Raw genomic sequence first — 922,746 nt, forward strand, 5'->3', positions numbered from 1 at the left:
GAGGCGGTACGGGCCGCCGTGCACGACGCGCTCGCGGCGGTCCAGGAGTGGCTGCCCGGCGACCGCTCCCCGCTGGTGTTCGTGTCCCGGGGCGCGACCGACGGCACGAACCCGGCGGGGGCGGCGGTCTGGGGCCTGGTCCGCTCCGCGCAGACCGAGCACCCCGACCGCTTCGTCCTCGTCGACACCGACGACCCGGCCCTCGTCGGCGCGGCCGTCGCGACCGGGGAGCCGCAGGTGGCCGTCCGGGACGGGGTGTCGACCGTGCCGAGGCTCGCGACGTTCGCGGCCGCCTCGGACCGCCGCCTGTTCGACCCGGCGGGCACCGTGCTCGTCACCGGCGGCACCGGAGCACTGGGCGCCGCGCTGGCCCGCCACCTGGTCACCGCGCACGGTGCGCGGCACCTCGTGCTGACCTCCCGCCGGGGGCCGGCCGCGCCGGGCGCCGCGGAGCTGGCGGCCGAGCTGGAGTCGCTGGGCGCCAGGATCACGGTCGCCGCCTGCGACGCCGCGGACCGGGCCGCGCTGTCGGAACTCCTGACGTCCCTGCCCGACCTGGTCGGCGTCGTGCACGCCGCGGGCGTGCTCGACGACGGGACGATCGAGTCGCTCACGCCGGAACGGGTGGACACGGTGCTGCGGGCCAAGGTCGACGCCGCGCTCAACCTGCACGAGCTGGCCGGCGACGTCGAGCTGTTCGTGCTCTTCTCCTCGGCGACCGGGGTGCTGGGCACGGCCGGCCAGGCGAACTACGCGGCGGCGAACGCCTACCTGGACGCGCTCGCCGCGCACCGCCGGGCCGCCGGCCTCACGGCGACGTCGCTGGCCTGGGGCCTGTGGCGCAGCGGTGGCGCGATGACCGGTGGGCTGACCGAGACCGACCTCGCCCGTATCGGGCGCACCGGCGTGCTGGCGCACACCGTCGAGGAGGGGCTCGCGCTGTTCGACGCGGCCTGCCGGACCGACGAGCCGTGCCTGGTCCCGATCAGGCTGGACGTGGGCGCCCTGCGCACGAGCACGACGGCGCCGCCACCGCTGCGCTCCTTCACCCGCCCCCGGCGCACCACCCCGGCCGGCAGCGCGGTGCCGCTGTCCCGCCGGCTGGCCGGGCTCACCGAGCCGGAACAGCGCGAGGTGCTGCTGACCCTGGTACGCACGAACGTGGCCGCGGTGCTGGCCCACGAGTCGGTGGAGACCATCGCGGCGGACCAGGCGTTCAAGCAGCTGGGCTTCGACTCGCTGACGGCGGTGGAGCTGCGCAACCGGCTCAACCAGGCCACCGGCCTGCGGATGCCGGCGACGCTGACGTTCGACCACCCCACGCCCACGGCGCTCGTCGAGCACCTGATCGAGGAGTTGGGCGGCAACCAGGAGAAGCTGCGGTTGCGCACCCTGGTCGACGGCATCGCCAGGCTGGAGGCGACGCTGGACGAGCTGGAGACGGCGGACGCGGCGGAGACGGACATCGCCACCGCCCTGCAACGGCTCCTGACGAAGTGGCGCGACAAGTCCAACCCGGCGCCGGTCGAGAGCGCCGACCTCGCCTCCGTCACCGCGGACGACCTGTTCGACATCCTCGACAACGAACTGGACAAGATCTGAACCGACGGGGCGGCGCCTGCCGGCGCCGCCCCGTCCGTCAGCGCAGCTCGCCGGGTCGCGTCGAGTTGGCCCGGGGCCGCCCGGTGACCCGCCCGGAAACGAAAAAGGCCGCCCACGGCGGCCTGGAGGTGGGCGTCGGCCCGCCGGGCGTGGTCACACCCGGCGGGCCCCCGCCGTCATCGCTTCGGGGCGATCAGCGTCCCGTCCTGCGCGTCGAGCACCGAAATGGCCTCCACCGGGCAGAACTCGGCGGCCTCGACCACCAGATCGGACGGCGCCACCACGTCGGCCAGCGGCCGGGAGACGGGGTCCATCGCGAAGTGGTCCGGCGCGCTGCCCACGCAGAAACCCGAGCTGATGCAGCGTTTCGATTCCACCACCAACCGCCACCCGGCCTGGTCGCCGGCCTCGTTCGCGCTCACCACTGCCCCTCTCGTCGTACGTCCACCGTGCCGGGTCGCGGGACCGCGCGTGGCGGCCCGCCCGGTTGCGGCGCGAGCTGACCCACGTCAGCTCACCACCGAGTACTTCTGCCAGCCGGTCGCGACGACCTCCGGTGCGGACAGCGTCGCGAACGGCCGGTCCGGGTCGAACTTGCCGTTGTGCAGGTGGACGACGAGCGTGCCGTCGGCGCGCAGACCCAGCAGGTCCGGGCGGCCGTCCAGGTCGATGTCGGTCACCGTGATGATCTCGTACTCCTGCCAGCCGCGGCCGAGCGTGAACCACCGGCCCTCGCCCCGCCACCACGGACCCTCGCCGGAGGTGTTGTGCGCGAACTCGTACAGGTCCAGGTCGCCGTTCGCCCGCCGGACCAGCAGGTCGGGCCGGCCGGTGCCGGTGACGTCGGCCATCGCCAGCGGGAAGTCCTCGACATCGACCGTCACCAGGCGGTGCGCGGTGCGGTCGTACGTCTCGTTCTGCTTGACCTGGCGCTGGTTGAAGAACGCGTCGACGTGGCCGGCGTTCTGCTCGCGGCCGAACATGTCGTCGCAGCCGTCCAGGTCCACGTCCGCGATGCCCAGGGTCTCCCACTTCTTGTCGTCCCGGGCGCCGGAGATGCGGATCGGTTCACCGAGGGTGTCGAGACCGTTCAGCCCACCCTTGTTCGGGTAGAGGAAGATCCCGTGCGTCTCGTTCATGTGCGTCATGCTCACGCCGATGACGTCGGCGTAGCCGTTGCCGTTGACGTCGATGGGACGGACCAGCCCGTGGTTGCGCTCCGGGTGGAAACCGGTGCTGATCAGCACCGGCTCGCCGAAGGTCTCGCCACCACGGAAGCTGCCGCTGTGCGGGAAGACCAGCAGTTCGCCCGTGACGTCGTCACGGACCATGATGTCCATCCTCCCGTCCCCGTTGAACGAACGGCAGTGACCATTCCCGCCCATGCGTGCCACAGATAACCTCCACGTACGCCCCGAAATACGACAGTCCGATCATTACGAAGGGCTCCGGGAGGGGGTAACCCCTACCGACACCCCTCACCACCCGTGAAGAGACCACCACGAACGGCCACCATCCGCCCTTCGCGACGGTCCATCCGGGAACCGAGGAACCGCGGGAGTCAGCGAAACCTGACGTGCGAGCGGTTCAGCTCGCCCACCGAGGAGACCCCGAGCAGCTTCATGGTGACCTCGATCTCCCGGCTCAGAATCTCCATGGCCCGTACGACGCCCCGCCGGCCGCCGGCCATCAGCCCGTACTGGTAGGCCCGGCCGACCACGGCGGCGGTGGCGCCCAGCGCGATCGCGGCCACGATGTCCGCGCCCGAGGTGATGCCGGTGTCGACGAGCACCTCGACCCGGTCGCCGACCTCGTCGACCACGTGCGGCAGCAGCTCGACGGGCACCGGGGCCCGGTCGAGCTTGCGACCGCCGTGCGTGGAGAGCCACACCCCGTCGACCCCGACGGCCGCGACCCGCTTGGCGTCGGCGACGCTCTGCACGCCCTTGGCGACGAGCTTGCCCGACCAGGCGCCGCGCAGCCACTCGACGTCCTCGATGGACAACCGGGGGTTGAACACCCGCTTGATCATGTCGGACGCGGACCCGCCGGTCGCCTTGAGCACCTGCGGCGACGGGGTGCCGGCCCGCCACTGCCGCATCCACCAGCCCGGGTGCAGGAACGCCTCGGCGATGGTGCCGATGCTCATCGACGGCGGGATGGTGAGCCCGTTGCGGATGTCGCGGCGGCGCGGCACGGAGATCGGCGTGTCCAGCGTCAGCAGGATGGTGTCGAACTTCGCCTCCTCGGCGAGCGCGATCAGCTCCTTGACCATCGCCCGGTCCTCGGCGAAGTACAGCTGGAACCAGTGCCGGCCCTGCGGCGCGGCGGCGGCGACGTCCGCCAGCGACGTGGTGGCGAGCGTGGAGACCGAGTACGGAATGCCGAACTGCTGCGCCACCGAGGCGACCGCCGGCTCGCCCTCGGCGTGCATCACCCGGTTGAACCCGACGGGCGCCAGGGCGAACGGCAGCTTCTGCCGCTTGCCGAGCACCGTCCGGCTGGTGTCGAGGGCGGACACGTCGCGCAGCACCGACGGCTGGAACTCGATGTTGGCGAACGTCTCCCGGGCGCGGCTGAGGCTGCGCTCGCTGTCGGCCGCCCCGTCGCAGTAGTCGAACACCATCCGGGGCACGGCCCGCCGGGCCACGGCACGCAGGTCGGTGATGCCCGCCGCACGCAGCAGCCGGCGTTCCGTCGGGTTCCACGCCACCTTGGGCGGCTTGATGAGGCTGCTCATCCGGGCGGACTTGCTCATGAGGGCTTCCTTCCGTGAGGGGTGGCGAAGGGCCGCTCCTCGGCGTGGGGGTCTGTTATGCGACGAGGGCCCGCTGGGCCAGCAGCTCCTCGACCACCTCGGCAGGCGTCGGGTGGTCGTAGACGAGCGCGGCGGTCAGCTCCAGCCCGGTGAGAGCCTCCAGCCGGCGTCGCAGCTCCACGGCGGTGAGCGAGGAGAAACCGATGTCGAGGAACTCCTGGTTCTCGTCGACCGTGGCGGCCGACGGCAGACCGAGCGTGTACGCGGTCTGGGCCCGCACCACGTGGGACAGCACCGCGCGGGTCTCGGCCTCGTCGGCCCCGTCGAGCAGCCGGCGCAACGCCTCGGGGCTGTCGGCGTCGAGCGTGTCCTCGGCGGTCTCGGTGATGTGGCGCATCGCGTCCGGCAGGTCCCGCAGCAGCGGGCTCGGCCGGTACCGGGTGTAGTCGGGCGCGAACGAGGCCCAGTCCACGGCGGCGGCGACCCGGCCGACCGCGCCCGCGCCCACCGCCGCGCCGAGCTGCTCCACGGTGAGATCCGGACCGACCGCGACCGACACCACCCCGTCGCGCTGCTGGGCGATCGCGTCGAACACGGCCGCCGTCTCGGCGGCGCCGGCGACGCCGAACATCTCGTCGGCCGTGTGCACGAGCACGAGCCGCTCCGCCCGGGCGGCGAGGGCCGTCTCGACCGCGTCGTCGGCGTCGCTGGTGACGACCACGGTGTCGGCGGCTTCCGTGGTGACCGTCGCGCCCGCCGCCTCCAGCAGGGCCGCGATCCTGTCCGCCAGCGGCCCGCCGTGCAGCGCCACCGTGCCCGCCGGCCGCCACGGCTCACCGGTCGGCGCGGGGGCCGCGACGAGCCGGCGGGCGAAGACGCCCGCCGAGCGCAGCGCCACCTGGTCCTCGCCGGCACCCCGGGTGAGCACCCGGCAGAGGGCGGTCAGCGTCCGGTCGTCGAGCGTCTCCGGCAGGTCGACGACCCCGCCCCAGGCCCGGGGCGTGGCGAGGGCGGTGGAGCGGCCGAAGCCGTACACCGCCGCCCCGTCCAGGTCGGTGATCCGCTCGGCGGGGGTGACCGCGGCCGCGCCCCGGGTCAGGCACCACACCGGGGTGTCGATGCGCGCCTCGTCGAGGGCCCGGACCAGCGCGGCCGGGGTGGGGCCGGCGGGCGTCGTCAGGACCCCCGCGGCCACGTGCTCCGGCGTCAGGTCGAGCAGCTCGTCCACCGTGCCGTCGCGGTACACGCGCACGTCGGCGCCGTGCCGGGTCATCGCCTCGGCGATCCGTTCGGCGCCCGCCGGCACCAGCCACACGCCCCGCAGCGCGGCCACCGGCAGCTCCGTGACCGGGGACCAGCGCAGCTGGTAGCCGGGCGCGGGCCCGCGTCGCCACGACGCCAGCGCCACCGCGACGTCCTTCAGGGTCGCGGAGTCGTCCAGGCCCAGCAGCGCGCCCAGGTCGTCGCGGTCGACCGCGGCCCAGAAGTCGTCGCCCGGCGCGGCGACGGCCGGCGCGTCCGGCCACAGGCGGGTGCGCTGGAAGGCGTACGTGGGCAGGTCGACGGGGCGCGCGCCGGCGAAGAAGGCCGGCCAGTCGACGGGTACGCCGCGGTTGTGCAGGCGGCCGAGCGCCTCGGTCGCCACCAGTTGCCCGTCCCGGTCGGCGCGCTGCGCGGGCACGAACTCGGCGTCCGCCACGCACTCCCGGCCGAGGGCGGTGAGCACCGCGTCCGGGCCCAGTTCGAGGAAGGTGCGTACGCCGCGTGCCGCCAGCGCCTCGACCGCCGCGGCGAACCGCACGGTCGCCCGCACCTGACGCACCCAGTATTCCGGGGTAAGTTCGGCGGGCTCGCCGGTGACCGTGGAGAGCACGGGGATCGTCGGTGGGTGGTGGGTGACGGACCCGGCCACCGCGCGGAACTCGTCGAGCATGGGTTCCATCAGCGGCGAGTGGAACGCGTGCGACACGGTGAGCCGTCTGGTCTTGCGACCGCCGCCGGCCAGCTCCTCGGCGACCGCCAGGGTGGCGGTCTCCTCGCCGGAGAGCACGACCGAGGTGGGGCCGTTGACGGCGGCGACCGCCACGGCGTCGGAGAGCAGCGGCGCGACCTCGTCCTCCGTGGCGCGTACGGCCACCATCGCGCCGCCGGTGGGCAGCGCCTGCATCAGCCGGCCGCGGGCGGCCACCAGCCGGGCGGCGTCCGGCAGGGTGAGGACCCCCGCCACGTGCGCCGCCGCCAGCTCACCGATCGAGTGCCCCGCCACGAAGTCCGGCCGCACACCCCACGACTCGAACAACCGGAACAGCGCCACCTCCACCGCGAACAACGCCGGCTGCGCCCACCCCGTCTGGTGCACCTCCTCCGTGCCCAGCACCTCCCGCAACGGCCGCTCCAGGTGCTCGTCCAACGCACCGCACACCTCGTCGAACGCCGCCGCGAACACCGGGAAGCCCATCAGCGCCCCCGCCATCCCGACCCGCTGCGCCCCCTGACCGGTGAAGAGCACGGCGGTCGCACCGGCGGTGTCGGCGACCCCGCCGACCACCCCGGGGGCGTTCTCGCCACGGGCCAGCGCGGACAGTCCGGCGCGCAGTTCGGCCAGGTCCCGGCCGAGCACGGCCGCCCGGTGCCGCAGGGCGGTACGGGTGGTGGCGAGCGAGAATCCGGCGTCCACGGCGGACGCCTCGTCGGTGAGGTGGGCGGCGAGCCGGGCCGCCTGGTCCCGCAGCGCGGCCTGGTCCCGGCCGGACACCACGAGGGGCACCACCGGCACCTGGGCCGTCGAGTCCACCACCACCGGCTCGGGCGCCTGTTCGATGATCGCGTGCGCGTTGGTGCCGGAGATGCCGAACGAGGAGACGCCGGCGCGGCGCGGGCGTCCCGTCTCCGGCCAGGGCACCGCCCCGGTCAGCAGCCGGACCGCCCCGTCCGCCCAGTCCACGTGCGGCGACGGGGCGTCGACGTGCAGCGTCGGCGGCAGCACGCCGTGCCGGATCGCCTCCACCATCTTGATCACCCCGGCGACGCCGGCGGCGGCCTGGGTGTGCCCGATGTTCGACTTGATCGAGCCGACCCAGAGCGGGTGCTCGCCCCGGTCGCGGCCGTACGTCGCGATGAGCGACCGGGCCTCGATCGGGTCACCCAGGGTGGTGCCGGTGCCGTGCGCCTCGACGGCGTCCACGTCGGCCGGTCGCAGCCCCGCGTCGGCGAGCGCCTGGTTGACCAGGCGCTGCTGCGACGGCCCGTTCGGCGCGGTCATGCCGTTGCTCGCGCCGTCCTGGTTGACCGCGGTGCTGCGCACGACGGCGAGCACCGGGTGGCCGTTGCGGCGCGCGTCGGAGAGCTTCTCGAGCACCAGCACCCCGACGCCCTCACCCCAGCCGGTGCCGTCGGCGCCGGCGGCGAAGGACTTGCACCGGCCGTCCGGGGCGAGGGCCCGCTGGCGGCTGAAGTCGATGAACGCGTTGGGCGTCGCGAGCACGGTCACGCCACCGGCGAGGGCGAGCGCGCACTCGCCCCGGCGCAGCGACTGGGCGGCCAGGTGCAGGGTGACCAGCGACGACGAGCACGCCGTGTCGACGGTGACCGCCGGCCCCTCCAGCCCCAGCGCGTAGGACACCCGGCCGGAGACCACGCCGCCGGCGACGCCGGTGCCGATGAAGCCGTCGAGCTCGGGGGGCAGGTGCTGAAGGTGCGCGCTGTAGTCGTGGTACATCAGGCCGGCGAACACCCCGGTACGGCTGCCGCGCAGGCTGCTGGGATCGATGCCGGCCCGCTCGACGGCCTCCCACGAGGTCTCCAGGAACAGCCGCTGCTGCGGGTCCATGGCCAGGGCCTCGCGGCGGGAGATGCCGAAGAACTCGGCGTCGAACCAGGCCGCGTCGTACAGGAAGGCGCCCTCCCCGCAGTAGGTGCGGCCGGGCTTGTCCGGGTCCGGGTCGACGAGGTTGTCGATGTCCCAGCCGCGGTCGGTCGGGAAGCCGGCCACCGCGTCGACGCCCCCCGCCACCAGGTCCCACAGCTTCTCCGGCGAGCTGGCGCCGCCGGGGAACCGGCAGCCCATGCCGACGATCGCGATGGGGTCGTCGGTGCCGTCGGACGTGGCCACGACCACGGCGGCGGCCGACCCTCCGGCGAAGAGTTCCGCGTCCAGGTGCTCGGCCAGCACCGTCGGGTTCGGGTAGTCGAAGACCAGCGTGACGGGCAGCCGCAGGCCGACGACCGCGTTGAGGCGGTTGCGGAACTCGACGGCGGTGAGCGAGTCGAAGCCCAGCTCCTTGAACGCCTTCGTCGCGCCGACCGCCTCGGCGCCCCCGTGCCCGAGCACGACCGCGACCTGCGCACGGACGATGTCGACCAGCTCCTTGCGGCGCTCGGCCGGGCCGCGACCGGCGAGGGCCGCGACCAGGTCGGAGGCCGCCGCGGCGTCGGCGGAGACCTGGCGTCGCGCCGGGGTGCGGACCAGGCCGCGCAGCACCGGGGGCAGCACGCCGCCGGTCGCCTGCTCCCGCAGGGCGGCGAGGTCCAGGTGGATCGGCACGAGGGCCGGTTCGGGCGCGGAGAGCGCCTCGTCGAGAAGCGCGAGCCCGTCCTCGGTCGAGAGCGGCCGCACGCCGGAGCGCCGCATCCGGGCGAGGTCGGCGTCGTCGAGGGCGCCGGTGAGGCCGGTGCGCTGCTCCCACATGCCCCACGCCAGCGACACCGCGGGCAGGCCCCGGGCGCGCCGGTGGGCGGCGAACGCGTCGACGAACGCGTTGGCCGCCGCGTAGTTGCCCTGCCCGGGGCCGCCGAGGACGCCCGCGGCCGAGGAGAACACGACGAAGGCGCTCAGGTCGCCGGCCAGCTCGTGCAGGTTGACGAGCGCGTCGACCTTGGGGCGCAGCGCGGTCGCGACCCGCTCCGGAGTGAGCGACGGGATCATCCCGTCGTCCAGGACGCCGGCCGTGTGCACGACCGCCGTGGGCGGATGCTCCGCGACGAGCGCGGCCAGCGCCTCGCGGTCGGCGGCGTCGCAGGCGGCGACCGTCACGTCGACGCCCTGGGCGGTCAGCTCCTCGTGCAGCGTCGCCAGGTCCTCGGTCATGCCACGGCGGCCGGCGAGCACGAGCCGACGTACGCCGTGCCGCGCGACGAGGTGCCGGGCGACGAGGCGGCCGAGCGTGCCCGACGCCCCCGTGACAAGGACGGTGCCGGTGATCTCCGGCGGCGTGCCCGGCTGCCCGGACGCCTTCGCGAGGCGGGGCACGAGGACCTCGGTGCCGCGCAGGGCGAGCTGCGGCTCGCCCGAGCGCAGCGCGGGCACGAGGTTCGGCGCCCACTGCCCGCCGGCGACGTCGACGAGCACGATCCGGCCGGGGTTCTCGGACTGGGCCGAGCGCAGCAGGCCCCAGACGGCGGCGAGCGCCGGCTCGGTCGCGTCGGTGGCCCCTTCGGTCAGGACGACCAGACGGGCGGCGGCGAACCGGTCGTCGGCGAGCCACTCCTGGGTGGCGGCGAGGGTGCGCTCCACCGCCCGGTACGTGGCCCCGATGAGGTCGTCGCCGTCCCGGGTGACCGGGAGGACCACGTAGTCGGGGACCTCGGCGATCGCGGCGAGGCTGTCGTACGCGGTGGCGCCGGGCAGCTCGCCGCCCACGACCGCGACCGTGACCGCGCCGTCGGCCACCGGGACGGGCACCCAGTCGAGCACGTGCATCGCCTGGTGGCGCGGGTTCGTCAGGTCGGCGAGCGCGCCCGCCGGCAGGCGGCGGACGGCCAGCGTGTCGATCGTGGCGACCGGCGCGCCGGCCTGGTCGGCGACGGTCACCGCGACGGCGTTCGGGCCGGCCGGCCGAATGGTGACCCGGAGCCGGGCGGCGCCGGTGGCATGCAGGGTCACCCCGTGCCAGGCGAACGGCAGCCAGGGCCCGCCCTCGCCGTCGTCCGAGGTGAACACGCCCAGGCCGAGCGGGTGCAGCGCCGCGTCGAGCACCGCGGGGTGCAGGCCGAAGCCGGCGACCTTCGCCCCCTCGGGGGCGGTGACCTCGGCGAACACCTCGTCGCCCCGGCGCCACACCGAGCCGAGGCCGCCGAAGGCGGGGCCGTACGTCACGTCGAGCGCGGCGAACCGGTCGTACAGCTCGGCGGTGTCCAGTGCCTCCGCGCCCTCGGGCGGCCAGACGCCCGCCGGGGCCGCGGCGCGGTCGCCGGCGCCGGGCGCGCCGGCGCCCAGGGTGCCGGTGGCGTGCCGGGTCCACGGGCCGTCGCCGTCGGGCCGCGAGTGCACGGTCAGCCGCCGGGCGCCGTCCGGGCCGGGCTCGCCGACGCGGAGCTGGACCTGCACCGCGCCCCGCTCCGGCACCACCAGGGGCGCTTCGAGCGTCAGCTCCTCGACCTCGGTGGCGCCCACCTCGTCGCCCGCCCGGATCGCCAGCTCGACGAAGGCCGTGCCGGGCAGGAAGATCCGGCCCGCCACCCGGTGGTCGGCGAGCCACGGGTGCGCCGAGGTCGACAGCCGGCCGGTGAGCAGCACACCGTCCGCGCCGGCGAGCGACACGGTCGCGCCGAGCAACGGGTGTCCGGTGGAGCCCAGGCCGAGGCCGGTGGCGTCGACCGGCCCGCCCGCGCCGCTGGGCCAGTAGGTCCGGCGCTGGAAGGCGTACGTCGGCAGGGCGACCGGTCGGGCCGGGGCGGTGACCAGCGTGGCCCAGTCCGGCTGCACGCCACGGGTGTGCGCCTGACCCAGCGACAGCAGGAACCGGCGCAGGCCGCCCTCGTCGCGGCGCAGCGTGCCGACAACCGAGCCGCCGCCCGCCTCGTCGAGCAGGTCCTGCACGGCGGGTACGAGCACCGGGTGCGAGCTGACCTCGACGAAGGAGTCGATGCCGTCGGCGATGACGCCCCGTACGGTCTGCTCGAACTCGACGGTCTGCCGCAGGTTGCGGTACCAGTACTCGGCGACCAACTCGGCGGTGTCGAGCAGCTCACCGGTGACGGTCGAGTAGAGCGGGACGTCGCTGGTGCGGGGCCGCACGGGGGCGAGGACCCGGAGCAGCTCCTCGCGCATCGACTCGACGTGCGCCGAGTGCGACGCGTAGTCGACGTCGATCCGCCGCGCGCGGACCCCGTCGCGCTCGCACTCGGCGAGCAGCTCGTCGAGCGCCTCGGGCGCGCCGGAGACGACCACGGTGGACGGCCCGTTCACGGCGGCGACCGACAGCCCGGGCCGCAGCCGCCGGGCGACCTTGGCGACCGGCTCGGAGACGGACACCATGCCGCCCCGCCCGGCGAGGTCCACGGCGATCAGCTGGCTGCGCCGGGTCACCACCAGGGCGGCGTCGTCCAGGGAGAGCGCGCCGGCCACGCAGGCGGCGGCGATCTCGCCCTGGGAGTGTCCGACGACGGCGGCGGGCTCGACGCCGTGCGAACGCCACACCGCCGCCAGCGAGACCATCATCGCGAACAGCGCGGGTTGGACGACGTCGACCCGGTCCAGGGAGGCGGCGCCCGGGACGCCGCGCAGCACGTCGAGCAGCGACCAGTCGGTGTGCCGGTCCACGGCGGTGGCGCACTCCGCCATCCGGGCGGCGAAGACAGGTGAGGTCTCCAGCAGCTCGGCGGCCATGCCCAGCCACTGCGAGCCCTGGCCGGGGAAGAGGAACGCGGTGCGGTCGCCGGCGTCGGCGAGCCCGGTGACGAGGTTGCGGGCCGCGCCGCCGTCCGCGAGCGCGTCGAGCGCGGTGGACAGCTCGTCGCGGTCCCCGACGAGGACGGCGCGGTGCGGGAGGCGGGCGCGGGTGCTGGCGAGCGCGTACGCGACATCGTGCGCGTCGAGGTCGTCGGTCAGGCGCTCGCGCAGCCGCACCGCCTGGTCGCGCAGCGCCGCCTCGGTCCGGGCCGACAGCACCCACGTGGTGGGGCCCTCGGCCGGCGGGGCGCTCTCCGGGGTCTCGGCGGCCGGTGGCTCCTCGATCAGCACGTGGGCGTTGGTGCCCGAGATGCCGAACGACGAGACGCCCGCGCGCCGCGGGTTCTCGCCCCGTGGCCACCGCACCGGCTCGCTGAGCAGCTGAACCGCGCCCTCGGCCCAGTCCACGTGGTGCGACGGCTTGTCGACGTGCAGGGTGCGGGGCAGCTCCTCGTGCCGCAGCGCCATGACCATCTTGATCACGCCGGCGACGCCTGCGGCGGCCTGGGTGTGCCCGAGGTTCGACTTGACCGAGCCGAGCCAGAGCGGCCGGTCCCGTTCCTGGCCGTAGGTGGCGATGAGCGACTGGGCCTCGATCGGGTCGCCCAGCGTGGTGCCCGTGCCGTGCGCCTCCACCGCGTCCACGTCGGCCGTGGTGAGCCCGGCGTTCGCCAGCGCGGCCCGGATGACCCGCTGCTGCGACGGCCCGTTCGGCGCGGTGAGGCCGTTCGACGCGCCGTCCTGGTTGACGGCCGAGCCGCGCACCACCGCCAGGACGCGGTGCCCGTTGCGGCGCGCGTCCGACAGCTTCTCGAGCACGAGTACGCCGACACCCTCGCCGAACGCCGTGCCGTCCGCCGCCGAGGCGAAGGCCTTCACCCGACCGTCCGGGGCGAGCCCCTTCTGGCTGGAGAACTCCACGAACGTGCCGGGGGTGGAGATGACGCAGGTGCCGCCGGCCAGCGCGAGGTCGCAGTCGCCGCTGCGCAGCGCGTGCGCGGCCACGTGCATCGCCACCAGCGACGACGAGCAGGCCGTGTCCACGGTGACGGCGGGGCCCTCCAGCCCCAGCACGTACGACACCCGGCCGGACACGACGCTGCCCGCGACCCCGGTCATCGTGTAGCCGATGAGCGCGTCGACGTCGCGCTGCATGGCGTTCAGGTACTCGACGCTGTTCGCGCCGACGAAGACGCCGGTCCGGCTGCCCCGCAGCGAGTGCGGGTCGATCCCGGCGTGCTCGAACGCCTCCCACGACGTCTCCAGCATCAGCCGCTGCTGCGGGTCCATGGCGAGCGCCTCGCGCGGGCTGATGCCGAAGAAGCCCGCGTCGAAGTCGGTGGCGTCCGGGATGAAGCCGCCCCGCCGCACGTAGCTGGTGCCGGTGCCGCCGTCCGGGTCGAACAGCTCGTCCAGGTCCCAGCCCCGGTTGGTGGGGAAGTCGGTGATGCCGTCGCCGCCGGACGACACCAGCTCCCACAGGTCGTCGGCGGAGCGTACGCCGCCGGGGAAGCGGCAGCCGATGCCGACGATGGCGATCGGCTCCCGCTCCGTGGCGGTACGCAGCTTCCGCCGCGTCTCGTGCAGGTCGGCCGTCACGCGCCGGAGGTACTCGACAAGCTGCTCTTCGTTCGCCATCAGTAAGCCCTCCTCAGCGCGTGCGGTTCAGGCGGCGCCGAGTTCGTCGTCGATGAACCGCAACAGCTCGTCGGCGGAGGCGGTCTTCAGCACCAGGCCCACGTCCGGTCCGTCGGGTTCGGCGTCCACGTCGGACCTGCCACGCCAATTCGACATCACCGCGTGCAACCGTTCGGTAATCCGTGCCTTGACCGCGTCCTCCAGGCCAGCCGCGCCGGCCTGGGCGAACGAGCGTTCCAGCCGGTCCAGCTCGGCCAACAGCCCCGCGGCCGGGTCCACCTCGGCCGGGGCCAGCCCGGCCAGCAGATGGTCCGTGAGCGCCGCGGCGGTCGGATGGTCGAACACCATGGTGGCGGAGAGCTTCAGGCCGGTGGCCGCCTTCAGCCGGTTGCGGAACTCGACCGCGGTCAGCGAGTCGAAGCCCAGCTCGGTGAACGGCCGGTCGGGGTCCACCGCGCCCGCCCCGGCGTGCCCGAGCACGGCGGCGGCCTGCGCCTTGACGAACTCCAGCGCGGTGTGCCGCCGCTGCGGGCCGCTCTGGCTCGCCAGGAGATCCCGCAGGGCGCCGGGCGACTGCGTCGACTGCTCCACCGCCCGTCGGGACGGGCCCCGCACCAGGCCACGCAGCAGCGCGGGCAGCACGCCCGCCCGGCCCAGCTCGCGCAGCGCCGCCGGGTCCACCGGCATGGGCACCAGCAGCGGCTCGTCGATCAGCTCCGCCGCGTCGTAGAGCGCCATGCCCTGTTCCACGGACAGCTCCAGCAGCCCGACGCGGGCCATCCGGGCGCGGTCGTTGGCGTCGAGGTGCGCGGTCATCCCGCTCGCCTCGCTCCACAGGCCCCAGGCGAGCGAACGGGCGGGCAGCCCGGCCGCCCGGCGCCGCGCCACGAGCGCGTCCAGGAAGGTGTTCGCCGCCGCGTAGTTGCCCTGCCCGGGGCCGCCCATCGTGCCGGCCGCCGCGGAGAACACGACGAACTCGGCCAGCTCGGCGCCCAGGGTCAGCTCGTGCAGGTTGACCGCCGCGTCGACCTTGGGCCGCAGCACCGCCTCGACCTGCTCCGGGGTCAGCGCGGCCACCAGGCCGTCGTCGAGGACGCCCGCCGTGTGCACCACGGCGGTCAGCGGGTGCGCGGCGGGCACCCGGGCCAGGGTCCCGGCCAGCGCCGCGCGGTCCGCCGCGTCGCACGCCGCGACGGTGACCTGCGCGCCGTACGAGGTCAGCTCGGCCACCAGCTCGGCGGCCCCCGGCGCGTCCGGGCCACGACGGCTGGTCAGCAGGAGGTGCCGCACCCCCCGCCGGGTCACCAGGTGCCGCGCCAGCAGACCGCCGAGGGTGCCGGTGCCGCCCGTGACGAGCACCGTGCCGTCGGGGTCCCGCCGGGGCGGCGCGGTGAGCACGAGCTTGCCGACGTGCCGGGCCTTGGACATGAACCGGAACGCCTCCGGGGCGCGACGGATGTCGTACGGCCGCACCGGCAGCGGCGTGAGGTCGCCCGTCCCGAACAGGGCGACCACGTCGCGCAGGATCGCGCCGACCCGGTCCGGGTCGATGGCGAGCAGGTCGAACGCCTGGTAGGCGACGCCCGAGTGGTCGGCGGCGACCCGGTCCGGGTCCCGCACGTCGGTCTTGCCCATCTCGACGAACCGGCCGCCCGCGCCGAGCAGGCGCAGCGAGGCGTCGACGAACTCCTTCGCCAGCGAGTCGATCACCACGTCGATGCCGGCCGCGCCGAAGCGCTCCTCGAACTCCAGCGTGCGGGAGTTGCCGATGTGCGTGTCCGGCAGCCCCATCCCGCGCAGCGCGTCCCACTTGCCGGTGCTGGCGGTGCCGTACACCTCCGCGCCGAGGTGCCGGGCGAGCCGGACCGCCGCCATGCCGACGCCACCGGCGGCGGCGTGCACCAGCACCCGCTCCCCCGGCTTCACCTGCGCCAGGTCGACGAGCGCGTAGTAGGCGGTGCAGAACGCGATCGGCGTCGACGCCGCCGTGGCGAACGACCAGCCCGACGGCACCGGCACGACCATCCGCGCGTCGGTGACCACCTCGGTGCCGAAGGCGCCGTAGAACAGGCCCATGACCCGGTCGCCGACCGCGACGCCGGTCACGTCCGGCGCGGTCTCGACGACCACGCCCGCCCCCTCGCCGCCCATCACGCCGCCCCCGGGGTACATGTCGAGGGCGATCAGCACGTCCCGGAAGTTCAGGCCGGCGGCCCGCATCGCGATGCGCACCTGGCCCGCACCCAGCGGGCGCGGCTCCTCCGTCTCGGGCAGCAGCGCGAGGTTGTCCAGCGTGCCGCGTTCGGTGACGTCCAGCCGCCAGCGCCCGGCCGGCGGCGCCGCCAGCGCGGAGCCGCCCGCGGCGCGGGCGAGCCGTGGTGCCAGCAGGACGCCGTCGCGGACGGCGAGCTGCGGCTCGTCGGCCGCGGCCGCCGCCGCGAGCGCCCGGTGCGGCTCCCGGTCGTCGACGTCGAGCAGGACGAAGCGGTCCGGGTGCTCGCTCTGGGCCGACCGGAGCAGGCCCCACACCGGCGAGCTGGCCAGGTCGGGGGCCGCCTCCCGCACGCTCACCGCGTCCCGGGTGACGACGACCAGCCGGGCGTCGGCGAACCGCTCGTCGGCGAGCCACTCGCGCAGCACCGCGAGGGTGTCGTGCACGACCCGGTGGGCCGCCCCGGCGGGGTCGTCGGCCGCGCCGGCCGCGCAGGGCAGCACGACCAGGGCGGGCGTCGGCGCGCCGTCGGCCACCCGGGCCCGCAGCGTCGCCAGGTCCGGGTAGGTGTCGGTGACGAGGCCGGCGTTCTGCGGCAGGGTGCACCCGCCGAGGGCCGCCCAGCGGACGTCCGGCGCGGCCGTCGGCGCGGCGACCGGGGTCCACTCCAGGCGGAACAGGGCGTCGTGGTGCGTGCTCGGCTGCGCGGGGGCGGTGGCCTCCCGCAGCACCAGCGACTCGACCTCGGCGACCACGGTGTTGCTCTGGTCGGCGACGGTCACCGCGACGGTGTTCCGGCCGCGCGGACGCAGCCGGACGCGCAACTCCGTCGCGCCGACGGCGTGCACGGTCACGCCGCTCCACTCGAACGGCAGCAGCGCCTCGGTGCCGCTGGTGACGAGCGCGAGCGGGTGCAGGGCGGCGTCGAGCAGCGCCGGGTGCAGGCCGAACCCGGCCGCCGTCCGGGCGGCCTCCGCCGGCAGGGCCACCTCGGCGAAGATCTCCTCGCCCTGCCGCCACACCCGGCGTACGCCCTGGAACGTCGGGCCGTACGTGAGACCGGCCGCGGCCAGGGTGGCGTACAGCTCGTCGGACGCGACGGGCTCGGCCGCCGGCGGCCACGCGGTGTCGAAACCGCCCGCCGGCTCCGCGGGGGCGAGCAGGCCCACGCCGTTGCGCACCCACGGCGCCGCGTCGGTGGCGACCCCGTCCGGCCGGGAGTGGACGGTCAGCTGCCGCTGCCCGTTCCCGTCGGGCGCGCCGACGCGCATCTGCACCTGGACCCCGCCCTTGTCGGGCAGGACCAGGGGCGCGGTCAGGGTCAGCTCCTCGACCCGCCCGCAGTCCACCTCGTCGCCCGCGCGGGCCGCGAGGTCCACGAGCGCGGTCCCGGGCACGAACACCTGCCCGCCGACGCGGTGGTCGGCCAGCCACGGGTGCGCGGCCACCGAGATGCGGCCGGTGAACAGCAGGCCGTCGGTGTCGGCCAGCGCGACCGCCGCGCCGAGCAGCGGATGCTCGGTGGCGGCGAGCCCCAGCCCGGCCGCGTCGGCGGTGGCCGTGCCGACGGCCGGCCAGTACCGCTCGTGCTGGAACGGGTAGCCGGGCAGCCGGACCCGCCGCGCGCCCTCGACCCCCCACGTGGGGTGCACGCCGTGCACGTGCGCCTCGCCCAGGGAGAGCAGGAAGCGGGCCAGGCCCCCCTCGTCGCGGCGCAGCGAGCCGACCACGGTGGCGGCGGCCTCCGCGTCGTCGATGACGTCCTGCACGCCGATGGTCAGCACCGGGTGCGGGCTGACCTCGACGATCGTGGTGACGCCCGCGTCGAGCAGGGCCCGGATGGCGGGCTCGTACCACACGGTCTGGCGCAGGTTGCGGTACCAGTACTCGGCGTCCATCGCGATGTCGTCCAGCCAGCGGTCGTCCACCGTCGAGTAGAGCGGCACCTCGGGCCGGCGGGGCTCCAGCCCGGCCAGCACGTCGCGCAGCTCCTCGTGCAGCTCCTCCACGTACGCCGAGTGCGACGCGTAGTCCACGTCGATGCGCTTGGCGCGCACGCCGTCGCGCTGGCACTCGGCCAGCAGCTCGTCGAGGGCGTCCAGCTCGCCGGCCGCCACCGTCGAGCGCGGCCCGTTGACGGTCGCCACGGTCACCCGGCCGGCGAAGCGCTCCAGCCGCTCCCGCACCTCGGCCACCGGCAGCGGCACGGAGACCATGCCGCCCTTGCCGGACAGGCGCAGCAGCGCCCGGCTGCGCAGGGCGACGACCCTGGCCGCGTCCGCCACGGAGAGCGCGCCCGCCACGCAGGCGGCGGCGATCTCGCCCTGGGAGTGCCCCACCACGGCGGCGGGCTCGACCCCGTGGGAGCGCCACAGCGCCGCGAGCGACACCATGACGGCGAACAGGACGGGCTGGACGACGTCCACCCGGTCCAGCTCCTCCCCCCGCCGCAGGACGGCCTCCAGGGACCAGTCGACGTGCGGCGCCAGCGCCGCCTCGCACTCGGCCATCCGCGCGGCGAACACCGGGGAGGCGTCGAGCAGCTCCACGGCCATGCCGATCCACTGCGAGCCCTGCCCGGGGAAGGAGAAGGCCACCTTCCCCGGCGTGCCGGCGGCGACCCCGGTGGCCAGGTTCGGCGCGGGTTCCCCCGCCGCGAGCGCGGCGAGGCCGGCGCGCAGCTCGTCGGGCCCGCCCACCACGACTGCCCGGCGCGGGTGGGTGGCCCGCAGGGAGAGCGAGTACGCCAGGTCGCGGGGCGCCACCTCGGCCAGGAGCGGCTCGAGGTCGGTGGCCTGCCGGCGCAGCGCGCCGTCCGAGCGGGCGGAGAGCACGAGCGCGACCGGCCCGTCGTCGTACGACCGCTCGGCCTCGGGCGCCTCCGGGGCCTCCTCGATGACGAGGTGGGCGTTGGTGCCGCTGAACCCGAACGACGAGACGCCGCCGCGACGCGGGTGGCCGTTGCGCCGCCACGGCTGCGGTTCGGCCAGCAGCCGCACCCCGCCCGACCAGTCGACGTGCGCCGTCGGCTCGTCCACGTGCAGGGTCCGGGGCAGCTCGCCGTGCCGCAACGCGAGCACCATCTTGATCACCCCGGCGACGCCGGCGGCGGCCTGGGTGTGCCCGATGTTCGACTTCACCGAGCCCAGCCAGAGCGGCCGGTCCCCGGCGCGGTCCCGGCCGTACGTGGCGAACAGCGCGTCGACCTCGATGGGGTCGCCCAGCGTCGTGCCGGTACCGTGCGCCTCCACCACGTCCACGTCGGCGGTGGAGAGTCCGGCGTCGGCGAGCGCCTGCCGGATGACCCGCTGCTGCGCCGGTCCGTTGGGCGCGGTCAGCCCGTTGGACGCGCCGTCCTGGTTGACGGCGGTCCCGCGTACCACGGCGAGCACCTCGTGGCCGGCGGCGAGGGCGTCGGAGAGCCGCTCCAGCACGACCACGCCGATGCCCTCGCCCCAGTTGGTGCCGTCCGCGCCGGCCGCGAACGCCTTGCAGCGCCCGTCCGGGGCGAGCCCGCGCATCCGGCTGAACTCCAGGAACGCGCCCGGCGTCGACATGGCGGTCACGCCGCCCGCGACCGCCATCGCGCACTCGCCCGAGCGCAGCGCCCGCACCGCCAGGTGCATCGCCACCAGCGACGACGAGCAGGCGGTGTCCACCGTCACGGCCGGGCCCTCCAGCCCCAGCACGTACGAGAGGCGACCGGACATGATGCTCGCGGCGTTGCCGGTGGCCATGAAGCCTTCCGCGCTCGCCCCGGCCGCGCCGGTGATCCGGGCGTAGTCGATGTTGTTGGCGCCGACGTACACCCCGGTCGCGCTGCCGCGCAGCGTGGTCGGGTCGATGCCGGCGTCCTCGAAGGCCGCCCAGGACGCCTCCAGCACCAGCCGCTGCTGCGGGTCCATGGCCTCGGCCTCGCGGGGGCTGATGCCGAAGAAGGCCGCGTCGAAGCCCGGCAGGTCGGCGAGGAAACCGCCCTCGCGGACGTAGCTGGTCCCGGAGTGCTCCGGGTCGGGGTGGAAGAGGCCGTCGAGGTCCCAGCCGCGGTCGGTGGGGAACGGGCCGATGCCGTCGCGACCCTCGCGCAGCAGCGTCCACAGCTCCTCCGGCGAGCTGACACCACCGGGGAAGCGGCAGCTCATGCCGACGATGGCGATCGGCTCGTCGGCGGCGACGGTGCCGACGACCACCTCGGTGCGACCGGTCTCCAGCAGGTGCTCGGCCAGCGCGACCGGGGTCGGGTAGTCGAAGGCGACGGCCGCGGAGAGCCGTACGCCGGTGGCCTCGACCATCCGGTTGCGGAACTCCACGGCGGTGACCGAGTCGAAGCCCAGTTCCTTGAACGCCGAGGCCGGTTCGACCGCCTCCGGGCCCGCGTAGCCGAGCGTGAGCGCGACCTGGGTGCGGACCAGCCCGACGACGTGGTCGAGGCGCTCCGCCTCCGGCAGGTCGGCGAGGCGGCGGGCGAAGTCCGACGAGGTGGACGCGTCGGTCGGCTCCTCGTCGGCGACCGCCTCGGGAATCGTGTCGAACAGCCGGCTCGGCCGCAGCGCGGTGAACGACGGCACGAAGGTGGCCCAGTCCACGTCGGCGAGCAGCACGTCCGTGTCGCCGGCCGCCAGGGCGGTACGCATGGCCGCGACGGCGCGCTCCGGCGCCATCGGCGCCAGGCCCCGCTTGCGCAGCGAGGCCGAGATCTCGTCGTCCACAAGCGTGCTCTCGGCCCACGGGCCCCAGGCGAGGGCGGTGGCCGGCTGTCCCCGGCCACGCCGGGCCTCGGCGAGGGCGCACAGGTGGGCGTTGCCGGCGGCGTAGGCGGCCTGGCCGCCGCTGCCCCAGACGCCGGCCACGGAGGAGAAGAGCACGAACTCGTCGAGGTCCCGCTCGGCGAAGATCGCGTCGAGGTTGGCGGCGCCGGCGACCTTCGCGGAGACGACGTTGGTGAACTCGGCGAGGTCCATGTCCACGATGCCGGTGAGCTGGGCCAGCCCCGCCACGTGCACCACGGCGCGCACGTCGGGGTAGCGGTCGACCACCGCCTCCAGGGCCGCCCGGTCGGCCACGTCGCAGGCCACGACGTCGACCTCCGGGCCCAGCCCGCGCAGCTCGTCGAGCGCCTCGGCGGGGGCGGTGCCGCGCCGGCTCAGCAGGACGAGCCGCTCGGCGCCGTGCCGCGCGTACAGCCGGGCGACCTCGATGCCGAGGGTGCCGGTGCCGCCGGTGACCAGCACGGTGCCGGACGCGCCGCGCCAGCGCGGGTTGCCGGTGACCGGCGCGCGGTGCAGCCGGCGGACGAACACCCCGTCCGGGCGCACCGCGACCTGGTCCTCCCCGATGCCGGCGAGCACGCCGGCCAGCGCGGCGGCGCAGCGCCCGTCCAGCTCGGCGGGCAGGTCGACCAGGCCGCCCCAGGTGTCGGGCAGCTCCAGCGCGGCGACCCGGCCGAGGCCCCACACCTGCGACTGCGCGACGCCGGTCACCGGGTCGGCCGGGGAGGTGGTGACGGCCCCACGGGTGAGGCACCACAGCGCGACGCCCCGCCCGGCGAGCGTACGGATCAGGTCGAGGGTGGCCGCGGCGCCCGCCGGGACGCCGGGGTGCCCGGGCAGGAACGCCTCGTCGAGCGCGAGGAGGGAGACCACGCCGGCCGGACCTGCGTCGAGGTGGCCGGCCAGGTCCGCCGGGCCGGTGGTGACGACCGTGGCGCCGTGCGCGGCGAGCGCGTCGGCCACCGCTGCGTCCGCGTCGCCCGGCGCCGCCGGGTCGGCGACCACCAGCAGCCAGGTGCCGGTCAGCGCCGCCGGCGTGCCGCCGGGGCGGCGCTCCCACCGCGCCTGGTAACGCCAGCCGTCCAGCGCGGACCGCTCCTGCCGGCCCCGGCGCCACGCGGAGAGCGCGGGCAGCACCGACGCCAGGGGCGCCTGCGGGTCCACGTCGAGCGTGGTGACCACCGTGTCGAGGTCACCGCTGTCCACCGCCGCCCACAGGCCGTCGTCGTCGCCGGTCCCGCCCGCGGTGGCCGGCTCGACGCTGTCCTGCCAGAAGCGCTCGTGCTGGAAGGCGTACGTCGGCAGGTCGACCCAGGACGGCCCGGACCGGTGGTAGAACGCCTCCGGGTCGATCCTGACGCCCCCGGTCTCCAGCCGCGCCAGCGCCTCCACCAGGGCAGGCGGCTCGTCGCGGTCCCGGCGCAGCACCGGCGTGGCCAGCACGTCGCCGTCCAGGCAGTCGGCCGCCATGGTGGCGAGCACCGAGTCCGGGCCCAGTTCGAGGAACGTCGTGACGCCGGTCGCGGCGGCGGCGCGTACCGCGTCCGCGAAGCGCACGGTCGCGCGGACCTGCCCGACCCAGTACTCCGGCGTCGCCAGTTCGTCGCCCGCCGGCGCGCCGGTGACCGTGGAGACCAGCGGGACGCTCGGCGGCGCGTACGAGATCGTCTCGGCCACCGCCCGGAACTCCGCGAGCATCGGGTCCATCAGGGGCGAGTGGAATGCGTGCGACACGGTCAGCCGCCGGGTGCGCCGGTCGGCGAACCGCGCGGCCACCGCCGCCACCGCCTCCTCGGTGCCCGAGACGACCACCGAGTCCGGGCCGTTGACGGCGGCGATGTCGGCGTCCGCGCCGAGCAGCGGCGCGACCTCGTCCTCGGTGGCCTGCACGGCCAGCATCGCCCCGCCCGCCGGCAGGGCCTGCATCAGCCGGCCCCGGGCCGCGACCAGGCGGGCCGCGTCGGCGAGCGGGAACACCCCCGCGACGTGCGCGGCGGCCAGTTCGCCGATCGAGTGCCCGGCCAGGACCGAGGGGGTGACGCCCCAGGACCGGACGAGCCGGTACAGGGCCACCTCGACGGCGAACAGGGCGGGCTGGGTCCAGCCGGTGCGGTGCAGGTCCTCGGTGTCGAGGACCTCGCGCAGCGGCCGGTCCAGGTGCGGGTCCAGGGCGGCGCACACCTCGTCGAACGCCGCCGCGAACTCCGGGTACGCCGCGTACAGCCCGCGCCCCATCCCGAGACGCTGCGCGCCCTGCCCGGAGAAGAGCATCCCGACCCGGCCGTCCGTCGCCCGGCCGCGGACCAGGTTGGCGGCCTGCTCGTCGCGGGCCAGCGCGGCCAGGCCGGCGGCCAGTTCCTCGGCGGTGCCGCCGAGCACCGCGGCCCGGTGCGGGAAGCGGGACCGGGTGGTGGCCAGGGCGTAGCCCAGCTCGGCCGGCTCCACCTGCGACACCACGGCGGAGAGCCGCCGTGCCTGGTCCCGCAGCGCGTTGGCGTCGCGGGCGGTGAGCAGCAGCGACGTCACCGGCGCGGCGGCCGGCTCGGGCGCGGCGGCGGCCGGCGCCTGCTCCACGATCACGTGGGCGTTGGTGCCGCTGAACCCGAACGACGAGACGGCGGCCCGGCGCGGCTGCCCGGTACGCGGCCACGGCGTGGCGGCGGTCAGCAGCCGGACGTTGCCGGCCGTCCAGTCCACCTGGTCCGACGGCTGCTCGGCGTGCAGCGTCGCGGGCAGGACGCCGCGCCGGATCGCCTCCACCATCTTGATGACCCCGGCGACCCCGGCGGCGGCCTGGGTGTGGCCGATGTTCGACTTCACCGAGCCGAGCCAGAGCGGGTCCTCCCGGTCCTGGCCGTACGTGGCGAGCAGCGCCTGCGCCTCGATCGGGTCGCCGAGGGTCGTACCGGTGCCGTGCCCCTCGACCACGTCGACCTGGCGCGTCGACAGGCCCGCGTCGACCAGGGCGGCCTCGATGACCCGCTGCTGCGACGGCCCGTTCGGCGCGGTCAGCCCGTTCGACGCGCCGTCCTGGTTGACCGCGGAGCCCCGTACGACCGCCAGGACGCGGTGACCGTGCTCGAGCGCGTCCGACAGCCGCTCCACGAGCAGCACGCCGACGCCCTCGGCGAACCCGGTGCCGTCGGCGTCCGCCGAGTACGAGCGGCACCGCCCGTCCGGCGACAGGCCGCGCTGGCGGGAGAACTCGACGAAGGTCAGCGGCGTCGCCATGACCGAGACGCCGCCGACGAGCGCGAGCGTGCAGTCGCCCCGACGCAGCGCCTGGATCGCCAGGTGCAGCGCCACGAGCGACGACGAGCAGGCGGTGTCGACGGTGACCGCCGGCCCCTCCAGCCCCAGGGTGTAGGCGACCCGGCCGGAGACCACGCTGCCGGAGCTGTTGCTGCCCAGGTAGTCGTGGTACATCAGGCCGGTGAACACGCCGGTCGGGCTGCCGGCAAGCGAGGTCGGGTCGATGCCGGCGCGCTCCAGGGTCTCCCACGCGACCTCCAGCAGCAGCCGCTGCTGGGGGTCCAGGCCGACCGCCTCGCGGGGGCTGATGCCGAAGAACGTCGGGTCGAAGTCGGCCGCGTCGTACAGGAAGCCGCCGCGCGAGGTGTAGGAGGTGCCCTCCCGCAGCGACTGGGGGTCGTACAGCGACTCCAGGTCCCAGCCGCGGTCGGTCGGGAACGCGCCGGTGGCGTCGGTCCCGGACTCCACCAGCCGCCACAGGTCCTCGGGACTCGCCACGCCTCCGGGGTAGCGGCAGGCCATGCCGACGATCGCGACCGGCTCGTGCGCGGACGCCTCCACCTCGTGCAGGCGCTGCCGGGTCTTCTGCAGGTCGACCGTGACCCGCTTCAGGTAGTCCCGGAGCTTGTCCTCGTTGGCCACTAGGGTCGCCCTCCTCGCACTGTCATGAGATCCCGAGTTCGCTGTCGATGAGAGCGAAGACCTCGTCGTCGGTCGCGGATTCGATGTCGTTGCCGGTGGACGCGGGCTCGCCGCCCAGCTTCGAGAGCACGTCGCGCAGCCGCAGCGACAGCCGTGTACGGGACTGCTCGTCGACGTCCGACAGGACCGCCTCGAGGCGGTCGAGTTCGGCGAACGCGGCCAGCACCGCGTTGGTGTCGCCCGCCTCGCCGGAGAGTTCGGCCCGCAGGTACGCGGCCAGGGCCTTCGACGTCGGGTGGTCGAACACCAGCGTCGCGGGCAGCCGCAGCCCGGTCGCCGCGTTCACCCGGTTGCGCAGCTCGACCGCGGTGAGCGAGTCGAAGCCGAGCTCGTTGAACGGCCGGTCGGCGGCGACCGCGCCCGGGTCCGGGTAGGCCAGCACACCCGCCACCTGGGTACGCACCAGGTCGAGCAGGACGGCCTCGACCTCCTCGGCGTCCCGGCCCGCGAGCCGCTGCCGCAGCGCGTCGGCCGCTCCCGCGTCGGTGTCGGCCGCCCGCCTGGCGGGCACCCGGACCAGGCCGCGCAGCACCGGCGGCACCATGCCCGCGACGGCGCGTTCCCGCAGGGCCCGGTGGTCGAGCTTGATGGGCGCCACCATGCCCCCGGTGTGCAGCGCCGCGTCGAACAGGGCCAGCGCCTCCTCGACGGCGAGCGCGCCGACGCCGGAGCGCGACATGCGCCGCAGGTCGGCCTCGGTCAGCTGCTCCGCCATGCCCGCCTGCTCCCAGCGGCCCCAGGCCAGCGACACGGCCGGCAGGCCGTTCGCCCGCCGGTGCTGGGCGAGCGCGTCCAGGTAGGCGTTGCCGGCGGCGTAGTTGCCCTGGCCCGGCCCGCCGAGCACCCCGGAGGCCGACGAGAACAGCACGAACGCGGTCAGGTCCCGGGTCAGCTCGTGCAGGTTCGTCGCGGCGTCGACCTTGGGCCGCAGCACCGGGTCGATCCGGTCCGGGGTGAGCGAGGTGATGACGGCGTCGTCGACGACGCCGGCCGTGTGCACCACCCCGCGCACCGGGTGCGCCGCGAGCAGCGCGGCGAGCGCGTGCCGGTCGGCGACGTCGCACGCGGCGACGGTGACCTCGGCCCCCAGGGCGACGAGTTCGTCGCGCAGCTCGGCCGCGCCCTCGGCGGCGGGGCCGGTGCGGCTGACCAGCACCAGCTCGCGGACCCCGTGCCGGGTGACCAGGTGCCGGGCGACGAGCCCACCGAGCGCGCCGGTGGCGCCGGTGACCAGGACGGTCCCCTCGAAGGCGATCGCGGCGGTCTCGTCGGTGGCGCCGGCCCGCGCCAGGCGGGGCACCAGCACCTCGGCGCCGCGGACGGCGAGCTGCGGCTCGTCGGAGCCGAGCGCGGCCGACAGGCCGGCCCCGGTGCCCCGGTCGTCGACGTCGACCAGGACGAACCGGTCGCCGTGTTCGGACTGCGCGGACCGCACCAGGCCCCAGGCAGCCGCCCCGGCGAGGTCGGTGATGTCGCCGTCGGGACGGGTGGCCACCGCGCCACCGGTCAGGACGGCGAGGCGGGCGGCGGCGAACCGCTCGTCGGCGAGCCACTGCTGCGCCAGGGCGAGGACCTGGTGGGTGGCCGCGCGGGCCCGCGCGTCCTCCGCGACGCCCCGGTCCGGGGCGCACCGCGCCACCACCACGTCGGGCACCGCGGCGCCGGCGTCGACGGCGGCGGCGAGGGCCGCCAGGTCCGGGTACGCGGTCGCATCGAGGCCGTCGATCCGCTCCCCGAGCACCGCGACGGTGCGCGGCCGGGGCGAGGCGGTCAGCGGCGTCCAGTCCAGGCGCAGCAGCGACTCGTGCCGGTCGCGGCGCAGCGCCGCCAGCTGTTCGGGCGACACCGGCCGTACCGCCAGCGCCTCGACCGAGGCCACCGGGGCGCCGGTCGCGTCGGCCAGGGTGATGGCCGCCGTGCCGTCGCCCGGCACGATCCGGGCCCGCAGCCGGTTGGCGCCCGCCGCGTGCACGGTGAAGCCGCGCCACGAGAACGGCAGCACCGGGTCGCCGTCGCCGGTCGACGCCACCGCGTGCAGGACGGCGTCCAGCAGCGCCGGGTGCAGGCCGAAGCGGCCGGCGTCGTCGTGGGCCTGCTCGGGCAGGGTGATCTCCGCGAACACCTCGTCGCCGCGCCGCCACGCCGCGGTCAGGCCCTGGAAGACCGGGCCGTAGCGCAGGCCGCGCGCGAACAGGTCGTCGTACGCCGTGGCGACGTCGACCGGCTCCGCGTCCGGCGGCCAGGCCCGCAGGTCGGCGCCGGCGGCCCCGGCAGGGGTCAGCCGGCCCACCGCGTGGGTGGTCCACCCGTCTCCGTCCTCGATCCGCGAGTGGACGCCCACCTCCCGGCCGCCGTCCGGCGCCGGTTCGCCCACCGTCACGCGCACCTGCACGCCGCCGGAGTCCGGCAGCACCAGCGGCGCCTCCAACGTCAGCTCCTCGACGCGCGGGCAGCCGACCTCGCGGCCGGTGTGGGCCGCCAGCTCGACCAGCGCCGTACCGGGCAGCAGCACCAGGTCCGCCACCGCGTGGTCGGCCAACCACGGGTGGGTGGTCAGCGCGAGCCGGCCGGTGAACACCGCGCCGCCGTCGGGCAGCTCGACCGCCGCGCCCAGCAGCGGGTGGTTCGCCCGCGTCTGGCCCAGCCCGCTCGCGTCGCCGGTGCCGGCGCCCGCCCGCGGCCAGTACGGCTGGTGCTGGAACACGGACGTGGGCAGCTCCACGGTCCGCCCCGGCACCACCGAGGGCCAGTCGATGGTGGTGCCGCGCACCGCGAGCCGGGCCAACGCGGTGGCCACGGTCTCCGGCTCGGCGCGGCCCTTGCGGCACACCGGGATCCACTCGCCCTCGGCCACGTTCCGGCCGAGCGCGGTCAGCACCGCGTCGGGCCCGATCTCGAGGAAGGTGGTGGCCCCGGACGCGGCCAGCGTGGCGACCGCGTCGGCGAACCGGACAGGCTCGCGCACCTGCCGCACCCAGTGGTCGGTGTCGAGGATGGTGGGCTCGCCGGTCACCGTCGAGACCAGCGCGACGGCCGGCTCCCGGCAGTCCACCTGGGCCACGACCGCGCGGTACTCGTCGAGCATGGGGTCCATCAGCGGCGAGTGGAACGCGTGCGACACGGTCAGCCGCCGCGCCCTGCGGCCCTTGCCCGACAGCTGTTCGGCCACGGCGAGGGTGGCGGTCTCGTCGCCGGAGAGCACCACCGACTCCGGCCCGTTCACCGCGGCGACGGCGACCGTGGGCGGCAGCAGCGGCACGACCTCGTCCTCGGTGGCGCGTACGGCCACCATCGCGCCGCCGGTGGGCAGCGCCTGCATCAGCCGGCCCCGCGCCGCGACGACCCGCGCCGCGTCGGCGAGCGACCAGACGCCCGCCACGTGCGCCGCCGCCAGCTCACCGATCGAGTGCCCCGCCACGAAGTCCGGCCGCACACCCCACGACTCGAACAACCGGAACAGCGCCACCTCCACCGCGAACAACGCCGGCTGCGCCCACCCCGTCTGGTGCACCTCTTCCGTGCCCAGCACCTCCCGCAACGGCCGCTCCAGGTGCTCGTCCAACGCACCGCACACCTCGTCGAACGCCGCCGCGAACACCGGGAAGCCCATCAGCTCCCCCGCCATCCCGACCCGCTGCGCCCCCTGACCGGTGAAGAGCACCGCGAGCTTTCCGCCGTCGACCGTGCCGGTCACCACCTGGTCGTCGAGCAGCACCGCGCGGTGCGGGAACCCGGCCCGCCCGGTGGCGAGCGTGTACGCGACGTCGACCGGGCGCAGCGTCGGGTCGGCGGCGACGTGGGCGCGCAGCCGCGGGATCTGCTCCCGCAGCCCCTCCTCGGTCCGCGCGGAGAGCAGCCACGGCGTGAACGGCACGTCCGGCTCGTCGGCCGGCGGCGCCGGGTCGGCCTGCTCCAGTACGACGTGGGCGTTGGTGCCGCTGATGCCGAAGGACGACACGGCGGCGCGCACCGGACGGTCGGCGGCGGTGAGCGGCGTGGCGGCCGAGGCGACGCGTACCGCGCCGGCGGACCAGTCCACGTGCGGCGAGGGCTCGTCCACGTGCAGGGTCGGCGGGAGCACGCCGTGCCGCAGCGCCAGCACCACCTTCATGATGCCGGCGACGCCGGCGGCGGCCTGCGTGTGCCCGAGGTTCGACTTGACCGAACCCAGCAGCACCGGCGCGGCCCGTTCCTGCCCGTACGTGGCGAGGACGGCCTGCGCCTCGATCGGGTCGCCCAGGGTGGTGCCGGTGCCGTGCGCCTCGACCACGTCGACGTCGGACGGGGACAGCCGCGCGTCCGCCAGGGCGGCCCGGATCACCCGCTGCTGCGACGGCCCGTTGGGCGCGGTGAGCCCGTTGGAGGCGCCGTCGGAGTTCACCGCCGAGCCGCGCACCACGGCCAGTACGGGGTGCCCGTGGCGCCGGGCGTCGGAGAGCCGCTCGACCACCAGCACGCCGACGCCCTCGGAGAGCGACGTGCCGTCGGCCGCGCCCGCGAACGACTTGCACCGCCCGTCGGGGGCCAGGTTGCGCTGCCGGGAGAACTCCAGGAAGGTGCCCGGCGTCGACATCACCGACACGCCGCCGGCGAGCGCGAGGGAGCACTCCCCGTTGCGCAGCGCGGAGACGGCGAGGTGCAGGGCGACCAGCGACGACGAGCAGGCGGTGTCGACGGTCATCGCCGGGCCCTCCAGCCCGAACGTGTACGAGATCCGGCCCGAGATCACGCCGCCGGAGTTGCCGGTGGAGAGGAACCCGTCGACGGACTCGGCGGAGGCGCTCAGCACGGTGCCGTAGTCGTTGTACATGACGCCCGCGTACACGCCGGTCCGGCTGCCGCGCAGCGTGGTCGGGTCGATGCCGGCCCGCTCCAGCGCCTCCCACGAGGTCTCCAGCAGCAGCCGCTGCTGCGGGTCCATCGCCAGCGCCTCGCGCGGGGAGATGCCGAAGAAGCCGGGGTCGAAGTGGGCCACGTCGTGGAGGAAGCCGCCCTGGTCGACGTAGCTGGTGCCCGACGTGTCCGGGTCGGGGTCGAAGAGCGCGTCGAGGTTCCATCCCCGGTTGGTGGGGAACGGCCCGATGGCGTCGCCGCCGCCGACCAGCAGCCGCCACAGGTCCTCGGGGGTGCGCACGTCGCCGGGGAAGCGGCAGGCCATGCCGACGATCGCGACCGGCTCGTGGTCGTGCCGGGCCACGGCGACGTCCGCCGTCGCGGTCCGCCCGCCGGCCAGCTGCTCCACCAGGTGCCCGGCCAGCGCCTCGGGCGTCGGGTAGTCGAAGACCAGGGTCGCCGGCAGCCGCAGCCCGGTCGCCACGCCGAGCTGGTTGCGCAGGTCGAGCGCGGTGAGCGAGTCGAAGCCGAGTTCCTTGAAGGGGCGACCCGCCGGCAGCCGGTCCGCCCGGGCGTAGCCGAGGACGGACGCGACCCGGGTGAGCACCGCCTCCAGCACGACCTCGGTCCAGCGCTCGGCGGGCACCTCGGCCAGCCGCTGGGCGAGCGAGGAGCCGCCCACCGCCCGGCGGGCCGGGGCGCGGACCAGGCCGCGCAGCAGCTCCGGCGGTTCCCGGTCGTCCCGGCCGAACGCGGCGAGGTCCACCGGCACCGGCGCCAGCAGCGCGTCGGCCGTCCGGATCGCGGCGTCGAACAGCGCCAGGCCGTCCTTGCTGGACAGCTCGCTCATGCCGCTGCGGGCCATCCGGCTCAGCTGCGCGCCGCCCACCTCGGCGGTCATCTCGCTGCGCTCGGCCCACAGCCCCCAGGCGAGCGAGTGGGCGGGCAGTCCCGCGGCCCGCCGTCGCGCCGCGAGCGCGTCGAGGAGCGCGTTCGCCGCCGCGTAGGCGCCCTGGCCGGGGCTGCCGAAGATGCCCGCCGCCGAGGAGAACAGCACGAAGGCGGTGACGTCGCCGGCCAGCTCGTGCAGGTGCCAGGCCGCGTCCACCTTGGGGCGCAGCGCCTCGGCGAGCCGCTCCGGCGTGAGCGTGGCGATGGTGGCGTCGGCCATCACGCCCGCGGTGTGCACGACGCCGGTGACCGGGTGCGCCGCCAGCAGGGCCGCGACCTGGTCGCGGTCCGCGACGTCGCACGCCAGCACCGTCACGGTCGCGCCCAGCTCCGTGAGTTCGTCGCGCAGTTCCTCCGCGCCGGCGGCGGCGAGGCCGCGGCGGCTGGTCAGCACGAGGTCGCGTACGCCGTGCGCGGTGACCAGGTGGCGGGCGACCAGCCCGCCCAGGGTGCCGGTGCCACCGGTGACGAGCACCCGGCTGTCCGGGCCGAACACCGCCGGCCCGGCGACGTCCTGCTCGGGCACGCGGGCCAGGCGGGGCGCGCGCACCACGCCGTCGCGGACGGTGAGCACCGGCTCGCCCGTCGCCAGCGCCGCCGCCACCAGCTCGTCGGCGGTGTCGTCGGCCTCCAGCAGGACGATCCGCCCCGGGTTCTCCGCCTGCGCGGAGCGGACCAGGCCGTGCACCGCCGCGCCGGCGAGGTCGTCCGGGCGGGTCACCACGACGAGCCGGGTCTCGGCCTGCCGGGCATCGGCGAGCCACCGCTGGATCGTGCCCAGCGCGTACGCCGTCAGGTCGGACACCCCGGAGATGCCAGGCGCGTCGGAGAAGCACGGCAGGAACAGCGTGTCGGCGGCCACGTCAGCCAGCGCCACCGGCGGCGCGTCGAAGACCGCCGTGCCGCCCAGCGTCTGCCAGGTGCCGCGCTCGCCCCGGCCGGCGGTCAGCGGCGCCTGCTCCAGCCGGAACAGCGACTCGACGAAGCCGCTGCGTCCCTTGAGGGCCTGCGGGGCCACCGTGCGTACGGTGAGCGCCGCCACGGTGGCCACCGGGGCACCCGTGTGGTCCGCGAGGAGCAGGGTCGCGCTGTCCGCCCCCGTCCTGGTGAGCCGGACGCGCAGGCTCGTCGCGCCGGCCCCGTGCAGCGTCACGCCGTTCCACGAGAACGGCAGCTTCGCCGCGCCGTCCCCGACGTCCGCGGCGAGGGCGTGCAGGGCGACGTCGAACAGCGCCGGATGCAGGCCGAACCCGTCGACGTCGATCCCCTGCGGCAGGGCCACCTCGGCGAACGTCTCGTCGCCCCGCCGCCACGCCGCCCGCAGGCCCTGGAACACCGGGCCGTACTGAAGGCCGAGCCCGGCGAGCCGGTCGTACAGGTCACCGAGGTCGACGGCCGACGCGTCGGCGGGCGGCCACTCGGTGAGGCGCTCCCCCGCTCCCGTGGCGGCGGCGAGGACACCGGTGGCGTGCCGGGTCCACATGCCGATCTTCGCCTCGGTGTCGGTCTGCCCGTAGACGCCGAGCGCGCGGCGGCCGTGCTCGTCCGGTGCCTCCACGGTGAGCCGCAGGGCCACCCCGCCGTGTGCCGGGACGACGAGCGGGGAGGTGATGACGAGTTCCTCGACGGCCGGGCAGCCGACCTCGTCGCCGGCCCGCACGGCGAGCTCGACCAGCGCCGTGCCGGGCAGCAGGACGGTGTCCAGGACGGCGTGGTCGGCCAGCCACGGGTGCGTCTCCAGGCTGATCCGGCCCGCGAGCACGACGAGGTCCCGCTCCGGGACGGTGAGCGCGGCACCGAGCAGCGGGTGGCCGACGACGTCGATGCCGAGGCCGCGGGCGTCCACGGCGGACGCCGCCGCGAGTTGCCAGTACCGCTGGTGCTGGAACGCGTACGTCGGCAGCGGGGCCGGGACGCCGCGGGTGTGCCGGGAGAAGTCGACGGCGACCCCGCGGACGTACGCCTCGGCCAGGGAGAGCAGGAAGCGCGACAGGCCGCCCTCGTCGCGCCGCAGCGAGGCGACGAGCGCGGCCGGGGCGTCGGCACGGTCCAGGATCTCGCGTACGCCCATGCCGAGCACGGGGTGGGGGCTGATCTCCACGAGGACGTCGTGCCCGTCGGCGAGCAGGCGGTCGATCGCCTCCTCGAACCGGACCGTGCCGCGCAGGTTCGCGTACCAGTACCCGGCGTCGAGGGTGGCGGTGTCGACGACCTCGCCGGTGAGCGTGGAGTACAGCGGCACGTCGGCGCTGCGCGGCCGGACGTCGGCGAGGACGTGCAGCAGCTCGTCCCGGATGGCCTCGACCTGCGCGGAGTGCGAGGCGTAGTCCACCGGGATCATCCGCATCCGCACGCCGTCGGCCTCGCACGCGGCCAGCAGCTCGGCGAGGGCGTCGGGCTCGCCGGAGACGACGGTGGCGGCGGGACCGTTGACCGCCGCGACGGAGATCCGCTCGCCCCACCGGGCGAGGCGCTCCTGCACGTCGGCCCGGGGCGCCGCCACGGAGGCCATGCCGCCGCGCCCGGCCAGCCCGGCGGCGATCGCCCGGCTGCGCAGCGCGACCACGCGGGCGCCGTCGTCGAGGCTGAGCGCGCCGGCGACGACGGCGGCGGCGATCTCGCCCTGCGAGTGCCCCACCACCGCGGCGGGCCGCACGCCGTAAGACCGCCACAGCTCCGCGAGCGACACCATCACGGCGAACAGCACGGGTTGCACCACGTCCACCCGGTCGAGCGACGGCGCGCCGGGCACGCCCCGGACGACGTCCAGCAGCGACCAGTCGGTGAACGCGTCGACGGCCCGCGCGCACTCGTCCATCCGCTCCGCGAACACCTCGGCGGTGTCCATCAGCTCGACGGCCATCCCCGCCCACTGCGAGCCCTGGCCGGGGAACATGAAGACGACCCGGGGCTCGTCGCCCGGCGCGGCGCCGGTGGCGACGGTCGGCGCGGGTTCGTCCGCCGCGACGGCGGCCAGGCCGGCCCGCAGCTCGGCGGGGTCCGCGCCGACCACGACCGCCCGGTGCTCGAACCGGGCGCGCGTCGCCAGGGCGGCGGCGACGTCGGCCGGGGCGGCGGGGTGCAGGTCGAGGTGGGCCGCCAGCCGGGCCGCCTGGTCGCGGCGGGCCTCGGGCGTACGACCGGAGAGCACCCAGGGCACGGGCCCGGTCGCCGCCTCGGCGGGCGGCACGGGCTCCTGCGCGGGCGGCTCCTCGATGATCACGTGGGAGTTGGTGCCGCTCACGCCGAACGACGAGACGCCGGCGCGGGACGGCTCGGCGCCCCTGGGCCAGGCGACGGCCTCGGTCAGCAGCTCGACCGAGCCCTCGGTCCAGTCGACCTGGTCGCTCGGGGCGTCCACGTGCAGCGTCTTCGGCAGCAGCCGGTGCCGCATGGCGAGCACCATCTTGATGATGCCGCCGACGCCGGCGGCGGCCTGGGTGTGACCGATGTTGGACTTGACCGAGCCGAGCCACAGCGGCCGGTCCCGGTCCTGGCCGTAGGTGGCGAGGATGGCCTGGGCCTCGATCGGGTCGCCCAGGGTGGTGCCGGTGCCGTGCGCCTCGACCACGTCGATCTGGTTGGCCGACAGCCGCGCGTTGGCCAGCGCCGCCTGGATGACGCGCTGCTGCGCCGGGCCGTTCGGGGCGGTCAGGCCGTTGGAGGCGCCGTCCTGGTTGACCGCCGTCCCGCGGACGACGGCGAGCACCGGGTGCCCGTTGCGCCGGGCGTCGGAGAGCCGCTCCACGATCAGCATGCCGACGCCCTCGGCGAAGCCGGTGCCGTCGGCGGCGGCGGCGAAGGACTTGCACCGGCCGTCCGGCGACAGCCCGCGCTGCTTGGAGAACGCGACGTAGGTCTCCGGGGTCGCCATCACGGTGACCCCGCCGGCCAGCGCGAGCGAGCACTCGCCGTTGCGCAGGGCCTGCACGGCCAGGTGCAGGGCGACCAGCGACGACGAGCACGCGGTGTCGACGGTGACGGCGGGCCCTTCCAGGCCGAAGGTGTACGCCACCCGGCCGGAGGCGATGGCGCCGGTCGCGTTGTTCTCCGCGTAGTCGTGGTACATCATCCCGGCGAAGACGCCCGTGTCGCTGCCGCGCAGCCCGGTCGGGTCGATGCCCGCGTTCTCGAAGGCCTCCCACGAGGTCTCCAGCAGCAGCCGCTGCTGCGGATCCATGGTCAGCGCCTCGCGCGGGCTGATCCCGAAGAACTCCGGGTCGAACTGGGCCGCGTCGTGCAGGAAGCCGCCCTCGCGGGTGTACGACCGCCCCGGCGTGCCGGGCGTGGGGTCGTAGAGTTCCGCGACGTTCCAGCCGCGGTCGGTGGGGAAGCCGGTGATCCCGTCCCCGCCGGCGGCGACGAGGTCCCACAGGTCGTCGGGGGTCCGCACCCCGCCGGGGTAGCGGCAGGCCATGCCCACGATGGCGATCGGCTCGCGCAGCGTCGAGTTCAGCTTGCGGTTCTGCTCCCGCAGCCACTCGTTCTCCTTGAGCGAGGCCCGCAGCGCGGTGACGAGCTTCTCCTCCGAGTTGGCCATGTGGTCAGCTCCCCGCTTCCGTCGTCGCTTCACCGAGGTCGGCGAGCGCCATGCTGATCAGTGCGTCGGCGTCCATGTCGTCGATGGATCCGCTGGGTGCGGCGTCCGGCTCGGCGGCGGCGACCCGCACGCCGCCCAGTTCGAGCAGGCTGTCCATCAGGCCGGCGTCCCGCAGCCGGCTGAGGGGGATGGCGAGCAGGATGCGGCGGACCTCGTCCTCGGGCAGCCCACCGTCGCCGCCGGTGTCGGGGACGAGCCGCTCGTACAGCAGCTCCGCGACCGCGCGGGTGTTGGGGCGGTCGAAGGTCAGGGTGGCCGGCAGCCGCAGGCCGGTCGCGGCGTTGAGCTGGTTGCGCAGTTCCAGCGCGGCGAGCGAGTCGAAGCCCAGCTCGGTGAAGGCGCGACCGGGGTCGACGGCGTCGGGGTCGCGGTGCCCGAGCACCGTCGCGACGTTCGTGCGGACCAGGTCCAGCAGCAGGTCCGCGCACTCCGGGCCGGACCTGCCGGCCAGGCGCGCGGCGAGGCCGCTGCCGGTGGACGCCGCCCGCCGGGTCCGGGGACGCACCAGGCCGCGGTAGAGCGGACCGTCGACCACACCGAGGTCGAGCCCGATGGGTACGAGGACCGGCGCGGCGCAGGTCAACGCGGCGTCGAAGAGCCGCAGGCCCTCGTCGACCGGCAGGGCGCGTACGCCCGCCTGGGCCAGCCGCTGCCGCTCCGCGCCGGTCAGCTCGCCCGCCATCCCGCCGTCCCACATGCCCCACGCCAGGGACTGCCCGGTCAGGCCGGCCGCCCGGCGGCGCACGACCAGCGCGTCCAGGAACGCGTTCGCGGCGGAGTACGCCGCCTGGCCCGCGTTGCCGAACACGCCCGCCGCCGACGAGAACACCACGAACGCCGACAGCCCCGTCCCGGCCGTCGCCTCGTGCAGGTGCCACGCCGCGTCCACCTTGGGCGCCAGCACCCGGTCCAGGCGCTCCGGCGACAACGACGCCAGCAGACCGTCGTCCAGCACGCCGGCGACGTGCACGACCGCCGACAGCGCACGGCCGGCGACCAGCGCCGCCACCGCGTCCCGGTCGGCCACGTCGCAGGCCGCCCACCGCACCGACGCGCCCGACGCGGTCAGCTCCGCCGCCAGCTCCGCGGCGCCCGGCGCGGTCGCGCCCCGACGGGACACCAGCAGCAGGTCACGCACCCCGTGCACCGCCACCAGGTGCCGGGCCACCACCGCACCCAGCGCGCCGGACGCACCGGACACCAGCACCGTCCCGGAGCCGAAGTCCGTCTCGACCGGGTCGGCGGTGGTTGCCCGGGCCAGCCGGGCGGCGTGCGGAACGCCGTCGCGGACCACGAGCTGCGGCTCGTCGTCGGCCAGCACCACGTCGCCGTCGACCAGGACGACGCGGTCGGGGTGCTCGGCCTGGACCGAGCGGACGAACCCCCACACGGCGGCGCCCGCGAGGTCGGTGACGTCCTCGCCGGGCAGGGCCACCGCGCCCCGGGTACGCACGACGATGCGCGGGCCGGTGGGCTCGGCCAGCCACGACGTGAGCTCGTCGAGGACGCGGTGCAGCACGGTGCGGACGCCGGCCGGGGTGTCCGTCGGGGCGGGGCCGGGCGGGAACGTGGTCGTGTCGAGCACCCGCACGTCCCTGTCCTGCTCCCCGGCGGCCGGCACGGGGGTCCAGGTCAGCTCGTACAGCGAGTCGTGGTGGCCCGGGCGGGCGTCGAGCGCGCCGACCGGCCGGGTCTCCAGCCTGCCCACCGACACCACGGGGGCGCCCGTGCCGTCAGTCGCGGTGATCGCCCAGCCGGACTCGACCGGCACGATGCGGACCCGCAGGGCGGCGGCGTTCGTGGCGTGCAGCACCACCTGCTGCCACGAGAACGGCAGCACGGCGCTCCCCGTACCGGCCTGGTCGGCCAGCAGCGGGGCGTGCAGGGCCGCGTCCAGCAGGGCGGGGTGCAGCGCGAAGCGCTCGTCCGCCTCGGGGAGTGCGACGTCGGCGAACAGTTCGTCGCCGCGTTCCCACACGGCCGTGACGCCACGGAACGCCCGCCCGTACTCGTAACCGGAGTCGGCGAGCCGGTCGTAGGCGTCGGTCAGGTCGACCGGCCGGGCGTCGGCGGGGGGCCACTCGGTCACGGTGTCCGGCGCGGTGACCGCCTCCGCGGTGACGAGTCCGGTGGCGTGCGCCGTCCAGCTCTCGGTGTGCTCGCCGCGCGAGTGGATCTCGACGGTGCGGCGGCCCTGCTCGTCCGGCTCGCCGACGCGCAGCCGCAGCTGCACCGCGCCGTCGGCGGGCAGGACCAGCGGGGCGACGGTGGTCAACTCCTCCACCACCGGGCAGCCGACCGCGTCCGCGGCGTGCACCGCGAGTTCGACGAGCGCCGCACCCGGGACGAGCACGGCGCCGGCGACGACGTGGTCGGCGAGCCACGGGTGGGTGCCGGTCGACAGCCGGCCGGTGTAGACGACGCCGTCGAAGTCGGGCAGCGCGACGGCCGCGCCGAGCAGGGGGTGCTCGGTGTCGGCGAGCCCGAGCCGGCTCGCCGCCCCGGTCGCGGCCGCGTTCTCCACCCAGTACCGCTGGCGCTCGAAGGGATACGTCGGCAGCTCGGTGGCCCGGGCGCCGGCGAAGAAGGTGGGCCAGTCGACGGGGACGCCGTGGGTGTGGAGGGCGGCGACGGCCCTGACGAGGGTCGCGGGTTCGGGTTGTCCGCGGCGCATGGTGGCGATGGCGGTGGTGTCGCCGGTGGCGGCGGCGGTGGCGAGGACGGTGTCGGGGCCGATTTCGAGGAAGGTGTCGACGTTGCAGGTGGTGGTGAGGGTGGTGATGGCGTCGTGGAAGCGGACGGTGTGGCGGACCTGCTCGACCCAGTGGTCGGGGGTGGGGGTGAGGGGTCGGCCGGTGAGGGTGGAGGTGACGGGGATGGTGGGTTGCCGGTGGATGACGGACGCGGCGACGGCGCGGTAGTCGTCGAGCATGGGGTCCATCAGGTGGGAGTGGAAGGCGTGGGAGACGGTGAGGCGTTTCGTGCGGTGGCCCTGTGCGGCGAGTGCTTCGGCGGTGCTGAGGGTGGCGGTCTCGTCGCCGGAGAGGACGAGGTCGGTGGCGGTGTTGACGGCGGCGATGCCGACGGTGTCGGTGAGGTGGTCGGTGACCTGGTCCTCGGTGGCCTGTACGGCGATCATGGCGCCGCCGGTGGGGAGGTTCTGCATGAGGCGGGCGCGGGCGGTGACGAGGGTGGCGGCGTCGGTGAGGTCGAGGATGCCGGCGATGTGGGCGGCGGTGAGTTCGCCGATGGAGTGTCCGGCGAGGTGGTCGGGGCGGATGCCCCAGGATTCGACGAGTCGGTAGAGGGCGACTTCGAAGGCGAACAGGGCGGGTTGGGTGTAGCCGGTCTGGTGCAGCTCGTCGGTGTCGATGACCTCGCGTAGGGGCCGGTCGAGATGCTTGTCCAGGGCGGCGCACACGTCGTCGAACGCGGCGGCGAAGACGGGGTAGGCGGCGGCGAGTTCGGCGCCCATGCCCAACCGCTGCGCCCCCTGCCCCGTGAACAGGAACGCCAACCGGCCGCCCGTGCCCGCGGGGGTCGGCTGCACGCCGGCCTCCAGCGCGCGTACCAGCTCCTCGGTGTCGCGGCCCACCACCGCGGCGCGGTGCTCGAACGCGGTGCGCCCCACGGCCAGCGTGAACCCGACGGCCAGGGCGAACCCGGCGTCCCGGGGGTCGCGGCCCGCCACCGCGCCGGCCAGGCGCGCGGCCTGTGCCCGTACCGCCTCCGGCGTCCGTCCGGAGAGGACCCACGGGATCACCGGCGGTTCGGCCGCGGCGACCGGCTCGGGGGACTCCGCCGGCTCCGGCTCCTCCAGCACCACGTGGGCGTTGGTGCCGCTGATGCCGAACGACGACACGGCGGCACGACGCGGACGGTCGCCGGCGGGCCACGCCACCGGCTCGGTCAGCAGCGACACCGCCCCCGCCGACCAGTCGACCTTCGGGGACGGCTCGTCGACGTGCAGCGTGCGCGGCAGCAGCCCGTGCCGCAGCGCGCCCACCATCTTGATCAGGCCGGCGACGCCGGCCGCGGCCTGGGTGTGACCGATGTTCGACTTGATCGAGCCCAGCCACAGCGGCCGGTCCCGGTCGCGCCCGTAGGTGGCCAGGATCGCCTGCGCCTCGATCGGGTCGCCCAGGACGGTGCCCGTGCCGTGCGCCTCGACCACGTCGACCTGGCTCGCCGACAGCCGCGCGTTGGCCAGCGCGGCCCGGATCACCCGCTGCTGCGCCGGCCCGTTCGGGGCGGTCAGGCCGTTCGAGGCCCCGTCGGAGTTGACCGCCGTGCCCCGGACCACCGCCAGCACCCGGTGGCCGTTGCGCCGCGCGTCCGACAGCCGCTCCACCACGAGCACGCCGACGCCCTCGGACCAGCCGGTCCCGTCGGCGGCGGCGGCGAAGGACTTGCAGCGGCCGTCCGGCGACAGCCCGCGCTGCCGGGAGAACTCGATGAAGGTCTCCGGGGTCGCCATCACCGTCACGCCGCCGGCCAGCGCCAGCGTGCACTCGCCGTTGCGCAGCGCCTGCCCGGCCAGGTGCAGGGCCACCAGCGACGACGAGCACGCCGTGTCGACGGTGACCGCCGGCCCCTCCAGCCCGAACGTGTACGCCACCCGGCCCGAGGCGATCGAGCCCGTGGAGCTGTTGCCCGCGTAGTCGTGGTACATCATCCCGGCGAACACGCCGGTGGCACTGCCCCGCAGCCCCGCCGGGTCGATGCCGGCGTTCTCCAACGCCTCCCACGAGGTCTCCAGCAGCAGCCGCTGCTGCGGGTCCGTGGTCAACGCCTCGCGTGGGCTGATCCCGAAGAACTCGGCGTCGAAGTCCGCGGCGTCGGGCAGGAAGCCGCCCTCCCGGGTGTACGACCGGCCCGGGGCGCCCGGGTTCGGGTCGTACAACTCCCCCACGTTCCAGCCCCGGTCGGTGGGGAAGCCGCCGATCCCGTCGCGTCCGGCGGCGACCAGCTCCCACAGGTCCTCCGGCGTACGCACGCCCCCCGGATACCGGCACGCCATGCCGACGATCGCGATGGGCTCGTGCGCGGCCTCCTCCGCGTCGCGCAGCTTCCGCCGCGTCTCGCGCAGCTCCGCTGTCGTCCGCCTGAGGTAGTCGAGCAGCTTTTCCTCGTTGTCGGGCATCGACGTCACTCCAAGAGCGGACCGGTAGGGGATCGTGTGTCAGAGCGGGACGTGCCCGTGCGCGCCGCGTCGCCGGACGGGGCCGGCGGCGAGCGAGGGCACGGGACGGGCCCGGGTTTCCTCCGGGCGGACGACCTCGTCGACCACGCCGAGGTCGAGTGCGCGGTCGGGGCCGCCCACGACGCGCACGTGAGCTACGACGCCTCGCGCCACGAGTTCGCGGCGTCCGGTCTCTCCGGGCGCCGCGATCGTCGTGCGGTGGATGGCGGCGACCTCGGCGAGGGCGTCGAGCGGCGTGCCGCCGCGCCACCGCGCCGGCCCGGGCAGCCGGTACAGCGGGGCACGGGTGTCGCGCCCGATGGTCGCCGCGGTCATCGCGCTCAGCTCACCCTGCGCTCGTGACCCTGCCAGAATCGCTCACGCAGCTCACGGCGCAGGATCTTGCCGCTGGGGTTGCGGGGCACCCGGTCGATGAACTCGTAGTGCAGGGGCTGCTTGAAGGCGGCGAGCTTGCCGCGCAGGTGCAGGGCGAGGTCGCTCTCGGTGAGCTGCTGGCCCTCGACCGGCACCACGAACGCGTGCACGGCCTCGCCCCAGCGCTCGTCGGGCACGCCCACGACCGCCGACTCGGCGACCAGCGGGTGGCGGCCGATGACGTGCTCGACCTCCGCGGGGTAGACGTTCTCCCCCGCCACGATGATCATGTCCTTGATCCGGTCCCGGATGAACAGGTAGCCGTCCTCGTCCAGCACGCCGGCGTCACCGGTCACGACCCAGCCGTCGACAAGCGTCTTCGCCGTGGCCTCGGGCATGTTCCAGTACTCGACCATCGCCGCCGGGGTCCGCAGCCAGACCTCGCCGATCTCGCCGGGCGGCAGCGGCTGGCCCTTGTCGTCGGCGACCTTGACCTCGAAACCCGGGTAGGGACGCCCCGCCGCCTGCATCCTGCCGCTGTCCGGCGTGTGGTCGGCCGGGGGCAGGCAGATGGCCGTGTTGCCGGTCTCGGTCAGGCCGTAGATCTGGGCGAACTCGCAGCCGAAGCCCTCGACGCAGCGGGCCAGCAGCGCCGCCGAGATGGGCGCGCCGCCGTAGACCACCTTGCGGAGCGAGGTGAAGTCCTCCCTCGACACGCCGGGCTCCGCCAGCAGCAGCCGCAGCATCGCGGGCACCAGGCAGGCGGTGGTGACCCGCAGCGTCCTGATCAGCTCGACCGCGCCCGCCGTGGTGAACTCGCGCATCACCACGTTCGTCACGCCCGACACGAAGCCCTGCGTCGCCCACCACAGGCCGCCGATGTGGAAACCGGCCATGCCGACGAGGCTGACGTCGCCCTCGCGCCAGTCGATCCAGTCCAGCTCCGCCGAGGCGAGCGCCTGGCGGACCGCGAAGAAGCTGCGGTGCGCGAGGACGACGCCCTTCGGCAGCCCGGTCGTGCCACTGGTGTACATCTGCACCAGCGGCGTGTCGGGGGTGACCCTGGCCAGCACGTTCGCGTCCGGCTGCGCCGAGACCCAGGCGGTGAAGCCGGCGCCGGCGGCACCCGGCTCGTCGAGCCCGACCACCCCGGTCAGCGTCGGCAGTTCCGCCGCCAGCTTCTCGGCGGTGGCGGCCGAGTCGGCGTCGACGAAGAGCAGGGCGGCGCCGGAGTCGCGCAGGATGTGCTCGACCTCGCCGGCGGCCAACCGCCAGTTGATCGGCACCAGCACCACGCCCGTCTTGGCGGCGCCGAAGAGCAGCTCGTAGTAGTGCTCGGACTCCCTGCCCAGGTAGGCGATGCGGTCGCCGGGGCGCAGGCCCGCCGCCTGGAGGCCGCGCGCGACCTGGTTGCTGACGCGGTGCAGGGTGGCGTAGTCGACGCGCCGGCCCTCGCAGACCATGGCGACGACGTCCGGCTGCTGGACGGCGTGCCTGCGCACCACGTCGACGAGGGTGCGCAACTGAACAGTCACCGGGTCCTCCTCAGGGGACGTGCGGGTGGGGGCGGCTCAGGCCGCGTCGGCCTGGAAACGCATGCCGGGCGGGTTGACCAGCGCCATCCGCACCTCGCCGTCGGCGACGCCGCCCTGGGCGTCCCAGAAGCGCCAGGGCATGTCGATGATCTGGACCGGCTTGCTGCGGTTGCGCTCGCTGAACTCGGCGAAGGACACCTCGCCGCGGAACGACGACGAGTCGATCGGCCGGCGGAACCTGCTGGTGAAGTTCGCGATGAGCATGTCCGGCAGCTGCTTGGCCCAGTAGTCGTCCATCGTCCACGCGGCCAGCGCGGGAACCGTCCGGTCCTGGACGCACTTGGCGATCAGGTAGTACATGAGCTGGTTGAAGCAGATGTTCACCTCGACCGAGTTGAGGTGACCGGTGTCGTCGATGTAGCACGGGTACGGGATGGCGAACTCGCCCTCCGCGCTCGCCAGCCCGTTGGCGACGGTGACCGTCGCGGACTTCAGGTACTGGGTCTTCGGCCTCGCGTACGGGCGCAGCACGTCCGAAAGCAGTCCCGGGTCGTTGGCAAATGTCGCACGCCCGATAGGCGCACTGTTCTTCACCGGCGATGTGGTCATTGCTATTCCTCCTTTGCGCACGAGTGCGAAATTGAAGGTAATCGCGGCCGGTCCATCACCCGGTAACAGCGGAAGAACTGAGCCGGCGCCCCTGGCGGGCCCGACCGACGAGCCGGTCCAGCAGCATGTCGGAGGTGAGCGACAGATCGGCCAGGAGCGGGTCGGTCGACAGCAGCGCCAGGTGCAGCGCCTGGATCCGCTCCGAGGGCTCGATGCCGAGTTCGCCCATCATCCGCCGGCGGAACCGCAGGTAGACCTCCAGCGCCGCCGGCGTGCGGCCCGACCGGTGCAGCGCGAGCATCAGCATCGTGTGCGCCGACTCGTGCAGCGGGTGCTCCACGACCAGCGACGCGAGCTCGGAGGTCGCCTCCCGGTGCCGGCCCAGGCACAGGTCGGCGTCGATCCTGGTGGTGTACGCGTAGAACCGGCGCTCCTCGAGCCGCGCGGCCTGGGCGCGCAACTGCGGGCCCCACTGGCCCTGGTGCACGACGTTGCCACGCCAGAGCGCCAGCGCCCGGCGCAGATGCGCGCCCGCCTGCTCGTAGTCGCCCGCGTGCATCGCCGCGGTGCCCGCCGTGACCAGCTCGTCGAACTCGACGATGTCGAGCTGCTTCGGGTCCACCCGCAGCGTGTAGCCCCCGGAGCAGGTGAGCAGGACGTCGCGCGCGATGTCCTCGACGGAGCCGCCGAGCACGCCGCGGAAGAGCTTGCGCACCTTGAACATGTACGTCTGAAGGGTGGCGTGGGCGGTGCGGGGCGCCCCCGTGCTCCACAGCTCCCGTACGAGCACCGACGCGCCGACCGGCTGGTTCGCGTTGAACAGCAACGCGGACAGGACCAGCCGCAGCTTCGGTGCGCTCGGTGCGATGTCGACCCCGTCGTGCCGGATGACGAGCGGTCCGAGCAGTTCGAACCGCAGTCCGGCGAGCGGGTTTCCCGCCGGGTGCCGCGGCGGCGCGACCGGCGGCGGCTCGGGGCGCCGGATCTCCGTTGCGGGGTCGGCCGCCGACTCCAGCAACGCGGCGAGGAGCGTCAGTTTCTCCTCGTGCGACATCGATCCCAGTTCCGCAAACTTGGTAATCATTTCGCCGACCTCGCTATCAGTCGGATCCACCGCACTTTCCACCGCCGACGAGTGGTGTCGGCGTACTGGTTCCGTGACGGGAGCGACGATTCCGACCAGGGGGAGTCAGGACAGGCTTCCACGCTATTCCAAGTCAAGGTCGAGCCGATAGTGACCGCGTCATGGACGGGCGTGACCAAACGAGGGGGGAGCATGTGACCGCGGCACTTGCCCGCAGCCTGCGCTGCCGCGAGGCTGGCTGGAGGCACGCTGGAGTGTCGCTGGAGCGGCACTGGTCGAGCAGGGAGCAGCCATGTCGGGTGGGGATGCGCAACTGCGCGTCGGGTTCAAGCGGCACCTGCGGGCCCACGTGGTACGCGGTGACGCGGTCTACCTGCTCTCCGAGCGCGGGGCGACCTCGGTCAGCGGGGCGCACGTCGAGGCGCTGGCCCCGCTGCTCGACGGCAGCCGGGACCTGGCGGAACTCGTCCGGGACAGTCCTGCCGGGATGTCGCCCGCCGAGATCGGCACGGTCGTCCGGCGCCTCGTCGACGCCGGCCTGGTGACGCTGCGGCCCGCGCAGGAGGCGGAGGCCGACGGGCCCGCGCTCGCGTACTGGGAGTCGGCGGGTCTGGACCCCACCGCCGCCGTACGGGCCACCACCGCCGCCCGCGTCGACCTCGTCCGCGTCGGCGGTCGTGCGGAGGATGCCGTCGCGGCGGAGGACGCGCTGCGCGCGGCCGGTTTGACGGTGACGCGGGTGTCCGGGAACTTATCGGCCCCGCCGACCGACTTATCGATTGTGCTCTGTGAGGACTACCTCGACGAGGGGTTGGCTGCCGTCGACGCCGCGCATCGCGCCGCACGCCGGCCCTGGCTCCTCGCGAAGCCCGGCGGCGCACAGGTGTGGGTGGGGCCCGTGTTCGACCCCGCCGCCGCGACGGGGTGCTGGCACTGCCTGGGGCACCGGCTGCGCGGCCACCGCCAGGCCGAGACGCGCCTGCGCGCCGTCGTCGGCTCCGACGCGGAGATCAGCACGCCGCCGGTGTCGCTGCCCCCGCTCGGCGCCGCCGCCCTGCACCTGGTGGCGTTGGAGGCCGCGAAGTGGACGGCCGGACTCCGGCACGACGGGCAGCGCGCGGTGTGGACGCTGGACAGCGTCACCCTGCGCGGCGCCCACCACGAGGTGCGCGCCCGGCCGCAGTGCCCGGAGTGCGGCGACCCCGGCATCGAGCGTGACCGGGCGTTCCGCCCGGTGCCGCTGCGCAGTCGGCCGAAGGCGTCCCGCTCCGGGGGCAGCCACCGGGCCCTGCCGCCGGAGCGGGTGCTGCGCGACTACGGGCACCTGGTGAGCCCGGTCAGCGGCGTGGTCAAGGAGATCACCCGCGACGGGCGGGGCCCGGCCTTCTTCAACTCGTTCCGCTCCGGCCCGAACCTCGCGATGACCACGCGCAGGAACGCCGAGCAGATGCGTTTCGCGCTGCGGGCCGAGAACGGCGGCAAGGGCGTGACCCCCGTGCACGCCGAGGTGAGCGCGCTGTGCGAGGCCATCGAGCGGCACAGCGCCTACTTCCACGGCGACGAGGCCCGGGTGACCGGCAGCTACACCGAGCTGGCCGGCACCGCCATCCATCCCGACGCCTGCCTGCTGTTCGACGAGCGGCAGTACGCCGACCGCGCCCGCTGGAACGCCACCTGCTCGCCGTTCCAGTACGTGTGCGCGCCGTTCGACGACGCGGCCGTGACGAGCTGGACCCCGGTGTGGTCGCTCACCGAGCAGCGGCACCGCCTGCTGCCCACGTCGATGCTCTACTTCAACGTGCCGGAGCAGCACGGCGGCATGTCGCTGTGCGCGGACTCCAACGGCAACGCCGCCGGCAGCAGTCTGGAGGACGCGCTGCTCCAGGGCCTGCTGGAGGTGGTGGAACGCGACGCGGTGGCCCTCTGGTGGTACAACCGCACCCAGGCTCCCGCCGTGGACCTGGACAGCTTCCGCGACCGCTGGATCGACGAGCTGCGGGAGGTCTACGCGGGCCTGCACCGCGAGGTGTGGGTCCTGGACGTGTCGTCGGACGTCGGGATCCCCACCATGGCCGCGCTGTCCCGGCGCACCGACAAGCGGTGCGAGGACATCATGTTCGGCTTCGGCGCCCACCCCGACCCGCGGGCGGCGCTGGTCCGCGCGCTCACCGAGATGAACCAGTTGATGCCGACCGTGGCCGAGGTCGGCGGTGACGACGACGACGGGTACGGCTGGTCCGATCCCGACGCCGTACGGTGGTGGCGCACCGCCACCTGGGCCGGGGACGCCTACCTGCGGCCCGATCCGGCGGTGCCGGCACGCCGGCTCACGGACTACCGCCACACCCCGACGGATGATCTGCTGTCCGATGTCCACTCGGTTCAGCACAGGTTGGAGGCACTGGGACTCGACGTGCTCGTGCTCGACCAGACCCGCCCGGACGTCGGGCTCCCCGTGGTGAAGGCCATCGTGCCGGGGATGCGCGGCTTCTGGGCGAGGTTCGCGCCGGGCAGACTGTTCGACGTCCCGGTGCAGCTCGGCAGGCTCGACCGCCCCACGGAGTACGAGAACCTCAACCCGATACCACTTTTCGTGTAGAGCGGGCGCACGTGGCCCGGCCACGCCCGTCGAGGAGCCAGGTTGCCATCCGACGCCGACACGTCCCGCCCCGGACCGAGCCTGTCGCTGTGGTCCTTCCGGGACGACGTGACCATCGAGACGGCTGAGGACGGCAGTCTGACCATCCTCACCCGCTGGGGCGACGTCCCGGTGGGCCGCCCCGCGCCCGCCGTCGAGGAGGTCCTGCACCGCATGACCTACGGGCCGGTCGCGCTCGGCAACGTCGCCGGGCTGGACGGGCGCGTCCTGCGGGCGGTCTTCGACCGGCTGCCCGGCCGGATAGTCCGCTCGCTCGGCTCGCGGGACTCGCCGGTGCCGCTGCTGTCCGTCCAGCCGGTGTCCCCGCTGGGGGTGTTCGAGCTGCCGGAGGTGGCCGAGGACCAACCGGTCAGGCTGTCCCGTTTCGCGTTCGCGCACCAGCGGGACGGCGAGCTGGTGCTCGAGTCCCCGCTGTCGCACCACCGGGTGGTGCTGCACCGGCCGCAGGTGTCGCTGGTGCTCGGCGCGCTTCCCCGCGCGACCACCGTCGTCGAGGTGGCGCGGCGGGTCGACCTGGCGCTCCCGGGGGTGGCCGACATCGTCGCCTACCTGGTCGGCGCGGGCATGGTCGTCGTCGGTGAGGCCGGCACGTCGCGGTTCCACGAGGACTCCGACCCCACGCTGGCGATGTGGTCGCCGTACGACCTGCTGTTCCACTCGCGCAGCAGGCTCGGCACGCACGACGACCCCGCCGGCGCGACGTTCCGTCACGTCGCGACCCTGCCGCCACCGCCCGCCGTCAAGCCGGCGCCCGCCGGGCCGCGGATCCCGATGTACCGGCCGCCCGTCACGGTTCCGCACGGAATGACGCTCACCGAGGCCGTCGACCGGCGCCGGTCCACCCGCACGTTCGCCGAGGCGGCGCCGTCGACCCGGGAACTCGGTGAGCTGCTGTTCCATGCGGCGAGGGTCCGGATGCAGACGGTGGCCACGGCTCCCGACAACGTGCGGTACACGGTGACGCGCCGGCCGTATCCCAGCGCGGGTTCGCTGTACGAGCTGGAGCTGTACCTGACGGTGGACCGCTGCCCGGACCTGCGGCGGGGGATCTACCACTACAGCCCGGTCGAGCACGCGCTGACCCTCGTCAACGCCAGCCCGGCGGACGTCGACGAGCTGCTCGACAACGCCCGCGTCTCCGTCGGGGGCCGGCGGCCCCCGCCGGTGCTGATCACCATGACCGCGCGGGTGGGCCGGCTCTCCTGGGTGTACGACAGCATCTCCTACGCCAGCACCCTGAAGCACGTCGGCATGCTCCAGCAGACGCTCTGCCTCGTCGCCACGATGCTCGGGCTCGCCACGTGCGCGCTCACCATGGGCGACGCCAGGGTTTCCGCGTCGGCGTTCGGGCTCGACTGGCCGGCGGAGGTCGGTGTCGGCGAATTTGCCGTCGGACTACCCGAAAACGACATTTCCTGTAACGAGGAGTACCTGGGCGTACACGGAATGTGAATGGGCCGACGACCGTCGGAAATGGCTTTGCGACACCTCGCCCGCGGGCGCGAAAAGAGCATTCATGATGCGTGCTGGCGCGTGATAGAACGGGGTTAATTGCGCCGGCCCGACAGGGGATGCCAAGTTGATCAAGGTGTTGTTGGCCGAGGACATGCACATGGTCCGAGATGCGCTGGTCGCGTTGCTCAACCTGGAGCCGGACATCGAGGTCGTCGCCGCGGTCGCCTCGGGCACGGAGATCCTGCCCATGGCGCAGCGGTTCCGGCCCGACGTCGCCGTGATCGACATCGACCTGCCGGGCAAGGACGGGCTCTCCGCCATCGCCGACATCCAGGCCCACCTGCCGGAGATCCGCACCCTGGTCCTGACCGCGCTCGGCCGACCGGGCACCCTGCGCCGGGCGTTGTCCGCGAAGGCGACCGGCTTCCTGCTCAAGGACGCCCCGACCGAGCAGCTGGTCGACGCCATCCGCAGCGTCGCCGCCGGCCGTCGGGTCGTCGACAGCCAGCTCGCCATGTCCGCCTGGGACAGCGCCGAGTGCCCGCTCACGGCGCGCGAGACCGAAGTCCTCCGCCTCACGGCGGAGGGACTCCAGGCCGTCGACATCGCGGCGCAGATGTTCCTGTCAGTCGGCACCGTCCGCAACTACCTGACCACGATCGTCAACAAGCTCTCCGCGCGCAACCGCGTCGACGCCATCCGGGTCGCCCGGGAGGCCGGCTGGTTGTGACCGGGTCGCCCCGTGGCGCTCCAGCCGCAGTGGCACCTTGGCGCAGAGCCGGAACTGGTCCGGCTGCTGGTCGACCGTCAGCGAGCCGCCGATCTCCTCGGCCCGTACGGACAGGTTGCGCAGCCCGTTGCGACCGCTGCCCGGGTCCCGCGGCGGGCCGACGGCCAGGTCGTCGTTCACGATCTCGATCCAGGCGTCGTCCTGCGTCTGCCGGATGGTGATGTCGCAGCGCTTGGCCTTGCTGTGCCGCAGGATGTTGGTCACCCCCTCCCGCAGCACCGTGGCGAGCACCGTGCTCACCTGGACCGGCAGGTCCAGGTGGTCGCTGTCCAGCCCCACCTGGATGTCCGCCGCGGACAGCACGGACACGGCGGAGCGGCACTCCTCCTCCAGCGACAGCTCGCGGTAGCCGCTGGCGACGGTCCGCGCGTCGGAGAGGGCGACCCGCGATATCTCCAGGATCTCCAGCAGCTGGTCGCTCGCCTCCTGCGGTGACTTCTCCATCAGGCGGTGCACCAGCTCGATCTTGAGCGAGATGGCGGACAGGCTGTAGCCGAGCAGGTCGTGCAGGTCGCGGGCGAACCGCAGCCGCTCCCGCAGCACCGCCATGCGCGCGATCTCCGCGCGGCTCTCCTGCACCTCGACGACGAGGGCGGTCAGCCGGGACAGCCCGTACACCACGAGCCCCGTCGTGACGGTGGAGATCGCGGTGTAGAGCATGTCGATCGGCGCCTGGGTGAAGAGCCACTGGGCGACGGCCATCGAGGCGACGATGAGGGCGAAGGCCACCCACGCCGTGACCGCCCGCAGCACGAGCAGCACGCTGCCGGCCAGGAAGCCCGGCATGCCGACCCACGCCTGGCCGAAGGCCAGGATCGGCAGGTAGACCAGCGCGGCCTGGGTGGCGAGGACGCCGTAGCCCAGCGGCGTGCGCAGGCGCCCGTTGTCCCGGCCGTACCACAGCAACTGCATCGCCATCAGTACGGCGATGCAGGTGAACGACAGCGCGATGGCGACCGGACCGACCGGCAGGAACATGACGTGGAGAAAGCCGATGAGACTGATGCTTGCGAAGACGGCGGTGACGACGCCCATCGCGAGCCGGGGCGCCGGTAGCGGCGCGACCCCTCGCGATGATGAGCGCCCTGGTGTGACGGAGAGGTTCACGGCAGCAGCGCTCTCGTTAGCTCTAGCGCAGCCGGCGTACGCCCAGAGGCCAACTCGCCCCGCACCCGGTGTGGCCGGCCCCCCGGCGGCCACGATGCCCACTGACGGGCGACGATCCAACAACCACGACACACTCTCCCCAGCGATCGACCCGACGACGGGAATGGCCACGTCGACCCGCGTAGGAACCCGGTGCGGCCGATCGGACGCCGACAGGCGCCGCAGCCCACAGAGTTGTTACGCAACGCAAACGTCTTTGACGGATTCCCGGCCCCGAATTGCGATGTGCCCCTACGGACACCTTCCCCCTTGAGGGTCGACCTTTCCACAAAAAAATGACGGCCGTCAAGCCGTCCGCCCCTGGCCACCGCAGCGCGAAAGGGTCCTAATCGATGCTAGGGAACATTTGCCACCGTCACGTCATATCCTCTAGTAGGGACATTTGACGCGGGGGCCGCCGCGCGGCGGCGAGGGCCTACCGGGGCAGCGCCGGAAGCCGCCGCGGGGCCGGCGCCAGGGCCGACACGAGGTCGCGGCGGGCCCGCGCGACGCGGGAGCGGATCGTGCCGACGGGACAGCCGCACAACTCGGCCGCCTCCGCGTAGCCGAGGCCGACGACCTGGGTGAGCACGAACGCGGCGCGGCGGGCCGCGGGCAGCGTGCGTACCGCCAGGTTGAGCGCGACCGTGTCGTCCACGCCGGGCACGTGGTGGGCCCCCGAGCGCTCCGCGGTGGCCCGCCAGTCCTGGTCGGACACGATCCGGGGCCGACTCGCGGCGGCGCGGAAATGGTCGGCGGCCACGTGCCGCGCGATGGCCAGCAGCCAGGACCGCGCGTGGTGGCGACCGGTGAACAGGTGCGCGCTGCCCAGCGCGCGGACGAACGTCTCCTGCGTCAGGTCCTCGGCCTCGGCGTGCCCCACCAGGTAGACCAGGAACCGCCAGACGTCCCGCTGCGTGCTGCGGACGAGAGGATCCGCCGCGGAACGGTCGCCGCGCCCGACGGCCAGGACCAGAGCCGTGACCGCGCTTTCTCCCAGTGACTCCGACATGAATTCACGGTAAACGTGCGGAATGCCGAGAAGAACGGACTCCAGTGGCGGTCCAGCCGGCCTCATCGCCGGGAACCAGAATTCGATGGAACCGTTCGGCCAGCGTGTCGGGCGCCCGGGGACGGCGCGGCGCGGGCGCGGGCGCGGGGAACCCGCCGACGGACGCGCGCCCGACGAGGGCCGCGCGCTCAGGGCGCGCCGGCCGCCCGGCGAGGCGCCGCCCGGCCGGGCCCGGCCGGGCGGCGGGCACGTCCGCCGCACCCCGACTCAGCCGCCGGTCCTGGCCAGCGGCCGGGCGCCGTACGTGACGCGGACGACCCCGTCGTCGTGCCGTTCCGTCTCGGCGGTGACCCCGAAGACCTCGGACAGCACCTGGGGCGTGAGCGCCTCCAGCACCGGCCCCGACGCGACCACCTCCCCGCGGTCCAGCACGACGAGGCGGTCGCAGCTGCGCACCGCGAGGTCCAGGTCGTGCAGCACCGCCAGCGTGGTGACGGCCAGCGTGTGCACCAGTTCCAACAGCTCGAACCGGGCCCGGATGTCCAGGTGGTTGGTCGGCTCGTCGAGCACCAGGAGCTGCGGCTGCTGCGCCAGCGCCCGGGCGAGCAGCACCCGCTGCCGCTCACCGCCGGACAGCGAGCCGTAGATCCGTTCCGCGTGCCCCAGCATGCCGGTGCGCTCCAGCGCGTCGACGACGATGTCGTGGTCGTCGGCCGTCTCGCGGTCGAACACCCCCTTGTGCGGCGTCCGGCCCAGCGCGGCGACCTCCCGCACGGTCAGGCCCGGCGGGGTGGGGCTGTTCTGCAACACGGCGGCGGTCCGCCGCGCGGCCGCCCGCGCCGACAGCGACCAGACGTCCTCGTCGCCGAGCAGCACCTGCCCGCTGGCGGGCCGGACCGACCGGTAGATGGTCCGCAGGAGCGTGGACTTGCCGCTGCCGTTGGGGCCGATCAGGCCGACGACCTCGCCGGGCGCCACCTCCATGCTGACGTCGCGGAGGATCGGCGTGCCGCCGATGGAGACGCACACCTGCTGCACCTGAAGCTTCATGAGTGGGACAGGCTCCTATCCCGGCGCATCAGCCAGATGAAGAACGGTGCGCCGAAGAGGGCGGTCAGGATGTTGAGGGGCAACTCGTTCGGCGGGTCGACCGTCCGGCACAGCAGGTCGACGATCACGAGGTAGACCGCGCCGACGAGGGCCGCGAGGGGCAGCACCCGGCGGTGGTCCACGCCGAACGCGAGCCGCACCAGGTGGGGCACCATCAGCCCGACGAAGCCGATGCCGCCGGCCACGGCGATGAGCACGCCCGCGAGCAGCGACGTCAGGACGATCGAGACGATCCGCAGTCGCTTGACGTCGATCCCGAGGGCGGTCGCCGACTCGTCGCCCGTGACCAGCGCGTTGAACTGCCGGGCGTACAGGGTCAGCAGCACGGTCACCGCGAGGACGACCACGCCCGCGACCTGGAGTTGCTCCCAGCGGGCGCCCGCGACGCTGCCGAGCAGCCAGAACATGATCTGGCGCATGTTGTTGGGCGTCGTCTGCAACTGGAGCAGGCTCGTGATCGAGGTGAACACGTAGCTGATCGCGACCCCGGCGAGCACGAGCCGGACCGGGTTGAGCCGGCCGTGCTGCTGCCCGAGGGTGAAGACCAGCGCCACCGCCAGCATCGCGCCGACGAACGCCGCGCCCGACACCCCGAGTCCGCCGGCCGCGCCCGCGCCCAGCGCCATCACGGTGACGGCGCCGACCGAGCCGCCCGCCGACACCCCGAGGATGAAGGGGTCGGCGAGCGGGTTGGCCACGAGGGCCTGTAGCACGACGCCCGCGACCGCGAGCCCGGCGCCGCACAGCGCGGCCAGCAGCACCCGTGGGATCCGGAAGGTCCAGACGATCTGGTCGTGGGCCGGATCGACGGCGGGGGTCGCCCCGGTCAGGTGCGCCCAGACGATCCGGCCGGTGTCCCCGATGGAGACCGGCACCGAGCCGACGGCCGCCGCGACGAGGATCAGCACGACCAGCAGTACGCCGAGCACGAGCAGGCACAGCGGGAGGGGCGCGCCGTGCAGTGGGGCCGGCCGGGTGGTGCTGCGCTGCGGCGCGGCCGACACCCGGCCGTTCGTGGAACGCGACAAGGTGGTCATGGCGCTCAGAACGCCTCGGGGTGCGCGGCCTGCGCGATCTTGGAGACCGCGAGGTGGTTGCTGGGGCCGAGGTAGATCGAGTCGGACAACACGACGTAGCGGTTGTTCTTCGCCGCGTCCCACTGCGGGAACTGGGCGAGCAGCTTCTTCGCGTCCGCGTCCGGATCCTTCGACATGTAGTTGACGACGAGCAGGACGTCCACGTCGGCCTTGGCGACCTGCTCGCGGGAGAGGTTGGCGAACATCTGGTCGGTGGCGCCCTCGAAGGCGTTCACCGCACCCGCCTTGGCCATGATGTCGTTCCAGATCCCGTTGCCGCCGACGGAGCTGAACTCCCCGCCCATCGCCATGCCGGGGATGATCAGCATGACCTTCTGCTTCGGCAGGCTCGCGGTCTTCGCCCCCACGGCGGCGATCTGCGCCTTCGAGTCGGCGATGATCTTCTCGGCGCGCTCGGACACCCCGAAGATGGCGCCGAGGTCGCGCAGCAGGGCGTAGCTGTCCTCGACGGTCGGCGTGCCGGAGACCGTGCCGACCTCGCCGCACGAGCTCTTCGGGGCGTACGTGTTGGCCCCGACGGCCGCGAGGTCGTCGCGGGTGGCGAAGCCCGCCTCGGCGCGGAAGCCCCCGTCGTAGGTGGAGATCACGAAGTCGGGCGTGAGCCCGATCATGGCCTCGCGCGGGATATCCGACATGTCGTTGAGCTTGATGTTCCCCGTCGGCAGCTTCTTGATCGCGTCGACCCGGCCGTCGACCTCGGAGGCGCCGTAGGACTGCGCGTTGGCGACGATCCGGTCGGCGACGCCGAGTTCCAGCAGCGCGGAGACCTCCGCGACCGACCCGCCGTTCATCACGACCACGCGGCTCGGCGCTTGCTTGTAGGTGTACTCCTTGCCGCAGTTGGTGATCGTCACCGGGTAGCCCGCCTTCGGCGGGTCGTTCGACTGTTCGGCCTCGCTCCTGGCCGCCGTGCAGGCCGTCGTGAAAAGCAGGGCGGCGACGGCCGCCGCGAGAGGGAAACGCTTGAGATTCATCCGGTCCTCCGAACGGTTGACGTGGCGACGGGCGACGGCGCCGCCGCCCCTTCCGGTTCCGCTGCCGCGGCAGTCGGCTTGGGCAGGTGGTGCAGACGGACACTGACCAGGCCGGCGCAGGTCGCGGAGGCCGCGAGCAGGAGCGCGGTGGCCGCGAAGGCCGTCGCGTGGTCGGCGAAGGGCACACCGGGGTCGCCGGGCGTCGCGCCGAGCACGGTGCGGTACCAGACCCCCGCGACCGCGACCCCGAGCGCGAGACCGAACTGCGTCACGGTGGTCGCCATGCCGGACGCCGCGCCGGCCTCGGCCGGCCTGACCCGGCCGAGGATCCCGGCCACCAGGGGCGAGACGACCAGGCCCTGCCCGAAGCCGGCCAGCGTGACCACCGCGACGAGCATGGGCGCCTGCGCGGACTCCGGCGCTTGGACGACGGCCGCGCTCGCCAGCAGCACGGCGGCGAGCAGGCCGCAGCCCACGGCCGGGGTCGGCGCCGAGATCAGGCGTCCCACCCGGCGGCTCGCCGCGGAGCCCAGCGAGAAGCCGATCCCCAGCGGCACGAACATCAGCGCCGCGGTGAGCGGCGTGAAGCGCAGCCCGGTCTGCAGGTAGTAGGTGAACACGAGGAAGAGCCCCGAGTTCGTGGCGAACAGCGCCAGCACGGTCAGCAGGGACAGCCGCATCCCGGGGGCGGTGACGACCCGCGGCGGGAACAGCGGCTCGCCGCCCTCGCGGTGCAGGCGCCGCTGCTGGTTCACGAGCACGACGGCCACGGCGAGCGCGATAGGCACCCCGAGCCACAGCCACGCCGGGCCGCCCGGCCCGAAGACCAGGGGCACGAGCAGGGCGGGCGCCGCCACGATGGTGAGCGCCGCGCCCGCGAGGTCGAGCCGGTGCGGCGCCTTCGGCACGGTACGCGGCAGGATCCCGCCCAGCGCCAGGATGACGATCCCGACCGGCACGTTGACGAGCAGCGCCGGCCGCCAGCCGAGGCCGAAGATGTCGGCCTCGACGATGAGACCACCGCCCGCGATGCCGCTGATCACGCCCAGGCCGATGACGACGCCGTAGACGCTGATGGCCCGCGCGAGCCGGTCCGGGTCCTGCATCGTGGCCCGGATGATCGCGAGCACCTGGGGCGCCATGAACGCCGCCGTGGCGCCCTGCAGGAACCGGGCCACGATGAGCAGGTCGGCGTCCGGTGCGATGCCGCACAGGAGCGAGGTGAGCGTGAAGCCGGCGACACCCCAGAGGAACACGGTGCGGTGCCCCATCCGGTCGCCGAGCCGCGCGCCGGTGACCATCAGGGCCCCGAACGCGATCACGTACGCCGCGCCGACGAACTGGATCTGGTCGAAGCCCGCGTCGAGGTCGCGCTGGATGGACGGACTGGCCACGTTGACGACGAAGCCGTCCACCTGGGTCATGAACGTCGCGGCCAGGACCGCGCCGAGTCCGAGCCACTCACGTCGTTCGCTCATGCTGCCCTCCGAAGGTCGCCGACAGGTGGGAGTACGGCGCCGACCCGCGCCAGGGGACCGGCGGCGAGCATGCCGTCGTGGGTGCAGTCGAGCCGGTGCACGTCGATGCGCCCGTCGACGTGTGGTTCCCAGCTCTGCGGGCCGGGCCAGTCCGGTGTCTTGCCGTCGGTCGCCTCGATCACCAGCACGTCGCCGCGCAGGCGCCGGGGCGTCCAGCCGGCGGCCAGCCGCGAGTTGCGCGCGAAGGCGTCGTACGCGAGGCGACGCTGCGCCTCGTCGAGGCCGCCGAGCACGGCCTGGCCGAGCACCGCGGCGGCGGCGTGGTGCTCGCCGGGCGGCGGCAGCTCCCGCCAGGCGGCCGGGACCGGGAACGAGTCGAGCAGCGCGAGCAGGGCCACCGACTCGCCGGACTCCGCGAGCTGCGTGGCCATCTCGTGGGCCACCAGGCCGCCGAACGAGGCGCCGAGCAGGTGGTAGGGCCCGGCGGGCTGGATCTCGCGGATGCGGCGCACGTGGTCGGCGGCCAGGTCGGCGACGCTGGCACAGTCCGTGGCGGCGACCGACTGGAGCCCGTACACCGGGCGGTCGGGCAGGCTCGCCAGCAGCGCGGCGTACGACCACGCCAGCCCGGTCGCCGGCGCGACGCAGAACAGCGGCGGCCCGCTCCCCCGCGTCCGCAACGGGAGCAGCACCTCGGTGGAGCCACCGCCGGTGTCCGTGGCGAGCGCGGGCGCGAGCTTCGCGACGGTCGGCGCCTCGAACACCGTCCGGATGCTGATCTCCACGCCGAACTCCGCGCGTACCCGGCCCATCAGCCGGGCGACGAGCAGGGAGTGCCCGCCGAGCGAGAAGAAGTCGTCGTCGATGCCGACCTCGGGCAGGCCGAGCAGGTCGGCGAAGAGACCGCACAGGACCGCCTCGCGGTGGTCGCGCGGCGCGCGACCACCGACCGTCGCGGTCAGGTCCGGCGCAGGCAGCGCCGCGCGGTCGAGCTTGCCGTTCGTGGTACGCGGGATCGCCTCCAGCGCGACGAACGCGGGCGGCACCATGTAGTCGGGCAGCCGCTCCGCCACGAACTGCCGCAGCGCGGCGGGCTCCGGCGCGGTGTCGCCCGCCGGCACGACGTAGCCGACGAGCCGCACCTGACCCGGCGCGTCCTCGCGGGGCACCACCGCCGCCTGGGCGACCAAGGGGTGGGCGAGCAGGACCGCCTCGATCTCCCCCGGTTCGATGCGGAAGCCACGGATCTTGACCTGGTCGTCCGCGCGGCCGAGGAACTCCAGGGTGCCGTCGCGCCGCCAACGGGCCAGGTCTCCGGTGCGGTACATCCGGCCGCCCGGGGGCCCGAAGGGATCCTCCACGAACCGCTCCGCGGTCTGCTCGGGGCGGTCGTGGTAGCCGCGGGCGACCGGCGCCCCGGCGAAGTACAGCTCGCCCACCGTGCCGGGCGGCACGAGCCTGCGCGCCGGGTCCAGCACGTACGCCCTGGTGTTGGTGAGCGGCCGGCCCACGATCGGCTCGGCGCTCTCCGCGAGCCGGCACCAGAGGGTGTCGACCGTGCACTCGGTGGGGCCGTACAGGTTGTAGACGGTCATGCCGGCGTCGCGCAGGGCCGTCCAGAGCGCGGGGCCGGTGGCCTCGCCGCCGAGCGCGAGCACGGCGGGCCGGTGCCGGCCGGCATCGAGGAACCCGTTCGCCACCAGTTCCTCGGCGTACGTGGGCGTGATGTCCATGAAGTCGATCCCGTGCCGGTCGACGTAGTCGAGCATCGCGGCCGGGTCCCGACGCCGGTCGTCGTCGACGAAGTGCAGCTCGTGGCCGTCGAGCAGCCACAGCAGCCCCTCCCACGACGTGTCGAACGACAGCGACGCGGACAGCGCGGCCCGGCACACCCGACCGCCGGCCGCCGGCCGGATCATCGTGTCGCGGTGGTGGTGGAAGAGGTTGACCAGCCCACGGTGCTCGACCACGACGCCCTTCGGCACGCCCGTGGAGCCGGACGTGTAGATGAGGCAGGCCGCGTGCTCCGGCGCGAGGCCGGCGTCCGGTACGGGTGCGTCGGGCGCCTCGGCCAGCTCCGCGACGGTCGCGGGGGCGTCCACGAGCAGGACCGGGACCTCCGACTGTCGGTGGCCGGTCCACAGCGCCTCGGTGGCGAGCAGCACGACGGGTGCGCTGTCGGCGAGCATCGCCGCGACCCGCCGGGCGGGCAGGTCCGGGTCGACGGGCACGTACGCGGCGCCGGCCTTGAGCACGGCGAGCAGCGCCACGATCGCCTCCGAGGTGCGGGGCAGCAGGAGCCCCACGTGCCGGTCGGGGCCCGCCCCCCGGGCGACGAGCAGGTGGGCGAGGCGGTCGGCGCGGCGGTCGAGTTCGGCGAACGTCAGCGTGGCGTCGCCGGCCACCAGCGCCGTACGGTCCGGCGTCGCGGCGGCCTGCGCCGCGAACAGCGCGGGCACGGTGACCGCCGGCAGGGGCCGGGCCGTGTCGTTCCACTCCTGGAGCAGCAGCCGGCGCTCGCCGTCGAGGAGCAGGTCGACGTCGGCGACCGGAGTGTCGGCGGCGGCGGTCACGCGGCGCAGGAAGGCCAGGAACCGGGCCAGGTGACCGGTGAGTTCCTCGTCGTCGTAGCAGTTCGGGTTGGCGTCGAGGACGATCCGCAGCCCGCTGCCGTCGGCCCGGTCGTACACGTGGACCACCAGGTCCTCGACGAGCCCGGCGCTGACGTTGTGCACGACGCCCCGGTGCCCGGCGAAGCTCAGGCCGTAGTCGAACGGCATGATGTTGACCGACGGGCCGAACAGCTTGCGCTCGCTGGCGACCATCCTCAGGTCGCGGCGCAGCTGCTCGTAGCGGTAGCGCAGGTGCGGGCGCCCGGCCCGCAGCTCCGCAGCGACCTGCGCGGTGAGGCCTGCCAGCGTGGCGGTGGGCTCGACACGGACCCACAGCGGCACGACGTTGGTGACCATGCACGGCACCCGCAGCGACACCGAACCGAGCCGCGACATGACCGGCAGCGCGAGCGTCAGCTCGTCCGCGCCGGTCATCCGGTGCAGGTACGCCGCGAAGGCCGCGATGACGGTCTCGCTCCACGTGGTTGCGGTGGCCTTGGCGACCGCCTTCAGCGCGTCGATGCCGGCGGCGTCGAGGTCGGCGGTGGCGCGGAGCACCGTCCGCGCCAGCTTTCCCGTGCGGCGGGCGAGCACCACCGGTGCCGGCCTGCCCTGCGCCCGGGAGGTCCAGTGCTCGCGCGCGGCGGCGTACCTGTCCGAGTCGGCGTAGGCCCGGTCCTCGTCGACCACGGCGGACAGCGACCCGAACGTGCGGGGCGGTGGTTCCCGCCCCTCGACGAGGGCGGTGTAGAGCTCGGCCACCCGGCGGGCGACCAGCGACAGCCCGTACCCGTCCAGGGCGATGTGGTGCACGCGCTGGTACCACAGGAGGTGGTCCGGGCCGAGCCGGAGGAACGCCTGCCGGAACAGCGGGTCCTTGCGCAGGTCGACGGGGTTGTCGAGGTCCGCGCGCATCCAGGCCGTCGCGGCGGCGAGCGGATCCGCCTCGGCGCTGGTGTCGACCAGGTGCAGCGGCCACAATCCGTGGTTCTCGCGGGGACGCTGCCACGGGCGGCCGTCGGCGTCCTCCTCGAACACGACGTTGAGCGCCTCGGCCTCGCCGACCGCCCCGCGCACCGCCGCCTCCAGCAGCCGCACGTCGACCGGGCCGCGGATCTCCACGTACTCGGCGGTGTTGAAGGCGGGACTGTCCGGGTCGAACTGCTGACCGGTCCAGATCCCCTCCTGGGCGGCGCCCAACGGCAGCGGCTCAGTCATCCCGGCCCACCAGCAGCTTCACCCAGTGCTCCACCGTCGGCCGCTCGGCCAGGTCGACGAAGCTGACCCGGGCCCCGGCGTCGCGCCACCGTTCGATGAGCGTCATCAACCGCACCGAGTCCAGGCCGCAGTCGAACAGGTCCTCCGTGTCGAAGCTCTCGTCCGGGCGACGGTGGAGCATCTCGGCGACGTCCGCCCGGATCGTCGCCGCCGTCAACTGGTCTGCCACGTCATGCCTCTCGACCTCGTGCGATGTGGACACCGGTGGGATCCGACGGTCGACACCGCCGGATCCCACCGCGGATCGAACGTCCGTGAGGGACTAAGCGGCGTCCACGTCGTCGTAGACGGTGACGCGGTAGGACACGGCCGGCTCCGGCGTCGCGGTGTGCAGCGCCCGGTGGACCAGGCTCTGGTTGTCCCAGAGGAGCATGTCGCCCTTCTCGAACGTCTGGAGGTGGATGTTCTCGTGCTGGTAGGTGCGGTCGAGCTGGCCGGTGGCCGTGAGCAGCTCGGTCAGCAGCTCCGGCCGGTCGTTGCCGTCCGCGTCCTGCACCGACAGCGTGAAGCCCTCGCTGAGGTACAGCAGGGTCTCGTCCGTGTGCGGGTGCGGGAACGCGAGCGGGCTCGTCACCGGCGGGGTCTTCGCGTTGACCTCGTCGATGATCTCCGAGATCGGCCGGTAGACGTCGGTCGGCCGGATCTTGAAGTACCGCAGCACGCTGTGCGTCGCCGTGGTGTCCTTGACGGCCAGCTTCAGCTCCTCGGAGAGCTGCTCGTAGGCCGTCGCCAGGTTGATGAAGTAGGTGCCACGGTTCTTCGTCGGCACGACCTGCGGGTAGATCATGGTGATGTCGAACGGACGCGGCATGAACTGGTAGTCCGAGTGCCAGAACTTGCCGGTCTTCGGCACCCCGATCTGGCGGCCGTCCTCCTCCTTGACGTTGGAGGAGACGAACACCTCCTTCACCTCGGGGTGGTGGTAGACCGGCTCGTAGTACTCCGCGACCCGGCCCAGCCGCTGGCCGAGCGCCAGGAACTGCCGCGGCGACAGGTCCTGGTTCTTCAGTACGACGATCTTGTTCGAGTAGATGGCCTTCTTCAGCTCGACGATGTCCTGCGCCGAGGCGGTTTCCGCGTCGAAACCCTCCACGATCACGCCGAACTTCTTTCCAGCCTGCGGGGTGATTTTCATTCGCACTCCTCTGAGCGGTGGTCCCGGGATCCGAGTACCTCAGTAGTCGCGTCCGGTCGGTCAACAGTTCCCGCCCCGACAGGTGTGCGGGGCCAAATTGCCAGCTCAATTACCGCGCTGTGGGTTCACATTTCCGCGGGCTCCTCTGCGATTCTCGGCCTGCCTCTCCCGCAACACCTGGATGTGGCAGGCGTGGATGACGGCAGCGGCGCCGTGCGGGTCGTCGCGTACGACGAAGTGACCGCTGCCGGGGATGACGAAGTGCTGCGCCCTCGGGAGCACCCGCCGGGCCCGGAGCGCGTCACGCAACGGGACCACGCGGTCCTGGTCGGCCCACACGAGGTTCACCGGCGTCGTGTCGGTGGCGTCGGCGCGGAACGAGTAGAGCCCCGCGTACCGGCTCAGGGCGGACAGGTCACTGGTGATCATCGAGGTCACGTCGGCGGCGGCCACGTCCGGCCGGAGGGCGGCGGGCCGGGCCGACACGCTGCCCATGACCATCCTGCGGACCACCCCCCTGTTGAGCAGCCGCCCCCGCGTCCTCGGCCCCACCGCGCCGGTCATCCGCAGGATCGCGTGGGTCCGCACCACGCACATCGAGGCGTGGCAGGCCGCCCGGAACCCGATGCTGCACAGGGCGGTCACCGCCGCGACGGGCACCCGACGCGCCAGTTCGAGCGCGATCACCCCGCCGAGCGAGTGCCCGACCACGTGCGGCCTGCGCAATCCCAGCGCGGCGATCCGCTCCGCGACGTACTCCGCGAGCCTCGGCACGACGTCACGGTCGTACGCGAGCCCCGGCACGCTGCCATGACCGGGCAGGTCGATCGCGAGGGTCCGGGCGAAGCCCGGGATGCGTTCGACGACGGCGTCCCAGCTCGCCCGGCCTAGACCGGCCGCGTGCAGCAGCAGGAGCTGAGGATCCTCCGCGAGCCGGCTCGGCTCGGCCATGGTGCGGCTCCGTTTCTTTCCGTGCGGACGTGCCCGTTCGACGCGTCAGGAGGCGGTGACCATCGGGGCGCGCGACGCCTCGGTCGTGTCGGCCCGGTCCGGGAGTTCGTTGCCCGCGAGCGCCTTGAACCGCCGCAGCCGCAGGCTGTTCGACACCACGAACACCGAACTGCCGGCCATGATCAGACCCGCCAGCATCGGATTGAGCAGTCCGCTCGCCGCGAGCGGGATGGCCGCGACGTTGTACGCGAAGGCCCAGAACAGGTTGCCCTTGATCGTGCCGAGGGTGCGGCGCGACAGCCGGATGGCGTCCGCGACCACCCGCAGGTCGCCGCGTACCACCGTCAGGTCGCCCGACTCGATCGCCACGTCGCTGCCGGTGCCCATCGCGATGCCCAGGTCGGCCTGCGCGAGCGCGGCGGCGTCGTTGACGCCGTCGCCGACCATCGCGACGACCTTGCCGTCGGCCTGGAGCCGCTTGACCAGCTCGACCTTCCCGGCGGGGAGGACCTCGGAGACCACGTCGTCGATCCCCACCTCCGCCGCGATCGCCCCCGCGACCGCGGCGTTGTCGCCGGTCAGCAGGATCGGGTGCAGGCCCAGCCGCTTGAACTGCGCCACCGCCGCCCTGCTGGTGGGCTTCACCCGGTCGGACACGACGAGCATCCCCCGCAGGGCGCCGTCCCAGCCGACCATGACCGACGTACGGCCCGCCGCGTCGGCCTTCGCCTTGGCGGCGGTCAGCTCCGCGGGCAGTTCGGTCGCCCACGCACCCAGCAGCGACGCCCGGCCGACGATGACCTCGTGCCCGTCGACGGTGCCGCGCACGCCGACGCCGGTCTCGCTGGAGAAGTCCGCGACCGGGGGCAGTTCGCCGCACCGGTCCCTGGCCCCCGCGACGACGGCCCGGGCGATGGGGTGCTCCGACGCGCTCTCCAGGGCGCCGGCGAGCCGCAGCAGCTGGACGTCGCTCTCCCCGTCGACGGGCACGACCTCCACGACGGACATCTCGCCCGTGGTCACCGTGCCGGTCTTGTCGAGCACGACGGTGTCGACGGTCCGCGTGGACTCCAACACCTGCGGTCCCTTGATGAGGATGCCGAGCTGGGCGCCCCGACCGGTGCCGACCAGCAGCGCGGTCGGCGTCGCCAGCCCCAGCGCGCACGGGCAGGCGATGATCAGCACAGCCACCGCCGCCGTGAACGCGGCCGCCGCCGGCTGGCCGGAGCCGAGCCAGTAGCCCAGCGTGGCGAGCGACAGCGCGATCACCCCGGGCACGAACACCGCCGACACCTGGTCCGCGAGCCGCTGGACGTCGGCCTTGCCGGTCTGCGCCTCCTCGACGAGCTTGGCCATCTGCGCGAGCTGCGTCTCGCCGCCCACCCGGGTGGCGCGGACGACGAGCCGCCCGCCGGCGTTCACCGTGGCCCCGACGACCTCGTCGCCGGGCCCCACCTCGACGGGCACGGACTCGCCGGTCAGCATGCTCGCGTCGACCGCCGAGGAGCCCTCCTCCACGACGCCGTCGGTCGCCACCTTCTCGCCCGGCCGCACCAGGAACCGGTCGCCGACCGCGAGCGCCGAGATCGGCACGATCGCCTCGGCGCCGTCGCGCAGCACCGTCACGTCCTTGGCGCCCAGCGACAGCAGCGCGCGCAGCGCGGCGCCGGAGCGGCGCTTCGCGCGGGCCTCGAAGTACCGGCCACAGAGGATGAACAGGGTCACACCCGCGGCGACCTCCAGGTACATGTTGCCCTCGCCGGGCGTCCGCTCCAGGGTGATCCGGAACGGGTGCCGCATGCCGGGCTCGCCGGCGGTGCCGAGGAACAGCGTGTACAGCGACCACGCGAACGCGGCGAGCGTGCCCACCGAGACCAGCGTGTCCATCGAGGCGGCGGCGTGCCGCAGGTTGGCGAAGGCGGCCCGGTGGAACGGCCACGCCCCCCACACCACGACCGGCGCGCTCAGCGTCAGGCAGGCCCACTGCCAGTACTCGAACTGGAGCTGGGAGAACATCGACATCGCGATGACCGGCACCGCCAGCACGGCGACGACCCAGAGTCGGTGGCGCGCCGCCCGCAGCTCACGGTCGTGCTCGGCCTCCTCCTCGGCAGCCGGATCCGCAGCGTCCGCCGTCGTCGCCGCGGGCGGTTGCACCGGCCGGGCCGTGAAGCCGATCTCCTCGACGGCGGCGATCACCGTCTCCCGCGAGACCTGGGGCGAGAGGAGCACCTTCGCCTTCTCGGTGGCGTAGTTGACGGTCGCCTCCACCCCGTCGATGTCGTTGAGGCGCTTCTCGATGCGCGCCGCGCAGGCCGCGCACGTCATGCCGCCGATCAGCAGTTCCAGGTGGTTCTCGGCCCTGGCCGTACGCGGCTTCACCGGCCGGGCCGTGAAGCCGATCTCCTCGACGGCGGCGATCACCCGCGCCTGCGTGATCCCGGGCGCGACCAGCACCTTCGCCTTCTCGGTGGCGTAGTTGACGGTCGCCTCCACCCCGTCGATCGAGTTGAGCTGCTTCTCGATGCGCGCCGCGCAGGCCGCGCACGTCATGCCGCCGATCATCAGTTCCAGGTGGTTCTCAGCCGTGGCCATGCTCGGTGCCCCCCTCCGTGCCGCCGCCGGTCGTGTCGGCGGGGACAGCGGCTCCGCCGTTGCGTACGGCCTCCTCGTTGCGGGCCTTGGCCGCCGCGAAGGCCTCCTCGGTCAGGCCGTGCGGCGGCGGGTTGGGGCCGTTCACGCGCAGGGTGAACGACGCCGTGCGCACGACGCCCTGGTGCTGGAAGTCCAGGAACAGCCGGTAGTCGCCGAAGCTGGGCGCGGTGGCGTGGAACAGGACGTCCGGACCGGGCGCGGTCTGCCCGTCGCCCGGCGTGCCGTCGGGGTGGACGTGCAGGTACGCCATGTCGCCGTCGCGGAGCGCGACCAGGTGCCCGAACGCGCCGAGGTACGGCTCCAGGTCGGTGACCGGCTTGCCGTCCTTCGCGACGCTGAGCGTCAGCTTGCCGCTCTTGCCGGGCTTGAGCTCGCCGCCGAGGGTCACCGTGTACCCGTCGACCGTCGAGGTGGTCGACGGCGCGGGCAGCGCCTCCGGCCGGTAGTCGCCCGAGACCGACACGTCCGCCCCGAGCGTCTCGCCGTGGATGCCCCACAGCGGCATGTAGTCGGCGAAGACCCGGTACTCGCCCGCCGCCGCGAAGGTCAGCGGCACCCGCCACACGCCGTCCGCGCCGAGGTTCGGGTGGACGTGCTGGAAGTTCGTCAGGTCGCGCCGCGCCACGATCAGGTGCATCAGCTTCTCGTGCTGCGGCTTGTACTTCACCAGCGGCGTGCCGTCGTGCTGCAGGATCTGGAAGGCGAAGGTCTGCTTCGTACCCGCCCGGACGTTGTCCGTGATCACCTTCAGGTTCATGCTCTCGTGGTTGAGGGTCAGCCCGTAGGAGGACTCCTCGGCCACGGCGGCCGGCTTGGCGGCGGGTGCGGCTGCGGGTGCGGCGGTCGGCGGGGGCCCGACCACGCGGCCGACGGTGTAGGCGCTCCCGAGCACCAGCACCAGGGCGAGCGCGAACGCGCCGAGTTTCGTCAAGGTCTTCATGAATAACCGTCCTGTTTCGACAGGGTTGGCGTGGAAGCGGGCAGGGTGTGCGGGGTTCGGTGGCCGGCCGGCGGGCTCACCGGTCACCACCGGGGTCCGGGCCGGGCGCCCGGCCCCACCGCAGCAGGCACGCCCCGAACGACATCCCCCCGCCGAACCCCAGCAGGAGGACGAGGTCGCCGTCGTGGAGCAGCCCGGCCCGGTTGGCGTGGTCGAGGGTGAGCGGCACCGAGGCGCTGCCGACGTTCGCGTACTCCTCCACCGTGCGGTGCGTGTGCGCGGCGGTCAGCCCGCACGCGCGTACCAGCTCGTCGAGGAGCAGGCCGTTGGGCTGGTGCGGCACCACGTGCGCGACGTCCGCCGCGCCGACACCCGCCCTGGCCAGCAGCTTGTCCACGAACGGCGGGACCTCCTGGAGGACGAGCTCGGTGACGTCGCGGCCGTGCATGCGGAAGAAGTGGCCGCCGTCCGCCACGGTCGTCGCGGACGCCGGCAGCCTGCTGCCGCCCGCCGCCACCCCGATCAGGTCGCTGGCGTCGCCCCGGCTGGCCAGCTCGTACTCGACGACACCACGCCCCGGTGACGTCGTCCCCACGACGGCCGCGCCGGCGCCGTCGCCGAACAGCACGGCGGTGCGCCGGTCGTCGAAGTCCAGGATGCGCGAGTACACGTCGGCGCCGACCACGAGCGCGTGGGTGCCCGGCCGGTCCGCCACCAGCGACTGCGCCAGCACCAGGGCGTGCACGAATCCCGCGCACACCGCGTTGACGTCGAAGCACGCCGCCCCGTACGCGCCGAGACGGTCCTGCACCAGGCAGGCCGTCGGCGGCTGCGGGTGGTCCGGGGTCGACGTCGACACGATGAGGTAGTCGACGCGGTCCACGCCGAGGCCCGCGTCCCGCAGCGCGCGGGCCGCGGCCCGCACGGCGAGGTCCGACGTGGCCTCCTCCGCCGCCGCGAAACGGCGCGAACGAATGGCGGTCTTGCGTACGATCCATTCCGGGCTGGCTCCCGGTACGCGACGCGCGATTTCCTCGTTCGACAATGCTCGCGCGGGCACCCAGGATCCGGTGCCCAGAATTCCGACGGATGAGGACACAGCAGCCTCCAGAGAGGAGAGGCATTTCGTGTCTGCAAATTAGCCGAGTGGAACCATCGACCGCAATCACGTGCGCCAGCTGTCGACACAGCCCGCGGTGCAAATTACCGGACGATGGCGGAAACAATTTCGAGGCGATGGAACGCGCAATTTCCGGGCCGCCCGGGAACCCGCCGTCGACCCATCGACGCACGGTTCACCCGTGCAGTTCTCCCGGAACGGACGTGACACCCGGGGATGGGATCCGACGCGTCGTCGCCGCCATGCTGACGGCACGACCGACCGCGTGGCGACGGCCCGCGGCACGGCCGGCGACCCGCGGGGCGGACCGGCGCCCGCCGGCGCCCACGCGACCAGGACCGGACGGAGGCCCTCCGATGACAGCGCAGCTCCTCGAGACCACCACCCACCCCACGGGCGAGCCCGACGGGTGGCGGCCCCGGGACGCGACGGCGAGGACGGGTCCACGTCGACACGAACCGATCGTGACCGATACAATGCACTCCGTGGCGATCGGGATCCGGCAGGCGACGATACCGGGCGCGTCGCCGCCCGAGGCGGCGCGTCCGGGCGTGCCGGCGCCGCCCGGCACGCGCCACGTCCGCCGGGAGCCGTGGCGTTGATGGTCACCGGGATCCGGCCCGCCGGGCCGGCTGAAGCCCTGTCGACCCCGGGCATGCGGCGGGCGAGTCTGTGCATCCTGGCGGGCGCCGCGAGCGGGGTGGCGGCGTGCGTGCTGCTCGCCGCCCTGGAGCTGCGTCGCGAGCCCGACCCGCGCGGGATCGTGCTCGGCGCGGCGGGTTCGCTGTTCCTGGTCGTGGCGCTGGCCGGGGCGCTGTACCGGTCGGTCATGCCGTGGCCGGCGACGACCGGCCGGTGGCTGATCGCCGGCTGCGCCACTGCCGCCGTGCTGTCCGTCCCGCTCGTCGGGCCGGTCGGCGGCACCCCGGGCCGGGCCTGGGCGTTCGTGGGGGCCGCGCTCGTGGGTGCCGCGCCACTGCTGCTGCCGGTCCGGTACGCGGTGACCCTGATGGCCGGGACGGTGCTGGTGGCCGCGGCGACGGCCTGGTGGCTCGGCGGTCCCGTGCGGGACGCGGTGACCGTCACGGTGGTGCTCGGGCTGACGGTGGCGACGTGGAACGTGCTGCACCTGTGGTTCTGGACGTTCCGGGCGCAGGCCCGGGAGGGGCGCGACGCCCTGGCCCGCCTGGCGGCGGCCGAGGAGCGACTGCGGTGCGCCCGGGACGTGTACGCCCTGCTCGCGAACGAGCTGTCGGCACTCGTCCTCAAGGCGGAGCTGGCGTCGCGGCTGGCTTTGGTCGACGGGGAGCGGACCAGGAAGGAGACCGCCGAGATGCGGGCGCTCGCGGCGGCCGCGTCGGCCCGGATGCGCGAGGCCGTGCACGGCTACCGCAGCGTCGGCCTGCGCGAGCAGGCGCAGACGGTGGCCCGGGTGCTGCGCAACGCCGGCGTGCGGTGCTCCGTGACGCAGCCGGAGCGCGACCTGCCGCCCGCGCTCACCGGGCCGCTGGTGTCCGTGCTGCGGGAGGCGGGCGCCCACGTGCTGCGGCACGACGAGGCGCGGTGGTGCACGATCGAGATCGTCCGCGAGGGGTCCGGGGCGCGGCTGACGGTGGTCAACGACGGGGCCGGCGACGGTGCTCCGGAGCTCGGCGGCAGCGGGCTGCCGGGGCTGGCCGACCGGCTGCGGGACGCGGGCGGCACCCTGCGCACCTGGCGGGAGGACGGCACGTTCACCGTGGAGGCCAGCGTCCGGGCCGGCGGGCGCGACAGCACCACCGCGGCATGACGGCGGACCGTGCCCACCCGCCGGTGGGCACGGTCCGCCGCACGCCGCTCAGCCGGTGGCCGTCAGCGCTCCGCCGGGCAGGAGGCACTCGTCGGCCGTGGGCCACCGCGTTGGATCGTCGCCCAGGGCGATGAGTTCGGCGACCTGGAGGCGGCACCACGGCGACACGGAGATGTCGCCGGTGCCCACCGCGTACACGAAGTCCGCCCAGGCGACCCACTCGAAGTCGCCGATGGCGGCCGGGTCGGGGGTCGGACGCTCGTCGGTCACCACCCGGAACACCGGGGACACGGCGTTCTCCGCCACGCCGTTGTCCATCGTGGCGCGGTAGCGGAAGGAGGGCAGGACCAGCTCCGGCGCGGGCGCGGCCAGGCCGAGCTCGGCGCGTACCGTGCGGGTCACCGCCGCGGGGACCGGTTCCCCCGGCGCGGGGTGCCCGTAGCACGAGTTCGTCCAGATCCCCGGCCAGGTGCGCGTCCGGTCGCTGCGCATGGTGAGCAGCAGCTTCGCGTCGCTGTTGAAGACGTAACAGGAGAACGCCAGGTGCAACGGCGTACGCAGGTGGTGCACCGTCGCGCCCTCGGTGGCACCCACCGGCCGTCCCTCTTCGTCGAGCAGCACGACCTGCGCCATGGTGTCCCTCCCCACCGGGATTCAGCTCGCCTGTGCGAAGGCGGCGGCGATCACGGTTCCCCACCCGGTGCTCGCCACCTGCAACGGCACCAGCTTCGCCCGGGGCCGCAGGAACGCCAGCGCGTCCGCGAGGGGCTTGCCGCGCACGCCGCGCCAGGTTCCCGACACGTGCACCAGCGCGAACGCGATGGCCGCGATCATCGGGACGGCGCCCCACGTGAAGCCGCCGATGGCGAGCACCGACACGCACACCGTGGAGCCGCCGACCGCGATCAGCCCGCTCGCGACCGCCATCGCGCGGGACAGGCCCAGCGCGCGGACGCAGGTACGGATGTTGAACGCGGCGTCCTCCGGCCAGTCCTCGGCGGTGTTGACCATGACGATGCCGACCTGGTTCGCGCCGAACCCGATGATCACGGCCAGCAGCGGCCACGACAGCTCACCGGGCACGGACCGGACGACGACGAGCATCGGCAGCCAGATCAGCACGGCGGCGAGGCCGGGGATCTGCCCCACGCCGGAGCTCTTCAGGTGGACCGGCGGGATGGAGTACTGGGCGCCGATCCAGAGGGTGAACGCGACCAGGGGCAGGATGTCCCAGTGCCCGGTGCGGAAGGTGAAGTAGGTCGCGAGGGCCAGCACACCCGCGCCCGTGGCCGCGATCTGCCACCGCACGTTGCGCAGCCCCAGCCCGTACACCGCCTGGGACAGCCACGTCTTGTACACGGCGTCGACGTCGCGGTCGGCGTACGCGTTGGTCATGTCGATGAAGTGCATGATGGACAGCGCCATCACGATCACCAGTGCGAAGTGGACCGAGGCCAGGGTGCTCAGGTCGTCGACCGACAGCAGCGACGGGATCGCGTAGATGGCCAGCATCACGGGCAGGAACTCGACCCGGCGGATGCGGATGGAGTGGTAGATCGGGCGCCGCGCGGATGTCGGCCCCGGTGTGGGCGCGCCCGCGCGCGCCTCTTCGACGGTCATGGTGTCTTCCTTCGGGGTTGAGGACCTTCGATGGCGCCCGCGAGCGGCCCTGACCGCGGTCAGAGGATCTGGATCCGCTGGAGGTGCCGGGAGGAGTTGCCGCGGAAGGCGTTGCGGCCGTGCAGCAGCGCCTGGTTGTCGACGACGACGATGTCGCCGTCGACCCACTCGTGGTGATAGCAGACGTCCGGGTGGTGCAGCCGGTCGCGCAGGTCGGCCATGAACGGCTCGGCCTCCTCCGCCGACCTGCCGCCGATGGACACCCACACCGGGTTCCGGTAGCGCTCCGGGTCGAGCGGCTCGCCGTACCGCATGATCGTCTCGCCGGTCTCCGAGTGCGTGGTGAGCAGGGGCGACACGGTCTCGCCGCCGTAGTAGCCGAGCTTCTCCGTGCGGTAGCTGACCTCCGTCGCCGCCCACTCGCGCACCAGCTCCGGCGAGGCGCGCCGGATCACGTCGGTGCTGTCGGAGAACACCGTCTCGCCACCGCCGCCGGGCACCGGCGCCTCGAGGCACTGAAAGAGGAAGTACCGCGGCGCGGCCCGCGCGAACGCGCCGTCCCAGTGGAAGGGCACGTCCGTACGGCTGAACAGGTAGTTCTTCGGGTCCTCCTGGACCACCAGGTCCAGGACGGCGCCGAAGTCCCAGGTCAGCACCTCGCCCCAGGTCTCGCAGTAGGCGATCAGGTCCTCCCTGCTCAGCAGGGGGAAGCCGCGCAGCACGACCACCTTGGACTCGATCGTCCAGCGCTCCAGCGTCGCGGGCGCGATGTCCCGCAGGTCGGCGCCGTCGTGCTCCGCCGTCACCAGCGTGCCGAACGGCGCCAGCGCCGTCCGCGCCACCCGCAGCTCGTCTGCCGTGGTCATGAGGCGATCTCCTCCTGCCGGAAGTGGGGGTTGACGTAGTGGCTCGGCCGGCCGTTGCGCCAGACGAGCGAGGCCCGGTCCCGCTCGGCCTGGCTGCGCTTGACCAGCGTCAGGTTCACGCCGTCGTCGAGGACGACGCCGTGCCACGGCGTCAGCCAGCTGTCCCTGGTGCGGATGAGGTGCAGCCCGATCTTCTCGGCGTGCCGGGGCTGCGGGTGGATCGACAGCCGCAGCGAGTGGGGGAACTTCGTGCCGACCAGGTCTCCCCAGGCGCGGCTGCGCCGGATCATCTGGTACGCGAACTCCTTGCAGTGCTCGCGCAGCTTGGACCGGCTCAGGTCGGGGTGCAGCGGACCCTGGTCCTCGAGCATGAACCGGTGCATGCCGTTGAACAGCGACCGGGCGCCCAGGTCGGTCAGCACCTCGGCCCGGATGTCCTCCAGCGGCGTGGCGTACTCGGCGAGGAGCCGCCCGCGCATCTCGTCGTAGGACATCGCCCCGAACGCGTCGTCGAGCGAGTACATCGAGACCGACGACGCGCCGGTCTGGTCGATGATGCGTTGCAGCTCCGTGCGGTACGCGGTCACGTCCTCGTCGGGGATGCCGAGCAGGTCGGAGAAGACGTGGCCGTCGGAGCAGATGAGGATCCGCGCGCCCGTCGGGTGGTAGTGGCTGACCTGCTCGCAGAAGGACTGGAGGAACTCCACGGAGATCCGCTCACCGAGGTCGGGCAGCGAGCCGACCACCTTCTCCGGGTTGCGGGACTTCGCGGGGAACGCCGGCAGCACGAAGTGCAGCGGTTCGCCGCTGCGCACGTACCGGCCCACCCGTTCCTCGTGGGTCGCGAAACAGTCGTCGCACGGCTGCGCTGCGCACGGGTCGTCGGCGTGTTCGAGACGGCGGAAGCGGAAGACCAGTTCGAGTATCTGCCGGGCGAGCGTACGCTCGCGGCTGCCGACCTGTTCGTCCTCGGCAACGGTCATGTCGTGTCCGATCGCATCGTGGTTTCCTTGTCGCCGGAGGGCGAACCGACCGGGGCGACGCGCCGGCGCCGCGCGCCGCGCGCGCCCTTCGGCGGGTCGATGTGCACCAGCTCCGTACGGGTGCTGATCTTCAATTTCCGGTAGGCCCGCGTCAGGTGCTGCTCGACGGTGCTGACGGTGATGAACAGCCTGTCGCCGATCTCCCGGTTGGTGTGTCCGCGGGCGGCCAGGTTCACGACGCGACGCTCGGCGTCGGTCAGCGTGGCGAGCCCGTCCTTCGCGCCGGCCACGGCGGGGTCGAGGGTGTCGTCGGACGGCTTGAGCTTGCGCCGCAGCAGCTCGGCGTGGCAGCCCTCGGCGAGCTGGAGGGCGTGCGCGCCCATCATCTTGGCGCGCCCGAACTCGCCGAGCGCGTGCCCGGTCTGGCTCAGGTCCGCGAAGACGTGCGCCAGCTCGTGCCGGTCCCCGCTGGCGTGCAGCAGGTCCATCGCCTCGCGCAGCATCACCTGACGTTGCTTCGGCGCGTACGCCGCCGCCAGCGCCCGCAGCCCCATGCCCTTGGCGCGCGGGGCGTCGCCACCCGGCAGCGCCAGGTGTTCGGTGACCAGCTTCCGGGCCTGGTCGGGCCGGCCCATCCGCACGTACAGCCGGGCGAGGTCGACCCGCCACGGCAGCGCGGACGGATCGTCGGCGCCCCAGGTCACGGCGAGCTGGCCGGTGGTCTGGAAGTCGGCGAGCGCGGCGTGCCGCCGGTCCACGGCGTCGTAGTAGACGCCCCGGGCCCGCAGGTACTGCGGCCAGAACAGGCTCTGACGCATGGCGGCCGGCGTCGGCTCCCGTAGGGCGGCCTCGGCCCGGTCGAGCTGCCCGGTCATCGTGCAGGCCAGCACCAGGTGCGCGAGCGGCGAGCCGACGGCGACGCCCCAGGCGGCGAGCGGCATCGTGGCCAGCGCGTCGCGCGCGTGCCGCTCGGCGGCGGCGAGGTCGCCGCGGCACAGGGCGACGGCGGCCCGTACGTCGGTCAGGACGGCCCGCCAGCTCGTGATCCCGTGCGACTCGGCCTCCTCGGCCAGCTTCTCGCACCAGTCGGCGGCGCGGTCGAGCTGGTCGGCGCCGATCAGCACCCGCAGCGCGTGCCACACCGACACCAGGAGGGAGTCACCGGGGCGGGCGCGTTGCAGCACCTCCTCGGCGCGGTCGACCGCCGCGCCCGGCCCGGGGTCGCCCGGGTCGTCGCCGCCGTGCGGGCGGCAGTGCCGCAGCCACTCGCGGGTGGCGAGGTGGTCGGCGCCCAGGTCCGGATCCGGGTGCGTGGTGAGGTCGCCCACCGCGCCCAGCGCCTCCATCGCCTCGTCGTGCCTGCCCTGCCAGGCGAGCGACCGGGCGAGCAGCAGCGTGTCGGCCTCGTCGAGGTGGCCGGCGCGCGCCGCCGCCGCCAGCGACGACAGGTGACGCGGAACCGCCTCGGGGTCGCTGCGCCAGTGCACCCGGACGAGGGCCGCCTCCACGGCGGCCCGCTCGCGGGCGTCCTCGGTGGATCGCAGCGCCAGTTCCAGGCAGTCCACGGCGTGCCGTGCGGCGCCCCCGGCGACGGCCTCCCCGGCCGCCGCGACGAGCACCGGCGCGGCCCAGGACCCGGCCGGCTCACCGACGCCCACCAGGTGCGCGGCCACCTCGGCGGCGGACGCGCCGTCCTCGTGGAGCAGGCGTGCGGCCCGCGACCGCAGTGCCGACTGCGTCTGCGGCGGGCAGTCGTCGAGCACCGCCGCACGTACCGCCGGATGGTGGTAGGAGTGCCCCTCGGTGAGGCCCGCCTCGGCGAGCGCGCCGAGCACCTGCCGGGTGGTCGCCGCGCAGAGGCCCACCAGCCCGGTGACGAGCCCGGCGGACGCGGCCGGGCCGACGACCGCGAGCGCGCGGGCGACGTCGAGCAGCCGGGGGTCGCTGCGGTGCAGGCAGGCGAGCGCGGCCTGGACGAACGACGCACCCACCGTCGGCGCGACCTCCCCGTCGGCGCCGGTGAGGGCGTCGTCGAGCAGCGCGTGCACGAGCATCGGGTTGCCGCCGCTGACGGCGTGCGCGGACGCGGCGAGCCGCCGGGCGGCCTCCGGCCGGATCCGCTCGGCGAGCAGCCGCCCGACGCCGTCGGGCGACAGCGGGAGCAGCCGCAGGTGACGGCAGTGCGGCTGGCGCGTGAGTTCCGCACGGAACGCCGCCGCCTCGGGCCGCGCGCCCACGCATCCGCTGAGCACGAGCAGCACCCGCGCGAAACGGATGCGCCGTTGCAGGTACAGCAGCGCCTGCAACGACAGGGAATCCGCGAACTGGACGTCGTCGACGACCACCACCAGGGGCCGGTCGGCGGCGACGTCGAGGAGGACCTGGCAGACGTCCTCCAGCAGTTGCGCGTCACCGTGCCGCAGGGTGGGGGCGTCCGGGTCTCCCGCCGGCCCGGTGTCGCGCCGCAGCAGTGGCAGGTGGTCCGTCGAGGTGGTCTGGGCCCGGAGGCTGTGGAACAGCTGTCCCACCACCCCCAGGGGGATCATGCTCTCCGCGACCGAACAGGCGGCGGTCAGCACCAGCGCGCCCTCGCCGGCGGCCACCTCGGTCACGGCGTTCACCAGCCGGGTCTTCCCGCTGGCGACGCCGCCGTCGACCAGCGCGACCCGGCCCTGTCCCGCGGCAGCCGTCGCGTACGCCTCGGCGAGGTCGGACAGCAGGTGTTCTCTCTCGATCAGTGCCATGTGGGTCACCTCCGGACACTCCTGAGGCTCGGGTCGACCGGCGACTCACCCCGGTGGTTCGGCGTTGGCGACCGTGGCGGCGCCGCGCGAGGCCGAGCTGAGCGACCGGGTGTGCGCCCTGATGCTGCGCAGCACCGCGGACATGTTGTCGTTGAGATAGAAGTGACCGCCGGGGTGGACGACGAACTCGAACCCCGCGTCGGTGTGTTCCCGCCACGCCTTCGCCTCGTCGACCGTCACCCGCGGGTCGCTGTCGCCGATGTGCGCGACGATCGGGCAGTCCAGGCGCGGCCCGGGCCGGTACTCGTAGGTCTCGGCAGCGGTGTAGTCGGAGCGGATGGCCGGCAGGACCATCTGCAGCACGTCCTCGTCCTCCAGCAGCGCGCTGTCGGTGCCCGCCAGGGCGCGTACCTCGGCGATCAGGCCGGCGTCGTCCCGCAGGTGGGTCCGCTCCTCCCTGCGGAGGTGCGGCGCCCGCCTGCCGGAGACGAACAGCGCGGTCGGGCCGACGCCCGCCCGCCACAGCCGCAGCGCGACCTCGAAGCCGATGGTCGCGCCGAGGCTGTGGCCGAAGACGGTGATCGGCCGGTCGACCAGCGGCAGCAGCGCCGCCACCAGTCGGTCCGCGATCTCGTGGGCCGAGGTGAGGCCGGGCTCCCGCAACCGGTCCTGCCGACCGGGGTACTGGACGGCGAGCACGTCGATCTCGGGTGCGAGCGTCCTGGCCACCCGGGCGAAGTAGCTCGCCGAGCCGCCGGCGTGCGGCAGGCACAGCAGCCTGGTCGCCGCGTCGTCCGCCGGGTGGAACCGTCGCACCCACAGGTCGGTGTCCGTCATCTCGTCCCCCGCGAATCGGATGGTGGCTGCCGGTGGCGGTCGCCCCCGGATTCCGTCAGCGGCCCGCGTCCGCCCGGGCCTCGCTCCAGCTGATGGTGGTGGGCCGGACGGCCGCCAAGTCACTGGTGGTCCAGCTGTCCACGACGTCGATCCGGACGTCGCTCTCCGCCGGAGCGTCGGCGCCGTCGAAGAAGAAGGCATTGAGAATCTCGGTCGCATTGACAGACATGGGAGTCCCCTCTCGCACAGCTTGGCCCAGTGGTGCGGAACGCCACCTAAACCTGCTGTACGGGTACGTGTTTCAACAAGGTCTGCGTTCATCGTCTACGCGAAGGTTCATCACAGCGCATTCGTGAATCGCTCATACCCGTCACGCGCGGCAGGCCCGGTGACTTTTGTCAATACCCTAGCGGGCCGCCCAGGCGCCGGAAGCGCGGCCTCCAGGCCGGATCCGCGACCAGGGAAACCCTTGCGCGACAGGGGGTCGGGTGCGGTGCGGCGGCCGGCGGAGCGGGCCGGGGGAATTGCTCCCCACCGGCCGTGGGAGCAACCTTCGGCAGCTCACCGGCACCGTTCCCCGTCCGGCCGTGCGCCGTTCACCCGGCCCGGGTGACGGTCTCATGCCCCACCACCACCCGACAATGCCTGACCAGCAACTCCACACTGCCAACCCAATGACACCCGCCATGCACCCCCACCTCCTGCGGGGTGCCCTAGGGGTGCCTCGCCAATGACCGCCGATGGGAAACTCGGACCCCGCCGGAAACACACCACCCCGGCCACATCCCACCCCCCGGAGCAAACCCATGCGCTTCTCCGTACTCGGCAGCACCGAAGTCACCAACAACGGCCACCACCTCGAACTCGGCGGAATCAGACAACGCGCAATCCTCGGCTACCTCCTCCTCAACGCCAACAAAGTCGTCGCCACCAGCCAGATCCTGCACGCCATGTGGGACGGCAACCCACCCCCCACCGCCCGCAAAATGGTCCAGAACGCCGTCTCCGGCATCCGCCGCATGCTCACCCACAACACCGACCCCACCACCAACCCCACCCTGCGCACCCACCCACCCGGCTACCAACTGCGCATCGACACCGAAACCATCGACCTCTACCGCTTCCGCCGACTCGTCCGCGAAGGCCGCAACGCCACCACCAACGGCAACCCCCACCGCGCCGCCCAACTCCTCACCGAAGGACTCACCCTCTGGCGCGGACGCGCCCTCGCCGACCTCGTCGAAACCGGCACCTGCTGGTCAGAACTCGCCGCCATCGAAGACGAACGACTCTCCGCACTCGAAGACCGCCTCGACGCCGAACTCGCCTGCGGCCGACACCGCGAAATCACCCCCGAACTCGAAATCCTCACCGCCACCGAACCCATGCGCGAACGCCTCTGCCACCAATTCATGCTCGCCCTCTACCGCAGCGGCCGCCAAGTCGACGCCCTCCGCGTCTACCGACGCACCCGCGAAGCCCTCGTCGACGGCCTCGGCCTCGAACCCGGCCGCAGCCTCCAAGAACTCCAACAACGCATCCTCGAACACGACGCCAAAATCCAGATCCCCGCACTGACCCACTAACCCACCCCACACCAGCCACGGCCGCCTGCCGGCACCGCCCCGGCGCCCTCGGACACGATCAGGCGCAGCGGCTTCCGACGGTCTCGCCGACCGTGGGGAGCCACTGCGCCTGATGCGGTCCGCACCGCCGTCCGATCGCCGAGCCGGCCGGACGGCGCGGTGTCCGCCTACCGGTGGTTCAGCAGCACCGGCAGCGACGCGACGTCGTTGGCCATGAACGAGCGCAACGGCTGGATCTCGTCCGGCGGCACGGCGAGCGCGAGGCGCGGGAAGCGTGCGAACAGCGCCGGCACCGCGACGGCCGCCTCCAGTCGTGCCAGGCGGGCGCCGGGGCAGAAGTGCGGGCCCGCCCCGAACGCGAGGTGCTCCTTGTTCTCCCGGTCGATGTCGAACACGCCCGGGTTGTCGTGAACGGCCGGGTCGCGGCCGTGCGCCAGGTAGCTGATGAGGATGGCGTCGCCCGCCCGGATGACGACCCCCTCGCCGAGGTCGATGTCCTCCTTCGCCCAGCGCATCGGCAGCGCTGCCACCGGGCAGTGCGCCCGCAGCGCCTCCTCGATCGCGTCCGGCCAGCGGGCCGGGTCGGCCAGCAGGGTCGCCAGCTGGTCCGGGTTGGCGAGCAGCTCGCGGACGGTGTGGTCGATCAGCGTCACGGTCGTCTGGCTGCCGCCGCCGATGAGCAGCAGCAGCATGTCGACCAGCTCCTGCTCGCTGAGCGGCTCCTCGCCCTCCACCCGGGCCGCCATCAGGAAGCTCGTCAGGTCGTCGGAGGGCTCGCGGCGCTTGAGGTCGATCAGCGTACGCATGGCGACGTTCATGTCGACGTAGACCGCCGCCGACTCCTCCTCCGGCACGTTGTCGGTGTTCAGCACCACCCGCAGGATGCGCAGCACCTCGGGCCGCAGGTCGTCCGGCACCCCGAAGAGGTCGCAGATCATCCTGGTCGGCAACTGCTGGGAGTAGGTGGTGTGCAGGTCGACCGGCTCGTCCGACGGGCGCGTGGCCAGGTCGTCGAGCAGCCGCCCGGCGATGAGTTCCAGGTGCGGGCGCATCGCGTCGATCCGCTTCGGGGTCAGCGCGGGCGCCACGAGCTGCCGCAGGCGCTGGTGCTCGCGGCCCTCCGCCGTGGACATCGACTCGACGTCCACCCACGGCGACAGCCACTTGATCTCGCCGGGGGTGTAGCTGGGCACGTTCTTCTTGACGTTGCGGGAGACCCCGGGGTGGGTCAGCAGGCGCCGGACCACGTCACCGCGGGTGATCGACCATGCCAACATGCCTTCCGGCAGCTCGACGGCCACCGCGGGGCCGGCCGCGCGCAACTCGTCGATCTGCGCGTACAGGCACTTGCCGCCGCGACTGTCGATCTGGGTGGTGGGGGCAGCGCTGAAGTCGACCATAGTGCGCCTCCTACGATGGTGAGTTAACGCAGAAAAAGGTAACTGTCGATCGGGAACTGCCGGGTAACCGCTTTCTCGCACCCGCCACGAATTCGACTGGACAAAGGCGCAGATCATTGCGTCGGGACCTCGGGCCAACCTATCGTCCTTTCACGACACGTGTCAGGGAGCGGCGATCCCGCCCTACTCACCGAATTCCGCGGCAACCCCATTTGTTAACGCGTGTGCGGAGGCAGAAACATGGACAGGATTCGCCGGGTCGGCGTCGTCGGGTGCGGGGTCATGGGCGCCGGGATCGCCGAGACGTGCGCGAGGGCCGGGTTGGACGTGCTCGTCGCGGTGTCGCGGCCGGCCTCCGTCGTACCGGGCCGGGCGCGGCTGACCGCGTCGCTGGACCGCGCGGTGGGCCGGGGCAAGCTGAGCGAGGCGGACCGGGACGCGACGCTGGGCCGGGTGTCCTTCACCGCCGACCTGACGGACTTCGCCGACCGGCAGCTGGTCATCGAGGCCGCGTCGGAGCAGGAGTCGATCAAGCTCGACGTGTTCGCCACCCTCGACAAGGTCGTCGAGGACGAGGACGCCATCCTCGGCTCGAACACGTCCTCCCTGCCGATCGTGAAGCTCGGCGGCGTCACCGCCAGGCCCGAGCAGGTGGTGGGCATCCACTTCTTCAACCCCGCGCCGGTGCTCCCCCTCGTGGAGGTCGTCGGCTCGGTGCGTACGGACGTGCGGACCGTCGAGACCGTCGACGCGTTCGTCACGGAGGTGCTTGGCAAGCAGGTCGTCCGCGCCAAGGACCGCGCGGGCTTCGTGGTGAACGCGCTGCTGATCCCGTACCTGCTCTCCGCCGTCCGGATGGTGGAGTCCGGGATGGCGTCGGTGGCCGACATCGACAAGGCGATGACGCTCGGCTGCGCGCACCCGATGGGTCCGCTGCGCCTCGTCGACCTGATCGGGCTCGACATCGTGGCCGCCATCAGCGAGTCGCTGTACCGGGAGTTCCGGGAGCCGCACTACTCGCCGCCGCCGCTGCTCGCCCGCATGGTGGCCGGCGGGATGCTCGGCAAGAAGTGCGGCCGGGGTTTCTACGAGTACGGGCGATGAGCACGTACGAGAGGCTGACCAGGCTGCTGGAGTCGCAGGGCGCGCGATTCCGCCTCATCCCGCACGAACCGCAGGGGGTCACCTCCCCGGCCAGCCGGTTGCGCGGCCACCCGCTGTCCCAGGCGGCCAAGTGCATCGTCGCGCGGGTCAAGCTCGGCAAGAAGGTGAACCGCTTCGTGCTGGCCGTCGTGCCCGGCGACCGACTGGTCGCGCTCGACGCGTTGCGGCAGATGTGGGACGGCACCTACGTGTCGTTCGCGACCAGGGAGACGGCCGAGGAGCTGTCCGGCTGCGTCAGCGGCACGATCGTCCCGTTCAGCTTCCGCGACGACCTGGAACTGGTGGTGGACCCTCGGCTGCTCGACGAGCCGGAGATCTACTTCAACGCCGCCCGGCTCGACGTGTCGATCGCCCTGGACACGCGCGACTACGTACGCCTGGCCGGGCCGAGGATCGCGTACATCGCCGGAGCGTCCCTCGCGGAGGTGGGCTGAACCATGGAACTCGTCGACCGGCTGCACCGCGTCCTCGCCGACGCGAAGTACCTGTCCCTGTCCACGGTTTCCCCCGACCGCCGGCCGTGGACGGCGGTGCTGCAGTACGCGTGGCTGCCCGACCCGCTGCGCTTCCTGTTCGGCTCCGCGACCCAGTCCCGGCACAGCCGGCACGTGGCGGCCCGCCCGACGGTGAGCGGGGCGCTCTTCGTCACCGGCGACGGCGGGCTCACCGAGGTCGACGGCGCCCAGTTCACCGGCACCTGCCGGGAGCTGACCGCCGACGAGGTACGCGCCCACCACGGCACGTTCTACGACGCCCTGCTGCCGGACGAGACCAGCAGGGCGGAGTACACCCTGCCCGTGTCGGCGCTGCTGCCGCCGGCGGAGCACCGCATCTACCAGATCTCGGTGGACCGCGTGTGGCTCGTCGACACCAGCACCTGGATCGAGGACCGGATCGACCGCCGGATCGAGGTGGACCTGCCCTGAGCGGGGCGGGTCCACCCCGGTCCCGGGGTCACTCTGCCATCGTCGCCCAGAACACCGCCTCGTAGGCGTGCACCATCCGCGCCGCGCGCAGGGCCTCCACCGGGTCGTCGCCCGCCGAGAGGCCGGCCGACACCACCCCGGCCGCCTGCTCCAGCACCTCGTCCGGCGTCTCGGCGAAGTAGCGGAAGTGCGCGACCGCCTCGTCGGGGAACCCGTACCGCGCCTGGAGGGCGTCGGCCACCCGGGCGTAGAAGCCGCCCGACTCCTCGACGTTGACCAGCAGGGCCAGCGGGATCGCCGACCGCGGCCCGAACACGGCGGTCCGGACGATGAAGGCGGGGTACGCCTGGGCCAGCGGTCGCGGCTCGTGCGCCCGCAGCTCCTTCTCCCCCAGGCCCACCGCGGCGGCGAAGGCCGGCAGCAGGCCCAGCGCCTCCTCCTCGGCGCCCGCCATCGCCAGGAACAACGGCTCGGGGAAGCGGGCCGCCAGGAACGCGAAGCTGCTCCGGTCGCTGGACACCAGGTGGTACAGCTCGCCGGCCAGGGCGCGCAGCCGGTCGACCGGCACCTCACCGCGCTCCAGCAGCTCCAGGAACCGGTTGGGCGCCAGCTCCAGCGACCGCCGGCCCTGTGCCACCAGCTCTGCCACGTGCTCGTCCACTAGTCACCTCCGAATCGTGCGGTGCAGGTTCGGGCCGCTCGCCGGTCCCGGTTCGGGCTCGGCGATCCACGGCCCCTCGATGGACGCGTCGAGCACGCCCTCTTCCAACCAGGTGAAGCTGCCGCCCAGCACCCGCCGGGCGACCGCGACGTCGTCGCCGTCGGTGTTGTCCCCCAGCCGCCGGCGGAGCTCCGCCACCCGCTGGCGGGACTGTCGGCAGAAGGCGTCGGCCAGCTCGACCGCCGTGCCGCCGAGCGCCTTGGCGTACACGCAGGCGGCGGTCATCGCGTACAGCTCGGCGGCGACGTCCACGACGCGGCCGAGGAAGAGCTGCCGCTGGGCGACCGCCTCGCCCCACCGCTCCCGGCCGTCGGCGAGGTGCCGGGCCAGCTCGGCGCTCGTCGCGTCGACGAACGACAGGTGCCCGGCCAGGTCGCCGAAGCCCGGCGGCGGCGTGAACGGCGTCGACCGGTCGGCCGGTCCCCGTTCGTCCGCCAGCGCGTCGGTCCCGACGAACACCCGCAGCGCCTCGCTGGAGCCGTCGAAGATCCGACCGATGCGCAGGTCCCGGAACAGCTGCTCGACGGGGACGCCGCGCTCACCGCGCGCGGCGGCCGACTCCGCGGTCTCGTACCCGCGACCGCCCCGGATCTGCATGAGCTCGTCGACGATCCGCCACGCCTGCTCCGACGCGAACAGCTTCGCCAGCTCGGCCTCCGTGTGCGTGTCCAGCACGCCGGCGTCGGCGTGCCGGCCGGACACCTCGACCATGGCCTCCAGGGCGAAGGCGGTCGCCGCGATGTAGGCGATCTTGCCCGCCACCGCCTCGTGCTCGCCGATCGGACGGTCCCACTGCACACGGACGCCCGACCACTCGCGGGCGATCCTGAGGCTCCACTTGGCGGCGGCGGCGCAGACGGCGGGCATGGAGAGCCGGCCGGTGTCCTGCGCGGCGAGCGCCACCTGGAGCCCCTCCCCCTCCGGCCCGATCCGGCGGCTCGCGGGCACCACGACGTCGTGCAGCCGGACGACCCCGTTCTCCAAACCGCGCAGCCCCAGGAAGGAGCTGCGGTGCTCCACGGTGACCCCGGGCGCGTCGGCCTCCACGACGAACGCGGACATGCCTCCCGGGCCGCTGCCGGAGGGCGGGACCACGGCCATCACCACGATCAGGTGGGCGATGGTGCCGTTGGTCGTCCACAGCTTCACCCCGTCGAGCCGGTAGCCGCCGTCGTCGGTGGGCGTGGCGGTGGTCCGCATCCGGAAGGGATCGTTGCCGATGTCCGGCTCGGTGAGGGCGAAGGCGGAGATCTCGCGTACGCACCTCGGCAGCAGCTCACGCCGCTGCGCGTCGGTGCCGAACAGCCGCAGCGGCTGGATGAGGCCGATCGCCTGGTGCGCGCCGAGCAGCTCACCGAGCGAGGAGTGCGCGGTACTGACGATCATCAGCGCCCGGTGGTAGCAGACCCCCGACAGGCCGAGCCCGCCGTACTCCCGGGGGAGCTTGACGGCGAACGCGCCGAGGTCGCGCAGGCCGTCGACCACCTCGTCGGGGATCCGGTCCTCGCGCTCGATGAGCCGGCCGTCCACCTTGTCGGCGCAGAACGCGCGCAGCCGCGCGAGGAACGCCTCGGCGTCGGCGTCGATCCCGGCGTCGGGCAGTGGGTCGAGCAGGTCGACCCGCAGCCTGCCGCGCAGGAGTTCGCTGCCGAAACTCGGTCTGGACATCGTTGCCTCCCCGGTCGACGGGTGCTCTGGATCGGGACACGGACGGGCCACGCCCACCCCGCCCGGGGCGGTGTGGACATGGCCCGTACTCGACGTGCTCAGCTCGCCGGAACGGCCTTGATCAGGGAGAGCGGCCCGGCGGCGCCGTGTCCGCACCACTCGACGGTGAAGCCGGTGTCGGCGAGCAGGGCCCGGAACTCGCTCTCGGTGCGCTCCCGACCGCCCGCGGTCACCAGCATGTTGATGTCCGTGTAGAACATCACCGGGTTGTCGGTGTTCGCGGTGTCCGGCAGCACCGAGCCGACGATCAGCAGCGTCGCGTCGGCGGGCATGTGCGCGCGCACCGTGCTCAGCAGCTTCCGGGCGTTCTCGTCGTTCCAGTCCTGGAAGACGCTCTTGATGATGTACAGCTCGCCGCCCCCGGGGACCGACGAGAAGAAGTCGCCCGCCACGATCTCGCAGCGGTCGGACACCCCGGCCGCGGCGAGCACGCCGGCGGCCTCGGCGACGCCCGCGGCGCTGTCGAAGCACACCCCGGTCAGGTGCTCGTGGGTGCCGAGGATCGCGGCGAGCAGCGTGCCGTCGCCGCCGCCGACGTCCACGACGGTACGGACGCCGGAGAAGTCGTACCCGTTCGCGACGAGTTGGGCGGACACCCTCGACTCCTGCCCCATCGCCACGTTGAACAGCGCGGACAGCTCGGGGTGCTCGGCGAGGTGCTCGTAGGCGTTCCGGCCGTGCACGTGGTCGAAGGCGCACTCACCGGTCTCGATGGTGTGCCGCACCTGCTGCCAGGACGAGAACAGCGTGGGGTTGGTGAAGAACCGGGTGAACGCCCACAGCGAGTTCGGCGAGTCGGTGCGCAGCTGCTCGCCCACCTCCGTCAGCCGGAACTCGCCCGGCGTCGGCTCGGCCAGCAGGCCGACGGCCACGAGGGTCCGCAGCAGCCGGTGCAGCGACGGCGCGTGGGTGCCCGTCGCCTCGGCGAGCTGCGCGCTCGTGACGCGGCCGTCGTGGATGTGGTCGGCGAGCTTCAGCTCGGCGGCGAGCGCGAGCGACTGCGAGGCCATGTACCCGCCGATGATCTCGATCAGCGCGGCGCGGTTGCGGATCTTGGAGGCCAGGGTGGTCGGGACGGTGCTGGTCATGAGGCATGCCTTTCCGCGAGGGAGTGTCGGACCCACACGTTGGGTTCGACGTAGACGGCGTGGTCGTGGTCGACGTTCACCTCGACCGGGGTCAGGGCACCCGGCACGACGACCGGTCCGCTGGTGTCGAAGGGCAGCCCGGTCCAGGCGCGCCACTGCGCGAGGCTGCCGGAGATCGTCATGGAGGCCGGGCAGACGTCGAGGACCTGACCGCCCGCCCGGACGTGGACGCGCAGCCACGGGTCGGCCGGCAGCCCGTCGTCGCGGGTCCGGGCGGCGTACCCGGTCATCGGCTCGTGCGGCTCGGCGTGCTTGCCGCTGGGCCGGACCGGCCCGACGACGTCGCGGTAGCCGTGCCGGCGGGCGTTGTCCTTGACCGCCGCCAGGACGCGCCCCGACATGTTCCGGGCCTGCATGCCGGGCACCACGGCTATCTCCAGCGCGCACAGCGCGGTGAGCTCGCGGCCGGCGGAGGTGTCGAGCATGCTCATCCCCAGCACCGCGTCCCAGCCGGTGTCGGGCAGGCTCGCCGGGTCGCCGTCCCACGCGAACGGCACGGCGGCCGCGCGGGCCACCACCGTGTCGTCGGATTCGACGACGACAAGCTGGTGCTCCGGGTACCGGTCGAAGGCCCAGCCGATCACCATCGGCTCGGGCGGGATGTACTCGGGCCACGAGGCCTCCATGTGGAGCATCGCGTCCCGCAGGTCCGGTCGCTCGGCGAGCGTCAACACGCGCACGGGGTCACCTCCGTCGGTCAGGCGGCCAGGCTGCGCGCGGGCAGCGGGTCCGCGGGCATGGCGCAGTGGTCGTCGGCGTGCCTGCGCAGCAGCGCCAGGTATTCGGCGCGGGGCACCGCGACCGCGCCGATGAGCTTCGCGTGGTCGCCGTCGTGCTGGACGTCGACCGCCACGCCGCCGCTCTCCGCGACGCGCCGCACCAGGCACGCGACCGCGACCTTCGCGGCGCCGCTGCGCAGGGCGAACTGGGAGTCGGCGCTGAACACGCCGCCGACCCGTACGCCGAACGTGCCGCCGACCAGCTCGTCGCCCTCCCACACCTCGACGCTGTGGGCGTGCCCCGCCGCGTGCAGCTCGCGCAGCGCCGACACGAGCCGGTCGGTCAGCCACCGGGGCTCGCGGCCCACGCGGCAGTGCTGCACCACCCGGTCGAAGCAGACGTCGAGCGTCGTCGTCCACTCGACCTTGTTGCGCAGCTGCCGCCGCAGGCTGCGCTGGATGCGGGCCCGGTCGACGTGGATCACCGGGCGCGGGTCGGGCGAGCACCAGGCGACGGCGTACGGGTCGGCGCTCCCGGCGAGCACCGCGATCCGACCGGCGGCGACGTCCGCCTCGTAGGTGAACTCGCTGACGATCTTCCGCTCCTCGGTGTCGGCCGGGAACGGGAACAGCCCGTGCCGGTAGGCGCCGAGAAGCGTCGTCGCGGACAGGTCGTCGCCGAACGCGACCGGACCCTCGGTGGGGGCGTGGGTGAGGTCGAGCGTCTCCCAGGCCATCACGCGGCCCGCAGGAACTCGGTGCGGGTCAGGTAGCCGATGTAGCGGTCGAGCATCTCCGCGTCCACCGTGGGGATCTCGATGCCGCTGCCGCGCAACGCGTGCTCCACGTTGGTGCGGGAGAAGACCGGGAACGTCGTCTCCAGGTACATCTCCGCGACGCTCATCTGGCCCGTCGCGCAGCGGTCGATGAACAGCGGCGCGAAGGGGGTCATCGGATGGTCGGGCTGTTCGACCGCGACCCGCACCATCTCGTCGAGCCACTCGGCCCAGGACACCTCGCGGATGTCGTGCCCGTGCGCCCGCAGGCGCTCGACCAGCACCGAGATGTTGACCTTCCCGGGGTTGGTGAGGTGGTAGACCTCGCCGGCGGGCCGGGACGACCGGGCGATGTGCGCGACCGCGGCGGCGAACACGTCGACCGGCGTGTAGTCCAGCGGCAGCTCCGCGACCGGGGCGGTGCCGGTGTCCACCACGAACTTCTTCATCGCGCACATCTCCGTGGCGATGTTCCACGCGCCGTTGACCCGGTCGCCGGAGATGTCGGCGGCCCGGTAGATCGCCACCGGCAGCCCCTGCTCGGCCGCCCGGTGCAGCAGCGCCTCGGCCACCCACTTGCTCTCCACGTACCCGACGGAGAGGTGGTCGGCGTACGCCAGGGGGGTGTCCTCGTCGACGTGCCGGACGCCGGCGGTGCCGAAGCCCGCGACCACGGCCATGGTCGAGGTGTAGTGGATCGGGACGTTGCGGTGCCGCGCGGCCATCCGGATGATCTCGCGGGTGCCGTCGACGTTCGCCGGCCGCATGTGCGAGTACGGGTAGATGAAGTTGACCGCCCCGCCGGGGTGGTGGATGACGTCGACCGTGCGCGCCAGCTCGTCGAAGGCGGCCTCGGACAGGCCGAGCCCGGGTGCCGCGAGATCGCCGGGGACGGCGACGATCCGGCCCGCCGCCTGGTGGCCGGCGAGGTCCTCGCCGAAGTAGTGCCGCGCATTGGCCTGGATGCGAGCCAGGCCCTGCTCCGGCCCGTCGGCGCGCACGAGGCAGTGCACCACCGCGTCCGTGCTGGTCAGCAGCTCCCGCAGCAGGTAGATGCCCAGGAAGCCCGTGGCGCCGGTGAGGAACACGTGGCGGGGGTCCCGCCAGCGCGGCTCGCCGGGCACGTCGCGCCGGATCTCCACGTCCAGCTCCGTCTCGGCGGCGAAGTCCACCCGCCTGCGGGTGTCGTCGCCGGCGAGCGTGCCTTCCCGGGCCTCGCGCACCGCCCGCGCCAGGCCGCGCGGCGTCGCGTCCTCCAGCAGCAGCCGGATCAGCGGACGTACCTGGGTGATGAGCACGCCGAAGGAGCCGCGGATCTTCGCGAGCAGCTCGGCGGCGAGGATCGAGTTGCCGCCCTGCGCGAAGAAGTTGTCGTCCGGCAGCACCCGGGGCACGCCGAGCACCTGCGCCCACAGCCGGGTCACGCCGCGCTCCACCAGGTCGACGGGCGTGTCGTCGCCGCTGTCCGACGCGACCGCCGTGACCCGCGGCGCGGGCAGCGCGGCCAGGTCGACCTTGCCGTTGGTCTTCAGCGGCAGCTCGTCGAGGGCGACGAACGTCGTCGGCACCATGTAGTCGGGCAGGTGGCGGCCGACGAACTCGCGCAGCTCCGCGACGTCCAGGGGCCGCGGGCCGGTGTGGTACGCGACCAGGCGCCGCTGGCCGTCGTGCTCGTACGTGGTGACGGCGACCGTGTCGACGCCGTCGTGCGCCGCCAGCGCCGCCTCGATCTCGCCGGGCTCCACCCGGAAGCCACGGATCTTTACCTGCCGGTCGATGCGCCCGACCACCTCGAGGTTGCCCTCGGCGGTCCAGGCGCCCAGGTCACCGGTCCGGTACATCCGCGCGCCCGGCTCGGACGCGAACGGGTCCGCACGGAAGCGGCCGGCGTCGTCCTCGGTCAGGTAGCCGCGCGCCACGCCGCGACCGCCGATGTGGATCTCGCCGCGCTCGCCGGGGCCGACCGGCCGGTCGTGCTCGTCGAGGACGTACACGACGGTGCCGGGCAGTGGCCGGCCGACCGGGGCCGCGCCGCGGGCGGGCAGCACGTCGGCGGTCAGGTCCATCAGACAGGAGGTGATCGTGGTCTCGGTGAGCCCGTAGGCGTTGACCAGCCGCACCCCGGGCATCAGGTCCAGCGCCGTGCGGCAGTCTTCCGCGTTGACCGCCTCGCCGCCCACGATGACCATCCGGACCGGCAGGTCGCGGGCCCCCGCGCCGGCCTCGGCGAGGAAGCGGCGCCAGTACGCGGGGGTCAGGTCCATGACGGTGACCCCGTGGTGGCGCAGCCGCTCCGGCAGCTCGCTGGGCGCCCAGCTCAGCTCGGGCAGCACCAGCGTCGCCCCGCCGAGCAGCGCGACCGTGATCTGCTCGATGGAGGTGTCGAAGGAGAGCGCGCCGAACTGCAACACCCGGTCGTCGGGGGTGACGCCGTAGCGGCCGGTCAGTTCCCCGCACAGGTAGCTCAGCGAGTCGTGGTTGACCACGACGCCCTTCGGCGTGCCCGTGGAGCCCGACGTGTAGATGATGTAGGCGGCGTCCCCGCCGCCCACCGCCACGGCCGGGGCGGTCGCGGCGCCGTCCGCGGCGCTCGCGGTGAGCGCCCTGACCGGCAGGTCGGCGAACCGCGCCACGTCACGCCCGTGGGTGATGACGGTGGTGCAGTCGGTCTCCTTCACGAACGCCTCGACCCGGCTGTCCGGCAGCCCCGGATCCACGGGCAGGTAGGCCGCGCCCGCCTTCCAGATGGCGAGCAGGCCGACGATGGCGTCGATGGAGCGTTCCAGGTGGACCATGACCACGGAGTCCGCGCCGACGCCCTCGTCGACGAGGTGGCGGGCCAGGCCGTTGGCCCGGCGCTCAAGGTCCGCGTAGCTGAGGTGCGCGTCGCCCTGCACGACCGCGGTCCGGTCGGGCTGCGACGCCGCGCGGACGGCGATGAGTTCGTGGACACGCGGTTGCGTACGGATGTTCATGTTTTCCCTCGGGTGTGAGCACGGTCGTACCCGTGGATTTACCTGCCGCTGACCCAACGAAATTCGATACGGGCGACACTACTGCCTGACGGCGGTTCCCCCGACTACCAGAATGAGCACGGGACCCGAATTGACACTACTCATCAGGGTAGTCCTTTGGACGCGGTCGACCCTTCGTCGAATTGAGCGTGAACGGCGCCGGAAAACGTAATGTGGCAGTGGTGTCCGGAAGGTCCGGACCGCCCCTACGCCGCGGAGGAGACCGGCACGTGGCGGACGAGTTCCGCCCGCGAGGAGATGCCCAGCCGGCGGAACAGGCCGCGCAGGTGGTAGTTGACCGTGTGCGGCGACAGTCGCACCCGGGTCGCGATCTGCCGGTTGGTCATGCCCTCGGCGACGAGTCGCGCGATGGCCCGCTCGACGCCGCTGAACGACTCCCACGCGCCGCCAGCGTCCGGACGGTGCTCCCGGGCGGCCGGCGCGGAGCGCAGCCCGATCCTGCGCCGCAGGTCGGCGGGGACCACTGGCTCGGCCGACGGGTCGGCGGCGCGGGACGCACCGGCCACGGCCCGGCGCAGGCGCAGGCGGTCGCGGTCGGCGCGAAGCGCCTGCCGCACGGCGGGCGGCAGGGCGTCGAGCACCGCCCACCACACCAGTTCGTGCCGGAAGGCGAGGTCGTCGCCCACCCAGTCGAGCAGTCCGGCGTCGAGCAGCGCGTCCAGGTCCGGCAGCATCTGGGCGGTGTTCCGCCCGGTCATCCCCGCCAGCTCCGCCAGCTGGCAGGAGCGGCCGAGCACGGCGGCCACCCGCAACAGCTGCCAGGATCCGGTGGGCGCGCCGCGCAGCGTGGCGCGGACCAGCTCCTGGACCCGCCTCGGCGTCCGCGCCCGGCCGGGCCCGTCGGTGACGCCCTCGACACGGATCCCCTCGCGCAGGGCGGCCAGCAGCAGCGGGTCCCCCTGCGCGGCGGCGACGAGCAGACGCACGGCGGGCTCCGCCACGACACCCGACGGGTCGGCGACGAGCCGACCCACGGCCTCCCCGGAGAGCGGGCGGCCCGCGTCGGCGAGCGTCCCGACCATCTGCGACAACTGCTCGTCCTCGTACGCCACAACACAATCGTGCACGTGAATGTCTGCCGGTCTCAACATTGCCTTACCGCCAGGTACGCCGAGCAATTACCCGCACGTGGGGGAAGCGGGGCCGCAGCGGCTTCCCGGGGGATGACTCGGGATTGCTTCGATCAATGTAATGACGTCGCGAGAGAGGCGGGCAGTTGTGGAACCCGTTGTGGTCCAGGATTTCGTACCGGCGATCGACCTGTCGGGCCGCACCACCGCCGAGGGGCGCGCGGCCATCGCGGCAGCCATCGGCAAGGCGTGCGAGGGTTCGGGGTTCTTCACCGTCGTGGGGCACGGCGTGCCCCGGGACCTGGTGAACCGCATGTACACCACCACCAAGACCTTCTTCACCCGACCGGAGGAGGAGAAGGACCGGAGCGCGAACCGCGGTTCCGGAGTGTCGGGTCTGCGCCGCCCGGGCGGCCCGTACGAGGCGTTCGCCGCGCACGTGACGGGCGACCTGAGCGACGAGGAGCGCGCGCGGCTCGGCACGCACCCGGCCACCTGGAAGGCGGCGAACATCTGGCCGGACGACGACTTCAAGGCCGTCTGGTACGAGTACATCGCCGCCATGACCGAACTGTCGGCGGACATCATGCGGCTGTTCGCGCTCGCGCTCGGGCTGCCGGAGGGCTTCTTCGACAGCAAGTTCGACGAGCACGTGTCCCTGATCATCGCCAACTACTACTACCCGACGCCCGACGACGGTGTGCTGCGGCGGGAGATGCACACCGACTGGGGCAGCCTGACGGTGCTCTACGTGGAGGACGAGCTCGGCGGGCTCCAGGTGCGGCGCGGCGACGACGACTGGCTGGACGTGCCCGCCATCCCCGGCAGCTTCGTGGTGAACATCGGCGACCTGATGGCGTTCTGGACCGGCGGCCGGTGGGCGTCGACCGTGCACCGGGTGGTCAACCCGGAGGGGACGGACGCGCCCTCGCGCGTCTCCATCCCCTTCTTCTACCTGCCCAACCACGACACCACGATCGAGCCCATGCGCCCGCTGGCCCAGGAGAGCGCCGAGGCCGGGCTCGACCGGGTGACCGTCGGGGAGTGGTTCTCGCACAAGATGCAGTCGACGTACCAGGCTTCCGCGTAGCCGGGCCGCCCCGCCGGACCGCCCCGTACGCGCGGTCCGGTGGGGCGGCGGGGCGGCGTCGTGCAACCCGACAGGCTGCGGTCCGGGGTCAGAGGGAACGCACCGCGCCCGGCATGGTGAACTCGATGGTCTCGCGGGCGACCTCGCGCTCCACCACGGTCACCGGGCCGCGCGCCCGCAGCGCCTCGACCACCCCCTCGACCAGGCGCGGCGGGGCGGACGCGCCCGCGGTGACCCCGACAATGGTGACACCCGCCAGCCACTCCGGCAGGATCTCCGCCGCGTCCTCGATGAGGTGGGCCGGTCGGCCCGCGCGGCGGGCCAGCTCGACGAGTCGTTGCGTGTTCGCCGAGTTGGTCGAGCCGACCACGAGCACGAGGTCGGACTCCTCGGCGACCGTACGCAACGCCGTCTGCCGGTTGGTCGAGGCGTAGCAGATGTCGGCCGAGGACGGCCCGCGCAGCGCCGGGAACCGTTGGCGCAGCACGTCGAGCACCTCGGCGGTCTCGTCCACGGCCAGCGTGGTCTGGGTCAGGTACGACACCCGGTCCGGGTCGGGCACCTCGACCGTGCGCGCGTCCTCCAGCGACTGCACGAGGAGCGTCCGGTCCGGCGCCTCGCCCAGGGTGCCCTCGGTCTCCTCGTGCCCCGCGTGCCCGACGAGGAGGACGGTGTCCCCCCGGTCGGCGTACCGGCGCGCCTCCGTGTGCACCTTCGCCACCAGCGGACACGTCGCGTCGAACACCTCCAGGCCGAGCCGGGCGGCCTCGGCGCGCACCACGGGCGACACCCCGTGCGCCGAGAACACCACCGTCGCGCCGGCGGGCACCTCGTCGAGTTCCTCGACGAACACGGCGCCGCGCGACTCCAGGTCGGCGACGACGTGCGCGTTGTGGACGATCTGTTTGCGGACGTACACCGGGCTGCCCCGGCTGGCGAGCGCACGCTCGACGATCTCGATCGCACGCTCGACACCGGCGCAGAACGCACGCGGTGCCGCGAGCAGTACCGTTACGGACTCGGCTACGGACATCGCGCACTCCTTCCCACGCATCTCCGCAGTATCGAGCCGCGTCCTCGCAATCCGGTGGGGTTCCGGTGGAGCACCAGGGACGACGCCCCGCGCCGACCGCGCCGGGGCCCGGTGGTGGCGGGCCCGCGCCGTCGGACCGCGACGATACGACGGGTGCCGCCGGTGGCGCCAGCGCCCGTCGGCCGTGCCTACGTGTCCGCTATCCGTCGACCCGGTAGGCGGCGAGAACCGTCTCGGAGATGAGGCGGGGGGCGTCCGCCCGGTCCACCTGCCCGCTGGCCACGTCGACGGCGGCGCCCTTCATGATGTGGTGCAGGACGCTGGTCAGCCAGCTGGCCGGCAGGTCGGCCCGGAACACCCCTTCGTCCTGACCCCGGCGGATCAACTGGTCGACGCGCCGCGCCGGCTCGGCGTGCAGCTCGTGCACGCGTTCGGGCGGCAGCGCCGCCTGCGCCGCCTCCAGGACGGCACTCGACTGGGCGATCAGCAGCCAGCTCGACCGGATCAGCACGCGCAGCGCGTCGCGCGGGTCGCCGGTCAGGTCGAGGCCCGCCAGGAGCTCCTCCCCCTCGGCCAGCACCCGGGTCAGCGCGGCCTCGACCAGGGCGTCGCGGGACGGGAAGTGACCGTAGAGGGTCACCCGACCCACCCGCGCGGCCTGTGCGATCTCGCTGACGCTCGCGTCGGGGTCACGGCTCAGGCAGGTCACCGCCGCCTCCAGGATCCTCTCCACGTTCTGCTGGGCGTCGGCCCGGCGGGTCGGCTTGGCAAGTGGGCGAGTCATGGAACTTCCCCTAAGTCGAACAGTCTTGCATGAGTTAACGTGTCTCCGTAACTTGAACACTACCGTTCAACTTGGCGGAGGAGCCTGGCAGCCATGGCGGAACCTGTGACCGCAACCGAAACTTCCACACCCGCAAGTCCGCACCCGCAGCGCTGGCGGATCCTGGGCCTCGTCGGCATCGCCCAGCTGATGCTGATCCTGGACGTCACCGTCGTCGCGATCGCCCTGCCGCACATGGGGGCGGACCTGGGCATGGAGCGGGAAGCCCTCACGTGGGTGGTGAGTGGATACACCCTCACGTTCGGCGGCCTGCTGCTGCTCGGCGGTCGCGCCGCGGACCTGTTCGGCGCCCGACGCCTCGTCCTCGCCGGGCTCCTGCTGTTCAGCGCCGCGTCCCTGACGGCGGGCCTGGCGACCAGCGGCCCCATGCTGCTGGGCGGTCGCATCGGGCAGGGCCTCGCGGCGGCGATCCTCTCCCCCGCCGCCCTGTCCCTCGTCGTCACGATCTTCGACGGCGACGAGCGCAACAAGGCGCTCGGCATCTGGTCGGCGCTCGGCGGCGGTGGCGCCGCCCTGGGCGTCCTCCTCGGCGGCCTGCTCACCGCCGGGCCGGGCTGGCCCTGGGTGTTCTTCGTCAACGTGCCGGTCGGGATCATCCTGCTGCTGGCCCTCCGGATGCAGCTTCCGCCCCAGGCGCCCACCGGCGCGACGGCCCGGCTCGACGTACCCGGCGCGGTGCTGGTGACGGCGGCCACCGGATCGCTGATCTACGCGCTGATCCGCGCCGGCGACATCGGCTGGGGCAACCCGACGATCCTGCTGCTGCTGGTGGCCGCCGTGCTCCTCTACGCCGCGTTCGTCGTCCGCCAGCGCCGCGCCGCGAGCCCGCTGATGGACGTACGGCTCCTGCTCCGTCGGCCGGTGGCGACCGGGGCGCTGCTGATCCTCGTCGCGACCGCGCTGATGATCACCGTCTTCTTCCTGGGCACGTTCTACCTCCAGAACCACCAGGGCTACGGCGCCCTGCGCACCGGGCTGCTCTTCCTGCCCGTGGCGATCACGACCATGCTCGGCGCGAACGCCGCCGGCCGCGTCATCGGCCGGATCGGGGCACGGACCCTCGGCGTCCTGGGCCTGCTCGTCTCGGCCGCCGGCATGGCGGTCCCCGCCGCCGTCGACGGGACCGCGGCCCTCGTCGTCGGGGTGAGCGTCGCCGCCGCCGGCACGGGCGTCCTCTTCGTCGTGGCGTCCGCCGTCGCGCTCGGTCAGGTCGCGCCGCAGGAGGCCGGTCTCGCGTCCGGCATCGTCAGCACCTTCCACGAGTTCGGCGCCTCGCTCGGCGCCGCCGTCGTGTCGAGCATGGCCGCGGCCAGCATCGCGGGCACCAGCACGGCCGGCTTCTCCCGCGGCTTCACCACGGGCGCCGTCATCGCCGCCGCCGCCGCGGTCCTGGCCTTCTTCCTCACCCCCCGGCCGACCCACTGAGCCCCGGCCCGGTGGTCGGTCGGGGGCCCGCCCGCCGACCACCGGGTCGGACACCGACGCGGCGGTGGGGGACGCGCGGGCGCGCCGTCCCCCACCGCCGCGTCGACGAGCCGGCGATGATGGCGGCGGGGTTCCTGCGCATGCGGACCGTCGTCGAGCCCAACGTCGTCGGGCTCGCGGTGAACGCCTTCATCACCCTCAGCGTCAACCCCACGCAGCTCGGGCAGGCCGGCGAACTGCTCGCCGCACCCCGCCGTGCTCATGATCGCCGCGACGACCGGAGACCGGAACCTGTGCGGCGAGATCGCACTGGAGAGCGACGCCGCGCTCTACGAGTTCCTGTCCGGCACCATCGGCCAGCTCCCCGGCCTCCAGCACGCCGACGTGGCCGTCGCCCTGCGTTCCGTCAAGCGGGCGGGGATGATCCTGCCGCCTGCGCCTCCCGCAGGCGAAGTGAGCCGTCGCAGCGTGGGCGCGGGTTGAGCTGAGCCACGTATCGGGCGGAGCGGACGCGCCGAACGCCAGAAGCCTCTCTCTCCGATCCCGGCACGGGAGGCGGCCCAACTTGCCCGCCAGGAAAGTACGCGCTACTTTCCTATGAGGAAAGCTACTCGTCCGATCGGGAGAGGGCCCATGAACCCACGCGAAGCAGAACAGACACTGGCACAGGTGGCCGAGCGTCGTCGTCAGAGCATCGAGGCCGGCACCGCCGCCTGGTCCCCACGCGCGCTGTGGACCATCTGCCTCGGCGTCATCGCCCTGGGTCTGCTCACCGACGCGGACATGATCTGGCTGTGGGCGTTGCTGGTGGTCCTCGGCCTGGGGACGGCGTGGAACCGCGGCGTCCAGCTCCGGCCGACCCGCTCGTCCCGGCACTGGAAGGTGGCGCTGGTGGCGACCTTCGTCCTGGCCTTCGCCGCCGACATCGCCGTGCAGTTCGTCGTCCGCGCCCTGCAGTGGCCGATGCCCAACACCCTCGGCGCCCTCGGCGCCGCCGTGACCATCGCCCTGCTCAGCCGGCCGGTGCAGGCGCGCCTGGTCGCCAGCCTGCGCCCGTGAACCGCCCCCGACCGGCGACGCCCACCGCCCCCGGCGCACCGCTGCCCGCAGCCGGCCTGGACGAGTTCCTGCACACCCCCGCCCGGTTGAACATCTGCGCTCTGCTCGCCCCGGCCGAGTGGGTGCTGTTCTCCTTCCTGCGGGACAGCATCGGCACCAGTGACTCCGCGCTGTCCAAACAACTCACGACGCTCGAACAGGCCGGCTTCGTGGAGATCCGCAAGGACCACAACGTCCGGCGTCAGACCTCCGTCCGCCTCACGGACAACGGGCGTGCGAGGTTCGACGCCTACCTGGCCAGCCTTGAGGACCTCGTCGCCCGAGCGCGCGGCGCAGCCGACAGCGCACAGATCCGGAGCGGGCAGGGCTGAACGTCCGGGATCGAACGGCCGCCCCGCCAGGGACGGCCGGCGCCGTCAGCGGCCGCCGACCGTATCGCCGCCCTCGCCGGACTCCCGCTCCTCCGGGCCGTCAGTCGTGGTCGGGGATGCCGGCCACCCGGTGCGACGCGGCGTGCATCACTTCGGTTGCCAGCCGACGCACGTGACCTCCCCTGGCGCGGTACAGCGCGCGTCGGCCGTCGCGCCGCATGGTGACCAGTCCTGCCAGCCGCAGCTTGCCCAGGTGCTGCGACACCGCCGGCCGCGCCACTCCCAGCGCCGCCACCAGCGCGGTCACGTCGTGCTCCCCGTCGACGAGCAGCCACATCAACCGCAGCCGCGTGCCGTCCGCGAGCATCCGCAACATCTCGGTTGCCGCCTCGACCTGGCTGTCGACAGGGAGACGTTGTTGCAGGTCGTTGGCACCTGCAACATTGTCGCGTGCGTACATGAGCACATATTATCGCCACCGTCGGGGATGCCGGTCCGCTATGCCGTCAAGGACGTTGGGAGACGCGGTGAACGACCACGGGCACACCCAGGATCACGACCACCCGCACGAACACGGCCACCACCACGGGGGCCGGCTCGCCGCGTGGCGGCATCGGCTGACCCACGCGGTCGTCCCCCACTCGCACGACTCCCGCGCGAAGATCGACCCGGCGTTGGAGTCCTCCCGTGCGGGGCTACGCGCCCTGTGGATCTCACTCGTGGGCCTCGGGATCACCGCCGTCGCCCAGGCCGTCATCGTCGTGCTGTCCGGCTCGGTCGCCCTGCTCGGCGACACCCTGCACAACGTCGCCGACGCCCTGACCGCCGTACCGCTGGCGATCGCCTTCCTCCTCGGCCGGCGTGCCGCCACCCGCGCCTACACCTACGGCTACGGCCGCGCCGAGGACATCGCCGGGATCATCATCGTCGCGGTCATCGCGGCGTCCGCCGTCGCCGCCGCCTGGACCGCCGTCGCCCGGCTGCTGCACCCGGCCGAAGTGACCCACCTGCCCTGGGTGGCCGCCGCCGGCTTCGTCGGCTTCGTCGGCAACGAGCTGGTCGCCCGCTACCGCATCCGCGTCGGCCGCCGCATCGGCTCCGCCGCCCTGGTCGCCGACGGCCTGCACGCCCGCACCGACGGCTACACCTCCCTCGCCGTGCTCCTCGCCGCCGGTGGGGCCGCCCTCGGCTGGCGCTGGGCCGACCCGGTCGTCGGCCTGGCGATCGCCGTCGCCATCGCCTTCGTCCTCAGGGACGCCGCCCGCGAGGTCTACCGGCGGCTCATGGACGCCGTCGACCCCGCCATCGTCGACCAGGCCGAAACCACGCTGCGCGCCGTCGACGGCGTCCGCGACGTCACCACGGTCCGGCTCCGCTGGATCGGCCACCGCCTGCACGCCGAAGCCGAACTCGTCGTGGACGCCCACCTCAGCCTCGTCGCCGCCCACGAGATCGCCGCCGACGCCGAACACCAACTCACCCACGCCGTACCGCGACTGACCAGCGCCACCGTCCACACCGATCCGGACTGCCACCCCGGCGCCCACCACCACGCCGACCTGTCCCACGAGCGCCGGCAGCCGACCCGCTGACGCTGGCCGGCTCACCGACGGCGGTGGGCACCCCTCGCCGGCGGGCGACCGCTCGTTCGAAAAGCGGTCAACCCGATCGGGACGGAGTCTTCTCCTCGCCGAACTGGTCGGCGAAGTCGAGCCAGCCGCTGGCGCAGGCACGGGCGACCGCGTCCAACGAATGCCGGCAGTGGACGGGTGCCACGCCCTCCATCGAGTCGGACTGCTCGAGGAACGCCAGCGTGGCCGACACCAGTCGGAGCAGCGCCCGGCCCTGGTCCGTGTAGCGCAGCGCCGGCTCCTGGACCAACCACCCCAACTGGGCCCGAATCCTGCGCACGCTGAGCTGTCCGGCGTCCGCCGCGACCCGCTGCGCCGCCACGGGCCGTGCCGCGCCGGCGGTGTGGCTGACCAGCTCGGGCTCACCGCCCAACATCCGCCGCCGTACGTCCAGGGCGGTGCCGACGGACACGCCGGCGCGGCGGGCCACCTCGCGCAGGCTGGCTGACGGTTCCTCGCGCATGATCTGCTCGGCCGTCCGGCGGCCCTCCTCGACGGAGAGCGGGTGGCGTCTGCCGTCGCGGCCGATCCGGGTCCCGAGCCGCTGACCGGTGTCGGCCGAATCCTGTCGCGCCTTGGCGACCGTGCGCGGCGCGACCCCGCACACGGAGGCGATCCAGCGGTCCGACCAGTCGGGATACGTGTCGAGGATGCGCCGTACCGCCGCCGCGCGGTCCTTCACGCGCAGCGCCTTGCCGTGGGTCGCGTTGAGCCGCACCGCGAGGACGAACGCCTCCTCGGAGGTCCCGTCGAAGTACACCACGGGCACCTGCCGCTGGCCGCGCGTGCGCGCCGCGGCCAGCCGGTGCAGCCCGTCCACCACCCGCATCGTCGACCGGTGCACGACCAGTGGCGGCAGCTCGTCCGCCAGCCCGGCCAGGAGGTGCACATGAGAGCCGTCGATGCCGTCGAGCCGGGGTGAGAGCCCGTTCCGCAGCAGTGCGACGTCCACCTGTTCGGCCTTGCCACGGATGCGCTCGAGCGCATCCGCCACGTGCTCTTCCGCCGGAACGGCCTGCGGAAGTGCGACGTCGGTCCTCGCCGTCGGTACAGGACACATCTGCCTTTTCCCATCAGGAAGCAGCGACCCGGACAACCGCGTCGGTCGGGTGGGCAGCTAGAAGCTAGCGCGCCCCGGAGACCGGTGGGTACAACCGCCGTACACGCTGCGTACAAGCCGCTCGCGGGCCCGGCCGACGACCGGCACCGCGTGACCGACCTGGTCGCACCAGGCAGCGGGAAGGGGCCCGGGGGCGGTCAGCCCACGGGCCCCTTCCGGGTCCAGCCTCCGGTCAGTCGACGGGAGGCGGTGGGGGCAGCACGTGCCGGTGGAAGACCGGACGCTCGGTCGATGCGCTGGTCGTACGGGCACGGGCCGCGCCGGCGATCCAGGAGGTCGGCTCCTGGACGGTGTACAACCGCAGCGAGCCGGCGGGGGTACGGGCGAGGTAGGCCACGTTCGCACCGTTGGCGTTGACGAAGCTGAACGCGGTCGGATCGGTGGCGTAGGTCTCGAACGCGTCCTGGGCCGGGATGAAGGCGCCCCAGGTGCCGCTGCCCTGCGCCGTCTCGGCGGCGTAGTGGATGTAGCCGTCGGTGCCACGCACGTAGACGCCGATGCGGCCCGTGACCGGGCTCAGCAACGCGCTCGGCGCGCCCGCCGGAACGACACCGGTGCCGCCGACCGGCGTCCACGTCCCGGTGAAGGTGCCGTCGACACGGCGTTCGGTGGCCGCGATCCGGCCGACGGAGTTGCGGGAGAAGATCCGCAGCCGGTAGCCGGGCATCACCACCACGGCCGGGGTGCCGGTGAAACCGCTGCCGCCGAGGCTGGTCCACGCCCCCAGCGTGCCGCCCGTGTAGAGGGCCGCCTGCAACGTGCCGGCGCTGTCCGCGACGACGACCAGGGCGCTCGCGTTGGCCAGCGGCACCGCCACCGGGGTGCCGGTCAGGCCGCTGCCACCGAGCTTGCGCCAGGCCAGCAGGTCCGCGTGCGCCGGGTCCTGCCGCCGGGCCCACAGGGCGCCGCCCGCGTCCACCGCGAACACGACCTCACGCTGGTCGGAGAGGCGCGCCACGGCGGGGTTGGTGGCCATCCGGCCGCCCAGGTCGGCCCAACCGCCCCAGCCGGGGCTGCCGGCGGCCGACTGGGTACGGGTCCAGACGTCGCTGTTGATGTTGCGAGCCGTGATCCGGGTGAGGTTCTGGGTGTTCTCCGACACCGCCGGCACGCCGCTGAAGCCCTCGCTGCCGGAGACCGCGGTCAGTTGCAGCGAGCTGAAGTTGTCCGGGCTCATCCGGCCGTGCAGCAGCCGGCCGATGTTGTCAGTGTGCGCGAGCTCGATGCTGTTGGAGTTGGCCTGCGTCACGCTCGCCGCCGCGTACTGGGCCACCGGCACCGCCGGCCGGGCCGGGACGTGCGAGGCGGTCAGCGTGCAGGCGTTGGTGATGGCCGCGACGTTGCTGAAGCTCTGCCAGCCGGAGGTGCTGATGGTCCGGCGCAGGACCACCCAGGTGTTGTTGTCCTCGCGGAAGCGGTACTGCGCCATGAGCCCGCTGGCCTCGATGCCGAACAGGGTGTCCCCGCCGGCCGAGACGACGCCCTTGGTGAACACGTTCCAGCCCGTGCCGAGCGACTGGTGGTAGTCGATCCACCGCTGGCTGTCCGCGTCGTACCGGTAGCGGTAGAGCCGGCCGTCGGTGGCGTCCCGGGCGAACAGCACGCCCTGGCCGGCGGCGACGATGAGGTTGAACCGGCCCCACCCCGTGTCGAGCAGGCGATCCGAGAAGGCCCAGGCGCCGGCCGCCTCGTCGTAGCGGTAGGTGCGCAGCCTGCCCAGCCCGTCGACGGCGTAGAAGTCGCCCCGCTCGTCAACGGTGATCTTGTTCCGGGCGCTGGCGCTCGCGAACTGGGTGAAGCCGGTGCTGATCCGCTGGCCTTCGCTGCCGTTGATCTTCTCCCAGCCGCTGCTCGTCCAGCGGTAGCGGTACAGCCCGTTCGCGTTGATGCCGTAGACCCGCCCACCCGGGCCACCGATGACCCGGCCGTAGGTCTGCCAGCCGTTGCCGATCTGGCTGCGGGCCGAGAAGCTCAGGCTCGTGCTGCCGGGCGAATTGACCGGGTAACGCCAGAGCCTGCCGGTGGTGTCGGCGGCGAAGAACGACGTCTGGGCGGCGCAGCTCACCGTGTCGGCGGCGTACGCGGGCGTCGGCGCGACCACCGCCAGCAGCGCCGCGGCCAGCGCCGCGACCTGCGCGGCGGCGAATCTACCGCGCCATCGTGACCGATTCATGACATGCCTTTCCATCGACCTGGCGTCGCGGTCGTCGCCGCTTCCCTTGAGAAGCGACGGTCCGGTGGACGGCCAGCGGATCAATATCGGGAGGAAGGTGCTGGTGTGTCGGTACCGGGCCGGGCGCGGACCGGTGCCGCGCCCGACCCGTGGTGCGTCAGGCCGGTGGGGCGGGGAGGGTGTGCGCGGCGAAGACGCCGCGCGCGACCGCCGTGACAGCGGTGTCCCCGGCCTGCACCGCAGTGGTCGAGCTACGGTCGGCCGCGGCGGCAAGGCCGGCGACCGGTTGCCGTTCGTAGATGCGGCTGGCGTTGTTGGCGTTGCGGAACAGGATCAGCCACGTCTGCCCCGCGCCGTTGGTCACCGGCACGATCGTCGGATCAGTCGCCGCCGACTCGAACAGGTCCGGGATCGCGGCGGACCAGCCGCCGAACACCCCCGAACCCTGCGCCGTCTCCCACGACAGCATGACCGCGCCCGTGGTGCTGCGGGTGACGACCGCCGTGCGGCCCAGCACCGGGTCCAGGACGGCCGCCGGCGCGCCCGCCGACACGTACGACCCCAGCGACGTCCAGGCTGCCGGGAACGTCCCCGCCGCGTCCTGGTACTTCGTCGCGATCCGGCCGTCGAGGTTCTGCACGAAGACGCGCGTCCGGTAGCCGGGGTACACCACCACGGCGGGCGTGCTGGTGCCGGTGCCGCCGAGGTTCGTCCAGGGGGACAGGGTGCCCTCGACGTACTCGGCCGTCGCCACCGTGCCGGAGGCGGTGCGCAGGAACAACCGCACGCCGGTGCGGGTCGGCGCGACGACCGGCGTGCCGGTGAAGTCCTGGTCGCTCAGTGCCCGCCAGGCCGGGATGGTGCCGGTCTGCTGGTAGACCCAGAGCTTTCCGTCGGCGTCGACGGCGAACACCGCCATCGTGCCGGACGGCAGCCGGGTCACCACCGGGGCGGCGGCCATCGAACCGCCGAAGTCCGCCCACGCACCCCACGTCGCCGAACCCACCGCCGTCTGGGTACGCGCCCACACGTCCGAATCCGAGTAGCGGGCCGCCACCTGCACCTTGCCGTCACCCAGCACGCCCAGCGACGGCCGGCCCGAGAACGCCTCGTTGCCCGAAACCACGGTCCACTGCACCGAGCCGAAGTTGTCCACGTCGGTCTGGTGCCCGATCAGCACCCGGCCGATGTTGTCCGTGTACGCGTACTCCACCATGCCCAGCGACGCACCCGCCACCGGACCGGCCTGCACGCCCACCGACGCCGCGAACGACTCCACCGGGGCCGCCGGGATCGGGTCGGCGAAGTAGCCCTGGATGTCCACGATGACGCGGGTGGACGCGGGCAGCGTGTGCCTCAGCCGGATCGCGCCGTCGGTGCCGGGCGGGACGATGACCAGGCCGGTCACGCTGTGTGGCTTGCGCGTGTGCACCTGGGAGACGGCGGGCACGGCGCCGCCGGCCGGCCACACCTGGACGGCGCCGGCGGCGGACGGGGCGACGGCGGTCACGTTGACGACCACGCCGGCAACGCCCCGGGTGGGCATGCCGAGCTTTCCGGTCACCTGCACGTCGACCGTCCCACCGGCCGCGACCGAGCCGTCGTGGAGGCGGGTGGCCGCGAGGTGCCGGAAGCCGGCTCCCTGGCCGGCGTCGCCGCTGATGTAGCCGTACGGCGCGACGATCAGGTCGACGGCGGCACCGCTCTGGTTGGTGAACGTGGCCTGGCCGGCCGCGGAGAGCGGCACCGAGGTGAGGTGCCCACTGTGTCCGGTCTCCTCGAAGCTCACCGCCGAGTGCGGCGGCGCGCCGCCACCGGCCGGCATCACGCCGAGCCAGCCGGGCTTGGTCACGTTGACGGCGATCACGTTGGCCAGCACGGCGGTCGCGGTCGCCGGGATCGCGCCGCCGGTCAGCGTCACCGTGCGGTTGCCCTGCGCGGCGATCTTCGCCTTGGTCGTACCCGTGCCGTCCCGGGTGTCGATCAGCTTGTCCGGCGCGACCGGCACGAATCCGCCGCCGCCACCGACGGTGGAGCGGAAGTATCCCTGCGCGGTGATGATGATGTGCGAGCTGCCGGCGTCCTGCCGTACGGCGATCCGGCCGTTGCTGCCGGGGCGGACCACCGCGGTGTTGGAGACCTGTTCCCCCGGCGAGGTGTTGAGCATCGACACCCCGTTCGGGGTGGTTCCGTCCGGGTAGGCCCGCAGGTAGGTGGTGGCGGTGCCGTCCGTCGTCACCAGCCGGATCAGGACCGCGCTCACTCCGGCGGAGGGGACGCCGCCGACGCCCAGGACCGGAAACGTCACCACGCCGCCGGCCCCGACGGCGCCGGTGCGCCCGCCGATCCCGGTACGGGTGTCGAGCAGCGCGGCGCCTCTCGGCAGCGACACGTAGTCGCCGCCCAGCCCGGCCGCGTCCGCGGCGGCCGGCGACGGGCGCGAGACGGCCACGCCCAACGCCGCCACCAACAGCACCAGCACGGTCAGCAGCCGCACCGGCCGCGATCTGTACGTGCCTTCGGTCAACACGTCACTTCCCTTTGTCGTAATGAGGATGGTCTTCGGGGTCCGTGGTCGACCTTCGGTGACAGAACCGAAGGACGACCGGCGGTCAGCCAACACCGTGCGGGAACCAATCGTCGATCTGTTGGATGAACTCGACCACCTTGTCGAAGGCCTTCGCGTGGGCTTCCCGCTTGCCCCTGAAGCCTTCGAGCTGCCTCCGCAGTTCTTCCATGTCCTCGTTCCGCCGCTGAACGGTGCCGTTGCGCAGTTCGGGGAAGGTGTCGTCCAGCTTCGCGTCGTCGCAGTTGCACCGGCCCGAGGGCTTCCTTCCAGTGGTCGATTCGGGCAGCGCCGAAGGGCCGTGGACCGGGCAGCCGGCGTCGGTGTTGTGCACCAGCAGGTCCAGCCCGCCGGCGAGCACGTAGAACGTGTGCGTCGAGTCGACGGTGAGGTTGTAGACCCGCTCCCGCTCGGTACGTTCCCGGGTCGCCAGCACCGTCCCGGTCCCCCCGCCGGAGGTCCGCAACTCCTCACCGGCGACGAGGTCGCCGGCCTCGACCCAGGCGTTCCGCTCCGGCGACCAGAACGGGTGGCCCTCGGTCGCGGTGACCGTGGCGCTGGCCGAACCGCCCGGGCCGTCGGTGTCCACCTCGACCTCGACCAGTTCCTTGCGTCCCTCGCCGACGATGACGGCGGTGACCGCGAAGGCGCCGGTGCGGCCGGTGGTGGGGTCGGTGGAGAGCACCTTCTCCCCCACCCTGACCTCGCTGATCGGCTTGGTCGAGCCGTCGGCCATCCGGACCAGCGTGTCGCCGGTGAAGCTGTTGCCGGTGGCGCAGGACGCGACGTCGGCCGCGTCGTCCGCCCGCCGGGCGGTGGGCACCCGGGTTCCCCCACGGATGACGTCGGCGATCTCGTCGCCGTTCCTGGCCGCCAGACGCGCCACGCGTGCCGCGCGCACCGCCCCACCACCGACCCCACCGAGGGCGAAGCCGGCCACGGTCGCCACCGTCCAGGCGCACGCCTCGAGGTCGCCCTTGCTCACGCAGTCGACCAGATCGGTGATGCCGACCGCCTCGGCGGCGAAGCTCAGCGCGTCCTTCACGTACGGCGCCGCCGCCTGGGCGAAGTCCACCACCGCCTCGGCCGCCTTGGAGACCTCCTCGACGACCGTCCCGACCGCCTGGACCGCCGCCTGGTAGAGGACCTTGGCGCCCCGGACCGTGTCGGCCACCACGTCGCGGACGCCGGCGACCACCGCGGCCGGGATGTGTGCCGCCGCCGACACCACCGTCTTGATGGTCGACACGACCGGCTTGAGCGCGGCGGCCACGGCCTGGACCGGGTTGTGCCTGACCGCGTACTCGATGGCCCGGCGCGCGGTCTCGGTGACCCGCCGCTTCATCTCGTGGATCACCCGACGCGCCTGTTCGGCCTTCTGCCTCGCCCAGGTCATTCCCGCCGAGACGGCGCCGCTCACCCCCTGGTACGCGCGCGACACCTTGCCGGCGACCCAGGTGGCCGCGGATCTGATCTGGTTGCCGACCCAGCTGACGGCCGTGCGGGCCTTGTCGTAGAGCCATCTGGCGCCGCTGGAGATGGCGCTGGCCGCCTTCCGGATCGCCGAGCCGACCCAGCTGGCCGCCCGCTTCACGCCCGCCCAGGCGTAGCTGGCCCCCGCCCTCAGCCCGGACCAGGCGTGGGAGGCGACCCGCTTCACGCCCGACCAGGCGTTGGCGGCGACCCGCTTCGCGCCCGACCAGGCGCTGGAGGCCGTCTTCTTGACGCTGTTGACCACGGACTTGCACCAGCTGCACGAGGGCCAGTGCCCGTCCGGGTCGATGTGCGCCAGCGGGTCGCCCGCCGCGTAGGTGTACCGGTTGGCCAGGATCGAGTCGCCGGTGCGGTAGTTGACCGTGTCGCGGGAGACGAAGCCGCCGGTGCCGGGCTCGTACCAGCGCGCGCCCATGTCGACCTGGCCGGTGGTCGGGTCGGTCCAGTCGCCCTGGAAGCCCAGGTCGCCCGTGTCGCCCTCGGTGGCGACCACCTTGCCGAAGGGGTCGTACGCCTTCGAGTCGGTGAGCTCGGTCAGCGCGGTGTCCATGGGTTCGATGCCGGCCACCACGTCGCCGTGTCCGTCGGTGAGGGCCAGCAGTTGCTCGTTGCCCTCGCCCACGGCGAGGACCTCACCGGCCGGCCCCCGGGAGAAGCGGCTGGCGCCGTCGGTGACCACGTCGTCGGCCAGGCCCGCGTAACCGAACGAGGAGGTGCCACGGGCCGCCACCCGGTTCAGCGCGTCGTACGTGTACGTCACGCTGCCCGCGTTGGTGAGCCGGTCGAACGCGTCGAAGGTGTACTTCTCGGTCAGCCCGGAGCTGGTTCGCGAGGCGAGCGTGCCCCGCGCGGTGTAGGTGTAGGTGTAGTCCGAGTCGGACAGCAGCCGGTTGCGCTCGTCGTAGCTGGCGGTCTTCGCGCCGGCCCTGATCCGGTTGCCGGAGGCGTCCCAGGCGTACGCGACGGTGCCCTGCGGCCCGGTCCACGAGATCAGGCGCCCGGCCAGGTCGTAGGCGTAGGTGTGCTTGCCCGCCCCGGCCGTTCCGGCCGTGGTCTTGCCGATGAGCTTGTCGTCGGCGTCGTAGGTGTAGTTGACCGAGCTGACCGACTGCCCAGCCGCGTTGCGGGTGACGTCGCTGCTCACCCGCGCAAGGTTGTCGTAGGCGAAGGTGCGGATCCGGCCGGAGCCGTAGTCGATTCTGGTCGGCTGCCCGGCGGCGTCGTAGCTGTAGCTCTGGGTGACGCCGGTGATGCCGTCGCGGGCCGCGGTCAGCCGCCGCTTCGTGTAGGTGTAGGTGGCGGTCCCGGACGCGTCGGTCTGGCTGGTCAGCAGGCCGTCGGCGTCGTACCGGAAGCTGGCGGCGCCGGCCCGGCCGGTGGCGCTGAGCAGGTTGCCCCGGTCGTCGTAGCCGAACGTGTCGGTGCCGACCGGCGCGGCGGCCCGGATCAGCCGGCCGGCCAGGTCGTAGCCGAGGGCACGCTCCGGGGTGCCGGCGCCGCTGCCGGTCTCGCCGGTCAGCCGGCCCGCCGAGTCGTAGCTGCGGATCCGGGTCACCCCGCCGGGCGCGGTGAGCCGGGTCGGCTGCGCGGCGACGTCGTACGCCACCGTCCAGGTGCGGTCGGCCGCATTCGGGTGGGCGGTGGTGACCGGCTCGATCTGCGACTCCAGCAGGCCCCAGCTGTTGTACGTGGAGATGGTGCGGTTGCCCCGGCCGTCGGTGTAGCGGGTGGGGTTGCCGGCCACGTCGTAGCCGAAGCTGGTGGTGATCGAGGAACTGGCGGTGACCGGCTCCACCTGCCGGGCCAGGCGGCCCAGCGTGTCGTACTCGTAGGTGGTGGTCACGCCGCCCGGGCTGACCGCCGAGGTCAGGTTGCCGGCCGCGTCGTAGCCGTAGGTCTGGGTACGCAGGATCGAGCCGTCCGGCGCCACGTCCGACTCGGCGGTGATCAGCCCGAACAGGTCGTAGTCGATCCGCTCGGTGCGGCCCAGCCCGTCGCTGACGCGCACCTGCCGGCCGGCGAAGTCGTAGCCGTAGCTGGTGGCCACCCCGGCGGGATCGACGACCCGGGTGAGCTGGTCGAACACGTCGTACGTGTTGGCGGTGGTGGCACCGCTGGGCGACACGACCGACGTGACGTTGCCACGGTCGTCGTAGCGGTACTGCGTGGTGAGCGTCCGGGCGGTCGGGTACCGCTCCAGCACCGTGGCGGTCACCTGCCGGTCGAGGTCGTCGTAGGTCGCCTCGGTCCGGCTGCCGGTGGGGCTGGTCACCGACAGGAGCTGACCGGTACGTGTGTAGGTGTACCGGGTCACCGCCCGGTCCGCGGTGCCGGCCGGCGCGTCCCGGCTGACCAGCCGGCCCAACTGGTCGTACTGGTAGCGGGTGGCGTTGCCCCGCGCGTCGGCGGTCTCGAGCACGTTGCCCGCCGCGTCGTAGCGGGCCGTCGTGGTCGGCTGCAACGAGCTGATTCCGGCGGGTGGCGCGTACGTCGGGGCGGTGCTGCCGACCTGGCGGCCCAGTCGGTTGTAGGTGAAGCGGCTGACGTTGCCCCGGGCGTCGGCCGTGTGCACCGTCTCGTCGAAGGTGTTGTAGCCGGTGACGGTGGTCGGCGTGACGGTGCTCGGCGCGGTGCCGTTCTCCTCGGCGGCCACCGCCGGGGCGACCACCCGGACCTGGCGGCCCAGCTCGTCGTGCTGGTAGCGGATCGTCCGCCCGAGCGGGTCGGTGGCGGCGGTCAGCAGCCCGCGCTGGTCGTAGACGCTGGTGGTGACCCGGCTGACCGTGCCGGCGACGACCGTCTGGCGGATCGGGTTGCCGCTGTCGTCGTAGGCGAAGTCGACCTGCTCACCGGCGGTGGACAGGGTCCACGGCACGTTGGACGGCCGGCCGGTGCGCGTCATCCGGGTGACATTGCCCATCGTGTCGTACGCGTACGACGTGGTCAGCGCGGCGGCGCCGGGGTTGACCACGACGCTGGCGACGGTGCCGGCCGGGGTGTACGTCTGCTGGGTGACCGAGGTGCCGTTGGCCGAGGCCTGCCGGGTGCGGTTGCCGGCGCCGTCGTACGTGTTCTCCTCCACGACGTAGTCGCGCTTGCTGCCGTCGGCGTTGCGGAAGTTCTTCAGCACGAGGCGGTGCAACTGGTCGTCGCCGTAGTACTGGTACTCCAGCCGACGGCCCATCGCGTCGGTGTCGCTGGCCATCCGGCCGGCGTGGTCGTACGTGTAGGTGTGCAGCACCAGGTAGTCGCCGGTGGTGGGGCCCTCGTCGCCGGCGTACGCCCGCAGCCGGACCTCGGCCAGCGCGTTGCGCGCCGTGTAGGCGTAGTCGTACCGGTTGCCGTTCGCGTCCACGACGGTGGTCTCGTTGCCGAACCGGTCGTAGTTCTTGACGGTCTCGTTGCCCTCCGCGTCCGTGGTCTTGATCGGTCGGTTGGACTGGTCGTATTCCCACGTGCTGACCCGGGTCGGATCGTCGCCGCGCACGTCGTCGACCTCGACGCGGGTCACGTTGCCGTCCACGTCGTAGGAGGTCGTGGAGCGCTTCTGGTGCGCCTGGCCGGTCACCGCGTCGGTGGTGGCCGGCTCGGTGATGCTGACCGGCCGCGACAGCGCGTCGTAGCTGTGGCTGGTGACCACGCCCGCCGGGTAGCTGTCGGAGATCTCCGTGGTGGTGAGCAGCCGGCCCAACGCGTCGTAGGTGTGGGTGGTGGCCAGCCCCGACGGCTGCGTGACCCGGTAGAGGTCGCCGTTCTGGTAGTACGCGTAGCGGGTGATCTTGCCGCGCGCGTCGGTGGTGGTCAGCAGCAGGCCGGCCGGCACGGTGCCGCCGCCGTACGCCGCCTCGCCACCGGTGGTGTAGGTGTGCCGGACGGTGCCGCCGTCCGGGTTGACCTGCGTCGCCAGCTCACCGAACGGCGTGTAGGCGTAGCTGGTCCGGTAGGTGTTGTCGGTGGCGCTGGCCGAACGCCCGTCCCGCGACTCGGTCGGCAGGTCGTTACGCGGGTCGAACGGGTCGGTCACCGTCGCCGGATAGGTCGTGTAGGCGGTGTGGCAGACCCCGTTGGTGCGGCAGGTCCGCTTCGAGGTGACGTTGCCGCGCTGGTCGTGGCCCATCCGCACGGCGTCGCCGTTCTCGTTCGTGACCACGGTCTGGTTGCCGCGGTCGTCGTACTCGAACGTGCGGATCGCCATGCCCTCCAGCGGGTGCCGCACGAACACCGGCCCGCCCGCGTCCCCCGGGATGACGGTGCAGAACGACGGGTCACCCGGGTCGGGCGTGGAGCACACCTCCGTCGGCGGCGGGGGCGGTGGCGGCGTGGGCGAGCCGGGCCGGTCCTCCTCGCGGATCTCCAGGCCGAGCGGCGTGCCCGAGCGCAGCAACTGGCCGCTGAGCGCGTCGTACTCGAACAGGTGCGGCCGGTTGGCCGGGTCCAGCACCTGCACGCTGCGGCGCAGGTCGGTGTCGCCGCCGTAGACCAGCGGCGCGCCGATGGTCCACATGCCGCCGTGCCGGTCGGTGTGCTTCGTGACCCGGTCGGCCGCGGTGTCGTAACTGAACTGCGCCGCGATCTTGCCGCTCGGCAGGGTCACCGTGGTCAGCTGGTCGGTGCCGGCGGCGTACCGGTGGTGCGCGGTGACCGCCGCCTGGCCCAGCGGGTGGGAGTAGACGGCCACCTCGTCGATGACGCCGGCGAAGTGCCGGCGGGCCGTCGTGCCCCACGCCGGCCAGGACGCCGGGCTGGTCGCGTACGCCGCGCCGAGCTGGTTGAAGGTGAGCAGCGAGTGCTCGACCGTCGTGCCGGCGCGCTCGGCCGTCTTGACGCCGTCGAGGTAGAGCGTCTGCACGCCGCCCATCGCCGACAGCACCGCGTGGTGCCAGCGCCCGTCGTTGACGGCGGCGGTCGAGGTCAGCGGCGCGATCGGAGGGCCGCCGAACTGGCCACGGAGCAGGCCGTCGGTGCCCACGTACAGCACCGGCACGCCCGTGGTGGAGGCGGCGCCGAGCGCCTTGTCCTGGTAGCCCAGCAGCGGGCCGCCACCGCCGGTGGTGCTGGCCTTGAACCACAGCTCGACCGCGGTGTCGCGGGCCTTCTTCACCGCGCCCTTGGGCAGGTCGACGACCGAGGAGGTGCCGTTGAAGGTGGCCGCGGTGTTGCCGGTGCCGGTCAGCGCGCCCGCCGTGCCGAGGGTCACGCCCGTGTGGACACCCGCGTCCTTGCCCAGGTTGACGGCGACCTCGCTGCCGGCGGCGGTGCCCTGCGGCTCGCCCAGGCGCCAGTACGACTCGGGCTTCGCGTCGAGCACGCCGGTGCGGTAGTTCGAGCCGGCCGCGTAGCCGTACCGGGTGCAGGCGTTGCCGGGGGCGCAGACCGAGGTGAGCAGGTCGCCGCCGTAGGTGTAGGTCCAGGTCGGCGCCACGCCGTTGACCGCGTCCGCGGCGACGCTCGTCACGTGCGCGCCGGTCCAGGTGAAGGTCAGCGACCGGCCGGCCGTGTTGGTCTGGCTGTTGGAGACCCGGGCCCGGGCCAGCTTGCCGTCGGTGGCGTTGTAGGTGAGCACGATCGACCGCAGGGCCGCGTCGGTGATCTTCGTGAGCCGGCCCGCGGCGGAGAACTGGTAGGTCGTCCTCGCCTTGTCGACCAGCGTCCAGAGAGTGCCGTTCCAGGTCAGCGAGGCGGTGCGGCCGGCCGGGGCGGCGAAGGTGCCGTCGGGGTTGCGGCCGAAGCGCACCTGCTGGCCGTCCGGGTAGGTGACCAGCACGTTGCCGGAGCCGTCCGCGTCGGGGACGACGCGCATGTCGTACCGGGTCGACCAGCCGGCGCCGAACGCGCCGTCGCGGCGCGGGTCGAGGCTGTTGTAGGTGCGGACCAGGTTCAGCTCGGGACCGACAGTGGTGACCGTCGCGTCCATCGCGGTGGTGGACACGTTGCCGGTCTGGGCGTCGAACTCGCGGTCGCGCGCCGCCGTCGTCGCGCCCGCGATCCGCGAGGTGATCTCCGGCTGGGGCACGACGGTGAGCAGCGTCGAGGTCGGCGACGGCACCTCGTTGCCGCCGTCCTTGACGATCACCCGCCACCGGTAGGTCCTGCTCCAGGACAGCCGGCCGGCCGGCACCGTCCAGGCGGTCCTGGCCTGGAAGCCGGAGTCGAAGCACCCGGTGGTGCCGCCGGACGCCGTCTGCTCGCACACCTCGAACTTGTAGGACAGCGACAGTCCCGGGGGCGCGTCAATGTCCAGCGCGCGGGCCCACAGCTGCGGGGCCAGGGTCTGTGCGGAGTAGCCGTTCGGCGGGTACAGCTCCTGCACGACCGGTGGGATGTCGACGACCTCGAGCACCATCCGGGCGGGCGGCACCTGGTGGTCGGTGAAGACCGCGCCACCGGTACGCACCATCGTGAAGTCGAGGAAGTACCGCCCCGGCGGCAGCGCCTTGATGGTCGCGTCGAGGGTCACCGAGGCGCCCCGGGCCACCGGGACGGTCAGGTTGGCCGCGCGCTGCTGGCCGACCGCCGCGCCGGTCCGCGCGTTGTAGGCCCGGTAGGCCAGGTAGTAGTCGGCCACCGCCCACGCGCCGGCGCTGCGGTTGGTCACCGTCACGGCTACCCGGCCGTTCTGGTTCTGCAACACCGGTGGGTTCGGCACCGGCTTGGGAATCTGGTAGGAGGCGTTGTACGGGCTGTGCGTCACGTACAGCCTCGGCGGGTTGGCCGTCTGCGGGCCGGCGAACCGCTTGCCGCTGAGCGGATCGGTGGAGGCGCGCAGCGACAGGCCGTGGTTGGCCTGTTCCCCGTTGACCCACCGCTGCACCAGGTTGCCCCCGGCGCCGCCCAGGTCGAACGCCTCGGCCGCGGTCGGGCAGGCCGACGAGTCCTCGCCGAACGCGACGTAGCCGTGCGCGAACGACCTGGTGGCCAGCGCGGCGCCGACCGCCGGGCCGGGATAGGAGTAGCCGGTGCCGGCCGACCACGCGGCCGTCACCGGGTGCACGGTCACCTCCCGCGCCCGGCAGGAGTCGGCGTCGTAGTTGACCACCTGGAGCTGCGCTCCGTAGATGGTGTGGTGGCGCAGTCGCTCCACCAGGCCACCGAACTTCACGTACGAGGCGGCGTTGGCGCTGTCCACCGTGCCGACCCGCAGCTCGCTCGCGCCCGAGGCGGAGCTGCCGCCGTGCACGTACATGGCCGAGTCGGCGGCGCCGTCGGCGACCGGCAGTTCGACCGTCGGGTCCAGGCGGACCGGGTAGACCCGGGCCGGGTCGCGTAGCCAGCCGTCGTCCACGGACACCCGCAGGTGGGGCTTACCACCGACGGTACGCAGCTGGTAGCTGACGGCCGTCGAGGTCACCGGGACGGGCGCGGCGTCGACCATGTGGCCGGGTGGGAAAACGGCCCGCACCGTGCCGGCCACGTCGGACAGCTCCACGGAGCCGTCGCGCACCGCCGCGGTGAGCCCTTCGAGGCCCAGCGGGAAGTCGTACACCCGGGGGGCCCTCGGGGAGCGCAGGACCAGCGTCTCCTTCAGCGCACCGGGGCGCGACTCCAGCTCCAGGTCCACGCCGGGCAGCACGCCACGGTAGGTGACCAGTGCGCCGTCGGCCTCTCCGGGAACCGACGCGGCGCCGGCCAGCCCGTACGACACGGCCTGACCCCCGGAGAGGGCGAAGCGGGCCACGGCCGGCGCGTCGGCCCGGGGGGCGAGCCGGACCTGGACCGCGTCCGCCGTGTTGCGCCAGCCCGAGGCGGCGTCGCCGGTCAGCCTCGGGTCGATCGGTGCCCAGCCGCCGGTGGCGGTGCGGTAGTTGACCGGCGCCGCGGAGAAGACGGTGGTCTGGGTGCCGTCGGCATTCGCGTAGGCCCGCCGGTACGCGTCGCGCTGCGGCGCGAGCTCCCGACTGGTGGCCGACTGGTAGCCGCGCGCCGGGGTGACCGGTGGCTGCTGCATGGTCGCCGTGTTCGCCGGGACACTCGGTCGCTGCGGCAGCGAGTGCTGCGGGTAGCGCGACCGCTGGGAGGCGGGAACCTTCCGGTTCGTCCGTGACCGCGTCGCCGCGACGGTCTCCGACTCGCCGTCCCACCGCTGTCGCGGCGCCGCGGCCGTGCCCTGCCCACCACCGGTCCCGTCGGCCGGCACGTCAAGGCCCGCCTTCGGGGGGTCGATCGGCGGCGGCAGCTCCCCCACCCCGGTCACCGCGATGACCAGGGCCATCGCCCCCGCCAGCGCCGGGACCAGCCTGCGACGCAGCGGCGGTCGCGCGTGCCACAGGCCGGGGAGCAGGTCGACGGCCCGATCCCCGGACGTGCTCATGTTGCCGTCGCGCATCGCCGACCTCCGTGGCGCACAGAAGTGTTCTTCCGCACCGCGGCTCGCGATGCCGCCAATGGATATCGTGGTGCGGCACCCCGGTTGGACGTCGATACACAACTGTTATCCACAGTGGACGTTCAACCGCTGTCCGGTGGCCGGCTGAACGGATGCGGAAGCGCCGGCACGACGTGAGATGGCTGAGGAGTGACCCGGATCCTGTCGACGTTGCTGTCACTCACCCCGAAACGACATCTGGGCACCCACCCGCGAGGGTGAATGCCCAGATCATTGCTGGTGCGCCGCCAGGGACTCGAACCCCGAACCCGCGAGGTCCAGCAGGGCGGTCGGGCACCGCCCGGCATGCCTGAGGGTTTGGTTGCGGGTCGACCCCACAGGTCGATGCAGGTGGCGTAGGCAGGCCGGCCGGCCGTCGGTCAACAGGGCGATCCGGCACCGACCGGGTCGAGCTCCTCCCGGTCGACCTCGGTCGCCCCGCCGTGTGCCCGGCACACCTGTTCGTGCCAACTGAGGGGATCGGCGCTGACGCGTCCCCACCCGGCATTCTCGTAGGACACGAGCAGCTCCCCGCCCTTCGGGGAGAGCTGCTCGGCGGAACCCGCCACCGGCAGGACGACCTGTGCCGCTCCCTTGCCACGTAGCCTGTCCATGAACGTCGCGGGCTCGGTGCGCTGCACCACGAGGCCCGCCCCGGTGGACAGCGCGATGCGGCCCGGCATCGCCAACCAGTGCGGCTTGGTCCCGTTCACCTCGAAGCGTTGGGCCTCTCGGCCGCCGTCCGTGCTCTGCAGAAGTAGCGGGCCCTCGCTGTAGGTGATCGCCAGGCGGCTCCCGTCCGGGTGCAGGGCCAGGCCGTAGGCCGACCGCCCCCGATCGTCGGCGAGCGGCTGCCAGGCGCCTTCTCGGCGGCCGGTGGCGAGGCTCCAGGTCTCGATGACGTTGTCCGGTCCCGTCAGGACGAACAACACCGGCCGCGTCGGATGGGGCACCGTGAGGACCCGACTGTCCGCGATGCGGAACGGCGCACCGCGTGGCGTCCCGGTGCGGGCATCCCACACCGAGGTCGTTCCATTGCAGACGACCACCAGTGTCGCCCCGGAGTACGCCCAGCTCAGTGAGGGTAGGTGACCGGACAGCGCGGTCCTGGCGGCGCATTGCGGCACGGCGATCGTCGCCAGTCGCCGCATCGTCCGGGTCTCCCACAGCGTGAGCGAGCCAGGTGCGGTCCCTGGGGTGGCCACCAGGGTGCCGTCGCCGTTGAAGGCGAGTGAGTTGTGCAACTCCCAACCGGTGGTCCAGCCCGGCGTCACCCGCTCGGTGCTCGCTGCCCGTCGCCGGCCGGTGCCTCTGTCCCACGCGCTCAGCGACCCGTCCTGTCCCTGCACCACGACGAACGTGTCCGTCGGGTCGTACGCCGCAGCCCGGGCGGCGGCCAGCGCGAAGTCGACAGAGTCGACCGCGGGAAGCTCCAGCACCGCGATCCCGCCGGGACCGTTCACGGTCAACACGCCGCTGCCATCCGGGGTGGCTTGCAGCCGGAGCAGGGAGTCGGGCCCGTCAAAGTAGCTGGAGGGTGCGGGGAACGAGGCGACCTGACGGCGGGCGCGATGATCCCAGATCTCGACAGCCTCGTCCAGTAGGCGCAAGCGGTAGCCGTCCTCCTCGAACGGCCCGTTCTCGAGAAGGGCGGTGAAGCCTCGGGCCAGATCCACCGCGGCGTAGGCGCAGTGGCCCCGGTCCGCCGATCGCGGTACGTCGGCGAGCAAGGGCCGCTCACGGCTCGTCTCGAGGTTCAGCAGCAGATAGTCCACCCGTTGGACCGCGCCACCGAGCCCCTTGCGCGGACGGCACAGCACGAGCTCGGGTCGGTCCGGAAGGGAGCCGACGACCTGGGTGCCGGCTGCCATCGGAACCACCGGCCCTCGGGACGGCCGGAACAGTCCGTGACGGATGCTGTTCTTGTCGTCGTACGTGACGACGCCGAGGCGGCCGTCCGGACCGAGGCGGAGCGACGCACCGTGCCGAGACTGTGGCTTCACCGGCAGGCGGGACCGCTCGCCCCGGTCGGCGCCGGTGGCAGTGTCGATCACCCCGGCGATGTCGCCCACGACGTATCCCAGGCTGGTGCCGGTGTGGTCGAGGGCGAGCTGAACCGGTCGGTCGGTGAAGAAATCCGCCACCGGCCGGGCCAGCGGACGCCGGGCCACCGGCTTCCCGTTGGTCGCGTCCCACAAGGTCAGGACGTCGCCGGTCAGGGTCGCGACGGTGCGCCCGTCGCCGCTGATGGCAGCGGCCTTGGCCCTCGTGGGCAGGACGACGGCCCGGGGCGGATGGCCGGGGGTCAGGGTGTCCAGCCGCCACACCTCGACTCCGCCCCCGCCGCCGTCATAGGCCAGTTGGGCCTCCTGGTTGGCGCTGGTGGTGAGCATCTCGTGGCCGGAACGCCAGCTTCGCGCAGCCGGCGACACCGACCGTACGTACCGGTAGCTGCGGTAGGCCTCCGCCAGAGCTTGCCGGGTCCTGGGTGTGTCCGCCCGGGTGAACGCGTCAGCCGCCACCAGCGCGCCGGTACGCCCGTCCCGGGTGTACGACGCGCGTTCCAGAAGGCCGTGGGCCGCCGCGACGGCAGCCTGCTGCTTGCTCGTCCGGTCCCGCCACCACCACAGGCCGGTGGAGGCGACCACGCCGGACAGCAGCACCAGGACGACCGTGAGAACCGCGGCGGTCACCATCCGGGCGGTGCGGCGTAGGCGGCTGCTCGCCGAGACGAACTCCCGCTCCGGCACGCTCAGGTCGTCCTGATGCACGTTCATCAGCGCCTCGGCCCGGCGTAGCTCACTGCCTTCGAGCAACGCGGGTCGGTCGTCGGCGCCGCCGGCCCAGGCGAGGACCCGGTGGCGCACGTCGCTGCGCCACCGGAGCAGCTCCCGCGATTCGGACAGCCACCCGGCCAGGCGGGGCCACTGGGCCATCAGGGCGTCGTGGGTGAATTCCACTGTCTCGTTGCCGTCCACCGCGACGCGTAACACCAGCATCCGGGTGGTGGCCAGCACCTGGGCCAGCTCCCACTGGGTCGCGTCCAGCTCGTCCCGGTGGGCGATGCGGCGGGCGTGTCCACCGTCCTCGAGCGGCAGGGCCAGGTGCAGAGCGAGACGTCTCGTCTGCTCGCGCTCCTGCGGACCGAGGTCACGGCTCCACACCTCGTCCAGGTGCTGGGCGATCGGGCCAGCGCCCTGCTGACTCTGCTGGTATGCCTCGTGGGTGAGCAGTCCGTCGGCGGTCTGCCGTTCCCACAGGTACGTCAGGGTGGCCTGGAGTACCGGAAGACAGTACGGCTGGTCGCGAAGATCGGCGATGATCCGCTCCCCCAGTGCCGGCTCGTATCGCACCGTCCCGGCGGCGCGCACCGGCTCGGTCACGACCCGGTGCAGTTCCTCGGTGTCCATGGGGGGCACGTCGATGACAGTGGTCGTCACACGGGTGAGCCCTTCCACGGCAGCGGAGCTGTCACCGTCCGAGGACGTGCCGGTGAAGTCGGCCAGCACATCGGTGCGAGAGGCGATGACCAGCCGGACGTCCGGCGGTCGCTGGGACGCGCCGACCTCGGCCAGCCGCACCAGCATGGCGAGAAAGCGCCGGGCGATGGTCGGCTCCGCCGCCGCCAACTCCTCGAACTGGTCGACGATGAGGACCAGGCAGCGGTACTGGAGTCGGTCGAGCAGCCCGTGGACGTAATCCTCGGGCGGCGCGTCCCTGAGGAGCGCGGCGACTTTTCCCTCCGCCTCCAGCGCTTCCGCCGGCTCCCGTTGGGGGGCGACCAGTCGCTCCATCGCCGACGCGAGCGCCAGCCATGGATCGCTGCGGGCCGCCGGGCGAACCACGACCGGAAGATACCCGTCCCGCCTGCGTAGGGAGGGCAGGATGCCCGCGTGCAGCAGTGACGTCTTGCCGGCTCCGGACGCGCCGCTCACTATGCAGACGCGACCGGCCACGATGGCCGCAACGGTCCGGTCGATCAAGCGTTCGCGTCCGTGGAAGTTGCCGGCATCGGATTCATCGAACGGTGTGAGCATCCGGAACGGACAGGCGGCGCGAACCCGGTCGGCCAGAAGTGGCCATGCGGTGAGCACCGTGTCAGCAGGCAGAGCGAATCCCTCGACCGCCACACCCCGATGTCGCCGTACCGCGCGCACCAGGCCCACAACCTGGCCACGGTGGCGGTCCCAGAGCGGCGTGCCGCTGAACCCAGGCTCCACCCGCGGCGCGTCCGCGGTGGCGTCGGGTGCGAGTTGTAGCCAGCCGTGCCGGACGACACCCCGAATCTCGCCGACGACCCAGGTGCCGATGCCTACCGTGTCCCGCGCGGAGCTGCCGTAGGCCACGAATCCGTGGCCAATGACCCCGGCCGAGCGAGCCAACGGTGTGGGATGGGCGCCCTCGGGCAGGGCGCCGTACAGTCGCAGTCCCGCCACGTCGCCTGATTCGTCTTCGGCGATCGGCTGCCAGATCTCGACCCGAGCGGTGAGAATACGGTCCTTGGCAAGGAGCGGGAACTCCAGGAGAACCGGGGCGTCAGGCACCGAGGCCGACGCCTCGGGAAACCGTTCCGGCAGCCCCAATGCTCGAGCTACGACATGAGCGCACGTCACCACCTCGCGGGGACCGACCAGCAGACCGAGTCCTACGCCGTTCCTGTCCGCGTCGAGGATACGGACGATCGACGCACGCAGCGGATACGCGGAAACACCGTCGAGCGTGGGCAGGCGATCTTGCTCTGATGGGGACCGGCTCACTCGTCGTCAGCCGATCCCTTCGGCGTGACCCCGCTACGTTGCCACTCGAAGAGGACCTTCAGCTGTCCCTCGACTCCGGTCTCGGCCAACACCAGCTTGCCCTTGGCAGTCACCTTGACACCCAACTCGATGGCCACCCGCTCGGGCGGGTGGGCCTGGTTCCATGCCTGCCGGGCCACCCCGGCGGCCATCGTGCGGAATCGGGCGAAGGACTCCTCGAATGAATCGGTCACGCGACCTACGACGTCGCTTGCTCGACCTGCTGAAACAACTCCTTCCACCTGCTCGGTCACTTCAGCGAGCACGACCGAGCCGTCGGGCAGGGGTACTTCAACATAGAACGCCACTTGATCAGATCCCTCCGATGACCACCGAGTGTCCGAAGCTAGCATCGTCGACGGACGCAAGAATCCGAGAGGCCGCCCGGATCTTTCCGGGTCGTAGGCCCTGCGGCGGAACTTGCCCACCCCCTCCCAGGTGCGTGGTCGCAATGCGAGAGTCACCGTCCGAAAGCCGGGCAGCTTCTGGAAATGACCGCCGCAAGCCGGAGGTCACAGCCGGGTCAGCTGAGGCCGAGCCCAGACCGCACCGGTAATCGTTCGGTCAGTCGCCAGCGTGTGCCCGGGGCACAGCAGTTGCTACGACGAGGCGTAGGCCTCTGTCGCGACGACAGCCGCCGTACGGCCGCGCGGTCATTCATGTCCTGATTACCCCGCCGGACATCAACCGCTCACAGCCATTCCGATCGCCCATCACCCAACGTGGGTGCCCGTCGCCGCGGACGGCCACCAGGATCATCTACACCGACATCGGATGCCGGATGGACTGCCGAATGGGGCGCCTACGGACCCGTCGAGTGCCCGCGCCCTCCTATCGTGGTCTTGGGCCGGATTCTGGAGATCACTGTTCAGTCATTCAACCGAAGAGACGAGCGCAATAACCCCTGCAAAGCACTTGGCGGGTCTGTAGTTGACCTCACGTCGCAGGCTGACCGAGCGCGACCTCACTGTCGATGAGAGCTGGCGTGGTAGGGCGAACTCCATGCCGTCGCAGTCGCCGTGCTTGAGGGCTGTCTGACCACTCGGGGCCGGCGTTGGCGAACGGTGCGCCGGATCGGCGACACCGGTAGCCGGCTTTGGCTGCTCTACGGGGACGGATGACATCGGTGAAGCAGTTCCAGATCGCCTTCGACTGCGCCGACCCGGAGCGCGTCGCCCGTTTCTGGTGGAGGTCCTGGGGTACGTCGTACCGCCGCCCTCGAAGGGGCTTCCCAGTTCGGAAGAGTTCGCGCGCGCTCCCGACCGATCGTCAGGGCAACGAGTTCTGCCTCGACTGAGCGGCCCAAACGACCACCTCGCCGGTGTCCGGCTCACGCGGTCCGGACCCTGCCGGCCTCGACCGGGTTACGTCCCCGGCTGACCAGGTAGCCGAAGACGGCGGCGGTGAAGAACATGACGATGCCGTAGACGGCGGCCGGGACCGCGATCTCGGTGCTGTTCAGCAACGCCGGGCTGATCGCGATAGTGATGGCCAACGTGCTGTTGTGGATACCGACCTCCATGCCGGCCGCGATCGACTCGCGCCGACCGACCCCGACCAGCCTCGGCACGCCGTACCCGACCAGCAGGCTGATCACGTTGAAGGCCAGCACCACCGCGCCGACCGCGAGGAAGTAGTCGGCGAGATTGGCCCGTTCCTTGAGCACCGCCCCGAGAATCACCGCGACCAGCACCACCACCGAGAGGATCTTCACCGGCCGGCCGAGTCGGTCGGCGAACCGGGGGAAGCGCGACCGCAGGGCCATTCCGAGGGCCACCGGCACCAGCACGATCGCGAAGACCTGGAGCACCTTGCCGAATTGGAGCCCGATCGGCGCCGCGTCGCCCAGGAAGTGATCCGCCGACAAGTTCACCACCACGGGCAGGGTGAAGACGGCGAGTACCGAGTTGACCGCGGTGAGCGTGACGTTGACGGCGACGTGGCCGCCGAAGAGATGGCTGTAGAGGTTGGCGGTGGTCCCGCCGGGCGAGGCGGCGAGCAGCATCATGCCGACGGCCAGCTCGGGCCTGAGCCCGAAGAGTAGGACCAGACCGAAGCAGAGCGCCGGCAGCAGCAGCACCTGGCAGCCGAGGGCGACGAGCATCAGCCTCGGGTACGCCGCCACCCGCCGAAAGTCACCGATGGTGAGGCCCAGCCCGAGGCCGAGCATGACGATGCCGAGCGCGACCGGCAACCCGACCGTCATCAACCAGGAGTCCATTCGCGGATTGTGCTGGTCGAAGCGGCCTGTCGACATCGTCCGTATCGCTGGTTCTCGATAGCACCCCGAGCGGTGCAGCGCGCCCGGCGGTGCGTCGGGGTTCACGGTCTCCGAGCCGAGCCGGTTCCACCGGTCGGCCAGCCGGCGAGCCGGTAGCGGCGCCGGGTGAGGCAACCCTCTCCGCAGCGCCTCGACCGGTACGCCGCCCGACCCGAGTCACGGCCTCCCTGGAGCCGCGACGAGATCAGAGAAGTTGTTTCAGCAGCCCGGAGAACTCGCTCATCACCACGGTCCGGCCCTGCTGCATCGGGTCGATCCACGTCGCGGGCTGACCGGGCGCGACTTCACTGTCATTGAGAGCTGGCTCATGCGGGCGTGGTAGGGCGAGCTCTATGCCGTCGCAGTCGCCGTGCTTGACGGGTTGTCTGACCACTCGGGACCGACGTTGACGAACGGTGCGCCGGAACGGCGACACCGGTAGCCGGCTTGGCTGCTCTACGGGGACGGAACGCTCGGAAGCAGGTCGTCGTCGCGTCCGGTCTGGGGTAGCCCGGCGGCAGCGGCGAGGGCCTCGACGGCGTCGACCAGGGTGGTGGTCTCCGGTAGGACGAGTTCGCCTGGCCAGCCCAGGACGTCATGGGCGGCGTACCAGCCGCTCATGTGCTCGGCGATGAACTCAGTGGCCTGCGGGCGGGTGAGGTGCCGGCGCAGGGTCTCGGCCAGGGACACGTCGAGGTAGCAGAACAGGGACCGCCCTCGGTGGCCGTCCCGCAGTGAGGTCAGCATGCTTCGGTAGCGGCTGCTGTGCATGATGCCCTCCAACACGGCGTGATAGCCGTGGTCCAGCGCGAACCGAACGGTCTGCCCGATCAACGCCGGTGCCGCACCGCCGGGTTTGTCCCGCTCGCGCAGCAGGATGCGGCGCAGGTAGTCCTGCTCGACCAGGGCGCAGCCCCGGCCGTGCCGGCGTCGCAGCTCGCGGGCGATGCTGCTCTTACCCGAGCCGGAGTTGCCCGGATGCAGACGAGGATCGTGTCCGGGCTGCCAGTGGGTTCAGCGAGCACGACGCCTCCTCGGCTTCAGTTGTTGCGGACGGTGAGGTCGAGGGCGGCGACGGTCAGCTGAGTGAGATCAGGAAGTTGGTCCTCGCCGACGGTGGCACCGCGCAGGTTGTCCAGCGGCGTCTTGAGGCCGTGAAGGCGGCTGCCCCGCAGATCGGTGCCGTCGAGGTGGCAGGAGTCCAGTTCCAGGCCGGCGAGGTCACATGACCACAGCGCGATGCGCGGTAGTCGGCATGAAGACCACGCGCCGTTGGTGAGAGTGCAGTCGGTGAAGGCGACCGAGCCGGCGGTGGTGACGCGGTGGAAGGTGGCGTAGTCGAAGCGGCAGCCGTCGAACAGAACGTCGTTGAGGCGTACGTCGGTGAATCTGGTGCCGGTGAACCGGGAACCGGTGATCGCACACCGCTCGATGGTGATGCCGGTCAGGGTCGCACCGGAGAAGTCGGTGCGGGTGATCTCACAGCCGTAGAGGCTGCCGGCTTCCCAAGTGCTCTCGCTCAGGTCCACGCCGGTGATCAGGCTGCTGCGGATGCTGACGTCCTCAAGGTGCGAGCCGTGCCACGCCGCACCCTCGACGAGGGCCTCGGTGAGGCCGCCGTCCAGGTCCGACGTGGTGTCGAGGTCGTCCGGTTCGAGGTCCGGCAGCAGGACCTTCACGTCGCCGATCGTGGTGGTACGCATGTGTCCTCAACCTGTGTGGGCGCGGGGTGGGCACGCCACCCCACGCGTCCCGTCGCGGGGCTATTTCTTCTTGTTCCAGTTGTCCCAGCCGGGTCGACTGTCGAACCGACCCTTGTTGTCCCAGGTAGGACGGTTGTCAAACTTTGCCGCGTCGATCGACGCTACCGACCGCTCCGGGTCCACGCCGAGGCGGGCGAGTTGCAGTTGATCATCAAAAAGCCACGTCGACATCGAAACCGGTAGCCCGCCGGGCACCGCCACCCGCCCGCCATCAGGTCAACACCGAGACATGCCGAACCCGCCCGCCGTCACCCTCCGTCACGCATTGCGAAGATGCCAACGGGGAGCACCGACTCGACGATGGTCGCGGTCCCGACCACCGGCACCTGTTCGTGCATCGTGATCACGTCGCCGGCCGCCAGACGTCGCCACCGTTGTGGACTCAGCGGAGCCAGGCGAATCACTGCCCTCCCGCCGGGCTGAAGATCCGGCTGTGCCTCGACCCACAGCCGCGCGACGTACAGGTCCGAGTCGCCCGCCGCCGTCACATCGCCGATGTCCCACAGCGGACGGAGGCGCCCGTCGCCAGGAATGGGGGGTCCGCCTGCCGCCGGCGACGTCCGGATCCACGAGCTGAAGGTCCGCGCGCATCACCCCGTGAACGACCTCGAAGCGGCGCCAGTGGCACCACCGCTCGGTCCGGGACTGCCACATCATCCTGGCCGCCTCGGCGAGCAGATCCCAGAACGCGGTCTCGGAGCGGTACGCGTCGCCCAGTTCCACGAGAATGCCCAACGCGACCTCCCACTCGTCGTGGTCGAGGTACTCGTCGGCATCGGCCACCGTCGTGCCGGCCGCACCCGTCGCAACCGCGGGCACGTGACGGGCAGCCCGACGAAGAAGCTCGGGAACATCCACGGCATGGATCCTCCCGCAGGATCCATTGGACACCACGCCCCCGGAAGGGGCCAGAGCCAGCTATCGGCCATGGAAACCCCACGGACGGCCCACATCTCGGCCGGCATCCCGGCTGCCGGCAACGCGCACCGCCCCACCGGCTGGATAGCTTGTGTCCACGATCACGGCACCGTGTCCATGGCCTACCGGAACCGTCCAACCGCTCCCGAGCACCCGGCGAGCACCCAGCCATCGCCACGGACACGAAAAAGGCTCCGGCCAGGTGGAAACCACCAGGCCAGAGCCTTTATTGCTGGTGCGCCGCCAGGGACTCGAACCCCGAACCCGCGGATTAAGAGTCCGCTGCTCTGCCAGTTGAGCTAGCGGCGCTCGCTGGCAACGGGGAGAACATTAGCACGCCCCCCGAGGGGGGTTCCAATCCGATCCCCGGCTCCCCCCTTCGGCCGAGCTTACCGGGCATTCAGGGGCAAAATCACCAGGCGGACGACGACAGGGGGCGGACATCAGGCGACCATGCGGCACGATGTGCGCCAGGTACGCGAGAACAGAGGTGGGGATGGGCATGTTCGCGCGGGCCGGGGCGATGGTGGGCGCCCTCGGCCTGGTGGCGTCGCTGGCTCTGACGGGCTGCGACGCGGAGCAGAAGAAGCAGGCGGAGTTCGTCGGCGGCACCGCGCCGGCCACGTCCGCCACACCGGGGGCGGCGGGCACGACGGCCGACCCTGGCACGACGGCCGCGCCGAGCGGTCCGCCGCTGACGGTGAGCCCGGCCGACGGGGGGAAGAACCGGCCGGTCAGCTCCGAGATCAGCGCCGAGGTGCCCGGCGGCGGGAAGGTGTCCAGCGTCACGCTGACCACCGCCAACGGCGGTCAGGTCGAGGGGCGCCTGCGCGCCGACGGCTCGTCCTGGGTGCCCTCGAAGCCGCTCAAGTACGGCACCCGTTACACGGCCACGGTCACCGCCACCGGCCCCGACGGGGTGACCAGCCAGGGCACGAGCACCTTCACGACGATGGCGAAGCCCAAGTCGATGATCAGCTCCGGCCTCTACCTCTTCGACGACAAGACCTACGGCGTGGCGATGCCGGTGGTCACCGAGTTCCACCCGGGGATCCCGAAGAAGGACCGGGCGGCGGTGCAGAAGCGCATGTTCGTGCAGACCGATCCGCCGCAGCCGGGCGCCTGGCACTGGGTGGAGAACGGCACCCAGGCCTACTACCGCGCGCCGGAGTACTGGAAGCCCGGCACCACGCTCACCGTCCGGATCGCGCTGGCCGGCATCCCGCTGAGCAACGGCCGCTACGGCAACGTCGACCGTACGGCGACCGCGAAGATCGGCCGGGCGTTCGAGATGAAGGTGGACAACGCCACCAAGAAGATGACGGTGTACGAGGACGGCCAGGTGGTCCGTACCCTGCCGGTGAGCCTGGGCAAGAAGAAGACCCCCTCCTCCAGCGGCACGATGGTCGTGATGGAGAAGAAGGAGTCCACGGTCTTCGACACCCGCGACGATCCGGACCCGGCGAACCGCTACGTCACGGAGATCGACTTCGCCCAGCGGCTCACCTGGGGCGGCGAGTACATCCACGCGGCGCCCTGGTCGGAGCACGTGCAGGGTCGGCAGAACGTCTCGCACGGCTGCGTCAACGTCTCGATGGCGAACGCCCGGTGGCTGTTCGGGAAGACCAAGGTGGGTGACCCGATCACCATCAAGGGCACCGAGCGCAGGCTGGCGCCGGGCAACGGCTGGACGGCGTGGAGCCAGAGCTGGTCCGACTTCGTCAAGGGCAGCGCCGTGCCGGTGCCGGAGGCGGGCGAGGGGTCGGCCTTCTGAGGCACCCGTACCGACGATCCGGCGACCGGCCCGCACCCCGCGCGGGCCGGTCGCCGTCTTCGTGGCCCGGCCGCGACGCCGTCCGGGCCCGCGATGCCGGCGATGCCCCCAGGAGCCCGCGCCCGCGCCGCCGGGCCCGTGCGGCGGGCAGGGAAAGGCGAGCGGGCCTCGGCAAAGCCCCGGGTCTTATCAACATTCGGACATCTCGCGCTGCGTGTTTCGGTTCACCTTGCGGAACGGGTACCTGTGTCGGTGCGTCAGTGAGGGACGATGGGCAACCGGGGACCACGACTGTGAGGAAATCATGCGAGCTGTCCAGGACCAGCTGATCCGGCGCGGAGGCGACCGGCGGGGTGGCCGACGCCGCGGCTTCGCGGCGGCGGTGCTCGCCGTGACGCTCGCGCTGGCCTCCGCCTGCACCGACGGTGGCGGGGGCAAGCCCTCGGGCTGGCAGAACGGCGACGACCAGCCCGCCGCGCCGAAGGCGGCGGCCACCATCGTCGAGCCCAAGGCCGACGCGAAGGACGTGCCCGCGTCCACCGGCATCACCTTCACGGCGACGGAGGCCGAGGAGACCAGCGTCGAGCTGAAGGACTCCGCCGGCGCGGCCGTCGAGGGCGAGCTGGCGGCCGACGGGAAGAGCTGGCTGCCCGTCGGCGCGCTGAAGTACGGCGAGACGTACACCGCGACGGTGACCGCGACCGGCGACGACGGCCGGCCGGCCACGGCGACCAGCACCTTCACCACCATGGCGAAGCCCGGCAAGCAGGTCCGGATCAGCAGCTTCCTGGGTGACGACCAGGTCGTCGGCGTCGGCATGCCGCTGATCGTGAAGTTCAGCCGGGCCGTCCCGGAGGACTACCGCGACGACGTGCAGAGCCGGATGAAGGTCACCTCCGTACCGGCGCAGGAGGGCATCTGGCACTGGGTCAGCCCGACCGAGATCCGCTACCGCCCGAAGGAGTTCTGGCAGGCGAACAGCACGGTCTCCTACCGGGTCCAGGCTGGCGGCCTGCCGCTGGGCGACGGCTGGTACGGCCGGGCGGACCTCAGCGTCGGCATCAAGGTCGGCCCGGCGGTGGTCATGACGGTGGACAACAAGACCAAGCGGATGACCGTCACGAAGGACGGCTCTGTGATCAAGACCATCCCGGTCAGCCTCGGCAAGAAGAGCACCCCGTCCTCCAGCGGCACCATGGTGGTCATCGAGAAGCTGCGCAAGACGGTCTTCGACACCTTCGAGGAGCTGGGCCCCGAGGAGGGCTACCGCACCAAGATCGACTACGCCCAGCGGCTGACCTGGGGCGGCGAGTTCATCCACGCCGCGCCCTGGTCGGAGGGACAGCAGGGCCGGGTGAACGTCTCGCACGGCTGCGTGAACGTCTCCATGGCCAACGGCGCCTGGCTGTTCGCCAACACCCGCGTCGGCGACCCGATCACCGTCAAGGGCACGGAGCGGAAGCTCCAGAACGGCAACGGCTGGACCGACTGGAACATGAGCTGGGAGCAGTACGTCAAGGGCAGCGCCCTGCCGTACGAGCCGCCGACCGAGGCCGCCCCGGAGGAGACCGGCGAGCCCACGGCCACCCCGACCGCCTGAGCCCGGAACGCCGAAGGCCCCCTCCGCGAGGAGGGGGCCTTCGGTCAACGGGTGACTGATGGGAATTGAACCCACGACAACCGGGACCACAACCCGGTGCTCTGCCAACTGAGCTACAGCCACCATGCCGTTCACACCCGATGGATCCGCGCCCGGTCGATCGCCCCGGGCGGGGTGCGGACCAATAATAGCCCCACCCCCGCCCGCCGCGTCCAGCGGGTTCCGCCGGGCCGGATCAGAGCTCCGCAGCGATCGCCTTGGCGGTCTCCACGTCCGGCCCGGGCAGGGGCACGAAGACGGTCCGCCGGTAGTACTCCAGCTCCCGGATGCTCTCCCGGATGTCGGCCAGGGCCCGGTGCGCGAGCCCCTTCTGGGGCTGGCCGAAGTACACCCTGGGGTACCAGCGGCGGCACAGCTCCTTGATCGACGAGACGTCGATCATCCGGTAGTGCAGGTGCGCGTCCAGGCGGGGCATGTCCCGGGTGATGAAGCCCCGGTCGGTGGCGATCGAGTTGCCGCACAGCGGGGCGGTGCGCGGGTCCTTCACGTGGGCGGCCACGTAGTCCAGGACCATCTCCTCGGCCTCGGCGAGGGTCACCGTCGAGCGCCGGACCTCGTCGGTCAGCCCCGACTTGGCGTGCATCGTCGCCACGATCTCCGGCATCGCCTCCAGCGCCGCCTCGTCGGCGTGGATCACCACGTCGACGCCGTCCCCGAGCACGTTGAGATCGGGATCCGTGACGAGCGCGGCGACCTCGATCAGCTTGTCACTGCCGAGGTCCAACCCGGTCATCTCACAGTCGATCCAGACGAGAAGATCAGCCACCGGGACAGCCTACGCGCAGCCCACCCGGCCGCGCGCCCGCGCACCGGGGCGCGCGGTGACCGCTAGGGTTTCCTCCGTGCCAGCCGAACCCGCCGCACCGCCCGCCGTCACCGACGACGATCCCGGCGGCCGTACGGTCCGTCGGCTCGTCACCCTGCTGGCGCTGGCCGCCGTGCTGCCGGCGCTCTATCTGCCCGGCCTGGTGCACGACTTCTTCGACCTAAAGATCTACATGCGGGCGATGGACTGGTGGGCGGCCGGGCACCCGCTCTACGACTACGTGCAGCCCGACCGGGTGCAGGGCGAGCTCTACTTCACCTACCCGCCGTTCAGCGCGCTGCTGCTGCGCCCGTTCGCGCTGCTGCCGCTGGGCGCCACCGTGGCGATCTTCACGGTCCTGACGGGACTGGCGGTGGTGGTCACCACCCGGTGGCTGCTCGCGCCGGTGATCGCCCGGCACGGGCTGCCCCGTGTGTTCAGCCTCACCGTGGCGGTCCTGCTGGTGCTGGCCGTCGAGAGCACCCGCGAGACGATCACCTTCGGTCAGATCAACATGCTGCTGGTCGTGCTGATCCTGGCGGACCTGCTCTTCGCTGTGCCCCGGGCGAGCCGGTGGGCCGGCGTGGGCGTCGGGCTCGCGACGGCGCTCAAGCTCTTCCCGGGCATCTTCATCGTCTACCTGCTGGTCACCCGCCGGTGGCGGGCGGCGGCGGTGGCGAGCGTGACGGCCGCCGCCGCGACCCTGTTGGCCGCGGCGGTCGCGCCGCGCGACTCGTGGCGGTTCTGGACCCACGAGCTGTGGGCGACCGACCGGGTCGGCCGCACCGACTACACCGGCAACCAGTCGCTGTTCGGCCTGCTCAGCCGCATCACCGCGCCGGAGAAGCCCCACCAGCTGCTCTGGCTGCTGCTGGTGGCGGCCGTCGCCGGTTACGGGCTGTGGCGCGCCGCGCGGGCCGCCCGCGCGGGGGACACGCTGACCGGCCTCGCCCTGACCGGTCTGGTCGGCTCGCTGGTCAGCCCCATCACCTGGACCCACCACATCTACTGGTTCATCCCGGCGGTGGTGGTGCTGACGGACGCGGCGCTGAGCGCCGACCCCACGACCGGCGAGGGCGCCCGTCGGCGACGTCGGCTGGCGGCGCTCGCCGTCGGCACCTCCGCCCTCATCGTGTACGGGGTGGTGACCTTCCACGACTGGGGCATCGCCCCGGTGCGCACGGACTCGCCCGGCGAGTTCCTGGTGCGCAACACGTACGTGCTGCTGAGCCTGCTGCTGCTGGTGACCCTGCCGGTGCGGCGGGAGTGCCGCAAGTCGCGCCAAATGGACAGTCTTCCCAAGTAGCGCCCTTCATCGCTAATCTGGTCGCAACTACTCAGGCGTCTCTCGGGTAGCACCGATCCCCCGGTGAGGGCGGCCCTCCGCGTCGGCAGCGCGGAGGGCCGTTCGCCGTCCGGGCCCGCCAGGGCGATCGTCGCCGTCCCGGCCCGCCACCGGGCGCGGGGCAGGGAGCGGACGCGGGTCAGCGCGAGTCGTCGGGCGGCTGCGGGCAGGCGTCGGGAGCGGCGGGGCGGAGGCGATCCGCCGCGGCGACCGGGTCGGCCGTCTCCTCGGGGGCGGCGGGCGGCCAGGCCAGCGTGAGGTTCACCTCGGGCGGCCGGAGCGCCGGGTCGCCTCCGGCGAGGTCGGCGAGCGTCGCGGGGCGGCGGGCGGGCACCGGCCCGATCGCCGGCCGGGCCCCGGTGGGAGCGGCGCCGACCGAGGCGAGCTGACGCCCGGCGAGGCGGGACCGGTCGCTGTCCCGGGTCGGCTGCGCGCCGAGGCCGCTGAGCGAGGTCACCCCGAGGCGGCCGGCGAGCACCGGCACCTGGTCCGGCTCGACCACGAAGACCACCTCGCGGGGGCGGACCGGGCGCAGCAGGAGCAGGGCCAGCGCCACCGCCAGCACCCCGCCGGCCAGCAGCCCGGCGGTCACCGGGGCGGTCCAGCCGGCGCGCAGCCCCGCGCGCAGTTCCAGGCTCAGCTCGGCCCGCCCGTCGGGACGCATCACCACCAGGCTCAGCCGCCGGTCGGCCAGCTCCGCCGGGGTCCATTCCAGCGCGCCGATCCCCTCGCGCACCCAGAAGGGCTGGCCGATCGGCGCGACGGACGGCGCGGGACCGGCGGACGGCGCGGGACCGGCGGGCTGCAGCCGGACCGGCAGCGGCCCCCGGGCCAGCGCCACCCGGCGCACCTCGGCGTGCGGGACCGGGTCGAGCCAGCGCCGCACCTCGTCGGCGGGGGCCAGCCCGACGAAGGCCGGGCCGTCGGGCGTCCGCGCGTCCAGCCGGAGCCGGGCCTGCCCGGCGCGCGCGAACGGCGCCTCGGCCCGCAGCAGCTCGTCGACGTCCCGGACGACCATCGCGTGCCCCGGGGTCTGCACGGTCTCGAACCGGGCGCTGAAGGCGCCACCCGGGTCGGCCTGCCGGGCGAGCAGCGTGAGCGCCCCGCCGCCGAGCAGCGCCGTGATCCCGACCGTCAGCAGCAGCATGGCGGTGAGCACCCGCACGAACCGCATTCGCCTCGTCCCCCTCCGTAGCCGGATACCCGGCCGACCTTACCGACGCGGGGCGACTCATCAGCGGATATCCACGGCACGGGCCCGGAAAGCAGCCGGCCCGCCGGATGGTCCGACGGGCCGGCGAGCCTACGACCGGGTCACTCCCGCGACGTCGGCGCCCGCCGCGTACGCGCGAACGCGAGCCCGCCGAGCACCAGGCCGCCCACGCCGGCGACCAGGCCGGCGACCGCGAGCCCGGTGGCCACGCCGTCGCTCTCGGCGTCGTCATCGTCGTCGTCTGCCTGCGGCGCGGGGGCGCCGGTGGGGGCGGTCGACGGCGAGGCCGCCGTGAGGGCGAGCACCGGGGCGGGGCTCTCCGGCTCCTCGCCGCCGGGGAGCGGCTCCTCGATCCACCGCTGCACGTTGCCGTCGGAGTAGGTCTGCAGGGCCTTGAAGACCATCGTCTCGACCTGCGGCAGCGGCCCCATCGAGACCGGGAACTCCTGGAACTCGCCCGGCTTGACCCCCGCGTTGCCGCTGGCCGTCCAGGTGAGCTTGGAGACGACCTCGCTGAGCTGGCTGCCGTGGACCTCGACCGGCGGGTCCACCTTGCGCTTCTCCACCGCCACCGTCCAGCCGGGCACCGGCATGGTCGACACGGAGCCGACGGGCGCGTTCTCCGGCAGCACCACCTCCAGCTTCGTGGTGGAGGCCGTGTCGCTCTCGTTCGGCACCCGGAAGGCGAACCGGCCGTAGCCGCCCTGGGTCGCCTCCTGCGGGTTGACCGTGACGTGGGCCGAGGCGGGCGCCGCGAAGCCGAGGACGGCGGTGGCGACGGCGCCGAGCGCCAGGGCTGCGGCGGCGCTTGCGGTACGCCGGTGACGGATCATGGTGCGAGCCTTCCTGTTACCTGATCGGCACGGTGGCGGTCACCGTGGCCTGGTCGATGTCCGACGTGCGGACGGTGATGCGCAACTGCCACTCCCCCGACGCCGGAAAGCTGATCTCGCCGGTGGCGTGGTTGTCGGTCAACGGCAGCAGCGGGACCTGGATCGGCTCGATCCCCGCCGCCGGCAGGGCGACCGTGGCCCGCCACTCCACCACCGGCTGGGGCCGGTTGTCCTTCGTGTACGCGTAGAAGTGCACCGTGTTGTTGCCCCGCTCGGCCGGGTCCAGCTCGACCTGGACCGAGAAGTTCGGGCTGGACAGCGTCGTGGAGAAGAAGCCGCCCCTCGCGCCCGCCACGTCGGCGCCGGCGGTGCGGGCCGGGGTGGTCTGCACCAGGACGGCGGACAGGCCGAGGACCACCGCCGTGATCGCCAGCTCCGCCCAGACCGCCCGCCGCATCGGCGTCGGCCGACCGGCCGCGGTGCGCCGGCGCACCAGGTGCCGGGAGTACGCGGCCACCGCGATCACCAGCACGAAGAGCCCGATCTTGCCCAGCACCAGCCGCCCGTAGAAGGTGTCGACGAGGGCGCGGGGGGTGGCCACCTCGATCAGCGCCTGCACGGTGCCGGCGAGCAGCAGCGCCGAGACGGCCAGCGCCGCCCAGCGCGACCAGATCGGCAGGATCGCGCCCAGCTCCCGCTCGTCGGCCCGGGGCAGCAGGAAGGCGGCGAGCATCACCAGCCCGCCCATCCAGACCGCCATGCCGCCCAGGTGGACGGCGTCGACGACCACGGAGACCGCCGGGGCGGGCGAGGCGGCCGGGTGCCCGGCCAGCGGCCAGGTCACCAGCGCCGCCGCCCCGATCACGCCCAGGATGACCAGGTCGCTCCGCTCGACCGGCCCCGCCATCAGGGGCCGGAGCAGGAACGCCGCCGCGGCCAACAGCCCCAGCCGGACCAGGTGCGCGGCGCCGAAGGAGCTGCCCAGTACGTCGCTCAGCCCCTCGCCGGTGACGTCGAACACGCCGCCGCCGGCGGTGTAGGGCACCTGGAGCAGGAGGTTCGCCACCGTGGAGACCGCCAGCAGGCCGAGTCCCGTCCAGGCCAGGCGGGCCGGACCGCGCCGGGACAGCCGCCGGGGCCAGAGGGCGGCGAGCACCAGCGCCGGGCCCACGAGCAGCAGCAGGCCGGCGTAGCCGGCGTACTTGGCGATCTTGACCGCGTTGCCGACGAACGGGTCGGCCCGGCTGTCGTCCCCGCTGTCGACCGGGGGCGTCGAGGGCGCGCCGACGGAGTAGGTGAACGCGCCCGAGACGGGGTGGCTGTCGGCGGAGATCACCCGGTAGCTGACCAGGTAGGTGCCGCGGGCCCCGGCCGGGTCGACCGGGACGGTGACGACGGTGCCCTCGAAGGTCGGTTCGCCGCGGTCGGCGCGGGAGCCGTCCGGCGCGATCACCCGGATCTTGCCGGGCACCTTGCGCACGGACTCGCTGAACGTGAGCACGACCTCCGCCGGCGCGTTCGACACCACTGCCGAGGCGATCGGGCTGCTGCTCACCAGCACCGCGTGCGCGCTGGCGGGGCTGGCGGGTGCGATCAGCAGGGCGACGACGGTGACCAGCAGGCCGGCGGTGGCGATCAGCCGGGCGATCCGGCGGCGGTTGGCGACACTCATGCCGGCAATGCTCTCGAATCCGACCCGCCCGGCGCGACTCCGACCATGCCCGGCGCAACTCCGACCATGCCCGGCGTCGCCGGGACCCGCCCACTCCGCGTGACTCCGGCCACGCCCGGCGCCGCCGGAACCCGTCCGGCCGGCGCGACGTCAGCCATGGCGGGCCAGGAGTGCGGTCGACGGCCGGCGATCCGGCTCGTCGCTGACCCGTCCCAGCGCCCACAGCAGCGCCGCCTGCACCACGGCGGCCAGGTGCCCGACCTCGTGCACCAGCGCGGTCGTCGAGTTGGCGATGTCCACCGCGCTGGTGCCGGCCAGGCAGACCGCCAGCACCAGCGCCACCGGCACGAACGCCCGCGCGCGCTCGGGCCGCCAGGCGGCCAGCGCGAAGCCGACGGCCAGCGCCACGTCGAAGGAGGCCATCTCGCGACTGGTGTGCGGGTCGACGGTCACGCCCAGCCCGGCCAGCAGCACCGGCAGGGCGATCGCCAGCTGGGCGACCGCAGCCACCGCGACCGCCACCCGCAGCACCTGGCGGCGGGCCGCCCTGGCCGCCGCCCGGGTGCGCCCGGCCGCCAGCGGGTCGGCGGCGACCGCCGCCAGCACCGACGCGGTCAGGTCGGGCACCGCCACCGCCTGCACCCGGACCAGCCGGGTGACCTGCTCGGCACGGGTCAGCCAGGCCCGGCAGCCGGGGCAGCTCTCCGCGTGCGCGTCCAGCACCGCCGGCGCCGCCAGCGGGTCCTCGCCGTCCAGCCGCGCCGACAGCGCCGCACGTACGTCGTCGCATGTCATGTGCGGGTAGTCGCGCGACGCACCGGTTTAGTTCCCGGGGTGGCGCAGGCCATGGAAGGGCCGAAGGACCCTCCCCGGGGCAGCACCGCCGCGTAACCTGGACTGTCGTGATCCCCGCCCCGCGCGAGACCTCCGCCGCCAGTCCGACCGGTGACGCGGGCGTCGCTGCGCCGGAGTCGGCGACCGAGTGGGCGCTGGCCGCCCGCGACGGGGACCCCGTCGCCCAGGCCGCCTTCGTCCGGCTGACCCAGGCCGAGGTGTGGCGCTTCACCGCCGCGCTGGTCGATCCGGACAGCGCCGACGACCTGACCCAGGACACCTACCTGCGGGCGTTCCGGGCGCTGCCGGCGTTCGAGGGCCGCTCCAGCGCGCGCACCTGGCTGCTGGGCATCGCCCGCCGGGCCTGCGCCGACCACCTGCGCACGGTCGTGCGTCGCCGCCGGCTCGGCGATCGGCTCGTCGCCGACGCCTGGACCGACCGGTCGCATCCGGACCCCGCCGGTCAGCTCGGCGCCGCCGACCTGGTCCGCCGACTGCCCGCCGAGCGACGCGCGGCGTTCGTGCTCACCCAGCTGCTCGGCCTGTCGTACGCCGAGGCCGCCGCCGTGGAGGGGGTGCCCGTGGGCACCATCCGCTCCCGGGTGGCCCGGGCCCGCAACGACCTCGTCGAGGCGGTCGGCGACGCCCTCGCCGGATGACCGGGAACTTCCGCCGGGGACGGGACGACCAATGATCGTGACCGCACCGCACACCCGGGTCGCCCGCTGGCCCGCCGTCCGTCCCTGGCTCGGCGTCGCCGTCCGGCTGGGCCTGGCCGCCGTGTGGCTGGTCGCCGGCGGCAGCAAGGTCGGTGACCTCGCCGCCTCCGGCCGCGCCGTCAACGCGTACCAGGTGATGCCGTACGACCTCGCCACGGTGATCGGCGCGGCGCTGCCCTTCGTCGAGCTGGCGCTGGGCGTGCTGCTGCTCCTCGGCCTGGCCACCCGACTCTCCGCCGGGGTCTCCGCGGCGCTGCTGGTGGTCTTCGTCGTCGGCATCGTCTCGGCCTGGAGCCGGGGCCTCGCCATCGACTGCGGCTGCTTCGGCGCCGGCGGGGAGCTCGCCGAGGGCCAGACCCCGAGCTACCTCCCGGAGATCCTCCGGGACCTGGGATTCCTGGCGCTGGCCGGGTTCCTGCTGATCTGGCCCCGCACCCCCGTCTCCGTGGACGGCTGGCTGGCGGGGGACACATCCGTGGAGGACGAGGATGAGTAGTCGCAAGGGGCAGAAGGGCTCCGCCCGGGTGGTCCGCGAGCAGCTGGCCCGGGAGCGGCGACGCAAGCGGACGCTCTGGGTCTCCGTGGCCGCCGTGACCGTCCTGGTCGTCGCCGGCCTGATCGGCTGGAGCGTCTACTCCAGCCAGCGCTCCGACGACTTCACCCCGCCGACCGGCTCGAACGAAGCCGGCACCGGGGTCGTCGCCGGCTCGGGCCCGGTCACCGTGGACATCTACGAGGACTTCCTCTGCCCGGCCTGCAAGCAGTTCGAGCAGGCCAGCGGCCCGACCCTCGACCAGCTGATCAGCGAGGGCAAGATCCGGGTCGTCTACCACCCGGTGGCGTACCTGAACCGCTTCTCCAGCACCCAGTACTCGACCCGGTCCTCGGCCGCCTCCGGCTGCGCGGCGGAGGGCGGCCGGTACCGGGAGTACGCCAAGGCGCTGTTCGACCGGCAGCCGCCGGAGGGCGGCGCGGGGCTCAGCGACGCCGAACTGGTCGACATCGCGGCGGGCACCGGCCTCGACCGGGACGGCTTCGCCTCCTGCCTGCGGGAGGGCACCTTCAAGCCGTGGACCGAGCACGTGACGGAGGAGGCCAGCAAGGCCAACATCACCGGCACCCCGACGATCCTGGTCGACGGCGAGGAGATCGCCGACCGCAGCCCGGAGGGGATCAGGTCGGCGGTGGAGGCGGCCGGCAGGTGATCCGCGACCTGGTGACCCGCGCCGGCCTGGTGCTCGCCGGCACGCTGACCGCGACGGTCGCGTTCGCCGCCCCGGCCGCCGCGCACGGCGCGGACGCCCCCGACGGCACCGACTACCGCACCGAGGTGACCGCCGTCGCCCCGGCCCGCCCCGGGCTGAGCGTACGGGTGGTCGAGGCGGGCGCGCGGCTGGAGCTGACCAACACCGGCGACCGCGCCGTCGAGGTGCTCGGCTACTCCGGCGAGCCCTATCTGCGGGTCGGCCCCGACGGCGTGTACGAGAACGTCCGTTCCCCCGCGACGTACCTGAACCGGACCATCGCCGGGGACACGCGGCTGCCGGCCGAGGCGGACCCCGCCGCCGCACCGGACTGGCGGCGGGTCGACGACTCCGCCACGGTGCGCTGGCACGACCAGCGGGCGCTCTGGCGGGAGTCGGCGCCGCCGCCGCAGGTGCGTGCCGCCCCCGATCGGGAGCACCGGGTGCGGGACTGGACGGTGCCGCTGCGCGCCGGCGCCGAGACGGGGGAGATCCGCGGCACCCTCGACTGGGTGCCGCCGCCGGACGCGTACGTCTGGTGGGTCGTCGCCACGGTCGGGCTGCTGGCCGTGGGGGCGCTCGGGCTGTTGCCGGCCCGTTCCGGACCGGGCGCGCGGGCGCTGGCCGGGCTCGGCGGGCTGCTGGTCCTCGGCGGCGTGGCCGCGGTGGTGTTCACCGTGGGCCGCGAGGTGGACGCCGGCGCGCGGGGCGTGGGCGGGGTGCTGGCCGGCCTGCTCGGCGGGCAGGTCTGGGCGCTGCTGACCGGGCTCGGCGCCGTCGCCGCGGGGGCCTTCGCGGTGGCCCGCCGGCCGGCCGCCGACTTCGCGCTGGCGCTGGCCGGGGCCTGCCTGGCGCTCTTCGCCGGGGTGGCCAACGCCGCCGTCTTCGCCCGCGCCGTCGCCCCCGTGCCCTGGTCGGCGACGACGGCAAGGATCCTGGTCGCCCTGGTCCTCGTCGCCGGCGCCGGCGCCACCGCGGCCGGCGCCCTCCGCCTCCACGCCGCCCGCCCCTCCCCCGCCTCTCCCCCACCCCCCGATCCCTCCCCGCCCCCGTCCCCACCCCCCGCTCCGCGCGTCGATCATGGAGTTGTGGTGAGCGACGAACCAGAGCAGAACAGACCAGATCGGGCACCATAAGTGCATGATCGACGCCTATGGGGGGCGGGCGGGTCAGGAGGTCGGCGTGCCGCCCGGGGGCGGCCGGGGCCGGCGGTAGGGTCGTGCCATGACCGCGCCCGACCGCCTCTCCCCCGGTGACCCCGCGCCGGAGTTCAGCCTGCCCACCGACACCGGCGAGACGCTCTCGCTGACCGACCTGCGCGGCCGCAAGGTCGTGCTGTACGCCTACCCGGCGGCCATGACGCCCGGCTGCACCAAGCAGGCCTGCGACTTCCGCGACTCGCTCGCCTCGCTCCAGGCCGCCGGCTACGAGGTCGCCGGCATCTCGCCCGACAAGCCGGAGAAGCTGGCGAAGTTCCGCGAGCGCGACGCCATCACCTTCCCGCTGGTCGCCGACGCCGACAAGTCCGTGCTGACCGCGTACGGCGCCTACGGCGAGAAGCAGTCGTACGGCAGGACGGTGACCGGCGTGATCCGCTCGACCTTCGTGATCGACCCCGAGGGCAGGATCGAGCGGGCGCTCTACAACGTCAAGGCCACCGGCCACGTCGCCAAGCTGCGCCGGGACCTCGGGCTGGACTGAGGTCGCCGCCGCACCGGGGACGAGGCCACCACCGGTGCGGCGCGACACTCTAGACTCAGCGGGTCGGCGGGAGTGGCGTAACGGCAGCCGCGGTAGGTTTAGGTCCTATTGTCCGAAAGGACGTGGGGGTTCGAGTCCCCCCTCCCGCACCGAGCGTCCTGTCGCGCACGTCACGATCGCGGGTCGGCGCGGGGCGGCGCGGTCAGGATTGCCGGGTGAGCCTGCGCTTCGTCCTCGATCCCGAGTTGACCCCCGAGTTGCGGGACCGGATCGTCGCCCTCTGGGTCGACGTCACCAACGCCGGTGGGGCGGTCGGTTTCGTGCCGCCGGTCATCGCCGCCGACGTCCGGCACACGGCGGATCCCACCTTCGCCGGCATCGCCGAAGGCCCGGACCGCCTCCTCGTGGGGTACGCGGGCGAACGGCCCGTCGCCGCGTTGATCTTCTGCGACAACCGGTTCGACCTGAAGGCGCACTGGTGCGTGCTGAAGCGGGTGATGGTCCACCCGGACACCCAGGGCAACGGGTACGGCGCCGCGCTGATGCGCGAGGCCGAGCGCCTCGGCCGTGGGATGGGTTGGGAGGCGCTGCACGTGACCGTCCGGGACGGCCTGGGGCTGGACCGGTTCTACCGGCGGCTCGGCTACCGGGAGATCGGTCGGCTGCCCGGCGCGCTGCGGGTCGCCCCCGGCGACGACCGCGACGAGATCCTCATGTGGCTGGACCTGACCGCCCCGCCGGCACCCGGGCGCTGAGCCGGGCGCGGCCTCAGCCCCCGCAGGCGCGCGGCGACGGGGACCCGAGGGCGGAAGGCTCGACCGCCGCGCCCACCAGCGGCCGGCCGGAGGACCGCACCGCCGACGGGGTCGCCGGGGCCGTGCCGGTCGGGCCGGGCCGGGCCGAGGGCGACCGCGTGGGCGACGGCGGGCGGGTCGCGGCGGTGCCGCCCCGGCCGTACATCCGGACCGTGCCGCGTTGGACCTGGCCCGGCGCCATCCGGACGCCGGTGGCGGTGACCCGGTGCCCCCGGGTGTCGGTGACCCTGATCTCGTACGGGCCGGGCCCGGCGCCGGACGGGACGAGCCAGTAGTTGTAGTCCTCCCGCGCCGCCGAGCGCCAGCCACCGGCGCCGGCCGGCCGCACCTCGACGGCGCGCAGCGGGTTGCCGTGGCCGGCGACCTGAACGGCGAACCACCACCGCGACGAGCCCTCCTTCATCCGGAAGGTCAGCGGGCCGGGCAGCGGCGGGTCGACCACCGCGCGGTAGCTGACCCGCACGACGCCCTCCACGGGGTCGGCGATCCGGGTGAACGCCTCCCGGGAGAGGTCGAGGTGGCCGTCCGCGCACTCCGGGCACTGGTCCATGACGAGCACCCGCACGGTGCCCTGCGGGCCGGTCACGTCGAGGTATCCGCCGCAGGCCGCGCCGGCCGCGTACCCGCCGGGGCCCAACGCGACGTAGAGCCGGTTCGCGGGCGCGGTCGGGTAGGAGCAGTTCCCGCCGGCGCCCTTCGAGTCGTAGAAGGTGGCCTGCCCCTTGTGGACGACGCCGGCGGCGGGCGGCGCGGCGAGGGCCGGCGGCGCGGCGCAGGCGGGGGTGGGCCCGGAGCGCAGGGCCAGGCTGAGGCCGAGCACCGCGGCGAGCGCCGCGACACCGCCGACGGCGAGCCGGCGGGAGGCCCGGGAGCGTGGCGCGCGGCGGCGTCCGGGGACGCGCACGTCTGCCGTGGGAGCGGTACCGTCGGTCACGCCGGTCGATGCTGCCGTACCGCCACCGCGGCGGACAAGTCCGCCGGGCGGACGCGCCGCGCCGAGGCCCGCCACACACCCGGGTTCGCCGGCCGGCACGCGGAGCGGCCCCGCCGGGTCGCCCGGGCGCCGCTCAGTCCTCCACCACCAGCTCGTCGCCGAGCGCGATGCTGCCCGTGGTGGTGGGGACGAGGTGGAGTCCGAAGAGGAGCTTCTGCCGGACCTTGCGGTACCGGCCGAGGGTGCGCAGCGGTTCCTTCCCGCGTACCCCCGTCTCCTGGTCCGTGGTGGTGACCACGCAGCGGTCGCACGACCCGGCGGCGCGGAAGCGGACGGCGCCGATGCGCAGCGGCCGGCCGGCCCAGTCGTCCTCGGCCCAGGCCGACGCGCCTTCCACCACCAGGTTGGGACGGAACCGCGCCATCGGCACGGGCTCCTCGCCGGCCTCGGCGAGCCACCCGTTGAGCGCGTCGAGGGAGGCGGCGGTGGCCAGCAGCAGCGGGTAGGCGTCGGCGAAGCTGACCTGCTCACCGGTGTCGTGCTCCCGGTCCCCCGGCGGGATGTGCCGGGTCGGTCGGGCGAGCCAGACCAACCGGACGGCGCGGCCCAGCAACGCGCTGATCCAGGCGTCGGCCGCCGACCCGGCGGGAAGCGCGGGGACGGGCAGCTTGCGGTTGCGGAAGGTCCGCACCACCACGGGCTCGCCGCCGGCCGGCTCGGGCACGGCCAGGTCGTCGTGGCCCTCGACACGCAGCAGCAGGCCGCCGTCGTGGGGCGTGGCGTGCAGGCCGACCAGGCGCATGGCCTCCCGCTGGGTGACGCCGACGCCGTCGGCGTCGACGATCATCCAGCGTCGGTCACCGCCGAGGCCCCACGGTTCGACGCCCGCGACGTCGTGGTCGAGCCGGTGACAACCCTTGACGGGGTACGTGTGGATGGCGCTCAACCGCATGCGAACACCCTGTCACGCCCCTCGGGCGACCGTTGCCCCGAGTACGCGCCCGGACTGCTCCCCGCGCGTGGGCGTGCTCCGGTAAAGCCCCGCTCACCGCCGGGAGCCGGTCCGCACGACCGCGATCTCACCAGGCCACGCCGATGCCGTCCCCCGGGTACCAGTGGTTGGCGGGGGTCTCCCGGTAGGCGAGGAAGCGCCGGTCGGTGCGCTCGGCGTGCTCGGCGAGGACGTTGGTGGCGGTGACGTTGTCGGTGAGCAGGATCGCGCCCGGGGCCAGCTTGCCCTCGACGGCCTCGAACTCGCGCTTCTCGTGGGCCCGGCTGTGGTCGCTGTCGTGCAGGAAGAGGTCGACCGGCCGGTCCAACGCGGCGATGGAGGCGATGGAGTCGCCGATGACCAGGTCGACCACCTCGGACCAGGGCGCGGTGCGGGCGAGGTAGCCGGCCTCGGGATTGATGTCCAGCGAGGTGACCCGGCCGGGATGCCCGTCGGCGGCGTTACGCAGCAGCGCGGCGGCGAGCACACAACTGCCGAGCCCCTTGTCGACGCCGGTCTCGACCACGTGCGTCGGCTTCGTGGCGCGCACGATGGCGTACCAGCCGATGCGGCGGGCGTAGCGGACCTGCCGGTCGGCCAGGCCCCGGCGGGCAGCTCCGGCGGTGGCGGACTCGATGTGCCGGCGCAGCACGTCGTCCGACTCGATCTCGGCGAAGTACGCGCGGACCTGCTTGACGGGCACGTCGCAGACCACGCTGACGAACCAGGCGAGGTGGTGCCGGCTCAGTTTGGTCAGCTCGTAGGTGTAGTTGTGGTGCTCCCGCGAGGTGACCAGCCAGCGGGCCGAGGTGCGCAGCACCTTGGCGTCGTGGCGGGCGACGCGGGCCAGGCGCTTGGGAAAGGCCGCGACGGGGGCGAGGCGGGTGCGGGCGATGGCCCGTCGAAGCTTCGTTGCGTCCACGGAAGGGTTCTACCAGCCGAGAGGACAATTCGGGAGGGGAAGTTTCCAGACGATGAGGGAGAGCGTCACAGCGGCTGCCGCAGCGCTCTCCCTCGGGCTGGCTTCGTCAGGAGGCGCCTCCGGTGAGGCGCAGCTCGACGAGGATCGCCTGCGGAAGGTCGTTACCCGTGCCGGGGCTGATCGCGACCGGCTTGTTCGGCTCGATCTGGAAGGTCTTCTGTCCCTCCGGCAGATTCGCGGTCGCCTGCAACGGCTCACTGCCGCCACGCACGCCGAACGTCCCCGGCACCTCCAACGTCAGGTAGCCCTGCGTGCCCTTCGTCTTGAAGCAGTACCACACGCCGTACGGCGCCACGTCGAGCTGCTTCTCGACCTGGATCTGGCCGACGGGGCACTGCTCATCCGACTCGAAGGAGCGGGAGGTGTCGAACCAGATGTGGCCGTCCCCCTTGAACACCTTCAGCCCGTGGTCGAGCAGGATGCGCTCGGCAGCCGGGTGGTTGAAGTCCTCCTCGATGGTTGGCGGCGTGTCGGACGCGAACGAACCGGAGTGCGTTACCGCCACCGTGACCCCGGTCAGCACGACAACCGCACCGATCCCTGCCCAAACCTTCATCTGCTCTCCTGCCTCACGCCGGACGGCTGCCCGCCCGGACCGAACAAGCAGGACGGCTGGGTGCTCAGCCGTCCCCCCGTAGCCGGGTCGGCGACCCGACTCCTGCCGTCATCTGTCCCTGACGGGACCGAGGCATGCCATATCGATCAGCATCCTCGCTCCTCCGGCGCATGCACCGTACCGGAGCTTCGGCCGTCGCACCGCCCCTGTCGACGAGCGGGCACGGAGGCCCTCACTAATCCTTTTCCGAGAAGCTCAACGTCGGTCCGTAATCAGCCGACTCATCGGCAAGGGTCACGTCGAACGTCCGGTCGGGAAACGCCTCTCGCAGAGCACATGCCCACATCGTCCGCATCCGCTCAGCCAGCGATGACAAACCGGCGTACTCGTCCGGAGACCGGGGAGAGAAGAGATCCCAGAGATGGACGTGGTTGATCATGGACTCCGTAGCCGAGACGTCCCCCTTCAGGTTGTCGAACCACGTCTCCACCCCGTCGGCGTCGAACATGAAGGCGAGGAAGACCCTGCCGCGGTACTGCACGAAGCGTGGCCAGAACAGTTCGGCGAGCACAGCCGCGTCGGGCACGCTGGCATTGAGGAGGATGTAGGAACGAAGATCGAAACGGCCCTCCTCATCCACCCACTGCGTCAAGTGTTGGTACTCGGTCAGTTCCATCCCGCCACCTCACTACCGGCGCTCACGATTCCGACGCCGGCCCACGAAGGTCAGCATGCCCCAGCCGGCAGGTCGTCGGGGCCGGCGGGTATGGCAAAGGTCGCCTGCTTCGGGAACTTGCGGCCGTCCGGAGCTTCGTCGTGGGACCACTCCTGGATGTGCGGCGTCGGTACGGGCCTACCGTCCGCTCCGCGGTGGGCCTCCCCCGTGAGATCCACCCGCCGGGTGATCATGCCGTCCGGCCCGTAGACGGCATAGTTCGTGATCTGACCGTCCCGCATCCGGTACAGGATGCCGTTGGGGGGACCACCCGCGTCGATGGCACCACCGACCGGGAACTTGCCGGTGTTCCAAGGGGTGGCGTTGCTCATGTCAATGCCGCCGCCGTCGTTGTGGACGAGCACCGACGTGCCCGCCGTCGCGACGTAGTAGCTGTGGTACTCAGCGACGGCCAGGTTGTAGACCTCGGCCCACTTGGTGCGACTGGTGACGGACCTGATCTGGGTCAGGGCCCCCTCGGAGGTACGGAGCCAGTCACCGGGAGCCAGGTCTTCGGCATCGCGCCAGCTCTTGGTGTTGACCACCCAGAAGGGATGGTTGTGGGTCGCCTTGATCGTCGTGACTCGACGATTCCTGCCGTCGTCGACACCAACGTCGATCAGCCTCTTCGCGCCAACGCCCTGGATGGTGTCGGTCACCGCTCGTCCGGCCGTATGACCGCTCACCGGGTTGGTCGCCAGGACCTGGTCGCCGATCCGGACCTGCTCGATCGGCTTCTGAGATCCGTCCGCGAGTCTCACCAGGGTGCCGGCTTCGAAGCTGTTTCGTTTCTCGCACTTTGCCAGCGCCTCGACGACGATGAGCACCTTGCGGAGTTTGTCGGCGGAGCGCTCGCCCTTCGCCGCGGTCCCGATCCAACCGAAGATCGGGACCATCGCACCGAGAGAGATGAAGCCCCCGGTCCAGTCGCCCCTCGCGAAGGAGATGGCCGCGTCGACTCCGTCGCACGCCTCGCCGACCCCTGGAGCCAGGCCACAGGTCATCAGGACGAGCTGGAGCATGTCCAGCACCAGCTCGGGGTTCTCCTTGACGAAGGCGTGGATGTCGTCGAGCATCTGACATCCCGGAGTGCCACCGTTCGCGGGCGTGTTGCACTTCGCGGGGTTGACCAGGGCCCAGGCGAAGTCGACCTTCACATAGGCGCACTCCTTGGACGTGCCGGCGTTAAGCACCAGGCAACTCCAGGTCCGGTGTGCGTCGGCTGCCGTACCGGCACCTCCGGGCCCGCTGCCCGGGTCGGTGTTCCGCCGCTCCGACTCCATGATGAGGAGCCGGACCGCGTAGATGTTGGCGGCTTCCTTTGCCGCCCTGTCCGCTTCGACCGCGTCCTTGCCCGCCTGCACCGCGGCCTGACGGGCCTCACGTGCCGCTTCGGACGCCTCTGCGGCGTCGGAGGCAGCGCGACGGGACGCGGCGGTGGCGGTCGCGGCCGAATGGGCGGCGCTGTTGGCGCTGGCCTGGGCGCTGTTGGCGGCGTTGCGGGCGACGGCCGCGGACTGTGCCGCCTGGTCGGCGGATGCCTTTGCGTCATTCGCCGCGTTCGCCGCGTTGCTCGCGTGCGTCTGGGCCACGTTGGCTGAGTTCAGGGCGTCCTGGGCGTACCGCTGGGCGTCAGCCGCATTGCCGGCAGCCAGCGCCGCCACCCGCCTGGCCTCAGCCGCGTCGGCCAGGGCCGTGTGGGCGTACTGTTGTGCCTCCGCAATCAGCGTCTGCACCGCCCTGACGTGCGCGGCCTGCTCGTAGTCGCGCTGTGCCGCCTGGTACCGGGACGCGGTCAGGAAGTAGGAGATGTAGGACGCCGGCCCGGCGAGCGCCGCCTGGCCGGCGGCCTTGACCTGCGGACCACCGGCGTCCATCGCCCGGTAGACCTCGAGCCGCTCGTCGGCGGTCCGGGCCGGGTACTGCCCCTCCCGCAGGAACTTGTGCATGTCCGCACCCGTCCCGGCGAGGGCCCTCTCCGCCGCGGCCCGCACCGACGGGCCAGCCGTCTCCAGAATTCTGTAGATCGCCAACCGGTCCGCGGAGTACTTACCCACATGGTTGCGCGTGCGCAGGAATTGCTGAACCGCCGCGTCGTCGCCGGCCAAAGCCTGCTGCGCCGCGGTCTTCTCGTTCCCGTCCGGCAGCGTGTCGACCAGGTGCCATACCCGCGCACGGTCATCCTGGCCCACCGCGAACCGGCGCCTCTCGGTCAGCCAGGAGCGCAGTTCCACCTCACCGCCGGCCAGCGCGTCCCTCGCGGCTTCCTGGGACCATTCGCCGCCTGTCGTCAGCAAGGCCACCGCGGCCCGCCGGCCCTTGTCGAGGACCGTCTGCGTGGCGGCACCGGGCGCGGTGGCCTCGGTGAGCAGTTGCCGGGTGGCGGGATCGACCCGGTCCTCCTCGGCGGTGTCCCACAGCAACTTCCGGTTCCACGCCACGATCGCACCGGCGTCGGCTTTGGCCGCCTGCTCCTGCGCCAGCGCCTCCTGAGCTGCGAGTACGCTCTGTTCTGTTGCCTCGGCAAGGCGCGCGTCATCCTCTTCGCGGGCCAACCGCTCCAGATCGACGGCCTTGTTCGCCGCCTCCACCGCGGTGTTCGCGGCCGTCACCGCCGCCGCCGCGTGCTTCGCCGACTCCGCAGCCGCCACCGCAGCCACACCCGCGGCCGCGGCCGCCTCCTCAGCCGCGGCCGCGGCCGCCTCCGCGTGTTCCGCAGCCCGTACGGCGAACGCGAACGCCTCGTCCGACGCCTTCGCCGCCGACAACGCGAACGCGTACGCCCGATCGGCAGCTCGCGCCGCGGCAGCGGCCAACCGCTGTGCCCGCGCCGCCGCCTCCCGCGCCCGCTGCGCCTGGGCAGCCGACACACCCGAATGCCCGGCCGCCGAGTTCGCCGCCGCCGCCGCCTCGTTCGCGTTCGCGCTCGCGCTCTTGGCCGCCGTCGCCGCCGCCTTCGCCTGCGCCAACGCCCGGTCCCGCTCGGCCTTGACCGCGCTCAGCTCCCTCGCCTTGCGAGCCGCGTCCCGAGCGGCCTGCGCCGCCTGCCGTGCCGCAGCCGCCTTCCCCGCGTCCGTCCGCGCGTCCGCCGCCGCCCGCTGCGCCCGCGACGCCGCCTGCGCCGTCAACGACGCCGCCGTCGTCGCCTTGCGCGCCGCGTCCGCAGCCACCCGCGCCGCCCGCATCGCCGCATTCGACGCACCAACCGCGTCACGCGCCGCCGCCGCCGCGCCATCCGCCGCATCCGCGGCACGGCCCGCCGCCGCCGACGCCTTCGCCGCCGCACCACCGGCCGCGGCCGTCTCCGCCGCCGCCTCCTGCGCCGCCTTCTTCGCCTCCGCGGCTGCGGCCGCCGCGCGATTCGACGCCTCCGTCGCCGCCAACGCCTCCCGCGACGTCGTCTCACCCGCCTCCTTCGCCTGCTCCGTCAGGCTCCGGATCGACGCCAGCTCCTTGTCCCGCGCCCGCGCCACGAACTGTCCCGAGACGATGAACTCCCGCAACTGCTCCCGAGAACCGGCCAACGCCTGCGTCGCCGCGACATCCAGCACCGGGCCACTGTTGTTCACCCCACCGGACAACATCCGCGTCGCCGCCAGGCGGTCATCCGCGTACGCCGCCGCTTCCCGGCCCTCCGCCAGGAACTCCGTCAACTCCTCCGGCGTGCCCTCCAACGCCCGCTGTGCCGCGGCCCGCAGGGTGGGACCACCCGACTCCACCAGCCGGTACGCCCGCACCCGCTCGTCCGAGGCCCACGGTGCCCGCCAACCACCGTTGACGAACGCCCGCAACTCCTCCTCAGAGCCCGCCAACGCCTGCAGGGCCGCTGCCCGCATCGCGGGACCATCCATACCGGCCAGTTCCCGGGCGGCGGTCCGCTCGTCCGCGCGCTGCGCGTTCGCCCGGCCGGACTCCACGAAAGCCCATACGTCGTTGTCCGAACCGATCAGGGCGGCTTCTGCTGCCCGCCGGACGGACGGTCCTCCGGTCATCAGATACGACAGGGCCCAGCCACGATCGACGGGATGATAGGCGGCCTGGGCCGGGGTACCCGGATGCAGGATTGTTCCGACGAGAACGAGTACGACCAGGAGAGCCACTCTTCTGACCCAGGGATGGGCGGAGCGATCCGGACGTAAAAAGGCAGCATGCAGCGACTGACCAGTCATGGCGACCCCCGTGGCAGCAAGACAGTGCTCCAGGACCGTATAGACAGAAGCCGAAGTGCACAAGGACTGCGACCGACAGGTGCCCCAGAGCGCCCGGTGAGCGCGGACAGCCGAGCGACTCGGGCACACACCCGAAGGGACAGCACCCAGGAGGGTGGTCCGGTGGATGCGCACCGACCCGCGCCGTTGCCCGCCGGCGCGGCAGGGGCACCTGCACCCGTCGGCCACGGCTGCGCGGCCAGCCCGAAGTCGGCACGGATGGGGGCCGGCACCAGCCGGACGAGGGTACGCGCACACCCCTGCGGATAAGTAGCATCGCCGCCATGCCAGTTCCACAACAGTTCGTCGAGCCGGACCCGGTCGCCGACCAGACGGGACCCCAGCCGGGGAAGCACGCGAAGCCTCGTCGCCGGTGGCGGCGCATCGCCCTCATCAGCCTGCTGGTGGTGGCGCTGCTGGCCGGCGGCGGCCTGATCGCCGGTGGGCTCTACCTGCGTTCCGTGGAGTCGGACATCGAACGCGTCGACGCATTCGCGGACGTGCCCGAGGCGGGGCGCCCGCAGGCGGTGGCCAAGGGCGCGATGAACATCCTGATCCTGGGCAGCGACACCCGCGACCCGGAGAGCACGTCGGGCTCCCGCACGGACACGATCATCCTCGCCCACCTGCCGAAGGACCGGTCGAGCGCCCAGCTCGTCTCGATTCCCCGGGACACCTGGGTTTCCGTGCCCCGGTCGAAGGACGGCAGCCAGGGCGGCCGGGACGCGAAGATCAACGCCGCGTACGCGTGGGGTGGCGTGCCGCTGATGGTGCAGACCGTCGAGAAGTTCACGAGCGTGCGGATCGACCACGTCATGATGGTCGACTTCGCCGGCTTCAAGGAGATCATCGACGCCCTGGGCGGCATCGACATCGACGCGGAGAAGACCTTCACCTCGATCCACCCCCCGTTCCGCACCTTCCGTCAGGGGGTGCAGCGGATGGACGGTGAGACGGCGCTCGACTACTCACGCCAGCGCAAGCAGTTCCCGGACGGGGACTTCGCCCGCATCCGGCACCAGCAGCAGGTCATCAGGGCGATCCTGGACCGCGCCGTCTCCGGGGGCATCGTCACGAACCCGGGGAAGCTGAACTCCTTCGTCAAGGCGACGTCGAACGCGGTGTCGGTGGACGAGAAGATGTCCCTGTTGGGCATGGCGACCGACCTGCGCGGCCTACGCGGCAACAACCTGCGCTTCATCACCAGCCCGACGAAGGGCACGGGTCGGGTGGGTAGCGAGAGCGTCGTGTTCGCGAACACCGAAAAGGCCCGGTCCTTCTACGACGCGGTCCGCCGCGACGCCGTAGCCGAGATCCTGAACGCCGGAAAGTAGGAGGTCGTACTGCCGTCCCGGCTCTGGTGACGCGCGCGGACCGGTCGTATCCTTCGTTCGCCTCGAAGCTGCCGCGCGCCGCCGGGGCAGTCAACGGGGGAAGGACCGACCATGTCCAGGCAACAGGCGATGGGCCACCACGCCACCACACCGCAGCGCGACGACATGGCGGCGCAGGGCATGAGGGCGGAGGCACGCGGCGGGGCCGACGCCGGAGGCGGTGCCACCGGACCGCTGCCCACCTCCGCGCCGCCGGCAGGCGGTCAGGCGAGCGACGGCGCGCCCCGCCCCGGCCTCGACGTGACGGCGGTGCTGCCGTACGCGAGTTCCCGTGCGTCCACGCGCACCCGGGGGCTGCGGGCCTGGATGATGACGGCGCCCGTCGACGTGGCCGCCCTGCTGGCGCCCCTGCTGATCAGCCTCCAGTACTGGCGCGGGACGCTGGCCATGGCCGGCCTGACGGTGGCCATCTTCGCGGCGGGCGGGCTCTACCGGGCCCGTCGCCACGTGAGCATCCTCGACGAGCTGCCGAGCCTCTGCGGGCGGCTGCTCGCGTCCGCGGCCGTGGTCACCATCCTCGCGGCGCTGCGTCACGACTCCGAGCAGTACGTGGGCGGGTTCGCCCGCGGGGTGCTCATCGCGGCCGGGCTGGTCCTCGTCGGTCGTGTCTTCTCGCGGGAGTTCGCCACCATCGCCCGTAAGCGCCGGTGGGTGGAGCACAACGCCATCATCATCGGCAGCGGGCCGATCGCCGTGGAACTGGCCCGGCTGTTGCGCCGCTACCCCCAGTACGGGCTGCGCTTCGTCGGCTGCGTCGACTCCACTCCCCCGCACGTGCCGGCGGCGCTCCCCCTGATCGGCACCCTGGACCAACTGGAACCGCTCGTCCGGATGGTCGAGTGCGACGTGCTCATCATCGCGGACCCGAGCTGCCCGGAGCTGACCCTGATGGAGGTCCTCCGCCAGCCACGCAGCGCGAGCTGCGACCTGTGGGCCGTGCCACGGCTCTGGGGCTCCCGCTCGCACGGCGACCACATCGGCGCGATCCCGATCGTCAAGGTCGGCGACATCACCCTGTCCGGGCCCCGGTGGGCGCTCAAGCGCGCGTCGGACATCCTCTTCGCCGCCACGGCGTTGCTGCTGCTGAGCCCCGTCCTCCTGCTCTGTGCGATCGCGACGCTCCTCGACGGCGGCCCGGGCATCTTCTTCTACCAGGAGCGGATCGGCCGTCACGGCAAGCCGTTCCACATCATCAAGTTCCGCTCGATGCGTCCCGTCGACGAGCACGAGTCGCAGACGAACTGGTCGATCGCGCACGACCAGCGGGTCGGACCGATCGGCCGCTTCATGCGCCGCACGTCGCTGGACGAGCTGCCGCAGCTCTGGAACATCCTGCGGGGCGACATGAGCGTCGTCGGGCCGCGGCCCGAGCGGCCGTACTTCGTCGAGAAGTTCTCCGCCGAGTACCCCAACTACGCCATGCGCCACCGGGTCGCGGTGGGGCTCACCGGGCTGGCGCAGGTCAGTGGCCTGCGCGGCGACACCCCGATCTCCGACCGGGCGCGGTTCGACAACTACTACATCGAGAACTGGTCGCTGTGGCTCGACGCCAAGGTGCTCATCCGGACGGTGTCCGAGGTCTTCCGCGGTGGGGGTCGCTGACAGGCACGGCCGACGCCAGACGCGACCGGCCGCGTCGCCGCCCCAGGTGAAACCCTCTAGTGGAGGGTGTCCAGCGCCTTGGTGAGGGCCGAGCGCCAGTCCGCCAGCGGCCGCAGGCCTGCCGCCGCCCAGCGGTCGTGGGCCAGAACGCTGTACGCGGGACGGGGAGCCGGGCGCCGGTAGCGGTCGCTGGTGGTCGGTCGGATGCGGTCGGCGTCGAGGCCGCGGAGGGTGAACACGGCGCGGGCGAGGCCGTACCAGGTGGTCTGGCCCGATGCGGTGCCGTGGTAGACGCCGGGGGCCGCGCGGCCGGCGAGCGCAGCGTCGGCCAACGCGACGAGCTGCTCGGCCAGCGCGTACGACCAGGTCGGCTGCCCCCGCTGGTCGTCGACCACGTCGAGGTGCTCTCGATGGGCGGCCAGTCGCAGCATGGTCGCGACGAAGTTCGGCCCGTGTTCGCCGTAGAGCCAGGCGGTGCGCACGATGTAACCGCTGTCGGGGAGAAGCCGGGTGACGGCGAGTTCCCCGGCGAGCTTGCTGCGCCCGTACGCGTTGACCGGGAACGTGGTGGCATCCTCCGCATACGGTTCGGTGGCGTCGCCGGAGAAGACGTAGTCGGTGGACAGGTGGATCATCCGCGCGCCGGTGGCGGCACAGGCTTCGGCGAGGTGGGCGACGGCGTGGCCGTTGACGGCGGTGGCGGCCTCCTCCTGCGCCTCGGCCCCGTCCACGTCGGTCCACCCGGCGGTGTTGATCACCATGTCGTGTCCGGCGACGGCGGCTCGCACCGCCTGCGGGTCGGTGATGTCGAGCTCGGCGCGCGTGGTGGCCCTGACGGAGAGGTCACCTCGGGAGCGCAGGACGGCGACCAGGTCCCTGCCCAGCATGCCGCCGGCGCCGGTGACCAGCAGCCGGCTCACGGGGCGACCAGCGGCTTGGTGCCCGCTTTCAGCGGCTCCCACCAGGCCCGGTTGTCCCGGTACCACTGCACGGTCTGCGCCAGGCCGCGCTCCAGGTCGATGCTCGGGGCGTACCCGAGCTCGGTGCTGATCTTGCTGATGTCCAGGGAGTAGCGGCGGTCGTGGCCTTTGCGGTCGGCGACGGGCACGACCTGGTCCCAGCTGGCGCCGCAGGCCTCGATCAGCCGGCGGGTGAGTTCGACGTTGGCGAGTTCGGTACCGCCGCCGACGTGGTAGACCTCGCCGGCGCGGCCCCTCTCCTGGACGAGTGCGATGCCCCGGCAGTGGTCGTGCACGTGCAGCCAGTCCCGGATGTTGCCGCCGTCGCCGTAGAGCGGCACGGTGCCGCCGTCGAGCAGGTTGGTGACGAACAGCGGGACGACCTTCTCCGGGTACTGGTACGGCCCGTAGTTGTTGGAGCAGCGGGTGACCACGACGTCCATGCCGTGGGTGCGGTGGTAGGCCAGCGCCAGCAGATCGGAGCCGGCCTTGGAGGCCGAGTACGGCGAGTTCGGCGCCAGCGGCCAGTCCTCGGTCCAGGAGCCCTCTGCGATGGACCCGTACACCTCGTCGGTGGAGACGTGCACGAACCGGGAGGTGCCGTGCCGCAGCGCGGCGTCGAGCAGGTTCTGGGTGCCGAGCACGTTCGTGGTGACGAAGGGGGCGGCGCCGTCGATCGACCGGTCGACGTGGGATTCCGCGGCGAAGTGCACGATCACGTCGTGGCCGGCAACGACCTCGTCGACCACGGCGGCGTCGCGGATGTCCCCGTGCACGAACCGCAGCCGGGGATCCTCGGCCACCGGTGCGAGGTTGGCGAGGTTGCCCGAATACGTCAACGCGTCGAGCACGGTCACCGCCGAGGGTTCGACGGCCGGCACCCTCGCGGCGTCACCACCGGGCACGCCCAGCAGCATCCGAACGTACTCCGACCCGATGAAGCCGGCACCGCCGGTGACGAGGATCCTCACGGGTCGGAGAGTGTACGCGAAACCCCAGGACAACCGGTGCAGCGAGCCCGTTCTCAGGCGCCCGCCGGTGCGGGTAGTCTCCCCCGGTGCGCGGAATCCTTCTCGCCGGTGGCACCGGGTCCCGGTTGTGGCCGATCACCCGTGCCGTGTCGAAGCAGCTGATGCCGGTGTTCGACAAGCCGATGGTGTACTACCCGCTCTCCACCCTGATCATGGCAGAGGTGCGAGAGATCCTGATCATCACGACGCCGGAGGACCAGTCCCAGTTCCAGCGGCTGCTCGGTGACGGCAGCCAGTGGGGCCTGCGGTTGGAGTACCGCACGCAGGCCCGCCCGGAGGGCATCGCGCAGGCGTTCCTTCTGGGCGCGGACTTCATCGGCGACGAGTCGGTGGCACTCATCCTCGGCGACAACATCTTCCACGGCGTCGGCCTGGGCCGGCAGCTCCCCGGCCACGGCGACCTGGTCGGTGGGCGGATCTTCGCCTACCCGGTGGCCAACCCCGGAGAGTACGGGGTCGTCGACTTCGATCCGGCCGGGCGCGTGCTGTCGATCGAGGAGAAACCCGCCCGCCCCAGGTCCCGCTACGCCGTGCCCGGCCTCTACTTCTACGACAACCGTGTGGTGGACATCGCCGGCAAGCTGACCCCCAGCGCCCGTGGCGAACTGGAGATCACGGCGGTCAACGAGACCTACCGCGAATGGGGCGAGCTGTCGGTGACGGTGCTGGACCGGGGCACCGCCTGGCTCGACACCGGCACCTTCACCTCGATGATGCAGGCCGCCGAGTTCGTGCGGGTCATCGAAGAACGCCAGGGCCTGAAGATCGGATGCGTCGAGGAGGTCGCCTGGCGGGCCGGCCTGATCGACGACCACCACCTCCGTACGCTCGCCCAGTCCCTGAGCAAGAGCGGATACGGCGACTACCTGCTCGGCCTGCTCGCCGAACACCAGCCCGGGGACACCCACCGATGAAGATCCGACCGCTGAGCATCGACGGGGCCTGGGAGATCAACCCGAAGCAACACGGCGACCCGCGCGGGCTGTTCATGGAGTGGTACCGCTTCGACCAGCTCGCTGCCGCGGTCGGGCATCCACTCCGACTCGCCCAGGGCAACCTGTCGGTCTCCGCGCGCAGCGTGGTCCGCGGCATCCACTTCGCCGACGTGCCACCCGGCCAGGCCAAGTACGTGACCTGCGTACGCGGTGCCGTCATCGACGTGGTCGTGGACATCCGCGTGGGCTCGCCGACCTTCGCGCGGTGGGAGGCGATCCGCCTCGACGACGTCGACCGGCGCGCCGTCTACGTCAGCGAGGGGCTGGGCCACGGCTTCTGCGCCCTCACCGACGACGCGACCCTGAGCTACCTCTGCTCCACCACGTACAACCCCACGGCTGAGCACACCGTGCACCCGCTCGACCCCGAACTGGCGATCGACTGGCCGGCGGAGTCACCGCAGCTGTCGGCCCGGGACGCAGCCGCGCCGAGCCTGGCCGAGGCGCGGGAATCGGGACTGCTGCCGAACTACCAGGCCTGCCGCGCGTTCACCGCCAGCCAGGATGTGGGAGCTGACCCCGCCTGCGGCGGAAGATAGCCGCTTCCGCCGGACGGTGACCAGCGTTCCCGGCGAGTGGGCGGGCCAGTGTGCGGTGTCGCGCCCGCTGCGGGCCTGGTGATCGTCGCCGGGCGCCCGGCAGGGCGCTCACCAGGGCCAGGTTTCAGTCGCGCGGGAGGAACGGCAGCATCTTCGGTTCGTACCCGCCGAGATAGCGTGCCGGGTCCGCATCCAACACCGAGGCCAGCAGCGTACCGAAGACATCCCGGAAGTCCGTCGTCGCCTTGAGGTCGCCGTCGTCCAGGTCGGTCAGGCTCGGCTGCTCCCCGTAGAGTCCGCCCGCGATCTGAGGACCCAGAACGAAGACGGGCCCGGCGGTGCCGTGGTCGGTGCCGTCGGAGGCGTTCGCACGAACCCGCCGACCAAACTCGCTGTACACGACCACGGTCACCCGTTGACCGGCCTCGGTCCGCGCCAGCCTGCCCGCGAAGTCGGCCAACGCCTGGTCGAGCTGGCGCAACAGCAGCTCGTGGCCGGGCCTCTCCGCCGCGTGCGTGTCGAATCCACCGAGGCTCACCGAATACACGCGGGTGGGGACCCCCGCTTCGACGCAGTGGGCCACCCGGGAAAGCTGTTCGGAAAGGAGGTTCGCCCCGCCCGTGCCCGTCGCCGCGATGTCCGGTTCGGCGGGGAGGTCCGCCCTGGCGTCCACCGCTTCGGCGTCCCGGATGAGCTGGTCAATCTTGATGAGATTCGCATAGGCGTCCGCAGCCCGTGCCTGCATCTCGGATTCGTTCGGCTCCCGCCGCCCGAGCACCCCGATCATCTCGGTGGTGACTCCGGCCGGCAACTTGAGCCCACCGATACTCACACAGGCCCCGGTACGGGTCTCTCCCACGAGCAGGGGCGGGAGCATGGGCTCGAAGCTCACCGCGGCCTCTGGCGCGGCCTTGATGCCGTCCAACCATCGGCCGACCCAGCCGGAGGTGGCCGGATCGCTCGGTGAGGCGGTCTGCCAGATGTCCATGGACCGGAAATGACTGCGGTCCGGTTTGGGATATCCGGCCCCGAGGACGACAGCCAGGCGCTGCCCGCTCCACAGTCGACTCAGGCCCTTCATCACCGGATTCAACCCGAGCGAATCGTCGATCCGAAGCACCCGATCAGGCTCGTAGGCCAGCTCAGGTCGGGCCGCGTAGTACGCCGGATCCGCGTAGGGGACTACCGTGTTGAGCCCGTCGTTGCCGCCGTACAGCGTGACGATGACCAACTTGCGTTTCTTCCGGTGGTCTTCCCCGGCAGACGCGTCGCTCGCGGTCCGCAGGAGCTCCGCCAGGCCCAGGCCCCCTACCCCGGCGGCGATGGCGCTGCCGCCGACGACGCCGGAAGCCAGGAGAAACCTGCGCCGGGTCAATGCGTCCATGTCACGTCACCAGATATTCCGGGCTGACCAACCCGAGGGTCAGCAGGCGCTGCGGATCGGTAGTGCCCTTCAGGGCCGAGTACGTCCTGTTGGTCCATGTTTCGACAGCCAGGACGTGCGCCACGTCTTCCGGAGTCAGCCGCTGGGCGGGGACCAGTTGGGCGATCCGGCCGGCAAGGTTCAGGCGGACCTGCGCCGCCCCGACCGTCAGCCACTCCGCTCCTGCGGCCCATCCCTCGACACTCGGGGGCGCGAACGGCAACTGCCCCATTCGCTCCAGGGCGTTGAGGGCGTACGTCAGCATCTCGTCGGACAGCCTCCCCGGCCGCAGACCCAACTGCCGCATCGCGCCGACGAACCACTCCGTGGGCTGCTTGACCAGCTTGCCGGCGCTGGCCTGGAACGCGTCGTCCTCGAAGAGCTTCCGCAGCATGGCCATCGAGTCCGGGAACGCGCGGACCATGTTGTCGCGGGTGGGCATCGGGATCAGGTCGGCCGACGAGGCGTACCGGAACCACAACCGCTCGGCGATGAACCCCGGGCAGGCCTCGTGCTTGAGCAGCAGATCCACCAGCGAGTGGGCGTCGAAGTCCTTCGTGACACCGAGGATGCTCTTCCTGCCGCCATCGTGTGAGGCGGGACTGAAGTACGCGCGCCCGCGGTCGTAGTCGATCTTCCAGCCGGTCAGCGCACGGCCCGCCTCCTTCACGTCCCGTTCGGTGTACCTGCCGATGCCGAGCATGAAGAGTTCCATCAACTCGCGGCCGAGATTCTCGTTCGGCGCGGTCCGCGTGTTCAGTTGCCCGTCGAGCCAGTAGATGAGCGCCGGGTCGGTGATCATCCGATGTGCCATCGTCGCGAAGTCGAGCGAGCTGCGCAGCGTCCTGTGCTGCACGAGCATCAGTTGCGGGCGGATCACCTTCCGGACCGAGGTGGCCCAGTGCCCGTGCCAGAAGAACCACAGCTTCTCGCGGGTCTGGTGGTCTGCGACGGTGAGGCGGTCCAGCCACCACTGGGTGATCCGCTTCGTCTGCTCCCGGCGCTCCTCATCCCCCTTGCTCCGCTGGCTGGGAGTGGGGTTCGACAACCCGGCGAAGGGATCCGGGCCGAGTCCCGGCACGGGAGCCTTCAGGGCCCCCACGTCCGGCGCTGTCGGCGCTGTCAGGGCGGCGACCGTCGCCTCGTACCCTGCCTTCTTCGCAGCAGCCAGCTCGGCGGAAGTGGGACCGAAGCCGGCGCGGCGAAGTAGCAACGAGGCGTCGGCCATGCAGCAAATGTATGCGAAGCCCCTGGTGCGGGCAGACCCCGGGGCCGGCACCAGCCGGTCAGTGTCGCGGTGACGCGGATGGGCCGCCGAGACGCGCATCGCACGTGTCTCGGCGGCCCACTGGATCCGTCACGTCAGGACGGGGCCCTCAGTCGCTGGTGTTCAGCCGACCTTCAGGACCTCGTAGGTGAACATCGTCGACGGGCCCGGATCGGCCACGAACGGATCGAAGCTCGCGATCAGCGGCGAGCTGCCGCTGTTCGGTGCCTGCACCAGGTTGTAGTTGGTCTGCGACTGGAACAGCAGGTTGCCGTCACCCCAGTGGAAGAGCCAGAAGGACTGCTCCGCGCCGATCGTGGTGGCGTTGGCGATGAGCGGCCGGGTACCGCCCGACGGCGCGCTGACGAAGCGCTTGTTGACGTGGGAGCGGAATGCGACGGCGTCGGCGCCCATATCGAGCATGTCGAACTTCTGCCAGTCGCTGGTCGCGGTGGTGGAGTTGGCGATCAGAGCGCTCTTGCCGGCGTCCGCTGCCGTCACGAACTTGCCGTTGACAGTTGCTCGCAGCACGACGACCGCGGCGGGTGAGGCCCAGATGAACTTCTCGGCCACACCGATGGCGGTGGCGTTGTTGACAAGGGGCAGGGTGCCGCCGGACGGGGCGGTGACGTACTTTCCGTTGATCTTGGCAATCAGGCTGGTGGTGCCGTCGCCGTTCATGACGACCTGGAACCGCTGGGCGTCGGTGATGGTGCTGCTGTTGGCGTACAGCGCGGCGGTGCCGCCGGCCGTGGCGGTGACGTGCTTTCCGTTGGCCCAGGACGCGAGCGCGATGTAGCCGCTGCCGGCGTCGATCACGGTGAACTTCTCCGAGTCACCCATCTGGTTCATGGGCTGGGTGGGGGTCAGCGGCTGGGTGCCGCCGGCGCCGACCGAGACGTTCTTGCCGTTGGTCAGGGACCGCAGGCCGGTGACCTGCGGCACGGCGGTGGTGCCGATGCGCAGCATCACGTCGCTGGTGTTGTAGGCGGCGGTGTTCCGCACGACCCGTCGGGTGCCGCCGTAGACGATGACGTTACGCACCTGGGTGGGCGCCCAGGACGGGTTCGCCGACAGCAGCAGCGCGGCGGCGCCAGCGACGTGCGGGCTGGCCATCGAGGTGCCGCTGTACTTGCCGATCGCGGTGTCGCTGGTGATTACCGAGGACGGGATGTGGTGCCCCGGCGCGTGGATGTCCACACACGGCCCGTAGTTGGAGAACGAGGCGCGGAAGTCGACCTCGTCCGTGGCGCCCACCGTGATCGCCGAGGCCGCGCGGGCCGGCGAGTACGAGCAGGCGTCGTCCTGGCTGTTGCCGGCGGCGACAGCGTAGGTGATCCCGGAGGCGATGGACGCCTCCACCGCGGCGTCGATCGCGGTGCTGGCTCCACCGCCGAGGCTCATGTTCGCCACCGCCGGCTTCACCGCGTTCGCCGTGACCCACTCGATGCCGGCGATGACACCGGCCTCCGTGCCGTTGCCCTCGCAGTCGAGCACCCGCACGCCCACCAGCTGCACGGCCTTGGCCACACCGTAGTTGGTGCCGCCGATGGTGCCCGCGACGTGCGTGCCGTGCCCGTCGCAGTCATTCGCGACCGGGTCGTTGTCGATGAAGTCGTAGCCGTTGCTGGCGCGCCCGCCGAACTCCTGGTGCGTGATCCGGATGCCGCTGTCGATGACGTAGGCGTGCACGTTGCTCGCCGTGTTCGGGTACGTGTACCGCTTGTTCATCGGCGCGAAGATCTGGTCCAGCCGGTCCAGCCCCCACGACGGCGTGTCCAACTGGGTGTCGCTCTTGGACACCTTGCGGTTCTGCTTGACGTAGGCCACCTCGGGGCTGGCGGCCAGCCGCTTCGCCTGCGCCTCGTTCATGCGCGCCGCGAAACCCCGGATCGTGCGCGTGTACGTGCGCGACACCGTGCCGCCGTACCGCTTGGTCAACGCGGTGGCGTTCGCACCGACCTCGGCCGGCGTGGCCTTGCCGTCCTTGAACACCACGATGTAACTGTCCTTGATGGCCCCCATGTCGGCGGCACCCAGGATCCCCGCAACCTTCTTGTCGTCCGGCGGAGCCGCGGACGCGGCACCCCCGCCGGACACGGTTGCCGCGGTCGCGACAGCGGCGAGCGCGAGCCCCGCCACGACCGACCGACAAGCTCGACGAACTTGATACACGCCAGACTCCCCGTGGGATGAACGTCCATCGTTGACAATGGACGGCGTTGCCCTTCGGCACAGACGCAGCCCATCTTCGTCGATCAACGTCATCGGCGGCTCAGCCGTTCGGACCATCTGGTGGCGAATGCCAAGGGGTAAGCCCCCGCCGCTATTACCAAGTGGCGGACCGAAGAAGACGGGTGATTACCACCGCGCTCTACTCAGAATGCGAGAGGCTGCCTATTGCTCGCACAACCGGTACCGACGACTCACCGTCGCAGGTCGCCGATCGGTGCCACGGTCGCGGCCGGATGCTGCACGCCGGCGGGTCCGGGCCCGCCGGCGCGCAGCGCCGTCATCCAGCGTCTGCTGGCTCGGCTCACCGACCGGGCGTGCCGTCCATCTGCGCACCGGTGGAAAGCGAGGCGTACGCCGCCTGCAACTGCAGGCGAACCGCCGCCGAGCTGTGGTGTGCCGCCACCCACTCCCGTCCGTTGGCGGCCAGTCGCGCGGCGGTCTCGGGCGCGGACAGCAGCTCACTGACCGCCGCGATCCAGCCAGCCCCGTCGTCGGCGACGCGGACGTGGACACCGTCCGCCACACCCGCGCGGTCGGCCACCATGCTGGTCGTCACGCTCGGAACGCCAGCCGACATCGCCTGGATGAGCTTCAGCTGGACGCCGGTGCCCCGGAAGATCGGCGCGATGGCGACGGCAGCATCCGTGTAGTGGGGCTCGACCGCGGGCGCGTTGGCGTGGAGTTCGATGCCGTTTCCGACCAGTTCCTGCACCGCCTTGGGCGGGTCCGTGCCGACGATCCGGAGCCGGGCGTCCGGGACGGCGTCCCGAATGCCCTGCCAGCACTCACGCACGAACCACATCAGGCCGTTGACGTTCGCCTCGTAGCTGAGCCGGCCGACGAACAGGACCGTCGGTGCGATCGGGCCCGCCTGCCGCTGCACGGAGAAGTCGCAGGGGCTTCTGACGAGGAACGTGTTGGGCCGCTCCTGGCCGGGCAGGGACGGGGCGGAGAGCATCAGGGGAACCCCCATGCCGACCAACTTGTCCTCCCGGGCCCGCATCCGGGGTGCCTCCACGCGGCCCAACGCCCGCCAGGCGGGGCTGGGTCCGTGCGAGGCGAGTTGCTCGTAGTACTCGCTGCGGAACTCGTCCAGGTCGACGATGACCGGCGTCGAGCCACAGGCCTCGACCAGGTGGACGGTACGGAAGACGTTGAGGTGCACGACGTCCGGCTGGAAGCCGTCCAACTCCCGCCGCAGCGCGTCGGTGAGCGCCTTCGGGCTCGCGTACCCCGTCTGCAACGAGACCCCGGTGCCGAGTGCCCGCGCGGAGCGCAGCATGGAACCGACGCGTGGGTTGGGGACGAGGGTGCGCTCCTTGACCGGCAGGAGCTCCGCCAGCCGCGCCTCCTCCTCGTCGTGCACCAGCCCCAGGAAGCGGACATCGTGCTCGGCGGCGAGCATCTCCAGGATCACGAGGCTGCGTGGGCGGACCGATGCCGGGATCCACGGCGCCACAAACAGAATCTTCAAATCGGCAGCCTCCTCAGGGCTGACGCGAGGAGTCGCTGACCCCGCGTGCCATGCTTCGCGAAATAGACATACATGCCGGACCGGTACAGGGGGTTCTTCCCAACCGCACCGGTGCTGGTGCTCTCCTTGTGCTCGGCGACACTCGTCCCGACCGACGCGACACCCCAGCCACCGGCGCGCAACTGCGTGCACAGGTCGACGTCCTCGAAGTAGAGGAAGAAGCGGGGGTCGAACCCACCGATGGACCTGAACGCCTCACCCCGTACGAGCATGCAGAACCCCGACACCCAGGCGGTTTCGCGCACCTGGCCGGTCGGTTCGACATCGAGATACTCGAGCATCTTGAACTTCTTGCGCAAGGGCGTCGCCCGAGCCAGGTGCTGCTTCAGTCGCCTCGGCACGAGATGGTCGACCTTCAGCGCCGCCAGCCATTCCTTCGCGATGCTCGGCTCGGGCCCCGCCGAGATTCCGAAGCGCCCGTCCGGGTATCGCATCAGCGGCGCGACCACGCCCAGCTTCGAGTCGGCCCGCAGTGCCTCCACGAGGTGCGCGAACGACTCGGGGTCGATGTGGCAGTCGGGATTGAGGAGGAAGTAGGCGTCAGCGTCGGGGAGGGTCTCCGCCGCGGCGTTGATCGCCTTGCCGAAGCCCACGTTGGGCAGCGAGACGACCGGATACCCGAAGGACTTCGCGACCTCGACGCTGTCGTCCGTGGAGGAGTTGTCCACGACCACGACATCGTCCACCGGCAGGGCGCCCAGGCAGCCCAGACTCAGGGGAAGCTCCCGGGCCGAGTTGTAGGAGACGATGATGGCTGCGATTTTCACTGTCGACTCGCAATCCCGTAGGCGTCGAGGTACGAGCGGACCGTGTCGTCCCAACGGAACGTCCGCTCGATGTGTGCACGGGCACGCCGCCCGCGCTGCGCGGCGTCGTCGGGTGACTCGACCGCGGCCCGGACCGCCGCCGCGATCTCGTCGGCCGTCGACGCGGTGTACAACATCGAGGCGTCACCGCGTACGGACGCGGCCGGTCCACTCGACGTGATGACGGGACAGCCGAGGGCCATGGCGTGTGCCACCTTCATCAGCACTCCGCCGCCCACGATCGACGGCACGACGACGGCGTGGGCGTCGAGCATCTCCGACCGGAGGTCGGGCACCGCACCCGTCACCACCACCCTGCCGTCGCTCTCGCCGAGGCCGACCACGTCGGCGGACGGCTCCGCCCCGACGATTCTGAGTTCCGCCTGCGGCAGGCCCTGCCACACCAGCGGCATCACCTCGCGCGCGAGGAACTGGGCGACGAGCGCGTTCGCGCGTCGCCACATCGCCCCGGCGAACACCAGTCGCGGTCGCTCCGTCGCTGGCGGCGGCGACCAGGACCGGTCGCCGACGTGGATTCCCGGCCGGGCGAGCACGGTGTTCGGATTGCGTGCGGCGGCGACCGCGAAGTCGGCGTCGGACAGGGTGATGACGGCGTCCGCCTGGCGGATCGCGGCGCGTTCGAACCGTCGCGTCCGAAGCAGCTCGATGAGACGGTACGGCCGTTCCAGGCCGGATGACGCCCGGTAGGACTCCAGCATCACCTTCTCGGTGATGTCGTGCAGGCCCAGCACCGACGCGGGGCTGATCCCGACGACCTCGGCGGACTGCAGGTACTCCGAGTGCACGACGTCAGGCCGGATCCGGCGGATGAGCTCGGCGGCCTCCCGGGTCGCTTCTCGCGGCCACGCCTGGCGGAGCCATGCCGGTTCCAGGCGGAGACGGTCCCGGTGGCTCGGACGAGCGGTGACCGTGGCGGGCAACAACGTGTACTTCAGATCGTCCGGCTCCGCCGGCGCCGTGTGCTCCGGCGAGTAGACGAAGAGGTCGACCTGCTCAGCCAACCGCGGGGTGAGCTGCACGATCGTGTCGGCCGCAGCATGGTAGTGGTGCGCGTTGGGCGCGAACGGGGTGAGCAGGAGGACGCGCATCAGCCCAGCCGCTTCACGAGCGTCGTGACGAACCCTTGCGCGATCCGTCCCTGGGCCGCGACCCGCTGGGCGGCCTCCCGGAACTGCTCGGCGGACGCGGCAGCCGCGGTCGCCGTGCGGTAGAGCGTGTCGGCGTCGACGTCCGGTGGCACCAGGTACTCGCGGAGCCCCAGGTCGACGAAGGCGTCATGGACCTTCCGCTCGTACGCGATGGCCACCGTCGGAACACCGATCGCCACGGCGAGGAGTGCGGCATGCAGGCGGGTGCCGAGGACGAGCTGGTTCGTGGCGAGCGACTGCAACCAGTCGCGGAGCGCTCCGACGAGAGGCCGGCTGCCGTCCAACGGGGTGGAGTCCAGGTCCAGAAGGTCGCGGAAGGCGCGCTCGTAGATGACGCGGTCGTCCTCGCCGTGTGCTCCCCGGCCGAAGGCCATCGGAAGGAAGGTGCCCGACCATCCCTCCTGGCGGAGCCGACCGGCACATCCGGTGAGCGCCGCCAGCAGCGAGCCCTCGAGGTCGGGCGCGAGCGGTCGCATCGACAGCGCGAAGCGGCGGCCGGAGTCGACCCGATCCAGCTCGGGCAGCGGCAGGGTGTACGCCATGTCGCCGATGACCTCTGCGCCGGAGCCGAAGTGCGACGCGGTTCGCTCGTCGCGCACACCCACCGCGACGCAGGACGCGCCCATGAGACGCAGCATCTGACGACCGACCGGCGTTCCCCCCTCGCGCACGCCGACGCCGACGGTGGCGACGGGCGTTCCCGCCAGCTTGGCCATCGCGATGATCCGGGCGAACATCGGCAGGGTGCCGGGCCAGGACAGGTTGGGGGAACGCTCCTGGAAGACCGTTCCGGGGCCGAGCAGAAGCAGTTGACACGACTTGATCGCGCGCTGCACCGCGACCTGACGCTCGGAGGCACCACGAGCCCGCAGTACGGGCATGTGCTCCGTCTGCACGCCATGGAGTTCGGCGACCCGGTCCGGGTTGGGGCAGAAGACCACGAAGGACGCGTTCTCCTTGACCTCGCGGACGCAGGTGATGAGCGAGTGGAGGAGGATCTCGTCTCCGAGATTGTCCGATCCGAACCACCCGACTATTCCGACCCTCACATGTCCTCCGTCGTTGCAGCCCGCAGTCTGCCTGCGGCCCTCCGTTGTCTGAGAAATCTGACGGTAGTCAGAGCAAGGATGACGCCCCCGAGAGTGGCGGACGCCGGAGCGGATCCCATCACGGTCAACAGTCCGGCGAGCGCCCATGCCGCCGCCGCGACAGCTCCGAACGAGATGAGGACCGGCCACACCAGTTCCTTGATCCGCAGGAACCACAGCAGCGACCCGGCCACGACAAGCTCGTTCAGCACCATCGCGCAGGCGGCTCCGTAGGCGCCGTACCTGCCGTCGAGCGCGAGGTTGAATCCGACGCTGCCGCAGATGCTCAGCACGAGCACCATCAACCGGCTGGCGGCACGGCCCCGGGCGAGCAGGATGGCGGACAGACCGAAGTTGGCGAATCGCAGTGCGAGGAACAGGGTGAGCACCATCGCGAGCTCCGGGATGTTCCCCGCCTGGTCACCGAAGAGCACCACGGTCGCGATCGGAAGGCCGATGAACATGACGCCGGCGGCGCCCTGGCCCGCGAGCCCGAAGAACTGGAAGATCGTGAGCGGGTCGTTCGCCTGGGCGGTCCCGGAAGTTCCCTTCGGCGCGGCATAGGCGAGGGCGCCGAGGCCCATGGACGCCGCGACCTGGACCGCCGGCCCGATGATGGCCGCGGCCGAAACGTACTCTCCGACTTCCACGGCGGTGACGAAGAACGCGAGGATGAAGACGTCGCCGCGGAAGTAGAAGAGACCGAGCAGGTCGGAGGCGAAGTACGGCAGCGCCAGCCTGATGTGCTGGGCCGAGCGGGCACCTCGGGAGGCGCGCAGCGACGGCAGGATCCGCACGACGAGAACCGCGGCCGTCGACCGGAGGACCGACGTCACCAGGAAGTAGACGGCAGCGTCACCGAGGGTGAGCCCGTCCGTCAGCCACACGTCGACCGCGCACGCGCCGATGAGCAGGAGGCCGGTGGAGGTGTTCGTGAGCGGTTCGGCCCAGGCCGAACGGGTGCCTCGGATGAGGACCCACGCCGTCTCGTTCCACTGTTCGAAGAGGCTGGCGACGAAGACCAGGAAGAAGGCGAGCTGCGCTTCCGGGGGAAGAAGCACGCCGATCACCACGTACGCGACGGCGGCGGCCGACATCAGCACGACGAGACGGCCGCCATGGATCCGGGCGACCACAGGTGGCGAGACCGTCCCCGCGGCGGCCTCCCTGGTCAGGTAGGTCGGCAGACCGAGGGAGAGCGCGGCGGCGGTGAAGGACGCGGAAAGCGTGGCCATCCCGTAGAAGCCGACGGCCTCGACGCCGGCGCCCCTGGTCAGCAACGCCATGACCACCAGGGTGGTGAACCGCGTGGCCAGGGTGGAGAGCCCCAGCAGGCCCGACACGACCGTCAGAGACGTGCGCCGCCCCGCCGGCGCCCTGGCCTCAGTCGCGACCATTGCCGGTCGCAACCGCCGAGAACCGCGTCCGGGCATGGAAATAGCCCGCTACGAGCGCCAACATCAGAAAATAGGGTCCCTGCATCAGTCCCCAGCCCGTCATACCGATGAGGACGAGAGCCGGCAGAGCGCTGACCAGAACCCTGGGTGCCAGCTCCGAGGTCCGCGTACGAAAGACGGAGCGAATGGCCGCCGTCGCGGTCCGCACGAACGGCAGCCAGAGGAGCAGCGCGCCGACGATGCCCACCTCGGCGGCGCTCAGCAGCAACACGTTGTGTACGGGCACGCCGCTCGCGGTCAGCGGATCCGAGGCACCGACGACGGCGACGTAGCTGTTGGGTCCCACCCCGGCCCACGGATGCGCGCGGATCGCATCCGCCGCGACCACGAGCAGGTGTTGTCGGGAGCCCCCACCGGGGTCCGCCAGGAATCGCTCGATCAGCCACGGTAGCGACGCCCCGCCGAGCACCCCGGTAAGGCCGACGACCACGAAGTACTTCTTCTGCCACCGCCCGGTCATCAGCTCGAGCAACATGAAGATGAGGATCATGGAGACCACGGCTGCGAGAACCGTGCGACTCTGGGTGAGGGACACGCCGATGAGGACGACACCGAGCGTCGTCCAGGCCACCCATCGTTCCCGCACCGTCCGCTGCGGCAGGGTCAGTGCGCACAGGCCGCAGAAGAACAAGACCTTCGCCAGCTCGCCCGGATGGCTCGTCAGGCCCGTGGCACGCCCGAGCACGTCGAGCGCCTGTTGGCCGGAGACGCGTCGCAGCGGAAAACCGAGCACCGCCGCGCTGATCGCGAAGAGTTGCAGCCACGCCACGGCCGCGAAGGCCCAGAGCAGGATCGAGTGCCGGCGGTCCGCGCGCTCGGCCGTGGCGCCGATGGCGAACACGATCGCCGCCAGACCGAAGTGCAGCAGGCCACTCACGGTACGCGGGGACGCGTCCCAGTGGAACGCGGCGAACAGGGCCAGCCACCCGAGAAACGGCGCCCACAGGAGGAGGGCGCGAACGAGTCGACGACGCGTGTGCATCGTGACCAGCACGAACGCCACAGCGATCGCGATGGTGTACGAGTAGAGCGTCGGCGTTCCGGTCGACACACCGGCGTAGATGACGACATCGGCGGGAGCAAGGGCGATCGGCACCAGTCCGAGTGTCGCCACCAGGAGCGCCAGTGCGGCGACGATGCGCTGATCCGGGTCGGACCGCAGCCCTGCGGCGATCGACCGGCCGGCCCGGGTCAGCTGGACGACCAGGCTCGGGCCCCGATGGCGGCCCGGCCCGCGGACTCCGCGGTTCTCGCCGCCCGGGCCGGCGGCCGGGTCGACGTATGTCCGAACTGGCTGCTGACCACCGCTGCGCCATGTCGCCGGGGCATGGCGTGGATCACCCTGGGGATGACCACTGGCCGTACCGGTGAACATGACATCTCCGTATCAGCCTTGGTCGGCCAGTCGCTGCCACGGCAGCGCCGGTCGTGCCGCCGTGCGGGGGTTTCGCTCACGCCTCCAGGGCGGGATCCAGAGCCGATGACGGATCGGCCCGGGGCCGAAGCGGGACTTCGCGCGCTCATCATAGAGGTGGGTGTCGGCGGCGAACCATAGGTCCCGGGCCCGCGCGCGGGACCTTCCGACCTGCATGCCGGCTGTACCGGACATGACACTGACCGTGTGTCCGGTGATCGCGCGGGGGTTCCGCACATACCTGACTGGAACGGCCGAATCCACTTCTTGTGGCTTCGACTTGGCGCCGGCACCGCAGAACCTGGGGCCAGCAGGCAGGAGGCGATCCGTATCCTACGACTCGCCAATCACCAATCTCGCCAAGCCGCCAACATGAACCTCATCCAGACAGACGGCTCGACGTCCGCGGGCTCTCTCTCCGGCCGGTCCGGACGCAGATCAGAACTCGGCGTTGTCACGGATGGAGTTGACCACGCGCCGAATGACGTCGATCCAGTCCTCCGGGGCGGTCATGCGCAGCACGAGCTGACGGTCGATCGCACCGTCCGGCTCCGAGCGCCAGAAGGCGACCACGACGATGCCGTACTTGTTGGCGCCGTTCAGCTTCACGGTCTCGGCCAGGACGACGTACGGCCCGCCGCTGCGCCACTGCAGTCCCCACGCCTCCTCCGCCTTGCGCAGGGCGTCGCGTTGCTCCTCGCCGCATTCAGGACAGTTGCGGACGATCAGCTCGCCGCCAACCTCCGCGTTGTCCCCGATCGAGGCACCGCAGTTGTACTTGACCTGCCCCTCGGTGCTGCCGCCAGGAGTGCACGTCCAGTCAGCCGGTGCCACGAACTCGAAGCCCAGGCCGTCCGGGTTCAGTGTCCGTACGGCATCGCTCCTGCTGAAGACCTGCCATTTGGGCCAGTCCCCCGGCCGTGGCGGCTCGATGCCCGGCTGCTGCGGACGCGCGGAAGGTGACCAGCTTGAGACGCCGGACGGGACCACGGCGGTGGGTGAGGGGTTCGCCGTCGGCTCGGTCGTGTCCCCGCGCCCGATCCAGGCGAAGGCACCCGCACCGCCGACGAGGACCAGCACCAGTGCGACGATCCCGACCCAGAGCCCGGTACGACGCCGCCGCGTCTCGGAGGGCGCTATCCGGCGAGCAGGTGCGGCGAGCGGATCGTACGGCGGGATGCCGGCCGGCGCGGGGGCTTGGGCGGCGGGTGACTGGGGCTTCTCGGCGACCGGCTGCGCCGGCATCGCGGTGGTCGGCGCGTCCCAGCCTGGCGCCGGCGGGCCCGAGGCCGGGTGCGGGGCCGACGACACCGGCTGGGTGGGGTTCGGACCTGCGTGCATCGCCCACGGCAGATGCGGAACACCGGAGACCGACTGCGGTACACCGGAGACGGGAGGGGTCACCCCGCTGACCGGCTGAGGCATGCCGCTGACCGGCTGAGGCACCCCGGAGACCGGCCGTGCTGCCGTCGGATCCGGCGTGTACTCCACGCCGAGTGCACGGAGCAGCTTCTCCGCCCCCGGTCCGACCTCCGCCGAGTACGCCACCCAGGGCGCGGCGGCCGAGAAGTCGGCGTAGGCGTAGGGCAGGGGGTCCGCCGCCTGCGCCAGCGAGTTCGTCATCCCGACGAACGCCTCCCGCCAGCCGGGGGCCGCGGCGACGGCGGCGTCCAGGACGGCCACGGTGACGAGGCGCCCCTGCTCGTCGATCGCCGCCCACGCCTTACCCACCGGAGACCCGCCCAGCACGTGGGTGAACCTGTAGGGACCTGCCGGCTGCATGCGCCAACTCCTCTGCTCAACCGCCGTGCGGATCCTACAGAGGCGGCGCCAGCGCCTCCGCCCGCCCGTCGCAGGCCCGACAGCCTCCCGCCCGCCCGTCGCAGGCCCGACTCCCTGCTGGGACGCGCGGCGGGCCCATTGCGCGTCCCCGGGCCACTCGCTGGCCCGCACCACGGGCGTTCCGCGAGCGGGCTTGCCCTGTGAAAGTTTTCATGCATACAGTCACCTGATGAATGAGGGAGCTGTCATGGCACCCACCGAGCGGGTGCTGGACCTGTTCCAGGGGGTCCGGCTCACCCCCACCCAGCGCCGCATCGCGCACTGCCTCGTGCAGAACGCGCCGGCCGCGGCGTACCTGTCGGCGGCCGAGGTCGCCGAGCTGGCGGGGGTCAGCCAGCCGTCGGTCACCCGGTTCGCGGTCGCGCTCGGCCACGACGGCTACCCCGCGCTGCGCCGCCGGCTCCGCGAGCTGACCGCCGGCGCCCCGGGCGACGCCACCGACGCGGGCAACGAGCTCCAGCAGGCGGTACGCGCCGAGATCGGCAACCTCGACCGCCTGGCCGGGCAGCTCGCCGACCGGGACCGGATCGCCGAGACCGGGAGGCTGCTGGCCGCCAGCCGCCCCCTGCCGGTGCTCGGCCTGCGCGCCGCCGCCCCGCTGGCCGCCTACTTCGCGTACTTCGCCGCCAAGGTGCACCCCGACGTGCGGGTGCTCGACGACGGCGGCAGCCTGCTCACCGACCGCCTCGAACAGGCCGCCGAGGCCGGGGCGGGCGCCCTGCTCGCCTTCGTGCTGCCCCGCTATCCCCGGGAGACGCTGGACGCGCTGCGCGAGGCCCGGGCCGCCGGCCTCACCGTGGTGGCCATCACCGACTCGCCGGTCAGCCCGGCCGCCGAGCACGCCGACGTGGTGCTGCCCGCCGCGGTCGGCGCGCAGCTCGTCTTCGACCTGCACACCGCGCCGATGACCCTGGCCATGGTGCTGCTCCAGGCCATCTGCGACGCCGCCCCGACCGACACCCAGCGCCGGCTGGAGGCCTTCGAAGCCTCCGCCGCCCGCCGCCAGTTGTTCCTCGGATGACCCGGAGGAGAGCCGAGATGACCCAGCCCGTCCGCGCCGCACGCGGCACCGAACGCACCGCCCGTGGGTGGCCCCAGGAGGCCGCGCTGCGGATGCTGATGAACAACCTCGACCCGGAGGTGGCCGAGCGTCCCGACGACCTGGTGGTCTACGGCGGCACCGGGAAGGCGGCGCGGGACTGGCCGTCGTACCACGCGCTGGTGCGCACCCTGACCGACCTGCGCGACGACGAGACCATGCTGGTGCAGTCGGGCCGGCCGGTGGGCGTCATGCGTACCCACGAGTGGGCGCCCCGGGTGCTGCTGGCCAACTCCAACCTGGTGGGCGACTGGGCCACCTGGCCGGAGTTCCGCCGCCTCGAACAGCTCGGCCTGACCATGTACGGGCAGATGACCGCCGGCTCGTGGATCTACATCGGCACCCAGGGCATCCTCCAGGGCACCTACGAGACGTTCGCCGCCGTCGCCGCCAAGCGGTTCGGCGGCACCCTGGCGGGCACGCTGACGCTCACCGCCGGCTGCGGCGGGATGGGCGGGGCGCAGCCCCTCGCGGTCACCATGAACGGCGGCGTCTGCCTGGTCGTCGACGTGGACCGCAGCCGGCTGGACCGGCGGGTGCACGACCGCTACCTCGACGAGGTCGCCGACTCCCTGGACGACGCCGTCGAGCGGGCGCTGGCCGCGAAGCGGGACCGGCGGGCGCTGAGCGTCGGCGTGGTCGGCAACGCGGCCACGGTCTTCCCGGAGCTGCTGCGCCGGGGCGTCGACATCGACGTCGTCACCGACCAGACCAGCGCGCACGACCCGCTGTCGTACCTGCCGGAGGGGGTGGAGCCGGCCGACGCCCGGGACTACGCGGCGGCGAAGCCGGCCGAGTTCACCGACCGGGCGCGGGCGTCGATGGCGAAGCACGTCGAGGCGATGGTCGGGTTCCTCGACGCCGGCGCGGAGGTCTTCGACTACGGCAACTCGATCCGGGGCGAGGCGAAGCTCGGCGGGTTCGAGCGGGCCTTCGACTTCCCCGGCTTCGTGCCCGCGTACATCCGGCCGTTGTTCTGCGAGGGCAAGGGCCCGTTCCGGTGGGCGGCGCTCTCCGGCGACCCGGCCGACATCGCGGCCACCGACCGGGCGATCCTGGAGCTGTTCCCGGAGAACGAGTCGCTGGCCCGGTGGATCCGGATGGCCGGCGAGCGCGTCGCCTTCCAGGGCCTGCCGGCGCGGATCTGCTGGCTCGGCTACGGCGAGCGGGACAAGGCGGGGGTGCGGTTCAACGAGATGGTCGCCTCCGGCGAGCTGTCGGCGCCCGTGGTGATCGGCCGCGACCACCTGGACTGCGGCAGCGTGGCCAGCCCGTACCGGGAGACCGAGTCGATGGCCGACGGCTCCGACGCCGTGGCCGACTGGCCGTTGCTCAACGCGCTGGTCAACACCGCCAGCGGGGCGTCCTGGGTGTCGATCCACCACGGCGGCGGGGTCGGCATCGGCCGGTCCATCCACGCCGGGCAGGTCTGTGTGGCCGACGGCACGGCGCTGGCCGGGCAGAAGATCGAGCGGGTGCTCACCAACGACCCGGCGATGGGCGTCATCCGGCACGTGGACGCCGGCTACGACGCCGCCCGCGAGGTCGCGGAGGCCACCGGCGTGCGGGTGCCGATGGCGGAGACCCCGTGAGCGCGAGGAGTGCAGCGCAGCGGAGCCCCGCAGTCGCGAACATCGGAGGTACCGCGTGAGCGACCTCGCCGGGCGGTTCCGGGCGCTGTGGGACGAGATCGCGCCGGTCGGGCGGGACGAGGGCAGCGGCGGCTACCTGCGCTACGCGCTGACCGCGCCGGAGCTGCGGCTGCGGGAGTGGTTCCGCGAGCAGGCCGACCGCCGGGGCATGCCGGTCACCGACGACGGCAACGGCAACCTCTTCGCCCGGTGGGGCGACCCGGAGGCCGGCGACGCGGTGCTGACGGGCAGCCACTTCGACTCGGTGCCGCACGGCGGGGCCTACGACGGGCCGCTCGGCATCGTCAGCGCGTTCCTCGCCGTCGACGAGCTGCGCGCGGCCGGCGTCGCGCCGGCCCGCCCCGTGGTGGTCGGCGCGTTCGTCGAGGAGGAGGGCGCGCGGTTCGGCGTACCGTGCCTGGGGTCGCGGCTGCTCGCCGGGGAGATCGCGGTGGACCGCGCGGCCGGGTTGCGCGACGCCGGCGGGGTGAGCTTCGCCGAGGCGCTGGGCGCCCGGCCGGCGGGCGCCCGACCCGAGCTGCTCGGCGGCTTCGCCGCCTTCGTCGAGCTGCACGTCGAGCAGGGCCGAGCGATGGTCGACGCCGACGCGCCGGTCGGGGTGGCCAGCGCGATCTGGCCGCACGGCCGCTGGCGCTTCGAGTTCACCGGCGAGGGCAACCACGCCGGTACGACCCGGATGGCCGACCGCCGCGACCCCATGCTGACGTACGCCTTCACGGTGCTGGCGGCCAACAAGGAGGCGCGGCTGCGCGGTGCCCACGCCACCGTCGGCCGGGTGGCGGTGGAGCCGAATGCCACCAACGCCATCCCGTCGAAGGTGACCGGCTGGCTGGACGCCCGGGCCGCCGAGCCGGAGACGCTGACGGGGCTGGTCGACGCGGTGCGCGCGAAGGCCGCCGAGCGGGCCCGCCGCGACGGTACGGAGGTGGCGCTGACGGAGGAGTCGGCCACCCCGCTGGTCGCCTTCGACGGTGGCCTGGCCAACCGGCTCGCGACCCTGCTCGACGCGCCGGTGCTGCCGACCGGGGCCGGGCACGACGCCGGGGTGCTCGCCGCGCACCTGCCCACGGCGATGCTCTTCGTGCGCAACCCGACGGGGGTGTCGCACTCGCCGGCGGAGTCGGCCAGCGACGCCGACTGCGCGGCCGGGGTCACCGCCCTGGCCCGGGTGGTGGAGGAGCTGGCATGCCGGTGAACGCGGCCCGGGGAGGTCGGCGGCGGCCTGTCGGGCTGATGTCGCAGACGATTCGCCCCCGCGGTGATCGACTGATGTCGCAGACGATCCAGTTCGACAGGGGGCGTACGAGATGACCGTGACCCGCTGGCTCGCCGAGTACGCCTGGCTGCCCGACCACGCCGAGCCCACGGCCGACGTGCTGATCGAGACGACCGACGGACGGATCACCGGTGTTACCCCGCTGACGGCCGGGAGCACGCCGCCCGCCGGGGTCGAGGTCATGGCCGATGCCGAGCGGCTGCCCGGGCTGACGCTGCCCGGGCTCGCCAACGCCCACTCGCACGCGTTCCACCGGGCGTTGCGGGGGCGCACCCACGGCGGGCGCGGCGACTTCTGGACCTGGCGCGACCGGATGTACGCGGTGGCGCAGCGGCTCGACCCGGACTCGTACCTGGCCCTGGCCCGGGCGGTCTACGCCGAGATGGCGCTGGCCGGCGTCACCTGCGTCGGCGAGTTCCACTACGTGCACCACGGCCCGGACGGCACCCCGTACGCGGACCCGAACGCGATGGGTGCGGCGCTGGTCGAGGCCGCCGCCCACGCCGGGATCCGGATCACCCTGCTGGACACCTGCTACCTGACCGCCACCGTCGACGGGGAGCCGCTCGCCGGGCCGCAGCGACGCTTCGGCGACGGCGACGCGCTGCGCTGGGCGGAGCGGGTCGACGCGTTCCGGCCCGCCGACGACCACGCCCGGGTCGGCGCGGCGATCCACTCGGTGCGCGCGGTGCCCGCCGGGCAGCTCGCCACCGTGGCCGGATGGGCGGACCGGCGCGGCGCACCCCTGCACGTGCACCTCTCCGAGCAGCCCGCCGAGAACGACGCCTGCCGGGCCGCGCACGGCTGCACCCCGGCCCGGCTGCTCGCCGACCGGGGGGCGCTCGGCCCGAACACCACGGCCGTGCACGCCACCCACCTGACCGGCGGCGACCTCACGCTGCTCGGGGACGCCGGCACGGGCGTCTGCCTCTGCCCGACCACCGAGCGGGACCTGGCCGACGGGATCGGCCCGGCCCGGCGGATGGCCGACGTCGGCCTGCCGCTCAGCCTGGGCAGCGACAGCCATGCCGTGATCGACCTCTTCGAGGAGGCCCGCGCGGTGGAACTGGACGAGCGGCTGCGCACCCGCCGGCGCGGGCACTTCGGCCCCGCCGAGCTGCGCGACGCGGCCACCGTCGGCGGTCACGCCGCGCTGGGCTGGCGCGACGCCGGGCGGATCGCCGTGGGGGCGCGGGCCGACCTGGTGACCGTGCGGCTGGACAGCCCGCGCACGGCCGGCGTACCGCCGGTGGGGGTCTGGTTCGCGGCGGGCGCCGCCGACGTCGCGCAGGTCGTGGTGGACGGCCGGACGGTGGTGCGCGACGGCCGGCACCTGACCGTCGACGTGCCGGCCGAACTGGTTGCGGCGATCGAGGAGGTGACCTCGTGAGCAGTCTGCTGGTCGACGACATCGGCGAGCTGGTGACCAACGACGTCGGAGGCGAGGGCGGGCCGCTGGGCATCCGGCGCGACGTCGCCCTCCTGGTCGAGGAGGGGCGGGTGGCCTGGATCGGGCCGTCCCGCGACGCGCCGGCCGCCGACCGGCGCATCGACGCCGGGGGCGCCGCCGTGCTCCCCGGCTTCGTGGACAGCCACGCCCACCTGGTCTTCGCCGGGGACCGGGCCGCCGAGTTCGCCGCCCGGATGGCCGGGCAGCCGTACACCGGCGGCGGCATCCGGACCACCGTCGGCGCGACCCGGGCGGCCACCGACGACGACCTGCGGGCCACCGTGCGCCGGCTGCGCGGCGAGGCGATGCGGCAGGGCACCACCACCATGGAGATCAAGAGCGGGTACGGCCTCACCGTCGCCGACGAGGCCCGCTCGCTGGCGATCGCCGCCGAGGTCAGCGAGGAGACCACCTTCCTCGGCGCCCACGTGGTCCCCGCCGAGTACGCCGACCGCCCCGACGACTACGTGGGCCTGGTCTGCGGGCCGATGCTGGCCGCCGCCGCGCCGTACGCCCGCTGGATCGACGTCTTCTGCGAGCGGGGCGCGTTCGACGTCGACCACGCCCGCGCCATCCTCGCCTGCGGGCAGGCCGTCGGGCTGGGCGTGCGGGTGCACGCCAACCAGCTCGGCCCCGGGCCGGGCGTCCAGCTCGGCGTCGAGCTGGGCGCGGCGAGCGTCGACCACTGCACCCACCTGACCGACGCCGACGTCGACGCGCTGGCCTCGGCCGGCGAGACGTGGGTCTCCGGATTCGAGCCGACCACGGTCGCGACCCTGCTGCCCGGCGCCGAGTTCTCCACCCGCTCGCCCTACCCGGACGCCCGCCGGCTGCTCGACGCCGGCGTGATCGTGGCGCTGGCGACCGACTGCAACCCCGGTTCGTCGTACACCTCGTCGATGCCGTTCTGCGTCGCGCTCGCCGTACGCGAGATGCGGATGACCCCGGCGGAGGCCGTCTGGGCCGCGACCGCCGGCGGCGCCCGGGCGCTGCGCCGCGACGACGTCGGGGTGCTCCGGCCCGGGGCCCGGGCCGACCTGATGATCCTCGACGCCCCGTCCCACCTGCACCTGGCCTACCGGCCCGGTGTACCACTGATCCGCCAGGTTCTGCGCAACGGAGTGCCCCAATGACCGTCACCGTACTGCCCACCGGGATCTCCCCCGCCGACGTGCTCGCCGTGGCGCGCGGCACCGCCAAGGTCGTCCTCGACCCGGCCACCGTCGACGCCATGACCGTCAGCCGGTCCATCGTCGACGGCATCGAGGCCGCCGGCCGGCCGGTCTACGGCGTCTCCACCGGCTTCGGCGCGCTGGCGAACACCTTCGTCGCGCCCGAGCGGCGGGCCGAGCTCCAGCACGCGCTGATCCGCTCGCACGCCGCCGGGGTGGGCGCGCCGATGCCGCGCGAGGTGGTCCGGGCCATGATGCTGCTGCGGGTCCGCTCGCTGGCGCTCGGCCGTTCCGGGGTCCGGCCCCTGGTCGCCGAGGCGCTGGTCGACCTGCTCAACCACGACGTGACGCCGTGGGTGCCGGAGCACGGCTCGCTGGGCGCCTCCGGCGACCTGGCGCCGCTGGCGCACTGCGCGCTGGTGCTGCTCGGCGAGGGCTGGGTGCTCGGCCCGGCCGGCGAACGGCTGCCCGCCGCCGACGTGCTGCGCCGGGCGGGGCTGGCGCCGATCGGGCTGGCCGCCAAGGAGGGGCTGGCGCTGATCAACGGCACCGACGGCATGCTCGGCATGCTGCTGCTGGCGATCCACGACGCCGCGCACCTGTTCACGATGGCCGACGTCACCGCCGCCCTCGCCATCGAGGCGATGCTCGGCTCGGAGCGGCCGTTCCTGCCGGAGCTGCACGCCATCCGGCCGCATCCCGGGCAGTCGGCCTCGGCGGCGAACATCCACCGGCTGCTCCAGGACTCCCGGGTGATGGACTCGCACCGCGACGACCTCGCGCACGCGGTGCAGGACGCGTACTCGATGCGGTGCGCCCCGCAGGTCGCCGGGGCGGCCCGGGACACGCTGGACTTCGTCCGCACGGTGGCCGGCCGGGAGCTGGTCTCGGTGGTGGACAACCCGGTGGTGCTGCCCGACGGCCGCGTCGAGTCGACCGGGAACTTCCACGGCGCACCGCTGGGCTTCGCCGCCGACTTCCTGGCCATCGCCGCCGCCGAGGTGGGCGCGATCGCCGAGCGCCGGGTCGACCGGCTGCTCGACGTCACCCGGTCCCGGGAGCTGCCGGCGTTCCTCTCCCCCGACGCCGGGGTCAACTCCGGGCTGATGATCGCCCAGTACACGGCGGCCGGGATCGTCGCGGAGAACCGCCGGCTCGCCGCGCCGGCGTCGGTGGACTCGCTGCCCACCAGCGGCATGCAGGAGGACCACGTCTCGATGGGCTGGGCAGCGGCCAAGAAGCTGCGCACCGTGCTGGACAACCTGACCAGCCTGCTCGCCGTCGAGCTGCTCGCCGGCGTACGCGGGCTCCAGCTGCGCGCCCCGCTCGACCCGTCGCCGGCCGGCCGGGCGGCCGTCGCGGCGCTCGGCGGGATCGCCGGGGAACCCGGTCCGGACGTCTTCCTGGCCCCGCTGATGGAGGCCGCCCGGGACGTGCTGGCCGGGCCCGAGCTGCGCGCCGCCATCGAGGGCGAGATCGGGCCCCTCGACTGACGGCCACCCCGGGCCACCGTTGCGCCGCGGTGGCCCGGGGTGCCGCGCGGGCGGCCGGATCGCGTCGCCACGTCGGGGCTCAGCCCGCCAGCACCGCCACGCCGACCAGCACGGGCACGGCGGCCACCGTCGACAGCAGGATCGAGTCGCGCGCCAGGACCGCGCCCCGGCCGTAGCGGATCGCGTAGACGAAGACGTTCTGCGCCGTCGGCAGGGCGGCGGTGACCGTGCAGGCCAGCACGAGGTTGGGCGGCAGCCCCATCGCGAAGCGGGCGACGAGGTAGGCGACGGTGGGCTGGACCACCGTCTTGAGGACGACCGCGAGCCGTACGTCCCGCCCGGTGTCGCCGGAGCCGGGCCGCGGCGCGCCGTGCAGGGAGAGGCCGTACGCGATCAGTGTGGCGGGAACCGCCATCGCCGCGACGAGTTCGATCGGCCGCAGGACCGGCTCCGGCGGCAGCCAGCCGGTCAGGCTGGCCCCGACGCCCAGCGCGCACGCGATGGTGACCGGGTTGGTGAGCGGCTGGAGCACCACCGTGCCGAGCGACGGTCTGCTTCCCGCCGTGGCCGCCTCGAGGAAGGCGAACGCGACCGGCGTCATGACGACCAGTTGGAACATCAGGACGGGCGCGACGAACGAGGCGTCCCCGAGGACGTAGACCGCGACCGGGATGCCGATGTTCGCCGCGTTGACGTACGACGAGGCCAGGGCGCCGACCGTCGCGTCCGCGACGGAGCGGCGCCAGCAGAGCCTCGCGACGGCGACGAACACCGACGCCACGGCGGTGGTGCTCACCACCGTGACGACGAGGGCGGACGAGACGACCGCGGGCACGTCGGCCCGGGCCACCGTCTCGAACAGCAGCGCCGGAGTCGCCACGAAGAACGCCACGCGGGAGAGGACGGTGGCCGCCTCCGGCCCCAGCACCCCGCCACGGCCGAGCGCGTAGCCGACGGCGATGACGGCGACGATGACGGCGAAACCCGTCAGCACCCCTGGCACCGGGGCGGGTCCGTCAGCTCGCGGGCGGCAGCACCTTGGCGACCAGCTTGGCCAGCTCCCGCAACGCCTTGCCCCGGTGGCTGACCGCGTCCTTCTCCTGCGGCGTCAGCTCGGCGTTGGTGCGGTCCTGGCCGTCGCCGAGGAAGATCGGGTCGTAGCCGAACCCGCCGTCGCCGCGCGGCGACCGGAGCAGCCGGCCGGTCTGCCGGCCGTCGACCAGGTGCTCCTTGCCGCCGGGCAGCACCAGGGCCACCGTGCAGACGAACGACGCGCCCCGGTGCTCGTCGGGCAGGTCCGCGATCTGGTCCAGCACCAGCTGGAGGTTGGCCTCGTCGTTGCCGTGCCGGCCGGCCCAGCGGGCGCTGAACACCCCCGGCATGCCGTTGAGCGCCTCGACGGCGAGCCCGGAGTCGTCGGCGATCGTCGGCAGGCCGGTGCGCCGGCAGCCCTCCCGCGCCTTGATCAGCGCGTTCTCGCCGAAGGTCAGGCCGCTCTCGGGCAGCTCCGGGTACTCCTCGACGTCGTCGAGCCCGATCAGGGCGACACGGTGCGCGCCGAGCGCGCCGTCGAGGATCCGCTGGAGCTCGACGAGCTTCTTGCGGTTACGGGTGGCGAGCAGCACCTTGTTCATGAGAAGAGCGCCTTCCGCTGGGCTTCGGCCAGTTCCACGCAGCCGGCGACGGCCAGGTCGAGCAGGGCGTCGAGCTGCGCGCGGGCGAACACGCCCGCCTCCCCGGTGCCCTGCACCTCGACGAACTCGCCCGTGCCGGTGCACACCACGTTCATGTCGACCTCGGCGGCCACGTCCTCGGTGTAGTCGAGGTCCAGCCGGGGCTCGCCGTCGATGATCCCGACGCTGATCGCGGCCACCGAGCGGTGCATCACCTTCTCCGGCTTGCCGGCCAGCGACTTGCGCCCGGCCAGCCAGGTCACCGCGTCGTGCAGCGCCACGTACGCGCCGGTGATCGCGGCGGTGCGGGTGCCGCCGTCGGCCTGGAGCACGTCGCAGTCGAGCACGATCGAGTTCTCACCGAGGGCCTTCAGGTCGATCGACGCCCGCAGGCTCCGGCCGATCAGCCGGGAGATCTCGTGCGTACGCCCGCCGACGCGGCCCTTCACGCTCTCCCGGTCGGAGCGGGTGTTGGTGGCCCGGGGCAGCATCGCGTACTCGGCGGTGACCCAGCCGAGCCCGGAGCCCTTGCGCCAGCGGGGCACGCCCTCGGTGACGCTGGCGGTGCAGAGCACCCGGGTGCCGCCGAACTCCACGAGCACCGAGCCCTCCGGATGGGTGCTCCAGCCCCGGGTCAACGTCACAGGTCGGAGTTCGTCGGGTCGCCGCCCGTCAGGTCGTGCCATCCCTGCACCCTATGCGGTGCCCCGATCGGTGTGCCCCGGGGTGTCCCGTCCCGGGTGCCGGCCGGTCAGATCTCGTAGCTGGCGCCGGGCCGGACGACTTCCAGCGGCCCGTCGAAGGCGGCCCCGGCCGACTCCACGGTGTGCGCCTCGCTGCCCCAGGCGGCCACCAGGTGGGTGAGCAGCAGCCGGCCCACCCCGGCCTTGGTCGCCGCCTCGCCGGCCTCCCGGCCGGTCAGGTGCAGGTCCGGCGGGTTCTCCACGCCGTCGAGGTAGCTCGCCTCGCAGAGGAACGTGTCGGCGTCCTGGGCCAGTCGCAGCAGCGCGTCGCAGGGCGCGGTGTCCGAGGAGTAGCAGAGGACCCGGCCGCCGTGCTCCAGCCGGACGCCGTACGTCTCGACGGGGTGGTTCACCCGGTCGACGGTGACCGCGAACGGGCCGATCGGGAAGGTGCCGGGTTCGAGGGCGTAGAACTGGTAGACGTCCTCGACCGTGCTGTCCTCCTGCCCGTACGCGGCGGCCAACCGGTCCGGCGCGCCGGCGGGGGCGTAGACGGGCAGCGACGGGTAGGGGCCGTCCGGGGCGTAGCGGCGGACCACCACGTACGACGCCGCGTCGAGGATGTGGTCGCAGTGCAGGTGGGTGAGGATGATGGCGTCCGGGGCGTGCAGCCCCGCGTAGCGCTGGAGGTTGGACAGCGACCCGGAGCCGAAGTCGACCAGCAGCCGGAAGCCGTCGGCCTCGACGAGGTAGGCCGAGCAGGGGGACTCGGGACCGGGGAAACTGCCCGCGCAGCCCAGGACGGTCAGTCGCATCGAGTCGTCTCACTGTAACTATGCGTAGTTTCCGCGCCGACGGTCCCACTGTGGATGATCTCTACCGACGCGTACGCCACGCAGGGCAGCCTACGCGCGCCCGCGCGACGACAAGAGTCATCCACAGGAAGTTGTCACCAACGTGACACCCGCCCGGGCCGCCCGCCCGGATCCCGTGACGAGACGGCGTGCGCCGGTAGCGCTGGGTGAGTGGCCCGGCGGCGTCGCGGGAGCCGTGACGGGCGGCCGGGCCACCGACGCGTGTCGGCGGCCCGGCCACGGGACGTCACGCCCAGAGCTGCCCCTCCAGGGCTTCCTCCGCGTCGGCGAGGGTGCCGCCGTACGCCCCGGTGGAGAGGTACTTCCAACCGCCGTCGGCGACCACGAAGGCCACGTCGGCCCGCTGGCCGGCGCGGACGGCCTCGTGCGCCACCGCGAGGGCGGCGTGCAGGATCGCGCCCGTGGAGAAGCCGGCGAAGATGCCCTCCACCTCGACGAGCTGCCGGGTCCGCAGCACCGCGTCGCGCGTGCCGACGGAGAAGCGCCGGGACAGCACCGACGCGTCGTAGAGCTCGGGCACGTAGCCCTCGTCGATGTTGCGCAGCCCGTAGACCAGCTCGCCGTAGCGCGGCTCGGCCGCGACGACCTGGATGCCGTCGACCTTCTCGCGCAGGTAGCGCCCGGTGCCCATCAGCGTCCCGGTGGTGCCGAGGCCCGCCACGAAGTGCGTGATCGTGGGCAGGTCGTGCAGCAGCTCCGGACCGGTGGTCTCGTAGTGCGCCCGGGCGTTGGCGTCGTTGCCGTACTGGTAGAGCATGACCCAGTCGGGGTGCTCGGCCGAGATCTGCTTGGCGGTGGCCACCGCCTGGTTGGAGCCGCCCGCCGCCGGCGAGAAGATGATCTCCGCGCCGTACATCCGGAGCAGCTGCACCCGCTCGGTCGAGACGTTCTCCGGCATCACGCAGACCAACCGGTAGCCGCGCAGTTTGGCCACCATCGCCAGCGAGATGCCGGTGTTGCCGCTGGTCGGTTCGAGGATGGTGTCGCCCGGCCGGAGCCGGCCGGCCTCCTCGGCCGCCCGGACCATGAACAGGGCCGCCCGGTCCTTGATGCTGCCGGTGGGGTTCCGGTCCTCCAGCTTCGCCCAGAGCCGCACCGGCGGCGCCCCGGCGGGCACCGTCGGGGAGAGCCGGGGCAGCCCGACCAGGGGCGTTCCCCCGCAGGCGTCGAGGAGGCTGTCGTACCGCGCCATGGTGACCGCCGCCGTCAGCGGGCGGCGGCGGCCGACCGCGCGGCGACCGCGGCGCCGTGCTGGGCGATCGCGGCGGCCGCGGCGAAGCCGAACGCTCCCCCGGCGACGGCCGGCAGGATGGTCACGCTGTCGCCGTCGTTGAGCTTGGCGTCCAGCGCGCCGAGGAAGCGGACGTCCTCGTCGTTGACGTAGACGTTGACGAAGCGGTGCAGCGCGCCGGCGTCGGTGACCAGCCGGGCCTTCAGGCCGGCGTGCCGGGAGTCCAGGTCGGCGAGCAGGTCGGCGAGCGTGTCGCCGGCGCCCTCGACGACCTTCGCGCCGCCGGTGTAGCTGCGCAGGATGGTGGGGATGCGAACCTCGATGGCCATGATGTCGTGCTCCTCGAAGATGATCGGGCGTGCCGGAAGGTGACGGGACGTGGACGGGTGTGACGGCGCTGGATCAGCGGCCGGAACACTCGTAGTCGACCGTCGCCGGGCTCTGCCCGAACATGTAGGACTGCACGGCGTGCGGGTCCACCCCCGCGTCCACGATCCGGACCGGCTCCTCGGTCACCACGCCGTCGACGATCCGGAAGGAGCGGATCTCCTCCGTGTCGGGGTCGCGGGTGGAGACCAGCAGGTAGTGCGCGCCGGGCTCACCGGCGAAGGAGATGTCCGTGCGGGACGGGTACGCCTCCGTGGCGGTGTGCGAGTGGTAGATGACGACGGGCTCCTCGTCCCGGTCGTCCATCTCGCGCCACACCCGCAGCTGCTCCATCGAGTCGAACTCGTAGAACGTCATGGAACGGGCGGCGTTGTCCATCGGGATGTGCCGGGTGGGGGTGTCGCTGCCGGCGGGACCGGCGACCACGCCGCACGCCTCGTCGGGGTGGTCCCGACGGGCGTGGGCGACGATCGCGTCGACGATCGACCGGTCGATGCTCAGCACGTGGTCCAGCCTAACGCGTACCCGCCGCGACCTTAAGGTGGCGGCGGTCACGCCTAGTCGATCAAGGCGTTGAGCAGGGATTCCTGGAGGTAGCCGAGGTACGCGTAGACCGACAGTTGGAACACCCGGCTGGAGGTCGGGTCCTCGGCGACCGCGTCGTCGAGCTCCTCGCCGAGGTCGGTGCCGTCCTTGATCTCCAGCCGGACGCCCATCGCCAGCCGGGCGTCGTTGAGCGCCCGCAGCCACGCCTCGGCCGCCTCCGCGTCGAGGCGCACCTCGCCGCCGGCCTCGTCGGGCAGCGAGGCGAGGATCGCGCCGGCCTGGTCGATCTTGGCGGTCTTGAGGTCGCCCTCGGTGTAGCGGCGGAACTCGGCCGTGCCGGACGGGTCCTCCGGGTAGACCTCGGGGAAGAGCCGGCCCACCACCGGGTCGGTGTGGTCGAAGCCGTCGGTGAGCAGCCCGACCACCTCGGATGCCACCTTCCGCAGCACCCGCACCTCGTCGACGGCGAAGGTGACGACGTAGCGGTCACCCTGGCGACGGAACATGCTCACGACCGGTCCACCGTCGCCCACAGCCCGTACGCGTGCAACTGCGACGCGTCGTGCTCCATCCGCTCCCGGGCGCCGCTGGAGACCACGGCGCGACCCTTGTGGTGCACGTCGAGCATGAGCTGTTCCGCCTTCTCCCGGCTGTAGCCGAAGAGCTTCTGAAAGACCCAGGTCACGTACGTCATGAGGTTGACCGGGTCGTCCCACACGATCGTCACCCACGGCCGGTCGGACGCCGGCACCTCATCGGTGTCCGGCGTCTCGACAGGTGCAACCTGCGGAGCCGCCATGCCCCCCATCGTGCCACCGGATCCGCCGAACCGAGGAACCGGAACGCCGGCCCGGCGCGGATCGCCGCGTCCGGCCTGGTCAAGGGCATCGGCGGTGGCGAGCGGCGGCCTCGGCGCGGTGCCGACGCCGCGGGCGACCGGATCGCCCTCAGGCGAGCAGGATGCCGTGGTCGACAGCATCGGAGAGCACCCCGTCCAGCGAGAGGCGGACCACCTCGAACCGCCGGGACACCTCCCGGGACAGTTCCAGTTCGACCTCGCGCAGCGCGCGCTGCGCCCAGGCGCGGGCGGCGTTGGCATCGTGGTTGCCGGGGCTGCGCCAGTGCTGCCAACAGCCGCCCGAGAGGGCCACGGCCACCGGCGGGAGCACCTCCACGCGCGCCACGCCCGGGTAGCTCGCCAGTGCGTCGGTCGCGCCGGCCCCCGTCAGCCCCGCCACGCCGCCGGTGCTGGTGACGAGCAGCACGCGGTCCAGCTCGTGCTCGCCCCGGTGCTCCGTCAGGCCCCAGCGCACGGGGGCGTAGAGGCGCCGCCGGACGCCCGCCGGCAGCGGCGCGCCGAAGACCCGCCCGGCGGCCTCCTCCAGCAGCCCGCGCACCGCCTCGTCGCACTGGGCGGTGGCCAGCAGCGACAGCGCCTCCATCTCCCGGTCGAGCAGCTGCGGCAGGCCGGCGCAGCCGACCCCGAAGACGATCTCCTGCACCACCCGGAGGTGGATGTTCGCCACCTCCAGGGCGAGGTGCTGGCGGATGCGCCGGGAGGAGGACCGGGCCTGCCGGTCGAGCTGCTCCGACCAGCCGCCCGGGTCGGCCACCACCGGCACCCGGCCGTGCGCCCCGGGCAGCACCGGCGGTTCGGCGCTCGCCCGTCGCAGCCCCTCGTCGGCGGCCCAGCCGACCAGGGCCCGGCGCAGGTCCGCCCCGTCACCGGCGGCGTCGAGCGGGAACCAGCGGGCGTCGGCGAGCCCGGGAACGGCGGCCAGCAGGGCCGCCCGGTGCGCCTCGACGGTGACCGCGACCGGATCCACCGGTGCGGGAGCCGACCCGACGGACACCCCCGTGCCCTCCGTCGTCGCCGCGCCCTCCGGCACCGGGGCCCAGCCGCCCGCGCCCGGGGTGACCGCGAAGACGACCTTGACGCCGGCGCGGGCCAGGTCGGCGAGCAGATGGAGCTCGACCGCGGTGAAGGCCTGGTCGGCGGCGATCACGAAGAGCACCGCCCCGGACCGGCCCGCCGCGTCGAGCAGCAGCTGACCGCCGGCCACCCCGAGGGCACCGGTGTCCGGCGTGTCGACGAGATTGAAGTGCCGCAGCAGGGGCTCGGGCAGGCTCAGCTCGACCCGGCGCGGCGGGCGCGCGAGCGCCGGCCCGGCGGCCAGCCGGTCGGCACCGTAGGAGTGGGGCTGGCGGTAGCCGGGCACGTAGGCGGCCCGCGTCGGCACCCGGGAGTGGCGCACCACGAGCCAGCTGTCGGCGGGCACGGCGAGCATGGCCGGATCGAGCTGGAGCAGGCGGGCGAGCACCTCGCGCCGCCCCGCGCCGGCCGGGCCGACGCCGATCACGGCCAGCGGCTCCTCCGGGCGGGGCTCGGTCACCCCGAGCCGGACGGGCAGCCGGTCCCGACGGGGCAGCTCTGCGGCTCCGGCCATGTCGTCGGGCCTGTCGACGGCAGGGAGAGGACCAGGCTTCATCGAAAGCGGCCTCCCGTGGCAGGCGACCGGCAGCGGCCGGCCGCATGGAATCGTCCGGTGACGGCACCCGGATGCCGGAAGAGTACGGGCGACCAGGCCCCCGAACCGAACACTTCGAATACTCAGGGGTAACTGCGAGATTACTCAACTTCGGTGTGTGACGGTGTGCACGCGGACGGATTCCGGTCGATATGCTGCCCCGATGAGTCGGTGGGGGTTCGTCGGCCGAACGGATGAGCTCAACCGTCTGCTGTCGGCGGTGACCGGCACGGAGGGGCGGGGCATCTTCTTCAGCGGCAACGCGGGCATCGGCAAGAGCCGCCTGCTGCGCGAGGGGATGGCGGCCCTCCCCCGCGACGGGTACGCCGTCTGGTCGATCGCGGCCAGCGCCACCACCGCCGCGCTCCCCTTCGGCGGCCTCGTCCAGGTGCTCCCGACCGAGCAGCCGCAGGGCCTCTCCCCCGCCGGCATCCTGCGCTGGGCGGTGGACGTGCTGCAACAGCAGGCGGCCGGCCGCCGGATCGTGCTCGCGGTCGACGACGCGCACCTGCTCGACCCGCCGTCGGCGGCGCTGGTGCACCTGGTGGCCCGGTCCGACAACGCCACGGTCGTCGGCACGTCGCGCGACGGCGAGCAGCTCCCGCTGCCGATCCGGGCCCTGTGGACCGACGGCCTGGTCGAGCACGTCGAGCTGAAGCCGCTGCCGCCGGCCGAGACCACGCGGCTGCTCTCCGAGATCCTGGAGGGACCGGTCGACGCCACCTCCGCCGACCGGCTCGGCCGGCTCTCCGAGGGCAACCCGCTGCTGCTGCGCGAGCTGGTGTTCGCCGCCGACCGCGGGGAGCTGACCCGCACGTACGGGATCTGGAAGTGGACCGGCCGGCTGGAACTGGCGCCCAACCTGGCCGACCTGATCGACGTCCGGATCGGCCAGCTCACCCCGGGCGTACGCGGGGTGGTGGAGCTGGTCGCCTTCGGCGAACCGCTCGGCCTGCACCTGCTCAACCAGGCCGCCGACCCGGTGGACGTGGAGACCGCCGAGGAACGCGGGCTGATCGCCGTGGAGCACGACGACCGCCGGGCGAACGTGCGGCTGGCCCACCCGCTCTACGGCGAGGTGATGCGCCGCCGCTGCCCCGTCAGCCGGACGCGACGGTTGCAGGCCCGCCTCGCCGAGCTGCTGGAGCTGGTCGGCAAGCGACGCCGCGACGACCTGCTCCGGGTGGCCGTCTGGCGGCTCGACTCGGGCACCGCGCAGGATCCGGCCCTGCTGCTCGACGCGGCCCGGCAGGCGTTCGCCCGCTACGACGTACCGCTGGCGACCCGGCTGGCCCGCGCGGCGCTCGACGCGGGCGGCGGCTTCGACGCGGCGGAGCTGCTGGCCACCATCCTGATGTTCGCCGACCGGCCGGAGGAGGCGATCGGGGTGCTCGACGCGGTCTCCGGCGACATCGAGGGCGACCGGCGGCTGAGCCGCTGGCTGACGGTGCGGGGCATGGTCAGCTACTGGGGCCTGAGCCGGGAGTCCACCGTGGAGGAGATCGCCGCCCGCAGGTCGACCCTCACGGACTCCGCCGACCAGGCCCGGGTGCTGGCCTTCGAGGCCATCATGCGACTGCACCGGCTGGACACCGGCATCGCGTTGCGGCTGGGGCAGACGGTGCTGGACCGGCCGGCCGCGAGCGTCGCCGCCCGGGAGCTGGCCCGCAGCACGATCGCCCACCTGCAGGCCGCACAGGGGCAGCTGCACCGCAGCGCCACCGCGATCAACCAGGTCCAGGCCGAGGTGGGCCGGTGGCGGGCGGACATGCCTTACCTGCAACTGGCCCTGGAGCTGGCCCGGGGCACCCGGCTGGCGCTCGCCGGCGACCTGGCCGGCATCGACGCGATCGTGGCCGACGAGTTCGCCGACCTGGCCGGGGCTGGCGACTTCCGGCTCGGCACCGGCTACCTGGCCGTCCTCCAGGCGTACGCGGCCCGGCTGCGCGGCCAGAGCGACGCGGCGCTGCGGACCAGCCTCGGCGCCTGCGCGGTGCTCGCCACCAGCCGGGTCTACGCGGGACTGGCCCAGGCCGAGCGGGCCCAGGCGGCGGCGCTGCGGGGCGACGCCGCGCAGGCGGCCGAGGCGATGGCGGAGGCCGACCGCACCCATGCCCCGGGCATGGTCGTGCTGTACCCGTGGCTGGAGCAGGCCCGGGGCGCGGTGCTCGCCGCCGGTGGCGACGTGTCCGGCGCCGTCAAGCACCTGACCGGGCTGGCCGACCGGCTGCGCGCGGACGGCTTCGCCGGCCACGAGGTGCACGTGCTGCACGACCTGGTCCGGCTGGACCAGGCGACGGCGCCCCTCGGCCCGACCTGCTCCGACGGCAGCCGGCGCACCGTCGCGCAGCGGCTCGCCGAGCTGTCCGAACGGGTCGACGGGCTGCTGCCCCCGCTGCTCGCCCGGCACGCCCGGGCCGCCGCGGGCGGATCCGCCGACGAACTGCTGGCGGTCGCCGACAGCTTCGACGCCCTCGGCCTGGCCGTCTACGCGGCGGAGGCCACCGCCACCGCCCTGGACCGGCTGCGCCGGCGGCGGTCCCCGGCGGCGGCCACGGCCCGGGAACGCCTCGCCGCGCTGCTCGGCCGCTGCGACCTGATCCGTACCCCGGCGTTGCAGGCCGGCTCCCCGGCGCTGAGCGAACGCGAGTGGCAGGTGGCGCGCCTCGCCGCCGACGGGGTGACCAGCCGGGTCATCGCCGAGCGGCTCTACCTCTCCGCCCGCACGGTGGAGAACCACCTCCAGCGGATCTACGGCAAGCTCGGCGTCGCCGGGCGGGCGGAGCTACGGGCCGCCCTGCGGGCGATCCCGGGCCACGAGGGCGGCGAGAGCGGGTGAACCCTAGGCTGGGGAGGTGAGCACCCTTCGCCCCGCGCTGCTGACCGACCACTACGAGCTGACCATGGTCAGTGCCGCCCTGCGCGACGGCACCGCCGACCGCCGCTGCGTCTTCGAGGTGTTCAGCCGCCGGCTGCCCGCCGGCCGGCGCTACGGCGTGGTCGCCGGCACCGGCCGGCTGATCGAGCTGATCCGCGACTTCCGCTTCGACGCCGACGAGGTCGACTTCCTGCGGCGTACCGGGGTGGTCGACGAGCAGGCCGCCGCCTGGCTGCGCGGCTACCGCTTCACCGGCGACGTCGAGGGCTACGCCGAGGGTGAGCTGTTCTTCCCCAGCTCGCCGATCCTCACCGTCTCCGGCGGCTTCGCCGAGTGCGTGGTGCTGGAGACGCTCATCCTCTCCGTGCTCAACCACGACAGCGCCGTCGCCGCCGCCGCCGCGCGGATGGTCACCGCCGCCCGCGGGCGGACCCTGATCGAGATGGGCTCCCGGCGCGCGCACGAGGAGGCGGCGGTGGCCGCGGCGCGGGCCGCGTACCTGGCCGGCTTCCGGTTCACCTCCAACCTCGCCGCCGGGCGGCGCTACGGCATCCCGACCGCCGGCACGGCCGCGCACGCGTTCACCCTGCTGCATGAGGACGAGCGGGCCGCGTTCGCCTCGCAGGTCGCCACGCTGGGCAAGGACACCACGCTGCTGGTCGACACGTACGACATCAGCCAGGGCATCCGCAACGCGATCGCGGTGGCCGGGCCCGACCTGCGGGCGGTACGGATCGACTCGGGCGACCTGGCGGTGATCGCGCAGCAGTCCCGCGAGCTGCTCGACTCGCTGGGCGCCACCGAGACCAAGATCATCGTCTCCGGCGACCTCGACGAGCACGCCATCGCCTCGCTCGCCGCCGAACCGGTCGACATGTACGGCGCGGGCACCGCCGTGGTCACCGGTTCCGGCGCGCCCACCGCCGGGCTGGTCTACAAGCTCGTCGAGGTCGAGGGCCGGCCGGTGGTCAAGCGCTCCGAGCACAAGGCCACCATCGGCGGCCGGAAGGTGGCCGTACGCCGGCACAAGCCGACCGGCACCGCCACCGAGGAGATCGTCGTGCCGCAGGGCGTGCCCGACCCCCGGCCCAACGACCGGCTGCTCCAGCACTCGTTCCTGGCCGGCGGCGAGCCGGTCGACCGGCCGAGCCTGGACGAGTCGCGGGAGCACCTGCGGCAGTGCCTGATCTCCATCCCCTGGGAGGGGCTGAAGCTCTCCGCCGGCGACCCGGCCATCCCGGTCACGGTCGTCCCGGCCGACTGAAAGGAGCACCAGTGAGCAACGCGCTGATCATCGTGGACGTGCAGAACGACTTCTGCGAGGGCGGCTCGCTGGCCGTGGGCGGCGGGGCCGGCGTGGCGACCGGGATCACCCGGCTGCTCGCCGCCGAGCCGGACCGCTGGGCCCACGTGGTCGCGACGAAGGACTACCACGTCGACCCGGGCGCCCACTTCGGCGACCCGCCGGACTACGTGGACTCCTGGCCGCGGCACTGCGTGGTGGGCACCCCCGGCTCGGAGTTCCACCCCGACCTGGCCACCGACCGGATCGAGGCGATCTTCCACAAGGGCGAGCACGCCGCCGCGTACTCCGGCTTCGAGGGGCACGCCGACGACGGCGAGTGCCTGGCCGACTGGCTGCGCCGGCACGGGGTGGACCGGGTCGACGTGGTGGGGATCGCCACCGACCACTGCGTCCGGGCGACCGCCCTGGACGCCGCCCGGGAGGGCTTCGCCACCACCGTCCTGCTGGACCTCACCGCCGGGGTCGCCCCGGACACCACCGACGTGGCGCTGCGCGCCCTCGAGGGCGCCGGGGTCACCATGCGCGGGGAGCCTGTGATCAGGGCCGCATGAGGCGGTAATTCGCTGGCGGGTGTCGTACCTCCGGCCGAGGATGTCCGGCGGAGGTATGCACCGACATGAACATGAAGCCTTACCGGGAGGCCCTCGCCCTGCCCGGTCTCCGGTCGTTGCTGCTGGTGTCGGTGCTCGCGCGCGTCCCGCTCACCGCCACCGGGGTGACCCTGACGTTCTACGTCGTGCTCGACCTCGGGCGCGGCTACGGAGCGGCCGGGCTCGTCGGCGCGGCGGTCACCGTGGGCGCCGCGATCGGCGGCCCGCTGCTCGGCCGCCTGGTCGATCGTCGCGGCCTGCGGCCGGTGCTCGTGCTGACCGGGATCGCCGAGGCCGTCTTCTGGTCCACCGCGCCGATACTGCCGTACCCGGTGCTGCTGCCCGCCGCGTTCCTGGCCGGCTCGCTCGCCCTGCCGATCTTCTCGGTGATCCGGCAGTCCATCGCCGCGATGGTGCCGCCGGAGCGGCGCCGCCCCGCCTACGCGCTGGACTCGATGGCGGTGGAACTGTCGTTCATGGTCGGCCCCGCGCTGGCCGTGGCGGCGGTCACCGCCATCTCCGCGCGGACCACGCTCTACCTCGTGGGCGCCGGCATCGTCGCCGCCGGCGTCGCGTTCTGGGTGCTCGACCCGCCCACCCGGGGCGGCGGCGAGCCGACCGGGCCGCAGGCGAGAGTGCCCCGCCGGTCGTGGCTCACCCCGCGCCTGCTCGCCGTGCTGGCGGTCAGCGCCGCCGGCACGCTGGTGCTCGGCGGCACCGACGTGGCCGTGGTCGCCGTGCTGCGGGAGAGCGGCGACGTCGGGTGGACGGGCGCCGTCCTCGCCGTCTGGGCGGTCGCGTCGCTGGTCGGCGGCTTCGCGTACGGGGCGGTCACCCGCTCCTTCTCGCCGCTGGTCCTGATGGCCGCGCTCAGCCTCTGCACCATCCCGGTCGGGTTGGGCGGGGCGCACTGGTGGCTGCTCTGCCTGGCGCTGCTCCCCGCCGGGGCGCTCTGCGCGCCGACCATCGCGGCCACCTCGGACGCGGTCAGCCGGCTGGTCCCCGCCTCCGTACGCGGCGAGGCGATGGGCCTGCACGGCTCGGCGGTCACCGTCGGCATCGCGGTCGGCGCGCCCCTCGCGGGCGCCGTCATCGACGCCTCCGCGCCGGCCTGGGGATTCGCGGTCACCGGGGCGGTCGGGGCTCTGGTGGCGCTGGCCGTGCTCCCGATCGAGCTGCGCCGCCGTCGCACCGCCGCCACCCTCCCGCCCACCCCCGAACTCGTCCCGGCCCCCGCCACCTGACCGACCGCCCCGGCCCGGCGCGCCCCTGGCTGGGCGGTCCTGACCCGGGTCCCCGGCTCGGCGGTTCGGGCTCGGCGGTTCCTGGCTTCGCGTCCCCCACTTCCGGCACCCTCCTTGGGCCTACGCCGGTCCTGCGGGGGCCGTCGGGCAGGCATGCGAGATCGGTTGGTGCCCAGCCGGTGTCCAAGCGCCGCGTGGCCCGGTTCTCCGTCAGCCGGTCATGAGGTCCGCGCTCAGGCTACGGGCGGGATCACGCCGCCCGGAGCGTCGGCGCCCGGGTTCCGCTGCGGCGGGGCGTACCTCTCGTAACGCCGACGGGCGCCGCCCCGGGGTGGGGTGGCGCCCGTCGTACGTGGTGTGGAGCGTCAGCGTCGGTCGGCGTCGCTCGCGGTGTCCTCGCGGTAGCTGGCGCCGCCGTCGGACTCGCTGGTCAGCGGCTTGGCGCCGCCCTCCGGCGGGCCGGCCAGGCTCTGGCCGCCGGCCGCCAGCTCGGGGAACTTGAGGTCGAACGCCGGCCGCTCGGAGCGGATCCGCGGCATCCGGTCGAAGTTCCGCAGCGGGGGCGGGGAGCTGGTCGCCCACTCCAGCGAGTTGCCGTGACCCCACGGGTCGTCGACCTCGACCACCGGGCCGGCCTTGTACGACTTCCAGCAGTTCCAGATGAACGGCAGGGTCGAGATGCCGGTGATGAACGCGCCGATGGTGGAGACCATGTTCAGCGTCGTGAAGCCGTCGCCGGGCAGGTAGTCGGCGTACCGGCGCGGCATGCCCTCGTTGCCCAGCCAGTGCTGCACCAGGAACGTGGTGTGGAAGCCGATCATGGTCAGCCAGAAGTGCACCTTGCCCAGCCGCTCGTCGAGCATCCGGCCGAACATCTTCGGGAACCAGAAGTAGATGCCGGCGAAGACGGCGAACACGATCGTGCCGAAGAGCACGTAGTGGAAGTGGGCCACCACGAAGTACGAGTCGTGCAGGTGGAAGTCGATCGGCGGGCTGGCCAGCAGCACGCCGGTGAGACCACCGAAGAGGAAGGTGACCAGGAAGCCGATCGAGAAGAGCATCGGCGTCTCGAAGCTGATCTGGCCGCGCCACATGGTGCCGATCCAGTTGAAGAACTTCATACCGGTCGGCACGGCGATCAGGTAGCTCAGGAAGCTGAAGAACGGCAGCAGCACCTGGCCGGTGGAGAACATGTGGTGCGCCCAGACGCTCATCGACAGGCCGGCGATGGCGATGGTCGCGGCGACCAGGCCCTTGTAGCCGAAGATCGGCTTACGGGAGAAGACCGGGATGATCTCGGAGATGATGCCGAAGAACGGCAGCGCGATGATGTACACCTCGGGGTGGCCGAAGAACCAGAAGAGGTGCTGGTAGAGCATCGGCCCGCCGGTCGCGGGGTCGTAGACGTGGGCGCCCAGGAGCCGGTCGGCGGCCAGCGCCATCAGCGCGGCGGCCAGCAGCGGGAAGACCAGGATCACCAGGAGACCGGTGACCAGGATGTTCCAGGTGAAGATCGGCATCCGGAACATCGTCATGCCGGGCGCGCGCAGGGTCAGGATCGTGGTGATCACGTTGACCGCGCCCAGGATCGAGCCCAGACCCGAGATGACCAGGCCGACGACCCACAGGTTCGCGCCCACGCCGGGCGAGTGCTCGACGGAGCTCAGCGGCGCGTAGGCGGTCCACCCGAAGTCGGCCGCGCCACCCGGGGTGAGGAAGCCGACCATGGTCATCGAGCCGCCGAAGAGGAACAGCCAGTAGGCGAAGCTGTTCAGCCGGGGGAACGCCACGTCGGGCGCGCCGATCTGCAGCGGCACCACGTAGTTCGCGAAGGCGAACACGATCGGCGTCGCGAAGAACAGCAGCATGATCGTGCCGTGCATGGTGAACAGCTGGTTGTACTGCTCGGGCGACAGGAACTGCAGCCCGGGCCGGGCCAACTCGGCCCGCATGATCAGGGCCATCAGGCCACCGATCATGAAGAACGCGAACGCGGTGACCATGTACATGATCCCGATCTGCTTCGCGTCCGTGGTACGCAGCAGCCGCGCGATGGCCGACCCCTTGACCGGCGCTCGGACCGGCCAGGGCCGGGTCACGACCGGCTTGGGTGCGACGGTGGTCACGAGTGGCCTCCGGTTCTGGGTTGTCCCGCTCGGCACGCGCTGGTTATCTGCGGGCCGTCATCCGCAAGGAGGATAGTCCCCGGCAGGTGGCTGCGCCGCGTGGGGTGGTCGGGTAGCCTGCCCCACCCCGGCCCACGGGGCCCTCGACCGCCGGCCGCTACAGCGGGCCGAGCAGCAGCCGGTAGTGCTCGCCGAAGATCCGGTCGCCGCGCCCGCGCAGCAGCGGGTCGCGCAGCGCCGGCGGCACGTCCCGGGTCCGGTTGCGGTCCCGGGTCCGGTCCCGCACCCATCGCGTACGCGGGCGACGACGACTCTCGTACGCCGCCAGTGCCGCCTCGACGTCGCCGCCGGCCGCGTGGAGGGACTCGGCGAGCACCACGGCGTCCTCCAGCGCCATCGCCGCGCCCTGGGACAGCGTCGGCGCGGTGGCGTGCGCGGCGTCCCCGACGAGCAGCACCCGCCCCCGGGACCAGCAGCCCAGCTCCACCTCCTCGGTGACCCCGACGTGCACCCGGTCCAGCGCCTCCAGCACGGCCGGCACCGGTCCGCCGTAGTCGCCGAAGAGCTCGCGCAGCCGGGCCGCCGGGTCGGCCGGGGCAGCGGTACCGGCCTCGTCGGCGTAGCAGTGCAGCCGCCCGGCGCCGATCGGCACGACCAGGAAGCCGGCGCGCTGGCCGAGCAGGGCGGTCCACTCGGTGACCGGGGGTCCGTCGCGCACCACCGCGCGGTAGACGACCTGGCCGGCGGGTCGGGGCGGGCCGCCGAGCGCGGCCAGGGCCCGGATCGAGGAGCGCGGCCCGTCGGCGCCGACGACGAGGTCGTACTCGGCGGCGGTGCCGTCGACGAAGGTGACGCCGACGGAGTGCGGCAGCAGGTCGACGCCGCGTACCTCGGTGCCGTGGCGGACGGCGCCGCCCGCGCCGGTGAGCAGCACCCGGTGCAGTTCCGTCCGGGGCAGCGCCCGGCACTCGCCGACCCCGGACCAGAGCGCGTCGAGGTCCACCTCGCAGAGCGGCGCCCCGGTCGCGTCGAGGAACCGCTGCCGGTGGATGACGTGCCCGAGCGGGCGTACCGGCCCGTGGAGGTCGAGCCGGCACAGCGCCCGGGCCGCGTTGCCGGGCAGGAAGAGACCAGTCTCGGCGTTCTCGCCCGGGGGCAGCCTCTCGGTGACGTCGGGGCGGTAGCCCGCCATCCGCAGCGCCCGGGCCACGGCCAGGCCGGCGATGCCCGCGCCGACGACGAGGATGCGCAGGGGAGAGCCACCCATGGTGGTGTACGCCTCCGGAGGGGTTCGGCACGCGTTGGAGGCAAGACACTACTCGGCGCAATCGGCACACACCAGAGTCAATCGTCCCAGACGAAACATTCCTCGGCGGCCGTCGCCGCTGCTTCGGTGGATCACCTGCCCGCCGACCGGTCCGTGCGTGACAAACCTCACTTACCTCTCTAATACCCCAGCCCCGTTGCGCTGCGGTTTCAGAGATGTAAATGTGTCGAAGAAGCTGTGGGAGCGCTCCCGAGCCCCTGCCCGACTCCGTCCGGCGTTCCGCGCCGAAGCCGAAGGAGCATCATGAAACGTCCACTCCGGGCCCTCGCGGCAGCCGCGCTGCTCGCCACCGGCTCGATCGTCGCCGTGGCCCTCGGCGGCACCGCCAGCGCCGACACGCAGATCTGCGAGCAGTACGGCTCCACCACCATCCAGGGCCGCTACGTGGTGCAGAACAACCGCTGGGGCACCACCGCCCAGCAGTGCATCAACGTCACCGACAGCGGCTTCGAGATCACCACCCAGAACGGCAGCAACCCCACCAACGGCGCGCCGACCGCGTACCCGTCGGTCTTCCTCGGCTGCCACTACACCAACTGCTCCCCCGGCACCAACCTGCCGATCCAGGTCAGCCAGATCAGCAGCGCCACGAGCAACATCGCCTACCGGTACGTCAGCAACGCCATCTACAACGCCTCGTACGACATCTGGCTGGACCCCTCGCCGAAGCGCGACGGGGTGAACCAGATGGAGATCATGATCTGGCTCAACCGGCAGGGGCCGATCCAGCCCATCGGCTCGCCGGTCGGCACCGCCACCATCGACGGGCGCAGCTGGGAGGTGTGGCGGGGCAGCAACGGCTCGAACAACGTCATCTCGTACCTGGCGCCGTCGGCGATCAGCAGCGCGAACCTGAACCTGCTGGCGTTCATCAACGACACGCGCAACCGGGGCGCGATCACCAACTCCTGGTACCTGACCAGCATCCAGGCCGGCTTCGAGCCGTGGCAGGGCGGCGCCGGGCTGGCCGTGACCTCGTTCAGCGCCGCCGTCAACGGTGGCGGCAACCCGACCACCCCGCCGCCCACCACCCCGCCGCCGACGACTCCCCCGCCGACCACCCCGCCGCCGGGCGGCTCGGGCTGCGCGGTGAAGTACACGCCGAACTCCTGGAGCAACGGCTTCACCGCCGACGTGCAGATCACCAACACCGGGTCGAGTACGGTCAACGGCTGGACGCTGGCCTACGACCTGCCCGCCGGGCAGCAGGTGACCAGCGCGTGGAACGCCACGGTCAGCCAGAGCGGGTCGGCGGTGACCGCACGGAACATCAGCTGGAACGGCTCGCTCGCCCCGGGCGGCACAGCCAGCTTCGGCTACCAGGGCACGCTGAGCGGCGCGTACTCGTCGCCGACGAGCTTCGCCCTCAACGGAGTGGCCTGTACGCGCTCCTGAAACGCCGGACGCGACGTCCGCCGGGCCACCCCGGTGCCCGGCGGACGTCGCGCGTGAGAGGGCCGGCCGGGTCAGATCCGGGTGAGCCGGACGGCGTCGGCGATGACCAGGCCGGGGGCCGAGCTCCACCGGCTGACCGCGACCCGGTTGGCGTCCCCGGCCGGCAACGTGAAGGTGCCGAGGGTGCGCCACTGTCCACCGGTGATCCGCTGGTCGACGATGATCGTCCGGTTTCCGGTGGTGGTGGACACGATGTACGGCGTGGCGGAGTTGTAGCCGCTGACGGCCGGCCACCACGCGTCGACCCGGTAGTTCGCGGTCGCCGGGACGTTGAACTTGTACCAGGCGGCGTCGCTGGCGGCGACCGGGTCCGCGAAGCGGTAGTCGGTCCCGTAGCGCTGGGCCGAGTACGACGAGGTGCCCCAGTTGGCGCTGGCGGTGAAGCGTCCGGCGGTGGAGTTGTCCACCACGGCACTCCAGGTGCTGCCGCCCGCCATCTTCGCGGCCACGTCCGCGCGCATCGAGTTCAGGTCGATGAAGGACGGGTCGATCTTGCCCGTGGTGCTCGTCTCGCGGTGGCCCCGGGCGTAGCTGGCGTCCTTGCCCAGCCGCTTGAGCACGGCGGCCGTGGCGGCGACCGACGCGTTGTACTGCGCCGCCGTCATCTCCTGGTTCACGCCGTTGTAGTCGATCTCCCAGCCGATCATCAGCGTGTTGCCGTCGCCGGCGGGGATCGGCCCGCTGCCCCGGCTGACGCCCGCGTGGTTGCAGCGCCCGGCGGAGATGACGTGGAAGACGCCGTGGTAGTCGACCAGGGCCTGGCAGAGCGGGCCGGGCAGGTCGGACCGGCCGTTGATGCAGATGTTCAGAGCGGGGTGCGGGTTGCTGGCGCTGGAGGTGGCGGCGGTGTGGTGCCAGAGCACACCGATCGGGTCGAACGAGCCGGGACGCATCCGGTTGACCCAGTCGCCGTGGGTGACGACCTGGACGCCCGCCCCCCGCAGGACGTCCACCAGCCAGGGAATGGTGGCCATCAGGACTCCCCGAGCAGGTCGGCGAGGCACTCGGCCTTCGGCGCGGCGAGCGGCGCGGCGCTCGCCGTGGCGGGCTTGGCGGCTACGGCCACCGCGGTGGCCACCAGGGCCGACATGCCCAGCACCCCGCGTCGGGGGAGGCGGGCGGGTCGTGACGCGTTCATGGCGCTCCTTCAGACAAGGGCGGAGGGGTTCCGACTCATCGATGAACTGGTGACGCGCACGGTATATCGTCACGAGCATCTATGTCGATACCCTTCATCGCCCCTATTCAGGCTGAAGGAATTTGGCAACGACGGACCCCGGACCGGGGCTCGGTCCGGGGTCCTTGAAGGGTCTGTCAGGGGTTGCCGAGGGCGTCGATGTCGCGCATCTCCTCGGCGGTCAGCGAGAAGCGGAAGATGTCGGCGTTGACGCGGATCCGCTCCGGGGTCACCGACTTGGGGATGACCACGATCTCGTGGTCGACATGCCAGCGGAGCACCACCTGGGCCGGGGAGACGTCGTGCGCGGCGGCGATGCGGGTCAGCACGGGATTTGCCAGGTCGCTGGTCTTGAACGGGCTGTAACCCTCCAGCACCACTCCCCGGTCCCGGTGCTCCCTGTGCCGCTGCCGGTCGTACAACGAAGGGCTCCACCGGATCTGGTTGACGGCCGGGTTCTCCTCGGTCGCCTGGATCAGCTCGTCGATCTGGCCGGTGCTGTAGTTGCTCACCCCCACCGCGCGCGCGAGCCCCTCGTCCCGGGCGGCGAGCATCTCGCGCCAGACGGGGATGTTGTCCCCGGGGTTCGTTGGCGGCCAGTGGATCAGCCACAGGTCGACGTGGCCGGTGCCGAGCGCGGTCAGGCTGGCCTCGATGGTCTCCCGCTCCCGCCCGACCCGGTCCGGCGGCAGCTTGGTGGTGACGAAGACGTCCTCGCGGCGCAGCCCGCTCTCCCGGACCGCCCGGCCGACCTCCTCCTCGTTGCCGTACATCGTGGCGGTGTCGACGTGCCGGTAGCCGGCGTCGAGCGCGGCGAGCACCGCGTCGTATCCGGCCTGGCCGGTGGCCTGCCAGGTGCCGAAGCCGAGCAGGGGCATCCGGACCTCGCCGGGGAGCGTAACGGTGGGCTGCTCGTCATGGTCCATGCCACGGGTCTTACCCCTGCTGACCTACCCCATGCCCGCCGAACCGGACACGCGGGCGGCCGGCGGGCCGGCGCGGATTGCCGGAGAATGCGGATGTGGCTGACCCGCTGGAGGAGTATCGGCGCAGACGGGACGCGGCGCGCACCCCCGAGCCGGTGCCGAAGCGTCCCCCGGGGAGGAAGCGGCCCGCCGACGGCACGGCCCGGTTCGTCATCCAGCAGCACCACGCCCGCAGCCTGCACTGGGACCTGCGCCTGGAGCACGAGGGGGTGCTGGCCTCCTGGGCGGTGCCGCGCGGGCTGCCCCGCGACACCGGTCGCAACCACCTCGCCGTGCACACCGAGGACCACCCGATGGAATACCTCGACTTCCACGGCGAGATCCCGGCCGGCGAGTACGGCGGCGGGCGGATGACCGTCCACGACCGGGGCACCTACCGGTGCGAGAAGTGGCGCGACGACGAGGTGGTCGTGGTGCTCGACGGCGAGCGCACCTCGGGGCGGTACGTCCTCTTCGCCACCGGCGGCAGGAGCGGGCGGGACTGGATGGTCCGGCGCACCGACCCGCCTCCGGAGGGCTGGACGAGCATGCCGGAGCTGGTCCGCCCGATGCACCCCACCCGCGCGGCGAAGCTGCCCGGGGACGAGGCTCAGTGGGGCTACGAGCTGCGCTGGGACGGGGTGCGCGCGGTCGCGTACGTCTCGGGTGGTCGGCTGCGGCTGCTCGCGGAGGACGACGAGGACGTCTCCGGGACGTACCCCTGGCTGCGGGAGCTGGCCGAGGAGCTGGCGCCCACGGAGGCCGTGCTGGACGGCGTCCTGGTCCGCATCGACCGCGCCGGCCGGGTCCGCCCGGCGCGCGGCGGACGCCGGACCCCCGACGCCCAGTACCTGATCTTCGATCTGCTCTGGATGGAGGGCGTGACCAGCCTCGACCTGCCGTACGCGCAGCGCCGGGAGCTGCTCGACGGTCTGGCGCTCGCCGGCCCGCACTGGCAGACTCCGCCGTGGTTCCCCGGTGCCGGCCGGGAGGCGCTGCGGACCGGCCGGGAGCAGGGGCTGCCCGGAGTGGTGGCGAAGCGCCTGGACTCGGTCTACGAGCCGGGCGGGCGCAGCCGGCGCTGGCTGAGCATCGACGCCGGCCGAGACACGAGCTGAGACGGCGAGGAGCATCGTGTACCTGACGCACCTTGAGTGCCCGCGCTGCGGGCGGGAGCACGACGCCGGCAAGCTGGCCAACCTCTGCGACTGCGGATCCCCGCTGCTGGCCCGCTACGACCTGGCGGCGGTGGCGAAGGTGCTCACCCCGGAACGGTTCCCCCTGCGCCCGGCCGACCTGTGGCGCTACCGCGAGCTGCTGCCGGTGGCCGACCCCCGGCACGAGACCACGCTGGGCGAGGGCTGGACGCCGCTGCTGCGCACCCCGACCTACGGCGCGGAGATCGGCATCGCGGACCTGATGGTCAAGGACGAGGGGTTGACCCCCACCGGCTCGTTCAAGGCGCGCGGCGCGGCGGTGGGCGTCAGCCGGGCCCGCGAGCTGGGCGTGACGCGCATCGCCATGCCCACCAACGGCAACGCGGGCGCGGCCTGGGCCACCTACGCCGCGCGGGCCGGGCTGGGCGCGACAATCGTCATGCCGCTGGACGCGCCGGCCATCTGCCGGCGCGAGTGCGTGGCCGCCGGGGCCGACCTGCGCCTGGTCGACGGGCTGATCAGCGACGCCGGGCGGCACGTCGCGGGGCTGGTCGCCGGCTCTGGCGGCGCGATCTTCGACGCCGGCACGCTGCGCGAGCCGTACCGGCTCGAGGGCAAGAAGACGATGGGGTACGAGATCGTCGAGCAGCTCGGCTGGCAGGTGCCGGACGTGATCATCTATCCCACCGGCGGCGGGGTCGGCCTGATCGGCATCCACAAGGCGCTGCACGAGCTGCGCGAGCTGGGCTGGATCGAGGACAAGCTGCCCCGCCTGGTCGCGGTGCAGTCGACGGGCTGCGCGCCGATCGTCCGCGCCTTCGCCGCCGGAGAGCAGCGGGCGCGGCCCTGGGCCGACGCGCACACCGTGGCGTTCGGCATCACCGTGCCGGCCCCGCTCGGCGACGAGCTGATCCTCGACGCGCTGCGCGCCAGCGCCGGCACCGCGATCGCCGTCGACGACGCCGAGATCCTGGCCGACCTGCGGGACTTCGCCGCCCGCGAGGGGCTGCTGCTCTGCCCGGAGGGGGCCGCCTGCCTGACCGCCGCCCGGCACCTGCGCGCCGGCGGCTGGATCCGGGCCGGCGAACGCGTGGTGGTGCTCAACACCGGCGCCGGCGTGAAGTACCCGGAGACGGTGGACGTCACCGACGTGCCGGTGCTGCCCGCCTGACCCGACAGCCCCTCCCCCGCGCCGCCGTCAGTCCGTGCCGGGGTCGGTCAGCCGCCAGGCGGCGCTGACCAGGCCGATGTGCGACAGCGCCTGCGGGGTGTTGCCGAGCTGCGCGCCGGAGCGCGGGTCGATCTGCTCGCTGAACAGGCCGATGTCGTTGGCGTGCCCGAGCAGCCGCTCGAAGAGCGCCTCGGCCCGGCCCAGCTCACCGGCCATGACCAGGCACTCCACCAGCCAGAACGAGCAGGGCAGGAAGCCCGCCGGGTCGGTGTCCCAGCGACGGACGAGTCCGTCGCCGGCACCCAGCCCGCGCTCGACCGCCTCGATGGTGGCGCGCATCCGCGGGTCGGTCGCCGGCAGGAACCCCACCCGCGGCAGCAGCAGCACGGAGGCGTCCAGCTCCGGCGAGCCGAACGCGCCGCCGAACGCGCCAATCCGCTCGTGCCAGCCGTCGCGCAGCACGGCGGCCCGGATCTCGTCGCGGATCGTCGCCCACCGCCGGGGGTCGGCCCGGTCGCCGAGCCGGGGCGCGAGCCGCACCGCCCGGTCCAGCGCCACCCAGCAGAGCACCTTCGACGTGAGGTAGTGCCGGTCGGTGTCCCGGGTCTCCCAGATCCCCCGGTCGGGCAGGTGCCAGGTGGCGGCCACCTGCTCGGCCAGGCCGAGCACCATCTCGCGCAGTTCCGTGTCGAACGCCTCCCCCAGGTGGTCGCGCAACTGCCAGACCGCCGAGAGCACCTCGCCCGGCACGTCGAGCTGCCGCTGCCGCCAGGCGTCGTTGCCGACCCGCACCGGCAGGCTGCCGCCGTAGCCGCGCAGGTGGGCGCACTCGTGCTCGGAGACGTCCCGCTCCCCCTCCAGGCCGAAGAGCACCGGCACGGGGTCGGGGCCGACCCGGCCGATCGAGCGGGCCGCCCAGGCGAAGAGCCGGGACGCCTCGGACGGGCAGGCGGCCACCCAGAGGGCGCGCAGCGTCATGGCGAAGTCGCGCAGCCACGAGTAGCGGTAGTCGTAGTTGCGGTCGCCGCCGATCCGCTCCGGCAGCGACGTGGTCAGGGCCGCGGCCACCGCGCCGCTGCGGGCGTACGTGAGGCCGGTGAGCACGGTCGCGCTGTGCCGGACCTGATCCGGGTAGCGGCCGTCGTAGTGGTGCGACTCGCGGTAGGCCTGCCAGGCCTGCACCGTCTCGGCGAGCGCGGCGACCGGCTCCAGCCGGGCCGGCGCCGTCCCGTACGCCGGCCCGTACGCCACGTCGAAGCCGACCACCTGCCCGGCGGAGACCTCGAACTCCTGCCGGACCCGGTCGGAGTCGACGTGCGGCGGGATCCCGCCGGCGTGCAGGGTCAGCACCACCGGGCCGGCCGCGGCCAGCACCCCGCCGTCGGGCTGCTCGTGCAGGTACGGGGTGAGCAGGCCGTACTCCGGGCGGGGGCGGAAGTCGAGCGACATCCGCACCCGCCCGGCCAGTCCCTCCACGACCCGTAGCAGCACCGCCGGGGAGTTCATCCCCAGCTGGTGGCCACGGGCGCCGTACTCGGCGGCGAGCGCGTCGGTGACCGCGACGCTCCCCTCCGGCGTGTGGTGCACGGTGCGCAGCACCAGCGTGTCGGCCACGTACGACCGCTCGACCCGGTGCCCGGGAAGCCCGGCGGCGGTGGGCGCCAGCCGCCAGTGGCCGGCCTCCGTGTCGAGGAGGCGGCCGAAGACCGACGGGGAGTCGAACCGGTCCGGGCACCACCAGTCGATCGAGCCGTCCCGACCGACCAGGGCGCCCGAACGGCAGTCGGAGAGGAACCCGTAGTCGGAGATCGCCAGTTGGTCCACCCGCTGCGGGTACCCCCTTCCGGCCGCCTCAGGCGGCACCGAGGGTCAGGAGGTGGGCGGCTCGTCCTCGCCGGCGGCCTCGGCGGCGTCGGCCTCCTCCTTGGTCCGGTGCACCGCCTGGTCGGCGTGCTCGGGCGGGCCGTAGACCGTGTAGAGCACCAGCGGGTTGGGGCCGGTGTTGACGAAGTTGTGCTTCGTGCCGGCCGGCACCACCACCAGGTCGCCCTGCACGACCTCGCGCTTCTCCCCCGCCACCTGGGCCTCGCCCGTACCGCTGACGAAGGTCAGGATCTGGTCGATGTCCTCGTGGACCTCCTCGCCGATCTCGCCACCCGGCGGAATCGTCATGATCACCAGCTGGGTGTGCTCACCGGTCCACAGCACCCGCCGGAAATCCGGGCTCTTCTCGGCGACGGTCGCGATAGTGAAATGCTCCATGCCGACGCACATACCCGCTGCGGCCCGACGGCACGCCGGGACTCGCAGATGGTGGAATTCGCCACTCGTGCGGGGTTTCGATCCCCGGTGGACGGGGATCGAGTGAGTAGCCGGCGCACGGTGGCCGGTCGAGCCAGGTCCCCGCCGGCGTACCGCCGTACGGCTGCGGTGGTGGGAGACGGCCAGAGCGCGGCGACGTTCCGATCCCCGGGATCCGAACGGCGCCGCGCGCTCGTTCCCCGGCTCAGTCGTCGTCCTCGACCGCCACCGGCTCCAGGCCCACGCAACGCAGCTTCAGCTCGAACTCCCCGGACGGGCCGGCGAAGGCGACCTCCACGTCGTCGTCCGGCCCCCGCTCCGCGTCCGCGACCCGGTAGCCCTGGGCGGGCGTCCAGGAGACCAGCCGCACCCCGTCCGGCCCGCACTCGGCCACCGCGCTGCCACCGGTCGTGGCGAAGGCCCGACGTGCTCCCGCCGGGGCCGAGCCGGTCGCTCCCGGCGACGACGGCCCGCCGGTCCCGCTCGCCGACGGCGACGACGGCGCGCCGACCCCGGGGGTGGTGGGCCCGGGCGAGGCCAGGGCACGCTCGATCTCCTCCTGGCTGAGCACTCCGCCCGGGGTGCCGGCGATGCTCTCCCCCACCCACCGGATCGCGGCCACCCCGATCAGGGTGGCGACGACGGCGGTGGCCAGCCACCCGACGACGGCGAGGAACGAACGGCGGCGCATGCCCCGAGTCTCCCCGATCCGAGGTTGGGACGAGCCCCGCACAGGGCTAAGGGAGGGTTAACGTCCGGGCCGGCGCGTCGGGTGGCGGCTAGCCTGCCACCTGTGGCCCGCCTGCTGCTCATCGAGGACGACCTGACGATCCGTACGCCGCTGCTGCGGGCACTGCGCGAACGGGGGCACGCGGTGGCCGCCGCCTCGACGGCGATGACCGGCCTGCGCGACGCGCTCGACGACCGGCCCGACCTGGTGGTGCTGGACCTGGGACTGCCCGACCTGGACGGCCGCGAGCTGCTGCGGATGCTCCGCGCGGTCAGCGCCGTGCCGGTCATCGTCGCCACCGCCCGCGACGACGAGACCGAGATCGTCCGGGTGCTCGACGCCGGGGCGGACGACTACGTGGTGAAGCCGTTCACGGCCGCGCAGCTCGACGCGCGGATCCGGGCGGTGCTCCGCCGCGGGACCGGGTCCGCCCCGGAGGAGGACCCGGCGCTGGTGGTGGGCGGGCTGCGGGTCGACCCGCGGTCGCGGCAGGTCACCCTGGACGGTGCGCCCGTCGAGCTGACCCCGCGCGAGTTCGACCTGCTGCACCACCTCGCGGGCCGGCCCGGCCAGGTGGTCACCAAGCGGGAGCTGCTCGCCGAGGTGTGGCGGGTGCCGTACGGCGGCGCCGACAAGACCGTGGACGTGCACCTGTCCTGGCTGCGACGCAAGCTCGGGGAGAGCGCGCAGGCGCCCCGCTACCTGCACACCGTGCGGGGCGTCGGGGTCCGGCTCGAAGCGCCGGGGAGCGCCGGATGAGGGCCCGGCTGGCGCTGCTGGTCGCCGCGGTCAGCGTGCTCACCCTGGTCGCCTTCCTGGTGCCGCTGGCGCTGCTGGTGCGTACCGTCGCGGCCGACCGGGCCACCGTGCGGGCCACGGCCGACGCGCAGAGCCTCGTCACCGTCGTCGGTACCGCCGACACCGCGACGATCCGGCTGACCGTCGACCAGCTGGCCACGGAGTCCGCGCGGCCGGTCACGGTGTTCCTGCCCGACGACACGGTCCTCGGCGCCCCCGCCCCGCGTACGGCCGCCGTGGCGCTGGCCGCCCGGGGGCAGAGCCTCACCGCCGAGTCCGGGCGGGGGCGGGAGGTGGTGATCGCCGTGCAGGGCCGGCCGGACGGCACCGCCGTGATCCGGACGGTGGTCCCGCCCGCCGAGCTGACCGCCGGGGTGACCCGGTCCTGGCTGGCCCTGGCCCTGCTCGGCGTGCTGCTGGTGCTGATCGGGCTGGCCGTCGCCGACCGGCTGGCCCGCACCCTCGTCCGGCCGATCGGTGAGCTCTCCGCGGTGTCGCACCGGCTGGCGAACGCGGAGCTGGCCGCGCGCGTCACGCCCGCCGGGCCGCGCGAGCTGCGTGAGGTGGCCGGTGCCCTCAACCACCTCGCCGGCCGGATCCAGGTGCTGCTGGTGCAGGAGCGGGAGGAGGTCGCCGACCTCTCGCACCGCCTGCGCACCCCGCTGACGGCGCTGCGCCTGGAGGCCGAGTCGCTGCGCGACCCGGAGGACGCGGCCCGGGTGACCGCGGCCGTGGACGGGCTGGAGCGGGCGGTGACCGGCCTGATCCGACAGGCCCGGTGGCGGGTGCCGACGGCCGGGGCGGCAAGCGCCGACGCGGCGGCCGTGGTGGCCGAGCGGGTGGCGTTCTGGTCGGTGCTGGCCGAGGACACCGGGCGGGCCGTGACGCTCGACCTGGCGCCGGGACCGCTGCCGGTGGGCGTGCCCGCCGACGAGCTGGCGGCGGCGGTGGACGCCCTGCTCGGCAACGTCTTCGCGCACACTCCGGACGGCACCGCGTTCGCCGTCCGGCTGGTGGCGGCGGAGGCGGGCCGGGCGGCGCTGACCGTGTCCGACGAGGGGCCGGGGATGCCGCCCAACACGATCGACCGGGGCGCGAGCACCGCCGGCTCGACCGGCCTGGGCCTGGACATCGCCCGCCGCGCCGCCCAGTCCAGCGGTGGCCGCCTGACCCTGCACACCGCGCCCTCCGGCGGCGCCGAGGTACGCCTCGAACTCGGCCCGCCCTCGTCCTGACCCGTCCTCCGGCCGCGCCCGGACAGGCTTAACCCGGCCTTAGCGTTCGGGCAGCGTGGCGCTATCCGGGCCGGCGCGATCCTGGGAACCAGCAACCGAGGAAGGGTGAACGAGATGAAGCGCAAGTCCCTGATGCTGGCGTCGCTCGGCGGCGCGGCCGTGCTGGCCGTGACCGGCGCGACCTTCGGCGTCGCGGCGGCCGACAACGGCGCGGCCCGGGCGACCACCCTGGCCGCCGCCACCACCGCCCCGACGACCCCGGCCACGCCGGGCACCCCGAGCGGCACCGGGAGCAGCGCCCCGGCGACGAGCGGCGCGCCGACCACCGGCGGCACCCCGGCCCCGTCGGGCAGTGGTGCGCCGGCCACCGGCGACGACGCGGTGACCGAGCAGCGGGCCGGCGAGATCGCGCTGGCCCGGGCGGGCGGCGGCAAGATCGTCGAGGTCGAGCGCGAGGACGAGGACGGCCGGGCCGTGTGGAGCGTCGAGATCGTGGCCGGGCAGACCGAGCACGAGATCGACGTCGACCGGGGCGACGGCACGGTGGTCAAGGCCGAGCAGGAGCCGGTCGACGACGATGACGACGACGACCGGGACGACGACGATGACGACGACGACGACGACTCGGACGACGGCGACGACTGATCCGTTGCCGGTACCGCCGCCGTCCCGCCCAGTGCGGGGCGGCGGCGTCGTCGTTGCGGGCACGCGGGACGGCGGCGACGCCGTTGCGGCAGGCGGCGAGCGGGCCCGGCCCGGGGCTGGCGGCAGGGGCGCGAGCGACTGGCACCGTCCCGGCGAGCTGCCGTCGCCGACGGGTGCCGCACGCCCCGGCAGGCGGGACGGGCCGGTCGGCCCTGTGACCGACACCGATGTCTGGCTACATTGGGGTATGGTGCCCGCCCACCGGGGCCGGGCGGCGGAACCGGTCTACCGCCCCATCCTCGCCAACCGGCGGGGTGAGCTGGAGGCGCTCGGTCATCTCGACGACGTCGTCGCCCCCCTGCTCGCCCCGGTCCTCCAGGTGTCCGTCCTCGACCGGTTCACGCTGGACGTGCTGCGTCGGCTGCCCGCCGGGCTGCTCACGGCCGTCGACGTCACCGGCCTGCCCGACGCCCCGGAGGCCGAACTGGTCCGCTGGGGCGTACCGCTGGTGCCGGTGATCGGGCTCGCGGACAGTGACCGGCGCCTGGTGGCGCACGGTGCCGCGGCCCGGGCCCACGCCCAGCGGGCGGTCGTCCGGCTGCGGGTCGGCCACGACCGGGCCGGCCCGGACGCGGCCACGGCGGCGGCGGAGCGGGTCTGGCGGTTCACCGGCCTGGTGCCCGAGCAGTGCGACCTGCTCCTCGACGCGGGCGACGTGTGCTGCCGGGCCGACGTGCGGGTGGCCGAGCCCCGGGTCCGCCGGCTGCTGGAGTGGGCCCGCCGGCACGCCTGGTGCTCCGTGAGCGTGGCGGCGGGCGGGATGCCCCCGGCGGTGTCCGCCCTGCCCACCGACGAACCGGTGCGCCTCGACCGCTGGGACTGGCAGCTCTGGCAGCGGCTGGCCGACCTCGGCGTCGGGTACGGCGACTACGGCGTCGGCACCGCGGTGCCCGGTGCCGACCGGTCGGGCGACCGGCTGCCCACCGTCCGCTACACCACCGACGGCGCCTGGTGGGTGTACCGCTGGTCGCGGCGGGGCGGACGCGGCGACGACCGGTTCGCGGACCTGTGCCGCACCGTGGTCTCGGCGCCGCACTGGCCGGCCACGGGCGCGGCCTTCTCCTGGGGTGACCACGAGATCCTGCGGCGCGCCCGCCGGGGTGCCGGCGCCGGGTCCGCCAGCAACTGGGCGGCGTGGAGCACCTCGCACCACCTGGCGCACGTGCTGGCCTCGCTGCCCCAGCCGGGGCGGGAGTCCCGGCCGGGGCCGTGGCGCTCCGATCAGGCGCCGCCGGAGCGGGGCCGACCCGCCCGAGGGCACCGCAACGGGGAGACCCGCCGGGCCGGCTGAGCGCCTCCCCGCCGGGCACCGGCGGGGAGGCGGCGCCCCGCCGTCACTGCTTCTCGGTGAACCCGAACTGCACGATGCCCTCGTCGTCGACGCTCGCGTCCACCGACGCGTCGCCGAGCAGCTCGGCGGCGTCGGAGTCCAGGAAGATGCGGGCGCCCTGGTTGTCGACCACGTGGTCGCCGTCGGCCGGTTCGGCGACCAGTTCGACGGTGAGCGAGCCCGCGTCGGTGTCGGCGGCGATCCGCACTCCGCCGTCCTCGGCGACGTCCTGCTGGTTGGCGAGATCTCGGATGACCAGCACGGCGTTGTCGGTCATGGTGAGCATGGCGGAACTCCTCGTGGATTCTCGGATTCGCGGTGCGGGACCGGGGTTCGGCCCGCGGGCGAGCACACGTGGGAGGCGATGGAAGGGCGACACGCACATCGCCGTCGCGCTTCGGGGCAGCTCAGGGCCCCTCCACGGCCTACGGTGCCCCCTGTCGGGGGATCCGTCAAATAGAGCGGGGTCAGTGCGCGGCGCCGGCCGGGGCGAGTCGGGCGCGGATGTCGCGTACCGCCGCGCGGCCCGCCCGGTTGGCGCCGATCGTGCTCGCCGACGGGCCGTACCCGATCAGGTGAATGCGCTCGTCGGCGACCACGCGGGTGCCGTCCATCGTGATACCGCCGCCCGGCGCGCGCAGGCGCAACGGCGCGAGATGGTCCAGCGCGGCCCGGAAGCCGGTGCACCACAGGATCACGTCCGCGGGCACGAACCGCCCGTCGTCCCAGGCCACCCCGTCGGGCGTGATCCGGTCGAAGACGGGTAACCGGTCGAGCACGCCGCGCTCGCGCAGCCGGCGCAGTTCCGGCGTGAGCGGCAGCCCGGTCACCCCGACCACGCTGGCCGGCGGCCGGCCCGCGCGTACCGCCGCGTCGACCAGGGCCACCGCCGCGCGCCCCCGCTCGGGGGTGAACTCCTCGTCGCGGAAGTCGGGTGGGCGCCGGGTCACCCAGGTGGTGCCGGCGGCCACGGTCGAGACCTCGGCGAGCAGTTGGACGGCCGACGTCCCGCCGCCCACCACCACGACCCGCCGGCCGGCGAACTCCGCCGGTCCCCGGTAGTCGGCCGTGTGCAGTTGCCGGCCCCGGAAGGTCGACCGGCCGGGGTAGTGCGGCCAGAACGGCCGCGTCCAGGTGCCGGTGGCGTTGACCAGGGCACGGGTGGTCCAGGAACCGTGGTCGGTGTGCACGGCCAGCCGGCCGTCGGGCCGGTCGCGCACCTCCCGGACCCGCACCGGGCGCCGCACCGGCAGGTCGAACTCATGCTCGTACGCGGCGAAGTAGGCGCTGACCACCTCGGCCGCCGGCCGGTCGGGCCCGGCCACCGGGAAGGGCAGACCGGGCAGGTCGTGGAAGCCGTGCACCCGGTCGAGTCGCAGCGTGGGCCAGCGGTGCCGCCACGCCCCGCCCGGCCCGTCGCCCCCGTCGAGGACCACGAAGCCGTCCCCGGGGGCGAACCCGGCGCGGCCCAGGTGGTGGCCGGCGGAGAGCCCGGCCTGCCCGGCCCCGATCACCAGCACGTCGACGGAGCGCTCGTCCATGCCGGGTACAACACCGGCGGGCCCGCCCGGCTGCCCGCCGGAAGCGTCTCGCCGGTCACAGCCCGCCGGGCCCACGGAAAATTTCTTTCCATCGACGGTCTTTCCTGGCAGATACCTGCATGGCAGCATCACCCCATGCATCGTCGTCTCTTCCCCCGGACGCTCGCGCTGGTGGCGCTGGTCGCCGCCGCGGCCACGGCGGGCGCGCCCACCGCCACCGCCGAGTCCCCGACCCCCGCGGCGACCCGGCTGAACGCCACCATCGACGCGATCCTCGCCGACAGCCGGCTGGCCGGAGCGCAGACCTCGGTGGTGGTGAAGGACGCGACGACCGGGGAGACGGTCTACCACCGCAACGGCGACCGGCGCCTGGTGCCCGCCTCCAACACCAAGCTGCTGACCTCGGCGGCGGCGCTGGAACTGCTCGGGCCGGGCCACCGCTTCAGCACCGAGGTGCGCACCAGCGGCGCCCGCCGGGCGGGCCTGGTCTCCGGCAATCTCTACCTGCGCGGCGGCGGCGACCCGACCATGCTGGCCGCCGACTACGATGCGCTGGCCGCGCAGGTCGCCGCCGCGGGCGTCCGGGTGGTCACCGGCAACCTGGTGGCCGACGACACCCGCTACGACAGCACCCGCCTCGGCCCCGACTGGACCTGGGACGACGAGCCGTACTACTACGCCGCGCAGGTCTCCGCCCTGACCGTGGCACCGGACACCGACTACGACGCGGGCACCGTCATCGTCCACGCCGCCCCCGGCGCGAGCGCCGGCGCGCGTCCGGTCGTCACCACCACCCCGGCCACCCGGTACCTGAAGATCGACAACCGGGCCGAGACGGTCGCCGGCGGGGAGACGTCGGTCTCCTTCGAGCGCGCGCACGGCAGCAACACGGTCGTGGTGACCGGGCAGATCGCGCTCGGCGCCGCGCCGGCGAGCGACTGGGTCAGCGTCTGGGAGCCCACCGGCTACGCCGCCGACGTCTTCCGGTCGGCGCTGCGCCGGCACGGCGTACGGGTGCTCGGCCGGACGGTGCCCGGCCAGGCCACCCCGGAGGGCGCGGCCGAGGTGGCGCGGCACCACTCGATGCCCCTGGCCGAGCTGATGGTGCCGTTCCTCAAGCTGTCCAACAACGGGCACGCCGAGGTGCTGACCAAGGAGATCGGCCGGGTGCTCTCCGGCTCCGGCACCTGGTCGGCCGGGTTGGCCGCGATCAGCGAGTACGTCGCCGACGTCGGGATGGACACCGGCACGCTGCGCCAGCGGGACGGCTCGGGGCTCTCCCGGCGCAACCTCATCCCCGCCGACGAGTTCGTGGACCTGCTCACCGCCGTGCGCGACGAGCCCTGGTTCGACACCTGGTACGCGGCCCTGCCGGTCGCCGGCGAGGCGGACCGGTTCGTCGGCGGGACGCTGCGCAGCCGGATGCGGGGCACGGCGGCGGCGGGCAACGTGCACGCCAAGACCGGCAGCCTGACCGGCGTCTCCGGCCTCTCCGGCTACGTCACCGACGCCGACGGGCGGGTGCTGGCGTTCTCGATCCTGCTCAACAACTACCTGGCCTCCTCGGTGAAGACGCTGGAGGACCAGATCGCGATCGCCCTGGCCTCGTACACGGCCAAGGGCGTGAGCGGCGCGCGGGTCGCGGCCCCGACGGCGCCCGACGCCCCCCGGGTCCCGGAGGGCCTGGAGTGCGCCTGGGTCAAGCCGAACGCCTGCTGACGGGCCGGCGGGGCCCGGTGCGGGGGCCCCGCCGGCGCTCAGGCGCCGGGGCGGTGCGGAATCTCGGCCGCCGGGTCGCCGCGCTCGATCAGCGCGGCGATCTCGGCGGGACGCAGGCCGCGCTGCGCCAGCACCCGGGTGCCCCAGCGGTGCAGCCGGCACGGGTGCGGGCTGGCGTCGTTGCGGCAGACCGTCCCGCCGGACCAGAGCCTGGGCGCGTGCACCACGACCGCCCGCACGGCGAACTGGGCGTCCTCGACGGTCACGTACGGCGGCAGCGGAATGTCCCGGAGCACCTCCCCGGACGACTCCCCGGCGCCCCGGGAGGCGGCCGGGCGGACGGTGCGGGTGGTGACGCTGCTCATCGGTCAAGCCTCCACAGGGGATTGTCGGAGATGGACAGCAGAAAGTTACGACAGGCTTGACGCAACGCGACGGACAAACTGTCCCGCGAGGTGGACACGGAGCCCGCGGCGGGACCGTCCTCGGGGCGGAGCCGCCGGTCAGCCGGCCGCCCGCGCCCGCAGCCGGGCGGCCGTCCGGCGGGGGTCGTAGTCGGACCCGACGCCGTCGACGATCAGCGCCGCGCCCGGGATGTGCCGGGTGCGCAGCGGCAGGATCTCCTGGTACGCCGGCGAGTCGTACCAGGCGCGGGCCCGGTCCAGGTCGGGGAACTCGATGACGACCACGGTGCCCGGCCAGTCGCCCTCCCTGACCTCCACCTCGGCGCCGTGCACCCGGAACCGGCCGCCGAACGGGTCCAGCGTGGCCTGGATGCGCTCGATGTAGGTGAGGATGTCCTCGTTGACCGGGGTGTCGTGCAGGTGGGCGAGCGCGAACGCGGGCATGGTGCCTCCCGGGAGCCGGTCCGCCCGGCCGGACGACCGGGGCGGTACGCCGAGTCTTCCGCCGGCACGCCCCCGGCGTCGATTACCCGTCAGGTAACGACGGCGGGGTGCTCCCGCTCAGGCGCGTTCGAGCACGACGACGGGGATCTCCCGGTCGGTCTTCGCCTGGTACTCGTCGTACGCCGGCCAGATGGCGGCCATCGTGGACCACATGCGCGGCTTCTCCTCCGCCGTCGCGGTCCGCGCCCGCGCGGTGAACCGCTCGGCGCCCACCTGCACCTCGACCAGCGGCTCGTCGAGCAGGTTGAGGTACCAGGCCGGGTGCCTGGGGTCGCCGCCCTGCGAGGCGACGACCAGGTAGGCGTCGCCGTCGCGGCCGTAGATCAGCGCGGTGCGCCGCAGCTTTGCGCTGCGCCGGCCCCGGGTGGTCAGCAGCAGGGTGAAGACGCCGGGCCGCCACTCGTGCCCCTCGGCGCCGTCGGTCTCGACGTACCGCCGGATGTGGTCGGCCACCCAGCCCTGCGGACTGTCCAGCACCTGCTCGCCCATCGGCCCTCCCGTTCGCCCTCGCGCACCCGGTCGTCGCGACCACGCTACTCCGGGCAGCGGCCGGTCGCCGGGCGAACGAGGCCGCCCGGAGACCCGCGTCAGCGCAGGGCGACCGCCTGGACGCCGACGTTGCCGCAGTCGTCGCTGAACGCCTGCTCCACCGTCCAGGTCAGCACCAGCCGGCTGCCCTTCGGCGCCTGGAACCGGATCGTGAACTCGGTGGACCGGCTGGTGTGCCGGTCCTCGATCCGCAGGGTCCGGCTCGGGCCGCCGACGGAGAGGCGGGCGTCCAGCCGTCCCCGCGCCATCCACACCCCGCCGTACAGCCGGACGGTGCGCGCCCTGCCGTCGGCGGCGACCGCGAGCGTGAAGCGGCTGCCGGCGCCGCACCGGTAGACCCCGTGGGGCGAGCCGCTCACCGACGCCACCGGGCTGCCGTCGCGCCAGCTGAAGCTCTCCTGGTTGTCGTCCCAGCCGCCCCGCCGGCCGGTGCCGCCCTCGTCGCGGATCTCGCCGGAGCCGCCGCGCTTGCGGACCGCCGACTCCGCGCCGCGCAGGCCCCAGTGGACCCAGTCGCGGCGGCCCACCGTGGTCAGGTCCACCTCGCCCGGCGCCTCGGTCATGCTGGCGGCGAGCACCGCCCGCACCGGCGGCGCGGACGTCGACGGCGTCGGTGGCGCCGGGGACGGGCTCGGCGGACGCTGCCGGGGCCGCAGCCCGGGCGAGACCAGGCCGGCGTCGAGGTCGCGCCCCTCCAGCCCGGGGAAGCCGCTCGGCCGGCCGGCGCCCGCCGGTACGCCGCCGGCGTTCTCGCCGTCCGGCTCGGGGTCGCCGGCGGTCAGGTACGACACGAGGGCGACCAGGCAGGCGACCACGGCGATCCCCTCGACGGCCCACCGGCGGCGCCGCCGCGCCCGGGCCAGCCGCCGCAGGTCGGTGCGGGTGTGCCCGGCCTGCGGCGGGGGCGGGTGCGGCGTCCCGGGCGGGGCTGCCGGCTCGCCGTCCCGGCGGCCGTACCTCGACGACCGGATGTGCTGTCGGGTGAGGTCTTCCTCCGCCACCGACCCTCCACTCCCCACCGGCCCCGGCCGGACGCGGGCGTCCGTTGTGGGCGGCGGCCCGCGCCCGCACCGCCTCGTCCGTCGCGCCGGACGGACGGGCGTGTCCAGTTCGTCACCGGACCGTAGCGGACATCGATCAGGACCACGGTCGCGGGTCCTGCGGCGGTCGGCTCAGTCCCGCCGGCGGCGGCGCAGACCCCGGCCGGGATGCCAGCTCTCGATCACCAGGTGGTCCGGCGGGTCGCCCACCCGGGTCAGCACCACCTCGGTCAACTCGATCCGGAACCGGTGCGAGCCGTCCTCGCCCGGAGGCTCCTCGTGCGCCCGCCCGGCGATCTTCGCGTCGCCGCCCCAGGCTCCCGGGGCGTCGGCCGGAGTGTCCTCCGTCGGGCAGTGCAGCGCCACCCGTGGGTCGCGGCGCAGGTCGAGCGCCTTGACCGCGCCGGGCAGGCTGCCCAGTCGCAGGTGCCCGCCGTCGAAGTCGAACTCGGTGCCGCTGATCCGGGGCGAGCCGTCCCGGCGCAGCGTCGCCATCGTGCCGTGTTTGCGTACCGCGAAGCGCGCCCGGACGCGCTCGGCGAAGCCGGGCTCGTCCCGGACGAGATCTGACCACCATGCCATGGGGCCCAGCCTGGCAGGCAATCCGGACAACCCGCGTCGGCTTTTCTCAGCGGATCTCGAAGCCGAGCGCCTGCGCGATCACCACGGTCTGCCCGGGGTCGACGATCGCCCCGGCCCGCTCCACCACCGTCGGGTCGAGCGCGGTCAGGTCGCTGCCGCGCAGGTCGGCCCCGGACAGCCGGGAGCTGTGCAGCTGCGCGGCGGAGAGGTCGACGCCGGTGACCGTGGCCCCGGTGAGGTTGGCCCTGGTCAGATCCACCTCCCGCATCCGGACGTCGGTGATGCGGACCCCGCGCAGGTCGGCGCCGGGCAGCGCGACGAACGACCAGTCGCCGCCGGCGACCGTCAGCGGCCGCAGGTCGCACTGGGCGAAGGTGCTGCCCACGAGCTTGCAGCCGGTGAACTCCGCCTCGAAGAAGTTGCACCGCTGGAAGATGCAGCGGGTGAACGCCGAGTCGGTGTGCCGGGAGGCGTTGAACTTCACGTTGCCGAAGGTGCAGCCGTCGAAGACCGCGCCCCGGCTCACCGCCTCGGTCAGGTCGACGTGGAAGAACTCGCACCGGACGAAGCGCCGGTCCACCAGTTCCTCGCCGTACCAGTCCTCGTTGCGGAAGCTCTCGTCCTCGGTCAGCTCGGGCATCGGACCAGGCTACCGAGGGGGTGGGACAACGGCCGGCGGCCCTTCCACCGAGGCGTACCGGCTAGTAGTTTCGGCGGCGTGAGTGTGGCACGCAGCATCGACCCGGACCAGATCGGCTTCGACCCGGCGCGGTTGGCGCGCATCGACGAGCACTTCGGCAGGTACGTCGACGACGGTCGCCTCGCCGGCTGGCAGGTGCTGGTCACCCGCCGTGGCGAGATCGCCCACTCCTCGACGTACGGGCTGCGCGACGCGGAGGCGGGCAGGCCCGTCGAGGCGGACACGCTCTGGCGCATCTACTCGATGACCAAGCCCGTCACCTCCGTCGCCGCGATGATCCTGTGGGAGGAGGGCCGCTTCCAGCTGACTGACGAGATCAGCCGGTGGCTGCCCGAGTTCGCCGACATGCGGGTCTACTCCAAGGGCTCGGCCCTCAAGCCGTACACGGTGCCGGCGGTCGAACCGATCCGGGTCTGGCACCTGCTCACCCACACCGCCGGCCTGACGTACGGCTTCATGCAGACCTCGGTGGTCGACACCATCTACCGGGCCGCCGGCTACGACCTGTACCCGCCGGCGGACGTCGACCTGGCGACGGCCTGCCAGGCCTTCGGCGAGCTGCCGCTGCTGTTCCAGCCCGGCACCGCCTGGGGCTACTCGGTCGCCACCGACGTGCTCGGCCGGCTGGTCGAGGTGGTCTCCGGGCAGAGCCTGGACGCCTTCTTCGCCGACCGGATCTTCCGCCCGCTGGGCATGACCGACACGCACTGGTGGGCCGGGGGCGACGCCGCCGACCGGCTCGCCGCCCTCTACGCGCCCGACCCGCGCACCGGTCGCGCGTTCCGCTACGACAAGCTGGGCGCCCTGGCGTACGAGAAGCCGCTGCTGCTCTCCGGCGGCGGCGGCCTGATCTCCAGCGCCGCCGACTACCACCGGTTCACCCAGATGCTGCTGCGCGGCGGCGAGCTGGACGGGGCACGCCTGCTGGGGCCGCGCACGGTGCGCTTCATGACCCGCAACCACCTGCCCGGCGGGCGGGACCTGGAGACCCTCTCCGCCGGTGGCTTCGCCGAGACCACCCTCGAAGGGATCGGCTTCGGGCTGGGCTTCGCCGTGGTCGACGACCCCGTGCCGAGCCGGGTGCCGAGCAGCCCCGGCGAGTACTACTGGGGCGGCGTGGCGAGCACGGCGTTCTGGGTCGACCCGGCCGAGGAGGTCACGGCCCTGTTCTTCACCCAGCTCATGCCGTCGAGCACCTACCCGATCCGGCCGCAGCTGCGCCAGCTCGTCTACTCCGCCCTGGTCGACTGAGCCCGGGCACCGGGCGCTCCCGACGGCCGGGATCGCGGTAACGGCACCGGCCGGCCGGGCAGGTCAATAGCCTGGAGGCGGACCACGTCGGGCGGGACGGGAGGCGGTCGGCCATGAGCAACATCGTCGTGTTCGGCGCGGGTGGCACCGCGGGGTCGCGGATCACCGCCGAGGCGGTCGGCCGGGGGCACCGGGTCACCGCGGCGGTACGCCGGCCGGAGGCCACCTCGTACCTGCCGCCGGCGGTCACGGTGGTCACCGGGGACGCCACCAGCGAGCGGAGCGTACGGGAGTTGGCGCCCGACACGGACGCCATGGTGGTGGCGATCGGCGGCGGCGGACACGATCTGTGGCTCGACGCGGCGCGGAACCTGGTCGGCGTGCTGCGCGGGATGCCGGCCGCGCCGCGGATCATCCACGTGGGCGGCGGGTCGACGCTGCTCACCCCGAAGGGCACCCGCTACCTCGACGAGCCGGACTTCCCCGAGGAGTACCGCGACGCGGCCATGGGGCAGGCCGACGCCCTCGACTTCTACCGCGCCTCGGCCGACGGGGTGAGCTGGACGTACGTCTCCCCGCCGCCGCTGGAGTTCCATCCGGGCGAGCGCACGGGGCACTACCGCACCGGCGGCGACCAGCCGGTGACCGACCACGAGGGCCGCTCGGTGCTCAGCTACGAGGACCTGGCGGTGGCGATCGTGGACGAGATCGAACAGCCACGCCACGAGAACGCCCGCTTCACCGCCGCGTACTGAGGGCGGCCCGGGCGGCGGCGGCCCGGGCACTCGCGGTGACCCACGGCGGCGCGGGACAGCGGGTCGGCGGGCGGGTCGTCAGTCGGCGAGGCGGGCGGGGAAGCCGCCGGTGGCGATCGGGCCCCACGACTCGATGGTGACCCGGATCAGCGACTTGCCCTGCCGGAGCATCGCCGCCCGGTACTCGTCCCAGTCCGGGTGCTCGCCGGAGATGCAGCGGAAGTAGTCCACCAGCGGCTCCAGCGCCTCCGGCAGGTCCAGCACCTCGGCGGTGCCGTCGACCTGCACCCACGGGCCGTTCCAGTCGTCGGAGAGCACGCAGGCCGACACCCGTGGGTCGCTGCGGACGTTGGCGACCTTGGCCCGCTCGGGATAGGTGGAGATCACCAACCGCCCGTCGCCGTCCACCCCGGCGGAGACCGGGGACGACTGCGGCCGACCGTCGGCGCGGGTGGTGATCAGCACCACCCGGTGCCGTGGCCGGAGGAACTCGGTCAGCTCGGCCCGGTCGACCCGGGTGTTCGTCGCGATGCTGCGTGCCATCGTTCGTTCCTACCAGGGCGACCGCCGCCCGGCGACCGCACCGGGCGGGACGGGGCGCCGCGCCTCCGGTCGCGCGTGCCCGGCGGCCTCAGTGGGGGCGCGGGGCGGCGCGGCCGGCGGCGGGCTGGGCCGGCACCCGGGGGCGGACCGAGGGCCGCCAGGCGCGGCCGTTGGCGTAGATCACCCGGAATCCGAGGTACGAGGCGAGCGGCGCCCAGTGCGCGGAGCCCATCCGCAGCTCGGCGGCGTTGTGGCGCTGCCCGTTGGCCAGCACGTCGAGCAGGACGGTTTCGAAGGCGGCCGACTCGACCCAGTCCACCTCGCGGGTGTATCCGCAGATCAGGGCCGCTCCGGTGGCGTCGAGGAAGTCCCGCAGCACCGCGTCGGAGGCCCGCAGCACCGAACAGCTGCCGAAATAGAGCCGTCGGCCCTCGCAGCGGCCCGCCATCAGCTCGGCGACGTCGGCGAGCGCCACCGATTCCCAGTCGGTGAGGCAGAGCCGGCTCGGCTCGCCGTGCATGGCGAAGAAGCCGACGCGGTGGTCGGCGTACTGCTTGAGCAGCCAGCGGTCGAGGAAGTAGAACAGCTCGTCGCGGGTGGCCGCGTCCTTGTGGATGAAGCGGATCTTTCCGAGCCGTTCGAGCAGTTCCAGGGTGGGCAGGACGGAGCCGCGCTCGTTGAGGTCGCGGTGCCACTGACCCTCGATGCAGAAGACGCCACCACGTGCCATGTCGCCCCCTCCCCCGGTCCCGCCGGCGCTGACGTTACCGGGTCGGACCGGCGGGAGAACATCACCCGGCGTGTGCCGTACTGCGCCTTTGCGTGCCGTTCGCGCTCTGCTGTGGCCCGTTGCCGATCAATGGGCGTTTGGCAATTCGCGTAATGCCCAGGCACACCCAGGAACGGCGAATCGTGAGGACAATTCTTGTTAATTGCCGCGAACCGCCCGTCGGCCTGCCACTGTGGAAATGCGGGACGGCCAGGCCGATGTCCCGGATGCCACCCCATTCCCACTCCTATCGGGAGGACTTCTGTGCGCGTTAACACCCTGAAACGGGCGGCTGTCGCATTCGCCCTGGCGTTGCCGGCTGCCGCTGTCGCCACGGTGGTCGCCGCGCCAGCGGCCCATGCCGACGGCTGCTACACGTGGCAGCGCAACCTCTACCAGGGGCGCTCCGGCGACGACGTCCGCCAGTTGCAGATCCGGGTGGCCGGGTGGGCCGGCAACCGGGACATCGTGGAGAACGACGGCCGCTACGGACCGAAGACCGCCGCCGCCGTCAAGCGCTTCCAGGCCGCGTACGGGCTGCGCGCCGACGGCGTCGCCGGACCGCAGACGTACGGCAAGCTCTACGCCCTCCAGGACGACGACTGCACGCCGCGGCACTTCAGCTACAGCGAGATGGACGACGGCTGCGGTCGCGGCGGCTGGACCGGCGGCCCGCTCTCCGCCGCGCAGACCCGGCAGAACGCGCTGCGCACGATGTGGAAGCTGGAGGCGATGCGGCGCAGCCTCGGCGACAAGCCGCTGCGCGTCAGCAGCGGCTTCCGCAGCCGCGCCTGCAACGACCAGGTCGGCGGGGCGTCCGACAGCCAGCACCTCTACGGCAACGCCGCCGACGTGGTGTCGCGCACCAGCTCGCTGTGCCAGATCGCCCGCGACGCCCGCAACCGGGGCTTCAGCGGGATCTACGGTCCCGGCTACCCGGACCACGACGACCACGTGCACGTGGACTCGCGGCGGGAGAACAACAGCGACAACACCCCGAACACCACCAGTTGGTCCGCGCCGGACTGCGGGATCGGCGCCGGCAACGACTGAGCCGGCCGGACGACGACGCCGGCCCGGGCGCGGGTGGGAACCCCGCGCACCGGGCCGGCGTCGTCTCCCCCGGTCGCGTCGGCGGGCGTACCTCCGCTCGGCGTGCCCGGGGCCGGCGGTCGTGCCGGCGTACCCCCGCTCAGCTCGCCCGGGGCCAGCGCGGCGCGGTGGCGGGGGGAGCCACCGGCCGGCCGGGGCCGGCGGGACGGGCGCCGGGCGCGACCGCGCGCGGGCCGCCCGGGTGCCCGGCGGTGGTACGTGGTGCGCGGGTGGTCGGCGCGGGGCCGGTCACCGTGAACGGGAACGGCACGTGCACGAAGGGATTGCCGTGCCGCACCAGGGCGTCGATCTGCCGCTCGTTGAGCCCGTGCCGCTCCAGCACCCGCCGACCCCAGCGGTGCAGCCGGCACGGGTACGTCGCGCCGTCGTTGCGGCACAGCGGGCCGGCCGGCCACTCCTCGGCGGCGTGCACCACCACCGCCCGGACCGCGAGCCGGACGTCCTCGGGGGTCAGCGGCGCCGGCACCGGCACCTCGCCCAGGATCTGGTCGATGGGATCCGTCGACTGCTCACCAACCCGCACGGCAGGCCTCCCGCGGCTCCGGCAGCGGCACGGCTGACCCGCCGCACCGCATCCTCGGCGACTGGTACGGCCCCCGGCCCCGAAAGGTTCAATCCCGCCTCAGACGAGGCCGGCGTCGTGCACCAGCAGGGCGACCTGGACCCGGTTGTTCAGGCCGAGCTTCACCAGCAGCCGTGACACGTACGCCTTGACGGTCGCGACGCTCATGAACAGCTCGGCGGCGATCTCCGCGTTCGTCCGGCCGCGCCCGAGCGCGACCGCGACCTCGTGCTCCCGCTCGCTGAGCCCGGCGAGCTGCCGCAGCGCCCGCTCCCGGCGCGGGTCGGGGCCACCCGCCGCGCCCGGCGCGGTCACGTGGTCGATCAGCCGGCGGGTCACCGCCGGGGAGAGCGTCGCCTCGCCCGCCGCCACCCGGTGCACCGCCCGCACGATCTCGGCCGGCGGGGTGTCCTTGAGCAGGAAGCCGCCGGCCCCGGCCCGCAGCGCCCGGAGCACCTGCTCGTCGGCGTCGAAGGTGGTCAGCACCAGCACCTCCGGCGGGTCGGGCGACGCGCGCAGCGCCTCGGTGGCCGCGAGACCGTCGAGCCGGGGCATGCGGATGTCCATCAGCACCACGTCCGGCGCGCAGGCGGCCACGGCGGCGGGCACCTCGCTGCCGTCGGCGGCCTCCCCGACCACGAGCAGGTCCGGCACCCCGCCGAGGATCATCGACAGGCCGGCCCGGACCAGCGCGTCGTCGTCGACGATCAGCACCCGCACCGGCCGGTCGGGGTCGGGCCCCGGCCCGCCGGTCACGCCGGCCACGGCAGCCAGGCGGCCAGCCGGAAGTCGCCCGCGTCGTCCCGCCCGTACTCCAGCCGGCCGCCGGCCAGGCTGACCCGCTCCGCGATGCCGACCAGCCCGGTGCCGGCCCCGGGGATCTCCGGGCCGGCGATGCCGCCGACCGGCCACCGGTTGCGGATCTCCACGGTCAGCCCGTCGCCGGGGGCACCGGCCACGTCGACGGTGACCGCCGCGCCGGCCGCGTGCTTGCGGGCGTTGGTGAGCCCCTCCTGCACGATCCGGTAGACGCTGCGCCCCACCGCCGCGGGCACCCGTTCCGCCGAGGTGACCACCTCGCGGACGCCGATCCGCGCCCCGGCCGACCGGGACTCCTCGACGAGCGCGGGCAGGTCGCCCAGGGTGGGCTGCGGGCGCTCGGGATCCGCCTCGGCGGTGGTCTCCGCGCGGAGCACCCCGATCACCTCGCGCAGATCCTGCAACGCGGCGTGGGCGCTGCCCCGGATCACCCCGGCCGCCCGCGCCACCTCCTCCGGCGGCGCGTCCGGCCGGAACTCCAGGGCGCCGGCGTGCAGGCTGAGCAGCGAGATCCGGTGTGCCAGCACGTCGTGCATCTCGCGGGCGATCCGGGTGCGCTCCAGGTGCCGGGCCCGCGCCACCCGCAACTGCTGCTCCGCCTCGGCCCGCTCGGCGCGCTCGCGCAGCGACACGACGAGCTGCCGCCGGGCCCGGACGAACATGCCCCACGCCAGCACGGAGAGGCTGAGCACCACCCCCCAGGCGGTCGTGACCCAGTACGGCATGTGGGGATCCGGGCGCAGGTAGCTGAAGGCGAAGTTGGTGACCAGGCCGGCGGCGGTCACCGCCAGCGCGACGGCCGTGCGGCGGTGCACCACGACGGTGAAGTAGATGATCAGCAGCGGGACCGCCGCCGCCATCGAGAACAGGGTGAGCGGCGTGGTCGCGACGGCGAGCCCCAGCGGCCACCGGCGCCGCACCCAGAGCAGCGCGCAGCAGACGAGCCCGAGCAGGGCGTCGACCGGGACCATCCAGCGCTGCGGGAGCGGGGTGGCGAACTCGGGGTCGGGCGCGGCCGCGTCTGCCGTGGCGAGCAGGACCCAGCCGAGGGAGAGCAGGAAGCAGAGGCCGTCCACCACCCAGTCGCGGGTGGTGCGGCGGGGTGCCCGCCCCGCCCGGGCCGCCGGGTCGACGCTCAGCGCCCCCGGCAGCAGCCAGGGATGCTCCGGGACGGCGGCACTGGTCACGCGACCCATGCTAGGCAGCCGCCCGGCGGGCCGACCAGCTACCAAAGTCGAGACCCTGGCGTCGACCAAGGTAGCCGCCGGACGAGACCGTCGGCCGCAGCGGGTGACCGGGTGGCTCCGGCAGCGTGACCGGCATGATCAGCGTGGAACACCTCACCAAACGGTACGGGCGGCACACCGCCGTCGACGACGTGTCGTTCCGCTGCGAGCCGGGCACCGTCACCGGCTTCCTGGGGCCGAACGGCGCCGGCAAGTCCACCACCATGCGAATGATCTGCGGGCTCACGCCGCCCAGCGGCGGCGGTGCGACGGTCGGCGGCCGGCCGTACCGGGAACTGCCCAACCCCGGGCGGGAGGTGGGCGTGCTGCTGGACGCCTCGGCCCAGCACGCCGGACGCACCGGGCGGGAGGCGCTCACCGTGGCCGCGGCGACCATGGGCGTGGACCGCCGGCAGGTCGCCACCAAGCTCGACCTGGTCGGGCTGAACGAGGTTGCGGCGAAGCGCCGCCTCCGGGCGTACTCGCTGGGGATGCGGCAGCGGCTCGGCCTGGCGCACGCCCTGCTGGGCGACCCCCGGGTGCTGATCCTCGACGAGCCGGCCAACGGCCTGGACCCGGAGGGGATCTTCTGGATGCGCGGCCTGCTGCGCGACTTCGCCGACCGGGGCGGCACCGTGCTGCTCTCCTCCCACCTGCTGCGCGAGGTGGAGGCGGTCGCGGACCGGCTGGTGGTCATCGGGGGCGGCCGGATCGTGGCCCAGGGCGACAAGACCGAGTTGCTGGCCGGCGGCGGGACGCTGGTGCGGGCCCGGGACGCCGGCGCGCTGCGCGGCGCGCTGGAGCGGGCCGGGCTGGCCGTCACCGAGGGCACCGAGGGGCTGCTGGTCCACGCCGACGCCGAGGCGGTCGGGCAGGCCGCCGCCGACGCCGGCGTCGCCCTCACCGAACTGCGGTCGGCCGGCAGCGGCGGCCTGGAACAGCTCTTCCTCACCCTGACCGCCGGCGCGTCGACCCAGGAGGCCGTCCGATGACCACCGCCACCACCGCCAGCCCGCCCACCGCCGCCGCACCTGCGCGCCATTCCGACGTACGCCGGCCGTCGCTGCTCCGGCTCACCGGCGTGGAGCTGCGCAAGCTCGTCGACACCCGGGCCGGGCTCTGGCTGCTGATCACCATCGGGCTGCTCGCCGCCGCCCTCGTGGTGGTCCAGTTGATCTGGACGGACGACGCCGCGCAGACCTTCGCCAACTTCTTCCTCTCCTCGCTGCTGCCGATCGGGCTGCTGCTGCCCGTGCTGGGCATCCTGTCGATCACCGGGGAGTGGTCGCAGCGCACGGCGCTCACCACGTTCGCCCTGGTGCCCCGGCGGGGCCGGGTGATCGTCGCGAAGCTGGCCGCGATGGTGCTGGCGGCCCTGGCGTCGGTGCTGGTGAGCCTCGGCGTGGCCGCCGCCGGCACGCTGGTCGCCGGGGCCACCGGCGGCGCCGGCACCTGGCGCATGGAGTGGGCCCTGGTGCTGCACGCCGTGGTGCTCCAGGTGGCCAACGTGCTGATGGGGGCCGGCTTCGGCCTGCTGCTGCTCAACACCCCGGTGGCGATCGTCGGCTTCCTGCTGCTGCCGACCCTCTGGTCGATCCTCGGCGAGATGATCCGGCCGCTGCGCGGCCCGGCGGGCTGGCTCGACACGGGCCGGACCATGGAGCCGCTGCTCACGCCGGACGTGACCGCCGGGCAGTGGGGACGCTTCGCCGTGTCGCTGCTGGTCTGGCTGGCCGTGCCGCTGGTCGCGGGGCTGGTCCGCACGCTGCGGCGCGAGGTGTCCTGACGGTGGACGGCTACGGCGCCCCCACCGTCGTCGACGGCGGCGCGGCGGAACTGGCGGTCCTCTGGGGCGGCATCCCGGCGCTCGGCGCGGGCGCCGGGTGGCTGCTCGTCGCGGGCGCGGAGTGGGTCGCCGGGCTGCCCTGGGCCCCCGCGCGGGACCTGTTCGAGCTGGTGGCCCGGCTGCCGGACCCGCAGGCCGGCATCGGCGGGCTGGCTCTCGGCACGCTGGGCGGCCTGCTGGTCGCCGCCGTCGGCACCGCCGAGCGGCTCGCCGTCACCGTCGACACCGCACGGGTCCGGCTGCGCCGCGACCGCACGGACCGGCAGGTCGACCGGCGACCGGTGCGCGCCGTCTTCGTCGACGGCAAGGACCTGGTGCTGCTCGGCGCGGACGACGAGGAGCTGGTCCGGGAGCGGTCGGACCTGGCCGTCGACCGGCTGCGCGACGCCTTCCGCGCGCACGGCTGGCCGTGGACCGACGGCGACCCGCACCGGGACGCGTACCGGCGTTGGGTGCCGGGCCTGCCCGGGCTGCCGACCGGCGCGGACGCGCTGCTGCGGGCCCGGCAGCGGGCCCTCGACGCCGACCGGGGCGGCGAGGCCCGGGAGCTGCGCGGCGAGCTCGGCCGCACCGGGGTGGTGGTCCGCGACGACGGCCGGCGGCAGTACTGGCGGCTGACCCGGGCCGCCCCGCACCCCCGGCCGCAGGACGCGACTTCGGCTGAGCCGGAGGTCGAGGGCCGGTAGCGTTGCTCCCGACGGGGCCCGGGGCACGGGGAGCGCGCGATGACCGAGCAGCAGCCGTACCGGGTGGTGGCCCGGCACCCCGGCTTCGAGCTGCGCCGCTACCCGGCCCACCTGGTCGCCGAGGTGCGGGCGGAGGGCGCGTTCGAGCAGGCCGCCCGGGACGCCTTCGCGCCGCTCGGCGCGTACCTGCGCGGCGCCAACCGCACCCGGCGGGCGACCGCCCGGGGGACGGGCCCGGAGCCGGTCGCCCTGACGGTCCCGTTCGTGCAGGAGGAGGGGGACCGACCGGGCCACTGGCTGGTGTGGCTCGTGATGCCGGCGGGCCTCACCCCCGACACGCTGCCCGAGCCGACGGACCCCCGGGTGCGCACCCGGATGGTGCCGGAACAGCTCGCCGCCGCGACGCGCTTCGCGGGCCGCTGGACGGCCCGCGCGTTCGACCGGCGGGCGACGGCGCTGGGCCGCGCGGTCACCGCGGCCGGGCTGCGCCCCACCGGCGCGGTCCGGTACGCGCGCTTCGATCCGCCGTGGAAGCCGTGGTTCCTGCGCCACAACGAGGTCGTGCTGCCGATCGCCGAGTGAGCCCGCTGCCGCATCCCGGCCCCGGTGTCCTCGTTGGAGATTTACCGGCGTCGTTCGCGGGTACCCGCACGGGCATCGCAGCCGGCGGGTCGGGCACGTCGGGCGGGTCGGGAAGGGGGACGGCGATGACCTCCACGGGACGGACGGCGGGCGGCGGCACGGGCATCTTCCGCCGCAAGCCGGTCGAGGAGATCGCCGACGAGACCGGGGACGGGCTCGCGCGTTCCCTCGGGCTCTGGCAGCTCACCGCCATCGGGGTGGGCGGCATCATCGGCGCGGGCATCTTCGCCCTGGCCGGTGCCGTGGCGAGCGAGACCGCCGGCCCGGCCGTGCTGGTCTCGTTCCTGATCGCGGGGCTCGCCAGCGCGGCGGCGGCCCTGTCGTACGCCGAGTTCGCCGGCATGATCCCAAAGGCCGGCTCGGCCTACACCTACGGGTACGCGGTGCTCGGCGAGGCGGTGGGCTGGTTCATCGGCTGGGACCTGCTGCTGGAGTACACCGCGATCGTGGCCGTGGTGGCGATCGGCATCTCCGGCTACTTCTCGTTCCTGGTGGGCGAGCTGGGGGTGGACCTGCCGGCCTGGATGCTCGGCGCCCCGGGCACCGGCGAGGGACGGGTGGTCGACCTGTTCGCGGTGGTTCTCTGCCTGTTCATCGCGTTCCTGCTGAACCTCGGGATCAAGTCCGCCGCCCGCTTCGAGACGATCGTCGTCGGGTTGAAGATCGCCGTGGTGCTGCTGGTCGTCGTGGTCGGCTTCTTCCACATCCGCACCGAGAACTACTCGCCGTTCTTCCCCTTCGGGCTGGGCGGGGCGTTCACCGGCGCGGCCACGGTCTTCTTCGCCGTGTTCGGCTACGACGCGATGAGCACGGCCGCCGAGGAGTCGAAGGACGCCCGCCGGCACATGCCCAAGGCGATCATCTACTCGCTGGCGATCTCGATGGTCCTCTACGTGCTGGCCACCCTGGTGCTGACCGGTATGCAGAACTACCGGGACATCGACCCGGAGAGCGGCTTCTCCTCCGCGTTCGCCTCCGTGGGGCTCTCCGGCCTGGCCAGCGTGATCGCGGTCGGCGCGATCATCGGCATCCTGACCGTGATGTTCACCTTCATGCTCGGCGTCACGCGGGTGTGGTTCTCGATGAGCCGGGACGGGCTGCTGCCGGGATGGTTCGCCAAGCTGCACCCGGTCCGCCGGGTGCCGAGCCGGGTCACCTGGATCGTCGGCGTGGGCTCGGCCCTGATCGCCGGCTTCCTGCCGATCCGGGAGGCGGCCGAGCTGACCAACATCGGCATCCTGCTGGCCTTCGTGGTGGTCTGCGTCGCGGTGATCGTGCTGCGCTACCGCCGCCCCGACGCGCCGCGCACCTTCCGGCTGCCGGGCATGCCCGTGGTGCCGGCGCTGGGCGCGGCCTTCTCCCTCTGGCTGATCACCTACCTGGCCCCGGAGACGTGGCTGCGCTTCGCCGTCTGGTTCCTGATCGGCGCGGTCATCTACGCCCTCTACGGCTACCGGCGCTCGGCGCTGGCCCGCCGGGACTGAGGGCGGCACCCGCGCCCTCGGGACCGGGGGCGGTCACCCGCGCCCGGAGCTGCCCGCCCGCCGGGGCTGCGGCCGGTCACCGACGCCAGCAGCTCGTCGAGGGCGTCGACCTCGGCCCAGCCGTTCACCGCGATCCGGCCGGCGGCGTCGACTGTCACCTCGACCCGGTCCGGGCTGCGCGACACCTCGTCGAGCAGGCCCGGGAAGCGGTCGCTGAGCAGCACGAACTCCTGGTTGGTGGAACCCACCCAGGGTCGCCGGGTGTCGATCCGGTCGGCCAGGAACGGCCCGGCGACGAGGAGGTCGGTCGCCGCCAGCAGCGCCGCGACGTCGTCCCGGCCGGCGTCGACCGCCCGGTGCAGCTGCGCCCCGGTGTAGCCGGTGAAGGTCATCACCGAACGCCCGGCGGCGCGTACCCCGGCGGCGACGGCGGCCAGCGGGGCGGCCTGGTCGAAGGGCTCGCCGCCCAGCAGCGTCAGCCCCTCGGTGCCGGCGTCCAGCACCCGGCGCACCAGGTCGGCGGGGGCGACACGTTCCCCGCCCCGGAAGGTCCACAGGTGCGGGTTGAAGCAGCCGGGGCAGCGGATGGCGCAGCCCTGCACCCAGACGGCCGTCCGCTCACCCGGCCCCTCCGCACGGGTGGCGGACAGGAACCGGGCCACCGACACCGCCTCCGCCCCGACCGCAGGGCGGGGCCCGGGACCGTCGTCAGACATCGAGGACCCGGCCGGGCGGCGGCTGCCCGGGCGCCGGCCCGACGGGCGGGAGGCAGGCCACGGCGTCGCGCAGGCGCGCGTACTCGTGGGGGGCCAGGTCGGCGGCGGCGGCGAACTCGGCCAGGCTGCCGAAGGACCCGCGCCGCTCCCGCTCGGCCAGCACCTGGCGGGCGCGCTGCGGGTCGAAGCCGGGCAGCGACGCGAGGGCCTCCGGCCCGGCCGTGTTGACGTCGAGCGGCCCCGGGGCCGGCTGCCCGGCGGCCGGCCGGTCCGGCTGCGACACGGGCGTGGCGACCGGCCCGGTCCCGAAGGGGTCGACGGGCTGGTACGGCACCATCGTCGGGTCGGCCGCCGGCGGCGCATATCCCGCCGGCGCGGGCGGATACCCCACCGGCGACCCCGGCGGATAGGCCGGCGATCCGGGCGGGTACGCCGGCGACGCGGGCGGATGTCCCGGCGACGCGGCCGGGTAGGACGGCGACGCGGGCGGGAACCCCGGTGGGGGTGCGGGCGGGTACGCCGGGGACGGGTACCCCGCCGGCGGCCCGGGCGGATACGCCAGGGACATGCCCGGGTAGGGAGCGGGAATCGGGCCGGCGGGAGCCGTTCCGGGCAGCGGAGCCAGCGGGTACGCGCCGCCGGGCCACGCCCCCGCCGCCGCGGACCTGGCCCGGCGGTCGGTGAGCCAGCGCAGCCACGCCGGGTTGATCAGCGCGGCGTGCAGGATGCTGCCGACCCACACGGCCAGGAGCGCGCCGACCGCCCAGTCGCTGAGGGCGCTCTTATCGTCCGACTCGCCGACGAGGATGAACGCCGCCCAGCCCACCACGGCGTAGACGATGCCGGGGATCCACCAGGCCGCGCGCCGGGCCCGCAGGCCCACGTAGATGAACCCGAAGCCGCCGAGGCAGCTGCACCCGAGGACAGGCAGCAGCAGCCACCAGCTCTGCAACACCTGCCACATCGCGCTCGGCCGGGACACGGCCGGGGGCGGCCAGCCGGGGTTAGGCGCGTTCGACATCACGTTGCTCCTGCCGCGCGACCACGGCCGCCCGATCGTGGTCGGCGGTGTACGCGCTGCGTACCGTGCGGGCCGCCAGCAGGTCCTCCAGCACGGCGATGTAGTCGAGGCAGCCGTCGCCGAGCACGTCCCTGGTCTCGGCGCTCACGACGCCCTCGCTGGTCACGGTGACCACGATCCGCGGCTGCCCGCCCATCACGACCTGCCCTCGACGGCGAACACCAGACGGACGCTCGCGTCCTCGGTGACCTGTTCGGACTCCAGCCGCAGCCCGGCGGCGGGGGCCTGCTCGCGCAGCCGCTCCAGCACCGCCCGCTGGACCTGCCGCCCGTACGCGGCGTCGATGGCCCGGACCGCCTCGACGGCCCGCTGCTCGTCGACCTCGCCCGTGAAGTGCGCCGACCAGATGCCGTCCTCGCCGCGCCGGAAGCCGGCCCGCACCTCGGCCCAGTCCGCGATGATCGCATCCGGCTCGGTGGTGACCACCGCGCCGGTGTCGCCCAACGCGGCGACGAGCAGCGTCTCGTCCCGCATCCGGGTCTGCACCTCGCAGACGACGCGGCCCTCCCCGTCCCGCCCGGCGGTGGCGGCGTGGGTCGCGGCGACGGCGGCGACGGCCAGCGGCAGGAGTATCAGTGAGACGCTCATCGGGGCCCTTCCCTCGGTGTCGACCCACAGACTAGAACTCGACCGCTCGCCCGCCCTGTCCCCGTTGCTGCCCCGGACCGCCGGGCCGGGAGCCGCTCGGGCCGGCGGGGCGACCGCCGAGGTCCCAGTCCTCGGCGGCGGTGGCGGCGACGGCGCGGGCGTCGGCCCAGGAGCGTACGGCGTCGATGCGTTCGGCCTGGGTGACGCTGAGCGGCACCATGCTGACCAGGGCCCGGACCAGGTCGTCGCGGCGCAGCGGACGCCGTTCGGCGAAGGCGTCGAAGAGCCCGCCGACGACGGCCTGTTCGATCTCGGCCCCCGAGTAGCCCTCGCTGAGCCCGGCGAGTTCGCCGAGCAGGGCGTCGTCGAGCGTCAGGGCGCCGGCGACGGCCGGGTTGCGCAGCCGCCGGGCGAGGTGGACTCGCCAGATCGACGCCCGCTCCGCGCGGGTCGGCAGGTCGACGAAGAAGATCTCGTCGAAGCGTCCCTTGCGGAGCAGTTCCGGGGGCAGCCGCTCGAAGTCGTTGGCGGTCGCGATGACGAAGACGGGCTGGGCCTTCTCCTGCATCCAGGTCAGGAAGGAGCCGAAGACCCGGGCGGAGGTGCCGGAGTCGCCGGCCCCGCCGACGAAGCCCTTCTCGATCTCGTCGATCCACAGCACGCAGGGCGCGGTCGCCTCGGCGGTCCGGATGGCGGTGCGCATGTTCTGCTCGCTCGACCCGACGAGCCCGGCGAAGACCCGGCCGACGTCCAGCCGCAGCAGCGGCAGACCCCAGGCCGAGGCGATCGCCTTCGCGGTCAGCGACTTGCCGCAGCCGGGCACCCCGGTGATCAGGACGCCCCGGGGCGCGGGCAGCCCGTACGCCGCCGCCTCGGCCAGCCAGGAACCGTCCCGCTTGGCCAGCCACCGCTTCAGGTTCTCCAGCCCGCCGACGTCGGCGAGGTCGACCGGGGCGTCGACGAACTCCAGCAGCCCCGACTTGCGTACGGTCTGCCGCTTCTCCTCGTGCACCACGGCGAGGTCGCTGCCGTCGAGCACGCCGTCGTTGACCATGGCGCGGGCGAACGCGTTCTCCGCCTCGTGCAGGGTGAGCCCGAGGGCCGCCTTGGCGAGCCGTTCCCGGCCGAGGTCGTCCAACGCGATCCGGATCCGGCCGCCGGCGGAGTTGGCGGCGATCATGCCGTCGAGCACCCGCCGGATCTCCGTCTCGGTGGGCAGCGGGAAGTCGACGATCGTCACGTCCTTCTCCAGCTCCACCGGGATGTGCAGCACCGGCGAGACCAGGACGAGGGTGCGCGGCACCGGGCCGGCCTTGAACGCCGCCACCACGTCCCGCAGCCGGCGGACCACGCCGGGGGTGCCCGGCCGGTCGCTGCCGCCGTGCGCAGGGTGCAGGTCCTTGAAGATCAGCACGCTGGGGTGGTCGAGGCGCAGCGCGGCGGCCAGCGCGTCGTCCGGGTCGGTGGTGCCCTTGCGGGCGACGCCGTCGGGCTGCACGAGCCCCGTCGTCAGCGACCAGGTCCACACCGCCCGGGGCGTGCGGACGAGGGTGGCGTCCTGGGCGACGGCGCAGACCTCGGCGACCACCCGCTGTTCCTCGGACGACTCGACGTAGAGGACCGGGAAGCGCGCCTTGAGCATCTGCGACAGCGCGTCACGAAACGGCACCACCATCCTCACTCCCCCTCCCACCCACCCGACCCACGAGCAGCGGAACTCTAACAGCCCTCACCCACCCCCGACCCCGGCGTCGATCATGAGGATGGCGGCGCGGATTCCGGCATTTCCCCCCGCCAACCTCATGATCACCGGGGTGGGGTGGGGGGAGGGGGTGGGGGTGGGGGTGGGGGAGGGGGTGGGGGAGGGGGTGGGGGTGGGGTCAGGGGGTGAGGATCGCTAGGGCGAGGGCTGCCAGGAGGGCGGAGAACGTCGCCGACGTCAGTCGCCGCCAGGGCGGGGCGCCGGCCAGCGGGGGCAGCCCCCGCCAGCGGTACGCGGCCAGGACGATCCCGGCCGCCGAGAGGCCGGCGCCGACCGGCCAGAACCAGCCGGGCACCACCGACCAGTCGCCCAGCCGGTGGCCCAGGGCGAGGTAGAGCACCGCCCAGGCGACGGCGGGCGCCAGGGTCAGCCGGTCGGGGGCCCGGCGGGTGGCGCCGAGCAGGCTCAGCCCGCCGAGGAAGGTGAGGACCACCGCGAGCCCGGCGCCGATCCAGACGGGCAGCGGCGGGCCGTCGCCGTCGGCGTCCCGCGCCGGCAGGCCGAGCAGCCGCAGCCCGATCGACTCGACGCCCTTGTCGGTGTTGCCGAGCACCACCACGCCGCGCCCGGTGGCCCGCTCGAAGCCCAGGTAGGCGTGGAAGCCGCCGGTGGCGCCGTTGTGCCAGACGATCTCGCGGTCGCCGTACCGGGTGGTGAACCAGCCGTAGCCGACCCGGTTGCGGTCGTCCTCGGTGAAGCGCGGGGTGGCCGCGTCGGCGCCGGGGGCGGTGCCGGCGAGCGTCGCGCCGAGCAGCCGGGCCAGATCCTCGGCGGTCGACCAGGGACCGACTCCGGCCGGCGCGTAGCCGCCGCCGACCCAGGCGTCGACTGCGCGGCCGCCGGCCGTGGAGCCCTCGGCACGCCCGGGCGGCAGGGCGCCGGCGTCGGTCGCCACCACGGTCGCCGTCATGCCGAGCGGTCGCAGCAGCTCACGGTCGAGCAGTTCCGGGTACGACGTGCCGGCCCGGGTGGCGAGCGCCTGCCCGAGCAGCGCCACGCCGAGGTTCGAGTAGTGGACCTGCCCGCGCCCGTCGCCGGGCTCCTCCCCGCCGGCGGCGTCGAGCAGCCACCGGGCGTCCCGACCGGCGTAGGGGTTGCCGCCGGTGACGTTCGCCCACCAGGTGCCGACCAGGTCCCCGGCCGAGGTGACCGCGAGGCGGGGCAGGCCGGAGCGGTGGCTGGCCAGCTCGGCGAGGGTGGCCTCGCGGGCGGGCCCCGTGAGCGCGGGCAGCACGGTGCCGACCGGCTCGTCGGGGCGTACCGCGCCGGTCGCGGCCTGCCGGGCGAGGAGCATCCCGGTCATCGCCTTGGTGATCGAGCCGATCTCGAAGGGGGTGCCCGGTTCCACCGGTCGGCCCGCCGCGTCGCGCTCGCCCAGGCCGGCGGTCCGGACCTGGCCGTTCTCGAGCACGGCGACGGCGAGGCCGCGGTGCCCCTCGGGGTCGGGCACCGCCGCGCGGACGTCGGCGGCCAGCGCGGTGTCGCCGGTGCTCTGCCCGGTCAGCCGGGGTGCGCGCGGCATGATCCCGACGGCCGCGACCGCGGCGACGAGACCGACGACCAGGGTGAGGACGGTTGGCTTGCGCATGGTGCTCCCTCCGTCGGGGTGGGTCAGCGGCGGGCGGCGGTGAGGATGGCCAGCAGCGGCACGACCCGTTCGGCCGGGACGGCGTAGTGACCCCGGCCGGCGCTGCGCAGCCAGCCGGCGGCGGTGAGCTGGCGCAGGTGGTGGTGCAGTTGGCCGGTGGTGCCCAGGCCCTCGATCTCGGCCAGCTCGCCGGTGCCGTGCCGGCCGCCGAGGATCTCGCGCAGCAGGCGCAGCCGCACCGGATGCGCCAGGGCGGTCAGCACGCCGGCCAGCTCCGTCCAGTCGCCCGCGAGCACGTCGTCGACCGTGCGGCCGTACTGCCAGTCGTAGTGCTGGTCGTCGAGGCGGACGGTGCCGGTGTAGAGCACCGCGCCGCCGCCGTCGGACGGGATCCGCTGCTTCAGCCCGTCGAGGGCCCAGAAGACGTCGCCGGTCGCCGGGGGTGCCTCGGCCGGGGGCGGTCCCGCTCCGAGGCGCTCCGTCAGCGCGGCGACCTGCGCCTCCAGCGTGCTCAGCCGTTCCTCGATCTCCGTCATTGCTCGATAATACGAACTTACGTAGTTACGTGCAAAGGCGGACCGCCGGAGCGGGTGCCGCGCCGGTCCGCCGGCCCGCTACCGTTCCCGGTCTGGGGAGGTGCCGGTGTACGTCGTGTCGGTGATCAACTACAAGGGCGGGGTCGGCAAGACCACCGTCACCGCCAACCTCGGTGCCGAGCTGGCCAACCGCGGGATGAAGGTGCTGCTCATCGACCTCGATCCGCAGGCCAGCCTCACCTTCGGCTTCTACGACCCGGACGACTGGCGGGACCGGCTGCGCGACGGCCGGACGGTGAAGCGCTGGTACGACGGCCTGCGCGGGGACACCCCCGCGACGACGCTGGGCGAGCTGGTCGTCTCCCCCGGCCCGGCGAACGCGCGACTCAGCGGCACGGGCCGGCTCGACCTGATCGCGTCCCACCTCCAGCTCGTCGACATCGACCTGGCGCTGGCCCGGGCCGTGGCCGACGGCGACGAGTACGACGCCGAGCTGTTCCGGGTGCGCGGCTCCCTGGCCGAGGGGCTGCACGACGACGCGCTCGGCGGCTACGACATGGTGCTGATCGACTGCCCGCCGAACTTCAACGTGGTCACCCAGTCGGCCATCATCGCCAGCGACCACCTGCTCATCCCGGCGAAGGCCGACTACCTGTCCACGTTGGGCATCGACTACCTGCACGGCAACGTCCGGGAGCTGGTCGACCAGTACAACGCCGACGCCCGCCGGTTCGCCACCACCCGCCGGCACCACAAGGTCGCCCCCGACGTCGCCGGCGTGGTGTTCACGATGATCCAGCTCATGGCGCAGCGGCCGATCGCCGCACACCAGGGCTACATGGACCAGGTGCGGGCGCTCGGCCTGCCGGTCTTCCCCACCCCCCTGCGGGAGAACGTCACCGCGTTCGCCACGAACACCCCGCGCGGCGTGCCCGTGGTGCTCCGCGACCGGATCGCCACCCCGGCGGTCCGCGACGAGCTGCGTCAGCTCGCCACCGAGTTCCTCGACCACCTCCAGCCCGAGCGGGTCGGGGCGTGACCGACCCGACCCGCGACGTCGCCGACCTGGTGACCGCGCTGCTCCGAGGGCTGAACGCCGCCGACCTCGCCGCCCTGGCGGAGGGGCGGGCCCGGCTCGCGGTGGTGCCGGTCGACCCGGCCCCACCCGACCCACCGGCCGACCGGACCACCTCCGCCGGGCGCCCGGCCACCGCACCCGCCGACCGGCTCGCCCCCGTCGGGCGCCCGGCCACCGCACCCGCCGACCTGGTCCTCCCGGCCACCGCACCCGCCGGCCGGGGCGTCGTCCCCGCGCGCCCGGCAGCCCGGCGGGCGGCGCCCGCGCCGGACCCGGTGGCGGCCCGGGCCGCGCTGGCGACCATGTCCCGGCGCGACGACGGTACGGCGTACCTCTCCGGCTGGACCGCCCGCGACCTGCGGGTGCTCGCCGCGAGCCTGGAGCTGCGCGGCGTCGCCGGGCTGCGGAAGGCGGACCTGGTCGCCCGCATCGTCGACCGCACCATCGGCTTCCGCCTCGCCTCCGCCGCCATCCGCCGGCTCTGATGCCGGAGCAGAGCGGACGCCCGTCCCGGCGAGGAGGCTCGCCTCGGTGCCGACGAGCGCCGGCGTCCTCGGCACCCGCAGGGTCCCGGCCCGGCTCCGCCGCGATGGCCGGGCACCGGAGACGGCGATGGCCGGGCCTGCCCGGCCCGGCCATCCCGGTGGGTCAGCCGGTCGTGCAGGCCAGCCCGTCGAGGGTGAAGCCGACCGGGCGGCTGTTGCTCGTGGACCAGCTGCCGAGGAAGCCGAACTCGACCGTCCCGCCGGCGGGCAGGGCGGAGTTCCAGGACGTGGGGGTGATCGTCACGTCCGGGCCGTTTTGCCGGACCGTGCCGTTCCAGAGCTGGCTGATCAGCTGCCCGTCCGGGAACCGCCAGCGCACCGTCCAGCCGTCGCGCGCCCGCACCCCGGTGTTGGTGACCTTGAGGCTCGCCTGGAAGCCGCCCGGCCACTGGTTGGTGACGGTGTACGCCGCCCGGCAGGAGTCCGTCCCCGCGGTCGGCGTGACCGTCGGGGAAACCGTCGGGCTGGCCGTCGGGGAGACGGTCGGCGTCGGGGTCGGGTTGATCCGGGTCGGGTCGACGATCCCCCAGTACGCCGACTTGGCCTGGAGTTCCGTGTCGAACAGCAGCGGCGCGTCCTTGCGGGCCACCGGGAAGGTGTCCAGCCAGGTGTCGTCGTCCGCCAGCCCCCACAGGGTCACCGAGGTCAGCTCGTCGGCGTAGCGGCGGTACAGGGCGAACAGGTCCCGGTACCGGTACGCCTGGGTCAGCAGCCGGTCGGCCGGCGGGGTGGGGAAGGACTCGCCGTTGTCGACGTAGATGCTGACGTCCATCTCGGTGACCTGCTGCTCCACGCCGAGCGGGATGAACGCCCGGAGCATCGCCTCGGTCTCGGCGATCGACGGCCACTGGACGTTGACGTGCATCTGGTGCCCGACGCCGTCGATCGGCACCCCTTCGGCGCGCAGTCGACTCACCAGGTCACGCAGCTTGTCGCGCTTGGCCGGCACGTTGGTGTTGTAGTCGTTGATGTAGAGCTCGGCCGTCGGCGCGACCTCCCGGGCCACCCGGAACGCGGTCCGCAGGTAGTCCAGCCCGCTGATCTCGTACCAGCGGCTGCGCCGCAGCCCGTCGGACTGGTTCTCGTCGATCACCTCGTTGGCGACGTCCCACACCCCGATCGCGTCGCCGTAGCGGCCGACGACCGCGCGGATGTGCGCCTCCAGCCGGGACAGCAGCAGGGCCTTGTCCGCCGGGTCCGAGGTCAGCGGGGTGCCGTCGGTGTCGGTGAAGACCCAGGCCGGGGTCTGCTGGTGCCAGACGAGCGTGTGTCCGCGTACCGCCAGGCCGTTGTCGGTGGCGAAACCGACCTGCGTGTCGGCGTCGGCCCACCGGAAGGCGCCCTCGGTCGGCTGGGTGGCGTCCCACTTGAGCGCGTTGCCGGGGGTCACCGTGTCGAAGTGCCGGCGCAGCAGGACCGCCTGGTCGCCGATGATCTGCCGGTTGCCGATCGCCGCCCCGATCGGAAAGTCGGCGGCCAGCACCTCGCGCAGGGCCGGGATGTCGGTCTGCACCGGCCTGGTCGGCTGGTACGCCATGGTGAAGTCGTCGATGTGCAGGTCGGCGGTGCCGCTGGCGGTCTCCACGTACGCCGACAGCCCGTCCACGTCGTGCGCGAGCACGTACGTGCCGCTGAGGCGGACCCAGGCGTCGGCGGTGACCGCGGTGTCACCCACCACCTGGTCGTAGGCGGAGGTGCCGCCGGAGTCGCGTTGCACGCTGAGCCGGACCTGGCCGGGCGACTGGCCGGCGGCGAGCCGCACCCACACCGTCAGCGTGTAGCGGGTTCCCTTGACCATCTCGTCGAGCAGGTCGAGGGCGGGGCCCTGCCAGCTCGCGGTACGGCCGGAGGCGAGCAGGCTGTGGGTACCGCCGTGGGCGACGGCGGTGCTGACCGCGACGGTCTCACCGGCCCGGGACCGGAAGCCCTGGGTGGTGCCGTCCTCGAAGGTGGCGTCGAGCACCAGGACGGGGTCGGCGGCGCGGGCGGGCGGGGTGGTCAGCGGAACGGCGGCGGCCACGGCGACGGTGGCGAGGCAAGCCAGGGCCAACAGCCCCGGCAGGAGGCGGTGACGGCGCGTCCATGCAGCGCGCATAGCGGTGTCCTTCCGGTACGGATGGATGCGCGCGGACCGCTGGGCGAGGTTCTCGCGGAGACGGTCGCACGCCGGTCGACCGGCATGAGCCCGCATGCCGGTGGTCGGTGGTCCCGCTCCGCTCGCGGCACCCGTGGCGGGCGCCGCTGTCGAGCACTGATGGTACGGATCACGGACGCGTCGCTCCAGCACGGCGTCGTGGGCGGCCCGTCCCGCCCCGGCGTCGATGGCCGCGAGCGACGCGACCGACCCCTAGGCTGACCCGTACCGCGGGTCGAGGAGGTCGGGTGGACAGGTGGGTCGCGCTGCTGCGCGGGGTCAACGTCGGCGGCGCGAAGGTCGCCATGGCCGACCTGCGCCGGCTGGTCACCGGCCTCGGCCACGACGACGTGAGGACGTACCTGCAGAGCGGGAACGTGGTCTTCGGGAGCACGGTGCGCGACGCCGACGCGCTGGCGCGGGGCATCGAGCGGGCCATCGCCGACGAACTGGGGCTGACGGTGCCGGTGCTGGTGCGCAGCGGCCGGGAACTCGCGGCGGTGGCCGGCGGCAACCCGTACGCCGACCGGGAGGACGACCCGACGCGGCTGCTGGTGGTCTTCCTCGCGACCGCGCCCGGCCGGTCCGCCGTGGACGCCCTGGCCGTGCCCGGCGGCGAGAACCTGGCGTTCACGGTCGCCGGTCGCGAGGTCTACCTGCACTATCCCGACGGCGGCTACGGCCGGTCGAAGTTCACCAACAACCACCTGGAGAAGAAGCTCGGCGTGGTGGCGACCACCCGCAACTGGCGCTCGGTGCGGGCCCTCGCCGAGATGTCGACGAGCTGAGCCCCCGGCGTCCGGTCCCGCCTCGGCAGCGGACCGGAACGCGACGACGGGCCGCGGGCTTCTGCCCGCGGCCCGTCGTGCCGTCGCTCAGAAGTGGTACGCGGTGTGGTACTCGGGCACGATGACCCGGCTGCGCGGGGAGACCCGGCGGACGGCGGCGAGGAGCGCGTCCAGCCGCTCCCGGTCCGTCGGCGCGACGGGCACGGGGTTGCGCAGCTCGGTCTCGAAGTTGTCGAAGTGCACCGGCACCACGATCTTCGGCCGGTCCAGCGCGTCGAGCAGCCGCTCGGCGTAGTCGGCGGTGGCGGTGCTGCTCGGCAGCGCCACCATGGCCACGTCGGGGGCCAGCCCGGTCAGGTTCCGCTGGTCGAAGTCGCTGGCGCCCATGAAGAAGACCGACGGGCCGCCGGCCACCCGCAGCTGGTAGGCGAGGGTGTCGCCCTCGGGCAGGTCGGCGATGGTCCCCGGCTTCGCCGGCGGGCTGACCCGGACGCCGGGGAAGGCCATCGAGTACGACCTGTTGCGGCTGTGCAGGGAGCCGACCACCTCCACGGTGTAGGCGCCGAAGTCCAGCACCTCCCCGCCCCGCACCGGGCTGAGCTGCCCCGACGGCAGCCCGTACGCCAGCCCGAGGTGGTAGGCGGTCAGCGTGCCGACGACCCGGGCGCCGGTGCGGCCGGCGATGTGCGGCACGTCCATGTAGTGGTCCCAGTGGGTGTGCGTGACGAGCACCGTCTCGGCCCGGTCCACCAGGGAGTCCACGACGTCGGTGCGGACCTCCAGCTTCTTGGCCTGGTCGAAGGCGCCCCTGAACAGCCCCGTGTCGATCCGGCTGAGGAAGGGGTCGACCAGGACGGTCCGGTCGCCGACGTCGACGCGCCAGGCCGACGTACCCCACCAGCGGAAGCTGACCGGGCCGCTGCTGCGGCCGGCCGGGGCGGCGGCGACCGGCGCGGCGTGCGCCGGCGCGGTGAGTGCGGTGCCGGCGAGCCCGCCGGTGGTGACCAGCGCGGTGCTGGCGGCGGCGTCGCGCAGGAAGCGGCGGCGGTCGAGGTTGGGCATGCGGAACTCTCCCCGTCGTGGTGCTGATCGGTCGGCACCGAGCCAATCAGCACGACCCCCGTCAGGTCCAAGATCCATGCCCGACACGGTCGATATCCCGGCGCATATCGGACCAGCTCAGCGGGGCTGTCGACGCCGCGCGCGGCCGGAAGACTCAGCCGGCGCGCAGCACCTCGACGGCGGCTCGGGCGGCCTGGCCCATCGCCAGGTCCACGTCGATGCGGCGGGTGGCGAGCTGCGTGGCGCGGACGAAGACGGCGATGGCGTACCGCCCGCCGTCGGGGTACTCGGCCACGCCGGCCTCCAGGTGCAGACCCGGCAGGCTGCCGGTCTTGCCGGCCACCCGCACGCCGGGCGGGAAGCCGGCGGCCAGCCGGGTCCAGAAGATTTGCCGGGCCATCCAGCCCCGGACCATCGCGCACGCCTCGGGCGGGCCGGCCTCGTCGCGCCAGATCAGGCCGAGCAGCCGGGTGATCTCCCGGGCGGTGCTCGACGTGGTGTGCGCGGGGTCGAACATCCGCATCGCGCGGACCCGCTCGGGCGGCAGGGTGGGGAAGATCCGGGCGAAGTCCGCCTCGGTACGCGCGCCGACGTCGGCGAGCATCGTCTCGACCAGGTGCCGGGGGCCGCCGACGATCCGGGTCCGCGGCAGCCCCAGCTCGGCGGCGAGCATCGGCAGCACGTCCGCCCCGACCCGGCGCAGCAGCAGGTCGGCGGCGGTGTTGTCGCTGACCGACATGGCGAAGTAGGCCAGGTCCCGCAGCGACACCTCGGCGTCGTCGGCGCAGCCGGCGATCCCCCATCCGCCGAGCCGGTCGTCGGCGGTGACGAGGACCCGTTCCCGGGGATCGAGCTGGCCGGCGACGACCTGCCGGGCGAACTCCAGCACCAGCAGCACCTTGAAGATCGAGGCGATCACCACCTGCTCGTCCGCCCGTACCGCCACCTCCCGCCAGCCTGATTCCAATCCGCCCGGCCCCGCGCCGTCGGGCCGCCCGGCTCCCGCGCCCTCGGGCCCGCCGTCGTCGACCGCGTCGAGGTCGACCACGTGCAGGCAGCCGGTGACCCCGATCCGTTCGAAGATCTCGCCGATGTGCTCCGTCGCCACCTGGGCACGGTAGCCGCCGCCCCCGGCCGGCGTCGGGGCACTGGCGTAGGGTCCGGCCGTGGACCTGCTCCGGCACCTGCGGCACTTCGTGGTGGTCGCCGACGAGCTGCACTTCGGGCGGGCCGCCGAGCTGCTCGGCATGGCCCAGCCGCCGCTGAGCCAGTCGGTGCAACGCCTGGAGCGGGAGCTGGCGGTCGAGTTGTTCGACCGCTCCCGGCGGCAGGTGCGGCTGACCGCCGCCGGCCAGTTGCTCCTCGGCGAGGCCGAGGAACTGCTCGCCGGGGAGGGTCGGCTGCGCAACCTGATGCGGCAGGTGCGCGACGGGGTGTCGGGAGTGCTCCGGGCGGGGGTGCCGCCGGAGACCCCCGCGGTCACCCTGCGCGAGCTGCTCGACCGGCTGGCCGGGCGCGCCCCCGGGCTCGACGTGGACCTGCACGAGCTGACCAGCGGCGAGCAGGAGCGGATGCTCGGCGAGGGACGGCTGGACGTCGGCCTGCTCCACCACCCCGTCACCGACGACGGGCTGCGCCTCGGCGCCGCCGTCGACGTACCGCTGGGGGTGCTGCTGCCGCGCGCCTCGGCGCTGGCCCGGGCCCGGGAGGTCGAGCTGGCGGCGCTGGCCGGACTGGACCTGGTGACCGCGCCCCGGGCCACCGCGCCCGGCTGGCACGACCACCTGCTGGAGGTCTGCCGCCGGCACGGGTTCACGCCGGGGCGGGTCCGCCCGGCGCGGAACCCGGAGTTCCTCTTCGGGTTGGTGCTGGCGGGCGGCGGCGTCGCCGTCGAGCCGGCGGCGACGGCGCGCCGGGAGCCCCGGATCGCCTGGCGGCCGATCGCCGGGTCGCCGCTGGTCCGGCGCACCTCGGCGGCGTGGCCGCGCCGGGCCGCGCACCCGGCCGCGCCGATGTTCGGGCAGCTCGCGGCGGAGGTGCTCGCCGACGGCTCGGCGCCCCCGGCACCGCCGCCCGGGCCGGCGCCTCGCCCCTGGCCGGTGCTCTTCGACGAGCCGGCCTGAGCCGGGGAGCACCGGTGGGAAGGCGGTCAGGGGTACGCCACGGCCCGGCCCCCGGGGATGAGCCGGGCTCCGGTCAGGCCGCCAGGTCGAGGCGCCAGTCGTTGGCGCGCATGAGGCGACCGGGCGGGTATTCGAACTCGGTCTCGCCGAGCAGGGTGAAGCCGGCCTTGCGGCAGACCGCGTTCGACGGCGCGTTGTCGACCGACGGGTAGGCGTGCGCCCAGCGATGGTTGCGCCGGGCGCGCACGACGGCCACCGCGGCCCGGACGGCGGCGGTGGCCAGCCCCCTGCCCTGGTGCCCCGGCAGCACGGCCCAGCCCAGCTCGTAGACCCGCTGGTCGTGCCACTCGCGTTCCCAGTAGCCGACGCTGCCCACCCTGCTGCCGTCGGGCAGCACGACGGAGTACATGCACCCCTGCCCGGTGCCGCCGAACCGCACGTAGCGCTCGTGCCGGGCGACGACCTGCGCGTCGGTCTCCGGGCCGCCCGTGTGCTCCCGGATCTCGGGCGCGTTGAGCCGCCGCAGCAGGTCGAGGTCGTCCCCGCACCACGGCTCGATCCGCACGTCGGTCATGAGCCACCCCTTCCTCCGACGCCCATGGAAGCACCCGCCGCCGACATCGCGCCCCGCCAGTTCCGATCTGGCGGGGCGCTGGCCGCCGTCTCGCGCCTGACGGGTGGAACCGGAGCCGGGAGGGGGAGCCATGACGCCGCTGGGCCTCGCCGTGATCATCGGCAGCACCCGGGAGGGACGGGCGGGCGACCGGATCGGCCGCTGGTTCGTCGACCGGGCACGGCGGCGCGACGAGCTGGCGGTGACGGTCGTCGACCTCGCCGAGCACGACCTCCCCGCGGGCTGTCCGGCCGAGCCGACTCCCGCCGTCCGGTCGTTCGTCGCGCAGGTCGCGCGGGCGGAGGCGTTCGTCGTGGTCACCCCCGAGTACAACCACAGCTTCCCGGGCTCGTTGAAACAGGCGATCGACCACGCGTACGACGAGTGGCAGGCCAAACCGGTCGGCTTCGTGTCGTACGGGTGCGGTTCCATTGGCCTGCACGCTGTCGACCAGCTCCGGACGGTCTTCACCGCACTGCACGCGGTCACGATGCGCGATGTCGTCGGCGTCGACCTGCTCGACGGCGCGCCGTCACCCCCGACGGCCGACCGGTGCGAACGCGCCGCCGACGTCCTGCTCGACCAGCTCCACTGGTGGGGCCTGGCCCTGCGCGACGGTCGCGCCGCGCGCCCGTACGTCTCCTGAACGTGTGACACATGAGGAAGGTAGGGAGCATGACACGCACCACCGGCCTGGCCATCGAGGCCGAGGGCCTGACCCGATCGTTCGGGGCCACCCGGGCGCTCGCCGGCATTGATCTCCAGGTCCCCGCCGGCACCGTCTACGGGCTGCTCGGGCCCAACGGCGCCGGCAAGACCACGGCGGTACGGGTGCTGGCGACGCTGCTGCGCCCCGACGGCGGACGGGCCCGCGTCTTCGGGCACGACGTCGTCACCGAGGCCGACGCCGTACGCGCACGGATGAGCCTGACCGGCCAGTACGCCTCCGTGGACGAGGACCTGACCGGGTTGGAGAACCTGATGCTCCTCGCCCGCCTGCTCGGGCACGGAAAGCCGGCCGCCCGGGCGCGCGCGGAGGGCATGCTCGCCGCGTTCGGCCTGACCGAGGCGGGCGACCGGCAGGTCAAGAAGTACTCGGGCGGCATGCGGCGGCGCATCGACATCGCGGCGAGCATCCTCAACACCCCCGACCTGCTGTTCCTCGACGAGCCGACGACGGGCCTGGACCCGCGCAGCCGCAACCAGGTGTGGGAGATCGTCCGGGCCGTCGTGGCGCACGGCACGACGGTGCTGCTGACCACGCAGTACCTGGACGAGGCCGACCAGCTCGCCGGCCGCATCGCGGTGGTGGACCACGGCCGGGTGATCGCGGAGGGCACCCCGGGCGAGTTGAAGTCCTCGGTCGGCTCCGGCACCGTCCACCTGCGGTTGCGCGACCCGGGCCAGCGGCCGGAGGCGGAGAGGCTGCTCCGGGCGGCCCTCGGCGTGCCGGTGCAGCTCGCACCCGATCCGGTCGCGCTGACCGCGCGGGTCGGCGGCGACGGCAGCGACCTCGACGCCAGCGAGCAGGCGGCCCGCGCGCTCGGGGACCTGGCCCGCGCCGGCATCCTCGTCGACGACTTCTCCCTCGGTCAGCCGAGCCTGGACGAGGTCTTCCTGGCCCTGACCGACCACCCCGCCGTCGCGGCCGACGAGCGGGACGACCAGCTGGAGGCAGCCCGATGACCAACGCCACCACGACCGGGCGCGCCCCGTCCGTCTACGTACCGTCGGCGGAGGCGCTGGCCACCGTCCTCGCGCCGGGCGCGCGACCGCCCCGACCCCACGCGCTGTCGGCGTCGCTGACGTTCGGCTGGCGCGCGCTGCTGAAGATCAAGCACGTGCCGGAGCAGCTGTTCGACGTGACGGCGTTCCCGATCATCATGGTGCTGATGTTCACGTACCTGTTCGGCGGTGCCCTCGCCGACAGCCCGCGCGACTACCTCCAGTTCTTCCTGCCCGGCATCATGGTGACGAGCGTCGTGATGATCACCATGTACACCGGCGTCGGGCTGAACACCGACATCGAGAAGGGCGTCTTCGACCGGTTCCGGACGCTGTCGGTCTGGCGGCCCGCCCCGCTGGTCGGCATGATCTTCGGTGACGTGCTGCGGTACGTGCTGGCGGCCGTGGTCATCCTCGGCGTCGGGCTGGTGCTGGGCTTCCGGCCCGACGGCGGGCTGCCCGGCGTGCTGGCCGGGATCGGCCTGCTGGTGATCTTCTCGTTCGCGTTCTCCTGGGTCTGGACGTTCTTCGGCCTCGTCCTGCGCAGCGAGAAGTCCGTGATGGGCGTGAGCATGATGGTGCTCTTCCCGCTGACGTTCCTCAGCAACGTGTTCGTCGACCCTGGCACGATGCCCGGCTGGCTCCAGGCATTCGTCAAGGTCAACCCGATCTCGCAGCTGGTGGCCTCGGTGCGCGCGGTGATGTCGGGCGGCTGGGACGCGTCGGCCACGATGTGGACGCTGGTGTGGAGCGCCGGCTTCCTGGTCGTATTCGGCACGCTCACGATGCACCGCTACAACCGCCGCTGATCCTGCCGACGACGGGCACCGCCACTCAGGTGGCGGTGCCCGTCGTCGTTCGGTGGCCGGTTAGGAGTCGACCCGGACGTTGGTCACCGTGCCGCCGGCGGCGGTGACGCGTACCTCGGTGGCGTCGGCGGGAAGCAGCGCCGCGCCACGCCCGGCGTCGTGCCACCGCCCGGCGCCGATCCGGTAGCTCAGCGCCGCGCCCTCGGTGGCGACGAGGACGCCCTGCCCGTCCGGCAGCCGCAGCCGCACCGGCAGCGGCGTGGTCCAGTCGATGAACCCACTGGCCACCGGATGGAAGGGCGCCCCGCTGTGGGCGAGCAGTGCGATCGCGCGGGCGGGGTCGTCGTTGTACTGGACGGTCTGGAGCAGCAGCTGCCGGCCGTCGGGGGTCGCTCCGTAGACGGTCAGGCGGGGAGACTCCCCCTCCCGGTGGGTGCCGCCGGGATCGACGTGGGCGGCGAGCGCCTCCGTCTCGAAAGGGTCCCTGCCGACCTGCGCGGCGGGGGCGTCGCCCCACACCCGGTCCGCGCCGGGCAACGTGTAGGTGAGCTGTCGCGGCGACGTACTGTCCTTCCCGTTGAAGAGGATTTCCGCCGCATTGGTGATGTGGACGACGTTCGCCATGCTGACTGGCGTCCGGGAAAGGGCGACGGTCACCCTGTCGCGCTGCGGCGGCACCGACAGCACGGCGGCCCCGTCCCGGAAGGCCACCGGCTGGAAGGTGCGCTCGATCCGGCCGTCGGCGGCGTACCGGAGTGTCGGTGAGAACTCCACCGGGTGTCCGGCGTCGAGCACGACCAGCACGTCGCGGCGCGGCCCGAGCAGCACGGCCTGTGAGTTGCCGTCCGTGCCGGAGTCCACGAGTGTCTCGGTCGTCATGACCCGCGGTCCGGCGGCGGTGGGCTCGACGAACGCGGCCAGGCCGATCTGGCGGGCGCCGTCCGGGCTGGACACCACCGGGTTGCTTTCGGTCCGGTGCGCGACGTAGGCGGCGGGCCCGGCCGGCGTGTCTCCCGCCCAGACCACGTGCGGATCGCCCCGGAGGCCGCTCCCGAGTTGCCTCGCCCGATGCCGCCACGCCTCGCGAACCTGTCGCAGATACGCCTCGTCGCCGGCCAGGTCGCCGCGGGCGGGTTCGTCGAGCAGCGGCGAGGCGACCTCCACCGCCGCCCCGTCGTCGGCGAGGTGGAGCGCACCGCCGACGGGTACCGCCACCACGGCCGCGCACAGCGCGGCCAGGACGGCTCGACGCCGCAGCAACCGGCGACGCCCACCCCGTCGCACGTCGTCGAGCAGGGTCGGCGGGCCGACGAGGTCGTCGGTCACCCGACGCAGGACGCCCCGCACGTCGGTCTCTTCGATGGTCATCGCGCACTCCTGGTGTCGGTCGGGACGGACAGGACGAGATGTGACCCGGCCACCGCCTCCCGGAGGTGGGCGAGGCCCCGGGAGGCGTGGCTCTTCACGGTGCCCTCGGAGCAGCGCAGCGCCCCGGCCACGTCGGCGACCGACAGGTCCTCCAGGTAGCGGAGCACGACGGCGGCGCGCTGCCGGGGCGGCAGGGTACGCAGCGCCGCGACGACCGCCTGGCGCAGCGCGATGTCGTCGGCGTGGTCCCGGGCGACCCCGTCGTTGTCGCCCAACGCCTGCTCCGGCCGCCGGGCCCGCCGCCGCCACCGGTTGATCGACCGGTTGACCAGGGCCCGCCGGGCGTACGCCTCCGGGGAGGTGCGCACCCGGCGCCAGCGCACGTACACCTGCTCCAGTACCTCCTGAAGCAGGTCCTCCGCCGCGTGTCGATCGCCGGTCAGCAGGTAGGCCACCCGCAACATCGCCACGGACCGGGTACGGACGAAGTCGTCGAACTCCGCGCCATGCGCATCTCGCATCTGGCCCCTCCCGCTCTCTCAGTCAGCAAGACACCGCGGGGGGCTGCGGGGTTTACCGGCTCTCGATGCCGGCGGTCGACCGGTGCCCGGGGGTTAGAGGCGCCAGGGCAGTGGCCCGGGCGGGAGGTAGCGGCAGGTGCTGCCCGTGGAGACGGTGTCGCGCAGGTGGGCGGCGAGGCCCGGGTGGCGCTGGTCGAGCTTGCGCAGCGCGTCCCGGATGCGGGCGGTGACCGTCTTGCGGGCCCGCTCGGCCTCGTCGCCGAGGCGTCGGCTGCGGCCGGCCAGTCCGGCGGCGGCGCGCAGCTCGGCGAGCAGGGCGCCGCGCTCGGCGTCGAGGTCGGCCAACCTCCGCCCGTCGCCGCGCTCGGCGGCCCGGTCGATCTCGTCGTCGAGCCGTTCGAGGTGCCGCCGGTAGCGGGCCTTGGCCTCGTCGTCGAGGACCGGGTCGCCGCCCATCCGGCGGGCCGCGACCAGTTCCGGCCCGGCGGCCGGGTCGAGCAACTCGACCGCCGGGACGTCGACGCCCGGCCGGCTCAGCAGCACGTGCAGGTCGCGCAGCCCTTTCACGTCGGGCAGGTGCACCACCACGCCGGCGTAGGTGAGCTGCCAGACCGGCCCGTCGCGGCGGAACCCGTACGCCTGGTCCGGCTGCTCCCCCACGGCGGACGGGTGCGGCCCGGCGGCGACCGCCCGCGCGGCGTGCGACCCGGTCACCGCCGCCTGCGGACCGGCCGACCCGGCGGCGACGGCCCGTGCCGGGCCGGCGACCGGAGCGCCGGCCGACGCCGGCTGCGGACCGGCGGGCGCGGCGACGGCCCCCGGCCGGCCGGCGGCCGACGCCTCGGCCCCCGTCGGCGGCCCGCCGGCCAGGCGACGGGCCGTCCGGTCCATGCCGAGGTCGGTGGCGTCGCGGGCGGTGGTGACGCGCAGCGCGGCGGCGGCCGCCGCGTCGCCCGGACGGTCCCGACCGGTCAGCGCGTCGGCCAGCGCGGCGCGGGCCAGGACCGACCACGGGCGGGCGCCCAGCCGGTCGGCGGCGTCGCGGGCGGCCGAGAACCCGGCCACCGCGTCGTCCCAGCGTTCCTGCGCGGCGTCGACGAGGGCCAGCCAGTGGTCGACGGGGCCGCTGAGGTCGCAGCCGAACATCGCCGACATCCACTGCCCGCGGTGCGGTCGCAGCGCGTCCCGGGCCTCGGCGCAGCGCCGGGGGTCGCGGCTCGCGGCGGCGACCCCCGCGCGCAGCCGCAGCCACAGCGGCGACACCGATCCCGGGTACGTCGTGCCGGCGGCCTCGATGCCGGTGGCCACCCGAAGAGCCGCCTCGACGTCGCCGCGCTCGGCCGCGGTGACGCCACGGAGGAGTTCCGGGTGGGGGTAGCCGGTCGAGGACAGCTCGTCGAGGAGGGCGTCGACCTCGTCGGGCCGCCCCTGCAGGTGCAGCCGGGACCAGCGCAGGTGGTGGCCCATGAAGGCGAAGTCGGAGTGGTCCCACTCGCTGAGGCCGGTCAGCTCGTCAACCAGTTCGTCGGCCCGGGCGAAGTCGCCACGGAAGGCCGCGATGATGGCGTCGTCCATCGTGGCGGCCGCCCGGTGCCGGGCGTCGCCCTGGCGGGCCCCGGCGGCGAAGGTGGTGAACTCGTCGTGGTAGCGGGGGTCGCCCAGCTCCAGCAGGGCGACCCAGCGCAGCGCGGTCGCCCAGAGCACGGTCTCCCGGTCGCCACCGCGGCGCGCCACGTCGCGGATCTCGGCGGTGATCGCGGCCCGGTCGCGGGCCGAGCCGAGCCCCCAGGTGGTGTCGTGGCGGGCCCACAGGCTGAAGGTGAGCGCCTCGTCGTCGTGCCCGCGCCGGGCCAGGGATTCCGTGGCGGCGATCAGGTCGGTGACGATCGTGCTGACCGGGACGGCGCCCGCGGACTCGCCGATCAACCGCTGGTGCGCCTCCCGCAGCACGCCCTCCGGGTCGGCGAGCCGCCCGGGGCCGTCGGCGTGGCGGCGGTGCACGACGAGGGCGACCCGGGCCAGCACCACCGGGTCGTCGGCCGCCACGGCCAGCGTGGCGGCCTCGGCTAGCAGCCGCCGGGCCTCGTCGCCCGCGCCCGTGTGGTGCAGCAGTTCACCCAGCTCGATCATGATCTTCACGCGTCGGGTCGGGTCGTCGGCGACCTCGAGCGCCCGGCGGAAGTGGACCACCGACTCGTCCACGGCCAGCCGACCGGCCGCGGCGCGGGCCGCGGCGACCAGCAGCTCGGCGGCGCGAGCCGGGTCGAGGTGGGCGCCGGCGAGGTGGGCGTGCCGGGCCAGGTCGGCAGGGATCAGCCGCTCGGCGAGCGCCGGTGCGCCGTCGACGGCCCGGACGACCGCCGCGTGCCGGGAGCGCCGGTCGTCGTCGGGCAGCGCGTCGTAGAGGGTCTCCCGCACGAGGTCGTGGACGAAGGCGAACCGGCCGCCGCCACGGGACACCACGAGCCGGGCGGTCACCGCCCGGTCGAGCAGCCGGTCGACCTGCGCCGCCGGCGTGCCCGCGCAGGCGGCGAGGACGGGACGGTGGAACTCCCGGCCCAGCACGGCGGCGGCGGTGAGCGCCTCGACGACCGCCGCCGGCAACTGGGCGAGACGGCCCCGCACCGCCTCCCGTACGCCCGGGGGGATCGTGCCGATCCGGCCGTCGGCACGCCAGATCCGGGCGGTCTGCTCCACGAAGAACGGGTTGCCACCGGTGCGCCGGTGCGCCTCGTCGAGGAGACCGGCGTCCGGCGCCCGGCCGGCCGCGCGGGTCATCAGCGCGGCCACCTCGTCGCGGGACAGGCCGGTGAGGGTGAGCGTGGTCGCCTTCGCCACCAGCGGCATCAGCAGCCCGCGCAGCGGGTGGTCGGGGGACTCGACCTCGGCGTCGCGGTAGGTGCCGATCAGCAGCAGCCGCTCGAACCAGGTGTGCTGGGCGGCGAAGCGCAGCAGCCGCATCGAGGCGGGGTCGGCCCAGTGCAGGTCGTCGAGCACGACCACGACCGGCCGGCGCTGGGACACCGCGACCAGCGCGGTGGTCACCGCGTCGTGCAGCGCGAACTCCTCCTGGTCGACGCCGTCGTCACCGGTCGGCCGGCCGGCCGGCTCGCCGGTGGCGCCGTCGACCGCCCCGGCATCGCCGTCGACCGCCCCGGCGTCGCCGTTCGCCGGCTCCCCGGCGGTGCCACCCGTCGCCTCGCCGAGCAGCGCCGCCAGGGCCGGCTCGGCCGACTCCCGGGCCAGCGCCCAGTCGTCGGCCGAGCGGCGCAGGCCGCGCAGCACCTGCACCCAGGGCCAGTAGCCGGGCGCGCTGTCGGAGTGCCAGCAGGCGGCGCCGAGCACCAGCGCGCCCCGCCGTCGGGCCTCGCCGGCCGCCGCCGTGACCAGCGTCGTCTTGCCGATGCCGGGTTCCCCGGCGACGAGGACCAGACCGCCGTGGCTGGTGGTGACCCGGTCGATCTCGGCGCGCAGCAGACCCGCGGGATGCTCCCGCCCGATGACGTCCTCGTCGTACCGCGGATCCATGACGCACAGACCGTAGCGGAACGGTGGGACATCGCGAGCCCTTTACCCGGCGGGCGGCGCGATCCTCCGGAGAGGGAACGACGCCGTCAGGCCGGGGTTCAGCGGGCGTCGGTGACCACGTGGGAACAGGCGGCGCAGGCGGCACGGCCCTGCTCGGCGTACCACCGGCAGGTCCGGCGGATCGCGCAGCGGGGCAGGTCTTCCTCCGCCGGACCGGCGGCCTCCTGGAAGGACGCCGCCACCCGCTCGCCCAGGCCGCAGTGCTCGCCCGTCCAGAAGCCGCACTTCGCGGTCACGCACGGGCCGGCCAGCCGGTAGCGCGACTCGACCGGAGTGTCCGTGCCGGCCTGGGCGAGGGCGACCTCGGCCGGCAGCGGGGGCGTCACGTAGGCGACCCGCCCCGCCGGAGTGATCATGCCGAGGAACACCGTGGCGTTGGCCGCGGGGGTGCTCGGGCACATCCGCTCCGGCGGGTCCGGCCGGTGGGCGGCGTCCGTCACCGCTGCATCCAGAAGCCGATGTCGTTGATCTTCTGGCCGAGTTCCTGGGCGAACGGGCCGTCGATGACCCACATGCCGTACCACTCGGGGCGGAGCTTGAGGTTGGCGTGCCCGACGGCGAGCGGGGTGGTCAGTCTGCTGCCGGAGACGGAGAGGGCGTTGAGGCCCGCCTTCTGGATCTCGCTCGCGATCAGGCTCTGCTGTTCGGTGGTCAGGTCGACGCCGTCGACGACGAAACGGAATTCGCTGCGTGCCATGTCCTACCTCCGGTGGTCAGTACGATTCGGTCCGCAGCCCGCGCCGCAGACTCGCTCTGGTGAACGCCGCCCAGCCGGAGCGGGAGGCGGGGTCGATCGCGTGCCCGGCCCGGCTGACGTGCTCCCGCCAGTTCGTCGGGTCGGCCGTGCGCAGCCCCCACAGCTCGCGGCAGGCGGTGACCGCGAACGCCACCTGCTCGCCCGAGCCGCTCCAGCCGGCGGGGCCGTCGGCCACCCGCAGTGCGCCGTCGGCCTCGACGCGCACCGCCGGGAAGTGATGGTGCAGGCTGGCGAGGGTGGCCAGGTGGGCGGCGTCGGACCGCCCGGCGGCGAAGGCGTCCCGCGTCTCGTCGTCGCGGGTGACCCGGATGGCGTGCAGGGTGAACGTGTCGCCGCCGGCGCCGACCCGGCCCTCGACCTCCACGGGTGTGCTCCAGACCCGGGGCGAGTTGGCCGACCAGAAGGCCAGCCAGGCGTCGAGGCGTTCGTGGAGGTCCGCCTGGAAGCGGGCCGGGCCGCCGGCGAGCCGGGCGCCCGCTATCCGGTCCCGGACGACGAGATGCCGGGCCCCCCGCGCCGGGGGCGCCTCCCCGGCGGGTGCTGCGGTGGATGGCGCGGCGTGGGCGGCGGCCGCCCCGGTGACGGTGACCGCCGAGGCCGCGGCGGCGCCGAGCAGGATCCGGCGCCGGGACAGTGAGGTGTGGGAATTGTTCATGGTCCGCCTTTCATGGACGGCCTGTATCACGACACGCTATCGACAGACGTAGATCAGGAGGGGCGCTCCGCTATCGGTGAACCGACACCGCCGCCGGTGATCGACGGCGGCGGAATCCCGGTCGATGTGCTGTCGGCCGCCGCCGCGCCCGCCGGGTCGGATGCGCGCCTAACGATTGATAAGCGTCCATCAATGCTCGTAGCATCCCCGTCATGCGTGCCCGTCGCGTCACCATCGCCGCCGTCCTCGCCGCGCTGCTGAGCTCCTTCGCCGTCGGCGCCGCACGGGCGGACGACACCCCGGCGCTCACCACGCCCGGCAGCCCCGTCGTCGTGGTCGACGAGCCCCACCACCTCACCCTCTCCTGGACGCCCTCGACCTGGGTGGGCGAGCCGGCCGGCGAGGAACCGATCACGTACGAGGTGCGGGCGCAGCTGGGCCCGTACGTCTACCGAAGCCTCGGCAGCACGACCGGCACCACCCTGACGCTGACCAACCTGGCGCCGGGCAGCGAGTACCGGCTCGTCGTCAGCGCCTACACCCTCGGCGGCTACTCCGAACCCTCCCCCGTCACCGGTGTCCGCACGGCGTACGGACGGGCGAAGGTCAGCTACCTCAACCTCGACTGGTCACCGACGGACAACCAGATCCAGCACGTCCTCCAGGTCACCAACACCGGCACCGCGCCGCTCGACCTGGCCACCGTGCGGGTGCGCTACCACCTGGTGTTCGAGGGCGGCAACACCTCCCTCGTGCTGAACTGCGACTGGGCGGCGCTGGGCTGCGACAGGATCCGCCGCAGCATGACGTACTTCCCGCCGCCCCTGCCGCCCGGCGGTCCGCCGACGCCCACCCCGACGCCGACCCGGTACCCGCTGCCGGGCACGCCGGTCCCCGGCTGGGTGGAGCTGACCTTCATCGAGGGCGTCCTGGCCCCGGGCGCGTCGTCCGGGCCGATCCAGCTGCGCCACCACCGGCACGGCTGGACCGACATCGACGAACGCGACGACCCGAGCTGGCGCGCCGCCACCGGCCGGTGGACCGACAACAGCCGGATCACCCTCGACGTGGACGGCGTACGCGAGTTCGGCGACACGTTCGCCTGAGGCGCGCCGACCGTGCAGGGCCGGCCGGTGGCACCGCCCCCGGGTCGGGGCGGCACCACCGGCCGGTGCGTGGTGACTACGCCGTCGCGCAGATGGCGTACGCGGTGTTGGTCCAGTTGCCGGTGAAGGTGTCCTCCTCGTACGCGCCGGAGGTGACGGTGGCCGGCGCGGCGGCCGGGCCGCCGTTGGGGCGGAAGTCGTCGACGACGCCCTCCCCCATGATGCCGTTGAGCTCGTAGCCGGATCCGGTCAGCACCTTCCCGAACGGGCAGGCCGCGGCGACGCTGTGGAAGTCGTTCGAGTCACTGGGGCTCACCGCGGAGGCGCGGACCAGGCCGGCGAGGGGGTTGGCGCAGATCGCGTACGCCGTCGCGGACCAGTTGCCGGCGAAGGCGTCGGCCTCGTACGCGCCCACGAAGACCGAGGTCGGCGCGGCGGCCGGGCCGCCGTTGGGCCGGAAGTCGTCGACGACGCCCTCGCCCATGACGCCGTTGAGCTCGTAGCCCGTCCCGGTCAGCACCTTGCCCACCGGGCAGGCGGCCGTGACGCTGCGGAAGTCGTTCGAGTCGCTGGCGGTGGTCGCCAGGACCCGCACCAGGCCCGCGAGCGGGTTGGCGCAGATGGCGTACGCGGTGAGGGACCAGTTGCCCGCGAACGCCTCCGCCTCGTACGCCCCGACGGTGACGGCGGTCGGCGCGGCGGCCGGGCCGCCGTTGGGGCGCAGGTCGTCGACCACCGCCTCGCCGGTCGCTCCGTTGAGTTCGTAGCCCGTCCCGGTCAGCACCTTGCCCACCGGGCAGGTCGCCGTGACGCTGCGGAAGTCGGTCGAGTCGCTGGCGCTCGTCACGGCGATGCGCACGAGGCCGGGGACGGCGGCCGAGGCGGGAGTGGCGGGGACGACCACTACCACCGCCACGGCGAGGCCGACGGCGATCCTAAGCGCGCGGGGGCCGAGCCGGCGGGCTGTTGCCTGAGCTGACATCTGACTCTCCTGTCTGTCGCCCCGGCCGGCGAAGGCCCGCGTCACGACGGGCGGTGCACGCGCCACCGAGGCACTCCGAATGACGCGCTCACGCTACGTAGTCAGCTGACCAGGCATTATCTCCAAACCGACTACGTCCGGTAACCGACTCGGTGCACGCTCCTCGTCAGGTGACACGACGACGGTTCACGGTCCGGCGCGCCTCCCGGGCAGCGGCAGGTCCTCGACGTGACCCCACTCCAGCTCCCGATTTCCGATGAGCGCCGCCTCGCCCCAGGACACCCGGAGCAGGCCCGCGTCGGAGTTGCACGCGAAGCCGACCAGCAGCACGCTCGGCCGGGGAGCCAGCTTCTCGATGGCCTCCCGAAGGGCCGAGCGGTCCCGCTCCTCCTCGGGCGTCAGCGGCATCAGCGGCAACGGCACCTCCCGGTGGCTCGGCTCGGGACCGAAGAGGATCAACCGGCTGAGGTCGTTGCCCGGCCGGACGTCCCTCATGTCGACGTCGCCGCGCTTCGCGTACCGCCAGGGCAGCAGGAGATGGTCGCGGCAGATGGTGACGCGCACTTGGGCGCGGGGAGGATGGACGTCCGTCACGCCGGGGAGTTCCATCAGGTGCTCGTGCAGCACCTCGTACTGCTGTTTCCAGCGCACCGGCCCGAACGCGTGGTCGGTGTCGAGTGCCGACGCCTCGCGCGCGCCTCGTGCCAGCTCGACGGCGCGATGGAGGGCGGCCGGAATCTCCTGGCGCAGGGCAGCCGCCAGCGGGTGGCCGAACCTCTCGACCGACCACCGGGATGGACCGCCGGAAGCATCCACACCATCACCTCATGTGCTCGCCCACACACCCTGGGTAGCACCCTCTCACGGTGATCGATGGGTCCGAAAGCCCTTCGACCGCGCTTCCGACGGCGGGCTGACCCGCCAGAGGCGAGTCAGCCGGGATGCCGGATACCGTCGGCCGGCACGCCGGCACCGGCGAGCAGGGCGAGGATCGTCTGGTTCGCCTCCCAGCCGTCCGGGAACTTGACCGGCACGTCGAGGTGCACGGTCTCCGTCGACGGGTGGGCGTCCAGCAGCTCGCCGATCCCCGCGCGCGCCACGACGACGCACGCCTGGCGGTGCCGCGACGCCAGCACGCAGAGCCGCCCCGACTCCAGGTGGAACGCGGTCGCGTCGCGCCGCCCCGACAGGGGGTGCAGCACGATCGTCACGTCGTATTCCCGGCCCTGGAGCCGGTTGGCGGTGTCGACGGTGATGCCGGCCCCCGCCGGCCCCAGGCGCGCGCGGATGGCCGCGGCCTGGTCGCGGTGGGCGGCCCCGACGGCGATCCGGTCGGCGGTGACCGGCGCGCCCGCCGGCGCGTGCTCGGAGACGGCGACCGCGCCGCGTTCGAGCACCCGCAGCGCCAGCGCCGCGCAGGCCGAGGCGGCTTCGGCATCGGTACGCAGGGTCTGCCGCGCCGGCAGCTCGTACAGCGCCCAGCCGGTGGCCGCTGCCAGGTCCACCGCCCGGTCCAGGGCGTCCCCCGCCCCGGGCTCGCCGAGGCGCAACGCCCGGTCGGCGGGGCCGGTGCCGGCCCGGAACCCGGTGAACGGGTAGAACGCCGCGGCCACCACCGGCGCCGCCGAGGCGGGCAGCCGCCACGACACCGGCAGCCGGTGCACCGGCAGCTCCGGGTTGTGCCGCAGCAGCACGGCCACCGCCGACTGCATAGGGTCCCAGGTCAGGCCCGTCCAGCGCCCCGTCTCCACCGTCGAGAACGGGTCGAGCTGGCCGGGGTCGCCGACGAACAGCGCCCGCTCGAACCGCCCGGCCACGCGCAGCAGGGCGTCCGAGCGCATCTGGTACGCCTCGTCGACGATCGCCCACGGCCAGGAGCCCTCGGCGACCGTGGCCCACTTGGCGGCCGTACCGATGATGACGGCCGGACCGCCGAGGTCGGCGACCTTCGCGGCGACCCTGACCGTCTCGTGGCCCCTGACCCGCTCGGACGGCCGGTAGTCGGCGGCGGAGAGCCGCCCGATGCGCAGCTCAGGCGCCTTGCGCGCCAGGCGGTCGATGAGGTCGTCGACCTGCTCGTTGGTCTGCGCGATGATGATCAACGGCTCGCCGGCGGCGGCCAGCTCGACGGCGGCGCGCACCACCAGGGTCGACTTGCCGGCCCCCGGCGGCGAGTCGACCACCACGCCGCGATGGTCGCCGGAGCGCAGGTCGGCCAGTACGGCGGCGATGACCCGCTCCGCCTCGACCGCCGGCGGCACCTCCAGCCCGGAGCGCATCGATTCCCCCTCCCCGCGAGGTCTACGGGACACTACGCCCTGGTCAGGCCGCGCAGGAACGCCAGCCCCTCCGTGGCGAGGGTGTCGGGGTCGGCGGCGAGGGGCCGCCACACGGACATCGGCACGGCCAGGGCCTCGGCGGTGAACGACTCGATGTTCACCTGGCCGGCGTAGCCGATGCCGGCCAGGGCGTCGAACATCCCCGACCAGTCGAGGTGGTCGCCGCCGGGCACCCCGCGGTCGTTGCCGCACACCTGCACGTGGGCGAGGTGGTCGCCGGCCAGCCGGATGGCGCCCGGCAGGTCGCGCTCCTCGATGTTGAGATGGAAGGTGTCCAGCGCCAGGCCCAGGCCCGGGACGCCGGCCACCACCTCCAGCGCCTGGTCGACGGTGTTGAGCAGGCTCGTCTCGAACCGGTTGAGCGGTTCGATGGCGATCGTCACGCCCTGCCCGGCGGCCTCGTCGGCGAGCGGCCGGAGCCGCTGCACGAGGCGGGCGGTGGCGGCCCGCCGGGCGTCCGCGTCGAGCAGCCAGCGACGGCCGGCCGGCGCGTAGAGCGGGCCCGCCACCACGTCGGCGCCCACCCGGCTCGCGGCCCGCACGCAGTGCCGCACGAACTCCTCCGTACGCCGCACGACCTCCTCGTCGTCGGCGAGCAGGTCGTGCTCGGGCAGCAGGCCGGCGCAGACGGCGGGGGCCAGGCCCAGCCCGGCGAGCAGGTCGGCGGCCCGCGCCGGGTCCCAGTCCCCCGGCGCCTGGACGGTCAGCTCGATGGCGTCGAAGCCCCACGCCCTGATCCGTGGGGCCAGTCGGGCGAGCGCCTCGTCGGTCAGCGGCGCCGCCCATGCCCACGTGTTGATGCCGATCCGCACTTGTGCCCTCTCGCCGTCCCGATCGTCAAGATCCGTCGACTGTAGAGGGTGCGTCGCCGTGAGCGCGGTCCCGGGCGCGGCCGGCCGCGCGGGAATGTCGGAACCGTGCCCCCACCTGCGGGAACCGGCACTAACGTGAACGCGGAGGGGGAGGCGGAGAGGCCCCGTCCGATGACCGGAGGTGACGCCCGGATGGCGAAGTTCATGCTCACGTCGACCTACACGGTCGAGGGGATCAACGGGTTGATGAAGGACGGCGGGACTAAACGCGCCGAGGTCATCCGAGCTTTGATCGACAACTCCGGTGGCCGGATGGAGGCGCTGTACTTCGGGTTCGGCCAGTACGACACGTACGTGGTGTGCGACCTTCCGGACCACCGGACCGCAATCGCCCTGGCCACCACCATCCGGGCGGCCGGCGGCCTGGACACCCGGGTCAGCCCGCTGCTGACCCCCGAGGACGTGGACGAGGCGCTCCGGATGCAGGTGGCATACCAACCTCCGGGTGCCTGACCCGTCGACCCGTTCGCCGCCGGGGTCGACGTATCGCCGAGGTGTCACCGGGCCGGCCGGTGTGCCGAGTCATCACGGTCTCCTGATGACGGGGCGGGCATGACCCGTTCGGTCATGCCCGCCCTGCCGTCATCGTCGATCTTGATCGGGGCCGGTGCGCCGGCCGTCAACCGTGCCGGAAACCGCGCATTAGTCAGCCGACGCGCTGGCGGGGGCGGGTCAGGGCGAAGCCGACCACACCCGCGACGGCGGCCAGGATGCCGCCCCCGACGGTCCAGTACCAGCGGGACGACAGGCTCGGCCACCGGACCCAGTCGAACCAGCCGTCCTCCTCGTCACCGGCCGCCCCCGGGGCCGGAGTGCTGGCGGTCGGGTCGCCGGCGAGCACCTTGCCCGGGTTCACCGCCGGGACCAGGGGCGCCTTCAGGTCGCCGCCCTCCGGCTTGGTGTCGCCGTCGGACTCCACCCCGACCAGCAGGCTCACCTCGATCGGCAGGCCCAGCTCCTGCTCCGGCAACTCGGTGCCGGAGAGCCGGACGTAGTAGGTGCCCGGCAACGGGTCACCCGACCACGGCTCGGCCCACGAGCGCACCTGGCGCAGCTCGCAGTCGAGTTCGACGGTGGCGGCACTCTTCGAGGCCACCGGAGTCTGCGCCCCCGCGACACACGCCTGCCGGCGGCGCAGCCCGTCGAAGACCTCGACCGTCCAGGTGGAGTCGCCCTTCCGGCTCGCCGCGGCGGGCAGCGACACGGTGGCCGCCACGTGATGGGTGTCCCCCGCCGCAGCCGTGAACGACCAGTACAGGTAGTCGCCCACGGAGGCACCGACCCGTACCGGCTGGCCGGGGCTGATCCCGGCGGCGGTGAGGAACGAGGTGCCGGCCTTGTTGATGGTGGCGGCCCCCGGCGACGGGGTGGGCGTGTCCGCGCCGGCAGCGGCCGGCAGCGCGACGGCGATGCCGGTGGCGGCGAGCAGCACCGCCGCCCGGCGGGCTGAGATCAGGGCCGGAGCCTTCCACATCGTCATCGGGTCCTCCAGACCGCTACCCACCAACGGGTCAGCCAACCGACGATCAACCCACTGAGCAGGCCCGCGAGCATGAGTACGCCCAACAGCACCCAGCCCCGGCCGAGACCCGGGCTGTTCGGGGCAGGCGACGCGTCGACCAGGTCGATGGTCAGTTCGAGCGGCATGCCCGGAGCCTGACCGGCACCCGCCTTCGCGGAGAAGGAGTTGCTGACCACCAGGCACACGACGGTGGGCTCGGGAGCCTTCTCCGTCGGCTCCGTGAAGACGCCGCCCTTGTCGTCGTCCTCCGACTCCTCCTCGTCCTCGTCGTCCGCCGCCGACCAGCGCACCCCGGTCGACAACACGTCGGTACGACCGCTGCCGGCGTCGTTGCCCCGGACCAGTTCCCGCCCGTCGGTGGCGGTGGCCCGCAGCAGCACGCCGTAGTCCCGGTTCAACGGCCGGTCCAGGCCGATGCTCACCGAGGCCCGCAGCTCCTGCCCCGACTGGACCGGGATCCGGTACCACCGGTGCTCCTCGAAACGCTCGCGGTCGGTGTAGACACCGGGGGTGAGCACGGGCGCCTTGGCGCAGACGTCGGTGCCGGTCACCTTCGCCGGCGTCTTCGTGTGCGTGTCCTTGGCCCGTTCCACGATCTGCTTGATCCGCCGGGTCAGGTCGTCCTTGCTCTGCGCGGAGGTATACGTCCCGCCGGTCGCCGAGGCGATGCAGACGAGCTGCCTGCGTACCTTCTCGTCGGGGATGAGGCCGAGCGTGTCGACCACCAGGTGGGTGCCCTGGGCGGCCAGCTCGCGGGCCACCTCGCAGGGGTCCGGCGGCGCGCAGGTGTCCTCGCCATCGGTGATGAGCACGATGCGCCGGGTGGTCTCGCCGGTGCCGAGGTCCTTGGCCGCCTCGCGCAGGGCCAACCCGACGGGGGTGAAGCCGGTCGGGCGCAGGGTGGCGATGGCGTTCTTGGCCTTCACCCGGTCGACCGGGCCGACCGGTACGAGCTGCTGGGTGTCCTGGCAGCCGACCTTCTTGTCGTCCCCGCCGTAGGTGGCGCCGAGGACGCGGATGCCGAGATCCGTCGTCTCGGGCAGCGCGTCCACGACGTCGTTGAACGCCTCCTGGGCCACGGCGATACGGGAACGCCCGCCGATGTCCTTGGCGCGCATCGAGCCGCTGACGTCGAGCACCAGCTCCACCTTGGGTGGCTCGACGGGTTCGGTTTCGTGCTCGTCGGCGTAGGCGGGCGGCACGCCCAGTGTCGGGAAGGCCACCAACAGTCCTAAGAGGACCGCTGGAAGCCGTCGTTTGATCATCACGGCGCCGATCCTAGTGATCACCAAGCCCTCGGCCGACCGGGCGGCATCGCCATCGTCCATTCAGGATCGGTCGGACTCATCGACGACGGCTCGCTCTCCGGTGGTCGCCGCGACGCCGACGCAACGGCGTCGGAGGGTCGCGCAGGAGCTCGACGGTCAGGGCACCAGCTCCGCCGGCAGGTGGATGCGGTCGGCGGGCACCCCGGCGGCGGGCAGCCGCAGCCGCGCGCCGGCGAGCATCGGGGGCGGGCCGCAGACGTACACGTCGTGGTCTGGGTGGTGGTGGTCGAGGGCGATCGTGAGGGCGTCGCCCTGCTCGGCGGGCTCGGCGCCGGGGTCGTGGCTGAAGGCGGGCACGACGGTCAGCCAGTCGTGGGCAGACTGGAGCTTGTCGAGGGCGGTCGCGTCGTACAGGTCCGCGAAGGTGCGCGCGCCGACGACCAGGGTCACCCGCCGGCCGTCGGGCGCGGCGGCAACCTGCTCGACCAAGGCGCGCAGCGGCGCCAGCCCGGTGCCGCCGGCCACGAACAGCAGGTCCCGCCGCGCGGACGGGTCCAGGCGCAGGCCGGCGTCGCGCGGTGGGCCGAGGTGGAGCAGCTCGCCGGGGCGTACGTCGTGGACGAGGCTGTGGGCGACGGCCCCGGCGGCGACGGCGCGGAGGTGCAGCTCGACTGCGCCGTCGGGGCGCGGGGCGTTGGCCGGGGAGAGCCAGCGCCAGCGGCCGGGCCGGCGCGGCGTGCAGACCGGGACCGCCTGGCCGGGCTGGAAGGGCAGGCGCTGCCAGGGGCGTACGGTCAGGATCGCGATCGTGTCGCACGGCCGGTCGTGGCCGATCACCTCGGCGGGGCACCAGGCCGGCCCGTCATCGGCACGGGCGGCGGCGCGGCGCAGGGCCTCCGCGGCGCGGCGGCCGGCGCGCTCCCAGGCGTCGACGAGCTGCGGCGTCAACCGCGGGTGGGCGTGCCGGGCGACGGCGGCGAGCAGCGCGCCGCCGACGGTGGCGGCGTGCGGCAGCAGGCCAAGCTGGCGGTACGCGCGGCCGAGCACCGCCAGCAGCGCCGCCCGCCCGGCCGGGTCGTCGCCGCCGACCGTGAGGCGGCCGAGCGCGGCGAAGAGCAGCGGCGCGTCCCGCTCGGGCAGCAGGCCGGGGCGGCGGTCCTCCAGCGTGCACCAGAAGTCGTTGGCGCCCCCGTCGACGGCCTTGTCGACGGCTGCCTCCCAGGCGGCGGCGATGCTCACGCGCCCACCTCGCCGGCGAAGGCCCGGCGGGCGCGGGCGATCCGGTCGTCCGGCACGTCGAGCGCCCAGAGTACCCCCGCCAGGTAGTCGACGATCCGCCGATGCTGCTCCTCCGACAGGCCGAACCCGCGCCACGGGTCCGTCGCCGGCTGGCCGTCGACGGCCGCGGCGAGGCCCGCCGCCAGGTGCGCGCCGAGCCGCTCCAGGTCGACCCCGATGAGGTACGGCGACAGCTCCGCGTCCGCCACCACGAGCCGCAGCCACTGGCCGACCGCCTCCTGCGCGGTCACGCCCAGCCACCCTGCTCGACCCGGGCTTCGGCTTCCTCTGCGGTGGCGATGGTCAGAAGCGGGATGGCGTCGGTCAGGGTGGTCACGTTCTTCTGCCCCTCGTGCGCGGCTGATGGAGTGGCGCCGGGGCGGGCGGGAGCGGAGCTGCGTCGTTCGGGGACCGCCGCAGTTCCGGAGCCAGCACCCGCCCCGGGCCATGCGTTTCAGCTTCCTGGCCCGGGTGATCGGTAACTACAGCGTTCGAGGGGCCGAAATGGCGCAGAAATGAGGCACGCGAGTACCCACGTCACCAACGGGCTGTTACTACAGTGACGACATACGGAGGGGAGTAGCTTCGTGGCGCTGAAGCGACACCGGCTGTGCCAGCGGCGTAAGGCGCTCGGTTTCAGTCAGGAGCGACTGGCCGAGACACTCGGGGTGGAGCGGTCAACGGTGGTTCGTTGGGAAAGCGCCGAAACCGACCCGCAGCCGTGGCATCGGAGCCGGATCGCTTCGGCGCTTTGGATCACTCTCGAACAGCTCGACGAGATGCTCATAGACGTGTCAGTGGCGAAGCGTCGAGGAAAGACCATGGGCAAGGACATCCACAGTCCCGCACCGGTAACGACCCGCGCAGAACTTCTTACTGGCCTGCGCGCCTTCCTCGCTAGTTACATACCTGGCCAATCTGCTGAACCGGCGCGCTCCCTCGCTGAAGTACGTAGAGGCGTGGGCCGAGTCCACAACCTCTACCAGCGCGCGAGCTACCGATCCACGGCTCGCCTGCTGCCGGAAGTACTCGGCCAGGCCACCGATTTAGCAGGGCAGGCATCAACTGCCGAACGCACCAGCGCGTTCCGGCTGCTCGCCGCCGCCTACCTGGCGGCTTCGAAGCTCGCGGCCAAGGTGGGAGACGGGGACACGGCCTTGTTGGCGGCAGATCGGGCGTCGATATCGGCAGGACTCGCTGGCGATCGTGCTTTGGCGGGTATCGCGGCCTACCAGGCAGCATGCGGGCTCCTGCGACTGCCCGGGAAAGGGGGCGCTGCTGAGCAGGTCACCCAAACCAGCATCGCGCGGCTGGCCTCAGGGACGCAGACGGTCACCCCTGACCTTCTCTCGGCACGAGGCGCTTTGTTGCTCCTGGCTGCGGTCATCGCCGCTGGCCGGGGCAGCCCGAAAGAAGCCGATCGAAATCTCGCCGATGCCGGCACGCTGGCCAGGAAGCTCGGATCGGACCGCAACTGCCTCTGGACCGGCTTCGGTCCTACCAATGTCGCCATCCACACCGTTTCGGCGGCGATTCGCGCCGGAAACGCTAGCCGCGCCGTCGAAGTTGGGAGCCGGCTTGACACCTCACGTCTACCAACGGTCCTTGTCGGCCGGCGCGCCCAGGTGCATGTCGACCTTGCTGCGGCAGCGATGATGGGATCGCTGAACCAGGCCGCCGCGGTGCTCCACCTGATCGAGGCCGAGCGAGTCGCCGCAGAGGTGGTACACACCAGCATCCAGGCGCGCGAGTTGCTGCGTGAGCTGCTGTCAAAGGAGCGGCGTCCTACCATGCCAGGGCTTCGACCGCTGGCTGAGCGGGCGGGGCTGCTGGTGTGAGCAGGCGGCCGGTGATAGCGCTCGTTGTCTGCGCCGCTCCGCCAGCGCTGCGCATCAGGGAACTCATCGACCTGCTGATGGGGGAAGGTTGGAGCGTCTGCGTCACCGCTACGCCAACCGCAGCCAGTTGGATCGATCTGGATGCCCTCGCCTATCAGACGGGGCACCCAATTCGGGTGAATTGGCGGCTACCCGGTGAATCGGAGCCTCACCCCACCGCTGACGTGGCCGTCGTCGCGCCAGCCACCTTCAACGTCATGAACAAGTGGGCACACGGCATCAACGACACTCCCGCCCTTGGCGTCCTCAACCAGTCGCTGGGCGCAGGACTGCCCGTCTACGCCTTTCCAAACGTCAAAGCAGAACTCGCGGGCCATCCGGCCTATGCCACGAGCATCGAAAGGTTGAGTCACGCGGGAACCATCATCGTCGATCTCGATGCCGACTTGGACTGGCGAGTCGTGACGCGGACGGTCGCGTTTGCATGAGCCTGTCGTAGACCCGACACCAGCCGCGCGCGGCGTGGCAGAGGGCAGCGTCGTACGGCGAGGACAGTTACCTTGCCCGGGTGACGGATCTTGAGCGGGGCATCTACGAGCACCTCATCACCCGTGCGCTAGCCGACCGGCTCCAGCACGTCGACCCCGCTCTCGTCCAGCACCACAAGCTCGACCCCGCCGACGCACCAGACACCCTCGCCCGTCACATCGCCGCCCTGGCCCACCGAGCCCTGCACGCCGTCCCTAGCGGCGACGACAAGCTCCACCGCCAGATCGATCTCGCCAACCGCATCGCGGACGCCATCGCCGCCGAAAGCCCGCAGGCGTCGACGGCACAGGACCAGGTGACCGATGCCAAGCACCTCCTGCACGCCATCGCCGCCCCACCCACCCCACCGGCGCAACCAGCCTTCCCCCAACGCCCCACCACCCCCCTCTCCACCGGTGCCCTACTGGTCAACGGCCGCCACCAGCCCCGCATCGGCCACGAGGTCACCCACGAGATGGCGTCGGCAGAGCAGGTCGACCTCCTCTGCGCGTTCATCAAGTGGTACGGCCTGCGCATCGTCGAGCCCGCCATCCGCGAGCTGATCGCTAGGGGCGGCAAGCTGCGCGTCATCACCACGACCTACCTGGGCGCGACCGATCAGCGGGCCCTCGACCGGCTCGCCGAGCTGGGCGCCGAGATCAAGGTGTCCTACGAGACCAGGACCACCCGGCTGCACGCCAAGGCGTGGCTGTTCCGCCGCAACAACGGCATGACCACCGCGTACGTCGGCTCGTCGAACCTGTCGAAGTCCGCGCTAATCGACGGCGTGGAGTGGAACGTGCGTGTCTCCAACGTCGAGCAGCCGCACGTCATCGACACGTTCACCGCCACGTTCGAGGACTACTGGAACGACCCGGCGTTCGAGGACTACGACGCCAGCAGGGATGCGGAGCGGCTGCGGAACGCCCTCAGCGGGGAGCGGCGCGAGGACTCGCCGACGCAGATCGCCAATCTGGACGTGCGGCCGTACCCGTACCAGGCGGAGATCCTCGCCGACCTGGACGCCGAGCGGCAGGTGCACGGCCGGCACCGGAACCTGGTGGTGATGGCGACCGGCACCGGCAAGACGGTCGTCGCCGCGCTGGACTTCCGGCGCCTGCACCGCAAGAACCAGGTCGACTCGCTGCTCTTCGTCGCCCACCAGGAGCAGATCCTCACCCAGAGCCTGGCGACGTTCCGGCAGGTGATGCTCGACGGCAGCTTCGGCGAGACGCTGGTCGGGGGCAAAACCCCGACCAGGTGGCGGCACGTCTTCGCCTCCATCCAGTCGCTGCATCGGCGGGAGATCGACCCCGAGGCGTACGACATGGTGATCGTCGACGAGTTCCACCACGCGGAGGCACCGACGTACGCCCGGCTGTTGGAGCGGCTTCAGCCGCGCGTACTGCTGGGGCTGACGGCGACCCCCGACCGCGCCGACGGTCGGGATGTGCGGCGGTGGTTCGACGGCCGCGTGGCGGTGGAGCTGCACCTCTGGGAGGCGTTGGAGCGGCAGTTGCTCGCGCCGTTCCAGTACTTCGGGCTGCACGACGACGTAGACCTGTCGCGCCTGCGCTGGAAGCGCGGCCAGGGGTACGACGTCGGCGAACTTGACGGCCTCTACACCGGCAACGACGCGCGGGCGCGGCTGGTGTTGAAGGCGGTGCGCGACACGGTCGACGTGGACCGGATGCGGGCGCTCGGGTTCTGCGTGAGCATCGCCCACGCCCGGTTCATGGCGGAGTGGTTCACCCGGTACGGCGTGCCGTCGGCGGCGGTGACCTCTCACGTGGATCGACTCGCCCAGCATGATCTGCTGCGGGAGTTCAAGGCCGGCAAGCTGCGGGTGCTCTTCACCGTGGACCTGTTCAACGAGGGCGTCGACCTGCCGATGGTCGACACGATCCTGATGCTGCGGCCCACCGAGAGCGCCACGATCTTCCTCCAGCAACTCGGCCGAGGGCTGCGCCTGGACGACGACAAGCCCTGCCTGACGGTGCTCGACTTCATCGGCGGGCAGCACGCCAACTTCCGCTTCGACCTGCGCTGGCGCGCCCTGACCGGGGTCAGCCGCCGGGAGATCAGGGACGCCGTCGAGCAGGACTTCCCGTCGCTACCCAGCGGCTGCCACATCCAGTTGGACCCGGTCGCCCGCAAGGTCGTGCTCGACAACCTGCGTACCGTCATGCCGACGTCGAAGAACGGCCTGCTGGCGGAACTGCGGCACCTCGGGGACGTCAGCCTCGCCGGGTTCCTGCGGGAGACCGACGTGGAGGTCGAGGACGTGTACCGGTCGGCGACCATCGGCGGGTGGACCGGGCTGCGGCGGCTCGCCGGGCTGGAGTCGTCGACGCCGGGGCCGGACGACCGGGAGTTGGGCCGGGCCATCGGGCGGATGCTGCACCTCGACGACCCAGACCGCCTCGACCTGCTGACCCGGGTGGCGGCGGGCCAGCGGCCGGCGTCCGGGCGGCTCTGGGACATGCTGCACTTCGACCTGTGGGGGCCGAACGCGCCGCTGACCTCGCGGAACGAGCGGCTAGCGCGGCTCTGGGCGGAGCCGGCCCGCTGCGCCGAGCTGCGGCAGGTGGCCGAGGTGCTGCGCGAACGGATCCACCGGGTCACGCCACAGCCGCTGTCGGCTGAGGTGCCGCTGCGGGTGCACGCCCGCTACAGCCGCAACGAGGCGTGCGCCGCCTTCGGCATGCCGAACCCGGGATCGCTGCGGGAGGGCGTGAAGTGGCTGCCCGACGCCCAGGCGGACCTCTTCTTCGTCACCCTGGTCAAGTCGGAGGCGCACTACTCCCCCACCACCATGTACGCCGACCGGGCCATCACCGACAGCCTGTTCCAGTGGGAGTCGCAGAGCACCACGTCGTCGGCCTCGGCGACCGGCCAACGCTACGTCCACCACGCCTCGCGCGGCTCGACCGTGCACCTCTTCGTACGGGAGACCCGGAACGCAGACCGGGACCTGGGCGCGCCGGCCTACCTCTACGCCGGCCCGATGACCTACCAGGAGCACACCGGCGACCGGCCCATGCGCATCATCTGGCGGCTGGCACACGCCCTCCCCGCCGACGTGTACGCCACCGCCCGAGCGATCGCCGCATGACGGCGGGCCGGGAGATTTTGGATCGGCTCACCTCGCTACGGCTTCATCAGCCGATAGGCCCGTTTCGCCACCATCGACCGGCCCGAATGGTTCTCGATCAACCTCGATGGGGCATTCCGCGCACGCTTTTATTCAACCAGGATGGCCGACATGACGAGGGCACCGATCGATGCGATGGCCGGATCCGCCGGCTCACGATCGCTAGTCGAGGGGCCGGCCTGGTGTGACCCGGGTCTGCTTGCCCGCGCCGGCCGGTACCCGCTTGCCGTGGAAGCCCCGGTGATGGCCGCCGTCGACATGCTCGTCCCCGGCGTTTCCACGGTGACCCGCTACGCCCGCTACTACAGCCTCTACTGGGCCTTCGCTGCCCACGCCGAGGAAGCCGGCTTGGACCGCGACGCCTGCCGACGACTGGTCCGCCGGGCCGAGGTTGGCATGGCGCGAATCTCCCAGGCGTACGACGAACACGACCACCCGCTCGGCCTGGCGCACGGGGTGGATGCGGTAGCGCGGCTCGGCCCCGACGAGGGCACCGAGTTCTCAGTGGCCGACGCTACCGGTTCCCGCTCCTACTCGCCGCGTGCCTGGGGATTCTGGTCGCAGTACAACGGACCTAGCGGGGCACTCGGCACGGTCGCGATGGACGGCGGCGCGCTGCGCCCTGGGCGGCACCCCTGCCCACCTCAGATCACCGAGATGTACGCCCCGCTGATCGCCGCCGCCGACCGTGGCCCCGGCCTCTCTCTCCCATCGGTGGCGCTCGGCCGGCTGAGCCTCCAGCAGGACGACGACACGCCTGACCTCGAACCGCTCGGCGGCGTGCTCAGCGCGACCATCGAGGGCCGCCACGACCCGGAGGCGTGGACCGGCGACGACCGGACCAGACGCGCAACGCTACGCATTTTGGCCCGGTCCTGGCAGCTCAATCCCGACGCGGAGACCTGGCTAGCGGCGTTCGCGGCCGGCGTCGCCTACGGGTCGGCGGCCCGCGAGGACCCGCTACTCGCTGGCGAGGAACGCACCGCCGCGTGGCGGGGCGTGGTGCTTCGGCACCACTCCGTCGGCGCATGGCGGCACCTCTGGGCAGCGCTAGTCAACGAGGTCCGCAATGCGGAGAATGCCTCCCGGGGCTACCTGCACGATTGGATCGCCGGGCAGCTGCCTGGCGGCACCGTCGCCGATTTCGAGGCCGGCCTACCCTCCGTCGTCGATGGACATGGCGACCCGACGCCGGCCGAGGACGCGCTAGTCGCTGACGACGCTGGCGTCGTCACCGACGTGGCATTGCTGCTATTGGGAGCCCGCCGACTCGACTCGTTGACCGGCCTTACCCTGCGGACCTTCAAGGGGCGCAGACCCACCTATCTCGATCCCACCTGGGTGGCCCAGCTACGGCGGGAGTTCGCGCAGCGCCCAGTCGCCGATCTGGGACGACGGCTCGTCGATGACATGCTCGCCCAGTCGCGGCGGGTAGCGCTGCGGAAGGTGGCGTTCAATTCGGACGGCACCATCTCACTGTTCAGCCGGCTACACGAACGCAATGGGGTGTACTTCGCTGATTCGTCGGAGGGCAGCGGCAACATCGGCCTGCGTGTCCACCAGCTCGCCGAGATCGCGGTACAGGTCGGTCTACTCAGCGCAGAGCCCGAGGATCCGGTGACCCCGTGGGGGCGGCAACTTTTGGACGTGCCCGCATGAGCGAGGTGACCCGATCCTTCCGCTCACCCCTGACGCTGTTGGAGCAGTGGCGCGACCGGGCCGACGGGGCCCGGCTGCGCGAGGTCGTCATCACCGGCTACACGGTCGACCTCGGGTTCCTGGAGAAGTTCGCCATTCCGACGGCGCGGGCGCTCGGCGCGCGAATCACCGTACTCGGCGATGCCGGGCACGCCGTGCACGACCCGGTTGACGTGCGGCGAGCCGGGGTGGCCTACCAACATGGCCACGCGGTCTGCCCCCGCGCTTTCCACCCGAAGCTGGTCGTGCTACTCGGCGACGACGACGTCTGGCTAACGGTCGGATCGGGCAATCCGACGTTGTCAGGCTGGGGCTACAACCGTGAGCTGTGGGTGACCGCACACGGCACCCGGCAGTACGGGCCCCAGCTCGTCGTAGACGTGGCGGAATGGCTGCACGACCTGCCTGACGTGGTCGGGATGGCGAGTTGGATCGCGGCGACGCTGCGGCAGGTAGCGGATCGGATGCGACCTGGCGCGGTCGATGAGCGCTGGTTGCCGGTACGCGCTTACGGCAATCTGCGGCGACCGCTGCTGGAACGGCTGCCCACCGATCCCATTGACGAGTTGCGCCTGGCCGCCCCGTTCTACGACCCGCCCGCCCGCGCGGTGAGCGCCCTGGTTAACCGGACCAAACCACGCTCGGTGCGCGTGGCCGTGCAGCCCTCGATCGCCATGTTCGACGGCGCCGCACTGGTTCGGGCCACCGAGTCGACTATTGACCAGGAGTTCCGGCTGCTGGGTCCGGGACCGGCCCAACACGGCAAGCTCATCGAGTGGGACACCACTGACGGCACGACCGCCGGGATGACCGGCAGCGCGAACGTCACCACGTCGGCGCTGCTGCTCAGCACCGTGCAGGGTGGCAACTGCGAGCTGGCCGTTATCGCGCCACACAGCAACTCGCTGTTCCCGGAAGGCGACCCGCAGCCCTGTACGACGTTCCGGCATCTGGCGTCTACCCCGCCGACGGCGACCGATCCCGTGGGTGCCGCGCCAGTGCTACTCGGCTGCGCGCTGAGCGACGGCACGCTCGTCGTCGAGCTGGCCACTCCGGCGGGGCAGCGGGTAGTCGTAGAGACCTCGCCGTCGGCGGTACCCGGCAGCTGGCTAGCTGTGGGCGCCGTGCCCGTCGGGCAGCAGACCGCGCGCTTCTTGGTTCCGGAGCTCACCGGGGGCGCGGTCCGCGCGGTCATTGAGCTCGACGGCGTGCGCCGGGAGTCGGCTGCCGTCTTCATCACCGACCCGTCCCGCTGCCGCCCCCGCCGGGACGTCTCCGACGAACCACGGCTATCGCGGGCGTACGAGCCGGACGAACTTTTCACCGATCCGCTAATCGCCCAGCGCTTTACCGCGGACCTGGCTCGACTGGTGGAGCTGACCGGCGCGACTGGCCGGTCCGTGCCCGCATCCTCGACCGCGCCGGTAGATACCGGAGTGGCACCGGGTGACCGATGGGCGGACTACCTCGAAGACTGCGACCGGCTGCTGGGGCGAGGGCTGGCTGGGCTCATCTTCCCGCGCACGTCGGCCACGAATCAGGCCACAGTAGCCGGCTGGTCCATCGACGACACCGATGAGAGCGAGCTCGCAGAGGATGAGGACGAGGGTGTGCTCGACGGCCTCACAGAAGAGCCGGATACCCCCTCGGCCAGGTCCGTGCCCGATATTCCCCCCAACGAACGCATCCGGTACCGCCGGTTCGCGGCCCGCTGGGTTGCCTCAGTGACCGAGCCGGCGGTCGAGGACAATTGGTCGACCTTGCCGCCGGTACACCTGCGGATGACGGTCACCGCGCTGTACCTGACGCTGCTTGCGGCCGGGGTGTGGCAGGAGGACGAGGACTGGCGTGCCGAACTCCGGTGGCTGGTGTGGGCGCTGGTCCCCGACGACGCCATCCTCGACGAGTTGCCGGCCGAGGCCTTCGAACACCTCTACTCCCTGCTGGCGGTCGCCATGGCGATGCTCCGCCAGGGCTCGCACCTTCAGGGCGGCCGGGAGGCGGACGTGCTCGCGAGCGACGCCTGGCGGGACGCATCCGAGTGGGTCGCGGAGGCCGACGCTGAGCTGGCCGAACAGCAACTCCTCCCTGCCAGCCAGCCCTTCGCCCGCGTCGTGAGTGCCCGGGAGCTCTGGGACACTATCGTGCTAGCTAAGGAGACCAGGCAGGATCCTTACGCCGAGGCCCGGGCGACGCTCAAGGAAGCCGGTTTAGCCGTCCGTCTCGACCAGGGCGTCTGGTGGGCAGAGGGTGAGTTCGGTAACGCGTACCGGACGGCAGCTCGGGTAGCGACGGAACTCGGGCGGGCAACTGGTTGCGTCGTCGCGGTGGCCCGTAACCCGCGATGCACCGTGCTCATTGCGCGCGTCGATCGGACGATGGTGCTGGTCGACTCACGAATGGCCGTCTGGCGGCTCTATCAGCTGTCCGGCACCAGGACGCCGCTGTCGATGACTGCCGAGTATCCCGGACCGCCACCAGGCGCTCGCATCACCCCACTCACATCGCCCCCAACAGAGGTGCGGAACCTGAGCGATCAGTTGGGCGTCGATCTAACCGAGATTTCGAGGCGGATCAGGATTCCTGGGTGAGCTTCCGCGCGATCGGGCGAAAAATGGTGTCCGGCACCCGCCACCACAAGGGAGTCAGGGGGCAACGGACGCGAGTGCGTGCGCGAGGTAGGTGTCGACGTCCGTGGCGTGGTAGACCCGCTCGCTCTCCTCGATCCCGTCGAGGAACATCGCGTACACGGCCGCCATCCGCAGCGCCGCGACCGGCCGCAGCAGTTCCACGGCCCGCTCCGGCTCGCACCCCGGCACCTCGGCCCGCCACCGCGCGCACCACTCGGCGAGCACCGGGGCGGCGACATCGTCGGCGAGCCCCTCCGTAAGCCGCAGCGCGTCGAACGCCGGGTGTCCCACGAACGCGTCGCCCCAGTCGATGACCACGTGCCGCCCGGCGTCGGCGCGCACGTTGCCGGGGTGCAGGTCCCCGTGCACGAGGGTGTCCGGCAGCCCGCACCGGCGCACCTCGTCGAGCCTCGCCTCCAGCCCCGCCAGCAGGGACCGCACCGGCGAGGTGTCCCAGCCGACCAGCCGGTCGCGGATCCAGGCCGGCAGGGCGTCGGCGCGCAGGTCGGGCACGCCCGCCGCGACCAGTTCCGCCACGTCGGGGACGGAGCGCACCTGCACCGGGTGGAAGTCGGCGGCCATCGCCAGCCGCTCCTCGACGGGTGCGCCGTAGCGGTCCTCGCCGGGCACGTGCTCGATCAGCATCCGGCCGTCGCCGTCGTCGGCGAGCAGCGTCGAGGTCCTCCCGGGCGCGGCCCGGCCGAGCCAGCGCAACACGGCGGCCTCGTGCCGGAAGAACGCCGGCACCTGCTTCAGCCAGGCCGTGCCGTCCGGGCCGTCGAGCCGCCAGACCGCCGAGAGGTTCCAGGTGCGCTGCTGGGTGACGGTCTCCGCCGGGCGGCCGAGCCGCCGCAACTGCGCCGTCGCCCAGGCGAGGCTGCGCGCCGGTCCGCCGGGCTCGGCGTACGGGGCGCGCAGCGGGTCCGCCGACAGGTCTACTTTCGCCGGTACGAGCGGCGTGGCGGGCGGCCCGTCGACCTGGGCGAGGTACGTGACCGTGCCGCCCATCGGCTGCGGCGCGTCGCCGGTCAGCAGGCGGAGCACGGCCACCTCGACGCCGTACCGCCGGCGGGCCTCGGCCACGACCGGGGCGACCTCCTGCCACCACGGCGACGGGACGTCGAACGGCGGCAGCGCGCCCAGCGGGGCGCCCGCGGCATCGACCAGGACGAGGGTCACGGTTCGGGACACGCCGGCACGCTACCGCCGGCCCGCGAACCTCGGCGACCGGTTAAGCCGCTGGCCGGCCGCACCGGGTCAGCGCGACTGGCCGCCGGGAGCACCGCCGGTCAACGGGAGAGGATGGCGACGATCTCGGCGTAGCCGCGCCGGCGGGCTTGCTCGAGCGCGTCGACGCCGTCGCGGTCGGGCTGCTGGACGCGTGCGCCGGCGGCCACGAGGATCTCCGCGATCTCCTGGTACGGCCTGCTGCCGTCGCCGAGGATCACGCACTCCAGCAGGGCGGTCCAGCCGAGGTTGTTGACGTGGTTGACGTCGATGCCGGTGCGGACGACCCGCCGGACGTAGTCGACGTGGCCGCGTTCGCTGGCCGGGATGACGGAGATCCCGCCGTAGCGGTTCACGATCGTCAGGTCCGGCCTGGCGGGCAGCAGCACCTCCAGCATCGCGACGCTGCCGGTCACGCCGGTCACCAGCCACGGGGTGTCGTGCTGGTCGTCGAGGGCGTCCGGGTCCGCGCCCGCCTCGACCAGCATCCGGGCCACCTCGACGTGGTCGTTGGCGGCGGCCAGCAGCAGGGGCGTACGCCGTCGTTCGTCGCGGGCCTCGGTGTCGGCGCCGGCGGCCAGCGCGGCGCGTACCGTCGTCGGGTCGCCGGCGCTCGCGGCGGCGAGCAGGCCCTGGTTCGCTGGTGCGGTCATGGTGTCCTCCGGGGCGGGTGTGGTATCGGGCGGCGTGCAGCCGGCCGGCGCGAGGGCGGCGAGGGTGAGGGCGAGCAGGGCGCGGCGTCTCACAGTCGGATCAGCTTCCGTTCGACGGCGGCGTGCACCGCCGCGGTACGCGAGTCGACGCCGAGTTTGGCGTAGATGCGGACCAGGTGGGTCTTGACGGTCGCCTCGCTGATGAACAGCCGTCGGCTGATCTCCCTGTTGGCGTGACCGCGGGCGAGCAGCGTGAGGATCTCCACCTCCCGGGCGCTGAGGTTCTCCTGCGGGCCGCGCATCCGGTCCATGAGCCGGGCGGCGACCGGCGGGGACAGGACGGTCTGCCCGGCGGCGGCGGCGTGCACGGCGCGGAAGAGGTCGTCGGGCGGGCAATCCTTGAGCAGGTAGCCGGTGGCGCCGGCCTCGACCGCGCGCACGATGTCCTCCTGGGTGTCGTACGTGGTGAGCACCAGCACGCGCGGCGGGTCGGGCAGAGCGAGGAGGTGGGTGGTGGCGGCGACGCCGTCGACCCCGTCGCCGAGTTGCAGGTCCATCAGCACCACGCGGGGCGCAGCGCGGCGGCCTGCCGGACAGCGTCGCCGGCCGTGGCGGCCTCGGCGACCACGGTCATGTCGGGCCGGCCGCCCAGCAGCGCGCGCAGCCCGGCGCGGACGACCGGGTGGTCGTCGACCAGGATCAGCCGCAGCGGGGGCGTCACCGGGTGTCCCGCAGAGGCAGGCTGACGGCGAGCGCGGTGCCCTCCCCGGGTGCGCTCTCGACGGCGAGGGTGCCGCCGAGGTGCGCGATCCGCTCCTGGATGCCGGTCAGCCCGAACCCGCTGGTCAGGGCTGGGTCGAAGCCCGTGCCGTCGTCGTACACGTCGAGCATCACCTCCTGGTCGCCGTAGGTCAGGGTGACGGCGGCCGAACGCGCCCGCGCGTGGCTGCGGACGTTGGCCAGGGCGCTCTGCGCCACCCGCAGCAGGGCGACCTCGTTGTAGACGCCCAGGGGCGCGACCGGGCCGGCGACGGTGAACCGGACGGGGGTCCCGGTGTCGCGCTCGGTCGCCGCGCAGAGCCGCCGCAGGGCGTCGGTCAGGGAGGCGCCGTCGAGCGCCGGCGAGGCCAGGCCACGCACGAAGCGGCGCGCCTCGGCCAGGTTCTCCCGGGCCGTGGCGGCGGCCTGCCGTACGTGCCCGCGCGCCTGCGCCGGCTCGGCGTCCCAGTCCCGGTCGGCGGCCTGGAGCAGCAGGTTCATGCTGGACAGGCCCTGGGCGAGGGTGTCGTGGATCTCCCGGGAGAGCCGGGCCCGCTCCGCCAGCGCCCCGGCCTCGTGCTGGCTGCGGTCGAGTTCGTCGCGGGCGGCCAGCAGGTCGTCGAGGGCGCGCTGCCGGGCCCGGTTCTGCCGGTCGAGTTCGAGGAAGACGACGGTGGTGATGGCGGCCACGCCCACGGGCCCGAGGATCAGGCTGGGGTCGAACCGGTCGGCGAGCCGCACCTGCGCGACGATGACCGCGCCGGTGAGCAGCCCGGCCAGCGGCCAGACCGCGCGGCGCGGGAGCTGGCGCAGGCCCACGAAGAACAGCGGGATCGACACGAGGGCGAAGCTGGGCGCGACGAGCACCAACGCGAGGAACGCGACGAGCATCGCCGCGAAGCGCGTGCCGGGCGCGGCCCGCCCCAGCTCGTTGACGGCGTACGCGGCCAGCAGCGCCCCGGTCAGCGTCAGCACCACGACGGTGCGGTCGTCCCAGTCGTGGCGTACGACGTAGCGGGAGGCCGCGGCGGCCAGCAGGAGCAGGAACCCCCACCGCATCGCCGGGCGCAGCCGGTCCCGCCGCATCGTGTCCACCTCCCGCCGAACGATCAGATGATCTTGACAAAGTCCAGCGTACGGCAGTTTCGGGACGGGTGAATCAACCATCCGATGTATCGGGATTGCATCGGGCGCGCCATGTGCGGGCCCCGTGTCGCGGCGAGGGTGGGAGCTGCCAGTTCGACCCGACGCCTCGACCTGAGGAGCACCACATGATCAAGAACATTCGCCGCCGGGCGGCACTCGGCCTGGGCGCCGGCGCCCTGGGCCTGTGCGCCGTCGCCGGCGTCGCCGTCAACGCCTCCGCCGCCGGCCCGCTGACGGAGGCGAAGCCGAGCGCCGCCGGGACGGCGGCGCAGGCGAAGCCCACCGCCGGGCCGGGAACGGCAGCGAAGCCCGCCACCGGAGGCGACGTCGTCGCCAACCCGTCGCTCGACATCGACGCGGCGCTGCGCGCGGCCCAGGCGACCCTGAAGGCGGCCGAGAAGGACGGCCACCGGGTCACCGTCGTCGTCCTCGACCGTTCCGGCACCGTCCAGGTGCAGCTCAAGGGCGACGGGGCGGGCCCGCAGACCGCCGAGTCCGCCACCCGCAAGGCGTTCACCGCCGTCTCGTTCGGCCAGCCGACCTCCGCGCTCGGCGGCCGGGTCACCGGGCCGGGCGCCACCCTGCGCGACATGCCTGGAACGCTCTTCCTCGCCGGCGGCGTGCCGGTCTCCGTCGACCGGCAGGTCGTCGGCGCCATCGGGGTCGGTGGCGCGCCCTCGGGCGACCTCGACGAGCGGTACGCGGACGCCGGAGCCGCCACGCTCCGCTGAGCCCGGTACGACGGGGCGAGGACTCCCGGAGCCCTCGCCCCGTCGTACGACTGGTCAGTGGTGCCGGCGTCAGGGACGGCGGGTGCGGGCCAGGGTGCCGACGACGGCGAGGGAGGCCACCGCCGCCCCCGCGACCACCACGGCCATCGGGACGGCGCTGCCTTCGCCGCCGAGCCCGACCAGCGGCGCGGCCATCGCTCCCACCAGCGACTGGATGGTGCCGAGCAGCGCGGCGGCCGTCCCGGCGTGGGCGGGGTGCCGGTCCAGGGCGAGCGCGGTGCCGTTCGGCATCACCATGCCGAGCGAGCCGACGAAGACGAAGAGCGCCACCGCCACCAGCGGCAGGCTGCCGAGCACCGCGCCCACGAGCAGGACGGCGGCGGCCACCAGCCCCACGCCCAGGGGGCGCACCAGCAGCGTGCGGGGCTCGAAGCGGTCCAACAGGCGGGCGTTGAGCTGGCCGGCGGCGACCAGGGCGAGCGCGTTGACGCCGAAGATGAGGCTGAACGCGCCGGCCGAGACGCCGAAGACGTCCTGGAAGACGAAGGACGACCCGGAGATGTAGGCGAAGAGCGCGGCGAAGGCGAGGCCCTGCGCCAGCGCGTACCCGAGGAAGATCCGGTCGGTGAAGAGCGAGCGGCCGGCGGCGGCCGTGGCGGCGAGGCCGCCGGTGCTGCGCCGCGCGGCGGGCAGCGTCTCCGGCAGCCGCCACGCGACGGCGGCGGCGAGCAGCGCGCCGATCACCGCGAGGGCGACGAAGACGGTACGCCAGTCGCCGAAGCGCAGCACCAGGCTGCCGAAGGCGGGCGCGGCCATCGGGGCGATGCCGAAGACCAGGGTGAGGCGGGAGAAGTACCTCGCGGCCTCGCGGCCGGAGTAGAGGTCGCGGACGACGGCGCGGGCGACGACCACGCCCATGCCGCCGGCGAAGCCCTGCGCGAGCCGCGCGGCGGCCAGCGTCTCGGCCGACGGCACGGCCGCGCAGACCAGCGACAGCAGGGTGTACGCGGCGACGCCCACCAGCACGGGTCGGCGACGCCCGAAGCGGTCGCTGAGCGGGCCGGTGACGAGCTGGCCGAGGGCCATGCCGATGAGGCAGGTGGTGAGCGAGAGCTGGATCTGCGCCTGGCTGGCGGACAGGTCGCGGGTCATCTCCGGGAACGCCGGCAGGTAGGTGTCCAGGGAGAGCGGCCCGAACGCGGTGAGCGTGCCGAGCAGCGCCAGCAGCACGACGGCGGCCCGCCCGGTGGGCGCGGCGACGCGCTCGTCCGGGCGGACGGGCGGTGCGGTGGCGTGCGGCATGACGGTCCCCTCACTGACGGCTCGGCCCGGTTAAGGTAGCTCTGACTACAGAGCTATTGCACCGACGGAGGGCCCGACTGTGACGGACGAGACGGTCGACCAGTTCGCCGGCGCGCTCGGCGACCTGCACCGGGTGCTGCGCCGGGCGGCCACCCAGCGGGCCGGCCGCACCGCCCTGCCGGACGCCCAGGTGGAGGTGCTGCGGCTGGTGCAGCGGTGGCCGGGAATCGGCGTCCGCGAGGCCGCCGAGCGGCTGGGCACCGCCCCCAACACGATCAGCACCCTCGTCGGCGAGCTGACCGCCGCCGGCCTGCTGCGCCGGGAGCGGGACCCGGCCGACCGGCGCACCGCCCGGCTCGAGCTGACCGACGCGGCCCGGGAGCGGATGGCCGCGTACGGGCGGCACCGGCGCGACCTGCTCGGCGCCGCGCTGGCCGAGCTGGACGGCCCGGACCGCGAGGCGCTGCTCGCCGCCGCCCCGGCGCTGCGCCGCCTCGCCGACCGGATGACGGGACGGAGCTGAGCCACCGGAGCCGGGCCGGCCCGAGGCGTCGACGCTACGGTGACGGTGGACGGTGCGGGTCGCGCGTGGAGGTCGTCGGGTGATGGAGCAGCGGATCAGCCTCGTGACGCTCGGCGTCGCCGACGTGACCCGGGCGCGCGCCTTCTACGAGCGGCTCGGCTGGCGCGGCCAGGAGGTCGAGGAGACCGTCTTCTTCCAGGCCGGCGGCCTGGCGCTGGTGCTGTGGGGCCGGGAGAAGCTGGCCGCCGACGCGGGCGTGCCCGACCGGGGCGCGGGCGGGTTCGGCGGGATGACGCTGGCACAGAACGTCCGCTCCCGGGGCGAGGTCGACGACCTGCTGACGGCGGCGGCCGACGCCGGGGCGCAGGTGACCGTGCCGGCACGGGAGACCTTCTACGGCGGCTACGCCGGCTGCTTCGCCGACCCCGACGGGCACGTCTGGGAGATCGCCTGGAACCCGGGCTTCCCGCTCGACCCGGGCGGCGCGCTCACCGTCCCCGACTTCGACCGGCGCGCGGCGCACGTGGAAGGTGACAGGGACACGGAGTGACACGGGGTCGTCGCCCCGCAACTCGACCGCCTTCGGATCGGAGGGCATCGCCCGCATGCCGCACGTAGATAGGATCAACGGCGAACTACGCGCGCTGTCGGCAGGCGTCGAGCGAGCGCGAGGGCTGGCATCTGCCGCCGACAGGAGGGCGCAGGAAGTCGGCCTGCGGGCCGCAGGGAGCGGCTTCACCGCCGTGGCGGCAGGCACCGCCCGCGTACGCGACAGGATCGCGGAACTCCACGGGGCCCTGGCAGATTTCGTCGACTCGCTCACTGCGGCGGCGGGAGCCACCGCAGCCCTGCCCCACGGGGCCACGCCCGAGGAAGCGGCTGCCGTACTGCAAACCGTGATGAGCGCGGTTGACCGGGCTCGTGACGCGGCGAGCGAGGCCATCGCCCGCATCGGAGGGGCGCAGCAGACCGTCGCCGTGATCCTGCACGGCGGGCAGCCCGGGCCACTGATACACGCTCTGGAGAGTGTCAGGCAGGTCCTGCTACCAGTGGCGCAGCGCACCAACACCGCCCGGCAGATCGTCGAGTCGGCGATCGCCGAGGTACGACAACTCGGGGCAGCCGGGAAAGTGATCGCCGTTGGTGGACCCACACCGGCAAGCCCCGTGTCTGCCGTCATCGATCCCCCGTCGTCAGCGGCTACCGGTGAAGCCGCCTGCACTGGCCTCGGTGCAACTCTGTTCTGGGACAGAAGACCCAGCGGCGCCGTCGGGGGATCGCCGACGGGAGCACCGACCAGGATTCCGCCCAAGTCGGATGACGAGGTGCGACGTGCACTGGAACTGGAGAACGAGTGCGCCGACACGATCGCCGACAGGGGCTATCGGATCCACCAGAACCCCACCAAGTTGGAGATCGCAGCAGGCAGGCTCAGCGCCGGCGACACGGGAGACCCGCAGAAGACTCCGGATTACCTGATCGAAGGCCACGTGTTCGACTGTTACTCTCCGACTCCCCCCAAGACGGTGCGTGGCGTCTGGGCCGCGGTCTCCGAGAAGGTCGAGAAGGGGCAGACTCAACGCGTGGTGCTGAACCTGGAGGACTGGACCGGGGACCTCGCCGCCCTTCAGAAGCAGTTCGACGACTGGCCCGTGCCCGGGCTGAAGGAACTCGTGGCGGTGCAGCGGAGCGGTGTGATCGCGCAGATCGTGCGGCGGAACTGAGGGAGTGACTGCGAGATGGCTGTTGAGTTCCAGTTGATGCTGGCAGGCGAGATCACCCTCGATGAGGTGGCCTTCCTCGCCGCACCGAATGCCGTCGAGACACGCACCGCGTCCGGCAACCGCATGCTCACCTCGGCGCTCAACGAGGAATGCGGATTCGTCGTCGACATCACCGGGGGCACCCACGGCTACTACGAGGCCGAGGACGACGACGGTTCGCTGTGGGTGTGGGAGCCGGAGACGTACGTCGACATCGGCTTCTACATGCGCAAGGACGTGCTGGCCGACAAGGGGATCCCCAACGTGCTGGCGACCACCGCCCGGGTCCTGAGCGAACGGACCGAAGACGCGGCCCTGATGTTCAATTACGACCTGCTGCTGCTGACCCGCGTCGCGGGGAGTCTACGCAAACACCGCCCCACATGGTGGAGCCACCATGACGCGGACGGCACGATCGTCCGGCCGTAGCCGCGGCACACCGGACGACGGAGGGGCTTTCACACCGCTTGCCCGTGCGGCACGGTTCACGCCCGATCGGCGGCCGTCAGGGAGCGACCCGGCGGGGGTACGCGTCGGCCTCGCGCGCCCACTGCTCGGCGGCCACGGAGAGGGCGTCGGCGGAGACGGTGAGCGTCAGCGGGTAGACCGCGCCCGGCGGCTGCCGCCGCATCCAGGGCGGCAGCGACTCGCACGAGAACTCGACCGTCAGCGCCAGCCGGCGACGCCGCAGCACCCGGGTGCGGAAGGCCAGGTTCGGCTCGGTGAAGCGGGCCACCGCCGAGGGCTCCGCCGGATCGCCGGTCGTCTCGGCCTGCTGCCGCAGCCAGCCCGCCAGCACGTACGCCTCGGCCACCGTCAGGCAGGGTTCGAGGTGCGACCAGGCCTGCCCGTCGGCGGTGCGGGCGTCCGTCTCGACGAGCAGCCAGTCGTCCCAGTCCGCCGCCTCGTCCGGGTCGTCCGGCGGCCCGACCCCGGGCTGGTAGCCCACGGGCCGGATCCTGACCCGGGCGCCGTCGTCGGAGCGGATCTCCATGCTGCCATCATGACCGATCCAGGGGGCGTTGTTGAGGCATCCACGCAGGTCAGGGCACCCGGCGGGCAGCGCACCGGGAGGCGGGTGCCGGTCAGCGCACCGGGTCGTGGGTGCCCCTCGGCACGTCGGGCCGGCAGCGGCGCAGCCGATCGGCGGCCATCCGCCCGCCGACGGCCAGCCCGTAACGCTCCACGGCGGCCAGCCCGTACGCGCTGCACGTCGGGGTGAAGCGGCACTGCCCGGGCCAGCGGTGCGACAGCCAGCGCCGGTAGCCCAAAATCGCGGCCCGCCCGGCCCGGTCCACCAACGGCACCCGCCCGGCGGCAGCGGTCGGCGTCGTCGACGCCCGGCCGGGCGCCACGAGCCGGGCGAGCAGCGCCCCGAGGGTGAGCAGGAACGAGAAGAGCCCCAGATCGCAACAGGGCACGTCGCAGCTGGGCATGTTGCAGTTGCACGCGTCGCAGTTGTCGAACCAGTCCTTCTTCTTCTTGCGACGCCGGTCGCCCCTCAGGTTGATCACAGGGAACATGATGCGCCGGCCGCGCCACCCGCGATCCCTCGGCCTGCGCTCGGGGTGCTCAGGTCGGGGGCCGGTACGGGAAGTCCCGGATGGAGCACGGTCCGTCACGCGACGATGCTGGACGGATGACCGACACCGATGCGCGGACGTCAGCGAGACTCGTGCCGGCGGCCGCCGTCGGCGGCCCGGCGCTCCTGCTGCTCTACGGCCTGCTCCGCCTGGTCGACGGCCTCGACGGCGACCGGGGCGACGGCTGGGCCTGGAACGTCGGCCACACCTTCTTCCTCGTCGGGATCCTGCTCTTCGGCGCGCTGGTCGTCGGCCTGCGCCGACGGTTGCTCGCCGCCGCGCCGCGGCGACGGGTGCTCACCGAGGCCGCGACCGTGCTGGGCCTGGTCGGGGTGGCCGCCTTCGTCTGGGTGATCCTCGGCGACCTCTTCCCCGGCCTGGCCGACGCCGCGCCGCTGCCCGACCCGGCCATGGCGCTGGGGCCGCTGCTGTTCCAGGTCGGCATCCTCGTCCTGCTGGCGCAGGCGGGAACCACTCGGCCCCGGCTGCTGCCGCCGTGGGTGCCCGTGCCGGTCCTGCTCGGCTTCCTGGGGATCGCCGTGAACCTGGACCTGCTGCCACTGGCCGCCGCGCTGATCCTCGCCGGCCTGCTCCCCCTGCAACGCCTCCGCTGAGCACCCGCCCGCACCGGCGCCCGGCGGGGCGGCACATCCGGAACGGGGCAGGGCGGACGGTCAGCGCCAGACCGTGCGGCGCACCCCGTCGTGCGCGGCGCAGGCGTCGCGTCGCCCGCCGGTGAGGCTGACCGAACCGTCGCGGCACTGCACCAGGTATCCCCGACCGGCCCAGAACTCGGGCGCGCAGTCGAACCAGTCGCAGATCTCGATCGCCGGCCGGCGGATGCGGTCGCCGCCACAGAAGTCGTACCCCATCGGATTGGCGGGGGCGCCGCAGAGCCGCTCGCGGGCGGGTGTCGGCGAGGGCGAGGCGGTGCGTCGCGGCTTCGACGCGGCCGGCGGCGCCTTCGCCGGAGCGGTCGGCAGGGCGACCGGCGGGACGGCGGCGTCCGGCGCGGGGGTGGCGGCGACGGCGACCTCGGAGCCGGTCGGATCGGCGGGGTCGGTGTCCAGCAGCGCGGCCGGCACCAGCAGGGCGATGCCGGCGGCGACGGCCACGGTGCGCCGGCCGCCGGGCACGAACGCGAAGGGCTGGGCCTGCGCCGGGGTGGCGATCAGCGGCCGGAACGGCTTGAGCTGCGCGTGCTCGGCGATCGCCTCGTCGAGCTGGTCGAGCACCGCGCCGCGCTGCTCGATGGCGTCGGCGAAGGCCAGGGTCAGCTTGAACCGGAAGTCGGCGGCGACGTCGGCCGGGAGCATCAGGCCGGAGGTTCGCCGCCGGTCCAGCACCTGCATGAGCGTGACCGGCGCATGCGGGTCGTGGGCGAGGCCGGTCATCTTCCCGTACGCCCAGTCGCGCCGGCCGCGACCGCCAAGCAGCACCAGCCGGCGGTTGGTGATCACCGCCATGCCGGCGTCGGCGACCCGGACGCCGTCCGGCCTACGGGGGCGCGGCGGCGCGGCCGCCGGAGCGACCGTCAGGTCGGGCGCGGGCAGCACCGTGGTGTGCCGCACCTCCACCAACTGCGCGGCCGGCAGCACCCAGAACACCACCTCGTCGGGCGCGAGCTCCAGGGCCAGGCCGGCGCCCGCCGCGGCCGAGCCCTGGAACTCCTCGGCGAGGGTACGCAGGCGGCGCAGTTCGTCGTCGCGTCGTCGCCATGCCTTGTCGGCGCTGCGGAACTCCCGCCGCCGCCGTTCGTTCTGCCGGTGCACCCACCGGTACCGCCACGTGGAACCCGTCGAATCAGTCCTTGCCACGCCGACTCCTTCGCCGCGCAGGCCACCAACCGGGGTGTCACAGCTGTCAACTGTGACAACGGCCGGCGGGGACACGCCGCAACGGGCGAAATGCCCGAACGACGGGCGAAAACGGGCGATAGGTGGATTTCGTCGAGTCGTTTCGCATCAGTCGGGCGTGTCCGACGGCGCGCCCACCGCACCGGACAGCCGCCAACAGGCGGTCGGTGTCCGCCGGCGGAAATCTTGGTACCGGAGGGCCCCTGGAGGGGCGGTTTCTCGCCAAGATCTGAAAGGTGGCCGGCGCGCGGACGCGAGAGTGGGCACCGACGGGGTGTGGCCCGCCGTGCCCGGCGCAGGGATCAAGCCTGACCGCCCGGAGCCGGGTACGGCGGGCCACACCCCCACCACGACGAACCGCAATCACCCCGACGCAGCCCAGCCACCCAACGCGCCGCAGGCACCCACCCTCCCGCAACCACCCCAGGCCCCGCACCCCGAAGCGCACCACCCGGACCGCGCACCCGTGAAAGCGGTCGCGCCCGCCCGGTCGCGGTGACCGGACGGGCGCGACGGACAGGCGCGACGGAACGGCGGGTCAGTGGCGGCGGCCCTCTCCCACCCAGTAGGTGCGCAGGTTCGGGTCGGCCTTGATCTGCGCCTCCGTGTACTTGATGGTGTCCCAGCCCTTGCCCGAGTAGAGCCGGGTCTGGTCGCCGTACCAGGGTGAGTTCGGGTTGGCCGACTGGGAGTAGGTGAGGATCTGCCGCCCCGAGGGGCCGTCGCGGCCCAGCTCGACGGCCATCACGAAGGACGAGCCGTGCACCACCTTCGGGTAGCCGACGCCGGGCACCAACGGACTGACGATCATGTTGAACACGCCGGCCTCGGCGCGTCCGCCGTGGATCGGGATGCGCCGGTCGCCGCGCGGCTCGGTCTGGATGTCGCCCAGTCGCGCGTCGAGCGGGATGCCGGCGAGCTTGCGGACCGCGTCGGCGAGCGCGGTGAGCACGCGCGGGTCGGCGGTGTTCAGCCGGCTCGGGGTGCGCACCGGGTCGGCGGCGTCGAACGCGTCGGCGAACCGGATGCCGCCCGACAGGGCGAACTCCGTGAACAGGTGCGCGCCCCGGCTGTCCAGGTCGACGCGCAGGTCCCAGCCCTTCAGGGCCGCGCACGCCCCGCGCAGGTCGACCGTGGTGCCGTCCGAGGCGGTCGCGGTGGGATGCGCGGCGCACAGCGCCACCAGGTCGTCGCGGAGCAGTTCGCCGCCGTACGCGCGGTTGCCGAAGACCGTCTGCCAGAGCCGGGACGTGGTGTAGCCGCGCCCGGGCAGCCCGTCGGTGCCGGCGAGGCGCTCCCGCACCTGCTCCACGCCCAGCCGGGTACGCAGGCTGCGCTCGGTGCGCTCGTTGCCGATGATGCGCGGGTAGCCCTCCAGCGGCGCCTCCGGGTTGGCCAGCCAGTGGCTGTCGTTGGAGTTGGTCACGTAGTCGGCGCGGAACCGGATCGGCAGGTTGGCCGGGCCGAGGATGCCGGGCACCGCCGCGTCGCGATCGCGGCCCAGCGCGCAGGCCGACCGGGAGCCGTCGAGGACGGCCTGGCCGCTGGAGGCGTAGAGCGGCTGGAACGGCGCGGGGGTGCAGGCGGCGGCCAGCTCGTCGGTGACCCGGGGCACCACCGAGTGGTCGGCGTAGAGCGCCTCGCCACGGGCGTCGGCGGCGATCACGTTCACCCAGGGCAGGAACTGGTGCCGGTCGAGGACCTGCTTCAGCTCGCGGACCGTCTTCGCCCGGCCCATCTGGAGCCAGCCGTCGAAGGCCCGGTTGTTTGTCGCGTTGACGTCGGTGATCGCGTACGCGGCGGTGGTGGTCCAGTCGAAGGTGCCGGGGACGACGACCACCGGACCGAAGTGGGTGTCGTGGAAGGTGCGGCTGACGGGCACGGTGCCGCCACCCGGGGCGGGCGCCTGGACGGTGACCGTGCGGGTGGTCATCTTGCGGGCCCGGCCGTCCACGTAGTACGAGGTGGGGTCGCCGGGGACCAGCGCGAGCCGGTGCCAGACGAAGCGCCGGGCGGTGGAGACGGTGTGGCTCCAGGCGAGCGTGCGGTTGTGCCCGATCTCGATGATCGGGTCGCCGACCAGCGCCGCGCCCTCCACGTCGTAGCGGCCCGGGACCTTCAGGTGCATCCGGTAGAAGCGCTCCGCGCCCTCCCACGGGAAGTGCGGGTTGGCCAGCACCATCCCGCCGCCGTGCGTGGTGGCCCGCGCGCCCAGCCCGTACGCGTTGCTGCCGACGCCGGCGGGCGCGCCGTCGCGGGCGGCGAGGACCGCCGCGGCGCCCGGCGCGTCGAGGGCGGCGGCCGGGCCGGTGGCCGTGGGCGGGGCGGCGGCGACGATCCCGTCGAGCACCGCCCGCGAGCCGGCCCGGACCATGCTGGCCCAGCTCGCGCGCCACATGTCCAGTTCGGTCAGCGGACGCACCCACGGCTTGCCCCGGCAGGCCGGGTCGGTGAGGTTCGCCGCGCCGGTGCGGCGCAGATAGCTGTTGTAGCCGGCGACGAAGCCGCGGATCTGGTCCCGGACCTCGTCGGACGGGGAGTGCACGCCGTCGCGGGGCCCGTGCAGCAGCCGCTCCGCCGTGCCGTCGTCGATCGCCTTGCGGTGGAACAGGTCGCTGCGGACGTTCGCGTCCGTGGGGCTCGCCGCTCCGAAGTAACGGGACCGCTCGGCGTTGACCGTGACGACCTTCTCCGCGATGACGCAGATGTTGTCCTCGGCCTGGACGTGGCCGACGCCGAAGCCCAGGCTGGCGAAGGTGCGGGCGGTGATGTGCGGGACGCCGTACGACGCCCGGCGGATCTCCGCCGAGTAGCCGCCGTCACGGTGCCGTGCGGCGGCCGGCGGAACGCCGGCGACCGCGGTGGTGGCGACCGTGGCGAGGGCGGTGACCAGTGCGCAGAGCGGCCTTGGCCTCATCGGGACTTCCTCCCGTCCGGTGGACGTGTGAGAAGTTCACACGACCGGCATTCTCGCCGGGCGCGGGCGTGCCGAGGAAGACCCGACCGGGAAACCGGGTTGTTCCCCCTACGGACCACCCGGACGCTGGGTAACGTCGGCGGCACCCGGGGTCGACGAGGGGGTGGGACCGGTGGGCGAGCCGCTCCGCCCCGTGGTGATCGGCGTCGACATCGGCACCACCAGCGCCAAGGCGGTCGCGTACGACGTGGCCGGTGCCCAGCTCGCCCACCACTCGGTCGGCTACCCGCTCGACGAGCCGCACCCCGGCTACGCGGAGCAGGACCCGCGGCACATCCACGCGGCGGTGCTGGAGTCGGTGCGCACGGTCGTGGCGGAGCTGGACCGGCCGGTCGCCGGGCTCTCCTTCGGCACGGCGATGCACAGCCTGATCGGCCTGGACGCGGACGGTCACCCGCTCACCCCGTCGGTCACCTGGGCCGACTCGCGGGCCAGCCGGCAGGCCGAGCGGCTGCGCGCGGTCCCGTCCGGGCTGGCGCTGCACCGCCGCACCGGCACCCCGGTCCATCCGATGGCGCCGCTGCCCAAGCTGCTCTGGTTCGCCGAGCAGGAGCCGGTGCTGTTCGGGCGGGTGGCGTACTGGGTGGGCATCAAGGACTGGGTGCTGCTGCGGCTGTGCGACGCGCTGGTGACCGACCACTCGGTCGCCTCCGCCACCGGGCTGATGGACCTGCACCAGCTCTCCTGGGACGAGGAGGCGCTCGGGATCGCCGGAATCACCGCCGAGCAGTTGCCGGAGCTGGTCCCCACCACCACCGTGCTGCCCGGCCTCACCGCCGAGACCGCCGAGGCCACCGGGCTGCCCCGGGACACAAGGGTGGTCGTCGGCGCCGGGGACGGCCCGCTGGCCAACCTCGGGCTCGGCGCGGTCGCCCCGGGCGTGATGGCCTGCACGATCGGCACCAGCGGCGCGATGCGCGTGATGGTGGAACGTCCCGGCGTCGACCCGCTCGGCGGGGTGTTCTGCTACGCGCTGACCGAGCACCGCTGGGTGGTCGGCGGGGCGATCAACAACGGCGGCGTCGTGCTGGAATGGACCGGCGAGGCGCTCGCCCCGGAGCTGGGCGAGGACGCCGAGGAGGAGTTGCTGGCGCAGGCCGCCCGGGCGCCGGTCGGCTCCGGCGGTCTGATCATGCTGCCGTACCTGCTCAGCGAGCGCGCCCCGCACTGGAGCGCGCTGCCGCGCGGCGCGTACGTGGGGCTGACCAACGGGCACCGCCGGGCGCACCTGGTGCGGGCCGCGCTGGAGGGCGTCTGCCAGCAGTTGGCGCTGGTGCTGGCCTCGGTGCGGGCCGCCGGCAACGAGGTCCGGGAGATCCGCGCCAGCGGCGGCTTCGCGCGCAGCCCACTGTGGCGGCAGATGCTGGCCGACGTGCTCGGCGTGCCGGTGCACTTCCCCGCCACGCGTGAGGGCTCCGGCTTCGGCGCGGCGCTGCTCGGCATGGAGGCGCTGGGGCTGATCCCCTCCATCGAGGTCGCCGCCCACCTGGTGCGCATCGAGGAGACGGCACGCCCGGATCCGGCCGCCGCCGCCACGTACGCCGCCCTGCTGCCGCTCTTCGCCGGGCTCTACGACGCGCTGATCCCCACGTTCACCTCGCTGCGCCGCCTCGCCCCGGGCCTGCCGCCGACACCGGCACCGGCACCACCGACGCGGTAGGGTGCCGCCCGGACGGGTGACGCCGCCGGGGGCGCCGACACCGGCCCGGCGTCGCCGGCACCGGTGACCCGGGGCCCGCCGGCCGGCGCGCCGCCCGGCGGGGCCCGTCAGGGGGCCTCGACCCCGGAGATGAGGTAGCGGTGCACCTCCGCGCCGCGGATCGCCACCGCCTGCTCCTCGGCGGGGCCGGAGCCCCGGAAGTCGAGCAGTTGCTCCTCGGACTCCCAACGCTCGTAGACGTTGATCCGGCCGGGCTCGACGAGGTCCGCGCCGATCGCGAAGTCGACGCAACCCGGCGCGGACCGCGCCTGCCGGACGACCTCCACGCAGTCGGCCAGGTAGGCGTCCCGCTGGTCCGGGTCGACGTAGAGACTGCCGGCGACGATGAGCACTGCTGACCTCCGGGGGCGGCGCGCCTCAGGCGCGGGTGATGGCGTTGGCGTGGATGGCCTCGCCCAGGTACGCGGCCATCCCCGGCCTGATCCTCTCGAAGTACGCGGTGAACCGCTCGTCCGCCACGTACATGTCGGCCAGTCCGGTGTGGATCTCGTACGAGCACTCGTAGAACCAGCGGCTGATCAGCTGCCGGTGCTCCTCGGCCAGGTCCATCGCCGCCGGGCTGTCGGCCGGCGCGCCGGAGGACATCACCTCGGCGAACCGCTGCCCCCAGTCCTCGTTCTCCGCCCTGTTCCGTAGCCAGTCGTCCTTCGTGTAGCGCGACACGCGCCGGTTCGACTCCCGGTACGCCTCGCTGCCGCCCCAGCGCCGCTCGGCCTCCTCGGCGTGCGCGTCCGGGTCGAAGTCGCCGAAGACCTCGAACCGCTCCTGCGGGGTGAGTCCGATGTTCAACCTGCTCGCCTCCATCGCGAACTCGATCGCCGTGACCATCTCCTGGAGCCGCCTGATCCGTACGGTCAGCAGCTCGTGCTGGCGGCGCAGGTGCGCCGCCGGGTCACTCGCCGGGTCGTCGAGGATCGCGGCGATCTCCTCCAGCGGGAACCCCAGCTCCCGGTAGTAGCGGATGTGCTGCAACCGCTCCAGGTCGGCGTCGCCGTAGCGCCGGTAGCCCGCGCCGCTGCGCCCTCCGGGCGAGAGCAGTCCGATCTCGTCGTAGTGGTGCAGCGTCCGCACGGTCACGCCGGCCGCCTTCGCCACCTGTCCCACCGTGTATGCCATGGTTCCCTCCCTTCCGCCACCGAGGCTCCCGCCTGCCGTTACGTGAGGGTCAAGCCCGATTCTGCGACCCACGCCACGCGGTTGGCCGGCGATCGGTCGGTACCGCCCGAACGCGTGTGGGCCGCCCGGTCTCCGGGCGGCCCACACGGTCATTACGTCAGATCGTCAGCGCCTCACCAACGGCGGGTGCTGTCCGGCCACGCATCGTAGGGCACGGCCGACAGGATCGGGTCCCACCCGGTGCTGGCGGGGCCCGTCGGCGCGTAGGCGGTCACGTCGGTGCCGCTGCCGTTGAACGGGCTGGCGTCCAGGTAGCCGGTGACCACGCCGTTGGCGTCCCGCCGGTAGTAGTGGCCTCCGCCGGGGGAGAAGAGCGAGGTCATGTTGCTCCAGCCGGTGGTTACCAGGTCCTGCCGGTGCCACACGTCGTTGGCGTCGACGTCGTACGCCACCAGGATGCTGCCGGCCGTGGCGACGAGCCGGTTCTTGCCGGTGGCGCCCAGCGTGGGCAGGCTGAACCCGGTGGCCGGATCGCCGTTGTTGTCGTACACCGGCCAGCTGGGGAAGTCGCCCGGCCCCGGCTTGGCCTTGGTCACCTTGTAGCGGCGCAGGAAGCCGTTGGCCGTGCCGAAGAGGCCGCCGTTGCCGTCGTGGACCAGCCGGTCGTGGGTCCACCCGCTGGTGGCGATCGGCGCCGACACGGTGAAGGCCAGCGGCTCGTGGCTGGTGACGTCCACCCGGTAGAGGTGTGCGTTGGTGCCGGTCATCACGATGGTGTCCGAATTGAGGGTGGCCATCGCCTTCGGGGTGAAGCCGAGGGTCTGCGCCGAGACGGTGCTGACCTTCTTCGCCCCGGTCACCGGATCGAGCGCGGTGTACGACAGGCGGCCGTCGGGCTTGGCGCCGAAGACCGAGACGAGCCCGGCCCAGGGACGGGCGGAGAGCAGCACCTGGTTCCAGCCGGAGGCACTGACCGGGTCGGTGGGGAAGCTCTGGATATCGGTGCCGCTGCCGTCGACGGGGTTCGCGTCGCGGTAGCGGTCCAGCCGGCCGGCGGAGTTGCGGGCGTAGTAGAAGCCGCCGCCGGGCGAGACGAGGTGCGTCGGGGCAGCCCAGCCCGTGGTGGCCAGCGTGCTGACGGTCCACCCACCCGGGCCGTCTCCGTAGACGCGGTAGGAGAGCAGCCGGCCGTCGGAGACCGTGCCGAGGATCCGTCCGGGGGCCGGCGAGGTGATGGTCTTCTGACCGAAGCCGGTGGAGACCGCCGTCGCCCGGGTGAGATCCGCGCCGGTCGGCTTGGCGCTGGTGATCGTGCGCCGGTAGAGGTGGTTGGTGCTCCCGTTGATGTAGTAGAGGGAGCCGTAGCCGTCGTAGGCCAGCCGGTCGTACGGCGACCACCCGGCGGCGATGCTCGTCGTGGTGAAGGTCAGCGGGTCGTGTCCGGTGACGTCCACCCGGTACAGGGTGCCGCCGGTGTCGCTGATCAGGATCGTGTTCTCGTTCAGCGTCGCCATCGCCTTGGGCGTGAAGCCGAGGGTCGCGGTCGACTGCCGGTTGGCCCGCAGGTCGCCGGTGGCGGAGTCGATGACGCTGTAGGTGAGCTGACCGCTGGCGAGGACACCGAAGATCTGCACGTCGGCGAGCTGCTCACGGACCCAGGGGCCGAGGTCGTCCACGCGGGTGGCGGTGGCGCCGTCGCGGGTCTCGGTCTCGCCCAGGCACCCCTTCTGCCAGGACGTGGCAGCGATGGCGGCCAACTCGACGGTGCCGGCGTCCTCGCGGAACGCCGGGCCGCCGGCGTCGCCCTTGCAGAGGGTGGCGCCGGCCGACGCGCCGACCAGCCCGACGGATCCGCCGGTCACGTCCTGGACGGTGAAAAATCCCTGGTGCAGCCGGTTGGGCACCCACTCCGTGGCGGTGCGGCCGTAGCCGGTGACCCGTAGGGTCTCGGCGGCGGTCGGCGCGGTGGTGGCGAGCGCGACCGTGGGCACGCCGGTGGCCGGGGCGGAGAGCCGCGCCAGTGCGAGGTTGCGGCCCGGGTGGGGCACGACGTGGGTGACGCGGCGGTGCACTCCGGACGTGGCCGTGAGGTCCGTGCGGCCGACGAGCGCGGTGGTCGCCCGGGCGGGCGCGCCGGCGACGGTCGGATCGGTGCCGTCGGCGAAGCAGGACTTCGCCGTCACGATCCAGTTCGGGTCGATGAGCGCGCCGGAGCAGGCCCGGACCTCACCGAAGGTGATCTTGGCGTTGAAGAGGTAGCTGCCGTCCGGGACCGGATCGGCGGCGGCGATGGCCGAGGCGGAGCCCCCGCCCAACAGTCCGGCCGCGAGGGTGGCGCCCAGCAGGGCGGCGATCCACCGGCGTACGCGACGAGATGACAAAGTGGTCCCCCGTGTCTCTAGGTGTCATCCGGGCCGATCAGGCGGCTCGGATCGCGCGCATGCTATCGAGCCGCGTGCATGGCCCGGGGGCCCCACTCGCAAAGCCTCCACCAGAGACATATGGCATTGAATCGGCCAGTACCCGGGGCGGTGCGTCAGCGTTGACGGGCCTTCAGGACCACTCCTCCATCGGGTCGCCGTCCCGCCCCGGGCCAACCGGTCCAGCGTCGTCCGCCGGGGCGGCGACGACCGGCGGTCCGCCGTGCGTCCAGGGCGTCTCATCCACCGCCGGGAACGCCCCCGCCGGCATGAACGCGTCCGACAGGGTGGTGTAGCAGAGCCGCTCCCCCACCTCGGGCACGCTGCCCGGCGGCGCGGTCAGGCCCCGGCCCATCCCCCCGGAGAGCTCCAGCACGACCTCGGTCTTGCCGTCCGCCGCCGGGGTGACGAAGACCAGCCGGGCCTTCTGCGCCGGCCGGGCCGGCGAGTACAGCGTCGCGCCGACCGGCACGAGCACCGGCTCGGTGGTGACCAGCTGGATCCGGGGGCGCAGCACCGGTCGCTTGCCGGTGTCGTCGACCCGCTTCGGGTCCGCCAGGGTCACCTCGCCGACGAACGCCTCACCGGTCAGCCGGTGCTCCGCCATCACCAGCGGGTCGTCGTAGGCGCGCTGCACCGCGTACGAGGTCAGGGCCCGTTCCAGCCGGTGCAGCCGCTGGGCGGCGGCGACCGCCCCGTCGCGGCGGGGCTGCGGCGCGCCGCCCGCGTCGACGTGTTCGGCGTAGCCGGTGAAGGCGTCCTTGTCGCCGTCCCACCGGCCGGCCACCCGGGCGCCCGGGGGCAGGCCGCGCAGCAGCCCCACGCCGCGCCACATCAGCTCCCAGGTGGGCGCGAGCTGATCGCGCAGCAGCCGTTCCAGCTCCGCGTACGCCCCGGCGCGCGCGACCGGGTCGTCCTCGGCGTCGGTGTACGCGGCGATGGCCGGGGCGAGCCACCGGTTGTCGAAGTCCGGGTCGGTGGCCGGGCCGGCGGGCGGGCAGGTCGCCGGGTCCTCGGCCCGGGCCGCCGCCTCGGCGCCGGTGAGCCCGGCCGGCGGGTCGATCCAGCCGAGCAGCGCCGGCAGGTGCAGGTCCTCCACCACGCTCTGCCCGGTGGCCCAGTGCAGGGCCAGCGCGTCGGTCATCGCCAGCAGCGCCGACGAGCCGGGATGCTCGGCCCGCTCGGCGAAGAAGGTCAGCCAGCGCCCGAGCACCGGCACCGACGGGTGCACCGGATACTCCCCGTCGGGGCGGCGGAAGCGGGTGGAGCGGCCGAGCAGCCGCAGGAAGGTGATCCCGGCGGGGTTCGGCACCAGCAGCTGCGGGGCGTCGACGTGGCGGTAGCGCACGTCCCGGCCCCGGTCGACCGGCACCGCCTCGGAGACGCCCCGGAACCCGTCCAGGTAGGGCAGCACGATCCCGGCCAGCTCGGCGGCGAACGCGAACCGCTGGTCGCGGTTGCGGGGCTGCGGCACGACCAGCAGCCGCGCCGCGTCCGGGGCGTCGCCGACCAGCGCCGCCAGCGGCGCGTTCGCCTCGCCGGCCATCGCCAGGGGCACCAGCACCAACGGTCGCTCGGCCAGGTGCAGGTGCCGGACGGTGGCCACCGGCTGGGCCACCCCGGCGGCGAGCGCCTGGGCCCGGGCCAACGCGCGCAACGTGCTCACGCCGACCTGCCCGCACGGCCGGCGGCGGCTGGTGGCCGCGCCGCCCGCCCCGGCCCCGCGAGTGAACCGGCGCGGGGCGGCGAGGGATCGGCCGGGTGGTGGCGACGGGCGGCCGGCGTACTCATGCGGGGGTCCCGGTGAGGGCGTCGGCGCGCAGCCGGGCGGCGGCCCGCAGCAGCGCGGCGGCCTCCTCCTGCCCCGGCTCCGGCGTGCGTTCGCCGGCCGCCAGCGCCAGCACCTCGTCGACCTCCGCGACCCCGCCGAGCGCCTCCCGGACCGGCCGGCCCAGCGCCCCGGTGTGGCCGCGCGCCTCGGTGCGGCAGAAGTACGCCAGCTCGCAGGCCGCCAGGCACTCGGGCGCGTAGCGGGCCGCCACCCCCGACAGCGCGGCGAGCAGCGCCGCGGGCTCGGCCGTCACGTCGGCGGTGAAGTCCTCGGGCACGGTGGCCAGCAGCGCGTCGACCCGGGCCATCCGGTCGAGCTGGCGGCGCAGCACCAGCAGTTGCTTGCGCACGTCGACCAGGCTGGCCACCGGCTGGTTGGCGAAGTCGCGCGGGCAGACCAGCACCGCGTCGTGCGACACCAGCTCCGGGTCGTGGCCGGCGGCGGCGAGCAGCTCGCGCAGGGCCAGCACGTAGACGGCGGCCTGGATCGCGGCGGCGGACACCTTGGCCGGGTCGGCCTGGCCGTCGACCACCGGGAACGACTTGATCTCGACGACGTGGAACCGGCCGGCGAGCCGGGCGGCGACCAGGTCCGGCTCCAGGTGCACCCGGCGGCCGGCGACGTCCAGACCCAGCAGCGGGTGGTCGAACAGCGCGGCGCCGTCGTCCGTCCCGCCGGGAGTCGCGCCGGTCAGCAGCGCGGCGGAGCGGCGGTGCCGGGCGGCCGTGTCGTCCTCGACGCCGTCGCCGAGGTCCGTCCAGCTCGCCGCCGCCGGCACCGGTACGCCCAGCCGCTCGGCGACCAGCCGCAGCAGCTCGGCCCCGCCGTCGGCCTTGACCTGCGCCTCGAACGCGTTGCCCCGGGTGATGGCGAACCGGGACTGCCCGAACCGGGCGGGAAAGCCGATCCGCTCGGCCAGCTTCGGCTTGTCCACCCCCGCGCCGTCCAGCACGGCCCGCCGGGTGCAGCCCGGGTTGCTGGTCAGGGCGGCGATGGTGCGCGCGTTGTGCCGCCTCGGTGGCACGCCGCCGCGGATCGCGGCCAGTCGTTCCTCGGTGCTCGTCACGATCCGCCACGATAGGCGGTCACCGCCGCCCGCGCCGGGCGCCGCCCCGGCCGGTGGCACCCGACGCGACCGCGGCCCGGGGCCGGGCCGGGCGGAACCGGCTCAGAGCAGGGCCGCGTACGGCCCCAGGACACCGCAGCAGATCAGTCCGATGACGCCGAACGTGACCAGCATGATGCTGTAGTTCGACCAGAGCCCGAACTTCGTCACGTCGGTGCCGTACCCGTCGTAGGCGCGGTTGCGCCAGCCACCGAAACGGAACGCCAGGTGGTAGGCCGCGCCGGGCTGGGCGACCAGCGCGGTGGTGATCAGCGGCAGGCCCATGAAGTCGGTGTACCGGACGTCGTGCGACCCGGGAGGGATCACCACGTACCAGGTGCCCTCGCCGGGGATCGGCACCGTCTGGCCGCTGACCTTGAACTTGCTCGTGGTGGGGGCGGGCACGATGTACGGGCCACGGTTCACCGAGACGGCGAGCACCGCGTAGCCGGGCGGGGGCGCGATCGGGTGGGGGTACACCATCGGCGTGACGGGGCCGGGCATGTGCGGGTACGACGCATGAGGGGGGTACGACACCGCCACATCCTGGCACGGCCCCACCAGTCCGCCGAGGCTCTGCGGATCACGGACCGGTCAGCGCCCGGCGGAGCGGTTCCAGGGTGAACGGGGCAGGGCGGTGCCGGCCAGCGGCCGGCGGTCGCGGCGACGGCGGCGACGTCCGGGAGTGCACGGCGGCCGGGAGACGGTGTGCACCGGGGCCGGGGCGGGCACGGCGGGCTGCCGGCCGATCAGCCAGCAGAGGAAACGGGCCATCGGTGGGGCTCAGCCGACGGGGAGGCGCTCGGCCTCGGACCGGGAGATCTCGTACTGGGCGCCGCAGAAGGTGCACTGCTGCACGTAGCGGGTGCGGATCGGGATGATCGGCACGAAGAACAGGCTGAACTTCGTCGATCGGCGCGTGATCACCTGCGCGGCGTGGTTGTGGCAGTTGCGGCAGACCTGCTGCACCACGCCGGACTGGCTGACCTTGGTCCGGAGCCCGAAGATGAAGAACATCGCCCCCCAGTACCCACCAGTCGCCCGTCTATCACCTGCGACTTTCGACGGCCCCGGGCGCGCTCCGGCGGGAGCGCGCCCGAGGCGTACGTCAGCTCGTCGCCTTCGCGGGCGCGGGTTCCAGGCCCGGCACCTCCGCGGGGAGCCAGATCGGCTGCCAGTCCGCCATCTCGTGGAAGCGGCGCAGCTCGAACAGCCCCGAGAGCGACCCGGCCCAGGCCCCGTACGGGGGGTTCTGCTCGTCGAAGCCGGACTGCACGAAGGTCAGCTTCGTCTTCCCCTGCGACTCGGCCAGCTCCCAGGTGCTGACGCCGGTCGGCCCCCAGTCCACCGACAGCTTCCGGCCGGGCTCCAGGTCGACGACCTTGGCCGCGTAGCCGTGCTCGAAGCCGCCCATGGCGTAGCGGCCACCGACCCACGGCTCGATGCCGACCGGGTAGCCGAACCAGGCGCTGGCCTGCTCGGAGTCGGTCAGCGACTCGAACACCTTCGCCGTCGGCGCGTCGATCAGCAGCTCGCCGCGCAGCTCGGCGGAGGTGAAGTCGACCTTCGGCAGCAGCGGTTGCCCTTCCAGGTGGGCGGCCAGGTTGGCGATCGACAGGCTCCAGAAGGTCTGGAGCACGCCCCGGATGGTGCTGCCGCTCATCGCCTCGGCGAAGTCGAAGTGGCTCTGGGTCAGGGTCAGCACGGTGGTGTCGGGGCCCTCCGCGCGCAGGGCGAACTCGGCGGTGGTCTCGACGCCGTCGAGCAGCCAGGTGAAGCGCAGCGTGTCGTCGTCGGCGTGCAACAACCGCTGGTGCGGCGCGTCGCCCTCCGGGGTGTACCGGCCCCAGAACTCGTACCGTCGCGGCAGCTCGACCTCGGCGTGCTCGGCGAGCCAGAGGCGCAGCTCGGCCGGGTCGGTCAGGGCGCGGCGGACGGTCGCGACGGGCGCGGCGAGGCGGACGGGCAGCTTCATCGGTTCACTCACGTTCTTTCCCCTTCGGATAGCAGGCCACGGCGAGCTTGAAGGCGTCGCCCTCGGCGCCCCCGTAGCGCGTGAACAGGTCCTGCAGAGCGGTCTGCAGGTCGTGCAGGAACTGCTGGCGTTGTTCCACCGGCACCCGGATCTCGCCGGCGACCCCGATCGAGGGGAGCTCGGGAGCGGCGCGGTCCAGCCCGGCGATGTCCTCCTGGACCTCCTCCATCAGGTCCAGCAGGTAGCCGAGGCTCAGCTCGTCGCGGGCGCGGCGCAGGCCGATCCGCCCGACCAGTCGGGGGGACAGCCAGTAGGAGCGGGCGGCGGCCTGGTAGATGCCCTCCGTGATGCCCCGGACCTTGCGTTCGTTGACCAGCTCGACCAGGCCGGCGGCGACGAGCTGCTTGACGTGGTAGTAGACGCGCTGCGGCGTCTGCTCCAGCCGGGTGGCGACCTCGGTGCAGGTGCGGGGCTCGGCCAGTTGCCGCAGCACCTCGACGCGCTGCGGCTTGAGCAGGACCTCGGCCTGCTCGATCTGTTCCAGGTACAGGACGTCTCTCATGGCAAAATCAGTTTGTACGTACAAAATTTGTTTGTCAATGGCTTCGCCGGAAGCCGCGCCGACGGGCGGCGCGGCTGTCGGACGCGGGTCAGGGCAGCCAGTCGGGGCGCAGTGGGTAGCCGCTCGCCCCCTCCGGGCCGTTTCGGGTGGCCAGCACCTGGTGCAGCTGGATGCCGTTGCGCTCGAACGCCAACCGGGACCCGGCCATGTAGAGACCCCACACCCGGGCCGTGCCCGGCCCCACCTCCGAGACGCAGAAGTCCCAGTGCGTCACGAGGTTGCGGCACCAGGCGGCCAGGGTCAGCGCGTAGTGCAGCCGCAGGTTCTCCTCGTGCTGCACCTCCAGCCCGACGTCGTGGATCTCGCCGACCACGCGCCCCGGGCCGGCCAGCTCCCCGTCGGGGAAGACGTAGCGGTCGATGAACGCGCCCGAGCGGTGCGGCGCGCGGTTGTCGGCCCGCGTGATGCAGTGGTTGAGCAGCCGACCGTCCGGCCGCAGCCGGTCCGACAGGGCGCCGAAATAAGCCGGGTAGTTGCGCACCCCGATGTGCTCGGTCAGGCCGATCGAGGAGACCGCGTCGAACTGCTCGCGCGGCGCGTCCCGGTAGTCGAGGTGGCGCACCTCGGCCAGGCCGGTCAGCCCCTCCCGCTCGATCGCCGCCCGGGCCCACTCGGCCTGCGCCCGGGACAGGGTCACCCCCAGCGCCTTCACGCCGTACTCGCGGGCCGCGTGCCGGACCATGCCGCCCCACCCGCAGCCCACGTCGAGCAGCCGCATCCCCGCCTTGAGCGCCAGCTTCTGCGCCACCAGGTCGTACTTGGCCGCCTGCGCCTGCTCCAGCGTGTCGTCGGGCGAGCGGAAGACCGCGCAGGTGTACGTCATCGACGGGCCGAGCACCTTCTCGTAGAAGGCGTTCGAGACGTCGTAGTGGTGGGAGATCGCGGTGCTGTCCCGGGTGCGGGAGTGCCGCAGCCCGTTCACCAGGCGCTTCCAGCGCGGCAGCGCCTCCTGCGGCGGGGGCGGCGGCGGCATCAGCCGCTCCCAGCCCAGCCCGCGCACGAGGGCCAGCCCCTCGGCCAGCGACGGCGTACGCAGCCGCAGCTCGTCCTTGAGCACCCGCAACGCCTCGTACGGGTCGCCGGGGTGCACCCCCTGCAACGCCAGGTCGCCGCCGACGTACGCCCGGGCCATGCCCAGGTCGCCCGGGGCGGTGAGCAGGTACGTCAGGCCTCGCTCGGAACGGATCGACAGGGTGATCCCGGCGTCGGCCGGGCCCACCGCGCTGCCGTCGTACCCGGTGACCCGCACCGGCAGGGCACCGGTGGTCAACGCGCGGACGACGTCCGCCACGGTCGGACCCGGGCGCCGGCTCCCCGCCGGCGGGCTGGCGGGAGCGCTCGCCGCCCCCTGGTCTCGATCGGTCAGGCTCATGCTCGTGCTACCGCCTTCTCGTACAGTCCGGTGAGCCGGTGGTCCGGGTCGTAGCGGTCCCTGACCGCGCGCCACGTCGCGCCGCCGTAGAGCCGGTCGAACGATTCCCGGTCGTAGTACGCGTCGGAGTAGAGCGACTTGTGGCCGCCCGACTCCGACACCATGCGCTCGATCGCGCGGTTGACGTCGCCGTCGGCGGCGCCCGCCGCGATCGGCACGCTGCCCCAGAAGCCGACGTTGACGTAGTTCTGCCCGGCCCGGAGCGGATAGAGCGGCCAGGCCCGGGCCGATCCCGGACCGGAGGGCTCACGCAGCCGCAGCGGGCAGAGCCAGACCGGGGTCATCCCGACGGTGCGGGCGAACCAGCGCAGGAACTCCGCCATCCGCTCCAGCGGGATCTCCACGTCCTGCACCACCCGCTCGCGCGCCGGCTGGCCGCGCAGGCGGTCGATCCGGGCGGCCACGCCGTGGCGGTGCTCCAACCGGACCAGCCGGTGGTAGACGTCGCTGCGCCGCCACCGCGCCGGCCAGACCCGCCGGAGCACCGGGTGCTGCACGCCGAACGCCGCCGAGCACCAGAACCAGTCGGTGTCCCAGCGCCAGAGATAGTCGTACGTGGTCAGTGCGTCGTGCGTGCGCCGGCGCAGCGAGCGGTAGTAGATGTCCTGGCCCGTGTAGTCGCTGGCCGGCGGCGCGTCGTCGGTGAAGGTGCCGAGCACCAGGTACGCCTCGCCGGGGCTGAACATCACCCCGTCCATCGCGTCCACCGCCTCCCCCGCCCAGGACCGGGTCGCGCTCACCTCGGCGAGCGCGTCGGCGAGCGCCTCCAGCCGGGTGAACCGGACGTTGCGCAGGGCCACGAAGCGGCGTACCGGCTGGAGCTCGATGCGCAGCCGGGTGGCGTAGCCCAGGCTGCCCAGCGAGTTGGGGAACGCCGCGAAGAGGTCGGCGTGCTCCCCCTCCGGACGGGCGGTGACGATCCCGCCGGACCCGGTGAGCACGTCCATCTCGACCACCGACTCGTGCGGCAGTCCGTTGCGGAACGACGTCGACTCGATGCCGAGCCCGGTCACGGCCCCACCGAGGGTGATGGTGCGCAACTGCGGCACCACCAGCGGCATCAGCCCGTGCGGCAGGGTCGCGTCGACCAGGTCCTCGTAGGTGCACATGCCCTGCACGTCGGCCGTGCGGGCGACCGGGTCCACGGCGAGCACGCCCGTGAGCCCGCTGACGTCCAGGCCCGGTGCGCGCGGGGCGGACCGCGGGCGGAACAGGTTGGAGGTGCGCTTGGCCAGCCGCACCGGTTCGCCCGCGGGCACCGCCGCGTACGACTGTCGCAACCGGACCACCGCACCGTCGTGGTCGACCGGATGATGATCCACACGGACCGCACACATGCGATCACTGTACGCGCCAGCGCGCCCGCCGTGGGGGACGTCCACCGGCGCGCTCGCGGCCGTGTCGACCACTGGCCGTCGCCGATCCGCCGGCATAGCGTGGGAGCCATGCCGAGAGCCGTCTGGAACGACCTGGTCGTGGCCGAGAGCGACGACACCGTGCTGGTCGAGGGGAACCACTACTTCCCGCGCGCCGCCCTGCGCGCCGACCTGATCCGCGAGTCCGACACGCACACCGTCTGCCCGTGGAAGGGCACCGCGTCCTACTACACCCTGGAACACGACGGCCGGACCAGCGCCGACGCGGTCTGGTACTACCCGGAGCCGAAGCCGGAGGCGGAGATGGTCCGCGACCGGGTCGCCTTCTGGAAGGACGTCCGGGTCGTCGACTGACGCGCCCCTCAGCCGGCGCGCAGCATGCGCAGCTGGGCCAGGTGCTTCGGCAGGTGGACGCGGGCGTGCAGGTCGAGGGTGCGGCCCCAGGGCAACGGCTCGTCGACGACGAGGTCGAAGCCCTCCCGCAGGTGGGTGTCGACCGGGGTCTGCGCCGCCGCGCCGAGCCGCTCGGTCAGCGCGCAGAGCTTCTGGCTGGTGGCCCGCAGCAGGGTGGCCAGCCCGGCCAGCCCGCCGCACTCGACGACCAGCGCGTCCACCTGCGGGCGGTGAATGGTCTCCAGGTCGTAGTACGCGAACGGCGCGCCGGCGATGACCGCCTCGGTCGCCTCGGTCATCAGCTCGTCGTTGGCGGCGAGGTGCGCGACGATCTGCTCGGCGCTCAGCTGCCCGGCCGGCGGTGGCCCGAACCCGCCCGCGTCGACCTCCGCGAGCACCTCCGCGTACGCCCCCCGCAAAGCCCCGCTGTCCATGCCCCCAGTCAATCCCGGCCCGCGCCGTCCGACCCGGCGTTCCCGCGGACGGTTCACCCGGAAGGGACCGGCCGGAAACGCCGGGTCAGCGCCGGCGCGGCTGCCGGGTACGCAGGTAGTCGGAGACCACGTACTCGCCGAGGTCCTCCAGGTCCGGGGTGAACATGCGGCCCTTCGAGCGGCGGGCCACGGCGTCGACGAAGCGGCGCAGGCCGGGATCGTCGCCGAGCATGAACAGGTTGAGCGTGGCGCCGTAGCGGGCGAGCCGGTCCACCTCGCGTACGGTCGCCTCGATCGTCTCCGGCAGCGACGGCCAGTGGAACAGCGCCTCCCCGTCGTCCGGGTCCAGGTGGGCGGTCGGCTCCCCGTCGGTGACCACCAGCACCACCGGCTCGGCGTCCGGGTGCCGCCGCAGGTGCCGGGCGGCCAGCCGCAGCGCGTGCTGGAGGTTCGTGCCCTGCCGCAGGTCGGGCTCGACGGCGGCCAGCTCCTGCTGGGTCAGCGGCAGCGCCTCCAGGCCGAAGCCGACGATCTGCAACGCGTCCTGGGGGAACCGGGTGGCCATCAGGTGCGCCAGCGCCAGCGCGGTCTGCTTCATCGGGCCCCACCGGCCCTGGGAGATCATCGAGTAGGAGAGGTCGACGCAGAGCACCACCGCCGCCGAGGCCCGCAGCTCGGTCTCCACCACCTCGAAGTCCTCGACGGCCAACCGCACCGGCACGCCGGAGCCGGCGCGGCGGACCGCCCGGGTCAGCGTCCGCACCACGTCGAGGGGCTGCTCGTCGCCGTACTCCCACGGCCGGGAGCCGCCGCTGACCTCGCCGGCGGCGCCCGCCGAGCGCAGGTCGTGCTGGCCGCGCGGCCCGGCCGTCAGGTCCGCGAAGACGCGCCGCAGCGCCGTGCCGCCGAGCCGGCGCAGCGCCTTCGGGCTCAGGGTCAGCCCGTCGGCGTCCCGGCTCACCCACCCCTGCCGGCGCAGCTCCCGCTCCAGCTCCCGCAGCCGGCGTACGTCGTCGGCGGCGTCGCGGCCCAGCGTCCGGGCCACCGCGTCGACGTCGACGTCGTCCAGGGTCGCGCCCGGATGCTCCTGGTCGAGCTGGTCCAGCAGCCCGTCCAGCTCGGCGATCTCGCCGAGCGCCCCGGCGGCCTCGCCGTAGCCGAGCGGCCGCTCGCCGCGCACCCGCTCGCCCGGGCCCCCGTGCAGGTCGGGGCGGAGCGCGCGGAGGTTGGCGTCCAGCGCGGACAGCTCCCCGGCGAGCCGGTCGCCGAGCGACTGCCGCATCAGGCCGGCCAGTTCCTCGCGCTGGCGGTCGGACAGCGAGCGCATCAGCCGCTCGCCGGCGGCGGACCGCCGGGCCAGCACGTCGACCAGTTCGTCGACGTCGGCCGGCTGCTCGGGGAAGAACGCCCCGTGCCGGCGCATGAACTCGGCGAAGGCGTCGGTGGTGTCCTCCGACCGGGCGTGCCGGGCCAGCAGGTCGTTGAGGTCGCGCATCATCTCGGCCAGCCGCTGCTGCGCGGCCGGGTCCGCCGAGGCGCGCACCGCGTCGCGCAGCCCGGCGAAGCGCTGGCCGAGCACGTCGTCGCGCAGCCCGTCGAGGATCCGCTGGTACGTCCGGCGGGCCTCGTCGCTGGTCCACCGGTAACCGGTCAGCTCCGCCACGGCGCGGGCCGTCGAGCGGGGCAGGTTGTCCAGCACCGCCTCGGCGAACCGCGCGTCGTCGTCGTCGCGCCCGCGCAGCTCGTCCCGCTCGGCGGCGAGCGCCTGGTCGAGCAGGGCCCGGGCCCGGGTGACCGCCCCGTCCAGGTCGCCCCGGCGCAACGCCTCCCGGCGCAGCCGCCTGGCCCGGGCGGCAAGGTCGTCGAGGCCCCCGCGCCCCTGGGGCCCCTGCCGCAGCAGGCCCCGCAGCGCCTCCCGGAGGCTGCCGCCGGCGAGCACCTCGGCACCGACGGCGTCCACCGCCCCCCGCACGTCGTACGGGGGCGCGAGCGGGTCGGGGCCGCCCCGCCACTGCCCGTACCGGAACCGGTCGCCGGCCATGCTCAGGCCCGGCCGCCGTAGCGGGTCCGGCCGGAGTCGGTGACGTCCTTGCCGAGCCGGCGGGTCAGGTGCAGCCCCTCCAGGACGAACTCCACGCCGGCCGCGACCTGCTCCGGGGTGGGCGCGTCGCCCAGCCCGAGCCGGTCCAGCGCCTTGGCCAGGCCGGGAACAGTGCCCACCTGGCGCAGCAACTCGGCGGAGCCGACCAGCTCCCCGGTCTCGATCACCGCGTCGTCGTCGACCAGCGCGGTGAAGCCGGAGAGGTCCAGCCCGGCCAGCCGGGACCGGAACGTGTCGGCGGTCGCGGTCCGCAGCAGGTGGCCGAGGATCTCGACCTCCCGGCCCTCCTCGCCGCTCTCGAACTCGACCTTGCCGCGCAGGGTCGACGTCACCGACACCGCGTCGCCGACCCGGGCGACCGGCGCCTCCGGGCGCACCCCCTCGGCGGGCTCCGCCGCGGCGAGCAGGCCGGCGCGGCGCAACGCGGCGGCGGCGACCGTCTCGGCGGCGGCGATGGCGAACCGGGCGGAGACCCCGGAGCGCGGGTCCACCGACGGCGACTCGCGCACCGCGCGGGCGAACCGCGCGAGGACCTCCAGCACGTGCTCCGGCACCTCGGCGACCAGGTCGGCCTCCTGCCGGATCAGGGCCAGTTCCAGATCGAGGTCGACCGGGTAGTGGGTGCGGACCTCGGCGCCGAAGCGGTCCTTCAGCGGAGTGATGATCCGGCCCCGGTTGGTGTAGTCCTCCGGGTTGGCGCTGGCCACCAGGAACAGGTCCAGCGGCAGCCGCAGCTGGTAGCCGCGGACCTGGATGTCCCGCTCCTCCAGCACGTTGAGCAGCGCCACCTGGATCCGCTCGGCCAGGTCGGGCAGCTCGTTGACGGCGAAGATGCCCCGGTTGGTGCGCGGGACCAGGCCGAAGTGGATGGTCTCCGGGTCGCCGAGGGTGCGCCCCTGGGCGATGCGGATCGGGTCGACGTCGCCGATCAGGTCGCCGACGCTGGTGTCCGGGGTGGCCAGCTTCTCGCCGTAGCGCATCGAGCGGTGCAGCCACGCCACCGGCAGGTCGTCGCCGGCCTCGGCGACCAGCGCCCGCGTGCCCGGCGTGAGCGGGTGCAGCGGGTGCTCGTTGAGCACCGAGCCGGCGATCACCGGGGTCCACTCGTCGAGCAGGCCGACGAGGGAGCGGATGAGCCGGGTCTTGCCCTGGCCCCGCTCGCCCAGCAGCACCATGTCGTGCCCGGCGAGCAGGGCCCGCTCGACCTCGGGCAGCACCGTGTCGTCGTAGCCGACGATGCCGGGGAAGCGGTCGGCGCCGGCACGCATCCGGGCCAGGAGGTTGTCGCGGAGTTCCTGCTTGACCGTGCGGTACGCGTGGCCGGCCGCCCGCAGCTCGCCGAGCGTGCCGGGCAGTTTGGCCGGTGGGGCCTGGGTAACCGGGGAAGGCGCAGTCACCCGACCAACGCTAGCTCACGAAAGCGGGGGCGCCCGGTCCGTCGACCGGGCACCCCCGCCGGGGGTACGGCTCAGCCGCGCCCGCAGCGCCGGCAGGCGCCCCGGCGGCGCAGGTGGTACGCGTACGTGGCGGCGCCCAGCGCGACGCCCCAGACCGGCCAGAGCAGCATCGGCGCGGTGGCCAGGCTGAGCCCGTCGGAGAAGTCCCAGAAGTCGGGGGCGGCGAGCAGGCCGAGGCTCGCCGCGGTGACCGCCACCGCGACCAGCGTCGCCGGGACGACGGCCAGCCCGACCGGCACCGGCCGCCCGGCCAGGCCCACCATCCAGCGCGGGAACCGTTCCCCCCACCGCTGCACCAGCCCGAGGGTGAGGACGGCGCCCACCAGGGCGAAGCCGCCCAGCCCGGCGCCCGCCCAGACCAGCCCGGACTCGCGCATCTCGTCGAGGAACGACCGTTCGATGCCGAGCGGGACGCCGACCGCCCAGGCGAGCCGGGTGACCGCGTACAGGGCGGGGATGGTGGCCGCGGTCCAGGCCGCCACCCGCCCCCAGCGGGCCGCCGAGGCGGGCGTGGTCCGGCCGTGGTCGGTGCCGTCGCGCCCGCACGCCGGGCAGGCGTCGGCGGTGCGCCGCTGCCAGCGCAGCACCGCCCCGGCCAGCAGCACCCCGCCGACCACGGCCGCGAACCGGGCGAACAGCGCCCAGGTGAACACGTCGGCGTAGTCCACCGGCGGCCAGCCGAACGGCGCGCCGATGATCAGGATCGGGGTGTAGCCGAGGATGGTCAGCACCCCCACGTCCGGCACGACGACGGCGAGCAGGAAGGCGACCGTCCAGGCGTACGCCAGCAGCAGGGTGCGCAGCGGCCGGGCCGGGCGGTGGGCCGGCCCGGTCATGGCGAGCGCGGCCACCGCGGCGCCGAGCAGCAGCACGGCGAACAGGGGTGGCCCGACGTCGGTCGGGACCAGCCGGAGCAGGTTGGCCTCGCCGCCGCGCGGATCGTTCGCCCCGAACGGGTAGCCGGCGCCGGTGACGGCGCAGAGCAGGGCGAGCAGGCCCCAGAGGCCGAGCCAGCCGGCGGCCAGCGGGGCGAGCCGGTCCGGCCGGCCCGGGGCCGGGCGGTGGGTGGGAGCGGTGGTCGTCGTCATGCTTCCCAGCCTCGGCCGACGGGCCGCGTACGCCCTCCCGTGCGGCGGTGAACCGGCTCCCCCGAAAGAGGGAACGTTCAGCCCGACGGGGTGACGAACCCCGACTCGTACGCCGCGATCACCGCCTGGGTGCGGTCGCGGACGCCGAGCTTGGCCAGCACGTTGCCGACGTGGGTCTTCACGGTCTCCACCCCGACCACCAGGTGCGCGGCGATCTCCGGGTTGGACAGTCCGGTGGTCATCAGCCGGAGCACCTCGGCCTCCCGGTCGGTGAGCCGGGCGGCGGCCAGCCGGTCGGCGCCCCGCCCCCCGTACGCCCCGGCGAGGCGGCGGATGGCGGCGGGGAAGAGCAGCGACTCGCCCCGCGCGACCACCCGGACCGCCTCCACCACCTCGGCGGGCCGGGCCCGCTTGAGCAGGAACCCGCTGGCCCCGGCGCGGAGCGCGTCGTAGACGTACTCGTCGTTCTCGAAGGTGGTGACCACCAGCACCCGCGGCGGGTCGGCGGAGGTGGCGAGCAGCCGCCGGGTGGCCTGGATGCCGTCGATGCCGGGCATCCGCACGTCCATCAGCACCACCCGGGGGCGCAGCCGGGCGACCAGCGGCGGCACCTCCGCGCCGTCGGTGGCCTCGCCGAGCACCCGCAGGTCGGGCTGGGCGTCGAGGATGGCCCGCAGCCCGACCCGGATCAGTTCGTCGTCGTCGACGATCAGCACGCCCGTGGCCGTCGCGGTTCCGGTCGTCATGGGGTCCTCTCGAACGGCAGTCGCACCCGGATGCGCCAGCGGTCGCCGTCCGGCCCGACGGTCAGCCGGCCGCCGAGCAGCAGCACCCGCTCCCGCATCCCGTCCAGGCCCCGGCCGCCCCGCCCCGGGTCGTCGCGGCGGCGCCGGCCCACCGCGTTCTCCAGTTCCAGCTCCAGCGCGTCGGCGTGCACGTCGAGGCGCAGCGTGACCGGTCCCCGACCGTACCGGGCCGCGTTGGTCAGCCCTTCCTGGACAATCCGGTAGCCCTCCCGGGAGACCGCCGCCGGCAGGTCGGCCGGGTCGCCGGTGCGCCGGGCGTCGACCGGCAGGCCGGCCGCGCGGGTGTCGGCCACCAGCCGGTCCAGGTCGGCGAGCGTACGCTGCGGCGCCGGCGCGGCCCGCCGGCCGTCGGGCTCGCGGAGCAGGCCCAGCACGTGGTCCAGGTCGTCCATGGCGGTCCGCCCGGCCTCCTCGATCGCGCCCAGCGCGCGCCGGACGAACTCCGGGTCCTGGTCGAGCAGCTCGCGGGCGGCCCCGGCCTGGAGGGTGGCGACGGTGAGGGCGTGGCCCACCGAGTCGTGCAGCTCCCGGGCCAGCCGGTTGCGTTCGGCGAGCCGGGTGGTGCGCGCCTCCAGGGCCGCGATCCGTTCCGCCTGGGCCGGGCCGAGCAGCACCGGGGCCATCGACACCGCCAGCGCGCCCAGCCCGGCCACGGCGTAGCCGAGCGCCACCAGCACGACGACGCCGGCGAGGGTCAGCCAGCCGGTGTCCCGCCCGTCGAGCGGCCCGAGCCGGTCGCCGCCGGCCATTCCGGTGTCGAGCCCGAACTGCTGCCCGATGAAGGCCAGCGCCATCGGCACGGCGCTGAACAGGGCGGCCACCACCAGTCCGCCGCTGACCAGGTGCAGCCCGATCCAGAGCGCCGAGCGCAGCCGGGTCTCCCGGTCGACGGCGTGCCCGGGCGCCGGGTCCGGCAGGTCGACGCCGAGCAGGGCCCGCGCGGCGGCGATCTCCAACGCGCGGGGGCCGTCGAGGAAGACCGGCACCGCCGCGATGGTCGCCGCGACGCCGAGCAGGGCCAGCACCAGCGGCCGGGGCACGTCCGACCGGGTCAGCATCTGGGCGAAGGCCACCGCCAGCAGCACGTACGGCAACACGAGCACCCCGCCGAGCAGCAGGAACACGCCGCGCCGCCAGGTGCTGCCGGCCGTCAGCGGGGCGAGGACCGTGCGGGGCTTCACCCGCCCATTCTGTCCCGGTCACGCCCCGCGCCGACTCCCCCGCGTCGGGGAGATCGGCGACGTCCGGTCAGCGGCGGTGTTCGTCGACGTAGCGCTGCGGGTCCTTGTCGGCGAAGGCCAGGTCGCGGCCCAACTTGTGCTCGCCGTGGAAGGTCAGCCAGCGACGGCCCAGCTCGGCCCTCAGCTCGTCGCTCGCGTGCCGGCGGAAGTCGGGCAGCGCCTCGTCCTCCTCCTCGGCGAGGTGCTCGCTGTTCTCCCGGCGGGCGGTACGCACCGCCGCCCACCACTCGTCGGAGCCCACCGGGTGCAGCTTCGACTCGGCGACGGCGTCGCGGATCTTGTTGTGGTCGCCGATCGCGTCGACGGTCTCGGCCTCGCCGTCATCGCCGTGGCGGACCAGGTGCGGGTAGAGGATCGCCTCCTCCGCCTCGGCGTGCACGTCCAGGTGCAGGGCGAGCGCGTCCCAGATCGCCAGCAGCTCGTGCTCGTCGCGGGCGTCGTCGAGGCGGGCGAAGCCCCGTCGGAAGGCCGCGTGGTCGTCGAGGATCAGTGCGGTGATGTCGTCCATCGGCTCACTTTCCGGTGCGGGCCCGGAGCAGGCGGGGCGCCGCCGCGAGTCCGGTGATCGGGCGGAACTCCCTGGCCGCCCGGGCGAGCGCGGCGTGCTCGTCGTCGGCCAGGTCGATGTCGGCGGCCGCCGCGTTGCGCTCCACCTGCTCCACGCCGGAGGCGCCGGGGATGGCCAGCACGTTCGGGTGGCGCAGCAGGTAGGCGAGGGCGATCTGGCTGGGGGTGGCGTCGTGCGCGTCGGCCACCTGCCGCAGGGTCTCGATCAGCGTCGCGCCGCGCTCCAGGTTCACCGGCAGGAAGTACGGGTTGGCCCGGCGCACCGCCCCGCTCGGCGGGTTCTTCGCGTCGTACCGGCCGGACAGGAAGCCCTGGGCCAGCGGGCTGTACGCGATGACCAAGCGGCCGGCCTGCTTCGCGTACGGCAGCAGGTCGTGCTCGGGCCCGCGGTCGACCATGCTGTAGCGGACCTGGTTGCTCAGCACCCGCCGGCCGAGCGCCGCCTCGGCGACCTGCCAGCGGCGCAGGCCGTAGTTGCTGACGCCGACCTCGCCGACCAGCCCGACGTCCTGCAACGCGCGCATGCCGCGCATGGTGGTGTGGTCGGCGACCAGCGGGTTGGCCTGGTGCACCTGGTAGAGGTCGAGGTGGGTGACGCCGAGCCGGGCGGCCGAGGCGACCGCCCGCTGCTGCACCACCGGGGCGACCGGCAGGATCGGGAAGATCTTGGTGGCGAGCACGACCTTCGTCCGGTCGTCGCCGAGCGCCTCGCCGAGGATCCGCTCGCTGCGGCCGAAGCCGTACAGCTCGGCGGTGTCGAAGACGGTGATGCCGAGGTCGACGGCGCGCCGGACGATGTCGGCGGCCCGGCGCTCGTACTCGGGGCCGTAGCCCCACTCCCGGGACCCGAACTGCCAGGTGCCGAGGCCGATCTTGGACAGGGGCTTGGGGGTGTCGAGCGGGACGAAACGCATGGTCCCGAAACTACCCCGGCGTCCGTTGTCGCAGGCCCGTTCGCCGCGGACACCCGCGATCGGCGGGGATAGGCTCGGTCACCGTGACCTACCTCGCCGCGGATGAGCGCTACGACCAGATGACCTACCGGCGCAGCGGGCGCAGCGGACTGCGGCTGCCCGCCATCTCGCTCGGGCTGTGGCACAACTTCGGCCCGGACCGGCCGTACGAGCGGCAGCGGGACGTCGTCCGTCGCGCCTTCGACCTCGGCGTGACCCACTTCGACCTGGCCAACAACTACGGGCCGCCGCCGGGCGCCGCCGAGGAGAACTTCGGCCGGATGCTCGCCACCGACCTGAGGCCGTACCGGGACGAACTCGTCGTCTCCACCAAGGCCGGTCACCTGATGTGGCCCGGCCCGTACGGCGAGTGGGGCTCCCGCAAGTACCTGATCTCCTCGCTGGACCAGTCGCTGCGCCGCCTCGGGCTGGACCACGTCGACATCTTCTACTCGCACCGCTTCGACCCGGACACCCCGCTGGAGGAGACGATGGGCGCCCTCGACGCCGTCGTCCGGGCCGGCAAGGCGCTCTACGTCGGCGTCTCCAACTACGACTCCGCGCAGACCGAGCGGGCCGCCGCGATCCTGCGCGACCTGGGTACGCCGCTGCTGATCAACCAGCCGTCGTACTCGATGCTCAACCGCTGGACGGAGGACGACGGCCTGCTGGACACGCTGGAGCGCGTCGGCGCGGGCTGCATCGCGTACAGCCCGCTCGCCCAGGGCCTGCTCACGGACCGCTACCTGGGTGGCATCCCGGCGGACTCCCGGGTGCGCACCAGCGTCTTCCTCAGCGAGAGCGACCTCGGCGAGGAGAAGATGGCCACCATCCGGGCGCTCGGCGCGGTCGCCGAGCGGCGCGGCCAGTCGCTGGCCCAGCTCGCGCTCGTCTGGGCGCTGCGCGACCCGCGGATGACCAGCCTGATCATCGGGGCGAGCAGCGTGCCGCAGCTGGAGGCGAACGTCGCCGCGCTGGAGAACCTCGACCTCGGCGCCGAGGAGCTGACCGAGATCGAGCGCCACCTCGGCTGAGCCGCGGCGTCCTCAGTAGATGTCGGCGTACGGCGACGCCCGGGAGAACGCCCTGAGCGCGTCGAGGTCGTAGCCCTCCTCGAAGTTCGTCAGCTCCGTCAGCAGGTCCTCCGGCTCGTACCGGTACCGGCCGGCCCACGTCTCGAACGACTCGACCTGCGCCGGGTCGGCACCGCTGAAGCAGCGGTAGCCGCGCGGCGAGTTACGGATCACCTCGTCGACCGCGGGGGCGAACCGGATGTCGATGTTCCACCGGATGCGGTCCGACACGTTGGGCGTCGAGCGGTGCAGCGTGGTGTCCGTGAAGATCACCGCGTCGCCGGGCTCCATCCGGGCGGTGCTCACCGGGCCGTCCCCGACGGCCGCGTCCGACGTGCCGTACTCGCCGTTCGGCAGGCGGTCGCGGGGAATCCAGCCCCGGGTGTGCGAGCCGGTGACGAACTGGAGGCAGGCCGTGTCCTCGTCGACGGGCACCAGCGGGATCCACACCGACAGCAGCGGCCCGACCGAGGCGTCCCAACCCTTGTAGTAGTAGGCGTCCTGGTGCCAGGCGACCTGTTGGGTGCGCCCGTGGGGGTCGCGCGGCCGGGCGTTCCAGACGCCGTGCGCGTAGACCTCGTCACCGATCAGGCTGCGCACCGGGCCGAGCAGTTCGGGGGTGCGCCACAGGTCGTACACCGGCCGTCCCACCAGGATCCGCCGCCAGGCGGCCGGCACGCGGACCTGACTGGACTCGATCAGGCGCAGGTAGCGCTGGTCGTACGGCAGGTCGGCGAAGGTCTCGGTGATCATTCCCCGCTGCTGCCACTGCCGGGCGAGGTGGTCGACGACGCGGCTGAACGAGCCGTGCAGCGCGTCCAGCGTCGCGGTGGGGAGCACGCCCCGCAGGATCAGGTGCCCGTCGCGCCGGAACTGCTCCGACTGCTCGGCTGTCAACGCGTGGGGGTGGTCCACCATCGGCTCCTTCGCTGGCCGCACGGGATTGAGCCCCACCACCGGACGGGGAGGAGCCTCCAGTGCGGCGATCGTGGCAGAAGGCCCGGTGTGCGACAACGCCTCATTTGTGCGACAGGCCCCCTATTTCCGGGAGGCCGTCGCCGACCGGCGGCAGGGGGCACTCGGCAAACCTGCGCGAATCGGATGCGTTGTCACCCCAACTGGCGCAGGTCATCGGTCAACTCTGCCACCTGCTCCGCCGGTGGGTGGCCAGCCATCCGGCGCCCAGACCGATTCGGGCCGCCCGACGGGTGATCTGCGCCCGTGGTGGTTAGAGGCTGCGGGCGGGCCGGTCCGTGCCGATCAGGCTGACCGTTCGGCTCCGGCAGAACGACAGGCAGAAGCGCCTGCGGAAGGCGCGCTCCCCGGGATGGTGAATGTCACAGGCGACTCTCGGCCACATCGAGTTGACCTGCGGATACGTCGACGCGCCCGGCAACAGCCGCCACTGGCGAAACCATTGCGGCACGCTGCCGCCGCCGCTACGAAACGTGCGGGTGGCGTCATTCCGATTGCCCCCCGTACCCGATCGAGCAACCGTGCCGATCAATACCCCGAAGTGGAGACGACCCACCCATGCGACAACGCCGTTTCCTGGCGTACGGCGCGCTCGGCGCCACGCTGGCGACTCTGCTGGTCGGAGTTGCACCGGCCGCTGCCCAACCCGCAGCGGCACCACCGGCTCCGGCAGCCCCCTCGGCTGGCGGCCCGGAACCCACGCGGAGCCTGACCCTGCTGACCGGGGACCAGGTCACCGTGCGCGGCAAGCAGGTGACGGTGACCCAACGCAAGGGCGTCCACTTCGTGCGCCTCCAGCGGAACAAGGCCGACTACGTCATCCCGTCCGACGCCATCCCCCTACTCAAGGCCGACCGGCTGGACGAGCGGCTGTTCAACGTCACCGCGCTGCTCGAATTCGGCTTCGACGAGCTGTCGTACCTGCCGTTGGTGGTCTCCGACGCCACCGCCGTGCGGGGCCTGGCCACCGGCCGCGAGCTGGAGGCGGTCGACGGCTTCGCCACCAAGGTGCCTCGCGCCGACCTGGCGAAGACCTGGCAGACCACCCGGACGTCGCTGACCAGCGGCAAGATCTGGGCCGACGGCGTTCGCGAGTCCAAGCTGGACACGAGCGTGCCGATGATCGGCGCCCCGGCCGTCTGGGGCGCCGGGTACGACGGCACCGGCGTGAAGGTCGCGGTGCTCGACAGCGGCATCGACGACAGCCACCCCGACCTCACCGGCAAGGTGGTCGGGCGGCGCAACTTCGTCCCCGAGCGGGAGACCGGCGTCGACCTCAACGGGCACGGCACCCACGTGTCGTCGACGATCGCCGGCAGTGGCGCCGCCTCGGGTGGCAGGTACAAGGGCGTGGCTCCCGGCGCGACCCTGCTGGACGGCAAGGTGTGCTGGAATGTCGGGGGCCAGGGCAGCTGCTCCGACTCGGCGATCCTCGCCGGCATGCAGTGGGCGGCCGAGTCCGGCGCGACCATCGTCAACATGAGCCTGGGCGGCCAGGACGCCGCCGGTGTCGACCCGCTGGAGCAGGCGGTCAACGACCTGACCGCCGAGTACGGCACCCTCTTCGTCGTCGCCGCGGGCAACTACAACGGTTGGCAGATGCAGGTCGGGTCGCCGTCCACGGCGGACGCGGCGCTGTCGGTGGCGAACTTCGACAAGGCCGGCGAGCTGAACTGGTCGTCGCTGCGCGGTCCCCGGCTCGGTGACTTCGGCATCAAGCCGGACATCGGCGGGCCTGGTACCGAGATCACCGCCGCCCGGTCGCCGAGCGCGCTCGGCCACCTGCCCGTGGGGCCGTACTTCGCCGCCACCGGCACCTCGATGGCCACCCCGCACGTGGCCGGCGCCGCCGCGCTGCTGACCCAGGCCAACCCGGGCTGGAAGGCGGCGCAGCTCAAGGAGGCCCTGATGGCCTCGGCCCTGCCGAACCCGGCGTACGACGTCTTCGCCCAGGGCGCCGGTCTCGTCAACGTGGGCAGGGCGTTGACCCAGCCGCTGACCGTCACCCCGCCGTCGCTCAGCCTCGGCATCCTCGAATGGCCGCACACCGAGGCGCCGACCGCGCGGACCATGACCTATCACAACCGCGGCGACCAGCCGCTGACGATCGACCTGGCGCTGGCCGGCGACGCTCCGGCGGGCCTGTTGGCGCTGAGCGCCCGCACCCTGACCGTGCCCGCCGGCGGTGACGCGACCGTGCAGGTCACCGTGGACGAGCGGGCGAGCACCTCGTACGGCCTGTTCAAGGGGCACCTGGTGGCCACCGCCGGTGACCTCAAGCTCCAGACCCCGTTCAGCGTCTACCACGAGGAGCCGGCGGCGGGCCTGAAGATCAACGCCATCGGCCGGGACGGCGCCGCCGCCGACACGGTGCTGATCGAGCTGTTCAACCCCGATCCGAAGAACTACGCCAACTACACCTTCTACACGTCGAGCACGTCGCTGCGGGTGCCGCTGAACAGCTCCTGGCGGCTGTCCGCGTACATCGAGGAGGACGACGGCACGGTCTCCCTGCTGACCAACAACCGGATCATCGCCGACAGCAACCAGGAGGTGGTGCTCGACGCGCGCCGGGCGCGACCGCTCGACATCACCGTTCCGGACGACCGGGCGCAGGCGCGGGACGCCGGGGTCATGGTGCTGCGCAGCGGCGACCCGCTGCGGACCTACGCCGGTGTCAGCGGCGAGCTGGACAAGATCCACACCGCCGACGTCGGCCCGACCGACCTGCCCGGCGTGACCACCCAGGTGCACGCGGTCTTCGAGGGGCCGGCCCGCCGGGACCAGGCGCCGGACGTCTACCAGCTCGGTTGGCGGATCCGGGGATCCTTCATCAACGGCTTCGTCAAGCACGTCTCGCGGCGTGACCTGGCGACCGTCGAGGCACAGTACGCGCAGAACGCGACCGGTGTGGCGGTGGACCGCACCAACGGCAGCCCCGACCCCGAACTCCCGGGCGGCGGGATCGTGCTGACCAGCGTCCTGCCGGCGGTGCCGACGCCGGGACGCCGCACCGAGTACTACGGCGGCGACGGGCCCTGGCAGGCCGACGTCCAGGAGAAGACCGTCGACGGCGGCCTGTTGATCCTCAACCTGGCGCAGCAGGATCCGGTCACCTACCGGCCCGGCAGCCGCTACGTCGAACGCTGGGGCGGCACGGCGCTCAACACCACCCTGATCCCGGTGTACGCCGACTCGCCGGCCGTCTCGCGGGAGGGCAACACGGTACGGGCCACCTTCAGCGGTTACACCGACGGCGCCGGCCACGTGGGTCTGCCGTACGCGATGCACAACCACCAGCTCACCCTGCATCAGGGCGACACGCTGCTCAAGGAGTTCGACTACCTGTACGGATCGTGGGAGGTGGCCGCCGAGCCAACCTCATACCGGATGCGGTACGCGTTCGACCTGCCCGATCCGTACCGGCTGTCGCGGCGCCTGGAGACGGAGTGGACCTTCACCACCTCCGCGGACAAGGCCGGGGCGCTGCCGCTGACCTCGATCGGGTTCCAGCCGGCGCTGGCGCTGGACAACAGCGTCCGGGCCGGCAGCTCGCTGACCGTCCCGCTGACGTTCGCCCAGCAGGCGACCGCGGGCCGGGTGACGTCGGCGAAGGTGTCGGTGTCGTTCGACGACGGCCGGACCTGGACGGCGGCCCGGACGGCTGAGAAGCACGGGAAGTACACGGCCACCGTGCGGAACCCGAAGGCGTCGGGCTTCGCGTCGTTGCGCGCCACCGCCGTCGACAGCGACGGGAACACCGTCACCACCACCGTCTACCGGGCCTACCAGGTCAGGTAACCGGTGTGGGACCCGCGGGGCCGGGCATGATCTGCCCGGCCCCGCGGTCTCAGGAGACCCGGCGACCGGCGGGCGGCCCGAGCTCGGCGAGCCGGCTGAGGGCCTGGTCCACCAGATCCGCCGGGCCGACGTGCCGGGCGATGCGGACCGCCCGCCGCAGCTCGCCGCGCGCCTCGTCCACCCGGCCCAGCCGGACGAGCGCGCTGCCCAGCCCGTACCGGCAGCGGGCCTCGCTCTGCCGCACCCCGGCCCGCTGCAGCAGCGGCAAGGCCACCCGGAAGCTGGCTGCGGCGGCCGCCCACCGGCGCAGCGCCAGCAGGCTCAGGCCGACGTTCAGGTGCAGGTGACCGGCGGTCAGGTCACCGATCTGCGGGGACGGCGCCCGGCTCGGGTCGGCCAGCAGGGCTTCCAGCCGCCGGTACTGCTCGATGGCCTCGCGGTGCCGGCCACCCTGGGCGAGGCTGCCGGCCAGCAGGGACAGCCCCTGCGCGTAACCGTCCCAGTCCGCGGCGGCCTCGAACAACGGCAGCGACCGTCCGGCCGCCGCCTGCGCCCCGGTGGCGTCGCCACGACGCCGGGCCGCGGACCCGAGGTAGGTCCACGCCCACGCCTGCTGGCGGGGGTCGCCCGCGGCCACGGCCAGCCGCAACGCCTCCCGGGCCGGCACCTCCGCCAGGTCGGGACGCATGGCACACATCGTGTACGCCCACGAGACGTAGTTCAGGTGGACGGCCCGCCCGCGCGGGTCGCCGAGCGCCTCGGCGGAGGCCGCCGAGAGCTGGTACACCTCCAGCCAGTGTTCCCAGTGCGTCCACCGGTCGGAGAACCAGTGCATGGCGTCGGCGACGGCCATCACCTCCGTGTGCCGGCCCGTGGCGAAGGCCGTCCGCAGCGCGCCGAGCCAGTTCAGGCTCTCCTGCTCGATCCAGCGGCTGGCCTCCGCAGCCGAGGCCGGCCCGCCGCCGGCCCCGCCGGCGTACTCCGGCTCGAACCACCGCCCGGCGGCGACCGCGGCGTCGAGCAACCAGGTCACCATCCGGTTCTCGGCCTGTCGCCGCGCCTGGGAGGTCTCCTCGGCGGACAGGCGTGCCCGGGCGAACAACCTCATCAGGTCGTGGAACCGGTAGCGGCCGTCGCTGGCCGGCTGGAGCAGCCCCAGCTCGGCCAGCTCCTCCAGGGCCGCCTCGGTCTCCCGGCCGCCCAGGCCGGCCGCCTGCGCGGCCAGCTTCAGGCCGACGTCCGGGCCGGGGATCAGGGACAGCCGCCGGAACGTGCGGGCGGCGGCAGGGGACAGTTGCCGGTAGGAGAGCATGAACGGCGCCGCGATCTGGAGGTCGCCGGCTACCAGGAGGTCGAGCCGGTCGTCCTGGTCGGCCAGCCGGCGCAACAGGAACTCGATGCTCCAGTCCGGGCGGCTGAGCAGGCGGTTACCGGCGATCCGCAGCGCCAGCGGCAGGTCTCCGCAGGCCTGCGCGAGGCCGAGCAGCATGCCGTCCGGCTCGGCGGCGGCGCGGTCCGGCCCGATGATCTGTTGCAGCAGCGTGACCGCCTCGCCCCTGGCCAGCGCCGGCAGGGGAAGCCGGTCGACCGCCTCCAGGCCGACCAGCCCGCGCCTGCTGGTGACGATCGTCATCGTGCTCCCGGCGCCCGGCAACAGCGGGCGGACCTGCGCCTCGTCGGCGGCGTTGTCGAGCAGCAGCAGGCTGCGCCGCTCGGCCAGCAGGGCCCGGTACTGGGCGCTGCGGGCGTGCGCGTCGCCCGGCACCTGGGTCTCCGCCACGCCCAGCGCGGTCAGCAGGCGTAGCAGCAGATCCTCCGGGCGGGGCGGGTCGGCGTCCAGGCCGCGTAGGTCGACGAAGAGCACACCGTCCGGGAACGACTCGGCGTACCGGGTCGCGGCCTGCAAGATGAGCGCCGTCTTGCCCAGGCCGGGGGGCCCGGACACGACCGCGACCACGGGAGCACCCTGCCGGTCGGGTGGTTCGGCGCTGCGGGCGACGAGGTCGCCCAACCAGCGCAGTTCGCCGTGCCGACCGGTGAAGTCGGCGACGGTCCGCGGCGGCGCCAACGCCGGCGCGGACCGCGCGACGCGACGGCCGGCGCGGGCGGTCTCCCGTAACGCGGTGGCCGCGCTGGCCGACAGACCCAGCGCCCGAATGAGCGCCTCGACGGTACGCCGCTGCGGCACCCGGCTCCGCCCGCGTTCCATGTCGCTGATCGCCCGCACGCTGACCTGCGACGCTGCCGACAACTCCTCGATCGTCAGGCCGGCGTCGCTGCGATGCCGGCGCAGTCGCAGACCGAAGCGGTTCGGCTCGGTCGGGTCGAGGCGGTCTGCTGGGGCCGAGCGATGCGATGCCGCCTGCCCGCCGACTCCCCGCGGTGGCCAGCCACCGGGGGAAGCCATCAGGTCGGCGGCAGGGTCGCCTCGTGGCCACGGGTCACCTGGTCCGTGGGGGACGAGTCGATCACCTGCGGCATGTGCCCGATCATGCCAGCAGTCCGTGCCGGGTGTAACCCCCGATGAGCAGGCGTTCGCCGCCATCGGGGGGCGTGTGCCGGGGGCATCACGCCGGGCCCGCCGGCAACCACGCCGGCGGCGGGCGCCCGGCCGCTGGGTGGCGCACGAAGCGGTGGGATGGACGAGCCGGAAACACATCAGCGGCCTGGTCGAATCGCTCTCGACCAGGCCGCTGACCTACAAAAACAAGGGTGGAGCCGAGGGGACTCGAACCCCTGACCCCCACACTGCCAGTGTGGTGCGCTACCAGCTGCGCCACGGCCCCTTGCCTCGTCCCGGTCACCCGGGCACGAGAGAACTATACACAGCGCCCGCCGCATGGTCATCTCGCGGGGGGGCCCGCCCGTGCGCGGCTCAGTTGAGCGCCACGTCCGGCGGGAAGTGCGCGACCGCCGCCATCATGCCGCCCTGGCGGCGCAGCACCATCGGCCACAGGTCGTCCGGCCGGTCGACGAAGGCGTCGCCGGGCAGCGCGTCCAGCACGAACCAGGAGCCGTCCTCGATCTCCTGCTCCAACTGCCCCGTGCCCCAGCCGGAGTAGCCGGCGAAGACCCGGATGCCGGTGATGCCCTCCCGCAGCGGCCCCGGGTCGACGGAGAGGTCGAGCGTGCCGACCGCCCCGGAGACCTGGTGGAATCCCCTGAGCCGCTGCACCGGGTGGCGCATCCGGGCCAGGCAGATCGCCGAGTCGGGCTGCACTGGGCCGCCCTCGAAGAGCACCGCCGGGTCGCGGGCCAGGTCGCTCCAGTCGCCGAGCACGTCGGCGACCGGCACCTCGGTGGCCCGGTTGAGCACCACGCCGAGGGCGCCGCCGGGCTCGTGCGCCACCAGCAGCACCACCGTACGGTCGAAGTTCGGGTCCTTCAGCGCCGGCGTCGCGACCAGCAGCCGCCCGGTCATCGACCCCGTCCGCCCGCCGATCGCCTGCCCCTCTCCCTGCATGCCGGACACCCGTCAGACCGACCGGACCAGGACGCCCGGGGGCACCGGTGTCATCCGCGCTGTGAACGCCATGTCTGGCACCATAGCCTGCCCCCGGGGCGGTGGCTAAGGTCTGACGTGCGGTAGATCGACGGACACGAGGGAGGACCTGTGGACCCCACGGCGGAACTCGCGGTGATCGGCGGTTCGGGGCTCTACGCGTTGCTCGACGGCGCGACCGAGCACGTGCTGGAGACGCCGTACGGGCCGCCGTCCGACGCCGTCACCATCGCCGAGGTGGGCGGCCGGCGGGTGGCGTTCCTGCCCCGCCACGGCCGGGACCACCGCCACCCGCCGCACCTGATCCCCTACCGGGCCAACCTCTGGGCGCTGCGCTCCCTCGGGGTACGCCAGGTGCTCGCCCCCTGTGCCGTGGGCGGCCTGCGGCCGGAGCTCGGCCCGGGCACGTTCGTGGTGCCGGACCAGCTGATCGACCGCACCAGCGGGCGGGCGCAGACCTACTACGACCGGGGCGCGGTGCACGTCTCCTTCGCCGACCCGTACTGCCCCGCCGGCCGGCGTACGCTGCTCGCCGCCGCGGCCCGCCGGGACGTTCCCGCGGTGGACGGCGGGACGGTGGTGGTGGTCGAGGGCCCGCGCTTCTCCACCCGCGCCGAGTCGCGGTGGTACGCCTCGATCGGCGGCACGGTGGTCAACATGACGGGCCACCCGGAGGCGGTGCTGGCCCGCGAGCTGGCCCTCTGCTACTCCTCGATCGCCCTGGTCACCGACCTCGACGCGGGCGTGGAGGGCGGCGAGGCGGTGACGCACGAGGAGGTGTTCCGCGTCTTCGGGGAGAACACCGACCGGCTGCGGGGCCTGCTGCTGGCGGCCGTCGCCGCGCTGCCCGCCGAGCGGGACTGCGCCTGCGGACGCGCGCTGGACGGCATCACCCTGCCCTTCGCGCTCCCCTGAGGCGAGGAGCGCGAAAGGCCCGGATCGCCCGGGTCGCCCCGATAGCCTGGGGGCGATGGCAACGGTCCGCGACACCACGTACGACCTGCTCCGCGCCCTCGGCCTGACCACCGTCTTCGGCAACCCGGGCTCCACCGAGGAGCCGTTCCTGCGGGACTTCCCGGACGACTTCCACTACGTGCTCGCCCTGCACGAGGCGTCGGCCGTCGGCATGGCGGACGGCTACGCGCAGGCCACCGGCGGGCCGGCGCACGTCAACCTGCACACCGCCCCCGGCACGGGCAACGGCATGGGCAACCTGGTCACCGCGTGGCACAACCGCACGCCGCTGATCGTCACCGCCGGCCAGCAGACCCGGGAGATGCTGCTGATCGAGCCCCGGCTGACCAGCCGGCGGGCCACCGAGCTGCCCCAGCCGTACGTGAAGTGGAGCCACGAGCCGGTCCGCGCACAGGACGTCCCGGCGGCCCTGATGCGGGCGTACGCGACGGCGGTGCAGCCGCCCGCCGGGCCGGTCTTCCTCTCGCTGCCCCTCGACGACTGGGCGCAGCCGGCCGACCCGCCACCGCCGGTGCGGACGGTGGCCACCCGGTTCGCGCCCGACCCGCGCCGGCTGCGCGAGTTCGCCGCCGTGCTGGCCGCCAGCCGGGCACCCGCGCTGGTGCTCGGCGCGGCCGTGGACCGGGCCGACGGCTGGCCCGCCGCCGTGGCCCTGGCGGAGCGGCTCGCCGCGCCGGTCTGGTCGGCCCCCGCGCCGGAGCGGGCCGCCTTCCCCGAGCACCACCCGCACTTCCGGGGGGTGCTCCCGTTCGCGATGGGGCCGCTCTCGGAGGCGCTGGACGGGCACGACACCGTGCTGGTGGTCGGGGCGCCGGTGTTCCGCTACTACCCGCACGTGCCGGGCGACCACCTGCCCGCCGGGGCCCGCCTGCTGCACGTCACCGACGACCCGGACGAGGCGGCCCGCGCGCCGGTGGGCGACAGCCTGCTCGCCGACGCCGGGCTGGCCCTGGCGGCCCTGGTCGACCTGCTCCCGGCCGCGGACCGGCCGGCGCCGCCGGCGCGCCCCGACCCGCCCCCGCCTGCGGACGGGCTGCCGCTGGCCCCGGACGCCCTCTTCGCGGCCCTGGCCCGGCACTGGCCCGCCGACGGGATCCTGGTCCAGGAGTCGCCGTCCAACCTGCCGGCGCTGCGCCGCCGGCTGCGCAGCACCCGCCCCGGGTCGTACTTCACGATGGCCAGCGGCGGCCTCGGGTACGGGCTGCCGGCGGCGGTCGGCATCGCGCTCGCACAGCGCGACACCGGGCGGGGACGGCCGGTGGTCGCGGTCATCGGGGACGGTTCGTTCCACTACTCGGTGCAGGCGCTCTGGACCGCCGCGCGGCTGCGCCTGCCGCTGGTCGTGGTGGTGCCGGTCAACCAGCAGTACGCCATCCTGAAGGCCTTCGCCGACTTCAAGGACACCCCGGGGGTGCCCGGCCTGGACCTGCCCGGGCTGGACATCACCGCGATCGCCCGGGGCTACGGCTGCGCGGCCACCGTCGTGGAGACCCCGGAGCAGCTCGGCGACGCCCTGGCCGCCGGGCTGCGCGCGGACGGCCCGACGGTGCTGCCGGTGCCGGTCAGCACCGAGGTGCCCCGGCTCCTGTGAGCCGCCGCCCGGTCGCTCGCGTCAGCTCGCCGCGAGCCGCAGCGGCGTGCCGGTGAGCACGTCGAGGATCGGCCGGTCGCCCAGCGGCGCCTTCAGCGTGGCGGTGACCGGTTCCATCTTCAGCATCGCGTTGCACACGCCGGTGGCGGTGATCACGCTGCCGCCCACCACCACGACGTCGTCGCGCTCCTGCACCAGCGGGGTGATCCCGGTGTCGCAGCTGCCCACGCCGAGCCGCCAGGTCAGCTCGGTGCCGTCCACGGACTGGACGTCCTGTGCGCCGACCAGGCCCGCCGGGGGCGGGCTGGCCGGCGGGGCGGGCTCGGGCGGGGCGGTGACGGCCTCCGGTGCCACGGCGAGCCGGGCCACCGGCGCGGTGAGTTCCTCGACGGTGAACAGCCACGCCGGCACCTGCGCCTCGCCCCGGCTGGTGCGCACGGGCGCGGTGCCCAGCTTCACGGCCGTGACCGTCAGCGGGACGCAGGCGGTCTGCGGGGCGCTGCTCACCGGACCGTCGGGCCCCGGCTCGATGGTGGGGCCGCCACCGGGGAGCTTCGGTCCGGGGTCCTTGGGGCGGCCGCCGCACGGCGGCGGGTCGCCCTGGTCGAGCTGCCCGTACGCGGTGGCGGCGCTGACCAGCGGGACGGTCAGCGTGCCGTCCGGGAACCGGATGGTGCCGTCGGCGGGCTTCGCGGCGGGCAGGTCGACCTGGTCGCGGTACCAGCCGCCGAGGAAGGCGATCTTGGTCTCCCCGGTGAAGCCCGGGTCGCCGATGAGCACCGTCGGGTCCTGCATCGGCACGTAACCGGACTTCCACGCCGGAAGCGGTCGCCACGCGTCGGCCACCTCGGTGGCCCGCTGGACGAAGGCGTCCCGACGCGGGTCGGAGTCGACCGGGTCGACGGCCGGGTCGGAGCCGGCCGGCGCGCACCCGGCGACGATCATCAACAGCGGAAGGCCCAGCAGGGCGGCGGTACGGCGCATGTGGGTTGGACGCCGGCACGCCCACGCCGGTTCCCCCGGTCAGGTCTCTCCGCCCAGATCCGTCTCGTACGCCTCCCAGAGCAGGTCCGCGCCGCGCTGCCGGTGCCGGGCGAGGGCCCGTAGCAGGTGGGCGGCCCGGCCGAGGATCTCGTCGAGCGAGGCGTCCGGCAGCTCCGCCGCCCGTTGGAGGGCGCCCAGCGCGGCAGCGATGGCGACGTGCTCCCGGGCCAGCAGCCGCACCCCGCGTTCCAGCCGGGGCGCCTGGCCGAGCAGTTCGGCGTAGAGGCCGGCGGGCCCCTCGGTGACCCGGACGTGCTCCGTGAAGCCCCGTCGCACGGGGCCGAGCCCCACGAGGAAGCGTTCCCGCCAGCGTGGTCCGGCCGGCGCGACGGCCAGCGCCCGGGCGAGCGGGTGCAGGTCCCCGGGCGGGGTGTCGGGGAGCCGGCGCGCGGCGGGCGGCCGGAGCCGTCCGGGCGGGGTGGGCGGCTGCTGGATCGGACCGGTGACCATGGGCACCTCCCGCGTCGCGTCTGACCGCGTACAGCGATGGTGGACCCGCGTGTCCGCCCTGTCCAGAGGCGGGGCGGACCTCATCGTTCCCATCCGTCGCGCCCGTCCCGTGGGACCCGGGCGCCCCAGGGACGACCGGCCCCGGAGACGCCGATGCGCCCCGGTCCGGTGGACCGGGGCGCATCGTCTGGTTGGTGGAGGTGCCGGGAATCGAACCCGGGTCCTTCGCCGGTTTGTCAGGGCTTCTCCGAGCGCAGCTCGCTATGCCTCTACTCGGCCCCACCGCTCACGCGAGCAAGTTGGTGTGACGGGCCCAGTCGCTGATTGATCTCGCCGCACGGACCCCGCGACCGGGTCCGATTGGCCAGCCTTCTAGCTGATGCCGGCTAACTGGGTCGAAGGCGCTCCCAGGCCGACAGACTCACTACTCGCCTCAGGCGGCGAGAGCGAAGTCAGCGCGATTGTTCTTGGCGCTTATTGGTTTCCGACGACCGATTCTCGAGACGACGTCGGCTTCCTCGGCTCGCTTCCCCTGTCGCTGCGTACGAAGTCGAAACCAGTCACCCCCTCGACGGGCCGCCCTTGTGGCGGCACTGACAAGCGTAACGCCTGCCGCAACGGGTTTCATCCCGAGCCCCCGGCGGGCGCGCCGAACCGGACAGGACGGACACCTCAGTCATCCATGCCCTTGCCGCGCCGGCCGGCGACCCGGGCGATCTCCCGGTCCGCGTCCCGCTTGGCGAGGTCCTGCCGCTTGTCGTACGACTTCTTGCCCTTCGCCAGGGCGATCTCCACCTTGGCCCAGCCGTCGGAGAAGTAGACCTGCAACGGCACCATGGTCAGGCCGCCCTCGCGGGTCTTGCCGATCAGCCGGTCGATCTCCAGCCGCTTGAGCAGCAGCTTGCGGGTCCGCCGGGGCTCGTGGTTGGTCCACGTGCCCTGCGTGTACTCGGGAATGTGCATTGCGTGCAGGTAGAGCTCGCCGTTGCGCTCCTGCGCGAACGCGTCGACCAGCGACGCGCGCCCGGCCCGCAGCGACTTGACCTCCGTGCCGGTCAACGCCATGCCCGCCTCGTAGGTGTCGAGGATCGCGTAGTCGTGCCGGGCCTTCTTGTTGGAGGCGACAACCTTGCGTCCCTTTTCCCGTGGCATCGGCGCCACCCCCTTTCCGGTGATCCGCCGCCGGACGTGACCGGCCGCGGGGCGGGGATCATGCTACCCGAACGACAAGGACCCTCCCGCGCCGTTTATTCCTGGCGCGGGAGGGTCCCGTCGAGCCGTACGGCGTCAGACCCGCAGGTAGAAGCGGAGCGTGACCCAGGCGGTCACCGCGCTGACCAGGCCACCGACGCCGGCCATCAGCGGGAACATGAACAGGATGTCGCCCCAGCTGATCGGCGAGAGCAGGCCCTGCAGCGCCTGGAGCGACCCGTCGAAGAGCAGGTACTTGGCCGCGATGAGGGCCACCAGGCCGAGCAGCGAGCCGATCAGGCCGGCGACCACGGCCTCCAGCACGAACGGCGCCTGGATGAACCAGTTCGACGCGCCGACCAGTTTCATGACCGCGACCTCACGCCGCTTGCTGTACGCCGCCACCTGGATCGTGTTGGCGACCAGGAGCAGCGCGGCGACGGCCATCACGATCGCGGCGGCCAGGGCGATGTTCTGGATCGCGGTGAGGATGTCGAAGATCTTGTCCAGCAGCCGGCTCTGGTCGACGATCTCGTCGACGCCCTCAGCGTCCTTGTACTGGTCGTAGATGTTCTTGTACTGCTCGGGATTGTTCAGCGTGAGCCGGAACGACTCGGGCAGGCTGTCCGCCTTGACCGCGCTGAGCAGGTCGGGAGCGTCCTGGAACATCTCCTGGAAGCGCTTGTACGCCTCCTCCTTGTTGACGTAGATGACCTCCTTGACCAGCGAGTCGCCCTCCAGCTTCGCCTTCAGGGTGTCGCGCTGCTCGGGAGTCACCTCCTGCGTGAGGAAGATCGAGACCTGGATGTTCTTGTAGTAGAGGTCCTTCATGTCGTCGACCTGGCGGTACATGAGACCGCTGGCGCCGAGCATGGTCAGCGAGACCGCCATCGTGATGATCATCGCAATGGTCATGGTCACGTTGCGCCACAGTCCGACCAGTACCTCGGACAGGACGTATTTCACGCGCATCGGGATTTCCTCCGGGTCTCCGGCATGAGGTGTTCGTCGTCAGGCTGCGCAGGGGTGGCGTCGGCTCAGCCGTAGACGCCGCGGGCCTGGTCGCGCACGATGCGGCCACTCTCGATCTCGATGACCCGGCGGCGCATCTGGTTCACGATGTTGGAGTCGTGCGTGACCATCACGACGGTCGTGCCGGTGCGGTTGATCCGGTCCAGCAGGCGCATGATCTCGATCGAGGTGTCCGGGTCCAGGTTTCCGGTCGGCTCGTCCGCGAGCAGGATCAGCGGACGGTTCACGAACGCCCGGGCGACGGCGACCCGCTGCTGCTCACCACCGGAGAGCTCGTGCGGGTAGCGGTGCTCCTTACCACCGAGCCCGACCAGCTCCAGAACCTCCGGCACGACCCGGCGGGCGACCGCCTTGGTCTTGCCGATCACCTCGAGGGCGAACGCCACGTTCTCGTACGCGGTGCGGTTCGGCAGCAGCCGGAAGTCCTGGAACACGCAGCCGATGGAGCGCCGGAAGTGGGGTCGCTTCCAGGAACGCATCGACGTGACGTCCTTGCTGTTGACGACGACCCGGCCCTTGTTGGGCGAGACCTCGTGCAGCAGCAACTTGATGATGGTGGACTTGCCGGAGCCGGATGGACCGATGAAGAAGACGAACTCGCCCTTCTCGATCGAGACGGACACGTTGTCGAGCGAAGGCCGGGACGCCTTCGGGTACGTCTTCGTCACTTGCTCAAGCTGAATCACGGGTGGTGAGTCTACGCGGTGTAACCGGGGAGCCAAGCCCCACGCCCCGCCGTTGCGGGTCGCGTCATCCAATTCGGGCGTACCGGAGAGATCGACGACGCGCTCCGCCCATGGTTGATCACGCAGTGTCGCCAGCGAGCTGCTGCTGCTTGCGCCATCGGATGCCCGCCTCGAGGAACTTGTCCAGATCGCCGTCGAAGACCGCGGTCGGGTTGCCCGTCTCCTGCTCGGTCCGGAGATCCTTCACCATCTGGTACGGGTGCAGGACGTACGAGCGCATCTGGTCGCCCCACGAGCCGGCGGCGTCCGTCTTCAGGCCCTGCATCTTGGCCTGTTCCTCCTGGCGCTTGCGCTCCAGCAGCCGGGCCTGGAGCACCCGCAGCGCGGACGCCTTGTTCTGCAGCTGGGACTTCTCGTTCTGGCAGGTGACCACGATGCCGGTCGGGATGTGGGTGATCCGCACCGCCGAGTCGGTGGTGTTGACGCTCTGCCCGCCCGGCCCGGAGGAGCGGTAGACGTCGACCCGCATCTCGTTCTCGGGGATCTCGATGCTGTCGGTCTGCTCGACGACCGGCAGCACCTCCACGCCGGCGAAACTGGTCTGCCGGCGCCCCTGATTGTCGAAGGGGCTGATCCGCACCAGCCGGTGGGTGCCGGACTCGACGCTGAGCGTGCCGTACGCGTAGGGCACCTTGACCGTGAAGGTGGCCGACTTCAGGCCCGCCTCCTCGGCGTAGGAGGTCTCGTAGACCTCCGTCGGGTAGCCGTGCCGCTCCGCCCAGCGCAGGTACATGCGCAGCAGCATCTCGGCGAAGTCCGCCGCGTCCACGCCGCCGGCGCCGGCTCGGATGGCGACCAGCGCCTCCCGGGAGTCGTACTCGCCGGAGAGCAGGGTGCGGACCTCCATCTCCTCGATGGCCTTGCCCAGCGAGGCGATCTCCGCCTCGACCTCGGTGAGCACCCCCGGGTCGGACTCCGCCTCGGCCAGTTCCAGCAGCACCTTGGCGTCGTCGAGCCCGGAGCGGAGGCTGCCGAGCTTGCTGATCTCGCCGTTGACGTACGACAACTGCGAGGTCACCTGCTGGGCCTTCGCCTGGTCGTCCCACAGGTCGGGCGCGGAGGCCTCCTGCTCCAGGCGGTCCTTGTCCGCGCGCAGCCGGTCGATGTCGAGCACCGCCTCGATGTTGCGCAGGGTGGCGTCGAGGTCCTTGAGCTGTTCGGCGTAATCGGCAGCGGTCACGACAGACAAGGGTACTGCTCGTGCGAGGAACGGGCCTGCCAGCCCCGCAGTCACGAGCCAAGAAGGTTGAGCTCGTGCGAGAAACGAGTCTGGGGAGCGGCGGCGGTCAGCCGACCGGGGCGCTCTTCAGCCAGGACAGGGCGGCCTTGTGGTAGGCGACGGCGAACTCCAGCGCGCTGGCGTCGTACGCGTCGCCCTCCTTCTTGGCGTTCTTGACCTGCTCCCGGACCTTGGCCAGGGCCTCGGTGTGGTAGTCGTTGGCCGCGGCCTGGAGGTTCTTGAGCTGGCTGGCCGAGTGCAGCTCGCCGAAGGCGATCCGCAGGGCGATCGGGTTGCGGATGGTGTCCCGCCCCGGCTCCTCGGCCAACCAGCGGGAAAATGTCCGTTTTCCTGCCGCCGTGATCGCGTACGGCTGGCTGGAGCGCGGGCCGGGCTTGCCCATCCGGACCAGGCCCCGCTCGGCCAGCACCGGCAGCTCCCGGTAGACCTGACTACGCGTCATCGACCAGTACGGCGCCAATCGGCGCTCGGCGGCGGCCATCAACTGGCCACCTGTCATGGGGCCCTCGTGGAGCAGCCCGAGCAGGGCCGCCGCCGTGGGGTTGACTCCGGAATCCGCCATGCCCCTCACGCTGCCACTTTGCCGACGCGGCGTCCAGGATTTGGCATTTTCGCCACCCGGTCGGGTTCCTATGTGCACTGTCGGCGCGAGACAGTCCGCCGGGGAGGCGCGCGACGCGCCGCCGGACGGTCACAGTCGGCTACGCAGCTCCCACAGTTCCGGGTAGAAGCGGGTCTCCACGCGGGAGCGCAGGTACGCCCCACCGGCCGAGCCCCCGGTGCCGGGCTTCGTGCCGATCTGCCGCTCGGCCATCAGCACGTGCCGGGCCCGCCACAGCGAGAACGCCTGGTCGTGGGCGACCAGCGCCTCCGCGAGGTCCCACAGCGGCCCGAACCGCTCCCGGTCCCCGGCGATCGTGGCGTACGCGGCGAAGCGCGACTCCTCCTCGGCGACGTCGAAGCCGGCCCGGCCGAGCACGGCCAGGAAGCCGTCCCAGAGGCTCGGCTCGGCCAGCCGCCGCTCCAACCGCTGCCGCTCCACGTCGGGCAGCCCCCGGAAGCGGCGCAGGTAGTCCGGGTCCTTGAGGCCGGAGAGGAACTCGATCTCCCGGAACTGGGCGGACTGGAAGCCCGAGGCCGGGGCGAGCTTGGTGCGGAAGGCCAGGAAGTCCTGCGGGGTCATCGTGTCGATCACGTCGACCTGACCGATCAGGACCCGTTCCACCACGTGGCAGCGCTCCAGCCGCACCCGGGGCAGGTAGGTCTCGCCGGCCAGCAGCCGGTCCCGGGCGTCGGTCAGCTCCGCGAGCAGCAGCTTGAACCACAGCTCGTAGACCTGGTGGATGGTGATGAAGAGCAGCTCGTCGTGGGAGGCCGGGTCGGACTCCGGGACCTGGGCGGCCAGCAGGTCGGCCAGCCGCAGATAGTCCGTGTAGGTGAGCAGGCCACCCTGCTCGCCGAAGTGGGGATCCTGCGCGGGGGTGGGGTGGGTCACAGCGGCCACCGTACCGCCGCCCGGCCGCCCCCGCCTCTCGCGGTGCGGGCACGCAAAGGGGCCCTCTCCCCTACGTCGGGAGAGGGCCCCTTGCGCACGCCTCAGCCCATGTGGGGGTACGTGTGGTCGGTCGGCGCGACGAAGGTCTCCTTGATCGTCCGGGGCGACATCCACCGGACGAGGTTGTGCCAGGAGCCAGCCTTGTCGTTGGTGCCGCTGGCCCGGGCGCCGCCGAAGGGCTGCTGCCCGACCACCGCGCCGGTCGGCTTGTCGTTGATGTAGAAGTTGCCGGCGGCGTACCGCATCTTCTCGGCGACCGCGTCGACCACCCGGCGGTCCGTCGCGAAGATCGACCCGGTCAGGGCGTACGGCGCGATCGACTCGGCCTGGCCGACCACCTCGTCGAAGCGGCCGTCGTCGAAGACGTGCACGCCGAGGATCGGCCCGAAGTACTCGGTGGTGAACGTCTCGTGCGCCGCGTCGGTGCACTCGAAGAGCGTCGGGCGGACGAACCAGCCGACGGAGTCGTCGGCGGTGCCGCCGGCGAGGACCCGGCAGGCGTCGTCGCCGGAGATCAGCTCCAGCGCGGCCGTGTGCCGTTCGAACGCCTTGGCGTCGATCACCGCGCCGCCGAAGTTGCCGAAGTCGGTGACGTCGCCGTAGGTGAGGGACTCCGCGGTGGCGGCCAGCCGGTCGCGCAGCCCGCCCTCCCACAGCGACCGCGGGACGTACGCCCGGGACGCCGCCGAGCACTTCTGGCCCTGGTACTCGAAGGCGCCGCGGATCAGGGCGGTGTGCAGGGCGTCGACGTCGGCGCTGGTGTGCGCGACGACGAAGTCCTTGCCGCCGGTCTCGCCGACCAGCCGCGGGTAGCCCCGGTAGCGGGAGATGTTCTCGCCGACGGTCCGCCACAGGTGCTGGAAGACCTTGGTGGAGCCGGTGAAGTGGATGCCGGCCAGGTCCGGGTCGGCGAGGACGACGTCGGAGGCCTCCTCGCCGCGCCCGGTGACCATGTTGATCACGCCGGGGGGCAGGCCGGCCGCCTCGAACAGCCGCATGGTGAAGTGCGCGGCGAACTGCTGGGTCGGGCCCGGCTTCCAGACCACGGTGTTGCCCAGCAGGGCCGGCGCCGAGGGCAGGTTGCCGGCGATGGCCGTGAAGTTGAACGGGGTGACCGCGTAGACGAAGCCCTCCAGCGGGCGGTGGTCGAAGCGGTTCCACACCCCCGGCGACGACATCGGCTGCGCCTCGAGCAGTTCCCGTGCGAAGTGCACGTTGAACCGGAGGAAGTCGATGAACTCGCAGGCCGCGTCGATCTCGGCCTGGATCACGGTCTTCGACTGGCCGAGCATGGTGGCCGCGTTCAGCGTGTCCCGCCACGGGCCGGCGAGCAGCTCGGCGGCGCGCAGGAAGATCGCGGCCCGCTCCTCGAACGGCAGGGCCCGCCACATCGGGGCGGCGTCCTTCGCGGCCTTCACGGCGGCGCGGGCGTCGTCGTGGGTGGCGTGCGCGGTGACGCCGAGCACGTGCGCGTGCTTGTGCGGCTGCACCACGTCGATCGACTCGCCGCCGGCCATCCGCTGCTCACCGGCGATGGTCATCGGCAGGTCGATCCGCTCGGCGGCCAGCTCGGTCAGCCGCCGCTGGAGCCGTTCCCGGTCGGTGCTGCCCGGCTCGTAGTTGCGCACCGGCTCGTTGCGCGGCTCAGGTACGGAGAACACGGCGTCCATCAAGGCTCCTGGCGATCTCGACAGCGGTGGCGAAACCGGACCCGCGGGCACCGGCCGGGTGACCGGCGCCGACGCCGCGCCGGGTTGACCGGTCACGGCAGCGGGACCTTCCCCGATTCTTCCACGCCCCGGCCCCTCGGCCTTCCCACCCTGCGCGGGGCGGGCCACGGGTGGTGGGGGTGGTGGACGCGTACGCTGGGTGGCCGGTGAACTGCCGGCCCACCGGGGCCGGCGTCCGTCGGAGGGAAGACGATGACCAAGCAGCCCGGCAGCTCCGCAGCTGCGGAGTCGGACCGGTCGGCGCCGGCCGCCGACGCGGTTCCCGAGACGACGGACGCCATCGGAGCCACCGGAGCGCAGGACGCCACCGCCCGACCGGTGGACGCCGCCGACGGAACAGAGGCCGGCCCCCCGGCCGACCCGCGGGGCGGGACGGCGCTGCCGCTCGCGCCCGGTGCGCCGGTGCTCGCGCTCCTGGCGCTCGGGTGGCTGGCCGCGATGCTCTGGTCGACCCGCGAGGTGATCAGCTCCGCGGCCGCCGGGCTCACCGCCATCAGCCTCTCCGCGTTCGCCCTGCCGGGGGTGATCTCGGCCGCGCTGGTCGCCGGCGCCGGCTTCGCCCTCTTCGGCGTCGACCTGCTCGCCCGCCGGGGCAGCGACCGGGTCACCCTGCGCTTCGTGGCGGCGATCGGCACCGGCCTGCTCGTCGGGCTCGCCGCCGCGTTCGCGATCAACCTGACGTACGCCGACAACGCGACCACCAACGTGATCGCCGCGACCACCGCCGCCGCCGCGACCGTCGGCGGGGCCATCGCCGGCGCCCGCAGCGGGTCCGTGGTCGGGGCCGTGGTGGCCGCCGCCCTCGGCACGCTGATCTTCGTGGTGGCCTTCAGCCGGGCCCGCGACCCGCTCTTCGACCTGTTCGGCGGCGGCGACACCCAGGAGTCGCTGCTCAGCGCCGCCAAGTGGGTGTCCCGCACCGAGTCGCTGCTCGCCGGCCTGCTGGCCGGGCTGCTGGCCTTCGGATACCTGACCCTGGCCCGCCGCCGGGCCGCCCGGCACGACGCGGCGGCGCCCGCGCCCCGCTGGCCCGCCTACCTGCTGGCCGGCGCCGGCCCCGGCCTGCTCCTGATCGTCGCCGAGGTGATCATCCGGGTCGGCGGGCGGTCCCTGCTCGACCTGGCCGGCGCGCTGAGCGAGGCGGACGCGGTGGCCCAGACCTCGCTGGGCACCTCCCGCATCGACAACGCCATCTGGGTGCTCTTCGTCGGCGCCCTGACCGCGATGATCGCCTTCGGCCGCACCCTGGGGCCGGCCCACGCCGACGACGACGAGCCGGCCGAGGCCGCCCCCACCCGCTGACCCCGGCACCCGCCGCGCCGTCGGGCGCCGCCCGTTGGTGCCGCCGCGTCGGTCGACACCCCGACGGCGGGCGCCGCAGGTGGCGCGCGGGGGTCAGGAGGTCGCGCGGAGCAGCAGGTCCAGCTCGGTGACGTCGTACCACTCCAGCTCGTGGTCCTCGGCACCGTCGACCGTGAACTGCGCGTCCTCGTCGCCGGCCAGGGCCTCGGTGACCACCTCCGCCGCGGCGGACACGTCGTCGACCGCGTCGGCCCCGTCCACGTGGACGGCCGCGACGGCGCCGACCGGCACGGGGGCGCTCAGCTCGACCACGCTGGAGCCCAGCTCCCCGTCGCCCCGGCCCACGGCCGTGGCGGGCAGGTCGACCGAGACGACGACCCGTCGGCGGGGCGCGTCGGGGTCGGCCCGGAGCAGCTGCAACGCGTCCTGGGCGGCCCGGGTGAAGGCGACGTACTCCAGCTCCTCCTCGTCGCCCTCGGCGTACCACTCCCGCAGGGTGGGGGTCACCGCGTGCGCGGCGGCCACCGGCAGGCCCGCGCCGCGCAGCAGGGTCAGCATCGGGACGGTCGCCGGCACGTACACCCGGACAAGCTCCTCGGTCACCGGTCGTCTCCCCCGCTCAGGTCCTGCGCCGGCCTCCGCCGGTCCCGGCCGATCATGCCCTATGCCGTGACCGTCATACACCGCGCACCTTCCCGGTGGAAGCGTCCCGCCGGTGTGTCCCGGGCGTGTCGCCGCAGGTCGCGTCCCGGCGGCTGGGCCCTGTCGGCCGTCGGTGGCAAACTGAACCAAACGACGCCAACCCCGGGGGTTTTCGTGGAGCCGAGGTTCCTGCTGCTCTCCGACGTGGCCACCGAGCTGAACGTGTCGGACTCGCAGGTCTACCACATGGTGCGCAGCGGCGAACTGCCCGCCATCAAGATCGGCGGGCGTGGCCAGTGGCGGGTGGAACGCGCCCGGCTGGAGGAGTACATCGAGCGCAAGTACGCCGAGACGGCCGACTGGGTGCGGAGCAACCCGTTGGCCGACCGCGACCCGGAGTAACCGGACCGATCCGCACTGGCATTGACCGTGGGCTCTGCCATGCCCGAGAATGGAGCCTGTCGAAGGCAAACGAAGGCAAACGCAAGATTATGGAGGTATCCGGATGACCGACCCCCGCCGCCCCGGGCCGGCTAGACCTCCCGTCCGGCTGCGCCCCGCCCCCTCGTTCGAGCCGCCGTTCACCGACGACGACGCCGCACACTGGCCGGCTGCGGGCCACGCCCAGCTCGTCCTCGACCTGTTCGAGCCGTCCCGGCGCGAGGCCGACCGGCCGCCCGGCCGACGGCAGCGGCCGGTGCCGAGCGGCCCCGGCCGGCGGCCCGCCGCCCCGGTGCCGCTGGACGCGCTGGTGACCGCCACCCCCGAGGCGACCCGGGCCGCGCACCGCTTCGTCCGCACCTGCCTGGAGGTGCTCAACGGCTACCGCCCGCCCGGGCAGCTCAGGCCGCTGCTCGACCCGGCGCGAGCGGCCGGGCTGCTGCCCGAGCTGGCCCGCGCCACCGCCCGCTCCGGTCCGGTCCGCCGCCGGTCGACCCGACCGGCCGTACGCCTGCTCCGGCTGCGGGTCTGCGAGCCGCGCGCCGCCGCCGTCGAGGTGGCCGCCGTGCTCGCCAGCACGGGCGGGCGCACCTGGGCGATGGCGCTGCGCCTGGAGCACCGCCGGGGCAGCTGGCTCTGCACGGCCCTCCAGGTGCTCTGAAACGCAGGAGCCGCGGTCCCGAAGGACCGCGGCTTCACACTGCTCGGGCGGGCGCGGGCCCGCTCAACTGCTGATCACGCCCCGCCGTTGGGGGCGCCGTGGCAGCGCTTGTACTTCCGGCCGGACCCGCACGGGCACGGCGCGTTGCGGGACGGGCCGTTGCCGGCCTCCGCCTGCCCCGACACCGCCCGCCGGTTGTTGCCGGCCGGGACGCCCGGGCCGCGCAGGCCGGACGCCGGACGCTGCGGCGCCGCCGGGGCGGTCGTCCCCGGCGCGGCCGGGGCGGCCGGGACCGGACGACCGACACCCAGCGCGGGAGCCTGCTGTTCGTCACGCTCGACGGCCACCGCGCCGGCACCGGCCTCGCCGTCGATGGTCGGCGCGGAGTACTGCAGGCCCTGCTGCTGCGGGGCCCGGCCCAGGCCCTTCGCCCGGATCTCGACCGGCTTGTCGAGCAGCTGGACCTCCTCGGCCTCGGGCTCCGGCTCGTTGACCTGGACCTCGAGGTTGTAGAGGAAGCCGACCGTCTCCTCCTTGATGCCGTCCATCATGGTGGCGAACATGTCGAAGCCCTCGCGCTGGTATTCCACCACCGGGTCGCGCTGGGCGTACGCCCGCAGGCTGATGCCCTCCTGGAGGTAGTCCATCTCGTAGAGGTGCTCGCGCCACTTGCGGTCGATGACCTGGAGCAGGACCATCCGCTCCAGCTGGCGGGTGCCCTCCTCGCCGAGCTGCTCCTCGCGCCGGTCGTACGCGGCGTGCGCGTCCTCCTTGAGGCGGGCGAGCAGGAAGTCCGCGTCCATGCCGGCCCGGGAGCCGCCGGCCTCCTCCTCCAGCTCCTCGATGGTCACGCCCACCGGGTAGAGCTGCTTGAGGCTGGCCCAGAGCTGCTCCAGGTCCCAGTCCTCGCCGTAGCCGTCGGCGGTGGCCCCCTGCACGTACGCGCCGACGACGTCGTCGATCATGTTGCGGACCTGGTCGGAGAGGTCCTCGCCGTTGAGCACCCGCAGCCGCTCGGCGTAGATCACCTGGCGCTGCTTGTTCATGACCTCGTCGTACTTGAGGACGTTCTTGCGGATCTCGGCGTTCTGGCCCTCGATCTGGGCCTGCGCGCTCTTGATCTGCTTGGTGACCATCTTCGACTCGATGGGCACGTCCTCCGGGATGTTGAAGCGCTCCATGACCGCCTCGACGGCGCCGGAGCGGAAGCGCTTCATCAGCTCGTCCTGGAGCGAGAGGTAGAAGCGGGACTCGCCGGGGTCACCCTGGCGGCCCGACCGACCGCGCAGCTGGTTGTCGATGCGGCGGGACTCGTGCCGCTCGGTGCCCAGCACGTAGAGCCCACCGGCGGCGGCGACCTCCTCCGCCTCGGCGTCGCAGGCCTGCTTCCACTGGGGCAGGACCTCCTCCAGCGCCTTGGCGTACTCCTCCTCCTGCTCGACCGGGTCGAGGCCGCGCTGGCGCAGCTCGTTGGCGGCGAGGAACTCGGGGTTGCCGCCGAGCAGGATGTCGGTGCCGCGGCCGGCCATGTTGGTGGCGACGGTGACGGCGCCCTTGCGGCCCGCCTGGGCGACGATCTCGGCCTCGCGGGCGTGGAACTTGGCGTTCAGCACGGAGTGCGGGATGCCACGCCGGCGCAGCAGCTGGGAGATGATCTCGGAATTCTCCACCGAGACCGTGCCGACGAGCACCGGCTGACCCATCGCGTGCCGCTCGGCGATGTCCTCCACCACGGCGTTGAACTTGGCCTTCTCGGTCTTGTAGATCACGTCCGGCCGGTCCTGCCGGACCATCGGCCGGTGGGTCGGGATCGTCACCACGCCGACCTTGTAGACCTTGTTGAACTCGCCCGCCTCGGTCTGGGCGGTACCGGTCATGCCGGAGAGCTTCTCGTAGAGGCGGAAGTAGTTCTGGAGGGTGATGGTGGCCAGGGTCTGGTTCTCCTGCTTGATCTCCACCCCCTCCTTGGCCTCGATCGCCTGGTGCATGCCCTCGTTGTAGCGGCGGCCGTGCAGGATGCGCCCGGTGAACTCGTCGACGATCAGGACCTCGCCGTCGCTGACGATGTAGTCCTTGTCGCGCTTGTAGAGCTCCTTGGCCTTGATGGCGTTGTTGAGGTAGCCCACCAGCGGGGTGTTGACCGACTCGTAGAGGTTGTCGATGCCCAGCCGGTCCTCGACCTTGGCCACGCCGCGCTCGGTGACCGCGATGGTGCGCTTGGAGTGGTCGACCTCGTAGTCGCCCTCGCCGTCCTTGCCGGGCTGGAGCCGGGCCACGACGCCCGCGAACTCGCCGTACCAGCGGGCGGAGTGCTCGGCCGGGCCGGAGATGATCAGCGGGGTGCGGGCCTCGTCGATGAGGATCGAGTCGACCTCGTCGACCACCGCGAAGTTGTGGCCGCGCTGGACCAGCTCCTCCTTCGACCACGCCATGTTGTCGCGCAGGTAGTCGAAGCCGAACTCGTTGTTGGTGCCGTAGGTGATGTCGCACTCGTAGGCGGCCCGGTGCTCGGTGGCCGGCCGGTTGGGCAGCACCACGCCCACGGTGAGGCCGAGGAACTCGTGCACCCGGCCCATCCAGGCGGCGTCGCGCTGGGCCAGGTAGTCGTTGACCGTGATGACGTGCACGCCCTTGCCGGAGAGCGCGTTGAGGTAGACCGGCATGACCGAGGTCAGCGTCTTGCCCTCACCGGTCTTCATCTCGGCGATGTTGCCGAAGTGCAGCGCCGCGCCGCCCATGACCTGGACGTCGTAGGGCCGCTGGCCGAGCACCCGGGCGGCCGCCTCACGGCAGACCGCGAACGCCTCCGGCAGCAGGTCGTCGAGGGTCTCGCCGTCGGCGAGCCGCTCCTTGAACTGGTCGGTCATGCCGCGCAACTCGTCGTCGGTGAGGTTGACGTAGTCGTCCTCGATCGAGTTGACGGCGGCGGCGATGGCCTTGAGCCGGCGCACCATACGGCCCTCGCCCGCGCGGAGGACCTTTTCCAGAATCGACACGGATCAACGCTCCCCTAGACAGTCTCGAACCATCGTAGGCGCTTCATCGGCGCGATGGTCACTGGTGGCGGCCCTCCGAGCCGGCGAAACCGACATAACACGCTCGACTCGCGCCGGCCCGCCGAAATCCGGTTACGCCGTCCGCGAACGGTCCGGCACGATGGCTCGGGTGGAACCTGTGGAGATCACCGAGGACGGCCTGTTGCTGCGACCCTGGCGGGCGACCGACGCCGACGCGGTGCACCGGGCGTGCCAGGACCCGGACATCCAGCGCTGGACCACCGTACCGCGCCCGTACCGGGCCGAACACGCCCTCGGGTTCGTCACCGAAGTGACCCCGGCGGACTGGGCGGCGGGCACCGGGGCGCCGTTCGCGGTCTGCGAGGCCGCCACCGGCGAGCTGCTCGGCTCCTGCGGGCTGGTCTCGATCGACGCCGGCCTGCGCTCCGGCGAGATCGGCTACTGGACCGCGCCCTGGGCCCGGGGCGCGGGCGTCAGCGTCCGGGCCGCCCGGGCCGTCGCCCGCTGGGCCTTCGACTCGCTGGCGCTGCGCCGGCTGATCTGGCAGGCCGAGGTGGGCAACCACGCCTCCCGCCTGGTCGCGCTCCGGACGGGCTTCCGCGTCGAGGGCCGGCTGCGGCTCGCCGATCCCGCCCCCGGCGGCAGTGCGCAGGGCTGGATCGGCTCGCTGCTCCCCGGCGAGGTGCCCGCCCCCGGCGAGACCGGTCCGGCCGGCCCGGGCACCCTGGAGGCCCGCCGCGCCGCCGTCTTCGGCGCGCCCCCGCCCGTCCTCTTCGCCACCGCCGGCGCCACCGAGCTGCGGCTGCGCCCGATGGAGGAACGCGACCTGGACGCGATCGTCGACACCTGCCGGGACCGGGAGACCCTCCGCTGGACCAGCGTGCCCGACCCGTACGAGCGGGCGGACGCCGAGTCGTACCTGGAGTTCGGCCGGGGCACCTGGGCCGGCGGCACCAGCGCCTGCTTCGTGGTCGCCGACGCCGAGGACCGGTACGTCGGCACGATCGACCTGCGGCTCTCCGCCGCCGACCCGCTGCTGGCCGACGTCGGCTTCATGGCCGCCCCCGCGGCCCGGGGCCGGGGCTACCTGTCGGCCGCGCTGACCGCCCTGAGCGCCTGGGGCTTCACCACGCTGGGCCTGGCCCGCATCGAGTGGCGGGCCAACGTCGGCAACACCGCCTCCCGTCGGGTCGCCGAGAAGGCCGGCTTCACGGTCGAGGGCATCGCCCGGAGCGGGCTCACCCACCGCGGCGAGCGGGTGGACGTCTGGGTCGGCGCGCTGCTCGCCGGGGACCTGACGTGACGCCCGAGGTGATCGAGGCCGACGGGGTGCGGCTGCGGCAGTTCCGCCCCGCCGACGCCGCCGACCTGACCGCCGGCTGCGGCGACCCGGTCAACCTGCGCTTCAACCCCGGCATGCCGCAGCCGTACACCGAGGCCGACGCCCGCTGGTGGATCGCCGAGGGCGCCCCGACGGCCTGGGCCACCGGCGGGGCCGCGTACGCCATCGCCGACCCGACCACCGACCGGCTGGTCGGCGGCGCGGGCATCGGCCAGGTCGTGGCGCCGCGCCGGCAGGCGGAGGTGGGCTACTGGGTCGCGCCGTGGGCGCGGCGGCGCGGGATCGCCACCGCCGCGACGCGGGCCCTGGCCGACTCGGCGCTCCGGCACGGTATCGACCGGCTGGAGCTGATGACCCACGCCGAGAACCCGGCCAGCCAGCGGGTGGCGCTCGCCGCCGGCTTCACCCACGAGGGGGTACGCCGGGCGGCCGGCCAGCTGCGCGGCGGCGGCCGGACGGACCTGCTCGCATGGGTACGGCTCGCCGACGACCCGCCCGGTCCCGCACCCCGGCTCCTGCCGGACCTGCCCGACGGCCGGCTCACCGACGGCGTGGTGACCCTGCGCCGGCTCGGCCCGGACGACGTCGACGTGATGTACCGCCTGCACACTCGGCCGGAGGTGGTGGCGAACCAGGCCCCGCCGGTGCCCCCGACCCGGGCGGCCATCGAGCGGCGTTGCCTGCTGGCCGAGAGCGCGTGGCTCACCGGCACCATCGCCCGCCTGCTGATCGTCGACGCGGTCACCGGCGAGCCGGCGGGCAGTTGCGGGCTCAGCCTCTCCGACCCGGAGGCCGGTGAGGGTTCGATCGGCTACGCGCTCCTGCCCGACCAGCGGGGACGCGGGCTGGCCACCAGGGCGGTGCGGCTCCTGGCCGGCTGGGCGTTCGGCCCGGCCGGCATCGCCCGGCTGGTCGCCGGCACCGTGCCCGATAACACCGCCTCGCACGGGGTGCTGGAGCGGGTCGGATTCCGCCGGGAGGGCCTGCTGCGCGGGCGGCTGCCGGGGCTCGCCGGCACCCGGCTCGACGACCTGGTCTTCGGGCTGCTCCCCGACGAACTCCGCTGACCGCCCGTCCGCCCGGCTCGGCTGCCGGGGCGCCCCGGGGCGTCGTCGGCCCCGGGTGCCCGGCGGACTTCCCGCCCCTGGCGGGCCGTGGTGGCGGGGTGGGCCGCCACCACGGCGCCGGAGGGTCAGACGGCGAGGGAGATGATTCCGTAGTCGTAGGCGTGCCGCCGGTACACGACGCTCGGGCGGCCGGACTCCTTGTCCTGGAACAGGTAGAAGTCGTGGCCGACGAGTTCCATCTGGAACAGGGCGTCGTCGACGGTCATCGGCTCGGCGGGGTGCACCTTCTCCCGCGCGATGTGCCAGGGCTGGTCGCGTTCCTCCTCCTCGACCCGTTCGGCGACGGCGGTGGCCGTCCCGGCGCCGTCGGGGGACGCGCCCAGCGGCGCGTCGAGGCCGGCTACCGGCAGGCCGGCGGTGGCCGCGGCGACGGAGAGCGGCGCGTGCCGGCCCCGGTGGACGCGGCGGCGGTCGGCCGCCCGCCGCAACCGGGTGTCCAGCTTGGCGATGGCCGCGTCGAGCGCGCTGTAGAAGTCGTTCGTGCAGGCCTCCGCCCGGATCACCGGGCCACGGGAAACGCAGGTGATTTCGACGCGCTGGCAGTGGTCCGCCTGGCGTGGATTGCGCTCGTGAAACAGCTCTACATCGACACGGATAAGTTTGTGGTCGTAGCGTTCGATCTTCGCGAGTTTCTCCGCCACGTGCACCCGGTAATGATCCGGCACTTCGACGTTACGGCCCTTGACCACGATGTCCATGTGACCTCCCTAGTTCGGACGGTCGTTCGTTCCGGCATCCGGTCGCGCGCCCCTGGGGGAGGTCCCACTCGGCGTCGACCGGTCAGTGCGGCTACGCCTCCTTTCACCGCCGGGGGCGGGTGGAAAGACCTCCTACCCCCGACACGAAAACGCTAACTCCTGTTCGCCCGACAGTCACCCCCCGTCGCCACGACACCCAACAATTTTTCACAGCTCATACACCAACGGGTGAAACGGAAACACGCACCGTCACAACTTGCGCCGTTTCTCGGTCGCGGCGAGCACCGCGGCGACCGTCGGTGACAGCCCGCTCGCCGTCAGCGCCCGCCCCACCGCGGCGAGGGTGGCCCCGGTGGTCAGGATGTCGTCGAGCACCACCACCGCCGCCCCGTCGGGCGCGGACGGGACCCGCGGGCGCACCCGGAAGGCCGCCTCGGCCGCCGCCGCCCGACCGGCGCTGTCCAGCGTCACCGAGTCGGGGCGGGGCAGGGCCCGCAGCGGTCGCCGCACCCGCACCGGCCAGCCCGCCCGGCGCAGCCGGGCCGCGCAGTGCCGGGTCAGCCGGCCGAGGTGGTCGCCGTAGCGGGCGCGGGCCGCCGCCGCGGTGTCCGGCACCGGGACCAGCGTCACCGGGCGGACCCCGCCGACCGCCGCCGCCACGACCTCGGCGAGCAGCGCGCCCAGGGGCCGGGCCAGCCCGTGCCGGCCGTGGTCCTTGTACGCCAGCAGCGCCTCCCGCAGCGGGCCGGCGTACGGGCCGAGGGCGACGCAGGGCGGCAGGTCGGGCGGGGCGGGAGTGGGGCGTACGGCCCGGGGGCGCAGCGCGCCGAGCGCCGCCACGCACTCCGGGCAGACGCCCTGCCGCAGCCCCGGCCGGCGCTCGCGGCAGCCGGCGCACTCCACGGGCAGCACCAGGTCGGTGAGATCCGCCCAGAGCCCGCCGAGATCCCGCACGGAGATCAGTAGAGGAAGAAGGGGGCGGTCGGGTTGCCGGCGCGCGCCCCCGCCGACGGCGCGACCTCCTGCACCTGCTCGGGCTGGATCCGCTCGAACGGGCCGCTGCGGTACGCCACCCCGTTCGCCTCGTACATCGCGGCGCCGACGCGCCCCACGGCGTTCGCCGGGTACGCGGCCAGGTGCGTCACCCGGGCGCCGATCTTGTCCTCCAGCCGGCTCTCCCGGGCGCCGTCCACGCTGACCTCGTAGACCGCCGGGCGGCCGACCGCACCCGCGAGGACCAGGGCATTATCGCCGTACCAGTCGACGGCCGACAGGCTGGTCAGCCGGGTGGGCAGCCGACGGGCCGGGCCGGGCGTGACCCCCGCACCGTCGGGGCTGAGGGCGGCGACGTAGAGCGCACCCCCGGCGATGGCGGCGATCCGGTGGCCGTCCAGCGAGGCCGCCACCGCGGTCACCGGGCCGGGTACGCCCAGCGACACGGCGGTGAGCTGCGCCTGGGCGTCGAAGCGGTACAGGCTTCCGTCGGCGACCACCAGCCCCGCCGGCTGCCCCCGGTACGTCGAGCGCAGCCAGACGGGCCGGCTCATGGCCGCGTAGCCCTTGGCGCTGCGGCTGAACACGGCCACCGGGTCGGTGCCGGTGCCGACGGAGAGCCACTGTCGGCCGGCGTCGGTGACCACCAGCGCCGCCAGGATCTGGTTGTCGGCGCGGCTGAGCCCGGCGGACACGACGTTCCGGTTGGCCTTGGCGTCCACGGGCACCGGGCCGCTGGGCTCGCCAGCGTAGGCCAGCGGGTGGACGGCTCCCTCGTAGACGCAGAACCGCTGGAAGCTCTCCGGGAGCTGGTGCACCGGGCGGTCCAGACGCCGCCGTTCCAGGTCCGGGATGAACTCCTGGGACTGGTTGCGGATCTTGATGTCGAGCGGCCCGTCGAAGTCCGGCAGCGACCAGGCGAGCTGCGTGCCGAGCTGCTCCAGCCGGGCCTTGTTCTCCGGCATCTCCAGGTCGACCTCCCAGCGGCCGTCCGTCCGGGTGGCGTTGTTGATCAGGCGGGTGCCGTCCGGCAGCCTGCTCACGGCCGTGCCGAGCCAGGCGGAGGGGCCGGCGGTCAGCCACTTGACCACCTCGCTCACCCGCCGCTCGTCCGGCACGGCGAGGGGCAGGTAGCGCTGGTCGGGGACGAGGCGGCTGCGGTCGTTGTTCCAGAAGTAGATCGTCCGGCTCTGGTAGTACGTCTCCAGCGCCTCGACGCTGAGCAGCAGCGCGGTCGGCGGGTTCGCCACGTACAGGCCCCCGTCCGCCAGGCCCTCCTGCCCGGGCTGGCTGCGCAGCTCGAACGTGTACGTCGTGGTGCTCGTCTCCGGCGGGCCCAGCGTGCCGTCGTTACGCAACTGCCCGACCTGCTGCACCTTGAGGGTGACCTCGGTCCGGTCCGGGGCGGGCGCGATCACCGGCTCCTCGGTGAGCCGGACGACGGCCAGCGCGACCTCGCTGCCCTGCTTCACCTGGAGGCGGTCGCGGTCGGCCGGCGCGATGAACTGCCGGACCCGTTGGTAGGCCCGGTCCGGCTCGCCGGCCGCGGCGGAGAGGAAGTTCTCGACGAACAGCTCCGCGTCGGCGCCGGCCGCGCTCCGGCTCGGGGGCTCGCCCCGGCTGCCGCTGGTCGAGCCGCCCTCCGCCGCCGGCCCCGGCCCGTCCACCCTGACCTCGGTGTTCTCCGGGATGCCACAGGCGACCGCGCCGCCCAGCAGCAGCGCGCCGCCGAGCAGGCCGGCGAGCAGCCGACGCCTCACGACCCCACCTCCGCGTGCCCGCCGTTGCCCGGCCGGCGCGGACCGCCGGCCAGCGCGCCGTCGGTGCCCGGCCCGATCGTGAGCGCGCCCCCGGTGCCGGGGCCGATGGCCAGCAGCCCGCCCGCCCGGGGCCCGCCGAAGGGCAGCGTGGCGTCGGCCGGGACCAGCCGCAGCGGCGAGGTGGTCAACCGGTCGCCGGCCCGCGACGGCAGGGTGAGCCGGAACTGGGCGCCCTGCCCGGGCGCGCCCCACGCCTCCAGCCAGCCGCCGTGCAGCCGGGCGTCCTCCAGGCTGATCGACAGGCCGAGCCCGGTGCCGCCGGTCTGCCGGGCCCGGGACGGGTCGGCCCGCCAGAAGCGGTTGAACACCAGCTTCTCCTCGCCCGGCTTGAGCCCCACCCCGTGGTCGCGGACGGTTATCGCCACCGCCGTGTCGTCCACCCCGAGCGTGATCAGCACCGGCTTGGCCTCGCCGTGCTCGACGGCGTTGCCGACCAGGTTGCGCAGCACCCGCTCCACCCGCCGGGGGTCGACCTCGGCGATCACCGGGGTGCCGGGGACGTCCAGCTCGATGGCCACCCCGACGCGCTCGGCGAGGCCGGCCAGGCGGTCGGCCACCCGGTGCACGACCGGCACCAGGTCGGTCGGCTCGGAGTCCAGCATGGCGAAGCCGGCGTCGAAGCGGCTGATCTCCAGCAGGTCGGTGAGCAGCTCCTCGAACCGGTCCAGCTCGGCCTGGAGCAGCTCGGCGCTGCGGGCCACCGCCGGGTCGAACTCGTCGCGCTCGGCGAAGATCAGGTCGGCGGCCATCCGGACCGTGGTCAGCGGCGTACGCAGCTCGTGCGAGACGTCGGAGGTGAAGCGGCGTTGCAGCCGGGACATCTCCTCCAGCCGCAGGATCTGCCGTTGCAGGTTGGTCGCCATCTGGTTGAACGACGCGGCGAGCAGCGCGAGGTCGTCCTCGCCGTTGACCACCATCCGCTGGTCGAGCAGGCCGGCGGAGAGCCGCTGGGCGGTGCGGGCGGCCACCCGTACCGGGGTCACCACCAGCCGGGTGACCAGGCCGGCGAGCAGGGCGAGCAGGAGCACCAGGGCCGCCCCGGTGGCGGCCACGGTGCCCCGTACGTCGGCGGCCGTGGCGTCCTGCCGGGCCAGCGGCACGAGGTAGTAGAGCTCCACCTGGCCGAACCGGGTGGGCACCGGCGAGCCGTAGACCAGGTACTTCGTGCGCTTCTCGCCCAGTCGGCCGGTGCGGATCTGGCTGGCGACCTTGCCCCCGGCCACGGTCTCGCGCAGCTCGCGGCTGATCAGCGGGCGGACGTTGACCGCGGGCGAGGACCGGGGCTGGATGGCCCCGGTGTGGTTGTCGGCGGTGAGCGCCACGATCACGCCGGTGGTCTGCTGCGGGTCACCGCCGGCCAGGTAGTTGACCGTGCCGTCGATGGTCTCCTGGAGCTGACCCTCCTGCGGCTGGTTGTAGAGGCCGAACTGCTTCGCCGCGTAGTCCACGCCGCTGCCCAGCCGTATCCGCACGTCCGTCTCGACGTTCTCCACGAGGATGCCGGTGATCTTGTCGGCGATCAGGTAGGCGAAACCGCCCACCAGCAGGCTGGACGCGACCAGTGTGATGGTCACCACCCGCAGCTGGAGCGACCGCCGCCAGCTTTGGTGCAACCCGGCGAGCAGGCGCGCGGCCCGGCCGCTCACGCCGCGCCACAGCTCGCGCGCGGCGACACGCCGGCGCGGAGCTGCCGTCGGGGGGTCCGGAATCGGGGAGGTGGCCACAGTGTGACCAGGCTATCCGGTGCCCGCCTTGTAGCCCACGCCCCGCACGGTGAGGATGATTTCCGGCCGCTCGGGATCAGGTTCGATCTTGGCCCGCAGCCGCTGCACGTGCACGTTGACCAGCCGGGTGTCCGCCGCGTGCCGGTAGCCCCAGACCTGCTCGAGCAGCACCTCGCGGGTGAAGACCTGGCGCGGCTTGCGGGCAAGCGCGACCAGCAGGTCGAACTCCAGCGGCGTCAGCTTCACCTCCTCGCCGTTGCGGCTGACGGTGTGCGCCGGCACGTCGATGGTGATCTGGTTGCCGGGCGGCCCGATGGTCAGCATCTCCGGGGCGACGTCCTCGCCCCGGCGCAGCCGCGCCCGCATCCGGGCGACCAGCTCCTTGGGCTTGAACGGCTTGACCACGTAGTCGTCGGCCCCCGACTCCAGGCCGAGCACCACGTCGACGGTGTCGCTCTTGGCGGTCAGCATGACGATCGGCACGCCCGACTCGGCCCGGATCGACCGCGCCACGTCGATGCCGCTCATGCCGGGGAGCATGAGGTCGAGCAGGACGATGTCGGGGCGGTTCTCGCGGAACGCGGCCAGTGCCCGCTCGCCGTCGGCGACGAACGAGGGCAGGAACCCCTCGCTGCGCAGGACGATGCCGAGCATCTCGGCGAGCGCGGGGTCGTCGTCGACCACCAGTACCCGGGCTCTCATGGGGTTAATGTTTCCATCCCCTTCAGTTCGGTGGGATCCCCGTCACCCGGCACGGTACTGCCGTGGGACGTCGCCGCCCAGCAGCAGGTGCCCGGCGTCGCCGCCCCGACGTGCGGGTCCACCCGATCGGAACGGGCGTGTCACCATGATCCCCGCGTGCGCCGTCACGCGCCACCGCCGTCCCTCCCCAGGAGTACGCGTGCCCGACGCCGGCCCGACCGCCGTGCTCCCGCGCCGCCCCCTCACGGTCGGCGAGCTGCTGGACTCCGCGGTCCTGCTGCTGCGCGGCCAGGCCCGGGTGCTGGTGCCGGTCGCCCTCGTGCTGGCCGTGGCCGAGCAGCTCCTGCTGCACCCGCTGCGGCTCGCCGCCGGCACGGCGCCACCCGCCTGGCTGCCGGAGTTCGGGCGGTTCGGCGCGTACTGGCTGCTGCTGGCGGTGGGCGCGGCGACCGAGGCGGTGATCGTCCTGCTGCTCGGCAACCCGGCCGCCCGGGCCGCCGGGGCCGCGCTGTTCGGTCGCGCCGCGGGCCCCCGGGAACTGCTCCGCCCGGCCGGCGCGCGCTGGGGCGCCACCGCGCTGCTCGCCGTCGGAGTCGGCGTGCTGATGTGCGGGGTCGCGCTGTTCGGGCCGGCGTGGATCGTCGGGTTCGCCCTGCTCGGCGCCGTGGCGCCGGCACTGGTCGTCGACCGGGTGCACCCGCTGCGCGCCCCGCTGCGCGCCGCCGCCCTGGCCGTCCGCGCCGCCGGCCGGGCCGGCTGGATCCGGCTGCTCGGCTACCTGGTGTGGTGGATCGTCCGCGTCGGCCTCGGCGTCGGCGTCTACCTCGGGCTGGACTCGTTCGACCTCGTCAACCGCCCCTGGGCCGGGTGGCTGTCGCTGGCCGTCTGGGCGGGCGTGAACAGCGTCGCCTACCCGGCCCTGGCCTGCCTGGACGCGGTGCTGCACCTGGAGACCCGGATGCGTACCGAGGGGCTGGACATCCGGCTCTCCCGGGCCCGGGCGGGCACGCCGGAGACCGTCCTGCTGGCGGCCGGGCGATGAGCTTCAGCCGGTGGTGGACCGAGACCACGGCGGCGCTCGGCGACCGGGTGCCGCTGTCCCTGGTGGCGCTGCTGCTGGTGCTCGCCGCGGTACTGGTCGCGGCCGGCTGGTACACGTTCCCGGCCTGGGTTCCCCGACGGTTGCCCCGGCTGCGCCGACGCCGCCGGAAGACCTCGCCGCCGGACGCCCCGCCGCCGGTCGTCCCCGCTCCCCGCGAGCCCGAGTTGCCGGCCGCCGCGTACGTCTCCCTCGCGGACCGGCTCGCCGCCGAGGGCCGGTACGCCGAAGCCGTCCGGGAGCGGCTGCGCGCGATGGTCCGGGAACTGGCCGCCCGGGGCGTTGTGCAGCCGCAGCCCGGCATGACCGTCGCCGAGCTGGTGGGGGCCGCGACGGACACCCGGCCCCAGGTGGGCCCACCGCTGAGCGCCGCCGGCGGGATCTTCTCCGAGCTCTGGTACGGCCAGCGCCCCGCCTCCGCCGAGCACGACCACCGGATGCGGGAGCACGCCGCCGACCTGGACCGGGTGCTGACCGGCCGAGCCGAGGACGGGCCACGACCATGAGCGCACAGGCCACCGCCGTCCCACCGGCGCCACGCGCGGACGCCGCCCCCCGGCGACGACGCCGCCGGCACCGGCTGCTGATCCCGCTGGGCCTGGCCGCGGCGCTCCTGGCCACCACCCTGATCACCCACTCGGTCGACCAGCCCGACCCCGGCGACCGGGGTTTCCTCTCCCCGGCCGCGACCGGGGGCGACGGCGGCAGCCGGCTCGCCGACGCGCTGCGCGAACAGGGCGTCACCGTGCAGCGGGAGACGGACACGCTGCGCGCCCTGCTGGCCGCCCGAAGCGGCGCGGCCACGCTCTTCGTGCCCGCGCCGGAGCTGCTGCACCCGGACACGATCGGCGCGTTGGACTCGCTGCCCTCGACCACCAGGCTGGTGCTGGTGGACCCGCCGCGGCGGGTGCTGGAGGCGGTCAGGCTGCTGCCGGTGGAACCGGCCGGCCGCCGGTGGGCCGCGCAGGCGGTGGGGCCGGACGCGCGCGGCCTGCCCTGCCCGTTGCCCGAGCTGCGCCAGCTCGGACGCGTGGCGGTCGGGCTGCAACGCTACGCGCTCGCCCCGGGCGCGTCGGCGCCCGTCCGGTTCTGCTTCGCCGACGGGCTCGCCCTGCTGTCCCGGGTCCCCGAGAGCACCGTGGCGGTGGGCGCCAGCGACCCGTTCCGCAACGACCGGATCGACGAGTGGGACAACCGGGCGTTCGCCACCGCGCTGCTCGGCGGGCCGGGCCGGGTGGTGTGGCTCGACCTGGACGGCCCCGAGCCGCCGCCGGTCTTCGGCGACGGCGACACCGGCAGCCCGGCCTGGTCGCCGACGCCGGGCGGCTCCACCGGGAACGGCGGCCCCGGCCGCGGCACCGGCACCGGGGACGGCACCGGCGACGGGCGCCCCGGCGACCCGGCGGACCCGGGCGGGGAGCCCGACGACGACAGCGACAGCGAGGGCCGCGACGACTCCCGGGCCGACAGGCCCGACCCGCCGAACCCGCTCTGGTCCGCCTTCCCCGCGTGGCTGTGGGCGTTGCTGGCCCAGCTCGCCGTGGCCGCCCTGCTGGCCGCGCTCTGGCGGGCCCGCCGGCTCGGCCCGCCGGCGGTGGAGCCGCTGCCGGTCACGGTCCGCTCGGCGGAGACGGTGCTCGGCCGGGCGCGGCTCTACGAGAAGGCGGGCGCCCGGGACGCGGCCGCGCGGACCCTGCGGACCGCCGCCCTGGACCGCCTGACGCCCCGGCTGCACCTGCCGCCGACCGCGCCGCCGGCCGACGTGGCCGCGGCGGTCGCCGCCCGCACCGGCGACGACCCCCGGTGGACCTACGAGGTGCTGCACGGCGCCGGGCCCGAGACCGACCAGGACCTGCTGGACCTGGCCCGGGCGCTGGACCGACTGACCCGCGTCGCCGCCCCGCACGCCTCCGACGGCCCGCACCCGCCCGCCGAGGCACCGCCGCCGGCAGCCGCCGGGCCGCACCCGCCAGCCGCACCGCACCCGCACCGAGCCGAAGGAGACCCCCGGTGACCCGACCCGCCGGCACCGCCGAGCCGCCGACCACCGACCCCGTCGACCCCCGCGCCGCCCTGCACCGGCTGCGCGCCGAGGTCGCCAAGGCGGTCGTCGGGCAGGACGCGGTCGTCACCGGCCTGGTGATCGCCCTGCTCTGCCGCGGGCACGTGCTGCTGGAGGGCGTGCCGGGCGTGGCCAAGACCCTGCTGATCCGCACCGTGGCCACCGCCCTCGACCTGGGGTCCAAGCGGGTGCAGTTCACCCCGGACCTGATGCCGGGCGACGTCACCGGCTCGCTGATCTTCGACCCGCGCACCGCCGCCTTCACCTTCCGCGAGGGGCCGGTCTTCACCAACCTGCTGCTCGCCGACGAGATCAACCGGACGCCGCCGAAGACCCAGTCGGCGCTGCTGGAGGTGATGGAGGAGCGGCAGGTCTCGGTGGAGGGCGAACGGCGGGCGCTGCCCGACCCGTTCATCGTCGCCGCCACCCAGAACCCGATCGAGTACGAGGGCACCTACCCGCTGCCGGAGGCGCAGCTCGACCGGTTCCTGCTCAAGCTCACCGTGCCGCTGCCCAACCGGGACGAGGAGCTGGGCGTGCTCCGCGCGCACCACGCCGGCTTCGACCCCCGCGACCTGGGCGCCGCCGGCGTACGGCCGGTGGCCGACGCGGCCGACCTGGCGGCGGCCCGGGCGGCGGTCGGCCGGGTGCACGTGGCGGAGCCGCTCTTCGGCTACATCGTGGACCTCTGCCGGGCCACCCGTAACACCCCGGCGCTGGAGCTGGGCGCCTCGCCCCGGGGCGCCACCGCGCTGCTCAACACGGCCAAGGCGTGGGCCTGGCTGGCCGGCCGCGACCACGTCGTACCGGACGACGTGAAGGCGGTCGCCCGGCCGACGCTGCGGCACCGGCTGCGGCTGCGCCCCGAGGTGGAGCTGGAGGGCGTCGGCGTGGACGCGGTGCTGGACACGGTGCTCGCCACCGTGCCGACGCCGCGATGACCTGGCGGGCGGCGCTCCTGCTGGCGGTCGGCGCGCTGACCCTGCCGGCCTGGCCGTCGCCGTTCGTCGGGCTGCTGGTGATGACCGGGGCGGTGCTGCTGCTGGTGCTGCTCGACCGGGCGCTGGCCGCGCCCCCGGGCGCGCTCACCGCCGCCCGCGAGGGGGACCGCGCGGTCCGCCTCGGCGGCACCGCCACCGTCACGCTGCTGCTGCACAACCCCTCCGGCCGTACGCTGCGGGCCAAGGTCCGCGACGCCTGGGTGCCCTCCGCCGGCGCCCGCCCCGACGTGCCCCCGGCGCGGCTGGTACGCGTCGAACCGGGCACGACCGTGGCGCTGCCCAGCCGGCTCACCCCCGTGCGGCGGGGCGACCGGCCGGCGGTGGCGCTGACGGTGCGCTCGTTCGGGCCGCTGGGGCTCGGGTTCCGGCAGCGCTCCGGCCGGCCGGCCACCCCACCGTGGACGGTGCGCGTGCTGCCCCGCTTCGACTCCCGCCGGCACCTGCCGGAGAAGCTGTCCCGGCTGCGGGTCATCGACGGCACCCAGGTGAGCCGAGGGCGGGGTCAGGGCACCGAGTTCGACACCCTCCGCGAGTACGTGGTCGGCGACGACGTGCGGTCGATCGACTGGCGGGCGAGCGCGCGCCGGGCCGACGTCCTGGTGCGCACGTGGCGGCCGGAGCGGGACCGCCGGCTGCTCTGCGTGCTGGACACCGGGCGGACGTCTGCGGTGCGGGTCGGCGACGAGCCCCGGCTGGACACCGCGATCGACGCCGCGCTGCTGCTCACCGCCCTCGCCGCCCGCGCCGGCGACCGGGTCGACCTGCTCGCCGCCGACACGGCGGTGCGGGCCACCGTCACCGGCACCGGCGGGCCGGCCCTGCTCTCCCGGGTGGTGCACGCCCTCGCCCCGCTCCAGCCGACGCTGGCGGAGACGGACTTCGACCTGATCGCGGGCGAGCTGCTGCGCCGGCAGCGCCAACGCAGCCTCGTGGTGCTCTTCACCGCGTTGGAGGCCGGCGCCCTCGGCGAGGGGCTGCTGCCGGTGCTCCCCCGGCTGGCCGCCCGGCACAAGGTGGTGATCGCGGCGACGCACGACCCGGTGCTGACCGCCCTCACCACGGGCGTCCCGCAGCGCCCGGGGGACGTTTACGCCGCGGCGGCGGCCTGGCGGGCGCTCGCCGAACGCGACCGGGTCCGCGCCGCCCTGGGCCGGCACGGCGTGACCGTGGTCGACGCCCCGGCGGGCCGGCTGGCCCCCGCGCTGGCCGACACCTACCTGCGCCTGAAGGCCCTCGGTCAGCTCTGATCAGGCTCGGCGGCGACGGCACGGCGACCGAGGACCACCACGTACGCCAGGAAGGCGAGCCAGACGGCGGCGCCCGCGGCGACGCGGAGCGGAACCGGCACGGGCGCGGGGGTCACGAACGCCTCGATGACGGCGGAGACCGCGAAGAGCCCCACCAGCCCGACGGCGACCAGGACGCCCTCGCGTCCCGCCCGGGCCACCGCCTGCCCCCGGGTGAGCTGCGTCGACGGTGCGATCCACGCCCACCCGATGCGCAGGCCCACCCCGGCGGCCACGAAGACGCCGGTGAGTTCCAGCAGCCCGTGCGGGGTGATCAGGCCGAAGAAGACGTCCGCGCGGCCGTAGGCGACCATCACCCCGCCGACCACGCCGATGTTGAGCGCGTTCTGCCAGAGCAGGTAGAGCACCGGGACGATCAGCACCCCGGCGGCGAGGCACTGGGCGGCGAGCCAGGCGTTGTGCGTCCACAGGTGGAAGGCGAACGTCGGCGCGGAGAACTCGGTGTAGTAGCCGGCGAAGCCGGACTCGACCAGGTCGGCGGCCGCCGCGTCGCCGATGAAGGCCGCCGCCGTCTGCGGGTTGCCGGCGACGAACCAGATGAGGAAGAGGCTGAGCAGGCTGAACCCGGTCGCGACCCCGCACCACCAGGGCCAGGCGCGGTAGACCGCAGCGGGGAAGCCGGCCACGAGGAACCGCCCGACCGCCGCCCACGACGGGCGCGGGCGCCCGGTGAGCCGGGCCCGCGCGCGCAGCACCACCTGGGAGAGCTGGCTGACCAGCGCCGGGTCGGGTGAGCGGCTGCGCAGCACCGACAGCTGGGTGGTCGCCCGCTGGTAGAGGGCGACCAGCTCGTCGACCTCGGCGGCGTCGAGCCGGCCGCGCCCGGAGAGTTCCTCCAGCCGTCGCCACTCCCCGCCGTGCTCCGCGACGTACGCGTCGAGATCCACCGTCACCCCCGTCCGGCGATCATAGTGTTCACTGTCGGGGTGAGAGCACAACCGCGACCGCCGGCCCGACCCGCCCCGTGGGGCGACGCCGGGCTGGTCAGCGGGGAGGCCGTGGAGCTGGACGTCCGGGCCGCCCGCATCGGTTCCCGGGTGCTCGCGCTGCTGCTCGACGTCCTGGCGCAGGCGGCCCTCATGCTGGTGCTCTCCATGAGCGTCGGCGTCGCGCTGCTCAACCTGCCGGAGGGGCTGGTCGACGGCGCCCTGGCCGGCGGGCTCGCGACGGTGGGCCTGATCGTGGTGCTGGTCGGCTACCCGGTGCTGTGCGAGCGGTTCAACCACGGCCGCACGCTGGGCAAGATGGCGGTCGGTCTGCGCGTGGTCAGCGCCGACGGCGCTCCGGTCGCGGCGCGGCAGTCCCTGATCCGGGCGCTGGTCGGCGTGGCCGTGGAGTGGCCCGGTCTGGTGCTGCCGCTGCTGAGCTGGGTGGCCGGGGTGACGGTGATGGTGACCGACCGGCGCGGGCGTCGACTGGGCGACCTGGTGGCGGGCACGCTGGTCGTGCACACCCGGACGGCGACCGCCTGGCGGCCCGTCCCCACGGCGGTCCCCGCGCTGGCCGGCTGGGCGGGCACGGTGGACCTGAGCCGGCTCGACGACGGCCTGGCGTTGGCCGCCCGCCAGTACCTGGCCCGGGTGCACCAGCTGGCGGAGCCGGCGCGCGGGCAGCTGGGGCGCGGGCTGTGGACCGAGGTCTCGGCGGTGATCGCGCCGCCCCCGCCACCGGGCATGCCCGAGTCGGTCTACCTGGCCGCGGTCCTCGGCGAGCGGCACCGGCGGGCGCGCTACCGGCTGGGGCTCGGCCGGTCGGCCGCCGCGACGCTCTGGCCCGAGCTGGTGTCCGGACCGCCCGGCGCCACCTCCCGGCCCGGCCCGGTCCGGCCGGCGGCGCCGGACCTCGCCCTGGTGGCCGCGCCCGCCGTGCCGGCGCAGGCCGCCCCGGCGCTACGACCGGCGGTCGTACCGGCGATGCGGGACGACGCCCCGTCCACGGTCGACTCCCACACCTGAGCCGCGGCGCGGAAGCGGGCCGGGCGCCGGCTGTGGCAGGATCCGGCTCGCCCCTACGAGACAGGATGACCGTGGCTGACGACCTGTTCACCCCCACGATCGCGCCGCCGACGTACGAGGTGCGACGCCCGCCGTGGCGGCCCCAGTCGCTGATCTTCCCCGCCGTGTTCGGCGGTCCGACGGCCGTCACCGTGCTGGCCCTGGTCAACGGGCACCGGCTGGGCGTGTCCCGCCCGGCACGCCTGGCGGTGCTCGGCGCCGGGCTGGCCGCGCTGTTCGCCCGGCTGACGATCACGCTCGCGATCTTCGACGACGGCGGCAACCGCCCCGTACGACTGGTCGGGGCGCTGGCCGGCGGGCTGGTCTGGCTCGTCGCCGCCACCACCCAGAAGCGACAGTTCCGGGCGTACGAGCTGCGTGGCGGCCAGCCCGCCTCGCTGTGGCTGCCCGGTCTCGGGGCGGTGCTCCTGCTCGGCTTCACCGAGGCCGTGCTGGTCTTCCTGGTGGCCGCCGCGTGACCGCCCCGGAGATGCAGCTCGCCCGGGTGGCCCAGCTGCTGGAGGTGAACCGCCCGGAGCAGGCCCTGGCGGAGGTCGACCGGCTGCCCGCCCCGCTGGCCACCAGCCTGCTCGCGTTCCGGCTGCGGGCGGGCGCACTGACCGTGCTCGACCGCTGGGACGACGTGGTCGCCGTGGCCCGGCAGGGGCTCGCCGAGCACGGCCCGGACGCCGAGCTGCTCGGCCGGCTCGGCCTCGCGCTGCGGCACCGCCGCGAGCACCACCTCGCCGAGCGGGCGCTGCTGGACGCGCTCGCCATCGAGCCGGAGAACCCGTGGCTGCTCTGCCAGTACGCCGACCTCTGCTGCGCCGTCGGCCAGACCGACAAGGCGGAACGCCTGGTGGCCCGCGCCGCGGCGATCGTCCCGGACGCGCCGGCCGTCTTCGCCTCCCGCTTCCAGCTCGCGTACGCCCGGGGCGACGACCGGGCGGCCGAGCGGGTCGCCGGGGAGTTCCTGGGGGCGTGGCCGGGCAATCCGGTGGCGCTCGCCCTGCACGGCGTCGCCGCCGCCCGGCGCGGCCGGGTGGGCGACGCCCACCGCGCCTTCGGCCAGGCGGCGGCGCACGACCCGACCGACGCCGACTACGCGGACGCCGCCTGGGAGACCCGGGTGTACGCGCACCCGCTGCTGCTGCCGTTGCGCCCGCTCTACCGGCTGGGGATCTTCCGGACCTGGCTGCTCGCGGTCGGCACGATCGTGCTGCTCAGCGCCGCCGGCCTGAACGTGCTCGGCGGCCTGTTCGCCCTGGCCTGGATGCTCTTCTGCGTCTGGTCGTGGATCGCTCCGCCGCTGGTCCGCCGGATGGTGCTCGGCCGGTGGCGGTCGTGAGGGCGTTCGGGCCGTGGCTGGCCGTCCTCGCCGTGGTGCTGCTGCTCGACGCGCTGCGCCTGCGCACGCTGGCGGCCGTGGTCTCGGTGGCCTGGCTCGTCTGGTGCGTGTGGAGCTGGATCCGCCCCGCCCGTCGCCGCTCCCCCCGGGACTGACCGCCCGGCGGCGCGCGCCCGCCCCGGAACGCCGACCGGGCCGGGCCGCTGGAAAAGAAGCGGCCGGCCCGGTCGGTGCGGTGCGTGTCAGTACCGGTAGTGCTCCGGCTTGAACGGGCCCTCCACGGAGATGCCGAGGTAGGCCGCCTGCTCCTTGGTCAGGGTGCTCAGCTTGGCGCCGAGCGCCTCCAGGTGCAGCCGGGCGACCTTCTCGTCGAGGTGCTTCGGCAGCACGTAGACGCCGATCGGGTATTCCTCGGTCTTGGTGTACAGCTCGATCTGGGCGATCGTCTGGTTGGCGAACGAGTTCGACATCACGAAGCTCGGGTGGCCGGTGGCGTTGCCCAGGTTCAGCAGGCGGCCCTCCGACAGCACGATGATGGCGTGCCCGTCGGCGAACTTCCAGAGGTCGACCTGCGGCTTGATGTTGACCCGCTCGACGTCGGAACGCTTCGCCAGGCCGGCCATGTCGATCTCGTTGTCGAAGTGGCCGATGTTGCCGACGATGGCCTGGTGCTTCATCCGGGCCATGTGCTCGTTGGTGATGACGTCGAAGCAGCCGGTGGCGGTGATGAAGATGTCGGCCTTGTCGACCACGTCGTCCAGGGTGGCGACCTGGTAGCCGTCCATCGCCGCCTGGAGGGCGCAGATCGGGTCGACCTCGGTCACCACGACCCGGGCGCCCTGGCCGCGCAGCGACTCGGCGCAGCCCTTGCCGACGTCGCCGTAGCCGAGCACGACCGCCATCTTGCCGCCGATCAGCACGTCGGTGGCCCGGTTGATGCCGTCGATCAGCGAGTGGCGGCAGCCGTACTTGTTGTCGAACTTGCTCTTCGTCACCGAGTCGTTGACGTTGATGGCGGGGAAGAGCAGGGTGCCGGCGCGGTGCATCTCGTAGAGCCGGTGCACGCCGGTGGTGGTCTCCTCGGTCACGCCCTTGATGCCGGCGGCGATCCGGGTCCACCGCTGGCCGTCCTCGGCGAGCGAGCGGTGCAGCACACCGAGGATGACCGCGTACTCCTCGGAGTCGGCGGACTCGACCGGCGGCACGGCGCCGGCCTTCTCGAACTCGGCGCCCTTGTGCACCAGCAGGGTGGCGTCGCCGCCGTCGTCGAGGATCATGTTCGGGCCCTGCCCGTCGGGCCAGGCGAGCACCTGCTCGGTGCACCACCAGTACTCCTCCAGGCTCTCGCCCTTCCAGGCGTAGACCGGGACGCCGGCCGGGGCCTCGGGGGTGCCCTCCGGGCCGACCACGATCGCGGCGGCGGCGTGGTCCTGGGTGGAGAAGATGTTGCAGGACGCCCAGCGGACCTGCGCGCCGAGCGCGACCAGGGTCTCGATGAGGACGGCGGTCTGGATGGTCATGTGCAGCGACCCGGTGATCCGGGCACCGGCGAGCGGCTGGGCGTCGGCGAACTCACGACGGATCGCCATCAGGCCGGGCATCTCGTGCTCGGCGAGCTGGATCTCCTTACGCCCGAACTCGGCGAGCGACAGATCCGCCACCTTGTAGTCGCCCTCGGCGAGAGTGCTCGGCCGGGCCTCGGACGGCGTGCCGCTGGCGGACGCCGGGAGGGTGCTGGTCATGAAATCTCCTGTCGGACGATGTGCTGCGCGACCATTCACCTTACGCTCGCGGACCGCTGCCGCGAGGACCGGCCGGTGAAGAGAGCACGAAGACATCAGCGGACAGCGCACGGGGCGGTCGGTCGTGAACGGTGTCCCGTTCACCAGCCGACCGCCCCGTGCATCCCCCCGGTTTGGTTCCCCCGCGCGTTGTCGGACCTTCGTCGCGATAACGCTGCGTACTCATAGAGTCACACTCGGCCAGAGCCGAGTCAAGCTATTCCGGGAAAGTCGGACTTGCGCCGCCGCCCGACGCCCCAGCTCCACCGTCCGACGCTTCGCGCCTCAGCGCAGGCCGCAGCTCGCGACGTACGCCTCCCCCGCGCCGCCCAGGCGCAGCGGTCCGGCGGCGGCGCTCCCGACGGCCGCCCGTCCGGGCGCCAGCGTCACCGCGCCGGCCCCGTCGTCGACGGAGACCTCGCCGGAGCGGCAGAGCACCACCCGGGGCCCGGGCACCTCGACCGTCACCTCCGGCAACCCCGCGCCCACCGTCACCCGGTGCAGCGCGAAGTCCTCCACCGGCACCGGCCAGGTGACCACGCCCGGGGCGAGGACCAGCGGCGGCACCACCGGGTCGCGCAGCACCTCGAAGCGCAGCACCCGCAGCAACTCCTCGACGTCCACCCGCTTCGGCGTCAGCCCGCCGCGCAGCACGTTGTCGCTGGCCGCCATGATCTCCACGCCGGTGCCGCGCAGGTAGGCGTGCAGGTTGCCCGCCGGCATCCAGATCGCCTCGCCCGGGGCCAGGCGCACCCGGTTGAGCAGCATCGCCACCAGCACCCCGGGGTCGCCCGGGTAGGCGGCGGCCAGGTCCCGGGCCAGTTCCGCGTCCGGCCCCGCGACCGGCGCCGACGCCACGGCTGCCACCAGCGCGTCGCGCCGGTCGGCGGGCCAGGTCAGCAGCAGTCGTACGGCGTCGCGCAGGCCCGCCGGCCCGGTCCGCAGCGCCGCCAGCACCGGCTCCAGCGCGGGTACGCCGAAGCCGGCCAACGCCGCCGCCGAGACCGCCGGGTCCCGGAACCCGCAGAGCGCCTCCATCGGCGAGAGCGCGACCAGCAGCTCCGGCTTGTGGTACGGATCGACGTAGTTGCGCTGCCCGTCGGGGCGGGCGGCGTCGGCGGCGTGCCCGGCGCGGGCCTGCTCGGCGTCCGGGTGCGCCTGGAGGCTCAGCGGGGCGTCCGCGGCGAGCACCTTGAGCAGGAACGGCAGCCGGGTGCCGAACCGGCCGACCAGCCGCTCGCCGAGCCAGTGGTGCGGCTCGGCGAGCAGCAGGTCGGTCAGGCTCACCCGGTCACCGTCGCGGTCGACCAGGGCCGGGCCGCCCGGATGGGCGCCCAGCCACAACTCGGCCTCCGGGCCGTCGCTCGGCGCCGGGCGCCCCTGCAACTCGGCGATCGCCGAGCGGGACCCCCAGGCGTAGTCGCGGATCGGTCCGTGCAGCAGTTCCACCGGTCAGCTCCCGGGCCGCCCGGCGACCTCACCCGGCTCGGCGGGCGACGCGCTGCCGGCACCTGCCCGCTCGGCGGTGGCGCGGTAGATGTCCGGCTCCAGGTAGATCACCCGGGCGCTCGGCACGGCGGCGCGGATCCGACCCTCGACGGTGTCGATGCTCTGCGCCAACACCTCTGCGGTGACGCCGGCCGGCACGGCGACCTTGGCGGCCACCATCAGCTCCTCGGGGCCGAGGTAGAGCGTCTTCATGTGGATGATCCGCTCGAACTCGGGGCCGTCGGTGACCGACTTCTCCAGCGCGGCGACGTCGTGCGCCTCGGCGCCCTCACCGAGCAGCAGGCTCTTGGTCTCGATGGCCAGGATGATCGCGATGACCACGAGCAGCACACCGATCATCGCGGTGCCCGCCGCGTCCCACCGGCCGTTGCCGGTGATCAGCGTCATGCCGACGCCGAAGAGCGCGAAGACCAGACCGACCAGCGCGCCCAGGTCCTCCAGGAGCACCACCGGCAGCTCGGGGGCCTTGGCGCGCCGGACGAACTTCACCCAGGACTGGTTGCCCCGGACGAGGTTGGACTCGACGATGGCGGTGCGGAAGGAGAAGATCTCCATGATGATCGCGGCCACCAGTACGGCGACCGGCACCCAGTGCCACGAGGTGATGCCCTCGGCGTGCGACCACTTGTGGTACGCCTCGTAGAGGGCGAACAGGCCACCGACGCTGAACAGCACGATGGAGACGATGAACGCGTAGATGTAGCGCTCCCGGCCGTAGCCGAAGGGGTGCTGAGGGGTGGCCGCGCGCCTGGCCCGCCGCCCGCCGAGCAGCAGCAGCCCCTGGTTGCCGGCGTCGGCGACCGAGTGGACCGACTCGGCCAGCATCGACGACGACCCGGTCAGCAGGAACGCGACGAACTTGGTGACGGCGATGCCGGAGTTGGCCAACAGGGCGGCGACGATCGCCTTCGTACCACCGTTGGCGCTCACGCCGTCGCTCCGTTGTGTCGCGCGGCACCGCCGGGCATCGGCGCGGCGCGCCGCTCGACCCGTTCCCTGCTATCGCTCACTGGTTTGCCAGCTCCTTCATTTCGGTGATGGCCGGCACGGCCATCGGGTCCAGTCCGTGTGCCAGGGCGAGGTAGATCGAGGCGAAGTCCGGCACGGCGACCAGCGAGGCGAGCCGCTCCAGCGCGGAGCCACCCTCGGCGGTCACCACGTCGCAGCGCACACCCCGCCGCTCGGCGAGGGTCTGCACGGCGTCCGCGCGGCGCTCCTCGACGTCGAGGGGCTCGTCGGCGTCGTCCTCCGGGTTCAGCCCACCGTCACGCAGCAGCACCAACCGCAGCCGGGTGCCCGACGGCGCCTCCGCGTCGGGATCGGCGAAGATGTCGCGCTCCCCCTCGGCCAGGCCGCCGAAGACGCCGTCGAGCAGGCCGACCCGACCGCGCCCCGCCTCGCCGAGCGCCCCGCTGACCACGGGGTAGCGGGCGTTGGCGGACAGGGTGTCGCCGAACCGGCGGGCCGCGACCGTCGCCAGCGGCGACGATCCCCAGACGATCGGCACCGAGCCGGCGAGGCCCAGGGCCAGCGACTTCGCCGGGTTGACGAAGGACTCGGCCGTCGGACGGCAGCGGTCGGCCTCCGCGTCCAACCGGGCCGCGGTCTCCGCCAGGTCCGCCTCGTTGACCTTCACGAGCCCGAGCGTACGGGCGGCGAGCAGGACCGGCACGGTGAGCGCCCAGAGGCTGGCCCGGGCCGGGGCGCGCCGGGGCACCGGGATGAACGGCGCCCGGGCCCGCTCGGCCACGGACTGCAACTGCGAGTCGGGCGCGCCGACGGCGACCAGCCGGGCGCCCCGCCGGTGCGCGGCCTCGGCGGCACCCAGCGCCTCGGGGCTGCGACCGGACGCGCTGACGGCGATGACCACGTCGGCGGCGCCCACCCAGCCGGGCACGCCGGCGCTGCGGTGCGGGATGACCGGCACCGGGCAGCGCGGCCCGGCGACGGTGGCCAGCACGTCGCCCGTACGCCCGGCGGTGCCGATGCCGGCGATGACGACCGCCCGGGGGCGGCCCTCGTCGGCGAGCACCTGGAGGTTGGCCTCGGCGGCCAGGGCGGCCGTCTCGCGGACCTGCGCCCCGGCGGAGGCGGTGTGCCGCAGCATCCCGCCCGGGTCGTGCTCGGCCAGCGCGGCCGGGTCGTCGAGAAGTGCCTCGTCGGGCTCGCGACGGCCGCTGACCCCGGCCGCACCGTCGATCATGACTGCTCCGAAGGGCCGCGCGCCTCGTCCAGCAGCAGCACCGGCACGTCGTCGCGGACTTCGAAGATCCGGCCGCACTCGGTGCAGGTCAGCGTCTGCGCCTGCGCGTCGTAGTCGAGCGGGGCGTGATGCGTGTCCGGACAGGCGAGGATTTCCAGCAACTGCGGGTCCAGGGCCACGGCGCGGCTCCTTCCACGTATGCGGTCTCACCGATCGACGGTGCCGACCGGCGCAGGCGATCTTATCGGCGAACCCGGTCGAGCACCTCGTCACGGAGGGCGGCCATCCGCTCCCGCGTCGGGGCCTCGACGTTGAGCCGCAGCAGCGGCTCGGTGTTGGAGGCGCGCAGATTGAACCACGCGCCGTCCGGGAAGCGCAGGGTCAGCCCGTCCATCTCGTCGGCGTCGGCCTGCGGGTACGCGGCCCGCACCTCGGCCACCTTGGCGGCCTGGTCTGCCACCGTCGAGTTGATCTCGCCCGAGGCCACGTACCGCTCGTACTCGCTCGCCAGCACGGACAGCGGCAGCGACTGCTCGCCCAGGGCCGCCAGCGTGTGCAGCGCGGCGAGCATGCCGGTGTCGGCGAACCAGAAGTCCCGGAAGTAGTAGTGGGCGGAGTGCTCGCCGCCGAAGATCGCGTTCGTCCGGGCCATCTCCGCCTTGACGAAGGAGTGCCCGACCCGGGAGACGACCGGCTCGCCGCCGTGCTCGCGGATGATCTCCGGCACCGCCCGGGAGGTGATCAGGCCGTGGATCACCGTCGAGCCGGGGTGCTTGGCCAGCTCGCGGGCCGCCACCAGGGCGGTGATCGCCGACGGCGAGACCGGCTCGCCGCGCTCGTCGACCACGAAGCAGCGGTCGGCGTCGCCGTCGAACGCCAGGCCGATCTCGGCGCCGTGCTCGATCACCGCGCGCTGGAGGTCGACCAGGTTGGCCGGGTCCAGCGGGTTGGCCTCGTGGTTGGGGAAGGTGCCGTCGAGTTCGAAGTAGAGCGGCACGATCTCCAGCGGCAGCGCCGGCAGGACGGTGTCGCCGAGCACGGCCGGGACGGTGTAGCCGCCCATCCCGTTGCCGGCGTCGACGACCACCTTCAGCGGACGGATGCCGGAGAGGTCGACCAGCTGCCGCAGGTACGCCGCGTAGTCGGCCAGCAGGTCGCGGCGCTCGGCCGGCGCGACCGGCGTCCCGGTCGGACGCTCGCCCTTGTCCAGCAGGGCCTGCGCCCGCTCGCGGATCTCGGCCAGCCCGCTGTCCTGCCCGATCGGGCGGGCCCCGGACCGGCACATCTTGATGCCGTTGTACTGCGCCGGGTTGTGGCTGGCGGTGAACATCGCGCCGGGCAGCCCCAGCGCCCCGGAGGCGTAGTAGAGCATGTCGGTCGAGGCGAGGCCCAGCTCGACGACCGCACGCCCCTCGGCGCGCACGCCGGCGGCGAAGGCGGCGGCCAGACCAGGCCCGGTGGCGCGCATGTCGTGCGCGACGAGCACCGCCTCGTCGGGCTCGCCGAAGCCGTTCAGCACCTGCGCGAAGGCCGCGCCGAGGGCCTCGGCGGCCTGCTCGTCCCACTGGTCCGGCACCGTCCCACGGACGTCGTAGGCCTTCACGATCTGGGACAGATCAGACACCGGTCTCGCTCCTTGCGCCGCAGGTCCTCAACGGCCTGAGCGTATCGGAGGGGCGCCGCGCGGCCCGGCTCAGCCGGGGAGCCGGGGCATGAACACCGTGTGGTCGCCACCGCCGGTCTCCGGCGGCGGGTCACCGGGCTTGCCCTGGGCGGGCGGCACGGGCGGCGGCGCCCCGTACTGCCCCGGCACCGGGGGCGCCGGCCTCGGGCTGGCGGGCGGGGCCGACACGGGCGGGGAGGTGGGCGCGCCGGGCACCACCTGCGTGGCCTCCGGGGCGGGTGCCGGGCGGCTGCCGTACACGCCGCCGGCGGGGCGCGGCGCGGGCGTGCCGCCGTACAGGCCGGGGGCGGGAGGCTGCTGCCCGTACACCTGGCCGGGTGGGCCGGGGGCGGCGGCCGGGCCCTGCCCGGAGCGGTAGGTGGTGCCGCCGGGGTTGCGGGGCAGCGGGACGTGGCCCGGGTCGGCCGGCTCCTTGTCCGCCCGCGAGCGGCGGAACAGCAGGACGATGAGCAGGATCCCGACGGCGACCATGGCGATGCCGAAGAACATGACCACCGAGCCGCCGGAGGACTCCTCCTCGGCGGCGGCGTTGCTGACGGCGCCGGCGCCCTGGCCGGCGGCCAGGCTCGGGTCCGCCGCGCCGGCCCGCACCTCGGTGGCGACCGCGCTCGGGGTCGGCGACGGCTTCTTCGAGGGCTTCGGCGTGGGCGAGGGCGTGGCCGGGTCGCCGACCACCCGGGACGCCACCGCGCCCCGGCCCAGGGCCCGCCCGAGCGCGTCGCTGGCCGCGCCGCTCACGGTCAGCCGGCCGCCCGACACCTCGGCGGCGAACGCCACCCGGTAGCGCACCGTGATGCTCTTGCCCTTGCACAGCCTCGGGTTCAGCGGCGAGGTGGCCGACGTGGCCGCGCTGCCCCGGCCCCCGGAGAGCGGCACCGGGAACCAGCGTCCGCCCACGTTGACCTGCGCGCTGACCTGGTCGGCGCGCAGGCCGGCCAGGCGCAGTCCCAGTGCGGTACGCAGCAGCACGCAGCCGTCGCTGCGCTTGCGCACCTCGATCGAGACGCCTCCGGCGGAACCGCCGGCGGTGAAGCTGCCGGCCGAACGCACCCGGACCGAGTCGCCTGCGGCGAGCGCCGGCGTCGCGCCGAGCGCCACCAGGCCGCCCAGCAACGCGCAGACCGTCGCGAGCCGCGCCGCGTGCCGACGTACCGCCATGATCACCTCGCCGTTCCTCCCCCGACGGGGGTCCGCCGGTCAGGCTACTACCGGGCCCGGTAGGAGCCCGGTCATTGAGCGCCCCGGATGTGCGCCGTATTACCCCGCGACCCGGTCCGCGTACCTGGCCGGCGGCGGGACGCCTCGCGCGCCGGTCGGGCCGGGGCCGCCGGAACCGGTGGCGGCTTCAGGCGGCGCGGGCGGTCGTTCCGTCGGCGGCTTCATGCGGCGCGGGCGGTCCCTCCGGCGGCGGCCCCCGGATGGCGGGAGCGGCCCCTCCGGGGCGGTTTCAGGTGGCGCGGGCGGTCGTTCCGGCGGCGGCTTCAGCTGGCACGGGCGGTCGCTTCGGCGGCGGCCAGGGCGTCGCGGCAGAGCCGGTCGGCGGTCCGGGTGGTCTCCGGCAGCCGGTAGCGCGGCGTCAACGCCAGCACCCGCACGGTCGCGTCGTCGAGGCTCATCCGGTAGCCGACGCTGACGAAGACCGGCTTCACGCCGTCCCGGGTACGCAGCACCCGACCCACGATCTCGTCCCCGTCGCGCAACGGCGCCCACGAGCCCCGGCGGTCGGCCGGCGGCGTCCACTCCCCCAGCAGGGGCGTCTTGCCCACACCGATGGCCGGCAGGCCGGTCACCACGCCCAGGTGGCAGGCGAGCCCGAACCGGCGCGGATGGGCCAGCCCGTGCCCGTCGCAGACCAGCAGCTCGGGCCGCACGGTCAGCCGGTCGAGCGCGTCGAGCAGCGCGGGCAGCTCACGGAAGGCGAAGAGCCCCGGGACGTACGCGAACGCGGGCCGGCCCACGCTCACCGCCGAGTCGACCACCGCGAGGGTCCGGGCGTCCAGCACGGTCACGGCCGCCGCGAGCCGGTCGCCGCTCTCGGCGTATGCCACGTCCAGGCCGGCCACCGTCGCGGGCTCGGCCGGACCGGGTCCGACCAGGTCCACCAGCGGCCGCAACCGCTCCTGTACGGCCAGCGCCTCCGCCACGCTGCCCGGCGCGACCGCCCGAGGGTCCGGCGCCCCGGTCGTCCCCACCCGCACGGCCCGGGGTTCGCCCGACGTCACGACGCCCCGTCGGTACGCGGCCTGTCGGCGTCCTGCCCGTCGGTACCCGGCTTCCCGGCACCCTCCGGGCCGACTCGCTGCCGCTCGGCGCCCTGCCCGTGAGCATTCCGCCCGTCGTCGTCCTCGCTGCCGGGATCGCTGACCGCGTCCTTACTGTCGTCGTCCTTACTGTCGTCGTCCTTACTGTCGTCGTCCTGGGTGCTGCCGGCTCCCAGAGCGACGGCGAAGGCCACCCCCATCGCGATGCCGACGCCCACACCGGCGGCCCCGTCCAGTGCGGCCAGGCCGATGGTCAGACCGAGCAGGAGGCCGACCGGCCAGGTCCAGGTGTTGGAACGCCACCTACTAGCGCCGGACGACTTCTGCCCATTGTCTGATTCAGCCATTTCGCCATGGTATTCCGGCCCGGCAAGCCAACCTGCATCTGCGCCTCTTTGCGACGGCGGGTTACCAGCCGGCTGGGAGCAGGAGACGCACCTCGGTTCATAGGTGACCGCTGGTCCAGCAGCACTCGAAGAGCAGGCCCCCCATCCACCGTGTCGCCGCCCGAGCAGGGATCTCCGTCGATGGAGGAACGAGTTCGACCAGCCGAAGCGCCGGGTAGAGGCATCCCTGGAGAGGGCGGCGGCTCGGTCGACGGAGAGTCAGCCATACCAGCGTCCCGAGTCAGGGCTCGACGAGCCGCAACAGGTCTCCGCAGCGCGCCAAGCTCAGGAAGAACTGCTCCCGTCAATCCCCAAGGAAGGATCAGCTGCGGGGTCACCCGCCTGTTGAAGTTGCTCTTCGAACATTACGAAGGTCTTTCTTCGGATACCTGCTACCAACGCCGACTCGTGCGGCGTGAGCGGCCGCCGCTCGAGGTCCGCCTGCTCCACGATCGCGTTTACTGTCTCGTAAAGCGCGAAGATCGGGCCGGCGCCGCGAAGGTACCTCCCTCGGTCATGTTCGGTGTACTCGATGAATTCCTTGCGCGACAACTCCTCGATCTCATCGCCGCCGACAAGGAGAATCTTCCTGACGAGATCGTCGGCTCGTTCCCAGCCGCCATCAGCTTTCGAAAGCTTCCATCCGATCACATGGCCCACTTCATCAGCCACCAGCTTGACCGGAGTCTCGTAGTAGCTGAAGAAGGCCGGGAGACTGCCCGGAGGTCGGTGGCTCACCGCTCCCCCCCTCCTTCCTGGTGGCGCTCTAGGGCGAGCCGAAACGCCTCCTGCCCCTTCAGAGCGAGTCCGTCCCTGATTGCCAACTCTCTTGTCGTCAAGGGACGACCTTGCGATTCTGCCATGACATCAAGGTCCCTGCGCACCTCGTAAAGCGCGTGCTCCCACTCTGCCACCTCATCCAACGCAAGGAGTTGCAGGCGAAGTTCCGCGATGTGACCATTTGACAGCCGCAAACTTAACAGCACATCTCGGTACCCGCTCAACTGGGGTCCGAGGAAACGATCCTTTTTAGCTATCACCTCGACGTCGGGATCCTGACCGATTCGCGAGAGGGTCTGATACAGGTCGCTCAGGCTGTCGAACTGGATCCTGGCTCCGGCGAGATCTTTTAGAGACGAAACATCGTTCCCATATTCACCTATCTTGTCGAGTACGCGCTGATGGTCCTTGGGCTTCTCGCGCCAGCTTGCCAGACCACGCTCGCCGGCCATTCGTACCGCCAGTTCGTTGAGTTCCAGTTGAGCCGCCGAGGCTTCTCTGTAGAGATTGCTGAGGTAGTCCAACCGATAGTTCTCGTCTTCCTTTCGGGAAGGGTCGAAGCCGGGCTGGTGGACCTTTCGCTTCCGAGGACTGACCGAGTCGCTGAGCGCCTTCAGCTCGTCACTCAAAGATCCCTCAGGCGGCCGCACCTCTACGGCGGGCACCGCTTCGAGACCGGACTTCTCGATGTGATCCAAGACCGACCCGAGGACGTTGACCGCCTGTTGCTGACTGGCGAGATGATGCAGCGTCACGGGACGAGCCGTCAGGGAAGTGGCCAACTCAGGCGTAGCGAGGACCATCCGCGCCAGGTCAGGTCGCTGCGCCAACTGTCGGACGAGGTTCTCGGCCAACATCGGCTCGTCCTTGGGCGGCTGCCGCCACGTCTCGTCCAGCATCCGCTGCACGCGTGGATCCGCGAACAGCCGTGCCACGTCTTCGGCGCCCGCGTCGTCAAGTCGCGGTACGAGTCGCCGGAGTGTCGGGGGGTCTACGCCGGCCGCCACCTCGGCCGGCGTCACGCCGGCGGCGAAGACCCGTTCCAGGTCGGACTCTGCGGCCAGGATCGCGCCGACGGCAACCGGGTTCCCCGCCCGGTCCGCCTGCGCGCGTTCCCGCGCCGCCCGAAGGTCCTCGGACGGTGTGTCGCTGCGTTCGGGAGCCGGTTCTGCCTCGTCGGACTGTCGTGGGAGCCCTGGTGGCATCGACCCGTCGGACGGAGCTGAGCCCGGCCCGTCCAGCAGGTGCATGCGGTTGAGGAACAGTTCGCCGTAACCCTGGTCGGTTTCGACGGGTGGGTACTCCGGCAGGTCCGGTCGCTGGCTGAACCGCCCCCGCCGCAGTCCACCCAGCGGCATCGGTCTGCCGTCCGAGCCGATCACCAGGACCTCGGTGTCGACGGCGTTGTGCGGATGCGGGAGGCCGTGGTGCCGGTACAGGGGTGTCGTCGACACGGTGCCGGTCTGCGGGTCGAGGTAGAGGATGGTGCCGTTCTGGTTGAGGGCGACCCAGATGTGGGAACCGCCCTGCTCCCAGTTGTTGATGACGAAGGCGAAGCTGCCGTGGCCGCCGAGGCGAAGCTGGTCGTGCAGGTTGCGGTATCCCGTGTCGATGGCCCGCTGCCGCTCAACACCCTGGATGTCCTCGGTCGGCTGGCAGAGGCGCTGGAAACGGCCTCCGGTGATGTCCTCCACCCGCCCGATGCCGTCGCGTTCGCCGTTGATGGGGCACGTGATGTCGCCGGCCAGGTAGGCGTCGAAGGTGCGGGGAGCGGCCACCCGGGGGCGACCGTGCATCCAGGTGTCGAACATCGACAGGGTGCAGTCGATGCAGTTGATGCCGCGGGTCGGGTCGGCCTGCGGTCCGCCGTCGTTGACCAACCCGAACCAGCCGCCCACTCGCGGGTCGGCGTTGCGCCGGACGCTCCCGTCGGGTTCTCGGGGCAACTGCCGTTCGATGTCGGTCTGGTGCAGGGCCAGCGGCGGACGCAGACCGCCGGGCCGGCCGTAGTTCCGGGACCGGTCGATCGGCGGCGGGTAGTCGTCGCCTGTCAAGGCCGAGCGGTCGCCGGTCTCCACGGCACCGTATGCCAGGTCGCCGACGTCGTCGTTGATCCGGCGGAAGTCCGCACCATCGACGGCGACGACGCCTGGGGCGGCTGCTCCGGCGAGGACCGCTTCTGCCAGATCCCTCTGCTGGTGACACCAGCGCTCCCGGTCACGGGCCCCCAGAAAGTAGCGCTCGGCGGCAGCGCGATGCCCGGCCTGCGCCAGGCGACGGCCCTCGCTGACCAGCCACCGGGCTTCGTCGTAGCTCCGATCTGCGGCCTGACGCAGTCGCGCCGCGCTGTCCAGACGGCGGTTCTCCTCATGAGTCCTGCGCTGGAACTCGAAGTGCCCCCGGTAGCGGCGCCGCTCGAACGCGTCCTGGTCCGCGGCCCATCTGGCGGCGTACCACTCCGGCGTGCGCGGACGCGGAGGTGGCTGCCCTGTGGCTCTTGACGGGTGTGGCACCGCCTCGGGCGTCCGGTCTGTCGGTGACGGGACCACAGGCGTCCCCGGCCCCACGTCTGGGACGCGCGATGAGCCCACCTTCGGCCCTGCGGTTCTCGTCGTCGTCTCACCGGACGCTGCCGGCCCCGTAGCGGTGACCGGGGACGCCTGCGCCGAGATCCCGGCGAGCGGTGGGTTCGCTGCTGAACCGTGGGGCGCTGGTCCCCCGGTCGTCGGCGGGTTGGTTGCCGCGACGCCGGTGTTCTGCGCGGCCAGCCCGGAACCGGGCACCGATTCGTTGACGGGACCAGGGACCACCGACGGGGCATGAGCAACTGTCGAAGGTGCGGCAGGCGCGACTGAGGAGAGCGTCGGGTCGAGCGGAGCCCTGGGCGCCTCGGCTTGCGACGCCGGGAATACGGACCGATTCCCGGGGTCGACGCCGGGTGGGGGCGGTGGAGCGGTTCGTGCTTCCGCGGGCACACCCTCAACCGCCGGGCTGACCGCATGGGCGGCGGAGACCGAGTCGGAAACCTGAGACGGCGTACTGGACGAGGCCACGCGCTGCTCGGGAATCCGGCTGTCGGACTCGGGTGCACCAGCGTCCGAAGACGTTGGCGTCGCGGTCGCCGCCCTCGCCTCGACTGGCGTGTCGACCCCGACGGCAGGCACCGATCGGGGCGTCTCCGCGTCGAGCGTCGAGAGCGCGTGGCGGGACGCCTCCACACCCGGCATCGAACCTGCGATTGGGGTCGAGGGTTGCGTGGGAGCCCCACTGTCCACCGAGATGGAGGGCATCCCGGCCAGGGCGCTCATCTGGCCGTTGAGCCGTGCCTGCAACGCCGCGTCGGCCTGCGCGGTGGCGGAACCCCGGACGCCGGAGGCGGCCGCGCGGGCCGCGTCCTCCACGGAGGTCAGCCCTTGGCCGGTGGCGAGGCTCGCGGCCTGATCGGCCATCACCTCGCCGGCCATCTCGCGGCCGAAGTGCTCCCCGATCCGGGCGCCCCGGCCGGTGGCGTGCCGCCCGAGGCCGGCCAGCGGCGCGACCGCCCCGCCGGCCATACCGCCGAGCGCCGTGGTGCCCAGCTCCGTCACGTCCAGCCCGTGCCGGCGGCCGGTCGAGTTCTGGTACGCCTGGGTGGCGAGGTTGATGCCGCTCTCCTCGGCCGCCTCGGACACCCCGCTCAGCGCCGCGCGGCGGCTGAACCCCCGCACACCGCCCTTCGTGACCTCCTTCGCCGCCCGCTCGCCGGCCTCCTTCAGCCCCTGCCTGAGCGACTTGCGGGCCAGTTGCGCCATCAGCCGCTTGAAGATCTGCTGCACGATCAGCCTGGTGGCGGTGATCGCCGCCCCGGCGGCGGGCGAGGCCGCGCCCGCGGTGAGCACGGTCGCGACGGCCAGTGACAGCAGTTCGATCACCAGGATGCCCAGCTCGATCCAGACCTCGAGCTTGGCGCCCTCGATGTCGCAGCCACACTCCTCCACCAGCCGACCCAGCTCGGTGCTGACGGCGAGCAGCACGGGCAACGGCGCCTCGTCGCCCTCCGCCACCCGACGCCAGGCGGTGTCGAAAGCGGCAGCGACCGCCCCGACGCCGCCGTACCCGCTGCGCACCTCGCCGGCGGCGGCAACGGCGTCGACACGCGGCCCGGCCAGCGCGGCGGCGACCGCGTACCACTGGTCCGCGAGTTCCCAGACCGCGCGTTCGTTGCCCTCCGGCCACTCGACACCGATGACCCAGTCCAGGGCCTCGTAGACCCAGCCGGGCAACTGCCAGGGCGAGTAGTCGAGCGGGTGCGGGACGGGGCTCGGCAACACACTCATCCGGGTCTCCTCAGCGGATCAGCGCTGCTGGTGCCGGTCGCCGACGCGGCCGAGCCGACCCGCACCCGCCGCGTCCGCCCGCAGGTTGGCGTCCACCGACCGGACCACGTCCGCGCCGAGGCCCTCCAGGTGCCGACCCACGCCCTCCCACGTGCGCAGGACCAGCTCCTCAAAGCCGCGGTACTTCTGCTCGAACGCGGCCCCGATGTCGTCCTTGCCCCAGGGCGACCGGTCGCTCACCGCCGCGATGGCGCCGCCCACCTGGCGGCGACGTGCCGTGATCGCCTCACCGGAGAGCGAAAGGTCGACGCCCCCGCGCCGGGCCCGCTGCGGGTCGAGCCAGAGCTGACCGTCCATCACTCGCCCCGGCGCAGCACGGCGTCGGCCCGGCCCAGCAACGAACCGAAGTCACCCGTACGCAGGAAGTCAGTCGCCCCGGAGCCGGCGGGTAGGTAGCCGGCCACGAGTTCCTGGGTGGCCGCGACCGCCGCAGCGCCGGCCCGGTGGACGGTGGTGGTGATCTTCCGGCTCAACGCCTTGGCGTCCCGGTCCTGAAAGACGGAGGGGTGCAGCTCGACCGAGATCACCTCGCCCCGGGCACCGGCGGTGGCGGTCACCTGACCGTCCTCGGAGCGCTCGGTCACCCGTAGCTCGGCGAGCCGACCCTGCAGCTCATCCAGACCGGACCTCAGTCGCTGGTAGTCCCCGTACACCTCGTCGAACCGCGCCCGCAGCGCGCGGTTGGCGTCGCGGTCCACACTCTCGGCCAACGCCACCCTCCCCCGGTTACCGTCGGTAGGGCGAACCATACCGGGCGCCACGAATCCGTGGGGTCCGGTACTTTCAAGCCGTGATCGATCGCCAGCAGGCCGAGCAGCTCGCCGCCGTGTGGGCCCGCCGCGAGTCACAGCGCCTGGGACACGAGTGCCGCCCCAGCGTCGACGAGTTCGAACTCGGCTACGTCATCACGTCCACCGTGCCCATCGAGGCGAGGACGATGCCCGGCGACCTGCCGACCACGGTGGTGGACAAGCTGACCGGCGAGGTGACCACCTGGCCGCGTGTGCCGGTCGACGTGGTCGCGCAGATGTACCGCCGGAGTCGGCCGGAGGGCCCCGCGGTGCCCCGTACGGTCGATCCGGCGAGCCAACTGCTCCGCGAGATCCGCCGGCTGCCGACGCCCGGCACGGCGGCGCACCTGACGGTCGAGGGACGGCTGTTCCGCGCGCAGGGCGCCAAGGGCGACGTCACGTTGAACCACCACCCGCTGGTGCGGTCCTACCTGGACGGATTGCCCCCCGGACACCTGGTGCGCGGCGGCGACCGGCACGCCGAGCTGATCGTCGTCTCCGACGTCCTGCACGACTACGACCACCGCCGTGCCGCCGAGGGCATCGCGCCGCTCGGCATGGCCGACGCGGAGATGCTGCTGGGCGGCGCCCGCTTCGAGGTCTTCCGGGTGCGGGAGGCGGGTGACCCCTATGGCGGCAGGGCGGAAAGAGCCTGCGACTCGTGCGTCAACTTCCTGGTCCACTTCAACGCGCTGTCCTGGGCGGACCTGGCCTTCACCTCGGAGTGGCACCCGCAGCCGCAGCACCCGCATCATCCGGGGCGCTTCCCGCCCCCGGTGGGCGACGCACTGATGGATGCCGGCTGGGAGGACAGCGAGTTCAACCCCGCTTTGGCCGCCGGGGCGATCCGGGAGACGTGCGAGGTCGCCGGCCAGCGACACCGCCACGAGCCCTTCCCTGCGGCCGAGCGGGCGCTGACCGCCTTCCCCGCGATCGTGAGCAGCCGCCGGGGCCCCGGCGAGCAGGTCTGGATCAGTCGATTCACGACCAACCCACTCCGGAGCGCGTACTCGGCCGACACACTCGCCGACTTCGCTGCCGTACTCGGGACGAGGCTCTTTCCCGTCGGCTCCGAGCACGGCGACAGCATCTTCGCCGTCGACGAGCGGGGGCGGGTCTTCACGCTGGACCAGGCCGGTGAGTGGTTCCTCGGCGAGGAGATCGACGCCGCGCTGACCACCCTGCTGCTCGGCCGGGCACCGGCCCGCGTCCGCGACGACGGCACCTGGTGAGCGGGCGACGGTTGGTGAGCGGGCGGCACCCGGTGAGGGCTACAACGACAGGCCGGTCAGCACCATGACCCGGGGTTCCGTGTAGTCGTCCATGGCGCTGCGCAGGCCCTCGCGCCCGACGCCGCTGCCCTTCACCCCGCCGTACGGCATCTGGTCGGCCCGGTACGACGGCACGTCGCCGACGATCACCCCGCCCACCTCCAGCGTGCGGTGCGCGGCGAAGGCCGTGTCGAGGCGGTGGGTGAAGACGCCTGCCTGCAACCCGTACGCCGAGTCGTTGACGGCGGCGAACGCGGCCTGGTCGTGCGCGACGCGGGCGACCACCAGCACGGGCCCGAAGACCTCCTCGGCGCAGACCTTGGCGTCCGCCGGCACGCCGGAGAGCACCGTCGGCGGATAGGTGGCGCCGTCGCGCCGGCCGCCCAGCTCGATGGTGGCGCCGGCGGTGACGGCCTCGTCCACCCACGCCTCGACGCGGCGGGCGGCGTCAACGGAGATCAGCGGCCCGACGTCGGTGAGGGGGTCGGACGGGTCGCCGACGCGCAGCTCCTGCACCGCCGCGACGAGGCGGGGCAGGAACGCGTCGTAGAGCCATTCGTGCACGTAGACCCGCTGCACGGCGATGCACGACTGCCCGGCCTGGTAGTTGGCGAACGTGGCGATGCGGTGCGCGGCGAAGGTCAGGTCCTCGTCGGTGTTCCAGTCCTCGCAGATCACGGCGGCGGCGTTGCCGCCCAGCTCCAGGGTGACGTGCTTCTCGGGCACGCGGCGACGGATCGCCGCGCCGACCGGCCCGGAGCCGGTGAACGAGACCACCGGCAGCCGGGGGTCGACGACCAGTTCGACGGCGCGCTCGTTCGGCAGCGGCAGGACCGAGAACATCCCCTCCGGCAGGTCGGTCTCGGCGAGCAGCTCGCCCAGCAGCAGCGCCGACAGCGGGGTGGCGGGGGCGGGCTTGACGATGATCGGGGCGCCGACCGCGATGGCCGGGGCGACCTTGTGCGCGACGAGGTTCAGCGGGAAGTTGAACGGCGCGATGCCGAGCACCGGCCCCTTGGGCGCCCGCCGGACCAGGGCGATGCGCCCGGTGGCGGCGGGGTCGGTGTCGAGGCGTTGCAGCTCGCCGGAGAAGCGCCGGGCCTCCTCGGCGGCCCAGCGGAAGGTGGAGACGGCCCTCGCGACCTCGGCGCGGGCCCACTTCAGCGGCTTGCCGTTCTCGGCGGTGATCAGCCGCGCGGACTCCTCGGCCCGCTCGGCGAGCCGGCGGGACACGTGGTCCAGGGCCGCCGCGCGGGCGTGCGCGGGCAGGGCCGCGGCCGTCGCGGCCACCCCGGCGGCTGCCGCGACGGCCGCTTCGACCTGGTCGGCGGTGGCGAGGGTGGTACGACCGACGGCGCGCCCGTCGTACGGGTGGTGGACGGTCAGCTCGCCCTCGCCGTGGGCGGGGCGGGAGGCGACATGAAAGGCGACCGGATCCACACGCAGCAGCGTAGACCTCCACACGGCAGTGAGCCCGGCTGATCCCTTACCGCAGTCCGGCCCCCTAATACAAGGTCCCCTCACGTCTCCACATTTTGCGTTGGAGGCCCTACGCTCTTGCTCACTTTGATCAATTGCGATCGATGGCACATCCGCCATCGTGTAGCGAGAGGAACACCCGAGGGATGACACTCCCCTACCCCGCCGCGCGCCGCTGGCGCGTCGGTGTGTTGACCGCCGCCGTCGCCACCGCCGTGGCGTTCGGCGCCCCCGCGACGGCCGCCCCCGCCGAGGGACAGATTCTCATGGCGGGCGGCGCCACCGCCGTCGACGACTCGTACATCGTGGTGTTCAAGGACGCCTCGGTGGGCCGGGCCGACGTCACGAAGAAGGCGCGTGACCTCGCCGGCCGGCACCGGGGCGCGGTCAACCGGACGTACCAGAACGCGCTGCGCGGGTTCGAGGCCCGGATGTCCGAGGCGGAGGCCAAGCGGCTCGCCGCCGACCCCTCGGTGCGCTACGTCCAGCAGAACCACACCATGCGGATCAGCGGTACGCAGAGCCCCACCCCCTCCTGGGGCCTGGACCGGCTCGACCAGCGCGCCCTGCCGCTGAACAACTCGTACACCTACCCGAACACCGGCTCGGGCGTGAAGGCGTACATCATCGACACCGGCATCCGGTTCGGCCACAGCGACTTCGGCGGCCGGGCCGTCTCCGGCTTCGACTCCATCGACGGCGGCAGCGCGGACGACTGCAACGGGCATGGCACGCACGTGGCCGGCACGGTCGGCGGCACCGCCTACGGCGTCGCCAAGGGCGTCACGCTGGTCGGTGTCCGGGTGCTCGACTGCGAGGGCAGCGGCACCGACGCCGGCGTCATCCAGGGCGTCGACTGGGTGACCGGCGACCACGCCGCCGGCCAGCTCGCGGTGGCCAACATGAGCCTCGGCGGCGGGTTCAGCCAGGCCCTCAACGACGCGGTGGCGCGGTCCATCGCCGACGGCGTCACCTACGGCCTGGCCGCCGGCAACGACTACGGCGCGAACGCCTGCAACAGCTCGCCGGCCAGCCTCCTCGCCGGCATCACCGTCGGCTCGACCACCAACACCGATGCCCGCTCGTCGTTCTCCAACGTCGGCACCTGCCTGGACATCTTCGCCCCCGGCAGCTCGATCACCTCGGCCTGGCACACCGGCGACACGGCCACCAACAGCATCAGCGGCACCTCGATGGCGACCCCGCACGTGGTCGGCGCCGCCGCGCTCGTGCTCGCCGCCAACCCGACGTTCACCCCGCAGCAGGTGCGCGACAAGCTCGTTGCCGACGCCACCAGCAACGCGGTGACCAGCCCCGGCACCGGCTCGCCCAACAAGCTGCTGTACGTCGGCGACGGCGGCACCACGCCCCCGCCGCCCCCGCCGCCCACCGGCTGCACCCAGACCAACGGCACCGACGTGGCCATCCGCGACAACGCCACGGTGGAGAGCACCATCACCATCGCGGGCTGCACCGGCACCGCCGGCTCCGCCAGCACCGTCGCCGTGCAGATCGTGCACACCTACATCGGTGACCTCGCCGTCAGCCTCGTCGCTCCCGACGGCAGCGCCTACACCCTGCACAACCGCACCGGCGGCTCCGCTGACAACATCAACCAGACCTACACGGTCAACCTCTCCTCCGAGGTCGCCAACGGCACCTGGAAGCTGCGGGTCCAGGACGCGGGCGCCGGCGACACCGGCTACGTGAACAGTTGGACGCTCAACCTGGGCGGCTCCGGCACGACGAACTGCACCGGCACCAACGCCAACAACGTCACCGTCAACGACAACGCGACGGTCACCAGCAGCATCGCGATCGCCGGCTGCACCGGTACCGCCTCGTCCACCAGCAAGGTCGCCGTGCAGATCGTGCACACCTACATCGGTGACCTCGTGGTCAGCCTGGTCGCCCCCGACGGCAGCGCCTACACCCTGCACAACCGCACCGGCGGCTCCGCCGACAACATCAACCAGACCTACACGGTCAACCTCTCCACGGAGACCCGTAACGGCACCTGGAACCTGCGTGTCCAGGACGCCGCCTCCGGCGACACCGGCTACATCGACGGCTGGACCCTGACCCTCTAGCCCGAACCGCCCCGGGCTGACCCCGGGTCCAGGGGCCCTTCGCCACGCTCCCGCCTGGCGAGGGGCCCCTCCTCTTCTCCCGCCCGTGCGGGGTGGGGTTACCTGGGTTGGTTCTTGCGGCGGGTGTGCAGGGTGGTGGTCAGGGTCAGTAGGAGCGCGAGCACGAACATCGCGGTGCCGATGACGTTGACCTGGGGCGGGATGCCCCGCTGGGCGGCACCCCAGACGTACATGGGGAACGTGACGGTGGTCCCGGCGTTGAAGTTCGTGACGATGAAGTCGTCGAAGGAGAGCGAGAACGCGAGCAGCGCGGCGGCCACGATGCCGGGCAGCGCCAGCGGCAGGGTGATCCGCCGGAAGGTCTGCCACTCGCTCGCGTAGAGGTCCATGGCGGCCTCCTCCAGCCGGGAGTCCATCCCGGCCAGCCGCGCCCTGACGGTGACCACCACGAACGACAGGCAGAACATGACGTGGGCGACGACGACGGTCCAGAAGCCCTGCGGCACCCCGGCGGAGACGAAGAGGGCCAGCAGCGAGGTGCCCATCACCAGTTCGGGGGTGGCCATCGGCAGGAAGATCAGCACGTTGATCCCGGAGCGGCCACGGAACCGGTGCCGCGCCAGCGCGAACGCCATCAGGGTGCCGAGCACCGTGGCGACGACGGTCGAGACGAAGCCGATCTGGACGCTGCGCACCACCGCGTCGCACATGTCGGAGGTGGCGCACGGGTTGCGCCAGTTGTCGAGGGTGAACTCGTTGAAGTCGTACGACAGGCGGCTGGAGGGGCGGTTGAAGGAGAGCGCGGCAACGACGGCGACCGGCAGGAGGAGGTAGCCGAGCACCAGCAGCGCCACGCCGGCCAGCCAGCGGTCGGCCAGCCAGCGGGAGATCCGCGTCGTCACAGGACCTCCTCCGGGCCGGTCCGGCGCAGGTAGCCGAAGACCACCGCGAGGATGGCCGCCATCAGCAGGAACGACAGCGCCGCGCCCTGCGGGTAGTCCAGCCGGACCAGGAACGCCGAGTCGATGACGTTGCCGATCATGTACTCGTTGGGGGTGCCGAGCAGTTCGGCGTTGATGTAGTCGCCGCTGGCCGGGATGAAGAACAGCAGCGTGCCGGCGACCAGGCCGGGCATGGACAGCGGCAGCGTGACCCGGCGGAAGGTCCACCACGGGCCGGCGTAGAGGTCGCCGGCCGCTTCCAGCAGCCGGGGGTCCAGCCGCTCCAGGCTCGCGTAGAGCGGCAGCACCAGGAAGGGCAGGAAGTTGTACGTCAGGCCGAGCACCACCGCGACGGGGGTGGCCAGCAGCCGGCCGTCGGGGGCGAGCAGGTGCACGTCGCGCAGCAGCCCGACGAGCCAGCCGTTGTCCGACAGGATGGTCTTCCACGCCAGCGTACGCACCAGGAAGCTGGTGAACATCGGCGCGACGACGCAGACCAGCAGCAGGTTCTTCCACCGGCCGGCCTTCTGCGCGATGGCGTACGCCAGCGGGTAGCCGGCCAGCAGCGCCAGCACCAGCGCGGCCCCGGCGTAGCCGAAGGACCGCCCGAACTGCGGCCAGTAGGCGGCGAGCGCGTCGGGGTAGTTGCCGAACGCCCACGTCATCGCGTACCCGGTGGCGAGCGAGCCGGCGGGGTCGTAGAGGCTGGCGGCGGCGAGCTGCACCAGCGGCACCGCGAAGAAGAGCACCAGCCATGCCGCCGCGGGCAGCAGCAGCAGGTACGGCAGGAGCCCGGGCCGGCGGGGCGGCGCAGGCGGCACCGGCTCCCCGGGTCCGGTGGGCAGCCGGGCCGGGGCGCTCACGAGGGTGCGCCGACCGGCTCGTCCCGCGCCGGCGCGCTCCGGTCCTGTCCGCCGGCTTCCCGGGGCAGCAGGAAGGCGTGCCGCGGGTCCCAGTACGCCACCGCCTCCGCGCCCAGCGGCAGCGGACGGGCCGTGCCGCTGTTGGCCACGAAGGCCGTCAGCTCGCCGCCCCAGCCGGTGCGCAGCAGGTACTGCGTGCTCACCCCCACGTAGGAGGCGTCGGTGACGATGCCGGTGACGTGCTGGCACCCGGCGGGGACCTGGTCGACGGAGTCGGCCAGGTGCAGCTTCTCCGGGCGTACGCCGAGGTGGACCGGCCCTCGGTCGACCCGGGCCCGGCCGGCGGGCACCGAGAAGCGACGGCCGTGAGCCGACACGGCGACCTCGTCCCCGCCGGCGCCGGACGCCTCGCCGGCGAGCAGGTTGGACTGGCCGAGGAAGTTCGCCACAAACGCCGTGGCGGGGTACTCGTAGAGGTCGGCGGGGGTGCCGAGCTGCTCGATCCGCCCGGCGTTCAGCACCGCGACGGTGTCGGCCATCGTCATGGCCTCCTCCTGGTCGTGGGTGACGTGCACGAACGTGATGCCGACCTCGGTCTGGATCCGCTTGAGCTCGATCTGCATCCGCCGGCGCAGCGTCAGGTCCAGCGCGCCGAGCGGCTCGTCGAGCAGCAGCACCTGCGGGCGGTTGACCAGGGCACGGGCCAGCGCGACCCGCTGCTGCTGCCCGCCGGAGAGCTGGGCGGGACGGCGGTGGCCGTGGTCGTCGAGCTGCACCAGCGCGAGCATGCCCATGACCTCGTCGTCGACGGAACGGATGCCCCGCCGGCGCAGGCCGAACGCCACGTTCTCGAACACGTCCAAATGTGGGAAGAGCGCGTAGCTCTGGAAGACGGTGTTCACCGGCCGCTTGTGCGGGCGCAGCCGGGTCACGTCCCGTTCGCCCAGCAGCACCTGCCCGCCGGTCGGCTCCTCCAGGCCGGCGATCATCCGCAGCGTGGTGGTCTTGCCGCAGCCGGACGGGCCGAGCAGGGCGAAGAACGAGCCCTGCGGGACGGTCAGGCTGAGGTCGTCCACCGCGGTGACGACGCCGAACCGCTTGGTGAGGTTCGCCAGCCGCAGGTCGCCGGCCGGGGTCTCGCGTCCCGCAGTCGTCGTACCCATCCCGCTCATGCTCCGATGACCTGCTGGAACTTGCTCTCGTACTCGCGTTCCTGCTTCTCGTCCAGCGCCATGAAGACCTTCGACCTGGCGAGCATGGCGTCGTCGGGGAAGATCAGCGGATTGGCGGCCAGCGCCGGGTCGATCTTCTCCATCTCGGCCTGGGCGCCCCGGACGGGGCAGATGTAGTTGACGAACGCGGCGAGCCGGGCGGCGACCGCCGGCTGGTAGTAGTGGTCGATGAGCCGCTCGGCGTTGCCCTTGTGGGTGGCCTTGTTCGGCACCACCACGTTGTCCGACCAGATCATCACCCCGGACTCGGGCACCACGAACCTGATCCTGTCGTCGTCGAAGCCGAGCTGGATGGCGTCGCCGGACCAGCAGATGCAGGCGGCGATGTCGCCCTTGGCGAGGTCCGGCGCGTAGTCGTTGCCGGTGAACCTGCGGATCTGGCCGGAGTCGACGGCCCTCTTCAGCTTGGCGAGCGCGTCGTCGAACTGGGCGCCGGTGAAGTTCGCCGGGTCGTGGCCGTTCGACTGGAGCAGCAGACCCATGGTGTCCCGCATCTCGGCCAGCGCGGTCACCTTGCCCTTGAGGTCGGGGCGGGTGAGCAGCTCGTCGACCGTCCGGATCTCCCTGGTCACCCTGCCGTTGTAGGCGAGGCCGGCCAGGCCGGACTGCCACGGGATGGCGAGCTGGTCCTCAGCGTCGAAGGACCGGCCGCGCAGCGAGGGCAGCAGGTTGGCCTCGACGTTGGGCAGCTTCGACTTGTCCAGCTTCTGGATCCAGCCGAGCCGGATCATCCGGGCCGCCATCCAGTCGGTGAGGACCATGATGTCCCGCCCGGTCGGCTGGCACCCCGCGAGCTGGTTCTGCACCTTGCCGAAGAACTCGTTGTTGTCGTTGACGTCCTCGGTGTAGGCGACCTGGATGCCGCTCTCGGCGACGAAGGCGTCGAGGGTCGGTCGCTTGGCGGAGTCGGCGTCGTCCACGTCCATGTACTGCGGCCAGTTGGAGAACGTCAGCGTCTTCTCGGTGCCGGACAGGTCCTCGCTGACGCAGCCGGCCTCCGTCTGGGCGGCGCCCGTGGTGCCGCAGCCGGCCAGCGAGCCGCCCGCCGCCAGCACTGCCGCCGAGCCGAAGGCGCCGGTCAGCAGCCCACGCCGGGTGAGGGGCCGGAGGGGAGTTCGCATGTGACGACTCCTCGAGGTCATCGTCGGCGGCCAGGCGGGAGTGGCGCGCCGACGGGACGTCAGGTGCGGTGAACGACAGATCTTGGCATGGGCCGATGGCGTCGACGGACGGCGGGTCGGCGTGCGCGAAGGGCGAAGGCGCGACCACATTCCGCTCGCCGCCGGGAGTGGTGCGGATCGTCGCGGGAGTGATGCTGATCGTCGCGGGAGCGATGCGGATCGTCGCGGCGACCGGCCGGTCTCGCCACCGCGGCGTCCGTCCGCCTCACGCGACGTGGGCAGGCGTACGCCTGAGGCGCCGGTGCCGACCCCGTGGGCCGCGCCGACCGCCCCGCCCGATCAGCCGGCGCGCCCGTGACTGCCGGCCGACGCGACGAACGCCCGCCAGGCGTCCGGCGCGAAGGTGAGCATGCCCCCCGCGCGGTCCTTGCTGTCGCGCACGAGCACCCGACCGGGCAGGTTGTCGGCCACCTCGACGCAGTCGCCGCCGTTGTTGCTGCTGCGGGTCGCGGTGCGCCAGCGGGCGTCGGTCATGTCCATGTCGTCGCCACTTCCCCGATCAGCTCGATCGACTGGCGTCGCGGCAGCGCCTCGCCGGCGACGCTCTCCCATCTCGCGCCCAGGCTAGCAATGTCGGCACTCTCGGTCACGACCTGACCGCGCAGCTGGTTGTCCAGATAGGCCGTCTCGGCGCCGTCGGGCAGCCGGATCAGCACGAACGGCCCGGCGAGGCCGGTGTGCCACGGCGCCTCGGCGGGAATCACCCGGACCTGCACGTGCTCCTGCGCGGCGACCGCCAGCAGGTGGGCCAACTGCCCGGCCATCACCGCCTCGTCCCCCACCCGCCGGCGCAGCACCACCTCGTCGATCACGGCGACAAGCTGGGGCGGGGCGTCCCGGGCCAGGATCGCCTGCCGGGCCAGCCGGCCGCCCACGATCTCGTCCACCTCGGCCACCGGCAGCAGGCCGCCGGTCGCCAGCACCGCGCGGGCGTACCCCTCAGTCTGGAGCAGGCCCGGCACGAGCAGCGGCTGGTACGACCTGATCGTGACGGCGTCCTGCTCCAGCTCGGCCCACGGCCGGAACCACGGCAGGTCGCGGCGGCGGAACGGCTCGGGCCACAGCTCGGCGGCGTCGCGCCCGAGGACCTCGGCGACGGCGAGCCGGGTCCTGGGGTGCGGGATCCGGCCCGCCGCGAGCCACCGTCCCGCCGTCTTCGGGTCGACACCCACCTTCTCCGCCAGCGACTCGGCGGTCTCCCCCTTCTCGGCCATCGCCACCCGCAGTGCCTCGTTCACCATCCGACCTCCCGCGCCCGCGATCACACTGGGGCGCACGGTAGCCACGCTGAGTGCCCTTGTCGTCACGCTGCCGGCGTGTCGCGGTGGGATCTGTTTCGCGCGCCCGAGGTGGCCGACGACCGCCCGGAAAAGGCCCTGGACATGCCTCCGCCGCAGCGTCGGGCCCGGCACCGGAACGAGCGGGTCGCACCTCCGAAGGGCCGCGCGCCGGCCGTGCCCGACCCACCTCGCCCGCGCTGTCGAACTGATGTCGCAGACGACTCGGTCCCCGGCACAGCCCGACACCGCCTCGATCACCAACCCCACCGTGCGACGGTGCCGTGATGTCGTAGGCGATTCAGCTCGACAGTGCCCGGCGTGACCATCGGGCCCGCACCTCGGCCCGGCAAGCTGCCGAGTCCGTGCGGACTTCTGCGAGATCGGGCCGGTCCAGGACAGGAGGACCCGGGCGGCCTCCGGCGAGGCCGAGGCTGGTCAAGGCCGAGCGGCTGCCGCGCCGACTTCTCTCCCCGGCGCCGTGACTCCCGCCGCGACCTCCGCCGGAGCGGCGGGTCAGTGGTTCGGGGGGATGACGCGCAGGTGGCCCCGGCGGCCCGTCTGGGGAGTCGAGTTGGTGGTGTGGTCGTCCTCGGGCGGGCGCGGGGCCACCGGGCGGGCGGCCTCGCGGACGGCCTCGGCCAGGGCGACCAGATCGTCGGTGGTGGGCGGCGGGGGCTCGAACTCGCCCTCGTGCCGGACGACGTCCCAACCACGCGGTGCCGTCAGGCTCCGGGCGTGCGGTTCACAGAGGTCGTACGTGTGCGGCTCGGCGAATGCCGCCAGGGGGCCGACCACCGCTGTCGACTCGTTGTAGACATAGGTCAGCGTGGCGACCGCTTGCCGGGGGCAGCCGTTACGGGAGCAGCGCCGTGGTGACCTCACGGCGGCAGGGTATCTCCATTACCGGGTCCGGCGCACTGCTTCGCGTTGCGACACGCCCGTCACAGTGATCACAATTCGGCCGGTTGCTCACCGGCCGGCTGCCCTGGCGGGCGAGCACCTCGCGCAGATGCCGACCGCGCCGCGCCGCGTCAATGGCGCTGCCGCAGGCCAGGTCGGTGCGGGCGCTAATCTTTCCTCATGACGAGCCCGGAACACCGCCGCCCCGGCCCCGGCCGGCGCGCCCACCGCGACCGGCACGGGCGCGGCCTGCGCGGGCGGCTGGTGCCGGCGACGGTGCCGTTGGCGCGCACGAAGGCGGAGATCTTCGACGACCTGGTGCTGGACACGGTCGAGACCCTCGAACGGCGGTTCGCCAAGGAGCTGGCCGGGGTCGAGTTCGCGGTGGAGGACGTTCCGCCGGACCTCAACGTCTACGACTCCGACGTGCTGGAGGACGGCGAGGTGCCGCTCGCCCGGCTGCTGCCGGGTCGCCCCGGCCGGCAGGAGGTGGCCCCGCGGATCGTGCTCTACCGCCGGCCGTTGGAGTTCCGTGCGATGGACCGCGAGGACCTCGCGGATCTCGTGCACGACGTGATCATCGAACAGGTGGCCAATCTGCTCGGGGTGGACCCCGACGAGTTGGCCTGAGCCGGGCGGCCCCCACCGCCCCGGCCCGGCAACGCTCAGGCGACCCGCCGCTTGAGCTTGCGCCGCTCCCGCTCCGAGAGCCCACCCCAGATCCCGAATCGCTCGTCGTGGCCGAGAGCGTATTCGAGGCATTCCGTCTTCACCTCGCAGCGCGAGCAGATCCGCTTCGCCTCGCGGGTCGAGCCGCCCTTCTCGGGAAAGAACGCCTCCGGATCGGTCTGGGAGCAAAGCGCCCGCTCCTGCCACTCCGGCGCGTTTCCGAGCAGGTCGGCCACCTCAAGCTGGCCGTCCATCAGATGCCTCCTTGTCGCGCACCGGCGTCATCGCCGCTGCAACCCCCCACACGGAAGGCGTGCTTGTCCGTACGGTCCCGATTTGTTGCGTTCCGCGCGAACAACCCCATTCAAATTACACGCGTGTAATGCGTGCGCCGTCAAGCCGAACTTGATAATGGAGTCGCCCTCCCGACAACACTCCGGACGGCCACCCGACCACCCGGCCTCGCAACCTGCCCTATCGATTCAGACCCCGGCCGAGTAACGCCCTCTCCGGCGAGTTGCCCGAGTTTTCTCCCGTGGCGCCTCCCCGCCGACCCGACGGGGAAGGCCGATGAGGACCCTCGGAAGTCACCCACCACGATCCGTTGATCTTGGTGGGGCACAGGTTAACCCGAGTTGGCGCGGACCGCCCGTCGAGCCGGAAGCGCCGGCCGCGCTCCGCCCACGATGTGGACGGAGCGCGGCGGTGCGACCGCGTCCCCCGGATCGTGACGGGCCGCCGACACGCTGCTGAGCCGGACGAATCCGGTCGTCCCTCCACTTGCGACAGAAATCCTGAGGACCGGCCGCTGCTCGTCCCACCAGGCGGTACGGACGCGGCCGACGCGCCCGGCCCGGCCGGCGGCGTGCAGCACGGCGTCTGTTGTGGACGGTCAGGTCACCCGTCGATGCTAGGGACGAGGGCTGCCGTACGCGGTCGTGCGTTTGCGGGCCGGTCGTCCGGCGGCCGTCGCGATCGCGATCAACTGCTCCTCCGTGCGCGCCGAGCCGTTGCCGGAACCGGCCATCCGGGAGATCGTCTCCTCCATCAGCGTGCCGCCCAGGTCGTTGCAGCCGCCCCGGAGCATCGCCGCCGTGCCCTCGTCACCGAGCTTCACCCACGAGCACTGGATGTTGTCGATCCGGCCGTGCAGCAGCAGCCGGGCCATCGCGTGCACCACCCGGTTCTCCCGCCACGTCGGCCCGGGGCGGGCGATGCCGGCCAGGTAGATCGGCGCGTTCGTGTGCACGAACGGCAGCGCCACGAACTCGGTGAACCCGCCCGTACGGTCCTGCAACCCGGCCAGCACCCGGAAGTGCGCGAGCCACTGCGCCGGGTGGTCCACGTGGCCGTACATCATGGTGGAGCTGGACCGGATGCCCAGCTCGTGGGCCGTGCCGACCACGTCGACCCAGGCGGCGGCCGGCAGTTTGCCCTTGGTGAGCACCCAGCGCACGTCGTCGTCGAGGATCTCCGCGGCGGTGCCCGGGATGGTGTCCAGCCCGGCCTCGCGGAGCCCGGTCAGCCACTCCCGCACCGACACGCCCGCCTTGGCGGCGGCGGTGACGATCTCCATCGGCGAGAACGCGTGCACGTGCATCCCCGGCACCCGCGCCTTGATCGCCCGCACCAGGTCGGCGTAGACGGTCACCGGCAGCTTCGGGTCGATCCCGCCCTGGAGGCAGACCTCGCTGGCGCCGGCCGCCCACGCCTCCTCGGCCCGGTCGGCGACCTGGTCCACCGAGAGCCGGTACGCGTCGGCGTCGCGCTCCCGCTGCGCGAAGGCGCAGAACCGGCAGCCGACGTAGCAGACGTTACTGAAGTTGATGTTGCGGTTGACCACGTACGTCACGTCGTCGCCGACCGCCGCCCGGCGGACGTCGTCGGCCAGCCGGCACAGCTCGTCCAGCGCCGGCCCGTCGGCGGCGAACAGCGCCAGCGCCGCGTCGGCGTGCCGCGGCTCCAGCAGCGCGGCCGGGTCGTCGGCCGCCAGCCCCAGCCCCGCCCGCAGGTCGCGGTCGGTCCCCGCCCCGCCCCCGGCGGTGACCTTGCCGGCCACCTCCGACCAGTCGCCGTAGACGTGGTCGAAGTCGCCGCGCCGGTCGCCGGTCCGCCCGGTGGTGTCGATGGTGGCGTGCAGGTCGGTCCGGCCGCCGTACGTCTCGTCGGGCTCCTGCCAGGGGCGGCCCACCGGTCGGGCCTCCTCGACGGCCAGCCCCGTCGCCGGGTCGGCCAGCGCGCCGACGTGCGGCAGCAGGCGCGGGTCGAGCCACGGGTCGCCGGCCCGCACGTACTCGGGGTAGATCGTCAGCCGCTCGCGCAGGGTGAAGCCGGCCTTCTCCGTGTGCCGGGCCAGCTCGTCGATCTGCGGCCAGGGGCGCTCCGGGTTGACGTGGTCCGGGGTCAGCGGGGAGACCCCGCCCCAGTCGTCGATGCCGGCGCGCAGCAGCAGGGCGTACTCGCCCGCGATGAGGTTCGGCGGGGCCTGGATCCGGGCCTTCGGCCCGAGCAGCACCCGGGCCACCGCCACCGTGGCGGCCAGGTCGTGCAGCTCCGCGTCCGGCATGCCACGCATCGCCGTGTCCGGCTTCGCGCGGAAGTTCTGCACGATCACCTCCTGGAGGTGGCCGTACTCGCGGTGCGCCCGGCGGATCGCGAAGATCGCGTCGACCCGCTCGGCAGGGGTCTCGCCGATGCCGATCAGGATGCCGGTGGTGAACGGCACGCCGACCCGGCCCGCGTCGTCGAGCACCCGCAGCCGGACCGCCGGCTCCTTGTCCGGCGAGCCGAAGTGCGGGCCGCCCGGCTCCGACCACAGCCGCGTCGCCGTGGTCTCCAGCATCATCCCCATGCTGGGCGCGACGGGCTTGAGCCGCTGCAACTCCGACCAGGAGAGCACGCCCGGGTTGAGGTGCGGCAGCAGCCCGGTCTCCTCCAGCACCGCCACCGCGCAGGCGCGCAGGTAGTCGAGCGTGGAGTCGTAGCCGCGCTCGTCCAGCCACTGCCGGGCCGCCGGCCAGCGTTCCTCCGGCCGGTCACCGAGCGTGAACAGGGCCTCCTTGCAGCCCTGGGCCGCGCCCGCCCGGGCGATGGCGAGGACCTCGTCCCGGTCGAGGAAGGCCGCCGGCAGCCGGTGCGGCACGGTCGCGAAGGTGCAGTAGTGGCACCGGTCGCGGCACAGCCGGGTGAGGGGGATGAAGACCTTCTTCGAGTACGTGACCACGCCCGGCCGCCCGGCCTCGCGCAGGCCGGCGTCGCGGACGGCGCCCGCCACGTCGAGCAGCTCGTCCAGCGCCCCGCCCCGGGCGGCCAGCAGCGCGGCGGCCTCGTCGACGTCGAGCGCCCGCCCGCTCGCGGCCCGGTGCAGTGCCCGCCGCACGCTCGCGTCGGTCGGGCCGGGCACGGTGCGATCAACCATCCGCCCAGCCTAAGCGCTCATCCGCCCCGTCCCGCGAACCTGACCGGCGTGAAGAAGCGCACCCCGCCGGTCGTCGCGGTGATCAAGAGGTTTTCGTCCTGCGGAGCACCTTCTGTGCCCCAGGACCTCTTGATCCCCCGCGACGACGGGCGCGACGAGGGGACGGGGGTGGGACGGGGAGCGCCCCGCACGGGTGCCGTGCGGGGCGCTCGGGTGGGGCAGGGTCGCGATCAGCGCGGGGCGTCGGGGCTGTCGCCGGGGTTGATGTGCTGGGTGCGGTCGGTCTCGTCGGCGGCGGGACGCGGAATCGCCTGGGTGGGCTCCGCCGGCTCGGCGGACTGGCGCGGGATCGCCTGGGTGGGGTCGGCCGAGGGCGGCTGACCGAACGGCGGGGCGCCCTGCGGCTGGCCGAACGGGGGCGCGGAGTGCGGGGCGGGAGCCGCCGGGGGCGCCGACTGCGGCGCCGGGGCGAACGGCGAGCCCGGCTGCGGGCCGCCGGCGTACGGCGCGGGCTGCTGACCGTACGGGGCGCCGTAGGGGCCCGGCGCCTGCCAGCCGCCCTGCTGGCCGGGACCCTGCTGACCCGGAACCTGCTGGCCGGGGACCTGCTGGCCCGGGACGGGGTAGCCGCCCTGCTGCTGGGGCCAGCCGGGCTGCGGCTGACCGTACACGCCGGGCTGCGGCTTCGGCTTCGGCACGTGGTAGAGGGTGCGCCAGACCTTGAACACGACGTACGCGGCGACGGCGAACAGCGCCAGCCACGCCACGCGGCTCAGCAGGCCCAGGAAGGCGTCGAGGATCTCGCCCTCGGCCAGCCGGTTGACCGTCCAGAAGAGGAAGGTCAGCCCGCCGAAGAGCGCGCTGACGGCGTACTCACCCAGGGCGACCTGGGTGATCAGCTTCGCCTTCGGCACCGGGGGCTTCACGTGCGTGGCGAGCAGCACGGCCAGCAGCGGCAGGAACACCGACTCCACGCCGACGAAGGCGAAGAAGGCGCTGCCCGCCCGACCGCCGAACGTGGTGTAGTCGGTCGGCGTCACCAGCCGGATCAGGCCGACGAAGAGGAACACGGCGTTCGCGCCGAGGAGCACGAACGCGGCGAGTTCACGCAGCGGCTTGGTCAGTTGGCTGGCCTGCGTCGCGTCGGTGGACGCGGGCTCGGCGGGGCTGGTCACGGGATCCCCCTCGGGGCGAATGCGGACAGTTGCCGACGTGAGCCTAGTCTCCCGGCCCACGGGCGGACCGGAGGCGGCCCGTACGCGAGGATGGGCGGCATGCGCATCGTGGTTCTGACGGGTGGCATCGGGGGCGCTCGTTTCCTGGTCGGCGTACGGGCGTACGCCCGCGAGGTCGGCGCCGAGGTGACCGCCGTGGTCAACGTCGGTGACGATCTACTCCTGCACGGGCTCAAGGTCTGCCCCGACCTGGACAGCGTGATGTACACGCTGGGTGGCGGCGCCGACCCCGAGCGGGGCTGGGGGCGCGTCGGCGAGAGCTGGACGGTCAAGCAGGAACTGGCCGCGTACGGCGCCGAGCCGACCTGGTTCGGGCTCGGCGACAAGGACATCGCCACCCACCTGGTGCGGACCACGATGGTCAACGCCGGCTATCCGCTGCACGCGGTCACCGAGGCGCTCGCCGCCCGCTGGCAGCCCGGCGTACGCGTGCTGCCGGCGACCGACGACCGGCTGGAGACGCACGTGGTGGTGGAGCTCGACGGCGGCCAGCGGGCGATCCACTTCCAGGAGTGGTGGGTGCGCCACCGCGGCGACGTCCCCACCCACCGGTTCGTCTTCGTCGGCGCGGAGGCCGCCAGGCCGGCGCCCGGCGTGGTGGAGGCGATCGCCGGGGCCGACGTGGTGCTGATCGCGCCGAGCAACCCGGTGGTGAGCGTCGCCCCGGTCCTGGCCGTGCCCGGGCTGCGCGAGGCGGTCGCCGACGGTCCCGCACCGGTGGTCGGCGTGTCGCCGATCATCGGCGGCGCGCCGGTGCGCGGCATGGCCGACCGCTGCCTGGCGGTGCTGGGGGTGGAGTGCAGCGCGGCCGGCGTGGGCCGGCTCTACGGCGGCCGGTCGGCCGGCGGGCTGCTCGACGGCTGGCTGGTCGCCGAGGAGGACGCCGGCACGGTGGTGCCGGAGGTGACGGTCCGCGCGGCACCGCTGCGGATGACCGACGAGGCGGCGACGGCGGCCATGGTCCGCGCCGCGCTGGAGCTGACGTGAGGCTTGAGATCCTGCCGGTGCCGGGCATCGGCCACGTGTCCGAGGGCGACGACCTGGCGGCCCTGATCGCCACCGCCGCGCCCTGGCTGCGCGACGGCGACGTGCTGGTGGTCACCAGCAAGATCGTCTCGAAGGCGGAGGGGCGCCTCGTCGACGTCCCGGCGGACGGGCCCGAGCGGCTCGCCGCGCGGGACGAGGTGCTGGACGCCGAGACGGCGCGGGTGGTGGCCACCCGGGGCGCGACCCGGATCGTGCAGACCCACCACGGCTTCGTGATGGCGTCGGCCGGCATCGACGCCTCGAACGTCGACAAGACCCGGCTGGTGCTGCTCCCCGAGGACCCGGACGCCTCGGCCCGGGCGCTGCGGGCCGCACTGCGCGAACGCCACGGCGTGGACGTCGCGGTGATCGTCAGCGACACGATGGGCCGGCCCTGGCGCAACGGGCTCACCGACGTGGCGCTCGGCGTCGCCGGGATGGACGCGATCCGCGACCACCGGGGAGAGGTCGACCCGTACGGCAACGAGCTCCAGCTCACCCAGATGGCGGTGGTGGACGAGCTGGCCGGCGCGGGCGAGCTGATCAAGGGCAAGTGCGACCAGATGCCGGTCGCGGTGGTGCGCGGCTACCCCACCACGCTCCGGCCGGACGACGGCGACGGCGCGTCGGCGCTGATCCGGGACGCGTCGATGGACCTCTTCTCGCTGGGCACCGCCGAGGCGAAGGCCGCCGGGCTGGCCGCCGCCGCCACCCTGCCGGACGGCCCCAACCCGACCCCGCCCGACCCGGCGGCCGTACGCCGGGCGATCGGCACCGTCGCGGGCGTGGTCGCGCCCGGCACGGTCTTCAGCCTGGTCGCCGACGAGGAGGCCCGCGCCGGGCTGACCTCCCGGGTGCCCGGCTGGCCGGCGGAGGCGACGACGCTGGTGCTCGGTTCCGCGGCCACCCCGGCCGACCCGGCCGACCTGGTCCGCTTCGGCGCCGACCTGCAACGCCTCCGCACCGCCCTGGCGGCCGAGGGCGTCACCTCCCTGCTGCTCCCCCCGCCCCCGGGCACCACCGCCAGCGCCGCACTGGCCCTCTGACGCCACCCGGCAGGCAGCCGGTGCCGCCACCCGGGCTGTCGCGCCGCGCGGTCCCACCACCAGCCGTCGGCGCGCGACCCGGCTGTGACGCCACCCGGGCGGGCGCTGGCGCGCTCAGGAGTTGAGCATCGCCCGCCCCAACGGGGTCAGGGTGTGCAGGACGGTGTTGCGGTCGCGCTGGCTGACCAGGAGGCCGGCGTTGCGCAGCACGGTGGTGTGCTGGCTCGCGGCGGCGGCCGAGATGTTCAGCCGGCGGGCCACCTCGCCGGTGGTGCAGCCGTCGTCGCTGGCCGCCAGCACGGCCGCCCGGGTACGACCGAGCAGCGCGGCCAGGGCCTCCCGCCCGGGATCCGACGCGCCGGGGCCGCCGCCCTCGCCGGGGGCCGGCAGCAGGCCGCCGAGCCGGTCCACCGGGTAGACAAGGACCGGGGGCAGCGCCGGATCGAGCAGGGCGACCGGCGTGGCCGCGCAGAAGAACGACGGCACCAGCAGCAGCCCGCGCCCGCCCAGATGCAGCTCCCGGCTGTGTGGGTAGTCGCGGATCTCCAGCACCCCCGACTCCCAGCGCATGGCGGGCCGGAGGCTGGCCAGCAGCCCTTCCACCCCGCCGTCGAGCAGCGCCCGGGCCCGCCGGGTGCGGTCGGCCTCCACCGCCGCCTGGATCCGCGGCCAGTACGGGTCGATGGCCAGGCCGCGGTACCGCTCCATCGCGCCCGTCAGGCCGAGCAGCGTGTCCGGCTCCCCCCGGGCCAGCGCCCCGGCGCCGGCCGACGGGGCGCCACCGGCGGCGAGCAGCGCCAGGTCGCGTTGCAGCACCGCCACGGGGGTGCTGCGGACCGCCTCCATGCCGGCGTCGAACCCCGACACGCTGTCGTACGGGGTGAGAAAGTCTGGGAAGTAGCCGCGGGGCGGGTTGAGTGACAGCAGGAGCCGCAGCCCCGCCGAGCCGCTGTCCTCACGCAGCCCGCGGGTCACACTGTGTCGCCAGCCCGACAGCAGCGGTTCCCGGCCACGGCCGGGCAGCAGGTGCAGGCTGAGAACCAGCTCCCACACCGGATCCGCCGCCGGAGCCACCCGGGTCCGGAGGATGTCCTCGGCGGAAAAGTAGATCTTCAGCATGGACGGCTCCCGCGTCGCCCGGCAGAGGGGATGCCTGGCAACCGTTTGCACTGTACCTGGCCGGCAGTTATCTCCGTCTTTAAGCGTGGGCTGAAAGACCTCGACGCCTCCGGGGACCGTTCGGCATGCTCTCACTGCCCGCACACGGGGGCGGGCACGTCACCCGACGCGCCCGGAACCGGGCACCCGGGGGACGGGGAGAGACCGGCGACCGGGCGGCACCACGAGGGTCTGCGGCCATGTTCCGCGGAGGTGTCGTCCGGCCGCCGGTCCACCGCAGGTCAGTCGACCCAGAGCGCCACCCGATGGTCCTCGTCGGTGACGTAGAAGCTCTGCCCGCCCCACTCGGCCACTCCCTCCACGTGGTGGAACGGCGCCAGGTCGGCCACCAGCTCGCCGGGGACCAGGTGCCCGTCGCCGGGCGGGGGAAACCGGACGTGCCGGGAGGTGACGTCGCCGCCGGTGGGGTGGTCGTCGAGCAGCACCGAGCCCTTGCCCAGCGCGTCGATCGACCCGACGATCGCCGCGTAGCCGCCGTCGTCCGTGGGCGTGATCGCCCGGAAGCCGGCCAGCGCGCCGGGCGGCGTCACCCCGGTCAGGACGTACGCCCCCGCCGCCTGCGGCCAGCTCGGCGCGGGGTCGAACATGCCCGGCACACCGGTCAGCTCGACCAGGATCGGCTCACCGTCGGAGGTGACCGGGAACCGCAGTCCGAGCAGGACACCGCCGGCCGGCGTGAAGGCCGCCGCCTCGACGTTGAGCGGCAGGTCGTCGGGGACGAGCCGGCTGACCCAGCCCTTCGACCGGGCGGTGCCCCGGGCGACGGTCTCCCCGATGAACCGCGCCCGCACCCGCTCGCCCGGCGGCAGCGGGGTGAACGCCGCCTTCAGCAGGGCGTCGTTGACCGCCCGGTGCAGCCGGAACCGGTTGCGGACCACCTGCACCGGCAGGGGACCTGCCGCCGCGTCGTCCTCGCGGAACCGGGCCACGAAGGCGCGTCGCGGGCGCAGCGGCCCCGCCTTCGAGCCGAAGTGGGAGCCGAAGACGTACACCCAGCCGTCGTGGTGGGCGAGCGCCTCGCCGTCCTCCGTGCGGCCGTTCTCCGCCCCGGCGTCGGCGGCCACGTGGTGGGCGACCCAGCGGCCGTCGTCCAGCTCCAGCAGCAGGGCCAGGCAGTGCTCCACCGGCCCCTCGTCCAGCACCGTCCAGAAGCCGCGCCGGGCACCGTGCGCCCGCAGCAGCGGCACGGAGCGCACCGGCAGCAGGTCGCTTGCCTCGTTGCCGGCCACGACGAACTCCAACAGTCGCAGGGTCACCGGGTCAGGGTACGAAGCGTCGGCTCGTACAGTGTCGACATGGCCGACTCCCCCACCGCCGCCTCCCGGACGCCGTCGGACGTCGAGGTGTACGCGGCCCTGCACGCCGACGCCGTCGCGACGCTGAGCAGGTGGGAGCCGACCGGGCCGGCCGCCGCCGAGGCCCGCGAACGCACGGTGGCGCTGCTGGCCGCCGGGCCGGTGGCGATGAGCCGGGCGCACCGGCCCGGGCACGTCACTGCGAGCGCGCTGGTGCTCGACGCCACCGGGTCACGGGTGCTGCTCTGCCTGCACGGCAAGTTCCGGCGGTGGGTGCAGCTCGGCGGGCACTGCGAGCCCGCCGACCGGACCCTCGCCGCTGCCGCCCTGCGCGAGGCCGGCGAGGAGTCCGGCATCGCCGGCCTGCGGATCGACCCCGTCCCGATCGACGTCGACATCCACCCGGTGAGCTGCCAGGGCGGCTCGCTGCACCACGACGTACGCTTCGCCGTGCTCGCCCCGCCCGGCGCGGTGGAGCGGGTCAGCGAGGAGTCCGAGGCGCTGGGCTGGTTCCCGCCGGACCGGCTGCCGGAGCCGCTGGCCGGCGGGACGGCGCACCTGGTCGCCCCGGCCCTGGCGACGCTCAGACGAGCCCCTCTTCGCCCCGTTCCTTGAGCTCGTCGACGACCTTCTTGACGTCCTGCGCCCGGTCGCGGGGACAGACCAGCAGCGCGTCCGGGGTGTCGACGACGACCAGGTCGTGCACGCCGACGGCGGCCACCAGCCGCCCGGAGTAGGGCACCACCACCAGTCCGGAGCTGTCGCGCAGCAGCACCCCCGGCTTGGCGTCGGCGCCGAGCACCACGTTGCCGTCCGCGTCGGCGGGCAGCACCTCGCCCAGGGTGTGGAAGTCACCGACGTCGTTCCAGCCGAAGTCGCCGGGCACGGTCGCCACCCGGCCGGCCGTCGCCGCGCCCTCCATCACCGCGTAGTCGACGGAGATCTTCGGCAGCGTCGGCCAGACCGTGCCGAGCACGTCGTCCTGCTCCTCGGTGCCCCACGCCTCGGCGATCGCGGCGATCCCGGCGTGCAGGGCGGGCTGCTGGCGGGCCAACTCGGCGAGGAACACGTCGACCCGCCAGACGAACATGCTGGCGTTCCAGAGGTGCCGCCCGGAACGCAGGTACGCCTCGGCCACCTCGGCGCTCGGCTTCTCCTTGAACTCCGCCACCGGCCGCAGCGGGCCCCCGTCGACCGGGTCACCGGTCTGGAGGTAGCCGTAGCCGGTCTCGGCCCGGGTCGGGGTGATGCCGACTGTCATCAGCAGGCCCTGCTCGGCGCCGCGTACCGCCTCCCGGACGACCTCCCGCCAGCGCTCCGGGTCACCGATCAAATGGTCCGCGGCGAAAGAGCCCATCACCGCCTCCGGGTCGCGCCGCGCGATGACCGCGGCGGCCAGGGCGATCGCCGCGCACGAGTCCCGGGGCGACGGCTCGACCAGGATGTTCTCCTCCGGCAGCCCGGCGAGCTGACGCGCGACCGCCGCCACGTGCGCGGTCCCGGTGACCACCAGGGTGCGTTCGGCGGTGGTCAGCGGGCCCAGCCGGTCCACCGTCGCCTGGAGCAGCGAGGCGGCGGAGCCGGTCAGCGGGTGGAGGAACTTGGGGTGGCCGGCGCGGGACAGCGGCCACAACCTCGTGCCACTGCCACCCGCCGGAATGACGGCGTAGATCACCCGCACATCATGCCCGATTCGCCTGACCGGGGACGCATTCTCGCGCCGCCGGCCGCGGCGGTCAGGACCGGGCCCGGCTCCAGGCGGCGATGTGCACCTCGGCGCTGGACTCCCAGGTGAACTCCTTGGCCCGGTCGAAACCGGCCTTGGCCAGGGACAACCGCCGTTGCTCGTCGTCGAGCAGCGCGGCCAGGTCCGTGGCGATCTGGTCGGGCGCCTCGCTGGTGTACGCGACCGCGTCGCCGCCCACCTCCGGCAGCGACAGCCGGGGCGTGGTGAGCACCGGGGCGGCGCACGCCATCGCCTCCAGGATCGGCAGGCCGAAACCCTCCCCGTAGGACGGGTAGGCGGCCACCAGTGCCCCGCCGAGGAAGCCGGGCAGGTCCGCGTAGCGGAGGTAGCCGGGACGGAGCAGCCGCAGGTGCGACGGGACCTCCGCCACCGCGCGGTCGATGTCGTCGTCGTGCCCCTGGCCGCCGGCGATCACCAGGGCCGGCGGATCCACCCGGTCGGCCACCGCGCGGGCCCAGCCACGGATCAGGTTCGGCACGTTCTTGCGCGGCTCCTTGGCCCCGAGGAAGGCCACGTAGTTGGTGCCGCCGAGCCCCAGCCGGGCCCGGACCCGGGCCTTCTCCTCGTCGCTGGGCGCGTGGAAGGCCGCGTGGTCGACGCCGTGGTAGGCCACGTCGATCCGGGTGGGGTCGGCGTCGAGCAGCCGGATCAGCTCGTCGCGGGTGGCCTTGCTCGGCACGATCACCCGGTTGGCGCGGCGCAGCGACGTCTTGATCGCGCTGCGGAAGAAGGTGCGCCGCGACTTGTCGTAGTGCTCCGGCTCGGTGAAGAACGTCGCGTCGTGCACGGTCACCGTGACGGGGCAGCCGGCGCGCAGCGGGCAGGTGTAGAAGGGCGAGTGCAGCACCTGCGCGCCCACCTGCTGGGCGAGCAGCGGCAGGCCGGTCTGCTCCCAGGCGAGCCGGGCGGGGCGGTGCGCGACGGCCGCCGGGGCCGGGATGATCTCCGCACCGGGCAGCATCCGGCTGTAGCGCTCCAGGTCGGTGCGGAGGCAGACGACGGCCAGCTCCACCCCCAACCCGCACACCTTGCCGAGGGCGCCGAGCAGGCCGTCGACGTATCGACCGACACCACCACGGTCGACGGGGACACTCGTGGCGTCGATGAGCACGCGGGGCGGGCGACCGGCGGTCACGGGGCGACTCCTTGAACTGACGGGCCTGTGGGGAACAACACTCCGGCAAGCCTACGCCGGAGCCTGGCGCCGACGCTGACTGCGACCCGACCGTACGCCGACTTGTCGTTGTCATCGAGTACGGCGACCGGGGGCGTATCGTTCGCGCCGATGGCCGACAACATTGCCCGGGTCTTCGCCGACGCGATCGCGACCGACCCGACCCGACCGCTGCTGACCTGGTACGACGACGCCACGGGCGAACGGACCGAGCTGTCCGGCGCCACGCTGGCGAACTGGGTGGCCAAGACGGCCAACCTGCTCGTCGACGAGGTGGCCGTGGGCCCCGGCGACGTCGCCGCGGTGCTGCTCCCCCCGCACTGGCAGACCGCCGCGGTGCTGCTCGGCTGCTGGTCGGCCGGGCTGACCGTCGCCGACACGCCGGGCGACGTGGACGTGCTCTTCGCCGCCGCCACGCGGATGGCCGAGGCGGACGCCTGGTCGGCGGGCGAGCGCTACGTCCTCGCCCTCGACCCGTTCGCCCTGCCGATGCGCCAGGTGCCGCCCGGCTTCGCCGACTACGTGTCGGAGGTACGCGCGCACGGCGACCACTTCAGCCCGTACGCCAAGGGTGGCCCGGTCGAGGCGGAGCTGCTGGCCCGCGCGACCGCCCGCGCGGCGCAGTGGGGCATCGGCCGCGGCGACCGGGTCCTGATCGACACGGGGGCGTATCCGGACCCGGTCGACTGGCTGCTCGCCCCGCTGACGGCCAACGCCACCACGGTCCTCTGCGCCAACGCCGACCCCTCCACCCTCCCCACCCGCGCCACCACGGAACGAGTGACCCACCCCCTCCCCTGACCACCCGGCCCGGCCCTTGCGCGCCGATCATGCCCTCGCGCGTCGATCATGCAGTTGCGGTGCCCCACAGAACGGGCAGGACAGCACACTCCGCCCACCACAACTCCATGATCGACGCGCAGGGCGGGGCAGTGCCGGGGCGGGGCAGGGCGGGGACGGGGCGCGAGGGGGCGGGTGGTTACGGGCGGGGGGTGCGGTTCTGGGCGAGGGTGGCGAAGGCCGTGAGGGACTCCGGGTTGGCCAGGGCGCCCCTGGCCGCCGCCGAGTCCACCGGGGTGCCCGTGAGGATCTTCTTCACCGGCACCTCCAGCTTCTTCGCCGACAGGGTGCGCGGGACGGCCCGCACCTGGTGGATCTCGTCCGGGACGTGCCGGGGCGACAGGGCGGTACGCAGCTCGCGGCAGATCTTCTTCCGCATCGCGTCGTCCAGCTCCAACCCCTCGGCGAGCACCACGAACAGCAGCAGCTCGCCGGCGCCGCCCTCGTCGTCCTCCAGGTGCACGACCACCGAGTCGACGACCTCGTCGAGCCCCTCGACGACCGAGTAGAACTCGGCGGTGCCGAGCCGCACGCCGCCCCGGTTGAGGGTGGCGTCGGAACGGCCCGTGATCACGCAGCCGCCCCGCTCGTTGATGGTGATCCAGTCGCCGTGCCGCCAGACGCCCGGGTAGAGGTCGAAGTACGCCTCCCGGTAGCGGGTGCCGTCCGCGTCGTTCCAGAAGCCGACCGGCATGCTCGGCATCGGCTCGGTGATCACCAGCTCGCCCAGCTCGCCGACGACCGGGGTGCCGTCGGCCGAACGGGCCTCCACCTTGGCGCCGAGCGCCCGGCAGGTGATCTCACCGGCGTGCACCGCCAGCAGCGGCACGCCGCCGACGAATCCGGTGCAGACGTCCGTGCCGCCGGAGAGCGACTGGAGCTGGAGGTCGTCGCCGACCGTCTCGTACACCCAGGTGAAGCCCTCGGCGGGCAGCGGCGCGCCGGTCGAGCCGACCCCGCGCAGCGCGGAGAGGTCGGCGGTCTCCTTCGGCACCAGCCCGGCCTTGCGGCAGGCCAGCAGGAACGGCGCGGACGTGCCGAAGTACGTGGTGCCGGTCTCCCCGGCCAGCCGCCACAGGCCGCCCAGGTCGGGGTGGCCGGGGTTGCCGTCGAAGAGCACGATCGCCGCGCCCACCGCCGGCCCGGAGACCAGGAAGTTCCACATCATCCAGCCGGTGGTGGTGAACCAGAAGAACCGGTCCGCCGGGCCCAGGTCGTGGTGCAGGGCGAGCATCTTCAGGTGCTCCAGCAGGATGCCGCCGTGCCCGTGCACGATCGGCTTCGGCAGCCCCGTGGTGCCGGAGGAGTAGAGCACGTAGAGCGGGTGGTCGAAGGCGACCGGGGTGAAGGTCAGCGGCTCGTCGGTGTCGGCGGCCAGCTCGGACCAGGCCAGCGCACCCTCGGGTGGCGGTCCGGCCGGGTCGAGGTAGGCGATGCTGACGGTGTGCTCCACCGACGGCAGGGCGACCCGGATCGCGGCCACCTCGCCGCGCCGGTCGACCGGCTTCTCGCCGTAGCGGTAGCCGTCCACGGCGACGAGGACCTTCGGCTCGATCTGCTGCCACCGGTCGGTGACGCTGCGGGTGCCGAACTCCGGGGCGCAGGAGGAGAAGATCGCGCCCAGGCTGCTGGTGGCGAGCAGCAGCACGTACGTCTCGGGGATGTTGGGCGCGTAGGCGGCGACCCGGTCGCCGGCGGTGACGCCGAGCCGGCGCAGCCCGGCGGCCACCCGGCGGACCTGCTCGCGCAGCTCGGCGGCGGTGAGGGTGACCGGCGCCCGGGTCTGGCCGTGCGCGATGACCACCGGGTCGTCGTCGGCCTGGCCCGGCATCCGCAGCACGTTCTCGGCGTAGTTGAGGGTGGCGCCGGGGAACCACCTGGTCCCGGGCATCCCCCGGCCGCTCAGCGTGGCGGTCGGCGGGGTGTGCGCGATCACCTCGAAGTGGTCCCAGACCGACCGCCAGAACGCGTCCAGGTCCGTGACCGACCAGCGCCACAGCTCGTCGTAGTCGGCGAAGTCCAGCCCCCGGTGCTCACGCAGCCAGCGCAGGTAGCTTCCGATCCGGGACCGCTCGCGTACGTCCGCCGGCGGCGTCCACAGCACGTCACCCACTGCTCCACCCTCCCCTGGCCCCGCACGACACTGTGAAATGGGCCGTGGCGCCATCTTGCCCTACCTCAGAGCGCCATTCTCCGCACCCGACCTCTGTCGGCGCACGTGCGGAACCCACATGCCCCACCATGCCCCTGTGTGGGCCGGGCGGGGAAGTGGCCCCGTCCTGACGCCCGAGGCCGGCGCGGCGGCCCTGACGCGCCGGCCGGAGCGAGGCCTGGCACGTCCGCCGGCGCGGTCCCGACGGGCCCGCCAGCGCGGGACCCGACGTGTCCGCCGGCGCGGGGCCGCTGGCGTGTCAGCCGGCGCGGTGGGCCTGGATGGCGCGTCGCCGGGCCAGCCGGTGCGCACGACGGATCTCCGCCTCCCGGAACCGGCGCTCGTCCTCCGGGCTCTCCGGCAGCACCGGCCGGACCGCCCGCGGCGCGCCGCCGAGGTCGACGCCCACGAAGACCAGGTACGCCGTGGCCACCCGCACCGGCTCGTCCTCGGCCGAGTCCCACCGCTCGGCCACCACCCGGACCCCGACCTCCATCGAGGTCTGCCCCGTCCAGTTCACCTGGGCGTGCGCGTGCAGCAGGTCCCCGACCCGGACCGCCTCGGTGAAGACGATCTCGTCGATGGCCGCGGTGACCGCCGTGCCGCCGCTGTGCCGCGCCGCGGCGGCCCCCGCCACGTCGTCGATGAACTTCATCAGCACCCCGCCGTGCACGGTGCCGTAGAGGTTGACGTCGACCGCGGTCATGATCCGGCTCAGGGTGACCCGGGAGTAGGAGGTCGGCTTGCCGGCCGGCGCGGTGGAGGGGTGCTCGGTCATGTCGAAAACGGTACGGTGCGCGGATGCGACATCTCTGGAGCTTCCTCGCGGGGTTGGTGGTGGCGCCCGTCACGTGGGTGCTGGTCACCCTCGGGCAGGACGGGTCGGCGGGCACCGTCGACCGTTGGGTCGAGATCGGCACGTCGAACTCGGCCAATCTCATCGAGCCCGCCGTCTACCTCGCCGTCGGCGGGGTGCTGCTCGGCCTGCTCGGCACGCTGCGTACGTCACCGCTCGGCCCGCTCGTGGCCGGGCTGCTGCTCGCCGCCCCGTACGTGGGGATGTTCGTCGCGCCCTTCGAGGTGCGGGACCGCATCCCGGCCGGCTGGAAGGTCTTCGGCGACCCCCTGCCGCTGCACCTGCCGGTGGAGAACGGCACGCTCTTCCTCATCGGCATGCTGCTGGTCGTGGCCACCTTCAGCGGGCAGCGCTGGCGGCGGTGGCCTCGACCGGTGGTCGAGCCGACGCCGGCGCCCGCCGAGGGGCCGGAGCGCAACGACTTCACGCTGACCGACTGGCCCCCGGCCGAGCCGGCCGACCGGGACACCGCCCCGCCGAGCCTCGGATACCCGGACGAGACGCCGACGGAGCCGCTGCCGCGCCGCACCGGCGGGGGTTCGCCCTGGTCGGCGCCGCCGCGCGCCGGCAACCGCCCGGAAGACGAGACGACGACCGAGATCCGGTGACGCTCCGGCCGCACGCGCGTCGGCCGGCGGGCGGCGGGGGGAGCGGGATCCGGTGAGGACACGGGCGGGCCGGACGACCGGCCCGCCCGCCGACCCGCTCAGCCCTTCAGGAGCTGACGGGCCATCACGATGCGCTGCACCTGGTTGGTGCCCTCGTAGATCTGCGTGATCTTGGCGTCCCGCATCATCCGCTCGACCGGGTAGTCGCGGGTGTAGCCGTAGCCGCCGAGCAGCTGCACGGCGTCGGTGGTGATCTCCATGGCCGCGTCCGAGGCGAAGCACTTGGCCGCCGCGCCGAAGTAGGTCAGGTCGGCGTCGCCCCGCTCGGACTTGCCGGCCGCCGCGTACGTCAGCTGCCGGGCCGCCTCCAGCTTCATGCCCATGTCGGCGAGCATGAACTGGACGCCCTGGAACTCGGCGACCGCCTTGCCGAACTGCTTGCGCTCCTGGACGTACCCCTTGGCGTAGTCGAGCGCGCCCTGGGCGATGCCGACGGCCTGCGCGGCGATGGTGACCCGGGTGTGGTCCAGGGTCTTCATCGCGGTGCCGAAGCCGGTGCCCTCGGCGCCGATCATGCGGTCCGCGGGGATCCGGACGTTGTCCAGGTAGACCTCGCGGGTCGGCGAGCCCTTGACGCCGAGCTTCTTCTCCGGGGCGCCGAAGCTGACCCCGGCGTCGGACTTCTCGACCACGAAGGCGGAGATGCCCCGGGACCGGGCCGACGCGTCGGTCACCGCGAAGACGGTGTAGAACTCCGACACCCCCGCGTTGGTGATCCAGCGCTTCACGCCGTTGAGCACCCAGTGATCGCCGTCACGCACCGCGCGGGTGGTCATCGACGCCGCGTCGCTGCCGGCCTCCGGCTCGGAGAGGCAGTACGAGAACATCGCCTCGCCCGCCGCCACCGGGGTCAGGTAGCGCCGCTTGAGCTCCTCGGAGCCGGCCAGCAGCAGCGGCATGGTGCCGAGCTTGTTGACCGCCGGGATCAGCGAGGACGAGGCGCAGGCCCGCGCCACCTCCTCGATCACGATGGCTGTGGCCAGCGCGTCCGCGCCCGCGCCGCCGTACTCGACGGGGACGTGCGGGGCGTGGAAGTCGGCGGCCCGCAGCGCGTCGTACGACGCCTTCGGAAACTCGCCGGTCTCGTCCGCCTCGGCGGCGTGCGGCGCCACCTTGGCCGCACAGACCTCACGGACCGCCTCCCGGATCGCCTCGTGCTCCTCGGGCAACCGGTAGACGTCGAACGACTGCTCTGCGGCCATGTCGGCCCCTCCCCTTCACCGCTATCATGCGCAGTCTGTAGCGTCTCCTGACCGCCGACGGCGCAGACTGAAGGATAGCGACAGAGTTCAGCTCATGTTACCGCCGCGTAGCCTTGGACGTGGCGGAGCGCCGACGCCGCCCGGCGACGATGGAACAGGCAGACGTTAGAGTCCCTCCGGTGCCCGCCCAGGCGCCGCAGCAGAACGCGACGCGACGATGCGACGCCAGCGCGAGCGGAGAAGACAGGCGTGACGATCCCGTACCCGAACACCCAGCCGATGCCCGCCATCGCCGCGGTGACGCCCCCCTCCGGCGCGCAACGGCCGCGGGTGACCTTCCTGGGCACCGGCTATCTCGGTGCGACCTACGCCATCTGCTACGCGGAACTCGGCTACGAGGTCCTCGGCTTCGACGTCGACACCGACAAGATCGCCATGCTCAACGCCGGCGAGGTGCCGATCCACGAGCCCGGCCTCGACGAGCTGCTCAAGCGCAACCTGGCGGCCGGGCGGCTGCGGTTCAGCACGGACATCGCCGAGGTCGCCGAGTTCGGTGACGTGCACTTCATCTGCGTCGGCACGCCGCAGCGCGCCGACGGGATGGGCGCCGACCTGTCGTACGTCGAGGCGTCGGTCACCAGCCTGGCCCAGCACCTGACCCGCAAGGCGCTGATCGTCGGCAAGTCGACCGTGCCGGTCGGCACCGCCGAGTGGGTGGAGCAGCTGGTCAGCAAGCACACCCCGGCCGACCTGGGCGTCGAGGTGGCGTGGAGCCCGGAGTTCCTCCAGGAGGGCTTCGCCGTCGACGACGTGCTGCGGCCCAACCGGATCGTCGTCGGCGTCAAGAGCGAGTGGGCCAACGGCATGCTCTACGCCGCCCACAAGGGCGTCTTCGACCTGGCCGCCACGGAGGACCGCGAGGTGCCCCTGGTGGTCACTGACTTCGCCACCGCCGAGCTGGTCAAGGTCGCCGCGAACGCCTTCCTCGCCACCAAGATCTCCTTCATCAACGCGATGGCCGAGGTCTGCGAGGCCTCCGGCGGCGACGTCACCCACCTCGCCCGGGCCATCGGCTTCGACCCGCGCATCGGCAACCGGTTCCTCCAGGCCGGGCTCGGCTTCGGCGGCGCCTGCCTGCCCAAGGACATCCGCGCGTTCCAGGCCCGCGCCCAGGAGCTGGGCGCCGGGGAGGCGCTGCGCTTCCTGCACGAGGTCGACCTGATCAACCTGCGCCGCCGGACCCGGGTGGTCCAGCTCGCCGCCGAGCTGCTCGGCCGCCGCTCCGGGCCCGCCGGACCGGACCTCTCCGGCACGCGCGTGGCCGTGCTCGGCGCGACCTTCAAGCCCAACACCGACGACGTACGCGACGCGCCGGCGCTCTCCGTCGCCTCACTGCTGCGCAAGGCCGGCGCCGACGTGCACGTCTACGACCCGCAGGGCATGGAGCGGGCGCGCGCCGTGGCGCCCGAGCTGGTCTACGAGCCCGGCATCAACGAGGCCGTGACCGGGGCGGACCTGGTCTGCGTACTCACCGAGTGGGCCGACTTCCGCAACGCCGACCCGGTGGCCCTCGGCGAGCTGGCCGCCGGCCGCAAGGTGGTCGACGGCCGCAACTGCCTCGATTCGGCACTGTGGACGCAGGCCGGCTGGGAGTACCGCGGCATGGGCCGCCCCTGACGATCGACGACCGACGGCCGGTCGCGGAGCACGCTCCGCGACCGGCCGTTCGCCGTCCGCGTGGACGATCTTTGCCCCGGACCCGCCGACAACTGTCGAAATCCGCGCCCACATTGGGCATGCTGCCAAGGTGGGAGTCCACAGTGCGGGTGGAGGGGTGTCGTGGCGAGCTTTCAGTGCTCCTCGTGCGGCCGGGAGATCAAACCGGCCGCCAGCTGCCCGCACTGTGGTGCGCACCAGCCACAGTGGGTCGAGCACCTGGCGGAGATCGAGCGGTCCATCGCGGAGATGAAGGCCCGCGAGGCCGCCATCGCCAGCGAGCAGCGGCAGATCGCCGCCAAGATGCAGGCCGCGCTCTTCCAGCGGGACATCCTCGCCCACGCGGGTGAGGAACGTCTCAAGCAGGCCACCCGCCCCCGTCGGGTGCTGCGCCGCAGGCCGGGCCGCCGGCCACCCACGGCCGCCACCGGCGCCCCGCCCCGGGTCCCCCGGCAGGGCACCCCGGCCGGCCCGGAGGACCCGCCCCCGCCGTCGACCGCCACCTGGCTCGACGCCGACGATCCGGAGCACCCCCCGGAGGCGTCCTCCCGCGAGGTGCAGAACATCCCCCTCGGGCTCGGCGCGCTGCTGCTCGGGGTCGCCGCCGTGGTCTTCGCCGCGGTGGCCACCAGCTCGATGGACGCGCTGGCCCGGCTGGGCATCCTGCTGCTCGCGACCGTGCTGATGCTGCTCGCCCCGCCGGTGCTGGCCCGGCGCGGGCTGACCTCGACCGCCGAGACCATCTCCGCGGTCGGCCTGCTCCTGGTGCCGCTCGCCGGCTACGCGCTGTGGGCGGTGGACCGGATCGGCAACGGCGGCGCCTCGGGCGCGATCTTCGCCGGCATCATCTTCGCCGTCACCGCCGGCGTCTCCTTCGGCTACGCGGGCTGGACGGGGCTGCGCGCGCCCCGGTTCGCCACGGTGCTGGCCGCCCAGCCGGTGCTGCCGCTGCTGGCGGCCGACCGGATCACCGGCCCGGGCGGCTGGGCGCTCGTGCTGACCGCGGTGGCCCTGCTCGACCTCTGGCTGGCGCGGTCGACGGTCACCGTGGAGCGGCCGGTCCGCCGGGACCTGCCCGGGCCCTCGGCGACCCCCGCCGGGTCCCCGGCCGCACCCCGGCAGCGCCGCGCCGACGGCCGCCCGGAGGGGGCGCCCGAGGAGGCCGGCGAGGTGCTCGACGGCGGGCTACCGGCGCAGGACCGGGTGCCCGCCGCCCGCCCGGTGCCGTGGCTGCGCGAGCTGACCTGGGCGCTGCACGGGGTGGCGGTCGCCCTCGCCCTCGCGTACGCCGTCTCCGCCCTGCTCCGCGCGGGCACCGTGCCGGCCGCGACCGGGGCCGGCACGGTGCTGCTGCTGGCCGCCGCGGTGGGGCTGGCCGGGACGCTGGTGCTGCGCCGGCCGCCGCTGCCCGACCTCGGCGCCGGGATCTTCACCCTCGCCGTGATCGGCGCGCTGAGCCGGATCGCCTCGGTGGCGTTCCCCGGGCGGGCGCTGCTGCTGATCGCGGCGGTCATCACGCTGACCGGGCTGGCCGTCCGGGCGGTGCCGGAGGCGGCCCGACGTGGGCCGCAGCTCGCCTCGGCGGTGGCGCTCACGGTCAGCGGGGTGGTGGTCGCCGGGGGTGCCCTGCGCGCCGGGGTCGCCCCCGTCCGGGCCGCGCTGCCGGCCTGGGCCGCCGACCTGGACCGCTACCCGGCCGAGCTGGCGGCGGCCGTGGGACCGGCCGCCTGGCAGCTCGCCGTGAGCGCCTTCCTGCTGACCGTCGCCGCGGTGCTGGCCCTGCCTCCCGAGATCCGCCGGGAGTTCGCGGTGGTCGGCGCGGCGCTGACCGCGCTCGCCGTACCGGCGTCGTTCGGTCTCGGTTGGGCGGTGGCGCCCTGGCCGATGGTGCTGACGGCGGTCGGCATCGGGGTGGTCGGGCTCTCCGCCCGCACCGAACGCGCGGCGCTGGCGCACGCGGCGACCGCCGCCGGAGTCGGCCTGTTCGGCGCGGGTGCGGGACTGGCCCGGCCGGCGTTGACCACCGCGGTCCTGCTCACCCTGTTCGCCGCCGGGGTCCTGGTCGCCGTGGCGCCCCGGATGCGGCTCGCCCCGGCGGCGGCCGACACCGTCTCGGCCTGGGCCGCCGGGGGCGCGGCGTTCGCGCTGCCGGGCGCGGTGGCCGCCTTCGTCGCCGCGACCGTGCCGGCCGACCCGACGCCCACCCCGGCGAGCCTGCGCGAGGTCACCGTCCCGGTGCTCGCGGCCAGCTTCCTGGCGGTCTGCGTCACCCTCGGACACGCCGCCGTCGTGCAGGTCTCCCAGCGCCGCATCCCGACGCCGCTGGCGGTGGGTACCGCCCTCGGCGCGGTCACGGTCACCGCCGCCGCGTTCGGTGCCCCGGGCGCCACCGCCGCCGACGCCTGGGTCGGCGGCCTGCTGCTCGTCGCCGCCGCGATGGTGGTGTTCGCCGGCCCCATCGACGCCGGCCGGCGCTCCGACCTCACGCTGGACGGCTCCGACCTGGCCGCCGCGGCGGTGACCGCCGCCCTGATCGCCACCCTGGCCCGGATCGCGGCCGTCCTCGCCCCCGGCGGGCAGCTCGCCGTCGCCGCCGCGCTGGTGCTGGTGGTGGCCGTGGCCGCCCGGGCCATGCCGGAGGAGTGGCGACGCGGGCCGATCGTCGGCCTCGCCGTCGGCGGCGTGCTGATCGGGCTGCTGGCCGGCTGGAGCGCGCTGCGGGGCGGGCTGGGGGTGCTCGCGACCCCGGGGCCGATCTGGGCCGGCGACCTGACCGGTTGGCCGGCCGGGCCGACCGGTGGGTCGACGTGGCAGGCCCCGGTCGCGCTGGCCCTGCTCGGCGTCGCCGCCGCCGTCCTGCTGCCGCCACCGTGGAAGTACGACGTGTCGGGCGCGGCGGCCGTGCTCGCCACGATCGGCGCGCCGGCCGCGTTCGACCTGCCGTGGTGGTCGCCCGTCCTGGTCGGCGGCATGGTCGCCACCGTCTTCGGGGCTGCCGCCGTGGCCGCGGTCGACCCCCGCGCCGGCCTGTCCCGGGCGGTCGTGGCCGGTGCCGTCGCCCTGCACGCCGCCGGGGCGGGCCTGGTCCGGCCGTGGACCACCGCGCTCGCGCTGGGCAGCATCGCGCTGATCGGCATCGTGGTGGCGGCGCTGGCCCGGTCGCTGGCCGTGCCGCTGGTGGACGACATCGAGACCGAGGGGATGCCGCCGCACCTCGCCCAGATCGGGGGCGCCGCGGCCGGCGCCGCCCTGCTCGCGTTCCCCGGCGCCGTCGCGGCGCTGGCGGCCGAGTTCGGGCGTACGCCGGAGGTGGTGCTCACCGCCGCGTTGGCCGCGTCGAGCCTGGGCCTGGCGGCGGTGGCCGCCGTCCGGCGACGGATCCCGCAGTACCTGCCCTGGGCCAGCGCGGCGGTGGTCGGCGGCGCCACGGTGAGCGCCCTGGCCGCCGTCCCCGCCGGCATGCCCGTCGGCGTCTACGCCGCCGCGGCGGCCCTGCTCGGGGTGCTCGCGGAGCTGGTCCGGGGCGCGACCGAGCCGCCGGTCGGCGCGGCTCAGCCGGTCCGGCGCTGGTCGGTGCTGCTCGACGGTGCGCTGCGGCGGCTGCCGGACGACGGCACGCAGCGCCGCTGGCGGGTCAGCCCCGCCGCCGGTGCGCTCGCCGCCGCCGCGCTGCCCACCGCCCTGGCGCTGGTGTCGATCGCGCCGTCCCTGGTCGTCGCCCTGGTCGACCCGCACCGCAGTCTCGGCCGGGTCTGGCAGGGGCCACCGCCGGAGCTGCTCACCCCGCCGCCCGACGCGGTCGACGCGACCCACGTGCTGACCGCGCTGCTGCTCACCGCGACCGCCGCGCTCGCCGCCACCGGCTTCAGCGGCGGGCGACGTTCCCGGGCCGTGCCGGTGGTGCTGCCCGGCGCCGCCGTCACCCTGCTGATCACCCCGGTGTCGCTCGGCAACGGCTGGCCGGCGAGCACCCTGGCGGCGCTGTCCGTGTTCACCATCTCGATGCTGGGCCTGGCGCTCACCCCGCCCCCGCCGCTGGCCGAGCGGGCCCGCTCGCTGCGGCTGGCCCGGGTGCTCGTCTTCGCCATCGGCCTGGCCGCCGGGAGCGCGGGCCTGATCGGCGGCCTGGCGACGCGGGAGCTGACCCTGTTCACCCTGGGCGGCGCGGTCGGCGTCGGCACGGTGGCCGCGATCTTCGGCACCACCCAGCGGGCGCGCATCCTCGGCTGGCTGTTCGCCTCGCTGACGGCGCAGCTCTTCGTGCTCACCGCCGGCCTGGTGGCCGGCCTCGCGGCCGTCTGGTCCGCGTTCGGCGTACTGGCGGTCGGCGCGGCCCTTCAGGTGTTCGCCGCGACCCTGCCCCGGCTGCGTCGCCCCGAGGCCCAGCGGGAGGCGGCCACCGTCGAGTGGAGCGGGTACGCCGCCGCCCTGATCGCCCTGGCGCTGGCCTTCGACTCGCCCCGGCACATCGCGGCGCTGCTGGCCGCCTGGGGTGCGGTGCTGGGCGTGGCGGCGACCCGACCGGGCCGCCGGCCGGTGGAGCGGCGCATCCTGTTCTGGGCGGTGGTGGTCTGCGAGATCGCCGCCTGGTGGATCCTGCTGCGGGTCGCCGACGTGGCGCTGCCGGAGGCATACACGCTGCCCTTCGCGGCGCTCGCTTTGCTCGTGGGCGTGCTGGAGTTGCGGCACCGGCCCGACCTGAGCAGCTGGGTCGCGTACGGGCCCGCACTGGTCGCCGCGTTCGTGCCGACCCTGGCGATCGTGCTGGCCACCGACTCCAGCACGCTGCGCCAGGTGCTGCTGCTGCTCGGCGCCGTGGCCGTCCTCGTCTTCGGCTCGATGAGCCAGCAGCAGGCGCCGGTGATCGTCGGCGCCGCCGTGACGGCGATCGCGGCGGTGCACGCCCTGTTCAGCCTGGGGCCGTGGCTGGCCCTGATCCCCGTCGGCATCCTGCTGCTGGCGCTCGGCGCGAGCAACGAGCGCCGGCGCCGCGCCCAGGAACGCCTCCAGACGGCCCTACGCGGCATGCGATGAGATCAGCGGCCCGTCCCCCGGCTACCGGCGCGGACGGGCCCGCTGAGCCCTGTGGCAGCCGGCGGTCAGGCGCTCCGGTGTGGGCGGGGCGTCCGCCGCTCCGGAGTGGGCGGCAGGTCCGCCGTTTCGGCGCTGCGCGGCAGCTCACCCACCGCCGCGGCGCTGCGCGGCAGGCCGCCCGACCCGGGCCTGCGCGCCTAGGACCGGCGTCCGACGCCCTCGGTGATCGCTGGTCGTCGGGTCGCCGGCCTTCCGGAGAACACGCGGTGTGACTTCTCGGCTCGACCAGCCACTTGCCCCGTCTCCCCTTTGCTCTGCAGCCATCGACGCAACAGTCACTCTTCGTGACGGATGCTTGAAGTTTCAACCACCGCGGCGTTGGGAAAATCCCAGCTCAGCTCGCTGGTGCGTGGATGGCTGCAGAGCAAAGGGGCGGAAGGGATGCCCACGCCCCGAGCCATCACCGTAACCCTGAGCAACGCACGCATCCGTCACGGACAGCGACTACCTCGCATGCGCCGACGGCACCTACCATCTCGGCCCCGCCGCCGACCAGTGCCAGGTCGACGTCCGGCCCTCAAAGTCCTTCCGGCGCCGAGCGCCGAGGATCTCAGGCGAGGGAGGCGCGCAGGGCCGCGTCCTTCTCGGCGACCAGCTGCTCCAGGTCGGCCTGGTAGGCCGACATGCGGTCGAGCAGGGCGCGGTCGGCGGCCGCCAGGATGCGGACGGCGAGCAGCCCGGCGTTGCGGGCGTTGCCGATCGACACGGTGGCCACCGGCACGCCGGCCGGCATCTGCACGATGGAGAGCAGCGAGTCCATCCCGTCGAGGTGCTTCAACGGCACCGGGACACCGATCACGGGCAGCGGGGTCACCGAGGCGACCATCCCGGGCAGGGCGGCAGCGCCACCCGCCCCGGCGATGATGACCTTCAGGCCCCGGTCGGCCGCGGCGCGCCCGTAGTCGATCATCTTGATCGGGGTACGGTGCGCCGAGACGACCTCGACCTCGTACGACACCTCGAACTCGTCCAGCACCTCGGCGGCGGCCTTCATCGTCGGCCAGTCCGAGTCGCTGCCCATGATCAACCCAACGACGCTCACGCCCGCCCCTCCCGCAACCAGCGGGCGGCTCGCGCGGCCCGCGTCCGTACGTCGTCCAGGTCGTCACCGAGCACCGTGACGTGCCCGATCTTGCGGCCGGGCCGCACCTGCTTGCCGTAGAGGTGCACCTTCGCGCCCGGCTCGGCCGCGAAGAGGTGGTGCAGCCGCTCGTCGATGGAGATCCCGCCCGGCTCGCCACCGAGCACATTCGCCATCACCACCACGGGAGCGGTCAGCGAGGTGTCGCCCATCGGGTAGTCGAGCACCGCCCGCAGGTGCTGCTCGAACTGCGACGTGCGGGCGCCCTCGATGGTCCAGTGCCCCGAGTTGTGCGGCCGCATCGCCAGCTCGTTCACCACGATCCGGCTGCCCCCCGGCGCGGCCGGGTCGGCGACCTCGAACAGCTCCACGGCGAGCAGGCCGACCACGCCGAGCGCGGTGGCCAGGTCGATGGCGAGCTGCTGGGCGGCGACCGCCAGCTCCTCCGGCAGGCCCGGCGCGGGGGCGAGCACCTCGACGCAGATGCCGTCGCGCTGCACCGTCTCCACCACCGGGTAGGCGGCGACCTGCCCGAACGGCGAGCGCGCCACCTGCACGGCGAGTTCCCGGCGCAGCGGCACCCGCTCCTCGACGATCAGCCGGGTGCCGCCGGCCAGCAGGGTCGTGGCCAGCTCCTCGGCCTGCGTCGCGTCGTCGACCAGCCAGACGCCCCGGCCGTCGTACCCGCCGCGGGCCGCCTTGAGCACCACCGGCCAGCCGATCTCGTCGCCGAACGCCACCAGGTCGGCGGGCTCGGCGACGGGTCGCCACGCCGGGTTCGGTGCGCCCAGCTCGCCGAGCCGCTCCCGCATGGCCCGCTTGTCCTGGGCGTGCAGCAGCGCGTCGGCCGGCGGGAAGAGCTTCACGCCCTCGGCGGCCAGCGTGCGGATGTGCTCGGTGGGGACGTGCTCGTGGTCGAAGGTGACCACGTCGCAGGCCTTGGCGAAGGTGCGCAGCGCGGCGAGGTCGGTGTGGTCGCCGTACTGGACGTCGGCGGCGACCAGCGCGGCGCCGTCGTCGGGGGCCAGCGCGAGCACGCGCAGTGACTGGCCGAGGGCGATCGCGGACTGGTGGGTCATCCGGGCCAGCTGGCCGCCGCCCACCATGCCGACAACAGGCAGACCGGTACGGGAATCCATAGCGGCGCCAGCCTATCGGGGCAGCCCGCCGGCCGCGCCGCCGGATGGCCGATCGCACCCGGCGGCAGCCGTGCGCCTCAGCGCCGGGCGAGCTGGCCGACCAGGTCGTCCACCGTCGTCACCGGGCGTTCGCAGACGAAACCCCGGCAGGCGTACGCGGTGGGCCGCCCCTCGACCATCGGCCGGTCGGCGAGCAGGGGCACCCCGGGCTGGCCGGACCGGCCCGCCACGATCACCGCGCCGGGCGGGGCGTGCCGGTGTGCCGCCGCCACCAGCGGGTCCCCGGCCGGCTCGTCGGTGACCACCGCGATCTCGTACGGCCCGGAGAGCAGCGCCTCCCCGACGGCCGCCGCGTAGCCGGTGAACCGGGCGTGCCGGCCGACGATCGGCGCCACGGTCGACAGCGCGGCCTCGGCGGCCTCGCGGTAGCGGGTCTCGCCGGTCAGGGCCGCGTACGCGACCAGCGCCGCGACGATCGCCGAACGCCCGGACGGGGTGGCGTTGTCGGTCGGGTCGGCCGGCCGGCTCACCAGCCGCTCGGCGTCGTCGGCGGTGTCGTAGAAGGCGCCGCCCGGCGCGGCGAACCGCTCCAGCGCCACGTCGAGCAGTCCACCGGCCAGGGTCAGCCAGCGGCCCTCCCCGGTGAGCTGGTGCAGGGCGCAGAACGCCTCGGCCACGCAGCCGTGGTCCTCCAGCACGCCGGCCGGCTCGCCGACGAGCCCACCACGCGAGACGCGGCGCAGCCGCCCGGCCACGATGTGCCGGTCGGCCAGTACCTCGCCGATCCGGACCGCCGCGGCGGCGGTGACGGGGTCCCCGGTGAGCGCGGCGTGCTCGACCAGCGCGGTGACCGCGAGCCCGTTCCAGGAGGCGACCACCTTGTCGTCGCGGGCCGGTTGGGGCCGGGTGTCGCGGACCTCGCGCAGCCGGGCCCGGATCCGCTCCCATCGGGCGGCCACCTCCCCGGCGGCGTCGTCCACGTCCCGGGCCAGCCGCAGGACGCTCGTGCCGTGCTCGAACGTGCCCTCGGCGGTCACCGCGAACAGGTCGGCGGCGAAGCGGCCGTCGTCCTCCCCCAGCGCCTCGACGAGCTGGGCCGGCGTCCAGGAGTAGGTGAGCCCCTCGACGCCCTCGGTGTCGGCGTCGAGGGCGGAGGCCAGGCCGCCCTCGGGGGTGCCCAGGTCGTCGATCATGAAGGCGGCGGTCTCGGCGGCGACGCGGGCGGCCAGCGGGTCGCCGGTCAGGCGCCAGAGCTGGGTGTACGTCCGCAGCAGCAGCGCGTTGTCGTAGAGCATCTTCTCGAAGTGCGGCACGGTCCAGTGCCCGTCGACCGAGTAGCGGGCGAAGCCGCCGGCGAGCTGGTCGTAGATGCCGCCCCGGGCCATCGCCTCGCAGGTGTGCCGGGCGATCTCCAGGCTGCGCGGCGAGCCGGTGCGCTGGTGGTGCCGGAGCAGGAAGAGCAGGTTCATGTGCGGCGGGAACTTCGGCGCGCCGCCGAACCCGCCGTTCGTGGCGTCGTACTCCTTGGCGAGATGGTCGGCCGCGGCGTCGAGCAGCGCGGCGTCCAGCGGCGCGGTGGGCCCGCCCACGGCCTGCGCGCCGCCGATCGCCTCGACCACGGCGGCGCCCTGCTGGATGACGGCGTCGCGCTGGTCCCGCCAGGCGGCGGCGACCGACTGGAGCAGCTGGACGAAGTTGGGCCGGGGGAAGTAGGTGCCGCAGAAGAACGGGGTGCCGTCCGGGGTGGCGAAGACGGTCATCGGCCACCCGCCCTGCCCGGTCATCGCCTGGGTGGCGGTCATGTAGACGGCGTCGACGTCGGGGCGTTCCTCGCGGTCCACCTTGACGCAGACGAAGTCGTCGTTCATCAGGGCGCCGACCTGCTCGTTCTCGAACGACTCGTGGGCCATCACGTGGCACCAGTGGCAGGCGGCGTAGCCGACCGAGATGAGCACCGGCACGTCCCGGCGCCTCGCCTCGGCGAACGCCTCGTCGCACCACGGCCACCAGTCGACCGGGTTGTCGGCGTGCTGGAGCAGGTACGGGCTCGTGGCGTCAGCGAGTCGGTTCACCCGACGACCATAACCACCCGGCGACGCGCCCGCCCGCGCTCCGACCTCCCTTCGGCGGGGTGGGTTCAGGAGGCGCCGTCGGCGCGCAGCGGGAAGACGTTGGGGCGGGCCTCGTCGAGGAGGGTGCCCAGGACCGCGCCGATCTTGTCGGCCGGCATCGGCTTGAAGAAGTGGTAACCCTGGGCGGCCGTGCAGCCCAGCTCGGCCAGGGCGGCGCGCTGCTCGGCGGTCTCCACGCCCTCGGCGACCACCCGCAGCCCCAGCTCGTGGGCGAGGCCGACGGTGGTCCGCACGATCGCCGCCGCCTCCGGGGAGTCGGCCATCCGGATCACGAAGGAGCGGTCCACCTTGAGCTCGTCCACCGCGATCCGGGTGAGGAACGTCAGCGAGGAGAAGCCCGTGCCGAAGTCGTCGACCGCGAGCTGCACGCCCATCGACCGCAGGGTGGCGAGCACCTCGTCGATGACCTCCAGCTCGCTCATCACCACCGTCTCGGTGATCTCCAGGACCAGCCGGTCCGGCGGCACCTGGTGCCGGCGCAGGGCGTCGGCGATCTCGGTGGGCAGGCGGGGGTCGAGCAGGCTGCGCGCCGACAGGTTGACCGAGATCGGCACGTCGAGCCCGTCCCGGGCCCAGCCGGCGGCGACGGCGAGCGCCTTGTCCAGCACGTAGCGGGTGAAGGTGCCGAGCTGCTCGCTGTTCTCCACCGGACGGATGAAGTCGTGCGGCCCGAGCCAGCCCCGGCGCGGGTGCCGCCAGCGGATCAGCGCCTCCACCCCCGTCGGGGCGCCGGTGGTCAGGTCGACCGCCGGCTGCAACGCCAGCACGAGCTGGTCGTCGGTCTTCAGCGCCTCGCGCAGCTCGGCCAGCAGGGCCAGCTGGTCGGTGCTCGCGGCGTCCCGGGCGGCGTCGTAGGCGGCGACGCTGCCGCCGCCCTCCTTGGCCTGGTACATGGCGATGTCGGCCCGGCGCAGCAGCTCGGTCAGGTCGGCGGTGCCGGCGTCGGCGACCACCACCCCGACGGAGACCTCGACGGACATCCGCACCCCGGCCACCTCGGTCGGCGCCGCGAGCCGCTCGGCGATCTCGCGGGCCTGCCGCAGCGCGTACGCCATCGGGGCGGCCCGGTCGCCGATCACCGGGACCGACGTCAGCAGCAGCGCGAACTCGTCGCCGCCGAGCCGGGCGAGCAGGTCCCCGGGGCGGGCGAGGGTGCCCAGCCGGTTGGCGGTCAGCCGCAGCAGCTGGTCGCCGGCGGCGTGCCCGAGGGTGTCGTTGACCTCCTTGAACTGGTCGATGTCGAGCAGCAGCAGCGCGACCGGGTGGTCGTGGGCGAGCTGGCGCAGCGCCTGGTCGCCCTTGCTGAGCATGGCCGACCGGTTCACCAGCCCGGTGAGCTGGTCGTGCACCGCCTCGTACGACGAGCGGGCGGTGACCAGGCGCAGCTCGCGGTGGGTCGCGGCGTCGTGCAGCGCGGCGGCGAGCGCGTCGCCGAACGCGGCCACGGCGTCGCGTTCCCGGGCGTTGGGCGGCGCGCAGCGCGGGAACCGGACCCGCAGCTCGCCCACCCGGGCGGCACCCACGGAGAGGGTACGCACCAGCTCGTGGTCCTCCGGCTCGGTCCGGCCGGGCGGTGCGACCTCCCGGTCGACCAGCTGGCCGCCCGGGTCGCCCCGGTAGCGCCGCCACCGGCCGTCGCCCCGGGCGACGTCGACGTCGACGAGTTCGGCGTTGAACAGGGTCAGCGCGCCGGTCACCGCGGCCGTGGCGACGCCCCGCTCGTCGAGCTGGTTGAGCGCGGCGGTGGCCTCGGCGAAGGCCCGCCAGGTGCGGCGCTCCTGGTCGGCGCGGAGCCGGTGCCGGTAGGTCTGCTGGAGCAGCCAGAGCGGCGGCGGGAGCAGCAGCAGCCAGCGCGCGTCGAGTTCCAGCAGCGCCACCACGACCAGGCCGACGGCCACGTTCCCGACGAACATCAGCAGCTTGCCCCGCAGCGCGGCGAGCAGCGGCGGCGCGACGGGGATGCCGTGCCGCAGCGCCAGGGTGGCGCCGCCGAGCCAGGCGGTGGCGAGGAGGTAGGTGACCGAACCCGCGAGCACGGCCAGGGCGAGCGCCGGGGTCGGCGTCGCCAGCAGCGGCTCGCCGAGCACGGTGGTGACCGAGACGGCCAGGGCGGTGGCGGCGGTCAGCGAAGTCGTGATCCGGACGACCTCCAGCACCGGTCGCCGGTCGCCGAGCAACGACATGGCCGACCAGGCGAGCGCGGCGCCGAGGAGCGCGGCGGAGGGGAGCCAGCCGGCGGGCGTCAGGTAGAGGCAGATGATCAGCGCGGCCTCGCCCCAGGTGATGCTCACCATCCCGGCGGCGGTGCGGAACCGCAGCCGGGCAAGTTGGGCGACGGCGAACACGGCGACGGCGAGGCCGAAGCGGGCCGGCCCGCCGAGCGGGTCGTCGGCGGGAAGCCGGGTCGGGACGGTCCACCCCAGGCCGGCGGCGACCAGCGCGGTCAGCGCGACGGCGGCGGTGAGCAGGAGCAGCCGCGCGGGGGTGCCGCGGACTCCGATCCGGTCGGTCGACTCGCCGGCCCTGCCGGAGGTCACCGGGCCGCTCCGCCCGCGGGCCGCTCGCCGGTACGACGGGCGGCCGCTGGTGTGGTGGTCATCGGCGCCCCCTCCCGCGCACGGCTCGGGAACTCTTGGTCCCCCCGGCGAGAGGCTAAGGCAAACCCGGTGGCCGCAACAGGGGGCGACGACCGGGTTCGACGTGAATCATGGGCGGACTAGCCGTTGCGACGCTGCTGACGCCCGGTGGGAGCGGCGGAGGATGAATCCTGCCTCAGCGCACCTTCTGTCGGATCGACGACTGCCGCATCCGCCCGGTCGGGGGTCGCCGCCGGGCCCTGCTGGGGGAACCGGTCGGGCAGCCGACGCAGCCGGGAGTTCATGTTGCGGATCAGCAGGACGGTGGCGGCGGCCAGAACGAGGATGAGGAAGAGGCCCATCGGCCCGGCCAGGCCACCCGTGCGGGTGTCCCCGAAGTTGTTCTGGGCGAGCACCTGTGCGGCGGTCAGCATGGCGTTCCTCCGGTGTGCGGTTGGTGACCAGGGTAGCCCCGTCCCGGATCAGCGGGCATGGGCCGTCTCGCGTACCCCGGCGAAGAGGTCCGACTCGGGCAGCGGGCTGTCGACGAGCGAGCGCACCAGCTCGAAGTCCTCCGTCGGCCACGCGCGCCGCTGCATCTCCATCGGCACCTGGAACCAGAAGCCGTCCGGGTCGATCTGGGTGGCGTGGGCGCGCAGCGCGTCGTCGCGGACCGGGAAGTAGTCGGCGCACTCGACCCGGGTCGTGATCCGGGGACCCTTGTCGGGGCGGTCCTCCCAGCGCTTGATCCACTCCTCGTAGGGCGACGTCAGACCGGCGGCGAGCAGCGTCTCGTGCAGCGCCATGATCTTGCCCTTGGAGAAGCCGATGTCGTAGTAGAGCTTGAGCGGCTGCCACGGCTCGCCCAGCTCCGGATAGCGCTCCGGGTCGCCGGCGGCCTCGAACGCGGCCACGCTGACCTTGTGGGTCATGATGTGGTCGGGGTGCGGGTAGCCGCCCTCCTCGTCGTAGGTGGTGACGACGTGCGGACGGAACTGGCGCATCAGCCGCACCAGCGGGCCGGCCGCCACCTCGACGTCCTGGAGGGCGAAGCAGCCCTCGGGCAGCGGCGGCAGCGGGTCGCCCTCGGGCAGGCCCGAGTCGACGAAGCCGAGCCACGCCTGCTCGACGCCGAGGATCGCCCGCGCGGCGTCCATCTCCGCCCGGCGGACGTCGGCGATGTTGGCCCAGACGTCCGGCCGGTCCATCTTCGGGTTCAGCACACTGCCGCGCTCGCCGCCGGTGCACGTGACCACCAGGACGTCCACGCCCTCGGCGACGTATTTCGCCATGGTCGCGGCACCCTTGCTCGACTCGTCGTCGGGGTGTGCGTGGACGGCCATCAGTCGCAGTTGCTCTGCCAACGTCGGCGCTCCTCGTCTCTGGCCCCGGCGGACCCCCCGCGGGACCGCCCGGCTGACCTGCCGGAATCTTCCCCCCGCGCCGGGACCTGCCGGTGCCGACCTGTCATATTTGACGACGGGACGGGCTGGGAAGATGGAACCCTGCCATTCTTGCCGATGCCCCCGACAACGACGCCAGGAGATACCCGCCGGTGACCGAGACGCACGCCACACTTCCACCGGGCGCGCCGGCCTTCCCGCCGGGCCGGTACGGCCGCCGCCGGGAGCCCGGGCGCCGCCGGCCGCTGCTGGTGGCGCTGCTGGTGGTCGCCCTGGTGGCCGTCATGACCCTGGTCGCGGTGCGGCTCTACCGGCAGTACGGCGACCCGAACTACGACGCCGAGGTGATCACCTACACGGGGATCACCGACAGCCAGGTGGTGGTCGACTTCCGGGTCACCGTGCCAAAGGGCGGCTCGGCGGTCTGCCTGCTGCGCGCCCGGGACCGCGACGGCGCCGAGGTGGGCCGGGAAGAGGTGACGGTCACCGCCCGGCCCGACCAGCGGCAGGTGACCGCGCAGCACCGGGTGGCCACCACCGCCCGGCCCTTCGTCGGCGAGGTGCTGCGCTGCCGGCCCGTGGGCTGAGCGGCCACGACGCGGGCCGGACGCGCGTGGGACACCCTCGGCGGCCCGGATGCCGGCGGCACCGCCGGTGTTCGAGCGCACCCTGTGTCGTACGGCACTGGTAACTTGGAAGTTCACCTGTCAGCCAGCACGCACGAACGAGGAGACCGCCTGTGTCCACTGGCAACGAGGCGCCCGCCACCTGGCTGTCCCAGGACGCATTCGACCGGCTCCAGGCCGAGCTCGACGAGTTGATCGCCAACCGGCCGGTCATCGCCGCCGAGATCAACGCCCGCCGCGAGGAGGGCGACCTGCGGGAGAACGGTGGCTACCACGCCGCCCGCGAGGAGCAGGGCAAGGCCGAGGGGCGCATCCTCTACCTCAAGGAGCTGCTCCGCACCGCCAAGGTGGGCGGGGCGCAGGCCGCCGACGTGGTGTCGCCCGGCATGGTCGTGACGATCTTCTTCGACGACGACAAGGACGACACCGAGACCTTCCTGCTCGGTTCCCGGGAGATCGCGTCGACCACCGAGCTGACGGTCTACAGCCCGGAGTCGGCGCTGGGCCAGGCGATCCTGGGCGGCCGGGCCGGCCAGACCTGCACCTACACCGCCCCGAGCGGGGCCGACATCAAGGTGACCGTGGTCAGCTTCGAGCCGTTCGCCGGCTGAGCCCCCGCCGCCCGGCCGGGGCGGGCCGGGCGGGCGACACGGCCGCCCGGGCACCGGTCCGGCCAGGCGGCAACGACATGCGACCGCGCTGCTCGGCGCGACGGGGCGGACACCCTGCCGCCAGAGACGAGGCGTGACACCGGCCCCGGTGTCACGCCTCGCCGGCGAAGACCACCTGGTAGCCGCTGGCCCGCAACGCGCTGATCAGCGTGTCGGAGTGTTCGACCCCCCGGGTCTCCACCGACAGGGCCACCTCCACCTCGCCCAGGCGCAGGTGCGGATTGGCCCGTTGGTGCTCCACGTCCACCACGTTCGCCCGGTGCTCGGCGATCTGGCCGAGCAGCGACGCGAGCTGGCCGGGGCGGTCCGAGCAGCGCACCGTCACCCGCAGGTAGCGCCCGGCGGCGGCGAGGCCGTGCTCGATCACCCGCAGCATCAGCAGCGGGTCGATGTTGCCGCCGGAGAGCACCGCCACCACCGGCGCCTGCACCTCGACGACGCCCGCCAGCAGCGCGGCCACGCCCACCGCGCCGGCCGGCTCGACCACCTGCTTGCCCCGCTCCAGCAGCATCAGCAGCGCCCGGGAGATGTCCTCCTCGGAGACCGTGACGATCTCGTCCACCAGCTTGCGGACGTGGGTGAAGGTGAGTTCCCCCGGCCGGCCGACGGCGATGCCGTCCGCGATGGTGCCGAACGACGGGAGGCGTACCGGCTCGCCGGCCACCAGGGAGGGCGGGAAGGCGGCGGCGCCGGCGGCCTGCACCCCGATGATCCGCACGTCGGGCCGCAGCGCCTTGGCCGCCACCGCCATGCCGGAGACCAGCCCGCCGCCGCCCACCCCCGTGATGATCGTCCTGACCTCGGGGCACTGTTCGAGGATCTCCAGGGCCACCGTGCCCTGGCCGGCGATCACGTCCCGGTGGTCGAACGGGTGGATCAGCGTCGCGCCGGTCCGCTCGGCGTAGGTCTGCGCCGCGACCAGGGACTCGTCGACGGTGTTGCCGACCAGCTCGACCTGGGCGCCGTAGCCCTTGGTGGCGGCCACCTTCGGCAGGGGCGCGTTCACCGGCATGAAGACCGTGGCGTGCGTACCGACGAGGCCGGCGGCGAGCGCGACCCCCTGGGCGTGGTTGCCGGCGCTCGCCGCGACCACCCCGTGGGCCCGCTCCGCCTCCGACAGCCGGGAGATCCGCACGTACGCGCCGCGGACCTTGTACGAGCCGGCGCGTTGCAGGTTCTCGCACTTGAGCCACGTCGGCCCGCCCAGCGCCGCGCTGAGCGGCCGGGAGGGCTCCAGCGGGGTGGTGCGGACGACGCCGGCGAGAAGTTCCCGCGCGGCCCGTACGTCGGCGAGACCGACCAGTTCCGTCATGCCCTGATCGTGCCACCCGCCACCCGCGCCAGCGCGCGCACGCCACCCCTCAGACGGGAGCCGGGATCCGGGGGTAGCCGGGGGCGTGGCGGGACCAGGGAGCCTGCATCTCGAACTGGCCGGCGACGCCGAGGAGCAGCAGCTCGCTGCCGGGCGGGCCGATCAGCTGCACCGCGACCGGCAGCCCGTCCGGGCGGCGGCCGACCGGCACCACGAGCGCGGGCAGTCCGGCGATGTTCCACGGGGCGGCGAACGGGGCATACCTGACGCTGGCCAGCATGTTCGCCCGCCAGGACCGGCCGGACCAGCCCGTGGCCTCCGGCGGCGCGGTCGCCAGGGCGGGCGTGAGCAGCAGGTCGACCGAGTGGTCGGCGAAGAAGCCGATCGAGCGCTCGCGCCAGGCGGCCCGGTCGGCCTCCCGGACGTACCCCCGCCGCTGCGCCCACTCGCCGAGGGCGACGTGCCGGCGGCTGCGCCGCTGGAGGCCCCGCCGGTCCAACCCGGCGGCGCGGACGTCGGCGGCCGCCGCGGCGAACCAGGTGGCGATGCCCTGCAGGCCCAACGCCGTCGGGTAGACCGGGTCGGCCGGCACGGTGTCGTGGCCCGCGCCCGCGAGCAGCCGGCCGGCGGCGGCGACCGCGTCCCGGTTGGGCGCGTCGGCGTGCACGCCGCGCACGGGCGAGCGGAGCGAGACGCCCACCCGCAGCCGCTGCGGCGGCACCAGCTTGTCCGGGCGGCGGCCGGCCAGCACCGAGAAGCCGACGGCCGCGTCGGCGACCGTGCTGGTCAGCATGCCGTGCTCGGTGAGCCCGAACCAGTCGTCCGCGCCGAGCTGGCACGGGACCACCCCCCGGCCCGGCTTGAGCCCGACCAGGCCGCAGCAGGCGGCCGGGATGCGGATCGAGCCGAGGCCGTCGTTGCCGTGGGCGATCGGCACCAGGCCGGCGGCGACGGCGGCGGCCGCGCCGCCGGACGAGCCGCCGGGGGTACGCCGGGTGTCCCAGGGGTTGCGGGTCACGGCCGTCTCGTCGTCGGTGATGCCCCAGAGGCCGAGCTCCGGCATCCGGGTCACCCCGAGGATCACCGCGCCGGCGCCGCGCAGCCGCCGGACCACCTCGTGGTCGGCCTCGGCCACCGGCGTACGCACCGCGGCCGACCCGTTCCAGGTGGGCAGCCCGGCCACGGCGGTGTTCTCCTTGACCGCCACCGGCACCCCGGCCAGCGGCAGGTTGGCCAGGTCCTCCTGCTCGTCGACCTTCTCCGCCTCGGTGATCGCCTCCCCGCCGCGTACCGCACGGAACGCGGCGAGGTCGGCGTCGACCCGGGCGATGTGGTCCAGGTGGTCGGCGACGACCTGGGTGGCCGTGACGTCGCCCCGGCGTACGCCCCGGGCGATCTGCTTTGCGGTCGCCCCCACCCAGGTCGGCATGATGTCCTGCACGGCCACCCTCCCAGCCAGCGGTCAGCCCAGCGCCTGCTCCAGATCGGCGAGCAGGTCGTCGACCGTCTCGATGCCGACAGACAGTCGCACGAGATCGCCGGGAACTTCAAGCGGCGAGCCGGCAGCACTTGCGTGTGTCATCCGGCCCGGGTGCTCGATCAGGGATTCCACGCCGCCGAGCGACTCGGCGAGGATGAAGAGCTTCGTCCGGTTGCAGATCTCGACGGCGTGCTCCTCGCCGCCGGCGGCCCGGAACGAGATCATGCCGCCGAAGCGGCGCATCTGCTTCGCGGCCACCTCGTGGCCCGGGTGCGCGGGCAGCCCCGGGTAGATGACCTGACCGACCTTGGCGTGCCCGTCCAGGTAGGCCGCGATCCGCTCGGCGTTGTCGCAGTGCCGGTCCATGCGTACGCCCAGGGTCTTGATGCCGCGCAGGGTGAGCCACGCGTCGAAGGGGCCGTTGATCGCGCCCATCGCGTTCTGGTGGTAGCGCAGTTCCTCGCCGAGCCCGGCGTCGGCCGCGACCAGCGCGCCACCGACCACGTCGGAGTGGCCGCCGATGTACTTGGTGGTCGAGTGCACCACCACGTCCGCGCCGTGCGCGATCGGCTGCTGGAGGTACGGCGAGGCGAACGTGTTGTCGACGACCAGCAGGGCGCCCGCGTCGTGCGCGACACCGGCCAGCGCGGCGATGTCGGCGATGCCGAGCAGCGGGTTGGTGGGCGTCTCCACCCAGACGATCCGGGTCCGGCCCGGCTCGACGGCGGCCCGGATCGCGTCGGGGTCGGAGACCTTCGCCGGGGTGAAGTCCAGCCCCCAGCGCTCGGCCACCCGGGCGAAGAGCCGGTACGTGCCGCCGTACGCGTCGTCGGGGATCACCACGTGGTCGCCCGGCTTGCAGACGGTACGCAGCAGGGTGTCCTCGGCGGCCAGGCCGCTGGCGAAGGCGAGCCCGACCGGGCCGCCCTCCAGCGCGGCGAGGCACTCCTGGAGGGCGTCGCGGGTCGGGTTGCCGGAGCGGCTGTACTCGTAGCCCAGCCGGGGCGCGCCGACGGCGTCCTGGGCGTAGGTGCTGGTCTGGTAGATCGGTGGGATCACCGCGCCGGTGCGGGCCTCGGGGTCCTGGCCGGCGTGGATGGCGAGCGTGTCGAAGCCGTGACTCATCCCGTGAGGCTAATCCCCCGTCCCGAGGGCTGGAACGGAACGGTGCTGTCGGGTCCGGCCCGACGACCCGACGGCCCGGCGCGGCAGGCGTCTCCCGCGCCGGACCTGCGGCATAGCCTGGACGGATGAGCGGGTGCGTGTTCTGCGGGATCGTGGCGGGCGAGGTCCCCGCCTTCCGGGTCGCCGACGAGCCCGACGGGATGGCGTTCCTGGACACCCGGCCGGTCTTCAAGGGGCACGTGTTGGTGGTGCCGCGCACGCACCTGGTCACGCTGGCCGACCTGCCCGCCGAGGCGCTGGCAGGCTACTTCGGCCTGGTGCGGCGGCTCGCGGTCGCCGTGGAGACCGGCACGGACGCCGGTGGGACGTTCGTGGCGATGAACAACAAGGTGTCCCAGTCCGTCCCGCACCTGCACACCCACGTGGTGCCGCGTACCAAGGGCGACGGCCTGCGGGGCTTCTTCTGGCCGCGCACCCGCTACGCGGACGACGCCGAGGCCGGGACCTACGCCGCCCGCATCACCGCAGCCCTCCGCCCCGCCACCTGACGACGCGAGGCGACGCGGGCCGCGGGGCGACGTGGGCCGACGCGGGGCCCGGCGCGACGTGGGGTGGCGCGGGACGCGGCGCGACGTGGGGTGGCGCGGGACGCGGCGCGACGTGGGGCGCGACCCGGGGCGCGAGACCGTCCGGGGCGCTCCCGATCCTGGACGCGGGCACGGCCCTACCAGGCGCCGGAACCAACCATGACCTCGTGGGTCACCGCGCGTAGCGGGCGATCCAGAGGTGGGGAAGGACTTCCTCGGCCCCCGTGGAGGCGAAACCGAGCGACTCGTAGAGCTGTCGGGCCGGGCGGTTGTCCCGGCCGGTGGCGACGACGACGCGGCGGGCGCCGGCACGGGCCAGCACAGCGCCCACCAACGCCCGCCCGACGCCGCGCCGGTGCGCGGCCGGGTCGACCACCAGACGATCGATGTCGACGGTCGTGTCGTCCTCGGTCCAGCCGACCGCCCCGATCAACCGCGAACCGGAGCGGGCCCCGAGCCAGTGCAGGGGCATCGCCCGGACGTCGGCGAGGGTCTCGTGCAGCGGCGGGATGCGGTCATCGCCGATCAGCGCGGCCTCGACGGCGTACGCCGCGTGCTGCACCGCAAGCAGTGACCGGGCCAACCCCTCGTCGGCCTCGGGCCAGATCCGGACGACCGAAACCCCGCCGGCCCCGCCGCCTCGACCTTGACGGGACCGCTCCGCTCCGCCCGGCCGCATTCCTCGCATGCTTCTCCCTCGACCCCAAGGCACCCGACCCTCGACGCCCATCCCATGCCCGATGTCCCGCCCATGCCCCAAACCTCAACCGCCAGACGCCCAGTCCCCCCGCGCCGAGCGCCTGCCGCCCGAAAACGCAAGCATCAAGGTGATCAGGACGCCATGGACGTTACGCGGCCGTTATGGCGTCCATGGGGTCCTGATCACCTCTGACTGGACCGGCGTTCGTGGATCGCGTCGGTGACTAGGAAGACAATTCGGGTGGCTGTCTGGTACGTCGCCCGTGTGAGACGCGGCATCAGACGGCCCGCCGGGTACCGCCTCGGGTCGAGCGACATCGGGCGCGGGACGGTAGTGGCAGCAGCGCCGTATCTCACGCTCCGTCCGCCGGATCCGTCTGAGTGCGGGTGGAGCGGGTAAGGAAGGCGGGTCCGGCGGTGTTGCACGCTGGGAGAGGTACGAGAGGAGTCCCACCGTGTTCCTGCGCCGCATGAAGGCCGAACTGCCCACCTCCGACCAGGCCCTGCCGGGTCGCCTGATCGCGATGCCGATCGCGGACCGGCACGAGGTGCTGGGCGCCCCGCTCAAGGGTCCCTTCCCGGAGGGCTCGCAGGTGGCCGTGTTCGGCATGGGCTGTTTCTGGGGCGCCGAGCGGCTGTTCTGGACCCTGCCGGGCGTGATCACCACGTCCGCCGGCTACGCGGGCGGCATCACGCCGAACCCGACGTACGAGGAGGTGTGCTCGGGCATGACGGGGCACGCCGAGGTGGTCCAGGTGGTCTACGACCCCGCCACGATCAGCTACGAGGACCTGCTGAAGGTCTTCTGGGAGAACCACGACCCGACCCAGGGCATGCGCCAGGGCAACGACGTGGGCACCCAGTACCGGTCGACGATCTACGTGACCACGGACGAGCAGCTCGCCACCGCCCAGGCGTCCCGGGACGCGTTCGCGCCGATCGTGGCGCGGGCCGGCAAGGGCGAGATCACCACGGAGATCGACCGGCTCGGCGAGTACTACTTCGCCGAGGATCTCCACCAGCAGTATCTGGCCCCCACGAAGAACCCGAACGGGTACTGCAACCACGGCCCGAACGGGCTGAGCTGCCCGGTCGGTATCGCCCGCACCTCGGGCTGAACCCTCCGGGGGCGGACCACCGGCACGATCACCGGGACCACCGGCACGATCACGCGGGCCGGCGCGGCGTCAGTCGCGCCGGCCTCCGCGCTTCCCGGAACTGAGCAATCGATCACACCTGCCCCGGCGCGGAAACCGCCCCACCCGGCACTCCTGACGCGGTCCGCCACGGCGGTCGACACGCGCCGTGACGGAATCGCGCAGTGTAGCAAAACTTCAAGAAACTGTTATCAGCCCAACGGGCAATCCTCGCTGCCCTCTGGCAGCATTGCCTGGCATGTGCGGACTTGCGGGAGAGTTCCGCCGTGACGGTTCACGCGCCGACGTGGCGGCGGTGGAGCGCATGGCGGCCACGATGAGCGACCGGGGGCCCGACGACAGCGGCGTCTGGGCCCAGGGCCCGACGGCCCTCGGACACCGACGCCTGAAGATCATCGACCTCTCCGCCGCGAGCGGGCAACCGCTGGTCGACCCCGGTGCGGGGCTGACCGGCGTCTTCAACGGGTGCATCTACAACTACCGCGAGCTGCGCGAGGAACTCCAGGCCAAGGGCCACCGGTTCTTCTCCTCCGGCGACAGCGAGGTCGTGCTCAAGGCGTACGCCGAGTGGGGGCTCGACTTCGTCGACCACCTGATCGGCATGTTCGCCGTGGCGATCAGCGAACGGGACACGGGCCGGTTGGTGCTGGCCCGGGACCGGCTCGGCATCAAGCCGCTCTACCTGGCCGAGACGCCCGGCGCGGTGCGCTTCGCCAGCACCCTGCCCGCGCTACTGGCCGGGGGCGGGATCGACACGGGCATCGACCCGGTCGCGCTCGCGCACTACCTGAGCTTCCACAGCATCGTGCCGCCGCCGCGCACCATCCTGCGCGGCGTCACCAAGCTGCCCCCGGCGACCGTACGGGTCTACGAGGCGGACGGCCGCACGTCCGAGCGGGTCTACTGGGATCCGGCCTTCACCCGCTGCGCCGAGCGGGCCGGCTGGTCCGAGAAGGACTGGCAGGACGCCCTGCTGGAGTCGCTGACCACCGCCGTCCGCCGGCGGATGGTCGCCGACGTGCCGGTCGGCGTGCTGCTCTCCGGCGGCCTGGACTCCAGCCTGGTGGTCGCCCTGCTCGCCGGTGAGGGCCAGCGCGGGCTCTCCACCTTCTCCATCGGCTTCGACGCGGTCGGCGGCCGGGAGGGCGACGAGTTCCGCTACTCCGACCTCGTCGCGAAGACGTTCGACACCGACCACCATCAGATCCGGGTGGCCGCCGCCGACCTGGTGCCGCCGCTGGAGGCGGCCGTCGCCGCCATGTCCGAGCCGATGGTCAGCCACGACTGCGTGGCGTTCTACCTGCTCAGCGAGGTGGTGTCGCAGCACGTCAAGGTCGTCCAGTCCGGCCAGGGCGCGGACGAGATCCTCGGCGGCTACCACTGGTACCCGCCGCTCGCCCGGGTCGGCCGGGACGGGGCGCTCGACACGTACGCCGGGGCCTTCTTCGACCGGGACGCGGCCGGGCTGGCCCGGGTGCTGAACCCGGCCTGGCTGACCGAGGGCGACCCGGCGCGGGAGTTCGTGGCCGCGCACCTGGGCCGGGCCGGGGCCGAGACCGCCGTCGACGCCGGCCTGCGCATCGACACCCAGGTCATGCTGACCGACGACCCGGTCAAGCGGGTGGACAACATGACGATGGCGCACGGGCTGGAGGCCCGGGTGCCGTTCCTCGACCACGAGTTCGTCGAGCTGGCCGCGAGCTGCCCGCCGGAGCTGAAGCTGGCGCAGGGCGGCAAGGGGGTGCTCAAGGAGATCGGCCGCCGGGTGCTGCCGCACGAGGTCATCGACCGGCCGAAGGGCTACTTCCCCGTGCCCGGCCTCACCCACCTGGAGGGCAAGCTCCTCGACCGGGTACGCGACGCGCTCTCCGCGCCCGAGGCCCGCCGCCGCGACCTGTTCCGCGCCGACTACGTCGACGCCCTGCTCGCCGATCCGAACGCCGAACTGACCCCGTTGAACGGAAACAAGCTGTGGCAACTCGGACTCCTGGAAATGTGGCTCCAGAGCCACGGAATCGACTGACCGTGACCGACACCCTGGCGACAGGAGCGGCCCGGACCGACCGGTCGCGCAACGGCCGGCGACGGGAGCGGGTGGGCCCCGGCGGCGATCCGATGGCACCGGAGCCGGCGGAGCCGCCGACCCGGGAGGGCGACACCGACGTGGTGCTGGACTGCGGCTGGGGGCGGCTCGTCTTCGGGCAGACCTTCGCCGATCAGGCCGCCGTCGCCGCCGTGCTGCGCTCCGAGGCCGCCGGTTCGCGGGACATCTGCATCTACCTGCGCGACCCGCACGTGCTGGTGTCCCGGCTGCCCGACGAGCTGTTCATCGATCCGTCGCTGACCTACCGGCTGCCGCTCGGCGGCGACCGGCCGACCGGTGACGGCGACGTGCCGGGGCTGACCATCCGCCCGCTGGCCGACGCCGCCGACGCGGACGCGGTGAACCGGATCTACGCCCGCAACGGCATGGTCACCGCCGGAGTGGACGTGCTCGTCGACAACGCGCGCACCGACCGCTTCCTGCACCTGCTCGCCGAGGACGCCACCGGCGAGATCGTCGGCACCATCACCGGCGTCGACCACGTCGCGGTCTTCGACGACCCGGAGAACGGCGCCAGCCTGTGGTGCCTCACCGTCGACTTCAACACCGCGCCGCCGGGCACCGGCCAGGCGCTGATCACCGCGCTGGCCGCCCGGCTGGTCGAGCGGGGCCGGGCGTACGTGGACCTGTCCGTGCTCGCCGAGAACGCCGGGGCGATCCGCCTCTACGAGCGGCTCGGCTTCTACCGGACGTCGACGCTCTGCGTGAAGCGGAAGAACCCGATCAACGAGCGGCTCTTCCTGCCCGCCACGCCGCAGGGGTACGACCAGCTCAACCCGTACGCGAGGATCGTCGCCGACGAGGCGATGCGGCGCGGCATCCGGGTGGAGGTCACCGACCCGGCCTGGGGTGAGCTGCGGCTGAGCAGCGGCGGGCGGACCGTGCTGACCCGCGAGTCGCTGTCGGAGCTGACCTCGGCGGTGGCGATGAGCCGCTGCGACGACAAGCGGGTGACCCGCCGCATCCTCACCGAGGCGGGGCTGTCGGTGCCGCGCGGCCGGACCGCCACCGGCGACGACAGCGACACCGCCTTCCTCGCCGAGGTCGGCCGGGTGGTGGTGAAGCCGGCGCGCGGCGAGCAGGGCAACGGCATCACGGTGGGCGTACGGACTCCCGAGGCGCTGGCCGCCGCCGTCGAGCTGGCCGCCCGGTTCTGCCCGGACGTGCTGATCGAGGAGATGCGCGCCGGCGAGGACCTGCGCGTCGTCGTCATCGACCACGAGGTGGTGGCCGCCGCGGTCCGGCGGCCCGCCTCGATCACCGGCGACGGCGTGCACGACATCGCCGAGCTGATCGAGCGGCAGAGCCGTCGCCGGGCCGCCGCCACCGGTGGCGAGTCCCGGATCCCGCTCGACGACATGACCCGCGACGTGCTCGCCGAGGCCGGCCACGAGCTGCACGACGTGCTGCCCGAGGGGCAGGTGCTGGCCGTACGCCGGACCGCGAACCTGCACACCGGCGGCACCATCCACGACGTCACCGCCGAGCTGCACCCGGCGATCGCCGAGGCGTGCGTGGCGGCCAGCCGGGCGCTGGACATCCCGGTCACCGGGCTGGACCTGCTGGTCGGCGCCCCGCACCGGCCGGAGCACGTGTTCATCGAGGCCAACGAGCGGCCCGGCCTGGCCAACCACGAGCCGCAGCCGACCGCCGAGCGCTTCGTGGACCTGCTCTTCCCCGGCACCCGGGCGCCGCAGCGGCTCTGGACCCCGGCCGGCCCGGGAGGTGCCGCGTGAGCCCGAGGCCCCTGGAGATCGACCTGGACTACCTGCGCCAGGTGCTGGTGGAGCTGCTGGAGATCCCGAGCCCGTCGGGGCGTACGGACCACGTGCAGCAGTACGTCGGCGAGCGGCTCTCCGCGCTCGGCATCCCCTCCACGCTGACCCGGCGCGGCGCGCTGAGCGCCTGCCTGCCCGGCCCCCGCTCGACGGGCGCGGACCGGGCGATCGTGGTGCACACCGACACCATCGGCGGCATGGTGAAGCGGCTGAAGGAGAACGGCCGGCTGGAGCTGAAGACGATCGGTACGCACAGCGCCCGGTTCGCCGAGGGCGCGCACGTGCGGATCTTCACCGACGACCTGGAGCGGGTGATCACCGGCCAGGTGCTGCCGTTGAAGGCCAGCGGCCACCGCTACAACGACGACGTGGACCTCCAGGGCGTCGGCTGGCAGCACGTCGAGGTCCGGGTGGACGAGCCGGTCGAGGACATCGCCGGGCTGCGTGCCCTCGGCATCGACGCGGGCGACTTCGTGGCGTTCCTGCCGAACCCGACGATCACCCCCAGCGGGTACGTCAAGTCCCGCCACCTGGACGACAAGGCCGGCGTGGCGGCGGTCCTCACCGCGCTCAAGGCGATGGTCGACGCCGGCGTACGCCCGGCGGTGACCGCGCACCTGCTGGTCACCGTGACCGAGGAGATCGGGCACGGGGCGTCGCACGGGCTCGACCCCGACGTGGCGGAGATCGTCTCCGTGGACGCGGCGGTCGTCGCGCCCGGCCAGCAGTCCCGCGAGGACGCGGCCACGCTGGCGATGGGCGACGGGGTCGGGCCGTTCGACTACCACCTGACCCGCAACCTGGCCTCGATCGCCGCCGAGCACGGGGTGGACCTGGTCCGCGACGTCTTCGAGTACTACCGCTCGGACGTGGCGGCGGCCGTGGAGGCCGGCGCGCACGCCCGGGTGGCGCTGCTCGGCTTCGGCGTGGACGCCACCCACGGGCACGAGCGCACCCACCTGGAGGGCCTGCGCCAGCTCACCCAGCTGCTCTGCCTCTACCTCCAGAGCGACCTGGTCTTCCCCGAGTGGGACGCCGAGCCGGAGGGCGACCTGGCCGACTTCCCATCCCTGGCTGTTCAGCCGGCGAGCGAGGAGGGCCCGCGCGAGGGGCCGATCGGCATCGCCGAGAACCCCTGACCGCCGGCCCGCTGTTCCCGGACGCCGTGTGATCGAAATCCGTTGCCCGGAACGCGAGGGCTGGATAGCGTGGCGGTACACGGGAAAGGAGGTGGTCCAGACTTGTATAGCAATCGGACTCGTGAGGTGGCTGTCCGCTAGCCGCTGTCCTCGACAGTAAACTCGTCCGCCGCGAGGCGGGCACAGCACCATCGTCGAGACCGTGTGGCAGCGGTGCGGCGAAACCACGACAGCCACCCGACCCCCGGGGTGCCGGCCCAGTCCAGCCGGCCCGTGCGCGAGCACGGAAGCCCCGGGGGTCGACCCTTTCCGCAGGCCGGGTGGTCGACGCAGCCGGAGGTCACCGTGTCGATGCGCGAGCTGGTGGTGCTCGGGACGGCCAGCCAGGCCCCCACCCGGCAGCGCAACCACAACGGGTACGTGCTGCGCTGGGACGACGAGGTGATCCTCTTCGACCCGGGCGAGGGCAGCCAGCGGCAGCTCCTGCACACCACGGTCACCGCCACCGACCTGACCCGGATCTGCGTCACCCACTTCCACGGCGACCACTGCCTCGGCCTGCCCGGCACCATCCAGCGGCTCTCGCTGGACCGGGTGCCGCATCCGGTGGCGGTGCACTTCCCGGCCGGCGGCGCGGAGTACTTCGCGCGCCTGCGGCACGCCTCCAGCTTCCACGAGACCGCCGAGCTGCGCGTCGAGCCGATCGACGCCGACGGGCAGCGGATCGCGCTGGGCGTCGGCACGCTGGAGGCCCGCCGGCTGCGGCACCCGATCGAGACGTACGGCTACCGGCTCGTCGAGCCGGACGGCTGCCGGATGCTGCCGGAGCGGCTGGCCGCGTACGGCATCGCCGGGCCGGCGGTCGGGGAGCTGATCCGCGTCGGCCACCTCGACGTCGGCGGGCGCCGCGTCACCCGCGAGGAGGTGAGCGTGCCCCGGCCCGGGCAGTGCTTCGCCTTCGTCATGGACACCGGCCTCTGCGACGGGGTGTACGCCCTCGCCGAGCACGCCGACCTGCTGGTCATCGAGTCGACGTTCCTCGACTCGGAGGCCGCGCTGGCCGCCGAGGTCGGCCACCTCACGGCGGGCCAGGCCGCGCGGGTGGCGGCCGAGTCGGGCGTACGCCGGCTCGTGCTCACCCACTTCTCCCAGCGGTACGCCGACCCGCGCCGCTTCGCCGACGAGGCCCGCGCGCACTTCGACGGCGACCTGGTGATCGCCGAGGACCTGACGACCGTGCAGGTCCCGCCCCGGCGGGTAGCCTCGGCCGGGTGACGGTCACCCTGCGCGCCGCCACCGTCGACGACCTGATGGCGGTGGGCGCGCTGCACCAGCGTTCCCGGGTCGCCGCCTACGCGGCCTTCCTGCCGGCGCAGGCGCTGGCCGACCCGACGCCGGAGGCGATGGGCGCGTACTGGACCGAGCGGTGGACGTGGGAGCGGGACGAGCACCGGATGACCGTGGTCGAGCGCGACGGCCGGCTGGTCGGCTTCAGCTACCTCGGCCCGGACGACGAGGGCGACCCGGCGACCGGCCTGCTCAACGCCATCCACCTCGAACCCGCCGAACGCGGGCGGGGCACCGGCCGCGCCCTGATGGTCGACGCGCTGGACGCCATGCGCGCCCGTGGCTGGTCCCGCGCGGTGCTCTGGGTGCTGCGGGACAACGCGCACGCCCGGGGCTTCTACGAGCGCGGCGGCTGGACCTTCACGGGCACCGAACGCGACGAACACATCGGCCCGGCGGTCGTGCCCCAGCTCCGGTACGCCCGCCGGCTCTGAGCGCCGCCGTGCCCGCCGTCCGGCGCGGGCGCGGCGGCGCCACAGGCCGGTGCGCATCGGTGAGCCGGGCACGGGCGAGGGCCCTCCCCCCGCCGGGAGAGGGCCCTCGTGCGAACGTCGTCCGGGTCAGCGGGCGCCGAGGTGGGCCAGCAGGTCCTGCCGGGTGAGGACGCCCTTCGGCTTGCCGTCGACCAGCACCAGGGCGGCGTCGGACTTCTCCAGCAGGCCGACCGCCTCGCTCACCGGCTGCCCGCCGCCGATCATCGGCAGCGGCTCGGCCATGTGCCGCTCGATGGTGTCGTGCAGGTGCGCCTGGCCGGTGAAGAGCGCGTCGAGCAGGTCCTTCTCGGCGATCGAGCCGGCCACCTCGCCGGTCACCACCGGAGGCTCCGCCTTGAGCACCGGAAGCTGCGAGACGCCGTACTCGCGCATGTAGTCGATCGCGTCGCGGACCGTCTCCGTCGGGTGCACGTGCACCAGCTCGGGCAGGCCGCCCGGCTTGCCCGAGAGCGCGTCGGCGACCGTCGGCTCCGTGCCCGAGTTGTCCAGGAAGCCGTACCGGGCCATCCAGGTGTCGTTGAAGATCTTGGACAGGTAGCCCTTGCCGCTGTCCGGCAGCAGCACCACGACCACGTCGTCCGGGCCGGCCTCGCGGGCCACCTCCAGGGCGGCCACCACGGCCATCCCGCAGGAGCCGCCGACCAGCAGCCCCTCCTCGCGGGCCAGCCGCCGGGTCATCTCGAAGGACGCCTTGTCGGAGACCTCGATGATCTCGTCGGCGACACCCTGGTCGTACGTCTCCGGCCAGAAGTCCTCACCGACGCCCTCGACCAGGTACGGCCGGCCGGTGCCGCCGGAGTAGACGGAGCCCTCCGGGTCGGCGCCGACGACCTTGACCCGGCCCTCCGACGCCTCCTTCAGGTAGCGCCCGATGCCGGAGATGGTGCCGCCGGTGCCGACGCCCGCCACGAAGTGGGTGATTTCGCCCCCGGTCTGCTCCCACAGCTCGGGGCCGGTCGTCTCGTAGTGCGAGCGCGGGTTGGCCGGGTTGCTGTACTGGTTGGGCTTCCACGCCCCGGGGATCTCCCGGGCCAGCCGGTCGGAGACGTTGTAGTAGGAGCGCGGGTCCTCGGGGGCCACGGCGGTCGGGCAGACCACCACCTCCGCCCCGTACGCGCGCAGCACGTCCTGCTTGTCCTGGCTGACCTTGTCGGGGCAGACGAAGACGCACTTGTAGCCCCGCAGCTGCGCCACCAGCGCCAGCCCGACGCCGGTGTTGCCGCTGGTCGGCTCGACGATCGTGCCGCCCGGCTGGAGGATGCCCGCCTTCTCCGCGTCCTCCACCATCCGCAGCGCGATCCGGTCCTTCACCGAGCCGCCCGGGTTGAGGTACTCCACCTTCGCCAGCACGGTGGCCTGGATCCCGGCCGTGACGTTGCGCAGCCGTACCAGCGGGGTGTTGCCGATCATCTCGACGACGTTGTCGTAGTACCGCACCTCGTTGTGCCCTTCTCCTCCGGCGCCGCCGGCGGCGGCCGGGCAGACGTCTTCTCGACGCCCCAGGGTACGTGGGTTCAGGACGCCACGTGCCCGGGGATCACCGAGCTGCGCCGGGCCTCCCACTCCAGGAACCGCTCGGTCTCGGCCAGCACGCTGCCGGCCAGCCAGGTCACCATGACCGCGTCGTCGGCCAGCCCGAAGATCGCCAGCGGGATCTCGGGAATCAGGTCGACCGGCGAGACGATGTACGCCGTCGCCGCGGTCATCAGGGCCAGCCGCAGGCCGCCGTCGTACTCCCCCCGGGCGGTGGCCCGGATCATCCGGGGCAGCGCGCCCAGCCGTGCCCCGATCGACGGCCCGCCCCGCGACCCGGCCGCGAGCGCCCGGGCCAGCGCGCTGAACGCCGCGCTTCGCTTCAATGTCTTCCCCATGTTCGGCCCCTCTCCACGTGCCAGGGTGACGCGCCCGCGCAACCGTCCCCCGGTCACCCGTACTGGTACCCAGGACCGTCGCCTTCCAGGCACCCGCGAGCCGACACGACGACAGCGGCGTGTCGTGCCGGCGCGATAATCTCGCTGTATGGGGGTCGCTGGTTCCGTCGTCCCGGTTGGTCCGCGCTGGCAGCGCGCCCGGCAGTTCGCCCGCCTCGCGGCGATCGGCACGGGCGCCACCGCCGCGGCCGTGGTGGCGACCGGCGGCGTGCTTCTCGGGCAGGCCCGGCAGGCCCGCCGCACGATCCCGATGGCCGAGGCCCCGCCGCCGCGCTGCGACGGCGTCTACGGCGCGAAGCTGCCGGGCCCGCCGGTCACCCTGGTGGTGCTCGGCGACTCGTCGGCCGCCGGCTACGGCGTGCACCGCCGCCGGGAGACGCCCGGCGCCCTGCTCGCCACCGGCCTGTCCCGCCGCCTGCAACGCCCCGTCCGGCTGCACCGCTTCGCCGTGGTCGGCGCCATCTCGGCGGTGCTGCGGCACCAGGTGGAGGCGGCGCTGGAGTGCCGGCCCGACGTCGCGGTGATCCTGATCGGCGGCAACGACGTGACCAACCGCGCGCCGTTCGCACTGGCGGTGCGCTACCTGGTCGACGCGGTCCGCACGCTGCGCGCGGCCGGCTGCGAGGTGGTCGTCGGCACCTGCCCCGACCTGGGCGCGATCCGGCCGATCCAGCCGCCGCTGCGGTGGCTGGCCCGGCACTGGAGCCGGCAGCTCGCCGCCGCCCAGACGGTGGCCGTGGTCGAGGCCGGTGGCTGGACGGTCTCCCTCGGCGACCTGCTCGGTCCCCGGTTCACGGCGGAGCCGACCCGGATGTTCGCCTGGGACCGTTTCCACCCCTCGGCGGAGGGCTACGCGATGGCCGCCGCCGCCCTGCTGCCGACCGTGCTGTCCGCGCTCGGCGCGGGGCAGGAACGCCGCCCGACCCTCGACCGGGGCGAGGGCGTGCGCTCGCTGCCGCAGGCCGCCCAGGAGGCGGCCCGCCACGCGGGCACCGAGGTCAGCGGCACCCGGGTCAGGGGGCGCGAACGCGGCCCCGCCGGCCGGTGGGCGCAGCTGCGCCGACGGGCCTTCTTCGGTGTCGGCGCGGCGCCGCAGCCCAGCCCCGCCGCCGACTCACCCACACTGGAGGGACTGGCATGAGCGAGCGCTTCATCCCCTCGGGGCTCGCCAATCGACTGGGCCGGGCGGCGACGCTCAGCCTCATCGCCGGCACGGTCGGCGGCGCCGCCGTCCTCGCCGGTCAGGCCTTCGCCGCCCGGCACCGCCGGTACGCCCAGCCGGAGCTGGCGCTCGCCCTGCGCGCCACGGTCGGGCGTGCCGACGCGCCGCCGCTGCGACTGGTGCTGCTCGGTGACTCGTCCGCCCTCGGCGTCGGGGTCGGCCGCCTCGACGAGACCATCGGCGGGCAGCTGGCCAACCTGCTCGCCGAGGGCCCGGCCGGCCGCCGGGTGCACCTGTCCAGCGTCGGCGTCTCCGGCTCACGCTCGACCGACCTGGCCACCCAGGTGGCCCGGGCGCTGCTCGGCGAGCGTCCCGACGTGGCGGTGATCCTGATCGGGGCCAACGACGCCACCACCCTGCGTCGCCCGATGGAGGCCGCCGCCTACCTCGGGGCGGCCGTGCACCGGCTTCGCGAATCCCGGGTGGAGGTGGTCGTCGGCACGTGCCCCGACCTCGGCGCCGTACGCGCCATCGCGCCGCCGCTGCGCAACGTGGTCGGCTGGTCGGGGCGGCGGGTGGCCCGCGCCCAGGCGGCGGCGGTGCTCGACGCCGGCGGCACGGTGGTCGACCTGGCCACCGAGACCGGCGCGGTGTTCCGGGCCGACGCCGGCACGCTGTGCCACGACGGCTACCACCCCTCCGCCGACGGCTACCGGGTCTGGGCGCACGCCCTGCTGCCGGCCGTCGCCGCCGCCGCGGCGGTCGCCTCGCGGCGGTGAACCGCCCGCCAGTGGCGGGCGGGTCCTCCTGGCGGGAGGCGAAGCGGGCGAAGAGCGACGCGGTCCCGCCCCGGGTGGGCGAGCGGTCCGTCGACGCCGGGACGGCGACGGCGCGGCGTGACATTTCCCGGCCGGCGGGCAGCTTCCGCCCGAAGTTACCGACGGGTTAACGTTGGTTCATGCCGACTGAGTCGTCCCGCGACGCCGTCATCGTCGCCACCGCCCGCTCCCCCATCGGCCGGGCGCACAAGGGGTCCCTGCGCGACGTCCGCCCGGACGACCTCGCCGCGACCATCGTGCGGGCCGCCCTGGACAAGGTCCCCCAGCTCGACCCGGCCGAGATCGACGACCTCTACCTGGGGTGCGGTCTGCCCGGCGGCGAGCAGGGCTTCAACATGGCCCGGGTGGTCGCCACCCTGATGGGCCTCGACACCCTGCCCGGCGCGACGCTCACCCGCTACTGCGCGTCGTCGCTGCAGACCACCCGGATGGCGATGCACGCGATCCGGGCCGGCGAGGGCGACGTGTTCGTCTCCGCCGGCGTGGAGATGGTCTCCCGGTACGCCCGCGGCAACTCCGACGGCCTGCCGAAGGAGGCGCAGGCGCTGGTCGGCGGCGGCTGGGAGAACCCGCGCTTCGCCGCCGCGGCCGAGCGTTCCAAGGCCCGCGCCCAGGGCGGGGCCCCGGTGTGGACCGACCCGCGCGAGGCCGGCGAGCTGCCGGACATCTACCTGACCATGGGGCAGACCGCCGAGAACCTGGCCCAGGTGTACGACGTGACCCGCGCCGACATGGACGAGTTCGGCGTACGCAGCCAGAACCTCGCCGAGAAGGCGATCGCCGACGGCTTCTGGGCCCGGGAGATCACCCCGGTCACCACGCCGGACGGCACGGTGGTCGGCACCGACGACGGCCCGCGCGCCGGGGTCACCCTGGAGGGCGTCTCCGGGCTGAAGCCGGTGTTCCGTCCGGACGGCCGCATCACCGCCGGCAACTGCTGCCCGCTCAACGACGGCGCCGCCGCCGTGGTGATCATGAGCGCCCAGCGGGCCAGGGACCTCGGAATCACGCCGCTGGCCCGGATCGTCTCCACCGGCGTGACCGCCCTCTCGCCGGAGATCATGGGCCTCGGCCCGGTCGAGGCCACCCGGCAGGCGCTCAACCGGGCCGGGATGACCATCGACGACGTCGACCTCGTGGAGATCAACGAGGCGTTCGCCGCCCAGGTGATCCCCTCGTACCGCCAGCTCGGCATCCCGCTGGAGAAGCTGAACGTCATGGGTGGCGCGATCGCCGTCGGGCACCCGTTCGGCATGACCGGCGCCCGGATCACGGGCACCCTGCTCAACGCCCTGGACTGGCACGACAAGACGATCGGCCTGGAGACCATGTGCGTGGGCGGCGGCCAGGGCATGGCCATGGTCGTCGAGCGCCTGAGCTGAGCGGCCCGGCCATGCGCGGATCGGGCTAGAGGGTCTCGCGGGTCGCCGTCACCTCGGCGGCGGCCCGCGCCAGCACCTCCGGCGGCGGGGCGGCGGCGACCAGGTCGGCGGCCACCACCCGGAGCTGGTCGGGCAGCGCCAGGTCGTTGTCGAGCCGGGGCACCGTCCGCCGGGGCCCACCCTCCGCGTCGGCGGCCCAGTTGGCGATCTCCTGCACCAGCCGGTGCACGAGATCGGCGCGGGACACGTTGCCACCGGCGGCCGTAGCCGCCCAGCGGGGCTGCTGCCAGTGCCCGACCTGCCGGACCAGCAACTCCACCGCCCGCCCCAACTCCCCCACGCTCACCCCGCCGAGTCTACGGACCACCCACCCACCCCCACCCCCGCCGTCCCACCCCGCCCACCCGGCCCCGGGCCCCGGGCCCGGCCGGCGATCATGAGGTTTGCGGCGGGAATCGCGATCAACTTCGCCGCTAACCTCATGATCAACGCTGCGGAGAGGCGGGCTGCGGAGAGGCGGGACGCGGGACCGGGGCGGGACGCGACGGCGCCCGCCCTCGCGGGTGCGAGGGCGGGCGCCGGTCAGTCGTGGACGACGGTCAGTCGTCGCCTTGGAAGTAGCTCAGCAGGCGCAGGATCTCGATGTAGAGCCAGACCAGGCTGACCAGGATGCCGAAGGCGGCGACCCAGGAGTAGCGCTGGGGCAGGCCCATCCGGACGCCGTCCTCGACCTCCTTGAAGCTGAGCACGAAGCTCAGCGAGGCGACGACGATGCAGACCAGGCTGAACCCGATCGCCAGCGGGCTGCCGTCGCGCAGGCCGGTGTTCACGCCGAAGAGCGCGAACACGAGGTTGATCAGCATGACGGCGAAGAGACCCGCCATCACGGCGATCATGCCCTTGACGAACTTCGGGGTCGCCCGGATGACCTTCGCCTTGTAGAGCATGGCCATCACGAAGAAGACACCGAACGTGGCGGTCACCGCCTGGACCACGATGCCGTCGTAGAGCGAGTTGAAGAACTTGCTGACCATGCCGACGAAGACGCCCTCGACGACGGCGTACGCGACGACCAGCGCCGGGTTCGCCATCCGGGAGAACGAGATGATCAGGCCGAGGACCAGGCCGACGACCGCCGCGCCGATCCAGGCCGCGCCGAGCAGCGCGTCGGGCACCAGCACCCAGGCGGCCGCGGCGGAGACGCCGAGGATGCCGAGGAGCGTGACGGTCTTGACCACCACGTCGTCGATCGACATGGTGTTGACGGTCGGCGGGGCCGCCGGGTAGCCGGCCTCCGTCGGGTACTGCTGGGGATAACCGGGCTGTCCGTACGGCCCGGTCGGGGCGTACCCGGCGGAGCGCTCCCGCTCGGCCGCCTGGCCGAGCCGGGCGAGCACCGGGTTCGAAGTCTTCACTGTCAGGCCTCCCTCAGGGGGTCGTTGCACGTGAACGTGCACTCCCAAGAGTAAACGCCCAGGGCAGTCCCGTGGAGATCGCCAAGCTGAGCGGAAGCTGAGAGTGCGGCGTGCCCGGGGCGGGGGTCGAACCCGCACGCCTTGCGGCAGCCGCTTTTAAGGCGGCCGTGTCTGCCGTTCCACCACCCGGGCGGGTGACACCGCGCGGGTCGACACGCGCGGTGCAGTGTCACGGTAGCGGGTCGGCGGCGACCCGGCGTACCCCGGCGGGCGGGTCACACTAGGGTCGAGACCGTGAGCAGCACAGCCCCCACGGCCCCCGACGCCGTCCCTGACCAGGCTGTCCTCGTCGCCGACCGGCCGTCCCGCCGGCTCCGGCCGGCGCGCCTGCTGACCGCCGTCCACCGTCGCCGGGCCGACGTCACCGTCGCGCTGCTCTTCGTGGCGCTGGCCGGCTGGCTCACCCACGGGCTCTGGCCCGACCCGGCGGCCCGGGTCCTGGCGCTCAACCCGGAGGACCAGGCCCTCTACGAGTGGTTCCTCGCCGTCGACTCCCGGGCGCTGCTCGGCGACTTCGACCTGCTCACCGGGCGGCTCAACGCGCCGGACGGGGTCAACCTGATGACCAACACCACGGTCATCGCGCTCGGGGTGCTCCTCGCCCCGGTGACCCTGCTGTTCGGCGCGCCGGTGACCTTCGCCCTGCTGGCCATGGCGAACCTGGCCGGCACCGCGATCGCCTGGTACCTGCTCTTCACCCGGATGCTGCGCACCCGCCGGATCGCCGCCGCGCTCGGGGCGGCGCTCTGCGGCTTCGGCCCGGGGATGGTCTCGCAGACCAACAGCCACCTGCACATGACCGCGCAGTGGCTGGTTCCGGTGATCGTCTGGCTCGTGGTCCGCATGCTGCGGGCCGCCGACCCGGCGGGCACCGCCGACGGGCCGGACCGCCGGCGGGTGGTCAGCTCGGCCGTCGGCCTGGCGGCGGCGGTCACGGCGCAGGTCTTCGTCGGCGAGGAGGTGCTCTTCCTCTGCGCGGTCACGCTGCTGGTGATGGCGGTCGCCTACGCGGTGGCGGACCGGAACCTGGCCCGCCGCGCCCTGCCCGGCTTCGCCGCCGGGATGACGCTCGCCGCCGGGCTGGCCCTGCTCGTACTGGCCTGGCCGCTCTGGTTCCAGTTCGCCGGCCCGCAGGGCGTCTCGGACGGCATGTTCAGCCCGCACTACTTCTCGGCGGACCTGCGCAGCTGGTGGACCGTCTCGCCGCTGTCGGTCGCGGGCGGCGACGGGGCCGCCCGGCTGACCACCGGGCCGGCCGAGTACAACACCTTCCTCGGGCTGCCCCTGCTGTTGGTCGCCGCCGCCTGCGCGCTCTGGCTGGGCCGTCGCCCACTGGTCGTCGCGTGCGTGGTCGGCACGCTCGTGACAGGTGCGCTGTCGCTCGGGCCCCGGGTGGTCGTCGACGGCGAACGCACCGCCGTTCCGGGCCCGTACGCCCTGCTCTCGGGACTGCCCGTGGTGGACGGTGCGCTGCCGATGCGGTTCGCCCTCGCGGTGCTCCCGCTGATCGCCACGCTGCTGGTGCTGGCGGTCGACCGGGCCTTGCGCGGCACCGGCCTGGCCCGCCGCCTGGTGCCGGCGGCGGTCGGCGTGGCGCTGCTGCCGCTGCTGCCGACCCCGCTGCCCACCGCCGGGCGCCCGCCGCTGCCCGAGTTCGTCACCGGCGGGCACTGGCGCCAGTGTGTCGAGCCGGGCGGGGTGCTGGTGCCGGTGCCGCTCGCCACGCCCAAGCAGCCCTGGCCGATGCGCTGGGCGACCGCCGCCGACGCGGCGTTCGGCATGCCGGAGGGCTTCTTCATCGGCCCGTACGGTCGCGGCGGCACGGCGGCGATGGGCACCTACTCGCGGCCCACGTCGGCCCTGCTCGCCGAGGTCGGCCGGCGCGGCGGTCAACCCGTCATCGGGGACGAACAGCGCCGGCAGGCCGTGGAGGACGCGGAGTTCTGGGGGGCCTCCTGCGTGGCGCTGGCCGACGGCACCCCGCACGCCGACAGCCTGCGCGGCACGCTGGAGCAGCTCTACGGCCCCGCCACCCGGATCGCCGACGCCTGGACCTGGCGCGTCTGACCCCACACCGGTACGCGCGGGCCGCAGCCCCGCGCGCCGACGGCCGGACGCGCGAAAGCCCCCTCCGCCCGGAGGCGGAGAGGGCTTCGCGTGCTTCGTCAGGCGGCGCGGGCGGCGCCGACCGGCTGGGACGCCTCGGCGAACTCCTCGCGCGGATCGTGCAGCTGGCCGAGGGCGACCACCTCGCGCTTGAGGAAGAACGCCAACGTCCAGTCGACCACGACCCGGACCTTGCGGTTGAACGACGGGATCCGGCTCATGTGGTACGTCCGGTGCATGAACCACGCCGGCCAGCCGGTCATCTTGATCCCGTACACCTGGGCCACGCCCTTGTGCAGGCCGAGGCTGGCGACGCTGCCGGCGTGCTTGTGCTTGTACTCCACCGGCTCCCGGCCACGGACGACGTTGACGATGTTGTCGGCCATCCGGGCGGCCTGACGCACCGCGTGCTGGGCGCTCGGCGAGCAGTAGTTGCCCGGCTCCTTGGTCAGGTCCGGCACGGCCGCGCAGTCACCGGCGCTCCAGGCGCCGTCGACCACCCGGTCGCCGTCGACCACCTGGAGGGTCGGCAGGCAGGTGACCCGCCGCCGCTCGTCGCGGGGGAAGTCCGTCGCGTCCAGCATCGGCGACGGCTTCACGCCGGCCGTCCAGACGATGGTGTCGGAGCGGAAGCTGTCGCCGTCGGAGAGCTTCACGACCCCGTCGAGGCAGGACTCCAGGCGGGTGTCCAGCCGGATGTCCATGTTCCGCTTGAGCAGCTGCTGCACCGTGTAGGCGCCCATGTCCCGGTCGACCTCCGGCAGCACCCGCTGGGTCGCCTCGACCAGCACCCAGCGCATGTCCTCCGGCTTGAGCTCCGGGTAGTACTTCAGGGCGTCCCGGGCCATGTCCTCCATCTCGGCGAGCGCCTCGATGCCGGCGTACCCGCCGCCGACGAAGGTGAAGGTCAGCGCCGAGCGACGGACGGCTGGGTCCGGCGTGGCGGCGGCCACGTCGAGCCGATCCAGCACGTGGTTGCGCAGGTAGATGGCCTCGCCGATGGTCTTGAAGCCGATGCCGTGCTCGTGCAGGCCGGGGATCGGCAGCGTCCGGGACACCGAACCCGGGGCGACCACCACGTGGTCGTACGGAATCTCCCGGGTGGGACCGCTGATGGGCTGCACCACGGCGGTCTTGCGGTGGTGGTCGATCCGGGTCACCGTGCCCGCCACCACCTTGCACCGCCGCAACTCCCGCCGCAACGGCACCACGGAGTGCCGGGGCGAGATGTTCCCGGCAGCCGCCTCGGGCAGGAACGGCTGGTAGGTCATGTGGGGCTGAGGGTCCACCACGACGACCTCAGCCTCACGGGAGCTGAGCTTCTTCGACAGGCGCAGGGCCGCGTAGAGACCGACGTGCCCGGCACCCACCACAAGGATCCGCTTCGGGTTCACGTCATCTATCTTTCCCCGCGCAGCCCGGCTAATCCCGCCCGCGCCCCTTCTCTGTGACGGAGCACAACCCCTGTGACCTGCACGACTTCCCCCGAAAGGGGCTGTCACCTGCGGCGCAGCAGCCACCCCAGCAACGCCACCACCGCCACCGCCACGAGCAGACCGACCACCGTCGCCGCCTGGTGTCCGGCGTCACCACCGAGCCCGCCGACCTCGACCAACAGCACACCGAGGACGAAGGTGGCCAGCAACACCCCGCCGGCCCGGGCCAACCACCGCACGATCAGGTCCGGATCGACCACCGCGTCGTACGGCAGCACGGCGGCCAGCGCGCAGAGGGTGTGGGTGAGGTAGAGCGCCGCCGCCACGGCGAGCAGCCGCCAGAGGGCGATCGGTCGGCCGTACCCGTCGGTGGCCACCAGCCAGCCGCCGACCGTGACCAGCGCCGCGAAGGTCGGCCAGACCCGGCGCGGCCCGACCGCCGGCAGCACCGCCACCGCCACGAGGGCGAGCAGCGGCCGCCCGAGGAGCACCTGTGACGGGTACGCCAGCACGAGGCCGACCAGCGTGGTGAGGAAGATGCCGGCGCGCACCAGCAGCGGCGTCAGGCTGACCCGGGCGGCGGCGTACCGCACGGCCCGGACCCGTTCGATGACGGCGTTCAACTGTGCCGCCTTTCGTTCGCGACTGCGGGACTCCGCTGCGCTGCGTTCCTCGCGCTCACCGGTGCCGCCTTTCGTTCGCGACTGCGGGACTCCGCTGCGCTGCGCTCCTCGCGCTCACCGGTTGTTCACCCTCGGGGCGGTCGCCAGGCGGGCCACGTCCCGCAGCACCTGGTCGAGGCTGCCCGCGCCGGCCCAGGGCACCACCGGCACGCCGTGCTCCCGCAGTTGCCCGATCATCGTGTCCCGGTCCAGCCGCCACAGCCGGTACGCCACCTCGGCCCAGCCCCGATCCTTCGGCGGGGTGAGATCCGCCGGCAGGGTGTCCACCGCGACCACGAACCGACCGGAGCGGGCCAGCCGGGCCAGCATCTGCGCCGACCGCTCGTCGAGCAGCGGGGTGAGGACCACCACCAGCGCGTCCGCCGACAGCAGCTGCGGCCCGAACACCTGGTCGTACGGCTCGTGCGGCGAGGACTCCGCCCGCACCTCCAGCAGCCACTCCAGGACGGTCAGGTACTGCCGGCGGCCGGTGGCCGGGCGCAGCCGGCGCGCGGCCGGGCCGTACTCGAGCATCGACACCCGGTCGCCGCGATGCAGGTAGTGCTCGGCGATCGCGGCGGCGGCCCGGACGGTGGTGTCCAGTACGGAGGCGGCACCGGCCACGCCGCCCGAGCGGCCCGCCTCGGCGAGCACGTCGAGCAGCACCACCACCTCGGCGTCCCGGTCGGAGAGGGTGGCCGCCACGTGCAGTTGCCGGGCGCGCAGCGAGACCCGCCAGTCGATCCGGCGCAGCCGGTCCCCCGGCGCGAAGACCCGTACGCCGGCCAGCTCGCCACCCTCGCCGGGCCGGCGCGAGTGGTGCGCGCCGACCAGGCCGGCGGCCCGGGGCATCGCCTCCACCGCGTCGAACGGCTCGGTCTTCGGGTAGACCCGCAGCCGGGACGGCTCGGCGATCACGGCGCGGGAGACCAGCAGCCCCTGCGCGGCGGACGCCCGGGCCCCCGCCGGGCCGACGGGGTGCCGCCCCCAGCGCAGCGCGGTGCCGGTCAGCTCCAGGTCCACCGCCGCGTCCCTGGGGACGGCGGTCACGAAGGGCCGCTCGGCGACGGACGGGCCGGCTGCCGAACCGGTGCCGGACGCCGCGGTCGCCCCGGCGATCGTCGCCCGCTCGACCCGCAGCCACGGTGAGACCCGGCTGCGGACCACCGCCACGTCGTAGTCGAGCAGGTCCGGGTTGCCGACGGTGACCATGCCGGTGAGCTCGCCGCCCTCGACGAGGTGGCCCTCGTCGGCGGAGATCCAGACCTGTGGCAGGGCGGTCGGCCGGCGGCGCAGCGCGTACGCGGTGCCGATCGCGAACGGGGCGGCCAGCACGACCAGGTCGACCCGGCCGAGCAGCACCCCCACGATCAGCAGCAGCCCGGTGAGCAGAACCGCCCGGCCGAGCGCCCAGGTGGGGGCCCACCCGGTCGCGGGCTCCGGCTCCTGCGGCGGCGACTCGCGGGGCGACACGGCGGGCGCGACCATCAGTGCCCGGCGGCGTAGCTGGGCAGCGCGCCGCTGGCGGGGGCCGGGGTCGCCTCCAGCACCTCGCCGACCACGAAGGACGGATCGACGCGGCGCAGCCACATCTCCGGGCGCAGCGTGATCCGGTGCGCAAGGGCGGGCGCCGCGACCTCCTTGACGTCCTCCGGCACCACGTAGTCGCGGCCGGCCATGACGGCCCGTACGCGGGACAGCAGCAGCAGCGCCAGCGAGCCGCGCGGCGAGGCGCCCACCAGCACCGACGGGTGCTCGCGGGTGGCGGCGGTCAGCGCGACTATGTAGCGGCCGATGGAGTCCTCCACGACCACGTCCTCCAGCGCGGCCTGCATGGCGCGCAGCGTCTCGGCGTCGACCACCGGCTTGATGTCGGCCTCCTCGCGGCGGCGGGCCATCCGTCGGCGCAGCACCTCCCACTCCTCCTCGGCTTCGGGATAGCCGAAGGAGACGCGGAGCAGGAACCGGTCGAGCTGCGCCTCCGGCAGCGGGTAGGTGCCCTCGTACTCGATGGGGTTGGCGGTGGCCAGCACGTGGAACGGCTCGTCCAGCTTGTACGTCACGCCCTCCACCGAGACCTGCTTCTCCTGCATCGCCTCCAGCAGGGCCGACTGGGTCTTCGGCGGGGTCCGGTTGATCTCGTCGGCGAGGAGCAGGTTGGTGAAGACCGGCCCGGCCCGGAACGCGAAGTCGCCGCTGCGCTGGTCGTACAGGAACGAACCGGTCACGTCGGCCGGCAGCAGGTCGGGGGTGAACTGGAGCCGGCGGAAGTCCAGCCCGAGCGCCTGCGCGAAGGACCGCGCGGTCAGCGTCTTGCCGAGGCCCGGCAGATCCTCCAGCAGCACGTGCCCGCCGGCCAGGATCCCGGCGAGGACCAGCTCCAGCGCGTCCCGCTTGCCGACCACGACCTGACCGACCGCCTCCAGCACCGACCGGGCGAGGTGGCCGACCTCGGCGGCGGGCATGCTGCGGTCCACGTCGTTCATATCTTCTCCAGTTCGGCGACGATCGCCGCGAGGTCGCGCGGCGACGGGGGGCGGCGGGAGGGGGTGCTGAGGAAGGCCCAGAGCCGGTCGCCGAGCAGGGCACGGGCCCGCTCCGGGTCGGATTCGCGGGTCAGGCCGTGGCGCTGGCGCAACCGCTCGTCGGCCAGCTCGCCGATCCGGGGCAGGATCCGCGTGGCGAACCGCTCCCGGTCCCTCCCGGCCCAGTCCAGCGGCCGTTCCCAGCCGTTGATCGCGGCGCGCAGCGCGTCCCGGGCGCCCCAGTTCCAGGTGCCGTCGTCGGCGGCGGCCGGCACCCGACCGCCGGAGCGGGGCGGGGGCGGGGGCGCGAGGGCGGCGACGACCCGGCGCACCAGGAACAGCGCTACCACCCCGGCCACCAGGACCGGCAGGGAGACCCGGAGACCCACCACGCGCAGGCCGGCGACCAGCACGATCACGACCGCCACGACGCCGGCCAGGGTGCGGAACACCCGACCGGCCCGCCCGCCCCGGGACCGTTCGGCGGGCGCCGGCCGCTCCTCCTCGAAGCTCAGCAGGTCGTCGATGCTGGTGCTGCTCACCGCGCCACCTCGCCACGTCGGGCCGGCAGAGACCGGGCCCCGGTCCCGGTCACGCGGGCACCTCGGCGTCGTCGGCGGCTACCACGACGGTCAACTCGCCGCGCAGCCGGCGCAGCGCCACCCGGGCCTGGTCGCGGGTGCGCTCGTCCACCTTCCGGGTGGCGTAGCGGGCCTCGCGGTAGACGTGGGCGAACTCGGCCAGCACGTCGGCGCTGGCGATCGCCGGGATGCCCGCCGAGGGGTCGCCCCGCAGCAGGCGGGTGACCAGGTCGGTGGGGGTGTCGCCGGGCAGCCGGGGCACGCCCGCCCCGGCGGCGGCCTCCTCCAGGCGCACCCAGCAGGCGATCACCGCCGTGCGGGGATCGGTGTCCCGGTCGTCCAGTTCCTCCAGGCCGGCGTCGAGGGCGGCGGCCACCTCGCGGGCGGTGCCCTCGGCCGTACGCCGGGGCCGCCGGGTCGGCAGCGCCCGGGTGGTGCGCCGCATCGCGCCCCGGACCAGCGTCCAGGTGAGGTAGCCGAACGCGCCGAGCAGGGCCAGCCCGAGCAGCACGACGACGGCGGTGACGAGCCACTTCGGGATCCGCGTCCCGGTGGTCTCGGCGGTGTCCCGCGGCTCGACGGGGATCGAGGGGACCGGCTCGGCGGTCGGATACTCCGGAATGTAGGGGATGCTGTCGGCGGCGGGCGGGATCCGGCTGGCGCCGATCGACGAGTGGGCGGACGAGAACGCGGCGACGGCCAGCAGGAGCACCACCGCCGCGACCGGCCACCACCTGCGCAGGGCGCTGAGTTCCATCGAGGGCTACCTCCGGGCCACCGGGGCGGTTCGCACGGGCCGACGCGTCGCGTCCGTCATCGCCACCGCCCCCACGCCTCAGTCCACCCCGGCCAGTTGCTTCGCCCGGGTGAACACGTCGTCCAGCATCCCTGGTGTCAGCCGCCCGGTGAAGGTGTTCTGCTGGCTGACGTGGTAGCAGCCGAGCAGCTCCGGTGCGCCCGTGCCGGACCAGTGTGCCCCATGGCCGAACGCCGGTCGCGGGCTGGGCGGGCGCAGACCGTACACCTGGCGCAGCACCGGCCACCACGAGGCCCAGGCGAACGCGCCCAGCGCGACCACGACGCGCAGGGTGGGCCGGATCAGCGCCACCTCGCGGTGCAGCCACGGCGCGCACGTGTCCCGCTCCTGCGGGGTCGGCTTGTTGTCCGGCGGGGCGCAGCGCACGGCGGAAAAGATCCGCAGGTCGCGCAGGGTCAGCCCGTCGTCGGCGGCGACGCTGGTCGGCTGGTTGGCCAGCCCGGCCCGGTGCAACGCGGCGAACAGGACGTCGCCTGAGCGGTCGCCGGTGAAGATGCGGCCCGTGCGGTTGCCGCCGTGCGCGGCGGGCGCCAGGCCGAGGATGGCGATGCGCGCGTCGGGGACGCCGAGCCCGGGCACCGGCCGGCCCCAGTACTCCTGGTCCCGGAAGGCCGCCCGGCGGACGCGGGCCACCTCCTCCCGCCACCGCACCAGCCGCGGGCAGGCGAAGCAGTCGCTGACGGCGGCGTCGAGGTCGGCCAGGTCGGTCGCCCGCGCGGCGCGGGCGACCACCTCGTCGGGCGTACGGGGCTCAGCCAAGCTTGGCCCGGAAGAGTTCGAGGGTGCGGGCCCAGGCGGTGGCGGCGGCACGCTGGTCGAAGTGCTCCGGCCGGTCCTCGTTGAAGAAGGCGTGCGAGGTGCCGGGGTAGTCGTAGGTCTGGCAGGTGCCGCCCGAGGTCTCGATGGCGCGGCGGACGGCGCGTACGCCGTCGGCGGCGGAGGTGCCGTCCTCTTCGGAGCAGTGGATGTGCGCCGCCTTGCCCGCGTAGTCGGGCCACTCGGGGCGCATCCCGTCCCACGGCAGCCGGGGGTAGAAGGCGGCGGTGGCGACGATCCGCTCGGAACGGGTCGCCGCCCAGAGGGCCAGGCTCGCCCCGGCGCAGAAGCCCGCGCAGCCCACCTTGCCGGCGACCTCGGACCGCCCGGCGAGGTAGTCCGCCGCGCCGGCGATGTCCGCCGCCGCCTCGTCCATCTGCGCGCTGTTCAGCATCTGCCGGGGCTCGCTCGGCTTGCTGGCCGGGCCGCCGTGGCGGAAGTCCGGGGCGAGGGCGACGAAACCGGCCTCGGCGAAGCGGTCCACGACCGCCCGGACGTGCGGCACCAGTCCCCACCAGTCCTGGATGACGATGACCGCAGGGCTGGTCGCACCGCCGGAGGGTATCGCGAGATACCCCTCGCCCGTCCCCCCGTTGCCGCGGTAGCTCACCATCTCGCCCATCGGCCGTCCTCCTAGCGGTCAGTCATCGTTGGCTGGTCGCACAGTGTTGCTACGTGTCGGTAGCCTGCCACGCCGTGAGCGCCCCGGGGAAGACGCCGGAACAGTGGCATTCACCTCCTGTTCGCCCCCCGTACCCACGGACGCCGACGGCGGCGCGGACGATGTCCGCGCCGCCGTCGGCGGTCCTGTCGTACCGGGGGATCAGGCCTTCTTCGTCAGGCACAGCAGGTAGCCAGTCTTGCCCGGCTCGATGCTGTAGTAGACGTAGCCCTCCTGGCCCTCCTTGATGTACTGGCCGCACGCCTCGCCGGAGCGGGCCTGCGCCTGGGTCTGCCCGTCGACGCGGCCGACGACGTTGTAGACGGCGTCGGTGGCGGTGCACTCGACGACCTTCGCGCCGTCGACCTTCTCCTCCTTGGTGCCGGTCACCTCGGGCAGCTCGGCGATGCAGTCGCCGACCTTGGCCTCGGCGGTCTCGTCCTTGTTGAAGAAGTTGCCGATCGCCGAGCCGATGCCGAACTTGAGGCCCGCGACGACCAGGAACACGACGATCGCGCCCACGATGCCGAGCAGCTTCTTGGATCCGGACTTCTCGGCCTGGGGCTCCGCCGGGGGCGGCGCCTGGACGGCCGACGAGGGCTGGGCGGCGTCCGGCGCGGGGGGCGGTGCGACCTGCTCTGACACGCGTTTTCCTTCCGGGGGGTGAGTGAGCAGACGACACCGTAGCGACCGGGACCGACAGCCGTTGCCCCGCTGGACTCATCCGTTCAGCTATTTCCCAGCTTCATTCGATGATCCTGTTCACGTCCGGCTCGGGGCGGGCGTGGCGGTCGGCGCAGTCGTCGGCGCATCCGTCGGCGTGGATCCCGGGCTCGGACTGCCGCCCGGGGCGGGCGCGGATTCGGTCGGCGTGCCCGAGGTGGGGGGCGCCGGCAGCGGCGGCACGCCCGTCCAAGGCTCGGAACCGGCCGGCACGCGGGGCGCGAAGGGCGCCTGCTGCGGGCAGTACGGATATGTGAACAGCAGGGGATTGCCGATCCCGTTCGGATCCCCCACGGCCAGGCAGGTCGGGTGGCCGAGCCGGATCGGGTCGCCGTTCTGGTCGAAGAGCCGGGCGTTCTCCACCAACCGGCCCTCGCGGTCGTAGACGAAGACGTCGCGGATGTGGTCGTACCGGTCGTCGATCGAGATCTGCTCGTAGCCGAGGTCGCCGCTGCCTACCCGGTCGTTCATGTCCGCCAGGCCGACCAGCCCGAAGATCACCAGCACCGCCGTGCCGGCGTGCAGCATCCGCCGCTTGGGCCGGGTCAGGCCCGGCGTGTGGTGGCCGAGCCAGATCGAGGCGAGCACGCTGCCGGCGAGCAGCACCAGGCCGGCCAGCAGGCTGCCGTTCAGCTCGGGCAGCACACCGAACGTGTCGCCGGTCGTGATCACCGTGACGAGCATGGCGGCCAGGTAGCCCCGCAGCACCCACCACGCCGGCCGGAGCAGCCGGAGGAACTCGCTGGCCGTGGCGTACCCGAGGGGTGGTCCGAGTTGCACGTCCCAGCGGTGCGCCCGCGCGCGGAACCGGTCCACGGCGACACCGAGGCGACGGTTGCGGCGCCCGCCGGTGGTGGCGGCGCCGACCCCGGCGGCGGCGCGCAGCTCGGCCGCGTACGCCTCGGGCTCGCCGAGCCGGTCGACCAGCGAGCCGTCGGCCTCGGCGGCGACCTCGGCGAGGTGCTCCGGCAGGTCCTCGGTCAACTCGTCGCGGTGTGCCGGCGGCAGGTCGGCCAGCGCGGCCCGGACCCGTGCGGCGTAGTCCGCGATCTCCTGCTCCGTGACGGTCATGCCGCCATCCCCCGATCGTCGAGCAGTGCGTCCATGGTGGTGGCGAACGAGCGCCAGAGCTTGCCGGAGCGGGTGAGCTGGTCCCGGCCGGCGGCGTTGAGGGAGTAGTACTTGCGGTGCGGGCCGGATTCGCTCGGCACGACGTAGGTGGTCAGCAGGCCGGCGGCGTAGAGCCGACGCAGCGTGCCGTAGACCGAGGCGTCGCCGACCTCCTCCAACCCGGCGTCGCGCAGCCGGCGCAGGATGTCGTAGCCGTAGCCGTCCTCCGCGCGGAGCACGGCGAGGACCGCGAGATCCAGCACGCCCTTCAGCAGTTGTGTGGTGTCCACGCAATGCACACTAGTGCGCAATGCGCAGTACCGTCAAAGGAACGCGCCGCGCGGCTGAGGGTGTTCCGCTCAGGCGGGTGTCAGGCGCCAGTAGCCGAGCGGATTGTGGAAGAGGTCGTCGATCTCGTGGCGGTCGTCCGGGCGGTGCTCCAGCAGCCAACGCGGGGAGTCGGCGGTGAGACGGAACCCTTCGCCGTCGGCCATCTCCGCCGCCCGCTCGTCGGTCAGGAGGTACAGCGCCAGCGTGTCCATCAGGGTGACGCGCTCCTCGACCCCGCCGTCGGTCGTCAGGAGTTCCACGTCGGGCGCGCCGAGCAGGTGCATGCCGCAGCTGTACGACGACTCGCCGGCGCGGATCGGTCGCTTGACCGTGGCGCGGTACAGCACGCCGGCCAGCTCCGCGTCCGTCGTCGCGGCGGCTGCCTCGTCGGCCAGGGAGAGCCACCGGTCCCGCCCGTGCGCGACACCGTTGCTCTCGTTCTTCACGGCGGTGGCACCGGAGCGCAGGAGTGCGGCCGACACGGCCAGCGCCGCGCGCGAGACCTCCAGCAGCGTCGGCCGCAGCAGTCGCGGTGGCATCGTGACAGCCCGCAGGGGCCGGGACAGCACGTACGCGACGCTGTCGTGCGCCTCCACCGCCGCCCAGTCGGCGTCGGTGAAGCTGGCCCCGGCCAGGCTCGCCCCGAACGCGTAGGACATCCGCGGGTCGTGCCCCCGTTCGGAGTACTCGTCGTCGAGCGTGAAGCCGGCCGCGGCTCCCGCCTCGGCCGCGACCCTGCCCACCGTGTCGAAGTCCAGGCCGGCGCCGAGCACGCACAGCACCGGACGGGGCAACAGCTGAGCGGGATCGGCGAGCATGGCGAGAACATACCGGCATTCCCCGTCGCGCAGTCGGGTCGCCGGCGTCCCTGCTGATCCACCGCCGGCCGCGCCGGGTAGTCGGCTGCGTACGGATCTCGTCGCTCGTGGGCAGCTGCGGCCACTCGTCGACACGACTCTCCCGCTGAGGCTCACGCCCACGAGCGCGGCGAGACCAACAGCACCACCGGAAAGATCGTTCTTTCCGTCGTCGCCTGAGGCCCGCCCTCACACCCGCCCGCGAGGGCCGCTCCCAACCACGTCAACAACAGAGGAGTTCCATCCCAATGAGCAACGCGACACGTACCAGCACGGCCGCCGTCGTCGAATCCTTCTTCGCGCGGTTCGGCGCCGGCGACGTACCAGGACTCGTCGACCTCTTCGCCGACACGTTCGACTTCGTGGTCAACGGGACCCCGGACATCCCCTGGTCCGGGCGGCGCTCCACCCCGGCCGAACTGCCGGACTTCTTCGGCTCGTTCGGACGCGTACTCGGACCGGCCCAGGAATACGAGATCACGGCGACGGTCGTCGACGGGGAGAACGCGGTCGTGCTCGGGCACAACAAGTTCGAGGTCCTCGCCACCGGGAAGTCGTTCACCAACCACTTCGCCCTGCACATCGCCGTCAGGGACGGCAAGATCACGACCTACCACATGTACGAGGACACCCATGCGATCGACGCCGCGTTCGCGGGCTGAGTCGCGGACCGGCTGACCCGGGTCGAGCCGTGCGGTGATCGGAACCGACCGCCGGATCCGATCACCGCACGCTGTGCCTCACCACCGTCGTGGAGCAGGGTCTCCAGGTTCGCCAGGCCCTCCTGCGCGGTTCAGGCCAGCGACCAGGCGGTGCCGTCGAGGATGTCGTGCTCGGAGGCGACCACCGAGTCCATCCCGGCCCGCTCCATGATCACCCGGAGCACCAGGGCACCCGCCCCGATCACGTCCGCGCGGCCCGGGTGCATCACCGGGATCGCCAGCCGCTGCTCCCGGCTCTTGCCGAGCAGGTCGGCGGTCACGTCGGCCACCGCGTCGTACGGGACCCGGGCGTGATGGATGCGCTCCGGGTCGTACTCCCGGAGGCCCTCGGCGACCGCGACCACGGTGGTGACCGACCCGGCGAGCCCGACCAGCGTGGCCGCCTGCCGGCCCGGCACGGCCTCCAGCGCCCGGTCCACCGCGACCGCGATGTCGGCCTGCGCCGCGGCGACCTCGTCCAGCGCCGGCGGGTCGCCGTGCAGGTGCCGCTCGGTCATCCGGACGCAGCCGATGTCCATCGAGATGGCCGCCTCGACGCCGCCCGCGCGGGTGCCGACGACGAACTCGGTCGAGCCGCCGCCGATGTCGACGACCAGGTACGGCTCGCGCGCGTCGGCGGGCAGCCCGCGCACCGCGCCGGTGAAGGAGAGCCGCGCCTCCTCGTCGCCGGTCACCACCTCGGGCGCGACGCCGAGGGTCCGCTCGACCATCTCGCGGAACTCGGCGGCGTTGGAGGCGTCCCGGGAAGCCGACGTGGCGCACATCCGCACCCGCTCCGCGCCCAGCTTCTCGATCTCGGCGGCGTACGAGGCCAGCGCGACCCGGGTGCGTTCGATCGCCTCCGGGGCCAGCCGCCCCGTCTTGTCTACGCCCTGGCCGAGGCGCACGATCTCCATCCGCCGGCTCAGGTCGGCCAGCGGCGCCTCCGGACCCGCCGAGGCGTCCGGCAGGTCGGCGACCAGCAGTCGGATCGAGTTGGTCCCGCAGTCGATGGCGGCCACACGCGTCGTCACGCCAGAAACCCTACGTCAGGCGGGGCCGCCGGGCTGGACGACGTCGCGGCCGAGCAGTTCGGTGCCGAGCGGCGTCAACCGGTGCAGCACCGCGCCGCCGTCCCGGACGCTGACGACCAGCCCGGCCGCCCGCAACGCCCCCGCGTGCTCGGACGCCGAGGAGATGCTGATCCCGACGGCCCGGCCGAGCGCCGTGGTGGTGTGCCGGCCGGGGCCGGCGAGGCGGCGCAGCACCGCCGCCCGGGTCGCCCCCAGCAGGCGGCCCAGCGGATCGCAGGTGGTGGCGCTGATCAGGCGCGGCATCGGCGCGGGGTACACCACCAGCACCGGCCGACCGGGCTCCACCAGCACCCGGGGATGCGGGCCGGCCAGCGGCGAGGGCAGCAGGAGCAGGCCGTGGCCGGTGCCGGCCAGCGAGGCGCTCCACCAGGTACGCACCGTCAGCGTCGGCGCCGCCCACCGGATCGCCGGGTGCAGCGCGTTCAGCAGCCCGTCCAGCCCGTGCGTGGCGAGTTGCGCGGTCGCCCCCGCCACGTGATGCCGGTGCGCCTGCGTCAGGTCGGCCCAGTGCGGCGCGAGCACCGCGTCGTGCCAGGTGCCCAGGGCCCGGCCGAACAGGTTCATCGTCTCCCCGTCGGCCTCGGCGAACCGCCTGCGCAGCGGCGTCGCGGGCAGCTGCGCGTACGCGGCGGTCACCTCCGCCCGGATGCGCCCGACGGGGGCCGCCCGGATCGCCTCCAGACCGGCGGCGACCGATTCCAGGCCGTCCAGCGGGGTGAGGAAGTCGGGCAGGCGCCCGCGTGCGGGAAGCAGGTGCCGCAGCACGGAGGCGGCGGACCGGACCGGACCCGACGCGGAGGCCGCGTCCGCCGCGGGGCCCGGCGTCATCCGGGCCGTGCCCGCGTCGTGCAGCGCCTGGCAGGCCAGCAGGGACATGCCGACCGGGTGCAGGCGGTCGGCGAAGCGGACCCGGCACAGGTCCGCCAGTCCCAGGCGGAGACGGAGCATGCCAGCAGACTGCCGGTCTTCGGCCTGGACCGAAAGGGTTGCCCCGTTCGGGCGGGGCAATCCAGTGTGGACCGGGGTCACGGAGGGGGCGGGGCGTGCGACGGACGGTGGCAGTGCTGACGGGGCTGGTCTTCGCCGTCGTCGCCACGGCGTGCGGTGGGGACCGGGGTCAGTCCCGGGTCACGCCGGCCCCGTCGCCTTCGGGGGCCGTCGAGCGCCCCGCCGCCGGCGACCATCGGCTCACCCTGGCGCACGGCGGGTCCGACCGCCGGTACCTGCTGCACGCCCCGCCCGGCTACGACCCCGCCCGGCCCACCGCGCTGGTGATCGCCCTGCACTTCTATCCCGGCAGCGGAGCCCGTCTGCGGGACATGGTGGGGCTGGACGCCGTGGCCGACCGGGAGAACTTCCTGGTCGCGTACCCGGACGGGCGCAACGGCGGCTTCAACGCGCTGATCTGCTGCGGGACGACCGACGACGTCGGCTTCCTCAAGGACCTCACCGACCACCTCGTACGGACGTGGCGGGCCGACCCGGACCGGGTCTACCTCACCGGGATCTCCAACGGCGGGGACATGAGCTTCCGGGCCGCCGTCGAGGGCGCGGGGCTCTTCGCGGCGATCGGCGTGGTCAGCGGCGGCTACAGCGGCCCCCGGACCGCCCCCGACACCTACGTGCCCCGGCGACCGGTCTCGGTGATCACCTTCATCGGCGGGCAGGACCGCTACGCCGACGTCTTCACCGAGGGCGTACGGACCTGGCAGCGACGGCTGCGCTGCACACCGAAGCCCGGCGTACCGCCGGTGGGCGCGCCGCGGGTCACCCGCACCGACGCGCGGTGCGACGACGGCAGCGACGTGACCGTCTACACCCTGCCCGACATGGGGCACTCGTGGCCCGGGGCGGCATCCGGCGAGCTGGCCGCCCCCGACGCGGGCCTCGTCGCCACCGAACTCGTCTGGGACTTCTTCGCCGCCCACCCGCGCCGGAGCTGAGCGGGCCGGGCGCGGCCGGCGGCCTCGGGCCGCGCGCACCGAGCCGGTCAGAGGCGCAGCAGCATCCGGGTGTTGCCGAGGGTGTTCGGCTTGACCCGTTCCAGGTCGAGGAACTCGGCGACGCCCTCGTCGTAGGAGCGCAGGAGCTGCTCGTAGACCGGCTGCGGCACGGGCGCGCCGTCGATCTCGGTGAACCCGAACGAGCCGAAGAACCGGGTCTCGAAGGTGAGCACGAAGATCCGGGCCACCCCCAGCTCACGGGCGCCGTCGATCAGCTCCGCGACGATCCGGTGGCCGAGCTTGCGCCCACGGCAGGAGGGGTCGACCGCCACGGTCCGGATCTCGGCCAGGTCCTCCCACATCACGTGCAGCGCACCGCAGCCGACCACCGCGCCGTCGCCGGCACGGACCGCGACCCGGAACTCCTGCACGTGCTCGTAGAGGGTCACGGTGGCCTTGCTGAGCAGCCGCCGGTCGTCGGTGTAGGTGTCGACGAGCCGCCGGATGCCGCGCACGTCCGAGGTGCGGGCCCGCCGCACCACGACCTCGTCGGCCCCCGCCACGCCCCCGTCCGCGCCCACCATGGTCAGTCCGCCACCGGCACGTCCACGCAGGGCCCGGCCGCCCACCACTTCTCCACCAGCTCCAACGTCTCGTCGCCGAACGGGTTCACCCCGGGCCCGGCCCCGAGCGCGTGCCCGAGGTGCACGTGCAGGCACTTCACCCGGCCGGGCATCCCACCGGCGGAGATGCCGGCGATCTCGGGCACCTCGCCGATCGCGTCCCGGCGGGCCAGGTAGTCCTCGTGGGCGGCGCGGTAGCGCGCGGCCAGTTCCGGGTCGGCGGCCAGCCGGTCCGCCATCTCCTTCATCAGCCCCGCCGACTCCAGCCGGCTGCACGCCGCCGTCGCCCGGGGGCAGGTCAGATAGAACAGCGTCGGGAAGGGGGTGCCGTCGGCCAGGCGCGGAGTCGTCTCCACCACGTCCGGCAGGCCGCAGGGGCAGCGGTGGGCCACGGCCCGGGTGCCCCGGGGCGGGCGTCCGAGCTGCGCGGCCACCGCGGCCAGGTCGGCCTCGGTGGCCGGTTCGCGCAACGGCGGGGGTACGGAGTCCGCCGCCGGCTCCGGCGGTGGTACGACAGTCACGATGCTGATCTCTCGTTCGATGCTCGGGTGTTGCTCACCTGTCGGGCTGCTCGCCGTTGGCGGCCTGCACGCTCGACCAGAGGGTGTCGTACCAGGAAGCGGGGGTGACCGGCGCCGACGGGGCCGCGGACGAACCGGCGTCCCGGGCGGCGCCAGCCGGGTCGGAGAGCACCACCAGCAGCGTCTCGCCCGGCGGCCCCATGAAGAACCGCTCCCTGGCCTGGATCTTGATGTATTCCGGGTCCTGCCACTTGGCCGCCCGCTCGGAGAGCTCCTCGATCGCCTCCCGCTGGGCGGCCTGGGCGGCCTCCATCCGTTCGATGTCGGCCTGCTGGTCCAGGTAGACGCGCACCGGGTAGGTGTAGGCCAGGGCGAGCGCGATCAGCACCGCGAAGAGCACGGTGGCCCGCCCGGTGAAGCCCCGGGAGCGGGGTGCGGAGAGCCGCTTGACGGTGCCGGCGGCCGTACGACGGGCCGCGGCGGGCCGGCTCGCGGAGCGTACCCCCTCCGCGCCCCGGGCCGCCCCCGGTGCGCGACCGGCCGTGGCCCGCGGCTCGGCGCGGACACCGCCCTCGCGGACCGACGTCCGGGCGCCCCGGGCCCCGCCCGGCCGGCCGGTGTGACCCGGCCGGCGGGCGGGGCGCTGACCGCCCGGTGTGCGGCGCTGCTGCATCGTCACACCCCTCCCCCGAGGCCTCGCGCGTCTCAGACGGAACGGTAGCGCGGGAAGGCGCCCGCACCGGCGTACCGCGCCGCGTCGGCCAGCTCCTCCTCGATCCGCAGGAGCTGGTTGTACTTCGCGACCCGGTCCGAGCGGGCCGGGGCGCCGGTCTTGATCTGGCCGCAGCCCGTGGCCACCGCCAGGTCGGCGATGGTGGTGTCCTCGGTCTCGCCGGAGCGGTGGCTCATCATGCACTTGAAGCCGGCCCGGTGGGCCAGGTCCACCGCGTCCAGGGTCTCGGTCAGCGAACCGATCTGGTTGACCTTCACCAGGACCGCGTTGGCGGCCTTCTCGGCGATGCCGCGGGCGATGCGCTGCGGGTTGGTGACGAACAGGTCGTCGCCCACGATCTGGATGCGGTCGCCGAGCGAGGCGGTCAGCGTCTGCCAGCCGGTCCAGTCGTCCTCGGCCAGCGGGTCCTCGATCGACACGATCGGGTAGTCGCCGGCGAGCTTGGTGTAGTAGTTGCTCATCTCCTCGGCGGTCTTCGCGGTGCCCTCGAAGGTGTAGGTGCCGTTGTCGAAGAACTCCGTGGCGGCCACGTCGAGCGCGAAGACGATGTCGGTGCCGAGCCGGTAGCCGGCCTTCTCCACCGCCTCCGCGATCAGGTCCAGGGCGGCAGCGTTGGTGGGCAGGTTCGGCGCGAAGCCGCCCTCGTCGCCGAGACCGGTCGAGAGCTCCTTCTTCTTCAGCACCGACTTCAGCGCGTGGTAGACCTCCGCGCCGGAGCGCAGCGCCTCACGGAAGCTGGGCGCGCCGATCGGCGCGATCATGAACTCCTGGATGTCGACGTTCGAGTCCGCGTGCGCGCCACCGTTGAGGATGTTCATCATCGGCACCGGCAGCAGGTGCGCGTTCGGGCCGCCCAGGTAGCGGAAGAGGCTCAGCTCGGCGCTGCCGGCCGCCGCCTTGGCCACCGCCAGGGAGACCCCGAGGATGGCGTTCGCGCCCAGCTCGGACTTGCTGTCCGTGCCGTCGATGTCGAGCATCTTCTGGTCGATCAGCCGCTGCTCGCTGGCCTCGTAGCCGATCAGCTCGTCGACGATCTTGTCCTCGATGTTCGAGACCGCCTTCTCGACACCCTTGCCCTGGTAGCGGTCGGCGTCACCGTCGCGCAGTTCGATCGCCTCGAAGGCGCCCGTGGAGGCGCCGGAGGGCACCGCCGCCCGGGCGATCGTGCCGTCGTCGAGCCCGACCTCGACCTCGACGGTCGGGTTGCCCCGCGAGTCCAGAATCTCCCGCGCGACGATTCCCTCGATGGTTGCCACTGAGTCGCTCCTCGTTTGTGTGTTCCGGTCCGGTATGGGCCGCGACGGTGCGGCTGAGGCAGTTGTTGAACGCAGCGTATCGGGCGACGCTCGGACGCGGGCGGTCCGGGCGCTCGCCGGCCCGACCCGAAACCTGCCTCCGGGCAGTGCTTTACACGGACATTCCCGGATTCTCGTGCCTCAACCGGCAACGGGTTTGCGCGCGGTTGACTTGATCGGCGAGGCTGGTCGCCATGCCCGCCGCCTCGACCACCCTCCGCATGCTCGCCGTGTCGGTCATCGCGTCGCTCACGGTGACCGGTTGCCAGACCCTCGACGACGCCGGCCGGGCGATCGGGCGGTCCGACCTGGTGAACGACCTGGCCGCCCGGCTCGACCGGGCCCTGGAGCTGACGTACTCCGCCGACTACCAGCTCCCCGGCGGGCAGACCGCCACCATCGCCCAGGCCCAGGATCCGGCCCGCTCCGCATACACCTGGCCCGGCGGCAAGCTCACCGTCACCCCGGAGGCGACGACCCGCTGCGAGACCGGCGCCGGCCGCGCGACCTGCACCCTGGAGGCACCGCCCGCGCCCAACGCGAAGCCCACGGTGACCATGTTCACCGAGGCCAAGCAGCGGGGGCTGCTCACGCCGCCGGTCGTCGTGGGGCTGCTCACCACCGCCGCGCTGGACCCGGAGGCGGTGATCGAGCAGAGCGACACCACCCTCGCCGGCCACCACGCCACCTGCGTCGACGTGACGCAGTCGGCCGGGGACTTCACCGCCTGCGTGACCACCGACGGGGTGCTGGGCAGCTTCACCGGCCGGGTCGACGGCCGTCAGGTCGAGCTGGCGCTGAGCCGCTACCGCGAGACGGTCGACGGCACCGTGTTCGACCTGCCGCCCGACGCCGGCGTCGTGGACCGCCGCCCGGCCAGCTCGTGACCGACCCCCGTCGGCGGGTCCGTGCCCGGCGCCGGGCCACCGCCCTCCGTCACACGCCCAGCAGGGTGCGCAGGTGCCGCGGGGGCGGGCAGTCGTGGGCGAGCATCGCGTCGTGCCACTCGCGCACCGACACGCCGGCCGGGCGGGCGGCGGCGACCGCGGCCACCTCGCTGTAGCCGACGAAGTACGTCGAGAGCTGCGTCGAGGTGAGCAGCGCGCGCCGCCACTTGCCGGCCGCCTCCCCCTCCTCCTGGAAGCCCCGCCCGGTCATCAGCGCCATCGCCTCGGCCTCCGGCAGCTCCTCGCAGTGCACGAGCTGGTCCAGCAGCGCGTTGATGGTCATCCGGAGCTGCATCTTGAGCTGCTGCAACCGCACCGGCAGGCCGCCGAAGCCGAGGCCCGCCATCAGCTCCTCCGTGTAGACCGCCCAGCCCTCGATGAAGGGGCCCGACTCGGTCAGCGCGCGTACCCGGGTGGGGCCGACGTGCCGGCGGGCGTGGGCGAGCTGGAGGAAGTGCCCCGGCATCGCCTCGTGCACCGTCAGGTTGCGGATCATGTGGTCGTTGTACTCGCGGTAGAACGACTCGACCCGGTGCGCGGGCCAGTCCGCCGGGGTGGGCGCGATGCAGTAGAAGGTCGGCACGTCCGCCGTCTCCAGCGGGCCGGGCGAGTCGCAGTAGGCGACCGCCACGCCACGGGCGAACTGGGGCATCTCCTGGATCACGCACGGATCGTCGACCAGGGTGACCAGGTCGTGGGCGCGCACGAAGTCGGTCGCCTCGTCCAGGGTGACCGAGGCGAGGTCCACGATCGTGTGGTCGTCCGGATGCTCGGCGGCCAGCAGGTCCAGCGCCCGGCGTACCGTCCCGTCGTCGGCCGGGCCGCCGACCAGCTCGACGGCCGCCGCGCGGATCTCCTCGCCGACCCGGTCCAGGTTGGCCCAGGCCCGGCGCTGGATCTCGGCGGCGCCCAGCTCGGTGTCGAGGGTGTGCCACAGCCGCGCCTCCCAGCGGCGGCGGCCCAGCCGTGGGTCCCGCCCGGGGCCGGCGTCGGCGGCCAGGCCCTGGCGCAGCCACGCGACGAACTCCTCCAGCGCCGCGATCGCCGCGGTGGCCGCCGGCTCGACCCGGTCGTACAGGGCGGGGGCCTGCGCGAGCAGCCCCGGCACCTCGTCGCGGATGAGCGCCGCCGTGCCGGTGAACTGCCCGACCGCCGTCTCGGCGTGGATGCGCGGCATGTCGCGCAGCGTCGCGCGCGCGGTCGCCAGCGCGTCCGGTACGGCGGCGAGCCGACCGGCCAGGCTGGTCAGCCGCACGTCCACCGGGGCGTACGGGCGGGCGAGCAGCGCGTGCAGCAGCGGCCCGGGGTTGTGCCGCAGCGGGTCCCACTCGTGTGCGCGGATGTCGCCGGACTCGAACAACTCCCGGTCCACGAACGAGGTGAGCAGCGCGTGGTCGACGCGCTCCTCGACGTCCAGGGCGTCCGGGTCCAGCTCGGCGAGCGCGTCCGCGGCCTCCTTGAGCATGGTCCGGTCGGCCGCGACCGCCTCGGCGGAGAGGTCCGGCAGCCGATCGTCGTACCGGTGGTCGCCGGTGGAGGTCGCGAGCCCCGGCCGGCTCTGGAGCAACGCGTCGACGATCCGCTCCGCGAGCGGCACAAACGATTCCACCCGCCGACCCTACCGGGTCGACTCAGGCCTTTTCGGCGGCGCGGACCGCGTCCGCGTAGGCCAGGGCGGCGCGGCGCAGGGCCGCCTCCGGGTCCAGGCCCGCCTCGCGGGCCGCCGCGACCGAGGCGAGCAGGCTCGCGCCGAGCCGCGCCTCCGGGTCCACCTGGGAATCCGCGAGGGGCGGCGGTACGGCGAGGCCGACCCGCCCGGCGCGCTCCAGGATCTTGGCGGCCAGGGCGAGGGCGGGCTGGCTCAGCGCGATGCCGTCGAGCACCGAGTCACGCGCCTTCTCGGCCCGCTTGATCCGCTCCCAGCTCGCCTCGATCTCCTCCAGGGTGCCTGTCGCCGCGTCGGCGAAGACGTGCGGGTTGCGCCGGACCATCTTGTCGATTAGCCCGCCAGCCACGTCGTCGACAGTCCACCGCTCCCCCTCGGGCAGCTCCTCGGCGAGGCGGGCGTGCAGCACCACCTGGAGCAGCACGTCGCCCAGCTCCTCGCGCAGCGCGTCGGTGTCCCCGGCGCTGATCGCGTCGTACGCCTCGTAGCACTCCTCCAGCAGGAAGCCGGCGAGGCTGCGGTGGGTCTGCGCGCGCTTCCAGGGGTCGCCGCCCGGGGAGGCCAGCCGGTCCATCACCGCCACCGCGTCGAGCAGCCGGGCGCCCGGCGGATCCCAGGAGCCGTACATCAGCTCCAGCTCGGCCAGGCCGGGCTCGCGGGCCAGCCGCAGGCCCAGCTCGCGGGCCAGCGACTCGTCGCCGGCCGGGCCGGCCAGCCACACCGCGACGCCGTGCGTCGCCGCCGCGTCGAGCAGCGCCTGCGTCGCCCGGCCGTCGACCACCGTGACCTCGGCGCCCGCCGCGCGGACCGCCGTCGTCAGCTCGCTCTCCGCCCCCGCCAGCACCGGGTGCCGGCGTACGACGTCCCAGGCGGCGGCGGTCAGCAGCCCGGCCGGCAGCCGGGGCGAGGTGACGAGCAGGACGATCCGGGCGGGCATGCTCAGCTGTCGGTCCCGCCGGCCGCCTGCGGCCCGGCGGTGGGCAGCGGATCCGGGGTGGAGACGTCGGTGACCGCGTCGGAGCCGGCCTCGCCAAGCGGCACGCTCACGGCCGGCGCGTTGCCGGAGAAGCTCAGCACCGGGAACTCCAGCGGACGGTAGCGGGGGTTGACCGTCACGTCGTACGCGGCGACCGCCTCGGCCAGCGACTTGCGGGTGGCCAGCGCGCCGCGCAGCTGCTCGCCGTCGAGCTGGCGGGCGGCCGCCTCGTCGGGCACGTCGGCCGGGATGGCGCCCGCCTTGCGGCCCGCCGCCACCACGTCCTTCATATCCTGCGCGGTCGGCTCGGCCGGCGCACCGGTCGGCACCCCCGACAGGCAGTTGTAGAGCTCGGCGGACCGGCGCACGTAGCCGGTGTCGGGCGACAGGCCCATCTGCTGGGCGAGCTGCTCCGGCGCGACCTGCCCGCGCGGCTGGTAGTTCTTGTCCGCGGAGAGCCGCTCGCAGACCTCGGAGAGCACCAGCATGCTGACGATCTGGCCGCGGTCGGGCAGCTGCGGCACCTGCGCCGGGGGTTGCCCCTCGGGCGCCTCGGGCTGCCCCGTCGGCGTCGGGTTCTTGGCCCGCAGGTCGTCGACGACCCCGGTGACGGCATCCTCGGTGATCCGCAGGTCACCGACGTAGGCGGCGACACCGGGCTCGGCACGGCAACCGGAGAGGGCGACGAGGCCGAGCGCCACGCTGGCGACGGCGACAAGACGGCGAGCACGCATGTCGGTCACTCTCTCATGCCGCCCGGGGCCGCCGTGACACCGCCCACCGGTCTGCCCGCGCGTCCGTCCCGTGCCGGCCCGGGTCCCGCCCCCTGGTCGCTCGCCGGCTGCCGCCCGGCCATCGTCGACCGCCGCTCACCGGGCGGAGGCTCCCGCCACCGCCGGCTCGCCCAGCACGTCCTTCAGCAGCTGCGCGCACCACTCCAGCAGGGCCTGGTCGCGCAGCGGCTCGCCGCCCACCCGCCGGGTGCTCGGCCGGGGCACGCTGACCTGGTCGAGGGCCTGCTTGTAGACCGAGTCCGGGTGGTAGCGCTTGAGCCGCAGCTGCTTCGAGTCGGGCAGCGGCAACGGGCCGAACCGGATGTGCTTGCCCTGCATGGAGACGTCGGCCAGGCCGTACCGGCGGGCCAGCAGCCGGAACCGGGCCACGGCGACGAGGTTCTGCACCGGTGCGGGCGGCTCGCCGTAGCGGTCCGTCATCTCGGCGACCACCTCGCGCAGTCGCTCCTCGTCGCGGGCCTCGGCGAGCTTGCGGTACATCTCCAGGCGCAGCCGCTCCACGGCGACGTAGTCGTGCGGCAGGTGGGCGTCGACCGGCAGGTCGACCTTGACCTCGGTCTCCTCCTCCGGGCGCTCGCCCTTGAACGCGGAGACCGCCTCGCCGACCATCCGCACGTACAGGTCGAAGCCGACGCCCTCGATGTGCCCGGACTGCTCGCCGCCGAGCAGGTTGCCGGCGCCCCGGATCTCCAGGTCCTTCATCGCCACGTACATGCCGGCGCCCAGCTCGGTGTGCTGGGCGATGGTCGCCAGCCGCTCGTGGGCGTGCTCGGTGAGCGGCTTCTCCGGCGGGTAGAGGAAGTACGCGTACGCCCGCTCCCGGCCCCGGCCGACCCGGCCGCGGATCTGGTGCAGCTGGGCCAGGCCGAGCAGGTCGGCCCGCTCCACGATCAGGGTGTTGGCGTTGGGGATGTCGATGCCGGACTCCACGATCGTGGTGCAGACCAGCACGTCGAACTCCTTCTCCCAGAAGCCGACCATGACCTTCTCCAGGGCCTCCTCGCCCATCTGGCCGTGCGCCACCGCGACCCGCGCCTCGGGCACCAGCTCGCGCAGCTTCCGGGCCGTCCTGTCGATCGACTCGACCCGGTTGTGCAGGTAGAAGACCTGCCCGTCGCGGAGCAGCTCCCGGTGGATGGAGGCGGCCACCTGCCGCTCGTCGTACGCCCCGACGAAGGTCAGCACCGGGTGCCGCTCCTCCGGCGGGGTGGCGATGGTGGACATCTCCCGGATGCCGGTGATCGCCATCTCCAGGGTGCGCGGGATCGGGGTGGCCGACATGCTGAGCACGTCGACCGAGGCGCGCATCGTCTTCAGGTGCTCCTTGTGCTCGACGCCGAAGCGCTGCTCCTCGTCGACGATGACCAGGCCGAGCGACTTGAACCGGGTGGCCGCCTGGAGCAGCCGGTGGGTGCCGATGACGATGTCGGCGGTGCCCGCCGCGGCCATCTCCAGGGTCCGCTCGGCCTCCTTCGGCGTCTGGAAGCGGGAGAGCTGCTTGATGGTCACCGGGAACTGGCTCATCCGCTCGGCGAACGTGTTGTAGTGCTGCTGCACCAGCAGCGTGGTGGGGACCAGCACCGCCACCTGCTTGCCGTCCTGCACCGCCTTGAACGCCGCCCGGACCGCGATCTCCGTCTTGCCGTAGCCGACGTCGCCGCAGATCAGCCGGTCCATCGGGACGGTCTGCTCCATGTCCCGCTTGACCTCCTCGATGGCGGCGAGCTGGTCCGGCGTCTCCTGCCACGGGAAGGCGTCCTCCAGCTCCCGCTGCCACGGCGTGTCGGGGCCGAAGTTGTGCCCCTTCGACGCCTTGCGGGCCGCGTAGAGCTGGATGAGCTGGGCGGCGATCTCCTTGACCGCCTTGCGGGCCCGGGCCTTGGACTTCTGCCAGTCCGAGCCGCCCATCTTGTGCAGGGTGGGCTGCTCGCCGCCGACGTAGCGGGAGAGCTGGTCGAGCTGGTCGGTGGGGACGAAGAGGCGGTCGCCGGGCTGGCCGCGCTTGCTCGGGGCGTACTCGATGACCAGGTATTCCCGCGAGGCGCCGTTGACGGTGCGCTGCACCAGCTCGACGTAGCGGCCGATGCCGTGCTGCTCGTGCACGACGTGGTCGCCGGCCTTGAGCTCCAAGGGGTCGATCGTGTTGCGCCGCCGGCTCGGCATCTTGCGCATGTCGCGGGTGGAGGTGCCCCGCCCGCCGGTGACGTCGTTGCCCGTGAGCAGCACGAACCGGGAGGCCTCGTCGACGAAGCCGCCGGTCAGGCTGCCGCAGGCGACCAGCACCTCGCCGGGGGCGGGCGCGGTGGGGATCTCCTCGGTCAGCCGCGCGCCGAGGCCGGCGTCGCGGAGCACCTCGACCGCCCGCTGGGCGGGGCCGTGCCCCTCGAAGACCAGCGCGACCGACCAGCCCTCGCCGGTCCAGCGCTTGAGGTCGTCGACCACCCGGGCGGTCTCGCCGTGGTAGAGCGGGGCCGGCTGCGCGGAGAGGGTCACCGCGATCGCGTCGTCGGGGGTGACGTCGTACGCCTCCGGCCCGTCCTCCCAGGGCTGCCGCGCCGGGGCGGCGTCCGCCTCGACCAGGCCGAACGGCGACAGCGTCCACCAGGGCTGGCGCAGCTTCGCCGCGACGGCGCGTACGTCGGCCAGGGTCCGGAAGGCGGCGGCGCCGAGGTCGACCGGGGCCTGGCCACCGACGGCGGCCGCGGCCCAGCTCGCCTGGAGGAACTCGTCGGAGGTACGCACCAGGTCGTGCGCCCGGGTGCGGATGCGCTCCGGGTCGCACAGCAGCACGTGGGTGCCGGCCGGCATGGCGTCCAGCAGCAGCTCCATCGAGTCGGCGCCGATGAGCGCCGGGGCGAGGGACTCCATGCCCTCCACCGGGATGCCCTCGGCCAGCTTGTCGAGGATCTCGGCCAACTCCGGGTGCTCCTCGGCGAGGGCGGCGGCACGCCTGCGCACCGACGGGGTGAGCAGCAGCTCCCGGCACGGCGGCGCCCACAGCTGCGGCACCTGCTCGATGGTGCGCTGGTCGGCGACGGCGAAGGTGCGGATCTCCTCCACCTCGTCGCCCCAGAACTCGACCCGCGACGGGTGCTCGTCGGTGGGCGGGAAGATGTCGAGGATGCCGCCGCGCACGGCGAACTCGCCCCGCTTGGTGACCAGGTCGACCCGCGCGTACGCCATGTCGATGAGCCGGCGGGCGACCTCCTCCAGGTCGGCCTCTGCCCCGGCGGCGAGCTGCACCGGCTCCAGGTCGCCGAGCCCCTTGAGCTGCGGTTGCAGCAACGACCGGACGGGCGCCACGATCACCCGCAACGGGCCGGTGCGGCCGTGCGCGTCGGCCGAGGCGGGGTGCGCCAGGCGGCGCAGCACGGCCAGCCGCCGGCCGACCGTGTCGGAGCGGGGCGACAGACGCTCGTGCGGCAGCGTCTCCCACGACGGGAAGACCGTCACCTGCTCGGGCGGGAGCAGGCTGCCCAGCGCGGCGGCCAGGTCGTCGGCCTCGCGGGTGGTGGCGGTCACGGCGAGCACCGGACGACCGGCGCCGCCGCCCGACCCGCCGTCGCCGGCCTGGTCGGCCGCGACGGCGGCGACCGCGAACGGGCGCAGCGCGGCCGGCGCGGTGATGTCGAGGCCGTCGACCTGCGCGGCACCGGAGCGCGCCAGGTCACGTGCCCGGGCCAGCCCCGGGTCGGCCAGGGCGGCGGAGAACAGACCGGTGAGCATGTGATCACTTCCAGCGGACGACACGACGATCACCCCTCGTCCGGTCGGACGGGGGGTCCACCGGTCGACACTATCTCTCCGGTCGGACGAACCACCCCCGCGTAGGTTGGTTCCTCGACAATCCGCGTTGGGCCACCCGAGGGGGAGGACGGATGCCTGAGGGAATCGGCAGCGACCCACGCCTGATGCCCACACCCTGCCGCTGGCGGGTGCTGGGCCACCCGGCGGGGATCTCGATCTCCGAGGCGCACTGCGTCGTCGAGTACCACGGCTGGTTGGCACCGACAGTCGTGCAACGTCACAGGATCATCCTCGGCCGGTCGGGCGCCTACCGGCGGCGCATCAACGGTCGTACGACGTTCTCGGACGCCACCTCGCTGTTGCTCACCCGGCCGGGCGACGAGATGCAGGTGTCCCACCCGCTGGGCTGCGACACGTTCACCTGCCTGGAGATCGAGCCGGCGGTCCTCGCCGAGCACCGGGACGGGGCGCGCTGGTTGGCGACCGCCGGCTGGGACGGCACCTCGGACACACCGCTCGACCTGGCACACCGGATGCTCGTCACGGAGTTCCGGCGAGGGCTGGACCCGTTCGAGATGGCGGAGCGGCTGCACGGCTTCGTCGGCAGGGTGCTCGACTTCGTCAGCGGCCGGGCCGAGCCACCGGGGGCGGACCTGGGACGCGTCGTCGGCCGGCGCCCCGCCACCGCGGCCGCCCACCGGCGCCTCGCCGACCGGGCCCGGGAAGTGCTCATGGTCCGCGACTTCTCCCTCACGCTCGACCAGGTGGCGCGGGAGGTGGGCGCCTCACCACACCACCTGAGCCGGGTGTTCCAGCGGGTCACCGGCAGCAGCCTCACCGCCTACCGCAACCGCTTGCGGGTTCAGGCGGTGCTGGACACCCTCGCCGAGGCGGACGGACGGCCGCTGCGCGCCGTGGCGGCGGAGCACGGCTTCGCCGACCAGGCGCACCTCACCCGTGTACTCCGGGAGCACGTCGGCCACCCGCCGGCCCGCCTGCGCCGGCTGCTCGCCCAGGGGCGCCCCGACTGAGCCGGAGCCCGATCGAAGTCATCGAGGAACCGGTCGTCGGCGAGGTCGCCGATCTGGTCGACGACCGTCAACCGAGCATCGATGTTCAAGACCCGGGACCGCCGGCGACCGAAGATGGTGTTCGCAGCCGGGATCGGACCGCCCGATCGGCGGTCGCGGGGTGCGCGGACCTGTTCGGGGAGGCCCGCAGCTCCGCCCGGCTGCGGCCTTGGCGACGGCGACCTGCCGTCGCCGCCCGCCGGCGGTGCCGTACACCCCTTTCCCCCTGTACGGCACTCCGGTGACACCCGGCACACCCTTGTCGGCACTCGGCACACCCGGGCTGCCCGCCGCGACCGGGAGGATCTTGACGGCGTGGCCCGGCCGTGATCGGCTGCGCTGATGGGCGACCAGTGGCGGGCACAGTTCGACGCGGAGGTCACCTTCGCCAACGGCGGCGGGCTGCGGACGGACGGGTTCCGCCTGGACATCCCCGGCCGCGACATCACCGACGACGAGTTGGCGGCGCTGTTCGTCCGGCACCTCGGGCTGCTGATGGTGGCCGAGGTGCGGATCACCGCCCGGACGATCGTCGAGGAGCCGCACAAGGGCGGCCGGGGTGTGGCCGCCGGGTCCGGCGCGGACGACAGTTCCCGGCGACGGCTGATCGAGCTGAGCCACGTGGTCACCGACGGCATGACGACCCTGCCGGGCTGGCCGGCGCCGCGGATCACCGAATGGCTGACGCGGGAGGCGTCCCGGGCCAACTACGCCCCCGGCACCGAGTTCCAGGTGGGGCGGATCGACATGATCGCCAACACGGGCACGTACCTGGACACGCCCGCCCACCGTTTCGCCGGGGGCGCCGACCTCGCCGCCACCCCGCTGGACCGCCTCGCCGACCTGCCCGCCGTCGTGGTCCGGGTGCCGGCCGGCACCCGCGCGGTGGACCGGCTGTTGCTGGCGCCGTACGACGTCGCCGGGCACGCGGTACTGCTGCACACGGGTTGGTCGACGCACTTCGGCACGGATCGGTACGGCGCGCCGGAGGCGCCCTACCTCACCGGGGACGGTGCCCGGGCCCTGGTCGACGCGGGCGCCGCCCTGGTCGGCATCGACTCGATCAACATCGACGACATGAGCCCGGCGGCGGCCGGCGAGCGGCCGGCGCACAGCTCCCTGCTGGCCGCCGGCGTCCCGATCGTGGAGCACCTGACCGGGCTCGACGCGCTGCCCCCGACCGGCTTCCGGTTCACGGCCGCCCCGCCGATGGTGGCCGGCATGGGCACCTTTCCCGTCCGCGCCTTCGCCGTGCTCGACGCCGCCTGATCGACCGCCGGGCGCCAGCACCCGGACCTCCGGCTGGCGCGACTCCGCCTGCCGCGACCGCAGGGAGCCGCCGCGAGCTTCGGGGCAGCGCGCGAGCGGCCCGTGACGGCAAGCTGTCGGAATGCCACGGGCACCACGCATCCCCAGCGGGTTGGCGTTCCTCCCGTTCTCCGGCAGTCGGGCCGTCGCCGCCGGCCTGATCACGTGGCGGATGCTTCGTGGGCCGTCCTGGCGCCGGCTGCTGCCCGACATCTATGTCCACGTTGACGGCTACCGTGAGAACGACCACCGGATGTGGTGCGACGCCGTAGCCCTGACCCTGCCGGCGGGGGCCGCCATCAGCGGTCTCAGCGCGGCGTTCCTGTGGGGCGTGGATCTCCTGCCACGCGCGAGCCCCGTCTTCGTCACGCTTCCGGGGGCGGCCCGCCGACGCTCCACCCAACGTGTGTCGGTCGACCAGAGGTCCCTCTCCGCCCGGGATATCACCCGGTTCGCCGGCTTGCCGGTCACCACCGGCGTCCGCACTGCCTTCGACCTCGGGCGGCAGCTACCCCGGATGGACGCGCTGGTCGCGGTGGACGCGCTGCTGCATCGGCGGGTGGTCAAGCTTCCGGCGTTGGGCAGCTACCTGGACACGCACGACGGCTGGCCCGGCACCGCCCAACTGCGCGAGGTGCTCACGTTGGCCGAGCCGCTGAGCGAGTCCCCGATGGAGACCCGGCTCCGGCTCGTCCTGCACGACGCCGGTCTGCCGCTCCTGACCGCACAGCATGACGTGTATGGCGTCCATGCACAGCGTGGACGGATCTTTCTCGGCCGCGTCGACCTCGCCTACCCCCGGTGGAAGATCGCCATCGAGTACGAGGGTGACCACCACCGGGAACGCACCCACTTCCAGCGCGATGTAGCTCGGCTCAACGTCCTGCGTGCGGCGGGGTGGGTGGTGCTGCGCTTCACAGCGGACGACGTACTGCGGCACCCTGCCCGAATCGTCCGCCTGGTCACTGACGCAATCCACGAACGTCACAACTGATCACGCCCCAGCCAACGGTGATCAGGACACCATGGACCCTAAAACGGCCGGGTTACGTCCATGGCGTCCTGATCACCGGGGCGCTCGCGCGGCGAAGGCGGCGCGACGGCGACCTCGTCGGGTTCGCCGGGGCGGCCCAGTGGGATGCAGGGGCGCCCATGCGCGAGGAGCGGGGGCGCTCGCGCGTCACCACCGCCGGCGCAGCGGGGGGCGCTCGCGTGCGAAGGAGGGAGGGGCGGTCAGTAGCGGACTGAGATGTGTCGGGTTGTCGCGTCGATCCGGACCTCGCCGCCGTACGGGACGATCAGCTGCGGGTCGGTGTGGCCGAGGTCGACGTCGAAGACCACCACGGCGTCCGGCGCGTACGTGGCGAGTGCCCGGGTGACCGCCTCCCGCTGCGCGTCCGCCCAGGCGCGCCGCTCGTCGGGGCTGTGCGGACGTTCGAAGTCCCACGCCTTCGGCCGGCCGACGAGGACCGCCGGGAAGCCGGCGAGCAGTCCCCGCTCCCCCATGTTGCGCAGGATCCGGAACACCTCGACGGCCGGGGGCAGTTCCTCGGAGGTCTCGACCATCAGCACCGACCCGGCCAGGTCCCCGGCCGGGGGAACCCGGTCGGCGGCGAGCAGCCAGTGCAGGATCTCCAGGTTGCCGCCCCAGGTGCATCCCTCGACCACCGTCGACGGCCCCTGCCAGCGCCAGCCCTCGCCCGGGAGCATCTCCGGCTCGTCGGCCAGCGTCGCCGGGTCCCGCCAGTCGTTCGGCCGGTCGCCCCACTCGGGCGCGGGCGTGAGGTCGTACCAGCCGGAGGTGAAGAGGGCCGCGCGCAGCGAGTCGAAGGTCAGCGGGTGCGGGCTACCCGACCGGCCGAGGTGCACCAGCACCGACCCGCCGTGGTACGACACGACGCCCAGCCGGTACAGGTGGTTGAGCACGTTCGTGTTGTCGGAGTAGCCGAAGTACGGCTTCGGGTTGGCCCGCAGCACGTCGTCGTCCAGGTGCGGGGCGACCGTGATCAGGTCGTCCCCGCCCACCGTGGCGAGGACGGCGGTGATCGTCGGGTCGGCGAAGGCGGCGGTCAGGTCCCGGGCCCGGTCGCGCGGATCGGCGCCGAGCACCCGGGTCGTCGGGTACTCCACCGGTTCCAGGCCGAACTCCTCGCGCAGCCGGCGCAGCCCCAGCTCGTACACGTGGGGGAAGAGGGCCGGCAGGCCGGCGGAGGGCGAGACGACCGCGACCCGGTCTCCCGGGCGGGGCTTGGGGGGATAGCTCGGCGACGTCATGACCGGACGCTACCGACCGGCTCCACCGGTTTTCCGCTCGTCCGACCCGCCAGGGCGCTGGCGGACGGCCTCTAGGCTGGCCCCGCCTAAGTTGATCGAGCATTCGGAGGCCGCGTGAGCACCCCCGCCGGACATCCGCCGCAGCCCTTCCACCACCGGCCGCCGGGCAGCGGCCCGTGGGGAGACCCGGTGCCGCCGCCGGTGACCAGGCGCATCCCGGAGGACCAGCCCTTCGTGGTACGGCCCAACGTCGCGAAGCGCGGCCTGCTGATGATGGGGGTGGCGCTGGTCCTCATCCTCCCGATCGCCTGCTGTGCCGGCCTCGGCATGGTGAACTCGGCCGACCCGCAGCTGCGCTCCCAGTCGGTCGTCGGCCTCCTCGCCGTGGTGGGGTGCCTACTGGCCCTGGTCGCCCTGCCGCTCGGGATCCAGCTCTGGCTGATCGGTTCCGGCGGCCCGGTGCTGGCGCTCGGCCCGGCCGGGCTCTGGATCCGCACCCGACCCACGCGGGGCCAGGCGATCTGGCTGCCCTGGGAGGGCGTCGCGCAGATCTCCCGCCGACGGTGGAGCCTGGAGAAGATGCTGGTGGTCACGCCACGCGACGCGCGGGCGCTCCGGAACCTCGGCGCGTTCACGGCGCTCGACAGTGCGACCCTGAACACCTTCTACGGCTCGGGGCTGGTCGCCACGCTCAACTTCGCGGACCGCCCCGAGGCCGAGATCATGGCGGCGGTCGCCCACTACAGCGCGGGCCGCTGCCAGCTCACCTGATCGTCGGCGGTCCCGGCCGGGCCGGGAAAAGCCACATACCGGGCACGGGCCACCCTAGGCTGACGGCGTGGACCAGGACATACGCGACAGGCTGCCGCGTACCGCCGCGCTGCTGCTCGGCACCCTGGTGCTCGCCACGGCCTTCATCACCGCGTACGTCGGTGCGCTGCACCGGCCCACGCCGCGCGACGTGCCGGTGGGAGTGGTGCGCGGGGACCAGAAGGCGCAGGCCCTCCTCGGTGCCGTGCGCAACCAGACCGGCACCCTCGAAGCAGTCGGGTACGACGACCCGACGGCCGCCGACGACGGCCTGCTCACCCGCGAGGTGTACGGGGTGCTCGCCACCACTGCCGAGGGCGGACTGGTCCTGACCACCGCCAGCGCCGCCGCGCCGGCCGCGACCGACGTCGTCGTCCAGGTCCTCGGCACCGCCGCCCGGCAGGCGGAGATGCCGTTGCGCGTCACCGACGAGGTGCCGGTGGCGTCGACCGACCCGCGCGGGCTCGTGCCGTTCTACCTGGCCGTCGGGTACGTGCTGGGCGGATACCTCGCCGCCACCGTGCTCGGCCTGGGCAACGGCACGGCCCCGCGCAGCCTGCGCCGCGCCGGGCTGCGCATCGCCGCGCTCGCCGTTTACAGCCTGGTGCTCGGGGTCGTCGGCGCGGTAGTGGTCGGGCCCGTCCTGGACGTGTGGGACCACGACCTGGTCGGCGTCGCCGCGAGCGGGGCGCTGGCCGTCCTCGCGGCGGCGATGATCGCCTCGGCGGTGCAGGGCTGGCTGGGGCTGTTCGGCACCGGGCTGGTGATCCTGCTGCTGGTCGTGCTCGGCAACCCCGGTTCCGGCGGCATCTACGCCCCCGAGTTCCTCCCCACCTGGCTGCGCGGCATGCACCGGTGGAACGTGCCGGGGCTCGCCACCGACCTGCTGAAGTCCGTCGTCTACTTCGACCGTCGGTCGACGGGCTGGCCGGTCGCCGGGCTCACCATCTGGACGGCGCTGGGCGTGGCGGGTGTGCTCAGCGCCACGCCGTTCCACGCCCGCCGCCGGGCCGCCCGCCGCACCGCACCCGCCCCCACCAGCCAAGACGTGCCCGGCGCCGGCTGAGACGCGAGGAAGGGCCACCTGCCGTACCCCGGGCGATTGCAAGGGTCCCCCTCCTTCCCGACGGGGGACGCGGATACGATCCAGGGAGTCGGACAGCGCTGTCCTTCGTACTCGCGTAAGGAGCGCATCGTGACCGACCAGCACGACCACGACGGCCCCGACGCCGCCCTGCGGGCCGACATCCGCCGCCTCGGCACCCTGCTCGGGCAGACCCTCGCCCGCCAGGAGGGTCGGCCGCTGCTCGACCTCGTCGAGGAGATCCGCGCCCAGGTGCGGTCCGACGCGCCCACCGCCGCGCAGCGCCTCGCCGGCCTGGACGTCACCACCGGCACCAAGCTGGCCCGCGCCTTCTCCACCTACTTCCACCTCGCCAACATCACCGAGCAGGTGCACCGGGCCCGGGAGCTGCGCCGCCGCCGGGCGGTGCAGGGCGGCTGGCTGGACCAGGCGGCCAAGATGATCGCCGAGCGTGGGGTGCCGGCCGAGGAGATCGCCGCGGCGGCCCGGCGGCTGGCGGTACGGCCCGTCTTCACCGCCCACCCGACCGAGGCGGCCCGCCGGTCGATCCTGTCCAAGCTGCGCGCCATCGCCGACGAGCTGGACACCGAGACCGCGAACGCGATCCTCTACGGCGCCAGCGACGAGGGCCCCGCCAACCGCCGCCTCGCCGAACTGCTCGACCTGATGTGGCAGACCGACGAGCTGCGGCTGGACCGGCCGGACCCGACCGACGAGGCCCGCAACGCCATCTACTACCTGCGCGACCTGTACGCCGAGGCCGCCCCGCAGGTCCTCGACGACCTCGCCGACACGCTGCGCACCCTCGGCGTGGAGACCTCCCCGACCGCCCGGCCGTTGTCCTTCGGCACCTGGATCGGCGGCGACCGTGACGGCAACCCGTTCGTCACCCCGGCGGTGACCCGCGAGGTGCTGACGATCCAGCACGAGCACGGCATCGCGGCCACCGAGAAGGCGATGGACCACCTGATCGACGAGGTGTCGGTGTCCCGGCGGCTGCGCGGGGTGTCGCTCGACCTCTCCGCCAGCCTGGCCGCCGACCTGGACGCGTTGCCCGAGGTGGCGGCCCGGTTCCGCCGGGTCAACGCCGAGGAGCCCTACCGGCTCAAGGCCCGCTGCGTGAAGGCGAAGCTGGCCAACACCCGGCAGCGGCTGCGCCAGGGCACCGCGCACGTGCCCGGACGGGACTACCGCGGCTCCGCCGAGCTGGTCGCCGACCTGGAGCTGCTGCGCGCCTCGCTGGCCCGCAACGCCGGCCAGCTCACCGCCGTGGGCCGGCTCGCCTCGACCATCCGTACGGTCTCCGCGTTCGGGCTGCACCTGGCGACCATGGACGTCCGGGAGCACGCCGAGGCGCACCACGCGGTGCTCGCCCAGCTCTACGCGGCCGTCGGCGAGGTCTCCGACTACCCGTCGCTGAGCCGGCAGGAGCGCACGAAGCTGCTCGCCGACGAGCTGACCGGGCGCCGGCCGCTCTCCACGCTGGACACCCCGCTGACCGAGGCCACCCGCAAGACGTTCGACGTGTTCGGCACTATCCGCGAGGCGCAGGACCGGTTCGGCAACGAGGTCATCGAGTCGTACATCGTGTCGATGACGCTCGGGGTGGACGACGTGCTCGCCGCGGTGGTGCTGGCCCGCGAGGCCGGCCTGATCGACGTGCACAGCGGCCGGTCCCGGATCGGCTTCGTGCCGCTGCTGGAGACCCCGGCCGAGCTGAACACGGGCGGCGAACTGCTCGACGAGCTGCTCTCGCTGCCGGCGTACCGGGCCCTGGTGGCGGCGCGGGGCGACGTGCAGGAGGTGATGCTGGGCTACTCCGACTCCAACAAGGAGGCCGGCATCACCACCAGCCAGTGGTCCATCCACCGGGCCCAGCGCGCGCTGCGCGACGTCGCGGCCCGGCACGGCGTACACCTGCGGCTCTTCCACGGTCGCGGCGGCACCGTGGGGCGCGGCGGCGGGCCCACGCACGAGGCGATCCTGGCCCAGCCGTACGGCACCCTGGACGGCGCGATCAAGGTCACCGAGCAGGGCGAGGTCATCTCCGACAAGTACTCCCTGCCGTCGCTGGCCCGGGAGAACCTGGAGCTGACGCTGGCCGCGGTGCTCCAGGCCACCCTGCTGCACACCGCGCCCCGGCAGCCCGCCGAGATGCTGGAACGCTGGGACGCCACGATGGAGCTGGTCTCCGACTCGGCCTTCCGGTCGTACCGGTCGCTGGTCGAGGATCCGGACCTGCCCGCGTACTTCTGGGCGTCGACGCCGACGGAGCTGCTCGGCGCGCTGAACATCGGCTCCCGGCCGGCGAAGCGGCCGAACACCGGGGCCGGGCTCGCCGGGCTGCGCGCCATCCCGTGGGTGTTCGGCTGGACCCAGACCCGGCAGATCGTGCCCGGCTGGTTCGGGGTCGGCTCCGGCCTGGCCGCGGCCCGCGAGGCGGGGCTGGAGGACGTGCTGGCCGAGATGCACCGCAACTGGCACTTCTTCCGCACGTTCCTGTCGAACGTCGAGATGATGCTCACCAAGACCGACCTGAGCATCGCCCGCCGCTACGTCGAGACGCTGGTGCCGAAGAAGCTGCACCCGATCTTCCACAAGATCGAGCAGGAGTACGAGCTGACCAAGCGGGAGGTGCTGGCGGTGACCTCCTCGCCGGCCCTGCTGGAGAACTCGCCGGTGCTCCAGCGCACCCTGGCCGTCCGCGACACGTACCTGGAGCCGCTGCACCACCTCCAGGTGGCGCTGCTGCGCCAGTACCGGGAGTCCGGGGCGGCGGGCCGGGCGGTGGCCACCGCGCCGGGCGGCCGGCGGGCGCCGAGCGACGGTACGGCGCTGGAGCGGGCGCTGCTGACCACGGTCAACGGCATCGCCGCCGGTATGCGCAACACGGGCTGAGGGGCGCGTAAGGGCCCCTTCCCGACGCTTCCTGCGCGGGGAGGGGCCCTTACGGACATCACCGGCGAACCCGGCCGGCGCGGTCGTCGACGTCGGCCCTACCAGTCACCGCCGCCGAGATCGCCACCGCCGAAGTCCCCGCCACCGAAGTCGCCACCGCCGAAGCCGCCCATGTCACCGCCTCCGACGTCGCCGCCGGCCTCACCGCCCTGCTCGCCGTAGCCGGTGGCGTCTCCGAAGCCCTCCTGGTAGCCGGCCTCGTAGCCGTACCCGGGATCGGCGAAGCCGGGCGAGAAGAGCGCGTCGGCGATCAGCACGCCGCCGAGGACACCCGCGCCGGCACCCAGTGCGGTCTTCCACCACGGGGTGGAGTACCAGCCCGCCGGCACCGGCCGGCCCTGGTAGCGCCCGCCCGGGTAGTAGTAGGGGGTGTCGCGGCCGGGCTGCGGGCCGGCCTTGAAGGTCTGCCCCTGCACGTCGACCTGACGCTCCCGGGTGAGCTGCCCGGCGCCCTGCGCGGCGGCCAGCGGGGGCAGCTCGGGGCCGGGATCGATGCCGAGCGCCACCCGGGCCGCCCGGGCGTAGGTCAGCCCCTCCAGCGCGGTCTCCCGGGCCAGGCGGTACTGCTCGACGCTGCGGGCCTGCTCCAGCTGGCTGCCGGCCGCGTTGTAACGCTCCCCGGCGTCGACCAGCGCCTGGCGCACGGCCGGGTGGTCGCCGTGCAGGTTCATCACCTGACCGCCGAGCCGCTCGTACCAGCGCTGGGCGTCGGCCCGTACGTCGGCGAGGCGCCGGGCCTCCCGGGCGGCGCTCTCCCGGCGCCACCAGACGACCGCACCCACCAGCAGCACCACGAGGATGAGCAGCGGCAGATATCTCATGTCTGCGACGTTACCCAGGCCAGGCCAGCGTCACGCCTCCGATGGACGCAGCCCGACGGCCGAGGTTCCACACGACGGCGTGCACGTCGCCGCCCGTGGGGGCCAGGTGGCCGGCGACGAGCCCCCGGTCGTTGACGAAGCCCACCCGGCCGCCCGAGCGGCCGAGATCCAGCGGGCCGAGGTCGACGCTGCGACCCCGCCCCCAGGCCACGCCGTGCTTCGCGCCGCCGGCGACCAGCGCCTCACCGACCACGGTGCCGGCGTCGTTGATCGCCATGGCCTGGCTGTACGAGCCGCCGAGCGTGCCCAGATCGGTGACGGCGCCGTGGTGCCACCGCACGGCGCGCATGTCCGTCGGGGTCTGCGCGCTGCCAGCGATCTGCCCGCGCCGGTTGATGCCCACCGGGTGGCTGTCGGTGCCGCCGAGGGTGCCGAGGTCCGTGAAGACATCGTCGTACCACAGGAAGGCGTGCCATCCGGAGCCGTCGACCCGCATGGCGCCGACCACCTGGCCCCGGTCGTTGATGCCGGTGGCCATGCTGGTCGCACTGGCCGGCGGCGTCAGCCGGACCAGCGTGCCGTCGCGCCACAGCGCCGCCTCGGTGGAGGTCCCGTCCGCGCTGGTGGTGAAGCCGACGACGTCACCGCGGTCGTTGATCGCCGCCGCGAGGGTGTCGCCACCGCGACCGGGCAGGTCGGTGCTGATCCCGTTCCGCCAGCGGAACGCCTTGCCGTACTGGCCGCTGTCGTCGGTGTATCTCGTGCCGATCACCTCGCCGCGCTCGTTGACGCCGACGGCCGAGGACGACCCGTGCACGCCGGAGAGGTCGGTCATGACGCCGTCGCGCCATTGGAACGGCCTGGTCCGCCCGTCGGCCAGGGTGGTGGTGCCGACCACCACGCCCCGCTCGTTGACGGCGGCCCCGTGGCTGTCCGTGCCCAGCGTGCCGAGGTCGGCCAGGGCCCCGTCCCGCCACACGAACGCGTGGATGCGGCCGTCGGCGGTCTGGCTGTTGCCGAGGACCAGCCCGGAGTCGGTGAGCCCGACGGTGACGCTCCAGTCGCCGCCCAGCGTGCCGAGGTCCCGCCAGCCGACGGCGCCGACGGGCGGCGTGGCGATCGCCGCGGCCGGAGCGCCCGGCGCGGTGAGGCCGGCGAGGAGCACTCCCGCCGCGACGAGTGTCCGTACGGGACGCAGCAGACCAGTCATGCCGTCTCCCTCCGAGGTCCTGTCGTCACTCTGGGCCATGTCCCCGGCTCCTGTCTGCCCCGGAACGGCCCCACCTCGCCACGCTGCTCGGCACGATCGGCCACAACGTCCATCCACGACAAAGGCGGCGGGTGCGGCGAGAGCGGCACGGCGGCGCGCGGCGCGCCGGTCTGGCAAGCTCCGGGGGGTGGACTTCTCGACGCTGGCCGTGGTGATCGTCTGCCTCGCCGCCGGGGGCGCGGCGGGCTGGTACGCCGCCCGGAACCGCTCGGCGACCGAAATCGCCCGGCTGGACGCCACGCTGCGCACCACCCGGGAGGGCGAGGGGCGGCTCGAACAGTCCATGCGGGCGCTGAGCTACGAGGCCACCGCGCAGTCCCAGGAGGCGGTGGCCCGCGCCGTCGCCCCGCTGCACGACACGCTGCGCCGCTACGAGCAGCGGGTCGCCGAGCTGGAGCACGACCGGGTCGACGCGTACGCCGAACTGCGCGAGCAGGTCCGGGCGATGAGCACGGTCTCGGGCGAGCTGCGCACCGAGACGAAGCAGCTGGTGGCGGCGCTGCGCGCACCCCAGGTACGGGGCCGCTGGGGTGAGCACCAGTTGCGCCGGATCGTCGAGGCGGCCGGCATGCTGGAGCACTGCGACTTCTCCGAGCAGGTCACCGCCGCCACCGACCACCAGGGGGTCCGTCCCGACCTGGTGGTCCGGCTGCACGGCGGCCGGTCGGTGGTGGTGGACGCCAAGGCGCCGTTCGACGCCTACCTGACGGCGATGGAGGCCCGCGACGAGCGGGGCCGCGACACGCACCTCGACGCGCACGCGAAGCACCTGCGCGGGCACGTCGACGCGCTGGCCGCCAAGACCTACTGGGCCGCGTTCGACAGCACGCCGGAGTTCGTGGTGCTCTTCGTGCCGGCCGACCCGTTCCTCGACGTCGCGCTGCAACGCGACCCGACGCTGCTGGAGCACGCGTTCGCCCGCAACGTGGTGCTGGCGACCCCGGCCACCCTGGTCGCGCTGCTGCGTACGGTCGCCTACTCGTGGCGGCAGGAGGCGCTGGCGCGCAACGCGGTCGCGGTGCACTCGCTGGCCCGGGAGCTCTACGGGCGACTGTCGACCCTGGGCGAACACGTCGGCAAGCTCGGCTCGTCGCTCGGCGGCGCGGTGACCGCGTACAACCGGGCCGTGGGGTCGCTGGAGGCGCGCGTGCTGGTCAGCGCCCGCAAGCTCGCCGAGCTGGGGGTCTCGGACCAGGAGCTGGCCGCGCCCGCGCAGATCGAGCTGGCGCCCCGGCAGCCGCAGGCCCCGGAGCTGCTCGAAAACGCCGATGCCGGACCGCCGACCGGACGGTCGACACTGGACTGACGACCGATACCTACCACTGCCGATGTGACAATGGACGAGCGCCCATGTCACGAAGTGGTCACAACGAACTCGGTGGTAGTGACAGTGACCAGCGGCAGCGCGAAGGATTCGCTTCACGCGTGCCCTGCATCTGAGGGCCCTGTTCTCTGGAGGAAAGAGAACGTGAGCAAACCCCGAAACCTGAGCCGGCGGACATCCGCCGCGCTTTTCGCGTCGGTCGTGGCGGCCAGCGCCGTGACCGTGGCCGGCGGTGCCGCCACGGCGAGCGCCGCGCCCACCGCCGCACCCGACGCGTCCCAGGCCACCCCTGTGGAGGCGCTGGGCTCGCACGACGCCAAGCTGCTCGCCGAGGCGGAGGCGAAGAAGGCCCCGACCGTCACCCTGATCGTGGCCACCAAGAAGGGCGAGGCGAAGGACGTCGCCGCCGACCTCAAGAACCTCGGCGCCGCCGTCACCGAGCGCTACGACAGCATCGGTTACGTCCTGGCCAAGGTCCCCACCGCCAAGGTGGTCAAGGCGGCCACGCTGCCCGGCGTCTCCGCCGTCGACCTGGACGAGACCATCCAGCTGCCCGACCCGACGCCCGAGGTCGCCCCCTCCGGCAAGAAGGCGGCGAAGCAGGCGGCGACGCTGCCCGGCCCGGGGGCCGACACCCCGGCCGCCAACCCCTACATGCCGACGAACGAGATCGGCGCCGTCGACTTCGTGGCGAAGAACCCCCAGTGGGACGGCCGCGGCGTCACGATCGGCATCATGGACTCCGGTGTGGACCTCGGCCACCCGGCGCTGCAGAAGACCACCACGGGCGAGCGCAAGATCGTCGACTGGGTCACCGCGACGGACCCGTTCGAGGACGCCACCTGGCGCCCGATGCTCACCGAGGTGACCGGTCCGACGTTCACCTCCGGCGGCGCGACCTGGACGGCCCCGGCGGGCACCTACCGGTTCAACCGGTTCAGCGAGTCGATCACGGCCGCCAGCGACCCGGCCGGTGACGTCAACCGCGACGGCGACCGGACCGACACGTTCGGCATCCTCTACGACCCGGCCACCCACAACATCTGGGTGGACGCCAACCAGAACAACAACTTCACCGACGACGCCGTGATGCGGCCGTACAAGGAGAAGTTCGACGTCGGCTACTTCGGCACCGACAACGCGGCCACCCCGGTGGTCGAGCGGATCCCGTTCGTGGTCGAGTACCGCGAGGACGTGGACACCGCCCCCATCGGCGGTCCCGGCCTGGTGGACTACGTCAACATCGGCATCGTCGAGAGCACCCACGGCACCCACGTCGCCGGCATCACCGCCGCCAACGACATGCTCGGCAACGGCGCCTTCGACGGTGCCGCGCCCGGTGCCAAGCTGGTCTCGGCCCGCGCCTGCTCCTGGGGCGGCGGCTGCACGTACGCCGCCCTCACCACCGGCATGGCCGACCTGGTGATCAACCGCAAGGTCGACGTGGTCAACATGTCGATCGGCGGCCTGCCGGCGCTGAACGACGGCAACAACGCCCGCGCCGAGCTCTACAACAACCTGATCACCACCTACGGCGTGCAGATGTTCATCTCGGCCGGCAACTCCGGCCCGGGCCTGAACACCATCGGCGACCCGTCGGTGGCGGCCAACGTGGTCAGCGTCGCGGCCAGCATCAGCAAGGACACCTGGCTGGCCAACTACGGCTCCGCGGTGAAGAAGAAGAACGCGCTGTTCAACTTCTCCTCCCGCGGCCCGCGCGAGGACGGCGGCGTCAAGCCGAACATCGCCGCCCCCGGCTCGGCCATCTCCACCGCCCCGACCTGGCAGCCCGGCAACGCGGTCCCCGAGGCCGGCTACGCGCTGCCCCCGGGCTACGCGATGCTGAACGGCACCTCGATGGCCTCCCCGCAGGCCGCCGGCGCCGCCGCGCTGCTGCTGTCGGCCGCTAAGGCGACCGACAAGGGCGTCACCCCGGCCGCGCTGCGCCGGGCGATCTACAGCTCGGCCAAGCCGATCGAGGACGTTCCGACGTACGCCCAGGGCTACGGCATGTTCAACGTGCCCGGCGCGTGGAAGCTGCTGCGCAAGGGCGTGGAGACGCGCTCCTACACCTCCGAGGCCCCGGTCTGCACCGTCCTGTCCGGTCAGCTGGGCACCCCGAACCGGGGCACCGGCCTCTACAACCGGTGCGCCTCCACCGACGGTGGACAGCGGATCGGCCAGTCGAAGAGCTACCAGGTCAAGGTCACCCGCACCAGCGGGCCGGCCGGCACCGTGAAGCACAACGTGGGTCTGCGCGGCAACGACGGCACCTTCAAGGCGCCGAAGACCGTCTCGCTCCCGCTGAACAAGACCGTCACCGTCTCGGTCACCGCCAAGCCCGCCACCGCCGGCGCGCACGGCGCGATCATGACGATCGACGACCCGGCCACCTCGGTGATCGACTTCGAGGTCTCCACCGTCGTCGTCGCCTCGAACGACGTGAAGAAGCCGAACTTCTCCTTCTCGGCCGAGGGCTCGGTCGACCGGAACGGCTTCACCTCGTACTTCGTGACGGTTCCGCCGGGCACGGGCGCCCTTCAGGTGAACCTCTCCGGCATCGCCACCGGTTCGCAGACCCGGTTCATCGCCTTCAACCCGTACGGCGTCCCGGTGGAGAGCACCTCCAGCCTCGCCTGCTACACCAACTTCTCCGACGTCAACGCCTGCAAGCCGCAGGAGCGCGACTACCAGAACCCGATCGCCGGGGTCTGGGAGATCGAGGTGGAGTCCCGTCGGACCTCGCCGTCGCTGAACAACCCGTTCCAGCTTACGGCGCGGGTGCAGGGTGTCGCGGTCGAGCCGGCCGTGGTCGAGCTGCCGTCGGTCACCGCCGGTGCGGCGACCCCGGTGACCTGGTCGCTGACCAACACCTTCGGCCCGGTCGCGGTGACCGGCCAGGGCGGCCCGCTCTCCAGCGTCCACGCTGAGCGGCCGACCATCGCCGAGGGCGCGTCGCAGGAGTACACCGTGGAGGTGCCGGCGGGCGCGACCCGCTTCACCGCCCGGATCGGCAACCCGGCCAGCGCCGCGGCCGACCTCGACCTCTACGTCTTCCGCGGCACCGCAGAGGTCGGTCGGGCCGCCGACGGCGACTCCGAGGAGGCCGTGACCATCAACAACCCGCCGGCGGGCACCTACCGGGTGGTCGTCGAGGGTTACGCGGTGGACGGGGCCGGTGGCAGCACCGCCTACGACTACCGGGACTCGTTCTCCGCGGCGGCGCTGGGCAGCCTCTCGGCGCCCGCCACCCCGCTCAACCTGGCCCACGGCGCCACCGCCACCCTCACCGGTACGGTGACCGCCCAGTCCACCCCGGTCGCCGGTCGGGCGCTCTTCGGTGAGCTGTCCGTGGTGACCACCGAGGGCGCGGTCGTCGGCCGCGGTGCCGTCTCCATCGGCACCGTGAACTGACCCGTCCCGCACCGGAACACCGGAGCCCGTCCCCACCCGGGGGCGGGCTCCGCCCGTTCGGGCGACTTCCGTCGCGACGCACGGGCTCGGGGTATCCGCTACGGACGGGCTCGGGACGTCCCGCGACGCACGGACCCGGGGTGTCCCGACGCGACCGCGGGTGGACGGGCTCCGCCCCTCCCGTCAGCCGCGACGCGCGATCTCGGGGCGTCCCGGCGCGGACGGGCTCCGGCCCCTCCGGTCAGCCGCGGCGGGCGGTCTCGACCAGGAAGGGCGTGCCCTGCTGGCAGGTGGTGAGCAGGTCGCGCTGGACCCGGCCGGTGACCGTGACCTTCGCGCCCGCCTTCAGCAGGTCGCGCGGGCCGCCGATCAGCAGGTAGTTGTCGAGCAGCAGGCAGTTGGGCTCCACCCCGGAGGTGACGGTCCCGGTCAGGGTGGTGCCGCCGGCCGGCGGTGTCTTCGTCGGCCCCCCGGTGGGCCTCGTGGGCGGCGGCAGGGCCGGCCCCGTCGGGTCCACCGGGTCACCGGAGGTCGGCGGGGCCGTGGGGATGCTCGGATCAGGGCTGGGCGGGCTGGTCACCGGCTGCGCTCCCGTCGGGGTCGGGGTGGGGGTGTCGCCGGCACCGTCCTGCCCGCCGCAGGCGCTCAGCGCCACGCAGACGGCCAGCGCGGAGACGGCGAGCCGAAGAGTCCTCATACCCTTGTCTGACGCAGCGGGGCCGCCTGCCGTTCCCGCCCGGTCAGCCACGGGCCGCGGCGGCGGCCTTCATGTCCCGCTTCAGCTCCTGCGGCAGCGAGAAGGTCAGCCGCTCGTTGGCGGTCACCACCTCGTCGACGTCGGTGAAGCCGCGCGCCGCGAGGTGGGCCAGCACCTCCTGGACCAGCTCGTCGGGGACGCTGGCGCCCGAGGTCAGGCCGACCGTACGCGCCCCCTCCAGCCAGGCCTCGTCGATCTCGTGCGCGAAGTCGACGAGGTGACCGGCGCGCGCGCCGGCGTCCAGGGCCACCTCGACCAGGCGTACCGAGTTGGAGGAGTTGGTCGAGCCCACGACGATCATCACGTCGCACTCGGGCGCGATCTCCTTGACCACGTGCTGCCGGTTGGAGGTGGCGTAGCAGATGTCGTCGCTGGGCGGTGACTGGAGCATCGGCAGCCGCTTCTTGAGCCGGGCCACCGTCTCCAGCGTCTCGTCGACCGAGAGGGTGGTCTGGGAGAGCCAGACGACCTTGTTCGGGTCGCGGACGGTGATCCGGTCGGCGTCCTCCGGGCCGTCCACGAGCTGGATGTGCTCGGGGGCCTCGCCGGAGGTGCCGATGACCTCCTCGTGCCCCTCGTGGCCGATCAGCAGGATGTCGTAGTCCTCGGCGGCGAACCGCTTCGCCTCCTGGTGCACCTTGGTGACCAGCGGGCAGGTCGCGTCGATCGCCCGCAGCGAACGGGTCCGGGCCTGCTCGTAGACCTCCGGGGCCACCCCGTGCGCGGAGAAGATGACGGTGGCGCCCTCCGGCACCTCCTCGTTCTCCTCCACGAAGATCGCGCCCTGGGCCTCCAGGGTCTGCACGACGTGCTTGTTGTGCACGATCTGCTTGCGTACGTAGATCGGGGCGCCGTAGAGCTTGAGTGCCTCCTCCACGGTCTGCACCGCGCGGTCCACGCCCGCGCAGTAGCCGCGGGGCTTGGCCAGGATCACGCGCTTGCCGGTCCGGGACGTCACTTCAGCCTGAGTCACCCGCCCATCGTACGTGCCGCCCCCGAGGGCGACACGGGACGCGACCGCCACCACGGCGCCGGCCGTGGCCTGCCGGAACGGGGGCGCCGGCGGCGCGCGCGGCCGCCGGCGCCCCTCCGGAAGGCCCTTCCGGCACCGACGCGCCCAGGGTGATCCTGATCCCACCATGCGATCGCGCGGGGCCCCGGCACGCCGGCCCGACCGCCGCCGGGCCGGTGCCGACCGGGTGCCGCCCGCCCCGCCGAGCCGCGCCCGCCGGACCGGCCACGCCGAGTCGCTCGCGCGGGGCTGTCCGGGGCGGGCCGTAGGGTGGGCCGGTGAGCACAGGCGAGGTGGGGCGGAGCACGTCCGAGGAGCCGTGGCCGGTCCGGGTGGTCAGCCAGAAGGTCGGGGCCTGGATCGCCCGGCTGGGCTGGGTGTGGGTGGACGGGCAGGTGGCGCAGATCAGCCGCCGGCCGGGCGCCAGCACCGTCTTCCTCACGCTGCGGGATCCGTCGGCCGACCTGAGCCTGACGGTCACCACCAACCGGGACGTGCTGGACGTGGGCGCGCCCGAGCTGCGCGAGGGCGCCCGGGTGGTGCTGCACGCCAAGCCGGAGTTCTACGCCGCCCGGGGCACGCTGAGCCTGCGCGCCGACGAGATCCGGCAGGTCGGCCTCGGCGAGCTGCTGGCCCGGCTGGAGAAGCTGAAGAAGCTGCTCGCGGCCGAGGGGCTGTTCGACCGGGCGCGCAAGCGCCGGCCGCCGTTCCTGCCCAACCGGGTCGGGCTGATCACGGGCCGCGCCTCGGCCGCCGAGCGCGACGTGCTGACCAACGCCCGCCGGCGCTGGCCGGCGGTGGAGTTCCGCACGGTCAACGTGGCCGTGCAGGGGCCGAGCGCCGTTCCGCAGATCGTCGACGCGCTCAAGGTGCTGGACGCCGACCCGACCGTCGACGTGATCGTCATCGCCCGGGGCGGGGGCGGCATCGAGGACCTGCTGCCCTTCTCCGACGAGGCGCTCTGTCGGGCCGTCTTCGCCTGCCGCACGCCGGTGGTCAGCGCGATCGGCCACGAGACCGACGCGCCACTGGTCGACTACGTCGCCGACGTACGTGCCTCGACGCCGACCGACGCCGCCAAGCGCGTGGTTCCGGACCTTACCGAGGAGGTGCGCGTCATCCGGCAGGCCCGGCACCGCCTCGAACGCGCGGTGCGCAACCTGGTGGACCGCGAGTCGCACCGGCTCGACGGCCTGCGCTCCCGACCGGTGCTGGCCCGCCCGCAGGTGATGGTCGACCAGCGGCTCGCCGACCTGACCGGGCTGCGCCAGCGGGCCGGGCGCTGCCTGGACCACCGGCTCGCCGCCGCCGACGACGACCTGCGGCACACCCTGGCCCGGCTGCGCGCCCTCTCCCCCGCCGCGACCCTCGACCGGGGCTACGCGATCGTCCAGCGCGCCGACGGCCACGTCGTGCGCGCGGCGTCCGAGGTCGGCAAGGGCGACCCGCTCCGGGTACGCCTCGCCGACGGCGAGCTGGCCGCGACGGTCGACGGCTGAGCGGGGACGGGATCACGATGTGGTGGGATGGCAACGATGACTGACGAGAAGAAGGACGAACGGCTCAGCTACGAGCAGGCCCGCGCCGAGCTGGCGTCGGTGGTCGAGCGGCTGGAGACCGGCGGTACGACGCTGGAGGAGTCACTGGCGCTCTGGGAGCGCGGCGAGAAGCTCGCCGACACCTGCCAGCGCTGGCTCGACGGCGCCCGCGCCCGCATCGACGCCGCCCGCCAGGACCCCGCCTCCTGACCCACCCCCGCGCGTCGATCATGGAGTTGTGGTGGGCGATACAGGGCACTTTGCACCTTGTGTCACCCACCACAACTGCATGATCCACGGGGTGGGAGCGGGGGCGGGGTGGGTCAGTTGAAGAGGTTGTAGAGCTCCGCCGGGGCCTCCACGACCTGGTCGGCCGGCGGCTTCTGGGCGGCGGTGGCGCTGCCGTAGTCCGAGTACGTGATCCGGATGTCCTGCGCCTTGGTCTGGCCGGCGGCCGGGATCTGGATGACCATCTCGCTGAGCCGGCCCTGCGGGTCGAGCTTCGCGGTGAACGGCACCGACTTGGCCTGCGCCCCGAGGGCCGTGATCACCGTCGGGTCCACCGAACCCGCCTCCGCCGCCTTCGACACGTCGATCGTGCCGGCGTACGCGCCCTCGCCCGTCTGACGCACCTCCGTGATGCCCTGCGTCAGCACCTCGCTGCCGGCGGGGTCGACCTTGTCGAAGTCGAAGCCGAGGTTGCGGTTGCCCTTGATCCGGGTCTGGTCCAGGTGCTGGTACTTGCCGAGGTTGAGCTTCTGCACTCCCGGCACGCTGCTGGCGGTCGTGCCGCCGAGTTCGACCTTCACCCAGCTGTCGGGCTTGTAGTGGACGAGGTCGAGCTTCATGAACAGGTCGTCGGTCGGCTTGCCGATCGTCACCCGCATCTCGGCGCTCTGGGTCGGCTCGTGCACCCGTCCCTCGGCCGTCGAGCCGACGCCGGACATGGTGAACCGGAAGTTGCCGTTGCTGATCTCACGGGTGGAGGCCAGCAGCGCCTGCTTGGCGTCACCGGACGCCGGGGCCGCGCTGCCGGAGGCCGCGGGCGTACCGGACGCCGAGACGGACGGGGAGGCGGACGAGCCCGCCGTCGGGGTCCCGGAGGCGTTGCAGGCGGCCAGACCGGGAGTGAACAGGGCGGCGGCCACCAGGCCGGCGCTCAGGCGTCGAACAGTCATACGTGTCTCCCACATGGGTCACCCGACGCACCTGGCGGCGGCCGGAAACCGGGCGGCGCACCACGTCGGCTGCGCCGCGCGAACCCCCTGAGGCCGGCTGCCGGGGCGACCGGTCCGGGTCCGCCCCACTCCTGTTCCCTGTCGCCGCGTCGCACAATCACCGGGATGTCCGGTTGCCCCCGACGGGCGACCCCGGAACGCGGAAACGGGGCGGCCGAGGCCGCCCCGTTTCCGTTCTGCCGGTGCTAGTTCTTGAACATCTCGTACGTCGCGTCGGACGCCTCGACCACCTTGTCGGCCGGCGGCTTCTGCGCGGCGGTGGCGTTGCCGTAGTCCGCGTACGTGACCTTGATGTCGTGCGCCTTGGTCTCGCCGGCGCCCGGCACCGAGATGACCAGCTCGGTGAGCCGGCCCTCCGCGTCCACCTTGGCGGTGAAGGGCAGCGCCTTGGCCTGCGCGCCGAGGGCCTTGACCGTGTCGGCGTCCAGGGCGGAGGACTCGGTCGCGGCGGACGCGTCGAGCTTGCCGGCGTAGCTGCCCTCGGCGGTCTTCTGCACCTCGGTGATGCCCTTGGTCAGCGCTGCGCTGCCGGCCGGGTCGACCTCCTCCATGTAGCGGCTGAGCTCACCGGCGCCCTTGACCTTGGACTGGTCGAGGTGCTGGTACTTGCCCTTCATCTTGTCCGCGCCCGGGATCATGGCGCCCAGCTCGCCGAGGTCGAGCATCACCCAGCTGTCCGGCTGGATGAAGATCAGCTCCATGCCCATCGATGTGCCGGAGCCGTCGTCGAACTTCATGGAGAACTGGGCGCTGTTGCTGGGCTTGTGGACCAGGCCCTTGCCGCTCAGTCCGTCACCGGCCAGGGTGAAGGTGAAGTTGCCCTTCTCGATCTCCTTGGTGGAGGCGAGTAGCGCCTCCTTCGGGTCGGCGGGCACGGCCGACGCTGCCGAGCCCGCGTCGGCCGGCGCGGGACCGTCCGACTTGCAGGCGGCCAGGCCGGGAACGAGCAGGGTGGCGGCGAGCACGCCGACGCTCCACCGTCGAATGTTCACAGTTGTCTCTCTTCGTGAAACGGTAAGCACCCGGCGGACTTCAGCCGCCGGGCAGTGAGCCGGGGCAGCGTAGCCGATCCGACCGACACTCGGGGGGCGGTTTCCGGCCGCCTACCGGATCGCGGTGGCCAGGTGTCGCAGCTCGTTGTCCCGGGCGTCGCCGACGACGATCACGGTCCGGTTCGGTTCGAGCAGGACCAGCGCCTGCTCGTTGCCCCGGGCGGTGTACCGCTGCCAGGTGCGCCCGCCCAGGTCCGTCTGGCCCTGCGGCTGTCCCTCGGCGGTCAGCTCGGTCGGCAGCAGCCGCTCCGGCGGCACGCTGCTCTGCACCAGCTGGACGGCCCGCCCCTCCGGCGTGAGATAGCCGAGTCGGAGGCTCGACCCACCCTCGACGGTCTGGAATTTCGCGCTGACCGTGCGCCAGCCGTCGCCCAGCTCCGCCGGCTCGCTGACCGGGAAGGCGTTGGCGGCCCGCGCCGATTCGAGGGCGGGCGCCGGGTCGACGGTCGTCGGCTGGTCGCCGCCGAGGAACCCCCGGTAGAAGGCCAGCAGCAGGGCGATCGGGACCAGCAGCACGAGCAGCGAGATCGCCATGTCCTTCGGCGAGCGCTCCGACTTGCGGGTGTCGATCCCGGGCGGCGGAGCGGGCCGCTCGCCCGTCTCCGCCCCGCCGTCGGGCGGGGCCGCCCCGGGGGCGCCGCCGGGTTCGACCAGCGCCGGCTCCCCCTCCGGCACGGCGGCGGCCCGGCTCGGGGCGACCGGCGGCTGGCCGTCCGGCGGCGTCGAGTCGGCGGGTACGCGATCGGCAGGCTGTGCGGCTTCCACCCCACCATCTTCGCAGCCGCCCGACCGGCCGTATCCGGGCCATCACCGCCCCGACCCGGCGCCGGGTGAGCGATCGTGTGAGGATCAGCGACAAACCCGGCAGCGGCGACGCCGCACCCTGCCGCCCCGCAACGTCGCGAGGAGGAGCCGTCATGACGAACACCAGGACGCGGATCCCACAGGATCTCGACCGCAACCTCGCCCTCGACCTGGTCCGGGTCACCGAGGCCGCGGCGATGGCCGCCGGTCGCTGGGTCGGTCGGGGCGACAAGGAGGGCGGCGACGGAGCCGCGGTCGACGCGATGCGCAAGCTGATCAACTCGATCCCCATGCGGGGCGTCGTGGTGATCGGCGAGGGTGAGAAGGACAACGCCCCGATGCTCTTCAACGGCGAGCACGTCGGCGACGGCACCGGCCCGGAGGTGGACGTCGCCGTCGACCCCGTCGACGGCACCACGCTGATGAGCAAGGGCATGCCGAACGCGGTGGCGGTGCTCGCCGTCTCCGAGCGGGGTGCGATGTTCGATCCGAGCGCGGTCTTCTACATGGAGAAGCTCGCCGTCGGGCCGGCGTACGCCGACGTGGTGGACATCAACGCCGGGGTGGCCGAGAACCTGCGCCGGATCGCCAAGGTCAAGGGCACGGACGTCTCCGAGGTCACGGTCTGCGTGCTGGACCGCAGCCGTCACGACGACCTGGTCACGCAGATCCGCCGGACCGGGGCGGGCATCCGGTTCATCTCGGACGGCGACATCGCCGGTTCCATCGCGGCGGCCCGCGGCGAGTCGGACGTCGACGTGCTGATGGGCATCGGCGGCACCCCCGAGGGCATCATCTCGGCCTGCGCGCTCAAGTGCATGGGCGGGGCGATGCAGGCCAAGCTCTGGCCGCGCGACGCCGAGGAGCGGGAGAAGGCGCTCGCCGCCGGGCACGACCTGGACCGGGTGCTCACGACCGACGACCTCGTCACCGGGGACAACTGCTTCTTCGTGGCCACCGGCGTCACCTCCGGCGACCTGCTGCGGGGCGTGCGCTACCGGGCCGGCGGCGCGTACACGCAGTCGATCGTCATGCGCTCGAAGAGCGGCACCATCCGGGTCATCGACTCGTACCACCGGCTGGAGAAGCTCGCCCTCTACTCGGCGGTCGACTTCGACGGCCGCCCCCTGGCCGAACAGGAGTGAGCGTCGCCGGGACGCTGGCGCCGGCCCCGTCGGCGGCCCGCCGGATCACCGGCGTGGGCCTCGCGACCGCCTCCGGGCTGGCCGTGGCCGTGCAGTCCCGGATCAACGGCGAGTTGGGCGTACGCCTGGCCGACGGGATCGCCGCCGCGGTCGTCTCGTTCGGGCTGGGCCTGCTGGTGCTGCTGGTGCTGGTCCCCGCCACCCCGGGTGGGCGGCGGGGGCTGGCCGCCCTGCGCGGCGCGCTCGCCGACGGCACGTTGCGGCCGTGGCAGTGCCTCGGCGGCGCGTGCGGCGCGCTCCTGGTCGCCGCCCAGGGCCTGACCATCGGCACCCTCGGCGTGGCGGTCTTCACCGTCGCGGTGGTCGCCGGCCAGTCCGGCAGCAGCCTGGCCGTCGACCGGGCCGGGATCGGCCCGGGCGGTCGCCAGCCGGTCACCGGCCGGCGGCTGGCCGGCGCGGCGCTGACCGTGGTCGCGGTCCTGCTGGCCGTCGGCGACCGGCTCGGCGACCCGGGCACCCTCGGGCTGGCCCTGCTGCCGCTGCTCGCCGGGGTGGCCATCGCCTGGCAGCAGGCGGTCAACGGCCGGGTACGGATGGCCGCCGGGAGCGCGCTGACCGCCACGCTGGTCAACTTCTCCGTCGGCACGGCGGCCCTGCTGGTCGCCTTCGCCGTCGACCTCGCGCTCCGGGGCTGGCCGGCGGGCGGCGCGCCGGCCGAGCCGTGGCTCTACCTGGGCGGGCCGATCGGGATCGTGTTCATCGCGATCGCCGCGGCGATCGTCCGGTTCACCGGCGTGCTGCTGCTCGGTCTGGCCACCATCGCCGGGCAGATCGTCGGCGCCGTACTGCTGGACCTGCTGCTGCCCACCGCGGCCTCCCGGCCGGGCCCCGTCACCCTGCTCGGCGCGGCGCTGACCCTGGTCGCGGTCGGAGTCGCCGCCCTCGCGCCGACCGCGCCCCGGCCCTCGGTCCGCTGACCGTCGCCGACCAGGCCCGGCGGCCAGGGAACGCCGGCCGCCGCGCCACCAGTGCGTGTCGGGTGCCGCGGTCCGGCCGGTCCCCGCGCCACACACCGGCGGCGGGATCAGCGGGGCGGCCCGGCGGGGCCCGCCGGCCAGGGCGGGTCGGCCCGGTGGGCGGGCGCCGTGACCAGCCGGGCCGCCCGCCAGCCCAGCAGCAGCCCCGGCACGGTGGCCACCACGGCGAGCAGCAGCGCCGTGTGGGTGTACGCGGGCCGCCCGTAGAGCCAGCCGACCAGCGGCAGCGCGGCCAGCGCCAGGACCAGCGCGGTGGCCAGCAGCACCTCCAGCGTCCACCGCCCCGACGGCTCGGCCGGCGTCCGGACGGCCAGCAGCAGCACACCGAGCAGGACCGTGAGCAGTGCGACGACACCCGCCTGCGCGAAGAGCAGCGCGCCCGACCAGACCACGGCCAGCAGCGCCCAGGCGGCGACACCGAGCGCGGCCAGGCAGGTCAGCCGCAAGCGGGCAGTGCCGGCCCGCAGCCCCGCCCGCACACCGGACACGGCGAGCACCGACCCGGCCAGCGTGAGCCCCAGGAACAGCGCCAGGAGCGGATCGTCGCGTCGGTCCCCCGGGGTGCTCCGGCCGAGTGCCGGTGGCCGCCCGTCGAACGGATATCCTCCGGCCTCCTCGGATCCGACGAAGCCGAGCCGCTCCCAGCTCCCGTCGGGCCGGCGGACGGCGAATCCGTCCCGGCCGTTGGCCACCAGCACGACGTGCCGGCCGTCGCCGGTGTCCCGCACCGTCAGCTCCTGCGTGGCGATCCGCTCCCCGCGCGGCCCCAGGTCCGGGTACTGCCGGCGGAGCACGGCCCGCTGCGCCTCGGTCGCCCCCCAGGCCGGACGCCAGCTGCGACCCGCGTCGTCGCTCTGCTCGACGGCGAGCCGGCCGGGGACCACCCGGTAGCAGCGCGTCGGCGTGGCGGTCGAGCAGCCCCGGCTGAGGGAACCGGCGACCGGCCCCTTCGCACCGGTCAACGCCTCGGCCTCGCCCCGCGTCGGGTCGCGCCACGTCGCCCCCGCGTCGTCGCTCACCCGCCAGGCGGGACTGTCGTCGAAGACCTTGTCGGCGTAGCCGTGGCCGATGCCGGCCGCCAACCGTTCGTCGAGGACCGCCGCCCGGACGGCGTCGGGGTGGTGGACGGGGCTGGTGGCCGCCACCGCCAGCGTCGCCGCCGGCAGCAGCACCAGCAGCCGGACCAGCCGGGCGGAGCGCCGTCGCACCGGCTCCCGCCGCGCCCGGGACCAGCTCCACCATGCGAGGGCCAGCGCCGGCAGGGCGAACAGGTCGGTGCCGTCCGCCCGGACCAGCGACGGCCCGCTGACGGCGCTCCACGCCGCCGAGGCGACGGCGGCGGCGTACCCGCTGGACTTGACCGCGGTGAACCCGGCGGCGACGAGCCCGAGCCCGAGCCCGGCGGCGGCGCGGGCCGGCAGCCGCGGCGCGAGCAGCGCGAGCAGCACCGCGACCAGCGGCGGCGCGAGGACCAGCCCGGCGATGTCGCTGAGCTTGCCGGTCACCGGGCCGGGGAAGGCCGCCTTGAGCAGGTGGTCGTTGGTCACCAGCAGGACGAGGGCGGCGACCGTCGCGGGGTGCCCCAGCCAGGCCAGGGCCGCGGGAGCGCCGTCGCGGCGCGGGGGCGGAGCGCTCATCGGCCCACGATCACAGTCGTTGATCTCGATCCGGCCACGGCCGGGGCAGCATCCGGTACCGGCGCGTCAGGTGCCGTCGGACGAGTGTCCGGGGAACAGGTGCGCGCTCGGGTCGATGACCACCGCCGCGTTGTTGACCGCCGTGGCGGCCTCGCCGAAACCGGTCGCGATCAGCCGCACCTTGCCCGGGTACTCGGTGATGTCGCCCGCCGCGAAGACCCGGGGCAGGTTCGTCGCCATCGCGCTGTCGACCACGATGTGCCGGCGGTCCAGCCGCAGCCCCCACTCGGCCAGCGGGCCGAGGTCGGCGGTGAAGCCGAGGGCGGCCACCACCGTGTCCACCGGCAGCAGCTCCGCCGCGCCGCCGCGTACGGTGATCTCGGCGCCGGTGACCGTGCCGTCGCCGTGCAGCCTGGTCACCTCGGCGTTGACGATCACGCGCACCGGCAGCCCCAGCACCCGGGCGACGGTGGCCGCGTGGGCCCGGAACTTCTCCCGCCGGTGCACCACGGTCACCGAGCGGGCCAGCGGCTCGAGCGTCGACGCCCAGTCGAAGGCGGAGTCGCCGCCGCCGACGATCAGCACGTCCCGGTCGGCCAGCTCCGTCGGCTGCGGTACGAAGTAGACGATCCCGGCGCCGGCGAAGTGCTCCGCCACCGGCAGCGGGCGGGGCGTGAAGCTGCCCAGCCCACCGGTGACGATCACCGCCCCGCACCGCAGCTGCCCGCCGCCGGCGAGACCGAGCACCGGCTGCCCGTCGGCGTACGAGAGCTTCTCGGCGCGGGTGCCGAGCAGGTAGCACGGGTCGAAGGGAGCCGCCTGGGCGACGAGGTTGGCCACCAGCTCCCGCCCCTTGACCGCCGGGAAGCCGGCCACGTCGTGGATCAGCTTCTCCGGGTACATGGCGGTGATCTGACCGCCGGGCTCGGGCAGCGCGTCGACGACCGCGACGGAGAGCCCACGGAATCCGGCGTAGTACGCCGCGAACAGCCCGGCCGGGCCGGCCCCGATCACCGCGACATCGACCTCGCGCATGTGCGTACCGTCGCTTTCCGCTCACGGATCAACGCGTGCTGATCTCGACGGTAGGGCCGGCGGCGCACCCGGGCAAGCACGTCCCACCGGGCCGCACGGCACCGGCGCGTCGGCGCTCAGGGCATGGTGAGCGTGGACTCCGAGCGGTGGGGACCGCCCAGGTCTCCCCGGCGGCGCCGGAAGATGATCGCGGCGACCACCCCGCCGAGCAGCCCGAACAGGTGGCCCTGCCAGGAGATCCGCTCGTCGGTGGGGAGGATGCCGACCAGCTGCCAGCCGTAGAGCAGGCCGACGAGCAGGAAGACCGCGAAGTTCCACCAGCTCCGCTCGACGATGCCCCGGGTCAGCAGGATGCCCAGGTAGCCGAAGATGACGCCGCTCGCGCCGACCACCACCGAGGTCGACGAGCCGGTGAACCACACCCCCAGCCCGCTGACCAGGATGATGACGAGCGTCGACCAGAGGAAGCGGCGGGCGCCGGCGGCGAGCACGAAGGTGCCCAGCAGGATCAGCGGGATGCTGTTGCTGTAGAGGTGGTCGAAGCCGTGGTGCAGGAACGGCGAGAAGAAGACCCCGTCGAGCCCGTCGATGCGCTTCGGGATGATCCCGGCCGTGGCGTCGAGGCCGAACGCGAGCCCCTGGTCGAGGGCCTCGATGAGGAAGAGGAACGGCACCACCGCGCACATGGCGACGAAGGCCCGGCCGAGCGCGGCGTAGAACGCCTCGGTGCCGAACCGGTGCGGGTCGCCGCTTCCCGGGTGCAGGGTCACCCGTCAAGAGCTATCAGGTGTGGGGCGCAGCCGCCACTTCTGCGGCGATCCGTACCCGGAACGACGAGGGCGGGATGTGTGGACGCCCACACACCCCGCCGTCGGAGGTCGATCAGTACCAGCCCACGTCCTGCGAGTGGGCCCAGGCCTTGCAGGGCGAACCGTAGCGGCCCTCGATGTAGCCGAGGCCCCACTTGATCTGGGTCGCCGGGTTGGTCTGCCAGTCGTCGGCGACGGAGCCCATCTTGCTGCCCGGCAGCGCCTGCGGGATGCCGTACGCCCCGGACGAGGAGTTGCGGGCCTTGTGGTTCCAGCCGCTCTCCTTGTCCCAGAGCTTGTTCAGGCACGGGAACTGGTCCATCCCGAAGCCCGCCTTCACCATGAGCGCGCAGCCGACCTCGCGGTTGCCGCTGAACTCGGCGCAGGACGCCGGGATCGGCCCCTCGTACGGCTTGCTCTCGGCAGCCTTCGCGGCCGCAGCCTTGGCGGCGGCCTCGCGGGCCTTCTTCCGCGACGCGGCGGCGGCCTCGGCCTCGCGGGCGCGCCTGGCGGCCTCCTTCGCCGCCGCGGCGGCGCGCAGCTTCGCCTGGTACTCGGCGGTCCGCTGCTTCGCGGACTGCACCTGCTGGGCCGCCTGCCGTTCGCGCTGGTACTCGAACTCGGCCTGCTCGACAGCGACGCCGACCTGTGCGGTCAGGCCCTGCTGCTGGGTCTGTCGGTCTTCGCCCAGGTAGACACCGCCAGCGACGCCCACGGAGAGCAGCGCGACAGCGGCCGTACGGGCGCCGAACCGGCTCCACAGCCGACTCACGAAGTGGTCCCTTCGTCGGGTGCAAGGACACGGCGCGGGGCGGCAACCCGGGTGGGTCGCGTCCGCGTCGCGAGCGCCCCGACCCGGTGCCGGTCGCAGCCGACGTACCCCGGTGGATGCTGGCGCGTCCTGTGACGAACGATCACCAACGATCTTCTCGGTACGTGGGCGCTCGTTGGACACCATTGCGCACGGTGAGGCCGATGGGAAACGAAGAGACTCTATTGTGATCTGCGCCACAAAGAGAATGCGGACAAACCTCTATAGAAAGGGCGTCATTGCGGGATGTCCTCCAGGAGATCCGTCACCATCGCGGCGATCGGCGAACGCTCCGAACGGCTGAGGGTGACGTGGGCGAAGAGCGGATGGCCCTTGAGCGCCTCGATCACCGCGGTCACCCCGTCGTGCCGGCCGACGCGGAGGTTGTCCCGCTGGGCGACGTCGTGGGTGAGGACCACCCGGGAGCCCTGGCCGATCCGGGAGAGCACCGTGAGCAGCACCCCGCGCTCCAGCGACTGCGCCTCGTCCACGATCACGAAGGCGTCGTGCAGGCTGCGGCCCCGGATGTGCGTCAGCGGCAGCACCTCCAGCAGCCCCCGGGAGGTGACCTCCTCCAGCACGTTCTCGTGCACCACCGCGCCGAGGGTGTCGAAGACCGCCTGCGCCCAGGGCGACATCTTCTCCGACTCCGAGCCGGGCAGATAGCCCAGCTCCTGGCCGCCGACGGCGTAGAGCGGGCGGAAGACGATCACCTTCTTGTGCCGGCGGCGCTCCATCACCGCCTCGAGCCCGGCGCAGAGGGCCAACGCAGACTTGCCGGTGCCGGCCCGTCCGCCCAGGGAGACGATGCCCACCGACTCGTCCAGCAGCAGGTCGAGCGCGATCCGCTGCTCGGCCGAGCGACCGTGCAGCCCGAACGCCTCCCGGTCGCCACGGACCAGCCGTACGGTCTTGTCGGGCAGCACCCTGCCCAGCGCGGAGCCCCGGCCCGAGTGCAGCACCAGGCCGGTGTGGCAGGGCAGCCCGGCGGCGGCGTCCAGGTCCAGCGCCTCGCCGGCGTAGAGCTGGCCGATCTGCTCCTCGGCGAGTTCCAGTTCGGCCATCCCGGTCCAGGTGGGGTCGCTGGCCTGGCCGTGCCGGTACTCGTCCGCCCGCAGGCCCACCGAGGCGGCCTTGACCCGCAGCGGCATGTCCTTGCTGACCAGGGTCACCTCCCGCCCCTCGGCGGCGAGGTTCAGCGCGACGGAGAGGATCCTGGTGTCGTTCGAGTCGGTGCGGAACCCCGGCGGCAGCACGCCGTCGTCGGAGTGGTTGAGCTCCACCCGCAGCGTGCCGCCGGAGTCGTTGGCGGGCACCGGGCGGTCCAGCCGCCCGTGCCGGACCCGCAGCTCGTCCAGCATGCGCAGGGACTGCCGGGCGAACCAGCCCAGTTCCGGGTGGTGCCGCTTGCCCTCCAGCTCGGAGATGACCACGAGGGGCAGGACCACCTCGTGCTCGGCGAAGCGGTGGAAGGCCGCCGGGTCGGACAGGAGCACCGAGGTGTCCAGGACGAACGCCTGGCCCGCTGGTCGGGGCTCCTCGGTGTCGACCGGAGCGGCGGACGCGCCGCGGCGGCTCCGGGTGGCGCGGCGGGTCGTGGCAGTCGCGGCCGGGGTCTGGTCGGTCCCGGCGGGCGTACGGCGAGTCGTCACAGGCCTGCTCCGACGGATGGGCACCCGCCACCCGTGTTCCGCCTCCTCCGGTGCCCGGGGACACGGGGTCGGATGCGGAACCCCGTGCGCGAGGTCGCAGATCCGGGCGGACCGGCTGGCCCGGGAGAACCCCGTGCCATGCCTAGACGCTAGCCGCGTCGGACCCCGTCGGCTAGAGGGCGGAGGTGGATCTCCGGGGACCGGCGGGTGAACTCGGCCGGCGGCGGAACCGGCCGGGATGCATGCCCCCTGCGCGCATCCCGGCCGGTGGGACCACCGTCACCGGTCTGACGTGGTCCCGACGGTGCGTGTCCGCCGCGGACGACGCACCGCGTCCTGGTTCCGGTCGACGGGGCCTCGGGCTCCCCGTCGACCGGGGTTCAACCGGTCCGCCGGACCAGGGTGCCGGTCGGGTGCCGCCCGGCGACCGGGGCGACCGGCGCCGAGAACGACGAGCCGGTGTACGTGGTGCCGGGCCGCACCACCGTGCCGGTGACCCGGGTGGTGGCGGCGGGCGACGGGCCGGCCAGGGCGGAGGCGATGGCGGCCTGGGCGTCGCGGCGACGCCGGTTCCACGCCCCCCGGTCGCCGTCGAAGTAGCCCTGCCGGTAGCCGAACCGGTAGCCGATCCGGTAGCTGAGCTGACCGTGCAGCCGCCCGGCCGCGTAGCTCGTGGCGCCGAGGACGAGGACGAGGAAGACGGCGAGGAAGGGGCTCATCCGGCGGCTCCGGTGCGCCGCGGGTCCCGGGTCATCGCTCCTCCGGCTCGGTCGACGTGGGCTCGGCGACCAAAAGCCGGTCCAGGTCGTCGGTGCTGACCTCCTCGACCAGCTCGACGCTGATCCGGCAGCCGTCCAGGACGACCTCGGCCACCGAGGAGCGGCGGATCTCCCCGCCGGCGTCGTACACGCGGACGCTGACCTCGGGGCAGCCGAGGTGGGTACGCCAGGCGTCCCACTCGGTGCGGTCGCCGACGCTGAGTGACAGGTAACGGCAGCCCCGGGCGAGGTAGAGCCGCCATGGCGCGCTCAGGCCCGTGGCCACCCCCTCCGCGATCAGGCCGAAGGCCTGGGCACGGGTGGCTAGCTCGGTCACCACACCCCCCTCGCGCCGGGGGCGTGACGCATGTGAGCACTGATCGTCTCATGCACGTGACACACCGTAGATTGTCTCATGGACGTGACAGTATCAGCTTTTCGTCCGTTTACGACGACCTCTACGGGCATCTATCCTGCCCAGGTGACACCCCTCAGGAGCGGTGCCGGATCGTTTACCGGCGCCTCGACAACTACGTCACGTCCGCGTGACAACAGCGTGCCAGGACACGCGCCGGTGGACGGATGGTCGTACCGTCACCGAGTGACCGAGACGGCCAACGCACGGAAGATCGCCTTCGCCACCTTCGTCCGGAGGGCGCTCGACGAGGCCCGGGCCACCCGGGCGTGGAGCGGCACCGAGGTGTCCCGTCGCACCGGCGTCTCCCGTCAGACCATCAACCGTTGGGTCCGGGGCGACTGGGCGAGCGACCCGGAGGCCGAGCGCGTGGTCGCGTTCTGCGAGGGCCTCGGCCTCAGCCCGGCGACCGCCTTCGCCGCGCTGGGCTGGGAACGGGCGACCACCCAACGCAGCACCCCGGCCCCACCGCCGATGGACCCGGACGTGGAGGCGCTGCTGCGTCGGCTCGTGGACCCCGACGTCTCCGACGCGGAGAAGTTCCACATCCGGGAAACCATCAGATATCTCGCGTATCGCCCCACACTCCCGGTCGATGTCCGAAAACGAGGGAAACAGGCCGGCTAGTTCCTCAGATGGCGAAAGAACGGCAGGTCAGACTCATTCGTTTCGCTCCGGGGCCGGAACGGGCGCGCTAGCGTCCGTACTCGTACTGCTTGGGCTCGTCGTCGGCGGGGGGACGGGACAAGGCCGAACCCAGCCCTGCGGGACAGAAGGAGGGGTCTGTCCATGACCCTGAAGTGGATGGCAGTCGTGATCGCCACCGTGTCGCTGACACTGGGCGTGACCGGAAACGTGGTGACCCTGGCGGTCAACGGCGGGCAGCTTCCCCTGCTCGTCAACCTCGTCGCGCTCACCTGTGCCGGCACCGCGGTGATCCTGGCCGTGGTCGCCGAGCTGCACCACCGGCTCGACGACCGGGTCAGCGCGCTGACCGAATTCCTGGTCAACAAGCTGCAGGAGATCGAGGAGCGCACCGGCGACCGCAACAGCGGATTCGTCGAGGGTTACCTGCTCAACCACGGCCAGGAGGCCGCCGTCGTGCCGTTCGGCCGGCGGGGACGGGGAGCCGCCGAACGCTGACCGTCGGGCCCGTCGCACCCCGACCGCGCGCCCCCGGGGCACCGGCCGGAGGCCACCTCTCGGCCGGGGGTTGAGCCGCCCCACCCGGGGTACGCTGTCGCGCGTGCCGCCGTTGAATCTGGGCAACCAGCAGCCGAGGATCCCGTTGGACGCCGACCAGGCCTGGCGGACGACCGCCGGGAGGGCGGCCGGGACCGTGCTCTTCTTCGACTTCGACGGCACCCTGGCGCCTGTCGACGACGATCCCACCGCCGTGCGTCCCGCCCCGAAGGTGCTGGCGGCGATCGAGGCGCTCGCCCCGGTCGTCCGGCGGATCGCGATCGTCTCCGCGCGTCCGGTCGACTTCCTCCGCGACCACCTCGGTGGCCTCGCCGGCGTCGACCTGTACGGGCTCTACGGCCTGGAGCACAGCCACTCCGGCGGCGAGACCGTGACGGAGCCGGCGGCCCTGCCCTGGGTGCCCACCATGGCGGAGCTGGCCGACCTGGCCCGGGCCGAGCTGCCCGAGGGCGCGCTGGTGGAGTACAAGCGGCTCTCCGTGGCGCTGCACTGGCGCACCGCGCCGCAGCTCGGCGCGTCCGTGGAGCGGTGGGGCCGGGCCCAGGCCGAGCGGCTCGGGCTCAAGGTCCAGGCCGGGCGGATGGTGCTGGAGCTCAAGCCCCCGGTCGATCGCGACAAGGGCATGGTCATCGACGAGATCGTCCGGGACGCCGAGGGCGCCTGGTACTTCGGCGACGATGTCTCCGACATCAAGGCGTTCGCCGCGCTGCGGGCCCGGGCCGCCGCCGATCCGCACTTCTTCGGCGTCTGCGTCGCCGTCGCCAACCCCGAGACGGGCCACGAGGTCGCGGAGGCCGCCGACCTGACCCTGGACTCCCCCGCCGCCCTCGGCGCGTTCCTCACCGACGCCACCCGGCACCTCACCTGACGCGTCCGGGCCGGGCCGGGGCGACGCGCCCGGCCGGCCCGGCGAGGCCTCGGAAGCGGCCGGGCTACGCGCTCGGGCCGGCCGGTCCGGCGAGGCGTTCCGGGTCGGTCAGGCGCCGTAGCGGCGCTGGCGGTTGGCGTAAGAACGCAGGGCGCGCAGGAAGTCGATGTGCCGGAACTCCGGCCAGTTGAGTTCGCAGAAGTAGAACTCCGAGTGCGCCGACTGCCACAGCATGAAGCCGGAGAGGCGCTGCTCGCCGCTGGTGCGGATGACCAGGTCGGGATCGGGCTGGCCCCGGGTGTAGAGGTGTTCGGCGATGTGCTCGACGTCCAGCACCTCGGCCAGTTCCTCGAGGGTGCCGCCGGTGGCGGCGTACTCCAGCAGCAGCGACCGCACCGCGTCGGTGATCTCCCGCCGGCCGCCGTAGCCGACCGCGATGTTGACCTCGGTCCCGCCGCTGCGGTCCCGGGTGCGTTCCTCGGCGGCCTTCAGCGCGGCGGCGGTCGAGGCCGGGAGCAGGTCGAGCGCGCCGACCATCCGCAGCCGCCAGGGATTGCCCTCCTCGGCCAGCTCGACCACCAGATCCTCGATGATCTGGAGCAGCGGGTCGAGTTCCTTGGCCGGTCGGCGCAGGTTGTCGGTGGCCAGGAGGTAGAGCGTCACGTGCCCGATGCCGGCCTGGTTGCACCAGCCCAGCATGTGCTTGATCTTGACGGCGCCCATCCGGTGGCCGTCGTTCGGGTCGACGTAGCCCATCTCCCGGGCCCACCTGCGGTTGCCGTCGCACATCACGCCGACGTGCCGGGGCACCGGCTTGCCCGCGAGCTTCGCCGTGAGGCGACGCTCGTACACGGAATAGATCAGGTCCCGCAGAGTCATCACCCTGCAGCGTAGCGACCTGCGCGCCGGATCACCGCCTCGGAGTCCGCTCCCGCGCCGACAGACCGATGCCGATCATGCCCAGCGTGCGGGCGTCGAGCCGCCCGTCGCCCAGCCCCAGCTCCACCACCGTCCGGTAGACGCGGTCGTCCCGATCCGCCGCGCGGACCGCCGCGTCGACCACCCGGCGGCGCCGGGCCAGCCATGCCGCCAGCGAGCTGTGCCGCAGGTGGGTCCCGAGGCGTCGGCGCAGCGTCGCCGCGTACCGCCGAGCGGCCTGCTCGGGCGTGCCGGCGGCCGCCGCCCCGGCGAGCGCGCCGGAGAGCAGCGCGTAGAAGATGCCCTCGCCGGTGAACGGGTTGATCAGGGAGAGCGCGTCGCCGGCGAGCAGCAGCCGGCCGCGCCCGGGAGCGGGCCGGTGCGTCGACAGCGGCAGGTGGTGGGCCCGCAGGTCGGTGACCGTGGCCGGGTCCGTGCCGGGCAGCAGCGCGCCGAGCCGGTCGACCAGGTGCGCCCGGGTCAGCGGCTCGCCCCGCAGCACCTCCCCGTACCCGACGTTCGCCCGACCGTCCCCGATCGGGAACGACCAGGCGTACGCCGGCCAGCGCGGCGCCGAGGTGACGATGAGCTGTTCGGGCGGGCCGGGCAGCGCCGGGGCGTACCCCCGGATGGCGAGCGCCAGGTGCCGGTCGGGATTCGGCCGGTGCCCGAGCGCCCGCCGGACCACGGACCCGGCGCCGTCCGCGCCGACCACCGCCCGCGCCGCCAGCGCGCCGTCGAGCACCACCCGGTCCGCCCGGACCTCGACGTGCCGCACCGCGTGCCGGCGCAGCCGCGCGCCGGCCGCGACCGCCGCCGCCACCAGCCGGGCGTCGAAGACCATCCGGGGCACGGTGTACGCCGGCCGGGGCAGCGCCCGGGCCACGGCGCCGCCGCCCGGACCGACCAGCCGCAGCGCCGGCAGTGGCGCGTACCCGGCCACCGCGTCGGGCACCCCCAGCTCGGCCAGCACGTCCAGCGCGTGCGCGGCGATGCCGTCCCCGCACGCCTTGTCCCTCGGGAAGTCGGACCGGTCCAGCAGCAGCACGCTCGCCCCCGCCCGCCGGGCGGCCAGCGCGGCGGCCGACCCTGCCGGACCGGCCCCCACCACCACCACGTCGAACTCGTCGCCCACGGACTCGTCGTCCACTGCGTCGCCTCCCACCGCCGGTCCGGCTCCTGTGGCCATCCTGCCGCCGGAGGCGCCCACCGCCTCGAAACCCGCCCGGCACGTCGGCCAGCCCACCCCGTGCCGGGTGACCAGCAGGGCCCTACGCCGGCCGAGCGGCGCGTTCGGCGCGGGTGGCGCGCCAGAGGCCGTAGATCGTCAGTGCGGCGGCGGCCACCAGCGGGCCGCCGTCGCGGACCAGCCCGTCCGGGCCGAGCAGCCACCAGCACAGCGGCAGGTCGACGGCGAGCACGATCGCGGTGACGGCCACCAGCAGCGTGCGCGCCCAGCCCTTGCCGCGCATGAGGAAGGCGGTGCAGAAGAGCACCGCGTAGCTGGTCACGATCCCGGCGGCGAACCAGAGCAGCACGGCGGGCACGGCGGCGAGCCGGTCGTCCAGCACCGCGCCGCCGGCGACCAGCGCCGGGACCAGCATGAGCGGGCTGTAGGTGAACGCCGCGACCCGGCTGGTGAGCAGCCAACCGCTGACCTCCGGCCGGCGGGGCGGGGTCTCCCGCCAGGAGATGCCCTCCCGGTCGATGACCAGGCGGGGCCGGTGGCGGACCAGGTGCCCGGACACCGCGGGCGAGCGGTAGAGCAGCCAGACCACGGCGGTGCAGAGCACGGTGAGCAGGGCGAACCCGAGCAGCCCCGGCAGCGGCGGCACCCCCTGCCGGGGCACGATCAGCCGGCCGATCGCGAAGACCGTGGTCACCGCCAGGATCAGCCCGAACGGCCGGGCCACGGTCCGGCCCCGACGGACGTGCCCGATCAGCAGCAGGAAACCGAGCGAACGGAGCATCGCCCAGCCCGTCCGCACCGCCAGCCCGAAGCCCTGCTCCGGGGCGTACCACCAGTTGAGCAGCTCGACCACGACGGTGGCCGCCGCGGTCAGCGCGAGCAGTGCGGTCAGTGCCCGGACGGCGGACGGCCGCCGGACCTCGGTCGCGGCGGCCGTCCTCATGGGATCCGATGATGCCCGGTCGGGGCGTCTGTCACACCTGTCTCAGCGCTGCGGCGCCGCGTCGAGCCGGGCACGCAGCGCGTCCAGCTCCGCCCAGAGCACGCCCGGCAGCTTGTCGCCGAACTTCTCGAACCACTCGGTGACCATCGGGAGCTCCTTGCGCCACTCCTCCGGGTCGACCTTCAGCGCGATCCGGACGTCCTCCGGGGTCATGTCGAGGCCCTCGACGTCGAGCGCGTCCTGGGCCGGGACCATGCCGATCGGCGTCTCCACCGCCTCGGCGCGCCCCTCGATCCGCTCGATGATCCACTTGAGCACCCGGGAGTTCTCGCCGAAGCCGGGCCAGAGGAAGTTGCCCTCCGGGTCCTTGCGGAACCAGTTGACGTAGTAGATCTTCGGCAGCTTGGACTCGTCGCCGTCGGTGCCCTTGCCCATCTCGATCCAGTGCCGGAAGTAGTCGCCGGCGTGGTAGCCGATGAACGGGAGCATCGCCATCGGGTCGCGCCGGACGACGCCGACCGCGCCGGAGGCGGCGGCGGTGGTCTCCGAGGAGAGCGTCGCGCCCATGTAGACGCCGTGCACCCAGTCGCGGGCCTCGGTCACCAGCGGGATGGTGTCGCGGCGGCGACCGCCGAAGAGGATCGCGTCGATCGGCACGCCGTTCGGGTCGAAGTAGTCCTCGGCCAGGATCGGGCACTGGGTGATCGGGGTGCAGAACCGGCTGTTCGCGTGCGAGGAGAGGCTGTCGCTCTCCGGCGTCCAGTCGTTGCCCTTCCAGTCGACCAGGTGCGCCGGCGGGTCGCCCATGCCCTCCCACCAGATGTCCCCGTCGTCGGTGAGGGCGACGTTGGTGAAGATGGAGTTGCCGCGGTCCAGCGTCCGCATCGCGTTGGCGTTGGTCTTCCAGTCGGTGCCGGGCGCGACGCCGAAGAGGCCGTACTCGGGATTGACCGCGTAGAGGCGGCCGTCCGGGCCGAAGCGCATCCAGGCGATGTCGTCGCCGATGGTCTCGACCTTCCAGCCCGGGACGGTCGGCTCCAGCATGGCCAGGTTGGTCTTGCCGCAGGCCGACGGGAAGGCCCCGGCGACGTGGTAGACCTTGCCCTCGGGCGAGGTGATCTTGAGGATGAGCATGTGCTCGGCGAGCCAGCCCTCGTCGCGGCCCATCACGCTGGCGATGCGCAGCGAGTAGCACTTCTTGCCGAGCAGCGAGTTGCCGCCGTAGCCGGAGCCGAAGGACCAGATCTCCCGGGTCTCCGGGAAGTGCGAGATGTACTTCGTCTCGTTGCACGGCCACGCCACGTCCTGCTGGCCGGGGGCGAGCGGGGCGCCGATGGAGTGCAGCGCGTGGACGAAGTCCGCGTCGTCGCCCATGGCCTCCAGGACCTTGGCGCCCATCCGGGTCATGATGCGCATGGAGGCGACCACGTACGGGCTGTCGGTGATCTCGACGCCGAACATGGGGCTCTCGGCCTCGACCGGGCCCATGCAGAACGGGATGACGTACATGGTGCGCCCGCGCATGCAACCGCGGTACAGCTCCGTCATCGTCCGCTTCATCTCGGCCGGCGCCATCCAGTTGTTGGTGGGGCCGGCGTCCGCCTCGTCGACGGAGCAGATGAAGGTGCGCTCCTCGACCCGGGCGACGTCCGTCGGGTCGGTCCGCGCGTAGAACGAGTTGGGCTTCTTCTCGGGGTTGAGCCGGATCAGGGTGCCGGCCTCGACCAGCTCGTCGGTGAGGCGGCGCCACTCCTCGTCGGACCCGTCCACCCAGACGACGCGGTCGGGGGTGGTCAGTTCAGCGACCTCACGGACCCAGGCGAGCAGTTTCGGGTGGGACGTCGGGGCCTGATCGATACCCCGAACGGTAGCCGGAGCAACCATGACACATCTCCTTGGTGGTCGACGCTGACCGATCTATGGGATGCACGAGTCTTGACGGCGCGATGCGTCGCCTTCGTGGAAACCTGGGATTGGCCTCAGCGTAAACCGGGCGAGGTCACCAGTCAGTGGGACTGGTTGTGAAGAACTGCACAAGGTACGGGCACGCTGCGGCATCACGAGCTAATACCCGCTTTCACGAGCAGTTTCACGCAAATCCTGTGGGGAACCCGTCACGGGCCGGGCCGGGCCGCGTCCCCGGCGGCGGAACCCGCGAACCGCCCCGGAGGACGCCCGGTCCCGTTACGCTCTGTCCACAGGCGCACACCCGGGCGAGCGGTCCGCCGTTGCTACCCGTGCGGGATGACCCCAGCCGGTAGGCTCGCGTCGTGGCCGCGACGATGACCGGGGAGCCAGGCTCCTCGCAGACCCGCCCGGGTCTGGTCCGCTCGCTGGTGGACCGTTTCGGTCACCTGGTCCGCGAGTTGAGCAAGTTCGCCACCGTGGGCGGCATCGCCTTCCTGATCGACTTCGCGCTCTTCAACTACCTGACGAGCGTGCGGGGTGTCGAGCAGGTCACCGCGAAGACCATCTCGACGGTGATCGCGGCGTCCGTCGCGTTCGTCGGCAACCGGTTCTGGACGTGGCGCCACCGCAAGCGCTCCCACCCGGCCCGCGAGTACGCGCTGTTCTTCTTCTTCAACGGCGTCGGCCTGGGGATCGCCGTGGCCTGCCTGGCGATCAGCCGCTACGGACTGGGCAGCATCTGGCCGGAGGTGTTCCAGACCCCGCTGGCCGACAACGTCGCCAGCTTCATCGTCGGGACCGGGCTCGGGACGCTGTTCCGGTTCTGGTCCTACCGACGGTTCGTCTTCGTCGAAGCGGGAACCCCGTCCGTTCCGGAAGAGAAGCACGACCGAGACCACCGGGCGTGACCTACCGCCCACCTTCGTCCCGGCCGGAGCCTGCCGGCCCCGCCCACTGCCCTAAGGTGTTCCGCATGCGTCTTGTCCGTCTGCTGCCTGAGCGCTGGCAGAAGTTCATCCACGAGGCGCTCAAGTTCGGAATCGTCGGCGGCGTCAACACCGTAATCAATTACGCCGTGTTCAATGTGCTCGCACTGACCGTTTTCGTGGACGGTCAACTTAAGGCGACGGTCATCGCGACCGTGGTGGCGACGATCACGTCTTATCTGATGAATCGTCACTGGACGTACCGTGATCGCCCCAAATCGGCCATGCGGCGCGAGTACGTCCTCTTCTTCCTCTTCAACGGTGCGGGCCTGCTCATCGAGTTGGGCGTCCTGGCCGCCGCCAAGTACGGGCTGGGCCTGACCAGCCTGCTGGCCCTCAACGTGGCCAAGACCGGTGGCGTGCTGCTCGCGACGCTGTTCCGCTTCTGGTCCTACCGGACGTTCGTCTTCCAACCGGCGCCGGCCCACGCGGCCGAGACGTGGCACAGCATCCCGCGCGACGAGTGGGACACCATGGCCGAGATGGACCCGGTGGCCGAGTTGGCGGAGTCGATCTCCGAGCTGGAGGAGTCCGAACCTCCACCCGGCGCCGCGCGCCGTGGCCCACGCGTCGCGCCCGGCCCCGAACCCGCGTCGGCGGCGGCCCCCGTCCAGGGGCGCCCCGTCCCGCTCGACGCCGGCCTCGGCGGCGCCCTCGACCGGGAGCTGGAAGCGGAACTGGCCGCCGAACTCCAGGCCACCACCCGCCGTCCGCCGCGCCGCTGACCCACCCGCCGCCCCGGCCTGACCGGTTCCGGCCCGCTTCGGGCCACACCGGTCAGGCCGGGCCGGTTCAGGCGGTGGGGTCGCGCAGCGACTTGCCCTCGTGCAGGTCCGCCAGGATGTCGCGCATCTCGCCGTCGCCGAGGGAGTGCTTGTCGTGGTGGGCCTCCACCAGTTCGTAGAGCCTGGTCTGGACCTGGCCGACCCCCGGCACGTCGTGCAGGACGGACTGGCCGCGCTCGCCGGCGGACTCGATGGTCAGCGTCCCGCAGCCGAGCAGGCGCTCCACGAACCGCTGGTTCATGGCGTGGTCGTTGATCCGGGTCAGCGGGATGTCCCGCCGGTCGCGCGAGAGCACCCCCTGCTGGAGCAGCACCCGCTCGTTGGTGAAGAGGTAGTGGGTGCTCCGCCAGACCAGGAACGGCCAGAGCGCCAGCCACAGCACCGCCAGCAGGGCCAGGCCGCCGATGACGGCGAGCGCGATCGAGCCGCCCCCGCCGGACGGCAGCAGGACCAGACCGGCCACCACCGCCGCGACGGCGAGCACGAGCACCGCGACCGGCCGGATCAGCGCCTTCCAGTGCGGGTGCAGGTGCAGCACGACGTGCTCGTCCTCGGTGAGCACGTCATCGGGGAACGCCACGGGAACCTCCTCGCAGAAACGGACGCGCTGACCGTAACCGCTCCCCTCACGCCGGGGGATCAGCCGCGCGGCGGGAGTCGCCGTTCAGCGGAGGTGCAGGACGTCGCCGGCGGCGAGGGCACGGGTGCCGGTGGGGGTGGCGACCAGGAGCTGGCCGTCGGCGTCCACGCCGGTCGCGGTGCCGGTCACCTCGTCGCCGCCGGGCAGCAGCACGCGTACCTGCCGGTCGATCGTCGCGCAGCTCGCCAGGTAGGCGTCGCGCAGGCCGCTGGCGACCGCGTCCCCGCCGGCCGCACGCCACTCGCCGTACCACTCGGCGATCCCGCGCAGCAGGGCCCGCAGCAGCGGGTCCCGGTCGGTGGCCGCCGCGCCGGCCAGTTGCAGGGAGGTCGCCGGCAGTCCCGTCGGATTCTCCGGCAGCTCGTCGGCGCGCAGCGTGACGTTGAGGCCGACACCGAGCACGATCGCGGGCGGCCGGGCCGGCGAGGATCCCGGCACCGCCTCGGCGAGGATGCCGGCGCACTTCGCGTCGCCGACGAGCAGGTCGTTCGGCCACTTCAGGCCCGCGTCCAGCTCGGCCAGCCGGGTCACCGCCTCGACCAGGGCGACGCCGGCGAGCAGCGGCAGCCAGCCGTACCCCGTCTGGGGTGCGGCCGGCCAGCCACGGTCGGCGACGGCCTCCCCGGGGCGGAGCAGCACGCTGGTGGCGATGCCGGCCCGGGCCGGCGACTGCCAGGCCCGGCCGCGCCGGCCGCGCCCGGCGGTCTGCCGCTCCGCGACCACCACCAGGCCCTCGGGCTCGCCGGCCCGGGCGGCCTCGGCGACGTCCGCGTTGGTCGAGCCGGTCTCGACGCGCAGCTCCAGCCGGGTCCAGGGCCCGTTCGGGGCGACCAGCGCCCGCCGCAGCCGCGCCGCCGACAGCGGCGGGCGGTCCAGATCGGTGTACGGCGAGCCCGGCATCCCGTCAGCCTACGGCCGCCCCCGTCCGGCCGACCGGGGGCGTCGCGGTCGGGCTGAGGCGAACTGCACAGCGGCGGCGGCCTGAACCATCGTTATATTCCCAGGGTGACTACCGAGACCGGGATCAACATCCACAGCACCGCGGGCAAGCTGGCCGACCTGGAGCGGCGGGTCGACGAGGCGGTGCACGCCGGGTCGGCGCGCGCGGTCGAGAAGCAGCACGCGAGGGGCAAGAAGACCGCCCGCGAGCGGATCGAGATGCTGCTCGACGAGGGTTCCTTCGTCGAGCTGGACGAGCTGGCCCGGCACCGGTCCACCAACTTCGGGCTGGCGAGGACCCGCCCGTACGGCGACGGCGTCATCACCGGCTACGGCACCATCGACGGCCGGCAGGTCTGCGTCTTCGCCCAGGACTTCACCGTCTTCGGCGGCTCCCTCGGCGAGGTCTTCGGCGAGAAGATCGTCAAGGTCATGGACCTGGCCATGAAGATCGGCTGCCCGGTCGTCGGGATCAACGACTCCGGGGGCGCGCGCATCCAGGAGGGTGTCGCCTCGCTCGGCCTCTACGGCGAGATCTTCTTCCGCAACGTGCGGGCCAGCGGCGTCATCCCGCAGATCTCCCTGATCATGGGCCCGTGCGCCGGCGGCGCGGTCTACTCCCCGGCGGTCACGGACTTCACCGTGATGGTCGACCAGACCTCGCACATGTTCATCACCGGCCCGGACGTCATCAAGACGGTCACCGGCGAGGACGTGGGCATGGAGGAGCTGGGCGGCGCCCGTACGCACAACGCGCGCAGCGGCAACGCGCACTACCTCGCCACGGACGAGCAGGACGCGATCGACTACGTCAAGGCGCTGCTGTCGTACCTGCCGTCGAACAACCTGGACGAGCCGGTGGTCTTCGACGCGCCCGCCGACCTCGACGTGACCGAGGAGGACCGGGAGCTGGACACGCTGATCCCCGACTCGGCGAACCAGCCGTACGACATGCACCGGGTGATCGAGCACGTCCTCGACGACGGCGAGTTCCTGGAGGTCCAGCCCCTCTACGCGCAGAACATGGTCGTCGGCTACGGCCGGGTCGAGGGCCGGCCGGTCGGCGTGGTCGCCAACCAGCCGATGCACTTCGCCGGCACCCTGGACATCGCCGCCTCGGAGAAGGCCGCCCGGTTCGTGCGCACCTGCGACGCGTTCAACATCCCGGTGCTGACCTTCGTGGACGTCCCCGGGTTCCTGCCCGGCACCGGCCAGGAGTGGGACGGCATCATCCGCCGGGGCGCGAAGCTCATCTACGCGTACGCCGAGGCCACCGTCCCGAAGGTCACCGTGATCACCCGCAAGGCGTACGGCGGGGCGTACGACGTGATGGGCTCCAAGCACCTCGGCGCGGACCTGAACTTCGCCTGGCCGACCGCGCAGATCGCGGTGATGGGCGCGCAGGGCGCGGTGAACATCCTCTACCGCTCGGAGCTGGCCGCCGCCGAGGACCCGGCAGCCGTGCGGGCCGAGAAGATCGCCGAGTACGAGGACACCCTCGCCAACCCGTACATCGCGGCGGAGCGCGGCTACGTGGACAGCGTCATCCCGCCGCACGAGACGCGGGCCCAGATCGTCCGCGCGCTGCGGGTGCTGCGCACCAAGCGCGAGACCCTGCCGCCGAAGAAGCACGGCAACATCCCGCTGTGACGCCCGTCCCGCCGCGCCCCCGCGCGGTGCCCCCTGCCGGCCGTGGCGGGCCACGGCTGCCCTGACGTCGTGCGGGCCGGGGGACGGGCGGGCGATCGACCGTGGGGCGGTCAGCAGGACGGGTTGGCGGCGGCGCACATGCGCCGCGCGGCCAGCCCGGCCAGACGGACCAGGTCGGCCTCGGCGGTCGGTTCCAGGATCAGCACGCTCACCAGGTCGCCGACCCGCACCACCACTGTCGCGTCCGGCACGGACGGGCGGCCGGGCGCCCGCCCGTCGACCGGATCGAGGGTCGCGGAGACGGAGTGGCGCAGCAGCAGGGACTCGTCACCGGCGAAGTCGCGGCGTGGCACGTCCCAGCGGTGCACGTCCTCGACGGTGACGGACTCGCCGCCCCACTCGATCGACCGCAGCTCCCGCCACTCCCGGCAGACGGTGAGTTGCCGGCGCAGTCCGTCGAGGAACCGTGCGGCCCCGTCGCCCCGCATCCGGTGCAGGTCCTGGACGACCAGGACGTCGCCGAGCCGCCCCCCGCCGGTCGCGGGTCGCAGCACCGTCTGGGACCGGCTCACCCAGGTCTCCTGCGCCGACACGCCGCTCTCGCGCCTGGCGGCGCACCGGCCCAGGGCCGTGCCCACGTCGACGGTCCCGCCCAGGCCGGCCTCGCTGAGTTGCAGACCACTGCGCGCCGTCAGGTCGTCCTGTTGCAGCAGGGCCGCCGGGGGGATCTCGACCCGGGCCGCCGGCGCCGCCGGCCGCGGTGGGGACGCCGCCGGGGACAGCCCCCGCTGCCCGGACCGGTCCCCGACCGCCACGGCGGAGGCGGAGGCGACAACGAGCACCGCGACCGCCGCCAGCACCGCCGTACGCCTGCTGCGCCTGCGGGCCCGCGCGCGGATCTCCGCCGGCTCCGGCCAGCGGACGTCGCGCAGGTCCCGGTGCACCTGTTCGACGAACGTCATCTCGTCACGCATCGGCGGCCTCCTCCAGGTCAGAGACGGCGAGCAGCCCGGCGAGCGCGGCACGCCCCCGGAAGAGTCGGGCCTTGACGGTGCCCACCGGGGTGGCCGTCTGCCGGGCCACCTCCGCGACCGGCATGCCGACCAGGTAGTAGAGGGCGATCGCGGTGCGCTGCTCCTCGGGGAGTCGGCGCAGGGCGGTGACCACCTCGACGGTGGCGGTGTCCGGGCCGGGCACGCTCTCGTTGGCGCCGTGCCGCAGGTAGGCGCGGGCCCGGCTGCGCAGGCTGCGCCACCGGCTCACCGCGATCCGGCTCGCCACCACCCGCACCCACGCCTCCGGCTCCTCGTACGCGCTCACCGTCGACCAGCGCTGCCAGGCCCGGATGTACGCCTCCTGCACGGCGTCCTGCGCCTCGGCGAGATCGCCGGTGAGCGCGTAGACGTAGCCGAGCAGCCGTTGCCGGCTGCCCCGGTAGAACTCGTCGAACCCGTCGACGTCCGGCACCTGCTACCTCCCCGTGACGGTCGCAGGGGACACGCGCCCGGCGGTGCCGCCGGTTGCCCGGTCAGCCGATCATTTTCGCCAGCTCGGTCGCGTCGAACCCGCCGGCCGGGATCCGCCCGCGCAGCGCGCGGCGCACCGCGAGCTGGACGGCGGTGTTCGCCGGGGTCGGTACGCCGTGCAGCCGGCCGAGCAGCGCGATCTCGCCGTTGAGGTGGTCGGTCTCGGCCGAGCCCGCTCCCCGGGCCAGGCTCTGCCAGGTGGAACCGCCGGCCCGCTCCTCGCCGTCGACCGGCCGGTGGTCGACGAGGTCACCCCGCTCGGCCTTCTCCTCCTCGGGCGTGGTGTGCGCGATTCCGGTCGCGGCGAGCACGGCGGTCCCCTCGGCCCGGACCCGCTGCCGTAGGTCGTCGGGGACGTCCCGGCCGAGCAGCGCCTGGAGGCCGTTGCCGAGGTTGGCCAGCAGCTTGCCGTACTTCCAGCGCAGCACGTCGGCGCGCACCGGGGCGACGAAGCCGGCGGCGGTCAGGTCGGCGGCGACGACGTCGTCGGTGGCGTCCGCACCGGACGGGTAGCGGCCGAGGTGCAGCATGCCGGGGTGCGGGTGGCCGTTGGCCACCACCACGCCCGGCTCCAGGTGGGTGGCGGGCAGCCAGACGCAGACGCCGTGCACGTCGGCGAAGAGGCGCAGGGCGGCGCGTTCGTTGGCGACCCCGTTCTGCGCGGTGAACAGCGGCAGGCGCTCGGCCGCCGTACCGCCGCCGGCCACGGGCGCGTCCGCCCATGCCGCCAGCGCCGCTTCGGTGTCCTGCGACTTGACGGTGAGCACCAGGGCGGTGTCGTCGGGCAGCGGCCGGTCGCCCGGCCCGTCGGCGGCCGGCCCGCGCCAGGTCGTCTCGCCGTCGGGCCGCCGCAGGGTCAACCCCCGCCGCCGGATCGCGTCCAGGTGCGCGCCGCGCGCCACCAGGGTCACGTCGTGGCCGGCCTGCCCCAGCCGTACGCCGATGGTGCCGCCGACCGCGCCCGCTCCGATGATCACGTATCGCACGGGCCCATTCTGCCCGGTCAGGGCGTCAGGCCGGCCTCGGTGAGGATCGGGCCGGCCAGCAGCAGCGCGCCGGCGCCGAGGGCGACCAGGTTGACCAGGGCGAAGACGGTGACCCAGAAGAACGCGGGCAGCGGGGTGAGGCCGGCGAGCTGGTCGGCGTCGGAGGCGGGCATCCGCCCCCGCGAGCGCAGCCGTTGCAGCTCCACCACCGGCCGCACCCCGCCGAGCAGCAGGAACCACACCCCGGCGTACGCGAACGCCGCCTGCACCTGCGGTTCGGCGTACCAGGAGACGGCGAGCACCACCCCGCCGGTGACCAGCAGCGAGAGCACGCCGAAGACGTTGCGGATCATGACCAGCATGGCCAGCAGCAGCACCACGGCGACCCAGAGCAGCAGGGTGATCCGGTTGCCGCCGAGCAGCCACGCGCCGGCCAGCCCGACCAGCGGCGGGGCGACGTAGCCGGCGAGCAGGGTGAGGATCATCCCGGGGCCCGTGGGCCGGCCGGCGGAGAGGGTGAGGCCCGAGGTGTCCGAGTGCAGCCGGATGCCGTGCAGGCGGCGGCCGGTGAGCAGGGCGACCAGCGCGTGCCCGCCCTCGTGGGCGATGGTGATCGCGTTGCGGGCGATCCGCCAGGGCAGGCGGGTGCTGACCACCACCAGCGCGACGACGGCGGTCAGCAGCACCAGCAGGGGCGGCGGGTCCGGCTGCGCCGCGAACAGCTTGTCCCAGAGACCGCCGAGCCCGTCGATCGACACCATGGGGCGCGAGCCTACCGGCCCCGACCTGTGTCGCTGCGCCCTCGTCGGTCCGTATCGTGTGAAGCTGACCTGGTGGCGATCGAAGCGGGAGGTGGACGCCGGTGAGCGCGGCACCCCTGGAACCCCACATCGGCCTGTGGACCGAGGCCGAGTACCTCGCCATGGGCGAGACGCCGAACCGGATCGAGTTGCTCGACGGGAGCCTGATCGTGAGCCCTGCCCCGAGCAAGCGACACCAGCGGGTGTCGCGGCTGCTGGCCAACAGCCTGGACGACGCTGCGGGGGCCCTCGCGGTCTTCGAGGCGGTGAACGTCCGGCTCGGTGTCGACCGCATCGTCATCCCCGACGTGGTGATGGCCGACACCGACGACGAGGGCACCGTGGTCGAGGCGGGCGAGGTCGTCCTCGTCTGCGAGATCGTCTCGCCGGGGAACGCGGCCGCCGACCGGTTGGTCAAGATGCAGCTCTACGCGATCGCCGGGATCCCGTGGTACCTGCTGGTCGAGCAGGACGGCGCCGGCCACTCGCTGCGGCTGCACCGGCTCGACGGCACGCACTACGTCGAGGAACAGGTCGCCAAACCGGGCGAGGAACTCCGCGTGACCGAGCCGATCCGCTGGCGCGTCGACCCGGCCACGCTGCGCTGAGGCGGAGACCCGCGCCCGTCCGGGTGGTCGGCTTCCACCGTTCCTGAAGATTTCCTTAGCTCCCCTTGCCATTCGAGGCACTTACCTCCAAAGATGAACGTCTATTAAGTCCGGCGTCCTTGGAGGCATCCATGACCCGTACCGGAACATCCCTGCGGCGGCTGCTGGCCGCCACCCTCGCGGCCCTCGCCACCGCGGCGGCGGGGCTCGTCGCGACCGCGGCCCCGGCGTCCGCCGCCACCACTCCCGGCATCGACGTTTCCCACTACCAGGGCGCCATCAACTGGACCAGCGTCCGCAACGCGGGCATCCAGTTCGCCTTCATCAAGGCGACCGAGGGCACCAGCTACAAGGATCCGAGATTCAACACGAACTACGTGGCCGCCTACAACGCCGGCGTCATCCGCGGGGCCTACCACTTCGCCCGGCCCAACATCTCCTCCGGGGCGGTCCAGGCGAACTACCTGGCCTCCAACGGCGGCGCCTGGTCGGCCGACAGCCGCACCCTCCCGGCCGCGTTGGACCTCGAGGCCAACCCGTACGCGGGCGGCTACTGCTACGGCCTGAGCACGACCGGCATGCGGAACTGGGTCCAGGACTTCCTCAACACCTACCGCTCCCGCACCGGCCGCTACGCCGTCATCTACACCACCACGAGCTGGTGGAACCAGTGCACCGGCAGTTGGACGGCCCCGTGGGCGAACCACCCGCTCTGGATCGCCCGCTGGTCGAGCACGGTCGGCGCGCTGCCGGCCGGGGCCCCGTTCTGGAGCTTCTGGCAGTACACCGACCGGGGCAGCGTCGCGGGCATCAGCGGCGGGGTCGACCGCAACCACTGGAACGGTGACCGGAGCCGGCTGATCGCGCTGGCCAACAACACCTGAGCCTGAGTCGCCTGGGGAGGCGGTTGGCGGCAGCGGGACCGGTTGTCACCGTACGGTCGACAACTGGTCCGGCTGCCGCCACGCCGCTCCTGCGGGGGTCAGGCCCGCCGTCGGGCCGCCACGGGAACGGTCGCCGCGTTCTCGCGGGCGAGCGCGCCCCGCCGGGCGAAGCGCCGGACGCCCACCCCGGCGAGGGTGACGGTGACGACGCTGAGCAGCGCGAACAGCAGCGGCAGGCCGGCGGCGGCGAGCAGCAGGACGATGTCGCCGAGGGCCACGAGCATCCACAGTGCCACTCGGGGCCGGGCGTCCCTCCGTCGGTATCCCATGTCGTACCCTCCCTTCCGTTGTGAAGGTTAGATACCCCGTACGGCGGAAGGTCATGCGAGTCGATCTCGCAACGGGCGCGAATCCCGCGGATCAGTCCTTGCGGTCGGGCACGAAGCCCTTGGCGATCCGGTCGAAGTTGGCCAGGTTGGCCTGCCAGTCCTTCGCGGCGACCTCCCAGCGCAGGGCGTAGCCGCGGTTCCTGGCCGTGACGAAGCCCCGGTTGCGGACGTGGATCCGCGTGCCGTCGCGGGTCTCCAGCCACTCCCAGTCCGCGCAGGTCTTCCAGAAGCCTTCACAGCTCGAGATGTCGACGTACTGGTAGCTGTTTACGTACTTCCTGCGATCCGGCTCTTTCTCCTTCCAGTCGGCCAACGCGTCCGGCTGCGGCGTGTTGGTCCACTGGATCAGCAGCTCGCCCACACCGTTGGGCTCGTCGAAGACGACGGTGTTCTGCCCAACGTTGCGGCGCACCCAGTTCGCCGGCAGCGGCAGCGCGAAGCCGGCCGGGTCCTTGTGCAGCTTCCAGCCCGCCGGCAGCGCGTCCGACGTCGGGGACGGGGTGGCCGAGGGCGTCGGGCTGGGCGCGGCGCTCGTGGGCGGGGCCGGCGCGGAGGACTGCGGCGGCTGCCCCTGCGAGGTCGCCGCGCCGGTCGGGTCGGCCTGCGGGCTGCCGCCGCCGTCCCCACCGTCGCCGCTCGTCAGCATCGGCACGACCACCACCAGGCCGATCAGCAGCAGCGCCACCAGCACGCCGATCAGCACGTTGCGCCGGGTGTTGTTCGGCTTCGTACCGCTGGACGCCACGACCGTCGCCCGGCCGGACGGCGGGCTCACCGGCGCGGGCATCACCGAGGTGGGATTCGCCGGCCTGCCGGGCGCCGGGTCCACCGGCTCGGCCTTCGTGTCGTCGAGCGCGGGCTTCGGCGGGTCGACCTTCGCCGTCGGGGCCGAGTCCGAGGTGGACGCTCCGACCTTGGCGGTGGGCGCGAGGTCCGAGGAGACCGTCGCCGTCGCGTCCTCGGCGGTGGACGCCGCGGCGGCACCGGCACCGGCCGCCGCCAGCGGCGCACGCGGCGCCGGCGGGCTGACCGGCTTGTCGGACCCGCCCTCGGCCGGTCGTGGCGCCGGCACCAGCGGCGGGCGCGGCTCACGTGGACCGTTCGGCCCCGGCCGGCGTACGCCGTCGAGCAGCGGGATGGTGCGGGTGCGCTTGCCACCGGCGCGGCGCAGCAGCTTCTCCGCCACCTCGGCGGTGATCCGCTCCTTCGGGTCCTTGCGCAGCAGGCCGTTGAGCACCGGCTTGAGCGGCCCGGCGTTCTTCGGCGGCGGCATCGGCTCGGTGGCGAGCGCCGCCAGGGTGGCGATCGCCGACGGCCGCGCGTACGGCGACTTGCCCTCGACCGCCGCGTAGAGGGTGGCGCCCAGCGACCAGAGGTCGGCCTCCGGCCCGGCGGTGCCCTCGCGGGCCCGCTCCGGCGAGATGTACGCGGGCGACCCCAGCACCATTCCCGTGCGGGTCACGTTCGGGTCACCGGGAATCGTGGCGAGGCCGAAATCGGTCAGCACCACCCGGCCGTCGTCGCCGAGCAGCACGTTGCCGGGCTTGACGTCGCGGTGCATCACACCGGCCTTGTGCGCCGACTTCAGCGCGGCCAGCACGCCCAGGCCGATCTCCACGGCACGCGCCGGCGTCACCGGACCGTCCTCGGCGAGGGTGTCCTGCAACGACTTCGACGGCACGTACTCCATGACGATCCACGGATCGCCGTCGGTGCGCAGCACGTCGAAGATGCGGACCACGTTTATGTGGTTGAGTCGGGCGATGGCCCGGGCCTCACGCAGCGAGCGCTCCCGCATCTCGCGGCGCTCCTCGTCGGTGAGGCTGGGCGGCGGGACGAGTTCCTTGATCGCCACGTCCCGGTGCAGCACCTCGTCGCGCGCCTTCCACACCCGACCCATGCCGCCCTGACCGAGCGGCGAGAGGAGCCGGTATCGGTCAGCGACGAGTTGGGGCAGCGCGTTCGACATCGCCCAGACGGTACCCGGAGCCGGCGACGCTCACACCGCCGGCACGCCACTGTGCGGTTCAGGTCAACCTCTCCGACGCGTACGCTGGCGCCATGTCTGCCGAAGAGCCGCTGTTCCGGGTCGTCCGCGGGGTCCCCACCGCCGAGGAGCTGGCCGCGCTGGTGGGCGCGATCGTCGTACGGTCCCGCCCGGTCGCCGCGGCCGGACCGGTCGCCGCGTCCGCCTGGGCGCGCTCCGGCCGGCCCGTCGCAGCGCCGGCCGCCGGCCCCGGCGCCTGGCGGGCGTCCGGGCTGCCCCGCTGACCTTTTCCGTACGGATCACCGCAGCTCGGCGCCCCTTCGCATCCGTGGGGTGGCCGGCGCGTGCCGGGGCGGGGCTGCCGACAGCCCCGGGGACCCATTAACCTCACTCAGGGAAACGACGCAGTGACAGGCAGGGAGGGCCGATGATCCCCGAAGAGGACGGTCCAGCGTCCTGGCTTCGCGGCTACGGCGGCATCGAGGCCGACATCCGCCAGCTCCGCGAGTTCGCCGACAAGCTCCAGGCCGAGGTGGAACGCAACTACGCCCCGCACCTGTCGTACATCGCCGAGGACATGACGGCGCCGGTGCCCAACCCGGCCGACGCATTCATCGAGCTGGTCGACTTCCTGCGCGCGCACCACGAGACCCAGCAGGCCACCGCCGACATGGTCTGGGGTGTCCGCGACGTCACCGGCCACCTGGCCGTCGCCGCCGGCACCGTCGCCACCCGCCACACCGGAACGGACGCCTTCGCCGCCGCCCGCGTGACCGACGTCGAACGGGCGCTCGCCAACCCGGCCGCCACCGCGTCTCGCGGCGCGCCGCCGGTGCTGCCCGATCCCACCGGCCCGGAGCCCGCGCCGGGGCAGGGGCGAGGGCAGGGGCCGGTGGTGCTGCCATGATCGAACGGGGCACCGGCGGCCGCACGTCCGCCCTCACCGACTGGCGGCTCATGGACGTCGCCAGCATGTGGGCCTGCCTCCAGGACCACGACACCACCAACCACTGGAAGCAGGTCGCCGGCTGGCGCAAGGTCTGCGACCTCGCCCGCACGCACCTGAGCCGGCTCCAGGAATACCGCAAGGGGCTGGCTGAGGCCTGGCCCCCGGAGACCAACGAGGCCGCCCGGGCTTACGTCCGCGAGCTGGACGAGCTGATCGACAAGGTGCAGCGCACGCACGACGCCGCCAGCGCCAACTACACCGCGCTCTCCGCCGCCACGCAGGCCATCGGCGCCACGCGGGCGGAGCTCAAGAAGATCTACGAGACGTACGCCGTCAAGGTCCGGGAGAAGCAGACGTACGACGCGACGCTCGCCGACCCGAAGGCGGCCATGGGCAGCCGGGTCCCCGATCGCCCGGTGACGGACGCCGACCTCGAACGCCTCAACGTCCAGGCGCGCGGCATCATGTACGGCCTCAGCGGCGAACTCCAACACGCCCAAGTAATGCTCCGCCAACCACCGCCCAGGCCTAAGCCTTCACCTGAGGCGGACCAGCCCAACTCTGATGTCTACGGAGGCGCCGGTTCAGGCGCTCCGGTGATTCCGCCCGTCGTTCCCGTGCCGTTGTCAAGTTCGACTACTTCGTCCGTTGCCCGGTCGACTACGAACGCGCGACAGGTCTCCGCACCAACTACCCGCAACGTCGGGCCTGTCCTCGGCGGGGTCAAACCCGGTCTAGTGCCTTCTCCAATCAATCCCGCGATGCCAGGTGCAACTCCACCCGGCTTCCCCACTGGTTCCGGCAGTGGACCGATGCCTGCTATGCCGCCAAGCGTGCGGCCTGGACACGGGATCTCTGGATTGCCGATCGGTCAGCCTGGCCCTAGCAGCCGGCCGGTCAACGGAGCCATTGGCGGGCTTCCGCCTGCCACGCCACCGGGATCGCCCCGACCCATGCCACCAGGTGGTCTGATCGGCGGAACCCCCGGAATGGGATTTGGACCATCGAGTGGCAGCGGCGCACAGCAACGTCGGGTCAACCCAATTGGTGGAGTAATCGGCGGCGGGGGTGCCGGCACCGCTCCGACCGGGGGCGCAGGCTCCCGCCCTGGGTCTGGCCGAAACTTCAGCGCGGTGCATGGCATTCCGCCAATCGGTGGAGCACCCGGCATGGGCACTGCCCGCGCAGGCGGGATGCCGGGCCGATCAGGGCGGTACGACGACAGTGACGAGGAGTCGCGGCGCTGGGATCCGGACCACCCATGGGAAGTGGACCGAGGCGTAAACCCGGTAGTCCGCGCCCCAGACGAAGATGGCCCCATCGACCCAGGTCCGGCTATTGGCTTTAACCGTTGAGAACTCGGACCATTCAAGCCGCCTTGGCGCTGTTCACTCTTACGGCAACACTCCTGCCCTCAACTACCTCGCATGCTTGGTCTAACCGTAGCGCCGCAAGTCCGCAGGGCGTTGACCGGATCCGGGGAGACCAGTGGCACCTGAACTTTCTCAGGGTCGCCGAAGCGCACAGGATCGCTCAAGGCGAAGGCATAACGGTTGCGGTGCCAGACACCGGCGTTCATCCACATCCCGATCTTGCGCGTAATCTGCGCCGAGGCACAGATATTGTTGCTGGGGGTAGTGGCGACGGTCAACAAGATCGAAACAGCCACGGAACCGGCATGGCAGGTCTGATCGCCGCCCACGGGCATACCGGCAAACAAGGCGCCCTTGGCATTGCACCAAGGGCGAAGATCCTTCCCATACGGGTAAAAATTAACGACCAAGGGGGCACCAGTAACCACTTGGCAGATGCGATCAACTACGCTATCACGCAAAATGTAGAAGTAATCAGCATTTCAGCAGCAGGAGCAGCAGATAGCCGTTTATATACGGCAATCGAGGCCGCGATTCGCGCAGACATTGTTGTTGTCGCCGCAGCAGGCAATAAGCCCTTCAGCCAACACGTCGGATTCCCTGCCTCCTACCCTGGCGCAATTGCCGTAGGTGGGGTTGATCGGCTCGGCCAGCGAACCTCAGTGTCAGTCGCCGGACCGGAGATCGACGTGGTCGCTCCGGCAGTCGACATCTTCAGCACTAGCATCGACGGCAAGTACCGCAAGGGCACCGGAACTTCCGGGGCCACTGCCATCGTCGCTGGGGCGGCAGCGTTAATTCGGTCCAAGTACCCGTACCTGCCTGCCTCCGAGGTGGCGCACAGGCTCACCGCCACTGCGATCGACAAGGGCCCTCCGGGACGGGACGACGAGTACGGCCACGGGGTCATCGACCTGGTGGCGGCGTTGACGGCTGACGTACCGCCGCTGGGCTTTGGTTCGGCGACGGCGAGCGCGCCTACCCAGACCACCTCGACCACGACGGCGGTAGCGGAGCCGGCGGGCGACGGGAACGGCGGGGCGACGACCCGCGGCCTGGTCACCCTCGGCGTGATCGTGGCCGCCGGCGGCGCGTGGACGTTCATCGCCCGTCGGCGTCGTCGTGGTGATGACCCGCCGCCCCGCATCAGTCGCTGAGCACCCGGACGACGGAGACGGCGGACATGGGTGGACACGTCCCACCCGAGACGTCGTCGTCCCCGTCAGCCGGTAACGTCGGCGACGTGCCGAAATCCATGCCGCCCCGCCTCGTGCTCGCCTCGGCGAGTCCTGCCCGCCGCAAGATTCTCCAGGCCGCCGGGATCGAACCGGACGTACTGGTCAGTGGCGTCGACGAGTCCCTCGTGGTCACGGAGCGGGCCGAGGAGCTCTGCCTGGAACTGGCCCGGATGAAGGCGCAGGCGGTACTCACCCGGCTGCGGCCGGCCGACGACCAGCGGACGTTGGTGATCGGGTGCGACTCGGTGCTGGCCTTCGACGGGGAGATCCTCGGCAAGCCGGACGACGCGGCCGACGCCACCCGGCGCTGGGAGCGGATGCGCGGGCGCAGCGGCGTGCTGCACAGCGGGCACTGCCTGATCGACGTCGAGGCGGGGCGGCGGGCCGAGGCGGTCGCCTCCACCGTCGTGCACTTCGCCGACGTCGGCGACGACGAGATCGCCACGTACGTGGGTACGGGCGAGCCGCTGGCCGTGGCGGGTGCCTTCACGATCGACGGGCTGGGTGGGCCGTTCGTGGAGCGGATCGAAGGTGATCCGAGCACGGTCATCGGGCTCTCCCTGCCGATGCTGCGCCGCCTCCTCGCCGAACTGGACCTGCGGATCACCGATCTGTGGACGAAGGTCGCGCCCGGCAACCAGACGGTCGAGCCGCTCGGCTAGCGTCCGTTCATGACCACCAAGTCGATCCCGCTCACGTCGGAGCTGCACGCGTACCTGGTCGGGCACGGTGCGCCGCCGGACGAGATCATGCGGGACCTGGCCGAGGAGACCCGTGCGGTCCTGCCGAACGACGCGCAGATGCAGGTCGCACCGGAGCAGGCCGCCTTCCTGACCTTCCTCACCCGGTTGCTCGGGGTACGGCAGGCCGTCGAGGTGGGCACGTTCACCGGCCTCTCGTCGCTGGCGATCGCCCGGGGCCTGCCCGAGGGCGGGCGGCTGACCTGCTTCGACATCTCTGAGGAGTTCACCGGCATCGCCCGGCGGTACTGGGCCCGCGCCGGTGTGGACGACCGGATCGAACTGCGGATCGGCCCGGCCGGCGACACGCTGCGCGAGCTGCCCCACGAGCGCCACCTGGACTTCGCGTTCATCGACGCCGACAAGACCGGTTACCCGATCTACTGGGCGGAGCTGGTGCCTCGGATGCGTCCCGGCGGGGTGATCGCGGTCGACAACGTGCTGCGCGGCGGTCGGGTGATCGCCCCGCAGAACGCCGACGACCGGGCCATCGCGGCGTTCAACGACGAGGTGCTCGCTGACGTCCGGGTGGACGCGGTGATGCTCCCGATCGCCGACGGCCTCACCCTGGCCCGAGTGCACTGACCTGACCGACCCCGCCCCCCGCGATCTTGGTAGGAAACGGCCCCTACGAGGGCCTTTTCCTACCAACATCGCGGGGGAACGCCATTCGGCGGGCAGGCAGGGGCCGTTTTCTAGCTAGGTGCCGGGGAACGGCGACCGGCGGCAGGCAGGGGCCGGGCAGGGCCAGGTCTGTCAATGCCTAGGCGTTCGTCGTCGCGGGGGTGGTGGGGGCGGGTTCGCCGGCCGGGCGCAGGGCGCGGCCCAGGCGGGCGGCGAGCAGCGCAGCCGCCGCGATGAAGGCGGGCAGCAGCAGGAAGGCCAGGTGCGGTCCGACGCCGTCGGCCACCCAGCCGAGCGCGACCGGCGCGATCCCGAAGCCCACCCCCATCGAGTACGACGCGTAGCCGGCCGCCCGGTCCGCGGCCGGCCCGGCGACGGCGAGCGCGATCGAGATCGCCAGCGGATAGTGCAGGGCGTTGCCGAGGCCGAGGACGACCAGGCCGGTGACGGCGAGCCAGCCGACGGACGCGATCCAGAACAGCGCGAACCCGGCCAGCGACACGCCCAACGCGGCCAGCAGCAGCGGCACGGGCCGGTACCGCAGGGCAAACCGGCCCCCGACGACCCGCCCCAGGAACATGCCGCAGACGATCGCGGCGACGGCGGCCGAGGCGCCGCCGGCCGCCATCCCGGCGTGCGAGCGGAGCACGTCGGCCGTCCAGAGCGACAGGCAGACCTCGATCGAGCCGGTGACCGCCATCAGGACCCAGGCGATCCAGTACGCCGCCGGCAGGCGTCGGCCGGCCCCGTGGGCGCCGGCCACCGAGGCGACATCGCCCGGAGCCGAGGAGGCGAGAGCCCCGGAACCGGAAGCCGCGGAACCGGAGGCCAAAGAGCCGGGAGCCGAGGAGCCGGAGGCCAGAGAGCCGGGAGCCGCGGAACCGGGAGCCAAGGAGCCGGAGGCCGAGGAGCCGGGAGCCGGGGCGGTGGGAGGACCGCCGGGAGCCGCGGCAGCGGGGGCGGGTCGCGGCAGGCGTACACGGAAGGTCACGGCGGCGAGCGCGACCAGGGCGATCAGGCCGACCTCGACGGCCATCGCCGGTCGCCAGCCCCACCCGGCGTCCACGCTGGCGCCGATGACCAGCGGGGCGAGGATGCCGGCGCCGGCGCAGACGGCGTTGGCCTCGGTCAGCGCCGCCGGAGCGCCGGCGCCGTGCCGGTCGGTGAGCACCACGGACACGCCGCTGATCACCAGCATGCCGAAGGTGGCGATCACGGCGACGGCGGTGATCGTGGCGGGCAGGGCGCGGACGAGGCCCAGGGCGGCGACGCCGGCCGCCACGCCCGCCAGCCCGATCCAGATGGCCCGGCCACGGCCGAGGCGGCGGGCCAGGGGTGCGAAGAGCGCCCCGCCGGCCAGCGCGCCGACGGCGATGCCGGTGCTGTGCAGGCCGGCGACGGCGGCCGAGGTGCCCTGTTCGTCGCGGAGCAGTGGCACGACCGGCCCGAAGCCGTAGAGGAAGAAGCCCCACAGCCCGAGCTGGGCGTAGGTCAGCCAGGTGAGCCGGTCACGGGTGAGGCGGGGCACCGGCCTCACGCTACAAGCGTCGGGCCGGCGCCCCGCCCCTGGTGAGAGGCAACTCTCCCCGCCGTCAGGAAGGGGACCCGCGCTCAGCGGACGCTGCGGGCGAACTGCCGGGCGGCCCAGAAGACGCCGGCGGCGGCGAGGACCGCGATGATGCCGAGCCCCTGCCAGACCTTGTCGTCGCCGAGTTCGCCGGCGAAGAGGGCCCGGGTGCCGTCGACCGCCCAGGAGAACGGGTTCCACTCGGCGATGCCCTGGAGCCAGCCCGGGGCGAAGGTCAGCGGCAGCAGGATGCCGGAGAGCAGCAGCACGGGCTGCGCCACGGTGTTCATCAGCGGGGCCAGCGCGTCCTCGCTCTTGACCTTGAGCGCGATGCCGTAGGAGACGGCCGAGGTCATCAGCGCGATCAGGGCGAGCATGAGGTACGCCAGCAGCAGGTCGACGAGGGAGACGCGCAGGTCGAACAGGAGCGCGAGCAGCGTGATGATGACCGCCTGCACGATGAGCGACACCACGTCGCGCAGCGAGCGGCCGAGCAGCAGGGCGAGGCGGCTGACCGGGGTGACCCGGGAACGTTCGATGACCCCGGCGCGCAGCTCGGCGATCAGGCCGAAGCCCTGGAACAGGCCACCGAAGATGGCCAGCAGCACCAGCAGGCCGGGTACGAAGATCTTGTAGGCCTCCGCCTGGGTGGGCGCGTTCAGCGCCGGCTTGAGCAGCGGGGCGAAGAGCAGCAGGTACATCACCGGCTGGAAGACGCCGACGAAGACCCAGACGGGGTTGCGCAGCAGCAGTTGGAGCTGGCGCTGGAAGATCAGCCAGGTGTCACGGGCGAGTTTCATGCGGGCTCTCCGGTCGGGATCAGGACTCGCGCAGCGAGCGGCCGGTCTTGGTGAGGAAGACGTCGTCGAGGCTGGGCCGGTGCAGCTCGATGGAGTTGAGCCCGAGGCCGGCGGTGTCGACGCGGCGCAGGATCTGCGGGATGGCGGTGGCGCCCTCGTCGACGTAGAGCCGCAGCCCGCCCTCCTCGACGGTCTCCAGCTTGTTGACGTACGGCTCGCCGTCGAGCAGTTGCGCGGCCTGCGGGGTGGCCGCCGCGTCGAGCCCGACCAGCACGACGTCGCCGGAGATCTCGCGCTTCAGCTCCGTCGGGGTGCCCTCCGCGACCACCTCGCCGTGATCCATGATCGCGATCCGGTCGCAGAGCGCGTCGGCCTCCTCCAGGTAGTGGGTGGTGATGAAGACGGTCATGCCGTCGCCCCGCAGCCGGCGGATCTCGTCCCACATGTGCGCCCGGCTCTGCGGGTCGAGGCCGGTGGTCGGCTCGTCCAGGAAGACGATGCTCGGCTCGTGGATGATGCCGAGGGCGATCTCCACCCGCCGGCGCTGACCGCCGGAGTAGGTCTTGCACTTGCGGTCGGCGTACTCGGTGAGCTGGAAGGCGTCGAGGGCGCGGGCGGCCCGCCGGTGCGCGTCGGCCTTGCCGATGCCGTACATCCGGGCGTGCAGGACGAGTTCCTCCCGGGCGGTGGACTCGTCCCAGGTGCTGCCGCCCTGGGCGACGTAGCCGATGCGGCGGCGCACCTCGGCCGGGTCCTTGCGCAGGTCGGCCCCGGCGACGGTGGCCTCGCCGCCGTCCGGCTCGATGAGCGTGGCCAGCATCCGCAGGGTGGTGGTCTTGCCGGCGCCGTTGGGGCCGAGGAAGCCGAAGATCTCCCCCTCGGCGACCTTCAGGTCGACGCCGCGCACCGCGTCGACGGTCTTCGTCTGGCGACCCTCTCGGGAGCGGAACGACTTCCGCAACCCTCTGGTCTCGATCATCTCTGCTCCTGGTCGTCCGGGCCGGTGCCACCGGCCACCTGTCTGTCCCTCGGAGACGACGCCGGACGGCATGCTCCCCCGTGGCGTCCCGGGCAGGCTAACGCGATATAGCTCTTATGGTCAACGTTGATTATTCGTCCACCGTCGGCCGGGGCGGCAGCCGCTCCTCCCAGCCCTGCCATCCCTCCGCCCGCTCCAGCCCCTCGGGCAGGTACGACACCCCCGACTCGATCCGTTCCGCGATCCGCTCGCACCAGGAGATCTCCGCCTCGGACCGGGCCGTCCAGAGCTCGAACATCCACCCCACGTGCACCGGCTTGGTCGAACGCATCCAGTCAGAACTCAACGACGTACGCATCCACTCGACACCGGCGCGCAGCAGGTTCGCCCGGTTGCGCAGGGCGGCCGCCGCCTCGTCGCGCGGCATCGCGGGCAGGAAGGAGAACGCCGCCGCGAACGGGTCCGGCGGCTCGTGCAGCTGCCACCACAGGCTTCGCAGCAGCGACTCGAACTCCTCCTCGCCCTTCGGCGTGACCTCGTACGTGGTGCGGGCCGGACGGGCGCCCACCTGCTCGGTGGCCACCTCGCGCAGCAGCCCTTCCTGGGTCAGCTTGCGCAGGGCGTGGTAGATCGACCCGGGCTGCACGTTCGCCCACCTGTCGGCGCTCCAACTGAGCAGCTCGCGGCGTACGTCGTAGCCGTGCACGGGCTGCATCCAGCGCACCAGGCCGAGGATCATCATTCGCGTGGCAGACACCGGATGAGCGTAATAAGCAAATTTGACTAGGGCGGCGGCGAACAGTGCGGCATCCCACACTGAGCGATCGTTAGGGCCGCCACGGTGGCCGATACACTCCCGGTCAGTGACCCTCCGGGAGGAGCCAGCAGCGTGCGCAAGGTACTCATCGCCAACCGCGGCGAGATCGCCGTCCGCGTCATCCGCGCCTGTCGCGACGCCGGCCTGGGCAGCGTCGCCGTCTACGCGGACTCCGACCGGGACGCCCTGCACGCCACGCTGGCCGACGAGGCATACGCGCTCGGCGGGGACACCGCCACCGAGACGTACCTGCGCATCGACAAGCTGCTGGAGGTCGCCGCGAAGGCCGACGCCGACGCGGTCCACCCCGGCTACGGCTTCCTCTCCGAGAACGCCGACTTCGCCCAGGCCGTCATCGACGCCGGGCTGACCTGGATCGGCCCCACCCCGCAGGCGATCCGGGACCTCGGCGACAAGGTCACCGCCCGGCACATCGCCCAGCGCGCCGGCGCGCCCCTGGTGCCCGGCACCCCCGACCCGGTCGGCGGCCCCGACGAGGTGTTGGCCTTCGCCGTCGACCACGGCCTGCCGGTCGCCATCAAGGCCGCCTTCGGCGGCGGCGGGCGCGGGCTCAAGGTGGCCCGCACCATGGAGGAGATCCCGCACCTGTTCGAGTCGGCCACCCGCGAGGCGGTCGCCGCGTTCGGCCGGGGCGAGTGCTTCGTCGAGCGCTACCTGGACCAGCCGCGCCACGTCGAGGCGCAGGTGCTGGCCGACCGGCACGGCAACGTGATCGTGGTCGGCACCCGGGACTGCTCGCTCCAGCGCCGGCACCAGAAGCTGGTCGAGGAGGCTCCCGCGCCGTTCCTCACCGACGCGCAGCGGGCCCAGATCCACGACAGCGCCAAGGCCATCTGCCGGGAGGCGGGCTACCACGGCGCCGGCACGGTGGAATACCTGGTCGGCGCCGACGGCACCATCTCCTTCCTGGAGGTCAACACCCGCCTCCAGGTCGAGCACCCGGTCACCGAGGAGACCGCCGGCATCGACCTGGTCCGCGAGCAGTTCCGGATCGCCGACGGCGAGAAGCTGCGGTTCACCGAGGACCCGACGCCGCGCGGGCACTCCATCGAGTTCCGGATCAACGGCGAGGACCCGGGCCGCAACTTCCTGCCCGCCCCCGGCACGATCACGGCGCTGCGGCTGCCCACCGGCCCCGGCGTCCGGGTCGACACCGGCATCTCCGCCGGCGACGTGATCGGCGGCAACTTCGACTCGCTGCTGGCCAAGGTGATCGTCACCGGCGAGACGCGTACCGAGGCGCTGGAGCGGGCCCGCCGCGCCCTGGACGAGATGGTCGTCGAGGGCATGGCCACCGCCCTGCCGTTCCACCGGCTGGTGGTCCGCGACGAGGCGTTCACCGCCGAGCCGTTCACCGTGCACACCCGGTGGATCGAGACCGAATTCGACAACACCGTCCCGCCGTTCACCGCCGCCGCCGGCGCCGCCGAGGCGCCGGCCGGGCGCGAGACCGTCGTGGTCGAGGTCGGCGGCAAGCGGCTGGAGGTCAGCCTCCCCGCCGGCCTCGGCGGGGGTACGGCCACCGCCGCGCCCGCCGCGCGCAAGCCGGCCCGTCGCGGCGGCGGGGCCAAGGCCGGCGTCGCGGTCAGCGGCGACGCGCTCACCTCCCCGATGCAGGGCACCATCGTCAAGATCGCGGTCGCCGACGGCGACACCGTGGCCGAGGGTGACCTGGTCGTGGTGCTGGAGGCGATGAAGATGGAGCAGCCGCTGCACGCCCACAAGGCGGGCACGGTCAGCGGCCTCGCGGCCGAGGTCGGCGCCGTCATCACCGCCGGCGCGGCGATCTGCACCATCGCCTGACCCGCCCCCGGGCACGCGGCCTCCGGCCTCGGCGCGACACAGGCGGACCCGCCTCGGCGCGCTTCGGGGAGGGCCGCAGCCCCCGGCCGCCGCGCCGGCGTCGCCCCGGCCCCCGGCGCGCTTCGGGGACGGCCCCGGCCCGGCGAGGCCCCGGGCCGGCCCTCGACCTCAGCGCGGCTCGGACTGCGCAGTCAGCGCAGCTCGGCGCCGGCCACCGCCCGGACGGCGGCCGTCAACGCGTCAAGGGTGGTGGAGTCCACCCGCCAGTGCTGCCAGTACAAGGGGCGGTCCAGGTGGCGCCCGGCACCGAGGTCGACGCAGCGTCCGGCGGCGACGTCGGCGTGGGCGATCCGTTCCGGGACCATCCCCCAGCCGAGCCCGAGCCGCACCGCCTCGTTGAAGCCGTCGAAGGACGGGACGTAGTGGATCGGCGGGTCGAGCCGGCGCCGGGTGACGGTGCGGGCGAAGCGCTGCTGGAGCTGGTCCTTGCGGTCGAACGCCAGCATCGGCGCCGACGCGAGGGCGGCCTCGGTGAGACCGTCGGGGAAATGGCGGGATGCGAACCCGGTCTCGGCCAGGGCGACGTACCGCATGGCGCCCAGCCGCTCCACCCGGCAGCCCTGCACGGCCTCGCGCTGCGCGGTCACGGCCGCCATCGCCGTGCCGTCGCGGATCAGCTCCGCCGTGTGGTCCTCGTCGTCCCGGCGTACGTCGAACAGCAGCGCCAGCTCGGTGGGCAGTCGCGCCAGCGCGCCGACGAACCAGGTGCCCAGCGAGTCCCCGTTCGCCACGACCGTCACCCGGGTGGGTGCGGACCCACCGACGGCGGGCCGGGCGGCGGCCAGCGCCTCCCGTTCCAGCAGGGCCACCTGCCCGGCGAGCCGCAGCAGCGGCCGGCCCGCGTCGGTGGCCCGGCACGGCTTCGTCCGCCGGACGAGCACCTGACCGACGGACTGCTCCAGCGCCTTGAGGCGCTGGCTGACGGCCGAGGGGGTGACGTGCAGGGACCGTGCCGCCGCCTCGAAGCTGCCCTCGCGGACCACTGCGGCGAAGGTCCGGAGCTGCGTGGTGTCGAGCATGATGAAGCAAATCTTATCCACCATGAGAATCTTTAGCTGGGCTGCATCGGGCGGGGCTCGTAGCCTCGGCTCGTGCCCGACATCCTCAGCGGTTCCGTGGCCGGCTCCGCCGCCGCCGGCTTCTCCCTCGCCATCGCGCTGATCGCCGCCATCGGCGCGCAGAACGCCTTCGTCCTGCGGCAGGGCCTGCGCCGCGAGCACGTCCTGCCGGTCGTCGCCGTCTGCGCCGCGTCCGACGCGCTGCTCATCGCGCTCGGCATCGCCGGCATGGGCGGCGCGACGGCGGAGCACCCCGCCGCCCTCACCGCCGTCCGGTGGTTCGGCGCCGCGTTCCTGCTCGGGTACGCCGCGCTGGCCGCCCGCCGCGCGCTGCGCCCCGCCGCGCTCTCCCCCGCCGACCGGCCGCCGGCCACGCTCGGCGCGACGCTGCTGGCCTGCCTCGCGTTCACCTACCTCAACCCGCACGTGTACCTCGACACCGTCCTCCTGCTCGGCGGGGTGGCCCGCCAGCACCCGCACCACTGGGTCTTCGGCGCGGGCGCCGTGCTGGCCAGCGCGGTCTGGTTCACGGCCCTCGGCGCCGCCGCCCACCGGCTCGCGCCCGTGCTGGCCCGCCCGGTGGCCTGGCGGATCATCGACGGCACGGTGGCCGTCGTGATGGTGGCGGTCGCGGCCACCCTGCTGCTCGACTGACGTCGCGGACGCGCCGGTCGGGGTGTTTTCGGCTACCACCGGGGGCGCGGGCGTCGGCGGGCGGGAATGATGGCGACGTGCGGTTCCTTCACGGCGCGGTCCCCGCGCACGACCTGACCTACAACGACGTCTTCATGGCGCCCGTCCGTTCCGAGGTGGGCTCCCGGCTCGACGTCGACCTGGCCACCAGCGACGGCACGGGCACCACCATCCCGCTGGTCGTGTCGAACATGACGGCGGTGTCCGGCCGCCGGATGGCCGAGACGGTCGCCCGGCGCGGCGCGATCGCGGTCATCCCGCAGGACATCCCCATCGAGGTGGTGGCGAACGTCGTCGCCTGGGTCAAGCGGCGGCACCTGGTGCACGACACGGCGATCACGCTGGGCCCGACCGACACCGTCGGCGACGCGATCCACCTGCTGCCGAAGCGGTCGCACGGCGCCGTGGTGGTCATCGACGAGGAGAGCCGGCCGGTGGGCGTGGTCACCGAGGCCGACACGGTCAGCGTGGACCGCTTCGCCCAGCTCCGGCACGTGATGTCGACGGAGCTGCACACCGTGCCGGCGGACGCGGACCCGCGTACCGGCTTCGAACGGCTCTCGGCGGGGCGGCGCCGGCTGGCCCCGGTGGTCGACGCCGAGGGACGCCTGGTCGGGGTGCTGACCCGGCAGGGCGCGCTGCGGGCGACCCTCTACCGGCCGGCGCTGGACGACCGGGGCCGGCTGCGGATCGCCGCCGCCGTGGGCATCAACGGCGACGTGACCGGCAAGGCGGCGGCGCTGCTGGAGGCCGGGGTGGACACGCTGGTGGTGGACACCGCGCACGGCCACCAGGAACGGATGATCACCGCCCTGCGGGCGGTCCGCGCGCTGGACCCGGCGGTCCCGGTCGCGGCGGGCAACGTGGTGACCGCCGAGGGCGTACGCGACCTCGTGCGGGCGGGCGCCGACATCGTCAAGGTCGGCGTCGGCCCCGGTGCGATGTGCACCACCCGGATGATGACCGGGGTGGGCCGGCCGCAGTTCTCCGCCGTGCTCGACTGCGCCGCGGCGGCCCGGCAGCTCGGCCGGCACGTCTGGGCCGACGGCGGCGTGCGGCACCCGCGCGACGTGGCGCTGGCGCTGGCCGCCGGAGCCTCGAACGTGATGATCGGCTCCTGGTTCGCCGGCACCTACGAGTCCCCCGGCGACCTCTACACCGACGCCGACGGCCGGCGTTACAAGGAGAGCTTCGGCATGGCCTCGGCGCGGGCCGTCAGCGCGCGGACGGCCGACGACAGCGCGTACGACCGGGCCCGCAAGGCGGTCTTCGAGGAGGGCATCTCCTCGGCGCGGATGTACCTGGACCCGACCCGGCCGGGCGTGGAGGACCTGATCGACGAGATCATCGCGGGCGTGCGGAGCGCCTTCACCTACGCGGGCGCGCGGGACCTCGCGGAGTTCCACGAGCGGGCCCTGGTCGGCGTGCAGAGCGCGGCCGGCTACACCGAGGGGATGCCGCTGCCCACCAGCTGGTGACACCGCCGTCCGGCTGGCGGCCCCACGCGCCGCCGCCGGCTCGCGCGGCCTTCCTGATCTTCCCCGGCCTGGTGCCCAGCGGCGGGGATTCGTCAGGGCTTCGGGAAGAGGCGGTGGATCACCTCGCGGGCCGCCGCCCGGGGGTCGTCGCCGACCCGGGGCGGCAGCGCGCCCGAGAGCCAGAGCGTGGCGAAGCCGTGCACGATGGACCAGGCCGCGAGCGCGTCGCCCTGCGGATCCTCCGCCGTCGGGCGTCGCCCGGGCAGCGCGGCGACGCCCGCGTGCAGCGCGTCCCCGGCGCGCTGGCGGGCCGCCACAAGCTCCTCCGCGTCGGGCCGGTAGAGGTCCGGACGGAACATCACCTCGAAGTGCGCGCGGTGGCCGACCGCGAAGTCGACGTACGCGACGCCCCGGTCGAGCAGGTCGCCGCCGGCGCCGTACAGCGCCTCGGCCAGCAGGTGGAAGCCCTCGGCGGCGAGGGCGGTGAGCAGCCCGGACTTGTCGCCGAAGTGGTGCGCCGGGGCAGCGTGCGAGACGCCCGCCCGGCGGGCCAGGTCGCGCAGGCTCAGTGCCGCCGGGCCCGACTCCTCGATCACCTGCACCGCCGCCGCGAGCAGGGCGCGACGCAGGTCGCCGTGGTGGTAGCCGCGCGTTCCGCTCATGCCGCCATCGTATCTAGCCGTTGACAAGATGACACCTCAGGGGCAATCTTGTCGGCGACAAGTTGCTACCGAGGAGGTACCGATGGCTCCGCTGATCGCACTCGTGGCCGGCGCCGCGCTCGCCCGGCTGGCCGGACTGGTCGGCGTGGCCGCCCTCGACGGCTGGCACCCGGCGCTGCGGGTGGGCCTGGCGCTGATGTCCGTGGTGACCGGCGTCGCGCACTTCGCCCCCGCCCACCGGGCCGACATGATCGCGATGGTGCCGCCCGGCCTGCCCCGGCCCGGCCTGCTGGTCACCATCACCGGGGCCCTGGAGCTGGTGGGCGCGGTCGGGCTGCTGGTGCCGGCGACCGCCCGCTGGGCCGCGGCCGGGCTGGCCCTGTTGATGCTGGCCATGTTCCCCGCGAACGTCTCGGCGGTCCGGCGCGGACTGACCCTGGCCGGCCGCCCGGCGACCCCCCTCGGCCCGCGCACGGCGGAGCAGATCCTCTTCGTCGGAGTGGCGGCCGCTATTTCGTTTGGGGCCTGACGTTCAGGCCGCTAATCTATCGGCCATGGAACTGATGACGCTACGGGACGTGCCCATAGCGCGACTGCTCGTGGTCGCCGGGCACGTCACCGGACAGCGGTGGAACCGCTACCTGGCCGAGGCGCACGGCCTCACCCAGGCGGGGATGGTCACCCTGATGACCCTCGCCGAGCACGGCGAACTGCCGCACCGCACGGTGGCCGAGCACTGTTTCGTCCGGCCGGCCACCCTGACCGGCATCGTCGACACCCTCGAACGCGACGGCCTCGTCGAGCGGCAGCGCGACGAGGCCGACCGGCGCAGCGTCAAGATCGCGATCACGCCGGCCGGCCGCGCCCGGATCGACGCGCTGACCGCCATGATCCGCTCCGGACACCCGCTGACCTCGGTCGACGCCGACCCGGCGAAGGCGGCGGTGATCCGCGAGTTCCTCCTCGAAGTCATCGGCAACGGCGACCAGGGCACCCCGGAAGGGGGCCCGGCATGCTGACCCGGCTGCTGCGTACGCACCTTCGCCCGTACCACCGGCCGCTGGCCGCCGTGGTGCTGCTCCAGTTCGTCGGCACCATGGCGTCGCTCTACCTGCCCAGCCTCAACGCCGACATCATCGACCTCGGCGTGGCCCGGGGCGACACCGGCTACATCCTGCGCACCGGCGGCTGGATGCTCGCGGTCAGCCTGGTCCAGATCGTCTGCTCCGTCGCGGCCGTCTACCTCGGCGCGCGCACGGCGATGGCCTTCGGCCGGGACGTCCGGTCGTCGATCTTCGGGCACGTCAACCGCTTCTCCGCCCGCGAGGTCGCCCGGTTCGGCGCGCCCTCGCTGATCACCCGCAACACCAACGACGTGCAGCAGGTGCAGATGCTCGTGCTGATGAGCTGCACGATGCTCGTCGCCGTACCCATCATGAGCGTCGGCGGCGTGGTGATGGCGCTGCGCGAAGACGTCGGGCTCTCCTGGCTGATGCTCGTCAGCGTGCCCGTGCTGGCCGTCGCCCTGTGGCTGATCATCCGGCGGATGGTGCCGGGCTTCCGGCTCATGCAGACCCGCATCGACACGGTCAACCGGGTGCTGCGCGAGCAGATCACCGGCATCCGGGTGGTGCGCGCGTTCGTCCGGGAGCCGTACGAGACGGATCGCTTCGCCACGGCGAACGCCGACCTCACCGCGACCGCCCTGCGCATCGGCCGCCTGATGGCGTTGATCTTCCCGGTGGTGATGCTGGTGCTCAACGTCTCCAGCGTCGCGGTGCTCTGGTTCGGCGCCGAGCGGGTGGACGCCGGGGCGATCCAGGTCGGCGCCCTCACCGCCTTCCTCCAGTACCTGATGCAGATCCTGATGGCCGTCATGATGGCCACCTTCATGCTGATGATGGTGCCGCGGGCGGCGGTCTGTGCCGAACGGATCGTCGAGGTGCTCGACACCGACTCCTCCGTGGTGCCCGCCGCCCACCCCGTGACCGAGGTGACCGCCCACGGCGAGCTGGAGTTGCGCGACGTCGCGTTCCAGTACCCGGGCGCGGCCGAGCCGGTGCTGCGCGACGTGTCGTTCCGGGTGACGCCGGGGACGACGACGGCGGTCATCGGCAGCACCGGCGCGGGCAAGACCACCCTGCTGTCGCTCGTGCCCCGGCTGGTCGACGCGACCGCCGGCGCGGTGCTGGTCGACGGCGTCGACGTACGGGACCTGGCGCCGGACGAGCTGTGGCGCCGCATCGGTCTGGTGCCGCAGCGGCCGTACCTGTTCACCGGGACCGTGGCGAGCAACCTGCGCTACGGCAACCCGGACGCGACCGACGCGGAACTCTGGGAGGCGCTGGAGATTGCCCAGGCGCGGGACTTCGTCGAGGCGATGTCCGAGGGGCTGGAAGCGCCGATCGCGCAGGGCGGCACGAACGTCTCGGGCGGGCAACGGCAGCGGCTGGCCATCGCGCGGGCCCTGGTCCGGCGGCCGGAGATCTACCTCTTCGACGACTCGTTCTCCGCGCTCGACCTCGGCACGGACGCGCGGCTGCGGGCGGCGCTGCGCCCCGTCACCGCGGACGCCGCCGTGGTGATCGTGGCGCAGCGGGTCTCCACCATCGTCGGCGCCGACCAGATCGTCGTGCTCGAGAACGGGGGCGTGGTCGGGATCGGCCGGCACGACGAACTACTACTCACCTGCCCGACGTACGCCGAGATCGTGGCGTCGCAGAACACCACGGGGGTGGTCGCGTGAGCGCGCGGAGCGAGCGAACCGTCAGGCACAGCGGCGCGGCGCCTCGCGCCGTCGCCGAGCGGAGCGAGGTGGCGGAATGAGCACCGTACCGCAGCAGAAGCCGGCCGCCGACGCGGCGACGCCGAAGCGGCTGCCGCCCGGCGGGCAGCGCGGCGGTCCGCACGCGGGCGTCGGGATGCCCGCCGAGCGGTCGATGAACTTCGGGCCCTCGGCCCGGCGGCTGCTGGGCCGGCTGCGCCCGCAGCGCCTCCAGCTCATCGCCGTGATCGCGCTGGCGGTGCTCAGCGTCGGGCTCAGCGTGGTCGGGCCGAAGGTGCTCGGCTGGGCCACCGACCTGATCTTCACCGGGGTGATCGGCCGGCAGTTGCCGGCGGGCACCACCGCGGACCAGGCGGTGGCCGCGGCGCGGGCGGCCGGCAACGACAACTTCGCCGACATGCTCGCCCGGATGGACGTGGTGCCCGGCGTGGGCATCGACTTCGCCGCGCTGGCGCGGGTGCTGCTGCTGGCGCTCGGGCTCTACCTGGCGGCCAGCCTGCTGATGTGGTGGCAGGGCTGGCTGCTCAACGGGGTGGTGCAGCGCACCGTGCTGCGGCTGCGCGCCGAGGTGGAGGAGAAGCTGAACCGGCTGCCGCTGCCCTACTTCGACCGGCAGCCCCGGGGCGAGCTGCTCAGCCGGGTCACCAACGACATCGACAACATCTCGACGAGCCTCCAGCAGACGCTGAGCCAGCTGCTCACCTCGCTGCTCACCGTGGTCGGCGTGCTCGCCATGATGTTCTGGATCTCGCCGCTGCTGGCCCTGGTGGCCCTGGTCGCGGTCCCGGTCTCGGTGGTCGTCACCGGTGCCATCGCCAAGCGGTCGCAGCGGCAGTTCATCGCCCAGTGGGCGCACACCGGCGAGCTGAACGGTCAGATCGAGGAGGCGTTCACCGGCCACGAGCTGGTCAAGGTCTTCGGCCGGCAGCGCGAGGTCGAGGCGGCCTTCACCGCGAAGAACGACGAGCTGTTCCGGGCGAGCTTCGGCGCCCAGTTCATCAGCGGGATCATCATGCCGGCGATGATGTTCGTCGGGAACCTCAGCTACGTGGCGATCGCCGTGGTCGGTGGCCTGCGGGTGGCGTCGGGGTCGATGAGCCTCGGCGACGTGCAGGCGTTCATCCAGTACTCGCGGCAGTTCACCCAGCCGCTCACCCAGGTCGCCTCGATGGCGAACCTGCTCCAGTCCGGGGTGGCCTCCGCCGAGCGGGTCTTCGCCGTGCTCGACGCCGAGGAGCAGAGCCCCGACCCGGCCGAGCCGGCCCGGGTACGCGACCCGCACGGCCGGGTCGAGTTCGCGAACGTCTCCTTCCGGTACTCCCCCGACAAGCCGCTGATCGAGGACCTCTCCCTGGTCGCCGAGCCCGGCCACACGGTCGCCATCGTCGGGCCGACCGGGGCCGGCAAGACCACGCTGGTCAACCTGGTCATGCGCTTCTACGAGCTGGACGCCGGCCGGATCACGCTCGACGGGGTGGACGTCACCACGATGCGCCGCGACGACCTGCGCGGCCGCATCGGCATGGTGCTCCAGGAGACCTGGCTCTTCGGGGGCACCATCCGCGACAACATCGCGTACGGCCGCCCCGGGGCGACCGAGGAGGAGATCCTGGCCGCGGCCCGGGCGACGTTCGTGGACCGGTTCGTACGCAGCCTGCCCGACGGCTACGACACGGTGATCGACGAGGAGGGCAGCAACGTCAGCGCCGGCGAGAAGCAGCTCATCACGATCGCCCGGGCCTTCCTCGCCGAGCCGTCGCTGCTGATCCTGGACGAGGCGACCAGCTCGGTGGACACCCGCACCGAGGTGCTGCTCCAGCGGGCCATGGCGGCGCTGCGGTCGGACCGGACGAGCTTCGTCATCGCGCACCGGCTCTCCACCATCCGCGACGCCGACCTGATCCTGATGATGGAGGACGGCCGGATCGTGGAGCAGGGCACGCACGACGAGCTGCTCGCCGCGCGGGGCGCGTACCACCGCCTGTACCGGTCGCAGTTCACCGCCGCCCTCCAGCCCGACCCCGACCCTCAGGCCACCCCCGGGCCCGACCTGCGGCCCGACCCCGAGCCCGCGCCGCTCGAAGGGTCGTCCCGGTGACGGGGAGGCCGCCGGCGGCGACGGGCGGGCGGTCGACGGGGTCGGGGCCGGGCGGGGGCTCAGCGGGTCGGCAGCAGGGCCGGGCCGCGGTCGGCCACCACCGCGCCGATCAGCCGGAGGGCGTCGGCGGCGGGCATCGGATCCAGGGCCCGGCCGCCGCGCAACCGCAGCGACACCGCGCCCCCGGCCGCCTCGCGGGGGCCGACGACGGCGGCGTACGGGACCCGGGCGCGGGCCGCGTCGCGGATGCGGGAGCCCAGCGAATCGGCCCCGTCGACCTCGACGCGCAGCCCGGCGGCCAGCGCGTCGCGGGCGAGCCGGGCCGCCGCCCCGGCCTGCTCGTCCCCGACGGGCAGCACCACCAGCTGCACCGGGGCGTACCAGGCGGGGAAGGCGCCCTCATGCACCTCGATGAGGTACGCGAAGAGCCGCTCCATGCTGCCGACGAGGCTCCGGTGCACCATCACCGGTCGACGCCGCGCCCCGGACGCGTCGGTGTACGACAGGTCGAACCGCTCCGGCTTGTCGAAGTCGAGCTGGACGGTGGAGAGGGTGAACTCGCGGCCGGCGGCGTCCACCACCTGGATGTCGATCTTCGGGCCGTAGAAGGCGGCCTCCCCCGGGGCCTCAATGAACTCCACCCCGTCGAGCGCGGCGCGGAGCAGCTCCTCCGCCCGCGCCCACTGGGCGTCGTCCCCGACGTACTTCTCCCCCGGCCCGCGCAGCGACAGCCGGAACCCCGCCGGCCGTACGCCGAGCGCCGCGTGCGCCTCGCGGATCAGCCGGAGGATCTCGACGACCTCCTCGCCCACCTGCTCCAGGGCGCAGAAGTTGTGCGCGTCGTTGAGCGAGATGGCCCGCACCCGGGAGAGCCCGCCGAGCACCCCCGAGCGCTCGGCGCGGTACATGCCGCCCAGCTCGGCGATCCGCAGCGGCAGCTCCCGGTAGGAGCGGCCCCGGGCCCGGAACACCAGGGCGTGGTGCGGGCAGAGCGCCGGCCGCAGCACGAACTCGTCGTCGGCGCCGAGCGCCATCGGCGGGAACATGTCGTCGGCGAAGTAGCCGAGGTGGCCGGAGAGTTCGAACAGTTCCCGCCTGCCCAGCGGCGGGGTGAGCACGTGCCGGTAGCCGGCCCGGCGTTCCAGCTCGCGGACGTACTCCTCGACGGCGTGCCGGGCGGCGGCGCCGGCCGGCAGCCAGAGCGGCAGCCCGGCGCCGGCCAGCGGGTCGGAAGCGAACAGCTCCAGCTCCCGGCCGAGCCTGCGGTGGTCGATCATGTCGCGCTCCTTGATCTGGTACGACCCGGAGGCGACCCGGTCACCGGACGCCACGAGGCCCCGGGGCGGATCGCCCCGGGGCCTCGTCGACTGTCAGGTCAGTACGGCGCGCCGGGGTCTCCCGGCGTCGTGGTGGATACCGCACTGCGCATGGGGCGACGGTACGTCCCCGGTCGCGGGGACCGCAGCCGGTTTTTCCGGGCGGTCCGGCACCCGGACGGCGGGGGCGGGAGCACGGGTCGGCACGCCGCGCGGCACGGGGGCGGGCCGCCGGCACGGGACCTGCCGGCGGCCCGCGGCGGCCGCACCGTCAGGAACGGGGGACCCGACGGTCGTGGGGCCGCGCGCCGACAACGGTACGCCCGGCCGTCCCGATCCGCCGACCCTCGACGCTGCGCCGACGCGTCACCTGCGGCGGTGTCCGCTCGTTGTGTCCGGTGGCCCTGCCGTGTCGGTGGTCACCACGCGCCAGGGCCCCGCCCCGTGACGCCGGACGACCCGTCAGGCTCGGTACCCGCAATCGGCCCCGTCCGGCGAGGTGGCAGTCGTGCCCGAACTACTCACTGAGGTCGCATCGCCGGCCTGGGCGTACCTCGCACTGCTCGCGCTGCTGGTCGCGGACGCCTTCGTCCCCGTGATCCCCACCCAGGTCGTGATGATCACCGGCGGCGCCCTCACCGTGTACGGCGGGCTGAACCTGCCGGTGACCATCGCCGTGGGCGCGCTCGGCGTCTTCGTCGGGGACCTGGCCTGCTACCTGCTCGGGCGGGGCGCGCCGGACCGCCGGGCGCCGCGCGACGCCCACCGGGGCCGGGCCCGGCGCGTCGCCAGCCGGGTCACCCAGGGGCTGCGCCGGCCCGGGCCGCTCGTGATCCTGCTCTGCCGCTTCGTGCCGGGCGGCCGGATGGCGGCCTGCTTCTCGGCCGGCCGCAGCCGGTACCCGTACCGGCTCTTCCTGCTCTACGAGGGCCTGGCGGCGCTGGGCTGGGCCACGTACGGCGGGCTGGTCGGGCACCTCGGCGGGACGGCGCTCACCGAGTCCGCGTGGCGGCTGGCGCTGATCGCGGGGGTCGCCGCAGCCGGCTTCGCGGCGGCGGGCTGGGCCATGACCGCCGTCGGGGCACGGCGGGCGGCCGAGTCGGTCGCGGTGCCCATCGTCGTCCCGGCGCGGCGGGACGCGCCCGGGGCGGAGTGACCGGCCGCGCCGGCGCCGCCTAGGGGTGGTCCCGGGGGCCGATCTCGGTGGGCGGCCCGGATCCGTCTGGGGTCCCTGCCGGGACAGGCTGGGCCATGCGCGGAACCCGGAACAGTGGACTGCTGGCGCTCGGCGGGATCGCCCTGGCGACACTGCTCGCCGTGGTCGGCCACGTCGAGGTGAACGAGAACCTGGACCCGTGGACGCTGACCGTCAGCGACTACGCCGTCTCCGACCGGGGCGGCGTCATCGACGTCGCCATGCTGGTGCTCGCGGCGGCCACCGCCGTGCTCCTGCCCGCCCTGTGGCGCGTCCACCGGCCGCCCGCCGCCGGACCGGGGCGGGCGGCCGAGGTGTTCCTGGCCGCCTGGGTCGGCGGGCTGCTGCTGGCCGCGGTGGTGCCGACGAACGAGCCCGGCCTGCCCATGGACACCGCCGCCTACGTCCACCGGTACGCCTCGGTGGTCGCCTTCCTGGCGCTGCCGGTCGCCGGCTGGCTGCTCGCCCGACGCCTGCCGGAGGCCGCCGGCCGGCGGGTACGCGCTCTCGCCACGGCCAGCGTGGTCCTGGCGGCGGCGATGGTCTGGTCGGCCTACCCCGGCGACCGGCTGCTGCTCGGCCTGGTCGAGCGCCTGCTGATCCTCACCGAGGTCGCCGTGCTCGTCGTCGTCGCGGTCACCCTGCTCCGGCGGGTCACTCCAGCTCGTGCAGCATGAGCTGGCGGGCGGCCTCGGTGATGGAGCCGGAGAGGCTCGGGTAGATCGTGATCGTCTGGGCCAGCTCGTTGACCGTGAGGTTGTTCTCCACCGCCATGGTGATCGGCAGGATCAGCTCGCTCGCCTTCGGCGCCACCACCACGCCGCCGATCACCTGCCCGCTGGCCGGGCGGCAGAAGAGCTTGACGAAGCCGTCGGCGAGGTCGTCCATCTTGGCGCGGGCGTTGCCGTCCAGCGGCAGCATGACCTGCCGGGCCGGCACCTTGCCGGCGTCGACCTCGTCCTGCGAGACGCCCACGGTGGCCAGCTCCGGGTCGGTGAAGACGTTCGCCGCGACGGTACGCAGCCGCAGCGGCCGGACCGCCTCGCCGAGCGCGTGCCACATCGCGATCCGACCCTGCATGGCGGCCACGCTGGCCAGCGGCAGCACCCCGGTGCAGTCGCCGGCCGCGTAGATGCCGGGCACGTTGGTCCGGGAGACCCGGTCGACGGTGACGTAGCCGCCCCGGGCCAGCGCGACGCCGTACTCGGCCAGGCCCAGGTCGGCGGTGTTGGGGATGGAGCCGACCGCGATCAGCGCGTGCGAGCCGGCCACCCTGCGCCCGTCGGAGAGCTCGACCTCCACCCCGTCGGCGGTACGCCGGACCGCGTCCGCCCGGGAGTTGTTCAGGATGCTCATGCCCCGGTTGCGGAAGACCCGCTCGATGGCCATGGCCGCGTCGGCGTCCTCGTGCGGCATCACCCGGTCGCGGCTGGAGACCAGGGTCACCTGCACGCCCATCGCCAGGTAGGCGCTGGCGAACTCCGCACCGGTGACGCCGGAGCCGACCACGATCAGGTGCTCGGGCAGCTCCGGCAGGTCGTACACCTGGCGCCAGGTCAGGATGCGCTCGCCGTCCGGGACGGCGGTGGGCAGCTGGCGCGGGGTGGCGCCGGTGGCGACCAGCACGGTCGACGCGGCGATGGACTGCTCCCCGCCGCCGTCGGTCGGGGTGACGAGCACCCGGTGGGTGTGGCCGAGGGTGTCCTCGCCTAGCCGGGCGGTGCCCGACACGAAGGTCACCCCGGCCTTGACCAGCTTGGCGTGGATGTCGGCGGACTGGGCGAGCGCGAGGCGCTTGACCCGCTCGTGCACCGTGCGGGCGTCGACCGTGACCGCCTCCAGCCCGTCGGAGTGCACCCCGAACTCCTCGGTGTCCCGGTAGCCGGTCACCACCTCGGAGCTGGCGATGAAGGTCTTCGACGGTACGCAGTCGGACAGCACGCAGGCCCCGCCGGCGCCCTCGGCCTCCACGACGGTGACATCAGCGTCCAGCTGCGCGGCGACCAGTGCCGCCTCGTAACCGGCCGGTCCACCGCCGATGATCACGATCCGGCTCACAGGGCCATCCTTTCGTTCGCGGCTGCGGGGCTCCGCTCCGCTGCACTCCTCGCGCTCACCGTGCCCGCCCCCGACCAATGCTCACAGTGACTTTCTTCTCCCGAACGCGTCCGACACGCTCTGTCGTATTCTCCCCCACCCCGCGGGCGGGCTATCGTCATCGCCGTGCGTCATCACGCCGCCTACGGCTCTAACCTCGACCCCGCCCGCATGCGCGCCTACTGTCCGCATTCGCCGATGGTGGGCACCGGCTGGCTGGAAGGCTGGCGGCTCACCTTCGCGGGCGAGAACGTGATCGGCTGGGAGGGTGCGGTCAGCACGGTCGTCGAGTCCCCCGGCGACCGGGTCTTCGTGGCGATCTACGACATCCACCCCTACGACGCCGCCCAGCTCGACGAGCTCGAGGGGGTGACCGCCGGCACGTACCGCAAGCTGCACGTGCGCGTCTCGACCCTCGACGGCGACGTGACCGCGTGGATCTACGTCTTCGACGGGTACGAGGGCGGCCTGCCCACGGCGTGGTACCTCTCGGAGATCGCGAACGCCGCCGAGAAGGCGGGCGCACCGGACGACTACGTCACCGAGCTGCGGTCCCGCCCCACCGGCACCGCGTCGGCCTAGCCCGTACCGTCGGCCCCGCGCGTATCCCACGGCCCCCAGTCTGCTCCGGCACCGGGCGGGGCCCCCATCCGGCCCCGCCCGGCGTCGTCAATCACACACCGGCGGCCGGCACGACCAGCTCGTACATGTCGACCCGGCGCACCTCGCGCAGCCCCACCGAGCGATAGAGCGACAGCGGGGCGGTCGGGTTGGCCAGATCGAGGCCGAGGCCGGCGGACTCCCGGCCCTTCTGCGCGTACCGGGCGAACGCGTGGCTCAGCAGCGCCGCGCCAACCCCCCGGCGCCGCTGGCCGGGCAGCACGGCCAGGTTCTTGACCCAGCCCTCGTTGCGGTCGAGCGCCTGGTCGGAGGACTGGAGCGCGCCCGCCGGCTGCCCGTCCACCTCGGCGACGAACCACTCGTCCCAGGCGGTGTCGGCCTCGAAGCGGGCCCGCCAGCGCTCGTAGGGCAGCGGCTCGTAGTCGGGGATGCTCTGGAAGGCGACGTCGTAGATCCGGTGGAAGTCGCGCAGTTCCGGCTCATCGCCGGGGCGCAGCGCACGGACCGTCACCCCGGGCGGCGGTGCCGGCGGCTCGGCGGGCAGCCCCGCCAGCGACCGGCTCATGACCTGGTAACGCTTGGCGAAGCGGAAGCCCGCGTCGACCAGCTCGCCGGCCCACCGCTGCTCGGGCGGGTAGACGGGACAGCGGACCGTCAGGGCCGGCAGGCCCCGCTCGGCGGCCCGCCCGGCCACCCGCTGCACCTGCCGGGCCAGCAGCGGCGCCCGTACCGCCGCACCCCGTTCCGGGTCGACGAACACGTCGACGAACTCCCGCCCCGAGCCGGTCGGGTTGTCGATGACCGCCCAGGCCACCAGCGTGCCGTCGGGATCGGTCACCACCCAGGAGTCGCGGGCCGGGTCGAAGAACGGCGCGGTCAGCGCGGCCGTGACGTCGTCGGCGTCGAAGTCCGGGTAGCCGATGGCGAAGGTGTCGGCGGCATGCACCACCGTCAGGATCGCCGGTACGTCGTCCAGGGTGGGGCGGCGGGCGTGCCAGCCGGCGGGAAGAGTCACGGAGGCGATCCTGACAGGCGGGCCGAGGGGCCGCCGCCGATTTTCCGGCCGCCCCGGCGGCCGGGTGCCGGCGCGTCGGCTCAGCCCGGGTCGGTCAGGTGGGTCCGGGTCGCGGTGAGCAGCTCCACCAGCTCGGCACCGTCGGCCGGGCCGAGCGCCGCGAACGCCGGCGAGGCCAGCCGGTCGGTCACCGCCTCGGCCCAGAGCCGCCGCCGGACCAGCGGCCCGACCGGCGGGTACGGCGGTGGCCAGCCGCAGGCGACCGCGCCCGCCTCCCCCTCCGGCCCGGCGAGCACGGCCTCCAGCGGGGTCATCCCGCTGGCCCTGACCGCGATCAGGTGGGCCCCGGCGAAGTACTCCCGGAGCAGGCGCAGGCCGACGGCCGCCCGGGCACCGGCCGTCCGGACCGGCACCGGCATGGCGCGCCAGGCGGCGAAGAGCGGCATGCCGCTGGCGTCCGCGGCGTCGACCGCGCGGCTGAGCAGGGCGGCGAGCCGGCTCACCCCGGCGAGGGCGTCGAGCCGCTCCTCGCCCCACCGGCAGCACTCAACCAGGGTGGCGGCGGCCACCTCGACCGGCGGGACGACCCGCCGGGCCGCGTCCCAGCCGTCGGCGACCGCTTCGGGGGCCAGGAAGCCGAGGGCGGCGGCGACCGTCTCGGCGCGGACGTCCCCGAGGGCGCCGGCCCGCCCGGTGACGTAGAACGCCCAGCCGGAGATGCCGAGCAGCCGCGCCCGACGCAGGGTGGTCGGGCAGCGGGTGAAGATGTCGCCGAGTTCCAGCACGACCGGTTTGCTGGCCGCGGCGACCTGTTCCGGCGTCATCCGCGCACTCCCCGTCCGTCCACAGAGGTCAGTCTGCCGCGCCGTCGCCCGACTCGGCATCCCCCTCTTCGGCATCGAGGGCCTCCACCGCCGCCTCGACCTCGCCGGCGCGGCGGCGCGCCGCCGTCACCACCCGTTCCGCACCGCGCCGCGCCAGCCTCGCCCGGCTCAGGTCCTGCTCGGCGACGGCCCGGCGCCGCTCCAGCTCGGCCAGTTCCGCCTCGATCGCGTCCAGGGCGCCGGCGCCGTCGCGCTCGGCCGCCGTCGCGCCGGCCAGCTCCGCCTCGGCGCGTTCCTGGTCGGTGCGCGCCCTGGCCAGCTCCTTCTCCAGCGCCCGCCGTCGGCGCGCCCGCTCCGCCCGGGCGGCCCGTTCCGCCTGTTCGGCACGGAGCGCGGCCCGGTCGGCGCCGCCCCGCTGCTTCCCGGTCGGCTCGGGCGGGGGCGCCGGTTCCGGCTCCTCCCCACCGGTCACCAGCCGCAGCTGGGGGCGGGGCACCTCGCCGAAGCCTGCGTAGGTGGCGGCCCGCAGCAGCCGGCCGGAGCGGACCTGTTCGGCGACGTCGGTGTCGGCGAGCGCGGCGTTGAGGGTGGCCTCCACCTCGGCCAGCGGCAGCTTCCCGGCCGGCGGGGCCCCCTCGGCCCCGGTCGCCAGCTTGCGCACCTCGGCGACGAGCGCGCCGACCACCGCCCGCCGCTGGGTGGAGAGTTCCCGCAGCCGGGGCCCGCGCAGCTCGCGTTGGGCGGTGCGCAGCGCCTCGGCGAGCTGGGCCAGGTCGGCGACCAGCTCGGGGCGGCGGATGGCGAGCAGGTTGACCAGCCAGGCGGCCACGGTGGGCCGGCGCAGCCGGGCGATCTCCCGGGCGGCCTTCGGGTCGCCGGCGCGGCGGGCCTCGGCGACGGCCTCGTCGCGGATCGCGACGAACCGGTCCGGCGGGGTCGTGTAGAGCCGGTGCACCAGCTCTCGGGGCGGGCCGGGCATCGCCGTCAGGCGTCGACCCGGGTGCCCGGCTCGAGCCGGCGGTACTCCACGTCGGACAGCCGGGCGAAGTTGCCGTTGAGCACGTTGAGCCCGTTGTCGTTGAGCAGCCCGTCGTGCAGCGCGTACGCCCGGCGCGGGGCGACGGCCCGGAGGAAGTCCAGCGACTCGGAGAACTTCGTCCACGGAGCGTGGATCGGCAGGAAGAGCGTGTCGACCTGCGCGTCCTCGGGGACGACGAGGCTGTCCCCGGGGTGGTAGACGACGTCGTTCAGCAGGTACGCCAGGTTGTCGACCACCGGGATGTCGGGGTGGATCACGGCGTGCCGGCCGCCGTGGACGCGTACCGGCACGCCGGCGGCCGTGAAGGACTGTCCGGGTCGGACCGCGTCGAGCGCCTCGGCGGCGTCGCCCAGGGTGCCGGCCAGCGACGCCGGGCCGTGGATGACGAACCGGCGCCGGTCGAGCTGCCGGGTGACCGCCTCGACGTCGAGGTGGTCGGGATGCTCGTGGGTGATCAGCACCGCGTCGGCCCCGTCGAGCGCAGCCGCCTCGCTGAACACGCCCGGGTCGATGACCAGCACTCCCCCGTCGTGCTCCACCCGCAGGCAGGAGTGGGCGTACTTGGTGAGCTGCATCGTGACTCCAAGATTATCGAATCGTGATGTCCTCAGCGCAGTCTGCCGGAACCGGCGTGGTGGCGCGTCACGTCTGAGGTATCGCCCCGCACGGGGGCGAGGACGATGGAGGCGGGATGGACGGACGGGAACGGCGACGTCGGGGCGTACGACTGACGGCCGCCGCGCTGGTGGCGCTGCTCGCGCTGGCGGGCTGCGGCAGCGACGCGGGCGACAACGCCGACAGCGCGCCGGCGGCGGCCCCGGCGGATCGGGACCGGGCCGGCGGCGCGGCGGACCAGGCGGGCGGCGCGGCCGAGCGGGCCGGCGCCGCGGCCGAGAAGGGCGGCGGCAAGGCCGAGCAGGGCAGCGGCGCCGGCGCACCGGACCTGCGGGTCGACCAGCGCTCCATCATCTACACCGGCACGATGCGCGTGCAGGTGGACGATGTGGACGCGGCGGCGCGGAGTGCGATCGCCGCGGTCACGGCGGCCGGCGGTTTCGTCGGTGGTGACCAGCGGCGCAGCGTCGACGCGGACGCGCGGGCGGAGCTGGAGCTGCGCGTGCCGGCGGCGAAGTTCCACGGCGTCGTCGACGAGTTGGCGAAGCTGGGCCGGCAGCAGCGGCGGGAGATCCGCACGGAGGACGTCACCGAGCAGATGGTCGACCTGGACGCCCGGATCACCACCCAGCGCGCCCGGGTGGAGAGCGCCCGCCGGCTGCTGGCGCGGGCCACCTCGATCAGCGACCTGGTGTCGCTGGAGAACGAGCTGTCCCGCCGGGAGGCCGACCTCGCCTCGCTGGAGGCGAAGAAGGAGCGGCTGGCGGACCTGACCAGCCTGTCGACGATCACCGTGTCGCTGGTCGGCCCGGACGCGAGCACCGCCGACGACGAGACCGAGGTCGGCTTCCTGGTGGGACTGGAGGGCGGCTGGAAGGTCTTCCTGACCTCCATGACCATCCTGCTGACGGTGCTGGGTGCGGTGCTGCCGTGGCTGCTGGCGATCGGCGTACCGCTGACGGTGCTGCTGGTGGTGCTGCGCCGGCGGCGGCGCGCGGCCCCGCGGCCGATGACGCCGGCCGGACCGGCCGCGCCGCTGCCGCCTACCGCGCCGCCGCCAGTGCCCGCAGCGCGGTCTGGACCATGAGTCGTACGCCGACCGGGATGGCCCGTTCGTCCACGTCGAACGAGGCCCGGTGCAGGTCCACGTTCGGGCCGGAGCGGCCGACGCCCAGCCGGGCGAGCGCGCCGGGGACGTACTCCAGGTACCAGGAGAAGTCCTCGCCGCCCATGCTCTGCGGGGTCTCGGCGACGCCCTCCGGCCCGAGCGCGGCGACGGTGGCGGCGGTCAGGACCTGGATGGCCCGGGAGTCGTTGCACACCGGCGGGCGGCCCCGCAGGTATTCCAGGTCGACCGTGGCACCGGTCGGGGCGACGACGTCGCGCACCACCTGACCCACGATCTTGGGGGCGAGCTCCCAGGTGTCGCGGTCCATCACCCGCAGGGTGCCGGAGGCGCACGCCTCGGAGGGGATGACGTTGTAACGGGTGCCGGCCGAGGCGTGGCCGAAGACCAGCAGCAGCCCGCTGTTGGCCGGCACCCGGCGGCTGACCAGGGCCGGCACCTCGGTGATCAGGCGGCCCAGCGCGTCGACCAGGTCGACGGTCAGGTGCGGGCGGGCGGTGTGCCCGCCCGGGCCGGTGAGCCGGACGGTGACGTTGTCGGCGGCGGCGGTGATCGGGCCGACCCGCAGGCCGATCTGCCCGACCGGCAGGTTCGGGTCGCAGTGCAGCGCGAAGATCTGCACCACGTCGTCCAGGCCGCCGGCCTCGATGACCTCCAGCGAGCCGCAGGGCAGGATCTCCTCGGCGGGCTGGAAGATCAGCCGGACCCGGCCGGGCAGCTCGCCGAGGTCGGCGAGCTGGGCCAGCAGCATGCCGACGCCGAGCATCACGGTGGTGTGCACGTCGTGACCGCAGGCGTGGCAGACGCCGTCCACCGTGGAGCGGTACGGCACGTCCTTCGAGTCGGTCAGCGGCAGGGCGTCGATGTCGGCGCGCAGCGCGACCACCGGGCCGTCCGGGCGGCCGTCGATGTCGCAGATGACCCCGTTGCCCTTCGGCAGCAGCCGCGGCCTCAGCCCGGCCAGGGTGAGCTCCCGGGCGATCAGGGCGGCCGTCTCGAACTCCTCGCCGGAGAGCTCCGGGTGCGAGTGGAGGTGGCGACGGGTGGCGATCAGCCCGGGCACCCGGAGGGCGAGCAGGTGGTCCAGCTCGAACGGCAGGGGCTGGGACCCGGACGGCGCCTCCGGCCAGGACGACGCCAGCTGGTTGCCGGTGGGCAGCGTCAACGCACTCGTCACGTCGAATTCTCGTTCGCTAGAGATGGATGGATCATCAGGAACAGCAGACAGCCTAGACCTCCGACGGTGACGCTGGGCAACCTCGTTCCGGTAGTGGTCGGACCGCGCAGCGTCACGTATGCCCTGCTCGGAGCGCTCGCAGATCTGCGGGACAGCAGGTAGATCGCGGTCGAACGCCGTCATCTGCCCCACACCTCCTACAACGCGTAACCGGACCGGCGGGCCCGAAATCGGTGTCGATCTCGAGGACCGTCGTTCCGAATTGTCGCATTAGTCGGTCAGGTGAACTGACACTCCGACAATTACCCGACCACAGCCCGACCGCGGGCACCCGAGACGGTCACACGCTCCGTCCCCGACCAACCGCACACCGTGTGCGTCCACGTCCACCCGGTCGGGTTACCCCCGAACCCGTCCGGCACACGCCTCGGCCGGTGGGCCACGGCGCTCCGCGTCGCGCGCCGAGCCCTCCGGCGGCGTCGCCGGGGCCCGCTCCGCGCGTCTGCCGCCGCCGGTCGGCGGCAGCTCCTCCTCCGACTGTAGCGCTCCGCCCGCACGCCCGCGACCAGCGAAAATGCCCCGTGGGCCGGTCGTTACCGGCACGTGGACCGGCCGGTTACGACGCGGGGGGCGAAGATCGGTCGCACCGCCGCCGTGTCGTCCTGAACCGCCGCAGTGTCGTCCCGGGACCGCCGCCGACCGCGAAGACCGCCGCCGACAGGGCGGACCGACACCGACGGCCGCCCGCCCCCGGCGCGGCGGGAGATCGGGCGGCCGTCGGACGGGACGATCAGAACCGGTCGGTCGGGCGGTAGAGCCCCCACACCTGGCGCAGGGTGCCGCAGACCTCGCCCACGGTGGCGCGGGCCCGCAGCGCCTCCTTCATCGGGTAGAGCACGTTCTCGGTGCCCTCCGCGGCGGCGCGCAGCTCGGCCAGCCCCCGCTCGACCGCCCCGGCGTCCCGCTCGGCACGCAGCCGGGCCAGCCGCTCGGCCTGCGCCGCCTCGATCGTCGGGTCGACCCGCAGCGGCTCGTACGGCTCCTCCTCGTCGACGGTGAACCGGTTGAGGCCCACCACCACCCGCTCGCCGGAGTCGATCTCCTGCGCGATCCGGTAGGCGGACTGCTCGATCTCCCGCTTCTGGAAGCCCGCCTCGATGGCGTCGACCGCCGAGCCGTGGTCGGCCACCCGCTCCATCAGCTCGGTCGCCGCCGCCTCGATCTCGGCGGTCATCGCCTCCACCACGTACGAGCCGGCGAACGGGTCCACGGTGGCGGTCAGGTCCGTCTCGTACGCCAGCACCTGCTGGGTGCGCAGCGCCAGCCGGGCGGCCTTCTCGGTGGGCAGCGCGATCGCCTCGTCGAAGCTGTTGGTGTGCAGCGACTGGGTGCCGCCGAGCACCGCGCCGAGACCCTGCACCGCCACCCGGACCAGGTTGACCTCCGGCTGCTGGGCGGTGAGCTGCACGCCCGCCGTCTGGGTGTGGAAGCGCAGCATCATCGACTTCGGGTTCTTGGCGCCGAAGTCGTCGCGCATCACCCGGGCCCAGATCCGGCGGGCGGCCCGGAACTTGGCCACCTCCTCCAGCAGGGTGGTGCGGGCGACGAAGAAGAACGACAGCCGGGGCGCGAAGTCGTCCACGGCCAGCCCGGCCTCCAGCGCGGCCCGGACGTACTCGACGCCGTTGGCCAGGGTGAACGCGATCTCCTGCGCGGGCGACGCGCCGGCCTCGGCCATGTGGTAGCCGGAGATGGAGATGGTGTTCCACTTCGGCACCTCCTTGCGGCAGTAGCCGAAGGTGTCGGCGACCAGCCGCAGCGAGGGCTTCGGCGGGAAGATGTACGTCCCGCGGGCGATGTACTCCTTCAGGATGTCGTTCTGGATCGTGCCGTTGAGGGCCGCGCCGGGAACGCCGGTCTCCTCGGCCACGAGCTGGTAGAGCAGGAGCAGCACCGAGCCGGGCGCGTTGATGGTCATCGACGTCGAGACCTTGTCGAGCGGGATGCCGTCGAAGAGCAGCCGCATGTCGTCGATCGAGTCGATGGCCACCCCGACCTTGCCCACCTCGCCGTGCGCGATCGGGTCGTCGGAGTCGTAGCCCATCTGCGTGGGCAGGTCGAAGGCCACGGAGAGACCCATCGTGCCGGCCCGCAACAACTGGTGGTACCGCGCGTTGGACTCGGTGGCGGTGCCGAAACCGGCGTACTGGCGCATGGTCCAGGGGCGGGAGGTGTACATGGTGGGGTAGACCCCGCGCGCGTACGGGAACTCGCCCGGGCCGCCGAGCCGGGAGTCCAGGTCCTCCGGAAGGTCCGCCGCCGTGTAGACGCCCTTGATCGGGAAACCGGACTCGCTTGACCGCGGTTCGCTCATTAGCGGATGGTAGGACGCGCGACGGCGTCGGCGGGTGAGGGATACCGCACACCGGTCGACGGACATCGACGAGAGGTGAACGTTCGGGTACGTACTGTCCAGTTCGGTAAACGTCCGCCGCGTCGGGTTTCGCATCGGGCGTCGGAACCAGCAAGATAGGGGGGTTGTGTCCCAGCCCCCCTCGAATTCCCCCGGTGGCTTTTCTGTGACTCAGATCCCGACGTGGAGCGGCGGACCAGTCAGTCCCCCCAACGGACGCGCGACGCCCGGCACGACGATCGGTGGCCGTTACTCGCTGCGTTCGGCGGTGGGCAACGGCGGCATGGGCACGGTCTGGCGTGCCACGGACACACTCCTGCGGCGGGACGTGGCCGTCAAGGAGGTCGTCCTGCCCCCGGGGCTGGCCCCGAGCGACCGCGACGCCATGTACGAGCGCACCCTGCGCGAGGCCCGCGCCGCCGCCGCGATCCAGCACCCGGCCGTCGTCCAGGTCTACGACGTGGTCACCGAGGGCGGCCGGCCGTGGATCGTGATGGAGCTGCTCGACGCCCGCAGCCTCGCCGACATGGTGATCGAGGACGGTCCGGTCGCGCAGCGGGTGGTCGCCAAGATCGGCATCGCGCTGCTCGGCGCGCTGGAGGTGGCGCACGCGATCGGCGTGCTGCACCGCGACGTCAAGCCGGCCAACGTGCTGATCTGCGCCGACGGGCGCTGCGTGCTCACCGACTTCGGCGTGGCCCGGATGCCCACCGACGTGCAGCTCACCACCCCCGGGATGGTGCTCGGCTCGCCGCACTTCATCTCCCCCGAGCGGGCGATGGGCCAGGAGTTCGGCCCGCCGAGCGACCTCTTCTCGCTGGGCGTCACGCTCTACACGGCGGTGGAGGGGCGGCCCCCGTTCGACAAGGGCGACCCGATCGAGACCATGCACGCAGTGGTCGAGGACCCGCCCGCCCCGCCGCAGCGCAGCGGGCCGCTGGCCCGGGTGCTGATGGGCCTGCTGGAGAAGGACCCGGCCCGCCGCCTCGACGTGCACACCGCCCGGGCCATGCTGCGCGAGCTGCTCGCCGGCCCGCTGACCAGCAACGCCGCCGCGGTGAACTCGGTGACCGACCCCTACTCGGTGGTGCCGGTGCAGCGGCCCGTGCCGACCCCGCCGGCCGCCGCGCCGGAGCAGCCGAAGCCGAGCGGGCAGATCGGCGGGCGGGCGATGCTCAATCCCGGCGAGTCGCTCACCGACCGGCTGGCGGCGCTGCGCCGGGGCGAGCGCCCCGCGCAGGCCGCGCTCCCCGCCAGCCCCGCCGCGATGGAGGACACCAGCGCCGACGCCCTGGCCGGGCCGCTGCACACCCCCACCGGCGCGATGCCGGCGCCGAGCGGGTCCACACCGGCCGGCCGCACCTACGGCGGCGCCGAGACGACCCAGCGGATGGCGTCCGGCGGGTCGGACGCCACCCAGCAGCTGCGGACCAACGCCGCCGGCCTGGTCGGCTTCAGCGGCCCGACCGAGGCGACCCAGCGGGTGAAGGCGGGCACGCCCACCTTCGGCACCCCGCCGGAGGCCACCCAGCGGGTGAGCGCCGGAACTCCCGTCTTCGGCGCACCGCCGCCGGAGGCGACCCAGCAGCTCGGCGGGACGTACGGCGGCGGCCAGTGGTCGGTGCCGGGCACCGGGCAGGCGTGGGCGACTCCCGCCACCGCGCCCGCCACGGGCGGCTCGGGCGGCGGCATCGGCGGTCGGGTCGGCGCCGTCGGCAACCAGCTCGTCGGCACGGTGAAGGGCTGGCCGCGCAAGGTGCAGCTCGCCGCCGCGGGCGGCCTGGCCGTGCTGCTGCTGATCGGGGCGGTCGTCCTGTTCACCGGCGGCGACGACCCGGCGCCGACCGTCCCGCAGGCCGCCCCGACCTCGCAGGCGCCGGCCGCCGGCGTACCCGAGATGAAGGAGCACGCCGGCAAGGGCGTGCGGGTCATGGTGCCGCAGGGCTGGGAGGTCAAGAGCGCCGGCAACTGGGTGGACTACGTCGACCCGGAGGACGAGGGCCGCAAGGTCCGGATCCTGGTGGAGGACTTCCGCACCAACTCGATGCGCTGGGCCGAGGTAGCCGAGGACGGCCTGAAGAACCGCTCCAAGTCCTGCGCCAAGCCGTACGCCCAGCTCGCCATGAACGAGGTGCAGTGGGTCGGCAAGTCGGCGGCCGAGTTCGAGTACACCTGCGGCGAGGGCGAGGCCAAGCGGCACGGCGTGTGGCGCGGCGTGGTCCACGAGGGCAAGGTCTACTCGTTCTATCTCACCTCGACCGACGCGAAGTTCGCCGACAGCAGGCCGATCTTCGACGAGATGGTGAAGTCGTTCCAGCTCACCGAGGCCGGCTGAGCCCCGGGGGAAGCGCGGTGGTGATCCGCCGGCGTGCTATCAAGAGACATGCCGGCGGAAACCACTGACATCGATGACATTCGCGAGCAAGCGCGGCGCTGGCTCGACGACGATCCCGACCCGGCCAGCCGGGAGGAGCTGCGGGCGGTGCTCGACCGCCTGCCGGCGAGCGCCCCGGAGCTGGCCGACCGGTTCGCCGGCCCGCTGACCTTCGGCACCGCCGGGCTGCGCGGCCCGCTGCGCGCCGGCCCCAACGGGATGAACCTCGCGGTGGTCACCCAGGCCGCCGCCGGGCTGGTCGGCTGGCTCGCCGCCCAGGGCGGCTCCGGCCCGCTGGTGATCGGGTACGACGCCCGGCACGGCTCCCGGGAGTTCGCCGAGCGCACCGCCCAGGTCGCCACCGGCGCGGGACGCCCGGCGCTGCTGCTGCCCCGCCCGCTGCCCACCCCCGTGCTCGCGTACGCGGTGCGCCACCTCGGGGCGGTCGCCGGGGTGATGGTGACGGCCAGCCACAACCCGCCGCAGGACAACGGCTACAAGGTCTACCTCGGAGCCGAGCTGGGCGGGGCGCTCGGCGCGGGCGCCCAGATCGTGCCGCCGGCGGACGCCGGCATCGAGGCCGCGATCCGGTCGGTCGGGCCGCTGGCCGAGGTGCCGCTCGGGCCGGCCGGGCAGGTGCTCGGCGACGACCTGGTGGCCTCCTACGTGGAGCGGGCCACCGCCGTGATCGACCCGGACGGGTCGCGTGACCTGGCGGTGGCGTACACGCCGCTGCACGGGGTGGGTGCGGCGGTGCTCACCGCGGCGTTCGCCCGGGCGGGCTTCCCCGTGCCCGGTGTGGTGCCCGAGCAGGCCGAGCCGGACCCGGCGTTCCCGACCGTCTCCTTCCCCAACCCGGAGGAACCGGGGGCCGTGGACCGGCTGGTCGCGCTGGCCGAGGCGACGGGCGCGGACATCGCCATCGCCAACGACCCGGACGCGGACCGCTGCGCGGTGGCCGTCCGGGACACCGGTCCGGCGGCGGGTACGGGGGCGGAGGTCGCCGGCCCGGCCCAGCCCGACGGGAACCCGCCCGGCTGGCGGATGCTGCGCGGCGACGAGGTGGGCGTGCTGCTGGCCGACCATCTCATGCGGCGCGGCGTGACCGGCCTGTACGCCACCACGATCGTGTCGTCGTCCCTGCTGCGGGCGATGTGTGCCGCCCGCGGCCTGCCGTACGACGAGACGCTGACCGGGTTCAAGTGGATCGTCCGGGCCGGCGGCGGGGCCGAGCCGCTGGTCTTCGGCTACGAGGAGGCGCTCGGCTACTGCGTCGCCCCCGAGCACGTACGCGACAAGGACGGCATCACCGCCGCGCTGACCGTGGCGGAGCTGGCCGCCGGGCTCAAGGCGCGGGGGCGCACCCTGACCGACCGGCTGGACGAGCTGGCCGCCGAGTTCGGCGTGCACCACACCGACCAGCTCTCGGTGCGGGTGGACGACCTGCGGGAGATCGCCGCCGCGATGGCCCGGATCCGGGCCGCCACCCCGACGACGCTGCTCGGACAGCCGGTCACCGAGGCGCAGGACCTGCTCCCCGAGGCGGACGTGGTGATCCTGCGTACCGGCGCCGCCCGGGTGGTGATCCGCCCCTCGGGCACCGAACCGAAGCTCAAGGCGTACCTGGAGGTGGTGGAGCCGGTGACGGACGGCGACGTAGCCGCGGCCCGCACCCGCGCAGGGGACGCGATCGCCACCCTCCGCACCGAGATGGCCAACGCCCTGGGCCTCTGACCATTAACCCCCATCCCCACCCACACCCCACCCCGCCTCCCCACCCTGTTGATCAAGAGGTTTGCGTTAGGGAATGCGTCTTCCCAGGACGCAAACCTCTTGATCAACAGGAGTCAGCGACCCGCCGTGGTCGGAGTCAGCGCCTGCGGCGGCCGGGGGCCGGGGCGGCAGCCGCCAGCAGCCGGTGGGCGGAGGGGGTGGGTCCAGCCGGGTGGGTCAGCGGCGGGGGCCCAGGGCGGCGTCGACGGCGCTGCCGAGGGCGGCCACGACGAGGCCGACCGAGGGACGGACCACGGAGTCGTCCAGGCTGACGGTGCCGGAGAAGCCGGCGCCGCCGGCGATCTCCTCCAGCCGCTGCCGGGCCTCCCGCGCCGCGTCACCGCTCAGGCCGAGCGCCGGCTCCATCCGCAGCACCGCGACCAGGGTCGCCAAAGCCGCCGTCCGCTCGTCGGGCAGTTCGCCGCTGGCCAGCGCCTCGGCGAGCCGGCGTCGGGTGTCCGCCTCGACGGCGGGGTCCACCGTCGGGTAGCGGTGCACGTGGATGAAGCCCAGCTCGGTCTCGTCGACGTCACGCACGACGCCCTGGGCGCACAGGTCACCGAGGATCTTGTCGCGCAGGCCGTGCCGCAGCCGCTGCACCCAGGACGAGGGGCTGTGCGGCGTGTCGGCGGCCATGCGGGCGAGGACCCCGTCGACGATCGGCTCGCCGGTGGGCGTCGGGTCGACCACCGTCAGGGACCCCTCGGAATACACGATCCGGCCGGCCAGGGCCAGTTCGATCAGCACCGCGGCGGCCATCCCCAGGTCGAGGCTGATCCGCGGCATGGTCGCCTTGCCGGTCTCGTCGTCGTACGCGAGGAGAAGCAGCTCTTCGGCGAGCGCAACACCAGTCATGGCCGGAGACGGTAGCGGCTGCGCGCATCCCGCGCACGGACTCGCGCACGGATTCACGCGCAGCCGCGCGACGGACCTCAGAAGCGGGGCATGCCACCGAACTGGCGGTCGCCGGCGTCGCCGAGCCCCGGCACGATGAACATGCGGTCGTTGAGCCCCTCGTCGATCGAGGCGGTGACCAGGCGCAGCGGCAGGCCGGAGCGCTCCAGCCGCTCGATGCCGACGGGCGCGGCGAGCACGCAGAGCACGGTGATGTCGGTGCAGCCGCGGTCGGCCAGCAGCCGGCAGCAGTGCTCCAGCGAGCCGCCGGTGGCGAGCATCGGGTCGAGCACCAGCACCGGCAGGCCGCTGAGGTCGCGCGGCAGCGACTCCATGTAGGCGCGCGGTTCGTACGTCTCCTCGTCGCGGGCCAGGCCGACGAAGCCCATCGAGGACTCCGGCAGCAGGCCGAGCGCCGCGTCGGCCATGCCCAGGCCGGCCCGCAGCACCGGCACGAGCAGCGGCGGGTTGGCCAGCCGGGTGCCCTCGGTGCCGGTGACGGGGGTCTGCACCGGGTACTTCTCGACGGGGAACGAGCGCGCGGCCTCGTACACCAGCATGGTGGTGAGTTCGTGCAGCGCCGCCCGGAACGAGGAGGAGTCGGTGCGCGCGTCCCGCATGGCGGTCAGCCGCGACTGGGCGAGCGGATGGTCAATGACGTGTACGTCCACGATCGCTCAACCTACCGGTCCACCCGTCGCGGCACTGCGGGTGCGGCCGGACGGGCGACCTCGCTCACCACCGAGCCGCCGACGGTGCGGTGACCAAGATCACTGTCCGGCCGGGTGCGTAGACTTCGGGGCATGACGGCGACAGCGACGTCGGCCCGGTCGGAGCTCTCCGAGTTGGGACGATCCGAGACCGCTCTGCGGACCTTCCTGCACGGCCTGCCCGGCGTGGATCAGGTCGGCGCGGAGCAGCGGGCGGCACAGCTCGGCACCCGCTCCATCAAGACCACCGCCAAGGCCCAGGCCATCGACCTGGCGATCCGGATGGTCGACCTGACCACCCTCGAAGGGGCGGACACCCCGGGCAAGGTGCGGGCCCTCGCGGCCAAGGCGCTGCGCCCCGATCCGGCCGACCCGTCCTGCCCGCACGTGGGTGCGGTCTGCGTCTACCCCTCGATGGTGCCCCACGTGGCCGAGGTGCTGCGCGGCTCGGGCGTGCACCTGGCCAGCGTGGCGACCGCCTTCCCGTCGGGCCAGGCCCCGCTGGAGGTCAAGCTCGCCGACACCCGGGCCGCCGTGGCGGCCGGCGCCGACGAGATCGACATGGTGATCAACCGGGGCGCCTTCCTCGCCGGCCGCTACCAGGAGGTCTACGACGAGATCGTGGCCATTAAGGAGGCCTGTGGCGACGCCCACCTAAAGGTCATCCTGGAGACCGGCGAGCTGGCCACGTACGACAACGTGCGGCGCGCCTCCTGGCTGGCGATGCTGGCCGGCGGCGACTTCATCAAGACCTCCACCGGCAAGGTTCCGGTCGCGGCCACTCCGCCGGTGACCCTGGTGATGCTGGAGGCGGTGCGCGACTTCCGGGCCGCCACCGGGCGGCAGGTCGGCGTGAAGCCGGCCGGCGGCATCAAGACCACCAAGGACGCGATCAAGTACCTGGTGATGGTCAACGAGACCGTCGGCCCGGACTGGCTGGACCCGGACTGGTTCCGGTTCGGCGCGTCCAGCCTGCTCAACGACCTGCTCATGCAGCGCACCAAGCTGACGACCGGCACCTACTCCGGTCCCGACTACTTCACCCTGGACTGAGAGCCGATGTTCGAATACGCACCCGCCCCCGAGTCTCGCTCGGTGGTGGATCTCAAGGCCTCCTACGGGCTCTTCGTCGACGGTGAGTTCGTCGACCCCACCGACGGCGGCACGTTCAAGACGGTCAACCCCGCCTCCGAGGAGGTGCTGGCCGAGGTCGCCGAGGCCGGCGCGCAGGACGTGGAGCGCGCCGTCCGCGCCGCCCGCCAGGCGTACGAGAAGGTCTGGGGCCCGATGTCGGGCCGGGACCGGGCGAAGTACCTCTTCCGGATCGCCCGGATCATCCAGGAGCGCTCCCGCGAGCTGGCCGTGCTGGAGTCCCTGGACAACGGCAAGCCGATCAAGGAGTCGCGCGACGTCGACCTGCCCCTGGTCGCCGCGCACTTCTTCTACTACGCGGGCTGGGCCGACAAGCTCCCGTACGCCGGCTTCGGCCCCGATCCGAAGCCGCTGGGCGTGGCCGCGCAGGTCATCCCGTGGAACTTCCCGCTGCTGATGCTGGCGTGGAAGATCGCCCCGGCGCTGGCCGCCGGCAACACGGTGGTGCTGAAGCCGGCCGAGACGACCCCGCTGACCGCGCTGCTCTTCGCCGAGATCTGCCAGCAGGCAGACCTGCCCGCCGGCGTGGTCAACATCGTCACCGGCGCCGGCGAGACCGGCCGCGCGCTGGTCGAGCACCCGGGCGTGGACAAGGTCGCCTTCACCGGTTCGACCGAGGTGGGCCGGGCCATCGCCCGCGCCGTGGCCGGCACCCGCAAGAAGCTCACCCTGGAGCTGGGCGGCAAGGCGGCCAACATCGTCTTCGACGACGCCCCCGTCGACCAGGCCGTCGAGGGCATCGTCAACGGGATCTTCTTCAACCAGGGGCACGTCTGCTGCGCCGGCTCCCGGCTGCTGATCCAGGAGAACGTCGCCGACCGGGTGCTGGAGTCGCTGAAGCGGCGGATGGCCCAGCTGCGCGTCGGCGACCCGCTGGACAAGAACACCGACATCGGCGCGATCAACTCGGCCGCGCAGCTGGCGCGGATCCGGGAGCTGTCCGACGCCGGCTCCGCCGAGGGCGCCGAGCGCTGGTCGCCGCCGTGCGAGCTGCCGGAGCGCGGCTTCTGGTTCGCGCCGACGATCTTCACCGGGGTCACCCAGGCGCACCGGATCGCCCGCGAGGAGATCTTCGGCCCGGTGCTGTCCGTGCTGACGTTCCGCACCCCGGCGGAGGCCGTCGAGAAGGCCAACAACACGCCGTACGGGCTGTCGGCCGGGATCTGGACCGACAAGGGCTCCCGGATCCTGTGGATGGCCGACCGGCTGCGCGCCGGGGTGGTCTGGGCCAACACGTTCAACAAGTTCGACCCCACCTCGCCGTTCGGCGGCTACAAGGAGTCGGGCTACGGTCGCGAGGGCGGCCGGCACGGGCTGGAGGGCTACCTCAATGTCTGAGCGGGTCGCGGTACGCAAGACGTACAAGCTCTTCATCGGCGGGAAGTTCCCGCGCAGCGAGTCGGGACGGTCGTATCTCGTGCAGGACTCCAACGTGTCGCTGGCCTCCCGCAAGGACGCGCGGGACGCCGTCGTCGCCGCCCGCGCCGCCGTGAAGGGCTGGGCCGGGGCGACCGCGTACAACCGGGGTCAGATCCTCTACCGGGTCGCCGAGATGCTGGAGGGCCGGCGCGAGCAGTTCGTCGCCCTCGGCGTGCCCGGCGACGAGGTCGACGCGGCCGTGGACCGCTGGGTCTGGTACGCCGGCTGGTCCGACAAGCTCCCCCAGGTGTACGGCGGCGCCAACCCGGTCGCCGGGCCGTACTTCAACCTGTCGGCGCCCGAGCCGACCGGCGTGGTGGCCGTGGTCGCCCCCGAGTCCCCGGCGCTGCTCGGCCTGGTCAGCGTGATCGCCCCGGCGATCGTCACCGGCAACACCGTGGTGGTGGCGACCTCGCCGACGCAGCCCCTGGCGGCGGTGACCCTGGCGGAGGTGCTGGCCACCTCCGACCTGCCCGGCGGCGTGGTCAACCTGCTCACCGGCCGGATCGCCGAGACCGTGCCGGCGCTGGCCGCCCACATGGACGTCAACGCCATCGACCTGACCGGGGTGGCCGACGCCGAGCTGGCGACGGAGCTGGAGATCAAGGCGGCGCAGAACCTCAAGCGGGTGCTCCGGCCGGCCCCGGCCGACCACGACTGGTCCGCCGACCCGGGCATCACCCGGATGACCACCCTGCTGGAGACGAAGACGGTCTGGCACCCCAAGGGGGTGTAACTGTTCGCTGTCCTGGGGTTTTCCGGGGAGCCCCGCCCGCTCCGGGCGGTCAGGCTTGATCCCTGCGCGGGCGGGGCTCCCCGAAAACCGTCCGTGGACAGGTTCGTCGTGGGAAAGCTCAGCTCTCAGGTGCTGCCTCGGGTGGGCTGCTGTGGTGCGGGGCGGGGCGGGTCTACTACCGGGGGTAGGATTGCGGCGTGACTCGGCTTGGTGATCTCGAACGTGCGGTGATGGACGTCTTGTGGGACTCGGTCCCGGGCACGTCGGACGGGATCACCGTGCGCGAGGTCGCCGACGCGTTGGACGGCCGCGAGCTGGCGTACACGACGGTGATGACCGTGCTCGACCGGCTCGCCGGCAAGGACATGGTGCAGCGCGAGCGGGAGGGGCGGGCCTGGCGCTACCGGGCCGCCGCCAGCCGCGAGCAGTACATCGCCCAGCTCATGCTCGACGCCCTCGACCTCGGCGGCAGCCGGGACGCCGCGCTGGTGCGCTTCGCCCGCTCGGTGACCGGCACCGAGGCCGAGGTGCTGCGCGCCGCCCTCGGGGCCGAGGCCGAAGGGGCCGGGCACGACGGGGACGCGCTGACCGGTCGCGTCGAGGCGCCGTCGGTCGACGGGGTCGGCCGACCGCCCCGGGCCGACAAGGCAACGGACCGGTAGGGCGGCGGTCGTGGCGTACGCCCTGCACTTCGCCGCGTCGATGCTGGCCTGCTGGCTGACCGCGCAGGTGCTGGCCCGCTCCACCTGGACGTGGCGCAGCCCCCGGGTCGCGATCGTCTGCTGGCAGGCGGTCGGGCTGGCCCTCGGGCTCTCCGCCATGGGCGTGCCGATGGCGCTGGGCCTGTCCGCGTACGACCGCCCGACCGGCAGCGCGCTGGTCGCCCTCGCCACCGACCTCGCCCACGGCACCCTGCCCGTCGGGCTGGGCGCGCCGCACCTGGCCGCCGTCGGGGTGGGCTTCGGCATCGGCGCGGTCCTGCTGACCACGACCGTCCGCAGCATCCACGGCACCGTACGCGCCCAGCGCCGGCACCGGGACCTGCTCGCCCTGGTCGCCCGCCGGGACCCGACGGTGCCCGGGGCGCTGGTGCTCGACCACCCGAGCGCGGCGGCGTACTGCCTGCCCGGGATGAAGCCCCGGGTGGTGGTCAGCGCGGGCACGCTCGACCTGCTGGACAGCGCCGAGTTGGCGGCCGTGCTCGCCCACGAGCGGGCGCACGCCCAGGAACGGCACGACCTGGTGCTGCTGCCGTTCACCGCGCTCAGCCGGGCGCTGCCCTGGTTCGCCTGGGTCCGCGACGCGCACGACCGGGTCGCCCTGCTGGTCGAGATGCGGGCCGACGACAAGGCCCGGGAGGCGCACGCCGACGCCCCGCTGGCCGGTGCGCTGCGCCGGTTCGCCGCGGCCGGCAACCGGGTCACTCCGGCCGGCACGCTCGGGCTGGGCGACCGGGACCTCGACGTCCGGGTGCAGCGGCTCCTGGTCGCCGACCGGCCGCCCCGGCTGCTCGGGGCCGCCGCGCTGGCCGTGGCGACCAACGTGGCCGCCCTGCCGGTCTCCCTCTTCCTGAGCTGACCGGGCAGGCCCACCGGCGGCGCCCGAGGACCTTCCGGAACGCCCTCTCCCGCACGGTGGAGTTACCGCCGCGTGGATCGTCTCCGGACATGCTGGGGCCGGACCGCCCGCGTACGCGACCCGCCCGGCGCCCCCACCCTCCCCCACAGCTACTACAACTCGTCGTAGCATCGTCTACGACGGGCCATAGTAGATATGCGTAGGGAACCTACGTGTAGGCTCGCTACGACAAGTGAGCCAACCGTACGGAGAGCCGGCCATGGACACCCTGCTCCTCGCCCGCCTGCAGTTCGCCACCACCACCTCGATCCACTTCCTCTTCGTGGCGGTGACCCTCGGCCTCGTGACCCTGCTGGTCGGTCTCCAGACCGCCTGGGTGATCACGAACAAACCGGTCTACGAGCGGCTGACCCGCTTCTGGGGCCAGCTCTACGTCATCAACTACGTGCTCGGCATCGCCACCGGCATCGTGATGGAGTTCCAGTTCGGGCTGAACTGGAGCGGGCTGTCGCGCTACGTCGGCAACGTCTTCGGTGCGCCGCTGGCCATCGAGACGCTTGTCGCCTTCTTCCTGGAGTCGACGTTCCTCGGCATGTGGATCTTCGGCTGGCACCGGCTGCGTCGGGGCGTCCACCTCGCCCTGCTCTGGGGCGTCGCGATCACCGCGTACGCCTCGGCCTTCTGGATCATGGTGGCGAACTCCTGGTTGCAGAACCCGGTCGGCTACGAGGTACGCGACGGGGTCGCGCACCTCACCGACTTCTCCGCGCTGCTGGACAATCCCACCTTCCGCGTGGCCTTCGGGCACGTCGTCACGGCGGCGCTGCTCGTCGGCGGAATGCTGATGGCGGCGGTCAGCGCGTGGCACCTGGTCCGGCGCACCGACGACTTCGCGCTGCACCGCAAGGGGCTACGCATCGGCCTGATCACCTCGGCGGTGGCGATCTTCTTCGTGCAGGGCTTCGGCTTCGCCCAGTTCTTCGCGATCAGCGACGTGCAGCCCACCAAGTTCGGCGACGACCCCGCCGCCGCTCCGCTGATCGCCGACTGGACCGCCCGGTTCGGCCCCGGCGACTACACCCCGCCGGCCCTCGCCGACGTCGGCCTCGGTTTCATGATCCTCATCGGCTTCACCCTCGGCCTGCTCTGGCTGATGCTCCCGCTGCTCTGGCGGGACTGGGTGATCCGGCTGCGCGTCCCGCTGTGGATCCTCCAGTTCGCCCTGCCGCTGCCGTTCGTCGCGATGATCCTCGGCTGGATCGCCCGCGAGGTCGGCCGCCAGCCCTGGGCCGCGTACGGGCTGCTGCCCGTGGACCAGGCGGTGTCGCCGGTCAGCCCCTGGCTGATGCTCACCTCGCTGATCGGCTTCAGCCTGCTGCTCGGCGCCCTCGCCGTCACCAACTGGGTGCTGCTGGCCCGGCACGCCGCCCGGGGCGCGCACGACCCGGCCCTGGGTCGGCAACCTGACCAGCCGCCGGCCGACCCCCACCCCGAGCCCGCCTTCGCCTGAGGAGACGACAGTGGAACTCGCCTGGTACGCCCTGCTCGGCCTCTTCTTCGCCGTCTACCTGGTGCTCGGCGGCTACGACTACGGCGTCGGCCTGCTGCTCGCCCGGGGCGCCGACCCCGCCCGCCGCCGCGCCGCACTCAACGCGGTCGGCCCGTTCTTCCTCGGCAACGAGGTCTGGCTGGTGGCCGCCGTCGGCATCCTGTTCGGCGCCTTCCCGGTGCTCGAGGGGGAACTGCTCTCCGGCTTCTACCCGGCGGTGCTCGGCGCGTTGACCGGGGTCGTCCTGGTGACCGCCGGCGTGCAGCTGCGCAGCCGCCCCGACGGGCAGCGGGCCCGCGCCTGGTGGGACCGGGTCGTGGTCGTCGGCAGCGTGCTCGCCGCGCTCGGCTGGGGCGCCGTGCTGGCCGGGCTGCTCCAGGGCGTACCGCTGCGGGCCGACGGCCACGTCGCCGGGGTGACCCACCTCTTCACCCCGTTCGTGGCCGCCGCCGGGCTCGCCGTCGTCGCGCTGGTCGCGCTGCACGGTGCGACCTTCCTCACGCTCCGGCTGCCCGCCGCCGACGCCGCGCCGGTCGGGCGACTGGCCGCCCGGCTCGTCCCGGTGGCGCTGGCCACCGTCGGCGCGGCCACCGTCCTGGGCCTGCTCTCCGCCGACGTACGCGCCGCCGCACGGCAGCCGGTGGTGGGCGTACTGCTGCTGTCGTTGCTGGTCGCGGCGCTGCTGACGGCCCGGGCGGCGCTCGCCCGGCGGCGGCCGGGGCTGGCCTTCGCCGCCACCTGCGCGTCCCTGGCGCTGCCGGTGGCACTGGCCGGCGCGACCATCTGGCCCTACGCGCTGGTCTCCACGGTCGACCCGGGCGCGTCACTGACCGTGGCCGACGCGGCGGCGAGCACACCCACGCTGCGGCTGCTCGGCTGGGTGACGCTGCCGCTCCTGCCGGCCCTACTAGGCTTTCAGGCGATGTGCTGGTGGGTGTTCCGGGGACGGACCGACGGCAGGGCACCGGTGTACTGGTGAACCGCCGTCCCTTCGACCCGCGTCTGCTGCGTCGGGTCCCGGGGGCCCGACGCGACCTCGCCGTGCTCACGCTGCTCGGCGTGCTGGCCGCGGGGCTGGTCGTCGCGCAGGCCACGGCGCTGGCCGCGCTGCTGGCGACCGCGTTCGAAGGACGGCTCGACCGGCCCGCGCTGGCCGGCTTCGCCGCCGCGGTGGCGGCCCGATCGCTGCTGGTCTGGGCGCAGGGCACGGTGTCGGCGCGGGTCGCGGCGACGGTCAAGGCGGCGCTGCGGGCCGACCTGCTCGGGGCGGTCGGCCGGCACGGCCCCGGCTGGGTCGCGGGTCAGCGCGCCGGGCAGCTCGCCACGCTGACCGGGCGCGGGCTGGACGCGCTGGACGCCTACTTCACCGGCTACCTGCCGCAGCTGGTGCTCAGCGTCACCGTGCCGCTCGCCGTACTGGCCCGGATCTTCGTCGCCGACTGGAGCTCGGCGCTGATCATCGCGGTCACCCTGCCGCTGATCCCCATCTTCGGCGCGCTGCTCGGCTGGCAGGCGCAGGCCGCCACCGAGCGACAGTGGCGGCGGCTCTCCCTGCTCGGCGGGCACTTCCTCGACATGGTCGCCGGGCTGCCCACACTGCGCGCCTTCGGCCGGGCCCGGGCGCAGACCGAAGTGGTCCGCCGGATGGCCGACGGCCACCGGGCCGCGACCATGAAGACGCTGCGGATCGCGTTCCTGTCCGCCCTGGTGCTGGAGCTGGTCGCCACCCTCTCGGTGGCGCTGGTCGCCGTGCCGGTCGGCGTGCGGCTGCTCGGCGGCGGGCTGACCCTCCAGACCGCGCTGCTGGTGCTGCTGCTCACCCCCGAGGCGTACCTGCCGCTGCGGGCGGCCGGCGCCCGGTTCCACGCCAGCATGGAGGGGCTCACCGCGCTGGACGAGGCGCTGACCCTGTCGGCCGCCGCCCCCGCGCCGACGCCCGGCGCGGGCGCGGCCGTCCCCGACGGCCGCGGCGAGCTCCGGTTCGAGGCGGTGACCGTGGCGTACGAGCGGACCACCGCCCTGCGCGACGTCACGCTGACCATCCGGCCGGGCGAGCGCGTCGCCGTGATCGGGCCGAGCGGCGCCGGCAAGAGCACCCTGCTCGGCCTGCTGCTCGGCTTCGTCACCCCGACCGCCGGCCGGGTCACCGTGGGCGGGGTGGACCTGGCCGACGCCGACGCCGACGGCTGGCGCCACCAGGTGGCCTGGGTGCCGCAGCGGGCCCACCTCTTCGCCGCCTCGCTGGCCGACAACATCCGGCTCGGCGCCCCCGACACCCCGGACGCCGCGCTCGCCACGGCGGTCCACGACGCCGCCCTGGACGACGTGGTCGCCGGGCTGCCCGACGGGCTCGCCACCGTCCTCGGCGAACGCGGGCACGGCCTCTCCAGCGGGCAGCGGCAGCGGGTCGCGCTGGCCCGCGCGTTCCTGCGGGACGCGCCCGTGGTGCTGCTCGACGAGCCGACCGCCCGGCTGGACACCGCCGCCGAGGCGGTCGTCCTCGACGCCACCCGCCGGCTGGTGGCCGGGCGGACGGCGCTGCTGGTGGCGCACCGGCCGGCGCTGCTCGCCGACGCGGACCGGATCCTGCGCATCGAGGACGGCCGGGTCACCGAGCTGACGCCCACGGCGGCCGGGGAGGCGACCCGATGACCGCCGAGCGGGCCGTGCTGCGGCTGGCCCGGCCGTACCTGAACCGGCTGCTCGGCGCGGGGCTGCTCGCCGCCGCCACCGAGTTCGCCGGCCTCGCCCTGATGGCCACCGCGACCTGGCTGCTGATGAGCGCCGCCGGCCAACCCCCGTTGGACCGCCTCACCGTGGCGATCGTGGCGGTCCGGGCGCTCGCGATCAGCCGGGGCGTGCTGCGCTACACCGAACGGCTCGCCGGGCACGACGCCGTGCTGCGGCTGATCACCGACGTCCGCGCCCGGGTCTTCGGCACCCTCGCCGCCCGCCCGACGGCACGGCAGCGCTCCGGCGACGCGCTGAGCCGGCTCGTCTCCGACGTGGAGGCCGTCCAGGACCTGCTGCTGCGGGTGCTGGTGCCGGCCTCGGCGGCGGCGCTGGTCAGCGTGCTCGCGGTCGGCGGGGCGGCGCTGATGTCGCCGGCCGCCGCCGGGGTGCTCGCGGTCGGGCTGCTGGTCGCCGGGGTGGCGCTGCCCGCGCTGGCCACCGCGCTGACCCGGCGCGCCGCCGCCGAACTGGCGCCGCTGCGCGGCGCCCTCGCCACCGACGCGGTCGACCTCACCCACGGCGCCGCCGACCTGGCCGCGTTCGGCGCCACCGGGCACGCGCTCGAGGCGGCCGGGGTACGGGCCCGACGGCTGGCCCGGTTGGAGCGGCGGCTGGCCGCCACGGGCTTCGCGGTCGACGCGGCCGGGGTGCTGGTGGCGGGGCTTACCGCCGGTGCGGTGGTGCTCGCCGCGCTCGCCGACGACGTGGACGGGGTGCTGGTCGGCGTCCTGGCGGTCGGCACGCTCGCCGCCGTCGAGATCGCGCTGGCGCTGGTCGGGGCCGCCCGGCAGTGGACCCAGCTGCGCACCGGCCTGACCCGGGTCGCCGCCCTGCTGGACGCCCCGGCCGGTCCGGCCACCTCCGACGGCGCGGAGGTCGGCCCCGGGCCGTACGACGTCCGGTTCGAGGCGGTCACCGTCCGGTACCGGGAGGGCGCCCCGCCCGCCCTGGACGGGTTCAGCCTGGACCTGCCGCCCGGCCGCCGGGTCGCGGTGGTCGGGCCCAGCGGCGCCGGCAAGAGCACCCTGGCCGCCGTCCTCACCGGCGCGGTGCGCCCCGCGCACGGACGGGTCGCCCTCGACGGGCGGGAGCTGTCGGCGTACCGGGCCGACGACCTGCCGCGCGCCGTCGGGGGACTGCTCGCCGAGGCGTACGTCTTCCACGCCTCGGTGCGGGAGAACCTGCTGCTCGGGCGGCCCGCCGCCGGCGAGGAGGAGCTGGCGGCGGCGACCGCGGCGGCCGGGCTGCTGGACTGGGTACGCGAGCAGCCCGACGGCTGGGACACCGTGGTCGGCGAGGAGGGCGGCCAGCTCTCCGGCGGTCAGCGGCAGCGGCTCGCGCTGGCCCGGGCGCTGCTCGCGGCGCCGGGTGTGCTGGTGCTCGACGAGCCGACCGAGGGGCTCGATCCCGCCGCCGCCGACGCGGTGCTCGCCTCCGCGCTGGCGGCCACCCCGACCGGGCACTCCGTGCTGCTGATCAGCCACCGGCTCAGCGGGCTCGCCGAGCTGGACGAGATCGTGGTCCTGGACGGCGGGCGGGTGGCCCAGCGCGGCCGGCACGCGGAGCTGGTCGCCGCCCCCGGCTGGTACCGGGACCAGTGGCTGATCCAGGAGGCCGCCGAACGCGGATACCTGGCGCTGCGCCCCTGACCCCGCCCGCCCGTCGCGCCCGCCCGGTTCCGGGTCGGGCCAGGGTTGTCCCCGAGGATGTCCGGCGGCGGCCCGTGACAGGGTGGGGCCATGCGGGGCGAGGACGACGCGACGATGGTGGAGGAACGGCTGCGGGAGCTGGGCGCGCACCTGCGGGGCTCGCGCCGGCTGAAGTCCGACCTGCTAACCGAGGCACGGCACGGGCTGCTGGACGCCGTCGACGCGTACCGGGCGGACGGGCTGCCGGCGACGGAGGCGCAGCGCCGGGCGGTGGCCGAGTTCGGCTCCCCGGCACAGCTCGCCCCGACCTACCAGGCGGAGCTGGTGGCGGGCGCGCTGCGCGGGCTGTCGCTACGGGTCATCGCGCTCGCCACGGTCGCGTTCGTCGCCGGCGACCTCACCTGGCAGGGGTCGAGCTGGGGCGGATCCCCGCCGCCGGCCGGCTACCAGGTGCTGTCGGCGTCGGTGGGCTGGGTCTGGGCGGCGGCGTTCGTGCTGGCCGCGGCGGGGCTGCTGCTGGCCGGCCGCTCGGCGCTGCGCGGCGGTGCCGCCGACCGGGCGGTGGGGGCGGCCCTCACCGGGGTCCTCGCCCTCGGCGTACTGACCGGCTCGGCCCTCTTCGCGTGGTCGATCGGCCTCTGGGAGGCCGCGCTCACCTGGCCCCCCATGATGATCGGTGCGACGGTGGCCGCCGCCGGCTATCTCTGGCTCGGCCGGGCCGCCCGCACCTGGCTGCTCGCCGCCCGCTGATCCCCGCCGTGGGTCGGCTCCACCGCCGTGGCCGCCCTCCGCCAGGCGGCACCACCGGCGGTCCCGGTCAGGCCGGCGCGGCCGGCGGGGAGTCGGTGTCGAGGAACCGGCCGACGGTGGAGCGGAACTCGTGCCACCCGGACCGCTCGCCGGCCAGCGCCCGCCGGCCCTCGTCGGTGAGTTGGTACGTCCGCCGTTCCCGCCCGTTGACGGTGCTCCAGGTGCTGGCCACGTGGCCGGCCCGCTCCAGGCGGCGCAGCGCGGGATAGATGGTGCCGGTCGGCAGGTCGAGCTGCCCGTCGCTGCGGTTGCGCAGCGCCTCGATGATCGCGTAGCCGTGCAGCGAACCCTGCTCGAGCACCGCGAGCAGCAGCGCGTCGAGGTGTCCGTGCAGCGCCTGGGCCTTCATGTGTAGCAACGCTACTTGTCGGCGGCCCGCGCCGCCACCGGGGTGCGGGCACGGTCTCCCGGAGACGCCCACTAGGGTATGTGCCCAGAGTCACTCGCCGGCGGCGGACGCCGGCGGGTGGGCAACCCGAAGCACACGGAGGTCAGCGTGGCCCGCCAGTCGCCCCAACGGCCCGACGCCGACGAGCCCGAGCTCGACGACGCCGACGCCCCGGCCGAGTCCGGCACCGCAACCGTCTCGGCCGAGGCCGCCCGCGCCCTCTGGGACGAGCTGCGGATCGACCCGGTGGAGATCGCGCTGCCCGCCGGCACCGGCTACACCCTGCGGGCCTACCGGCCGGCGCGGGAGCTGACCCCCACCGACGTCGCCGAGCGCGACCAGGACGACCCGTTCCTGGCCCGTCGCCAGGTGACGGAGGTCGACGAGGAGGACGACGACGAGGCCGTCGTCATCCTCGACGAGGAGGTCGCCCAGGAGTTCGCCGAGAGCGACGAGGAGGAGGCCAAGGGCCGCCGCCGCGACGCGACCGACGACGAGGACGGCGAGACCGCCGCCGAGGAAGACGAGGACGAGGCGGGCGACGAGGAGGTGCCGGTCTTCCTCAGCCACCGCGGAAGACTGCTGCTCTTCAAGACGCCCGAGTCGCTTGTCAGTTTCATCCGTTCCGGGGCACCCAACGACCTGTCTCAGCTGGACAGTTGGAATGAACTGTCCGAACGGGTGGAGCCGGCCGACATCGCGCCGCTCGACGAGGACATCTACGAGCTCGACCTGGTGGTGGAGAACCTCCGCGGCGGGCACGACACCTGGGACCCGACGCTGCTCATCGAGGCCGGCGAGGTGGCCCGCGACCTGGCGTACGCGCTGCGGCTGCCCGCGGTGCTGGACATGCTCTCCGCCGGCTCCAGCCTCGACGACCTGGACGAGGCGCTGCGCGCCACGGTCGACGGCGGCGTCGGCGGGTTCTTCGGTCGGCGCCGCCTGAAGAAAATCGGGGCACAAACCGCAAGTCTGGGTTGGCGCACCATTGTCGGGAAGATCTCTGCGACGGTGGACTGGCGCGACTGACCCTTTACGGGGAGCATCAGTCTCTGGCAGTGAAAGCCTTGTGTCCCGGGAGGAGGACGACGCCGTGGCGCTCGTGCGCGTGTACTGCGGTCTGGCCTCGGCGGATCCGGCCGACCGACCGGTCTCGGCCGGTTCGACGCTGACGTCCGCTGTGGTCGACGACGCAGGCCGTCTGCTGCATGTCTGCGAGATCGGCGACGACCCCGCTGGCTACGCCCAGCTGGTCGCGCTGCTCGTGGAGCGGTCGGGCGGGCCGAGCGGTGCGGCCATCGCCGCCGACAGCGACGACCACACGGTCACCTCGCTGCTCAGCGCCGCCGGGCGTCCACTGGCGATCGCCGACGACGACTCCGTCGACGACTTCGCCGAGCGCTTCGCCGACGACGACTCCCTGGAGGAGATGCAGTCGCCCCCGGCCGAGCGGCGCGCCGTCGGCCTGGCCCGCGCCCTGCAGGCCGGCGCCCTCTCCGCCGTCACCCTCCCGGCCCCCCGGGACCTCGCCGGCTACAAGCAGGTCCTCGCCGCGCACGCCGCCCTGTCCAGCGGCCGGCACTCCGCCGCCGTCGCGCTGCGGGAGGTGCTCCGCGAGCTCTACCCGGCCGCGTTGCGGGCGTACCCGGACCCGGCCGAGCCGGTCTCGCTGGCCGTGCTGGACGCCTTGCCCGAGCCCGGGATGCTCAGCGGCACCGTGGGACGCGGCGACGACGCCCCGGTCGCCGCCGAGGCGGTCGCGGCGCGTCTCGCCGCCGACGGGGTCGCCGACGCCGACGAACTCACCTCAGCGGTGACCGCCCTGCGGGTGGCCATCAGCGAGACACCCCGGCGCGCCACCGTCAACCGCGCCCTCACGTCCGCCGTGGCGGACACCGTGCGGCAGGCGGTCGCCTCCGTCCGGGCCTGCGACGCAGGCTGTCAGGCGCTGGTCGGCGCGCTCAACGACCGGGTCGGCGCGCCCGCCACCCCGGCCCCCGGGCGCCGCGCCGCGATCCGACACGGCGAATCCCTCGGCGACGCGCCCGGCCACACCCCCACCGGCGGTGCGCTGCCCGGCCTCAGCCCCACCGGCGGTGGCCTGCGTGCCCTCCGGCCCGCCGAGCCCGAGCCCGCCCCGGGCGGTGGCCGCCGCAGCCGGCCCGAGCCCGCCTCCGGCGCGACGCCGCCCCCGGCCCCCCGGCCGCTCGGCCCGCCGCCGGTCGCACCCGCCCCCGTCGCCCCGCCGCCGGTCGCGCCGATGCCGGTGACGCCGGCCGCGGTCGCCGGTCCCCCGGTCTCCGCGCCCCCGGCACGACCCGGATCGCTGCCGAGCCGCATCGACGGCCCGACCAACCGCCCGGTGTCCGCGCCGCCGCCTCCGCCGCCCGGCATCACCCCCATCGCTCCGGCGCAGCGGGGCACGGTGCCGCCGGCCGAGGCGGGAGAGCCGTTCCGCCCCACCCTGACCACCGCGGCGATCCAGAACGCCCGCGCGGAGCGCCAGCGCACCGTGATCCCGCCCCGCCCGAAGACCAACGGCGAGTCGGCCACGCCCACGGGCGGCTTCAGCGCCACCGACCTCAGCGTTCCCGTGCCCACGCCACGCCCCGGCCAGGAAACCACCTCCCCGGCCGCCCGGGCGGAGCCCGCTCCCCCCGGATCCCGGGCGAACTGGCCGCTGGTCAACAACCCGGAGGACCCGGCCGACAGTTCCGCCAAGAACCCGGTCGCCAACTCCTACGGCGACCGCGGCGGGCGCGGCGTCGACGCCCCGACCGATCCGGGGGCGGAGCGCCGGGTCACCCCGCCGTGGCTGGCCGACGACCTGCCCCAGGAGCCTCCGGTGCTGCGGCTGGTCGAGCCGCCGCCGCTGGCCGACCGCGCGCTGCGTGGCGGGACGGGCCCGGCCGCCGACGCCCAGCCCGAGACGCCCCCGCTGCGGCTGGTCGACCGCGAGGAGGCCGCCCGCAGTGGCCGGTCCGCCCCTCGTGAGGAGCGGCCGCCGACCGAGTACCGACCGGCACCGCGCGACGAGCGGCCCGCGGCCGAGTACCGACCGGCAGCGCGCGACGAGCGACCCGCGCCCCGCGAGGAGCGACCGGCGGCCGAGTACCGGCCGGCACCGCGCGACGAGCGGCCGGCAGCCGAGTACCGGCCGGCGCCCCCGATGGAGCGCCGCCCGCCACCCGTGTCCGACGAGGGCGACGGCGACCTGCTGATCTTCGCCCAGGCCAAGTCCGCCTGGTTCGTGGGGCACGACGACGAGTCCGACCTGGAGTGGTCCACCACGGCCGACACCGGCTGGCAGGCGGCCGAGCAGGCCGCCCGCCCGGCGGTCGGCGCCGAGACCCCGGCGGGGCTGCCGAAGCGGGTCCCCCAGGCCAACCTCGTCCCCGGCTCACCGCTGCGCGACGAGCGGCCACTGCGGATCGTCCGCGACGCGGCGAGCCTCGCCGAGAACACCACCGGCTACTTCCGCGGCTGGCGCCGGGGGCAGGAGATCGGCGGGTTCGCGGTCGGCGGCCGACCCGGTCGGGAGGCCGCCGGCGGCTGGGACTTCACCCGCGACACGGGTGACCGCGACGACGACCGGGAATACGAGTACCGCTCCGCCGGCTACCGCTCCTGACCGCCCGGAAACCGCCTCCCACCTGCGTGTTCCTGCCCACACCCGGATAATTTGACGCCACGTCGCGGCGGCCGGGAGCATACCGGCGGAACAGCCGGCGGCAGGGGTCGCCGGCTGGGAAGGCGACTCATGGCGACATCGGCGAACGGCCCCTCCGTGTTCACCCGTCGGGGCCTGCTGGCCGCGACGGTCGGCACGCTCCTGCTCAGCGCCTGCGGGCGCGACGAGGCGGGCGGGGGCGATCGCGCCACGACGGTCGCGCCGGGCGGTCAGGAACTGCTGGTCGGGGTCAGCCTGGAGCTGACCGGTCCCGGCGCCGCGCTCGGCGTCCTCCAGCAGCGGGCGCTGGAGATCACCCTCGAATCGCTCAACGCCAAGGGCGTGCCGATCGGCAACCTCCGCCGGGCCGTACGGCTGGAGGTGCGGGACAACGCCGGCGACCCCGCGCTGGCGGCCCGGCAGGCCACCGCACTGGCCCGCGAGGGCGGCGTGCACGCCCTGGTCGGCGGCACCGTGTCCGAGACCTCGATGGCCCTGGCCGGGGTGGCGCAGAAGGAGCGGGTGCCGTTCCTCTCACTCGCCTTCGGCGACGGGATCGTGCTGCCGCTGGCGCAGCGGACGTACGTCTTCAAGATGACTCCGGACGCCGGCGACATGGCCCGGCGGCTCGCCCGGCTCATCGCCTCGCAGCGGCTCTCCCGGGTGGCGCTGCTGGCCGCGGACGGCCTGCACGGCGACTCCGGCGTACGGGCCATGACAGGGGCCCTGCGTACGGCCGGGGTGGCGACGAGCACCACCACCCGGCTGCCCCGCACCGGCGCGGACCTCCGCGGGGCGGCCCGCGCGGCGACGGGTTCCCGCCCCGACGGGGTGGTGGTGTGGGCGACCGCCCCGGACTCGGCCGCCGCAGTCGGCGCGCTGCGCCGGGCCGGCTACGACGGGCCGGTGTTCCTCGACGCGGGCGCGGTCGCCGAGCAGACCCTGGAGGGCGGCAACGCGGCCCTCATGGAGGGCGCGTACGCCGTCCACCCGACCTCGCTGGGCGGGGCGATGCTCGCCAACACCACCATGTCGGCGCTGGACCGCAAGGAGTTCGTCTACCGCTACGTCCAGCTGCACGGCGGGTTCAGCGGCTTCGCCCCGTACGCGTCCGACGCGGTGCAGCTGGTCGCCGACGCGGCGCGGCTGTCCACCAGCGTCGACCGTGGACGGATCCGGGCGTTCCTGCAGAACCAGGTCACCGAGGGGATGGCGGGGATGTACTCCTTCACCCCCATCCGGCACGGCGGCATGGACCAGGGCTCGTTGGGCGTCTACACCGTCAGCGCGGGTGCCTGGACGCGGGTGTCCTGACCCCGCGCCGCCGTGGCGCGGGCAGCGACCAGCGCCCGGTGGCGGCCGAGGCCGTCACCGGACGGGGGTCGCGTCGATCAGGCCGGCGCCACGGCGCGCGAGCGCCGCATGGTCAGCACGTACTCGACCAGCGAGATCAGCACGTGCTTCGTCGACTCCCGGTTACGGGCGTCGCAGGCCACCACCGGCACGTCGCCGGAGATCGCGAGCGCGTCCCGGACGTCCTGCGGGTCGTGGTACTGCATCCCGTCGAAGCAGTTGATGGCCACCAGGTACGGCAGCCGCCGGTGCTCGAAGAAGTCGATCGCCGCGAAGCAGTCGGCCAGCCGGCGGGTGTCCACCAGCACGACCGCGCCGATCGCGCCGCGGACCAACTCGTCCCACATGAACCAGAACCGGGTCTGACCCGGCGTACCGAACAGGTACAGGATCAGGTCACGGTCGATCGAGATGCGGCCGAAGTCCATCGCCACCGTGGTCGTCGTCTTGCCCGGCACCTGCCGGGTGTCGTCGACGCCCACGCCGGCGGAGGTCATGATGGCCTCGGTCGTCAGCGGCGTGATCTCCGAGACCGAGCCGACCAGCGTCGTCTTGCCGACGCCGAATCCACCGGCGATAACGATCTTCGCCGACGTCACGCGCCCACTCGGGGTCGGCGGGCGGTGCGACATGTCAGAGCCTGCGAAGTCCACTCAGCACCCTCTCCAGCAGTTCAGTGCCCACCGCGTCGTCCGAGTCGTCCAGAATGGTCGGCTCGTGGACCGCGACCAGGCCGTCCGTCGCCATGTCGGCGATGAGCACCCGGGCCACACCGAGCGGAAGCTGCATCCGCGCCGCGATCTCGGCGAGCGACTGCACACGTCCGTCACACAGCGCAGCGATGTACTGGTGCTCGCGGCCCTGACCGCCGTTGCCATTGGCAGCGGCGCGGCCGCGCACCGTCGTCTCGACGAGCGCCTCCAGCGCGATGTCGAGGCGCGGGCGGGTACGACCACGGGTAACGGCGTATGGACGGACCAACGCTCCGGTCGGTTCGTCACGATCGGCCATCTCGCCGCTCACCTCCCTCGCACCCTGCACCGGCTCCGGTGGAGCCCGTCGTCGTTGTCGTTGTCACCCCGCCGACCTCACGGGTCAACGGGTCGTCAGCCCAGCATTCCCGCAGCCGCACGTGGCTGCGGGGTCAACGCGTCGCCCACCCGGTCGACCAGCAGGGCCATCTCGTAGCCGACCTGTCCCACGTCGCAGCTACGGGCGGCGAGCACCGCGAACGACGAGCCGTCCGAGATGGACATCAGGAACAGGAAGCCATTGTCCATCTCCACCACTGTCTGCAGCACCGCGCCTCCCTCGAAGCAGCGGGCCGCACCCTGGGTGAGGCTGACCAGGCCGGACGCGATAGCGGCCAGCTGGTCGGCCCGGTCCCGCGGGAGGTCCCGTGACGACGCGAGGAGCAGTCCGTCCGCGGAGACGGCGACCGCGTGCGCGACACCGGGTACCCGGTCGGCGAAGTTGGCCAGCAGCCAACCGAGATCCTGCGTAGTTGTCATCGTTCTTGCTCCTTCTGCCCGCTCCCGGCCACCGGGCCTGAGCCAGACTGCGAGGATTGCTGCCCTCCCGGAGTCGCCTCCGGGCTGGTCGGGTTGCTGTCCGACGGGTTCGTACGCCCCCGCTGCACGCCCCGATGGTAGGCCGAAAGCAGGCCTCGGACACCCTCCGGCGTACGTCGCTGCACCGAGGTGGTGGGCTTCTCCACCGCGCCGGGCACCAACTGCGCCATCGGGGTGCGCTTGGGCAGGCCCGTCGAGGTGGTCGCCGCGACGGGCACCTCGGTCGCCGCCGAGGCGGCGCGCCACCCGTCGTCGGCCGCGGTCTGCCAACCCCCGGTCTGCTGCGCGGACCGGCGGTGACCGAAGCTGTCGGCGAGGCCGGGGCGGGCACCCCCGTTGACCGTCGGTCCGTTCTCGCGCGGCGCTCCTCCGGCCGCCGGGGTGTCTGCCATCGGTGCGCTACCTGTCGTCCCGGGTGGTGTCGGCTGCACGGCCCGACCGCCGGCGTCGACCCGGGCGAACTGCTGGGTCGGTGCACCGTTGGTCGGCGTCTTCTCGGCGGCCGGCGCCGCCTCCTCCGGCCCGGGGCGGCGGGTACGGAACCAGGCCGACTCGAGCTCCCGGAAGATCGGCAGCTCCATCGTCTCGTCCGCGTACCGCTGCCGGGTCTGGGCCGGCGGCGTGGTCGGCCGCGCCTGCGGGGCGGCCTGCGCCGGCCGCTCCGTCGGCGCGGGGGCCTGGGCCGCCGGGGTCGGCGCGCCGGAGCGCGGCACCCGCGGCAGTTCGGTGGTCATGTCCAGCGCGGCGGCCAGCCGCTCGGGCACCGGCGGGGTCGCCACGTCCCGGTCGGCACCGGCGACCGGCGGCCAGGCCGGCGGTGCCGGCGTGCTCGGCCCCTGCGTGCCGGGGCCCGGGCGCTGCGGCAGCGGGTCGGTCGACGGCGGCGAGTACGGCGGGCCGGAGTACGGCGCGGCCGAGACCGGCGGGCCGGAGTACGGGTGGCCGGAGACGGGTGACGCCGAGACCGGCATGCCGGAGACCGGCGGGCCGGACACCGGCGGCGCGGAGTAGGGAACCGGCGGGGTGGACACGGGCGGGCCCGCGTAGGGCACGGGCGGCGCGGAGACCGGCGGGACGGAGTACGGCCGGGCCTCGGGGCTGCTGGGCAGCTGCCGCGGGACGGCCTGCTGCTGGCCCGTGGCGTCCTGGTCGTCGGCCGACCGCCGCTGCGGCAGCGGGTCGAACGGCTCGCCGTTGGACGTGCGCGGCCGGAAGGCCTCGCCGCCGTTGAAGCCGCTGGCGCCGGTCAGGTCCGACCAGGCCGGCATGGACCGCGTCGAGCCGGCCGAGGCCGGCGTGCCGGCCCCGTTGCGCGGCGCCGGGTCGAACGGCCGGCCACCCAGGGTCACCTGGTTGCCGGACTCGCCGGAGCGCTGCGTGGGCATCGGGTTGGCCGGGCCGTTGCCGAGCGCCGGCGGCGCGCCGAAGGCCGGGGCCGGGGCCGGGGCGTACGACTGCGGGCCGGGCCCCGGCAGCGCGGACGACGACTGCGGTCGGCCGGAGAGCGCCCGGGGCACGAGCACCGAGGTCGGCATGACCACCTCGGCGACGGTCCCCCGGTCGGTGCCGGGACGCAGCTCGACCTTGACGCCGTGCCGGGACGCCAGCCGGGCGACCACGACCAGGCCCATCATCCGCGAGACGGCCACGTCCACCTGCGGCGGCGTGGCGAGCCGCTCGTTGAGGTCGTGGAGCTGGTCGGGGCTGATCCCGATGCCCCGGTCCTCCACGTAGAGCGACGCGCGGTCGCCGACGCGCCGGGCCTCCACCATGACGTGCGAGTCCGGCGGCGAGAAGGCGGTGGCGTTGTCGAACAGCTCGGCGACCAGGTGGACCAGGTCGTTGACGGCGTGCGCCGCGACCTCGATGTCCCGGTCGATCACCCCGAACTCGATCCGGGTGTAGTGCTCGACCTCGGACTGGGCAGCCCGGAGCACGTCGATCAGGGCGGCCGGCTCCCGCTGCACGCGGGTGGAGTCGGCGCCGGCGAGCACCAGGAGGTTCTCGTCGTTACGGCGCATCCGGGTCGCCAGGTGGTCGAGCTGGAACAGCTCGGCCAGCCGGTCCGGGTCCTCCTCGCCGCGCTCCAGCCGGTCGAGGTGACCGATCAGGCGGTCGACCAGGATCTGCGACCGGCGGGCCAGGTTGACGAACATCGTGGCGACGGACGCGCGCAGCGCGGCCTGCTCGGCGGCGGTGCGGACGGCCTCCAGGTGGACGGCGTTGAACGCCTCGGTCACCTGGCCGAACTCGTCCTTGCTGCGCACCGGCAGCGGCTCGGCGATCTGGTTGGCGAGCTGTACCGGGGAGAGCTGACCGGTCACCTTGGGGTCGCGCAGCCGGGCCACGGCCTGGGGCAGGCCGTACTGGGCGATGGAGAGGGCGCCCTGACGCAGGTCGCGCAGGGAGCGGGCCATCGAGCGGGCGACCAGGTAGGCGAAGAGGATCGCCAGGAGCAGCATGCTGAGCAGCAGGCCGGTCTCCAGGAACACCTGGCGCTGCACGTCCGAGCGCAGCTTCTCGGCGCCCGCGACGACCTCGCGGTCGATCTTCGACTCGACCGTGCGGATCAGCTTGGCGTTGGCCACCATCGCCGCGTCCCACTGGTCCGCGTCGAACGGGGCGCCGGTCAGGCTGTCGGCGGTCGTGATGCCGTTGAGCCAGCTGTTGTAGGTGTTCGCCTCGCGCAGGTCGGGGCCGGCGACCACCTGGGCGTAGTACTCCTGCTCCGGCTGGCTGGCCACCACCTGGAAGCTCTGCAGCCACTGGCTGGAGCCGGTGCTGGTGGCGATGTACTCGTTGCGCAGGTTCGGGGTGAGCCGCTGCTGGATGAACGCCCGGTGCACCACGTCGCGGCGGCGGGAGAGGAACTCCTTGTTCCGGGCGGTGGCGGTCGACGCGCGCATCTTGTCGCTGAGCTCGTTGTCGCCGGCGAGCTGGGTGGCCGAGTCGCGGATGCTGATCAGGTCGTCGATCAGGCCGTCGTAGGCCTGCATGGCCGGGACGAGCCCGAGCTTGCCGTTGAAGACCTGGCTGCGGGTGCCGGGCAGGTCGGTCAGCGTCTGGTCGATCTCGCCCAGCAGGCTGTCGAGGTTGGCCGGGAGGTCCTCGACCTCGGCCCGCTGCTGCGAGTACCGCCCCTTGGCGTCGTCCACGCTGGCGTTGGCCTGCTCGTACGCCTGCTTGTAGCGGACGTTGTCCTGGCCGCGCGGCACGCCCAGCAGGCGCAGCGCGTTGGTCCGCTCGTTCTGGAGGGTGTCGACCAGGTCGCCCGAGTGGCCGACGAGGTTGGCCAGGTCGCCGGCCCGGTTGGCGTTGTTGAGGGTCTCCAGGTGGTCGACCAGACCGCTGGTGCCGACGACCACCGTGGCGATGGTCGGCACGATCATGATGAGACCGAGCTTGGACCAGATCGGCATGTCGCGGAGCCGACCGGTCGGCCGGCGCAGACGCGACAGGAAGGAGCCCCCCGCCTTTGGCCGTTTGCTCACGTCACCGCCCTCGCGAAATTCTGGGACTGCGTTGCCCCTGGACAACGCCCAGCGACCGACCCCGTGGGTCGGACCATCCGAGATTCCATCACGCCACCTGCGAAAGAGAAAGCCCAGGTTGGCCGCAGCCAGCGGTGTGATGAGATGTTGGTGCAATTTGATAGCAATCCGTCTGGCCGGAGTCACTGAAGGTAATGAAGCACCCCCATCGCGTTGTCCTGCTCGCCGGCCCTTCCGGTTCCGGAAAGTCGTACATAGCGCAGCGAACCGGCCTTCCGGTGCTCTGCCTGGACGACTTCTACAAGGACGGTGACGACCCCACGTTGCCGCGACAAAACGGCCTGGTGGACTGGGAGTCACCCCACTCCTGGGACGCTGCGGCAGCCGTGGAGACCATTGCCCGCCTGGCCAGGGAGGGCAAGGCCGATGTGCCGGTTTATGCGATCGGCGCGGACCGTCGGGTGGCCACCCGGCCATTCGAGGTCGCCGGTTCGCCACTTTTCGTGGCCGAAGGGATTTTCGCGGCCGAGATCGTCGAGGAGTGCCGTCGACGGGGGGTCCTCGCCGGGGCGTACGCCCTGCGGCGGCCCCGGGGGGCGACCTTCGTCCGCCGGCTCGCCCGCGACCTCGCCGAACAGCGCAAGGCGCCCCGGGTGCTGGTGCGCCGCGGCCTGGCGCTGCTGCGCAGCGAGCCGGCGGTCCTGCGGCGGCAGACCGGCCTGGGCGCCGAGGCGGCCCGGGCGGGCGAGGTGCTGCGCGCGGTGGCCGGCATGCTCGCCGGCCACCCGCACCGCTCCTGACTCCGGCCGCCGGAACGCGGCGGCCCGCCGTGGTCAGCCCAGCAGCTTGCCGTACGCGGGCTTGATCACCTCATCGATGATCTTCAGCCGCTCGTCGAACGGGATGAAGGCGCTCTTCATGGCGTTGATGGTGAACCACTGGAGCTCCTTCCAGCCGTAGCCGAAGGCGTCCACCAGCAGGGCCATCTCCCGGGACATCGACGTGCCGCTCATCAGCCGGTTGTCGGTGTTCACCGTCGCCCGGAACCGCAGGTCCCGCAGCAGCCCGATCGGGTGCTCGGCGATCGAGGGGGCGGCGCCGGTCTGCACGTTGGATGACGGGCACAGCTCCAGCGGGATCCGCTTGTCCCGCACGTACGCGGCCAGCCGGCCGAGCACCGGCTCCGCGCCGGGCGTGATGTCGTCCACGATCCGCACCCCGTGGCCGAGCCGGTCCGCCCCGCACCACTGGATCGCCTGCCAGATCGACGGCAGGCCGAACGCCTCGCCGGCGTGGATGGTGAAGTGGAAGTTCTCCCGCTGGAGGTACTCGAAGGCGTCCAGGTGCCGGGTCGGCGGGAAGCCCGCCTCGGCGCCGGCGATGTCGAAGCCGACCACCCCGGCGTCGCGGTGCCGGACGGCCAACTCGGCGATCTCCTGCGACCGGGCGGCGTGCCGCATCGCGGTGAGCAGGGTGCCGACCCGGATCTGCCGGCCCTCCTCGGCGGCCAGCGCGCTGCCCTCGACGAAGCCGGCCAGCACCGCCTCGACCACCTCGTCCAGGGTGAGGTCCTTCTCCAGGTGCTGCTCGGGGGCGAACCGCACCTCGGCGTAGACCACCCCGTCGGCGGCCAGGTCCTGGGCGCACTCCCGGGCCACCCGCCGCAGCGACGACGCGGTCTGCATGACGGCGACGGTGTGCGCGAACGTCTCCAGGTAGCGCTCCAGGGAACCGGAGTCGGCCGCCTCGACGAACCACCGGCCGAGCGCCTCGGGGTCGGTGGTGGGCAGCTCGTGCCCCACCTCGGCGGCCAGCTCGACGATCGTCGCCGGCCGCAGGCCGCCGTCGAGGTGATCGTGCAGCAGCGCCTTCGGGACCTTGACGATGTCCTCGTAACGGATTGTCGCGACCATGCACAGACCCTAGTCGGCGCCGCCGGGCCGACCGACGGGACCGGCACGGATCGGCGCTCGGCGCGCCGCCCCGCGCCACCGGCGGCCCGTTCCGGCCGGACGCCCCGCGTCGCCCGGCCGGAACCGCGGGCGGGGGTCAGGGACGCCAGCCGTACACCCGGTCGACGGCGAGCCGGAGCACCAGGCGGCCGTCGGCGACCATCGCCGCCCGGTAGTCGGCCCAGTCGGGGTGCTCGCCGCGGATCCGCCGGTAGACCTCGACCAGCTCCTCGACGCATGCGTCGTCGGGCGCCGCCGCCGGCGGGGTGAGCGTGACCGTCCCCTCCGCGACCGCGTACGCCCCGCCGTCGGCGGTGGTGACGTGCAGGCTGGCCCGGGGATCGCGGCGCAGGTTGCGCACCTTGGCCCGGTTGCCGGTGGTGGAGCAGCGGATCAGGCCGGGCTCGGCGAGGAAGTCGAGGTTGGACAGCTGGGGCCGCCCGTCGCGGCGCAGGGTCACCAGCACGCCCCGGCCGCGCTCGCCGAACAGCTCCCACAGCCGGGCGTTCACGCCGTCACCCGCAGCGGGGCGAGGGCGGCGGTCAGCCGGGCCAGTTCGTCGAGCATCACCGTGGCGGCGGCGTCGCGCCCCGGGTCCGGGACGAGTTCCCCCGTGTCGTCGAGCGCCTGCCGCAGGAACACGGTCACCGCCTCGTTGGCCGGCATCATCTTGAGGGTGGTCACCACCTGCTTGATCATCTGGACGGCGCGCAGGCCGCCCGAGGTCATCCCGTAGCTGACGAAGCCGACCGGCTTGTACTGCCACTCCGTGTAGAGATGGTCGATCGCGTTCTTCAGCGGCGCGCTGAAGCCGTAGTTGTACTCCGGCATGACGAAGACGAAGGCGTCCCCGGCGGCGACGGTGGCGCTCCACCTGCGGGTGTGCGGGTGCAGGTACCGCCCCTCGGAGGGGTGGTGCGGCTCGTCGTGGAAGGGCAGGCCCACCTCGGCGAGGTCGACGAGGCGTACGTCGTCGAAGGCGTCGTACGCGGTGGCGACGGCGGTGAACCAGTCGCCGATCCGGCGGCCCACCCGGCCGGGCCGGGTGCTGGCGACGATGACGGTCAGGCAGGGCATGGCGAGGTCGCTCCTGTGGTGGCGGGCCGGCTCGGGACCGGGACGGTGAACTTGGGGATGAGGTGCTGCGCCAGCGGCCCGATGCTGACGGCGAAGAGGAGGGTGCCGGGGCCGACGGTGCCGCCGAGTGCCCAGCCCACGGCCAGTACGCCGAGCTCGATGGCCGTGCGTACCCGCCCGATCGGCAGGCCGCGCGCGGCCAGTCCGGTCATCAGGCCGTCGCGCGGCCCGGGCCCGAGGCGTGCCCCGAGGTAGAGGGCCGTGGCGAGCCCGTTGAGCAGGATGCCGGCGACCAGCAGGCCGATCCGGCCGGCGAGCGGGACCACCGGCGGCAGGACGGCGAGCGCGGCGTCGGCGGCGAACCCGACCACGACCGCGTTCGCGAGGGTGCCGAGCCCGGGGCGCTGCCGCAGCGGGATCCAGAGCACCAGCACGACCACGGCGACCAGGTTCACCACCTGACCGAGGGGCAGCCCGGTCCGCTCGGCGAGCCCCTGGTGCAGCACGTCCCAGGACGCGAGGCCCAGGTCGGCGCGGACCATCAGGGCCACGCTGACGCCGAACAGCACGAGGCCGCCCAGCAGGCGGGCCAGCCGGCCCGGCAGTTTGGTTGACATGTCACTCACCTTAGGGAGCAGGTTGATGACATGTCAACAAGATGGTTAGGATGGCCGGCATGGAGCAACCACGCTGGCTGGACGAGCGGGAGCAGCGCGCCTGGCGGGGCTACCGACGGATGCGCCGCCTGCTCGACCTGGAGCTGGCCCGGGAGCTGATGCGTGACGCCGGGCTCTCCGAGCCCGACTACGACGTCCTCTCCGACCTCTCGGAGACACCCGACCAGCGGCTGCGGCTCAGCGAGCTGGCCGACCGGATGCTCTGGTCCCGCAGCCGGCTCTCCCACCACCTGACCCGGATGCAGCAGCGCGGCCTGGTCACCCGCGAGGAGTGCGCCACCGACGGCCGGGGCGCGGTCGTCGTACTCACCGCCGAGGGCCGGCGCGCGATCGAGGCCGCCGCCCCCGGCCACGTGGCGGCCGTCCGCCGGCACCTCATCGACCTGCTGACCCCCGACGAGGTCGCCGCGCTGGACGCGCTCACGCACCGGGTGGTCGACCACCTCACCCGCCCCGGAGAATGAGCCGGTGGACCCCGAGCGCGAGTGCGACGACGACCACCGCCGGGTACGCGCGGTGCCGAACCGTCTGGACGCCTGACGTGGACCCCCGCATCGTCGACCGGCTCCGCTGCCCGGTCTGCGCCGAGCCGCTGGCCGAGGTCGCCACCGGCGGCGCCCGCGCGCTGCGCTGCCCGCGTCGGCACAGCTTCGACGTGGCCCGCCAGGGCTACGTGAACCTGCTCGCCGGCCGCGCCCCGCACACCGGGGACACCGCCGAGATGGTGGCCGCCCGCGCCGACTTCCTGGCCGCCGGCCACTACGACCTGATCTCGACCGCCCTCACCGCCGCCGCGACCGAGGCCGTGGGCCACGTGGCGGTTCCCCGGCGCCTTCCGACCGGGGAGCCGGCCGGGGCGCGCACCGACGGGGCGTACCCCCTGGTGGTGGATGCCGGGGCGGGGACGGGCCGGCACCTCGCGGCGGTGCTGGCGGCGCTGCCGGACGCGGCGGGTCTCGCCCTGGACGTGTCGAAGCCGGCGCTGCGCCGGGCCGCCCGGGCGCACCCGCGCGCGGCGGCGGCGCTCGCCGACACCTGGCAGCGGCTGCCCCTGGCCGACGCCGGCACGGCCGTGCTGCTGAACGTCTTCGCGCCGCGCAACGGCGCGGAGTTCCACCGGGTCCTCGACCCGGCCGGCTCCCTGCTGGTGGTCACGCCGGCCGAGGACCACCTCACCGAACTGGTCGGCGCCCTCGGCCTGCTGCGGGTGGACCCGGCCAAGGCGGACCGGGTCGCCGAGAGTCTGGGCGGGCACTTCACCCCGGCGGCGTCCACGGTGCACCGGCGGGAGCTGGCGCTGACCGGCCCGGAGGTCGCGACGCTGGTCGGGATGGGTCCCAGCGCCTGGCACACCGACCCGGCCGGGCTCGCCGCCCGGGTGGCCGCCCTCGCCGAGCCGGTCCGGGTGACCCTCGCGGTGCGGCTGACCGTCTGGCGCCCGGCACCGCGCTGACCCGGCGCTACGCGCCGCCTCGGATCAGGTGGAGAGGTCGACCTCTTCCCAGCCGGGGGGCTCGTCGTGGTACGGCCCGCGCAGCATCACCGCCCACTCCAGGGCCCACCGGCGCTGGCCGATGGCGTTGGCGTCCACCAGCCCCGGGGGCGTACGACCGGCCCGCTCGGTCTCCAGGTACGCCCAGTCCAGGCAGTAGTGCAGGTCCAGCAGGGCGGCCGCGTCGGCGGGGTGCTGTGGGGCGGTGAGGATCCGGGCCCGCCACTGGCCGAAGGTCTCCCCGCCGTGGATGTGCGGCATCCGCTCCACCAGCCGCTCGTCGACCGGCAGCGTCGGGTCGAGCTGCTTGGTCAGGCCGAGCACCCAGGCCAGCGCGAAGAGCGCGTCGTGGTGCAGCACGAACGACCGGTGGTCGCCCTTGCCGCCGGTCACGAACTGGAACTCCGGCGGCGTGACCATGTCGACCAGGTGCGAGGCGAGCAGCCAGCTCATCGCCGCCTGCGGCGGCATCCCGAAGCAGCGGGCCAGGATCAGGTGCAGCACCGCTATGCGGGCCTCGATCTCCACCGTGGGTCGCAGCTCGATCTGGTCGCCCGGCTCCCACACGAGCGGGAACTGGGCGGGCGGCAACGGGAGACGCAGCCGGGACAACTCGTCCAGGCTCGCCTCACGCACCTCCCGTGGGTCGGGGGCAGGTACGGTCACGGCGAAAGATCCTGTCTGCTCGCGACGACTCGGCGCCGGTTGTCCCCCCTTGGCCAGGGAGGATAGCGGTCCGAGCTGGCGGGCACCATGCCCGCCCCGGGGACCGCCGCGCTCAGCCGATCCGCTCGATGACCAGCGGCGTCGCGGCGGGCGCGACCGGCGAGATCCGTACCGCCCGCGCGGCGTCGTCCCGCGCCGCCGGGATCCGGGCGGCGTCCTGGGCGCGCAGCTCGTAGAGCGGGTCGCCCGCCCGCACCGGGTCACCCGGGCGCCGGTGCAGCACTATCCCCGAGGGCACGCTGACCGGGTCCTCCTTGCGGGCCCGCCCGGCGCCGAGCCGCCAGGCGGCCACCCCCATGGCGTACGCGTCGATCGCCGCGACGTGGCCGTCGGCGTCGGCGCGGACCACCTCGACCTCGTTCGCGGTGGGCATCGGGGCGTCCGGATCCCCGCCCTGGGCGCGGATCATCGCCCGCCAGGAGTCCATCGCCCGGCCGTCGCGCAGGGCGGCCTCCGGGTCGGCGTCCGGCAGCCCGGCCGCGTCGAGCATCTCGCGGGCCAGTGCCAGGGTCAGCTCGACCACGTCGGCGGGGCCGCCCCCGGCGAGCACCTCGACGGACTCGGTCACCTCGACGGCGTTGCCGATGGCCAGGCCCAGCGGGGTGGACATGTCGGTGAGCAGGGCGACCGTCCGTACGCCGTGCGCGCCGCCCAGCTCGACCATCGTCCGGGCCAGCTCGCGGGCCTGCTCGACGGACTTCATGAACGCGCCCGAGCCGACCTTGACGTCGAGCACCAGCGCGCCGGTGCCCTCCGCGATCTTCTTGCTCATGATCGAGCTGGCGATCAGCGGGATGGCCTCGACGGTTCCGGTCACGTCGCGCAGCGCGTACAGCTTGCGGTCGGCGGGGGCGAGCCCCGCGCCGGCCGCGCAGATCGCCGCGCCGACGTCGCGGAGCTGGGCGGTGAACTCGTCGTTGCTCAGCGCCGCCCGCCAACCCGGGATCGACTCCAGCTTGTCGAGGGTGCCGCCGGTGTGCCCGAGGCCCCGGCCGCTGAGCTGCGGCACGGCGGCGCCGCACGCCGCCACCAGCGGGGTGAGCGGCAGGGTGATCTTGTCACCGACGCCGCCCGTGGAGTGCTTGTCGACGGTCGGCCGGTCCACGGCGGAGAGGTCGAGCCGCTCCCCGCTGGCGATCATCGCGGCGGTCCACCGGGCGATCTCCGGACCGGTCATGCCGCGCAGCAGGATCGCCATGGCCAGCGCCGACATCTGCTCGTCGGCGACCACCCCCCGGGTGTACGCGTCCACCACCCAGTCGATCTGCGCGTCGGAGAGCACACCCCCGTCCCGCTTGACCCGGATGACGTCAACCGCCGTGAAAGCACTCACCTTTGAGTTCCTATCAGTCGTTGTGGAACGGGCCGACGGGCCGCGACCACCGAGGGCTCGGGCCGACCGTGCCCGGCGGAGGGATCAAGCCTGACCGCCCGGAGCCGGGCACGGTCGGCCCGAGCCCCAAAGCTCAACCAACCCAGCGGGCAGGGATCTCCATCGGCGGCTCACCCTCGCCGGCCCAGAAGATCGCCCCGGACGCGTCCACGACCACCACCCGGGGCGTACGGGCGTGGCCCCAGGCGATCGCCTCCGCCGGCTCGTCCCAGCTCGGGCCCTCCTCCAGCACGCCGGTCTCGGCGCCCTCGTTGTCGCCCGCGGACCGCTCCCAGTAGGCCGTCCAGACCTGCTGGCCGGCGGAGAGGTCGGGGTGCACGAAGACCGTGCCGCGCCCGCGCCAGGCGGCCAGCCGCTCCGGCACCACGGGCACCGGGGCCTCCCCCGTCACGGCCTCCAGGTCGGTCACGTCGAAGGCGTGCGGCAGCAGCTCGGCCATCCGCAGCGGCCCGCCCCTCGCCTCGATGAGGCACTCCGGCCCGCCCTGCTCCCAGAGCAGCTGGCGGCACCGGCCGCACGGCATCAGCGGCTCGCCGGTGGCGTCGACACAGGAGAGGGCCACGATCCGGCCGCCGCCGGTGGCGTGCAGCGAGGAGACCACCCCGCACTCGGCGCAGAGCACCACGCCGTACGCGGCGTTCTCCACGTTGCAGCCGACCACCACCCGGCCGTCGTCGACCAGCGCGGCCGCCCCGACCGGGAACTTCGAGTACGGCACGTACGCGTGCCGCATCACCTCGGTGGCGGCGGCCCGCAGCCGCTCCCAGTCGATCTCCATGCGGTACTCCCCCGTCAGCCCTTGATGTACGGCTTGCCGTCGGCGGCCGGCGCCCGGACCCGGCCGACCAGCCCGGCCACCGCCAGGATCGTCGCCAGGTAGGGCAGCATGGCCAGGAACTGGTTCGGGATCACGCTGTTGATGGCGCCCAGGTACGTGGCGAGCTGGTCGGCGAAGCCGAAGAAGAGCGCCGCGAGCAGCGCCCCCGTCGGGCTCCACCGGCCGAAGATCAGCGCGGCCAGGGCGATGAAGCCCTTGCCGCCGATCATGTTCTTGGTGAACGAGTAGAGCGCCAGCGTGTAGGAGGCGCCGCCGATGCCGGCGACCACCCCGGCGAGCAGCACGTTGCGGTAGCGCAGCCCGAGCACCCTGACGCCCAGGGTGTCGGCGGCGGTGGGGTGCTCGCCGACCGAGCGGGTGCGCAGGCCCCACCGGGTGCGGAACAGCGCGATGTGGATGACCAGCACCAGCAGCAGGCCGAGGTAGAGGAAGATGTTGCCCCGGAACAGCGCCGGGCCGAGCAGCGGGATGTCCGACAGCAGCGGGATCTCCCAGTTGCCGAACCGGGGGGCGCTGTTGTACTTCTGCGCGTTGGTCTGCATCAGCCGCTCGTAGAGGAAGCCGGTGACGCCGACAGCCAGCAGGTTGAGCACGATGCCCATGACGACCTGGTCGACCAGGTAGCGGATCGAGAAGACGGCCAGCAGCAGCGAGATGAACGCGCCGCCGATCGCCGCCGCGACCAGGCCCACCCAGACGCTGCCGGAGAGGCTGCCGAAGAGCGCGCCGCTGAAGGCGCCCATCAGCAGCTGCCCCTCGATGGCCACGTTGACCACGCCGGAGCGCTCGCAGAGCACGCCGGCCAGCGCGCCGAAGACCAGCGGCAGGGCCAGGATGAACGTGCCCCGGAGGATGTTGACCAGCGGCATGAAGTTCTGCCCGGCCGGCGCGTCGGAGACCTGCCAGCAGAGGAACGACAGCACGAAGCCGACCAGCCCGACGCCGAGCACGAGGGTGAACCAGCGCTTCGGCAGCCCGGCGAGCATCGCGACGCCGGCGGCGACAGCGACGAGGCCGAAGAGGATCGCGCCGAGGGTGCCGTGGATCTCGAGCGCGGCGCCGGCGGCGTCCTCGCTCAGGGTGAAGCGGGCCTGCTCGCCGGTGGCGAGCGCCCCGAACACCACCGTCGCCAGCAGGCCGAGGGCGAGCAGCACGGCGCCGACCTTGCGGGTACGGGTCCAGAAGCCCTGGTCGACGGGGGCGACCGCGACGTCTTCGACAGCCATGGTGGACATGAGTTACCAGCCCTTCGCCAGGCTCGTCTGCAACCGGGCGGCGCGGGCGGCCCGGAGCTGGAAGATCGCCTTCACCAGGGCCGGCGCGGCGATGAAGATGACGATCAGCGCCTGGAGCACGGTGACCAGCTCCAACGAGATCCCCGAGTACGACTGCATCCGGTTGCCGCCGGCCTGGAGCGCGCCGAAGAGCAGCGCGGCCAGCGCGACGCCCCACGGCTTCACGCGGCCGAGCAGCGCCACGAGGATGCCGTCGAAGCCGATCTGCGCGACCACCAGCGGGGTCAGCGCGCTCGCGGTGGAGCCGAGCACCATGTTGGAGCCGCCGAGGCCGGCCAGGATCCCGGCGAAGACCATGATCAGGACGTACGTCCGGGTGACGCTGATGCCGGCGGTCCGGGCGGCGTCGGGGTTGGCGCCGACGGCGCGCAGCTCGAAGCCGAGCGTGGACCGGTTCAGCAGCCACCAGACCGCCCAGGTGGCCAGCACCGCCAGGATGATGCCGGCGTGCACCCGCAGCCCGTCGCCGAGGAGGCGGGGCAGCTGGGCCGACCCGTCCACCGGGCGGCTGATCGCGTCCGTGCGGTTCGGGTCCTGGACGCCGTTCTGCACGATGATCCAGGTCAGGAAGTACGTGGCGACGTAGTTGAGCATGATCGTGTTGATCACCTCGTGGGCGCCGGTGCGCGCCTTGAGGATGCCCGGAATGAAGCCCCAGATCGCCCCGCCGAGCGCGCCGGCGAGCACCGCGACGAGCAGGTGCAGGCCGGGCGGCAGCGGCAGCAGGAAGCCGGCCAGCGCGGCCAGGATCACGCCCATGGTCGCCTGGCCCTGGGCGCCGATGTTGAACAGGCCGCCCCGGAAGGCCAGTGCCACCGACAGGCCGGTGAAGACCAGCGGCGCGGTGTAGGTGAGCGTCTCCGAGATCGGGCTCATCACCGCCTGGAAGCCCACGGCGTCCGGGTCGAAGATCGCGCCCTTGAACAGGTTGCCGTACGCCTCGCTGACCAGCGTCCAGCTCGCGTTGAGCGCGTCGGCCGGCCGGGCCGTGATGTAGCTGTAGGTGGCGAGCACGTCGGGGTCGGACACGATCATCAGGATCGCGCCGACGATCATCGCCAGCACCAGCGACAGCAGGGTCACCGTGAAGGTGTTGGCCGCCCAGAGGTTGTCCAGGAACAGCCGGCCCAGCGAGGGCTTCGCCTCCGGGGCGGGGCCCTTCGGGGCGGTGGCCGTCCCGGCGCGCTCGGTGTTGCCGAGCGCGGTCCGCGCGGCCTGCGCCTCGGTCGCCGGCTCCTTGTCCGGGGAGCCCGACGGGGGCTTCGGGTTGGTCATGCCTCGTCCTCGTTGCCAGGGCTCTCGGCGGCGGGGGCCGCCGCGACGCCGTCGGCCGGGGTCGTGCCGGTCGTGGCGGCGGGTGCCGCGTCGGGGGTGATGCCGGCCATCAGCAGGCCGATCTCCTCGCGGGGGGGTGTCCGGGCCGACGATGCCGATGATCCGGCCGCGGTACATGACCGCGATCCGGTCGGCCAGGCCGATCACCTCGTCGAGCTCGCTGGAGACCACCATGACGGCGGTGCCGACGTCCCGCTCCCGGATGACCTGGCTGTGGATGAACTCGATCGACCCGACGTCGACGCCGCGGGTCGGCTGGGCGGCGATGAAGAGCTTCAGCGGCCGGGACAGCTCCCGGGCCACGATGACCTTCTGCTGGTTGCCGCCGGAGAGGGTGCCGACGGCCGCGTCGGCCGAGGAGGTGCGGACGTCGAACTGCGCGATCCGCTCCTTCGCCGACTTCGCGATGGCGTCCGGCTTCAGCGCCAGGCCCTTGCCGAAGGGCGGCCGGTCGTAGATGTCGAGCACCAGGTTCTCCGCGACGGAGAACTCCTTGACCAGGCCGTCGACGCTGCGGTCCTCGGGCACGTAGCCGACGCCGGCGCGGAGCACCTTCTTGGTCGACCAGCCGCTGACCTGTTGCCCGTCGAGGGTGACCGTGCCGGCGAGCGTCGGCCGCAGCCCCATGATCGCCTCGATCAGCTCGGTCTGGCCGTTGCCCTGCACGCCCGCGACGCCGAGCACCTCGCCCGCGTGCACGGTCAGGTCGACCCCGTCGACCGCGCGGATCTGCCGGTCGTCGTCGACGACCAGGCCGGAGACCTCCAGGACCGGCTTGCCGGGGGCGGCCGGCTCCTTCTCCACGGTGAGCCGCACGCTGCGGCCGACCATCAGCGCGGCCAGCTCGTCGCGGCTCGCCTCGGGCGAGGCGGTGCCGACGGTCTTTCCGCGCCGGATCACGGTGATCCGGTCGGCGATGGCCTTGACCTCGCCCAGCTTGTGGGTGATGAAGACGATCGACTTGCCGGCGGCCTTGAGCGACCGCATCACGGTGAGCAGTTCGTCCGTCTCCTGCGGGGTGAGCACGGCCGTCGGCTCGTCGAGGATGAGCAGGTCGACGTCGCGGGTGAGCGCCTTGACGATCTCCACCCGCTGCTGGATGCCGACCGGCAGGTCCTCGATCACCGCATCCGGGTCGACCCGCAGGTTGTACCGCTCGGAGACCTCGGCGACCTCGCGCCGGGCCCGCCGCCGGTCCAGGAAGCCGGCGATGCCGCCCCGGACCTGCTCGGCGCCGAGCATGATGTTCTCGGTCACGGTGAAGACGGGCACCAGCATGAAGTGCTGGTGCACCATGCCGATCCCGGCCGCGATCGCGTCGGACGGCCCCCGCAGCTTCAGCGGCGCGCCGTCGACCAGGATCTCGCCCTCGTCGGGCTGGTAGAGCCCGTAGAGCACGTTCATCAGGGTCGACTTGCCCGCGCCGTTCTCGCCGAGCAGGGCGTGGATCTCTCCAGGCTCCACCGTCAGATCGATGTGGTCGTTGGCGACCAGGTCACCGAACCGTTTGGTGATGCCGCGCAGTTCGAGTCTCAGCGCAACCTCCTGGAGTGCGAAGCGATGGTGCAGCGTAGCTGCCGGTGTACCGCTCGCGGCGCGGGGCCGTCGTCGGGTGGGTGTGGATCGGCCGCCCCGGCGCCGTGGGGGTTTCCCCGCGACGCCGGGGCGGCCGGATCGTCGTGCTGTACCGCCCGCCGGCCTACCCTGGTGATCGTCTCACCGCGGGCGGCCGGCGGAGCCTCACTTCGGCTGGGCCGCGGAGGTGACGGTGACGGTGCCGGCGGCGATGTCCGCCTTCAGCTTGTCGATCTCGGCCTTCAGCTCGGCCGGGACCTTGCTGTCGAACTCGTGGTACGGGGCGAGCCCGACACCGTTGTTGGACAGGTTGCCGAGGTAGCCCGGGGTGGCCGACAGCTTCTCGCCGCCGGCGGCCTTGACGACGGCCTCCTTGACGGCGTCCGGGATGTTCTTCTCGACGGTGGTGATGATCGCCGCGCAGTCCTGGGTGCTCTCGCAGCCGTCGACGTCCACCCAGATGGTGTTGTACTTGCCGCCCGACGCCTTCGCCGCACCGGTGGTGCCGAGGCCGGCGCCGCCGGCGACCGGCATGACGATGTCGGCGCCCTGGGCGACCAGCGCGTCGCTGACCTTCTTGCCCTCGTCCTGCTTGACGAAGTCGTTGGTGAAGGAGCCCTTCTGGGTGGCCTTGTCCCAGCCGACGACCTTGACCGACTTGCTCTTGGTCTTGTTGTAGTGCGCGACGCCGTCGGCGTAGCCGTCCATGAAGATGGTGACCGGCGGGATCGGCAGGCCGCCGTAGGTGCCCACCGTGCCGCTCTTGGACATGCCGGCGGCCAGGTAACCGGCGAGGAAGCCGGCCTGGGCGGTGTCGAACTGCATCGGGTAGACGTTGGTCTCCGGGACCTTCGCGTCGACGATGCCGAACTGCTGGTTCGGGTTCGCCTTGGCGATCTTGGAGGTCGCGTCACCCATCAGGCCGCCGACGGCCAGGATGAAGTCGCACTTCTGGTTGACGTACTGGGTCAGGTTGACCTCGTAGTCCGCCTCGGCCTTCGACGCGACGTACTTGATGTCGATGTTGTCGTTGGCCTTCTTGGCCTCCTCCAGACCCTTCCAGGCGGAGGTGTTGAACGACTTGTCGTCGATGCCGCCGACGTCGGTCACCATGCAGGCGCTGTACTTCTTGTCGCCACTGCCGGCGTTGTTGTTCTCCTCGGGAGCCTCGCCACACGCGGCGGCACTCAGCACGAGCCCACCCATCGCGAAGACGGAGGCAATCCGCATCCCACGCACAGAGCGCAAGACGTCTCCTTCCCATTGCACACCGCGTCCTGCACGGTGGCAGCCCTTTGAGCCGGCCTGCGCTGCGCCGCCGGCGTCCCACGTTACGGACGGGAGCGTACGCCCGCGCCCACCCACCGGCCGACAATCGTGCACGACTGTTGAGCGCCTGTTACCCCTACGTAACCCTTAGGTGGGGCAGATCACGCTCAGTGCTGGTAGGTGCGCGGCGAGGCGTCGCGGAACGTCCGGTTCTGCGCGTCGTCCCCCGCCGACGACGTTACCGCCAGAAGACGGCTACCGCCGCGTTGACCAGGGTCAACCCCACGGTTGCCAGGAAGTGCCCACGGTTGACCACGTCGCGCTTCCGGGAGAAGAACACCATGACAAAGATCAGGATGGCGAGCACCAACTTGGTAACAAGTTTCGCGGGATCGGGCTCGTCGCCGTCACGCAGGGGCGCGGAGAGGCCGATCCCGGTCGCCAGCATGATCACGGACCCCCAGAGCATGGCCGGGTTGATCCGCAGCTTCCCGCTGATGTACTGGACGATCGCGCCGCCGAGCAGCAGGGCGAAACCGATCAGATGGACGTAGCGAAGTATCAGTCTCAGAGCTTCCACGGGCACCATCCTCCCCCATCAACGACGGATCGTAGTAGTGGGGCGTAGGGGTCAGGCGAGCCGCCAGGCCTGGAAGGTGGGGCCGTCCGCCGGGAGGGTGACCGCGCCGTCGGCGTCGGGGCGCAGGGCGGGGGCGCCGCCGTACAGGTTCTCGGCCGGCCCCAGCCCCGCCAGGCGCAGCGGCTGGCCGGCGGCGCGGCGGGCCAGCACCAGCACCGTGCCGGTCGGGGCCTCGCGCAGGAAGACCAGCGTGTCCGCGTCGGCGCGCAGCCAGCGCAGGCCGCCGTGGCGCAGCGCGGGCTCGGCCCGGCGCAGCGCGATCAGGGCGCGGTACGCGGCGAACGTCGAGTCGTCCCAGCTCTCCGGCCGGTGCCACGGCATCGGCGTACGCGAGCCCTCGCCGTTGGTGCCGGTCAGGCCCAGCTCGTCGCCCGCGTAGATCATCGGGGTGCCGGGCATGGTGGCGAGCAGGCCGGCGGCGACCTCCTGCCGGGCGGCGTCGCCGACCACCGTCCTGATCCGCGCCGAGTCGTGCGAGCCGAGCAGCTGCCACGAGTGGGTGTACGACCGCCAGGAGACCAGCGACCGGTAGGTGTCCATCGTCGCCAGCACCGCGTCCGCGTCCCGCCGGCGCACCCCGCCGGGGGTGCCGAGGAAGTTCGGCACGGGCTGGTCGCCGTGCCGCAGCCAGGACCAGACCGGATCGGTGAAGCCGACGTAGTTCATCGTGCCGTGCCAGCCGTTCCGGTCGAGGTCGCCGGTGTGGTCGTGGCCGTGCTCGGCCATCAGCAGGGCGTCGGCCCGGGTCCGGGCGACCACCTCGCGCAGCAGCGCCGCCACCTCGTGCGTGTACGCGTCGGCGCCCCGCCGCCCGGTCATGTTCGCCACGTCCACCCGCCAGCCGTCCAGCCCGTACGGCGATCGCAGCCAGCGGCGCAGCAGCGAGTCCCCGGCGGTGGCGAAGCGCCGGCGCAGCTCGGCGCTGCCCCAGTTCAACTTGGGCAGCGACTTCACCCCGTTCCAGGACTCGTAGTCCCCGGTCACCTCGTCGAAGTAGTACAGCTCCCGCTCGGGCGCGGAGGAATCGGAGGCGGCCCTGGTGAACCACTCGTGCGCGTCGCCGGTGTGGTTGCTGGTGATGTCGCCGAGCAGCCGCCAGCCCCGGGCGCGTACGGCGTCGGCGAGGCGGGCCAGGGCGGCGTCCCCGCCGAGCAGCGGGTCGACGGTGTCGAAGCTGGCGGCGTCGTAGCGGTGGTTGGAGCGGGCCGGGAAGATCGGGGTCAGGTAGACGGTGTTGACGCCGAGGCGGTCCAGGTGGTCCAGCCGCCCGGTGACGCCGTCCAGGTCGCCGCCGTAGAACTGCCGGGGGGTCTCGGGGCCGCGCCCGATCACCGGGGTGTCCCAGTCGCACGGGATAGCCCAGTCCGGCAGCTCGCGGCCCTCGGCGGCGGCGGAGCGGGCGAACCGGTCCGGGAAGATCTGGTAGATCACCGCGTCGCGGGCCCAGGCGGGCGGCGGGGCGTGGGTGACCAGCTTGAAGTCGCCGTTGTCGGGCACGTCGTGGGCCACCACGCCGGCGGCGTTCAGCCAGCGGTAGCCCCGGCTGCCGGTGAGCATGAACCGGTAGTTGCTGACCGGGTTGCGGGCCTCGACGGGGACCCGCCACCAGACGTCGGCGCCGTCGGTGCGGTCGACGACCGCCTCGGTGAACCGGGGCTCGCCGTCGCCGGTGGTGCGCACGTGCACCTGCCGGACGTCGGCGCCGGCCGGCACCCGGACGAAGACGTCGACGACGTCGCCGAGGGCGGGCTCCTGCTCGGGGACGTACAGGGCGGAGCCGTCGTGGTGCGGCAACAGGGACATGATGGCGCCTTTCGCGTCGGTCGGACGGGAGAGAAAGGGGTCTCCCGCCGCGGCCGGTTCCCCGACCGCGGCGGTCGATCCGTGACTGCTCCGGTGTACGTCGGACGCCGACGCCCTTGCCGCAGCTTTGCGGTGTCGCGGAACAGCCGGTGGGCCCGGCTGGTCGCGACGGAGCGGCACCCCTCGCCTCGACCTCGGCGAGGAGCGGCCACCTATCCGATTTATCCTTTGACGGCCCCGGCGGTGAGGCCGGAGACGATGTAGCGCTGGACCATCTGGAAGACCAGCACCGTGGGGATCGCGGTGAGCAGGGTGCCCGCCGCGAAGATCCCGAAGTTGTTGTTGCGTTCGCCGGCCACCAGGCCGAACATCCCGACCGCGAGGGTCTTCGACTCGCTGTTGGTCAGGAAGACGTTCGCCATCAGGAACTCGTTGATGGTGCCGATGAAGGCGAGCAGGCCGGTCACCGCCAAAATCGGCGCCACCAGCGGCAGCATGATCCGGAAGAAGACCTGGGCGTGCGTGGCGCCGTCCATCGTGGCCGACTCGTCCAGCTCCCGGGGGAGCGTGTCGAAGAAGCCCTTCATCAGCCAGGTGTTCACGCCCAGCGCGCCGCCCAGGTAGAGCAGCAGCAGGCCCCACGGCGTGTTGAAGCCGATCGCCGGCCACAGGTCGGTGATCGTCGTGAAGATCAGGAAGATCGCCACGATCGCCAGGAACTGCGGGAACATCTGGATCAGCAGGAGCGAGAGCAGCCCGACCCGCCGGCCGGCGAAGCGCATCCGGGAGAAGGCGTACGCCGCCAGCGCCGACAGGAAGACCGACGCGAACGAGGCCACCCCGGCGATGAGCAGCGAGTTGAGGAACCACCACCCGAACGCCGTACGGTCGAACAGGTTCGTGAAGTTCTCCACGGACGCCCCGGTCGGCAGCAGCTCCGTCGAGGAGAGCGTGCCGAGCGGGTTGAGCGCGGCCGAGAGCACGAACAGGATCGGGAAGAGGCTGAACGCGACGGCCAGCACGCCCACCAGGTGGCGCCAGCCGACCTGGGCGAACCACCGGTTGCGCCGCCGGCCCGCGTTGCGGTTGACGGCCGGGGCGCCGGTCGCGCCGCCCGCCGCCGGGGTACCGCTGAGCGAGGTCACGAGTACACCTCCTCCTGCTTACGGGTGCGCCGGAAGCTCACCGCCGACACCACCGCGACGATGGTGAAGATGAAGATCGACACCGCGGCCGCCAGGCCGAACTGGGCGCCCTGCGCGCCGAAGGCCAGCCGGTACGTGTACGTGATCAGCAGGTCCGTCGCCCCCGCGGTCGGGTTGTCCGCCGGGAAGGGACCGCCCTCGGTGGTCAGGTAGATCGCGTTGAAGTTGTTGAAGTTGTACGCGAACGACGCGATCAGCAGCGGGGAGAGCGCGACCAGCAGCAGCGGCAGGGTGACCGACCGGAACGACTGCCACGGCGACGCGCCGTCGACAGACGACGCCTCGGTCAGCTCCTTCGGGATGGCCTGGAGCGCGCCCGTGGCGACCAGGAACATGTACGGGTAGCCGAGCCAGAGCTGCACCAGGATCACCGCGATCCGGGCCGACCACTCCTGGCCGAACCAGTCCACCCCGATCCCGAACAGGTTGTTGATCAGGCCGAAGTCGGTGTTGAACATGTCCCGCCAGACCAACAGCATCGCGAAGGACGGCATGGCGTACGGCAGGATCAGCAGGATCCGGTAGAAGTTGGTGCCCCGCATCCGGGGCGAGTGCAGGGCCAGGGCGATGAACATGCCCAGGATGAACGTGCCGCCGGTGGAGCCGATGGCGAAGGCGAAGTTCCACAGCAGCGTGCCGAAGAACGGCCCGGAGATGGCCGGGTCGGTGAGCACCCGGGAGAAGTTCTCCAGCCCGACGGTGACCTTCCAGCCCTGGGCCAGCCGCTCGCCGTCGGCGGCCACGAAGGCGCCGCTCTCCTCGTCCGCCGTCCAGGTCCTGCCGCTCTCGATGTCCTTGATGCAGTCACAGCCGGCGTCGTACGCCCGGATGGCCTTGCCCTCGTAGGCGCGGGACAGGCCGGCGGAGCGCAGCGCGCCCCCGGACGTCGGCACGACCAGGTCGGTGATCTCCTGGCTGCGGGCGCTGGCCTGGCCGAAGTTGAGCACCGTGTAGCCGTCGGCGGCGGTGACCTTGCCGCCCGGGGCCACGGTGACGTCGGCCGGGTCGAGCTGGCGCAGCCCGCCGGCGTCGCCGGCCGAGACGGTGCCGGTGCCCGGGTCGCTGACCAGGAAGACGAGCGGGCCGGTCGCGGGATCGCCCTCGGTGGCGACGGAGAGGGCGTACTCGGTGGAGCCGGGCACCTGCTTGACCGACGCGGTCTGGATGGCGACGACGGCGTCTTCCTTGGTGCCGCGGTGGCCGTCGCCGAAGTTCGTGAAGGCGGTGCTCGCCGTGTACAGCACCGGGACGATCTGGAACGCGATCAGGAAGAGCGTGCCGGGGACCAGGTACTTCGCCGGGATGTGCCGGCGGGTCAGGTAGAGGTAGAAGAGTCCGACGGTGGTGGCGGCCAGCACGGCCAGCCCGATCCACTTCTCCGCCTCGACGAGCGGGAAGGCCGCCCAGACCGCGATCCCGGCGGTCAGGCCGAGCAGGACCACCTTGACGAGCAGACCGGTCGCGGTGATCGGCGCGTGGTGCCGCGCGGTGCGGGACTTGCCCGGGAGCCCGGGGCCGACGGGCTCCCGGCCCGGGGGCTGCGTGGCAGCCCCCGGGCCGGACAGCGACGTGCTCATTACTTGATCTGGCCGGAGATGGTCTTGCCGGCTGCGGTGATCGTCTTGGCCGGGTCGGCGCCGCCGATGATGGCGGCCTCGGCCTTGCCGAACGGGTCCCAGATGGTCGCCATGGCCGGGATCGCCGGGAGCACCTGGCCGTTCTTGCCGGCCTCCTGGAACTTGGCCAGGTCCGGGTCGGTGCCCTTGACCTGGTCGAGGGCGGCGGTCAGCGCCGGCGGGCGGGGCTCGGCGTTGTAGAGCGCCACGGCCAGCTCGGGGGTGGTGACGTGGTTGGCGACGAACTCCTGGGCCAGGGCCTTGTTCTTGCCCTTCGCGGCGACGTAGAACGCCTGGACACCCACGAACGGCTGGGCCTCCTTGCCACCGGCGAAGCCGGGGACCGGGGAGATGTCGTACTTGATGTTGGCCTTCTTGGCGTCCGCGATGGCCCACGGGCCGGAGACCAGGTAGGCGCACTTCTTGCCGGTGAACGTGGCGATCGAGTTCTCGCCGGTGATCGAGCGCTTGAGCGCGCCGTCGCCCTTCTCACCGAGCTTGGCGATTTTCTTGAACGCCTCGATCGACTCCGGCTTGCCCACGCCCAGGTCCTTCGGGTCGTAGTCGCCGTTGGCGCCCGTGCCGAAGAGGTACCCGCCACCGGAGGTGTAGAGCGGGTAGATGTGGTAGGCGTCGCCGTTCTGGCCGGACTGGAGGCAGAGGATCTCGCTGGCCTTCTTCTCGGCCTTGAGCTTCTTGCCGGCGGCGACGAGGTCCTCGATGGTCTTCGGCGCCTCGGGGGCCAGCTCGGTGTTGCGGATCAGCGCCAGGTTCTCCATGGCGTAGGGCACGCCGTAGAGCTGGCCGTTGAACGTGACGGCCTTGACGGCGGTCTCGTTGAAGCCGCTCTTCTGCTCGGCGGCGAGCTGCACCGGGTCGATGGCGCCGTTCTGGACGAGGTTGCCGATCCAGTCGTGCGCGCCGACCACGACGTCCGGGCCGCTGCCCTGCTGCGAGGCGGTGACGAAGTTGGTCTGGAGGTCCTTGGAGACGGCCTGGACCTCGACCGTGACGCCGTTCTCCTGACCGAACTTCTCGGCGAACGGCTTGAGGGCGGCGGTGCGCTTGTCGTCGGCCCAGATCACCAGCTTGCCGCCGGCGGCGGCCTTGGTGGATTCCTTCGCGGCCGGCTCGTCGCTGCTGTCGCTGCCGCAGCCCGACGCGGCGAGCGCCAGGCCGAGGACGGCGACCACACCCGCGGTACGGATGCGCATCGGTACTCCTGTCGTCATGGCGGCACGCCGGGGGAAGGGCGACCCGCCAGTGGAAGCTCTGTAAGTTTCTTGCCAACCGGCGCTCGGCGTGCTGCGCCGCTGCTCTCGCGTGTTGCGGGGACGTTAGCAAGAGGTTGCAGAGAATGGAAGGGCTTGCAGAAGTGTACGCAAGAACTTGCCAGTGAGCTAAAGTGCGCCCATGCGCGCTCGACTGTCCGACATCGCCCAACAGGCCGAAGTCAGCGAGGCCACGGTGTCGCGGGTGCTCAACGACCGCCCGGGAGTGGCCCCCGAAACCCGGCAAGCCGTACTGACCGCCCTCGATGTGCTCGGTTACGAACGCCCGGCCCGGCTGCGCAAGCGCAGCGCCGGCCTCGTGGGTCTGGTGGTCCCCGAGCTCGACAACCCGATCTTCCCCGCCTTCGCCCAGGTGATCGAGTCGACCCTGGCGCAGAGCGGCTTCACCCCCGTGCTGTGCACCCAGACCGCCGGCGGCGTCACCGAGGACGAGTACGTCGAGATGCTGCTGGACCGGCAGGTCTCCGGAATAGTCTTCGTCTCCGGCCTGCACGCCGACACCGCCGCCAACCACGACCGCTACCGGGCCCTGATCGCCCGCCCGCTGCCCGTCGTGATGATCAACGGGTACGCGCCCGGCATCCCCGCGCCCTTCGTCTCCTGCGACGACGGCGAGGCCACCGAGCTGGCCGTGGCCCACCTGGTGGCGCTCGGACACCGCCGCATCGGGCTGATCACCGGCCCGGACCGGTTCGTGCCGGTGCAGCGCCGGGTGGCCGGCTTCCGGGCCGCGATGGGCCGGCTGGTCGGCGTCGACGAGGCCGGCCTCGACGAACTGGCCGAGCTCTCCCTGTTCGGTGTGGAGGGTGGCGAGGCCGCCGCCGCCCGGCTGCTGGACCGCGGTGTCACCGGCATCGTCTGCGGCTCCGACCTGATGGCGCTCGGCGCGATCCGGGCCGCCCGGCAGCGCGGCATGTCGGTCCCCGGCGAGCTGTCGGTGGTCGGCTACGACGACTCCCCGCTGATGGCCTTCACCGACCCGCCGCTGACCACCATGCGGCAGCCGGTGGCCGCGATGGCCGTCGCCGCCGTCCGGGCCCTGGTCGACGAGATCAACGGGCACGCCGCCCCGCACTCGGAGTACGTGTTCCGCCCGGAACTGGTGGTGCGCGGCTCCACCGCGGTCGCCCCCACCGACGCCGCCCGGTGGGCTCCGGGCGGCGCGACCCGGCAGCGCCCGGCCCCGCCCGCCCTCGCCGTACCGGCCTGACCGCCCCGTCTGCCCGCCCGACCGCCCTCGCCGACCTGGCCGCGGGCCCCGGAAGGGCTCACCGATCGTGAGCCGGCGGAGTCGTGGCGTGATCATTGCCATTTCTTGCGCAAGGAATGCTTGACTCTTGCAGTCGCGGGCGGCATTCTGCTCAGACACCGCCCCCGCACCCGCACGCGCCGGGTGCCGCCGTCCCGCGCCACAGAACGGGGAACGCCACCGATGACCGTCAGCAACCCCACGCCGCTGACCTCCGACGACGACTGGTGGCGTTCCGCGGTCGTCTACCAGGTCTACGTACGCAGCTTCGCCGACTCCAACGGCGACGGCGTCGGCGACCTCCAGGGCATCCGTGAGCGCCTGCCGTACCTGCGCGACCTCGGGGTGGACGCGCTCTGGCTGACCCCGTTCTACACCTCGCCGATGATCGACGGAGGGTACGACGTCGCCGACTACCGCGACGTCGACCCGATGTTCGGCACCCTCACCGACTTCGACGCCATGATCACCGACGCGCACGCCCTCGGCCTGCGGATCATCGTCGACCTGGTGCCCAACCACACCTCCAGCGCGCACCCGTGGTTCCAGGCGGCGCTGGCCGCCGGCCCCGGCTCCCCCGAGCGCGCGCGCTACCTCTTCGCCGAGGGCACCGGCGAGCACGGCGAACTGCCCCCGAACGACTGGGAGAGCATCTTCGGCGGCCCCGCCTGGACGCGGATCGACGACGGCCAGTGGTACCTGCACCTGTTCGACCCGGCCCAGCCGGACCTGAACTGGCGCCACCCGGAGGTCCGGACCGAGTTCGAGGGCGTCCTGCGCTTCTGGCTCGACCGGGGCGTGGACGGCTTCCGGATCGACGTGGCGCACGGCATGATCAAGGCCGAGGGGCTGCCGAACGTCGGGTTCAGCTCGATGACCACCGGTCAGCGCCAGGCGGAGCTGCTCGGCAAGGGCCGGCTCCCCTACTTCGACCAGGACGAGGTGCACGACATCTACCGCGCCTGGCGGCCGATCCTGGACAGCTACCCGGGCGGCCGGATGGCGGTCGCCGAGGCGTGGGCCGAGACCCCGCAGCGCCTCGCCCGCTACATCGGCCCGGACGAGCTGCACCAGGCGTTCAGCTTCGACTTCCTCGACGCGACCTGGTCGGCCGACTCGTTCCGCAAGGTCATCGACACCGCGCTCGCCGAGTCGACCATCGTCGGCGCGCCCACCACCTGGGTGCTGTCCAACCACGACAAGCAGCGGCACGTCACCCGCTACGGCGACGGCGCCGAAGGGCTGCGCCGGGCGCGGGCCGCCACCCTGCTGATGCTCGCCCTGCCCGGCTGCGCCTACATCTACCAGGGCGAGGAACTGGGCCTGCCGGAGGTGCTCGACCTGCCGGACGAGCTGCGCCAGGACCCCGCGTTCCTGCGCACCGGGCAGAGCCGGGACGGTTGCCGCGTACCGATCCCGTGGAGCGGCGAGCTGGCCCCGTACGGCTTCGGGCCGCAGGGCAGCGAGCTGAGCTGGCTGCCGGCCCCCGCGACCTGGCGTGGCCTCTCGGTCGCCGCCCAGGCCGGCGTGCCCGGCTCGACGCTGGAGCTCTACCGCACCGCGCTGCGGATCCGCCGGGAACACCCGGCGCTGGCCGCCGACGCGGGCGGGGTCACCTGGTTGGAGGCCGGGCCGGGAATGCTCGCCTTCAGCCGCACCGCCGGCGACACCGTGCTGACCTGCGTGGTCAACATCAGCGGTGCGCCGGCCCTGATCGACGGGTACGGCGCGCCGATCGCCGCCAGCGAGCCGCTCACCGGGCAGGGCTCCGGCCATCTGCTCGGAGTCGACGCGGCGGCCTGGTTCGAACGGCGCTGAGCGGGTAACCCGTCATCGACCTGGTCGTCCGTTGTGCCCCGCGCCGACGGGCGACTGGGCTACCGACCCCTTGTGGTGGGGGGTGAGGTGGCGCCGGCGCCACCGGAGTCCGCTCCGGCGGCGCCGGCGTCCATCGGGGCACGTGTCGCCCCCGGCCCCTGCGGGTACGGCAGGCCCATGGTGGTTCGCGTCGCGCAGTACACCCTCGACGTCGTCGATCTCGACCTGATGGCCGGCTTCTGGGCGGCGGCGCTCGGCTACGCCGTCGACGCCGGCGGCGACGGCAGCGCGAAGCTCCATCCCCCGGACGACCGGGTCGGGGCTCCCACCGTCTGGTTGCAGGGCTCCGGCACGCCCAAGCACGGAAAGAACCGGCTGCACCTGGACGTGGTCGCCGACGGCGATCCGGCGGACGAGGTGAGCCGGTTGATCGGGCTCGGCGCCCGGCCCACGGACGTGGGGCAGCGCGGCGACGAGGGGTTCACGGTGCTGGCCGACCCCGAGGGCAACGAGTTCTGCGTGCTGCACAGCTCGCCCCACCGCCGCTGACCCGCGCAGCCGGGCGGCCCCGGCTCCGCCCGGACCGGCTCAGGCGCCGCCGGTGAGCTTGGCGGCGATGCGCCCGAAGCCCGCCCGCAGCTCGGCCTCGGTGGGCGGGGCGAGGGGCTCCGCCCGGTCGGCCTCCTCGGCCGCCGCCTCCAGTTCCTCGTCGATGGTGTCCTCGAAGTCGCCGTAGAGGTCGGCCTGGTCGAACTGCGCCGCCTCGTCCTCGGCGGCGACCTGTGCCGCGGCGATCTCGCCCCGGATCTCCTCGGCCGAGACCGCGGGCAGCAGCGGCTCGACCACCGCCATCAGCTGCTCCTCGGCGACGATCGCCTCGGCCAGCGCGAGGGCGTGCGGCCGCTCGTAGGGGCCGCAGACCACCGGCTCCCACTCGTCGGCGTCGCCGAGCGGGCCGAAGGTGATGATCCACGGCAGGCCGAGCATCGGCGAGTCGTCCGGCAGGTCCAGTGTCACGAGTGCGCCCACGCGCCCATCATGGTCCGTCGCGCCACGGCACAGGGAGGCATTCGCCCCTATTCACCGCCGCCGTGGCTGTCGGGATTCCGCCGCGCGGCGTCAGCCCGGTCGCGTCGCGTCCAACGCCGCGCGGACCAGGGCCAGCGCCGCCGCGGGCGGCACGCCCAACCGGGCGGCCTCGGCGGCGTAGTCGGCCGCCACCCGCTGCAACCGGTCCGTCGCATCATCGCGCCCGGGTGCGACGAAGGTGCCGTGCCGGCCGCGGGTCTCCAGCAGACCGGCCGTCTCCAGTTCCCGGTAGGCCCGGGCCACCGTGTTGGCCGCCAGCCCCAGGTCGGCCGCGAAGCGTCGGACGGTGGGCAGCCGCGTGCCCACCGCCAACCGGCCCGTCCCGATCAGCTCCGCGAGCTGCCCGCGCACCTGCTCGTACGGCGGCACCGCCGAGCCCTGGTCGACCGAGATCCGCACGCCCGCTCCCCCACTCATCCGGCCCCGCCCGGGGCGCCGGGATCCGTGTCCGCGTCCAGGTCCACCGGCGCCGGGCCCTCCGCCAGGTCCACCACCCGCCCGCGCGGGCTGGTCGCGGCCAGCGCCGCGCCGAAGAGCACCAACTGGTTGAGCAGGTAGAGGTAGAGCAGCAGCCCCACGGCGCCCGCCACCACCGTGTACGCCGGGTTCCGCTCGGTGCGCACCACGTAGAAGCGCCCGACGGTGTTCAGCAGCGTGATGCCGACCGCGACCAGCAGCACCACCGGGCGCAGTCGGGCCCGGCTCATCCGCAGCCTCGGCACCGCCACCAGCAGCAGGGTGGCCAGCACCGCGTTGACCAGCACGCTGAGCACCGCGCTGACCGTGGTCAGGCCGACCGAGCCGGTGCTGCGCAGCAGGAAGCGCAGCAGCGACTCCAGGGCGTCCACCGCCGCCACCGAGACGCCGAGCAGCACGAAGATGACCACCAGCACGCCCAGGTCGACCAGGCGGCGGACCACCAGGTTGCCCGGTTGCTGGTTGAGCCCGTACATGAGCCGCTGGGAGGAGCGGATCGCCTCCACCCAGCCGATCCCCGTGAACGCCAGGATGATCAGGCCGACCACCCCGACCGTGCCGCTGCTGTCGGCGATCTGCACGGGGTCGAGGAACGGCAGGTTCTCCCGGAGGAAGTCCGCGGCGGCCGCGCTGACCTCGTCGTTGTCCTCCAGGATGGCCCCGAAGATCGAGTACCCGACCAGCGCCAGCGCGAAGACCGCGAAGAAGCCGTAGTAGGCGATGGCGGCGGCCAGCCGCCCGCCCAGCACGTCGTTGTAGAGCACGCCGGCCCGCCACAGGTGGTCGGCGGCGCCCCACCGACGGCGCATGGCGCTGATCCGACGGTCGATGCCCGCCTCGATGCGGCCCAGCACGTTCACGCCGTCATCCTCGCCGATCTCCCGCCCCCGCGCCGGCAACCGGCCGCCGGCCCGCACCGGGCGGCGGCCACGCGGCACGAGGCGGCGTCGATCGTACGGCGTGGGTCGGCGTCGGCACGGTGGACGCCGTGGCGCTCGTGGCGCACCCGGGCGACCGCTCAGCCGCCCAGCCGGAAGTCCCGGCGCGGCTGCCACCGGGTCTGCCCGCTGTGCGAGAAGAGGGTGAACGCCTCGACCTCGAACATGGCCGAGAAGTCGGCCAGGTCCTCGTACGCCCGGTCCAGCGCCTCCGGCGCGACGTCCTGCGCGACCGTGACGTGCGGGTGGTACGGGAAGCGTGTCTCGCGGTGCAGCTCGGGGGCGGCCCTGATCGCGGCGGCGAGCAGCTCGCACTCGCTGATCCCGGCGGCCACGGCCACGAAGACGACCTGGGTCACCGGCCGGAACGTGCCGGTGCCCCGCAGGTGCAGGGTGAACGGCAGGTGGGCGGCGGCGACCGCGCCGAGGTGCCGTTCCACCGCCGGCAGCGTCGCCACCGGGATCTCGGTCGGCCCGAGCAGGGTCACGTGGGCGGGCACGACCCGCGGGTCGCCGGCCTCGACGCGCCGCCGGGTGAGCATGCCGCCCCACGGCTCCGGGATGTCGACCGCGATGCCGATCTCGATGGTGTCGCCGGCGTCCGGCGCCCCGTCCCTGCGATCCACGCTGTCCGTCATCCCTCCGGCCACCGGCCCGTCCGCCCTCACCCGTCGCGCCGGGGCGCTACTCGCCGCGCACCGGCGGGAAGAAGCCCACCCGCTCGTACACGGTGCGCAGCGTCGCGTCGGCGGTCGCGCGGGCCTTCTCCGCGCCGGCGACGAGCAGCTTGTCCAGCTGCGCCGGGTCGTCGAGGTAGGTCCGGGTGCGCTCCTGGACCGGGCCGACGAACTCCCGCACCACCTCGCCGAGGTCCTTCTTCAGGTCGCCGTAGCCCTTGCCGGCGTACGCGGCGACCAGGTCGTCGACGCTGCGCCCGCTCAGGGCCGAGTAGATGGTCAGCAGGTTGGAGATGCCGGGCTTGGTCTCGGTGTCGAAGACGATCTCCCGACCCGTGTCCGTGACCGCGGAACGGATCTTCTTGGCCGAACGGGCCGGATCATCCAGCAGGTTGACGATGCCGGCCGGCGACGAGGACGACTTCGACATCTTCGCCGTCGGGTCCTGGAGGTCGGTGATCTTCGCGGTGTCCTTCACGATGTGCGGCGCGGGCACCGTGAGGGTCGGCCCGAACAGCGAGTTGAACCGCTGGGCCAGGTCGCGGGAGAGCTCCAGGTGCTGACGCTGGTCCTCGCCCACCGGCACGGCGTTGGCCTGGTAGAGCAGGATGTCGGCGGCCTGCAGGATCGGGTAGGTGAACAGGCCGACGCTCGCCCGCTCGCCGCCCTGCTTCTGCGACTTGTCCTTGAACTGCGTCATCCGGCTCGCCTCGCCGAACCCGGTGATGCAGCCCAGCACCCAGGCGAGCTGCGAGTGCTCGGGCACCTGCGACTGCACGAAGACCGTGCTGCGCTCGGCGTCGAGGCCGACGGCGAAGAGCTGGGCGGCCGCCATCCGGGAGCGCTGCACGAGCGTCTTCGGGTCGTGCCCCGCGGTGATCGCGTGCAGGTCGACCACGCAGTAGTAGGCGTCGTGGGTGTCCTGCAACGCCACCCAGTGCCGCACGGCGCCCAGGTAGTTGCCGAGGTGGAACGAGTCGGCCGTCGGCTGGATGCCGGAGAAGACGCGGGGGCGGGCGGGTACGTCGGGCATGGCGGCAATTCTGTCAGCAAGACCCGGTGCGCGTCATGACGGGCCGGCGGGTCGGCTCCGCCCCGTCGGTGCCGGGGCGGCGACCTCGCGCCGTGGCTCCGGCAGGCGCCCGGCGGTGACCGTGAGCCGGGCCACCCGTCGCCCCTCCAGCGTGAGCACCCGCAGCAGCCACCCGCCGGACGGGTCGTCGGGTTCCGCGCGGCCGTCGCCGGCCGGGCCGGCGGTCACCGGCACCTCGTCGCCGGCGACCGGGAGCCGGCCCAGCGCGGCCATCACGAAGCCGCCGACGGTCTCGTACGGGCCGGGCGGCAGGCTCACGCCGGTGTGCTCGGCGAAGTCGGCGAGGTTGAGCCGGCCGTCCACCACGGCGGGCAGGCCCGCGTGCACCGGGTCGGGGGCGGTGTCGTACTCGTCGTGGATCTCCCCGATCAGCTCCTCGATCAGGTCCTCCAGGGTGACGATGCCGGCGGTGCCGCCGTACTCGTCGACCACCACGGCGAGGTGGTGGCGTTCCCGGCGCATCTCGCTGAGCGCGGCGAGCACCCGTTTGCTGCCGGGCAGCCGCTTCACCTCCCGGGCCAGCTCGCCGACGGTGGTGCGGGGGTCGAGGTCGGGGTGGAGCAGCACGTCGCGCAGGTGCACGAAGCCGACCACGTCGTCGTGGGTGCCGTCGATGACCGGGTAGCGGGTGTGCGTCTCGGCCCGGACCAGCCGCTCCGCCTCGGCGATGGTGAGCCGGGCGGAGAGGAAGACGACCTCGGTGCGCGGCATCATCACCTCGCGGACGAGGCTCGCGCCCGCGACCAGCACCTCGTCGATGATGCGGCGCTCGACCGGGTCGAGCAGGGTGTTGGCGGCGACCAGGTCGCGCAGCTCCGCCTCGCTGATCCGCTCCCGGCCGGCCGCCGGGCTGGCGCCGAGCAGGGCCGTCACCGCCCGGGTGGCGGCGTCCGCGGCGCGCACCACCATCCGGGCGACGGCCCGGGGCAGCGGCCCCGGCTCGCGGCGTGACCGGCTCCGGGCGCGTCGCCGCAGCCCGGGAGCACCCGCTTCCCGCATGACAGTGATGGTAGACAGCACCGGGCCGGCAGGCTGTCCATGTTCGGGTCTGTTCGAAGTTGGGGAATCATGATGGAATGGCAAGGTCGCCGACGGAGGGCGGTCCCCGCACGACCGGCCGTAGGGTGATCACGACACGGGCCGCGACCGGGCGGCCAGGCAGGAGGAGACCGACGTGAAACTGCTCGTCACCGGCGGCGCCGGCTTCATCGGCAGCGTGGTGACCCGGATGCTGCTCGACGCGGGCCACGAGGTGGTGGTGCTCGACGACCTGCGCACCGGCCACCGGGAGGCGCTCGCCCCCGACGCCACGTACGTCGACGCGTCCGTCCACGACGCCGCGCGGGTGCTCACCCCCGGCGCGGGCTTCGACGGGGTGCTGCACTTCGCCGCGCTGATCGCCGCCGGCGAGTCGATGACCAGGCCCGAGCTCTACTGGCACGCCAACACGGTCGGCTCGATCGCCCTGATCGACGCCGTCCGGGCCGCCGGCGTGCCCCGCCTGGTCTTCTCCTCCACCGCCGCCGTCTACGGCAACCCCACCGAGCTGCCGATCCCGGAGACCGCGGTCAAGGCCCCCACCAACACCTACGGCGCCACCAAGCTCGCCGTCGACATGGCCCTCACCTCCGAGGCGATCGGGCACGGCCTGGCCGCCGTCTCGCTGCGCTACTTCAACGTCGCCGGCGCGTACCTCGACGGCGACGTCGCGCTCGGCGAGCGGCACGACCCCGAGACCCACCTGATCCCGATCGCGCTGGAGGTGGCCGCCGGCCGGCGGGAGAAGCTCCAGCTCTTCGGCGACGACTACCCGACCGTCGACGGCACCTGCGTGCGCGACTACATCCACGTCGCCGACCTGGCCCGCGCCCACCTGCTGGCGCTCGACGCCGCGACCGCCGGCCAGCACAGGATCTACAACCTGGGCAACGGCAACGGCTTCACCAACCGGCAGGTGGTCGACGTGGTCCGCGAGGTCACCGGGCACCCCGTGCCGGTCGAGGTGGCACCGCGCCGCGAGGGCGATCCCGCCGAGCTGGTCGCGTCGTCCGCACTCGCCCGCGAGGAGTTGGGCTGGGTGCCGCAGAAGCCGACCCTGCCCGACATCGTCGCCGACGCCTGGGCCTTCTACCGCACCCACATCGTGGGGCCGCGATGACCGACGACGTCGCGACCCGCGCCACCGCCGGCTTCCGTTCGGCGTACGGCGAGCCGCCCACCGGCCGCTGGGCGGCTCCCGGGCGGGCGAACCTCATCGGCGAGCACACCGACTACAACGACGGCTTCGTGCTCCCCTTCGCCCTGCCGCTGCGCACGGTGGTGGCAGCCGCCCCGCAGCCCGGCGACACCTGGACGGTCTGCTCGGAGCTCACCGGCGAGACGGTCACCTTCGGCGCCGACGAGCTCGCCGGGCCCGGCCGCGTCGACGGCTGGGGGGCCTACGTGGCGGGGGTCGTCTGGGCGCTGCGGGAGGCGGGGCACGCGGTGCCCGGCGCGCGCCTGGCGATCGCCTCCGACGTGCCGCTGGGCGCCGGGCTGTCCTCCTCGGCGGCGCTGGAGGCCGCCGTGCTGGCCGCCCTTGTCGACCTGGGCGGGCTGGACCTGCCCGCCGAGCGGCGGCCCCGGCTGGCCCAGCGCGCGGAGAACGACTACGTGGGCGCGCCGACCGGGATCATGGACCAGTCGGCGGTGATCCGGTGCCGCGCCGGGCACGCGCTCTTCCTGGACTGCCGCGACGAGTCCGTCGAGCAGGTCCCCTTCGACCTGGACGCCGCCGGCCTCGCCGTGCTGGTCGTCGACAGCCGGGCCCCGCACCGGCACGCCGACGGCGAGTACGCCGCCCGCCGCGCCTCCTGCGAGCGGGCGGCCGGGCTGCTCGGCGTCGCGGCGCTGCGGGACGTCCCGGCCGACGGGCTGGCCGACGCCCTCGCCCGACTCGACGAGGACGAGACCCGCCGCCGGGTACGGCACGTCGTCACCGAGAACCAGCGGGTGCTCGACACCGTCGCGCTGCTGCGCGCCGGGCGGGTACGCGAGATCGGCCCGCTGCTGACCGCCTCGCACGCCTCGATGCGGGACGACTTCGAGATCACCGTCCCGGAGATCGACACGGCCGTCGAGGCGGCCCTGGCCGCCGGGGCGCTCGGTGCGCGGATGACCGGCGGCGGCTTCGGCGGCTGCGTCCTCGCCCTCGTCGACGCGGAGCGGGCCGACGCGGTCGCCGCCGCCGTCACGGCCGCGTACGCCGAGCGGGGCTTCGCCGCGCCCGGCCACGTCACCGTCCTGCCCGGCCCGGGCGCGGCCCGGCTGGACTGACCACGGTGGGCGGTCACCCGCCCACCGTGGGGGTCACTGCGCCTCGACGATCATCCCCGCGCCGACCGTACGGTTGGTGGCCTCGTCGATGATCACGAAACCGCCGGTGGTGCGGTTGCGGCGATACTCGTCCGCGAGCAGCGGAACGGTGGTCCGCAACCGCACCCGGCCGATCTCGTTGAGCCCGAGCCCGTCGGCGGACTCGTCGCGGTGCAGCGAGTTGACGTCCAGCCGGTAGTGCAACCCGCGCACGATCGCCCGCGCGGAGCGGGTGGTGTGCTTGACGGCGTACCTGCCGCCGACCTGGAGCGGACGGGTCTCGTCCATCCAGCACACCATCGCCTCGATGTCCTGGGACACCGCCGGGGCGTTGTTCGGACGGCAGATCATGTCGCCCCGGGAGATGTCGATCTCGTCTTCCAGCCGTACGGTCACCGACATCGGCGGGAACGCCTCCGCGACCGGCCCGTCGGCGGTCTCCACGGCGGCGATCCGGCTGGTGAACCCGGACGGCAGCACCATCACCTCGTCGCCCGGCTTGAGCACGCCGGAGGCGACCTGGCCGGCGTAGCCCCGGTAGTCGGTGACGGTGGTCGACTGCGGGCGGATCACGTACTGCACCGGGAACCGGACGTCGACCAGGTTGCGGTCGCTCGCGATGTGCACCCGCTCCAGGTGGTGCAGCAGCGACGGGCCCTCGTACCAGGGCATGTTCTCCGACCGGGAGACGATGTTGTCGCCGCGCAGCGCCGAGATCGGCACCACCGTCAGGTCGGGCACGTCGAGCTTCGCGGCGAACGCGGTGAACTCGTCCGCGATCCGCTCGAAGACCTCCTGCGACCAGTCGACCAGGTCCATCTTGTTGACGCAGAGGACCAGGTGCGGCACCCGCAACAGCGAGCAGAGGAACGCGTGCCGGCGGGACTGCTCGACCAGGCCCTTGCGGGCGTCCACCAGGATCAGCGCCAGGTCGGCCGTCGACGCCCCGGTGACCATGTTCCGGGTGTACTGGATGTGCCCCGGGGTGTCCGCGATGATGAACTTCCGCCGGGGGGTGGCGAAGTAGCGGTACGCCACGTCGATGGTGATGCCCTGCTCGCGCTCGGCCCGCAGGCCGTCGGTGAGCAGCGCCAGGTTGGTGTACTCGTCGCCCCGGGCGGCGCTGACCGCCTCGACGGCGGCGAGCTGGTCGGTGAAGAGCGACTTCGTGTCGTAGAGCAGCCGGCCGATCAGGGTCGACTTGCCGTCGTCGACGCTGCCGGCGGTGGCGAAGCGCAGCAGGTCCATCGGCCTGCCGGGCGTCTCGGTGGCCGCGGGCGCCACGGTCTCGGTGGTCATCAGAAGTAGCCCTCCCGCTTGCGGTCCTCCATGGCGGCCTCGCTGACCCGGTCGTCGCCCCGGGTCGCGCCGCGCTCGGTGATCCGGGTGGCGGCGACCTCCTCGATGACCTTCTCGACCGTGTCGGCGTCGGAACGGACCGCCGCCGTGCAGGACGCGTCGCCCACCGTCCGGTAGCGCACCCGCGCCTTGAACCGGTCCTCGCCCGCCCGGGGACGGAAGAACTCGTTGACCGCGTAGAGCATCCCGTCGCGCTCGACGACCTCGCGCTCGTGGGCGTAGTAGATCGACGGCAGGGCGATGCGCTCGCGGGCGATGTAGTGCCAGACGTCCAGCTCGGTCCAGTTGGACAGCGGGAACACCCGGATCGACTCGCCCGGGTGGTGGCGGCCGTTGTAGAGCGACCACAGCTCCGGGCGCTGGTTCTTCGGGTCCCACTGGCCGAACTCGTCGCGGAAGCTGAACACCCGCTCCTTGGCGCGGGCCTTCTCCTCGTCGCGGCGGGCGCCGCCGAAGAGCGCGTCGAACCGGTGCTTCTCCACCGCCTCCAGCAGCACCGGCGTCTGGATCCGGTTGCGCATCCCGTCGGCCGACTCCCGCACCAGCCCGCTGGCCAGCGCCTCCGGCACGCTCGCCACCACCAGTTGCAGCCCCAGCTCGGCGACCCGCTGGTCCCGGTACTCCAGGACCTCGGGGAAGTTGTGCCCGGTGTCCACGTGCATGACCGGGAACGGGATGTTGGCCGGGGCGAACGCCTTCTGGGCCAGCCGGAGCATCACGATCGAGTCCTTGCCGCCCGAGAAGAGCAGCACCGGCCGCTCCATCTCGGCGACCACCTCGCGCATCACGAAGATGCTCTCGGCCTCCAGCGCGTCGAGGTGCGACACCTGGTAGGCGGCGGGGGCGGTCATGACACGGGCTCGCTTCGCTCGAATCCGCTCATCGTATTCCAGACCTTTCCGGTCGGGCATGCCAAGAAGTGCCGATCAGGCTACCCGGAATGACGCTGCAACGCTGCAAGCAACCGACTGGCGAGATCCTTGCGGCAGACCAGCAGGTCCGGCAGGCGCGGATCCGCCTCGTTGTATCTCAGCGCAGAACCGTCGATCCGGGAAGCGTGCAGCCCGGTGGCCGTCGCCACAGCGACCGGCGCGGCCGAGTCCCACTCGTACTGGCCGCCCGCGTGGATGTAGGCGTCCACCTCGCCGGTGACCACCGCGGCGATCTTCGCCCCGGCCGAGCCCATCGGCACCAGGTGCGCCCCGACGTCCTCCGCCAGGTCGGTCAGGAACACCGGCGGCCGGCTCCGGCTCGCCGCCAGGCGGATCGTCCGCCCGCCGGGGGCCGCCGCCGCCTCCAGGGTCAGCGGCGGGTACGCCGGCGGATAGTCGGTGCCCAGCACCCGTTGCTGCGCCGGCAGCCCCACCGCGCCCGCCACCAGCCCATGCGGCGTCGGCGCGTTGCGCGCCCAGAGCGCCACGTGCACCGCCCAGTCCGAACGGCCCTCCTCGGAGAACTCCCGGGTGCCGTCCAGCGGGTCGATGATCCACACCCGGTCGGCGGTCAGCCGGGACACCGCCTCGGCGTTCACCTCCGCCGCCCACGCCAGCCGCGAACCCTCGTCCTCCTCGGAGAGGACCGCGTCACCCGGCCGCCACTTCGCCAGCTCGGTGCGGATCAGGTCGTGCGAGACCTTGTCGCCCGCCGACTTCAACGCCCCCGCGTCGGCGAAGCCCATCTCGGACCGCAGGGCCAGCAGCGCCTGACCGGCCCGCGCCGCCAGCCACCGGGCGAAAGCGCCGTCGATCATCGGAGGACTGCCCATGACTCCTGCTCCCGTCGCCTCGCCGTGCTCCACGCCCGGCACGCCGCCGCCGACGACCCGCCCGACGGTCGCGTCGCGCCGAAAGGCGAAGACTACCGGCCCCCGTCGCCCGACCCGGCGCTCACACCCCGTGGTAGAGGTTCTGCGTCGGCTCCACGCCCCTGGTGATCACCGACTCCACCACATCCGCGGCCCGGTCCACCAGGAACTCCAGCTCCTTGCGCTCGGCCGCGCCGAAATCCGACAGTACGTAGTCCGCCGGGTCCTGCCGCCCCGGCGGCCGGCCGATGCCGAACCGCACCCGGACGTACTCCTTCGTGCCCAGCGACTTCGACATCGACCGCAGGCCGTTGTGCCCGCCCTCGCCACCGCCGCACTTCACCCGCAGCTGGCCGTAGCCGATGTCCAGCTCGTCGTGCACCGCGACCACCCGGCCCGGCGGCACCTTGTGGAACTGGGCCAGGCCGGTCACCGGTCCGCCGGAGAGGTTCATGTACGTCAGCGGCTTGACCAGCACCAGCTTCGGCCCGCCGAGCCCGAGCCGCCCCTCGGCGACCTCCGCCACCGCCCGCTTGTGCCGGCCGAACTTCGCGCCGAGCCGGCCCGCCAGCAGGTCGGCCACCATGAAGCCGACGTTGTGCCGGTTGCCGGCGTACTCCCGACCCGGGTTGCCCAGGCCGACCACCAGCCACGGCCCCGTCTCGTCCGTCACGCCCCGCCCCTCCCGCTGCTCGCCGTCACCCGCCCGCCCGGCCACCGATACGCCGACAGGCGCCCCCGACCGCGCGGGGACGCCTGTCGCAACGATGCGGACCGGTCAGGCCTCGGTCTTCGCCTCGGCGTTCTCCTCGCCCTCCGCGGCCGGCGCCTCGGCGGCCTCGGCGGTCTCCTCGCCGACACCGGCCTCGGCCTCCTCGGCGGCCTCCTCGACCTCGGGGAGGGTGGCCTCGAGCTGCTCGGCGGTCGGCGCGGCCGTCACCGAGGCGACGGTCTGCTCCGAGTCGGCGGCCAGCTCGACGCCGGCCGGCAGCTCCACGTCGCCGGCGGTGACCTGGGTGCCGGCCTCCATGCCCTCGATCGAGGCCTCCAGGTGGTCCGGCACCTTGGTGGCGTCGGCGGTGACCGACAGGGTGTCGTGGTCGTGCACGATCAGGGTGTCCTTCGCGGCCTCGCCGGTCAGCTGGACCGGGACCTCGACGGTGACCTTCTCGCCCCGGCGGACCAGCAGCAGGTCCACGTGCTCGAAGGTGTCCTTGATCGGGTCACGCTGGATCGCCTTCGGCAGCGCCAGCACCTGGGTGCCGTCGCTGACCTCGATCGCGAAGAGCTGGTTGGCGCCGCCCTTGCGGATCGCGGCGGCGAACTCACGGGACGGCAGCGCGATGTGCTTGGGCTTCTCGCCGTGGCCGTAAAGCACGGCGGGCACCTTGCCGGCCCGGCGGGTACGACGGGCACCACCCTTGCCGAACTCGGTACGGGGCTCGGCGCTGATCTTTACCTCGGACACGGGAAAACTCCTGATGCTTTCGCTGCGGCGGCTTGTCGTCTGGCGGTGCTGGGGCGAGGGGCTCGCTGGGGCTCATGCGTCGAGAACGACTGCCCGGAGCACCGCGTCGATGACGGTGCCTCCGTGCGGCGCTTTTCAGCGGCCCGCCGGGCACCCTCGCCGTGGCAACCGCACCAGTCTACCCGAGCTGATTCCGCGCGCTCCGGCAGTCCCCTTATCACCGTTCCCGCAGGCCCGCAGGGCGATCCGGGCCCGCCCCGGCGACACCCGCCGCCGGCCGCCGCGCGCCGCCGCCGCAGGGGTCGCCGGTGCGGCCTCCACGCCCACGGCCGGTCGGCGCGGAGACGCCGCCGACGCCGGACCGGAGGGCGTGCCCGCCCGGCCCGGGCGTCAGACGGTCAGCTCAGTCCACCGAAGAGGGTGGTCACCGAGCCGTCGTCGAAGACCTCACGGATCGCCCGCGCCAGCAGCGGCGCGATCGACAGCACGGTGATCTTGTCGAGCTGCTTCTCCGGCGGCAGCGGCAGCGTGTTGGTCACCACGACCTCGCTGATCGGGCTGTTCTTCAGCCGCTCGGTCGCCGGGTCGGAGAGCAGCGCGTGGGTCGAGGCGACGATGACGTCCGCCGCGCCGGACTCCCGGAGGATGTCCGCCGCCTTGCAGATCGTGCCGCCCGTGTCGATCATGTCGTCGACGATCAGGCAGACCCGCCCCTCGACCTCACCGACCACCCGGTTCGCCACGACCTGGTTCGGCTTGAGCGGATCCCGGGTCTTGTGGATGAACGCCAGCGGGCAGCCACCCAACCGGTCCGTCCACCGCTCCGCCACCCGCACCCGGCCCGAGTCCGGCGCGACCACCGTCATCGGGCGGCCGGCGTACTTGTGCTCGACGTACTCGGCGAGGATGTCCATCGCGAAGAGGTGGTCGACGGGGCCGTCGAAGAACCCCTGGATCTGCGCGGTGTGCAGGTCGACGGTGAGGATCCGGTTCGCCCCGGCCGTCTTCAGCAGGTCCGCCACCAGCCGGGCCGAGATCGGCTCCCGGCCGCGGTGCTTCTTGTCCTGCCGGGCGTACGGGTAGAACGGCAGCACCACGGTGATCCGCTTGGCCGAACCGCGCTTCAGCGCGTCGATCATGATGAGGGTCTCCATGACCCACGTGTTGACCCCGTGCGTGACGGACTGCACCACGAAGGCGTCCGAACCGCGCACCGAGTCCTTGAACCGTACGAAGATCTCACCGTTGGCGAACTCGTACGCGTCGGCCGGCGTCGGCGCGACGCCGAGCACCTCACCGATCTCCTTGGCCAACTCCGGAAAGCCACGTCCGGAAAAAAGCATCAGGCTCTTGCGGTTTTCGGCGACGATGCTGCCCATGGGCCCGTCTGCTCCCGTTGGTCGGTGGTACCCGGCGGTGGTGGTGGGCCGGGGACTATTCGGTTGCAGTATCCCCCGCGCCCGAGGCCGACCCGACCGGCTCGGCATCCCCGTGGATTGCCTCACCTTCACTTGCCCGGGATCCCGGCGCCGACGCATCCTCATCGGCCGCCCGGGCCCGCGCCGCCGCCTCCGCCGAGGCCGTACCGGCCCGCTTGCGGGCCACCCAACCGTCGATGCTGCGCTGCGGCGCACGGGTCACCCCGAGCGCACCCGGCGGCACGTCCTGCGTGATCGCGCTGCCCGCCGCCACGTACGCCCCGGCGCCCACCTCGACGGGCGCGATGAGGCTGGTGTCGCAGCCGATGAACGCGGCCTCGCCGACCGTGGTGCGGTGCTTGTTCACCCCGTCGTAGTTCACGAAGATCGTCGCCGCGCCGATGTTCGCCTTCGCGCCGATCGTCGCGTCCCCCACGTACGACAGGTGCGGCACCTTCGCGCCCGCGCCCACCTCCGAGTTCTTCACCTCGACGAACGTGCCGACCTTGGCCTTCTCGGCCAGCCGGGCGTCCGGCCGCAGGTACGCGTACGGCCCGACGCTGGCGCCCGGACCGACCTCCGCGCCCACCGCGTGGCTGCGCAGCACCGTGGCGCCCGGGCCGACGACGGTGTCGATCAGCGTCACGTCCGGCCCGACCACGGCGCCCGTGCCGACCACCGTGCCGCCGCGCAGCTGGGTGTTCTGGTCGACCACGGCGTCCCGGTCAAGGGCCACCGTCACGTCGATCCAGGTGGTGTCCGGGTCGAGCAGGCTGACCCCGGTACGCATCCACGCCTCGTTGACCCGGTCGCGCAGCAGCCGGCGCAGGGCGGCCAGCTCAACCCGGTCGTTGCAGCCCAGCGTCTCCACGTGGTCCGCCGCCACGTGCACCGCCACCGGCTCGCCGGCCGAACCCAGCAGGGCGAAGACGTCGGTCAGGTACTCCTCACCCTGGTCGTTGTCGGTCGACAGCTTGCCCAGCGCGTCGCGCAGCCGGGCGGCGTCGAACGCGTAGATGCCGGCGTTGATCTCCCGGATCGCCCGCTGCGCCCCGGTCGCGTCGCGCTCCTCGACGATCTGCTCGAGCCGCCCGTCGGCGTCGCGCACGATCCGGCCCAGGCCGGTCGGGTCGGGCACCTCGGCGGCGAGGACGGTCGCCGCCGCGCCCGCGCCCTCGTGCGCCTCCACGAGCGCGGCCACCGTCTCCGGGCGCAGCAGCGGCACGTCGCCATTGATGACGACCACGGTGCCGGTGGCCTCCGGCGCGGCGTCCAGCGCGATCCGGACGGCGTGCCCGGTGCCGAGCTGCTCGGCCTGGAGCACCGGGGTGGCGTCGGGGGCGATCTCGGCGAGGTGCGCGCGGACCTGGTCGGCGCCGTGGCCCACCACGACCACGGTGCGGTCCGCGGCCAGCGGCGCGGCGGCGGCGAGCACGTGGCCGACGAGGGTACGGCCGAGCAGCGGGTGCAGCACCTTGGGCAGCGCCGACTTCATCCGCTTGCCCTCACCGGCGGCGAGCACGACAACGGTGCGGAGGTGGGGCTGGGACACGACACGGGCTCCCGTCGGGACGGCGAACAGTCTCGCGGCCATGCTAACCAGACGGCGAGCCGCCGTTCGGCACGGCCACACGAATGCCGGGAGATGCGGTGTGAGCTGGGGTGCCTGGATTCGAACCAGGAGCTCAAGGCTCCAAAGGCCTGCGGGTTGCCGTTACCCCACACCCCATAAAATGTCAAGCGTCGCTTGCCGTCAATTCCGGTTCGCGCCGCCCGACGGTCTGGAACAGCTCGGCGATCATACCTTCGATCCGCCAGTAGAGCTCGCGGCTGCGGGGCACGGTGATCACCAGGCAGCCACGATAGTCGTCCCCGACGTTGCGCCGCACCGTGGCCGCACGGTGTTTTTTGAGATTGGCGCGCTGGAAACGCTCGACCGGCAGGTCGAGTTTCCGCACCCACCATTTCACCGCCGCGTCGAGGTCGGCCGTCTCGTGGATGCTGACGCGATAGCCGGGGACGGCCCGATCGATCCCGCACACCTCAAGGAAACGCAGGAAGAGCGCGAGCAGCCCCGGATCGCTGTTGACGAACTGGAGGCGGTCGTCGCGCCGCCACGGCTTCGACTTCGTCCCCTCACACCAGTAGACCGCCGCACCGAGGAGCAGGAGATCCCGGTCGGCGAGCGACCCGACCAGGCCGGCCGCCCGCTCGCGCTCCGCAGCCCGGGCCGCGTCGCGGGCCGCGCGGTGCGCCGCCCACCGCGCCTCGGTCATCAGCGCCGCATGGGCCCGGCGGCGCTCGGCGCCCGGCCCTTCCTCGGCCAACGGCAGGTGCCGGACCCACTGGTAGGCGGTCGACTTCGCCACGCCGAGCTGACGGGCGATGTCGTTGACGGAGTGCCCCTCGGCGCGCAGCTCGACCGCCGCCGCTCTGAGATCGTCCTTGGCGTTGGGTCGGCGGGACCGCTCGGGCGCCGGAACGCCCCGGAGCAACTCGTGGACGCGGTTGCGGCCGAGCCCCGTGCGCGCCCGGATCTCCCGGACGGAAAGCTGCTCGGCGGTGCGCAGCCGCCGCACCTCGTCGGCGATCGGATCGGTCATGAGCAGCAGCTTAGAACAGGCGTACGACACTCCAGACATTCATTCCCGACGCTGTCCCGTGCGCACGCGGGGAACCTAAGTTACGGTGACGTAGGCGTAGCTTCGTGATCATCGCGTCCCTCTGCGAGGTGCCATGTCCGCCACGTCCCTCGACCCGACCGCCGGCCCGAAGCCCCTCACCCAGGGCACCCAGTCGCGGGGCATCCTCATCGCCCTCTGGGCGTTCGTGGTGATCCCCTTCCTGGCCCTCCTCGCCGCCGTACCGGTCGCCTGGGGTGGCTGGCTGAGCTGGACCGACGTGGCCGTCACCGGGTTCTGGTACGTGGTATCCGGGCTGGGCATCACGGTCGGCTACCACCGGTACTTCACGCACGGGTCGTTCAAGGCGAAGCGCTGGCTGCGGATCGCGCTGGCGGTGTCCGGCTCACTCGCGGTGCAGGGCGAGATCATCCAGTGGGTGGCCGACCACCGGCGCCACCACGCCTTCTCCGACCTGGAGGGCGACCCGCACTCGCCCTGGCGGTTCGGGGAGAGCGTCCGCGGCCTGACGAAGGGCCTGTTCCACGCGCACGTCGGCTGGCTCTTCGGCCGCGAGCTGTCCAACCGGAAGCGGTTCGCCCCGGACCTGCTCGCCGACCGGGACATCACCCGGGTGGACCGGCTGTTTCCGCTGCTGGTGGTGGTCTCGGTGCTCGGCCCCGCGCTGATGGGCGGCCTGCTCACCTGGTCGTGGCGGGGAGCGCTGTCCGCGCTCTTCTGGGCCGGCCTGGTGCGCATCGCGCTCCTGCACCACGTGACCTGGTCCATCAACTCCGTCTGCCACGTCTACGGGGAGCGGCCGTTCGCGATGCGCCAGGGCGACCGCGCGTCGAACTTCTGGCCGCTGGCGATCGTGTCGTTCGGCGAGAGCTGGCACAACCTGCACCACTCCGACCCGACCAGCGCCCGGCACGGCGTACTGCGCGGCCAGGTGGACATCTCGGCCCGGGTGATCTGGCTGTTCGAGAAGCTCGGCGCGGCGTGGGACGTGCGCTGGCCGAAGCCCGAGCGCATCACGGCGAAGCTCGTGGAACCGGCCGCCGGGCGGTAGAGCGGGCGATGGGCGCGGAGGTCGCCTGGCAGGATGGCCGGGTGACCGAGCGAAGCGGGTGCGGCGCCGGGTGGCCCGGCGGCACGGGGGCGGGGCCCGACGCGGATACGGTCGCAGGGGGCGGCGGCGCCACCCGACCGACGACCGGCGAGGGGACGACGTGACCCAGCACGGCGGCGGCACCATCGGACGACAGGGCGTCACCGAGCGCCGGCGGAGTGACGAGAACATGGCGGATGTCCCTGGCAGCGACGGCACGACCGGCCGGCGGCGGGCGGTTCCCGCCGCGGCCCCCAAACCCTCCTCACGCGTACGCATGTCGGCGGCCCAGCGCCGGGAGCAGCTGATCTCGACCGCCCGGCAGATCTTCGCCGAGCGCGGCTTCGACGCCACCTCCATCGAGGAGGTGGCGGCCCGCGCGAAGGTCTCCAAGCCGGTGGTCTACGAGCACTTCGGCGGCAAGGAGGGGCTCTACGCGGTGGTGGTGGACCGGGAGGTCCGCGCCCTGCTGGACCGGATCACCACGGCCCTGACCGCCGGGCACCCGCGCGAGTTGCTGGAGCAGGCGGCGCTGGCCCTGCTGACGTACATCGAGGAGGAGACCAGCGGCTTCCGGGTGCTGGTGCGGGAGTCGCCGGTGCTGTCGGCGGCGGGCAACTTCAGCAGCGTGATGAACGACGTGGCGCACCAGGTGGAGCACATCCTGGGCGCCGAGTTCTCCAGCCGGGGCTACGACCCGAAGCTGGCCGAGCTCTACTCGCAGGCGCTGGTGGGGATGGTGGCGCTGACCGGCCGCTGGTGGCTGGAGGTGCGCAAGCCGCGCAAGGAGACGGTGGCGGCGCACCTGGTCAACCTGGCCTGGAGCGGGCTGTCGCACCTGGAGGCGAAGCCGAGCCTGATCACGGTGCGGGGCCGCTGACCTGACGTCGGTCAGCGGCCGTGGGCCTCGGAGACCGGGTGGTGCCGGAGCCGCCGTTCCTCCTCGGCGTGCTCGTCGGTGCCGACCTTGTCGTACAGGCCGGTGCCGAGCAGGAGCAGGCCGAAGAGCATCGACACGATGACCGTGGACATCGAGAAGTTGAGGAAGTTGGCCTCGGTCTGGAGCACGGCCATCATGAGGATGCTGGTGACCAGGAAGACGACCCCGGCGGTCAGGTTCATGTAGTGGCCGAGGTTGCCGCGCCGTGACGCCCCGACGATGAGCACGATCCCGAAGGCGACGGAGGCCAACGAGAAGGCCAGGTTGGTGCGGAGCCCGAGGGCCCAGTTGTCGCCCCGGTCGAAGAGCGGGTCGCCCGCCGTCAGGGCGACGCCCCAGACCCCGAAGACCAGGATGTAGAGCCCCACCAGGCCGGCGAGGACCCGGTAGACCGGCCGTGCCGGATGGTTCACGGGAAAGTGCGGCATGACCCCTCCACCAATCAGGACATTAACCCCGATTGTCCCCCGGAGGAGGTCATCCGTCCGCCGAACCGCCCAAGGCGCACCCGACAACGGGCGGAATGAAAAGATCCCACCCCACCGGGCCGCGACGGCCGGGACGGAGCGGGACCACGTCGGTTCTCGCCGGAGCCCGACCCGCGCAGGGATCAGGCCTGACCGCCCGGAGCGGGTCGGGCTCCGGCGAAAACCCACCAAACCACTCAGAGCACGAGGCGGGCCTTCTGCCAGGCCTCCTGCTCCTCCTCCGAGCCGACCTTGCCGTACATGCCGACCATCAGCAGGACCAGGCTGACCACCATCAGCGCGATGACGGTGAAGATGCTGAAGTTGAAGATGTTGGCCTCGGTCTGGATGAAGGCGAGGCCGGCGAGGCTGATCACCATGAGGGCGTACGCCAGCCACTGGTTGATCATGACGTCGATGTTGCGGCCGATCGCGGTGCCGGCCAGCACCGCGGCCCCCAGCAGGGCGCTGAGCAGCGAGAAACCGAGGTTCGTGCCCTGGCCGAGGACCTGGGTGTCATCCTGGGCGAGGGCCTCGTTGCCGGCGCTCGCGATGATGCCGAGCACGCCGAAGGCCACCAGGTACAGACCGGTCAGCCCGCCGATCGCCCGGTAGACCGGCCGCGCGGGGTGGTTGACGGGGGTGTGGGCCATGTCTGAGTCTCCAACGCCGTTCGGGTGAGGGGTCGCCGACGATTGTCCCGCACCCCGAGGTGTGACGCCGCACACGGGGGCCTCCCCGTGCGGCGCCGCGACCAGGGAGCGGCTCAGATCGCCGGGATCTCGTCGGCCAGGGCCAGCCAGGACTCCTCGGTCCGCTCCCGCTCGGCCCGCAGCTCCTTGAGCTGGGCGTCGAGTTCGGCGACCTTGGCGTAGTCGGTGGCGTGCGTGGCGAGCTGGTCGAGCAGCGTCGCCTCCTTCTGCTCCAGCTTGGCGACCTGCCGTTCCAGCCGGGCCAGTTCCTTGCGGGCCTGCCGCGCCTCGGAGGCGGACATGCCGGTCGCGGCGGGGGTGTCGGCGCCGGCCCCGGGGGCCGTCTCCGGCATCGCGGGGCCGGGCTGGCCGGCGGCCCGGGCGAGGTACTCGTCGACACCGCCGGGCAGGTGCACCAGCCGGCCGTCGCCGAACATGCCGTACGCGACGTCGGTGACCCGCTCGATGAGGTACCGGTCGTGACTGGCCACGATGACGGTGCCGGGCCAGGAGTCGAGCAGGTCCTCCAGCGCGGCGAGGGTGTCGGTGTCCAGGTCGTTGGTGGGCTCGTCGAACAGCAGCACGTTCGGCTCCCCGGCGAGCAGCCGGAGCATCTGCAACCGGCGACGCTCGCCGCCGGAGAGGTCGCTGACCGGCGTCCAGAGCCGCCGGTCGTCGAAGCCGAAGACCTCGGCGAGCTGGGCGGCGGAGACCTCCCGGTCGCCGAGCTGCACCCGCCGGGCGACCTCCTCCACCGCTTCGAGCACGCGCAGGTGACCGGGCAGTTCGGCCAGCTCCTGGGAGAGGAAGGCCGGCCGGACCGTCGAGCCGGTGGCGAAGCGCCCGCCGTCGGGGCGGGTGATGCCGGCCAGCATCCGCAGCAGGGTGGTCTTGCCCGCCCCGTTGCGGCCGAGGACGGCGATCCGGTCGCCGGGACCGACCTGCCAGGTGACGTCGCGCAGGATCTCCTTCGGGCCGGCGTGCAGGGTGACCTGCTCGAGGTCGTACACCTGCTTGCCGAGCCGGGCGGTGGCGAGCCGTTGCAGCGACATGGTGTCGCGCGCCGGCGGGACGTCGGCGATGAGCGCGTTGGCGGCGTCGATGCGGAAGCGCGGCTTGGAGGTGCGGGCGGGCGGCCCGCGCCGCAGCCAGGCGATCTCCTTGCGGAGCAGGTTCTGCCGGCGGGCCTCGGTGGCCGCGGCGACCCGCTCCCGCTCGACCCGGGCGAGGGTCCAGGCGGCGAAGCCGCCCTCGTACGCCCGGACGGTCTGGTCGGCGACCTCCCACGTGGTGGTGCAGACGGCGTCGAGGAACCACCGGTCGTGGGTGACCACGACCAGGGCGCCCTTGCGGCCGACGAGGTACTTCGCCAGCCAGTCGACGCCGCCGACGTCGAGGTGGTTGGTGGGCTCGTCGAGGATGAGCAGGTCGGACTCGCGGACCAGCAGCGCGGCCAGCGCGACCCGCCGCCGCTCGCCGCCGGACATCGGGCCGACGGGCTGGTCGAGGCCGAGGTGGGGCATGCCGAGGCCGTCGAGGATGGCCCGGACCCCGGCGTCGCCGGCCCACTCGTGCTCGGCGCCCATGCTCTCGCCGAGCCAGGCGGTGCCGAGCACCACGTCCCGGACGGTGGCGTCGGGGGCGAGCTGGAGGCTCTGCGGCAGCCAGGCGACCCGCAGGTCGCGGCGGTGGGTGACCCGCCCGTCGTCCGGTTCCTCGATCCGGGTGAGCAGCCGCAGCAGGGTGGACTTGCCGGCGCCGTTGAGGCCGACCACGCCGACCCGGTCGGCGTCGTCCAGGCCGAGCGAGACGTCGGTGAGCAGCGGCCCGGCGGCGCCGTAGCCCTTGGACACCCGGTCCAGGTTGACGATGTTGGCCACGACCTCACCTCCCATGATCAAGGCGTCCCGGTGCCGGCCGGCACCTGGGACGCCTGAGCCTCCCAGCGTACGCGGACCGCCGCGCCGGCCGCCGGGCGCGGGCTCCCGCGATCCCGCACCCGGCGCCCCCGGGAGAGGCGGTGCCCGGGGCCGGGGGCGCGGGGTCGGGGAAGGGTGGGCTGGTCAGACGATCCGCGCGCCGGGCACCGGCCCGTGGGCGGTACGCGCCTCGCGGCACACGTCGGCGGACGTCAGCTCCGCGGCGATGCGCTCGGCGTCGGCGGCGTCCGCGGCGAGGAAGACGCAGGTCGGCCCCGAACCGGAGACGATGCCGGCCAGCGCGCCGGCCGCCTCGCCGGCCTTCAGCGTCTCCGCCAGCGACGGGCGCATGGCCAGGGCGGCGTCCTGGAGGTCGTTGCCGAGGGCCGCGGCGAGCACCCGCGGGTCCCGCTGGCGCAGCGCGGCGAAGAGCGCGTCGGTGCTGCCCAGCGGCTCACCTGCGGTGCCGGCCTCGCGCAGCCGGTCCAGTTCCCGGTAGGCGGCCGGGGTGGAGATGCCGCCGTCGGCGACGGCCACGACCCAGTGCCAGGTGATGGGGCGGGCCAGCACGGGGCTGACGGACTCGCCCCGGCCGGTGCCGAGCGCGGTGCCGCCCTGGATCAGGAACGGCACGTCGGAGCCGAGGTCGGCGGCGATCCGGGCCAGCTCGTCGCGGGACAGCCCGGTCCCCCAGAGCGTGTCGCAGGCGACCAGCGCCGCGGCCGCGTCGGCGCTGCCCCCGGCCAGCCCACCGGCCAGCGGGATCTGCTTGCGCAGGTGCAGCCGGGCGTGCGGCGGCACCCCGGCGTAGCCGGCGAGGGCGTGGGCCGCCCGGATGGCCAGGTTGGTGTCGTCCAGGGCCAGCTCGCCGGTGCCCTCGCCCTCCATGGTGAGGGTGAGCGTGTCGCCCCGGCGGGCGGTCAGCTCGTCGTGGATGGAGATCGCGTGGTAGACGGTGTTGAGCTCGTGGTAGCCGTCGCGGCGCAGCGGTCCCACCCCGAGATGCAGGTTGACCTTGGCGGGCACCCGGACCCGCACCGGTCCGCTGGCGCCGCGCCGCCGCTGCTCGTCCTCGTCGTCCGGTCCCCAGGCCTCGGTCACGGGCGTCAGCCTACTGGGCGGCGGGTGGGACGGCCGGGGCCGACGCGGCGATGGCGGCGAACTGCACGACGGTGAGCGACTCCCCGCGCGCCCCGGGGTCGACGCCGGCGGCGGTGAGTGCCTCGGCCGCCCGGTCCGCGCCGCCGGCCCAGCCGGCCAGCGCGGCGCGCAGGGTCTTGCGGCGCTGCGCGAAGGCCGCGTCCACCACGGCGAAGACCCGCTCTCGGGGTACGTCGGCGCGGGGCGGCTCGCGGCGGGCGAAGGCGACCAGCCCGGAGTCGACGTTCGGCACGGGCCAGAAGACGTTCGGCGGGACCTTCCCGGCGGCGCGGGCCGAGGCGTACCAGGCGAGTTTGACCGACGGCACCCCGTACACCTTGGAGCCGGGGCCGGCGACGAGCCGGTCGGCGACCTCCTTCTGCACCATCACCAGCCCGTGGCGCAGGCTGGGCAGCTCGGCGAGCAGGTGCAGCACCACCGGCACGGCCACGTTGTAGGGCAGGTTCGCCACCAGCGCGGTCGGCGGCGGGTCGGCCAGCTCGGCGGCGCGCACGCGCAGCGCGTCGGCGTGGTGCACGCTCAGCCGCGCGGCGTCGGGCCCGGCGTGCCGGGCGGCGGTGTCGGGCAGCGCGCCGGCCAGTGTCGGGTCGAGTTCCACGGCGTGCACGTGCGCGGCGGCCGGGAGCAGGGCGAGGGTGAGGGAGCCGAGGCCGGGGCCGACCTCCAGCGCCACGTCGTCCGGGGCCAGCCCGGCGGCGGTGACGATGCGCCGGACGGTGTTCGGGTCGTGCACGAAGTTCTGGCCGAGCCTCTTGGTGGGGGTGACGCCCAGCCGGGCGGCCAGTTCCCGGATCTCCGCCGGGCCGAGGAGACCGGTCACGCCCCGTAGCCTATGCGGGCCGCTCCCGGGGCGCGCGTGCCAGGGCCCCTCCCGGTCACCACGGGCCGAAGACGCGGTCGCCGGTGGCGGAGATCGCGGCGCAGAGCTCGTCCAGGTCCGTGCCGGTCGTCCCGGCCAGCGACCGTACGGTCAGCGGGATCAGGTACGAGGCGTTCGGCCGGCCCCGGTGCGGCATGGGGGTCAGGTAGGGCGCGTCGGTCTCTACCAGGATCTGCTCGACCGGGGTGAGCGCGGCGGCCTCCCGCAGCGCGGCGGCGCTGCCGAAGGTGATTGTGCCGGCGAAGCTGAGCAGGTAGCCCCGGCGGACGCACTCGCGGGCGAAGTCGGCGTCGCCGGAGAAGCAGTGCAGCACCACGGTGTCCGGCGCGCCCTCGTCGTCGAGGATCCGCAGCACGTCGGCGTGCGCGTCCCGGTCGTGGACGACCAGGGCCTTGCCGTACCGCTTGGCGATGGCGATGTGCGCCCGGAAGCTCTCCTCCTGGACGGCACGTCCCTCCTCGCCGGTGCGGAAGAAGTCCATCCCGGTCTCGCCGATCCCACGCACCCGGTCCCGGGCGGCGAGCGCCTCGATCTCGCGCAGCGCCTCGTCCAGGTCGGGCAGGCGGGGGGCCTCGTTCGGGTGCAGCGCCACCGTGGCCAGCACGGCCGGGTGGCTGTCGGCGACGTCCGCCCCCCAGCGGGAGGAGGCGACGTCCACCCCGACCTGCACCAGCCGGTCGACGCCCACCGAGGCGGCGACGGCGACGGCCACGGCGACCGGGTCCCCGACGGGCACGACGCCCGGGTCCCCGTCCGCCCGCGGCTGCGGGGGCGCGCCGGCCTCGCTGACGGTGATGTCGAGGTGGGTGTGGCTGTCCAGCACGGGGCGGGGCAGCGGCTCGGGCACGGGCGGGAACTCCCCGGCCCGGCGGACGGCGCGCTGCTTGCGGGTTTCGGTGGGCTCGCTCATCGCGGCCAGCATCACACACCGCCGGTGGCCCGCGTCGTGGGGACGCCACCGCCTGTTCACCGGGGCGGCACATCGCGCGCCTAGCGTCGTCGGCGTGACCAGCACCCCTCAGGCCGGCGGGAACGGCCCGCGCGTGATGTACGGGGGCGTGGTGTATCCGGCGGAGGAGATCGCCCGGGGCGCGGCGTACGAACTGTTCAGTGCCGAGGAGGCGCCCGGCTTCGACTGGGCGCCCCGGCCCGGCGCCCCGCTGCCGTGGCGCAGATTCGTGCACGCCACCGAGGTCACCGTCGTGCATCCCGCCGCCGAGCCGGGCGACGAGGCGGAGTCCCCGCTGCTGGTGCCGCTGCACCGGGAGCGGGGCTGGGCGTACGTGCAGCAGCTCAGCCAGCAGCCGGCGGCGGCCGGTGACCCGACGCTGGCGGCGGTGCGCGCCTCGGCGGTGCTGCGGCGGGGCACCCGGATGGTGAAGGTGCTCTCCGCGCGGCAGCTCGCCGGGTATGTGCGCGGGTGGTTCCCGCACGGCTTCTGCTACCGGGAGCACGACGTGGCGCACCTGCGTACGCCGGCGGCGACGGCCGTGCTGCGCACCGACGGCACGGACGGTCACGACGGGGCGGACGTGACGTACGCGCTGCGCTGGCGGGCCGCCGACCCGGCCGACTACGACGTGCCGGTCGGCGGGGCGCACCGGGGGCTGACGGGGCTGGCGCCCCGGGACCGGCTGGGCGGGGCGGTGCTCGGCACGGGTTTCGTGCCCAGCAGCGCCCAACTCGTCCCGGAGTTCGTCACCCGGGACTTCGCGGACCTGCCGATGCCGGCGAACGCCACCCTGCTCGCCTACCCGTCCGACGGCACGGAGGTGGTGCTCTACGGCTACCAGGCCGAGCAGCGCGGCTGGCTGCGGATGGTCGGCCCGCAGTGGCGGCACCTGCTGGCGGCGGTACCGGGGCTCTCCCCCGACCAGGAGTACGTGCCGACCGGCGAGGCGCCCCGCTCCACCCGACTGGTCGGCGGCTACGCCGGCGGCGAGTACGAGGCGGTGGCCGACCTGCCGGGCGGGTTCCGGGTGCTGGCTATGACCCGGGCCGCCCGGTACCCGGTGGAGTCGGCGGCCCGCCGGCTGCGGCTGGCCGACTGGCGGGACGTGCCCTGCCTGGTGCTGCGGGAGGAGTCCGGGTGGCTGCGCCTGCGCCTGCGTCGGCCCGGTCCGGACGCGGTGGCGGAGACCGGGGCGCAGTGCCAGGAGCGGGGCGTCTACGAGACGTGGGCGCCCGCGGCCGAGGTCACCGACGACCGGGTGGTGGACCTGCCGTACGCGCTCTGAGCAGGGCCGGCGCCCGCCTCCGGCGGCATAACCGGGGGCGGGGTGGGAAAGCGCGGCGTCCGACCGTCACGTGACCAGGAGACGCGCATGCCTTTCATCACCGTGGGGACGGAGAACTCCGCCCCCGTCGACCTGTACTACGAGGACCACGGCTCCGGTCAGCCGATCGTGCTGATCCACGGCTTCCCGTTCAACGGGGCGACCTGGGAGAAGCAGGTCGGACCGCTGCTGGCCGCCGGTTACCGGACGATCACGTACGACCGCCGGGGGTTCGGCAACTCCGCCCAGCCGGCGACCGGGTACGACTACGACACGTTCGCCGCCGACCTCGACGTGCTGATGACCGAGCTGGACCTGCGGAACGCGATCCTGGTCGGCCACTCGATGGGCACCGGCGAGGTGACCCGCTACCTGGGCGTGTACGGCTCGCAGCGGGTCGACCGGGCGGTGCTGCTGGCCCCGCTCGCGCCGTTCCTGCTGAAGACCTCGGACAACCCGGAGGGCGTCGACAAGAGCCTCTTCCAGGGCTTCCAGCAGGCCATCATCGACGACCGGTTCGCCTACCTGACCACCTTCTGCGAGGCGTTCTTCAACTACCAGGAGAACAAGGGCAAGCTGGTCAGCGAGGAGGCGTTCCGGGCGCACTGGGAGATCGGCGCCCGGGCCTCGGCGAAGGGCACCCACGACAGCGTGGACGCCTGGCAGACCGACTTCCGGGGCGACGTGTCCCGCATCGACGTGCCGGTGCTGATCGTGCAGGGCGACGCCGACGCGGTGCTGCCGTACCCGGCAACCGGTCAGCGACTGCACCCGATGCTGCCCGGCAGCCAGCTGGTCACCCTGAAGGGCGCGCCGCACGGCACCCCGTGGACGAACGCGGCCGAGGTGAACCGCAGCATCATGGACTTCATCGGGGCACCGGCGATGGCCCGGGCCTGACGCGCCTCCGGCACCAGACCGGTCGGGACAGCCGGCACCGCGACGGCGACGGGCGCGGCCCCTCCGGGGGTCGCGCCCGTCGGCACGTGGGCGGCCGTCAGTCGGCCAGGCGGGCGAGTTCCTCGTCGACGATCGACGGGTCGAGCTTTCGGAAGACCGGCTTCGGCGCGGCCAGCGGCCGACCGGCCTCCAGCGGCACGGACTCCCAGCGCGCCCCGACGGTGTAGTCGCCGGTCAGCACCGGGTACGCGGGCCCGCCGTCGAGGTCCTCGACCTCCTCGATGACCGGCATCGGGGCGTGTACGCCGGTGCCGCCGAGCAGCTCGTGCACCTTCTGCGCGGAGTGCGGCAGGAACGGGGTGAGCAGCGTGTTGGCGTCGCTGACCACCTGGAGTGCGACGTGCAGGACAGTGCCCATCCGCGGCTTGTCGTCCTCGCCCTTGAGCTTCCACGGCGCCTGCTCGGAGAGGTACCGGTTGGCCTCGGCGACCACCCTCATCGCCTCGCCGATGGCCTGCTTCTGGCGGTGCCGGGCGATCAGGTCGCCGACGGTGCCGAAGCCGGCCCGGGCGACCGCGAGCAGCGCCTCGTCGGCCTCGGTGAGGCCGGCCGGGTCGACGGGCGGGATCGCGCCGAAGTTCTTGGCCGCCATGGAGACGGACCGGTTGACCAGGTTGCCCCAGCCGGCGACCAGCTCGTCGTTGTTGCGGCGGAGGAACTCGGCCCAGGTGAAGTCGGTGTCGTTGCTCTCCGGGCCGGCGGCGGCGATGAAGTAGCGCAGCGCGTCGGCGTCGTAGCGCTCCAGGAAGTCCCGGACGTAGATGACGACCCGGCGGGAGGAGGAGAACTTCTTCCCCTCCATGGTCAGGTATTCGCTGGAGACCACCTCGGTGGGCAGGTTGAGCCGGCCCAGGCTGCCCGGCTCGCCGTCCCGGCTCCCCTCGCCGGAGTAGCCGGAGAGCAGCGCCGGCCAGATCACCGAGTGGAAGACGATGTTGTCCTTGCCCATGAAGTAGTAACCGCGGGCGTCCTTGCCCTCGGCGTCGGCGGACCACCACCTGCGCCACGCCTCGGGGTCGCCGGAGCGGCGGGCCCACTCGATCGAGGCGGAGAGGTAGCCGATCACCGCGTCGAACCAGACGTAGATGCGCTTGTCGGGGCGGTCCCGCCAGCCGTCGAGCGGGATCGGCACGCCCCACTCCAGGTCGCGGGTGATGGCCCGGGGCTGGAGGTCGTCGAGCAGGTTCTTCGAGAAGCGCAGCACGTTGGGCCGCCAGCCCTCGCGGGTGTCGAGCCACTGCCGCAGCACGTCGGCGAGGGCGGGCAGGTCGAGGAAGAAGTGCTCGGTCTCGACGAACTTCGGGGTCTCCCCGTTGATCCGCGACTTCGGGTCGATCAGGTCGATCGGGTCGAGCTGGTTGCCGCAGTTGTCGCACTGGTCGCCGCGCGCGCTGTCGTAGCCGCAGATCGGGCAGGTGCCCTCGATGTAGCGGTCCGGCAGCGTCCGGCCGGTGGACGGGGAGATCGCCCCCATCGTGGTCTTCGGGACGATGTAGCCGTTGCGGTGCATCCCCTCGAACAGCTCCTGCACCACCGCGTAGTGGTTGCGGGTGGTGGTGCGGGTGAACAGGTCGTAGGAGAGCCCGAGGCCGTGCAGGTCCTCCACGATCACCCGGTTGTAGCGGTCGGCCAGCTCGCGCGGGGTGACCCCGTCGGCGTCCGCCTGCACCTGGATGGGGGTGCCGTGCTCGTCGGTGCCCGACACCATGAGCACGTCGTGCCCGGCCATCCGCATGTACCGGCTGAAGACGTCGGAGGGAACGCCGAAACCGGAGACGTGGCCGATGTGGCGCGGGCCGTTGGCGTACGGCCAGGCGACCGCCGCGAGAACGTGACTCATGACCAGCAAGCCTAGTGACCCGCTCGCGGTGACCGCGAACCAATAGGGCCCCCGGGTCGGCGGCCCGGCCGGACCGGGTCCGCCGTTTGCCCGATTTGTCGCCGACACGCGGCCTGAGCTGCCGGCCGAGGTCCCGGTCGCGGGGTGCAATGAACGCCGTGACTGGCAGACGAGCGGCCCGGGATCATGACGACCGTCCCTCCGGCCCGACGGACGGCGGCGCGGGGAGGGCGCCGCGCGGCACCCGCGCGCCGCACCCCCGGGTGGTGCCGGCCGCCGCGCCGCCGGAGTCGCCGCCGGAACCGCCCGCCGAGGCCGCCGGGCCGGTGGCGGCCCCGCCGTCCCCCGCGCCCGCCGTCGAGGTGGAGCCCACTACCGGGGCGCCGGTCGACGCCCTGCCGCGCCGGGTCCCCGTCCGGCAGCCGAACCGCTGGCCCCGTCGGGGCCGCTCCCCCGCCGGCACGCCCGACCCAGACGACGCCGGGCGTACGCGGGACGGCGGCGGTACGCCGGACGGCCGGGTCACGCCCGACGGCGAGGGCGGCGGGGGTGCGCCCGACGGTGGCGACGGCGCGTACTGGCCGCCGATCGAGCTGGTGCACTGGGACGGCACGCCGATCCGGGAGGAGCCGCCGCACGAGCGGCAGCGGTCGGCCCGGGACGACGCGGCGCGGCGGCGGGCCCAACGCACCCCGCGCCCGCCCGATCCGCTGCCGGGGCTGGCCGCGCTGCTGGCGCTGAGCCTGGTGGCGGCGTTCTTCGCCTGGGTCAGCGCGGGCCCGTTCTGGCTGGCGGTGGGGCACGCCACCCGGGGCACGGTGGTGATCGCCGACTGCACCGGAGGCGGCCTCACGCAGCGCTGCCGGGGCAACTTCGCCCCCGCCGACGAGACGTGGACCGCGTACGGCGTTCGGGTGAGCGGGGTGGCCGCCGAGCGCACCGCGACCGGCACGACGCTGTCGGCCCGGATGACCGGCCCGGACGGCGGCACCGCGTACGCGGACACCGGCCCGGCCGCGCACCTGCGCTGGCTGCTCGGCCTGCTGGTGGTGCTGGGCTGCGCCGCCGGGATCGCCCGGTGGACGGGCTCGACCCGGCTGGCCGACCCCCGCGCCCGCCGCTGGGCGGTCGCCGGCGCGCTGGCCGGCCCGCTGGTGATCACCGCCGGCTTCCTCGTCGCCGCCTGGTGAGACCCACGGGCGCTGTCGGGCGCCCGGCCGGGCCGCCGTCGGGCGCCTGGCCACGCCGCTGGGGGTGCCCCAGGCCTCGGGGCGTGCCCGGCCAGGCCGTCGGGTGCCCGGCCTGGCCGCTGGGGGTGCCCGGCCAGGCCGCGTCGATTCCCGCTCGGGGGTCAGGCGTGCACGACGGCGTAGACGTCGCGGCGGCGCAGGGCGTACTCCGTGGCGACCTCGGTGATCGCGTCCCGGCGGGACAGCCCGGCGGCCTCGCGGGCGGCGACGGCGGCCCGCAGCGTGTCGTCGTCGGGCCGCTCGGGGGTCGACTCGGGCGCGCCGGCCACGACGAGGGTGATCTCGCCGCGCGGCTCCCCCTCGGCCGCCCAGTCGGCCAGTTCGCCGAGCGGGCGGCGGACGATCTCCTCGTACGTCTTGGTCAGCTCGCGGCAGAGCGCGGCGGGCCGGTCGGCGCCGAACGCGGCGGCCAGGTCGGCGAGCGCGGCGGCGATCCGGTGCGGCGCCTCGAAGAAGACCAGCGTCCGCTCCTCGGCGGCGAGGGCCCGCAGGCGGGAGCGGCGGGCGCCGCCGGTGCGCGGCAGGAAGCCCTCGAAGCAGAACCGGTCGCAGGGCAGGCCGGACAGGGCCAGGGCGGTGGTGACCGCGCTCGGGCCGGGCGCGGCGGTGACCGGCACGCCGGCGTCCAGGGCGGCGGTGACCAGCCGGTAGCCCGGGTCGGAGACGCTCGGCATGCCGCCGTCGGTGACCAGGGCGACCAGGTAGCCGGCGGTCAGCACGTCGACCAGCTCGGGGGTGCGCCGCTCCTCGTTGCCCTCGAAGTAGGAGACGATCCGGCCGCCGACGGTGACGTCGAGGTCCCGGGCCAGCCGGGTGAGCCGGCGGGTGTCCTCGGCGGCCACCACGTCCGCGGCGGCGAGCACCTCGCGGAACCGGGCGGAGGCGTCGGCGGGGTTGCCGAGCGGCGCGCCGAGCAGGACCAGGCGCCCGGTTTCGGACTTTTCACCCACGGGATGCAACTCCTTCGTCGACGGCTTGCCCGGTATCGGAGACGACGGGCGCCACCGGGCACCTTCGCAGCCTACGATCGCCGGGTGACGAGTGCGTCGACAGCACAGAGCGCGGACCAGGCGGGGCAGGACCTCACGGACGGGAGCCCGCCGGAGGGTGCGTCCCCGGCTGCCGGCGGGATCCCCGGCGTGGTCCGGCGGCGGCTGGCCACCGTCGAGGCCCGGCTGGACGGGCGCTCCTGGCTCGCCACGGGCGTGATCGTCGCCATCGCGGCGATCCTGCGCTTCGTCGGCCTGAGCCACCCGCCGGGCAAGATCTTCGACGAGACCTACTACGCCCGGGACGCCTGGGGGCTGGTCGACAAGGGCGTCGAGTGGAACTACAAGGACGGCGGCCCCTCGTACGTGGTCCACCCGCCGCTGGGCAAGTGGCTGATCGGGCTCGGCGAGTGGGCCTTCGGCTACTCCGACACCGAGCACGGCATCTCCGTGCCGGGGCACCTGACGACGACCGCGCCGGAGTTCGGCTGGCGGTTCGCGGCGGCGGTCGTCGGCACCCTGTCGGTGCTGCTGCTGGTCCGCATCGGCCGGCGGATGTTCCACTCGACCGCGCTGGGCTGCGCCGCCGGCCTGCTGCTCGCGCTGGACGGCTTCCACCTGGTGCTGTCCCGCACCGCGCTGCTCGACATCTTCCTGCTGTTCTTCGTGCTGGCCACCTTCGGCGCCCTGGTGCTCGACCGGGACGCCCGGCGCCGCCGGTGGGCCCGGGCGCTGGAGTCGGGCCTGGACCCGGGCCGGCCCGGGCGGGCCGGGCGGCCGGCGGGCGGCTGGCGGAACTGGCCGTGGTGGCGGCTCGCCGCCGGGGTCCTGTTCGGGTGCGCGTGCGCGGTCAAGTGGAGCGCGCTCTACTTTCTGCCCGTCTTCGCGCTGCTGGTGGTCCTGTGGGAGGTCGGGGTCCGCCGCTCCGCCGGCGTACGCCGGCCGTGGCGGGACACCCTCCTCGACGAGGTGCCGTGGCTGGTGCTGGCCGGGGTGCTGATCGTGGTCACCTACGTCGGCACCTGGTCCGGTTGGCTGCTCGGCGACGAGGGCTACTACCGGCTCGCCGAGCGCTACCCGAACGCCCCGCTGAGCGACACCCCGGTGTTCGGCGCGTTGAACAACCTGATCGAGTACCACAAGGCCGCGTACGGCTTCCACACCGGACTCGACGATCCGCACAAGTACCAGTCGTGGCCGTGGCAGTGGCTGCTGCTGGGCCGGCCGGTCGCCTTCTACTGGTCCGGCAACGGGTCCTGCGGGGCGCCGAGCTGCGCCTCGGAGATCCTGCTGCTCGGCACCCCCCTGCTCTGGTGGTCGTTCCTGCCCGCCCTGGCGGCGCTGGCCTGGCTGGGCCTGGCCCGGCGGGACTGGCGGGCGGGGGCGATCCTGCTCGTCGTGGCGGCCGGCCTGCTGCCCTGGTTCTGGTTCGCGCTCGACGGCCGGACGATGTTCTCCTTCTACACCGCGCCGGTCCTGCCGTTCCTGGTGCTGGCGGTGGTCTACGTGCTCGGCGCGATCATCACGCCGGCCGGTCCACCGGGCACCGTCGCCGCGCAGCCGGGCGGCGCCGGGACTGTTGCCGAGGGCCGGGAGTCGGACGAGGCACGGGACCGCAGGCTGGTGGGCGGGGTGATCGCCGGGGCGTACGTCATGCTGGTCGCCCTCTGCTTCGCGTACTTCTATCCGATCTTCGTCGGGAAGCTGCTGCCGTACGCCGAGTGGTCGGCGCGGATGTGGCTGGACGGCCGCTGGATCTGACGGACGGCACGGCACCCGCCGCGCGCCCCGGGCGGCGCGGCGGGTGCACGGAGAACGGGCCCGCACGCGGTGGCGTGCGGGCCCGTTCGACGTAGAAGCGCGCCCCGATCGCCTGCCACGGGGGAAGCGGGCGATTGGGGCGCGCATCAAGAGCTTAACCACGACGTACCACTGGCACAACGGGTCGACTTCGGTCAGATTTCCGACCTACGCGACACGGCACGGATGGTTTACATCCGACATCTTACGGTCCGTCATCTTACGCAAACGGTACGGATCGGCAACGCCTGCGGGGCCGGCATCTGCCACATTTTGCGGCCTTCGGGATTCCCACCAACGGGAGTGTTCCCGTAACGTATCGATCGATTTGGTTCTCCAGTCACCCTGGGTCCGGTCCGTCGGCACCCGGGCCGGTTGCACTGTCAGCCAACCCCCCGATCGATCGGACGGAGTTCGCGATGACCCGTACCCTCCGCTGGACCGGCGGCCTGCTGGCCACCGTCACCGCCGCCACCCTCGGCCTGTCCGCCCCCGCCCACGCGGCCACCGTCTCGGTACCGTTGCGCACCCTCGTCGCCGACCTCCCAATGGCCGCCGAGAGCCGCACCGGCTACTCGCGGGACCTGTTCCCGCACTGGACCGACGCGGACTCCGACGGCTGCAACACCCGCTACGAGGTGCTGATCGCCGAGGCCACCACCCGCCCCACGGTGGGCTCCGGCTGCCAACTGACCGGCGGGCGCTGGCGCTCCTACTACGACGCGGCCTACTGGACCAACCCGTCCGACCTGGACATCGACCACCTGGTCCCGCTGGCCGAGGCGTGGGACTCGGGCGCCCGCAACTGGACCACGACGCGGCGGCAGGCGTTCGCCAACGACCTCGGCGACGTCAGGTCGCTGGTCGCGGTGACCGACAACGTCAACCAGGCCAAGGGCGACCAGGACCCGGCGACCTGGATGCCGACCAACGAGAAGTGCCGATACGTCGGCGAGTGGGTGGCGGTCAAGACCCGCTGGCGGCTGAGCGTCGACAGCGCCGAGAAGAGCGCGCTGACCAGCCGGGCGAGTTCCTGCACGAACATCACGATCACCGTGACGCACGCGTACTGACCGCCGGGCATCCCGGGGGCGGCCGACCGGTCGCCCCCGGGGGTGCGGTCAGAACGCCCGGGGGTTGCGGGGCAGCCAGCCGAAGAACCGGTCCTGGAGGGACGTGCCGGACGACGGCGGCAGGTCCTGTGCGGCGGCCGCGAGGCAGGACCCCAGGTACACGCTGAGCATGGCCCGGTCGAGCCGGTACTCCTCCAGCAGACGGGACCGCTTGTCCGCGCACGGCCAGTCGGCGCCGCATGTGCCGCACGTCCAGCCGGGAGCCAGTGGAGCGTGCTCGTCCGCCCCGGACGCCGAGGACTCCGCACCATCGGTCATCGCTCTCCCTCTCCGGTTCACGTGGCGCCCCGCCCCCGTCACGCCGGTCGACAGTGGACCGGCCTCGCCCACCGGCGACGCCCTGTCAGCGCCGCGGGACGCTGCGGCGTTACGCCTTGCGGTACGTTCCCAACCATGGCCCTCGCGACGCCGACCGTGGAGCGGGTGCCGGCCCGGCGGTCCGGTCGCCGACCGCCGCACCGGCCGCCGGCCGCCGGGCTCGACGCCGGGCGGGCGCGCGGGCGGTCGTACCTGTCGGGAGGCGGCGATGCGTGACCTGCTGCCGCCGGCCGTGGCGGTGGCCGTGGCCGGGGCGTCGGACTGGGTCGGCGAACTGCTGCCGGCTGAGCTGGCCTGCCTGGGCGAACGCGCGGTGGAGAGCCGTCGCCGCGACTTCACCGCCGGGCGGGTCTGCGCCCGCCGGGCGATGGCCGCCCTCGGCGTGCCGCCGGTCGCGGTGCCGTCGGCCGCGGACCGGTCGCCGGTCTGGCCGGCCGGCGTGGTCGGCGCCATCACCCACACCCACGGCTACTGCGCGGCGGTCGCGGCCCGCGCCGACGAGATCCGGTCGGTCGGCATCGACGCCGAAGGACACCGGGAGCTCAACGCGGGCGTACGCCGGCTGATCTGCCTGCCCGAGGAGGACGAGCGGTGCGCCCGCCTGCCGGCGGGGACCTCCTGGCCGGCGGTGGTATTCAGCGTCAAGGAGACGGTCTACAAGGTGTGGCACCCGGTCGTCGGCACGTGGCTGGGCTTCCACGACGCCCTGGTGGAGCTCGATCCGGACGCCGGCACGTTCACCGCCCGCATCGCGTCGGCGCCGCGCGACGCCGCCCCGGTGCCCGATCCACCCGCGCTGGTCACCGGCCGGTTCAGCGTCGACGAGTCCCTGGTCCGCACCGCCGCCGTGCTGCTGCCCGGTTGACCCGGGCACGGAATCCGAACAGGGGACGGCGCTGCGCTGCCGGAGACGCGAAGATGGTCCGTTGTCCGCGCACGGTAGCGTCAGCCGCGTTTGCCGTCGTCGTCAGGTGCCTAGGAGTACGGTGAGTCACCCCCCGCCCCCATACGGGCCTCAGGATCCGAACCAACCGAACCCGGAGCAGCAGCAGCCGCAGCAGCCGCAGCCGCCGGCACCGATGCCGCAGTTCCCCGCCGACCAGGGCGGCTACCCGCCGCAGCCACCGACCTCCGGCGCCCCGCAGACCACGGGCGACCCGTGGGCCCCCCTGCCGCCCGTGCCGCCGCAGCAGCCGGCCGGCGACCCGTGGGCCGCGCCGCAGCCGCCGGTCTCCGGCGTACCGCAGCCCCCGGTGTCCGGGATGCCGCAGCCGCCGGTCTCCGGGGTGCCGGGCGAGCCGTGGGCCGCCCCGCACCAGCCGACCTCGGGCACGCCGTACCCGCCGCCCGGCTATCCGGCCGGTGGGCCCGGCTACCCGCCGCCCGGTGGGCCCGGCTACCCGGGCGGCGCGCCCGGTTACCCGCTCGGCGCGCCGCATCCGGTCACGCCGCCGAAGAAGAACAAGACCGTCCTGATCGTCGTGGCCGTGGTGGCCGTGCTGGCCCTGCTCTGCTGCGTCGGCGGTGTCGTCGCGCTCGTCGCCGGCGCCAACAAGGCGGCGAACGACCTGGAGAAGGCCGCCGCCCCGCGCATCACGCTGCAGCCGGACGGTCCGTCCCCGTCGGCGAAGGACGGCGAGACCTTCAACATGAAGCCCGGCGCGACCCTGGTGGTCTCCGACGACGAGGGGACCATCGAGATCACGGTCACCCGGTTCACCACGGAGACCAAGGGCTGCCGGTCGTACGCCCCGGCCCCCGACAAGGGCATGTACCTGATCGCCCACGTCACCGCGACCGTGACCAAGGGCAAGAGCTCCATCAACCCGTTCTACTTCAACTGGGTGGCCGCCAACGGCACCACGGCCAACGGCCTGGCGAGCGCGCTTTCCGGCTGCGGCGACACGTTGGGCTCCGGCAACAACCTGCGCGAGGGCAGCAAGCGTGCGGGCACGGTGGTGTTCAACGTGGCCGACAAGAACGGCGCGCTGGAGTATCAGCACAAGTTCCAGACCAGCGGCTCCTGGAAGCCGTGATCCACAGCTCGTGACGGGAGGCCGGTCCCCTTCGGAGGGGGCCGGCCTCCCGCGCTCTTCCCGACCGCCCGCCAGCCGCCGCTCCGCCAGCCCTCGCATCGCGGCCGGCTCCCGTCAGCGGCCCTGCTCCAGCAGGTCGGCGACAGTGATCAGCGGGGTCACCAGCGACGGCAGCAGGGCCGCGTCCTCCAGCCGGCCGCGCCGGTAGGTGATCAGCTCCGCCCCCCGCACGCTCCAACTCGGCACCGCCCCCGCCAGGTGCGCGGCGATCAGGGTCGGCCCGACCAGCGCCTGCTGCCCCGGAGCCGCCGCGGCCACCCGCCACTGCCGGTCGAACTCCTCGTGCCCGGTGGCGTAGGTGTCGCTGCCGAACAGCGCGCGGCCCAGCTTCGAGAACGCGTGGCGCGGTCCGACCGCGAGCGCCGGGAACGCCCGCCGCAACCACACCGAGCTGACGACGTACGTGTGGGTCTGCGAGGTTGTCGTCTGGTTGCCGTCGGCACCGGTCGAGCTGTGCGTCTCGGTGTACGCGTACTCGGCCACGCAGACGGGCCGGCCGTGCAGCGTCCCGGTCAACGCGAACCGCACGCCCCGCCGGCTGCGGCCCGGCACCCGGTCGGTCCAGGTGATCTCGGGCCGCTCGGTGAAGGTCCAGCCGTACCGGGCGGCCCACTGTCGCCAGTGCTCCCGCCGCTCCCGCTCGCGCCGGTGGGCCGTCACCACCAGCGCGACTATGCCCGCCACGAGAAGGACGGCGGCGGCCGCGCAGCCAACCATCCAGAACACACTCGCCATCCGCTCCACGGGCGGCAGCGTAGTGACCGGTCGCACGCGCCCCGGTTCACGGACGGTCGCGGTCGCGGATCCGGCTGCCGGCCGCGTTGCGGGGTTCGCTCGACGCCGCGCCTCGCGTTCGTCACCCGGTGTCGTCGGGACCCCTGTCGACCCACTGGCCCCACCCCAGACATCGACGAATTGATTGATCCTCATCTGGCGCGCTGTTTAGCTCCCACCGGCACCGTCGATGACGAGGCTGACCTTCTGCCGCCTATCAGGAAGAGAGCCACAGTGAACAGAGTGAGGACGGTCCTGCGCCGGATCGGCGCGACCGCGAGCGCCCTGCTGATGGTCGCCGGGGCCACGGTCGTCGGGGCCACCCCGGCCTCCGCCGCGAACTACTACTACGAGATGCCGTACCCGGCGAACGAGTCCTACCTGGTGACCCAGGGGCCGGAGGGCACCTACTCGCACGTCGGTCCGTACAACGAGTACGCCTGGGACTTCGGGCTGCCGGCGAACTACGAGGTCTCCGCCTCGCAGGCCGGCACCATCATCATGTCGAACTGGTCGCCGTACTGGCAGAACGGCATCGAGGTGATCATCCGGCACTCGAACGGCCAGTGCACCCACTACGCGCACCTGAACCGGGCGATCTACAACGCCGGCACCTGGGTGCCGCAGGGCCGGGTCATCGGCTGGTCGGGCAACACCGGCGCGTCCACCGGCCCGCACCTGCACTTCCAGGTCATCAACTGCAACACCCGGGTGGGCATCCCCGCCACCCTCCAGGGCTGGACGCCGTACACCGGCTCCTGGCCGGTGAGCGTGAACTACTACGCGTAACCTCCGCCCGGCCGCGCTCACGCGCGAGGTGCGTCAATGGGAATCGTGCATCGCCACTATCCGTGATCGATAATCCCATTCGCCGCTGGAAGCGCTTCCAGCGAGCGACGGCGACGGCCGGTCCAGGGCCGAAGGCGTCGCGGTCGGGGTGTCGGCACGTGCCGACACCCCGGCCCACAGTGGATCACCTATGACGGAGGAAAGTCGGATGGCGGCACGGACGGACGACGCGGTCGAGCTGAGCGTGGTCATACCCACCTACCAGGACGCGCAGTGCCTGGCGCTGACGCTGCGGTCGCTGACCCGGCAGACGGTGAGCCCCGAGCGCTTCGAGGTGGTCGTCATCCGCGACGGCGGCTCCCCCGCCGGATACGCCGACGCCGTCGAGGCGGCCGCCGGCCTCGACCTCCGCCTGCTGGAGTTTCCCAGGCGGCGGGGGCGCTCCGCGGCCCGCAACGAGGCGGTACGGCACACCCGGGCCCCGCTGCTGTTGTTCCTCGACGCCGACTCGTACGCCTCCCCGCAGTTGCTGGAGCGCCACCTGGCCCACCACGCGGTCGCCGGCCGGCCCGCCGTGCTGATGGGCCGGCGCGACGAACTGAGCCTGGAACACGTCGAGGCCGCCCTCGACGACCGGGAGATGACCGACGTCCCCCGCCGCCGCGCGGACCGCGCCGGCGACCTGCGCTTCCCGCACGGCCAGCCGCCGGGGCCGGACTGGCTCCGGGCGGGCTGGGCGCTCGCCTACACCCACAACATCTCGCTCGCCCGCGACCTGTTCGACCGGACCGGCGGGTTCGACGAACGCTCCGGGCTGCGCTGGGGCCTGGAGGACATCGAGCTGTTCTACCGGGTGCACCGGCATCTCGGCGTGACCGGGTTGAACTTCGCCTTCGACGACGAGGCCCGCGCCTTCCACCTCCCGCACCACCGCAACACCGACCGCAACTTCGCCGACTTCGCGGCCAACCGGAGCCTGCTGACGGGGCAGTACCACGTGATCGAGTGGGAGTTCTACGGCCTGCTGGACGTGTACGACTCGCTGGAGCGCATCGTGTACTACCGCTCCGCGGCCACCGACTGCGCGCGGCGCGCGACGTGCCGGATCGGGCCGGCGTTCGACCGGCTCGCCGACCGCCTGCCCGGCCCCCGCGTGCTGTGGGTGGGCACCGGCAGCGACCAGGCCGACCTGCCGGCCGGGGCGCTGACCTTCGACTACGCCGCCCCGCCGGGACCGACGAACTACCACCTGGTCGGCATGGACCCGCCCATCGCGCCGGGCAGCCTCGACGCGGTGGTCAGCGTCGACTTCTGGCGGTACCTGCGGTGGGATGACCTCTGCCGGTTCGTCAACACCTCCGGGCGGCTCGCCCGCGAGGTGCACCTCGTCGGCACGGGCGACGCCGGATCGGCGCCGCTCACCCCCGGGCCGGCGGTGCTGGACTACCTGCGCCGCACCCTGAGCGCCGCGTTCGCCACCAGGTTGACCCACGTCGACGGGCTCGGTGAGGTGCTGACCCTGCGGTCCCTGACGCCGGCGGCGCGGAAGGGCCCGGCGCGCGTGTGACGTTGCCCGGCGGCCGGTACGCGGATCAGGCGGGCGGCCGGAGCAGGGCCGCGCTGCCCCGGTGGTGGCTCGTCATCGAGCGCCGGAGCGGAAGGTGCGGCGATAGGTGTCCGGGGGTACGCCGATCGTGCGGTTGAAGTGCCGGCGCAGCGTCGTGGCGGTGCCCATGCCGGTAGCCGCCGCGATAGCGTCGATGCTGTCGCCGGTGGTCTCCAGCAGTTCCTGGGCGTGCCGGATCCGCTGGGTCAGCAGCCATCGCAACGGGGTGGTGCCGGCCACCGACCTGAAGTGGCGGCCCAGGTTGCGCGAGCTCATGTTCGCCTGACGGGCCAGGTCCTCCACCGTCAACGCGTGGTCGAGCCGCTCGATCGCCCAGGAGAACAGTTCGGCGAGCGGATGGTCGTCCTGGGCGGGCACCGGGGCGGTGACGTACTGGGCCTGGCCGCCGGCCCGGTGCGGGGGCACGACCAGGCGACGGGCGAGCGTGTTGGCGACCGCCGAGCCGTAATCGAGGCGGACCAGGTGCAGGCACAGATCCATCGCGGCCGCCTTGCCGGCGGAGGTGAGCACGCTGCCGTTGTCCACGTAGAGCACGTCCGCATCGACCTGCACCCGGGGGTAGCGGGCCGCCAGGGCCTCGGTGTGCGCCCAGTGCGTGGTCGCCCGTCGGCCGTCCAGCAGGCCGGCGGCGGCGAGCACGAACGCGCCCGTGCACAGGGAGGCCACCCGCGCGCCCGCCTCGTGGGCCGCGCGTACCGCGTCGACCAGATCGGCGGGCGGTTCTGCGTCGACGTCGACCCACCCGGGGACGATCACCGTGTCGGCGTGCGCGAGCTGGTCGAGGCCGCAGTCGGGCTCCAACCGGAACCGGCCGACCCGCACCGCGCCCGTTCCGCAGACGGTGACGCCGTACCAGGGGTCGGCCACGCCGGTCAGGTCGGCACCGAAGACCTCGTACGCCAGGGACAGCTCGAAGTGCAACATCCCGTCCGTGACGGCCAGGGCGACGGTGTTCATGTCCGAAACTGTACGGGACATGGCGTTCCAGACACTCGCCCCGGTGAACCGCCGCCGCCAGGATGTACCCGGTTGATCATTCGGGCATGGAGCGGGGAGAACTGATGGGATCGGGTCGGACGGTGGCGGTCTTCGGCGCCTACGGGCACACCGGGCGCTTCGTGGTGGCGGAGTTGTGCGCTCGCGGTTTCGTCCCGTTGCTCTGCGGACGCGACGCGGACAAACTGCGGACGCTCGCGGCGTCCTTTCCGGGGCTCGGCACCCGGCCGGCCTCGGTCGACGATCCGGCCGCACTCGACCGCGCGCTGGCGGGCGCGGCTGCGGTGGTCAACTGTGCCGGGCCCTTCGCCGTGACCGCCGCGCCCGTGATCGAGGCGGCGCTGCGCGCCGGGATTGCGTACGTGGACGTGGCGGCGGAGGTCGAGGCCAACCTCGACACCTTCACGCACTTCGCGGATCGCGCCCGCGCCGCGGGGACGGTGGTGGTCCCCGCGATGGCCTTCTTCGGCGGCCTCGGCGACCTGCTGGTCACCGCGGCGATGGGCGACTGGACGGCGGCCGACGAGGCGCACGTCGCGTACGGCTTGAGCGGTTGGCACCCCACGGCCGGGACCCGCGCGGCGGGCACGGTCTCCCGGCGGCGCAGGGACGGCCGGCGCGTCCGCTACCGCGACGGGCGGCTGGAGTACCGCGACGACGCCCCGCCGGCCCTGACGTGGCCCTTCCCCGAGCCGATGGGGACCCGGGCCGTGATCGGCGAGTTCACCATGGCCGACGTCGTCACCGTCCCCAGCCACCTGGCCATCCCCGAGGTGTGCACCTACATGACGGTCGAGGCGGCCGGCGAGCTGGCGGCTCCGGAGACACCGGCGCCGGCCGCCGTCGACGATCGCGGGCGGTCCGCGCAGACCTTCCTCGTCGACGTCGTCGTGCGCTCCGGCGGCGCGGAACGGCGCGCGGTGGCGGGCGGCCGGGACATCTACGCCGTCAGTGCGCCGCTCGCGGTGGAAGCGGTGCACCGCATCCTCACGGGACGGACCAGGACGGTCGGTGTCGCTTCCGCCGGCGCCGTCTTCGACGCGCCCGACTTCCTCCGGGCCCTGTCCGCGCACGTCTCGCTCGACCTGCGGCAGTCCTCCGCGGCCCCGATGACATCATCGGTCCATGCCCGTGATCGAAGTGGTACGCGGTGACATCACCCGCGAGGATGTCGACGCCATCGTCAACGCGGCGAACGAGTCGCTGCTGGGCGGCGGTGGCGTCGACGGGGCGATCCACCGGGCGGCGGGACCGCGCCTGGCGCAGGCGGGCGCCGCCCTCGCGCCGTGCCGCCCGGGCGAGGCCGTCGCCACCCCCGCATTCGACCTTGATCCACCCGTACGCCACGTCATCCACACGGTCGGTCCGGTGTGGGAGGGCGGCGGCCACGGCGAGCCGGAGATCCTTGCCTCGTGCTACCGGCGCAGCCTCCAGGTCGCCGACGAGATCGGCGCCCGCCGCGTCGCCTTCCCCGCCATCGGCACCGGCGTCTACGGGTACCCGTCCGACCAGGCGGCGACGATCGCGGTCGCGACGATCAGGGCGACACCCACCGCCGTCGAGCACGTCCGCCTGGTCGCGTTCGACGACGCCACGTACCGGCTCCTGGCGGCGGCGGAGAGCTGAGCCGGCCGTACGGCCCGAGCCGTCCTCTGTGTACGGGTCGCCTGATCGACCTGCCTGTGCCATGATCTCCGGTCAATCGGTGCGGGTCGGTCCGATCAGGGAGACACCATGCGGTTGGTCAGGCTCTGTGTCGCCATGCTCGGCGCGTTCGTCCTCGCCCTCACCTCGGCGGCCCCGGCCTCGGCGGCCACCACGGCGACGTACGACCTCTGGGTCTGGAACGTCGCGGGCTGGGCCATGCACCGGGCCTCGACCACCGACGGCCTCATTCCAGCCCTCACCGGTTCGATCCGCAGCCGGGGCGCCGACTTCGTCGGCCTCAACGAGCTCTGCTTCCAGCAGTACCAGGCGATCGTCGCCGACCTGAGGGCCGCCGGATGGCCGCAGGACTCCACCAACTTCGCCCGCTTCGAGCCGTCCCGCGACACGGTCTGCAACGGGCAGGCGTTCGGCAACGCCATCTTCAGCAAGGCGCCGCTCGGCACGGCGAACCGCTACACGCTGCCCTCGGACGGCAGCGCCGAGCGGCGGACCCTGCTCTGCGCGCCGGTCTCCGCCCGGCCGCACCTGCGGTTCTGCGCCACGCACATCACGCCGTCGAACACGGTCATCAACGGCACGGCGATCAACGTGCAGCAACTGAACTCGGTACGCAGCCGGCTGGAGACCTTCGCGGCGAACGGTGACACGGTCCTCATCGCCGGGGACTTCAACGCCCAGCCCCACTACGGCCGACTGGACAACTGGTACGCGCCGAGTCTCAACGTGGCCAACAACGCCGGCAACACCGGCTTCTACCGGGAGCTGGACGACCTGGACTCCCGCTGCCTCGGCTACGGCGAGGCCACCGTCGCGGACGGCAGCACCGGCGGGCCGTGCGGCCTCGGCAACAAGATCGACTTGATCTTCGTACGGGAGAACCGGCTCGCGGGCAGCTACACCGCCGACTCGCTGGCCATCCCGACCACCTGCACGATCGGCGCCTGCTCGGATCACCGCGTGGTGATCGGCACGGTGACGGTCAGCGTCAACTGACCGACGGTCCGGCCGACCGGTCCGGCGCGCCACGGCGACTTCGCCCTGCCGCCGTCCGGCGACGAACCGATCCGGTTATGTTGCCGCTAACATCCTGGGCCCGACATCGACCGCCTCCACTCATCGAGGCCGGTGGGCTGATCTCCAGCCCGGGCATGCCTCCTGCACGTCTTGACGTGGCTCTGTTGTTAACGTAAACATTGATGCAAATCGCTGCCTTTGGCTGCCGCCGGAGGGTGGACGCAGTGGAGCATTCACGCCTCCCGGCTGCCGGTCGTCCGTGGTCGCGACGGGCCCGTCCCGGCCGCCGAACCCGCCCCCGAGAAGGACCGCCATGATGTCGTCCGCTCCCTCGTCACGAAACCCTTCGCCACGAAGCCCCTCCCTGCGACGCCGGGCCGCGCTCCTCGCCCTGGTCACGACCGTCGCGGCCGCCGGCGTGGCCGTCACCGTCCGCTCCGCATCGGCGGCCGTGGTGGACACCTCGGCCTGGTACGTACTGACCGCGCGCCACAGCGGCAAGGCCCTTGAGGTGTATGACCGTGCCACCACGGACGGCGCGCGAATCGTCCAGTGGCCCCGCAACGACGGGGCCTGGCAGCAGTGGCAGTTCGTCGACGCCGGCGGCGGGTGGTACCGCCTGCGCGCCCGGCACAGCGGCAAGGTCCTCGACATCCGTGACTCCGCCACCGCCGACGGCGCCGAGGTCATCCAGTGGGCCGAGCGGAACGCCGCCAACCAACAGTTCCGGCTCGCCGACTCGGCGGGCGGACACGTCCGACTGATCAACCGCAACAGCGGCAAGGCGCTCGACGTCTGGGAGCACTCCACCGCGGACGGCGCACGGGTCAGCCAGTTCACCGACCTCGACGGCGCCAACCAGCAGTGGCAGCTCATCCGCGTGGCGGGCCCCACGCCCACGACTCCACCGGCCGGCACTCCGGCCCCCACCGCAACCCCGACCACACCGCCGGCGGCGTACCCGATGCCGGGCCGGGTGACCGGCGACGTCGGGGTGCACGATCCCACGATCGTGCGCCGCGACGACGGCAGTTACCTGTTGGCGCACACCGGGGACAACATCGCGCTGAAGACCTCCCCCGACCGGACCGCGTTCCGTAACGCCGGTGCCGCGTTCCCCGGGGGCGCGCCGTGGACCACCACGTACACCGGCGGCAGCCGCAATCTGTGGGCACCGGACCTGTCGTACCACGACGGTAGGTACTGGCTGTACTACTCGGCCTCGACGTTCGGCTCGAACCGGTCCGCGATCTTCCTGGCGACCAGCCCGACGGGCGCGTCCGGCTCCTGGACCCACCAGGGCCTGGTGATCGAGTCACGGACCTCGGACAATTTCAACGCGATCGACCCGAACCTGGTCGTGGACTCGGCCGGACGGTGGTGGCTGAGCTTCGGCTCGTTCTGGTCCGGAATCAAGATGGTCGCGCTGAACCCGAGCACCGGGATGCGGGCCGACAGCACCCTGCACAGCATCGCCGGGCGCGGCGGTGGAGCCATCGAGGCGCCGGTCATCACCCGGCGGGGCTCCTACTACTACCTGTGGGTGTCCTTCGACCGCTGCTGCCAGGGAGCGTCGAGCACGTACCGGGTCATGGTGGGCCGTTCCAGCAGCATCACCGGCCCGTACCTGGACCGCAACCTCACGCCGATGAACTCGGGCGGCGGCACCCAGGTGCTGGCGGGACACGGCGGCATCCACGGCCCCGGTCACCAGGCGGTCCTGGCCGACGCCGACGGGGACGTGCTCGTCTACCACTACTACGCCGACAACGGCGCCTCCCTGCTCGGCATCAACCTCATCGGCTACGACGCGGCCGGCTGGCCGTTCGTGTACTGAGCCGGAAGGAGTTCCCTCATGCGCAAGCAACAGCTTCGCGGCGTTCTGGCCGCCGGGGTGGTCACCGTGCTCACGGCCGTGGGCACCGCCGTCGTGACACCCGAGGCGTCGGCCGCCACGGTCCAGCCCAACGTCCCGTACGTCCTGGTCAACCGGCACAGCGGCAAGGCCCTGGACGTGTACGACCTGGCCACGAACGACGGCGCCCCGATCAACCAGTACACGCGTAACGACGGCGCCTGGCAGCAGTGGCGGTTCCTCGACTCCGGCGGCGGCTGGTACCGCCTCCAGTCCGCGCACAGCGGCAAGGTGCTCGACCTGCCCACCGCCGACGACGGCATCCAGCTCGTGCAGAACGCCGACCGTAACGACGCCCGGCAGCAGTTCCGGCTGGCCGATTCGGCCGGCGGGCAGGTCCGACTGATCAACCGCAACAGCGGCAAGGCGCTGGACGTGTGGGAGTGGTCGACCGCCGACGGTGCCAAGGTCTCGCAGTACCAGGATCTCGACGGCGCCAACCAGCAGTGGCAGTTGGTCCCCCTGGGCGGCGCGGCACGCACCTTCGCCAACCCGATCAAACGCAACGGCCCGGACCCGTGGCTCCAGTACCACAACGGCTCCTACTACCTGGCCACCACGACGTGGAACTCCACCATCACCATGCGGCGCTCCTCGACGCTGGCCGGGCTCGCCACGGCCGCCGACCAGGTGATCTTCAACCTGTCCGGCCGGCCCAACGGCTGCTGCAACATGTGGGCGCCGGAGTTCCACCTGCTCAACGGCCCCAACGGTCCGCGTTGGTACTTCTACTACACCGCCGGACAGAACGTCCCGGACTACAACCCGACCCAGCGGCTGCACGTCCTGGAGTCCGCCGGCACGGACCCAATGGGCCCGTACACGTTCAAGGCCGACCTGGGCAACGACTGGCAACTCGACGCCAGCGTCCTCCAGGTCAACGGCAGCCTCTACCTGATGGGCACCTACGGTGGCGACGGCGCCGGGCAGAGCAACTTCATCCAGCGGCTGACCAACCCCTGGACGCTCAGCGGGTCGCGGGCCCGGCTCAGCTCACCCACCCTGTCCTGGGAGCGGCAGACCGGCGCGGTGAACGAGGGCCCCGAACCGCTGTACCACAACGGCAGGGTCATGGTCGTGTACTCGGCCTCGGCCTGCTGGGGTCCCGACTACAAGCTCGGTCTGCTCACGCTGACCGGCAGCGATCCGATGAACCCGACGCACTGGACGAAGAAGTCGACGCCGGTGTTCCAGCGCAGCGACGCCAACGGCGTCTTCGCCCCCGGCCACAACGGCTTCTTCAAGTCGCCCGACGGCACCGAGGACTGGATCGTCTACCACGCCAACGACTCGGCCGGCGGCGGCTGCGACATGAACCGCTCCACCCGCGCCCAGAAGTTCACCTGGAACGCCGACGGCACCCCCAACTTCGGCACACCCGTACGGCTCGGCGCGACCCTGACCGCGCCGTCCGGCGAGTGACCGGCAGACCCACCCGGGACAGCCAACTGGGAGACGGCCTGAGCCCTGCTGGAACAGATCGATGACGGCCTTTCGGTTGTCGGAACCTTCTGACATCATCCAGCGACATCGTTGAAGATTACGACCGTGGAGGACTGGATGCGTTCCCGCCTGACGAGTCTCCTCAGCGTCGCCCTGCTGGCGACCGCCGCGTTCCTGGTTCCGGCGTCGCCCGCCGCTGCCGCCCCGTCGTTCCGGACGCCGTTCCCGTGCAACCAGACGTGGTCCGGTCAGACCCGCACGACGCACAGCCCGCAGTACGCGATCGACTTCAACCGGGCCGGCGACCACGGCATGCCGGTCAAGGCCAGCGCACCGGGCACCGTGGACGTGGTCGCCAACCTCGGCGACACCAGCTACGGCCGATACGTGCGGATCAACCACGGCAACGGGTACACCACCTACTACGCCCACCTGAGCGGGTTCAACGTCTCGGTCGGCCAGTCCGTCGGCTACAGCACCACCATCGGGTACGTGGGCAACAGCGGCGGCTCCTCCGGCTCGCACCTGCACTACGAGCAGCGGCTGAACGGCAGCGACATCAAGGTGCGGTTCAGCGGCAACCTGGCCCTCTACTACGGGACGCGGAACTACACGCGTACCGCCGGCTGCTGATCCGAAGCGGGTGGTCCAATGATCGAAGGCGGGTTCCCGGTCGACCGGGAACCCGCCTTCGGCCTGCCTCGAACCCCTCGACGCGAACTGGCGGCGAGCCGGTCGGATCGACTGCCGTGCGAGGTCATCCGGCCTGCCGAGGCTCGTCCTGGTCCCGTGTCGCCTCGGTTGCTGTACTCCGCTACTGCACAAGATCGAAAAAGGCCGTCTCCGACTGGCGGAAACGGCCTGAACTGGGTGGAGTTGAGGGGATTCGAACCCCTGACCCCCTCGATGCGAACGAGGTGCGCTACCGGACTGCGCCACAACCCCTCCGCCGGCGGACCGGCATCGGTCCCACCCGGCTTTCACCGGGCGGGCCGGCGCCAAGGTTAACAGGTTCACCGCCCCCGCCGCGAATCCACCCCCCGCGCGCCGAGATCTTGGCACGGAACGGCCCCTCCAGGGGGCCGCCAGCCACCAAGATCTCAACGAAGGCGCCGAGCCGGCCGGTGGGCGCGAAAATCGGTGGACTTCGCGGGCGTCGGTGAGAAGCGTGGGGCGCATGCGACAGGAAGACGTCTGGAACGACGACACCGCCCGCCGCTACGACACCCCCGGCACCGGCATGTTCGCCCCCGAGGTGCTGGGGCCGACCGTGGACCGCCTCGCCGAGCTGGCCGGCGGCGGCGCGGCACTCGAATTCGCCGTCGGCACCGGTCGGGTGGCCGTTCCGCTCGCCGCGCGCGGGGTGCCGGTCAGCGGCATCGAGCTGTCCCGCCCGATGGTGGAGCAGCTCCGGACGAAGGCGGACGAGGCAGCCATTCCGGTGATGGTCGGGGACATGGCGACCGCCACCGTCCCGGGCGAGTTCTCGCTGGTCTACCTCGTCTACAACACGATCTCGAACCTGCTGACCCAGGCCGGGCAGGTGGCCTGCTTCCGCAACGCCGCCCGCCACCTCGCCCCGGGCGGCCGGTTCGTGATCGAGTTGTGGGTGCCGGAGCTGCGCAAGCTCCCACCGGGCCAGGAGGCGACGGTCTGGTCGTCCCAGCCGGGGTACATCGGCCTGGACACCTACGACGTGCTGCACCAGCAGGTCGTGTCGCACCACTTCCAGTTCGACGAGAGCACGAACGCCCGACTGTTCCGGTCGCCGCACCGCTACATCTGGCCGACGGAGTTGGACCTGATGGGCCAGCTGGCCGGGTTCGAGCTGGAGAGCCGGCACGCGGACTGGTCCGGCGCCGAGTTCACCGCCGACTCGCGGTCCCACGTGTCCGTCTACCGCCTGCCAACCCCGAACTGACGCACCCCGGGCGCCCGGCCGGGCGAGACCGACCGCCGGCCACGAACCGACGCGCGGCAGGCCCCCGCGTCAGGCCGAGTGGGAGCCGCGGCCGGACTGGTAGGGCCGGCCGCGCAGGCCGCCCGAGCGGCGGTAGGAGACCGAGCCGCCGTTGGCCGCCGCCGGCAGGTCCGCCGGGCGGTCGAGGCCCATCGCGGCGCGGCGTACCACCTCGCGCTGGGCCGCCAGGCGGCGCTGCGCCTCGCGGCGGGCCGCCGCCCGGCGGGCCTGCTCCCGCCGCACCTCGGCCTGCCGGGCGGCCAGCCACGCCGCCTCGCGGGCCTGCGCCCGCCGCCGCCGGCGATCCGCCACCGCCAGCCGCCGCAGGTGTACGACGTACGTGACCAGCAGCGCGGCGGTGACCCCGAAGCTGACCCAGAAGCCGGGGCTGACCACGATCACGCCGATGAGCTCGACGAAGTTCAGCAGCAGCAGCGCGGCGAGCACCCGGCGGCGCCGGTAGACGGCGGGGGCGTGCTGTCGGCGGGGCGGCGGCCGACGGCGGCCCTTGCGGGGAGCCGGCGGCACGGCGCGCAGCCGCTTCGACCGACGGGCGGCGGGGGGCGCGGAGACCGGCACGGAGAGTCCGCCCGTGTTCGCGTCTTCACTGAGGGTGATGACGAGGCTGCGGGGCGGGTGCACCGGGCGGCGCCCCGGCACAGTGCGGCGCCGCCGGCGGCGCTGGAGCACCCGCGCCGTCGACTGCGCCCGCTCCGCCACCAGCCGCTCGGTGGCGTCGTACCGGCGAACCAGCGCCGGGGCGAGGGCGAGCAGGCCGGCGGCGGCGAGGACGGCGAGGAGCACCGAGGTCGGCACCCTCACCCCTCCCGTCACCGAATTCGGAGCAACCGCCGCCCGGCCGCAGGATCTTCCACCGATGGTGGTCGGGTGCGCGGATCGTACGGGTGGAGCAGCGCTTGCCACAGCTTGCAGTTACTTGAGGTTACGGGCCGTGGACGCGGATGCTGACACGCCGCGCCGATCCCGTGCGTGGGACGGCTCACCCCGCGGTGGCGCGGACCCGGTGCCAGCGGGCCAGCAGCCCACCCTCGGCGGCGACCTCCTCGCTGGTCATCGCGTATCCGATGTGATCCCGCCACGCACCGTCGATGTGCATGTAGCGCACGTGGTACGACTCCTCGCGGAAGCCCAGCTTCTCCACCACCCGCCGCGACGGCTGGTTCTCGGGGCGGATGTTCACCTCGACCCGGTGCAGCCCACCCACGCCGAACGCGTGGTCGACCGCGAGTGCCAGCGCGGTGGGGATGACGCCGCGACCGGCCACCCGGGAGTCCACCCAGTAGCCCACGTACGCCGAGCAGAACGCCCGTCGCACGATGCTGCCCACGTTGAGGTGGCCGACCAGCCGCTCCCGGCCGTCCTCGCGCAGGCAGACGGCGAAGGGCATCCCCTCGCCGGTGCGCGCCGAACGGCGCTGATCGCGGTACACCCAGCGGAACGCGGCCGGCGAGTTCAGCTCGTACCAGCTCCCCGGCAGGGACGACTCCCACGGCGCGAGCCACTCCCGGTTGGCGCGGCGCACCTCCGACCAGGCGGCGGCGTCCGACCGTCGGTAGGGCCGCAGCAGCACCGGCCCGTCGGCCAGCACCGCCGGCCACCCCGGCGCCCGCCCGACCCCGAACAGACTCACGAACCAGACCTTCCGCTCACGACCGACGAAACCGATGCCCGGGCGGCGCTCACCGAGCTGACCTTCCGTTCGCGACTGCGGGGCTCGCAAGCTCACTCCTCGCGCTCACCGGCGCCGGTCCAGCAGGAGGACGTCCACCGTGGACCCGGCCGCCGCGGTGGTCACCCGCTCGCCGAGCACCATCAGCCCGTTCGCCTCGGCCAGCCCCGAGAGGGTGTACGGGCCACCGTTGAGCGGCTGCACCGTGTAGCCGCCGCCGCGCCGCTCGGCGACGTGCGCGGGACGGAACTCGCGCAGCCCCACCGGGGACGAGATCGTCTCCAGCAGGTGTGCGCGGACGCTGGGCCGGAACACCGGCTCCGCCCCGGCCAGCAGGTTGATCGCCGGGCGGGCCAGCACCTCGAAGCCGATCAGGGCCGAGCCCGTGTCGCCGGGCAGGCAGACCACCGGCACCTCCTCGGCGCCGACCGTGCCGAAACCGAGCGAGGTGCCGGGATAGAGCGCGACCTCGGTGAAGGTGACCGGGCCGGCCCGGCTGCCCTCCCGCCGGGAGAGGATCCGCCGCACCATGTCGCCAGGCCCGGTGCCGGTGCCTCCGGTGGTGATGATCAGGTCGGCGCGCAACGTCTGGTCCTCCAGCAGCCCGCGCAGCCCCTCCGGATCGTCGTCGCAGATGCCCACCCGGTACGCCAGGGCACCCACCTCGGCCGCGGCGGCGGTCAGCGCGTGCGAGTTGGCGTCGACCGTCTGGCCGGGCTGGCTGCCCCGGCCCACGTCGACCAGCTCGTCGCCGGTGGCCACGATGACCACTCGGGGGCTGGGCCGCACCACGACGTGCCCGATGCCGGTGGCGGCGAAGACCGCCACCAGCGCCGGCGAGACGTAGGTGCCGGCCCGGGCCAGCAGGGTGCCGGCGGGCAGCTCCTCGCCGGCCCGGCGCACCCCGTACCCCCGTTTGGGCACGCGGAAGATCTCCACGGCGGCCATGCCCTGGTCGGTCCACTCCACCGGCACGACCACGTCCGCGGCGAGCGGCAGCGGCGCCCCGGCGGCCACGGAGAAGCAGGCGCCCGGGGTGAGCCGGACCGGCCGCCAGCTCGCCGCGCCGAGGTCGCCGACGACGTTGAGCCGGACGTTGCGCCCGCCCGGCCCGCCGGACTGGGTCGGGACGTAGCCCACGCCCCGACCACCTCCGGAGATGTCCTCCCAGCGGGCCGCGTACCCGTCCACGGCCGACTGGTCGAAGGCCGGGAAGGAGTGCGGCGCGACGACGTCCTCGGCGAGGACGTTGCCGTGCGCCTGGGTGAGGTCGAGGTCGAGCGGAGGCAGCGCGCGTAACCTGCGCAGCACGCTGCCCAGGTAGTCGGCGAGCGGCGTCAACTCGTTCGCGGCCGCCTCGGCGTCGGCCGACGCTGTCATGTACCAGTCACGCCCGACGCGTCGGAGTTGACGAACTCGGCCAGCCACTTGCGGAACTCGGCGCCGAGGTCGTCGCGCTCGGCGGCGATCTGCACCACGGTCTGGAGGTAGCCCAGCGGCATGCCGGTGTCGTAGCGGGTGCCCCGGTAGACGATCGCGTGCACCGGGGTGCCCTCGCTGCGCAGCAGCTCCATCGCGTCGGTCAGCTGGATCTCCCCGCCGCTGCCCGGCTTCGTCCGCCGGATCGCGTCGAAGATGGTGCTCGGCAGCACGTAGCGGCCCAGCACGGCGAGGTTGCTCGGGGCGTCCTCCGGCTTGGGCTTCTCCACCATGCCGGTGACCCGGACGACCTCGCCGATGTCGGACAGCTCCGCCTCCGCCGGCTCCACCGAGGCGATGCCGTAGCGCTTCGTCTCGGCCGGGTCGACCTCGAAGAAGGCCAGCACCACGCCGCCGGTGCGCGCCTGGAGCTCCAGCATGGCCGGCAGCAGCGGCTCGGACGGCTTGACGAACTCGTCGCCCAGCAGCACCGCGAAGGGCTGGTCGCCGACGTGCGACTCGGCGTAGCCGACGGCGTGGCCCAGGCCGAGCTGCTCGGGCTGCCGGCAGGTGTAGATCTCGGCCAGCTCGCTGGGGCCGCGCACGGCGGCCAGCCGCTCGGTGTCGCCCTTCGCCTCCAGCCGTGCCTCCAGGTCAGGGCGTCGGTCGAAGTGGTCCACCATCGATGTCTTGCCCCGCCCGGTGATCAGCAGGACGTCGCCGATGCCGGCCTGGGTGGCCTCCTCGACGATGTACTGCAGTACCGGCCGGTCGACCACCGGGAGCAGCTCCTTGGGCACCGCCTTCGTGGCCGGCAGGAACCGGGTGGCCAGACCGGCGGCCGGGATGACGGCCTTGACCGCACGGGAGCGACCGGTTGCGGCGGTCGCCGATGAGGGGTTCGCTGAGTGCTCCGACATGTCGCGAGACTATCGGCCACGGCTCTGTCGTGGAGGGTGAGGACCGGAAGACGCGCCGCCGCAGGGACCCGGCCGCACCGGGTCGGGCGCGGCCGGCGCGCTCCCCGGGGCGGCGTCGCCCGGATCGGCCGGTTCGGGGCGGGCCCGACCCGGCTGGCGGGGAGCGCCGGCGCGGGGCAGACCGTCCTCGGGGGTGGCCGCCGTGGCCGGGACGGGGATCTCCCGCGTCGGCGGTCCGGCCCGCTCCTCGGCGATCCGCCAGGTGTCCCGGCCGGCCGCCTTGGCGGCGTAGAGGGCGTCGTCGGCGGCGTCCAGGACCTGCTGGCCGGTGCTGCCGTGGTCGGGGTGCACCGCGATGCCGATGGAGACGGTGACTCCGATGGCCACGGCCGCCCCGCCGTGCCCGTCGGCGGCGATCGGGGTGTCCCGGATCGCCGCGCCGAGCCGCTCCGCGACGATGGCCGCGCCCCGGGCGTCGGTCTCCGGCAGCAGCAGCACGAACTCCTCGCCGCCCTGCCGGAAGGCGAGGTCGACCTCGCGGATCTCGCCGCGCACCCGGCGGGCGAACTCGGCCAGCACGGCGTCCCCGGCCGCGTGCCCGTACGTGTCGTTGACGTCCTTGAACCGGTCCAGGTCGAGGGCGAGGACGCTGAGCATCCGGCCGAACCGGCTCGCCCGCTCGACCTCCCGGCGGATCGACTCCCGCAGGTAGCGGTAGTTCCACAGCCCGGTGAGCGGGTCGGTCAGCGAGAGCCGTTGCGCCTCCTCGTGCACCCGGACGTTGTCCACCGCCACCGCGGCGTGGCCGGCGAAGGTGCGCAGGGTGACGAGGTCGTCGTCGTCGAACTCGTCCGCGCCGAGCCGGTCGTAGAGGGCCAGCACGCCGAGCGCCCCCGCCGGGGCGGCCGGCTCCGCCCCCGGGCGCGGGGCCGGCCCGTCGCGAGCGATGGCGTCGGGCGGGCCCGTCGTGCCGGGGGCGGCGAACGGCACCGCGATGTACGTCCGGCAGTGCGGCTCCCCCGGCGGCGCGGCGGAGGGCTCCACCCGGCCCCGGCGCGGCTCCCCGGTCGCCGCGACGGCGCCCACCACGCCGCTGCCCAGCGGCACCCGCAACGGCCCCGAGCGTTCGTCCTCCGGGTCGGGCGCATCCAGCCCTTCGGTGCACTGCGCGACGAGCACCCCGCCGTCGTCGACCAGCAGCACCGCCCCGGCCCGGGCGCCGGTCGCCGCGATCGCGCTGTGCAGGATCACCCGCAGGATGCGTTGCAGGTCGTGCGTGCTGGCCAGCGTGTCCCCCAGCACCGCGAGGTGCCCGCGCAGCTGGTCGCGGCTGCTGGTCAGCGCCGCCACGTAGGTGCCCGTCTCGCGGGTCATCCGGTTGAACGCGCCGGCCAGCCGGCCGATCTCGTCCCGGCTGCGCACCGGCACCCGGGCGGTCAGGTCGCCGCGCGCCACCCGGTCCACCGCGCCCGCCAGCTCGACCAGCGGGCGGGTGGTCACCCGGGCCAGCCGCCAGGCGGCCACCACGGCCAGCAGGGTCGCCACCAGCACCGCCGAGCCCAGTGCGACGTACAGGCCGCGTGGTCGTTCGCTGGGGACGGAGAGCACCAGCGGCAGCGGCTGCCCGGAGGACGGGCCGACCAGGCGGACGTACCGGCCGTCGGGGGTCTCGGTGACCCGCTCGCCGTGCAGCGTGTCGGCGGCGGCGAGCACGGCGTCGCGTACGCCGGTCGACTCGGTGCTGTGGGCGAGCCGGACGGGTGCCGCGGCGTCGTCGATCAGGGTGACCGCCACCCCCGTCACGGCCGCGAGGCGCGCCACGAAGGCCGGGTCGACCGGCTGCGCGGCGGTGACCGTGCCGAGCGGCCCGCCGGCCCGGTCGCGCAGGTCGGCCCGGGCCGCGAGCGCCCGCACCGGCCCGGCGGCCGGCGGGTCGGCGCAGTCCCGCCAGGGCGCCGCAGGGCCGCCGGGGCTGGCATAGGTGACCCGGCCGGTGACGTCGGCGACCCGCACGGCGGCGGCCAGGCCACGACGGATCACCTGGCTCGCGGCGGCGGGCCGGTCGCCGGCCAGGGCGACCGCGTCGGCGGCGGCCCGCAGCTGCTGGCAGAGGGCGTCGACGGAGGTGCGCACGGTCGAGGCGGCCACGGCGAGCCGCTCGGTGGAGCGGCTCGAGTCGACCGCCGCCACGGTCGCCCCGACGAACAACACCCCGAGCACCACCGGGCCGAGCGCCACCGCCAGGAAGGCTGTGGTCAACCGCCCGCGTAGCGTCACTCGGTCCCCCCGGAAGTTCCGCCGCCGTTGCTTGCGATGCTGACACAGAGCCACCAGGCGACAAAGTTGCGTCAGGAGTGTTGCGTGCCCGATTTTTCTGATGGAGCGGAAGAGGCGAAGCGGGATGTGCGCGCCGCCGTGCTCGCCCGCCGCCGGGAGCTGAGCGCGCCGCGGCGGGCCGAGGCCGCCGGGCGCGTCCAGGCCGAGCTGGTGGCTCTCGTACGCCGCCTGCGCCCGCTGCGGATGACGGCGTACGTGCCGGTCGGCTCCGAGCCGGGCGGGCCCGACCTGCCGGCGGTGCTGCACGCGGCGCTGCCGCCGGGCGGGGAACTGCTGCTGCCGGTGCTCCGCGACGACCTCGACCTGGACTGGGCGGCCTGGAGCGGGCCGGACGCCCTGGTGGCCGCCGGGCGGGGGATGCGCGAGCCGGACGGGCCGCGGCGGGGCCGGGCGGCGGTCGCCGGGGCGCAGCTCGTGGTGCTGCCCGGGCTGGCGGTGGATCGCCGGGGGCTGCGGCTGGGCCGGGGCGGCGGCTCGTACGACCGGGCGCTGGCCCGGGTGCCGGCGACGGCCCTGACCGTGGTCCCGCTGCACGACGGCGAGCTGGTGGAGGCCCTTCCCGCCGAGCCGCACGACCGACCGGTACGCGCGGTCGTCACGCCCGCCGACGGCCTGCGTACGCTGGACGCCGCCCCGGGGGGCGTGGCGGGTGTCGCGCCCCACACTTCCGCTGGACGAATCCGGGGGCGATGACGCACCATTGGCACTCGAATACGTCGAGTGCCAACCGGCCGTGGCCAGATCCGGAGGAGAACGTGCCCACGTACCAGTACGCCTGCACCGCGTGCGGCCACCAGCTCGAGGCGGTGCAGTCCTTCTCCGACGCGCCGCTGACCGAGTGCCCGGCGTGTGAGGGACGGCTGCGGAAGGTCTTCAACTCCGTCGGCATCGTGTTCAAGGGATCGGGCTTCTACCGCACGGACTCGCGCTCGTCCGGCTCGGAGAGCGCGAAGACCGGCGCCGCCGCCAAGCCGGCGAAGTCCGACTCGTCCTCCGGCGGTGACTCCGGCTCGTCCGGCGGCTCGTCCGCCGCCTCCCCGTCGTCGGGCTCGTCCTCGTCGTCGGGCTCGGGCGGCTCCACCGGGGGTGGGGGCAAGGCCCCGGCCGCCAGCACCGCCAGCGCCTCCTGACCCACGCCGCACCGGCCCGGGGGCCGGCTCCACTACCGGGGCCGGTTCCCGGGCCGGCCGCGTGTCCACAGGGCGGCGACGCTGTCCACAGGGCGACGGCGGGTTGTCCACAGCGGCGGCCGGCGCCGGGGCGGCCGGACCCGGGCCGCCGCGGTACGGCCGTCGCTGCGCATGGAGCACCGCGACGCCAGGGTGCCGCCGGTCGTCCACCGGGCGGCGGTGACCCGTTCAGTCCCAGTGCGGGGGGCGCTCCGCGAGCAGCCAGTCGTCGTTGCCGCCCGAGCGCTCGCCCCAGCCCCGGTCGGTGTCGTCGGCGGTCTGCTCGGGCAGCACCACGAAGTCGTCGCTGAGGTCGACGGCGCGGTCGTCGTCGCCGCGTACCGTCGGCGTGCCCGGATCCTCGGTGATGCTCACGAGCGGCAAGACTAGCGCAGCCACCACGGGCGGGGGGCGGCGAACGAACCGCCGGGCCGCCGCGTCCGGCCGGCCGCCGGGCCGGGGCGTTGGTAGCGTCGGACGGCGTGACGACCCCCACCTCCGGCGGCTCCCCGGACGACTACTGGCGGCGGCCCGACGCCCCGCCCGAGCGGCCCACGGGCGCGCCGCCGGGGCCGGCCGCGTCGCCTCCGGCGCGTGGCAGCGGCTACCCGGGCCCGCCCGCGACCACCCCGCCCCCGGCCGGGTGGCGCCCACCGGTGCACCTGCGACCGCCACCGCCCCGGCGGCTGCCGCCGCAGGACATGGCGGAGCTCGACGCGGCGGAGCAGCGGGCGCAGCGGCTCACGTACGGCGTGGGCACGGTGGCCGGCGTGGTGCTGGTGGTCCTCGTCTGCGTGCTCTGCTCCCGGCTCGTGTTCTGACCGGGGCCCGGTCGCCGGCCTCCCGCCGCCCGTCGGCCCGCCGCGACCGGGGGGACGTCAGAGGGTGTTGCCCCAGACGGTCTCGGCTCCGGAGTGCCCGGTCAGGTAGACGTAGACGAGGCTGACGACGCCGAGCGCCACCACCGCGACCGACAGCACCGGGGTCACCCAGGACGGCAGCTTCGGCACCCGCCGGTGCCCGCTCGTCACCACGAGCAGCAGCAGCGACGCCACGGCCAGCGGCAGCACCCAGCGGAACAGGATGTCGCCGTAGCGCGAGTGCGCGAAGATCTGCTCCACGATCGGGCCCTGCATGCCCCGGGCGACGAACGCGTCCGTCAGCTCCTCCCCCGACTCGACCGCGACGAAGGCCGACACGGGCGCCACCACGGCGAGGATCGCCACCGCCCAGTCCAGCCGCGACCGGAACCGGGGCAACGCCACGTACGCGGCGGAGAGCAGCGCCAGCAGCGGCACGAGCACGACGACCGCGTGCACCACCAGCACGTGGGCCGGCAGACCCAGGATCTCCTTGAACATCCACACCTCCGGCGGTACGGGTCGCGGGGTGCCAGCGTACGGTGCGTCGGTCGACCCGCCCAGTTCGTCTCGATCGACAACACGCGCCCGGGACCGGTCCGGTTCACCGTTCCTCCGCGAGCAGGCCCGCCGCCCGCGGCGGCCCGCACTGCGACCCGGGGTTGTGGCCGGCGCCACCCTCTCCCGGAGGCCGGTTGTCGCTCCCCGGCCCGCGTGCTGTCATTGGCACGTGCCCGGTGGCGAGGAACTGCTCCGGTCGAGGGGCCTGCGGGTCACCCGGCCGCGTCTCGCCGTGCTCGACGTCCTGGCCGCCGGCGGCCACCTCGAGGTCGACGAGATCACCCGCCGGGTGCGCCAGCGCCTCGACTCGGTCTCCACCCAGGCCGTCTACGACGTGCTGGGCGCGCTGTCGCGGGCCGGGCTGTCCCGCCGCATCGAGCCGGCCGGCAGCCCCGCCCGCTACGAGGCCCGCGCCGGGGACAACCACCACCACGTCGTCTGCCGGGGCTGCGGCGAGATCGCCGACATCGACTGCGCGGTCGGCAGCGCGCCCTGCCTGGACCCGGACATCGCCCACGGGTTCGAGGTCGACGAGGCAGAAGTGACGTTCTGGGGCCTCTGCCCCACCTGCCAGGCCCGCCGCTCCGCCGACGACTGACGGCCGCCGGCTCTCCGCGCGGCGCCCGGTGGCGGGGCGTGGCACGCTTGGGCGGTGGACTCCGATGACCTCGGCCTCTTCGGTCCGGGTTCGGTCACGTGGAAGGTGCACGAGGAGCCGATCCTGATCGTCGCCGGCCTGCGTTCGCTCTACCTCCAGTCGTTGCATCCCCGGGCCATGGCCGGGGTCGCCCAGAACAGCAACTACCGCTCCGACGCCTGGGGCCGCCTGGTGCGCACCGCCACCTACGTGGGCACCACCATCTACGGCACCACCGCCGAGGCGGAGGCCGCCGGGCTCCGGGTCCGCCGCCGGCACGCCCGCCTGCGGGCCACCGACCTCTTCACCGGGGAGGAGTTCCGGGTCGACGACCCCGAGCTGCTGCGCTGGGTGCACGTCACCGAGGTCGAGTCGTTCCTCGACACGGCCCGCCGGGCCGGGCTGCCGCTGACCGCCGACGAGATCGACGGCTACTACACCGAGCAGCGGCGCTCCGCCGCCCTGGTCGGCCTCGACCCGGCGACGGTGCCGGGCACCGCCGCCGAGGTGGCCGACTTCTACCGGCGTATCCGTCCGGAGCTGCGGATGACCCGCGAGGCGGCCGAGACCGCGCTCTTCCTCACCGCGCCGCCGATCCCGTGGAAGCTCAGTCTGCCCGCCCGGATCGGGCTCAACCTCGGGCCGCCCCGCTGGGCGTACTTCGGCATCGCCGGCACGGCGCTCGCGCTGCTGCCGGCCTGGGCCCGGCGGATGTACGGCGGGCTGGGCCTGCCCACGACCGCGCTCTCGGCCGACCTGAGCGTCCGGGCGCTGCGGCTGACCCTCGCCGCGTTGCCCCGCCGGTGGCGGGAGGGGCCGTTGCAGCAGGCCGCCAAGGAACGCGCCGCCCGGCTCGCCGGCACGCCGGCCTGAGGGCGACGGCTGGGCGGCTGCCGGCTGGGCCGTGCCCTGCCGCTCAGTCCTGGCCGGGCACCGGGTCGGCGGCGCGCTCGACGGCCGCCCACGGCTCCTTGCCCGGCGCCTGCGCCCCCACGGGGCAGGTGCGCCGGTAGTCGCACCAGCCGCAGCGCGGGCCCGGCGTGGTCGGGAACGCCTCGTCGGGGTCCTCTCCGTCGGCGACCGCCCGCTCGGCGGCCATGATGTCGCGGGCGGTCTCCTCCGCGCGGGTGAGCTGCCGGGCCAGCGACTCCACGGTGTGCTCGTGCGCGGCCACCGTGCCGGTCGGCAGGTGGTGCAGCTCCACCCGGCGGCACGGCCGGCGGAACACCCGCTCGGCGGCGTACGCGTAGAGCGCCAGCGCCTGCGAGCCGCGCGCGTCGTCGGCGTCCAGCCCCGTGCGGCCCGTCTTGTAGTCGACGATCACCAGCTCCGGGCCGTCGGGCCCGGGACGGGAGTCGATCCGGTCGGCCCGGCCGTTGAAGGCCAGCACGGCGGTCTTGACCGCCACCACCCGCTCCACGCCGAGCGGGTCGGCCCCGGGCTCCAGGGTCTCGACGTAGGACTCCAGCCAGCCCAGGGCCCGCCGGTAGGCCGCCCGCTCCTGCTCGTCGTCGCGGTAGCCCTCGCGCACCCAGGTGCCCTTGAGCAACGCGGCGAGCGCCTCCGGCCGACGCCGCTCGGGGCTCAGCGCGTACCAGTTCTTCAGGGCGGTGTGCACGCTCGCGCCGAGGGAGTTGTGCGCCCACGGCGGACCCTTCTGCGGGGCCGGACGGTCGACGTAGGAGTAGCGGTAGCGCCGGGGGCAGTCGGCGTAGGCGCCCAGCTTGCTGGGGGTGCAGACGAAGAGCCGCTCCGGCATGCCCTCGAAGCCGAGCTGCTCGGGCTGCTCGCCGCGCTGCCGCGGCGCCCGGCCGCCGCCGGTGGAGGACCGTCCCGCTGAAGAGGCTCGTCGCACACCGCGATCCTGCCATCCACCCCCGACGGAACCGGCCGCCGGTCAGGTCATGTCGGCGTACTGGGTCACGAATGCGGCCACCGCGTCCGCGATGAGCTGCACCGCGATCGCGGCCAGCAGCAGGCCGGCGATCCGGGTCAGCACCTCGATCCCGCCGGGACGCAGGATCTTGACGATCCCGCCGGAGAACCGCAGCACGACCCACACGGTGACCATCACGGCCACGATCGCGGCGGCGATGGCCGTGACGTCCGCCCCGCCGTCGGCCTGCTGGACGAAGAGCATGGTGGCCACGATGGCGCCGGGACCGGCCAGCAGCGGCGTACCCAGCGGCACCAGGGCGATGTTCGAGGTGACCTGCTGGCTCGGGTCGTCGGCCTTGCCGGTCAGCAGCTCCAGCGCCACCAGGATGAGCAGCAACCCGCCGGCGGCCTGGAGGGCCGGCAGGTCCACGTGCAGGTAGTCGAGCAGCGTCTGCCCCGCCACCGCGAAGATCACGATCACGCCCAGCGCCAGGGCGACGGCCTGCCAGGCGGCGCGGTTGCGGTCCCGCGCCGTCAGCGGGCCGGTCAACGCCAGGAAGATGGGCATCATGCCCGGCGGGTCGACGATCACCAGCAGGGTCACGAAGACCTCGCCGAACAGCTTGGCATCCACGTGATCAACGTAGCCGCGCCGCCGGGGGCGGAAACGCGGATCAGCCGGAAGCGACCTCGGTCACTCCGCCCGCCTCGGCGACGATCCGATCGTACGCCCCGGGGTCGGTGGTGAACGCCCCGAGCCGGACGCTCTTGTGGGTGCCGTGGAAGTCCGACGAGCCAGTCACCAGCAGGCCCAGCTCGTCGGCCAGGGCCCGCACGTGCGCCCGCTCGGCCGGGGAGTGGTCCTCGTGGTCGACCTCCAGTCCCGCCAGCCCGATCGCGGCCAGGTCGGCGATCAGCTCGTCGGGCGCGATCCGCCCCCGCCGGGTGGCCCGGGGGTGTGCGAAGACCGGCACGCCGCCCGCCGCGCGGACGAGCCGGACCGCGCGGAAGACGTCGATGTCCTCCTTGGGCAGCCGGTAGCGCTCGCCCAGCCAGTCCGGCCCGAACGCCTCCGTGGTGGTGGCCACCAGGCCGGCCCGGATCAGCGCCTGCGCGATGTGCGGCCGGCCCACGGTCCCGCCGCCCGCGCCGGTCAGGATCTCCGGCCAGCTCACGTCGATCCCGTCGGCCCGCAGCAGCGCCACGATGCGCTCGCCCCGCTCCTCGCGGGCGGCCCGCACCCGGGCCAGTTCCGCGACGAGTTCCGGGGCGTCCGGGTCGAACAGGTACGCCAGCAGGTGCAGCGGCAGCGCCGGCTCCTCGCCGTACCACCGGCAGGAGAGCTCCGCGCCCCGGACCAGGCTGAGCCCGGCCGGCAGCGCCGCCAGGGCCGGCGCCCAGCCGGCCGTGGTGTCGTGGTCGGTGATCGCCACGACGTCCAGCCCCGACTCCGCCGCCGCCCGCATCAGCTCGGCCGGGCTGAGGGTGCCGTCGCTGGCGGTGGAGTGGGTGTGCAGGTCGATCCGCGGTGCCGCGCTCATCGGCCCGACGCTACCGGCCGGCGGCCCGCCCCGGGCGCGCGGGCGCGGTCAGGGACGGCGGTCGCCGCTCACCGGCACCGCGCGTTCCCCGTCGGGCAGGCCGGTCACGGACACGGACACGGACACCTCGCCGTCGAGTGCCCGGCTCACCTCGACCCGCACCAGGGCGCCGTCCGCGTCCGGGTAGTGGGCCGTCCCCTGCGGCGTCCACGCCACCGGCCCGGCCACGGGCGGACCGGCCGGGCGGGTCGCCGGTGTGGTGGCGAGCCGATCCAGGTCGACCAGCAACGCACGGTCCTGCCGGCCCGCCTTCCCGTTGGCCAGGAGCCACCGCCCGTCGGCGGACACCCCGCCGGCTCCGTCGCCGGTCAGCGTCGGCCCGCACCCGGTCCGCACCGGCGCGAGGTCCCGGGCCGGGTCGAGCAGGGCGACACAGGGTCGGCGGGGGGTGCCGGCGGAGACCAGCGCGACCGCCAGCCCGTCGGGGCGGGTGCCGTAGACGTGCAGGGCCGCGTCGCCGGCGCCGCGCGGCGGACCCGCCGCCGGGCGCCACAGGGCGTGACCGGGCCGGTCCGGGTCGAGGCGGACCAGGACCGTGTCGCCGGCGAAGGCGACCGGCGCCGCGTCGGAGGGTGCCGGGGTGCGGGCGGCGGCGACGACCTGGGTGCCGACGATGCCCGCGACGACCAGATCCGCCCCCTCCCGCCAGGCGACCTGCCGCCCGTCCGGGCTGAGGACGATGTCCCGCGCCCCGGCCAGCAGCAGATGCGCCGTGCCGTTCGGCAGCACGACCCACAGCGACCGGCCGGCCGCCGTCGGCGCGCCCACCACCGCCCAACCGGCCCCGTCGGGGAGCCGCTGGGCACGCTCGGCGGCCGTGCCCACCTCGGGGAGGGGGAGCCGCTGCCCGTCGGCGGTGACCAGCACGTCGTGGAGGATGAGGTCCACCTCGCCCCGGCCCAGGTCGGCCTTCGGGACGGCCGACAGCTGCGGGGTCGGGTCCGGCAGCGGCGAAGCGTACGGGTCGCCGAGCACCACCGTGGGATGGGTGGGTCGGCCGGGCTGCTGCCCCAGCTGCGCCATCCCGGCGCCGACCGTCACGGTGGCCACCGCGGCGAGGGCGATCCCGGTCAGCGCCCGCCGGCGCCGGGACCGGTCGGCCCGCCGGATCGCCAGTCCCGCCGGGTCGGCGACGAGCGGGCGCGCGACGGACACCCGGCGGGCGAACGCCTCCCGTACCGCCTGCTCCAGCTCGTCCTCGGTCACGGCGAATGGACGCGTCGGGCCTTCGGTCCGGTTGTCACCACGGCCGACCGGACGGCTCACCGGTGTTCCCCGGTGCCTGCCGGTGCGACCGGGAAGGCGGCCTGCCGGCCACGCTGCTCGTCACGGGCGGTACGCGCCCCGGCCCCGGCGCGCGCCCCCGATGCGACGGGCACCGGATCGCCCGCCGACTCGTCGGTCGGCTCGACGTCCGGCGTGCGACGCCCGGCGTCCGACGCCGGAGGCACGGTGGTCGCCTGCGCCGGAGGCTCGGTCGCGGCACCGCCCGGGACGGCGGCTGTGGCGCCTTCCGGCCCGCCCGGGACGGCGGCACTGCCCGCCACGGCCGGTGCGACGAGCGGCGGCCTGGCGTTCGTCGCCGCGACCACGGCCGCCGCGTCCTCGCCCACCACCATCGTCGGCGCCCCGTAGGCCGTCGACCGGCGGGCCGGCGCGGGACGGTCGGCGCCGCCCTGCGCGGGAGCGGAACGGTCGGCGCCGCCGCGCGCGGGGGTGGACCGGTCGGTGCCGTCGTCCCGAAGCAGGGCCGGGGTCGGGTCGGCCCCGGTCGGCAGGTCGAGGGCGGCCTCGGCGCCCATCCGGCGGCGCAGGGTGCCCAGGGCGCGCGACGTCTGGCTCTTGACCGTGCCCGGCGAGATGCCGAGCAGCGCGGCGGTCTGTGCCTCGGACATGTCCTCGTAGAAGCGCAGCACGAGCACCGCCCGCTGCCGGCTGGGCAGCGCGCTCAGGTGACGCCAGAGCAGGTCCCGGTCGAGCTGCTGCTCGATCTCGTCGGTTCCGGCCCGCTCCGGCAGCACCTCTGTGGGGCGTTCACCGTGCCAGCGCCGCCGCCACCAGCTGGTCGAAGTGTTGATCATGACCCGGCGGGCGTACGGCTCGATCGCCTCGATCCCGCCGAGCCGCTTCCAGGCCAGGTACGTCTTGGTCAACGCGGTCTGCAACAGGTCCTCGGCGGTGGCCCAGTCCCCGCTGAGCAGGTAGGCGGTGCGCAGCAGGGCACCGGAGCGGGCCGCGACGAAGTCGCGGAACTCCTCCTCCAGGGGATCCCTGCTCACCACCGGCCACCTCCGCGCCCCGTTTCCCTGGCAGGTTGCCATGCCCGGGGTGCCCGGGTCGACGGCGAACGGTGCGCAGTTCCTCCGATGTTCGGACGAAAAGTTTCACGCCCCGTCGTCGGCCTTGGCCTCGTCGGCCTCCTTGCCCAGCCGCGCCTCGACCGCCTGCGGCTCGTACATCTCCTCGACGACGCGCAGGTAGAGCTCGTTGGGGTTGGGCAGGTTCTTGATCTCACGCAGCGCCTGCTCCTGACCGGCGGACTCCAGCACGAACGTGCCGTAGTTGAGCGCCCGGCCGGTCGGGGTCTGCTCGTACTTCATGTCGGTGACCCGGACCAGCGGCATCATCGCGACCCGCCGGGTGATGATGCCGTTGACCACCATCACCCGCTTGTTGGTCAGGATGAAGCGGTCGTACCACCAGTCGGCGACCTTCCAGGCCACCCACCCCATCACGGCGAACCAGAGCAGCACCGCGATCGTGGTGAGCGCGCCCACGTCCTGCCCGGCGAGGAAGCCGGAGAGGTAGCCCAGCACGAAGGTGGCGGCGATGCCGACCAGCAGCGGGGTGGAGAGGTGGATCCAGTGCCGCTTCCACTCGCCCCGGTAGCGCTCGGTGGGGAAGAGGTAGCGGGCCACCAGCGAGCTGGGCTCGTCCTCCAACGGCAGCACCCGGCGCGGCGCCATGCCGGCGGCGTCGGCCCGCAGACCGGCCAGCTCGTCCTCGGAGATCTGGGGTGGCTGGTAGCCGGCCTCCGGGTCACGGACCCAGGCCCGACCGGCCCGTCCCTCCCCGGCGTACGCCGGGCCGTCACCGAAGCCGGCGTCATCCGAGAGGGAGGGGCCGTCGGAGAGGCCCGGACCGGTGCCGTAGCCCGGCCCGTCGTCGGGACCGATCCGAGGGATCGGCTCCGTGTCTCGATCCCGGCGCTCCCGATCGGGATCGTCGGGATCGAAGGGTGGACCGGAGGGGTTTCCCATCGGCGGCTAGGCGACGAGGCTGGTGAAGAAGTCGCCGAACCCCTGGGCGATGTCCATGATTCCGCCGCCCAGTGACTTGAACACGTCCGCCGCAGAATTTGGCCGATATGCGACGAAGAAGATCAAGAATGCGATTCCGGCCCAGGTGAGGACCTTCTTGACCATGGCGGGCCATCCTCTCGCGCGGCGCCGGGTCCCATTACCGCAGCGGCACCCAGAGTATCAGTGTGGTGTCGTACAGTGAATATCTGCGTCCGTTCTCCGACATTCCGGGATGCCTGTCAAGCCCTGAGGCCCGTCAAGCCTTCCCGTGCAGATACGGAGACGGTGCGCCGTACACGAGCTCGGGCGGTGTCCACTCGGTCAGGTCGTGCAGCACGACGTCTTCCGCGAGCAGGTGACCCGCACTCGCCGGCCAGGCTATCGCATGGAGCCACAATCCCCGAGCCTCGCCGGCGTACGCGCTTCGATCCGTCGGCGAGTTCACGAGCCACAGTGGAGTGGGATGACCGGCCACCTTGATCCTGGCCTGCCCGACGTGCTCCGGATGCCCCGGCCCGGGATCGGTCAACGCCTGCGCGAGTTCCGGGCCCGGATCCGGGCCGGCCAGCCCCGCGAACCGGGTGCCCAGACCGACGCCCGGCTCCTCGGCCACGAAGACCAGGTCCGCGGGGCCCCCGCCGAGCGGCTCGGGCCCGGCGCAGGCGACCGCAGTGGCGCGCACCCCGGTGCGGTCGTCGCCGGCGTACGCCACGCCGGTCATGGTCCAGCCGGTCGGCAGCGGCCACGGGCACCACAGCGGCGTCCTCGGCCGGGTCGGCGGGTCGGCGGCGGCGACGATCCGGTCCACCACGCTGGCCACGATGTCGGTCCCGATGTGCTCGGGCACGTGCAGCGGGGAAACCGGCCCGCAGTCCAGGCAGCGCGACTCGGTGTGCATCAGGTCCGGCGCCCGCACCGGTCCACCGCATTTCGGGCAACTCACCGCGACACTCACCATCCCACCGTCACCCCCACACGCCGCCCCGTCAAGCGGAGCGCCCGTTTCGGTGCCGCAGGACGGCGTCGGGCGGCACCGAAACGGGCCCACTCAGTCCGGCGGCGGACCGGCGTGCGTACGGATCCAGGCATGCATGGCGATGCCGCTGGCCACGCCGGCGTTGATCGACCGGGTGGAGCCGTACTGGGCGATCGAGAAGAGCTGGTCGCAGGCGGCACGCGCCGGGTCCGAGAGGCCCGGACCCTCCTGCCCGAACAGCAGGACGCAGCGCCGGGGCAGGGTGGTGCTCTCCAGCGGGCGGGAGCCGGGCAGGTTGTCGATGCCGACGACCGGCAGCTCCCGCCCGGCCGCCCAGGCGACGAACTCCTCGATGGTCTCGTGGTGCCGGACGTGCTGGTAGCGGTCGGTCACCATGGCACCGCGCCGGTTCCACCGCCGGCGGCCGACGACGTGCACCTCGGCGGCGAGGAAGGCGTTGGCGTTGCGGACGACCGTGCCGATGTTGAAGTCGTGCTGCCAGTTCTCGATCGCCACGTGGAAGTCGTGCCGCCGCCGGTCGAGGTCGGCCACCACGGCCTCGCGCCGCCAGTAGCGGTAACGGTCGACGACGTTGCGCCGGTCGCCCTCGGCGAGCAGCTCGGGGTCGTACCGCGGGTCGTCCGGCGGGTCCCCGGGCCACGGTCCCACGCCGACGTCGAGCTGGTCTCCGGTCACGGTCACGCAGGGTACGGCCTGCGGGCCCCGCCCCGGGTCGCCACCCCGGCGCGCCACCGCGCCGGGCCGGCGCGGACGGACCACCCGGCGCGCCACCGCGCCGGGGCGGCGCGGACGGACCACCCGGCGCGGACACCGGACCGGGCCGACCGCCGCGGGCACCGGAGCGACCGGCGCGGACACGGGGTCGACCGGGTCGACCGGCGCGGCTCAGCGCAGCCCCAGCGCCCCGCCGAGCCGGTCGAGGAAGCGGCGGTCGGCGGGGGCCGGCGGCAGCCCCGGGGCCCCGGCCGTCGCCGCCCTGCACACGCGGGCCGCCACCGACTGCACCCACTGCCGGTACGCGGCCGAGTCGGCGGGATCGGCCCGCCGCCGCAGCACCCGGGTCGCGGCCCGGCAGGCGGCGAGCAGGTCCACCACGTCGGTGAGGCGCTCGACGGGGTCGGTCGCCCCGTCGTGCCGGGCGTAGATGGCGGCGACCACCGCGCGTACGAGATCGCTGTCGAAGGCCCGGCCGGCCGCGACCGCGTCCAGGCCCGCGAGCCCGGCGGCGACTCCCGGGTGGGGCCGCCCGGGGCCGGGCGCGGCGGCGGCCACGATCACGCGGCCGGGCAGGCTGGTCAGCAGGTCCCACTCGGCGGCGGAGTAGACGGCGGTGGTCAGCGGTGCGGCACGGCGGCCGGCAGAGGACGGCTCTCCGGCGACGGAGTGGCTCATGGGGACCTCCGGCGCCAGCATATGCCCCGGATCGGAAAAAGGGCCCCTACCACCCGGAACCCGGATGAGAAGGGGCCCGTCGGTCAGCGCGGCGCGGGGAAGCTGGGCCGTTCCGGGTCGACGCCCTCGGGCACCGTCGTCGCCGCGTACTCCTTCTTGGGGACCATCACCCGGCGGCGGAAGACGCACACCATCGTGCCGTCCTGGTTGTAGCCCCGGGTCTCCACGGAGACCACGCCCCGATCTGGCTTGGAGGACGACTCGCGCTTGTCCAGCACGGTGGTCTCGCCGTAGATCGTGTCGCCGTGGAAGGTGGGCGCCACGTGCCGCAGGGACTCCACCTCGAGGTTCGCGATGGCCTTGCCGCTGACGTCGGGCACCGACATGCCCAGCAGCAGGGAGTAGATGTAGTTGCCGACCACCACGTTGCGCTTGAACTGGCTCGCCGTCTGGGCGTAGTGCGCGTCCATGTGCAGCGGGTGGTGGTTCATGGTGAGCAGGCAGAAGAGGTGGTCGTCGTACTCGGTGACCGTCTTGCCGGGCCAGTGCCGGTAGACCGCGCCGACCTCGAACTCCTCGTAGTAGCGGCCGAACTGCATCCTTGTCCCCTTCGACGGGCGGCGATGGAGTTCGGCACAGCATGCCTTATGGAGTGTTAAGGCGAGGCGCGGGGCGCGGGGCGTGCGGAAATGTCACACCGCCACAACCGGGGGGAGACGCAATGAGCGGCGGGGCCCTCCCCGGCACCCGCCGCCCACGCTCTGATGCGGAAGATTCTGCCGCACGACAAGGCGACCCGAACAGAGACGGAGGTCACATTTACCTTTTCGTAACACTACTGTGCGTGCTCGACCGACTGGCTCCCGGCGATCTCCACACACCGGATAGCCGCTTGTCAACCGCCTGATTGCTCATTCGTTCCGGTCAATCGTGTCGATCTCCCTGGAAACGCTCCCATCACGACCGGTCACGCAAATGCGTCGTGCACTTGCGTACCGCAACGACGAGCAGCAACCATCGTCATCGATGTAAGCGTGACCTGCGCAACGCCGTGACGAGCACGTTTCGGCGGGGACGGGCCGGGAATTCCACGCGGTACGCCCTGGTTCCACCAGACGTAGCTATTCCGCGCCGATCGGAGACTTTCATGGCAACCGTAGAGCTGACCACGGCAAACTTCGACGAGGTGACCGGCAGCGACGGCATCGTGCTGGTCGACTTCTGGGCCGAATGGTGCGGCCCGTGCAAGCGGTTCGCCCCGGTCTACGAGCGCTCCTCCGACAAGCACTCCGAGATCGTGTTCGGCAAGGTCGACACCGAGGCGCAGCAGGAGCTGGCCGCCAAGTTCGACATCCGCTCGATCCCGACCATCATGGCGATCCGCGACGGCGTCATCGTCTTCGCCCAGCCCGGCGCCCTCCCCGAGTCCGCCCTGGAGAACCTGATCGAGCAGGTCCAGGCCCTCGACATGGACGACGTCCGCAACAAGCTGGCCGGGCACAGCCACTGAGCCGCAGCGCTCCACGACGGCCGGGCCCCGACGGGCCCGGCCGTCGTCGTACGCCCGCCGGGTGACCGGGGGGAGGACCGGCACCCGCGCGCCGCACTGCGGCCGTGGACGCGGCCCCCTGGCCCGCCGGCCAGCGGGAAGTGGCCGTCGGAGGGAACCGGGGCGGGCGGTACATCCCGTATCGTCACGACCTGATGGAAACCTTGACCACCCGCGGTCGCGCCGCCCGGCTCGCCGCCACCGCCCTCGGCCTGGCCGTCCTGCTGGCCGGCACCGTCTGGGGCACCGACGACCACTTCCCGTTCGGCCCGTTCCGGATGTACTCCACGTCCAACCCGCCGAACTCCCCCGCCCCGGACACCCGCGTCGAGGGCGTGGACAGCAGCGGAGCGGTCGTCGACCTGGGCGAGCGGGCCACCGGCATCCGCCGGGCCGAGATCGAGGGCCAGCAGAGCCGCTACGCTGCCGACCCCGCGCTGCTCGCCGAGGTCGCCGACGCGTACGTCGAGCGCCACCCGGGCGCGGCGGAGCTGGTCGAGGTCCGCATCGTCGTTCGCTGGCACGGCATCCGCCAGGGGCGACCCACCGGCCGCTGGACCGACGAGACCGTGGTCGCCTGGCGGGCGGACCGATGAGCCGCTGGTTGACCGAGGCGGTGCCCCGCGGCCGGGTGGCCGCCTTCCGCACGCTGATCTACCTCTTCGTCGCCGCCGACCTGGTCGTCTTCACTCCCTGGGTGCGCACCCGGGTGGCCGTGCCCGGCGAGCTCTACCAGCCGCTGCTGGTCGGCCGCCTGCTGCCGCTGCCCACGCCGAACCCGGCGCTGGTCGCCGTGCTCTTCTGGGCCCTGCTGCTGCTCGCCCTGCTCGCCGCGACCGGCCGGGCGCCCCGGCTGCTCGGCTGGACGGTCTTCGCGCTCTACTTCGAGTGGATGATCGTCGCAATGAGCTACGGCAAGGTCGACCACGACCGGTTCGGCCTGCTCGTCGCCCTGGCCGTGCTGCCCACCGCGGGCCGGGCCCGGCACGGCGACGCCACCCGCACCGAGGCGGGGGGCTGGGCCCTGCGGGTCACCCAGATCGCCGTCATCTGCACGTACTTCCTGGCCGCCTGGGCCAAGCTGCGCTTCGGCGGGCTGGACTGGCTCACCGGCTCGGTACTGGCCCGGGCCATCCTCCGGCGCGGCACCGAACTGGCCGACCTGCTCGCCTCGGTGCCGTATCTGCTGATCGTCGCCCAGTTCGGCATCGTCGCGTTCGAGCTGCTCAGCCCGGTGGTCTTCCTGCTCAGGGAACGCTGGCGACTGGCCACCGTGGGCTTCTTCTACTCGTTCCACCTGGTCACCGTCGCGACCATCACGATCTCGTTCGCCCCGCACCTCGCGGCGATGACCGCCTTCCTGCCGCTGGAGCGGGTCCGACCGGTGGTCTGGGCGCGCCGGCTGCTCACCCGCCGGGGGCGGGACACCGGAGGGCCCGCCGGCACCGCGCCGGCACTCGCGGGTCAGGCGTCGGCGGCCGGGCGACCGGACGGTCCGTAGAGGCGCTCGCGCGCCTCCTGCGGCAGCGCGCAGGCGGCCGTGCCACCGGGCAGCCGGTGCCGGTTGCGAGCCACCCAGCGGTACGCGGGCCACGCGGCGGCGCGTACCGGGGAAAACCGCAGGCCGGCGCCCGCCACCCGCCAGAACGGACCGCTGTCGCCGAGAAGGCGCGCGATCGCGTCCGGGCCGGCCGCGCGGGAACCGTCGGCGCCCACCCACTGCACCGCCTCCTCGCACTCGGCCTCGCTCAGGCCCAGTGCGTCGAGGTCGGCGAACTGCCACGGCACCACCCGCACGCCGGTCAGGATGCGCCGGTCGATGAACTCGGCGCACCGGGTGCAGAACGCGCAGTCCCCGTCGTAGACGAACGTCGACCTCTCCATGCCCTCCATCCTCCACCCGCCGACCGCGCGTCCGGCGGCGAGGTGGGCGGGAACACGGCGGGTCGCTTGCGCTCCGGTCGTACGTGTGTTCGAATGAAGGCCATGCGCTGGGACAACCTCGCCGCTCCCCCGGACGAGGGGGTCCCCGACCGGGCAGCGCCGGCGACACCACCCCTGCCGCTGGCGCTGCCCGGCGCGGTCGCCCGCACCTTCGACACCCCGGGCTTCGCCGGCATGACGTTCTACGAGGTGCAGGCCAAGTCGATCATCAACAAGGTGCCCGGCACGTCCCGGGTCCCGTTCGAGTGGACGATCAACCCGTACCGGGGCTGCTCGCATGCCTGCGTCTACTGCTTCGCGAGGAATACTCACACCTACCTCGACCTCGACACCGGCGCGGACTTCGACCGGAAGGTCATCGTCAAGGTCAACGCCGGTGAGCTGGTCCGGCGGGAGCTGGCCGCGCCGCGCTGGCGGGGCGCGCACGTCGCGATGGGCACCAACGTCGACTGCTACCAGCGGGCCGAGGGGCGCTACCAGCTCATGCCGCAGATCATCGCGGCGTTGCGCGACTTCGCCAACCCGTTCTCGATCCTCACCAAGGGCACGCTGATCCTGCGTGACCTGCCGCTGCTGCGCCAGGCCGCCGAGGTCACCAGGGTCGGCGTGTCGTACTCGGTGGGCTTCGTCGACGAGCGGCTCTGGCGCGCGGTCGAGCCGGGCACCCCCAGCCCGAGGAGGCGGCTCGACGCCGTACGGGCGCTGGCCGACGCCGGCTTCGACGTCGGCGTGCTGATGGCGCCGATCCTGCCCGGGCTCAGCGACGACGACGAGTCGATCGACGCGACAGTGGCGGCCATCGCCGCCGCCGGGGCGAGCAGCGCGACGCCGTTGGCGCTGCACCTGCGGCCGGGGGCCCGGGAGTGGTACGCGCGCTGGCTCGGCCGCGAATTCCCGCACCTGGTTCCCCGCTACCGCGAGCTCTACCGCTCCGGCGCGTACGCCCCGCAGTCCTACCAGCGGGAGCTGACGGCCCGGGTGCGCATCGCGGCCCGCCGGCACGGGCTGCACCGGGGCGAGCGCGGCGACGACCGCCGCCCGACCGACCCGGTTCCCGCGCCGCCGGCCGCCGAGCAGCTCACTCTCCTGTAGACGATGCTGCCGGCGTAAGGGAGACGAGCACGAGGAGCCCGGCCACGCGGTCGCGGGCGCGGGCTGAGCGGCGGGGTTAGAGTCGGCAGGTGCGCTCCGCTCAGCAGATCCTCGCCGACTCCGCCGTGATCGCCGTCGTGGGCGCGTCCCGCGACCCGCGCAAGGCCGCGCACAGCGTGCCGTTGCAGATGCAGCGGTACGGCTGGCGCATCATCCCGGTCAACCCGACGGCCGACGAACTCTTCGGTGAGCGGGTCTACCGGTCCCTGGCCGACATCCCGCACCCGGTGGACCTGGTCGACGTGTTCCGGCCGGCGCAGGACGCGGTGGACGTGGTGCGCGAGGCGGTGGCGATCGGCGCTCCGGCGGTCTGGTTGCAGCTCGGCATCGTCTCGGCCGAGGCCCGGCGGATCGCCACGGAGGCGGGCGTCGACTACGTCGAGGACCGCTGCCTGATCGTCGAGCGCGCCGCCGCCGGCCTGACCCGACTGGGTTGATCGGCCGTACGGCGGGCGGCGTCGGTGCCGTCGGCTCGGCCCTGTTGAGCTGATGTCGTGAACGACTCACGCCGCACAGCCCCGGGCGATTCCGCAGGCGACTCACGCCCGCGTCCCCCGGTGATGTCGCAGTCGACTCACGCCCGCACGTCCCGGGCGATGTCGTAGACGACTCAGCTCGACAGGGGCCGGTTGGCGGCACCGCTCGTGGGCCGGTGCCGCCGGCGCGGCGCAGGCGTCAGAGCTTGTACTCCTTGAGCAGGCCCCGGGAGATGATGGTCTTCTGGATCTCTGAGGTGCCCTCGCCGATGAGCAGGAACGGTGCCTCCCGCATGAGCCGCTCGATCTCGTACTCCTTGGAGTAGCCGTAGCCGCCGTGGATGCGGAACGCCTCCTGGACGACCTCGGCGCAGTACTCCGAGGCGAGCAGCTTGGCCATGCCGGCCTCGACGTCGTTGCGCTGGCCGGCGTCCTTGAGCCGGGCGGCGTTGACCATGAGCGCGTGGGCGGCCTCGATCTTGGTGCCCATCTCGGCGAGCTTGAACGCGATGGCCTGGTGCTTCGCGAGCGGCTGGCCGAAGGTGCGGCGCTGCTGGGCATACGCGACGGCGAGTTCGAAGGCGCGGATCGAGATGCCGCAGGCGCGGGCGGCCACGTTGACGCGGCCGACCTCGATGCCGTCCATCATCTGGTAGAAGCCGCGGCCGACCTTCTCCGCGCCGCCGAGGACGGCGGACTCTCCGACGGTCACTCCGTCGAGCACCATCTCGGTGGTCTCGACGCCCTTGTAGCCCATCTTGTCGATCTTGCCGGGGATGGTCAGGCCGGGCGCGGTCTCGCCGAAGCCGGGCTCCTTCTCCAGCAGGAAGGTGCTCATGTTGCCGTAGACGGAGTCGGCGCCGGTGTCGGTCTTGACCAGGGTCGCCACCACCGAGGAGTACGCCCCGTTGGTCAGCCACATCTTCTGGCCGTTGATGACGTACCGGTCGCCGTCGCGCACGGCCTTCGACTTGATGGCGGAGACGTCGGAGCCGCACTCGGGCTCGGACATCGAGAACGCGCCGCGCACCTCGCCGGTCGCCATCTTTGGCAGAAGCCGGGCCTTCTGCTCGGCGGAGCCGTGCTGGGAGATCAGGTACGCGACGATGAAGTGGGTGTTGACGATGCCAGAGATCGACATCCAGCCCCGCGACAGCTCCTCGACCACCAGCGCGTAGGTGAGCAGGGACTCGCCGAGCCCGCCGTACTCCTCGTCGATGGTGAGGCCGAAGAGCCCCATCTCGCGCATCCCGTCGAGGATGTCGCTCGGGTACTCGTCGGCGTGCTCCAGCCGCTGCGCGTGCGGGATGATCTCCTTGTCGGCGAACTCCCGGACGGTCTCCAGGATCGACCGCTGCACATCGGTCAGGCCGGGCGTCTGGGCGAGTCGGGCCATCTCAGCCTCCGGGGGTCGGCGCCTTACTCATGGGTAACTGAACGCTTGGTCAGTATTGGCCGCAGGGCGGTCGAGGCCAAGGTGACCAGTCCACACAACCGCTGTGAAAAGGTTCACCGCTGCGGGTAGCGTCCGGCAAGAGGGGACGCGATCCGCCACCGGCAGGAGGAGACCGTGAGCCAGCCACCGTCGTCGGGGCCGCCCGATCCGGACCGGTCGCCCTCGCCCTGGGAGCCCCCGCCGGGGCACGACCCGTCACGGTACGAGCCGCCGCCCGCCCCCGAACCGCCGTCCTACGAGCAGTCGTCGTACGAGCAGCCCGGCTACGGACAGCCGTCGTACGAGCAGCCCTCCTACGGGCAGCCGAGCTACGAGCAGCCCGGGGAGCCGCCGCACGGGCAGCAGTGGGGGCACCAGCCCCCGTACACCCCGCAGGTGCCCTACGGGCAGTACGGCCCGCCGTCCGGTCACCGGCCCGGCGGGACGAACGTGCTGGCCATCCTCTCGCTGGTCTTCGCGTTCGTCTTCTCCCCGGCCGGCATCGTCCTCGGGCACCTGGCCAAGCGGCAGATCCGCACCACGGGCGAGGAGGGCGACCAGCTCGCCACGTGGGGCCTGATCCTCAGCTACGTCATCACCGGCCTCGGCCTGCTGGCCTGCTGCGGCTGGATCGCGCTGTTCGCCGTCGCCGGCAACAGCGGCCCCAACTACTGAGCCCTTGAGGATCAGCGGAACTCGGCCTCGCGGACGCTGTTGCCGCCGTCCACCACCAGCATCTGCCCCGTGATGTACGAGGCGGCCGGCGAGCAGAGGAAGGCGATCGCCGCGGCCACCTCGTCCGGTGTGCCGGGGCGGCCGACCGGGGTACCGAGGCCCTGCCTGATCTCCGCCACCGTGGAGGCCGCGGTGTGGATGGTGCCCGGCGCGACCGCGTTGACGGTCACTCCGTCGGCGATCATCTCCATCGCCAGCGCCCGGGTCAGTCCGACCACACCCGCCTTGGCCGCCGCGTAGGCCGCCTCGGTCGGCAGGGCGTTGACCGGCCCGGCGGTGGCCGACAGGTTGACGATCCGGCCCCAGCCCCGCTCGGCCATGCCGCCGATGAAGGCCCGGCTGCACAGGAACACGGTGGTGAGGTTGCGGTCGATCTCGCCGCGCCACTCGTCGTAGCTGAGCTGGGCGACCGGGCGCAGCACCTCGGGGCTGGCCCGGCTGGCCAGCCCGGCGTTGTTGACCAGCACCTCGACGTCCCCGAGCTGCTCGGCGACCGCGTCGGCGAGCGCGCCCACCTCCGACTCGTCGGTGAGGTCGGCGACGAAGCCGGTCACGCCCAGCTCGCCGGCCCGTTCGTGGATGCGTCGGGTGGTGGAGACGATGGCCACCCGGGCGCCGAGGTCGGCCAGCCGGCGGGCCGTCGCGTACCCGATGCCGTCGGGGCTGCCCGCCCCGGTGACCAGGGCGACCTTCCCGTCGAGCCGCATGGTCACCGGGTCCGGCAGCGGCGCGGGCTCGTCGGTGCCGGCGGCGCCCGGTTGGGCGGCGGCGCGGGTGCGCCGGGCCACGCCGGGGCGGCTCGCGTCCCGTCTCGGTCGGCTGCCGGAGCGGTCCGCGGCTCGCGCGTCAATCACCATGCCAGGATCCTGCCCGCTTCCCGGGGCGCGGGCAACGCGGCACACCCGGTGGCGACACCTCGGGGTTTGGGCAGGACTGACTACCCTGACGGGCGCACCCCGACCCTACGGAGCAGACGAATGACATATCCCCCGCCCTCCGGCGGCTGGAACGACCCGGCGTGGTCGGGCCAGCAGTCGAGCCCGCCCGCCGACCCTGCCCTCCCGGTGAGCGGTCAACCCGTCCCCGCCCAGCCCACCGGCGCCGACCCGTACGCCCCGGCGGACCCGTACGCCCCGGACCCGTACGCGGCCGGCGACCCGTACGCCGGGATGAAGCAGGCCTCCGGGCACCCCGCGCCCGCCGCCTACCCGCCGGCCTACCCGCACTACGGCTACGCCCCCGCGATGAAGACCAACGGCCTCGCCATCGCCGCCCTGGTGCTCGCGCTGGTCGGCATCGGCTCCTGCATCACCGCGCCGATCGGCGCGATCCTCGGCCACGTCGCGCTGAACCAGATCCGGCAGTCCGGCGAGGGCGGCGAGGGCATGGCGAAGGCCGGCATCATCGTCGGCTGGATCGTCACCGGCCTGTACCTGCTGGTGGTCCTCTTCTACGTGGCGATCATCGTCTTCGCGATCTCCCAGTCCGGCAACAGCAGCAGCAGCTACTGACGCGACGGTGCCGCCCCGGCGTGGACCGGGGCGGCACGGATGGTCGGAAGGGCGGAGCTACTCCGCCGGCGGGGTGAAGGAGGAGGTGCGGGTCATGCCCGCGGCCCGGCCCTTCGCCGCCACCACGAGGGCCATCTTGCGGGACGCCTCGTCGATCATCTCGTCGCCGAGCATCACCGCGCCGAGCCTGCCGCCCGCCTCCGACGTGTAGTGCTCGTACGCGTCGAGGATCAGCTCGGCGTGGTCGTAGTCGGCCTGGGCCGGCGAGTAGACCTCGTTCGCGGCGTCGATCTGGCCCGGGTGCAGCACCCACTTGCCGTCGAAGCCGAGCGCCGCCGAGCGCTTGGCCACCTCGCGGAACGCGTCCACGTCGCGGATCTGCAGGAAGGGGCCGTCGATGGCCTGCTTGTCGTGCATCCGGGCCGCCATCAGGATGCGCATGAGGATGTAGTGGTAGGGGTCGCCCGGGTAGTCCGGGATGAGCGCGCCGACCACCAGGGACTTCATGTTGATCGAGGCCATGAAGTCGGCCGGACCGAAGATGATGGTCTCGACCCGGGGCGAGGCGGCGGCGATGGCGTCCACGTTGACCAGGCCGGCGGCGTTCTCGATCTGGGCCTCGATGCCGATCCGCCCGACCTCCAGGCCGAGCGTCTTCTCCAGCTGGGTCAGCGTCAGGTCGAGCCACTGCACCTGGGCCGCGTTCTGCACCTTCGGCAGCATGACGCAGTCGAGGTTGGCGCCCGCCCCCTCCACCACGTCGATGACGTCGCGGTAGGTCCACGGCGTGGTCAGGTCGTTGACCCGGACGACGCGGGTCTTGCCCGACCAGTCGCCCTCGTTGAGCGCCGCGACGATGTTCTTCCGGGCGTCGGGCTTGGCCAGCGGGGCGACCGCGTCCTCCAGGTCCAGGAAGACCTGGTCGGCCGGGAGGCCCTGGGCCTTGCCGAGCATCTTGACGCTGGAGCCGGGTACCGCGAGGCAGGACCGGCGGGGGCGACCGACTGCGGCCATGGATGTGCTCCTTCCAGCGTGCGGCGGGCACGCCGACGTCACCTGACGAGGACTTAACGATCCCAAAGGTCTTTGTGACGCCACGGTAACCTCGTGCCGTGACCGGGGTGAATGAACCTGTGGAAGATCTCACTGGGCGTCGGCTCGTGGTGGTGACCGGGGCCAGTTCGGGCATCGGGCTGGCGACCGCCGTCGACCTGGCGCGCCGGGGTGACCAGGTGGTACTGGTCGGCCGGGACCCGGCCCGGCTCCAGGCCGCGGCGGAACAGGTGCGGGAGGCGTCCGGCGAACGGCCGGAGCTGTTCCGAGCCGACTTCGCGGTGTTGGACGACGTCCGCCGGCTGGCCGGGAAGCTGCGCGAGGCGTACGACCGGATCGACGTGCTCGCCAACAACGCCGGTGCGATCGCGCTCCAGCCGCTCACCACGGTCGACGGCTTCGAGCTGTCGATCCAGGCCAACCACCTGGCCCCGTTCCTGCTCAGCAACCTGCTGCGCGACCGGATCGGCCGGATGGTGGTGACGGCCTCCGGCGCGCACCGCAGTGGCGTGCTCGATCCGGCCGACCTGAACGCCCCGCTGCGCCGCTACCGGCCGATGCGGGCGTACGGCACCAGCAAGCAGGCGAACATCCTCTTCGCGGCCGAGGCGGCCCGGCGCTGGCCGGAGATCCCGGCGTACTCCTTCCACCCCGGGGTGGTGCGCAGCCGGTTCGGCAACGACAACCGACTGGTCGCCCTGGGCATGCGGATCCTGCCGCTGCGCAGCCCGGAGAAGGGCGCGGAGACGCTGGTCTGGCTGGCCAACCAGGACCCGGAGCGGCTGGTGACGGGCGGCTACCACGTCGACCGGCGGCTGCGCCGGCCGCTGCCCAAGGCGGCCGACCCGCAGCTCGCCGCCCGGCTCTGGACGGCCAGCGCCGACGCCGTCGGCATCCCCGGATAGCGGGACCGCCCGGCAGGTGGCGGCGTCGGATTTGCGGTGTCACCGGGGGCCGGGGCGCTGCGATACTCCGCCGCATGACGACCACGGGGAACGACGCCGGCGACATCCTGCGCGTGCTCGGCGAGGACAAGGAGCTTCCGGGCCGACTCGACGCCGAGTTGACCATCTTCAACAACCGGGCCACCGGCGCGGACGACGAGGCCACCCTCAACGTCCGGGTCGACGACGCCGACGGTGAGCTGGTGGCCGGCCTCACCGGCTGGTCCTGGGGCGGCTGCGCCGGGATCAACATGGTGTGGGTGCGGGATGACCGCCGCGGCGAGGGCTGGGGCGGCCGGCTGCTGCGCGCCGCCGAGGACGAGGCCCGCCGGCGCGGCTGCACGGAGATGTCGGTCTCCTCGTTCTCGTTCCAGGCGCCGGAGTTCTACCGCCGGCACGGCTACCTCGACACGGGCCGCCGGGAGGGCATCCCCGGCGGCCACGTCGACCACCACTTCTTCAAGTCGCTGGTCACCGACCCGGCCGCCGCCGTGCGCCTGGTGGCGCTGGTGGAGCTGGCCCCCGACGCGGTCGAGGCCGGCCAGCGGTACGAGGACGCGGTGCTCGGCCTGCTCGGGCGGCACGGCGGGCGGCTGGAGCGTCGGCAGCGCACCGGCGACGGGCGTACGGAGGTGCACCTGATCCGGTTCGACACCCGCGACGGCTACGACGGTTTCCTGGCCGACCCGGAGCGGGTGGCGCTGCGGGAGGAACTGGGCGACGCCGCCCCGACCACCCGGGTGCTGGAGGTCCACGAGGTCTGAACCGGCGCGGGAGCGGACAGGAGCGCTCCGCTCCGGGAGCTGTGTTCACAGTGGACGGTCTGATACGGTGCATCGCAGTGATCAACGCCGATTAGTGAGGGGAGCTCCCGCATGACCGAGCAGATCGAGGCCTTCGAGCCGGTGGCGTCCGACGACTACGACCAGGAACTGACCTGCCTGGAGCCTCCGGTCGAGGCCTGACCGGTCGAAGCCTGAGTAGTCATGCGTGTCCGTGTGTCGCGGCTGGTCGTCTTCCTGTGGCGTGACGGCCAACTGGTCTGCGACGACCCGCTGAGGCACCGGCAGTTCGCGTTGACTGTTGAGGCGGAGAGGCTGCTGCGCGACTACGCCGACTGGGCCGAGCTCGACGGCCGGCTCGCGCAGCAGCTCCTCGACGCCCACGTCCTCGTCGCCGAGGGCTCGCCGGAACACGCCCGGGAGGAACGCCTCGGCGCCTGGCGCGACCTGGGCCTGGCGGCCACCTACTACCACCTGGCCAGCCGCACGCTCGGCAGCGACGTCTTCCGCTCGGCCGCCGAGGACGCCGCGGTGCTCCGCGCCAAGACCGGCCAGCCGGAGCCGGTCAAGGAGTACGACGGTCCACGGATCGCCCTGCCCCCCGCCGACCCGCCCGCCGTCGACTTCACCGCGGTCCTCGACGCCCGGCGGTCGACGCGATGGTTCGACCCGGACCGCCCGGTGCCGCTGCCGGCGTTCGCCGCCCTGCTGCGCTGGACGGCCGGGATCCGCCGCGAAGTGGACGTCGCCGGAGTCGGTACGGCGCTGCTCAAGACCGTTCCCTCCGGCGGGGCCCGCCACCCGGTCGAGGTCTATCCGGTGGTCCGCGACGTCGAAGGGCTGGAGCCCGGCGTCTACCACTACGCGGTGCGCCGCCACGAGCTGGTGCGGCTCGCGCCCGCTCCTGGCGAGGACCAGCTGCGCGAGTGGTGCGGCGGTCAGCCGCACGCCGCCCAGGCCGGCTTCCTGCTGATGTACGCGGCGGTGCTCGACCGGACCGTGTGGAAGTACCCGGCCGCGCGCGCGTACCGTGCGCTCCTGCTCGACGTCGGTCACCTGAGCCAGACCGTGTACCTCACCGCGACCGCGCTCGGTCTCGGGACGTTCTTCACCGCCGCCACCCGCGACGCGCCCGTCGAGGACGCCCTCGGCCTGTCCTGGCCGGACGAGATCTTCCTCGGCGTGTCCGGCGTCGGCGTGCCGCACCCCGCCGAGCGGGACCGCCAGGCGGCGATGCTCGCTGGCGGCGACGCGGCGTTCTCCTTCCCCCCGGACGCCTGGCACGGACGGGGCGAATGACGCCCAGGGTGACCGTCGACCTGGCCCGACTGGACGCGAACATCGCGCGGTACGGCAGGCGCGCGGCCGAAGCCGGCGTCGCCGTACGCGCGCACGTCAAGGGGCACCGCAGTCCCGAGATCGCCGCCCGGCAGGTGGCCGCGGGCGCGGTGGGCGTCGCGGTCCACTCGGCGGCAGAGGCCGAGGCCTACGTCGCGGTGGGCGTGACGGACGTGGCGGTGGCGTGGCCGTGGCGCGATCCGTGGCGGTGGACCCGGTTCGCCCGGCTCGCCCGGCACTGCGCGGTCACGGTGCACGTGGACCACCCGGACGCGGTGGCCGGGCTCGGCGCGGCGGCCGAGGCCCACGGCGTCGAACTCGGCGTGCGGATCGAGGTCGACACCGGGCTGCACCGGGTCGGCGTCGACCCGGACGCGGCCGGGGAACTGGCCGCCACGGTCGCGAAGACCGGCGGGCTGCGCCTGGCGGGCGTGACCGGGTACGTGGGGATCGTCGATCCCGCCGCCGCGCACGACCGGGAGGATCTCGGCCGCCGCCAGGCGCGGCTGCTGGTGTCGGTGGCCCAGCGGATCCGCGCGGCCGGGTCGCCCTGCCCGGAGGTGAGCGTCGGGGGCACCCCCACCCTCGCCGGCGCGCTGGACGTCGCCGGCGTGACCGAGGTGTGTGCCGGGGCGTACGCGCTGCTCGACGGCGGGCTGGTCCGGCTGGGCGAGTGCGGTCCCGAGGCGGTCGCGATCGCCGTCGCCACGACCGTCACCGGAAACGACGGAAAGGCACTGCGCACCGACGCCGACGCGCTGCTCGCGGGCGCCGACCAGACCTGGATGAGCGGTGTCGTGATGACCGGGCCGGACGGCGCGCCGGTCGACGCGGACTCGGTGTCGGTGGGCGACGAGTTGCGGGTGCTGCCCGGGCACGTGTGCCCGGTGGTGGCCCGCCGGCCGCTGCTGCACGTGCTCGACAACGGCGAGCCGGTGGCGCGGTGGCAGGCACTGGTCCGCCCGGACCGGGCATGACCGACACCGTCGCGTCCGTGGACCGCCCGGCGGACCCACTGCGCGAGCGCCGGTTCGTCCTGTTCGCCACGGCCAGGACGATCTCCGTCTTCGGCAACGCGATGGGGCCACTCGCGCTGACCTTCGCCGTCCTCGACCTGCCCGGTGGATCGCCTCCGGCGCTGTCGCTGGTGCTCGCCGCGATCTCGGTGCCCAGGATCGCGCTGATGCTGCTCGGCGGCGTCATCGGCGACCGGCTGCCGCGTCACCGCGTACTCGTGGCGGCGGAGCTGATGTGCGGCACGGCGTACGGCGCGATGACCGTCCTCGTGCTGACCGGACGGGCGAGCGTCGCCGCCCTCGCCGTCTGTGCGGCCGTCGCCGGCACCGCCTCCGCCCTGCTGCTGCCCTCGCTCAACGGGCTGACCGCCGAACTCGTCGCGCCCGGGGCGCGGCAGCGCGGCAACGCCGTGCTGCGGCTGGGTACGAACACCGCCACGGTGGCGGGCTTCACCGCGGGCGGGGCGCTGATCACCTGGCTGGGACCGGGTTGGGCGCTGGCCCTCGACGCCGCGACGTTCGCCGTCGCCGCCGGACTTCTCGCGCGGCTGCGCCTCGCCGCGACCACCCGGACGGCCAGGCGGAACCTGCCCGCCGAACTCCGCGACGGTTGGCGCGAGTTCGTCCGACGGCGGTGGCTGTGGCAGATCGTGCTCTGCGCGGCCGTGATCAACGCCGCCGTCGGGGTCACCTTCGGGCTCGCGGGGCCGCTGCTCGCCAGAGCGCACCTGGGCGGCGCGGGCGCGTGGTCCGGCGTCCTCGCCGGGTACGCGGTGGGGATGTTCGCCGGCGTGCTGGTGGCGATGCGGATCAGGACGACCCGTCCCCTGCGTACGGCCGTACTCGCCGTGTCGATGCTGGGACTGCCGGCGTTGCTGCTCGGAGCCGGTGCCGCGCTGCCGTTCGTGATCCTCGCCGCCGTGCTGGCCGGGGTCGCCTTCGACGTCTTCGGCGTGCTGTGGGAGACGACCGTCCAGTCCGAGGTGCCGACGGAGGCGATGTCCCGCGTGAGCGCGTACGAGTGGCTGGGGGCGGTGGGACTGGGACCGCCGGTCATGATCGCCGCCGGTTTCGTCGTACCCGGGATCGGCGTGCGGACGACCCTGCTCGGTCTGGCCGCGGTGATCTTCGTCGCCGCGCTCGTCCCATTGGCCAGTTCCCCCGTCCGGCACTACGAAAGGCAACTCGATGGCCGAGTACGTTGACGCCTTCGTCACGGCGTATGACCGCTTCTGGGCGCCGTACCCCGAGCGGATGGGCGACGCGTGGCTGCGGCTGCACGCGCACGTGGCACCCGGAGCCGAGCGGAGCCTGCTCGACGTCGGCTGCGGCACCGGCATCGTGGCCGCCCGGTTCGCCTCCGCCGGCTACCGGATCGTCGGCGTCGACGTCTCCGAGGCGATGATCGCCCGCGCGCGCGAGCGGCTGGCCGGCACCGACGCGGTGCTGATGGCCGCGGACGCCGTGGACTTCGAGGTGCCGCGGCCCTGCGCGTTCGCGGTCTCCACCTACGACATCGTCAACCACGTCGGCGGGATCGACCGGGTCCGCGCCTACCTGCGCCGCGTCCACCGGGCGGTCGCCCCGGGCGGATGGTTCGGCTTCGACATGTCCACGGTCAAAGGACTTTCCGCCGACGTCCCACCGGTCAGCCGGCAGGACGAGGCCGTCTCGGTCGTGGTGGCCCGGGGTCCGCTCGACGGCGATCGCCGCCCGCTGCACGTCACCGGTGAGCTACGCACCGACGACGGCCGCGCGACCCCCTTCGCCACGACGATCACCAACACCGCCCATCCCGTGGCCGACGTGCTCGCCGCCCTGGCGGACGCCGGCTGGGTGACGAGCCACGTCGCCGCAATCGACGACCTGCTCACCCCGGTACCGGACCCGGAGGCGCTGCCCCGGGTCGCCGTGGTCGCCCGACGCCCCTGACGGCCGCCACCCGGCCCGCCGCCGGCGCGCCCGACCGCGAGGGGCCGGGGCGGCCGGCCCCGCGTGTGGGTGGCCCGGTCGGGGACGCCGGTGTGCACGCGACGCCACCACCCGCGACCGCGCGGGTCAGCCGGGCGGCGGGCCGGCGTCGGCGGGGACGGTGGTGGCGAGCCCTCGGACGCGGCGGGCCGCGCGGGCGCCGCCGAGCACCACCACCGCGACGCCGGACAACAGCAGCGCCAGCCCGACCAGGGCGGTCACCCCGGGCAACTGCCCGAGCCAGGCCCAGCCGATCAGGGCCGCGCCCGGGGCTTCCAGCAGGGCCAGCACGCTGACCGTGGTCGCCGAGACCTTCTTCAGCGCGAAGTTGAACATCGAGTGCCCGAGCAGCTGGGCGCCGGCCACCAGGGCCAGCACGACGAGCCAGGTGTCGGCGTCGAGGCCGGTCAGCGGCACCCGGCCGACCAGGCAGACCACGAGCAGGACCAGGGCGCAGACCCCGTAGCAGATGGTGGTGTAGGTGGTCGTGCTGATCGTCGTACGGGCCCGCTCGCCGAGTGCGGTGTAGACCGCCGCGAACAGGCCGCCGGCCACCGCGAGCAGGTCGCCGGCGACGGCCCGGCCGGAGACGGCGAAGTCCGCCCCGGTCGCCACGCCCGCCCCCGCGACCGCCACCCCGATGCCGACCCAGACGACGCCCGGCAGCCGGCGGCCCTGGGCGCGGGCGATCAGCCCCTGCCAGACCGGCTGGGTGGCGCACAGCGCGGTCGCCGCGGCGACCGAGGTGAGCTTGGTGCTGGGCATCCAGGTGGCGAAGTGCGCGGCGAGCGCGACCCCCGACAGCACGCAGTAGAGGCCCTCGCGCCGCCCGGCGCCGACCGTCAGCGACCGGAACTCGGCGCGTCGCCGGGCCACCGAGAAGGGGCCGAGCACCGCGACCGAGAGCAGGTTGCGCCAGAACGCGACGGCCAGCGCCGGCGCCGCCGCGAAGGCCACCAGCGGCGCGGACGACGAGACGGCGACCACGGCCAGGACGACCGCCCCGGTGGTCACCGGGTCGAACGGCGGGCGGTGCGCTGCGGGGGACACGAGGAGCAATCCTCACACGTCAGGAGTCGCCACGTAACGTCAGCACTCCGTTACGATCATGCCTGTCCGCGCCGGCGATTCCCCTACCGCCCGGAGGCGCTCCCCCATGCCCACGTACCAGGCGGTCCTGTTCGACTTCTTCGGCACGCTGACCCGTTCCGTCCAGCGGGGCGCGGCCCACCGGTCGACCGCCGAGCTGCTCGGCTGCCCGCCGCACACGCTCGTCGACGTGCTCGACCGCACCTACTACGAGCGGGCCTGCGGGCGACACGGCAACGCCGAGGCGACCCTGCGCTGGGTCTGCGAGCAGGCCGGCGTGCACCCGTCCGACGACGCGGTCCGCTCGGCGGTCGCCTCCCGCCACCGGGCCGTACGCGCCGACACCCGGTTGCGGGACGAGGCGGTGCCGACGCTGGCCGCGCTGCGCCGGCTCGGCCTGCGCACCGGGGTGATCAGCGACTGCACGCACGAGCTGCCGGCGTTCCTGCCGCAACTGCCGATCGCCCCGCTGCTCGACGTGCGGGTCTTCTCCGTGCTGGTGGGGCGCTGCAAGCCGGACCCGGCGCTCTACCAGGCGGCGTGCCGGCGGCTCGACCTGGCGCCGGCGGACTGCCTCTACGTCGGCGACGGCGGCAGCCAGGAGCTGACCGGGGCGGAGCGGGCCGGGATGACCGCCGTGCGGCTGGCCGCACCGGACCTGGCCGGTCACATGGTGTTCAACGCCGACGCCGCCTGGAACGGGCCGGTGCTGCGCTCGCTCGACGAGGTGGTCGGCCTCGTCGACCGGGCGCCCGTGCCGGCGGTCGCACCCGTGCCGGCCGGTTGCCTCTCCGCGTGAGCCCGGGCCCGGGGCCGGGTGCCTCAGCGGCGGCGGACCCGGTGCAGGCGGAACGGCTTGCGGGTCGCCCGGACCGCCGGCGTCTCGCGGGGCACCTCGGCCAGCGAGTCCGCGGGCAGCCCGGCGCCGGCGACCGGCTCGCCGGCCGGCTCCAGCCGGTTCACCGCGCAGCCGTCGGCCGCCCAGCGCTCCACCAGCTCGGCCGTGGGCCCGGGCGCGTTGAGCCGCTTCGCGGCCACCAGCGGCGCGGTGGTCTCCCAGTGCTCGGTGCCGGGCGCCAGGCGGCTCACCCGGGCCGGCCAGGTGACGATCCGCCCGCCGTGGTCACCGCGCAGGGTGACCTGCGCCTCGGTCGCGTCGGCCAGGCCCGGGGCGGACTGCTCCCCGGGGCCGCTGACCACGAAGAGCGCCCCCTCCAGGGGCAGGCACCACAGCGCGAGCGCCGGCCCGCCGGGCACGCTCACCCAGGCCACGGCCGCCTTCTTCATCGCCTCGTCGACCAGCGGCGTGCTGGTCCGCTCCGCGTCGGTCACCCTCGCATCCTCCCGCATCCACCCCCGTCCCGTCAGCGCCGCCCGCCCGGGCGGGCGGCGCGGATCGCCGAGGTCAGCCGACGAACGGGGGAACGGTGATCTCGCCCCGGGCCACCGGCACGACGTGGCCGGCCACGGTGGCGCCCACCGCCTGACCGTCCGCGGCGGTCACCGTGCAGGCCAGCACGGACGGGCGGTTGATCTCGATGCCCTGGTGGACGGTGTACTCCGCGCGCCCGTCGGCGGGCAGCAGGCCGCTGGCGACCAGCCACACCCCCAGGCCCAGGGCGGCCGAACCGGTGGCCGGGTCCTCCGGCACGCCGAGCCCGGGAACGAAGACCCGGGCGTGCGCGGTTTGGGCGGCGGCGTCCCAGGAGAAGACGCTGACGTGCTCCACTCCGTACCGCTGTGCCGCCGCCGCGTTGACCCGGGCGCGGGCCACCGCGTCCGGGCGGACCGGGAGGTACGGGAACTCCAGCCCGCAGCCGGCCACCCGGGGAGCGGGGCCGACGTGGTCGCCCGCGGTGAGCCCGGCCATCTCCAGCAGCGGCTCCGGGTCCAGCTCGGGGCCGAGAGTGGGTACGCCGCCGGTCAGCGTCGCCCCGGTGGCGGTCACCTCGACGGGCAGCACGCCCGCCCCGCATTCCTGAGTGACCTGCCCCTCACCGAACATGCCGCGGCGGCGGGCGGTCACCGCCGCGCCGACGCTGGGGTGACCGGCGAAGGGCAGTTCCTCGGCCGGGGTGAAGATGCGGGCCCGATAGGTGGCGCCGACCTGTGTGGGCGGGAGCACGAACACCGTCTCGGAGAGGTTGAACTCCAGCGCGAGCGCCTGCATCTGCTCGGTGGCCAGCCCTTCGGCGCCGAACACCACCGCCAGCGGGTTGCCGGCGAACGGGCGGTCGGTGAAGACGTCCACGATCTCGTAGGCCAAGGTCGACATGTTGATAAACACTAGGCGCTTAGGCTGGTGCCCGTGAGCACGCCGACCCGGGTCTACCTCGCCCGGCTCGCCGGAGTCGCCGTCTTCGATCCCAACGGCGACCAGGTGGGCCGGGTCCGCGACGCGGTGGGCAGGCTGCGGCCGACGCAACGCCCGCCCGAGGTGGTCGGTCTGGTCGCCGAGATGCCGATGCGGCGGCGCATCTTCCTCTCGCTGAACCGGATCACCTCCATCGACGCCGACGCGGTCGTGCTCGGCAGCGGCACGCTCAACCTGCGGCGCTTCGAGAAGCGCCCGAACGAGCTGCTCGTGCTCCAGGAGCTGCTGGACCGCCGGGTGCAGGTCGACCCCGGCGGGCAGTCGGGCTCCGTGGTCGACGTGGCGATGGAGTGCAGCCGGGGCGGCGAGTGGTCGCTGGCCCGGGTCGCCGTACGCGAGCAGACCGGCCGGTTGACCCGCCGGGGCCACCTGCACCAGGTCGAGTGGGAACGGGTACGCGGGCTCAGCGGCATCGCCGACAGCCGGGGCACGGCCAACCTGCTCTCGGTGCTGGAGGACATGCGCCCCGCCGACCTCGCCAACGCCCTCCAGGATCTCCCCGACACCCGGCGCAACGAGGTCGCCGCCGCGCTGGACGACGAGCGCCTGGCGGACGTGCTGAGCGAGCTGCCGGAGCGCGACCAGGTGGAGATCCTGGCCGCCCTGGACCGCGAGCGGGCCGCCGACGTGCTGGAGGAGATGGACCCGGACGACGCCGCCGACCTGCTCAGCGAGCTGCCGCCGCCCGAGCAGGACGTGCTGCTCGACCTGATGCAGCCGGGCGAGGCCGATCCGGTGCGTCAGCTGCTCAAGTACACGCCGGGAACGGCGGGCAGCGTGATGACCTCCGAGCCGGTCATCCTCCCGCCGGACGCCACCGTCGCCGAGGCCCTGGCCCGGATCCGGGAACCGCAGCTCTCCCCCGCGATCGCCGCGCAGGTCTTCGTGTCCCGGGCGCCGATGACCACGCCGACCGGCCGTTACCTCGGCATGGTGCACTTCCAGCGGCTGCTCCGCGAGCCGCCGGCCGACCTGCTCGGCGGCATCGTGGTCAACGACATCGACCCGCTGCGGCCGACCACCCCGCTGCCGGAGATCACCCGCCGGATGGCCACGTACGACCTGGTCGCCATGCCCGTCATTGACCGCAACAACCGGCTGGTCGGCGCGGTCACGGTCGACGACGTGCTGGACCACCTCCTGCCCCGGGACTGGCGGGACCGGGACGCCGCCGAGCGCCCGCCCACCGCCGGACCGACGCTGGACGGCGCGGATGGCTGAGCAGCGACGGGCGCAGCGGCTCGACCAGCCGCGCGAGCCCCGGGGCGTCAAGCTGCCCCGGTTCGACCCGGAGGCCTTCGGCCGGTGGTCCGAGGGGATCGCCCGGGGGATGGGCACCGCGAACTTCATCGTCTACATGACGATCGTGATCGCGCTGTGGTTCGGCTGGAACACCCTCGCCCCGGCGCACCTGCGCTTCGACCCGTACACCTTCACGTTCCTGACCCTGGTGCTGTCCCTCCAGGCCAGCTACGCGGCCCCGCTGATCCTGTTGGCGCAGAACCGGCAGGCCGACCGGGACCGGGTCTCCCTGGAGGAGGACCGCCGCCGGGCGACCATGCAGAAGGCTGACACGGAGTACCTGGCCCGGGAGATCGCCGCGCTGCGCAACGCGATGGGCGAGGTCGCGACCCGGGACTTCCTCCGCTCGGAGCTGGCCAGGCTGGCCGAGGAGCTGGACGAGGCGGGCCGGCGCCGGCAGCGGCTGGAGCGCCGGCAGCAGGACAGGATCCCGCAGCACGGCGACGGGCTGGAGGAGCCCCGCGACGACCTGGACGGCGACCAGGCCCACGGCGGCCGCCCAGAGGGCCGGGAGGCCGGGGCCTGAGCGGCCTGAACGCCGCCCGCTTCCGGGGCACCGGCCGAGTGAGGCCGGCGCGATCGTCCCGCTTCGTCCGGTATGCCGTCCGGCCCAGCCGTCGCCATCGATTCGCTCACACCGCCCCCCGCTGACGGCGGTGGGGCACGGCCGCCGACGTAGCATTGCGGGCATGTCAGCACCCGTCAGCACCGTCTCCGACGCGATCCAGGCCGCGCTGGCCACCGTCAACGACCCGGAGATCCGCCGGCCCATCACCGAACTGGGCATGGTCCGCTCCGCCGAGGTCGGCGACGACGGCGTCGTACGGGTCGAGCTGCTGCTCACCGTCGCCGGCTGCCCGCTGAAGGACAAGCTGCGCTCGGACATCACGGCCGCCGTCGGCGCGGTGCCCGGGGTGACCGGCGTGACGATCGAGTTCGGCGTGATGAGCCCCGAGCAGCGCCAGGAACTCCAGGCGAAGCTGCGCGGCGGCGGCGCCTCCCAGGAGCCGGTCATCCCGTTCGCCCAGCCGGGCTCCCGCACCCGCGTGTACGCGGTCGCCAGCGGCAAGGGCGGCGTCGGCAAGTCCAGCGTGACGGTCAACCTGGCCGCCGCGCTGGCCGCCCGCGGGCTCTCCGTCGGCGTGGTCGACGCCGACATCTACGGGCACTCGGTGCCCCGGATGCTCGGCGCGGACGGGCGCCCGACCCGCGTCGAAGACATGATCATGCCGCCGCAGTCGCACGGCGTGAAGGTCATCTCGATCGGCATGTTCACCGCCGGCAACGCCGCCGTGGTGTGGCGCGGCCCGATGCTGCACCGGGCGTTGCAGCAGTTCCTCGCCGACGTCTACTGGGGCGAGCTGGACGTGCTCCTGCTCGACCTGCCGCCGGGCACCGGCGACGTGGCCATCTCCCTGGCCCAGCTGCTGCCCAACTCCGAGATCCTGATCGTCACGACCCCGCAGACCGCCGCCGCCGAGGTGGCGGAGCGGGCCGGCGCGATCGCGTTGCAGACCCACCAGCGCGTGGTCGGCGTCATCGAGAACATGTCCTGGCTGGAGCTGCCGGACGGCTCCCGGATGGAGGTCTTCGGCGCGGGTGGCGGCCAGGCGGTGGCCGAGTCGCTGACGAAGACCATCGGCGCGCAGGTGCCGTTGCTCGGGCAGGTCCCGCTCGACACCCGCGTGCGCGAGGCAGGCGACGTGGGCACCCCGATCGTGCTGGCCGAGCCGGAGTCGCCGGCCGCGAAGGCGCTGGGCCAGGTCGCCGACCGGCTCGCCGTGCGCCGGGAGTCGCTGCTGGGCAAGCCGCTGGGCCTCAAGCCCGCCGGCCGCTGACCGTACGCCGGCCACGGCCGGCGCTGTCGCCACCCGCACGGGGGCGGCGTTCCCCCGGGAGCGCCGCCCCCGTCGCCGTCTCCGGCCCGGCGCGGCGGGCGGGGTCAGGTCGCGTCGTCGTAGCTGGCCCGGGGAGCGGGGGCCGGGGCGCTGCCGGTGGCGGCGGCCGTACGGCTGCCGTTCGCGCGCACGTCGGCGGCGGAGGCCACGTCCTTCAGCTCGTTGTGCACGCCGGTGACGTCCGCCCGCAGGTTGTCGTAGACGCCCTGGAGGGGCTTCCGGATCGCCTGCTCGTCCTCCTCGCTGAGCAGGTGCTTGCGGATGAACGCCTTCGGGTGCAGATCCTCCAACTGGATGTCGGTGCCCAGCTCGCGACTGAGGTCGGTGGTGGCGTTGCTGGCCATCGTGCGCAGGTTGCGCACCATGCGCAGGCCGTCGCTGATCACCGCGGGCAGCCGGTCACCGAAGATCAGCAGCGCCAGGAGCAGCAGCGCACCGATCTCCCACCAGTTAAGGTTCTCGAACACTGCGCGGGCCTCCTTCGGCGTCAGCAGCAAGACTACGCACGTGGGGCACCACCCGGGGAGGGGGTGACCGGTCCCTACTTGGCGTCCGCGGCCAGGGTCACGGAGGCGTTCTGCCGGTTGGCGCCCCGGCGGTACTCCACGGTCACCACCGCGCCGGGTGCGAACTTGCGGACCAGGGCGATCAGGTCGGTCGGTTCGGTCATCGGCCGCCCGTCGAGCTTCAGGATCACGTCACCGGCCCGCAGCCCCGCGCCGGCCGCCGGGCCCGACGGCTCCACGGCCGCCAGGCGTACGCCGGCTCCCCCGGTGCCCGCGCCGGACCCGCCGACCTGGGCGCCGATCACCGTGCGCCGGGCCTTGCCGGTGCCGATGATGTCCTGGGTGATCCGCTTGGCCTGGTTGATCGGGATGGCGAAGGCGAGGCCGATGTTGCCCGCCTCCTGCCCTTCGGAGACCAGCGACTTGATTGTCGAGTTGACCCCGATGACCCGGCCCGCGCCGTCGACCAGTGGGCCGCCCGAGTTGCCGTGGTTGACCGCCGCGTCGGTCTGGATCGCCGCGTAGTAGCGCGTCGGGCCGCCGGGCTCGCCGGCCCGCATCGTCCGGTCCAGGGCGCTGACGATGCCGGCCGTGACCGTGTTGGCCAGCGAGAGCGGCGAACCCATGGCCAGCACCGGGTCGCCCACGGCCAGCGCGTCGGAGTCGCCGAACTCGACCGGCCGCAGGCCCGTCCGGGAGACCTTGATCACCGCGATGTCGGACTCCGGGTCCTGCCCGACGACGGTCGCCGGGGCCGAACTGCCGTCGTTGAAGACCACGGACGCCTTGCCGGTCGCCCCCGCCACCACGTGGTCGTTGGTGATCACGTGTCCGTCGGCGCTGGCGATGAAGCCGGAGCCCTCGCTCGTGCCGCCGAGGCCCGCCACCCGTACGGTCACCACGCTGGGCAGCACCCGCTCGGCGACCCCGGCCAGCGACTCGGGCCTGCGCTGGGCCAGGCCGGGCGCCTGCGGGTCCGCGCCGAGCACCGTGCCGGCCACGCCGCCCCCGCGCACCGCGAAGGCGTACCCGAGCGCGCCGCCCAGGCTGCCCGCGAGCAGCGCGGTGATCAACGGGATGAGCAGCAACTGCCGCAGCGTCGGCCGGCCCGGGGCGTCCGGGTCGCTGACCGGCTCCGGCTCGGTGCCGGGGCTCGGCGCGGCCGGCAGCACCACGGCGGCCGGCGCGGTCGGGTCGCGCCACGGGTCGGCCAGCGCGTCGGACCACCAGGGCGAAGTCGTGCCGCCCCCGGCGCCCTGAGGCGTCGGCGGCGACCCCACCGGCGGATGTCCGGGCACCGGCGATCGCGCCGGCGCCGGAGTTCCCCCGGGCTGGCGCCAGTCCCAGCCGTCGGTCACGTCGGTGCCCTCCCAGTCCATCCCCGGATCCCGCGCTCCACGGACCCGGCGACAGCGTCGCCCGGTCGCGCTCGCCGGAACACCGCTTCCAGGATTACACGGATGCCGCGGATGGAGTCACCGGTTGCCGACCGTGATCGTCGGGTGGCGGACGCGCGGCTGCGCCCGTTCGGCGTCGCCTCTAGGCTCACAGTGCCCACCCGCCCCCGCACCACGCATGCCGCCCGGAGGTGTCCCATCGCCACGGTCGCCGGTTCCGGCAATTCGACGGCCCAGACCCTGCACTTCGCCGAGTCGTACGTGACCGAGGATCTCGTCCTGCGCACCGCCCGCAGCCTGGCCCACGAGGTCGGCCTCGAGGCGGTCACCCCCGGCGCCGGCGCGGCGCTGCGGCTGCTCGCCGCCGCCGGCAGCGCCCGGGCGGTGGTGGAGATCGGCACCGGCACAGGAGTCAGCGGGGTCTGGCTGCTGCGCGGGATGCGCGCCGACGGCGTGCTCACCACCATCGACGTCGAGGTCGAGCACCAGCGGATCGCCCGACGCATCTTCACCGAGGCGGGCTTCGCCGCCGGCCGCACCCGGATCATCACCGGCCGGGCGCTGGACGTGCTCCCCCGGCTCGCCGACGGCGCGTACGACCTGGTCTTCGTGGACGCGGAGGCGACCGGGTTCGCCGCCTGCGTGGACGCCGCGCTGCGGCTGCTGCGGCCGGGCGGCGTGGTCGCGCTCAACGGCACGCTGGCCGGCGGCCGGATCGGCGACCCCGCCGCCCGCGACGTCGAGACGGTGACGGTCCGCGAGGCGATCAAGGCGATCCGGGAGTCGGAGCACTGGATCCCGGCGCTGCTGCCGGTCGGCCACGGGCTGCTCGCCGCCGTCAAGTGCTGACCCGCCGCTGACCGGGGGCCCGCCGGGGGCGGGCGCCGCCGGCCGGTCAACCCAGCGAGCCCAGCCAGCGCAGCAGCGAGCGTACGCCCCAGCCGGTCGCGCCCCGGGTCAGCTCGGCGTCGTCGCCGTCGGCCCACGCCGGCGCGGACATGTCCACGTGCAGCCAGCGGTCGCGCAGCCCACCGGTGAACTCCCGCAGGTAGAGCGCGGCCATCACCGACCCGGCGCCCCGGTCCGGCGAACTGTGCAGGTCGGCCAGCTCGCTGCCGAGGTGCTCGGCGTAGTCGTCGGGCAGCGGCATCCGCCAGGCGGCCTCGCCGGCGGCGGCGACCGCGGCCAGCACGTCCGCGGCGAGCCCGTCGTTGTCGCTGTAGAGGGCGCCGTGGCGCTTGCCCAGCGCGACCGCGTTCGCCCCGGTCAGCGTGGCGAGGTCGACCAGCAGGTCGGGCCGCAGCTCGGCGACGGCGTACGCGAGCGCGTCGGCCAGGACGAGGCGCCCCTCGGCGTCGGAGTTGGTGGTCTCGCTGGTCGTGCCGCCGTAGTGGCGGATGATGTCGCCGGGGCGGAACGCCGAGCCGCTGAGCATGTTCTCCGCCAGCGGCGCGAGCGTGGTGATCCGGACCGGCAGGCGCAGGGCCGCCGCGCCGAGGGTCGTCGCGACCACCGCCGCCGCCCCGGCCATGTCCTTGCGCATCAGCTTCATCGACGCCACCGGCTTGATCGAGATGCCGCCGGTGTCGAACGTGATCCCCTTGCCGACCAGCACCACGTGGGTACGCGCGTCGGCCGGCCGCCAGTCCAGCTCGACCAGGCGCGGGCCGCTGGCCGAGCCGCCCCCGACGGCGAGGATCCCGCCGAAGCCCTCGGCCGCCAGCTCCTCCGGGCCGCGTACCCGCAGGTGCAGGTCCGGCACGTCGGCGGCGAGGGCGGCGACCTGGTCGGCGAACCACTCGGGGTTCTTCACCGACGAGGGGGTGTTGGTGAGGTCGCGGGCGAACCGGGTCATCCGGGCCGTCGTCCGGGCCACCTCCAGGGCCGCGGTGTGCGCTTCCGGGTCGGCCACCACGACGTCGACCTCCGCCAGGGCGGGAGCGGCGCCGGCGTCGGTCAGCCGGAACCGGTACGAGGCCAGCAGCAGCCCCTCGGCCAGTCCGCGTACGGCCGCCGGTGTGGCACCGGTCGGCATCGCCAACGTGACGCGTGTCTCATCCTTCGCGGCCCGGGCCAGGGCCGCGCCGGCCGCCCGCCAGGCCGCCTCGTCGCCCTCGCCGACGCCGAGCAGCAGCAGCCGGCCGGGGTCGCGCCCGGGCCGCAACTGCGCCTGGACCTCGCCGAGACGCCCGGTCAGTCGTGCCGCCGGCACCAGGGCGGCGGCCTCCTCGGCCACGCCGTCGGGCAGCCTCGCCCCGGTCGGGGCCGGTCGGGCCTGGTCGTCGTCGGCCGGACCGGGCCGGACGGGCAGAACGAGGGTGTCGAGCCGGTCCGGCTCGGCGAGCAGACGGATGGCGAGCACGCGGAGCCGTACCTCCAGGAAGCTCGCGGAGCGTGGCTCCGCGGGGAATGAAGACCCTGAGCCACCGGCGGGGCCGGTGGCTCAGGGGTTGACGAAAGGCCCACGCGGGCGCGCGGGCCGTTCCTCGGTCAGCCGGCGGCTGCCTTCAGTGCGTCACCGAGCGCGTTGGCCTCGTCGGGAGTCATCTCGACGACGAGCCGGCCACCGCCCTCCAGCGGGACGCGCATGACGATGCCCCGGCCCTCCTTGGTGACTTCCAGCGGACCGTCGCCCGTCCGCGGCTTCATCGCCGCCATGTTGTCTCCCCTCAGACCTACACCAGGGTCGGTGGGTTGCCCCACAGCCACTTCGTCTTGACCACCCGCAACCTACGCGGGGGTGTCGACCAACGATTTTCCCTGATGAACACCGCCGGACCCAAACCGAAGCAGCATTGATGTAACAGCATCTAGCTTATCCTGAGAAGGCCTGTCACAATGTGCGGTCATGCAGGCACGGTCGGCACTCTTCGACCTGTACGGCGACCACCTCCGGGCGAGGGGCGGCCGGGCACCCGTTGCCGCCCTGGTCAGGCTGCTGGCGCCGCTCGGGATCGCCCCGCCCGCCGTGCGTACGGCGGTCTCCCGGATGGTCCGCCAGGGGTGGCTCGACCCGTGCCGGCTGACCTCCGGGCCGGGATATTCGATCACCCCGAAAGCCGCCCGCCGGCTGGACGAGGCGGCGGCGCGGATCTACCGGACCGGCCGGATCACCTGGGACGGGCGGTTCGACCTCCTGGTGCTGGAGGCCCCCCTGTCGCGGCGGGACCGGCAGCGGCTCGCGGCCAACCTGACCTTCCTCGGCTACGGCGCCCTGGACGAGTGCACCTGGGTGGCGACCCGGCCCGGTGAGGACGTGGACGTGCTGCTCGACGAGGCGGGCGTGCGCTACGAGCGGTTCACCGCCGCGCACACCGCCGGCACCCCCGGCGCCATGGGCGTGGTGCGCCGGGCCTGGGACCTGGCGGAGATCGGCCAGGCGTACGAGCAGTTCGTCGCCGAGCAGCGACCGCTGCTGGCCGGGGTCACCGTGCGCAGCCTCGACGAGGAGGCGTACGCGGCCCGGTTCCGGCTCGTGCACGCGTGGCGTACCTTCCTGTTCCGGGACCCGCAGTTGCCCCCGGCGCTGCTCCCCGAGCGCTGGCCCGGCACCGCCGCGGCCAGTTTCTTCGACCGGCACGCGGCGCGACTGCGGCCGGCCGCAGACCGGTACGTCGAGCAGTGCCTCGACTCCGGCAACCGCATCGCCCGACAGAAGGGTCGTTAGAAGTGACCGAGCCGCTGCTCGTCGACCGCACCGACGCCGTCGTCACCCTGACGCTGAACCGCCCCACGGCGATGAACGCGCTCGACGTCGCACTCAAGGAGGCGCTGCGGGACACGCTGGCCGAGCTGGAGACCGACCGGTCCTGCCGCGCGGTGGTGCTCGCGGGCGCGGGCCGGTCGTTCAGCGCCGGCCAGGACCTGCGTGAGCACGTGCAGACCCTGGAGTCCACCGACGGCAACCCGCTGGACACCGTCCGCGCGCACTACAACCCGATCGCCGCCCGGCTGGCCAACCTGCCCAAGCCGGTGGTAGCCGCCGTGCGGGGGATGGCCGCCGGGGCGGGCGCCTCGCTGGCCTTCCTGGCCGACATCCGCATCGGCGGGCCGTCGACCAGCTTCCTGATGGCGTTCGCCAACGTCGGGCTCGCCGCCGACACCGGCGCCTCCTGGACGCTGCCCCGGCTCGTCGGGCACGCCAAGGCCATCGAGCTGCTGATGCTGGCCGAGCCGGTGCGCGCGGCGGACGCCTGCCAGCTCGGGCTGCTCAACCGCCTCTTGGAGGACGACGAGCAGGTGCTGCCGACGGCGCAGGAGCTGGCCGCCCGGCTGGCCGCCGGCCCGACCGTCGCGTACGGGGCGATCAAGCGGCAGCTCTCCATCGCCGATGCCGGCACGCTGGCCGACGCCCTGGCCGCCGAGGCGCAGGCGCAGACGATCTGCGGGGGCACCGCCGACCACCGCGCCGCCACCCTGGCCTTCGTCAACAAGCAGAAGCCGGTCTACGAGGGCCGCTGACGCCCGCCGGGGGCGGGGTCAGTCGTCCTCCTCCGGATCCTGGTTGGCCTCCGCGCCGAGCACGAACGCCTGCATGGCCAGCTCGTCGCCGGAGGGCGAGACGAAGGCGGGCAGCTCGCGGGGGCCCAGCTCCTGCACGTAGGCCCAGAACAGGCGGACCGCCTCGGCGGGCGACGCGGCCTCGATCGGCAGGTCGAGGCTGACCAGCCAGGAGCGCCGCTGCGGCGGCGGGCCGAGCCGGTCGGCCAGCTCCCGGAAGGCCGACGGGTCCAGCGCGGTCACCGGCCCGTCGAGCGCCAGCGCGTCGGCCGGCACCGGCTCGTCGAAGGCCCGCCGGGTGTACGCCACCACCAGCGGCGCCTCGACCCGCTCGGACTGCGGGTCGTCCGGGTCCTCCGGCTCCTGGCCGCCGGCCCCGGTGACCCGGCCCAGCGCCACCAGCCGGGGCGGCGCGTCGACCAGCACGGCCACCCGGTCGCCGGGGCGGGGTCGGGTGGCGTCGGCCAGGCCGGTCAACTCGAGCGTGTCGTGGTGGACGAGCCGCTCGGCTTCGTAGCGCCCGGTGGGCAGCAGCACCGCCCAGGCGCCCGTGCCGTCGGCGGGGCGCACCCCGTCCACCCGGTGGGCGGTGTCGGTCGTCATGGCTCCCATCCCATCACGCCGACCGCGCCGCCACGACGTGGCAGCCCGCAAGGTGGTCGTCGACCATCCCCGTGGCCTGCATCAGCGCGTAGGCCGTGGTCGGGCCGACGAAGCGGAAGCCCCGCTTCTTGAGCGCCTTGGCCATCGCGGTGGACTCGGCGGTCAGCGCCGGCACCTCCGCGAACGACGTGGGTCGGGCCGGCCGGGGCGGCGGGGCGAAGGACCAGAGCAGCGCGGAGAGCCCCTCCGGAAGCTCCAGCGCCGCCCGGGCGTTGGCGACCGCCGCCTCGATCTTGGCCCGGTTGCGGACGATGCCGGCATCGCCGAGCAGGCGGGCGATGTCGTTGTCGCCGTAGCCGGCCACGGTCTCGATCCGGAACCCGTCGAAGGCCAGCCGGAACGCGGGACGTTTGCGGAGGATGGTCAGCCAGGACAGCCCCGACTGGAACGCCTCCAGCGTGAGCCGCTCGTAGAGCGCGTCGTCGCCGCGCAGGGGCCGGCCCCACTCGGTGTCGTGGTAGGCGGCGTAGTCGGGGGTGCTGTGCCCCCAGCCGCATCGCGGCAGCCCGTCGGCGCCGATCACCAGGTCAGTCACGCGTCCACGCTAGGGCACCGCCCCGACGGGCCCGTGGCCCGCGGTCCCGCGCCGCGCCCGCACGGCCGGGCCCGGTCCGACCGGGGTCGACGACATCGGGGCGTCCCGGTCACGCCGTCACCCCGATGTCAGCGACGTCGAGTCGATCAGGCCAGGTCGCCCCACGGGGCAGGCGCACGATCCCCGGCCGCCCGGTCAGGGGAGCCGGCCCTGTTCCACCAGCCGACCGAACTTCCTCAACGCCTGGCTCAGGCTGAACTTGGACCCGGGCCAGAGCACCGGCCAGGCCACCCGGCCCGCCGGCCCGCCGGGCAGGTGGAACCACTCGTGCCAGACCACCTGGGTGCGGTCCCGCTCCAACGGCGTGCAGCGGAGCACGCCGGGGCCCCGCAGCAGCTTTCCGCAGTGCACGACGCCCACCTCGTAGGGCGCGTCCACCCGGACCACCCGCATCTCGTCGCGCAGCACGGCGGGGCCGAACGCCGTGACCGCCTCGATCAGGCTGCCCTCGCCGCCGTCGCCCTCGACCACCCGGACGGTGGTGAAGGGGATCCAGTCCGACTGCCGCTCCCAGGCGGTCAGCGCCGCGAAGACCCGCTCCGCCGGCGCGTCGACGATCACCGTGGCGGTGACCTCGCCCGCGCCGGGCTGCGCCACGTCGCGCAGGTCGTCGCCGGATTCCGGTCCGGTCACTTCGACTCCGACCCGACCACCGGGTCGGGGCTGGTCGCGTCGCCCGCCGGCCGCGTCGTGCCGTCGCCCGCCCCGGCCCGGTCCACGGCGGCGTCGCCCCCGTCGGTCCGGTCGACGGCGGCGGCGTCCTCGCCGGTCCGGTCCACGGTGGCGGCGTCCACGGTGGCGTCCTGCTCGCCGGCCCGGTCGACGGCGGCGTCGTCCTCGCCGGTCCGGTCCGCGGCGCGGTCGGCAGCACGGTCGGCGCCGGTCCAGTCGGTGGCCCGGTCGGCGCCGGGGTGCGTGGCGGCTGCGGAGCCGGCCGGCGGCGCGTCCTTGGCCGCCGAGGCGACGGTCGGGCCCGCGAACGCGGGGATCGGCTCGACGACCACGTCGGTGTCCCCCGGTGCGTCCGCCCGGTCGGCCCCGACCGGCACCGTCCCCCGGGCCTGCGGCGACGGCTCGGCGGCGGCGGCCGCCTGCTCCCGCGCCCGGCGCAGGGCGTCGGCATCCGCCGTCCGCCCCTCGCGCAGCGCGGCGACCTCCGCCTCCAGCACGCCGATCAGCTCGGACTTGTAGCCGATGTCGTAGGCCGCCCGGCGCATCGCGTGGTCGACCTGGGCCATGCGGTAGCCCCGCAGCGCGGTGTCGAACCGGACCTCGCCCACGTCGGACTCGGCGAGCGGGCGGGCCGCCGGCAACGGCACGGCCCGTCCGTCCGGCTCGGCCGGCACCAGGCCGGGATCCCGGCCGGAGACCAGCACCGTCACCCCGAACACGACCGCCGCGACGGTCAACGCCACGACCAGCAGGAGCAGAACCTGACCCATGCACAGATCGTGGCATGTCGAACCGCCGGGAGCGACCCCGCCACCCGCCGCGTCCCGGATCCGTACCGAAGGACTCCGCCCGACGCACCGGTCCGGGAGGCGGCGACGGCGGACCGGCGGGGCCCCACCCGGGCGGACCGGCTAGCGTCGTCATCGGCCGCCGGCGGGGACGGGTCGGCGGCGGACCTTCAGGAGGCGGCATGGCGGGGGCGCTTCGGCTCGGTGGGCGCACGTTCGGCCCGGACGAGCTGGTGGTGATGGCGATCGTCAACCGCACGCCGGACTCGTTCTTCGACCGGGGCGCGACCTTCGCCCAGGACAGCGCGTTGCGCGCCGTGGAGCGGGCGGTCGAGGAGGGCGCCGAGATCATCGACATCGGCGGGGTCAAGGCCGGTCCGGGCGCCGAGGTCGACGTGGCCGAGGAGATCCGTCGCACGGTCGAGACCATCGCCGCCGTCCGGGCCGCCTTCCCCGACGTGGTGATCTCGATCGACACCTGGCGGGCCGAGGTGGCGGTGGAGGCGGTCGCGGCGGGGGCCGACCTGCTCAACGACACCTGGTCCGGCGCCGACCCGGCACTGGCCCAGGTGGCGGCGCGAACGGGTGCCGGCCTGGTCTGCTCGCACGCCGGCGGCCTGGCGCCCCGGACCCGCCCGCACCGCGCGGCCTTCGCCGACGTGGTCGCCGACGTGCTCACGACGGTGACCGGGCTCGCCGAACGCGCGGTCGCGCTGGGCGTACGCGCCGACGGGATCCTGATCGACCCCGCGCACGACTTCGGCAAGAACACCCGCCACTCGTTGGAGATCACCCGCCGGCTCGGCGAGCTCTCCGGCACCGGCTGGCCGCTGCTGGTGGCCCTGTCGAACAAGGATTTCATCGGCGAGACGCTGGACCTGCCGGTGGCCGAGCGGCTGGAGGGGACGCTCGCGGCCACCGCGGTCTCGGCCTGGCTGGGCGCCCGGGTGTTCCGCGCGCACCAGGTCCGCCCCACCCGGCGGGTGCTCGACATGGTCGCCTCGATCCGGGGCGACCGCCCGCCGACGCTGACCCGGCGCGGCCTCGCCTGACCGTCGCCGGGCGGGACGGCGGGGCGACCGTCGGCCGCCCGGGGCCGTCAGGACCAGCGCAGGATGTTCTTCCGCCAGGCGTAGAGGATGCCGAGCGCCAGCACCGCGACGAAGACCGCCATCTCCACGACCGTGACCATGCCGAATCCCGGCCGGTCGAAGACGACCGCCCAGGGGAAGAGGAACACCGACTCCACGGCGAACAGCACGTAGAGGTACGCGTACACGTAGTAACGGATCTGCATCTGCGCCCAGTCGGCGCCGACCGGGTCGAGGCCGCACTCGTAGCTGGTGCGCTTGCCGAAGGGATCCGCCGGACGGGCAGGACGTAACACCCGGTTGGCCGAGAACGCCGTAACGAAGAAGAGGACGCTGGCGAGCAGCAGCAGCCCGAGCGTCGCGTACGAGCCCAGGTAACCGGTCACGGTCGCTGAGCCTACCGCTCCTCGTCGCCGCCCGGGTCGAACCCGTTACGGATTCGTTTCCCCGCGGGACTAGTGCCCTCTGGCAACAATTGTCGAATATTGGGATCTCACTCATCGTCACCGGAGGACAGATGGCTCGCGTGGACGTACGGCCCGGCCGGCGGGCGCGTGACCGACGCGCCGTGCCCCTGCTGGCGATCGGTCTCGCGGTCGGACTGACCGTCGCCGCGGTGCCGGGCTGGGCGACCGCCGCCCCGACCGCCGCCCGGGCCGCCTCCCCCACGACCGAGCCGGCCGGCGAGCCGGGCGGGGACCCGCCCACGGCGGATCCGACGGACACGGCTCCGGTGCCCACCGAGGCGCCCTCGACCACCGCGCCACCGCCGGAGACCACGCCACCGGCCGCGACGACCGAGCCGGCCCCGACGACCACGGCCCCGGAGCAGCCGGCGCCGACCACCGCCGCGCCGACCACCGCCGCGCCGCCCCCGGCGCCGTCGGTGCCGCCGGTCCGGCCCTCCGCGCCCGCCGCCACCCCGCCGGCGCCCCTGGCCGGCGTCAGCGTCACGACCGACGACATCACCCTGACCGCCGCGTACTGGAACGCGCCGAGCACGGTGACCACGCTGCGGGTGACCGTCACGAACACGGGCGCCACGCCCGCCCGGATCGGGCTGGCCTACACGCTCCCGGCCGGGCTGACCGACGCCGGCACCGGGGGCTGCGCCCCGGTCGGCGGCGGGACGCACCGTTGCGGCGAGTGGGCGAGCGCGCCCGGCGCCCGGTTCAGCACCCTGCTCCGGGTACGCGTCGACGGCGACGCCTGGAAGCGGATGCCGCTCAGCGGCTCCGTCCGGGTCACCGCGACCGCGCCCGGCGTGCCCGGTGCGGTGGGCGACGACGAGGGCTTCGCGGTGCTCTTCCCGCCCGGCCCGCCGGTGCCGGGGATCAGGCTGGACGCCGACGCGGTCTCCTTCGACATCAGTGGCGGGTCGAGCGGGCTCGACGTGCGCCTGGGCAACACCGGGAGGGTGGACGCCGAGGGCCGGATCGAGGTGGTCCTGCCGGCCGGGGTGATCGTGCCGACGCCCCCGGCCGGCTGCACCACGGTCGACCCCACCCGTACGCGCTGCGAGCTGGGCACCCTCGCCGCCGGCCGGACCGCGCAGCTGCGGCTGCCGGTCTCCGCGACCCCCGAGGCCCAGCGGCAGGCCCCGCTGGCCGGCGCGGTGCTCGGGCAGCTGGACCCGCGCAGCGGCCGGGCCCGGCAGGTGCAGATGAGCTTCCGGATCACCGCCGCCGCCGCGCTGGCGACCCCGGTGGCCTCGCCGCCCGCGCCGACCGGGTCGCAGGGCGTGCTCGCCGCCGACGCCCCGGCCGTCAGCGGCGACGGCGGGGGCGGCTCGGTCCGGCGGACGGCGATCCTGCTGATCGTGATCTCCACGCTGCTGGTGGTGTTCGCCCTCACGCTGGCGACCACCTCCCTGCGGCGGCGGATGACCGCCCCGGCGGCCGGACCGTCCACGGCACCGACCGAGTGACCCGGCCCGCCCGGGGGCGCCGGCCCGACCGGGCCGGCGTCCCGCCCGCCCCCGCTACCGGTGATCTGGATTACGGCGACGGGACGGAAACACCTCAAACCGGGGTGGAATCTCGCTGGATCCCATCCCACAGGGCGGCCTCCGAGAATGTTGGGGCGGCGATTCGACGTAGGCTCTCAGGTGAGGTAACTACAGCGGACCGGGCCCGCCTCGGCGGGTCTGGTGCAGCGGTGCGTCAAGGAGGTCACGTGGCCGGGCAAGGCGAGGTCACCATCACGTTCAGCCGCCCGCGCGACCGCGCCCAGCGAAGCGAGGTGCAGGCGTGACCAAGCAGATCCGTCAACTGGACCGGGTGGTCATCCGGTTCGCCGGTGACTCCGGCGACGGCATGCAGCTCACCGGCGACCGGTTCACCTCGGAGACGGCGCAGCTGGGCAACGACATCTCCACGTTGCCGAACTTCCCGGCGGAGATCCGGGCTCCCGCCGGCACCCTGCCGGGCGTGTCGAGCTTCCAGGTGCACTTCGCCGACTACGACATCCTGACCCCCGGCGACTCGCCGAACGTGCTGGTGGCGATGAACCCGGCGGCGCTCAAGGCGAACCTCGCCGACCTGCCGCGGGGCGCGGACATCATCGTCAACACCGACGAGTTCACCAAGCGCAACCTGGCCAAGGTCGGCTACCAGTCGAACCCGCTGGAGGACGACTCCCTCGCCGGCTACGTGGTGCACCCGGTGGCGCTGACCTCGATGACGGTCGGCGCGCTCGCCGAGCAGGCGGTGTCCAAGAAGGATGCCGAGCGGGCCAAGAACATGTTCGCCCTCGGCCTGCTCTCCTGGATGTACAACCGGCCCTATGAGTCGACCCTGCGCTTCCTGGAGCGCAAGTTCGCCGCGCGCCCCGAGCTGGTCGCGGCGAACGTCGCGGCGTTCCGGGCCGGCTGGAACTTCGGCGAGACCACCGAGGACTTCGCGGTCCGCTACGAGGTCAAGCCGGCGAAGATGCGGCCGGGCACCTACCGCAACATCACCGGCAACGCGGCCCTGTCGCTCGGCCTGGTGGCCGCCGGCGTCCGCTCCGGGCTGCCGGTCTTCCTGGGCGCCTACCCGATCACCCCGGCGTCGGACATCCTGCACGAGCTGAGCAAGCACAAGCGCTTCGGCGTGCTCACCATGCAGGCCGAGGACGAGATCGCCGCGGTCGGCGCGGCGTTGGGCGCGTCGTACGGCGGCTCACTCGGCGTCACCACCACCAGCGGCCCGGGCGTGGCGCTCAAGAGCGAGACGATCTCCCTCGCGGTGGCGCTGGAGCTGCCGCTGGTCATCGTCGACGTGCAGCGGGCCGGTCCCTCCACGGGCATGCCCACCAAGACCGAGCAGGCCGACCTCAACATGGCGCTCTACGGCCGCCACGGCGAGGCCCCGGTCGCGGTGATCGCGCCGAAGTCGCCGGCGGACTGCTTCCACGCGGCCATCGAGGCGGCCCGGATCGCGCTGACCTACCGCACGCCGGTCATCCTGCTGTCCGACAACTACGTCGCCAACGGTTCCGAGCCGTGGCTGCTGCCCGACGTCGAGTCGCTGCCCGACCTGCGGGTCGAGTTCGCGACGAAGCCCAACGGCGACGACGGCACCACGTTCCTGCCCTACCTGCGCGACCCGCAGACCCTGGCCCGGCCGTGGGCCGTCCCGGGCACCGCCGGGCTGGAGCACCGCATCGGCGGCCTGGAGAAGGCCGACAAGACCGGCGACATCTCGTACGACCCGGCGAACCACGACTTCATGGTGCGCACCCGGGCGGCCCGGATCGAGACCATCCCGGTGCCGGACGTCGAGGTCGAGGACCCGGACGGCGACGCCCGGGTGCTGGTGCTCGGCTGGGGCTCCACGTACGGGCCGATCGGCGCGGCGTGCCGGGGCCTGCGCCAGCGGGGCCACGCCATCGCGCAGGCGCACCTGCGGCACCTCGCCCCGATGCCGGCCAACCTCGGCACGGTGCTGCGCTCCTACGACCGCGTGGTCGTCCCCGAGATGAACCTCGGCCAGCTCGCCCACGTGATCCGGGCGAAGTACCTGGTCGACGCGATCGGCTACAACCAGGTCCGCGGCCTGCCGTTCACCGCCGCCGAGCTGGAGACGATGCTGGAAGAGGTCCTGAAGAATGTCTGAGCCCGTCGCCCTCAAGCTCACCGCCAAGGACTTCAAGTCCGACCAGGAGGTGCGCTGGTGCCCCGGCTGCGGCGACTACGCGATCCTCGCCGCGATCCAGCAGTTCATGCCGGAGCTGAACATCCCGCGCGAGCGGATCGTCTTCGTCTCGGGCATCGGCTGCTCGTCCCGCTTCCCGTACTACATGAACACCTACGGGATGCACTCGATCCACGGCCGCGCCCCGGCGATCGCCACCGGCCTGTCGGCCAGCCGGCCCGACCTGTCGGTCTGGGTGGTCACCGGTGACGGTGACGCGCTCTCCATCGGCGGCAACCACCTGATCCACGCGCTGCGCCGCAACGTCAACCTCAAGATCCTGCTGTTCAACAACCGGATCTACGGCCTGACGAAGGGGCAGTACTCGCCGACCTCCGAGGTCGGGAAGGTCACGAAGTCGACCCCGGCCGGCTCGGCCGACGCGCCGTTCAACCCGCTGTCGCTCGCCCTCGGGGCCGAGGCCACCTTCGTGGGCCGCACCATCGACTCGGACCGCAAGCACCTCCAGTCGGTGCTGCGGGCGGCGGCGGAGCACCAGGGCTCGGCGTTCGTGGAGATCTACCAGAACTGCAACATCTTCAACGACGGCGCGTTCGACCAGCTCAAGGAGCCGGCCACCCGCGACGACTTCCTGATCCGGCTGGAGCACGGGCAGCCGATCACGTTCGGCAAGGACGGGCAGTTCTGCGTCGTGCACCCGCCCGGCGGGTTCGGCCTGGAGGTCCGGGAGACCGCGTCGGTCAGCCCGGGCGAGATCGTCGTGCACGACGCGACGGTCACCGACCCGGCGTACGCCTTCGCGCTGTCCCGGCTGCCCGGCCTGGACCTGCGGAACACCCCGATCGGCGTGTTCCGCTCGGTGGACCGGCCGTCGTACGACAGCGTGGTGCAGGAGCAGCTCGCCGAGGCGAAGGCGAAGGTCACCGAGACCCCGGAGCAGCAGCTCGCCGGCCTGCTCGCCAGCGGGGACACCTGGACCATCCTCTGACCGACGCGGCCGGCCGCCCCTCAGCGGGAGCCGGGCAGGCGCACCGCCGCGTTGCCGGAACGACAGGAGGGCCCGCAACCCGATCCCGGGTTGCGGGCCCTCCCCCTATGGAACACGCGCACCCACCTGCGCAAACCGCCGACACCTGACCCGCCTCCGCCGACACCCCCGGATTGGCTACCGTAAGTAACAGAACCCGCCCCTCCGCCAGCTACTACGATGAGTGACGGTCTCGTCGGCGCGTAAGGGCGGGGTGCTCGCCACCCTTGACGCCGAAAGCTCGTGAACCAGCGTCTTCAGCGTGACGCACCCTCGGGAGCGACTGAGTCCCGCGCGCCCTTTGCTCTGCATCCTTATACGCAACAGGCACCCGCGGTTACTGGTGCGCATGAGGATGCAGAGCAAAGCGTCCGGAGGACATGGGGCGGGGACCTACGGATCGAACACTGAGCGTAACCATGCAGCCCGGCGGGCGCGCTGCTCATGGTGCTCGGCGTCCCGGTGTGCCGCACCAGGCGTGCGCCGGGCCCGACGCACGGGAGACCCGCAGCCGACACCTGCGCCGGCGAGGCATCGCACCGGCACCGGCACACCGGCACGGCACCGGCACCGGCCCCCCGCCCGAGTCAGGGCGGGCCGCCGGTCAGGGGGCCGTGGTCGCCTGCGGGCGGTCGTCGCGTACGTGCACGAGCATGTCGCCGGTCTCGATGACCGCGCCGGCCTTGTCGGCCAGGGTGACCACCTTGCCCCGCCGGACCAGGGCGATGACCAGCGATTCCAGCTCCCGGGGGGAGCGGCCCACCTCGGAGCGCTCGGCGGAGCGCATCGCCAGCGCCATGCCCTGGCCGGGGGTGAGCAGGTCCTCCACCACGTCGATCAGCGGCGGGGCCGAGGTGGACAGGCCCAGCAGCCGGCCGGCGGTGGCCGAGGAGACGATCACGTGGTGGGCGCCGCTCTGCTTGAGCAGCGGTGCGTTCTCCGCCTCCCGGGCGGCGGCGATGATCCGCACCTGCCCGGCGGTGAGCTGCCGTACGGTCAACGCCACCAGGACCGAGGCGTCGTCGCTGTCGGTCGCGATGATCACCGCCTTGGCGTTGCGCACGTGCGCCTCGTTGAGCACCGACGAGCGGGTCGCCGAGCCCTCGATCGCCACCAGGCCGGCCGAGGTGGCCTGCCGCAGCGCCGGACCGCTGCGCTCCACCACCACGATCCGGGACTTGTCGAGACCGTTCTCCAGCAGGGCGGAGACCGCGCTGCGGCCCTTCGTGCCGTAGCCGCAGATGATGACGTGGTCCTTCACGGCTCTCCTCCACCGCGACAGGCGGCGCCCGGTGCGGTACTGCTCGGTCAGCACTTCCAGGGTGGTGCCGACCAGGATGATCAGGAAGATCACCCGGGCCGGCGTGATGTAGACGACGTTGATCAGCCGGGCGGTCTGGCTGACCGGGGTGATGTCCCCGTAGCCGGTGGTCGAGAGGGTGACCACCGCGTAGTAGAAGCAGTCGAGGAGGGTCAGCGCGTCCTCGTTGACGTCGCGGTAGCCGTCCCGGTCGAGGTAGACCACGGCGACGGTGGCGAAGACCAGGCCGATGGCGGCGGCCAGCCGGAGACTCAGCGCGCTCAGTGGGCCCCGTCGCTGGGCGGGAAAGTGGATCACGTGAGGGCCTTCCCCGGCCCTGTCGTCGCCTGCACGAGCACAACATAGCGGCCTGGGCGGATCTCGCACGGCGGGGCCGTCGACCCGGGTCACGACGCTCACCCCACGACGCGCGGCGCGACGGGACGACCCGCGCGGCCGACAGGGGGCATGATGAGGGGTGTCCCCCGGACGACGAGCCCGAGAGTGAGGCCCGCATGTCGTTGCTGCGACGAGTGATCGGCGGGGTGCTGCGCCGGCTCCGGCTGCGGCAGGGCCGCACGCTGCGCGAGGTGGCCGAGGCCGCCGGAGTGTCCGTGCCCTACCTCTCCGAGGTCGAACGCGGTCGCAAGGAGGCCTCCTCGGAGGTGCTCGCGGCGATCTGCCGGGCGCTCGGCATCCACCTGTCCGACCTGCTCGAGGAGGCGCGCGACGACCTGCGTCGGGTCGAGCCGCGCATCCCGGCCGCGCCCCGGGCCGGCCTGGCCCGGCTGGAGCGGGCGGAGGTCGGCCGGCCCGACGCCGCCCCGGCCGCGCGGGTCGCGCCCCGGGCCGGCGGCCCCCTGCTCCACCTGGCTCCGCGCCCGGGCGGCACGACCCTCCGGGTCGGGCGGCCCACCTCCGCCGTGCACGGTCGCTCCGGCCCGCGTACCCGCGTCGCGCTGGGGTGCGGACGGGCACGGGCGGGCGCGCGCGCATTGACCGTCGTCTAGATTGGCCGGTTCTGCCGTCGGCTGATCTGCCGCCGGCAGAATCATTGGCCCCGCGGCTGGCGCTCCACGCAGGCTGGAGGTGCCGGTTCCCCGGGCGCCCTCCGGTCGCCCGCCGGCAGTGCCGGAAGGGCGGACGCGATGATCGGTCTCGACGTGCGGATGTTGGACGGCGGGCAGCCGTCCTTCGGCGACCAGGTGTTCGACCGGCTGCTGAAGGAGCGGATCATCTTCCTCGGCACGGAGGTCACCGACGCCTCGGCGAACCAGATCTGCGCCCAGATGCTGCTGCTCGCCGCCGAGGACCCGGAGCGGGACATCGTGCTCTACATCAACTCGCCGGGTGGCTCGGTGAGCGCCGGCATGGCCGTCTACGACACGATGCGGTTCGTCCGCAACGACGTGGCCACGGTGGCGCTCGGCTTCGCCGGCTCGATGGGGCAGTTCCTGCTCTGCGCGGGCACGGCCGGCAAGCGTTACGCGCTGCCCCACTCGCGGATCATGATGCACCAGCCGTCCGGCGGGATGGGCGGCACCGCCGCCGACATCACCATCCAGGCGGAGAACATGCTGCACGTGAAGCGGACCATGCAGGAGTTGATCGCGCGGCACAGCGGGCGCAGCCTGGAGGAGATCCAGCGGGACTGGGACCGCGACCGGTGGTTCACCGCCGAGGAGGCCCGCGAGTACGGCCTGATCGACCGGGTGGTCACGAAGGCCGAGCAGCTCCCGGCGAGCTGACGGACCGGGCCGCGACGGGAGGTGGCGACACCGGCGTCGGACGCGCCCCCTCGATCCGCGTCCGACCTCCGGTACGCGATGGCCATCGCCGTGCTGGCCGCCGATACGACGGAGCCTATTCCCGCCGATGGGAATCCGCGCGGACTGCCGGCGCAGCGTCTTGTGCACGAATCTCGTTACACGAATCTCGCTACGTCCTGCGGTGCCGCCCGCACGAGAGCGCGCAGGCGGCGGCGAGCACCCTCAGCCGAGGCCCCGGGCCGGTGCGGCACGCACGCCGCGCCGGCCCACCGCGGGCGTTCGAGGAGGTGTCCGCCGCCCGGCCCGGGACCGGTAGCGTGCCTGGGCGTGACCGAACCGGAGCACCTGCACGACACCCGCTCGTCCTACGACACCCTGGCCGTCGACTACGCCGAGCGGTTCCAGGACAAACCGGTCGCCAACCCGTGGGAGCGGGCGGTACTCACCGCCTTCGCCGACCTCGTACGCGCCGGCGGGAACGGGCCCGTCGCCGATGTCGGCTGCGGCCCCGGCCGGCTCACCGGGTACCTGTACGGGCTCGGGCTGGACGCGTTCGGCATCGACCTCTCCCCGCGGATGGTCGAGGTCGCCCGCCGGGCCCACCCCGACCTGCGCTTCAAGGTGGGCGCGATGCCCGGCCTGGAGCTGCCCGACGCCTCCCTCGGCGGCGTCGTGGCCTGGTACTCGACCATCCACGTCCCGGACGACCTGCTCCCGGCCACCTTCGCCGACTTCCACCGGGCGTTGACGCCCGGCGGTCACCTGGTCCTGGCGTTCCAGGTCGGCGACGAGCCGCTGCACCTGACCGAGGCGTTCGGCCACCCGGTCTCGCTGGAGTTCCGGCGCCGCCGACCGGACCGGGTCGCCGACCTGCTGGCCGACGCGGGGCTGGACGTGCGCGTCCGGCTGGTACGCGAGCCCGAGACCTTCGGTAGCCAGCCGGAGCGCACGCCGCAGGCGTACCTGGTGGCCCGCCGGCCCGCCGGCTGAGGCGCCGGGTCAGCCCGCGACGGTCAGCACCACCTTGCCGAGCGCCCGGCGCCCCTCCAGGTCGGCGTGCGCGGTGGCGGCGTCGGCCAGCGGGTAGGTCGAGACCAGCGGTCGCCACCAGCCCTGCCCGGCCAGCTCCAGCGACCGGGCGGCCAGCGCCGGGATGCCGCCGGGCAGGGCGCGGATCCGCTGCCCCAGCCAGCCCACGGTCAGGCCCCGGCCGACGACGTCGTCGGTGCCGATCCGGGTCGCCTCGCCCGCCGACCAGCCGAACATCATGAACCGGCCGCCCGGCCTCGTCAGCTCCAGGGCGGCCCGGCCGACCGCGCCGCCCACCCCGTCGTACACCAGGCTCAGGCCGCCGACCCGGTCCCGCACCACGTCGGCCCAGTCCGGGCGGCCGTAGTCCACCACGAGGTCCGCGCCCAGCTCGCGCAGCTTCGCCGTCCGGTCGGCCCCGCGCGCCGCCGCCACCACGGTGGCGCCGGTCGTCCGCGCGGCCTGCGTCAGCAGCCAGCCGACCCCGCCGGCCGCCGACGGCACGAAGACGACGTCGTCCGCCGTCGGCGGTTCCAGCTCGAAGATCCCGAGGGCCGTCCGGCCCGTGCCGACCGCGGCCACCGCCTCGGCGTCGGTCAGCCCCGGCGGTACGGCGTACAGCGACCCGACGGCGGTGACCGCCTGCTCGGCGTACCCGCCCGGCACCATGCCCAGGTGCGCGACGACCCGCTTGCCGCGCCACGCCTCGTCCACGCCCTCGCCCAGCCCGTCGACGACGCCGGCGACCTCCCGGCCGGGGACGGTGGGCAGGTCGGGCAGCGGGAGCGGGCCGCCGGCCTCGCCCCGGCGCAGGGTCGTGTCGAGCAGGTGCACGCCGCTGGCCGACACGGCGATCCGGACCTGGCCGGGGTGGGGTGTCAGGTCGGGCAGGTCGTCGAGCACCAGGTTTCCGGGGGGACCGAACTCGTGAAGCCGAATGGCGCGCATGCCCCCATCCGACAACCTCAATCCCGCTTCAGGTCAACCCTCGCGGGGCGCTAGACGGTCGGCACCACCATCGGCGCCCCGTCCCAGCCCGTCGACGACCGGCAGGCGGGCCGCCCCGGCGTCGCGGCCACGGTCGCCCTGGCGCTGGCACACGACCCCGGTGACACCACCGGCCTCGCCGAGTGGGCCGAACGCCTGCACGTCAGCGTCAAGACCCTGCAACGCGACTTCACCCGCGAGTTCGGCATGTCGTACTCGCAGTGGCGGACCCGGTTGCGCCTGCGTGCCTCGCTGGCGTTGCTGGAGACGCGACCCGTCGGCGAGGTCGCCCACCGCATCGGCTACGCCAGCCCGTCAGCCTTCATCGCCGCCTTCGCCCGGGAGTACGGCTACACGCCGGGCCGCGCCGCCGCGATGAGGCACGCCTCCGACGTGCCCCAGCACCGGGTGCGGAGGGCCACCCCGTAGCCCTCCCCCAGCACCGGGTGCGGAGGGCCACCCCGTAGCCCTCCCGCCCGGCCCGGCGGGGAACATCCCGCGCGCGGGGAGGTTGGGCGAGACCCCGCTCCGGGTACCAGAAGGAGCCCGGACGGGACGCGGTTCCGGTCCGTCCGGGATTCGGTCCCCCGGGACGACCTTTAGACTAAGGTCACAGTCCGTAATCCGGATTCCCCGGACAATCGGAAGGACTACACGTGATCGAGACCATGCAGATGCGGCCGATCAACCCCGAGTCGGTGCCGGAGGCCACGGGCGGTTACCACAACGCGCTGGAGGTCCAGACCGCCGGACGGATGCTGTTCATCAGCGGGCAGATCCCCCAGACCCGGGACGGCCACGTGCCGGCTGCGCCCGAGGCGCAGTGCCGACTGGTCTGGGACAACATCCGGGCCGTCCTCGCCGACGCCGGCATGGACGTCGGCAATCTCGTCAAGGTCACCACGTTCCTGGCCGACCGCCGGCACGCCGACGTCAACACCAAGGTCCGCAACGAGGTGCTCGGCGCGCACCGCCCGGCCCTGACGGTGATCGTCACCGGGATCTTCGACCCGGAGTGGATCATCGAGATCGAGGCGATCGCCGTCGCCTGACCGGCCCGTCCGACGACCGGCCCGCCGCCCGGCAGCCGGGCCGCGGCGTCCGGGCCGCAGACAGCCGGGCCGCAGACAGTCGGGCCGTGGACAGCCGGGCCGCCGCACCGCGGGCCCGCTCGGGTCGGCTCACCGGCGCGGTCGGGCAGTCGTGGTGGGAAGCTGCGCGTGCAGGCCGACGACCTGGTCGCACTCCGGGCTGCGGCCCAGTTCACGCACGTGGGCCCGGACGAGCTCGGGGATCCGGTAGCGGCCGTCCGGCAGCGCCTCGGCGAGCCCCGCGTCGACCAGGCGTTCGGCGGCGGCCTCGGCGGCGGCCATCGGCTGGCCCGACAGCGCGGCGAGGTTCGCCACGCTGACCAGGCCCCGGTCCAGCCGGCTCAACAGCCGCAGGGCCCGCAGCGCCACACCGTCGCCGTCGCCGTACCGGGTCAGTACCCGCACCGCGCCGGCGAGGCAGTCCCGGATCGTCATCGACTCGCAGACCAGGGCGTCGAGCCGGGCGGCGGGATCGGCCAGCCGGGCGGCGAAGGCGGCGAGAGACCAGTTCTGCCGCGTCGCCAGCCGGGCGGCCGCGATCCGCAGGGCCAGGGGCAGCGCGTCACAGCACGCCACGAGCGCGCGCGCCGCCTCGGGCTCGGCGTCCACCCGCTCGGCGCCGAGGTGGTACCGGAGCATGTCGAGCGCGTCGTCCGTGTCCAGGGAGCCGACGGAGACCCGGGTGGCGCCGTCGAGGGTGGTCATCCCGGACCGCGAGGTGACGATCAGGGCGCTGCCGACCGGTACCGGCCCGAGGACGCGTACCTGCGCGGCGGTCGCCACGTCGTCGAGGACGACCAGGACCCGACGGCCGGTCAACAGGGCCGACCAGCCCGACGCGGGGTGGTCGCCCGTCGGCGACGACAGCCCGAGCGCCTCGGCCAGAATCCGCACCGCCCGGGCGGCCTCCGCCGGCCCGTCGGGTGTCCCCCCGCCCATGGGTACGAACACCGACCCGCCCGGATGCTCAGCGGCCAGCTGGTGCGCGGCGCGTACCGCCAGGGCGGTCTTGCCGGCGCCGGCCAGGCCCTGGACCACGCCCGGCCGCCCCGACCGCACGCCCCTGACCAGCCGGCCCAGCTCGGAGCCCCGCCCGTGCAGGGGCACCGGGTCGGCGGGGAACCGGGAGGCCGGCGGGCTCGGCGTGACCACCCGGACGGGTGGGCGGGCCCCGGGGTGGTGCAGCCGCAACGCCGGATCGTTGCGCAGGATCCGCTGTTCCAGGTCGCGCAGGGACTCGCTGGGCTCGATGCCCAGCTCGTCGACCAACAACCGCCGCAGGTCGCGGTACGCGCCCAGCGCGACCGCCTGCTGGCCGTCGCGGTACAGGGCGGTCATCAGGTGGGCGTGCAGGCGCTCCCGCAGGGGATGCTGGCTGACGAGCACCTTGAGCTCCGGCAGCAGCATGCTGTGCCGGCCCAGCTCCAGCTCGGCGCCGATGCGGGCCTCGACCGTCGCGATCCGGGTCTCCTCCAGGCGGGCCACCTCGGCCATCACCAGCGGGGTCGGTCGGACGTCGGCCAGCGGGGCGCCGCGCCACAGCGCCAGCGCCGCGTCGAATCCCTCGACGGCGGCGTCCGGCAGGCCGGACGCGAGATCGGCGTGGGCCTGCCTGATCAGCCGCTCGCACTCGCCGATGTCGATCGTCTCGGCGGCGACCACCAGGCGGTAGCCGGGACTGCGGGTGGTCAGGACGCGGCCGTCACGGTCGTCCAGGGCGCGGCGCAGCCGCCACGCGTATCCGGCGACGAGGCCGCTGGCCGAGGCCGGCGGCTGGTCGTCCCAGAGTTCGGCCACCAGTTGTTCGAGCGACACCACCTGGTCGGCCTTGAGCAGCAGCATCGCCAGCAGCGCGCGCTGTTTCGCCGAGCCGATCCCCCGCCACTGGACGCCGTCGTGGAACTCCACCGGCCCCATCAACCGGAAACGCAGGCGGGCGGGCGGTGCATGCGGCGGGATGGGCATCTCTGCTCTCGATTCGTGAGCGTGGTGGGAGTCGGTGCCGCTCAGACCAGTCCGACGTCCGCTGCCAGCCGCCGGCGGTCGACCTTGCCGTTGGCGTTGACCGGGAAGAACTCGACCCGGTGGTACCGCGCCGGCGCCATGTAGGGCGGCAGGTGGTCGGCCACCAGGGCCGCCAGGGCCGCCTCCGCCACGGTGTCGCAGGTGTAGAGCGCGTGCAGCTCGACCCCTCCGGCACCGGGCAGCGCCAGGACGACGACGTCGTGCACCTCCGGGTGCCGGCGCAGGACCGACTCGATCTCGCCCAGCTCGATCCGGTAGCCGTGGATCTTGACCTGGTCGTCGAGCCGGCCCAGGTGGACCAGTTCACCGCCCTCCCGACGGACCCGGTCACCCGTCCGGTACCAGCTCCGCGGGCCGGGCGGGCCGTCGACCGGGACCGTCCGGTGCCCGTCGTGGTCGACGAACCGGCCGTGGTTCTGCGCGGCGTCGAGGTAGCCGTCGAACCGCTGGCCGCCCCGCACGCAGAGTTCGCCGTCGTCTCCGGCGGCCCCGTCGGCCGCCAGCAGGACCCCCTCCAGGTGCGGATGGATCCGCCCGATCGGCACGGTGTCGTTGCTGGTGCGGGGCCACCGCGCCGGATCGGCGGGGAGCTGGTAACGGGTGCAGGTGACGGTGAGTTCGGTGGGCCCGTACAGGTTCTCCAGGGTGCTGCCCGGCGCGGCGTCCGCCCACGCCTGCGCCTGGGCCAGGGTGAGCTGCTCACCGGCGAAGAGGCTCCACCGCAGGCCCGGCATACTGCCGGGCCGCAGGGTGCGCAGGCGGCGGGCCAGGGAGATCACCGACGGTACGGAGAACCAGTGGGTGATCCGGTTGTCGTTGACGTAGCGGACGGGAGCCAGGGTGTCGCCGGGCGCGGCGACCACCAGCAGCGCGCCGGACAGCCAGGCGACGAACATGTCGAACACCGACGGGTCGAAGGTCAGCTCGAAGGTCTGCGACAGCCGTGCCCCCGGCCCCACCCGGTAGGCCTGCACGCAGTGCGCGAGGTACGGGGTGAGGTTGCGGTGCCGGATCGGCACCCCCTTGGGCGTGCCGGTGGACCCGGAGGTGAACAGGGTGTAGGCGACGTCGTCGGGGCCGCCGGCGTACGCGTCCGTCCACCGCTCGGCCGGCACGTCGTACCAGCGCTGCTCCGGGGTGTCGGGCAGGTGCAGGACGCCGGCCGGCCCGACCGCCTCGTCGGCCACCCGCCGGCCCGCGTCGTCAGCGAGCAGGGCGTCCACCCCGGCGTGGGCGCAGGTCCGCCGGATCCGTTCCGCCGGCGCGTCGGGGCCCAGCGGCACGACGGTCGCGGCCAGCCGCAGCGTGGCGAGATAGCCGACGTACGCCGCGAGGCTGCGCGACGCGCAGAGCCCGACGACCCGGGGCGGACGGCCGTGCAGGGCGACCAGCCGGGTGGCCAGCCGCTCGACCCGGTCCAGGAGTTCGGCGTACGTCAGTTCGTGCCCGGCGACGCGCAGCGCCGGGGCGTCGGGATGCCGGCGGACGGCGTCGGTGAACCCCTGGAAGAGGGTCCGGCCGTCCGCGCTCACCGGGAGCCGCCGGTGGTCGCCGCCTCCGGCAGGTCCCCGCCGTCGTCGGCGGTGCCGGCGCCCCCGCTTTCGTCCGGGCCGCCGGACGCCGGCGCGGCGGCCGGGCCGTCGACCTCGGCCATCCGCTCCCGGGTGACCACCTTGAAGAACGGGTAGATCAGCAGCACGCAGAGCACCGCGAAGAAGCCGAACGCCACCTGGTAGGAGAAGAACTCGGCGAGGATGCCGGCGAGGATCGCGGCGACCGGGGTCATGCCCCAGGCCACGAGGCGGCTCGCGGCGCTGAACCGGCCGAGCATGTCGGCCGGCACCAGGGACTGCGTGATGAACCGGGAGTTGACCGTCCACATCGTGCCGCCGGCGCCGGCGAGGAACGCCGCGGCGCCGATGGCCCAGGCGCTGGACGGCGCGGCGGGCAGCAGCGCGGGGGCCGCGACGAGGGCGAAGGCGCCGACGATGTCGGTGAACATGGACCAGCGTCGGCCGATCCACCGGTTGACCGGCCCGACGATGACGGTGCCGATCACCCCGCCCGCGCCGAGGCCGGTGAGCAGGAAGCCGTACTGCCGTTCGTCGAGTCCGAGCGGGCCGCCGACGGCGTAGACCGGGATGAGGGCGAGCCACGCCGCCCAGCAGCCGGCCATGATCGCGATGAGCAGCGCCATCGTCCGCAGCAGCCGGTGCTGCCAGAGGAACCGGAGGCCCTCGCGGATGTCCTCGTTGACCGAGCGCTTGCGCGCGGGGCTCGCGACCTTGAAGTTGCCGACCAGCAGGAGCAGCAGGACCGCGCCGGCCACGTAGGCGAACCCCGTGACGCTGAGCGCGAGCCCGAACCCGACCGCTACCAGGAAGCCGCCGATCGGCTGCCCGGCGAAGCCGTTGAACAGGTATTCCAGGGCCGTGATCCGCGCGTTGGCGGTCTCCCAGCGGTGTTTCGGCACGGCCGACGGGACGATGGAGACTCCGGCGATTCCGGCCACCACGTCGGCCAGGCCGATGACCAGGGCGGCGGCGTAGATCAGCGCCAGCGTGGGGCTCGCGAAGAGTACGGCGACGAGGAGCGCGCCGACGGAGACCATCCGGGCGATCTCGGCGGCCATCAGCAGGGCCCGCCGGTCCATCCGGTCGACGAAGACCCCGACGTGCAGCGCGGCCACCAACCACGGCAGGCTCATGATGGCCGCGACGGCGGTGACCACCACGGGCGATCTACTGATCTGGGCGGCGAGCAGCGGGAGGGCGATCCGGGCCACCGCGTCGGCGATGTTCGTGGTGCCCGTGAAGATGACCAGAATCCATTCGTTTCGCCTGGCTCCGGGCGGATCCGCCTGCGCTGTGGTTTGAGCTGTGGCCACGACAATCCCTCGCACGGTCTTGAATTAGGAGAAGTGAATGGGAACTCCGCCGCGAAGTGCGCACACCACCCGAACAAACGATAAGGGACCATTTACCCGGTCGCGTGTGTCAATTAGCTGACACGCAATGCCGAGCGGGCGGGCGACCGATCCCGCACTTCCACCCCGGTCATCGCCGGCAATTCCGATCGGGCTGGCCACCGGGGCGGAGCGGAGCGGCAGGCCATCGGGGTCTGCGCGTTGACAGGGTGGTCGTACGCATATCGACAGGCGGCTCTAACAATCGCGAAAAGTCCCTTTCGCACCTTATGGGAATACTCTGCGTTGCGCTGGTTGCACCATAGGTCATCCGGGGGGACGTGTCCATCCTCACGTCAGTGGGTCGGCCGGCCCCTCCGGCGGCGGCCACGCACGGCGATCACCGCCCGTCGGCGACCCGAATAATGCGTACGGGGAGTTTCTGTCGCCCCATGCCGCATCTGGGCGATTACAGCGGCATTGCCGCCCCGCCGCGCACCGCCGCCCCGCCTCCGCCACTGGCCAGCGCCCCTTTTGCGCCGCCCCGCCGGAGCCGGACGGGGCACCGGGGTGCCACCCGAATCAGCGACCAACGACATTCCATCCCGGGAACATCGAGAGAACATCGACGCCGGGATGCTCGGACCCGTAGAACTTCCAAGCGCAAATTCAGTCGACCCCACCTCGATCGGCAGCCGGCTCCTCGTCCGGTTTCCGATCATTGCGGCGCGGCCGACCTCAGGTGAACGGGAAGCAGGGATGACGACTCCAGCTGACCTCGACACGACGATCGCGAAGTACGCGTCGGTGGCCTTCGACGACTCGACCCCCCTGTTGGAGGCCGGCCTCGAATCGCTGTCCCTGCTGCGACTCGCCGTCGAGCTGGCCGACGACGACGACGCGGAGATCGACGCCACCCGCCTGGTGGACCTCCGCACCGTGGGTGACCTCAAGCAGTGGCTACGCGAGCTGAGCGGCGTGGGAGCCGAGACCGGAGGCGCACGGTGACCACGACGGCCGGGACGGAACCCGCGACGGACACCGGGCCGGTGCGACTGCCTATCACCGAGTCGCAGAAGGGGCTGCTGGTCGTCAACGAACGCTCGCCCGGCCGCGCCGTCTACAACCAGCTCGTCCGGTTCGACATCGACCCGTCGATCCCCGACGACACGATCGAGCGCGCGCTGGCCACGGTGGTCGCCGTCCAGCCGGCGATGCGCCAGGTCTTCGGGCTGCTCCCGGAGATGCACGCGCGGCTCACCCCGCCGCCGGGGCCGGAGGACTTCCCGCTCGAACGGGTCACGGCCCGGCTGCGCGACTTCGAGGAGGCGGTCGGCGCGGCACAGCGGCGGATCGGACGACCCGAGTTCGACCTGGCCAACGGCCCCGCGTACCGCTTCGCCGTCGTCCGCTGCGTCGACGAGCCCCGCGTGGCCGTCCTCATGTGCGACCACCACATCATCCTCGACGGCGTGTCGATGGGGCCGCTGGTGCGGGACCTGGAGGAGGCGCTGTCCGGCCGCCTCGTCGGGGCGGAGATCGAGCAGCGGCGCGCCGCCCGCGAGAAGGCCTTCGTCAAGGAGCTGGCCGCGCAGAACCGCACCGCCACCTCCGACCGCGTCGTCGACCGGTCCCGGGAGTGGGCGGCCCGGTTGCGGGAGGTCCCGCCCCTGGTGCTGGCCCCACTGCCCGGCCGCGCCGCGCAGACGGAGTTCACCGGCGACCGGGTCAGCTGGTATCTCAGCCAGGCTGAGACGGCCGCGCTGTCGGAGACCTGCCGGCGGCTGGAGATCTCCCCCTTCGTCTTCTTCTCCGGCATCTACGGCACGGTGCTGGCCCGGCACGGCAACGTGTCCAGCGTCCTGGTCGGCAGCCCGTTCATGGCCCGCCGCACGATCGGCGCGTTCGACCTCGGCGGCTTCTTCGTCAACACGCTGCCGGTCACCGTCGACGTGGAGTGGAGCCGCACCGTCGACGAGCATCTCGGCAAGGTGGTCCGGGAGTCCATCGACTTCTGCCGCGCGAACGTCGACGTCACCTTCAACCGGCTCGTCGCCGACGTACGGCCCGACCGCTCCAGCAACCGCAACCCGCTGTTCTCGGCAATGCTCGCCATGCAGGACACCTTCACGCCGGAGGCGGGCGGGGCCGTGCTGCGGGTCCTGGAGCCCGGCAACGGCACCGCCAAGTTCGACCTCTGGCTGGGCGCCACCCCCGTCGACGGCCGGTGGCTGCTCGAACTCGAGTACGACCGGCAGCTCATCGCACCGGTCGTCGCCGACGGGCTGCTCACCTCGCTGCGCGACGCCGTACGCGGGGCGGTCCGGGACGGCTCGCAACGGCTCGGTGACCTCTTCGCCGACGCCTCCGCCGCGGCCAGCGTCCGCTCCGACGGCTGGACCAGCCCGCTGACCGGCGACACGCCGTGGGACTGGGTGACGGCGGCGGCCCGGCAGCGGCCCGACGCCCCCGCGATCGAGGACCCGACCCGCCGGCTCGACTACCGGCAGTTGCTGGCCGAGGCCGAGCGGATCAGCGCCGGGCTCGCCGCGCACGGCGTCGGCCCCCGGGCCGTGGTGGGCCTCGCCGCGACGACCCTCTGCGACACGGTGACCGCCATCCTGGCCATCCTGCGCCGGGGCGCGGCGTACCTCCCCCTGGATCCGGGCCTGCCCGCCGAGCGGCTGGAGTACATGGTCCGGCGGGCCGGCTGCGAGTTCGTCGTCGGCGAGGCCCTGGTGCCCGACGTGCCCACGGTCGCGGTGGCGGACCTGGCCGCCACGACGGAGCCGGTGCCCGACCCGCTGGCCGACCCCGACGCCCCGATCTACGTGATGTACACGTCGGGCTCCACCGGGCAGCCCAAGGGCGTCCAGATGGGGCACCGCCCACTGGCCAACCTCACCAGCTGGCAGATCGCGGCCCTCGGCATGGACGCCGAGACCCGCTTCCTCCAGTACGCCCCGCTCGGCTTCGACGTCTCCTTCCAGGAGATCCTGCCGACCCTGGCGGCGGGCGGGACGGTGGTCTCCCGCGAGCCGGCCGACCGACGGATGTTCACCGCCGTCCTCAGCCGGATCGCCAGGACCGAGGTGACCCACGTCTACCTGCCGGTCGCGGCGCTGCGCCCCCTGGTGCAGACCGCCGCGGGCCGGGGCACCCGGTTGCCCGCGCTGCGCTACCTGTGCGTCTCCGGCGAGCAGCTCATCGTCGACGACGAGATCCGCGACTTCTTCCTCGCCCACCCGCACTGCACCCTGGTCAACCTGTACGGCCCCACCGAGACCCACGCGGTCACCTCGCACCGGCTGTCCTACCGGGACGCGGTCTGGCCGACCCACGTGCCGATCGGCCAGCCGTACCCGCGGGTGAGCGCGTACGTGGTCGACGCCACCGGCCACCTCGCCCCGCCCGGCGTCGCCGGCGAGCTGCTCCTGGGCGGGAACTGCCCCGCCGAGGGCTACATCAACGACCCGGAGATCACGGCCGAGCGGTTCGTGCCCGACCGCTTCTCCGGCGCGCCCGACGCGACCGTGTACCGCACCGGGGACCTCGTGGTCCGCGACGACCGGGGCGACCTGGTCTTCCTGGGGCGGATGGACACCCAGGTCAAGATCCGGGGATACCGGATCGAGCTGGGCGAGATCGAGGCGGTCGCGAACCAGGTCGACGGCGTCCGACAGTCGGTGGCGGTGGTCCGGGGCTCCGGGTCCGACCGGGAACTCGGGTTGTTCGTCCGTCCCGACGCGGGCTCCACCGTCGACCCCGAACAGGTCCGCCAACGGCTGGCCACGGCGCTGCCGGTCTACATGCGTCCCCTGTGGATCTTCCCGGTCGACCGGGTCCCGACCACGCCGACCGGCAAGACCGACCGCGACGCCCTGCTGCGGCTCGCCGACGAGCTGCTGGTCGAGCAGCAGAGCGCGGACAGCACGGAGGTCGCGTACGCCGACGACCTGGAGCGGGAGCTGGCCGGGCTCTGGGGCGGGGTGCTCGACGTCGAGGGCATCCGGCCGGACCGCCCGCTCATCGAGTACGGCGCCCACTCGCTGAACATCTTCACCACCCTCGCCGAGGTGCAGGAGCGCTACGGGGTGGCGGTGCCGCTTGTCGACTTCTTCGCCGCGCCCACCGTGGCCACCCTGGCGGGGCTCGTCCGCTCGGCGCGCGGCGGCGACCCGGCGGTGACGCCGTGACGACCAGGCTGCCCGGCCGGCTGGTCCCCCTGCTGCGGCGGGGCGCCCGACCGGCGTGCGTGCTGCTGCCGGGCGCCGGCGGCGGCCTGCACCCCTACCTGCGGCTCGCCGCGGCCATCGGCAGGACCCACAACGTCGCGGCGGTACGCGCGGCCGGCCTGCTGCCCGACGAGGAGCCGGACCTCAGCATCGCCGAGATGGCCGACGCGGCGGCGCGGGCGCTGGACGCGGACGGCACGGTCCCGGCGGCCGTCCTCGGCTGGTCCCTCGGCGGCTCGGTCGCCTGGGAACTGTGCGTCCGGCTGGCCGAGCGGGGGCACCTGCCCGACCTGGTGCTGGTGGACGCGACGCCGCTGCCGCGCCGCGCCACGGCCGAGGAGGACGCCCGGGTCCGCGAGACCGTCGTCGGGATGCTCGGGCCGCGCCCCGACCCGGCGACCGTCGAGCGGGTCCGGCGGGTCTTCGACACCCAGGTCGCCGCCCTCGCGGACTACCGGGCCGACCGGCCCTACGCCGGTCGGGTGCTGATGCTGATGTGCACCGACGAGGAGTTCGGGTTCCGCGCCGAGGCCGAGGCCCGGTGGCGGGAACTGGCGCCGGAGCTGAGCGCCGGGCGGCTCGACGCCGGGCACTTCGACGTCTTCGACCCCGACCGCCTGCCGCAGCTGGTCGACGAGGTGACGCCGTTCCTCGGCCGGGCCTCGGATGCGGTGCGGCGATGAGCCCGCTCGCGGTGGTCAGCGGCGGCACCCGGGGCATCGGGCTCACCTTCAGCCGCCGGCTGGTGAAGCTGGGGCACCGGGTGGTCGCGCCGTACCGGGGTGACGCCGTCGCGGCGGCGTCGGCGGCGGCGGAGCTCGGCGACGCGTTCCACCCCGTCCGGCTCGACGTCGGCGACGCCGCCGCGGTCGACGCCGCCGTGCGGACGGTCCTCGCGGAGCACGGCCCGCCGACCGTGCTGGTCAACAACGCGGGCATCAACATCGACCGGCCGTTCCTGGAGATGTCGACCGAGGACTGGCGGCGGGTGCTGGACACCAACCTTTCCGGCGTCTTCCACCTCACCCGGGGGTTCGCGCCGGCGATGCTGGCGGCCGAGCGCGACGGCGTGATCGTCAACGTGGGGGCCACCACCGGCATCCGCCCCCGCCGCAACGGCGTGAACTACTGCGCCAGCAAGGCCGGCCTGCTCCAGCTCACCAAGTGCCTGGCGCTGGAGCTGGCGCCCCGGATCAGGGTCAACTGCCTGATCCCCGGCATGACCGAGACCGACGAGCTGGTGTCCCGGTTCCGGCTGGACGACCCGGCCGCCCGGGCGGCGGTGGTCGCGGAGATCCCCCGGGGCCGCATCGGCACCACCGAGGAGATCGCCGACGCCCTGGAGTTCCTCGTCGGGCCGGCGAGCGGATACCTGACCGGGCAGAAGCTGATCGTGGACGGTGGGCAGTTCATGTGGTGACCGATGTGGACGAGATCCTGGACGGCGCGACGCGGGCCCGGGCCGAGCTGCCCCCGCCCGGCGACGGGCGCTACGACCGGTACTGCGAGGCGCTCGCCGACCGGCTCTCCTCCGGCTGGGCCGACGTCCTGGCGGCGAACGCCACCGACGTGGCCCGGGGCGCCGAGGCGGGTCTCGGCCCCGAGCTGGTGGACCGCCTGGCGCTCGGCAAGCGCCACCTCGACGCGCTGGTCGACCTGATCGCGCGGACCCGCGCGGCGCTGCCGGCGGTGACCGCGCCGGCCGCCGGGCACCGGGCCGGCAACGGCGCCACCGTACGCCGGCTGCCCAAGCCGCTCGGCGTGGTGCTGATGATCTTCGAGGCGCGGCCGACGGTGACGGTGGAGGGCGCCCTGCTCCCGGTGGCGGTCGGCAACGTGGCCGTCCTGCGGGGCGGGTCGGAGATCGCGGCCACCAACCGGGCCCTCGCCGTCGTCGTCGGGCGGGCGCTGGAGGACGCGGGGCTGCCCGCCGGCACCGTACGGATCGTCACCGACCCCGACCGCCGGCTGGTGCGGGCCCTGCTGAAGCGGCACGACGCGGTCGACGTGCTGATCCCCCGGGGCAGCCCGTCCCTGATCGACTACTGCCTGACCAGCTCCACCATCCCGGTCATCGCCAGCGGCGGCGGCGTCAACCACCTCTACGTCGACCGCAGCGCCGACCTGGAGCTGGCCGCCCGGATCGCACTCGACAGCAAGCTGGGCGAGCCGACCGCGTGCAACACCCTCGAACTGGTGCTGGCCCACGCCGACGTGGCCGAGGAGCTGACCCGGGCCCTGCTGCGGGCCGGCGCCGGGCTGGCCGAGCCGTGGCTGCTGCGGGTCGACCCCCGGCTGGCCGCCGCCGTGCCCGCCGGGGCGCCGGTGGCCGAGCTGACCGCCGCCGACGACGGCCGCGAGTTCCTGGAACGCGCGGTCGGCATCCGGCCCGTCGCCGGTCTCGACGAGGCGGCGGCCCACATCCGCCGCTTCGGTTCCCGGCACACCGAGGGCGTGGTGGCCGCCGACCCGGCGGTCGTGGCCGGGTTCCTGGCCAGGGTGGACGCCGCCGCGCTGGTGGTCAACGGCTCCCTGCGCCTGCACGACGGCCCGACGATGGCGCTGGGACCGGAGCTGTCGATCAGCACGGGCCGGCTGCACGTACGCGGGCCCGTCGACCTGTCCGCCCTGCTGACCTGGAGCTGGGTCGTCGACGCCGGGGGCAGGCTGCGCGGCGACGGGACGGAGGCGGCATGACGGACCGGTCCCTGATCAACGAGGCCGTGAAACGGCTGGTCGTACGCGAGTCCCGGCTCGCGGTCGACCCCGGCACGGTCGACGACCACGAGCCCCTCAACGGCGACCTGCTGCGGGTCAACTCGCTGGGCTTCCTCGGCATGCTCGTCCGGCTGGAGGACGAGCTGGACGTGACGCTGCCGGACGACATCTTCGCCGGGCGGATCTTCACGACCGTCGCGGACCTGGTCGACGTCGTCGCCGACGTGGTGAAGGAGGAGTCGTGACCGAGACGCCCCGGGCCTGGCGCAGCGTCCTGCCGCACCTCGGCTACGACCTGCCCGCGGACGTGACGCCGGAGGACACCGGTGGCCCCGTGACCGCGACCCTGCCGCTGGAGCTGATCCGGCAGAGCGTGTCGGCCCGGGAGTTCTGGCCGATCCCGGAGCCGGTGGCCGAGCGCTACCGGGCCTACCGGCCGGCGCCGCTGTGGCGGGCCCGACGCTTCGAGGCCGAGATCGGGGCCACGGTCCCGGTCTACGTCAAGTACGAGGGCGGCAACATCTCCGGCAGCCACAAGTTCAACACCGCGCTGGCGCAGGCCCACTACTACCACCGCGCGGGCTTCCGGGAGCTGGTCACCGGCACCGGCGCCGGGCAGTGGGGCAGCGCCCTCGCCGCCGCCTGCGCCGCGTTCGGCATGGCCTGCACCGTCTTCATGGTCGGCGGGAGCCTGCGCGACAAGCCGTACCGGGGCAGCCTGATGCGGCTCTACGGCGCGGAGCTGCACGCCAGTCCCAGCCCGCTGACCGGGGTGGGACGCGCCGCCGCCGAGCGGCCGGGGCAGGGCAACAGCCTCGCGCTGGCCATCGGCGAGGCCGTCGAGTACGCCCGGGCGGACCCCAAGCGGGCGTTCTGCATCGGCAGCGGCGAGACGTACAGCATCCTGCACCAGTCGGTGATCGGCCTGGAGTCGATCGATCAGCTCGCCGCCCTCGACGCCCCCGTGGACGCGGTGATCGGCTGCGTGGGCGCCGGCAGCAACTTCGGCGGGCTGGCCCTGCCGTTCTTCGCCGCCTGGCGGGCCGGCGAGCTGGACGTGCCCGCCGACCTGATCGCGGTCGAGTCCAGCGCCACCCCGAAGCTGACCCGGGGGGTGTACGCCTACGACCACACCGACTCCACCGGCACCGGCCCGATGGAGCCGATGTACACGATCGGCAGCGGGTACGCGATCCCGGCGTCGCACTCGGCCGGCCTGCGCTTCCACGGCGCGGCGAAGCTGGTCTCCGCCATGCGGCACCGGGACCAGATCTCGGCGCTGGCGGTGGGCCAACGGGAGGCGCTGACCGCCGGCCGGACGTTCGCCCTGACCGAGCTGGTGCTGCCCGCGCCGGAGTCGGGTCACGCGCTGGCCGCCGCCGCCCGCGTGGCGACCGGGCGCGAACCCGGGCACCCGGCGCGGCACGGGGTGCTGGTCTGCGTCAGCGGGCACGGCCTGCTCGACCTGGCCGCGTACGACAAGCTCCTCGCCGGTCTGCCCGAGGACCGGCCGGCCGACGCGGACGCGTTGCGGGCGGCGACGGCGTCGCTCCGCGCGGTCCACCCGACGTGAAGGGCGTGACATGGTCGCTGTGCCTGCGGTGCCGACGCGCAGCCGGGAGTGGACGCCGGTGCTGACCGGTCTCCGCGCCGACCTGCTGGACTGCGTCCAGGTGAACCTGGCCGCGCTGGCCGACCGGGCCTACCGGCCCGGGGCGCACCTGGCGCTCGGCGCCAGCCTGCGGTTCCACGCCGCCGAGGGGCCCGCCGGGACGCCGGCGGTGACCGCGTCGGTGGACCGGCGGCTGGCCGAGGCGGCCGACCTGCTCGGCCTGCGGGTCGCCCGGCGCTGGGACGACGTGCCCGGCGCGCGGCTGCGCGAGCTGCTGGCGGAGCACTCGCCGCTCTACGTGGTCGCCGACACGTTCACCATGAGCTGGCTGCCGTACGCCGGCCACCAGCACATGGAGCACAGCTTCCTGCTGGTCGAGGCCGGCGAGCACTGCGTCGTGGTCGACGGCTACCACAACTCCACCCAGTGGGGCGACGCGCGACCGGGGACGTGGCGGATGTCGGCCGCCGACTTCGACGCGGCGGTGCCCCGGGCGACCGCGATGACCGTCGTCGCCGACGGTGCCCCGGTGCTCGACCGGGCGGCGGTCCTGCGGGACAACGCCGCCGCGTTGCGCGCCGAGGCCGACCGGATCGAGGACTACCTGACGGCGGTCCGGCGGCGGTCCGGCGAGGCGGAGGCGGCGGCCCAGCTGGTGCTCGACGTGTGGCTGCTCGGCCGCTCCCGGGCCCTGCACGCCGCCTGGCTGGCCGGCGACCCGGACACCGCCGACGCGGCGCGGGAGGCCGCCGAACGCGCCGACGCCTGGCTCGCCCTCGCCGGTCAGAGCTACGTGGCGATGCGCCGGGTCCGCCGGGGCGGCGTCTTTCCCGCCCCCGTCCTCGACCAGCTCGCCGGCCTGCTGCGCGACGACGTGGCGCTCGCCGGGCGCCTCGCCGACGCCGGGCCGGTGCCGCCGCCGCAGGACGGGCCGGCCGCCGACCCGGGCCGGATCCGCGCGGTGCTGGCCGACGAGGTACGCGCCGTGCTCGGCGTCGGCCCGGAGGTGCCGGTCGACGGGCGTCCGCTGCGGACGCTGTCGGGCTTCAACTCGTTCCGGCTGGTCGAGGTGATCGAGCGGGCGGAGACCCGGCTGGGGGTGGAGCTGGACCCGGACGACCTCACCGGGACGGCCCTGCACGACCTCGACTCGCTGGGCGCCGTGTTCGGGCGGGCCCGGCCGGCGACGCAGGGGGTGTCGGGCCGGTGAGCGGGCTGCTGCACGACCTGCTGGACCGCACCGCGACCGCCCGGCCGGACGCACCCGCGATCGCGCACGGCGACCTGGTCCAGAGCTACGGCGAGCTGGACGCCGCCAGTCGGCGGCTCGCCGGCTGGCTGGCCGGGCGGGGTGTCCGCCGGGGCGAGCGGGTGGTCGTCTGCCTGCCCACCGACCCGCTGCTGCCCGCCCTGCTGTACGCCTGCTCCCGCGCGGGCGCCGTGTTCAGCGTGGTCAACGACCAGTCCCCCGCGATCGCCCTGGCGCACGTGCTGACCGACGCGGAGCCCGCACTGCTCGTCACCGACAGCCCCCGGGCGCTGGCCGTGGCCGCCGAACACGGGGTGCCGACGGTCGGCTCGGCGGACCTGCGCGACATCGTGCGGGACGGCCCCGACGCCGAGCCGGCGGCGGCCCCGCTGGCCGTCGACCCGGTCTGCCTCATCTACACCTCCGGCAGCACCGGCATGCCGAAGGCGGTGGTGTCCACCCACGCGCAGGTGGTCTTCGCCGTCGGCGCCATCGCCTCCCAGCTCGCCTACCGGGCCGACGACGTCGTGTGGTGCGCCCTGCCGCTCTCCTTCGACTACGGCATGTACCAGATCTTCCTCAGCACGCTGGCCGGCGCCCGGCTGCACCTGGCCTCCCCCGCCGACACCGGCCCGACGCTGCCCCGGCACCTGGTGAACAGCGGCGCGACCGTGCTGCCCGCGGTGCCCGCGCTCGCCCGCGGCCTGGCCCGGATGCTGTCCCGCCCGGGCACGGCCACGCCCGCGCTGCGCCTGCTCACCAACACCGGCGCGGCGATGCCGCCCGAGGTCCTGCGCGACCTGCGCGCCCGGATCCCCACCCTGCGCGTACAGCTGATGTTCGGGCTCACCGAGTGCAAGCGGGCCGCGATCATGCCGGTCGACGAGGACCTGCGCCGGCCCGGCGCCTCCGGGCGGGCCCTGCCGGGCACCGAGATCCTGATCGTGGACGCGGACGGCGCGCCGGTGCCACCCGGCACCGTCGGCGAGATCGTGGTCCGGGGCCCGCACGTGATGGCCGGCTACTGGCGTCGCCCGGAGCTGACCGCGCAGCGCTTCCCCCGCGTCGAGGGGCTCTTCCCCCAGCTGCGCACGGGCGACCACGGCTGGCTCGACGCCGACGGCTACCTCTACTTCGTCGGCCGGCGCGACGACATCTACAAGGAGCGCGGCATCCGCGTCAGCGTCACCGAGGTCGAGGCGGCGGCGTACCGGATACCGCAGGTGCAGGCCGCCGCCGTGCTGCCGCCCCGCGCCGAGGACGGCGGCGACTCGGCCACCCTGTTCGCGGTGAGCGAGCTGACCGCGCCGGAGGTGCTCGCCGCGCTGCGCACCGAACTCGACGAGATCAAGACGCCCCGCACCTGCCTGGTCGTGCCGGAGATCCCGCTGACCCGCAACGGCAAGGTCGACCGGGCGGAGCTGTACCGGATGTGGACGGAGCGCGCCCGTGTCTGAGCTCACGGGACTCTTCGACCGGCCGGACGCGCCGCAGACCCCGGCGTACCTCTACGACCTGGACGAGCTGGCCCGCTCGTACGCCGCGCTGCGCGCCGCCCTGCCCGGGCCCGCCGAGCTGTTCTACTCGCTCAAGGCCAACCCGCACCCGACGGTGGTCGCCGACCTGACCGCCGCCGGGTGCCGGGCCGAGGTCTGCTCCCCCGGCGAGCTGCGCGTCGCGCTGGCGGCCGGCTGCGATCCGGCCGAGATCCTCTACACGGGCCCGGGTAAGCGGGACGTCGACCTGGTCGACGCCGTCCGGGCCGGCGTCGGGCTCTTCTCCGTCGACTCGCCGTACGGGCTGGACCAGCTCGACCGGGTGGCCCGCGAGCACGGCGTCGAGGTACGCGCGCTGGTGCGGATCAACGACGACACCCCGGCCCCCGGGCAGGGGCTCACCATGACCGGCGTCGCCTCGCAGTTCGGCGCGGACGTGCGCTGGGTGCTGGACCGGCCCGACCTGTTCGGGCCGCGCGGCCACGTGCGTCCGATCGGGTTCCACCTCTACATGGGCAGCAACGTCGACGGCGAGGACGCCCTGCTCGCCCAGTTCACCCAGTCCGTCGACACCGTACGGCGGCTGGCGGCGGCGACCGGGGTGCAGCCGGAGCTGATCGACCTGGGCGGCGGCTTCGGGGCGCCCTTCGCGCGGGCCGGCGACCGGCCGGAGCTGCCGAAGCTGGCGGACCGGCTGACAGCGCTGCTCGGCGACGCCTTCCCGGGCTGGCCGGAGCGCGGGCCGGGCGTCGCCTTCGAGTCCGGCCGGTACCTGGTCGGCACCTGCGGCACGCTGGTCACCCGGGTCCTGGACGTGAAGCGGTCGCAGGGCGCCACCGTGGTGGTGCTGGAGTCGGGCATCCACCACCTCGGCGGGATGTCCGGGCTGCGCCGGCTGCCGCCGATCGTGCCGGACCTGGTCACCGTGGACGCGGCGGCCGGCGCGCCGGTGCCCGGGACCATCGTCACCGGGCCGCTGTGCACGCCGCTGGACACGTGGGCCCGCGCCGCCGCCCTCCCGCCACTGGTCCCGGGCCAGCTGGTCGCCGTGCCCAACGTGGGCGCGTACGGCCTCTACGCCAGCCTGGTGGCCTTCCTCGCGCATCCCATGCCGGTCGAGGTCACCGTCGCCGGAGGCCGGATCACCGGCGTGACCCGGCTGGAGCTCACCCGGCACACCGTCATCGGCAGCGACAGGGGTTGATCTGACAATGGACGCCGCTTTTCCGGACCTGCTCAAGCCGTTCCTCAAGTACGCGGGGACGCAGCCCATCACCGCCGAGGCCTCGCTCAACGAACTGGGCCTGGACTCGATGCGCGCGATCGAGCTGCTGTTCACCATCGAGGACACCTACGGCGTGTCCATGCCCGACGAGCTGCTGACCGACAGCACCTTCGCCACCGCGGGCAGCCTGTGGAGCACCATCGAGTCGCTGCGGGGACGGGCGGCGTGAGCACCGCGACCCGCCACGAGGGGGCGCTGGAGGAGGTGCTGGCCGCCGCCGCCGCGCACGCGGAGCACGCCGACGAGACGGCGGAGTTCCCCACGGCGGCGCTGGACGCGATGCGGGCGACCGGCCTGCTCGGCCTGCTCGTGCCGGCGGAGCACGGCGGCGGTGGCGGCGGGCTCGGCGACCTCGTCGACGTGACGCTGCGGCTGGCCCGGGTGGACATGTCCGTCGCGTTGATCTTCGCGATGCACTGCCAGCAGGTCGTGGCGGTGGTCCGGCACGCCGACGGCCCGCTCGCCGAGCGGCTCCTGCCGGCCCTCGGCAAGGGGGACGTGTACCTCGCCTCGGTCACCACCGAGCGCGGCAAGGGCGGGCACCTGCTCAGCTCGGAGTCGACGGTCCGGCAGGACGCCGGGACCCTGACGATCGACCGGGACGCCCCCATCGTGACCGGCGGCCAGCACGCCGACGCGTACCTGATCACCACGCTGGCGCCGGACGCCACCTCGCCGAGCCAGGTCTCCCTGGTGTACGCCCGCCGCGACCAGCTCACGCTGGAGGTGCGCGGCGGTTGGCAGCCGCTCGGCATGCGGGCCACCCAGAGCGTGCCGATGCGACTGACCGGGCGGGTGCCGGCCGACCAGGTGATCGGCGCACCCGGGAAGTTCCGCGAGATCGTCGCCCCCACCTTCGGCCCGCTGGCGCACATCGGCTGGTCGGCGGCGTGGCTCGGCGCGGCCACCGGCGCGCTGTCGAGGATCCTGCACCACATCCGCGACGCCGGCCGGGGCCAGTTCGATCCGTCGTCGGAGCTGCTGCTGACCCGGCTGGCCCGGGTCCGGGGCCGGCTCGACCTGGTCAACGCCCTGCTGCGGCACACCGTCGCCGCCGTGGAGAGCACCCCCGACGTGGCCGACCCGTCGACCCAGCTACTGGTCAACTCCCTGAAGGTGCACGCCGCCGAGCAGTGCTTCGCCGCCGCCGACGAGATGGTGGAGCTGGTCGGTCTCCGGCACGGCTATCTCAGGTCGTCGCCGCTGTACCTGGAGCGGGTCTTCCGGGACCTCCGCTCGGCCTCGCTGAACTACGCCAACGACCGGCTGCTGCTGGTCAACGGGGCGCTGACGCTGCGCGACCGGCAGGTGCACCTTGCCTGAGCTGCGGACGGCACCGGCGACGGCCCGCACCGGGCCCGGCCCGGCGGCACCCGACCCCGGCGGCGACGTGGCCGCGCGTACCGGGGCGGCGCTGCGCGGGCTGACGACGCGCGGGGACGCCCGCGCGGTGTGGCGGGCGCTCGGCGAGCACGGCCTGCTGCGCGACCTCGGGCCGGCCGACCTGCCGGGGCTGCTCGGCACCCTCGACGCGCACTGCCCGGTCGGGGTGGTGCTGTCGGTCTGCGTCCAGGTCGCCAGCGCGCTGCCCGTCCTGCGCGAACAGGTCGACGCGGTGCCGGAGGACGGGCCGGTCCGGGCCGCGTACCTCGACGCGGTCGCCGGTCGCGCGACGCTCGCACTGGCCGCGACGGACCGCGACGGCGCCGGCTCCGACCTGATGGAGCTCGGCACGACGGTACGCCTCGACGACCGGTCGCTGGTGCTCGACGGCGGGAAGCGGTGGATCACCAACGCCCGCACCGCCGGGCACGCGCTCGTGCTGGCCCGGCACCGCCCGCAGCGGCACTTCACCAGCTTCGTGTGGGTGCTGGTGCCCACGGACGCCCCCGGCGTCCGGGTGTCCGCGACCCGGGGCACCCCACTCTCCGGCGCCGGCCTGGGCGACCTGCACTTCGACCAGGTGTGCCTGGACCGGTCGTACCTGGTCGGCCGGCCCGGCCGGGGAATGGTCAGCTTCGCCCGGCACATCGCCACGGAACGCTTCGCGGGCGGCGTGTGGGCCGCCGCGATGTGCCGGCGGGTGCTCGCCGACACCCACCGCCGGCTGGTCGACCGTCCCCTCGGCGGCGGCCGGGCCTGGGACAACGCGGCGATCCGGGAGCGGTTCGCCCGGTGCGTGGTGGAGGCCTGGCGGATCCAGGCGGCCTGCGACGCCCACCGGGTGAGCACCGAGCCCCTAGTGACCAGCATGCTGCTGAAGGTCTCGGTGGCGCAGGGCCTGGACGTGGTGCTCGGCGAGTGCGCCGCCCTGCTCGGCGCGGAGGCGTACGCCGAGGGCGGGCTGGCGCAGCTGCGGGCCGCGGCCGGCATGTTCGCCACGGCCGGCGGCGCCACCGGCGCGATGCTCGCCGGGATCGCCGAGCACGTGCCCGACCTGCTCGGGAGCCGACCGTGACGGCCCGGCAGCGGGCGGCGCTGGCCCGCCGGGCGCGGCCGCGCCGGGACCCGACGGGCCGCCACCGTGGCATCGTCCGGCTGCGGCTGGGCGCCCGGGTGCGGGTGGCCGTGGCCGATCAGCGGCTGCTCGCCCACCTTCCGCCGGCCCCGGCGGACCTGGCGACCGTCGGTGACCTTCCCGCCGGGCCGCGCGCCGAACGGCTGGCCGCGCGGGCGCTGCTGCGCCTGCTGCTCGGCGCCGAGCTGGGCCGGGCGGCCGGCGCCACGCCGATCGCCGCCCACGACGGCGGCCAGCCCCACCTGCCCGAGTGGCCAGGGGTCACGGTCAGCCTCTCCCACGACGCCGGGACGGTGGCCGCCGCGCTCGGGCGGGGCGTACCGGTCGGCGTCGACGTCCAGGTGCCCGTGCCCGCGCCGCCGGCGCTGCTGCGCCGCTGCTGCGCCCCGACTGTCCGCGCCGCCCTGGACCGGCTGCCCGGGCCGGCCCGGGTGCGCGAGTTCGCCTGGATCTGGACGGTGCAGGAGGCGTGCGTGAAGGCGACCGGCGCGGGCCTCGGCGGCCGGCCCTGGGCCATTCCAGTGCCGTCGGGACGGCGGACGGGCCGGTGGGCCGACCTGCGGTGGGTGAGCCTGCGCGGGCACAGCCGCGTCCCGGCGAGCGTGGCGCACGGGGTGGGTACGCGATGACCGCCCCGGACCCCCGCTTCGCCGGGCTGAGCTGCTACACCGCCAACCTGGCCGGCTACCAGGCCGGCGAGTTCGCCGACACCCCGGACCGGTTCGCCGACTCGGTACGCGTCGCGGTGCGCACGGACCTGCCGGAGCGGCAGCTCGCCTTCTCCCACCACCGGGTGCCGCTCGACCGGCTGCCGGACGGCACCCGGCTGGCGTGGGCCACCGCCCCCGTCGACGGCGTCGTCGACTCCGTCGACGCGGAACTGCGCCGCCACGGCCGGGTGCTGGTGGTCACCGACAACGCGGCGCTGCCCTGGTCCCCCTCGACCGACGGCACCGCGCACGCGCCGCACTGGCTGCTGGTCGACGACCGGCGCGGCGACGACTGGCACGTGGTCGACGGGTTCAGCGGGCTGCTGCCCACCGGCGAGCAGGAGCCGTACGCCGGCTGGCTCGGCACCGCCGGGCTGCTCGCCGCGATGACCCCGCCGCCGGCGTGGCGCCCGGAACAGGACCGGCGCAACGCGCTGGCCTTCGGCTTCTGGGCGCCCCCGCCGGCCGGCGGGCACCCGCACTGGCTGATCCGTACGGGCAGCGCCGGGGGCGAGCCGGAGCTGCCCGGCGACTGGCTGCTCGACGAGGACGCGGCCCTGGAGTTCCTGTGCGACCACGTGGTCGCGCACCCGCAGGCCGCCGCGTCGCACCTGGACGACCTGTGGGCCGTCGCGCAGCACCGGACGTTCCGGTACCGCCACCTCGGCGACGACGAGGCGGTGCGGGCCTGGGCGGACCTACCCCGGGCCCTGCGCTTCGCGGTGGAGTCGGCCCGCCGGGGGCGCCCCCGGTCCGCGCTGGTGCGGACCACCTTCGAGCACCTGCGGCACCTGGAACGAGACCGGTCGACCACCCCAGCGCCGGCGGCGGAACGCCCGCACCGGCAGACCTTGTGAAGGATGTGCGATGCAGACCCGTACCCTCTACGACTGGTTCCGTACGTCAGCCCGGCTGCACCCGGACAACGTGGCGATCGAGGTCGCCTCGGACGCACTGACCTACGCCGAGTTGCGGGCCGCGGCCGAGCGGTTGTCGGCCGCCATGCAGCGCGCGCCGGGACGGCCACCCCGACGGGTCGGGTTGCTCACCTCCCGCAGCCTCGTCGGCTACGTCGCCTACCTGGCCGCCCTGCGGCTGGGTGCGACGGTGGTGCCGCTCAACCCCGCCAACCCGGCGGCCCGGAACCTCGCCATCTCCGACGAGGCGGGGCTCGACCTCGTCATGGTCGACGACACCTCCGGCGACGGGCTGGGCGAGTTCCGCGCGCAGACCACCGTCACGATCCTCGACCTGACCGGGGAGGGCTGGCGCCGGTTCCTCGCCCCGGGCGACGCGGCGGAGGTCCCGCCGGAGGTGGAGCGGGGCCGCGACGACTTCGCGTACATCATCTTCACCAGCGGCACCACCGGGAAGCCCAAGGGCGTGCCGGCGACCCACGGCAACGTCGACTCCTTCCTGACCGAGGTGATCAAGAGGTACCGGTTCCGGCCCGAGTCGCGGGTCTCGCAGACCTTCGAAATGTGCTTCGACGGCTCGATCCTGGCCATGTTCGGCGCGTGGGGCACCGGGGCCACCCTGTGCGTGGCGCAGCGCGGCGACGTGCTGACGCCGGTGCGCTTCATCAACACGAAGCGGCTCACGCACTGGCTGTCCGTACCGTCGCTGATCTCGTTCGCCAAGCGGTTGCGGGCGCTGGCGCCGGAGAGCATGCCGACGCTGCGGCTGAGTTCCTTCGGCGGGGAGCCGTTGACCATCGAGCAGGTGAACGACTGGACGGCCGCCGCGCCGAACACCGCCGTGATCAACTGTTACGGCCCGACCGAGACCACGGTCATCGTCACCGCGTACGAGGTGCCCGCCGACCCGGCCGCCCGGATCGAGTCGTCGAACCGGTCGGTGCCGATCGGGGACATCTACCCGCACCTCGACTACGTGCTGCTCGACGAGGACCTGCGCCCGTGCGACGACGGCGAGCTGTGCGTCCGGGGTGAGCAGCGCTTCCCCGGCTACCTGGACCCGACGGAGAACGCGGGCCGGTTCGTCTCCTTCGACGGCGACCGGGGCCGGCTCTACGACGGCACCGGGCCGTTGACCGCCGAGCACTGGTACCGCACCGGCGACCGGGTCCGCCGGGAGTTCGGCGAGCTGGTGCACCAGGGCCGGATCGACCACCAGGTGAAGGTGCGCGGCAACCGCGTCGAGCTGGCCGAGATCGAGGCCGCGCTGCGCGCCCACGCGGACGTGGTGGAGGCCGTGGTGCTCACCGTGGCCGGCGACGACGGGGAGCTGGACCTGCACGCCGTCTACACCGGAGCGTCGCTGGCCGACGACGATCTCACCCGGCTGGTGGGACACCTGCCCCCGTACATGCGGCCACGGGCGTTCCACCACCGGGCGGAGATCCCGCTGACCGAGGTGGACAAGGTCGACCGCAAGCGGTTGACCTCCGAGCTGCTCGCCACCCGTGGCTGAGCAGGGCGCCGGGGCCGCCCCGGGCCCGGTCCCGGCCACCGCGATGCAGGAGGCCCTGTGGTGGGTGCACCAGCGGGCCCGCAACCGGTCCGTCTACCACCTCACCTGGCGGCTCTCCGTCGACCAGCCGCTCGACGAGGCGGCGCTGGCCGTCGCGTGGCAGGCGATGGTCGACCGGCACGAGGCGTTGCGGACCTCGGTCGTACGGCAGGCGGACGCCGTCACGCTGGTGGTGGTGCCCCGGATCGTCGTGGGCCTGCACCGGGTGGAGGTGGACGACCCGGGACCGGCCGACCCGGGCACCCTGCTACGGCTCGTCGCCGAGGAGGTGCACGCCGGGCCGATGGAACCGGAGGCGGCACCGCTGGCCCGGATCACCCTGGTCCGGGTCGGTGACCGGCACGAGGTGCTGCTGACCGTGCACCACGTGGTGCTGGACGGCTGGGCGGTCCAGCTGCTCGTCGGCGAGCTGTCCGAGGCGTATGCGGCCGCGCGGGAGGGACGTGCCGTGAGCTTCCCGGCCGACCCGGTGCCGTTCAGCACGTACGCGCGGGAGCAGGCCGCGGCCCGCGCGGACGGCCGGTGGGACAAGAGCCTGGCGTACTGGCGCGACGCGCTCGCCGGCGCCGTCTCCGCCTCGTTGGAGCCCGACCTGCCGGGCGAGGTGGCCAGCGGCGCGCCCGGTGCGATCCTGCGCTACGGCTTCAGCGCCGAGGCGGGCGCCGGGATCGCCGCCCTGGCGAAGGCCACCTTCGCCACCCCGTTCGCGGTCGTCCTCGCCGCGGCACAGATCGTGCTCGCCCGGGCCGGTGCCGGGCCGGACGTGGCGGTGGGCGTGGTGACCGCGAACCGGATGACCGCCCGCGACCAGGCGCTGCTCGGGTACACCGCCAACCTCTGCGTGGCCCGCGCCACGGTCGCCGAGGCGGACACCGTCGCCGGGGTGGTGGGCGCCGCGCGGGACGGGATGTGGCAAATGCTGACCCACCAGGCGGTGCCGTACCCGGTGGTGTTCGGGGCGCTGCCCGAACGGACCCGGACCGCGCTGGGCGATCCCGCGCCGCTGCTGCTGAGCTACCTCGGCCCGATCGGCACCGACCTGCGGCTCGGCCCGGTGCCGGCGACGCTGCTGCCCAGCCCGAACCGGGCCGCCCGGGCCGACCTGGCGATGTCCGTCTGGGAGGCCGACGGCGGCTACCTCGCCGAGATCGAGTACCACGCCGGGCGCTACCGGGAGAGCAGCGTGCTGGCCCTGCTGCACGACCTGGACGCGGTGCTGGCCGACGGCGGCGCCGAGCCGCAGCGTACGGTCGGCTCGTTCGACGTCGCCACCCGCGCCCGGGCCGGCCGCGCGGCCCCGGCCGCCGTGGACCGTGACCGGGCGACCGGCCCGCTGCCCGAGTCGGCGGAATGGCGGCACGTCGTCGCCGCCTGGACCGACGTGCTCGGCGGCCCGCCGGCCGGCGCGGACGTCGACTTCTTCGCCGCCGGCGGCAACTCGCTGAGCGCCCTCCGCCTCGTGGACGCGCTGACGGCCGACGGGCGACCGGCGGTGGACGTCGTACGGTGGCTGGGCGAGCCGACCCCCCGCCGGTTGGCCGACCTGCTGGGCAACGGGTCACAGCCGGTGGCGGCGGAGTCGACGCTTGTGGAGTTGCGGGTCGGCCCGGGGCCGCACCTGCACCTCGTGCACGGCGCCGGGGGCAGCCCGCAGGACTACCAGGACCTGCTGGCGGAGCTGCCGGAGCACTGGCGGGTGACCGCCTCCCGCGACAGCGCGGAGCTGCCGACGGTGGCGGCGCTGGCCCACCGGTACCGGGCCGACCTGGACGCGGCGGGGCTGGTCCCGGACCTGCTCGGCGGCTGGTCCTTCGGCGGCCAGGTCGCCTACCAGATGGCCGCCGACCAGGTCGGGCGGCGCTCGGCGCTGGTGCTGCTGGACTCCGCCCCGCCGGTCGGGTACGAGCTGCCGGCCGACGAGGTCCGGCACCGCTTCGACACCTTCACCGAGAACATCCACCGGGCCCTCGACCTGGAGCCGGACGCCCCGAGGCCCCGGGTGACGGGTGGCCCGGAGCCGGCCGGCTTCGACGAACGGCTGGCCCTCGGCACGCTCGCGGCCTGCCTGGCCGCCCTCGGGCAGCCCGTGCCGACGGCGCTGCTGACGCACCGGTGGCGCAGCTACGAGCGCCACGTCCGGGCCAGCGCCGAGTACGTCCACGAGGGCCCCGTCGACACGCCCGCGCTGGTGATCGGCGCGGACCTGCTCGACGCGCAGCTCGCCCAGTGGGCGGCGCGGGTCGGGGCGGCCCGGTCCCAGCGGCTCGGCACCGACCACTTCGGAGTGTTGCATTCCGCCGCCGTGACGCAGGTGGCGGCGGCCGTCATCGATTTCGCACGCGTCGCGGCGGCGCGAGGTTAACCAAGGAGGATCCGTGTTCGACTCGAGAGTCTTGTACCAGGAACTGCGGGAGCACGTGGAGCGCGACGTGGCGCCGGACGACATCGCCACGGCCCGCCGCGACTTCTCCTACCTGGGGCACGCGAAGGTCTCCTTCGTCGCCCCCGACACCGTCAAGAAGGCCGTCGCCGACGAGGTCAACGAGCTGATCGACAAGGCCGGTACGCGCCGGGACCTGCGGTTCGCCGAGACCGACTACACGCCGCGCCGGATGCGCAACGTGACCCGGGCCGAGATCGCCGAACTGGGCACCGTGATCAACGCGATCTACACCGCGGAGCCGATCCTGCGGGTGTTGTCGGAGGTGGCCGGCGAGCCGGTGCACCCGTGCCCGTACGAGCCGGAGCAGTTCGTCATCACCTGCCTGGAGAAGGACGGCGACACCCACGGCTGGCACTGGGACGACTTCACCTTCGCGCTGGTGTGGGTGGTCGAGTGCCCGCCGGTGGAGCACGGCGGCTTCGTCCAGTGCGTGCCCGGCACCACCTGGAACAAGGAACGTCCGGAGATCAACCGGGCGCTGGTCAGCCGCCCGATCTACTCGATGGAACTGTTCCCCGGCGACCTGTACCTGATGCGGACCAACACCACGCTGCACCGGGTCGCCCCGGTCCGCCAGGGCCGCCGCAAGATCATCAACATGGGGTACGCCTCGGCGTCCGACCTGACCCGCGACTTCACCCACGAAACCATGGACCAGCTGTGGGCGACCGTGCCCGCCGGAGAGGTGTGACCATCATGTCGACTCGGAACAACATCGCCCCCCAGCACATCGTGCTCGCCTTCTCCGGCGGACTCGACACGTCGGTGGCCCTGGTCTGGCTCAAGGAGCGCTACCGCTGCCGGCTGACCGCGTTCATCGCCGACCTGGGGCAGGGCGAGGAGCTGGACACCGCCGCCCGCAAGGCCGAGAAGCTCGGTGCCGACGAGGTGCGGGTGGTCGACCTGCGCGAGGAGTTCGCCCGCGACTACGCCTTCCCCATGTACCGGGCCAACGCCCTCTACGAGGGGCAGTACCTGATGGGGTCCTCCATCGGCCGGCCGCTGATCGCCGCTGCGCAGGTGCGGGTGGCCGAGGAGGTCGGCGCCGACGCCGTGGCGCACGGGGCCACCGGCAAGGGCAACGACCAGATCCGCTTCGAGATGACCTTCGCCGCGCTGCGCCCCGACCTCACGGTGATCAGCCCGTGGCGGGAGTGGGACCTGGCCTCCCGCAGCGACCTGCTCGCCTACGCCGGCAGGCACGGCATCGAGCTGGACCTGAGCAGCGGCGAACGGCCGTACTCCATCGACAGCAACCTGCTGCACACCTCGTACGAGGGCGAGGCGCTGGAGGACCCGGCGCAGCCGGCGCCGGAGGGCCTGCTGTTCCGGGTGCGCGACCTCGCCGACACCCCCGACGAGCCCGAGACCGTCGAGATCCACTTCCAGGGCGGCAACCCGGTCGGTGTCAACGGGACTCCGCTGTCGGCCAGCGCCGTGCTGGAGACGCTCGACGAGATCGGCCGCCGGCACGGCATCGGCCGGCTGGACATCGTGGAGAACCGGATCTTCGGCATGAAGACCCGCAACATCTACGAGGCGCCGTCGGGCAGCCTGCTCTGGCACGCCCACCGGGCGGTGGAGTCGCTGGTGCTCGACCCCGAGGTGGCACAGCTCAAGGAGGAGCTGATGCCGAAGTACACGGCCCTGGTCTACCGGGGCCTGTGGTTCGCCCCCGAGCGGCTGATGTTGCAGACCGCCATCGACTTCAGCCAGCAGGACGTCACCGGCGACGCGATCCTGCGGGTGCACCGGGGCACCGTCCAGGTGATCGGCCGCCGCTCCCCGCACAGTCGCTACGACACCGCGTTCGCCACCTTCGAGGCCGACGACGTGTTCGACCAGCGGGACTCCTCCGGCTGGCTGCGGGTCAACACCGTCCGCTTCCGGGCCGGACGCACCGACGGGGCGGCGACGCGGTGAGGATCGTCTTCTTCGGGTACGGCGAGCTCGGCGCGACCGTGCTGCGGGGCATCGCGCCGCACCACGAGGTGCTGCTGGTGCTCACTCACCGGGCCGAGTTCAGCGGGCTCGGCGAGCCGGACGTGGAGCTGGCCGCGGCGGAACTGGGGCTGCCGGTGCGCTACTCGGCCACCGCCCGCGAGCCCGACCTGCACGAGCAGCTGCGCGAGCTCGCGCCGGAGCTCATCGTCTCCACCAACTGGCGGACCCGGGTGCCGGTGGAGGTGCTGCGGATCCCGGAACGCGGCGCGGTCAACACGCACGACGCGCTGCTGCCCGCGTACGCCGGGTTCGGCGCCGTCAACTGGGCGATCCGCAACGGCGAGGAGGAGACCGGCCTCACCGTGCACTACATGGCGGAGGAACTGGACACCGGCCCGGTCATCACCCAGGCCCGCGTGAAGATCGGCCCGCACGACACCGCCGGGCAGATCCTGGAACGGCTCCTCGCGGAGTACGTGCCGGTCACGCTGGAGGCGTTGGACCGGGTCGCCGAGGGGCACCGGGGCGAGCCGCAGCCGCTTGAGGGGGCGTCGTTCTACCACCGGATCGGGGTCGAGGACACCCGCATCGACTGGCGGGACAGCGCCACCACGATCTGCAACCTGGTGCGCGGCCAGTCGGACCCGTTCGTCAACGCGTGGACGACGCACCGCGGGTTCCGGCTGTGGGTCAAGGCCGCCACCCGGCCGACCCGGGCGCACGGCGGCACGCCCGGCCGCATCGTCAAGGCCGACTACGGCGGCGTGGTCGTCGCCAGCGGCGGGCCGGGCGACGGCGACGACCGCGGGGTGGTGCTGCTCCAGGTCTCCACCGAGACCGGGCCACCCGTGCGCGCCATCGACTACTTCACCACCTTCGGCGAGTACCTTCACTGACGCGGTGGCCGGGGGCGCCGGTCATCGCGCACACGACGATGACGGGAGAGGTCGGATGATCGGTCGACTGCACTCGGTGGTGCTGGACTGTCCGGACGCCGAGAAGCTGGCGGAGTTCTACGTCGAGCTGACCGGCCTGGAGTGGGCCGACAGCGACGGGTACTGGGTGACGTTGAAGGGCGCGGACGGGCACCCCCGCCTCTGCTTCCAGAGCGTCGCCGACTACCAGCCGCCGCAGTGGCCGGATCCGACCTTCCCGCAGCAGGCCCACCTCGACGTGGAGGTGGACGACATCCAGGAGGCCGAGCAGGCGGTGCTCCGGCTGGGCGCCACCCTGCTGCGCGGCGGCGGGGGCCGCAACCAAGGCTTCCGGGTCTACGCCGACCCGGTGGGACACCCGTTCTGCCTGGTCTGGGGTCAGGACTGACGCCATGACCAACCAGGACCGGGCAGTGGAGTTCCGCCGTACCGCCGGGGCGTTCGCCACCGGCGTCGGCATCGTCAGCAGCGTGTACGACGACATCCCGCTGGCGATGACGGTCAACTCGTTCACCACCGTCTCGCTGCACCCCACCCTGGTCCTGACCTGCCTGAAGCACCGGAGTCGACTGCTCGCCCAGATCCGCGACTCCGGCATCTTCGCGGTCACCGTGCTGGCGGCGGACCAACGAGACGTCGCCCGTTGGTTCGCCGACGCCCGGCGGCCCTCCGGCGCGGCCGCGTTCGCCGGCGTCCGGGTGCACCGGGCGCCGGCCACCGGCTGCCTCGTGTTCAGCGAGGGACTGGCCTATTTCGACTGCCGGGTACGCGACCTCTCCGACCAGGGCGACCACTCGGTGGTCATCGGGGAGGCGGTGTCCTACGGCACGCTGAACCCGGCGAAGGCGCCGCTGCTCTATCTCCACGGGTCGTACCGGTCGATCGCGGCGGCGCCTTCGGCGGCGTCCGCCGCGTAGGGGCGGGAGGCGGGTGCCCGCCCCCACCCGGTGGCGTCCGCCGGTCACGTCGTCACTGGCAGACCCCGATGTCGTACGCGCGCATCCAGGTGTCGGTCTCCAGCAGCGGCAGCACCAGGTGGGCCGCGTTGACGTGTGTCACCGTCCGGTTGTCCGATTCGATCAGTGCGCGGACGCGGTCGGGATCGAACAGGTCGTGCAGCGGCGAGGTCTCGTCGACGACGAGTCTGTCGACCGCGCTGAGCACCACGGCGTCGTACCCGGGGTCGCGCATCACCGGGTAGCCACTCTTCCTGCGCCGCAGGATCCCTCGGGCACCAGGTCGGCAACGGCCGCAGTTCCGGTTCAGCGGACACCTCGCCTCGCGCCGGTGACCGGCCACCGGCGCCCCACGCGGGCCGCGATTCGGGTACGACGACGGAGTGCAGGGGCGCATGGCAACCAGACAAACGAGCCCTCCCTTTCGAGGCGAGCACGGTCGCGCCTTCGTCAATTCCCTGCGCCCGGCCAGGATCCGAACCTGCGACAACCAGCCCGCTCAGGAATACAGTGCGACGCACGCCTCGTGCGGGCCGCCCACCTGCCACTACGGAAGGCGATTCAGACTATTAGGACAAGATCAGTCTGCAAATGGTCCAGCCCATGGGCGGCTTGACCGCGACTCGGCAACTCGCCTCCGCACCGATCGCCATCACCACCTCAAGAGGAAGCAGATCGCGGCCGACAACAGCATGGCGCGCCAGGCCGAAGGAACAATTACGAACCGGCCCAGCGCCGCCCCGTGGTCACGCCCTCCGGGATTGACCCAACTCTCGACGGACAGTGACCACCGACTACGTCCGCCACGGCACCACCAACCTGTTCGCCGGGTGGACGTGGTCCATCGACCAGGCCCAGCGCACAGCCGCCACCAGGGGTTGCTGCGCCTCCGGCATACCATCGACCGAGCAGGCCCCGACCCAGCTGGAACTACATATCATGCTGGGCAGCTACGCCACCCACATGACGCCCGCCACCCGACAGGGGCTCATTGAGCACACAGTTTCACCTGCACTTCACCCCGAGCTACTCGTTCGTGGCTCAACCCTGGTCGAACTGGTTCCGCGAACCAACCTACCGCAAACCACGTCGGTTGGCCTACCGCAGTCTCGCCGACCTGAAAGCCGATGTAACCGCCTGGATCGCGGCATGGAATGCCGACTCAAGCCGCCTACCTGGACCGAGCCGGCAGACGCCATCCTCGAAACAACCCTCGCGCCCTACCAACGAATTAACAACTGCCGACAAAAGGCGCGATCCAATTGACAGTGATTGATTCTCATGGCAGGCTCGGGGCGTCCCTTCGAACAGAACGGAGCTTCAATGCGCGCGATTCGAAAGATCCTCGCTGCCACCGCTGTCACCGGCGCGACCGCAGTGTCCCTGCTGGCGGGTGCGGCCCCCGCGTCCGCCGACGCTGGAGCCAACGCAGTCGGCTGGTACACGGGCTACGGCTCGGGATCCTCCGCCTCGCTCGCCATCTGGTCGGCGGAGAACGACGCCAAGTGGAAGGCCCAGATGGGCGGATTCAACACGTACCTCGACTGCCGCACGACCTACAGCAGCAGCACGAAGGTCAGCGACTACTACTACACCGCCAACGTGCAGCTGTACTGCTACACCTTCAGCTGAGCCACCGCTCGCCGATCGCCGGAAGGAGTTCGTCGGGCACCGCCAGGCGTACTCCTTCCGGTCGTCGGTGATTTGCCCGGGGCGCGGAGGACGTACCAGCTCCTCCGCAAAACGCACGACGTCGCTGCGGTGCGTCCGCTGGCCGACCAACACTCCGCTCCCCGGGCCGCTTTCCTCGCCGCCACCCCAACAGGATCGTTATCTGGTTCGACGAGCCGTGCCGTCGAGCAGCGCTGAACAGCCGGCTGCCGAAGTGGTCGACCCTGAGCACGCGTCAGTGCGGGTTCGTGAAGGTCGCCTTCGTACGCAGCCTCCACTCGACCGCGCCCCGAGCCGTCGCCACGATCGGCCGGTAGCCCGCCAGCCACGCCCGATCGCCGCAGAGCTGGAACACGCCGTCTTCACTCCCGTCGCGGGGTCGCACGATGAACTCCGCCGAGGTCGTCGACGTTCTGGTCCTGGTCCACCTGACGTTCGCCGTACCGCCACCGGCCCGACGGCAGGTGGCGAGCATCTGGTCGAAGGTCATCGGCGGCGGCATCACGTTGAACCGCCCGGGACCGACCCGCAGAAGGAATGCGACGAGGTCACGGACGTCGGTCACCTGCTGCGGCTGCGAGGGCCGAGCCGCGCACGGGACCACTCGGCGCCGGCCGTGGCGAGCGCCCAGCTGGTGAACGCGCCGAACGGATCACCGAGACCGCTCATCAATCCCCGCGCGGACCGACGTCGTCCGTGCGGACATCGGCGCCTCGGCCGCCTGCTCGCAGGCGACCTTCAGGTTGCCGTACTCGCCATCGTCTGGCTCCGCCGGCAGCAGTTGGGCATCCTCCGACCGGCCCGCCTCGGCCGAGCGGGGTAGACGGCGATAGAGGACATGAAGACGTACTGTCCGATGCGTGGTCCCCGCATTCCGGCGGTGGCAGCCAGCTGGCGCGGGTGGAAACCGCTGAAGTCGAAGACCGTGTCCCAGGTGCCGGTACCGACCGCGGTCAGGCCGGCCGGGTCCGCCTACCGCAGTCGGGTCGACCGGAGTGTTGCTGGCGGAAGCACCACGACTCCGGCTGGTCACCGGGCGATGATGGTCACGAGGATGGCAAGCAATCTCGGCCAGACCCGTGCTGGGCATCCCCGGCGCGGCGGAGACGCTGCGGACGCGTCTCCTGTCGCTCACCCCTTGGCGGGGACACTGACCTGCACGACAGCCCCGCTCATGCGGTCCGAATCATTGCAGTGATTTGCGCGAACGGCGGCTACAGGCGGCATCCGGCAGCACGGGTCGACCGATCGACGCGGAAGCATATTCGCTGTTTAGATGGCGTTTTGCTGATCTTCGAGGTGCCCCCGGCAGGATTCGAACCTGCGACACACGGTTTAGGAAACCGATGCTCTATCCCCTGAGCTACGAGGGCGCGAGGGCCTAGTCTAGCGACCTGGGGGTTCACCTGGGGTGGCAGGGAGTGCCCCACGTTCACCCACGTCACCCGCACCCCCGTTCTCCCAGCCCAGGAGCACACCCCGAGCACACGAACCCCGGGTTGCGACCGGCCGTCGGCCGCGGTGACCCGCGTTGGCACCGGTTCACCCAGGTTGGCACCCGCTGGAGAGCACACACCGCGCACATCATCGAAGATCAACGACGTTCCGTCCGCATACCTACCGTCGGCGCCGCCACCGGAGAACCACGGAGCGCCCACCCTGGGGTCACTCGGACCCGCCGCGATTCTGACCATGACGGTCCCCGGGGCTGTCTCGCTAACGGCTCTGTCTCACATTCGGTGGTGACCGAAGGTAGTCGATGTCGTTGAGGTCATGTGTGCAAGATCGGTGATCTTACGAAGATGGTGTTCTCGGGGCTGCTGCCGCTGGTGATCGACGACGTGACGGACGAGGGCGAGCGGATCCTGGTGCGGGCTCGGACTCCCGAGGGGCCGGTGGCCTGTCCGGGTTGCGCGGTCGTGACGGGCCGGGTGCACGGGTATCACCAGCGGACCCTCGCGGACGTGCCGGTCGATGCCCGGCCGGTGGTGCTTCGGGTACGTGTACGTCGTCTGGTGTGCCCGACCCGGGGCTGCCGTCGCACGTTCCGGGAACAACTGCCCGGGGTGTTGAACCGCTACCAGCGCCGCACCTTTCGGCTGATCTCCCAGGTCGGTGCGGTGGTGCGACAGTTGGCCGGCCGCGGCGGCGCGCGGCTGTTGTCGGCCCTGGCGGTGGTCGTGTCCCGGCACACGGCCCTGCGGGCGCTGCTGCGCGTGCCGTTGCCCGAGCGGCGGGTGCCCCGGGTGCTCGGGGTGGACGACTTCGCGCTGTGCCGGCGTCGCCGTTACGCCACCGTCCTGATCGACGCGGTCACCCGTGAACGCATCGATGTGTTGCCCGACCGCAAGGCCGCGACCCTGCCGACGTGGCTGCGTGAGCATCCCGGTGTCGAGGTGGTGTGCCGGGACTCCTCCGGCGCCTACGCCGAAGCGGTCCGTCGCGCCCTACCTGAGGCGTTGCAGGTCGCCGACCGCTGGCACCTGTGGCACAACCTCGCCGAGGCCGTGCGCAAGGAGGTCACCGCGCACAGCTCGTGCTGGGCCACTGCCGGCCCGCGGCAGGAGGGCATACGGGCCGTGACCACCCGGCAGCGGTGGCAGCAGGTCCACGACCTGCTCGATAAAGGCGTTGGCCTACTGGAATGTGCCCGCCGGCTCAACCTCGGCCTCAACACTGTCAAACGCTACGCTCGGATCAGCGAACCGCAGCGCCTCATCCGCGCACCGCAGTACCGGCCCACCCTCGTCGATCCCTACCGCGAGCACCTACGCCGTCGCCGCCAACAGGACCCCGCCGTCGGCGCCACCCAACTCCTCGCCGAGATCCGGGAACTGGGCTACACCGGCAGCCTCAACCTGCTCTACCGCTACATCACCCAAGGCCGGGTCGAAGCCGACCGCCCAGCCGTGTCGCCCAGGCGTCTGACCCGCTACCTCCTGACCGCACCTGACCAGCTCAACGAACATCAGCGGACGCTCGTTGACGCTCTCACCGGCGCCTGTCCACCGATGACCGCGCTGACTGGCTTCATCGGCTCGTTCGCCGCGCTCCTCACGCCCGCCGCCGGCAACAACGACCGTCTCACCGCCTGGATCGCCGAGGTCAAGACCACAGCCCTGCCCCACCTGCACACCTTCACCCGCGGCCTCGGCCTGGACCGCGACGCCGTCAACGCCGCCCTGACCTACCCCTTCCACAACGGCGGCACCGAAGGCGTCAACACCAAAACCAAACTGATCAAACGACAGATGTACGGACGCGCCGGCTTCGCCCTCCTACGACACCGCATCCTGCTCAGCTAACCAACACCCTCCGTCACCACCGAATGTGAGACAGAGCCGTTAGATCCACACTCCCCATTCAAGATCTGTAAGTAGCCGAGATCAGTGCGTCATGCGGTTTCGCGCCTCGTCGAGCACGCGCCACGACTGCTTGCCGCGATGAGCTCGTTCCCGGCCCTACCCGTCCGCCAGCGGCTGATGTGCCAGTTCGATGGCGTAGGTGTCGGCTGGGTCGATGTCGACGACCGCCTGCTGAGCGGCCGTTTGCTCTCCTCTCGCGCGAAGCAGACGCACCAAAAAGTACAAGGCGGTCTTGTCGCCGCGCCGGGCACGCTGCCGTAGCTCGCTGTCGCGGCCTTCCTCATACAGCAACCTGTCCAACCGGCGCCGTGCGTGAACGTCGGCCTTGGCGCGCTCTGCCAACTCATGTAAGAGCCCGGCCTTCACGAGTAGCTCCATATGCCACAGATGCGCGTTGTGCCGGTAGTGGTCATGGCTATAGCACTCGGAAAATCCAGCGACCATGGCGATTGCCATAGCCCAGTCGCCGCGCGCTTCGGCCGCTTCCGCCGATGCCTGGTCGAACCGCCCTTCCACGACACCAGTATGACGAGCTCCACAGCCTTCCAGCCGCACTGCACGTATTGCTGCGGTGCACCCGTCTGCCGCCGACAAAGCGCGGCACCGGGCCCGCTTCCCGCCTCAGGCCAGTCCTCCACGGTTGCGTCACGAATCATGCGGTGACAGACGCTTGTGCGCACCGGGTCGGCCGCCCGGCCTGGTCGGACAGCTCCCGGGAGGACGTCCCGTCGATCCCCGTGGGTCACGGGTCCGATGACGACGTCCGTAGGATCTGGGAGTGGACGATGTGCATGGCGCAGATCATCGAACTCCGGCATCCGTGACCGGCTGGGCGCGGCTGTTTGTCAGCCACTGCCAATACGAGGTGTTCACCGTGCCGGGTGCGTCCGGCGTGGGGATCTACGTCCTCGGTGACGACCTGCTGCACGTCGGCGGGCCGAATCAACTCACCGGCTTCTGCGGCATACACACCGGCTGGATCGAGGCACGCGTCCGTGTGTTGCCCGGGCCTCCGGCGGAGGTCGACGCCGGCTGGGACGCGATCAGCGAGGCGACCCTCTGGAGTCCCAGCGGCAGGTTGTCGGTCGTCGGCCTGATGGGTGGCACCTCGGCGGCCCTCACCGACGTCGCCGTCGCGCGCGGGCTGATCCGGGTGCGGGTGCATGCGCGCGACCGTTTACACGAGACGGTACGCACCGACGACGACCCGCCCGAGCGGCACGAGTTGCACATCTGGGCGGTGTCCGAGGAGACGCCATGGCGCACCGTGTTGGCCGACCCGGGAGGCCGGGCCTGGGAGCAGAAGCCGGCGAAGGCCGCCGAGCGGGCGATGTTGTCCCTGGTGCCGCGCCCGTCCGGCCGTCCGGCCATCCTTCGGCCGCTGCCAGCTGATCCGTACGAGGATGACGCCGGCCTGCCCCGGGTGACGGTGGTCCGTCACCGGCCCGTGCCGGTCGCGGTCTTCGGGGGAGTGCTGCCCGCCGGTGATCTGGAGGTCCGGCTGGAGCGGGTCGACGGCGAGACTCTCACCTGGTCGTGGGCCGCCGCCGGCGAGCCGATCTTCCCCCATCCGCTGGACACGCTGCCCGACGACGAGCAGAGTTCCGTACGGCTGACGTCCGGCCCCGACGGCTTCACGCTGCGGCACGAGGGAGTGCTGGGTCGGCAGGCCTTCGCCCTTGGCCTGATCTGGGACCATCTGCTCGAGACCGCCGGGTCGTATCCGTGGATGGAGACCTTGCGGGTTCAGGCCGCCGGGGCGACCGCGCTGGTCGAGAAGAGCCGCCGCCTGAAGGCCGAGCGCGACGCCGAGCAATGGGGAGGTGCGCCGCCGTCGGACCGTGTCCGCGGGCTCGTCGGCCAGGCGCGGTCCCTGGCCCGGATCGACCGCCCGTTGCTCGACCGCATCGACGCGCTGTCCGCCGCCCGTCAGCGTGAGGCAGCCTGCTGGGCGGCCCGCCGCGCGATGCGGGTGGCCGGGCTGGAACGGATCGGGTGGATCGCCGACGCGCTCGCCGCCGCCGAGGCCGACCGCCCACTGTCCCGACCCTTCACCGAGCAGGGCGGCACCGCCGCGTTCAACCGGCTGTTGTCCGATCCCGAGGTGCCGCACACCACCATCACGCTCCACCTGGCCGCGAGGACGTCCGGCACACGTCACGTCACCGAGGCGCTCCAGCAGGCCGCCGCGTTCCCCGCCCTGATCGCCCTGGCGAATGACGATCCGCTGGTCGCCGCGATCGACGCCGTCTACAACGCGGCAATCGCCCACGGCGACGACCGCGACCGCTTCCTCACCGAAGCCCACACCGCCCTGGTCTGAACCGCCGACGCGGCATGCGAAGCCAAAGGCGGCACCCGGAAACGTCGTTAACGGTTGCGAAGTTGAGTCGGCGACCGCCCCGACCGTACGAATGACGGAACCGCGCCCGCGCGCTCTCATGTCGATGAGAGGGTGAAGGGTGAGCCTCTTGCAAAGGGATTGAAAATGGGCTCAGTCATCATTTGAACCCTGACCTGCGCCGTTCCCCGAGCTTTGCGATCGGATGCTCTTATTAAGGCGAGTCAAAGCGTCGGCAGCGGATGCAATAACCTCGGGCGGCGGAACGTCGCGCCCATGAACGAGCTCGTTCCTGAACTGCCTAAGCGAATTAGCTTCGCGTAACTGCGATTCGTTAATGACCCCGGAGAGTGCCAACTTCCTCAGCATGCTCACGGGCGCGCTTATCGGACTGCTTCCTGGCAGGAGGTCGCGCATAGTCTCCTCAAAAAGGATCCATGCTGCAACAAACCGCCCTAGTTCCAACCTGGCCGCATCTCCGCCGGAAACGCGGTCGCGACCCGAGTACTTAGATTGAATGGAGCGATAGAGTGCATACCGGGCAGCGTCTTCGGTCAGCAACTCATCAACAACTTGCTCCGCCAGAGGGCGAACCTCCACATTTCCGTGCAGGGCCCGAAGATAGGGTGAAACTTTTTCAGGCGTGTCGAGCTCCAAAGCTCTGATGAGCTCGAAAAGTTGGTCTACTCGGCCCAAGCCGGAATCGGTTACGGGTCCATCCAGGTGCTTCGCCGCTCGGTCGAGGAGGTAGGCTGCAAGATCATAATGATTGGCAAATTTGCGACCCGATATTGAACTTCGCGCCTTTCCTGCCTTCTGTAGTCGTTCAAGCGCGATTTCTCCGGCCAGAACGAGCCCGTTCAGTTCGTCGAGGATCGCCTCTTCTTCTTCAGAAAGCGACCCTTCCAGCGGCTTGTATGCAAGGTCATGTTCCACCTCAGACCAAGCATGCATCAGGACGGACGCAACCTGGATCTCTACTCGCGCGGCTGCGTAACGGCGAGTAGATTCGGTCAACGAACCCTCTCTCAGGTGCGCTCTATAGTGCACTGCAGAGTATCCTGTGAAGCGCTTTCCGGCCCGAGCTTTTCCTGGCTCCGGGAAAAATTTCGGATCGCTCGCAAGCTTGAATAACTTTCGCACGGCATTATCTACGTGGTCACGCTCCCCCGGAAAGTAGAGCGCAACGCGGATGCCCGCTAGATCTACGATATCGTCATAAATGTCAGCGACTGATCCGTACGGTGTGACGAGATGGCGCTGCCGACACTTTGCCTCCAGTCGTCGAGCTTCTTTTGCTCGATGCGTCACGATTGCGCGAACTCCCGCAGCATCCAAGTCAAGCTTGATTGCATCGGAGGCAAGCCGAGCAGCCTCGGCATAGAAGTCATACTCTCGAAGGTACCGCCCAATGAATTCATCGATCGGATCCACCGGCTCTCCTTCAATTACCTTAGAATGCCACCGTTGGCACCAACGCAGATGCGTGTCACAAACCGCTCGATCTTAGCGCACGTGGGCCGGTATTTCCCGCGCGAACGAACAGCTGAGCGAATCCGTGACAAGCCGATTCATCAGCCAACCGACCAATAAGGCCTCTAATCCGATAGGCTGTCTAAAGTGCCCTATTAGTCGTTGATGCGTGGTACCGGATTTGCGGCAATTCGGCATTTCGTGTGCACCCTTGTGCCCGATCCGGAGAGCGCAGGCCGCAAGATCAGGCGTACGCTCATGGCACCCCTTTATGTCAAGGCGCCGCTGACACCAGGGGTTTAGGGTGGTTGGTGGCGGGTCCGGGAAGTGGCTTGTCCGAAGGGCCGATGTCCGGGGTTAGGTCGGTCACGCTGGATTGCAGAGTCGTCCCCGAGTGCCCTCCCGGATCCGCCGCCTGCCTGCGTTTGTGGTCGGTGATCATGCGGGCGTAGACGACGTTGGACAGTCGGCGTTTGAGGGCGCGCATGGCTTCCATGGAGGTCTTCCCGGCGGCCTTCTTCGCGTCGAAGTAGGCGCGGCCTTCGGTGCGGTTGCGCAGCTGGACGACGGCCATGATGTGCAGTGTGCGGTTGATGCGGCGGTTGCCGGCGCGGGAGAGTCGGTGACGCTTCTGGTCGCCGGAGGAGGCGTCCAGCGGGGCGGTGCCGTTCCAGGACGCGAACCGGTCGCGGTCGGCGAAGCGGCGGATGTCGCCGACGTCTGCCAGCAGCCGGGCTGCACCTGAGGGGCCGATGCCGTGCAGGTCCATCAGGGTGGAGCTGCGGGCGACCACCAGTTCCTTGAGGTCCTTCTCCGCGGTCTTGATCTTCTTGTCGATGCCCTCGAGTTCACCGATGAGCTCGACGGCGAGACGGCGCCGGGTCTTGCCCACGATGTCGCGGGGTTTGATGGTCGCGATCAGCGCCCGTGCCTGTCGTGCGGACAGGAATTGCTTTGCCCCGCCGGGAAAAAGCTCCAGCAGCAGCCGGTGCAGCCGGTTGATGGTCTGCGTCCTGGCGCGGCCCAACTCGTCGCGACGGTCGACCAGCATTCCCATCACCTGCAGGTCCGGGTCGAGCTGGACTTGCACGAGGTTCGGGGTGCGCAGTGCGACCATCGCGACCGAGTGCGCATCCACCGGGTCGGTCTTGCGGCCGTTGCCGCTGGCGAACACCCGCACCTGCGCCGACAGCTTCGCGGGTACGTCGAGCACCGTCTCACCGTCATGCAGCAGGCGGTGGGCGATGTGCTTGCCGATGCCGTTGCAACCCTCGACCGCCCACACCCGATCGGCGTACTGGCGGCCGGCGGCGAGCATCTGCGCGTAGCCGGTCTTGTCGGTGCCGTACCTGCCCACTGCGAGCACCCGGGCACGTTCGTCGACGACCTCGATGGTGGCCGAGCGCTTGTGCGGGTCCATCCCGATGATCACAGACATCGGCGCCTCCCTTGGCTGAACCGGATGGGGTTGTCAGCAAGGAGGGCACCGCTACTTCGAGCAGGACAAACCCCTTTCCAGCCTCTCCTCGCGCGGTGCCCGGCGAGACCGCAGGCCATGAGAGAGCCACACCAATGACACCGGTGGGCAGCCGCAATGTGGGAGCGTCTCGCCGGGCACCTGGACCGAGTCTGGCCGGACATCGATCCTGAACCAAGTCTCTAAGTAGCCGCAATCCGCGCGTCACGAAGCGTCACGCCGAGCTGGCCGGGTGGCGTCCGGACGTGTCGATGAGCGTGCGAGTGCGCTCAGTAGAGGCCGCCGGGTCGACCCAGGGACAATGTTCGTATGACGATGCGCCCCGAGCTCTACCCGCCGGTGGTCGGACCACAGCGCATCACAGAACTGTGTGCCGCCATCGAAACCATCGCAAGGCTGCTGGAGCGCGGCGAGTCAGCCAACTCAGCGATCTCCAGGTTCAACGCCGAAACCGGCCATGACTACGACGCCGATCACTTCCTTACCTACTGGACGTCTCGTAACGTTGAGGACTTCGCGCTCGAAGCCGCCCGACCGGCAAGGCCGAAGGTCGCCAACATCAACCGGGACGAGCTGATCGAGATTGTCCGCCGGATACAGGCAGCCGACGACGACATCGACTACTACGTTCTGCTGCTGGCCACCAACATCCTGCACCCACGAGTCACCGATTTGATCTTCTGGCCACCACCGGAGCTGGTCGACGCGTCACCTGCGGCAATCGTCGACGCGGCATTGAACTACAGACCCATCGGCCTGTGACGGCGCCTCTCGACGCACGCTCATGCGCTATCCGCTCGGGATAGGGCATGGGATGCCGCGATGAGGAATCGCTATCTTGCTCGGTTCCAAAGCGGTGACGCAGCCGACGCGTCCAGGACTGCTCGCTCGAGTGTCACTGCGGCTTGCCGGTCCTCCGTCACAGCCCATCTGATATGCAGGTCGGCCCAGTGCAAGGCGTCTTGCGCCCAAGCCGCCGCGCGCTTGGGCTGGCCGTCGATGAGTTGCTCAAGGTGCTCCTGCACGAAGGCGGCATCGGCAAGGGCCCGATCCAGGACGGCTTCTCCCAGCCCACTGACCGCTGCCTTCCCACGGCGGTACACCGTGAGCCGTCCTCGAAGTCCTTGGCCACGACGCTCGCCGGCCATGCCCACGTAGACGAGACCGCCTGCTGCCCCTTGCCGAGCGAGGTACACGCCTGGGAGACGCGGCGCCGAGACAGCCGCATCGTGGAAGGGTAACCACGGCGACCACTGTGCAAGGGCTGCGACTACGTCGTTGGCAAACACAGGACCAGCATGCCGCAAGTGCGAACGAGGCGAACCTCTGGAGGTAGCGCGCCTCTCATACCGCAACCATGGCACCCCGCGAGCAGCAGGTCGACCCGGGCAGCAGGCTTCGGAGGCCGGCTCAGGTCACGACGCGGACGCCGGGCCAGCGTTCGGCGGGGCGGTGGCGGGCGAGTCGTCGCCGGGAGATCTCCGGGCTGACCCTGGTTGGGTTGCGCCGCCACACGCCGTCGAGCAGGTCGTCGAGGCCGTGCGGTGCGCACACCGTGATCTGGTCGTGCGCGTCGAGGCGTACGGCCACAGCGGTGGCGTACTCCGGCCAGGTAGCGACCGCATCGGCGATGGTGCGCAGCGGGGCCACCGGACCGCCGCCGAACTTGGTTGGGTACCAGGTGTGCACGGCGGCCTGGTTCTTCGCCTCCCACGGCGGTTCCGGCCAGGCCGCCATCAGCCGCTGGGTGGCCCGGTCGTCGTTTTCGCGGCTCAGGTCCGCTGGGTCGAGGAAGACGACGTCGACATCACGCACCGATGACGGGTCGAAGCCGTCGCCGTACCGCTCGCTCCAGACGAGGTCGCGGATGGCGCCCGCGCCGATCCAGGTGTCCGGCAGGCCAGAGTCCCGAACGACGCCCAGCGCCCGCACCAACCACGGACTGCGCTGGACCAGATCCCGCAGTTCGTCTTCCCGCATCGGTTCCCCTGGTTGCCGCTGGGATTCCTGGTCAGTCGAACAACCGGCCTACCAGGGCACCTTCGCCAGATTGTAGGACGTGCGCGGCCCGTAACGGTATCCAGAAGCACTCGAAGCGGGTTGGCTCCTGCTCGCCGTCATGGTCTTCCTGGCTCGCCCACCGCTCGGGCGTCGCCCCGTGCAGCGCCAGCTCGAAGATGTGGCGGCGCTGGATCTCGAAGCGGAGCGGGCTGATGTCGTACTCGACCTCCCCCAGCTTGCGCAAGACGGTGAACCCGGTCAGTCCGGTCTCTTCGCGGGCCTCGCGTAGCGCCGCGTCCGCCGGATCCTCACCCGGGCGGACGCTGCCGCCCGGCACCTGGATGCCTACCTCTTCATAGCTGAAGTCGGTGTGCCGGAAGACGAGCAAGTGCCCCTTCCTCACCACGTAGCAAAGAACCTTGGTGGTCACCACCTTCTCGGGCATGGCGCTTTCTTCCTCTCGTTCCTGGTGCGTCTACCCGCGGTCCGGCAGGTGCGGACCGGGCAGGCCGAAGATGGCGTGCTGGGCCGCTTGGGCGAGGGTGGCTTGGGTGGTGGCGGGTAGTCCGAGCCTGTTCCAGTGGAAGATCACGTGCAATGCGATTACTGCCCGAAGGCCACGGGTGAGCCTTCCCCTTTCCCGTTGGCGATGTAGGGCTGTGCCGGCGTTCTCGAATGTGGTGTGCCAGTCGCCGGTGGTGCGAGGTGCGCCGAGCAGCAGGCGCCGAACGTCTCCTGTGAAGCTCTCCCACGTCGTGACATCGGTTGCGGGTGCCTGGTTGACGTGTGCTGCGCGGTGCTCGACGACTTGTGCCCATACGTCGCCTTGCTCGTTGAGGTCCTGTGCTGCTGCGCGCATCAGTGCGGTGCACAAGATGAGGGAGTGTTCGCGCCGGGTGGTGGGGTGCTGGTGGAGGTACGTGAGGAGGTGGCGGCTGTCGTGGTGAAACAGCGTGTGCGCGGTGGTCATGGCGTCGTGGCCGCCGAACGCGTGAGTCTCGGCTTCATAGATGTCGTTGGTCCAGTTGACCCCTTCGGTGAGTAGCCGGCGAGCCTGGTCTCCGCTGTCTGGGCTGCTTGTGGGTAGGTAGCGGATGCGCCAGGCGCCTTTGCGGATGAACCACCAGGAGGTGATCAGGCCGGCGGTCTCGGCGGCGGGAAGCACTCGACTGAGGTGGGCGACGGCCTGTTGCTCGCGCTCGCGGGCGGTCTGGCCGGGGAAGGTGATGTTGACCTGGTGCCAGGGGGTGTGGTCCACGGCGGCTCTTTCGTCAGGTGAGGAGGAGACAGGCGTCCCAGGCGGTGGCGGTGGCGGCGGCGGTGACGAGGTCGGCTCCTGCCTTGCCGTCGAGAAGCCCCTTGGGCTCATTCGTGGTCAGGGTGGCCTGCTGGTGGAGATCGTCGACGAGGTCGAGGGGTATTGGAGTGAGGGCGCAGGAAGCGACGCGGCGAGCGGTGGCCAACAGACCGGCGGTGCCGTGGCACAGGCTTCGGTCGGTGAGCCGCCGGGATTGTCCGGGGTCGGTGACACAGGTGGTGAATGCGGTCTCGGCGAGGTGCTGGCGGGTGGTGTCGTGCAGGGCGTGTGCGGCGAGTTGCTGGGCGCGGGCGATGCCGGGGGTGCCGTAGCACCAGGACGGCCGCAGCGGGGTCTGTTGGGCCGGTGTTCCGCGGCGTAAGTCGGTGAGGGTGATGGTTTGCGGCCACCAGATCGTGCCGTCGGCGTGCTGTTGCCAGGTGTCCAGCCATCGGTTGATGCGGTTGATCGCCGTGGTGTGTCCGGCGACGGTGATGCCGTCGCGGAGGGTGAGGGCGAGCAGTGCCAGTGGGCCGGTGATGCCGTGGGCCATGCCAAAGTTCGCGTGACCGCCGACGGGCGGTGCCTGGCGGCGTTCGGGCCTGTTCCAGCACCACCATCCGGGCAGTGCGCCTCGCGGTTCGGTAAGCCGGACGAGGTAGTCCAGGACCTGACGGAGCAGGTCGTATTCGCCGAGCCGGCGTAGAACGACGCCGAGCCCGGTCAGCCCGCGGATGAGGTCGTACTCGGCGTAGTGCGGCTGCTGGTGTCGGTCGATGCGGCGGTGGGCGGCGTCGAGCCGTCGGCGGGTCACCGTGGCGGTGCCGTCGGCGGTGGCCGCTCGTGCCTGGGCGAGCCCCGGGTAGTCGGTGGTGGCGAGGACGAATGCGAGCGCGGGAGCGCCGTAGAAGAGGCTGGCCCCCTCGGCGATGCTCACGCCACCGGCGATCGCTTGGCGCAGTGCCTCGTACGCTACGGCCCAGTTGCCGGTTTCCAAGTGCAGCAGGGCGATGCCCACCGCGCCGTCGGCGAGGGACTGTCCCGCGGTCACGGCTTACGCCCGGCGAGGGTGGTGCGGGCGATGGTTCGGGCCAGCCGCAGGCAGTGCCGTTCGGAGGCGAGGTCGACGCCGATCATGCGGGCGTGATGCAGGTGCAGCAGATCGCCGAGCACCTCGTCGGGGTCGAGCCCGTCATCGACGACCAACGACCGGTAGCCGGCCAGCGCTGCCGCGAGTTGCTCGTCGTGCACCCGGCGTCGGGCATGTTCGAGCTGGGCGGGCTCGAGGCGGGGACCGGTCCGGTGGGCGGCGTGCGTGGCGAGCCAGCGCGGACCGTCACCGGTGAAGCCGTCAGCGATGGCGATCATCCCGGCGGCGGTGGCGGCTTGTCGGTCACCGGTGAGCCTGTGCAGGGCGGCACGGGAGTCGGCGGCGAACACCCTCTCGGCGGCGGCGAGGGTCGCTGCGGCACCGTGGCGGGTTTCGGGGCGGTAGGGGTGCAGGCTGTAGTCGCGTACGACGGCGTCATCGTGTAGGTGCTGCACCCAGCCGGCGAGATGACGGGCGGAGTCGGCGAAGCGGCCGATGTCCGGAAGCGGGATGCGCAGCCGCAGGTGCGGCTCGGGATCGGGATACCGCAGGAACCACCAGCCCGCTGGGAGGTAGTCGGCGGGGCGCCCGGCGAGGTCGGCCAGGATGTCGTCGAGCCGGCCGTGTAGGCGTGCCTCCAGCCAACCTGACCGCCCAGGCCAGTGCTGAACAGTGGTAGCGGTCCGGGCTGGCCGGGCTGGTCGGGTGGCCGGCGCGGGGTGGGTGAGAGTGAGCAGGAGTTCCGCGGGACGGCCGTCGATCCAGCCCGCTGGCCCTGGAGCCTCGGCGAGCACGGTGCGGGAACGCCGGTCGAGGTGGTCGCGCAGCGCCGCCAGGTGGGCGTGGTCGTCCAGGTCAAGGCGTAGGCGTATGTCGTCGTCGCCGACCAGGACCTGTTGCGGGATGTGCCGCTGGTGGCGGTGTCGCTGCCAGGCGGCGCGCCACTGCGGCCATGCCGCGCCAGAAGCGGGAAGCGCGGTGTGGTCGATGATCCAGCGGGCGGGGTGCACGATGGTGCGTCCACGCCGCAGGCGGGGTAGGAACGGCAGGCCGCTGGCGTGTCCCCAGTCGAACCGGCTGCACGGCGCCGTCCATGCGATCCAGATCTCGGCCAGGAACCGCATCAGCGGCTGCTGCAGCGTGGGCAGCAGCACGCTGTTGAACAGCAGCGGTTCGACGGGCTGACCCGTTGCCAGCGATACCAGCCACAAACGGCGGCCGTCGCCGGTCACCGCCAGATCCTCGACCGTCCACGGCGGTGCCGGGTGAAAATCGCCGAGAGGAAGGACAGGCAGCAGCTCGGGCACGCGGGCCACTGCGGTGAGACGGACGTCCAGTGGGGGTCCGGACAGCTGCACTGTGGCCGCGCCAGGCAGGGCAGTCGGCAGATTCCGGTAGACCTGCTGGAATCCGGCGAGTTCGGCGGGGGTGAGCAAATGCAGGAACCGGGCTGCGGCGACCCCGGCATGGCGGGACCCGCTGAGTACCGTCAGGGTGAACGCGCCGCGGTCCAGATCGTGCGGGGTGTCGGCGGCGAGGGTGAACCGCAGTTCGGTGTGCGGGATCGGCGGCCGGTCGTCATCCCCATGCAGCCGGTCGATCAGCGCGTCGTTGAGCACCACTTCGGCGCAGCCGTCGAGTGCGGCCTGCTGCGCGAGCTGTCCGAGCAGCCGGTCTCGGGCGGTGAACAGCGCTGGGGCGCGGCGAGTGGATCTCCGATAGCCAGCCGGGAACCCCAGCACGTTCAGTACATCACGGATGGGAACAGCCGCTCCTGGGCCCCACCGCTCGATGAACGCGTTGTGGTACTCGGTCCATCCGGCCGGTTGAGGCGGCGCTACCGCCACGAGCGTCGACGCGGCCCGCTCCGCCTCGTGCAGTACCGGCGGGGGCAACGTCACCGTGATGTCGGCGCGTAGATCAACGGCGACCCGGCTACCCGGCTCCGGAATGGCGTAGTGACGGGCAACACGTGGGGCCGGGTCGGTGGCTGTCATGGGTGGGCGTAGGGCCGACAGCAGCACCCCTTTGTGGACCAGTTCGGCCAGCAGCCGCTCGGCGTCGGCGACGCTGGCGGGTCCGGCGACCGTCGCGGCGAGTTCGGCGAACCTGACCGGGGACCGCGCTGCCTGGATCGCAGCCCGGATCGGGCCGGTCAGGCGGATCTCGACGTCCCACCGCCGATCGGCGCTGGCGTGGGCACAGGGCAGCACCCACCTGTCGCCGCGCCGGTATCCCAACGAGTTCGTCACCACCGCGACGGCACGCAGAGCGGCCAGGTCCTGTTCGGCCCGCGCGGTGTGCTCGGCAATGAACTGGCCATCGGGGCGTGAGACCACGCGATGAGCCTCGCCCAGGCGGACCGCCGCGCGAACGCCGAACTGAACAGGGGCCACGCCGGCGAACGTGCCGAACGGGGTCGCACGGGTGGTCCAGCGCAGCAGGTACCGGACCGCTGACTGCACCAGGCGCCGCAGCCGCTGCTGAGGCACCGGCTCACCGCTCAGAGCGCGTTGGATCTGGTCGGCCAGCTGCGGTGCCGCGCAGGTGACAGCCGCCGCGAACCCGGGAAGCCTCCACGTCCTGTCCAGCCACTCGCGCCACTGATCCGGATGACCGTGGGCCAAGTCGGGCCAGGCAGGCAGCACGAGGCCCTTCGGGTAGGCGGCGATCCTGATCAGCGCCGCACCAGCTGCGGGAACCATGTTGCACCACCGAATCGACGGGCCCGGCGCGCTTGACGCCGGGCCCGATCGTGAGAGGAACGGTTTGGTCAGTTGCCGCCGTCGCACCTAGTCGTGCAGGCGTTGGAGCCGGTGTTGCCGGAGCCGCACCCGTCGTCGGTGGCGGTGGCGTAGCCGCCCGCGGTGGGGCCGGCGTCGACCAGGCTGACGTCCAGGGCGAACTCCGAGGCATCGGTTTCGTTCACGTGCGTTCCCTTCTATGCGGGGGTGAAGGTGAGGACGAAGCGGCTGTGCCGCTTGTCCAGCACCGTCCCGGCCGGCAGGTCGCCGTCGGGAGTACCAGCGGGCAGGACGTGCAGCACCGGCGAGGGGCTGCCCGCGTCCAGCCACGCGCGCATGTGTCCGACCATCCGACCGGCCGCCGCTGCGGCATCGGGCCCATGCGCACAGGCCCCCAGGTCGAACATGTCGTCGTCAGTCCAGCGCAGCGTCGAGCGGTAGCAGAACGCGCCGTTGTTGAGGGCCGCCGGTGTGCCGAAGCGCCACGCGGGGGCGACGACGCCCGCATCGACGGCTTCCTGCTGAGCCGTGAGAACAACGAACTGCTGTCCCGCATCGATGATGCGGGTCGCCAGCCACAGGTCGAGGTCAGCCAGGACGGTGCGAGGGGGCAGGCTCACCCCGGCCCATGCCTGCGCCGGTGGCTGCGCCAACAGCTCACCGACGGCGTGCCGGTTGACCTGCTGGTCCTCGTCCAGCCGCAGGTGGATCCCATCAGCGATGTCGACGTACCGCACCTCATGCGCCCCGGCGCCCTGCATCGACACGAACCCGCACAACCGCTGGCTGTGGCTGACCAGCCGGTCCCCCGTCCGACGCATTGCCCACGAGCGGGTCATCCCGAACGTCCGCAGCGGTACGACCAGCGTTCCGTTCTCGGCGAGCTGCGCTGTCCAGGCCGGGGAAATGTCCCAGGCGCCGACCGTGACGATAATCAGGTCGTATGAACGGCCCGGGTTGACCGGTTGCTCGGCGTCCGCGCACGCCACGGCCACGTCGTCGTAACCCGCCGCCGTGAGACAGGCGGTGGCCCGGTCGGTCACCTCGCGATCGATGTCTACGGTCGTGACCGAGCCCGACGGGCCGACCAGCTCGCGCAGCAGCGCGGCGTTGTATCCGCCGGAACCGATCTCCAAGACGTGGCGGCCGGACAATCCGCCGTCGATGGCGTCGGCTGCCTGACCGAGCATCTCCGCGATGAGCCACGGTGCCGACACCGAGCTGACGGCCTCGTCGCCGATCCGCTTGGTCACCACGGCCTGGTCGGCCCGGTACGCCTCCGTCAGCGCGGCATCCGGTGTGAACAGGTGGCGTGGCACGGACCGTAGCGCCGCCTCCACCTCGGGCCGCATGATCAGCCCTTTCTCCGCGTGATCAGCGACGAGCTGATCGACCATTGCGGCGTGGAGGTCCTCGCCGCTCGCCGTGTCGACACTCAATTGCGGTGCTCTCCCTTCCATCAGGGCCTCCAGATCGGATGCCCGTCGTTCCGCTCTTCTCGGCTCAACAGAGCCTCAAGCCGTTGGACTCACCAAGTCACGTCGGAGTCTGAAGTCGATGTGGCGCCGGTCACAGGTGGCGTCCCGCTGGCCCACTTGGGTGCTCATGCAATATGCGTGGATGTCCATGCGCATGCCCGTGCCTACGGCGGCAAGGCCGAGGGCGCAGCCAGCGTGTATCAAGATCACGGCGACGAAGCGGTCTCCTGCTCCACTGCAACCTCCCTCGCTCGTCCAAGTCGGAGGCGAATCTGACGAGTAGCCAGCGCCCCTCTCCACAATCAGCCGTCGAGCCGGTGGAGTGAATGCCAAGCATGCGGACGAAGCGGTTGTCCGCATGTGCGCCACAAATGAGCTTCTCCCGCATCCACGCATCTCGGCGTTCTTGGTTGCGCCACGCTGAATGCTGAGTGACCCTATGTGCTCGATATCCATGCTGCTCATCGCCATAGTGGTGCGAACAGCCCGAGGAGGCGCTATGGGCCAGACCCCGCGGATGCTCCAGCCGTCCCTGTCCGAGCGCCACTTCTTCGGTGCCGAGCTGCGCCGGCTGCGGGAGCGGGCCAACCTCTCGCAGGCACGACTCGGCGCGATGATCCGATTCAGCGCCGACCTGGTGCGTCGGATCGAGACAGCGGACCGTTTTCCATCCCGGGAATTCGTCGAGGCCTGCGACAGGGCGTTGGCGGCCGGAGGGGCCTTGACCCGCCTGCTGCCGCTTCTCGAGGAAAGTCGTGCCAGCGAGGGTAAGCGGATAGCGCCCCCAAGGGGTCCTACCAACGCCGGCCCTCTGCTGCCCGCCCAACCGGCCGAGACGCCCAGGGTGGCGGACATGGTTGTCCGTGTTCCCTTCCAGCCAGGCGTTCTTGACCGCGCCGCGCTGGACTGGCTGAACGCTTCAGCGGGACCCCGCCTGTCCGTTGCCGGACGACCCGGCTCGCCTGACCGAGTCGACGAAGAGAATCTTCACTCAGCGGAGACCGCCCTGGCGATGTTCCGGCAGCTGGATCACACCCATGGCGCTGGACGAGTCCACGCCCAGGTGCAGCGGTACGTCGAAGGCGAACTGAACCGGCTGCTGGCGAACACCCCCGCCTCCGAATCTGTCGCCCGCCACCTCTACACCCTGGCGGCGGGATTCTTTGAACTCTGCGGGTACCAGGCGGTCGACACCGGTGCCCATGGCCTCGCCCAGCGCCGCTACCTTCGCGCTCTACGTCTGACGGAAGCCGCCGACGACCGCCTGTATGGCAGCTACCTGCTCGCCGTGAACATCGGCCACCTCGCGCTACACTGCGGCCACCCCGAGCCGGCACATCGCATGGCGCTGGCGGCGGTGAAAGGAAGCGAGACCCAGGCGACGCACGCTGTGGCAGCCGCGCTGCACGCGGTGGTGGCGCGCGCGCACGCCCGCCTTGGACGCGAGGACGACTGCCTGACCCACGTCGCCGTCGCGGAGAAGGAACTGGCTCGCAGTAGGCCCGAGGACGAGCCGGCGTGGATCCGGTACTTCGACGCGGCGTACCTCGCCGACGAGATCGCCCACTGCTTCCACGACCTGGGCCGACCGCAGCAAACCCAGCGGCACCTGGGCGACGCCCTCACCGCGCTGAGCCCCACCCACGTCCGCCGACTCGCCATCGACACCGCGCTCCTGGCCTCGTCGCTGGCCGCTGCCGGCCGCATCGACGAAGCCTGCGCCATCGCACTCGAGGCGGTTGACCACGCCGCACGAACCACCTCTCACCGCTGTCTACAGCGCATCGTCGAGGTACAGGCCGACCTCGAGCCCTACCGGTGCGAGCCGGAGGTCCGCGAGTTCGACGAGTACGTGCGTCACCGACTACCGCTGGCAGCCGTGTAAGCCCCGTGACCGTTGGCCGCAGCCGCCATCACCGAGCGGTAGTGAGCCAGCTCCGCCTCCAACGCCGCACCCGCCTGGCTGGACGTCGCCACATAGTGACCAACATCAGGAAGGAGCATCACCTTGGGCGCCATGCCGAGAGACGCCAACTCGTCGGCGAGTTCGCGTACGTCCTCGACCACGGCCACCTCGTCGGCGGTGCCATGGATGAGCAGCACCGGCCGGTGCACAGCGGCGGCATGGACCCGGCCGGCACCACCTCGCAGCCGCATCGCGTGCGCCCGCTGGAACCGAGGTACCGTCTCTGCCCACCGGTCAGGATCCACGATCGCCGACACGGCGGTGGCGGCGGCGAACGGGCCGTCCTGTGCCACCGTGTGCAACGCGGTGTACCCGCCGGCGCTGGCACCATGGATGAACACCTGCCCCGGCACTGCCCGCCCGGTAGACAGCAGGTGGCCCGCCACCGCCGCGCAGTCATCGACGTCGTCCAGTCCCCATCGGCCGTACAGCGATTCCCGGAACGCCCGGCCGTAGCCGGTGCTGCCGAGGTAGTCGACATCAACGACGGCGAACCCGCGGCTGGTGAAGAACTGAGTCTGCCAGTCGAGGCGCAGCAGGCAGGAGGCGGTAGGCCCGGGATGCGCCCGGACGATTACCGGTGCCCGCCAGTCCGCCGCCGAGCCCGTCGGCGGATACACCAGGGCGAGCACCTCCCGATCGTTCGTCACTCGAACGCGCAGCTCCGTCGGCGTCGACACTCGCGTCCCGTCGAGTTCGGCGGGCTCGGGCCTGGCAAGCACCTCGACCTGAGAATGGGCGCCAGCCAGGTTCACGAGCGCGACCTGTGGGGCTGCGGTCGGTGACGATCCGATCAACGCCACGGTCGTCCGTCGGACGGCCAGATACGGCTTGATCGACGTGTACGGCAGGTCGACCGGGCGGACAGTGCCGTCGGGCTCGATGACGACAAGGCGGTGTCGCGGCCCCTCCTGCACTGCCACGACGATCCGGTCGTCGTCGAGGAAGCCGTACGACGTGTAGCCCAGTTCCCATGGCTCCGCGGCGCACTCACCCGCGATCGGTGCCACCGCCTTTACTTGGTGGCCGTCCCACCGGTAGAGGTTCCACCAGCCACTACGGTCGGACACGAAGTACAGCGCCCCGTCGGGTCCCCACCGGGGTTCCACCGCCGATTCATCCGGGCCGCCGGCCAGTTTCACCGGGTCCTCGATGACGCCACGCGGCGAGTAGGAGGCCACCCAGATCTCACACGCGTCCCAGGGCATGTCGCGCTCGCTCCACGCGGTCCAGGCCAACAACTCCGGACCTGGCCGAGGCGCACCGAGAAACCCTCGGGACACGGCGAGAGTCCGCATCTGCGGAGCACCGGTGAGCGATACCGCGACGAGTTCGTCACCCTGCTCCGACTCCCGCACAGCCAGCAACTCGCCGTCACCGATCGTCAGGTCACCGAAGGATCCCTGGCTGACCAGGTCGAGTTCCTCGCCGTGCCGACGGCTCCGGTAGAGGCCATCCCCGCCGACGCACCACAACGTTTCATCGGTGACAGCAAACGATCCGCCTCCGTACGCATGAACGCCGCTGCTGATATCGAAGCCCTCCGGGCTGACATCACGCTTGCCCTCGCCGGGCCGCCAACGTGTCACCGTCGCACCCCCGCCGGCTTCAGGGCGAGTCTCCAGCCAGTACAGGCCGCCATCACCGGTACGCAGTTGGTCATAGCTCACCGAGGCGCGGACGGCATCGTCCACCGACAACGCAGCGATCCTGTCGGCCAGCCCCACGGGTCCTCCTCGAACGACTTCGACGCGCGACCGGACGACAGCGAGCCTCGTCATCCGGTCGTAGGGGCACCGGCTAGGGCCCAGCGAAGGTTTCGGGCCACCGGGCCGGCGCGAGCGCTCAGACATGGCCGACTCTACGCCCAAGCGCCTTACCTGCCGCTGGATGTCCGCTCTTGAACTGCCCATCGCAGGTTCAATCTCGGCGAGGAAAAAGCCCATGCGGACAAGAGCTCTTGTCCGCATCTTCGGTATCGACCAAGCCATTTAAATCGAGCGACCATCGGGGCAGAGGGCCATTCGCGGATGGCACAGCAAGACGGAGAGGATTGTCGTGCCTGTTGCCAGGAGGCTTGCGCTCCTGTTGTTCATTCCGCTGGCGGCGACCCTTGTCTTCGCCGCGTGGGGTGTGGCGTCGACGAGTCGGCAAGCGCTCGACGCTGACCGATTGCAGTCCTTGGTCGCGGTGTCGGCCAGCGCGGGTGAGGCGATTCATCAGCTCGGCCGGGAGCGTGAGCTTGCCGCCCGCCTGGTATCGGATCCACAGGCAGGCCTGAATGCCTATCTGGAGCAGGTGACAGGTTCCGACCGCGCGGTGGACGCCTATCGGCGGCACCGCGACCGAGTGGACTCCGCCGGCCTGCGTGAGCTGGTTGGGCCGTTCGATGAGCAGCTTCGGTTGTTGCCGGCTCTTCGAGAGCAGGTCAGGGCGCGGTCAACGTCGTTGACGGCGGTCCTGGTCCGCTACCGCGTGTCGATCTCGCAGGGGTTGACGGTGCGGGAGAGCGTCGGTCAGGTGGGCGGTGCCGGAGGTGCCGTCGCGGATCAGCTGCGGGTGGCAGCGGCGCTGTCCCGGGCGGCGGAGTACGCGGCTATCCAACAGGTATCGGTCGCTACCGGCAATGGTGTGGTGCTGACCCCGGCGGTGCAGGCTGAACTGGCGGCGACGCGGGCCGGTTACGACGAGGCGCTGCTGGCGGTGACGCAGCGGTCGTCGGCACGGTGGCGGTCGTGGCTGGACCAGGCATTGATCGGATCGCAGGTGCTGGCGGCACAACGTTTCGATGACTCGGTCGCCCGTACCCAGGTCGGGCAGCGTCTGCGGGTCCACGCCAGGGCATGGACGGCGGCGACCAGCGAGCGCCGTGATCGCCTGCACGAGGTGCAGACCCGCGTTGACGGCGACATCGCCGCAAAGGTGGGTCGGCAGCGTACCGAGCAGTGGGTGACCACCGGTGTCTTGTCGGGTACGGCGGTGTCGCTCGTGGCCGCCGCAGCAGCGCTGACGTGGCGGCAGGGCCGGGCGTTGGCTCGGCGGCTGCGGCGAGTCCGTGACGCGGTCACCCGGGTCGCTGAGCGGGACCTGCCAGACCTGGTCCGCCGCGTCGACGCGGCGGATCCTGCCGACCCGGCGTCGGTTCCGCCGCCGGCGGCCGCGCTGGCATCCGGATCGGCGCGGGACGAGGTGGACGAGGTGGCCGCCGCGTTCGACTCGCTGGCGTTGAACACGTACCGGATTTCGACGGATCTGGCGCGGCAGCGGCGGGTGGCTGCCGGTGCGGTGGAGGCGGTGGGGCGGCGGTGTCAGGGGATGACGCATCGGCTGCTGCGCGAGTTGGATATGGCCGAGCGGGACGAGAAGGACGCCGCGACCCTGGCGACGTTCTTCGCGGTGGACAGTCTCGCCGCGCAGTTGCTTCACGCCACGCAGAGCCTGTTGGTGCTGTCGGGTCGGTCGTTGGGGGCGGTGCATCCGCAGCCGGCGGAGCTGGTGACGGTGGCGCAGGCGGCGCAGGGCCGGATCCAGGAGTACCGGCGGGTGCGGCTCGGGGTGATCGACGAGCGGGTGCTGGTGCCACCGCCGATGATCGATGACCTTGTACACCTGTTGGCGTCGCTGCTGGACAACGCGACCCGCTACAGCCCAGGTGACGCCCTGGTCACCGGGCACCTGCTGGGTAACCGGGCGATCATCCAGGTCACCGACACCGGTCCCGGCATCAAGCCGGACCTGCTGGCTCGACTCAACGCCGAGTTGGCCGAGCCCGCGCCGATGATCGAGGTGGAGCACATCCGGCGCCAGGGCCTGGCCACCGTCGCGCTGCTAGCCGCGGCGCACGGGCTGCGCGTGCGGCTACTGCCGGGACAGCCGCACGGCACGGTCGCGGAAGTCGAGATCCCCGCTGACAAGCTCCTGATCAGCATTCCCGAGCCGGCCGCGCTGCCCCCCGGCCCTATCGCCGGACGGCGTGCTCCCGGCGGCACACCTGCGTCCACCCTTACCCTGCCCGCGCCCACGGCGGTGCCAGCCCGGCGCGGCGGCTCGGCCGCCCTGCCCGCCCGACGCCGGCCGCCCGCCCCGAGCACGACCGATGGCCCTACTCAAGCGCTGCCGGTGATTCCGGTGCCCCGCCGGGCGACTGAGCCGGAGTCGACGCCGGCCTACGACGAGACAGCCCGACACCTGCCGCCACCGGCGTGGTTCGTTGAGGGAGCCACGGTGCACATGCCCTCCACTCCTGCGCGCGGGCTGCCCGGACAGGACACCACCACGGCCAACGGCCTGCCGAAGCGCCAGCCCAAGGCCACATTCACACCCCCGCCCCCGCCCGCTGCCGACGCGCCGGTCCGCTCGATGGGTGGCCTGGCCAGTACGGCGGGGGCCTACCAGCGCGGCCTCGACCGCCGCTTCCCCCAGTCGAAGGGCCAGTCATGAGTGATCTGAGTTTCCTGCTGAACAACAACCTGGTCGCCCGCGTACCGGGGATCAGCCAGGCCGTGGCGGTGTCGGCCGATGGGCTGCTGCTGGCCTGGACCGACGGGCTCAACCGGGAAGCCGCCGAACGTCTCGCCGCGGTCGCGGCCGGAATGAACAGCCTGCTCAACGGTGCCGCCCGCGACCTGTCCGCAGGCGGGGTGCGGGGCAACCTGACTGAGCTGGCTCATGGGTTCCTGATCCTGGTGTCGGTGAGCACCGGCGCGTCGCTGCTCACCCTGGCCACCCGCGACGCCGACCTCGCGTTCGTCACCGAAGAGCTCGGCCGCTTCGCCGACCAGGTCGGCGACCAGCTCACTCCCGCCTTCGCGGGTGCCCTCGCCGTTGTGGGAGCCGGCCGGCGATGAGCACACGCGCCATCGCGGCCCGCCCACCTGCGGGCGCGCCGCCGAATCTGAAGATCGTGCTGACCGGGCCGTTCGGCGTCGGGAAGACCACCCTCGTCGGAGCGGTCTCCGACATCGCGCCGCTGACCACCGAAGCCGCCATGTCGCCCGGCAACGCCGACGACACCTCCTATATCCCGGCCAAGACCACCACCACGGTGGCGATGGACTTCGGTCGTCTCGAGGTCGACGGTGTGACGCTCTACGTCTACGGCACCCCAGGGCAACACCGCTTCTGGTTCATGTGAGACGCCATCGTCCGTGGCGCCGCCGGCTCGGTGGTCCTCGTCGACACCCGCCGGCTGCAGGACTCGTTTCGACATCTCGACTACGTCGACCACGTCCGGCTGCCCTACGTCGTCGCGGTCAACCAGTTCCCCAATGCCCGGTCCTATCCCGTTTCCGCGATCCGTGAAGCCCTCGCCCTGACTGCGGACGTGCCGATCGTCGGCATCGATGCCCGCGACCGCGACAGCGTCCGCCGGCTGCTGATCGCCCTCGTCGAGCACGTTCTCACCCGTGCCGCGCCCCGCTCGGCGGCCACGCGGTCCTGACCGCACGGAACCCACCTGTCCCCCCGCACGAAGGAGCATCTTCATGTCTGTTCTCCGCCCACGCCCGCGACGCGGACTCGCCGCCCTGACCGTGGCCGGTGTCCTGCTGGCGGGTGCCGCGTGCAACAGCACCGCCACCGACTCCGGCACGGTCCGTGTCGGGCTGCTGGTGTCGCTGTCGGGCACCTACGCCACCGTCGGCGAGGACATGCGACGCGGCTTCCAGCTCTACCTCGACACGCACGACGGCAACCTCGGCGGCCGAAAGATCGACTTGGTCGTCGGTGATGAGGGCGACGGTCCGGCCACGGCCGTCCCGGCCGCGCAGAAGCTCCTCGAACGCGACCGGGTCGTCGCCCTGACCGGCCTGGTCGGTGGCGCGACGGTCGACAAGGTGCAGACCCTGACAACCGAGCGGAAGGTTCCGCTGCTCGGATCGAACGCGAGGCCGGCGTTCGCGCCGGTGGGCGGCAAGCCCCGCGACCTCGGCTACACGTGGCACACCTCCTACAACTCCGACGAGCCCGGCATCGCCATCGCCTCCTACATCAAGGCGCAGGTCGGCGACGGTGAGGTGTACGCGATCGGCCCGGACTACCAGGGCGGCTGGGACGAACTGCGCGGCTTCACCGACACCTTCACCCGCCTGGGCGGGAAACTCGCCAACCCAGACGGCAAGACACTGTTCACCCCGTTCCCGGCCACGGAGAACTTCCTGCCGTACCTGAACCGAGCCGCCGAGTCGAAGCCGAAAGCCGTCTACACCTTCTACGCCGGCGCGGCGGCGGTGGCGTTCGTCAAGCAGTACGCCCAGTCCGACCTGCGCGACGTTCCTCTCTACGCGGCCGGTTTCCTCACCGAAGGGTCCGTGCTCGCCGCGCAGGGTCCTGCCGCGACCGGGATCCGTAGCGTCCTCAACTACAGCCCGACCCTCGGCAATCAGGCGAACCAGGAGTTCGTCGCCGCCTGGTCCGCCGCCGGACACCCGGGCCAACCGACCACGTTCGCGATGGCCTCCTACGACGCGGCCGCCGTCCTCGATCGGGCGTTGTCCGCCGTCGACGGGCAGGTGACCGGGGAGAAGCTCAACGCCGCGATCGGGCGGGTCGGGCGGGTCGTGTCGCCGCGCGGGGACTGGCAGTTCGAGCCTACCGAGCACCGTCCGGTGCAGCGCTGGTACCTGCGCGAGGTCAAGCCTGACGGCCCGGTGCTGTCCAACGTCCTGCTGCAGGACCTCACCACCCTGCCCTGACCGAAACATCTACAACGAGAAGGGGGTGCGGTACGTGTGGACGCCTACCTGATACCCGCCGTCGACGGGGTCGCCTACGGGCTGCTTCTGGCGATTGCCGCTGCGGGGTTGACCGTCGCGTTCGGCGCCGGGGGTGTGCTGAACCTCGCGCACGGCACCCTGATCGCCGCTGGCGGCTACGTCGCCGCTGCCACCAGCTCGGGCACCTGGGCCAGCCTCGCCCTCGCCGCCGGCTACGCCACCCTCGTCGGGGCCGCCGGTGGTGGGCTGCTCGCCGCCGCGACCGCCGGCCTGCGCGGCCGCGGGCATCTCGACCAGGCGCTGCTCACCTTCGGTGTCGCGCTCATCGGCGCGGACCTGCTCACCACCGCCTACGGCCACGACACCCTGAGACCCCGCCTGCCCGGGGCGCTGGAGACGACCGCGGGGGTCGCCGGGCACCGGTATCCGGTCGACCGGCTCGCCGTGCTCGGTATCGCCCTCGTGGTCGTCGCGACGGGGTACGTGCTGCTGCACCGCACCCGCGCCGGGCAGCTCGTCCGGGCCACGGTCGACGACCGGGCCATGGTCGCCGGCATCGGTGTGAACCCCCGCCTGGTGGACGCGGCGGTGCTGGTGGCCGCCGGGGCTCTCGCCGGTCTCGCCGGGGCGTTGACCACCCCGATCCTCGGCGTCGGCCCGCACACCGCCGACACCACCCTGCTGCTGTCCCTGATCATCGTGGTCTGCGGCGGTTTCGGCTCCGTTCCCGGCGCGCTCGCCGCCGCCCTCGCCGTCGGACTCTTGCAGACCGTCGGCGTGACGTCCTTCCCCACGGTTGCCCCGTACCTGCTGATCACCGCCATGGCCGTGGTGCTGCTGGCCCGCCGGACCAGCCTTCCCGGACGGGCACCCGCATGAGCAGCCCGGGACCCGGCATGCCACCGACGGTGGCACGGGCGCTGGCGCGACGCGGACGGCCATGGGTGACACCTGGTCTGGCTGCTGCGGTGGTGGGCGTTGTGGCGTTGTCACCGGATCCGTATCTGCACGCCACCGCGGCGCGGATGCTGCCCCTGGCGGTGTTGGCGGTCAGCGTCGCGGCGGTCACCGGCCACGCGGGCCTGCCCACTCTCGGCCAGGTCGCCCCGTACGCGGCCGGCGCCTACACCACCGCACGCCTCGCCCTCGCCGGCAGCGACCTCGCCCTACTGCACCTCCTAGCAGCGGCCGGCGCGGGAGCCCTGGCCGCCGCAGTGATCGGGGCGGTGCTGGTCCGCTACCGCGCCACGGTGTTCCTGATGCTCAGCCTCGCCGCCACGGAACTGACCGCGATCACCGCCGCCCAGTGGCGGACGGTCAGCGGCGGCACCGACGGGCTCGCCGGGATCCCCGCCCCCCGCCTGCTGCCCGGCCTGCCGCCACTGCTGGCCGACCGCACGGTACTGCTCTACGCCGCCGTCGTCGCGATCGCCGCGACAGCCGCCGCGATAGCGCTGCTCGGCGGTGACCGGCGGACGCTGCTGGCGGCCGTACGCGGCAACGAGGCCCGCGCCACGGCCAGCGGCCACCGAGTCACCACCTACCTGTGGGCGGCACATGCCGGCGCAGGCGCAGTGGCCGGCATCGGCGGGGCACTGCTGATCCACACCCACCGGTGGATCACCCCAGCCGACGTCGGCTTCACCACCGCCGCCCTCGCCCTGCTCGCCGTGGTCATCGGCGGCGCCACGTCGCTACCCGGCGCCGCCACCGGCGCGATCGCGGTCCTCACGGTGCGAGACGTGGTCGCCGCCCCGCTGCCCGGCCACGCGCCCCTGCTGCTCGGTGCCCTCTTCGTCACCGCGGTGTATCTGCTGCCCGGCGGCCTCACCGCCCTACCCAACCGCCTCTCCCTCCGCCTTCACCCTCGCTCTGCCCACGGCACGGGCCACCCGGCCCCGGCAGACGAGGCGGGCCGATCCACTGTCAGGAGCACGCTGTGAAGACCGTCCACCGCATCGATCCCGCCGGGGTGCCCTCGCAGCGCCTACCGAGCGACATCGACCGCGCCCACGGCAACGGCCTGGTCGCCACCGGACTGCGTCACGCCTACGGCCGGCTGACCGTCCTCGACCTGGACGCGTTCACGGTCGCCCCCGGCGATCGGCACGCCGTCATCGGCCCCAACGGTGCCGGCAAGTCCACCCTGCTGGACCTGCTCGCGGGCACCACCCGCACCCAGACCGGCGCCATCACCTACAACGGGCAGGTCATCACCCGCCGCGGCGCCGCCTGGCGGGCCCGCACCGGCATCGGGCGTACCTTCCAACACCCCACCGCCTACCCCGACCTCACGGTCCTCGACTGCGTGCGGATGGGCGGCTGGCACCACCGCCATCATCCCGACCGCACACCAGCCGAGGTCCTCGACCTCGTCGGCCTCGCCGATCACGCCGGACAGGCGGCCGTCACGCTGTCGCACGGGCACCGCCGCATGCTCGACCTTGCCGTCGCCCTCGCCGGGCAACCCCGGGTGCTGCTGCTCGACGAACCTGCCGCCGGCCTCACCGACACCGAAACCAGCCGGCTCCTCGACATCCTCGGCGGCCTGCCCGGGTGGATGGCGGTCGTGCTCGTCGAGCACCACATGGACGTCGTGGCCGCCCTCGCGGACTGGATCACCGTGCTGCACCACGGCCGCCGCCACACCGACGGCCCCGCCGACACGGTGCGCGCCGACCCTGCCGTCGCCGCCCTCTACCTCGGCGCCGGGGGTGACGATGCTGCGCATCGGTGACCTCGCCGCCGGCTACCACGCCGACACCCCCGTCCTCCACCAGATCAACGTCGACCTGGCGGCCGTCGCCGTGCACACGGTGGTCGGTCCCAACGGCGCCGGAAAGACCACCCTGCTGCACACCCTCGCCGGGCACCTGCGCCCCACCGCCGGGTGGGTCCTGCTCGACGGCCGCGACGTGACCGGCTGGACGCCTGTCCGCGCCGCTCGCGCCGGGGTCGCCCTCGCCCCGCAGGGCCGGCGGCTGTGGCCGTCGCTGACCGTCGCCGAACACCTCACCGTCGCCCGGCCGCCCGCTCGCCACCCGAACAGCCGCACCTGGACCGTGGACGAGCTGCTGGAAATGTTCCCGGCCCTCGGGGCCCGGCTGCGTCACCGCGGCCACCAACTCTCCGGCGGGGAGCAGCAGATGCTCACCATCGCCCGCGCCCTGCGCACCGCGCCGCGGCTGCTGCTGTGCGACGAACCCACCGGAGGACTCGCCCCCGCCATGGCCGCGCACGTCACTCAAGCGCTGCGGGACCTGCCCCGCCACGGCGTGACCGTCCTCGCCGCTCTCCCACACGCCCGCGCAGCCGCCGCGCTCGGCGACACCGTCCACGTCCTCGCCGACGGACGCCTCACCGGACCGATCACCACCAGCGGCGGCCAGGCCGAGCAGGTGCTGCATGACCACCTCGCCCTGACGTCACCCGCCCTGCCCAACCGTGCGGAGTCACACCGGTGACCCCCACCACCGCAGCCGCAACAGCACTGGCTGCTGACCACGCCCCTGCCCTGCCACAACACGACGACACGAGGAGCCACGCCATGACGGCCACCGCACCCACGCAGCGCTACCAGTTCCGCAACAGCCCCCACCAGCTCCACCCCCTGCAGGAGATGCTCGACCCGGTCACCTTCGACGACCTGGCCCGCCTGGGCGTCACCGCCGGGCACACCGCCCTCGACGTCGGAGCCGGCGCCGGCTCCATCGCCCAGCACCTGTGCGAACTGGTCGGTGACGCGGGGAAGGTCATCGCCGTCGACATCGACACCAGCATGCTCGACCCCACCGGCGTTCTTGACGTCTACCAGCGCGACCTACGCACCCAACCACTGCCGGTCGAACCCGGCACCATCGACATCGCCACCGCCCGCTGCGTCCTGGAACATCTGCCGAACCGGCACCTGCTGCTCCACCAGATGATCAACGCGCTGCGCCCCGGCGGACACCTCGTCCTCGGCGAGATCGTCTACGCACCCGTGTCCGCGCACGCCCCCGCCGACAGCGACAACGAACTCATCACCCGCGTCGTGCACACCATCCTCGACATCCTCGCCGCTCGCGGTGTCGACCTGCACTGGGGCGACAAGGTTCCCTCCGCCCTGCTCGCCAACGGCTTCGAGCAGGTCCACACCCGCTGGTCCGCCGAGACCTGGGCCGGAGGCAGCGCCGGCTGCCGCCTGTACGCCGACAACGCCACCCAGCTACGCGACCGGCTCCTCGCCGAGGAACTGTCCCACGACGAGCTGGACCGGTTCGCCGAGCTGATGACCGATCCAACGGTGCTGGTACGCGGCTACCAGTTCGCATCCACCACCGCCCGCAAGCCCCTCTGAACCCGGCACGTGGGGGCGGCCGAAGCCGGTCGCCCCCGGCTGCTTGGCCAGGGTTGCCGCAATCACCAGCGCCGGGGTGCGGCGGGCATCCCTTGGCGTCGCCGCCGTGCACGTCTCGGCCATTGGACTTCGTCTTCCGTTACGCGGTCTTCGGGCGGCGCCGGTCGATCGTCCTGGCCACCGCTTCGGCGGCGCTGCGGTGCAGTTCCTTGGTGACACTCTGGTAGGTGTCCCGGGTGAGGGTCGTGGTGGAATGGCCGAGTTGTTCGGCGAGGACCTTGATGTCGACACCGGCATCGAGGGCCACGGTAGCGGCGCCGTGGCGGAGGTCGTGCAGCCGGATCGGAGGCAGCCCAGCTTTTCGGACGAGCCTGCGGAAGCGTTGGGTGACGGCGTTGGGGTGCCAGGGCTGCCCGTCGGGCCGCACGAAGAACAGGCCGGTGTCGGGCCAGCTGCTGCCGGCGGCAAGCTGCCAGGCGGCGCGGCGGGCCTTGTAGGCGGCGAGGACCTTGACGGTCTCGGCGTCGAGCATCAGGTCGCGGGTGCCGGCCCTGCTCTTGGGAGGCTTCTGCACCGTCGTGTAGCCGTGGGTGGCGATCTGGTTGTTGATCGTCGTCTCGCGGCGGTCGAGGCGGACGTCGCTGTCGCGCAACCCGCACGCCTCACCACGGCGGGGCCCGCGGTAGGCCATGTAGTGCCACATCGGGTACAGGTCGGGGGCGTGAGCGGCTGCGTAGTCGAGGAACCGCACGATCTGCGTGTCGGTCCACACCATCACGGGGCCGGGCACCTCCCCGGTGGCCTCCCACCGCTGTACCCGTTCGTCCTCCCAGACGACGGGCAGCGGCCGGCTGGCGGGAGTCTTGACCAGCGCCGCGGGGTTGGAGCCGACGATGAGTTCGTCGGCGAGGGCGTCGTTGATCGCCTTGCGTAGGCAGGCGCGGATGCGCTGACGGGTCGAGGGCCCGGTCAGACGGACACCGGTAACCGTGGCGCGGACCCCGGGATCGGTGCTGGCTTTCGCGGTACGGATCTCCTCGTTGCGGTTCTCGATGGCGGTGAACATGGCACGGACGTGGCCGGTACGCAGCTTGTCCAGGGGGATCTGGCCGAGATGCGGGATGAGGTGTACCCGCACGATCGACTCGTAGCCACGGATGGTGTTGGCGTCGATGGTGAGCTCGTTGACCCATTGGATGAGGTACTCGGCCACGGTCGGCATCTGTGCGAGTGGGCCGTCGCCGCGCAGCCGCTGACGTACGCCGTCGATGTCGGGAAGGACGCCGCCGGCACGGACCGTGGCCTGGAGCAGGTCGGCGATCTCGGTACGGCGGCGGCGGTCGTGTCCGGCCAGCGCGAGAAGCGCGCGGGCGTGGTCGAGTTCGGCGGCGGCCTCACGTCGGCTGTCCAGCCCGGCGCGGCGCAGTTGCCGGCGGCGGCCGTCGCCGGTGGCGGGAAGTTCGAGTTGGTAGGCCCAGTGGCCGTGCTCGGAACTCCAGGCGCGGTTCGGTCGGCGCAGTTTCGGGCAGGCGTTGCCGAAGGGCTTGCCGGTGTCGGGCTGGCGGCATCCGCAGCGTTTGAAGATGCTTCCGTCTGGCATGGCAGGTCGTGCTCCCGTTCTTCAGGGGGCCGGGGCATCGGTTTGGTCGATCGACATCCACGCGTGACGGGCGGGCGGAATCAAGTCGTGACACCCGGTCCGGCCGGCTGGCTCGCGCCAGCTCGGGAGGGTGGGTCGTGGGTGGGCTCAGCGCGGTTCCCGGCCGGTGGCGTCCGTGCCGCCGGCCATGTGCCCGCCGGTGTCATGCCCCGTAGCGTCGTCGGTGCCGTTGACCGACGGCGCTGGTGGCTCAAGGTGCAGGGCCCGCAGGATCGGGGCGGTTGGTACGCGGTAGTGGGCACCGGCGCGGAACAGGGGCGTCGGGAAGGCGCCGCGTGCTGCGAGCTTGTAGGCCGCCGAGCGGGATATGCCGAGAATGGCCGCGGCGGTCGCGAGGTCCGTGGTCGTGCCCAGCGCCGTGATGCGTTCCACGGTCCAGGTCATGGGCGTGCTGCCGGTCGCCGAGGTCGATGTGGGTCTGCGGGTTCGTCGTGAAGGCACGGGAGTGGCTCCTTACGGGGGCCGTCGTGGCGCTGTGCGACGACGGCGGCGAGGAATCGGCTGCGTTCACTGCTGATGTGAAGAGAAGAGGTCGCCTGCCCTGGGCGACCAGCAGCGGGAGCGTGGAACTCCGCACACTGGCGCCCAGGGCAGGTAGCGGTGAGTGGGTGAGGTCAGAGCACCGTTCCGGCTTCCGCCGCCGGACTCTTGATGAACACGAGGACGTCCTCGTGCGCGATCAGGTGCATGGGGGTGCCGGCCGCCCGAGCCCTGCGTACGGCCTGTAGTTGGAAGAACGAGGGTCGGGCCACGAGTCCGCCGTCTCGGACGGCGGCGAGTAGCGCCACGCACCGGTCGACGGGAGTGAGGCCGGCCCGTGTGCCAGCGCCGATGACGGCTGACGGAAGGTCCACCAGTTCGCCCTGCTTGCGCCATGGTCGGGCGGTCACGACGACGACTCCGCCGGGCTTGAGCAGGGTGTGGCAGCCGGCGAGGATCCGGGCGAATCCGTCGGCGAGCCCGGTGAGGTCGCGGTAGGCGAGGTTCCCCCGATCCGTACCGTCGTTGTAGGTGTTGTCGAATTTCGCCACGCCGTCGGCGCCGGGCCGGACCAGGCCGTGCACGGTCGGCCCGTACGGCGGCGAGGTCACCACGAGAGCTACCTGGCCGGCCAGGGCCGCCGGCACCAGCGACAGGATGCTGGTGGAGTCGCCACGGATGACACCGGCTCGGCCGGTGGCGCCATGGGTGTGGGCGTGCTTGATGTTGGCGTCGGCAATGTCGGACCAGCGGGACTCGTACTCGACCCCGATCGCGTCGCGGCCGGCGTGGATCGCCTCGACCAGGGTCGTGCCGATCCCGCACATCGGGTCGAGCACCAGGTCCCCGGGCGCGGTGTAGGCGGCCACGGCGTGCGCGGCGATCGCCGGAAGCATCCGTGCCGGGTGTTGCACCGACTCGCGGACGTACCGGCCGCGGCGCTGGACGGGGCCGGTGGCCTGCGCGGTGGCCCAGACCGACAGCCGCTCCGCCGCAGCGGGGTGCCGTTCTCCGCCGGCACTGTCCGCGGCGCCGCTGGTGGTGGCCCGCCCGTCGGGCCGGGCCGCTACGGGGTCTCTGCGATGCTCACCCACGGCGACCACCGCCGTCGCGCCCACCCCGCCGGTGCGAGGGTTGGCGCTGGCCCTGGACCTGGCTGAACACCATCAGGTCCGCGTGGGCCCGCAGGTGCGCCACCTGCCACCGCTGGTTGGCGGTGCTGGCGAGGGTGAGCAGTTCCTCGTCGGTGACGTGGTAGACGAACGCGTCCCCGTCGGTCTCGGCGGTGACCGCCACGAGGTGCTGCAGGTAGCCCAGTCCGACGCTGGCGGCGGCCCGGACCACACCGGAGTAGTCCTCCGGGGTGGCGGTGATGCCGGCCGGGACGGTGCCGACGAGGATCAGGCAGCCGCCCGGTTGCAGCAGCGCGGCGCAGGCCGTCAGTAGCCGCGACAGCCGGGCCTGGTGGGCGGCGGCGTTGGCGTCGAGCGGCCAGCAGGTGACCACGAGACTCGTTGCTGCCTGCAGGGAGTCGCCAGACGGCAGGTCGGCCACCGGTTCGGCCGACGGGTGCAGATCGGGGTCAGTCAGGTCGTCACCGAACCAGGCGCCCATCTCCGGAAGGTCGTCCTCCTCGTCCAGGTCCGCGCCCGTGGTGGTACCAGCGGCCGGCGAGATCGGGGTAGCCGGGCCGACAATCAGGCTGGACGCCCCGGTGAACCAGGCCGGATGGTGACGACGGTCCCCCGCCGCGCAGGACCGGGCGAGAGCGTGGTCGGTGGTGATATCAACGACCGCCTCACCAGGACGGCTGTAGGCGCTGATGAGCCGGGCGGCAAGCCGGGCTCCGATGCTGTGGCCGGCGTCCTCCGGGGTACGGGCGGTGCGCCAGACGGTGAGTGGTACCGGCGGGTCGCCGGCGACCAGGTCGGTCGGTGTCGGGTCGACCTCGGCGTACGGGCCGGTGTCGACGGTCGGGCCGAGACGGGGATCGTGGTGCTGCGACGTGTGCTCGCTCATGTGGCGTCGGCTCCACGCCGCGCCGTGATGCGCTGACACCCTCAAACCGGTGTTTGTCAGCGGTGGCGAACACCTGCTGCCCTTACGGTGATCTCTCACATTTCTGACAGCGGACGCCCCGCCCACTCGTCCCGCCCCGCTGCCGGGACTGCTCTCGCGACGCCCGCTCCGCCGTGCCGGGTCGCCGCCGCGAGGCTCCAGGACCATCACCGCCGCGTGCTGTCAGATACCCCAGGCTGTGACAACGCACCCCCGTGTCATCGGCCTGCGCCGATGACACGGGGGTGACCGGTCTTGTCAGGTCGCTGCCGGAGTCCGCACGTCAGCGGCGTCACCGAGCCGCGCGCCGCTGCATTGTCACCCGGACAGCGGTCTCGTCAGACCGTCCCGGCCAGCCGGATGGGCACTGTCAGCCGGCCCGTCGATGACGGCGTGAGATGACGACGCCCTCGACGGCGGCGTCCGCCGACCACGGTCGGGTACCGGTATGCCGTCGGCGTTGTCAGGTGCTGTCAGGCCGGCGGAGGGGCGTTGTCACTCCACGGTCCCCTCTTCACCGCCTCGTCGCCGCCGGCACCGTTTCCGCCGCCACGTGTCCGTGTCAAAGCGCAGGTCGAAGTCACGTCGACGTGGCCATGACGCACGGCGGCGCCCGGTGGCCAGCGGCCGGCGAGCCGGGACGGACGGCGCTGCCGAACCGCCGCACGTGCCCGCCGGCCTGCGCTGTCAGAGGCCCGTGAGAGCGGGGTGTCGCAATTGCGGTCAGGCGCGCCGGCCACAGACGCCGGCCGCAAAATCCCTGACGAGGAGTTCGTGACATGACCGCATCCGGCAAGGACTGGCCCGACTCACCCCTGGACGCCGTGGACACCGCGTTCGCCCAACTGACCTGTGGCCCTGCCCCGTTGTCACTGGATCTCGACACGCTGGCCGACCAACTCGATGACACCGCCGGCCTCCCCGGCGGTGTCATCGCCCTGCCGGCGTTGCGCCAGTGGCTGCTGGCGCACCCGGACGCCTACACGGTTCGCGACGTGGTGTGGCGGGAACTGATCCGCCGCGCCCGCGTCGAGGGGCCCGCCTGGGTCATCGCTGCCGTCGCCCTCGCGATGCCCGCGCTGCGCCGCTACGCCGGCCGGCTGCGCACCGGCTGGGCCGGCGACGCCCACGACCTGGACGCCGAGATCCTTACCGGCTTCCTGTCCGCCCTGCGTGACCGGGTCGACCTGGCGAAGCCGGCACCGTACGCGGCGCTGTGCATGGCGGCATGGCGGGCCGGGCACGAGTTGCGTCAGCGTGACGGCGCTGAGGCGATGCCGGTGGACAACCTCGAACACGTCACCGGCCCCCGCACGCCGAAGCGGCCCTACGGGCATCCCGACCTGCTGGTGCGACGCGCGGTCGAGCTGGGCATCGTCGACGGATGTGACGAGCAGCCCTACATCGACCTGCGGCTGGGCCGCCGGGCCATCGAACCCATCGCCGCCCTTGTCGGCTTGGAGGTCGACACCCTGCGCCGGCGCGTCGAGCGCATCGACAACCGCATCGCCGAGGCGCTTGCCGCCGGAGTTCTCACCGAGGTGACCTCGCCCCGGGTACGGGAAGACCTCGCCGCAGCCGCCGAGCGACGCCAGCGCATCCGGGCCGCCCGTGGTGACGGCGCACGACCGGCTGCCGCGCAGGTGAGGCTGACAGCAGCCTGACCGCTGACCGATCCCGACAGCGGGCCCGACCATCTGGTCGGACCCGCTGTCGGCGTACGGCTTCGAGTGCAGAGCCGGTACGCCACCAAGCAGACGGCAGCTATCGACATCTGCGAGTGCGGCTGTGGCTCGCGGCCGAGCTTGCTCTGCAACGATCAACTACAGTCAGTCATTCTGGTCGACCCGGCAGCGTCCGGATCTAGCCGATGAGCGGCTTGGGTGCGTGGGGGGCGCTGGAAGGTCCAGTCGTTCGGGTGGCGTTTGTCTGGCCGGCGCCAGAGTCGTCGCGCACGAGTGCGTAAACGGCTCGTGGTGGGCGTCGACCTGACCGAGCGGTTTTGCCCTCGAGGGCGTGCACGGCGTCGGCGCCGCCGACCCAAATCCAGCGCTGCCGAGATGCTCGTAGGTTAGTTAGACTTCCTGAGCCGACGAAGGAGGCACATGCCGCTGGACGAGGGTACGACCCTCCTACGAGGACGGTACGAGCTAGGAACCCGCAGGTCGGCCGCCGGAGACGCCGAAGCGTGGACCGCTTACGACGAGGACGGCTTGCAATACCTTGCCCGCACCTGGGCCTACGACGGCGACGAGCCCGACCCCGTCCAGCGGGCACTCTGGGACGCCGAGTTGCGCACTCTTTACAAGGTCGGCAGTAGCCCTGGCGCCGACGACACCCTGGCCGTCCTCAAGGACGCCGGTCTCGACCGCAACGCGAAGTCCTTCGTCATGGTCCTGCAGGCGCCCGGCTACGGCAGCGTCGCGGACGCCCTCGCTGCTCGGGCCGAGCACGGCTGGCTCTCCTCCCGCGACCCTGCCGATCGGCGGGAGCTTTGGCGAGCCGCTGGCCGCGTCGCCGCAGGCCTGGCCGTGCTGCACTCCCAGCACGTCCTGCACCGCGACGTCGGTGCGGCAGCCCTGCTGTACCTGCCCGACGAGCCCACCGAGTCCATCCGGCTCGGCGGCTTCGAGTGGTCCGTCCGGCTCGGCCGCCCGCTGGACGCCGACCCGCCCGTCAGCTGGTCCTCGCCGCCCGAGCGGCTCGCGGGCGACACCGCGGCCTGGCGCCCCGACGACGACTGGTTTGGCTTCGGCATGCTGTGCGCGCGCCTGGTGCTCAACCTCGAGCCGTACGCGAACAACGCTCCGAGCGACCGGTACAACCGTGTGGTCAAGGCCATCGAGTCCGCCACGACCACGCTCACCGAGCCCGAACGGGCGCTGCTTCTCCGCCTGATCGACCCGAACCCGCTCGAGCGGATGACCCGCCCGCATGATGTCCAGATCGCCGTTCATGGGATCGTCGCGCTGCTTGCGGCCCCACCGGCAGCCCGCGCGGACGATCGGCCTTTCACGCTCATCGTCAACCCGAAGCAGACTCTGCTCTACGACTACCTGCTCGAGCGAGGGCTACGGGAGCACCTCGGCCTAGACGAAGGCCAGCCCTACGACCCGCGTAACGTCGCCCACACCGACGGCTTGACGGTGTTTCTGCGCCGCGACCTTGACGGCGGATCTCTGTACGCCGTGCCGAAACAGGAAACCGTTCTACTGGTCGGCCGACGCACTGTGGTCCGGCTGCGCAAATACTCTGATCGCGGCGAGGCGCCCACGTGGCAAATCGCGTTCTGTATAGGCCCAGCCCAGCTCACGAACAGTGAGGGAGGATCGGCCCGAGTGCGACTGCCGGCTGGCCGCCTGGCGGTCCGGTCGACAAGGGCCGCCCACAACGACCGCGGCCTGGCCCTGGCGTCCGCGACATGGGACACGGTGTTGCCCCGCATCGATCGCGGCGCCGACATGGCGCGCGACCTCGCCCAATTCCACCAGTTCGTCCGCGCCACTCACCAGATCGAGCTGCTCATGCTCGACGCGACGATCTTCCCCATCGAGCTGGTCGCCGGGCCGGACCAAGCCGACGAACCCGGCTACGAGGAAATCACCGTTCGTGAGCGGCTACGCCCTGCGAACAGGCAGGTCCTCGCGTTCCTGCACAACGACGACCTCGCCGGTTTCCTGCAGCGCGAACTCGAGGCTGGCAAGCCTGACAGCGGCAGCGTCATCTTGTCCGGCGAGCACGGGGACGCCCTGGCTCTGCCTGCGGGCGGTAAAGACAACCAGTGGCGCGTCCACGCCGTGGACGACACTGCGCGGACCGCGACACTCAGGCGCCCGACATTCGATCCCGACCGTCCGCCGCCGCCCGAACGCGGATACCTGCGCGGCGCGGGCATGCCCGGGAACCTCAAGCTCATCCGACGCCGCAAGCAGGCCATCGACGCCCTCGACCGCCACAGCTATCTGCTGCGCAGCCTGGCCGCACCCGGCCAGGTGTACATCGACACCGGCGCGGCCGACCTGCCTGTCCGGCTCGCTCCGGAGACCGTCGACGAAGCCAAGCGCCGCGCGATCGAGGACATCCTTCGGGTCCGTCCCATCTACGCCCTGCAGGGCCCGCCCGGTACCGGGAAGACCACGCTGGTCGCCTGGCTTCTGCGCGAGATACTCCACGACGACCCGGTCGCGCAAGTCCTGGTCACGGCCCAGGCACATGGCGCCGTCGACGTCCTCCGGGCACGGGTAACTGAGGCATTCGAGGGTGTCGCATCGGAGCGCCGGCCCCTCGCGGTCCGGCTCGGATCCCGCAGGGAAGACGACACCGCCCAAGACACCGTCGAGGACGTCGCCCTACAGGTCCTGCGCGACAGCAGCAGTAGCCTCGCTGACCTGGCTGACCGCACGCCCGCCCAGCAGGGTTGGCTCGACCACGCCACGGCGATGGCCGACGAGCTCGCCAGCCACGAGGCACGAGGGACCGGCGCCGCCGACTTCGTCGAACTGGTCAAGCGTGGCGCGAACCTGACTTACTGCACGACCAGCGCCGGTGAGCTTGAGGCCATTGCCGGCGACCAGTCCTTCGACTGGTCCATCGTCGAGGAAGCCGGGAAGGCGCACGGCTTCGACCTCGCGCTGCCCCTGCAGGCGGGCCACCGGTGGCTGCTGATCGGCGACCACAACCAGCTCCCACCGTATCGGTACGAGGACTACCTGCGTGGCGTCGACGCTCTCGATGCGGTTGTTGAGGCGCTGCAGGCGCTGCCGGATACCGGGCCTGGTGTCCTGGACTGGGAGTGGGTCTCGTCGTGGAGGGACAAGACCACCGAAGAGCGCGCCGCCTTCCAGGGCTACGCCAAGGACTGGCTTAAAACCTTCAGGCGTACGTTCGAGCACTGCCAGGTCGCGGTCGGCCAAGGCGACGCCGGGCAGCGCTTGACCGACGACTCGGCAGGCGGTGCCGCCGCGGGCGTGCTCATCGAGCAGCACCGCATGCACCCTGACATCGGCGAGTTGATCTCGCGCGCGTACTACGGCGGCCGGCTCGTAAACAGGACGGTCCAAGAAGGTAAGCCCATTGCCCGCGTGTTGCATGGTTTCGCCGAGCCGCTCGACATCCGCGGAAAAGCGATCGTCTGGCTCGACGTCCCGTGGTGCCGCGACGACCCCAGGACCGCCGAGACCGGGCCGGCCCAGGGCCGACCGCGCTTCACCAACGACGCCGAGGCCACGGCCCTGGCAAATTTCCTGGCGTCGCTGATGCGAAAGGAACCTGGCGCCGCGGAACTCGCCGTCCTGTCGCCGTACAACCAGCAGGCGTCTCTGCTGCGACGCCGGATGAGGATGGCCGCCCTCCCTGAGGGAATCGAGCTCAAGCCCACCCTCAACGCCCGCCCTGGCGCTCCCGGCGGCGCCAGCGGCGTCCACACCGTCGACTCCTTCCAGGGTAACCAAGCCGACGTCATCGCGGTGAGCCTAGTGCGCAACAACCTTCACGACCCGGGACACGGCCTGGGCTTTCTAAACGAAGCGAGCCGGCTCAATGTGCTGCTGTCCCGTGCCGAGCGGCTGCTCGTGCTCGTCGGCTCCTGGGACTTCTTCCAGGAGCAGGTCCGCACCGTCGAGCTTGACGACACCGCAAACCCTCTGTGGCACCTCAAGCGGATTGTTACCGACCTAAGCGGTTGGTTCGCCTCTGGCCGTGCCGTTCGGCTTGGCGCCGACCTTGGGGGGCTGTCATGATCGTCCTGTTGCCAGTGAGCCGGTTTCGCGTCCCATACGACCTCGCCCGCGGCAAGCCGTACAGCCGGCTTGAGCACATGGTGCTCAATGCCGTCGCCGACGGCGGCGCGACCCTGCGGTCGCTGGCCGAAGCTTTCCGCGTGCACGACAGGCTGCTCGTTCAGGCCGTCGTGACGCTCGTCAACGCTGGCTGGGTCGCCGTCCAAGGAGGGCCGCAAGCGTCGTTCGTGCTGACCGGGGCCGGGCGCGAGGCTGTCAGCGGGGATCGGGAGCCCGTGTCGGTGATTGTCGAAACCGCCCGCCCCGGCATCTTGGTGATGGAGCGTCACTCCGGTCAGGTCGCCCGGCAGTCTGAGGCTCGGTCCTACCGCCGGGACGACCTGACCGAGGTCTGGGACACCGCCCCCAGGATTGTTACGAGGATCGTGCGCGACTCTGTGGACGAGGCACAGGTCCAGAAGCTCCTGCACCGCGAAGCCGGTGAATGGGTGCGCCGGATCGGCCGAATCGAGGAGATCAGCCGCGACGCGCACTGGCTCCCTCTCGACGTTGACGTTGACGCCAAGCAGGTGGTCGGCCTGCCGCCGCCCTGGCGCCACGCCCTGACAGCCCCGGCCCTAGCCGCGGCCGCCGCAGCAGTCGGCGGTTCCCCTCGCTCGCATGTAACGTCTCGTCGGGCGACCCGTCCCGCGCGGCGCCTTCTCTTGGGTGCGACCGAGGAGGATCGGGTACACCGGCGCGGCACCACCGTGCTGCTCGCCGCCGACGACGTACTGCGCGGCGAGCAGGCGCACGCCTCCGCTCTGGCCCAGGCGCTCCAATCGGCACGCACTAGCGTCGCTCTGACCATTCCCCGTCTCGACGGGCCGGACGTGTTCGAGGCATTGGCCGCTGGCTGCTCCGACGCCGTGACGCGGGGCGTCCGCGTGGACCTGCTGGTCGGCTCCACCGCCGGGGACCCTGCCGCCCTGACCACCCTCGCGAACCGCATCGGTTACGGCGCCGACGCCCGCCGCGGCCGGGAGTTGCTACGGACCCGCGTCACGGGCAGCGGTGCCAGCCTACTGTTGTGGGACAGGGGGCCCGGACAGCTCGTCGGCGTCGTCACCGGCCACGGGTGGGTCGGTGCGACAGCAGGTAGCCCTCACGCTACGGGCGTAAAGGTCCTTTCGCCAGCATTATGTGCCGACCTCGCCCGCGCCGTTGCCTCACTGTGGACTGGTCGTAGCGGCGATGACTCCGCGGGCGAGCCGATTAGATGGCGGCACCTTGCCGACAACGTCGAAGAGGAGGCCGCTCGCTCATTGGACGCCGCCATAGACGGTACAGCCACCACAGCCGAGCTGCTCGTCGACGAGGAGTGCCTAGCCATGGACGATGTCCTGGCCGACGACGCCGCCACCGTCGGCCTGTACGTCCCGGACCCGGCGGGCGGCGATGCCGGGCGCAGAGGCGTCCAGCTGATCGTGCGTGGCCCCGGCGCCCAGCTCGTCCGAGCAGCCTCGGACGCGCCCGGATAGCGCCCGTCAGCGAGACTCGGACCGCCAGATCCCGGATGGGCACAACCTTTGACGGTCGTCTAACGACGGTACGCACCGGCAGTCGCCGAGCGTCAAGCCCTAAGCTGGCGGGCCGCAGACGTCCGCTCATGGCACCCCTTTATGTCAAGGCGCCGCTGACACCAGGGGTTTAGGGTGGTTGGTGGCGGGTCCGGGAAGTGGCTTGTCCGAAGGGCCGATGTCCGGGGTTAGGTCGGTCACGCTGGATTGCAGAGTCGTCCCCGAGTGCCCTCCCGGATCCGCCGCCTGCCTGCGTTTGTGGTCGGTGATCATGCGGGCGTAGACGACGTTGGACAGTCGGCGTTTGAGGGCGCGCATGGCTTCCATGGAGGTCTTCCCGGCGGCCTTCTTCGCGTCGAAGTAGGCGCGGCCTTCGGTGCGGTTGCGCAGCTGGACGACGGCCATGATGTGCAGTGTGCGGTTGATGCGGCGGTTGCCGGCGCGGGAGAGTCGGTGACGCTTCTGGTCGCCGGAGGAGGCGTCCAGCGGGGCGGTGCCGTTCCAGGACGCGAACCGGTCGCGGTCGGCGAAGCGGCGGATGTCGCCGACGTCTGCCAGCAGCCGGGCTGCACCTGAGGGGCCGATGCCGTGCAGGTCCATCAGGGTGGAGCTGCGGGCGACCACCAGTTCCTTGAGGTCCTTCTCCGCGGTCTTGATCTTCTTGTCGATGCCCTCGAGTTCACCGATGAGCTCGACGGCGAGACGGCGCCGGGTCTTGCCCACGATGTCGCGGGGTTTGATGGTCGCGATCAGCGCCCGTGCCTGTCGTGCGGACAGGAATTGCTTTGCCCCGCCGGGAAAAAGCTCCAGCAGCAGCCGGTGCAGCCGGTTGATGGTCTGCGTCCTGGCGCGGCCCAACTCGTCGCGACGGTCGACCAGCATTCCCATCACCTGCAGGTCCGGGTCGAGCTGGACTTGCACGAGGTTCGGGGTGCGCAGTGCGACCATCGCGACCGAGTGCGCATCCACCGGGTCGGTCTTGCGGCCGTTGCCGCTGGCGAACACCCGCACCTGCGCCGACAGCTTCGCGGGTACGTCGAGCACCGTCTCACCGTCATGCAGCAGGCGGTGGGCGATGTGCTTGCCGATGCCGTTGCAACCCTCGACCGCCCACACCCGATCGGCGTACTGGCGGCCGGCGGCGAGCATCTGCGCGTAGCCGGTCTTGTCGGTGCCGTACCTGCCCACTGCGAGCACCCGGGCACGTTCGTCGACGACCTCGATGGTGGCCGAGCGCTTGTGCGGGTCCATCCCGATGATCACAGACATCGGCGCCTCCCTTGGCTGAACCGGATGGGGTTGTCAGCAAGGAGGGCACCGCTACTTCGAGCAGGACAAACCCCTTTCCAGCCTCTCCTCGCGCGGTGCCCGGCGAGACCGCAGGCCATGAGAGAGCCACACCAATGACACCGGTGGGCAGCCGCAATGTGGGAGCGTCTCGCCGGGCACCTGGACCGAGTCTGGCCGGACATCGATCCTGAACCAAGTCTCTAAGTAGCCGCGATTCGGGTGACGCCCACGTCCAACGGTTACTCATCGTGAGCAACGGACGTGCGTCGCCGGGGCGAGTGGCGCCGCAAGGTCCCCCAGCGCCACTCGCCCAGGCCTCTGCACATTTGGCGTACCTGGCTCTGCACCGGAACCCGTACGCCGAAACCCGCGGTTGCGTGTGACGGAGCCGCCGCCTACCCCACTGCGGCCGGCTGCCCGACGGTGCGGAAACCTCCCCAGATCCTGTCACGCGTCGGCTCCCGCCCAGCCCTGACGGCGGCGTCCCACGGGGCGACGTCCGGCTGCTGTAAGGCTCTCGCGCCGTTCCCCACAGCGGATCCCTTCCGAGCGCGGCATGGCCGTCAGATTTCGCCGGTGAGCCGGGCTGTCAGGCCTCCGCGAGATCGTGTCGGATCGCTGTCGGACCGGCAGGTGTTCGCCACAGCTCACAACGGCCGTTTTGAGGGTGCGGGACTCCTCCGGCGCCACCACGGTGCCATGGAGGGCTGGTCCCGCCGCCGCCGGGCCGGGACACCTGGCCGACACGGGATCGGGCCCCTCGGGTGCCGCGCCACGTTGATGCGCTGACACCTCATCGATCACCGCCAACCCGAATGGGAGGACGAGCTCCTCCCGAGGTTCGCCGCGGTCCCCGTCCGACACGTGATTCCCAGCCCGGCGGCGCCTTCATGACCCGCTTCGAGTGTCGCCCCGGCTCGTGCCGGGGCGGGAGGTGCAGCCACCCATGTTCCCCACGATGAGGGCACGTCTCCGTGCCCTGACCACCGCCCTCTACACGTCCCGCGTGATTCACCGCCTCGTCCGGTTCGCCGTGCCCGTCGGGGCTGCCGCGATGGTGCTGGCCGCGTCGACCGCCGCCTACGCCGCCGCCCCCGACAAGCCGGTCACTCCGGCCCCCAACGACCTACCGACCGTAATCTTCAACCTGCAGACCTGGGTAATGGGCATTCTCGCCGCCGTCGCCACCCTGTTCCTGGTCCTGGCCGGGGTGTACTGGGCCACCGCCGCCGGCGACCCTACCCAGGTCGACAAGGCCAAGGGCGCGCTGAAGAACGCCCTGGCCGGCTACGGCCTCGCCGTGCTCGCTCCGGTCCTGCTGCAGGTGGTCCGGGGAATCGTCGGAGGCTGACGATGACCTGGACGCTCAACCAGATTCTCGACTGGTTCGCCAGCCTGCTACTGGACTGCCTGAACGGGCTCATCACCGCGATCACCCACGCGCTGCTGATCACCCCGGACGTCACCAGCCTGCCGCAGGTGCAGGCTCTCACCGGACGGTCGATCTGGGTTGCCGACACCGTCTTCGTCCTGGCGTTCGTCGCTGTCGGCGTCCTCACCATGGTCGCCGGCGGCGACGAACGCGCCCGCTACACCGCCAAGGATCTTCTGCCACGGTGCGTCGTCGGATTCGTCACCGCCCACTTCTCCCAGCTGATCGCCGGCAGGCTCATCGAGTTCGCCAACGCACTCACCACCGCACTGACCGCACAGGACTTCAAGGGAGACAGGGCCCTCGACGCCGTCAAGACCCACCTGACAGCGTCGCGTGACCAGACCGCCGGCCTGCTGTTCATCGTCTGCCTGGCGATCATCGTGTTCCTGCTCGCCACCACTGCCTGCAGTGTGATCGTCCGGTTCGCGGTCGCGCTGGTGCTCACCGCGGTCGCGCCGATCGCGCTGGCATGCCACGCCCTGCCGCAAACCGAGCCGGTCGCCCGCCTGTGGTGGCGGTCGTACGTCGCCATGCTGGCGATCCCGGTGGTGCAGGCGTTCGTGCTCTTCGCCGGTCAGTGGATGCTGCTGGACACCGGCGCCATGCTGCCCGCCCTCGGCCTACCGGTCGAACCGGGCGGTGTACTCAACCTCTTCGTCGTGATGGTCCTGCTGTGGACCACGGTCAAGGTACCGGGGCTGATGCAGCACTTCGCCACCAGCGGCGGCGCGCGTGGCGGCAACCCGGTCGGCGCGGTCGTGCGGGTCGTCGTCGTGCAGCAGCTCACCCGCGGGCTGCGCATCCCCGCCCTTCGGTCGGTGCGACGATGAACCCCGACCGCCGCGACGAACAGGCCGTCACCGCCCGGATGCCCGCCGACGTGGACGCGCCGGACAAGGTGCTCTACGGGCTGACGTTCCGACAACTCGCGATCCTGGCCGTGGCCGCCGTCGTCCTCTACGGCGGCTGGAATGCCCTGCACACCGTCGTGCCCGCGCCGGTGCTGCTCGGCGCAGCCGTCGTCCTCGGCGGCCTGGTGTTCGGCCTCGCTGTCGGCCGCCGCGACGGACTGCCCATGGACATGTGGCTTGCCTCCGCGGTGCGCCACGCCCAAGCGCCACGCGCGTTGTCCACCACCGACACCACCGCGAAGACACCCGACTGGGTGCAGGCCCCGGCGTCGAAGGTGATGCTGCCGGCACCGCTGAAACTGCCCGCCGACGCCATCGACGAACACGGCGAGATCAGCCTCGGGGCGGTGAAGGCGGCGATGGTCGCGGCAACCAGCGTCAACCTGGCGCTACGCACCGCCGACGAGCAGGCCGCCCTCGTCGACACCTTCGGCCGCTGGCTCAACAGCCTCTCCACGCCGACGCAGATCGTCGTGTCGGCGCAGCCGGTCGATCTGCACTCCGCAGCCCGCACCCTCGCCCAGGCGGCGCAAGAGATGCCGCACCCGGCTCTCGCGGACGCGGCAGCCGACCACGCCCGGTTCCTCGACGACCTCGCCGAACGGCGGGATCCGCTGCGCCGGCAGGTCCTCATCGTCACCCGCGCGAACCCGGGCGAACGAAGCGAGCACGCCGCCCGACGCCGCGCCGACCAGACGGTCCGGGCCCTGTCGGGGCTGGGCGTGACCACCCGTGCCCTGGACGGCCACGCCACGACCGCCGCCCTGGCCGCCGCCGCCGATCCCTACCGGCCGCCCCGCCCCGGCGGACTGGCCGCCTCCCACACCATCATCACCGCGACTCCCACCAGGGGGCCGCGCACCAGGAGGACATCGTGATCTCCGCCAGGCGCCGACGCGCCCAGAACCACGACCACCCCGGTCCCAGCCCGCTATCCACCGGACTGGCGGCGACCGTAGCGCCGGCCTCGGTGGAGGTCACGCCCCGGTTCCTGCGGGTCGGGGACGGCTACGCCGCCACCCTGGTGGTGACCGGCTACCCGGCCGAGGTCGGGCCGGCGTGGCTGGAACCGCTGCTGTCCTGGCCGGGCAGGCTGGACCTGGCCCTGCACATCGAACCGATTCCCACCCCGATCGCCGCCTCGCGGCTGCGTAACCAACGGGCCCGGTTCGAGTCCTCCCGTCGGGCGGACGAGCAGCGGGGCAAGCTGACCGACCCGTACGTGGAGGCCGCCGCCGACGACGCCGCCGACCTCGCCGAACGCCTCGCCCGCGGGTCGGCGAAGCTGTTCCGCGTCGGCCTGTACCTGACCGTGCACGCCCGCACCGAGGCCGAACTCCTCGAAGCCTGCGCGCAGGTAAAGGCCGCTGCCGCATCCACCCTGATCGAGGTGCAGCCCGCGACGTGGCGGCACCTTCCCGGCTGGACCACCACCCTGCCGCTTGCCACTGACAGCCTGCAGATGCGGCGGACGATGGACACCCAGGCGTTGGCCGCCGCCTTTCCCCTCGCGTCGGCGGACCTGCCCGCGCCGCTACCCGGTGACCCCGCGACCACCGCAGGGGTGCTGTACGGGGTGAACCCCGACTCCCAGGGCATCGTCTGGTGGGACCGCTGGGCGCAGGAGAACCACAACAGCGTCGTCCTCGCACGCTCCGGCGCCGGCAAGTCCTACTTCGTCAAGCTCGACGTGCTCCGCAACCTGTACCAGGGAGTCCAGGTCGCCGTCGTCGACCCCGAAGACGAATACCTGCGCCTCGCCGACGCGGTCGGCGGCACCATCGTGCGACTCGGTGCGCCCGGCGTGAAGATCAACCCCCTGGATCTGCCGGCCGGGGACACCCGCCCGGACGTGCTCACCCGCCGCGGCCTGTTCCTGCACACCCTCATCTCGGTGCTACTGGGGCAGCTGCCGCCGCCCGCCGAGCGCGCCGCCCTGGACCGGGCGATCCTCGCCGTCTACCGCCAGGCGGGAATCACCACCGACCCGGCCACCCACCACCGGCCCGCACCCCTGCTGAAGGATCTGGTCGCGACACTGCGGGCCGACGACAACGCCGCCGCCCACGAACTCGCCGCCCGGCTCGCCCCGTGGGTAGCCGGCTCGTTCTCCGACCTGTTCGACTCACCAACCACGACCCGCCCGGACGGGCACCTGGTCGTCTGGAGCCTGCGGCACCTGCCGGACGAACTGCGCACCGTCGGCACGCTGCTCGCCCTCGACTCGATCTGGCGGTCAGTAGACGCACCGGGTCGGGCCCGACTGGCCACCCGCCGCCTCGTCGTGGTGGACGAGGCGTGGCTGCTGATGCGCGACGGTGAGGGCGCCCGGTTCCTGTTCAAGATGTCCAAGGCCGGGCGGAAGCGCAACGCCGGCCTGTCGGTCATCACCCAGGACGTCGCCGACGTGCTCGGCACCGACCTCGGCCAGGCCGTCGTGTCGAACGCGTCCACGCAGGTTCTGCTCAAGCAGGCCCCGCAGGCCATCGACCAGGTCGCCGACGCGTTCGGTCTGACCGCCGGGGAACGGCGGATGCTGCTCGCGGCCCGGGTCGGGCACGGCCTGCTGATCTCCGGCACGAACCGGACCGCGTTCGAGTCGATCTCCTCGCAGGCCGAGCACCTTCTCGCGACCACGAAGCCGTCCGACCTCGCCGACCTCGACCCCGACGACGGGGAGGAGGAGTTGTGACACCACCCCTTATCGTGTCGCCAGCACCGGCGCCCAGCCCTTCCGGGCCGGGCGCCGGTGTCATTTCCCCGCCCGGCGCGCCCACGCGCTGCGTTCTGCACGCCGCGCAGTGGGCGGTGGACCGGCCGTGGCTGCTCGGCGTCGCCGCCGCCCTGCTGGTCGCGTACATCGCCGGGCGCAACCTGCTCGACGGGTGGCGGCACCGCCGCCACGCCGACGGCGCCCGCCTCGTCACCGTCGCCCCACCACCGGAGGTCGACCCGCACAGCGCCGCCGCGCTGTGGGCGAACCTGCACGGCACCCTCACCCCCTCCCGCCGACGTCGGCTGTTGTACGGCAGCCCGCACGTGGTGTGGCAGTACACCTGGACCGGCCGGCAACTGCTCATCAGCATCTGGGTGCCCGGCACGGTGCCGCAGGGAGCGGTCGAGGCCGCCGTGCGCGCCGCCTGGCCCGGCGCCGCCTGCACCACCGACGACCAGGCGTCCCCGCCGATCCCGCTCGACGTGCCCGCCGCCGTCGGCGGGCACCTGCTGCCGACGGCCGCCGAGTGGCTGCCGTTTCACACCGACCACGACAACGACCCGCTACGGGCGCTGATGTCCGCCGGGTCGCAGCTCAAGCCGGACGAGTACGCCTGCGCACAGGTCCTCGCCCGCCCCGCCACCCCACGCCGCGCCGCACGGGCCCGGCGCGCGGCGGGCAGGCTACGCGACGGCAGGACCGCCGTACCGGCCATCAATCCCGCCGCGCCGCTGCTGTGGCTGATCGAGGTGTTCCTTCCCGGCCACGCCACCCCCCGGAGCGGCGGCCAGCCCGCCGGCCGCCGGGACCCCGGTGTGGAGCGCGACGTGCGGGCGATCCTCGACAAGATCGCCCACCCGCTGTGGACGATCGGCATCCGCTACGCGGTCGCCAAGAACACGCACCGCGCCGGCAGCGACCCCTCACCGAGGCTGCGGGGCATCGCGGACGCTCTCGCCTCGTCGTTCGCCGTGTACGCCGGCCGCAACCGCCTCGCCCACCGGGCGCGGATGCCGCAGCCGGTGGCCGCGCTGGCCACACGGCGGCTCGGGGCGGGGTTCCTGGCCTCCACCCCCGAGCTGGCCGTCCTGGCCGCCCTGCCGCAGGATCTGGCCGTTGCGGGGCTGGACCGGGCGCGGGCGAAGTCCATGCCGGCCCCGGTGGCGGTGCCGACCGGCGGCCGGGGGATGAAGGTCCTCGGCGACGCCGAAGTCGGTGGTCACGCGGTGGCCCTGTCCGTCGCCGATGCGAGGTACCACATGCATGTGGTCGGATCGACGGGCTCCGGGAAGACCACCCTGCTGGTCAACATGGCCGTCGACGACATCAGAGCCGGCCGTGGCACCGTGGTCATCGACCCGCACGGCGACATGGTCCTCGACATCCTCGACCGGCTTCCCGCCAGCGTCGCCGGGCGGGTGGTGCTGTTCGACCCCGACCAGCCCAACCCGCCCACCCTCAACCCGCTGTCCGGCAATGACCCGGACCTCGTCGTCGACAACCTCGTGTCGATCTTCGGGAACATCTTCGCCAAGGCGTGGGGGCCGCGGATGGACGACGTCATGCGGGTTGCCTGCCTGACCCTGCTGCGGCACGCCAACGTCACCCTCCAGCACATCCCGCCCCTGCTGAACTCCGCCCAGTTCAGAAGCGCGATGACCGTCGGCTTGGACGACCCGGCCGGCCTGTCCGGGTTCTGGCAGTGGTACGACGGCCTCAACCCGGCCCTGCGTTCCCAGGTCATCGGCCCCGTCCTGGCCCGCCTGCGGGCGTTCCTGCTGCGGGACTTCGTCAAGCGCAGCATGCGCTACCCCCGGTCCAGCTTCGACATGGGCAAGGTCCTCGACGGTGGGGCGCTGCTGGTACGCATCCCGAAGGGCCAGCTGGGTGAGGACACCAGCAAGCTGCTCGGCTCCCTGGTCCTGGCGCAGGTGTGGCAGGCCGCGACCGCCCGCGCCGCCGTGCCGGCCGACAAACGCCGCGACGCCACCCTGATAATTGATGAGTGTCAGAACTTCCTGACCCTCGCCAACAGCCTCGACTCGATGTTGGCGGAGGCGCGGAAGTACCGGCTGTCGATCGTCCTCGCGCACCAGGACCTGGCCCAGTTCCCGAAGGACCTGCTCGCCGCAGCGTCGGCCAACGCCCGCAACAAGCTGTACTTCTCCGTCGCCCCGGAGGATGCCCGCGTCCTGGCGAGGCACACCCTGCCCGAGCTCGACGAGCACGACCTGACCCACCTCGACGCCTACACCGCCGCCGGGCGCCTCGTCGTCGGCGGGCGGCAGACGCCGGCGTTCACCCTCAGGACCCGGCCGCCGAAGCCGGTCGTGGGCGAGGCGACGGTGATCCGGCAGGCCGCGGCGCAGGCGGTGCCAGCGCAGGACACCAGCGCGATCGACGATCTCGTCGACCGCTTCTCGGCCCGGCCTGACGACAACCGTCGGCCCCGGGGCAGGAGCGGTCCGAAGGCGAACGCCTGAACGTCGCAGGGCATCTGGAGCGAGATCGACAGACCGCTCGACCGGAGTCGCCCGCGTCCCGGTCGTCCCTTCCGTGAGGGCTTCACCAGCCCTTCACCACCGATCACCACGCGGCACTGACAGATCCGGCCGTACGGGTCTGTCAGTGCCGCTCACCGGCGGTCACCAGCTCGCGGTGACCACCCCACCGAACTCAGACACCCTCCCTTCGGAGGGACTCCTCTTCCGCCTGGAGCATCCACCGTGCCCGCCAGCAACTCCGCGTCCCGCTCGTCCTCCGCCTCTTCTGCTTCCCGTCCGTCTCGTCTGGCTCGTCTTGACCGGCTTCGTCGGCTTACCGTCCGGGACCACCAGCTGCTGCGGTGGCTCGCCGAGCACTACGTGCTGTCCACCGACCAGGTCGCGACGGCCCTGTTCCCCTCGCTTCGCGCAGCCCGGCTGCGCCTCGCCCGGTTACACCAGATGGAGGCGGTCAGCCGGTTCGTCGACGTCACCACCGGCAGCGGCCAGCACCTCTACACCCTCGGCCCTCTCGGCGCCGTGGTCCACCCCACCCAGTTCAACGACCCGAACCAGGCCGGCGCCCGCGCCCCCCGGACCAGCATCGACCGCACCGAACGCATCATCGGCAGCCGCCGCCTGGCCCACCTGCTCGGCACCAACCAGCTGTTCATCGACCTCATCGGCCACGCCCGCACCCACGGGCACACCCGGCTGGCGCGCTGGTGGTCCGAACAGCACACCACCGCCGCCTTCGCCGCCGCCTCCTACGCCGCCGGCAGCGGAACCGGTGTCCAGCCCGACGGGCACGGCATCTGGCACGCCGACGGGCGCACCGTCGGGTTCTTCCTCGAACACGACAACGGCACCGAACCCCTCGCCACCGTGCTGCGCAAGCTACGCGGCTACGAGCAGCTCGCCACCTACGGGCCGCGCTACCCGGTGCTGCTGCACGTCCCCGGCCGCCGCCGCGAACACCACCTCCTCGACGCCCTCGCCGGAGTACCCACCGCCATGCCCGTCGCCACCGGCCTCCACGGCGAACACCCCGCCGGACCCACCTGGACCCTCACCACCGACCCTGGTCATCGCCACAGGCTGCACGAACTGCCCTCCGACCACGGCCCGGACAACCCGCTCACCAACCCGCACCGCTTCCCCGACACCGAACCCGGCGGCACCGACCCGCAGCCCTGACATCCACCCCCACCGCGCGCGGAGGCAGGTTGCCCACCGCTCGTGGGCGACTGTGAGACCGACAAGATCTCACAGTCCCGCAGCCCCTCACCCGCGGAGCCGGACAGTCGTCTGACAGTGCAGGCCAACCGCACTACTGACGATCATGACGGTGGCCGGCGCTGACAGATCCGGCCGCTACCTTCATCGGCACCACCCTCACCCACATATCGCTCCACCCGGTCCGGTCCCACCTCGGGAACCATCGCCGCACCCCACGGTGCCTCCGCCCACCCGCCTTCCCGGCCGGTCGGCGCCCGCGCCGCGCGGCGACCCCCAGGTCGCACCGCACCACCAGCACCACCCCCTGCACCCGCCCCCTGTTCGCTTCGCGAGCCGACCCATGCACCCGGTGGGCCGGCCACTTCCGCGCGCCCACAGCGCGCACGACCGAAGGAGGAACCCCAGATGACCGCAACCAACGGTGCCGCGACTCCCCTGAGCCGCTACGGCACCCGCGTACCGACGGTGACGACCCGCAAGGGCCGCACGACCGCCCCCACTGCCACCGGCAGCACCACGGCCGCCACCACCCCGGTGGTCACGCCGACCGCGACGATCAACATCATGATCGTCTGCCTGCCCGACGGCCTACCGTCGCAGGCCCTCACCGCCACCCAGCTCGACCGGCACTTCGGTGTGTCCGGCACCCTGCAGCCCCGCTTCTGGGCCACCCCGGGCATGTGGCTGTGGCAGCGCGGCCACCTCGTCGCGCCCCGCAAGGGACGCCCGGTGTACTGCGCCGGTGGGCCGGTCAAGCTGCTCGACCTCGCCGCCATGCGCCACGCCGCCGGGGTCGGTGCCGGCATCCGACACCAACTGTGGCAGCAGGTCGTGCACGGCACCCGGCCGGCCACCCCGTGGTCGGCCCTGCTGGCCCGTCACCTGGCGGACCCCGCCCGGTATCCGCGCGAGCGGGCCGAGGCGGACTTCCACAACCAGGCCCGTGTCTGCGCCATGCGGATGCACAACGCGGCCAACTACGGCGCCGCCCACCTCAGCGTGGGAGAGCTGGAGATGTTCCAGGCAGGTCCGATGGCCTACCAGCACTACAGCGCCACCACGGCAGTGTGCGGCGACGCCCTGCTCATGCCGGACGGGCACAAGCTCACGCCAGCGAGCGACGCCCTCGCCCACCGGGTGACCTACCTCGAACAGGCAAACCGCTACCTCACCACCCTTGAGGCTGACCAGCGTCTGCTCGCCGTCGCCCTGTAGCAGCACCGAACCGGGAACCGGTCGGGCCGCCACCCGTCCCCTGCCTCCCGGGGATCGGCGGCGGCCGACCGGCTCCACCAACCCCACCCGCGCCGCGCCGGCCCCCGGCAGCAGAAACGAACTCTGCAGCCGGGCCCCTGCCCTGCGACGCACACCCGGCCAAACGAGTGCGGCCACAGCCGCCTCGCCAAGCCCACCGCCACCTGAACCACGCCCGCCCGGAGTGCATCCGACCCGCCTCTGCGGGCCACGCACCGTACCCCTGGGCCGGAGCAGCGTGGCGTGGACCCGCTGCGGCCCGGGCGGCACCGCCCGGCGCCCCGGGCCGGGGCGCCCCGCAAGCTCCGGCCGGCAGAAGCGGCCGACCTTTCCCTCTTCCACGATCACGACCAGGAGATCTCCTCGCCATGTCCGACCGACTGTGGTTCCGCCTCGACGACGTCCTGCCTCTCGCCGAACACGCCGCCGCCACCCACGCGCACCTCAGGACCCGGCAGCAGTGCCGGGCCGGCCTGCCGGACCAGGCCGCACTCATCTGGTCCCACGACACCGACGGCGACTGGTTGTCCTCCAACGGCGTCCCCCGCTGGTACGACGCCGACGGCACCGACCACCGCGTCCTCGCCGAAACCTGGACCCACACCGTCACCGGCGCGACCGGCAACCCGGTCCCCGACGACGACGGGCACGGATTCCTGCCCCTGCACACCGAACACCTCGACGGCCGGCGGAACCTGCTCGACCTGCTCCGCTACGCCCGCCACCACGGGATGCACTGGTTCGGGCTGCACCCGGACCCGGCGAGCGAGGCCACCAACGACCGCTACCGCATCTCCCGCAGCCGTGGTGACATCAGCCCGTCGCCTGCCACCTGGACCCCGGCGACCGTCAACTGCGGGGTGGTCGGCGGCGGCGCCTACCGCGCCATGGTCGCCGCCGGCTACACCACACTTACCCGCGCCGGGGTGCTGTGCCGCTTCCCCCGGTTCGCGGTGCAGCGCATGGCCGCCCACCTCGACGCCCTCTGTCCCGGTGACATGCCCGGCGAGCATCCCCGCCTGCGGTTCGACGGCGACGAGGTCGTCGTCGAGTGGGAGGACGACGACGGCCTGGGCAGCCGCTGGGTCGAGCACGACCGGGTCGCCCCGGACGCCAACCGCTGTTACGCCATCGGCGCCTACCAGTGGCCCTGGGTCCTCGTCGCGTCCGGGGCGACCGCCGCCGCCAGCGACCCGGCGGACCGGTCGCGGTGATCGTCGACGAGGTGTTCCACCAGGGTGGCCACGGCACCTACGAGCTGACCCGGGTGCACCACACCGACGGGTACGTCCTGCGGGTGCGGGTCTGCCGCGACAGCTACGCCACGCAGAGCACGGCGGTCGCCGAGGTTCTCACCCCGCTGTTCACCTGGACGACCATCGCCAGCAGCCCCGGTGGCGGCTGGCACCGCACGACCCCGACCGCTTCACCGGACGCGACGCCGCTGATCCCGGTCGCCGACGAGGTGCTCCAGCGGGCGCGGCGGATCCTTCCCGTGCCGCCGCCGTTCATCACGCCCGGCCGGTAACCCGCCGGGGCCGCGCCCTCCCCCGCTGCCCTGCCCGCCCGGTCGCACCTCGCGCACCAGCGGACGCAGCCCGGCGCCACACCTTCCGAGCCTCCATCCGCCCGCCGCACCACGGCGGCTGATCAGCGCGTCCGCGGCCCACCGCCGCCGACCCGCTCCTACCACTGGCACCACCTGGCCGACGCCCGGCCACCCGCGCACCGCGCATACCCCGGGCACGGCCGTGCCCGGGTTCCCACCCGCAGAAGGGAACCGATCATGACATCCAGCACCATGTCGGCCTCCGGCCGGCAGCCCACCATCGCCGTCGTCGGCGGCAGTATCACCGGCCCCGTCACGGCGCTGCTGTTGCTGCGCGCCGGATTCGACGACATCACCGTCTTCGAGGCCGCGCCCGCGTCCGCACCTCTGGGCGGTGGCCTCATCGGCCTGGAACACCCCGCCCTCGACGTGCTCGACCGCCTCGGCATCCCGCAGCACGAGATCGTCGCCCACGACTCCGAGGCCATCGTCCAGATGAACGTCCGCGACCGTCAGCCGGCCGAAACCATCCGACGCACCTACCCGGGGCGGAACACCACCTGGACGCTGCTGCACCAGGCGCTGACGCGCCGCCTACCCGCCGGCGTCCTGCACTCCGGCATGAAGGTCACCGCCCTGGCCGAGGAGGCCGGCCAGCAGGTGCTGCGGTTCCGCGACGGCCACACCGCGCCCGCCGACCTGGTCGTGTTCGCCGACGGCCGGTCGTCCACCGGCCGCCGGCTGCTGGATCCCGACCGGAGCCTGCGCTACGCCGGCTACGTCGCCCACCGCGGCATCGCCGACATCACCCCCGAGCCCGGCCTGCGGGACTTCCTGCGTCTGCAGCCCTGCCCCGGCGTGCAGTTCAACCTCGCCCCGGTACCCGGCGGCTGCGACTGGACCTTCTACCTCAACTGCACCAGCGCCGAGTACGCGCAGCGGTTCGGCGCCGACCCCATCCGCCGGGTGTTCGCCCTCCCCCGGCACGTCAGCCCCGCCGCCCGTACCCACGTCGACACCCACGCCGACCTGCTCCTCCCGGCCGGCCACGCCGCCGTCGTCCACACCACCACCACCCGCATGGCGGTACCGGTCCTCGACATCACCCCACCGGACCGCATGGTCTGGCCGATCGGAACTGGTCACGCCGTCCTCCTCGGCGACGCTCTCGCCCCCGTGCGCCCCCACACCGCGCGCGGCGCCAACAACGGCATCGAACAGGCCGCCGGCCTCGCCGCCGCCCTCACCCAGCACCGCAAGTACGCCGCCGACCTCACCGCCGCCCTGCACGGCTGGCAACGCCGCCACCTGCCCGCCGCCGTCGCCTCCGTGCATCGCGGGCCCGTCATCGGCCGCCGGCTCGGCCTCGGCACCCACCGACCCGCCCGGTAGCCCACCCCGAGAGGAAAGGAGGTGGCTCCCTCATGGCCACCAGGATCACCGCGATCCTCGTCGACGACCTTGACGGCTCCACCGACGACGTCGTCACCTACCAGTTCGCCTTCAACGGCGCCACCTACGAGATCGACCTGTCCGCCGGCAACTTCGACCGGATGGCCGCGGCATTCGGCCCTTTCATCACGGCGGGGCGGCGCCTGCCGAAACAGCCCCAGGCACCGCGGCGGAAGCGCGGCGCCGCGACCTGCCGCACCCAGAGCCATGAGATCCGCACCTGGTGGTGGACCGCCGACTGGGAAGGACTGAACCTGCCCCGGCCACGAACCGGGGGCGTCATCCCCGCCGCGGTGCGCGACGCGTACCACGCCGCGCACTGACCCGGCTCCCAACGTGCCGCCCGGGCGAGCGATCACCGGGCGGCACACCCGTACGCGTCGCCGCAGTCCCACGTTCCGGGCAGACGACTTGATCAATACCCGGATCGAAGCGTGCATCAGTGCACACGCCTCACTCACCAACACCTGCCGCCGGCAGGAGAAAGGGGGCCACGCGCCCATGACCAGCGCCCCGACCAACACGACCACCGATACGCCCGCAACAGCGCCCAACGTCGCGAAGGTCCTCGCCGCGCTGCACCGGCTCGGCGAGGCCACCGCCGCCGCCATCGCCACCGAAGCCGGCCTCGGCTACTCGACCACCACCCCGAAACTGCGCACCCTGCTGACCGCGGGACTGGCCGAGCCCACCCGAAGCGCCACCGGACCCAGCCTGTGGCGGCTGACCGACACCGGCCGCGCGCACGCCGAACAGGGCGATCACGGCCAGCCCGCAGCGGAGCCCGCCACCCGCGACGCCGGCACGCCCGGCACCGCCGCAGAACCAGGGCGGAGCGGGGACAAACCGCAGGAGAGCCAAGAGGCTGCCGGGCAGGAGCTCGACCAGCGGCCGACCGCCGAGGTTCCCGCCGACGGGCAGCCAAAGGCCACCCGGGAGCCGGCATCGCCGGCTCCCGGTGACGTCGAGGCGGCACCCGACGAAGTCGCTGAAGCCGCGGAAACCGGAGCCGACCATGACGACCACAGCGGCCCCTCGACCGCCGAGCCCGAGGTGCCGGGCGCGACCGGCGGCACGGGGCAGGCCACCGGCACGACTCCCGCAGCGGACGCCGGGCCGGCCGTATCGGACGAGCCTCCCGCCGGCACGGCCACCGACAGCACCACCGGCGACCCGGCCACGGACGAATCACCCGCCACGGCGCCGGCCACGGAGGCGGCGGCCGAGGCGGCACAGGCCTCTACCCGGCGGGCATCGGGTTCCCTGCGCGGCGCGATCCTCGACATCCTCGAGGCCAACCCCGGCCAGCAGTACAAGGTCAGCGAGCTGTGCAGGCTGGTCGACCGGGCCAACGAGGGAACCGGCGCGAAGAAGGCCAGCGCGGGCGCGGTCCACAACGCCGCCGTGAAGCTCGTCGGAACCGGGCGGGCGGTCCTGGCCGCCGAGAAACCCGCCGCGTTCGCCCTCGCCGACACCACCGCCTGAACGACCCCGCCAGCCGGTAGCCCGGGGGCGGGCGTCGAACTTCCCGGAACCACGCCCGCCCCCGGTGCTCCTTACACGACAAGGAGCTCCCGAAGTGTCTCCCATCCTGACCTCGATCGTCACCGCCGTCGGTGGAATCCTCGCCGGTCTCGCCCTCGCCGCTGCGCTGCTGTGGCGCCAGCAGCAGGCGCTGACCCGCGCCCGCTACGCCGCCGAGCACGACGACACCACCGGTCTGCCCAACCGGCGGGCCCTGCTCGCCGCCGTCGGCCGCGCCGCACAGCGCGGCACCCCGTTCGGGCTCGTCCTGCTCGACCTCGACAGCTTCAAAGCCATCAACGACACGCTCGGCCACGAGGCCGGCAACGACGTCCTCACCGAAGTCGGCCGACGCCTGGCCGCACTGCGAGCGCCGGTGCGACTCGCCGCGCGGCTCTCCGGCGACGAGTTCGCCCTGCTGGTCGACGGCAACCGCGACGACGTCGCCGCCGTCGCCCGCGCCGCCTGGCGGGCGGTCGGTCGTGACCCCGTCGACCTCGGCGCGCACGCGCTGGCCGTGCGCGCCAGCGTCGGGCACACCAGCGCCGCCCTCGGCGTCAGCCTCCGCACCCTGCTGCACCAGGCAGACACCGCCATGTACCAGGCCAAACAAACCGGAACCGGGGTACGCGGCGCCACCGCCACCACCGGCCACACCAGGCCACTGCCGGGTACCCGCCCACGGGACCTGCACCGCCGCTGACGCTCACGGACACGCCAGGAGGACCTCGCGCCCGTCGACGTGCGCGAGGTCCTCACCATGCGCCGCTCGGCGGCGACGAGGGCCACTACCGGCGCGGCTTCCCCCGCCACCTGCTCACCACCCTCGGACCACCCGTGTACGCCTCCACCCCGAGCAGCGACCCCGCACCGCCGTGCCGGGCGGGCAACGTCCTACCCGCCCGACACGACTTGACCTTTATCAAGAGATGAGCGTCGATCAGCTCCGGTCGTCGTCCGCCGGACGGACATCAGCATCCCCAGAGGCCCCGACTCGAGTCGGGCGACGACCACGCATGCCCGCGATCCGCCGACCGAAGGGCCACCCGCCATGGCACACCCCGCACACCCCGAGGACCGCAGCCAGCGTCCCAGCGACCGCACCGCAGTACCGGACGACGTCGCCGACAGGCTTCTGTGGGGCGCTCGCGGTCGACGTCGCCGCCGCCCACCGACCCGGATCCGACGGCGCCTGCACGAACCTGCAGTGCCGCGGGCAGCACGGCCCCTGCTGGGCGCTACGCACCGCCCGCCGCGCCGAACAACGCGCCCGCCGCGCCACCACCCTCGCCCCGCCGTCCGCACCGCCCTCCTCGCGCCCGGTCGGCGTCGCGCGCGGACGCGCCTCCGTTCCCGCCGTGCCGCGTCGCTTCACCGGCTGGTTCACCCCCGCCCACCCGCCGACGCCCCTGATGCGGCCCACGCCCGTACCGCACGCGGCGCCGGCGGAGTCCAGGCTCCACCGGCGTCCACCCGTCGCGGCACTGGCCGCCTGAACACGCATCAGCTCATCTGGATCGCCCCCATCAAAGACCCGACGGGCGTCCCTGCTGCACGGCGAGACACCCGGCGTCCTCGCCCGCTGATCCCCGTACTCGTCCGAAGGCCGCGCGACGCCCCTCCACGGGTCCGCGCGGCCTTCGCCGTCTCCGCGCTGCACCGGCCCGCCGCCCGCCTGGCATGAAGGAGTGACCAGTCATGACCACCCGCGTGCTGTCCTGGATCGCCATCGCGGTCGCCGGCGTCCTGCTGTTGTGCTCAGGGTTGGCCACCACCCTGATCTTCGGCGGCGGCGCCGGCACCTGCGGTACGACCGACAGCGTCACGGCCACCGCGTCGTCGGCGCTCGGCGCCGCTCCGGACGGGACCGCTCCGATCGGTGACTGGAGCGCCGAGCAGGTCGGTAACGCCGCCACCATCACCGCCGTCGGCATGCGCCTCGGCGTCCCATCCCGCGGCTGGGTCATCGCCGTGGCCACCGCGATCCAGGAATCCTCCCTGATCAACACCCCGGGTGGGGACCGTGACTCGGTCGGCCTCTTCCAACAGCGACCCTCCCAGGGCTGGGGCACCCCCGAACAGTTGCAGGATCCCCGGTACACGGCGACGAAGTTCTACCAGAGGCTGCAGGCCGTGGACGGCTGGCAGGCGATGCCACTCACCGAGGCCGCCCAGGCCGTGCAGGTCAGCGCCTTTCCCGACGCCTACGCCAAGTGGGAGGGACCGGCCACCCGGTTGGTCACCGCGACCGCCGGCACCGCCGGCCTACCCACCGAAGGCCTGGCCGTGTGCGGGGCCACCGGCCCGTGGACGCAGCCGGTCCTCGCCCCTGTCGGGTCGGGGTTCCGTAGCTCGGACCGACCTAGCCACGACGGCGTCGACCTCAGTGCCCCGCGCGGCACCGTCATCCGCGCGGCGTCCGCCGGGACCGTCCGCACCGTCCGCTGCAACGCCGTCCACGCCGACACCGGCGCCGAATGGGGATGCGACCGCGACGGTGACCCCGTTCTCACGCGCGGCTGCGGCTGGTACGTCGACATCGACCACGCCGGTGGGCTACTCACCCGCTACTGCCACATGGACCAGCCGCCGATGGTGGCGGTCGGGCAGCCGGTCGCTGCCGGTCAGCCCCTCGGCGTCGTCGGCTCGACCGGGCACAGCTCCGGCCCGCACCTGCACTACGAGGTGCACCAGAGCAGCGATGCCAGCCCAAACGGCGCGATCGACCCGGTGCCCTTCATGGCCGCTCAGAACGCGCCGCTCGGCACAAGGCCCTGAGCGATACCGGCGGATCCATGGCCACCCAAGCTCGGCTGCCGTCCCGCCGGGGACGGCCGCTCCAACCCTCATCCACAGATTCCCAAGGAGGAAGGCACGTGAGCACACCCACGCTGATCGGAGTTGCCGAGTTCGGCGCCAGGTACACCGCCCGCCTGATCCAGTTCGGCGAAAGCCCGGAGGTCCTGGTGCCGCTGCTGCGCCGGATCTGGACCGACACGTTCCGCCGCGACACCGACGCCATGGCCGCCGCCCTGCTGGCCCGCGACTGGTGGTCCCTCGCCATCAACCCCAGGCACAGGCGCTGGGACCCGCAGCCGCCCGTGACCGGACTGGGCTACCCGGCCGTCACCGAGGACGACACGATCCGGCAGGGCTCACTGCGGGAGACCCTCGGCGGATCTCTCGAATGGCTGTACCTGCTGCACCTCGACCAGCGGCTGGTGGTGGTGTACGAGGCGACGGTCCACGGCCGCTGGCTGCGGCACAGCGCCCACCACCTCGACCCCTTCGAGGATCTGTTCGTCACCGCGCCCGCTCTTGACGAGGGCGGTGCGGAAATGACGGTGTGCACCGTCTGCGGCGCGGTCGACGAGATCGACCACGTCGAGGTGCCGTCCATAGCCGGCTACGGCCACGACACCGCCACCAGCTGCACCCGCTGCGGCTCCTCGGTCGCCACCGACCCGGTGTTCGGCGGCCACGTCACCCGTAAGCCCTGGCCACCGCACACCCCCACGACTGGCAGCACCCGGTGAACACCGACCACATGCCGCCACCGGCCGCCGATGACGCCGGCCCTTCCACCGACCCCGAGAACCGATCGGAGACCCAATGACCAGCTACGAGGCCGGACAGCGCGTCGCCCTGCTCCACACCACCGACCCGTACACCCTGCTGCGCACCGGCGACACCGGCACCGTCCGCCGCCACAACCAGGGGCACAACATCGTCGAGGTCACCTGGGACGGCGGCTCGACACTGTCGATGTGCCTCGACGACGGTGACCGCATCGCACCGGCCGCCACCCCGCCACCCACCGGCGACCCGGTCGCCGAGGCCGCGGGATGGGCCGCCGCGCTGCGGCGGATGCGCGCCGCCGGCACGGAGGCCGGCCGTACCGCCGCCGAGTGGTGGGCGCAGGACACCATCGGCGCCCGCGCCAGCGGCGGCACCCGCCTGGCCGCGCGCCGGATCCTGGCCGGCCTCGACGAAGTTGATCCCGTCGTCCTCGACGCCCTGCCCCGCTTCTCCTCGGCGGGAGATTCGGTCGACACCGCCGGGTGGGAGCTGTTCGCCGACGCCACCGGCGACGTCTCCGGCTGGTTCGGGCTGGGCATCCAGCAGCGCGACGAGGCGATGGCTGTCTACCGCGACGCCTACGACACTGCCGTCACCGACCGCGTCGCTGAACTGTGTCACCTCGCGGCCAGCCCCACCGGCCGCGACGTGTCCCACCTGCGCCCCGACCGGGTCCGTATCGGCGGCGTCGGCGTGTTCTCCGGCGACTGGGCGCGCACCACCGGGCCCGACGGCGACGACCGGATCGAGGTCGGGTTCGTCGGCACCCTGATCGACCACTGGAACGGATGGGCGGTGTTCTCCTGCACCCGCGAAGTGGCCGAGGCGATCGTCGCCGACCAGCAGCGCCACCGCGACCGGTACCGCCACCGCCTGCGCGAGCAGGGCGTGCCGGCCGACGACCTGGACCGGCGGGTCGACGCGGAACTGGCCGACCTGTCCTTCGACGGCGACGTCATCGTCGCCGACCAGCGCGCCCTGTCCGACGACCCGGAAGCCATCGAACGCATCCCTCCGGACGGTGACCGCCGGTACGTGGTGATGGGCCGCAGCTGGTGCTGGGAGGCCGTCGACCCGTACGCCTGCGACCGGATCGTCGGCGACCTGCCCGAGCCCGACCAGGCACAGGCCGGCCCCCGGCCAGGCCACGCCGCGTCACTGGAAGCCGAGCCGGCTTCGGCGGCGGCATCCGACACCACCACGACAAACGAGAGCAACAGGAGAAGAGCCCGCTGACCACAATCGCGCCGCGCGCATCTCTCCCGGCCCTCGCAGTGCACGCGTAGTCGGCCGGCGCTCCCGCGGTCCCGCACCGCACGCCCATTCGACTTGATCGATTGAGGTGGCGGGGGGGGGTCGCATCGTCGGCGCCGACTCTGCCCACGCGGCCCCGACACCGGCCAGCACCCACCACCGGCGATCCAGCGCGTCGCCGTACCCCTTCAGCACCACCGGGCGTGGTCGCCCACCTGCCCGGCCCGACGCGGGCCGGCAGAGGTTGGCCCCACCCGTCTCCGCTGTGCGGTACCCACCGCCCGCGCACCCGGAGACGGGTGCGCGGGCCCGACCCATGGAATCGAGGAAACCTCATGACCACACCACACCCGCCGGCCGGTCCAACGCAGAACGACCCAGCCACGGCCAGCGGCGCCGGCACTCCCACCACCGAGGCGGGCTCCGGCCGGTCCGGCTACCTCTACCGCAAGGTCGCCCTGCACCTGGCCGACCACCCCGACACCATCCTCAAGGTCGGCGAGATCACCCGGGCCATCGGCGCACCGTCGTCCGGGGCCGTGTTCGAGGCGCTGAAGAAGATGGCCACCGCCGGGCACGCCACCCACCACCGCGACCCGCACCACCGCTTCCAGATCACCCAGGCCGGCATCGACGCCGCCGGCACCCTCCCACCCGCCGCACCCCGCACCCGCTCCAACGGCAGTGCCGGTGGCGGCCGGCAGTCCCGGCCCGCGCCGGTACCACGACCGAACGGGACGCTGTACCACCCGCGGCGGCTCGGCAGGGGCTGGGACGTCGAGGAACTGCGACGGCTCCGCGCCCAGCAGGTGCCCGTGCTGCTGTACGGACCACCCGGCACCGGCAAGACCGCCATGGTCGAGGCCGCGTTCCCCGACCTGCTCACCGTCGCCGGCACCGGCGACACCGTCGTCGACGACTTCCTCGGCTCCTACAACCCGGTCCCCGGCGGCGGCTACGAGTTCGTCCACGGCCCCCTCGTCACCGCGATGCGGGAGGGACGCGTGCTGCTGGTCGACGACGCCACCCTCAGCCCGCCCCGCGTCCTGGCCGTGCTGTACCCGGCCATGGACGGCCGCGGTGTCATCACCATCCCCGCCCACGGCAACGAGACCGTGGAAGCCGTCGACGGGTTCTACATCGTCGCCGGCCACAACCCGGGCGTGCACGGCGCGGTCCTCACCGAGGCCCTGGCCTCCCGGTTCACCGTCCACCTGCACGTCACCACCGACTGGGACCTCGCCCGCCAACTCGGCGTCCCCAAGCAGGTCGTGGCCGCGGCGATCGACCTCAACGCCGACCTCGCCGCCGGCAAGACCGTCTGGGCGCCGCAACTGCGCGAACTGCTCGGCTTCGTCAAGGTCCGCGACCACCTGGGCACGACCGCAGCCCTGGCCAACCTGGCCGGCATCGCCCCCGAGGACGCCCGCGACGACGTCACCGCCGCCCTGTCCCGACACACCGGCACGCCCATCACCGCGCTGGCCCTCGGCAAGCGCTGACCCTTCACCCCTTTCTGGAAGGAGCCACTCCGTGTCACACCCGCACACCCACCTGCGCCCCGGCACACCACCGGCACCGGCTGGCACCGCCGACTGGCGGGCCTGGTCGCAGGCGTGGACCCAGCACGTCCCGCTGCTGACCGGTCGCACCGACCTCACCGTCCTCGTCGCCCCCGGCGCCGCCGGAGACGCCCCCGAATGCTTCTACCCCAACCTCAACCGCATCGAGGTCGACGCCACCTACATCGCCGAGCGCCCCGACGTCACCGACCCGGCCAAGGCCCGACACAAGCGCCTCGTGCCCACCGGCTACGGGCTACTCGTGCACGGCGCCGCGCACGCCGCGCACAGCCGCTGGACCACCCCACCCGGCACCCCGCCGATCCTCGCCGACGTCGCCGCCATGCTGGAGGAATCCCGGGCCGAGGGACGCCAACGCACCCGCCGCCGGGGCGACCGCCGCTGGCTGCGTCACGTCGTGAAGACCCTCCTCGACCCCGACGACGCGGCCGTCGACGACCCGTGGCACGCCGGACAACTCGCCGCCCTGCTGCTGGCCCGCGTCGACGCCCGCATCGTCACCAGCAAGGACGTCCGCCCGGTCCGGGCCGCGGTCACCAGCGTCCTCGGCCGCAAACGCCTGCGGCAACTGCGCGACATCTGGCGCGAGGCCCACACCTGCGACGACACCGACGCCGACACCATGATCACCCTGGCCCGCCGTTGGTGCCAGGTCCTCGGCATCGACCCCGACCAGCAGTACGACACGCCCGTACCGGACGCCGGCCTGTTCCCCGGCCGCCTCGCTGCGGCCCTCGTCGACTACCTCGCCGTCGCCGCCGGTGTCACCCCGACCGAGTACGCCACCGCGCTGCTGGCCCACCGGCACAGCCCACCAGCCCAGTGGGACCGCACCGACCCGACCGAGCACGAACACCGCGCGGCCCGCGACCTGTCCAACCGACTGCGGCAGGCCCGCACCCAGCACCCCGAACCCGGCCGGCGCCCCTCGGCCATCCCACCCGGTCGTCTACGGACCCGGCAGGCCATCACCGCCGAAGCACAAACCGCCGCCGGACAACTCCCGACAGCCGCCCCGTGGCAGCAACGCGCGCAACTGCCTCCGGAGAAACCCCGCCTGCACCTGGCGGTCCTGGTCGACCTGTCCGGGTCGATGCGCCGCTACACCGAGGCCATGTCCTCCGCCGCGTGGATCTTCAGCAACGCGGCACGCCGTGCCGAGGCGACGACCACCACAATCGGGTTCGGCGACCGCACCACCGTCCTGGTGCCTCCACGCACCTACCCCAGGCAGGTGCTGCACATGCGCACCGGCCGCGCCACCGCCACCTTCCCGGAAGCAGTCAAGGTGGCCGACCAGCTCCTCGACCTGCGCCACGGCCGCACCCTGCGGATGCTGGCCGTCGTCTCCGACGGCTACCTCGACGACATCCCCGCCGGGCAACAACTCGTCACCACCCTGCACCGCGCCGGCTGCGCCGTGCTGTGGCTACACCCCGCCGACCCGCCCACCGGCGGCGATCGGGCCGACCCGGACCAGATCTGGGGGCACACCTTCACCCACGCCACCACCCTGACCGTAACCGACCCGACCGGGGCCATCGCGGCGATCGCCGACGCCGCCGTCACCGCCCTCACCCAGGCCTGATGCCCGGCCGGGGCCGGCCCTGAGCCAACGGCCGACCAGTCCCACCCCGCGCCACGGTGCTGCCCGGCCAAGTGGCCGGGCAGCACCGCGCGCCGGGACCCACGACGTACCAGGGCCAGGACTGCGGGGCTGCCACAGGCCGCCCGACTCGCAGATCGCGGAGGGCCGATGCCGAACGGCCCCGCTGCTGCCTCCGCGACTTGACCACCCCGCGCCATCGAAGCGTGCATGCATCGCGTCCCGACCGACCCGGCCCGGACGCGGTACGACGCTGCCCATCAAGGAGTTCCTCATGCGTTACGGCACCGACGACGAATACCCCTTCGACACCGACAACCGCGCCTGGCGGCGCCTCGGCGATGTCACCAGCGAACACTTCGACGCCATCTTCTGGAACCGGGACCTGGACGGACGCCCCGTCCTGCTCACCCTGCGCGACATACCTACCGGGGACACGATCACCCTCGCCGTCCTCGATTCCCTGGAGATCCGCGATCCGCACGCGCTGCTGGCGGTCCACACCAGCGGCGAACTCGGCGCCCACGGCCCCACCAGCGGCGCCGAAGCGGCCCGCTCCCACGCCGCCACGCTCGCGCTCGACAGCACCACGCTCGCCGTGACCAAACCCGTGCCGCTGCACGACCCCGCCGCCACGGCGCTACCCGCAACCGGCTGGGTCGGCCTACCGCCCGACCTCGTCCCGGTCCTGCGGCCAGCCCCCGACGACGCGCGGGCCGTTGTTCTCGTGCTGCTCGACCGTGCCGAAGGCTGGCTCGCCGCCGTCGGCCCGTTCCCCACCCGCGCCGCCGCCGACAGGTGGCAACCCGCGGACGGGCCCGGCCGCGCCGCCGACCGGCTCACCGTGCCGCTGCACCCGGTCACCATCGAGCAGGCCCAGAGGTGACCAGCACCCGACCACTGGCGCAGCCCGCCTCACCCATCGTGGCCATCGACGTCGACGGCGTCCTCAACCCCGCCGACCCGGCCCACGCCGAGACGCTCGGCTACCGACCGCACCGCTACGACGGGCCCGACCCGGACGGCCGGCATGTCACCGGCACCGTCTGGCTGCACCCCGACCACGGACCGTGGCTGCGGGAACTGGCCGAGCACGCCCAACCGGTGTGGTGCACCAGGTGGAACCACCTCGCCGCCGCATGGATCGCGCCACGACTCGGCCTGCTGACCTGGCCGCACATCCCCATCCACGCCGGCGGTGTCCGCTTCGGCCACCAGAGCAAACTCGCCGACCTGTACGCCTGGGCTACGCGACGGCCACTCGCCGTCCTCGACGACGAATTCGGCGGCAAGGACCCCACCGCCGTCGGCCAGCGCACCGCCAGCGGCGCACCCACCCTGCTCCACCCGGTCGACCCGTACGACGGGCTGCGCCGTGCCGACGTCGACACGGTGCTGACCTGGCTGGGTCAGCTCTGACCAGGCCACACCGGCGCCACCCGGCGCCGAGGCATTCCCCTCACCCGGATCCGCCGGGCCCGCATCCACCGATGCGGACTCCGCGCCGCAGTGACAAGGAGTTGGCTATGAACAGCTTGTCCGATCCCGCTGACGAACCAGGTACCGACCGGTCACCCGGACTCAGCGTCGGCGACCCGGAACTGGGCAAGACCCGACGACTCACCCGCGAGTGCGCCACCTGCATTTTCAAGCCCGGTAACCCCATGCACCTCGAACCCGGCCGGCTCAAGCAGATGGTGACCGAGGCGCGCGGCGGCGCCGGCTACATCATCTGCCACTCGACCCTGCCCTACGCCGGTAGTCCGGTCCCGCCCGCGGTCTGCCGTGGCTTCGCCGACCGCTACCGCACCTGGCAACTCGAGGTCATGGAACGGCTCTGGGGCTTCGTCGACGTCGAGCCACCCGACCCGGACTCCGCCCGCACCCCCGAATGATCAGGAGACACCCCTCATGCGTGACATCGACGACTTCCTCCGACGCCAAGAAGAGATCATCGAAGCCACCGGCTGGGCCGTCACCCACGTGCTGCCCACCGACGACGCCACCGTTCCGTTCGCCTACACCGTCGGACTCACCGCCCACGACCACCCCGAACTGATCACCGCCGGACTGCCACAGAAGGTCGCCCACAGCCTCCTCAACGACCTGGCCCGCCGGGCCTACGACAAGGCCGAACGGTTCACCCACGGCCAGCGCATCAGCGACCTCATCACCGGCTACGACGCGATCATCATCGACGGACCACCCACCGACGAACTGCCACCCGCGATGGCGATCAACCGCTACGGCCGCGACCAGATCCTCCTCCAGCAGTTGGTGTGGCCCGACCGGCAGAACCGGTTCCCCTGGGAAGACGGGTACAGCTTCGCCCCGCAGGCACAGCCGCTGATCGCCCAGCTGTAACAGGGCCGCTCGACCGCGGCCCGCCGGGATCCGGGCGCCTCCACAGGCGCCCGGATCCCGGACGCGACCGAACGTGCTGGCCCACCTCGACTGGCATCCTGTCGCCGCCAGGCTGTCGCTGGGTCAGAACCACAGCTCTTGGAGATCTGGCACTACCCTGCACTTCGAGCCGCACGCTGCCGGGTGCTTGCGTCAGCGGGCCCACAGGCTGTCGTGGCACCGCACGGAGCACCACGGCGGTCACGAGGCGCTCGCCTGCTCGGTGGCACGGTTGGTGTCGTGTCGGTTCGCGGATCGTGGCCCGGGTGGCCAGTACCGGCGGACGGTGCGCTCGGACCGACCGATTCTGGTGGCGATCTCGGCCGGATGCAGCGACGGGTCCTGGCGGTACCAGTACGCCACGGCCCCAGCGGTGTCGGGCGGCACGTCTGCGCTGTTTCTGCCGCCCTCCGGGGCGGGGTCATATCCTTGGCCTTCAATGGGCTTCAATTCAACCCTCTGGGCAGCGCCCGGAGGATTGACCCTGTCCTGCTCGTTCGTCTCCTCGACGGGGGTGCCTGGAGAGCCAGTGGTGCGGGACCTGCTGGTTCCAGATCCTTCTGTGGCGTGGTGTGAGGGTTCCGTGCCCCGCAACGGCGGTGCGTGCGGGGGCGCCGGGGCGTCGTCACCGGTCCGGGCGAGGTGAGCGTCCTCGTGGTCGATTGCACCGGTCGGCTTGTGCCCGCTGGTGTCCGCGATCGGAGGCGCGCTCTCGTCTCTGCGGATCGCGGCCTCCGGCATGTCCGTCGGCGGTACGTCGAGGTCTCGGGCCATCTGCGCTGCCGGAGGCACCCTTGAGTCGGGGGTCGGTGCCTTCAGGCTCTGGGGCTCGGCCGTCGGGATCGGCATCTCGGCTGGCACGGTGGCGGATTTCTCACCGTCGGCCGGGTTGATGGAGGGGTTGCCGATCCGTCCCGCGATCTCGACCAGGCTGATGCTGGCTACGACGACGAGCCCGTCGACGGAGATGGGCAGCAGGTAGGAGGCGGCGGCGCTGGTTTCGCCGTACCGGGCGGCGACGCCGACCATGTGCCAGTAGCTCACCCAAGCGGCGATGCCGGCGATGACACCGGCGGCGATCAGTCGTGCGGCGGCCAGACCGCGTCGGTCTGCGGGGACCCGCGAGATGAGTTCGACGGTCAGCAGCAGCGCCAGCGGCGGCCATGCGGCGATGATCTGGCTGATGAGGTTCGGTCGGGCGTGCAGGACGTTCGCCGCGATGGACGCGGCAACGCCAAGGGTGAGCACGGCCCGCACGGCCCACCGTAGGCGGTTCAGGTTCCTGGGCTCGATGTCCGCCTCCTGCGGGGTGCGGGCGGAGTTTTGCGGGGGTAGCGGTGTGGCGGTCACGAAGCCGCTCCGTCACCAGGCTGAGGCCCCGGTCGCAGGTCAGAGCGTCGGGTGGGGCGCTGCGTCTGGGCGACCAACTGGTCGGCCAGGGCCATGGTCTCGTCGCTGGGCTCGGCATCGATCTCGCTGAGGGCGCGGGTCAGCGTGCGGCGCAGGGCGCGGATCGCATCGAGGTGTCCGAGCGCGGCCCGCGCCCGCATCGCCTGCTGGTACAGCTCTTCGGCGTACGGGTTGTGGCGGATCGCGGTGTCGAGAACGGGGAGTTGCTCGGCCGGGTTGCCGGCGAGGGCGTCAGCGAGGGCCAGATAGGCGTCCAGTGCCTGCTGTCGAATCGCTTCGCGGTAGGGCTCGATCCATTCGTAGTCGGCGCCTTCGGCCAGGTGACCGCCGTAGGTGTCGACCGCGCGGCGCAGCGCGGCGAGACGTTCGCTCGGGTCGGTGGCCTGGTTGGCATCGCGTATCGCGGCGCGCATGCGCCACAGGTCCACGTCGATCATGTCGCGGTCGAGTGCGTACCGGTGGTTGGGATGGGTGAGGTAGGTGCCGGGTCCTGCGGTGCGGCGCATGGTGGCGCGCAGGTCTGACACGTAGGTGTAGAGCCGGCCCGGTGCCTTGTTGGCCGGGGCGTCGGGCAGCAGGTCGTCGAGGATCGCCTCGGCGGAGGCGTTGCCGTCGTGTACCGCCAGGTAGACGAGCACCTCGAGGGCCTTCTTGCGTAGGGTCGGCCCGGGCGGCACGTCGGCGATAGCGGCGGGGCCGAGCACGGTGACCTCCACTCGAACCGGACCGACCTGCCGGCTGTTTCCGGCTGTTCCGTCGATGTCCGGCTCTTGCATGGCGCGCGTCGTCGCGCTGTCGCTGGCCCCACCGTCATCGGTTGTGTCCGCGTCGGGTGCGGTGGCAGTGCTGGCGCGCGTGGTGGCCGCCGCCGTCTCGGTGGTCGTCGTCTGTCCGCTGTCCGAGGGAGTCGGTGCGATCGTCGTGGCGGCAGGCACGGGTCCGGGGCCGGATGCCGGTAGTGCGGCGCCTTCCTCGGAGAAAGAGGGGATGTCTGCCTTCGGCTGGACGGCCTGGGACGGGGGCTTTTGTTCTGTCGGTCGGGCGGGGTTGTCCGATTCCTCGGCAGCGGTGCTGGCTGCTTCGATCGGTGCGGGTGTGTGCGGCTGGCCGGTGTGGGACTCGGCGAGGGTGGCGAGCAGGTCGATGGTCTCGGTAGGGGTGAGGACGGCCAGCCGGCCGATGTCGGCCGGGTAGCTCCTGTGGTCGGCGTCCTGGCCGTCGGCGCGGCTGGTGGTGCCGTCCGCGGCGACGACAATGGCTTGGCTCGGGTCGAGCACGGTGAGTCGAGCGGTGTCAGTGGGCGGGGCGCCTTCGGTGTCGGTGGCGGTAGCGGTAGCGGTGTCGTTCTCGGGCCAGGTGCCGAGCAGCACCCCGTGGATGTCCAGGTGCTTTCCCTGCGCGAGGAGGCCGGCGATGTGGGCACACTCTCGGCGGTTCGTGGCGCCGGCCAGCAGAATGACCGGCGGAAGCGGTTCCTCGTAGGGGTCGACGCGACGCAGCTCGGTGACGCTGTCGACCTCGTGCTGGTGCAGCAGACGGGCACGCCGCATCGCCTGGGCCTCCAGGAGTTCCAGTGCCTCGTCCACGCTGGCGGTAATGGTCAGCCGGGGCGTGTGCGGCAGGGTAAGGGCCGCGGTGCCCAGCAGCGTGACTGCGGTCGTTGACGGGACGATCACCTCGGTGGGGACTTCTGGGTGCTGTGCGCCGTCGGCGGCCAGGGCTGCGGTGAGGAGTCCCCGAGCGGCGGCCTCCGCGCCGGGACCGGTCAGTTCCAATCCGGTCGACGGCCACAGTGCCGACGGCGGGTCGTCCAACGTCAGCGGCGGCGCGGGTTGGCCGCCGTCGCCGAAGGGGCGGGCGGTTGCGCCTTGTCTCTCGGCCTCTTGGGCCTCACTGCCGTCGCTCGTGCCGGAAGGTGGCGGTTCGTCGACGAGGTCGTGGGCGTCATCGTCGTGGTCGCCGTGCCGGTCGTACGGGGTGGGGTTGTCCCCGGCGGCGCGGCGCAGGCCACGCAGGATCTGCTTGACCACCTGAGGCATCGGGGCCAGGGCCGGGGCGTTCATGTGGGGAGCTGCCGTGGGCTCGCGGGGCACGTAGCGGCGCCGCCGGTGCGCCCAGACCAGCGCGACCGCAGCGGCGATCGCGAGGGCCAAGCTGAGATCGACCCAACTACCGTTGGGCAACCACACCCCCCGCGTCGTCCGGTCGCTGGTACGGCTGGTGTCGTGTGTCGCCGGGCTTGCCGTGTCAGGGGCGGAGGGGGTCGGCGCCTCGGCACTGCGGCTCGGAGCCGTGGTGGTCTGGGGTGAGGCAGTGGGCGCGCGGGGCGTGCTGGTGGCCGGCTCCGGACTGGTCGGGGGTGCCTGCGGGGCCTGCGGCGGCGGCTGGGTGTGGGGTGGGCCTTTTCGCGGTGGCGGGTGGCTCGGTGTCCGGGTGGGTGGGGTCGCGTCGGCGGGTAGGTCGAGGGTCCAGCCGGGGTGGATGAGGTCCGGGTCGCGCAGGGTGCCGCCGACGCGGGGGAAGTGTGTGCCGCGGTTGAGCGCATAGATTTCCGGCCAGCGGTCGGCGTCGCCGAGTGTCCGCTCGGCGATCCGGCAGAGGCTGTCGCCGCGGTTCACTGTGTAGGTGGGCCCTGCCCGCGTGGTCCGTGGCGGATCCGGGTGGGTCAGTTCCCTGGTTGGCGGGGTGGACGCGGTGGGGGTGGGTTCAGCGGCGGGGAGGTCGCCACCGCTGGTGGTGACAGGAGCGGCATGGGCGGTGGCGCCGGCGACTGTGGTCACGGCGGTCGCGCCGAGCAGCGCCGCCGTGAGGCTTTGGATCGGGCCGGGAAGGCGGACCTTGGCCGTCCAGCGAAGCTGGTGGCTGAGTGCGCGGTAGGCGTGGGTGAAGATGGCGGTGGACAGCAGCAGCCACAGTGCCGTCGCAACGGTGACGGCGAGAGCCGCGATGAAGTCGGCGCTGATCGGTTGGACGATCCACTGCCGCACGGCACCCGGTGCGGGTAGTGCCGGTGTCCAGGTGCCGGTTACGGCAAGAACGAGGGGTACAGCAGTCGTGGAGAGGGCGCTGGTGGCGATCGCGAGAATACGGGCGGCGCGGGAAGTCATGTGGCGTCCGTTCGTCGTCCGACCCGCGACGTGTGGCGGCGTCGTCAGGCGGGATGGGCGGTGCCGTGACGCTATGACTACTGGGACAGCGGTGGGATGGAACGCCGGCTGACAGCGCCTTACAGCGCCTCACACGGCCTTACATTCGCAGGTCAACCCGTAGCGGGTGGCCGCGTGAGCGGTCGATGAAGACGGCACCACGGGCAACCGCCTCAGCCACGAGCTTTCTTCCGCTGAAGATCCAGCACTCGGCCTGCGGAGCCGGGCTCTCACCACGGCTCAGCGCCTGCTGGAGGGCAAAGTCCCAGTGGCGGCCGGTATGGCCGACGTCGCCTGCGACGGCGGGCGCTCAGCGGCGTAAGCGCGTCTCCGATAGCTGGATACCATGGGCACGTGTTCGGGTGGCGTCGGCCACCGGCGGGTTTGAGCAGGCGGGCCCACTCGTTCGTCAGCGTTCATGGAGTTTGGCTCGACGTGCCGCCGGTGAGTCAGTTTCGAGGCGCGTGGCAGGAGGCGCAGATTCCTGCCGAGGTCATCGACCGCGCCGAGGCGTATCAGGCCCGGTGGGGTGGCCTTGTCCTGCCGTCCGCGCCGGGCATGCCCGAGGATGCCGCAGGCCCGCGGATGCTCAACGTGGACACGCCGGAGCGGGACGACACGGTCCCTCCCTCAGGATGGTTCTTCGAAGCCGGGCTGCAACGCACCGCTGTGCCGTATGCGTTCCTGATCGGTCCGGACGGCACGTTCGGCATCGCCGGTGGCGACGATGGACGGTGGGTCCCGTTGCATCACAGCATCGACGGCTGGGTTGAGGCCTCGGCTCTGGCGTATGCCGCGATGGACGTCGCGGACACGGTAACCAGGCTGACCGGTTCGGCCGTCGGCCAGCTCGACCTGGCCGAGATGCGACCGGTCGCCGAGGTCGGTGGCATCACGAACGGCTGGTGGTACCGGCCGGGCCTGCTCGCTGCCGTGTACTCGGGCGAGTCGGAGCTGTTCTCGCGGCCGGACTACCGCACCGCCTACCTGTACGCCGGCAACATCGACGAGCAGTGGTTGTAACGCCGTTACCACATCGGCACGCGAGTGGGGTTGGGTGAGCACCATCGTGCGTGGGTCGAGATCGACTCGGTGGGTGCTTGCAGCTGTACCAAATTCTGCACTCTCCTCGACGTCGACAAGTGAAGCCTCGGTCAGCGGCGGGTGCCGACTGGTGTCTCGCTGGCGGCGACACTGCTGCGGTGCAGAAGCTGCTGATGGGCGTGCAGGAGCCGCTCGGCGGCGACCGGGTCGCCGAGCGCGGTGAGTTCGTCTGCGGCGCGCTGGTGCAGGTCCTGGTTGTAGGGGTCGACGAGGATCGCCGCCTGCAGGGTCCGCAGCCGGTCGTGCGCGTTGTTGTGCGCTGCCGCGAGGCTGGCGTAGGCGTCGAGGGCCAGACGGCGGATGGCCTCGCGGGGTTGGTCGATCCACGGCCAGGTGTGACCTGCGGCGAGGTCACCGGTGCAGGCGTCAATCACCGATTGCCAGGCGGGCGCCGGATCGGTCAGGCTGGCGGCGGCATGGTGGGCGGCTGTGCGCAGCCGCCACAGGTCCACATCGACACGGTCGGGATCCAGGTGGTAGCGGTCGTCGGTGCTGGCGAGCACCGTCACGGGGGTTGCCGCGCGGACGGCGACGCGTAGGGCGCTGACAGTGGTGTACAGGCGGCCGGTGACGGTGTGGACGGGCACGCCGGGCCAGATGGCTTGAACCAGTTGCGTGGTGGTGGCGCCGTCGGGGTGTACGGCGAGGAGGACCAGCACCTGCAGGGCGGCGCTGCGTCGGATGGTGACCGGCTGTCCGTCGATGGTCAGGGCGGGGCGGCCGAGCACCCGCAACTGGACCGCTGGCGACGCGGCGGGTGACGAGATGACCGCGTGTGGGTTGTCACTGCCAGGCTGGCGGGGAATCCGAAGGCTTACGTCAACTGCCGGCTTCTGTGGTGCGGGCGTCGATGAGGTGCCGTCGGACAGCGAGGGCGTGGGGTGGGCGAGGACGGTGAGCAGGTCCGTCGCGGCGGTGCGATCGAGGACGCACAGCCGCGGCCCCGCCTGCCCGGTCCGGGCGTCGATGGTGTGACCGTGGCGGTCGATGTGCCAGGTGTACCCGAGTGGTGCCGCGCCAAGCGCGACGACTTGTGCTTTCCTCGTCAGACCGGTCAGCCGGTCAGCCGTTTCGGTGGAGGGCGGGGCGGTAATCAGCACCAGGGGGCCGCTGTTGCCCTCGATCAGTGCGGGCGCGCCGGCTGGGGACGGCAGCAGCGAAATGGCTTCCTCGACGGTGTCGGCGACTCTCAGCCCGGGGATCGTGATGGCTGCGAGGGCGAGGTCGGGCAGCAGGGTGGTCAGCGTGGTGCGGGTGACGAGCACCCGGGCGGCATCGGGTGGGTCGCGCAGGGCGGCGAGTAGGCGCGTGACCAGGACACCGCGGGTGGCGTCGGCGGCACCGTCACCGATGTACGCCACCCCGGCAGCGGGCAGGTCCGGCGCTGCGGCCTTGGTGGTGGACGGTGGCGGCTTGCGGTCGGCGACGGCTGCCCGCACGGCGTTCACCGTGTCCGGCATCGGCGTCAGCAGTGCGGCGTCGCCGGAATCGCGGCCGGGTTGGTAGGCGCGACGGCGGCGCAGCCACACCAGGGCTGCTGCGGCTGTGACCTGTCGGGCGGTCTCGTCGGGAAGCCAGCCCCCGGCAACTGTCACTCCCTCGCCGGCCCGAACTGTCGCGTCGGAGGGGAGCTGGTGGGGTCCCTCGGTGGCCGCCGGGAGAGGCACGTCCGGCAGCCCGGAGGCGGGGGCGGGGGCGTGGGCGGTCGTAAGGGCGGCGGCGCCGGCCATGCTCGTCGCAGCGGCCTGCCACGGCGTGGGCAGCGGGAGGCGGCGCAGCCAGCGGGCCCCGGCCCGTAGTCGACGGGCAGGCGTCACCGCGACCGTGTAGGCCACCGCCAGCCAGAGCAGCCATGCCAGGGCGGTGAGTCCGACGGTGAGTGCCTGCGGGGTCAGCGGGTCCGCGATCCAGTCGCGGAACTGCGCCCCGGTCGGCCATCCGGGCAGCGGCGGCCCGACGACGGTGGCCAGCAGCCATGGCGGAGCCGCCAGCACCAGCAGTACGAGCGCGATGCCCATCGCCCGGCGGGGCCAGCTCATCCCCGCCACCCCTTCGCGTGGACGCGGCAGCGCGCCGTGGCCGACAGGCTCATCGCAGCGGTCGACCAGCTCTGCCGGGCAGGATGCAAGTCCACAGTTGATGCAGCCACCATGCGGCCACCGCGATGGCGTAGATGACCCCGAGGATCCCCGAGGCCGGCCTGCTGACCAACGCGGCGGTGATGACCCCCAGTGGTGCGCCCAGGATCAGCCGCAGAATCGGCTGGGGTACCACCGCCATGATGGTTCCAACGCCGAGAAGCAGGCCACCAACACGACCGGCGAGGTCGATCCACACCACCATGTCGGGCCAGCGGTCGGCGGTCAGCGAGTACTGGATCATCGCCATACCCAGCCCGGCGGCGATCACCGACCCGGTCGGAAAAGCGAGCATCTGCGACCAACCGCCCACCGGCGTGCGCCACTGCCGGGCCGCGACGAGGGCCATCACCGCAGCTGCGGCGACGATCGGGGCAACCGGCAGCAACGACCACCGCAGGAATCCCGCGACGGGATCACCGATATAGAGACTGCCGACGACGGCGTACATGCCGACGACGGCGACGCCGAGGGACGCTGACGCCAGAATCCCGGTGCCGGTCTGCGAGCCAGGACTGAGCGACGGTCCCGCCGCCAGGCTGGTCCGGGCGGCGACCGCCGAGCCGAGGACGGTGCCGGCGCCAAGGCTGGCGGTAACCGCGAACACCGCCGCGACCGCGAGCTCGCCCCAGTTGAGCACCGCTGACCGGTACATCATGGCGCCGTTCCACTCCGGCGTGAGCAGGAACTGCGAGACCAGGCCCAGCGACGCGAAGCCGGGCACCGCGATCGCCACGGCGCGCCGTACCGGCGGCACCGGCACCTCCGGCGGTACCGCCGCCGCTCCGGGGCTGATGGCGCCGACATCGGCAGCGCCACGTACCGCCGCCATCGCCGGCTCCGGAACAACGGTCAGGGCCACCGGCACCGCGTCGGCGAGGACCTGCCGCAGCAGCGGTAACCGGGCGACACCGCCCACGCAGTACACGCCGACGAGGTCGTGCACGCTGATCTCCGCCGCGGCGATCGCCTCGGCCGCCAGGTGCGCGACGCGCTGTAGGACAGGATGAGCGGCCTGTTCCAGCAGCCCGACGGTGAGCACCGTGGCCGAGGCGTCGGGCAGGGGCAGAGTCACCGCCGCGTGGTCGGCCAGGGCGTGCTTCGCGGCCCGGACGCTGGCAGCGAGAGCCCACCGGCCGCCGTCCCCGTCGCACGTACCGTCGTGGGCGGTGAGGGCCATGATGACGGCGTCGTCGATCGCCGCGCCTCCGGCGGCCGGATCGGCCAGGGTGGCGAGGACCTCGAAACCGGCCGGGCCTCGGCGCAGGACGGTGACCTCCGCCCCCGCTCCGACGTCACAGACCACGAGAAACGATCCGACCGGCAGTTGTACGCCGGTGGCGAGCAGATGCTCGGCGACAGCGACCGGCGCCTCAACCAGTCGCGGTTGCGCCAGACCCGCGCGATGAGCGGCCTGCCGCAACCAGGTACGCCGTCGAGGCCCCCACCCGGCGGGCACCACCAGCCGCACATCCTCCACCCGCGCCCCGACCGCGTTGTACGCCTCATGGGCGACGCGACGCAGCGTCGCGGCCACCAGGTCGACGCCGTCAACCTCGGTGCCGGCGACGGCCAGGCGGTGCTCGTCAGGTGCGTGACGCGGAGCCGGAACGAACCGGTCCGGCGCGCTCACGGCCGCCTGCCACGCCTGATGACCGGTCAGCATGGCACCGTCAGGGCCGAGGAGCACAGCGCTCGGCAGTTCCGCCTCGCCGTCGAACAGCAGCGGCGTCCAACTGCCGTCCGGCCAAGCCACCGCCGCAGTCGTACCCAGGCTCCCGCAGTCGATTGCCAGCCGCGCTTCCCCCGCCCGCATAGATCCAGTCAAACATGAGGATCACATTCACGTCACCTGCGAACCACTCACAGCAAGCGGCAGTCGGCATCGAGACCGGCTCACCAAGCCTCATAACGCCGGCGGGATCGCGTGGTAGGCGGGGGAAGCCCAGGTTGCCGTCCCTGAAGCGCTGGCGGCGCCTGGCATTGGGCTGTGCTCGCAGCATCGCCCTCGGCCCGTACCTGGTCGCCGGGACCCTTATAGCGCCCGTGGCCAACAGCTGATCAGGTGCCCCGAGAGCAGCATGTGTTGTGCGTGCTCTGTACGCGCAGAGGCCGGGCCACTTGGTGCGGTCGAGACGCCGGGAGACCGCTGATCGGCCGTTCGGTGTCCTGATGCCTCGTGCAGCTTCCGCTACGCTGATGGACGTCACTCCGGCTCTTGTTCCACGACAGCGTCCGACCGGCCGTACTGCCCCGGCGCGTGGAGCCGCGACCGGTGGCGAGGCGGAGCAGGATAGAGGGGTGGCGTTGGCTAGCAGGCCTTTCGAGGAGCGACGTGCCGAAAATCTTGAACGCGCCCGTCGAAATTATTTGCCGGATTCAGTAGCTCGCCTGCTCGCTGTCGTGCAAGAACCAAGATGTGATGGGGAGCTACCGTCTACTGAGTTCGAGGCTTGCCTGGCTGCTGAAGTTGATCGCCTACGTGCTCGGCTGTACGAGATGCAAGGCCCCACCGCAGATGGTCCCAGAAGGAGGGGTGGAGTCGTAGAGGCGGAGGCGACAAAGGCTGCGCGCACCCTGCTCGCCGCGGCCGAGGCAGCCGGGATGGCCGCGGCAGCCGAGTTGCTGCGCTCAGCTCTCGGCCGGTGCGCGGTTATCCCGCAGCAGTCGTCGCAGCCATCCTCGGAGCCTGAGTTCCCTCAGCCGGTTCGAGTTCTTGATCCCGATACCGGCCGGCCGATCGGCCTTTGGCGTTAGCGGATCAGTCGCGTACCACCGGGAATCCGCTGGAAGCCGGGCATGAACCGTGCGATCCAAGCCGCGAGGGTTTCCCACAGTAGACCTGGGTCCTCGATGGTGATGCCTCTTGCCGTGCAGAGTTCAGTCAGGCGTTGCACCGCTTTGATAGTGGATAGGTTGCTGCATTCCTGGGCGATGCGGCCGGTGAAGCCTTGTCGCAGGATCGCTCCGACGTAGGCGTTGAATGCTGGTTCGCTTTGGATACCGCGGGGAACCCCTAACGCTTGAAGCTCGGGCTGCACGAAGTCCGTGAGTTCCCTTTCGCGTTGTCCGTTGTAGACGAGCCAGAGCACTTCAGGCATCCGGTAGGAGGGCAGCCAATCTGTTCGGTCCACTGGTTCGACGGCGGCCTGCAGTGGTGCTGCGGGGAGCGCCGCTGCAGCCGCGAGAACAGCGTCGCGGTCCGCTTCCGTGGCCGTTGACGACGTCGCCCGCAGCACAGACATCAGCGCCACCAAGGCCGGGTCGCTCGGTGAGGTTTCGACAAGGATCTCGACGGCGCCGGGGCGGCCCCACCCAAGGCCGTTCCCGGTGACGTTGGCCGAGCCCACCAAAGCGGCTGAGCCTGCCAAATATCCCTTGGCGTGCACGATTGGGTGCAGCGACACCGTTCCGCCGCGGGTGTCCACCAGATCGAAGATGTGCGGGTCACTCACCCCGGCGGCGACCTCATCTGGCCGCCACCGGGTGTAGACCTGCAGCTCAGCGTCCTGCGGCAGCGCCGTGAGGATCGGCCTAATGCCGGCCGAGGTGATGAACGGCGCGACGATCGTCAAAGCGGTTGCGTTGGAAACGAGTTCGAGGACTCGGAATCCGCAGCGCTGAGGATCGACGTTTGGTTGCGTCATACACCGCTCTCGCTGTCGTCTTCGGCGCTGTCGCCGAAGAGCTCGGCAGCTTTGAAGGCAGAGTCCTGCACTGTCTCGGCGAGGCGTTGACCCCACTGGTCGCGAATCTGCTTCCATGTGCCCGCGAGGGGATGTCCCTGGTACTCGTTCTCGCAGCGAGCGTAGGCCAGCAGGAGCCAGGTGATGGCATCGGCACTCTTGGTGAGGAGCCTCTTGGCTTCCTCTTCGCTCATCGCGGCGATGTCATCGCCCGAGGCGCGCAACGGATCGATGATGGCCTGGTAAGCGGGGTGAGCGTTGTTCAAGCACAGCAGCTCCAGGTTCATGGCCTCGTCGGGCCGGAAGAACGCTGGGACGTGCTTCTCGGCGTGCGTCAGGATCTGGACGGTCACGCCACGCCTGTAGTTCTCGATGATTATCCGGCGGGTCTGGTCGGGGACGTCGTCCGCCTTGAGCTTCGTCTCGATAGCGCCGGCGGCCTTCTCAGGGTCCGGATCATCCGCGAACTTCTTCTCGCCGGGCGTGGGGATGACGGTGGAGCGTGTCTTCTTGATGTTGGAGGCGACCCCCGCGATGTTCGGAGGGGCAGAGCGGCCTCGCGATGCCGCGTCTCGACCTTCTCGGCCTTCCTGCCGCAGGGAACGGACGAGTATCAGCAGCTGGTGGGCCATCCCGTATAGCTCGGCGATCTCGTGCTCTTCGTCGAAAAGGCCCTCTTCCAGGGCTTGTTCCTTCGGCAGATCGTAGGTGCGCGCTAGTTGCAGTGCCTGCGTCAGGTTGGGCACGTCCTGCTTGTTGTTCGTCACCCCGAAGATCTCGTCGAGCTCGGGGCTGAAGGAAAGCTCGACGCCCCACCACCGGTCGGTGGCTTCCTCGTTCAGGGTCTGTTCGAGGACGAGTTCGCGGCCGGCGCGCACAACCGAGATCCCGGCGTTGTCTCGGGCATGCCGTCCCTGGTGAGTGTCTTTGCCGGGATTTCTCCCCGGTCGAGCCTCGGGCCGGGCCAGGGACAGACGCGCGTGGACCAGGGAGTTGCCTTTGCCGTCCGCACGCGCGATCTCGAAGGTCCGAGAGTTGTGGTGGGCGGTGAAGGGCGCGGTGTCGGTGACCGGAACGTACTTCTCCTTCTCGCCGTCCGGTCCGGCCTGCTCCCAGTACTCGAGGGTGCTCTGGTCCGCCGGCAGCAGGTACAGGGGATCGTTGGGGCGCACGTCGTAGAACTCGATGAGGCCGCCGATCATGTCTGCGTCGACAATGGCGATCTTGATGTGGCGCGGCTCGGAGTCGGAGGCCAGGAAGTTGCGGTAGATCCGCCCAAGTAGGTACTCAGCGTGCTTGAGGATGGTGCTGGCAGTCGTCCAGCGGACCTTATCGAGCGCGGACCATCGGATGGCCGTGCCGCCGTAGAGCGGCTGTCCCATCGACGTGTCCGCGGTGGCGTGCTGCTTGAAGACGTCGAGGACCCAATCGGGCATGGCTTCGTAGCCCGACTGACCAGGGCGCGACGGCCACGGGACGGTAAGCGTGGATCCCTTGCCGGAGCGTGAGAGTTTTTTCAGATCAAGATATGTATGGGAGGCGTTCTCCGGTTGTGATCTCTGCCAGGTCCAGACATCGGTCCGCTCGCACTGTGAGACGCTGGCCTGCGGCAGGCCCATACCGAAGCGGCCGATGCCCGATCGGTCGTCGTACTTGCCGGATCCGCCGAACGATAGGGCGAGGTTCACGGCCTGATCCGTCATGCCGGTGCCGTCGTCGATGACCCAGATCTCGTCGGCACGTTTGGTTGCACGCCGCTTACCCTGCACCATGCGCTGCACGATGACCAGCAGGACTGTACGGGCCTGACCCCACTGAAAAGAGTTGTCAATCAACTCAGCGAGGGCATAGTCCGTGCCCTTGTAGCCAGTGTCCCGGATGGACTTGACGGTCTGTTCACCGGAGAGAAGCGGGGCTTCCTGGTGGGTGGTGTCGGGTGTTACCACAAGTCCTCCCAGTGGGTGAAGGCGGCGGCGATGGAACCGAATGCGGGGACTGCGGGGTCGACCACGGTGACGACGACGGCCTTCCTGTTGCCGCCGGCCTTCGGGCCCCGGATGCCCCGGCCGACCATCTGGCTGTACAGCACGAGGGAACGCGTCGGGCGCGCGATCACGACGGCGCTGGTCTGCGGGGCGTCGAATCCAGTCGTCAGAACGCCGTAGTTGACCAGGACGCGAGGGATGGGTGCCGGGCTCTTGTACATCCGGATTGCGGTATCGCGGAGTTCGGGTGCTGTCGTTCCGTCCACCGCATCCGCCAGGACACCGACCGATCGAAGCGACGCTGCCAGCGAGTGCGCCAGTTCCACTGAGGCGGCGAACACGATGATGCGGCGGTGTGACTCGCTGACTAGCTGCAAGGTGGCACCGAGAACCTCCTGCATGTAGTCATCCTGATTGAGGCCGATGTCATCCGGTTCGTCGTCACCGCCGCAATCCGGTTCATCGTCCTCTGGGAGGTCTCCGAGGAGCCGGAATTCGGGCTCAGCGAGATAACCCTGACTGATCAGGTAAGCGACCGGGTTATCCGCCCCTTCAGCAGCGGTATCTAGCTCCACCTTTGTGTGTTCGAAGAACTCAGCGAGGTCTTCGTCCGATCGACCTCCGAGGAAGGTCCGCCCCGGGGTCGCACTAAGCCCGATGATGGGAGTGACCGGTTGGCCGGCGGCGGAGAGTTGGTCGACTACGTACCGGTAGGTTCGGGCGACCGCTTGATGCGCTTCGTCGAACACGATGAGCCCAACACGGCGACCGAGGTCAGGAATGAAACCGGGGTCGCTGCGGCGTGCATGGACGGTCTGCAAACTGGCCACGATGAGGCCGTCGGTAAGGTCGGTGAAGTCGGCGTCCTGACCTCCCCAGGCCGAGACGATGGGGACGGGCCGGTCGCCCAGCAGAGACCACGCCTTGTGGAACTCGCGCGCCGCTTGGTCCAGCAGCTCTCGCGTGGATGCGAACCAGAGGACCACGCGGCCTTCGTTCTCGCGCAGGTAGTCGGCCACCATGCTCATCGTGGTGCGAGTCTTGCCCGACCCGGTGGGCATGTGCAGCAACAGCCGGGTACGGCCGAGCCGCAGAAGTTTACGGGCGCGGACCACGGCACGGCGTTGATGCGGAAACAGCCCGTAGGCCGGCGTCGCGTCGGTCGGTATCTGCGCCGCAGTGCTGCTGCGCACCTCGGGGAGACCGAGAAATACCGCCACGGCACTCGGATTCGCCAGAACGGCCTTGCTGTCGAGCTGATCCGGGCCAAGCGACAGGCGGGCAGACAGATCGCGTCGTTGTTCATCCGGGAGCCCGCCGGGCAGCACACCGGCCTCGGCGAGGCGACGGACCGCGTTGATCGGATCGCCGAGGCACGCAGCCGCGATCACAGCATCACTGGGCGCCTGCCGAACATGCCCGCCGTCGACTAGGCGCCCGATCGCGCGAAGGACCCGCCCTTCTATGAAGCTCGACGTCCGGCCCGACGTCCGCAACAAGTCGAAGATTGTGTATGTCATCGGCACGCTCTAGCAGCGGAAATCAGCAAGAGAAGGGTGAGCGCGGCGGCCACCCGGCGACCGGCTGCGAAGTGCCGGGCAACTGCCCTCATGACAGCGGTGTGGATCATCTCGACGTCATCCTCCGCGCGACTCGCCTCGGGTCGCTAGTCACGTGGGTTATTGAACAAGATGCCTACGACATCGATTCAGGCGCTCACTCTATCGCGCCACCATGCTCGAAGGGGACCGCGGCTCACGGGCGTGCTCGTGCAGCTGCGCCTCCCCCTGAGGGCGTCCGGAGCGGCGTTGAACGTCGATGCGGCGAGCAGTCGCGAGCCGGCCTACGGGGGCGACGGAAGAGAACATGCGTACGGTAATCTTGCCACCCATGATCACGGCTGGTGGCACGCGTCGCGGTTTCCTTACAGGCCACCAGGCCATAAGGTGGGTACCGCGACGGAGGGAGAATGATGGGTCATACCGGTGTTGATCCCCTCATCTACCTCGACTACAACGCCACTGCGCCCGTTCGCCCCGAAGCGTTGGCCGCAACCACCGAGGCGCTGACGGCAGTCGGTAACGCCTCGAGCGTGCACGCAGCAGGCCGGGACGCGTCCCTCGCGGTCAATCAGGCACGCGAGCGGGTTGCGGCGCTGTTGGCATGCTCGCCGAACGAGTTGATCTTTACCTCGGGTGCAACCGAGGCCAACAACTTAGCCATCCAATCGGCCGCAACGCCTGGCCAGAGCCTAGTGATCAGCACCGTGGAGCACCCGGCGGTGACCGAAGCGGCAGTTGCGGTCGCCGACGCTGTTGGGAGCAAGGTTCACACGGTCGGGGTGCACCGGGACGGCACACTACGTCTCGAAGAGCTGGAAGAAGCACTCGCAACTTCACCTGCCCTGGTTTCGATCATGGCGGCAAACAACGAGACCGGCGTCCTGAGTGATCTCGACCTAGTGGTGAAAATCGCGCACGAAGCCGGCGCGCTGGTGCACTCGGACGCGACGCAACTCGTTGGTCGGCTACCGATCGATCTCCGTAGGCTGGAACTCGACCTGCTGTCCATGTCAGGGCACAAATTCGGCGCTCCGCAAGGGGTTGGAGCACTGTTCGTGCGGCGCGGCACGGTGCCGGCGATCCGGCCGCTGATGCACGGCGGCGGTCATGAGCGCGGACGGCGGCCGGGAACCCTGAATGTGCCCGGCATCGTCGGCCTGGGGGCCGCTGCGGAGGCTGCCGCCCGGTGCCTCGATCAAGAAGCGGCACGTATCCGGTTGCTGCGTGACCGCTTCGAAACCGCTGTCTTGACGGCCTTACCCGGCACCCGCCGCAACGGTCATCCTGACCGGCGGTTACCCGGCGTATCGAGCCTGACCTTCGACCGCCTGCCGGCTGACGCGATGCTCGCCGCCATGCCCGCCATCGCGGCCTCCGAGGGCAGCGCCTGCGCGGCCGGTGCCATGGAGCCGAGCCGAGTCCTGCTCGCCATGGGCCTGAGCCGGGATGAAGCTGAATGCACCATCCGCTTCTCTCTCGGCTACGCCACTACCGCCGATGATATTGATAGCGCCATTAGCCACGTGATCGACGCTGAGCGCCGGGTTCACGCTGCCCTGTACCCAAACACCACCACGACTGCCTCTGGAACCGCCCGGGGGCAGGAAGGACCGCGGAGACACGATGCTTGAAACCAAGCTCAAGGACGTCGCCGAGCCGTCGTTCTCCCGCCATGAGACCTTCCACCCCCGGTTCGGCTGGCTGCACAAGGCGTACAGCGCCTTGACTGACCCCAACATCGGCAGCGACGTGTTTCTGCGCGACAACGCGACGGTGACACTCGGCGTGGGTAAGAACATGGTCAATGCAATCCGGTTTTGGTCGTACGCCTTCAAACTCACCATCGAGTACCCAAAGGACCCCACGTCTCGAGCGAACGTCGCCTCACCGACCTGGGAGGCGCAATGGCTGCTCAACGAGAACGGCGCCGACCCCTACCTTGAGGACACTGCGAGTCTGTGGCTGCTGCACTGGTGGCTACTGGCAAAACCCTGCCACACTCCCACCTGGTGGGTGGCCTTCCACGCCCAGTCGACGTCCCGATTCACCACAAGCGAGCTCACCGAGACCACGCTGCGACACGTACGGTTGGCTGGCTGGGAGCCCCCGGTAGAGGCATCCGTAACCAAGGACGCAGACTGCCTCACCAAGATGTACGCACGCCGGCGTGAACCCACCGCGGGTTCGGGCGGAAGTTTCGAGGACCTGCTCGATTCACCCTTCCGGGAACTCGGGCTACTGGAGCCCACCGGGTTCGGCCGCAACAACGCAGCGAGCCGCTGGCACTTCACCAGCAACGCCCGCACCTCACTGCCGCCGGCCCTGGTCGCCTACGCATGCCTGGACTACGCGGCACGCAGCGAGCCTCTGCAGAGTGGTTCCATCGCCCTGGCCCGTCTCACCAATGAGCCGGGCGGCCCAGGGCGCGCCTTCCGGCTCAGAGAGCCGGAAATCGCGCATGCCCTGGAGGAGGTCGCCGGCGAGTACCCGCAGATGGCCCTGGTGGAGGGCATCGGACAACGCAGCCTCCGGTTCGAGGGCAATCCTAAGGACCTGGCCTGGGACGTGCTGGACGGCTACTACGGCAACGTTCGCGCCCGCGCAAGCCTCCCAGATCGGGAAGCTTGGTACGCCACGCAACCACCCGGGATGCTGCGAGAGATGCGGCGACGTGGCCGCACCGACCTGCTCGACCAGCCGACTCTCGATCGACTCGCAGGAGCACTGGTATGACCGCCAATGGTGCACCGTCGGGCACCAGCCCACAGACGCCGGCCGGGATCAACATCGTCAGCAGCCGACTGCGGTCGACGAACATCGAACGCGACGTCCGCGACGAGCATCTCGGCCCGGTGCACATCGGCATCCGGGCACAGGACATGCTGGAACGAGTCACCGCCGCCCTGGAGGACCAAGCAAATACCCGCGCCTGGTCCCTGACGGGGCCCTACGGCTCAGGCAAGTCGACACTGGCTCTGGTCGTCGTGTCGCTGCTCGGCCGTGCGGGGAACCGCCGGACGGAGGCCGAAGAGGCACTCGCCGAGACGAGTCCGATCCTGGCCCGCCGGTTGGCAAGAGCTCGTGACCGCACCGCGCCCAACGGATTCATCACCTGCGTCGCCACGGCACGACGAGAACCTCTGCTCGACAGCATCACGCGAGCGCTGCTCGATGGCGCCGCCCGCGCCTGGCCTGACAACCACATGCCCACACCCGTGCAGGAAGCGCTCGTGCCCCTCAAGGCTCCGGATTTCAGCAATCGGGAGCTCGTGTCCGCCGTAAAGGCTCTCTGCGAGCAGGCACCGGTCATGCTGGTCATTGACGAGTTCGGCAAGTCGCTAGAGCACCTCGCCTCCCATGGTGAGTTCAGCGATGCCGGTAGTGACGTGTTCCTGTTGCAGGAACTCGCTGAGCTCGGTGCAGGCTCCCGCGGCGTGCCGCTCTACCTCCTTACGCTGCAGCACCTGTCTTTCGCCGACTACGCCTCCCGCGCGAGCACGCTGCAGAGCCGGGAGTGGGCAAAGGTTCAGGGCCGGTTCGAGGACATCCTCATGACGATCCACCTCGGCGACACCGTCGAGCTGATCCGCCGAACCCTCGACCACGACGGCGTGTCGCCCAAGGGACGCAAGCTCATAGCCCAGCATGCCGCCGCGTCCGCTCAGGCCTGGACCGAACGCGGTCTCCAAGGCATCCTCGCCGCAAGCCACGACACGTTCACCCACGTGTACCCCCTACACCCGTTGACAACGGTGGTCGCGCCGCTGCTCGCCGCGCAGATCGGGCAGCACGATCGCAGCATGACCGGGTTCATCGCGAACGACGAACCCCACACGGTGCGACGCTTCCTGCAGAGCTATGCCTCGAATCGCCCCTCCTCCGCGTCCACCGTCCGCATCGCCGACGCCTTCGACTACTTCTTCACCGCCGGCCGCACCACCATCTTGGCCTCGGCCAATGCGAGCCGGTGGATGGAGATTGACAACCGCATCGCCGAGGCCAATGGCCTTCCTGAGCAAGACCAGGTCATCCTCAAGACCATCGGCATGCTCAACCTCGTCGACGCCTCTGGCGCCCTGCGCGCCAGCATGGACACTGTCTTGTTCGCCTTGAGCGACCCCATCACGCTCAACGACCCGACGGCCAGACAACTGCTCGCCGACCAAGTCACCAGCCTCGTCGACCGCGGCTTCCTGGTGTACCGACAGTTCAGCGACGAGTACCGGGTTTGGCGGGGCAGTGACGTCGACCTCACCAGTCACATCGAGCAGCTGATCAACGCCTGCGACGACCATGCGGCGGTTAAGGTCATCTCGGCCTACCTGCCGACCGCCGTCGTAGCGGGCAAGCACAGCCAACGCACCGGTATGCTGCGCCACTTCGTCACTAAGGCCACCGACGCAGGCTCGCCCGAGCTCATCGGGTCGTCCGCCGCTGACGCCGAAGACGGACTCCTGCTCTTCCACTTCGGGGACGAATACACCATCCCCACGGTTCGAACCGACCGCCCTGTCATCGCCGGTGTGACCGCCCACGCCGAGAAAGTACTCAGTACCGCCCGCTACCTACACGCTCTCCACGAGCTACCGGCCAACGTCGAACTCGACGCCGTGGCCAGTACCGAGGTCAGCGAACGTATCGCGCAGGCCAGCGCCGAACTGGCCACCCGCGTCGCAGAAGCCTTCCTGCCAAGCCAGCTAGCCCCCACCTGGTACCTGCTGCCGGCCAGGGCCGGGGCCGCCGTCTTCACAGCTGACGCTGAGACCATCAAGGGCCGAAGCCTCGCAGAGCTCGTCTCCAAGGCGTGCGAGAGCGTTTTCCCCCACGCTCCGCACATACGTAACGAGATGTTGGGCCGGCATAAGCTGACCAGCCAAGCAGCCAAGGCACGCCGCGAGCTGATCATCGCCATGATCACCGCACCTACCCATCAGTACCTCGGCATCGAGGGCTACGGGCCGGAACGCGCGATGTACAGCGGAGTCCTGGAATACCTTCAGCTGCACCGCCCCACCGATCAGCGCACCGACGACGACACCGAGCTGCTTCCATTCGGCTTCCACGAACCGGAGCCCGGCAACTCGCTATACCCGGCCTGGACCGCCATGCAGCAACAGATGCGGGCCGCCACCGAACAGCCGCTGCGGCTCGACGCCGTCTACGAACTCCTCGAAGCGCCTCCTTTCGGGATACGGCCAGGCGTCATCCCGGTCATCGTGCTGACCGCGCTCATCATCGGCAGCCAAGAACTCGCCCTCTTCGAGGAAGGCACCTACCAGACACGACTAACCGCTGCCCTCGCCGAACGCATGATCAAGAGCCCGGAGCGGTTCGCGGTCAAAGCCATGGGCGTTCAAGCAGGTCCACGCAAGACCGCAGTAACCGAGATCGCCCAGGTGATCGGTGCACGGATGCCGGCAGCACCACCGATCAACGTCCGCAACGTCGCGCCCCTGACGCTCACGCGTGAGCTGCTCGACCGTGCCCGGAGCCTGTCCGCGTACGCTGATCACACCCAACAACTCCCCAAGCAGGCACGGGCCGTACGTCAAGCGCTCAAGACCGCTCGCGAACCTGACACGCTCCTGTTCACCGACCTGCCGTCCGCCCTCGACCTCGAGCCGATCCCAGCGAACGGTGAGATCGACGAGCAAGTCGCGCGCCGCTACGCCGAGTCGCTGAGCAAGGCGCTTACCGAACTCGGCCGGGCGGACGAACGTCTCCGCACACAAGTTGTCAAGGCCATCGCCGAGGCGTTCCACATGCCCACGAATCTCGGCAAGCTACGTCAGCGCCTTGCGGTCTACACCCGACACCTCGCCGATGTGAACCTGGTCGAGGCGAAACTCCGTGGTGTCATCACTCTCGCTCAAGAGACGACGCTCAGCGATGACGAATGGCTCGACCCGTTCGTCGTCCGGATTGTTGGCCGCGGGCTCTCCGACTGGCGTGACGGTGACATCAGCACCTTCACCAACGAGGTCCGGGCAGCCGCTCGCACTATCGAGCGGCTGGCTAACCTGCACCAGCCCACGACGGCCGAACCGACCGACGCTACTTTCGTCTCCCAGGCGATCACCGTTACCCAGGCCGACGGACACGAGCTCCACACCGTCGTCCACCTCTCCAACGACGAACGTGCCAGCGCGCAGGCCCTGCTGCCTGAGGTGATCGCCCTAGCTCGCAGGAAGATCAGCGAGAACGGCGAGCGGGCACTGCTCGCCCTGCTGGCCGAAAGTGTCATAGTCGAGAGGGACGCTGGCAGCGACGACGCACCATCCACGCGAAAGAAGTCGACCCGATGACTGCACCCCGGCAACGTACGCCCGGCGAGACCCGCCATGTCCTCGGCATCTCGGGAGGTAAAGACTCCTCCGCCCTCGCGATCTACATGCGCACCAAGGTGCCGCAGATGGAGTACTTCTTCTGCGACACCGGCGCCGAACTCCCCGAGACGTACGACTACCTCAACCTACTCGAAGCGGCCCTCGGTAAGCAGATCGTCCGCCTGAACGCCACCCGCGACTTCGACCACTGGCTGCAGGTCTACCAGGGCACCCTTCCAAGCGCGTCCATGCGGTGGTGCACCAAGAACCTCAAGATCAAACCGCTGGAGGAATGGTTAGGCGACAGCCCCGCCATCTCGTACGTCGCCATCCGCGCCGACGAGAACCGCCTCGGCTACGTCAGCACCAAGCCCAACATCAAGGCTATATTCCCGTTCCGGGAAGACGGCATCGACCGTGACGGAGTCAACCGGATCTTGGAGGAGTCCGGAATCGGCCTGCCGGCCTACTACGAGTGGCGCACCCGTTCCGGCTGCTACTTCTGCTTCTTCCAGCGCAAACACGAATGGGTTGGCCTCGCCGACCGACACCCTGAGCTGTTCGAACGCGCCGTTGAATACGAGGACAAGGTCAACTACCAAGCCACCGCGATGCGCGGCCGTCAGTACACCTGGTCACAGGGTGAGTCGCTGCGCGACCTTCTCGAGCGGCGCGATGCGATCGAAGAGCGACATGCCGCCGCCCTTGCTCGCGCGGCAGCCAAGCCCCGTCCCAATCTGCCCCTCATCGAGGTGCTCACCGACGCCCTCGACGAGGAAAACGACGAGGCGGGCTGCGCCGTCTGCCACCTCTAAACGTCGGCCTCCACTGGCACCGTCAGGAACAGCACGTCTGGGTCCCGCGCCAACCTGTTGTACGGCTGTTGCCACCATGCCTTAGCCACTGCCGTGTCCGCAAATGCCCCAACCGCGGCCCCACGCCGACTCGCCGTATTTACGATTAGCGCTATCACCATGCCATCCCCCTCGGGCTCCGACGCACCCAACAGCGCGGAAACCAACTTTGGTGGCAAATGGACCAGCAGATCTGGATTGCGGAAGGTGCCGGTCGACCGCTGGACCTCCGAGGGCGGGATCATGGCTGCAACGATTTCAGCTTCTCCGCCATTAGAGCGCTTGACCAGAAAGGAAACATGGCCTGCATCAGCTGTACGTGCCTTCAGAATCACTTTATCTCCAGTGGCTAGCCCTCTCGCTGGACAGTGACCCCTGAATATGCAACTCAGTCAAGTCAGCCTTACTGATGTTGGACGTTTAGACTAGCGCTAAGCGAGCGTACCCAGCCCTACGCGTGGCGTGACAGGATGAGTGGAACAGGGGGCGGATGCTTCCTGCTGCGTGTACTCTTCGGTCCTCGGCTACGAACCGGCAGAATCGTGAGCTATGGACAGCGCCCAGGTGATTCCCCGCCACCAGACAGCGATCGCCCGTCAGCACCTGTCCAAACCTATCGCGCTGGCAATGGCGGATGGCGTCCTGAGCGCTAACTCCACGCTGTTCGACTATGGCTGCGGACGCGGCGGAGACGTCGCGCGCCTCCGGGCCATGGGCTACACCGCCCACGGCTGGGACCCAGGACACAGCCCCAACGCCGAACGGCATGCAGCGGACGTGGTCAACCTCGGGTACGTCATCAACGTCATCGAAGACCCCACCGAGCGGGCTCAAACGCTGGCATCAGCCTGGGCTTTGGCCCGGCAGGTACTCGTCGTCGCGGCCCGCACCGACTGGGAAGCACGAACCGTCACCGGCCGCCGTCACGGCGACGGGATCATCACCAAGCGCGGCACCTTCCAGAAGTTTTACAGTCAGGCGGAACTACGCGACTGGATCAACGTTCAGCTGCGCACCGACTGCATCGCCGCCGCGCCTGGCGTCTTCTACGTCTTCCGTCAGGACTCTGACGCCCAAACCTTTCTAGCGTCGCGTACTCGGCACCGACCCGCACCCACGAGCCGGCCACGCCGTCGGCAAGCCCTCTACGACGTCCACCGCGAAGACATGGACGCGCTGGCGGCCTTCATCTCCAGTCGTGGCCGAGTCCCCGATCCAGAGGAGATTGCCGGAACAGCAAGTCGGCTTCTGGGCGCCTTCCCTTCGCTGAAACAAGCTGCAGCGCTGTTAAGGGATGTTACCGGCAGCCAAGACTGGGACAGGGACCTTACGCGAGCTCGCCATCAAGCAGAACGAGATCTCCTGGTCTACCTCGCACTCGCCGCGTTCCGAGGCCGACCCAAGGCGTCGGATCTACCCAAGGGCGTAGCGCTCGACGTACGAACGCTATTCGGATCCTACCGAGCTGCCTGCTCCCAGGCGGACGAACTGCTACACGCCATCGCCGATCAAAAGGCATTGAACAATGCATGCAGTCGGTCCGATATCGGAAAGTTAACGGCCGACGCCCTGTATGTGCACGCTACGGCAATTCAGTTGCTTGATCCGCTCCTCCGTGTTTATGAAGGATGCGCCCGGACGCTCACCGGGACAGTGACGGAGTGCACAATCATCAAGTTTTCGCGGATAATGGCCAAGGTATCCTACCTCTCGTATCCAAACTTCGACAAGGCACCACACCCCGCATTGGCAACGTCCTTGAGAGCAGATCTTAGGAAGCTGTCCGTCAAATACACTGACTTCCGCAGCTCAACCAACCCGCCCGTTCTTCATCGCAAAGAAGCGTTCGTCCCCCTTGACTACCCCGGCCGCGACAAGTTCGCCCGGCTGACCAAGCAGGAAGAGCGCGCCGGACTGCTGCACGAGCCCGTGACCATTGGCACTCAAACCGGGTGGGAGCAGCGGCTACAGGAACAGGGCTACCGGCTAGCCGGGCACCGCATCGTCCGCATCACGACGGCGCCCGCTCCTGAGGTATTCCAGTAACGTTGTTCAGCACCCAGTTGGTGAACGACCAACAGCGACGCGGCGTCGCTTTTCCCCATTGTCGAGGCTTCCCTATTTCGCCGTAAGGCCAAACAACGGCGGCAGACGCCGCCCTCTATCTGTTATTCCTAACGAGCCTTCACCGCATGCCACGTCGCGGCGAGGCCCACGATACCGTCGAACATGATGTGGACCTCGATTAGGTCAAGGTACTCGTCCCCGCCTTACTCGGATGTCCTTCATGCCAACATTGGCCACAACCGCTCGACCGCAAGCTCAGCTAGGCGCTGTCCTCGCTGTGCCACATACGAGTGGGGCAGGGGCGACACTGCCTGCTTGTCGAGAAATTCACAGAACGGGAGGTACGAGGCCGACTGTAGAACATTTTTCGTTTTCGGCGCGAGCCCCGGTAATTGCTGCTGCATGTGCGTCAGCCGCGCATTTGGATCGGTCTTTGATAGGACTGCGTAGATGCATCTTTTGTATGACCACGTCTTGTTTCCGATGAGCTCATTGAGGTCAACCGGCATTAGCGTGAGGTTCCCGAGACGGTCCGTGAGGCCCTGGTCGTAGATTGCCTGGTCGTAGGAGGTGTCACCCTGGGCGAGATTCTGCGGTGCGATGTGCTCGACCGAGTAGTGGGAGTCCCAGGCCTCGGAGGTCAGAGCTCGGAAGGACCCGGGAACGCCGCGCCGAACCAAGCCGGGCGCCGAATAATCTTCGATCCGGTCGTCATGGGCGCACAGCAAGATGAACTTCGCGAGTTGCTTGCTGGTCTGGTAAAGCGGTTGCACTGTAACCTTTGCGACCCAGTCCGCGCCGGCACTTATGTTCCCCCGCGTCGACAGGAGGCTCTTCAAGGCTGCCCGGACCTCCGTGGCTGCGGGCAGAGTCGCCGAAGCACCAGCGCGCCTCGCCATGGCCGGAAGCCCTGTCGCGGGGTGTCCGGTGACCATTAGCTTGCGGTGAACATCGTCGATCCCCCTCGTCGTCGCCCGCGACGTCCGCCAGAGCACCCAGAAGGCAGTCACGGCTCGCAAGACGCTCATGAACTCACTTCGGCTAGCGGAACTCGGGCAAGCGGCCCACTCCGAGTAATAACGCGCAAGCAGCGCAAGGACGACCGTATGGTTAGTCGATCGCAATACCTCCAAGCACAAGCGGTCCAAGTCGGTGCCGGATGACATAAGCGGGGATGTGCCGTTACGAGGCCACACCTCGAACAGGAAGGCCGAAACGTCGGCAAGCTGATCCGCGAAAGCCCGGGCCCCTTCGACGCTTCCATTCGGGGGCGCCACGGACTGGAACTGGAGGCGGAGGTACCGCCGTTGATCGAGAAGAGTACGCGGCAGTTTTCGCCCCGTGTCCGCCAGCGCGAACGCGGTGAGCATGTCGGCTGACAACTTCCATCGGTCGTCCGCACGCATGGAGGGTGGGAAATAGGACTCGACGCGACCGAACGCCGCCGCCGAAGGCGAGGTGCTGTAGTTCGTGATTCCGCCTTCGCTGCGAACGACCAACGGCTTTAGCGTCTCCAAGGCAGTCAGGGGCTGTCCGGTGGTGTTGAGGGGTTCGAACAGCGCGAAAGCGTAATCCTCGTCGGGTGCCTTGACGTCGATGACTAGCACCCCGTTTAAGAGGAACGACGCAAGTACTAGGAGACGTGCGGCTGATTTCCGATGGTCATCTAGCGCGTCTGGGTCGACCACAGGAGCCGAATTGGACCCGATGAGGGCTTTCGCCATGCCGATGTCCGAAAGAAATTGAAGCTCTGTAAGGACATCACAATCAACCTCATCCGCACCCATTCTCAGGTCATCGATGTGACCGGCGGTCACCCGGAGCACCAGGTCCAGATGCAGCCGATCAGAGGGCACCGGTATCGCGGCATGTTGCTGCTTCTGGATCCGGTAGCGCGCCGCCTCCATCAGTAGCCAGGCCATGTCGCTCTCATAGATAGCATGAATAGCGTCATTACCCCATACGTCACTCACTTGGCGAATCAGCCGGGGCTTCATGTTGAACTCGCCGGCGCCTGAGTAGGTCTTGAAAGCGATTGCGTCGAGGAGTTCGTCGCGCCGCTCGCCCAGCGTGTTTAGCAACCAAATGTCGAGTGGGTTCTTAGACCCGGCGTCAATCTGCTGCTGGAGCCAACGCATGTCGTCAGAGACGAACCTCGATAGAACCACGAACACGGTGAGTAGCGTCGAAAGCCGCTGCTGGCCGTCTACGACCTGGAGCACCGTCGTCGGAAGCGCATCCACATGCTTTGGCATCACGCTGTCTCTGTCACTGACGAGGATCACCGAGCCCAGGAATGTCGAGGGCGTCTTCCCCTGCGCGGCCCTTGTGATCCCTTGCTCTAGATCCTCGAACAGCCGACTGATCTCGTCCGAACCCCAGGTGAAGTCGCGCTGGTAGGCAGGAACATAGAATCCCTGCCCCGGCTGCAGGATCAGCTGGCGAAGCGTCGATGGGTCGGCGGTAAAGTTGCTTGGCATGCGAGAACCTACCTCGATGATGGACCGTGCTCGGCGCGATCGTCGTCCTCGATCTTACGGACCAGAGGGTGACGGGTTCGAGTCCCTTCGAGCACCCAAGATCAAAAGGGTTTGAGCTTCGGAAACGCGCGTATGGACCCTCGCCTGTCCTCCGGCCTGTGTGGATCGTGGGTGTATTGCGAAGGTCATGGAGGCATCGAATCTCGGCGCAGACCGGCCCGGCTGGTGCTACCGATGGTGCTCCGATGTGCGGCGCGGAGCCCACACGAACCTGGCAAGTTGAGCACACCGGCACCGCCGTTGCCTCTGCCGGCGCTCTTCTGCACACGCCCTGGCGTCCCTGGCCGCGGATCGCTTCCGGCGCGGGCACAGTGCCGCCAGCGCTACGTAGCGGCGAACTCGTTTGCCGATACGGTGAGCTGTCCGGATGATGCGAATCCCAAGCGGTCGGCAGTGCAGGAGGCACGGTGCGCGCCACGTTGATGGATCGTGCGGACGGCGATCAGATCGACCTCATCCTGACGCATCCGGCGCACCAGGAGACCCTGCGCGCCTTGATCGATCTGGTCCGGACATTACGCGCCTGCCGCTCTGCCGAGGAGTTGTACCACTTCCAGAGTCGGCTCCGTGGCATGGTCCTCGACACCGAGCAGCGTCGTTCCGCGATCAGCCGGCAGATCAAACGACTGGATAGGCACCGCAACCTCACCGCTGACGCACCCGAACTCGGCACAGCCCTCGACCGCACCGACCGGGAATCCTGGGTGTTGGAAGGCGACGTCTACGAGCGGATCTGGCGCCAGCTCAAGTCGATCGCGGACGCACTCGCCTGGAAAGTCTTCGGCTACCAGCGCAACATCATCGTGGCGCTGTCGCGCGCCGATGCTCCCGGCCCGATGTACGGCAAGACCGGCTTGGCCGTAGAGCTGGAGGTCATCGAGACCGCGTGGCGCGAGAAGCGGGAGTTCGTGCTGCACCACGACCTGACCAACGTCATCCGTGTCGGCGACGTCACCGTCCTCGGCCGTGACGGCTGGGCCTGGCTCCGCGAGATCAAGACCAACCAGCGGTATCGAGTTCCTGCCCAGGAGCGGCTGCTGGCCGACACCTCGCAGGTCCTCGCCGACGAGACCGGCGAGTTGCCCAGCGGCTATGCACCGGTGCGCACCGCCATCGACTACTGCACCGACTTGGCGGGCCTGCGTGACATCCTCGGCTTGGCGCATGCGCGGACGGGTATCGCCGGAGGCGTGGTCTCGTCCGGCCGCGCGGTCGTGGCGGCCAGTCAGTTCACCGCCGCCGGCCGGTACACCGCTGAGGAGTTCGGCACTCGGTTCAGCGCCGAACTCGCCCGGGTCCGCCGCCGCATCGGCGCCGACGACCCTGGGCACACGCTGACGCTGCTGAGCATCGAACAGGCCGGCCGTACTCTCGTGCGCCCACCCTGGGCGATTTACCCGATCGAAGCCGAGGTCGCGGCCAGCCTCATCGCCGACGGCATGTTCTTCGCCGTCTGCATGAACCCGAACAAGATCATCGGCTCGCTGGCCAAGGCTGGTGTCGAAGCGTCCTGGCTGCAACGTCTCGACGGCACCGAGGACCCCTCGAAGCCGTTGTTGAACGTCGCCGTACGGTCGGGCGGCCGGCTCTGGTCGACGTCCCTGAACTTCGCCGCAATCGCGGAGCTGATGCTCGAGCTGATTGATCTCCGCACCTGGAGCCGGCAGGTCGCCGCGATGCTTAGCGGTGAGTTCGCTGCCGGCACGCGGCCCTGGCCGTGCTTTGCCAGGGAGGCCAGAGTCTGGGCGTGATTGTCCGGACGCCGGCTGTTTGGCTCGGTGCCATCGCCCAGCGGATGGGATCGGCTCGCGAAGTAGCGATGGCGCCGTCAGACAGGGTTAGGCCGTTGTGATCAACGCTGAGCGTGTGTTCTCGGCGCTGCCGGTCAGCAGGGTGAACTCGTGGTCTCTCTCGCCGTCGGGCGTCATGGCGTAGCCGGAGTACGCGCCGGTGAGCGCGGGTGGGGCGTCGTAGCGGTGTGACGTGAGATGTACGTCCAGCCGCTGTCGACCAGCCGTACGTACGCGATGCCGTGGGCCTTGGCTAGGTCTAGGACACCGCTCTGGAATCCAGTGGCGGCCACCACGAAGCCCTTGGGCGCCGGTGGACCGAAGCTTGGTGAGAAGCACCTGAAACATCGGACCGTTTGTGCGACGGGTGTTCACCACCAACGGTGCCTGACCTTGATCTCGCGTACGGGTATCTCGGAGGGGTGTAGGGGGCGTTCGACGACGGGACGGATCGTGTGGGGTGTGATGCGGTCGCGTTCGTGCTCCTCGGCGAACCGGGCGGCCTGTTCGTGTTCACCGAGGTTGTCCAGGGCCTTGAGAAGGTCGGTTACCAGGATGTCGAGGCGGTGGGTTTCGGCTTCGGCGGCGAGGAACCGTTCGTGGTGGGTGACTGCCCGGTGGCCGCACCACTGGCGTAGTAGTTCGTGACGGGGCCGGTCGTGGCGGCGGTACCAGTCGTACTCCCATTCCGCTGTCGTCGACCGGCTGTCGCGGCCGACGCGGTAGTCATCGCCGAACTTGCATTTGTGGCGGGACAGGGCTTCCTGCTCGATCACGAGGGCGAGAACCTCAGTCGGACGGGCACGGCACGCAGCTTCGACCAGTTGAAGGGTGCCGGCCGGTGACAGGATGGTCCGGCCGTCGTGGTCGAACCATTCAGCCGAGGCGAGGATGTCGTCGACCGGGCCGCCGATGATCTGGCTCAGCCGGGCCCTGTCGCGGATGTCGGTGGCGCATGACACCGGGGACCAGAGCAGTTCGGCTACGTCATCGCTGATCAAGAGGCCGAAGATCTCCTCGACGCAGGCTTCCTCTGTGTGATCGAGGCTCAGATCGTTGATGCGTTGCCAGTTCGCCATCAGCGCGTCGAAGGTCCCGACCTCGTTCCACGGCACCCGCAGCCGCGACCCGGGGACCTTCTCCACCCGTTCGTCGGGGTCGTCGAGAAATCTGATCTCGAGGCGGGCGCTGGTCTTCTTCGGCTCGACGGCCAGGATGCGGACGCGTTCGGACGGTGCGTGGTCCGACTGCCGGTACGCCCATTCGTCGCCGACGGTGAAGCGGGAGGGGTCGATTCTCATCCAGCCATCCTTCGGGTAAGCGTCGCTTGTTGCGTGGTACCGGGTCGTGCTGGCGGTTCGCGCCGCGATGGCGGCAGGTCCCGGCGCAGGCTCGTGCGCATCCGGCCGGATTGTGGTGGCGGTTGAGGTGTGGACGCACTTCAGGCGCCGCGGTCGAGCAGCCCGTGGTGCCACGATTCCGGCTGTCGGCGGATGTCGGCGTGGGCCTGCCGGTCGTGATCAGGGCGGTGCTCCTTGCGTGGTCCGTGGGGGCTCCAGTCACCGAGGAACGGGCGCAGGTCGTCGGGTCCGGGTTCGGGGTTGTAGTTGATGTCAGCTAGCACGCGGGGATTGCGGATGGGGTCGATCCGGTCGGCGGCGGCCCTGCCCCACGCGACCCAGCTGGCGAGGTACCGGCCGGCGCCGGTCCGCCCCTCGGCCGCTTGTTCAAGGGCGGTGCAGAACGCGCGGATGTCAGCTGCGGTGGTCCACGCCTGGTAGGCGTTGCGGAAGGTTTCCGCGCGGATGTTCTCCGCGGCCCGGGCGCGGGCGTCGGCCATCGCGGCGTGCCATTGCGCGAGAATGGCCTCCTCCTGCCGTCTGCGCTCGGCTGCGGCTTCCTCCTGCCGCCGCCGGTGCTCGGCCTCGGCTCTCTCCCGCGCGGCTTCGGCTGCCCGCCGTTGCTGTTCGTCGGCGGTGACGCCAGTCTCGAACCCTTGGATGATCTGCGCGACGCGCTGTTCCAGACGTACGCGTGCGGTGTCGGTCCAGGTGTCCCGGTTGTCGTATCCGGCCCGGGCGATCTCCAAGCGGAGCCTGCCAGAGTCGACGACGTCGAACTCCGCGGGTTTCATCCACGGCCGCAGGCGCAGCACCTTCAGCTCCTCGGCGGTGGGTTCGTGCGGGACCTGGTCGCGTTCCTCGGTCAGGGTGACCGTGCGTCGGACCTGCCCGGCCTGAAGGAACACCCGCGGGTGTTTCGCCTTGGTGTTGACCCCGAGCCGGTGCCCACGCCGGGCGGCCTCGCCGGCGAGCTGCCGGATCAGCAGCAACGCCCGGGGCAGTAGGTCCGAGCTGACGGTGAGGTTGGTCGGATCGGCTTCGAGGGCGCTGAACGCCAGGTGCGGGTCGGTGGTGACACGTCGGGTGTTGAGCCGGATCCGGTTCCAGTCGGTCTCGTCCGGACCGGCGTCGGTGTACAGGCGGATGACGATGTCGCCGGCGTCACGGCCAGTGTGGCGCAGGTGGTAACCCGAGGGCACAAGTCCGTGCTGCTTCGCCGCGTGAATGATCCGGCGGTACCGGGCACGCGTTCCACTGTCGGGACTCTCGATACGGACCATGCCGCCCTCGTGCTGTAGGCGGTCGAGCAGGTCGCGAGCCGATCGCCGCAGGTTCGCCGACGAAGCGCCGCCGGTGTTGTCGCCGGGTGCCGGCGTCTCGGACCGCGGGAGGGAAGCACGGTGGTCGGGATGATCGGGATGGTGGCCATGCTCAAGGTAGAAGCGACCGGCGTCGGTCGAGCACGCCCTCCACACCCCTGCCTTGCGTGTCACCGTCACCAGGTTCCGGTCCTGGAGCGCACGTGCCGACCGGCGGTACTCGACGCCGTCCGGGCCGCTGAGGTCATCGCCGCCGTGGATCCGGCGAAGCAGGTCCATCTGCCGCTCATTGAGCGAATCCCATCGCTGCACCACCCGACAGTAAGGGGCACGGCATACTCGATGGGAGCTGGACCGGCTGTATGTGGCATCCCGGTCCGAACAACGGACCGAACCAGCACGCTTCGCCTGGTCCTGCCCGAGGCCCCTCACACCTGCGGACAGCACAACGTCCGCACATCCGGTGGAGACGGCTGACACGAAGTGTCAAACCTCGGACATTCATCGTGCGGATCCACGCCCTAAGGCCCTGTATCACATGAAGAGCTGATACTTGGGTTGACGGGGGCGGGGCCGCAATACCGGTGACTAAATGATTGAGCTACGGCATGACCGCCACCCGAGCAGGCAGTACCGGCCGGCAAATCACTAGCCGGTGCCGGTCCTCCAGTTTCTCGAAGTAGGCGTTGCTAGGGCTTTTGAACCTCGTTGACCTCTCGGTACGCCAGCGCCTCGAGCGCGTCGCGGAAGGCACCGAAGTCGCTGATTGGCTCGGTAGGGTCTTCATCGAGCTCGAAGTCGCGCCGCATCGTCCGAATCTGGCTCTTCAGCGCCTCCGCATCGACCGAGTTGTCCAGAGCGGCCTCGATGTCCTCGAGAAGCAACAAGCCCTGTTCCTTGCTGGCGTTGGTGGGGTGATCCAGCAGGAATGACCGCTTAATGCGCTTGATCTTGGAGCTCGTCTTCTCCGTGGTCATCTGTCGCATGGCTTGGCGCTGCCTGCGGCCGAGCTCCCGGAACAGGACCCGGAAGTTGGCGTCCAAAACTTCGGCCGCGCCGGTGAGAGTCTCATCTTCCCGCACCGAGTCCAGGACACTGCGAGCGAAGCCGACCTTATCCAGATGGAATCCCTCGAGCTTCGTCTTGGCTGCGCGCTCGAGCGCCTCGTGGGTTCCCGAGCAATCCTCGAAGCTCACGTCCTTTGGCTTGAGGGTGCCTAGCTTGGCCGACTCTAAGGGGTCGAGGAACTCGCTCGCGTATCGCTTGACGGCTGCGATGCAGATCGGAAGTGGAATGAGGTCTTCGATGGCAACGACGCCGCCAGGGCGAGTGCTGACCAGAGCATCAGTTGGAAGCTCACCTAACTGCAGAATGAACTTCGCGTCGATCACAGGCTTACCATTCGGGCCCTTCCTCAGCGACTTCACCGCTTGATCGCCGGAGGTGTCGCTGTCGAGCAGGACGATCACGGCGGGCCGGTCAACGTCGCGTCCCCTCGCGAGATACACCAGGTAAGGGATGTGCGGCGCAGACCCGGCGGGCACAAGCGTCACTGTGTTCAGGTCTAGGTTGTCGGTCGACGGGGCTTCTTGCCGACGCAACCGCGTGGACATCCCGGCCAGCATGACCTGATCGGACATGCCCTCCAGCATCAAGTTGCAGTTGCTGATGAAGGTGGTCTCGGCCACGAACCCGCCGAACGCCGAGCGCAGCGGTTCGTAGTGATTACGGGCAGCGTTGCGCACCACGCGGGTGCCCTCGTCGCCTTCACCCTTCTCCAAGACACGGATACGCTCACCGTGGTTCTTGTCGATTAGGAATGGGGAGTGTGTGACGTAAACGACCTGGCAGGAGGATCGCGTTGGTTCCTGCGGATCGGCGAAGTCTTCGAAGATTCGCAGCAGGTCTTGCTGGCCGGTGCTGGACAGATAGGCGTCCGGTTCGTCCATAAGCAGCACCTCGCGAGCGCCCGACTTGGGTGGCTCATGGGCGAGGTACTGCACGAAGTAGCTGAGAAAGTACTTCAGACCTCCACTGCGTTCGTCTGCGGAGTACTCCGTGCCGGTCCGATCACGAATGGTGAACACCAAATCTTGGTCGCGTAGAGTCACCAAGAGCTGGAAGTGCAAGTCCTGAGACCACCACTTCGGAAAGTTGAGCGCTGCGGAGAGCCCGCGGTTAATCCGCTCTACGATCCCGTTCGCGAATCCGTCCTTACCTTCCTCAACGGCGTTGAGGAGTTCCTGGAAGGCGGTCCGATCGATCCGAGCGACCTTGAGCAACAGGTCATCCGCGAGTGCGAGCTGCTTGTCGTGCTCGGCGTTCTGGGTGCTCGCGCTAGAGAACGTGCTCAGGAGCGTCGGCGTAGCCGCCGTGACGCCCTCGGCCGAGCCGAACCACGACTGTGCGTTCTCGAGGATTGTGTTCACCAAGCCCAAGCGGGTCTTACGAGGACTCGTCTGCAGTGATCGCTCGGCCGCCGCCAGGTATTTGATCGGCACGCTCTGCGGCAGCGCGACTGTTGCATCAATCTCGAACCACTGCGGCATGAGCGCTTCGAGGGCCTTCTTGTCCTTGATGGGATGCTTGGTCCAGTCCTCGCCCTGCCGGACGTAGACGACTGGGTCCTTCCCGCCGACGCGGAACATGGAGAAGCTCTCGGTGTCATCGTCGAGCTTCACCTTGCATGCCTTCCCCAGCATCTCGAGATCGTTGAGGTCCAGCTGTTTGAACTCAAGCCCAAAGTCGGGGAACGCCATGGCCCTGTTTACCGCGAAGAACTGGGAGTAGCGGCAGAAGTCGCCCCGCTGTATGCCTTTCCCGGTCAGCCCGTGCTTGATCGCCGACAGCAACTGGCTCTTGCCTGACTCGTTCGCGCCCACCACGGTGGTCACGTCCCGCTCGAGTGGCACCTTGACGAACGGATACTGCAGCCCGTCCGGCTCCAGCACATCCCACGGGTCTGGGGCGAATTCGCGGTGCGCCTTGCGGAGATAGTCGAAGTTGAACGAGCGGAAGAAGCGGATGTATACCGCGGAGATGTACATCATGCCCACTTTCGGCTCGAGGCGATCAGCAGCGCGGAGCCATGCTACTGCCCAGGTGCGACAACATCTGCCCGCCAGACACCTTGAGTCGAGTTCTGCAGTACGTTCTGGGAGAGCCGTACGCCCCTGCACGCGCCGTCGGTGTCGGCGGCACCAGCACGCCGGCCCGGCTCGGCAGGGATGTCCTCAATCGGAGTCTCTATGCGAGTTCGCATGACGCCAGCTCTGCTGATCTTGGTTGTTTGGGCTGGTAGGGGGCCTTGTCGCGGATGCAGGCCCAGAGGACGTTGAGGCGTTGTCTGGACAGGGCGGCGGTGGCTTGGCGGTGGGTCTTTCCTTCGGCTCGTTTCTTGTCGTAGTAGGCGCGTGATCGTGGGCAGTGGGTCAGGGCGGTGAAGCTGGACATGCTGAACACCCGACGTAGCCCGCGGTGGTAACGGTGGGGCCGGACCTGGTGGCCTTGGCGGCGTCCGGAGTCGCGGGAGATCGGCGCGAGCCCGGCGTACGCGGCGAGTGCCGCGGGGCTGGGGTAGGTGGTGAGGGTGCCGGCGTGAGCGAGGAACTCGGCGGCGAGGGTGCTGCCGATTCCGGGCAGGCTGGTGACGATCTCTCCCAACTCGTGCTCGGCGACAGCCACGGCGATGCTTTCCTCGATGGCGGTGATCCGCTCGCTGACCGCTTCCAGGTCGGCGGCCATCTGCGCCACGATCGAGGCCGCAGTAGCCTCCCCCGCGACGGCAACGGTCTGCGTCCGTGCGGCGGTGAGGACCTTGGCGGTGAGTGCCTTGGCGGCCCGCACGCCGTGCTGGCGCAGGTAGGCCAGGATGCGGGCTTCACCGGCGCGGCGCAGCCCGCCAGGGGTCTGCCACTGCGCGAGGAGCCGCAGTGCGCCCCTGCTGCGCAGGTTCAGCGCCTTCTCCAGGGCGGGGCTGATCATGGTCAGGAGGTCCTGGATACGGGCGGTGATGCGGACCCGGTCGGCGACCAGGTCGAGGCGGCGGGAGACGAGCAGCTTCAACTGCTGCTGCACCCCGTCCGCGAGGGTGAGGGTCGGCAGGTCGCCACGCATACGCAGGGTCTGGGCGATGACGTAGGCGTCGTGGGCGTCGGTCTTGCGTTCGCCGTGGAACGCCTCCGCCATCCGGGAGGTGACCGTGCCGCTGACGTGGCACACGTCCGCGCCCCGGTCGAACAGGACCGCCAGCAACAGTGACGCGGGTCCGCCGCGCAGGTCGACGGCCCAGCGGAGTGGCTTGCGGCGTTTGCCGAGCCGCCCGGCGATGCCGGAGATGGATTGTTGGTCGTTCGGGATCTTCTCGGACATCACCACGGTGCCGTCGTCGTCGACGACGCATACGTGGTGGTGGGTCTTGCCGACGTCGACGCCGGCCCACAGGCTGCCCATCGGGCATCACCCTTTTCGCTCGTGCTGGTCAGGGGCGTGGACCCGCCGCGGTTCAGTAACCACAACTTCGGAAAGGGCGATCGGTCGCAAGTCTCCATCCAGTGCTGATACAGCGGTCATCAGCGAGGGCCGGGGCGTCCTACTCCTAGCTGGCCATGACATCGGCAGCACACACCCAGACAGTCACCCGACCCACCGGGTCCACCCCAGCAAACGACATGGTTCGATGTCCGGTTGCGGGTCCCGACGGCGAATCATGTGTCAGGTGTCGAGGCCTGCGAGATTGAGGCGTTCGAGGAGGCTGGGCTTGGAACTGGCCGTACGTGCTGGCCGACCCCGAGCAAGCCCTCACCTGGCATGCCGGGGGGTCACAGGCGCCATCCTCACAGCGCTACCCCATCCGCTTTTTCCCGCCGGCTGGTCACCGCGAACGCGATCGGCGGCACGGCGGGGTCGGTGGCGTACTCGCTCGGGTCGGGCTGCGCCCTGCTCCTGCTGCAGACGGTCTCCCCGGCCGGGGCCACCGATTACGCCTGGATCGCCCTGCTCGCGCCGGTCGGCTACCTTGCGTCCGCCGCGCTGGCCCGGGTTCTCCTTCGCGAGCAGGGCTGGCCCTGACCAGGCACTGCCGCATCGGCTCGGGATCGCCGGGAGGCGGTGGTGCGTGGCGCGGTCGACGGGGGACGGCGCCTCGGGCGGGCGGTGCCGCGTGCACGTGGGGAACCTGGCGTTCGATCTCGCCCCACACCTGGTCGCCGGCCAGCGTCCGGTGGTCGTCCTTCCGGCGCCGTTCGTCGCTGACGGTGGGGGGACGGCCGCCGGCGCGGCGCCCGGTGGGTGGGGCTGCCGCGCCGGCTTGATCCGCATTCGGAGATACCCCCTACCCCGGCGGATCGCCTTCGTGCTGATGGTCGTCAGCGGTGGGTGTTCAGGCGAGCACCTCGAAGGTGAAGGTCTTCGCGCCGGAGGTGATGGTGCTGCCGTTGGAGGCGAGGACGCCGGTCACCTCGAAGGTGACGGCGTAGGTGCCGGCGGCGTCGAAGGCCCAGTTGGCGTGGGCGTGGACGTTTCGGTTGACGTTGAGGCTGTCGGGCAGGCCGTTGCCGCTGTCGAACAGCACGGTCGGCGTGCCGCTGGAGACGGTGTAGACGCTGAACCCGGCGGGTCCGGTGACGTTGGTGAGTTTGAAGGTGACGCGGTTGTTCTGGAAGATCCCGGTGGGCACTTCGAGGGTGTTCCAGCCGGGCCAGAGCAGGCCGGTGGTGTTGGACTGGGGCAGGATCCATGCCTGGCCGCCGGTGCCGAGGAAGGACCAGGCCGAGCCGGTGGGCACGGTGGTCTTGGCGGTGGAGGGGACACGGAAGAGGACGTCGGCGGGGTTACGTTCGACGTCGGTGGTGCCGGTGTAGTCCATGACGGTGACGCTGAGGGCACCCGCGGCGTAGTCGACATCGATGACGTCGACATGTCCGCTGGAGAGGGTGACCGAGGCCGCTTGTGCGGGACTGGCGGTTCCCGCGAGCAGGGCGGCGGTGACGGCGAGGCCGGCGAGGACACGACGGGGCGTACGCATGGTCATCACGCCCTTACCGCGATGCGCAGGGTGGTGGGGTCGGAGGTCACCTGCTGGCCGTTGGCGAGGGTGCCGGTGGCGCGGAAGGTGACGCGGTAGATGCCGGCGGCGTCGAAGGCCCAGTTGGCGTGCAGGTGGTCGCCGGCCGTGAGGGTCAGCGCGTCGGGCAGGCCGTCGCCGCTGTCGGCGAGAACCACCGGCTGGCCGACGACGTTCTCGGTGTAGATGGCCAGTTGGCCGGGGCCGCTGACCGACTGCACGTTCAGGGTCAGCTGGTCACCCGCGAAAGTGCCGGCCTCGATCTCCTCGGCGGCGATGCCGGGCCAGATGAAGTTGGTGTTCTGGATCTCGGGCAGGACCCACACCTTCGATACCCCGGGGGTGCCAAGGAAGCCGAAGGCGGGGTCGTTGGGCACGGTGATCTTGGCCTGGCGCTTGACGATGATGGCGACGTCGCCAGCGGCGTACTCGACGTCGTTGTCCTCGTCGTGGACGCCGATCTCTAGCGCGCCTGCTTCGTAGGCGATGTCGACGAGGTCGATGTGTCCGGTGCTGAACACGACGGTGGTCGTGGCCTGCGCGGGCGCGGCGGAGGCGACGAGCCCGGCGGTGACCGCTGCCGTCGCGAGCAGCATGCGGAGGGAAGGACGCACGTGGAACTCCTCTCCCGGATCCCCAGTGGACCGGTTGTTGAAAATGATAGTCGTTTCGGATAGTCCGGGAAAGAGTCGATCGGATAGGCGTCCACAACCGACTCGTTGACGGCACCGATCCGTGCCCGCACCCCGTTCCAGAGCGGGTGGGTGCGGGCACGGATGGCCGGTAGCTCCCCGACGAGGCCGGACGACCGGCAAGCCGGTTCCCCTATCCGGCCGCCGGTGACGGTTCCTGCGGGTGAGGGCGGCCGGGCGCGCGAGCGGGTTCGGAGCCGCCGGCCAGTTCCGGTCCGACTGGCCGCCTCCACCGCCGGGTGAGTACGCCGTGTCGTGGGGCGAGCAGCCAGGCGACGAGGAAGACGGCGGTGGCGACCAGGACGATGGTCCCGCCGACCGGCGTGTCGTAGCTCCAGGACAGGTACAGCCCGACGATCGCCGACGCGCCGCCGATCAGCGGGGCGAGCAGCATCATCACACCGAGTCGGTCGGTGAGCAGGCGGGCCGCCGCGGCGGGGGTGATCAACAGGGCCAGGACGAGGATGTTGCCGATGGTCTGCAGGGAGATCACCACAGCCAGGGTGACCAGGACGTAGAGCACGATGTCGAGCCAGAAGACCGGCAGCCCCATCGATCGGGACATCTCCCGATCGAGGCAGATCGCGACGAATTCCTTGTGCAGCGCGAGCACCAGGCCGAGGATGACCAGGCCGGCGCCCCCGACGACGTAGAGGTCCCGGTCGGGGATGCCGGTGATCGAGCCGAACAGGAACTGTTGCAGCGATCCGGCGTACCCGGGGGCCTGCGAGATGATCACGATGCCGAGGGCGAACGTGGCGACCAGGAAGACGCCGATCAGCGAGTCCTCCTTGACGCGCCGGTTCTGCGAGAAGATCGCGATCAGCAGCGCGGTGGCGACACCGGCGACGGCGCCGCCGAGCACCAGGCTGCCCTGCAGGACGAAGGCCACCGCGATGCCGGGGAAGACCGCGTGTGCCACGGCGTCGCCGATGAAGGCCATCCCCCGAAGTACGACGTAGCAGCCGACGACGCCGCAGACGATGCTGGACAACACCGCGATCGCCAGCGCCTTGGGCAGGAACGCGAGGTCGGGGTTGAGCAGGTCGGTGAGGAAGTCCGTGATCGACATCAGGCCGCCCTCACGAGTTTCAGCAGGGGGGAGGTCGCGCTCACCCCGAAGGTTGTCGTCCACAGCTCGGGGTCCTGCAGGTCCGCCGGTTGCCCGTCGGCGACGACCCGCCCGTTGAGCAGGACCAGTCGGGTGCAGGAGTCCACGGCGGCGACGAGGTCGTGGGTGGTCATCAGCACCGCGCGGTCCTCGCGCGCCAGGCTGGTGAACAGGTCGCCCAGCAGTTCCTGGGTGGGCATGTCGAGTCCGGTGAACGGCTCGTCGAGCAGCAGGATGCGCGGCGCGAGGGCGAGGGCCCGGGCTACCAGGACGCGTTGGCGTTGCCCACCGGACAGCTCACCGACCGGCCGGCGGCGCAGCCCGGTCAGCTGTACGCGGTCGAGTGCCTCGCCGACGGCCCGCCAGTCGGCGACGCCGGGGCGGCGGAGCAGGCCCAGGCGGCCGGTACGGCCGGTCAGCACGGCCTGCTCGACGGAGATCGGGAAGTCCCAGGTGAACTCGTGGCGCTGGGGGACGTAGCCGATTTCCGACCGGCCGGGACGCGACGGCTTGCCCTCCACCAGTACCCGGCCAGCGCGGGTGCGGGTCAGCGCGAGGATGGCGCGCAGCAGGGTGGTCTTTCCGGCGCCGTTGGGTCCGAGCAGCCCGACCAGCTCGCCCCGGTCGAGGTGCAGGCGGATGTCTCGCAGGACCGGCCGGCCGCCGAGGTCCACGTCCAGCCCTTCGATGTCGAGTGCTCTCACCGCTGGACCTCCGGCAGTGCTGCGGCGCGTTCCTTCTCGGCCCGCTGCTTCGCCCGGCGTCCGCGCAGAAGCAGAAGGATCAGGCCGACGGCGAGTACGGCGGCTGCGCCCACCAGCGCGGCGAGCGGCAGCGACGTGGACCCCCCGGCTGACTCGGTGACCGTGGTGCGCTCCTTGTCGGCCGCTGCCTGCCCGGCTGCTGCGGGGATGTCCGCAGTGGCCGCGTACGCCTCGTCGGCGCTGGTGGCGTCGCCCACGGCGAAGCGCAGCGTGCCGGTCGCCGACACCGTCTCGCCGTTGATCAGGTCGGCGGACACTCCGACCGCGACCAGGTAGACCCCCGGTGCGCTGAACACCCAGTTGGCGTGGGTGTGGGTGTTGACCTCGGCCCAGAAGGGCTGAGCCTTCGGCTCGGTGGAGCGCCACAGCGGCTGGGGTGGGGCGAAGTTGCCCGACTGGAGATAGGTCGTGAGGCTTCCCGGTCCGCGTACGCCGAGCAGGGTCAGGGTGACGCCCCGGTCGATGGTCTGCATCACCCGGGGGTCCTGGGTGTTCCAGCCGAGCCAGACGACATCGGGGTTCTGGACCTGTGGCACCACGTACACCTTTTTGCCGGCGTCGATGCCCAGGAAGGCGTACGCCGGGTCATCGGGAACGGTCTGCAGCGCGGCGTCGGAGACCCGGAGCAGGGCCTCGTCGGGGTCGCGCCACACCGGGCGCGCCTGTGTGCCGTCGTGGATCAGCAGCGTCCAGCGGTTGTCGACGTAGCGGGGGCCGACGTCGACGTGCCCGGTGGCGAGTTCGGCCCGGCCGGTGGCGAGCGGCTGGTCGGCGGCGATCGACTGGCCGAGGCCCGGTGTCGGCTGCTCGGCCCGCGCCGGTGTCTGCGTCGTGGCCAGCACGATCAGCGTGGCCAGCGTGCACCGCAGCACGGCGGTCGTCGTGCGGGTGCGGCCTGGCAGCCGTCCTGCCGTCACTGGTTCCTCCATCAGTTGTCTCCGGTCAGGCAGTCGTGCAGTGAGTCGGCGTTGAACCGCATCATCTGCGCGTAGGTGGTGACGTCGCCGTCGAAGGTGTCGCCGTAGATCGGGCAGATCCGTAGTCCTTCCTCGCGGGCCACCTCGGTCAGCGTGGTGGACCGGGCCGCCAGGTTCGGTTCCAGGAACACGGCGGGGATCCTCAGGTTGCGGATCGTCTCGACGAGCCGGCGGCGGTCGGCCAGGCTCGGCTCCGTGACGGGGTTGGGGGTGACGAAGCCGGAGATCTGGATCCCGTACGCCTGGCCCAGGTAGCCGAACGCGTCGTGGGTGCTGACCAGGTGGCGTCGCGACGGCGGGATGCGCGCGACGGTGTCCCGGACGTAGGCGTCGAGTTGCTCGAGTTCCCGGATGTAGGCCGAAGCGTTCGCCCGGTAGGCCGTCGCCCCCTCGGGGTCGACTCCGATCAGGGTGTCCCGGATCAGTTCGGTGTAGGAGATCGCGTTGCGGACGTTCTGCCACAGGTGCGGGTCGATCTCGCCGTGTACGTGTTTGCCGAGGACCGCCTGGGGGAGCTGGTAGACCTGGGTGCCGGGCCGGCCGAGGAACCGGAACCTCCGGTCGCCGGGTACCTCGAGCAATGCCTTGTTCGGGACCTCGATCACGGTGCTGGCCGGGTCGTACACCCGCTGGTTGGCCTCGCCGCTGCCTTCCGGGTCGGCGAACAGGTAGAGCCGCCGCTCGTCGAGGTCGACGGTGACGTCGGCGTGCCCGGAGTTCAGGACCGCCGCGCCCGGCATGCCCGGCACCGAGTGGGGATCCACCCCGACGGCGAAGGTGAACACCTGCTCGCCCAGCGGGACGGGAGCCGTGTCGGGGGAGACCGCCAGCTGCGCCCGCATGGTCAGCCGGTAGACACCTGGCTTGGTGAACGCCCAGCTCATGTGGGTGTGCGCGTCGGGCGGCAGAGTGGCGGTGTCGTCCCGGTACCCGTTGGCGGCGTCGAACCCGTTCTTGGAGTCGACGTAGAACGCCGGGTTGCCGAACGACTCGGTCAGGTAGGCCAGTACCCGACCCGGCCCGTCTGCGGCGGTAGCGCTGAGCAGTACGTCGGAGGAGCGGTTCGCGCCCTGCGCAGCCCCGGTGCCGCGCACCCGCATACCCAGCCAGAGGGTGTCCAGCGATACGTCCTCGACCAGCGGAATGATCTCCGCGGCGTACTTCACCGCCCCCTCGGCCAGCGAGATGTTCGGTACGCCGTCGCGAAGGTTCGCGTCCAGCGCCTTGATGACGGCCTGCTCCTCCAGCAGGAGGTAGTTGCTGAACGCGACGTCGGCGTACACGACGTCACGGACATCCCGCAGTGACGGCTCGTAGCTGTGCGGGTCGGCACTGTCGGGCACCAGCGAGCTGACGACCACCCGGTCCCCGCCCACGTTGCTGACCAGGTCCCGCAGGATTCCGGTGGTCGTGATGACCTGGACGCGGTCGTCGTCGGCCGTCAGTGCCACCTGCGACCGGCAGCCGCTGGCCAGCAGGGCGACCAGCAGCGGTAGCACCCACAGCCGTGGGCTCGGTCGGTGGGCTCCCGCCCGCGTCACGCCGGTGCCATAACGTCGCTCGTGGGTCCGGCGCGGCGGCGACGGGCCGACGCCACCAGCAGGACCCCGAGCACCACGAGGACGACGCCGGCCGAAGCAGCCGTCAACACCCAGCCGGCCCCGGTGCGCGGCAGCGGCCCGCCACTGCCCTGATCCGCGCCGCCCGCGCTGTCATCGGAACCGGAGCCGGACCCCGAGCCGGTGCCGGAGCCGCCGTCCGGGTTGGTGCTGTCACCGACGGCGAGGGTGAGCGTCCTGGTGTCGGTGACCGCCTTGCCGGCGGTGGTGGTGCCGCTCATCTGCACCGCGAGGCGGTACAGGCCGGGCTTGGTGAACGCCCAGTTGCCGTGCGCGTGGGTGTTGAGCGGGATGCTCAGCTGCTGCGGGAACGGCTTGGCGGAGTCGAAGAGCACGTCGGCCTTGCCGAACGAGCCGGTGAGGAACAGGGCGTACCGGCCGGGCCCGGTGACCCCCTTCAGCGTCCACGTGACGGGGCCCTTCACGCCGGACACGACGGACTCGTGCTGGGTGTTCCAGCCGGGCCAGACGATGCCCGCCTGCTGGGACTGCGGCAGCAACCACACGGCGTCGCCCTGCTTGCCGAGGAAATCGGCACCGGCCGGCACCGTGATCTTCGCGTTGTCCTTGACGTGCAGGACCACGTCGGCGGTCTCCCGCCAGACCGGAGGGCTGGTCCGGTCGTCCTTGATCCGGATCCTCCAGGTGTCCCCGGACAGTTGCGGCCCCATGTCGACGTGCCCGTCGGCGATCACCTGGCGACTGCCCGTCGCGGGCGCCGCTGCCTTCACGGACGGCGCCGCAGCGGGCTCCGGCACGGCTTCCGGCTCCGGCGCGGCGGGCGCGGCCAGTGGCCGCGCCGCCGCCTGCCCGTCGGGCCGCACCGCCGTCTGGGGCACCGCCGGCAGCGGCGCCTGTCCGGCCGGGCTGATCACCGGCACACGCACCCGGTACGTGGCGTCGGCGCTGACCTTCCGACCCGAGCGCAGGGTGACCGAGCCGGTCAGGGTGAACCGGTGGTCGCCCGCCCCGTCGAAGGCCAAGACCACACCGCCGGTACGCGTGCCCACCGGTAGCTGCGCCGTCCGCGGCACGCCGGGGCGACTGCCGAAGAGCGGGCTCGCCGCGCCGATACCGGTCAGGGTGTAGGCCGTGAGGTGACCGGGCCCCTCGACCGAGCGCAGGGTGAGGGCGACCGTGTCGTCGGTGACGACCCCGGGGCGTACTCCGGTGGTGTCCAGGGCCGGGAACCCGGTGTCGCCCGCGGACAGTGACCACACCGGCTGGCCCGGCGTTCCGAGGAAGGCGAAGGCCTTCCCGGCCGGCACTCGACCGGCCAGGCCACCGTTCGGGCCCAATACCACCTCGGCCGGGTCGCGGCCGGGGGCGTCACCCGCCAGCTGCGCGGCGTCCCGGAGGCGCAGCGACAGCGCATCACCGTCGAACGCCACCGAGACGAGGTCCGCGCCGGTCACGTCGACCGCGGTCGGTTCCGCGCCGGCCGGCGCGGCCCCCACGGCCAGCGTCAGCACGGCCACGGCAAGGCCGGCGGCGCCGGCACGCATGCTTCTCATCCTCATTGCTCGCTCCCCCGGCGACGTGCGGGCTTGTCGTCGTGCCGCGTCGTGACAACCTGACTGGTGGCGGCACCCTGCGGCGTGGTCGGGAGGGCTGGTGCGGGGCCTGAGGTACGGCTTCGCCGGGTCACTGCTTGTCCTTCCCCATGGTCGATGTGCGGTCATGAGTTGTCGTGGGTCGGTTCGGAGCGATCGGTGTCAGGCGTCGGACGGTCGGGCGTCGTCGTGCCGCAACCGTCGGCGCGGGAGCCCGGGCCGACGGGGGCGGGAACCGCGGCATCCTTGCGGTCCGAGTTCCGATCGGCCTCCCGGCCGGCCTCGGTGCGTCCCTGCTCCCGGGCGGCGGCCACCGCCCGCGCGACCTGCCGGACCCGCCGTCGGCGGGCGGCGACCAACGCCCAGACCGCGAGGGCGAGAAGGGCCAGTAGGGCCAGCTGCGGCCAGGGCATCGCCCAGACGGTGGCCTGCACCGTGTCGCCCCGCGGCGGCGGATCGAGGACCTGGTCGCCGACGGCGGCGGGCGTGATGGAGGCACTTCCGGTCAGCCGGAACAGCGGCGGCACACCCGTCATGCGTACGGCGGTGGTCAGCTCGCCGCCGGGCAGGATCTCCGGCAGGGCCGCCGCCTCCACCGAGCGCCGGCCGAGACCGAACGGGCCGGCCACGCCGAGCGCGGGCCGCCCTGTGAGCCGGACGTTGCCGGTGTTCCGGACGGTGAAGGTGGCGGTGAGCGTGCCACCGGCCAGGGGGTTGAGCGAGCCGGTGTGCCGTACCCGCAGGTTCTCGACGGTCAGCGCGGGTTGCAGCTCGCCGGTGACCCGCAGGTAGATGCGGGCGCCGACGCGGTGGTCGACGGCGACCTGGTTGCCCTGGGCGTCCGCCGACGTGGCGGCGAGTGAGGCGACGATTCCCCCGGCGTGGTCTCCCGGTGTGGCGTTGGCCGGCACGGTGAGGGTGAACGGGACGTTCAGGCGGGACGTCGACGGGATGGTCAGGGTCCGCCGAGGGATCCGGACCCAGGCGCCGACGTCGGTGGGCTGCCGGTCACCGGCCAGCAGGTCGAACCCGCCCTGAGCGGTGGTGAACGCGTCGCTGGCGTACAAGTTCAGGGTGAGCGGGCGCGCCGAGTGGTTGGTGACCGCGACGTGGTCGGTGAGCTTGGCACCGGGGTCGAGCTTGTAGGTGAACGCCGGCCGGCCGTTCGGGCCCTTCGCGGTCGACGGTGCCACCCCCCAGGTCACGACGGGGGCCGCCGACGGTTTGGGAGGCGCCGGTGCGGGTGGTGCCGGGGCGGCGCCGAGTAGAGCGATGCCGGTGGCGACGGCGGCGAGCAAGCGCATGGCGGAGACGGTTTCCGTTCCTCAGGGTGCGGGAGGTGAGGCGGGTGGGCGGGCTGCGGCAACGGCCCGCCCACCCGCGACCGTCCAGCGGCTGGCTCGGCGCCGGTCACCGGACGGGTCAGGCGATCAGATCGCGGTGAGGGTGAGGGTCGCGGTGTAGGTTCCCGCGGCCGTCTCGGTGGGCAGGCTCAGCCGCAGTCCCGCGCCCAGCTGCGCGGTGCCACGTCCGTTGCCGCTGGGTGCCGTACCCAGCACCGCGCTGTTGCCGAGGCCACCGCCGCTGCCGACGACGTACGGTGCGACCTCCGGGCCCGCAACGACGCCCTGCCCGGAACCCTGGGCCAGCACCCGGGGGCTCCAGCCGAGGTAGCCGGCGCTGAACGTGGCACCGTCCGGGCCGGTGAAGTCGGCCGGGATCTGGCCGGAGGCGCTCCAACCCGGCTGGCCGGCGCGGGTGTCGGTCACCGTGACCGGCCGGAGTTCACCGTTGCTCTCCCACCGGTCGCCGCCGGCGTTGAGCTGTGCGGACGGCAGCACCACGGCCCGGTCGTCCGGGTTGACGCTGATCACCAGAGCACCTTGCGTCTCGTCGATCGACGCGGTGATCGTCTGCGAGGTGCCCGGCTCCTGCGGTGGGAACGCCACCCACAGGGTCACCGGTTCGCTGCTCGCGACGACACTGTGGCCGTCACCGTACAACTTGGCCACGTACTCGCAGGCGTTGAGCTCACGGGTGGCGGTGAAGAAGTACCTCGCACCCGCCTCTCCCGCAATGATGGTCCAGTCGTCCGAGCCCGGGCACCTGCTGAACCAGTGGTAGTGGTCCAGCTCCGTCTGCGGGGTCTGCACCGCGTTGAGCGTGACGGTGTCGTTGGGCTGGTACTCGTCGGCCATACCGTTGACCGACAGACTCACCTCCGGCCCGCCGCCGGACATCCCGCCGACGACGAACGAATAGTCGACCGGCCCGGTGCTGACCGTCGTGCCGTTGGTCAACGTGGCGTCGGCCTGGAACTTCAGCGTGTAGTTGCCCAGCGCGCTGAACGCCCAGTTCGAGTGGGCGTGTGTTGGCACCGGCACATCGATCGCGTCCGGCAGACCGTCGTCGGAGCGGAACTTGATGACCGGATTGGCGAACGAGTCCTGCGTGTACAGCGTGACGTTGCCCGGCCCCTGCACGCCGACCAGGCTCAACCGCACCTTGTTGCCCTCGAACACCCCCGTCTTCAGGGTTGTGGTGTTCCAGCCCGGCCAGAGCAGGTCCGGGTTCTGGGTCAGCGGCAGCAGCCAGACCTGACTGCCCGCGGGCCCGAGGAAGGCGAACCGGGGATCGGCGGGAACGGTCATGGCCGCCTCCGGCAGAACCTGGAACGTCACGTCCGCCGGATCCCGCTTCACCGGGGAACTGCCCGTGTCGTCGTTGACCTTCAACGACAGCGCACCACCCTCGTAGTGCACGTCGACCGCGTCGGTGTGCCCCTTGGAGAGCACCACCTTCTCGGCCGCCGACGCGGCGGGCGGCGCCAGCACCGTGCCGGCGACCACCACCGCCCCGGCCATCAGGGCCGCGAGGCCGCGAGGCCTCAGTGTCATTCTCATACCTCCCCCTTTCACACCGTGCCTACGCGCGGTGGTACCTGTGGTGAGATCACCACGACGCCTTGCGCACCCCCGGCATCTCGCCGCGCAGGGCCAGTTCGCGGAACCGCACCCGGGAGAGCCCGAACCGGGTCAGCACCCCGCGTGGGCGGCCGTCGATCTGGTCCCGTGACCGCAGCCGCACCGGGCTGGAGTCGCGCGGGAGCCGGCTGAGCCGGCGGACCGCCTCGGCGCGTACGTCCGGGTCGGTGTCCGGGTGGGCGACCACCCGCTTCAGCTCCGCCCTCGCCTCGGCGTGCCGGGCGACCAGTTCCTCGCGGCGGGTCTGCCGGTTGACCAGGCTCTTTTTGGCCATCAGCGGGCCTCCTTGAACTCGACGTGCCGGCGCACGATCGGGTCGTACTTGCGCAGGACCAGCCGGTCCGGGTCGTTGCGGCGGTTCTTGCGGGTCACGTACGTGTAGCCGGTGCCGGCGGTGCTGCGCAGCCGCACGATCGGACGGACGTCGGTCTGGCGGGCCATCAGAGCTTCACTCCCCGGCCGCGCAGCTCGGCGACGACCTTCTCGATGCCCTTGCGGTCCACGGTCTTGAGCGCCTTCGCGGTCAGGGTGAGGTTGACCCAGCGTCGCTCCGACGGCAGCCAGTAGCGGTGGTTCTGCAGGTTCGGGTTCCACCGGCGGCGGGTGCGCCGGTGTGAGTGGGACACGGCGTTGCCGAAGCTCGGCTGCGCGCCGGTGACGTCACAGCGTCGGGACACAGTGCTCGCTCCTTGATCAGAGGCATAACGGTAACGAAAACGGTTTTCAGTCTTACATCAGCCGTTCGGCCACATCCACGCCGGGGTCCTCGACGATCCCGACGGCACAGTCGGCGCCGAGGCGGTAGCCGACACCGGGCGGCGTCGTCACCACCGGCGCGTCCGTGCCGACCTTGGCGGGCAACTGCCGGATGTGGACGTCCACGCTGCATGGACTGACGCAGGGCTACCGACGCCCTCTTCGCCGCCACCCGAGCCGAGCTTCAGGTGAACCGTGACGGTGAGGACGTCACCGCCTCGACCACCTGCGTCCGCACATCCCCGCTCGCTTCCGCAGCATTCATCTGCTTAGAATGACAATCGTTTTCAGGTACGTCGAGAGGAACACGATGTCGTCGTCACCACAGGCTCCGACCCGCGCCGTGACCGCCGACGCCGATACCCGCCCGTCGCTGACCGTGCTGTCCGGGTTCTGGCCGGCGGCGACCTTCGCCGTCGCCCGCGCGCTGCTCGCCGCCGACACCTCGCTGCTGCTGGTGCGACACGACCTCGCCGGCATCCGCGACGGCGTCGTCCGGCGGGTGGTCCGCTCCGGTGCCGGCATCGTCGAGGACGAGCAGGTCGAGTTGAAGCACGGGTGCGTCTCCTGCACCCTGCGCGAGGACGTGCTGCCCACCCTCGTCCGGCTCACCCGCAACCGCCCCGGCCAGGACCTCGTGCTGATGCTGCCCGAGGTGGTCGAACCGGAGGCGGTCGCCGCCGCCTGCGCCCACTGCCTCGTCGACGGCGCCCCGATCACCGACCTTCTCCGCATCGACTCCTACGTCACCGTCCTCGACGCCGAACACCTGCTCGACGGTCTCGCCAGCATCGAGGACCTCACCACGCTGGGAATCCAGGCCGCCGAGGACGACCACCGCGCGCTCGCCGACGTCGTGGTCCGGCAGATCGAGTACGCCGACACCCTGGTGCTCTGGGGACAGTCCCGGGAGGGAGAGTTCGACACCGGCCGGTTGGCGATCCTGCTGCAGCGGATGGCGCCCTGGGCGACCCACATCCGCCTCAACGGCGACTTCGTCGACGCCGGCATGCTGACCCGTCAGCTGCGCCACACGCACCGGCACCGGCCAGATACCCCCGGCGTCCTCGCCCGCGGCCTGCAGGGATACACCCTCGGCGCGCACGAACCGGAGCCCGACTGCGGAGTCGTCTCCGCCGTCTTCCGCGCCCGCCGCCCCTTCCACCCGCAGCGCCTGCACGACGTCCTCGAAGAGGTCAACGCGGAGGTCATCCGCTCCCGGGGCCACCTCTGGCTGGCCAGCCAACCCGACACCGTCGTGGCCTGGGAGTTCGCCGGCGGCGGCCTGGCCATGGGATCCCTCGGGCACTGGCTGGTGAGCCTGCCCGAGGACCGCTGGGACCACGTCGACGACCAGCGCCGCCTCGCCGCCGCCCTGGACTGGGACCCCTACTACGGCGACCGGCACCAGCACCTGGTCTTCATCGGCCTCGACGTCGACCCCGTCGAACTGCACCGCACTCTCACCGGCTGCCTGCTCACCGACGCCGAACTCGCCGACGGCGAGGAGACCTGGCGCACCTACCCCGACCCGTTCGCCGGCTGCTTCCCCCTCGGGGTGGAGGAGCTGACGGACACCGACACCGACACCGACACCGAAGGAGCACGACCCGCATGAAGCCCGGCATCCACCCCGAGTACCGCCCCGTCGTCTACCGCGACAAGGACGCAGACTTCGCCTTTCTCACCCGCTCCACCGCCACCAGCGACCAGACGATCGACTGGACCGACGGCAACACCTACCCCGTCATCGACGTCCAGATCTCCTCGGCCAGCCACCCCTTCTGGACCGGCAAGCAGCGCCTGCTCGACACCGCCGGCCGCGTCGAGAAGTTCCGCCAGAAGTACGCCCGCCGCGCACCCCAGGGCGGATGAGCACCGACACACAGGCCGACTGGGCCGAGCTGGCGCCACACCTGGTCGACGCCGCACGGCGCGACCGGGCCTGGTATTTGACGGTCGCCCGCGAGCTGGTCGCCCCAGGCGACCGGCTCGCGGCCGACATCGGTTGCGGCACCGCCGAGATGTCCCTGGCCATCGCCCAGATGATGGCCTGCGGCCGGGTGATCGCAGTGGACGCACACCCGGCCGTCCTCGACACCGCCCGCGACCACCTCCACGCCGAATGGTCGGACCCACGGGTACGCATCGAGCCACTGCGCGCCGACATCCCCGGCGAAACGGCCGCCCTGTGGGAGACGCTCGGCGCTCCCGCCGACCTCGTCTGGGCATCCGCCTCGGTACACCACGTGCACCTCGGCCTACGCCCCTGAGATGAGCGGCCCTCTCGTTCCGGACGCGCAGCTGCGGGTCGTCGGTCTGACGCCCACCGCGCAGCGCCGTGCCGTCCTGGCGCTGCTGGTCGGAAGATCCCGTCCGCTCACCGCTAGGGAGGTGCACGCCGAGCTCACCAGCACCGTGCGGCACATCGGCCTGACCACCGTCTACCGGGCGCTGCACAGCCTCGCCGACGCCGGCCTCCTGCACACCTTCGACCTCGACGGCCAGCGCGCGTACCGTCACTGCGGCACCGCACCGCACCGCACCTTATCTGCACCCGCTGTGAAACGGTGACCGAGTGCCCACCTGAGATCGTGACGAACTGGCTCACCGATCTGCACCAGCAGACCGGCTTCACTCCGCACCCCGACCGGCTCGACCTCAGAGGCATCTGTGCGATCTGCGCCGACAGGTGAAGCGATCAGCGGGAGCACTTCGCGCAGACGCCGAAGATCTCCAGGGTGTGACCGACGTCGGTGAAGCGTGCTGGGCAACCACCTGGTTGGCCCACTGCTCCACGGCGGGCCCGGCCACCTCCACCGTGCGTCCGCACTCACGGCAGACCAGATGGTCATGATGTTTGCACTGGAAACCGTCACCCCGCGTGGAGTGCGCTCGCCGTACTGCTCGTTACGACGGCTCTTGCGGCTCGGCGTTGGGGTGCGGCGTCGCGACGGTGATCCGGACGGCAGTGATCAAGGTCAGGCCGCCGGGTCGGCGGGCGGGTTCGAGCGCGCGAGCGGCGTCGGTGGTCGCGGCCTCCAGCCGGTCGGTCGGGATGTGCCGCAGCAGCGCGCGTCCGCCGTGCGACCACATCCACTCCATCCAGTGGTCCATGTCGCGGAAGCGGCTCTCCACCCGATGCTCGCTGATCGTGGTGACGGTGAGGCCGGCAGCCGCCATGGTCGTGGTGATCACGTCGTCGTCGGCGAACGGGTCGGCCGCCGGCGCCGGTCGAGGACGGTCCGCCGGCAGGTGCCCGGCGAGAGCGTCCAGGGCGGCGACGAACGCCGGGTCCTGGGCGGCGAATGTGCTGACCGCCAGCCGGCCCGTCGGTTGGATCAGTCGTGCGTACGCCCGAAGTGCCTGCCTGGGGTCAGGCAGCAGGAAGACGACCAGCCCGGCCAGGACCGCGTCGAAGCTGCCGGGCGGGAAATCCGGCTGCTGGGCGTCGCCCACCTGCACGTCGACGTGGGTCAGCCCGGCGCGGGTGACGTCCTCGGCGGTGAGTGCCACCATGGCCGGCGCCAGGTCGATGCCGGTGACATGACCGGTCGACCCGGTCGCCTGCGCCGCCGGGAACAGGACCGCTCCCCGGCCGCAGCCGACATCCAGGACTCGCTCTCCCGGCCGGATGCCGGCACGACGAACCAGTTCGGCGCCGAAAGGCCCGAAGAAGGACACCCCGGTCCGGTCGTAACTCGTCGCCGCCTCTTCGAACACTTCGACGGTCCCGTTCGACCGCCCACCGCTGCTCATTGACACTGCTTCTCCGTCTCTCGCCCGGCTTCCGCCTGTCGGCACTGCCATCGCCAGTGCGGGGGTCACGCCGGGTGGCGCTCCCGGCTGAGACGCCGGCCGCTGGACACAATGGTCACGTCTTGTCATGCCCCGGAGTGTCCGCCTTCCCGATGAGGTCGACGACCGCATCGATGTGCTGGCGTTCCTCGACAGGACCGATCAGCATTCCGCGCCGGCCTGCCGGATCGGCAGCGGTGAGCAGGAGCAGGGCGGGTGCGCGGTGACAGGCGCCGAGGCACTCCGTCCGGACCAGAACAACGCCGTGGCTGGCCCGGACCGCCCGGCCGAGAATCTCGGCGAGGTCCGCGGCTCGTCGGACGCTTTCGGGATGGTGCGGTGGCGTAGCGCGCGGCAGCGGTGGCCGTCGCAGTAGGCGACGGTCACGCGGGCGCCACGTGGTGAAGGCGGGCTCATCGGCGGAACGCCATCAGGGCATGGCCGGCGTACTGGTACGGGACCGTCGCATCGGTGAACCCGGCACGCCGGGCCGCCTCGCCGTGCCACTCGGTCGACGCGACGAATTCCGCCGAGTCCAGGACGCTGAGCGCCGCCGCGCGCTCGGTCAGCAGCAGTGCCATCGTCGGCTCCTCGGCCAGGGCGGTCCACCACCTGGTCCACGGATCGGTCCCGCCGCTCTGCGGCGTCGCGGCGGCGGGCGCGTCGGGCATGGCGTCGCCGACCATGAGCAGTCCCTGCGGGGCGAGCAGATGTCGGGCCTCGGCGTACCAGTGGCGGACCCGGTCCTCGGGCAGGTAGTGCAGGGTCATCAGGGCCAGCACCAGGTCGTACGGGCCGCCGGCTGCCGAGCGCCAGTCGGGTGCGGCGATGTCGGCCCGGACCGTCCGCGCTTGCGGCAGGGCGGTGTTGGTCAGGGCCAGCAGGACCGGATCGATGTCCAGAACGGTGACATGCGCGTCGGGCCAGCGCCGCAGGACCGCTTCGGCGGTGGTGCCCGGCCCGCCGCCGACGTCGAGTACCCGTTCGGGGGCGCGCCCGTGAGCCTGTTCGGCGGCGGTGAGACCAGCGGCGAGGAGCTCGTCGCGGCCGGGCTGATAGTGGCGCATCATGGTCTCCCAGTCGCGCCGCCAACGGGCCACGCCCTCGACTCCTGGGGTGGTCGCCATCGTCATACCGGGACCGGGTCGGCGTGGTCGTGCTCGTGCAGGTCGCCCAGGTCCCACTCGGGGAACGGGTCCGGCAGCGCCCGCCAGGCGTCCTTTCCGGCGGCGATCTCCGCGTCGGTGAGCAGGCAGGCCGTCAGGGCCACCCGCAGACCGTCGCCGTCGAGGCCGACGCCGATGAGGACGAGTTCCTGCTGCCGGTCACCGAAGACCGGATGCCAGCGCGACTCCAACTCGGCTCGCTCGTCGGGATCATCCGGCCACTCGCCGGAGACCGCCACCGGGACGGCGACCGGGTCGCAGCGACCGGACGGGCCGGCCTGCGACCACAGCGCCTGGACGTCGGGGCGGCAGGCAAGCCACAGGAAACCCTTGGAGCGGACGACCCCGAAGGCGTCCAGGCCGGCGGTGAGCAGGTCCCACAGCCGCTGCGGGTGGAACGGCCGGTGGTCGCGGAACACGATGCTGGAGATGCCGTACTCCTCGGTCTCCGGCACGTGCCCACCGTTGAGCTCGGCGACCCAGCCGGGCGCGGTCTCCGCCCGCTCCAGGTCGAACCGGCCGGTGTCCAGGATCTCCACCGGGTCCACCCGGCCGTGTATGGCCCGGACCTGCCGGGCGGCCGGGTTCAGCCGGGTCAGCAGCGCCTCGACCACCGCCAGGTCGTCCGCGCCGATCAGGTCGGTCTTGTTGACCACCAGCACGTCGGCGAACTCGATCTGGTCCACCAGCAGGTCCGCGATGCCCCGGTCGTCACCCTCGTACGCCGCCAGCCCGCGCGCCTGAAAGCTCTCGCCCGCCTCGATCAAGCCGCGCAGACCCGCCGCGTCGACCACCGTGACGGTGGTGTCCAGGCGGGCCAGGTCGTCGAGGACCTGCCCGTCCTCCACGCCGAAGGCGAACGTCGCGGCGACCGGCATCGGCTCGGAGATGCCGCTGGACTCGATCAGCAGGTAGTCGAAGCATCCCTGCCGGGCCAACCGGGCCACCTCGTCGAGCAGGTCGTCGCGCAGCGTGCAGCAGATGCAGCCGTTGGTCAGCTCGACCAATCGCTCCTCCGTGCGCGACAACGCCCCGCCGTCGCGGACCAACGCGGCGTCGATGTTCACCTCACTCATGTCGTTGACGATTACCGCTACCCGCAACCCGTCCCGGTTAGCCAACACATGGTTGAGCAGGCTCGTCTTCCCCGCCCCGAGGAACCCGGACAGCACCGTCACCGGCAGGCGACCGGTCACGGCTGGTCCACCACCTGACGCCCCTTGTACATGCCGCAGTGGGTGCAGGCCCGGTGCGGCACCACCATCTCCTTGCGCGGACACGGACACGGCGTCAGCTGCGGCACGCTCGCCTTCCACTGCGCCCGCCGGTGCCGGGTGTTCGACCGCGACATCTTCCGCTTCGGTACGGCCACGAGATCTCCTTCGTCGAGGGGTCGGGGCACAGCTTAACGGCATTGGTTTTCGTTTTCTGCTCGGCGGGTGCCAGTTGCCAGTCCGGCGCCAAGCGACCAACCGGGCCAGCGCCTGCGGAGCCGCCCGGAGGGCGGCACCCTGCGCGTCTCGGTAATGGGAACGGTTTCCACTATGGTGGCGGGGTGGGCGACGAGTATGCGATCTCCGGGGAGTACTTGCATCTGCTCAGCGAACCGGCCTGGGATGGCCTGCGCGCACCGGTTACCGAGGCGCTGCACGGCGCGGTCGGCGACGGGACCCTGCTGGACGTGGGCGCCGGCACCGGCCTCGGCACCGAGGTGCTCGCCGCGGCCACCCCAGAGGCCGACGTGGTCGCGGTGGAACCGTCACCGGTGCTGCGGGCGGTGCTGCTGTCCCGCATGACCGCCCGGCCCGACCTGCGGCAGCGGGTCACCGTCGTCGCCGCCGACGCCCTCGGCGCCGTCCTTCCCGCCCGCCTCGGCGCCGTCCTGGCGATGAACATGATCGGCCACCTCGATCCCGACGGACGGCGCACGTTCCTACGCCGGGTGGCCGAACGCCTCGCTCCCGGCGCGCCACTGGTGCTCAACCTGCAACCCCCGGCGGAGCCGAAACCGGTCCCGTTCTCGGTCTTCGGCGCGGTCCCGGTCGGCCGCCACACCTACGAGGGCGGAGGCTCCGCCGAACCGTCCGGCCCGGACACGGTCACCTGGCGGATGCGCTACCGGGTCCTCGACGCCGACGGCACCCCACTGCGCGAGGACCATGCCGCATACCGCTGGCACGTCACCCCGGCCCGGGGCCTGATCGCTGAGCTGACCGAGGCCGGCCTGACCGCCGAGGTCGGGCCACTGGACGTCGTCCGGGCCGTACGCCGGCCCTGAGACGTCGAACCGGCGGACGCGATGCGTACCGCGGTCCAGCTCATGTACTACGGCGGCGTCCCGAATGCAGACCGTCCGGGAGAGCGATACCGCGCGGCAGCGGGACAGAGCGGGCGCGGCGCGGCCGGTGCCCTGGGCGGGTGACCGGGCCGCCTACGCTCGCCAGGCGGCGTCGCGCAGCAGACGCAGTCCGTTGAGGGCGACGATGACGGTGGAGCCCTCATGGCCGGCGACGCCCAGTGGCAACGGTAGGTGCCCGACGATGTCCCAGGTGACGAGGACCGCTATGAAGGTGCCGGCGATCACGAGGTTCGTCACGACGATGCGGCGGGCCCGCCGGGCGAGCCCGAGGAGCGCGGGCAGGGCGGTGAGGTCGTCGCGTACCAGCACCGCGTCGGCGGTCTGCAGGGTCAGGTCCGCCCCGCCCCGCCCCATCGCGATACCGACGTCGGCGCTGGCCAGGGCGGGTGCGTCGTTGATCCCGTCGCCGACGCTCAGCACCGTGCGTCCGCCGTCCTGCAGCGCGCGGACGCGGGCCACCTTGTCGCCCGGCAACAGCCCGGCGTGGACCGCGTCGATGCCGACCTCACCGGCGAGGCGGGTGGCCGCGCCCAGGTTGTCGCCGGTGAGCAACTGTGGTGCCCGTCCGGTCAGGGCGGCGAGAGCCGCCACGCTCGGCGCCGCCTCCGGGCGCGTGCGATCGGTCAGGGTGAGCAGGCCCGCCGGTTCGTCGTCGAGCACGACGAGCACGGCGGTGTGGCCGTCGTCCTCGGCCGCCTGAACGGCGACCTTCACCTGGGCACGACCGGCGCCCGGCGGTAGGTCGTCGAGCAGGGTGGGGCTGCCGACCCGCATCCGGCGACCGGCGACGGTGGCGGTGACGCCCCGGCCCGGCAGGGCGGTGACGTCGGCCACGGATGGGACCGTAAAGCCCCGCCGTCCGGCCTCGGCGACCACGGCGGCGGCGAGCGGGTGTTCGCTGTGCTGCTCGGCCGCTGCGGCAAGGCGGAGGGCCTCGTCCTCGGCGGCGCCGAGCGGTCGTACGGACACGACGACGGGGGCGCCTTCGGTGAGGGTGCCGGTCTTGTCGAAGGCCACGATGTCGACGTCGGCGAGCTTCTCCATGACGACGGCCGACTTGACCAGGACACCGTGCCGGCCGGCAAGGGCGATCGCCGACAGCAGGGGCGGCATCGTCGCCAGGACCACCGCACACGGGGAGGCGACGATCATGAAGGTCATCGCCCGGAGCAGAGTCGGTTGCAGCGCCGCGCCCAGGACGAGCGGGACGACGAACAGGGCGAGGGTGGCCACGACGACACCGACCGAGTACCGCTGCTCGACCTTCTCGATGAACAGGTGGGTACGGGCCTTGGTGGCCGACGCCTGCTCCACCTGGGCCACGATGCGCGCCAGCACCGTCTCCCCCGCCGGGCGGTGCACCCGCGCCCGCAGAGCACCGGTGCCGTTCACCGTGCCGGCGAAGATCTCCTCCCCCGGCCACCGCGACACCGGCATGGGCTCGCCGGTGATGCTGGCCTGGTCGACCTCGCTGGTGCCGTCCACGATCACCGCGTCCGCGCCGATGCGCTCGCCGGGGCGCACCAGGATCACGTCGCCGACCCGCAGCTGGGCCGGGTGGACCGCCTCCTCACGCCCGTCATCGACGCGGACGGCCCGCTCCGGGGTCAGGTCGAGCAGGGCCCGGACCGAGTCGGCCGTACGCGCCGTCGCGAACGCCTCCAACGCCCCGGAGGTGGCGAAGATGACGATCAGCAGGGCACCGTCGAAGACCTGCCCGATGGCTGCGGCGCCGACCGCCGCGACGACCATCAGCAGGTCGACGTCCAACGTGCGTTCACGTAGCGCGCGCAGACCCGACAGTGCCGGCTCCCAACCACCCGCCACGTAACAGGCGAGGTACAGCGCCCACCACACCGGCGCTGGTGCGCCCGCCAGATGCGCCGTCCCACCGAGGGCGAACAGCGCCAGGGCCGTGGCCGCCCACCGCACCTCGACCAGCGCCCACAGCCGGCGTCGAAGGGAACGGGCCGGTGCAGCGCCGGTCGCGAGGACGGGGGCATCGTCGCGTGTCATCGTCACGACGAGGAGCATACCTGCGCAGATACGCATACAGATGTGCAGGTAGACAAGAGGGCGGCGGTACGATGACCGCGTGCACACGTCGCTGCCGGACTTCCGCATGCCGCACGACGAGCAGGTCCAACTCGCCGCCGAGGGGTTCCGGCTACTCGCCGACCCAACCCGCATCAAGATCCTCTGGGCGCTGATGCAGGGCGAGTCCTCCGTCGCCTGCCTGGCCGAACTCGTCGGCGCGGCGCCGACCGCGGTCAGCCAACACCTTGCGAAACTGCGCCTCGCCGGGCTGGTGCGGGGCCGACGCGAGGGAACTTTTGTCTACTACTCCGCTGCGGACGTCCACGTACAGCGGCTGCTCACCGAGGCGCTCTTCCACGCCGACCAGCACGACAGCGGCGCCACCGCGGACACGCCTGCCCGGCCCGCCGGCCTAGACCTCGGCCGGTGACACCCGCACCGGCCCCTCCGGGACATCCGTTCGGACGCCAGAGAAGGGAAAGCCGCAGCCTTGCCCCGTGACAGACGTCCGCCACGCCTGCAGACCGACCTTTGATCTAGCAGCTGAGAGCCCGACGATGACCGAACGACCTGGTCTTCTGATCTTCAGCAGGCGATCACAGCAGCACCCCGCAGCGACCGACGCACGTCGACAGACGACGGAAAGCCGCAGGTCATCGGCCTGCGGACACCGGCGGAGCGTCGGGTTAGGAGTCTCCATGTGACTCCGGGTGATTTTGGTGGGCAGGGTCGAGCGGCCGGCGGAACCAGGGTCGCGTCGGCGGGGACGGTGCTGGTTCAGGCTGCGGCGCGGGCTGTCGGCGTCGGTCGGGCGAAGGTTTTGCGGTCGCGGATGAGTGCCCAGAGGACGTCGACGCGTCGTCGGGCGAGGGCGAGTATGGCTTGGCGGTGGTTTTTGCCTTCGGCGCGCTTCTTTTCTTAGTAGGCACGCGAGGTGGGGCATTCTCGGGCGGCGGTGAAGGCGGCCATCCACAGAATGTGTCGCAGCCTTCGGTGAAAGCGGCGAGGCTGCCGATGGTTGCCGGAAACCGATCCAGAATCACGGGAAACAGGTGCCAGGCCCGCGTGGGCGGCGAGTTTCGCAGGGCTGTCGTACTCGGTCATGCCGGCGGTGTGGACGAGCAGTTCGGCGGTCAGCAGGGGTCCCATGCCCGGCAGGCTCGCCACGATCGGCGCGAGGGGGTGCTGGTCGAGGTGGTCGGCGATGAGATCGTCGACGGCGGCGATGCGTTGTTCGAGGGCGAGGATTTCGGTGGCCATCTGTCCGACGACCACGGCGGCGGCGCGTTGGCCGGGGAGCGTGACGGTCTGCTGGCGCGCAGCGGCCACCATCGCCTCGGCGACCTGGGCGGCGTTCTTGACGTGGCCGCGGCGGAGCAGGGCGGTGATGCGGTCGACGCCGGCGTGCCGGATCGCGGCCGGTGTCTGCCAGCAGGCGAGGACCATCATCGGGCCCTTCCGGTTCAGGTCCACGGCCCTTTCCAGCGCGGGACTGATCCCGGTGAGCAGTTCCTGCAGCCGGAAGAGAGTGGCGACACGCTGCCCGACTAGGTCAGCGCGGTAGCCCGTCAGCACTGTCAGCTCGGCGAGGAGCCGGTCGGTGGATTCCAGTATCGGGATGTCGGGGCGCATGCGGATGGTCTGGGCGATGACCAGCGCGTCGCGGGCGTCGGTCTTGTTCTCTCCGGCGAACGCGGCTGCCATGTGGAACGCGACGGTGCCGGAGACGTAGCGGACCTGGACCTGGCGCCGCCAGAGCAGGGTCAGCAGTAGGGCGGACAGGCCGGTGGTGACGTCGACCGCCCAGCAGACCGGGCGGCCGTGCGTCGACACCTCTGCCATGACGGTGAGCAGTGAGGTCTCCTCGTTGGCGACGCGGCGGGAGTAGACCAGTCGGCCATCGCCGTCAACGGCGGCGACGTGGTGGTGGGTCTTGCCGATGTCCACGCCGATCCACAACTTTCCCACCGTCTCGCCTTTCGTTTGCAGTCGGTTTGCACGAGTGGCCCTCGTCTGTGGTTCGGGTTTGCCAGCACCTTCTAGCGATGCGAACGCAGGTCGCGGGTCTCCATCAGCGGTCTACCGAATCTCGCAGACGACGAAGCGGCGGGTGGCATCTCCTACCGTCAGCCAAACAATCTCGGCGAAACACACGCAGCCATACCCACCGATTCCTGGGCATCAGGGTCTACGGCCACCAGGGCCGCGCCCGTTCAACCAACGCGTCCGTGAGGCGGGAGCGGGTGGCACCTCGAAGCTCAGCCACGATCACGGCGGAACACACACAGCCATCCCCACTCCCGGCCCTGCGGGCACGGCAACCCCCAGCCTTCCGCCGTGGCCGGCAGGCACCTCGGACACGATGTGCGAGAACCAGGAATCAAGATCTCGGTGGCGCCGCTCGGCCCTGCACGAGCGACGCGGGCTGAACCAGTCCTGCGACGGCAAGGGCGTCGAGATCGCACCCGGCGACACGGTTTGGACGCCGCCCGAGAGGTGCCACTGGTGCGGCGTTGCCCCCGACCACTTCACGGCCCACCTCGCAGTCGGGGCAGCCGCAGCCGACGACAGTCCAGGCAGCGAATGGGTCGACTGCGTGACCGAGGAGTACGGATAACCCTGACAACACCCGTGTCCCGACCCGCTACCCGACGCCCACAGACGAGACGTGATGCCGGGAGATGTGGGGGTAGGAGGTCCGGGAGCCACGACGAGAAGGAGTTGTCATGAACCTGAACTTTCTCCGACCGCTGTACGACCAGCCCGGCCCGTGGGCGTCGGTCTACCTGGACGCCAGCCGTGCAGGCGAGAACGCCGACCACGAGGTGGAGCTGCGCTGGAGGGCGCTACGAGAAGACCTTGCGGAGAAGGGGGCCGACTCCGCCACCTTGAACGCGCTTGACCAGGCCGTCCGTGACCAGCCAACCCAGCCCGGCCGGTACGGGTTGGCGCTGTTCGCCCGTGCCGGTGAGGTGGCCCTGGTCGAGCCGCTGCCCGCTCCCCCACCGAGCGACGAGGCGCATCGCGGCCCGCTGCCACACGTGATGCCGCTGCTCGCGCAACGCGGCGAGGAGGTCCCGCACGTCCGGGTGCTCGCCGACCGGACCGGCGGCGACCTCGACGCAGTCACCGCCGACGGCGTGCCCCGGCAGCGCACGGTGGAGGGCGGTGAGACGTTCCCGCTGCGTAAGGTTCAGGCCGGCGGTTGGTCGCACCGGCGCTATCAGCAGGCGGCCGAGGTGTCCTGGGACCGCAACGCCGGTGACGTGGCCGCCGCCGCCGTGGATCTCGCCGAGTCGATCGGCGCTGAGGTGATCGTCGTCGGCGGGGACGTCCGGGCGGCGCAGCTGTTCGTGCAGCGGCTGCCGGTCCGGTGGCGTGAGCGCACGGTCCGCACCGACGCCGGCTCACGTCACGCCGGGGCCGACAACACCGCGTTGGACGACGTGACCGTGCAGGCCATCGCCGAGGTGGCCGACCGGCACACCCGCGACATCATCGGCCGCTACCAGGCCCAGGCCGGGGACGGCACCGCGCCGGCCGGGCTGGCCGAGGTGGTGGCGGCACTGCAGCGCGGGCAGGTCGACACGGTGCTGCTGGTCAACGACACCTCGTCCACCGACACCCTCTGGATCGGCCCCGACAACCCCACCCTCGTGGCGGCCGACGAACAGACCCTGCGCACCCTCGGAGTGCAGAATCCCCAACGGGTACGCGCCGACGCCGCCCTGCTGCGCGCCATCGCCGGCACCGACGCCGACCTCGTCCTCGTCGGACCTGACGACGCACCGCTGGAGCACGGCATCGGTGCCGTCCTGCGCTACGCCGACGCCAACACCCCCTGAGGTCGCCGGACCGGTCACGCCGGGGGCCGGTTCCCGCCCGGGGGGAGAGCACGAGTCGTGGCCACCGAAACGATGACCGGGAAGGTAGCCGACTCGCCCCTGCGACGGCCGCGGCCGCGAACGGTTGGACGCGGGTGCCCTTGTCCGACTGCCTGACCAAGGGCACCCGCCGGATCGCCCTGGCAGCGGCCGGACGCGGCGATCTACCTGCTGCATATCCGCGGCCGGGGCCGTACGGCCATGGGGGCGGGCGGCGCGCTGCGCCTGCCGCGAAGGTGATGCGTGTCGTGGATAGAACGGTCGCCGAGTATGGGGTGGGAGAGGCGTGGACATGACAGATGGCACGGTCTACTCCGGCTCGCACTGGCAGCGCTACGCCACCGGCGACACCGACGAGGCGCATGCCTACATCCGGCGGGCCTTCTTCGACGTCAACGTGCGCTTCTCCGGCGAAAGCCGCGACGGAGCCGGCCTCCGCACCATCACCACCAGCCTCGCCGACATCGGTGTGACCCGGCTGCACTATTCGGCGCGCACCCAGGTTGGCACTGCCCCGAACGGGGACCTGACGATCACCCACCTGCTGGGCGGCCGCTTCACCATCGCCAGGGGAAAGGACGACTACCGGCTACGGCCCGGCGATGTGGTGTTGATGCTGCCGGATCAGCCCCAGGAAGCCGAGTTCGACGACGTCGACTCGTTCACCACCCGCCTTCCCCGCATCCTGCTCGAAGAGGTCGCCTACGCACAGACCGGCCTCAACGGTGCGGACCTGCGCTTCGACAGCTCCCGGCCGATCTCGGCGGCGCTCGGCCGCCACTGGACCCAGACCGTCTCCTACCTGACCCGCGCCGTGCTGTCCAACCCCGCCCTCATGGCCAACCCACTGGTCACCGGGAACACCCGTCACCTGCTCGCGGCGACGGCTCTTGCCGTGTTTCCCAACACCGCTCACGCCACGGCCCTGGGGGCCGCCGGCGAGGTCACTCCGCGGGCGTTACGCCGGGCCGTGGCCTACGTCGACGACCACGCCGAGCAGCCGGTCACGGTCGAGCAGATCGCCGCTGCGGCCGGTGTGCGCCCGCGCGCGCTGCAACTGGCGTTCCGCCGCCACCACGGCACCACCCCCGATGCGGTACGTCCGCCAGGTCCGCCTCGAACGCGCGCACCGCGACCTGCAGGCCGCCGACCCGACCACCGGTGTCACCGTCACCATGATCGCCCAGCGTTGGCCGACGGCGACCACGAGCAGCAGCAGCACGAACTGCAATCGCATGGCTCACCCTCCTTGCAGCACGCAGTCGTAGGGCTTGTCCCCTCGGGCGGTGCAGCCGGCGGCGACCACGCGCCAGCCGCCGGGAAAGACGGCGAGGAAGACGGTGTCGCCGTCCAGCCGCACCTGCGCCCGCTGCCCGTACACGTCGGTGGCGACGACCGCGCCGGGTTCGGGCAGGTCCTCGGCCAGGATCGCCTCGGCGCACGGCTTGTCGGCGGACTGTTCCAGCTCGGCGACGGTGTCGGGAGCCAACACGGCACAGGCGGCAGTGCCGTCGCGCCCCGCGACGGCGTCCAGCATCCGTGTGGTGACAGCGGCGGCCGCGTCAGCGCGGTCGGTCACCGCCCCGCAGCCTGCCACCGTCATCACGGTCAGGGCTGCGCCCACTACCGCACCTGCAAACCTCATACGGAGGTGCTTTCCCCCGCGCGACGCTGCCCAACCGGGTCCGGCTCGCCGCCTCGCGCCGCCGGCACGGTACTGCTCAATCGGGTACGGGTCGCCGCCAGCAGGTAGGTGACGCACGGGGCGGCATCGCGCAGGGTCAGCGTGACCCCGGCGCACGCGGCGGCACGCTGCGTGCGCAGCAGGGCGCTGATGCCGTGCGCGCTGAAAAAGGTCACCCGGGACAGATCGAGGATCAACCGTACGGGTCGCCGGGCGATCACGTGTGCGGCCAACTCGTCGATGAGATGGGCGGTACTCATGTCGACCTCACCGCGAACGGCGATAGCTGGTACCGGCCCTTCGCTGTTCAGGTCCAGCGTCATGATCGGTTTGGCGACCCGCGCACGGTGTCGAGTCGGCTGTTCGAGGATAGACATGGCGCCTCCCGATCTGGTGCATCGGTGAGTCGGATCCTCCCGCGTCGTCGGCGCGGTCGGTGGACCTGGGCACATGTCTTGACCCGGAGACCACCATACCCACGACGTTCGCCGCGGACACCAGTTGAGCGGTGTACGAGTTTCGATGTGGCCGTTGCTCGCAGGCCAGATTGAGCGACGTGCCAGCCGGCGGGCCGCAGGCAGGTCGGCAGCGCAAAGACGAGGAACCCGACGAGATGCGGCCTGTCCGGTACAACGAGGCGGTTCGGGGTACGGCCTGATACGGCGAGGGACCGAGGCGAGGAGGCGGCGGTGGCGGACACGACGGTGTCGGACCTGGTGGTGGCCCGGCTCGCGGACTGGGGTGTGGACCGGGTCTTCGGCTATTCGGGCGACGGTATCGACGGGGTGATGGGGGCGTTGCGGCGGGCCGGTCGGCCGGCGTTCGTGCAGGCCCGGCACGAGGAGACGGCCGCGTTCATGGCCTGCGGCCACGCCAAGTACAGCCGTGGGCTGGGGGTGTGCCTGTCGACCCAGGGGCCGGGTGCGGTACATCTACTCAACGGCCTCTACGACGCCCGGCTGGACTCCCAGCCGGTGCTCGCGCTGGTCGGTCAGCAGGTGACGTCGGTGTTGGGCAGCGGCTACCAGCAGGAGATCGACCTGGTCCGCCTCTACGGCGACGTGTGCGCCCAGTTCGTGCAGACCGCGTACACCCCGGAGCAGTTGCCGATGTTGCTCGACCGGGCGATCCGCACGGCCCTGGCCACCCGCAGCCCCACCTGCGTGATCCTGCCGCATGACGTGCAGACCGCTTCGGCCCCCGACCTCGGCGCGCACGAACACGGGATCATGGTGACCAATCCGGGTCTGCCGGTACCCGAACTGCGGCCCCGCGCCGACGACCTGCGGACCGCCGCGGACCTGCTCGACGCCGGGCAGCGGGTGGCGATCCTCGTCGGGCAGGGCGCCCGCGCCGCCGCCGGCGAGGTGGTCGACCTCGCCGAGGCGCTCGGCGCCGGAGTGACAGCGTCACTGCTGGGCAAGCCGGTGCTGGACGAGGCGCTGCCGTTCCACACCGGCGTGATGGGCCACCTGGGCAGCACCGCCAGCAGCATGCTGATGAACGAGTGCGACACCCTGCTGATCGTCGGCAGCAACGATCCCTGGTCGGAGTTCTACCCGGCGCCGGGACAGGCCCGGGCGGTGCAGATCGACATCGACGGCCGACGTCTGGGCATGCGCTACCCGGTGGAGGTGCCGCTGCTCGGCGACGCTGCCGAGACCATCCGGGCGCTGCTGCCACTGCTCACCAGACGGTCCGACCGGAGCTGGCGTCAGCGCGTCGAGGGCGAGGTGACCCGCTGGCGAGACATCGCCCGACAGCGGGCGACCGCTCCGGCAGAGCCGCTCAATCCGCAGTACGTCCTGCACGCCCTCACCGACCGGCTACCCGCAGACGCGCAGGTGGCGGTGGACGTCGGCTCGGTGACCTACTGGTACGCGCGGCACCTGCGGCTGCCCGTCGGCGTCGACGCGCACCTGTCCAGCACCCTGGCCTCGATGGGTTCGGCGCTGCCGTACGGGCTGGCCGCGAAGCTCGCCGCCCCGCACCGGCCGGTGGTGGCGCTGGCCGGCGACGGGGCGATGCAGATGAACGGGCTGGCCGAGCTGCTCACCGTCGCGCACCGCTGGCGAGACTGGGCCGACCCGCGGTTCGTGGTGCTGGTGCTGCACAACCGCGATCTCGCGGAGGTGAGCTGGGAGCAGCGGGAGATGGAGGGCGATTCCCCGCTTCGTCGACTCCCAGCGCCTGCCCGACGCCCCGTACGCCCGCTGGGCGGAGCTGCTGGGCCTGCACGGCGTCCGGGTCACCACCCCCACCGAGGTCAACACCGCCTGGGACGAGGCCCTGTCAGCGGATCGGCCCACGCTGATCGAGGCGATCGTGGACCCGGCGATCCCGCTGCTGCCTCCGGCCCAGCCCTACGAGAAGGTCGCCACGATGTACCAGGCGCTCGGCCGGGAGGACACCGACCTGGGCCGGCGGGCCCTGGCACACCTGCGCCGGGAACGCGCCACCGAGGGCTTCGACGACCCCCGGTGACGGCGGGAGGTGTGCCGACCGGAATTCCGGAGACGTCAATGGCAGGTCGAGGAACGAAGAAAGGGGTGTGATGAAGCGGATCCGGCAGTCGGTGCACGCTCTCGCCGGCAGCGTGCTGGCGGTGGTGATCGCCGGGGTGGTCGCCCTCCTCACCGGTCAACCGTGGCTGTTTCCCAGCCTGGGGCCGGCGGTGATGCTGCACCTGGAAAAGCCCGACTCGCCGGAGTCGTCACCCCGCAACACGCTCATCGGGCACGGCGTCGCCCTGCTGGCCGGGTACGGATTCCTGGTGGCCTGCGGGCTGACCGACAACCCGCCGGTGCTGCAGGAGGGGATGAGCGGGCCGCGGATCGTCGCCGCGGCCGGGTCGCTCGCGGTGACCGCGCTCGTGCTGGTGCTGCTGAAGGCGTCACATCCCCCGGCGGGCGCGACCACACTGATCGTGAGCCTAGGTCTGCTGACCACCCCCACTCAGTTGCTCATCGCTGCGGGTGCGGTGGTGCTGGTCACGGCGGTGGACTGGCTGTACGGGCAGGTGTCGGACCGGCCGATGCCGGTATGGGCGGCACCCGAACGGTCACCGGAAGAAGGAGGGCATCGTGGTGGACCGGATCGCCGACCCGTGGGGTGAGCGGACCCCGTACGGGCCGGGACAGGAGTGGCCGGTGCGGGTGGACCGGTACCTGGCCGACGAGCGCACCGATGCCGACGTGGACCGGTGGGTGCAGTCGGCGTCGGTGCTGCACTCCAACGGCGACGCGCTGGACATCGCGGTCGCCGACGGGCGGATCGTCGGCGTACGCGGCCGGGCGGTCGACCGGATCAACCGGGGCCGGGTCGACCCGAAGGACCTGTACGGCTGGCAGGCCAACCACAGCCAGGACCGGTTGACCCGCCCGCTGGTCCGGGACGGTGACCGTCTGGTCGAGACGGACTGGGACACCGCGATGGGCCGCGTCGTGTCCCGGTCGAAGGAACTCCTCGACGGGCCGGGGGGATGGGGGCACTTCGGCTTCTACACCACCGGCCAGCTGTTCCTGGAGGAGTACTACACGCTGGGCGTGATCGGCAAGGCCGGGCTGGGCACGCCGCACATGGACGGCAACACCCGGCTGTGCACCGCCACCGCCGCCGCCGCGATGAAGGCGAGCTTCGGCACCGACGGGCAGCCCGGCTCGTACACCGACGTGGACCACTGCGACGCGATCGCGCTGTGGGGCCACAACGTGGCCGAGACGCAGACCGTGCTGTGGATGCGGATGCTGGACCGCCGACGCGGCCCGAACCCGCCCGCGATGCTGGCCGTGGACCCGCGTGCGACCCCGGTCGCCCGGGAGGCCGACCTGCACCTCGCGGTGCGCAACGGCACCAACGTGGCCCTGATGAACGGCCTGCTCCGCGAGATCATCCGGCGGGGGTGGCACGACCGCGACTACATCGACGCGCACACCCTCGGCTTCGACGAGCTGGGCCGGATCGTCGACGGCTATACACCCCGCCGGGTCGCCGCCATCTGCGACGTGCCGGCGGCCGACGTGGAACGCGCCGCGGAGCTGCTCGGCACCTCGCGGCGGCTGCTGTCGACCGTGTTGCAGGGCTTCTACCAGTCCAACCAGGCCACCGCCGCCGCCTGCGGCGTCAACAACCTGCACCTGGTCCGGGGCATGCTCGGCCGCCCCGGCGCCGGGATCTATCAGATGAACGGCCAGCCCACCGCGCAGAACACCCGGGAGACCGGCGCCGACGGGGACCTGCCGGGCCTGCGCAACTGGGAGAACACCGCGCACATCGAGGAACTGGCCCGGCTGTGGAACGTCGACGTGGACACCATCCCGCACTGGGCGCCCCCGACGCACGCCATGCAGATCTTCCGGTACGCCGAGCAGGGCTCGATCAAGCTGCTGTGGATCACCGCCACCAACCCGGCCGTGTCCCTGCCGGAGCTGTCGCGGATCCGGCGCGTGCTGGCCAAGCCGGAGCTGTTCGTGGTGGTGCAGGACCTGTTCCTGACCGAGACCGCCGAGCTGGCCGACGTGGTGCTGCCCGCCGCGACGTGGGGCGAGAAGACCGGCACGTTCACCAGCGTCGACCGCACGGTGCACATCTCCGACAAGGCCGTCGATCCGCCCGGCGAGGCGAAGCCGGATCTGGACATCTTCCTCGACTACGCCCGCCGGATGGACTTCCGCGACCGCGACGGCAACCCGCTGATCCGGTGGACCGGGCCGGAGGAGGTGTTCGAAGCGTGGAAGGAGTGCAGCCGCGGCCGGCCGTGCGACTACACCGGCATCACCTACGCCAAGCTGCGCGGCGGCTCCGGCATCCAGTGGCCCTGCACCGAGGAGCATCCCGACGGCACCGAGCGCCTCTACACCGACGGGATCTTCAACACCGACCCGGACTACTGCGAGACGTACGGTCACGACCTCGCCACCGGTGCGGAGTTCACGGAGCCGGAGTACCGGGCCAAGGAGCCGAAGGGGCGGGCGTTCCTGCACGCCGTCGACTACCAGCCCTCACCCGAGGTGCCCGACGACGACCACCCGATGCTGCTGACCACCGGCCGGACCGTCTACCAGTTCCACACCCGCACCAAGACCGGCCGCGCGCCGCAGTTGAACGCCGCCGCCCCCGAGGTGTGGGTCGAGCTCCATCCGGGCGACGCCGAGCACCTCGGTATCGGCGAGGGCGACCTCGTCGGCATCTCCTCCGCGCGCGGCGGCATCGAGGCCCGCGCCCGCATCAGCGGCATCCGCCCCGGCGTCGTCTTCGTGCCGTTCCACTACGGCTACTTCGACCAGGACCCGGACGACCGCACACCCCGCGCCGCCAACGAACTGACCATCACCGCCTGGGACCCGGTGTCCAAGCAGCCGCTGTTCAAGGTGGCGGCCGTCGCGGTGGCGAAACTCGCCGACGGTCGGGGCGTACCCTCACCGGCGCCGACCGTCGGCGGCAGCGCACCGCTCGCGGACGCCGACGTGCCACCGACCGTCGGGGGGCCGACGGCCTGGGCCACCAGCGGGAAGGAGTGAGTCGTGCACCTCGCCCACTACCTCGGACTGCTGCACCGCGCGCAGGTCAACCTCGCCGACGCGTTCCGGCAGGTCGCCGACGCGCACGCCGAGGAACCCGACATCCAGCACCTCTGCCAGCAGCAGGCGAAGCGCTGCGACGGCCACGCCGAACAACTGCAACCGTTCGCCGCCCGCTACTCCGAGGACGCCCCCACCGAGCCCGACCGGCTGCACTCGCAACTGTTCACCGGCACCCGCACCGGCGGCATCGGCCTCCTGCGTGACCTGCAGGACCTGTACCTGATGGCCGCCGAGTGCGACATCGCCTGGACCGTCGTCGGCCAGGCCGCCTACGGCGCGCGCGACGAGGACCTGCTCGCGGTCGTGAAGCGCTGCGAGGGAGAGACCGCGATCCAGCTCAAGTGGCTGCGTACCCGGATGAAGGCCGCCGCACCCCAGGCGCTCGTCGTCGCCGACTGAGGGGGCGAGAGACCGGTCAGCGCAGCAGCACCGGGCCCGCGTCGATCCGGGTGCGGAACAGGACGTACGGCGTGCGCCGCAGGTCCTGCCCGCGCTGGTACTTCGCCTGGCGGTGCAGTTGGTTGGCGGTGACGTACAGGTGCCCGTCGGCGGCCACGGACATGGTGTCGGGCCACAGCAGCCGCGGGTCGTGGACGACGGTCTCGTACTCGCCGTCGGTGCGGCGGCGCAGCACCGCGTCGTGCTCGTAGGAGCTGAGGTAGAGCCGGCCGGCGTCGTCGGTCTCCAGGCCGTCGGAACCGCCGCCCTTGTCGCCCTCGTCGATCACCGTCGCGGCGACCTCGTCGTCGCCGACCGTGCGATCGGCCAGGGCGTCGGTGGCCACGCTGTACCAACGACGCGAGGCGAGGGGACAGTAGTAGAGGCGGGAGCCGTCGGCGGCGATGGCGATGCCGTCGCACCCCATGGCCACCGGTTTCGGGTCGCCGTCGGCGGGGCGTTGCAGGAACGGCCGGCCCTCGACCACCGGCCGGAACGTCTCCAGCGGCTCCGCCTTCGTCGACGGGTGCTCGTGCAGCCGCCGCCACGACTCCCCGCTGGCCAGGTCGACCACGATGATCCCGTTCGGACCGGAGTCGGAGGAGTCGGTGATGTAGGCGACGCCGGCCTCGCCGCGCCGTAGGTCGAAGCGCACGTCGTTGAGGTAGGTGCTGGGCAGCGCCACGTCGGCCGGGAAGGTGATCACCTGGGCGACGGTGTCGGTGTCCAGGTCCACGCGGACGAGCTTCGGCCCCCCGGGCCGGGTCGGCTGGAACATCGGACTGCCGGTGTCGAGCACCCACAGCCGGTCGGCCGGGTCGACCACGATGCTCTGCACCGACACGAACGCCTGCGCGTCGTCGTCGGCCGACGGGCTGTTCCACTCCTGGTCCGGGAAGGGCACCTCGGTGCCGTCGCGCAGCTCGACCACGGTGGCGGGCACGTCGTCGCCCCACTTGGGGAAGTTGACGAAGATCCGGCCCGTGTGGGACACGCTCACGCCGGTGGGCATCGGGCCGGTGAAGGTGTGCACGACCTCCAGGTCGCCGACCGGCTCGTCGGTTGCCGGGCCGGTCATCGCAGGGCCTTCAGGGCGACGGCGGTGACCGAGCCGTAGGCCAGGTGCGGGACGAGGTCGGTGACCCAGTCCGCAGCCGACCACGAGCGGGGGTCGGTGATCTTCAGCGCGGTCATCGGGGCGTTGGAGGCGATCATCGCCAGGCCGGTCAGTGCCAGCGCCGACACCGCGGTGGGCAGGCGGCGGCCTCCCGCCGCGGCGTACACGCCGGCTGCGGCCACGGAGGTGGCGTAGCCGAGCAACGGGCCCAGCCCGGACTTCCGGTTCTCACCCGTCTGCTGGTCGCCAAGGTCGACGTGGGCGAGGTCGGCCAGGCGGGCGGCGCTGTCCTCCCCGGCGCTGCTGGCCGGTCGGGCCCGTACCGCCATGTCCAGGTAGGTGACGGCGTTCAACGCGGACGCGCCGGCCGCGCCGGCGATCAAAGCTCTACTGGTCGGCATCATCCACGCGTGCTACCCGTCCACCCGCCGATCACACCCGTCGAGCCCACCGGCCGACGCGATAGGGACGAACAGGGCACCTGACGACAGGGCACCTCCACACCATGCTGCTGCCGTGGCGTTCGGCGGAAGCGGGGGTATCGTGGCGGGTCTGTAGTTCACATCCGCCGTATCGGGTGTGGCGAATCGGCGTCGAGCAGCGGCGTTGGTACCGGCTCCACCCCGGTGGGTCCGTGCAGCGGTCCGCGACGCGCGGGCTGCCATCGCACGCCCACCTCTTCTGGTTCTGCCGGCGTGCCCGCCCTGTGAGGAACGTGTGCCATGGCCGCCCTGCCGACGGACCCCGCTGACGCCTTCGCCGAACTCGGCCGCATCAAGCTCGGCGAGACCGGCCTCGACGACGTTCTGCAACGCGTGGCGGAACTGGCCAAACGCGCCCTGGACACACCGGTGCAGGTGTCGGTCACCCTGGTCCGCAACGGCACCGGGCACACCGCGGCGTTCACCGACGACCTGGCCCGCGGCCTAGACGAGCGGCAGTACGCCCAGGGACGCGGCCCCTGCCTGGACGCCGCGGCCAGCGGCGACGTCCTGTCCGTGCCCGATCTCGCCGAAGAGCACCGATGGCCGGACTGGGCCGAGCGCGGCCACAAGGCGGGAGTGGGTAGCTCGGTGTCGGTCGGCCTGCCGATCCAGGACGCGGTCGTCGGCGCGCTCAACGTCTACGCCCGCACCCCGCACGCCTTCGACGACGACGACACGATCACCGTGCTGGAGACCTTCGCCGCGTACGCCGCGGTCGCCCTGGCCAACGCGCACCTCTACGACAGCACCGCCACCCTCGCCCAGCAGATGCAGGAAGCGATGGCCAGCCGCGCGGTCATCGAACAGGCCAAGGGCATCATCATGGCCGAACGCCGCTGCACCCCCGGCGAGGCCTTCGACATCCTGGCGAAGGTGTCCCAGGACTCCAACCGCAAGGTCCGCGACGTGGCCCAGGCCCTCGTCGACCGGGCAGCCGGAGCACGCTGACCCGCGTCTACTTTTCGCGGGCCTTGCGGGTGCTGCCGTTGTTGGCCTTGCGGATGGCCTCGACGAGGTCCGCCTTGTTCATCCGGGACCGGCCACGGACGTCGAGCTTCTTCGCCACGTCCATCAGGTGTTCCTTGCTGGCGTTGGCGTCGACCCCACCGGCCGTCCGGCCCGACGAGCCGCGGCCGCCGGCGGCCTTCTTGTCACTCGGTCCCTTGCTGCCCTTCGGCTCCCAGTGGTCGCCCACCTTCTCGAAGGAGTGCTTGACGGCCGCGAACGCCGTCCGGTGGGCGCGCTCGCCCTCACCGTACGAGTCGACCGCCGAGTCGTGCGCCTCCGCGTAGGTGTCCTGTGCCTCCTTCGGCGACCGCTTCAGGGTGCTGGGCATGTCCTTGCGTGCCGGCATCGTCACTCCTCTCGTAGCCCCTCGTCGATGACCCTGCCCCCCGTGGCCACCGCCCAAACACCGCCGCAGCCACTCGTCGTTCACCTGGACCGTGTTCGGTGCCATCGCCGCCCGGACCGAGCGGGTCGGCCTGGTCACCGGGGTGACCTGCCCGACGGTGCGCTACCACCCGGCGATCATCGCGCAGGCCGCGGCCACCCTGGCGCTCGTCTCCGACGGCAGGTTCACCCTCGGCGTGGGCGCCGGCGAGCGGCTCAACGAACACGTCGTCGGCCAAGGCTTCCCGAGCGTGCGAGGCCGGCACGAACGCCTCCGCGAGGCCCTGGAGATCATCAGGTTGCTCTGGCAGGGCGGCTACCAGTCGTACGAGGGCAAGCACCTCCACCTTGAGGACGCCCGGGTGTTCGATCTGCCCGACCGGCCACCGGTGATCGCGGTGGCGGCCAGCGGGCCGGCGTCGGTGGCGATCGCCACCGAACTCGGCGACGGGCTGTTCGCCACCGAGCCGAAACCCGACCTGGTGGAGTCCTACCGGGCCGGCGGTGGCGGTGGTCCGCGCTACGCGGAGGTGCCGATGGCCTGGGCGCCCGACGAGCAGCAGGCGGTACAGGCCGCCTGGCAGACCAGCCGGTGGGCGGTCACCGGGTGGAAGGTGATGAGCGAACTGCCCAACCCGGTCAACTTCGAGGCCGCCTCCCGCACCGTCACCGAGGACGACATCCGGCAACAGTTCGCCGTCGGCCCCGACCCCGACGTCCACGTCGAGGCGGTGCGCACGTACGCCGACGCGGGCTTCGACCACCTGGTCCTGCAGAACGCCGGCCCCGACCCCGACGGCTTCCTCGACTTCTACCGCGACACCCTCGCCGACCGCCTCGGCGCGCTGGGCTGACGCCGGATCGGTCGGGTCCGCCGTGCGTACTGTCCGGCAGACCGGGCAGGAGATGGACGGTAGGGAGAGAGACTCGAAGAGAGGGGATGCCTGATGCCGAGCACCACTATGCCGATGCTGGAGACGTACCCGAAGTCGATCAACCTGGACCGGGCGAAGCTCGCGGCGGCGATCGACGCCCTCAACGACTGCGCCCAGGCCTGCACCGCGTGCGCCGACGCCTGCCTCAGCGAGGACATGGTCGCCGAACTGACCAAGTGCGTCCGGACGAACCTGGACTGCGCCGACATCTGCACCACCACCGCCCGGGTGCTGTCCCGCCACACCGGCTACGACGCGAACATCAGCCGTACGCTGCTGGAGGCCTGCGCCACCGCCTGCAAGTCCTGCGGGGACGAGTGCGCCGGTCACGCCGACAAGCACGAGCACTGCCGGATCTGCGCCGAGTCGTGCCGTGCCTGCGAGCAGGCCTGCCGCGACCTGCTGGCCACGATCAGCTGAGCACAGGCGGGCGGTGCCGCACCCTGACAGGTGCCGGCACCGCCCGCTTCGTCACCGCTTGGCCTCGTGCTTGGCCATCTGGGGCTGCTCCCCCTTGCCGACCTTGCGCAGCGCCTCACGCAGCTGCTCCTCGGTCATCTTGGAATTGCCCTCAACACCCGCGTCGTGGGCCTGCTGACGCAGATCGTGCAGCTTCTCCCGATCACCCATGTCGACCTCCCCGTCGGTGCGATGGCGCCGCGTCTCCGCGCGCCGCTGTCGTCCGCCGCGTTCCCGCCCGGCAGTAGAGGCAAACGGGCTCAGCGGGCGCCGGGTCCCAGGTTGTTGTCGGCGTTGCGGGGGATGACGCTGAACTGGCCCTCGGACTCCATCCGCACCTCCTTGACGTCATCTAAGCGCTCGACGCCCTGCTGGCGGAGTTGGCTGTACAACTCGTCCTCGGTGATCAACTCACGGCGCATGTTGCGGCGCAGCATGCGGCCCTCTCGGACCAGTACCAGGGGCCCTGAGTGGCGAACCGGCCGCCTGACTATCGGCCAGTACTCCGGTCCGCCACGCCGGGAATATGAGTGCTGTTCGGAAATGCGCCGTCGAGCAGGGCGACGCCGTCCTGGGGATGGGCGCGCTCGACCAGTTCCGAGCGAGAGTCGCGTTTCTGCGTACGGTCGACGTTCATGGCCTGGTTGCGGTGCTGCTCCAGGGCCGGGTCGCACTGCCCGTCGCGGTTGAACGACCACATCAGCATCGGCTCGCCCAACGGCAGCGGGTCACCCGGGCCGGTGTCGAGGCGGCCGGTGTGCCAGGTGTGCCAGGTCTTGCCGTAGCTGTTCATCAACATCGCCATCAGCGCCCGCTCGGCCGGCTCCGGCAGCCCCGGCGCGATCAGCGAGCCCCCCAGCACCTCAAAGTTGTGCGGGTGCCAGTACCCACGCTCGCCCTCCGACAGCGTGCCGTACAGCCGTTCGGAGACGATGTACTCGACGCCGATGAGGTTCGCCTCGGCGGTATTGCCGTCGAACAGCACGCACTGCAGAAAGTCGTCATTGACCTGCCGGCAGTAGTGGTGCGCCTCCATCTGCATCGACGGATCATCCTTCGCCGGATGGAATCCCACCACGTAGGCGTCGAAGCCCTTCAACGGCGCGGTGTCCTGCAACGCTTTTGACCCGAGCGACAGCCCTTGGTGCCACAGGCTCGTCGACTCCCCCGGCGGTCGCACCGGGCTGGCGCGCCGTTCCATCGATCGTTCCTCCCCTCCGCCGAGACGATCTCGTCTCCAGTCCAAGCTAGGCGGACCGCCGACCGGCAACCGCGTTTCCGGCCGCCGCCCTACCTTCGGGTGTTTCCTCCCTCCACGGGCAGGACAGGCGCCTTTCGCCGCGACTATCCGGCGGCGGCGCGGGCGACGAGGTCGGCGAAGACCGCCGGGTCGTCGGCGTCGACGACCGGGAAACCGGCACCGGGCTCACCCACCCAGTGCATGGTGATGCCCGGGTTATGGACCTGGTACCCGTCGGCGAGGAACAGGTGGGGGCTGCCCTGCACGTCGTCGCGGTGCTGCTGGTAGTCGCGCATCATCGCGCTGCGGGCACGCCCGGTGTCCATGGCGTCGGCGAGCTCTGACGTGTCGACGGTGGAACAACCGTCGGCGATGTCGAGGATCTCGTGGCGCAGGGAGATACAGCGGCTGTCGCGGAAGAACGCCATCCGCAGCGCGAGGTCGAGGTCCTCGGCGGCGGCCGGGGACTGTTCCTTGGCTGCGTGTACCGCCTCGTTGGGCAGCAGGGTGGTGACCGGCCACGTCGCGGGATCGGCCTGCCAGGGTTTGAATTCGAGGCTGGGTTCGAGCGCGCCGAGCACCGGCACCTCGGCTTCCAGGTACCGCTTGGGGATCGGGAATCGGTTGAGGTCCTCGAGCAGGAACAGCCGGTGGTCGAGGTGGACCCGGTTGTCGAGGCCGGCCTCGGCGCGGGCGCGCAGCAGCCGCACGATCGCGATCGTGGACCAGCCGCATGCCACGTCGGTGTAGATGACGATGGTTCCGGGGGTGACGTCAGGCCGTGCCATGTCGTCTCCTCCTTCGGTCCGGAGGGCGCGGCGCCGTCCGGGCGCCGCGCGAGGTGGCCGGTGGTTCAGCTGGTGAGGGCGACCTTCAGCCAGCCGGGATCGCGGTCCTGGAACTGCCGGTACGCCTGCAGCACGTCGGTCATCGGTTCGTGCTTCGTCAGCAGCTGGGCCGGGTCGACGGTGCCGTTGGTGACCAGCCGTAGCAGCTCCGGGATGTACTTGCGGTGGTGGCAGTTGCCGCTGCGGATGGTGAGGTTCTTCATCATCGCCTCGCCGAACGGCCAAGTTGTCACGGTCTGCGGGTAGACGCCGATCACGCCGAGGGTGCCGGCCTTGGCCACGGCCTGCACCGCCCATTGGGCGGCGAGGCTCGGCGCGTCACCCGGCGCCCACGCCGGGTCGGTCTCCGGCGCGATCTGCTGGACCTCGCGGTCGAACTGCTGCGCCTGCTGGTCGGTCTGCTCGGTGGCGGGACCCTCGGCGGGGCGTTCGGCGTCCACGCCGACGGCGTCGACGACCTTGTCGACGCCGATGCCGCCGGTCATCTCGACGATCGTTTCCACCGGGTCCTCGGCGTTGAAGTTCACCACCTCGGCGTGCTGCGCCCGCGCCATAGCCAGGCGATCCTCCAGCCCGTCCACGACGATCACCCGGCCGGCACCCTGCAGGTAGGCCGACAGGACAGCGAGTTGCCCGACCGGTCCGGCGCCGAACACCGCGACGGTCTCGCCCGGCCGCACGTCGGCGAGGCGGGCGCCGAACCAGGCGGTGGGCCAGATGTCCGACAGCATGACCGCCTGCTCGTCGCCGACCTCGTCCGGGATCGGCACCAGGCCGACGCTGGCGTAGGGCACCCGGGCGTACTCGGCCTGCAGGCCGTCGAATCCACCGGCGGCCTCCGGGCCGCCGAAGAACGCGGTGCCGGCGCGCTTGCCACCGGGGTTGGCGTTGTCGCACTGGGCGAAGTACCCGGCCCGGCAGTACGAGCAGTAGCCGCAGGCGATCGTCGACGGAACGATCACCCGGTCACCGGGTGAGAGGTTGCGGACCCCGGGCCCGATCTCGACGACCTCGCCGACGGCCTCGTGGCCGAGGACGACGCCGGGACGCAGGCCGGGCATCGTGCCACGGACCATGTGCAGGTCGGTGCCGCAGATCGCGCTGGTGGTGATCTTCACGATCGCGTCGGTCGGATCCTGGATCTTCGGGTCAGGCACGTCGGAGAACCGGATGTCCCCGACGCCGTGCCAGGTGACGGCCTTCATCGGATGTCCCTTCGTCGGCTTACCCGGTCATCTACCCGGCACGGTCCGGCGAAACCGTGCGGGCACGGATCAGACGTTTCTCCCGGCACCGTGGGGTTACCTCACTGAGGGGACGAGGAACGACCGCCGACCGTTGAGGGGACCCGTCATGGCCCGACCCAGGATCGTCATCATCGGTGCGGGATTCGCCGGTTTTCACGCCGCCCGCCGCCTGGCAAGAGTGTCGCGGGGCGCCGCCGACGTGGTACTGGTGAACCCGACCGACTACTTCCTGTACCTGCCGCTGCTGCCGGAGGTTTCCGGCGGTGTGCTCGACCCCCGGCGGGTCACCGTGCCGCTGGCCGACACCCTGCCCGGTGTGCAGGTGGTGCTCGGCGAGGTCGACGGTATCGACACCGACGGCAAGGCCGTGTCCTACGTGGACCCCGAGGGGCGGTCCGGCCGGTTGGCGTACCACCGGTTGGTGCTGGCCGCCGGCAGCGTCAACAAGCTGCTGCCGATTCCCGGCGTCGCCGACCACGCGCACGGGTTTCGCGGTATCCCCGAGGCGGTGCACCTGCGGGAGCGGCTGATCCAGCAGATCGAGATGGCAGACGCCACCGACGACCCGGCCGAACGGGAGGCCCGCTGCACCTTCGTGGTGGTCGGTGCCGGCTACACCGGCACCGAGGTCGCCGCCCAGGGACAGCTGTTCACCGACGACATCGTCCGCCACCACCCGAGACTCGACGGGATCCGGCCACGTTGGCTGCTGCTGGACACCGCCGACCGGGTCCTGCCCGGCCTCGCCGAACGGATGTCCACCGTCGCCGGGCGGGTACTGCGTGAGCGCGGCATCGAGGTGTGCCTCGGCACGTCCGTCACCGAGGCCACCGCCGAAGGGGTCCACCTCTCCGACGGCCGGTTCGTGCCGTCCCGCACCCTGGTGTGGTGCGTCGGCGTACGCCCCGACCCGCTCGTCGAGGCCACCGGGCTGCCCACCACCAGGGGGCGGGTCACCGTCGACGAGTACCTGGCCGTGCCCGGACACCCGGAGATCCTCGCCTGCGGTGACGCCGCCGCCGTACCCGACCCGGCCCGACCCGGGGAGATCACCCCGATGACCGCCCAGCACGCCGTCCGGCAGGGCCGGCTCGCCGCCGACAACATCGCCGCCTCCTACGGCGTCGGGCGCCACCGCCGCTACCGGCACCGCGACCTGGGGTTCGTCGTGGACCTGGGTGGCTGGCAGGCCACCGCGAACCCGCTGCACGTGCCCCTGTCCGGGCCGCCGGCCAGGATCATGGCTCGCGGCTACCACCTGCTGTCCCTGCCCGCCAACCGCGCGCGCACCGCCGCCGACTGGCTCTTCGCGGCGGTCGGCTCCCGACCCAGCGTGCAACTCGGGCTGGTGCCCGGCACCGCCGTGCCACTGGACACCGCCGCACCGGAACTCATCCGCCGCTGAGTCCTCCCTGCCGAAGCCGCCGGCCGGACCCTGGGTGACTCGGCCCGGCCGCCAGGGAGGAACGGGAGCCGCGACCGGCTCATCCTCCCGGGAGACCGGAACCGGCCGCCTCCGTACCGGCTTCCACCCGCTCGCCGGCGGAGCGGCTTCCGTGCATCCGGTGACCGATGACGGGTGCCCGAGGCGTGCCCTCCGACTGGAGTGCCCTAACCGCAGGTCAGGAGGGTACCCCGGAGGCAGCATGGGTGGTATGGGGCTTCGTGAAGGCGACGGACGGGACCTGCTGCAACGTCGGGAGGACGTCCGGCAGGCCAACTTCTTGGAGCTCTTCGTCGACCTGGTGCTGGTCTTCGCCCTCTCCGGAGTGGTCAACAGGGTGGTGCGGGACGCCACCGCAGCAGAGCCCCTCATCCAGTGGCGGTCCCTGGCGTACCTGCTGGTGTTGTCTCTGCCGCTGATCTGGCTGTGGATCACCACGGCGCACATCACCAGCTGGTTCGACCCCCGCCGCCGCAAGGTCCAGTGGCTCGTGCTCGCCAGCGCGTTCGGCCTGCTGGTTATGGCCTCGTCCCTACCGCACGCGTTCGCCGACGAGGGCTGGTCGTTCGCGCTGCCGTACGTGATCCTGCTCTGCGTCCGACCGCTGATACTGCTGCCCAGCGTGCGCGGGCACGCCCTGCGCGACCTCTACGCCCGGTCGCTGCCGTGGTGTGCGGTCGGGGCGGCAATCTGGGTGGCCGGCACGCTCATGAGCGGCGACGCCCGCGCCGCCCTGTGGGCGATCGCCGTGACGGTGGACATCGTCGCCGCGCAAATACGCTGGCCGGTTCTCGGCCGGGCCCGACCGCCGGTCAGCGCGTGGGCGATGGACAGCGGCCACCACCTGCCCGAGCGCTACCAACAGCTGCTGATGATCGCCCTCGGCGAGACCGTCCTGGCGGTGGGCCTCACCTTCACCGACCTGCCGAACACCGCGGCCACATGGGCGGCGCTGGTGGTGGCGTACCTGTCGACGGTGCTGCTCTGGCGGATCTACTTCTACCGCTCCGGCCAGGTTCTCGCCGAAGCGGTCGCCGCCGCCGGAGATCGACTGGCCGCCGGCCGCGCCACCGGCATCGCCCACGTCTCCATGGTCATCGGCATCGTCACCACCGCCGTCGGCTACGAGATCGTGCTCGAACACCCCACCGGCCGACCCGAGCCCGTCTGGCTCGCCGTGATCCTCGGCGGTCCCACACTCTTCCTCTACGGCCGCATCCGCCTGGAACGGGTCGTCTTCGACCGGCTGTCCATCCGCCGCGTCGTCGCCATCGCCGTACTGACGACCGCCGCCGTACCGCTGCACCGCGCCCCACCCCTGGCCGCTTCCGTCACGGCAGCGTTCGTGCTGCTTGGGGTCGCTGTCGCCGACGCCCGGCACGCCGCCGGACGCCCGCCCGAAAAGCCGTCACCCGCGCACTGAACAACAGTGTCGCGGCCCGATCAGTCTCTCGGCTTGCCCGCAGCGGCAAGCGGCCGGCTGCCGGCCGTTGGATCTGCAGCGGGTCACCGGGTACGGCAGCGACGCAACCCTCCCCAGCTTCTGGTCTCGCCTCGCCGACACGGGTCCGGGGTGCCCCTTCACCACCGCTTGGCTCACCTGACGACCGCGCGTCTGCGCGTCCGCGACGTGGCCCAGCCCGTGCTGGTGCGGCGCTCAGTCGCGGCCGCCGTTGACCGCCCGGTCGACCAGTGACTCGGCGACCTCCCGCAGCTTCCGGTTGGAATCCTGCGACACCCGGGCCAGGATGGCGAACGCCTCCTCGGCCGAGCACCGGCGCTGACCCATGATGATGCCCTTGGCCTGCTCGATCACTGCCCGGCTCTGCATCGCCTCCTGCATCTGCTGGGCCAGGGTGGCGGTGCTTTCGTAGAGATGAACGTTGGCCAGCGCGATGGCGGCGTACCCGGCCAGCGTCTGGGCGAGTTCGACGTGCTCGTCGAAGGCACCCGGTGCCGCGCCGTAGATGTTGAGCGCCCCTACCATCGCCTCCTGGATGGGCAGCCCGATCGACAGGGAGCTGGCGGCCCCTGCCACTCGGGCGCGGCCCGCCCACTCCGGCCAGCGGCTCTCCACCGTCATGTTGGGAACCAGCATCGCCGCACCGGTCGTCGCGGCGTCCAGGCACGGGCCGCGACCGTGCTCGTACTGCCACTGGTCCAGCGTTAGCGCCAGCTTCCCGGTGTACGCGGCGGTGTACGCCTCGGCGCCCTGGACCAGAGTGACCGATACCTCGGCGGTGCCGGGGATCGTGTCCTTCGCGACCTGGGCGATGGTCGACAAGACCACATCGAGGTCGACCTCTTGGTACTTGATCCGCCCGAGTCTGATCAAGGCTGCGGCGAGGTCGGGGTGGGCCTGCGGCATGAGCTGTGACGTCCTTGTACGAAGCGCCGTCTGACCCAGCGGGTGACACGGCGGGTGGCGGGACGGCCCGCAGTCGCGGACCGAGGTCCCGATCCGTCGGGATCGGGCCGCGCCGCTTCTTGACGCTCGTTCCTGATGCCCCGGCTGGGACGTCAGTTGCGAAACAACTCTACGACCCGGTGTGTGCCGGGATGACGCGACGTGCCGCTCCTCGGCCGGCGACCCTGACCGACGTCCGTTCGATCACCTCGAAGCCGGCGAGCGTGCCCGTCACGTCGAGGACGCGACGGACCACCGGCGAAAGGTGGCGAAGGGTCAACCGCCTGCCACGCTCGGTCAGCTGCCGATGCGCACGTAGCAGCGCGTCGGTGCCGTACGCGCCGAAGAAGGTGACAGCCGAGAGATCTACCACCACCAGCGGCGCCTTCGCCGCGACGACGTCCTCCAGGAACTCCGCCAGCTGGTGGGCGTTGCTCAGGTCGACCTCACCGGCGACCGTGACCCGGCTGCTGTCTCTGCTGAGCTCGCAGCTCAGCCACATGATCGGTTCGTCCCCCCGGGGCCTTCCAGATGCGGTCGGAACGTGGTGACATCCGAAACCGGGCAGTTCCTGGGACATGGCGCCTCCCACCTTGCGGTTCGAGAATCCTTCCCGCCGTTATCGGCGGGAGCGGGAGGGCGCATGTCTTGACCCGAACACGAACATACGCCGTTCGGGTGGGCATCGCACGCCAGGCTGGTTCCCCGTCCGCCGATCCTCGGTACGTTTGGTCGAGCGACAAGTCCGCCGACCCCGACCCGACAAGGAACCACGCATGGACGCCCCGCGGACGGACCCCGGCGAAGCCCTCGCCGCACTCGGCCGGATCCGGCTCGACGAGGTCGAGCTCGACGATGTGGTCCGACGGGTCGCCGAGTTGGCCAACCGAACCGTCGCGGGGAGCGCGCACGTGTCGGTCGCACTGATCCAGGCCGGCGCGAACCGGGCCATCGCATACACCAGCGACCTCGCCCGCGAACTCGACGACTGGCAATATCAGCGCGACGACGGCCCCTGCCTCGACGCCGCGGTCAGCGCCGTCAGCGTGTCCCTCCCCGATATGTCCGACGAACAGCGGTGGCCGGAATGGGCGGCGCAGGCGCGAGCGGCGGGCATCGGCAGCTCGCTGTCGATCGGGCTGCCCATCCAGGAGGCGGTCACCGGCGCGCTCAATCTGTACGCCACCTCGACGCATGCCTTCGACCACGCGGCGATCGAGCTGGCGGAGGAGTTCGCCGCGTACGCCGCCGTCGCGCTGGCCAACGCGCACCTCTACGACAGCACGGCCGTGCTGGCCCGGCAGATGCAGGAGGCGATGCGCAGCCGGGCTGTGATCGAGCAGGCCAAGGGCATCATCATGGGTGAGCGACGGTGCTCGGCCGACGAGGCATTCACGCTGTTGGCCAAACTCTCCCAGGACACCAACCGCAAGCTGCGCGAGGTGGCCGAGGCCCTGGTGGCCAACGCCGCCAACCGCTAGGTGAGCAGCACCTCGCACCACACCACCTTGCCGGGCGGCTGCGGCGTGCAGCCCCACGCCTCGGCCATGGTGTCGATCAACCAGAGGCCCCGGCCGCCGACCGCCTCGTAGTCCGGCCGGGTGAGCACGGGTAGCGCCGGGTTGGAATCCGACACCGCCACCCGCACCCGTCCCTGGTCGACATCCACCTGAAGGCACAGGGGCGGCGGACCGTGCCGCACGGCGTTGGCAATCAGCTCGCTGGTCAGCAGCACCACCGTGTCGCAGGCCTGGAACGGTACCTCCCACCGGCACAGGTGTTCGGCCACGAACCGGCGCCCCTCCGCACATGCCATGACCGCGGCGGGCAGGTCCGGCAAGACCGCCATGCGTTTTCTGGTGGTCGACCGGAACATGGAGTCCAGAAAATCATGGGTCACATCAGGTCCAGAGGCAGACGCCAGCAGCGGGGCACCTCACAGGCGCCCGACCCGTCGCCGCCGGCCGGCGGCACGTCACCCAGTGTGGCACCGGTTGTCGGACGGTGGCCAGAGGGTCCGGCCGGAGGGCCTGCTGGAATCTGGACGATCACTGCTTCCCTCGGCACGCATCCGTCACCAACCCATCGTCAGGGGTGGCGCCGCACCGGCGTCACCAGGTCAACGGTCGTCGATCGCGGGCGGAGCGGACGGCCTGCGCCCGGCTGAGCGGGAAGTTCGTCAGGGCGCCGGCCGTGGCGAGGAGGTACGTGACGCACGGCGCGGGATCCCGCAGGAGGAACGTGGCCCCGGCCCTCGCCGCGAAGTGCTGGGCCTGCAGCAGCGCGCTCACACCGTGCGCGCTGAAGATCCGCACCGCGGAAAGGTCCACCGCGACCACGGGCACCGGCGGGTGGCAGACACACTCCACCAACTCGGTGAGCAGGTGGGCGTTGCTCATGTCGATCTCACCGGAGACGGTGACCAGCTTCGCCGAACCGTCACTCGTCAGCGCCAGCGACATGATCGGCTGCCCGAGCCGGTCCGGTTCTCGTGCAGACGACCACCTGCGCGGGTACGAGGAACCCCGTTTCCTGACATGGCGCCTTCGCTGTCCACCGGCGGGCCCGCCCGTGCCGCACGAGGCGGCGGAGGAAGGCTCTGGAGGGCGCATGTCTTGACCCGTTGACCTGTCCTACCCCCACGATCCGGCCTCACACCCGCAGGTTCGCGGCGCGCTAGTTAAAAGTCGAGGAGACGCTGGGCTCACGCACGTCGGCCAGGACGATCCGGCTGCGGGGAAGCGTGGGGATGCGGCGTAGGGAGATGGTGAGGTCCTGCTCAGGCACGGTGTAGTCCAGGCGGGCCAACCAGCCGGCGAAGGCCGCCAGCAGGGCCACGGTGACGTCCTCGCCCGGGCAGCGGTGCCCGGTGCTCGGGTCGGCCCCACCCTGCGGGATGAGTTCGTACGGGTCGGGGGGACGCCCGACGAAGCGTTGTGGGTCGAAGCGGTACGGGTCCGGCCACAGTGCCGGGTCGTGGTTCTGGCCGTAGATGTCGAGCAGAACGAGGGACCCGGCAGGGACGTGCTGACTCTGCCAGGTCAGGTCGGTGACCGCCCGGGCACCGACGAACGGCGCGAACGGGTAGAAGCGGCGGACCTCGTGGGCGAACGCGGTCGCGTAGCCGGTGTCGCCTGAGCGCAGGCGGTCGCGGTGTTCGGGCCAGCGGTGCAGCGCGTGCGCCGTGAACGCCACGAACCAGGACACCGCGACAGTGGGGCGGATGATGTTGAGCAGTTCCACCGCGGCGAGCTTGGCGTCCATGAGCTGCCCGTCGCGGTGTCGGTATCCGGCGACCGCGTCGAGCACGGACCCGGCGGGTGCGGTGACGGCACCCACGCGGACCTGCTCGACGAGTGCGGCCAACCAGTCCTCCCGCCGCCCGCGGGCGCGCCGTGCCCGCCAGTGTCGCCGGCCGAGGGTGGCGAAGCCTTCGACCATGGCGGTCAGGTCGCGGGCCACGGGCGCCACCCCGGCGTCGTCCAGGCCGACCCCGGCCCAGCCGCAGACGCCCTTGGTGATCACGCGGCTCGCTTCGTCGAAGAGCACCATCTGTCGTCGGTCGCCGTGCGTCGTAATCGCGTCGTCCCAGGCCGCGGCCGCCTCGTCGACCAACGCGGCGACACGCCGCGGATCGGTGAGCAGGGACCGGAACATCGCCTTGCGGTGGCGGTGGTCCGCGCCGTCGAGTGTGTGCACGGCCCGGTGGCCGAACAAGGTGCCCTGGACCGGTTCCGGGACGGCTGTGTGCCGACGCACGTGCCGCTCGTCGTAGAAGAACCGCACCGCGTCGGGCCCGCGCAGCACGAGCGCCCGCTGGCCCATCACCCGGGTCTGCGCGGCGGACCCGCCCACCCGCCGCAGCAGTGCCGGCAGCCAGGCGTAGCCGTCGACCATCAACCCGAGGGTGTCGTCCAGATATGGTCCGCGCCGGTCGGTCATGGACAGGCAGTGCCCGCTGTGCCCGCCACGAAACCCGCCCCGACCACGCTGCAGAGGCACCTGTCGTCGCTGTGTCGCCCGCAGTCGCACACTCGGTGTCCCCGTCGAAGTCCCCCAAGGCACCACCGACCTAAACCGTGCCGATGCGATGCCGCGTTGTCGCGTGCGATGGTGGTTGTCGAATCCGAGGGCGGGCAGGTCCACCCGCTGTGTCGTCCGAAGGGGCGCGTCTTGTCCGGGAGCGAAGCGGGTGGTCCCACCGACGGCCCCGTCAAGCGCGGGTTGAGAAGCACCGTCGGCAGGGGGAGAGCACGACCTTTGGCTTCTCCATCCTGGTCACCGTCAACTTCGGGTTGTTGAACGCGATGGAAGGCTCGCCCGGCGTCTTTCACATCTTCCTCTTCGCCATCGGCGCGGTGCTGTCGTTCACCCTGCTCGAAGGGCTTCTCTCCCGCGGTTTCCGCAAGCCGATGCCGCAACACCACACCCACGTTCAAGCAGTGGGCACGAGCATGAACCTTCTCTCCGTCGTCGGCGGTCTCGGCTGCGCCTGGCTGGCCGCGACGTGGATCGCCCACCCTGCTGTCTGGGCGGTGGCGCCGTTCCTGGCGGCTGTCGTCTATCTGGTCTTCGAAAGCCTCGAGACCGCGCTCGGCGAACGACTACTCAAGGCAACCGAGGACCCCGAGGCCGACGACGTGTCCTCCTGACACCCCGACGGCCCACCCAGTAGCGGCGCGCGGACTGCCCGGGTGGCTGTTTTCTCACCCGTCCGCCCTCGCCGAGGACGTGAGCGACGTACCGTCGGGGCAACGTGGCCGCCGCGATCGTGGGGTGGGCGCAGGACTGTGCCTCGGTCGGGCGGCCACCGTCGGAGGGTGGGGTCCGGTGTCAGGTGGGTTGACGTCGACTGCGTCCGGGGTGCGGCCGTACCCGGTGGCCGGGGCACCGTTGCGGCATCGGCATTTCCGACTCAGGTGCCGGCGGGCTCGTCGTCACCGACTGCACCATGACCGGGAACCTGGAGGCGGGCTTCCAGGTTTCGGCGAAGGGCACCACCGGCATCCCCGGGGCAACCTGATCCGCGACAGCGGCTCGGGCACCCAGACCCACGGGATATGGATCACCAATCAGGGCAGCTGCGTCAACTGCCGCGTCACCGAGAACGACCTGGACGGCAACCGCGTCGCCATCCGGACCGACGCCGAGGTGGCGGGTGGCCACTGGGACGGCAACCACGGCAACCAGTGAGGCGGCGTACGTCGAGAAGCGGCGGCCGGCGACCAACTGCCGTACGTGGGGGCAGTAAGTAGCGGGGGGAGATCGGGGAATCGGTTCCGAGCCGCAAGTAGCGCAGGCGTTCGACCGCGTCGTCGAGGAGGGTGCCGTCCGGCTGGCCCGCCCGTGGGTCCCCCTCGTCGTCACCGGGATCCTCGGTGGCATCGATGTCGGCACCGGCGCGCTGGCCTACCTGCTGGTCGAGCAGGCCACCGGTCAGCCGCTGCTCGCCGGGATCGCCTTCGGCATCGGCTTCGTGGCACTGCTGCTGGCCCGCAGCGAACTGTTCACCGAGAACTTCCTGGTACCGGTGACCGCGGTGGCCGCCGGACGCAACACCTTCCGCTCGCTGCTGCGGCTGTGGAGCGTTACCCTGGCCGGCAACCTGCTCGGCGGCTGGCTGGTGGCCTGGCTCATCACCCACGCCTTCCCCGGCCTGCACGACACCGCGATCGGGACCGGCACCCACTACGCCACCCTCGGCGTCAACCTGCGCTCCTTCACCCTCGCCGTGCTCGCCGGCATGGTGATCACCCTGATGACCCGGATGCAGCACGCCACCGAGAGCCTCGGCGTACGCCTGGTGCCGGCGCTGCTGTTCGGCGCGCTGCTCGCCGGCGGGCAACTCTTCCACAGCGTCCTCGACTCGATCATGATGTTCGCCGCGCTGACCACCGGCCGGGCGCCCTTCGGCTACCTCGACTGGCTCGGGGCGCTTGGTTGGTCCGTGCTGGGCAACATAGTCGGCGGCGTCGGCCTGGTCACCGCCCTCCGGCTGACCCGGGTATCCCGGGAGATCGCCGACGAGCGGTCCCACCAGCGGTGAAATCGCGAACCCACGAGTCAACGACGGTCGGTGCGTCCGCGGGTCAGGGCGAGCCCGAGGGCGATCATCCCGAGGCCGAGGAACAGGTGCAGCCAGTTGTCGGCGTTGTTGACCGGGACGAAGTTGGCCCCGCTCTCGTGGTCGATCACCAGCCCGTAGAGCCAGAGCGCGAGGTAGACGGCACCGCCGGCGACCAGGTAGGTCCGGGCACCGGAGACGGTGCGGGCCAGCGCGAGGCCGGCGACGCCGAAGGCGAGGTGGACCAGATTGTGCAGGATCGACACCTGGAAGAGCCCGAGCAACTTGGCCTCGGACTCGTGGCCGGCGAACTGCATGGTGTCGTAGTTGCTGGTGATGCCGGGGATGAAACCGAGCACGCCAACCAGCACGAAGACCGCACCGACGGCCTGGGCGGCGGTGCGGACCGGGTGCTTACCCGTCGTCGTGCCGCCGGAGCGGGAACCGTTGACCATCGTTACCTCCATGAAGACAGTGCGGCTGATGTGCCCCGGCAGGCCGGCCCGAAACCGGACGGCTCGGGTCAGCGTTGACGCAGCCGCCGTGCCAGCTCGACGCGAAGGTCGTCGATGCCGGCACCGGTGCGCGCGGAGACTGCGACGGCGTCGGGGTGGACCCGGCACAGTCGGGCTTCGGCGGGCGTTTTTCCTTCGCTGAGTTTGCGCTGGTAGTAGACGCGGCCAGGGCCTTCGTCGCGGGCTTGAACGAGCGCGATCGTGTGCAGGGCGGTGTTGAGTTGCCGGTTGCCGGTGGGGTTGAGCCGGTGGCGGCGGCGTTCGCCGCTGGAGGCCTCGAGTGGCGAGGTGCCGGCGTAGCTGGCGAAGTGATCGGCCGTCGGGAAGCGGGTGACATCACCGACGTGGCCGAGGATCTTCCCGGCGATAATGTGCCCGACGCCGCGGATTTCGGTGATGGTGGAGTGCGTCTCGCTCAGGACCTGCCGGACCTGGGCCTGGTTGGTGTGCAAGCGCCGGTCCAAGTGGCGTAGGTCCGCGATCAGTTCACGAGCCAGGTCGCGGCGGCAACTGTCGGCGGCGGTGAGCGGCCGGGTGTTGCGCAGCAGCACATGAAGCCGGTTGAGCAGCCGGACGCGTTCGCGGGCCAGGTCGTCGCGGCGCTCGGAGAGCAACCGCAGCCGGGTGTGATGGTCCTCGGCGACAACTTTACGCAACCGCTGGTGCCGCATGGCGGCGTGAGCGACGCTGGCGGCGTCCGCCGCGTCGGTCTTGCGGCTGCCGCCGGTGTCCAGCAGCCGCGCTCGAGCGGCCAGGGTGGCCGGGACGTCAACGACGTGCTCGCCGGCGGCGGCCAGCAGCTGCGCGATACCTCGCCCTAGCCCAGCGGCGCCTTCGACAGCGAAGCGGCGTTGCGGCCAGCGGGCGGCCCAGTCAGTCAACGTCTTGTATGCGGCGGCGTTGATGGTGATCCGCCTTGTCGCCAGCAGGTGACCGGTCTCGTCGAGGGCGACAGCGGTTAAGGAGGACTTGTGCGGGTCGATACCGATCGTGATCACGGAGAGCCGGGTTCCTTCCGCCAGAAGACGAGGATCGCCGTGGCGGGCAGCCTGACTTGGGGAATCCTTGAGCACGCCTCTGTTGAGCCACGCCACGGCCGGGCGCCGGCCAGCGGCGGCACGCTCTTGATGAGCCAGCCCGAGGGCGGCAAGGGGTTTGCGAGCCAGTGCCGACCGGCGCCCTGACGCTACGGGCTGCAGACCCGCGCATCTGACTCCAGTAGACAAGTTAGGGGGTTTGTCGTCGGCTCTGATTTCTGCCCCTTCCCGCAACTGCCGAAACTACCGCCGCCTAGCCGTCCGGCGCGACGGCGAGGATCGGGTGAAACGGACGATTGCCCGGTGGCCCTGGTTTGCTGGGCCACCGGGCAATCGCGGAGGTGCTACTTCGTGCCGGTGAGGGCGACCAGGGCGTTGGCGGTGTGGAAGTACGGGTTACGGCCGAGGTCGCCGACGGTGATGATGCCGAAGGCGTCCTTGAGCAGCTTCGCGTCGCCGTCGCTGACCCCGGCGAGGGCGGACACCGGGGCGTCGACGATCTCGGTGAGGGTCTTGTCCTGGTAGGCCTTGTCGACCAGCTTGGTGAGGTCGGCGGTGACGGGCATGCACACTCCTTCGAAACTCCGGCCAGGCAATCCGGCCGAATAGGGTCGAACCTACGGAATTAGATCATGACGTGAGCGGAGGATCCACTATGGATCCTGAGAGGGTTCAGGCCTCTTCGTCGCCGCCCTCTTCGTCGTCGCCGAAGAACTCATCGGCGACCATGCCGCCAGCGAACCCGAGAGCTGCGCCGCCGACCACGCCAGCGGCGACGGCACCCATGCCGGGGCCGCTGCGCCGTTCGTGGTGGTGCTCTTCCTTGTAGTGCTCGCCAGGGTGGCCGTATCCGGCGGCATGCCCGTATCCCGGGGTGCCATAGGCGGGCTGCCCGTAACCAGGTGGCGGGTAGCCGGGGGCGCCGTAGCCCTGGGCGGGCGGGGCGTAGCCGTGGCCGGAGTGCATGCTCTGGTAGCCGTCGAGGGCCTGGCGGACCCAGCCGTCGACCTGCGCGGCCCAGTCGACGCGGTCGGCGTCGGCGTGCGCGGCCTGGTAGCGACCGTAGGAGTCGTGGCCGCCGGTGAACAGGCCGCCGCGCTTGTCGAACTCCAGCACCACGTCGACGCCGTGCTCGTTGGCGACGAAGGTCAGCTCGACCTCGTTGACGCTGTGGGCGTACTGCGGGGCGGCGTAGTACTCGACCTCCTGGTAGAACGGCAGGCTCTGGTGCAGCCCCGAAATGTGCCCACGCTCCAGGTCGGCGCCCTTGAACTGGAAGCCGAGGCGGCCGAACGCCTCCAGGATGCGCTCCTGAACGGGCAGCGGATGCACGTACACCGGGTCGAGGTCACCCTTGTCGACGGCGCCGCGGATGGCCACCTCGGTACGCAAGCCCATCGTCATGCCGTGCAGGTGCTGCCCGTACAGGTCGGTCACCGGGGTCTCCCACGGCATCGCCACCTGCAACGGCAGCGACAGGTGCTGGCCCTCGCGCAGGTGCAGGCCACCGGCGACCTGAACGCGGTGGAACTCGACGAGCGCGTCGTACTCCTCCTCCGCGCCGTCGATCTCCACCCGGGTGACCAGCCCGACGGTGATGTGGTCGATCTCCACGTCGTGGCTTCCGCCGGTGAGGTTCACCTGCCCGCCCAGCATCAGCCCCGGGCGGGTGCTCGGATTGGACAGAACGGTATCGACGCTGGGGCCGCCGACCCCGAACGCGCCCAGCATCTTCTTGAACACCAGAAACCTCTCCCTCGACGACTCACCGAACGCGCGACAGCCGTACCTGATGGAACTTCCACCCGGAACCCTTGTGCCGCAACGAGTTCAACGACGTCCATAATGGAAACCACTGCGCCGGGAAACTAACAACGCCACCTGAGAAGTAGCTGAATGCATCCACACCGCTACTCTCGGGTAGCGCCGTGTAGGTGCCGGGCCTGGCCTTCGTGAAGAGCGGCCGCCACCTCACATCACGCGCATGTCAGTCGCCGGCGGCCCCGTCAGAGGCTTGCCTCGCCTCGCCGGCCTCAGGCCGTCGCCACGCACCGGCGTGGTGCGCAGGCGTACCCGGGTAATGGCCCGGCCCGTCACCTCCGCCACCTCGGCGGACAGACCCGGCAGCTCGATCACCTCGCCCGGCGTCTTCGGGATGTGGCCGAGGTGGGCCAGGACAAGGCCGGCCACGGTCGTGTAGTCGCCGACGTCGAGGACGTCCTCGTCGATGTCGATGCCGACGTCGGTCAGGTCGTGCAGCGGAAAGCCTCCCGGCATCAGCAGTGCCCCGTCCGCCTCCCGCACGACGGCCTGCACGTCCCGGTCGGTCTCGTCGTAGATCTCCCCGACGATCTCCTCGACCAGGTCCTCCATCGTCACGATGCCGTCGATGGAGCCCCGCTCGTCCACGACGAGGGCGAACTGCTGCCGCTGTGAGCGCATCTCCCGGATCGCCTCGGTCACCTTCAACGTCTCCGGCAGGTACAGCGCAGGGCTGGCATGCTCGGCGACCGGGCCTTCCCGGTCGAGCAGGTCGCGCATGTGCACCACGCCGACGGTGTCGTCCAAGCCGCCGCGGCCCACGACCGGGGCGCGGGTCTGCCCCGACCTGCCCAGCTCGCGCAGCGCCTGCGGCGCGGTCAACGACGCGGACAGGGTGACCACCAGGCGGCGCGGGACGAGGATCTCCCGAAGGATCCGTTCGGCCACCTCGAACGCCCCCGAAATGATCATCCGGTGTTCCGGCGTGAGGTTGCGCTGCGCGGCCACCATGTCTCGCAACTCCTCAGTGGTGACCTCTTCTCGCCGGGCGCGGGGGTCACCACCGCTCAGGCGTACGACCGCGTCGCTGGCCTTGCTCAGCAGCCACACCGCCGGCCGGGAGAACGCCGACAACGCGTCCAGAGGGCGGGCGACCAGCAGCGCCCAACCCTCGGCGCGCTGCATCGCGATCCGCTTCGGCGTCAGCTCACCCAGCACCAGGGTGACGAAAGTCAGGATGATGGTGACGACGACGATGGACACCGGCTCCGCCGCGCCACCGAGGAAGCCCAAGGGGCCCACGAGCGGCTGGGCCAGGGACACCGCCGCCGCGGCCGACGCCAGGAACCGGCCAGGGTGATGCCGATCTGGATCGTCGCCAGGAAACGGTTCGGGTCCCGTGCCAACTTTGCCAGCACCCGCCCGGCCCGGGAGGTCCGCTCCAGGCGCTGCAGCTGGCTCTCCCGCAACGACACCAACGCCATCTCGCTGCCCGCGAACACCGCGTTCACCAACACCAACACGAACACCAGCGTGACCTGCACGCCATGGCCGCCCACGGCCTGTTCGACGCCTCCTCGACCGGACCCTCCGGAGCATCAACGGTAGCCGCACCGGGACACCGAGATCGGGGTATCTCCGCTGCAAAACGGGGAACCCGCCGCCGGTGCCGGAGGTTCTCACCGCTCTGCCCTGGCCGTTGGGATGGAGCGTCGCCGTGTTCCTGATCGCGGGTGCGCTCACCGTGCTTGGGACCATCCGGCTGGTCACCCTCGGCGACACCCTCGCCGACCGTACGGGCTGGGGTGAGGCGTTCTTCGGCGCCGTCTTCTTCGGCCTGGCCACCTCTCTGTCCGGCATCGTGATGACCGCCGTCACCGCTGCCACCGACCAGCCACAACTCGGCTACAGCAATGCCGTCGGCGGCATCGCCGCCCAGACGACCGCAGTCGTGGTCGCGGACGCCTTCCATCGCCGGGTGAACCTCGAACACGCTGCCGCGTCCCTGTCGAACGTGCTCTTCGGGACCCTGCTCATCGCCCTGCTTGCCATCGCACTGCTCGGCACCTTCACCCCGGACGCGGCTCTCGCCGGGCTGCACCCCGCTTCCTTCGTCATGATCGGCTGCTACATCGGGGGCTTGCACCTCATCCGCAAAGCCGGAGCCAGCCCGTTGTGGCAGGCCGTTGCCACCACGGAGACGCTCCCCGACGTCCCGCACGCCCACGGAAAACTCGACCAGCGCAGCTCCGCCTGGCTGTGGACCCGGTTCACCGCTGTCGGCCTGCTCGTGGCCGTCGGCGGCTGGGCCATCGCCCTCGCCGCCGAGAGCCTCGTCGCCATCACCGGGCTCAGCACCGGCTTCATCGGCGCGATCCTGATGGGCACCGTTAACGCCCTGCCCGAAACCGTCACCGCCATCGCCGCCGTCCGTCGCGGCGCCCCGACGCTTGCCATCGCTGCCGTCCTCGGGGGCAACAGCCTCGACGCGCTCAACCTCGTCGTAGGTGACATCGCCTACCGTGACGGCTCGATCTACCACGCTGCCGGGACCGAGGAACTCCTCGTCACGACCAACGCCCTCTTCATGACCGCCGTCCTTGTCGGTGGTCTGCTCGTCCGCCAGGCCTGCGGATGGGGCCGCCTCGGATTCGAAGGCGCACTAATCGTGGCCAGCTATGCCGCTATGACCGTCATCCTCGCCCTACCCCCCGCGTAGCCCAGGCCTGCGTGCCCGACACCTCGCCGCCGCAGCCCTCGTCAGAGGGCGAAGTCGCCAACTGCCTCCATGGCAAGTAGATCCACCGATCGCTGGTGGCTGCCGGTCCATGCCGACAGCGCCACCGGCTGGCAGGCTCCCCGGCCCGGCGTGGCGGTGAGCACACAGCAAGGTTTCAGGATGTCTGCCTAACCTGGCCGGCATGTCCCGCGACGGTGAGCCTCCCAGTACCGACCAGCCCGAGGCCCGAGAGGCGGCGTGCCTGTGACCGAGTGGCTGCTGCTGGCCGTCGCGGTCCTGCTGATCGCGGCGAACGCGCTGTTCGTGGCTGCGGAGTTCGCCTTCGTCACGGTCGACCGGGCGACGGTCGAGCGCCGGGCGCAGGACGGCGACCGCCGCGCCGCCGGACTACTGGCGGGGTTGCGGACCCTGTCCACGCAGTTGTCCGGGGCGCAACTGGGCATCACCGTCACCAGTCTGGTCGTCGGGTTCCTGGCCGAGCCGTCCCTGGCCACCCTGCTGCGCGGCCCGCTCGGGCTCACCGGCCTGTCCGACTCCGCGGTGACCGCGGCGTCGTTGACGCTGGCGCTGGCACTGGCGACGGGCTTCCAGATGGTCTTCGGTGAACTCGTACCGAAGAACTGGGCGATCTCCGAACCGCTGCGCGTCGGCCGCGCCGTCGCCGGGGCGCAGCGCGGCTTCACCACCGCCGCCGGCCCGCTGATCCGTTTCCTCAACGGCACCGCAAACCGGATCCTGCGCCTGATGGGCATCGAACCGACCGAGGAACTGGCCTCGGCGCGGTCCCCGCAGGAACTCGCCTCGCTGGTCAGCCGGTCCGGCCGGGAGGGCACCCTCGACGCCCGGACCGCGGAACTCGTCGCGCGTTCGATCGACTTCGGCGAGCGCACCGCGGCCGACGTGATGACCCCTCGTACCCGCGTGCGGTTCGTCTCCGCCGACGCGCCCGCGGTGGAGGTCCTGGCCCTCGCCGCCGGCACCGGGCACGCCCGATTCCCGGTCACCGGCTCGGGCGTGGACGACGTCGTCGGCGCGGTGCACTTCAAGCACGCCCTGGCCGTGCCCGCCGCACAGCGGTCCACGCAGCGGATCCGGACGATCATGTCCGGTCTGCCGGAGGTGCCGGAGACCATGCCGCTGGACCCGCTGCTGGCTGTCCTGCGCGGGCAGGGACTACAGATGGCGGTCGTCGTCGACGAGTACGACGGCACCGCCGGGATCGTCACGCTGGAGGATCTCGTCGAGGAGATCGTCGGTGAGATCGCCGACGAGCAGGACGCCCCCCACCGCCGCCACCACCGCGCCGCCGACGGCACGTGGACCCTGTCCGGCCTGCTGCGACCCGACGAGGCGTCCCGGCTGATCGGCCTCGACCTGCCGGAAGCGCGGGACACCGACACCCTCGGCGGCCTCGTGACCGAGGGCCTCGGGCGATTCCCGCAGGTCGGCGACACCATCACCGTGCCCGTCGCCGACCGGAACCAATCCGACCCGGACGGTCTGCCGACCCCGACCCACGCCCAACTCGCCGTCACGCGGCTCGACGGCCGCCGCGTCGACCGGCTCACTCTGCGCCGTACCGACAACCACCTAAGCGAGGAAGCCCGGTCATGAGCGACCTCACCGCGATCCTGCTGGCCGTGGTGCTGCTGGCCGGCAACGCCTTCTTCGTCGGGGCGGAGTTCGCCCTGATCTCCGCCCGCCGTACGCAGATCGAACCGCGCGCCGCGGCCGGCTCGTCCGTCGCCCGGATCACCCTGCGCGCGATGGAGAACGTCTCCCTGATGATGGCCGGCGCGCAACTCGGCATCACCGTCTGCTCCCTCGGCCTCGGCGCGATCGGTGAACCCGCCGTGGCCCACCTGCTGGAGAAGCCCTTCGCCGCCGCCGGCGTACCCGAGGCGCTGCTGCATCCCATCGCGTTCACCATCGCCCTGGCGATCGTGGTTTTCCTGCACATGGTGCTCGGTGAGATGGTGCCCAAGAACATCGCCCTCGCCGGCCCCGAACACTCCGCCCTGGTGCTCGGGCCGGTGCTCTACGGCATCGTGACCGTCCTGCGTCCGCTGATCTGGCTGCTCAACCAGATCGCCAACGCCGTCCTGCGGCTGCTGCGGGTCACACCGAAGGACGAGGTGGCCTCCAGCTTCACCAACGAGGAGATCGCCGGCTTCATCGCCCAGTCCCGGAAGGAAGGGCTGATCGACCAGCAGGAACACGACCTGCTCACCGGTGCGCTGGCCTTCAACGACCAGACCGCCGCCACCGTCGCGCTCCCGCTGGCCTCCCTCATCACACTGCCCCGGGACACCACTGTCTCCGAGCTGGAACGGCAGTGCGCGGCAACCGGCTACTCCCGTTTCCCGCTCACCGACCCGCAGGGCGGGCTCACCGGGTACGTCCACGTCAAGGACATCCTCGAACTACCGGCCGAGCAACACGACGAGCCTCTAGACCCGGGGCTGATCCGCCCGCTCGCCACCCTCGACGCCACAAGGCCGCTGCGCGATGCGCTCACCGTCATGCAACACCGCGGCGCCCACCTCGCCATCATCGTCGACTCGACCGGCCAGCTCCTCGGCCTGGCCGCGCTCGAAGACATCGTCGAGAAACTCGTCGGCGAGGTCCGCGACGCCACCCAACACACCACCGACCGCGCCATGGTTCCCTCATGACCCGGCGCCCGCTCCCACAAGCCGGATCGTTGCTGCTCGCGACGGGCGAACCGAAGCCGTCGAGCGCAGCGGAGCGGTCAGCCTGGAACTGATCAACGCACCTGGCTGATCTTCAGCAAACGACCGCAGCAACGCCCCGGTACGACTGGCATACTCGGGCAGACAAGGAAGAGCCGCAGGTCATCAGCCTGTGAACACAAACGGAGCGTCGGGTTAGACACCACGCGACGAGTACGACCAACTCCGTGCCATCCTCCACAACGCCGCCCGCACCGGCCTCGCCACGCAGAACCGGACCGGCCACCCCAACTTCGCCCAATACCTCATCGGACGAGTTGCCTGGGTCGGTCATCACCACCCGGCACGCGTAGCCAAACTCGCCACGCTGCTGGCCCAAGCACTTGTGGCACCGTAGACCGACGCGGCGCGGCAACTTCGCGAGATTTCGGCAAGGACGCGTCGAACCGACCGAGGCAGTGCCTGAGCAGGACTTACACCTGTTCTGCTGATCTTCGGCAAGCGAGCACAGCAACAGGCGCGTGCGACCCACTAATGTGAAAACAGAATAAGAACCCGCAGGTCATCAGCCAATAGGTACAGATAGAGCGTCGTCTTAGGAAACCGATGCTCTATCCCCTGAGCTACGAGGGCGCGAGCGCCTAGTCTAGCGACCTGGGCGTCCACCTGGGGTGGCAGGGAGTGGCCCAGGTTCACCCACGTCACTCGGACCGCCGTTCTCCCAGCCCAGGACCACACCCGGAGCACACGAACCCCGATTTGCGACCGGCGGGTGGCCGCGGCCACCCGCGCTCCTACCGTCGGCGCCGCCACCGGAGAACCACGGAGCGCTCACCCCGGGGTCGCTCGGACCGCCGCGATTCTGACCATGACGGTCCCCCAGACGTCCGCACATGCCGAGTTGAGCGCGTTCGTCAGGGCTCACGTAATCTCGTCGCCGCCCGAGCTGTGGGAGGTCTCCGCGCTGGCATCGTTCGGGCCATCGTGGGTGAAGGCGAGCTGAAAATGGGCACTGATATCGCTGGTGGGGTAGAAGTCCGCCCGCAGGGTCGTGGTTCGCCGTGGCTACTGGCCGATGTCAACCTGGACGCCCTACCTCGCCACTATGATGCCTTCGGACTGCTGTTTGGTGTACGGAACTTCGCCGGGTTCGAACCCGTTGCTCCCGGCCGCGGCCTACCGGAAGACGCCAGCCCGGAGTTGCTTTGCCTCCAGTGCGCGGACAGCGAACACGGTCACACTTGGGTGTCATGGACGGAGCTGGCCCACATCGATTGGAGCGTACGAGCGCTCCGCGTTGACGACCGGATTCACGAGTACAGGTCGACAAGCGACGGGCCGTGTCTCGTCGGCAAGGCCAGCCATCATGGGCATGCCTGGCGCGCGGTGGCCGGCGAGCGTGCCGATCCCAGAGGCAGCGCCTACCCGGAGGGAACCGAATGGCGTGCCGGCGATCGGTTGTGGCGGGTGGAGCGCCTCTCCCGCGGTGACGTGTTGCGCGTCGATCCGCAGTTGCGGGCACTGCTGGACACCATGCGTGATCTCGCCGAGCGGCATGGCGGCGACAACGTACGGCTGCTTGTGTGGTTCGACAGTTAGCGACTGCCGACCAGGACCTCTACCTTGGCAGCCTCTTCTGCCGCGAAGCGGTGCAGGCCATTCCATTGTTGGTCGGCGGCGCCACCGTCCCGCGCTTTGCGGCAGAAAGGACGGGGCGCAGCCAGCGGTACCACTCTTTCAGAGAGTTCGTCGCACTCCCGGGGCGGTTGCGGCCACGTGTGGCCCGGCTGCTGAAACTCATCAGTGTGGTCTGGCCACGGCATACTCGGGAGTCATGGGATTCGAAGAGGAGTGGCAGGATCTGGTTCCGGGTACCGACCGCATTTCCGGCATCGGGGTCGCGGTCGGCGGGCTCGACGGTGACGTCTGGACTGACGGTCACGACCTGCTGTTCCCGGCGTGCTCGATCAGCAAGCACGTCGCCGCGTTCGGCACGCTGCGGCTGGTCGCCGACGCGACCCTCGACCTCGACACCGACGTCAACGCCTACCTGTCCGCCTGGCAGCTGCCGGGCACCGGCACGGTGACCGTACGCCAGCTTTTGGCCCACACTGCTGGCCTGACCGAGAACTGGTTCCCCGGGTACGCCGCGGGGCAGCCCGTGCCATCACTGCAGCAAATTCTGCGGGGTGAGCCCCCGGCCAACACGCCAAGGGTCCGGCGCGAACTGCCGCCGGGCACTGAATTCCGTTATTCAGGCAGCCATTACGCCGTTCTCGAGCAGCTCCTGACCGACGTGACTTCGACGCCGTTCGACAAGCTGATGGCGACGCTCGTGCTGGAACCGGTGGGCATGGCGGACAGCAGCTACGATCAGCACTTCCCGAACAGGCACCGGGACCGTGCGGCCCGCGGCCACTGCGGCGGCACCCCCGTGCACGGCGGCTGGCATACGCAGCCGGAGATGGCCGGCGCTGGGCTGTGGAGTACCCCGGCGGACCTGGTGCGGCTGGAGCTGGAGATCTGCCGTGCCGTCGCCGGCGAATCCGCGCTACTGCCGCAGGATCTGGCCGCGCAGATGCTGACCCCGCAGGTACCCGGCGGGTTTGGTCTCGGCACCGAACTTGGCGACGGGCGCTTTGGGCATACCGGGCAGAACACCGGCTACAGGTGCTTCTCGTTCGCCTGGCCGGTGTCGGGCACAGCAGTCGCCGTGATGATGAACGCCGAGGACTGCCGCGACACGCTGCTCGCCCTCATCGAACTGGCCGGCCGCAACTACGGCTGACGCCCGGCAGCGCCAACTCACCAGCATTGCGAGCAGGCAGACATTCTTCGAGAGAAGCTCCTCGACGAGGAGTGCGACGTCCTCTCATGCCGCGAGCGAGCGTCAGGGCCGCACCTGCGAGATCGACAGGTCAGCCGACTGCTCGTGCCGGGAACAGTGATGTTGGGAACCCCGTAAGGTATCGCCGGTGGGGTGGGATGCACTCGGGCAATGGGGTGAAGGCGTCGCTCGCATCGAACCGCTCGCTGGCGGAGTCGCCAACGACGTGTGGAGCGTACGCGTCAACGGGCACCTCGCGGTCGGTCGTCTCGGCACCAGGAGCGACGCTGATCTTGCGTGGGAGACAGAGCTCCTGCAACACCTCGACCGTGAAGGTCTGACCGTGCCGGTCCCGATTCCGACTACGGACGGCCGGCTGTTCGTCGACGGTCTGGTGGTGATGACCTACCTGGATGGCGGACCGCCGGAGACGCAGGCCGATTGGCGTCGCGTGGCCGCCACGCTCCGCGAGTTGCACCGGCTGACGCAGGGCTGGCCGCAGCGCCCGGGCTGGCGATCGTCGACCGACCTCCTGAACGCCGAGACCGGGACGAAGATCGACCTCGGCGCGATGCCCCCTGAGGGCGTTGCTCGGTGCCGAGCAGCGTGGGCGCGGCTCACCGGGCGTCAGACATGCGTCGTCCACGGCAACCCCAACAACCCTGGCAACGTCCGCATGACCGCGAGTCAGGTCGCGCTGATCGACTGGGACGAGGCGCACGTCGACGTCCCCGACCTCGACCTCGTGCTGCCCGACAACGCCGCCGGCCTCGACGACGGCGCGCTCGACATCGCGGGGCAAGCGTCGGCCGCGTGGGAAGCCGCCGTCTGCTGGGACGACGAGTACGCAGTCAGGCGGCTCGCCGAAGTTCGGGCGGTCTGAGGAAGCGTTCGAGGAGTGGGGTCAGGTCGCGCAACGCCCCTGCTGGCGACCTGGCCCGAGTCCGTCGTTGCAAGAGCCTACCGAGGCCGCCTTGCGCCGCAGTCGGAGAAGAGCTGGGACGTCCGTGCGGCAGACGGCACCCTGCTGCAGGTGAAGTGCCGCGTCCTCGAGCCCGGCAGCCGGCGTACGCACGTCTACTCGCCGTTTCGGAGCTGACGCGTCCACGCCTGCGTCTTTGTCATGCTGAACAGCCCTCTGCGAGCTTCGAGCGCCGGCTCAGGTCACGACGCGGACGCCGGGCCAGCGTTCGGTGGGGCGGTGGCGGGCGAGTCGCTTCCGGGAGATCTCCGCGCTGACCCTGGCCGGGTTGCGCCGCCACACCCCGTCGAGCAGGTCGTCGAGGCCGTGCGGCGCGCACACCGCGAGCCGGTCGTGCGCGTCGAGGCGTACGGCCACGGCCGTGGCGTACTCGGGCCAGGTGGCGACCGCGTCGGCGATGGTGCGCAACGGAGCCACCGGGTCACCGCCGAACTTCGCGGGATACCAGGTGTGCACGGCGGCCTGGTTCTTCGCCTCCCATGGCAGATCCGGCCAGGCCGCCACCAGCCGCCGGGTGGCCCGGTCGTCGTTGTCGCGGCTCAGGTCCGCCGGGTCGAGGAAGACGACATCGACGTCTCGCACCAATGTCGGGTCGAACCCGTCGCCGTACCGCTCGCCCCAGACCAGGTCGCGGATGGCGCCCGCGCCGATCCAGGCGTCCGGCAGGCCGGAGTCCCGAACGACGCACAGCGCCCGCATCAGCCACGGGCTGCGCTGGACCAGGTCTCGCAGCTCGTCCTCCCGCATCGGTCCCCCTGGTTGCCGCTGTTGATATTCCTGGTCAGTCGAACAACCGGCCCACGAGGGCGCCCTGGCCCGATTGCAGGACGTGCGCGGCCTCCAACGGTATCCAGAAGCACTCGAAGCGGGTGGGCTCCCGCTCGCCGTCATGGTCTTCCCGGCCCGCCCACCGCTCGGGCGGGGCCCCGTTGACCGCCAGCTCGAAGACGTGACGACGCTGGACCTCGAATCGGAGCGGGCTGATGTCGTACTCGACCTCCCCCAGCTCGCGCACGACGGTGAAGCCTGTCAGCCCGGTCTCCTCGCGGGCCTCGCGCAGCGCCGCGTCCGCCGGGTCCTCGCCCGGGCGGACGCTGCCGCCCGGAACCTGGATGCCCACCTCCTCGTGGCTGTAGTCGGTGTGCCGGAAGACGAGCAACCGTCCCTCCCGCACCACGTAACACAGAGCCTTGTCCACGACGGTCTTCTTCGGCACGGTGCGATCTTCCGTATCGGCATCGGGCGGGACGCGACTGCGGCAGCCCCGCTCCGTCGGTCTCGGAACCCTTGAGGCGAGTTCCTCCGGCACGCCCATGGCCGCCCCCGGGTTACGCCCCGAGGCGGGCGGTGGGTCAGGAGGTTGCGGCGGGCTTCCTGGCGGGGTCGGCCGAGGTGGCGCCCTGAGTGGGGCGGCGGGTCAGGACCCGGGGGCCGGACGCCGTGATGGCGACCGTGTGTTCGGAGTGGGCGGTACGGGAGCCGTCGGCGGAGCGGATCGTCCAGCCGTCCTCGTCGAACTTGATTTTGTCTGTGGAGCGGCAGAACCAGGGCTCGATGGCGATGGTGAGGCCGGGGTCGAGTTTCAGGCCGCGGCGGGGACGGCCGTCGTTGGACACGTGCGGGGCCTCGTGCATGGTGCGGCCGATGCCGTGGCCACCGAACTCGGCGTTGACGCCGTAGCCGTAGGAGCGGGCGACCTCGCCGATCGCGGCGGAGATGTCGCCGAGGCGGCCGCCGGGCTGGGCGGCGGTGATGGCGGCCTCCAGTGCGACCTCGGTGGCCTCGATCAGCTTCAGGTCTGCCGGGTCGGGGGTGCCGACGACGACGGAGAGCGCGGAGTCGGCGACCCAGCCGTCGATGCCGACCGCCATGTCGATGCTGAGCAGGTCACCGTCGCGCAGGACATAGTCGTGCGGCAGGCCGTGCAGCACCGCGTCGTTGACCGACAGGCACAGCACGTTGCGGAACGGGCCGCGGCCGAACGAAGGGGCGTAGTCCCAGTAGCAGGATTCGGCACCGCGCTCCTTGATCCGGCGGCGGGCGTGGTGTTCGAGGTCCATCAGGTTGACGCCGACCGCGGCGACACCACCCAACTCGGCGAGCAGCTCGCCGACGAACTGGCCGGCCACCGCCATCCGGTCGATCTCCTCGGCGGACTTGAGTTCGATCACGACAGCCTCCCTCTCCCTGTGCGGTATTTTTATACCACGCCAGGTCGGGACGCTCCGGGGGTATCCTGCTGGCATGGTGCGCCAACCACTCACCGCCGAACAGATCGCAGCGGGCCAGCGCCTCGGAGCTGCCCTCCGGGCCGCGCGGGCCGGCCGCAGCCTCGTCGAGGTGGCCCTGGCAGCCGGCATCTCCCCCGAGACGCTGCGCAAGATCGAGGCGGGCCGCCTTCCCGCACCGGCGTTCGGCACCGTGGTCGGCCTCAGCCACGCCCTCGACGTCCCCCTCAGCGACCTGGCCGACGTCTGGCGGGCCGACATGCCCGTCCGCCAGGCTTCCTAGAGACCGGGGTCGAGCGGCGTACCTCGAGGACGGCTTCCAGCTTGTCCATGTCCCGCGCCGTGACGTAGGTCGGCGCTGAGCCGGTGGCTTCCGCCGCTGCTGATGCGGCGCCCGCCCCCGGTTCGGCGAATACATGACGCCACCGATGGAGCACCGCTCGACGCCCGACCTGGAAGTGGGGCCGCGCCGGCACTCACGCTGCGCGAGTGCCGGCGTCGGGACGGTCGAGGCGCTCAGGCGCAGCCCAGCCCTGGGCGTACGCGGGCGGCGGGTTTCCGGCGGCGACCTTGTCGGCGATCTCCCAGAACACCTCCGGCCAGTCGCCCTCGTCGTTCATCTGGTGCAGCACCCGCCAGTTGTGGCTGCTGCGCAGGGCGTCGCCGGCCCGCTGGAGTGCGGCGTCGTCGCCGACCCGCTTCGCGCGTAGCCATTCGGCGATCCATGCGCAGCCGGCCCGGGAGGTCACCTGGGCGCCGAACTGGTAGGAGTCGTTGGTGCCGACGTCACCCGGCGCCGTGGGGTCGAAGTTCGGCGGAAGCGGCACGTCGGCGAGCACCTGGCCGCCTGCTCGGCCACCCGCCCGGGCGTGACGATCTCCGCCGGAAGCGCGGCCAGCCAGGTGCGTACGTCGACGCGGACGATGTCGGCGAGGACCCCGTCGAAGTCGTCCCGGCTCCAGCCCCCGCCGGTACGGAGTTCGACGAGACACCGTCGCGGGGGCGGAGCATGACCGCGAAGTCGTCGGAGCTGTAGCGGAACAGGTCACCCTGCCAGCCGTCGACCCGCACCGCCTTCGGAGGGCTGACGTTGCGCCGGTCGGCGTGGAAGCCCTCGTACTGTTCGGCCGGGTACCAGTTCACCTCCAACTGGCGCCCGCCGTTGCTGAACGCGATGGTGCCCTGCTGCTCGGTGAACCCGTAGACGGTGGTCACCTTCCAGCCCGGCTGGTCGATGAGCAGAGCAGCGGCTCGATGCCGTCGGCGTAGACGCGTCGGAAATGGTCCTCGTGCTCGGTCGCGGAGGTCACGTCCATCCCATGTCCGGTCGGACCCCGATCGTGACGGGCCCGGCCCGGAATGGGCCTCGATCCGTCCCCGCGAGTCGTCCCGGCCGACCGCGCCCCCGGAGAGCTGCCGCGGTCCTCCGGTCAGGAGCGGCCGGAGCTGATGCGGTCCAGGTGGGGCGCGAGTTCGTCGGTGATCAGCAGGTCGCGGCGGATCTCGTCGTGCGGGTAGCCGGCCCGGCCCACCATGTGCGCCGCGACGGGCGCGGTGGCGAGCTGGAAGGCGCCGACGAGCACGAGGGTGGTGATGTCCACCCCCGTACGCAGGCGCAGCGCGCAGCCGAGCAGGACGAGCAGCAGGCCGAGCACCTGGGGCTTGGCCGCCGCGTGCATCCGGGCGAGCAGGTCGGGGAAGCGCAGCAGCGCCGCCCCGGCGGCGACGCAGAGCAGCGCGCCGGCGATCAGGCAGACGCCGGCGGTGACGTCGAGGACGGCGTCGAGCGTCACTTGTCGTTCCTCCGGGCGGCGAACCGGGCGACGCTGACCGAGCCGACGAACCCGAGGATGGCGAGGACGACCAGCACGGGCAGTGCGGTCGCGTCGCGGCTGTAGGCGGCCTCGGTGGCGATGGCGGCGACGACGACGGCGAGCAGGACGTCGGTGGCGACGGCGCGGTCGAGGATGGACGGTCCGCGGATGATGCGGACGAGGGTCAGTCCGACGGCCACGGCGAGCAGCGCGGCGACGGTCACGGCGACGACGGTCAACTGGGTACCCCTTCCGGGTGGGCCGGCTCCGAGGGGCCGGCGGCGTGGGGTTGCGTCACGCGGCGCAGTTCGTCGGGCGAGCCGATGGCGGCGACGATCCGCGCTTCGAGGTCGAGCACGCCCTGCCGGAACCGCTCCACCTCCTCGCGGCTGCGGACGCCGATGACGTGCACGTAGAGGGTGCCGGTCGTCCGGTCGGCCTCGATGATGAGGCTGCCGGGCACCAGGGACAGCGCCTCGGCGGTCAGCGTGAGGTTGAGGTCGGTGTTGACCCGCAGCGGCACGGCGATGATCGCGCTGAGCGGGGGATGCCCGATCCGCATCGCCAGCCAGGCGATCTGGGCGGAGGCGACCACGAGGTCCCGCAGGAACCGCACCCAGAACCGCGCGAGCGGCACAGGGCGGATCCGCCCGGCGAAGGTCACCGGCGGCAGCGGGAACACCGCCAGCAGCACGACGGAGAGCACCAGCCCGCTGATCAGGTTGGCCCAGGAGAGGGTGCCCCACAGCAGGACCCAGACGCTGGTCAGCCCGGTCACGGCGACGATCCGGTTGCGCCGGCGGGCCCTGCGCGTCAGCGGCGGGTTCGCCGGCCCGGTGGGGCCCGTCGGATTCGTCCGGTCACTGGTCACGGGGCACCGTCCGGGAACACGGCCTCGACGTACGGGGTCCGGCGCAGCAGGTCGTCGGCGGCGTCGGTGCTGATGTCGAACAGCGGCCCGGCCACCGCGGTCAGCGCCAGGCCGAGCACCACCAGGGCGGCGGTCGACCCGATCATCAGCCGGGGCAGCACGACGCCCGACCCCTCGGGGTCGGGTGCCCGGCGCGGCTGCTCGGCGCCGTCGGTGCGGGCGGCCCGGACGGCGTCGCCGGCGTCCGGCATGTCCGGGTGCGGGGCGCGCCAGAAGGCGAGGTTCCACACGCGGGCGATGGCGTAGAGGGTGAGCAGGCTGGTGAGCAGCCCGCCGGCGACGAGCGTCCACGCCAGCGCGCCGCCGTCGTCCACGCCGGCCTGGACGAGGCCGAGCTTGCCGAGGAAACCGGAGAACGGTGGGATGCCGGCGAGGTTGAGCGCGGGTACGAAGAACAGCACGGCCAGCAGCGGCGAGAGTCGGGCCAGCCCGCCGAGGCGGTCCAGGGCGGTGCTCCCGCCACGGCGTTCGACGAGGCCGGCGGCGAGGAACAGGGTCGTCTGGATGGTGATGTGGTGCACCACGTAGAAGATCGCCGCGGAGAGCCCGAGGGAGGTGCTCAGGCCGACGCCGAAGAGCATGTAACCGATGTGGCTGATGAGGGTGAACGACAGCAGCCGTTTGACGTCGGACTGGGCGACCGCGCCGAGGATGCCCACCACCATCGTCAGCGCCGCCACCACCAGCAGCAGGTCGGCGGTGCGCCCGCCGGGAAAGAGCAGCGTCTCGGTGCGGATGATCGCGTACACGCCGACCTTGGTGAGCAGGCCGGCGAAGACCGCGGTGACCGGGGCCGGGGCGGTCGGGTAGCTGTCCGGAAGCCAGGCCGACAGCGGGAACACGGCCGCCTTGATGCCGAAGGCGAGCAGCAGCATCCCCTGCAACACCAGCCGCAGGTCGTCCGGCAGCGCGTCGAGCCGGTCGACGAGCTGGGCCAGGTTGAGCGTGCCGGTCGCCGCGTAGACCAGGCCGATCGCGACCAGGAAGATCAGCGACGAGAGCAGGCTGACCACGACGTACGTGGTGCCGGCCCGGATCCGGGTCTCCGTGCTGCCCAGGGTCAGCAGCACGTAGCTGGCCACCAGCAGGATCTCGAAGCCGACGTAGAGGTTGAACAGGTCGCCGGAGAGGAAGGCGTTGCACACGCCGGCGGTCAGCACGAGGTAGGTCGGGTGGTAGACCGACAGCGGCGTCTCCTCGTTGCCGTCGGCCGTGCCCTGCCCGATCGAGTAGACCAGCACGCAGAGGGTGACGGCGGCGGAGACGACGAGCATGAGCGCGGCGAGCTGGTCGGCGACCAGGACGATGCCCAGCGGCGCCACCCAGCCGCCGACCTCGACGACCAGCGGCCCGTCGACGGAGGAGCGGACCAGCAGCGTGGCCGCCACGGCGACGGTGGCGGCGAGGACCGTGAGGCTGACCCAGCGCTGGGCGCGGGGCCGGCCGACGAGCAGCAGCGTCAGGGCCGCGCCGAGCAGCGGCATCACCACCGGCAGGGGTACGAGCCAGGTCATCGGCCCCTCCCCGCGTCCCCGGCAGGGCTCGCCGTGGCGTCGTCGGCGGGCACGGTGACCAGGGCGACGTCACCGTCACCGTCTCCGGCGTCGGTGTCGGCGGTGCCCGGCCCCTCGTCCCGGTCGGCCAGCTCCATGATGCGGCGGTCCTCGACGTCGTCCTGCACCTCGTCGTGCCCGTTGAGGTGCCAGCTGCGGTACGCCAGGGCGAGCAGGAACGCGGTCATGCCGAGGGTGATGACGATCGCCGTCAGCACCATGGCCTGGGGCAGCGGGTCGCTCATGTCCCCCTCTGCGGTGGTGCCGACGATCGGCGGCCCGCCGGCCTTGCCGCCGGTGAGCAGCAGGAGGTTGGCGCCGTTGCCGAGCAGGATGACGCCCATCAGCACCCGGGTGAGACTGCGTTCCAGCAGCAGCGTCACCCCGGCGGCGAAGAGGACACCGACCACGAGGACGTAGGTCAGGTTCGGGTTCACACCAGCTCCTTCGTCCGGTCGTCGGCCTGTTCGGTCTCGCGTTGGTCGGTCTCCTGCTGGCGGTCCATCTCCGCGCCCAGGCTGCGCAGGATGTCCAGGACCAGGCCGACCACGATGAGGTAGACGCCGACGTCGAAGAAGACCGACGTGACGAAGTGGACGTGGCCGAGGACCGGCAGGTGCAGGTCCAGCAGGGCGCTCTGGAGGAACTCCCCGCCCAGCAGCATCGCGGCGACGCCCGTGCCGACCGCGACGAACAGCCCGGCGCCGAGCACCGCGCCGGCGTCGACGGGGGCGGCCCCGTTGAGCTCGGTGCGCCCGCCCGCCAGGTAGCGCACGGCCAGCGCGAGCCCGGCCACCAGTCCGGCGGCGAAGCCGCCGCCGGGGGCGTTGTGCCCGGAGAAGAGCAGGTAGATCGAGAAGAGCACGATGGCGTGGAACAGCAGCCGGGTGACGACCTGGAGGATTACCGACTGCTGGCGGGTGGTGGCGCCGGTGGTGAGCCAGCGGGGCCGCGCCGACTCGGTGCGGCCGACGCCGGGGATGCCCCTGCGCAGGCCGAGATCCCGGGAGTGGCGGAAGATGAGGCTGGCCACGCCGGTGGCGGCCACCACCAGGACGGCGATCTCGCCCATGGTGTCCCAGGCCCGGATGTCGACCAGGGTCACGTTGACGATGTTCTTGCCGCCGCCGTAGGAGACGGCCTCGTCGGGGAAGTCGACGGAGATCGGGGTGGCGATCCGCGCTCCGGCCGCGACGTACGCCATGCCGGCGGTGACCACACCCACGGCGACGCCGAGCGCGATGCGACCGCGCCGGCTGGACCGGATGGGCCGCTCGGAGAACTTGGCGGGGAGGTGGCGCAGGACCAGCACGAACATGACGATCGTGACGGTCTCCACCAGAAACTGGGTCAGGGCCAGGTCCGGGGCGCCGTGCAGGATGAACAGCAGCGCGGTGCCGTAGCCGGCGACGCCGACGAGGATCATCGCGGTCAGTCGGCGCCGGGCGCGGGCGGCGGCCACGGCGGCCACGATCACCACCGCGGCGGCGACGGCCTGCAACGGGGTGTCCCACAGCTGGAACCGCTGCGGCCAGGGCATCCCGGCCAGCAGCGCCCCACCCGGCAAGGCGATCAACACCAGCAGGATGACGCCGAGGTAGAATGGGAGGGATCCGCGCTGGGTGGCGCCGGTCAGCTCCACCGCGAGCCGGTCCACCCCGCCGATGAGCCGGTCGTAGACCGCGGCCCCGTCGAAGGGCAGTCGGGCCGCCGCGCCCAGCCGCCCCCGGTGCCGCAGGAGGAACAGCCCCACACCGCCGGCGACCGCCAGCGCCGACAGGCCCAGCGCCAGGGTCGGCCCGTGCCACAGCGCGAGGTGGTAGCCGGGCTCGGCGCTCGGGTACAGGTCCGCGTACGGGGCGAGGACCTTGTCGACGGCGGGCGCGAAGAGCCCCGCCGCCAGGCCTGCGGCGGCGAGCACGACGGCCGGCGCGAGGAAGGGCCACCGGACCGGCCGGGCCTGGGTGGCGGGCACGTCGCCTTTGGTGGCGAACGCGCCCCAGACGAAGCGCAGCGTGTACGCCACGGTCAGCGCCGAGCCGAGCACCACGCCGGCGAGCACCAAAAGGTCGGCGGTGCCGCCGTGCAGGAACGCCTCGACCGCCGCCTCCTTGGCGACGAATCCGGCCAGCGGCGGGAGGCCGGCCATGGAGGCCGCCGCGAGGCCGGCCACCGCCGCGAGCGCCGGCGCCCGCCGCCCGAGGCCGCTGAGTTCGCGCAGGTCACGGGTGCCGGCAACGTGGTCGACGACCCCGACGACGAGGAACAGGGTGGACTTGAACAGCGCGTGGGCCAGCACCATCGCCGCGCCGGCCAGCGCGGTGTCGCGGGTGCCGGCGCCGAGGACCACCATCAGCAGGCCGAGCTGACTGACCGTGCCGTAGGCCAGCAGCAGCTTCAGGTCGGCCTGCCGCAGTGCCGCCCAGCCGCCGAGGAACATGGTGATCAGCCCGCCGGCCAGCAGCACCGGCCGCCACGGCGTGACCCCGACCACGGCCGGCCCCATCAGCGCGACGAGGAACACACCGGCTTTGACCATCGCGGCGGCGTGCAGGTAGGCGCTGACCGGGGTGGGCGCGGCCATCGCGCCGGGCAGCCAGAAGCTGAAGGGGAAGATCGCCGACTTGCTCAGCGCGCCGAGCAGGATCAGCACCAGGGCCACGGCCAGGTAGCCGCCGCCGGGCAGGTCCGTGGCGATCTCGGACCAGCGGTAGGTGCCGGCGTGCTGCCCGAGCATGACGAACCCGGCGAGCATCGCCAGGCCGCCCAGGGTGGTAACCAGCAGCGCCTGCATGGCGGCCCGCCGGCTGGCTCGTCTGGTGGGGTCGCTGCCGATCAGCAGGTAGGAGAGGACGGTCGTCAGCTCCCAGAACACGTACAGCAGCAGCAGGTCGTCGGAGACCACCAGGCCGAGCATCGCCCCGGCGAAGGCGACGAAGACGGCCGCGAAGCGGCCCAGGCCCGGGTCGTCGGAGCGGAAGTAGCGGGCGCTGTAGGCGAGCACCAACGCCCCGACCCCGCCGACGAGCACCACCATCAGCCAGGCCAGGGTGCCCATCCGCAGGGCGATCTCCAGGCCGAGCTGTGGGACCCAGGTGACCGTCTCGACGACCGGGGTGCCGGAGCGGACCGTCCCGGTCCGGGTCAGCGCCCAGACCAGGGTCGCGGCCGGGGCCAGGGCCACCAGGTAGAGGGCCCGTCGCCCCCAGATACGTATCAGTCCCGGGGCGATCACGGCTGCGAGTGCGTGGACCGCCACCAGAACCAGCACATACCCTCCCCAGAGTTCGACAGCCGGTTAGCCAACCCTAACCGGTAAGGAGCGAATCTGCATATTGGCGATACCGGGCTGGTGGCTCACCCGCGCCCGCCGACCGGTCGTCGACCACGACCGACGACGTCAGAGATCGAAGACGACGGATGGGCGGGACGATGCGGAGTGGGGTGCTGGTGTCGACCCGGACGCCGCTCGCCGGGGCGACGGGCAACGCCCTCGTGATGGGTGTGGCCGAGGTGAGCACGCCGCTCGGCTGGGTGCTGCTTCCGGGACTGCACGGCGTGTCCACCCGCCCCCGGGTGGACACGCTGGTCGCCGCCCGGGCGGCCGCCCTGCTGGCGGCGTCCGTGGTCGTCCCCGTCGTACCCGGGCGCGCCGACCCGTGGGCGCTCGGCGCCTCCGTGGCGAGCCTGGCCGCCGTACCGCTGCTGGCCTGGGCCAGGCGACGCCGCGAGGAGCGCGCGGTCGCCCGCGTGCCCGCGCCGCGCGACGTCGCGGTGTTCAGCATGCCCGCCGGCACGGGCCGCGCCACGTTGGCCGTCTGCCGCACCCCGGGGGAGGTCGCCGCGGCGGTACCGCTGCGCCGGGGCGGCCTGCGCGTCCTCGTCGGCGTGGTGCACGGCGCCACCCTGGCCCGCCCGGAGCACACCCGGGCGCTGGAGTCGGCCTTCCGCGACGAGGCCCTGCGCGGCGGAGGATCGCTGCCGCGGATCGCCGGGCGTTGGTGGTCGACCTGCCGCCCGAGCGGCCCGCCTGACCGCCGGCCCCGCCCGCCGCCATGCGCCGACATCCAGGTCGGTCTGCGGCGGGCGGCGGCCGGCCCCGGTCAACGGGCGGCGGGTCCGGTCAGCGCTGCCAGCGCACGACCCCGCCGACCACGGTGAGCGCCACCGTGAGGTCGCGCAGGTCCGCCGGCTCGACCCGGTACGGATCGGTGGGCAGCGCGATGAAGTCCGCGAGCATCCCCGGGGTCAGCCGCCCCTTGAGGTGCTCCTCGTAGGAGGCGTACGCGCCGGCCTCGGTGAAGCAGCGCAGCGCCGTGTCGAGATCCACCCGCTCGTGCGGGTCCACGCCGCCGGGCGGGGTGCCGTCGGGCTGCTGCCGGGTCACCGCGGCGTGGATGCCGAAGAACGGATCCGGGTCCTCCACCGGGGCGTCCGAGCCGAACGCCACCGTCGCGCCGGCGTCCAGCAGGCTGCGCCAGGCGTACGAGGCGAGGTCCCGGCCGGCGAGCATCCGGCTGGTCAGGGGGATGTCGCTGGTGCAGTGGGTGGGCTGCATCGAGGCGGTCACGCCCAGCCGGGCGAGCAGCGGCACGTCGGCCGGGCGCAGGTGCTGGGTGTGTTCGATCCGGTGCCGCAGCCGCCGTACCGCCCCGGCGACCGTCGGGTTGGTGCGCGCCGACTCCTGCCAGTTGGCGTACGCCCGCAGCACCATCTGGTTCGCCGCGTCGCCGATGGCGTGCGCGGCGACGGCGATGCCGGCCCCGGCCGCCTTCGCCACCAGCCGCTCGAACTCCTCCGCCGGGGTGACCGCGATGCCGTGGTTGTGCGGCTCGCCCTCGTACGGCTCGGTCATCAGGCAGGTGTGCGAGCCGAGCGCCCCGTCGGTGAAGATCTTGACCGGGCCGGTGCTCAGCCAGCGGTTCCCGTCGCCGGTCGCCCAGCCGAGGTCGATCACCTCGTCCAACGCGGTCGACGGGATCGACTTGTGCACCCGCAGCGGCAGCTCGCCCCGGGCGTACAGGGTTTCGTAGGCGGCCCGGCAGTCCTGACCGTCGAGGTCGTGGATGCTGGTGAGGCCGACGGAGAGCAGCCGGGGCAGGTGGGTACGCAGCTGCGTGACCAGGTCGCCGGCGAGCGAGGAGCGCATGACGTCGTACGCCGCGTCCCCCGCCGCCTCCCGCAGGATGCCGGTCGGCTCGCCGCGTTCGTCGCGGACGATCTGCCCGCCGACCGGGTCGGGGGTGTCGGCGTCGATGCCGAGCCGCCGGAGGGCGGCCGTGTTGACCCAGGTGGTGTGCCCGTCGATGCTGGGCAGCACGGCGGGCCGGTCCGGGCAGACGCGGTCCAGCTCGGCCCGGGTCGGCTGCACCGGCCGGTCCCACTTGTGGCTGTCCCAGCGCCCCCCGAAGAGCCAGGCGTCGGGCGGCAGGGTGGCGGCGTGCCGCCCGATCCGGGTCAACGCCTCGTCGAGGCTCGTCGTGCCGCGCAGGTCCACCTGCTCCAGGCCGCGCACGTAGAGCGCAGAGTGGAGGTGGCTGTCGATCAGCCCGGGCAGCACGGCCATCCCGGCGAGGTCGACCCGGCGCGCCCCGGCGCCGGCGCGGTCGCGGCACTCGTCGGCGTCTCCGACGGCGACGATCCGCTCGCCGCGTACCAGCATCGCCTCGGCGTGTGGGCGGGCGGGGTCGAGCGTGTGGATCCGGGCGTTCTCGAAAACCGTACCGGTCATGGGCTGCCTGCTTCGACGGTCGGGCGGGGCCGTCCATGCTAGACAGCCCCCGGCGACGGGCGCGGTGGCACCCGGAGGTGGGACGTCGAAGAGGGCCACCACCGGGCCGCCTGCGGTACGCTGCCGACCAGTCACTACTACGACCTGTCGTGATTGTCGTCGGGGCACCCGCTCTCCGGCGGCCCGACACGGAGGTGCCGGATGGCTGACGACGCGGAACTGACCGCGTGGGCGCTGGCCGCCGGCCGGGGTGACCGGGCGGCCGCCGCCTGCTTCGTCCGGGCGACGCAGCAGCAGGTCCGCCGCTTCCTCGCCGCGTTGGTCGCGCCCCGCGAGGCGGACGACCTGACCCAGGAGACCTTCCTGCGGGCGATGCGGTCGCTGCCGTCGTACGCCGGGCGCTCCTCGACGCGGACGTGGCTGCTCGCCATCGCCCGCCGGGTCGCGGCGGACCACGTCCGCACCGTGACGTCACGGCCGCGCACGGTGCCGATGCCGGACGGGTACGACGTCCCCGACCCGGCGCGCAGCGGCTTCGACCGGCAGGTCGTGCTCGAACGCCTCATCGCGGCGTTGCCCAGGGACCGGCGGGAGGCGTTCGTCGCCACCCAGGTTCTCGGCCTGTCCTACGCCGAGGCCGCGGAGGTGTGCGGCTGCCCGGTGGGCACCATCCGCTCCCGGGTGGCCCGGGCCCGGGAGGATCTGGTCGCCGCCGTGCGCAGCTGGTCGGAGCCGGACACGGGCCGGGGCGGCGACGCCACCGGCTGAGCCGCCTGCCCGCCCTGACCTGCGGGAAGGCGATGGTCCAGGAAACTGCGCGGGAACCAACGACGGGTCCGGGACGACTACCGGTACATGGGGTGTGAGCAGTGGCGTGAGGTGCTGTCGGCGCAGTTGGACGGGGAGGAGACCGCCGCCGAGCGGACGGCGGTGGCGGCCCACCTGGCCGGCTGCGGCGGCTGCCGGACGTGGTACGACCGGGCCACGGCGGTGACCCGCCGGGCCCGGCTGTCGGTCGCCGTCGCCGGTGACGACCGCACCGACGTCATCCTCGGCGCGCTTCCCATCCCCCCTCCGCGTCGCCGGCGGGAGCGGGTCGTGCTCACCCTGCGGGCGGTCCTGGGTCTGGTCGGGGCACTGCAACTCGTGCTCGGCCTGGCGCAGATCGGCCGCGGCGCGGCGAGCGCCCACGCGCACCCGGCCGGCGGGCTGATGTCGGGGCACCTGTGGCACGAGTCGGCGGCGTGGAACGTCGCTGTGGGCGCGGGTTTCCTCTTCGTCGCGGCCCGGCGCACGCCGCCGACCGGGCTGGTGCCGATGTTGAGCGCCTTCGTCGGCATGCTGGCGCTGCTGTCGGTCAACGACCTGCTGACCGGGCGGGTGGACACCGCCCGGCTGGTCAGCCACGGTTTCCTGCTCGCGGGCTACGTCATCGTCGTCGCCCTGTCCCGCCCGGGGCTGCGCCCCGACGGGCCGGCGCGGCGCAGCCGTCCGGACGAGCCCCGCTGGAGCCTGCCCGCCGACGAGCCCACGGAGTCGCCGGGGCTGCGGCTGCTCCCGTCGCCCTATCCCGGCTCCGCGCGCGTCTCCGACCGCCGCGCGGCCTGACCGGACTCCGGCCCAGGTACCCGCCGAGTCGGGCCTTTCCCGGCCTTTCGCCGGGCCGCCCCGAGGGCGGCTGGCTCGGCCGCCAACCGCTCGGCTGACCACCACCACCATTCAGGAGAAGCACCAGACATGCACACCCGGTTCCGTCGCCCGACCGCCGCGGCCCTCGTCGCCGCCGCGCTGGCCGCCGCCGCACTGCTGCTAGTGCCGGCCGCCCCCGCCGCCGCGCACAACACGCTGCGGGCCGCCAGCCCCGCCGACGGCGACCGCCTGACGACCCCGCCGACGCAGGTCACGCTGGAGTTCGCGCAGCGGCTCGACCCGGCCTTCACCACCATCGCGCTGACCGACGCCGCCCGGCGGAAGGTCCCCACCGGTGCGCCCGCCGTCGACGGAACCAAGGGCACGGTGGCCGTCGACGAGACGCTGGGCGAGGGCACCTACACCGTGGCCTACCGGATCGTCTCCGCCGACGGGCATCCCGTGCAGGGGTCGTACCGCTTCACCGTCGCCGGCAGCGTCGACACCGCCGGCGGGGCGACCGCCACCCCGCCGACCGCCGCGCCGACCGCCACCGCGCCGACCGCCACCGCCGCGCCGCCGGCCGCCGTGTCGGTCGGCCCCGCCGCCGCCTCCGCGACCGGCTCGGGCGGCCCCGGGACGGGCACCGTGCTGCTGGCCGCCGGGGTCCTGGTGGCCGTCCTCGGCGGGGCCGCGCTGCTGCTGCGCCGGCGCCGCGAGGCCCGCTGACCGGCAGCACCCCGACCCTCGAAGCCCCGGGACCGTGTCCCCGGGCCGCCCCCCGGACGCGAACCACCGCCCTCCCGAACCCAAGGGACACCGACGTGCCAGACACCACCTCCCGCCCCGCCCAGCCCGTCCGGGGCCCGGGCGCCGACTCCGTGGCGACGACGGCGGGTGAAGCCGACGTGGACGACCGGCTTGCCGCCGTCGCACCGGTCGCGGCCACGCCCGGCCCCAACCTCCGTCCCGGCTCCCGGGGGCGTGGCGGGTGGCTCGTACCCGTCGCGGCCGTGGCGTCGGCGGTGGCCGTACTACTGCTCGGCCTGCGTGCCGGCGACGCGCTCGCGGTCGCGATCCCCGGGCTGCCCGACCCGGGGCCGGTCACGACGTGGGCGCTGCCCGTGGTCCGGCTGCTCGCCGACGGCCTCGCCACCCTGACGGTCGGCATGGTGGTGACGGCGGCCTTCCTGCTGCCCGGCGACGGGCGCAGCGTCTCGGCGTACGGCTGGCTGCTGCTGCGCCGCGCGGGCGCGGCGGCGGCGGGCTGGGCGGCGGCCGCGGTGACGCTGATCGTGCTGACGGTCTCGGACCTGCTCGGCGTCCCGGTGGACGAACTCGGCGTCCCCACCGTGGTCAGCTTCGCCTCCTCGATCTCGCAGGGGCGGGCACTGCTGCTCCAGGCGGGGCTGGCGCTGGCGGTGGCGGTGCTGGCCCGGGTGGGCGTCTCACGCGGGCTCGCCGCCGCGACGGCGTTGATCGCGCTGGTCGGGGTGCTGCCGCCGGCGTTCACCGGGCACGCCGCCGGGGCCGGCAACCACCAGATCGCGGTGTCCAGCCTCGCCCTGCACGTGCTGGCCGCCGCCCTCTGGGTCGGCGGGCTGGTGGCCTTGCTGATGGTCCGCCGCAGCCGGCAACTGGCCGACGCCGCCGACCGGTACGGCCGCCTCGCCCTGGGCTGCTTCGTGGCCGTCGCGGTGAGCGGAACGGCCAACGCGGCCGTACGCCTCGGCGACGTGTCCCAGCTCTGGCAGTCCCGGTACGGCTGGCTGGTCCTCGGCAAGCTCGTCGCCCTGGCGGTCCTGGGCACCCTGGGCGCCGTGCACCGGTCGCGGACCCTGCCGGCCCTGCGCGCGGGCCGGCGCGGCGCGTTCGCCCGGCTGGCCGCCGGCGAGGTGGTCGTTTTCGCCGCCACCGTCGGGCTGGCCGTGGCGCTGTCCCGCAGCCCCACCCCGGTGGCGCAGGATCCGCTCGACGCCGACCCGATCACCGAGCTGCTCGGCTTCCCGATGCCCGCCGCGCCGACCCCGGAACGCCTGGTGGGCCAGCCGCTGCCGGACATGTTCTTCCTGACCCTCACCGTCCTCGGCATCGGCGGTTACCTGGCCGGGGTGTGGCGGCTGCACCGGGCCGGGCACCGCTGGCCGCTGGCCCGGACCGCGAGCTGGTCGGCCGGTCTGCTGCTGCTGGCCGCCGTCACCAACCTGGGCGTGGCCCGCTACGCGTACGTGCTGTTCAGCGCCCACATGGTGCAGCACATGGTGCTGTCGATGCTGGTGCCGATCCTGCTCGTCGGCGGCGCCCCGGTCACCCTCGCGCTGCGCGCCCTGCGCCGCCCCACCGACCCGCAGGTCCGTGGGGCCCGGGAGTGGCTGCTGCTGGCGCTGCACAGCCGGCCCGCGAGGCTGCTCACCCACCCCCTGGTCGCGCTGGGCATCTACGCCGGCAGCCTCTTCGGTCTCTACCTCAGCGACCTGCTCGGCACGCTGATGCGTTCCCACCTCGGGCACCTGGCCATGCTCACGCACTTCGTGGTCGCCGGGTACCTGCTGTTCTGGGTGCTCATCGGGGTCGACCCGGGTCGGCCGAGGCTCGCCCACCCCCTCCTGGTGATCATCCACCTCGCGTCGATGATGGCGCACGGCTTCTTCGGCCTCGTGCTGATGCAGACCACCAGCCTCATCGCCCCGGACTGGTACGTCGCCGTCCACCCGGACTGGGCGTCGTCGCTGATGGAGGACCAGCGGCTGGGCGCGGGCATCGCCTGGGCGTTCGGGGAGATCCCCGCCGCGGTCGTCCTGGTCGTGCTGGTCCGCCAGTGGATCCGCGCCGACCGGCGGGAACAGGCCCGCCTCGACCGGGCCGCCGCCCGCGCCGAGGCCACCGGCGAGCCGGACGACCTGGCCCGCTACAACTCCTTCCTGGCCGCCGCCGGCCGCGCCGATCCCACCACCCCTGATGGTTCCGCCGCCCCCGGCGACGGTCGGGTCCGGCGCGCGGGGCCCGACTGAGGGTGCCTCACGCGGCGCCGGTCATGGCGCCGGCGGGTGGTAGGTGATGGCGGGCCGTCCGGTGCCCGGGTGCGTCGCGACGTCGGCCCGCACCCCGTAGACGTCGGCGAGCAGCCCGGGGGTGAGGACCTCGGCGGGCGTACCGGCGGCGACGACCCGCCCGGCGGCCAGGACGACCACCGCGTCGCAGAACATGGCGGCCAGGTTGAGGTCGTGCAGCGCGGCCAGGGTGGTGACCCCGGAGCGGCGCACCAGGTGCAGCAGGTGCAGCTGGTGGCCGATGTCGAGGTGGTTGGTGGGCTCGTCGAGCAACAGCAGCTGCGGTTGCTGGGCCAGGGCGCGGGCCAGCTGCACCCGCTGCCGCTCGCCGCCGGAGAGGGTGTGCCAGCGGCGCCCGGCGTACCCGTCCAGGTCCACCCGGGTCAGCGCGTCCGCCGCCGCGGCGCGGTCGGCGCCGCTGTCGGACCAGCGCGAGCCGCGGTGGGGCGTACGGCCGAGCAGCACCACCTCGCCGACGGTGAGGTCCAGGTCCGTGTCGGCGTGCTGGGCGAGCAGCGCCGTCCGGCGGGCCAGCGTGACCCGGGGCAGGGCGGCGACGTCGTCGCCGCCGACCGTGACCAACCCGGCGTCCGGCGCGGCGAGCCGGGCGACGATCCGCAGCAGGGTGGTCTTGCCGCAGCCGTTGGGGCCGAGCAGCCCGACGAGGCTGCCCGCCGGCACCGCGCAGGTGACGTCGTCGAGGATCCGCCGGGCCGCGACGGACCAGGACACGCCGGTGACGGTGAGCATCAGCCACGCACCTTCCGGCGGTGCAGCAGCACCACGAAGGCGGGCACCCCGAGCAGCGCCGTCAGCACGCCGACCGGCAGCTCCCGGGGCGCGAAGAGGGTCCGCGCGGCGGTGTCCACCCAGACCAGGAAGATCGCCCCGGCGAGGACGACGACGGGCAGCAGGCGCCGGTGGTCCGCCCCGGTGAGGAACCGGGCGGCGTGCGGCAGGATCAGCCCGACGAAACCCACCGCGCCGCTGACGGCGACCAGCGCCGCGGTGAGCAGCGCGGTGGCGACCAGCAGCAGCCACCGGACCCGGGTGACGGGGACGCCGAGGGTCGCCGCGGCGTCCTCGCCGAAGGCGAAGGCGTTGAGCGTGCGGGCGTACGCCGCCACCAGGGCGAGCACGGCGGCCAGGACCGGCGCGGCCCAGGCCAGGGCGGCCCAGTCGACGCGGGCCAACGAGCCGGAGAGCCAGAACGTGATGCTCTGAGTGGCGTGCGGGTCGGCGACCCAGATGATGACGAACGAGGTCGCCGCCCCGCAGAGCTGCGCGACGGCCACGCCGGCCAGCACCACCCTGGTGGGGGCCAGTGCCGCCCGCCGGCCGGCCACCGCGGCCACGACCGCGAACGCGGCCAGCGCCCCGGCGAAGGCGCCCCCGGTGAGCGCGGCGACCCCGCCGCCGAAGCCCAGGACGAGGACCGCGACCGCGCCGAGCGACGCCCCCGAGGAGACCCCGAGCAGGTACGGGTCCGCCAGCGGGTTGCGGGTGACGGTCTGCATCACCGCGCCGACGGCCGCCAGCCCGCCTCCCACGGCGGCGGCCCCGAGCACCCGGGGCAGGCGCAGCCGCCAGACGATGTGCTCGCGCAGCGGCGGCACCTCGGCGTGCGGGAGTCCCAGCCGGTCGGCCACGACCGACCAGACCGTCGACACGGGAATGTCGGCCGGCCCGACGGTGACGGCCACCCCGATCGACACGACCAGCCCGGCCAGCAGGGCGACCAGCAGCACCACCAGGCCGAGCGGGCTGGCCGTGCGGGCGCCGGCGGGGGCGACGCGGTCGGCGGACCCGGGGCCGGCGCGGCGGGTCGGGTCGGGGGCGGTGCGGCGAGCTGGTCCGGGGTCGGTGCGGCGGGCCACGGCGGTCAGCGGTCCGCCCCGGCGGGGAGCTGCGCCACGCCCGTGGCGAGCGCCTCGACGCCGAGCACGACGCGCACCCCGGCGGAGGTCGAGGAGAACGGGATGACGACGAACCGTTGCCGGGCCACCGCCGGCAGCTCCTTCAGGCCGGGGTGGCGGGTCAGGAAGGCCCGCTTCGCGGCGGCCGCGTCCCAGCCCGCGTCGACCAGCACGATCACGCCGGGGTCGCGGTCCACGACCGCCTCCCAGCTGGTGTCGGCCCAGCCGCCGGTGAGGTCGCCGAACACGTTGCCCACCCCGACCGCCGACATGATCATGTTGGGGCTGCCGCAGCAGGCGCCCACGCTCGGGGCGTCGGTGCCGGCGTCCCACCAGAGCACGGACACGTCCCGCGCGCCGCCGATCCGGGCGGCGGCCGTGGCGATCCGGGCCCGCTGGTCGGCGATGAGCTTCTCGGCCCGCTCCGGCACCCCGAAGACGGCCGCCACCTCACGGATCTCGGCGAACACGTCCTCGACGGTCAGCTTCGCCGGCCGGTGCTGCTTCGGGCACCCGGCGGGCGACAGGTACGTGCCGATGCCGAGCCCCGCGAGCGCGGCGCGGTCGCCGACGCCCTCGTCGCCGAAGGCGCTGTGGAACGAGGCGTAGACGAAGTCCGGCGCCGCCTCCAGCAGCTTCTCCTTCGCCGGGTACCTGTTTGACAGCACCGGCACGGCGGCGTACGCGGCGGCGTGCTCCGGCAGGATCGCGTCGTCCAGGTACGCCGTGCCGGCCATGCGGTCGGCGAGGCCGAGCGCCAGCATGATCTCCGTGGCGGGCTGGTTCAGGGTCACCGCCCGCTCGGGCGGGGCGGCGACGGTTACCGGCGTACCGCAGTTGGTCAGCGCGACCGGGGCTGCGGACGGCCGGGGCGTCGTGGCCGGGTCGTCCGTGGCGCAGCCGGCGAGCAGGACGACAAGGACGGACAGTGGCGCGGCAACGCGCCGGGACAGGGTGGACCGCACAGCGCGCACGCGCATCGGGACCGCCTTCCAACACCTCGTGGACGGGTCATCGCAGTGCCGTGGCCGGTCTCCTGGCTGACGGGAGGTGCGTCCGTGGCCGGCCTTCCCAGGCGGATTACGCCCAGTGACCTCGTACGACGAGGGCCGCGAACTTCCCGATCACAGTGGCGAGGGCCGCACCGGTCTTCCACCGGCTTCCCGAGCACCACGGCAGCGTCACCCTAGCCGCCGACCGCCCCGAAAGTCACGTGACGAACACCGTCAGGGACTGTCCACCGAAGGCTGTCCGGAGGGTGCGCCGGTCAGGGCTGCGCAGCGGTCGGCAGGTCGACCACCCGGGTGGCCCAGCGGGCCATCAGCGCCGGGTCGTGGGTGATGAGCAGGACCCCGGCGGCGTGCTGCCGCTGGTAGTCGGTGATGACGGCCGCGAGGTGCGCCTGGGTGGAGGCGTCGAGCATGGCGGTGGCCTCGTCGCAGAGCAGGTAGTCGGGCCGGTGCACGAGCGCGCGGGCGAGGCAGGCGCGTTGCAGCTGCCCGTCGCTGACCG

The 922,746-nt window shown here is 72.9% G+C and carries 779 protein-coding genes, 8 tRNA genes, 1 other RNA gene, 18 pseudogenes and 1 riboswitch (2 of these 807 only partly in view); of the genes and pseudogenes, 338 read left to right on the top strand and 468 right to left on the bottom strand.

The annotated features are described in order from the left end of the window. Positions 1-1,602 carry the 3' end of a type I polyketide synthase gene (locus DER29_RS04930; protein ID WP_121396241.1) on the top strand. The gene continues 11,430 nt to the left of window position 1, outside the view, so 1,602 of the gene's 13,032 nt are visible here — the last part of the coding sequence; its start codon lies off the left edge, out of view; its stop codon occupies positions 1,600-1,602. A 176-nt stretch (positions 1,603-1,778) separates the two neighbouring features. Here DER29_RS04930 and DER29_RS04935 read toward each other — a convergent pair whose 3' ends face one another. The 11 genes and pseudogenes from DER29_RS04935 to DER29_RS04985 all read right to left on the bottom strand — a co-directional run bounded on the left by DER29_RS04935 (position 1,779) and on the right by DER29_RS04985 (position 43,771). Continuing rightward, positions 1,779-2,024 carry a ferredoxin gene (locus DER29_RS04935; protein ID WP_199729125.1) on the bottom strand — a complete coding sequence of 82 codons (246 nt, stop codon included), beginning with the start codon at positions 2,022-2,024 and terminating at the stop codon, positions 1,779-1,781. Between the two features lie 87 nt (positions 2,025-2,111). Further along, entirely contained in the window at positions 2,112-2,987 is an 876-nt protein-coding gene (locus DER29_RS04940; protein ID WP_121396242.1) for a VCBS repeat-containing protein, read from the bottom strand. Between the two features lie 176 nt (positions 2,988-3,163). Beyond that, on the bottom strand, positions 3,164-4,360 hold the full coding sequence (locus DER29_RS04945; RefSeq protein WP_121396243.1) for an alpha-hydroxy acid oxidase: 1,197 nt from the start codon (positions 4,358-4,360) through the stop codon (positions 3,164-3,166). Between the two features lie 55 nt (positions 4,361-4,415). Then, positions 4,416-13,667: pseudogene (locus DER29_RS04950) on the bottom strand (type I polyketide synthase); the annotation flags it as partial. A 27-nt stretch (positions 13,668-13,694) separates the two neighbouring features. Further along, positions 13,695-24,554: pseudogene (locus DER29_RS35070) on the bottom strand (type I polyketide synthase); the annotation flags it as partial. A gap of 10 nt (positions 24,555-24,564) precedes the next feature. Continuing rightward, entirely contained in the window at positions 24,565-34,926 is a 10,362-nt protein-coding gene (locus DER29_RS04960) for a type I polyketide synthase (RefSeq protein WP_121396246.1), read from the bottom strand. Positions 34,927-34,930: 4 nt separating this feature from the next. After that, positions 34,931-40,138 carry a type I polyketide synthase gene (locus tag DER29_RS04965; RefSeq protein ID WP_370040043.1) on the bottom strand — a complete coding sequence of 1,736 codons (5,208 nt, stop codon included), beginning with the start codon at positions 40,136-40,138 and terminating at the stop codon, positions 34,931-34,933. 30 nt (positions 40,139-40,168) lie between these two features. Continuing rightward, positions 40,169-40,504: a hypothetical protein gene (locus DER29_RS04970; RefSeq protein WP_121396247.1), complete on the bottom strand. Its 336-nt coding sequence runs from the start codon at positions 40,502-40,504 to the stop codon at positions 40,169-40,171. Between the two features lie 5 nt (positions 40,505-40,509). Continuing rightward, on the bottom strand, positions 40,510-42,078 hold the full coding sequence (locus DER29_RS04975; protein WP_121396248.1) for a fatty acid--CoA ligase: 1,569 nt from the start codon (positions 42,076-42,078) through the stop codon (positions 40,510-40,512). A 36-nt stretch (positions 42,079-42,114) separates the two neighbouring features. After that, positions 42,115-42,687 carry an FcoT family thioesterase gene (locus DER29_RS04980; RefSeq protein ID WP_121396249.1) on the bottom strand — a complete coding sequence of 191 codons (573 nt, stop codon included), beginning with the start codon at positions 42,685-42,687 and terminating at the stop codon, positions 42,115-42,117. 55 nt (positions 42,688-42,742) lie between these two features. Beyond that, positions 42,743-43,771 (bottom strand): AfsR/SARP family transcriptional regulator, encoded by a 1,029-nt coding sequence (locus DER29_RS04985; protein WP_121396250.1) that lies wholly within the window; start codon positions 43,769-43,771, stop codon positions 42,743-42,745. 292 nt (positions 43,772-44,063) lie between these two features. On the opposite strand from DER29_RS04985, the gene DER29_RS04990 reads away from it, so the two are divergent. The 3 genes from DER29_RS04990 to DER29_RS05000 all read left to right on the top strand — a co-directional run bounded on the left by DER29_RS04990 (position 44,064) and on the right by DER29_RS05000 (position 48,615). After that, positions 44,064-46,370 (top strand): TOMM precursor leader peptide-binding protein, encoded by a 2,307-nt coding sequence (locus DER29_RS04990; RefSeq protein ID WP_121396251.1) that lies wholly within the window; start codon positions 44,064-44,066, stop codon positions 46,368-46,370. 42 nt (positions 46,371-46,412) lie between these two features. Continuing rightward, positions 46,413-47,882 carry a SagB family peptide dehydrogenase gene (locus DER29_RS04995; protein ID WP_121396252.1) on the top strand — a complete coding sequence of 490 codons (1,470 nt, stop codon included), beginning with the start codon at positions 46,413-46,415 and terminating at the stop codon, positions 47,880-47,882. 127 nt (positions 47,883-48,009) lie between these two features. Next, positions 48,010-48,615: a DNA-binding response regulator gene (locus DER29_RS05000; RefSeq protein WP_121396253.1), complete on the top strand. Its 606-nt coding sequence runs from the start codon at positions 48,010-48,012 to the stop codon at positions 48,613-48,615. On the opposite strand, the gene DER29_RS05005 is transcribed toward DER29_RS05000, so the two are convergent. The 13 genes from DER29_RS05005 to DER29_RS05065 form a co-directional block, all read right to left on the bottom strand. Then, on the bottom strand, positions 48,511-49,653 hold the full coding sequence (locus tag DER29_RS05005) for a sensor histidine kinase (RefSeq protein WP_158618967.1): 1,143 nt from the start codon (positions 49,651-49,653) through the stop codon (positions 48,511-48,513). The two genes, DER29_RS05000 and DER29_RS05005, sit on opposite strands and share 105 nt — an antisense overlap. A 604-nt stretch (positions 49,654-50,257) precedes the next feature. Beyond that, positions 50,258-50,833 (bottom strand): sigma-70 family RNA polymerase sigma factor, encoded by a 576-nt coding sequence (locus DER29_RS05010; RefSeq protein WP_121396255.1) that lies wholly within the window; start codon positions 50,831-50,833, stop codon positions 50,258-50,260. A 267-nt stretch (positions 50,834-51,100) separates the two neighbouring features. Then, positions 51,101-51,883 carry an ABC transporter ATP-binding protein gene (locus tag DER29_RS05015; protein WP_121396256.1) on the bottom strand — a complete coding sequence of 261 codons (783 nt, stop codon included), beginning with the start codon at positions 51,881-51,883 and terminating at the stop codon, positions 51,101-51,103. Beyond that, positions 51,880-52,980 (bottom strand): iron ABC transporter permease, encoded by a 1,101-nt coding sequence (locus DER29_RS05020; RefSeq protein ID WP_121396257.1) that lies wholly within the window; start codon positions 52,978-52,980, stop codon positions 51,880-51,882. The genes DER29_RS05015 and DER29_RS05020 overlap by 4 nt, the downstream gene beginning before the upstream one ends. 5 nt (positions 52,981-52,985) lie before the next feature. Then, the gene (locus DER29_RS05025; protein WP_121396258.1) at positions 52,986-54,014 is read right to left on the bottom strand and encodes an ABC transporter substrate-binding protein; all 1,029 of its coding nucleotides are present in this window, start codon (positions 54,012-54,014) and stop codon (positions 52,986-52,988) included. After that, positions 54,011-55,492, bottom strand: coding sequence for an MFS transporter (locus tag DER29_RS05030; RefSeq protein WP_121396259.1), 1,482 nt, complete (start codon positions 55,490-55,492; stop codon positions 54,011-54,013). Before DER29_RS05030 ends, DER29_RS05025 begins: the two co-directional genes overlap by 4 nt. Further along, positions 55,489-59,322 (bottom strand): non-ribosomal peptide synthetase, encoded by a 3,834-nt coding sequence (locus DER29_RS05035; RefSeq protein ID WP_199729127.1) that lies wholly within the window; start codon positions 59,320-59,322, stop codon positions 55,489-55,491. Before DER29_RS05035 ends, DER29_RS05030 begins: the two co-directional genes overlap by 4 nt. Further along, positions 59,315-59,551, bottom strand: coding sequence for a phosphopantetheine-binding protein (locus DER29_RS05040; RefSeq protein WP_121396260.1), 237 nt, complete (start codon positions 59,549-59,551; stop codon positions 59,315-59,317). The genes DER29_RS05035 and DER29_RS05040 overlap by 8 nt, the downstream gene beginning before the upstream one ends. 93 nt (positions 59,552-59,644) lie before the next feature. Continuing rightward, positions 59,645-60,517 carry a TauD/TfdA family dioxygenase gene (locus DER29_RS05045; protein ID WP_121396261.1) on the bottom strand — a complete coding sequence of 291 codons (873 nt, stop codon included), beginning with the start codon at positions 60,515-60,517 and terminating at the stop codon, positions 59,645-59,647. Between the two features lie 105 nt (positions 60,518-60,622). Continuing rightward, complete coding sequence (locus DER29_RS05050) at positions 60,623-61,468, bottom strand: alpha/beta fold hydrolase (RefSeq protein WP_121396262.1); 846 nt, start codon at positions 61,466-61,468, stop codon at positions 60,623-60,625. Between the two features lie 45 nt (positions 61,469-61,513). Beyond that, positions 61,514-64,063, bottom strand: coding sequence for a heavy metal translocating P-type ATPase (locus DER29_RS05055; protein WP_199729129.1), 2,550 nt, complete (start codon positions 64,061-64,063; stop codon positions 61,514-61,516). Further along, entirely contained in the window at positions 64,050-65,063 is a 1,014-nt protein-coding gene (locus DER29_RS05060; RefSeq protein WP_199729131.1) for a hypothetical protein, read from the bottom strand. The genes DER29_RS05055 and DER29_RS05060 overlap by 14 nt, the downstream gene beginning before the upstream one ends. A 76-nt stretch (positions 65,064-65,139) precedes the next feature. After that, positions 65,140-66,162: a 3-oxoacyl-ACP synthase III family protein gene (locus DER29_RS05065; protein ID WP_121396263.1), complete on the bottom strand. Its 1,023-nt coding sequence runs from the start codon at positions 66,160-66,162 to the stop codon at positions 65,140-65,142. A gap of 622 nt (positions 66,163-66,784) precedes the next feature. Here DER29_RS05065 and DER29_RS05075 point away from each other — a divergent pair. Further along, positions 66,785-67,972: a sensor histidine kinase gene (locus DER29_RS05075; protein WP_121396265.1), complete on the top strand. Its 1,188-nt coding sequence runs from the start codon at positions 66,785-66,787 to the stop codon at positions 67,970-67,972. A gap of 48 nt (positions 67,973-68,020) precedes the next feature. On the opposite strand, the gene idi is transcribed toward DER29_RS05075, so the two are convergent. The 7 genes from idi to DER29_RS34070 are packed head-to-tail and all read right to left on the bottom strand — an operon-like array spanning position 68,021 to position 75,251. Next, the gene (idi, locus tag DER29_RS05080; protein ID WP_121396266.1) at positions 68,021-68,605 is read right to left on the bottom strand and encodes an isopentenyl-diphosphate Delta-isomerase; all 585 of its coding nucleotides are present in this window, start codon (positions 68,603-68,605) and stop codon (positions 68,021-68,023) included. Between the two features lie 21 nt (positions 68,606-68,626). Further along, positions 68,627-69,592, bottom strand: coding sequence for a UbiA family prenyltransferase (locus tag DER29_RS05085; RefSeq protein WP_121396267.1), 966 nt, complete (start codon positions 69,590-69,592; stop codon positions 68,627-68,629). Positions 69,593-69,651: 59 nt separating this feature from the next. Continuing rightward, complete coding sequence (locus tag DER29_RS05090) at positions 69,652-70,458, bottom strand: TauD/TfdA family dioxygenase (RefSeq protein WP_121396268.1); 807 nt, start codon at positions 70,456-70,458, stop codon at positions 69,652-69,654. After that, positions 70,455-71,441 (bottom strand): L-tyrosine/L-tryptophan isonitrile synthase family protein, encoded by a 987-nt coding sequence (locus tag DER29_RS05095; RefSeq protein ID WP_121396269.1) that lies wholly within the window; start codon positions 71,439-71,441, stop codon positions 70,455-70,457. Before DER29_RS05095 ends, DER29_RS05090 begins: the two co-directional genes overlap by 4 nt. Continuing rightward, positions 71,438-74,185, bottom strand: a complete 2,748-nt coding sequence (locus tag DER29_RS05100) for an AAA family ATPase (protein ID WP_148709975.1) — start codon at positions 74,183-74,185, stop codon at positions 71,438-71,440. The genes DER29_RS05095 and DER29_RS05100 overlap by 4 nt, the downstream gene beginning before the upstream one ends. Positions 74,186-74,230: 45 nt before the next feature. Next, positions 74,231-75,022 (bottom strand): thioesterase II family protein, encoded by a 792-nt coding sequence (locus DER29_RS05105; protein ID WP_121396271.1) that lies wholly within the window; start codon positions 75,020-75,022, stop codon positions 74,231-74,233. 55 nt (positions 75,023-75,077) lie between these two features. After that, positions 75,078-75,251 carry a hypothetical protein gene (locus DER29_RS34070; protein ID WP_158618968.1) on the bottom strand — a complete coding sequence of 58 codons (174 nt, stop codon included), beginning with the start codon at positions 75,249-75,251 and terminating at the stop codon, positions 75,078-75,080. Positions 75,252-75,828: 577 nt separating this feature from the next. Here DER29_RS34070 and DER29_RS05110 point away from each other — a divergent pair. Next, positions 75,829-76,608 carry an AfsR/SARP family transcriptional regulator gene (locus tag DER29_RS05110; protein ID WP_158618965.1) on the top strand — a complete coding sequence of 260 codons (780 nt, stop codon included), beginning with the start codon at positions 75,829-75,831 and terminating at the stop codon, positions 76,606-76,608. A gap of 167 nt (positions 76,609-76,775) precedes the next feature. Here DER29_RS05110 and DER29_RS05115 read toward each other — a convergent pair whose 3' ends face one another. After that, positions 76,776-78,008: a cytochrome P450 gene (locus tag DER29_RS05115; protein WP_121396273.1), complete on the bottom strand. Its 1,233-nt coding sequence runs from the start codon at positions 78,006-78,008 to the stop codon at positions 76,776-76,778. 240 nt (positions 78,009-78,248) lie between these two features. On the opposite strand from DER29_RS05115, the gene DER29_RS05120 reads away from it, so the two are divergent. The 3 genes from DER29_RS05120 to DER29_RS05130 are packed head-to-tail and all read left to right on the top strand — an operon-like array spanning position 78,249 to position 80,098. Then, positions 78,249-79,112, top strand: coding sequence for a 3-hydroxybutyryl-CoA dehydrogenase (locus DER29_RS05120; RefSeq protein ID WP_121396274.1), 864 nt, complete (start codon positions 78,249-78,251; stop codon positions 79,110-79,112). After that, on the top strand, positions 79,109-79,606 hold the full coding sequence (locus tag DER29_RS05125) for a YbaK/EbsC family protein (RefSeq protein WP_121396275.1): 498 nt from the start codon (positions 79,109-79,111) through the stop codon (positions 79,604-79,606). The genes DER29_RS05120 and DER29_RS05125 overlap by 4 nt, the downstream gene beginning before the upstream one ends. A 3-nt stretch (positions 79,607-79,609) precedes the next feature. Then, the gene (locus DER29_RS05130; protein WP_121396276.1) at positions 79,610-80,098 is read left to right on the top strand and encodes a pyridoxamine 5'-phosphate oxidase family protein; all 489 of its coding nucleotides are present in this window, start codon (positions 79,610-79,612) and stop codon (positions 80,096-80,098) included. Between the two features lie 28 nt (positions 80,099-80,126). On the opposite strand, the gene DER29_RS05135 is transcribed toward DER29_RS05130, so the two are convergent. The 7 genes from DER29_RS05135 to DER29_RS34455 all read right to left on the bottom strand — a co-directional run bounded on the left by DER29_RS05135 (position 80,127) and on the right by DER29_RS34455 (position 89,277). Beyond that, positions 80,127-80,759, bottom strand: coding sequence for a transcriptional regulator (locus tag DER29_RS05135; protein ID WP_121396277.1), 633 nt, complete (start codon positions 80,757-80,759; stop codon positions 80,127-80,129). A gap of 3 nt (positions 80,760-80,762) precedes the next feature. Beyond that, on the bottom strand, positions 80,763-82,487 hold the full coding sequence (locus DER29_RS05140; RefSeq protein ID WP_121396278.1) for an acyl-CoA dehydrogenase family protein: 1,725 nt from the start codon (positions 82,485-82,487) through the stop codon (positions 80,763-80,765). A gap of 98 nt (positions 82,488-82,585) precedes the next feature. Next, the gene (locus DER29_RS05145) at positions 82,586-83,635 is read right to left on the bottom strand and encodes a methyltransferase (protein WP_121396279.1); all 1,050 of its coding nucleotides are present in this window, start codon (positions 83,633-83,635) and stop codon (positions 82,586-82,588) included. Further along, positions 83,632-84,375, bottom strand: a complete 744-nt coding sequence (locus tag DER29_RS05150) for an N-acetyltransferase (RefSeq protein WP_233599639.1) — start codon at positions 84,373-84,375, stop codon at positions 83,632-83,634. The genes DER29_RS05145 and DER29_RS05150 overlap by 4 nt, the downstream gene beginning before the upstream one ends. 17 nt (positions 84,376-84,392) lie before the next feature. Further along, the gene (locus DER29_RS05155; protein WP_121396280.1) at positions 84,393-85,151 is read right to left on the bottom strand and encodes a leucyl/phenylalanyl-tRNA--protein transferase; all 759 of its coding nucleotides are present in this window, start codon (positions 85,149-85,151) and stop codon (positions 84,393-84,395) included. Next, positions 85,151-88,165, bottom strand: coding sequence for a non-ribosomal peptide synthetase (locus DER29_RS05160; protein ID WP_121396281.1), 3,015 nt, complete (start codon positions 88,163-88,165; stop codon positions 85,151-85,153). Before DER29_RS05160 ends, DER29_RS05155 begins: the two co-directional genes overlap by 1 nt. Positions 88,166-88,410: 245 nt before the next feature. Continuing rightward, positions 88,411-89,277: a helix-turn-helix transcriptional regulator gene (locus tag DER29_RS34455; protein ID WP_199729133.1), complete on the bottom strand. Its 867-nt coding sequence runs from the start codon at positions 89,275-89,277 to the stop codon at positions 88,411-88,413. 178 nt (positions 89,278-89,455) lie between these two features. On the opposite strand from DER29_RS34455, the gene DER29_RS05170 reads away from it, so the two are divergent. Then, the gene (locus DER29_RS05170; protein ID WP_199729135.1) at positions 89,456-90,385 is read left to right on the top strand and encodes an isopenicillin N synthase family oxygenase; all 930 of its coding nucleotides are present in this window, start codon (positions 89,456-89,458) and stop codon (positions 90,383-90,385) included. 88 nt (positions 90,386-90,473) lie between these two features. Here DER29_RS05170 and ispH read toward each other — a convergent pair whose 3' ends face one another. Next, on the bottom strand, positions 90,474-91,418 hold the full coding sequence (gene ispH / locus DER29_RS05175) for a 4-hydroxy-3-methylbut-2-enyl diphosphate reductase (RefSeq protein WP_233599640.1): 945 nt from the start codon (positions 91,416-91,418) through the stop codon (positions 90,474-90,476). A 199-nt stretch (positions 91,419-91,617) separates the two neighbouring features. Next, the gene (locus tag DER29_RS05180; protein WP_121396284.1) at positions 91,618-92,202 is read right to left on the bottom strand and encodes a TetR/AcrR family transcriptional regulator; all 585 of its coding nucleotides are present in this window, start codon (positions 92,200-92,202) and stop codon (positions 91,618-91,620) included. A 93-nt stretch (positions 92,203-92,295) separates the two neighbouring features. On the opposite strand from DER29_RS05180, the gene DER29_RS05185 reads away from it, so the two are divergent. The 4 genes from DER29_RS05185 (at position 92,296) to DER29_RS05200 (ending at position 95,117) form a co-directional block, all read left to right on the top strand. After that, positions 92,296-93,687 carry an MFS transporter gene (locus DER29_RS05185; protein ID WP_121396285.1) on the top strand — a complete coding sequence of 464 codons (1,392 nt, stop codon included), beginning with the start codon at positions 92,296-92,298 and terminating at the stop codon, positions 93,685-93,687. 261 nt (positions 93,688-93,948) lie between these two features. Further along, positions 93,949-94,170: a hypothetical protein gene (locus tag DER29_RS05190; protein WP_148709976.1), complete on the top strand. Its 222-nt coding sequence runs from the start codon at positions 93,949-93,951 to the stop codon at positions 94,168-94,170. 186 nt (positions 94,171-94,356) lie between these two features. Then, positions 94,357-94,746 carry a hypothetical protein gene (locus DER29_RS05195; RefSeq protein ID WP_121396287.1) on the top strand — a complete coding sequence of 130 codons (390 nt, stop codon included), beginning with the start codon at positions 94,357-94,359 and terminating at the stop codon, positions 94,744-94,746. Beyond that, positions 94,743-95,117 (top strand): transcriptional regulator, encoded by a 375-nt coding sequence (locus tag DER29_RS05200; RefSeq protein ID WP_233599641.1) that lies wholly within the window; start codon positions 94,743-94,745, stop codon positions 95,115-95,117. The genes DER29_RS05195 and DER29_RS05200 overlap by 4 nt, the downstream gene beginning before the upstream one ends. A 100-nt stretch (positions 95,118-95,217) precedes the next feature. Here the strand turns inward: DER29_RS05200 and DER29_RS05205 are convergent, their stop codons facing one another. After that, a complete protein-coding gene (locus DER29_RS05205; RefSeq protein WP_121396288.1) occupies positions 95,218-95,577 on the bottom strand; it encodes a metalloregulator ArsR/SmtB family transcription factor in 360 nt (119 codons plus the stop codon). Between the two features lie 40 nt (positions 95,578-95,617). Here DER29_RS05205 and DER29_RS05210 point away from each other — a divergent pair, with 40 nt between their 5' ends. Beyond that, the gene (locus DER29_RS05210) at positions 95,618-96,709 is read left to right on the top strand and encodes a cation diffusion facilitator family transporter (protein ID WP_121396289.1); all 1,092 of its coding nucleotides are present in this window, start codon (positions 95,618-95,620) and stop codon (positions 96,707-96,709) included. Between the two features lie 67 nt (positions 96,710-96,776). Here the strand turns inward: DER29_RS05210 and DER29_RS05215 are convergent, their stop codons facing one another. From DER29_RS05215 to DER29_RS05240, 6 genes are all read right to left on the bottom strand, one after another. After that, entirely contained in the window at positions 96,777-97,742 is a 966-nt protein-coding gene (locus DER29_RS05215) for a ParB/RepB/Spo0J family partition protein (RefSeq protein ID WP_158618969.1), read from the bottom strand. A 298-nt stretch (positions 97,743-98,040) separates the two neighbouring features. Then, entirely contained in the window at positions 98,041-100,041 is a 2,001-nt protein-coding gene (locus tag DER29_RS05220) for a tachylectin-related carbohydrate-binding protein (RefSeq protein WP_158618970.1), read from the bottom strand. A 157-nt stretch (positions 100,042-100,198) separates the two neighbouring features. Further along, positions 100,199-102,571 (bottom strand): hypothetical protein, encoded by a 2,373-nt coding sequence (locus tag DER29_RS05225; RefSeq protein ID WP_148709977.1) that lies wholly within the window; start codon positions 102,569-102,571, stop codon positions 100,199-100,201. Between the two features lie 82 nt (positions 102,572-102,653). Then, positions 102,654-112,424, bottom strand: coding sequence for a polymorphic toxin-type HINT domain-containing protein (locus DER29_RS05230; protein WP_121396293.1), 9,771 nt, complete (start codon positions 112,422-112,424; stop codon positions 102,654-102,656). A gap of 419 nt (positions 112,425-112,843) precedes the next feature. Beyond that, entirely contained in the window at positions 112,844-117,220 is a 4,377-nt protein-coding gene (locus DER29_RS05235) for a trypsin-like peptidase domain-containing protein (RefSeq protein WP_121396294.1), read from the bottom strand. Continuing rightward, complete coding sequence (locus tag DER29_RS05240; protein WP_148709978.1) at positions 117,217-117,567, bottom strand: CU044_2847 family protein; 351 nt, start codon at positions 117,565-117,567, stop codon at positions 117,217-117,219. Before DER29_RS05240 ends, DER29_RS05235 begins: the two co-directional genes overlap by 4 nt. Positions 117,568-118,376: 809 nt before the next feature. On the opposite strand from DER29_RS05240, the pseudogene DER29_RS35080 reads away from it, so the two are divergent. Next, positions 118,377-118,553 (top strand): annotated as a pseudogene (locus DER29_RS35080) (VOC family protein); the annotation flags it as partial. A gap of 36 nt (positions 118,554-118,589) precedes the next feature. Here DER29_RS35080 and DER29_RS05250 read toward each other — a convergent pair. The 6 genes and pseudogenes from DER29_RS05250 to DER29_RS05275 all read right to left on the bottom strand — a co-directional run bounded on the left by DER29_RS05250 (position 118,590) and on the right by DER29_RS05275 (position 122,509). Next, complete coding sequence (locus DER29_RS05250) at positions 118,590-119,480, bottom strand: bile acid:sodium symporter family protein (protein WP_121396296.1); 891 nt, start codon at positions 119,478-119,480, stop codon at positions 118,590-118,592. 244 nt (positions 119,481-119,724) lie between these two features. Further along, the gene (locus tag DER29_RS34075; protein WP_158618972.1) at positions 119,725-119,913 is read right to left on the bottom strand and encodes a hypothetical protein; all 189 of its coding nucleotides are present in this window, start codon (positions 119,911-119,913) and stop codon (positions 119,725-119,727) included. 62 nt (positions 119,914-119,975) lie between these two features. After that, positions 119,976-120,544, bottom strand: a pseudogene (locus DER29_RS05255) (AAA family ATPase). A 15-nt stretch (positions 120,545-120,559) separates the two neighbouring features. Beyond that, the gene (locus DER29_RS05260; RefSeq protein WP_121396298.1) at positions 120,560-121,222 is read right to left on the bottom strand and encodes a pentapeptide repeat-containing protein; all 663 of its coding nucleotides are present in this window, start codon (positions 121,220-121,222) and stop codon (positions 120,560-120,562) included. A 60-nt stretch (positions 121,223-121,282) separates the two neighbouring features. After that, positions 121,283-121,453, bottom strand: a complete 171-nt coding sequence (amcA, locus tag DER29_RS05265) for a multiple cyclophane-containing RiPP AmcA (protein WP_370040246.1) — start codon at positions 121,451-121,453, stop codon at positions 121,283-121,285. Positions 121,454-122,433: 980 nt separating this feature from the next. Beyond that, positions 122,434-122,509, bottom strand: a tRNA-Lys gene (locus tag DER29_RS05275). A 187-nt stretch (positions 122,510-122,696) separates the two neighbouring features. Between DER29_RS05275 and DER29_RS05280 the strand changes: the two genes are divergently transcribed. Both DER29_RS05280 and DER29_RS05285 read left to right on the top strand, forming a co-directional pair. Beyond that, the gene (locus DER29_RS05280; protein ID WP_121396300.1) at positions 122,697-123,974 is read left to right on the top strand and encodes an Ig-like domain-containing protein; all 1,278 of its coding nucleotides are present in this window, start codon (positions 122,697-122,699) and stop codon (positions 123,972-123,974) included. A 304-nt stretch (positions 123,975-124,278) separates the two neighbouring features. Then, the gene (locus tag DER29_RS05285) at positions 124,279-125,574 is read left to right on the top strand and encodes an Ig-like domain-containing protein (RefSeq protein ID WP_121396301.1); all 1,296 of its coding nucleotides are present in this window, start codon (positions 124,279-124,281) and stop codon (positions 125,572-125,574) included. A 50-nt stretch (positions 125,575-125,624) separates the two neighbouring features. On the opposite strand, the gene DER29_RS05290 is transcribed toward DER29_RS05285, so the two are convergent. Next, positions 125,625-125,697, bottom strand: a tRNA-His gene (locus DER29_RS05290). A gap of 112 nt (positions 125,698-125,809) precedes the next feature. Next, positions 125,810-126,400, bottom strand: coding sequence for an oligoribonuclease (gene orn / locus DER29_RS05295; RefSeq protein ID WP_121396302.1), 591 nt, complete (start codon positions 126,398-126,400; stop codon positions 125,810-125,812). Between the two features lie 76 nt (positions 126,401-126,476). Here orn and DER29_RS05300 point away from each other — a divergent pair, with 76 nt between their 5' ends. Beyond that, a complete protein-coding gene (locus DER29_RS05300) occupies positions 126,477-127,745 on the top strand; it encodes a glycosyltransferase family 87 protein (RefSeq protein WP_121396303.1) in 1,269 nt (422 codons plus the stop codon). A 178-nt stretch (positions 127,746-127,923) separates the two neighbouring features. On the opposite strand, the gene DER29_RS36175 is transcribed toward DER29_RS05300, so the two are convergent. From DER29_RS36175 to DER29_RS05320, 4 genes are all read right to left on the bottom strand, one after another. Beyond that, positions 127,924-128,958: a hypothetical protein gene (locus DER29_RS36175; protein ID WP_370040044.1), complete on the bottom strand. Its 1,035-nt coding sequence runs from the start codon at positions 128,956-128,958 to the stop codon at positions 127,924-127,926. A 140-nt stretch (positions 128,959-129,098) separates the two neighbouring features. Continuing rightward, complete coding sequence (locus DER29_RS05310) at positions 129,099-129,830, bottom strand: YcnI family protein (protein WP_121396304.1); 732 nt, start codon at positions 129,828-129,830, stop codon at positions 129,099-129,101. A 16-nt stretch (positions 129,831-129,846) separates the two neighbouring features. Continuing rightward, positions 129,847-131,511, bottom strand: a complete 1,665-nt coding sequence (locus DER29_RS05315) for a copper resistance CopC/CopD family protein (RefSeq protein WP_199729408.1) — start codon at positions 131,509-131,511, stop codon at positions 129,847-129,849. A 141-nt stretch (positions 131,512-131,652) separates the two neighbouring features. Next, positions 131,653-132,297: a zf-HC2 domain-containing protein gene (locus tag DER29_RS05320; RefSeq protein WP_121396306.1), complete on the bottom strand. Its 645-nt coding sequence runs from the start codon at positions 132,295-132,297 to the stop codon at positions 131,653-131,655. 107 nt (positions 132,298-132,404) lie between these two features. On the opposite strand from DER29_RS05320, the gene DER29_RS05325 reads away from it, so the two are divergent. The 7 genes from DER29_RS05325 (at position 132,405) to DER29_RS05355 (ending at position 136,755) form a co-directional block, all read left to right on the top strand. Beyond that, complete coding sequence (locus tag DER29_RS05325; RefSeq protein ID WP_121396307.1) at positions 132,405-132,995, top strand: sigma-70 family RNA polymerase sigma factor; 591 nt, start codon at positions 132,405-132,407, stop codon at positions 132,993-132,995. A gap of 31 nt (positions 132,996-133,026) precedes the next feature. Then, positions 133,027-133,551, top strand: coding sequence for a MauE/DoxX family redox-associated membrane protein (locus DER29_RS05330; RefSeq protein WP_121396308.1), 525 nt, complete (start codon positions 133,027-133,029; stop codon positions 133,549-133,551). Further along, the gene (locus DER29_RS05335) at positions 133,544-134,260 is read left to right on the top strand and encodes a thioredoxin domain-containing protein (protein WP_121396309.1); all 717 of its coding nucleotides are present in this window, start codon (positions 133,544-133,546) and stop codon (positions 134,258-134,260) included. The genes DER29_RS05330 and DER29_RS05335 overlap by 8 nt, the downstream gene beginning before the upstream one ends. Continuing rightward, on the top strand, positions 134,257-135,435 hold the full coding sequence (locus tag DER29_RS05340) for a hypothetical protein (RefSeq protein WP_233599644.1): 1,179 nt from the start codon (positions 134,257-134,259) through the stop codon (positions 135,433-135,435). Before DER29_RS05335 ends, DER29_RS05340 begins: the two co-directional genes overlap by 4 nt. Positions 135,436-135,523: 88 nt before the next feature. Continuing rightward, positions 135,524-136,000, top strand: a complete 477-nt coding sequence (gene bcp, locus DER29_RS05345; protein WP_121396310.1) for a thioredoxin-dependent thiol peroxidase — start codon at positions 135,524-135,526, stop codon at positions 135,998-136,000. Between the two features lie 66 nt (positions 136,001-136,066). After that, positions 136,067-136,149 (top strand) — tRNA-Leu (locus DER29_RS05350). A gap of 66 nt (positions 136,150-136,215) precedes the next feature. Continuing rightward, on the top strand, positions 136,216-136,755 hold the full coding sequence (locus tag DER29_RS05355) for a GNAT family N-acetyltransferase (RefSeq protein WP_121396311.1): 540 nt from the start codon (positions 136,216-136,218) through the stop codon (positions 136,753-136,755). Between the two features lie 13 nt (positions 136,756-136,768). Here the strand turns inward: DER29_RS05355 and DER29_RS05360 are convergent, their stop codons facing one another. From DER29_RS05360 to DER29_RS05385, 6 genes are all read right to left on the bottom strand, one after another. Then, positions 136,769-137,749: an expansin EXLX1 family cellulose-binding protein gene (locus DER29_RS05360; RefSeq protein WP_121396312.1), complete on the bottom strand. Its 981-nt coding sequence runs from the start codon at positions 137,747-137,749 to the stop codon at positions 136,769-136,771. Between the two features lie 133 nt (positions 137,750-137,882). After that, positions 137,883-138,701: an MOSC domain-containing protein gene (locus tag DER29_RS05365; protein ID WP_121396313.1), complete on the bottom strand. Its 819-nt coding sequence runs from the start codon at positions 138,699-138,701 to the stop codon at positions 137,883-137,885. 127 nt (positions 138,702-138,828) lie between these two features. Continuing rightward, on the bottom strand, positions 138,829-139,662 hold the full coding sequence (locus tag DER29_RS05370; protein WP_121396314.1) for a class I SAM-dependent methyltransferase: 834 nt from the start codon (positions 139,660-139,662) through the stop codon (positions 138,829-138,831). A gap of 106 nt (positions 139,663-139,768) precedes the next feature. Continuing rightward, complete coding sequence (locus DER29_RS05375) at positions 139,769-140,278, bottom strand: hypothetical protein (protein WP_148709979.1); 510 nt, start codon at positions 140,276-140,278, stop codon at positions 139,769-139,771. A 235-nt stretch (positions 140,279-140,513) separates the two neighbouring features. Further along, a complete protein-coding gene (locus DER29_RS05380) occupies positions 140,514-140,954 on the bottom strand; it encodes a hypothetical protein (RefSeq protein WP_121396316.1) in 441 nt (146 codons plus the stop codon). Between the two features lie 50 nt (positions 140,955-141,004). After that, positions 141,005-145,093 (bottom strand): polymorphic toxin-type HINT domain-containing protein, encoded by a 4,089-nt coding sequence (locus tag DER29_RS05385; protein WP_158618973.1) that lies wholly within the window; start codon positions 145,091-145,093, stop codon positions 141,005-141,007. Between the two features lie 392 nt (positions 145,094-145,485). Between DER29_RS05385 and DER29_RS05390 the strand changes: the two genes are divergently transcribed. Next, positions 145,486-146,535 (top strand): LCP family protein, encoded by a 1,050-nt coding sequence (locus tag DER29_RS05390; RefSeq protein ID WP_121396318.1) that lies wholly within the window; start codon positions 145,486-145,488, stop codon positions 146,533-146,535. Positions 146,536-146,646: 111 nt separating this feature from the next. Beyond that, complete coding sequence (locus DER29_RS05395) at positions 146,647-148,197, top strand: sugar transferase (protein WP_233599645.1); 1,551 nt, start codon at positions 146,647-146,649, stop codon at positions 148,195-148,197. A 56-nt stretch (positions 148,198-148,253) separates the two neighbouring features. Here the strand turns inward: DER29_RS05395 and rfbD are convergent, their stop codons facing one another. Together rfbD and rfbB are read right to left on the bottom strand one after the other, a co-directional pair. After that, entirely contained in the window at positions 148,254-149,117 is an 864-nt protein-coding gene (rfbD, locus tag DER29_RS05400) for a dTDP-4-dehydrorhamnose reductase (protein ID WP_121396319.1), read from the bottom strand. After that, a complete protein-coding gene (rfbB, locus tag DER29_RS05405) occupies positions 149,114-150,127 on the bottom strand; it encodes a dTDP-glucose 4,6-dehydratase (protein WP_121396320.1) in 1,014 nt (337 codons plus the stop codon). The genes rfbD and rfbB overlap by 4 nt, the downstream gene beginning before the upstream one ends. 86 nt (positions 150,128-150,213) lie before the next feature. Here rfbB and rfbA point away from each other — a divergent pair, with 86 nt between their 5' ends. Further along, positions 150,214-151,101: a glucose-1-phosphate thymidylyltransferase RfbA gene (gene rfbA / locus DER29_RS05410; protein WP_121396321.1), complete on the top strand. Its 888-nt coding sequence runs from the start codon at positions 150,214-150,216 to the stop codon at positions 151,099-151,101. Continuing rightward, a complete protein-coding gene (locus tag DER29_RS05415; RefSeq protein WP_121396322.1) occupies positions 151,098-151,721 on the top strand; it encodes a dTDP-4-dehydrorhamnose 3,5-epimerase family protein in 624 nt (207 codons plus the stop codon). The genes rfbA and DER29_RS05415 overlap by 4 nt, the downstream gene beginning before the upstream one ends. A 124-nt stretch (positions 151,722-151,845) precedes the next feature. On the opposite strand, the gene DER29_RS05420 is transcribed toward DER29_RS05415, so the two are convergent. The 10 genes from DER29_RS05420 to DER29_RS05460 all read right to left on the bottom strand — a co-directional run bounded on the left by DER29_RS05420 (position 151,846) and on the right by DER29_RS05460 (position 165,896). After that, positions 151,846-153,105, bottom strand: coding sequence for a DUF1501 domain-containing protein (locus DER29_RS05420; RefSeq protein ID WP_121396323.1), 1,260 nt, complete (start codon positions 153,103-153,105; stop codon positions 151,846-151,848). Position 153,106: 1 nt separating this feature from the next. After that, complete coding sequence (locus DER29_RS05425) at positions 153,107-154,372, bottom strand: DUF1800 family protein (protein ID WP_121399021.1); 1,266 nt, start codon at positions 154,370-154,372, stop codon at positions 153,107-153,109. Between the two features lie 162 nt (positions 154,373-154,534). Beyond that, complete coding sequence (locus DER29_RS05430; RefSeq protein WP_121396324.1) at positions 154,535-156,679, bottom strand: S8 family serine peptidase; 2,145 nt, start codon at positions 156,677-156,679, stop codon at positions 154,535-154,537. A 268-nt stretch (positions 156,680-156,947) separates the two neighbouring features. Next, positions 156,948-158,120, bottom strand: coding sequence for a glycosyltransferase family 4 protein (locus DER29_RS05435; RefSeq protein ID WP_148709980.1), 1,173 nt, complete (start codon positions 158,118-158,120; stop codon positions 156,948-156,950). Next, a complete protein-coding gene (locus DER29_RS05440; protein WP_158618974.1) occupies positions 158,117-158,947 on the bottom strand; it encodes a glycosyltransferase family 2 protein in 831 nt (276 codons plus the stop codon). Before DER29_RS05440 ends, DER29_RS05435 begins: the two co-directional genes overlap by 4 nt. Next, positions 158,944-160,095, bottom strand: coding sequence for a glycosyltransferase (locus DER29_RS05445; protein ID WP_121396327.1), 1,152 nt, complete (start codon positions 160,093-160,095; stop codon positions 158,944-158,946). The genes DER29_RS05440 and DER29_RS05445 overlap by 4 nt, the downstream gene beginning before the upstream one ends. Continuing rightward, entirely contained in the window at positions 160,095-161,204 is a 1,110-nt protein-coding gene (locus tag DER29_RS05450) for a polysaccharide pyruvyl transferase family protein (protein ID WP_158618975.1), read from the bottom strand. Before DER29_RS05450 ends, DER29_RS05445 begins: the two co-directional genes overlap by 1 nt. Further along, positions 161,201-162,586: a hypothetical protein gene (locus DER29_RS34080; RefSeq protein WP_158618976.1), complete on the bottom strand. Its 1,386-nt coding sequence runs from the start codon at positions 162,584-162,586 to the stop codon at positions 161,201-161,203. The genes DER29_RS05450 and DER29_RS34080 overlap by 4 nt, the downstream gene beginning before the upstream one ends. 40 nt (positions 162,587-162,626) lie before the next feature. Next, positions 162,627-164,075 carry an O-antigen ligase gene (locus tag DER29_RS05455; RefSeq protein ID WP_148709981.1) on the bottom strand — a complete coding sequence of 483 codons (1,449 nt, stop codon included), beginning with the start codon at positions 164,073-164,075 and terminating at the stop codon, positions 162,627-162,629. Between the two features lie 477 nt (positions 164,076-164,552). After that, positions 164,553-165,896, bottom strand: coding sequence for a hypothetical protein (locus DER29_RS05460; protein WP_121396330.1), 1,344 nt, complete (start codon positions 165,894-165,896; stop codon positions 164,553-164,555). Between the two features lie 229 nt (positions 165,897-166,125). Here DER29_RS05460 and DER29_RS05465 point away from each other — a divergent pair, with 229 nt between their 5' ends. The 6 genes from DER29_RS05465 (at position 166,126) to hutH (ending at position 174,098) form a co-directional block, all read left to right on the top strand. Next, positions 166,126-166,977: a MurR/RpiR family transcriptional regulator gene (locus DER29_RS05465; protein WP_121396331.1), complete on the top strand. Its 852-nt coding sequence runs from the start codon at positions 166,126-166,128 to the stop codon at positions 166,975-166,977. A 17-nt stretch (positions 166,978-166,994) separates the two neighbouring features. Beyond that, on the top strand, positions 166,995-168,647 hold the full coding sequence (gene hutU / locus DER29_RS05470; RefSeq protein ID WP_233599646.1) for a urocanate hydratase: 1,653 nt from the start codon (positions 166,995-166,997) through the stop codon (positions 168,645-168,647). Positions 168,648-168,702: 55 nt separating this feature from the next. Next, positions 168,703-169,902, top strand: a complete 1,200-nt coding sequence (locus DER29_RS05475; protein WP_121396333.1) for an allantoate amidohydrolase — start codon at positions 168,703-168,705, stop codon at positions 169,900-169,902. A gap of 118 nt (positions 169,903-170,020) precedes the next feature. Further along, positions 170,021-171,373: a formimidoylglutamate deiminase gene (locus tag DER29_RS05480; protein WP_121399023.1), complete on the top strand. Its 1,353-nt coding sequence runs from the start codon at positions 170,021-170,023 to the stop codon at positions 171,371-171,373. Further along, entirely contained in the window at positions 171,370-172,566 is a 1,197-nt protein-coding gene (gene hutI, locus DER29_RS05485) for an imidazolonepropionase (RefSeq protein WP_121396334.1), read from the top strand. The genes DER29_RS05480 and hutI overlap by 4 nt, the downstream gene beginning before the upstream one ends. Beyond that, positions 172,563-174,098, top strand: coding sequence for a histidine ammonia-lyase (gene hutH, locus DER29_RS05490; protein ID WP_121396335.1), 1,536 nt, complete (start codon positions 172,563-172,565; stop codon positions 174,096-174,098). The genes hutI and hutH overlap by 4 nt, the downstream gene beginning before the upstream one ends. A 79-nt stretch (positions 174,099-174,177) precedes the next feature. On the opposite strand, the gene DER29_RS05495 is transcribed toward hutH, so the two are convergent. From DER29_RS05495 to DER29_RS05540, 10 genes are all read right to left on the bottom strand, one after another. Continuing rightward, positions 174,178-175,092, bottom strand: a complete 915-nt coding sequence (locus DER29_RS05495) for an AEC family transporter (protein ID WP_233599647.1) — start codon at positions 175,090-175,092, stop codon at positions 174,178-174,180. A gap of 22 nt (positions 175,093-175,114) precedes the next feature. Continuing rightward, positions 175,115-175,732, bottom strand: a complete 618-nt coding sequence (gene rdgB, locus DER29_RS05500) for an RdgB/HAM1 family non-canonical purine NTP pyrophosphatase (RefSeq protein WP_121396337.1) — start codon at positions 175,730-175,732, stop codon at positions 175,115-175,117. After that, positions 175,729-176,457: a ribonuclease PH gene (rph, locus tag DER29_RS05505; RefSeq protein WP_121396338.1), complete on the bottom strand. Its 729-nt coding sequence runs from the start codon at positions 176,455-176,457 to the stop codon at positions 175,729-175,731. The genes rdgB and rph overlap by 4 nt, the downstream gene beginning before the upstream one ends. Positions 176,458-176,522: 65 nt before the next feature. Beyond that, positions 176,523-177,269, bottom strand: coding sequence for an MBL fold metallo-hydrolase (locus DER29_RS05510; protein WP_121396339.1), 747 nt, complete (start codon positions 177,267-177,269; stop codon positions 176,523-176,525). Positions 177,270-177,555: 286 nt separating this feature from the next. Next, positions 177,556-178,521, bottom strand: coding sequence for a PLP-dependent cysteine synthase family protein (locus DER29_RS05515; RefSeq protein WP_121396340.1), 966 nt, complete (start codon positions 178,519-178,521; stop codon positions 177,556-177,558). A gap of 14 nt (positions 178,522-178,535) precedes the next feature. Next, on the bottom strand, positions 178,536-178,889 hold the full coding sequence (locus tag DER29_RS05520; protein WP_121396341.1) for a MoaD/ThiS family protein: 354 nt from the start codon (positions 178,887-178,889) through the stop codon (positions 178,536-178,538). A gap of 73 nt (positions 178,890-178,962) precedes the next feature. Beyond that, the gene (locus DER29_RS05525; RefSeq protein WP_121396342.1) at positions 178,963-179,451 is read right to left on the bottom strand and encodes a Mov34/MPN/PAD-1 family protein; all 489 of its coding nucleotides are present in this window, start codon (positions 179,449-179,451) and stop codon (positions 178,963-178,965) included. Between the two features lie 53 nt (positions 179,452-179,504). Then, positions 179,505-179,999, bottom strand: a complete 495-nt coding sequence (locus tag DER29_RS05530) for a DUF2017 domain-containing protein (protein WP_192581321.1) — start codon at positions 179,997-179,999, stop codon at positions 179,505-179,507. A 2-nt stretch (positions 180,000-180,001) separates the two neighbouring features. Next, the gene (clpS, locus tag DER29_RS05535; protein ID WP_089001780.1) at positions 180,002-180,292 is read right to left on the bottom strand and encodes an ATP-dependent Clp protease adapter ClpS; all 291 of its coding nucleotides are present in this window, start codon (positions 180,290-180,292) and stop codon (positions 180,002-180,004) included. Positions 180,293-180,440: 148 nt separating this feature from the next. Beyond that, complete coding sequence (locus DER29_RS05540; protein WP_233599648.1) at positions 180,441-181,940, bottom strand: hypothetical protein; 1,500 nt, start codon at positions 181,938-181,940, stop codon at positions 180,441-180,443. A gap of 244 nt (positions 181,941-182,184) precedes the next feature. Here DER29_RS05540 and DER29_RS05545 point away from each other — a divergent pair, with 244 nt between their 5' ends. From DER29_RS05545 to DER29_RS05560, 4 genes are all read left to right on the top strand, one after another. After that, positions 182,185-184,860, top strand: coding sequence for a LuxR C-terminal-related transcriptional regulator (locus tag DER29_RS05545; protein WP_121396344.1), 2,676 nt, complete (start codon positions 182,185-182,187; stop codon positions 184,858-184,860). A gap of 16 nt (positions 184,861-184,876) precedes the next feature. Further along, positions 184,877-186,163, top strand: coding sequence for a nicotinate phosphoribosyltransferase (locus DER29_RS05550; RefSeq protein WP_121396345.1), 1,287 nt, complete (start codon positions 184,877-184,879; stop codon positions 186,161-186,163). A gap of 11 nt (positions 186,164-186,174) precedes the next feature. After that, a complete protein-coding gene (locus DER29_RS05555) occupies positions 186,175-186,756 on the top strand; it encodes an isochorismatase family protein (protein WP_121396346.1) in 582 nt (193 codons plus the stop codon). 65 nt (positions 186,757-186,821) lie between these two features. Further along, positions 186,822-188,039 carry an MFS transporter gene (locus DER29_RS05560; RefSeq protein WP_121396347.1) on the top strand — a complete coding sequence of 406 codons (1,218 nt, stop codon included), beginning with the start codon at positions 186,822-186,824 and terminating at the stop codon, positions 188,037-188,039. Positions 188,040-188,404: 365 nt separating this feature from the next. On the opposite strand, the gene ctaD is transcribed toward DER29_RS05560, so the two are convergent. Together ctaD and DER29_RS05570 are read right to left on the bottom strand one after the other, a co-directional pair. Next, complete coding sequence (gene ctaD, locus DER29_RS05565; protein WP_121396348.1) at positions 188,405-190,165, bottom strand: cytochrome c oxidase subunit I; 1,761 nt, start codon at positions 190,163-190,165, stop codon at positions 188,405-188,407. 157 nt (positions 190,166-190,322) lie between these two features. Then, complete coding sequence (locus tag DER29_RS05570; RefSeq protein ID WP_121396349.1) at positions 190,323-191,432, bottom strand: FAD-dependent monooxygenase; 1,110 nt, start codon at positions 191,430-191,432, stop codon at positions 190,323-190,325. Positions 191,433-191,735: 303 nt separating this feature from the next. Here DER29_RS05570 and DER29_RS05575 point away from each other — a divergent pair, with 303 nt between their 5' ends. After that, the gene (locus DER29_RS05575) at positions 191,736-192,887 is read left to right on the top strand and encodes a cellulose binding domain-containing protein (RefSeq protein WP_121396350.1); all 1,152 of its coding nucleotides are present in this window, start codon (positions 191,736-191,738) and stop codon (positions 192,885-192,887) included. A gap of 71 nt (positions 192,888-192,958) precedes the next feature. On the opposite strand, the gene DER29_RS05580 is transcribed toward DER29_RS05575, so the two are convergent. The 3 genes from DER29_RS05580 to DER29_RS05585 form a co-directional block, all read right to left on the bottom strand. Continuing rightward, the gene (locus DER29_RS05580; protein WP_121396351.1) at positions 192,959-193,921 is read right to left on the bottom strand and encodes an N-acetylmuramoyl-L-alanine amidase; all 963 of its coding nucleotides are present in this window, start codon (positions 193,919-193,921) and stop codon (positions 192,959-192,961) included. Continuing rightward, positions 193,921-194,085, bottom strand: coding sequence for a hypothetical protein (locus DER29_RS34465; protein WP_165947736.1), 165 nt, complete (start codon positions 194,083-194,085; stop codon positions 193,921-193,923). The genes DER29_RS05580 and DER29_RS34465 overlap by 1 nt, the downstream gene beginning before the upstream one ends. A 176-nt stretch (positions 194,086-194,261) precedes the next feature. Beyond that, positions 194,262-195,050: an aldo/keto reductase gene (locus tag DER29_RS05585; protein WP_121396352.1), complete on the bottom strand. Its 789-nt coding sequence runs from the start codon at positions 195,048-195,050 to the stop codon at positions 194,262-194,264. Between the two features lie 95 nt (positions 195,051-195,145). Between DER29_RS05585 and DER29_RS05590 the strand changes: the two genes are divergently transcribed. Together DER29_RS05590 and DER29_RS05595 are read left to right on the top strand one after the other, a co-directional pair. Then, complete coding sequence (locus tag DER29_RS05590; RefSeq protein WP_121396353.1) at positions 195,146-196,207, top strand: DNA polymerase ligase N-terminal domain-containing protein; 1,062 nt, start codon at positions 195,146-195,148, stop codon at positions 196,205-196,207. A gap of 16 nt (positions 196,208-196,223) precedes the next feature. Next, positions 196,224-197,417 carry a threonine synthase gene (locus DER29_RS05595; RefSeq protein ID WP_121396354.1) on the top strand — a complete coding sequence of 398 codons (1,194 nt, stop codon included), beginning with the start codon at positions 196,224-196,226 and terminating at the stop codon, positions 197,415-197,417. A gap of 27 nt (positions 197,418-197,444) precedes the next feature. Here DER29_RS05595 and DER29_RS05600 read toward each other — a convergent pair whose 3' ends face one another. The 3 genes from DER29_RS05600 to DER29_RS05610 form a co-directional block, all read right to left on the bottom strand. Next, positions 197,445-199,241: a glycoside hydrolase family 15 protein gene (locus DER29_RS05600; protein ID WP_121396355.1), complete on the bottom strand. Its 1,797-nt coding sequence runs from the start codon at positions 199,239-199,241 to the stop codon at positions 197,445-197,447. Positions 199,242-199,286: 45 nt separating this feature from the next. Further along, a complete protein-coding gene (locus tag DER29_RS05605) occupies positions 199,287-199,679 on the bottom strand; it encodes a cupin domain-containing protein (RefSeq protein WP_121399025.1) in 393 nt (130 codons plus the stop codon). 244 nt (positions 199,680-199,923) lie between these two features. After that, the gene (locus DER29_RS05610; RefSeq protein ID WP_121396356.1) at positions 199,924-200,409 is read right to left on the bottom strand and encodes a septum formation initiator; all 486 of its coding nucleotides are present in this window, start codon (positions 200,407-200,409) and stop codon (positions 199,924-199,926) included. A 102-nt stretch (positions 200,410-200,511) separates the two neighbouring features. Here DER29_RS05610 and DER29_RS05615 point away from each other — a divergent pair, with 102 nt between their 5' ends. From DER29_RS05615 to DER29_RS05630, 4 genes are all read left to right on the top strand, one after another. After that, positions 200,512-201,207: a response regulator transcription factor gene (locus DER29_RS05615; protein WP_121396357.1), complete on the top strand. Its 696-nt coding sequence runs from the start codon at positions 200,512-200,514 to the stop codon at positions 201,205-201,207. Continuing rightward, complete coding sequence (locus DER29_RS05620) at positions 201,204-202,481, top strand: HAMP domain-containing sensor histidine kinase (RefSeq protein WP_121396358.1); 1,278 nt, start codon at positions 201,204-201,206, stop codon at positions 202,479-202,481. The genes DER29_RS05615 and DER29_RS05620 overlap by 4 nt, the downstream gene beginning before the upstream one ends. Positions 202,482-202,595: 114 nt before the next feature. Then, on the top strand, positions 202,596-203,126 hold the full coding sequence (locus DER29_RS05625) for a PepSY domain-containing protein (RefSeq protein WP_121399027.1): 531 nt from the start codon (positions 202,596-202,598) through the stop codon (positions 203,124-203,126). Positions 203,127-203,373: 247 nt separating this feature from the next. After that, positions 203,374-204,477: a hypothetical protein gene (locus tag DER29_RS05630; RefSeq protein ID WP_199729410.1), complete on the top strand. Its 1,104-nt coding sequence runs from the start codon at positions 203,374-203,376 to the stop codon at positions 204,475-204,477. 43 nt (positions 204,478-204,520) lie between these two features. On the opposite strand, the gene DER29_RS05635 is transcribed toward DER29_RS05630, so the two are convergent. Both DER29_RS05635 and DER29_RS05640 read right to left on the bottom strand, forming a co-directional pair. Beyond that, entirely contained in the window at positions 204,521-204,802 is a 282-nt protein-coding gene (locus DER29_RS05635; protein WP_121396359.1) for an adhesin, read from the bottom strand. 181 nt (positions 204,803-204,983) lie between these two features. After that, a complete protein-coding gene (locus DER29_RS05640) occupies positions 204,984-206,057 on the bottom strand; it encodes an NAD(P)-binding domain-containing protein (RefSeq protein ID WP_121396360.1) in 1,074 nt (357 codons plus the stop codon). A gap of 135 nt (positions 206,058-206,192) precedes the next feature. On the opposite strand from DER29_RS05640, the gene dacB reads away from it, so the two are divergent. Further along, complete coding sequence (gene dacB / locus DER29_RS05645) at positions 206,193-207,776, top strand: D-alanyl-D-alanine carboxypeptidase/D-alanyl-D-alanine-endopeptidase (RefSeq protein WP_121396361.1); 1,584 nt, start codon at positions 206,193-206,195, stop codon at positions 207,774-207,776. A 38-nt stretch (positions 207,777-207,814) separates the two neighbouring features. Here dacB and DER29_RS05650 read toward each other — a convergent pair whose 3' ends face one another. From DER29_RS05650 to DER29_RS05675, 6 genes are all read right to left on the bottom strand, one after another. Then, the gene (locus DER29_RS05650; protein ID WP_199729137.1) at positions 207,815-208,141 is read right to left on the bottom strand and encodes a hypothetical protein; all 327 of its coding nucleotides are present in this window, start codon (positions 208,139-208,141) and stop codon (positions 207,815-207,817) included. Between the two features lie 138 nt (positions 208,142-208,279). After that, positions 208,280-208,624: a DUF1330 domain-containing protein gene (locus DER29_RS05655; RefSeq protein WP_121396362.1), complete on the bottom strand. Its 345-nt coding sequence runs from the start codon at positions 208,622-208,624 to the stop codon at positions 208,280-208,282. A 117-nt stretch (positions 208,625-208,741) separates the two neighbouring features. Continuing rightward, the gene (locus DER29_RS05660; RefSeq protein ID WP_121396363.1) at positions 208,742-209,173 is read right to left on the bottom strand and encodes a nitroreductase family deazaflavin-dependent oxidoreductase; all 432 of its coding nucleotides are present in this window, start codon (positions 209,171-209,173) and stop codon (positions 208,742-208,744) included. 98 nt (positions 209,174-209,271) lie between these two features. After that, entirely contained in the window at positions 209,272-210,234 is a 963-nt protein-coding gene (locus DER29_RS05665; RefSeq protein ID WP_233599649.1) for a hypothetical protein, read from the bottom strand. A 171-nt stretch (positions 210,235-210,405) separates the two neighbouring features. After that, the gene (locus tag DER29_RS05670; protein ID WP_121396364.1) at positions 210,406-210,855 is read right to left on the bottom strand and encodes a pyridoxamine 5'-phosphate oxidase family protein; all 450 of its coding nucleotides are present in this window, start codon (positions 210,853-210,855) and stop codon (positions 210,406-210,408) included. A gap of 46 nt (positions 210,856-210,901) precedes the next feature. Beyond that, a complete protein-coding gene (locus DER29_RS05675; RefSeq protein ID WP_121396365.1) occupies positions 210,902-211,495 on the bottom strand; it encodes a pentapeptide repeat-containing protein in 594 nt (197 codons plus the stop codon). A 78-nt stretch (positions 211,496-211,573) separates the two neighbouring features. Between DER29_RS05675 and DER29_RS05680 the strand changes: the two genes are divergently transcribed. After that, complete coding sequence (locus DER29_RS05680) at positions 211,574-212,806, top strand: serine hydrolase (protein ID WP_121396366.1); 1,233 nt, start codon at positions 211,574-211,576, stop codon at positions 212,804-212,806. 113 nt (positions 212,807-212,919) lie between these two features. After that, positions 212,920-213,561: an NAD(P)-dependent oxidoreductase gene (locus DER29_RS05685; protein ID WP_121396367.1), complete on the top strand. Its 642-nt coding sequence runs from the start codon at positions 212,920-212,922 to the stop codon at positions 213,559-213,561. Positions 213,562-213,639: 78 nt separating this feature from the next. On the opposite strand, the gene DER29_RS05690 is transcribed toward DER29_RS05685, so the two are convergent. Beyond that, positions 213,640-214,104 carry a PPOX class F420-dependent oxidoreductase gene (locus tag DER29_RS05690; RefSeq protein ID WP_121396368.1) on the bottom strand — a complete coding sequence of 155 codons (465 nt, stop codon included), beginning with the start codon at positions 214,102-214,104 and terminating at the stop codon, positions 213,640-213,642. Positions 214,105-214,187: 83 nt separating this feature from the next. Next, positions 214,188-214,834, bottom strand: a pseudogene (locus tag DER29_RS05695) (hypothetical protein); the annotation flags it as partial. A 303-nt stretch (positions 214,835-215,137) separates the two neighbouring features. Here DER29_RS05695 and DER29_RS05700 point away from each other — a divergent pair. Then, a complete protein-coding gene (locus tag DER29_RS05700; RefSeq protein WP_121396370.1) occupies positions 215,138-215,926 on the top strand; it encodes a D-Ala-D-Ala carboxypeptidase family metallohydrolase in 789 nt (262 codons plus the stop codon). Between the two features lie 139 nt (positions 215,927-216,065). On the opposite strand, the gene DER29_RS05705 is transcribed toward DER29_RS05700, so the two are convergent. The 3 genes from DER29_RS05705 to DER29_RS05715 form a co-directional block, all read right to left on the bottom strand. Further along, the gene (locus DER29_RS05705; protein ID WP_121396371.1) at positions 216,066-216,509 is read right to left on the bottom strand and encodes a hypothetical protein; all 444 of its coding nucleotides are present in this window, start codon (positions 216,507-216,509) and stop codon (positions 216,066-216,068) included. 99 nt (positions 216,510-216,608) lie between these two features. After that, positions 216,609-217,322, bottom strand: coding sequence for a response regulator transcription factor (locus DER29_RS05710; RefSeq protein WP_121399032.1), 714 nt, complete (start codon positions 217,320-217,322; stop codon positions 216,609-216,611). Beyond that, positions 217,301-218,554, bottom strand: a complete 1,254-nt coding sequence (locus DER29_RS05715; RefSeq protein WP_121399033.1) for a sensor histidine kinase — start codon at positions 218,552-218,554, stop codon at positions 217,301-217,303. Before DER29_RS05715 ends, DER29_RS05710 begins: the two co-directional genes overlap by 22 nt. Before the next feature lie 134 nt (positions 218,555-218,688). On the opposite strand from DER29_RS05715, the gene DER29_RS05720 reads away from it, so the two are divergent. The 5 genes from DER29_RS05720 to DER29_RS05740 all read left to right on the top strand — a co-directional run bounded on the left by DER29_RS05720 (position 218,689) and on the right by DER29_RS05740 (position 223,251). Beyond that, positions 218,689-219,585, top strand: coding sequence for an ABC transporter ATP-binding protein (locus DER29_RS05720; RefSeq protein WP_121399034.1), 897 nt, complete (start codon positions 218,689-218,691; stop codon positions 219,583-219,585). Then, positions 219,582-220,379 (top strand): ABC transporter permease subunit, encoded by a 798-nt coding sequence (locus DER29_RS05725; protein ID WP_121396372.1) that lies wholly within the window; start codon positions 219,582-219,584, stop codon positions 220,377-220,379. Before DER29_RS05720 ends, DER29_RS05725 begins: the two co-directional genes overlap by 4 nt. A gap of 2 nt (positions 220,380-220,381) precedes the next feature. Beyond that, on the top strand, positions 220,382-221,125 hold the full coding sequence (locus DER29_RS05730; RefSeq protein WP_121396373.1) for a hypothetical protein: 744 nt from the start codon (positions 220,382-220,384) through the stop codon (positions 221,123-221,125). Positions 221,126-221,164: 39 nt separating this feature from the next. Next, a complete protein-coding gene (locus tag DER29_RS05735; RefSeq protein ID WP_121396374.1) occupies positions 221,165-221,707 on the top strand; it encodes a heme-binding protein in 543 nt (180 codons plus the stop codon). 125 nt (positions 221,708-221,832) lie between these two features. After that, complete coding sequence (locus DER29_RS05740; protein WP_121396375.1) at positions 221,833-223,251, top strand: amino acid permease; 1,419 nt, start codon at positions 221,833-221,835, stop codon at positions 223,249-223,251. On the opposite strand, the gene DER29_RS05745 is transcribed toward DER29_RS05740, so the two are convergent. From DER29_RS05745 to DER29_RS05775, 7 genes are all read right to left on the bottom strand, one after another. Next, the gene (locus tag DER29_RS05745; RefSeq protein ID WP_121396376.1) at positions 223,218-223,967 is read right to left on the bottom strand and encodes a 4Fe-4S cluster-binding domain-containing protein; all 750 of its coding nucleotides are present in this window, start codon (positions 223,965-223,967) and stop codon (positions 223,218-223,220) included. The genes DER29_RS05740 and DER29_RS05745 overlap by 34 nt on opposite strands. Beyond that, positions 223,960-224,988, bottom strand: coding sequence for a helix-hairpin-helix domain-containing protein (locus DER29_RS05750; protein WP_148709982.1), 1,029 nt, complete (start codon positions 224,986-224,988; stop codon positions 223,960-223,962). Before DER29_RS05750 ends, DER29_RS05745 begins: the two co-directional genes overlap by 8 nt. Next, the gene (locus DER29_RS05755) at positions 224,972-225,184 is read right to left on the bottom strand and encodes a DUF2997 domain-containing protein (RefSeq protein ID WP_121396378.1); all 213 of its coding nucleotides are present in this window, start codon (positions 225,182-225,184) and stop codon (positions 224,972-224,974) included. Before DER29_RS05755 ends, DER29_RS05750 begins: the two co-directional genes overlap by 17 nt. Next, positions 225,184-225,636: a hypothetical protein gene (locus DER29_RS05760; RefSeq protein WP_121396379.1), complete on the bottom strand. Its 453-nt coding sequence runs from the start codon at positions 225,634-225,636 to the stop codon at positions 225,184-225,186. Before DER29_RS05760 ends, DER29_RS05755 begins: the two co-directional genes overlap by 1 nt. A gap of 31 nt (positions 225,637-225,667) precedes the next feature. Continuing rightward, complete coding sequence (locus DER29_RS05765; RefSeq protein WP_121396380.1) at positions 225,668-227,311, bottom strand: AAA family ATPase; 1,644 nt, start codon at positions 227,309-227,311, stop codon at positions 225,668-225,670. A gap of 205 nt (positions 227,312-227,516) precedes the next feature. Further along, positions 227,517-228,986, bottom strand: a complete 1,470-nt coding sequence (locus DER29_RS05770; RefSeq protein WP_121396381.1) for a serine hydrolase — start codon at positions 228,984-228,986, stop codon at positions 227,517-227,519. 23 nt (positions 228,987-229,009) lie between these two features. Then, positions 229,010-229,522: a helix-turn-helix transcriptional regulator gene (locus DER29_RS05775; protein WP_121396382.1), complete on the bottom strand. Its 513-nt coding sequence runs from the start codon at positions 229,520-229,522 to the stop codon at positions 229,010-229,012. A 106-nt stretch (positions 229,523-229,628) separates the two neighbouring features. Between DER29_RS05775 and DER29_RS05780 the strand changes: the two genes are divergently transcribed. Together DER29_RS05780 and DER29_RS05785 are read left to right on the top strand one after the other, a co-directional pair. Continuing rightward, positions 229,629-230,561 (top strand): ParA family protein, encoded by a 933-nt coding sequence (locus DER29_RS05780; RefSeq protein ID WP_121396383.1) that lies wholly within the window; start codon positions 229,629-229,631, stop codon positions 230,559-230,561. Further along, entirely contained in the window at positions 230,558-231,085 is a 528-nt protein-coding gene (locus tag DER29_RS05785; protein ID WP_121396384.1) for a Rho termination factor N-terminal domain-containing protein, read from the top strand. The genes DER29_RS05780 and DER29_RS05785 overlap by 4 nt, the downstream gene beginning before the upstream one ends. A 163-nt stretch (positions 231,086-231,248) precedes the next feature. On the opposite strand, the gene DER29_RS05790 is transcribed toward DER29_RS05785, so the two are convergent. After that, entirely contained in the window at positions 231,249-233,240 is a 1,992-nt protein-coding gene (locus DER29_RS05790) for an endo-1,4-beta-xylanase (protein ID WP_121396385.1), read from the bottom strand. Between the two features lie 287 nt (positions 233,241-233,527). Between DER29_RS05790 and DER29_RS05795 the strand changes: the two genes are divergently transcribed. After that, complete coding sequence (locus tag DER29_RS05795; RefSeq protein WP_121396386.1) at positions 233,528-234,067, top strand: DUF1697 domain-containing protein; 540 nt, start codon at positions 233,528-233,530, stop codon at positions 234,065-234,067. 87 nt (positions 234,068-234,154) lie between these two features. Here DER29_RS05795 and DER29_RS05800 read toward each other — a convergent pair whose 3' ends face one another. Together DER29_RS05800 and DER29_RS05805 are read right to left on the bottom strand one after the other, a co-directional pair. Then, complete coding sequence (locus tag DER29_RS05800) at positions 234,155-235,129, bottom strand: MBL fold metallo-hydrolase (protein WP_121396387.1); 975 nt, start codon at positions 235,127-235,129, stop codon at positions 234,155-234,157. A gap of 154 nt (positions 235,130-235,283) precedes the next feature. After that, entirely contained in the window at positions 235,284-236,237 is a 954-nt protein-coding gene (locus DER29_RS05805; protein ID WP_233599651.1) for a serine hydrolase, read from the bottom strand. Between the two features lie 58 nt (positions 236,238-236,295). Between DER29_RS05805 and DER29_RS05810 the strand changes: the two genes are divergently transcribed. After that, positions 236,296-237,252, top strand: a complete 957-nt coding sequence (locus DER29_RS05810; RefSeq protein WP_121399035.1) for a LysR family transcriptional regulator — start codon at positions 236,296-236,298, stop codon at positions 237,250-237,252. 73 nt (positions 237,253-237,325) lie between these two features. On the opposite strand, the gene DER29_RS05815 is transcribed toward DER29_RS05810, so the two are convergent. Continuing rightward, a complete protein-coding gene (locus tag DER29_RS05815; protein ID WP_121396389.1) occupies positions 237,326-237,826 on the bottom strand; it encodes a GNAT family N-acetyltransferase in 501 nt (166 codons plus the stop codon). Positions 237,827-237,956: 130 nt separating this feature from the next. On the opposite strand from DER29_RS05815, the gene DER29_RS05820 reads away from it, so the two are divergent. From DER29_RS05820 to DER29_RS05830, 3 genes are read left to right on the top strand one after another with little or no spacing between them, the layout of a single operon-like run. Beyond that, the gene (locus DER29_RS05820; protein ID WP_121396390.1) at positions 237,957-238,511 is read left to right on the top strand and encodes an NADPH-dependent FMN reductase; all 555 of its coding nucleotides are present in this window, start codon (positions 237,957-237,959) and stop codon (positions 238,509-238,511) included. A gap of 29 nt (positions 238,512-238,540) precedes the next feature. Next, positions 238,541-239,551 (top strand): ATP-binding cassette domain-containing protein, encoded by a 1,011-nt coding sequence (locus DER29_RS05825; protein WP_121396391.1) that lies wholly within the window; start codon positions 238,541-238,543, stop codon positions 239,549-239,551. Then, entirely contained in the window at positions 239,548-240,399 is an 852-nt protein-coding gene (locus DER29_RS05830; RefSeq protein WP_121396392.1) for an ABC transporter permease, read from the top strand. The genes DER29_RS05825 and DER29_RS05830 overlap by 4 nt, the downstream gene beginning before the upstream one ends. Before the next feature lie 60 nt (positions 240,400-240,459). Here the strand turns inward: DER29_RS05830 and DER29_RS05835 are convergent, their stop codons facing one another. The 6 genes from DER29_RS05835 to DER29_RS05860 all read right to left on the bottom strand — a co-directional run bounded on the left by DER29_RS05835 (position 240,460) and on the right by DER29_RS05860 (position 247,288). Beyond that, on the bottom strand, positions 240,460-241,767 hold the full coding sequence (locus DER29_RS05835) for a hypothetical protein (protein WP_121396393.1): 1,308 nt from the start codon (positions 241,765-241,767) through the stop codon (positions 240,460-240,462). Continuing rightward, complete coding sequence (locus DER29_RS05840; protein ID WP_121396394.1) at positions 241,764-242,288, bottom strand: SigE family RNA polymerase sigma factor; 525 nt, start codon at positions 242,286-242,288, stop codon at positions 241,764-241,766. The genes DER29_RS05835 and DER29_RS05840 overlap by 4 nt, the downstream gene beginning before the upstream one ends. A gap of 93 nt (positions 242,289-242,381) precedes the next feature. Then, the gene (locus DER29_RS05845) at positions 242,382-245,816 is read right to left on the bottom strand and encodes an AAA family ATPase (protein WP_121396395.1); all 3,435 of its coding nucleotides are present in this window, start codon (positions 245,814-245,816) and stop codon (positions 242,382-242,384) included. Between the two features lie 98 nt (positions 245,817-245,914). Further along, positions 245,915-246,316 carry a hypothetical protein gene (locus tag DER29_RS05850; protein WP_121396396.1) on the bottom strand — a complete coding sequence of 134 codons (402 nt, stop codon included), beginning with the start codon at positions 246,314-246,316 and terminating at the stop codon, positions 245,915-245,917. Further along, entirely contained in the window at positions 246,313-246,573 is a 261-nt protein-coding gene (locus DER29_RS05855; protein ID WP_121396397.1) for a hypothetical protein, read from the bottom strand. Before DER29_RS05855 ends, DER29_RS05850 begins: the two co-directional genes overlap by 4 nt. 16 nt (positions 246,574-246,589) lie before the next feature. Continuing rightward, entirely contained in the window at positions 246,590-247,288 is a 699-nt protein-coding gene (locus DER29_RS05860; protein ID WP_121396398.1) for a hypothetical protein, read from the bottom strand. A 212-nt stretch (positions 247,289-247,500) separates the two neighbouring features. On the opposite strand from DER29_RS05860, the gene DER29_RS05865 reads away from it, so the two are divergent. Next, complete coding sequence (locus DER29_RS05865; protein WP_121396399.1) at positions 247,501-248,394, top strand: cellulose binding domain-containing protein; 894 nt, start codon at positions 247,501-247,503, stop codon at positions 248,392-248,394. Positions 248,395-248,470: 76 nt separating this feature from the next. On the opposite strand, the gene DER29_RS05870 is transcribed toward DER29_RS05865, so the two are convergent. From DER29_RS05870 to DER29_RS05885, 4 genes are all read right to left on the bottom strand, one after another. Next, the gene (locus tag DER29_RS05870) at positions 248,471-249,376 is read right to left on the bottom strand and encodes a hypothetical protein (RefSeq protein ID WP_148709983.1); all 906 of its coding nucleotides are present in this window, start codon (positions 249,374-249,376) and stop codon (positions 248,471-248,473) included. A gap of 186 nt (positions 249,377-249,562) precedes the next feature. Beyond that, positions 249,563-250,192 (bottom strand): hypothetical protein, encoded by a 630-nt coding sequence (locus DER29_RS05875; RefSeq protein WP_121396401.1) that lies wholly within the window; start codon positions 250,190-250,192, stop codon positions 249,563-249,565. 116 nt (positions 250,193-250,308) lie between these two features. After that, the gene (locus tag DER29_RS05880) at positions 250,309-251,655 is read right to left on the bottom strand and encodes an AAA family ATPase (RefSeq protein ID WP_121396402.1); all 1,347 of its coding nucleotides are present in this window, start codon (positions 251,653-251,655) and stop codon (positions 250,309-250,311) included. Between the two features lie 32 nt (positions 251,656-251,687). Next, on the bottom strand, positions 251,688-252,527 hold the full coding sequence (locus DER29_RS05885; protein WP_121396403.1) for a sugar phosphate isomerase/epimerase: 840 nt from the start codon (positions 252,525-252,527) through the stop codon (positions 251,688-251,690). Between the two features lie 171 nt (positions 252,528-252,698). On the opposite strand from DER29_RS05885, the gene DER29_RS05890 reads away from it, so the two are divergent. Continuing rightward, positions 252,699-253,040 (top strand): GYD domain-containing protein, encoded by a 342-nt coding sequence (locus tag DER29_RS05890; RefSeq protein ID WP_233599652.1) that lies wholly within the window; start codon positions 252,699-252,701, stop codon positions 253,038-253,040. 193 nt (positions 253,041-253,233) lie between these two features. On the opposite strand, the gene DER29_RS05895 is transcribed toward DER29_RS05890, so the two are convergent. The 4 genes from DER29_RS05895 to DER29_RS05910 form a co-directional block, all read right to left on the bottom strand. Next, positions 253,234-254,061 (bottom strand): peptidase, encoded by an 828-nt coding sequence (locus DER29_RS05895; protein ID WP_121396405.1) that lies wholly within the window; start codon positions 254,059-254,061, stop codon positions 253,234-253,236. 2 nt (positions 254,062-254,063) lie between these two features. Then, the gene (locus tag DER29_RS05900) at positions 254,064-255,374 is read right to left on the bottom strand and encodes a VWA domain-containing protein (protein ID WP_121399036.1); all 1,311 of its coding nucleotides are present in this window, start codon (positions 255,372-255,374) and stop codon (positions 254,064-254,066) included. Between the two features lie 159 nt (positions 255,375-255,533). Then, positions 255,534-256,616, bottom strand: a complete 1,083-nt coding sequence (locus DER29_RS05905) for an FAD-binding oxidoreductase (protein WP_121396406.1) — start codon at positions 256,614-256,616, stop codon at positions 255,534-255,536. Further along, on the bottom strand, positions 256,613-256,906 hold the full coding sequence (locus DER29_RS05910; protein ID WP_121396407.1) for a hypothetical protein: 294 nt from the start codon (positions 256,904-256,906) through the stop codon (positions 256,613-256,615). The genes DER29_RS05905 and DER29_RS05910 overlap by 4 nt, the downstream gene beginning before the upstream one ends. 336 nt (positions 256,907-257,242) lie before the next feature. Here DER29_RS05910 and DER29_RS05915 point away from each other — a divergent pair, with 336 nt between their 5' ends. The 5 genes from DER29_RS05915 to DER29_RS05935 all read left to right on the top strand — a co-directional run bounded on the left by DER29_RS05915 (position 257,243) and on the right by DER29_RS05935 (position 266,464). Further along, positions 257,243-258,493 (top strand): helix-turn-helix transcriptional regulator, encoded by a 1,251-nt coding sequence (locus tag DER29_RS05915; RefSeq protein ID WP_121396408.1) that lies wholly within the window; start codon positions 257,243-257,245, stop codon positions 258,491-258,493. Between the two features lie 11 nt (positions 258,494-258,504). After that, positions 258,505-258,981, top strand: a complete 477-nt coding sequence (locus DER29_RS05920) for a flavoprotein (protein WP_233599653.1) — start codon at positions 258,505-258,507, stop codon at positions 258,979-258,981. Between the two features lie 80 nt (positions 258,982-259,061). Beyond that, the gene (locus DER29_RS05925) at positions 259,062-262,136 is read left to right on the top strand and encodes a DUF3427 domain-containing protein (protein WP_121396410.1); all 3,075 of its coding nucleotides are present in this window, start codon (positions 259,062-259,064) and stop codon (positions 262,134-262,136) included. A gap of 141 nt (positions 262,137-262,277) precedes the next feature. Continuing rightward, entirely contained in the window at positions 262,278-263,834 is a 1,557-nt protein-coding gene (locus DER29_RS05930) for a hypothetical protein (RefSeq protein ID WP_199729141.1), read from the top strand. Then, positions 263,831-266,464 (top strand): hypothetical protein, encoded by a 2,634-nt coding sequence (locus DER29_RS05935; protein ID WP_121396411.1) that lies wholly within the window; start codon positions 263,831-263,833, stop codon positions 266,462-266,464. Before DER29_RS05930 ends, DER29_RS05935 begins: the two co-directional genes overlap by 4 nt. 54 nt (positions 266,465-266,518) lie before the next feature. Here the strand turns inward: DER29_RS05935 and DER29_RS05940 are convergent, their stop codons facing one another. The 4 genes and pseudogenes from DER29_RS05940 to DER29_RS05955 all read right to left on the bottom strand — a co-directional run bounded on the left by DER29_RS05940 (position 266,519) and on the right by DER29_RS05955 (position 270,228). Next, positions 266,519-267,694: an aminoglycoside phosphotransferase family protein gene (locus DER29_RS05940; RefSeq protein WP_121396412.1), complete on the bottom strand. Its 1,176-nt coding sequence runs from the start codon at positions 267,692-267,694 to the stop codon at positions 266,519-266,521. Positions 267,695-267,792: 98 nt separating this feature from the next. Beyond that, positions 267,793-268,476: an ankyrin repeat domain-containing protein gene (locus DER29_RS05945; RefSeq protein WP_233599654.1), complete on the bottom strand. Its 684-nt coding sequence runs from the start codon at positions 268,474-268,476 to the stop codon at positions 267,793-267,795. Beyond that, positions 268,473-269,104 (bottom strand): annotated as a pseudogene (locus tag DER29_RS05950) (response regulator). The gene DER29_RS05945 and the pseudogene DER29_RS05950 overlap by 4 nt, the downstream one beginning before the upstream one ends. Further along, the gene (locus DER29_RS05955) at positions 269,101-270,228 is read right to left on the bottom strand and encodes a sensor histidine kinase (RefSeq protein ID WP_121399039.1); all 1,128 of its coding nucleotides are present in this window, start codon (positions 270,226-270,228) and stop codon (positions 269,101-269,103) included. Before DER29_RS05955 ends, DER29_RS05950 begins: the two are co-directional and overlap by 4 nt. Positions 270,229-270,413: 185 nt before the next feature. On the opposite strand from DER29_RS05955, the gene DER29_RS05960 reads away from it, so the two are divergent. Next, on the top strand, positions 270,414-271,019 hold the full coding sequence (locus tag DER29_RS05960; protein WP_121396413.1) for a heme-binding protein: 606 nt from the start codon (positions 270,414-270,416) through the stop codon (positions 271,017-271,019). Between the two features lie 69 nt (positions 271,020-271,088). On the opposite strand, the gene DER29_RS05965 is transcribed toward DER29_RS05960, so the two are convergent. Further along, positions 271,089-272,321, bottom strand: coding sequence for a multidrug effflux MFS transporter (locus tag DER29_RS05965; protein WP_121396414.1), 1,233 nt, complete (start codon positions 272,319-272,321; stop codon positions 271,089-271,091). A 79-nt stretch (positions 272,322-272,400) separates the two neighbouring features. On the opposite strand from DER29_RS05965, the gene DER29_RS05970 reads away from it, so the two are divergent. The 5 genes and pseudogenes from DER29_RS05970 to DER29_RS05990 all read left to right on the top strand — a co-directional run bounded on the left by DER29_RS05970 (position 272,401) and on the right by DER29_RS05990 (position 275,036). Continuing rightward, positions 272,401-272,844 (top strand): MarR family winged helix-turn-helix transcriptional regulator, encoded by a 444-nt coding sequence (locus DER29_RS05970; RefSeq protein WP_121396415.1) that lies wholly within the window; start codon positions 272,401-272,403, stop codon positions 272,842-272,844. Positions 272,845-272,926: 82 nt separating this feature from the next. After that, positions 272,927-273,394 (top strand): VOC family protein, encoded by a 468-nt coding sequence (locus DER29_RS05975; RefSeq protein WP_121396416.1) that lies wholly within the window; start codon positions 272,927-272,929, stop codon positions 273,392-273,394. 55 nt (positions 273,395-273,449) lie between these two features. Continuing rightward, positions 273,450-273,971 (top strand): annotated as a pseudogene (locus DER29_RS05980) (DUF6244 family protein); the annotation flags it as partial. Positions 273,972-274,169: 198 nt separating this feature from the next. After that, positions 274,170-274,568 carry a hypothetical protein gene (locus tag DER29_RS05985; protein WP_121399040.1) on the top strand — a complete coding sequence of 133 codons (399 nt, stop codon included), beginning with the start codon at positions 274,170-274,172 and terminating at the stop codon, positions 274,566-274,568. A 15-nt stretch (positions 274,569-274,583) separates the two neighbouring features. Beyond that, a complete protein-coding gene (locus tag DER29_RS05990; protein WP_121396417.1) occupies positions 274,584-275,036 on the top strand; it encodes a SitI3 family protein in 453 nt (150 codons plus the stop codon). A gap of 76 nt (positions 275,037-275,112) precedes the next feature. Here the strand turns inward: DER29_RS05990 and DER29_RS05995 are convergent, their stop codons facing one another. After that, positions 275,113-275,601 (bottom strand): hypothetical protein, encoded by a 489-nt coding sequence (locus DER29_RS05995; RefSeq protein ID WP_121396418.1) that lies wholly within the window; start codon positions 275,599-275,601, stop codon positions 275,113-275,115. Positions 275,602-275,692: 91 nt separating this feature from the next. Then, positions 275,693-276,130, bottom strand: a complete 438-nt coding sequence (yidD, locus tag DER29_RS06000) for a membrane protein insertion efficiency factor YidD (protein ID WP_121396419.1) — start codon at positions 276,128-276,130, stop codon at positions 275,693-275,695. Between the two features lie 116 nt (positions 276,131-276,246). Here yidD and DER29_RS06005 point away from each other — a divergent pair, with 116 nt between their 5' ends. After that, positions 276,247-276,804 (top strand): hypothetical protein, encoded by a 558-nt coding sequence (locus DER29_RS06005; RefSeq protein WP_121396420.1) that lies wholly within the window; start codon positions 276,247-276,249, stop codon positions 276,802-276,804. A gap of 60 nt (positions 276,805-276,864) precedes the next feature. Here the strand turns inward: DER29_RS06005 and DER29_RS06010 are convergent, their stop codons facing one another. Together DER29_RS06010 and DER29_RS06015 are read right to left on the bottom strand one after the other, a co-directional pair. After that, on the bottom strand, positions 276,865-278,007 hold the full coding sequence (locus tag DER29_RS06010; RefSeq protein ID WP_121396421.1) for a hypothetical protein: 1,143 nt from the start codon (positions 278,005-278,007) through the stop codon (positions 276,865-276,867). A 577-nt stretch (positions 278,008-278,584) separates the two neighbouring features. Then, entirely contained in the window at positions 278,585-280,963 is a 2,379-nt protein-coding gene (locus DER29_RS06015) for an acylase (protein ID WP_121396422.1), read from the bottom strand. Between the two features lie 172 nt (positions 280,964-281,135). Between DER29_RS06015 and DER29_RS06020 the strand changes: the two genes are divergently transcribed. Beyond that, a complete protein-coding gene (locus DER29_RS06020) occupies positions 281,136-282,683 on the top strand; it encodes a gluconokinase (protein WP_121396423.1) in 1,548 nt (515 codons plus the stop codon). 107 nt (positions 282,684-282,790) lie between these two features. Here the strand turns inward: DER29_RS06020 and DER29_RS06025 are convergent, their stop codons facing one another. From DER29_RS06025 to DER29_RS06080, 11 genes are all read right to left on the bottom strand, one after another. Next, complete coding sequence (locus DER29_RS06025) at positions 282,791-283,075, bottom strand: putative quinol monooxygenase (RefSeq protein ID WP_121396424.1); 285 nt, start codon at positions 283,073-283,075, stop codon at positions 282,791-282,793. Positions 283,076-283,100: 25 nt separating this feature from the next. Then, entirely contained in the window at positions 283,101-283,859 is a 759-nt protein-coding gene (locus DER29_RS06030; protein ID WP_121396425.1) for a MerR family transcriptional regulator, read from the bottom strand. Positions 283,860-284,032: 173 nt separating this feature from the next. Continuing rightward, positions 284,033-286,240, bottom strand: coding sequence for a tachylectin-related carbohydrate-binding protein (locus tag DER29_RS06035; RefSeq protein ID WP_121396426.1), 2,208 nt, complete (start codon positions 286,238-286,240; stop codon positions 284,033-284,035). 172 nt (positions 286,241-286,412) lie between these two features. Then, positions 286,413-287,945 (bottom strand): hypothetical protein, encoded by a 1,533-nt coding sequence (locus DER29_RS06040; RefSeq protein WP_121396427.1) that lies wholly within the window; start codon positions 287,943-287,945, stop codon positions 286,413-286,415. 121 nt (positions 287,946-288,066) lie between these two features. Then, positions 288,067-289,176 carry a hypothetical protein gene (locus tag DER29_RS06045; RefSeq protein ID WP_121396428.1) on the bottom strand — a complete coding sequence of 370 codons (1,110 nt, stop codon included), beginning with the start codon at positions 289,174-289,176 and terminating at the stop codon, positions 288,067-288,069. A 102-nt stretch (positions 289,177-289,278) separates the two neighbouring features. Continuing rightward, positions 289,279-289,752, bottom strand: coding sequence for a hypothetical protein (locus DER29_RS06050; protein WP_121396429.1), 474 nt, complete (start codon positions 289,750-289,752; stop codon positions 289,279-289,281). Positions 289,753-289,998: 246 nt separating this feature from the next. Further along, positions 289,999-290,232, bottom strand: a complete 234-nt coding sequence (locus tag DER29_RS06060; RefSeq protein ID WP_121396431.1) for a zinc-ribbon domain-containing protein — start codon at positions 290,230-290,232, stop codon at positions 289,999-290,001. A gap of 91 nt (positions 290,233-290,323) precedes the next feature. Beyond that, complete coding sequence (locus DER29_RS06065; RefSeq protein ID WP_121396432.1) at positions 290,324-291,202, bottom strand: SRPBCC family protein; 879 nt, start codon at positions 291,200-291,202, stop codon at positions 290,324-290,326. Further along, entirely contained in the window at positions 291,195-291,752 is a 558-nt protein-coding gene (locus tag DER29_RS06070; RefSeq protein WP_121396433.1) for a helix-turn-helix domain-containing protein, read from the bottom strand. Before DER29_RS06070 ends, DER29_RS06065 begins: the two co-directional genes overlap by 8 nt. A gap of 88 nt (positions 291,753-291,840) precedes the next feature. Further along, positions 291,841-293,184: a class I SAM-dependent methyltransferase gene (locus DER29_RS06075; RefSeq protein ID WP_121396434.1), complete on the bottom strand. Its 1,344-nt coding sequence runs from the start codon at positions 293,182-293,184 to the stop codon at positions 291,841-291,843. Then, entirely contained in the window at positions 293,181-294,581 is a 1,401-nt protein-coding gene (locus DER29_RS06080) for an FAD-binding oxidoreductase (RefSeq protein WP_121399041.1), read from the bottom strand. Before DER29_RS06080 ends, DER29_RS06075 begins: the two co-directional genes overlap by 4 nt. Positions 294,582-294,689: 108 nt before the next feature. Here DER29_RS06080 and DER29_RS06085 point away from each other — a divergent pair, with 108 nt between their 5' ends. Continuing rightward, positions 294,690-294,974, top strand: a complete 285-nt coding sequence (locus DER29_RS06085) for a DUF427 domain-containing protein (RefSeq protein WP_121396435.1) — start codon at positions 294,690-294,692, stop codon at positions 294,972-294,974. Positions 294,975-294,982: 8 nt separating this feature from the next. Here the strand turns inward: DER29_RS06085 and DER29_RS06090 are convergent, their stop codons facing one another. The 8 genes from DER29_RS06090 to DER29_RS06125 all read right to left on the bottom strand — a co-directional run bounded on the left by DER29_RS06090 (position 294,983) and on the right by DER29_RS06125 (position 303,621). Beyond that, entirely contained in the window at positions 294,983-295,447 is a 465-nt protein-coding gene (locus DER29_RS06090) for a hypothetical protein (protein WP_121396436.1), read from the bottom strand. 85 nt (positions 295,448-295,532) lie between these two features. Beyond that, entirely contained in the window at positions 295,533-297,488 is a 1,956-nt protein-coding gene (locus DER29_RS06095) for a VWA domain-containing protein (RefSeq protein ID WP_121396437.1), read from the bottom strand. A gap of 2 nt (positions 297,489-297,490) precedes the next feature. Further along, entirely contained in the window at positions 297,491-298,945 is a 1,455-nt protein-coding gene (locus DER29_RS06100; protein ID WP_121396438.1) for a magnesium chelatase, read from the bottom strand. 71 nt (positions 298,946-299,016) lie between these two features. Beyond that, positions 299,017-300,093, bottom strand: a complete 1,077-nt coding sequence (locus DER29_RS06105; protein WP_121396439.1) for a hypothetical protein — start codon at positions 300,091-300,093, stop codon at positions 299,017-299,019. 77 nt (positions 300,094-300,170) lie between these two features. Then, positions 300,171-300,839: a response regulator transcription factor gene (locus DER29_RS06110; RefSeq protein ID WP_121396440.1), complete on the bottom strand. Its 669-nt coding sequence runs from the start codon at positions 300,837-300,839 to the stop codon at positions 300,171-300,173. Next, complete coding sequence (locus tag DER29_RS06115) at positions 300,836-302,080, bottom strand: sensor histidine kinase (protein ID WP_121396441.1); 1,245 nt, start codon at positions 302,078-302,080, stop codon at positions 300,836-300,838. Before DER29_RS06115 ends, DER29_RS06110 begins: the two co-directional genes overlap by 4 nt. Before the next feature lie 67 nt (positions 302,081-302,147). After that, the gene (locus tag DER29_RS06120) at positions 302,148-302,648 is read right to left on the bottom strand and encodes a hemerythrin domain-containing protein (RefSeq protein ID WP_121396442.1); all 501 of its coding nucleotides are present in this window, start codon (positions 302,646-302,648) and stop codon (positions 302,148-302,150) included. Positions 302,649-302,652: 4 nt separating this feature from the next. Beyond that, entirely contained in the window at positions 302,653-303,621 is a 969-nt protein-coding gene (locus DER29_RS06125) for an aldo/keto reductase (protein WP_121396443.1), read from the bottom strand. A gap of 83 nt (positions 303,622-303,704) precedes the next feature. Between DER29_RS06125 and mgrA the strand changes: the two genes are divergently transcribed. Beyond that, positions 303,705-304,694 (top strand): L-glyceraldehyde 3-phosphate reductase, encoded by a 990-nt coding sequence (mgrA, locus tag DER29_RS06130; RefSeq protein ID WP_121396444.1) that lies wholly within the window; start codon positions 303,705-303,707, stop codon positions 304,692-304,694. Between the two features lie 12 nt (positions 304,695-304,706). Here mgrA and DER29_RS06135 read toward each other — a convergent pair whose 3' ends face one another. Beyond that, the gene (locus DER29_RS06135) at positions 304,707-305,648 is read right to left on the bottom strand and encodes a phytanoyl-CoA dioxygenase family protein (protein ID WP_158618977.1); all 942 of its coding nucleotides are present in this window, start codon (positions 305,646-305,648) and stop codon (positions 304,707-304,709) included. Positions 305,649-306,266: 618 nt separating this feature from the next. On the opposite strand from DER29_RS06135, the gene DER29_RS06145 reads away from it, so the two are divergent. Further along, positions 306,267-309,509: a S8 family serine peptidase gene (locus tag DER29_RS06145; protein WP_121396447.1), complete on the top strand. Its 3,243-nt coding sequence runs from the start codon at positions 306,267-306,269 to the stop codon at positions 309,507-309,509. Between the two features lie 49 nt (positions 309,510-309,558). On the opposite strand, the gene DER29_RS06150 is transcribed toward DER29_RS06145, so the two are convergent. From DER29_RS06150 to DER29_RS06160, 3 genes are all read right to left on the bottom strand, one after another. Further along, on the bottom strand, positions 309,559-312,168 hold the full coding sequence (locus tag DER29_RS06150) for a helix-turn-helix domain-containing protein (RefSeq protein WP_121396448.1): 2,610 nt from the start codon (positions 312,166-312,168) through the stop codon (positions 309,559-309,561). Positions 312,169-312,222: 54 nt separating this feature from the next. Beyond that, positions 312,223-312,295, bottom strand: a tRNA-Ala gene (locus DER29_RS06155). A gap of 89 nt (positions 312,296-312,384) precedes the next feature. After that, positions 312,385-312,972 (bottom strand): YqgE/AlgH family protein, encoded by a 588-nt coding sequence (locus DER29_RS06160; protein WP_121399042.1) that lies wholly within the window; start codon positions 312,970-312,972, stop codon positions 312,385-312,387. Between the two features lie 150 nt (positions 312,973-313,122). Between DER29_RS06160 and DER29_RS06165 the strand changes: the two genes are divergently transcribed. Together DER29_RS06165 and mdlC are read left to right on the top strand one after the other, a co-directional pair. Beyond that, the gene (locus tag DER29_RS06165) at positions 313,123-313,926 is read left to right on the top strand and encodes an S-methyl-5'-thioadenosine phosphorylase (protein ID WP_121396449.1); all 804 of its coding nucleotides are present in this window, start codon (positions 313,123-313,125) and stop codon (positions 313,924-313,926) included. A gap of 55 nt (positions 313,927-313,981) precedes the next feature. Next, entirely contained in the window at positions 313,982-315,577 is a 1,596-nt protein-coding gene (gene mdlC, locus DER29_RS06170) for a benzoylformate decarboxylase (protein WP_121396450.1), read from the top strand. A gap of 21 nt (positions 315,578-315,598) precedes the next feature. Here mdlC and DER29_RS06175 read toward each other — a convergent pair whose 3' ends face one another. The 10 genes from DER29_RS06175 to pruA all read right to left on the bottom strand — a co-directional run bounded on the left by DER29_RS06175 (position 315,599) and on the right by pruA (position 324,505). After that, complete coding sequence (locus DER29_RS06175; protein WP_121396451.1) at positions 315,599-316,561, bottom strand: hypothetical protein; 963 nt, start codon at positions 316,559-316,561, stop codon at positions 315,599-315,601. A 39-nt stretch (positions 316,562-316,600) separates the two neighbouring features. Then, complete coding sequence (locus DER29_RS06180; protein WP_233599656.1) at positions 316,601-317,071, bottom strand: hypothetical protein; 471 nt, start codon at positions 317,069-317,071, stop codon at positions 316,601-316,603. 192 nt (positions 317,072-317,263) lie between these two features. Then, positions 317,264-317,639: a transfer-messenger RNA gene (gene ssrA, locus DER29_RS06185) on the bottom strand. 104 nt (positions 317,640-317,743) lie between these two features. Next, on the bottom strand, positions 317,744-318,223 hold the full coding sequence (gene smpB, locus DER29_RS06190) for an SsrA-binding protein SmpB (RefSeq protein ID WP_121399044.1): 480 nt from the start codon (positions 318,221-318,223) through the stop codon (positions 317,744-317,746). A 135-nt stretch (positions 318,224-318,358) separates the two neighbouring features. Continuing rightward, on the bottom strand, positions 318,359-319,234 hold the full coding sequence (gene ftsX / locus DER29_RS06195; RefSeq protein WP_121396452.1) for a permease-like cell division protein FtsX: 876 nt from the start codon (positions 319,232-319,234) through the stop codon (positions 318,359-318,361). A gap of 65 nt (positions 319,235-319,299) precedes the next feature. Beyond that, positions 319,300-319,980, bottom strand: coding sequence for a cell division ATP-binding protein FtsE (gene ftsE, locus DER29_RS06200; protein WP_089001878.1), 681 nt, complete (start codon positions 319,978-319,980; stop codon positions 319,300-319,302). A gap of 118 nt (positions 319,981-320,098) precedes the next feature. Then, entirely contained in the window at positions 320,099-321,220 is a 1,122-nt protein-coding gene (prfB, locus tag DER29_RS06205; RefSeq protein ID WP_121396453.1) for a peptide chain release factor 2, read from the bottom strand. Between the two features lie 106 nt (positions 321,221-321,326). After that, positions 321,327-321,842 carry a PadR family transcriptional regulator gene (locus DER29_RS06210; RefSeq protein ID WP_121396454.1) on the bottom strand — a complete coding sequence of 172 codons (516 nt, stop codon included), beginning with the start codon at positions 321,840-321,842 and terminating at the stop codon, positions 321,327-321,329. A gap of 129 nt (positions 321,843-321,971) precedes the next feature. Continuing rightward, positions 321,972-322,775: a tryptophan 2,3-dioxygenase gene (locus tag DER29_RS06215; protein WP_121396455.1), complete on the bottom strand. Its 804-nt coding sequence runs from the start codon at positions 322,773-322,775 to the stop codon at positions 321,972-321,974. Positions 322,776-322,876: 101 nt separating this feature from the next. Next, positions 322,877-324,505 (bottom strand): L-glutamate gamma-semialdehyde dehydrogenase, encoded by a 1,629-nt coding sequence (gene pruA, locus DER29_RS06220; protein ID WP_121396456.1) that lies wholly within the window; start codon positions 324,503-324,505, stop codon positions 322,877-322,879. Positions 324,506-324,757: 252 nt separating this feature from the next. On the opposite strand from pruA, the gene DER29_RS06225 reads away from it, so the two are divergent. Beyond that, complete coding sequence (locus DER29_RS06225; protein WP_121396457.1) at positions 324,758-325,867, top strand: hypothetical protein; 1,110 nt, start codon at positions 324,758-324,760, stop codon at positions 325,865-325,867. A gap of 93 nt (positions 325,868-325,960) precedes the next feature. Here DER29_RS06225 and DER29_RS06230 read toward each other — a convergent pair whose 3' ends face one another. Next, positions 325,961-326,470 carry a hypothetical protein gene (locus DER29_RS06230; RefSeq protein WP_121396458.1) on the bottom strand — a complete coding sequence of 170 codons (510 nt, stop codon included), beginning with the start codon at positions 326,468-326,470 and terminating at the stop codon, positions 325,961-325,963. 213 nt (positions 326,471-326,683) lie between these two features. On the opposite strand from DER29_RS06230, the gene DER29_RS06235 reads away from it, so the two are divergent. Continuing rightward, on the top strand, positions 326,684-326,911 hold the full coding sequence (locus DER29_RS06235; protein WP_121396459.1) for a helix-turn-helix domain-containing protein: 228 nt from the start codon (positions 326,684-326,686) through the stop codon (positions 326,909-326,911). A 103-nt stretch (positions 326,912-327,014) separates the two neighbouring features. Continuing rightward, the gene (locus DER29_RS06240; protein ID WP_121396460.1) at positions 327,015-327,611 is read left to right on the top strand and encodes an Rv3235 family protein; all 597 of its coding nucleotides are present in this window, start codon (positions 327,015-327,017) and stop codon (positions 327,609-327,611) included. A 74-nt stretch (positions 327,612-327,685) separates the two neighbouring features. Here DER29_RS06240 and secA read toward each other — a convergent pair whose 3' ends face one another. Beyond that, the gene (gene secA, locus DER29_RS06245; RefSeq protein WP_121396461.1) at positions 327,686-330,607 is read right to left on the bottom strand and encodes a preprotein translocase subunit SecA; all 2,922 of its coding nucleotides are present in this window, start codon (positions 330,605-330,607) and stop codon (positions 327,686-327,688) included. 160 nt (positions 330,608-330,767) lie between these two features. Between secA and DER29_RS06250 the strand changes: the two genes are divergently transcribed. Beyond that, positions 330,768-331,931 (top strand): GNAT family N-acetyltransferase, encoded by a 1,164-nt coding sequence (locus DER29_RS06250; protein WP_233599657.1) that lies wholly within the window; start codon positions 330,768-330,770, stop codon positions 331,929-331,931. Beyond that, positions 331,928-333,037 (top strand): GNAT family N-acetyltransferase, encoded by a 1,110-nt coding sequence (locus DER29_RS06255; protein WP_121396463.1) that lies wholly within the window; start codon positions 331,928-331,930, stop codon positions 333,035-333,037. Before DER29_RS06250 ends, DER29_RS06255 begins: the two co-directional genes overlap by 4 nt. Positions 333,038-333,162: 125 nt before the next feature. Here the strand turns inward: DER29_RS06255 and hpf are convergent, their stop codons facing one another. The 5 genes from hpf to mtrA form a co-directional block, all read right to left on the bottom strand. Continuing rightward, positions 333,163-333,795 (bottom strand): ribosome hibernation-promoting factor, HPF/YfiA family, encoded by a 633-nt coding sequence (hpf, locus tag DER29_RS06260; RefSeq protein WP_121396464.1) that lies wholly within the window; start codon positions 333,793-333,795, stop codon positions 333,163-333,165. A gap of 249 nt (positions 333,796-334,044) precedes the next feature. After that, positions 334,045-334,749, bottom strand: a complete 705-nt coding sequence (locus DER29_RS06265; RefSeq protein WP_121396465.1) for a ComF family protein — start codon at positions 334,747-334,749, stop codon at positions 334,045-334,047. A gap of 5 nt (positions 334,750-334,754) precedes the next feature. Further along, positions 334,755-336,548, bottom strand: coding sequence for an LpqB family beta-propeller domain-containing protein (locus DER29_RS06270; protein WP_121396466.1), 1,794 nt, complete (start codon positions 336,546-336,548; stop codon positions 334,755-334,757). After that, positions 336,545-338,332 carry an MtrAB system histidine kinase MtrB gene (gene mtrB / locus DER29_RS06275; protein ID WP_199729143.1) on the bottom strand — a complete coding sequence of 596 codons (1,788 nt, stop codon included), beginning with the start codon at positions 338,330-338,332 and terminating at the stop codon, positions 336,545-336,547. The genes DER29_RS06270 and mtrB overlap by 4 nt, the downstream gene beginning before the upstream one ends. Before the next feature lie 12 nt (positions 338,333-338,344). Beyond that, positions 338,345-339,034 carry an MtrAB system response regulator MtrA gene (gene mtrA, locus DER29_RS06280; protein ID WP_089001893.1) on the bottom strand — a complete coding sequence of 230 codons (690 nt, stop codon included), beginning with the start codon at positions 339,032-339,034 and terminating at the stop codon, positions 338,345-338,347. A 199-nt stretch (positions 339,035-339,233) separates the two neighbouring features. Here mtrA and DER29_RS06285 point away from each other — a divergent pair, with 199 nt between their 5' ends. The 5 genes from DER29_RS06285 to DER29_RS06305 are packed head-to-tail and all read left to right on the top strand — an operon-like array spanning position 339,234 to position 344,443. Further along, the gene (locus tag DER29_RS06285; protein WP_121396467.1) at positions 339,234-340,076 is read left to right on the top strand and encodes a hypothetical protein; all 843 of its coding nucleotides are present in this window, start codon (positions 339,234-339,236) and stop codon (positions 340,074-340,076) included. Beyond that, positions 340,073-340,639, top strand: coding sequence for a DUF4129 domain-containing protein (locus tag DER29_RS06290; RefSeq protein ID WP_121396468.1), 567 nt, complete (start codon positions 340,073-340,075; stop codon positions 340,637-340,639). The genes DER29_RS06285 and DER29_RS06290 overlap by 4 nt, the downstream gene beginning before the upstream one ends. Beyond that, positions 340,636-342,147 carry a DUF4350 domain-containing protein gene (locus tag DER29_RS06295; protein WP_233599658.1) on the top strand — a complete coding sequence of 504 codons (1,512 nt, stop codon included), beginning with the start codon at positions 340,636-340,638 and terminating at the stop codon, positions 342,145-342,147. The genes DER29_RS06290 and DER29_RS06295 overlap by 4 nt, the downstream gene beginning before the upstream one ends. Next, on the top strand, positions 342,144-343,136 hold the full coding sequence (locus DER29_RS06300; protein WP_121396469.1) for a MoxR family ATPase: 993 nt from the start codon (positions 342,144-342,146) through the stop codon (positions 343,134-343,136). The genes DER29_RS06295 and DER29_RS06300 overlap by 4 nt, the downstream gene beginning before the upstream one ends. Next, complete coding sequence (locus tag DER29_RS06305) at positions 343,133-344,443, top strand: DUF58 domain-containing protein (protein WP_121396470.1); 1,311 nt, start codon at positions 343,133-343,135, stop codon at positions 344,441-344,443. The genes DER29_RS06300 and DER29_RS06305 overlap by 4 nt, the downstream gene beginning before the upstream one ends. Here the strand turns inward: DER29_RS06305 and DER29_RS06310 are convergent. Then, a complete protein-coding gene (locus DER29_RS06310) occupies positions 344,434-345,396 on the bottom strand; it encodes a stage II sporulation protein M (RefSeq protein WP_233599659.1) in 963 nt (320 codons plus the stop codon). The genes DER29_RS06305 and DER29_RS06310 overlap by 10 nt on opposite strands. A gap of 33 nt (positions 345,397-345,429) precedes the next feature. Here DER29_RS06310 and DER29_RS06315 point away from each other — a divergent pair, with 33 nt between their 5' ends. The 4 genes from DER29_RS06315 (at position 345,430) to DER29_RS34470 (ending at position 348,000) form a co-directional block, all read left to right on the top strand. Beyond that, complete coding sequence (locus tag DER29_RS06315) at positions 345,430-346,458, top strand: RDD family protein (RefSeq protein ID WP_233599660.1); 1,029 nt, start codon at positions 345,430-345,432, stop codon at positions 346,456-346,458. 65 nt (positions 346,459-346,523) lie between these two features. Then, a complete protein-coding gene (locus DER29_RS06320) occupies positions 346,524-346,976 on the top strand; it encodes a hypothetical protein (protein ID WP_121396472.1) in 453 nt (150 codons plus the stop codon). After that, a complete protein-coding gene (locus DER29_RS06325) occupies positions 346,973-347,845 on the top strand; it encodes a tetratricopeptide repeat protein (RefSeq protein WP_121396473.1) in 873 nt (290 codons plus the stop codon). The genes DER29_RS06320 and DER29_RS06325 overlap by 4 nt, the downstream gene beginning before the upstream one ends. Further along, complete coding sequence (locus tag DER29_RS34470) at positions 347,833-348,000, top strand: hypothetical protein (protein WP_199729487.1); 168 nt, start codon at positions 347,833-347,835, stop codon at positions 347,998-348,000. The genes DER29_RS06325 and DER29_RS34470 overlap by 13 nt, the downstream gene beginning before the upstream one ends. A gap of 87 nt (positions 348,001-348,087) precedes the next feature. Here the strand turns inward: DER29_RS34470 and ahcY are convergent, their stop codons facing one another. The 13 genes from ahcY to DER29_RS06390 form a co-directional block, all read right to left on the bottom strand. Next, positions 348,088-349,587, bottom strand: coding sequence for an adenosylhomocysteinase (gene ahcY, locus DER29_RS06330; protein WP_121396474.1), 1,500 nt, complete (start codon positions 349,585-349,587; stop codon positions 348,088-348,090). Between the two features lie 324 nt (positions 349,588-349,911). Further along, on the bottom strand, positions 349,912-351,075 hold the full coding sequence (gene manA / locus DER29_RS06335; RefSeq protein ID WP_121396475.1) for a mannose-6-phosphate isomerase, class I: 1,164 nt from the start codon (positions 351,073-351,075) through the stop codon (positions 349,912-349,914). A 3-nt stretch (positions 351,076-351,078) separates the two neighbouring features. After that, complete coding sequence (locus DER29_RS06340) at positions 351,079-352,065, bottom strand: cation diffusion facilitator family transporter (RefSeq protein WP_121396476.1); 987 nt, start codon at positions 352,063-352,065, stop codon at positions 351,079-351,081. Between the two features lie 76 nt (positions 352,066-352,141). After that, positions 352,142-353,338, bottom strand: coding sequence for an SIS domain-containing protein (locus DER29_RS06345; protein WP_121396477.1), 1,197 nt, complete (start codon positions 353,336-353,338; stop codon positions 352,142-352,144). Beyond that, positions 353,335-353,517, bottom strand: coding sequence for a Trm112 family protein (locus DER29_RS06350; RefSeq protein WP_121396478.1), 183 nt, complete (start codon positions 353,515-353,517; stop codon positions 353,335-353,337). Before DER29_RS06350 ends, DER29_RS06345 begins: the two co-directional genes overlap by 4 nt. 62 nt (positions 353,518-353,579) lie before the next feature. Then, entirely contained in the window at positions 353,580-354,962 is a 1,383-nt protein-coding gene (locus DER29_RS06355; RefSeq protein WP_121396479.1) for a phosphomannomutase/phosphoglucomutase, read from the bottom strand. 69 nt (positions 354,963-355,031) lie between these two features. Continuing rightward, positions 355,032-356,180, bottom strand: a complete 1,149-nt coding sequence (locus DER29_RS06360; RefSeq protein WP_121399047.1) for a hypothetical protein — start codon at positions 356,178-356,180, stop codon at positions 355,032-355,034. A 323-nt stretch (positions 356,181-356,503) separates the two neighbouring features. Continuing rightward, positions 356,504-357,214, bottom strand: coding sequence for an endonuclease V (locus DER29_RS06365; RefSeq protein WP_121399048.1), 711 nt, complete (start codon positions 357,212-357,214; stop codon positions 356,504-356,506). A gap of 26 nt (positions 357,215-357,240) precedes the next feature. Continuing rightward, complete coding sequence (locus DER29_RS06370; RefSeq protein ID WP_121396480.1) at positions 357,241-357,630, bottom strand: hypothetical protein; 390 nt, start codon at positions 357,628-357,630, stop codon at positions 357,241-357,243. 324 nt (positions 357,631-357,954) lie between these two features. Further along, positions 357,955-358,407: a hypothetical protein gene (locus tag DER29_RS06375; RefSeq protein ID WP_121396481.1), complete on the bottom strand. Its 453-nt coding sequence runs from the start codon at positions 358,405-358,407 to the stop codon at positions 357,955-357,957. After that, the gene (locus DER29_RS06380; protein WP_121396482.1) at positions 358,404-362,765 is read right to left on the bottom strand and encodes a toxin glutamine deamidase domain-containing protein; all 4,362 of its coding nucleotides are present in this window, start codon (positions 362,763-362,765) and stop codon (positions 358,404-358,406) included. The genes DER29_RS06375 and DER29_RS06380 overlap by 4 nt, the downstream gene beginning before the upstream one ends. A gap of 18 nt (positions 362,766-362,783) precedes the next feature. Then, a complete protein-coding gene (locus tag DER29_RS06385; protein ID WP_233599662.1) occupies positions 362,784-363,122 on the bottom strand; it encodes a hypothetical protein in 339 nt (112 codons plus the stop codon). Further along, on the bottom strand, positions 363,122-363,541 hold the full coding sequence (locus DER29_RS06390; protein ID WP_366640718.1) for a YbaB/EbfC family nucleoid-associated protein: 420 nt from the start codon (positions 363,539-363,541) through the stop codon (positions 363,122-363,124). The genes DER29_RS06385 and DER29_RS06390 overlap by 1 nt, the downstream gene beginning before the upstream one ends. A 74-nt stretch (positions 363,542-363,615) precedes the next feature. Between DER29_RS06390 and DER29_RS06395 the strand changes: the two genes are divergently transcribed. Further along, complete coding sequence (locus tag DER29_RS06395) at positions 363,616-364,848, top strand: SUKH-3 domain-containing protein (RefSeq protein WP_121396484.1); 1,233 nt, start codon at positions 363,616-363,618, stop codon at positions 364,846-364,848. Positions 364,849-364,887: 39 nt separating this feature from the next. Here DER29_RS06395 and DER29_RS06400 read toward each other — a convergent pair whose 3' ends face one another. Then, positions 364,888-366,327 carry an aldehyde dehydrogenase family protein gene (locus DER29_RS06400; protein WP_121396485.1) on the bottom strand — a complete coding sequence of 480 codons (1,440 nt, stop codon included), beginning with the start codon at positions 366,325-366,327 and terminating at the stop codon, positions 364,888-364,890. A 185-nt stretch (positions 366,328-366,512) separates the two neighbouring features. Between DER29_RS06400 and DER29_RS06405 the strand changes: the two genes are divergently transcribed. Next, positions 366,513-368,456: a proprotein convertase P-domain-containing protein gene (locus DER29_RS06405; protein ID WP_121396486.1), complete on the top strand. Its 1,944-nt coding sequence runs from the start codon at positions 366,513-366,515 to the stop codon at positions 368,454-368,456. A 98-nt stretch (positions 368,457-368,554) separates the two neighbouring features. Here the strand turns inward: DER29_RS06405 and DER29_RS06410 are convergent, their stop codons facing one another. From DER29_RS06410 to DER29_RS06440, 7 genes are all read right to left on the bottom strand, one after another. Then, positions 368,555-369,358 (bottom strand): ABC transporter permease, encoded by an 804-nt coding sequence (locus tag DER29_RS06410; RefSeq protein ID WP_233599663.1) that lies wholly within the window; start codon positions 369,356-369,358, stop codon positions 368,555-368,557. Then, entirely contained in the window at positions 369,355-370,260 is a 906-nt protein-coding gene (locus tag DER29_RS06415; protein WP_121396487.1) for an ABC transporter permease, read from the bottom strand. Before DER29_RS06415 ends, DER29_RS06410 begins: the two co-directional genes overlap by 4 nt. Then, entirely contained in the window at positions 370,257-371,423 is a 1,167-nt protein-coding gene (locus DER29_RS06420; protein WP_370040045.1) for an ABC transporter ATP-binding protein, read from the bottom strand. Before DER29_RS06420 ends, DER29_RS06415 begins: the two co-directional genes overlap by 4 nt. 5 nt (positions 371,424-371,428) lie before the next feature. Next, complete coding sequence (locus DER29_RS06425) at positions 371,429-372,613, bottom strand: spermidine/putrescine ABC transporter substrate-binding protein (RefSeq protein ID WP_121396489.1); 1,185 nt, start codon at positions 372,611-372,613, stop codon at positions 371,429-371,431. Between the two features lie 339 nt (positions 372,614-372,952). Further along, positions 372,953-373,153, bottom strand: coding sequence for a DUF397 domain-containing protein (locus tag DER29_RS06430; protein ID WP_121396490.1), 201 nt, complete (start codon positions 373,151-373,153; stop codon positions 372,953-372,955). Then, on the bottom strand, positions 373,144-373,911 hold the full coding sequence (locus DER29_RS06435; RefSeq protein WP_121399051.1) for a helix-turn-helix transcriptional regulator: 768 nt from the start codon (positions 373,909-373,911) through the stop codon (positions 373,144-373,146). The genes DER29_RS06430 and DER29_RS06435 overlap by 10 nt, the downstream gene beginning before the upstream one ends. A gap of 555 nt (positions 373,912-374,466) precedes the next feature. Continuing rightward, complete coding sequence (locus tag DER29_RS06440) at positions 374,467-374,835, bottom strand: DUF3499 domain-containing protein (RefSeq protein WP_121396491.1); 369 nt, start codon at positions 374,833-374,835, stop codon at positions 374,467-374,469. Positions 374,836-375,033: 198 nt separating this feature from the next. Between DER29_RS06440 and DER29_RS06445 the strand changes: the two genes are divergently transcribed. Further along, positions 375,034-375,483, top strand: a complete 450-nt coding sequence (locus DER29_RS06445; protein WP_121396492.1) for a metallopeptidase family protein — start codon at positions 375,034-375,036, stop codon at positions 375,481-375,483. A 35-nt stretch (positions 375,484-375,518) separates the two neighbouring features. Here the strand turns inward: DER29_RS06445 and DER29_RS06450 are convergent, their stop codons facing one another. The 3 genes from DER29_RS06450 to DER29_RS06460 all read right to left on the bottom strand — a co-directional run bounded on the left by DER29_RS06450 (position 375,519) and on the right by DER29_RS06460 (position 380,115). Beyond that, a complete protein-coding gene (locus tag DER29_RS06450) occupies positions 375,519-375,776 on the bottom strand; it encodes a WhiB family transcriptional regulator (RefSeq protein WP_088980572.1) in 258 nt (85 codons plus the stop codon). 656 nt (positions 375,777-376,432) lie between these two features. Then, positions 376,433-378,940: a bifunctional FO biosynthesis protein CofGH gene (locus DER29_RS06455; protein ID WP_121396493.1), complete on the bottom strand. Its 2,508-nt coding sequence runs from the start codon at positions 378,938-378,940 to the stop codon at positions 376,433-376,435. Between the two features lie 230 nt (positions 378,941-379,170). After that, entirely contained in the window at positions 379,171-380,115 is a 945-nt protein-coding gene (locus tag DER29_RS06460; protein ID WP_121396494.1) for a hypothetical protein, read from the bottom strand. Positions 380,116-380,214: 99 nt separating this feature from the next. Here DER29_RS06460 and cofD point away from each other — a divergent pair, with 99 nt between their 5' ends. Further along, positions 380,215-381,162, top strand: coding sequence for a 2-phospho-L-lactate transferase (gene cofD, locus DER29_RS06465; protein WP_121396495.1), 948 nt, complete (start codon positions 380,215-380,217; stop codon positions 381,160-381,162). Continuing rightward, on the top strand, positions 381,159-382,247 hold the full coding sequence (locus tag DER29_RS06470; RefSeq protein ID WP_121396496.1) for a coenzyme F420-0:L-glutamate ligase: 1,089 nt from the start codon (positions 381,159-381,161) through the stop codon (positions 382,245-382,247). The genes cofD and DER29_RS06470 overlap by 4 nt, the downstream gene beginning before the upstream one ends. 114 nt (positions 382,248-382,361) lie before the next feature. Here DER29_RS06470 and DER29_RS06475 read toward each other — a convergent pair whose 3' ends face one another. Both DER29_RS06475 and DER29_RS06480 read right to left on the bottom strand, forming a co-directional pair. Next, a complete protein-coding gene (locus DER29_RS06475) occupies positions 382,362-383,366 on the bottom strand; it encodes a helix-turn-helix transcriptional regulator (protein WP_121396497.1) in 1,005 nt (334 codons plus the stop codon). 281 nt (positions 383,367-383,647) lie between these two features. After that, positions 383,648-384,682: a hypothetical protein gene (locus DER29_RS06480; RefSeq protein ID WP_121396498.1), complete on the bottom strand. Its 1,035-nt coding sequence runs from the start codon at positions 384,680-384,682 to the stop codon at positions 383,648-383,650. A gap of 39 nt (positions 384,683-384,721) precedes the next feature. Between DER29_RS06480 and DER29_RS06485 the strand changes: the two genes are divergently transcribed. Beyond that, the gene (locus tag DER29_RS06485) at positions 384,722-385,336 is read left to right on the top strand and encodes an NUDIX hydrolase (RefSeq protein ID WP_121396499.1); all 615 of its coding nucleotides are present in this window, start codon (positions 384,722-384,724) and stop codon (positions 385,334-385,336) included. On the opposite strand, the gene DER29_RS06490 is transcribed toward DER29_RS06485, so the two are convergent. After that, a complete protein-coding gene (locus tag DER29_RS06490; protein WP_121399052.1) occupies positions 385,305-386,396 on the bottom strand; it encodes a mannose-1-phosphate guanylyltransferase in 1,092 nt (363 codons plus the stop codon). The genes DER29_RS06485 and DER29_RS06490 overlap by 32 nt on opposite strands. A gap of 61 nt (positions 386,397-386,457) precedes the next feature. Beyond that, positions 386,458-387,603 (bottom strand): glycosyltransferase family 1 protein, encoded by a 1,146-nt coding sequence (locus DER29_RS06495; protein ID WP_121396500.1) that lies wholly within the window; start codon positions 387,601-387,603, stop codon positions 386,458-386,460. A 150-nt stretch (positions 387,604-387,753) separates the two neighbouring features. Here DER29_RS06495 and DER29_RS06500 point away from each other — a divergent pair, with 150 nt between their 5' ends. After that, positions 387,754-388,443 (top strand): TIGR03089 family protein, encoded by a 690-nt coding sequence (locus tag DER29_RS06500; RefSeq protein WP_121396501.1) that lies wholly within the window; start codon positions 387,754-387,756, stop codon positions 388,441-388,443. 178 nt (positions 388,444-388,621) lie between these two features. On the opposite strand, the gene DER29_RS06505 is transcribed toward DER29_RS06500, so the two are convergent. Together DER29_RS06505 and DER29_RS06510 are read right to left on the bottom strand one after the other, a co-directional pair. Then, a complete protein-coding gene (locus DER29_RS06505) occupies positions 388,622-390,595 on the bottom strand; it encodes an acetoacetate--CoA ligase (protein WP_121396502.1) in 1,974 nt (657 codons plus the stop codon). Positions 390,596-390,893: 298 nt separating this feature from the next. Further along, on the bottom strand, positions 390,894-391,412 hold the full coding sequence (locus DER29_RS06510; protein ID WP_121396503.1) for an acyl-CoA thioesterase: 519 nt from the start codon (positions 391,410-391,412) through the stop codon (positions 390,894-390,896). A gap of 23 nt (positions 391,413-391,435) precedes the next feature. Between DER29_RS06510 and DER29_RS06515 the strand changes: the two genes are divergently transcribed. Further along, positions 391,436-392,098, top strand: coding sequence for a hypothetical protein (locus DER29_RS06515; RefSeq protein WP_121396504.1), 663 nt, complete (start codon positions 391,436-391,438; stop codon positions 392,096-392,098). A gap of 98 nt (positions 392,099-392,196) precedes the next feature. Here the strand turns inward: DER29_RS06515 and DER29_RS06520 are convergent, their stop codons facing one another. Beyond that, positions 392,197-393,360 (bottom strand): acyl-CoA dehydrogenase family protein, encoded by a 1,164-nt coding sequence (locus DER29_RS06520; protein ID WP_121396505.1) that lies wholly within the window; start codon positions 393,358-393,360, stop codon positions 392,197-392,199. A 249-nt stretch (positions 393,361-393,609) separates the two neighbouring features. Between DER29_RS06520 and DER29_RS06525 the strand changes: the two genes are divergently transcribed. Both DER29_RS06525 and DER29_RS06530 read left to right on the top strand, forming a co-directional pair. After that, a complete protein-coding gene (locus tag DER29_RS06525; RefSeq protein ID WP_121396506.1) occupies positions 393,610-395,037 on the top strand; it encodes a UDP-glucose/GDP-mannose dehydrogenase family protein in 1,428 nt (475 codons plus the stop codon). 162 nt (positions 395,038-395,199) lie between these two features. Next, complete coding sequence (locus DER29_RS06530; protein ID WP_121396507.1) at positions 395,200-400,110, top strand: SCO7613 C-terminal domain-containing membrane protein; 4,911 nt, start codon at positions 395,200-395,202, stop codon at positions 400,108-400,110. A gap of 610 nt (positions 400,111-400,720) precedes the next feature. On the opposite strand, the gene purE is transcribed toward DER29_RS06530, so the two are convergent. The 6 genes from purE to mca form a co-directional block, all read right to left on the bottom strand. Continuing rightward, entirely contained in the window at positions 400,721-401,212 is a 492-nt protein-coding gene (gene purE, locus DER29_RS06535; protein WP_121396508.1) for a 5-(carboxyamino)imidazole ribonucleotide mutase, read from the bottom strand. Beyond that, positions 401,209-402,390 carry a 5-(carboxyamino)imidazole ribonucleotide synthase gene (locus DER29_RS06540; protein WP_121396509.1) on the bottom strand — a complete coding sequence of 394 codons (1,182 nt, stop codon included), beginning with the start codon at positions 402,388-402,390 and terminating at the stop codon, positions 401,209-401,211. Before DER29_RS06540 ends, purE begins: the two co-directional genes overlap by 4 nt. 77 nt (positions 402,391-402,467) lie before the next feature. Continuing rightward, positions 402,468-404,462, bottom strand: coding sequence for a thioredoxin domain-containing protein (locus DER29_RS06545; RefSeq protein ID WP_121396510.1), 1,995 nt, complete (start codon positions 404,460-404,462; stop codon positions 402,468-402,470). 65 nt (positions 404,463-404,527) lie between these two features. Beyond that, positions 404,528-407,023, bottom strand: a complete 2,496-nt coding sequence (locus DER29_RS06550) for a bifunctional diguanylate cyclase/phosphodiesterase (protein ID WP_233600011.1) — start codon at positions 407,021-407,023, stop codon at positions 404,528-404,530. A gap of 215 nt (positions 407,024-407,238) precedes the next feature. After that, entirely contained in the window at positions 407,239-407,532 is a 294-nt protein-coding gene (locus DER29_RS06555) for a hypothetical protein (protein ID WP_121396512.1), read from the bottom strand. A gap of 48 nt (positions 407,533-407,580) precedes the next feature. Beyond that, a complete protein-coding gene (gene mca, locus DER29_RS06560) occupies positions 407,581-408,462 on the bottom strand; it encodes a mycothiol conjugate amidase Mca (protein WP_121396513.1) in 882 nt (293 codons plus the stop codon). A gap of 191 nt (positions 408,463-408,653) precedes the next feature. Here mca and DER29_RS06565 point away from each other — a divergent pair, with 191 nt between their 5' ends. Both DER29_RS06565 and greA read left to right on the top strand, forming a co-directional pair. After that, entirely contained in the window at positions 408,654-409,088 is a 435-nt protein-coding gene (locus DER29_RS06565; protein ID WP_121396514.1) for a DUF4307 domain-containing protein, read from the top strand. 152 nt (positions 409,089-409,240) lie between these two features. Further along, a complete protein-coding gene (greA, locus tag DER29_RS06570) occupies positions 409,241-409,738 on the top strand; it encodes a transcription elongation factor GreA (protein ID WP_121396515.1) in 498 nt (165 codons plus the stop codon). A gap of 151 nt (positions 409,739-409,889) precedes the next feature. On the opposite strand, the gene ilvA is transcribed toward greA, so the two are convergent. The 3 genes from ilvA to DER29_RS06585 are packed head-to-tail and all read right to left on the bottom strand — an operon-like array spanning position 409,890 to position 413,715. Then, the gene (gene ilvA, locus DER29_RS06575; RefSeq protein ID WP_121396516.1) at positions 409,890-411,110 is read right to left on the bottom strand and encodes a threonine ammonia-lyase; all 1,221 of its coding nucleotides are present in this window, start codon (positions 411,108-411,110) and stop codon (positions 409,890-409,892) included. Between the two features lie 49 nt (positions 411,111-411,159). After that, positions 411,160-412,557, bottom strand: coding sequence for an amidase (locus tag DER29_RS06580; protein ID WP_121396517.1), 1,398 nt, complete (start codon positions 412,555-412,557; stop codon positions 411,160-411,162). Between the two features lie 15 nt (positions 412,558-412,572). Further along, a complete protein-coding gene (locus DER29_RS06585) occupies positions 412,573-413,715 on the bottom strand; it encodes a cystathionine gamma-synthase (RefSeq protein ID WP_121396518.1) in 1,143 nt (380 codons plus the stop codon). A gap of 125 nt (positions 413,716-413,840) precedes the next feature. Here DER29_RS06585 and DER29_RS06590 point away from each other — a divergent pair, with 125 nt between their 5' ends. Beyond that, positions 413,841-414,263, top strand: coding sequence for an HIT family protein (locus tag DER29_RS06590; RefSeq protein WP_121396519.1), 423 nt, complete (start codon positions 413,841-413,843; stop codon positions 414,261-414,263). Between the two features lie 211 nt (positions 414,264-414,474). Here DER29_RS06590 and DER29_RS06595 read toward each other — a convergent pair whose 3' ends face one another. Continuing rightward, entirely contained in the window at positions 414,475-414,864 is a 390-nt protein-coding gene (locus DER29_RS06595; protein ID WP_199729148.1) for a GNAT family N-acetyltransferase, read from the bottom strand. 592 nt (positions 414,865-415,456) lie between these two features. On the opposite strand from DER29_RS06595, the gene msrA reads away from it, so the two are divergent. The 6 genes from msrA (at position 415,457) to DER29_RS06625 (ending at position 422,960) form a co-directional block, all read left to right on the top strand. Beyond that, positions 415,457-416,119 (top strand): peptide-methionine (S)-S-oxide reductase MsrA, encoded by a 663-nt coding sequence (msrA, locus tag DER29_RS06600; RefSeq protein ID WP_121396521.1) that lies wholly within the window; start codon positions 415,457-415,459, stop codon positions 416,117-416,119. Positions 416,120-416,396: 277 nt separating this feature from the next. Then, entirely contained in the window at positions 416,397-418,181 is a 1,785-nt protein-coding gene (locus DER29_RS06605; RefSeq protein ID WP_121396522.1) for an N-acetylglutaminylglutamine amidotransferase, read from the top strand. A 2-nt stretch (positions 418,182-418,183) separates the two neighbouring features. After that, on the top strand, positions 418,184-419,998 hold the full coding sequence (gene ngg / locus DER29_RS06610; protein ID WP_121396523.1) for an N-acetylglutaminylglutamine synthetase: 1,815 nt from the start codon (positions 418,184-418,186) through the stop codon (positions 419,996-419,998). Then, positions 419,995-421,179 (top strand): osmoprotectant NAGGN system M42 family peptidase, encoded by a 1,185-nt coding sequence (locus tag DER29_RS06615; protein ID WP_121396524.1) that lies wholly within the window; start codon positions 419,995-419,997, stop codon positions 421,177-421,179. Before ngg ends, DER29_RS06615 begins: the two co-directional genes overlap by 4 nt. 345 nt (positions 421,180-421,524) lie before the next feature. Further along, positions 421,525-422,454: a ribonuclease Z gene (locus DER29_RS06620; RefSeq protein ID WP_121396525.1), complete on the top strand. Its 930-nt coding sequence runs from the start codon at positions 421,525-421,527 to the stop codon at positions 422,452-422,454. Next, positions 422,451-422,960 (top strand): GNAT family N-acetyltransferase, encoded by a 510-nt coding sequence (locus DER29_RS06625; protein WP_121396526.1) that lies wholly within the window; start codon positions 422,451-422,453, stop codon positions 422,958-422,960. Before DER29_RS06620 ends, DER29_RS06625 begins: the two co-directional genes overlap by 4 nt. Positions 422,961-423,086: 126 nt before the next feature. Here DER29_RS06625 and DER29_RS06630 read toward each other — a convergent pair whose 3' ends face one another. Both DER29_RS06630 and DER29_RS06635 read right to left on the bottom strand, forming a co-directional pair. Continuing rightward, positions 423,087-424,457: a cystathionine beta-synthase gene (locus tag DER29_RS06630; protein WP_121396527.1), complete on the bottom strand. Its 1,371-nt coding sequence runs from the start codon at positions 424,455-424,457 to the stop codon at positions 423,087-423,089. A 77-nt stretch (positions 424,458-424,534) separates the two neighbouring features. Further along, on the bottom strand, positions 424,535-424,891 hold the full coding sequence (locus DER29_RS06635; protein ID WP_121396528.1) for a YkvA family protein: 357 nt from the start codon (positions 424,889-424,891) through the stop codon (positions 424,535-424,537). A 148-nt stretch (positions 424,892-425,039) separates the two neighbouring features. Here DER29_RS06635 and DER29_RS06640 point away from each other — a divergent pair. From DER29_RS06640 to DER29_RS06650, 3 genes and pseudogenes are all read left to right on the top strand, one after another. Further along, positions 425,040-426,100 (top strand): annotated as a pseudogene (locus DER29_RS06640) (SGNH/GDSL hydrolase family protein); the annotation flags it as partial. Then, positions 426,089-426,892 (top strand): SGNH/GDSL hydrolase family protein, encoded by an 804-nt coding sequence (locus DER29_RS06645; RefSeq protein WP_121396530.1) that lies wholly within the window; start codon positions 426,089-426,091, stop codon positions 426,890-426,892. The pseudogene DER29_RS06640 and the gene DER29_RS06645, both read left to right, overlap by 12 nt. Before the next feature lie 179 nt (positions 426,893-427,071). Continuing rightward, positions 427,072-428,334 carry an acetyl-CoA C-acetyltransferase gene (locus DER29_RS06650; RefSeq protein ID WP_121396531.1) on the top strand — a complete coding sequence of 421 codons (1,263 nt, stop codon included), beginning with the start codon at positions 427,072-427,074 and terminating at the stop codon, positions 428,332-428,334. Between the two features lie 25 nt (positions 428,335-428,359). Here DER29_RS06650 and DER29_RS06655 read toward each other — a convergent pair whose 3' ends face one another. The 3 genes from DER29_RS06655 to DER29_RS06665 form a co-directional block, all read right to left on the bottom strand. After that, positions 428,360-428,680: a hypothetical protein gene (locus tag DER29_RS06655; RefSeq protein WP_121396532.1), complete on the bottom strand. Its 321-nt coding sequence runs from the start codon at positions 428,678-428,680 to the stop codon at positions 428,360-428,362. A gap of 253 nt (positions 428,681-428,933) precedes the next feature. Next, the gene (locus DER29_RS06660) at positions 428,934-429,749 is read right to left on the bottom strand and encodes a Bax inhibitor-1/YccA family protein (RefSeq protein WP_121396533.1); all 816 of its coding nucleotides are present in this window, start codon (positions 429,747-429,749) and stop codon (positions 428,934-428,936) included. A 111-nt stretch (positions 429,750-429,860) separates the two neighbouring features. Beyond that, a tRNA-Leu gene (locus tag DER29_RS06665) sits at positions 429,861-429,941 on the bottom strand. A 102-nt stretch (positions 429,942-430,043) separates the two neighbouring features. On the opposite strand from DER29_RS06665, the gene DER29_RS06670 reads away from it, so the two are divergent. Further along, the gene (locus DER29_RS06670; protein WP_121396534.1) at positions 430,044-431,876 is read left to right on the top strand and encodes a hypothetical protein; all 1,833 of its coding nucleotides are present in this window, start codon (positions 430,044-430,046) and stop codon (positions 431,874-431,876) included. A gap of 98 nt (positions 431,877-431,974) precedes the next feature. On the opposite strand, the gene DER29_RS06675 is transcribed toward DER29_RS06670, so the two are convergent. The 12 genes from DER29_RS06675 to DER29_RS06730 all read right to left on the bottom strand — a co-directional run bounded on the left by DER29_RS06675 (position 431,975) and on the right by DER29_RS06730 (position 442,394). Then, a complete protein-coding gene (locus DER29_RS06675; protein WP_121396535.1) occupies positions 431,975-433,309 on the bottom strand; it encodes an NAD(P)/FAD-dependent oxidoreductase in 1,335 nt (444 codons plus the stop codon). Positions 433,310-433,413: 104 nt separating this feature from the next. Beyond that, entirely contained in the window at positions 433,414-433,974 is a 561-nt protein-coding gene (locus DER29_RS06680) for a hypothetical protein (protein ID WP_121396536.1), read from the bottom strand. Positions 433,975-434,088: 114 nt separating this feature from the next. Continuing rightward, a complete protein-coding gene (locus DER29_RS06685; protein ID WP_121396537.1) occupies positions 434,089-435,501 on the bottom strand; it encodes a DUF58 domain-containing protein in 1,413 nt (470 codons plus the stop codon). Then, positions 435,501-436,499 carry a MoxR family ATPase gene (locus DER29_RS06690; protein WP_121396538.1) on the bottom strand — a complete coding sequence of 333 codons (999 nt, stop codon included), beginning with the start codon at positions 436,497-436,499 and terminating at the stop codon, positions 435,501-435,503. The genes DER29_RS06685 and DER29_RS06690 overlap by 1 nt, the downstream gene beginning before the upstream one ends. Continuing rightward, positions 436,496-437,080, bottom strand: coding sequence for a hypothetical protein (locus tag DER29_RS06695; RefSeq protein WP_121396539.1), 585 nt, complete (start codon positions 437,078-437,080; stop codon positions 436,496-436,498). The genes DER29_RS06690 and DER29_RS06695 overlap by 4 nt, the downstream gene beginning before the upstream one ends. A gap of 49 nt (positions 437,081-437,129) precedes the next feature. Continuing rightward, positions 437,130-437,876, bottom strand: coding sequence for a DUF4129 domain-containing protein (locus tag DER29_RS06700; RefSeq protein WP_121396540.1), 747 nt, complete (start codon positions 437,874-437,876; stop codon positions 437,130-437,132). A 78-nt stretch (positions 437,877-437,954) separates the two neighbouring features. After that, on the bottom strand, positions 437,955-438,668 hold the full coding sequence (locus DER29_RS06705) for a uracil-DNA glycosylase (protein ID WP_121396541.1): 714 nt from the start codon (positions 438,666-438,668) through the stop codon (positions 437,955-437,957). 19 nt (positions 438,669-438,687) lie between these two features. Next, positions 438,688-439,374 carry a dienelactone hydrolase family protein gene (locus tag DER29_RS06710; RefSeq protein WP_121396542.1) on the bottom strand — a complete coding sequence of 229 codons (687 nt, stop codon included), beginning with the start codon at positions 439,372-439,374 and terminating at the stop codon, positions 438,688-438,690. A gap of 201 nt (positions 439,375-439,575) precedes the next feature. Next, entirely contained in the window at positions 439,576-440,058 is a 483-nt protein-coding gene (locus DER29_RS06715; protein WP_233599664.1) for a hypothetical protein, read from the bottom strand. A 117-nt stretch (positions 440,059-440,175) separates the two neighbouring features. After that, the gene (locus tag DER29_RS06720; RefSeq protein ID WP_121396543.1) at positions 440,176-441,207 is read right to left on the bottom strand and encodes a hypothetical protein; all 1,032 of its coding nucleotides are present in this window, start codon (positions 441,205-441,207) and stop codon (positions 440,176-440,178) included. Next, the gene (locus tag DER29_RS06725; protein WP_121396544.1) at positions 441,204-441,536 is read right to left on the bottom strand and encodes a PadR family transcriptional regulator; all 333 of its coding nucleotides are present in this window, start codon (positions 441,534-441,536) and stop codon (positions 441,204-441,206) included. Before DER29_RS06725 ends, DER29_RS06720 begins: the two co-directional genes overlap by 4 nt. Before the next feature lie 69 nt (positions 441,537-441,605). Then, positions 441,606-442,394, bottom strand: coding sequence for a hypothetical protein (locus DER29_RS06730; RefSeq protein ID WP_121396545.1), 789 nt, complete (start codon positions 442,392-442,394; stop codon positions 441,606-441,608). Between the two features lie 287 nt (positions 442,395-442,681). On the opposite strand from DER29_RS06730, the gene DER29_RS06735 reads away from it, so the two are divergent. Then, positions 442,682-443,095 carry a nuclear transport factor 2 family protein gene (locus DER29_RS06735; protein ID WP_121396546.1) on the top strand — a complete coding sequence of 138 codons (414 nt, stop codon included), beginning with the start codon at positions 442,682-442,684 and terminating at the stop codon, positions 443,093-443,095. A gap of 131 nt (positions 443,096-443,226) precedes the next feature. On the opposite strand, the gene DER29_RS06740 is transcribed toward DER29_RS06735, so the two are convergent. After that, entirely contained in the window at positions 443,227-444,156 is a 930-nt protein-coding gene (locus tag DER29_RS06740) for a Ppx/GppA phosphatase family protein (protein ID WP_121396547.1), read from the bottom strand. Positions 444,157-444,183: 27 nt separating this feature from the next. Further along, positions 444,184-445,176 (bottom strand): helix-turn-helix transcriptional regulator, encoded by a 993-nt coding sequence (locus tag DER29_RS06745; RefSeq protein WP_121396548.1) that lies wholly within the window; start codon positions 445,174-445,176, stop codon positions 444,184-444,186. Positions 445,177-445,271: 95 nt separating this feature from the next. On the opposite strand from DER29_RS06745, the gene DER29_RS06750 reads away from it, so the two are divergent. After that, positions 445,272-446,171: a PHB depolymerase family esterase gene (locus DER29_RS06750; RefSeq protein WP_233599665.1), complete on the top strand. Its 900-nt coding sequence runs from the start codon at positions 445,272-445,274 to the stop codon at positions 446,169-446,171. Between the two features lie 47 nt (positions 446,172-446,218). Here the strand turns inward: DER29_RS06750 and DER29_RS06755 are convergent, their stop codons facing one another. Genes DER29_RS06755 through eno form a run of 4 tightly spaced genes read right to left on the bottom strand, consistent with a single transcriptional unit; the run spans position 446,219 to position 449,304 of the window. Next, complete coding sequence (locus DER29_RS06755; protein WP_121399055.1) at positions 446,219-446,755, bottom strand: amino-acid N-acetyltransferase; 537 nt, start codon at positions 446,753-446,755, stop codon at positions 446,219-446,221. 2 nt (positions 446,756-446,757) lie between these two features. Next, positions 446,758-447,315: a DUF501 domain-containing protein gene (locus DER29_RS06760; protein ID WP_121396549.1), complete on the bottom strand. Its 558-nt coding sequence runs from the start codon at positions 447,313-447,315 to the stop codon at positions 446,758-446,760. A 34-nt stretch (positions 447,316-447,349) separates the two neighbouring features. Continuing rightward, positions 447,350-447,988: a septum formation initiator family protein gene (locus DER29_RS06765; protein ID WP_121399056.1), complete on the bottom strand. Its 639-nt coding sequence runs from the start codon at positions 447,986-447,988 to the stop codon at positions 447,350-447,352. A 32-nt stretch (positions 447,989-448,020) separates the two neighbouring features. Then, positions 448,021-449,304, bottom strand: a complete 1,284-nt coding sequence (eno, locus tag DER29_RS06770; RefSeq protein WP_121396550.1) for a phosphopyruvate hydratase — start codon at positions 449,302-449,304, stop codon at positions 448,021-448,023. Between the two features lie 233 nt (positions 449,305-449,537). Between eno and DER29_RS06775 the strand changes: the two genes are divergently transcribed. Continuing rightward, positions 449,538-450,230, top strand: coding sequence for a hypothetical protein (locus DER29_RS06775; protein ID WP_121396551.1), 693 nt, complete (start codon positions 449,538-449,540; stop codon positions 450,228-450,230). A 49-nt stretch (positions 450,231-450,279) separates the two neighbouring features. Here the strand turns inward: DER29_RS06775 and DER29_RS06780 are convergent, their stop codons facing one another. From DER29_RS06780 to mfd, 4 genes are all read right to left on the bottom strand, one after another. Beyond that, positions 450,280-451,899, bottom strand: coding sequence for a DUF885 domain-containing protein (locus tag DER29_RS06780; protein ID WP_121396552.1), 1,620 nt, complete (start codon positions 451,897-451,899; stop codon positions 450,280-450,282). Positions 451,900-451,921: 22 nt separating this feature from the next. Next, positions 451,922-452,893, bottom strand: a complete 972-nt coding sequence (locus DER29_RS06785) for a nucleoside triphosphate pyrophosphohydrolase (protein WP_121396553.1) — start codon at positions 452,891-452,893, stop codon at positions 451,922-451,924. 2 nt (positions 452,894-452,895) lie between these two features. Continuing rightward, positions 452,896-453,666: a hypothetical protein gene (locus DER29_RS06790; protein ID WP_121399057.1), complete on the bottom strand. Its 771-nt coding sequence runs from the start codon at positions 453,664-453,666 to the stop codon at positions 452,896-452,898. A 135-nt stretch (positions 453,667-453,801) separates the two neighbouring features. Beyond that, on the bottom strand, positions 453,802-457,452 hold the full coding sequence (mfd, locus tag DER29_RS06795; protein WP_121396554.1) for a transcription-repair coupling factor: 3,651 nt from the start codon (positions 457,450-457,452) through the stop codon (positions 453,802-453,804). A gap of 152 nt (positions 457,453-457,604) precedes the next feature. On the opposite strand from mfd, the gene DER29_RS06800 reads away from it, so the two are divergent. The 3 genes from DER29_RS06800 to DER29_RS06810 all read left to right on the top strand — a co-directional run bounded on the left by DER29_RS06800 (position 457,605) and on the right by DER29_RS06810 (position 460,845). Next, a complete protein-coding gene (locus tag DER29_RS06800) occupies positions 457,605-458,504 on the top strand; it encodes an AraC family transcriptional regulator (protein WP_121396555.1) in 900 nt (299 codons plus the stop codon). 381 nt (positions 458,505-458,885) lie between these two features. After that, positions 458,886-459,812: a cyclase family protein gene (locus DER29_RS06805; protein WP_121396556.1), complete on the top strand. Its 927-nt coding sequence runs from the start codon at positions 458,886-458,888 to the stop codon at positions 459,810-459,812. A 121-nt stretch (positions 459,813-459,933) separates the two neighbouring features. After that, complete coding sequence (locus tag DER29_RS06810; RefSeq protein ID WP_121396557.1) at positions 459,934-460,845, top strand: DUF559 domain-containing protein; 912 nt, start codon at positions 459,934-459,936, stop codon at positions 460,843-460,845. A 239-nt stretch (positions 460,846-461,084) separates the two neighbouring features. On the opposite strand, the gene DER29_RS06815 is transcribed toward DER29_RS06810, so the two are convergent. Then, the gene (locus DER29_RS06815; RefSeq protein ID WP_121396558.1) at positions 461,085-462,125 is read right to left on the bottom strand and encodes a S66 peptidase family protein; all 1,041 of its coding nucleotides are present in this window, start codon (positions 462,123-462,125) and stop codon (positions 461,085-461,087) included. Positions 462,126-462,239: 114 nt separating this feature from the next. Here DER29_RS06815 and DER29_RS06820 point away from each other — a divergent pair, with 114 nt between their 5' ends. The 3 genes from DER29_RS06820 to ppc all read left to right on the top strand — a co-directional run bounded on the left by DER29_RS06820 (position 462,240) and on the right by ppc (position 466,917). Beyond that, positions 462,240-462,896, top strand: coding sequence for a hypothetical protein (locus tag DER29_RS06820; RefSeq protein ID WP_121396559.1), 657 nt, complete (start codon positions 462,240-462,242; stop codon positions 462,894-462,896). A 67-nt stretch (positions 462,897-462,963) separates the two neighbouring features. Further along, positions 462,964-464,001: a hypothetical protein gene (locus DER29_RS06825; RefSeq protein ID WP_121396560.1), complete on the top strand. Its 1,038-nt coding sequence runs from the start codon at positions 462,964-462,966 to the stop codon at positions 463,999-464,001. Between the two features lie 129 nt (positions 464,002-464,130). Next, the gene (gene ppc, locus DER29_RS06830) at positions 464,131-466,917 is read left to right on the top strand and encodes a phosphoenolpyruvate carboxylase (RefSeq protein WP_121396561.1); all 2,787 of its coding nucleotides are present in this window, start codon (positions 464,131-464,133) and stop codon (positions 466,915-466,917) included. A gap of 98 nt (positions 466,918-467,015) precedes the next feature. Here ppc and DER29_RS06835 read toward each other — a convergent pair whose 3' ends face one another. Both DER29_RS06835 and DER29_RS06840 read right to left on the bottom strand, forming a co-directional pair. Continuing rightward, complete coding sequence (locus DER29_RS06835; protein WP_121396563.1) at positions 467,016-467,798, bottom strand: hypothetical protein; 783 nt, start codon at positions 467,796-467,798, stop codon at positions 467,016-467,018. Positions 467,799-467,808: 10 nt separating this feature from the next. Beyond that, positions 467,809-469,008, bottom strand: a complete 1,200-nt coding sequence (locus DER29_RS06840) for an HAF repeat-containing protein (RefSeq protein WP_158618979.1) — start codon at positions 469,006-469,008, stop codon at positions 467,809-467,811. Positions 469,009-469,195: 187 nt separating this feature from the next. On the opposite strand from DER29_RS06840, the gene DER29_RS06845 reads away from it, so the two are divergent. Beyond that, a complete protein-coding gene (locus DER29_RS06845; protein WP_121396566.1) occupies positions 469,196-470,374 on the top strand; it encodes a DNA recombination protein RmuC in 1,179 nt (392 codons plus the stop codon). Between the two features lie 162 nt (positions 470,375-470,536). Further along, complete coding sequence (locus tag DER29_RS06850; protein ID WP_121396567.1) at positions 470,537-473,806, top strand: S8 family serine peptidase; 3,270 nt, start codon at positions 470,537-470,539, stop codon at positions 473,804-473,806. A gap of 241 nt (positions 473,807-474,047) precedes the next feature. Here DER29_RS06850 and DER29_RS06855 read toward each other — a convergent pair whose 3' ends face one another. Next, positions 474,048-474,503, bottom strand: a complete 456-nt coding sequence (locus DER29_RS06855; RefSeq protein WP_121396568.1) for a hypothetical protein — start codon at positions 474,501-474,503, stop codon at positions 474,048-474,050. 43 nt (positions 474,504-474,546) lie between these two features. After that, positions 474,547-475,536 (bottom strand): 4-hydroxy-3-methylbut-2-enyl diphosphate reductase, encoded by a 990-nt coding sequence (locus DER29_RS06860; RefSeq protein WP_121399058.1) that lies wholly within the window; start codon positions 475,534-475,536, stop codon positions 474,547-474,549. 317 nt (positions 475,537-475,853) lie between these two features. Between DER29_RS06860 and xseA the strand changes: the two genes are divergently transcribed. Both xseA and DER29_RS06870 read left to right on the top strand, forming a co-directional pair. Then, a complete protein-coding gene (gene xseA, locus DER29_RS06865; protein WP_121396570.1) occupies positions 475,854-477,074 on the top strand; it encodes an exodeoxyribonuclease VII large subunit in 1,221 nt (406 codons plus the stop codon). Between the two features lie 36 nt (positions 477,075-477,110). Beyond that, complete coding sequence (locus tag DER29_RS06870) at positions 477,111-477,323, top strand: exodeoxyribonuclease VII small subunit (RefSeq protein ID WP_121396571.1); 213 nt, start codon at positions 477,111-477,113, stop codon at positions 477,321-477,323. 113 nt (positions 477,324-477,436) lie between these two features. Here the strand turns inward: DER29_RS06870 and DER29_RS06875 are convergent, their stop codons facing one another. From DER29_RS06875 to DER29_RS06885, 3 genes are all read right to left on the bottom strand, one after another. Further along, the gene (locus tag DER29_RS06875; protein WP_121396572.1) at positions 477,437-478,291 is read right to left on the bottom strand and encodes a hypothetical protein; all 855 of its coding nucleotides are present in this window, start codon (positions 478,289-478,291) and stop codon (positions 477,437-477,439) included. Positions 478,292-478,536: 245 nt separating this feature from the next. Further along, entirely contained in the window at positions 478,537-479,343 is an 807-nt protein-coding gene (locus tag DER29_RS06880) for a hypothetical protein (RefSeq protein WP_121396573.1), read from the bottom strand. A 111-nt stretch (positions 479,344-479,454) separates the two neighbouring features. After that, positions 479,455-480,168, bottom strand: coding sequence for a DUF4245 domain-containing protein (locus DER29_RS06885; RefSeq protein WP_121396574.1), 714 nt, complete (start codon positions 480,166-480,168; stop codon positions 479,455-479,457). A 152-nt stretch (positions 480,169-480,320) separates the two neighbouring features. On the opposite strand from DER29_RS06885, the gene glpX reads away from it, so the two are divergent. After that, complete coding sequence (gene glpX / locus DER29_RS06890) at positions 480,321-481,352, top strand: class II fructose-bisphosphatase (protein WP_121396576.1); 1,032 nt, start codon at positions 480,321-480,323, stop codon at positions 481,350-481,352. Then, positions 481,349-482,329, top strand: coding sequence for a DMT family transporter (locus DER29_RS06895; protein ID WP_121396577.1), 981 nt, complete (start codon positions 481,349-481,351; stop codon positions 482,327-482,329). The genes glpX and DER29_RS06895 overlap by 4 nt, the downstream gene beginning before the upstream one ends. 107 nt (positions 482,330-482,436) lie before the next feature. On the opposite strand, the gene DER29_RS06900 is transcribed toward DER29_RS06895, so the two are convergent. The 7 genes from DER29_RS06900 to DER29_RS06930 all read right to left on the bottom strand — a co-directional run bounded on the left by DER29_RS06900 (position 482,437) and on the right by DER29_RS06930 (position 489,428). Further along, on the bottom strand, positions 482,437-484,026 hold the full coding sequence (locus DER29_RS06900; protein WP_121396579.1) for a hypothetical protein: 1,590 nt from the start codon (positions 484,024-484,026) through the stop codon (positions 482,437-482,439). A 66-nt stretch (positions 484,027-484,092) separates the two neighbouring features. Further along, positions 484,093-485,061, bottom strand: coding sequence for an NAD(P)/FAD-dependent oxidoreductase (locus tag DER29_RS06905; RefSeq protein WP_121396580.1), 969 nt, complete (start codon positions 485,059-485,061; stop codon positions 484,093-484,095). Between the two features lie 116 nt (positions 485,062-485,177). Continuing rightward, positions 485,178-485,831, bottom strand: coding sequence for a rhomboid family intramembrane serine protease (locus DER29_RS06910; protein ID WP_121396582.1), 654 nt, complete (start codon positions 485,829-485,831; stop codon positions 485,178-485,180). 112 nt (positions 485,832-485,943) lie between these two features. Next, a complete protein-coding gene (locus tag DER29_RS06915) occupies positions 485,944-486,642 on the bottom strand; it encodes a lytic transglycosylase domain-containing protein (protein ID WP_121396583.1) in 699 nt (232 codons plus the stop codon). Positions 486,643-486,917: 275 nt separating this feature from the next. Further along, complete coding sequence (locus tag DER29_RS06920; RefSeq protein WP_121396585.1) at positions 486,918-488,333, bottom strand: PhoH family protein; 1,416 nt, start codon at positions 488,331-488,333, stop codon at positions 486,918-486,920. A gap of 380 nt (positions 488,334-488,713) precedes the next feature. After that, entirely contained in the window at positions 488,714-489,052 is a 339-nt protein-coding gene (locus tag DER29_RS06925; protein ID WP_121396586.1) for a hypothetical protein, read from the bottom strand. Between the two features lie 31 nt (positions 489,053-489,083). Further along, entirely contained in the window at positions 489,084-489,428 is a 345-nt protein-coding gene (locus DER29_RS06930) for a hypothetical protein (protein ID WP_121399059.1), read from the bottom strand. 264 nt (positions 489,429-489,692) lie between these two features. Here DER29_RS06930 and DER29_RS06935 point away from each other — a divergent pair, with 264 nt between their 5' ends. The 3 genes from DER29_RS06935 (at position 489,693) to otsB (ending at position 491,577) form a co-directional block, all read left to right on the top strand. Beyond that, a complete protein-coding gene (locus DER29_RS06935; RefSeq protein WP_121396587.1) occupies positions 489,693-490,133 on the top strand; it encodes a helix-turn-helix transcriptional regulator in 441 nt (146 codons plus the stop codon). 162 nt (positions 490,134-490,295) lie between these two features. Then, the gene (locus tag DER29_RS06940) at positions 490,296-490,649 is read left to right on the top strand and encodes a hypothetical protein (RefSeq protein WP_121396589.1); all 354 of its coding nucleotides are present in this window, start codon (positions 490,296-490,298) and stop codon (positions 490,647-490,649) included. 103 nt (positions 490,650-490,752) lie between these two features. After that, on the top strand, positions 490,753-491,577 hold the full coding sequence (gene otsB / locus DER29_RS06945) for a trehalose-phosphatase (protein ID WP_121396591.1): 825 nt from the start codon (positions 490,753-490,755) through the stop codon (positions 491,575-491,577). Between the two features lie 108 nt (positions 491,578-491,685). On the opposite strand, the gene DER29_RS06950 is transcribed toward otsB, so the two are convergent. The 4 genes from DER29_RS06950 to DER29_RS06965 all read right to left on the bottom strand — a co-directional run bounded on the left by DER29_RS06950 (position 491,686) and on the right by DER29_RS06965 (position 496,511). Next, on the bottom strand, positions 491,686-492,456 hold the full coding sequence (locus DER29_RS06950; RefSeq protein WP_121396592.1) for an isoprenyl transferase: 771 nt from the start codon (positions 492,454-492,456) through the stop codon (positions 491,686-491,688). Positions 492,457-492,487: 31 nt separating this feature from the next. After that, positions 492,488-493,684 carry a geranylgeranyl reductase family protein gene (locus DER29_RS06955; RefSeq protein WP_121399060.1) on the bottom strand — a complete coding sequence of 399 codons (1,197 nt, stop codon included), beginning with the start codon at positions 493,682-493,684 and terminating at the stop codon, positions 492,488-492,490. A gap of 82 nt (positions 493,685-493,766) precedes the next feature. Next, a complete protein-coding gene (locus DER29_RS06960; RefSeq protein WP_121396593.1) occupies positions 493,767-494,627 on the bottom strand; it encodes a hypothetical protein in 861 nt (286 codons plus the stop codon). A 42-nt stretch (positions 494,628-494,669) separates the two neighbouring features. Then, a complete protein-coding gene (locus DER29_RS06965) occupies positions 494,670-496,511 on the bottom strand; it encodes a phosphoenolpyruvate carboxykinase (GTP) (protein ID WP_121396594.1) in 1,842 nt (613 codons plus the stop codon). Between the two features lie 137 nt (positions 496,512-496,648). On the opposite strand from DER29_RS06965, the pseudogene DER29_RS36180 reads away from it, so the two are divergent. The 3 genes and pseudogenes from DER29_RS36180 to DER29_RS06975 all read left to right on the top strand — a co-directional run. After that, a pseudogene (locus tag DER29_RS36180) lies at positions 496,649-496,739 on the top strand (GtrA family protein); the annotation flags it as partial. Between the two features lie 170 nt (positions 496,740-496,909). Continuing rightward, positions 496,910-497,443, top strand: a complete 534-nt coding sequence (locus DER29_RS06970; protein WP_121399061.1) for a GtrA family protein — start codon at positions 496,910-496,912, stop codon at positions 497,441-497,443. A gap of 65 nt (positions 497,444-497,508) precedes the next feature. Then, on the top strand, positions 497,509-498,246 hold the full coding sequence (locus tag DER29_RS06975; RefSeq protein ID WP_121396596.1) for a GtrA family protein: 738 nt from the start codon (positions 497,509-497,511) through the stop codon (positions 498,244-498,246). 67 nt (positions 498,247-498,313) lie between these two features. Here the strand turns inward: DER29_RS06975 and DER29_RS06980 are convergent, their stop codons facing one another. Continuing rightward, positions 498,314-498,886: a PH domain-containing protein gene (locus tag DER29_RS06980; RefSeq protein ID WP_121396597.1), complete on the bottom strand. Its 573-nt coding sequence runs from the start codon at positions 498,884-498,886 to the stop codon at positions 498,314-498,316. 84 nt (positions 498,887-498,970) lie between these two features. Beyond that, positions 498,971-499,846: a biotin--[acetyl-CoA-carboxylase] ligase gene (locus DER29_RS06985; protein ID WP_121396598.1), complete on the bottom strand. Its 876-nt coding sequence runs from the start codon at positions 499,844-499,846 to the stop codon at positions 498,971-498,973. A 105-nt stretch (positions 499,847-499,951) separates the two neighbouring features. On the opposite strand from DER29_RS06985, the gene DER29_RS06990 reads away from it, so the two are divergent. Beyond that, positions 499,952-501,535 carry an acyl-CoA carboxylase subunit beta gene (locus tag DER29_RS06990; protein WP_121396599.1) on the top strand — a complete coding sequence of 528 codons (1,584 nt, stop codon included), beginning with the start codon at positions 499,952-499,954 and terminating at the stop codon, positions 501,533-501,535. A 110-nt stretch (positions 501,536-501,645) separates the two neighbouring features. Here the strand turns inward: DER29_RS06990 and DER29_RS06995 are convergent, their stop codons facing one another. The 4 genes from DER29_RS06995 to DER29_RS07010 all read right to left on the bottom strand — a co-directional run bounded on the left by DER29_RS06995 (position 501,646) and on the right by DER29_RS07010 (position 504,808). Then, positions 501,646-502,509: a hypothetical protein gene (locus DER29_RS06995; protein WP_121396600.1), complete on the bottom strand. Its 864-nt coding sequence runs from the start codon at positions 502,507-502,509 to the stop codon at positions 501,646-501,648. Beyond that, the gene (locus tag DER29_RS07000; RefSeq protein ID WP_121396602.1) at positions 502,502-503,002 is read right to left on the bottom strand and encodes an RNA polymerase sigma factor; all 501 of its coding nucleotides are present in this window, start codon (positions 503,000-503,002) and stop codon (positions 502,502-502,504) included. The genes DER29_RS06995 and DER29_RS07000 overlap by 8 nt, the downstream gene beginning before the upstream one ends. 61 nt (positions 503,003-503,063) lie before the next feature. Then, positions 503,064-504,047, bottom strand: coding sequence for a ketopantoate reductase family protein (locus DER29_RS07005; RefSeq protein ID WP_121396604.1), 984 nt, complete (start codon positions 504,045-504,047; stop codon positions 503,064-503,066). A gap of 17 nt (positions 504,048-504,064) precedes the next feature. Beyond that, on the bottom strand, positions 504,065-504,808 hold the full coding sequence (locus tag DER29_RS07010; protein WP_121396605.1) for a M50 family metallopeptidase: 744 nt from the start codon (positions 504,806-504,808) through the stop codon (positions 504,065-504,067). A gap of 101 nt (positions 504,809-504,909) precedes the next feature. On the opposite strand from DER29_RS07010, the gene DER29_RS07015 reads away from it, so the two are divergent. Further along, positions 504,910-505,455: a Uma2 family endonuclease gene (locus tag DER29_RS07015; RefSeq protein ID WP_233599668.1), complete on the top strand. Its 546-nt coding sequence runs from the start codon at positions 504,910-504,912 to the stop codon at positions 505,453-505,455. A 131-nt stretch (positions 505,456-505,586) separates the two neighbouring features. Beyond that, a complete protein-coding gene (locus DER29_RS07020) occupies positions 505,587-506,339 on the top strand; it encodes a GH25 family lysozyme (RefSeq protein WP_121396607.1) in 753 nt (250 codons plus the stop codon). Between the two features lie 98 nt (positions 506,340-506,437). Here the strand turns inward: DER29_RS07020 and DER29_RS07025 are convergent, their stop codons facing one another. Together DER29_RS07025 and DER29_RS07030 are read right to left on the bottom strand one after the other, a co-directional pair. Then, positions 506,438-506,668 (bottom strand): hypothetical protein, encoded by a 231-nt coding sequence (locus DER29_RS07025; protein WP_121396608.1) that lies wholly within the window; start codon positions 506,666-506,668, stop codon positions 506,438-506,440. A 91-nt stretch (positions 506,669-506,759) separates the two neighbouring features. Further along, complete coding sequence (locus DER29_RS07030) at positions 506,760-508,697, bottom strand: serine/threonine-protein kinase (protein WP_121396610.1); 1,938 nt, start codon at positions 508,695-508,697, stop codon at positions 506,760-506,762. A 92-nt stretch (positions 508,698-508,789) separates the two neighbouring features. Here DER29_RS07030 and DER29_RS07035 point away from each other — a divergent pair, with 92 nt between their 5' ends. The 6 genes from DER29_RS07035 to DER29_RS07060 all read left to right on the top strand — a co-directional run bounded on the left by DER29_RS07035 (position 508,790) and on the right by DER29_RS07060 (position 513,600). Next, complete coding sequence (locus tag DER29_RS07035) at positions 508,790-508,999, top strand: acyl-CoA carboxylase subunit epsilon (RefSeq protein ID WP_121396611.1); 210 nt, start codon at positions 508,790-508,792, stop codon at positions 508,997-508,999. A 143-nt stretch (positions 509,000-509,142) separates the two neighbouring features. Next, entirely contained in the window at positions 509,143-509,622 is a 480-nt protein-coding gene (locus DER29_RS07040; protein WP_121396613.1) for a hypothetical protein, read from the top strand. Beyond that, positions 509,619-511,019 carry a hypothetical protein gene (locus tag DER29_RS07045; protein WP_121396614.1) on the top strand — a complete coding sequence of 467 codons (1,401 nt, stop codon included), beginning with the start codon at positions 509,619-509,621 and terminating at the stop codon, positions 511,017-511,019. Before DER29_RS07040 ends, DER29_RS07045 begins: the two co-directional genes overlap by 4 nt. A gap of 53 nt (positions 511,020-511,072) precedes the next feature. Next, on the top strand, positions 511,073-512,194 hold the full coding sequence (mycP, locus tag DER29_RS07050) for a type VII secretion-associated serine protease mycosin (protein ID WP_121399063.1): 1,122 nt from the start codon (positions 511,073-511,075) through the stop codon (positions 512,192-512,194). A 98-nt stretch (positions 512,195-512,292) separates the two neighbouring features. After that, the gene (locus DER29_RS07055; protein ID WP_370040251.1) at positions 512,293-512,937 is read left to right on the top strand and encodes a nucleoside triphosphate pyrophosphatase; all 645 of its coding nucleotides are present in this window, start codon (positions 512,293-512,295) and stop codon (positions 512,935-512,937) included. A 9-nt stretch (positions 512,938-512,946) separates the two neighbouring features. After that, entirely contained in the window at positions 512,947-513,600 is a 654-nt protein-coding gene (locus DER29_RS07060; protein WP_121396616.1) for an O-methyltransferase, read from the top strand. 178 nt (positions 513,601-513,778) lie between these two features. On the opposite strand, the gene DER29_RS07065 is transcribed toward DER29_RS07060, so the two are convergent. The 4 genes from DER29_RS07065 to DER29_RS07080 form a co-directional block, all read right to left on the bottom strand. Continuing rightward, the gene (locus DER29_RS07065; RefSeq protein WP_121396617.1) at positions 513,779-515,167 is read right to left on the bottom strand and encodes a sugar MFS transporter; all 1,389 of its coding nucleotides are present in this window, start codon (positions 515,165-515,167) and stop codon (positions 513,779-513,781) included. An 83-nt stretch (positions 515,168-515,250) separates the two neighbouring features. Beyond that, positions 515,251-516,006, bottom strand: a complete 756-nt coding sequence (locus DER29_RS07070; protein ID WP_121396618.1) for an ABC transporter permease — start codon at positions 516,004-516,006, stop codon at positions 515,251-515,253. Between the two features lie 19 nt (positions 516,007-516,025). After that, positions 516,026-516,985, bottom strand: a complete 960-nt coding sequence (locus tag DER29_RS07075) for an ATP-binding cassette domain-containing protein (protein ID WP_121396619.1) — start codon at positions 516,983-516,985, stop codon at positions 516,026-516,028. A 130-nt stretch (positions 516,986-517,115) separates the two neighbouring features. After that, positions 517,116-517,727 (bottom strand): PadR family transcriptional regulator, encoded by a 612-nt coding sequence (locus DER29_RS07080; protein WP_121396621.1) that lies wholly within the window; start codon positions 517,725-517,727, stop codon positions 517,116-517,118. 147 nt (positions 517,728-517,874) lie between these two features. Between DER29_RS07080 and DER29_RS07085 the strand changes: the two genes are divergently transcribed. Continuing rightward, entirely contained in the window at positions 517,875-519,626 is a 1,752-nt protein-coding gene (locus tag DER29_RS07085; protein ID WP_121396623.1) for a biotin carboxylase N-terminal domain-containing protein, read from the top strand. 191 nt (positions 519,627-519,817) lie between these two features. On the opposite strand, the gene DER29_RS07090 is transcribed toward DER29_RS07085, so the two are convergent. Further along, complete coding sequence (locus DER29_RS07090; protein ID WP_121396624.1) at positions 519,818-520,705, bottom strand: LysR family transcriptional regulator ArgP; 888 nt, start codon at positions 520,703-520,705, stop codon at positions 519,818-519,820. Between the two features lie 96 nt (positions 520,706-520,801). Here DER29_RS07090 and DER29_RS07095 point away from each other — a divergent pair, with 96 nt between their 5' ends. Both DER29_RS07095 and DER29_RS07100 read left to right on the top strand, forming a co-directional pair. Beyond that, on the top strand, positions 520,802-521,398 hold the full coding sequence (locus DER29_RS07095) for a LysE/ArgO family amino acid transporter (protein ID WP_121399064.1): 597 nt from the start codon (positions 520,802-520,804) through the stop codon (positions 521,396-521,398). Between the two features lie 77 nt (positions 521,399-521,475). Then, complete coding sequence (locus tag DER29_RS07100; protein ID WP_121396625.1) at positions 521,476-522,915, top strand: GuaB1 family IMP dehydrogenase-related protein; 1,440 nt, start codon at positions 521,476-521,478, stop codon at positions 522,913-522,915. 92 nt (positions 522,916-523,007) lie between these two features. Here DER29_RS07100 and DER29_RS07105 read toward each other — a convergent pair whose 3' ends face one another. Beyond that, on the bottom strand, positions 523,008-523,577 hold the full coding sequence (locus tag DER29_RS07105; RefSeq protein WP_121396626.1) for a TetR/AcrR family transcriptional regulator: 570 nt from the start codon (positions 523,575-523,577) through the stop codon (positions 523,008-523,010). Between the two features lie 82 nt (positions 523,578-523,659). On the opposite strand from DER29_RS07105, the gene DER29_RS07110 reads away from it, so the two are divergent. From DER29_RS07110 to DER29_RS07125, 4 genes are all read left to right on the top strand, one after another. Further along, positions 523,660-524,106 (top strand): DoxX family protein, encoded by a 447-nt coding sequence (locus DER29_RS07110; protein WP_121396627.1) that lies wholly within the window; start codon positions 523,660-523,662, stop codon positions 524,104-524,106. Between the two features lie 25 nt (positions 524,107-524,131). Continuing rightward, the gene (locus DER29_RS07115; protein WP_121396628.1) at positions 524,132-524,596 is read left to right on the top strand and encodes a MarR family winged helix-turn-helix transcriptional regulator; all 465 of its coding nucleotides are present in this window, start codon (positions 524,132-524,134) and stop codon (positions 524,594-524,596) included. Continuing rightward, a complete protein-coding gene (locus DER29_RS07120) occupies positions 524,590-526,323 on the top strand; it encodes an ABC transporter ATP-binding protein (RefSeq protein ID WP_121396629.1) in 1,734 nt (577 codons plus the stop codon). Before DER29_RS07115 ends, DER29_RS07120 begins: the two co-directional genes overlap by 7 nt. Positions 526,324-526,399: 76 nt before the next feature. Further along, the gene (locus tag DER29_RS07125; protein ID WP_233599669.1) at positions 526,400-528,460 is read left to right on the top strand and encodes an ABC transporter ATP-binding protein; all 2,061 of its coding nucleotides are present in this window, start codon (positions 526,400-526,402) and stop codon (positions 528,458-528,460) included. Between the two features lie 59 nt (positions 528,461-528,519). Here the strand turns inward: DER29_RS07125 and thrS are convergent, their stop codons facing one another. Next, a complete protein-coding gene (gene thrS, locus DER29_RS07130; protein ID WP_370040254.1) occupies positions 528,520-529,752 on the bottom strand; it encodes a threonine--tRNA ligase in 1,233 nt (410 codons plus the stop codon). Positions 529,753-530,284: 532 nt separating this feature from the next. Between thrS and DER29_RS07135 the strand changes: the two genes are divergently transcribed. Together DER29_RS07135 and DER29_RS07140 are read left to right on the top strand one after the other, a co-directional pair. Further along, the gene (locus DER29_RS07135; protein WP_121396630.1) at positions 530,285-530,932 is read left to right on the top strand and encodes a DedA family protein; all 648 of its coding nucleotides are present in this window, start codon (positions 530,285-530,287) and stop codon (positions 530,930-530,932) included. Positions 530,933-531,027: 95 nt separating this feature from the next. Beyond that, the gene (locus tag DER29_RS07140) at positions 531,028-531,648 is read left to right on the top strand and encodes a DUF998 domain-containing protein (RefSeq protein WP_121396631.1); all 621 of its coding nucleotides are present in this window, start codon (positions 531,028-531,030) and stop codon (positions 531,646-531,648) included. Here the strand turns inward: DER29_RS07140 and DER29_RS07145 are convergent. Further along, positions 531,626-533,029 carry an NAD(P)H-quinone dehydrogenase gene (locus tag DER29_RS07145; protein ID WP_121396632.1) on the bottom strand — a complete coding sequence of 468 codons (1,404 nt, stop codon included), beginning with the start codon at positions 533,027-533,029 and terminating at the stop codon, positions 531,626-531,628. The two genes, DER29_RS07140 and DER29_RS07145, sit on opposite strands and share 23 nt — an antisense overlap. A gap of 165 nt (positions 533,030-533,194) precedes the next feature. On the opposite strand from DER29_RS07145, the gene DER29_RS07150 reads away from it, so the two are divergent. Next, positions 533,195-533,650 carry a gamma-glutamylcyclotransferase gene (locus DER29_RS07150; protein WP_121396633.1) on the top strand — a complete coding sequence of 152 codons (456 nt, stop codon included), beginning with the start codon at positions 533,195-533,197 and terminating at the stop codon, positions 533,648-533,650. A 91-nt stretch (positions 533,651-533,741) separates the two neighbouring features. Here DER29_RS07150 and DER29_RS07155 read toward each other — a convergent pair whose 3' ends face one another. The 4 genes from DER29_RS07155 to DER29_RS07170 form a co-directional block, all read right to left on the bottom strand. Further along, positions 533,742-534,704: a GNAT family N-acetyltransferase gene (locus DER29_RS07155; RefSeq protein ID WP_121396634.1), complete on the bottom strand. Its 963-nt coding sequence runs from the start codon at positions 534,702-534,704 to the stop codon at positions 533,742-533,744. 80 nt (positions 534,705-534,784) lie between these two features. After that, the gene (locus tag DER29_RS07160; RefSeq protein ID WP_121396635.1) at positions 534,785-535,528 is read right to left on the bottom strand and encodes a hypothetical protein; all 744 of its coding nucleotides are present in this window, start codon (positions 535,526-535,528) and stop codon (positions 534,785-534,787) included. A 28-nt stretch (positions 535,529-535,556) separates the two neighbouring features. Next, a complete protein-coding gene (locus DER29_RS07165; RefSeq protein ID WP_121396636.1) occupies positions 535,557-536,507 on the bottom strand; it encodes a hypothetical protein in 951 nt (316 codons plus the stop codon). Between the two features lie 5 nt (positions 536,508-536,512). Further along, complete coding sequence (locus DER29_RS07170) at positions 536,513-537,142, bottom strand: MBL fold metallo-hydrolase (protein ID WP_121396637.1); 630 nt, start codon at positions 537,140-537,142, stop codon at positions 536,513-536,515. Between the two features lie 116 nt (positions 537,143-537,258). Here DER29_RS07170 and DER29_RS07175 point away from each other — a divergent pair, with 116 nt between their 5' ends. After that, the gene (locus tag DER29_RS07175; protein ID WP_121396638.1) at positions 537,259-538,269 is read left to right on the top strand and encodes a DUF4349 domain-containing protein; all 1,011 of its coding nucleotides are present in this window, start codon (positions 537,259-537,261) and stop codon (positions 538,267-538,269) included. Here the strand turns inward: DER29_RS07175 and DER29_RS07180 are convergent. Both DER29_RS07180 and DER29_RS07185 read right to left on the bottom strand, forming a co-directional pair. After that, entirely contained in the window at positions 538,226-539,485 is a 1,260-nt protein-coding gene (locus tag DER29_RS07180) for an amidohydrolase (protein WP_121396639.1), read from the bottom strand. The genes DER29_RS07175 and DER29_RS07180 overlap by 44 nt on opposite strands. Positions 539,486-540,275: 790 nt before the next feature. Then, positions 540,276-541,859 carry a methylmalonyl-CoA mutase gene (locus DER29_RS07185; protein WP_121396640.1) on the bottom strand — a complete coding sequence of 528 codons (1,584 nt, stop codon included), beginning with the start codon at positions 541,857-541,859 and terminating at the stop codon, positions 540,276-540,278. Between the two features lie 205 nt (positions 541,860-542,064). On the opposite strand from DER29_RS07185, the gene DER29_RS07190 reads away from it, so the two are divergent. Further along, a complete protein-coding gene (locus DER29_RS07190; protein ID WP_121396641.1) occupies positions 542,065-544,233 on the top strand; it encodes a serine/threonine-protein kinase in 2,169 nt (722 codons plus the stop codon). A gap of 48 nt (positions 544,234-544,281) precedes the next feature. Continuing rightward, the gene (locus DER29_RS07195; protein ID WP_121396642.1) at positions 544,282-546,006 is read left to right on the top strand and encodes a phospho-sugar mutase; all 1,725 of its coding nucleotides are present in this window, start codon (positions 544,282-544,284) and stop codon (positions 546,004-546,006) included. Positions 546,007-546,222: 216 nt separating this feature from the next. Here the strand turns inward: DER29_RS07195 and DER29_RS07200 are convergent, their stop codons facing one another. Both DER29_RS07200 and upp read right to left on the bottom strand, forming a co-directional pair. Further along, positions 546,223-546,900, bottom strand: coding sequence for a GPP34 family phosphoprotein (locus DER29_RS07200; RefSeq protein ID WP_121396643.1), 678 nt, complete (start codon positions 546,898-546,900; stop codon positions 546,223-546,225). A gap of 77 nt (positions 546,901-546,977) precedes the next feature. After that, positions 546,978-547,610, bottom strand: a complete 633-nt coding sequence (gene upp, locus DER29_RS07205; RefSeq protein ID WP_089002050.1) for a uracil phosphoribosyltransferase — start codon at positions 547,608-547,610, stop codon at positions 546,978-546,980. A gap of 132 nt (positions 547,611-547,742) precedes the next feature. On the opposite strand from upp, the gene deoC reads away from it, so the two are divergent. From deoC to DER29_RS07255, 10 genes and pseudogenes are all read left to right on the top strand, one after another. Beyond that, positions 547,743-548,702, top strand: a complete 960-nt coding sequence (gene deoC / locus DER29_RS07210) for a deoxyribose-phosphate aldolase (protein WP_121396644.1) — start codon at positions 547,743-547,745, stop codon at positions 548,700-548,702. 6 nt (positions 548,703-548,708) lie between these two features. Next, entirely contained in the window at positions 548,709-550,139 is a 1,431-nt protein-coding gene (locus DER29_RS07215) for an aldehyde dehydrogenase family protein (RefSeq protein WP_121396645.1), read from the top strand. Continuing rightward, positions 550,132-550,956, top strand: a complete 825-nt coding sequence (locus tag DER29_RS07220; protein WP_121396646.1) for an aldehyde dehydrogenase family protein — start codon at positions 550,132-550,134, stop codon at positions 550,954-550,956. Before DER29_RS07215 ends, DER29_RS07220 begins: the two co-directional genes overlap by 8 nt. A gap of 197 nt (positions 550,957-551,153) precedes the next feature. Beyond that, a complete protein-coding gene (locus tag DER29_RS07225; protein WP_121396647.1) occupies positions 551,154-551,618 on the top strand; it encodes a BlaI/MecI/CopY family transcriptional regulator in 465 nt (154 codons plus the stop codon). A 10-nt stretch (positions 551,619-551,628) separates the two neighbouring features. Next, complete coding sequence (locus tag DER29_RS07230; RefSeq protein ID WP_121396648.1) at positions 551,629-552,534, top strand: M56 family metallopeptidase; 906 nt, start codon at positions 551,629-551,631, stop codon at positions 552,532-552,534. A 259-nt stretch (positions 552,535-552,793) separates the two neighbouring features. Further along, positions 552,794-554,044: a cytochrome ubiquinol oxidase subunit I gene (locus DER29_RS07235; RefSeq protein ID WP_121396649.1), complete on the top strand. Its 1,251-nt coding sequence runs from the start codon at positions 552,794-552,796 to the stop codon at positions 554,042-554,044. Between the two features lie 10 nt (positions 554,045-554,054). Next, positions 554,055-555,062, top strand: a complete 1,008-nt coding sequence (locus DER29_RS07240; protein ID WP_121396650.1) for a cytochrome d ubiquinol oxidase subunit II — start codon at positions 554,055-554,057, stop codon at positions 555,060-555,062. Next, on the top strand, positions 555,059-556,735 hold the full coding sequence (gene cydD, locus DER29_RS07245; protein WP_121396651.1) for a thiol reductant ABC exporter subunit CydD: 1,677 nt from the start codon (positions 555,059-555,061) through the stop codon (positions 556,733-556,735). Before DER29_RS07240 ends, cydD begins: the two co-directional genes overlap by 4 nt. Further along, a pseudogene (gene cydC / locus DER29_RS07250) lies at positions 556,681-558,465 on the top strand (thiol reductant ABC exporter subunit CydC); the annotation flags it as partial. The gene cydD and the pseudogene cydC, both read left to right, overlap by 55 nt. Positions 558,466-558,555: 90 nt before the next feature. After that, positions 558,556-559,215, top strand: a complete 660-nt coding sequence (locus DER29_RS07255; RefSeq protein ID WP_121396653.1) for a permease prefix domain 1-containing protein — start codon at positions 558,556-558,558, stop codon at positions 559,213-559,215. A gap of 67 nt (positions 559,216-559,282) precedes the next feature. Here DER29_RS07255 and DER29_RS07260 read toward each other — a convergent pair whose 3' ends face one another. Further along, entirely contained in the window at positions 559,283-559,624 is a 342-nt protein-coding gene (locus DER29_RS07260; protein ID WP_121396654.1) for a PadR family transcriptional regulator, read from the bottom strand. A 117-nt stretch (positions 559,625-559,741) separates the two neighbouring features. Here DER29_RS07260 and DER29_RS07265 point away from each other — a divergent pair, with 117 nt between their 5' ends. The 3 genes from DER29_RS07265 to DER29_RS07275 all read left to right on the top strand — a co-directional run bounded on the left by DER29_RS07265 (position 559,742) and on the right by DER29_RS07275 (position 564,647). After that, positions 559,742-560,692 carry a DNA primase gene (locus tag DER29_RS07265; protein ID WP_121396655.1) on the top strand — a complete coding sequence of 317 codons (951 nt, stop codon included), beginning with the start codon at positions 559,742-559,744 and terminating at the stop codon, positions 560,690-560,692. Between the two features lie 40 nt (positions 560,693-560,732). After that, positions 560,733-563,294 carry a transposase gene (locus DER29_RS07270; protein WP_121396656.1) on the top strand — a complete coding sequence of 854 codons (2,562 nt, stop codon included), beginning with the start codon at positions 560,733-560,735 and terminating at the stop codon, positions 563,292-563,294. Positions 563,295-563,423: 129 nt separating this feature from the next. Further along, positions 563,424-564,647: an ABC transporter substrate-binding protein gene (locus DER29_RS07275; RefSeq protein ID WP_121396657.1), complete on the top strand. Its 1,224-nt coding sequence runs from the start codon at positions 563,424-563,426 to the stop codon at positions 564,645-564,647. Positions 564,648-564,724: 77 nt separating this feature from the next. On the opposite strand, the gene DER29_RS07280 is transcribed toward DER29_RS07275, so the two are convergent. The 4 genes from DER29_RS07280 to DER29_RS07295 all read right to left on the bottom strand — a co-directional run bounded on the left by DER29_RS07280 (position 564,725) and on the right by DER29_RS07295 (position 569,748). Next, positions 564,725-565,318, bottom strand: coding sequence for an ATP/GTP-binding protein (locus DER29_RS07280; RefSeq protein ID WP_089002065.1), 594 nt, complete (start codon positions 565,316-565,318; stop codon positions 564,725-564,727). A gap of 1 nt (position 565,319) precedes the next feature. Then, positions 565,320-565,697, bottom strand: a complete 378-nt coding sequence (locus DER29_RS07285; RefSeq protein WP_030329021.1) for a DUF742 domain-containing protein — start codon at positions 565,695-565,697, stop codon at positions 565,320-565,322. A gap of 95 nt (positions 565,698-565,792) precedes the next feature. Further along, positions 565,793-566,197, bottom strand: coding sequence for a roadblock/LC7 domain-containing protein (locus DER29_RS07290; protein WP_067370442.1), 405 nt, complete (start codon positions 566,195-566,197; stop codon positions 565,793-565,795). Continuing rightward, complete coding sequence (locus tag DER29_RS07295; protein ID WP_121396658.1) at positions 566,194-569,748, bottom strand: sensor histidine kinase; 3,555 nt, start codon at positions 569,746-569,748, stop codon at positions 566,194-566,196. The genes DER29_RS07290 and DER29_RS07295 overlap by 4 nt, the downstream gene beginning before the upstream one ends. Positions 569,749-570,026: 278 nt before the next feature. On the opposite strand from DER29_RS07295, the gene DER29_RS07300 reads away from it, so the two are divergent. Next, entirely contained in the window at positions 570,027-570,548 is a 522-nt protein-coding gene (locus DER29_RS07300; RefSeq protein ID WP_233599670.1) for an ATP-binding protein, read from the top strand. A 33-nt stretch (positions 570,549-570,581) separates the two neighbouring features. Here the strand turns inward: DER29_RS07300 and DER29_RS07305 are convergent, their stop codons facing one another. The 4 genes from DER29_RS07305 to DER29_RS07320 form a co-directional block, all read right to left on the bottom strand. Next, entirely contained in the window at positions 570,582-571,661 is a 1,080-nt protein-coding gene (locus tag DER29_RS07305) for an adenosine deaminase (protein WP_121396660.1), read from the bottom strand. 136 nt (positions 571,662-571,797) lie between these two features. Then, positions 571,798-572,211 (bottom strand): PPOX class F420-dependent oxidoreductase, encoded by a 414-nt coding sequence (locus DER29_RS07310; protein ID WP_121396661.1) that lies wholly within the window; start codon positions 572,209-572,211, stop codon positions 571,798-571,800. Beyond that, on the bottom strand, positions 572,208-572,777 hold the full coding sequence (locus DER29_RS07315; protein WP_121396662.1) for an NADPH-dependent FMN reductase: 570 nt from the start codon (positions 572,775-572,777) through the stop codon (positions 572,208-572,210). The genes DER29_RS07310 and DER29_RS07315 overlap by 4 nt, the downstream gene beginning before the upstream one ends. Further along, positions 572,765-573,394, bottom strand: a complete 630-nt coding sequence (locus DER29_RS07320) for a YitT family protein (protein WP_121396663.1) — start codon at positions 573,392-573,394, stop codon at positions 572,765-572,767. Before DER29_RS07320 ends, DER29_RS07315 begins: the two co-directional genes overlap by 13 nt. Before the next feature lie 59 nt (positions 573,395-573,453). Here DER29_RS07320 and DER29_RS07325 point away from each other — a divergent pair, with 59 nt between their 5' ends. Together DER29_RS07325 and DER29_RS07330 are read left to right on the top strand one after the other, a co-directional pair. After that, positions 573,454-573,918: a MarR family winged helix-turn-helix transcriptional regulator gene (locus DER29_RS07325; RefSeq protein WP_121399066.1), complete on the top strand. Its 465-nt coding sequence runs from the start codon at positions 573,454-573,456 to the stop codon at positions 573,916-573,918. Positions 573,919-573,995: 77 nt separating this feature from the next. Further along, on the top strand, positions 573,996-574,907 hold the full coding sequence (locus tag DER29_RS07330; RefSeq protein ID WP_121396664.1) for a putative RNA methyltransferase: 912 nt from the start codon (positions 573,996-573,998) through the stop codon (positions 574,905-574,907). A 24-nt stretch (positions 574,908-574,931) separates the two neighbouring features. Here the strand turns inward: DER29_RS07330 and DER29_RS07335 are convergent, their stop codons facing one another. The 12 genes and pseudogenes from DER29_RS07335 to DER29_RS07390 all read right to left on the bottom strand — a co-directional run bounded on the left by DER29_RS07335 (position 574,932) and on the right by DER29_RS07390 (position 589,855). Then, positions 574,932-575,612 (bottom strand): DUF4272 domain-containing protein, encoded by a 681-nt coding sequence (locus DER29_RS07335; protein ID WP_121396665.1) that lies wholly within the window; start codon positions 575,610-575,612, stop codon positions 574,932-574,934. A 112-nt stretch (positions 575,613-575,724) separates the two neighbouring features. After that, positions 575,725-577,005: a thymidine phosphorylase gene (locus DER29_RS07340; RefSeq protein WP_121396666.1), complete on the bottom strand. Its 1,281-nt coding sequence runs from the start codon at positions 577,003-577,005 to the stop codon at positions 575,725-575,727. A gap of 133 nt (positions 577,006-577,138) precedes the next feature. After that, positions 577,139-577,843, bottom strand: coding sequence for a cytidine deaminase (locus tag DER29_RS07345; RefSeq protein WP_121396667.1), 705 nt, complete (start codon positions 577,841-577,843; stop codon positions 577,139-577,141). Between the two features lie 14 nt (positions 577,844-577,857). Next, complete coding sequence (locus DER29_RS07350) at positions 577,858-579,138, bottom strand: ABC transporter permease (RefSeq protein ID WP_121396668.1); 1,281 nt, start codon at positions 579,136-579,138, stop codon at positions 577,858-577,860. Positions 579,139-579,141: 3 nt separating this feature from the next. Further along, a complete protein-coding gene (locus DER29_RS07355; RefSeq protein ID WP_121396669.1) occupies positions 579,142-580,473 on the bottom strand; it encodes an ABC transporter permease in 1,332 nt (443 codons plus the stop codon). Positions 580,474-580,842: 369 nt separating this feature from the next. Then, positions 580,843-581,997: pseudogene (locus DER29_RS07360) on the bottom strand (ABC transporter ATP-binding protein); the annotation flags it as partial. A 276-nt stretch (positions 581,998-582,273) separates the two neighbouring features. Then, entirely contained in the window at positions 582,274-583,338 is a 1,065-nt protein-coding gene (locus DER29_RS07365; RefSeq protein ID WP_121396670.1) for a BMP family protein, read from the bottom strand. A 277-nt stretch (positions 583,339-583,615) separates the two neighbouring features. Then, entirely contained in the window at positions 583,616-583,957 is a 342-nt protein-coding gene (locus DER29_RS07370; RefSeq protein ID WP_121399067.1) for a hypothetical protein, read from the bottom strand. A gap of 51 nt (positions 583,958-584,008) precedes the next feature. Beyond that, on the bottom strand, positions 584,009-585,820 hold the full coding sequence (locus DER29_RS07375) for a glycoside hydrolase family 13 protein (protein ID WP_121396671.1): 1,812 nt from the start codon (positions 585,818-585,820) through the stop codon (positions 584,009-584,011). A 221-nt stretch (positions 585,821-586,041) separates the two neighbouring features. Continuing rightward, positions 586,042-586,965 (bottom strand): sugar ABC transporter permease, encoded by a 924-nt coding sequence (locus tag DER29_RS07380; protein WP_121396672.1) that lies wholly within the window; start codon positions 586,963-586,965, stop codon positions 586,042-586,044. Next, positions 586,962-588,602 carry an ABC transporter permease subunit gene (locus tag DER29_RS07385; RefSeq protein WP_121396673.1) on the bottom strand — a complete coding sequence of 547 codons (1,641 nt, stop codon included), beginning with the start codon at positions 588,600-588,602 and terminating at the stop codon, positions 586,962-586,964. The genes DER29_RS07380 and DER29_RS07385 overlap by 4 nt, the downstream gene beginning before the upstream one ends. Next, complete coding sequence (locus DER29_RS07390) at positions 588,602-589,855, bottom strand: maltose ABC transporter substrate-binding protein (protein WP_121396674.1); 1,254 nt, start codon at positions 589,853-589,855, stop codon at positions 588,602-588,604. The genes DER29_RS07385 and DER29_RS07390 overlap by 1 nt, the downstream gene beginning before the upstream one ends. Positions 589,856-590,054: 199 nt before the next feature. Between DER29_RS07390 and DER29_RS07395 the strand changes: the two genes are divergently transcribed. The 3 genes from DER29_RS07395 to DER29_RS07405 all read left to right on the top strand — a co-directional run bounded on the left by DER29_RS07395 (position 590,055) and on the right by DER29_RS07405 (position 593,549). Next, positions 590,055-591,143, top strand: a complete 1,089-nt coding sequence (locus DER29_RS07395; protein WP_121396675.1) for a LacI family DNA-binding transcriptional regulator — start codon at positions 590,055-590,057, stop codon at positions 591,141-591,143. A gap of 222 nt (positions 591,144-591,365) precedes the next feature. Next, complete coding sequence (locus DER29_RS07400; RefSeq protein WP_121396676.1) at positions 591,366-593,000, top strand: glycoside hydrolase family 13 protein; 1,635 nt, start codon at positions 591,366-591,368, stop codon at positions 592,998-593,000. Between the two features lie 177 nt (positions 593,001-593,177). Then, entirely contained in the window at positions 593,178-593,549 is a 372-nt protein-coding gene (locus DER29_RS07405; RefSeq protein ID WP_121396677.1) for a VOC family protein, read from the top strand. Between the two features lie 39 nt (positions 593,550-593,588). Here DER29_RS07405 and DER29_RS07410 read toward each other — a convergent pair whose 3' ends face one another. The 6 genes from DER29_RS07410 to DER29_RS07435 form a co-directional block, all read right to left on the bottom strand. Beyond that, positions 593,589-594,029 carry a hypothetical protein gene (locus DER29_RS07410; RefSeq protein WP_121396678.1) on the bottom strand — a complete coding sequence of 147 codons (441 nt, stop codon included), beginning with the start codon at positions 594,027-594,029 and terminating at the stop codon, positions 593,589-593,591. A 90-nt stretch (positions 594,030-594,119) separates the two neighbouring features. After that, a complete protein-coding gene (locus DER29_RS07415) occupies positions 594,120-594,488 on the bottom strand; it encodes a GntR family transcriptional regulator (RefSeq protein ID WP_233599671.1) in 369 nt (122 codons plus the stop codon). Between the two features lie 14 nt (positions 594,489-594,502). Beyond that, on the bottom strand, positions 594,503-595,426 hold the full coding sequence (locus DER29_RS07420; RefSeq protein ID WP_121399068.1) for a YihY/virulence factor BrkB family protein: 924 nt from the start codon (positions 595,424-595,426) through the stop codon (positions 594,503-594,505). A 158-nt stretch (positions 595,427-595,584) separates the two neighbouring features. Then, on the bottom strand, positions 595,585-596,142 hold the full coding sequence (locus DER29_RS07425) for a 2'-5' RNA ligase family protein (RefSeq protein WP_121396680.1): 558 nt from the start codon (positions 596,140-596,142) through the stop codon (positions 595,585-595,587). Between the two features lie 46 nt (positions 596,143-596,188). After that, positions 596,189-597,214, bottom strand: a complete 1,026-nt coding sequence (gene trpS / locus DER29_RS07430) for a tryptophan--tRNA ligase (protein WP_121396681.1) — start codon at positions 597,212-597,214, stop codon at positions 596,189-596,191. Positions 597,215-597,247: 33 nt separating this feature from the next. Next, positions 597,248-598,183, bottom strand: a complete 936-nt coding sequence (locus tag DER29_RS07435) for a hemolysin family protein (RefSeq protein ID WP_233600020.1) — start codon at positions 598,181-598,183, stop codon at positions 597,248-597,250. Positions 598,184-598,448: 265 nt separating this feature from the next. Between DER29_RS07435 and galE the strand changes: the two genes are divergently transcribed. Together galE and galK are read left to right on the top strand one after the other, a co-directional pair. Next, positions 598,449-599,432 carry a UDP-glucose 4-epimerase GalE gene (gene galE / locus DER29_RS07440; RefSeq protein WP_121396683.1) on the top strand — a complete coding sequence of 328 codons (984 nt, stop codon included), beginning with the start codon at positions 598,449-598,451 and terminating at the stop codon, positions 599,430-599,432. Continuing rightward, entirely contained in the window at positions 599,429-600,589 is a 1,161-nt protein-coding gene (galK, locus tag DER29_RS07445) for a galactokinase (protein WP_121396684.1), read from the top strand. The genes galE and galK overlap by 4 nt, the downstream gene beginning before the upstream one ends. 33 nt (positions 600,590-600,622) lie before the next feature. On the opposite strand, the gene DER29_RS07450 is transcribed toward galK, so the two are convergent. From DER29_RS07450 to DER29_RS07490, 9 genes are all read right to left on the bottom strand, one after another. Next, positions 600,623-601,927: a sulfate adenylyltransferase subunit 1 gene (locus tag DER29_RS07450; protein WP_121396685.1), complete on the bottom strand. Its 1,305-nt coding sequence runs from the start codon at positions 601,925-601,927 to the stop codon at positions 600,623-600,625. Beyond that, positions 601,927-602,838, bottom strand: coding sequence for a sulfate adenylyltransferase subunit CysD (gene cysD, locus DER29_RS07455; RefSeq protein ID WP_121396686.1), 912 nt, complete (start codon positions 602,836-602,838; stop codon positions 601,927-601,929). The genes DER29_RS07450 and cysD overlap by 1 nt, the downstream gene beginning before the upstream one ends. An 80-nt stretch (positions 602,839-602,918) precedes the next feature. After that, positions 602,919-603,752 carry an inositol monophosphatase family protein gene (locus DER29_RS07460; RefSeq protein ID WP_121396687.1) on the bottom strand — a complete coding sequence of 278 codons (834 nt, stop codon included), beginning with the start codon at positions 603,750-603,752 and terminating at the stop codon, positions 602,919-602,921. A 121-nt stretch (positions 603,753-603,873) separates the two neighbouring features. Beyond that, positions 603,874-604,464 carry an aminoacyl-tRNA hydrolase gene (pth, locus tag DER29_RS07465; RefSeq protein ID WP_121399069.1) on the bottom strand — a complete coding sequence of 197 codons (591 nt, stop codon included), beginning with the start codon at positions 604,462-604,464 and terminating at the stop codon, positions 603,874-603,876. A gap of 105 nt (positions 604,465-604,569) precedes the next feature. After that, positions 604,570-605,259, bottom strand: coding sequence for a 50S ribosomal protein L25/general stress protein Ctc (locus DER29_RS07470; protein WP_121396688.1), 690 nt, complete (start codon positions 605,257-605,259; stop codon positions 604,570-604,572). A gap of 398 nt (positions 605,260-605,657) precedes the next feature. Continuing rightward, entirely contained in the window at positions 605,658-606,638 is a 981-nt protein-coding gene (locus DER29_RS07475; RefSeq protein ID WP_121396689.1) for a ribose-phosphate diphosphokinase, read from the bottom strand. A 55-nt stretch (positions 606,639-606,693) separates the two neighbouring features. Continuing rightward, entirely contained in the window at positions 606,694-608,229 is a 1,536-nt protein-coding gene (glmU, locus tag DER29_RS07480; protein WP_370040046.1) for a bifunctional UDP-N-acetylglucosamine diphosphorylase/glucosamine-1-phosphate N-acetyltransferase GlmU, read from the bottom strand. 105 nt (positions 608,230-608,334) lie between these two features. Further along, positions 608,335-608,406: transfer RNA gene (locus DER29_RS07485), tRNA-Gln, on the bottom strand. Positions 608,407-608,413: 7 nt separating this feature from the next. Further along, complete coding sequence (locus DER29_RS07490; RefSeq protein WP_121396691.1) at positions 608,414-609,280, bottom strand: helix-turn-helix domain-containing protein; 867 nt, start codon at positions 609,278-609,280, stop codon at positions 608,414-608,416. Between the two features lie 133 nt (positions 609,281-609,413). On the opposite strand from DER29_RS07490, the gene DER29_RS07495 reads away from it, so the two are divergent. Both DER29_RS07495 and DER29_RS07500 read left to right on the top strand, forming a co-directional pair. After that, a complete protein-coding gene (locus tag DER29_RS07495; protein WP_121396692.1) occupies positions 609,414-610,370 on the top strand; it encodes an acyl-CoA desaturase in 957 nt (318 codons plus the stop codon). Between the two features lie 229 nt (positions 610,371-610,599). Next, the gene (locus DER29_RS07500; RefSeq protein WP_121399070.1) at positions 610,600-611,289 is read left to right on the top strand and encodes a TetR/AcrR family transcriptional regulator; all 690 of its coding nucleotides are present in this window, start codon (positions 610,600-610,602) and stop codon (positions 611,287-611,289) included. 11 nt (positions 611,290-611,300) lie between these two features. Here DER29_RS07500 and DER29_RS07505 read toward each other — a convergent pair whose 3' ends face one another. The 6 genes from DER29_RS07505 to DER29_RS07530 form a co-directional block, all read right to left on the bottom strand. Next, positions 611,301-611,777, bottom strand: a complete 477-nt coding sequence (locus DER29_RS07505; protein WP_121396693.1) for a DUF4383 domain-containing protein — start codon at positions 611,775-611,777, stop codon at positions 611,301-611,303. Positions 611,778-612,013: 236 nt separating this feature from the next. Beyond that, positions 612,014-612,469 (bottom strand): DUF4383 domain-containing protein, encoded by a 456-nt coding sequence (locus DER29_RS07510; RefSeq protein WP_121396694.1) that lies wholly within the window; start codon positions 612,467-612,469, stop codon positions 612,014-612,016. A 113-nt stretch (positions 612,470-612,582) separates the two neighbouring features. Beyond that, a complete protein-coding gene (locus DER29_RS07515) occupies positions 612,583-614,388 on the bottom strand; it encodes an ABC-F family ATP-binding cassette domain-containing protein (protein ID WP_121399071.1) in 1,806 nt (601 codons plus the stop codon). A gap of 183 nt (positions 614,389-614,571) precedes the next feature. After that, positions 614,572-615,528 carry a 4-(cytidine 5'-diphospho)-2-C-methyl-D-erythritol kinase gene (locus tag DER29_RS07520; RefSeq protein ID WP_121396695.1) on the bottom strand — a complete coding sequence of 319 codons (957 nt, stop codon included), beginning with the start codon at positions 615,526-615,528 and terminating at the stop codon, positions 614,572-614,574. A 10-nt stretch (positions 615,529-615,538) separates the two neighbouring features. Further along, positions 615,539-616,408, bottom strand: coding sequence for a 16S rRNA (adenine(1518)-N(6)/adenine(1519)-N(6))-dimethyltransferase RsmA (rsmA, locus tag DER29_RS07525; protein WP_121396696.1), 870 nt, complete (start codon positions 616,406-616,408; stop codon positions 615,539-615,541). 55 nt (positions 616,409-616,463) lie between these two features. Then, on the bottom strand, positions 616,464-617,390 hold the full coding sequence (locus DER29_RS07530; RefSeq protein ID WP_121396697.1) for a TatD family hydrolase: 927 nt from the start codon (positions 617,388-617,390) through the stop codon (positions 616,464-616,466). 82 nt (positions 617,391-617,472) lie between these two features. Between DER29_RS07530 and DER29_RS07535 the strand changes: the two genes are divergently transcribed. Both DER29_RS07535 and DER29_RS07540 read left to right on the top strand, forming a co-directional pair. Then, positions 617,473-618,705: a hypothetical protein gene (locus DER29_RS07535; protein ID WP_370040047.1), complete on the top strand. Its 1,233-nt coding sequence runs from the start codon at positions 617,473-617,475 to the stop codon at positions 618,703-618,705. Positions 618,706-618,792: 87 nt separating this feature from the next. Continuing rightward, positions 618,793-619,644: an alpha/beta fold hydrolase gene (locus DER29_RS07540; RefSeq protein WP_121396699.1), complete on the top strand. Its 852-nt coding sequence runs from the start codon at positions 618,793-618,795 to the stop codon at positions 619,642-619,644. A 97-nt stretch (positions 619,645-619,741) separates the two neighbouring features. Here DER29_RS07540 and metG read toward each other — a convergent pair whose 3' ends face one another. Next, complete coding sequence (metG, locus tag DER29_RS07545; protein ID WP_121396700.1) at positions 619,742-621,544, bottom strand: methionine--tRNA ligase; 1,803 nt, start codon at positions 621,542-621,544, stop codon at positions 619,742-619,744. Between the two features lie 158 nt (positions 621,545-621,702). Here metG and DER29_RS07550 point away from each other — a divergent pair, with 158 nt between their 5' ends. After that, positions 621,703-622,734: a hypothetical protein gene (locus DER29_RS07550; protein WP_233599672.1), complete on the top strand. Its 1,032-nt coding sequence runs from the start codon at positions 621,703-621,705 to the stop codon at positions 622,732-622,734. Positions 622,735-622,895: 161 nt separating this feature from the next. Here DER29_RS07550 and rsmI read toward each other — a convergent pair whose 3' ends face one another. After that, entirely contained in the window at positions 622,896-623,744 is an 849-nt protein-coding gene (gene rsmI / locus DER29_RS07555) for a 16S rRNA (cytidine(1402)-2'-O)-methyltransferase (protein WP_121396701.1), read from the bottom strand. A 180-nt stretch (positions 623,745-623,924) separates the two neighbouring features. On the opposite strand from rsmI, the gene DER29_RS07560 reads away from it, so the two are divergent. Together DER29_RS07560 and DER29_RS07565 are read left to right on the top strand one after the other, a co-directional pair. Next, positions 623,925-625,544 (top strand): dolichyl-phosphate-mannose--protein mannosyltransferase, encoded by a 1,620-nt coding sequence (locus tag DER29_RS07560; protein WP_370040257.1) that lies wholly within the window; start codon positions 623,925-623,927, stop codon positions 625,542-625,544. Between the two features lie 458 nt (positions 625,545-626,002). Beyond that, on the top strand, positions 626,003-626,656 hold the full coding sequence (locus DER29_RS07565; RefSeq protein WP_121396703.1) for an HNH endonuclease family protein: 654 nt from the start codon (positions 626,003-626,005) through the stop codon (positions 626,654-626,656). 48 nt (positions 626,657-626,704) lie between these two features. On the opposite strand, the gene DER29_RS07570 is transcribed toward DER29_RS07565, so the two are convergent. Beyond that, positions 626,705-626,974 (bottom strand): hypothetical protein, encoded by a 270-nt coding sequence (locus tag DER29_RS07570; protein WP_121396704.1) that lies wholly within the window; start codon positions 626,972-626,974, stop codon positions 626,705-626,707. A gap of 268 nt (positions 626,975-627,242) precedes the next feature. Here DER29_RS07570 and DER29_RS07575 point away from each other — a divergent pair, with 268 nt between their 5' ends. Together DER29_RS07575 and DER29_RS07580 are read left to right on the top strand one after the other, a co-directional pair. Then, entirely contained in the window at positions 627,243-627,899 is a 657-nt protein-coding gene (locus DER29_RS07575; protein ID WP_121396705.1) for a 4'-phosphopantetheinyl transferase, read from the top strand. A gap of 121 nt (positions 627,900-628,020) precedes the next feature. Then, on the top strand, positions 628,021-629,070 hold the full coding sequence (locus DER29_RS07580; RefSeq protein ID WP_121396706.1) for a DUF4352 domain-containing protein: 1,050 nt from the start codon (positions 628,021-628,023) through the stop codon (positions 629,068-629,070). 114 nt (positions 629,071-629,184) lie between these two features. Here the strand turns inward: DER29_RS07580 and DER29_RS34085 are convergent, their stop codons facing one another. Further along, a complete protein-coding gene (locus DER29_RS34085) occupies positions 629,185-629,874 on the bottom strand; it encodes a hypothetical protein (RefSeq protein WP_158618980.1) in 690 nt (229 codons plus the stop codon). Between the two features lie 273 nt (positions 629,875-630,147). Here DER29_RS34085 and DER29_RS36050 point away from each other — a divergent pair, with 273 nt between their 5' ends. Together DER29_RS36050 and DER29_RS07595 are read left to right on the top strand one after the other, a co-directional pair. Then, on the top strand, positions 630,148-630,693 hold the full coding sequence (locus tag DER29_RS36050; RefSeq protein ID WP_199729157.1) for a M23 family metallopeptidase: 546 nt from the start codon (positions 630,148-630,150) through the stop codon (positions 630,691-630,693). Between the two features lie 208 nt (positions 630,694-630,901). Further along, on the top strand, positions 630,902-632,260 hold the full coding sequence (locus tag DER29_RS07595; RefSeq protein ID WP_121396707.1) for a glycosyltransferase family 2 protein: 1,359 nt from the start codon (positions 630,902-630,904) through the stop codon (positions 632,258-632,260). 72 nt (positions 632,261-632,332) lie between these two features. On the opposite strand, the gene DER29_RS07600 is transcribed toward DER29_RS07595, so the two are convergent. Then, positions 632,333-633,277 (bottom strand): helix-turn-helix domain-containing protein, encoded by a 945-nt coding sequence (locus tag DER29_RS07600; RefSeq protein ID WP_121396708.1) that lies wholly within the window; start codon positions 633,275-633,277, stop codon positions 632,333-632,335. Positions 633,278-633,363: 86 nt separating this feature from the next. Here DER29_RS07600 and DER29_RS07605 point away from each other — a divergent pair, with 86 nt between their 5' ends. The 6 genes from DER29_RS07605 (at position 633,364) to DER29_RS07630 (ending at position 639,989) form a co-directional block, all read left to right on the top strand. Then, positions 633,364-634,470, top strand: coding sequence for a trans-acting enoyl reductase family protein (locus tag DER29_RS07605; RefSeq protein ID WP_233599673.1), 1,107 nt, complete (start codon positions 633,364-633,366; stop codon positions 634,468-634,470). Beyond that, positions 634,442-634,942, top strand: a complete 501-nt coding sequence (locus DER29_RS07610) for an O-acetyl-ADP-ribose deacetylase (protein ID WP_121399074.1) — start codon at positions 634,442-634,444, stop codon at positions 634,940-634,942. The genes DER29_RS07605 and DER29_RS07610 overlap by 29 nt, the downstream gene beginning before the upstream one ends. A 108-nt stretch (positions 634,943-635,050) precedes the next feature. Further along, on the top strand, positions 635,051-635,977 hold the full coding sequence (locus DER29_RS07615) for an endonuclease/exonuclease/phosphatase family protein (protein WP_233599674.1): 927 nt from the start codon (positions 635,051-635,053) through the stop codon (positions 635,975-635,977). 439 nt (positions 635,978-636,416) lie between these two features. Then, entirely contained in the window at positions 636,417-637,835 is a 1,419-nt protein-coding gene (locus DER29_RS07620) for a family 43 glycosylhydrolase (protein WP_370040048.1), read from the top strand. A gap of 18 nt (positions 637,836-637,853) precedes the next feature. Continuing rightward, on the top strand, positions 637,854-639,335 hold the full coding sequence (locus DER29_RS07625) for a family 43 glycosylhydrolase (protein ID WP_121396710.1): 1,482 nt from the start codon (positions 637,854-637,856) through the stop codon (positions 639,333-639,335). A gap of 138 nt (positions 639,336-639,473) precedes the next feature. Further along, the gene (locus DER29_RS07630) at positions 639,474-639,989 is read left to right on the top strand and encodes a M23 family metallopeptidase (protein ID WP_121399077.1); all 516 of its coding nucleotides are present in this window, start codon (positions 639,474-639,476) and stop codon (positions 639,987-639,989) included. Between the two features lie 238 nt (positions 639,990-640,227). On the opposite strand, the gene DER29_RS07635 is transcribed toward DER29_RS07630, so the two are convergent. After that, a tRNA-Ala gene (locus tag DER29_RS07635) sits at positions 640,228-640,301 on the bottom strand. 232 nt (positions 640,302-640,533) lie between these two features. Here DER29_RS07635 and DER29_RS07640 point away from each other — a divergent pair. Then, positions 640,534-641,277 (top strand): bifunctional 2-polyprenyl-6-hydroxyphenol methylase/3-demethylubiquinol 3-O-methyltransferase UbiG, encoded by a 744-nt coding sequence (locus tag DER29_RS07640; RefSeq protein WP_121396711.1) that lies wholly within the window; start codon positions 640,534-640,536, stop codon positions 641,275-641,277. A 69-nt stretch (positions 641,278-641,346) separates the two neighbouring features. Here the strand turns inward: DER29_RS07640 and DER29_RS07645 are convergent, their stop codons facing one another. From DER29_RS07645 to DER29_RS07665, 5 genes are all read right to left on the bottom strand, one after another. Further along, positions 641,347-642,138 carry a hypothetical protein gene (locus DER29_RS07645; RefSeq protein ID WP_199729159.1) on the bottom strand — a complete coding sequence of 264 codons (792 nt, stop codon included), beginning with the start codon at positions 642,136-642,138 and terminating at the stop codon, positions 641,347-641,349. A 178-nt stretch (positions 642,139-642,316) separates the two neighbouring features. Next, positions 642,317-642,967 (bottom strand): GNAT family N-acetyltransferase, encoded by a 651-nt coding sequence (locus DER29_RS07650; RefSeq protein WP_121396713.1) that lies wholly within the window; start codon positions 642,965-642,967, stop codon positions 642,317-642,319. A gap of 105 nt (positions 642,968-643,072) precedes the next feature. Further along, a complete protein-coding gene (glp, locus tag DER29_RS07655; RefSeq protein WP_121396714.1) occupies positions 643,073-644,386 on the bottom strand; it encodes a gephyrin-like molybdotransferase Glp in 1,314 nt (437 codons plus the stop codon). Then, a complete protein-coding gene (locus DER29_RS07660; protein ID WP_121396715.1) occupies positions 644,383-645,345 on the bottom strand; it encodes a UTP--glucose-1-phosphate uridylyltransferase in 963 nt (320 codons plus the stop codon). Before DER29_RS07660 ends, glp begins: the two co-directional genes overlap by 4 nt. Positions 645,346-645,354: 9 nt before the next feature. Continuing rightward, the gene (locus tag DER29_RS07665) at positions 645,355-647,622 is read right to left on the bottom strand and encodes a diguanylate cyclase (protein WP_199729161.1); all 2,268 of its coding nucleotides are present in this window, start codon (positions 647,620-647,622) and stop codon (positions 645,355-645,357) included. 84 nt (positions 647,623-647,706) lie between these two features. Here DER29_RS07665 and DER29_RS07670 point away from each other — a divergent pair, with 84 nt between their 5' ends. Further along, a complete protein-coding gene (locus DER29_RS07670; protein WP_233599675.1) occupies positions 647,707-648,375 on the top strand; it encodes a 5-formyltetrahydrofolate cyclo-ligase in 669 nt (222 codons plus the stop codon). A gap of 62 nt (positions 648,376-648,437) precedes the next feature. Next, positions 648,438-648,812 (top strand): FmdB family zinc ribbon protein, encoded by a 375-nt coding sequence (locus tag DER29_RS07675; RefSeq protein WP_121396718.1) that lies wholly within the window; start codon positions 648,438-648,440, stop codon positions 648,810-648,812. Between the two features lie 228 nt (positions 648,813-649,040). On the opposite strand, the gene DER29_RS07680 is transcribed toward DER29_RS07675, so the two are convergent. Further along, on the bottom strand, positions 649,041-649,235 hold the full coding sequence (locus tag DER29_RS07680; protein ID WP_121396719.1) for a hypothetical protein: 195 nt from the start codon (positions 649,233-649,235) through the stop codon (positions 649,041-649,043). A gap of 98 nt (positions 649,236-649,333) precedes the next feature. Between DER29_RS07680 and DER29_RS07685 the strand changes: the two genes are divergently transcribed. After that, the gene (locus tag DER29_RS07685) at positions 649,334-649,672 is read left to right on the top strand and encodes a hypothetical protein (RefSeq protein ID WP_121396720.1); all 339 of its coding nucleotides are present in this window, start codon (positions 649,334-649,336) and stop codon (positions 649,670-649,672) included. Between the two features lie 57 nt (positions 649,673-649,729). Here DER29_RS07685 and DER29_RS07690 read toward each other — a convergent pair whose 3' ends face one another. Then, a complete protein-coding gene (locus DER29_RS07690) occupies positions 649,730-650,212 on the bottom strand; it encodes a DUF2231 domain-containing protein (protein WP_121396721.1) in 483 nt (160 codons plus the stop codon). Positions 650,213-650,441: 229 nt separating this feature from the next. On the opposite strand from DER29_RS07690, the gene DER29_RS07695 reads away from it, so the two are divergent. Continuing rightward, entirely contained in the window at positions 650,442-650,870 is a 429-nt protein-coding gene (locus DER29_RS07695; protein ID WP_089002133.1) for a Fur family transcriptional regulator, read from the top strand. A 54-nt stretch (positions 650,871-650,924) separates the two neighbouring features. After that, on the top strand, positions 650,925-651,782 hold the full coding sequence (locus tag DER29_RS07700) for an oxygenase MpaB family protein (RefSeq protein ID WP_121396722.1): 858 nt from the start codon (positions 650,925-650,927) through the stop codon (positions 651,780-651,782). Positions 651,783-651,825: 43 nt separating this feature from the next. On the opposite strand, the gene DER29_RS07705 is transcribed toward DER29_RS07700, so the two are convergent. The 11 genes from DER29_RS07705 to DER29_RS07750 all read right to left on the bottom strand — a co-directional run bounded on the left by DER29_RS07705 (position 651,826) and on the right by DER29_RS07750 (position 660,678). Continuing rightward, complete coding sequence (locus tag DER29_RS07705) at positions 651,826-652,668, bottom strand: PD-(D/E)XK nuclease family protein (protein ID WP_121399078.1); 843 nt, start codon at positions 652,666-652,668, stop codon at positions 651,826-651,828. Positions 652,669-652,806: 138 nt separating this feature from the next. After that, a complete protein-coding gene (locus DER29_RS07710; protein ID WP_121396723.1) occupies positions 652,807-653,421 on the bottom strand; it encodes a MarC family protein in 615 nt (204 codons plus the stop codon). A gap of 40 nt (positions 653,422-653,461) precedes the next feature. Then, positions 653,462-654,328, bottom strand: a complete 867-nt coding sequence (locus tag DER29_RS07715) for a PHP domain-containing protein (protein ID WP_121396724.1) — start codon at positions 654,326-654,328, stop codon at positions 653,462-653,464. 48 nt (positions 654,329-654,376) lie between these two features. Beyond that, on the bottom strand, positions 654,377-655,594 hold the full coding sequence (locus tag DER29_RS07720) for a hypothetical protein (protein WP_121399079.1): 1,218 nt from the start codon (positions 655,592-655,594) through the stop codon (positions 654,377-654,379). A gap of 56 nt (positions 655,595-655,650) precedes the next feature. Beyond that, a complete protein-coding gene (locus DER29_RS35095) occupies positions 655,651-656,667 on the bottom strand; it encodes a SigE family RNA polymerase sigma factor (RefSeq protein WP_233599676.1) in 1,017 nt (338 codons plus the stop codon). A gap of 105 nt (positions 656,668-656,772) precedes the next feature. After that, positions 656,773-657,648 (bottom strand): PH domain-containing protein, encoded by an 876-nt coding sequence (locus DER29_RS07730; RefSeq protein ID WP_121396725.1) that lies wholly within the window; start codon positions 657,646-657,648, stop codon positions 656,773-656,775. 6 nt (positions 657,649-657,654) lie between these two features. Beyond that, the gene (locus DER29_RS34475; RefSeq protein WP_007455302.1) at positions 657,655-657,813 is read right to left on the bottom strand and encodes a hypothetical protein; all 159 of its coding nucleotides are present in this window, start codon (positions 657,811-657,813) and stop codon (positions 657,655-657,657) included. A gap of 133 nt (positions 657,814-657,946) precedes the next feature. Then, complete coding sequence (locus DER29_RS07735; RefSeq protein WP_370040049.1) at positions 657,947-658,606, bottom strand: DUF6758 family protein; 660 nt, start codon at positions 658,604-658,606, stop codon at positions 657,947-657,949. A 132-nt stretch (positions 658,607-658,738) separates the two neighbouring features. Beyond that, positions 658,739-659,362 carry an RNA methyltransferase gene (locus DER29_RS07740; protein ID WP_121399081.1) on the bottom strand — a complete coding sequence of 208 codons (624 nt, stop codon included), beginning with the start codon at positions 659,360-659,362 and terminating at the stop codon, positions 658,739-658,741. Between the two features lie 210 nt (positions 659,363-659,572). Then, complete coding sequence (locus DER29_RS07745; RefSeq protein ID WP_199729163.1) at positions 659,573-660,100, bottom strand: hypothetical protein; 528 nt, start codon at positions 660,098-660,100, stop codon at positions 659,573-659,575. Between the two features lie 62 nt (positions 660,101-660,162). After that, the gene (locus DER29_RS07750; protein WP_121396726.1) at positions 660,163-660,678 is read right to left on the bottom strand and encodes a MaoC family dehydratase; all 516 of its coding nucleotides are present in this window, start codon (positions 660,676-660,678) and stop codon (positions 660,163-660,165) included. A 548-nt stretch (positions 660,679-661,226) separates the two neighbouring features. Between DER29_RS07750 and trxA the strand changes: the two genes are divergently transcribed. From trxA to DER29_RS07765, 3 genes are all read left to right on the top strand, one after another. Beyond that, positions 661,227-661,589, top strand: a complete 363-nt coding sequence (trxA, locus tag DER29_RS07755; RefSeq protein ID WP_121396727.1) for a thioredoxin — start codon at positions 661,227-661,229, stop codon at positions 661,587-661,589. 194 nt (positions 661,590-661,783) lie between these two features. Then, positions 661,784-662,224, top strand: coding sequence for a hypothetical protein (locus DER29_RS07760; RefSeq protein ID WP_121399083.1), 441 nt, complete (start codon positions 661,784-661,786; stop codon positions 662,222-662,224). Beyond that, positions 662,221-663,129 (top strand): HTTM domain-containing protein, encoded by a 909-nt coding sequence (locus tag DER29_RS07765; protein ID WP_121396728.1) that lies wholly within the window; start codon positions 662,221-662,223, stop codon positions 663,127-663,129. Before DER29_RS07760 ends, DER29_RS07765 begins: the two co-directional genes overlap by 4 nt. Here DER29_RS07765 and DER29_RS07770 read toward each other — a convergent pair. Next, positions 663,093-663,512 (bottom strand): thiol-disulfide oxidoreductase DCC family protein, encoded by a 420-nt coding sequence (locus tag DER29_RS07770; protein WP_121396729.1) that lies wholly within the window; start codon positions 663,510-663,512, stop codon positions 663,093-663,095. The two genes, DER29_RS07765 and DER29_RS07770, sit on opposite strands and share 37 nt — an antisense overlap. A 102-nt stretch (positions 663,513-663,614) precedes the next feature. Here DER29_RS07770 and DER29_RS07775 point away from each other — a divergent pair, with 102 nt between their 5' ends. Next, positions 663,615-664,664, top strand: coding sequence for an Rv2578c family radical SAM protein (locus DER29_RS07775; RefSeq protein WP_121396730.1), 1,050 nt, complete (start codon positions 663,615-663,617; stop codon positions 664,662-664,664). Positions 664,665-664,753: 89 nt separating this feature from the next. Further along, a complete protein-coding gene (locus DER29_RS07780) occupies positions 664,754-665,161 on the top strand; it encodes a CoA-binding protein (protein ID WP_121396731.1) in 408 nt (135 codons plus the stop codon). A 238-nt stretch (positions 665,162-665,399) separates the two neighbouring features. Here DER29_RS07780 and DER29_RS07785 read toward each other — a convergent pair whose 3' ends face one another. Beyond that, positions 665,400-666,596 (bottom strand): acyl-CoA dehydrogenase family protein, encoded by a 1,197-nt coding sequence (locus DER29_RS07785; protein WP_121396732.1) that lies wholly within the window; start codon positions 666,594-666,596, stop codon positions 665,400-665,402. A gap of 174 nt (positions 666,597-666,770) precedes the next feature. Between DER29_RS07785 and DER29_RS07790 the strand changes: the two genes are divergently transcribed. After that, entirely contained in the window at positions 666,771-667,310 is a 540-nt protein-coding gene (locus tag DER29_RS07790) for a DUF4190 domain-containing protein (RefSeq protein WP_121396733.1), read from the top strand. 11 nt (positions 667,311-667,321) lie between these two features. Here the strand turns inward: DER29_RS07790 and DER29_RS07795 are convergent, their stop codons facing one another. After that, positions 667,322-668,227, bottom strand: coding sequence for an SDR family NAD(P)-dependent oxidoreductase (locus tag DER29_RS07795; RefSeq protein WP_121396734.1), 906 nt, complete (start codon positions 668,225-668,227; stop codon positions 667,322-667,324). Positions 668,228-668,347: 120 nt separating this feature from the next. On the opposite strand from DER29_RS07795, the gene DER29_RS07800 reads away from it, so the two are divergent. Further along, on the top strand, positions 668,348-668,881 hold the full coding sequence (locus tag DER29_RS07800; RefSeq protein WP_121396735.1) for a DUF4190 domain-containing protein: 534 nt from the start codon (positions 668,348-668,350) through the stop codon (positions 668,879-668,881). 57 nt (positions 668,882-668,938) lie between these two features. On the opposite strand, the gene DER29_RS07805 is transcribed toward DER29_RS07800, so the two are convergent. Further along, positions 668,939-669,895, bottom strand: a complete 957-nt coding sequence (locus DER29_RS07805) for a CoA ester lyase (RefSeq protein ID WP_121396736.1) — start codon at positions 669,893-669,895, stop codon at positions 668,939-668,941. A gap of 119 nt (positions 669,896-670,014) precedes the next feature. Here DER29_RS07805 and DER29_RS07810 point away from each other — a divergent pair, with 119 nt between their 5' ends. The 6 genes from DER29_RS07810 to DER29_RS07835 all read left to right on the top strand — a co-directional run bounded on the left by DER29_RS07810 (position 670,015) and on the right by DER29_RS07835 (position 675,946). Beyond that, entirely contained in the window at positions 670,015-670,839 is an 825-nt protein-coding gene (locus DER29_RS07810; protein WP_121396737.1) for an SDR family NAD(P)-dependent oxidoreductase, read from the top strand. A 74-nt stretch (positions 670,840-670,913) separates the two neighbouring features. Further along, positions 670,914-671,642, top strand: coding sequence for a GNAT family N-acetyltransferase (locus tag DER29_RS07815; protein WP_121396738.1), 729 nt, complete (start codon positions 670,914-670,916; stop codon positions 671,640-671,642). A gap of 222 nt (positions 671,643-671,864) precedes the next feature. Next, on the top strand, positions 671,865-672,959 hold the full coding sequence (locus tag DER29_RS07820) for a SagB family peptide dehydrogenase (RefSeq protein ID WP_121396739.1): 1,095 nt from the start codon (positions 671,865-671,867) through the stop codon (positions 672,957-672,959). Further along, positions 672,956-673,975: an alanine racemase gene (locus DER29_RS07825; RefSeq protein ID WP_121396740.1), complete on the top strand. Its 1,020-nt coding sequence runs from the start codon at positions 672,956-672,958 to the stop codon at positions 673,973-673,975. The genes DER29_RS07820 and DER29_RS07825 overlap by 4 nt, the downstream gene beginning before the upstream one ends. Beyond that, entirely contained in the window at positions 673,972-675,219 is a 1,248-nt protein-coding gene (locus DER29_RS07830; RefSeq protein ID WP_121396741.1) for an MFS transporter, read from the top strand. The genes DER29_RS07825 and DER29_RS07830 overlap by 4 nt, the downstream gene beginning before the upstream one ends. Continuing rightward, positions 675,203-675,946: a class I SAM-dependent methyltransferase gene (locus tag DER29_RS07835; RefSeq protein ID WP_121396742.1), complete on the top strand. Its 744-nt coding sequence runs from the start codon at positions 675,203-675,205 to the stop codon at positions 675,944-675,946. Before DER29_RS07830 ends, DER29_RS07835 begins: the two co-directional genes overlap by 17 nt. A 126-nt stretch (positions 675,947-676,072) precedes the next feature. Here the strand turns inward: DER29_RS07835 and DER29_RS07840 are convergent, their stop codons facing one another. Then, positions 676,073-677,044, bottom strand: a complete 972-nt coding sequence (locus DER29_RS07840) for a DMT family transporter (RefSeq protein WP_370040050.1) — start codon at positions 677,042-677,044, stop codon at positions 676,073-676,075. 97 nt (positions 677,045-677,141) lie between these two features. Between DER29_RS07840 and DER29_RS07845 the strand changes: the two genes are divergently transcribed. Further along, positions 677,142-677,873, top strand: coding sequence for an HAD family hydrolase (locus tag DER29_RS07845; protein WP_121396744.1), 732 nt, complete (start codon positions 677,142-677,144; stop codon positions 677,871-677,873). 23 nt (positions 677,874-677,896) lie between these two features. On the opposite strand, the gene DER29_RS07850 is transcribed toward DER29_RS07845, so the two are convergent. Together DER29_RS07850 and DER29_RS07855 are read right to left on the bottom strand one after the other, a co-directional pair. After that, positions 677,897-678,424 carry a hypothetical protein gene (locus DER29_RS07850; protein WP_370040051.1) on the bottom strand — a complete coding sequence of 176 codons (528 nt, stop codon included), beginning with the start codon at positions 678,422-678,424 and terminating at the stop codon, positions 677,897-677,899. A 55-nt stretch (positions 678,425-678,479) separates the two neighbouring features. Continuing rightward, on the bottom strand, positions 678,480-679,349 hold the full coding sequence (locus DER29_RS07855; RefSeq protein ID WP_121396746.1) for a PhzF family phenazine biosynthesis protein: 870 nt from the start codon (positions 679,347-679,349) through the stop codon (positions 678,480-678,482). A gap of 33 nt (positions 679,350-679,382) precedes the next feature. Between DER29_RS07855 and DER29_RS07860 the strand changes: the two genes are divergently transcribed. The 3 genes from DER29_RS07860 (at position 679,383) to DER29_RS07870 (ending at position 682,588) form a co-directional block, all read left to right on the top strand. Beyond that, positions 679,383-680,669, top strand: coding sequence for a magnesium transporter MgtE N-terminal domain-containing protein (locus DER29_RS07860; RefSeq protein WP_121396747.1), 1,287 nt, complete (start codon positions 679,383-679,385; stop codon positions 680,667-680,669). Beyond that, positions 680,662-681,276 carry a DUF1003 domain-containing protein gene (locus tag DER29_RS07865; RefSeq protein ID WP_121396748.1) on the top strand — a complete coding sequence of 205 codons (615 nt, stop codon included), beginning with the start codon at positions 680,662-680,664 and terminating at the stop codon, positions 681,274-681,276. The genes DER29_RS07860 and DER29_RS07865 overlap by 8 nt, the downstream gene beginning before the upstream one ends. 163 nt (positions 681,277-681,439) lie before the next feature. Then, a complete protein-coding gene (locus DER29_RS07870) occupies positions 681,440-682,588 on the top strand; it encodes an Mrp/NBP35 family ATP-binding protein (protein WP_121396749.1) in 1,149 nt (382 codons plus the stop codon). Between the two features lie 104 nt (positions 682,589-682,692). On the opposite strand, the gene DER29_RS07875 is transcribed toward DER29_RS07870, so the two are convergent. Both DER29_RS07875 and DER29_RS07880 read right to left on the bottom strand, forming a co-directional pair. Continuing rightward, positions 682,693-683,115 carry a preprotein translocase subunit TatB gene (locus tag DER29_RS07875; protein WP_121396750.1) on the bottom strand — a complete coding sequence of 141 codons (423 nt, stop codon included), beginning with the start codon at positions 683,113-683,115 and terminating at the stop codon, positions 682,693-682,695. A gap of 74 nt (positions 683,116-683,189) precedes the next feature. Beyond that, positions 683,190-684,533, bottom strand: a complete 1,344-nt coding sequence (locus tag DER29_RS07880; protein ID WP_121396751.1) for a S1C family serine protease — start codon at positions 684,531-684,533, stop codon at positions 683,190-683,192. A 279-nt stretch (positions 684,534-684,812) separates the two neighbouring features. On the opposite strand from DER29_RS07880, the gene DER29_RS07885 reads away from it, so the two are divergent. Beyond that, positions 684,813-685,400: an O-methyltransferase gene (locus DER29_RS07885; RefSeq protein ID WP_089003702.1), complete on the top strand. Its 588-nt coding sequence runs from the start codon at positions 684,813-684,815 to the stop codon at positions 685,398-685,400. Positions 685,401-685,446: 46 nt separating this feature from the next. Here DER29_RS07885 and DER29_RS07890 read toward each other — a convergent pair whose 3' ends face one another. Continuing rightward, positions 685,447-686,913 carry a M17 family metallopeptidase gene (locus tag DER29_RS07890; RefSeq protein WP_121396752.1) on the bottom strand — a complete coding sequence of 489 codons (1,467 nt, stop codon included), beginning with the start codon at positions 686,911-686,913 and terminating at the stop codon, positions 685,447-685,449. Positions 686,914-687,041: 128 nt separating this feature from the next. Further along, on the bottom strand, positions 687,042-687,209 hold the full coding sequence (locus DER29_RS07895; RefSeq protein ID WP_007455245.1) for a DUF3117 domain-containing protein: 168 nt from the start codon (positions 687,207-687,209) through the stop codon (positions 687,042-687,044). Between the two features lie 190 nt (positions 687,210-687,399). On the opposite strand from DER29_RS07895, the gene DER29_RS07900 reads away from it, so the two are divergent. Together DER29_RS07900 and DER29_RS07905 are read left to right on the top strand one after the other, a co-directional pair. Next, a complete protein-coding gene (locus tag DER29_RS07900; protein ID WP_089002167.1) occupies positions 687,400-688,218 on the top strand; it encodes a PaaX family transcriptional regulator C-terminal domain-containing protein in 819 nt (272 codons plus the stop codon). Positions 688,219-688,220: 2 nt separating this feature from the next. After that, positions 688,221-689,012, top strand: coding sequence for an enoyl-CoA hydratase/isomerase family protein (locus DER29_RS07905; protein ID WP_121396753.1), 792 nt, complete (start codon positions 688,221-688,223; stop codon positions 689,010-689,012). An 18-nt stretch (positions 689,013-689,030) separates the two neighbouring features. Here the strand turns inward: DER29_RS07905 and DER29_RS07910 are convergent, their stop codons facing one another. From DER29_RS07910 to DER29_RS07925, 4 genes and pseudogenes are all read right to left on the bottom strand, one after another. Beyond that, positions 689,031-689,654 carry a hypothetical protein gene (locus DER29_RS07910; RefSeq protein ID WP_121396754.1) on the bottom strand — a complete coding sequence of 208 codons (624 nt, stop codon included), beginning with the start codon at positions 689,652-689,654 and terminating at the stop codon, positions 689,031-689,033. Positions 689,655-689,667: 13 nt separating this feature from the next. After that, complete coding sequence (locus tag DER29_RS07915) at positions 689,668-690,249, bottom strand: DNA-3-methyladenine glycosylase I (RefSeq protein WP_121396755.1); 582 nt, start codon at positions 690,247-690,249, stop codon at positions 689,668-689,670. Between the two features lie 195 nt (positions 690,250-690,444). Next, positions 690,445-690,942 carry an SRPBCC family protein gene (locus tag DER29_RS07920; RefSeq protein ID WP_121396756.1) on the bottom strand — a complete coding sequence of 166 codons (498 nt, stop codon included), beginning with the start codon at positions 690,940-690,942 and terminating at the stop codon, positions 690,445-690,447. A 272-nt stretch (positions 690,943-691,214) separates the two neighbouring features. Then, a pseudogene (locus DER29_RS07925) lies at positions 691,215-691,751 on the bottom strand (DivIVA domain-containing protein); the annotation flags it as partial. Positions 691,752-691,951: 200 nt separating this feature from the next. Between DER29_RS07925 and folP the strand changes: the two are divergent. Then, positions 691,952-692,821, top strand: coding sequence for a dihydropteroate synthase (gene folP, locus DER29_RS07930; protein WP_121396758.1), 870 nt, complete (start codon positions 691,952-691,954; stop codon positions 692,819-692,821). Between the two features lie 47 nt (positions 692,822-692,868). On the opposite strand, the gene ndhC is transcribed toward folP, so the two are convergent. Next, positions 692,869-693,246, bottom strand: coding sequence for an NADH-quinone oxidoreductase subunit A (gene ndhC, locus DER29_RS07935; RefSeq protein ID WP_121396759.1), 378 nt, complete (start codon positions 693,244-693,246; stop codon positions 692,869-692,871). Positions 693,247-693,377: 131 nt separating this feature from the next. Between ndhC and DER29_RS07940 the strand changes: the two genes are divergently transcribed. From DER29_RS07940 to DER29_RS07950, 3 genes are all read left to right on the top strand, one after another. Then, the gene (locus tag DER29_RS07940) at positions 693,378-694,787 is read left to right on the top strand and encodes a hypothetical protein (protein WP_121396760.1); all 1,410 of its coding nucleotides are present in this window, start codon (positions 693,378-693,380) and stop codon (positions 694,785-694,787) included. A 322-nt stretch (positions 694,788-695,109) separates the two neighbouring features. Further along, entirely contained in the window at positions 695,110-696,957 is a 1,848-nt protein-coding gene (locus tag DER29_RS07945; protein WP_121396761.1) for a 2-oxoacid:acceptor oxidoreductase subunit alpha, read from the top strand. Further along, positions 696,950-697,984 (top strand): 2-oxoacid:ferredoxin oxidoreductase subunit beta, encoded by a 1,035-nt coding sequence (locus DER29_RS07950; RefSeq protein ID WP_089002176.1) that lies wholly within the window; start codon positions 696,950-696,952, stop codon positions 697,982-697,984. Before DER29_RS07945 ends, DER29_RS07950 begins: the two co-directional genes overlap by 8 nt. A gap of 643 nt (positions 697,985-698,627) precedes the next feature. Here the strand turns inward: DER29_RS07950 and DER29_RS07955 are convergent. After that, positions 698,628-699,641: a TrkA family potassium uptake protein gene (locus tag DER29_RS07955; protein WP_121396762.1), complete on the bottom strand. Its 1,014-nt coding sequence runs from the start codon at positions 699,639-699,641 to the stop codon at positions 698,628-698,630. A gap of 197 nt (positions 699,642-699,838) precedes the next feature. Between DER29_RS07955 and DER29_RS36185 the strand changes: the two genes are divergently transcribed. The 3 genes from DER29_RS36185 to DER29_RS36055 all read left to right on the top strand — a co-directional run bounded on the left by DER29_RS36185 (position 699,839) and on the right by DER29_RS36055 (position 702,082). Then, positions 699,839-700,333 (top strand): helix-turn-helix domain-containing protein, encoded by a 495-nt coding sequence (locus DER29_RS36185; RefSeq protein WP_121396763.1) that lies wholly within the window; start codon positions 699,839-699,841, stop codon positions 700,331-700,333. Between the two features lie 138 nt (positions 700,334-700,471). After that, complete coding sequence (locus DER29_RS07965) at positions 700,472-701,071, top strand: ClpP family protease (RefSeq protein WP_089002178.1); 600 nt, start codon at positions 700,472-700,474, stop codon at positions 701,069-701,071. A 348-nt stretch (positions 701,072-701,419) separates the two neighbouring features. Beyond that, positions 701,420-702,082 carry a class I SAM-dependent methyltransferase gene (locus DER29_RS36055; protein WP_121396764.1) on the top strand — a complete coding sequence of 221 codons (663 nt, stop codon included), beginning with the start codon at positions 701,420-701,422 and terminating at the stop codon, positions 702,080-702,082. Positions 702,083-702,091: 9 nt separating this feature from the next. Here the strand turns inward: DER29_RS36055 and DER29_RS07975 are convergent, their stop codons facing one another. Beyond that, positions 702,092-703,069: a zinc-binding dehydrogenase gene (locus DER29_RS07975; RefSeq protein WP_121396765.1), complete on the bottom strand. Its 978-nt coding sequence runs from the start codon at positions 703,067-703,069 to the stop codon at positions 702,092-702,094. A 195-nt stretch (positions 703,070-703,264) separates the two neighbouring features. Between DER29_RS07975 and DER29_RS35110 the strand changes: the two genes are divergently transcribed. Both DER29_RS35110 and DER29_RS07985 read left to right on the top strand, forming a co-directional pair. Continuing rightward, on the top strand, positions 703,265-703,537 hold the full coding sequence (locus DER29_RS35110) for a helix-turn-helix domain-containing protein (protein WP_255421053.1): 273 nt from the start codon (positions 703,265-703,267) through the stop codon (positions 703,535-703,537). Between the two features lie 227 nt (positions 703,538-703,764). After that, entirely contained in the window at positions 703,765-704,160 is a 396-nt protein-coding gene (locus DER29_RS07985) for a RidA family protein (RefSeq protein ID WP_121396767.1), read from the top strand. A 129-nt stretch (positions 704,161-704,289) separates the two neighbouring features. On the opposite strand, the gene DER29_RS07990 is transcribed toward DER29_RS07985, so the two are convergent. The 3 genes from DER29_RS07990 to DER29_RS08000 are packed head-to-tail and all read right to left on the bottom strand — an operon-like array spanning position 704,290 to position 709,111. Continuing rightward, entirely contained in the window at positions 704,290-706,164 is a 1,875-nt protein-coding gene (locus DER29_RS07990; protein ID WP_121396768.1) for an AfsR/SARP family transcriptional regulator, read from the bottom strand. A 41-nt stretch (positions 706,165-706,205) separates the two neighbouring features. Beyond that, entirely contained in the window at positions 706,206-707,756 is a 1,551-nt protein-coding gene (locus DER29_RS07995; RefSeq protein ID WP_121396769.1) for an amino acid adenylation domain-containing protein, read from the bottom strand. Further along, complete coding sequence (locus DER29_RS08000) at positions 707,753-709,111, bottom strand: MFS transporter (protein ID WP_121396770.1); 1,359 nt, start codon at positions 709,109-709,111, stop codon at positions 707,753-707,755. Before DER29_RS08000 ends, DER29_RS07995 begins: the two co-directional genes overlap by 4 nt. A 777-nt stretch (positions 709,112-709,888) precedes the next feature. Here DER29_RS08000 and DER29_RS08005 point away from each other — a divergent pair. Genes DER29_RS08005 through DER29_RS08110 form a run of 22 tightly spaced genes read left to right on the top strand, consistent with a single transcriptional unit; the run spans position 709,889 to position 733,684 of the window. Then, positions 709,889-710,137, top strand: a complete 249-nt coding sequence (locus DER29_RS08005; protein WP_121396771.1) for a phosphopantetheine-binding protein — start codon at positions 709,889-709,891, stop codon at positions 710,135-710,137. Positions 710,138-710,178: 41 nt separating this feature from the next. Further along, positions 710,179-713,325 (top strand): amino acid adenylation domain-containing protein, encoded by a 3,147-nt coding sequence (locus tag DER29_RS08010; RefSeq protein ID WP_233599677.1) that lies wholly within the window; start codon positions 710,179-710,181, stop codon positions 713,323-713,325. Beyond that, positions 713,322-714,047 carry an alpha/beta fold hydrolase gene (locus tag DER29_RS08015; protein ID WP_121396773.1) on the top strand — a complete coding sequence of 242 codons (726 nt, stop codon included), beginning with the start codon at positions 713,322-713,324 and terminating at the stop codon, positions 714,045-714,047. The genes DER29_RS08010 and DER29_RS08015 overlap by 4 nt, the downstream gene beginning before the upstream one ends. Continuing rightward, positions 714,044-714,784, top strand: a complete 741-nt coding sequence (locus DER29_RS08020) for an SDR family NAD(P)-dependent oxidoreductase (RefSeq protein ID WP_121396774.1) — start codon at positions 714,044-714,046, stop codon at positions 714,782-714,784. The genes DER29_RS08015 and DER29_RS08020 overlap by 4 nt, the downstream gene beginning before the upstream one ends. Beyond that, positions 714,781-716,061, top strand: coding sequence for a glutamate-5-semialdehyde dehydrogenase (locus tag DER29_RS08025; protein ID WP_233599678.1), 1,281 nt, complete (start codon positions 714,781-714,783; stop codon positions 716,059-716,061). The genes DER29_RS08020 and DER29_RS08025 overlap by 4 nt, the downstream gene beginning before the upstream one ends. Continuing rightward, entirely contained in the window at positions 716,058-716,327 is a 270-nt protein-coding gene (locus DER29_RS08030) for an acyl carrier protein (RefSeq protein ID WP_121396776.1), read from the top strand. Before DER29_RS08025 ends, DER29_RS08030 begins: the two co-directional genes overlap by 4 nt. Further along, positions 716,324-717,655 (top strand): TrpB-like pyridoxal phosphate-dependent enzyme, encoded by a 1,332-nt coding sequence (locus DER29_RS08035; protein WP_121396777.1) that lies wholly within the window; start codon positions 716,324-716,326, stop codon positions 717,653-717,655. Before DER29_RS08030 ends, DER29_RS08035 begins: the two co-directional genes overlap by 4 nt. 10 nt (positions 717,656-717,665) lie before the next feature. Next, positions 717,666-718,904 (top strand): acyl carrier protein, encoded by a 1,239-nt coding sequence (locus DER29_RS08040; RefSeq protein WP_121396778.1) that lies wholly within the window; start codon positions 717,666-717,668, stop codon positions 718,902-718,904. After that, entirely contained in the window at positions 718,901-720,400 is a 1,500-nt protein-coding gene (locus tag DER29_RS08045; protein WP_121396779.1) for a class I adenylate-forming enzyme family protein, read from the top strand. The genes DER29_RS08040 and DER29_RS08045 overlap by 4 nt, the downstream gene beginning before the upstream one ends. After that, a complete protein-coding gene (locus tag DER29_RS08050) occupies positions 720,393-721,643 on the top strand; it encodes a type III PLP-dependent enzyme (RefSeq protein WP_121396780.1) in 1,251 nt (416 codons plus the stop codon). The genes DER29_RS08045 and DER29_RS08050 overlap by 8 nt, the downstream gene beginning before the upstream one ends. Before the next feature lie 7 nt (positions 721,644-721,650). Continuing rightward, positions 721,651-721,893: a phosphopantetheine-binding protein gene (locus DER29_RS08055; RefSeq protein ID WP_091623462.1), complete on the top strand. Its 243-nt coding sequence runs from the start codon at positions 721,651-721,653 to the stop codon at positions 721,891-721,893. After that, entirely contained in the window at positions 721,890-723,047 is a 1,158-nt protein-coding gene (locus DER29_RS08060) for an acyl-CoA dehydrogenase family protein (protein WP_121396781.1), read from the top strand. Before DER29_RS08055 ends, DER29_RS08060 begins: the two co-directional genes overlap by 4 nt. Then, positions 723,040-724,182: an acyl-CoA dehydrogenase family protein gene (locus DER29_RS08065; RefSeq protein ID WP_121396782.1), complete on the top strand. Its 1,143-nt coding sequence runs from the start codon at positions 723,040-723,042 to the stop codon at positions 724,180-724,182. Before DER29_RS08060 ends, DER29_RS08065 begins: the two co-directional genes overlap by 8 nt. Continuing rightward, entirely contained in the window at positions 724,179-724,871 is a 693-nt protein-coding gene (locus DER29_RS08070) for a 4'-phosphopantetheinyl transferase superfamily protein (RefSeq protein WP_199729167.1), read from the top strand. The genes DER29_RS08065 and DER29_RS08070 overlap by 4 nt, the downstream gene beginning before the upstream one ends. Beyond that, positions 724,868-725,809 carry a hypothetical protein gene (locus DER29_RS08075; protein ID WP_121396783.1) on the top strand — a complete coding sequence of 314 codons (942 nt, stop codon included), beginning with the start codon at positions 724,868-724,870 and terminating at the stop codon, positions 725,807-725,809. The genes DER29_RS08070 and DER29_RS08075 overlap by 4 nt, the downstream gene beginning before the upstream one ends. 10 nt (positions 725,810-725,819) lie before the next feature. Then, positions 725,820-727,385 (top strand): amino acid adenylation domain-containing protein, encoded by a 1,566-nt coding sequence (locus DER29_RS08080; protein ID WP_121396784.1) that lies wholly within the window; start codon positions 725,820-725,822, stop codon positions 727,383-727,385. Next, a complete protein-coding gene (locus tag DER29_RS08085; RefSeq protein WP_199729169.1) occupies positions 727,378-729,807 on the top strand; it encodes a condensation domain-containing protein in 2,430 nt (809 codons plus the stop codon). The genes DER29_RS08080 and DER29_RS08085 overlap by 8 nt, the downstream gene beginning before the upstream one ends. A gap of 13 nt (positions 729,808-729,820) precedes the next feature. Then, positions 729,821-730,579 carry a 2OG-Fe(II) oxygenase gene (locus DER29_RS08090; RefSeq protein ID WP_121396785.1) on the top strand — a complete coding sequence of 253 codons (759 nt, stop codon included), beginning with the start codon at positions 729,821-729,823 and terminating at the stop codon, positions 730,577-730,579. 5 nt (positions 730,580-730,584) lie between these two features. Further along, positions 730,585-731,811 (top strand): argininosuccinate synthase, encoded by a 1,227-nt coding sequence (locus tag DER29_RS08095; protein ID WP_121399086.1) that lies wholly within the window; start codon positions 730,585-730,587, stop codon positions 731,809-731,811. Beyond that, complete coding sequence (locus DER29_RS08100; protein WP_121396786.1) at positions 731,808-732,728, top strand: methionyl-tRNA formyltransferase; 921 nt, start codon at positions 731,808-731,810, stop codon at positions 732,726-732,728. Before DER29_RS08095 ends, DER29_RS08100 begins: the two co-directional genes overlap by 4 nt. Before the next feature lie 55 nt (positions 732,729-732,783). Continuing rightward, positions 732,784-733,155, top strand: a complete 372-nt coding sequence (locus DER29_RS08105) for a VOC family protein (RefSeq protein WP_121396787.1) — start codon at positions 732,784-732,786, stop codon at positions 733,153-733,155. 4 nt (positions 733,156-733,159) lie between these two features. Then, on the top strand, positions 733,160-733,684 hold the full coding sequence (locus tag DER29_RS08110; protein ID WP_121396788.1) for a flavin reductase family protein: 525 nt from the start codon (positions 733,160-733,162) through the stop codon (positions 733,682-733,684). 52 nt (positions 733,685-733,736) lie between these two features. Here DER29_RS08110 and DER29_RS36190 read toward each other — a convergent pair whose 3' ends face one another. Next, positions 733,737-734,120, bottom strand: a complete 384-nt coding sequence (locus DER29_RS36190; RefSeq protein ID WP_370040052.1) for an asparagine synthase-related protein — start codon at positions 734,118-734,120, stop codon at positions 733,737-733,739. Positions 734,121-734,506: 386 nt separating this feature from the next. On the opposite strand from DER29_RS36190, the gene DER29_RS33835 reads away from it, so the two are divergent. Beyond that, the gene (locus tag DER29_RS33835; protein WP_148709985.1) at positions 734,507-734,989 is read left to right on the top strand and encodes a hypothetical protein; all 483 of its coding nucleotides are present in this window, start codon (positions 734,507-734,509) and stop codon (positions 734,987-734,989) included. A 57-nt stretch (positions 734,990-735,046) separates the two neighbouring features. Next, the gene (locus DER29_RS08120) at positions 735,047-735,355 is read left to right on the top strand and encodes a hypothetical protein (protein WP_148709986.1); all 309 of its coding nucleotides are present in this window, start codon (positions 735,047-735,049) and stop codon (positions 735,353-735,355) included. A 274-nt stretch (positions 735,356-735,629) separates the two neighbouring features. Here DER29_RS08120 and DER29_RS08125 read toward each other — a convergent pair whose 3' ends face one another. Continuing rightward, positions 735,630-735,959: a hypothetical protein gene (locus DER29_RS08125; protein WP_121396791.1), complete on the bottom strand. Its 330-nt coding sequence runs from the start codon at positions 735,957-735,959 to the stop codon at positions 735,630-735,632. Positions 735,960-736,694: 735 nt separating this feature from the next. Continuing rightward, a tRNA-Arg gene (locus DER29_RS08130) sits at positions 736,695-736,767 on the bottom strand. Positions 736,768-737,196: 429 nt separating this feature from the next. Between DER29_RS08130 and DER29_RS08135 the strand changes: the two genes are divergently transcribed. Further along, positions 737,197-738,699 carry an ISL3 family transposase gene (locus DER29_RS08135; RefSeq protein WP_199729171.1) on the top strand — a complete coding sequence of 501 codons (1,503 nt, stop codon included), beginning with the start codon at positions 737,197-737,199 and terminating at the stop codon, positions 738,697-738,699. Positions 738,700-738,855: 156 nt separating this feature from the next. Here DER29_RS08135 and DER29_RS08140 read toward each other — a convergent pair whose 3' ends face one another. Further along, positions 738,856-739,275, bottom strand: coding sequence for a hypothetical protein (locus DER29_RS08140; RefSeq protein WP_199729173.1), 420 nt, complete (start codon positions 739,273-739,275; stop codon positions 738,856-738,858). A gap of 358 nt (positions 739,276-739,633) precedes the next feature. Between DER29_RS08140 and DER29_RS08145 the strand changes: the two genes are divergently transcribed. Next, positions 739,634-741,082 carry a hypothetical protein gene (locus tag DER29_RS08145; protein ID WP_148709987.1) on the top strand — a complete coding sequence of 483 codons (1,449 nt, stop codon included), beginning with the start codon at positions 739,634-739,636 and terminating at the stop codon, positions 741,080-741,082. A 171-nt stretch (positions 741,083-741,253) separates the two neighbouring features. Here the strand turns inward: DER29_RS08145 and DER29_RS08150 are convergent, their stop codons facing one another. Together DER29_RS08150 and DER29_RS08155 are read right to left on the bottom strand one after the other, a co-directional pair. Next, positions 741,254-742,534, bottom strand: a complete 1,281-nt coding sequence (locus tag DER29_RS08150; RefSeq protein ID WP_121396794.1) for a RelA/SpoT domain-containing protein — start codon at positions 742,532-742,534, stop codon at positions 741,254-741,256. A gap of 313 nt (positions 742,535-742,847) precedes the next feature. Next, entirely contained in the window at positions 742,848-744,011 is a 1,164-nt protein-coding gene (locus DER29_RS08155) for an IS110 family transposase (protein WP_121396795.1), read from the bottom strand. A 348-nt stretch (positions 744,012-744,359) separates the two neighbouring features. Here DER29_RS08155 and DER29_RS08160 point away from each other — a divergent pair, with 348 nt between their 5' ends. Then, the gene (locus tag DER29_RS08160) at positions 744,360-744,812 is read left to right on the top strand and encodes a hypothetical protein (protein WP_121396796.1); all 453 of its coding nucleotides are present in this window, start codon (positions 744,360-744,362) and stop codon (positions 744,810-744,812) included. A gap of 648 nt (positions 744,813-745,460) precedes the next feature. On the opposite strand, the gene DER29_RS08170 is transcribed toward DER29_RS08160, so the two are convergent. The 7 genes from DER29_RS08170 to fxlM all read right to left on the bottom strand — a co-directional run bounded on the left by DER29_RS08170 (position 745,461) and on the right by fxlM (position 752,579). Further along, on the bottom strand, positions 745,461-746,030 hold the full coding sequence (locus DER29_RS08170) for a nucleotidyltransferase family protein (protein ID WP_121396798.1): 570 nt from the start codon (positions 746,028-746,030) through the stop codon (positions 745,461-745,463). Between the two features lie 31 nt (positions 746,031-746,061). Further along, the gene (locus DER29_RS08175; RefSeq protein ID WP_121396799.1) at positions 746,062-746,496 is read right to left on the bottom strand and encodes an NUDIX domain-containing protein; all 435 of its coding nucleotides are present in this window, start codon (positions 746,494-746,496) and stop codon (positions 746,062-746,064) included. A gap of 30 nt (positions 746,497-746,526) precedes the next feature. Then, positions 746,527-747,309 (bottom strand): thiopeptide-type bacteriocin biosynthesis protein, encoded by a 783-nt coding sequence (locus tag DER29_RS08180; protein WP_121396800.1) that lies wholly within the window; start codon positions 747,307-747,309, stop codon positions 746,527-746,529. Between the two features lie 13 nt (positions 747,310-747,322). Further along, positions 747,323-748,399 carry a lanthionine synthetase C family protein gene (locus tag DER29_RS08185; RefSeq protein ID WP_121396801.1) on the bottom strand — a complete coding sequence of 359 codons (1,077 nt, stop codon included), beginning with the start codon at positions 748,397-748,399 and terminating at the stop codon, positions 747,323-747,325. Further along, positions 748,396-751,143 (bottom strand): lantibiotic dehydratase, encoded by a 2,748-nt coding sequence (locus tag DER29_RS08190; RefSeq protein ID WP_121396802.1) that lies wholly within the window; start codon positions 751,141-751,143, stop codon positions 748,396-748,398. The genes DER29_RS08185 and DER29_RS08190 overlap by 4 nt, the downstream gene beginning before the upstream one ends. 68 nt (positions 751,144-751,211) lie before the next feature. Further along, the gene (locus tag DER29_RS08195) at positions 751,212-751,367 is read right to left on the bottom strand and encodes an FxLD family lanthipeptide (protein WP_121396803.1); all 156 of its coding nucleotides are present in this window, start codon (positions 751,365-751,367) and stop codon (positions 751,212-751,214) included. A gap of 12 nt (positions 751,368-751,379) precedes the next feature. Then, positions 751,380-752,579 carry a methyltransferase, FxLD system gene (gene fxlM, locus DER29_RS08200; RefSeq protein ID WP_199729420.1) on the bottom strand — a complete coding sequence of 400 codons (1,200 nt, stop codon included), beginning with the start codon at positions 752,577-752,579 and terminating at the stop codon, positions 751,380-751,382. Between the two features lie 580 nt (positions 752,580-753,159). Between fxlM and DER29_RS08205 the strand changes: the two genes are divergently transcribed. Then, a complete protein-coding gene (locus DER29_RS08205; RefSeq protein WP_121396804.1) occupies positions 753,160-754,545 on the top strand; it encodes a helix-turn-helix transcriptional regulator in 1,386 nt (461 codons plus the stop codon). Here the strand turns inward: DER29_RS08205 and DER29_RS35115 are convergent. Further along, positions 754,518-756,353 carry a prolyl oligopeptidase family serine peptidase gene (locus DER29_RS35115; RefSeq protein ID WP_233599679.1) on the bottom strand — a complete coding sequence of 612 codons (1,836 nt, stop codon included), beginning with the start codon at positions 756,351-756,353 and terminating at the stop codon, positions 754,518-754,520. The genes DER29_RS08205 and DER29_RS35115 overlap by 28 nt on opposite strands. A 331-nt stretch (positions 756,354-756,684) precedes the next feature. Here DER29_RS35115 and DER29_RS08220 point away from each other — a divergent pair, with 331 nt between their 5' ends. From DER29_RS08220 to DER29_RS08260, 9 genes and pseudogenes are all read left to right on the top strand, one after another. Beyond that, a complete protein-coding gene (locus DER29_RS08220) occupies positions 756,685-759,066 on the top strand; it encodes a nitrate- and nitrite sensing domain-containing protein (protein WP_121396805.1) in 2,382 nt (793 codons plus the stop codon). Next, positions 759,063-759,473, top strand: a complete 411-nt coding sequence (locus DER29_RS08225; RefSeq protein WP_121396806.1) for a roadblock/LC7 domain-containing protein — start codon at positions 759,063-759,065, stop codon at positions 759,471-759,473. Before DER29_RS08220 ends, DER29_RS08225 begins: the two co-directional genes overlap by 4 nt. Then, positions 759,470-760,066: pseudogene (locus DER29_RS08230) on the top strand (ATP/GTP-binding protein). Before DER29_RS08225 ends, DER29_RS08230 begins: the two are co-directional and overlap by 4 nt. Positions 760,067-760,109: 43 nt before the next feature. Continuing rightward, the gene (locus DER29_RS08235; protein ID WP_121396807.1) at positions 760,110-761,318 is read left to right on the top strand and encodes an ABC transporter substrate-binding protein; all 1,209 of its coding nucleotides are present in this window, start codon (positions 760,110-760,112) and stop codon (positions 761,316-761,318) included. Between the two features lie 36 nt (positions 761,319-761,354). Then, positions 761,355-762,218 (top strand): branched-chain amino acid ABC transporter permease, encoded by an 864-nt coding sequence (locus DER29_RS08240; RefSeq protein ID WP_121396808.1) that lies wholly within the window; start codon positions 761,355-761,357, stop codon positions 762,216-762,218. 101 nt (positions 762,219-762,319) lie between these two features. Further along, positions 762,320-763,282, top strand: coding sequence for a branched-chain amino acid ABC transporter permease (locus tag DER29_RS08245; protein WP_158618982.1), 963 nt, complete (start codon positions 762,320-762,322; stop codon positions 763,280-763,282). Next, positions 763,279-764,076 (top strand): ABC transporter ATP-binding protein, encoded by a 798-nt coding sequence (locus tag DER29_RS08250; protein WP_199729176.1) that lies wholly within the window; start codon positions 763,279-763,281, stop codon positions 764,074-764,076. The genes DER29_RS08245 and DER29_RS08250 overlap by 4 nt, the downstream gene beginning before the upstream one ends. After that, positions 764,060-764,803, top strand: a complete 744-nt coding sequence (locus tag DER29_RS08255; protein WP_121399091.1) for an ABC transporter ATP-binding protein — start codon at positions 764,060-764,062, stop codon at positions 764,801-764,803. The genes DER29_RS08250 and DER29_RS08255 overlap by 17 nt, the downstream gene beginning before the upstream one ends. An 83-nt stretch (positions 764,804-764,886) precedes the next feature. After that, on the top strand, positions 764,887-765,678 hold the full coding sequence (locus tag DER29_RS08260; protein WP_121396810.1) for a class I SAM-dependent methyltransferase: 792 nt from the start codon (positions 764,887-764,889) through the stop codon (positions 765,676-765,678). Positions 765,679-765,817: 139 nt separating this feature from the next. On the opposite strand, the gene DER29_RS08265 is transcribed toward DER29_RS08260, so the two are convergent. The 4 genes from DER29_RS08265 to DER29_RS08280 all read right to left on the bottom strand — a co-directional run bounded on the left by DER29_RS08265 (position 765,818) and on the right by DER29_RS08280 (position 769,837). Then, on the bottom strand, positions 765,818-767,278 hold the full coding sequence (locus DER29_RS08265) for a site-specific integrase (RefSeq protein WP_121396811.1): 1,461 nt from the start codon (positions 767,276-767,278) through the stop codon (positions 765,818-765,820). A 147-nt stretch (positions 767,279-767,425) separates the two neighbouring features. Beyond that, the gene (locus tag DER29_RS08270; protein WP_233599680.1) at positions 767,426-767,722 is read right to left on the bottom strand and encodes a helix-turn-helix domain-containing protein; all 297 of its coding nucleotides are present in this window, start codon (positions 767,720-767,722) and stop codon (positions 767,426-767,428) included. A gap of 230 nt (positions 767,723-767,952) precedes the next feature. Continuing rightward, a complete protein-coding gene (locus tag DER29_RS08275) occupies positions 767,953-768,912 on the bottom strand; it encodes a TRM11 family methyltransferase (RefSeq protein WP_370040053.1) in 960 nt (319 codons plus the stop codon). Continuing rightward, positions 768,905-769,837, bottom strand: a complete 933-nt coding sequence (locus DER29_RS08280) for a hypothetical protein (protein ID WP_121396812.1) — start codon at positions 769,835-769,837, stop codon at positions 768,905-768,907. The genes DER29_RS08275 and DER29_RS08280 overlap by 8 nt, the downstream gene beginning before the upstream one ends. A gap of 818 nt (positions 769,838-770,655) precedes the next feature. Between DER29_RS08280 and DER29_RS08285 the strand changes: the two genes are divergently transcribed. The 3 genes from DER29_RS08285 to DER29_RS08295 all read left to right on the top strand — a co-directional run bounded on the left by DER29_RS08285 (position 770,656) and on the right by DER29_RS08295 (position 777,134). Continuing rightward, positions 770,656-771,540, top strand: coding sequence for a hypothetical protein (locus DER29_RS08285; protein ID WP_121396813.1), 885 nt, complete (start codon positions 770,656-770,658; stop codon positions 771,538-771,540). A gap of 441 nt (positions 771,541-771,981) precedes the next feature. After that, the gene (locus DER29_RS08290; protein WP_121396814.1) at positions 771,982-775,614 is read left to right on the top strand and encodes an AAA domain-containing protein; all 3,633 of its coding nucleotides are present in this window, start codon (positions 771,982-771,984) and stop codon (positions 775,612-775,614) included. Beyond that, positions 775,611-777,134, top strand: coding sequence for a hypothetical protein (locus DER29_RS08295; protein ID WP_121396815.1), 1,524 nt, complete (start codon positions 775,611-775,613; stop codon positions 777,132-777,134). Before DER29_RS08290 ends, DER29_RS08295 begins: the two co-directional genes overlap by 4 nt. A 144-nt stretch (positions 777,135-777,278) precedes the next feature. Here the strand turns inward: DER29_RS08295 and DER29_RS08300 are convergent, their stop codons facing one another. Continuing rightward, positions 777,279-778,442: an IS110 family transposase gene (locus DER29_RS08300; RefSeq protein WP_121396795.1), complete on the bottom strand. Its 1,164-nt coding sequence runs from the start codon at positions 778,440-778,442 to the stop codon at positions 777,279-777,281. A gap of 967 nt (positions 778,443-779,409) precedes the next feature. Here DER29_RS08300 and DER29_RS08310 point away from each other — a divergent pair. The 22 genes from DER29_RS08310 to DER29_RS08415 all read left to right on the top strand — a co-directional run bounded on the left by DER29_RS08310 (position 779,410) and on the right by DER29_RS08415 (position 803,412). Continuing rightward, positions 779,410-779,814 (top strand): pilin, encoded by a 405-nt coding sequence (locus DER29_RS08310; RefSeq protein ID WP_121399093.1) that lies wholly within the window; start codon positions 779,410-779,412, stop codon positions 779,812-779,814. 2 nt (positions 779,815-779,816) lie between these two features. Beyond that, a complete protein-coding gene (locus tag DER29_RS08315; protein WP_121396816.1) occupies positions 779,817-780,728 on the top strand; it encodes a conjugal transfer protein TrbL family protein in 912 nt (303 codons plus the stop codon). Next, positions 780,725-781,687 (top strand): PrgI family protein, encoded by a 963-nt coding sequence (locus tag DER29_RS08320; protein WP_121396817.1) that lies wholly within the window; start codon positions 780,725-780,727, stop codon positions 781,685-781,687. The genes DER29_RS08315 and DER29_RS08320 overlap by 4 nt, the downstream gene beginning before the upstream one ends. Beyond that, positions 781,687-783,501 carry a VirB4 family type IV secretion system protein gene (locus tag DER29_RS08325; protein WP_370040259.1) on the top strand — a complete coding sequence of 605 codons (1,815 nt, stop codon included), beginning with the start codon at positions 781,687-781,689 and terminating at the stop codon, positions 783,499-783,501. The genes DER29_RS08320 and DER29_RS08325 overlap by 1 nt, the downstream gene beginning before the upstream one ends. Further along, the gene (locus tag DER29_RS08330) at positions 783,498-786,008 is read left to right on the top strand and encodes a helicase HerA domain-containing protein (protein WP_121396819.1); all 2,511 of its coding nucleotides are present in this window, start codon (positions 783,498-783,500) and stop codon (positions 786,006-786,008) included. The genes DER29_RS08325 and DER29_RS08330 overlap by 4 nt, the downstream gene beginning before the upstream one ends. Before the next feature lie 306 nt (positions 786,009-786,314). Then, a complete protein-coding gene (locus DER29_RS08335; protein ID WP_121399094.1) occupies positions 786,315-787,205 on the top strand; it encodes a replication-relaxation family protein in 891 nt (296 codons plus the stop codon). Between the two features lie 447 nt (positions 787,206-787,652). After that, complete coding sequence (locus DER29_RS08340; protein ID WP_199729180.1) at positions 787,653-788,462, top strand: hypothetical protein; 810 nt, start codon at positions 787,653-787,655, stop codon at positions 788,460-788,462. A gap of 407 nt (positions 788,463-788,869) precedes the next feature. Beyond that, positions 788,870-789,715 carry a hypothetical protein gene (locus tag DER29_RS08345; protein WP_121396820.1) on the top strand — a complete coding sequence of 282 codons (846 nt, stop codon included), beginning with the start codon at positions 788,870-788,872 and terminating at the stop codon, positions 789,713-789,715. Next, entirely contained in the window at positions 789,712-790,029 is a 318-nt protein-coding gene (locus DER29_RS08350; RefSeq protein WP_121396821.1) for a hypothetical protein, read from the top strand. The genes DER29_RS08345 and DER29_RS08350 overlap by 4 nt, the downstream gene beginning before the upstream one ends. A 258-nt stretch (positions 790,030-790,287) precedes the next feature. Beyond that, on the top strand, positions 790,288-791,442 hold the full coding sequence (locus DER29_RS08355) for an FAD-dependent monooxygenase (protein ID WP_121396822.1): 1,155 nt from the start codon (positions 790,288-790,290) through the stop codon (positions 791,440-791,442). A gap of 32 nt (positions 791,443-791,474) precedes the next feature. Beyond that, on the top strand, positions 791,475-791,825 hold the full coding sequence (locus DER29_RS08360) for an Lsr2 family protein (protein ID WP_121396823.1): 351 nt from the start codon (positions 791,475-791,477) through the stop codon (positions 791,823-791,825). A 178-nt stretch (positions 791,826-792,003) separates the two neighbouring features. Further along, complete coding sequence (locus tag DER29_RS08365; RefSeq protein ID WP_121396824.1) at positions 792,004-792,987, top strand: MarR family transcriptional regulator; 984 nt, start codon at positions 792,004-792,006, stop codon at positions 792,985-792,987. A gap of 94 nt (positions 792,988-793,081) precedes the next feature. Further along, a complete protein-coding gene (locus tag DER29_RS08370) occupies positions 793,082-793,729 on the top strand; it encodes a GGDEF domain-containing protein (RefSeq protein WP_121396825.1) in 648 nt (215 codons plus the stop codon). 995 nt (positions 793,730-794,724) lie between these two features. Further along, complete coding sequence (locus DER29_RS08375; RefSeq protein ID WP_121396826.1) at positions 794,725-795,804, top strand: M23 family metallopeptidase; 1,080 nt, start codon at positions 794,725-794,727, stop codon at positions 795,802-795,804. Positions 795,805-795,902: 98 nt separating this feature from the next. Continuing rightward, the gene (locus tag DER29_RS08380) at positions 795,903-796,562 is read left to right on the top strand and encodes a hypothetical protein (RefSeq protein WP_121396827.1); all 660 of its coding nucleotides are present in this window, start codon (positions 795,903-795,905) and stop codon (positions 796,560-796,562) included. Between the two features lie 76 nt (positions 796,563-796,638). Then, positions 796,639-797,841 carry a DUF4314 domain-containing protein gene (locus DER29_RS08385; protein ID WP_121396828.1) on the top strand — a complete coding sequence of 401 codons (1,203 nt, stop codon included), beginning with the start codon at positions 796,639-796,641 and terminating at the stop codon, positions 797,839-797,841. Positions 797,842-798,194: 353 nt separating this feature from the next. Continuing rightward, positions 798,195-799,361: an AAA family ATPase gene (locus tag DER29_RS08390; protein WP_121396829.1), complete on the top strand. Its 1,167-nt coding sequence runs from the start codon at positions 798,195-798,197 to the stop codon at positions 799,359-799,361. Positions 799,362-799,392: 31 nt separating this feature from the next. Next, positions 799,393-801,030: a VWA domain-containing protein gene (locus DER29_RS36060; protein WP_121396830.1), complete on the top strand. Its 1,638-nt coding sequence runs from the start codon at positions 799,393-799,395 to the stop codon at positions 801,028-801,030. Positions 801,031-801,322: 292 nt separating this feature from the next. After that, a complete protein-coding gene (locus DER29_RS08400; protein WP_121396831.1) occupies positions 801,323-801,934 on the top strand; it encodes a hypothetical protein in 612 nt (203 codons plus the stop codon). Further along, positions 801,931-802,467 (top strand): hypothetical protein, encoded by a 537-nt coding sequence (locus DER29_RS08405; protein ID WP_121396832.1) that lies wholly within the window; start codon positions 801,931-801,933, stop codon positions 802,465-802,467. The genes DER29_RS08400 and DER29_RS08405 overlap by 4 nt, the downstream gene beginning before the upstream one ends. 107 nt (positions 802,468-802,574) lie before the next feature. Beyond that, on the top strand, positions 802,575-802,943 hold the full coding sequence (locus tag DER29_RS08410) for a hypothetical protein (RefSeq protein ID WP_121396833.1): 369 nt from the start codon (positions 802,575-802,577) through the stop codon (positions 802,941-802,943). A gap of 16 nt (positions 802,944-802,959) precedes the next feature. Beyond that, positions 802,960-803,412, top strand: coding sequence for a DUF4262 domain-containing protein (locus DER29_RS08415; RefSeq protein WP_121396834.1), 453 nt, complete (start codon positions 802,960-802,962; stop codon positions 803,410-803,412). A gap of 240 nt (positions 803,413-803,652) precedes the next feature. On the opposite strand, the gene DER29_RS08420 is transcribed toward DER29_RS08415, so the two are convergent. After that, the gene (locus DER29_RS08420; protein ID WP_121396835.1) at positions 803,653-804,801 is read right to left on the bottom strand and encodes a DUF2637 domain-containing protein; all 1,149 of its coding nucleotides are present in this window, start codon (positions 804,799-804,801) and stop codon (positions 803,653-803,655) included. Beyond that, positions 804,798-807,968, bottom strand: a complete 3,171-nt coding sequence (locus DER29_RS08425) for a BTAD domain-containing putative transcriptional regulator (RefSeq protein WP_158618983.1) — start codon at positions 807,966-807,968, stop codon at positions 804,798-804,800. Before DER29_RS08425 ends, DER29_RS08420 begins: the two co-directional genes overlap by 4 nt. Before the next feature lie 474 nt (positions 807,969-808,442). Between DER29_RS08425 and DER29_RS08430 the strand changes: the two genes are divergently transcribed. Next, complete coding sequence (locus DER29_RS08430; RefSeq protein WP_121396836.1) at positions 808,443-809,030, top strand: hypothetical protein; 588 nt, start codon at positions 808,443-808,445, stop codon at positions 809,028-809,030. Positions 809,031-809,161: 131 nt separating this feature from the next. Here the strand turns inward: DER29_RS08430 and DER29_RS08435 are convergent, their stop codons facing one another. The 5 genes from DER29_RS08435 to DER29_RS08455 all read right to left on the bottom strand — a co-directional run bounded on the left by DER29_RS08435 (position 809,162) and on the right by DER29_RS08455 (position 818,440). Next, positions 809,162-811,150, bottom strand: a complete 1,989-nt coding sequence (locus tag DER29_RS08435; RefSeq protein WP_148709988.1) for a hypothetical protein — start codon at positions 811,148-811,150, stop codon at positions 809,162-809,164. Between the two features lie 49 nt (positions 811,151-811,199). Continuing rightward, entirely contained in the window at positions 811,200-813,005 is a 1,806-nt protein-coding gene (locus DER29_RS08440) for an Hsp70 family protein (RefSeq protein ID WP_233599682.1), read from the bottom strand. A gap of 997 nt (positions 813,006-814,002) precedes the next feature. Then, a complete protein-coding gene (locus tag DER29_RS08445; protein WP_148709989.1) occupies positions 814,003-814,896 on the bottom strand; it encodes a hypothetical protein in 894 nt (297 codons plus the stop codon). Continuing rightward, positions 814,893-816,881: an ATP-binding protein gene (locus DER29_RS08450; RefSeq protein WP_158618984.1), complete on the bottom strand. Its 1,989-nt coding sequence runs from the start codon at positions 816,879-816,881 to the stop codon at positions 814,893-814,895. The genes DER29_RS08445 and DER29_RS08450 overlap by 4 nt, the downstream gene beginning before the upstream one ends. After that, a complete protein-coding gene (locus tag DER29_RS08455; protein ID WP_121396841.1) occupies positions 816,875-818,440 on the bottom strand; it encodes a DEAD/DEAH box helicase in 1,566 nt (521 codons plus the stop codon). Before DER29_RS08455 ends, DER29_RS08450 begins: the two co-directional genes overlap by 7 nt. Positions 818,441-818,889: 449 nt before the next feature. Between DER29_RS08455 and DER29_RS08460 the strand changes: the two genes are divergently transcribed. Genes DER29_RS08460 through DER29_RS08475 form a run of 4 tightly spaced genes read left to right on the top strand, consistent with a single transcriptional unit; the run spans position 818,890 to position 825,623 of the window. Further along, complete coding sequence (locus DER29_RS08460; protein WP_121396842.1) at positions 818,890-820,113, top strand: cysteine desulfurase family protein; 1,224 nt, start codon at positions 818,890-818,892, stop codon at positions 820,111-820,113. Further along, positions 820,106-821,215 (top strand): DUF4007 family protein, encoded by a 1,110-nt coding sequence (locus DER29_RS08465; protein WP_121396843.1) that lies wholly within the window; start codon positions 820,106-820,108, stop codon positions 821,213-821,215. The genes DER29_RS08460 and DER29_RS08465 overlap by 8 nt, the downstream gene beginning before the upstream one ends. Continuing rightward, complete coding sequence (locus tag DER29_RS08470) at positions 821,212-824,787, top strand: ATP-binding protein (RefSeq protein WP_121396844.1); 3,576 nt, start codon at positions 821,212-821,214, stop codon at positions 824,785-824,787. The genes DER29_RS08465 and DER29_RS08470 overlap by 4 nt, the downstream gene beginning before the upstream one ends. Then, positions 824,784-825,623 (top strand): phosphoadenosine phosphosulfate reductase family protein, encoded by an 840-nt coding sequence (locus DER29_RS08475; protein WP_121396845.1) that lies wholly within the window; start codon positions 824,784-824,786, stop codon positions 825,621-825,623. Before DER29_RS08470 ends, DER29_RS08475 begins: the two co-directional genes overlap by 4 nt. On the opposite strand, the gene DER29_RS33840 is transcribed toward DER29_RS08475, so the two are convergent. Further along, a complete protein-coding gene (locus DER29_RS33840) occupies positions 825,620-825,997 on the bottom strand; it encodes a hypothetical protein (protein WP_148709990.1) in 378 nt (125 codons plus the stop codon). The two genes, DER29_RS08475 and DER29_RS33840, sit on opposite strands and share 4 nt — an antisense overlap. 214 nt (positions 825,998-826,211) lie before the next feature. Here DER29_RS33840 and DER29_RS08480 point away from each other — a divergent pair, with 214 nt between their 5' ends. Further along, positions 826,212-827,708, top strand: coding sequence for a DNA phosphorothioation-associated putative methyltransferase (locus DER29_RS08480; protein WP_121396846.1), 1,497 nt, complete (start codon positions 826,212-826,214; stop codon positions 827,706-827,708). Positions 827,709-827,947: 239 nt separating this feature from the next. Here DER29_RS08480 and DER29_RS08485 read toward each other — a convergent pair whose 3' ends face one another. Beyond that, positions 827,948-830,209, bottom strand: a complete 2,262-nt coding sequence (locus DER29_RS08485; RefSeq protein ID WP_121396847.1) for a DUF262 domain-containing HNH endonuclease family protein — start codon at positions 830,207-830,209, stop codon at positions 827,948-827,950. 467 nt (positions 830,210-830,676) lie between these two features. On the opposite strand from DER29_RS08485, the gene DER29_RS08490 reads away from it, so the two are divergent. Continuing rightward, positions 830,677-832,020 carry a hypothetical protein gene (locus DER29_RS08490; protein ID WP_121396848.1) on the top strand — a complete coding sequence of 448 codons (1,344 nt, stop codon included), beginning with the start codon at positions 830,677-830,679 and terminating at the stop codon, positions 832,018-832,020. A 410-nt stretch (positions 832,021-832,430) separates the two neighbouring features. Here the strand turns inward: DER29_RS08490 and DER29_RS08495 are convergent, their stop codons facing one another. The 4 genes from DER29_RS08495 to DER29_RS08510 form a co-directional block, all read right to left on the bottom strand. Further along, entirely contained in the window at positions 832,431-833,360 is a 930-nt protein-coding gene (locus DER29_RS08495; RefSeq protein WP_121396849.1) for a hypothetical protein, read from the bottom strand. 140 nt (positions 833,361-833,500) lie between these two features. Next, on the bottom strand, positions 833,501-835,033 hold the full coding sequence (locus tag DER29_RS08500; protein ID WP_148709991.1) for a hypothetical protein: 1,533 nt from the start codon (positions 835,031-835,033) through the stop codon (positions 833,501-833,503). A 377-nt stretch (positions 835,034-835,410) separates the two neighbouring features. Next, a complete protein-coding gene (locus DER29_RS08505) occupies positions 835,411-837,768 on the bottom strand; it encodes an AAA family ATPase (RefSeq protein WP_158618985.1) in 2,358 nt (785 codons plus the stop codon). Between the two features lie 199 nt (positions 837,769-837,967). Continuing rightward, positions 837,968-839,173 carry an IS110 family transposase gene (locus DER29_RS08510; protein ID WP_121396852.1) on the bottom strand — a complete coding sequence of 402 codons (1,206 nt, stop codon included), beginning with the start codon at positions 839,171-839,173 and terminating at the stop codon, positions 837,968-837,970. A 456-nt stretch (positions 839,174-839,629) separates the two neighbouring features. On the opposite strand from DER29_RS08510, the gene DER29_RS34090 reads away from it, so the two are divergent. Beyond that, positions 839,630-839,791: a hypothetical protein gene (locus DER29_RS34090; RefSeq protein WP_158618986.1), complete on the top strand. Its 162-nt coding sequence runs from the start codon at positions 839,630-839,632 to the stop codon at positions 839,789-839,791. A gap of 310 nt (positions 839,792-840,101) precedes the next feature. On the opposite strand, the gene DER29_RS08515 is transcribed toward DER29_RS34090, so the two are convergent. The 13 genes from DER29_RS08515 to DER29_RS08575 form a co-directional block, all read right to left on the bottom strand. Next, entirely contained in the window at positions 840,102-840,755 is a 654-nt protein-coding gene (locus DER29_RS08515) for a choice-of-anchor M domain-containing protein (RefSeq protein ID WP_121396853.1), read from the bottom strand. Next, positions 840,752-841,381 carry a choice-of-anchor M domain-containing protein gene (locus DER29_RS08520; RefSeq protein ID WP_370040261.1) on the bottom strand — a complete coding sequence of 210 codons (630 nt, stop codon included), beginning with the start codon at positions 841,379-841,381 and terminating at the stop codon, positions 840,752-840,754. The genes DER29_RS08515 and DER29_RS08520 overlap by 4 nt, the downstream gene beginning before the upstream one ends. 229 nt (positions 841,382-841,610) lie before the next feature. Next, complete coding sequence (locus DER29_RS08525; RefSeq protein WP_121396855.1) at positions 841,611-842,549, bottom strand: anchored repeat-type ABC transporter permease subunit; 939 nt, start codon at positions 842,547-842,549, stop codon at positions 841,611-841,613. Continuing rightward, a complete protein-coding gene (locus DER29_RS08530) occupies positions 842,549-843,262 on the bottom strand; it encodes an anchored repeat-type ABC transporter ATP-binding subunit (RefSeq protein ID WP_370040263.1) in 714 nt (237 codons plus the stop codon). Before DER29_RS08530 ends, DER29_RS08525 begins: the two co-directional genes overlap by 1 nt. A 26-nt stretch (positions 843,263-843,288) precedes the next feature. After that, positions 843,289-844,281: a choice-of-anchor M domain-containing protein gene (locus tag DER29_RS08535; RefSeq protein ID WP_121396857.1), complete on the bottom strand. Its 993-nt coding sequence runs from the start codon at positions 844,279-844,281 to the stop codon at positions 843,289-843,291. Then, a complete protein-coding gene (locus DER29_RS08540; RefSeq protein ID WP_121396858.1) occupies positions 844,281-845,870 on the bottom strand; it encodes an anchored repeat ABC transporter, substrate-binding protein in 1,590 nt (529 codons plus the stop codon). Before DER29_RS08540 ends, DER29_RS08535 begins: the two co-directional genes overlap by 1 nt. Beyond that, complete coding sequence (locus tag DER29_RS08545) at positions 845,867-847,468, bottom strand: TIGR03773 family transporter-associated surface protein (RefSeq protein ID WP_121396859.1); 1,602 nt, start codon at positions 847,466-847,468, stop codon at positions 845,867-845,869. The genes DER29_RS08540 and DER29_RS08545 overlap by 4 nt, the downstream gene beginning before the upstream one ends. Positions 847,469-847,626: 158 nt before the next feature. Next, positions 847,627-848,805: a WxL protein peptidoglycan domain-containing protein gene (locus DER29_RS08550; RefSeq protein ID WP_121396860.1), complete on the bottom strand. Its 1,179-nt coding sequence runs from the start codon at positions 848,803-848,805 to the stop codon at positions 847,627-847,629. Positions 848,806-848,931: 126 nt separating this feature from the next. Then, positions 848,932-850,404, bottom strand: coding sequence for a choice-of-anchor M domain-containing protein (locus DER29_RS08555; RefSeq protein WP_199729182.1), 1,473 nt, complete (start codon positions 850,402-850,404; stop codon positions 848,932-848,934). A gap of 49 nt (positions 850,405-850,453) precedes the next feature. Further along, positions 850,454-850,759, bottom strand: coding sequence for a 30S ribosomal protein S14 (rpsN, locus tag DER29_RS08560; protein WP_121396861.1), 306 nt, complete (start codon positions 850,757-850,759; stop codon positions 850,454-850,456). Further along, entirely contained in the window at positions 850,759-850,926 is a 168-nt protein-coding gene (gene rpmG / locus DER29_RS08565) for a 50S ribosomal protein L33 (RefSeq protein WP_091439946.1), read from the bottom strand. The genes rpsN and rpmG overlap by 1 nt, the downstream gene beginning before the upstream one ends. Then, positions 850,926-851,162 (bottom strand): 50S ribosomal protein L28, encoded by a 237-nt coding sequence (gene rpmB / locus DER29_RS08570; protein ID WP_121396862.1) that lies wholly within the window; start codon positions 851,160-851,162, stop codon positions 850,926-850,928. The genes rpmG and rpmB overlap by 1 nt, the downstream gene beginning before the upstream one ends. Positions 851,163-851,214: 52 nt before the next feature. Beyond that, entirely contained in the window at positions 851,215-851,367 is a 153-nt protein-coding gene (locus DER29_RS08575; RefSeq protein WP_158618987.1) for a helix-turn-helix domain-containing protein, read from the bottom strand. Between the two features lie 184 nt (positions 851,368-851,551). Between DER29_RS08575 and DER29_RS08580 the strand changes: the two genes are divergently transcribed. From DER29_RS08580 to DER29_RS08595, 4 genes are read left to right on the top strand one after another with little or no spacing between them, the layout of a single operon-like run. After that, positions 851,552-852,859 (top strand): GTP-binding protein, encoded by a 1,308-nt coding sequence (locus DER29_RS08580; RefSeq protein WP_121396863.1) that lies wholly within the window; start codon positions 851,552-851,554, stop codon positions 852,857-852,859. Beyond that, positions 852,856-853,116 (top strand): type B 50S ribosomal protein L31, encoded by a 261-nt coding sequence (locus DER29_RS08585; RefSeq protein ID WP_121396864.1) that lies wholly within the window; start codon positions 852,856-852,858, stop codon positions 853,114-853,116. Before DER29_RS08580 ends, DER29_RS08585 begins: the two co-directional genes overlap by 4 nt. Then, on the top strand, positions 853,113-853,514 hold the full coding sequence (locus tag DER29_RS08590) for a trans-aconitate 2-methyltransferase (RefSeq protein WP_233599683.1): 402 nt from the start codon (positions 853,113-853,115) through the stop codon (positions 853,512-853,514). The genes DER29_RS08585 and DER29_RS08590 overlap by 4 nt, the downstream gene beginning before the upstream one ends. Position 853,515: 1 nt before the next feature. Next, entirely contained in the window at positions 853,516-853,815 is a 300-nt protein-coding gene (locus DER29_RS08595) for a Fur family transcriptional regulator (RefSeq protein ID WP_233599684.1), read from the top strand. Between the two features lie 127 nt (positions 853,816-853,942). Here the strand turns inward: DER29_RS08595 and DER29_RS08600 are convergent. The 5 genes and pseudogenes from DER29_RS08600 to rpmF all read right to left on the bottom strand — a co-directional run. Beyond that, positions 853,943-854,109 (bottom strand): annotated as a pseudogene (locus tag DER29_RS08600) (Fur family transcriptional regulator); the annotation flags it as partial. Positions 854,110-854,151: 42 nt separating this feature from the next. After that, the gene (locus tag DER29_RS08605) at positions 854,152-855,000 is read right to left on the bottom strand and encodes a class I SAM-dependent methyltransferase (RefSeq protein WP_121396865.1); all 849 of its coding nucleotides are present in this window, start codon (positions 854,998-855,000) and stop codon (positions 854,152-854,154) included. Positions 855,001-855,452: 452 nt separating this feature from the next. Then, entirely contained in the window at positions 855,453-856,166 is a 714-nt protein-coding gene (locus tag DER29_RS08615; RefSeq protein WP_233599685.1) for a trans-aconitate 2-methyltransferase, read from the bottom strand. Positions 856,167-856,168: 2 nt separating this feature from the next. Next, complete coding sequence (locus tag DER29_RS08620) at positions 856,169-857,401, bottom strand: GTP-binding protein (protein WP_121396868.1); 1,233 nt, start codon at positions 857,399-857,401, stop codon at positions 856,169-856,171. Continuing rightward, positions 857,398-857,577 (bottom strand): 50S ribosomal protein L32, encoded by a 180-nt coding sequence (gene rpmF, locus DER29_RS08625; protein WP_121396869.1) that lies wholly within the window; start codon positions 857,575-857,577, stop codon positions 857,398-857,400. The genes DER29_RS08620 and rpmF overlap by 4 nt, the downstream gene beginning before the upstream one ends. 183 nt (positions 857,578-857,760) lie before the next feature. Between rpmF and DER29_RS08630 the strand changes: the two genes are divergently transcribed. Continuing rightward, complete coding sequence (locus tag DER29_RS08630) at positions 857,761-858,483, top strand: trans-aconitate 2-methyltransferase (protein WP_121396870.1); 723 nt, start codon at positions 857,761-857,763, stop codon at positions 858,481-858,483. A 153-nt stretch (positions 858,484-858,636) separates the two neighbouring features. On the opposite strand, the gene DER29_RS08635 is transcribed toward DER29_RS08630, so the two are convergent. Next, on the bottom strand, positions 858,637-860,580 hold the full coding sequence (locus DER29_RS08635; RefSeq protein ID WP_121399098.1) for a heavy metal translocating P-type ATPase: 1,944 nt from the start codon (positions 860,578-860,580) through the stop codon (positions 858,637-858,639). Between the two features lie 106 nt (positions 860,581-860,686). On the opposite strand from DER29_RS08635, the gene DER29_RS08640 reads away from it, so the two are divergent. Next, positions 860,687-861,031 (top strand): ArsR/SmtB family transcription factor, encoded by a 345-nt coding sequence (locus tag DER29_RS08640; protein WP_370040265.1) that lies wholly within the window; start codon positions 860,687-860,689, stop codon positions 861,029-861,031. 488 nt (positions 861,032-861,519) lie between these two features. Here the strand turns inward: DER29_RS08640 and DER29_RS08645 are convergent, their stop codons facing one another. Then, positions 861,520-862,548: an IS110 family transposase gene (locus DER29_RS08645; RefSeq protein WP_233599686.1), complete on the bottom strand. Its 1,029-nt coding sequence runs from the start codon at positions 862,546-862,548 to the stop codon at positions 861,520-861,522. Between the two features lie 779 nt (positions 862,549-863,327). On the opposite strand from DER29_RS08645, the gene DER29_RS08655 reads away from it, so the two are divergent. Continuing rightward, complete coding sequence (locus tag DER29_RS08655) at positions 863,328-864,446, top strand: Vms1/Ankzf1 family peptidyl-tRNA hydrolase (RefSeq protein WP_121396872.1); 1,119 nt, start codon at positions 863,328-863,330, stop codon at positions 864,444-864,446. Between the two features lie 331 nt (positions 864,447-864,777). Continuing rightward, positions 864,778-866,238 carry a hypothetical protein gene (locus tag DER29_RS34095; protein WP_233600030.1) on the top strand — a complete coding sequence of 487 codons (1,461 nt, stop codon included), beginning with the start codon at positions 864,778-864,780 and terminating at the stop codon, positions 866,236-866,238. Here the strand turns inward: DER29_RS34095 and DER29_RS08675 are convergent. Further along, complete coding sequence (locus DER29_RS08675; protein WP_158618989.1) at positions 866,127-866,546, bottom strand: STAS domain-containing protein; 420 nt, start codon at positions 866,544-866,546, stop codon at positions 866,127-866,129. The two genes, DER29_RS34095 and DER29_RS08675, sit on opposite strands and share 112 nt — an antisense overlap. A 312-nt stretch (positions 866,547-866,858) precedes the next feature. Here DER29_RS08675 and DER29_RS08680 point away from each other — a divergent pair. From DER29_RS08680 to DER29_RS08695, 4 genes and pseudogenes are all read left to right on the top strand, one after another. Beyond that, positions 866,859-868,653 (top strand): annotated as a pseudogene (locus DER29_RS08680) (thiamine pyrophosphate-requiring protein). Between the two features lie 121 nt (positions 868,654-868,774). Beyond that, positions 868,775-869,284: an HPP family protein gene (locus tag DER29_RS08685; protein ID WP_199729184.1), complete on the top strand. Its 510-nt coding sequence runs from the start codon at positions 868,775-868,777 to the stop codon at positions 869,282-869,284. Next, entirely contained in the window at positions 869,253-871,688 is a 2,436-nt protein-coding gene (locus DER29_RS08690; protein WP_121396878.1) for a molybdopterin oxidoreductase family protein, read from the top strand. The genes DER29_RS08685 and DER29_RS08690 overlap by 32 nt, the downstream gene beginning before the upstream one ends. Before the next feature lie 3 nt (positions 871,689-871,691). Next, a complete protein-coding gene (locus DER29_RS08695; protein ID WP_101413962.1) occupies positions 871,692-872,150 on the top strand; it encodes a hypothetical protein in 459 nt (152 codons plus the stop codon). Between the two features lie 16 nt (positions 872,151-872,166). Here DER29_RS08695 and DER29_RS08700 read toward each other — a convergent pair whose 3' ends face one another. Continuing rightward, complete coding sequence (locus tag DER29_RS08700) at positions 872,167-873,267, bottom strand: L-dopachrome tautomerase-related protein (RefSeq protein ID WP_121396879.1); 1,101 nt, start codon at positions 873,265-873,267, stop codon at positions 872,167-872,169. After that, positions 873,264-873,710, bottom strand: coding sequence for a hypothetical protein (locus DER29_RS08705; protein WP_233599688.1), 447 nt, complete (start codon positions 873,708-873,710; stop codon positions 873,264-873,266). The genes DER29_RS08700 and DER29_RS08705 overlap by 4 nt, the downstream gene beginning before the upstream one ends. A 318-nt stretch (positions 873,711-874,028) precedes the next feature. Between DER29_RS08705 and DER29_RS08710 the strand changes: the two genes are divergently transcribed. Then, on the top strand, positions 874,029-874,739 hold the full coding sequence (locus DER29_RS08710; protein WP_121396880.1) for a GAF and ANTAR domain-containing protein: 711 nt from the start codon (positions 874,029-874,031) through the stop codon (positions 874,737-874,739). 7 nt (positions 874,740-874,746) lie between these two features. Here DER29_RS08710 and DER29_RS08715 read toward each other — a convergent pair whose 3' ends face one another. After that, positions 874,747-875,145, bottom strand: coding sequence for a ChaB family protein (locus DER29_RS08715; protein WP_121396881.1), 399 nt, complete (start codon positions 875,143-875,145; stop codon positions 874,747-874,749). A gap of 61 nt (positions 875,146-875,206) precedes the next feature. Between DER29_RS08715 and DER29_RS08720 the strand changes: the two are divergent. Further along, positions 875,207-876,037, top strand: a pseudogene (locus DER29_RS08720) (TIGR03557 family F420-dependent LLM class oxidoreductase); the annotation flags it as partial. Between the two features lie 93 nt (positions 876,038-876,130). After that, positions 876,131-876,538, top strand: a complete 408-nt coding sequence (locus DER29_RS08725; RefSeq protein ID WP_121396883.1) for a four-helix bundle copper-binding protein — start codon at positions 876,131-876,133, stop codon at positions 876,536-876,538. 51 nt (positions 876,539-876,589) lie between these two features. Here DER29_RS08725 and DER29_RS34100 read toward each other — a convergent pair whose 3' ends face one another. The 5 genes and pseudogenes from DER29_RS34100 to DER29_RS08745 form a co-directional block, all read right to left on the bottom strand. Next, positions 876,590-876,748, bottom strand: coding sequence for a hypothetical protein (locus DER29_RS34100; protein WP_158618990.1), 159 nt, complete (start codon positions 876,746-876,748; stop codon positions 876,590-876,592). A gap of 89 nt (positions 876,749-876,837) precedes the next feature. After that, positions 876,838-877,041: pseudogene (locus DER29_RS08730) on the bottom strand (YetF domain-containing protein); the annotation flags it as partial. A 26-nt stretch (positions 877,042-877,067) separates the two neighbouring features. After that, a complete protein-coding gene (locus DER29_RS08735; protein ID WP_121396885.1) occupies positions 877,068-877,778 on the bottom strand; it encodes an OBAP family protein in 711 nt (236 codons plus the stop codon). A 143-nt stretch (positions 877,779-877,921) separates the two neighbouring features. After that, on the bottom strand, positions 877,922-878,605 hold the full coding sequence (locus DER29_RS08740) for a DsbA family protein (RefSeq protein WP_121396886.1): 684 nt from the start codon (positions 878,603-878,605) through the stop codon (positions 877,922-877,924). Between the two features lie 65 nt (positions 878,606-878,670). Beyond that, positions 878,671-879,870, bottom strand: a complete 1,200-nt coding sequence (locus DER29_RS08745) for a zinc-dependent alcohol dehydrogenase (protein ID WP_121396887.1) — start codon at positions 879,868-879,870, stop codon at positions 878,671-878,673. 148 nt (positions 879,871-880,018) lie between these two features. On the opposite strand from DER29_RS08745, the gene DER29_RS08750 reads away from it, so the two are divergent. Both DER29_RS08750 and DER29_RS08755 read left to right on the top strand, forming a co-directional pair. Continuing rightward, on the top strand, positions 880,019-881,317 hold the full coding sequence (locus tag DER29_RS08750) for an NAD(P)/FAD-dependent oxidoreductase (RefSeq protein ID WP_121396888.1): 1,299 nt from the start codon (positions 880,019-880,021) through the stop codon (positions 881,315-881,317). Positions 881,318-881,567: 250 nt separating this feature from the next. Further along, positions 881,568-882,779, top strand: a complete 1,212-nt coding sequence (locus DER29_RS08755) for a low temperature requirement protein A (RefSeq protein ID WP_158618991.1) — start codon at positions 881,568-881,570, stop codon at positions 882,777-882,779. Between the two features lie 234 nt (positions 882,780-883,013). Here the strand turns inward: DER29_RS08755 and DER29_RS08760 are convergent, their stop codons facing one another. Then, positions 883,014-883,724 (bottom strand): GAF and ANTAR domain-containing protein, encoded by a 711-nt coding sequence (locus DER29_RS08760; protein WP_121396890.1) that lies wholly within the window; start codon positions 883,722-883,724, stop codon positions 883,014-883,016. 169 nt (positions 883,725-883,893) lie between these two features. Further along, on the bottom strand, positions 883,894-884,265 hold the full coding sequence (locus tag DER29_RS08765) for an STAS domain-containing protein (protein ID WP_233599689.1): 372 nt from the start codon (positions 884,263-884,265) through the stop codon (positions 883,894-883,896). Between the two features lie 274 nt (positions 884,266-884,539). On the opposite strand from DER29_RS08765, the gene DER29_RS08770 reads away from it, so the two are divergent. Next, entirely contained in the window at positions 884,540-885,244 is a 705-nt protein-coding gene (locus tag DER29_RS08770; RefSeq protein ID WP_121396892.1) for a GAF and ANTAR domain-containing protein, read from the top strand. Here the strand turns inward: DER29_RS08770 and DER29_RS08775 are convergent. From DER29_RS08775 to DER29_RS08785, 3 genes are all read right to left on the bottom strand, one after another. After that, a complete protein-coding gene (locus DER29_RS08775) occupies positions 885,241-885,612 on the bottom strand; it encodes an ATP-binding protein (RefSeq protein WP_158618992.1) in 372 nt (123 codons plus the stop codon). The genes DER29_RS08770 and DER29_RS08775 overlap by 4 nt on opposite strands. 262 nt (positions 885,613-885,874) lie before the next feature. Continuing rightward, complete coding sequence (locus DER29_RS08780; protein WP_158618993.1) at positions 885,875-886,225, bottom strand: STAS domain-containing protein; 351 nt, start codon at positions 886,223-886,225, stop codon at positions 885,875-885,877. Positions 886,226-886,439: 214 nt separating this feature from the next. Continuing rightward, positions 886,440-887,705: a cytochrome P450 gene (locus DER29_RS08785; protein WP_121396895.1), complete on the bottom strand. Its 1,266-nt coding sequence runs from the start codon at positions 887,703-887,705 to the stop codon at positions 886,440-886,442. A gap of 356 nt (positions 887,706-888,061) precedes the next feature. Here DER29_RS08785 and DER29_RS08790 point away from each other — a divergent pair, with 356 nt between their 5' ends. Together DER29_RS08790 and DER29_RS08800 are read left to right on the top strand one after the other, a co-directional pair. Continuing rightward, positions 888,062-888,415, top strand: coding sequence for a hypothetical protein (locus tag DER29_RS08790; protein ID WP_148709993.1), 354 nt, complete (start codon positions 888,062-888,064; stop codon positions 888,413-888,415). Positions 888,416-889,035: 620 nt separating this feature from the next. Further along, positions 889,036-889,809: a formate/nitrite transporter family protein gene (locus DER29_RS08800; RefSeq protein WP_121396897.1), complete on the top strand. Its 774-nt coding sequence runs from the start codon at positions 889,036-889,038 to the stop codon at positions 889,807-889,809. Positions 889,810-889,826: 17 nt separating this feature from the next. Here DER29_RS08800 and DER29_RS08805 read toward each other — a convergent pair whose 3' ends face one another. From DER29_RS08805 to DER29_RS08825, 5 genes and pseudogenes are all read right to left on the bottom strand, one after another. Further along, on the bottom strand, positions 889,827-890,282 hold the full coding sequence (locus tag DER29_RS08805) for a DUF4383 domain-containing protein (RefSeq protein WP_121396898.1): 456 nt from the start codon (positions 890,280-890,282) through the stop codon (positions 889,827-889,829). A 68-nt stretch (positions 890,283-890,350) separates the two neighbouring features. Continuing rightward, a complete protein-coding gene (locus tag DER29_RS08810; protein ID WP_158618994.1) occupies positions 890,351-891,340 on the bottom strand; it encodes an IS110 family transposase in 990 nt (329 codons plus the stop codon). Positions 891,341-891,723: 383 nt separating this feature from the next. After that, positions 891,724-891,945 (bottom strand): hypothetical protein, encoded by a 222-nt coding sequence (locus DER29_RS08815; RefSeq protein ID WP_121396900.1) that lies wholly within the window; start codon positions 891,943-891,945, stop codon positions 891,724-891,726. A 106-nt stretch (positions 891,946-892,051) separates the two neighbouring features. Next, complete coding sequence (locus tag DER29_RS08820) at positions 892,052-893,125, bottom strand: sporulation protein (RefSeq protein WP_121396901.1); 1,074 nt, start codon at positions 893,123-893,125, stop codon at positions 892,052-892,054. A gap of 225 nt (positions 893,126-893,350) precedes the next feature. After that, positions 893,351-894,699, bottom strand: a pseudogene (locus DER29_RS08825) (hemolysin family protein). Positions 894,700-894,806: 107 nt separating this feature from the next. Between DER29_RS08825 and DER29_RS08830 the strand changes: the two are divergent. From DER29_RS08830 to DER29_RS08850, 6 genes are all read left to right on the top strand, one after another. After that, positions 894,807-895,859 carry a sodium:calcium antiporter gene (locus DER29_RS08830; RefSeq protein ID WP_121396902.1) on the top strand — a complete coding sequence of 351 codons (1,053 nt, stop codon included), beginning with the start codon at positions 894,807-894,809 and terminating at the stop codon, positions 895,857-895,859. 258 nt (positions 895,860-896,117) lie between these two features. Then, on the top strand, positions 896,118-897,494 hold the full coding sequence (locus DER29_RS08835; RefSeq protein ID WP_199729186.1) for a hemolysin family protein: 1,377 nt from the start codon (positions 896,118-896,120) through the stop codon (positions 897,492-897,494). After that, on the top strand, positions 897,491-898,555 hold the full coding sequence (locus DER29_RS08840) for a hemolysin family protein (protein ID WP_121396904.1): 1,065 nt from the start codon (positions 897,491-897,493) through the stop codon (positions 898,553-898,555). The genes DER29_RS08835 and DER29_RS08840 overlap by 4 nt, the downstream gene beginning before the upstream one ends. 1,002 nt (positions 898,556-899,557) lie before the next feature. Next, positions 899,558-900,172, top strand: coding sequence for a hypothetical protein (locus DER29_RS34105; protein ID WP_158618995.1), 615 nt, complete (start codon positions 899,558-899,560; stop codon positions 900,170-900,172). A 235-nt stretch (positions 900,173-900,407) separates the two neighbouring features. Then, complete coding sequence (locus tag DER29_RS34110; protein WP_158618996.1) at positions 900,408-901,361, top strand: serine hydrolase; 954 nt, start codon at positions 900,408-900,410, stop codon at positions 901,359-901,361. Positions 901,362-901,548: 187 nt separating this feature from the next. Next, positions 901,549-902,283, top strand: a complete 735-nt coding sequence (locus tag DER29_RS08850; RefSeq protein ID WP_121396906.1) for a phosphotransferase enzyme family protein — start codon at positions 901,549-901,551, stop codon at positions 902,281-902,283. Positions 902,284-902,559: 276 nt separating this feature from the next. On the opposite strand, the gene DER29_RS08860 is transcribed toward DER29_RS08850, so the two are convergent. From DER29_RS08860 to map, 3 genes are all read right to left on the bottom strand, one after another. After that, a complete protein-coding gene (locus DER29_RS08860) occupies positions 902,560-903,129 on the bottom strand; it encodes a nucleotidyltransferase family protein (RefSeq protein WP_121396907.1) in 570 nt (189 codons plus the stop codon). A gap of 34 nt (positions 903,130-903,163) precedes the next feature. Then, positions 903,164-903,580, bottom strand: coding sequence for an NUDIX domain-containing protein (locus tag DER29_RS08865; RefSeq protein WP_233599690.1), 417 nt, complete (start codon positions 903,578-903,580; stop codon positions 903,164-903,166). A 154-nt stretch (positions 903,581-903,734) separates the two neighbouring features. Then, complete coding sequence (gene map, locus DER29_RS08870; protein ID WP_121396909.1) at positions 903,735-904,553, bottom strand: type I methionyl aminopeptidase; 819 nt, start codon at positions 904,551-904,553, stop codon at positions 903,735-903,737. 73 nt (positions 904,554-904,626) lie between these two features. Here map and DER29_RS08875 point away from each other — a divergent pair, with 73 nt between their 5' ends. Beyond that, positions 904,627-904,893 (top strand): helix-turn-helix domain-containing protein, encoded by a 267-nt coding sequence (locus tag DER29_RS08875; RefSeq protein ID WP_121396910.1) that lies wholly within the window; start codon positions 904,627-904,629, stop codon positions 904,891-904,893. A gap of 193 nt (positions 904,894-905,086) precedes the next feature. On the opposite strand, the gene DER29_RS08880 is transcribed toward DER29_RS08875, so the two are convergent. The 7 genes from DER29_RS08880 to DER29_RS08910 all read right to left on the bottom strand — a co-directional run bounded on the left by DER29_RS08880 (position 905,087) and on the right by DER29_RS08910 (position 912,179). Beyond that, positions 905,087-905,449 carry a hypothetical protein gene (locus tag DER29_RS08880; RefSeq protein WP_121396911.1) on the bottom strand — a complete coding sequence of 121 codons (363 nt, stop codon included), beginning with the start codon at positions 905,447-905,449 and terminating at the stop codon, positions 905,087-905,089. A 591-nt stretch (positions 905,450-906,040) separates the two neighbouring features. After that, positions 906,041-906,403 carry a monovalent cation/H(+) antiporter subunit G gene (gene mnhG / locus DER29_RS08885; RefSeq protein WP_121396912.1) on the bottom strand — a complete coding sequence of 121 codons (363 nt, stop codon included), beginning with the start codon at positions 906,401-906,403 and terminating at the stop codon, positions 906,041-906,043. Beyond that, entirely contained in the window at positions 906,400-906,663 is a 264-nt protein-coding gene (locus DER29_RS08890) for a monovalent cation/H+ antiporter complex subunit F (RefSeq protein ID WP_089002241.1), read from the bottom strand. Before DER29_RS08890 ends, mnhG begins: the two co-directional genes overlap by 4 nt. Further along, positions 906,660-907,295, bottom strand: a complete 636-nt coding sequence (locus DER29_RS08895; protein WP_121396913.1) for a Na+/H+ antiporter subunit E — start codon at positions 907,293-907,295, stop codon at positions 906,660-906,662. The genes DER29_RS08890 and DER29_RS08895 overlap by 4 nt, the downstream gene beginning before the upstream one ends. Continuing rightward, on the bottom strand, positions 907,292-908,869 hold the full coding sequence (locus tag DER29_RS08900; protein ID WP_121396914.1) for a Na+/H+ antiporter subunit D: 1,578 nt from the start codon (positions 908,867-908,869) through the stop codon (positions 907,292-907,294). The genes DER29_RS08895 and DER29_RS08900 overlap by 4 nt, the downstream gene beginning before the upstream one ends. Beyond that, positions 908,866-909,345, bottom strand: coding sequence for a Na(+)/H(+) antiporter subunit C (locus DER29_RS08905; protein ID WP_121396915.1), 480 nt, complete (start codon positions 909,343-909,345; stop codon positions 908,866-908,868). Before DER29_RS08905 ends, DER29_RS08900 begins: the two co-directional genes overlap by 4 nt. After that, complete coding sequence (locus tag DER29_RS08910; protein WP_121396916.1) at positions 909,342-912,179, bottom strand: Na+/H+ antiporter subunit A; 2,838 nt, start codon at positions 912,177-912,179, stop codon at positions 909,342-909,344. The genes DER29_RS08905 and DER29_RS08910 overlap by 4 nt, the downstream gene beginning before the upstream one ends. A gap of 161 nt (positions 912,180-912,340) precedes the next feature. On the opposite strand from DER29_RS08910, the gene DER29_RS08915 reads away from it, so the two are divergent. Beyond that, positions 912,341-913,069 (top strand): hypothetical protein, encoded by a 729-nt coding sequence (locus tag DER29_RS08915; RefSeq protein WP_148709994.1) that lies wholly within the window; start codon positions 912,341-912,343, stop codon positions 913,067-913,069. Here DER29_RS08915 and DER29_RS08920 read toward each other — a convergent pair. Beyond that, positions 913,032-914,639 carry an amidohydrolase gene (locus DER29_RS08920; RefSeq protein ID WP_121396918.1) on the bottom strand — a complete coding sequence of 536 codons (1,608 nt, stop codon included), beginning with the start codon at positions 914,637-914,639 and terminating at the stop codon, positions 913,032-913,034. The genes DER29_RS08915 and DER29_RS08920 overlap by 38 nt on opposite strands. Positions 914,640-914,840: 201 nt before the next feature. On the opposite strand from DER29_RS08920, the gene DER29_RS08925 reads away from it, so the two are divergent. The 4 genes from DER29_RS08925 (at position 914,841) to DER29_RS08940 (ending at position 919,279) form a co-directional block, all read left to right on the top strand. Beyond that, the gene (locus tag DER29_RS08925; RefSeq protein ID WP_121396919.1) at positions 914,841-915,407 is read left to right on the top strand and encodes a sigma-70 family RNA polymerase sigma factor; all 567 of its coding nucleotides are present in this window, start codon (positions 914,841-914,843) and stop codon (positions 915,405-915,407) included. Positions 915,408-915,494: 87 nt separating this feature from the next. After that, entirely contained in the window at positions 915,495-916,247 is a 753-nt protein-coding gene (locus tag DER29_RS08930) for a zf-HC2 domain-containing protein (protein WP_121396920.1), read from the top strand. Positions 916,248-916,376: 129 nt separating this feature from the next. Next, positions 916,377-916,997: a copper resistance CopC family protein gene (locus DER29_RS08935; RefSeq protein ID WP_121396921.1), complete on the top strand. Its 621-nt coding sequence runs from the start codon at positions 916,377-916,379 to the stop codon at positions 916,995-916,997. Positions 916,998-917,092: 95 nt separating this feature from the next. Continuing rightward, entirely contained in the window at positions 917,093-919,279 is a 2,187-nt protein-coding gene (locus DER29_RS08940) for a bifunctional copper resistance protein CopD/cytochrome c oxidase assembly protein (RefSeq protein ID WP_233599691.1), read from the top strand. A gap of 21 nt (positions 919,280-919,300) precedes the next feature. Here the strand turns inward: DER29_RS08940 and DER29_RS08945 are convergent, their stop codons facing one another. The 4 genes from DER29_RS08945 to DER29_RS08960 all read right to left on the bottom strand — a co-directional run. Beyond that, on the bottom strand, positions 919,301-920,068 hold the full coding sequence (locus DER29_RS08945; RefSeq protein ID WP_121396922.1) for an ABC transporter ATP-binding protein: 768 nt from the start codon (positions 920,066-920,068) through the stop codon (positions 919,301-919,303). Beyond that, entirely contained in the window at positions 920,068-921,195 is a 1,128-nt protein-coding gene (locus tag DER29_RS08950) for an iron ABC transporter permease (RefSeq protein WP_233599692.1), read from the bottom strand. Before DER29_RS08950 ends, DER29_RS08945 begins: the two co-directional genes overlap by 1 nt. Before the next feature lie 5 nt (positions 921,196-921,200). Further along, positions 921,201-922,214, bottom strand: coding sequence for an ABC transporter substrate-binding protein (locus DER29_RS08955; protein ID WP_121396923.1), 1,014 nt, complete (start codon positions 922,212-922,214; stop codon positions 921,201-921,203). A 28-nt stretch (positions 922,215-922,242) separates the two neighbouring features. Next, positions 922,243-922,424: riboswitch (cobalamin riboswitch) on the bottom strand. Between the two features lie 77 nt (positions 922,425-922,501). Continuing rightward, a protein-coding gene (locus DER29_RS08960) for an ABC transporter ATP-binding protein (RefSeq protein WP_121396924.1) crosses the window boundary here: on the bottom strand, positions 922,502-922,746 show its 3' end. 454 nt of this gene lie beyond the right edge of the window; the window shows 245 of its 699 coding nt (coding positions 455-699); its start codon lies off the right edge, out of view; its stop codon occupies positions 922,502-922,504.

Origin of the sequence: Micromonospora sp. M71_S20, from assembly GCF_003664255.1 — a bacterium.
GTDB lineage: Bacteria > Actinomycetota > Actinomycetes > Mycobacteriales > Micromonosporaceae > Micromonospora.

Excerpts from the sequence above, each read along its gene's own strand:
- DER29_RS07610 (WP_121399074.1), top strand. The coding sequence starts at position 634,442 with ATGCCCGTGATCGAAGTGGTACGCGGTGACATCACCCGCGAGGATGTC.
- DER29_RS06145 (WP_121396447.1), top strand. The coding sequence starts at position 306,267 with ATGCGACAACGCCGTTTCCTGGCGTACGGCGCGCTCGGCGCCACGCTG.
- DER29_RS06075 (WP_121396434.1), bottom strand. The coding sequence starts at position 293,184 with ATGAGCCTGACCGATCGAGACCAGGGGGCGGCGAGCGCTCCCGCCAGC.
- mfd (WP_121396554.1), bottom strand. The coding sequence starts at position 457,452 with ATGCTCACCGGTCTGTTCTCCGCCGCCCTGGCCGACCCGGGGCTGGCC.
- DER29_RS07280 (WP_089002065.1), bottom strand. The coding sequence starts at position 565,318 with ATGTCGCACCGCCCGCCGACCCCGAGTGGGCGCGTGACGTCGGCGAAG.
- DER29_RS06515 (WP_121396504.1), top strand. The coding sequence starts at position 391,436 with ATGCGACATCTCTGGAGCTTCCTCGCGGGGTTGGTGGTGGCGCCCGTC.
- DER29_RS08295 (WP_121396815.1), top strand. The coding sequence starts at position 775,611 with ATGATCGTCCTGTTGCCAGTGAGCCGGTTTCGCGTCCCATACGACCTC.
- DER29_RS04980 (WP_121396249.1), bottom strand. The coding sequence starts at position 42,687 with ATGACCACATCGCCGGTGAAGAACAGTGCGCCTATCGGGCGTGCGACA.
- DER29_RS06345 (WP_121396477.1), bottom strand. The coding sequence starts at position 353,338 with ATGATCGACGGTGCGGCCGGGGTCAGCGGCCGTCGCGAGCCCGACGAG.
- DER29_RS05420 (WP_121396323.1), bottom strand. The coding sequence starts at position 153,105 with ATGGACGCATTGACCCGGCGCAGGTTTCTCCTGGCTTCCGGCGTCGTC.
- DER29_RS07165 (WP_121396636.1), bottom strand. The coding sequence starts at position 536,507 with ATGCCCGGCCCGCCCCGAGAGCTGGTGCACCGGCTCTACACGACCCCG.
- DER29_RS05380 (WP_121396316.1), bottom strand. The coding sequence starts at position 140,954 with ATGGAACTGACCGAGTACCAACACTTGACGCAGTGGGTGGATGAGGAG.
- DER29_RS08435 (WP_148709988.1), bottom strand. The coding sequence starts at position 811,150 with ATGAGCTGGCCCCGCCGGGCGATGGGCATCGCGCTCGTACTGCTGGTG.
- DER29_RS07630 (WP_121399077.1), top strand. The coding sequence starts at position 639,474 with ATGCGTTCCCGCCTGACGAGTCTCCTCAGCGTCGCCCTGCTGGCGACC.
- DER29_RS06855 (WP_121396568.1), bottom strand. The coding sequence starts at position 474,503 with ATGAGGACTCTTCGGCTCGCCGTCTCCGCGCTGGCCGTCTGCGTGGCG.
- DER29_RS06060 (WP_121396431.1), bottom strand. The coding sequence starts at position 290,232 with ATGTTCTTCATCTTCGGGCTCCGGACCAAGGTCAGCCAGTCCGGCGTG.
- DER29_RS06250 (WP_233599657.1), top strand. The coding sequence starts at position 330,768 with ATGGCTCGGGTGGAACCTGTGGAGATCACCGAGGACGGCCTGTTGCTG.
- DER29_RS07715 (WP_121396724.1), bottom strand. The coding sequence starts at position 654,328 with ATGAGCGCGGCACCGCGGATCGACCTGCACACCCACTCCACCGCCAGC.
- DER29_RS07965 (WP_089002178.1), top strand. The coding sequence starts at position 700,472 with ATGATCGGTCTCGACGTGCGGATGTTGGACGGCGGGCAGCCGTCCTTC.
- DER29_RS07305 (WP_121396660.1), bottom strand. The coding sequence starts at position 571,661 with ATGGTCGCGACAATCCGTTACGAGGACATCGTCAAGGTCCCGAAGGCG.
- DER29_RS07770 (WP_121396729.1), bottom strand. The coding sequence starts at position 663,512 with ATGGAGAGGTCGACGTTCGTCTACGACGGGGACTGCGCGTTCTGCACC.
- DER29_RS08815 (WP_121396900.1), bottom strand. The coding sequence starts at position 891,945 with ATGCCCGTCACCGCCGACCTCACCAAGCTGGTCGACAAGGCCTACCAG.
- DER29_RS07080 (WP_121396621.1), bottom strand. The coding sequence starts at position 517,727 with ATGATGATCCTCGGCCTGGTGCGCTGGATGCAGCCCGTGCACGGCTAC.
- DER29_RS07690 (WP_121396721.1), bottom strand. The coding sequence starts at position 650,212 with ATGTTCAAGGAGATCCTGGGTCTGCCGGCCCACGTGCTGGTGGTGCAC.
- DER29_RS05320 (WP_121396306.1), bottom strand. The coding sequence starts at position 132,297 with ATGACATGCGACGACGTACGTGCGGCGCTGTCGGCGCGGCTGGACGGC.
- DER29_RS05280 (WP_121396300.1), top strand. The coding sequence starts at position 122,697 with ATGGGCATGTTCGCGCGGGCCGGGGCGATGGTGGGCGCCCTCGGCCTG.
- DER29_RS05110 (WP_158618965.1), top strand. The coding sequence starts at position 75,829 with ATGCGCTTCTCCGTACTCGGCAGCACCGAAGTCACCAACAACGGCCAC.
- DER29_RS06790 (WP_121399057.1), bottom strand. The coding sequence starts at position 453,666 with ATGCGTGCTCGCCGTCTTGTCGCCGTCGCCAGCGTGGCGCTCGGCCTC.
- DER29_RS06380 (WP_121396482.1), bottom strand. The coding sequence starts at position 362,765 with ATGAGTGTGTTGCCGAGCCCCGTCCCGCACCCGCTCGACTACTCGCCC.
- DER29_RS08840 (WP_121396904.1), top strand. The coding sequence starts at position 897,491 with ATGAGCGACCTCACCGCGATCCTGCTGGCCGTGGTGCTGCTGGCCGGC.
- DER29_RS07880 (WP_121396751.1), bottom strand. The coding sequence starts at position 684,533 with ATGGACTGGGAGGGCACCGACGTGACCGACGGCTGGGACTGGCGCCAG.
- DER29_RS07595 (WP_121396707.1), top strand. The coding sequence starts at position 630,902 with ATGGCGGCACGGACGGACGACGCGGTCGAGCTGAGCGTGGTCATACCC.
- DER29_RS05640 (WP_121396360.1), bottom strand. The coding sequence starts at position 206,057 with ATGGACGAGCGCTCCGTCGACGTGCTGGTGATCGGGGCCGGGCAGGCC.
- DER29_RS05865 (WP_121396399.1), top strand. The coding sequence starts at position 247,501 with ATGCGTGCCCGTCGCGTCACCATCGCCGCCGTCCTCGCCGCGCTGCTG.
- DER29_RS08740 (WP_121396886.1), bottom strand. The coding sequence starts at position 878,605 with ATGGCACGGCCTGACGTCACCCCCGGAACCATCGTCATCTACACCGAC.
- DER29_RS05740 (WP_121396375.1), top strand. The coding sequence starts at position 221,833 with ATGACCTCCACGGGACGGACGGCGGGCGGCGGCACGGGCATCTTCCGC.
- DER29_RS06650 (WP_121396531.1), top strand. The coding sequence starts at position 427,072 with ATGCCGACTGAGTCGTCCCGCGACGCCGTCATCGTCGCCACCGCCCGC.
- DER29_RS07660 (WP_121396715.1), bottom strand. The coding sequence starts at position 645,345 with ATGTCGGAGCACTCAGCGAACCCCTCATCGGCGACCGCCGCAACCGGT.
- DER29_RS05930 (WP_199729141.1), top strand. The coding sequence starts at position 262,278 with ATGGCCGACATGACGAGGGCACCGATCGATGCGATGGCCGGATCCGCC.
- DER29_RS05180 (WP_121396284.1), bottom strand. The coding sequence starts at position 92,202 with ATGACTCGCCCACTTGCCAAGCCGACCCGCCGGGCCGACGCCCAGCAG.
- DER29_RS06320 (WP_121396472.1), top strand. The coding sequence starts at position 346,524 with ATGACCGTGGCTGACGACCTGTTCACCCCCACGATCGCGCCGCCGACG.
- DER29_RS08900 (WP_121396914.1), bottom strand. The coding sequence starts at position 908,869 with ATGACCTGGCTCGTACCCCTGCCGGTGGTGATGCCGCTGCTCGGCGCG.
- DER29_RS08485 (WP_121396847.1), bottom strand. The coding sequence starts at position 830,209 with ATGCCAAGCAACTTTACCGCCGACCCATCGACGCTTCGCCAGCTGATC.
- DER29_RS08715 (WP_121396881.1), bottom strand. The coding sequence starts at position 875,145 with ATGCCGGCACGCAAGGACATGCCCAGCACCCTGAAGCGGTCGCCGAAG.
- DER29_RS05720 (WP_121399034.1), top strand. The coding sequence starts at position 218,689 with ATGATCAGCGTGGAACACCTCACCAAACGGTACGGGCGGCACACCGCC.
- DER29_RS07830 (WP_121396741.1), top strand. The coding sequence starts at position 673,972 with ATGACCGACACCGTCGCGTCCGTGGACCGCCCGGCGGACCCACTGCGC.
- DER29_RS05580 (WP_121396351.1), bottom strand. The coding sequence starts at position 193,921 with ATGGCCACCATTCCCTGGCTGGTGGACGTCCTGCGGGGGGCGGGCGTC.
- DER29_RS08415 (WP_121396834.1), top strand. The coding sequence starts at position 802,960 with ATGCGTGACATCGACGACTTCCTCCGACGCCAAGAAGAGATCATCGAA.
- DER29_RS05030 (WP_121396259.1), bottom strand. The coding sequence starts at position 55,492 with ATGAGCGAACGACGTGAGTGGCTCGGACTCGGCGCGGTCCTGGCCGCG.
- DER29_RS05845 (WP_121396395.1), bottom strand. The coding sequence starts at position 245,816 with ATGGATCCGCGGTACGACGAGGACGTCATCGGGCGGGAGCATCCCGCG.
- hutU (WP_233599646.1), top strand. The coding sequence starts at position 166,995 with ATGACCCAGCCCGTCCGCGCCGCACGCGGCACCGAACGCACCGCCCGT.
- DER29_RS08590 (WP_233599683.1), top strand. The coding sequence starts at position 853,113 with ATGAGCACCGACACACAGGCCGACTGGGCCGAGCTGGCGCCACACCTG.
- DER29_RS06950 (WP_121396592.1), bottom strand. The coding sequence starts at position 492,456 with ATGACTCTGCGGGACCTGATCTATTCCGTGTACGAGCGTCGCCTCACG.
- DER29_RS08460 (WP_121396842.1), top strand. The coding sequence starts at position 818,890 with ATGATGGGTCATACCGGTGTTGATCCCCTCATCTACCTCGACTACAAC.
- DER29_RS08310 (WP_121399093.1), top strand. The coding sequence starts at position 779,410 with ATGTTCCCCACGATGAGGGCACGTCTCCGTGCCCTGACCACCGCCCTC.
- DER29_RS06685 (WP_121396537.1), bottom strand. The coding sequence starts at position 435,501 with ATGGTCGCGCCCGCCGTGTCGCCCCGCGAGTCGCCGCCGCAGGAGCCG.
- DER29_RS07990 (WP_121396768.1), bottom strand. The coding sequence starts at position 706,164 with ATGCCCATCCCGCCGCATGCACCGCCCGCCCGCCTGCGTTTCCGGTTG.
- DER29_RS06110 (WP_121396440.1), bottom strand. The coding sequence starts at position 300,839 with ATGACGACCGGAACCGCGACGGCCACGGGCGTGCTGATCGTCGACGAC.
- DER29_RS08355 (WP_121396822.1), top strand. The coding sequence starts at position 790,288 with ATGACATCCAGCACCATGTCGGCCTCCGGCCGGCAGCCCACCATCGCC.
- DER29_RS05775 (WP_121396382.1), bottom strand. The coding sequence starts at position 229,522 with ATGACGGAGATCGAGGAACGGCTGAGCACGCTGGAGGCGCAGGTCGCC.
- DER29_RS07760 (WP_121399083.1), top strand. The coding sequence starts at position 661,784 with ATGGAAACCTTGACCACCCGCGGTCGCGCCGCCCGGCTCGCCGCCACC.
- DER29_RS06455 (WP_121396493.1), bottom strand. The coding sequence starts at position 378,940 with ATGGTTGATCGCACCGTGCCCGGCCCGACCGACGCGAGCGTGCGGCGG.
- DER29_RS05335 (WP_121396309.1), top strand. The coding sequence starts at position 133,544 with ATGAGTAGTCGCAAGGGGCAGAAGGGCTCCGCCCGGGTGGTCCGCGAG.
- DER29_RS05660 (WP_121396363.1), bottom strand. The coding sequence starts at position 209,173 with ATGGGCGAGCAGGTGCTGGACAGTCCGCAGGGCTGGGTGGCCGACCAC.
- DER29_RS05960 (WP_121396413.1), top strand. The coding sequence starts at position 270,414 with ATGATCAAGAACATTCGCCGCCGGGCGGCACTCGGCCTGGGCGCCGGC.
- DER29_RS05060 (WP_199729131.1), bottom strand. The coding sequence starts at position 65,063 with ATGAAGACCTTGACGAAACTCGGCGCGTTCGCGCTCGCCCTGGTGCTG.
- DER29_RS08925 (WP_121396919.1), top strand. The coding sequence starts at position 914,841 with ATGGCTGACGACGCGGAACTGACCGCGTGGGCGCTGGCCGCCGGCCGG.
- DER29_RS06295 (WP_233599658.1), top strand. The coding sequence starts at position 340,636 with ATGAGCGCACAGGCCACCGCCGTCCCACCGGCGCCACGCGCGGACGCC.
- DER29_RS07900 (WP_089002167.1), top strand. The coding sequence starts at position 687,400 with ATGCAGGCACGGTCGGCACTCTTCGACCTGTACGGCGACCACCTCCGG.
- DER29_RS07075 (WP_121396619.1), bottom strand. The coding sequence starts at position 516,985 with ATGATCGAGACCAGAGGGTTGCGGAAGTCGTTCCGCTCCCGAGAGGGT.
- DER29_RS08455 (WP_121396841.1), bottom strand. The coding sequence starts at position 818,440 with ATGACATACACAATCTTCGACTTGTTGCGGACGTCGGGCCGGACGTCG.
- DER29_RS06645 (WP_121396530.1), top strand. The coding sequence starts at position 426,089 with ATGAGCGAGCGCTTCATCCCCTCGGGGCTCGCCAATCGACTGGGCCGG.
- DER29_RS05415 (WP_121396322.1), top strand. The coding sequence starts at position 151,098 with ATGAAGATCCGACCGCTGAGCATCGACGGGGCCTGGGAGATCAACCCG.
- DER29_RS07775 (WP_121396730.1), top strand. The coding sequence starts at position 663,615 with ATGCGCTGGGACAACCTCGCCGCTCCCCCGGACGAGGGGGTCCCCGAC.
- DER29_RS06095 (WP_121396437.1), bottom strand. The coding sequence starts at position 297,488 with ATGGCCGGCGACCGGTTCCGGTACGGGCAGTGGCGGGGCGGCCCCGAC.
- DER29_RS08300 (WP_121396795.1), bottom strand. The coding sequence starts at position 778,442 with ATGTCTGTGATCATCGGGATGGACCCGCACAAGCGCTCGGCCACCATC.
- DER29_RS06785 (WP_121396553.1), bottom strand. The coding sequence starts at position 452,893 with ATGCCCGCCCGGATCGTCCTGCTCGTCACCTCGCCCCGGCTGCCGGCC.
- DER29_RS06690 (WP_121396538.1), bottom strand. The coding sequence starts at position 436,499 with ATGAACGACGTGGACCGCAGCATGCCCGCCGCCGAGGTCGGCCACCTC.
- DER29_RS07825 (WP_121396740.1), top strand. The coding sequence starts at position 672,956 with ATGACGCCCAGGGTGACCGTCGACCTGGCCCGACTGGACGCGAACATC.
- DER29_RS08545 (WP_121396859.1), bottom strand. The coding sequence starts at position 847,468 with ATGAGGATGAGAAGCATGCGTGCCGGCGCCGCCGGCCTTGCCGTGGCC.
- DER29_RS08635 (WP_121399098.1), bottom strand. The coding sequence starts at position 860,580 with ATGACACGCGACGATGCCCCCGTCCTCGCGACCGGCGCTGCACCGGCC.
- DER29_RS07115 (WP_121396628.1), top strand. The coding sequence starts at position 524,132 with ATGGAACTGATGACGCTACGGGACGTGCCCATAGCGCGACTGCTCGTG.
- DER29_RS07395 (WP_121396675.1), top strand. The coding sequence starts at position 590,055 with ATGCGCGCTCGACTGTCCGACATCGCCCAACAGGCCGAAGTCAGCGAG.
- DER29_RS07845 (WP_121396744.1), top strand. The coding sequence starts at position 677,142 with ATGCCCACGTACCAGGCGGTCCTGTTCGACTTCTTCGGCACGCTGACC.
- DER29_RS07175 (WP_121396638.1), top strand. The coding sequence starts at position 537,259 with ATGGACGGACGGGAACGGCGACGTCGGGGCGTACGACTGACGGCCGCC.
- DER29_RS06555 (WP_121396512.1), bottom strand. The coding sequence starts at position 407,532 with ATGCTGACCGCCGCACAGGTGCTCGCCCAGAACAACTTCGGGGACACC.
- DER29_RS08555 (WP_199729182.1), bottom strand. The coding sequence starts at position 850,404 with ATGAGAATGACACTGAGGCCTCGCGGCCTCGCGGCCCTGATGGCCGGG.
- DER29_RS07800 (WP_121396735.1), top strand. The coding sequence starts at position 668,348 with ATGACATATCCCCCGCCCTCCGGCGGCTGGAACGACCCGGCGTGGTCG.
- DER29_RS08745 (WP_121396887.1), bottom strand. The coding sequence starts at position 879,870 with ATGAAGGCCGTCACCTGGCACGGCGTCGGGGACATCCGGTTCTCCGAC.
- DER29_RS06290 (WP_121396468.1), top strand. The coding sequence starts at position 340,073 with ATGAGCTTCAGCCGGTGGTGGACCGAGACCACGGCGGCGCTCGGCGAC.
- DER29_RS08040 (WP_121396778.1), top strand. The coding sequence starts at position 717,666 with ATGGTCGCTGTGCCTGCGGTGCCGACGCGCAGCCGGGAGTGGACGCCG.
- DER29_RS06875 (WP_121396572.1), bottom strand. The coding sequence starts at position 478,291 with ATGACTGTTCGACGCCTGAGCGCCGGCCTGGTGGCCGCCGCCCTGTTC.
- DER29_RS08675 (WP_158618989.1), bottom strand. The coding sequence starts at position 866,546 with ATGTCTATCCTCGAACAGCCGACTCGACACCGTGCGCGGGTCGCCAAA.
- DER29_RS07435 (WP_233600020.1), bottom strand. The coding sequence starts at position 598,183 with ATGGTGGTGCGCGCCGCGGACGCCGCCACCCGGGCGGTGACGGCCCTG.
- DER29_RS06925 (WP_121396586.1), bottom strand. The coding sequence starts at position 489,052 with ATGAGCCCCTTCCTCGCCGTCTTCCTCGTCCTCGTCCTCGGCGCCACG.
- DER29_RS05045 (WP_121396261.1), bottom strand. The coding sequence starts at position 60,517 with ATGAAAATCACCCCGCAGGCTGGAAAGAAGTTCGGCGTGATCGTGGAG.
- DER29_RS08270 (WP_233599680.1), bottom strand. The coding sequence starts at position 767,722 with ATGACCTGGACCGTGGAACGCATCACGGCGCTGGGCACGACCACGGAC.
- DER29_RS05630 (WP_199729410.1), top strand. The coding sequence starts at position 203,374 with ATGGTGCCCGCCCACCGGGGCCGGGCGGCGGAACCGGTCTACCGCCCC.
- DER29_RS05055 (WP_199729129.1), bottom strand. The coding sequence starts at position 64,063 with ATGGCCACGGCTGAGAACCACCTGGAACTGATGATCGGCGGCATGACG.
- DER29_RS08710 (WP_121396880.1), top strand. The coding sequence starts at position 874,029 with ATGGCCGCCCTGCCGACGGACCCCGCTGACGCCTTCGCCGAACTCGGC.
- DER29_RS05210 (WP_121396289.1), top strand. The coding sequence starts at position 95,618 with ATGCCGTCAAGGACGTTGGGAGACGCGGTGAACGACCACGGGCACACC.
- DER29_RS07325 (WP_121399066.1), top strand. The coding sequence starts at position 573,454 with ATGGAGCAACCACGCTGGCTGGACGAGCGGGAGCAGCGCGCCTGGCGG.
- DER29_RS07460 (WP_121396687.1), bottom strand. The coding sequence starts at position 603,752 with ATGGGCAGTCCTCCGATGATCGACGGCGCTTTCGCCCGGTGGCTGGCG.
- DER29_RS05675 (WP_121396365.1), bottom strand. The coding sequence starts at position 211,495 with ATGCCCGAGCTGACCGAGGACGAGAGCTTCCGCAACGAGGACTGGTAC.
- DER29_RS06605 (WP_121396522.1), top strand. The coding sequence starts at position 416,397 with ATGTGCGGACTTGCGGGAGAGTTCCGCCGTGACGGTTCACGCGCCGAC.
- cysD (WP_121396686.1), bottom strand. The coding sequence starts at position 602,838 with ATGACCGCCCCCGCCGCCTACCAGGTGTCGCACCTCGACGCGCTGGAG.
- DER29_RS05585 (WP_121396352.1), bottom strand. The coding sequence starts at position 195,050 with ATGGACCATGACGAGCAGCCCACCGTTACGCTCCCCGGCGAGGTCCGG.
- DER29_RS08340 (WP_199729180.1), top strand. The coding sequence starts at position 787,653 with ATGACCGCAACCAACGGTGCCGCGACTCCCCTGAGCCGCTACGGCACC.
- DER29_RS07385 (WP_121396673.1), bottom strand. The coding sequence starts at position 588,602 with ATGAGCACGTCGCTGTCCGGCCCGGGGGCTGCCACGCAGCCCCCGGGC.
- DER29_RS08760 (WP_121396890.1), bottom strand. The coding sequence starts at position 883,724 with ATGCCGCAGGCCCACCCCGACCTCGCCGCAGCCTTGATCAGACTCGGG.
- DER29_RS07870 (WP_121396749.1), top strand. The coding sequence starts at position 681,440 with ATGTCAGCACCCGTCAGCACCGTCTCCGACGCGATCCAGGCCGCGCTG.
- DER29_RS05620 (WP_121396358.1), top strand. The coding sequence starts at position 201,204 with ATGAGGGCCCGGCTGGCGCTGCTGGTCGCCGCGGTCAGCGTGCTCACC.
- DER29_RS05635 (WP_121396359.1), bottom strand. The coding sequence starts at position 204,802 with ATGCTCACCATGACCGACAACGCCGTGCTGGTCATCCGAGATCTCGCC.
- DER29_RS05100 (WP_148709975.1), bottom strand. The coding sequence starts at position 74,185 with ATGGCACTGATCGAGAGAGAACACCTGCTGTCCGACCTCGCCGAGGCG.
- DER29_RS05220 (WP_158618970.1), bottom strand. The coding sequence starts at position 100,041 with ATGAATCGGTCACGATGGCGCGGTAGATTCGCCGCCGCGCAGGTCGCG.
- DER29_RS05020 (WP_121396257.1), bottom strand. The coding sequence starts at position 52,980 with ATGACCACCTTGTCGCGTTCCACGAACGGCCGGGTGTCGGCCGCGCCG.
- DER29_RS06905 (WP_121396580.1), bottom strand. The coding sequence starts at position 485,061 with ATGCGCGAGGTCGATGTCGCGGTGATCGGGGCCGGCCCGGCCGGGCTG.
- DER29_RS07895 (WP_007455245.1), bottom strand. The coding sequence starts at position 687,209 with ATGGCGGCGATGAAGCCGCGGACGGGCGACGGTCCGCTGGAAGTCACC.
- DER29_RS36175 (WP_370040044.1), bottom strand. The coding sequence starts at position 128,958 with ATGCGGTTCGTGCGGGTGCTCACCGCCATGCTGCTGCTGACGGTCGGG.
- deoC (WP_121396644.1), top strand. The coding sequence starts at position 547,743 with ATGACGGCGACAGCGACGTCGGCCCGGTCGGAGCTCTCCGAGTTGGGA.
- DER29_RS08030 (WP_121396776.1), top strand. The coding sequence starts at position 716,058 with ATGACGGACCGGTCCCTGATCAACGAGGCCGTGAAACGGCTGGTCGTA.
- DER29_RS05445 (WP_121396327.1), bottom strand. The coding sequence starts at position 160,095 with ATGCGCGTCCTCCTGCTCACCCCGTTCGCGCCCAACGCGCACCACTAC.
- DER29_RS08360 (WP_121396823.1), top strand. The coding sequence starts at position 791,475 with ATGGCCACCAGGATCACCGCGATCCTCGTCGACGACCTTGACGGCTCC.
- DER29_RS05035 (WP_199729127.1), bottom strand. The coding sequence starts at position 59,322 with ATGACTGAGCCGCTGCCGTTGGGCGCCGCCCAGGAGGGGATCTGGACC.
- DER29_RS05990 (WP_121396417.1), top strand. The coding sequence starts at position 274,584 with ATGGCTGTTGAGTTCCAGTTGATGCTGGCAGGCGAGATCACCCTCGAT.
- DER29_RS07565 (WP_121396703.1), top strand. The coding sequence starts at position 626,003 with ATGACCCGTACCCTCCGCTGGACCGGCGGCCTGCTGGCCACCGTCACC.
- DER29_RS08020 (WP_121396774.1), top strand. The coding sequence starts at position 714,044 with ATGAGCCCGCTCGCGGTGGTCAGCGGCGGCACCCGGGGCATCGGGCTC.
- DER29_RS07795 (WP_121396734.1), bottom strand. The coding sequence starts at position 668,227 with ATGGTGATTGACGCGCGAGCCGCGGACCGCTCCGGCAGCCGACCGAGA.
- DER29_RS05890 (WP_233599652.1), top strand. The coding sequence starts at position 252,699 with ATGACCGGAGGTGACGCCCGGATGGCGAAGTTCATGCTCACGTCGACC.
- DER29_RS07490 (WP_121396691.1), bottom strand. The coding sequence starts at position 609,280 with ATGACCGATCCGATCGCCGACGAGGTGCGGCGGCTGCGCACCGCCGAG.
- DER29_RS08725 (WP_121396883.1), top strand. The coding sequence starts at position 876,131 with ATGCCGAGCACCACTATGCCGATGCTGGAGACGTACCCGAAGTCGATC.
- DER29_RS05880 (WP_121396402.1), bottom strand. The coding sequence starts at position 251,655 with ATGCGCTCCGGGCTGGAGGTGCCGCCGGCGGTCGAGGCGGAGCGGGTC.
- DER29_RS08915 (WP_148709994.1), top strand. The coding sequence starts at position 912,341 with ATGCGGAGTGGGGTGCTGGTGTCGACCCGGACGCCGCTCGCCGGGGCG.
- DER29_RS06735 (WP_121396546.1), top strand. The coding sequence starts at position 442,682 with ATGAGCAACGCGACACGTACCAGCACGGCCGCCGTCGTCGAATCCTTC.
- DER29_RS34070 (WP_158618968.1), bottom strand. The coding sequence starts at position 75,251 with ATGTCTGTCAATGCGACCGAGATTCTCAATGCCTTCTTCTTCGACGGC.
- DER29_RS08345 (WP_121396820.1), top strand. The coding sequence starts at position 788,870 with ATGTCCGACCGACTGTGGTTCCGCCTCGACGACGTCCTGCCTCTCGCC.
- DER29_RS06175 (WP_121396451.1), bottom strand. The coding sequence starts at position 316,561 with ATGCGCCGTACCGCCGCCCTGCTGGGCCTTCCGCTGTTGATGATCGTC.
- DER29_RS04960 (WP_121396246.1), bottom strand. The coding sequence starts at position 34,926 with ATGGCCAACTCGGAGGAGAAGCTCGTCACCGCGCTGCGGGCCTCGCTC.
- DER29_RS07400 (WP_121396676.1), top strand. The coding sequence starts at position 591,366 with ATGACCGTCAGCAACCCCACGCCGCTGACCTCCGACGACGACTGGTGG.
- DER29_RS06160 (WP_121399042.1), bottom strand. The coding sequence starts at position 312,972 with ATGCAGGGAGAGGGGCAGGCGATCGGCGGGCGGACGGGGTCGATGACC.
- rpmG (WP_091439946.1), bottom strand. The coding sequence starts at position 850,926 with ATGGCCCGCCAGACCGACGTCCGTCCGATCGTGCGGCTGCGCAGCACC.
- DER29_RS05365 (WP_121396313.1), bottom strand. The coding sequence starts at position 138,701 with ATGCGGTTGAGCGCCATCCACACGTACCCCGTCAAGGGTTGTCACCGG.
- DER29_RS07705 (WP_121399078.1), bottom strand. The coding sequence starts at position 652,668 with ATGCCGGAGCGGCTCTTCGTCTGCACCCCCAGCAAGCTGGGCGCCTAC.
- DER29_RS36190 (WP_370040052.1), bottom strand. The coding sequence starts at position 734,120 with ATGCGCCCCTGCACTCCGTCGTCGTACCCGAATCGCGGCCCGCGTGGG.
- DER29_RS06970 (WP_121399061.1), top strand. The coding sequence starts at position 496,910 with ATGACCGGGGAGCCAGGCTCCTCGCAGACCCGCCCGGGTCTGGTCCGC.
- DER29_RS08260 (WP_121396810.1), top strand. The coding sequence starts at position 764,887 with ATGACGGCCACCGCACCCACGCAGCGCTACCAGTTCCGCAACAGCCCC.
- DER29_RS06225 (WP_121396457.1), top strand. The coding sequence starts at position 324,758 with ATGACCAAGCAGCCCGGCAGCTCCGCAGCTGCGGAGTCGGACCGGTCG.
- DER29_RS07140 (WP_121396631.1), top strand. The coding sequence starts at position 531,028 with ATGCGCGGAACCCGGAACAGTGGACTGCTGGCGCTCGGCGGGATCGCC.
- DER29_RS06800 (WP_121396555.1), top strand. The coding sequence starts at position 457,605 with ATGCCTGAGGGAATCGGCAGCGACCCACGCCTGATGCCCACACCCTGC.
- DER29_RS08920 (WP_121396918.1), bottom strand. The coding sequence starts at position 914,639 with ATGACCGGTACGGTTTTCGAGAACGCCCGGATCCACACGCTCGACCCC.
- rpsN (WP_121396861.1), bottom strand. The coding sequence starts at position 850,759 with ATGGCCAAAAAGAGCCTGGTCAACCGGCAGACCCGCCGCGAGGAACTG.
- DER29_RS06985 (WP_121396598.1), bottom strand. The coding sequence starts at position 499,846 with ATGCCGGGCTCGCCGTACACCGATCTGGACCGCCCGCCGCTGTCGGCG.
- DER29_RS08465 (WP_121396843.1), top strand. The coding sequence starts at position 820,106 with ATGCTTGAAACCAAGCTCAAGGACGTCGCCGAGCCGTCGTTCTCCCGC.
- DER29_RS05760 (WP_121396379.1), bottom strand. The coding sequence starts at position 225,636 with ATGAGCGTCTCACTGATACTCCTGCCGCTGGCCGTCGCCGCCGTCGCC.
- DER29_RS05085 (WP_121396267.1), bottom strand. The coding sequence starts at position 69,592 with ATGACCGTCGAAGAGGCGCGCGCGGGCGCGCCCACACCGGGGCCGACA.
- DER29_RS08255 (WP_121399091.1), top strand. The coding sequence starts at position 764,060 with ATGCTGCGCATCGGTGACCTCGCCGCCGGCTACCACGCCGACACCCCC.
- glp (WP_121396714.1), bottom strand. The coding sequence starts at position 644,386 with ATGACAGCGTCGGCCGACGCCGAGGCGGCCGCGAACGAGTTGACGCCG.
- DER29_RS05655 (WP_121396362.1), bottom strand. The coding sequence starts at position 208,624 with ATGCCCGCGTTCGCGCTCGCCCACCTGCACGACACCCCGGTCAACGAG.
- hpf (WP_121396464.1), bottom strand. The coding sequence starts at position 333,795 with ATGGACATCGTGGTCAAGGGCCGTAACGTCGAAGTGCCGGATCATTAC.
- DER29_RS05800 (WP_121396387.1), bottom strand. The coding sequence starts at position 235,129 with ATGCCCAACCTCGACCGCCGCCGCTTCCTGCGCGACGCCGCCGCCAGC.
- DER29_RS36185 (WP_121396763.1), top strand. The coding sequence starts at position 699,839 with ATGTCGTTGCTGCGACGAGTGATCGGCGGGGTGCTGCGCCGGCTCCGG.
- DER29_RS05840 (WP_121396394.1), bottom strand. The coding sequence starts at position 242,288 with ATGCGAGATGCGCATGGCGCGGAGTTCGACGACTTCGTCCGTACCCGG.
- DER29_RS05260 (WP_121396298.1), bottom strand. The coding sequence starts at position 121,222 with ATGCGTACCACCACGATCGGCGACGTGAAGGTCCTGCTGCCGGACCTC.
- DER29_RS05520 (WP_121396341.1), bottom strand. The coding sequence starts at position 178,889 with ATGGCCATCGAGGTTCGCATCCCCACCATCCTGCGCAGCTACACCGGC.
- DER29_RS08520 (WP_370040261.1), bottom strand. The coding sequence starts at position 841,381 with ATGCTGCTCGCGACGGCAGCGGTCACCGCCGGGCTCGTCGCCTCCGCC.
- DER29_RS05825 (WP_121396391.1), top strand. The coding sequence starts at position 238,541 with ATGACACGCACCACCGGCCTGGCCATCGAGGCCGAGGGCCTGACCCGA.
- DER29_RS05690 (WP_121396368.1), bottom strand. The coding sequence starts at position 214,104 with ATGGCACGCAGCATCGCGACGAACACCCGGGTCGACCGGGCCGAGCTG.
- galK (WP_121396684.1), top strand. The coding sequence starts at position 599,429 with ATGACCGACGACGTCGCGACCCGCGCCACCGCCGGCTTCCGTTCGGCG.
- DER29_RS07215 (WP_121396645.1), top strand. The coding sequence starts at position 548,709 with ATGTTCGAATACGCACCCGCCCCCGAGTCTCGCTCGGTGGTGGATCTC.
- DER29_RS06180 (WP_233599656.1), bottom strand. The coding sequence starts at position 317,071 with ATGGTCACCGGTCCGATCCAGCAGCCGCCCACCCCGCCCGGACGGCTC.
- DER29_RS05330 (WP_121396308.1), top strand. The coding sequence starts at position 133,027 with ATGATCGTGACCGCACCGCACACCCGGGTCGCCCGCTGGCCCGCCGTC.
- DER29_RS06430 (WP_121396490.1), bottom strand. The coding sequence starts at position 373,153 with ATGGACATGACCGACGCCCGCTGGCGCACCGCGACCCGCAGCAGCAAC.
- DER29_RS07405 (WP_121396677.1), top strand. The coding sequence starts at position 593,178 with ATGGTGGTTCGCGTCGCGCAGTACACCCTCGACGTCGTCGATCTCGAC.
- DER29_RS06730 (WP_121396545.1), bottom strand. The coding sequence starts at position 442,394 with ATGCTCGCCGATCCCGCTCAGCTGTTGCCCCGTCCGGTGCTGTGCGTG.
- DER29_RS07940 (WP_121396760.1), top strand. The coding sequence starts at position 693,378 with ATGGCTCGCGTGGACGTACGGCCCGGCCGGCGGGCGCGTGACCGACGC.
- DER29_RS07910 (WP_121396754.1), bottom strand. The coding sequence starts at position 689,654 with ATGACGACCGACACCGCCCACCGGGTGGACGGGGTGCGCCCCGCCGAC.
- DER29_RS08755 (WP_158618991.1), top strand. The coding sequence starts at position 881,568 with ATGGGGCTTCGTGAAGGCGACGGACGGGACCTGCTGCAACGTCGGGAG.
- DER29_RS08315 (WP_121396816.1), top strand. The coding sequence starts at position 779,817 with ATGACCTGGACGCTCAACCAGATTCTCGACTGGTTCGCCAGCCTGCTA.
- DER29_RS05205 (WP_121396288.1), bottom strand. The coding sequence starts at position 95,577 with ATGTACGCACGCGACAATGTTGCAGGTGCCAACGACCTGCAACAACGT.
- DER29_RS05955 (WP_121399039.1), bottom strand. The coding sequence starts at position 270,228 with ATGCGGCGGGACCGGCTGCGCCCGGCGATGCGGTGGGGGTTCCTGCTC.
- DER29_RS06815 (WP_121396558.1), bottom strand. The coding sequence starts at position 462,125 with ATGACGTCGCCGAGCTATCCCCCCAAGCCCCGCCCGGGAGACCGGGTC.
- DER29_RS08390 (WP_121396829.1), top strand. The coding sequence starts at position 798,195 with ATGACCACACCACACCCGCCGGCCGGTCCAACGCAGAACGACCCAGCC.
- DER29_RS07605 (WP_233599673.1), top strand. The coding sequence starts at position 633,364 with ATGGAGCGGGGAGAACTGATGGGATCGGGTCGGACGGTGGCGGTCTTC.
- DER29_RS06445 (WP_121396492.1), top strand. The coding sequence starts at position 375,034 with ATGACGAGCCCGGAACACCGCCGCCCCGGCCCCGGCCGGCGCGCCCAC.
- hutH (WP_121396335.1), top strand. The coding sequence starts at position 172,563 with ATGACCGTCACCGTACTGCCCACCGGGATCTCCCCCGCCGACGTGCTC.
- DER29_RS05895 (WP_121396405.1), bottom strand. The coding sequence starts at position 254,061 with ATGTGGAAGGCTCCGGCCCTGATCTCAGCCCGCCGGGCGGCGGTGCTG.
- DER29_RS05125 (WP_121396275.1), top strand. The coding sequence starts at position 79,109 with ATGAGCACGTACGAGAGGCTGACCAGGCTGCTGGAGTCGCAGGGCGCG.
- DER29_RS07120 (WP_121396629.1), top strand. The coding sequence starts at position 524,590 with ATGCTGACCCGGCTGCTGCGTACGCACCTTCGCCCGTACCACCGGCCG.
- DER29_RS34465 (WP_165947736.1), bottom strand. The coding sequence starts at position 194,085 with ATGAACGCGTCACGACCCGCCCGCCTCCCCCGACGCGGGGTGCTGGGC.
- DER29_RS08265 (WP_121396811.1), bottom strand. The coding sequence starts at position 767,278 with ATGCCAGACGGAAGCATCTTCAAACGCTGCGGATGCCGCCAGCCCGAC.
- DER29_RS05835 (WP_121396393.1), bottom strand. The coding sequence starts at position 241,767 with ATGACCATCGAAGAGACCGACGTGCGGGGCGTCCTGCGTCGGGTGACC.
- DER29_RS05465 (WP_121396331.1), top strand. The coding sequence starts at position 166,126 with ATGAATGAGGGAGCTGTCATGGCACCCACCGAGCGGGTGCTGGACCTG.
- DER29_RS34475 (WP_007455302.1), bottom strand. The coding sequence starts at position 657,813 with ATGGTCAAGAAGGTCCTCACCTGGGCCGGAATCGCATTCTTGATCTTC.
- DER29_RS05965 (WP_121396414.1), bottom strand. The coding sequence starts at position 272,321 with ATGCCGCACGCCACCGCACCGCCCGTCCGCCCGGACGAGCGCGTCGCC.
- DER29_RS07260 (WP_121396654.1), bottom strand. The coding sequence starts at position 559,624 with ATGAAGGCCCAGGCGCTGCACGGACACCTCGACGCGCTGCTGCTCGCG.
- DER29_RS06965 (WP_121396594.1), bottom strand. The coding sequence starts at position 496,511 with ATGGTTGCTCCGGCTACCGTTCGGGGTATCGATCAGGCCCCGACGTCC.
- DER29_RS05605 (WP_121399025.1), bottom strand. The coding sequence starts at position 199,679 with ATGGAGCATTTCACTATCGCGACCGTCGCCGAGAAGAGCCCGGATTTC.
- DER29_RS08080 (WP_121396784.1), top strand. The coding sequence starts at position 725,820 with ATGCAGACCCGTACCCTCTACGACTGGTTCCGTACGTCAGCCCGGCTG.
- DER29_RS05105 (WP_121396271.1), bottom strand. The coding sequence starts at position 75,022 with ATGACGGACACCGACCTGTGGGTGCGACGGTTCCACCCGGCGGACGAC.
- DER29_RS07350 (WP_121396668.1), bottom strand. The coding sequence starts at position 579,138 with ATGTCCACCATGGCTGTCGAAGACGTCGCGGTCGCCCCCGTCGACCAG.
- DER29_RS06420 (WP_370040045.1), bottom strand. The coding sequence starts at position 371,423 with ATGGGTACGACGACTGCGGGACGCGAGACCCCGGCCGGCGACCTGCGG.
- DER29_RS07625 (WP_121396710.1), top strand. The coding sequence starts at position 637,854 with ATGCGCAAGCAACAGCTTCGCGGCGTTCTGGCCGCCGGGGTGGTCACC.
- DER29_RS05790 (WP_121396385.1), bottom strand. The coding sequence starts at position 233,240 with ATGCGCGCTGCATGGACGCGCCGTCACCGCCTCCTGCCGGGGCTGTTG.
- DER29_RS06870 (WP_121396571.1), top strand. The coding sequence starts at position 477,111 with ATGACTGACGAGAAGAAGGACGAACGGCTCAGCTACGAGCAGGCCCGC.
- DER29_RS05250 (WP_121396296.1), bottom strand. The coding sequence starts at position 119,480 with ATGGACTCCTGGTTGATGACGGTCGGGTTGCCGGTCGCGCTCGGCATC.
- DER29_RS06240 (WP_121396460.1), top strand. The coding sequence starts at position 327,015 with ATGACCGACCCCCGCCGCCCCGGGCCGGCTAGACCTCCCGTCCGGCTG.
- DER29_RS06540 (WP_121396509.1), bottom strand. The coding sequence starts at position 402,390 with ATGGATTCCCGTACCGGTCTGCCTGTTGTCGGCATGGTGGGCGGCGGC.
- DER29_RS05050 (WP_121396262.1), bottom strand. The coding sequence starts at position 61,468 with ATGGCCGAGCCGAGCCGGCTCGCGGAGGATCCTCAGCTCCTGCTGCTG.
- DER29_RS06710 (WP_121396542.1), bottom strand. The coding sequence starts at position 439,374 with ATGGGCGAGATGGTGAGCTACCGCGGCAACGGGGGGACGGGCGAGGGG.
- DER29_RS08785 (WP_121396895.1), bottom strand. The coding sequence starts at position 887,705 with ATGACCGACCGGCGCGGACCATATCTGGACGACACCCTCGGGTTGATG.
- DER29_RS05995 (WP_121396418.1), bottom strand. The coding sequence starts at position 275,601 with ATGGAGATCCGCTCCGACGACGGCGCCCGGGTCAGGATCCGGCCCGTG.
- DER29_RS05560 (WP_121396347.1), top strand. The coding sequence starts at position 186,822 with ATGAACATGAAGCCTTACCGGGAGGCCCTCGCCCTGCCCGGTCTCCGG.
- DER29_RS06370 (WP_121396480.1), bottom strand. The coding sequence starts at position 357,630 with ATGGCTGAATCAGACAATGGGCAGAAGTCGTCCGGCGCTAGTAGGTGG.
- DER29_RS08640 (WP_370040265.1), top strand. The coding sequence starts at position 860,687 with ATGCCGCACGACGAGCAGGTCCAACTCGCCGCCGAGGGGTTCCGGCTA.
- DER29_RS08225 (WP_121396806.1), top strand. The coding sequence starts at position 759,063 with ATGAGTGATCTGAGTTTCCTGCTGAACAACAACCTGGTCGCCCGCGTA.
- DER29_RS06720 (WP_121396543.1), bottom strand. The coding sequence starts at position 441,207 with ATGACCGTCACGGAGCAGGAGATCGCGGACTACGCCGCACGGGTCCGG.
- DER29_RS07195 (WP_121396642.1), top strand. The coding sequence starts at position 544,282 with ATGCCGGCGGAAACCACTGACATCGATGACATTCGCGAGCAAGCGCGG.
- fxlM (WP_199729420.1), bottom strand. The coding sequence starts at position 752,579 with ATGGTCGATCAGCTCGTCGCTGATCACGCGGAGAAAGGGCTGATCATG.
- DER29_RS07570 (WP_121396704.1), bottom strand. The coding sequence starts at position 626,974 with ATGACCGATGGTGCGGAGTCCTCGGCGTCCGGGGCGGACGAGCACGCT.
- DER29_RS08285 (WP_121396813.1), top strand. The coding sequence starts at position 770,656 with ATGACCGCATCCGGCAAGGACTGGCCCGACTCACCCCTGGACGCCGTG.
- DER29_RS07540 (WP_121396699.1), top strand. The coding sequence starts at position 618,793 with ATGCCTTTCATCACCGTGGGGACGGAGAACTCCGCCCCCGTCGACCTG.
- DER29_RS07275 (WP_121396657.1), top strand. The coding sequence starts at position 563,424 with ATGGCGACATCGGCGAACGGCCCCTCCGTGTTCACCCGTCGGGGCCTG.
- DER29_RS05755 (WP_121396378.1), bottom strand. The coding sequence starts at position 225,184 with ATGGGCGGGCAGCCGCGGATCGTGGTCACCGTGACCAGCGAGGGCGTC.
- DER29_RS07815 (WP_121396738.1), top strand. The coding sequence starts at position 670,914 with ATGACGACCACGGGGAACGACGCCGGCGACATCCTGCGCGTGCTCGGC.
- DER29_RS07040 (WP_121396613.1), top strand. The coding sequence starts at position 509,143 with ATGATCCCCGAAGAGGACGGTCCAGCGTCCTGGCTTCGCGGCTACGGC.
- DER29_RS05900 (WP_121399036.1), bottom strand. The coding sequence starts at position 255,374 with ATGATCAAACGACGGCTTCCAGCGGTCCTCTTAGGACTGTTGGTGGCC.
- DER29_RS06105 (WP_121396439.1), bottom strand. The coding sequence starts at position 300,093 with ATGACGACGACCACCGCTCCCACCCACCGCCCGGCCCCGGGCCGGCCG.
- DER29_RS05685 (WP_121396367.1), top strand. The coding sequence starts at position 212,920 with ATGAGCAACATCGTCGTGTTCGGCGCGGGTGGCACCGCGGGGTCGCGG.
- DER29_RS08930 (WP_121396920.1), top strand. The coding sequence starts at position 915,495 with ATGGGGTGTGAGCAGTGGCGTGAGGTGCTGTCGGCGCAGTTGGACGGG.
- DER29_RS07495 (WP_121396692.1), top strand. The coding sequence starts at position 609,414 with ATGTCCGCCACGTCCCTCGACCCGACCGCCGGCCCGAAGCCCCTCACC.
- DER29_RS08375 (WP_121396826.1), top strand. The coding sequence starts at position 794,725 with ATGACCACCCGCGTGCTGTCCTGGATCGCCATCGCGGTCGCCGGCGTC.
- DER29_RS08155 (WP_121396795.1), bottom strand. The coding sequence starts at position 744,011 with ATGTCTGTGATCATCGGGATGGACCCGCACAAGCGCTCGGCCACCATC.
- DER29_RS06500 (WP_121396501.1), top strand. The coding sequence starts at position 387,754 with ATGGCCGACAACATTGCCCGGGTCTTCGCCGACGCGATCGCGACCGAC.
- DER29_RS08770 (WP_121396892.1), top strand. The coding sequence starts at position 884,540 with ATGGACGCCCCGCGGACGGACCCCGGCGAAGCCCTCGCCGCACTCGGC.
- DER29_RS06305 (WP_121396470.1), top strand. The coding sequence starts at position 343,133 with ATGACCTGGCGGGCGGCGCTCCTGCTGGCGGTCGGCGCGCTGACCCTG.
- DER29_RS07530 (WP_121396697.1), bottom strand. The coding sequence starts at position 617,390 with ATGCTGGCCGCGATGAGCGAGCCCACCGAAACCCGCAAGCAGCGCGCC.
- DER29_RS05870 (WP_148709983.1), bottom strand. The coding sequence starts at position 249,376 with ATGTCAGCTCAGGCAACAGCCCGCCGGCTCGGCCCCCGCGCGCTTAGG.
- DER29_RS07045 (WP_121396614.1), top strand. The coding sequence starts at position 509,619 with ATGATCGAACGGGGCACCGGCGGCCGCACGTCCGCCCTCACCGACTGG.
- DER29_RS05115 (WP_121396273.1), bottom strand. The coding sequence starts at position 78,008 with ATGGTCGACTTCAGCGCTGCCCCCACCACCCAGATCGACAGTCGCGGC.
- DER29_RS08580 (WP_121396863.1), top strand. The coding sequence starts at position 851,552 with ATGTCGTCGTCACCACAGGCTCCGACCCGCGCCGTGACCGCCGACGCC.
- DER29_RS08780 (WP_158618993.1), bottom strand. The coding sequence starts at position 886,225 with ATGTCGCTGGCGCTGACGAGTGACGGTTCGGCGAAGCTGGTCACCGTC.
- DER29_RS07640 (WP_121396711.1), top strand. The coding sequence starts at position 640,534 with ATGCGACAGGAAGACGTCTGGAACGACGACACCGCCCGCCGCTACGAC.
- dacB (WP_121396361.1), top strand. The coding sequence starts at position 206,193 with ATGCATCGTCGTCTCTTCCCCCGGACGCTCGCGCTGGTGGCGCTGGTC.
- DER29_RS05750 (WP_148709982.1), bottom strand. The coding sequence starts at position 224,988 with ATGTCGAACGCGCCTAACCCCGGCTGGCCGCCCCCGGCCGTGTCCCGG.
- DER29_RS05570 (WP_121396349.1), bottom strand. The coding sequence starts at position 191,432 with ATGGGTGGCTCTCCCCTGCGCATCCTCGTCGTCGGCGCGGGCATCGCC.
- DER29_RS06810 (WP_121396557.1), top strand. The coding sequence starts at position 459,934 with ATGCCACGGGCACCACGCATCCCCAGCGGGTTGGCGTTCCTCCCGTTC.
- metG (WP_121396700.1), bottom strand. The coding sequence starts at position 621,544 with ATGAGTCACGTTCTCGCGGCGGTCGCCTGGCCGTACGCCAACGGCCCG.
- DER29_RS05860 (WP_121396398.1), bottom strand. The coding sequence starts at position 247,288 with ATGAACAATTCCCACACCTCACTGTCCCGGCGCCGGATCCTGCTCGGC.
- glpX (WP_121396576.1), top strand. The coding sequence starts at position 480,321 with ATGACGAACACCAGGACGCGGATCCCACAGGATCTCGACCGCAACCTC.
- DER29_RS08735 (WP_121396885.1), bottom strand. The coding sequence starts at position 877,778 with ATGGAACGGCGCGCCAGCCCGGTGCGACCGCCGGGGGAGTCGACGAGC.
- DER29_RS07855 (WP_121396746.1), bottom strand. The coding sequence starts at position 679,349 with ATGTCGACCTTGGCCTACGAGATCGTGGACGTCTTCACCGACCGCCCG.
- DER29_RS05025 (WP_121396258.1), bottom strand. The coding sequence starts at position 54,014 with ATGAATCTCAAGCGTTTCCCTCTCGCGGCGGCCGTCGCCGCCCTGCTT.
- ahcY (WP_121396474.1), bottom strand. The coding sequence starts at position 349,587 with ATGACCAGCACCCTCCCGGCGTCCGCCAGCGGCACGCCGTCCGAGGCC.
- DER29_RS06425 (WP_121396489.1), bottom strand. The coding sequence starts at position 372,613 with ATGCGAACTCCCCTCCGGCCCCTCACCCGGCGTGGGCTGCTGACCGGC.
- DER29_RS08410 (WP_121396833.1), top strand. The coding sequence starts at position 802,575 with ATGAACAGCTTGTCCGATCCCGCTGACGAACCAGGTACCGACCGGTCA.
- DER29_RS05765 (WP_121396380.1), bottom strand. The coding sequence starts at position 227,311 with ATGGTGGTGCCGTTTCGTGACGCGCTGTCGCAGATGCTCAAGGCGCGC.
- DER29_RS34110 (WP_158618996.1), top strand. The coding sequence starts at position 900,408 with ATGGGATTCGAAGAGGAGTGGCAGGATCTGGTTCCGGGTACCGACCGC.
- DER29_RS07160 (WP_121396635.1), bottom strand. The coding sequence starts at position 535,528 with ATGACGCCGGAACAGGTCGCCGCGGCCAGCAAACCGGTCGTGCTGGAA.
- DER29_RS05285 (WP_121396301.1), top strand. The coding sequence starts at position 124,279 with ATGCGAGCTGTCCAGGACCAGCTGATCCGGCGCGGAGGCGACCGGCGG.
- DER29_RS06450 (WP_088980572.1), bottom strand. The coding sequence starts at position 375,776 with ATGGACGGCCAGCTTGAGGTGGCCGACCTGCTCGGAAACGCGCCGGAG.
- DER29_RS05130 (WP_121396276.1), top strand. The coding sequence starts at position 79,610 with ATGGAACTCGTCGACCGGCTGCACCGCGTCCTCGCCGACGCGAAGTAC.
- DER29_RS08495 (WP_121396849.1), bottom strand. The coding sequence starts at position 833,360 with ATGAGAATCGACCCCTCCCGCTTCACCGTCGGCGACGAATGGGCGTAC.
- DER29_RS06745 (WP_121396548.1), bottom strand. The coding sequence starts at position 445,176 with ATGCTCCGTCTCCGCCTGGGACTGGCGGACCTGTGCCGGGTCCGCTTC.
- DER29_RS05375 (WP_148709979.1), bottom strand. The coding sequence starts at position 140,278 with ATGAAGGTTTGGGCAGGGATCGGTGCGGTTGTCGTGCTGACCGGGGTC.
- DER29_RS06360 (WP_121399047.1), bottom strand. The coding sequence starts at position 356,180 with ATGGCGGTACGTCGGCACGCGGCGCGGCTCGCGACGGTCTGCGCGTTG.
- mtrA (WP_089001893.1), bottom strand. The coding sequence starts at position 339,034 with ATGAGAGCCCGGGTACTGGTGGTCGACGACGACCCCGCGCTCGCCGAG.
- DER29_RS08290 (WP_121396814.1), top strand. The coding sequence starts at position 771,982 with ATGCCGCTGGACGAGGGTACGACCCTCCTACGAGGACGGTACGAGCTA.
- DER29_RS07355 (WP_121396669.1), bottom strand. The coding sequence starts at position 580,473 with ATGACCAACCCGAAGCCCCCGTCGGGCTCCCCGGACAAGGAGCCGGCG.
- DER29_RS08170 (WP_121396798.1), bottom strand. The coding sequence starts at position 746,030 with ATGCGGGAAGACGAACTGCGGGATCTGGTCCAGCGCAGTCCGTGGTTG.
- DER29_RS05935 (WP_121396411.1), top strand. The coding sequence starts at position 263,831 with ATGAGCGAGGTGACCCGATCCTTCCGCTCACCCCTGACGCTGTTGGAG.
- DER29_RS07450 (WP_121396685.1), bottom strand. The coding sequence starts at position 601,927 with ATGACCACCGAGACCGTGGCGCCCGCGGCCACCGAGACGCCCGGCAGG.
- DER29_RS05830 (WP_121396392.1), top strand. The coding sequence starts at position 239,548 with ATGACCAACGCCACCACGACCGGGCGCGCCCCGTCCGTCTACGTACCG.
- DER29_RS08525 (WP_121396855.1), bottom strand. The coding sequence starts at position 842,549 with ATGTCGATCACGGACTTCCTCACCGACCTGCTCAACCCCGACCTCGCG.
- DER29_RS07010 (WP_121396605.1), bottom strand. The coding sequence starts at position 504,808 with ATGGTGTCGATCGACGGGCTCGGCGGTCTCTGGGACAAGCTGTTCGCG.
- DER29_RS05610 (WP_121396356.1), bottom strand. The coding sequence starts at position 200,409 with ATGCGCCGCCGTTCGTTCCTCGCCGTCGTCGGGTGGCTGGCCACCGCC.
- DER29_RS06090 (WP_121396436.1), bottom strand. The coding sequence starts at position 295,447 with ATGGACAGCGGGGCTTTGCGGGGGGCGTACGCGGAGGTGCTCGCGGAG.
- DER29_RS05460 (WP_121396330.1), bottom strand. The coding sequence starts at position 165,896 with ATGCAGCCGGCAGGTCCCTACAGGTTCACCCACGTGCTGGGCGGGTCT.
- DER29_RS08445 (WP_148709989.1), bottom strand. The coding sequence starts at position 814,896 with ATGACGCAACCAAACGTCGATCCTCAGCGCTGCGGATTCCGAGTCCTC.
- DER29_RS07475 (WP_121396689.1), bottom strand. The coding sequence starts at position 606,638 with ATGGGCAGCATCGTCGCCGAAAACCGCAAGAGCCTGATGCTTTTTTCC.
- yidD (WP_121396419.1), bottom strand. The coding sequence starts at position 276,130 with ATGTTCCCTGTGATCAACCTGAGGGGCGACCGGCGTCGCAAGAAGAAG.
- DER29_RS08095 (WP_121399086.1), top strand. The coding sequence starts at position 730,585 with ATGTCGACTCGGAACAACATCGCCCCCCAGCACATCGTGCTCGCCTTC.
- DER29_RS05510 (WP_121396339.1), bottom strand. The coding sequence starts at position 177,269 with ATGCGACTGACCGTCCTGGGCTGCGCGGGCAGTTTCCCCGGTCCCGAG.
- DER29_RS06585 (WP_121396518.1), bottom strand. The coding sequence starts at position 413,715 with ATGAGTCACGGCTTCGACACGCTCGCCATCCACGCCGGCCAGGACCCC.
- DER29_RS07020 (WP_121396607.1), top strand. The coding sequence starts at position 505,587 with ATGACCCGTACCGGAACATCCCTGCGGCGGCTGCTGGCCGCCACCCTC.
- DER29_RS07320 (WP_121396663.1), bottom strand. The coding sequence starts at position 573,394 with ATGTCAACCAAACTGCCGGGCCGGCTGGCCCGCCTGCTGGGCGGCCTC.
- pruA (WP_121396456.1), bottom strand. The coding sequence starts at position 324,505 with ATGGACGCCGTGTTCTCCGTACCTGAGCCGCGCAACGAGCCGGTGCGC.
- DER29_RS04940 (WP_121396242.1), bottom strand. The coding sequence starts at position 2,987 with ATGGGCGGGAATGGTCACTGCCGTTCGTTCAACGGGGACGGGAGGATG.
- DER29_RS07975 (WP_121396765.1), bottom strand. The coding sequence starts at position 703,069 with ATGCGCGCCATTCGGCTTCACGAGTTCGGTCCCCCCGGAAACCTGGTG.
- trpS (WP_121396681.1), bottom strand. The coding sequence starts at position 597,214 with ATGCCCGACGTACCCGCCCGCCCCCGCGTCTTCTCCGGCATCCAGCCG.
- DER29_RS07315 (WP_121396662.1), bottom strand. The coding sequence starts at position 572,777 with ATGCCCTGCCTGACCGTCATCGTCGCCAGCACCCGGCCCGGCCGGGTG.
- DER29_RS05005 (WP_158618967.1), bottom strand. The coding sequence starts at position 49,653 with ATGTTCCTGCCGGTCGGTCCGGTCGCCATCGCGCTGTCGTTCACCTGC.
- bcp (WP_121396310.1), top strand. The coding sequence starts at position 135,524 with ATGACCGCGCCCGACCGCCTCTCCCCCGGTGACCCCGCGCCGGAGTTC.
- DER29_RS05545 (WP_121396344.1), top strand. The coding sequence starts at position 182,185 with ATGAGTCGGTGGGGGTTCGTCGGCCGAACGGATGAGCTCAACCGTCTG.
- rph (WP_121396338.1), bottom strand. The coding sequence starts at position 176,457 with ATGGCACGACCTGACGGGCGGCGACCCGACGAACTCCGACCTGTGACG.
- DER29_RS07025 (WP_121396608.1), bottom strand. The coding sequence starts at position 506,668 with ATGGGATACCGACGGAGGGACGCCCGGCCCCGAGTGGCACTGTGGATG.
- DER29_RS06940 (WP_121396589.1), top strand. The coding sequence starts at position 490,296 with ATGACCCTGAAGTGGATGGCAGTCGTGATCGCCACCGTGTCGCTGACA.
- DER29_RS07805 (WP_121396736.1), bottom strand. The coding sequence starts at position 669,895 with ATGGCCGCAGTCGGTCGCCCCCGCCGGTCCTGCCTCGCGGTACCCGGC.
- DER29_RS07765 (WP_121396728.1), top strand. The coding sequence starts at position 662,221 with ATGAGCCGCTGGTTGACCGAGGCGGTGCCCCGCGGCCGGGTGGCCGCC.
- DER29_RS07500 (WP_121399070.1), top strand. The coding sequence starts at position 610,600 with ATGGCGGATGTCCCTGGCAGCGACGGCACGACCGGCCGGCGGCGGGCG.
- DER29_RS07950 (WP_089002176.1), top strand. The coding sequence starts at position 696,950 with ATGTCTGAGCCCGTCGCCCTCAAGCTCACCGCCAAGGACTTCAAGTCC.
- DER29_RS07425 (WP_121396680.1), bottom strand. The coding sequence starts at position 596,142 with ATGACGGACAGCGTGGATCGCAGGGACGGGGCGCCGGACGCCGGCGAC.
- DER29_RS08400 (WP_121396831.1), top strand. The coding sequence starts at position 801,323 with ATGCGTTACGGCACCGACGACGAATACCCCTTCGACACCGACAACCGC.
- DER29_RS06120 (WP_121396442.1), bottom strand. The coding sequence starts at position 302,648 with ATGGACGACATCACCGCACTGATCCTCGACGACCACGCGGCCTTCCGA.
- DER29_RS05670 (WP_121396364.1), bottom strand. The coding sequence starts at position 210,855 with ATGGCATGGTGGTCAGATCTCGTCCGGGACGAGCCCGGCTTCGCCGAG.
- DER29_RS05650 (WP_199729137.1), bottom strand. The coding sequence starts at position 208,141 with ATGAGCAGCGTCACCACCCGCACCGTCCGCCCGGCCGCCTCCCGGGGC.
- DER29_RS05425 (WP_121399021.1), bottom strand. The coding sequence starts at position 154,372 with ATGGCCGACGCCTCGTTGCTACTTCGCCGCGCCGGCTTCGGTCCCACT.
- DER29_RS08655 (WP_121396872.1), top strand. The coding sequence starts at position 863,328 with ATGAACCTGAACTTTCTCCGACCGCTGTACGACCAGCCCGGCCCGTGG.
- DER29_RS06520 (WP_121396505.1), bottom strand. The coding sequence starts at position 393,360 with ATGGCCGCAGAGCAGTCGTTCGACGTCTACCGGTTGCCCGAGGAGCAC.
- DER29_RS07070 (WP_121396618.1), bottom strand. The coding sequence starts at position 516,006 with ATGAAACTCGCCCGTGACACCTGGCTGATCTTCCAGCGCCAGCTCCAA.
- DER29_RS07785 (WP_121396732.1), bottom strand. The coding sequence starts at position 666,596 with ATGGCCCGACTCGCCCAGACGCCCGGCCTGACCGATGTGCAGCGGTCG.
- DER29_RS08875 (WP_121396910.1), top strand. The coding sequence starts at position 904,627 with ATGGTGCGCCAACCACTCACCGCCGAACAGATCGCAGCGGGCCAGCGC.
- ftsX (WP_121396452.1), bottom strand. The coding sequence starts at position 319,234 with ATGCGCGTGAAATACGTCCTGTCCGAGGTACTGGTCGGACTGTGGCGC.
- DER29_RS08775 (WP_158618992.1), bottom strand. The coding sequence starts at position 885,612 with ATGGCGGTCTTGCCGGACCTGCCCGCCGCGGTCATGGCATGTGCGGAG.
- DER29_RS08615 (WP_233599685.1), bottom strand. The coding sequence starts at position 856,166 with ATGGCGACCACCCCAGGAGTCGAGGGCGTGGCCCGTTGGCGGCGCGAC.
- DER29_RS08595 (WP_233599684.1), top strand. The coding sequence starts at position 853,516 with ATGAGCGGCCCTCTCGTTCCGGACGCGCAGCTGCGGGTCGTCGGTCTG.
- DER29_RS07345 (WP_121396667.1), bottom strand. The coding sequence starts at position 577,843 with ATGGAGATCGACTGGGAGCGGCTGCGGGCCGCCGCCACCGAGGTGATG.
- DER29_RS05095 (WP_121396269.1), bottom strand. The coding sequence starts at position 71,441 with ATGACCGTTGCCGAGGACGAACAGGTCGGCAGCCGCGAGCGTACGCTC.
- DER29_RS08480 (WP_121396846.1), top strand. The coding sequence starts at position 826,212 with ATGGACAGCGCCCAGGTGATTCCCCGCCACCAGACAGCGATCGCCCGT.
- DER29_RS05090 (WP_121396268.1), bottom strand. The coding sequence starts at position 70,458 with ATGACCACGGCAGACGAGCTGCGGGTGGCGCGGACGGCGCTGGCGCCG.
- trxA (WP_121396727.1), top strand. The coding sequence starts at position 661,227 with ATGGCAACCGTAGAGCTGACCACGGCAAACTTCGACGAGGTGACCGGC.
- DER29_RS34100 (WP_158618990.1), bottom strand. The coding sequence starts at position 876,748 with ATGGGTGATCGGGAGAAGCTGCACGATCTGCGTCAGCAGGCCCACGAC.
- DER29_RS08550 (WP_121396860.1), bottom strand. The coding sequence starts at position 848,805 with ATGCGCTTGCTCGCCGCCGTCGCCACCGGCATCGCTCTACTCGGCGCC.
- DER29_RS05140 (WP_121396278.1), bottom strand. The coding sequence starts at position 82,487 with ATGTCCAGACCGAGTTTCGGCAGCGAACTCCTGCGCGGCAGGCTGCGG.
- DER29_RS08175 (WP_121396799.1), bottom strand. The coding sequence starts at position 746,496 with ATGCCCGAGAAGGTGGTGACCACCAAGGTTCTTTGCTACGTGGTGAGG.
- DER29_RS07505 (WP_121396693.1), bottom strand. The coding sequence starts at position 611,777 with ATGCCGCACTTTCCCGTGAACCATCCGGCACGGCCGGTCTACCGGGTC.
- DER29_RS07290 (WP_067370442.1), bottom strand. The coding sequence starts at position 566,197 with ATGACAACTACGCAGGATCTCGGTTGGCTGCTGGCCAACTTCGCCGAC.
- DER29_RS05725 (WP_121396372.1), top strand. The coding sequence starts at position 219,582 with ATGACCACCGCCACCACCGCCAGCCCGCCCACCGCCGCCGCACCTGCG.
- DER29_RS08505 (WP_158618985.1), bottom strand. The coding sequence starts at position 837,768 with ATGTACATCTCCGCGGTATACATCCGCTTCTTCCGCTCGTTCAACTTC.
- DER29_RS08765 (WP_233599689.1), bottom strand. The coding sequence starts at position 884,265 with ATGTGGCTGAGCTGCGAGCTCAGCAGAGACAGCAGCCGGGTCACGGTC.
- DER29_RS07600 (WP_121396708.1), bottom strand. The coding sequence starts at position 633,277 with ATGAACACCGTCGCCCTGGCCGTCACGGACGGGATGTTGCACTTCGAG.
- DER29_RS05975 (WP_121396416.1), top strand. The coding sequence starts at position 272,927 with ATGGAGCAGCGGATCAGCCTCGTGACGCTCGGCGTCGCCGACGTGACC.
- DER29_RS04945 (WP_121396243.1), bottom strand. The coding sequence starts at position 4,360 with ATGAGCAAGTCCGCCCGGATGAGCAGCCTCATCAAGCCGCCCAAGGTG.
- DER29_RS07220 (WP_121396646.1), top strand. The coding sequence starts at position 550,132 with ATGTCTGAGCGGGTCGCGGTACGCAAGACGTACAAGCTCTTCATCGGC.
- DER29_RS05310 (WP_121396304.1), bottom strand. The coding sequence starts at position 129,830 with ATGATCCGTCACCGGCGTACCGCAAGCGCCGCCGCAGCCCTGGCGCTC.
- DER29_RS06840 (WP_158618979.1), bottom strand. The coding sequence starts at position 469,008 with ATGACTGGTCTGCTGCGTCCCGTACGGACACTCGTCGCGGCGGGAGTG.
- DER29_RS34095 (WP_233600030.1), top strand. The coding sequence starts at position 864,778 with ATGACAGATGGCACGGTCTACTCCGGCTCGCACTGGCAGCGCTACGCC.
- DER29_RS08935 (WP_121396921.1), top strand. The coding sequence starts at position 916,377 with ATGCACACCCGGTTCCGTCGCCCGACCGCCGCGGCCCTCGTCGCCGCC.
- DER29_RS06700 (WP_121396540.1), bottom strand. The coding sequence starts at position 437,876 with ATGGAACTCAGCGCCCTGCGCAGGTGGTGGCCGGTCGCGGCGGTGGTG.
- DER29_RS06485 (WP_121396499.1), top strand. The coding sequence starts at position 384,722 with ATGGCCGACTCCCCCACCGCCGCCTCCCGGACGCCGTCGGACGTCGAG.
- DER29_RS06005 (WP_121396420.1), top strand. The coding sequence starts at position 276,247 with ATGACCGACACCGATGCGCGGACGTCAGCGAGACTCGTGCCGGCGGCC.
- DER29_RS05160 (WP_121396281.1), bottom strand. The coding sequence starts at position 88,165 with ATGAACATCCGTACGCAACCGCGTGTCCACGAACTCATCGCCGTCCGC.
- DER29_RS06765 (WP_121399056.1), bottom strand. The coding sequence starts at position 447,988 with ATGCAGCAGCGCCGCACACCGGGCGGTCAGCGCCCCGCCCGCCGGCCG.
- DER29_RS05430 (WP_121396324.1), bottom strand. The coding sequence starts at position 156,679 with ATGACGTTGATCGACGAAGATGGGCTGCGTCTGTGCCGAAGGGCAACG.
- amcA (WP_370040246.1), bottom strand. The coding sequence starts at position 121,453 with ATGTCGACGTGGCTTTTTGATGATCAACTGCAACTCGCCCGCCTCGGC.
- DER29_RS05455 (WP_148709981.1), bottom strand. The coding sequence starts at position 164,075 with ATGTTCACCGGTACGGCCAGTGGTCATCCCCAGGGTGATCCACGCCAT.
- DER29_RS07030 (WP_121396610.1), bottom strand. The coding sequence starts at position 508,697 with ATGTCGAACGCGCTGCCCCAACTCGTCGCTGACCGATACCGGCTCCTC.
- DER29_RS05075 (WP_121396265.1), top strand. The coding sequence starts at position 66,785 with ATGGTCACCGGGATCCGGCCCGCCGGGCCGGCTGAAGCCCTGTCGACC.
- DER29_RS07105 (WP_121396626.1), bottom strand. The coding sequence starts at position 523,577 with ATGAGCGGAACGCGCGGCTACCACCACGGCGACCTGCGTCGCGCCCTG.
- DER29_RS08535 (WP_121396857.1), bottom strand. The coding sequence starts at position 844,281 with ATGGAGGAACCAGTGACGGCAGGACGGCTGCCAGGCCGCACCCGCACG.
- DER29_RS07055 (WP_370040251.1), top strand. The coding sequence starts at position 512,293 with ATGCCGCCCCGCCTCGTGCTCGCCTCGGCGAGTCCTGCCCGCCGCAAG.
- DER29_RS07850 (WP_370040051.1), bottom strand. The coding sequence starts at position 678,424 with ATGCGGGAGGATGCGAGGGTGACCGACGCGGAGCGGACCAGCACGCCG.
- DER29_RS06805 (WP_121396556.1), top strand. The coding sequence starts at position 458,886 with ATGGGCGACCAGTGGCGGGCACAGTTCGACGCGGAGGTCACCTTCGCC.
- DER29_RS08705 (WP_233599688.1), bottom strand. The coding sequence starts at position 873,710 with ATGATGCCGACCAGTAGAGCTTTGATCGCCGGCGCGGCCGGCGCGTCC.
- cofD (WP_121396495.1), top strand. The coding sequence starts at position 380,215 with ATGCGCATCGTGGTTCTGACGGGTGGCATCGGGGGCGCTCGTTTCCTG.
- DER29_RS08160 (WP_121396796.1), top strand. The coding sequence starts at position 744,360 with ATGACGATGCGCCCCGAGCTCTACCCGCCGGTGGTCGGACCACAGCGC.
- DER29_RS08235 (WP_121396807.1), top strand. The coding sequence starts at position 760,110 with ATGTCTGTTCTCCGCCCACGCCCGCGACGCGGACTCGCCGCCCTGACC.
- DER29_RS07235 (WP_121396649.1), top strand. The coding sequence starts at position 552,794 with ATGGACACCCTGCTCCTCGCCCGCCTGCAGTTCGCCACCACCACCTCG.
- DER29_RS06015 (WP_121396422.1), bottom strand. The coding sequence starts at position 280,963 with ATGAGGCCAAGGCCGCTCTGCGCACTGGTCACCGCCCTCGCCACGGTC.
- DER29_RS04990 (WP_121396251.1), top strand. The coding sequence starts at position 44,064 with ATGTCGGGTGGGGATGCGCAACTGCGCGTCGGGTTCAAGCGGCACCTG.
- rdgB (WP_121396337.1), bottom strand. The coding sequence starts at position 175,732 with ATGAACAAGGTGCTGCTCGCCACCCGTAACCGCAAGAAGCTCGTCGAG.
- smpB (WP_121399044.1), bottom strand. The coding sequence starts at position 318,223 with ATGCCACGGGAAAAGGGACGCAAGGTTGTCGCCTCCAACAAGAAGGCC.
- DER29_RS05575 (WP_121396350.1), top strand. The coding sequence starts at position 191,736 with ATGAAACGTCCACTCCGGGCCCTCGCGGCAGCCGCGCTGCTCGCCACC.
- DER29_RS07110 (WP_121396627.1), top strand. The coding sequence starts at position 523,660 with ATGGCTCCGCTGATCGCACTCGTGGCCGGCGCCGCGCTCGCCCGGCTG.
- DER29_RS05390 (WP_121396318.1), top strand. The coding sequence starts at position 145,486 with ATGCCAGTTCCACAACAGTTCGTCGAGCCGGACCCGGTCGCCGACCAG.
- idi (WP_121396266.1), bottom strand. The coding sequence starts at position 68,605 with ATGGCGCAGGTCGTGCTGCTCGACGAAGAGGGACGGCCGGTGGGTGCC.
- DER29_RS07575 (WP_121396705.1), top strand. The coding sequence starts at position 627,243 with ATGCGTGACCTGCTGCCGCCGGCCGTGGCGGTGGCCGTGGCCGGGGCG.
- clpS (WP_089001780.1), bottom strand. The coding sequence starts at position 180,292 with ATGGCGGCTCCGCAGGTTGCACCTGTCGAGACGCCGGACACCGATGAG.
- DER29_RS06775 (WP_121396551.1), top strand. The coding sequence starts at position 449,538 with ATGCCCGCCGCCTCGACCACCCTCCGCATGCTCGCCGTGTCGGTCATC.
- DER29_RS08005 (WP_121396771.1), top strand. The coding sequence starts at position 709,889 with ATGACGACTCCAGCTGACCTCGACACGACGATCGCGAAGTACGCGTCG.
- DER29_RS06405 (WP_121396486.1), top strand. The coding sequence starts at position 366,513 with ATGACACTCCCCTACCCCGCCGCGCGCCGCTGGCGCGTCGGTGTGTTG.
- DER29_RS07170 (WP_121396637.1), bottom strand. The coding sequence starts at position 537,142 with ATGCAGCTCACCAAGTACGCCCACTCCTGCCTGCGGGTGGAGCACGAC.
- DER29_RS07200 (WP_121396643.1), bottom strand. The coding sequence starts at position 546,900 with ATGACTGGTGTTGCGCTCGCCGAAGAGCTGCTTCTCCTCGCGTACGAC.
- DER29_RS05230 (WP_121396293.1), bottom strand. The coding sequence starts at position 112,424 with ATGCGCGACGGCAACATGAGCACGTCCGGGGATCGGGCCGTCGACCTG.
- DER29_RS06510 (WP_121396503.1), bottom strand. The coding sequence starts at position 391,412 with ATGACCGAGCACCCCTCCACCGCGCCGGCCGGCAAGCCGACCTCCTAC.
- ispH (WP_233599640.1), bottom strand. The coding sequence starts at position 91,418 with ATGTCCGTAGCCGAGTCCGTAACGGTACTGCTCGCGGCACCGCGTGCG.
- DER29_RS08320 (WP_121396817.1), top strand. The coding sequence starts at position 780,725 with ATGAACCCCGACCGCCGCGACGAACAGGCCGTCACCGCCCGGATGCCC.
- DER29_RS06475 (WP_121396497.1), bottom strand. The coding sequence starts at position 383,366 with ATGCTGAAGATCTACTTTTCCGCCGAGGACATCCTCCGGACCCGGGTG.
- DER29_RS07185 (WP_121396640.1), bottom strand. The coding sequence starts at position 541,859 with ATGAGCGAACCGCGGTCAAGCGAGTCCGGTTTCCCGATCAAGGGCGTC.
- DER29_RS05515 (WP_121396340.1), bottom strand. The coding sequence starts at position 178,521 with ATGGCGCGGTACGACAGCCTCCTCGACGCCTGCGGGGGAACGCCCCTG.
- DER29_RS08055 (WP_091623462.1), top strand. The coding sequence starts at position 721,651 with ATGGACGCCGCTTTTCCGGACCTGCTCAAGCCGTTCCTCAAGTACGCG.
- DER29_RS05010 (WP_121396255.1), bottom strand. The coding sequence starts at position 50,833 with ATGTCGGAGTCACTGGGAGAAAGCGCGGTCACGGCTCTGGTCCTGGCC.
- DER29_RS08860 (WP_121396907.1), bottom strand. The coding sequence starts at position 903,129 with ATGCGGGAGGACGAGCTGCGAGACCTGGTCCAGCGCAGCCCGTGGCTG.
- DER29_RS07510 (WP_121396694.1), bottom strand. The coding sequence starts at position 612,469 with ATGGCCCACACCCCCGTCAACCACCCCGCGCGGCCGGTCTACCGGGCG.
- DER29_RS07285 (WP_030329021.1), bottom strand. The coding sequence starts at position 565,697 with ATGGCCGATCGTGACGAACCGACCGGAGCGTTGGTCCGTCCATACGCC.
- DER29_RS05745 (WP_121396376.1), bottom strand. The coding sequence starts at position 223,967 with ATGTCTGACGACGGTCCCGGGCCCCGCCCTGCGGTCGGGGCGGAGGCG.
- DER29_RS05015 (WP_121396256.1), bottom strand. The coding sequence starts at position 51,883 with ATGAAGCTTCAGGTGCAGCAGGTGTGCGTCTCCATCGGCGGCACGCCG.
- DER29_RS06385 (WP_233599662.1), bottom strand. The coding sequence starts at position 363,122 with ATGGACGGTCAGCTCTGGCTCGACCCGCAGCGGGCCCGGCGCGGGGGC.
- DER29_RS07615 (WP_233599674.1), top strand. The coding sequence starts at position 635,051 with ATGCGGTTGGTCAGGCTCTGTGTCGCCATGCTCGGCGCGTTCGTCCTC.
- DER29_RS08470 (WP_121396844.1), top strand. The coding sequence starts at position 821,212 with ATGACCGCCAATGGTGCACCGTCGGGCACCAGCCCACAGACGCCGGCC.
- mdlC (WP_121396450.1), top strand. The coding sequence starts at position 313,982 with ATGGCAACGGTCCGCGACACCACGTACGACCTGCTCCGCGCCCTCGGC.
- DER29_RS05540 (WP_233599648.1), bottom strand. The coding sequence starts at position 181,940 with ATGGCCGGAGCCGCAGAGCTGCCCCGTCGGGACCGGCTGCCCGTCCGG.
- DER29_RS06085 (WP_121396435.1), top strand. The coding sequence starts at position 294,690 with ATGCCGAGAGCCGTCTGGAACGACCTGGTCGTGGCCGAGAGCGACGAC.
- DER29_RS08190 (WP_121396802.1), bottom strand. The coding sequence starts at position 751,143 with ATGGTTCCCGCAGCTGGTGCGGCGCTGATCAGGATCGCCGCCTACCCG.
- DER29_RS05395 (WP_233599645.1), top strand. The coding sequence starts at position 146,647 with ATGTCCAGGCAACAGGCGATGGGCCACCACGCCACCACACCGCAGCGC.
- DER29_RS07255 (WP_121396653.1), top strand. The coding sequence starts at position 558,556 with ATGCGGGGCGAGGACGACGCGACGATGGTGGAGGAACGGCTGCGGGAG.
- DER29_RS05770 (WP_121396381.1), bottom strand. The coding sequence starts at position 228,986 with ATGCGCAAGCCAACCGTCCTCACCCTGGTCGTCGGTCTCGTCGCCGCG.
- DER29_RS07730 (WP_121396725.1), bottom strand. The coding sequence starts at position 657,648 with ATGGGAAACCCCTCCGGTCCACCCTTCGATCCCGACGATCCCGATCGG.
- DER29_RS05815 (WP_121396389.1), bottom strand. The coding sequence starts at position 237,826 with ATGACCGACGTGCGGATCGAGCCGTGGTGCGGGGACGACCTCGACCTG.
- DER29_RS06150 (WP_121396448.1), bottom strand. The coding sequence starts at position 312,168 with ATGTGTTTCCGGCTCGTCCATCCCACCGCTTCGTGCGCCACCCAGCGG.
- DER29_RS06070 (WP_121396433.1), bottom strand. The coding sequence starts at position 291,752 with ATGAGAGACGTCCTGTACCTGGAACAGATCGAGCAGGCCGAGGTCCTG.
- ilvA (WP_121396516.1), bottom strand. The coding sequence starts at position 411,110 with ATGACGGAACTGGTCGGTCTCGCCGACGTACGGGCCGCGCGGGAACTT.
- DER29_RS08425 (WP_158618983.1), bottom strand. The coding sequence starts at position 807,968 with ATGACTTCCCGCGCCGCCCGTATTCTCGCGATCGCCACCAGCGCCCTC.
- DER29_RS04970 (WP_121396247.1), bottom strand. The coding sequence starts at position 40,504 with ATGACCGCGGCGACCATCGGGCGCGACACCCGTGCCCCGCTGTACCGG.
- DER29_RS07090 (WP_121396624.1), bottom strand. The coding sequence starts at position 520,705 with ATGCTCGACACCACGCAGCTCCGGACCTTCGCCGCAGTGGTCCGCGAG.
- DER29_RS08475 (WP_121396845.1), top strand. The coding sequence starts at position 824,784 with ATGACTGCACCCCGGCAACGTACGCCCGGCGAGACCCGCCATGTCCTC.
- DER29_RS06975 (WP_121396596.1), top strand. The coding sequence starts at position 497,509 with ATGCGTCTTGTCCGTCTGCTGCCTGAGCGCTGGCAGAAGTTCATCCAC.
- DER29_RS07820 (WP_121396739.1), top strand. The coding sequence starts at position 671,865 with ATGCGTGTCCGTGTGTCGCGGCTGGTCGTCTTCCTGTGGCGTGACGGC.
- DER29_RS06080 (WP_121399041.1), bottom strand. The coding sequence starts at position 294,581 with ATGTGTGCGGTCCGTGTGGATCATCATCCGGTCGACCACGACGGTGCG.
- DER29_RS06960 (WP_121396593.1), bottom strand. The coding sequence starts at position 494,627 with ATGAGGACGGCCGCCGCGACCGAGGTCCGGCGGCCGTCCGCCGTCCGG.
- DER29_RS08585 (WP_121396864.1), top strand. The coding sequence starts at position 852,856 with ATGAAGCCCGGCATCCACCCCGAGTACCGCCCCGTCGTCTACCGCGAC.
- DER29_RS06900 (WP_121396579.1), bottom strand. The coding sequence starts at position 484,026 with ATGAGCGCTCCGCCCCCGCGCCGCGACGGCGCTCCCGCGGCCCTGGCC.
- folP (WP_121396758.1), top strand. The coding sequence starts at position 691,952 with ATGGCGGGGGCGCTTCGGCTCGGTGGGCGCACGTTCGGCCCGGACGAG.
- DER29_RS07035 (WP_121396611.1), top strand. The coding sequence starts at position 508,790 with ATGTCTGCCGAAGAGCCGCTGTTCCGGGTCGTCCGCGGGGTCCCCACC.
- DER29_RS08385 (WP_121396828.1), top strand. The coding sequence starts at position 796,639 with ATGACCAGCTACGAGGCCGGACAGCGCGTCGCCCTGCTCCACACCACC.
- DER29_RS08955 (WP_121396923.1), bottom strand. The coding sequence starts at position 922,214 with ATGCGCGTGCGCGCTGTGCGGTCCACCCTGTCCCGGCGCGTTGCCGCG.
- DER29_RS07125 (WP_233599669.1), top strand. The coding sequence starts at position 526,400 with ATGAGCACCGTACCGCAGCAGAAGCCGGCCGCCGACGCGGCGACGCCG.
- DER29_RS07865 (WP_121396748.1), top strand. The coding sequence starts at position 680,662 with ATGGCTGAGCAGCGACGGGCGCAGCGGCTCGACCAGCCGCGCGAGCCC.
- DER29_RS08605 (WP_121396865.1), bottom strand. The coding sequence starts at position 855,000 with ATGAGCAGCGGTGGGCGGTCGAACGGGACCGTCGAAGTGTTCGAAGAG.
- DER29_RS06755 (WP_121399055.1), bottom strand. The coding sequence starts at position 446,755 with ATGGTGGGCGCGGACGGGGGCGTGGCGGGGGCCGACGAGGTCGTGGTG.
- DER29_RS07060 (WP_121396616.1), top strand. The coding sequence starts at position 512,947 with ATGACCACCAAGTCGATCCCGCTCACGTCGGAGCTGCACGCGTACCTG.
- DER29_RS08365 (WP_121396824.1), top strand. The coding sequence starts at position 792,004 with ATGACCAGCGCCCCGACCAACACGACCACCGATACGCCCGCAACAGCG.
- DER29_RS06835 (WP_121396563.1), bottom strand. The coding sequence starts at position 467,798 with ATGAGATATCTGCCGCTGCTCATCCTCGTGGTGCTGCTGGTGGGTGCG.
- DER29_RS07745 (WP_199729163.1), bottom strand. The coding sequence starts at position 660,100 with ATGCTGGCGCCGGAGGTCCCCATGAGCCACTCCGTCGCCGGAGAGCCG.
- DER29_RS08120 (WP_148709986.1), top strand. The coding sequence starts at position 735,047 with ATGCGCGCGATTCGAAAGATCCTCGCTGCCACCGCTGTCACCGGCGCG.
- DER29_RS07390 (WP_121396674.1), bottom strand. The coding sequence starts at position 589,855 with ATGCGCATCCGTACCGCGGGTGTGGTCGCCGTCCTCGGCCTGGCGCTC.
- DER29_RS06955 (WP_121399060.1), bottom strand. The coding sequence starts at position 493,684 with ATGGCCACAGGAGCCGGACCGGCGGTGGGAGGCGACGCAGTGGACGAC.
- DER29_RS08945 (WP_121396922.1), bottom strand. The coding sequence starts at position 920,068 with ATGCTCACCGTCACCGGCGTGTCCTGGTCCGTCGCGGCCCGGCGGATC.
- DER29_RS05120 (WP_121396274.1), top strand. The coding sequence starts at position 78,249 with ATGGACAGGATTCGCCGGGTCGGCGTCGTCGGGTGCGGGGTCATGGGC.
- DER29_RS05185 (WP_121396285.1), top strand. The coding sequence starts at position 92,296 with ATGGCGGAACCTGTGACCGCAACCGAAACTTCCACACCCGCAAGTCCG.
- DER29_RS08510 (WP_121396852.1), bottom strand. The coding sequence starts at position 839,173 with ATGGGCAGCCTGTGGGCCGGCGTCGACGTCGGCAAGACCCACCACCAC.
- DER29_RS08205 (WP_121396804.1), top strand. The coding sequence starts at position 753,160 with ATGGGCCAGACCCCGCGGATGCTCCAGCCGTCCCTGTCCGAGCGCCAC.
- DER29_RS06125 (WP_121396443.1), bottom strand. The coding sequence starts at position 303,621 with ATGCGTTTCGTCCCGCTCGACACCCCCAAGCCCCTGTCCAAGATCGGC.
- DER29_RS08135 (WP_199729171.1), top strand. The coding sequence starts at position 737,197 with ATGGTGTTCTCGGGGCTGCTGCCGCTGGTGATCGACGACGTGACGGAC.
- DER29_RS05735 (WP_121396374.1), top strand. The coding sequence starts at position 221,165 with ATGACCGAGCAGCAGCCGTACCGGGTGGTGGCCCGGCACCCCGGCTTC.
- DER29_RS05855 (WP_121396397.1), bottom strand. The coding sequence starts at position 246,573 with ATGGCACGCAGCGAATTCCGTTTCGTCGTCGACGGCGTCGACCTGACC.
- DER29_RS07375 (WP_121396671.1), bottom strand. The coding sequence starts at position 585,820 with ATGTCCCTGTTGCCGCACCACGACGGCTCCGCCCTGTACGTCCCCGAG.
- DER29_RS07750 (WP_121396726.1), bottom strand. The coding sequence starts at position 660,678 with ATGCAGTTCGGCCGCTACTACGAGGAGTTCGAGGTCGGCGCGGTCTAC.
- DER29_RS05145 (WP_121396279.1), bottom strand. The coding sequence starts at position 83,635 with ATGACCAGCACCGTCCCGACCACCCTGGCCTCCAAGATCCGCAACCGC.
- DER29_RS05530 (WP_192581321.1), bottom strand. The coding sequence starts at position 179,999 with ATGTTCCGTCGCCAGGGTGACCGCTACGTCGTCACCTTCGCCGTCGAC.
- DER29_RS08110 (WP_121396788.1), top strand. The coding sequence starts at position 733,160 with ATGACCAACCAGGACCGGGCAGTGGAGTTCCGCCGTACCGCCGGGGCG.
- DER29_RS05190 (WP_148709976.1), top strand. The coding sequence starts at position 93,949 with ATGATCGCCGCGACGACCGGAGACCGGAACCTGTGCGGCGAGATCGCA.
- DER29_RS08105 (WP_121396787.1), top strand. The coding sequence starts at position 732,784 with ATGATCGGTCGACTGCACTCGGTGGTGCTGGACTGTCCGGACGCCGAG.
- DER29_RS08805 (WP_121396898.1), bottom strand. The coding sequence starts at position 890,282 with ATGGTCAACGGTTCCCGCTCCGGCGGCACGACGACGGGTAAGCACCCG.
- DER29_RS07365 (WP_121396670.1), bottom strand. The coding sequence starts at position 583,338 with ATGCGGATTGCCTCCGTCTTCGCGATGGGTGGGCTCGTGCTGAGTGCC.
- DER29_RS06995 (WP_121396600.1), bottom strand. The coding sequence starts at position 502,509 with ATGCGTGACGAGATGACGTTCGTCGAACAGGTGCACCGGGACCTGCGC.
- DER29_RS08750 (WP_121396888.1), top strand. The coding sequence starts at position 880,019 with ATGGCCCGACCCAGGATCGTCATCATCGGTGCGGGATTCGCCGGTTTT.
- DER29_RS04985 (WP_121396250.1), bottom strand. The coding sequence starts at position 43,771 with ATGATTACCAAGTTTGCGGAACTGGGATCGATGTCGCACGAGGAGAAA.
- DER29_RS08075 (WP_121396783.1), top strand. The coding sequence starts at position 724,868 with ATGACCGCCCCGGACCCCCGCTTCGCCGGGCTGAGCTGCTACACCGCC.
- DER29_RS05625 (WP_121399027.1), top strand. The coding sequence starts at position 202,596 with ATGAAGCGCAAGTCCCTGATGCTGGCGTCGCTCGGCGGCGCGGCCGTG.
- DER29_RS06210 (WP_121396454.1), bottom strand. The coding sequence starts at position 321,842 with ATGGCGGATTCCGGAGTCAACCCCACGGCGGCGGCCCTGCTCGGGCTG.
- DER29_RS08700 (WP_121396879.1), bottom strand. The coding sequence starts at position 873,267 with ATGACCGGCCCGGCAACCGACGAGCCGGTCGGCGACCTGGAGGTCGTG.
- DER29_RS07835 (WP_121396742.1), top strand. The coding sequence starts at position 675,203 with ATGGCCGAGTACGTTGACGCCTTCGTCACGGCGTATGACCGCTTCTGG.
- DER29_RS06635 (WP_121396528.1), bottom strand. The coding sequence starts at position 424,891 with ATGGGGAAGACATTGAAGCGAAGCGCGGCGTTCAGCGCGCTGGCCCGG.
- DER29_RS08280 (WP_121396812.1), bottom strand. The coding sequence starts at position 769,837 with ATGAGCGAGCACACGTCGCAGCACCACGATCCCCGTCTCGGCCCGACC.
- DER29_RS05820 (WP_121396390.1), top strand. The coding sequence starts at position 237,957 with ATGACGCCGCTGGGCCTCGCCGTGATCATCGGCAGCACCCGGGAGGGA.
- DER29_RS05155 (WP_121396280.1), bottom strand. The coding sequence starts at position 85,151 with ATGGCCTGGGAGACGCTCGACCTCACCCACGCCCCCACCGAGGGTCCG.
- DER29_RS06030 (WP_121396425.1), bottom strand. The coding sequence starts at position 283,859 with ATGGCATACACGGTGGGACAGGTGGCGAAGGCGGCCGGCGTGACCGTG.
- DER29_RS06590 (WP_121396519.1), top strand. The coding sequence starts at position 413,841 with ATGAGCGGGTGCGTGTTCTGCGGGATCGTGGCGGGCGAGGTCCCCGCC.